679 protein-coding genes and 22 pseudogenes (2 of these 701 only partly in view) are annotated in these 922746 nt (G+C 60.6%); 362 read left to right on the plus strand and 339 right to left on the minus strand.

What is annotated here, in order from left to right; translation table 11 throughout:
* The 6 genes from QNH97_RS11390 to uxuA all read left to right on the plus strand — a co-directional run.
* Positions 1 to 896 carry the 3' portion of a sugar kinase gene (locus QNH97_RS11390; protein WP_283556895.1) on the plus strand. Its footprint begins 97 nt before the window's first position, so only the last 896 of its 993 coding nucleotides appear in the window; its start codon lies beyond the left edge, outside the window; its stop codon occupies positions 894 to 896.
* A 4-nt stretch (positions 897 to 900) separates the two neighbouring features.
* The gene (manD, locus tag QNH97_RS11395; protein WP_283556896.1) at positions 901 to 2112 is read left to right on the plus strand and encodes a D-mannonate dehydratase ManD; all 1212 of its coding nucleotides are present in this window, start codon (positions 901 to 903) and stop codon (positions 2110 to 2112) included.
* Positions 2113 to 2164: 52 nt separating this feature from the next.
* On the plus strand, positions 2165 to 3196 hold the full coding sequence (locus tag QNH97_RS11400; protein ID WP_283556897.1) for a Zn-dependent oxidoreductase: 1032 nt from the start codon (positions 2165 to 2167) through the stop codon (positions 3194 to 3196).
* 78 nt (positions 3197 to 3274) lie between these two features.
* Complete coding sequence (locus QNH97_RS11405; RefSeq protein WP_283556898.1) at positions 3275 to 4567, plus strand: MFS transporter; 1293 nt, start codon at positions 3275 to 3277, stop codon at positions 4565 to 4567.
* A 17-nt stretch (positions 4568 to 4584) separates the two neighbouring features.
* Positions 4585 to 6042 (plus strand): mannitol dehydrogenase family protein, encoded by a 1458-nt coding sequence (locus QNH97_RS11410; protein WP_283556899.1) that lies wholly within the window; start codon positions 4585 to 4587, stop codon positions 6040 to 6042.
* Between the two features lie 13 nt (positions 6043 to 6055).
* On the plus strand, positions 6056 to 7231 hold the full coding sequence (gene uxuA, locus QNH97_RS11415; protein WP_283556900.1) for a mannonate dehydratase: 1176 nt from the start codon (positions 6056 to 6058) through the stop codon (positions 7229 to 7231).
* Between the two features lie 196 nt (positions 7232 to 7427).
* Here the strand turns inward: uxuA and QNH97_RS11420 are convergent, their stop codons facing one another.
* The 4 genes from QNH97_RS11420 to QNH97_RS11435 form a co-directional block, all read right to left on the minus strand.
* Positions 7428 to 8132: a FadR/GntR family transcriptional regulator gene (locus tag QNH97_RS11420; RefSeq protein WP_283556901.1), complete on the minus strand. Its 705-nt coding sequence runs from the start codon at positions 8130 to 8132 to the stop codon at positions 7428 to 7430.
* Positions 8133 to 8181: 49 nt separating this feature from the next.
* Positions 8182 to 9708, minus strand: coding sequence for a UxaA family hydrolase (locus QNH97_RS11425; RefSeq protein WP_283556902.1), 1527 nt, complete (start codon positions 9706 to 9708; stop codon positions 8182 to 8184).
* A gap of 17 nt (positions 9709 to 9725) precedes the next feature.
* Positions 9726 to 10736 carry a zinc-binding alcohol dehydrogenase family protein gene (locus QNH97_RS11430; protein ID WP_283556903.1) on the minus strand — a complete coding sequence of 337 codons (1011 nt, stop codon included), beginning with the start codon at positions 10734 to 10736 and terminating at the stop codon, positions 9726 to 9728.
* A 351-nt stretch (positions 10737 to 11087) separates the two neighbouring features.
* Positions 11088 to 11690: a helix-turn-helix domain-containing protein gene (locus QNH97_RS11435; RefSeq protein WP_283556904.1), complete on the minus strand. Its 603-nt coding sequence runs from the start codon at positions 11688 to 11690 to the stop codon at positions 11088 to 11090.
* A 164-nt stretch (positions 11691 to 11854) separates the two neighbouring features.
* Here QNH97_RS11435 and QNH97_RS11440 point away from each other — a divergent pair, with 164 nt between their 5' ends.
* Positions 11855 to 12547, plus strand: a complete 693-nt coding sequence (locus QNH97_RS11440; protein ID WP_283556905.1) for a B3/B4 domain-containing protein — start codon at positions 11855 to 11857, stop codon at positions 12545 to 12547.
* A gap of 146 nt (positions 12548 to 12693) precedes the next feature.
* A complete protein-coding gene (treA, locus tag QNH97_RS11445; protein WP_283556906.1) occupies positions 12694 to 14322 on the plus strand; it encodes an alpha,alpha-trehalase TreA in 1629 nt (542 codons plus the stop codon).
* Between the two features lie 108 nt (positions 14323 to 14430).
* Here treA and QNH97_RS11450 read toward each other — a convergent pair whose 3' ends face one another.
* Positions 14431 to 15384, minus strand: coding sequence for a sensor domain-containing diguanylate cyclase (locus QNH97_RS11450; RefSeq protein ID WP_283556907.1), 954 nt, complete (start codon positions 15382 to 15384; stop codon positions 14431 to 14433).
* Positions 15385 to 15387: 3 nt separating this feature from the next.
* Complete coding sequence (locus QNH97_RS11455; RefSeq protein ID WP_283556908.1) at positions 15388 to 16347, minus strand: response regulator; 960 nt, start codon at positions 16345 to 16347, stop codon at positions 15388 to 15390.
* Positions 16348 to 16627: 280 nt separating this feature from the next.
* Between QNH97_RS11455 and QNH97_RS11460 the strand changes: the two genes are divergently transcribed.
* Both QNH97_RS11460 and QNH97_RS11465 read left to right on the plus strand, forming a co-directional pair.
* Positions 16628 to 17323 carry a tRNA (adenine(22)-N(1))-methyltransferase gene (locus tag QNH97_RS11460; RefSeq protein WP_283556909.1) on the plus strand — a complete coding sequence of 232 codons (696 nt, stop codon included), beginning with the start codon at positions 16628 to 16630 and terminating at the stop codon, positions 17321 to 17323.
* A 93-nt stretch (positions 17324 to 17416) separates the two neighbouring features.
* Positions 17417 to 18109, plus strand: coding sequence for a type 1 glutamine amidotransferase domain-containing protein (locus QNH97_RS11465; RefSeq protein ID WP_283556910.1), 693 nt, complete (start codon positions 17417 to 17419; stop codon positions 18107 to 18109).
* 62 nt (positions 18110 to 18171) lie between these two features.
* Here QNH97_RS11465 and QNH97_RS29475 read toward each other — a convergent pair whose 3' ends face one another.
* From QNH97_RS29475 to QNH97_RS11475, 3 genes and pseudogenes are all read right to left on the minus strand, one after another.
* Positions 18172 to 19089, minus strand: a complete 918-nt coding sequence (locus QNH97_RS29475; protein ID WP_502944538.1) for a methyl-accepting chemotaxis protein — start codon at positions 19087 to 19089, stop codon at positions 18172 to 18174.
* A 3-nt stretch (positions 19090 to 19092) separates the two neighbouring features.
* Positions 19093 to 20397: pseudogene (locus tag QNH97_RS29480) on the minus strand (FIST signal transduction protein); the annotation flags it as partial.
* Positions 20398 to 20488: 91 nt separating this feature from the next.
* Positions 20489 to 21484, minus strand: a complete 996-nt coding sequence (locus tag QNH97_RS11475; protein ID WP_283556912.1) for an aldo/keto reductase — start codon at positions 21482 to 21484, stop codon at positions 20489 to 20491.
* A 112-nt stretch (positions 21485 to 21596) separates the two neighbouring features.
* Here QNH97_RS11475 and QNH97_RS11480 point away from each other — a divergent pair, with 112 nt between their 5' ends.
* On the plus strand, positions 21597 to 22520 hold the full coding sequence (locus tag QNH97_RS11480; RefSeq protein WP_283556913.1) for a LysR family transcriptional regulator: 924 nt from the start codon (positions 21597 to 21599) through the stop codon (positions 22518 to 22520).
* Positions 22521 to 22623: 103 nt separating this feature from the next.
* On the opposite strand, the gene QNH97_RS11485 is transcribed toward QNH97_RS11480, so the two are convergent.
* A complete protein-coding gene (locus QNH97_RS11485) occupies positions 22624 to 23769 on the minus strand; it encodes a PDZ domain-containing protein (RefSeq protein WP_283556914.1) in 1146 nt (381 codons plus the stop codon).
* Between the two features lie 445 nt (positions 23770 to 24214).
* Here QNH97_RS11485 and QNH97_RS11490 point away from each other — a divergent pair, with 445 nt between their 5' ends.
* Complete coding sequence (locus QNH97_RS11490) at positions 24215 to 25129, plus strand: S1C family serine protease (RefSeq protein WP_283556915.1); 915 nt, start codon at positions 24215 to 24217, stop codon at positions 25127 to 25129.
* Between the two features lie 31 nt (positions 25130 to 25160).
* On the opposite strand, the gene phnE is transcribed toward QNH97_RS11490, so the two are convergent.
* From phnE to QNH97_RS11515, 5 genes are all read right to left on the minus strand, one after another.
* Positions 25161 to 25928, minus strand: a complete 768-nt coding sequence (gene phnE / locus QNH97_RS11495) for a phosphonate ABC transporter, permease protein PhnE (protein WP_283556916.1) — start codon at positions 25926 to 25928, stop codon at positions 25161 to 25163.
* Complete coding sequence (locus QNH97_RS11500; RefSeq protein WP_283556917.1) at positions 25925 to 26752, minus strand: PhnE/PtxC family ABC transporter permease; 828 nt, start codon at positions 26750 to 26752, stop codon at positions 25925 to 25927. The genes phnE and QNH97_RS11500 overlap by 4 nt, the downstream gene beginning before the upstream one ends.
* Positions 26746 to 27543, minus strand: coding sequence for a phosphonate ABC transporter ATP-binding protein (locus QNH97_RS11505; protein ID WP_283556918.1), 798 nt, complete (start codon positions 27541 to 27543; stop codon positions 26746 to 26748). Before QNH97_RS11505 ends, QNH97_RS11500 begins: the two co-directional genes overlap by 7 nt.
* Positions 27540 to 28391, minus strand: coding sequence for a putative selenate ABC transporter substrate-binding protein (locus QNH97_RS11510; protein ID WP_283556919.1), 852 nt, complete (start codon positions 28389 to 28391; stop codon positions 27540 to 27542). Before QNH97_RS11510 ends, QNH97_RS11505 begins: the two co-directional genes overlap by 4 nt.
* 364 nt (positions 28392 to 28755) lie before the next feature.
* Positions 28756 to 29589, minus strand: a complete 834-nt coding sequence (locus QNH97_RS11515) for a helix-turn-helix transcriptional regulator (RefSeq protein ID WP_502944520.1) — start codon at positions 29587 to 29589, stop codon at positions 28756 to 28758.
* 102 nt (positions 29590 to 29691) lie between these two features.
* Between QNH97_RS11515 and QNH97_RS11520 the strand changes: the two genes are divergently transcribed.
* Both QNH97_RS11520 and QNH97_RS11525 read left to right on the plus strand, forming a co-directional pair.
* On the plus strand, positions 29692 to 30648 hold the full coding sequence (locus QNH97_RS11520; RefSeq protein ID WP_283556920.1) for a threonine dehydratase: 957 nt from the start codon (positions 29692 to 29694) through the stop codon (positions 30646 to 30648).
* 219 nt (positions 30649 to 30867) lie between these two features.
* Positions 30868 to 33240 (plus strand): putative bifunctional diguanylate cyclase/phosphodiesterase, encoded by a 2373-nt coding sequence (locus tag QNH97_RS11525; protein WP_283556921.1) that lies wholly within the window; start codon positions 30868 to 30870, stop codon positions 33238 to 33240.
* Between the two features lie 22 nt (positions 33241 to 33262).
* Here the strand turns inward: QNH97_RS11525 and QNH97_RS11530 are convergent, their stop codons facing one another.
* From QNH97_RS11530 to QNH97_RS11545, 4 genes are all read right to left on the minus strand, one after another.
* Positions 33263 to 33700, minus strand: a complete 438-nt coding sequence (locus tag QNH97_RS11530) for a type 2 periplasmic-binding domain-containing protein (RefSeq protein ID WP_283556922.1) — start codon at positions 33698 to 33700, stop codon at positions 33263 to 33265.
* Positions 33701 to 33711: 11 nt separating this feature from the next.
* Positions 33712 to 34950, minus strand: coding sequence for a hypothetical protein (locus tag QNH97_RS11535; protein WP_283556923.1), 1239 nt, complete (start codon positions 34948 to 34950; stop codon positions 33712 to 33714).
* 99 nt (positions 34951 to 35049) lie between these two features.
* Complete coding sequence (locus QNH97_RS11540; RefSeq protein WP_283556924.1) at positions 35050 to 36939, minus strand: ATP-binding protein; 1890 nt, start codon at positions 36937 to 36939, stop codon at positions 35050 to 35052.
* 246 nt (positions 36940 to 37185) lie between these two features.
* Positions 37186 to 38889, minus strand: a complete 1704-nt coding sequence (locus tag QNH97_RS11545) for an ABC transporter ATP-binding protein/permease (RefSeq protein ID WP_283556925.1) — start codon at positions 38887 to 38889, stop codon at positions 37186 to 37188.
* Between the two features lie 199 nt (positions 38890 to 39088).
* Here QNH97_RS11545 and fhuF point away from each other — a divergent pair, with 199 nt between their 5' ends.
* Positions 39089 to 39778 carry a siderophore-iron reductase FhuF gene (fhuF, locus tag QNH97_RS11550; protein WP_283556926.1) on the plus strand — a complete coding sequence of 230 codons (690 nt, stop codon included), beginning with the start codon at positions 39089 to 39091 and terminating at the stop codon, positions 39776 to 39778.
* Between the two features lie 215 nt (positions 39779 to 39993).
* Here the strand turns inward: fhuF and QNH97_RS11555 are convergent, their stop codons facing one another.
* From QNH97_RS11555 to QNH97_RS11590, 8 genes are all read right to left on the minus strand, one after another.
* Entirely contained in the window at positions 39994 to 41640 is a 1647-nt protein-coding gene (locus QNH97_RS11555; protein ID WP_283556927.1) for a cyclic peptide export ABC transporter, read from the minus strand.
* A 1-nt stretch (position 41641) separates the two neighbouring features.
* Positions 41642 to 45499, minus strand: a complete 3858-nt coding sequence (locus QNH97_RS11560) for a non-ribosomal peptide synthetase (RefSeq protein WP_283556928.1) — start codon at positions 45497 to 45499, stop codon at positions 41642 to 41644.
* Positions 45496 to 55704 carry a non-ribosomal peptide synthetase gene (locus QNH97_RS11565; RefSeq protein ID WP_283556929.1) on the minus strand — a complete coding sequence of 3403 codons (10209 nt, stop codon included), beginning with the start codon at positions 55702 to 55704 and terminating at the stop codon, positions 45496 to 45498. Before QNH97_RS11565 ends, QNH97_RS11560 begins: the two co-directional genes overlap by 4 nt.
* Positions 55705 to 55800: 96 nt before the next feature.
* Positions 55801 to 69747, minus strand: a complete 13947-nt coding sequence (locus tag QNH97_RS11570) for a non-ribosomal peptide synthase/polyketide synthase (RefSeq protein ID WP_283556930.1) — start codon at positions 69745 to 69747, stop codon at positions 55801 to 55803.
* Between the two features lie 58 nt (positions 69748 to 69805).
* Positions 69806 to 72868: a non-ribosomal peptide synthetase gene (locus tag QNH97_RS11575; protein ID WP_283556931.1), complete on the minus strand. Its 3063-nt coding sequence runs from the start codon at positions 72866 to 72868 to the stop codon at positions 69806 to 69808.
* Between the two features lie 112 nt (positions 72869 to 72980).
* Entirely contained in the window at positions 72981 to 74027 is a 1047-nt protein-coding gene (locus QNH97_RS11580; RefSeq protein ID WP_283556932.1) for a TauD/TfdA family dioxygenase, read from the minus strand.
* 17 nt (positions 74028 to 74044) lie between these two features.
* Positions 74045 to 77473, minus strand: a complete 3429-nt coding sequence (locus tag QNH97_RS11585) for a condensation domain-containing protein (RefSeq protein ID WP_283556933.1) — start codon at positions 77471 to 77473, stop codon at positions 74045 to 74047.
* A 7-nt stretch (positions 77474 to 77480) separates the two neighbouring features.
* Positions 77481 to 78458, minus strand: coding sequence for a TauD/TfdA family dioxygenase (locus QNH97_RS11590; protein WP_283556934.1), 978 nt, complete (start codon positions 78456 to 78458; stop codon positions 77481 to 77483).
* A 250-nt stretch (positions 78459 to 78708) separates the two neighbouring features.
* Here QNH97_RS11590 and QNH97_RS11595 point away from each other — a divergent pair, with 250 nt between their 5' ends.
* Entirely contained in the window at positions 78709 to 80769 is a 2061-nt protein-coding gene (locus QNH97_RS11595) for a TonB-dependent receptor (protein ID WP_283556935.1), read from the plus strand.
* A 109-nt stretch (positions 80770 to 80878) separates the two neighbouring features.
* Positions 80879 to 82300 (plus strand): diaminobutyrate--2-oxoglutarate transaminase, encoded by a 1422-nt coding sequence (locus tag QNH97_RS11600; RefSeq protein ID WP_283556936.1) that lies wholly within the window; start codon positions 80879 to 80881, stop codon positions 82298 to 82300.
* Between the two features lie 77 nt (positions 82301 to 82377).
* On the opposite strand, the gene QNH97_RS11605 is transcribed toward QNH97_RS11600, so the two are convergent.
* From QNH97_RS11605 to QNH97_RS11615, 3 genes are read right to left on the minus strand one after another with little or no spacing between them, the layout of a single operon-like run.
* The gene (locus QNH97_RS11605; RefSeq protein ID WP_283556937.1) at positions 82378 to 83112 is read right to left on the minus strand and encodes a substrate-binding periplasmic protein; all 735 of its coding nucleotides are present in this window, start codon (positions 83110 to 83112) and stop codon (positions 82378 to 82380) included.
* Between the two features lie 24 nt (positions 83113 to 83136).
* The gene (locus QNH97_RS11610) at positions 83137 to 84480 is read right to left on the minus strand and encodes a diguanylate cyclase (RefSeq protein WP_283556938.1); all 1344 of its coding nucleotides are present in this window, start codon (positions 84478 to 84480) and stop codon (positions 83137 to 83139) included.
* A gap of 1 nt (position 84481) precedes the next feature.
* Positions 84482 to 85240, minus strand: coding sequence for a substrate-binding periplasmic protein (locus QNH97_RS11615; protein ID WP_283556939.1), 759 nt, complete (start codon positions 85238 to 85240; stop codon positions 84482 to 84484).
* 213 nt (positions 85241 to 85453) lie between these two features.
* Between QNH97_RS11615 and QNH97_RS11620 the strand changes: the two are divergent.
* Positions 85454 to 85549, plus strand: a pseudogene (locus tag QNH97_RS11620) (ABC transporter permease); the annotation flags it as partial.
* 22 nt (positions 85550 to 85571) lie between these two features.
* Here the strand turns inward: QNH97_RS11620 and QNH97_RS11625 are convergent.
* The gene (locus tag QNH97_RS11625) at positions 85572 to 86144 is read right to left on the minus strand and encodes a TetR/AcrR family transcriptional regulator (protein WP_283556940.1); all 573 of its coding nucleotides are present in this window, start codon (positions 86142 to 86144) and stop codon (positions 85572 to 85574) included.
* A gap of 118 nt (positions 86145 to 86262) precedes the next feature.
* On the opposite strand from QNH97_RS11625, the gene QNH97_RS11630 reads away from it, so the two are divergent.
* The gene (locus tag QNH97_RS11630; RefSeq protein WP_283556941.1) at positions 86263 to 87699 is read left to right on the plus strand and encodes an amidase; all 1437 of its coding nucleotides are present in this window, start codon (positions 86263 to 86265) and stop codon (positions 87697 to 87699) included.
* Between the two features lie 240 nt (positions 87700 to 87939).
* On the opposite strand, the gene QNH97_RS11635 is transcribed toward QNH97_RS11630, so the two are convergent.
* Positions 87940 to 88302, minus strand: a complete 363-nt coding sequence (locus QNH97_RS11635) for a DUF6124 family protein (protein WP_283556942.1) — start codon at positions 88300 to 88302, stop codon at positions 87940 to 87942.
* A gap of 1181 nt (positions 88303 to 89483) precedes the next feature.
* Here QNH97_RS11635 and QNH97_RS11640 point away from each other — a divergent pair.
* Complete coding sequence (locus tag QNH97_RS11640) at positions 89484 to 90395, plus strand: hypothetical protein (RefSeq protein ID WP_283556943.1); 912 nt, start codon at positions 89484 to 89486, stop codon at positions 90393 to 90395.
* A 356-nt stretch (positions 90396 to 90751) separates the two neighbouring features.
* On the opposite strand, the gene QNH97_RS11645 is transcribed toward QNH97_RS11640, so the two are convergent.
* On the minus strand, positions 90752 to 91843 hold the full coding sequence (locus QNH97_RS11645; RefSeq protein WP_283556944.1) for a hypothetical protein: 1092 nt from the start codon (positions 91841 to 91843) through the stop codon (positions 90752 to 90754).
* 497 nt (positions 91844 to 92340) lie between these two features.
* Here QNH97_RS11645 and QNH97_RS11650 point away from each other — a divergent pair, with 497 nt between their 5' ends.
* Entirely contained in the window at positions 92341 to 93147 is an 807-nt protein-coding gene (locus QNH97_RS11650) for a DeoR/GlpR family DNA-binding transcription regulator (RefSeq protein WP_283556945.1), read from the plus strand.
* An 89-nt stretch (positions 93148 to 93236) separates the two neighbouring features.
* Positions 93237 to 94163, plus strand: a complete 927-nt coding sequence (locus QNH97_RS11655; RefSeq protein ID WP_283556946.1) for a Gfo/Idh/MocA family protein — start codon at positions 93237 to 93239, stop codon at positions 94161 to 94163.
* Positions 94164 to 94269: 106 nt separating this feature from the next.
* On the opposite strand, the gene yghU is transcribed toward QNH97_RS11655, so the two are convergent.
* The 8 genes from yghU to QNH97_RS11695 form a co-directional block, all read right to left on the minus strand.
* Positions 94270 to 95109, minus strand: a complete 840-nt coding sequence (gene yghU, locus QNH97_RS11660; RefSeq protein WP_283556947.1) for a glutathione-dependent disulfide-bond oxidoreductase — start codon at positions 95107 to 95109, stop codon at positions 94270 to 94272.
* A 180-nt stretch (positions 95110 to 95289) separates the two neighbouring features.
* On the minus strand, positions 95290 to 96369 hold the full coding sequence (locus QNH97_RS11665) for an ArsO family NAD(P)H-dependent flavin-containing monooxygenase (protein ID WP_283556948.1): 1080 nt from the start codon (positions 96367 to 96369) through the stop codon (positions 95290 to 95292).
* A gap of 69 nt (positions 96370 to 96438) precedes the next feature.
* The gene (locus tag QNH97_RS11670) at positions 96439 to 96624 is read right to left on the minus strand and encodes a YgaP family membrane protein (protein WP_283556949.1); all 186 of its coding nucleotides are present in this window, start codon (positions 96622 to 96624) and stop codon (positions 96439 to 96441) included.
* A 15-nt stretch (positions 96625 to 96639) separates the two neighbouring features.
* Entirely contained in the window at positions 96640 to 97059 is a 420-nt protein-coding gene (locus QNH97_RS11675; protein WP_283556950.1) for a DUF6691 family protein, read from the minus strand.
* 2 nt (positions 97060 to 97061) lie between these two features.
* On the minus strand, positions 97062 to 97496 hold the full coding sequence (locus tag QNH97_RS11680; protein ID WP_283556951.1) for a YeeE/YedE family protein: 435 nt from the start codon (positions 97494 to 97496) through the stop codon (positions 97062 to 97064).
* 30 nt (positions 97497 to 97526) lie between these two features.
* A complete protein-coding gene (locus QNH97_RS11685; protein WP_283556952.1) occupies positions 97527 to 98330 on the minus strand; it encodes a sulfite exporter TauE/SafE family protein in 804 nt (267 codons plus the stop codon).
* A gap of 28 nt (positions 98331 to 98358) precedes the next feature.
* Positions 98359 to 100029 (minus strand): bifunctional protein tyrosine phosphatase family protein/NAD(P)/FAD-dependent oxidoreductase, encoded by a 1671-nt coding sequence (locus QNH97_RS11690; protein WP_283556953.1) that lies wholly within the window; start codon positions 100027 to 100029, stop codon positions 98359 to 98361.
* A gap of 38 nt (positions 100030 to 100067) precedes the next feature.
* Entirely contained in the window at positions 100068 to 100946 is an 879-nt protein-coding gene (locus QNH97_RS11695; RefSeq protein WP_283556954.1) for an MBL fold metallo-hydrolase, read from the minus strand.
* Positions 100947 to 101174: 228 nt separating this feature from the next.
* Here QNH97_RS11695 and QNH97_RS11700 point away from each other — a divergent pair, with 228 nt between their 5' ends.
* The 6 genes from QNH97_RS11700 (at position 101175) to QNH97_RS11725 (ending at position 105973) form a co-directional block, all read left to right on the plus strand.
* A complete protein-coding gene (locus QNH97_RS11700; RefSeq protein ID WP_283556955.1) occupies positions 101175 to 102497 on the plus strand; it encodes a sigma-54 interaction domain-containing protein in 1323 nt (440 codons plus the stop codon).
* A gap of 174 nt (positions 102498 to 102671) precedes the next feature.
* Positions 102672 to 102848, plus strand: a complete 177-nt coding sequence (cydP, locus tag QNH97_RS11705; protein WP_025214032.1) for a cytochrome oxidase putative small subunit CydP — start codon at positions 102672 to 102674, stop codon at positions 102846 to 102848.
* On the plus strand, positions 102845 to 104416 hold the full coding sequence (locus QNH97_RS11710; protein WP_283556956.1) for a cytochrome ubiquinol oxidase subunit I: 1572 nt from the start codon (positions 102845 to 102847) through the stop codon (positions 104414 to 104416). Before cydP ends, QNH97_RS11710 begins: the two co-directional genes overlap by 4 nt.
* Complete coding sequence (gene cydB / locus QNH97_RS11715; RefSeq protein ID WP_283556957.1) at positions 104409 to 105545, plus strand: cytochrome d ubiquinol oxidase subunit II; 1137 nt, start codon at positions 104409 to 104411, stop codon at positions 105543 to 105545. The genes QNH97_RS11710 and cydB overlap by 8 nt, the downstream gene beginning before the upstream one ends.
* A 21-nt stretch (positions 105546 to 105566) precedes the next feature.
* Positions 105567 to 105689 (plus strand): cytochrome bd-I oxidase subunit CydX, encoded by a 123-nt coding sequence (gene cydX, locus QNH97_RS11720; RefSeq protein WP_283556958.1) that lies wholly within the window; start codon positions 105567 to 105569, stop codon positions 105687 to 105689.
* Entirely contained in the window at positions 105686 to 105973 is a 288-nt protein-coding gene (locus tag QNH97_RS11725; RefSeq protein ID WP_283556959.1) for a cyd operon YbgE family protein, read from the plus strand. Before cydX ends, QNH97_RS11725 begins: the two co-directional genes overlap by 4 nt.
* A 98-nt stretch (positions 105974 to 106071) precedes the next feature.
* Here the strand turns inward: QNH97_RS11725 and QNH97_RS11730 are convergent, their stop codons facing one another.
* The 3 genes from QNH97_RS11730 to QNH97_RS11740 form a co-directional block, all read right to left on the minus strand.
* Positions 106072 to 106506: a universal stress protein gene (locus QNH97_RS11730; RefSeq protein WP_283556960.1), complete on the minus strand. Its 435-nt coding sequence runs from the start codon at positions 106504 to 106506 to the stop codon at positions 106072 to 106074.
* Positions 106507 to 106567: 61 nt separating this feature from the next.
* Complete coding sequence (locus tag QNH97_RS11735; RefSeq protein ID WP_283556961.1) at positions 106568 to 109345, minus strand: cation-transporting P-type ATPase; 2778 nt, start codon at positions 109343 to 109345, stop codon at positions 106568 to 106570.
* Positions 109346 to 109405: 60 nt separating this feature from the next.
* Positions 109406 to 110329, minus strand: a complete 924-nt coding sequence (locus QNH97_RS11740) for a universal stress protein (protein ID WP_283556962.1) — start codon at positions 110327 to 110329, stop codon at positions 109406 to 109408.
* 261 nt (positions 110330 to 110590) lie between these two features.
* Here QNH97_RS11740 and QNH97_RS11745 point away from each other — a divergent pair, with 261 nt between their 5' ends.
* A complete protein-coding gene (locus QNH97_RS11745) occupies positions 110591 to 111835 on the plus strand; it encodes an MgtC/SapB family protein (RefSeq protein ID WP_283556963.1) in 1245 nt (414 codons plus the stop codon).
* 22 nt (positions 111836 to 111857) lie between these two features.
* Here the strand turns inward: QNH97_RS11745 and QNH97_RS11750 are convergent, their stop codons facing one another.
* Entirely contained in the window at positions 111858 to 112421 is a 564-nt protein-coding gene (locus QNH97_RS11750; RefSeq protein WP_283556964.1) for a GNAT family N-acetyltransferase, read from the minus strand.
* Between the two features lie 349 nt (positions 112422 to 112770).
* On the opposite strand from QNH97_RS11750, the gene QNH97_RS11755 reads away from it, so the two are divergent.
* The gene (locus tag QNH97_RS11755; protein WP_283556965.1) at positions 112771 to 115137 is read left to right on the plus strand and encodes a phosphoketolase family protein; all 2367 of its coding nucleotides are present in this window, start codon (positions 112771 to 112773) and stop codon (positions 115135 to 115137) included.
* A gap of 293 nt (positions 115138 to 115430) precedes the next feature.
* Here QNH97_RS11755 and QNH97_RS11760 read toward each other — a convergent pair whose 3' ends face one another.
* Together QNH97_RS11760 and fnr are read right to left on the minus strand one after the other, a co-directional pair.
* Entirely contained in the window at positions 115431 to 115967 is a 537-nt protein-coding gene (locus QNH97_RS11760; protein ID WP_283556966.1) for an Hsp20/alpha crystallin family protein, read from the minus strand.
* A gap of 263 nt (positions 115968 to 116230) precedes the next feature.
* Complete coding sequence (fnr, locus tag QNH97_RS11765) at positions 116231 to 116983, minus strand: fumarate/nitrate reduction transcriptional regulator Fnr (RefSeq protein WP_283556967.1); 753 nt, start codon at positions 116981 to 116983, stop codon at positions 116231 to 116233.
* A 247-nt stretch (positions 116984 to 117230) separates the two neighbouring features.
* Here fnr and QNH97_RS11770 point away from each other — a divergent pair, with 247 nt between their 5' ends.
* Complete coding sequence (locus QNH97_RS11770) at positions 117231 to 118001, plus strand: EAL domain-containing protein (RefSeq protein ID WP_283556968.1); 771 nt, start codon at positions 117231 to 117233, stop codon at positions 117999 to 118001.
* 43 nt (positions 118002 to 118044) lie between these two features.
* On the opposite strand, the gene QNH97_RS11775 is transcribed toward QNH97_RS11770, so the two are convergent.
* Positions 118045 to 119028 (minus strand): DMT family transporter, encoded by a 984-nt coding sequence (locus QNH97_RS11775; RefSeq protein ID WP_283556969.1) that lies wholly within the window; start codon positions 119026 to 119028, stop codon positions 118045 to 118047.
* Positions 119029 to 119121: 93 nt separating this feature from the next.
* Here QNH97_RS11775 and QNH97_RS11780 point away from each other — a divergent pair, with 93 nt between their 5' ends.
* Positions 119122 to 120024 (plus strand): LysR substrate-binding domain-containing protein, encoded by a 903-nt coding sequence (locus QNH97_RS11780; protein ID WP_283557468.1) that lies wholly within the window; start codon positions 119122 to 119124, stop codon positions 120022 to 120024.
* A 32-nt stretch (positions 120025 to 120056) separates the two neighbouring features.
* Here the strand turns inward: QNH97_RS11780 and gstA are convergent, their stop codons facing one another.
* Positions 120057 to 120671, minus strand: a complete 615-nt coding sequence (gene gstA / locus QNH97_RS11785; RefSeq protein ID WP_283556970.1) for a glutathione transferase GstA — start codon at positions 120669 to 120671, stop codon at positions 120057 to 120059.
* 142 nt (positions 120672 to 120813) lie between these two features.
* Here gstA and QNH97_RS11790 point away from each other — a divergent pair, with 142 nt between their 5' ends.
* The gene (locus QNH97_RS11790) at positions 120814 to 121734 is read left to right on the plus strand and encodes a transcriptional regulator GcvA (protein ID WP_283556971.1); all 921 of its coding nucleotides are present in this window, start codon (positions 120814 to 120816) and stop codon (positions 121732 to 121734) included.
* On the opposite strand, the gene QNH97_RS11795 is transcribed toward QNH97_RS11790, so the two are convergent.
* On the minus strand, positions 121731 to 122693 hold the full coding sequence (locus tag QNH97_RS11795; RefSeq protein ID WP_283556972.1) for a DMT family transporter: 963 nt from the start codon (positions 122691 to 122693) through the stop codon (positions 121731 to 121733). The genes QNH97_RS11790 and QNH97_RS11795 overlap by 4 nt on opposite strands.
* Before the next feature lie 74 nt (positions 122694 to 122767).
* Here QNH97_RS11795 and QNH97_RS11800 point away from each other — a divergent pair, with 74 nt between their 5' ends.
* Positions 122768 to 123622 carry a LysR family transcriptional regulator gene (locus QNH97_RS11800; protein ID WP_283556973.1) on the plus strand — a complete coding sequence of 285 codons (855 nt, stop codon included), beginning with the start codon at positions 122768 to 122770 and terminating at the stop codon, positions 123620 to 123622.
* Positions 123623 to 123673: 51 nt separating this feature from the next.
* A pseudogene (locus QNH97_RS11805) lies at positions 123674 to 123853 on the plus strand (GntR family transcriptional regulator); the annotation flags it as partial.
* A gap of 50 nt (positions 123854 to 123903) precedes the next feature.
* Here the strand turns inward: QNH97_RS11805 and QNH97_RS11810 are convergent.
* Together QNH97_RS11810 and QNH97_RS11815 are read right to left on the minus strand one after the other, a co-directional pair.
* Positions 123904 to 125256: a S8 family serine peptidase gene (locus tag QNH97_RS11810; protein ID WP_283556974.1), complete on the minus strand. Its 1353-nt coding sequence runs from the start codon at positions 125254 to 125256 to the stop codon at positions 123904 to 123906.
* A gap of 310 nt (positions 125257 to 125566) precedes the next feature.
* Positions 125567 to 126928 carry an OprD family porin gene (locus QNH97_RS11815; RefSeq protein ID WP_283556975.1) on the minus strand — a complete coding sequence of 454 codons (1362 nt, stop codon included), beginning with the start codon at positions 126926 to 126928 and terminating at the stop codon, positions 125567 to 125569.
* 314 nt (positions 126929 to 127242) lie between these two features.
* On the opposite strand from QNH97_RS11815, the gene QNH97_RS11820 reads away from it, so the two are divergent.
* Positions 127243 to 127908 (plus strand): polysaccharide lyase family 7 protein, encoded by a 666-nt coding sequence (locus QNH97_RS11820; protein WP_283556976.1) that lies wholly within the window; start codon positions 127243 to 127245, stop codon positions 127906 to 127908.
* 52 nt (positions 127909 to 127960) lie between these two features.
* On the opposite strand, the gene QNH97_RS11825 is transcribed toward QNH97_RS11820, so the two are convergent.
* Entirely contained in the window at positions 127961 to 129676 is a 1716-nt protein-coding gene (locus QNH97_RS11825) for an amidase (protein WP_283556977.1), read from the minus strand.
* Positions 129677 to 129933: 257 nt separating this feature from the next.
* On the opposite strand from QNH97_RS11825, the gene QNH97_RS11830 reads away from it, so the two are divergent.
* The 5 genes and pseudogenes from QNH97_RS11830 to QNH97_RS29490 all read left to right on the plus strand — a co-directional run.
* Positions 129934 to 130665, plus strand: coding sequence for a GntR family transcriptional regulator (locus QNH97_RS11830; RefSeq protein WP_283556978.1), 732 nt, complete (start codon positions 129934 to 129936; stop codon positions 130663 to 130665).
* 135 nt (positions 130666 to 130800) lie between these two features.
* Positions 130801 to 132090: an MFS transporter gene (locus tag QNH97_RS11835; RefSeq protein ID WP_283556979.1), complete on the plus strand. Its 1290-nt coding sequence runs from the start codon at positions 130801 to 130803 to the stop codon at positions 132088 to 132090.
* Positions 132091 to 132117: 27 nt separating this feature from the next.
* Complete coding sequence (locus QNH97_RS11840) at positions 132118 to 132948, plus strand: amidohydrolase family protein (RefSeq protein WP_283556980.1); 831 nt, start codon at positions 132118 to 132120, stop codon at positions 132946 to 132948.
* A 215-nt stretch (positions 132949 to 133163) separates the two neighbouring features.
* A pseudogene (locus tag QNH97_RS29485) lies at positions 133164 to 133793 on the plus strand (PAS domain-containing protein); the annotation flags it as partial.
* Positions 133794 to 133952: 159 nt separating this feature from the next.
* A pseudogene (locus QNH97_RS29490) lies at positions 133953 to 134429 on the plus strand (methyl-accepting chemotaxis protein); the annotation flags it as partial.
* Between the two features lie 53 nt (positions 134430 to 134482).
* On the opposite strand, the gene QNH97_RS11850 reads toward QNH97_RS29490, so the two are convergent.
* The 3 genes from QNH97_RS11850 to QNH97_RS11860 form a co-directional block, all read right to left on the minus strand.
* Positions 134483 to 136117 (minus strand): ATP-binding response regulator, encoded by a 1635-nt coding sequence (locus QNH97_RS11850; RefSeq protein WP_283556982.1) that lies wholly within the window; start codon positions 136115 to 136117, stop codon positions 134483 to 134485.
* Between the two features lie 236 nt (positions 136118 to 136353).
* Complete coding sequence (locus QNH97_RS11855; RefSeq protein ID WP_283556983.1) at positions 136354 to 136869, minus strand: hypothetical protein; 516 nt, start codon at positions 136867 to 136869, stop codon at positions 136354 to 136356.
* 297 nt (positions 136870 to 137166) lie between these two features.
* The gene (locus QNH97_RS11860) at positions 137167 to 137817 is read right to left on the minus strand and encodes a response regulator (protein ID WP_283557469.1); all 651 of its coding nucleotides are present in this window, start codon (positions 137815 to 137817) and stop codon (positions 137167 to 137169) included.
* A gap of 518 nt (positions 137818 to 138335) precedes the next feature.
* Between QNH97_RS11860 and QNH97_RS11865 the strand changes: the two genes are divergently transcribed.
* From QNH97_RS11865 to QNH97_RS11875, 3 genes are all read left to right on the plus strand, one after another.
* Entirely contained in the window at positions 138336 to 140138 is a 1803-nt protein-coding gene (locus tag QNH97_RS11865) for a sensor histidine kinase (RefSeq protein ID WP_283556984.1), read from the plus strand.
* A gap of 53 nt (positions 140139 to 140191) precedes the next feature.
* On the plus strand, positions 140192 to 140497 hold the full coding sequence (locus QNH97_RS11870) for a response regulator (protein WP_283556985.1): 306 nt from the start codon (positions 140192 to 140194) through the stop codon (positions 140495 to 140497).
* A gap of 434 nt (positions 140498 to 140931) precedes the next feature.
* Positions 140932 to 142986, plus strand: a complete 2055-nt coding sequence (locus tag QNH97_RS11875) for a pyridoxamine 5'-phosphate oxidase family protein (protein ID WP_283556986.1) — start codon at positions 140932 to 140934, stop codon at positions 142984 to 142986.
* 20 nt (positions 142987 to 143006) lie between these two features.
* Here QNH97_RS11875 and QNH97_RS11880 read toward each other — a convergent pair whose 3' ends face one another.
* Positions 143007 to 143912, minus strand: a complete 906-nt coding sequence (locus QNH97_RS11880; RefSeq protein WP_283556987.1) for an AraC family transcriptional regulator — start codon at positions 143910 to 143912, stop codon at positions 143007 to 143009.
* Between the two features lie 110 nt (positions 143913 to 144022).
* On the opposite strand from QNH97_RS11880, the gene QNH97_RS11885 reads away from it, so the two are divergent.
* Positions 144023 to 144370 (plus strand): carboxymuconolactone decarboxylase family protein, encoded by a 348-nt coding sequence (locus QNH97_RS11885; RefSeq protein ID WP_283556988.1) that lies wholly within the window; start codon positions 144023 to 144025, stop codon positions 144368 to 144370.
* A gap of 133 nt (positions 144371 to 144503) precedes the next feature.
* Positions 144504 to 144947, plus strand: a complete 444-nt coding sequence (locus tag QNH97_RS11890) for an HIT family protein (protein ID WP_283556989.1) — start codon at positions 144504 to 144506, stop codon at positions 144945 to 144947.
* Here QNH97_RS11890 and QNH97_RS29495 read toward each other — a convergent pair.
* From QNH97_RS29495 to QNH97_RS11900, 3 genes and pseudogenes are all read right to left on the minus strand, one after another.
* Positions 144937 to 145905 (minus strand): annotated as a pseudogene (locus tag QNH97_RS29495) (methyl-accepting chemotaxis protein); the annotation flags it as partial. The gene QNH97_RS11890 and the pseudogene QNH97_RS29495 sit on opposite strands and share 11 nt — an antisense overlap.
* A gap of 321 nt (positions 145906 to 146226) precedes the next feature.
* A pseudogene (locus QNH97_RS29500) lies at positions 146227 to 146535 on the minus strand (PAS domain-containing protein); the annotation flags it as partial.
* A gap of 328 nt (positions 146536 to 146863) precedes the next feature.
* Positions 146864 to 148507, minus strand: a complete 1644-nt coding sequence (locus QNH97_RS11900) for a methyl-accepting chemotaxis protein (RefSeq protein ID WP_283556991.1) — start codon at positions 148505 to 148507, stop codon at positions 146864 to 146866.
* Between the two features lie 225 nt (positions 148508 to 148732).
* Here QNH97_RS11900 and QNH97_RS11905 point away from each other — a divergent pair, with 225 nt between their 5' ends.
* On the plus strand, positions 148733 to 149290 hold the full coding sequence (locus QNH97_RS11905; RefSeq protein ID WP_283556992.1) for a DUF488 domain-containing protein: 558 nt from the start codon (positions 148733 to 148735) through the stop codon (positions 149288 to 149290).
* A 296-nt stretch (positions 149291 to 149586) separates the two neighbouring features.
* Here QNH97_RS11905 and QNH97_RS11910 read toward each other — a convergent pair whose 3' ends face one another.
* On the minus strand, positions 149587 to 150498 hold the full coding sequence (locus tag QNH97_RS11910) for a LysR family transcriptional regulator (RefSeq protein ID WP_283556993.1): 912 nt from the start codon (positions 150496 to 150498) through the stop codon (positions 149587 to 149589).
* A 92-nt stretch (positions 150499 to 150590) separates the two neighbouring features.
* On the opposite strand from QNH97_RS11910, the gene QNH97_RS11915 reads away from it, so the two are divergent.
* Positions 150591 to 151598 carry an aldo/keto reductase gene (locus tag QNH97_RS11915; protein ID WP_283556994.1) on the plus strand — a complete coding sequence of 336 codons (1008 nt, stop codon included), beginning with the start codon at positions 150591 to 150593 and terminating at the stop codon, positions 151596 to 151598.
* Between the two features lie 108 nt (positions 151599 to 151706).
* On the opposite strand, the gene QNH97_RS11920 is transcribed toward QNH97_RS11915, so the two are convergent.
* From QNH97_RS11920 to QNH97_RS11950, 7 genes are read right to left on the minus strand one after another with little or no spacing between them, the layout of a single operon-like run.
* Positions 151707 to 153074 (minus strand): sensor histidine kinase, encoded by a 1368-nt coding sequence (locus QNH97_RS11920; RefSeq protein WP_283556995.1) that lies wholly within the window; start codon positions 153072 to 153074, stop codon positions 151707 to 151709.
* Positions 153071 to 153733 carry a response regulator gene (locus QNH97_RS11925; protein ID WP_283556996.1) on the minus strand — a complete coding sequence of 221 codons (663 nt, stop codon included), beginning with the start codon at positions 153731 to 153733 and terminating at the stop codon, positions 153071 to 153073. Before QNH97_RS11925 ends, QNH97_RS11920 begins: the two co-directional genes overlap by 4 nt.
* 11 nt (positions 153734 to 153744) lie before the next feature.
* A complete protein-coding gene (locus QNH97_RS11930) occupies positions 153745 to 154389 on the minus strand; it encodes a tetratricopeptide repeat protein (protein ID WP_283556997.1) in 645 nt (214 codons plus the stop codon).
* Positions 154386 to 155147, minus strand: coding sequence for an SDR family oxidoreductase (locus tag QNH97_RS11935; RefSeq protein WP_350356201.1), 762 nt, complete (start codon positions 155145 to 155147; stop codon positions 154386 to 154388). The genes QNH97_RS11930 and QNH97_RS11935 overlap by 4 nt, the downstream gene beginning before the upstream one ends.
* 34 nt (positions 155148 to 155181) lie before the next feature.
* On the minus strand, positions 155182 to 155853 hold the full coding sequence (locus tag QNH97_RS11940) for an iron-containing redox enzyme family protein (protein ID WP_283556999.1): 672 nt from the start codon (positions 155851 to 155853) through the stop codon (positions 155182 to 155184).
* The gene (locus QNH97_RS11945; protein WP_283557000.1) at positions 155850 to 157331 is read right to left on the minus strand and encodes an AMP-binding protein; all 1482 of its coding nucleotides are present in this window, start codon (positions 157329 to 157331) and stop codon (positions 155850 to 155852) included. Before QNH97_RS11945 ends, QNH97_RS11940 begins: the two co-directional genes overlap by 4 nt.
* Positions 157321 to 157998 carry a thermostable hemolysin gene (locus tag QNH97_RS11950; protein WP_283557001.1) on the minus strand — a complete coding sequence of 226 codons (678 nt, stop codon included), beginning with the start codon at positions 157996 to 157998 and terminating at the stop codon, positions 157321 to 157323. Before QNH97_RS11950 ends, QNH97_RS11945 begins: the two co-directional genes overlap by 11 nt.
* Positions 157999 to 158322: 324 nt before the next feature.
* On the opposite strand from QNH97_RS11950, the gene QNH97_RS11955 reads away from it, so the two are divergent.
* The 6 genes from QNH97_RS11955 (at position 158323) to QNH97_RS11980 (ending at position 165249) form a co-directional block, all read left to right on the plus strand.
* Complete coding sequence (locus QNH97_RS11955) at positions 158323 to 158874, plus strand: cytochrome b (protein ID WP_283557002.1); 552 nt, start codon at positions 158323 to 158325, stop codon at positions 158872 to 158874.
* A gap of 78 nt (positions 158875 to 158952) precedes the next feature.
* Positions 158953 to 159603: a DUF998 domain-containing protein gene (locus QNH97_RS11960; RefSeq protein WP_283557003.1), complete on the plus strand. Its 651-nt coding sequence runs from the start codon at positions 158953 to 158955 to the stop codon at positions 159601 to 159603.
* Between the two features lie 519 nt (positions 159604 to 160122).
* Positions 160123 to 160605 carry a formate dehydrogenase subunit gamma gene (locus QNH97_RS11965; protein ID WP_283557004.1) on the plus strand — a complete coding sequence of 161 codons (483 nt, stop codon included), beginning with the start codon at positions 160123 to 160125 and terminating at the stop codon, positions 160603 to 160605.
* Positions 160599 to 162158, plus strand: a complete 1560-nt coding sequence (locus tag QNH97_RS11970) for a formate dehydrogenase beta subunit (protein ID WP_283557005.1) — start codon at positions 160599 to 160601, stop codon at positions 162156 to 162158. Before QNH97_RS11965 ends, QNH97_RS11970 begins: the two co-directional genes overlap by 7 nt.
* Positions 162155 to 165031 (plus strand): formate dehydrogenase subunit alpha, encoded by a 2877-nt coding sequence (gene fdhF / locus QNH97_RS11975; protein WP_283557006.1) that lies wholly within the window; start codon positions 162155 to 162157, stop codon positions 165029 to 165031. The genes QNH97_RS11970 and fdhF overlap by 4 nt, the downstream gene beginning before the upstream one ends.
* Positions 165028 to 165249 carry a formate dehydrogenase subunit delta gene (locus tag QNH97_RS11980; RefSeq protein ID WP_283557007.1) on the plus strand — a complete coding sequence of 74 codons (222 nt, stop codon included), beginning with the start codon at positions 165028 to 165030 and terminating at the stop codon, positions 165247 to 165249. Before fdhF ends, QNH97_RS11980 begins: the two co-directional genes overlap by 4 nt.
* 86 nt (positions 165250 to 165335) lie before the next feature.
* Here QNH97_RS11980 and QNH97_RS11985 read toward each other — a convergent pair whose 3' ends face one another.
* The 8 genes from QNH97_RS11985 to xylA all read right to left on the minus strand — a co-directional run bounded on the left by QNH97_RS11985 (position 165336) and on the right by xylA (position 174108).
* On the minus strand, positions 165336 to 165857 hold the full coding sequence (locus QNH97_RS11985) for an AidA/PixA family protein (protein ID WP_283557008.1): 522 nt from the start codon (positions 165855 to 165857) through the stop codon (positions 165336 to 165338).
* Positions 165858 to 166403: 546 nt separating this feature from the next.
* Positions 166404 to 166718, minus strand: coding sequence for an isochorismate lyase (locus QNH97_RS11990; RefSeq protein ID WP_283557009.1), 315 nt, complete (start codon positions 166716 to 166718; stop codon positions 166404 to 166406).
* 60 nt (positions 166719 to 166778) lie between these two features.
* The gene (locus QNH97_RS11995) at positions 166779 to 167297 is read right to left on the minus strand and encodes a cysteine hydrolase family protein (protein WP_283557010.1); all 519 of its coding nucleotides are present in this window, start codon (positions 167295 to 167297) and stop codon (positions 166779 to 166781) included.
* Between the two features lie 407 nt (positions 167298 to 167704).
* Positions 167705 to 167980, minus strand: a complete 276-nt coding sequence (locus tag QNH97_RS12000) for a fructose-bisphosphate aldolase (RefSeq protein ID WP_283557011.1) — start codon at positions 167978 to 167980, stop codon at positions 167705 to 167707.
* A 704-nt stretch (positions 167981 to 168684) separates the two neighbouring features.
* Entirely contained in the window at positions 168685 to 169821 is a 1137-nt protein-coding gene (locus tag QNH97_RS12005) for a sugar ABC transporter permease (RefSeq protein ID WP_283557012.1), read from the minus strand.
* Positions 169822 to 171378 (minus strand): D-xylose ABC transporter ATP-binding protein, encoded by a 1557-nt coding sequence (gene xylG / locus QNH97_RS12010; RefSeq protein ID WP_283557013.1) that lies wholly within the window; start codon positions 171376 to 171378, stop codon positions 169822 to 169824. It lies immediately after the preceding gene.
* 195 nt (positions 171379 to 171573) lie between these two features.
* The gene (xylF, locus tag QNH97_RS12015) at positions 171574 to 172575 is read right to left on the minus strand and encodes a D-xylose ABC transporter substrate-binding protein (protein ID WP_283557014.1); all 1002 of its coding nucleotides are present in this window, start codon (positions 172573 to 172575) and stop codon (positions 171574 to 171576) included.
* Positions 172576 to 172791: 216 nt separating this feature from the next.
* On the minus strand, positions 172792 to 174108 hold the full coding sequence (xylA, locus tag QNH97_RS12020; protein WP_283557015.1) for a xylose isomerase: 1317 nt from the start codon (positions 174106 to 174108) through the stop codon (positions 172792 to 172794).
* A gap of 153 nt (positions 174109 to 174261) precedes the next feature.
* Here xylA and QNH97_RS12025 point away from each other — a divergent pair, with 153 nt between their 5' ends.
* Together QNH97_RS12025 and QNH97_RS12030 are read left to right on the plus strand one after the other, a co-directional pair.
* Positions 174262 to 175449, plus strand: a complete 1188-nt coding sequence (locus QNH97_RS12025; RefSeq protein WP_283557016.1) for a XylR family transcriptional regulator — start codon at positions 174262 to 174264, stop codon at positions 175447 to 175449.
* Positions 175450 to 175725: 276 nt separating this feature from the next.
* A complete protein-coding gene (locus tag QNH97_RS12030; RefSeq protein WP_283557017.1) occupies positions 175726 to 176853 on the plus strand; it encodes a saccharopine dehydrogenase NADP-binding domain-containing protein in 1128 nt (375 codons plus the stop codon).
* Between the two features lie 32 nt (positions 176854 to 176885).
* Here the strand turns inward: QNH97_RS12030 and QNH97_RS12035 are convergent, their stop codons facing one another.
* The 6 genes from QNH97_RS12035 to QNH97_RS12060 all read right to left on the minus strand — a co-directional run bounded on the left by QNH97_RS12035 (position 176886) and on the right by QNH97_RS12060 (position 180868).
* Positions 176886 to 177338, minus strand: a complete 453-nt coding sequence (locus QNH97_RS12035) for a thiol-disulfide oxidoreductase DCC family protein (protein ID WP_283557018.1) — start codon at positions 177336 to 177338, stop codon at positions 176886 to 176888.
* An 82-nt stretch (positions 177339 to 177420) separates the two neighbouring features.
* A complete protein-coding gene (locus tag QNH97_RS12040) occupies positions 177421 to 177933 on the minus strand; it encodes a GNAT family N-acetyltransferase (RefSeq protein ID WP_283557019.1) in 513 nt (170 codons plus the stop codon).
* 21 nt (positions 177934 to 177954) lie between these two features.
* On the minus strand, positions 177955 to 178332 hold the full coding sequence (locus QNH97_RS12045; protein ID WP_283557470.1) for a hypothetical protein: 378 nt from the start codon (positions 178330 to 178332) through the stop codon (positions 177955 to 177957).
* Between the two features lie 42 nt (positions 178333 to 178374).
* Positions 178375 to 179094, minus strand: coding sequence for a CPBP family intramembrane glutamic endopeptidase (locus tag QNH97_RS12050; RefSeq protein ID WP_283557020.1), 720 nt, complete (start codon positions 179092 to 179094; stop codon positions 178375 to 178377).
* Between the two features lie 149 nt (positions 179095 to 179243).
* A complete protein-coding gene (locus tag QNH97_RS12055; protein WP_283557471.1) occupies positions 179244 to 179777 on the minus strand; it encodes a histidine phosphatase family protein in 534 nt (177 codons plus the stop codon).
* A gap of 41 nt (positions 179778 to 179818) precedes the next feature.
* Positions 179819 to 180868 carry an SDR family oxidoreductase gene (locus QNH97_RS12060; RefSeq protein WP_283557021.1) on the minus strand — a complete coding sequence of 350 codons (1050 nt, stop codon included), beginning with the start codon at positions 180866 to 180868 and terminating at the stop codon, positions 179819 to 179821.
* Positions 180869 to 180988: 120 nt separating this feature from the next.
* On the opposite strand from QNH97_RS12060, the gene QNH97_RS12065 reads away from it, so the two are divergent.
* Positions 180989 to 181903: a LysR family transcriptional regulator gene (locus QNH97_RS12065; protein WP_283557022.1), complete on the plus strand. Its 915-nt coding sequence runs from the start codon at positions 180989 to 180991 to the stop codon at positions 181901 to 181903.
* Positions 181904 to 181991: 88 nt separating this feature from the next.
* On the opposite strand, the gene QNH97_RS12070 is transcribed toward QNH97_RS12065, so the two are convergent.
* On the minus strand, positions 181992 to 183236 hold the full coding sequence (locus tag QNH97_RS12070) for an acyl-CoA dehydrogenase family protein (RefSeq protein ID WP_283557023.1): 1245 nt from the start codon (positions 183234 to 183236) through the stop codon (positions 181992 to 181994).
* A 375-nt stretch (positions 183237 to 183611) separates the two neighbouring features.
* Between QNH97_RS12070 and msuE the strand changes: the two genes are divergently transcribed.
* From msuE to QNH97_RS12110, 8 genes are all read left to right on the plus strand, one after another.
* Entirely contained in the window at positions 183612 to 184169 is a 558-nt protein-coding gene (msuE, locus tag QNH97_RS12075) for an FMN reductase (RefSeq protein ID WP_283557024.1), read from the plus strand.
* Positions 184170 to 184206: 37 nt separating this feature from the next.
* Positions 184207 to 185304, plus strand: a complete 1098-nt coding sequence (gene sfnG, locus QNH97_RS12080; protein ID WP_283557025.1) for a dimethylsulfone monooxygenase SfnG — start codon at positions 184207 to 184209, stop codon at positions 185302 to 185304.
* A gap of 14 nt (positions 185305 to 185318) precedes the next feature.
* Entirely contained in the window at positions 185319 to 186473 is a 1155-nt protein-coding gene (locus tag QNH97_RS12085) for an AMP-binding protein (RefSeq protein ID WP_283557026.1), read from the plus strand.
* Between the two features lie 13 nt (positions 186474 to 186486).
* Positions 186487 to 187269: an ABC transporter ATP-binding protein gene (locus QNH97_RS12090; RefSeq protein ID WP_283557027.1), complete on the plus strand. Its 783-nt coding sequence runs from the start codon at positions 186487 to 186489 to the stop codon at positions 187267 to 187269.
* Positions 187270 to 187336: 67 nt separating this feature from the next.
* Entirely contained in the window at positions 187337 to 188218 is an 882-nt protein-coding gene (locus QNH97_RS12095) for a branched-chain amino acid ABC transporter permease (protein WP_283557028.1), read from the plus strand.
* A 12-nt stretch (positions 188219 to 188230) separates the two neighbouring features.
* Entirely contained in the window at positions 188231 to 189298 is a 1068-nt protein-coding gene (locus QNH97_RS12100; protein WP_283557029.1) for a branched-chain amino acid ABC transporter permease, read from the plus strand.
* Between the two features lie 72 nt (positions 189299 to 189370).
* Positions 189371 to 190696 carry an ABC transporter substrate-binding protein gene (locus QNH97_RS12105; protein ID WP_283557030.1) on the plus strand — a complete coding sequence of 442 codons (1326 nt, stop codon included), beginning with the start codon at positions 189371 to 189373 and terminating at the stop codon, positions 190694 to 190696.
* A 57-nt stretch (positions 190697 to 190753) separates the two neighbouring features.
* A complete protein-coding gene (locus QNH97_RS12110) occupies positions 190754 to 191548 on the plus strand; it encodes an ABC transporter ATP-binding protein (RefSeq protein ID WP_283557031.1) in 795 nt (264 codons plus the stop codon).
* Between the two features lie 164 nt (positions 191549 to 191712).
* On the opposite strand, the gene QNH97_RS12115 is transcribed toward QNH97_RS12110, so the two are convergent.
* The gene (locus QNH97_RS12115; RefSeq protein WP_283557032.1) at positions 191713 to 192816 is read right to left on the minus strand and encodes a sigma-54 interaction domain-containing protein; all 1104 of its coding nucleotides are present in this window, start codon (positions 192814 to 192816) and stop codon (positions 191713 to 191715) included.
* A gap of 321 nt (positions 192817 to 193137) precedes the next feature.
* Between QNH97_RS12115 and QNH97_RS12120 the strand changes: the two genes are divergently transcribed.
* From QNH97_RS12120 to QNH97_RS12130, 3 genes are all read left to right on the plus strand, one after another.
* Positions 193138 to 194400, plus strand: a complete 1263-nt coding sequence (locus QNH97_RS12120; protein WP_283557033.1) for a serine hydrolase domain-containing protein — start codon at positions 193138 to 193140, stop codon at positions 194398 to 194400.
* A gap of 118 nt (positions 194401 to 194518) precedes the next feature.
* Complete coding sequence (locus QNH97_RS12125; RefSeq protein ID WP_283557034.1) at positions 194519 to 195853, plus strand: alginate export family protein; 1335 nt, start codon at positions 194519 to 194521, stop codon at positions 195851 to 195853.
* A gap of 39 nt (positions 195854 to 195892) precedes the next feature.
* Positions 195893 to 196996 (plus strand): polyamine ABC transporter substrate-binding protein, encoded by a 1104-nt coding sequence (locus tag QNH97_RS12130; RefSeq protein ID WP_283557035.1) that lies wholly within the window; start codon positions 195893 to 195895, stop codon positions 196994 to 196996.
* Between the two features lie 48 nt (positions 196997 to 197044).
* Here QNH97_RS12130 and QNH97_RS12135 read toward each other — a convergent pair whose 3' ends face one another.
* A complete protein-coding gene (locus QNH97_RS12135) occupies positions 197045 to 197656 on the minus strand; it encodes a TetR/AcrR family transcriptional regulator (protein ID WP_283557036.1) in 612 nt (203 codons plus the stop codon).
* A gap of 378 nt (positions 197657 to 198034) precedes the next feature.
* Between QNH97_RS12135 and QNH97_RS12140 the strand changes: the two genes are divergently transcribed.
* From QNH97_RS12140 to QNH97_RS12160, 5 genes are all read left to right on the plus strand, one after another.
* Complete coding sequence (locus QNH97_RS12140; protein WP_283557037.1) at positions 198035 to 199435, plus strand: amino acid permease; 1401 nt, start codon at positions 198035 to 198037, stop codon at positions 199433 to 199435.
* Positions 199436 to 199791: 356 nt separating this feature from the next.
* Complete coding sequence (locus tag QNH97_RS12145) at positions 199792 to 201513, plus strand: type I secretion system permease/ATPase (RefSeq protein ID WP_283557038.1); 1722 nt, start codon at positions 199792 to 199794, stop codon at positions 201511 to 201513.
* A complete protein-coding gene (locus QNH97_RS12150; RefSeq protein ID WP_283557039.1) occupies positions 201506 to 202876 on the plus strand; it encodes an HlyD family type I secretion periplasmic adaptor subunit in 1371 nt (456 codons plus the stop codon). Before QNH97_RS12145 ends, QNH97_RS12150 begins: the two co-directional genes overlap by 8 nt.
* Positions 202877 to 202878: 2 nt before the next feature.
* On the plus strand, positions 202879 to 204228 hold the full coding sequence (locus QNH97_RS12155; RefSeq protein WP_283557040.1) for a TolC family outer membrane protein: 1350 nt from the start codon (positions 202879 to 202881) through the stop codon (positions 204226 to 204228).
* A gap of 203 nt (positions 204229 to 204431) precedes the next feature.
* On the plus strand, positions 204432 to 205607 hold the full coding sequence (locus tag QNH97_RS12160; protein WP_283557041.1) for an integrase core domain-containing protein: 1176 nt from the start codon (positions 204432 to 204434) through the stop codon (positions 205605 to 205607).
* A gap of 900 nt (positions 205608 to 206507) precedes the next feature.
* Here the strand turns inward: QNH97_RS12160 and QNH97_RS12165 are convergent.
* On the minus strand, positions 206508 to 212123 hold the full coding sequence (locus tag QNH97_RS12165) for a putative Ig domain-containing protein (protein ID WP_283557042.1): 5616 nt from the start codon (positions 212121 to 212123) through the stop codon (positions 206508 to 206510).
* Between the two features lie 417 nt (positions 212124 to 212540).
* On the opposite strand from QNH97_RS12165, the gene QNH97_RS12170 reads away from it, so the two are divergent.
* From QNH97_RS12170 to hemN, 3 genes are all read left to right on the plus strand, one after another.
* Positions 212541 to 212984, plus strand: a complete 444-nt coding sequence (locus QNH97_RS12170; RefSeq protein ID WP_283557043.1) for a CopD family copper resistance protein — start codon at positions 212541 to 212543, stop codon at positions 212982 to 212984.
* A 96-nt stretch (positions 212985 to 213080) separates the two neighbouring features.
* Entirely contained in the window at positions 213081 to 214454 is a 1374-nt protein-coding gene (locus tag QNH97_RS12175; RefSeq protein ID WP_283557044.1) for an oxygen-independent coproporphyrinogen III oxidase, read from the plus strand.
* The gene (gene hemN, locus QNH97_RS12180; RefSeq protein WP_283557045.1) at positions 214451 to 215839 is read left to right on the plus strand and encodes an oxygen-independent coproporphyrinogen III oxidase; all 1389 of its coding nucleotides are present in this window, start codon (positions 214451 to 214453) and stop codon (positions 215837 to 215839) included. Before QNH97_RS12175 ends, hemN begins: the two co-directional genes overlap by 4 nt.
* 274 nt (positions 215840 to 216113) lie before the next feature.
* On the opposite strand, the gene QNH97_RS12185 is transcribed toward hemN, so the two are convergent.
* From QNH97_RS12185 to QNH97_RS12220, 8 genes are all read right to left on the minus strand, one after another.
* A complete protein-coding gene (locus QNH97_RS12185) occupies positions 216114 to 216320 on the minus strand; it encodes a hypothetical protein (protein ID WP_283557046.1) in 207 nt (68 codons plus the stop codon).
* Positions 216321 to 216326: 6 nt separating this feature from the next.
* A complete protein-coding gene (gene adeC / locus QNH97_RS12190) occupies positions 216327 to 217751 on the minus strand; it encodes an AdeC/AdeK/OprM family multidrug efflux complex outer membrane factor (RefSeq protein ID WP_283557047.1) in 1425 nt (474 codons plus the stop codon).
* Between the two features lie 87 nt (positions 217752 to 217838).
* Positions 217839 to 218666, minus strand: a complete 828-nt coding sequence (locus tag QNH97_RS12195) for a helix-turn-helix transcriptional regulator (RefSeq protein ID WP_283557048.1) — start codon at positions 218664 to 218666, stop codon at positions 217839 to 217841.
* Positions 218667 to 219241: 575 nt separating this feature from the next.
* The gene (locus QNH97_RS12200) at positions 219242 to 220402 is read right to left on the minus strand and encodes an FAD-dependent monooxygenase (RefSeq protein WP_283557049.1); all 1161 of its coding nucleotides are present in this window, start codon (positions 220400 to 220402) and stop codon (positions 219242 to 219244) included.
* An 86-nt stretch (positions 220403 to 220488) separates the two neighbouring features.
* A complete protein-coding gene (locus QNH97_RS12205; protein WP_283557050.1) occupies positions 220489 to 227787 on the minus strand; it encodes a non-ribosomal peptide synthetase in 7299 nt (2432 codons plus the stop codon).
* Positions 227788 to 227893: 106 nt separating this feature from the next.
* A complete protein-coding gene (locus tag QNH97_RS12210) occupies positions 227894 to 229159 on the minus strand; it encodes a glycosyltransferase (protein WP_283557051.1) in 1266 nt (421 codons plus the stop codon).
* 1224 nt (positions 229160 to 230383) lie between these two features.
* Positions 230384 to 243961 carry a non-ribosomal peptide synthetase gene (locus QNH97_RS12215; protein WP_283557052.1) on the minus strand — a complete coding sequence of 4526 codons (13578 nt, stop codon included), beginning with the start codon at positions 243959 to 243961 and terminating at the stop codon, positions 230384 to 230386.
* A gap of 4 nt (positions 243962 to 243965) precedes the next feature.
* Positions 243966 to 260132, minus strand: coding sequence for a non-ribosomal peptide synthetase (locus QNH97_RS12220; protein ID WP_283557053.1), 16167 nt, complete (start codon positions 260130 to 260132; stop codon positions 243966 to 243968).
* 244 nt (positions 260133 to 260376) lie between these two features.
* Between QNH97_RS12220 and QNH97_RS12225 the strand changes: the two genes are divergently transcribed.
* The 3 genes from QNH97_RS12225 (at position 260377) to QNH97_RS12235 (ending at position 263513) form a co-directional block, all read left to right on the plus strand.
* The gene (locus QNH97_RS12225) at positions 260377 to 261378 is read left to right on the plus strand and encodes a cupin-like domain-containing protein (RefSeq protein WP_283557054.1); all 1002 of its coding nucleotides are present in this window, start codon (positions 260377 to 260379) and stop codon (positions 261376 to 261378) included.
* Positions 261375 to 262745 carry an MFS transporter gene (locus QNH97_RS12230; protein ID WP_283557055.1) on the plus strand — a complete coding sequence of 457 codons (1371 nt, stop codon included), beginning with the start codon at positions 261375 to 261377 and terminating at the stop codon, positions 262743 to 262745. The genes QNH97_RS12225 and QNH97_RS12230 overlap by 4 nt, the downstream gene beginning before the upstream one ends.
* A 156-nt stretch (positions 262746 to 262901) precedes the next feature.
* Positions 262902 to 263513 carry an aspartyl/asparaginyl beta-hydroxylase domain-containing protein gene (locus tag QNH97_RS12235; RefSeq protein WP_283557056.1) on the plus strand — a complete coding sequence of 204 codons (612 nt, stop codon included), beginning with the start codon at positions 262902 to 262904 and terminating at the stop codon, positions 263511 to 263513.
* A gap of 1137 nt (positions 263514 to 264650) precedes the next feature.
* Here the strand turns inward: QNH97_RS12235 and syrC are convergent.
* The 3 genes from syrC to QNH97_RS12250 all read right to left on the minus strand — a co-directional run bounded on the left by syrC (position 264651) and on the right by QNH97_RS12250 (position 268725).
* Positions 264651 to 265862: a syringomycin E biosynthesis aminoacyltransferase SyrC gene (gene syrC / locus QNH97_RS12240; protein WP_283557057.1), complete on the minus strand. Its 1212-nt coding sequence runs from the start codon at positions 265860 to 265862 to the stop codon at positions 264651 to 264653.
* Positions 265863 to 265924: 62 nt separating this feature from the next.
* Positions 265925 to 266860 carry a syringomycin E biosynthesis L-threonyl-[L-threonyl-carrier protein] 4-chlorinase SyrB2 gene (syrB2, locus tag QNH97_RS12245; protein WP_283557058.1) on the minus strand — a complete coding sequence of 312 codons (936 nt, stop codon included), beginning with the start codon at positions 266858 to 266860 and terminating at the stop codon, positions 265925 to 265927.
* Positions 266861 to 266877: 17 nt separating this feature from the next.
* Entirely contained in the window at positions 266878 to 268725 is a 1848-nt protein-coding gene (locus QNH97_RS12250; protein ID WP_283557059.1) for an amino acid adenylation domain-containing protein, read from the minus strand.
* A gap of 343 nt (positions 268726 to 269068) precedes the next feature.
* On the opposite strand from QNH97_RS12250, the gene QNH97_RS12255 reads away from it, so the two are divergent.
* The 7 genes from QNH97_RS12255 to QNH97_RS12285 all read left to right on the plus strand — a co-directional run bounded on the left by QNH97_RS12255 (position 269069) and on the right by QNH97_RS12285 (position 348960).
* A complete protein-coding gene (locus QNH97_RS12255) occupies positions 269069 to 270130 on the plus strand; it encodes a TauD/TfdA family dioxygenase (protein ID WP_283557060.1) in 1062 nt (353 codons plus the stop codon).
* 34 nt (positions 270131 to 270164) lie between these two features.
* A complete protein-coding gene (locus QNH97_RS12260) occupies positions 270165 to 271862 on the plus strand; it encodes a cyclic peptide export ABC transporter (RefSeq protein ID WP_283557061.1) in 1698 nt (565 codons plus the stop codon).
* A 344-nt stretch (positions 271863 to 272206) separates the two neighbouring features.
* Positions 272207 to 301315 (plus strand): non-ribosomal peptide synthase/polyketide synthase, encoded by a 29109-nt coding sequence (locus QNH97_RS12265; RefSeq protein ID WP_283557062.1) that lies wholly within the window; start codon positions 272207 to 272209, stop codon positions 301313 to 301315.
* Positions 301312 to 314484 carry a non-ribosomal peptide synthetase gene (locus QNH97_RS12270; RefSeq protein ID WP_283557063.1) on the plus strand — a complete coding sequence of 4391 codons (13173 nt, stop codon included), beginning with the start codon at positions 301312 to 301314 and terminating at the stop codon, positions 314482 to 314484. The genes QNH97_RS12265 and QNH97_RS12270 overlap by 4 nt, the downstream gene beginning before the upstream one ends.
* 343 nt (positions 314485 to 314827) lie before the next feature.
* A complete protein-coding gene (locus QNH97_RS12275) occupies positions 314828 to 345766 on the plus strand; it encodes a non-ribosomal peptide synthetase (RefSeq protein ID WP_283557064.1) in 30939 nt (10312 codons plus the stop codon).
* A gap of 78 nt (positions 345767 to 345844) precedes the next feature.
* On the plus strand, positions 345845 to 346996 hold the full coding sequence (gene macA / locus QNH97_RS12280) for a macrolide transporter subunit MacA (RefSeq protein ID WP_025213909.1): 1152 nt from the start codon (positions 345845 to 345847) through the stop codon (positions 346994 to 346996).
* A 2-nt stretch (positions 346997 to 346998) separates the two neighbouring features.
* Entirely contained in the window at positions 346999 to 348960 is a 1962-nt protein-coding gene (locus QNH97_RS12285) for a MacB family efflux pump subunit (RefSeq protein WP_283557065.1), read from the plus strand.
* A gap of 208 nt (positions 348961 to 349168) precedes the next feature.
* On the opposite strand, the gene QNH97_RS12290 is transcribed toward QNH97_RS12285, so the two are convergent.
* The gene (locus QNH97_RS12290; protein ID WP_283557066.1) at positions 349169 to 350509 is read right to left on the minus strand and encodes a diaminobutyrate--2-oxoglutarate transaminase family protein; all 1341 of its coding nucleotides are present in this window, start codon (positions 350507 to 350509) and stop codon (positions 349169 to 349171) included.
* A gap of 287 nt (positions 350510 to 350796) precedes the next feature.
* Between QNH97_RS12290 and QNH97_RS12295 the strand changes: the two genes are divergently transcribed.
* From QNH97_RS12295 to QNH97_RS12305, 3 genes are read left to right on the plus strand one after another with little or no spacing between them, the layout of a single operon-like run.
* Positions 350797 to 352224, plus strand: coding sequence for an efflux transporter outer membrane subunit (locus tag QNH97_RS12295; protein ID WP_283557067.1), 1428 nt, complete (start codon positions 350797 to 350799; stop codon positions 352222 to 352224).
* Positions 352221 to 353324, plus strand: a complete 1104-nt coding sequence (locus QNH97_RS12300) for an efflux RND transporter periplasmic adaptor subunit (RefSeq protein ID WP_502944521.1) — start codon at positions 352221 to 352223, stop codon at positions 353322 to 353324. Before QNH97_RS12295 ends, QNH97_RS12300 begins: the two co-directional genes overlap by 4 nt.
* Entirely contained in the window at positions 353321 to 356407 is a 3087-nt protein-coding gene (locus tag QNH97_RS12305) for an efflux RND transporter permease subunit (protein WP_283557068.1), read from the plus strand. Before QNH97_RS12300 ends, QNH97_RS12305 begins: the two co-directional genes overlap by 4 nt.
* A gap of 62 nt (positions 356408 to 356469) precedes the next feature.
* Here QNH97_RS12305 and QNH97_RS12310 read toward each other — a convergent pair whose 3' ends face one another.
* Entirely contained in the window at positions 356470 to 357336 is an 867-nt protein-coding gene (locus QNH97_RS12310; protein WP_283557069.1) for a helix-turn-helix transcriptional regulator, read from the minus strand.
* 31 nt (positions 357337 to 357367) lie between these two features.
* A complete protein-coding gene (locus tag QNH97_RS12315) occupies positions 357368 to 358141 on the minus strand; it encodes an acyl-homoserine-lactone synthase (RefSeq protein WP_283557070.1) in 774 nt (257 codons plus the stop codon).
* A 600-nt stretch (positions 358142 to 358741) separates the two neighbouring features.
* Here QNH97_RS12315 and QNH97_RS12320 point away from each other — a divergent pair.
* Positions 358742 to 359341, plus strand: a complete 600-nt coding sequence (locus QNH97_RS12320) for a LysE family translocator (RefSeq protein ID WP_283557071.1) — start codon at positions 358742 to 358744, stop codon at positions 359339 to 359341.
* A 97-nt stretch (positions 359342 to 359438) separates the two neighbouring features.
* On the opposite strand, the gene QNH97_RS12325 is transcribed toward QNH97_RS12320, so the two are convergent.
* The gene (locus tag QNH97_RS12325) at positions 359439 to 360167 is read right to left on the minus strand and encodes a helix-turn-helix transcriptional regulator (RefSeq protein WP_283557072.1); all 729 of its coding nucleotides are present in this window, start codon (positions 360165 to 360167) and stop codon (positions 359439 to 359441) included.
* 384 nt (positions 360168 to 360551) lie between these two features.
* Complete coding sequence (locus tag QNH97_RS12330) at positions 360552 to 363209, minus strand: excinuclease ABC subunit UvrA (protein ID WP_283557073.1); 2658 nt, start codon at positions 363207 to 363209, stop codon at positions 360552 to 360554.
* A 521-nt stretch (positions 363210 to 363730) separates the two neighbouring features.
* Between QNH97_RS12330 and nosR the strand changes: the two genes are divergently transcribed.
* Genes nosR through QNH97_RS12360 form a run of 6 tightly spaced genes read left to right on the plus strand, consistent with a single transcriptional unit; the run spans position 363731 to position 371501 of the window.
* Positions 363731 to 365881, plus strand: coding sequence for a transcriptional regulator NosR (gene nosR / locus QNH97_RS12335; RefSeq protein WP_502944539.1), 2151 nt, complete (start codon positions 363731 to 363733; stop codon positions 365879 to 365881).
* Between the two features lie 55 nt (positions 365882 to 365936).
* The gene (gene nosZ / locus QNH97_RS12340; RefSeq protein WP_283557075.1) at positions 365937 to 367856 is read left to right on the plus strand and encodes a TAT-dependent nitrous-oxide reductase; all 1920 of its coding nucleotides are present in this window, start codon (positions 365937 to 365939) and stop codon (positions 367854 to 367856) included.
* 26 nt (positions 367857 to 367882) lie between these two features.
* Positions 367883 to 369202, plus strand: coding sequence for a nitrous oxide reductase family maturation protein NosD (locus tag QNH97_RS12345; RefSeq protein ID WP_283557076.1), 1320 nt, complete (start codon positions 367883 to 367885; stop codon positions 369200 to 369202).
* On the plus strand, positions 369199 to 370116 hold the full coding sequence (locus QNH97_RS12350; protein WP_283557077.1) for an ABC transporter ATP-binding protein: 918 nt from the start codon (positions 369199 to 369201) through the stop codon (positions 370114 to 370116). The genes QNH97_RS12345 and QNH97_RS12350 overlap by 4 nt, the downstream gene beginning before the upstream one ends.
* Entirely contained in the window at positions 370113 to 370943 is an 831-nt protein-coding gene (locus QNH97_RS12355; RefSeq protein ID WP_283557078.1) for an ABC transporter permease, read from the plus strand. The genes QNH97_RS12350 and QNH97_RS12355 overlap by 4 nt, the downstream gene beginning before the upstream one ends.
* Positions 370944 to 370973: 30 nt before the next feature.
* Positions 370974 to 371501 carry a nitrous oxide reductase accessory protein NosL gene (locus QNH97_RS12360; RefSeq protein ID WP_283557079.1) on the plus strand — a complete coding sequence of 176 codons (528 nt, stop codon included), beginning with the start codon at positions 370974 to 370976 and terminating at the stop codon, positions 371499 to 371501.
* A gap of 1159 nt (positions 371502 to 372660) precedes the next feature.
* Here the strand turns inward: QNH97_RS12360 and QNH97_RS12365 are convergent.
* From QNH97_RS12365 to QNH97_RS12375, 3 genes are all read right to left on the minus strand, one after another.
* Positions 372661 to 375129: a bifunctional diguanylate cyclase/phosphodiesterase gene (locus QNH97_RS12365; RefSeq protein ID WP_283557080.1), complete on the minus strand. Its 2469-nt coding sequence runs from the start codon at positions 375127 to 375129 to the stop codon at positions 372661 to 372663.
* Between the two features lie 429 nt (positions 375130 to 375558).
* Complete coding sequence (locus QNH97_RS12370) at positions 375559 to 377358, minus strand: thiamine pyrophosphate-requiring protein (protein WP_283557081.1); 1800 nt, start codon at positions 377356 to 377358, stop codon at positions 375559 to 375561.
* Positions 377359 to 377683: 325 nt separating this feature from the next.
* Positions 377684 to 379480, minus strand: coding sequence for a methyl-accepting chemotaxis protein (locus tag QNH97_RS12375; protein ID WP_283557082.1), 1797 nt, complete (start codon positions 379478 to 379480; stop codon positions 377684 to 377686).
* Between the two features lie 246 nt (positions 379481 to 379726).
* Between QNH97_RS12375 and QNH97_RS12380 the strand changes: the two genes are divergently transcribed.
* The 3 genes from QNH97_RS12380 to QNH97_RS12390 all read left to right on the plus strand — a co-directional run bounded on the left by QNH97_RS12380 (position 379727) and on the right by QNH97_RS12390 (position 384056).
* Positions 379727 to 379993, plus strand: coding sequence for a DUF4212 domain-containing protein (locus tag QNH97_RS12380; RefSeq protein ID WP_186639063.1), 267 nt, complete (start codon positions 379727 to 379729; stop codon positions 379991 to 379993).
* Between the two features lie 11 nt (positions 379994 to 380004).
* Complete coding sequence (locus tag QNH97_RS12385) at positions 380005 to 381777, plus strand: sodium:solute symporter family protein (RefSeq protein ID WP_283557083.1); 1773 nt, start codon at positions 380005 to 380007, stop codon at positions 381775 to 381777.
* 167 nt (positions 381778 to 381944) lie between these two features.
* Positions 381945 to 384056, plus strand: a complete 2112-nt coding sequence (locus QNH97_RS12390) for a TonB-dependent siderophore receptor (protein ID WP_283557084.1) — start codon at positions 381945 to 381947, stop codon at positions 384054 to 384056.
* A 34-nt stretch (positions 384057 to 384090) separates the two neighbouring features.
* Here QNH97_RS12390 and QNH97_RS12395 read toward each other — a convergent pair whose 3' ends face one another.
* On the minus strand, positions 384091 to 385056 hold the full coding sequence (locus QNH97_RS12395) for a helix-turn-helix domain-containing protein (protein ID WP_025213826.1): 966 nt from the start codon (positions 385054 to 385056) through the stop codon (positions 384091 to 384093).
* Between the two features lie 157 nt (positions 385057 to 385213).
* Here QNH97_RS12395 and QNH97_RS12400 point away from each other — a divergent pair, with 157 nt between their 5' ends.
* The 23 genes and pseudogenes from QNH97_RS12400 to QNH97_RS12510 form a co-directional block, all read left to right on the plus strand.
* Positions 385214 to 387205, plus strand: coding sequence for a TonB-dependent receptor (locus QNH97_RS12400; RefSeq protein ID WP_283557085.1), 1992 nt, complete (start codon positions 385214 to 385216; stop codon positions 387203 to 387205).
* A gap of 10 nt (positions 387206 to 387215) precedes the next feature.
* Positions 387216 to 388256, plus strand: coding sequence for a methyltransferase (locus tag QNH97_RS12405; RefSeq protein WP_283557086.1), 1041 nt, complete (start codon positions 387216 to 387218; stop codon positions 388254 to 388256).
* Positions 388253 to 389545 (plus strand): MFS transporter, encoded by a 1293-nt coding sequence (locus tag QNH97_RS12410; RefSeq protein WP_283557087.1) that lies wholly within the window; start codon positions 388253 to 388255, stop codon positions 389543 to 389545. Before QNH97_RS12405 ends, QNH97_RS12410 begins: the two co-directional genes overlap by 4 nt.
* A gap of 158 nt (positions 389546 to 389703) precedes the next feature.
* Complete coding sequence (locus QNH97_RS12415; RefSeq protein ID WP_283557088.1) at positions 389704 to 391971, plus strand: decarboxylase; 2268 nt, start codon at positions 389704 to 389706, stop codon at positions 391969 to 391971.
* 23 nt (positions 391972 to 391994) lie between these two features.
* Positions 391995 to 394517 (plus strand): prodigiosin MAP biosynthesis aminotransferase PigE, encoded by a 2523-nt coding sequence (pigE, locus tag QNH97_RS12420; protein ID WP_283557089.1) that lies wholly within the window; start codon positions 391995 to 391997, stop codon positions 394515 to 394517.
* Positions 394518 to 395646: 1129 nt separating this feature from the next.
* Positions 395647 to 396819: a molybdopterin-synthase adenylyltransferase MoeB gene (moeB, locus tag QNH97_RS12425; protein WP_283557090.1), complete on the plus strand. Its 1173-nt coding sequence runs from the start codon at positions 395647 to 395649 to the stop codon at positions 396817 to 396819.
* Between the two features lie 21 nt (positions 396820 to 396840).
* On the plus strand, positions 396841 to 397248 hold the full coding sequence (locus QNH97_RS12430; RefSeq protein WP_283557091.1) for a M67 family metallopeptidase: 408 nt from the start codon (positions 396841 to 396843) through the stop codon (positions 397246 to 397248).
* 69 nt (positions 397249 to 397317) lie between these two features.
* Entirely contained in the window at positions 397318 to 397590 is a 273-nt protein-coding gene (locus QNH97_RS12435; protein WP_135845683.1) for a MoaD/ThiS family protein, read from the plus strand.
* Between the two features lie 86 nt (positions 397591 to 397676).
* Entirely contained in the window at positions 397677 to 399530 is a 1854-nt protein-coding gene (locus QNH97_RS12440) for a CoA transferase (RefSeq protein WP_283557092.1), read from the plus strand.
* Positions 399527 to 401176, plus strand: coding sequence for a class I adenylate-forming enzyme family protein (locus QNH97_RS12445; RefSeq protein WP_283557093.1), 1650 nt, complete (start codon positions 399527 to 399529; stop codon positions 401174 to 401176). The genes QNH97_RS12440 and QNH97_RS12445 overlap by 4 nt, the downstream gene beginning before the upstream one ends.
* A gap of 5 nt (positions 401177 to 401181) precedes the next feature.
* Positions 401182 to 402390, plus strand: coding sequence for an acyl-CoA dehydrogenase family protein (locus QNH97_RS12450; protein WP_502944522.1), 1209 nt, complete (start codon positions 401182 to 401184; stop codon positions 402388 to 402390).
* The gene (locus tag QNH97_RS12455; RefSeq protein WP_283557095.1) at positions 402387 to 403592 is read left to right on the plus strand and encodes an MFS transporter; all 1206 of its coding nucleotides are present in this window, start codon (positions 402387 to 402389) and stop codon (positions 403590 to 403592) included. The genes QNH97_RS12450 and QNH97_RS12455 overlap by 4 nt, the downstream gene beginning before the upstream one ends.
* Positions 403589 to 404671 carry a glucuronyl hydrolase gene (locus QNH97_RS12460; protein ID WP_283557096.1) on the plus strand — a complete coding sequence of 361 codons (1083 nt, stop codon included), beginning with the start codon at positions 403589 to 403591 and terminating at the stop codon, positions 404669 to 404671. The genes QNH97_RS12455 and QNH97_RS12460 overlap by 4 nt, the downstream gene beginning before the upstream one ends.
* A 482-nt stretch (positions 404672 to 405153) precedes the next feature.
* Positions 405154 to 406563, plus strand: coding sequence for a circularly permuted type 2 ATP-grasp protein (locus QNH97_RS12465; RefSeq protein WP_283557097.1), 1410 nt, complete (start codon positions 405154 to 405156; stop codon positions 406561 to 406563).
* Between the two features lie 3 nt (positions 406564 to 406566).
* A complete protein-coding gene (locus tag QNH97_RS12470; RefSeq protein WP_003201699.1) occupies positions 406567 to 407517 on the plus strand; it encodes an alpha-E domain-containing protein in 951 nt (316 codons plus the stop codon).
* Positions 407514 to 408311, plus strand: a complete 798-nt coding sequence (locus QNH97_RS12475; RefSeq protein ID WP_283557098.1) for a transglutaminase family protein — start codon at positions 407514 to 407516, stop codon at positions 408309 to 408311. The genes QNH97_RS12470 and QNH97_RS12475 overlap by 4 nt, the downstream gene beginning before the upstream one ends.
* A gap of 170 nt (positions 408312 to 408481) precedes the next feature.
* Positions 408482 to 409129, plus strand: coding sequence for a pyridoxamine 5'-phosphate oxidase (pdxH, locus tag QNH97_RS12480; protein ID WP_283557099.1), 648 nt, complete (start codon positions 408482 to 408484; stop codon positions 409127 to 409129).
* A gap of 87 nt (positions 409130 to 409216) precedes the next feature.
* Positions 409217 to 409771: a molybdenum cofactor biosynthesis protein B gene (gene moaB / locus QNH97_RS12485; RefSeq protein WP_283557100.1), complete on the plus strand. Its 555-nt coding sequence runs from the start codon at positions 409217 to 409219 to the stop codon at positions 409769 to 409771.
* Positions 409768 to 411015 (plus strand): molybdopterin molybdotransferase MoeA, encoded by a 1248-nt coding sequence (locus QNH97_RS12490; RefSeq protein ID WP_283557101.1) that lies wholly within the window; start codon positions 409768 to 409770, stop codon positions 411013 to 411015. Before moaB ends, QNH97_RS12490 begins: the two co-directional genes overlap by 4 nt.
* Before the next feature lie 80 nt (positions 411016 to 411095).
* The gene (ubiU, locus tag QNH97_RS12495; RefSeq protein ID WP_283557102.1) at positions 411096 to 412091 is read left to right on the plus strand and encodes a ubiquinone anaerobic biosynthesis protein UbiU; all 996 of its coding nucleotides are present in this window, start codon (positions 411096 to 411098) and stop codon (positions 412089 to 412091) included.
* 10 nt (positions 412092 to 412101) lie between these two features.
* The gene (locus tag QNH97_RS12500; protein ID WP_283557103.1) at positions 412102 to 412992 is read left to right on the plus strand and encodes a U32 family peptidase; all 891 of its coding nucleotides are present in this window, start codon (positions 412102 to 412104) and stop codon (positions 412990 to 412992) included.
* On the plus strand, positions 412986 to 413456 hold the full coding sequence (gene ubiT, locus QNH97_RS12505) for a ubiquinone anaerobic biosynthesis accessory factor UbiT (RefSeq protein WP_283557104.1): 471 nt from the start codon (positions 412986 to 412988) through the stop codon (positions 413454 to 413456). The genes QNH97_RS12500 and ubiT overlap by 7 nt, the downstream gene beginning before the upstream one ends.
* Positions 413456 to 413536 (plus strand): annotated as a pseudogene (locus tag QNH97_RS12510) (putative zinc-binding protein); the annotation flags it as partial. The gene ubiT and the pseudogene QNH97_RS12510, both read left to right, overlap by 1 nt.
* 150 nt (positions 413537 to 413686) lie before the next feature.
* Here QNH97_RS12510 and QNH97_RS12515 read toward each other — a convergent pair.
* The 3 genes from QNH97_RS12515 to QNH97_RS12525 form a co-directional block, all read right to left on the minus strand.
* The gene (locus tag QNH97_RS12515; protein ID WP_283557105.1) at positions 413687 to 414364 is read right to left on the minus strand and encodes a Crp/Fnr family transcriptional regulator; all 678 of its coding nucleotides are present in this window, start codon (positions 414362 to 414364) and stop codon (positions 413687 to 413689) included.
* Between the two features lie 258 nt (positions 414365 to 414622).
* Positions 414623 to 415270: a two-component system response regulator NarL gene (narL, locus tag QNH97_RS12520; protein ID WP_025213356.1), complete on the minus strand. Its 648-nt coding sequence runs from the start codon at positions 415268 to 415270 to the stop codon at positions 414623 to 414625.
* Positions 415267 to 417066 carry a HAMP domain-containing protein gene (locus tag QNH97_RS12525; protein ID WP_283557106.1) on the minus strand — a complete coding sequence of 600 codons (1800 nt, stop codon included), beginning with the start codon at positions 417064 to 417066 and terminating at the stop codon, positions 415267 to 415269. The genes narL and QNH97_RS12525 overlap by 4 nt, the downstream gene beginning before the upstream one ends.
* Positions 417067 to 417372: 306 nt before the next feature.
* On the opposite strand from QNH97_RS12525, the gene QNH97_RS12530 reads away from it, so the two are divergent.
* The 11 genes from QNH97_RS12530 (at position 417373) to QNH97_RS12580 (ending at position 432497) form a co-directional block, all read left to right on the plus strand.
* Positions 417373 to 418674, plus strand: coding sequence for an MFS transporter (locus QNH97_RS12530; protein WP_283557107.1), 1302 nt, complete (start codon positions 417373 to 417375; stop codon positions 418672 to 418674).
* Positions 418652 to 420049 (plus strand): NarK family nitrate/nitrite MFS transporter, encoded by a 1398-nt coding sequence (locus QNH97_RS12535; protein WP_283557108.1) that lies wholly within the window; start codon positions 418652 to 418654, stop codon positions 420047 to 420049. The genes QNH97_RS12530 and QNH97_RS12535 overlap by 23 nt, the downstream gene beginning before the upstream one ends.
* Before the next feature lie 64 nt (positions 420050 to 420113).
* Positions 420114 to 423887: a nitrate reductase subunit alpha gene (locus tag QNH97_RS12540; RefSeq protein WP_283557109.1), complete on the plus strand. Its 3774-nt coding sequence runs from the start codon at positions 420114 to 420116 to the stop codon at positions 423885 to 423887.
* 1 nt (position 423888) lies between these two features.
* Positions 423889 to 425427, plus strand: a complete 1539-nt coding sequence (gene narH, locus QNH97_RS12545) for a nitrate reductase subunit beta (protein ID WP_283557110.1) — start codon at positions 423889 to 423891, stop codon at positions 425425 to 425427.
* Positions 425428 to 425429: 2 nt separating this feature from the next.
* On the plus strand, positions 425430 to 426185 hold the full coding sequence (gene narJ / locus QNH97_RS12550) for a nitrate reductase molybdenum cofactor assembly chaperone (protein WP_283557111.1): 756 nt from the start codon (positions 425430 to 425432) through the stop codon (positions 426183 to 426185).
* Positions 426178 to 426858 (plus strand): respiratory nitrate reductase subunit gamma, encoded by a 681-nt coding sequence (narI, locus tag QNH97_RS12555; RefSeq protein ID WP_283557112.1) that lies wholly within the window; start codon positions 426178 to 426180, stop codon positions 426856 to 426858. The genes narJ and narI overlap by 8 nt, the downstream gene beginning before the upstream one ends.
* A gap of 10 nt (positions 426859 to 426868) precedes the next feature.
* Entirely contained in the window at positions 426869 to 427840 is a 972-nt protein-coding gene (locus QNH97_RS12560; RefSeq protein ID WP_283557113.1) for a peptidylprolyl isomerase, read from the plus strand.
* Positions 427841 to 427865: 25 nt separating this feature from the next.
* Positions 427866 to 428858 carry a GTP 3',8-cyclase MoaA gene (moaA, locus tag QNH97_RS12565; protein WP_283557114.1) on the plus strand — a complete coding sequence of 331 codons (993 nt, stop codon included), beginning with the start codon at positions 427866 to 427868 and terminating at the stop codon, positions 428856 to 428858.
* Between the two features lie 738 nt (positions 428859 to 429596).
* Positions 429597 to 431612 carry a ribonucleoside triphosphate reductase gene (locus QNH97_RS12570; protein ID WP_283557115.1) on the plus strand — a complete coding sequence of 672 codons (2016 nt, stop codon included), beginning with the start codon at positions 429597 to 429599 and terminating at the stop codon, positions 431610 to 431612.
* 31 nt (positions 431613 to 431643) lie between these two features.
* Complete coding sequence (nrdD, locus tag QNH97_RS12575; protein ID WP_003182303.1) at positions 431644 to 431805, plus strand: anaerobic ribonucleoside-triphosphate reductase; 162 nt, start codon at positions 431644 to 431646, stop codon at positions 431803 to 431805.
* Positions 431802 to 432497 (plus strand): anaerobic ribonucleoside-triphosphate reductase activating protein, encoded by a 696-nt coding sequence (locus tag QNH97_RS12580; RefSeq protein WP_283557116.1) that lies wholly within the window; start codon positions 431802 to 431804, stop codon positions 432495 to 432497. Before nrdD ends, QNH97_RS12580 begins: the two co-directional genes overlap by 4 nt.
* Positions 432498 to 432673: 176 nt before the next feature.
* Here the strand turns inward: QNH97_RS12580 and QNH97_RS12585 are convergent, their stop codons facing one another.
* The 4 genes from QNH97_RS12585 to QNH97_RS12600 are packed head-to-tail and all read right to left on the minus strand — an operon-like array spanning position 432674 to position 435801.
* Positions 432674 to 434041, minus strand: a complete 1368-nt coding sequence (locus QNH97_RS12585; protein WP_283557117.1) for a 4Fe-4S binding protein — start codon at positions 434039 to 434041, stop codon at positions 432674 to 432676.
* The gene (locus QNH97_RS12590; RefSeq protein ID WP_283557118.1) at positions 434029 to 434883 is read right to left on the minus strand and encodes an FTR1 family iron permease; all 855 of its coding nucleotides are present in this window, start codon (positions 434881 to 434883) and stop codon (positions 434029 to 434031) included. The genes QNH97_RS12585 and QNH97_RS12590 overlap by 13 nt, the downstream gene beginning before the upstream one ends.
* Before the next feature lie 22 nt (positions 434884 to 434905).
* Positions 434906 to 435268 carry a cupredoxin domain-containing protein gene (locus tag QNH97_RS12595; RefSeq protein ID WP_283557119.1) on the minus strand — a complete coding sequence of 121 codons (363 nt, stop codon included), beginning with the start codon at positions 435266 to 435268 and terminating at the stop codon, positions 434906 to 434908.
* A 2-nt stretch (positions 435269 to 435270) separates the two neighbouring features.
* A complete protein-coding gene (locus tag QNH97_RS12600; RefSeq protein ID WP_283557120.1) occupies positions 435271 to 435801 on the minus strand; it encodes an iron transporter in 531 nt (176 codons plus the stop codon).
* 202 nt (positions 435802 to 436003) lie between these two features.
* Between QNH97_RS12600 and QNH97_RS12605 the strand changes: the two genes are divergently transcribed.
* The gene (locus tag QNH97_RS12605) at positions 436004 to 436231 is read left to right on the plus strand and encodes a DUF3079 domain-containing protein (protein WP_283557121.1); all 228 of its coding nucleotides are present in this window, start codon (positions 436004 to 436006) and stop codon (positions 436229 to 436231) included.
* A 228-nt stretch (positions 436232 to 436459) separates the two neighbouring features.
* Here the strand turns inward: QNH97_RS12605 and QNH97_RS12610 are convergent, their stop codons facing one another.
* The 3 genes from QNH97_RS12610 to QNH97_RS12620 all read right to left on the minus strand — a co-directional run bounded on the left by QNH97_RS12610 (position 436460) and on the right by QNH97_RS12620 (position 442251).
* Complete coding sequence (locus QNH97_RS12610) at positions 436460 to 438199, minus strand: dipeptidase (protein ID WP_283557122.1); 1740 nt, start codon at positions 438197 to 438199, stop codon at positions 436460 to 436462.
* 363 nt (positions 438200 to 438562) lie between these two features.
* Entirely contained in the window at positions 438563 to 440563 is a 2001-nt protein-coding gene (locus tag QNH97_RS12615; RefSeq protein ID WP_283557123.1) for a peptidase U32 family protein, read from the minus strand.
* Between the two features lie 119 nt (positions 440564 to 440682).
* Entirely contained in the window at positions 440683 to 442251 is a 1569-nt protein-coding gene (locus QNH97_RS12620) for a sensor domain-containing diguanylate cyclase (protein WP_283557124.1), read from the minus strand.
* A gap of 270 nt (positions 442252 to 442521) precedes the next feature.
* Here QNH97_RS12620 and QNH97_RS12625 point away from each other — a divergent pair, with 270 nt between their 5' ends.
* The 3 genes from QNH97_RS12625 to QNH97_RS12635 are packed head-to-tail and all read left to right on the plus strand — an operon-like array spanning position 442522 to position 443542.
* Positions 442522 to 443088, plus strand: coding sequence for a chalcone isomerase family protein (locus QNH97_RS12625; protein ID WP_283557125.1), 567 nt, complete (start codon positions 442522 to 442524; stop codon positions 443086 to 443088).
* A complete protein-coding gene (locus QNH97_RS12630; RefSeq protein WP_283557126.1) occupies positions 443085 to 443240 on the plus strand; it encodes a hypothetical protein in 156 nt (51 codons plus the stop codon). Before QNH97_RS12625 ends, QNH97_RS12630 begins: the two co-directional genes overlap by 4 nt.
* Positions 443237 to 443542: a DUF6482 family protein gene (locus QNH97_RS12635; protein WP_283557127.1), complete on the plus strand. Its 306-nt coding sequence runs from the start codon at positions 443237 to 443239 to the stop codon at positions 443540 to 443542. The genes QNH97_RS12630 and QNH97_RS12635 overlap by 4 nt, the downstream gene beginning before the upstream one ends.
* A 21-nt stretch (positions 443543 to 443563) precedes the next feature.
* Here the strand turns inward: QNH97_RS12635 and QNH97_RS12640 are convergent, their stop codons facing one another.
* The 8 genes and pseudogenes from QNH97_RS12640 to QNH97_RS12675 form a co-directional block, all read right to left on the minus strand.
* The gene (locus QNH97_RS12640) at positions 443564 to 444052 is read right to left on the minus strand and encodes a DUF2878 domain-containing protein (protein WP_283557128.1); all 489 of its coding nucleotides are present in this window, start codon (positions 444050 to 444052) and stop codon (positions 443564 to 443566) included.
* The gene (locus QNH97_RS12645) at positions 444049 to 445320 is read right to left on the minus strand and encodes an SAM-dependent methyltransferase (protein WP_283557129.1); all 1272 of its coding nucleotides are present in this window, start codon (positions 445318 to 445320) and stop codon (positions 444049 to 444051) included. Before QNH97_RS12645 ends, QNH97_RS12640 begins: the two co-directional genes overlap by 4 nt.
* On the minus strand, positions 445313 to 446107 hold the full coding sequence (locus tag QNH97_RS12650; RefSeq protein WP_283557130.1) for a DUF1365 domain-containing protein: 795 nt from the start codon (positions 446105 to 446107) through the stop codon (positions 445313 to 445315). Before QNH97_RS12650 ends, QNH97_RS12645 begins: the two co-directional genes overlap by 8 nt.
* The gene (locus tag QNH97_RS12655) at positions 446104 to 447351 is read right to left on the minus strand and encodes an NAD(P)/FAD-dependent oxidoreductase (RefSeq protein WP_283557131.1); all 1248 of its coding nucleotides are present in this window, start codon (positions 447349 to 447351) and stop codon (positions 446104 to 446106) included. The genes QNH97_RS12650 and QNH97_RS12655 overlap by 4 nt, the downstream gene beginning before the upstream one ends.
* Positions 447352 to 447354: 3 nt before the next feature.
* On the minus strand, positions 447355 to 448110 hold the full coding sequence (locus QNH97_RS12660; protein ID WP_283557132.1) for an SDR family NAD(P)-dependent oxidoreductase: 756 nt from the start codon (positions 448108 to 448110) through the stop codon (positions 447355 to 447357).
* A pseudogene (locus QNH97_RS12665) lies at positions 448107 to 448530 on the minus strand (nuclear transport factor 2 family protein). The gene QNH97_RS12660 and the pseudogene QNH97_RS12665 overlap by 4 nt, the downstream one beginning before the upstream one ends.
* A 165-nt stretch (positions 448531 to 448695) precedes the next feature.
* Complete coding sequence (locus QNH97_RS12670) at positions 448696 to 449784, minus strand: alkene reductase (RefSeq protein ID WP_283557133.1); 1089 nt, start codon at positions 449782 to 449784, stop codon at positions 448696 to 448698.
* Positions 449785 to 449829: 45 nt separating this feature from the next.
* Complete coding sequence (locus QNH97_RS12675; RefSeq protein ID WP_283557134.1) at positions 449830 to 450669, minus strand: pirin family protein; 840 nt, start codon at positions 450667 to 450669, stop codon at positions 449830 to 449832.
* Positions 450670 to 450792: 123 nt separating this feature from the next.
* Here QNH97_RS12675 and QNH97_RS12680 point away from each other — a divergent pair, with 123 nt between their 5' ends.
* The 6 genes from QNH97_RS12680 (at position 450793) to QNH97_RS12705 (ending at position 456768) form a co-directional block, all read left to right on the plus strand.
* Entirely contained in the window at positions 450793 to 451707 is a 915-nt protein-coding gene (locus QNH97_RS12680) for a LysR family transcriptional regulator (protein WP_283557135.1), read from the plus strand.
* Between the two features lie 245 nt (positions 451708 to 451952).
* Entirely contained in the window at positions 451953 to 453293 is a 1341-nt protein-coding gene (locus tag QNH97_RS12685) for a flavin-containing monooxygenase (protein WP_283557136.1), read from the plus strand.
* The gene (locus tag QNH97_RS12690; RefSeq protein WP_003201555.1) at positions 453293 to 453703 is read left to right on the plus strand and encodes a RidA family protein; all 411 of its coding nucleotides are present in this window, start codon (positions 453293 to 453295) and stop codon (positions 453701 to 453703) included. The genes QNH97_RS12685 and QNH97_RS12690 overlap by 1 nt, the downstream gene beginning before the upstream one ends.
* Positions 453704 to 453713: 10 nt before the next feature.
* Positions 453714 to 454388: a DUF1028 domain-containing protein gene (locus QNH97_RS12695; protein WP_283557137.1), complete on the plus strand. Its 675-nt coding sequence runs from the start codon at positions 453714 to 453716 to the stop codon at positions 454386 to 454388.
* On the plus strand, positions 454381 to 455550 hold the full coding sequence (gene argE, locus QNH97_RS12700) for an acetylornithine deacetylase (RefSeq protein ID WP_283557138.1): 1170 nt from the start codon (positions 454381 to 454383) through the stop codon (positions 455548 to 455550). The genes QNH97_RS12695 and argE overlap by 8 nt, the downstream gene beginning before the upstream one ends.
* Positions 455551 to 455727: 177 nt before the next feature.
* Entirely contained in the window at positions 455728 to 456768 is a 1041-nt protein-coding gene (locus tag QNH97_RS12705) for a gamma-aminobutyric acid-binding protein (protein WP_283557139.1), read from the plus strand.
* A gap of 189 nt (positions 456769 to 456957) precedes the next feature.
* Here QNH97_RS12705 and QNH97_RS12710 read toward each other — a convergent pair whose 3' ends face one another.
* On the minus strand, positions 456958 to 457869 hold the full coding sequence (locus QNH97_RS12710; protein WP_283557140.1) for a LysR substrate-binding domain-containing protein: 912 nt from the start codon (positions 457867 to 457869) through the stop codon (positions 456958 to 456960).
* A gap of 285 nt (positions 457870 to 458154) precedes the next feature.
* On the opposite strand from QNH97_RS12710, the gene QNH97_RS12715 reads away from it, so the two are divergent.
* The 4 genes from QNH97_RS12715 to QNH97_RS12730 all read left to right on the plus strand — a co-directional run bounded on the left by QNH97_RS12715 (position 458155) and on the right by QNH97_RS12730 (position 462891).
* Positions 458155 to 459147: a helix-turn-helix domain-containing protein gene (locus tag QNH97_RS12715; RefSeq protein ID WP_283557141.1), complete on the plus strand. Its 993-nt coding sequence runs from the start codon at positions 458155 to 458157 to the stop codon at positions 459145 to 459147.
* 69 nt (positions 459148 to 459216) lie between these two features.
* The gene (locus tag QNH97_RS12720; protein ID WP_283557142.1) at positions 459217 to 460149 is read left to right on the plus strand and encodes a SphA family protein; all 933 of its coding nucleotides are present in this window, start codon (positions 459217 to 459219) and stop codon (positions 460147 to 460149) included.
* 10 nt (positions 460150 to 460159) lie between these two features.
* Positions 460160 to 461416, plus strand: coding sequence for an MFS transporter (locus QNH97_RS12725; RefSeq protein WP_283557143.1), 1257 nt, complete (start codon positions 460160 to 460162; stop codon positions 461414 to 461416).
* Between the two features lie 17 nt (positions 461417 to 461433).
* Positions 461434 to 462891, plus strand: coding sequence for an amidase (locus QNH97_RS12730; RefSeq protein WP_283557144.1), 1458 nt, complete (start codon positions 461434 to 461436; stop codon positions 462889 to 462891).
* Between the two features lie 174 nt (positions 462892 to 463065).
* Here QNH97_RS12730 and QNH97_RS12735 read toward each other — a convergent pair whose 3' ends face one another.
* The 9 genes from QNH97_RS12735 to QNH97_RS12775 form a co-directional block, all read right to left on the minus strand.
* Positions 463066 to 463830 carry a PIG-L deacetylase family protein gene (locus QNH97_RS12735; RefSeq protein ID WP_283557145.1) on the minus strand — a complete coding sequence of 255 codons (765 nt, stop codon included), beginning with the start codon at positions 463828 to 463830 and terminating at the stop codon, positions 463066 to 463068.
* Positions 463831 to 464084: 254 nt separating this feature from the next.
* Entirely contained in the window at positions 464085 to 466244 is a 2160-nt protein-coding gene (glgX, locus tag QNH97_RS12740) for a glycogen debranching protein GlgX (protein WP_283557146.1), read from the minus strand.
* Between the two features lie 134 nt (positions 466245 to 466378).
* The gene (locus tag QNH97_RS12745; protein ID WP_283557147.1) at positions 466379 to 466708 is read right to left on the minus strand and encodes a DUF2934 domain-containing protein; all 330 of its coding nucleotides are present in this window, start codon (positions 466706 to 466708) and stop codon (positions 466379 to 466381) included.
* Positions 466709 to 466728: 20 nt separating this feature from the next.
* On the minus strand, positions 466729 to 469515 hold the full coding sequence (locus QNH97_RS12750) for a malto-oligosyltrehalose synthase (RefSeq protein WP_283557148.1): 2787 nt from the start codon (positions 469513 to 469515) through the stop codon (positions 466729 to 466731).
* Positions 469512 to 471590: a 4-alpha-glucanotransferase gene (gene malQ / locus QNH97_RS12755; protein ID WP_283557149.1), complete on the minus strand. Its 2079-nt coding sequence runs from the start codon at positions 471588 to 471590 to the stop codon at positions 469512 to 469514. The genes QNH97_RS12750 and malQ overlap by 4 nt, the downstream gene beginning before the upstream one ends.
* The gene (gene treZ / locus QNH97_RS12760; RefSeq protein ID WP_283557150.1) at positions 471587 to 473389 is read right to left on the minus strand and encodes a malto-oligosyltrehalose trehalohydrolase; all 1803 of its coding nucleotides are present in this window, start codon (positions 473387 to 473389) and stop codon (positions 471587 to 471589) included. Before treZ ends, malQ begins: the two co-directional genes overlap by 4 nt.
* A gap of 7 nt (positions 473390 to 473396) precedes the next feature.
* Positions 473397 to 474968 (minus strand): glycogen synthase GlgA, encoded by a 1572-nt coding sequence (gene glgA, locus QNH97_RS12765; RefSeq protein WP_283557151.1) that lies wholly within the window; start codon positions 474966 to 474968, stop codon positions 473397 to 473399.
* Positions 474969 to 476340: 1372 nt separating this feature from the next.
* Positions 476341 to 477534 carry an MFS transporter gene (locus QNH97_RS12770; protein WP_283557152.1) on the minus strand — a complete coding sequence of 398 codons (1194 nt, stop codon included), beginning with the start codon at positions 477532 to 477534 and terminating at the stop codon, positions 476341 to 476343.
* Positions 477535 to 477764: 230 nt separating this feature from the next.
* Positions 477765 to 479354, minus strand: a complete 1590-nt coding sequence (locus tag QNH97_RS12775) for an ABC-F family ATPase (RefSeq protein ID WP_003181279.1) — start codon at positions 479352 to 479354, stop codon at positions 477765 to 477767.
* 403 nt (positions 479355 to 479757) lie between these two features.
* Here QNH97_RS12775 and lpxO point away from each other — a divergent pair, with 403 nt between their 5' ends.
* Entirely contained in the window at positions 479758 to 480657 is a 900-nt protein-coding gene (lpxO, locus tag QNH97_RS12780; protein WP_283557153.1) for a lipid A hydroxylase LpxO, read from the plus strand.
* An 11-nt stretch (positions 480658 to 480668) separates the two neighbouring features.
* On the opposite strand, the gene ligD (QNH97_RS12785) is transcribed toward lpxO, so the two are convergent.
* Complete coding sequence (ligD, locus tag QNH97_RS12785; RefSeq protein WP_283557154.1) at positions 480669 to 482657, minus strand: DNA ligase D; 1989 nt, start codon at positions 482655 to 482657, stop codon at positions 480669 to 480671.
* A 32-nt stretch (positions 482658 to 482689) separates the two neighbouring features.
* Positions 482690 to 483580, minus strand: coding sequence for a non-homologous end joining protein Ku (gene ku / locus QNH97_RS12790; protein ID WP_283557155.1), 891 nt, complete (start codon positions 483578 to 483580; stop codon positions 482690 to 482692).
* A gap of 187 nt (positions 483581 to 483767) precedes the next feature.
* Here ku and QNH97_RS12795 point away from each other — a divergent pair, with 187 nt between their 5' ends.
* From QNH97_RS12795 to QNH97_RS12810, 4 genes are all read left to right on the plus strand, one after another.
* Positions 483768 to 484109: a hypothetical protein gene (locus QNH97_RS12795; protein WP_283557156.1), complete on the plus strand. Its 342-nt coding sequence runs from the start codon at positions 483768 to 483770 to the stop codon at positions 484107 to 484109.
* Positions 484110 to 484155: 46 nt separating this feature from the next.
* Entirely contained in the window at positions 484156 to 485304 is a 1149-nt protein-coding gene (locus QNH97_RS12800) for a PQQ-dependent sugar dehydrogenase (protein WP_283557157.1), read from the plus strand.
* A gap of 230 nt (positions 485305 to 485534) precedes the next feature.
* Positions 485535 to 486602 (plus strand): threonine ammonia-lyase, biosynthetic, encoded by a 1068-nt coding sequence (ilvA, locus tag QNH97_RS12805; RefSeq protein WP_283557158.1) that lies wholly within the window; start codon positions 485535 to 485537, stop codon positions 486600 to 486602.
* 316 nt (positions 486603 to 486918) lie between these two features.
* Entirely contained in the window at positions 486919 to 487218 is a 300-nt protein-coding gene (locus tag QNH97_RS12810) for a DUF1652 domain-containing protein (protein WP_283557159.1), read from the plus strand.
* A 92-nt stretch (positions 487219 to 487310) separates the two neighbouring features.
* Here the strand turns inward: QNH97_RS12810 and QNH97_RS12815 are convergent, their stop codons facing one another.
* From QNH97_RS12815 to QNH97_RS12860, 10 genes are all read right to left on the minus strand, one after another.
* Positions 487311 to 488249, minus strand: coding sequence for a carbohydrate kinase family protein (locus tag QNH97_RS12815; RefSeq protein ID WP_283557160.1), 939 nt, complete (start codon positions 488247 to 488249; stop codon positions 487311 to 487313).
* Between the two features lie 12 nt (positions 488250 to 488261).
* A complete protein-coding gene (gene xylB, locus QNH97_RS12820; protein ID WP_283557161.1) occupies positions 488262 to 489749 on the minus strand; it encodes a xylulokinase in 1488 nt (495 codons plus the stop codon).
* 216 nt (positions 489750 to 489965) lie between these two features.
* Positions 489966 to 491447, minus strand: coding sequence for a mannitol dehydrogenase family protein (locus tag QNH97_RS12825; RefSeq protein WP_283557162.1), 1482 nt, complete (start codon positions 491445 to 491447; stop codon positions 489966 to 489968).
* A 15-nt stretch (positions 491448 to 491462) separates the two neighbouring features.
* Positions 491463 to 492566, minus strand: a complete 1104-nt coding sequence (locus QNH97_RS12830) for an ABC transporter ATP-binding protein (protein WP_283557163.1) — start codon at positions 492564 to 492566, stop codon at positions 491463 to 491465.
* 39 nt (positions 492567 to 492605) lie between these two features.
* Complete coding sequence (locus QNH97_RS12835) at positions 492606 to 493436, minus strand: carbohydrate ABC transporter permease (RefSeq protein WP_047229111.1); 831 nt, start codon at positions 493434 to 493436, stop codon at positions 492606 to 492608.
* Positions 493437 to 493446: 10 nt separating this feature from the next.
* Positions 493447 to 494382 carry a carbohydrate ABC transporter permease gene (locus QNH97_RS12840; RefSeq protein ID WP_283557164.1) on the minus strand — a complete coding sequence of 312 codons (936 nt, stop codon included), beginning with the start codon at positions 494380 to 494382 and terminating at the stop codon, positions 493447 to 493449.
* 158 nt (positions 494383 to 494540) lie between these two features.
* Complete coding sequence (locus tag QNH97_RS12845; protein ID WP_283557165.1) at positions 494541 to 495851, minus strand: ABC transporter substrate-binding protein; 1311 nt, start codon at positions 495849 to 495851, stop codon at positions 494541 to 494543.
* Positions 495852 to 496197: 346 nt separating this feature from the next.
* Complete coding sequence (locus tag QNH97_RS12850; RefSeq protein WP_283557166.1) at positions 496198 to 497103, minus strand: AraC family transcriptional regulator; 906 nt, start codon at positions 497101 to 497103, stop codon at positions 496198 to 496200.
* 90 nt (positions 497104 to 497193) lie between these two features.
* Entirely contained in the window at positions 497194 to 498486 is a 1293-nt protein-coding gene (locus tag QNH97_RS12855; protein WP_283557167.1) for a glycosyltransferase, read from the minus strand.
* Between the two features lie 79 nt (positions 498487 to 498565).
* Positions 498566 to 498937 (minus strand): response regulator, encoded by a 372-nt coding sequence (locus tag QNH97_RS12860; protein ID WP_283557168.1) that lies wholly within the window; start codon positions 498935 to 498937, stop codon positions 498566 to 498568.
* Between the two features lie 256 nt (positions 498938 to 499193).
* Here QNH97_RS12860 and QNH97_RS12865 point away from each other — a divergent pair, with 256 nt between their 5' ends.
* The 5 genes from QNH97_RS12865 to QNH97_RS12885 are packed head-to-tail and all read left to right on the plus strand — an operon-like array spanning position 499194 to position 505725.
* Entirely contained in the window at positions 499194 to 502676 is a 3483-nt protein-coding gene (locus QNH97_RS12865; protein WP_283557169.1) for a response regulator, read from the plus strand.
* On the plus strand, positions 502676 to 503491 hold the full coding sequence (locus QNH97_RS12870) for a CheR family methyltransferase (protein ID WP_283557170.1): 816 nt from the start codon (positions 502676 to 502678) through the stop codon (positions 503489 to 503491). The genes QNH97_RS12865 and QNH97_RS12870 overlap by 1 nt, the downstream gene beginning before the upstream one ends.
* On the plus strand, positions 503488 to 504069 hold the full coding sequence (locus QNH97_RS12875; protein WP_283557171.1) for a chemotaxis protein CheB: 582 nt from the start codon (positions 503488 to 503490) through the stop codon (positions 504067 to 504069). The genes QNH97_RS12870 and QNH97_RS12875 overlap by 4 nt, the downstream gene beginning before the upstream one ends.
* Before the next feature lie 5 nt (positions 504070 to 504074).
* Entirely contained in the window at positions 504075 to 505355 is a 1281-nt protein-coding gene (locus tag QNH97_RS12880; RefSeq protein ID WP_283557172.1) for a hybrid sensor histidine kinase/response regulator, read from the plus strand.
* Positions 505348 to 505725: a response regulator gene (locus tag QNH97_RS12885; protein WP_283557173.1), complete on the plus strand. Its 378-nt coding sequence runs from the start codon at positions 505348 to 505350 to the stop codon at positions 505723 to 505725. Before QNH97_RS12880 ends, QNH97_RS12885 begins: the two co-directional genes overlap by 8 nt.
* 206 nt (positions 505726 to 505931) lie before the next feature.
* On the opposite strand, the gene QNH97_RS12890 is transcribed toward QNH97_RS12885, so the two are convergent.
* The 9 genes from QNH97_RS12890 to QNH97_RS12930 form a co-directional block, all read right to left on the minus strand.
* Entirely contained in the window at positions 505932 to 507602 is a 1671-nt protein-coding gene (locus QNH97_RS12890) for a response regulator (RefSeq protein ID WP_283557174.1), read from the minus strand.
* Positions 507599 to 509101, minus strand: a complete 1503-nt coding sequence (locus tag QNH97_RS12895; protein ID WP_283557175.1) for an ATPase domain-containing protein — start codon at positions 509099 to 509101, stop codon at positions 507599 to 507601. Before QNH97_RS12895 ends, QNH97_RS12890 begins: the two co-directional genes overlap by 4 nt.
* 153 nt (positions 509102 to 509254) lie before the next feature.
* Positions 509255 to 510310 (minus strand): tetratricopeptide repeat protein, encoded by a 1056-nt coding sequence (locus QNH97_RS12900; RefSeq protein WP_283557176.1) that lies wholly within the window; start codon positions 510308 to 510310, stop codon positions 509255 to 509257.
* A 131-nt stretch (positions 510311 to 510441) separates the two neighbouring features.
* On the minus strand, positions 510442 to 511209 hold the full coding sequence (locus QNH97_RS12905; RefSeq protein ID WP_283557177.1) for an SDR family oxidoreductase: 768 nt from the start codon (positions 511207 to 511209) through the stop codon (positions 510442 to 510444).
* On the minus strand, positions 511202 to 512002 hold the full coding sequence (locus tag QNH97_RS12910; protein ID WP_283557178.1) for an SDR family NAD(P)-dependent oxidoreductase: 801 nt from the start codon (positions 512000 to 512002) through the stop codon (positions 511202 to 511204). Before QNH97_RS12910 ends, QNH97_RS12905 begins: the two co-directional genes overlap by 8 nt.
* On the minus strand, positions 511995 to 512816 hold the full coding sequence (locus QNH97_RS12915) for a molybdenum cofactor biosynthesis F family protein (RefSeq protein WP_283557179.1): 822 nt from the start codon (positions 512814 to 512816) through the stop codon (positions 511995 to 511997). Before QNH97_RS12915 ends, QNH97_RS12910 begins: the two co-directional genes overlap by 8 nt.
* 84 nt (positions 512817 to 512900) lie before the next feature.
* A complete protein-coding gene (locus QNH97_RS12920; protein WP_283557180.1) occupies positions 512901 to 513560 on the minus strand; it encodes a helix-turn-helix transcriptional regulator in 660 nt (219 codons plus the stop codon).
* Positions 513561 to 513613: 53 nt separating this feature from the next.
* Positions 513614 to 513979: a cupin domain-containing protein gene (locus tag QNH97_RS12925; protein WP_283557181.1), complete on the minus strand. Its 366-nt coding sequence runs from the start codon at positions 513977 to 513979 to the stop codon at positions 513614 to 513616.
* 45 nt (positions 513980 to 514024) lie between these two features.
* A complete protein-coding gene (locus QNH97_RS12930; protein ID WP_283557182.1) occupies positions 514025 to 515323 on the minus strand; it encodes an NAD(P)/FAD-dependent oxidoreductase in 1299 nt (432 codons plus the stop codon).
* A 313-nt stretch (positions 515324 to 515636) separates the two neighbouring features.
* Here QNH97_RS12930 and QNH97_RS12935 point away from each other — a divergent pair, with 313 nt between their 5' ends.
* The 3 genes from QNH97_RS12935 to hpaR (QNH97_RS12945) all read left to right on the plus strand — a co-directional run bounded on the left by QNH97_RS12935 (position 515637) and on the right by hpaR (QNH97_RS12945) (position 518515).
* Positions 515637 to 516806: a p-hydroxyphenylacetate 3-hydroxylase oxygenase component gene (locus QNH97_RS12935; protein ID WP_283557183.1), complete on the plus strand. Its 1170-nt coding sequence runs from the start codon at positions 515637 to 515639 to the stop codon at positions 516804 to 516806.
* A 71-nt stretch (positions 516807 to 516877) separates the two neighbouring features.
* On the plus strand, positions 516878 to 517819 hold the full coding sequence (locus QNH97_RS12940) for a p-hydroxyphenylacetate 3-hydroxylase reductase component (RefSeq protein ID WP_283557184.1): 942 nt from the start codon (positions 516878 to 516880) through the stop codon (positions 517817 to 517819).
* Between the two features lie 273 nt (positions 517820 to 518092).
* Positions 518093 to 518515, plus strand: a complete 423-nt coding sequence (gene hpaR / locus QNH97_RS12945) for a homoprotocatechuate degradation operon regulator HpaR (RefSeq protein ID WP_283557185.1) — start codon at positions 518093 to 518095, stop codon at positions 518513 to 518515.
* 137 nt (positions 518516 to 518652) lie between these two features.
* Here the strand turns inward: hpaR (QNH97_RS12945) and hpaI are convergent, their stop codons facing one another.
* The 8 genes from hpaI to QNH97_RS12985 form a co-directional block, all read right to left on the minus strand.
* A complete protein-coding gene (hpaI, locus tag QNH97_RS12950) occupies positions 518653 to 519450 on the minus strand; it encodes a 4-hydroxy-2-oxoheptanedioate aldolase (RefSeq protein ID WP_283557186.1) in 798 nt (265 codons plus the stop codon).
* Positions 519451 to 519464: 14 nt separating this feature from the next.
* Positions 519465 to 520268 (minus strand): 2-oxo-hept-4-ene-1,7-dioate hydratase, encoded by an 804-nt coding sequence (gene hpaH / locus QNH97_RS12955; protein WP_283557187.1) that lies wholly within the window; start codon positions 520266 to 520268, stop codon positions 519465 to 519467.
* Positions 520269 to 520280: 12 nt separating this feature from the next.
* Positions 520281 to 521585: an MFS transporter gene (locus QNH97_RS12960; protein WP_283557188.1), complete on the minus strand. Its 1305-nt coding sequence runs from the start codon at positions 521583 to 521585 to the stop codon at positions 520281 to 520283.
* A 51-nt stretch (positions 521586 to 521636) separates the two neighbouring features.
* Positions 521637 to 522029, minus strand: a complete 393-nt coding sequence (locus tag QNH97_RS12965) for a tautomerase family protein (protein WP_283557189.1) — start codon at positions 522027 to 522029, stop codon at positions 521637 to 521639.
* 84 nt (positions 522030 to 522113) lie between these two features.
* Complete coding sequence (gene hpaD, locus QNH97_RS12970) at positions 522114 to 522971, minus strand: 3,4-dihydroxyphenylacetate 2,3-dioxygenase (protein WP_283557190.1); 858 nt, start codon at positions 522969 to 522971, stop codon at positions 522114 to 522116.
* A gap of 200 nt (positions 522972 to 523171) precedes the next feature.
* Positions 523172 to 524632 carry a 5-carboxymethyl-2-hydroxymuconate semialdehyde dehydrogenase gene (gene hpaE, locus QNH97_RS12975; protein WP_283557191.1) on the minus strand — a complete coding sequence of 487 codons (1461 nt, stop codon included), beginning with the start codon at positions 524630 to 524632 and terminating at the stop codon, positions 523172 to 523174.
* Positions 524633 to 524637: 5 nt separating this feature from the next.
* The gene (locus QNH97_RS12980; RefSeq protein WP_283557192.1) at positions 524638 to 525408 is read right to left on the minus strand and encodes a fumarylacetoacetate hydrolase family protein; all 771 of its coding nucleotides are present in this window, start codon (positions 525406 to 525408) and stop codon (positions 524638 to 524640) included.
* Entirely contained in the window at positions 525405 to 526082 is a 678-nt protein-coding gene (locus QNH97_RS12985) for a fumarylacetoacetate hydrolase family protein (RefSeq protein ID WP_283557193.1), read from the minus strand. The genes QNH97_RS12980 and QNH97_RS12985 overlap by 4 nt, the downstream gene beginning before the upstream one ends.
* 185 nt (positions 526083 to 526267) lie before the next feature.
* Here QNH97_RS12985 and hpaA point away from each other — a divergent pair, with 185 nt between their 5' ends.
* Positions 526268 to 527173 carry a 4-hydroxyphenylacetate catabolism regulatory protein HpaA gene (gene hpaA / locus QNH97_RS12990; protein WP_283557473.1) on the plus strand — a complete coding sequence of 302 codons (906 nt, stop codon included), beginning with the start codon at positions 526268 to 526270 and terminating at the stop codon, positions 527171 to 527173.
* A 108-nt stretch (positions 527174 to 527281) separates the two neighbouring features.
* Entirely contained in the window at positions 527282 to 527704 is a 423-nt protein-coding gene (hpaR, locus tag QNH97_RS12995) for a homoprotocatechuate degradation operon regulator HpaR (protein WP_003201625.1), read from the plus strand.
* Here the strand turns inward: hpaR (QNH97_RS12995) and QNH97_RS13000 are convergent, their stop codons facing one another.
* From QNH97_RS13000 to wecB, 5 genes are all read right to left on the minus strand, one after another.
* Positions 527705 to 528487: an alpha-amylase family protein gene (locus tag QNH97_RS13000; RefSeq protein ID WP_283557474.1), complete on the minus strand. Its 783-nt coding sequence runs from the start codon at positions 528485 to 528487 to the stop codon at positions 527705 to 527707.
* A gap of 177 nt (positions 528488 to 528664) precedes the next feature.
* Positions 528665 to 530473 (minus strand): bacteriophage N4 adsorption protein A, encoded by a 1809-nt coding sequence (locus QNH97_RS13005; RefSeq protein ID WP_283557194.1) that lies wholly within the window; start codon positions 530471 to 530473, stop codon positions 528665 to 528667.
* Positions 530470 to 532584: a glycosyl transferase family protein gene (locus QNH97_RS13010; protein WP_283557195.1), complete on the minus strand. Its 2115-nt coding sequence runs from the start codon at positions 532582 to 532584 to the stop codon at positions 530470 to 530472. The genes QNH97_RS13005 and QNH97_RS13010 overlap by 4 nt, the downstream gene beginning before the upstream one ends.
* Before the next feature lie 12 nt (positions 532585 to 532596).
* Positions 532597 to 534810: a hypothetical protein gene (locus QNH97_RS13015; RefSeq protein ID WP_283557196.1), complete on the minus strand. Its 2214-nt coding sequence runs from the start codon at positions 534808 to 534810 to the stop codon at positions 532597 to 532599.
* A 36-nt stretch (positions 534811 to 534846) separates the two neighbouring features.
* Positions 534847 to 536079, minus strand: coding sequence for a non-hydrolyzing UDP-N-acetylglucosamine 2-epimerase (gene wecB / locus QNH97_RS13020; RefSeq protein WP_283557475.1), 1233 nt, complete (start codon positions 536077 to 536079; stop codon positions 534847 to 534849).
* 906 nt (positions 536080 to 536985) lie between these two features.
* Here wecB and QNH97_RS13025 point away from each other — a divergent pair.
* Genes QNH97_RS13025 through QNH97_RS13035 form a run of 3 tightly spaced genes read left to right on the plus strand, consistent with a single transcriptional unit; the run spans position 536986 to position 539883 of the window.
* The gene (locus QNH97_RS13025; protein ID WP_283557197.1) at positions 536986 to 537531 is read left to right on the plus strand and encodes a TRAP transporter small permease; all 546 of its coding nucleotides are present in this window, start codon (positions 536986 to 536988) and stop codon (positions 537529 to 537531) included.
* On the plus strand, positions 537528 to 538808 hold the full coding sequence (locus QNH97_RS13030; protein ID WP_283557198.1) for a TRAP transporter large permease subunit: 1281 nt from the start codon (positions 537528 to 537530) through the stop codon (positions 538806 to 538808). Before QNH97_RS13025 ends, QNH97_RS13030 begins: the two co-directional genes overlap by 4 nt.
* Positions 538809 to 538863: 55 nt before the next feature.
* On the plus strand, positions 538864 to 539883 hold the full coding sequence (locus tag QNH97_RS13035; RefSeq protein ID WP_283557199.1) for a TRAP transporter substrate-binding protein: 1020 nt from the start codon (positions 538864 to 538866) through the stop codon (positions 539881 to 539883).
* Between the two features lie 402 nt (positions 539884 to 540285).
* Here the strand turns inward: QNH97_RS13035 and QNH97_RS13040 are convergent, their stop codons facing one another.
* Positions 540286 to 541077, minus strand: coding sequence for a transporter substrate-binding domain-containing protein (locus QNH97_RS13040; protein ID WP_283557200.1), 792 nt, complete (start codon positions 541075 to 541077; stop codon positions 540286 to 540288).
* Between the two features lie 151 nt (positions 541078 to 541228).
* On the opposite strand from QNH97_RS13040, the gene QNH97_RS13045 reads away from it, so the two are divergent.
* Entirely contained in the window at positions 541229 to 541654 is a 426-nt protein-coding gene (locus QNH97_RS13045) for a VOC family protein (RefSeq protein WP_283557201.1), read from the plus strand.
* Between the two features lie 29 nt (positions 541655 to 541683).
* Here QNH97_RS13045 and QNH97_RS13050 read toward each other — a convergent pair whose 3' ends face one another.
* Together QNH97_RS13050 and QNH97_RS13055 are read right to left on the minus strand one after the other, a co-directional pair.
* Positions 541684 to 542316 carry a response regulator gene (locus QNH97_RS13050; RefSeq protein WP_283557202.1) on the minus strand — a complete coding sequence of 211 codons (633 nt, stop codon included), beginning with the start codon at positions 542314 to 542316 and terminating at the stop codon, positions 541684 to 541686.
* Positions 542317 to 542347: 31 nt separating this feature from the next.
* Complete coding sequence (locus QNH97_RS13055; protein ID WP_283557203.1) at positions 542348 to 543709, minus strand: cache domain-containing protein; 1362 nt, start codon at positions 543707 to 543709, stop codon at positions 542348 to 542350.
* Positions 543710 to 544014: 305 nt separating this feature from the next.
* Here QNH97_RS13055 and QNH97_RS13060 point away from each other — a divergent pair, with 305 nt between their 5' ends.
* Together QNH97_RS13060 and QNH97_RS13065 are read left to right on the plus strand one after the other, a co-directional pair.
* On the plus strand, positions 544015 to 546075 hold the full coding sequence (locus QNH97_RS13060; RefSeq protein WP_283557204.1) for a carbon starvation CstA family protein: 2061 nt from the start codon (positions 544015 to 544017) through the stop codon (positions 546073 to 546075).
* Between the two features lie 15 nt (positions 546076 to 546090).
* Positions 546091 to 546288 (plus strand): YbdD/YjiX family protein, encoded by a 198-nt coding sequence (locus tag QNH97_RS13065; RefSeq protein WP_003201656.1) that lies wholly within the window; start codon positions 546091 to 546093, stop codon positions 546286 to 546288.
* 312 nt (positions 546289 to 546600) lie between these two features.
* Here the strand turns inward: QNH97_RS13065 and QNH97_RS13075 are convergent, their stop codons facing one another.
* Entirely contained in the window at positions 546601 to 547914 is a 1314-nt protein-coding gene (locus QNH97_RS13075) for an ATP-binding protein (protein ID WP_283557205.1), read from the minus strand.
* Positions 547911 to 548651, minus strand: coding sequence for a response regulator (locus QNH97_RS13080; protein ID WP_123344949.1), 741 nt, complete (start codon positions 548649 to 548651; stop codon positions 547911 to 547913). The genes QNH97_RS13075 and QNH97_RS13080 overlap by 4 nt, the downstream gene beginning before the upstream one ends.
* Before the next feature lie 232 nt (positions 548652 to 548883).
* Here QNH97_RS13080 and QNH97_RS13085 point away from each other — a divergent pair, with 232 nt between their 5' ends.
* The 3 genes from QNH97_RS13085 (at position 548884) to QNH97_RS13095 (ending at position 551126) form a co-directional block, all read left to right on the plus strand.
* A complete protein-coding gene (locus tag QNH97_RS13085; RefSeq protein ID WP_283557206.1) occupies positions 548884 to 549147 on the plus strand; it encodes a DUF2790 domain-containing protein in 264 nt (87 codons plus the stop codon).
* Between the two features lie 213 nt (positions 549148 to 549360).
* The gene (locus tag QNH97_RS13090) at positions 549361 to 550572 is read left to right on the plus strand and encodes a cytochrome c biogenesis protein DipZ (protein ID WP_283557207.1); all 1212 of its coding nucleotides are present in this window, start codon (positions 549361 to 549363) and stop codon (positions 550570 to 550572) included.
* Between the two features lie 224 nt (positions 550573 to 550796).
* Complete coding sequence (locus QNH97_RS13095) at positions 550797 to 551126, plus strand: hypothetical protein (RefSeq protein WP_283557208.1); 330 nt, start codon at positions 550797 to 550799, stop codon at positions 551124 to 551126.
* 10 nt (positions 551127 to 551136) lie between these two features.
* Here QNH97_RS13095 and QNH97_RS13100 read toward each other — a convergent pair whose 3' ends face one another.
* Positions 551137 to 553002 carry a sigma-54-dependent Fis family transcriptional regulator gene (locus tag QNH97_RS13100; protein WP_283557209.1) on the minus strand — a complete coding sequence of 622 codons (1866 nt, stop codon included), beginning with the start codon at positions 553000 to 553002 and terminating at the stop codon, positions 551137 to 551139.
* 371 nt (positions 553003 to 553373) lie between these two features.
* On the opposite strand from QNH97_RS13100, the gene QNH97_RS13105 reads away from it, so the two are divergent.
* From QNH97_RS13105 to QNH97_RS13125, 5 genes are all read left to right on the plus strand, one after another.
* On the plus strand, positions 553374 to 554456 hold the full coding sequence (locus tag QNH97_RS13105; protein WP_283557210.1) for an ATP-NAD kinase family protein: 1083 nt from the start codon (positions 553374 to 553376) through the stop codon (positions 554454 to 554456).
* A gap of 2 nt (positions 554457 to 554458) precedes the next feature.
* A complete protein-coding gene (locus tag QNH97_RS13110; RefSeq protein ID WP_283557211.1) occupies positions 554459 to 555436 on the plus strand; it encodes a thiamine pyrophosphate-dependent dehydrogenase E1 component subunit alpha in 978 nt (325 codons plus the stop codon).
* A 49-nt stretch (positions 555437 to 555485) separates the two neighbouring features.
* Positions 555486 to 556502 carry an alpha-ketoacid dehydrogenase subunit beta gene (locus QNH97_RS13115; protein WP_283557212.1) on the plus strand — a complete coding sequence of 339 codons (1017 nt, stop codon included), beginning with the start codon at positions 555486 to 555488 and terminating at the stop codon, positions 556500 to 556502.
* Positions 556502 to 557614: an acetoin dehydrogenase dihydrolipoyllysine-residue acetyltransferase subunit gene (locus QNH97_RS13120; RefSeq protein ID WP_283557213.1), complete on the plus strand. Its 1113-nt coding sequence runs from the start codon at positions 556502 to 556504 to the stop codon at positions 557612 to 557614. Before QNH97_RS13115 ends, QNH97_RS13120 begins: the two co-directional genes overlap by 1 nt.
* Positions 557615 to 557698: 84 nt before the next feature.
* Entirely contained in the window at positions 557699 to 558763 is a 1065-nt protein-coding gene (locus QNH97_RS13125; protein WP_283557476.1) for a 2,3-butanediol dehydrogenase, read from the plus strand.
* A 54-nt stretch (positions 558764 to 558817) separates the two neighbouring features.
* Here the strand turns inward: QNH97_RS13125 and QNH97_RS13130 are convergent, their stop codons facing one another.
* The 17 genes from QNH97_RS13130 to QNH97_RS13210 all read right to left on the minus strand — a co-directional run bounded on the left by QNH97_RS13130 (position 558818) and on the right by QNH97_RS13210 (position 574505).
* Positions 558818 to 559324 (minus strand): DUF6644 family protein, encoded by a 507-nt coding sequence (locus QNH97_RS13130; RefSeq protein ID WP_283557214.1) that lies wholly within the window; start codon positions 559322 to 559324, stop codon positions 558818 to 558820.
* Positions 559324 to 559674 (minus strand): DUF6152 family protein, encoded by a 351-nt coding sequence (locus tag QNH97_RS13135; protein ID WP_283557215.1) that lies wholly within the window; start codon positions 559672 to 559674, stop codon positions 559324 to 559326. The genes QNH97_RS13130 and QNH97_RS13135 overlap by 1 nt, the downstream gene beginning before the upstream one ends.
* A gap of 27 nt (positions 559675 to 559701) precedes the next feature.
* The gene (locus QNH97_RS13140; protein WP_283557216.1) at positions 559702 to 560253 is read right to left on the minus strand and encodes a DinB family protein; all 552 of its coding nucleotides are present in this window, start codon (positions 560251 to 560253) and stop codon (positions 559702 to 559704) included.
* A gap of 148 nt (positions 560254 to 560401) precedes the next feature.
* Entirely contained in the window at positions 560402 to 561319 is a 918-nt protein-coding gene (locus QNH97_RS13145; protein WP_283557217.1) for a dihydrodipicolinate synthase family protein, read from the minus strand.
* Between the two features lie 215 nt (positions 561320 to 561534).
* Positions 561535 to 562563 carry a trans-3-hydroxy-L-proline dehydratase gene (locus QNH97_RS13150; RefSeq protein WP_283557218.1) on the minus strand — a complete coding sequence of 343 codons (1029 nt, stop codon included), beginning with the start codon at positions 562561 to 562563 and terminating at the stop codon, positions 561535 to 561537.
* Between the two features lie 155 nt (positions 562564 to 562718).
* Positions 562719 to 563441 (minus strand): amino acid ABC transporter ATP-binding protein, encoded by a 723-nt coding sequence (locus QNH97_RS13155; protein ID WP_283557219.1) that lies wholly within the window; start codon positions 563439 to 563441, stop codon positions 562719 to 562721.
* Positions 563434 to 564084 (minus strand): amino acid ABC transporter permease, encoded by a 651-nt coding sequence (locus tag QNH97_RS13160; RefSeq protein ID WP_283557220.1) that lies wholly within the window; start codon positions 564082 to 564084, stop codon positions 563434 to 563436. The genes QNH97_RS13155 and QNH97_RS13160 overlap by 8 nt, the downstream gene beginning before the upstream one ends.
* A gap of 9 nt (positions 564085 to 564093) precedes the next feature.
* Positions 564094 to 564759 carry an amino acid ABC transporter permease gene (locus tag QNH97_RS13165; RefSeq protein WP_283557221.1) on the minus strand — a complete coding sequence of 222 codons (666 nt, stop codon included), beginning with the start codon at positions 564757 to 564759 and terminating at the stop codon, positions 564094 to 564096.
* Positions 564752 to 566530: a cis-3-hydroxy-L-proline dehydratase gene (lhpI, locus tag QNH97_RS13170; protein ID WP_283557222.1), complete on the minus strand. Its 1779-nt coding sequence runs from the start codon at positions 566528 to 566530 to the stop codon at positions 564752 to 564754. Before lhpI ends, QNH97_RS13165 begins: the two co-directional genes overlap by 8 nt.
* Before the next feature lie 10 nt (positions 566531 to 566540).
* Positions 566541 to 567359, minus strand: a complete 819-nt coding sequence (locus QNH97_RS13175) for an ABC transporter substrate-binding protein (RefSeq protein ID WP_283557223.1) — start codon at positions 567357 to 567359, stop codon at positions 566541 to 566543.
* Between the two features lie 221 nt (positions 567360 to 567580).
* Positions 567581 to 568330: an AraC family transcriptional regulator gene (locus QNH97_RS13180; RefSeq protein WP_283557224.1), complete on the minus strand. Its 750-nt coding sequence runs from the start codon at positions 568328 to 568330 to the stop codon at positions 567581 to 567583.
* A 259-nt stretch (positions 568331 to 568589) separates the two neighbouring features.
* Positions 568590 to 569846, minus strand: a complete 1257-nt coding sequence (locus QNH97_RS13185; protein ID WP_283557225.1) for an NAD(P)/FAD-dependent oxidoreductase — start codon at positions 569844 to 569846, stop codon at positions 568590 to 568592.
* Positions 569843 to 570079, minus strand: coding sequence for a 2Fe-2S iron-sulfur cluster-binding protein (locus QNH97_RS13190; protein WP_283557226.1), 237 nt, complete (start codon positions 570077 to 570079; stop codon positions 569843 to 569845). The genes QNH97_RS13185 and QNH97_RS13190 overlap by 4 nt, the downstream gene beginning before the upstream one ends.
* Positions 570080 to 570270: 191 nt before the next feature.
* On the minus strand, positions 570271 to 571386 hold the full coding sequence (locus tag QNH97_RS13195) for an NAD(P)/FAD-dependent oxidoreductase (RefSeq protein ID WP_283557227.1): 1116 nt from the start codon (positions 571384 to 571386) through the stop codon (positions 570271 to 570273).
* Positions 571383 to 572315 (minus strand): 4-hydroxyproline epimerase, encoded by a 933-nt coding sequence (locus QNH97_RS13200; RefSeq protein WP_283557228.1) that lies wholly within the window; start codon positions 572313 to 572315, stop codon positions 571383 to 571385. The genes QNH97_RS13195 and QNH97_RS13200 overlap by 4 nt, the downstream gene beginning before the upstream one ends.
* Before the next feature lie 108 nt (positions 572316 to 572423).
* Positions 572424 to 573095, minus strand: a complete 672-nt coding sequence (locus QNH97_RS13205; RefSeq protein WP_283557229.1) for a GntR family transcriptional regulator — start codon at positions 573093 to 573095, stop codon at positions 572424 to 572426.
* A 243-nt stretch (positions 573096 to 573338) separates the two neighbouring features.
* Positions 573339 to 574505: an MFS transporter gene (locus QNH97_RS13210; protein ID WP_283557230.1), complete on the minus strand. Its 1167-nt coding sequence runs from the start codon at positions 574503 to 574505 to the stop codon at positions 573339 to 573341.
* A gap of 141 nt (positions 574506 to 574646) precedes the next feature.
* Between QNH97_RS13210 and QNH97_RS13215 the strand changes: the two genes are divergently transcribed.
* Positions 574647 to 576044 (plus strand): aminotransferase-like domain-containing protein, encoded by a 1398-nt coding sequence (locus QNH97_RS13215; RefSeq protein ID WP_283557231.1) that lies wholly within the window; start codon positions 574647 to 574649, stop codon positions 576042 to 576044.
* 611 nt (positions 576045 to 576655) lie between these two features.
* Positions 576656 to 578785 carry a TonB-dependent siderophore receptor gene (locus QNH97_RS13220; RefSeq protein ID WP_283557232.1) on the plus strand — a complete coding sequence of 710 codons (2130 nt, stop codon included), beginning with the start codon at positions 576656 to 576658 and terminating at the stop codon, positions 578783 to 578785.
* Positions 578786 to 578837: 52 nt separating this feature from the next.
* Here QNH97_RS13220 and QNH97_RS13225 read toward each other — a convergent pair whose 3' ends face one another.
* A complete protein-coding gene (locus tag QNH97_RS13225) occupies positions 578838 to 579572 on the minus strand; it encodes an SDR family NAD(P)-dependent oxidoreductase (RefSeq protein WP_283557233.1) in 735 nt (244 codons plus the stop codon).
* A 205-nt stretch (positions 579573 to 579777) separates the two neighbouring features.
* Entirely contained in the window at positions 579778 to 579984 is a 207-nt protein-coding gene (locus QNH97_RS13230) for a tautomerase family protein (protein WP_025213530.1), read from the minus strand.
* Between the two features lie 129 nt (positions 579985 to 580113).
* Here QNH97_RS13230 and QNH97_RS13235 point away from each other — a divergent pair, with 129 nt between their 5' ends.
* On the plus strand, positions 580114 to 581037 hold the full coding sequence (locus tag QNH97_RS13235; protein ID WP_283557234.1) for a LysR family transcriptional regulator: 924 nt from the start codon (positions 580114 to 580116) through the stop codon (positions 581035 to 581037).
* A gap of 180 nt (positions 581038 to 581217) precedes the next feature.
* Here QNH97_RS13235 and QNH97_RS13240 read toward each other — a convergent pair whose 3' ends face one another.
* Together QNH97_RS13240 and QNH97_RS13245 are read right to left on the minus strand one after the other, a co-directional pair.
* Positions 581218 to 581652 (minus strand): nuclear transport factor 2 family protein, encoded by a 435-nt coding sequence (locus QNH97_RS13240; RefSeq protein WP_283557235.1) that lies wholly within the window; start codon positions 581650 to 581652, stop codon positions 581218 to 581220.
* Between the two features lie 314 nt (positions 581653 to 581966).
* Positions 581967 to 582863: a LysR family transcriptional regulator gene (locus tag QNH97_RS13245; RefSeq protein WP_283557236.1), complete on the minus strand. Its 897-nt coding sequence runs from the start codon at positions 582861 to 582863 to the stop codon at positions 581967 to 581969.
* 184 nt (positions 582864 to 583047) lie between these two features.
* Here QNH97_RS13245 and QNH97_RS13250 point away from each other — a divergent pair, with 184 nt between their 5' ends.
* The 4 genes from QNH97_RS13250 (at position 583048) to nahK (ending at position 589930) form a co-directional block, all read left to right on the plus strand.
* Positions 583048 to 584322: a glucarate dehydratase family protein gene (locus QNH97_RS13250; RefSeq protein WP_283557237.1), complete on the plus strand. Its 1275-nt coding sequence runs from the start codon at positions 583048 to 583050 to the stop codon at positions 584320 to 584322.
* Between the two features lie 362 nt (positions 584323 to 584684).
* Entirely contained in the window at positions 584685 to 585869 is a 1185-nt protein-coding gene (locus QNH97_RS13255) for a porin (protein WP_283557238.1), read from the plus strand.
* A gap of 325 nt (positions 585870 to 586194) precedes the next feature.
* Positions 586195 to 587358 (plus strand): nitric oxide-sensing protein NosP, encoded by a 1164-nt coding sequence (gene nosP / locus QNH97_RS13260; protein WP_283557239.1) that lies wholly within the window; start codon positions 586195 to 586197, stop codon positions 587356 to 587358.
* Positions 587288 to 589930, plus strand: coding sequence for a hybrid sensor histidine kinase/response regulator NahK/ErcS' (gene nahK, locus QNH97_RS13265; RefSeq protein WP_283557240.1), 2643 nt, complete (start codon positions 587288 to 587290; stop codon positions 589928 to 589930). Before nosP ends, nahK begins: the two co-directional genes overlap by 71 nt.
* A gap of 197 nt (positions 589931 to 590127) precedes the next feature.
* On the opposite strand, the gene QNH97_RS13270 is transcribed toward nahK, so the two are convergent.
* From QNH97_RS13270 to QNH97_RS13295, 6 genes are all read right to left on the minus strand, one after another.
* Positions 590128 to 590793, minus strand: coding sequence for a response regulator transcription factor (locus QNH97_RS13270; protein WP_283557241.1), 666 nt, complete (start codon positions 590791 to 590793; stop codon positions 590128 to 590130).
* Positions 590794 to 590848: 55 nt separating this feature from the next.
* The gene (locus tag QNH97_RS13275) at positions 590849 to 591382 is read right to left on the minus strand and encodes a PQQ-dependent catabolism-associated CXXCW motif protein (RefSeq protein WP_283557242.1); all 534 of its coding nucleotides are present in this window, start codon (positions 591380 to 591382) and stop codon (positions 590849 to 590851) included.
* Positions 591383 to 591629: 247 nt separating this feature from the next.
* Positions 591630 to 592421 carry a lanthanide ABC transporter permease protein PedC gene (locus QNH97_RS13280; protein WP_283557243.1) on the minus strand — a complete coding sequence of 264 codons (792 nt, stop codon included), beginning with the start codon at positions 592419 to 592421 and terminating at the stop codon, positions 591630 to 591632.
* A complete protein-coding gene (locus tag QNH97_RS13285; RefSeq protein ID WP_283557244.1) occupies positions 592418 to 593149 on the minus strand; it encodes a lanthanide ABC transporter ATP-binding protein PedB/LutE in 732 nt (243 codons plus the stop codon). Before QNH97_RS13285 ends, QNH97_RS13280 begins: the two co-directional genes overlap by 4 nt.
* Positions 593146 to 594135, minus strand: coding sequence for a YVTN family beta-propeller repeat protein (locus QNH97_RS13290; protein WP_283557245.1), 990 nt, complete (start codon positions 594133 to 594135; stop codon positions 593146 to 593148). Before QNH97_RS13290 ends, QNH97_RS13285 begins: the two co-directional genes overlap by 4 nt.
* Before the next feature lie 26 nt (positions 594136 to 594161).
* The gene (locus tag QNH97_RS13295) at positions 594162 to 595346 is read right to left on the minus strand and encodes a lanthanide ABC transporter ABC transporter substrate-binding protein PedA1 (protein ID WP_283557246.1); all 1185 of its coding nucleotides are present in this window, start codon (positions 595344 to 595346) and stop codon (positions 594162 to 594164) included.
* Between the two features lie 427 nt (positions 595347 to 595773).
* Between QNH97_RS13295 and QNH97_RS13300 the strand changes: the two genes are divergently transcribed.
* Together QNH97_RS13300 and QNH97_RS13305 are read left to right on the plus strand one after the other, a co-directional pair.
* Positions 595774 to 597030, plus strand: a complete 1257-nt coding sequence (locus tag QNH97_RS13300) for a HAMP domain-containing sensor histidine kinase (RefSeq protein WP_283557247.1) — start codon at positions 595774 to 595776, stop codon at positions 597028 to 597030.
* Positions 597030 to 597668, plus strand: coding sequence for a response regulator (locus QNH97_RS13305; RefSeq protein WP_283557248.1), 639 nt, complete (start codon positions 597030 to 597032; stop codon positions 597666 to 597668). The genes QNH97_RS13300 and QNH97_RS13305 overlap by 1 nt, the downstream gene beginning before the upstream one ends.
* 168 nt (positions 597669 to 597836) lie before the next feature.
* On the opposite strand, the gene QNH97_RS13310 is transcribed toward QNH97_RS13305, so the two are convergent.
* Together QNH97_RS13310 and exaA are read right to left on the minus strand one after the other, a co-directional pair.
* Positions 597837 to 598481: a pentapeptide repeat-containing protein gene (locus tag QNH97_RS13310; protein ID WP_283557249.1), complete on the minus strand. Its 645-nt coding sequence runs from the start codon at positions 598479 to 598481 to the stop codon at positions 597837 to 597839.
* 146 nt (positions 598482 to 598627) lie between these two features.
* Complete coding sequence (gene exaA, locus QNH97_RS13315; protein WP_283557477.1) at positions 598628 to 600451, minus strand: quinoprotein ethanol dehydrogenase; 1824 nt, start codon at positions 600449 to 600451, stop codon at positions 598628 to 598630.
* A gap of 304 nt (positions 600452 to 600755) precedes the next feature.
* Here exaA and pedF point away from each other — a divergent pair, with 304 nt between their 5' ends.
* The 10 genes from pedF (at position 600756) to mqo (ending at position 612748) form a co-directional block, all read left to right on the plus strand.
* Positions 600756 to 601217: a cytochrome c-550 PedF gene (gene pedF, locus QNH97_RS13320; protein WP_283557250.1), complete on the plus strand. Its 462-nt coding sequence runs from the start codon at positions 600756 to 600758 to the stop codon at positions 601215 to 601217.
* Between the two features lie 5 nt (positions 601218 to 601222).
* The gene (locus QNH97_RS13325) at positions 601223 to 602098 is read left to right on the plus strand and encodes a substrate-binding periplasmic protein (protein WP_283557251.1); all 876 of its coding nucleotides are present in this window, start codon (positions 601223 to 601225) and stop codon (positions 602096 to 602098) included.
* A 10-nt stretch (positions 602099 to 602108) separates the two neighbouring features.
* Entirely contained in the window at positions 602109 to 602867 is a 759-nt protein-coding gene (locus QNH97_RS13330) for a quinoprotein dehydrogenase-associated SoxYZ-like carrier (RefSeq protein WP_283557252.1), read from the plus strand.
* Between the two features lie 16 nt (positions 602868 to 602883).
* Positions 602884 to 603819 carry a quinoprotein relay system zinc metallohydrolase 1 gene (locus QNH97_RS13335; RefSeq protein ID WP_283557253.1) on the plus strand — a complete coding sequence of 312 codons (936 nt, stop codon included), beginning with the start codon at positions 602884 to 602886 and terminating at the stop codon, positions 603817 to 603819.
* Positions 603820 to 604111: 292 nt separating this feature from the next.
* The gene (locus QNH97_RS13340; RefSeq protein WP_283557254.1) at positions 604112 to 605887 is read left to right on the plus strand and encodes a PQQ-dependent methanol/ethanol family dehydrogenase; all 1776 of its coding nucleotides are present in this window, start codon (positions 604112 to 604114) and stop codon (positions 605885 to 605887) included.
* A 301-nt stretch (positions 605888 to 606188) separates the two neighbouring features.
* On the plus strand, positions 606189 to 607709 hold the full coding sequence (gene exaC, locus QNH97_RS13345) for an acetaldehyde dehydrogenase ExaC (protein WP_283557255.1): 1521 nt from the start codon (positions 606189 to 606191) through the stop codon (positions 607707 to 607709).
* Positions 607710 to 607985: 276 nt separating this feature from the next.
* Complete coding sequence (pqqA, locus tag QNH97_RS13350; protein ID WP_003253598.1) at positions 607986 to 608057, plus strand: pyrroloquinoline quinone precursor peptide PqqA; 72 nt, start codon at positions 607986 to 607988, stop codon at positions 608055 to 608057.
* Positions 608058 to 608189: 132 nt separating this feature from the next.
* Positions 608190 to 609347 carry an alcohol dehydrogenase-like regulatory protein ErcA gene (ercA, locus tag QNH97_RS13355; protein ID WP_283557478.1) on the plus strand — a complete coding sequence of 386 codons (1158 nt, stop codon included), beginning with the start codon at positions 608190 to 608192 and terminating at the stop codon, positions 609345 to 609347.
* Entirely contained in the window at positions 609331 to 610701 is a 1371-nt protein-coding gene (locus QNH97_RS13360; RefSeq protein ID WP_283557256.1) for a hybrid sensor histidine kinase/response regulator, read from the plus strand. The genes ercA and QNH97_RS13360 overlap by 17 nt, the downstream gene beginning before the upstream one ends.
* A gap of 403 nt (positions 610702 to 611104) precedes the next feature.
* Positions 611105 to 612748 carry a malate dehydrogenase (quinone) gene (gene mqo, locus QNH97_RS13365; RefSeq protein ID WP_283557257.1) on the plus strand — a complete coding sequence of 548 codons (1644 nt, stop codon included), beginning with the start codon at positions 611105 to 611107 and terminating at the stop codon, positions 612746 to 612748.
* A 408-nt stretch (positions 612749 to 613156) separates the two neighbouring features.
* Here mqo and QNH97_RS13370 read toward each other — a convergent pair whose 3' ends face one another.
* On the minus strand, positions 613157 to 613621 hold the full coding sequence (locus QNH97_RS13370; protein WP_283557258.1) for an Rrf2 family transcriptional regulator: 465 nt from the start codon (positions 613619 to 613621) through the stop codon (positions 613157 to 613159).
* Between the two features lie 144 nt (positions 613622 to 613765).
* On the opposite strand from QNH97_RS13370, the gene QNH97_RS13375 reads away from it, so the two are divergent.
* A complete protein-coding gene (locus QNH97_RS13375) occupies positions 613766 to 614659 on the plus strand; it encodes an NAD(P)/FAD-dependent oxidoreductase (protein ID WP_283557259.1) in 894 nt (297 codons plus the stop codon).
* Positions 614660 to 614683: 24 nt separating this feature from the next.
* Here QNH97_RS13375 and QNH97_RS13380 read toward each other — a convergent pair whose 3' ends face one another.
* From QNH97_RS13380 to QNH97_RS13390, 3 genes are read right to left on the minus strand one after another with little or no spacing between them, the layout of a single operon-like run.
* Positions 614684 to 615991: a CitMHS family transporter gene (locus QNH97_RS13380; RefSeq protein ID WP_283557260.1), complete on the minus strand. Its 1308-nt coding sequence runs from the start codon at positions 615989 to 615991 to the stop codon at positions 614684 to 614686.
* Positions 615992 to 616042: 51 nt separating this feature from the next.
* Entirely contained in the window at positions 616043 to 616366 is a 324-nt protein-coding gene (locus tag QNH97_RS13385) for an AtuA-related protein (protein WP_283557261.1), read from the minus strand.
* A complete protein-coding gene (locus QNH97_RS13390) occupies positions 616366 to 617718 on the minus strand; it encodes an acyclic terpene utilization AtuA family protein (RefSeq protein WP_283557262.1) in 1353 nt (450 codons plus the stop codon). Before QNH97_RS13390 ends, QNH97_RS13385 begins: the two co-directional genes overlap by 1 nt.
* 101 nt (positions 617719 to 617819) lie before the next feature.
* Between QNH97_RS13390 and QNH97_RS13395 the strand changes: the two genes are divergently transcribed.
* Positions 617820 to 618707, plus strand: a complete 888-nt coding sequence (locus QNH97_RS13395) for a LysR family transcriptional regulator (RefSeq protein WP_283557263.1) — start codon at positions 617820 to 617822, stop codon at positions 618705 to 618707.
* A 30-nt stretch (positions 618708 to 618737) separates the two neighbouring features.
* Here QNH97_RS13395 and QNH97_RS13400 read toward each other — a convergent pair whose 3' ends face one another.
* Together QNH97_RS13400 and QNH97_RS13405 are read right to left on the minus strand one after the other, a co-directional pair.
* Positions 618738 to 619589, minus strand: coding sequence for a CAP domain-containing protein (locus QNH97_RS13400; protein WP_283557264.1), 852 nt, complete (start codon positions 619587 to 619589; stop codon positions 618738 to 618740).
* Positions 619590 to 619783: 194 nt separating this feature from the next.
* Positions 619784 to 620557: an L-iditol 2-dehydrogenase gene (locus QNH97_RS13405; RefSeq protein WP_283557265.1), complete on the minus strand. Its 774-nt coding sequence runs from the start codon at positions 620555 to 620557 to the stop codon at positions 619784 to 619786.
* Between the two features lie 222 nt (positions 620558 to 620779).
* Between QNH97_RS13405 and QNH97_RS13410 the strand changes: the two genes are divergently transcribed.
* A complete protein-coding gene (locus QNH97_RS13410; protein ID WP_283557266.1) occupies positions 620780 to 621682 on the plus strand; it encodes a helix-turn-helix domain-containing protein in 903 nt (300 codons plus the stop codon).
* 12 nt (positions 621683 to 621694) lie between these two features.
* Here QNH97_RS13410 and mhpT read toward each other — a convergent pair whose 3' ends face one another.
* Positions 621695 to 622906: a 3-(3-hydroxy-phenyl)propionate transporter MhpT gene (gene mhpT, locus QNH97_RS13415; protein ID WP_283557267.1), complete on the minus strand. Its 1212-nt coding sequence runs from the start codon at positions 622904 to 622906 to the stop codon at positions 621695 to 621697.
* 302 nt (positions 622907 to 623208) lie between these two features.
* Here mhpT and QNH97_RS13420 point away from each other — a divergent pair, with 302 nt between their 5' ends.
* Positions 623209 to 624516, plus strand: coding sequence for an OprD family porin (locus QNH97_RS13420; protein ID WP_283557268.1), 1308 nt, complete (start codon positions 623209 to 623211; stop codon positions 624514 to 624516).
* A gap of 162 nt (positions 624517 to 624678) precedes the next feature.
* Here the strand turns inward: QNH97_RS13420 and QNH97_RS13425 are convergent, their stop codons facing one another.
* A complete protein-coding gene (locus QNH97_RS13425; RefSeq protein WP_283557269.1) occupies positions 624679 to 625167 on the minus strand; it encodes a MarR family winged helix-turn-helix transcriptional regulator in 489 nt (162 codons plus the stop codon).
* A gap of 215 nt (positions 625168 to 625382) precedes the next feature.
* On the opposite strand from QNH97_RS13425, the gene QNH97_RS13430 reads away from it, so the two are divergent.
* The 4 genes from QNH97_RS13430 (at position 625383) to QNH97_RS13445 (ending at position 630711) form a co-directional block, all read left to right on the plus strand.
* Positions 625383 to 626213, plus strand: a complete 831-nt coding sequence (locus QNH97_RS13430; protein ID WP_063320869.1) for a p-hydroxycinnamoyl CoA hydratase/lyase — start codon at positions 625383 to 625385, stop codon at positions 626211 to 626213.
* 108 nt (positions 626214 to 626321) lie between these two features.
* Positions 626322 to 627770: an aldehyde dehydrogenase gene (locus tag QNH97_RS13435; RefSeq protein WP_283557270.1), complete on the plus strand. Its 1449-nt coding sequence runs from the start codon at positions 626322 to 626324 to the stop codon at positions 627768 to 627770.
* A 144-nt stretch (positions 627771 to 627914) separates the two neighbouring features.
* Entirely contained in the window at positions 627915 to 629792 is a 1878-nt protein-coding gene (locus tag QNH97_RS13440; protein WP_283557271.1) for a feruloyl-CoA synthase, read from the plus strand.
* Between the two features lie 205 nt (positions 629793 to 629997).
* Positions 629998 to 630711, plus strand: a complete 714-nt coding sequence (locus tag QNH97_RS13445; protein ID WP_283557272.1) for a GntR family transcriptional regulator — start codon at positions 629998 to 630000, stop codon at positions 630709 to 630711.
* A 233-nt stretch (positions 630712 to 630944) separates the two neighbouring features.
* On the opposite strand, the gene QNH97_RS13450 is transcribed toward QNH97_RS13445, so the two are convergent.
* Positions 630945 to 631895, minus strand: a complete 951-nt coding sequence (locus QNH97_RS13450) for a PDR/VanB family oxidoreductase (RefSeq protein WP_283557273.1) — start codon at positions 631893 to 631895, stop codon at positions 630945 to 630947.
* Positions 631892 to 632977: a Rieske 2Fe-2S domain-containing protein gene (locus QNH97_RS13455; protein ID WP_283557274.1), complete on the minus strand. Its 1086-nt coding sequence runs from the start codon at positions 632975 to 632977 to the stop codon at positions 631892 to 631894. Before QNH97_RS13455 ends, QNH97_RS13450 begins: the two co-directional genes overlap by 4 nt.
* Before the next feature lie 226 nt (positions 632978 to 633203).
* Here QNH97_RS13455 and QNH97_RS13460 point away from each other — a divergent pair, with 226 nt between their 5' ends.
* From QNH97_RS13460 to QNH97_RS13475, 4 genes are all read left to right on the plus strand, one after another.
* Positions 633204 to 633617, plus strand: a complete 414-nt coding sequence (locus tag QNH97_RS13460; RefSeq protein WP_283557275.1) for a GlcG/HbpS family heme-binding protein — start codon at positions 633204 to 633206, stop codon at positions 633615 to 633617.
* Positions 633618 to 633809: 192 nt separating this feature from the next.
* Complete coding sequence (locus QNH97_RS13465) at positions 633810 to 634646, plus strand: AraC family transcriptional regulator (RefSeq protein WP_283557276.1); 837 nt, start codon at positions 633810 to 633812, stop codon at positions 634644 to 634646.
* A gap of 53 nt (positions 634647 to 634699) precedes the next feature.
* A complete protein-coding gene (locus QNH97_RS13470) occupies positions 634700 to 635302 on the plus strand; it encodes a LysE family translocator (protein WP_283557277.1) in 603 nt (200 codons plus the stop codon).
* Positions 635303 to 635448: 146 nt separating this feature from the next.
* The gene (locus QNH97_RS13475; protein WP_283557278.1) at positions 635449 to 640545 is read left to right on the plus strand and encodes a dermonecrotic toxin domain-containing protein; all 5097 of its coding nucleotides are present in this window, start codon (positions 635449 to 635451) and stop codon (positions 640543 to 640545) included.
* On the opposite strand, the gene QNH97_RS13480 is transcribed toward QNH97_RS13475, so the two are convergent.
* Together QNH97_RS13480 and QNH97_RS13485 are read right to left on the minus strand one after the other, a co-directional pair.
* Positions 640539 to 641501 (minus strand): class I SAM-dependent methyltransferase, encoded by a 963-nt coding sequence (locus QNH97_RS13480; RefSeq protein ID WP_283557279.1) that lies wholly within the window; start codon positions 641499 to 641501, stop codon positions 640539 to 640541. The two genes, QNH97_RS13475 and QNH97_RS13480, sit on opposite strands and share 7 nt — an antisense overlap.
* Positions 641502 to 641657: 156 nt before the next feature.
* Positions 641658 to 642338, minus strand: coding sequence for a murein L,D-transpeptidase catalytic domain family protein (locus QNH97_RS13485; protein ID WP_502944540.1), 681 nt, complete (start codon positions 642336 to 642338; stop codon positions 641658 to 641660).
* A 162-nt stretch (positions 642339 to 642500) separates the two neighbouring features.
* Here QNH97_RS13485 and QNH97_RS13490 point away from each other — a divergent pair, with 162 nt between their 5' ends.
* Positions 642501 to 644063 (plus strand): L,D-transpeptidase family protein, encoded by a 1563-nt coding sequence (locus QNH97_RS13490; RefSeq protein ID WP_283557281.1) that lies wholly within the window; start codon positions 642501 to 642503, stop codon positions 644061 to 644063.
* 2 nt (positions 644064 to 644065) lie between these two features.
* On the opposite strand, the gene QNH97_RS13495 is transcribed toward QNH97_RS13490, so the two are convergent.
* On the minus strand, positions 644066 to 644698 hold the full coding sequence (locus QNH97_RS13495; protein WP_283557282.1) for an NAD(P)H-dependent oxidoreductase: 633 nt from the start codon (positions 644696 to 644698) through the stop codon (positions 644066 to 644068).
* Between the two features lie 85 nt (positions 644699 to 644783).
* Between QNH97_RS13495 and QNH97_RS13500 the strand changes: the two genes are divergently transcribed.
* The 4 genes from QNH97_RS13500 (at position 644784) to QNH97_RS13515 (ending at position 649548) form a co-directional block, all read left to right on the plus strand.
* Positions 644784 to 645404 (plus strand): TetR/AcrR family transcriptional regulator, encoded by a 621-nt coding sequence (locus QNH97_RS13500; protein ID WP_283557283.1) that lies wholly within the window; start codon positions 644784 to 644786, stop codon positions 645402 to 645404.
* Positions 645405 to 646011: 607 nt separating this feature from the next.
* Positions 646012 to 648573, plus strand: a complete 2562-nt coding sequence (gene nirB / locus QNH97_RS13505) for a nitrite reductase large subunit NirB (RefSeq protein WP_283557284.1) — start codon at positions 646012 to 646014, stop codon at positions 648571 to 648573.
* Positions 648573 to 648959, plus strand: a complete 387-nt coding sequence (gene nirD / locus QNH97_RS13510) for a nitrite reductase small subunit NirD (RefSeq protein WP_283557285.1) — start codon at positions 648573 to 648575, stop codon at positions 648957 to 648959. The genes nirB and nirD overlap by 1 nt, the downstream gene beginning before the upstream one ends.
* Before the next feature lie 148 nt (positions 648960 to 649107).
* Positions 649108 to 649548 (plus strand): CBS domain-containing protein, encoded by a 441-nt coding sequence (locus QNH97_RS13515; protein ID WP_283557286.1) that lies wholly within the window; start codon positions 649108 to 649110, stop codon positions 649546 to 649548.
* 160 nt (positions 649549 to 649708) lie between these two features.
* On the opposite strand, the gene QNH97_RS13520 is transcribed toward QNH97_RS13515, so the two are convergent.
* Positions 649709 to 650746 carry an AraC family transcriptional regulator gene (locus QNH97_RS13520; protein WP_283557287.1) on the minus strand — a complete coding sequence of 346 codons (1038 nt, stop codon included), beginning with the start codon at positions 650744 to 650746 and terminating at the stop codon, positions 649709 to 649711.
* 9 nt (positions 650747 to 650755) lie between these two features.
* Positions 650756 to 651670: a GGDEF domain-containing protein gene (locus QNH97_RS13525; RefSeq protein WP_283557288.1), complete on the minus strand. Its 915-nt coding sequence runs from the start codon at positions 651668 to 651670 to the stop codon at positions 650756 to 650758.
* Positions 651671 to 652131: 461 nt separating this feature from the next.
* On the opposite strand from QNH97_RS13525, the gene QNH97_RS13530 reads away from it, so the two are divergent.
* The 6 genes from QNH97_RS13530 to QNH97_RS13555 all read left to right on the plus strand — a co-directional run bounded on the left by QNH97_RS13530 (position 652132) and on the right by QNH97_RS13555 (position 659539).
* Positions 652132 to 654654, plus strand: a complete 2523-nt coding sequence (locus QNH97_RS13530; RefSeq protein ID WP_283557289.1) for a TonB-dependent receptor — start codon at positions 652132 to 652134, stop codon at positions 654652 to 654654.
* 64 nt (positions 654655 to 654718) lie between these two features.
* The gene (locus tag QNH97_RS13535) at positions 654719 to 656635 is read left to right on the plus strand and encodes a phytase (RefSeq protein ID WP_283557479.1); all 1917 of its coding nucleotides are present in this window, start codon (positions 654719 to 654721) and stop codon (positions 656633 to 656635) included.
* Positions 656636 to 656699: 64 nt separating this feature from the next.
* Positions 656700 to 657407: a protein TolQ gene (gene tolQ / locus QNH97_RS13540; protein ID WP_283557290.1), complete on the plus strand. Its 708-nt coding sequence runs from the start codon at positions 656700 to 656702 to the stop codon at positions 657405 to 657407.
* Positions 657408 to 657420: 13 nt separating this feature from the next.
* Positions 657421 to 657867, plus strand: a complete 447-nt coding sequence (tolR, locus tag QNH97_RS13545; RefSeq protein WP_283557291.1) for a protein TolR — start codon at positions 657421 to 657423, stop codon at positions 657865 to 657867.
* The gene (locus QNH97_RS13550) at positions 657864 to 658670 is read left to right on the plus strand and encodes an energy transducer TonB (RefSeq protein WP_283557292.1); all 807 of its coding nucleotides are present in this window, start codon (positions 657864 to 657866) and stop codon (positions 658668 to 658670) included. The genes tolR and QNH97_RS13550 overlap by 4 nt, the downstream gene beginning before the upstream one ends.
* Before the next feature lie 104 nt (positions 658671 to 658774).
* Entirely contained in the window at positions 658775 to 659539 is a 765-nt protein-coding gene (locus tag QNH97_RS13555) for an SDR family NAD(P)-dependent oxidoreductase (RefSeq protein WP_283557293.1), read from the plus strand.
* A 125-nt stretch (positions 659540 to 659664) separates the two neighbouring features.
* On the opposite strand, the gene QNH97_RS13560 is transcribed toward QNH97_RS13555, so the two are convergent.
* The 5 genes from QNH97_RS13560 to QNH97_RS13580 are packed head-to-tail and all read right to left on the minus strand — an operon-like array spanning position 659665 to position 665213.
* A complete protein-coding gene (locus tag QNH97_RS13560) occupies positions 659665 to 660561 on the minus strand; it encodes an AraC family transcriptional regulator (RefSeq protein ID WP_283557294.1) in 897 nt (298 codons plus the stop codon).
* 29 nt (positions 660562 to 660590) lie between these two features.
* The gene (locus QNH97_RS13565) at positions 660591 to 661058 is read right to left on the minus strand and encodes a response regulator (RefSeq protein WP_283557295.1); all 468 of its coding nucleotides are present in this window, start codon (positions 661056 to 661058) and stop codon (positions 660591 to 660593) included.
* The gene (locus tag QNH97_RS13570; protein ID WP_283557296.1) at positions 661055 to 663367 is read right to left on the minus strand and encodes an ATP-binding protein; all 2313 of its coding nucleotides are present in this window, start codon (positions 663365 to 663367) and stop codon (positions 661055 to 661057) included. The genes QNH97_RS13565 and QNH97_RS13570 overlap by 4 nt, the downstream gene beginning before the upstream one ends.
* A complete protein-coding gene (locus QNH97_RS13575) occupies positions 663364 to 664032 on the minus strand; it encodes a response regulator (RefSeq protein ID WP_283557297.1) in 669 nt (222 codons plus the stop codon). The genes QNH97_RS13570 and QNH97_RS13575 overlap by 4 nt, the downstream gene beginning before the upstream one ends.
* Entirely contained in the window at positions 664029 to 665213 is a 1185-nt protein-coding gene (locus QNH97_RS13580) for a sensor histidine kinase (RefSeq protein WP_283557298.1), read from the minus strand. The genes QNH97_RS13575 and QNH97_RS13580 overlap by 4 nt, the downstream gene beginning before the upstream one ends.
* A 171-nt stretch (positions 665214 to 665384) precedes the next feature.
* Between QNH97_RS13580 and QNH97_RS13585 the strand changes: the two genes are divergently transcribed.
* The 13 genes from QNH97_RS13585 to QNH97_RS13645 all read left to right on the plus strand — a co-directional run bounded on the left by QNH97_RS13585 (position 665385) and on the right by QNH97_RS13645 (position 682290).
* A complete protein-coding gene (locus QNH97_RS13585; RefSeq protein WP_283557299.1) occupies positions 665385 to 665906 on the plus strand; it encodes an SgcJ/EcaC family oxidoreductase in 522 nt (173 codons plus the stop codon).
* 185 nt (positions 665907 to 666091) lie between these two features.
* Positions 666092 to 666601, plus strand: coding sequence for a sigma-70 family RNA polymerase sigma factor (locus QNH97_RS13590; RefSeq protein ID WP_283557300.1), 510 nt, complete (start codon positions 666092 to 666094; stop codon positions 666599 to 666601).
* The gene (locus tag QNH97_RS13595; RefSeq protein ID WP_283557301.1) at positions 666598 to 667545 is read left to right on the plus strand and encodes a FecR domain-containing protein; all 948 of its coding nucleotides are present in this window, start codon (positions 666598 to 666600) and stop codon (positions 667543 to 667545) included. The genes QNH97_RS13590 and QNH97_RS13595 overlap by 4 nt, the downstream gene beginning before the upstream one ends.
* A gap of 67 nt (positions 667546 to 667612) precedes the next feature.
* Positions 667613 to 670045: a TonB-dependent receptor gene (locus QNH97_RS13600; protein WP_283557302.1), complete on the plus strand. Its 2433-nt coding sequence runs from the start codon at positions 667613 to 667615 to the stop codon at positions 670043 to 670045.
* Positions 670046 to 670363: 318 nt separating this feature from the next.
* Positions 670364 to 671740 (plus strand): diaminobutyrate--2-oxoglutarate transaminase, encoded by a 1377-nt coding sequence (locus tag QNH97_RS13605; protein ID WP_283557303.1) that lies wholly within the window; start codon positions 670364 to 670366, stop codon positions 671738 to 671740.
* Between the two features lie 170 nt (positions 671741 to 671910).
* A complete protein-coding gene (locus QNH97_RS13610; RefSeq protein WP_283557304.1) occupies positions 671911 to 673695 on the plus strand; it encodes an IucA/IucC family protein in 1785 nt (594 codons plus the stop codon).
* Entirely contained in the window at positions 673688 to 674899 is a 1212-nt protein-coding gene (locus QNH97_RS13615) for a type III PLP-dependent enzyme (RefSeq protein WP_283557305.1), read from the plus strand. Before QNH97_RS13610 ends, QNH97_RS13615 begins: the two co-directional genes overlap by 8 nt.
* Positions 674896 to 676317: a DHA2 family efflux MFS transporter permease subunit gene (locus tag QNH97_RS13620; protein ID WP_283557306.1), complete on the plus strand. Its 1422-nt coding sequence runs from the start codon at positions 674896 to 674898 to the stop codon at positions 676315 to 676317. Before QNH97_RS13615 ends, QNH97_RS13620 begins: the two co-directional genes overlap by 4 nt.
* A 16-nt stretch (positions 676318 to 676333) precedes the next feature.
* Positions 676334 to 678199, plus strand: coding sequence for an IucA/IucC family protein (locus QNH97_RS13625; protein ID WP_283557307.1), 1866 nt, complete (start codon positions 676334 to 676336; stop codon positions 678197 to 678199).
* Positions 678193 to 678966: an HpcH/HpaI aldolase family protein gene (locus QNH97_RS13630; protein ID WP_283557308.1), complete on the plus strand. Its 774-nt coding sequence runs from the start codon at positions 678193 to 678195 to the stop codon at positions 678964 to 678966. Before QNH97_RS13625 ends, QNH97_RS13630 begins: the two co-directional genes overlap by 7 nt.
* A 30-nt stretch (positions 678967 to 678996) precedes the next feature.
* Positions 678997 to 680844 carry an IucA/IucC family protein gene (locus tag QNH97_RS13635; protein ID WP_283557480.1) on the plus strand — a complete coding sequence of 616 codons (1848 nt, stop codon included), beginning with the start codon at positions 678997 to 678999 and terminating at the stop codon, positions 680842 to 680844.
* 5 nt (positions 680845 to 680849) lie between these two features.
* Positions 680850 to 681674 carry an IucA/IucC family C-terminal-domain containing protein gene (locus QNH97_RS13640; protein ID WP_502944523.1) on the plus strand — a complete coding sequence of 275 codons (825 nt, stop codon included), beginning with the start codon at positions 680850 to 680852 and terminating at the stop codon, positions 681672 to 681674.
* Positions 681667 to 682290 carry an RraA family protein gene (locus QNH97_RS13645; RefSeq protein ID WP_283557309.1) on the plus strand — a complete coding sequence of 208 codons (624 nt, stop codon included), beginning with the start codon at positions 681667 to 681669 and terminating at the stop codon, positions 682288 to 682290. Before QNH97_RS13640 ends, QNH97_RS13645 begins: the two co-directional genes overlap by 8 nt.
* A 3-nt stretch (positions 682291 to 682293) precedes the next feature.
* Here QNH97_RS13645 and QNH97_RS13650 read toward each other — a convergent pair whose 3' ends face one another.
* The 3 genes from QNH97_RS13650 to QNH97_RS13660 form a co-directional block, all read right to left on the minus strand.
* On the minus strand, positions 682294 to 682695 hold the full coding sequence (locus QNH97_RS13650) for a hypothetical protein (protein ID WP_283557310.1): 402 nt from the start codon (positions 682693 to 682695) through the stop codon (positions 682294 to 682296).
* A 166-nt stretch (positions 682696 to 682861) separates the two neighbouring features.
* Positions 682862 to 683341, minus strand: coding sequence for a nuclear transport factor 2 family protein (locus tag QNH97_RS13655; RefSeq protein WP_283557311.1), 480 nt, complete (start codon positions 683339 to 683341; stop codon positions 682862 to 682864).
* Positions 683342 to 683397: 56 nt separating this feature from the next.
* Positions 683398 to 683967, minus strand: a complete 570-nt coding sequence (locus QNH97_RS13660; RefSeq protein WP_283557312.1) for a TetR/AcrR family transcriptional regulator — start codon at positions 683965 to 683967, stop codon at positions 683398 to 683400.
* 121 nt (positions 683968 to 684088) lie between these two features.
* On the opposite strand from QNH97_RS13660, the gene pssA reads away from it, so the two are divergent.
* The 7 genes from pssA to QNH97_RS13695 all read left to right on the plus strand — a co-directional run bounded on the left by pssA (position 684089) and on the right by QNH97_RS13695 (position 692215).
* Positions 684089 to 685432 carry a CDP-diacylglycerol--serine O-phosphatidyltransferase gene (gene pssA, locus QNH97_RS13665; RefSeq protein WP_283557314.1) on the plus strand — a complete coding sequence of 448 codons (1344 nt, stop codon included), beginning with the start codon at positions 684089 to 684091 and terminating at the stop codon, positions 685430 to 685432.
* 11 nt (positions 685433 to 685443) lie between these two features.
* Positions 685444 to 686460, plus strand: coding sequence for an AraC family transcriptional regulator (locus QNH97_RS13670; RefSeq protein WP_283557315.1), 1017 nt, complete (start codon positions 685444 to 685446; stop codon positions 686458 to 686460).
* 189 nt (positions 686461 to 686649) lie between these two features.
* Entirely contained in the window at positions 686650 to 688314 is a 1665-nt protein-coding gene (locus QNH97_RS13675) for an AMP-binding protein (protein ID WP_283557316.1), read from the plus strand.
* 16 nt (positions 688315 to 688330) lie between these two features.
* A complete protein-coding gene (locus QNH97_RS13680) occupies positions 688331 to 689092 on the plus strand; it encodes an SDR family NAD(P)-dependent oxidoreductase (protein ID WP_283557317.1) in 762 nt (253 codons plus the stop codon).
* Between the two features lie 8 nt (positions 689093 to 689100).
* A complete protein-coding gene (locus QNH97_RS13685; protein ID WP_283557482.1) occupies positions 689101 to 690291 on the plus strand; it encodes an acetyl-CoA C-acyltransferase in 1191 nt (396 codons plus the stop codon).
* 9 nt (positions 690292 to 690300) lie between these two features.
* On the plus strand, positions 690301 to 691428 hold the full coding sequence (locus QNH97_RS13690) for an acyl-CoA dehydrogenase (RefSeq protein WP_283557318.1): 1128 nt from the start codon (positions 690301 to 690303) through the stop codon (positions 691426 to 691428).
* A 13-nt stretch (positions 691429 to 691441) separates the two neighbouring features.
* The gene (locus tag QNH97_RS13695) at positions 691442 to 692215 is read left to right on the plus strand and encodes an enoyl-CoA hydratase (RefSeq protein ID WP_283557319.1); all 774 of its coding nucleotides are present in this window, start codon (positions 691442 to 691444) and stop codon (positions 692213 to 692215) included.
* 126 nt (positions 692216 to 692341) lie between these two features.
* Here the strand turns inward: QNH97_RS13695 and QNH97_RS13700 are convergent, their stop codons facing one another.
* The 8 genes from QNH97_RS13700 to QNH97_RS13735 form a co-directional block, all read right to left on the minus strand.
* A complete protein-coding gene (locus tag QNH97_RS13700) occupies positions 692342 to 693493 on the minus strand; it encodes an acyl-CoA dehydrogenase family protein (RefSeq protein WP_283557320.1) in 1152 nt (383 codons plus the stop codon).
* 3 nt (positions 693494 to 693496) lie between these two features.
* Positions 693497 to 694603, minus strand: a complete 1107-nt coding sequence (locus QNH97_RS13705; protein WP_283557321.1) for an enoyl-CoA hydratase/isomerase family protein — start codon at positions 694601 to 694603, stop codon at positions 693497 to 693499.
* 134 nt (positions 694604 to 694737) lie between these two features.
* Positions 694738 to 695445, minus strand: coding sequence for an HPP family protein (locus tag QNH97_RS13710; RefSeq protein ID WP_283557322.1), 708 nt, complete (start codon positions 695443 to 695445; stop codon positions 694738 to 694740).
* Positions 695446 to 695619: 174 nt separating this feature from the next.
* On the minus strand, positions 695620 to 696999 hold the full coding sequence (locus QNH97_RS13715; protein WP_283557323.1) for a UDP-glucose dehydrogenase family protein: 1380 nt from the start codon (positions 696997 to 696999) through the stop codon (positions 695620 to 695622).
* Positions 697000 to 697096: 97 nt separating this feature from the next.
* Positions 697097 to 698017 carry a LysR family transcriptional regulator gene (locus QNH97_RS13720; RefSeq protein WP_283557324.1) on the minus strand — a complete coding sequence of 307 codons (921 nt, stop codon included), beginning with the start codon at positions 698015 to 698017 and terminating at the stop codon, positions 697097 to 697099.
* A gap of 49 nt (positions 698018 to 698066) precedes the next feature.
* The gene (locus tag QNH97_RS13725) at positions 698067 to 698624 is read right to left on the minus strand and encodes a hypothetical protein (RefSeq protein ID WP_283557325.1); all 558 of its coding nucleotides are present in this window, start codon (positions 698622 to 698624) and stop codon (positions 698067 to 698069) included.
* 40 nt (positions 698625 to 698664) lie between these two features.
* A complete protein-coding gene (locus QNH97_RS13730) occupies positions 698665 to 699468 on the minus strand; it encodes a putative hydro-lyase (RefSeq protein WP_283557326.1) in 804 nt (267 codons plus the stop codon).
* A 90-nt stretch (positions 699469 to 699558) separates the two neighbouring features.
* Complete coding sequence (locus tag QNH97_RS13735) at positions 699559 to 700506, minus strand: LysR family transcriptional regulator (protein ID WP_283557327.1); 948 nt, start codon at positions 700504 to 700506, stop codon at positions 699559 to 699561.
* Between the two features lie 253 nt (positions 700507 to 700759).
* Between QNH97_RS13735 and QNH97_RS13740 the strand changes: the two genes are divergently transcribed.
* Positions 700760 to 702001 (plus strand): OprD family porin, encoded by a 1242-nt coding sequence (locus tag QNH97_RS13740; RefSeq protein WP_283557328.1) that lies wholly within the window; start codon positions 700760 to 700762, stop codon positions 701999 to 702001.
* A gap of 21 nt (positions 702002 to 702022) precedes the next feature.
* Here the strand turns inward: QNH97_RS13740 and QNH97_RS13745 are convergent, their stop codons facing one another.
* Entirely contained in the window at positions 702023 to 702652 is a 630-nt protein-coding gene (locus QNH97_RS13745) for a LysE family translocator (protein ID WP_283557329.1), read from the minus strand.
* A 510-nt stretch (positions 702653 to 703162) separates the two neighbouring features.
* On the opposite strand from QNH97_RS13745, the gene QNH97_RS13750 reads away from it, so the two are divergent.
* From QNH97_RS13750 to QNH97_RS13790, 9 genes are all read left to right on the plus strand, one after another.
* Positions 703163 to 703765: a hypothetical protein gene (locus tag QNH97_RS13750; protein WP_283557330.1), complete on the plus strand. Its 603-nt coding sequence runs from the start codon at positions 703163 to 703165 to the stop codon at positions 703763 to 703765.
* Between the two features lie 82 nt (positions 703766 to 703847).
* Positions 703848 to 704255 (plus strand): hypothetical protein, encoded by a 408-nt coding sequence (locus QNH97_RS13755; RefSeq protein WP_283557331.1) that lies wholly within the window; start codon positions 703848 to 703850, stop codon positions 704253 to 704255.
* Between the two features lie 71 nt (positions 704256 to 704326).
* Positions 704327 to 706552, plus strand: a complete 2226-nt coding sequence (locus tag QNH97_RS13760) for a type VI secretion system Vgr family protein (protein WP_283557332.1) — start codon at positions 704327 to 704329, stop codon at positions 706550 to 706552.
* Positions 706553 to 706568: 16 nt separating this feature from the next.
* Positions 706569 to 707027, plus strand: a complete 459-nt coding sequence (locus QNH97_RS13765; RefSeq protein ID WP_283557333.1) for a DUF6484 domain-containing protein — start codon at positions 706569 to 706571, stop codon at positions 707025 to 707027.
* Positions 707028 to 707041: 14 nt separating this feature from the next.
* Positions 707042 to 708154 (plus strand): DUF2169 family type VI secretion system accessory protein, encoded by a 1113-nt coding sequence (locus tag QNH97_RS13770; RefSeq protein ID WP_283557334.1) that lies wholly within the window; start codon positions 707042 to 707044, stop codon positions 708152 to 708154.
* Positions 708151 to 709191 carry a hypothetical protein gene (locus QNH97_RS13775; RefSeq protein WP_283557483.1) on the plus strand — a complete coding sequence of 347 codons (1041 nt, stop codon included), beginning with the start codon at positions 708151 to 708153 and terminating at the stop codon, positions 709189 to 709191. Before QNH97_RS13770 ends, QNH97_RS13775 begins: the two co-directional genes overlap by 4 nt.
* Positions 709191 to 710279 (plus strand): PAAR-like domain-containing protein, encoded by a 1089-nt coding sequence (locus QNH97_RS13780; protein ID WP_283557335.1) that lies wholly within the window; start codon positions 709191 to 709193, stop codon positions 710277 to 710279. The genes QNH97_RS13775 and QNH97_RS13780 overlap by 1 nt, the downstream gene beginning before the upstream one ends.
* 9 nt (positions 710280 to 710288) lie before the next feature.
* On the plus strand, positions 710289 to 711197 hold the full coding sequence (locus QNH97_RS13785; RefSeq protein WP_283557336.1) for a hypothetical protein: 909 nt from the start codon (positions 710289 to 710291) through the stop codon (positions 711195 to 711197).
* A gap of 70 nt (positions 711198 to 711267) precedes the next feature.
* Positions 711268 to 712530: a TIGR02270 family protein gene (locus tag QNH97_RS13790; RefSeq protein WP_283557337.1), complete on the plus strand. Its 1263-nt coding sequence runs from the start codon at positions 711268 to 711270 to the stop codon at positions 712528 to 712530.
* 49 nt (positions 712531 to 712579) lie between these two features.
* Here QNH97_RS13790 and QNH97_RS13795 read toward each other — a convergent pair whose 3' ends face one another.
* A complete protein-coding gene (locus QNH97_RS13795) occupies positions 712580 to 713560 on the minus strand; it encodes a DNA-binding protein (protein ID WP_283557338.1) in 981 nt (326 codons plus the stop codon).
* 88 nt (positions 713561 to 713648) lie between these two features.
* Here QNH97_RS13795 and QNH97_RS13800 point away from each other — a divergent pair, with 88 nt between their 5' ends.
* The 10 genes from QNH97_RS13800 to QNH97_RS13845 all read left to right on the plus strand — a co-directional run bounded on the left by QNH97_RS13800 (position 713649) and on the right by QNH97_RS13845 (position 724823).
* Positions 713649 to 714725, plus strand: a complete 1077-nt coding sequence (locus tag QNH97_RS13800) for a site-specific integrase (RefSeq protein WP_283557339.1) — start codon at positions 713649 to 713651, stop codon at positions 714723 to 714725.
* Between the two features lie 127 nt (positions 714726 to 714852).
* Positions 714853 to 715872, plus strand: coding sequence for a LacI family DNA-binding transcriptional regulator (locus tag QNH97_RS13805; protein ID WP_283557340.1), 1020 nt, complete (start codon positions 714853 to 714855; stop codon positions 715870 to 715872).
* Entirely contained in the window at positions 715856 to 716860 is a 1005-nt protein-coding gene (locus QNH97_RS13810) for an ABC transporter substrate-binding protein (RefSeq protein WP_123416655.1), read from the plus strand. Before QNH97_RS13805 ends, QNH97_RS13810 begins: the two co-directional genes overlap by 17 nt.
* 51 nt (positions 716861 to 716911) lie before the next feature.
* Positions 716912 to 717730 carry an ABC transporter permease gene (locus QNH97_RS13815; RefSeq protein WP_283557484.1) on the plus strand — a complete coding sequence of 273 codons (819 nt, stop codon included), beginning with the start codon at positions 716912 to 716914 and terminating at the stop codon, positions 717728 to 717730.
* Positions 717727 to 718521, plus strand: a complete 795-nt coding sequence (locus QNH97_RS13820) for an ABC transporter permease (protein WP_283557341.1) — start codon at positions 717727 to 717729, stop codon at positions 718519 to 718521. Before QNH97_RS13815 ends, QNH97_RS13820 begins: the two co-directional genes overlap by 4 nt.
* Positions 718518 to 719549, plus strand: coding sequence for an ABC transporter ATP-binding protein (locus tag QNH97_RS13825; RefSeq protein ID WP_283557342.1), 1032 nt, complete (start codon positions 718518 to 718520; stop codon positions 719547 to 719549). Before QNH97_RS13820 ends, QNH97_RS13825 begins: the two co-directional genes overlap by 4 nt.
* Positions 719550 to 719574: 25 nt before the next feature.
* A complete protein-coding gene (locus QNH97_RS13830) occupies positions 719575 to 720405 on the plus strand; it encodes a phosphodiesterase (protein ID WP_283557343.1) in 831 nt (276 codons plus the stop codon).
* A 178-nt stretch (positions 720406 to 720583) separates the two neighbouring features.
* A complete protein-coding gene (locus tag QNH97_RS13835) occupies positions 720584 to 721903 on the plus strand; it encodes an OprD family porin (protein ID WP_283557344.1) in 1320 nt (439 codons plus the stop codon).
* Positions 721904 to 722099: 196 nt separating this feature from the next.
* Entirely contained in the window at positions 722100 to 722573 is a 474-nt protein-coding gene (locus QNH97_RS13840; protein ID WP_283557345.1) for a (2Fe-2S)-binding protein, read from the plus strand.
* Positions 722574 to 722585: 12 nt separating this feature from the next.
* Complete coding sequence (locus QNH97_RS13845) at positions 722586 to 724823, plus strand: xanthine dehydrogenase family protein molybdopterin-binding subunit (protein WP_283557346.1); 2238 nt, start codon at positions 722586 to 722588, stop codon at positions 724821 to 724823.
* Positions 724824 to 724862: 39 nt separating this feature from the next.
* Here QNH97_RS13845 and QNH97_RS13850 read toward each other — a convergent pair whose 3' ends face one another.
* Positions 724863 to 725948 (minus strand): alpha/beta fold hydrolase, encoded by a 1086-nt coding sequence (locus QNH97_RS13850; RefSeq protein WP_283557347.1) that lies wholly within the window; start codon positions 725946 to 725948, stop codon positions 724863 to 724865.
* Positions 725949 to 726133: 185 nt separating this feature from the next.
* A complete protein-coding gene (locus tag QNH97_RS13855) occupies positions 726134 to 727645 on the minus strand; it encodes a methyl-accepting chemotaxis protein (protein WP_283557348.1) in 1512 nt (503 codons plus the stop codon).
* A gap of 185 nt (positions 727646 to 727830) precedes the next feature.
* Between QNH97_RS13855 and QNH97_RS13860 the strand changes: the two genes are divergently transcribed.
* A complete protein-coding gene (locus QNH97_RS13860) occupies positions 727831 to 728979 on the plus strand; it encodes a MalY/PatB family protein (protein WP_283557349.1) in 1149 nt (382 codons plus the stop codon).
* Positions 728980 to 729136: 157 nt separating this feature from the next.
* On the opposite strand, the gene QNH97_RS13865 is transcribed toward QNH97_RS13860, so the two are convergent.
* Entirely contained in the window at positions 729137 to 729541 is a 405-nt protein-coding gene (locus QNH97_RS13865) for a VOC family protein (protein WP_283557350.1), read from the minus strand.
* 159 nt (positions 729542 to 729700) lie between these two features.
* Here QNH97_RS13865 and QNH97_RS13870 point away from each other — a divergent pair, with 159 nt between their 5' ends.
* Complete coding sequence (locus tag QNH97_RS13870) at positions 729701 to 730558, plus strand: SDR family oxidoreductase (protein ID WP_283557351.1); 858 nt, start codon at positions 729701 to 729703, stop codon at positions 730556 to 730558.
* A gap of 142 nt (positions 730559 to 730700) precedes the next feature.
* Here QNH97_RS13870 and QNH97_RS13875 read toward each other — a convergent pair whose 3' ends face one another.
* Genes QNH97_RS13875 through QNH97_RS13885 form a run of 3 tightly spaced genes read right to left on the minus strand, consistent with a single transcriptional unit; the run spans position 730701 to position 732191 of the window.
* A complete protein-coding gene (locus QNH97_RS13875; protein WP_283557352.1) occupies positions 730701 to 731150 on the minus strand; it encodes a DUF421 domain-containing protein in 450 nt (149 codons plus the stop codon).
* A 10-nt stretch (positions 731151 to 731160) separates the two neighbouring features.
* Positions 731161 to 731679 carry a hypothetical protein gene (locus QNH97_RS13880; RefSeq protein WP_283557353.1) on the minus strand — a complete coding sequence of 173 codons (519 nt, stop codon included), beginning with the start codon at positions 731677 to 731679 and terminating at the stop codon, positions 731161 to 731163.
* 11 nt (positions 731680 to 731690) lie between these two features.
* Positions 731691 to 732191: a CinA family protein gene (locus QNH97_RS13885; RefSeq protein WP_283557354.1), complete on the minus strand. Its 501-nt coding sequence runs from the start codon at positions 732189 to 732191 to the stop codon at positions 731691 to 731693.
* 167 nt (positions 732192 to 732358) lie between these two features.
* On the opposite strand from QNH97_RS13885, the gene QNH97_RS13890 reads away from it, so the two are divergent.
* Positions 732359 to 732970, plus strand: a complete 612-nt coding sequence (locus tag QNH97_RS13890; protein WP_283557355.1) for a Yip1 family protein — start codon at positions 732359 to 732361, stop codon at positions 732968 to 732970.
* 164 nt (positions 732971 to 733134) lie between these two features.
* On the opposite strand, the gene ligD (QNH97_RS13895) is transcribed toward QNH97_RS13890, so the two are convergent.
* From ligD (QNH97_RS13895) to QNH97_RS13910, 4 genes are read right to left on the minus strand one after another with little or no spacing between them, the layout of a single operon-like run.
* Positions 733135 to 735777 carry a DNA ligase D gene (gene ligD, locus QNH97_RS13895; RefSeq protein WP_283557356.1) on the minus strand — a complete coding sequence of 881 codons (2643 nt, stop codon included), beginning with the start codon at positions 735775 to 735777 and terminating at the stop codon, positions 733135 to 733137.
* Positions 735774 to 736937: a carboxylate-amine ligase gene (locus QNH97_RS13900; protein ID WP_283557357.1), complete on the minus strand. Its 1164-nt coding sequence runs from the start codon at positions 736935 to 736937 to the stop codon at positions 735774 to 735776. Before QNH97_RS13900 ends, ligD (QNH97_RS13895) begins: the two co-directional genes overlap by 4 nt.
* Entirely contained in the window at positions 736909 to 737910 is a 1002-nt protein-coding gene (locus tag QNH97_RS13905) for a methyltransferase (protein ID WP_283557358.1), read from the minus strand. The genes QNH97_RS13900 and QNH97_RS13905 overlap by 29 nt, the downstream gene beginning before the upstream one ends.
* Before the next feature lie 8 nt (positions 737911 to 737918).
* The gene (locus QNH97_RS13910) at positions 737919 to 739304 is read right to left on the minus strand and encodes an iron-containing redox enzyme family protein (protein ID WP_283557359.1); all 1386 of its coding nucleotides are present in this window, start codon (positions 739302 to 739304) and stop codon (positions 737919 to 737921) included.
* Between the two features lie 354 nt (positions 739305 to 739658).
* Here QNH97_RS13910 and QNH97_RS13915 point away from each other — a divergent pair, with 354 nt between their 5' ends.
* A complete protein-coding gene (locus QNH97_RS13915; protein ID WP_283557360.1) occupies positions 739659 to 740996 on the plus strand; it encodes a cation:proton antiporter in 1338 nt (445 codons plus the stop codon).
* Positions 740997 to 741072: 76 nt separating this feature from the next.
* On the opposite strand, the gene QNH97_RS13920 is transcribed toward QNH97_RS13915, so the two are convergent.
* Positions 741073 to 741609, minus strand: a complete 537-nt coding sequence (locus tag QNH97_RS13920) for a hypothetical protein (protein WP_283557361.1) — start codon at positions 741607 to 741609, stop codon at positions 741073 to 741075.
* A gap of 155 nt (positions 741610 to 741764) precedes the next feature.
* On the opposite strand from QNH97_RS13920, the gene QNH97_RS13925 reads away from it, so the two are divergent.
* Complete coding sequence (locus QNH97_RS13925) at positions 741765 to 741995, plus strand: hypothetical protein (RefSeq protein WP_283557362.1); 231 nt, start codon at positions 741765 to 741767, stop codon at positions 741993 to 741995.
* Positions 741996 to 742030: 35 nt separating this feature from the next.
* Here the strand turns inward: QNH97_RS13925 and QNH97_RS13930 are convergent, their stop codons facing one another.
* The 3 genes from QNH97_RS13930 to QNH97_RS13940 are packed head-to-tail and all read right to left on the minus strand — an operon-like array spanning position 742031 to position 748009.
* The gene (locus tag QNH97_RS13930) at positions 742031 to 743962 is read right to left on the minus strand and encodes a hybrid sensor histidine kinase/response regulator (protein WP_283557363.1); all 1932 of its coding nucleotides are present in this window, start codon (positions 743960 to 743962) and stop codon (positions 742031 to 742033) included.
* Positions 743963 to 744014: 52 nt separating this feature from the next.
* A complete protein-coding gene (locus tag QNH97_RS13935; RefSeq protein ID WP_283557364.1) occupies positions 744015 to 746345 on the minus strand; it encodes an ATP-dependent DNA helicase in 2331 nt (776 codons plus the stop codon).
* Positions 746342 to 748009: a VRR-NUC domain-containing protein gene (locus QNH97_RS13940; protein ID WP_502944524.1), complete on the minus strand. Its 1668-nt coding sequence runs from the start codon at positions 748007 to 748009 to the stop codon at positions 746342 to 746344. Before QNH97_RS13940 ends, QNH97_RS13935 begins: the two co-directional genes overlap by 4 nt.
* Positions 748010 to 748216: 207 nt before the next feature.
* Between QNH97_RS13940 and QNH97_RS13945 the strand changes: the two genes are divergently transcribed.
* Positions 748217 to 748441, plus strand: coding sequence for a YgdI/YgdR family lipoprotein (locus QNH97_RS13945; RefSeq protein ID WP_283557366.1), 225 nt, complete (start codon positions 748217 to 748219; stop codon positions 748439 to 748441).
* 104 nt (positions 748442 to 748545) lie between these two features.
* Here QNH97_RS13945 and QNH97_RS13950 read toward each other — a convergent pair whose 3' ends face one another.
* The 8 genes from QNH97_RS13950 to QNH97_RS13985 all read right to left on the minus strand — a co-directional run bounded on the left by QNH97_RS13950 (position 748546) and on the right by QNH97_RS13985 (position 761461).
* Complete coding sequence (locus QNH97_RS13950; RefSeq protein WP_283557367.1) at positions 748546 to 750399, minus strand: polyurethane esterase; 1854 nt, start codon at positions 750397 to 750399, stop codon at positions 748546 to 748548.
* Positions 750400 to 750489: 90 nt separating this feature from the next.
* On the minus strand, positions 750490 to 753510 hold the full coding sequence (locus QNH97_RS13955) for an autotransporter serine protease (RefSeq protein ID WP_283557485.1): 3021 nt from the start codon (positions 753508 to 753510) through the stop codon (positions 750490 to 750492).
* A 132-nt stretch (positions 753511 to 753642) separates the two neighbouring features.
* Complete coding sequence (locus tag QNH97_RS13960; RefSeq protein WP_283557368.1) at positions 753643 to 754986, minus strand: TolC family outer membrane protein; 1344 nt, start codon at positions 754984 to 754986, stop codon at positions 753643 to 753645.
* Between the two features lie 14 nt (positions 754987 to 755000).
* On the minus strand, positions 755001 to 756335 hold the full coding sequence (locus QNH97_RS13965; protein ID WP_283557369.1) for an HlyD family type I secretion periplasmic adaptor subunit: 1335 nt from the start codon (positions 756333 to 756335) through the stop codon (positions 755001 to 755003).
* Positions 756332 to 758119: a type I secretion system permease/ATPase gene (locus QNH97_RS13970; RefSeq protein WP_283557370.1), complete on the minus strand. Its 1788-nt coding sequence runs from the start codon at positions 758117 to 758119 to the stop codon at positions 756332 to 756334. Before QNH97_RS13970 ends, QNH97_RS13965 begins: the two co-directional genes overlap by 4 nt.
* Before the next feature lie 150 nt (positions 758120 to 758269).
* A complete protein-coding gene (locus QNH97_RS13975; protein ID WP_283557486.1) occupies positions 758270 to 758647 on the minus strand; it encodes an AprI/Inh family metalloprotease inhibitor in 378 nt (125 codons plus the stop codon).
* Positions 758648 to 758764: 117 nt separating this feature from the next.
* Positions 758765 to 760222 carry a serralysin family metalloprotease gene (locus tag QNH97_RS13980; protein WP_283557371.1) on the minus strand — a complete coding sequence of 486 codons (1458 nt, stop codon included), beginning with the start codon at positions 760220 to 760222 and terminating at the stop codon, positions 758765 to 758767.
* A gap of 333 nt (positions 760223 to 760555) precedes the next feature.
* Entirely contained in the window at positions 760556 to 761461 is a 906-nt protein-coding gene (locus QNH97_RS13985) for a LysR family transcriptional regulator (RefSeq protein WP_283557372.1), read from the minus strand.
* A 132-nt stretch (positions 761462 to 761593) separates the two neighbouring features.
* Here QNH97_RS13985 and QNH97_RS13990 point away from each other — a divergent pair, with 132 nt between their 5' ends.
* Together QNH97_RS13990 and QNH97_RS13995 are read left to right on the plus strand one after the other, a co-directional pair.
* Positions 761594 to 763057 (plus strand): MFS transporter, encoded by a 1464-nt coding sequence (locus QNH97_RS13990; RefSeq protein WP_283557373.1) that lies wholly within the window; start codon positions 761594 to 761596, stop codon positions 763055 to 763057.
* 193 nt (positions 763058 to 763250) lie between these two features.
* Positions 763251 to 763529, plus strand: coding sequence for a DUF1652 domain-containing protein (locus QNH97_RS13995; RefSeq protein WP_003201764.1), 279 nt, complete (start codon positions 763251 to 763253; stop codon positions 763527 to 763529).
* 1016 nt (positions 763530 to 764545) lie between these two features.
* Here QNH97_RS13995 and QNH97_RS14000 read toward each other — a convergent pair.
* The 5 genes from QNH97_RS14000 to QNH97_RS14020 form a co-directional block, all read right to left on the minus strand.
* Positions 764546 to 767014, minus strand: coding sequence for a UvrD-helicase domain-containing protein (locus tag QNH97_RS14000; protein ID WP_283557374.1), 2469 nt, complete (start codon positions 767012 to 767014; stop codon positions 764546 to 764548).
* Between the two features lie 358 nt (positions 767015 to 767372).
* Positions 767373 to 769019 carry a phosphoglucomutase (alpha-D-glucose-1,6-bisphosphate-dependent) gene (gene pgm, locus QNH97_RS14005; protein ID WP_283557375.1) on the minus strand — a complete coding sequence of 549 codons (1647 nt, stop codon included), beginning with the start codon at positions 769017 to 769019 and terminating at the stop codon, positions 767373 to 767375.
* A 90-nt stretch (positions 769020 to 769109) separates the two neighbouring features.
* Entirely contained in the window at positions 769110 to 770507 is a 1398-nt protein-coding gene (locus QNH97_RS14010; RefSeq protein WP_283557376.1) for an aminotransferase-like domain-containing protein, read from the minus strand.
* Positions 770508 to 770603: 96 nt separating this feature from the next.
* Positions 770604 to 772079, minus strand: coding sequence for a hypothetical protein (locus tag QNH97_RS14015; RefSeq protein ID WP_283557377.1), 1476 nt, complete (start codon positions 772077 to 772079; stop codon positions 770604 to 770606).
* 696 nt (positions 772080 to 772775) lie between these two features.
* Positions 772776 to 773801: a zinc-dependent alcohol dehydrogenase family protein gene (locus QNH97_RS14020; protein WP_283557378.1), complete on the minus strand. Its 1026-nt coding sequence runs from the start codon at positions 773799 to 773801 to the stop codon at positions 772776 to 772778.
* Between the two features lie 244 nt (positions 773802 to 774045).
* On the opposite strand from QNH97_RS14020, the gene QNH97_RS14025 reads away from it, so the two are divergent.
* Both QNH97_RS14025 and QNH97_RS14030 read left to right on the plus strand, forming a co-directional pair.
* Positions 774046 to 774960: a LysR family transcriptional regulator gene (locus QNH97_RS14025; protein WP_283557379.1), complete on the plus strand. Its 915-nt coding sequence runs from the start codon at positions 774046 to 774048 to the stop codon at positions 774958 to 774960.
* 153 nt (positions 774961 to 775113) lie between these two features.
* On the plus strand, positions 775114 to 776382 hold the full coding sequence (locus QNH97_RS14030) for a tyrosine-type recombinase/integrase (RefSeq protein WP_283557380.1): 1269 nt from the start codon (positions 775114 to 775116) through the stop codon (positions 776380 to 776382).
* Between the two features lie 362 nt (positions 776383 to 776744).
* On the opposite strand, the gene QNH97_RS14035 is transcribed toward QNH97_RS14030, so the two are convergent.
* The 3 genes and pseudogenes from QNH97_RS14035 to QNH97_RS14045 all read right to left on the minus strand — a co-directional run.
* Complete coding sequence (locus tag QNH97_RS14035) at positions 776745 to 776948, minus strand: RidA family protein (protein WP_283557381.1); 204 nt, start codon at positions 776946 to 776948, stop codon at positions 776745 to 776747.
* A 63-nt stretch (positions 776949 to 777011) separates the two neighbouring features.
* Positions 777012 to 777566: a DcrB/PsbP domain-containing protein gene (locus QNH97_RS14040; protein ID WP_283557382.1), complete on the minus strand. Its 555-nt coding sequence runs from the start codon at positions 777564 to 777566 to the stop codon at positions 777012 to 777014.
* 110 nt (positions 777567 to 777676) lie between these two features.
* Positions 777677 to 777846: pseudogene (locus QNH97_RS14045) on the minus strand (Arm DNA-binding domain-containing protein); the annotation flags it as partial.
* Positions 777847 to 778372: 526 nt separating this feature from the next.
* Here QNH97_RS14045 and QNH97_RS14050 point away from each other — a divergent pair.
* The 3 genes from QNH97_RS14050 to QNH97_RS14060 all read left to right on the plus strand — a co-directional run bounded on the left by QNH97_RS14050 (position 778373) and on the right by QNH97_RS14060 (position 779421).
* A complete protein-coding gene (locus QNH97_RS14050) occupies positions 778373 to 778654 on the plus strand; it encodes a type II toxin-antitoxin system ParD family antitoxin (protein ID WP_283557383.1) in 282 nt (93 codons plus the stop codon).
* Between the two features lie 9 nt (positions 778655 to 778663).
* A complete protein-coding gene (locus QNH97_RS14055) occupies positions 778664 to 779020 on the plus strand; it encodes a type II toxin-antitoxin system RelE/ParE family toxin (RefSeq protein WP_283557384.1) in 357 nt (118 codons plus the stop codon).
* Between the two features lie 290 nt (positions 779021 to 779310).
* Positions 779311 to 779421, plus strand: coding sequence for a helix-turn-helix domain-containing protein (locus QNH97_RS14060; protein ID WP_283557487.1), 111 nt, complete (start codon positions 779311 to 779313; stop codon positions 779419 to 779421).
* An 84-nt stretch (positions 779422 to 779505) separates the two neighbouring features.
* Here QNH97_RS14060 and QNH97_RS14065 read toward each other — a convergent pair whose 3' ends face one another.
* The gene (locus QNH97_RS14065) at positions 779506 to 780654 is read right to left on the minus strand and encodes a GNAT family N-acetyltransferase/peptidase C39 family protein (protein ID WP_283557385.1); all 1149 of its coding nucleotides are present in this window, start codon (positions 780652 to 780654) and stop codon (positions 779506 to 779508) included.
* Positions 780655 to 780746: 92 nt separating this feature from the next.
* Between QNH97_RS14065 and QNH97_RS14070 the strand changes: the two genes are divergently transcribed.
* Both QNH97_RS14070 and QNH97_RS14075 read left to right on the plus strand, forming a co-directional pair.
* The gene (locus tag QNH97_RS14070) at positions 780747 to 782333 is read left to right on the plus strand and encodes a RimK family ATP-grasp domain-containing protein (RefSeq protein WP_283557386.1); all 1587 of its coding nucleotides are present in this window, start codon (positions 780747 to 780749) and stop codon (positions 782331 to 782333) included.
* Between the two features lie 66 nt (positions 782334 to 782399).
* Positions 782400 to 783350, plus strand: a complete 951-nt coding sequence (locus tag QNH97_RS14075; protein ID WP_283557387.1) for a magnesium transporter CorA family protein — start codon at positions 782400 to 782402, stop codon at positions 783348 to 783350.
* 30 nt (positions 783351 to 783380) lie between these two features.
* Here the strand turns inward: QNH97_RS14075 and QNH97_RS14080 are convergent, their stop codons facing one another.
* From QNH97_RS14080 to QNH97_RS14100, 5 genes are all read right to left on the minus strand, one after another.
* Entirely contained in the window at positions 783381 to 785282 is a 1902-nt protein-coding gene (locus QNH97_RS14080) for a potassium transporter Kup (protein WP_283557388.1), read from the minus strand.
* 396 nt (positions 785283 to 785678) lie between these two features.
* Entirely contained in the window at positions 785679 to 786626 is a 948-nt protein-coding gene (locus QNH97_RS14085) for a diguanylate cyclase (RefSeq protein ID WP_283557389.1), read from the minus strand.
* On the minus strand, positions 786626 to 791176 hold the full coding sequence (locus QNH97_RS14090) for a PAS domain-containing hybrid sensor histidine kinase/response regulator (protein WP_283557390.1): 4551 nt from the start codon (positions 791174 to 791176) through the stop codon (positions 786626 to 786628). Before QNH97_RS14090 ends, QNH97_RS14085 begins: the two co-directional genes overlap by 1 nt.
* Before the next feature lie 93 nt (positions 791177 to 791269).
* A complete protein-coding gene (locus QNH97_RS14095) occupies positions 791270 to 792202 on the minus strand; it encodes an HDOD domain-containing protein (RefSeq protein ID WP_283557391.1) in 933 nt (310 codons plus the stop codon).
* A complete protein-coding gene (locus QNH97_RS14100) occupies positions 792163 to 792393 on the minus strand; it encodes a response regulator (RefSeq protein WP_283557392.1) in 231 nt (76 codons plus the stop codon). The genes QNH97_RS14095 and QNH97_RS14100 overlap by 40 nt, the downstream gene beginning before the upstream one ends.
* 549 nt (positions 792394 to 792942) lie before the next feature.
* Here QNH97_RS14100 and QNH97_RS14105 point away from each other — a divergent pair.
* Positions 792943 to 793275 (plus strand): annotated as a pseudogene (locus tag QNH97_RS14105) (transposase); the annotation flags it as partial.
* A 3-nt stretch (positions 793276 to 793278) separates the two neighbouring features.
* Here the strand turns inward: QNH97_RS14105 and QNH97_RS14110 are convergent.
* Positions 793279 to 793610, minus strand: a pseudogene (locus QNH97_RS14110) (site-specific integrase); the annotation flags it as partial.
* Between the two features lie 80 nt (positions 793611 to 793690).
* Here QNH97_RS14110 and QNH97_RS29505 point away from each other — a divergent pair.
* The 5 genes and pseudogenes from QNH97_RS29505 to tnpC (QNH97_RS14130) all read left to right on the plus strand — a co-directional run bounded on the left by QNH97_RS29505 (position 793691) and on the right by tnpC (QNH97_RS14130) (position 796139).
* Positions 793691 to 793804, plus strand: a complete 114-nt coding sequence (locus QNH97_RS29505) for a DUF1652 domain-containing protein (RefSeq protein ID WP_502944525.1) — start codon at positions 793691 to 793693, stop codon at positions 793802 to 793804.
* A 96-nt stretch (positions 793805 to 793900) separates the two neighbouring features.
* Entirely contained in the window at positions 793901 to 794029 is a 129-nt protein-coding gene (locus QNH97_RS14120; RefSeq protein WP_283557393.1) for a transposase, read from the plus strand.
* 185 nt (positions 794030 to 794214) lie between these two features.
* Positions 794215 to 794424, plus strand: a complete 210-nt coding sequence (tnpB, locus tag QNH97_RS14125; protein ID WP_283557394.1) for an IS66 family insertion sequence element accessory protein TnpB — start codon at positions 794215 to 794217, stop codon at positions 794422 to 794424.
* Positions 794378 to 794548, plus strand: coding sequence for an IS66 family insertion sequence element accessory protein TnpB (gene tnpB / locus QNH97_RS29365; protein ID WP_350356199.1), 171 nt, complete (start codon positions 794378 to 794380; stop codon positions 794546 to 794548). Before tnpB (QNH97_RS14125) ends, tnpB (QNH97_RS29365) begins: the two co-directional genes overlap by 47 nt.
* A 61-nt stretch (positions 794549 to 794609) precedes the next feature.
* A pseudogene (gene tnpC / locus QNH97_RS14130) lies at positions 794610 to 796139 on the plus strand (IS66 family transposase).
* A gap of 26 nt (positions 796140 to 796165) precedes the next feature.
* Here the strand turns inward: tnpC (QNH97_RS14130) and QNH97_RS14135 are convergent.
* Together QNH97_RS14135 and QNH97_RS14140 are read right to left on the minus strand one after the other, a co-directional pair.
* Positions 796166 to 796564 (minus strand): GFA family protein, encoded by a 399-nt coding sequence (locus tag QNH97_RS14135; RefSeq protein ID WP_283557395.1) that lies wholly within the window; start codon positions 796562 to 796564, stop codon positions 796166 to 796168.
* An 847-nt stretch (positions 796565 to 797411) separates the two neighbouring features.
* Positions 797412 to 797696, minus strand: coding sequence for a DUF2513 domain-containing protein (locus QNH97_RS14140; protein ID WP_283557396.1), 285 nt, complete (start codon positions 797694 to 797696; stop codon positions 797412 to 797414).
* 238 nt (positions 797697 to 797934) lie between these two features.
* Between QNH97_RS14140 and QNH97_RS14145 the strand changes: the two genes are divergently transcribed.
* Both QNH97_RS14145 and QNH97_RS14150 read left to right on the plus strand, forming a co-directional pair.
* A complete protein-coding gene (locus QNH97_RS14145) occupies positions 797935 to 798222 on the plus strand; it encodes a MerR family DNA-binding protein (RefSeq protein ID WP_283557397.1) in 288 nt (95 codons plus the stop codon).
* 214 nt (positions 798223 to 798436) lie between these two features.
* Positions 798437 to 798649, plus strand: a complete 213-nt coding sequence (locus QNH97_RS14150; protein ID WP_283557398.1) for a hypothetical protein — start codon at positions 798437 to 798439, stop codon at positions 798647 to 798649.
* A 131-nt stretch (positions 798650 to 798780) separates the two neighbouring features.
* Here the strand turns inward: QNH97_RS14150 and QNH97_RS14155 are convergent, their stop codons facing one another.
* The 3 genes from QNH97_RS14155 to QNH97_RS14165 form a co-directional block, all read right to left on the minus strand.
* Positions 798781 to 799011, minus strand: coding sequence for a hypothetical protein (locus QNH97_RS14155; RefSeq protein WP_283557399.1), 231 nt, complete (start codon positions 799009 to 799011; stop codon positions 798781 to 798783).
* Positions 799012 to 799278: 267 nt separating this feature from the next.
* On the minus strand, positions 799279 to 799986 hold the full coding sequence (locus QNH97_RS14160; protein ID WP_283557400.1) for an RES family NAD+ phosphorylase: 708 nt from the start codon (positions 799984 to 799986) through the stop codon (positions 799279 to 799281).
* Positions 799979 to 800650 carry a hypothetical protein gene (locus QNH97_RS14165; RefSeq protein WP_283557401.1) on the minus strand — a complete coding sequence of 224 codons (672 nt, stop codon included), beginning with the start codon at positions 800648 to 800650 and terminating at the stop codon, positions 799979 to 799981. The genes QNH97_RS14160 and QNH97_RS14165 overlap by 8 nt, the downstream gene beginning before the upstream one ends.
* A gap of 215 nt (positions 800651 to 800865) precedes the next feature.
* On the opposite strand from QNH97_RS14165, the gene QNH97_RS14170 reads away from it, so the two are divergent.
* Entirely contained in the window at positions 800866 to 801135 is a 270-nt protein-coding gene (locus tag QNH97_RS14170; protein ID WP_283557402.1) for a YuaX family protein, read from the plus strand.
* A 116-nt stretch (positions 801136 to 801251) separates the two neighbouring features.
* Here QNH97_RS14170 and QNH97_RS14175 read toward each other — a convergent pair whose 3' ends face one another.
* Both QNH97_RS14175 and QNH97_RS14180 read right to left on the minus strand, forming a co-directional pair.
* Positions 801252 to 801683, minus strand: a complete 432-nt coding sequence (locus QNH97_RS14175) for an NUDIX hydrolase (RefSeq protein ID WP_283557403.1) — start codon at positions 801681 to 801683, stop codon at positions 801252 to 801254.
* An 827-nt stretch (positions 801684 to 802510) separates the two neighbouring features.
* Complete coding sequence (locus QNH97_RS14180) at positions 802511 to 803287, minus strand: CHAD domain-containing protein (protein WP_283557404.1); 777 nt, start codon at positions 803285 to 803287, stop codon at positions 802511 to 802513.
* Between the two features lie 252 nt (positions 803288 to 803539).
* Here QNH97_RS14180 and QNH97_RS14185 point away from each other — a divergent pair, with 252 nt between their 5' ends.
* Positions 803540 to 804652 (plus strand): endonuclease/exonuclease/phosphatase family protein, encoded by a 1113-nt coding sequence (locus QNH97_RS14185; RefSeq protein WP_283557405.1) that lies wholly within the window; start codon positions 803540 to 803542, stop codon positions 804650 to 804652.
* Between the two features lie 309 nt (positions 804653 to 804961).
* Here QNH97_RS14185 and QNH97_RS14190 read toward each other — a convergent pair.
* Positions 804962 to 805228 (minus strand): annotated as a pseudogene (locus QNH97_RS14190) (Arm DNA-binding domain-containing protein); the annotation flags it as partial.
* 643 nt (positions 805229 to 805871) lie between these two features.
* Between QNH97_RS14190 and QNH97_RS14195 the strand changes: the two are divergent.
* Positions 805872 to 807062, plus strand: a complete 1191-nt coding sequence (locus QNH97_RS14195) for a hypothetical protein (protein WP_283557406.1) — start codon at positions 805872 to 805874, stop codon at positions 807060 to 807062.
* Between the two features lie 212 nt (positions 807063 to 807274).
* Here QNH97_RS14195 and QNH97_RS14200 read toward each other — a convergent pair whose 3' ends face one another.
* The 4 genes from QNH97_RS14200 to tnpA (QNH97_RS14215) all read right to left on the minus strand — a co-directional run bounded on the left by QNH97_RS14200 (position 807275) and on the right by tnpA (QNH97_RS14215) (position 810134).
* Positions 807275 to 807826 carry a P-loop NTPase family protein gene (locus QNH97_RS14200; RefSeq protein WP_283557407.1) on the minus strand — a complete coding sequence of 184 codons (552 nt, stop codon included), beginning with the start codon at positions 807824 to 807826 and terminating at the stop codon, positions 807275 to 807277.
* Positions 807827 to 807853: 27 nt separating this feature from the next.
* On the minus strand, positions 807854 to 809386 hold the full coding sequence (gene tnpC, locus QNH97_RS14205) for an IS66 family transposase (protein WP_283557408.1): 1533 nt from the start codon (positions 809384 to 809386) through the stop codon (positions 807854 to 807856).
* Positions 809387 to 809469: 83 nt separating this feature from the next.
* A complete protein-coding gene (gene tnpB, locus QNH97_RS14210) occupies positions 809470 to 809805 on the minus strand; it encodes an IS66 family insertion sequence element accessory protein TnpB (protein WP_024960816.1) in 336 nt (111 codons plus the stop codon).
* Positions 809802 to 810134, minus strand: a complete 333-nt coding sequence (gene tnpA / locus QNH97_RS14215; RefSeq protein ID WP_283557409.1) for an IS66-like element accessory protein TnpA — start codon at positions 810132 to 810134, stop codon at positions 809802 to 809804. The genes tnpB (QNH97_RS14210) and tnpA (QNH97_RS14215) overlap by 4 nt, the downstream gene beginning before the upstream one ends.
* A gap of 307 nt (positions 810135 to 810441) precedes the next feature.
* On the opposite strand from tnpA (QNH97_RS14215), the gene QNH97_RS14220 reads away from it, so the two are divergent.
* Positions 810442 to 811182 (plus strand): NAD-dependent epimerase/dehydratase family protein, encoded by a 741-nt coding sequence (locus QNH97_RS14220; protein WP_283557410.1) that lies wholly within the window; start codon positions 810442 to 810444, stop codon positions 811180 to 811182.
* Positions 811183 to 811438: 256 nt separating this feature from the next.
* On the opposite strand, the gene QNH97_RS14225 is transcribed toward QNH97_RS14220, so the two are convergent.
* From QNH97_RS14225 to QNH97_RS14245, 5 genes are all read right to left on the minus strand, one after another.
* Entirely contained in the window at positions 811439 to 812527 is a 1089-nt protein-coding gene (locus QNH97_RS14225) for a GTP pyrophosphokinase (RefSeq protein ID WP_283557411.1), read from the minus strand.
* 608 nt (positions 812528 to 813135) lie between these two features.
* On the minus strand, positions 813136 to 814761 hold the full coding sequence (locus tag QNH97_RS14230) for a diguanylate cyclase domain-containing protein (protein ID WP_283557412.1): 1626 nt from the start codon (positions 814759 to 814761) through the stop codon (positions 813136 to 813138).
* Positions 814758 to 816254 carry an ATPase domain-containing protein gene (locus QNH97_RS14235; protein ID WP_283557413.1) on the minus strand — a complete coding sequence of 499 codons (1497 nt, stop codon included), beginning with the start codon at positions 816252 to 816254 and terminating at the stop codon, positions 814758 to 814760. Before QNH97_RS14235 ends, QNH97_RS14230 begins: the two co-directional genes overlap by 4 nt.
* Entirely contained in the window at positions 816251 to 816673 is a 423-nt protein-coding gene (locus tag QNH97_RS14240; RefSeq protein ID WP_283557414.1) for a hypothetical protein, read from the minus strand. Before QNH97_RS14240 ends, QNH97_RS14235 begins: the two co-directional genes overlap by 4 nt.
* Positions 816674 to 817211: 538 nt before the next feature.
* Complete coding sequence (locus QNH97_RS14245) at positions 817212 to 817784, minus strand: P-loop NTPase family protein (protein WP_283557415.1); 573 nt, start codon at positions 817782 to 817784, stop codon at positions 817212 to 817214.
* 415 nt (positions 817785 to 818199) lie between these two features.
* Here QNH97_RS14245 and QNH97_RS14250 point away from each other — a divergent pair, with 415 nt between their 5' ends.
* The 4 genes from QNH97_RS14250 to QNH97_RS14265 all read left to right on the plus strand — a co-directional run bounded on the left by QNH97_RS14250 (position 818200) and on the right by QNH97_RS14265 (position 821050).
* The gene (locus QNH97_RS14250; RefSeq protein WP_283557488.1) at positions 818200 to 818784 is read left to right on the plus strand and encodes a DUF6630 family protein; all 585 of its coding nucleotides are present in this window, start codon (positions 818200 to 818202) and stop codon (positions 818782 to 818784) included.
* Between the two features lie 163 nt (positions 818785 to 818947).
* Entirely contained in the window at positions 818948 to 819568 is a 621-nt protein-coding gene (locus tag QNH97_RS14255) for a tyrosine-type recombinase/integrase (protein WP_283557416.1), read from the plus strand.
* 146 nt (positions 819569 to 819714) lie between these two features.
* The gene (locus QNH97_RS14260; RefSeq protein WP_283557417.1) at positions 819715 to 820515 is read left to right on the plus strand and encodes a GNAT family N-acetyltransferase; all 801 of its coding nucleotides are present in this window, start codon (positions 819715 to 819717) and stop codon (positions 820513 to 820515) included.
* A gap of 322 nt (positions 820516 to 820837) precedes the next feature.
* Complete coding sequence (locus tag QNH97_RS14265) at positions 820838 to 821050, plus strand: hypothetical protein (RefSeq protein WP_039011490.1); 213 nt, start codon at positions 820838 to 820840, stop codon at positions 821048 to 821050.
* Between the two features lie 184 nt (positions 821051 to 821234).
* On the opposite strand, the gene QNH97_RS14270 is transcribed toward QNH97_RS14265, so the two are convergent.
* The 5 genes from QNH97_RS14270 to QNH97_RS14290 all read right to left on the minus strand — a co-directional run bounded on the left by QNH97_RS14270 (position 821235) and on the right by QNH97_RS14290 (position 826200).
* Positions 821235 to 821429, minus strand: a complete 195-nt coding sequence (locus QNH97_RS14270) for a hypothetical protein (RefSeq protein ID WP_283552584.1) — start codon at positions 821427 to 821429, stop codon at positions 821235 to 821237.
* 253 nt (positions 821430 to 821682) lie between these two features.
* Positions 821683 to 822390, minus strand: coding sequence for an RES family NAD+ phosphorylase (locus QNH97_RS14275; protein ID WP_283552585.1), 708 nt, complete (start codon positions 822388 to 822390; stop codon positions 821683 to 821685).
* Positions 822383 to 823054 carry a hypothetical protein gene (locus QNH97_RS14280; RefSeq protein WP_283552586.1) on the minus strand — a complete coding sequence of 224 codons (672 nt, stop codon included), beginning with the start codon at positions 823052 to 823054 and terminating at the stop codon, positions 822383 to 822385. Before QNH97_RS14280 ends, QNH97_RS14275 begins: the two co-directional genes overlap by 8 nt.
* 392 nt (positions 823055 to 823446) lie before the next feature.
* Positions 823447 to 824367 carry a SphA family protein gene (locus QNH97_RS14285; protein WP_283552587.1) on the minus strand — a complete coding sequence of 307 codons (921 nt, stop codon included), beginning with the start codon at positions 824365 to 824367 and terminating at the stop codon, positions 823447 to 823449.
* 63 nt (positions 824368 to 824430) lie between these two features.
* Positions 824431 to 826200, minus strand: coding sequence for an amidohydrolase (locus QNH97_RS14290; protein ID WP_283552588.1), 1770 nt, complete (start codon positions 826198 to 826200; stop codon positions 824431 to 824433).
* A 912-nt stretch (positions 826201 to 827112) separates the two neighbouring features.
* Between QNH97_RS14290 and QNH97_RS14295 the strand changes: the two genes are divergently transcribed.
* The 12 genes from QNH97_RS14295 (at position 827113) to QNH97_RS14350 (ending at position 838522) form a co-directional block, all read left to right on the plus strand.
* A complete protein-coding gene (locus tag QNH97_RS14295) occupies positions 827113 to 828447 on the plus strand; it encodes an MFS transporter (RefSeq protein ID WP_283552589.1) in 1335 nt (444 codons plus the stop codon).
* 446 nt (positions 828448 to 828893) lie between these two features.
* Positions 828894 to 829643 carry a hypothetical protein gene (locus QNH97_RS14300; protein ID WP_283552590.1) on the plus strand — a complete coding sequence of 250 codons (750 nt, stop codon included), beginning with the start codon at positions 828894 to 828896 and terminating at the stop codon, positions 829641 to 829643.
* A gap of 113 nt (positions 829644 to 829756) precedes the next feature.
* Positions 829757 to 829981, plus strand: coding sequence for an AlpA family phage regulatory protein (locus QNH97_RS14305; protein WP_283552591.1), 225 nt, complete (start codon positions 829757 to 829759; stop codon positions 829979 to 829981).
* Positions 829982 to 829985: 4 nt separating this feature from the next.
* The gene (locus tag QNH97_RS14310; protein ID WP_283552592.1) at positions 829986 to 830828 is read left to right on the plus strand and encodes a ParA family protein; all 843 of its coding nucleotides are present in this window, start codon (positions 829986 to 829988) and stop codon (positions 830826 to 830828) included.
* 85 nt (positions 830829 to 830913) lie between these two features.
* Complete coding sequence (locus QNH97_RS14315) at positions 830914 to 831123, plus strand: hypothetical protein (protein WP_283552593.1); 210 nt, start codon at positions 830914 to 830916, stop codon at positions 831121 to 831123.
* A 14-nt stretch (positions 831124 to 831137) separates the two neighbouring features.
* Positions 831138 to 832721, plus strand: coding sequence for a ParB family protein (locus QNH97_RS14320; RefSeq protein ID WP_283552594.1), 1584 nt, complete (start codon positions 831138 to 831140; stop codon positions 832719 to 832721).
* Entirely contained in the window at positions 832718 to 833266 is a 549-nt protein-coding gene (locus QNH97_RS14325) for a DUF2857 domain-containing protein (RefSeq protein WP_283552595.1), read from the plus strand. The genes QNH97_RS14320 and QNH97_RS14325 overlap by 4 nt, the downstream gene beginning before the upstream one ends.
* Positions 833263 to 834450, plus strand: coding sequence for an STY4528 family pathogenicity island replication protein (locus tag QNH97_RS14330; protein ID WP_283552596.1), 1188 nt, complete (start codon positions 833263 to 833265; stop codon positions 834448 to 834450). Before QNH97_RS14325 ends, QNH97_RS14330 begins: the two co-directional genes overlap by 4 nt.
* A gap of 144 nt (positions 834451 to 834594) precedes the next feature.
* Positions 834595 to 835347, plus strand: a complete 753-nt coding sequence (locus QNH97_RS14335) for a PFL_4669 family integrating conjugative element protein (RefSeq protein WP_283552597.1) — start codon at positions 834595 to 834597, stop codon at positions 835345 to 835347.
* The gene (locus QNH97_RS14340; RefSeq protein WP_283552598.1) at positions 835344 to 835862 is read left to right on the plus strand and encodes a DUF3158 family protein; all 519 of its coding nucleotides are present in this window, start codon (positions 835344 to 835346) and stop codon (positions 835860 to 835862) included. Before QNH97_RS14335 ends, QNH97_RS14340 begins: the two co-directional genes overlap by 4 nt.
* The gene (locus QNH97_RS14345; RefSeq protein WP_014338763.1) at positions 835859 to 836329 is read left to right on the plus strand and encodes a single-stranded DNA-binding protein; all 471 of its coding nucleotides are present in this window, start codon (positions 835859 to 835861) and stop codon (positions 836327 to 836329) included. The genes QNH97_RS14340 and QNH97_RS14345 overlap by 4 nt, the downstream gene beginning before the upstream one ends.
* Positions 836330 to 836551: 222 nt before the next feature.
* The gene (locus QNH97_RS14350; protein WP_283552599.1) at positions 836552 to 838522 is read left to right on the plus strand and encodes a DNA topoisomerase III; all 1971 of its coding nucleotides are present in this window, start codon (positions 836552 to 836554) and stop codon (positions 838520 to 838522) included.
* A 44-nt stretch (positions 838523 to 838566) separates the two neighbouring features.
* Here the strand turns inward: QNH97_RS14350 and QNH97_RS14355 are convergent, their stop codons facing one another.
* Complete coding sequence (locus tag QNH97_RS14355; RefSeq protein WP_053158143.1) at positions 838567 to 838824, minus strand: hypothetical protein; 258 nt, start codon at positions 838822 to 838824, stop codon at positions 838567 to 838569.
* Between the two features lie 209 nt (positions 838825 to 839033).
* Here QNH97_RS14355 and QNH97_RS14360 point away from each other — a divergent pair, with 209 nt between their 5' ends.
* From QNH97_RS14360 to QNH97_RS14415, 12 genes are all read left to right on the plus strand, one after another.
* A complete protein-coding gene (locus tag QNH97_RS14360) occupies positions 839034 to 839375 on the plus strand; it encodes a helix-turn-helix domain-containing protein (RefSeq protein ID WP_053158146.1) in 342 nt (113 codons plus the stop codon).
* An 866-nt stretch (positions 839376 to 840241) separates the two neighbouring features.
* Positions 840242 to 840823, plus strand: coding sequence for an STY4534 family ICE replication protein (locus QNH97_RS14365; protein ID WP_283552600.1), 582 nt, complete (start codon positions 840242 to 840244; stop codon positions 840821 to 840823).
* A 70-nt stretch (positions 840824 to 840893) separates the two neighbouring features.
* The gene (locus QNH97_RS14370; protein WP_283552601.1) at positions 840894 to 841151 is read left to right on the plus strand and encodes a hypothetical protein; all 258 of its coding nucleotides are present in this window, start codon (positions 840894 to 840896) and stop codon (positions 841149 to 841151) included.
* A gap of 98 nt (positions 841152 to 841249) precedes the next feature.
* A complete protein-coding gene (gene radC, locus QNH97_RS14375; protein ID WP_283552602.1) occupies positions 841250 to 841744 on the plus strand; it encodes a RadC family protein in 495 nt (164 codons plus the stop codon).
* 52 nt (positions 841745 to 841796) lie between these two features.
* Positions 841797 to 842561: a DUF5983 family protein gene (locus QNH97_RS14380; protein WP_283552603.1), complete on the plus strand. Its 765-nt coding sequence runs from the start codon at positions 841797 to 841799 to the stop codon at positions 842559 to 842561.
* An 88-nt stretch (positions 842562 to 842649) separates the two neighbouring features.
* The gene (gene pilL2, locus QNH97_RS14385; RefSeq protein WP_283552604.1) at positions 842650 to 843192 is read left to right on the plus strand and encodes a PFGI-1 class ICE element type IV pilus protein PilL2; all 543 of its coding nucleotides are present in this window, start codon (positions 842650 to 842652) and stop codon (positions 843190 to 843192) included.
* Positions 843189 to 843860, plus strand: coding sequence for a chemotaxis protein (locus QNH97_RS14390; RefSeq protein WP_283552605.1), 672 nt, complete (start codon positions 843189 to 843191; stop codon positions 843858 to 843860). The genes pilL2 and QNH97_RS14390 overlap by 4 nt, the downstream gene beginning before the upstream one ends.
* Before the next feature lie 9 nt (positions 843861 to 843869).
* Entirely contained in the window at positions 843870 to 844589 is a 720-nt protein-coding gene (locus tag QNH97_RS14395; RefSeq protein ID WP_283552606.1) for a TIGR03759 family integrating conjugative element protein, read from the plus strand.
* Positions 844571 to 845119, plus strand: a complete 549-nt coding sequence (locus QNH97_RS14400; protein WP_283552607.1) for a lysozyme family protein — start codon at positions 844571 to 844573, stop codon at positions 845117 to 845119. The genes QNH97_RS14395 and QNH97_RS14400 overlap by 19 nt, the downstream gene beginning before the upstream one ends.
* A complete protein-coding gene (locus QNH97_RS14405; protein ID WP_283552608.1) occupies positions 845116 to 845631 on the plus strand; it encodes an integrating conjugative element protein in 516 nt (171 codons plus the stop codon). The genes QNH97_RS14400 and QNH97_RS14405 overlap by 4 nt, the downstream gene beginning before the upstream one ends.
* A gap of 8 nt (positions 845632 to 845639) precedes the next feature.
* On the plus strand, positions 845640 to 847745 hold the full coding sequence (gene traD, locus QNH97_RS14410) for a type IV conjugative transfer system coupling protein TraD (RefSeq protein ID WP_283552609.1): 2106 nt from the start codon (positions 845640 to 845642) through the stop codon (positions 847743 to 847745).
* 90 nt (positions 847746 to 847835) lie between these two features.
* Positions 847836 to 848567: a TIGR03747 family integrating conjugative element membrane protein gene (locus tag QNH97_RS14415; protein WP_283552610.1), complete on the plus strand. Its 732-nt coding sequence runs from the start codon at positions 847836 to 847838 to the stop codon at positions 848565 to 848567.
* Between the two features lie 167 nt (positions 848568 to 848734).
* On the opposite strand, the gene QNH97_RS14420 is transcribed toward QNH97_RS14415, so the two are convergent.
* From QNH97_RS14420 to QNH97_RS14430, 3 genes are read right to left on the minus strand one after another with little or no spacing between them, the layout of a single operon-like run.
* Positions 848735 to 848926, minus strand: coding sequence for a hypothetical protein (locus QNH97_RS14420; RefSeq protein WP_283552611.1), 192 nt, complete (start codon positions 848924 to 848926; stop codon positions 848735 to 848737).
* Between the two features lie 12 nt (positions 848927 to 848938).
* Complete coding sequence (locus QNH97_RS14425; protein ID WP_283552612.1) at positions 848939 to 849067, minus strand: hypothetical protein; 129 nt, start codon at positions 849065 to 849067, stop codon at positions 848939 to 848941.
* A 20-nt stretch (positions 849068 to 849087) separates the two neighbouring features.
* On the minus strand, positions 849088 to 849465 hold the full coding sequence (locus tag QNH97_RS14430; protein ID WP_283552613.1) for a hypothetical protein: 378 nt from the start codon (positions 849463 to 849465) through the stop codon (positions 849088 to 849090).
* Between the two features lie 432 nt (positions 849466 to 849897).
* Between QNH97_RS14430 and QNH97_RS14435 the strand changes: the two genes are divergently transcribed.
* Positions 849898 to 850536 (plus strand): hypothetical protein, encoded by a 639-nt coding sequence (locus tag QNH97_RS14435; RefSeq protein ID WP_283552614.1) that lies wholly within the window; start codon positions 849898 to 849900, stop codon positions 850534 to 850536.
* A 150-nt stretch (positions 850537 to 850686) separates the two neighbouring features.
* Here the strand turns inward: QNH97_RS14435 and QNH97_RS14440 are convergent, their stop codons facing one another.
* Entirely contained in the window at positions 850687 to 850920 is a 234-nt protein-coding gene (locus tag QNH97_RS14440; protein ID WP_283552615.1) for a hypothetical protein, read from the minus strand.
* A 17-nt stretch (positions 850921 to 850937) separates the two neighbouring features.
* The gene (locus QNH97_RS14445) at positions 850938 to 851429 is read right to left on the minus strand and encodes a hypothetical protein (protein ID WP_283552616.1); all 492 of its coding nucleotides are present in this window, start codon (positions 851427 to 851429) and stop codon (positions 850938 to 850940) included.
* Between QNH97_RS14445 and QNH97_RS14450 the strand changes: the two genes are divergently transcribed.
* The 9 genes from QNH97_RS14450 to QNH97_RS14490 are packed head-to-tail and all read left to right on the plus strand — an operon-like array spanning position 851428 to position 858922.
* Positions 851428 to 851760, plus strand: coding sequence for an integrative conjugative element protein, RAQPRD family (locus QNH97_RS14450; protein WP_283552617.1), 333 nt, complete (start codon positions 851428 to 851430; stop codon positions 851758 to 851760). The two genes, QNH97_RS14445 and QNH97_RS14450, sit on opposite strands and share 2 nt — an antisense overlap.
* Positions 851757 to 851996 (plus strand): TIGR03758 family integrating conjugative element protein, encoded by a 240-nt coding sequence (locus tag QNH97_RS14455; protein WP_283552618.1) that lies wholly within the window; start codon positions 851757 to 851759, stop codon positions 851994 to 851996. The genes QNH97_RS14450 and QNH97_RS14455 overlap by 4 nt, the downstream gene beginning before the upstream one ends.
* A 17-nt stretch (positions 851997 to 852013) precedes the next feature.
* Complete coding sequence (locus tag QNH97_RS14460) at positions 852014 to 852385, plus strand: TIGR03745 family integrating conjugative element membrane protein (RefSeq protein WP_003174125.1); 372 nt, start codon at positions 852014 to 852016, stop codon at positions 852383 to 852385.
* Between the two features lie 7 nt (positions 852386 to 852392).
* Positions 852393 to 852806 carry a TIGR03750 family conjugal transfer protein gene (locus QNH97_RS14465; protein ID WP_283552619.1) on the plus strand — a complete coding sequence of 138 codons (414 nt, stop codon included), beginning with the start codon at positions 852393 to 852395 and terminating at the stop codon, positions 852804 to 852806.
* The gene (locus QNH97_RS14470) at positions 852803 to 853444 is read left to right on the plus strand and encodes a PFL_4703 family integrating conjugative element protein (RefSeq protein ID WP_283552620.1); all 642 of its coding nucleotides are present in this window, start codon (positions 852803 to 852805) and stop codon (positions 853442 to 853444) included. The genes QNH97_RS14465 and QNH97_RS14470 overlap by 4 nt, the downstream gene beginning before the upstream one ends.
* On the plus strand, positions 853441 to 854253 hold the full coding sequence (locus QNH97_RS14475) for a TIGR03749 family integrating conjugative element protein (protein WP_283552621.1): 813 nt from the start codon (positions 853441 to 853443) through the stop codon (positions 854251 to 854253). The genes QNH97_RS14470 and QNH97_RS14475 overlap by 4 nt, the downstream gene beginning before the upstream one ends.
* Positions 854243 to 855760 (plus strand): TIGR03752 family integrating conjugative element protein, encoded by a 1518-nt coding sequence (locus QNH97_RS14480; RefSeq protein ID WP_283552622.1) that lies wholly within the window; start codon positions 854243 to 854245, stop codon positions 855758 to 855760. Before QNH97_RS14475 ends, QNH97_RS14480 begins: the two co-directional genes overlap by 11 nt.
* Positions 855723 to 856139, plus strand: a complete 417-nt coding sequence (locus QNH97_RS14485) for a TIGR03751 family conjugal transfer lipoprotein (RefSeq protein WP_135307265.1) — start codon at positions 855723 to 855725, stop codon at positions 856137 to 856139. The genes QNH97_RS14480 and QNH97_RS14485 overlap by 38 nt, the downstream gene beginning before the upstream one ends.
* Positions 856139 to 858922: a conjugative transfer ATPase gene (locus QNH97_RS14490; RefSeq protein ID WP_283552623.1), complete on the plus strand. Its 2784-nt coding sequence runs from the start codon at positions 856139 to 856141 to the stop codon at positions 858920 to 858922. The genes QNH97_RS14485 and QNH97_RS14490 overlap by 1 nt, the downstream gene beginning before the upstream one ends.
* Here the strand turns inward: QNH97_RS14490 and QNH97_RS14495 are convergent.
* The 3 genes from QNH97_RS14495 to QNH97_RS14505 form a co-directional block, all read right to left on the minus strand.
* Positions 858911 to 859657, minus strand: coding sequence for an ATPase (locus tag QNH97_RS14495; RefSeq protein WP_053158208.1), 747 nt, complete (start codon positions 859655 to 859657; stop codon positions 858911 to 858913). The two genes, QNH97_RS14490 and QNH97_RS14495, sit on opposite strands and share 12 nt — an antisense overlap.
* Entirely contained in the window at positions 859654 to 859902 is a 249-nt protein-coding gene (locus tag QNH97_RS14500; RefSeq protein WP_053158211.1) for a hypothetical protein, read from the minus strand. The genes QNH97_RS14495 and QNH97_RS14500 overlap by 4 nt, the downstream gene beginning before the upstream one ends.
* Positions 859903 to 860087: 185 nt before the next feature.
* The gene (locus tag QNH97_RS14505) at positions 860088 to 860345 is read right to left on the minus strand and encodes a LasR-specific antiactivator QslA (RefSeq protein WP_283552624.1); all 258 of its coding nucleotides are present in this window, start codon (positions 860343 to 860345) and stop codon (positions 860088 to 860090) included.
* 158 nt (positions 860346 to 860503) lie between these two features.
* On the opposite strand from QNH97_RS14505, the gene QNH97_RS14510 reads away from it, so the two are divergent.
* The 5 genes from QNH97_RS14510 to QNH97_RS14530 all read left to right on the plus strand — a co-directional run bounded on the left by QNH97_RS14510 (position 860504) and on the right by QNH97_RS14530 (position 865073).
* On the plus strand, positions 860504 to 860758 hold the full coding sequence (locus tag QNH97_RS14510; protein ID WP_047703579.1) for a helix-turn-helix domain-containing protein: 255 nt from the start codon (positions 860504 to 860506) through the stop codon (positions 860756 to 860758).
* A gap of 115 nt (positions 860759 to 860873) precedes the next feature.
* Positions 860874 to 861830, plus strand: a complete 957-nt coding sequence (locus QNH97_RS14515; RefSeq protein ID WP_283552625.1) for a TIGR03756 family integrating conjugative element protein — start codon at positions 860874 to 860876, stop codon at positions 861828 to 861830.
* Entirely contained in the window at positions 861827 to 863209 is a 1383-nt protein-coding gene (locus QNH97_RS14520; protein ID WP_283552626.1) for an integrating conjugative element protein, read from the plus strand. The genes QNH97_RS14515 and QNH97_RS14520 overlap by 4 nt, the downstream gene beginning before the upstream one ends.
* Before the next feature lie 3 nt (positions 863210 to 863212).
* Positions 863213 to 863521 carry a hypothetical protein gene (locus tag QNH97_RS14525; protein WP_283552627.1) on the plus strand — a complete coding sequence of 103 codons (309 nt, stop codon included), beginning with the start codon at positions 863213 to 863215 and terminating at the stop codon, positions 863519 to 863521.
* 10 nt (positions 863522 to 863531) lie between these two features.
* Complete coding sequence (locus QNH97_RS14530; RefSeq protein ID WP_283552628.1) at positions 863532 to 865073, plus strand: conjugal transfer protein TraG N-terminal domain-containing protein; 1542 nt, start codon at positions 863532 to 863534, stop codon at positions 865071 to 865073.
* Here QNH97_RS14530 and QNH97_RS14535 read toward each other — a convergent pair.
* Entirely contained in the window at positions 865062 to 865460 is a 399-nt protein-coding gene (locus QNH97_RS14535; RefSeq protein WP_283552629.1) for a DUF3742 family protein, read from the minus strand. The genes QNH97_RS14530 and QNH97_RS14535 overlap by 12 nt on opposite strands.
* Positions 865461 to 865910: 450 nt before the next feature.
* Between QNH97_RS14535 and QNH97_RS14540 the strand changes: the two genes are divergently transcribed.
* Positions 865911 to 866240 carry a hypothetical protein gene (locus QNH97_RS14540; RefSeq protein ID WP_283552630.1) on the plus strand — a complete coding sequence of 110 codons (330 nt, stop codon included), beginning with the start codon at positions 865911 to 865913 and terminating at the stop codon, positions 866238 to 866240.
* Between the two features lie 129 nt (positions 866241 to 866369).
* Complete coding sequence (locus QNH97_RS14545) at positions 866370 to 867332, plus strand: ArdC family protein (RefSeq protein ID WP_283552631.1); 963 nt, start codon at positions 866370 to 866372, stop codon at positions 867330 to 867332.
* Between the two features lie 134 nt (positions 867333 to 867466).
* Here QNH97_RS14545 and QNH97_RS14550 read toward each other — a convergent pair whose 3' ends face one another.
* Positions 867467 to 867661 (minus strand): DUF7740 domain-containing protein, encoded by a 195-nt coding sequence (locus QNH97_RS14550; protein WP_283552632.1) that lies wholly within the window; start codon positions 867659 to 867661, stop codon positions 867467 to 867469.
* A 256-nt stretch (positions 867662 to 867917) separates the two neighbouring features.
* Here QNH97_RS14550 and mobH point away from each other — a divergent pair, with 256 nt between their 5' ends.
* Positions 867918 to 869639, plus strand: a complete 1722-nt coding sequence (gene mobH / locus QNH97_RS14555; RefSeq protein WP_283557489.1) for a MobH family relaxase — start codon at positions 867918 to 867920, stop codon at positions 869637 to 869639.
* Positions 869640 to 870243: 604 nt separating this feature from the next.
* Here mobH and QNH97_RS14560 read toward each other — a convergent pair.
* From QNH97_RS14560 to QNH97_RS14585, 6 genes are all read right to left on the minus strand, one after another.
* Positions 870244 to 870690, minus strand: a complete 447-nt coding sequence (locus QNH97_RS14560; RefSeq protein ID WP_283552633.1) for a MarR family winged helix-turn-helix transcriptional regulator — start codon at positions 870688 to 870690, stop codon at positions 870244 to 870246.
* A complete protein-coding gene (locus tag QNH97_RS14565) occupies positions 870683 to 871171 on the minus strand; it encodes a P-loop nucleotide/nucleoside kinase family protein (protein WP_283552634.1) in 489 nt (162 codons plus the stop codon). Before QNH97_RS14565 ends, QNH97_RS14560 begins: the two co-directional genes overlap by 8 nt.
* 563 nt (positions 871172 to 871734) lie before the next feature.
* Positions 871735 to 871926, minus strand: coding sequence for a hypothetical protein (locus tag QNH97_RS14570; protein WP_283552635.1), 192 nt, complete (start codon positions 871924 to 871926; stop codon positions 871735 to 871737).
* A gap of 24 nt (positions 871927 to 871950) precedes the next feature.
* Positions 871951 to 872415 (minus strand): MarR family winged helix-turn-helix transcriptional regulator, encoded by a 465-nt coding sequence (locus QNH97_RS14575; RefSeq protein ID WP_283552636.1) that lies wholly within the window; start codon positions 872413 to 872415, stop codon positions 871951 to 871953.
* Positions 872412 to 872849 carry an EVE domain-containing protein gene (locus QNH97_RS14580; RefSeq protein ID WP_283552637.1) on the minus strand — a complete coding sequence of 146 codons (438 nt, stop codon included), beginning with the start codon at positions 872847 to 872849 and terminating at the stop codon, positions 872412 to 872414. Before QNH97_RS14580 ends, QNH97_RS14575 begins: the two co-directional genes overlap by 4 nt.
* On the minus strand, positions 872846 to 873277 hold the full coding sequence (locus QNH97_RS14585) for an SRPBCC family protein (RefSeq protein ID WP_283552638.1): 432 nt from the start codon (positions 873275 to 873277) through the stop codon (positions 872846 to 872848). Before QNH97_RS14585 ends, QNH97_RS14580 begins: the two co-directional genes overlap by 4 nt.
* A gap of 312 nt (positions 873278 to 873589) precedes the next feature.
* Here QNH97_RS14585 and QNH97_RS14590 point away from each other — a divergent pair, with 312 nt between their 5' ends.
* The 11 genes and pseudogenes from QNH97_RS14590 to QNH97_RS14640 all read left to right on the plus strand — a co-directional run bounded on the left by QNH97_RS14590 (position 873590) and on the right by QNH97_RS14640 (position 880929).
* Positions 873590 to 874306, plus strand: coding sequence for a TetR/AcrR family transcriptional regulator (locus QNH97_RS14590; protein WP_283552639.1), 717 nt, complete (start codon positions 873590 to 873592; stop codon positions 874304 to 874306).
* On the plus strand, positions 874306 to 874740 hold the full coding sequence (locus QNH97_RS14595; RefSeq protein WP_283552640.1) for a hypothetical protein: 435 nt from the start codon (positions 874306 to 874308) through the stop codon (positions 874738 to 874740). Before QNH97_RS14590 ends, QNH97_RS14595 begins: the two co-directional genes overlap by 1 nt.
* Positions 874741 to 874785: 45 nt before the next feature.
* Positions 874786 to 876138, plus strand: coding sequence for an ABC1 kinase family protein (locus QNH97_RS14600; protein ID WP_283552641.1), 1353 nt, complete (start codon positions 874786 to 874788; stop codon positions 876136 to 876138).
* A complete protein-coding gene (locus QNH97_RS14605) occupies positions 876131 to 876535 on the plus strand; it encodes a DUF6463 family protein (RefSeq protein WP_258689368.1) in 405 nt (134 codons plus the stop codon). Before QNH97_RS14600 ends, QNH97_RS14605 begins: the two co-directional genes overlap by 8 nt.
* 54 nt (positions 876536 to 876589) lie before the next feature.
* Complete coding sequence (locus QNH97_RS14610; protein WP_283552642.1) at positions 876590 to 876889, plus strand: antibiotic biosynthesis monooxygenase family protein; 300 nt, start codon at positions 876590 to 876592, stop codon at positions 876887 to 876889.
* 42 nt (positions 876890 to 876931) lie between these two features.
* A pseudogene (locus QNH97_RS29510) lies at positions 876932 to 877018 on the plus strand (transposase domain-containing protein); the annotation flags it as partial.
* An 83-nt stretch (positions 877019 to 877101) separates the two neighbouring features.
* Entirely contained in the window at positions 877102 to 877509 is a 408-nt protein-coding gene (locus QNH97_RS14620) for a DUF3224 domain-containing protein (RefSeq protein ID WP_283552644.1), read from the plus strand.
* 388 nt (positions 877510 to 877897) lie between these two features.
* Complete coding sequence (gene tnpA / locus QNH97_RS14625) at positions 877898 to 878230, plus strand: IS66-like element accessory protein TnpA (protein ID WP_283552645.1); 333 nt, start codon at positions 877898 to 877900, stop codon at positions 878228 to 878230.
* On the plus strand, positions 878227 to 878562 hold the full coding sequence (tnpB, locus tag QNH97_RS14630) for an IS66 family insertion sequence element accessory protein TnpB (RefSeq protein ID WP_076028326.1): 336 nt from the start codon (positions 878227 to 878229) through the stop codon (positions 878560 to 878562). The genes tnpA (QNH97_RS14625) and tnpB (QNH97_RS14630) overlap by 4 nt, the downstream gene beginning before the upstream one ends.
* Before the next feature lie 61 nt (positions 878563 to 878623).
* A pseudogene (gene tnpC, locus QNH97_RS14635) lies at positions 878624 to 880200 on the plus strand (IS66 family transposase).
* A 219-nt stretch (positions 880201 to 880419) separates the two neighbouring features.
* Entirely contained in the window at positions 880420 to 880929 is a 510-nt protein-coding gene (locus QNH97_RS14640; protein WP_076028324.1) for a GNAT family N-acetyltransferase, read from the plus strand.
* Between the two features lie 159 nt (positions 880930 to 881088).
* On the opposite strand, the pseudogene QNH97_RS29515 reads toward QNH97_RS14640, so the two are convergent.
* The 4 genes and pseudogenes from QNH97_RS29515 to QNH97_RS14655 all read right to left on the minus strand — a co-directional run.
* A pseudogene (locus QNH97_RS29515) lies at positions 881089 to 881607 on the minus strand (methyl-accepting chemotaxis protein); the annotation flags it as partial.
* Positions 881608 to 881994: 387 nt separating this feature from the next.
* A pseudogene (locus QNH97_RS29520) lies at positions 881995 to 883002 on the minus strand (cache domain-containing protein); the annotation flags it as partial.
* Positions 882938 to 884224, minus strand: a complete 1287-nt coding sequence (gene ltrA, locus QNH97_RS14650; RefSeq protein WP_350356189.1) for a group II intron reverse transcriptase/maturase — start codon at positions 884222 to 884224, stop codon at positions 882938 to 882940. The pseudogene QNH97_RS29520 and the gene ltrA, both read right to left, overlap by 65 nt.
* A gap of 641 nt (positions 884225 to 884865) precedes the next feature.
* Positions 884866 to 885015 (minus strand): annotated as a pseudogene (locus QNH97_RS14655) (transposase domain-containing protein); the annotation flags it as partial.
* A 147-nt stretch (positions 885016 to 885162) separates the two neighbouring features.
* Here QNH97_RS14655 and QNH97_RS14660 point away from each other — a divergent pair.
* The 6 genes from QNH97_RS14660 (at position 885163) to QNH97_RS14685 (ending at position 892141) form a co-directional block, all read left to right on the plus strand.
* A complete protein-coding gene (locus QNH97_RS14660; protein WP_283552647.1) occupies positions 885163 to 886536 on the plus strand; it encodes a transposase in 1374 nt (457 codons plus the stop codon).
* 529 nt (positions 886537 to 887065) lie between these two features.
* Positions 887066 to 887917 (plus strand): AraC family transcriptional regulator, encoded by an 852-nt coding sequence (locus QNH97_RS14665; protein WP_210639324.1) that lies wholly within the window; start codon positions 887066 to 887068, stop codon positions 887915 to 887917.
* Positions 887918 to 888254: 337 nt separating this feature from the next.
* Positions 888255 to 890540 (plus strand): TonB-dependent siderophore receptor, encoded by a 2286-nt coding sequence (locus tag QNH97_RS14670; protein WP_283552648.1) that lies wholly within the window; start codon positions 888255 to 888257, stop codon positions 890538 to 890540.
* Positions 890541 to 890609: 69 nt separating this feature from the next.
* Positions 890610 to 891056, plus strand: coding sequence for a hypothetical protein (locus tag QNH97_RS14675; RefSeq protein WP_139050612.1), 447 nt, complete (start codon positions 890610 to 890612; stop codon positions 891054 to 891056).
* Entirely contained in the window at positions 891043 to 891444 is a 402-nt protein-coding gene (locus QNH97_RS14680) for a hypothetical protein (protein WP_076385360.1), read from the plus strand. The genes QNH97_RS14675 and QNH97_RS14680 overlap by 14 nt, the downstream gene beginning before the upstream one ends.
* 493 nt (positions 891445 to 891937) lie before the next feature.
* On the plus strand, positions 891938 to 892141 hold the full coding sequence (locus QNH97_RS14685) for a hypothetical protein (protein WP_497336750.1): 204 nt from the start codon (positions 891938 to 891940) through the stop codon (positions 892139 to 892141).
* 815 nt (positions 892142 to 892956) lie between these two features.
* Here the strand turns inward: QNH97_RS14685 and QNH97_RS14695 are convergent.
* From QNH97_RS14695 to QNH97_RS14715, 5 genes are all read right to left on the minus strand, one after another.
* Positions 892957 to 893988 carry a sensor histidine kinase gene (locus QNH97_RS14695; protein WP_283552651.1) on the minus strand — a complete coding sequence of 344 codons (1032 nt, stop codon included), beginning with the start codon at positions 893986 to 893988 and terminating at the stop codon, positions 892957 to 892959.
* A gap of 9 nt (positions 893989 to 893997) precedes the next feature.
* Positions 893998 to 895473: an ATPase domain-containing protein gene (locus QNH97_RS14700; RefSeq protein WP_283552652.1), complete on the minus strand. Its 1476-nt coding sequence runs from the start codon at positions 895471 to 895473 to the stop codon at positions 893998 to 894000.
* Entirely contained in the window at positions 895470 to 895904 is a 435-nt protein-coding gene (locus QNH97_RS14705; protein WP_283552653.1) for a hypothetical protein, read from the minus strand. Before QNH97_RS14705 ends, QNH97_RS14700 begins: the two co-directional genes overlap by 4 nt.
* 100 nt (positions 895905 to 896004) lie before the next feature.
* A complete protein-coding gene (locus tag QNH97_RS14710) occupies positions 896005 to 896541 on the minus strand; it encodes a hypothetical protein (protein ID WP_283557490.1) in 537 nt (178 codons plus the stop codon).
* A 187-nt stretch (positions 896542 to 896728) separates the two neighbouring features.
* Positions 896729 to 897094, minus strand: coding sequence for a histone-like nucleoid-structuring protein, MvaT/MvaU family (locus QNH97_RS14715; RefSeq protein WP_283552654.1), 366 nt, complete (start codon positions 897092 to 897094; stop codon positions 896729 to 896731).
* Between the two features lie 362 nt (positions 897095 to 897456).
* Between QNH97_RS14715 and QNH97_RS14720 the strand changes: the two are divergent.
* Positions 897457 to 897723: pseudogene (locus QNH97_RS14720) on the plus strand (plant Invertase/pectin methylesterase inhibitor family protein).
* 843 nt (positions 897724 to 898566) lie between these two features.
* Here the strand turns inward: QNH97_RS14720 and QNH97_RS14725 are convergent.
* The 4 genes from QNH97_RS14725 to QNH97_RS14740 form a co-directional block, all read right to left on the minus strand.
* Complete coding sequence (locus QNH97_RS14725; protein ID WP_283552655.1) at positions 898567 to 899136, minus strand: DJ-1/PfpI family protein; 570 nt, start codon at positions 899134 to 899136, stop codon at positions 898567 to 898569.
* 470 nt (positions 899137 to 899606) lie between these two features.
* Positions 899607 to 900422, minus strand: coding sequence for a sensor histidine kinase (locus QNH97_RS14730; protein WP_283552656.1), 816 nt, complete (start codon positions 900420 to 900422; stop codon positions 899607 to 899609).
* Between the two features lie 255 nt (positions 900423 to 900677).
* A complete protein-coding gene (locus QNH97_RS14735; protein ID WP_283552657.1) occupies positions 900678 to 900833 on the minus strand; it encodes a hypothetical protein in 156 nt (51 codons plus the stop codon).
* Between the two features lie 345 nt (positions 900834 to 901178).
* A complete protein-coding gene (locus QNH97_RS14740) occupies positions 901179 to 901445 on the minus strand; it encodes a hypothetical protein (protein ID WP_283552658.1) in 267 nt (88 codons plus the stop codon).
* A gap of 332 nt (positions 901446 to 901777) precedes the next feature.
* Between QNH97_RS14740 and QNH97_RS14745 the strand changes: the two genes are divergently transcribed.
* Genes QNH97_RS14745 through QNH97_RS14765 form a run of 5 tightly spaced genes read left to right on the plus strand, consistent with a single transcriptional unit; the run spans position 901778 to position 904367 of the window.
* On the plus strand, positions 901778 to 902401 hold the full coding sequence (locus QNH97_RS14745) for a TVP38/TMEM64 family protein (RefSeq protein WP_283552659.1): 624 nt from the start codon (positions 901778 to 901780) through the stop codon (positions 902399 to 902401).
* A 10-nt stretch (positions 902402 to 902411) separates the two neighbouring features.
* Positions 902412 to 902795 carry a nuclear transport factor 2 family protein gene (locus QNH97_RS14750; protein WP_283552660.1) on the plus strand — a complete coding sequence of 128 codons (384 nt, stop codon included), beginning with the start codon at positions 902412 to 902414 and terminating at the stop codon, positions 902793 to 902795.
* Positions 902796 to 902851: 56 nt separating this feature from the next.
* Positions 902852 to 903238: a nuclear transport factor 2 family protein gene (locus QNH97_RS14755; protein ID WP_032885487.1), complete on the plus strand. Its 387-nt coding sequence runs from the start codon at positions 902852 to 902854 to the stop codon at positions 903236 to 903238.
* A gap of 44 nt (positions 903239 to 903282) precedes the next feature.
* Positions 903283 to 903732 carry an SRPBCC family protein gene (locus tag QNH97_RS14760; protein WP_283552661.1) on the plus strand — a complete coding sequence of 150 codons (450 nt, stop codon included), beginning with the start codon at positions 903283 to 903285 and terminating at the stop codon, positions 903730 to 903732.
* Between the two features lie 56 nt (positions 903733 to 903788).
* On the plus strand, positions 903789 to 904367 hold the full coding sequence (locus QNH97_RS14765; RefSeq protein ID WP_283552662.1) for a flavin reductase family protein: 579 nt from the start codon (positions 903789 to 903791) through the stop codon (positions 904365 to 904367).
* On the opposite strand, the pseudogene QNH97_RS14770 reads toward QNH97_RS14765, so the two are convergent.
* The 4 genes and pseudogenes from QNH97_RS14770 to QNH97_RS14785 all read right to left on the minus strand — a co-directional run.
* Positions 904364 to 904645: pseudogene (locus tag QNH97_RS14770) on the minus strand (FAD-dependent oxidoreductase); the annotation flags it as partial. The gene QNH97_RS14765 and the pseudogene QNH97_RS14770 overlap by 4 nt on opposite strands.
* Positions 904646 to 904784: 139 nt before the next feature.
* Positions 904785 to 905528: an SDR family oxidoreductase gene (locus QNH97_RS14775; RefSeq protein ID WP_283552663.1), complete on the minus strand. Its 744-nt coding sequence runs from the start codon at positions 905526 to 905528 to the stop codon at positions 904785 to 904787.
* Positions 905529 to 905598: 70 nt separating this feature from the next.
* Positions 905599 to 906702 (minus strand): alkene reductase, encoded by a 1104-nt coding sequence (locus tag QNH97_RS14780; RefSeq protein ID WP_283552664.1) that lies wholly within the window; start codon positions 906700 to 906702, stop codon positions 905599 to 905601.
* 52 nt (positions 906703 to 906754) lie between these two features.
* Complete coding sequence (locus QNH97_RS14785) at positions 906755 to 907336, minus strand: TetR/AcrR family transcriptional regulator (RefSeq protein ID WP_283552665.1); 582 nt, start codon at positions 907334 to 907336, stop codon at positions 906755 to 906757.
* Between the two features lie 106 nt (positions 907337 to 907442).
* On the opposite strand from QNH97_RS14785, the gene QNH97_RS14790 reads away from it, so the two are divergent.
* A complete protein-coding gene (locus QNH97_RS14790) occupies positions 907443 to 907766 on the plus strand; it encodes a LysR family transcriptional regulator (RefSeq protein ID WP_283552666.1) in 324 nt (107 codons plus the stop codon).
* A 122-nt stretch (positions 907767 to 907888) separates the two neighbouring features.
* Positions 907889 to 908521 carry a TetR/AcrR family transcriptional regulator gene (locus QNH97_RS14795; protein WP_283552667.1) on the plus strand — a complete coding sequence of 211 codons (633 nt, stop codon included), beginning with the start codon at positions 907889 to 907891 and terminating at the stop codon, positions 908519 to 908521.
* Positions 908522 to 908539: 18 nt separating this feature from the next.
* Here the strand turns inward: QNH97_RS14795 and QNH97_RS14800 are convergent.
* Positions 908540 to 909597, minus strand: a pseudogene (locus QNH97_RS14800) (pyridoxal phosphate-dependent aminotransferase).
* 294 nt (positions 909598 to 909891) lie between these two features.
* On the opposite strand from QNH97_RS14800, the gene QNH97_RS14805 reads away from it, so the two are divergent.
* Both QNH97_RS14805 and QNH97_RS14810 read left to right on the plus strand, forming a co-directional pair.
* Complete coding sequence (locus QNH97_RS14805; RefSeq protein WP_283552668.1) at positions 909892 to 910563, plus strand: SDR family oxidoreductase; 672 nt, start codon at positions 909892 to 909894, stop codon at positions 910561 to 910563.
* Entirely contained in the window at positions 910560 to 911225 is a 666-nt protein-coding gene (locus QNH97_RS14810) for an NAD-dependent epimerase/dehydratase family protein (RefSeq protein ID WP_283552669.1), read from the plus strand. Before QNH97_RS14805 ends, QNH97_RS14810 begins: the two co-directional genes overlap by 4 nt.
* Here the strand turns inward: QNH97_RS14810 and QNH97_RS14815 are convergent.
* Positions 911222 to 911803, minus strand: coding sequence for a TetR/AcrR family transcriptional regulator (locus QNH97_RS14815; RefSeq protein ID WP_283552670.1), 582 nt, complete (start codon positions 911801 to 911803; stop codon positions 911222 to 911224). The genes QNH97_RS14810 and QNH97_RS14815 overlap by 4 nt on opposite strands.
* Positions 911804 to 911956: 153 nt before the next feature.
* Between QNH97_RS14815 and QNH97_RS14820 the strand changes: the two genes are divergently transcribed.
* Complete coding sequence (locus QNH97_RS14820) at positions 911957 to 912832, plus strand: LysR family transcriptional regulator (RefSeq protein WP_283552671.1); 876 nt, start codon at positions 911957 to 911959, stop codon at positions 912830 to 912832.
* Positions 912833 to 912885: 53 nt separating this feature from the next.
* Here QNH97_RS14820 and QNH97_RS14825 read toward each other — a convergent pair whose 3' ends face one another.
* The 4 genes from QNH97_RS14825 to namA form a co-directional block, all read right to left on the minus strand.
* Positions 912886 to 913344: a nuclear transport factor 2 family protein gene (locus QNH97_RS14825; RefSeq protein WP_283557491.1), complete on the minus strand. Its 459-nt coding sequence runs from the start codon at positions 913342 to 913344 to the stop codon at positions 912886 to 912888.
* A gap of 208 nt (positions 913345 to 913552) precedes the next feature.
* Positions 913553 to 914572 carry an alpha/beta hydrolase gene (locus QNH97_RS14830; RefSeq protein WP_283552672.1) on the minus strand — a complete coding sequence of 340 codons (1020 nt, stop codon included), beginning with the start codon at positions 914570 to 914572 and terminating at the stop codon, positions 913553 to 913555.
* 68 nt (positions 914573 to 914640) lie between these two features.
* Positions 914641 to 915024 (minus strand): nuclear transport factor 2 family protein, encoded by a 384-nt coding sequence (locus QNH97_RS14835; protein ID WP_283552673.1) that lies wholly within the window; start codon positions 915022 to 915024, stop codon positions 914641 to 914643.
* An 89-nt stretch (positions 915025 to 915113) separates the two neighbouring features.
* Entirely contained in the window at positions 915114 to 916154 is a 1041-nt protein-coding gene (gene namA, locus QNH97_RS14840) for an NADPH dehydrogenase NamA (RefSeq protein WP_283552674.1), read from the minus strand.
* Positions 916155 to 916268: 114 nt separating this feature from the next.
* On the opposite strand from namA, the gene QNH97_RS14845 reads away from it, so the two are divergent.
* Positions 916269 to 916658 (plus strand): winged helix-turn-helix transcriptional regulator, encoded by a 390-nt coding sequence (locus tag QNH97_RS14845; protein ID WP_283552675.1) that lies wholly within the window; start codon positions 916269 to 916271, stop codon positions 916656 to 916658.
* Between the two features lie 598 nt (positions 916659 to 917256).
* Here the strand turns inward: QNH97_RS14845 and QNH97_RS14850 are convergent.
* The 4 genes from QNH97_RS14850 to QNH97_RS14865 all read right to left on the minus strand — a co-directional run bounded on the left by QNH97_RS14850 (position 917257) and on the right by QNH97_RS14865 (position 921045).
* Positions 917257 to 918516 carry a cation:dicarboxylate symporter family transporter gene (locus tag QNH97_RS14850; protein ID WP_283552676.1) on the minus strand — a complete coding sequence of 420 codons (1260 nt, stop codon included), beginning with the start codon at positions 918514 to 918516 and terminating at the stop codon, positions 917257 to 917259.
* Between the two features lie 115 nt (positions 918517 to 918631).
* Positions 918632 to 919057, minus strand: a complete 426-nt coding sequence (locus QNH97_RS14855; RefSeq protein ID WP_283552677.1) for a VOC family protein — start codon at positions 919055 to 919057, stop codon at positions 918632 to 918634.
* Between the two features lie 165 nt (positions 919058 to 919222).
* Positions 919223 to 919492, minus strand: a complete 270-nt coding sequence (locus QNH97_RS14860) for a LysR substrate-binding domain-containing protein (protein ID WP_350356202.1) — start codon at positions 919490 to 919492, stop codon at positions 919223 to 919225.
* A gap of 527 nt (positions 919493 to 920019) precedes the next feature.
* On the minus strand, positions 920020 to 921045 hold the full coding sequence (locus tag QNH97_RS14865; RefSeq protein WP_283552678.1) for a LacI family DNA-binding transcriptional regulator: 1026 nt from the start codon (positions 921043 to 921045) through the stop codon (positions 920020 to 920022).
* Between the two features lie 340 nt (positions 921046 to 921385).
* Here QNH97_RS14865 and QNH97_RS14870 point away from each other — a divergent pair, with 340 nt between their 5' ends.
* Both QNH97_RS14870 and QNH97_RS14875 read left to right on the plus strand, forming a co-directional pair.
* A complete protein-coding gene (locus QNH97_RS14870; RefSeq protein ID WP_283552679.1) occupies positions 921386 to 922414 on the plus strand; it encodes a Gfo/Idh/MocA family oxidoreductase in 1029 nt (342 codons plus the stop codon).
* Positions 922411 to 922746, plus strand: the 5' portion of a protein-coding gene (locus QNH97_RS14875; RefSeq protein WP_283552680.1) for a sugar phosphate isomerase/epimerase family protein. Its footprint extends 624 nt past the window's final position; 336 of the gene's 960 nt are visible here — the first part of the coding sequence; its start codon is at positions 922411 to 922413; its stop codon lies beyond the right edge, outside the window. Before QNH97_RS14870 ends, QNH97_RS14875 begins: the two co-directional genes overlap by 4 nt.

Raw genomic sequence — 922746 nt, forward strand, 5'->3', positions numbered from 1 at the left:
CGATCACCCAGACTTTTGGTGGCGACACGCTCAACACGGCGGTCTATCTGGCCCGATTGAGTGTGCCCGCCGCGGTGACCGTGGACTACATGACCGCCGTGGGTGGCGATGCATTCAGCCTGGCCATGCGTCAATCCTGGCGTAACGAGGACATTGCTGACGCCCATGTCCGGGTGATCGAAGAGGCGCTGCCGGGACTGTATTTCATCCAGACCGACCCACACGGCGAGCGGCGTTTTCTCTACTGGCGCGGGGAAGCAGCGGCGCGGCGCATGTTCGACGGACCCGAGGCCGACCCCATGCTGGAGGCGCTGGCAGGGTTCGACTATGTGTACCTGAGCGGCATCAGCCTGGCGATCCTCACGCTCGAAGGGCGAGAACGCCTGATGCAGGCCTTGCAGCGGGCTCGCCAAGCGGGCACCTGCATCGTCTTCGACAACAACTACCGTCCCCACCTCTGGCCCGATCCCGAAACCGCCCGCCAGGCCTATCGCGACCTGCTGCGCCTGACCGACCTGGCCCTGGTCACTTGGGACGATGACGCCATCCTGTTCGGCTATCGCGACACCGACGCCTTGTTCAGCGCTTATGCGCAGGCCGGGGTCAGCGAAGTGGCCCTCAAGCGTGGCGCCGCGTCCTGCTTGATCCAATGTCCGGCGGGCCGTTTCGAAGTACCCGCGCAAAACGTTGCCCGTGTCATCGACACCACTGCCGCCGGCGATTCGTTCAGCGCTGCTTACTTGGCCTGTCGTCTGCAAGGCGGGGACCCGGAGCAGGCCGCGCGCTGGGGCCACCGCCTGGCTGCCCAGGTTGTCCAGTACCGAGGCGCACTGATTCCCCAAGCGGCCATGCCGAGCATGGGCACGCCTGCATATCCTTCCGTTGCACAGGTCTGAGCTTATGAAAATTATAGAAGCGCGCGTCATCGTTACCTGCCCGGGTCGCAACCTGGTTACCTTGAAGATCGTCACTGACGAGGGCATCTACGGCATCGGCGACGCGACCTTGAATGGCCGCGAACTGGCGGTGGTGGCCTATCTGGAGGAACACGTCCTGCCCGCGCTGATCGGCCGCGACGCCCACCGAATCGAGGACATCTGGCAGTACCTGTATCGCGGCGCGTATTGGCGGCGTGGCCCGGTGACCATGACCGCCATCGCCGCCGTCGATGTGGCGCTCTGGGACATCAAGGCCAAGGCGGCGAACATGCCGTTGTATCAGTTGCTGGGCGGCAAGAGTCGCAAGCGGGTAATGGTCTATGGGCATGCCACCGGCAGGGACATCGAAGGTTGCCTGGACGAAGTCGCCCGCCACGTCGAGCTGGGCTATAAAGCCGTGCGCGTGCAATGCGGCGTGCCCGGCATCGCCACCACCTACGGCGTCGCCAAGCGCAGCGGCGAGCGCTACGAGCCGGCCGACAGCGACCTGCCGGCCGAACACGTCTGGGACACCGCCAAATACCTCAACTACGTACCCAAGCTGTTCGCCGCCGTGCGCGAACGTTTTGGCGACGACCTGCATATCCTCCATGACGTGCACCATCGCCTCACGCCCATCGAAGCGGGACGCCTGGGCAAGGCCGTGGAGCCGTACAACCTGTTCTGGCTCGAAGACTGTACCCCGGCCGAAAACCAGCAGGCCTTTCGCCTGATCCGCCAGCACACCACCACGCCTTTGGCCGTTGGCGAGGTGTTCAACTCCATCCATGACTGCCGCGAGTTGATCCAGGAACAGTTGATCGACTACATCCGCACGACGCTGGTGCATGCCGGCGGCATTACCCATGTGCGGCGCATTGCCGATTTTGCCGCGCTGTTCCAGGTGCGCACCGGTTTTCACGGGGCCACCGACCTCTCGCCGGTGTGCATGGGCGCGGCCCTGCATTTCGATACCTGGGTGCCCAACTTCGGTATCCAGGAGCACATGCCTCACGAAGCGCGCATCGATGAAGTCTTCCCCCATGCCTATCGCTTCGAGGACGGCCATTTCACGCCGGGCGAAGCACCGGGGCACGGCGTCGACATCGATGAAGACCTCGCCCGCCAATACCCCTACAAGCGCGCCAGCCTGCCGGTCAACCGCCTGGAAGACGGGACGCTCTGGCACTGGTGAAGCGTTTCCAACACATAGAAAACGGGGCGGATGTCCCGTCAGGAGTGACCCGATGAAAGCGTTTCAGGTAAGAGCACCCTTCGAGTTCGGGTTGGCCCAGGTCGACTCACCCCAGGTGGCCCATGGTGAAGTCCAGGTCGATGTGGCGTATGCCGGCATCTGTGGCTCGGACATGCACATCATCCATGGGCAGAACGCATTCGTGCGTTTTCCCCGTGTCACTGGCCATGAATTTTCCGGCGTGGTCCGGCAAGTCGGCGAGGGCGTAGAACACCTTCAAGTGGGCGACCGGGTGTGCATCGATCCGGTGATCAGCTGCGGCACCTGCTATCCCTGCCGCATCGGCCGGCCCAATGTCTGCACCCGGCTGCAAGTGATCGGTGTGCACCGCGATGGCGGTTTCAGCGAGCAGGTCTGCGTGCCGGCAGAAAACGCCCATCGTTTGCCCGATGCGATGTCCCTCAGCCACGGCGCCCTGGTCGAGCCTTATTCCATTGCCCTGAATGTGCTTGATCGCATGCAGCCCCATCCGGGCGACAGCGTGCTGATCTACGGCGCCGGGGTGATCGGCCTGACCCTGGTGCAGATGGCCAGGGCCTTGGGGCTGACCGACATCACCGTGACCGACGTCATCGACAGTCGCCTGGAGACGGCGCGGGCCCTGGGCGCGAGTCGGACCCTCAACGGCCAGCAAGTCGATGTCGAAGCGACGATGCGTGAGCTCACCCAGGGCGAGGGCGTGCCGTTGATTGTCGATGCCGCCTGCATCCCGGCGCTGATGCCGCAGATGGTGCGCCTGGCCTCGCCGGCCGGTCGCATCGGGCTGTTGGGGTTCACTGCTACGCCCAGTGATCTGGTGCAGTTGGAAATGATCAAGAAGGAACTGACCCTGGTGGGTTCGCGGCTCAACAACCGCAAGTTTCCCAAGGTGATCGAACTGATCGCCAGCGGCCAGTTGCAGGTCCAGGACCTGATCAGTCATCGCGTCACTTTCGACGAGATGCCCGGCGCCATCGAGCTGATCGAGAAACACCCCGAGCAAACCCGCAAGGTTCTGGTGGAGCTGACGAACGCCCATCACTGAGCCGTTTTTACCACCGGTTCCATCGTGCCTGTTATGGGCATCCTCACCGAATAAACACAACAAGCGGGAGGCTCCACCATGTTTGGTCAAGGACGTAGCTTAATCATCATCATGCTGTTCCTGGCCGGGGTCATCAACTACCTCGACCGCTCGGCACTGTCTGTGGCGGCCCCTTTCATCCAGAAGGACTACGGTCTGAGTACGGGTGAGATGGGCATGATCTTCAGTAGTTTTTTCGTTGGCTATGCTGCTTTCAACTTCATCGGTGGCTGGGCCGCCGACCGTTACGGCGCCAAGACCACGTTGTTGCTGGCGATGGTGTTGTGGTCGTTGTTCAGCGGCCTCACCGTACTGACGGTGGGCTTTGCTTCGCTGGTGCTCATCCGGATCCTGTTCGGCATGGGCGAAGGACCGCTGAGCGTGACCACCAGCAAGATGGTCAACAACTGGTACGCCCCCAAGCACAGGGCCCGGGCGATTGGTACGTCGATGTCCGGCACGCCGCTGGGCGGGGCGATTTCCGGCCCGGTGGTGGGCTTTATCGCCGTCACCTACGGCTGGAAGGTCTCGTTCATTATCATCATGCTGGTCGGCCTGATCTGGGCGGCGGTGTGGTACAAGTTCGTCAAGGAAAAGCCTGAGGGCGAGGGCGCCGAGGAGATTCTTCGGGCCGAGGGGCAAAGCGACCTGGCGGCACAACCGGTGTTCCCGCTGCGCTTCTACCTCAAGCAGCCGACGGTGTTGTTCACCTCCCTGGCATTCTTTTCCTATAACTACACGCTGTTTTTCTTCCTGACCTGGTTCCCCAGCTACTTGACCATGGCCCACGGCCTGAACGTCAAGGACATGAGCATCGCCACAGTCATTCCCTGGGTCCTGGGTTTCCTCGGCCTGGCCTTGGGCGGTTTCATTTCCGACTTCGTGTTCAAGAAAACCGGGCGGATGATGTTCTCCCGCAAAGTAGTGCTGGTGACATGCCTGCTGGCCTGCGCGGTCTGTATCGCCTGTGCCGGGATGGTCAAGACGCTGTATCCGGCGGTCATTCTCGTGGCTTTGGCGGTGTTCTTCCTCTACCTCACCGGCGCCATCTATTGGGCGATCATCCAGGACACCGTGCCGGCGGCGCGGGTGGGCGGCGTCAGTGGTTTCATGCACTTTCTGGCGAACACCTCGGGCATTATCGGCCCAACCTTGACGGGCTTCCTGGTGCAGTTCACCGGTTCGTTCACCAGTGCGTTCCTGCTGGCGGGGCTGTTGACCGTAATCGGCGCGGTGTGTGTGGCGCGCTATGTAAAACCCCTGGCGGTAGCCAATACCGCTGACTCGGCTGCACAAGGCTCGCAACCGGCTTCGGCCCTGAGCCATCCCTGAACAGAAGGAGTGTATTGATGCCTGTTGTGAAACGAGTGCCCTGCGTCGGTGCTGCAACGCAGGTCGGTATCGTGCATCTGGGCTTGGGCGCGTTTCATCGCGCCCATCAGGCGGTCTACCTGCAACGCCATCTCAATCGCCATGGCGAAAGTGACTGGGGGCTGTGCAGCGCCAACCTGCGGTCGAATCGCACGTTGGTCGATCAATTGCGCGAGCAGGACGGCCGCTATCATGTTGCCGAGTACCGCGACCGTGAACAGGTGACGCTGCGTGAGATCGGGGTGCTGCGCCAGGCTTTGTATGTGGGCGAGGGTGGCCCTGACTTGGAGCAGCTGTTGCAGCGCATGGCCGCGCCGCACACGCGGATCGTCACGCTCACCATCACCGAAAAAGGCTATTGCTTGAGCCCTTCCTCCGGGCAACTGCGCAGCGAAGACCCGGTGATTGCCCATGACATCGCTCATCCGCAAACGCCACGCTCAGCTCCCGGCATCGTCCTTGAAGCCCTGCGTCGGCGCCGCGTTGCCGGCATCCCCGCTTTCACGGTGTTGTGCTGCGACAACATGCCCGACAACGGCCAGCGCACGCGCCAGGCGGTCAGCGCTTTGGCGGCGACGCAGGATAACGCGTTGGCCCAGTGGATCGACCAACACGTGGCGTTTCCCAGCTGCATGGTCGACCGCATTGTGCCGGCCATGGATGACGAATCCTTCCGGCGACTGGAGCAACTGGACTGTCATGACCCGGCGGCAGTGGTCTGTGAAAGCTTCAGCCAGTGGGTGATCGAGGATCACTTTCCCCTCGGTCGCCCGGATTGGGAAGTGGAGGGCGTGCAGATGGTGGAGGACGTGCGCCCGTTCGAAACAATGAAACTGCGCATGCTCAATGGCAGCCATTCGTTGCTGGCCTATGTGGGACTGCTGGTCGGCCACGACACGGTGTTCGATGCCGTCAGCGACGCGAACCTGCTGCGCCTGATCGGGCGTTACATGGCCGAGGAGGCAGCGCCTACTTTGGACATGCCAGCGGGTATCGATCTTTCGGTCTATGCCCACGATCTAAAGGCGCGGTTTGCCAATGACAGCCTGCAACATCGCCTGCGCCAGATCGCCATGGACGGCTCGCAGAAACTGCCGCAACGCTGGTTGCTGGGTGCACAGCAATTGCTTGACCAGGGACGTGGCATCGGCTGTACCGCATTGGGCATCGCGGCCTGGATTCGCTACTGCACGCAGCCGTTGCCCGGCGGTTCGGCGGCGGTGATTGACGATCCTTTGAACGCGACCTTTATCGATCTTGCGGGACGATTCGAAGGCCCGTCGTTGGTGGACGCTTTTCTTGATCTGGACGAAGTCTTCCCGGCCGGGTTGTCGGCTCGCGTCGCCTTTCGCGATGCGGTGCAAAGTGCCTATGCAGCCCTGGTTCGCGATGGCATTGGCAGCCTTTTGCACACCTTTGCCGCACCCAACCGATAACAAGGAGAAGAACATGGAACAGACATGGCGTTGGTTTGGCCCCAAAGACCCGATCTCCCTGGCGGACGTCCGTCAAACCGGTGCGACGGGTATCGTCACGGCGCTGCACGAAATTCCCAACGGCGAAGTATGGCCGGTGGAGACCATCGCGGCGCGCAAACAGATGATCGAAGCGGCTGGCTTGAGCTGGTCAGTGGTGGAAAGCATCCCGGTGCACGAGGACATCAAGCGCGGCTGCGGACGACGCGATGAGTACATCGCCAACTACCAGCAAAGCGTGCGCAACCTGGCGAGCTGCGGCGTCGATATCGTTTGCTACAACTTCATGCCGGTCCTGGACTGGACCCGTACCGACTTGACCTATGAACTGGCGGATGGTGGCTGGGCGTTGCGCTTCGATCAAACCGCGTTTGCCGCCTTCGACCTGTTCATTCTCCAGCGCCCGGGTGCGCAGGCCGAATACAGCGCCGAGGATATCCAGCAGGCCAAGGCCTACTTCGAGCAACTCACGCCAGCTAAGCGCGAAACCCTGGTCAACACCTTGATTGCGGGCTTGCCCGGTGCCGAGGAGCATTACAGCCTGGAAAACTTCCGGGCCTTGCTGCGCACCTACGCCGACATCGACGAAGCCAGGTTGCGTGAACACCTGGGGTATTTCTTGCGCGCGGTGATCCCGGTGGCAGAGGAGGTGGGTGTGCGCATGGCGATTCACCCGGACGATCCGCCCCGTGCGCTGCTAGGCTTGCCACGCATCCTGTCCACCGCTGAAGACGCCCAATGGTTGCTGGACGCCGCCCCAAGCCCGGCCAATGGCCTGACGTTCTGCACTGGCTCCTACGGCGTGCGCGAAGACAACGACCTGGTGGCGATGGCCAAGCACTTCGCGCCCTTCATCTACTTCACCCACCTGCGCTCAACCCGCCGCGAAGCGGATCCGCGCAGCTTCCACGAAGCCCATCACTTGGATGGCGACGTCGACATGGTGGGGGTCATCAGTGCCTTGGTGGCGGAAGAGCGCAGGCGAGAACGCGAAGGCGGCCCACGCTTGCCGCTGCGTCCGGACCATGGGCACCAGCTGCTCGACGATCAGCACCGCAAAAGCAATCCCGGCTACTCGCTGATCGGCCGCCTCAAGGGCCTGGCGGAAATCCGTGGTGTGGAACTGGCCGTGCGTCGGCAACTGGGCTAGCCCGAGAACACCAAAGCCGCGCTGTGCCGTTTTTTGTGGCGAGGGAGCTTGCTCCCGCTGGGCTGCGCAGCAGCCCTAAAACCTGACCCCGCGGTGCATCAGACAGACCGCATTCAACTTGTTTGGGGTCGCTTCGCAACCCAGCGGGAGCAAGCTCCCTCGCCACCAGGCGACCATCAGCCGCGGGGCCGGCTCACTACTCATCTGGCTCCAGGGCTCGCAGCCAACGGTTCTCCGAACGACTCAAATGCTGGCGCATCGAGGTTTGGGCGCCGAGCACATCTTTATGGGCCACGGCACGCAGGATCGCTTCATGCTCGACGACGGCGGCTTCCCAGGTCAGGGCATTCTCTGAATGTTTGCTCAGGTGCGCCGAGATGGGGTTGTGTCGTTCATCAAAGAGTGCGGTGATGATCCGCACCAGGGCGGAGTTGCCGCTCATCTTGGCCAGGCGCTGATGAAATTTTCGGTCGTCCTCCAGCGGCGGCTGGCCGTTGGCGATGCTGGCGCGCATGGCGTCGATGCATTCCTGCAAATAGCGATAGTCGCTTTTCTTGCCATGCAAGCAGGCCAGGACCACGGATTCACCTTCGATCAAGGCGCGCGCCTGCATCAGTTCCGATGGGCTCTCACCCAAGGCTACGCTGGTGTTTTTCCCGTCCTTGGGCCTGGCGCGCACGTACACGCCTGAGCCCATCTTGATTTCAATTTCGCCCTCTATCTCCAGGGCGATCAGCGCCTCGCGCAACGAAGGTCGGGAAACCCCCAGCAGTTGGGTCAAATCCCGTTCGGGGGGAAGCCTGAAACCGGCTTTGAAATCACCCTGGGCGATGTAGTTGCGCAGTTGGTCGGCGATTTTCTGGTACGGCTTTCGCTCAGAGGTGTTTAGTGGTGAGACCATGGGGCGGCGTCCATCGGATAGTCGGCGAAGGCTACCATAGGCGCCGGATTCACATCACCGCGCCGATCTGCCAGGGCAGGAACTCGTTATCGCCCAAGCCGTTTTCCTCGCTGCAGGTACGGCGCCCGGAAGCCGTCTCCAGCATCAACCGGAACAACCGCTCACCGGCCTCAGCCACCGACTCCAGCCCATCGACAATGCCTCCAGCGTTGAAATCCATATCCAGCTCCATGCGTTGGAACAGGCGAGTGTTGGTGGCGATCTTCAAGGACGGCGTGGGCTTGCAGCCGTAGGTCGAGCCGCGACCCGTGGTAAAACAGATGAGATTAGCGCCGCCCGCCACCTGGCCGGTCGCGGACACCGGGTCATAACCGGGCGTGTCCATGAACACAAGGCCTTGAGCCTCGACCGTTTCAGCGTACTGGTAAACCCCCATCAACCCGGTAGCGCCGGCTTTCGCCACGGCACCCAGGGATTTTTCCAGGATGGTGGTGATGCCCCCGGCCTTGTTGCCAGGCGAAGGATTGTTGTTCATGTCACCGTCGTTATGGCGTACGTACGCTTCCCACCAATGGATCCGCTCCATCAATTTTGCCGAGATCTCGGCGGACGCAGCACGAGCCGTCAGCAAGTGTTCAGCGCCATAGATTTCCGGCGTTTCCGAAAGAATGGCAGTGCCGCCATGCTGCACCAACAGGTCCACGGCCGCGCCGAGTGCCGGATTCGCCGTAATGCCCGAATAACCGTCCGAACCGCCGCACTGCAGGCCGACGCACAAATGGCTGGCGGCCACGCTCGTGCGCTGGCATTGGTTGATGATGGGCAGCATCGCTTCGATATGGGCGATACCACGTTGCACGGTTTCGCGAGTACCACCCGCGTCCTGGATGATCAGGCTGGCCTTGAGCACCGCCGAGCGATCGCCCAGTTCATTCATCAGCGGGGTGAGTTGGTTGACCTCGCAACCCAGGCCGATCAACAGGACTCCGGCGAAATTGGCGTGATCGGCATACCCGCGCAAGGTACGCTTGAGAATATCGATGCCTTCACCTTTTGCCCCCATGCCACAACCGCTGCCATGGGTGATTGCAACGACGCCATCGACATTGGGAAAGTCTTTCAGGCGCTCGGCAGAAAACGCATTGGCAATGTGTTTGCACACGGTGGCCGAGCAATTGACGCTGGAAACAATGCCGATGTAATTACGTGTCCCAACGCGTCCATCCGCGCGGACGAAACCTTCGAATGTAGCGCAGTCACTGCTGGGCAAGGTGGGGACGTAGACGTTCCGCACACTGTGTTCGGCATTGGTGGTGGGCATGGCCAGGTTGTGCACGTGGACATAATCGCCAGGCGTGATGTCCTCGGTCGCCTGGCCGATGGTCTGGCCATACTTGAGCACCCTTTGGCCCGCCAACACGCTGCGCAGGGCGATCTTATGGCCGGATGGAATCGCCTGTCGGGCGATCAGCGCGATGCCGTCGGCGCTAAGGCGTTGACCTTCAGCGATATCGCCGCGCGCCACCGCGACATCGTCCCCGGGCGTCAAGACCAGCAAAGAAGAAGGCAAGTTCATGGTACGTCCTCCCAGTCCTAGCACTCGATGATGGCCTTGACCACCCCCTGTTTGGGGTCGAGCAAGGTGGTGAACGAGTGAGCGATATCGCCGAGGGTCAGGCGATGGGTATTGAGGGCTGCATCCGGAATCAGTCCGTCGCGCAGACACTGCTCGACGTAATGGAAGTCTTCCTTGGTCGCGTTGCGACTGCCCATCAGGGTGGCTTCACGCTTATGAAATTCCGGGTCGGAAAAGGTGATGGAGTCCCGAACCACCGAGATCATCACATAGGTGCCGCCGTGGGCGATGAACTCGAACCCGCGCTCCATGGCCCGGGCATTGCCGGTGGCATCGAACACCACGTCAAAAAAATCATCCCCGGTGAGTTCAGCCAGGGCCTGCTTGTCACCTTCACCGATTTGCACCGCCGCATGGATATCCAGGTGTTGTTTACAGAACGACAGGCGATCCTCACGGGTATCCAGCACGGTAACTTTTGCCCCACGCAGGCTGGCGAAGATCGCCGCCGCCATACCGATCGGGCCGGTGCCAACCACCAAGGCGTGCTTATCCGCCTGGACATTTGAACGACGTACGGCGTGAGCCCCGATCGACAGGAACTCGATCATCGCTGCCTGGTCCAGGGAAACCCCCACGGCCTTGTGTACGAATTCGCATGGAACACTCAGGTACTCAGTAAAAGCGCCGTCGCAGTGAACCCCTAGCACCTGGATACGGGTGCAGCAGTTGGTCTTGCCCTGGCGACAGGCGATGCAGGTCCCGCAGGACAGATAAGGCATCACGTAGACGACGTCACCCACGGCGAGGTTGCTGGCGCTGTCAGTGCCTTCCACAACCCCGGAAAACTCGTGCCCCATGACCCGCGGGTATTCGAGGTAGGGCTGATTGCCAGTGAAAATATGCAGGTCGGTGCCACAGACCCCGACACGCTTGACCCGGATGAGGATCTCCCCCGGTTTCCTGAGGGGCTTTTCAGTCTGGATGGCGGTTAACGAGCCGGGTTCGTTACAAATGACAGTCAGCATGTTGATGCTCCTTGGCGGGCGTCCAGGCAATGGGTGCCTGCAGGCGGGAGGAGGGTTGTGAGCGCACGGCTGCCGGGACCGGGCTCTCTTTTTTGTTGTAGTCGGGCAGTGACCCGCTTGGATGATCTTCGCCTGAAAGCTACACGCCGGAAAAAATATTGGCAAGACCAATTTAAAATAATATCGATTGGACTGACCAATGTGGGTTTGTAGAGCCGATCCGATTTCTCTTCCTTCTTACAATGCACTTGGCATCGCCCAGCGCTGGGGGAAGATGCCTAGGGGGGATTGCCTACGAGGAAATTTGGATGAGCACCACGTGGAGGGAAAACAAGTACTGAGTCAAAACATCTACTGATGAATTTCGGTGACCGACATAGTGAAAACCAGCTTGGACCTTCCGGTGTTGGCGTAGGTGTGTGGCACATCTGTCTTTGCCACCGCAGAGCTACCGGCGGGAATGACCAGTTCGGTTTCTCCTACGACGCATTTCAGCGTGCCTTTCTCGACATGGAACAGTTCCAACGTGCCTTGGGGATGTCCGGGTGAAGCAAAGGATTCACCTGGAAACATCTCCCAGCGCCACAGTTCAATCATGTTGGGGCCGCTCGTTCCGGCCAGAAGCCGTGCTGTCCCTCCCTGATCTCCGGTCCAGAGCGTAGGAATGTCATGACTGTCGATGATATGGGCGGAGGGGGCTTCCGTCACATTGACGATGTCTGCAACTGAAAGGCGCAACGCCGCAGCGATTTTGCAGAGGATGCCGATGCTCGGATTGGCCGTGCATTTCTCTATTTCGACGACCATTCCTTTACTCACCCCTGAGCGACGGGAAAGCTCATCCAGAGTGATTTTTTGTGCCTTGCGTGCCTGTTTGAGGGTGCGCGCAACGGCCAGGCTCACAGCCTGTGCATCAGCACCAGGGGCTGTTGATATACCGGTATTCGTGGTCATTGGTATGGGTCATGAGGGAAGAATGGATGAAGGAATTCTCGGCGTTTGTCGGCAGTTCCGTCAATCAGGCCATTGGCCGTAGCAGCTCATCATGGTCGATATATTGACTTTTTTGGTCGGCGATGACTAGCATGAAATGAGATTTGAATTTCTGGAGATCGTTGATGTTGTCCGTACTGCCGTTAATCGACCCATCTGTTGCTGAGCTGGCCCCGGGGTTCAGGGCCCTGAGCATCGTGGTGGAAGCTGCGCCGCTCATCAATCCAAGCGTCGCTCAAGAAGCCCTGGAACGTGCGTGCCAGTCGGTCATGGCGGGCGGACCCGGCTGGGGGGATGCTCATCTGGCTGCTTGGGCAGATACGTTTCGACAGTTCGGGGCGAAGCCGCAACGGACCCCTTGCTCAGCCGAAGCCTTGCGCAAGCGGGTTTTGCGCGATGGCAACTTGCCGAGCCTGGACCCTGTCGTCGATCTGTACAACGCCATCAGCATTGAGTACGCGATCCCGGTGGGAGGGGAAAACATTGCAGCCTATACAGGCGTGCCACGGCTCGTTATTGCGGATGGTTCCGAACCTTTTGACACCATGAAAGAAGGCGTTCCAGCTTATGAATATCCCGACGCCGGCGAAGTGGTCTGGCGGGATGAAAAAGGCGTGACGTGCCGGCGCTGGAATTGGCGCCAAGGTGTTAGAACCCGGTTGAGTGCCGATGCAAGCCACATGTGGTTCATTCTGGAAAGCTTGCCGGCTATGCCGCTCGAGGCGTTGACTGAAGCGGGTGACAAGTTGATAGAGGGCCTGCAATTGATGATGCCTGGCGCCCGGATTGAGAGCGCCTTGGTTGGTCCTGGGGCCTAGTACCCGTAAAGTGACTGTTATCCTGCTCACTGTCCTGGCAGCCGTTTCTTTCACGCCACTGCCATGTCGCCCCACAAGCATTTAATGAACCCAGCCCCATCCGCTCATGTCACTCGTTTGTCAGGAACGACAACATGGAGCCATTGATGCGACCTTTGTATTTCGCCAGTCTGTCCTTCACCGCGCTGCTCTGCGCGGCTTGCTCAAGTCAACCGCCCGCGACATGGAGCTATGAAGATGCCCGGGGGCGAACCAATCTGCCGCCCGACCAAGCCTATCCCGAGCTGTTCGAAGCGGTGCAACGCCAGCAGGTTTTTACTGACCAGAAGCACTTCGTGGACGCGCTGCCCAAGCGTGATCCTTCGAAAATCCGTGCCGACTACCTGGCCCGGCGTGACAGCGAAGGCTTCGATATCAAAGCCTTTGTGCAAGATAACTTCATCGAGTCGGGCGAGGCTGAAAGTCCGGCGCCGGCACCCGGTGCCCCGATTGAAGAACACATCGACAAGCTGTGGCCCGTGCTAAGCCGGAGCTACAGCCAAGTTCCGCAATACAGCAGCTTGTTGCCCCTGCCGCAGCCCTATGTGGTGCCAGGCGGGCGCTTTCGCGAGATGTATTACTGGGATTCGTATTTCACCATGCTGGGGCTTGAGCAAAGCGGTGAGAAGGCCAAGGTGCGCCAGATGACCGATAACTTTGCCTACATGATCGACACCTACGGCCACATTCCCAATGGCAATCGCACCTACTACCTGAGTCGCTCGCAGCCGCCGTTCTTTGCCTACATGGTGGAGTTGCAGGCTCGCATCGAAGGTGACCAGGCCTACGGGCGATACCTGCCGCAATTGCAGAAGGAATATGCCTATTGGATGGAAGGTGCCCAGGCACTCAAGTCCGGTGCGGCTGCCCAGCACGTCGTCAAACTCGCAGATGGCAGCGTTCTGAATCGCTATTGGGATGCCAGCGCGACGCCTCGCCAGGAGTCCTGGTTGCAAGACGTCAAGACCGCCGCTCAGGCGCCGCAAAGGCCCAGGCAGGAAGTCTGGCGTGACCTGCGTGCTGGCGCCGAAAGCGGTTGGGACTTCAGTTCTCGTTGGTTGGACGATGGCCAGAACCTGACGACCATACGCACCACGTCAATTGTGCCGGTTGACCTGAACAGTCTTATCTACCACTTGGAGCGCACCATCGCCAAAGCCTGTGAAACCATTCAGGACTCGCCCTGCATCCAGGCGTATAACCAGCGCGCCGAGCTGCGCCAGCGTGCCATCGAGAAGCACCTGTGGAATGCCGACGGCGGTTTCTATGTGGACTACGATTGGCAGCGCAACCAGCAACGCCAGCCACTCACCGGCGCGACGCTGTTCCCGCTGTACACAGGGCTCGCCTCTGTCGAGCGTGCAAACCGCACGGCCGAGGCGGTGCGTGACGGTCTGTTGCGTCCCGGCGGCATTGCCACTACCCAGGTCAGCAATGGCCAGCAGTGGGATGAGCCCAATGGCTGGGCACCGTTGCAATGGGTCGCAGTGGAGGGCTTGGAACGATACGGGCAAACCGCGTTGGCGCAACAGATTGGCAGCCGCTTTTTGCAGCAGGTCCAGAATCTCTATCGCAAGGAAAACAAACTGGTAGAGAAGTACGATCTGTCTGGACGGGGAGATGGCGGAGGCGGCGGCGAGTATGAATTGCAGGACGGCTTCGGCTGGACGAACGGGGTCACGCTAAAGCTGATGAGCAAGTATGGCGCAAGCTCCCCAGCGCCCGCTGATGAATGAAGTGCAAGGCGTGTTCGAGCCTCTCTTGCGATAGCGTAATGTGGAGGACGTTCCGTGCATCAACGGAGCACGTGGCCGGCGGTGGTCCCGTGCTCGGCGCTTGATCATCTACTCATACACCGTCACCCGATTGCGTCCGGTCTTCTTCGAGGTATACAGCGCGCTGTCGGCCCAGGCGATCAGGTCGGCGTGGGAGGTAGAGGGCTGGCTCAGGTCGGCCACTCCGAGGCTGATGGTGAAGCGGATGCTCTGGTTGTTGTGCAGTACTTCCATTTCTTCGACTGCCTTGCGCAGACGCTCGGCGAAAACGAGTGCGCCGGCCTTGTCGGTGTCCGACAGCACCACGCCGAATTCTTCGCCGCCGTAACGCCCAGCCACATCGGATTCGCGTACATGCTCGCGCACCAGCTTGGCAATTTGCTCGATAACCTTGTCGCCCGCCTGATGACCATAGGTGTCGTTGACCCGTTTGAAGTGGTCGATATCGAACATCACCAGGCTCAAGGCATTGCCGTAGCGTTGGTTGCGGGCATGGGCAGCTTTCAGGTTTTCTTCCCAATGGCCACGGTTGTACAGGCCGGTCAGCCGGTCGGTGCTGGAGAGTTGTTGCAGTTGCGCATTGGCGGCCTGAAGCTGATGCCGATTGGTGGCGACGTCGGTGACGTCATAGATCACCAGGCAGACATGGTTGATTTTGTTGTCGGGGGAGCGCAGAGGCAGCAACGTGGTGTTCTGGTACATGAACTCTTCCTGGCCGGTGATCGGCTGGTAGTTCTTGAACCGCACCAGATACGGACGCAGCTCCCAGATAGTGAACGCTGGCGTGCCCAGGGTGGCGACGCTTTCCACCTTGCGGCTGAACCATTGGCGGTCGACCTCGGGGAACAGCGTGAAAAAATGCTGGTTGTGGGCGTCCTTGGGTTGTACCCCGGAGCGGTTCTCCATGAAGGTGTTCCAGACCTGCACACGGTAGTCGCGATCGAGCACGACCACCCCCACATCGATGCTCTGGACAATCGTCAGCAACCAGTGGAACTCGGTGAGATCAACAGGATCATTCATGGCTCAATTCATCAGGTAGGCAAGTTTGTGGGTCAATCGCTCGATCGAGTCTTCCGTGAACAGCAGCAACAGATCGAAGCGAATGTCATGCCCTTCCAGGCTATAGCTGATCTCGACGGCCAGGGTCTTTTTCCAGCGTTTCTGGTTGAGCAGGATCAGCTCATCGATGGCCGCGTGTTGGCCAAGAATCTGCGGGTGGCCTTGGGAGAACACCACGTCGATCTGTTCGGCAATGCTGCTCAGGCAAGCGCCGATCAGGACGCTGGAGAGGTCCAGCAGCATTTCCAGGTCCGAGTACTCGCTCGTCTGACGTTGCATCAATTGCGCGATGTCGGCGACTTCCGAGTCGTGAAAGATCAGCAGGGCTTCGCCGGCGATGCCACTGCCGATAAAACCCTGGCAGATGGCCGTCAGTTGCTGGGAGCTGCCGGCATCGGCCAGCGCCATGTGCAACTCACCCACTTCGAGAATGTTCACGTTCGGTACGGGCAACTGCACGAAAACCCCGAGTACCTTGGCGATCAGGGCGGCTGCCTGGCCGATGGCGACGTTGACCGTTTCGCGGAATACATCGTGAAAACTGATGACGGTGTTTGTTTCGGAACGATTCTGCGGTGGCGTCTGGCCGGGTTTCGTCAGGAGCCCCAGCCGACTGAGGGTCTGGCGCAGCTCGTCTTCGTCGAAAGGTTTTTTCAGGAAGGCCAGCGCGCCCAGTTCAAGCACGCGGCGCACCGCTTCCTCTTGGACGTCACCCGAGATCACGATGACTTGCGCCTTCAATCCTTCGTCGCGCAACGCGCTCAACACCTGGTAACCGTCCATCTCTGGCATGGTCAGGTCGAGCAGTACCACCTGTCCCAAACCCTGGCGTATGGCGTCCATGGCCTGGCGACCATTCATGGCCTCGGTGACCGAGACCGGCCAGTCCGCCGGCAGGGCTCGTAGTACTTGTTTGCGAGCCATGTTGGAATCGTCACACACTACTAGGGGAATCACTGACACAGAGGCACTCTTTAAGAGGTTGGCTATCAGGGAATGGCTTACATGCATCATGTCATAGGGTAGCAAAGACCTGCCAGTGCATAGGGTTTATCGGAACCCCTCCTTAAACATGGGAGGCCGGCGGGGCGTTCCAGGTTCCGCTTTCTTCGCAGGCATTTGAAATGCCCGGCGTTGCTCGACAGAATCGTTTCCCGATCCGGCCACAGGTGCTGGACGTTCGTGGTGAAAAAAGGGGCTGTAGTTGAACGAACAGACATTGTCCATGCGCCTGGAGCGTGTGGCGGCACAGGTACCAGCCGGCGCACGCCTGGCCGATATCGGCTCGGATCACGCCTACCTGCCGGTGGCGTTGATGCGCCGTGGAGCCATCGTGGCGGCGGTGGCCGGTGAGGTGGCGTTGACGCCGTTTCGCTCGGCCGAACGTACCGTGGCCGAGAACGGCCTGGAACAGCGCATCACCGTGCGCCTGGCCAATGGCCTGGCGGCGATCGAACCGGGAGACGGCGTTACGGCCATCAGCATCTGCGGCATGGGCGGCGAGACGATCCGCGACATCCTCGACAACGGCAAGGCGCGCCTGAGCGGCCAGGAACGGTTGATCCTGCAGCCCAACGGTGGTGAGCAGCCCCTGCGCCAATGGCTGATGGAAAATGGTTACCGCATCCTTTTCGAGGAACTGCTGCGGGAAAATCGCTTCGACTACGAAATCATCGTCGCCGAGCGCGCCGGGCCGGTGCTGTATAGCCCCGAGGAACTGTACTTCGGCCCACTGCAGATGCAGGCCCGCAGTCCGGCATTCCTGAGCAAGTGGCAGCGAATTCTGCGCGTGAAACAGCGGACCCTGGCTCACTTTGCCCGGGCGCGCCAGGCCGTGCCCGAGGAAAAAATCCAGGAAGTCGCCCGGCAGGCCCGGTGGATCACTGAGCTGCTGGCTTGACCCAATGGGGGGGAACGTCTACGCCAGCGCAGCCTCTGAAGGTAATGCAGGACGACCCCGCGCTGCCTTTTTACACTTGGAGGATAGGCTCACATGAACATTTTAATGGTCCTTACATCCCACGATCAGTTGGGTGATACCGGCAAGAAAACCGGTTTTTGGCTGGAAGAGTTCGCTGCTCCCTACTACGTGTTTGTCGAGGCCCAGGCGACAGTCACGCTCGCCTCCCCCAAGGGCGGACAGCCACCGCTGGACCCGAAAAGCGATGAAGAGGACGCCCAAACCGAGGCGACTCGTCGCTTTCGCACCGACACCACGGCCCAAGCGGCGTTGGCCAATACGGTGCTGCTGGGAGAGATTGATCCCTATGACTTCGACGCCGTGTTTTATCCCGGAGGTCATGGACCGCTCTGGGACTTGGCCGAAGACATTGATTCGAAAACCCTCATCGAAGCTTTTTATGCCGCTAACAAACCCGTGGCCGCCGTTTGCCACGCCCCTGGCGTATTCAAGAACGTTCAAGCCCCGGATGGCCAGCCGGTGGTGAAGGGCAAAAAAGTCACCGGCTTCACCAACTCCGAAGAGGAGGCCGTCGGGCTGACGCAGGTGGTGCCGTTTCTGGTGGAGGACATGCTCAAGGCAAAAGGTGGCGAATATTCCAAGGGCGCGGACTGGGCCAGCTATGTGGTCGAGGATGGACATCTGATCACGGGCCAGAATCCGGCTTCATCCGAGGCCGCCGCCAAAGCGCTGCTCAAGCGGCTCGAGCAGGAACAGACAGCCTGAGTCGACATTGAGATCACCTTGGCCCGGACGCGCATGCCAATCAAAGAACCGCGGATAGCGGCTCAAGCATTGGCATGGGCCAGTCCGGTCAAGGTATCAGCGATGGTCTTCGTGCGCTGCGCCGTGCCTTCGGTGGTGCGGCTTGAGTCCTCCAGGACATCGAGCATTTCGCGCAGGGCGCTCACGGCTACAGACTGATCCTCGATCTGTTGGGCGACGCCTTGGATTTCTTTTGACAACAGGTCGATGTCCACGCCGATTTCAGCGGCATTCTTGCGGGTGATTTCCGCGAGCTTACGCACTTCGTCCGCCACCACCGCGAAACCTCTGCCCATTTCACCCGCCCGGGCAGCTTCGATGGCGGCGTTCAGGGCCAGCAGGTTGGTCTGTCCGGCGATTTGCTGAATCACTTGCACGATTGACTGAATACGCAAACTCGAACTGGCCAGCGCGCGTGCGCCGACCACCGCTTCGCCCGCTTGCGTGGCAAGCTGCTCCACGGTCGTACCGGCCTGCTCGGCGACGGTGTTTTGTCGATCTATAGTGCCCGTCAGGTCATCCATCGACAGGTGCAGTTCACCCGAGTAATGCTTGATTTGCGTGGCCATTTCCTCCTGCTGCTGGCTGGCGTGGGCCAAGACCTGGCCCAGGTCCGTCAGACCGTTGAACACGGGCAGGATCGTGCTGTCGAGGCCGCGGCTGTCCAAGGCGCTGCTGAAGTCTTTCATCTTGAACGCCATGATCTGCTTGACCACGACATGGTTCAGACCTGCCAGCTTCTTGATCTGGCGGCGCAGGAAAAAGGCCTTGAACTCGCCGTAGTGGGCGATGAAGTTATCGACGTACTCGTCGCTGAAACTGACGCCCTTGGTGACCCGAAAGAAGAAAATCGCTGTGAGCGTCTGGTTCAGGTTCAGGCCGAGGATTTCACCAAACGTCGAGAAGCCGGCCAAAGGCACATCACCGAAAATATCGGCCATGCTGCCCAGCTCGTTGCTGTTGTTGAGCCGACGCAGGATGCAGTCGTTGAGGATTGCTGCCACCGGCCGACCGCCTTTGCCCTTGAGGAATTTCTCGTAGTCGATGCGGGTCGCTTCGCGAAGGGGCGTGCGCTTGACCATCACCAGCTCTTCGCCGGGCGCGACGTCGCAGAACAGCTGGATGATTTGCTGTTGATAGTCGATGCGGGCAATGGAGCGCACGAACAGCTCTTCGCCCACGCGGATGGCGAATGAATAATCCGCCAGTTTCTTTTCCAGCGCCTGGGCAGTGCATTCGAATGCGTCGCACAGCGCCTGCACCATGCTCTTGATGTTGCCGCGGCTGTCGATGACCTGGTCGATGGTGCGGTCTTCCACGGAAGCGGTCAACACGCTGAACGTCAGCCCGGCCGGTTGGAAGTTCTGGCTTTTGAAGACCCCGAAGCGCACATCCGCTGCGGTCTTGAGGAAAACGATCTGCGCATGGTTCTGATAACTGCGCTGACCGTCACTGATCAGGGTTTTCTTGAAATCAAGTTTGCCCCCGGCAGAGCCGCCGACGAACAGGCAAGGGAAGCGCCCGGACTCATAAAGCGCCTCCATGAAGAACGACTCGGATGCCGAAAGACCGTCGAACACCACGTAGGCCAAGGTGTCGCGATGGTCTATGGGTGTGTTCACTTGCGCCCGCTTGATGTTGCTCACCAGTTTGGCGATGCGCTCACGCATGGCCAGGCGTTTACCCCCACCGCGAATGTCTTCGCACTCCAGCGGCACCATCACTACCTCGGCCGAGACAATCACGCTGGCATCAAACAGTTGCAGCACCACCCGGTCCCACGTCTCGCCGGTCTGGCAGTACAGCGCGTTAGCGCCGTTGCACAGCTCGCCTGACGTCGTGCACAGGCTGATGGCGCTGTGGGCGAAGCGCTTTTTGACCTTGGCGGCGATCTGGTCGATGTCCAGGTGAGGGGAAACAAATCCGGTCACCAGCACCGGGTCTACGCGCACGTTGGCCAGCGCCTGGTCCAGCCCACTTGCAGTGCAAACCACGCTTGCGGCGCCTTGAGTGTGGGCTCGGGCCTTCTTGAAGAGATTCAGTAGGTTCATGGCTGGACTCGTTGAGTGCGACGTGACGCATACAAGGTATACGTGCAGAGGCCTTACTCTGTATCGGCCACGGCTGGGTATGCAGGAGTGAACTTGGCAGCGGTGGCTACGCAGAGGCGCCTGGCGGCGTTCAGGCTGAGCAGCAATGCCTGTGCAGGATCCTCTGCGTATAACCAGCTTCAAATTATCGATTTCCATCCCCGGCCCACAGTGCCATTTCGTCTGTGTTGACCGCGTCCAATTGATTAGAGACTTTCGTACACCTTTCAGGAGAAACCCAGCGACTCGATCAGCCGTTCAGTAAAGTCATCGTCTGAGCCGCGTATCGATCGCCGGCCACCGCCCCTTCGGTTGCAAAAATGTCGTCCAGATGAGCCGACTCATCGGCGCTCAACGTCACCCCGGCGGCCGCCACATTGCTCTCCAGATATTTTCGCTGCTTGGTTCCCGGGATGGGGATGACGTGATCGCCTTGAGCCAAGACCCACGCCAGGGCCAGTTGTGCAGCGCTGATGTGCTTGTTCACCGCCAACGCCTTGACCCGCTCCACCAACGCCAGGTTGCGATTGAAATTGTCGGCCTGGAAGCGCGGGCTGAAGCGGCGATAGTCATCGGCGTCGAAGTCGTCGGGGCTCTTCAGTTCGCCCGTCAGAAAGCCGCGGCCCAGGGGGCTGTAGGCGACAAAGGCAATGCCCAGGCGCCGACAGGTATCGAGCACGCCATTGTGTTCAGGCTCACGGGACCATAGCGAGTATTCGCTTTGAACCGCCGCCAGTGGATGAACCGCATGGGCCCGTTGGATGGTCTCGGCGCTGGCTTCCGAGAGGCCAATGTGGCGGACCTTGCCGGCCTTGACCAATTCGGCCATGGCCCCGATGGTCTCTTCGACCGGCACCTGAGGGTCGATGCGGTGCTGGTAGTAGAGGTCGAGGTAGTCGGTGTTGAGTCGCTTGAGACTGCCTTCGACAGATTGCCGGACGTAGTCAGGGCGCCCATTGACGCCGCGGGCATGGGGATCACTGCTGCGCACGAGGCCGAACTTGGTGGCCAGGTAAATGCGTTCACGCTTGCCGTGCAGGGCGCGTCCGAGCAGTTCTTCGTTGGTGTGCGGCCCATACATGTCGGCGGTATCGAACAGGGTTACGCCCAATTCCACGGCGCGGTGGAGCGTGGCAATAGCCTCTTGCTCATTGACGCCCGTGGTGTAGAAGTCCGACATGCCCATGCAGCCCAGGCCGATGATCGAAACATGTGGGCCGCGATGGCCGAGTTGGCGGGTGATCATGCTGATTGCTCTAGGAAGTAAATGACCTGTTCAGTCTCCAATAAGCTATTTTCTGGATAAACCCGAGATTTTTGGTTTAACTATTCGTAATATCTAAACAGTGAGCCGGGCCATGGACCGATTACAGGCAATGCAGGTGTTCAGGCGCATCGTCGAACTGGGCGGTTTTGGCAAGGCGGCCGATGACCTTGGCCTGCCCCGGGCGACCGTCAGTCTGCTGATTCAGCAATTGGAAACCCACCTGGGCGTACAGCTATTGCAGCGCACCACACGGCAGGTGCGCGCGACGCTCGATGGCGAAGCCTACTATCAGCGCTGTGGCCAATTGCTGGACGATCTCGATGACCTCGAAGGCTCGCTGTCGGTCCAACGCAGTCAGCCCCGCGGCACCTTGCGGGTGGACATGCCCATCACCTTTGGTTGCACCTGGATCCTGCCGCACCTGGCGGATTTCTATCGACGCTACCCTGGCCTGCAATTGGACCTCGGCTTTCACGACCGGCAAGTCCATCTGCAACGTGAGGGCGTGGATTGTGCGATACGGGCCGGCAACATCGTCGATCAGGCCTTGGTGGCACGGCCCATTGTGCGGCTACGGCAACTGACCTGCGCCAGCCCAGACTACCTGGCCCGCTCAGGTACGCCCCAGCGGTTGGAAGATTTGCCGGCCCATCGCGCAATCAACTTTGCCTCGGGCAATGGACGATTTTTCCCATTCGAGTTCGAAGTGGCGGGGCAGGTGCGCGAGTTGCAATTGCCGGGCGAGGTGACCGTCAACAACGCTGACGCCTACGTGACGGCTTGTGAGGCGGGATTTGGCTTGATTCAAGTACCGCGTTACCACGTCCAGCGACAGTTGGACGAGGGACGGCTGGTGCAAGTGCTGGGCGAATATGGTGTGCCGTTGTGGCCGATTTCAGCGGTGTATCCGCCGCATCGACAGCTGTCGCCACGGGTGAGGGTCTTTATCGACTGGGTGATTGAGTTGTTGCACGGGGCGGCGGATGCCCAGGAGGCGTTGATGGTCAGGACGTAGGCTGGCGGGTAATACCGAGGTTATCGTCGACCCTTTCCGGGCCTGCCGACTGCATCGCGAGGGTGCATAGTCGGCCGGCATGAGGAAAGAGGGCTGTTGTCGCTCAAGGCCAATCGACGGTGACTGCTTGTGGATCCCCTTGGTGCATCTGGCTCAATTCCGCATCCGCCTTGGCTTGCGTCGGGTGGCAGAACTCGAAGGCGTTCTGAGTTTTCCCTGACGGTCCTTTGGCCTCGGCCATACAAACGACCGCGCCCGGTGAACAAAGCCCAGGCTTGAAGTTGAAATTGCCCCAGACATTGGGCTGCTCTTGCTTCACTTTGGCGATGTAGCTCATCAGCGAGGCTTGCATCCCTGCATCCGCCACGCCCGGGATCAGTTTGACCGGGCTGGTGGTGGCGCCGTATGTGTGTTGAGTGGCCAGAAGTGCGTGGCAATACAACCCTCCAGCGGGAACGGCAGACTGTGATACCACGGGGATCGGAGTCCCTCCCGCGCTGACGACCACAGGAACGATTCTAAACGCGCTGGCACGCCACACCTTTAAATTCACCTTGGCGCCGATTTCCGCTTTTGCAACCGCGAGCCTGAAATCGATTGAATCGGCGATAGGTTGATTATCGACCGCCACGACGACGTCCTCAGACAGCATTCCGGCTTGCTGGGCACCGCCACCAGGAACAATCGCCAGGACCACCACGCCAGCCGGGGGAAGCGACAAGGCCATCGCCCGTTGTGGATCAACGGTATCAATGCTCATGCCGACTTTGCCGCGAGGCAAGTTGGACGCCTGGCAGCCCTTCTCAAGCCATACCTGGCTGGCAGCTTCTTTTCGTGCACTTGCGACCTGTTTCATGAGCGGCTCAGCGCTCGCCTGGTACATAGGCACCTCGCTGAGGGCCGTCTCAATGTAACCGCATGACTTGGAGCGATAGCGGTCAGGCGTCTCCCGGGTCACCAGCTTTTGCAAATTGACGGGTGGCTGGGCTTGTGGCGCTGCCATGGCTACGGGCGCGGGAGAGACGGTGGGAGAGCCCGTATCGGCCAACGATGAGGCGACGTAGGCCGTGGCTGCCACGCCAATGGCGGCGGTCATTACGCTGCTGTCTACGCCCGCGGGCATGGGCAGGAGCATGGCGCCTACGACTGCCGCCTCGCCCAGGCCACCATCAGACGCACAGCCAGCCAGGCCGGTGAGAGACATTGCAATGGCAAACCGTGTCGTTATTTTAAAGGTGTTCGCAAACATTGCTGTTCCCTGATGGAGTGCTCAAGTCGATTTTTCAGCATAATGGCATATCGCCTTTGTCTTCTATATAGAGCATCTTATGGTCGGCCAGGCGCTATGCTTCCTAGGCGCGGCGTAAGCGAGGTCTAATCGCTCGCTGCTGCTGGGCAGATTCCACCGTCCAAGCGCATAAGCTGGGCGTTGGCAGATCGGTGGCCAAACAATCGTTGGGTCCGATTTCCCTTAAAGCGCCACCCGTATCAGGATGACCATGTCGACAAAACGCATTGCAATATCGCTTGCCCTCGTCCCTCTGTTGGCGTCTTGCGTCAATCCCATGTACAGCGCAGCGGAGCGAGCCGAAACTGCGGAGTACCTGCGAAAAGCAAGAGACCCTGCCACTTACTTCGCAATGGACTGCGAAACCTTTCTGGCGACCAAGCGCGGGTATGACCAATATCCCAGCATGGCCAACGATCCCACCACACTGGTTATCCAGCAGGTCGCCACCCAGCGTGACTGCTCCGCCGGCAGTTCGCCGGCGCCAAGCACGGCATTGGTTTCCCCCAGTGCTGTGACTCCAGTGGCAACGCCTGCACCCGTGGCGGCTTCGCAGGGACGCTTGGGCTTGCACATCACCGCCGTGACACCGACGGTGGCTAAGCAGTTCGGCTTGCCCACTGTAAGCGGCGTGCTGGTCTTGGGTCCGGTGCCGGGAGGTGGTGCTGAAAAAGCAGGGATGTTGGCGGGAGATATCGTTCTGGAAGTCGCGGGGACTGCGGTCAATAGCCCGGCCGAGCTGACGGCCGTAGCCAGCCGTATTCAACCAGGGTTCACCGCTCCGCTACGGGTGTGGCGTTACCGCGCGCCCCTGGATGTACTGGTGGAAGTAGGCGGCTCATCGGACGCGACACCTTCGGTCGCGCCTCAGCTTCCGGCAAGCGTCGCGAAGCTGCCGAGCCAACCCCTGGCCACGCCACCGTCAACGCCGACCGGCAATCATGCGCCAAACAGTTCTTTCTGTTTTGCACTGTTCGATGCCAGGCAGGCTCAAGGGTTGAGTGATTACCCACCCAGGGGAGTTATCACCCAGATCTGGCAAGGCGCAGGACTGAGCAGTACACCTGCTCGCCTCATCATGCCGCAGTTCCAGGCATTTACGCGATCCCAAGGCTATGACGTGGCCATGCAGCCGATGTTCTGCCAGCCAATCGGGGCGAGCGAGCAATGCCAAGCCCTGGGTATCGAAAGTTTCATGCTGACCATGCGCAGCTATTCCGCGACGGTTAACTGCACCGAAACCCAGCAGGGGGCGCAAGCCACTCGCGCCGTGATGCTCAAGCAATTCCCCTATCTACAAAGCACGACGTGGCGCCCTTGAGCAATTTCCCATCGTGAAGGTGCGCCAGCAGTCAGGCCTTGACCCAGCGTTGCCGGCTCCAGCTGCTCAGCGTGTCGACGGCCAGAACCAGCACCAGCATCGCCAGAATCACTGTACTGCCTTGCGCTTCCTGGAACAGGCTGAGGCTGACGTAGAGCATTTGCCCCAAGCCCCCGGCGCCGACGAAGCCGAGCACGCTGGCCATGCGGATGTTGTTTTCCCAGCGGTACAGGACATAGGCCAGTAGCTGGGGCAGCAGATTCGGCAGGGTGCCGTAGCAGAACGCCAACACCGCATTGCCGCCCTGCAACCGGATGGCTTCGGCGGGTTGCGGCGGGGTGTTTTCCAGCGCTTCGGCGAACAACCGGCCGAGCACCCCCGTGGTGTGCAGGGCCAACGCCAGGGTGCCGGCATTGGGACCGAGCCCGGCGGCCAGGACCATCAGCGCGGCCCAGACCAGTTCCGGAACCGCGCGCAAGGCATTGAGCACAAGGCGCGCGGCGCTCTGGAAAGGCCAGCCATAGCGCCCGGCGGCGGGCAAGGCCAATAGCAGGCCCAATACCGCGGCGAGCAGCGTGCCGATGGCCGACATGGCCAGGGTTTCCAGGGCACCGTGGCCGATTGCTCGCAGGTGACCTGGGCTCAGGTCCGGGCTGAGGAAGCGCTGGGCATAAGCCCCCATCCGAGTCAGGTTGCCACTGTCACCGAGTTCGCCGAGGTCAATGCCCAGGTAGATGAACGAGGCGACGACCGCTGCGCCGATGCACAGGACGATGATCGCGTTGATCAGCCGATTCATGCCAGCCTCCAGCGCAGCAGACGGCTGAGTTGATCGGCGAGCAGCACCAGGACGAGGAAGGTCAGTAACAAACTGGCCACTTCGCCGCCGGCGAACATGCGCAACGACAGATCCATCTGCTGGCCCAGGCCACCGGCGCCGACGAAGCCCATCACCACCGAGGCGCGGATGGCGCATTCCCAGCGGTACACCGTGTAGGACAACAACTCCGCCGCGACATTGGGCAGGATCCCGTAGCAGAAGGCGGCGAGTCGGCCGCTGCCGGCCTGCAACAGCGCGTGGGCTGGACGCTGGTCGACCGACTCGTAGATTTCCGCGTAGACCTTGCCCAACATGCCGCTGTAGGTAATGGCAATGGCCAGTACCCCAGCCGTCGGGCCGAGGCCGACGGCGCGCACGAAAAGCAAGGCCCAGACGATCTCCGGCACGCTGCGCAGGAAGATCAACAGGGCGCGTACGGGCCAACGCAGCAGGTGCCCCCAATGGCCAGGACGGCCGGCACGGGAGGCCGCCGACAGCGACAGGGCACGGCTGGCCAGCAAGCTGGCAGGAACGGCCAACATCAACGCCAGGGCCATCCCCGCCGTGGCGATGGCCAGGGTCTGCAAGGTGGCTTGCAACAACAGCTCGATGAATTCCTCGCCATGGGCCGGAGGCCAGAAGGCGGATACAAACCGGCCCATCTCGCTCTGGCTATCACTGGCCAGCAGGACGCTGAGGTCCAACTCGCTGAAGTGAATGCCCGGCCACAGCAGGACAAGCGCCAGCAGGCTGAGCAGCAGGCGAGGGCCGGTCGCAGGGTCGCGGGTATCGTGTTTCAGCATCGTGGAATCTGCACACTCAAGGTAGGCACTGGTGCTGGCGAAGATTGCAGCTGCTCATTGGCGTAGAGCCTGTCGAGCAGCTCGCGGTCGACCGCATCGGCCGGCAAATCGAACAGGATCTGTCCATCGCGCAGGCCAATGATCCGCGAAAAATGTGCCAGGGCCAGCTCCACCGCATGCAGGCTGGCGACCAGGGTGACGTTGTGCTCCCGGGCATGGCGACAGAGCACCGACAGCGTGTGCTCGGCCAATACCGGATCCATGGCCGATACCGGTTCATCGGCCAGCAGCACCTCGGGCGCTTGATACAACACGCGGGCGATGCCAACGCGTTGCAGCTGTCCGCCGGAGAGTTGCTGGCATTGCGCGAACAGCTTGTCACCCAGGTCCAGCCGGGACAATGCCGCGCGCGCGCCCGGAATGTCCAGCGGGTGCAACAGATTCAGCAGACCCTTGCCCATGCTCCACTGACCCAGCTTGCCGGCCAGAACCGCAGTGACCACGCGCTGGCGCGGCGGCAGGGGAGGCGATTGATGGATCAGGCCGATGCGGGCGCGCAGACGCTGGCGCTGGCGGGCGGACAATTGCCAGGCTCGCTCGCCGAGCACCTGCACTTCGCCGTCACCCGGACGCAGGGCGACGCCCAGCACGTTGAGCAGGCTCGACTTGCCCGCGCCGGACGGGCCGATGATGGCGACCTGTTCGTTGGCGGTAATGTGCAGCTCCACGCCACGCAGTGCCTGGACACCGTTGGCGTGGGACAGGCTGACCTGGGTCAGGTGCAATGTCATTTGAGCAGTTCGGCGGCGCGTGCGGCTTCCTCGATGCCCTTGTAGTTTTCAGGCTTGGTTTCGATGAAGCGGCTGGCGGCTTGCAGGTCGAGGATTTCCTTGTCCTTCGGGTTCGCCGGATCGAGGGCCAGGAACGCGGCCTTTATCTTCGCGGCCAGTGCTGGGTCGAGGGTTCCACGCACCGTCCAGTTGTAGTCGAAGTAAGCCGGGGTGGTGGCAAACACCTTGACCTTGGTGGTGTCGACCTTGCCGGCGGCGACCAGTTTTTCCCAGACACTGGCGTTGAGAACCCCGGCATCGACCTTGCCGGCCTGGACCCAGGCAACGGTGGCATCATGGGCGCCCGAATAGCCGACGCGGCTGAAATAGGTTTCCGGCTTGATGCCGTCCTGGAGCATGAAATAGCGCGGCATCAAGCTGCCTGACGTCGAAGACACCGAGCCGAAAGCAAAGGTCTTGCCCTTGAGGTCGGCGAGGGATTTCACGGCAGGATCGGCGGTTATGAATTTGCTGGTGAACTGAGCATCCTGTTCACGTTGTACCAACGGAATGGCATTGCCGGTTTTCAGGCGTGCCTGTACGAACGTGAAGCCGCCCAGCCAGGCCATGTCGATCCGGTCGGTGGCCAGCGCCTCGACCACGGCCGGATAGTCGCTCACGGGCACGAACTCGACTTTCATACCGGTTTGCTGCTCCAGATACGCGCCAAGCGGCTTGAACTTGCGCAGCAGTTCGGTCGGGGCTTCATCGGGAATCGCGCTGACTTTCAGCGTGTCGGCGGCCTGCGTCAGCAGGGTGCAAAAAGACAGGGTCAAGCCGACGGCCAGTGTCAGGGAACGCTTGAGCATGGAAGATCTCCGGTACATTAACGCAAGAATGTTTAAGCGCCAGGCGGGGTGGATGGCATGGCGCTTTGTGAGGGTAGACGAATGGGAGCCCTATCGACCGTTTTTGGTCGACCCGATGAATCTCTGTTGATCGCACCGCCGGGATCCTACAAGCCCAGGCTTATGATGCAAGCAGTTCTTGCTATGCCACGGTCAACGAGCAGGATGCCGGATGGGTGCAACGGCTGGTGGACAGAGCGCAAGTGAGCGTCGGATCCCCTAGTTATCCAGAAAAACCGTGAGTATGTCTGTGGATAACCGCGCCGCGACCAGGCGGTTGGAGCGTTTCAACAGACGATCAAAAAATAAACAGGTAGATTGAAATTCAAGTAGGGAGGATTGCCCGGTAAGCCGTCGACCATTGACTACGCAACTGCGCCGGACTGACCCCAAGGCGTTGCTTGAAGACCGTTGCCATGTGCGCCTGGGAATTGAAGCCGCAAATGTGGGCGATCTCCACCAGTCTGGCTGTTGAATCACGCATCAAGGCTCGGGCCTTGGCCAGGCGTCGGTCGATCAGGTAGCTGTGGGGGCTTTTGCCCGTCGCGTGCTTGAAGGCGCGCATGAAATAGCCTTCGGACAAACCGAGCAATCCCGCCATCGCCGGCACGCTCAGCGGGCCGTCGAGACCCGCGTCAATGAACTCATCGAGCAGGCGCAGCCGGTTGCCAGTGATAGAGCCTGGGGGCGGGTTCGACAACGCCTGGTGATCCAGCGTCCGTTCAGCCAGTCCGAGTGCCCAGGCTTCCCAATCGTCCTCTATCGATGCCTGCAACAACGCGCCGCGAATGCGCTGTGCAAGGGTAATGGCTTGCTGATCGATACGGTTGTTGAATGCCCGATTCCCTACCAACGCAAGACCGTCCGTACGCATGACCCGCAGGTATTCACCGCCGCTGGGTGATTCGGAGAATACGTCACACTCAGCCGGGACGAAGGCCAGGCCATTGGGCATGGCCTCGAAGGGCTGCACCCGGTCGCTGCCAATGGCATGCACGCCGCGTTGGCTGTCGAAGGCAAAGCCGATCGCCGCTTGGGTCGCGACATATCGCGCCGCATAAGCGCAGCCGGGTAACAATTCGATCGCCCATGGGCCGGCCTCGATTCGACGGACCGGTTCCGGTGGGGGCGAGGGCGGCAGGCGATTTCGATGGCTCATGCAGCCCATAGTAGAGAAGAGTGGGCACAAAAGTCAGGTCAGTTTTCTGAAAGCCGTCGTATGGCGTCCGTCTCTAGACTGGGCAAAACCTGGAGGTCACCCATGCACAGACTGACGCTCGACGCGATTGAACACGCTGCCCACGCTGTCTACCAAGTCATGCCGGCAACCGCCCAATACGCTTGGCCCTTGCTGGCTGAGCGGCTGGGTTGCACGGTGTGGGTCAAGCACGAAAACCACACCCCTACCGGTGCTTTCAAGGTGCGTGGCGGCATCACCTTCATGCACTGGCTCAAACACGCTCACCCAGACGTGAAAGGCGTGGTCACCGCCACCCGTGGCAACCATGGGCAGAGCCTGGCGCTGTCGGCGAACGCGCTGGGTTTGAAGGCGTTGATCGTGGTGCCAGAAGGCAATTCGGTAGAAAAGAACAATGCCATGCGCGCCTTTGGTGGCGAGGTGGTTGAGTGCGGCCGCGATTTCGACGAGGCCCGCGAAGAGGCTGCCCGCCTGGCGCAAGTGCATGGCCTCTACCTGGTGCCGCCGTTTCACATCGAGCTGGTCAAAGGCGTGGCCACTTATGCGCTTGAACTGTTCAAGGCTGCGCCGGACCTGGATACCGTCTACGTGCCGATTGGCTGTGGATCGGGGATTTGTGGGGTGATTGCCGCCCGTGATGCCTTGGGCCTGAAAACCCGGGTGGTGGGGGTGGTTTCCACTGAGGCTTTGGCGGCAAAGTTATCGTTTGAAACGGGAGAACTCTGCGAAACCGCTTCGGCCAACACCTTTGCTGACGGCCTTGCCGTGCGTAAGCCGATCCCCGAGGCCTTCGCCATCTACGCGGCGGCGGCGACACGGATCGTGTCGGTCAGCGACCAGGAAATTGCCGAGGCCATGCGCGTCTACTACACCGACACCCATAACCTCGCCGAAGGGGCCGGTGCGGCCGCGTTGGCCGCGCTCATGCAGGAGCGTGAAACGATGGCGGGAAGGCGGGTGGCTGTGATTCTGTCCGGCGGGAATGTAGACAGGCCGGTGTATGCCAAAGTGATTGAGTGAGTGAGGGCCGCGCAGGCTAACGCCGATCAGCTAATCGACACAGAACCTCGTGGCGAGGGGATAAATCCCCTCGCCACGACAGGCGCAGTTTGTAGTCTATAGTTTTTACCAGAGCCGGAATCCTTGCGTGGGGGGCGATCGGGAACGACAGACTCCTCGTGCCGTCACTGCGTCGGATACCCGCAAGCCGTCAGTCATGAACAATGCAGGGAGCACACCATGGCGATCCAACGGTCGAACATATTGAGGTCGGCCCCCGGTATCGCCAGTTCCGAGCCTGCCATTTCCGGTCCCCCGAAAAAAATGTTTCGGCGCGGCTTCGACCAAGCCAAAGAAGCCTACATTCTGTTCCCGCTGCTGGCCGTTCTCCTGTTGCTGGCCCTGTGGGCGGGTACCCTTTACCTGATCAAGGTCGAACAGGTTCGCGCGCAGCGGGGCATCGCCGAGGCGAGCCTGGAAATCGGCGCCACCTACGAAGCGCAGATCCTGCGGGCCGTGCGTGAAATCGATCAGACCCTCAAACTCGTCAAATACACCTACGAGTCCGAGGGGGAGCAGGATCCGCTGCCCAAACTCAAGGCTCGCGCGCTATTGCCATCATCCTATCTGTTTGACGTCAGCGTGGTCGATGCTGACGGCCTGGTCGTTGCGAGTACGCAGGCGAGTGAAGCCGGCAGCAGGATCGCCCAGGGTGAGCCGCAAACGCTGTGGCGTGACAATGCACTGTCGATCAGCCGCCCCTGGAAAAGCCCGGCAACGGGGGAGTGGAAGCTGCGGTTCAGCCGGCGTCTGAATACGGGGACTGGCGGGTTCGCCGGGATCGCGATGGTCGAGGTCGATGCGGCCTATTTCGTCAGCAGTTACGACGCCTCAAAACTCGGCAATCACGGCCTGCTCGGCTTGTTGGGCGTCGACGGTGTTTTCCGGGCACGGCGCACCGGGGAAACCATACTGGCCGGTGACCAGGTCGATTACGCGGCGGTGGTGCCGGACACTGAAAACACCGAGGCCGTCCGCTCGATCACTGGATGGGATGGCGTGCGCCGCTATACCAGTGCTCGTCAACTCTATGATTATCCGCTGGCGGTGATTGTCGGACTGTCCGAGGAAGAACAACTGGCCGCCGTGACGCGACAGGCACGCGCCTACCTGTGGCGGGCGGCGGGCGCTAGCCTGTTGCTGGTGTTGTTCGTCAGTCTGCTGAGCCGGATGAGTTGGCAACTGGTGCAAAGCCGCTTGCGCGCCGCCGAAGCCAAAATCGCTTATGCCGAAAGCGTCGAGTATCTGGCCTATCACGACGGCCTTACGTCGCTGCCCAACCGCAGTCTGTTCAGCAAGATGTTGAGCCAGAGCATCAGCGAGGCAAGCCGTTATCGTCGGCAACTGGCGGTGCTTTTCCTCGACCTCGACCGTTTCAAGCAAATCAACGACACGCTTGGACACGATGCCGGCGACCAACTGCTGCAGGAAGTCTCGTTGCGACTCAAGGCTTGTCTGCGCGCCAGCGATACGGTGGCCCGATTGGGCGGCGACGAATTCGTGATATTGCTGCCGGAGCTGTCCGAGGACAAATACGTGGCGACCACCGCCCAGAAGATCCTGGGCGCCATTGCCCGGCCGTTCAACCTCCAGGGCCAGGAGTTTCGTGTGACCGTCAGTGTCGGCATCAGTGTCTTTCCACAGGATGGCCTGGACGAGCAGACACTCAAGAAAAACGCCGATATCGCGATGTACCAGGCCAAGCAGCAAGGCAAGAACAACTTTCAGTTCTACTCCGAGAAACTCAACGCGGACTCATTGGAACGGATGACGCTTGAGCTGAGCTTGCGCCACGCGCTGGAGCGCCATGAGTTCCAGCTGCACTACCAGGCCAAGCGAGATATACGCAGCGGCCAGATCACTGGGATGGAAGCGCTCTTGCGCTGGAATCATCCCGACCTGGGTATCGTCGCGCCGATGCAGTTTATCCCGGTGGCGGAGGAGACCGGTCTGATCGTGCCGATTGGCAAATGGGTGCTCAAGACCGCCTGCCAGCAAAACGTTGCCTGGCAACAGCAAGGACTGCCACATTTGGGGATCGCCGTGAACCTCACGGCCCGGCAGTTTGCCGATGAGCGTTTACTCGCCGACCTGGCCGAGATACTGGCTGAAACCGGTATGGAGGCGAGTCTGCTGGAGCTCGAAATCGCCGAAAGCCTGCTCATGCAGGATGTCAAAAGAGCTTTGAGTGTGTTGACCGGACTCAAGCGCCTGAAAATCCGGATTGCCATTGATGATTTCGGTATCGGTTATTCTTCGCTCTCTGCTCTCAAGCAGTTTCCACTCGACGCCATCAAGATCGATCGCTCATTTATCTGTGATGTCAGCAGTGTGTCGGAAGACAAAGCCTTGACCGAGGCCATTATCGCGATGGGCAGGACCCTGAGCCTGACCGTGGTTGCCCAAGGCGTGGAAACCAAGGAACAGGCCGACTTCCTGCGCGACAATGCCTGCGATGAGTTCCAGGGGTTTTACTTCAACAAGCCGGTACCGGCCGATCAGTTCAAGGTGTTGCTACAAGCCCAGGCGGCCAGTCCGAGTGTCGATACCTGAGGGCCCAACGGGCTGATGAGCATCATTGCGGATCGATGGGCAGCGCCCTGACGCTGCTGTCCACATCACGTGCGTCGATATAGCCAATGGTGTCGGGATTCTCTGCGATCCGTTTCTTGACTTCGGCGCTGCTGGAAACAGCCTGGGGAGGCTGGCCCCTGCCGGTAAAGATGATTTTTGACCAGTGCGCCTTGAGCTGGGATGCGGACTTGCCCGTGAACGTTGAGTAGAACTCATCGCGGGTCGGCGAATCTTCAGTCTGGTCAATTGGAATGGCTTGTGTGCCGCTGGGAAAACGACTGGTTTTGCCCTGGAAAATATCCGCCACCTGATTGCGCGCGAGCGTTTTCAATGGACTGGAAGTGGCGACCACGACCACTACATCGGCCATGACGGGGCTGCTGCCTGCGTACAGGACTGTCCCTAGCACCGCATACCCAATGCGTTTGAAGAACCGCATGATCGGCTCCATCAGAAGACAAAATCGACAGAAAGGCTGAGCAAATTGAAGTTGCCGCCGGGCTCGTAGCCTGGCTGATGATTCACTAAAGGTCCGGTTGTCCGGGGGCCTAGGCGGGTGTGGTCATACTGGATTTTGGCGTCCATATTTGATGTGAAGTCCCAGCGCATGCCGACCGACAGGGTTTGCTGGCGACTGTTCGCGGCCATGAGCGAGTTGAGCGCGGCGTTTAGCCCTGTTGCCGCACCCGCCAAGTCTGGCGGTAAAGCCGATGTGCTCAAACCCGGGGTAGAGGTTTCGGTGTCCGTTCTTGATCGCGCGTAAGTCACATAGGGCGTGAATTCATCAATCCTGTATCCACCGCTGAGGTACCAGGCGCTGACCGTACCTATTACTGCATCGCTGTTGAAGTGCCCCCATTCGCCCATGACGAACCATTTGCCTGGGTCATAGATCGCCCCCACGCCCACGAACTTCATGCGCTTGTCCTTGGTATCGTACCGGTCCGCGATGCGGTTGCCTTCCTCGCCGAATTCCCTGAAACCATCGAAGAGAGGGTTGAAAGACTCCACGGTCAGGTGGGTCTCCAGGTAGGTGATGCGGGTGGTCAAGGCCCCATATTCGGTCAGATTGGAAACGCCCCACGAGCCCTTGGCCAGGATCTCGCCCATGTCATTGGGCATGTGGGGATTGCTGCGACCATAGTTGCCCTGCACCGTATTGATGAGATCACCAAAGTGCAGCCTATAACTGAGGTCTATGCCGTCGGTGTTCGTGACCGGTATCAGGCTATATACCTCGCCTGGTGGCCTGACCCACGGCAGGGTGTAGCCCACTTTTCGACTATCGGAGAACAGGAACGCCGGCTGCACCGTACGGCCGACACGCATGCTGAAATCCGGTGTGAACTGATACTTGATGTTGGCCCATTCGATGGAGGGCTCGTAGCTGTTGTCATATTGCTGCTCGGAAATGACCTGCACCACGGCCGAAAGCTGCGGTGAGAAATTGGCGGTCAGCTGAGCACCCACCAGGCTATCGACATCGGCGCTCCAATTGCGGGTATGCCCTGTACCGTTGGGCTTGAAGATACTGGAGGTGTAATCGGCTTTATTGTCGCTCGAGTGAACGATCCCTACTGTGCCAAAACTGCTCAGCGAAAATATCGACTTTTCTGAATCCTCGGCACTGACGGGGCAGACATACAACGTCGCTACTGCCAGGGCCAGGGTATTAAGTCTTGCCACCATAGGATCACCGCGACCTCATCGGAAAATAAAGCACCTGTCGTTCAGAGACGACTCCACCAGCGGAAGCTGTTCGGCGTTGCTGGATGCGAGGAGCTGGCATTACGAAAACTTGGCCTGATCAGAAGCGTTGATCGCCAGTTTGAGCGTAAAGGTCGCCCCTTTTCCTGGCCCCTCGCTATGGGCCTCCAGCGAGCCTCCCATCTCCATGGCTGCCAGCACACAGCTGTGCAACCCGAAACCATGGCCATCTTTGCGTGTGGTGAATCCGTGGGCAAAAATCCGCGTCAGGTTCTCTGGCGCAATGCCTTCGCCATTGTCGATGACCTGGATAGCCAAGGTGGTGCCTTGCTGGACCTCACTGTGAAGGGTGATCTGCGGGCTTGGCTCTGGCCGGTCATCCATCGCGCTGCTGGCATTTTTTATCAGGTTCACCAGGATCAGCAGCACGCGGTGCTTGTCCAGCTGCAGCAAGGGCGTGTCTGCAAAGTCACGCACCACTGTTATCTGGCGCGCGGCGAGTATCCCGGCGTTCATGCGCAAAGCATCCTCGATCAGTGCCTTTATTTGCACGGTCTCGGCGATGCTGGATGCGCCCGCATAGGATTGCTGGGCAGAGACGATTTCCTTGATGTGATCAACGCTTTTGGTCAGTTGCCCGAGTTCGTCGGTCATGCTCTGTTGCTCTAGCGCAAGGGCTTCCACCAGTTGATTCAAGTAGCCAGGCAAAAGCTTGCCTTTCTCATCGTGGGAGATGAAGTCACCGAGATCGTCGGCATGCTGGTTCATCAGCTGCACCGCCTTGCCAAGCCCGAGGGCCTTGCTGGTGCGCAGCTTGCGGGTGACCAGGTCTGCGGAAATATTCACGCTGTTAAGCACATTGCCCACGTTATGCAGGACGTTGGTGGCGATTTCGGCCATGCCCGCCTGACGGGCTGCAGCGGCCAGTTGGGTCTGGACTTCGGCCGCGCGCAAACGGCTTTGCGCCAATTGCCAGCTCATTCGGGCGAGCAGACTCACTAACAACACCAGCAATAGGCTGCCCCCCGCAGCGCGCCAGAGATAGGTGTGGGCCTGGCGGGTCACCGCGGCCAGTTGCTCTTCCTTGGACAACCCGACGATCACCGCCAGCGGAAAATCGTAGAGTTGGCGGGCGCTGGTATAGCGCTGCACACCGTCCCATCCGTTGACCGAGAGAACGGCTTCAGTATTTTCGGTGTCCGGCACCACTGCGGTGTAATCCACCGTATCGCCCGCCGATACTGCTTCCCCGGTACGGTGTACCCGGAAAATGCCATCGGTGCCGAGTAGCCCGAGGGCACCCTGGTCACCCAGTTTCGAGGCGTCATAACTGCTGACGAAATAGGCTGCGTCGACTTCGACCCTGGCAATTCCGGAAAACGCGCCATCTGCCGCGTTGAGTCGGCGGCTAAAGCGTAATCGCCATTCTCCGGTGGCAGGGCTTTTCCACGGGCGGCTGATCGACAGCGAGTCGTTTTGCCGCAGCGCCTGCTGCTCATCGGGGTCAGCGATATTTTCCCTGTCTTGGGTCCGTGTGCTCGCCACGAGCCCTCCGTCCGGATTGACCACGCTGACGTCAAACACCAAGGCCGGTGGCAACAAAGCCCGCTCTTGGAGTTTGCGCAGCGGATTGGGCTCACCCTCAGCCTCAAAGGTGTATTTGACGAGCTTGAGGGTTTGATCGATTTCGTGAATGGCGCGCAACATCTGCGCTTCGTACGTGGCGCCCATTTCCAGGCTTGCCGTCGCGGCGCTCTGCTGCGCGCGCAGCTGTTCGACCTTGATCAGGTACAGGGTGGCCGTCCAGACCGCCAACAACAGGAGCACGGCCAGCAGCGGGAACAGAATGTAGGCTTCTTTGGCTTGGTCGAAGCTGCGCCGAAACAGGCTGGTCCTGGGGCTTGAACCGGACTCTGCGGAATGGGTAATGCCAGAGGCCAACCTCAGTAAATAGGGCCGCTGGATCGGCATAGTGTGCTCCCTGCATGGTCACTATTGAAGGCTCTTGGGTATGCGATACGGTTACGGCTCGGGGGGCATGCTCCTGCTTGCCGAGCGAAAGGACTCTGGATCTGCTAGGAACTATAGACCACAAACCGTACCTGCCAGTACGCGTGAGCTGGATGTTGAGGAGGAGGGAGGCGCTCGGCGCCAGGGACCGGCGCCAGCCGGGTGTAAGGGAGGGCTGCCGAGGCCGGCCGACGCTTCAACCCAGCTTCATACCGCTTGCTTGACCTTTCGATGCACCCACTGAGCCTCGTCCTGCAGCTCAAGGACTTGCCAGTGAAAGTGTTCCAGCGAGGTGCTGTGTCCGACGCTGATCAGGATCGTCTGCGGTAGCGTCTGTTTGAGCAATTGATAGCAGCGCGCTTCGTTGGCCGCGTCCAGGGCGGAGCTGCTCTCGTCGAGAAATAGCACCGTGGGGCGGGCCAGCAGGGCGCGGACGAATGCACAGCGTTGCTGTTCGCCGACGCTGAGGGTCTGCGTCCAGTCTCGCTCCTGATCCAACTGATCGCCCAGGTGTTGCAGGCCGACGTGCTCCATGGCCTGGCGCAACGCGGCATCTTCTTCGTGACGGGGCGGGTTGGGGTACCAGAGCGCCTCACGCAGGCTGCCCAACGGCAGGTAAGGTTTTTGCGAAAGGGTCAGTGCGCGGTCACGGTCATAAGCGCTTGAGCCAGAGGCATGATGCCAAAGCCCGGTAATCGTACGAATCAGCGTCGATTTGCCATAGCCCGACGGCGCACTGATCATCAGGCTGTCACCGGGCTTGAGTGAAAGGTTGAAGCCTTTGAACAATTGTCGGCCGTTTGGCAGCCAGATATCCAGGTCCTTGATATCGAGACCGCTGGCTTGCTGTTCGAGCCTGACCCGGGACTTGACCTCGACGTTATCCAGGCGCTCCTGGAAACCGACCAGTCGGTCGATCACCGACTTCCATTCCGACAGCTCCGGAAACACGCTCACCAGGTAGGCGATGGCCGCGTGCACTTCGCCGAAGGCCGCGCTGATCTGCGTCAGGCGACCGAGGGGGAACGCGCCGGCGAAGAACTGCGGCGCCATGATGAACATGGGAATGACCGTCGCGCTGCGCAAGTAGAAGGTCGAGTAGCCCATGATCAGTTTCTGTTTCTTGACCAGCGCCCAGAAGTTTTGCAGCGCTGCCTCCAGGCGTTGGTTGAAGCGTTCGTTCTCCACGACTTCGCCGCGGTATTGGGCTACCGAGTCGGCGTTTTCTCGCAGACGGATGAGTGAAAACCGAAAGTCCGCTTCACGTCGCTGTTGCATGAAATTGAGGCTTGGCAGCGCGCGCCCCAGCCAGAAGGCGAGGCCGGTGCCCAGGAGCGCATAGATCAGGGCGATCCACACCAGCAGCCCCGGGATGACGATCGACTGGTCGTTGAACGGCACGCTGACCAGATTGGAGGCTTGCCAGAGGATATGCAGGAAGGAAAACAGCGACACCACCGACGTCAACAGCCCCAGGCTCAACTTGAGCGACTTGACGATAAACAGGTCGATGTCCTCGGCGATCCGCTGATCGGGGTTGTCGACCTCGGTCTCGCTCAGCTTCAACTTCTGGTAGCGCTGGCTGCCCAGCCATTGGTCGAGCATGTTCCGGGTAGCCCAGCGACGCCAGCGTATGGTCAGCTTCTGCTGGAAATGAAACGCGCCCACGGTAAAGGCCGCCGTGCCAATCTGCAGCAGAATGAACTGCAGGCTGCCGATGAGAAAGCCGTGGTAGTCCAGGGCCTGCAAGGCGTTATAGAAATGCAGGTTCCAGAAGTTGGTCAGGATGTTGACGCCGACCAGACACAGGGTCATCAGCACGGTGGCCACCAGCAGCAACAGGGCCGGGTACTTTTCCTCGGAGGCCCAGAAAGGCCGCGCGAGACGCCAGAAATTGCGAAGTGTGTGCATGTGTTCTTGCTGAGCCCGGTCGCTAACGACGTTGAGTTTGCAGGGGAGGGAGGATAGGATCAGCCAATGCTAATCGTTTGCATTAATTAGGGAAAGCCACGGGAGACCCGTTATCGAATTTCCAGAATGGCTCAATCAGGCCTGGCCGCCGATAAAACGAGTCATCCAGCAGGAACCGGGCGATCGGCCTTCCATCGCATTGAGCCAACTTCTCGACCCTGCCGTGCTGCAACCCTGGTTGACCCGGTTCGCCCTGCGTTATCCGGGCGTGAACCGCGCAGCCGTGGTTTCGCAGTGGTCGATGAACTACATGAGCATCGTCCTGCCGGCCACCCTGGCCTGCGTGCTGACCCGCCATTGCGCGATCGATTTCTGGGGCGAGGAAACGGTGTTACTGCACGACGACGGTCAACCTTCGGCACTGGGGTTCGCCACTCGGCTAACGGCCTTGGACCCGGAGGCCCGTGCAGACTACTGGTCGCGGTTGATCCACGAGCATCTGGCACCGCTGTTCACCACCCTGGCCGCAGCCGGCGGCCTGGCTCCGAAAGTCTTGTGGGGTAACTTCGTCGCTATCTGGGACGGCGCCTTCGCCAGAATGGACCCCGACCTGTCCAGGGACGGGTTCGCCGAGGCGCACCAATGGTTGGAACAAGTCACGGTAAGCAACGGACGCCTGAAGCTGCGGGGGCTGCAACGCATGGTGGAATCACCTGCGCCGCAGATTTGCCCTTGTTTGCCCTTGCGCCGGCATTGCTGCCTGCATTACCAACTGCATGAGATCGTCGAAGGCCAGCCATTGGTGCTCTGCGAGTCCTGCCCCAAGCTGCACCGCCTGCCGGTGGCAGAGCAGGTGAGTTATCTGCATTACATCTATGAGGAAAACTGAGCGCAGGGAATGCCTGCTCTCAAAAAGCGTCGGTCAGGGCATCCTGCGGTCAGGGCCTGCATGAGCCATCGTGGCGAGGGAGCTTGCTCCCGCTCGGCTGCGCAGCAGTCGTGACCCCGGCAACTTGTTTTCCTGGAGCACCATGCTGACTGGCCTTGGGGCTGCTGCGCAGCCCAGCGGGAGCAAGCTCCCTCGCCACAGGTCCAATGGTTGCTTCAAGACAGCATTTGCGCCAGGGGCGGCGTGTCGGCTGCGGGTACAGCTTCGCTGACCTTGCCATGCTCAATGCGGATCAGCCGGTCGGCCAGGCCGAAGTAGGCATCGTCATGGGAAATGACGATCAGCAATTTGCCGCGCTCGCGCAGGTCCGGCAGGATCCGGGTGTAGAAAAAGTGCTTGAACACCGGGTCCTGGTCGGCCGCCCACTCATCGAACAGGTAGCAGGGGCGGTCATCCAGGTAGGCACTGAGCAGCGCCAGGCGCTTGCGTTGGCCGGTGGACAGCGCCAGGGTCGTCAGCTTGCCTTCCTCGATTTGCACCTTATGGTCCAGTTGCAGGTGGACCAGGTAGTCCTGGGCCTGTTTCACCAGGTGCGGATCGTCGCCATCGAACAGGTTCTCGAACAGGCAGAAGTCGGTGAAGATTGCCGAGAAGTGCTGTCGATAGTGGTGGTTGTCGTTGCTCGAGGACACTTGCTCGTCGAGCATGATGTCGCCGCTTTCCGGTCGGTAAAGCCCGGTCAGCAACAAGGCCAGGGTGGTCTTGCCGCTGCCGTTGCCGCCGGTAATGAACACCACCTCGCCGGCATTGAGGGTCAGGTCGATGGGCCCCAGGGTGAAGTGGCCGTCCTCGCGTTCGCGGTAGTAGGTGTGCGTGACATGCCGGCACACCAGGCTACGAACCTGGGTCGGCGAGATCGTGTCGACGGTTTCGTCGGCCGCTTCCATCTCGCCTTCCAGGGCGCGGATCTTGTTCAGAGCAACGCTGGCCCGGCCCAGGGTCGGCAAGGCGTGCATCAGCTCCGACAGCGGCGTGATCATGTAGAGGATCGCCAGGATATAACCGGTGACCAGGCTCACACCCAGCTCAATGAAATGCGGCGCGGCGAACAGCACCACGCCGATCAGCATGTAGAACACCGCATTGCCCCAGTTCAGCACCACGGCGTAGATGCTCATGCCACGCACAAAGTCCCGACGGTATTGCTGGCTCACCGGAATCAGCAGACGGGTGAAGAAATGTTGCCGACGCGGATGGTTGAGTTGCAGTTCCTTGCTGCCATCGGTGAGCAGGCGGTACTGATCGAACAACTGATCCTTGAGCTCCCGGGCCCGGGAGATCGAGGTCAGTGCCCGGCGTTGCGGCCAGTGGAAACTGAGGCTGCCCAGGATGATTAGCAGCAGCGTCAGGCCGAGCAGCGGCAGGCTGAGCCAGCCCAGGTAACCCAGGCACGCGGCGATGATCCCGACGTTGACCAACAGGATCGGCACCAACTCCACCGCCTGGCTGATGGTTTGCGTATCGTCGGTCAGCATGGCCAGCAAGCGATGCTTGCCCAATCGCTGCAACTGCGCGTAGGGCGTATCGATCAGCTTGGCGCTCAGGTGCAGGCGCATGTCGTTGACCGCCGCTTGGCCCAGGCGTAGCAGGCTGATGTCGGAGATCACCCGTGATACCGCCACCAACACCACCAGCCCCGCGAAAAACAACCCGTCCACCGGGCGCAACTTATCGAACACCTCCAGGCTGTGGTTGATGTTGGCGATCAGGCCGGCCGCCGCGAGGCCACAGGTCAGACCCGTCAGGGTCGCCACCAGCAGTGCGCGCCATGAGCGTTTAGCCATGAGTAACAACAGATCCATTTCAAACCGCTCCGCTTGTAGCCAGGGTCTCGAGACACGCCGCCAATTGTTGGTGCAAGGCGGGTTGTTCGAGGAGGGTGAGGTGCTGCGCCGGGATGACCTCGCGGGTCAACGGCCCACTGCTCAGGCGTTCCCAGTGCGGGTCAGCGAATTCAGCCTGCTCCAGAGTGTCGTCGGCCCACCAGACATGCACCGGACAGCTTAGCTGCGCAGGCTTGAAGGTGGCCAGCAGATGCTGCGTATGCTGCTGGTAGCGCAGCCGCGTTTGCAAATGTTCCCAACTGTCGCCATCGAGTTGCAGGCCTTGCAGGCGCGCCCACTGCGCCAGTTCCGCCAGGCGTGCTGCCGGGGGCAGGGCACCCAGTTGCTCCAGCAATGCCGCCATGGTCGCCTGCGGCAACTGGCGCAACACGGCCTGGCTGTCCGGCGTCAGCGCTTGGGAGGCCGACTCCAGCAGTGCCTCGACACTGTCTTGCGGCGCGTGATGCTGATATTGCGAGTCGATGATGCCGAGGAAAGCCACCTTTTCACCTTGGTTTTCCAGGCGCGCGGCAGCGGCAATCGCGAGCAGGCCACCCAGGGAGAAACCCAGCAGGTGATAAGGGCCGTGAGGTTGCTGTTGACGCAGATGTTCGACGTAGACCGCCGCAAGGCTCTCGATATCACCGCCCAGCGTTGTGCTGTCGTCGCTCAGGTACGCGGCCTGTAATCCCCACACATGCCAGGCCGGCAGCGGCACCAGCAGCGTGCGGTAGTCCTGCACGTGGCCCGTGGAGGGGTGGAAGCAGAACAGGTTGGCGGCTTCGACCGCGCTGGCGTTTGGCGCTGACAGCCGGACCAGCGGCGAGAGCTTGAGCTCGGCCTGTACCAGCGCCGCGAACGCCGAGACACTGGGGGCGTTGAACACGGCATTGACGGTCACCGGCGCCGACAACGCGGTCTGCAAGCGACTGGCAAGCGTCACCGCCGCCAGGGAGTGGCCGCCCAATTCGAAGAAATCATCGTCGATGCCCACCCGCTCCAGGCCCAGCACTTGCGCCCAGACCTCAGCCAGCAGGGCCTCCAGTGGCGTGCGTGGCAAGGCGCTGCCGACGGTGTCGAGTACTTTGTCGGCCCATTGCTGCAAGGTCTTGCGGTCGAGCTTGCCGTTGCCCATCAGCGGCAAGGCTTCGACGATTCGCAGGGTCGGCAGCATGTAGTCCGGCAAGCAGTCCTGAGCCTGGCCTTGTAGCCGGGCAACCGTGGTCGAATGCCCGGGCGCCAGGGTCATGAAGGCGAACAGTTGCTGGCCGAGCTCGCCCCGGGGGATGCATTCCACCGCAGCCTGGGCCACACCGGGAAGACCGGTCAATTGTGCCTGGATCTCGTCGAGTTCCACGCGGAAGCCACGGATTTTCACCTGGCGGTCCGCGCGCCCGGTGATTTCCAGGCTGCCGTCATGGAGGTAGCGGGCCAGGTCGCCGGTGCGATAGAGACGTTCGCCAGGCCGTTGCATCGACTCGATGAAACGACCGGCGTTTTGTGGCGCGTCCAGATAACCCCGGGCCAATTGCGGACCGGCGATGTAGAGTTCAGCGCTTTGTCCGGGGGCGACCGGTGCTTGCTGGTCGTCGAGCAGGTACAGGCGCATGCCGTCGAGACGGTCGCTGAGGGGCAAACGGCGATAATCCCGGGTCGGATCGGCTTTGTGCATCACCACCCCGACCGTGGTTTCGGTTGGGCCGTAATGGTTGAAGACAACCAGCGTCGGCGCGAGGCTGCGAATGCTCTGCAGCAGGCGCCGCGAGCAGCTTTCGCCACCGAGGATCAACTGTTTACGAGGGAGCACGGCAGCGCTTTGAGCGTGAATCAACCAGGCGTCGAGCAGTGACGGCACGATCTTCAAGTGATCAATCGGGTATTCAGCCTGCCAGGTTGCCCAGGCTTGGGCGTCCATGGCGGTTTCCTTGTCCAGCAAGTGCAGCTCGCCGCCGCTGAGCAGCGCCGGGAACAGCAACGTGTAGCCCAGGTCGGCCGCCAGGGAGGTGACCACCGCGCTGCGCTCACCAGGGGCCAGTTGCAGGCGCCGGGACACGCTGGCGACGTAACTGGCAAGCTGCCCATGCTCGACGATGACGCCTTTGGGCGTGCCGGTGCTGCCGGAAGTGAACAGCACGTAGGCCGCGTCCTGCGGTTGGATCTCGATGTTCGGCGCGGTCGAGAGTGCTTGTTGCCAAGCCGCCTCATCGCCCAGGTCGAGGCTGCCGATGGAGGGCAATGCCGGTGCGCTGCCGGCCGCGCCGCTGAGGACGAAAGTCGGCCGCGCCTGTTGCAGGATCGCCAGGGAACGTTGCGCGGGCTGGTGCACGTCCAGGGGAACGAACGCCGCGCCGCTCTTGAGCACAGCGAGCATGGCCAGGACCATTTGCGCCGAGCGATCCAGGTACAGCGCCACGCGGTCTTCGCGACCGACACCCTGGGCACGCAGGTAATGCGCCAGTTGGTTGCTGCGGGCCTGCAATTGGGCGTAGCTCAGGTGCCCGTTGGGGTCGCGCAGGGCCAAGTGGCCGGGGAATTGCGCGGCACACGTGTCAAAGCGCGCCGGCACGCTGGCAAATGGCAGCGCCGTGGCGTCGAGCGGACCGTGTAGCGCCGCCAGCGTTGCCGTGAAGCTTGGTGCCTGCAACGACAGCTCGGCCAGAGTCTTGCCTGGGTTGGCGAGGGCATCGAGCAGCAGCGACTGGAACTGTTCAAGCAGCGTTTGGGCGGCTTGTTCGCTGTAGCGGCTCGGTAGGTGCCAGAGGTTCAGGCGATAGCCATGCCCTGACGTTTCATGGCTGATCGTCTCGGCCACCATCAGCAATTCCATGCCCGCCGGGATGGCTTGGACATCGAGCACCTTGAGTGTCGACGCACGGTTGCCCAAGGTGTCGAGCCGATCAGCCAGGTCCGCGCCCCACTGGAAGCCGTAATGCAGGGTTTCAGCTGGCTGTGCAGCGCTGACACCGCAGTACTCCTGCCATTCGGTGGCCTGTTCGCAGAGTGTCTGCAGGTTCGCCAGCGCCTGGGTAAAATGACTGTCCGCTGCCGGTTGCCAGCGCAAGGGCAGGGGCTTGGCGAACAAGCCCCAGCAGTCTTCGAGTTCTTCGTAGTCGTCGCGACAATCGTGTACCCAGTTCAAGGTCAGTGGCGGGCTGTCGGCGGTACTCAGGCGCTGCAACAGCACGCCCCAGGCGCTCATCAGTACCTGTTCGGGCGATGCACCGTGGCGCTGGCAAAAGCTGTCCAGGGCCGCGGTCAATTGCGGGCTGGCGATCACGCGGGTGGTCAGCGGGGCGTCGGGGCGGTCGGTGCGCACCTGGCGGTAGAGCAACTCGCTGCCGGCTGGTTCCTCCAGGGCTTGGCTGGCCCAGAAGCGCCGGCCGTGGACGGCGTCTTCATCGGTCTGCAATTCATAGAGCCAGGCGCTGTATTGGGTGTAGGTCATGGCCTCGTCATCGACCGTCGGCGTATCCGCTGCCGCCAGCGCCCGCGCCAGGCGCAGCAAGGTCCCGCGATCCGCGCTCAGCGCCGGCAGTTGCAGCGTCACCCGGTGCCGATTGTCAGCAACCGATTGCACCTCGACACTGATGGCGTCTGCTGCGGTAGCGGCGGACTCAACCACCTGCAACGGCATCAGCAGCCCCGGCTCAGGCCGTACGCTCAGGCGCAGGGCCTCGTGGCAGGCGCCCAGCGCGGCGAGCCGCTGGTGCAGGCGCTCCAGCGCCAACGCGCCGGTTATCTCCAGTTCCAGGCGTGCCGGCGGCAACCCCGCCAGCCACTGGCTGCGCTGTTGTGGCGAGAGGGCGAAGGCTTCTTCACGCTGTTCGTAGGCGCTCATGCCTGCACCTCCGAAGCCGGCAGCGGCTGGGCTTCGGGCAGATGCCCGGTCAGTTCTTCGCGACGCATCATCCGGCCCATGGCGACACAGATCTTGCGCTCGCCTTCAAAAGGGTCCCGGGCATGGGCCACCAACATATTGTCCAGCATCACCATGTCACCTTTTTGCCAGGTAAAACGTACCGCGCAGTCTTCATACGCTTCGCCGATCACTTGCATCACCGCGTCTTCGATCACGCTGCCATCGCCGTAGTAGACGTTGCGCGGCAGGTGTCCGGGGCCGAACAGGCTGATCAGATTGCTGCGCACTTCAGGCTCCAGGCAGGCAGTGTGGTGCAGTTGCACCTGATTGAAGAACGACAGTTCCCCGGTCTCGGGATGTTCGACGATGGCCGGGCAGTGCTGGGCGATACGCAGGTTATCGGCACCCAGCCATTCCCAGCGCATGCCCGAAGCCAGGCACTGGCGTTCGACTTCCTCGCGCTGTTCGGTCTTGAAGAAATCCTGCCAGCGCACATCCAGCTTGTCGGTGAAGTGCCGCACGTACAGCAGGCCCTGGGCCTTGAGGCGGTCGACGATGTCCGCAGGCAACCGCGTCAGTACCTGCCGGCAATCAACGATGGGCGTGCAGCCGCCACGGGGCGCCGGAATCTCGCAATAGAACCACTGCTTACGTGGCCACTGCGGCAGATGGGAGCTCTCGTTGTGGAAGAGAATCATGTGCTGTTCCGGGTACGGCGTGGAGTGGTAGATGTTCTTGCCGGAAGTGTTTTTCGGCAGGTCGCCGTAAGTCCCGTAGAGGTCGGGTTCGATGGCCTGGGCGAATTGCTCGAAAGCAGCGGCGTCCGGCAGGTTGAAGCCGCGGAACAGCAAACCGCCATGAGTCCGCAATTGGGCGTTGATCCACGCCCGGGCTTGCAGGGCCCAGTGCACCGGGTCCAGGTCGCCGAGCAGCGGTTCGATCACCAGCGGCAAGGCTTGCCCGGCGCTGAGGCTGTGGGTACGCACTTGTTCGTGGGCCACCTGGCTCACGGCCGTGGCACGGGTCTGCTTGAGCTTGCTCAGTTTGGACTGCTTGCGCGCAGTGCGCGCCGTGGCGTCATCGAGCGCCGCCTCAGGCTGGGCGGATGCTGTGCTGCCGTTGCCTGCCTCAAGGCGCCATGACCAATTGTCCAGCGCCTGTCCCGGCGCCGAGACGATCTGCTCAAGCAGGCTTTCGAAGCCTTGCTCGAGGCGCTGGAGGGTCGGTTCCTGCAACACGCTGGTGCGATACACCCAACGCACGTTCAGGCCTTGCGCTTCGTCCTCTTCGACAAACACGGCGAGGTCGAACTTGCTGCTCTCCTGGCGGGGCACCAGGTGTTCCACCTCAAGGTCCGGCAGGCTGGCGTTGCCGCTGGGCGTGTTCTGCATGACGAACAACACCTGCACCAACGGGTTGACCCCTGGTGTACGCGGTGGCTGCAGTTCTTCGACCAGCTTGTCGAACGGCACTTGCTGGTGCTGGAAGGCCGACAGGCAATCCTCGCGCAAGCGCTGCAGGCGGGCATCAAAGGGTTCGCCCTCAGTCAGTCGTGCGCGGATTGGCAGCACGTTGACGAAGAAACCGATGAGGTGTTCCAGGGCCGGGTGCTCGCGGTTGGCCAGGTCGGTGCCGACGATAAAGTCGTTGGCCCCGGTGGCCCGCTGCAACAGGCTGTTGAAGGCATTGAGCAGGACCATGAACAGCGTCGCCCGATGCGCTTGGGCATACGCCTTGAGCACCTGGGTCTGGGCCGCTGTGAACCGTTGTTCAAGGGCTGCGCCCTGGTAGTCAGGTCGCGCCGGGCGCGGGCAGTCGAGCGGCAGCGGAATCAGCGTCGGCGCGCCGTCGAGCTGGCGGCGCCAGTAGTCGATCGCGCGTGCCAGCTGACGCTGTTGCGCTTCGCTGCGTTGCCAGTAGGCGTAGTCGGCGTACTGGATCGGCAACAATGGCAGGACCGGGGTCGAGCCGTTGCTGTAGGCCTGGTAGCCGGTGATCAGCTCCTGCACCAGGATGCCCATGGACCAGGCGTCGGTGGCGATGTGATGCAGCACCAGTTGCAGCACATGATCGTCGGTGCCCAGGCGCAGCAGGCCGGCGCGCAGCATCGGTGCCTGTTGCAAGTCGAACGGGCGCCCGGCCTGTTCGTCGATCAGGCGTTGCAGGGTTTGCGCCTGCTGCTCGGCATCGAGGTGACTCAGCTCGGTGGGCGTCAAGTCAACCAGCGGTGCCGGGCTGATGACCTGGCAGGGCTGATCGCCATGGAGCTGGAACGCGGTGCGCAAGGACTCATGGCGCTCAAGCACAGACTGCAACGCCGCTTGCAGCGCGGCGATGTCGAGAGCGCCCCGCAGCCTGACGGTGGTGGTCATGTTGTAGGCGGCGCTCGGGCCTTCGAAGCGGTCCAGGAACCACAAGCGTTGCTGGCTGTAGGACAGCGGCAACGGCTGGTTGCGCGGCGCCAGGGCCATTTCGTTGTCGCCGTCGGGCTCGGCCTGTGTGCCGAGTTGCTGGTCCACCGCGGCGGCCAATTGTTCCAGGGTGCCGCGTTCGAACAGAGTGCGCAGTGGCAGGTTCACGTTCAACCGGCGGCGAATCCGCGACAGCACTTGGGTGGCCAATAGCGAGTGACCGCCGATGGCAAAAAAGTCGTCCTGCACGCCTACGTTGTCCAGGCCGAGAATTTCTTGCCAGAGTTCGGCCAGGACTTTCTCGGTCGATGTGCGCGGCGCCACGCACTGCGTCTGCGTCGTCTCGTCCTGGGGCACGCCCAAGGCGGCGAGGGCACGGCGGTCGACCTTGCCATTGGCGTTCAACGGCAATTGCGCAAGGGCCAGCCAACGCGCCGGCACCATGTAGCTTGCCAGTTGTTTGCCCAGGTAAGCCGTCAAAATCTGTGGCGCAGGCTCGCCGCCGAGGTCGGCGGCGCTGTCGAGCACGTACCAGGCGACCAGTTGCAAGGCGCCACGGGCGTCGGGCAGCGCCAGGACTGCCGCGCTGTCCACCGCCGGGTGTTGCATCAGGCGGTTTTCGATCTCGCCCAGCTCGATGCGGTGACCACGGATCTTCACTTGCTGGTCGCGCCGGCCGAGGTATTCGATTACGCCATCTTCGCGCATCCGGCCGATGTCACCGCTGCGGTACAGGCGCGCATCCGCCTGGAACGGGTGCGGGACAAAGGCTTCGCGGGTGCGTTGTGGATCGTGCAGGTAACCGCGACCCACACCGACCCCGCCCATGCACAACTCACCGGGGACGCCGATGGGGACCATGCGCAGCGCTGAGTCGAGGACGAACACCTGGTTGTTGGCGGTCGGCTTGCCGATGGGCATGTGCAGGCAGTCGTCGGCCGGGGCCTCGGTGATAGGGTGGAAGGCGACGTCGTCCGAGCATTCCGCCGGACCATAGGCGTTCATCAGCGGGATCGCCGGGAAGCGCGCGAACCAGTCCCGCGCCAGGGCCGGGGGCAATGCCTCGCCGGTGGGCAGCAGCCAGCGCAGGCTCGCCAATGTGTGGTGGGCCTGGCTTTCCTGGAGCATGCCGCGAATCAGCGCCGGCACCGTTTCCAGTAGCGTCAGTCCGTGGTCCTGGACGGCATCGAGCAGGGCCACAGGGTCGTGGGCCTGGGCATCGGGAAGAATGTGTACGGTGGCGCCGAACAGCGGTGCGGCGAGGAACTGCCACACACTGATGTCGAACGCCGCCGAAGCCGTCTGGGCAATACGGTCGTGCTCTCCCAGGCCCAGGCTCGGGACCTTGCCGAACATGTTGTTGAGCATCCCGCGCTGTTCGACCATGACCCCTTTGGGGGTGCCGGTGGAGCCCGACGTGAAGATCACGTAGGCCAGTTGGTCCGGGTTGTGCCCGTAAGTGACCGGGGCTTGTGCGGCGCCTTGCCAGAGTGCCTGGGCAATCAGGCAGGTGGGTTGCTTGCGCATCTGTGGCAGGACGTTGTCCAGTGTCGACGTCGCATTCTCGCAAACCAACAGTAGCGGGGCTTCGCCGAGGTCCAGCAGTTCGGCCAGGCGCGTGACGGGTTGCTGGATGTCCAGGGACTGGAAAGCGGCGCCGACCTTGAGGGTGGCGATCATCATCGTCAGCAAGGCCAGGCCACGTTCGGCAAACAGCGCCACCAGGGTTTCCGGGCCGGCACCGGCCGCTTGCAGCGCGTGGGCGATGGCGTTGGCGCGGCGGTCCAGTTCGGCGTAGGTCAGCGATTGTCCCGAGCAGACGGCGGCGAGGTGTTGCGGGCGGCTGCGCACCTGATCGGCGAACAGCGACGCATAGCCGCGCTCCAGCGGGAAGTCGACGTCACTGCGGTTGCATTCGATCTGCAACTGCTGGCGCTCCGCTTCGGGCAGCATGGGCAGGCTGCCCAGCGGTGCCTGCGGTGCATCCAGCATGCCGCCCAGCAGTTGCACCAGATGGCCGAGCATGCGCTGCACGGTAGCGGTGCTGAACCGCTGGCTGTCGTAGGACAGGCGAATGCCCAGGCGGTCGCCGGGGTACAGCACCACCGTCATCGGGAAGTTGGTGTGCACCCGGTCTTCATAGATGTCGATGCTGAAGGCATCCAGTTGCACGCTGCTGATATCCAGCGGTGCGTTTTCGAACACCACCAGGCTGTCGAACAGCTGCTGGCCGCGTGGCACCTGGCTGCAACGCTGGATGTCCACCAACGAGGCGCTTTCGTGTTCGCGCAGTTGCGCGTTGTGGGACAGCAGCGCCTGCAACCAGTCGGCCACTCGCGCTTGCGGGTCGACATCGATCCGCAATGGCAAGCTGTTGATGAACAGCCCGACCATTTCTTCGACACCGGCCAAGTCGGTCGGGCGGCCGGCAACGGTCACGCCGAACAGCACATCGCGGTTGCCACTGTAGCGCGACAGCAACAGCGCCCAGGCGCCCTGGATCCAGGTGTTGGGCGTCAGTTGGTATTGCTGGCAGAGCTGCTGCAGACGCTGGGTCTGGGCGATGCTCAGGGTCTGGTCGAAGTCGCCGACCTGTTCCGGGGCTTGCTCCGGGCGGGTTACGGGACTGTCGACATGCAGCGGTGTCGGTTCGCTGAAACCGGCCATTTGCGCCTGCCAGAAGGCGTGGGCGGCGGCCATGTCATGGCGCTCCAGCCAACTCATGTAGCCGCGGAACGACCGCAAGCGCGGGCGGGCCACGGGTTCCTGGCGCACGATGGCTTGGTAGATCGCCAGCAGGTCTTCCATCAGCAGGCCGAAGCACCAGGCATCGGTCAGGATATGGTGGAAGCTGCGCACCACGGCGAAGCGGCGCTCATCGAGCTGGAACACCCGCAAGTGGGTCAGCGGCGCGCAGGCCATGTCGAAACCTTCCAAGCGCTGCGCTTCGAGGGCCTGGTCCATCGCCAGGCGCTGCTGCTCCTCATCGAGATGACGCAGGTCCTGCCAGTCGAACGCCCGATGGGTCTGGCGGTACACGCATTGCAGCGGCTCATGGTCGTCCTGCCACCAGAACGCGGTGCGCATCATCGGATGCCGCTGGAGGAACAACTGCCAGGCAGCTTCCATCGCCGGGCGTTGCAGTACACCGTCCCAGCTGTAGCGTTGTTGCATCAGATAGATGCCGCTGTGGGGTTGCAGCAGGGTGTGCAGCAGCATGCCCTGTTGCATGGACGACAGCGGGTAGAGGTCTTCGATGTTCAACCAGTCCAAGGGCTCGGCCGCCAGGGTCGGCGCCTGCTTGTGGCACAGCGGGAAGGCCTGGCTGGCGGGACGCAGGTTAGGCGTGGCGAGCAGCCCGGCGAGTTCGCCCAAGCGTTGTGCAAGCCGTGGCGACCAACTGGCGGCGAGGGCGCCTTGGCTGCGCACATGCAGGCAATCGTCCTGCCACCAGATGTCCAGCGTCAGTGGGCAGGTGGTCGCCGTCGATGGGGTCGCGGCTTCGACCTGGGCCAGGAGGCCGCGCTCTTCGCGATGGCTGTCGAGGTTGCCCAGCCAGCGAATGGCGACCGATGCCGGCGGCAGGTCGCGCAGGGGTTCCTGCAGATAGGTGTTGTCCGACAGGTAACGCAGGGCGCCATAGTCGGCACCGTGTTGTGGGTAGGCGCGCATTTGCGCCGCCAGTGCCTGCAAGCGTTGCAGCAGGCTGTCGCCTTCGGCCTGGAGGAAGTACGGCACCGCCAATTCCAATGGCCCCACGACGCGTGCCGGATCGAGGTCGGCCACGGCAATCGGCGCATCGACGGGCAAGCGTTCGGCGGGCGGACGAGCAGCCTGCACGCTCAGTGCGACCAGGCCTTCGCCGCACAGTTCTCGGCACTGTTCGACCACGGCACTGGCCAACAGGCTGTTCCAGTCCAGTTGCAGCACCTCGCCCAAACGCTTGAGCTCGCTCGACGTGCTGGCTGGCAGTGTCTGCTCGACCACGCTGGACGCTTGCTGGCTGCCAGGCAATTGCAGCGGTTCCAGGCCGGCGTATTGCAGCCAGTGTTCCCAGGCGTCGTCCAGCGCATCGCCTTGCGCATGGGCTTGTTGATGACGGGTCCATTGGGTGAAGTCGCCACCGGCGTAGGACAGGCGCACCGGTCGTTGATAGCGCAGTTGCCCCAGCGCCAGGTTGAGGTCGGTGAGCAGCAGCGCCCAGGAGGCCTCGTCCAGGCACAACGGATGGGCTGCCAGCAACAGCGAGGGATGGCCGTCTACGTCCAGCAAGCTGGCGTGCAGGGTTTGGCCGGCGTGCAATTCAAGGGCGTCGACACCGGCCTGGGCCAGGGCCTGCAGCCGTGCCGGGTCGCAGGTTTCCAGTTGCTCGGTGGTGATGACCGGGGCCTTGGCCGCGACCATGACCCGTTGCTGCCATTCACCCTCCGGCAGCACTTTGAGCGCAAGGCGCAACGCTTGATGGTGGTGCTGCAAGGCGCTGATGGCCTGGCCCAGCAGCTCGCCATCGATCGCCTGGGTCAGCGCCACGCAACGCCAGGTGGCGTCCAACGGTCCTTGTTGCAGGCGTGCCAGTTGACCAGCGCCCAATGGCAGGTCGTAGCCATCGGCAATGCTTTCGGCCACCCCATGGCTGGCGTCGGCGCCCAGCACCCGGGCGATATCGGCGATGGTGCGGTTCTCGAACAACTGGCGGGGCGTGAGTTTCAGCCCTTGCTGGTTGGCGCGGGCGATGATCTGCAAGTTGATGATCGAGTCGCCCCCAAGGGCGAAGAAATTGTCGTGTACACCGACACGTTCAAGCTTCAGGACGTCCTGCCAAATGTCCGCCAGCAGCGTTTCGACTTCATTGCGCGGGGCAACGTGGGTGGCGCTGTCGTCGGTGGGTTTGTGCGGAAGCGGCAAGCGCTGGACGTCGATTTTGCCGTTGCGAGTGAGGGGCAATTCGTCGAGGGTGATGAAATGCGTCGGCACCATGTAGTCCGGCACGCGCGCTCCGAGGTCGTTACGCAGTTTGGCCGCGGACAGCGACTGGCTGGCGACGAGATAAGCCACCAGTCGCAGGCTGCCCTCCAGCTCCACGGCACGTACCAGGGCCTGTTCAATCAGCGGCGACAGGCGCTTGATCTGCGCCTCGACTTCGCCCAGTTCCAGGCGGTTGCCACGGATTTTGACCTGGCTGTCGACCCGTCCCAGAAATGCCAGTTGGCCGTCCACCTGCCAGCGCACGCGGTCGCCGGTGCGATACCAGCGTTGCTGCTGCTCATCGAGATGGAAGCGTTCGGCGGTAAGGTCTGGCCGGTGCAGGTAACCCCGCGCCAGGGCACCGTTGATCAGTAGCTCACCGGACACCCCGGTCGGCACCAGGCGACCGTTGGCGTCCACTACCCGCAGCTGACGGTTAGGCAGCGGCCGGCCGAGGGCAATGCTGCGCAGGCCCGCGGGCAATTCGGTGGCAATCGCCCCCACCGTCGCTTCGCTCGGCCCGTAGTGGTTGAACACCTTGAGCCCCGGCGCCAGGCGGTTCACCTGCTCCAGCAGTGCAGGGCTGAGGGCGTCGCCGCCGAACACCAGCAGGGCACGCGGCAACAGGCGCGCATCGGGCAGCGCCTGCAACAGGCCGGCGAGATGGCTTGGGGTGATCTTCAGCACATCCACTGGGTATTGCTCGAACAGTTCGGCCAGTGCCAGCGGGCTGAAACCGCTGTCTTCATCCACCAGCAACACGCTGGCGCCGCTGCACAGGGCGCCGAACAACTGGGTGTGGCCCAGGTCGGCGGCAATGCTGGACAGCAAGCCATAGCGGGCTGCCAACGGCGGATTGAGTACCGCTTGCACCGCGGTCAGGTAGTCAACGATGGACTGGTGTTCGACCACCACACCCTTGGGCGTGCCGGTGGAGCCCGAGGTGTAGATCACATAAGCGGCGTCAGTCGGGCTGTGGTCCACCGCGGGTGGCGTGTCTGGCTGGCTTGCGATGGCGTGTGCCTGCTCCGTCAGCCACAGGGCCGGCGTTTGCTCGGCCAGGCCCTTGAGCAGGGGCGAGGGGGCGGCGCCGATCAGCAGCGCGGCGCGACTGTCCACCAGGACGTCGGCCAGACGTCCTGCGGGTTGCTTGATGTCCAGCGGCAGATAGGCTGCGCCGGCCTTGAGGGTGGCCAGCAGGGCAATCACGAAATCGGCACTGCGTTCCAGGGCAAGCGCCACCACACTGTCGTGGCCGATGCCCTGGGCGCGCAAGTACTGGCTGAGGCGGTTGGCCTGCTGGTCCAGCTCACGATAAGTCAGTGCGACCTGGCGATCGCGGACTGCCAGTTGTTCGGGATGGGCGGCAACCTGCTGTTCGAAACGCTGGTGCAGGCACGCGTCAGGCACTGGCAATTGCACGCCACGCCCTTGTACCCGCAGTTGCTGGCGTTCTTCCGGGCTCAGCCACTCGAGTTCGCTGACCCGGCACTGCGGCTGCGCGGTCATGGCCAACAGAATGCTGCGCAATTGCGCTGACAACAGCGCCACCTCGGCATCGCTGAAGCGGCTGCGGTCGTAGCTGATCAGGTAGTGCAATTGTTTGTCCGGCACCACGATCAGTGACAGCGGGAAGTGGTTGCGACCTTGGGTGAGGGTGAGTCCGTCGACCTGCTGGTCATTGGCCGGGGCGCTGAAGCTCAGGCCGCCGGTGTCCTGGTTGAGGGCATCGGTCACCGGGAAGTTCTCGAACACCAGGATCGAGTCGAACAGTGCCTGTTCAGCGGCAATGCGTGTCATCGACTTGAGCTTGCCCAGGGGCAGGTAGGCGTGGTGGCGCAAGTCGCTGTTGGCTTGCTGCAACTGCTGCAGCCAGTCCACCAGCGTCGGCCCCTCGGACCATTGCACGCGCAGCGGCAGGGTATTGATGAACAGCCCGACGGTGCTGTCCACCGCCGCCAGGTTCTCGGGGCGGCCGGCGACGGTGACGCCGTAGACCACGTCGTCGCGCCCGGCGTGCTGACCCAGCAGCAAGGCCCATGCGCCCTGGATCAGCGTGTTGATGGTCAGGTCATGCTGGCGGGCGAAGTGCGACAGCTGATCGGTTTCGGTGGCATCCAGAAGGCTTTCGCGCTCGGCGAAGGGGGCACCCGAAGGCGCGGCCTGGCGTACGGCGAAATCAGGCAGCGGGGTCGGCTCGCTCACGTCCTGCAACTGATCGCGCCAGAATCCTTCGGTGGCGGCCATGTCCTGGTCCGCCAGCCAGGCGATGTAGTCGCGGTAGGCGCGGGTGGGCGGCAGATTGGCGGGGCGCCCGTGAGCCTGCTCGTAGTAGAGCGCCAACCACTCCTGGACCGCGATGCCCACGCTCCAGCCGTCCATGAGAATGTGATGGAAAGTCCAGATCAGGTGCCAGCGCTCGGGTGCCAGGCGCACCAGGCACACGCGCATCAAGGGCGATTCATTCAGCTCCAGGGGCTGGGCCCGCTGCTCCAGCGCCAATTGCTCCAGGGCGGCCTGCGACTCGGCGCGGTCCTGCCAGTCCAGTTCGGTCAGGGGCAGCGCCACGTCTTGCTGCACCACCTGATAGGCATCGTCCAGCTCCTCCCAGAGAAAGGCGCTGCGCAGCACGGCGTGGCGCTGCATCAGCGCCTGCCAGGCGCCGCGAAACGCGGTCAAGTGCAGCGGGCCGTTCATTTCCAGGCTCAGTTGCTGGTAATAAACCCGCGAATCCGGTTCGTAGACACTGTGGAACAACAGCCCATGCTGGGTCGGCGAAAGGGAGTAGATGTCTTCGATGTTGTTCATGCTTGCTTGATCCATTTCAAAGGCTTGAAAACCAGAGGAAGCGTCAGTCAAGGCGCCGCAGTGGTCGGTGATGACCCAGCGGCGCCGCGTCGCTCACTAGCTTTGTGAATTCGGTTTGGTCTTGAGCTTGCCCAGCAGTTTGTCCAGGGACTTCTGATTCAGCGCCTTGGCCAGCGGGAAGTCCGATGGCATCAGCGAACCGGCCTGGGGGTCGAGGCAGTGTTCAACCAGCGCTTGCAGATGTTCCAGCAGGCGGGCAGGCAGACGACTGTCGGTGCCCGGGGTGACGCTGTGCCACTCGACACGCAACACGCCGTCCTCCAGCCAGGCCACCACTTCCCGGGCGTGGGTCACCCGGTTTGCCGGCGCTACGTCCGCTGGCGGGGTCAGGTTGCTGGCGCGCAACCAGCCTTCCGGCGTTTGCTCATGCCCCAGGTAGTTGAACAGCACATCGCCGTGGCTGGCCGGCAATTCGCCGCGCTGACGCAGCAGCCCGTAGCCAAGACCCTGGCCCGGCACGGCGCGCAAGGCTTGCTTGGCGTTGCGCACCTGCTCGCCCGCAGCACCGCTTGCGTTCACCCGCAGCGGGAACAAGGTGGTGAACCAGCCGACGGTGCGGCCGACGTCCAGCCCGTCGAACGGCGCGTCACGACCGTGGCGCTCCAGATCCACCACGATGTCATGGCGGGTTTCGACTTCCGCCAAGGTCGCGGCGAGGGCGGCGATCAGCAGTTCTTCCGGTTGCGTGCGGTAAGCCCCATGGGATTCGGTCAGCCATTGATGGGTGCGGGTGGCGTCCCAACGGGCCGACAGCGTCTGGCGTTCGGCAACCGTGGCCTTGGGGGGAAGGTTCGCGGTCGTCTGGGCGCTCCAGTAGCGGTGTTCGGCACCGACCTTGGCAGCATGGGCGTGCAGGTGCTCGGCCCATTGACGGTAAGAGGTGGTTTTCGCCGGCAACGCCGGGTTCTCACCACGTTCCAGCCCTTGATACAGCTGTTGGAAGTCCTCCAGCAATGGCGTCCAGGACACCGCATCGACTACCAGGTGATGGGCCACCAGGTACAGGCGTTGCGGTGTGCCTTCCAGCAGGGCCGCGGCAAACAGCGGGCCGTGTTGCAGGTCCAGGCTTTGGGCGACGCGCAGCAGTTGCTCCGGGTGCTCGCAGCAGGTCAGCCGGGCAGGCGACACGGGAGCGATCTGCGCCTGCCATTGCCCATCGACCTCGGCAAAACGCAGGCGCAAGGCATCGTGGTGGGCGACCAGTCGATCCAGCGTGGCTTGGACGATGACCGGATCGAGCCGACGCTCGCTGTCGGCCAACACCGATTGGTTCCAGTGCGCGCGCTGCGGTTGTTGCTGATCGAAGAACCACTGATGCAACGGCATCAGCGGCATCGCACCGGTCACGTCACCCTGTTCGGCCTGGGTCAGAAGTGCAGTGGTCACCTGGGCCAGGGCGGCCGGGGTCGGCGAACGGAACAGGTCCCTCGGGGTGAGCGAGTAGCCCTGTTCACGCAGGCGGGAGATCAGTTTCAGGCCGAGGATCGAATCACCGCCCAAGGCGAAGAAACTGTCCGAGGTGCCGACTTCGCGCCCCCCGGTCAAGGCGTCGCCAAGCAGTTCGCCGAACAACTGGCAGAGCAGGCGCTCCAGGTCATTGCGCGGTGCCGCGTAGTCTTTCTGGGTGTGCGGCAACGGCAGCGCCGCCAAGGCCTTGCGGTCGATCTTGCCGTTGGTGCTCAGGGGCAGGGCCGGAACTTCGACCCACACTGCCGGCACCATGTGCGCCGGCAATTGGGCGGCCAGCAAAGTGTCGAGACCCGATTGCGCGGTACTACTGCTGTAGAACGCCACCAAGCGGTTGTCGATAACCAGCGTGCAAGCACCGGTGATTGCCGGCAGATTCAGCAGGGCTGAGTCGATTTCCCCCAGTTCGATCCGTTGGCCGCGCAGCTTAACCTGATGGTCGAGGCGACCCAGGTACTCGATGTTGCCATCGGCGAGGAAGCGGCAACGGTCGCCGGTGCGGTACAGGCGATCACCGTCGATGAACGGGCTGGCGAGGAAGCGTTCTTCAGTCAAGTCCGCACGCTTGAGGTAGCCACGGGCGACACCGACACCGCCGATGTACAGCTCGCCGATGCTGCCAATGGGCAGCGGTTGCAGGCTTTCATCGAGGATGTACAGGCGCAGGTTGGCGATGGGTTTGCCAATCGGCACGATCAGGTCGTCCGCCGAGCACCGCCAGACCGAGACGTCGATGGCCGCTTCGGTCGGGCCATACAGGTTGACCAGGGCCGCCGGGTGTTGGCCCATGAAACGCCGTACCAGGTCCACCGGCAGCGCTTCGCCGCTGGCGAACACCTGGCGCAGGCTCTTGCAGTCGGCCAGGCTCGGTTCTTCGACAAAGGCACGCAGCATCGACGGGACGAAGTGCAGGGTGGTGACCCGTTCCTGCTGGATCAACTGGCTGAGGTAGGCCGGGTCGCGATGACCGTCCGGACGGGCCACCACCAGGGTGGCGCCGGTGATCAGCGGCCAGAAGAACTCCCACACCGACACGTCGAAACTGTACGGGGTTTTCTGCAAGACGCGGTCGTTCGGGCCAATCGGAAACGCGTCCTGCATCCAGTACAGACGGTTCATCAAGGCGCCGTGTTCGTTCATCACGCCTTTCGGTTGGCCGGTGGAACCGGAGGTGTAGAGCACGTAGGCCAAGTCACTGGCGCCGACGCTGATCGGTTCGAACGCAGGGGCCGAGGGCAGGGCGTCGAGGGTCCAGGCCTGATGCCCGGCCGGCAGACGCGCCAGCCACTGCGCCTGGGTCAGGGTGACCCGGGCGTCGGCGTCATCGATCAGGAAGGCCAGGCGCGCGGCAGGCAACTCCGGATCCAGCGGCAGCCACGCGGCGCCGGCATGCACGATGCCGAGCAAGGCCACGACCATTTCCACCGAGCGTTCCATACACACCGGGACGATGTGCTCGGCCCCGATACCGGCTGCGCGCAAGGCCCGGGCCACGGCTTGGGCCTGTTGGTCCAGCTCGGCGTAGGTCAGGCGCTGGCCTTCGAACACCAACGCCGGGGCGTTGGGACTCAGGGCGGCCTGTTGGCTCAGGGCGGTGTGCAGGTTGCTCGGCCCGCTGTAGTGACGGTCGGTGGCGTTCCAGCGGTCCAGTTGCTGCTGATCCTGTTGTTGCGGGAACAGTTCGACCAGCGTGCGTCCTGGTGTCGCCACCAATGCGTCGAGCAGCGCACACCATTGTGTGCTCCAGCGCTGCATCGTCGATTCGTCGAACAACGCCGATTGGTATTCCAGTGCCAGCGTCATGTCGCTGCCGTCGTCCTGGACTTCCCAGGTCTGTTCAAACTTGGCGTCGATCACCGGCAGCGTCTGTTCTTCGACGTTCAGCCCTGGCCATTGGCGGCTGTCCACGCGGCCATAGTTGAGGGAGAACAGCACCTGGAACAGCGGCGTACGGTTCAGGTCGCGATGCTGGGCGACGGCGCTGACCAAGGTGGCGAACGGCAGGTCGGCGTGGGCCTGGGCCGCGCGCAGGTCGGCCTCGAGGCTGGCGAGCAACTGTTCGGCCGGGGCCCGCTGGTCGACTTCGCTGCGGATCACCAGGGTGTTGACCAGGCAGGCCAGCAGCGTCTGGGTTTGCGGCTGGTCACGCTGGTCCGCCGGGGTGCCGAGGCGAATTTCCCGCTGGCCGCTGTACCGCGCCAACAACGCGCTCAGGGCCGTGGCCAGCACCACGTAGCTGGTCGTACCGCGCTGACGGGCGAACTGACGAATCGCTTCGGCCCGTTGCACGCCGAGGCTGACGCTCAGTTGCCGGGCACGGCGATCCGCTTCGGCGCCGCGTGGATGGTCGAGGGGCAGGTCGAGCTGATAATCGTCCTGGCCCAGATGGTTTTTCCAATAGTCCAGGCTGGTATTGCGCCGTGCCTGGGTGTCCGGGTGCTGTTGCCACAGGGCGAAATCGACGTAGTCGATCTCCAGTGGCGTCCAGGCGGGCGACTGCCCGTTCAGGCCAGCGGCGTAGGCCTGGGTCAACTCGTCGATGAGCAACTGCATGGCCCAACCGTCGGTGGCGCTGTGGTGCAGGCACACCAGCAACCGGTGTTCGTCGCTGCCCTGGCGTTGCAACAGGTGCGCACGCCAAGGCGCGACGGCCGCCAGGTCGAACGGCGCCATCAGCGCGTCCTGAGCGTGAGTGCAGGCCGATGCCCAGTCCTGATCGGCGACTGAAGTGACCACGAGCCCAGGCCCGTGGTCGTCGATCAGCAACTGCGGTTCGCCCTGGACCTCGACAATACGGCTGCGCAGTACCAGGTGGCGTTGGCTGAGCTGTTCGAATGCCTCACGCAAGGCGCGGACCTGAACCTCGCCACGCAAGGTCAGGGCGAACGGCATGTGGTATTCGCGGGACTCCGGCACCAGGCGGCTGAGCATCCAGAACCGGCGTTGAGCCAGACCCAGCGGCAACTGCGCCGGACGCGCTTGCGCGGTGATCATCTCGCCCGGCATCGCCGCTTGCAGATGAGCGGCCAGGGCCGCCACCGTCGGTTGGGCAAACACCAGCGTCAGCGGCAAGGAAACGCCCAGGCGTTCGCGGACCCGGCTGACCAGGCGGGTGGCCAGCAAGGAGTGGCCGCCGAGTTGGAAGAAGTGGTCTTCGATGCCGACGTTCGAGCATTCCAGCACTTCGCCGAACAATTCGCAGAGCACCGCTTCGGTGGCATTGCGTGGCGCCGTGTGCGCCTGGTCGCGCTGGCTTTCCGGCAGCGGCGTGGCGGCCAAGGCCTTGCGGTCCAGCTTGCCGTTGCTGTTGAGTGGCAGGTTGTCGAGTTGCACAAAGACGCTTGGCAGCATGTGCGAGGGCAAGCAGACGCGTAGCGCGTCACGAATGCTGGCTTCATCGGCGTCACCGCACCAGAAACTCACCAGGCGTTGGTCGAGCAGCAAGGTCGCGGCGTCGCGAACGCCGGCTTGCGCCAGCAGCTCAGCGTCGATTTCCCCCAGTTCGATCCGCTGGCCGCGCAGCTTCACCTGATGGTCGAGGCGACCCAGGTACTCGATGTTGCCATCGGCGAGGAAGCGGCAACGGTCGCCGGTGCGGTACAGGCGATCACCGTCGATGAACGGGCTGGCGATAAAGCGTTCTTCAGTCAGGTCCGCACGCTTGAGGTAGCCTCGGGCGACACCGACACCGCCGATGTACAGCTCGCCGATGCTGCCAATGGGCAGCGGCTGCTGGTTTTCATCGAGGATGTACAGGCGCAGGTTGGCGATCGGTTTGCCAATCGGCACGATCAGGTCGTCCGCCGAGCAACGCCAGACCGAGACGTCGATGGCCGCTTCAGTCGGGCCGTACAGATTGACCAGGGCCGCCGGGTGTTGGCCCATGAAACGCCGTACCAGGTCCACCGGCAGCGCTTCGCCGCTGGCGAACACTTGGCGCAGACTCTTGCAGTCGGCCAGGCTCGGCTCTTCGACAAAGGCACGCAGCATCGACGGGACGAAGTGCAGGGTGGTGACCCGTTCCTGCTGGATCAACTGGCTGAGGTAGGCCGGGTCGCGATGACCGTCCGGACGGGCCACCACCAGGGTGGCGCCGGTGATCAGCGGCCAGAAGAACTCCCACACCGACACGTCGAAGCTGTACGGGGTTTTCTGCAAGACGCGGTCGTTCGGGCCAATCGGAAACGCGTCCTGCATCCAGTACAGGCGGTTCATCAAGGCGCCGTGTTCGTTCATCACGCCTTTCGGTTGGCCGGTGGAACCGGAGGTGTAGAGCACGTAGGCCAAGTCACTGGCGCCGACGCTGATCGGTTCGAACGCAGGGGCAGAGGGCAGGGCGTCGAGGGTCCAGGCCTGATGCCCGGCCGGCAGATTCGACAACCACTGCGCCTGGGTCAAGGTGACTTGGGCGTCGGCGTCATCGATCAGGAAGGCCAGGCGCGCGGCGGGCAACTCCGGATCCAGCGGCAGCCACGCGGCGCCGGCATGCACGATGCCGAGCAAGGCCACGACCATTTCCACCGAGCGTTCCATGCACACCGGCACGATGTGCTCGGCACCGATACCGGCTGCGCGCAAGGCCCGGGCCACGGCTTGGGCCTGTTGGTCCAGCTCGGCGTAGGTCAGGCGCTGGCCTTCGAACACCAACGCCGGGGCGTAGGGACTCAGGGCGGCCTGTTGGCTCAGGGCAGTGTGCAGGTTGCTCGGCCCGCTGTAGTGACGGTCGGTGGCGTTCCACTCGACCAGTTGACGCTGACGCTCAGCCGCCGCCAACGGCGTCCACTCTTTGAGGCGGGTCTGTGGCGCCTCGAGCATGGTTTCCAGCAGTTGTTGCCATTGCGCCAGCCAACGCCGGGCCGTGGTTTCACTGAACAACGCAGCGCGGTACTCCAGCAGCACCGACAGCACTTCGCCGTCGTGCACTTCCCAGTTCAGGTCGTACTTGGTGGCCTGGGCGGTCACGGCCCGCTCGCTGACGTGCAACTGCGGCCAGTGCTGGTTCGATGAGTCGGCGTTCTGCATGGCGAACAGCACCTGGAACAACGGTGTCTGGCCAAGACTGCGGGAAGGCTTGAGATGCTCCACCACCTGGTCGAACGGCACGTCCTGATGCTGCTGGGCATCCAGCACGCGATTGCGCACCTGACTCAGCAAACCTTCGAAGTCCAGTGTCGGATCAAGATCGGCACGCATGACCACGGTGTTGACGAAGCAGCCGATCAGCGGTTGCAGCTCGGCGAATGGACGTTGGGCCACCGGGCTGCCGATGCGCACGTCGCGCTGGTTGGCGTAGCGGCCCAAGAGCAACTGCGCCGCACCGAGCATCAGCATGTACAGGGTGGCGCCACGTTGCTGGGCGAACTGGCGCAGGCGTGTCACCAGCTCCGGCGGCAATTGCAGTTGAACGGCGCCGGCAGCCGGGGCGAGTTGGTCTGGACGGCCTTGTTCGGTGGGCAGGTCCAGCAGGTAGTCGCCGTCCTCCAGTTGGTCGCGCCAGTATTCCAATTGACTGCTGAACGCTGTCTGTTGGCCGGGCTCACGCTGCCAGAGGGCGTAATCGGGGTATTGCAGGGCCAGGTTCGGCAGCGCTGGCGCAGTGCCCTGGCATTGGGCGGTGTAGAAGCGCCCCAGTTCGTCCAGCAGATTCTGGCTGGAGGCATCATCGGTGGCGCAGTGGTGCACGGTGAGCAACAGCAACGCCTGGGCGCGGCCGCTGCGTTGTATCAGCGTGGCACGCACGGGTACATCGACGGCGAGGTCGAAACGCCGTCCGGTTTCTTCGTGGATGGCGTCGTCGCTCAACTGTTGCCAGCTGGCGTCGGAGGCCGCCTCCAGTGTGATGGCTCGCAAGCTGATCTCGACCTGCGGTTCGACCACCAGCATCAGCTCGCCGTCGTGATCGCGCACGATGCGGCTGCGCAGGATTTCGTGGCGTTGGACCACGCTGTCCAGGGCTGCTTGCAGGGCCAGGGTATTGAGTTCACCGTCCAGTTGCACGGCGCTGACCACGTTGTACTCGCCACCGCCTGTGCTCAGTTGTTCAAGGAACCACAAGCGTTGCTGTTCGAACGACAACGGCAGCCGCGCGGGGCGCGGCGCAGGGCTGAACGTCGCCGCTGGCCCTTGCAGGGGAGCGCCGAGCAGCGCGGCCAAGGCTTCGAGGGTCGGGTGCTCGAACACCGCCCGCAGCGGCGGCACCGTGGTGAACTGTTGGCGCAGACGGGCAAACAACGTCGCCGCCAGCAGCGAGTGGCCGCCGAGGTAGAAGAAGTGACTGTCACGACCGATCTGCGTCGACGGCACTTTCAGCAACTCGGACCACAGGGTGGCGAGTTGTTGTTCGGCGGCGCTGCGTGGCGGATCCAGGGCATCCGGCGCGGCTTGAATGTCCGGGGCCGGCAAGGCCTTGCGGTTGAGTTTGCCGTTGTCGGTCAGCGGCAGCTCATCGAGCAGCACAAAGGCCGAAGGCACCATGTAGTCGGGCAGGGCGGCGCCAATGGTTTTGCGCCAGGCGTTGATATCGGCCTGCTGGTCGCAGGTGACGTAGGCCACCAGGCGCTTGTCGCCAGGCACGTCTTCGCGGGCCAGCACCACGGCCTGGCGCACGCCCGGTTGGGCGCCGATCAAGGTTTCGATTTCCCCCAGTTCGACGCGGAAGCCACGGATCTTCACTTGGTGATCCATGCGCCCCAGGTATTCGAGCTGGCCATCGGGCAACCAGCGCACCAGGTCGCCGGACTTGTACATCCGCGCCCCAGGGAGCGGCGAGAACGGGTCTTCGATGAACACCTTCGCGGTCTGCTCGGCACGGTTGAGGTAACCCAGGGTCACGCCGGCACCGCCGATGTGCAGTTCCCCCGGGACGCCCACCGGCATCGGGTTGAGGAAGGCGTCGAGCACGTAGGTACGCACGTTGGCAATCGGACGCCCGATGATTGGTCGCTGGGGATAGTCATCCACCGCGCAACCGGTGGCATCCACCGTGCATTCGGTCGGGCCGTAGGTGTTGAAGAAACGGCTGCCGGCAATTGACGGCAGGCGCTGCCACAGCTGTGCATCCACCGCGTCGCCACCGAACAGTACGAAGCGCGGCAGGTACACCTCGCCACGGCGCACGCCGTCGCTTTCCAGCAGGGTCTTGAGCTGTGCCGGGGTGCACTCGAAGGCGTCCAGGCGGGTGTCACGGAAAAATTGCGCCAGGGCCTCGGGGTCGTAGCGCACGTCTTCCGGGGTCAGGTACAGGCTGTGGCCGTCGAGCAGCAGAATCAGCTCAGCCACCGAACTGTCGAAGGCGAAGGAGTAGTTGAAACTGGTGCGCAGCGGCTGGTCGGTGTAGCGGCGGTACAAGCCATGGATACGCGCCCAGGCCAGGTTGACCACCGAACCGTTGGTCACCAGGGTGCCCTTGGGCTTACCGGTCGAGCCAGAGGTGTACATGATGTAGGCCAGGTCTTGCGGACCGGCGAGCGGGGCAGGGTTGCTGTCCGGTTGATCGGCGAACAGGGCCGCGTCGCTGTCCAGGCGCAGGCGTGGCAGGTCGGCACCCAGTTGTTCCAACAGGCCCTGTTGGCCGAGGAACAACGTCGGCTGGGCGTCTTCGAGCATGTAGGCCAGGCGATCCACTGGGTAGGTCGGGTCCAGCGGTACATAGGCGCCACCGGACTTGAGAATGCCCAACAAGCCAATCAGCAGCTCCAGCGAACGTTCGACACACAGCGCCACCGGACTGTTGGCGACCACACCACGGCCGCGCAGGTAATGCGCCACCTGGTTGGCCCGCCGGTTCAGCTCGCCGTAGCTCAGGCTGCGCCCTTCGAAACTCAGTGCGTCACGCTCCGGGGTGCGCTCGGCCTGTTGTTCGAACAGTTGGGCGAACGTCAGGTGTCGCGGCACCTCCATCTCGGTACGGTTCCACTCGACCACGGTGCGCTGCCATTCCGCGTCCATCAGCAGGGGCAAGGCGGCCACCGGACGTTGCGGTTCGGCGAGCATTTGCTCGAGCAGGTGCTCCAGGCGGGCCAGGGTCTGCCGGGCGCTGTCGACAACGAACAGGTCCAGGGCGAACATCAGCTCCAGCTGGATCGGTGCATTCGCCGGGCACAGCACGTGCAGGTCCAGGTCGCATTCGGAGTGGCGCAGCGGCGTGTCCAGTGCTTCGAATGCCAGCCCGGGGAAGCGCAACCGCGATTCCATGGCCAGTTGCTGGGCGACCATCACCTGGTACAGCGGGGCATGGCTGAGGCTGCGGGGCAGTTGCAGGCTGTCCACCAGTTGCTCGAACGGCAGGTCCTGGTGCAGCAGGCCAGTGCGCAGACGTTCGGCGACCTGTTTGACCAGGGCGGTGAAGTCCGCTTGCGGTGCGAAGTCCGCCCGGATCGCCAGGTTGTTCAACAAAATGCCCAACAGGCCTTCGGTGCCCGGTTGTTCACGGTGGGTCACGGGCGTGCCGACGAGCACCGTGGCATCGCCGCTCAAGCGGTGCATCAACACGGCGAAGCCGGCGAACAGGACGCTGAACGGTGTGGTACCGAGGCGGCTGGCAAAGGCTTGCACCCGGCCACTGAGGTCGGCGCTGAGTTCACGCTGCACGATCCCGGCCCGGTAGCTTTGCACCGAGGGTCGTGGATGATCGGTGGGCAGGGCCAGCAATGGGCTGGCTTCGCTGTCGCGACGGTCGAGGGTGGTGGTCCAGTAATCGAGTTGGCGCTTGAGTTCGGCGCCTTGTAGATGTTCGCGTTGCCAGAGCGCGAAGTCGGCGTATTGCACCGGCAGGGCTGGCAGTTCGGCGGGTGCGCCGTTGCAGCGGGCTTCATAGCCCAAGGCCAGTTCGCGCAGGGCAATGGTCGCCGACCAGGCGTCCGAGACCAGGTGGTGCAGGGCGATGCCCAACACATGCTCGCCCGGCCCCAGGCGCAGCAAACGCGCCCGCAGTAACGGTGGGCAGGTCAGGTCGAACGGCTGCTCGAAGGTGTCTTGCAGGGCGTTGAACTGCGCACCTTCGCGAGCGGTGGCGGTCAGGCCCGACAAGTCCTCGAAGGGCAGCGCGATGTCCAGGGACTCGGCGATGCGCTGGCATGGGACGCCGTCGGTGCTGTGGATGCCGGTGCGCAGGATTTCATGGCGCGCCAACAGGTCGTTCAGACTGGCGTGCAGCGCCTGGACATTGAGTTCGCCTTTCAGATCCAGGGCGAACGGGATGTTGAACAACGTGGTGCCCGGCGTCAGTTGCTCGATGAACCACAGCCGTTGTTGCGAGAACGACAGCGGCAGCAGCGCTGGGCGTGGCTGGGCTTTGAGCGCACTGATTGTAGCGGTTTGCGGTGCGGCGGCCTGGGCCTGGCGCGCGGCGATGGCTGTAGCCAGCAAGGCCACGGTCGGGTGCTCGAACAGTACCCGCAACGGCAGGTCGAGTTTGAACTGGGTGCGCAGGCGAGCAACGATCTGGGTGGCCAGCAACGAGTGCCCGCCGAGGGTGAAGAAGTTGTCTTCCACGCCGACCGTATCGCGGCCCAGGACCTCGGACCAGATGGACGCCACGGTAGTTTCCAATGCGTTGCGCGGCGCGATGCTTTCCTCCGCGTCGGCCTGCCAATCCAGTTCCCGGGCGGCCAGGGCCTTGCGGTCGACCTTGCCGTTGTTGTTCAGGGGCAGGCTGTCCAGGCAGACGAAGGCGGCCGGCACCATGTACGGCGGCAATTGGGACCGCAGGTGTTCGCTCAGGCCGTCGCTGCCGAGGGCTTCGTCATGGGCCGACCAGTAGGCCACCAGCCAGGCTTCGCCGACGGTGTTTTCCCGCAGCAGGACCGCGGCTTCGCGTACGTTGGAGTGCTGGGCCAGACGGTGTTCGATTTCGGTCAGCTCGATGCGGTGTCCACGCAGTTTCACCTGCTGGTCGCGGCGGCCGAGATATTCGATCACCCCGTCTGCGCGCCAGCGTCCCAAGTCACCGGTGCGGTACACGCGGCCTTCAAGCTGGGGATGGTCGATGAATGCGTCAGCGGTGCGCTGTGGGTCGTGCAGGTAGCCACGGCCGACGCCGACGCCACCGACACAGATTTCCCCGGCCACGCCAACGGGCACCGGGCGCAGGGAGTCGTCCAGGACATACAGGCGGTTGTTGGCGGTCGGCTGGCCGATGGGCATGTGGCTGACGTCGGCGGCCGGTGCTTCGAAGATCGGCTGGAAGGCCACGTCGTCGGCACACTCGGCCGGCCCGTAGGCGTTCATCAAGGCGATGTCGGGGAAGCGCGCAAACCAGTCCCGGGCCACGGTCGGCGGCAGGGCTTCACCGGTGGGCAGTACCCAGCGCAGCTCAGGCAATTGCAGGTCGCACGGGCACAGCGCGAGCAATGTGCGCATCAGGCTCGGGACAATTTCCAGCACGCTCAGGCGCTCACTGGCCAGCACTTGCAGCAGGCGCTGCGGGTCGTGGGCGACTTCGTCCGCAAGAATATGCACGGTGGCACCGAGCACCGGCGCGGCCAGGAACTGCCACACGGAAATGTCGAACGCCACCGAAGCGGTCTGGGGGATCCGGTCGGCGGCGTTGAGCCCCAGGGCCGGCACCTTGCCGAAGATATTATTGAGCATGCCCCGTTGTTCGATCATCACGCCCTTCGGCGTGCCGGTCGAACCCGAGGTGAACAGCACGTAGGCCAGGCTGCCCGGGCCACCGAGCACAGGCAATGGTGAATCGTCGCCGGACGTCCAGCAGGCTTCGGCGAACAGCGCCTCGGGCGCCCTGTCGGGGCCACTGAGCAATTGATCGAGCAGACCGCTGCAAGCTTCGCTAGCGACCAGCAACGGCGCGCCGGACAGCTTGAGGATTTCCCGAAGACGTTCGGGCGGATGATTGACTTCAAGGGGCAGCATCGCTGCGCCCGCCTTGAACACCGCAAGCATCATGGTCAACAGCGCCAGGCCACGGGGGGCCACCAGTGCTACCAGCTGGTCTTCACCGGCACCGGCCTCACGCAAAGCGTGGGCCAGGCGCGTGGAGCGCTGGTCCAGCTCGGCATAGGTCAGGGATTCACCGGCGCAGATCGCGGCGACCTGCTCACCGCGTTGGGCGACCTGGGCGGCGAACAATTCGGCGTAGCTTTGATCCAGGGGGAAATCGTGAGGGTTGACCGCCCACTCGCCCAATAACTGCTGGCGCTCCTCGGCGGCCAGCACCTCGAAGCTGCCCAGCCGCGCGTCGGGTGCGGCGAGCATGCTGCGCACCAGGCTGGCGATATGGCCTAGCAGGCGCTGCACGGTGGCGGCTTCAAAACGTTCACGGTCGTAGGACACGCGAATGCCCAGCTGTTCGCCAGGCAGAATGACCACGGTCAGGCCGTAGTGGGTGTGCACGCTGTGGTCCATGCCTTCAAGGCTGAACTGGAAACCACCTTCGAGGATCTGTTCATCGATGGGCGCGTTCTCGAACACCAGGATGCTGTCGAACAGGGTTTCGCCCCGAGGGAAATCGCTCCAGCCTTGAATATCGGTCAAGGGCGTGTGTTCAAAGTCGCGCATGTCGACGTTGAGCCCTTGCAGGGCGCCCAGCCAACTGCCGAGCGAGGCGTTCGGGTCCACCGAAACTCGCAGTGGCAGCGTGTTGATGAACAGCCCGATCATTTCCGCTACACCGGTCAGGTCTGCCGGACGACCGGCCACGGTGACGCCGAACACCACGTCCTGTTGCCCGCTGTAGCGCGACAGCAGCAACGACCAGACACCCTGGAAAAACGTGTTCGGGGTGATCCGGCGACTGCGGCAGAACGCCGCCAGCGCTTGGGTTTCCTGCTCGTTCAGGTGAATCAGTTGGTCGTCCACCAGCACCGCATCGGTGTAGCGGTCGCGGGTCACGCCGTTGTCCACGGTTAGCGGTGTGGGAGCGTTGAGACCTTGCAGTTGGCCGCGCCAGAATTGCTCGGCCTTGCTCGCATCCTGGCGTTGCAGCCACTGGATGTAATCGCGAAACGGCCGAGGGCTTTTCAGTTCCGGCGTGCGGTCGTTGCACAGCGCCTCGTAGACTTTGAGGAAGTCCACGGTCACCAGGGAAATGCACCAGGCGTCCATCAGGATGTGGTGGAAGCTGCGGATGAATTCGTAGGACTCATCGGCCAAGCGCACCAGCCGGAAGCGAATCAGCGGCGGCTTCGACAGGTTGAAGCCGACCTTCTGTTCGTCTTCCAACAGCGTGCGGATCCGCGCTTCCTGCTCATGGGGGGCGAGCCCGCGCAGGTCGAGGGTGTCCAGCGGTACCTTGACCTCGCGATGGATCACCTGCACCGGTTGCTTCTGGCTTTTCCATTGGAAACTGGCGCGCAGGGAAGGGTGCAGCGCCACCACCTGGCGCCACGACTCCAGGAACGCCACTTCATCAATGGCCCCGCCGATGCGGTAGCGATCCTGCATCAGGTAGACACCGGAGTCTTCGTGGAGCAGGGAGTGGAACAACATCCCTTGCTGCAACGGCGACAGCGGGTAAACGTCTTCGATCGGATTGCCGGTGGTTTTTTCGGTGGTCATTGAAAGCGTCCTGCGGAAAAAGGGGCGACGGTGAGGGCACGGCGGCGTGAGGAACCGGTCACAGGTCGGCCTCGTTCAGTTCGGCCATCAGCGCTTGCATTTCGTCATCGGACAGGCCCGAGGCACTGAACTCGGCACTGTCGGTGGCTGGCTCGACGGCGCTCGTATCCAGCGCTTGCGCGACCTCGGCCATGGCCGCGATGGTCTGGCGTTCGAAGACTTGCTTGGCCGACAGCGCGATGCCTTGCTCATGGGCCTGGGCCACCACTTGCAGGCTCAGGATCGAGTCGCCGCCGATGGCGAAGAAGTTGTCGGTGACGCTCACGCTCGCGAGTTTCAAGACCTTGGCGACGATGGCTTGCAGGGTCGTTTCCATGGCATTGCGCGGCGCCACGTGGGCGCTTTCGTCGAACTGATCCGGGTCGGGCAACTGGCGGGTATCGAGCTTGCCGTTGGGCGTGCGCGGAAAGGTCGCCAGGGTCAGCACCCGGGCCGGCACCATGTACGACGGCAGGCGCTCACCGAGGAAGCGCTTGATCGCCTCGGAGTCCGGTGCGTAACCGTGGGCGGCCAGGATATAGGCCAGCAGGCGCTTGCCAGCGGCGTGCTCCTGGACGATCACCGCGGCTTCGCGCACGTCGCTGTGGCTGCACAATTGACGTTCGATTTCGCCGAGCTCGATGCGGTAGCCGCGCACCTTGACCTGATGGTCCTTGCGACCGAGGAACGCCAGGCGCCCGTCCGCCAGCCAGCACGCCAGGTCGCCCGTGCGGTAGGCGCGGGTGCCATCGGCCAGGGTGACGAAGGCCTTGGCGGTTTCTTCGGGTTTGTTGCGATAGCCGCGGGCCAGGGTCGGCCCGGCGAGGACGATTTCCCCGGGTTCACCGATGCCACTGGTGGTGTCGAGTTCGTTCAGGATGCGCAGGTCCATGCCGGCGATGGGGCGTCCGATGCTGACGCTGCGGTTTGGCTCCAGCACTTCATAGGTGGCCCAGACCGTGGCTTCGGTGGGGCCGTATTCATTCACCAGCCGAGCCTGTGGCAGGGTCTTGCTGTGTTGGGCGATCAGCGACGGCGGGCAGGCTTCACCGGCGACAATCCAGCACTCGAGGTGGTCGGTGGCGCCGCTGCGCTGCAGTTGATCGAGCAGGGCCTGATACAGCGATGGCAGCGACAGGCCATGGCTGACCTGATGCTGGGCAATCAGCTGGACCAGGCGCGCCATCTCCAGTTCTTCGCCGGTGGCGGGCAATACCAGGCGGCCACCTTGGGCCAGCGTCCAGAAAATCCCGGCGACCGAGCTGTCGAAGGCAAAGGATGACAGCAGCAGGTAGGCGCGCACCGGGGTCTCATAGGCGGCCATGCGCACCTGGGTCGAAAAACTCAGGGCGCCGTGGCTGATTTCCACGGCTTTCGGCGCACCGGTGGAGCCGGAGGTGTAGATCAGGTACGCCAGGTCGGTCGCAGCCGGCAGGGGCAGGGCCGGCAGCTCGCTGGCGTCCTGTGCGGTCAGGTCTTGCAGCACGAAGCGTTGCAGGCTGGCCGGCACGCTGTCGGCCAGTTCAGCGCTGACGACGATGTGGGCGATGGCGCTGTCGGCGAGCATGTAGGCGCGGCGATCGGCTGGGTAGGTCGGGTCGATGGGCACGTAGGCGCCACCGGCTTTCAACACCGCGAGCATGGCGACAATGGCCGCGTTGCTGCGGGCGAACAGAATGCCGACGGGCACCCCTGGGCCGATGCCGGCCGCGACCAGTCGCTGGGCCAGGTGCGTGGCGCAGGCGTCGAGGCGGCTGTAGCTGAGGTCGCCGTCCTTGTCGCTGAGGGCGATGGCGTCCGGCTGTTGACGAACCTGACGGGCAATCAACTCCACCAGCGTCAGCGGTTCGATTGACGGTACGCTCGGCCCGGTGCCGATAATCTGCGATTGCAACGGCCCACTCAGGGGCAGATGGGCCCAGGCCCGTTGCGGTTCGGCCAAGGCGCCCTGCAGCAATTGCAGCCATTGCTCGGCGAGGCAGCTTGCGGCTTCGGCGCTGAGTACGTGGCGATCGTAAATCAGGTGCGCGTGCAGGCTGGCGGGTAACTGACGTACGTTCAGGCAGGCCTTCACCGGGTTCATCAGTGCCCCGGCATAGCGTTCCTGGGCATCGCCCGAGCGCCAGGCAAAGGCGTATCCGCCGGTGAGGTTGCCGGTGTAATAGTCCTGCCAGCCGACGGTTCGTTCGACGGTGGCGCCGACCTGTGAGCTTTGTTCCCGCAGGGTCGCCTGGGCATCCAGTTCGATGCTCACGGGCAGGCACTGTTCGAACAGGCCCAGGGCGTTTTCCAGTTCCGCGCCTCGGCTTTCGTGGATCAGGGTGAGCGGAACGTGTTGCTGGCCAGCCAGTCGTCCCAGTACCGCAGCCCACGCCGCCAACATCAGATCAGAGGTCAGGGCTGGATGGCCGGCGAGGTCGACCGGCAGTGCCAGGTCCTGCCGCGCCGGCGCAAACCCGCCTGCGCTGGCCGATTCAAGGGACAGTTGCAAGGTGGGCTGTTCGGTCTCGCTCGAGGGTTTCCAGAAGGCCACGCCCGGATGGTCTGGCTCGTCTTCGACCAGGCTCCAGCGCCATTCGGCATAGTCGGCGTACTGCAAGCTTTCGGACAGGTCCGCAGGGGTGTCCTGGAGCAATGCACCGGCCAGCCATTTCAGGCTGGCGAGGTCGAAGTGGCTGCTGGCGGCCGCCAGGTCCAATACCGCTTGCCCCTCGGACAAACGTACCAGGGTCACGAACAAGGCGGTGGTCCAGTCCCGGGGCTGGGCGGTCAGGCCCTTCAGCGCGGCATCCTGCTCGGCCGGACTTTGTTGTTGCAGGTCCAGCAGGTCCACCGCCCGCGAGCCGGCGTCGTCAATCACCTGCACCGGGTGGCGCAGGCCCGGCACGGGCATCAGGCGTGTGCGCAGGATTTCACTGCCGGCCACCAGTGCCTGGAGCCGGTTGTTCAGCGTTTCGACATCCAGCGGCTGGGACACCGACCATTGCAAATGACAACTGAACGGGTGTTCTGCCGCGCCGTTGATGTGGGAATACACCGATGCCTGTTGCGGCGAAATACGAAAACCTTGAAGTCCGCTCATGTTCAACTCGACTGAAAAAAGGGCTTGAACCTGGGGCGCCGCGCAGATGCCGGGGCTTGCTGAACCTGAGTCAGGCAAGCCTCCTGCGAGCGATGGGCGCTCCCGTTGAATGTCAGACGGCAACGTCGCTCGACAGCAGGGCTTCTGCCATGCCGGTCATGATTGCGCGCTTGCCGGTAAAGGGTTCGCGACCGTGTACCGCGAGCATGTTGTCGATGAACAACACATCCCCCTGTTGCCAACTGAAGCGCACCAGCGAGTCGAGGTAAGCCGCACGCAGGGATTCCAGTACGTGCGGCTCGATCGGCTCACCGTCGCCATAAAAGGTGTTGGTGGGCAGGTCGAGGTCGTTGAAGTTGCTTTGCAGCGAATCACGGATCGCGGGGGGCAGGGTGCTGATGTGGAAGAACGTCGCGTGGTTGAACCAGACCTCTTCGCCGGTGCGCGGGTGACGCACCACGGCCGGCCCGCGCTGGCGGGTGCGCAGGCGATTGTTCTCTTTCCATTCCACTTCGATGCCGACGCTGGCGCAGTAGGCTTCCACTTCGCCGCGGTCTTCGGACTGGAACACGGTCTGCCACGGCAGGCCGAAACCGTCGCCATAGTTGCGCACGTACAGCACGCCTTTTTCCCGGAACCGCGCTTCGATTTGTGGGCTGATCCCGGCCTTCACGGCGCGGGTCGAGCCAATCGGGGTTTCACCACCGGTCTCGGACGCCAGTTGGCAGTAGAAGAACAGCCGCAGCGGGAAGCGCGGCGAATAGGAGTGCTCGTTGTGGGGGAAAATCATCTGGTCGGCCGGGTAGTCGGTCGAGGTGTAGATGTTGCCGCCGACCCGGGTCCGCGGCGAGGCACGGAACATGTACTCCAGCGCCCCGGGGGAGAGGGCGGCAATTACCTGGTCGAACTGCTCGACGGACGCGACGTTGAATCCGCGAAACAGCAGGGCGCCGTACTCCAGCAGTTTCTTTTCCAGCGATTCGCGTTCCCGGGTGGCCCAGGCGACCAGATCGACGTCACTGACCGCCGGCTCGATGACCAGGGGCAGGGCATGCTCCGGGCTGAGCAAGCGCTCGGTAACCAGTTGCTGCTCCGAGACGTTCATGGCTTTGCGACGCACGGCGCCAAGGGCGCGTGGCGATGGGGGCACGATAGACATAACGGCATCCGACTCGGTTAAAGGGACAATGAGCGACGTTTGGCTTGCATCATCTGGCTACGCCCGGCCAGCGCGCGGGACTGTTGCCGCTCACGCCGGAAGGCCTGGTCCCAGCTATCGATGCGCTCGGCTATTGCCGGCAACGGCTCGTCCAGCAGGTTGCGTGTCTGCTCCAGCAGGCACGTCCACAAGTGTTGCAGGCGCAAGGCGCGGTCTTGATCGAAGTATTCGCCGCGGTACTTGACGGTCGCGTCGATGCCCTCGGTGCCGTGCACCAGGTCGAGCACCAGGTGGAAATCCCCCGGCGGCTGTGCCACGTCCAGCGAGGACAGGTGTGCGCCGGCGATGTCGGTGGGTGTTACCCGCGACGGTTGATAATTGAGTTTCACCTGGAACAGCGGCGAGTGACCGGGGCGGCGCTGCGGCGAGAGGGCCCAGACCACCAGGTCGAACGGCAAACCCTGATGGGCATAGGCCAGGCGCGCTTCATCACGAACGCGCTCAAGGAAACCGGCCAGTGTCGGTGTGCCGTGCAGGTCACAGCGCAGGGTCAACTGGTTGACGAAGAAGCCGATGACGTCATTGTGCTCCGCCAGCGGTCGGCCGCTGACGTCGGTGCCCAGCAGGAATTGTTGCTGGCCGCCGAGTTGCTTGAGCACCAGTTGGTAGCTGGCCAGCAACAGCATGAACAAGGTCATGCCTTGCTCGCGGGCCAGGGTTGCCAGCCGTTCACAGCTGGCCTGGGGCACGCTGAAGTCCAGGCGGTGTTCGCCCGGGGCCTGGCCGCTGCCACCCAATTCCAGCGTCTGCGGCATGCCGGTCAGGTGTTCACGCCAGAAGTCCTGCTCCGTGGCGATCCGCTGTTCGCTCCAATGCAGCGCTTCCCATTGGGCGAAGTCGAGGTATTGCACCGGCAGTCCGGCGTCCGCCGCGCCGGCCAGTTCCGCCAGCAGCACTTGCGCCGAGCGGCCGTCGAAGGCGATGTGGTGCAGGGTTAACAGCAGGTCATGCTGTTGGTCATTTCGGCTGAGCAACTGCGCTCGCAGCAGCGGGCCGGCTTGCAGATCGACGGGCGTGGCGTGTTCGCTGGCCAGGCTGTCGCGCAATGCCTGCTGTTGTTGGGCTTCACTCTGGCCATGCAGGTCGTGGTGGACCAGCGGTACCGCCGAGGCTGGCAACACCCGCTGTTGCGGACCATCGACCCCGTCGCGGTACACCGTGCGCAGCACGCTATGGCGCTCGACCAGATTGTTCAGGCGCAAGGCCAGCGCCTCGATGTCCAACGGACCTTGCAGGCGCAGGTTCAGCACCAGATTGTGCTGGGTATCGTGCGGGTTCAGTTGGCGCAGGAACCACAGGCGACGCTGGGCGAATGACTGACGTCCCTGGTGGGGGGCGACTCGCTCGATCGTGGTGCCGTCGCGGGGTGACGCCTCACCCAGGAAGTCTTGCAAGGCCAGCGCCCATTGGCCGAGGGTTTGCTCTGCGAACAGGCGCTGGGTGTCGAGGTTCCAGCCCAGGTCCCGGTGCAGGCGAGCGGCGAAGTCGGCCACGCCGATGGAGTCCAGGCCCAGGCCAATCAGGCTGAGTTCGAAGTTGGCGGAACAATACGGGTTGACCTCGCGCAGCGTTTGCTCGAGCCATTGACGGCAAGCGGCTTGCGCCTGTTGCGGCGTTTCGGCGACCTGGTGCTTGAGTTGAGACAGGTCAAGGGTCTCGCCGTGGGAGGCGAGCGGCCCAGCGCTTTGGGCGATGATGCTCAGCGTGCCGGCGGCCAACTGTTTGCGTGCGCCTTGGCGGGCGATCTTGCCGCTGGTGGTCATCGGGATGGTGCCGGCTTCCACCAGCACAATCTGATCGATGCTGCAGTCGGCGGCCTCCCGCACGGCGTTTTGCATCGAGGCGAACAGCGCGGGATGACGCGCCGGGTCGACGAATTTGCGCTGCGGCTCGGCGACGATCACCAGTTTCTCGCGGCCCAGTGCCGGGTCCATTTCCGAGAACGCGGCGATGCGCCCGGTGCGTATGCCTGGCTCGGAATCGGTAATGGCGAATTCGATGTCGTGGGGGTAGAGGTTGCGCCCATTGAGAATCAACAGGTCCTTGAGCCGCCCGCAGATCACCACTTGGCCTTCGTACATGAAGCCCAGGTCGCCGGAGCGCAGGTAGTGCTCGGGTGAGCCGACAATGCGCGCTTCAAAGGCTTCGCGGGTGGCTTCGGGGTTCTTCCAATAGGATTCGGCGTTGCTCGGCCCCTTGAGCCAGACCTCGCCGATGCGATCGGCGGCGCAGCGTTCGAAGGTTTGCGGATCGACGATGGCGATGCTGTGCATGGCTTGCGGGAAACCGCAGGCGACGAACTCCACTGCGGCGGCATCGGCGGCGGCCAAGGCGACACGGCCGGTCTCGAGCACGGCTTTGTCCAGGCGCAGCACCACCGGCAGTGTGTCGGCCGGCGTGGCGCTGACGCACAGCGTCGCTTCGGCCTGGCCATAACCGGGGCTGACGGCCAACGGGTTCAGGCCGCAAGCGGCAAAACGCTGGGCGAAGGCTTCGAGGGTGCCGGGGTGGATCGGTTCGGCGCCGTTGATCGCGTGTTTCCAGGCGCTCAGGTCAAGCTGCGCGATCAGGTTGTCGCTGACCACCCGGTTACACAGGGCGTAGGCGAAGTTGGGGGCAAAGCTGGCGGTGGCGCGGTAGCGACTCAGCGCCTGCAACCAGGTGGATGGCGCGTTGACGAAGGTCTGCGACGCCATCAAGTAGCAGGGCATGCCGCTGTAGAGCGGGGCCAGCATGCCACCGATCAAGCCCATGTCATGGTACAGCGGCAGCCAGTTGACCATGGCGCCGTGCTCATCGAAACCGTAGGCCTGACGCATCAGTTCGACGTTGGCGATCAGGTTGCGTTGACGCACCTCGACGCCTTTGGGCGAGCCGGTGGAACCGGAGGTGTATTGTAAAAATGCCACGGTCGAACCGTCGATGGCCGGGCGTTGCCACTGGCTGGCCGCAGGTGTGCCCAGGTGCTGGACGGTCAGCACGTCGACCCGGCCTTCCACCAGTTCCAGCAAACCTGCGCAATGCTCTGCCGGGGCGAGGATCAGCGCCGGCTCGGCATCCACCACCACATTGCGCACGCGGTCGAGGTGGCGCGGTTTACGCGAGGGCGGCGGGAACAGCGGCACCGCAATCAGGCCCGCATACAGGCAGGCGCAGAACGCCCGGGCGTAGTCGAGGCTGCTGGGCAGCATCAACAACACCCGTTCACCCGGCGCGTAGCGCGATTGCAGCGCGGCCGCCAGGGACTGGGATTGCTCGTGCAGTTGGGAAAAGGTCAGGGTTTCGCCGATCTCTACGCCGTCGGGCAGAAAGTGCAAGGCAGCACGCTGCGGGAAGTGCTGGGCGTTGGCTTCCAGCACGTCGATCCAATGATTGAATGAAAACATGTGCAATTCACGCCATGGCCACGATGACTTTGCGGTCACCGGTGAAAGGATTGCGACCGTGTGCCACCAGTCGGTTGTCGAGCATCAGGATGTCGCCGGGGTGCCAAGGGAAGCTGATGGCGGTCTGGCGATAGACCTCGCGCACGCTGTCGAGCATGGCATCGGGAATGGCCGAACCATCGCCGAAATACACGTGGCGCGGCAGGTTCTCTTCACCCACCGCCGCCAGCAGGCTGGCACGCACACTTGGTTCGATGGCCGACACATGGAACAGGTGCGCCTGGTTGAACCAGATCCACTCACCGGTATCGGGATGCTGCTGCACCGCCGCGCAACGCTGGCGGGTGCGCAACTCGCCATCGGCTTTCCATTCCCACTCGATGTCGTTGTCCTGGCAATAGCGTTCAACCTGGGCACGGTCCTGGGTGTTGAAGACTTTTTCCCAAGGCAGGTCCAGGGCGCCGCTGTAGTTGCGCACGTAGAGCAGCTCGCGGCTGGCGAACAGCTCACGAATCTCGGCGGGCATGCGTTGATAGATCAGGCGGCTGTCGGCAATCGGTGTCTCGCCGCCGGTTTCACTGGCCTTCATGCAGTGGAACCAGATGCGCGAAGGCCAGGGACGGGTGTAGGCCTGCTCGTTGTGCAGCGGAATGAACTGATGGGCCGGGTACTCCGTGGAGCTATAGACCCCGGCAAAGACTTTGCTGCGCGGCGTGGAGCCGAACTCATAACTGGCCAGCGGTGCACCGAAACTGGCGGCGAAGCGCTTGAAATCGATCGGCGTGGCAACGGTGAACCCGCGAAACAGGACGCCGCCAACCGTGGCCAGGGCATGGGGCACGTTGTCGCGAATCGAGGCGCCCAGATCGTGAATCGATTGTCCTGGTGTCGCCTGCACCAAAAGGGGCAACGCCACCGCGCTTCCATCCATGGGAGCATCTGAAAAAGGCTCGAAACGCCCGTTCAGGTGTTCGATTGAGGTCATCCTTGTGCATCCTCTTCTTATTTTTACGACCCATCACAAGCCCCTGGAAGCCGCGCAGTGATCGGCTGTGTAGGACTCGTCTGTAAATGTATTCAGATAAATACAAGCCGGCATATTAGGTGTGAATGAGAGAGATTATCAATACTATTTATTTAAATTTTTTTTTGGATTAGACTCCGCTCCGCTGGCACCAAACGGCCTTTAGCCAGCACCAAAAAACCAAAAATATTTGTCGGCAGGGGAACGGGGCGTGAATTTCAAAAAGAATACGATTGCGTTAGCTGTGGGGTCGGCCATAGGTCTGGGCAACTGCGCATGGGCGGCTGATGAGACCGGTAAGATGGAGATTGCTCCGATCACCGTGACGGGCGAGAAAATCGACCGCTCCCTTGAGAAGACCCAGTCCAGCGTCGTGGTCGTCACCGACAAGAACCTGCGCGAGCATGCCGACAAGGACCTGGTGGATGTGTTTGCTCGTACGCCGGGTGTGTACAGCCAGGCCGGCAACGAAAACTGGGGTATCCGTGGTGTGCCGGTGTCCGGTTTCGACGACCAGGGCCCGGCGACCCTCAACGGTGCGGTGTCGGTGTATGTCGACGGTGCCGTGCAGCCGAACCGCGCGCTGACCCTCAGCCCCGTCCCGCTGTGGGATGCCGAGCAGGTCGAGGTTTTCCTTGGCCCGCAATCCACCACCCAGGGCCGTAACTCCCTGGCTGGCGCGGTGGTCATCCAGACCAAGAACCCAACCTTCGAACCGAGCTTCTCCGCGCAGACCAATGTGGGTAACTACGGTGAACATGGGGCGGCCGTGGCGGGTGGCGGGGCAATCGTAGACGACAAGATCGCCGGTCGTATCGCCGTGGATTATGGCGAAGGTGACGGTTATATCCGCAACACCGCGCTCAACGAAGACGCCAATCCGCGTCGCACCAGTAACACCCGCGGCAAATTGCTGATCCTGCCTAATGACGACACAGACGTTCTGCTGACCTACGCCCATAGCGAACACCGTCAGGGCGACCGTTCGACCATGCGCGTCAACGGCAAGCCCAGCTATTACGATATCTCGTCCAACACCAAGGCCTTTGACAATCTCAAGCAGGATACCCTCAGCGCCAAGATTGATTACCGCTTGAACGACGCTTGGACGCTGACAAGCCTCACCGCCAATACCCACACGGACTACAGCGCCCGTCTGGACTTTGACCAGAGTGCTGCCGCCAACCAGGTCATTCTTCGCAAGCAGGATGGCGACCTGTTCAGTCAGGAGCTGCGGTTGAATTACGCCTCGGACACGGTGAAGAGTTTCGTCGGTGCCTACTACGGTCATAGCACCAACAACTTCCACGACCGATTGTTGTTCAATAACGCCCTGTTTGGTACCGCCAAAGGTGATACCAAGATTGAAAACAAGGCAGTGTTTGGTGAAGTCAACTGGACGTTCGCGCCGCGCTGGACGTTGATCACCGGCCTGCGTTATGACCACGAGACGAATGACACCGACATCGAGCAGGACGATTTCTCCAGCCCAGGTGAAGTCAGCAAGTCGTTTGATGCGGTACTGCCAAAACTCGGCATCGATTACGAGTTGGCCACGGATCAATACGTCGGCTTCATGGTGCAGAAGGGCTATCGCGGCGGTGGCGTCAACGTTCGGGCCGGTGGCGGCCACGAGGCCTACGATCCGGAATACACCACCAACTACGAGCTGTCCTATCGTGGTTCGTTCTTCGACAAGACCCTGCGTACCCGCGCCAATCTGTACTACACCGACTGGAAAGACCAGCAGGTCAGCATTCTGGAGAACGGTGCCGACTTCGCCCACATTTACAACGCCGGTCGCAGCGACATCAAAGGCTTGGAAGTCTTCGTCGAAAAAGACGTTACCGAGCAGTTGACGCTGAACATCGGTGGTTCCATCACCGATGGCAAATACAAAGACTTCGTCACTGGCAATGGTCAGGACATGAGCGGCGAGTCGTTCCTTTTCTCGCCTAAATACAAGGTGTCGGTGGGTGGTGTCTATCGCTTCGACGATCACCTGATAGTTGGCACGGACGTTACCTATCAGAGTACCGCGCCGTCGGAATATCAGTTTGATACCAACGGCAAGGTCACCGGTGAGCGCCGCAGCGACAACTACGTACTGGTGAACTTCAACACCGAGTACAAAGTCACCAAGAACGTTGCTGTGTCCGCCTACGTGAAGAACGCGTTCGACAAGGAATATGTCACCAACAACCGCAGCGACGACATCATCGACGTCGGCGCACCGCGCACATTCGGCATGATTCTGCGCTACGACATGTAACCCCATGGGCGCGGGGAGGCAATCTCCCCGCGCTTGGTTTTCAGTGTCGCGGATATAGGTTTTTCAGGCTGTCTGTCCTTTTCAAAACCCAGCCTCCATGGAGGAAATCATGAGTGCTTCTTCGAACGTCACGGCAGGTGGCGCGCAACAGCTACGCCTGTTGCACAGCGGGCTGTCGAGCCCTTACTGCCTGGATTCGACGCCGCTGCTGGAACGCCAGCAACAGCAAGAGTCCAACGCCCGCAGCTACCCGCGACGCATTCCATTGGTGCTGGAACGGGCCCATGGCATTTATGTGCAGGACAGCCGCGGACAAGTGTTTGTCGATTGCCTGGCCGGTGCCGGAACCCTGGCGCTGGGCCACAATCACCCGGTGATCATCGAAGCCATTACCCAAGTCATGGCGGCCGGTGTGCCGATGCACACCCTGGACCTCATGACGCCGGTGAAGGACGCATTCGTCCAAGAGATTTTCGCTTGCCTGCCTGCCGAGTTCGCTCGCAATGCACGCATCCAGTTCTGTGGCCCGAGCGGGGCCGATGCGGTCGAGGCGGCGCTCAAGCTGACCCGTACCGCTACGGGGCGGCATTCCGTCCTGGCCTTCGAAGGGGCCTACCACGGAATGACGTTGGGCACGCTGGCCATCAGCGGTAACCTGTCGCCAAAAAATGCCCTCGGCGCATTAATGCCAGGTGTGCAACGCTTGCCGTTCCCTCACGACTATCGTTGCCCGTTCGGCGTGGCCGGCGATCAGGCGGTGACGTTGAATGTGCGTTACCTCGAACATCTGCTCAATGACCCGGAAAGCGGCGTGACCGCACCGGCGGCCATGATCCTGGAACCGATTCAAGGGGAGGGCGGGGTGATTGCCGCGCCGGACCGCTGGCTGCAGGAACTTCGCCGCTTGACCCAGGCCCACGGCATTCCGCTGATCGTTGACGAGATCCAGTGCGGCATTGCCCGCAGCGGCCGGATGTTCGGCTTCGAGCAATCGGGGATTACGCCGGATGTCATCACCCTGTCCAAAGCCATCGGTGGCGGGCTGCCGCTGTCGGTCATGGTCTACAACGATTCCCTCGACGTCTGGCAGCCGGGCGCGCACGCCGGTACGTTCCGTGGCAATCAGCTGGCGATGGCGGCGGGCACCGCGACCTTGCGCTTTATCCGCGACGAGGGCCTGGTCGAGCATGCCGAAACGATGGGCGCTCACCTGCGCAAACACCTGCAGGCGCTGCAAAACGAGTTTGCCTGGATTGGCGACGTGCGCGGTCGCGGCCTGATGCTCGGCATGGAAATCGTCGACCCGCAGGGCGCCCTCGATGTACAGGGGCATCCGCCGGTGGACACGGCTCGGGCCAAGGCATTCCAGCAGGCATGCCTGCGGCACGGGTTGATCGTCGAGCTGGGCGGCCGCCACGGTGCGACTGTCCGCTTCTTGCCGCCGTTGATCATCACCGAGCAGGAAATCGATTTCGTCGCGAAGATCTTGTTCCAGGCGGCGAGCACGATCAACGAGCGTCCCGCAGGTTAATCATCCAACGCTGCTCAGGGCTGCCGAGTACCGGCAGCAGTGGGTCAATCGCTTCAAGGTGCCTAGAGGTGGCGGGACTACCGCTCTTCGCGCATGATCCGCGCCACTTCGCCTGAAGCCTTGATCTGCTCGAAAGCGCGCTGGGCCCTGGCGACGATTTCGTCCGGCGTGCTCAGGCTGAAGGCGATGTTGACCCGGTGGGGCTGCTCACTGAGGGCATAGACCGCCTCCAGGGAGGTGAAGTCCGCACCGGCATCTTTGCTCATCAGGCGCGCAGTATTTTCCGGCATCGCCAGCAACTGGATCTGACGATTCAGCAGTTTTTGAAAGTTATCGTGGTTATCCGTTGATACGACCAGCCGGGTGAAGCCCTTCTGTTTCAGGTAGATCTGCTTGGCGTCATTTCGCACCACGCCGATGCTGTACTGCTTGGCATCTTCAAGGCTGTTGATGGTAATGACCTCGTCTCCCCGCACCCTGTAAAGCTGGGTCGTCACCTGATGTATTTCACCCACCCATTTGAATAACAGCTCCCGGGCCGGCGTGCGATCCAATGGGAAAATCAGCACATTGGGCTCGTGCAAGGCCTTTTCGTAAGCCCGCGCCCACGGATACAACATCATGTGATGGTCGGTGAGTTCGGCACGTTTCAACGTTTCTTCGGCGATGCGCACGCCCGGCCCGACGAGCTTGCCTTCGCGGGCGTGAGCGTACAGGGAGTCTTCGGTCACGACTTCAATCGCCTCGGCGTGGCTTTTGAAACTGACCAAGGCGAGGATCAAGCAGGAACAGAGCATCAGGCGATTGCGCATAGAGACCTCATTGCCACGATGGCTTTATAAAACGACGCGATCGCGCCCTTGGTGTTTGGCCCGGTACAGCGCCTGGTCGGCGCGTTGCAGCAGTTGATCGAAATGATCCATGGTCTCTGGGTCCAGCTCGGCGACACCGATGCTCAGGGTGACAAAGGAAGATACCGCTGAGCCGCTGTGGGGCAGCTCGCGCTCGGCCAGGCTTGTGCGCAGCCGCTGGGCAGCGTCGCAAGCCTGCTGTGCGTCAACGTTTGGCAGCACCACGACGAACTCCTCGCCCCCTAGGCGAGCGGTCACTTCGCCAGAGCGCCCGAAAACGCTGCTCAGGGTTTCAGCGATCTGTTTCAAACACTGATCCCCCTGGATGTGGCCGTAGGTGTCGTTGTAGATCTTGAAAAAATCGACATCGCACATGAGCACTGCCAGCGGGGTCTTGTGGCGGATCGCGCGGCGAAATTCGACTTCCTTCAATTCATCGAAATAGCGACGGTTGGCCAGGCCCGTCAACGCGTCGTGGCGCGACAGGGCTTCGAGGGCCTGGTTGGCAGCCTTGAGTTCCGCGGTCCGCGCCTCGACCAATTCGGCCAACTGATCGCGACTGGCGGCAATCGCCAGTTCATCCGAATGCTGGCGCTCCAGATGGGCGTGGAGATTGTCCTGGAGTTGATTGACTTGAAACTCGAGCAGGCTCAGTTCGTCCGGGCGGTGCACCGAGCGCTGCAGCTTGAGCTGACGCTTGAGTGTTTGCGGAGCGAGCCCGCTCAGGTGCCGGGCGATCTGTACCACATGCACGGTCACCAAGCGGTTGAACATGGTCATGACCAGGCCGGCCAGCAGCAACGATTGGATAATCTGGGTAATGACGATGTTGCGCGCCTCGTCCCAGAGGCGCTCCCACAGCAAGCGGTTGTCGCCTTCGATGGTCAGTTCGCCGACCTTTTCGTTGGCGCCGATGTAGGGGTGCGCAACGAGCTCGCGATGCAGCACCGGCTTCACGCCTGATGAGTCGGCGGTGTATCGATTGAATTCGATAATTTCAGGGGCCTGGCCCGGTCGCAAAATATTCAGTACCACGCGGCCCACTGGCGCAGCCGTCGCGACGCTGGAGAGCTGCTTGTCCAAGGATTCACGGTCCATTTCCCAAATGGCGTGGGCCAGGGTGTTCTGGAACACCTGATCGATCAGGACAAGCTCCGAATTCATCTCCGTCAGATTATTTTCCCAGGCGATCCAGGTCCGCAAAGTGACCATGGCCAGGGTAAAGAGCAGGCAGAACAACAGGGTGGCGAGCACCAGGCGTCGCCCTAGCGAGCTGAAGACCTTGTTCTTTGGCGGCTGAGGGGTCAGTGCTCTGCAATGGCTGGCCATGTCACAACCACTTGCGCATGATGGCGTCGTATACGCCATTGCGCCGGATGGCCTCCAGGCCAGCACGGAATTTCTCAACCGTTTGGGGCGGTGTCTTGCGGCTGAACGCCATGTGCAAGCCGTCGTCACTGCTCAGCTCGGGAAGTGGCAGCGACTTGATCAGCACTTTGTCCGGATCCTCACCGTTCTGGCGAGTCAGGTACAGCGCGTTGAGCTCATTGGAGATCCAGAGCTCCACGTGATCGACCTTGAGCTTTCGGTAGTTGTGCTCGTACTTGTTGCTCGACTGCAGTTCCTCACCGATGCGAAAGCCCTTCGAGACCAGATACTGCTCGCCCACGTCCTGATTGACGGTGGCGATCTGGTGACCATGGGCATCGGCCAGGGAATTGAGTTTTATCGGGCGGTCAGCCAACGAGTACAGGTACCACTTGGTGGAGGCAAGGGACCCGATCCACTGGAACAGCGATTCCCGCGCCGGTGTGCGGACGATCGAGTAGATCAGCACATTACCTTCGTTGAGCGCCAGTTCGTACGCCCGGGCCCAAGGCATGGGCTGGATAGGGGCTTCCACGCCGATCTCCTTGAGTACGGCCTGGACCACCTCGGTGCTCATGCCCGTCACTTTCCCATTCTGCGTCATGTTGTAGGGAGGAAGTTCCTCCGTAACGATGCGCAGCGGGGCCTCTGCCGCAGATCCACTTGCCGCCAGGAACATTAGAAGGCCACACATGAGTAGGCGGCTGAGTGGTAAAAACATCGATAGTTACCCTATGCAACCAGCAGAACCCGGCGAGGCCTGGGATCTATTAACACAATGGTTATCGGCTGGGTTTTTGCCTGCTTGAGTTTTGCCCATTGAAGCCGGGTATGTGAGTTTAAGGATTATCGTGCTGCAACGACGAACCGCCGAAAGAGTGACCGTTGGGACATCGTAGACGATTGGCGGAGTTCAAGCATGAGTCGGCGGTTAAAACCCAAGGATTTGTTGGCACTGGGGCAGGCATCAGGCGCGGCGCCGCGAGCCATCCTGTTCAAAATTGAACTGCCAACGGCGGCCCCGACACTGTTCGGTCACCGCGTTACCCGGCTTACCCGTCGATTTTTTTCCGGATCATCCTGATCAGATTCTCTCCCACGCGCTCAATGCTTTTGTTCTGCGAAACAACCTGGGCGCCCTCCATCAGGTAAGTGAGCTCCATGGCCACTTCGTTCGGCTCGGCTAAACCGGCCTCGGTGCAGAGCGCCGCCAAACGCAGGAACTGGCGCTGCTTATGCGCTTCGATCAGTTGGCGAGCGGGATGCCCGGGCTCGGGCATCTCCGCCAGCGAATTGGTGAACGGGCAACCCCGATAGGACGCCGCCGAAAGGTCCTGTGCGATGAACTCGGCAAAGCCGAGGATCTGCGCCTTGGGATCGCCGGCATGCTGTGTCGCAAGCGCTTCGAAGACCTCGGAATATTGATCGACGAGCAGCCGTATCCACTCCAGCACCAAGGCGTCTTTCGAATCGAAATGCCGGTAGACGGTCATCTTGGTCGACTTGGCCTTCGCCGCAATGGCGTCCACCGTCACCCGACTGATGCCTTCATTGAAAAACAGCTCCTCGGCTGCATCGAGAATGCGTTCTCGGGGGGCCAGTTGTGGAATTCGTTCGGGCCGCATGTCTTTCTCCGCTTGACAGCAATACTGTTTGGTATCTAACTATACTCAGTAGTATCGCTCGATACTGGCAAGTACAAATCATAGCGCTTTTACCAGGAAAGTGGCTGGGAGAATTTTGATGAAAATCGCTGAATACGCAGCATACGACGCACTCGGGCTCGCTGAGCTGATCGCCAGGGGCCAAGTCACTCAGGCCGAAGTCAGCGCTGCGGCGCTGTCTGCCATCGAGCAGCTCAATCCTAAGATCAACGCATTGGTCGAGGTGTGGAGGGATGAATCGCAGGCCGCCAGCGGGCCGTTCAAGGGTGTTCCTTTTCTGGTGAAGGACCTGGGGCTTACCGCCAAGGGCCGCTTGAATGAGCTGGGCAGTCGCTTGGCCGCCGGCTGCATCGCCGAGGAAGACTCCAACTTGATGATCCGCTTGCGCCAGGCCGGCCTGATCACCCTCGGCAGGACCACCACGCCGGAACTGGCCGCCAGTACCACCACCGAAGCGTTGTTTTCAGGGCCTACTCGCAACCCGTGGGATCTGAGCCGCAGCGCGGGGGGATCAAGCGGTGGCTCGGCCGCCGCCGTGGCGGCCGGCCTGGTGCCTGCGGCCCATGCCACGGATGGCGGCGGTTCCATCCGCGTCCCTTCGGCGTCTACCGGACTCTTCGGCCTCAAGCCCAGCCGGGGCCGGGTTTCAATGGGACCGGCGGTGGACGAGGTATGGGCCGGGCTCGCCGTCCATGGGGTTGTCAGTCGTACGGTGCGCGACAGCGCGGCTTTGCTGGATGCAATCGAGGGCCCAGCCGTCGGCGATCCCTTTGAAATCGCCAGGCCGCAGCATACCTATCTCTCACAAACGACTTGTGAGCCCGAACCACTGCGCATTGGCCTTCTTCTGCATCCACTGAATGGCACTCGTTGCGCCGAGTCGGTCGCCAACGCCACCCGCGACGTCGCGATGCAACTCCAGGACATGGGGCATCGGGTGGAAGAGATCAGTCTGGACATGGGCCTGAGCTGGGAAGGTTTCGTGGAGATGAATGGCCGCTTCTGGTCCGCCAATACCGCCGCCTGGATCAACGCTCTCGCGGCAGGCACCGGCCGTCCCATCGATGCCAGCACGCTTGAACCGGCCACGCTGGCGTTGCATGAGTGGGGCAGCCAACTCACCGCCATCGACTTGCTCGAGGCCATGCACCTGAGAAACCTCGTGACCCGCGCCATGGGGCGCTTCTTCGGCCAGTACGACATCTTGTTGAGCCCGACGCTGCCGGCGCTGCCTCCGGTGATAGGCGGCTATAACGAAGGTCAGGCGCTTCTGGATGGTAGGGGCTGGATGGATCGGGTCTTTGCCCATTCACCGTTTACGGCATTGGCGAATGTGACCGGCTCCCCGTCGATGTCTGTGCCTCTGGCAGTGGATCCGCAGACGGGCTTGCCCATTGGCTTGCAGTTCTCAGCGGGGTTCGCTCGGGAGGACCGGCTGTTTCGCCTGGCTGGGCAGTTGGAGCGTGCTTTGCCGTGGGCGGCACGCACACCTGGGGTCTGGGCTGGAAATCTTTAGCGCTTCTGCTGTGGGCCGGGGAGGGGGGCGTGTCAGGAAGGTGCGTCCGCCACCTGAACCGAATGGAGAGCAGCGCTCAACAGTGCTGCGTGGCCTGGGCCCAGAGAGCACCGCGCGCCAGCATCTGCGGTTTTACGTCGGTAGCATTACCGCAGAAAACAATGAGGAAGCGCGTCGCGGTAGGACTTTTGAATGTGCTAAATAGCGAGGGCACAAGCGCCCTCGCTATTCGCCTGGCGTCTACCCAGGCTTGTGGTTGTCCAGTACTCGATTGACCGCTAACTCACCCAACATGATGACCCGTTGCAGCACCAGCATGGTTTGGCGTCGTGGGCCGTCCGTTAAGTCGGCCAGATCGCTGACCATCACGCTGGCGGATGCCAGGGATTCGCATGCCTCGACCAGCAACGTTTCGTCATCCACCGCTGCGTCGATGGTGAAGATCGTACCGGGCTTGCGGGGCAGTATCTGCGTTTTCGTTGCCCCGGGATTTAGGTAGAAGCTGAGCGCGCGGTCTGCCGCCTCTTTCAGCTTTTTAGGGTCGAGAGAGTCGCCGTAGAGTACCGGATCGATATCCGGGGGGTTGGGAGTAACCTTGAACATATGACTAATTCCTCAGCTGGGGCCGCAACCGTTCTCTACTAAAAGAAGGGTGGCGGCTGTGCGCAGGTTAGTAGACCGGTGGAATTAGTAAACCCGGCGCGCCCAAGAGCGCCCTGCGCACAACCACCATTAAATGCAGGAATAGAACGACCTGACTGAATGGTACTTATGCACCTTACTAACACCGTCCGGGCTACTAAACCCGACCACTGATGGGCAGTGGCAGGTAAACGATAGAGGCCGGGGCCAAAGCGCACAAGCCAGCGGATTCTGACGCACACGTAAGTAAGGACGCAAGGTCTCGTAGCCTTTAGGGCGTAATTGCGAATGTATTTAAACGTGTCCGCGCCGGTATGTTTATGAAAATTAAACGGAGCGACTTCTCTTCGCCAGGATCCTGGGTTTGTATTACTGCAAACACAGTGCATTACGCGGAGTTGAGTACTCCTCAATGCTTAAACGAGATCGCGCCGCAGACTACACGACAGCGGAAGGGTTGCGGGATTAGCCGAGATCGTGTTCGCAACAACGGTGCGTTCTGTGGGGTGGGGTTTGGGGCGGGAGGTCGGGTTTTCCATGTGGGCTCTGGCTGCCGTCTTCAACGTCACTCATTGGGCTTTGATGCTTTGCAATGGCGGTCGCCCGCAAAGAGCTCGCAATTCGATGCAGTCAGTTGAACCCTCGCACAGCCCTCATAAGTAGCCGGGGCGCTAAAAGATAGCCGCTGTAGCCGGAGTCGACTGGAGAACTGGAAATTGCCAGAAAGCCTAGGGGCCTGGCGTACAGCGCCATCAAACATCGGGTGGAGCGATCTGTTCCTTCAGGGGAGGCACCTAAGTACCAACGCAGGCTGCTCTGCCCCGTCACCGCGAACGGTGATGGGGATAAGATGCCGGCGGCGCTATGGATGCGCTGCCGGTGGATTCGATAGTTGGTGTAGGCAATTGCGATGGAGGTTGTAGCCTCACGAACTCACACGAAGCGATGCTGAGCTCGCACTTTGGGATCAGAATACATTGGAAGGAATCAGGGAAAGTCTCTAATGAATGTTTAGCGAAAATTATCGGGACGTACGATGTTCAGTGCGAGCACTGAGCATTTTTGTCTCACGCTCTGAGTATCGAGTCGATATCATACGGGAGCTCGATAAAACTTCTAACCCACCCGAAAGATGTGTCTTTATGAAAACAGTGATTTCCTCCCTTGAGTCCACCACTGAAAGCCTTTTAAAGCTGACTGGTGCGGCGCTCAAATTCAGTATCGGTCTAGGCAGTGCCTGTGTAGTCATCTACGCCTTACGAGTTGGTCATTTCCCCCAAGGCCTTACCTTAGGCGATGGGCTGTTGTTCCTACTAGCCGCGAGTTGTTTTGGTGTTGTTTACGCACTGTTTGTTGGCTGCTTGGTTTCGCTGGGCATTTGCCTGTCGATAGTGATACGGCCCGTGTTAAATTTTGCCTATGCATATATGAAGAAGAAAACTCGTTCGAACAAAAAAATGGCATACGAACTGGCGCACTTCCATTGGAGTGCAATTCCCTGCGCGGCGTTGGCTGTGATGTTGATCTGGGGATTCGGGCAGCGTGACAACGCGGCTTATTGGAACTTGCCGCTGCTTTCCATAGCGCTTTACCTATTCTATTCGGTGGTAAAGGCGGCGGGAGCGCAATACCGTAGCCATGAGCGGTTGCTTAACACCGTGATCGCCACCCCAGAGAAGGATGCGTTACAGAAATCGGGAGAAGCTGGAAAAGCAAAAAATGCTTATCTTGCATGCATCAGTGTAATCATGTTTTTGCCGTTATTGATGGGAGGTGTTTCGGGTCAACTCATGGACGGTGCCATGCGCATGGCTCAAGTTCGTATTGAATACGCAACTGTCTACGTCAAAGCGCCATATAATGCTTTGTTACCTGACGCACTGGTAGCCAAGGAAGCTAAGTCGCCAGAAGGCTATAAGGCTTATGTTGGTGTGACAGTGCAATTCAAAGGCTTTGGTAACACGACTGTTATTGCTTTTGCAGACGGTAGTACTAAGCGTCAGCTGGGTATCCCGAACAGCCAGATAATTGTAGAAAAAAAGCCTGGTGAATAATGTCGCGTCTAAGAGCGATTTTTTTCTCTTAAGTGGTCGAAATAGGCACTCATCGTTACCAATAACGTTTTGCGAAACCTGTTTATAAGAATGACAGCCGGAAAGAGTGCCGGCCGGCTGCTGATCCATATGGTCAAAAATGGTTGGTTGGTCTATCTCGGTTCGTGTAGTAGTATTTGCCGTCCCAGTAACTAACTCGCCCATCATTTGATCAGTGCAGAGGGGGTCGGCAAACACCTTCTTTATTAAGGCCTCCATCATAGTGGAGTCTAGGAGCGGAGTTTCTGTCCCTCGGGTACCATACCGTCGTCAGATACTCTGCGTTTACCAATCTTGAGCAACAATGCTGTATGGTGTTAGATTTTTTTCAGTAATCCGGTACGTTGCATATGCGATAACCATATCTTAGGGTGGTAACCATCAAACATGGCGACAGCTTTTTCACCGCTTGCCAAATCTGCTGCCCCTATTGCTGCGCCCACTATTGCTCCTGGCGGGCCCGCCAAAAACATACCGGCTACCGTACCGGCGCCAGTGGTCATCCCAAACCTAATCCAGTTCGTCCATGACTTTTTGGACGGTAAGCGCTTTTCAGCTGAGTCGTATGCTGCTCGTACATCAAGATTGGCAGTCAAGTTTTTCGCAAGCCACACCCTGAGATCGTGGGCTTCATCACTCAGGACAATATTAACAATGTTTTTGACTTCCTCAATGGGTCTTAGGAAATCAGGACGTTCGCCTGTTTCAAACGTTGGAAGATTTTCAATTTTATGAAGTTTATTAATTACATGTTTTGCCGCGAAATGATCAGCTCCGGGCGATGCGCTTCCCAATCGCTTGATTGGGAAGCACAGTTCTAAAAGTTGAGGTAACTCCATATCCATCTCCATGGACGGAACTCCCGCCAATAGCAGGTCGTTCATTCGGGCGACTCCACTTATGGCGCCGGTTTCATAGTATCGCTCACCAGGAAAAAGAAATTCATAACCTGGCCGCGCGGCGTAATGACCGAATGAATCCTCAATAGCATCCCTGGCGGGTAGCCAAGTAGAATAATTGGAGGAAATAGGATCAACGAACGTTTTTTCTATTTCCGAGAATAGACCATCACGATCACTTTTAGATTTGTGCAAGTCCCAAGCGCGGACTTTGGCGAAAAACTGGTCACGATCATACGTTTCCGGTTTAAGACCGTTTGCATAACCTAAAGAGTAAGAAGGGCAAAAACGAATCCTTTTTTCCTGTAGCAGCAGTCGGAGCTGGTTCGTATCAAAAGCTGCTTCCAGTACATTCAATACTGCTGCATCAAGCGGAATCACGACTTCATCATGAACGAGCAAGCAATCCGCTAGGTATCCAACGTGATCGGAGACGGAGAAACACAGATCGGCTGCGACGCCTAGACGACTAGGCAACTGAAAGCTAGTGGAGGACGAATTTTGAGTCATTTGGCTTCCTTACCCTGCCCATGTTAGGGCTGCTTTTGAATTTGTAGTTGGTTACTCGGATGATCCTCAGTCCAAGGACCGCTCCTTACCATCGATACTCCGATTGTAAGAATTAAAGCATATCATTTAGCTATCACCCTAAAGTAGCCATTCCCTTGTGGTTTCTAAGCAAAGTCGGGCCGTGTCTGATCCATTGGATTGGTTACCCTAGACAGTTTTTTTCTGAGCTATCAAGCAATCCCAAGATTCCTGTTGTACCTAGCCAACTGATCCTCCCCACCCCACCCGAACCCTGGTACAACGGTATTGCATAGGCTGTCCCAGTTTGTTGCCAGCCCATCCCGGAATAGACCGGTTTGATCTCGCTTACGCGGTAGGATTTATCTCAACCCTGAACAGCGACCTCGCCCAACCTTCAATTTGACGCGCCGCTGAATAGCCGGCATATTTTGCTCGTTTATGAACACTTATGCTCGCTCATGCAGGTTGTGAATCCCATGCCTTCACCTAACGAAGCGTTTCCCGGCGAACGCCAGCAATTGATCCGCCAGCGTCTGGCCCAATACGGCCGGGTGATCGCCGCTGATCTGGCCAGCGAATTCAATGTCTCCGAACACTCGATCCGGCGCGACTTGGGCGTCTTGGCCGCGGCGGGTTTGTGCAAGCGCGTCTACGGCGGCGCCATCCTGTTGCCCGGCGCTGAAGGGTCACTGGACGTTCGAGTGCAGCAAGACCCCGCGCGCAAGCACAGTCTTGGACAAGCGGCAGCTTCATTGCTCCGGGACGGCCAGCACGTCTTCATCGATGCCGGGTCGACCAACCTGGCCATCGCCTGCGCCATCGACCCGCAACTGCCGTTGACCCTCACGACCAATTCGCCGTTGATTGCGGTGCAGTTGATGAAGCTGCCTCGTGCCGAGGTCATCCTGTTGGGCGGCCGTTTGAACCCGGTGGCGGGAGGCGCGATTGGGCTGACGGCGGTACAGCAACTGCGTCAGTTCAATTTTGACGTGTGCTTTTTGGGTGCTTGCGCCATTGACCCGGACAACGGCGTCACGGCGTTCGGTCTGGATGACGCGGAGTTCAAGCGTGCGGTGGTCGCCGCGAGCGGGCAGGTGGTGGTGGCCGTGACCAATGAAAAACTGTCCAGCGTGGCTCACTATCAAGTGGCGTCGTGTGAAGAGGTCGCCGCGCTGGTGGTGGAGCACGATGCACCCCGTGAGCGCCTGGAACCGTTTTTTGGCCGGATTTCGAATGTCATGACGGCCGCCCGCGAACAACGGCGCGAGCAGGAGCAGGCTTGAAATGCTTGAAGGCTCGACAACCCATTGTCCGCCACGCGATTTACGTCTAGTTTGCTGACCCATCATAAAGACAAAAACTGGAGTCATTGATGCAACCGATTCGTCTCGGTCTGGTGGGCTACGGCAAGATTGCCCAGGATCAACATCATCCCGCTATCCTCGCCAATCCGGCGTTCCAGCTGGTGTCTGTCGCCACGCAAGGGCAACCTTGCCCCGGGGTGGAGAACTTCCGGTCTCTGGGCGAACTGCTCGAGAATGGCCCGCAGGTCGATGCCATCGCGTTTTGCACGCCCCCGCAAGGTCGATTTGCCTTGGTGCAGCAAGCGCTGGCCGCTGGCAAACACGTGCTGGTCGAAAAACCGCCGTGCGCTACGTTGGGTGAGGCGATGATGTTGGTCGATCAGATCCAGGCGCAAGGCGTCAGCGGTCTGTTCGCCTGGCATTCGCGTTACGCGCCTGGCATCGAGGCCGCCCGTGACTGGCTGGCCACCCGCACCCTGGAAAGCGTGAAGATCGACTGGAAGGAAGACGTGCGCAAATGGCACCCCGGTCAGGCGTGGATCTGGCAACCCGGCGGCCTGGGCGTGTTCGATCCCGGCATCAATGCCTTGTCGATTGTCACCCATCTGTTGGCGCTACCCCTGTTCGTCGAGGCCGCAGAACTGCGGGTCCCGAGCAACTGCCAGTCGCCTATCGCCGCCAGCATCAAAATGTCGGACGCGCGCCACCTCGATATCCACGCAGAGTTCGACTTCGACCACGGTCATGATGAACTCTGGAGCATCGAGATTCGCTGTCGCGAAGGCCTCTTGCGCCTGGACAACGGCGGTGCACTGTTGAGCATTGATGGCGTGCGTCAGGCCGTTTCACACGAGGGTGAGTACGCGGCGGTGTATCGCCATTTCCAACAGCTGATCGCTGACAAAACCAGCGACGTGGACCTGCAGCCGCTGCGACTGGTCGCGGACAGCTTTTTTGTCGGCAGCCGTGCGACGGTTGAACCGTTCTACGATTAATCGCCATTCAGGCAGGGGAACCCGGGCAATTGCGCCTTCGAGACTGAACACTCTTGGGCGCAATCGGCCAATCGGTTTTTATGCTGCCGCTAGCGACAGGGCAGGTTCAGCCCAAATCTTCAGCCTGATGCCGCTCCGGCACCTGGCTCGCTTCATCGCCCCACGTCCGGTTGACCCGTTGCCCACGGATGACCGCCGGCCGCTTGGCGATCTCTTCCGCCCAACGCTGCACATGGGTGTATTCCTGTGCAGAAAGAAACTCTGCCGCCGAATACACGTTGTTGCGCACCAGTTGGCCGTACCAGGGCCAGACTGCGATGTCGGCAATGGTGTAGTGGTCGCCCGCCAAGTATTGGCTTTCGCCCAGGCGGCGATCCAGGACATCCAGTTGCCGCTTGGCTTCCATGGTGAAGCGGTTGATGGGGTACTCGAATTTTTCCGGCGCGTAGGCATAGAAATGCCCGAAGCCGCCACCCAGGTAGGGCGCTGCACCCATCTGCCAGAACAGCCAGTTCAGGGTTTCGGTGCGACCGGCCGGATCGGACGGCAGGAAGGCGCCGAATTTTTCCGCCAGGTAAAGCAGGATCGAACCGGATTCGAAGACGCGGACGGGCGGCTCTACGCTGCGGTCCTGCAGGGCCGGGATTTTTGAATTGGGATTGATCTCGACGAAGCCGCTGGAAAACTGGTCGCCTTCGTTGATGCGAATCAGCCAGGCGTCGTATTCCGCGCCGGTGTGCCCGAGCGCCAGCAGCTCCTCAAGCAGAATGGTCACCTTCACGCCATTGGGCGTGGCCAGGGAATAGAGCTGCAACGGATGCTTGCCGATCGGCAGTGTCTTTTCGTGGGTCGGCCCGGCAATCGGGCGGTTGATGCTGGCGAACTGGCCGCCGGACGGGGCCTCATTTTTCCAGACCTTGGGAGGGACATAGGACGCTTTGCTCATGAGTCGTACCTTATCGTTTACTGGTGATGATCCAGTCGACAGCGGGAGTAGGGCACCTGAAGGGATGGTAGGAGGCGCAACACAGAAGCCTAGGGCCAGGCCTTCGACTGGGAACAGAGAAACTATCACAGGCTGTGCTGCGCGTGGTGGTCGACTCGCCAGTCCTGAGGTGTAGCCGGGCTAGGCAACCGATTGATCGACAAGGACGGCGGTGATTTCGTTGACCGTGCTGCGGGCCGTGCGTGTGACGCCGATCAACGTGGCGGAAGCCGAACCTGTCCACTCGCCATAGCCGACCAGCCATAGCCGGGGTTCTAGCGTCGAGCGGGCGCCTTGGACCTCGACACGGCCTTCGGTATTGATCACTCCCAGGGTATCCAGATGCTGCAGGGCGGGCCTGAAACCGGTGCACCAGATCACCACGTCCGCCGCGGACTCGGAACCATCGGCCCAGATCACGCCGTGGCGCGTGAAACGCTCGAAAGGCCGCACAGATTCGAGTGCGTTGCGCGCCCGCGCATCGACCACGGGCGGGACCATGACGATGTCACCCAACCCACCCACGGGCTGCTCGATGATGCGTCCTTCCAGTTGGGCTTTCCAGCGCTCGGTGGCGCGCTCGAACAACACGCGTCCATCCACGTCGTCGGGCAAGAACAAGGGTTCTACGGGCGTCACCCAGGTGGTCTGTGCGACGTTGGAAACCTCAGCCAGTATCTGCGCCCCGGAATTGCCGCCTCCCACCACCAACACGCGCTTGCCCGCGAATGGCTGCGCCTGGACGTAGTTGGCCGAGTGCAATTGTTGCCCGGCGAACAGTTCGGCATCCGGGTAGTGCGGGATGTAAGGGTTGCTCCACGTTCCGGTGGCGCTGACCACCACCTTGGCATCCCAATGCCTGTGGTCAGAACACACCCGTAAACCCGTCTGCGTACGCTCCACGCGAGTGACCCGCACGGGGCGCTCCACCGGAAATCGGTAGCGCTGTTCGTATTGTTGAAGGTAGTCGATGACATGGTTGCGCGATGGGTAGCCCTCTTGCGTAGGCGGCATCATCCAGCCAGGAATCGAACTCCAGGTGGCCGGAGAAAACAGGCGCAACGAGTTCCAACCATGTCGCCAGGCGCCCCCGGGCGCTTGCTCGGCGTCGAGGATGACGAACGACAATGGGGTGCGACGCAGGAAGTAGGCGACCGCCAAAGCGGATTGCCCCCCACCGACAATGACGACGTCTACTTGGCTGGCGCTCGAATGAGTCATGACGGTGAGCCTTGAGTTGTGCTTGCAGGGGCGTTGTGCCCCGACGACGGAAGGGCAGTACCTGTCTCATTAACGCTTACAGGTTCTGATGCCCAGTAACCGATAGACCGGACAGAAACGGAAGATGCCCGTGGCCAGCGGCACCACGCCGATCCAGCCCCACAAGCCGATCACGCCGGTCAGGCTCAAGGCGATGAGTACAAGCCCAATGATGATGCGTAGGCTACGGTCGATGGTTCCGATATTGGCATTCATGCTGTGATCTCCCGATCAATGGGGGCGCCGGGTCTCCAGCGCCGTGAACAACAACATGCCAGCCAGCATGGCTAGCATGAACACAAGGATTTGCCAGTGTCCGGTCAGCAGGATCGCCACGGCGGGGCCGGGACAGATACCCGCGATTCCCCAACCGATGCCGAACACCAGGCTGCCGCCGATCAGGCGCGGGTCCAGCTCGCGCTTGGCCGGTAGCTGCATGGGGCTTCCAAGCAGTGAGCGGGATTGCTGGCGTGCCCAGGTCAGTGGGCCGATGGCAATGCCGATCGCCCCGATCATCACCAAGGCCAGGGAAGGGTCCCAGGCGCCAGTCAGGTCCAAGAAGGCCAGTACTTTTGTCGGGTTGGCCATGCCCGCCAGGAGCAAGCCCAAGCCGAACAACAGGCCGGCTATGAATGCAGTCAGTTTGAGCATGTTCAAACCCCCATCACATGACGCAGGACAAATACCGTCGCGAAACCGCTGAGCATGAAGCACGCCGTGGCGACCATCGAGCGTGGTGACAGGCGCGACAGGCCGCACACGCCATGGCCGCTGGTGCAGCCTGAACCGTAGCGGGTGCCCACACCCACCAACAGACCCGCGACGATGAGGCCAAGCCAGCCACTCTGGAACTCGATCGACGGCAAGGTGGCAAACACCCCCCATAAAAGCGGTGCGACCAGCAGGCCCAGAAGAAACAGGGCCTTTTCGCTGACGCCTTCGCCATCCCGTTGCAGAAGGCTACCGATCAGCCCACTGATGCCGGCGATGCGCCCGTTGGCGACGACGAACAGGCTGGCCGCCAGGCCTATCAGCATGCCGCCGGCCAGGGATGACCAAGGGGTGAAGTTGAGCCAGTCAACATTCATGAGTGTTCTCCGGTGCATCATCGTTGATATTCAACCCAGGGCCTTCACCAGGAGGGCCACTGCCACCAGCGCAGACAAAAGGGCAAAGCCTTTTTGTAAGTAGGGCTCCGGCAGCCTGGCCGCGATCAGGCGCCCGCCGCCCATGCCGATGATTGCGCCAATGGAAAATGGTAGAGCCACCGCCCATTGCAGGTGTCCCGCCGCCGAACTCGCCACAACCCCTGACAGGGAAACCAGTGCAATCACCGTTAGGGAGGTGGCGAGCACCGACTGAGTGGTCAAGTTGGTGTATCGCTGCAGCGCCGGGACCATGACGAAACCGCCGCCTACGCCGAGCAAGCCGGAAAGAACCCCTGCGACCACACCCGATGCGGTAAGCGCCCATGCACAAGGACCGGTCCAGTTCAGCTTGCCCCGGTTCTCATCCAGGACGCAGGGCGGTGGTTTGCGCGTGCCGGGTGGCTTTGCTCCGACGCGAGTAGGCCGTGATTTTTGCAGCGCCCGGAACGCCACGTACATCAGCAAAAAGGCAAACATGATCGTCAGCGGACGGTTAGGGGTACGTTGGGCCAGCCACAGGCCAAGCGGCGAACAAACGACCCCTGCGCCAGCGGTCAGCAGTGCCGCCTTATAGCGCACGATGCCGTTACGAAGGCCCATCACCGCGCCCAGGGTGGCGGCTAAGCCCACCGCGAGCAAACCAATAGGCCCGGCTTCGGCCATGCTCAAACCCACGCCAAACACCAGGAACGGGACGGCGAGTATGCCTCCGCCTGCGCCGGTCAGCGCCAGGATCACACCCACCGTCAAGCCCAGCAGCAAGACTGCAATCATCTCGATCTCCTGGCGTTCAGGTTGGACTTCATAGGTCCGCCAGCTCTGGTTTTGCCAACCACTCACGGCCCTTGAGCATTCCCTTCCAATACAGCGGTGGAAGAATCCGCTCTTTGAGCAGCCACGCCAGTCTCGATGGTCGGGTGCCGTCAATCAGCCAGGACGGGAAGCTGGGGGCGACCTTGCCGCCGTAGGTGAATTCAGCAAGGACGATCTTGCCTCGTTCGACGGTTAGCGGGCAGGAACCGTAGCCATCGTAATGGGCGCCGCCTTTGGCCTTGCCCATTGCCGCCAGCACGTTATGGGCAACGACGGGTGCCTGCTTACGTGCCGCTGCCGCTGTTTTAGCGTTGCTGGTATTGGTGGCGTCTCCCAATGCGTGAATATTCGCCCAGGTTTTATGACGCAGGCTGACGGGGTCGACGTCGACCCAGCCCGCCGCGTCGGCGAGGGGGCTGACGCGGATGAAGTCCGGCGCAATCTGCGGTGGCACCACATGCAGCAGGTCGAAGTCGTGCGTCACCCGGTGGGTAGTGCCGTCGGATTTAACGCAACTGAAGGTGGCCGTTTGCGCCGGCCCGTCAACGCCAGTCAGCGTACTGCCGAAACTCAGGTCGATCCCATAGGCATTGACGTATTCCATGAGCGCCGGCACGTAGTCAGGAACGCCGAACAGCACCGCGCCGGCGCTGCAGAAATCAATCTCGATATGCTCGAGTACCCCTTGACGCTTCCAGTGGTCGGCGGAGAGGTACATGGCTTTTTGCGGCGCCCCGGCACATTTGATCGGCATGGGCGGTTGCGTGAAAATCGCCCGGCCACTGCGCAGTTGCTGCACCTGTTGCCAGGTATAGGGGGCCAGGTGATACAGGTAGTTGGAAGTGACGCCATTGCGCCCCAGTGTTTCCGATAAGCCTTCGATGGCGTGCCAGTCCAGTTTGAGGCCGGGGCACACGACCAGCTGTTCGTATCGGACCACCCTGCACCCATCGAGAATGACGGCGTTTTTTTCCGGTTCGAACGCCGCTACGGCCGCTTTTATCCAATGCACGCCCCGGGGAATGGTCGCACCCATCGTGTGGGCCGTTCGGGACGCTTCAAACACGCCACTGCCGACGAGTGTCCAGCCAGGCTGGTAATAGTGCACATCCGCCGGGTCGATGATGGCAATGTCCAAGCCTGGATCACGTGCCAACAAACTCGACGCGGTGGCGATGCCCGCCGCGCCGCCGCCGATAATGACCACCGCATGTTCGGCCTCGGCCACTTCAACCGGCGTGCGTCCCTTGTTGGCAATCCTGCGGATGACGCCTTTCATGTCGAAGCCGGCTTTTTTGGCCATTTCGACGATCTGCGGCAAAGGTTGTTGGCCGGCTTGCGACAGGGCCCACATCGTCGTCGAGCGCATGCCGGAACGGCAATACGCCAACACCGGTTTGGGCAATGATTCAAACAACTTGCCGAAGGCAACGCCTTGTTCGTCGGTGACTTTGCCGGATTCAGCCGGAAGATAGTGCGCCTCAATGCCCATGGTTTGCGCGACGCGTTTGATTTCGGCGAACAAGGGTTGATCGCTGCCTTCACCGTCCGGACGGTTACAGATGATGGCGCGAAAGCCACTGTTTTTGAGTTCACTCAATTGATTGGGAAGTATCTGTTCGGATACCGATAAGCCGGACGCAAGGTGGCGGATGTCCATGGATGTCTCCGTGATGACTATTTTCTTATGAGGGGACGTCAGAGCCTATCGAGGGGGATCTTCAGGTAGCGCGTACCGTTCGCCTCCGGCTCGGGGAAGTGCCCGGCGCGCATGTTGACCTGCACCGATGGCAGGATCAGCGTCGGCATGTCCATCGAGGCATCGCGCTTGGTGCGCATCGCGACAAATTCCTCTTCACTGATGCCGTTACGCACATGAACGTTGTCGGCGCGTTGCTCGGCCACGGTGCTGGCGAACTGAACCTCGCGGCCATCCGGCTGATAATCGTGACAGGTGTAGAGGAGGGTGTCGGCCGGCAGGCTCAGGACCTTGTTGATTGAATGGAACAGTGCGCGAGCATCGCCGCCGGGAAAGTCACAGCGTGCGGTTCCGTAGTCCGGCATGAACAGGGTATCGCCGACGAAGGCAGCTGTTTCCCTGCCGTCGCTGATGACATACGTCATGCAGGCAGGCGTGTGGCCCGGCGTATGCAGGGCGCGGCATTGCAACGTGCCGAGGGTGAACGGCTCGTCACTGCCGAACAGATGATCGAACTGACTCCCGTCGCGGGCCATGTCGCCGCCAGTATTGAACAGCGTGCCAAAGACTTCCTGCACGCTGGCAATCCGGCTTCCGATGCCGATCTTGCCGCCGAGTTTTTCTTTCAGGTATGGCGCGGCGGTGAGGTGATCGGCATGGACGTGGGTTTCAAGGATCCACTGGACCTTTGCGTCCAACTCGGCCACTCGGGCGATCAGCTTGTCCGCAGAAGTGGTTTGGGTACGGCCGGATTTTGGGTCGTAATCCAGGACGCTGTCGACCAATGCGCAGTGGTGGGTCACTTCGTCCAGCACCAGATAGCTGACGGTGTGGGTTTCAGGATCGAAAAATCCCTCGACGTGCAGTTTTACGCTCATGACGTGTCTCCTTGGGGGGCGCCTAGCCGCTCAAAGGATGGATACAGCAATAAATCTGCCAGGCCCGCAGCCAGTCGTATTTTGTTTTTATTATGTTGATTTATATGAATTTTATTTTTAAGGTCAGACGCTGCCATTGCTGCGCTCATGGAAAATCACTGCCATTGGCAGTGTTTGTTGGCATAGTGGCAGTGCCACCTCATTCTGGATGGAGTCACGGGAGCCACGATGACAAACACCTTGCCGGCGCTGTTAACCCCGCTTCCGCACCCTGACCAGGTGCAGTCCCTGGTTTCGTTTCTCGAGCACGAGCCACAGCCGATGATTGTCCTCGATCCTGACTACAACATCCTGGCGGCCAATACGGCCTACCTGCGTCAGTTCGGTAGCGCTGACAAACCGTTCATTGGCCATAAGTGCTATCAGGTTTCCCACCACTACGATGTCCCGTGCGACCAGGCGGGTGAGAATTGTCCGATGATAAAGGCCCGGGAGGTGCGTGGCCCGGATCGGGTCTTGCACATCCACCACACGCCCCGCGGGCCTGAACACGTTGACGTGGAGCTGCGCCCCATCCTGAATGAGCAGGGCGTCATTACCGCCTATGTGGAGCGTCTCACCCTGGTACGCAGCGCGTCGGCCCGACCCAGCAATGAAGGACTGGTGGGCAGCTCACCGGCCTTCAACCAGGCCTTGTCGGAACTGCAGCGGGTAGCGCCCTCGATGTTGCCGGTATTGCTGCTGGGCGAGTCCGGCACGGGCAAGGAACTGTTCGCCCGCGCCGTGCATGAAACCAGTGACCGCGCCACGGGACCTTTTGTGGTGGTGGATTGCTCCGGGTTGACCGAATCCTTGTTCGAGAGCGAACTGTTCGGCCATGAGAAGGGCGCGTTCACCGGCGCCACCCTGCGCAAGGTGGGCCTGGTTGAGACGGCCCAGGGCGGTACGTTGTTTCTCGACGAAATCGGCGACGTTCCCCTGGCCATGCAGGTGAAATTGCTGCGCCTGATTGAGTCTGGGACCTATCGCCGTGTCGGCAGCGTAGAAACCCAGCACGCGGATTTCAGATTGGTGGCTGCCACTCACAAGCCTTTGGAGCAAATGGTCGCGAAGGGTGAGTTCAGGCAAGACCTCTACTATCGAATCAGCGTCTTTCCCATACACTTGCCTCCCTTGCGCAACCGGCTTGAAGACATCAGCTTGTTGGTGAACTCGTTCCTGCAACGTTCCGGTACAGGAAAACGTCGGCTGACCATCGACCCTCAGGCCCTGGAGCAACTGCAGCGGTTTTCCTGGCCGGGCAACATCCGCGAGCTGCGCAATGTTTTGGAAAGAGCCAGCCTGTTCGCCGATGACGGCGTCATCCACGCCGTGCACCTACCTGCGGTCACCGCGACGATATCGGCCCAGGCTTCAACGCCAATACCCGATAACCGAACCTTGGAGCAGACAGTGGCGTCCTTCAAAGGGACCCGCAGTGAACTGGCCAGATACTTGGGTGTCAGTGAGCGCACGTTGTACAGACGGCTGAAAGAGCAGGGCCTGGCCTGAGGGCCATCGAGCCTCACTGCCAATGACTGCCAGTGACTGCCATGCCGGCAGTCTGGCAGGGCCTTTTCCTCTCCACGGTAAACGATGGACTCCTATCGTTTTCAGTAACTGATTGTTTTATATCAATAAAAAATCAGTCCTTGCCTTTGGCATGGCCCGTGCTACAGCCGGGTCATGACTATTTCCGATAAACGACTACGTCGCCATCTGCTCACAGCAGTACTGATCAAGCTGGTTGTGTTGACAGTGCTGTGGTGGCTGTTCATCAAGGATTCGCGCGTCAGCGTCGACTCGAACACCATCAGCGACAGGTTCGGCGGACCCACCTCGGCTCAAGGGGCAAGCAAGTGATCTCAGAACAACTGGTGGATTTGTCACGGCTGCAATTCGCGGCCACCGCGCTGTACCACTTTCTGTTTGTACCGCTCACCGTGGGCATGGTGTGGCTGCTGGTGATTATGGAAAGCGTTTACGTGATGACTGGCAATGTCATCTGGAAGGACATGACGCGCTTCTGGGGCAAGTTGTTCGGTATCAACTTCGCCTTGGGAGTGACCACCGGCATCACCCTGGAATTTCAGTTCGGCACCAACTGGGCGTACTACTCGCACTACGTCGGTGACATCTTCGGTGCCCCGCTGGCCATTGAAGGATTGATGGCGTTCTTCCTTGAGTCGACCATGATCGGGTTGTTCTTTTTTGGTTGGGACCGCCTCAAGAGACAGCATCACTTGCTGGTGACACTGTTGATGGCGATTGGCACGAACCTGTCGGCGTTGTGGATCCTGATTGCCAATGGGTGGATGCAGAACCCGGTGGGTTCAGAGTTCAGCTACATCACCATGCGCATGGAAATGGTCGATTTCTGGGCGGTGGTTTTCAACCCCGTGGCGCAAGCCAAGTTTGTCCACACCGTTTCGGCAGGCTACGTCACCGGCTCAATGTTCGTGCTGTCGATTTCGAGTTGGTACCTGCTGAAAAATCGTGATGTCGAGTTCGCCAAGCGGAGCTTTCGTGTTGCGGCGGCCTTCGGTCTGGCATCCGTGCTGAGTGTGATCGTGCTCGGGGATGAGTCCGGCTACACGGTGGGCGAAGCACAGCAAACCAAACTGGCCGCAATGGAGGCGATGTGGGAAACCAAGCCCGCGCCAGCCGGCCTTACGCTGGTGGCCAGCATCAACGAAGCCGAGTCCAGAAACAACTGGGAGGTCGAGGTGCCATGGGTAATGGGCCTGATTGGAACACGCTCGGTGAGCAAGCAGATTCCAGGGATTCATGAGATCAAGGAAAAGAACCGCGCTCGAATCCTGCGCGGTATCCCCGCCGTCAATGCACTTGAAGCGCTCAGGGCCAATCGCGGCGATTTGGCCGCACGTCAAGCGTTTGAAGAATACAAAGCTGATCTGGGTTTTGGGCTGTTGCTCAAACGCTATGTCGAAGACGTCAATCAGGCGACACCCGCCATTATAGAAAAGGCGGTGAACGATACCGTACCGCGTGTGACGCCTATGTTTTGGGCGTTCCGGATCATGGTAGGCCTGGGTTTTGCCATGCTGCTGCTCTTCGCGCTCGCCTTCTGGAGCACACTGAAATCGACGTGCTCACGAAGCCGCTGGTTACTCCGTTGGGCGCTGCTCATGCTGCCTGCTCCGTGGATCTCCTGTGAGCTGGGCTGGTTCGTTGCCGAGTATGGTCGTCAGCCCTGGACCATCTACGGCGTACTGCCGACCCATATGAGCGTCTCGACCCTCAGCGTCAACAACCTGTATGGCTCGCTCGCGGGGTTCGTCGTCTTCTACACCGTGCTGCTGGCGGTGGAGATGTTCCTGATGGTCAAGTTCGCCCGCCAAGGGCCCGGCAGCCTGGGCACAGGCCGTTATATCTACGACGCCAAGTTGAAGGAGCTTCACCATGCTTGATTACTTCACCCTCAAGATCATCTGGTGGGCGCTGGTCGGCGTCCTGCTGATAGGTTTCGCCATCATGGACGGTCACGACATGGGCGTCGGCACGTTGCTGCCGTTTGTTGGTCGCAATGACATGGAGCGACGCGTGGTCATCAACACCGTAGGACCGCATTGGGATGGGAATCAGGTCTGGTTCATTACCGCAGGCGGCGCACTGTTCGCCGCATGGCCGGTGGTGTACGCCACCGCGTTCAGCGGATTCTACTGGGCGATGATTCTGGTCCTCTGGGCGCTGTTCTTCCGCCCGGTGGGGTTTGACTACCGCAGCAAGATTCACAACGCCGCTTGGCGCAGCACGTGGGATTGGGGGCTTTTTGTGGGTGGGGCCGTGCCGCCCCTGGTATTCGGGATTGCGTTCGGCAACCTGCTGCAAGGTGTACCGTTTCACTTCAACGACCTTCTGGTATCGACCTATACCGGCAGTTTCTGGCAACTACTGAATCCCTTTGCGCTTCTGACCGGCGTTGTGAGTAGTGCGATGATCACCTTGCAGGGCGGCGCTTATCTGGCGCATCGCACTGAGGGTGTTATCCAGGCCAGGGCCATCAAAGGGGCAGTGGGGGCGGCAATCGTATTGGTGTGCTCGTTCATAGCGGCCGGTATCTGGCTGCAATGGATCGACGGTTATCGCATTACATCGTGGGTGGATACCGCCGGTCTACCCGACATTCTCAACAAGTCCGTGGTGCGCGAACCCGGGGCGTGGATGGCCAACTACGGTCTTTATCCTTTGTTATGGCTGTTGCCCGTTCTGGGATTGGTTGGTGCAGCAGGTGCGGCCATGTTGTTGATGATGCGTCGCACACTGTCGGCGTTTGTGGCCTCATCGCTTGCGGTGATCGCCGTCATCAGTACGGCGGGTGTGTCGATGTTTCCATTCATCATGCCGTCATCAACAGTGCCTGCAGCGAGCCTTACCGTGTGGGACAGCGTCTCCAGTCATTTAAGCCTGGCCATCATGTTCTGGGCCACGTTGATCTTCATGCCACTGATCGTGATTTATACCTCGTGGGCCTATCGGGTCATGCGCGGCAAGGTCACCGTCGCACAGATCAAAGCCAACGAACATTCAGCCTACTAGGCCAGCAAAGGAGTCAAAGACATGTGGTATTTCGCCTGGATGCTGGGAGTGGGCTTTGCGCTGCTACTGGCGATACTGAATGCAATGTGGGGTGAGAACGAAGCAGGTCGCGCCCTGAGTGACAGTGACGAGGAGCCATCATGACGCCGAATGTGGCTAAGGCCGAGGCCTCTTCACAGCTTCATGTGCTGAGTTTGATCATCGCCGTGGTGATCATGCTCGCCTGTACGCTCTATCCCCCTCTGATGGCGGCCCCCGATGGCAAAGCTGACCATGGGCTGGCCACGGCATTGTTCGCGGCCATGAGTGTGGCGTTTGTGAGAGGCGTGGGTTTTATCCCGCGGATGTGGGTCTGGCGGTGGCTGTTTTCAGGCTGGACCTGCAGTGCGGCATTGGCGCTGGCAGGCTGGCTGATGTTCGTGCGGTGAGCGCCGGTTGCGCGTTCAACAAGGCCACATAAGAACGGCTACAGGATTGTTCCTGGGCCGTTCATTTTTTCGTAAAAATTGAAGCACGTCACTATCGGCTATTTGACCAAGGTAATCGGGATAGTGGACAGCTGGATCACCTTGGCCGCGACCGATCCGAGGAAGATGCCTTCCAGAAAGCCACTGCCGTGTGAACCCATGATGATGCTGTCGCACCCCAGGGATTTGGAGTGCGCCACGATTTTGCTGGCCACGTCGCCACGTAGCGTATGGAAGGTGAAGGCGATGCGTTGCTGCTTCAGGAGAGCGATTGCCTTTTGTGCTTCTTCGGCACTCTTGCCATCGTAGTAGCGAGTGAGTTCATCGCTGTCCATGGCTTGTGCAATGCGCGTGGGCAGGAATGACTGCACATTCACCAGATGCACCTCCACACTGCCGCCCAGCAGACCTCCATCCTGGATCAGTCCGATAACGTACTGCACCACCCGTCCCGAATGCTCTGAACCATCGATAGCGACCAATACCTTGTGCATTTTCCGGATCCTCTCTCAGTAACTTGAAACGGCTGGCCGAACACCTTGCCATCCGCAATGCTCAGTGCAGCTTCGGGCTCTGCCCCACCAAGAGCGTAGCACCCTTGGGTTCGGACAATCGGAGCCGAATCTGCTTTTCAGTTTCGATGACCGCAAAAAGCGCGACGCCCACCGCGATAATCAACAGCCCATCCATAAAGGGAATCGCTTGAGTGGCAAACACCTTTTGCAGGGGCGGCGCGTAGGTGATGGCGAACTGAGCGCAGGTGACCGCCGCTACGGTCATCCACACGACTGGGGTACCTCGAACGGCTTTCCAGGTCAGGGACGTGCCGTAAAGATTGCGAATGAAGAACAGGTGGAATATTTCCATCACCACCAGTGTGTTGACGGCGATGGTGCGGGCCAACTCCACCGGGTATCCCCGCTCCAGCGCATAAGTAAAAATGCCGTAGACACCGCACAGAAACAGAATCGACACGAGCACCATATGCCAGATCAAGGCACCGCTGATCAAAGGCTCATTCCTTGAGCGCGGCGGCCTGCGCATGGTGTTTTCTTCGGTCGGTTCGAACGCCAGGGCGATACCCAGTGTTATTGCGGTAATCAGGTTGATCCACAAGATCTGTATGGGTGTCACGGGCAGCGTAAAGCCAAACAGCAACGCGACGACGATGGTCATCGTTTCGCCCGCGTTGGTGGGCAACGTCCAACTCAGCACCTTCTTGATGTTGTCGTAGACAGTCCGGCCTTCGCGCACAGCGGCCACAATGGAGGCGAAGTTGTCATCGGCCAGCACCAGGTCCGCCGCCTCTTTTGCCGCTTCACTGCCTTTGTCACCCATGGCGATGCCGGCGTCGGCGCGTTTGAGCGCTGGCGCATCGTTGACACCATCGCCGGTCATTGCCACGGTCATGCCACTGGACTGCAGCAACATCACCAGTCGCAGCTTATGCTCGGGGCTGGTGCGGGCGAAGATATTCACGTCCTTGAGCGCTTCTTTGAGCGTGCCGTCGTTCATTGCATCCAGCTCGATGCCCGTCAGTACTTTCTCGGGATTCTGCAGGCCGATTTGGGCTCCGATGGCGGCGGCAGTGCCGGAGTGATCCCCTGTGATCATTTTCACCGCGATACCGGCGGCCTGGCATTGCTGGACGGCCTGGATCGTCTCAGGGCGAGGCGGGTCCATCATGCCTGCCATGCCAAGCATGGTCAGCGAACCCTGGACGTCGCCAAACTCCAACACGGTGTGGTCGGATGGCATGGACCGGACCGCAAACGCCAGCACTCGCTGACCTTTACTCGCGATGGCGTTTGCCTGTTTGTGCCAATAGTCAGTATCGAGCGGCTCTGGTGCGCCAGCACTGCCACGCTGCTGTGCGCACATGGCCAGGATCTGTTCCGGCGCACCTTTTACATAGATTGAGGCTTGTCGTTCATGGTTGTGGTGCAGCGTCGCCATGAAACGGTGTTTGGCGTCAAACGGAATGGCATCAGTGCGCGGCCAAGTGTGTCGCTCTTCCTCGCCATTGATTCCGGCCTTGACGGAAAACGCCAGTAGCGCGCCTTCCATGGGGTCACCCTCGACCTTCCATGTGGCTTCGTGCAGCCTCAATACGGCGTCATTGCAGAGTGCGGCGGCACGCCCCAGCTCGGCTAACGTGGGGTGATTCGAGGTGTCGATCAACTGATCGGCGAGGTTCATGTTTCCCGACGGCTGATAACCCGCACCATCGACGGTAAACGTGAGGTCACTGGTGACAACCGACGCAACCATCATTTCGTTGCGGGTGAGGGTGCCTGTCTTGTCGGTGCAAATGACCGATACCGAGCCCAGTGTTTCGATGGCGGGCAAGCGACGCACGATGGCATTACGACGGGCCATCGCGCGAACCCCGACCGCCAGGGTAATGGTCAGTACGGCGGGCAGCCCTTCGGGTATGGCGGCTACCGACATGCCCACCACCACCATGAAAATCTCGTTGAATGCGTAATGGCCGACAAAATGCCCATAAACGAGCAACAGGCCGCCGACGAGCAGAATCAATATCGTCAGCCAGCGCGCGAAGACGTTCATCTGCTGGACCAGTGGAGTCGTCAGTGTCTCGACTTCCGACAGCAGGTTACTGATGCGCCCGATCTCGGCGGCGGTGGCGGTCGCCACGACGACTCCGGTGGCCTGGCCGCAAGTCACGAGGGTTCCGCTGAACGCCATGCAGGCTCGATCACCCAGGGCTGCTCCGATGCGCACAGGTTCCGTGTGCTTTTCCACGGGGGCGGATTCACCTGTCAGGATGGCTTCCTGGATCTGCAGCCTGTTGGCGTGCAGCAAGCGAAGGTCGGCGGGGACTTTATCGCCGGCCTCCAGCAAAACAATATCGCCCGGTACCAACGCCTCGCCCGCGACACTCAAGCGTTCACCGCCACGAATCACCGCCGCGCGCGGCGCCAGCATCTGCCGGATGGCGTCCATCGCTTTTTCTGCCTTGCCTTCCTGGACGTAGCCAATGATTGCATTGGCCAGCACCACCGCCAGAATGACCACCGTGTCCCACAGATGCTGCAGCATTGCCGTAATCGCGGCAGAGCCGAGCAGCACATAAATCAGGATGTTGTGAAACTGCAGCAAGAATCTTAGCCAGGCTGGCCGCCGGGCGGAGGCAGGCAGGCGATTGGGACCGGTGCGCGCCAGACGGGCTTGAACGTCAACCTCGTTCAGCCCGGCGTGTTCATTGGCCTCAAGCCGCTTGAGTACGTGCTCGGTCGGCAGCGTGTGCCAGGCCAGCGTATCCGCGGGAGCCGGTGCTTGCTGGGTTAATGCGCTGTCCTGTCGCTTCATCAAGTCGTGTCCCTATGCCCGCAGAGCCCTGGTTGCATTCGCCACCGGCGGTGATTTTTTTCAGTCGGCCTGCTGCGGGGCAATCACCCACAAGCTGCAGGGCATCTTGTACAGCAGGCCCTCCACGGTGCTGCCGATCAGTTTGTCCAGGGTGCCGTAGCGCACGCGGCCCACGACGATGACGTCGATATCATGGGACGCGGCGTAGCTGGCCAGCACCTTGGCCGGGTCGCCCATGATCATGCGTCGCTGTTCCGGGGCGATGCCGTTGCGTTCGGCCAATTCATCGAAGGCTGCGGCTTGGGATTCATAGAGTTGTCGGGCGAGGGTCGAGGAGAAGAACATCGAGCCACTACCGAAACCATATTCAGAAGCGGTGATGGACGAAAGATCATAGGCATAGATGACGTCCAGCGTTGCATCGCAACTGAGCGCCAGCTTGTTGGCTTCGCTCAGGACTCGGTCGTTGAGGCCTTCGTAGCGCCCGTCCTGATGAAAGGGGTCGATGGCGGCGAGGATTTTGCGCGGACGTGCATGGGCGACCTTGTTGACGAAGTGCAGCGGCACGTCGCACTCGCGCAGCAGATGTACGTCCAGCGGCGTGAACATCAGGCGCGAGAACCAGGATTCAGGGTCCACCGTCTTGATCAGCGCTGCCATCGGCTGTTCCTTGAGGTGAATCAGGATCTCCTGCAGCGGCCGCTCGACCCAGGCCACTTCTGTCGTGACTTCGATGCCGAGGTTGCGCAGCGGCCTGGCCTGTTCTTCCAGCCAGTGCCGATGGCGTTCAATGTAGCCCAGGCGCATTTCTTCCAGCGCCTGCTCGTTGACCAGGCCAGCCGTGGCCAAGCCTTCGAGATAGTCGAACGCGACAATATGCAGCGCGGCGCCTTCGGCCTTGGCCAGGGCGGCTGCCCGGTCGAAGGCTGGACTGTGTTCCATCAGCGGCGAAACGACCAACATCAAGCGCGATTGGGTAGACATGACAAACCTCCCGGGCAAGGACCTATTGGCACCGGGCGACCGTTCGCTCGGCGTGGTATCTGAGTTTCATCATGTCTTCTTCGTGCGGCGACAACTTGATTTGCATCAAACACAGCCGAAAGGGCTGTATCGGTGTCTGCGGTACCGGCCAATAGCGCTTCGTTTGATCCGGGTCAATTTTTCCAGAACCAGCGCGAAGCAGCCTCGGGTTCTACCCTGAACTAAGGTACAACTGGATTCCCCCGTCTTAGAGCCGTCGTCATGACCGAAACCCTGGGCTTTGCCAATGCTGCCGCTGCGCTGGGAATCGGCTTGCTGGTGGGGCTTGAACGCGAGCGGCGTAAAGGCGAGGACGACAGGCGCGACTTCGCCGGCCTGCGGACCTTTGCCATCACTTCATTGCTGGGGTATGTCACGGTTTGGGCCGGCGGACCGTTATTGCTCGGGTTCGTCGTGCTCGCGTTGGGAGCATTGGTCACGACGGCGTATTGGCGAAATCTTGAGAAAGACCCCGGCATCACCAGCGAGGTGGCGTTGTTCGCGGTATTGGTCCTGGGCGCGCTCTGCGTCAGTGCTCCGGCCCTGGCCATCGCGATTGGCGTGGTGATGGTCGGGCTGCTCGCCAGCCGCCAGCCGCTGCACCACTTTGCCCGCAGCCAATTGACCGCGGCCGAACTGCGTGATGGCCTGGTGCTGTTGATCGCGGCGCTGGTCGTGCTACCGCTGGCGCCGGATCGTTTCCTCGGGCCTTACAACGCAATCAACCTGCGCACCATTTGCACCCTGACCGTCATGCTGATGGCGGTGGGGGCGCTGGGGCATGTTGCGGTTCGCACCCTTGGCACCCGCTACGGTTACGCCCTTAGCGCGATTGCCTCGGGGTTCGCCTCCGCGACGGTGACCATTGCGGCCATGGGCAATATCGCCGCAAAGCAGCCGGGCAACCTCAAGGTGTTGAGTGCCGCCGCCGTGTTATCCAACGTGGCGACGCTGGCGCAGATTGCGCTGATCCTCGGCGCAGTGGAACCTGCCCTGTTGCGCTGGATGTGGGGGCCGTTGCTGTGCGGCATGCTGATGACCCTGGCCTACGCCGCAGTGCTGGTGTTTTATCGTCCCAAGATGCAGGTTGATGAGCAGATCAAGGTAGGCGGAGCTTTCAGTCTCAAGCTGGCGTTAATGATGACGCTCATGATGACCGGTATCACCGTCCTGTCCTCGGCGATGCTCGACGGGTTCGGGCAGGCCGGTGTGATCGTGACGGCGATCTTCAGTGGGCTGGCCGACGCCCATTCCTCGACAGCCTCCATCGCTTCTCTGGCCAAGGCCGGGTTGTTGCCCTCCGATGGCATCGCCGTGCCGGTCTTGATGGCGGCGAGCACCAACTCACTGAGCAAATGCGTGGTGGCCTGGCTCAGTGGTGGGCGCGGTTTCGCCGGGTATGTCATTCCCGGGCAGGTCCTGGTGACGCTGGCGTGGTGGGCCGGGCTTATGCTCCCAAGTCTGTAGGGCCTCGCGCTAGCGTCCGGGATTAAAGATAGAGCCGGTGGATGACCTGCCGGGTATCGTCGGGGTCGGTGCGGGTCTCAAACCCCAGGCTATGGGCCAGATCCCGCATCGCAGCATTACTGGCAGCATCGACGGAGTACATCTGGGTGTACCCGTTCTTGCGTGCGACATCGATCAGATGTTCCATCAACAACGTACCGAGCCCCAGGTGTTGCCAAGGATCGGCGACGGTCACGGCGCACTCGCATTCGTGTTCGGTGATCGCGCAATAGCGACTGACACCGATCTCGATCAACTGGCCGTTGTCATGGGCCAGGGCGACGTAGGCCATACGAGTCTTGCAATCGACATCCATCAATTGATCGAGCATGGCTGTGCCGGGCTCATTGATTTGCGCCAAGAAGCGCATGTGTCGCGACTCGGGTGACAGGCGCTTGATGAAATCGTATTCGCGCTGCCGGTCTTCCTCCCTCAGCGGCCTGATCAGTACATGCCGGCCGTCTTTCAGTGCCTGTATCCAGTGCTTGCCACTGATACTGGCATACATGGCAGCGGCGCGTTCGTTATGGTCTCTGACAGTGAGCATGATGCAATCCTCCATCGGATGTGAGCGTGCGGTGAGGCAAAAAGCTGCGCATTCGATAGTGTTCTACGCCGGCTGCGACGATCGATTATGATCTGGATCAGTGCTCGTGTATTCGCTCGTCGATGGTCCGCAGCTTGAATCAGATCAAACCGTTTGTGGCCTTGATGGGCGCACGCTTGCAGCACGGGCGAGCTCTGGGCATGAAGCAAGAGCCTTGTATGACCTTAGCGTCCCTTGTCCTGATATAAATCAAGTCGGGCTCATTCCTTCGTCGCAGAATCAGGCATGGCAAGCCGTTCGATAACGGTTCGGTGGTTTACCTGCCAACCTGTTTTTTGCGGAGGACGTGATGAGCGATTTTCTTGGCGCCGATCAACTGGAAGGTATGGACGCCTACTGGCGAGCGTCCAATTACCTGGCCGTGGGGCAGATCTACCTCAAGGACAACCCCTTGCTGCGCAAGCCGCTGCAACGCAGCGACATCAAGCCACGCCTGCTGGGCCATTGGGGCACGACGCCGGGCCTGAACCTGATTTACGTGCACCTCAATCACCTGATCAAGACCCACGACCTGGACATGATCCTGATCACCGGCCCCGGTCATGGTGGCCCGGCCATCGTTGCCCAGAGTTACCTGGAGGGCAGCTTCACCCAGTGTTATCCCGCAGTGGAGCAGAACGAAAACGGCATGCTGCGTCTGTTCCGGCAGTTCTCCTGGCCTTACGGATTGTCCAGCCATGTCTCGGCACAGATTCCTGGCTCCATCCATGAAGGCGGGGAGTTGGGTTATTCCCTGGCCCATGCCTATGGGGCGGCGTTCGATAACCCGGACCTGATCGTGGCCTGTGTCATCGGTGACGGCGAGGCTGAAACCGGTACGTTGGCGGCGAGCTGGCATTCCAACAAGTTTCTCAACCCCCGGCGTGACGGCGCGGTATTGCCCATTCTGCACCTCAACGGCTTCAAGATTGCCAACCCGACGCTGCTGTCGCGCATCAGTGAAGACGAGCTTTCGGCGCTGCTGTATGGCTACGGCTACGACCCTTATTTTGTCGAAGGCGATGACCCGCACACCGTTCACCAGCAGTTGGCCAGGACCCTGGATGGCATGTTGCTCAAGATCCGCGAAATCCAGCGCACGGCCCGCTCGTCGGGGCGTGCGCCGGAGCGTCAGCTCTGGCCGGTGCTGGTGTTGCGCACGCCCAAGGGCTGGACCGGTCCGAAGTTCGTCGACGGCCAACAGGTCGAAGGCACCTGGCGCTCCCACCAGGTTCCGCTGAGCCATTTCGACCAGCCCATGCATTTGACGCTACTGCAACAATGGCTCGAGAGTTATCGGCCCCAGGAATTGTTCGACGCCAACGGTACGTTACGGCCGCAGATCGCTGCGTTGGCGCCGACCGGCCATCGGCGTCTGGGGGCCAATCCCAACGCCAACGGTGGTTTGCTTCTGAAACCGTTGGAACTGCCCCGGTTTACCGAGTATGCCCTGGCGTTTTCCGAGCCCGGCAGTGTCCAGGCCGAGGCCACCCGCGTGCTGGGCGGTTTTGTGCGCGACGTGATGAAGCTCAACCTCCAGGCCGGTAACTTTCGTTTGTTTGGCCCCGACGAAACGGCCTCCAATCGTCTTGATGCCGTGTACGAAGTCAGTGGCAAGGCCTGGATGGCCGCGCAGGAAAGCGGTGATACAGACCTGGATTGCGAAGGCCGAGTGATGGAGATCCTCAGTGAGCAGGTCTGTGAAGGCTGGCTGGAGGGGTATCTGCTGACCGGCCGTCACGGGTTGTTTTCCTGCTATGAAGCGTTCATTCATATCGTCGATTCGATGTTCAACCAACACGCCAAATGGCTCAAGACCGCCGCCCAGATACCCTGGCGCAGACCGATTGCTTCGCTCAATTACCTGCTCACGTCCCATGTCTGGCGTCAGGATCACAATGGCTTTTCCCATCAGGACCCTGGGTTCATTGATCTGGTGGCGAACAAAAGCGCGGACGTGGTGCGCATCTACCTTCCGCCGGACGCCAATTGCCTGTTGTCTATTGCCAGTCACTGCCTCAAGAGTCGCGATTACATCAATGTGATCGTGGCCGGCAAGCAACCGGAGTGGCAATGGCTGGATATCGATTCGGCCATCCGGCACTGCTCGATCGGCATCGGTCGCTGGGCTTTCGCCTGCAAGGACGATGAAGACCCCGACGTGGTGATGGCCTGCGCCGGTGACGTGCCGACCCTGGAAACCCTGGCGGCTGTCACGCTGCTGCGTGAGTACGTTCCCGACCTGCGCGTGCGGGTCGTAAACGTTGTTGACCTGATGGCCCTGCAACCGCCGCAACAGCATGCCCATGGGTTGCCTGACGCCGAGTTCGATGGGTTGTTTACCGTGGATAAGCCGGTGATTTTCGCCTTTCACGGTTACCCGTCGCTGATCCACCGGCTGGTCTACAAACGGCATAATCACGACAACTTCCACGTACGCGGTTTCATGGAAGAGGGCGCCACCACCACGCCGTTCGACATGGCGGTCATCAACCACCTGGACCGCTACCAACTGGCCCTCGATGTCATCCAGCGCGTGCCACGGTTGCAGCCACTGGTGGCGCGCGCCCGGGATCGTTACTGGGCAACCCTGGAGAAACATCAGCTGTACCTCATCGAGCATGGCCAGGACCTGCCCGAAGTCTTGGACTGGCGCTGGACGCCGACGCCGCAATAACCGCAACACGCCCGCGGCATCGACGCTGCGTCGCTTCGCCGGGATACCGCGACAAAGTGGAATTCTGAACGATTGCCATCGAGCGCAATGTCGCTCACCTAAGAAAGTAGATGATCCCGTGGCGAGGGAGCTTGCTCCCGCTTGAGTGCGCAGCACTCACAAAAAAGGGCCTGCTGCGCAGTCCAGCGGGAGCAAGCTCCCTCGCCACAGGTTCATTGCATTCAGCTTGAAATAAACCCAGCTACAAAAATAAGCCCTCGTCGGTGGCCGGTGAGGGGCTGGGTATCCAGCTTTCAGTCAGCCTTGATCGGCACGACTTTTTCCGCCTTCAGTGCTTCAGGCTCTTTCGGCAGAGTCAGCGTCAGCACGCCCTTGCTGAACTGGGCTTCGATCTTGTCGCTATCGACGCCCTTTGGAAGGTTGAACACCCTTTCGAAGGAGCCGTAATGGCGTTCGGACAGGTGATAACCCTTTTTCTTTTCCTCCTTGGTTTCTTTTTTCTCCCCCTTGATGATCAGGTTGCCGTTGGCCAGGCGGATTTCGATGTCCTTCTGGTCCATGCCGGGCAGTTCTGCGGTGATTTCAAAGCTTTTTTCCTTCTCGCTGATGTCCACGGCCGGCAGGCTGGTGGCGAACTCGCGGCGCCAGAAGGGCTCGACATCGAACAGCCCGCGACTGAAGGGAGAAAGCCCTGTGCCTCGGTTGAAATCATCGAACAGGTGATCCACCTGCTGACGGAGTTTTTCCAGCGGATGCCAGGGATCCGCCTTGGCGGGTTGCTGTGTTTTGTTATCGGTACTGACCGGCATTTTTTTCACTGAATTGGACATTTGATCTTCCTCTTTGGTGATGTCCGGACCGCCTCTGGCGCCATTGCCAGGGGCAGACCCGGACGGATCAATGCACGCTTGCAAGCTTTACAACGACAGTTGGCCGGACCAGAGCATCCAACCGGCTGAGTTTTCTGAGACGAGAGTTTCGATCACCTTCGTTGACGCAAAAGGATCGAATGCTGGCTATTAATCTTGGCGTGAAGGCGTTGTGGGGTATTGACTTAGATCAGAGTTGAGGCAGGGCAGGGACGCGATTGTTGTCACTGCTCAGTGTGACGATGGCAACCGGTGACCTTTTGCTTGAGACCGGGCAGGTCGAGAATCGTCACATTGCGTCCACGCATATCCACCAGGTCCTCCTGACGTAGGTGGGCGATGCTTCGACAGATGGTTTCCAGGCGCAAGCCCAGGTAGGAGCCGATGGCTTTGCGACCCATGCGCAACACAAAATTCTTGGAGGAATAGCCGCGCATGTTAAGCCGTTGTGACAGGTTCAAGATGAATGCCGCCAGGCGTTCATCGGCATTCATGTTGCCCAGCAATAGCAACATGTCGTGGTCGCGTACGATCTCCTGGCTAAGGAGTTTATTGAGGTTGTGCTGCAACGATGGCAAGTCGTGGGCAAGTTTCTCCAATAGGCTGAACGGCAGCGGGCAGACTTCGCTGTCTTCCAGGGCTATCGCATTACAGGCGTAATGATCGTTACTGATAGCGTCCAAGCCGAGCATTTCGCCTTGCATCTGGAACCCGGTGACCTGTTCGCGACCGTCCACCGACAAGATGCTGGTCTTGAAGAAGCCCAGCCGCACCGCATACAACGAGCGCAACGGATCGCCGGTGCGGTAAAGCACCGTCCCCTTTTTGACCTTCACCCGCTGGGCGATCAGGGTATCGAGACGCTCGACTTCACCGCACGTCAGCCCAATGGGCAGGCACAGTTCAAGCACGCTGCAACTGGAGCAAACGGATTTGAGGGTATGCACGCGCAACAGCTGGGAATTGGACTCCGCCATAGTGAAACCTCCTTTTGAAGCAATGTTAGAGGTTAAACGCGGTGAGCCTGTTTGATGAGTACCGACTGTCTATTGGCGCGCGGCTAGAGAAAAACCGCAGGGATAATGATTCGTCGCTTAGCGCGCATTTGAAAATGGGCATAAGAGAGGTCGCGCTTCAGAATCCTCGACCCGCACCGACTCAGGTGGTATTGCTACAGTTCCTTGCAGCTGCGGGGATGTACTACTACTGGCACGGAAATCGATCATGACGAAAGGCTCTTCCTTCCAATCGCTCGGCTGTGCCGAGTGCCGCAACCATGAGGCGTTGGGGTTCGATTTCACCATGGCCTTCCAGCCAATTTTCAACGTCCGAACGCGCGCGGCGTTTGCTTATGAGGCGCTGGTCAGAGGCCTCAATGGCGAGTCGGCGGGGTACATCCTGGGGCTGGTGAACGACAGCAATCGCTACCGATTCGACCAGGCTTGCCGGGTGAAGGCCATCGAAGAAGCCGCGAGGCTGGGCATCCTGGATATTCCGGACTGCTTGCTGAGTATCAATTTCCTGCCCAACGCCGTGTACCGGCCCGAAACCTGTATCAGGGCAACATTGGAAGCGGCGCGCCTGACCAATTTTCCGCCGGAAAGGCTCATGTTCGAAGTGACTGAAGGCGAGAGAGTGGACGACCCGGATCATCTCAAGTCTATTTTCGTGGAATACGAGCGCCAAGGTTTCACCACCGCCATCGACGATTTTGGTTCTGGCTATTCGGGCCTCAACCTGCTGGCCATGTTCCAGCCGCAGGTGCTGAAGATTGATATGGCGCTGACCCGAGGCATTGATCAAGACTCGGTCAAGCAGGCGATCGTCGAAGGCATCATCCTGGTCGCCGGACGCTTGGGGATTCTGGTCATCGCCGAAGGTATCGAGACCCCTGAAGAAAGCTCGACGCTTTTAGGCATGGGTATTGATCTGATGCAGGGGTATTTGTACGCGCGGCCTGAGGTCGGTCGCCTTGCGGTGGGTAGCTTTGACTAGAAATCATGGGGTTGTCGGTGAAAGTGATTTCACTTTGTGCGTTTCAGTCATGACATGGGCCGGCGGCACAAGCGCTTTTATCAGGGACAGTGGACGTCAGAATAATACGAACAGCCATCACCACACCCACAAGCACACCCGCAAGACCTGCTGCCTCTGGAAGTGTTGGCAGTCGGTGATGAAACAACAAGCCCAGTAGCGTGGCGAATAGCGACTCCAGGGATATCAGCTGCCCGGAAAGCACCATGGGCAGGCGACGGGACGCTGCGTTCCACGCCCAGGCCCCGACGACCGACGACATCAGGGCGATAGCTAAACCCCAGGCGTACAGATGTCCCGCCAGGGAAATTCCGAAGCCCAGGCTTGGTAGCTTGAGGAGATCAAGTGCGTGCACCGCCGGCAAAAGACATAACGCTCCTATCCCAGCACCGACCATCATCAGACCGGTCCAGGCACCTGATGTCTCGGCCGGGAGATTGTCCAGGGCGCCCTGGTTCAACCAACTGAACACGAGCCACAAGAGTACGGCACCGATCGAGAAAATTACGCCTGTCAGCCACGAACCATGGTCGTTCAGGGGCTGATGGATGCTGCTGATGTTCGACAGCAATAGCCCGCCCGTTAAAAAAACCAGCGGTATCGCCAGCCTTCGCCATTGAAGGGTTTTGTTCGTGGCATTGCCGAGCAGGGCCTGCAAGACCGGCACCATGCCAATAAACGCCGGCGTCAGCACCGGCCCGGCAAAGATGACGCCTGCGGCAATACAGCTGCTGTAACCCAGGTATCCGATGACACCCAGGCTTGCACCAAGCACCTGCTGATCGCCGCGCAAGAGCCGAAGCTGGGCTCGACAGAACATCATGACACCCACGCCCAGCGCACCGGCAATCAAAAACCGTATGACCATCAAGTCGTAGATCGTGTAGTCACCCGTGACGTAAGGCGCAATGAAATTCAACGCCCAGCTCAGCGTAGCGACGACGGCAAGGCTGACTCCGGCGAGGGTGTTCGAGTGAGGGGTGGGCATTCATTTACATCCATAAGGCATTCAACCTATGTTGCCGAGTGTCGCGGCTATGCTACAAACGAGTTCTCGGCCCTGGATGCATTACCCCTGATTATGAATACCCTTGGAAAGTCATTGCCGCCGCTGGCCAGTCTGCTGCCCTTCGAAGCGGCTGCGCGGTTGGAGAGTTTCTCCAAAGCCGCCGAGGAACTGCACATCACCCAAGCGGCGGTCAGTAGGCAGATCCGAGGGCTTGAAGAGGATTTGGGACTGAAGCTTTTCTGCCGCCGTAACCGCGCTGTCTTCCTGACACAGGAAGGGCGCGAGTTAGGCCGTGTGGTGAGCACGGCGTTGCAAAGTATCAGCGACAGCGCCGTCACCCTTCGCCAATCGCCGGCTAAAAACCGCGTCGTGTTGCTGTGCCAATTGTGCGAAGCGTTCTACTGGCCGCGCCTTTCGACCTTTCACCAGCGCTACCCGGAAATCGAGATCCAGGTGGCTACATCCACCAGGCCCTTGACTGAGTTCAGGGAGCATTTCGACGTGGCGCTCCAAAGCACGGGGCGGCCCAGCGGTGCGCATATCCTGGCGTTTACTGCGGCTGATGAAGTGTTTCCTGTGTGCAGTCCGCATTACTTGCGTACCCCCAAGCGGCTGCCAGTCAGTGCCCTGCAATCCCACACCCTGCTGCACTATCGCGCCACGCCACCGCACTGGATGCAGTGGGATGGCTGGCTACAGGCGTTTGGGCAGCCATTGGATGGCGCTTCCCAGGGCAGGGTGTTCGATAGCTACCCGTTGATGCTTCAGGCGGCAGTCGAGGGGCATGGCATTGCGCTGGGGTGGGAACGAACCGCCGCAAGGCTCATTGAAAGCGGCGCCTTAGTGAGACCTTGCGCAGAAAGTGTCCCCTTGCCGGACGCAATCTCTGTTTTCAGGCGGCCGGGTGGGGAAGGTCGGGTCGAGGTGAGTGCGCTGATCGATTGGCTTGAAAATGAATTGCGAGTTGATAGCTGAAGGCGCGTTCGACTGTCCTTTTTTGCCAATCGTTATTCAATCTGTGAAGTGGCCGCCTCTGCAGTAATGGCAGCCCGGACGCTGGGGCGCGCCTCGATTCGCGCCATGAATGCCGTCAGCACGGGCCAGTTTTCGATATCGATATTGAAGAACGGCAACCATTTGAGAACAGTGAACAAGTAACCGTCGGCCAGGCCAAAGGTGCCCATCAGGTAGTCTTGCTTCTCAAGGGCCAGGGTCAGGTAGTCAAAGCGCTTGAACAGTTTTTGTTTGAAGATTGTCTTGGTCGACTCCGGTATATCGGCGTTGAACAGTGGCGCACAACCGCTGTGAATCTCCGTCGAAATGAAGTTCAGCCACTCCTGGAGACGAACCCGTTCCCAGGTGCCATGGGCCGGCGCCAATGCGTTACCTGGGACAAGATCGGCCAGGTACTGAACGATGGCAGGCCCCTCGGTCAGCACCTTGCCGTTGTCCAGCATCAAGGCGGCGACGTAGCCTTTGGGGTTGATGTCCAGGAAGTTCAGCCCGTCAGCGGTTCGCTTGGTCTGGTTGTTGACCCGGACCAATTCAAAGGCGATGCCCAGTTCTCGTAGCACGATGTGTGGGGACAATGAACAGGTCATGGGGGCAAAGTACAGTTTCATGGGGCTCCTTGGATCTCGATGCATTTCCGATGGCGGACCGTTGTTTGGTTGCGGCGCTAGAATCCGTCAGAGCGGGTGACTTTCGCAAAGGACTTATTGAGTGCTAGCGTATGACAAAATCTCATGAGTGCCGCGAAGTCATATGGCTGCCAGAATCCCTTCCCTTAATGGTTTGAAAGCGTTCGAGTCGGCTGCTCGACACATGAGTTTTACCAAGGCCGCCGAGGAGTTGAATGTCACGCAAACAGCCATCAGCCATCAAATTCGCCGGCTCGAAGATGAGCTGGGCGTTCGGCTGTTCTTGCGACTCAAGGACGGCCTGGCCCTGACAAGTGAAGGCCAGGCATATGTGCCCGGAATACGCTCGGCCTTCCATGAGATTTGGTATGCCACTGAACAGCTGCTGGAAACCTGCAATAACAGCATATTGACGATCAGTACCCTGGTTTCTTTTGCCTCCAAATGGTTGTTGCCTCGACTGGCGTCTTTCCAGGAGGCATTTCCCGGTATTGACGTGCGCGTGACGGCGTCCACCGAATTGGTGGACTTGCGTAAGGGGGGAGTTGACGCGGCGATTCGTTACGGTTTTGGCGACTGGAAGGGTTTGCGCGCTGATTGGTTAATGTCCGATGACATTTTTCCCGTGTGCAGCCCCAGGTTATTGGAAGGTCCCAGCGCGTTGAAAAACCCGGCTGATTTGGCCAGTCAAACATTGCTTCAGGTCAGTGGCATGACCAGTAACGACTGGAGCGATTGGTTGAGTGCCGCAGGACAACCGAAACAATTGGCCGAAGGCTCACGGCTGACGTTTGACCTTGCCATGATGGCCGTACAGGCTGCCGTCGACGGTTTGGGTGTCTGCATTGGACGCTCGAGCTACGTCGATGATGATCTGAAAGCGGGACGGTTGGTGGCACCGTTTAACCTGAGCTTGCAATCTGATCTCGGCTTCTATCTCGTGACGCCGCTTGAACTGGCCCACTCGAAAAAAGTGGAGGCGTTCAGAACCTGGTTGATGGATCTGGTGAATCACTCGGACACACCAACATCAATGAAGTGCTAGGCCGATTCGAGTGAACCTGCCTCTCGCCGCTGAACCTGCCGGGCTTCCGTGCGCACGACAATCCAGATTCCGACGCCGGATACCGCCATGCCCGCTGCCATTTGCCATGACAGCGGTTCGTTGAACATGGCCCACGCCCAGAGCATCGTAATGGGCGGGCTGAGGTACAAGACGCTGGCGACTCGGGTGGCTGTCGTGCGACGCAGGCACAGCCAATAGAGTCCATATCCGCCGATCGTGGACAATCCCGCCGTCCACAAGACGCTCAATGCAAAACCGCTACTGGGTATCGGTGCCAGGCTGCCCTGGCTTCCCTCGATCAGGGCGAACGCGAAGCCTGACACGCAGCATTGCAGCCACAGGTTGGGCAGCAGGCCCAGGGATTGCGCGGGTGGCAGATACTTTTGCCACAGTGTCGCGACGGCGAGCGAAAGCATCCCCAGCAACGGCAGGCCATAGGCCCACAAAGGCGCGTCGCCCCACGCCAGCGCGCCATGGGTCACCCATGCAACACCGAGCAGGCCGATGACCAATCCTGCCCAGATCTGCCAGGCCAAGCGTTGCCCAAGTACACCTGCCGCCAACAGTGCCAGGCCCATCGGCAGCAGGTCAGCGAAAAGCGCGGCAAGGCCGGCGGGCACTCCCAGGGCGATGCCTTGGGTGATCCCCGCCAAGTAGCCAGCCATCGCCAGGAGGCCGATGCCGGCATTTTTCAGCAGTACCGAAAACGACGTGCGCCGCAGTTGCTTGGCCACGAAGGGAAACAGCACGAGCGTGACCACGACGCAGCGCCAGAACACCACCAGCATCGCGGGCGCGTAATCGAGGGAGAACCGCGCGCCGATGAATCCGGAGCTCCAGGTCAGCAGCAATGCGGCCTCAAGCAAGGGCAGTGCAATGACCGGGCACCAGCGAGGGCGAGCGAGGGAAGGGCAGGAAATCGATTTGGTCGGATTCATGACCCCAGACTACGAAAGCCGCGTAATCTAATAAATCAAAATTGATTGCATCACTCATTCACGAAGACTGAATCATGACGGCCATCCTCGATATCGACCTGATCCGTACTTTTCATGCCGTGGCGCGAATCGGAAAATTCAGTGCGGCGGCAGAACAGCTGCACAAAAGCCCGGCGGCGGTGAGCGTGCACATCCAGCGGCTGGAAGCGGTGGCCGGCGGACGTTTGCTCAACCGCGATAATCAGTCGGTTTCCCTGACCGCCCTCGGCAAACGCTTGCTCGTGTCGACGATGGAGCTGCTGAGCACCCATGATCGGGTGCTGGCCGATCTGCACGGAACCCGTCTGGCGGGACGCATCACCTTGGGGGTGCCGGATGAATACGCCGACCATGTCATCCGCGACATCCTCCCGACCTTCGCGGCCGCGTGGCCAAACGTGGTGCTGGAGCTCAAGACCGCGCCAAGCTATGCGCTGCGTGACCTGGTCCAGTGCGGGAAACTCCAGGCAGCGATCATTGCCCAGCCCAAGGACGCGCCCGATGCCGGGGCGCAAGTGCTGGTGTCCACCACGCCCGTCTGGGTTGGGCCGATCAATACATCGGTGGCTTCGATGGACCCCTTGCCGCTGGCTGTGCATGCGGCGCAGTGTCCTTATCGACAAGCGATGATGGCGTCGCTGAGGCACAGCGGCCGCCGCACCCGCATCGTCCTGGAAAGCCCTTCCACGCAAGCCGTCAAGGCTTGCGTGGAGGCGGGCCTGGCGATCAGCCTGATAGACCGCGCGCGGGTGACGGACCACATGCAGATCCTCGAAGACCTGCCCGTCATTGCAGAGCACGAGGTGGTGTTCATGCGCTCCCAAGCGTCACACGCCGATGAAGCGGTGAACCTGCTTTCCCGTGCGATGCAACAGTATTTTCGCCTGTAGCCAGGGTCAGAATGGTCCTGGCTTGGTGACGTGGAACAGTTGCAGCGACACGAAACCCTTACCGCCGAATCGGTGAATGAGGTGCACATAAGATTGCTACAGGTGCCGGTCAACAGCCCTGTTGTGGTGATCGAGCGTCTGGCGAGGGATTACGCCGCCGGCACCTCCCTGGAGTGGCGATGCTCTCGCGGGCATGCCGAGCACTTCCGCTACAGCGTGGAAGTTCGCTGACGCGGCCCGGCTAGGGGCGTTCAGCGGCGAGTCGGTCGCCGCTGGCCTCTTTAGTTCGCCGGTGCCGGCGGTTCGACCGCAGACATTGAGGCAATGGCGTTCACGATATGAGGAAGTGGACCGATATGCCCACCTGTTCCTTGAGGTGTCCCCGTCCGAATTAATAGCTCCCTCATGTGTCTTGGCGTTATTACCGTGCTCGTCCTTTTAAACCATGACTGCACCGCAATGGCGGCTGCTCCTACAACGGCAGTGGCCGCAGAGGTTGCTGCAAAAAGTGAGGTATAAGTCTTCGTAGGCCCCTCATTAAAAAGATCACCAATGCCGCAAGTAGCTATATACCCGTCACCCCACCCCTGTAAATGTATCGGGCTGCCATATGTAGAAAAAACGAAGCGATTACGGCCGGTCCGTGTCCCGGCGCCGACGAGAATACTCCCATTGTCCCCACGGCTTCTATATTCCTCATAAAACGGATGATCTAAATCTTCACTGCCATTGCCGGCGGCGGCGATAACGATGATTCCAGCATCAGTGGCCTGTTTTGTTATGTCCCAAACAGCCCTATTGAAATCAGCGGGTACCAATTTGCCCTCACGACCACCCGTTTGCATTTCATATATAAACACGTCTCCGGCTCTTAAGTGTTTCAAACCTTCAGCAATACCGCCAACACGGCCAAGAGGACCCTGTGAAATCCCGTAAAATACATCAACATCATAGGCAACGCCCAGAATGCCGAATCCATTGTTTCTAGCAAAGACGACACCAGCAACTGCAGTCCCGTGGTCATTGGTATTCTCACCGGGCATGGGAACAAGCTCAATAAAATTAGCGCCTTCCAGATCTTCATGATCGTAAGCAAAATGGCCGTTTTCGATATCGGCACATCTAATGCCTCGCCCTGTAGCCTCAAATAATCGCCAGGCATTCATGGCATCAATGCCAATAGCATCTGATCCCAAATCACCTTGGAGATAATCTTGTCGATCAACGAAATTTGGAGTTGTACTCGTGGAGGCTGCTGACATACATTCGCCTGGCGGCGTCGGAGCAGGCACGACTGGATCAAGCTCAGGCTCGACTGGCTCGATCTCAACATACTCTACAATATCCATATCCCTCAGCGTCGTTGCGAGGCGCTGCAATTCTTCAAATGACATGGAGGGTGCGCTTTTGATATAAACGAGTCCCTTGTATTGAGAGAAGTCAATACTATTTTCTTCGTTCTTTATTTCGCCCGTCTCTGCCAGCTCCGGAATGGCATGGCGATATTCTAAATGAGATAAAAAACTCGCATCCTTTTCCAGTTTTTCTGCTTCATGAAAGAAAATCTTTCCATTAATTACATTGAAAATACTGTCTGGGGTGAACTTCACAAGCAAATTATAGCGTTCATTCATCACGCACCTCCATGGAGCATCCTGAGAATTACTTGCTATGCAAACTGCAGCCAGGGCTGGGTATGTCCAGCTTCAGCCCGCCTTCTGGTCCCACTGCAGTAGCGCTCTCGACTGCTTGCTCGTTATCGTCATTTAATTCCTTAGGGAGCTCGGATCATTGCTGATTTTGAGAATAGTAGAAGTTTGTCTGCTGTCACGCGCCGCAAACCTAAAAGCGTTGGCAGCCCGGATGTTGGGGCATGCTTTGATCCGAGCACTGGCCAGGGCCCAATGCGTTGAAAACCCCGCTGATTTAGCCAATGTGGCAACGTCACAACGGCCCCAGCTTGAGCGGGTACTGGATGACGATGTACAACCTGTCGATGTCATCGCCGGCCTGGGCGCTGTTGGCGCGGTGGGTGACATGGGACAGTTGCAGCGACAGGTCCTTGGCCGGGCCAGACTGCACGGTGTAATGCAGATCCAGGTCGCGCTCCCAATGGCGTCCGCCATCGCCTTGTAGTGGGCTGTAAGTGCCAGTGTCGGTATCGAATGGGTTGTAGGCACCGCCTTGTGGGGCATGGCTGCCGTCGATCCCGCGTCCAGTCACATAGCGCGCCATGAAGCTCAGGCCGGGAATGCCCAAGGTGCCCAGGTCGAGGTCGTAGCGCGCTTGCCATGAGCGCTCGCCCGGGCCGTTGAAGTCGGCATATTTGATCGAGTTGGCCAGGTAGATGGAATCGCCGCCGACGAAATCGAAGGGCGTGTCGCCGTTGATTTTCTGATAGGCGAGGGTGAACGCCTGGGCATTGAGCCGGTATTTGCCACTCAGGCTATAGGCAGTGGTGTCGATGACCCCGGCGGAGGCCTTGCCCTGGTCGCGGGTGTGGTACAGGTTGCCGTCGAGGAACAGGTCGCCAAGGGTGGTATGCAGGTTGGCGTAGTACTGGCGCCAGGTATCGCTCAGTTCGCTGGCATAGAGCGCGCCGCCCAGGGCTTGGCCGGTGAACAGGTCGGCGCCAATGAAGTCGATGGCGCCGTTGCGCGTTGTGGCCCCGTAACCGGAAAAGTCACCCTTGCCGGTCGAGGCGTCCTGATTCTTGAACGCACTGAAGTGGCCCGCCTGTAAATCGACGCCGTCGAACTCTCGGCTGGAGAGCAGCAGGCCGCTGGCGTATTCCGGTTGCAGGCGCTTGTCTGCGGTATCGAATACCGGACTCTCCACAGTCATTTCGCCGACCGCCAAGGTGGTCCGTGAGGCCTTGAGTTTCAGCGCGCCGCCAGCGCTGGAGTAGCCATCTTCGCTTTGCCCATCATCATTCAACGGCAATAAGCCCGTCCCTGAGTGCCCCTTGCCGCCGTCCAGCTTCAACCCCAGGAAACCGTGGGCATCGATGCCTACGCCGATTGTGCCGGGCGTGAAGCCGGACTCGAACGAGGCGATGAAACCTTGGGCCCATTCCTGTTTGTAGCTTTTGCCCGCCGGTGTCGGTGAGCGATAGTCATTGTTGAGGTAGAAGTTGCGGCTGAGTACTTCAAGCGTTGCGCCCTCGAGCAAACCAGGCGTGTTTTGGGCGGTTTCTGCCGCCACTGCCGGTGCGGTGCTGCCGGTGAGTACGACAAGTAGCCAAAGGGGATTCAGCGAGGGTGATAGTTGTCCCGGGGTGGTGAGGTGTTTTGTCGCAAACGGCATGCTTCAGTTTCCGCGTGTGATGTGACGGGAACGAGTGCGATGCATGGGCCATGGCAACATTCCGTCTCAGTGAGATATGCACTGGCGCACCGCACGGTGGGCGCAGTTTCCCGCTTTGGAAAACAGGTTTGAACAGGGCTTCATTCTTGATGGCGGGGGGCGGACGTGCGAGTTAAACGTTGTTAATTACGCTCATACGTTGAGGCGGGCGGTAGTCTGATAGAACGGTGTGGACATCGGGGCTTGGAGGAGTAGCCTGAGTCGATCTGTAAACGGCTCCATCAGTTCTGGCGCGAGGCCAAGGAGTTCACTACATGATTGATCTGACATCCTGGAATCTGACGATTCCAGAAGGGACCCCTGCGAAGGTGATTGAAACTCCACGCTTGGTGGATGGCTACTCCGACAAGTATTTTCGGTCCGGCAAGAGCTTGTTTTTTTGGGCGCCGGTGACTGGCTCGACGACTTCAAAGTCCGAGTTCCCGCGCAGTGAGCTTCGGGAGACGTTCAGGGACGGGCGGCTGCGCAACTGGACCTACACCGAGGCAGAACATCGGCTTTCAGCCAGTCTGATCGTCAATCAGATGCCTTCCGAGGGCCGGATTGTCATCGGGCAGATCCATATCTATCAAGGCAAGGGCCCGTTGCTCAAGGTTGAATACCTTTACGATCCACCAAAGAAAACCGGCAGGGTGGTGGTTAACTATCGGCTCAAGCCCAACAGTGCAGACACGACTGTTGTCCTTGCCGACGGCGTGGAGCTGAAAAAGAAATTATCCTACGAAGTGCGCTTGAGCCCGGCCGGCTATTTGAAGGTCAGTGCCCAGGGGAATCAATGGGGCAAGCAACTGAGTTCCAGCTGGAAGAACAAGAAACTGTACTTCAAGGCGGGCGCGTACGCCCTGGACAATACCGGCTATAAAAGCGAAGGCGCCCAAGTCACCTTCACCCGGTTGGAGGTCGGCCATCGGGCGCGCTGAGTCGATGGGGAGCTTGCCCAATATCGGCAAGCTCCAGAACTGAGCCCGGGATTTATATCCCGTCAGTTGACAGTGGCGGCGTACGAGGCGGAATCAACCGTTTGGAGCCGATCGACTCATACGCCGAAGCCAGGCGCAACAGCGTCGAGTCGTCATAGGCGCGGCCGGCAAAGGTCAGTCCGACGGGCATGCCGATGTCTGCCATGACGCCCATCGGCACCGTCACAGTGGGGACGCCCAGGTGCCGGATGGCGAGGTTGCCATTGGCGACCCATACCCCATTGCTCCAGGCGATGTCGGCAGACGCTGGATTGACATCGGCATCCGCCGGCCCGACGTCGGCGACGGTGGGGAAAATCACCGCATCGAGGCCAAGCCGGTCCATCCAGTCTTCAAGATCAATTCGACGTGTCTGCTCAAGGCCGCGCAGGCCGTCAGGCAGGGTGGGGATCTGGTCCCAAGGCGTGATGCCACGCTCGGCCATCTTCACGTACTCATCCATGCCGGCGGCGAGATCGTCCTCGCGGTTGGGCAAGGTGCCGGGGTCGTGGGGGAAGATCTTCGGGCCGTCGACGTCGGCCAGGCGATTCAATGCTGGATCGCCGTTGGCCCGCAGGAAATCATCGAACGCCCAGGCCGACAGGTCCCACAGTTCATGGTGCAGGAACTCTTTGGAAACCAGGCCACGCGTGAATACTGTGGGGGCGCCAGGGCGATCACCTTCACAGTTGGACACCAGCGGGAAATCCACCTCGACCACTTCGGCACCACAGGCTTCCAGGGCCTTGCGAGCTTGTGCCCAGAGGGCGATCACCGAGGCGCGGGTGACGATTCGCTGCCCCGTCGGACCGCCGATGCCGGGAGCATCCGCCGTACCGGCGTCAGGATCGGCATTGATGTACATGCGGGGGACACCGAACCGAATGCCGGCAAGTGCAGCAGGGCTGGCAGCCAGGCTTGGATACGAGACGGGACGCACCGACTCGACACTGGGAATGGACACCCAGGGTTGCAGGCGCCACAGATCTCCCCGCGTGTCGGGATCTTGCGCCACTACCACGTCCAGCACTTCGAGCAGGTCAGCCATGGTCCTGGCATAGGGCACGACAACGTCCATTGTCGGGGTCAACGGCCAGTTGCCACGCACCGAGATCACACCGCGCGAAGGCGTGTAGGCGCACAGACCGTTGTTCGATGCCGGGCCGCGTCCGCTCGACCAGGTTTCTTCCGCCAGGCCGAACGCCGCGAAACTGGCCGCGGTGGCGGTACCTGCACCGTTCGAGGAACCGGAGGCAAACGGGGCGGTGAGGTAGTCGCCGTTGTACGGACTCTCCGCCCGGCCATAGACCCCGCGCTGCATACCGCCATTGGCCATGGGCGGCATATTGGTCTTGCCCAGGCAGATCGCCCCGGCGGCGCGCAGCCGCTCGATGGTGAACGCATCACGGTAGGCAACCAGATCCTTGAACGCCGGACTTCCGGAAGCGGCGGTGAGGCCCTTCACCAGATAACTGTCCTTGGCGGTATAGGGAATGCCGTCGAGCGGCCCCAGCGTCTGGCCGCTGGCTCGACGGGCATCGGACGCCTGTGCTTCCTGCAGCGCCTCGGGGTTGCGAACCACCACCGCGTTGAGGGCGGTGGGCGTGTCGGGGCCATCATAGGCCTCGATCCGGGCGAGGTAGGCTTGGACCAGCTCTACCGCAGTGGTCTGGCCGGACTCGAGGGCCGCACGCAGTTGGGCAATGGAGACTTCGGTGATTTCGATCATGCTATTACCGTCGCGGCAGAGGGATGACAGTGCAGCCGTCCAAAAATCAGATCCTGACATCACAAGATGGATATTTATCGGCTTTCGTTCAATGTACTACGCCTGCAGTCTGAGGGTCTATCCGGGTACCGCGTTGAAATGGATTCTTCACCATTCGTCAACGAGACACCCCGGTATTCTTGACAACCATCGAACCTCGGCAAATACTCGCCACCAATATTCATACATATGACTAGATAACAAGGTGAATAAAGTCGATGAAATCCCTCTCCAGCGATGCTCGCCTGCCGCTTTACCAACGTTTACGGGACCAATTGGCCGAACAGATCGCCAATAATCGCTGGCGTCCGGGTGAGGCGATTCCCACCGAGGCCGCACTGTCGGCGGAATACCAACTGTCTACTGGCACCGTGCGCAAGGCCATCGATGCGTTGGTCAGCGAAGGCGTCCTGGAGCGTCAGCAAGGCCGTGGCACTTTCATTCGCCGGCCGCAGTTTCAATCCTCACTGTTCCGCTTCTTCCGCTTTCAAACCGCCGCGGGTGAGCGCCGGGTGCCGGAGAGCCGCATCTTGTCCATCGAGCCCGTGCCTGCGCCCTCGGCGGTGGCCCAGGCGTTGGGGCTGTCGCTCGACGCCCCGGTGATTCGCATCGTTCGGGTCCGTCTGCTGGACGTGAAGCCGGTGCTCGCCGAAGAAATCTGGTTGCCGCGCAGTCGGTTTCAACCTTTGCTCGAGATCGACCTGAGCCAAAAAGGGCCATTGCTCTATCCCATCTACGAAGAAACTTGCGGCCAGGTGGTCGCTTATGCCGAAGAAACCCTTACCGCTGAGTCGGTGAATGAGGTGCACGCGCGATTGCTCCATGTACCGGTCAACAGCCCGGTGGTGGTGATCGAACGTCTGGCGCGGGACTACGCCGGCAATCCACTGGAGTGGCGTCGCTCTCGCGGGCATGCCGAGCATTTCCGCTACAGCGTGGAAATCCGTTGATCCCGCCGCACTAGCGGGGGCGCTCAGCGGCGAGTCGGTCGTCGCTGACCTTATCGTTTTGTTTGCCATGACTGGCCCTGTAGCGGCGCGGTTCGCTCTCGGCTGCCTTTCGTTTCACTTATAAGGATAAGAATCATGTTCAGCTGGTATCGCCAAGTCACTGCGCGGGAGCGCAAAACGTTTTGGGCCTGTTTCGGTGGATGGTCGCTCGATGCGCTGGAAGTACAAATGTTCGGTCTGGCGATACCGGCGCTGATCGCCGCGTTCGCCCTGAGCAAGGGCGATGCGGGGCTGATCAGCGGGGTGACCCTGGTCACCTCGGCCATTGGCGGCTGGGTCGGCGGGACGTTGTCAGACCGTTACGGTCGGGTGCGCACGTTGCAATGGATGATTTTGTGGTTCTCGTTCTTCACCTTCCTGTCTGCATTCGTCACCGGCTTTCACCAACTGTTGATCGTCAAGGCCCTGCAGGGTTTCGGGATCGGTGGGGAGTGGGCCGCCGGTGCCGTATTGATGGCCGAGACCATCAATCCCAAATACCGTGGCAAGGTCATGGGTACCGTGCAAAGTGCCTGGGCGGTGGGTTGGGGGCTGGCGGTCGGGGTCTTCACGCTGATCTATTCCCTCGTGCCGCAAGACATGGCCTGGCGGGTGATGTTCGTGGTGGGCCTGCTGCCGTCCTTCCTGATCATCTGGGTCCGGCGCAACGTTGAAGAGCCCGACAGTTATCAGCGCCTGAAAAAAGAACAAGTCATCCCGCAAAGTTTCTTCAAGTCCCTGGGCGGTATCTTTCGCCCTGAGTTGATCCGCGTGACGTTGTTTGGCGGACTGTTGGGCCTGGGCGCACACGGTGGTTACCACGCGGTGATGACCTGGCTGCCAACGTTCCTTAAAACCGAGCGCAACCTGTCAGTGCTGAACTCCGGCGGTTACCTGGCGGTCATCATCTTTGCGTTCTGGTGTGGCTGCGTGGTCAGCGGCTTTATGATCGACCGTATTGGCCGGCGCAAAAACATCGTGCTGTTCGCGTTGTGCTGTGTCGTGACCGTGCAGTGCTATGTGTTCCTGCCGTTGAGCAATACCCAGATGCTGTTCCTGGGGTTCCCGCTCGGCTTCTTCGCCGCGGGGATTCCGGCGAGCCTGGGAGCGCTGTTCAACGAGCTTTACCCGGCGGACGTGCGCGGCGCCGGTGTAGGGTTCTGCTACAACTTCGGTCGCGTCCTGTCGGCGGTGTTCCCGTTCCTGGTCGGGCACATGAGCGATTCCATGTCCCTGGGGTCGGCCATTGGCATCGATGCCGGGATCGCCTACGGTGTGGCCGTGCTCGCGGCGCTGTGCCTGCCGGAAACCCGAGGTCGCAGCCTCGAAGCCTCGCCTGCATCGGTGCAAGCTTCTGCCAGCGGGACCGAGAGCGCCCGAGCCTGATGACCCTCACCTCGATAGATGAAACCCATGCCTGATACTTGTTCCACGCCGATCACCGGCATCGATTCCCACGCTCATGTGTTCAGTCGCGAGTTGAACCTGGCCGCCGCACGGCGTTATACCCCCGGTTATGACGCCACGCTCTCGCAGTACCTGAATCACTTGCAAACCCATGGCCTGAGCCATGGCGTATTGGTGCAGCCAAGCTTTCTCGGCACCGATAACAGCTACCTGCTGGCGGCATTGCGGCAGGCTCCGGAGCAATTGCGCGGCGTCGTGGTGCTGGAGCCAGACGTCAGTCGTGCCGTGTTGGACGACATGGCCCGACTGGGGGTGGTTGGCGTTCGGCTGAACCTGATGGGCAAAGCCGTGCCTGATTTTCGCGACGCGGCCTGGCGAGATTTTTTCGGCCACATCGCTGACTTGGATTGGCACGTCGAACTGCACCTCGATGCGCAGGATCTGCCCGGGTTGATTCGGCAACTGATGCCCTTCGGCATCAAGCTTGTGGTCGACCACTTCGGCCGTCCCGATGCGCGATTGGGCACCGATCAGCCTGGCTTTGCCGAGTTGATGGAGCTAGGACTGAGTGAGCAGGTGTGGATGAAGGTGTCCGGCATCTATCGATTGGCCGGAACGGATCAGCAGAACCTGGAATTCGCCCGCTGCGCGTTGTCTCTGCTGGAGCAGGGTTTCGGTCCTCGTCGCTTGGTGTGGGGCAGCGACTGGCCGCACACGCAGCATGAAGGACACGTCGGTTTCGATACGGTGATGGCGCAGTTGCAAGCCTTGCAGTGCTCGGCGCCGCTTATGCGCGCATTGCTGGTCGATACTCCTCGGTCGTTGTTCAGGTTTTGAAAGCAGGGCGGTGATGCTTGTTTCCTGGCGTCAAAACATAATTACCCCGTGCCATGTCAAGTGCTCGAGCTGACAGCCGATAGCCCTATAGGTCCGATTGATTTCCGGGTTCCCGAGGGTACGTCATGTTTAATAAAACTCTAAAAGATGAACTGACGGCTAAGACAGCCGAATTGGCAACATACAAGGGATTAGTCGGCGCTCTGGAACGGTCGATGGCCGTCATCGAGTTCAGCCCGGATGGCAAGGTTCTTCGCGCCAACGAGAACTTCTTGAAAACCATGGGCTACCGCGACGAGCAGTTGTCGGGGCTGTCCCATCGGGATTTTTGTAGCCCCGCGCTGGCAGGCAGTGCCGAATACCGCGAATTCTGGAGCCGCCTGCGATCCGGCCAATTCGTTTCCGGTACTTTTCAGCGACGCACCTCGCAAGGTCAGAACGTATGGCTGGAGGCTAGCTATAACCCTGTCATGGACGAGCAAGGTCGCGTAGCCAAAGTCGTCAAGTACGCGCTCGACGTCACTGCCCGCGTCGCCAGCGAGGCCGAAACCCAAGGCAAACTTAAAGCACTCGATCGCGCCATGGCGGTGATCGAGTTCGATTTGAACGGTAACGTCCTGACTGCAAACGATAACTTCCTTGGCACCCTGAATTATTCACTGGCCGAGCTCAAGGGCAAGCACCACCGGATGTTCTGCGAGCCGAACCTGGTCAGCAGTTCTGAATACAGCGATTTTTGGCGGCGCCTTAATAACGGTGAGTTCTTCAGCGGTCAATTCAAGCGTCTCGGCAAGCACGGTAAGGTCGTTTGGCTGGAGGCCAGCTACAACCCGGTCTACGACGCCGAAGGCAAGCTGAGCAAGATCGTGAAGTTCGCGAGCGACATCACCGAGCGGGTCGAGAAGTTCGAAGAAGATTCACGCGGCGCCTCCCGTGCCTACCACATCTCCTCCGAGACCGAGAAAGTCGCCGAACAGGGCGCGCAGGTTATCCAGCAGACGGCCAAGGAAATGCGCCAGATCGCCGACAATATCGGGGCGTCCGGGCGGTTGGTTGGGCAGTTGGGGGCTCGTTCCGAAGAAATCACGGCCATTGTCAATACCATTCGCGGCATCGCCGACCAGACCAACCTGCTGGCGCTTAACGCGGCCATCGAGGCCGCACGTGCAGGGGATCAGGGCCGGGGCTTTGCGGTGGTCGCCGACGAAGTTCGGCAATTGGCCGGGCGGACAAGCCGTTCGACAGCCGAGATTGCCGAGATGATCGGCATGATTCTTTCAGAGACCCGGGAAGCCGTCGCGAGCATGAACGTCACCCATGAAGGCGCGCTACGTGGGGTCACGCTGGCAGACCAGGCGGGATCGGTCATCCTGCAGATCCGGGCCGGGACGACCGATGCGCTTGAAGCGGTGAGCATGTTCGCCTCCAAGCTCGATGAGTCCGAGGTGATACCCAAGACGGCCGTCGGCTGGGTCGGCTGAGACGGTTGAAAGCCGCTCCCCTGTTGGAGCGGCTTGCCCGCGAAAGCGCTAGGTCAGCTGGCGGGGATTGTCGAAACATCGAGCCGCACCCTGGCCCCATCTGCCTTGACCAGCTCCAGCAATACCGCGCGCAGTTCCGGCGGTCGCACCGGCTTGGCCAACACCGAGATATTCAGGCTTTGCAGTGATTCCCGGATCCGCGCTATCTCATGCCCGGTAATGACCAGCGCCGGGACTTCCCAACCGCGTTGTTCGCGTATGGCCGCGATGCATTCGGAACCTGAAACCTTCGTGCCCAGGTCGAAGTCGGCGATGATGATGTCGCAATCGCTGGTCAACCCTTGGCCGTCGCTGTGGGTTTGCACCTCGCAACCCCATTTTTCCAGCAGCACCGAGGTTGCCATCAAGACGTTGGCGTCGTCTTCTACCAGGCACACCCGCAACCCGGTCAGGCGGCTATGGACCGTCTCCAGCTTGGGCGTCATGACCCTTGGCGTGGCTTGCTCCAGACCGCTGATCGCCACCTTGGTGCCCCGTCCGACCCTGGAGTGGATGTGAACATCGACCTCGAGTAACTGGCTGATGCGCTTGACGATGGACAGCCCAAGCCCCAACCCTTCGACATCTTTGTCGCGTACATGGCGCACCCGATAAAACTCCTTGAACACCTCGGGCAAATGTTCGGCGGCGATACCACGGCCCTTGTCGTAGATCACCACGGCCAGCCCCGTGCCCTGGCGACGCACGCCGATAAGTACCGGTCGGCCTGGGGCATATTTGAGTGCGTTGGACAGCAGGTTCTGGACCATGGTGGTCAACAGCCCCGGGTTGACGTTTACCCAGTAAGGGCTGGCGCGCAAGCGCAGCTCAACCCCGGCCCAGCGTGCCGCCTCGGTGTTCTGTTTGACGACGTCCTGCAGCAGCGCGCCCAAGTGAATCGTGTCTGCCTGCGGCACCAGTTTGCCGTGGTCCAGGGTGTAGATATCGAGGATCGAGTGAAACAGCTGCGACACGGTGTGCAGCGAACGGTCGATGTTGTCCACCAGCCGCAACTCCTCCAGGCCGAGCTTGGCGTCACGCAGGCAGGCGGTGAACAGGCCGATGGAGTGGATCGGTTGGCGCAGGTCATGGCTGGCCTGGGCGAGGAAACGAGATTTCTCCTGGTTGGCGGTGATCGCCTCCTCGGAGGCAATCCGTGTACGTTTGAGCAGCGTATGCGCATAGGCCGGCACCACGACGGTGGTCACGATCAGCATCAGGAACAGGTAGGGCTGGGTCCGCCAGAATGGATTGAGCCAGAAAATCAGCACCAATACCGACAGTGCGATGGCGGTCGCCAGCGCCAGGTAGCGAGAACCGAAACGCACGCCGTTGCCTAACGTCACCCAGAGCAGTGCTGCGTAAATGGGCAGTGCGCTTTCACCCCCCAGCACCATGGCAAAAGCAATGCCCGCATAGTCATGGAGCATGGTGAAAAGGCGTCGCCAGAAGAAGTGCCCCGGCTTGCGCTGGATGAGCAAGCGCAGGAACACCGACGCAATGATGAACGCCACGATGTAAATGATGATCGACGTGTAGGCAGCGGCGTCATCGGTCTCGATGCTGGCCAGGATAATGATGTACAACAGCGCACAGGCGCTGACGATCAGGCGTACTGTGGCCTGATTGAGTTCGCTGTTCTTTTCCACTAACCTTCAACCTCATGATCGGGTAGATGCTGGGCTTCGTGCAATGCGAGTGTAGTTGCCTAACCCTTTGACGCTCCCTTCGATAAATGAAGTCGCGGCAGGAAGGATTGTGCAGAGCCTCGCAAAGGGGGGGCGGTGAGCGGAGGTATCTGGAGAGAGCGAATCAAGCCGATTCGGCTAACCACGAGGCCTGTTCAGGCCAGCGGGCAAGCCGAACCGGTGGATGGCCATGGAGCTCAGTAGACCCGGTAATATTTCACCACGTCGTCGACGAAATAGATCGTCAATACTGACCCCTGGGCTTGGCCCTGGGACGTCTTGGTGCTGGTTGCACTGCTTACGTCATTGGCCACTTTTTGCACTTTGGCTAGTTGTGCCGAGGTGTCATACAACTTCAAGCGTGTCTCGTCCGATACATATTTGTTAGCTAACTTCATATACCGGTTGAGCCCCTCATCTTGTTTGTCGTAAGTCCAATTCGACTCGTTACTGGTACTTGTCGAATTGAGCGCTTCGGTCGAGGGTGCGCCAAACATCTGGGTGATCTGGCTTTTGGTTGTCTTGCCGGGATAAATCGTCTGCTGTAGGTAAGCGGTATCGAACTTCTTGGTGTCCGAGTTCAAGCCAGTCAAGGAATTCAATGAGTTCAAGGAATTCATCAAGTCGCCCGAGTTTGTACAGCCGCTGATGAGCCCAGCCAGCACGCCCAGTGCTACTCCATTCTTTAGTGTTTTTCCATAGTTGAAGGACATAGAGACTTACCTTGAGTTATTGTTTTCAGGACCGTTCCATTCTTCAGCCGAACAACCGGTGAAGTTGGCCCAGCGTTGCGCAGCCAATCGCACTGTTTAATTAACCCAATAGGGCCCGCAAGCCACAAAGCATCGATACGCGCGGTCATCTGCCCGGCGCATGGCTCATTGTCATCTAAGTATTTGGACTGCTCGCGTCAGCCTTAATAGAGCACTCACAGAGTAGAGTGTAAAAGCGGGTACACGCCATAGCACAAGTGTGCTATGGCTTTGAACAGGGGCGCGAGGCCAACGCGTCTACGGTTTGTTTTTTCCGGGCCAGCCAGCACTGCCGGGGAAATGGGAAAGTTGTGCGGCGGCGGCCGCGCGGGTCGGAACTCCCAGTGCTTTGAGCAGGCTTGAAACATGGATGCGAACCGTGAAGGGTGAAATGCCAAGTTCCTTGGCGATTTCCTTATTGGTCTTGCCATCAGCCACCAGGCCAAGCACCTGGCGCTGGCGCGCCGTCAGTTGGGCAAGAGACGCTGACTGCAAGTCATCCAGGATCGAGTTTTCCGAGTGATATCTGACGATCACTTCGCCTTCGCGAATCGCCATGATGGCTTCAGCGATGCCGACGGGGTCGATATTCTTTCCAATAAAACCGTCGGCACCCAGTGACATGACCTGGGAGATAATGTCGATGTCGTCAATCATTGAAACCACAATGATCGAGGTGCGTTTGAACTCGTTGCGCAAGTGCCCAATGACTTGCAGCGATTGGATTCCGGGGAAGCGCAAATCAAGAATCAGCGAGTCGACTTCCGCGCCCGACCGGGCGAGCGCCAAGACCTCATCAAGGTTGCCGGCTTGTTCTACGGATGCCGTCGGTAGAAGTCGCTCTATGGTTTTCAGCATCCCTTCGCGAAACAGAGGGTGGTCATCTGCCACTATTACCCTGCACGTCATGCTCAAGATCCTCCTGATCTTCTCGTCCGCTCATCGTAACCTAAACGACAAAAGTGGGTTTCACGTTTGAAACAACCATTTATGCGCGAATAACGTCATGAATATGACGGAAAAGAATTAGCGATCCCAGTCAGGCTCCGTTGAGATCGACGGTTGGGGCAGTCATTTATATGGGCTGTGAGTGTGCCCGGTGGGGGGGCGACTTCAGCGGGCTGAAGGTTCGGGCTCTGAAGGCATGCCACCTCTGGCGAGCAGCGCGGCAGGGAGTCCTGGCGCTGCGCAACCTCCCCCAAACGGCTCCGCCTGCTTGGAGGGGAGAACTAACGATTACGATGCGCGGGGTTTTTATGAACTCGCAAAGCGAATCAGGATCAAGAGTTCAGCACTGCAGTTTTTAAAAAATATCCTGACCTGCATTCAATGGGGTTAATCCGAGCTGGTATCGCCGACTCAGGATGATAATTTTTGGGTCGACAGACCGCAGGGACGTTTCAGCCAGGCGGATTGAGGATTGATTGATGTCGAATGTTGAAGAGCTTGCCAGGGAAACGTTTGCGCTGAGCGAGTACGACAGTTTGGTTTCCATAGGAACAAGCGCGCTCGAGGCCATTCCTGGTGCGGTGTATCTGTGTGATCACCAAGGTTGGCTCGTACGGTACAACAGCGAGGCCGCCGCGCTGTGGGGGAGAACCCCGGCACTGGGGGAGAACGGTGATCGTTTCTGCGGCTCGCATCGACTTTTCTTGACGGACGGTACACCGCTGGCGTTTGAAGATTGCCCGATGGCCTCGGCGCTCAACGGGGGCGTTGCAACGCGCAACCGGGAAGTCATCATCCAGCGCCCGGATGGCTCGCGGTTCGTGGCTCTGATGAACATCCGCGCGCTTCGAGATCGACAGGGAACGATCCAAGGCGCGCTCAATTGCTTTCAAGACGTCTCGGCGCACCATGCCATGGCCGAGGAGCTTCGCCGCAAGAGTGCCGACCTTGAAGACTTTTTCGAAAATAGCGCAGTCGGTCTTCACATCGTCAGTGGCGAAGGCATCATCCTGCGTGCCAACAAGGCTGAACTGGCGCTGCTGGGTTATTCGGCGCAAGAGTACATTGGTCGGCACATTACGGAGTTTCATGTGGATGCGCCGGTTATTGGTGACATTCTCAGTAAACTCGGCAGCGGCGACTGCCTGGAAAGTTATCCGGCGCGTCTGCGGGCCAAAGACGGTTCGATCAAGCATGTAGCGATCACCTCCAATGGGCGCTTTGAAGAAGGTAAGTTCTTCAATACGCGTTGTTTCACTATCGACGTCACGATCACCCAACGAATGGAAAGCCAGATTCGTGAAAGCGAACGGCATATGCGTAACATCCTTGAGGCATTGCCCGCCGCGGTTTATACGACCGATGCAGAGGGCCGCATCACCTTTTACAATCGCGCAGCTGTCGAGTTGTCAGGGCGCACGCCTCAGTTGGGTGAAATGTGGTGCGTGACCTGGAAGCTGTTCAATACGGACGAAACCCCGCTTCCCCACGATGAATGCCCGATGGCGGTGGCCTTGAAGGAGAACCGCCCGATTCGAGGGGTCGAGGCGGTTGCCGAACGACCGGACGGGACCCGTGTACCGTTTACCCCGTATCCCACGCCCCTGCATGATGCTGACGGCAACCTGGTAGGGGCGATCAATATGCTGGTGGACATCACCGAGCGAAAGCAGGCGGAAAACCGGCAGAAGACGTTGATCGACGAGCTCAACCATCGGGTCAAGAACACCCTGGCCACGGTGCAATCCCTGGCGGCGCAAACGGCGCGCAATGCCGAGAATGCGAAGGACGGCTATTACCGCTTTGAAGCCAGGCTCCTTGCGTTGTCCCGTGCCCATGATCTTTTGACCAAGCGCCATTGGGGCCGTACACCCCTGGACTCGCTTGCCCACGAAGTGCTGATGCCGGTATTCGGCCACGAGCCTGGCCGCATCGTGGTGGGTGGTGCGTCAGTCGATGTCAGCACCCGGGTAGCGCTCAACCTCACGATGACGCTCAATGAACTGGCGATCAATGCGCTCAAGTACGGAGCGATGTCAGTCGAGACGGGTACGCTTTCTGTGACCTGGGCGCTGCAACCCCAATCGAACGGAACGTTGCTGACCCTGGACTGGCGCGAGCAAGGAGGGCCTGCGGTGTCTCAACCAAAACGAGAAGGGCTGGGGTCTCGTTTGATGAAGCGCTGCATCGAACGCGATCTGGGCGGGAAGTTTGACCTGACCTTCGCCCCGCAAGGTGTGTTCTGTCGCTTCTCTTTTCTGATTGAAGCGTCCGTGGCATGACTCCATTCGCTGGCATCAGGGTGCTCGTTGTCGAGGACGAAGGCGCGATTGCCATGATGATCGAGGAAATGCTGGAGGAACTCGGATGCGAGGTGCGGGCGTCAGTGGCACGGCTCGTCACCGCATGTGAAGTTGCCCGCTTGGTGGAGATCGACCTGGCCATCCTCGACGTCAACCTGGCTGGCGAACGTGTTTTCCCGGTGGCTGAAATTCTCCGTGATCGTGGCATCGCGTTTTTATTCAGCACCGGGTACGGCGCCAGCGGAGTGCCGGGCGAGTTCGCCGAGCACCCGGTCTTGCACAAGCCGTTTTCGCAGAGCGACTTGCAGCAAAAAGTGGCGCTTGCCCTGAGGCGCTGACCTCCCGCGCCAACCAGCCCCTACCGGGTCCTGGACACTCCCCCGCAAAGGCTAATGCCGTTCACTTAAGGCCATCGACAAACCCGTGGCGAGGGAGCTTGCTCCCGCTGGGCCGCGAAGCGGCCCCAAAACCTGGCGACGCGATGTGTCAGGTTGATTGGGTGGTCTTTGAGAGGGGCTGCTTCGCAGCCCAGCGGGAGCAAGCTCCCTCGCCACAGCTCCATCATTTTTTCTTAAATGAACTGCATTGCCCCGCCAAGCGCCATTTCATTTTATGAAAGGGTGGATTGCAGTTTGTGCGTATTCCTGCGAAGTCGCTTTGGGAAGAAGATGCTCCCACCTGCAAATGCACGCCTCTGCCAGAGGTGTCGCGCAGATTCCCTGATCGTAGCGCACTGACGCAGGCTGCATGGCCGCGGCGCGAGGAGTAGCTGATGAACGAAGCCTCGAAACCACAATCCTCGCCCTGGCATGACGGTGAGCTGACCCTGCAGCGCTCGGTCGGGGCGGTCGACATGATGGCCAGCGTCGGCCAGCGGCAGTTGGCTCGCACGTGGATGCCGGACCAGCATCGGGAGTTCTACGCCCAGCTGCCCTTCGTGGTGTTGGGTACGGTGGATCGGCAGGGCGACGTGTGGGCTACCTTGCGCGCTGGGCCGCCCGGATTCATGCGCTCGCCCGATCCGCAAACCTTGCACATCAATATCAAGCCGCAACCGAACGACCCGGCCCAGGAGGGCATGAGCGAGGGGGATGCCATCGGTATGTTGGGGATCGAGTTGCACACCCGCCGACGTAACCGCATGAATGGCACTGTGCGTCGTCAACTTGACGAAGGGCTCGAGATTTCAGTGAGTCAGGCCTATGGCAATTGCCCGCGCTACATCAACCTGCGCCAGTACACCTTTGTCGAAGAGCAGGCCGCCGAGCCTGTTCAACTGACCCTATCGGACCCGTTGGTACGGCGCCTGGTCACACAGGCCGATTCGTTTTACATCGCCAGCTATGTGGTCCGCGACGGCGAGCGGCAAGTTGATGCCTCTCACCGCGGCGGCAAGCCTGGGTTCGTGCGAATGGATGAAAACGGCACGCTGACCATCCCTGATTTCTCTGGAAACCTGTTCTTCAACACATTGGGCAATATCCTGCTGAACCCACGGGCAGGGCTGGTGTTCATCGATTTTCAGACCGGCGACCTTCTGCAGATGAGCGGTTCGGCGCAGGTGCGGCTGGACGACCCTGAAATCACCGCGTTCCAGGGCGCCGAGCGGCTATTGCGCTTCACGCCGCAGCGCATTGTCTACCGTCAGGCGGCGCTTCCGCTGCGCTGGAAGGACGAGGTCGAGGGGGCGTCGCCCAATTCGGCGATGACCGGGAGTTGGGCGCAGGCCGCTGAGCGCTTGCAAGCCGAAGCCCTGCGCAGCCATTGGCGGCCATTGCGGGTTGAGCGCGTGGTGGATGAAAGCCACAACATTCGCTCTTTCTATCTGCAAGCCACTGACGGGGCTGGTTTACCCAAGTTTGAAGCCGGACAGCATCTGCCTGTGCGAATCTTGCTGGAAGGGCAAAAGGCACCGGCGATTCGAACCTATAGCGTCTCCAGTGCGCCGTCGGATGATTTCCTGCGTATCAGCGTCAAGCGCGACGGTTCGGTGTCATCGCACCTGCATGATCAGATCCAGGTGGCGCACGAGATTGAAGCGCGGGCACCTCAAGGGCATTTCACGGTTCAGCCCACCGAGCGGCGTCCCTTGGTGCTCCTTGCCGCAGGCGTTGGCATTACGCCGCTGTTGTCGATGTTGCGGGAGGTGGTTTACCAAGGGCAACGCATCAGTCGTATGCGCCCGGTCTGGCTGGTACAAAGCGCACGTACGGTGGCCGATCTGGCGTTTCGTGATGAGCTCGACGAGCTGGCGGCCCGCGCCGGGGACAAGTTGCGGATACTGCGGATGGTCAGCCAGCCGCCGACCGGGAAAGGGGCCGGCGAAGGTTACGATGCGGCGGGCAGGATCGATGTGGAGCTGCTCAAGACACTCCTTCCGCTCAACGACTACGACTACTACCTGTGCGGGCCGGGCAGCTTCACCCAGGCGCTGTATGACGGTTTGCGCAAATTGCGCATCCCTGATGAGCGTATTCACGCCGAAACCTTCGGCCCGTCGACCCTGGTCCGGGACGTCGAAGTCAGCGTGCCAGCGGCGCCGCAACCGCCTGCGGCGAGCGAAGCGGTGAAGGTGTTGTTCGCCACCTCCGGCAAGGAGGCGCGTTGGGAGCCAGGCAGTGGGACTTTGCTCGAACTGGCGGAGACACGCGGCCTGAGTCCGGAGTTCAGTTGCCGGGGCGGTTCCTGTGGCACCTGTAAAACCCGGCTGAAGCGCGGCCAGGTGCATTACCTCAACAGCCCGGCGGAGCCCTTGGCCGACGATGAGGTGCTGATCTGTTGCGCAGTGCCGGCCCAGGGCAGTGAGACGGTGGTGCTGGAGGTCTGAGGGGGGGGCGGGTAGCCCCCTCAAATGCCACGCCGTACTTTTCCGGGTGCTTGGCCATAGATCTCCTTGAATTTCTTGCTGAACGCCGCCTGGGACTGGTAGCCCACCTGCACTGCGATGTCGCTCAGGCCCAGGTGTGAATGGCTCAGCAGACCGAACGCCAGCTCCATGCGTACGTGCGTCAACAACACCCACGGCGATACCCCGGCCACTCGAACGAATGCCCGCATGAAGGAGGCGCGCGACATACTGGCGGCCTCGGCCAGACTTTGAATCGTCCATTCGTGCGCAGGGTCCGCCAACATCGCCTGCCAGGCTCGGCCCAAGCGTTTATCGCCCAGCAGGGCCAACGAGCCGCTGTCCTGGCCATGGGTTGCCAGGTGAGCGCGCAAGATCAGGGTGAACAGCGCCTGGGAAAGCGCGTCGAGCAAAAACCGAGCGCCGATTTTGTCCTCGTCCGCTTCCCCTCGAATGACCTCCACCAACGCCGGTAGCGGCCCATTGGCCGGCAAGGCGCCGCTGGGAATCACCAGGTATTCGGGCAGCGACGCAAACAACAGGGAGGCGCGGTTGAAGTGAAAGCCACCGCAAAGCATGTCCAGTTCCGGACTGGCGCCGCCAATGCGATGGATCGGCAACGGGTTTCCAGGGATTACGTCTGGTGTGGTCGGCGCTAGCGTTTTTCCAGGGCTGTGCATCAGGTGCCGGGCGCCACGCGGCAAGACCAAAATGTCACCTGCACGCATGGGCAAACGCTGCCCGTCGGCAAACTCTACCCGGCATTCCCCCGCCAAGACGATGTGATAGGGCGCCTTGCCCAACACTTGTTGCTCATGATCCACAGCCCAGTCGCCCTGGAACTGACAACGCAGGTCCAGGCTGCCACGCACGTTGGCCAGGCTGATGAGTTTATCGATCGCATTCATTTGAGCGTTTCGCAAAAAAAACTGAGTGGATTGAACAAACCCGAGCGGCGCCAGGGTGAAAAACTGAGTGCGTCGAAACAGTACACCCAACCCACTCAGGAGTTAATGCCATGTTCCATAACTGGTCCGAATTATTGCCCACCATCCAGAAAGCCTTTGGCGCACTGGGCAAGAGCAACCCCAAGATGGTCAAGGCCTACATGGCTCTTGGTGACGCCGCCAGCGAAAACAATGTGCTCGACGCCAAGACGCGCGAGTTGATCTCCATTGCCATCGCCGTCACCACCCGCTGCGACGGTTGCATCGCCGCGCACACGGACTCGGCGATCAAGGCAGGCGCAAGCCGCGAGGAAGTGGCCGCAGCCCTGGCCACCGCGATCTCGCTGAATGCGGGGGCGGCATACATCTACTCGCTGCGTTCCCTTGAGGCCTATGACGCGTTGAAAAAGCCGGCGTGATTGCACGCTGCTTCAGGTCCGGGCACTGCAACGTGCCCGGGCGCTGAGGACCGGGTTGTGCTAAAACTCTTGATCGGTCGATGCCAGCTGGCTGGCCGCCAACTCGTCTAGAAGCACTTTTAAGGGACTGATCATGAGCCTCCACGGCCAGTACGATTCGCAGAATATCTTTGCGCTGATCCTTCGGGGTGAAGCGCCTTCCTACAAGATCTATGAAGACGCCGATGTCATGGCCTTCCTGGATCTTTTTCCTCAATCTCGTGGCCACGTCCTCGTGATACCCAAGGCGGGCGAGGCTCGAAACATCCTGGATGTCGAACCCGCTACCCTCGGGGCGATGATGTCTGCCGTGCAGCGGCTCACGCGCGTCATCGTGGATGAGTTGAAACCGGACGGCGTACAGGTCGCCCAGTTCAATGGCGCTGTGGCCGGGCAAACGGTCTACCACCTTCATGTGCACATCATCCCTCGCTGGGAGGGTGAAGCGCCTGGCGAACACGGGAGAGGGAAGGCCGATCCTGAAGAGCTCGCAATGCTGCAGACGCGTTTGATTGAGCGCATCCGCGCTAGCGATTGAATCGCTCGACCAATGAGTATTGGGTGGATGCGGTCGCGGCCAGATCCTTGCTCAGTCCCGTGGACTTGTGCGCCTGTTCGGATGATTGATCGGCCAGTTGGGCGATGGTGGTGATGTTGCGGCTGATTTCCTCGGCGACGGCGGTCTGCTCTTCAGTGGCCGCCGCAATCTGGGTGGTCATATCGGTGATATGGGAGACCGCCTCGCTGATGCCCACCAAGGCTTTATCGGCCTCAAGCACCCAGCCCACGCCTTCTTCAGCCTGGCGATAGCCATTCTCCATACTTTCCACGGCGTTGTTGGATGAGCCCTGGAGTTTGGTAATCAGCGCATGAATCTGAGTGGTGGATTCAGAGGTGCGCTGTGCCAGTTGACGAACTTCATCGGCGACTACCGCGAATCCTCGACCCATGTCGCCGGCGCGGGCGGCTTCAATGGCGGCATTAAGTGCTAGCAAATTGGTCTGGTCAGCGATGCCTCGGATCACATCGACAACGGTGCCGATTTCGTTACTGTCCTTGGCCAGTTGCGCAACGGTCAAACCTGTCTCACCTACAACGGCCGAGAGACGCTCGATGGCTGCGCGAGTATCTCGTGCCACATCGCGGCCACGGGCTGTCAGCAGGTTGGCTTGCTGGGTGGCATCTGCCGTGCGTTGCACGTGGCTGGCAACCTCCTGGGTGGTCGCAGCCATTTGGTTGATGGCGGCGGATACCTGCTCGGTTTCCAAACGCTGGCAATCAAGACCTTTTGAGGTGTCTGTTGCCAACAAGTTGGATTGGCCGGCCAACGTGCTGAGTTGTTCGGCGGTGTCTTGCAGACGCGTCAGGCAGGTCTTCAGACGTGCGTTCTGGCTGACAAAGGCGGTTTCCAGACGGCCCTGGGGGCCGCGTTCATCGCTGTACATCTGTGCGATCAATGCATCAGACGTGGAGGCTTCGACCTGCTGCAATAAACGCAGTGTGCCTTGATTGCGCCAGCGCGAGCAGAGCAAACTGATCGACACGGTGACGGCGACGGTTGTTGCAATGGCCACCGGTACGCTCAACAGCAGTGCGCCGGTGATGCCGGTTAGCCCAGTCGCCAGGAATGGCAGACAGTCCAGTAACGCCGGTTGCCAACTGTGCCGGCGGGGAATGGCCGGTTTTCCCAGGCTCAAGCGTTTATAGAGGGATTCTGCCCGACGGATCTGGTCGGCCGTCGGTTTGACTCTGACCGACTCAAAACCCACCACCTGATTACCTTCGAATACAGGCGTGACGTAGGCGTTGACCCAATAATGATCACCGTTCCTGGAGCGGTTCTTGACGATACCCATCCAGGGCTGGCCTTGTTTAAGTGCGCTCCACATGTGGGCAAAAACAGCGGGGGGCACGTCAGGATGACGAACGATGTTCTGGGGGGCGCCAATCAGGTCGGCTTTATCGAAACCACTGATTTCGACAAAGGCGTCATTGCAATAGGTGATCACCCCGCTAATAGTTGTCGTGGAGATGAGTTTCTGTTGCGGCGCAAGTGAAATCTCACGCTGGGTGACGGGTTGATTATTTCTCATTTCGATGGCTTCCAATGTCCAATAGGAAGCCATCGGCCGCGCAAGCTAAAAGTTAAGGCGTTACTCATGGGAACGCCTGAATAGCAATGGATTGAAAGTGATGCCAAGAACTTCAGTGATCATGGCGCCGAGCCAGTACCTGAGTTGTTTACTGCTTGGAACTTTCGTGCAGTTAGAAAGGCACGGATAACTTGCTACTGTCCCGCCCAGAGACTGTTCAGGTTTTTAAAATTCCATTGCCCATTCAGCTCGCGGCTGATGATCCGATCGGTGTTTTTCTATCGCTCAAGTTGTGAATCGCCGAATCGGAAATACGTTTCAGAAGGGAGCATGACCCTCCATGGTTGGGTCGTGTATGGCATCAAACCTGGAAGTGCCCGACTTGTTGTTGCAGCGTTCCCCCGAGACGTGCGAGCTCAACACTCGAGGCCGCAGTCTGCTCGGTCGATGCCGCCGATTCATCGGCAACCTCTCTGACTCGTGTGATGCTCCGACTGATTTCTTCGGCTACCGCGCTCTGTTCTTCGGTGGCGGTTGCGATTTGCTGCATCATTTGCTGGATCGCAGCGATCATGCGGGAAATGTCCATGACTGCGGACCCGGTGTCATCAACCCCAGCAACCGTCCGTTCGGTCAGGTCGCTGCACAGCTGCATGCTTGTCGCGGCCTCATCTACGATGCGTTGCAGCCCTTCAATGAGGGATTGAATCTCTACCGTCGCATCCTGGGTACGGCGTGCCAGCAAGCGAACTTCATCGGCCACTACGGCGAAGCCACGACCGGCGTCACCCGCGCGAGCCGCTTCGATCGCCGCATTGAGTGCCAGCAGATTGGTCTGGTCTGCTACCGATTTTATGACATCCAGCACACCGCCGATTTGCTCGGTTTCGAGTTTCAGGCGAGACATGGCGTCGTTTGACCCTGCGACTTCCGTGGCGAGATGTTTGATTTGGCTGATAGCCTGGCGAGCCTTTGCCTCACCGGCTTGGGCTTGCTGATCGGCGCGAAGTGCAGCGCTGGCCACCTGTTCGGAATTTCGAGCCACCTCCTGGACCGTCGCGGCCATTTCGTGGACGGCGGTCGCCACCTGATCGACCTCCTGGTTTTGAATCACGACGCCATGGCTGGCCTGTTCAGTTGCGCTGGATAGTTCAGCCGCCGCCCCGGAAATGGTTTCAGCCGAGGTGCGCACTTGGCCGATCAGCTTGCCAAGGCCCAGTTGCATTTCGCCCAGGGAGGCCATGACACTTCCTTTCGGGGCCAGTTTTGCCCCTGGGAGATTGCGCATGTCACCGCAGGCAACACGCTGCGCTGCGGCGGACAGGTCAAATGGTTCTGCGCCCAAGGTACGCAGCAGGCTTCTCACGATGGCAATGCCGAGTCCGAGGGCAAGCAACAATGCGCCCAGGCTGACCGCGATCATCAGGTTGCGTTGGCTTTCGTACTCATTATGGCCGCTGATCACGGCCTCATTGGCCGCGTCCCTGCTGTGCTGCATGTAAGCCTGGCCCGCCGTCAGGAGTTGCCGTAGCAACGGAATGCAATCGCGGTTGATTCGCACAATAGCTTCTTCCCGCTGACCGGTTGCCGCGCGCTCCACAATTTCCAGTGCAACCGGGCCGTAGAGAGCCTCGATGCGGTCGATATCAGCCAGCAACTGTTTTTCTGTTCGTGATTGCGCCTCGGGTACCGCGCCGAGCGCATTTTTCAAATCCTGAAGGCGCGCCTTGACGTCCTGGTGTGCTTCAAGGACCGCCGCATGTTCCAGCTTCAGATCGGCCTCGGAAGAAACCAACACCATATTGCGCGCCGCGACGGCACGTCGCTGTGCGGCGATGAGCAGTCCAGATGCCAGTTCTTCGCGGGCATTCACACCGCCAACGTACAGTGAAAAGGCATCGTTGAATTTGGCCAGCGCCACCATCGCGAGGACGCTGACGAGTAGCACCAGGGAAGTCAGGGCAGCGAAGCTCATGCCGAGCTTCATTTTTACGGATAGGTTCATGGGCAGGTCGCTCGTTGAGGCGGAACACCGAAGGTGGCCGTGCGTTCATTTGTATGGCATTAGGCTAGCACTTAATATTGTACAAAGGTCTAATTTTTGTACAAGTATTTGTACAAGAATTTCTTGGCCCGTGAAGCCATCACCATGAGGCTGGGCAGCGAACTAATGCTTCAGGCAGGTGATCCCAAACGCACATACCTGAAATAAATGCGCGGACCTTCATCCATGGAAAATGCCTGTATTTACACGATCGGCCATTCGACCAGGACCCTCGACGCATTCGTCGAGACAGTCAAAGGTTTTGAAATCGAGACGATTGTCGATGTCAGGACGGTGCCGCGATCCCGGACAAACCCCCAATACAACCTGGACACGCTACCGGCGCAATTGGCCGAATGGGGGCTGCGGCATGTGCCGATTCCAGAGCTGGGTGGGTTGCGCAAAAAATCCAAGACCGTTGCGGATGAGGTCAATTCGTACTGGCAGAACCGCAGCTTTCATAACTACGCCGACTATGCGCTCTCGAAGGCGTTTGAAGCGGGGCTGGAGCGACTCGTTGAGTTAAGCCAAACCCAACGCTGCGTGCTCATGTGTGCTGAGGCGGTCTGGTGGCGCTGCCATCGCCGGATCATTGCCGACTACCTGTTGCTTCGGGGCATTGAAGTCATTCATATCATGGACAAAGGCAAAGCGAATAAAGCAGTCTTGAATCCCGCTGCGTGGGTCCGGGGGCTCACGCTCACTTACCCGGGCTCACGTGTTCAATCCAAACTCGATACCTGATATGTCGATCAAACGAGTCTTCCGGGTTTTCGTAAGTTTCAAGTATTTCCAGGAACCCTGACTGCTCAAGGCTAGCCAAGTCCTCAAGGGTCCATTCAGCAGGGAAGTCGCTGGAGAACTCCTTACCCAGGTGTTCAACCCAATGGTAAACCGGGAAGGGGAGGTAACCGAGCCACTCTGACTGATAGGTAATCTGGTCGGATTCGCTGCCAGTCACCATGGCGTTGATCCTGTACTTAATCACTTTTTGGCATTCATTCATGGTGATTTCGATCTCGGTTCAGTGGCCGGTGTGCCTAAGCGCATTGGCTACGAAAGTCATCGGCGCTGATGAATTCAATGAGCGCTTTCAGGGCCGGTGGCACATGGCGTCGGCTGGAATAATAAAGAAAGAAACGGCTTGGCGGGGCTTTCCAATCCGTGAGTATTTCCCGGAGATGCCCGTTGCGGATAGCGTCGCGGGCCAGTTCCTCGTAGACATAGGCAATGCCGGCGCCGTCCTTCGCCGCCTGGATCATCAGTGCATCGTCTTCCAGGATGAGCGGGCCTGTGACGGATAAACGTATCGGCTGACCGTCTGCCTGATACTCCCAGGCGTACAGTTTGCCGCTGGGGAAACGCCTGGCAATGCACGCATGGTCGAGCAAGTCGCGAGGTACATTCGCGACGCCCTTGGCGGCCAGATAGGTCTCGGCGGCCACGGTCACGAACGACTGAGGGGCGCCAACAGGGACGGCGATCATGTCGCCGGCCAGGCTTTCACCAAAGCGGACTCCCGCATCAAACCCGCCGTCCACGATATCGGCCAATCCATCATCGGTGACCAGATCCAACTGGATGCGGGGATACCTGGCCACGAAAGACGCGAGCATGTGTGCAAACACGATGCGCGCCGCTGGGCGCGCCACGTTGAGGCGAAGTTTGCCGGCGGGCACTTCCTGCATCGAGGTCAATTGCGCCAACGCATCGGCCACTTGGTGCAGGGACGGGGCCAGCGTGGCCAATAGCTGCTGGCCAGCTTCGGTTGGGGTCACGCTGCGAGTGGTTCGGTTCAGCAGCCTGACGCCCAGGCGTGCCTCCAACGCTCGCATCGCGTGACTCAGCGCGGACGCCGAGACGCCACGCTCGTCCGCGGCCTTGCGAAAGCTGCGATGGCGAGCGACGGCGGCAAACGCATCGAGTTCAGAAAGATCGGGGTGATGACTCATGAGTATCGTTCAGTAGTTCAAGGAGGATTGCCTATCTTATCGGCAGGAGATCGCTCCCGGATACTGGCGTCATCATTCATGGAGAGGTCGCTATGCAAGAGAATCGTCTTGGATCATCGGATTTGCTGATTTCGCCGATTGGCCTGGGGACATGGGCAATCGCCGGCACCGGTTGGGAATACAGTTGGGGCGCGCAGGATGACAAGGACAGCCTGGATGCACTGGAATATGCCGTCGAACGGGGGGTGAACTGGATCGACACCGCGGCGGTTTATGGCTTGGGCCATGCGGAACAACTGGTGGGGCAGTTGTTGCGTCGGGTGCCGGCTTCGCGGCGTCCTTTGGTGTTCACCAAGGGCAGTTTGGTCTGGGACCCGGTCACCCAGGCGATTTCCCACTCGCTGGCGCCCCAATCGTTGCTCGCCGAGGTCGACGCCAGTTTGCGCCGGCTTCAAGTCGAGACGATCGATCTGTATCAGATCCACTGGCCGGCGTTTCCTGCCGACGGCAGCAGTGAAGGCATTGAGTTGGCGCTTTCGGCGCTGGCAACCGCCCGCGCCCAAGGAAAAATCCGTGCGATCGGCGTCTCGAATTTCGACGTCGCTCAACTCCAGCGGGCCCAGGCGGTGACCGAGATCGTGTCGCTCCAGCCGCCGTACTCTGCGTTGATGCGCGATATCGAGAGGGATGTCCTGCCATTCTGCGAGCAGGCCGGGATGGGGGTTCTGGCCTATTCCACGCTTCAATCGGGATTGCTTTCCGGCAGCATGACCCGCGAGCGCATCTCGCAACTGCCTGAAGACGATTGGCGCAAGGCCCGAAGTGCCGACTTCCAGGAACCCCGTCTGAGTGCCAACCTGGCATTGGTCGAGGTCATGGCGCGTATTGGTGAAAGGCATGGGGTCAGTGCAGCGGCGGTCGCCATTGCCTGGGTACTTCGCAAACCGGTGGTGACCGGCGCCATCGTCGGGGCCCGCCGTCCCGCACAAGTGGACGGGTTGATCGCCGGTTCGCAGCTACGCCTCAGCGCTGAGGAAATCGACGAAATCCAACCGTTCCTGCCGTTGGGCATGGGCACCAATGTCCCGGGAGCGGCCTGACTCGGTGGAGTCCCCGAGCGGGCACCTGTCAGTGCTCGCTCAGAACGTGCCTAGCCGCGTTTGCTCAAGGCGGATGGCTGGATCGGGCCGCAAATTTCAGAGCGAGATTTAGACGTGCCCGATCACTAACGTAGCGCGTGTTCCCGTCGGACTCCGATTTTCCAGCCTGACTTGCCCTCCCAGCCGATCGGCGATGGCTTTCACGATGGCCAGGCCCAATCCAGCGCCTTGATCATTGCCGCGGCTGTAGAAACGTTCGAGGAGCCGATTGGATTCGGACTCATCAATACCCGGGCCTTCGTCTTCGACCGATAACTCATAGTGATTGCCGTTTTTTGCCAAGCGCACCGTAATCTGCCCCTGGACTGGAGAAAAATTGGCCGCATTGGTCACCAGGTTGTTCAAGGCAATGTGGATATCGGCCGGATCAATCCTGGCCGGTTCGATGTCGTCGCTGACATCGAACACCAGTTCAAGCCCCTTGCTTAAAAGCCAGGGTGTCAGTTGAACCAGGCTTTCTCGGACGGTGGCTGCCAGATCAATGAGCGGGGGGATGTGCGTGCCTGTCTTTGGTTCGATCCGAGCCATGGTCAGCAGTTGATTGACCAGGCGGCTGGCACGATCAACGCCAGCGATCAGGTGTTCCAGTGATTCACGGCGTTCATGTTCGGTCCCGGCCTCCAGCAGGTTCTGCGCATGAACCCGCAGCACGGCCAAGGGAGTCCGCAGCTCGTGGGCTGCATCAGCAATGAAGCGCCGTTCGCGCTCGAGTACGTCTTGGATTTGCGCCAGCATGCGGTTGAGTGCGGCCTGCATCGGTTCCAGTTCGCTGGGCAGGGGTGTCAGTTGTAGCGGCTCCAGGGAACCGCTGTGGCGCGCGCGCAGCGTGGCCGCCATGTCAGCCAATGGCTTGAGCCCCCAACCGATTGCCAACCAGACCATCGCCGCCAGGACCAGGCTGCCCAGGATGTTCGGCCACAGTGTATGGCGCACGATACGGTCGACCAGATCGGCCCGTACGTCATCCCGTTCACCGACCCAGATATTCAGGTCGTTCTGTTTGTCTTTGAGGACAAAGGCGCGCCAGTGACGGTTGTTCAAATCCACCACGTCACTGAAGCCGGGTTCGGTCGGTGGTGTGCGAAAGGAAGGGGCGCTGGCGGTATGCACCAGCACCTCGCCCTTGGCGTTCCACACCTGGAAGGCGATTTTGCTTTCGTAGGGATGGCCGTCGCTGTGGGGCGTCGCCTCGCCCAACGCTGTGTTGAACGCCCGGTACAGGTCGGCGTGTGCCTGGCTCGCCAACGGCATGTGCATCACGCCTTGGAGCAAACGGGCATTTTGTGCCAGTTGCGCGTCGTAGACCTCGGCGATTTCATGATTGCTGTCGTGCAGGTTGAGCACGCTGATCACCGCCAGCCCGGCGAGCATCAGGCCGATGATCAGGGTCAGTGTGCGACGGCGAATCGACGTCATCGGTGCTCCTCCACCAGATACCCCACGCCTCGGATGGTGCGGATCAGGTCGGTGGAGAACTTCTTGCGCAGGTGATGGATATGCACCTCGAGGGTGTTGCTTTCGGCTTCTTCGCTCCAGCCGTACAACAACTGCATGAGATGGTCGCGGGTCATGACGCGACCGGGGGGCGAGAGCAATTCGTGCAGCAATTGGTATTCCTTGGGCGTCAGCACCACTGGCTTGCCGAAATAGCTGACTTGCTGGGTACCGGGGTTGAGGCTGATACCGGCGTGTTCGATCAGCATTTGTGCGCGCCCGGCACTGCGCCGCAGCAGGGCGCGCAAGCGGGCTTTGAGTTCGGCCAGGTCGAACGGCTTGACCAGATAGTCGTCGGCACCGGCGTCCAGCCCGGCGATGCGGTCTTCGGTCGCATCGCGGGCGGTAAGGATCAGCACCGGCAGGTTGGAGCCACTGTCGCGCAGGCGCCGCAGGACTTCGAGCCCGTCCATGCGCGGCAGGCCGAGGTCGAGCACGGCCAGGTCAAAAGTTTCGCTGAGCAGCGCGTGCAAGGCGCTTTTGCCGTCCTTGAGCCAGTCGACGGTGTAGCCTTCGCGGCCCAGGGCTTGATGAATGCCTTCGCCCAGGGCCACGTCATCCTCAATCAGTAGTACGCGCACACGGACCCCTGTCAGTTGAGTTTCTTGTTCACTTCAATCAAGAGTGCCTGGATTTCCTTGCGGCGTCCGGCATCGGCCAGTTCACGGCCGGGGCGCGGTGCGGCATTGAGCGCTTTTTGCAGGGTGCCTTGGGCTTCAGCGTAGCGTTTCTGACGGTAAAGGTGATCACCCCAGAAGTACAGGCTGTCGATACCGTCGGGGTTGGATTGCAACGCTTGCTTGAGCAGTTGTTCGGCTTTGTCGGCATCACCAAAACCGATCGGCCAGCCGGGTACCCGGTCGTACAACGCCGCGAGACTGGTATAGGCCGAACCTTGCAGGGCTTTGGGGTCCAGGGCCAGGGCTTTTTCCAGGTCGGTCCTGGCCTCCTTGACTTTGCCCAGGGCGCCGAGCCCGCCTTGGGCTCCGGCCCAACTGCTGGTGACGATGCCTGACCAGATCCAGGCTTCGGCCAGCTCCGGGCGTTCATGGGTGAACGTCGTGGCTTGCGTTGCCAATTGCTCGAAGGCGGCTTCGCGTTGCTTTTCCGGCAGTTCATATTGAATGTGCGCCCAACTTTGCTGGATGCCGACGAGGCGTTGCTGGTCAGCCGTGTCCAGTGCCCAGGCGCTTTGGCCCACGGCGACGATCATCAGGCCGGCGAGAAGTCTTTTCATGGTTTCAGGTGCTCGTTTTCAGGTTTATGGCTCAGACGGCGGATCAGCGGCAATTGCTTGCGCAGGCCACGGTCCACTAGGTTGGGTAACAGGCTGTTGAGGCGCACGAAGAAGCGCTCTGGCCAACCCAGGTAGAGATCACGACGGTCACCGGCGATGGCGTGGATCACCGCGCTGGCCACCGCTTGCGGATCATCGACGCTGGCTTTGAGAGCGTCGTTCAGGGCCTGGGCAGCCGGGCTGTTCATTGAGGTGCGGGTGGCGCGGGGCGCGACATAGAGCACGCCGACCCGCGTATCGGCCAGTTCCCGGCGCAGGGCCTCGGAAAAACCGCGCAGGGCAAACTTGCTGGCGCAATAGCCGGCATAGCCGGGGTAGCCGATGGAGCCATAGGTTGAGCCCACGTTGACCACCATGGCGCTGTCGGCTTGCTTGAGCAGTGGTAGCAGCAGCTTGGTCAGGCAGATCGGCGCACTGATATTTACCGCCAGCATCGCGTCGATCTCACTGTCATCAAGCTGTTCGAGCATGGCGAAGTGATTGATGCCGGCGGCGTTGATCAGCAGGTTGACGCCGTCCAGGGCTGTGGCGGCAGCCAGTATCTTGCGTCGGTCGCAGGCTGACGTCAGGTCGGCGGCCACCCAGCACAGGTTCTGTGGATAGCGCGCCAGCAACGGCAGCAGCGATTCCTGGTGTCGCGCCACTGCCAACACCCGGGCCCCGGCGGCGCACAGCGCTGCAGCGATGGCCTGACCGATGCCGCCGCTGGCGCCGGTCAATACCACGCGGGCGTCACGCAGCTGCATGGTGAGCCTCGCCCCGTGGTAAACCACGGAACATGTCGGTGTAGAGGCGATACACCACTTTTGAAGCATGGATCACGGCGGCCTGGTCCGCCGGGTCATCGAGTTTGTTCATCAGGCCGCGATAGGTCTGCATGTGCTCGATGTCCAGGGAACCGTGGGAGCTCAAATAGCTGAAGGCGCTTTCTGGCAGTCCCAGGTGTTCGCGGATGCTGCCCGCTGCGTGGGTGGCCAGGGCGATGCTGGTACCTTCCAGCACATTGACCATGCCGAACAGTCCCACCGGATTGCCCCGGGCGATCAGGTCATAGAGAAAGCCGACCATCAGTTCGATCGACAAGGAAGGCTGACCGTTGCTCACCGCGTCGCGATTCCCGCCACAGGCGACGATATCGTCGAGCACCCACTGTTCGTGGCCGTACTCCTCGTCGATGTACTCACACACTGCCTGGCGCAGCCATTCGAGATGGCTCGGGAGGCGTGCGCCGCAGGCCATCATCAGCGGTACGGTGTGGCGCACGTGGTAGTAAGCCTGGGCGAGAAACGCCCGGTAGCTCTCCAGGCTGACCTTGCCAGTGAGCGCGTCCCGGATGATCGGCAAATTGAACAGTTCGTGGCGTTCTTCTTGGGTGGCTTCTTGCAGGGTGTCGAAAAACATCATGATGCGGATTCCTCGCAATGGGCGGATTCAGTCAGTTGCACGCGGTACAGCGCGACGATGGCGTCGCGTCGCGGCCGGCCGTTGGCGGTCAGCAGGCCGTTGGCGGCGGTGAAGGGGTGGGGCAGGCGTGTCCAGCAATGCACCTGGGCATAATCGGGCAAGGTCTCGTTGGCCTCGGCCACGGCGGCGGTCAGTTCCGCGTCGGTGCAATCCGGGCGGTGGGGCCACAGCAGGGCATGATTGCGCGGCAGCGCTTCGCCGTAGACGAAGGCCTGGGCGATGTGCCGACGCTGGGTCAGTTCGGCCTCGACCCATTCCGGGTTGACGTTGCGCCCATAGCTGGTGACGAACTGGTGTTTTTTGCGACCTTTGAGGTAAAGAAAACCTTCATCGTCGAATTCACCCAGGTCCCCGCTGGGCCACCACGCCTCGGCGAAAGGGGCATCACCGAGGTAGCCGAGCAGGGTCGAACCCTTGATCAGCACTTCGCCGTCTTCGGCCAGGCGTATCTGGACGTGGGGCAGGGGCTTGCCGACACTGCCCGGACGTTGTGTATCGGGGCGATTGAGGCACACCACCGAGGCGCATTCGGACAAGCCGTAACCTTCATAGACCGGCATGCCGACGGTCTGGGCGCGCTGCAGCAGGCTCTCCGAGACCCGCGCGCCTCCCACGGCGGCAAAGCGCAATTTGTGTGGGACGAACGCTTTCTGTTCGGCGGCGCCGACCAGTATCTGTAAAAGCTGCGGCACCAGAATCAGGCTCTCGGGGGCACGAGTGGCCAAACACGCAAGCAGGCGTGGCGTGTCGACGCCGCTGGCACCGAGGATGCCGAGGGTTTTCTGGCTCGGTACGCTCAGCGTGGCGCCGGCATACAGCGCCGCATAGCAGCCGAGGTTTTCCAGCAGGATCGCCAGCGGCAACAGCGCCAGGTGATGCTGCGGGTCGGCGGGTTTGCTGGCGTGATCGAGCTCGCGCGCAACCCGCAGCAGGCTTTCGGCACTCAGGCAAACCCCTTTGGGGGTGCCGGTGGTGCCTGAAGTAAAGGTCAGTTTGGCGGTGCCGGTGGGCATCCGGTTCGGTCCGGTAAACGTGCGGCGCCAGAATTCGCCGCTTCTTTCATAGCCGGCAGCGCGCAACTCGGCGTCCAGTTCCGGCTCGGCGACCACCCGTTCTGCCTGGCTTTGCTCCAGGCAGTGGGCCCGTTGGGTCGGGCTGAAGAAGGGCGGCAAGGTCACACAGGCGAGGCCTTCGAACAATGCCGTCAGGTCCCAGAGCATCGCGTCGACGCCGTTGTCCAGTGCCAACGCGATGACGGACACCTGCTCATCGCGCAGACGTTGCTGGCGGTACACCACCTCGGCGTACAACGTGGCGTAATCGAGTTTCAGATGATCGCCCCACAGCGCGATGCGATGGGTGTGACGCTCGGCATGGCGACGCAGGGTTTGCTGGAATTGCTGCAGTTCAGGCGACATGGCAACTGTCCTCCTGGCACGACGGCAAGCCCAGGCGGGCGAACAGGCCGATGTTACGCAAGTGAATGAACCCTGCACGGATGTTGCCCACGTGCACCCAGGGTTTGCTTTCGTAATAGCTGCCCCAGCTGTGGCGTTCGTCGCCCAACCGCGCCGGGTCGGCGGCGCACAAAGTCACGGGTTTCAAACCGAGCCGGTGGAAGCTGTTGACCAAGCCGATGTTGCCGGTGAAAGCCACCCATTCCAGGCCGCCCATGGCCAGTAGGTAGGTGATGGCGATGATGCTCAAGCGCGCGCTGCCGGTGTCGCTGGCGGCCAGGTTACCGACTTCGACGATGCCGGCGCGATCCACCGGATGCCCAGCCGCCACACCGATGAGAGGCTCGATCGGCTCGTCCAGGTAGCGCTCCAGAAACAAGGATTCGTCATTAGCCATGCGCACCCCGGCCACTGCACAGAGCCCGTGGTCGGCGTTGCTCAAGCCAAACAGCCGCGGCATGAAATGCCGGATGTCGGCGCCGTGGGCCTTGCGAAAACGCTGCTGGATAAACGCTTCGAACGACGGTCGCTGCACGTCGTCCGGCAAGGCGCCGGACAGGGTCATCGGCGGCGCTTCAGCCTGGCCGAAGTGCAGGGGCAGGGGAATGTTCCAATTGACAACGGGCATGGGCAGAACGCCTCCCTCGATAGAATGGGGAGGAGTATCCGAGGCATTTCTTAACGAAGTCTGAAGGTGAAAAAGCTTCTTGAATGTCGGTCTTCAGCTCAATGCTGTTCACTTGAGGTTTGTTCGATTCATTGTGGCGAGGGAGCTTGCTCCCGCTGGACTGCGCAGCAGGCCCATTTTTGTGAGTGCTTCGCACTCAAGCGGGAGCAAGCTCCCTCGCCACGGGGTCATCTACTTTCCCAATTGAGCAGCATTGCCGTCTTCAGATTGCCTTAAGACTTCACAGGCAGGTTGGCAGCCCACCAGACTTTCACGAGGCGCGTTATGACCCGCGATATTGCCGTAAACCGTTATGGAAAACTGTCGATGACTTTGCATTGGCTGATGCTCGCGCTGTTTGTCGGCGTGTACGCGTGCATCGAGATCAAAGGCTTGCTGCCCCGTGGTGGCAGCGCGCGAAGTCTGTTTCTAGGGTTGCACGGGGTGTTCGGCCTGAGCATCTTTGCGCTGGTATGGGTTCGCCTGTTAGGACGCCTCACGCCGCGCCCACCGATCACGCCTGCGCCGCCGGCCTGGCAGACCGGCCTTGCGCACCTGATGCACCTGGCGCTGTACGGCCTGATGATTGCAACCCCGGTGCTGGCTTGGCTGATGTTGGCCGCCGGGGGTAAGCCGATGCCGTATTTCGGCTTCTTCCTGCCGGCTCCCGTGGCCGTGGATCCTGATCTGGCCAAGCAGTTGAAGTATTGGCATGAGCTGCTCGGCACCAGCGGTTACTGGCTGATCGGCCTGCATGCGGCGGCCGGTTTGATCCATCATTATTGGGTGGGTGATGATACCCTGGCGCGGTTATTGCCTAGACGAAATCGATCTTGAAGGGAGAGTTCTGCTGGGTAGCAAGCGGATTTCGCGTCACGTGTAAACGAACATCACAACAACAGGGAGCGTTGCAACATGAAAACCATGGATCGGGCTTTGCTGGGGCTTGGGTTACTTATTCCGCCCTGGCTGTTTTTGGGGGTTGCGCTGACTGCGCGAGCCTATCCGGGCTACAGCCATCTGGATCAAGCCATGAGCCAACTGGGTGCTCTGGGAGCGCCCACCCACAGTTTCTCTGGCTGGGTGAACAATTTTCCGCTGGGTGTGATGTTCGTGCTCTTCGCCATAGGCGTGGCGAGACGGTTCAAGGCATCGCGGTTGGCCGTGATCAGCGCAGCATTGATTCTCGTCCATGGTTTGGCTAGCTTCGCGACCGGCTATTATTCCTGCGATCAGGGCTGTGCGCCGGTTCAGCCGTCGGTCTCGCAGCAGAACCACAATCTTGCGGGGTTGGTGATGTTCATCTCGCTTACCCTGGCGGGGGCATTGTGGATGTTCCTCGGCAAACGGTTGCTTTCGTCGTCCCGGTTCGCAATGTTCTCGGCGATCTGTGTAGTCCTGGCCATCGTCACCGTGGTGCTGATGGCGACGGCATTGGCTGACGGTCACCTGTTCGGCCTCTATCAGCGGCTCAATTACGGGGTTTCGGTGATCTGGATTGCGTCATTGGCGGTAGTTGCCTTACGCGATGAGAATAATCCAGGTATTGCATTGAGCGACTGCTAACGGCACAGCAGTCACTCCCAGTCAGTTGAGCTAGCAGGTTGCACCGGCGCGACAGCGGTTCCGGCGGCAACCTTGGCGACCACCGGCAATCCCGAAGTGCAGCCGTTAATAAAGTCATCCTATTCAGTATGTGGGTCTGGCAACGTAGAGGTCTGTAAGCCGATAGGGGTATCGTCGGCGAATGCGCGGGTGGTCAGAAGGCGCTTGGCCGAAAGCACCCCGTCATCGCCCTGTAGGTAGCCTACAATCAGTAGTGAATTTCGTTCCGGCGCGCGCAGGACGACTTTTCCCCCCAAGTCGCTTTCAGGACACGTTTTGTCGTCCACGTGCAATCGCCAACCCCCGGGAGTGGCAAGCTGTGAGGATGCCCCGGACCAGGTGCGCTAAAGACACCTGGCCGGAGAGCGAGAATGGCGATCGGATGTGCCACGCTACCGTGACGTGGGCCGGACGCCGCAGCCAAGACTCCGGACGGCTGCCGCCTAGGCGGCGGTAGCGTTCGAGATGCCGAGGTATTTTATGCCCGATGAGACGCTTCACCTGCCTCTGATTCACAGCGTATTGGAGCGCGAGAAGGACACCCCCGGTGCCTTGTTGCCGATTCTCCACGCCATTCAGGAAGGTTGCGGGTACGTCCCCGACACCGCCGTCCCTGAAATCTCCCATGCCCTCAACCTCAGCCAGGCTGAAGTGCGCGGCGTGATCAGCTTCTACCACGATTTCCGCACCACGCCGCCGGCACGCCATACCCTGCGCCTGTGCCGGGCCGAGTCTTGCCAGAGCATGGGCGCCGAGCGCCTGGCTGCGCAGTTGCGTGAGCAACTGGCGCTGGATGACCACGGCACCAGTGCCGATGGCAGCATCAGCTTGCGGCCGGTCTATTGCCTGGGCGCCTGCGTTTGCTCGCCAGCCCTGGAGCTGGACGGTGAGCTGCACGCACGGCTCACCCCCGAGCGGCTGCGCGAGTTGGTGAAAGGCTGTATGGAGGACGGGGCATGCTGACGCTCTACATCCCTCGCGATTCGGTGGCCCGTGCCGTGGGCGCCGATAAGGTGGCTGATGCGCTGGTCGGTGAGGCCGAACGTCGGCAATTGCCGCTGACCCTGCGCCGCACCAGTTCCCGTGGCCTCTATTGGCTCGAACCGCTGGTGGAGCTGGAAAGCGCCGGCGTTCGGCTGGGTTTTGGCCCCGTCACGGCGCAAGACGTGCCGAGCCTGCTGGATGCGCTGGCAGGCGATCCCAGCAGCCATCCGCTGGCCTTGGGGCCGGTGGAAGAAATCCCCTATCTCAAGAGTCAGCAGCGCCTGCTGTTCGCCCGTGCCGGCATCACCCAGCCGCTGTCGCTGGACGATTACCGTGCCCAGGGTGGCTTCCTGGGACTGGCCCGGGCCCTCCAGACGGACGGCGCAGACGTGGTGGCCAGTGTGCTCGATTCCGGCTTGCGTGGCCGAGGTGGCGCGGCATTCCCGGCGGGCATCAAGTGGCGCACCGTTCGCGACGCGGTGGGCGCGCAGAAGTACATCGTGTGTAACGCCGACGAGGGCGACTCCGGCACCTTCGCCGACCGTATGCTGATGGAGGGCGATCCCTTCCTGCTGATCGAAGGCATGATCATCGCCGGCACCACCGTCGGCGCCACCATGGGCTACATCTACGTGCGTTCGGAATACCCGGACGCCATCAGCACCCTGAACGAGGCCATGCGCATCGCCCGTGAGGCCGGGTATTTGGGCGTGAATGTGAGCGGTAGCGGCCGGGCCTTCGATATTGATGTTCGCGTCGGCGCTGGCGCCTACATTTGCGGCGAAGAAACCGCACTGCTCGAGTCCCTCGAGGGCAAGCGCGGCACGGTTCGCGCCAAACCGCCGCTGCCCGCCATCCAGGGCCTGTTCGGGCTGCCGACGCTGGTCCACAACGTGGTGACCCTGGCCTCGGTGCCGGTGGTCCTGGAGAAGGGCGCGCAGTTCTACCGTGACTTTGGCATGGGCCGTTCCCTGGGCACGATGCCGTTTCAACTGGCCGGCAATGTGCGCCAGGGTGGCCTGGTGGAACGTGCCTTTGGCCTGACCCTGCGTGAACTGGTGGAAGGCTACGGCGGCGGGACCGCCAGCGGTCGACCGTTGAAGGCCGCCCAAGTGGGGGGGCCGTTGGGGGCCTGGGTTCCGCCCTCGCAATTCGACACACCGCTGGACTACGAGGCATTCGCGGCCATGGGCGCGATGCTCGGCCACGGTGGCGTGGTGGTTGCCGACGACACCCTGGACATGGCCCACATGGCGCGTTTCGCCTTGCAGTTCTGCGCCGAGGAATCGTGCGGCAAGTGCACGCCATGCCGGATCGGTTCTACCCGGGGTGTCGAAGCGGTGGACCGCTTGATGGCCAGCACCGATGCCGGTGCCCGTGAGGAACAGGTCCTGCTGCTCAAGGATCTGTGCGACACCCTGCAATACGGCTCGCTCTGCGCTCTCGGTGGGATGACGTCTTACCCTGTCGCCAGCGCCCTGAAGTATTTCCCCGCCGACTTCGGTCTGGCGACCACGGAGGCCGACCAATGATCAACATCTTCGACCCCAGCAGCGACATCGACCTTGGCACCCCGGCGCGTGAAAGCGACGTGCAGGTCAGCCTGACCATCGATGGCCGCGAAATCAGCGTCGCCTCCGGTACCTCGGTGATGCGCGCGGCGGCATTGCTCGGCACCACCATTCCCAAACTCTGCGCCACCGACAGCCTGGAAGCCTTCGGTTCCTGCCGCATGTGCCTGGTGGAGATCGACGGCATGCGTGGCTATCCGGCCTCCTGCACCACGCCGGTGACCGAGGGCATGGTGGTGCGCACCCAGACCACCAAGCTTGCCGATTTGCGCCGCAACGTCATGGAACTGTACATCTCCGACCACCCGCTGGACTGCCTGACGTGCGCGGCCAACGGCAACTGCGAGTTGCAGACGGTGGCGGGGCAGGTGGGCCTGCGCGAGGTGCGCTACGGCTACGAGGGTGCCAATCACCTGTCTGAAGCCAAGGACGTCTCCAACCCCTATTTCGAGTACGACCCGAGCAAGTGCATCGTCTGCAACCGTTGCGTACGCGCTTGCGAAGAAATCCAGGGCACCTTCGCCCTGACCATCACCGGGCGCGGTTTCGACTCCCGGGTGGCGGCGGCGGGCGGCGACAACTTCCTTGATTCCGAATGCGTGTCTTGCGGCGCTTGCGTGCAGGCGTGCCCGACGGCCACGCTGATCGACAAGAGCGTCGTGGAGATCGGCCAGCCGGAGCGCAGCGTCATCACCACCTGTGCCTACTGCGGCGTGGGGTGTTCCTTCCGCGCCGAAATGAAAGGCGAACAACTGGTGCGCATGGTCCCGGACAAGAACGGCCAGGCCAACCACGGCCACTCTTGCGTCAAGGGTCGCTTTGCCTGGGGCTACGCGACGCACCCGGACCGCATCACCAAGCCGATGATTCGCAAGCACATCAGCGACCCTTGGCAAGAAGTCAGCTGGGACGAGGCGGTCACCTACGCCGCCAGCGAGCTGCGCCGCATCCAGCTGAAGTACGGACGCGACTCCATCGGCGGCATCACCTCCAGCCGCTGCACCAACGAAGAAACCTACCTGGTGCAGAAACTGGTGCGCACCGCGTTCGGCAACAACAACGTCGACACCTGCGCCCGTGTGTGCCATTCACCTACCGGTTATGGCCTCAAGCAGACGTTGGGCGAGTCCGCCGGTACCCAGAACTTCGACTCGGTCATGAAGGCTGACGTCATCCTGGTGATGGGCGCCAACCCTACCGACGCTCACCCAGTGTTCGGCTCCCAGCTCAAGCGGCGCCTGCGTCAGGGCGCACGGCTGATCGTCATCGACCCGCGCCGTATCGACCTGGTGGATTCACCCCATGCCCGCGCCGAGCTGCACTTGCAACTGCGGCCAGGCACCAACGTAGCGATGCTCAACGCATTGGCCCACGTGATCGTCAGCGAAGGACTGGTCGACCAGCCTTTTGTCGAGGAGCGCTGCGAGGCGGCAGACTTCGCCCGCTGGCGCGATTTTGTCAGCCTGGCGGAGAACTCACCGGAAGTGCTGGGCCCGGTTTGCGGCGTGCCGGCCGATCAGATCCGCGCGGCTGCACGGCTCTACGCCACCGGCGGCAACGCGGCCATCTACTACGGCCTCGGCGTCACCGAGCACAGCCAGGGCAGTACCTCGGTGATGGGCATCGCCAACCTGGCCATGGTTACCGGCAACATCGGCCGCGAAGGTGTCGGGGTGAACCCGCTGCGTGGGCAGAACAACGTCCAGGGCTCCTGCGACATGGGCTCCTTCCCCCATGAGCTGCCGGGTTATCGGCACATTTCCAATGAAGTGGTGCGCGCCCAGTTCGAACAGGCCTGGAATGTCACCCTGCAACCCGATCCGGGCCTGCGCATCCCCAACATGTTCGAGGCCGCGCTGGATGGCACCTTCAAGGCGCTGTATTGCCAGGGCGAGGACATCGCCCAGAGCGACCCGAACACCCAGCATGTGACCGCGGCCCTGAGCGCCCTGGAGTGCGTGATCGTCCAGGACATCTTCCTCAACGAAACGGCCAAGTTCGCCCACGTGTTCCTGCCGGGCAGTTCCTTCCTCGAGAAGGACGGCACGTTCACCAACGCCGAGCGCCGCATCTCCCGGGTGCGCAAGGTCATGGACCCGTTGGCCGGCAAGGCCGACTGGGAAGCCACTATCGCCCTGGCCGACGCCTTGGGCTACAAGATGCATTACAACCACCCCTCGGAAATCATGGATGAAATCGCCAGCCTGACACCCACGTTCAGCCGCGTCAGCTACGCCGAACTGGAGCGTCACGGCAGCCTGCAATGGCCGTGCAACGATGCCGCGCCGGACGGCACGCCGACCATGCACATCGATCAGTTCGTGCGCGGTAAAGGGCGCTTCATGCTCACCGGCTACGTGCCCACCGAAGAAAAGGTCAACGGCCGCTATCCGCTGCTGCTGACCACCGGACGCATCCTCAGCCAGTACAACGTCGGCGCCCAGACCCGGCGCACCGACAACGTGGCCTGGCACGAGGAAGACCGCTTGGAAATCCACCCGACCGACGCCGAGAACCGCGGCATCGTCGAGGACGATTGGGTCGGCATTGGCAGTCGCGCCGGGCAGACGGTGCTCCGCGCCAAGGTCACGGAGCGCGTGGCGCCGGGCGTGGTCTACACCACGTTCCACTTCCCTGAATCAGGTGCCAACGTGATCACCACCGACAACTCCGACTGGGCCACCAACTGCCCGGAATACAAGGTGACGGCGGTGGAGATCGTGCGGGTCAGCCAGCCTTCGGAATGGCAGAAACGCTACCAGGCGTTCAGTGATGAACAGGGGCGCTTGCTGAAGGAACGTCGCCATGCCGAAAAAGCCGAGGTACGTCGATGAGCGCTGAAAGCCTGATCAAGATGGCCAACCAGATCGCGCAGTACTTCGCCAGCGAACCGGACCACGCGCTGGCGGTGAATGGTGTGCGCCAGCACATCAAGAGCTTCTGGACCCCGGGCATGCGCCGGGAATTGGCGGGGTGGGAGGCGAAGCATCCGGATGCGGCCCTGCACCCATTGGTGTTAGCGGCATTGACGGAGTTGAAAGAAACGGCCTAGTGGGTGTCCTGCAGGGCCTGCACACAGCCCCGGCCGGCGCCCTCGTCAACGACGAAGGGAACCGGCCGGGGCTGTGTGCATTTCAGTTACTGGTTATTGATGGTGATGTAGGGGTCCCAAGTGTAGCTCGGGCCCATCTGGTTCAGGTCTCGGTCCAGCAGAACGAAGGTGATGGTGTACCAGAGTTTTCCTGGATTCAAAGCAGTGGATTGCCACATGGTGTAGATCACATCGGTTTTGGAAATACCCTCTGAACCCGCCTTGTTCAGATAGGGCACCACGCCGGGGATGTTGAAGGATTGCGGCTTCGACATGGTGCCCTTGTAGTCACCGCCCTGATGGGGGTCGCCGCTCTCGACGTCCTTGATCAAGGCGATGCGGTCGAAGTTGCGTGACAGGGTGGTGGCACGCCAACGGATGTTGTCGCCGGGTTTTACGTCGAACCACAGCTCGTTGCCGCCTTCGCCGGTGTTGCCGCTGGCATGGCTGTCGATGGCATCGCGTGTCACCAACATGGAAATCGCACCGCCCACGTCGTTGGGGTGGGCGAGCAGGTAATCGGCATCGACGTTGACGAGCACATCAATGGTTTGGGTCGCTCCAGACATGTTGTTGCTCCTTGATTGAATGAGATTGAGGACCGCGCCTGCAAAGGCGTCCGGGCCACCCGGTCCCTGGGTGCGGTCTCGGGAGGAACGATAGGTGATGGCTTTGTAGTGTCAAATTGCGATTTGTTGACGCTGGCAAAACGGAGCGAAGCGCAGCACAACCAAGGTTTTGATTTATCTCTGCCCAGGCCGACCTCTTAATGGGTTTCGGGGAGTTTCCTGGCTGATTTGGTCGGCAAAGGCGCACAGCGGTTGTCAGCGATGACTTTCAAACCAGCAGGATGATCGACGCGACACACCATGGACTCTGTGGCGAGGGAGGTAAATTCCTACGAGATTTTAGGACGGCCAGTCACCGTCACTGCGCATATCGAGAGGCCACTCACATCTTATGTGGCGAGGGAGCTTGCTCCCGCTCGGCGGCGCAGCCGTCGTAAAACCGGTACCTGCGGTGTGTCAGGCGAAACGCGGTGACTGGTTTGGGGCTACTTCGCAGCCCAGCGGGAGCAAGCTCCCTCGCCATAAAAGCGGGTTTGGTCGTCAGGTTTAGGATTGATGGGCCGCCCAGTGTCTCATCTCTTCGGCAATTAAGTGGTTTACCAGGTCGCTGTACATCTTCTCGATGGCATCCGGGCTCAGGCCTTCGGCTTCGGCCCACCCCCGTCGTGTCGCGAGCATGGCCTTGAAGCGCTCGGGGGCACGTACCGAGGTCGCCGAGGTCTTGAACTTGGAGGCCGCGAGTACGTACTGAAAGCGCCTGCCCAATAGTTTGATGACGGCTTGGTCAAGGGCATCGATTTCGCCTCGAATGTCTTCCATGTTGGCGCACTCTGAGGGGGGTAGCGGGTTGCAGACTTCCATGTAGATCACTCCATTTTGTTGAATAAGATCGGCCCAGTCTGAGCCGATCTCCGATGTGGATTAAAAGCTCCAGTCCTCGGCTCGAACGACCTTGCAGAAAAGGCCGGCCAGCGTTGCGTTGTGATGCGCGATGATAGCCTGCGCCTTCAGGACGGGAGTATCGGCGCAAGTATGACCATCGGCGATCAGCACGGCATCGAACCCTAGGTCCCGGGCGGCGCGGCAAGTGCTGTCGACACAATACTGGGTTTTCATTCCTGCGATAACCACGCCCTCAGCGCCACACGCCTTCAGCCGCTCGGCCAACCCTGTCATGGCAAATGCATTGGGCCGGTTTTTTTCGACGATCACTTCGTCGCCCGCCAGCCGCAGCTCCGCTACCAATTGCGTCAATGGACTTTCAGGTTCCATAGGCGAGCCAGGCGGACCTACATGACGAACCAGAAAGATCGGGGCACCGGCGCTCCGAGCTTTGACCATCAGGCCATTCAGGGTATCCAGCAGCGCTTCACCGGCCCAGGGTTTATCCGGACCATGAAACAATCCAACCTGCACATCGATAATCAACAGAGCATGCATAGTGCTTTCCTTGCGTTTGGGCCAGTGACGCAAGGGCAAAAGAAAAGGCCCTTACCATCACTGGCGGGCCTTTGGGATTCGTGTGTCAGTGACTCACGACATCTCGCACGACCCGCCTTGGGCGGTCGTGGTTGTGGTGGTCGAGGTAATCTTTGGAAGGTTCATGGTGCTGACAGTAACTGGAGGCGATCCGGATTGGCAAGCCTTGCTTCGCAGATGTATGCGGCCCCTGTTTGGACCAGGAGACAGGGTGGGCACTGTGGACACTGTGGCGAGGGAGCTTGCTCCCGCTCGGCTGCGCAGCAGTCGTAAACCGGCTGGTACGGTTTATCTGTTGCAGCGCGGTGCCTGGGTTTGGGGCCGCTTCGCAGCCCAGCGGGAGCAAGCTCCCTCGCCACAGGAGGTGGTTAGCCTTCTAGTCCGCGTCGTTCGATCACGCCAAACACATCCGCCACATCCTGCACCAGGATCCGGGCGACGTTGGTGATGGTGGCGATGTCGTTCTCTGCCGAATCGCGCAGGTTGGTGCAAGCGACCAGCGTCAGGTAATCGAGCGTGGCGTGCAGGCGTTCGCTGGCACAGGCATGGAGCTCGGGCAGTGGGGCTTGGGTGTCGATCAGCAGGACGGGGTGGGTGGTGGCGGTTTGGGTGAGGGGAGTGAAGCGTTGATCTTGTTGTTTCATGGTTATAGTTATCCATCTTCGTATCAAGAATAAGCTACTACGATCCGCTGCGAAACGAATGGGTGGTAGCTGCGTGCGGGTTCGCAGACCGAGGATACGAAGGAACCCGGCAGATCCGAAGATCTCCCACACACAGCCACCATAAAAGGACGTCGACCGCCAAAGGCGCTCATTGTTACTTTTATGATGCTTGGTTGCTACCGTATCTGTCGGGCTGCGAAACCCAGCCACTGATCAAAGCCAGCGACGAACCCAACTATAGAAGTCGGTAGACGTCGATTCCAGCCGCAACAACCGTCCTGTAGGACGCCCGCAGGCCCCTGTGGCGAGGGAGCTTGCTCCCGCTCGGTGGCGCAGCCGCCGCAAAACCGGTGCCTGCGGTGTACCTGGCGAAACGAGGTGACCGATTTGGGGCCGCTTCGCAGCCCAGCGGGAGCAAGCTCCCTCGCCACGGGAGGTAAATTCCTACGAGATTTTAGGACGGCCAGTCACCGTCACTGCGCATCTCGAGAGGCCACTCACACCTTATGTGGCGAGGGAGCTTGCTCCCGTTCGGCTGCGCAGCAGTCGTAAAACCGGTACCTGCGGTATGCCTGGCAAAACGCGGTGGCTGGTTTGGGGCCGCTTCGCGACCCAGCGGGGATAAACCCCCTCGCCACAATGGGGGACTTCGGGAGCCCTTTGATTACGTAGCATCTGACAGATCAACGCCGCCCCGTGCGCGTACTCACATCCACCCACACCGCCAACACCAAAATGCTGCCCTTGACGATCATCTGCCAGTAGCTATCCACGTCGAGCATGGACATGCCGTTGTCCAGGCTGGTGATGACCAGCGCGCCGAGGAGGGCGCCGTAGACGGTGCCGGAACCGCCGCGCATGGAGGTGCCGCCGATGAAGCAGGCGGCGATGGCGTCGAGTTCGCCCATGTTGCCGGCCGAGGGTGAACCAGCGGCCAGGCGCGCGGTGTTGACCATGCCGGCGAGGGCGCACATCACGCCCATGATGCCGAAGATCCACAGCTTCACCGCCTGCACGTTGATGCCGGACAGGCGCGTGGCTTCCATGTTGCTGCCGACCGAATAGACCCGGCGGCCAAACACGGTCTGGCTGGTGACGTAGCTGAACACCCCCAGCAGGATCAGCAGAAGCAGCACCGGCACCGGGATGCCGTCGTAGCTGTTGAGGGTGTAGACGAACCCGGCCAGCACCGCGCCGATCAACACCACGCGCAATACGTCACGGACCAAGGAGTGGGCCGCCAGGCCATGAAGCGCGCGATTGCGCCGCTGTTTCCAGGTCAGGAAAACGGTCAGGGCGAACAGCAGGATGCCAAGCCCGGTCCCTACCGTGTGCGGCAAATAACCCTGGCCGACGTAGACCAGTTCGGGCGATACCGGGGCAATGGTGGTACCGCCGGTAACCCCCAGCAGGATGCCGCGAAAGGCGAGCATGCCGCCCAGGCCGACAATGAACGACGGGATGCGCAAGTAGGCAGTCATGTAGCCGTTGCCCAGGCCAATCACCAAACCGCACAAGGCCACCAGGCTCAGGTTCGCCAACAGCGGGATGTGATAAACCACATCGAGAATCGCCGCTAGGCCACCGAGCAATCCAAGCAACGAGCCCACCGACAGGTCGATTTCGCCGCTGATGATCACCAGCACCATGCCGCAGGCAAGAATCCCGGTGATGGACATCTGCCGCAGCAGGTTGGAGAGGTTGCGCGGGGTCAGGAATCCGCCGTCGGTCTGCCAGCTGAAAAACAGCCAGATCACCGCCACGGCGATCACCAGGGCGAGCATTTTGTAGCGGGAAAACAGCTGTTTGACCTGATTCATCTACGCGGACTTCCGATCATTATTGTTATGGCCTTCGGGATGGCTGAGCGCGGCGGCAAGCACTTGTTCCTGGGTGAGTTCGTGGTTGATGAAGTCGCCTCGCAGCTGGCCGTCGCCAATCACCAGGACGCGGTCGGAAACCCCCAGCACCTCGGCCAGCTCCGAGGACACCATGATGATCGACACGCCTTCGGCCGCCAGCGCGCCCATCAGCTTGTAGATCTCATATTTGGCGCCGACATCCACGCCACGGGTTGGCTCATCGAGAATCAGCACGCGGGGTTTGGTCAACAGCATCTTCGCCAGAACGGCTTTTTGCTGGTTGCCTCCGGACAGGCTGGTGATCGGCAGGAACGGGCTCGCGGTCTTGAGGTGCATGCGCGAGATTTCCTTGTCGATGCTGCCCAGTTCGGCTTCGGCGTCGATGCGGGTCATTTTCGAATAGTTGTCCAGCACGGCCAGGGTGATGTTCTGGCCCACCCCCAGGTCCGGGATGATGCCTTGGCGCTTGCGGTCTTCGGGGACCATGCACAGGCCGGCGCGGATCGACTTGAGGGGCGTGCGCGTGTCGACCTGCTTGCCTTCCAGCCAGACTTCACCTTCGTAGCGGCCGGGGTAGGCGCCGAACAGCGCAGACACCAGTTCCGTACGCCCGGCGCCGACCAGCCCGGCGATGCCGAGGATTTCCCCACGCTTGAGGACAAAGGAAATATCGTCGACCCGTTTGCGCCTGGGGTTGTCGACGTCGTAGCAGGTGACGTGGCGCGCCTCGAAAATCACCTCGCCGACGTCATGGGGTTCGGTGGGGTAGAGGTTGCTCATTTCCCGCCCGACCATCTGGGTAATGATCTTGGGGATGTCCATCTCGGTCATGGCGGTGGTGGCGATGTGTTTGCCGTCGCGGATCACCGAAATGGTGTCGCACACGGCGGCCACTTCATCGAGTTTGTGGGAGATGTACACGCAGGCAACGCCCTTGGCCTTGAGGTCGCGGATGATGTCCAGCAGCACCTCGATTTCCGAGCGGGTCAGGGCCGAGGAGGGCTCGTCGAGGATCAGCAGCCGTGCTTGCTTGTTCAGGGCCTTGGCGATTTCCACCAGTTGCTGGTAACCACCGCCGTACTGGGAAACCGGCAGCGAGACGTTCATGTCCGGCACCTTGAGTTCACGCATCAACGCTTCGGCACGGTGGATCATCGCCGGGTAGTTCATGCGTCCGCCGGGCAGCGTCAGCTCGTGACCCATGAAGATGTTTTCCGCCACCGACAGGTCGGGGACGAGGGTCAGTTCCTGATGGATGATGACGATCCCGGCGGCTTCGGTTTCGCTGATGGATTGCGCCTTGAGCGGCTGGCCGTCCCAGAGGATTTCACCGTCCCAGGTGCCGTAGGGATAGACCGCCGATAGGACTTTCATCAGGGTGGATTTGCCCGCGCCGTTCTCACCGCACAGGCCGACGCATTCCCCCGGCTTGACCTTGATGTCGATGCCGTTCAGGGCTTTGACACCGCCAAAGGTTTTGACGATGCCGTTCATTTGCAGCAGGTAGTCGGACATGGCGAAGGCTCGTGAAGAAGGGCTCACACGCAAGCAGGCGGCTAGGCATTTTCCTGATGTCAGTCAGTCCCCTGTGGGAGCGAGCTTGCTCGCGATAGCGGTGGTTCAGCTTGCACCCATATTGGATGGGCTGCCGCCATCGCGAGCAAGCTCGCTCCCACAGGGGCTTTGCTTAACCCAGGATTTGCACCCAGGTCACTGCCCGGCGATCTGCGCCTTGGTATAGAACCCGTCCTTTTCCAGCAGGTCGATGTTGTCCTTGGTCAGCGGAGTTGGCGTGAGCAGGATGGTGTCGACTTTCTTGCTGCCATTATCGTATTGCGAGCTGAAGGTGGGTTTCTCGTTGCGCGCCAGTTGCACCGAGAGCTTCGCGGCTTCGGAAGCGATCAGTTTCAGCGGCTTGTAGACGGTCATGGTCTGGGTGCCATCGATCACCCGCTTGACCGCCGCCAGGTCGGCGTCCTGGCCCGAGATCGGTACCTTGCCGGCCATTTTCTGCGCGGCCAGGGCCTGGATGGCTCCGCCGGCGGTGGCGTCGTTGGAGGCGACGATGCCATCGATCTTGTTGTTGTTCCGGGTCAGGGCGTTTTCAACGATGCTCAGGGCTTCGGTGGGGTTCCATTCCTTCACCCACTGCTGGCCGACGATCTTGATATCGCCCTTGTCGATGGCCGGTTGCAGCACTTTCATCTGGCCTTCGCGCAGGATCTTGGCGTTGTTGTCCGTAGGGGCGCCACCGAGGAGGAAGTAATTGCCCTTGGGCGCCGCTTGCAGCACGCCGCTGGCCTGCATCTCGCCGACCTTTTCGTTATCGAAGGAAATGTAGGCGTCGATGTCGGCATTGAGGATCAGTCGGTCATAGGACACGACCTTGATCCCGGCTTTCTTGGCTTCGGCGACGGCATTGGTCAGCACGGTGGCGTTGAACGGTACGATGACGATCACATCGACGCCACGGGAGATCAGGTTTTCGATCTGCGAGATCTGCTTCTGCTCGTTGGCATCGGCCGATTGGACGAAGACCTTGGCGTCGAGTTTTTCCGCCGCCGCGACGAAGTAGTCACGGTCCCGTGACCAGCGCTCCAGACGCAGGTCATCGATGGAAAAACCGATTTTCGGGTGCGCCGCATCGGCCATGACCGGCAGCGAGAGCAGGGCGAGGGCGCCAGCGAGTAAGGTGCGTTTGAAGCTTTTCATAGTGGTGCGTCCTTTTATTGTTGTTTGAAAGACACTGCCTGACGATGAGCGTGGTGCGGATAGAACTGTAGAGAGTCGCCGAGCCCTGTGGGCAGAGATTTGTCGCGAGAATGTAACAACCACTTTGGCGAATCAGATAAATCAAGGTTGTTTTTTTCGGGGGGCTGCTTCGCAGCCCGACGGGGATAAATCCCCTCGCCACAGCTCAGTCTATTGTCAGGGGTAGATAAACCGGTTGACCACGTTCTCGAGCATCTCCTGCCGACCGCTGACGGCTTGCGGGTTCAACTCGTTGGTGAAGGCGTGCTCGGCCAGTGAGGCGAGGCTGAACTCACCCGCCAGCACCGCCTGGCCGAATGGCTGCTGCCAACCGGCGTAGCGCTGATCCTTGAATTGCTGGAGTTGATCGTTCTGCACCATGGCCGCCGCGCGTTCCAGGGCCAGGGCGAGGACGTCCATGGCGGCGACGTGGCCGTGGAACAGGTCGACGACGTCCACGCTCTGGCGCCGGACCTTGGAGTCGAAGTTGAACCCGCCGTTGGTGAAACCGCCGGCCTTGAGAATCTCGTAGGTAGCCAGGGTCATCTCTTCGACGCTGTTGGGGAACTGATCGGTGTCCCAGCCGTTCTGCGGATCGCCACGGTTGGCGTCGATGCTGCCGAAGATCCCCAGGGAGACGGCCGTGGCGATCTCGTGATGGAAACTGTGCCCGGCCAGGGTCGCGTGGTTGGCCTCGATGTTGACCTTGATTTCTTTTTCCAGGCCGAACTGTTGCAGGAAGCCGAACACCGTGGCGCTGTCGTAATCGTATTGGTGCTTGGTCGGCTCCTGCGGCTTGGGCTCGATCAGCAAATCACCCTTGAAGCCGATCTTGTGCTTGTGCTCGACCACCATGCCCATGAAGCGGGCCAGCTGTTCGCGTTCACGCTTCAGATCGGTGTTGAGCAGGGTTTCGTAACCTTCACGGCCGCCCCACAGTACGTAGTTGGAGCCCTTGAGGCGTTGGGTGGCGTTCATGGCGCTGAACACCTGGGCGGCGGCGCAGGCGAAGACTTCCGGGTCCGGGTTGCTGGCGGCACCGGCGGCAAAGCGCGGGTTGCTGAAGCAGTTGGCGGTGCCCCACAGCAGCTTGACCCCGGTCTGTTCCTGATGACGTTCAAGCTGATCGACCATCTGCGCGAAGTGGTTGCGGTATTCCTTTAGCGAGTTGCCTTCGGGGGCGACATCGGTGTCGTGGAAGCAGTAGTAGTCGATGCCCAGCTTGGAAAAGAACTCGAAGGCCGCTTCGGCCTTGCCGATCGCCAGTTCCATGGGGTTCCCGCTGCGCTGCCACGGGCGCTTGAAGGTGCCGGCGCCGAACACATCGGACCCTGGCCAGACGAAGGTATGCCAGTAACAGACCGCCATGCGCAGGTGTTCGCGCATGGGTTTGCCGAGGATCAGCTTGTCGGCGTCGTAGTGGCGGAAGGCAAGGGACGAGGCACTGGCCGCCCCTTCGTAGCGAATCTTGTCGACACCGGGGAAGTACGGCATGGCGATTTCCTTATTGTTCTTGGCGGTGTCTCGATACTAACGCCGGCCCTGGGGCTGCTGATTATGAAAATCACCAAGGTGGAGTGCGATTTTGAGTATTGAGATTCGCAGGTCCTGGGCCTAGTCTGTGTCGATCGGCTCAGGATAGAACCCATGAAAACCGTCCCGCCCGTCCACCGCATTGCCCTGTTGTTCAACGGCAGCAAGATCTACGACCGCGGCATCATCAGCGGCATCGGCAACTACCTGAGCAGCACCCGCGCGTCCTGGGACTTGTTCCTTGAAGAAGATTTCCTTTGTCGCTTGAAAGGCATCGAGCGCTGGCAGGGCGACGGGATCATTGCCGACTTCGACGACCCGCTGATTGGCGAGGCGCTGGCCGGAATCAAGCTGCCCGTCGTGGCGGTGGGCGGCTCTTATCAGGACGAGCGCGCCTATCCGAAGGGCATTCCCTATGTCGCCACCGACAATGACGCGTTGATGAAACTGGCGTACGAGCACCTGATCGAAGCCGGGCTGACGCGCTTTGCCTGTTTCAGCCTGCCGGAAGCCCAAGCCAATCGCTGGGCCCAGGAACGGGAAAAAGCCTTTCGCCGTTTGGTGCAGCGTGATGGCCTGCACGCCGAGGTCTATCGCGGCATGGGCACCAGCGCGCCACTTTGGGACAGCGCCGTCGAACAGCAGATCGCCTGGCTGCAAAGCCTGCCCAAACCCATTGGCATCATTGCGGTGAGTGATGCCCGCGCCCGCCAACTGCTGCAAGCCTGCCTGACCGCCGGGATCGCCGTGCCGGAGCAGGTGGCCTTGATCGGCATCGACAACGACCCGCTGACCCGCAGCCTGACGCGGGTGCCGCTGAGTTCAGTGATCCAAGGCACCGAAACCATGGGCCGGACCGCTGCGCGCCTGCTCCACCAGATGCTGCACGGCATGCCGTCCACGGGCACGCAGATCCTGGTGCCGCCTGATGCAATCAACGTACAGGTTTCCAGCCTGCATCAACCGTTGGGCAACCCCTACGTCATGCAGGCATTGCTCTTCATCCGCCAATACGCCTGCCAGGGCATCAAGACTGCCCAGGTGGCGGCGTATGTGGGGATATCGCGCTCATCCCTGGAGTCGCACTTTCGCAAGGCGCGCGGCTGCAGCGTTCACGACGAGATCCTGCGCTTCAAACTGGCCGCCGCCGCCAATGGCCTGGAAAACACCGATGCGCCGATTGCCGACATCGCCCAGAATTGCGGCTTCAAATCGGCGCAGTACCTGCACACGGTGTTTCGGCGGGAGTTTGGCTGTACGCCGAGGGAGTATCAGCAGGGGGCTGATGCAGCGGTTCGTTGAGCCGCTATGGCCGGCTTGTGCTTGTTTAAGTGGCGCTGCCCCTGTGGCGAGGGAGCTTGCTCCCGCTCGGCGGCGCAGCCGTCGTAAAACCGGTAAATGCGGTGTATCTGGTGAAACGCGGTGACTGGTTTGGGGCTGCTTCGCAGCCCAGCGGGAGCAAGCTCCCTCGCCACAGGTTTTGTATGTTCTTCAAGGGAACAGCGTTAACGCAGTGAAGTATCCAAGGCCTGTCTCGGACGAGCAGGTTGCATGATCGAATTGTTAGGGAAGCGTTGAATGGCGTTAAGAGTGTTGGTGATCGGCGGGTACGGAAACTTCGGCAGCATCGTTTGCCGGCATCTGGCCGTGATGCCAGGCGTGGACCTGGTGATCTCGGGTCGCGATCCCCGCAAGTTGCAGGGCAAAGTCGATGAGTTGAGGACCCAATCGGGCAACGTGTGTGAAACTTGGTGCGGCGATGCCATGGGCCCTGAGTTCAAGTCAGTCCTGGGCTCGATGAACATCCAACTGGTCATCCACACCGGCGGACCGTTCCAGAGGCAATCCTATGCCGTCGCCGAGAGCTGCATCGACGCGGGCGTCAGCTACTGCGACCTGTCGGATTCCAGGGCCTTTGTCACCGGTATTGGTGCACTCGATGCCCGGGCAAGGCAGGCAGGCGTGGCGATCCTCAGTGGCTGCAGTTCGGTGCCGACGCTATCGGCGGCGATCATCGATCAGCAGTGGCATCGTTTCCAGCGCATCGACTCGATCGAGCATGGCATTTCCTCGTCGGCCAAGATGCCCGGGCTCTCCACCGTCGAAGGCGTTCTTGCCTACGCGGGCAAACCGATCAAGCAACTCAAGGACGGCCACGTGCATGAGGTGTTGGGCTGGCAGGACCTGACGCTTCGCGACATGCAGTCCATGGGCACTCGGGTACTGGCCAATGTCGATGTCCCGGACCTGGATATCTTCGCCAGCCGCTATGGTGCTCATACCCTGGGCTTCAAGGCTGGCGCAGGCCTGAAGCTTGGCGGTGTCGCCAACTACCTGCTGGCCCAGGCAATCAGGGTCGGGCTGGTTCGAGACCATGCCCCTTGGGCCGCAAGACTCCATCGCTGGGGGCTCTGGTTCGAGCGATTCGGCGATGGCAAAAGCGCGATGTACATCGATGTCCAGGGCATCGGGCTTGAAGGGAAACCGCTGTTCATGACGGCGCAGCTCACGGCGACGAATGACAAGGGCCCGGAGATCCCGAGCTGCGCAGCCGTTGCCTTGGCTGCAAAACTCGCCCAAGGGTACTTGCCCGAACCCGGCGCCCGGGCGTGCGTAGGCGAAATCACCGTCGATGAATACCTGGCCGCCATCAACGATCCGGAAAACCTGAGCCTGTCCGTGCACTTTTCTGAGGAGCAGCGCTGACCATTGGTGGAGCTATTGGGGTAGGAGGGCGATCAGATGGGCGCCTTCAAAAAGCGTCGTTCATGATCTGGGTCCGGCAGAAGGCACGTGTCGTATTTTCCGAAGAGTCGATAGCGATTCAGCGCAATGCGATCGTAGGCCCAATCCCGAAGCGCTCGGGGGAAAATGCGTAAAAGTTTCACCGGCAGCCAACGGGCGGGCAGCTGGGCGGCGACTTCAAAAAATGCATCCGAACGCACCCAATAATGCCGGTCGCGAATCACCGCCATGGTATCGAATTGATCCAGGGGCAAGCCTGCCCAGGCCAGCAGCACCTGTCCCTCGGGCGACTGTACGGCGGCCAACCGGACGCGTCGATCGTGGTCATGCCGAATCAAGAACGTTGCCCAGCCATTGCACAGTTTGCACACACCGTCGAACAGGACCACCGTCTCGCCTGGCTTGAGTAATGGTGCTGGAGAGGGGCGGATTTGGGAGGAGAGCATAAACGTGGGTCCAATAGGCGCCTGATTCTCTGGATCATACCCGGTTGCTCGAGAATCGGCTAAGCCGGGCGCAGCGCTTGAATTATTCGTATTGGCCTATCGAAAGGCCAAACCGATAATCGCGCTGTGTCCCTTCGTGCAGCGATAATTGCTCGATCAAGAAACCACACCGCTTGAGCACCTTGGCCGAGCCGATGTTTTCCGCGTAGACGTTGGCCACCAATCGTTTAAGGTTCCAACGCACCCGGGCCTCTTGGATCAGATGCTTCACTGCCAACGTCGCCAGACCCTGTCCGCAAGCGTCTTGGGCTATTCGATAGCCAACTTCTGCCGACCGCTCGGCCATGTCGATGCCTTTGAGGTTCGCTCGACCGATTATTTTTCCGTCAGGATCCTCGATGACAAACGGGTGCCAGGTACCGGCGGTGAAATCAGCCAGGTACGTCATGATGTGGTCGCTGACGCCTTGCACCGAGTAGAAAGCAGAATCGCGAGGGTCAATGTGGCGTTCGAACCACTCGCGATTCTCCAGCTCAAAAGCCAGCAGCGCCTCAGTATCAGTACTGTGCAGCGTACGAATGCTGACGGGCTTCATAAGATCGCTCTCTTTTCCAATTTATTGACCGACTAACGGGTAGTGCTTGATACGACACGCATAGCTGTTGCCATCGCCCTTGCAGACACCATCCAGATACCGGTAATTGACCTGTGCCGACTGCCCCTTCCTGGGCCATTGCCGGCGTGGAAGGGTGGATTGGTAATCAGGCGTTTCCGGAGTGAATGTGATCGTCGTGCCTGCCTTTGGGCATTCTACTGTGGGTGATGCAGGACTGACTTTTTCGATCCGTGCCTGTAACTGCGGATAGGGTTGTTTCAGTACATCCAGGATACGAAGCTCCATGCGGCAAATTTGCCATGTTGCCGCTTGGACTGGCGTGCACAGCATTGGGAGCGTCAACGCAAACAGGACGTAAGCCATTGCCCGGATCTTCATCATTGCCCTTGCCTGTAAATAGTCAGCCGTGAATGGCATCAGTCAACTGTAAAGCCCCATGAGGCGAAAAGACCAGTCGCTGCTCAGCGCGACAATCTCAGCCAGCGAATGCAGCAGTATCGGGACCAACAGGCCACCACTGTTGATTCTCGCGATGGCTAACACGCATCCACAAGCAAAGATCAGCGCGACGGTTGTCCAGTTACCGTATTGGATGTGAATGCCGGCGAAGATGGCCGACGTCACGATGATCGCGATCCATTTCCAGACCGGGCTGTTCTCGTAGGGGAACAGTCGCAGCAGGTAATGGCGGAAAAATAGCTCCTCGGCGATGGGTGGAAGCACGATCAGTGAGGCGACTTTGATCGCGAGTTGCCAACCGGTGAGGCCTGCCAGGAACTCGGCCATGAAGGCCTCTTGAGGCGACCCGAGCGCGGCGATGGCGATCCCGCAAAGCGCATAGGACCCGATGATGCCGAGCGCGCCCATCCGAAGGGGTTTACTGATGGCGTTACCGCGCAGTTGGGCGCACGAATCAGCACGGTATTGCCAGACGAACAGGGCGAGGAGAATAAGCGCGACTGAGCCCATCGTGGCGGCAAGCGACAGGTACGACTCTGCCGGTATGAGGAGAACCGCGGGTATTGCAGCTAGAAAAAACACCAGGGTGGCAAGCGCGAACATCCCCAATCGGCGAAAGAAGCGGTAACCGGTAAAGGTGGGGGCGGGTAGGAACTCAGGGGCGGCACCAAGATTCGTCACAGTCACTCCATGAGTGCAAAGAAGGAACGGCATGCTGCCAGCATTTTTCGCTGTCTGGTACGAGTTCCTACTGGCTTTGTGGAAAGTAGGCAGAATTTTTAAGATCAAACGCCGCCAGGGGCTGTGCGTTGGTGTACAAACCGCCAGGATTAACCCCGATAGACCGCCGCACTCCAATACTGGCTGCCGCTGCTCTTTTGACGAGTCCAGCCGTCTGCCTCCAATTGCTTGGCGATCATTCGATTCATCCAGCCATGCCCCAGCAGCAGGACCGGGCCATTACCGGCAAGTGCCTGCAGCCGTTGCGCTGCGCTGTTGGCACGCAGCTTCGCGGCACCTGCGGATTCAACTCGGCGTGAGTAGCCGCACAACCATAAGACCCGCAGGACAAACGCCCAGGTAAATGGCGAGAGCCTTGGCCATTTCCAGCGGCCATAAGGCAGTTGCGCTTCACAGAAAAGCGCGTCGACGATAGTGGGCTCCAGGCCTAGCGCCAGGGCAGAGGCCAACGCACGGGGCGCGGAGCTTGAAACGATGACCGTGGCGGTCGCGGCGAGCTGTTGGCTGGCATCCGGGGCGGGGTGATGAGTGATTTCCGAGCGGTCGTAGTGTTCGATCCAGTTTTTCATATCGAGCGCTGATACTTTGGCGGTCGCGCCCAGTTTTGGCTGGCCGTGACGCATCAGGATTATTTCTCTGGGCACGGTCTTTTGACGTCCTTGTGTTAGGTGCGTTTTGTTTGTGAGGCAAACGCCCTGCGGTTTTCAAACCAATCGTGATCGCGATACCACGTCACGGTGTCGGTAATGGTGCGCTCCAGCGTTCGGAAACGCACGCCGAGCTCTTGTTCACTTTTGCTGTGATTGAAACGGCTACGGCCTTCTTCTCGTACCAGCAGGCGCAAGGTAGCCATGCTCAGCAGAATGGGTTTGCGAGTAATACGCGCATAGAGTTCTTGCACAGCCGCCAAGGTGTATAGAAGAGGTAGAGGCAATTGTCGAGCAGGTGTCTTGACGCCGGCGATGCGGCCAAGGACAGGCACCAGCTCGCCCATGGTCAGGTGCCGGCCCGCCGCGAGATAGCGTTCACCTCGGCGTCCATGATCGGCAGCGGCAATCTGTGCCAATGCCACATCGCGGGCATCGACCACGGAAAAACTGCCGGGGACCAGCCCAGGCAACTTGCCGTTCACGACATCGTTGACCAATTGTCCCGAGGACGTTGGGCCAATGTCGGCGGGCCCCCACATCCACCCAGGCAGGACCATGCAGGCATGCATTTCAGGATGATCTTCCAGAAACGACAGGATGACGCGGTCGGCGAGGATTTTGCTGCGGTAGTAGTCATCGGCGTCGGCCTCGGCGCGCAAACAGGTTTCGTCGATGGATGTACCGGGCGGCCCGTCGAGCACGGCGATGGATGAGGTATGGATGAACCGTCGAATGCCAGCGCGAAAGGCCTGCTCAATCAGCTCCCGCGTACCGATGACATTGATCTTCTCCAGAGCTTTCCAGTGGCTGCCGCCCTTGTAGTTGTCGCGAAAGAAAGCCGCGGTATGAAACACCGTATCGCAGCCGTGCAACGCCGCTGCAAAGGCCTCGACATTGACCATGTCCCCGACGACCAGTTCTACACGCGGCAGGTTGCCGAACTGCAGTTCACCCTTGGCTCTTGATCGAACCAGGGCTTTGACTGCGTAGCCCCGAGCGATCAATTCCCGCACCAGATTGTTGCCCAACAAGCCCGTGGCACCCGTGACGAAGATGCTGTACATGGTTCAAACCCTTCCTGTTGTTTCGAGGGCGTGTAGATATACCGACCAGGCTCCTCGCGAAAAACAGCGCCTGCTGCATAATGGCTTTGCATATATGCAAACCAAGGGAAGGGACGGCGCATGGCGTTGCAAGCAAATTGGGATGATCTTCGTCTGCTGTTGGCGGTGTCGCGGCGTGGCAGCTTTCTACAGGCCGGGCAGTTGCTGGGTATAGCGCCATCCACGGTGTCCCGTCGTTTGACCCAACTTGAGCGGGCCCTGGGTGAGCCACTCGTGGAGCGGGGCGTTGAAGGGTGCCGGTTGACCCCACGCGGCCAATCGTTGCAGGAGGTTGCCCTGGCTGCGGAGGCGGGTTTGAGGCGCCAAGCCGTTACCAGCGTGTCCGAGCCGCACACCGAGCTATCGGGCAATGTCGTGGTCAGTGCCGGGGAGGGGTTTTCTTCCAGTGTGCTGGAGGCTGCCAGTCGCTTTACATCCCTGCACCCGCAATGCTCGGTGGAGTTGCTGGCAACGGCCGACTTTCACAAGATCGTCCGCGGAGCGGCAGACATTGCCGTGCGTACAGCCCATCTGGGCGAGCCGTCGCTGATTTATCGGCTCATCGGCAGGCTCGCTTACGGTGTCTTCGCCGATGCCAGTTACCTGGAGCGCTTTCCCGGCATGACGCTGGCCAGCGCGGGCAACATTGCCCTGCTTCCGCCGTTGGACATGTTGCCGCAAATGCGTGCGGCAAAAGCTGCGGGCCTGGAGCGGGCGCAGATCAGTGTGAACTCTTTCGCCGTACAGCTTGAGTCGGTGCGACGCGGCATGGGCGTGGGCGTGTTGCCGCGCATTTTGGCGAAGGACCTGGTCGAGGTGTTTCCGCAGATCGAGCTTCCAGACCTGGAGGTTTATCTGGTGACCCGGCCTCAGGCATTGAAGCAAGCCCACATCAAGTGTTTCTTTGCCCTGTTGGAGCGAGTGTTGATCGAAGCCGCGACCCGGGAGGGAGACGACGGCTATTCTTTGGGCGAGCGCCCCGGGCTGCGCGCCTGAGGCGACCTGAAGGTTGGGCGGGATCCCGTTAAGGATCCCACCTGACAGATCACCCGGTGCCCAGCTTATGCACCTCGCGGATCCGTATTCACCCTTGCTTCGCCCCCCCACCAATCTGCCAGACATACGGCGGCTCGGTGCCGTTGATTTCCCAGTCGCCAATGATGCGCTCCTTGTAGATCAGCGGGTTGTGCGAGGCGGCGGTGCGGGCATTGCGCCAGTGGCGGTCGAGGGCCTTGCTGGTGCTGGTGGCGGACGCGCCAAGGGCATTGAACAGGTCGCTGGTGGCGCGTAGCACCAGGTCGGAGATCACCACCTGGGCCTGGGCGGATTCCAGTTCGGCGGCGATGTTGGCGGTGTGCTCGGTCTCGGCGTTACGGCCAAAGCGGCTTTCGTAGGCGCGTTGCGAGGCGCCTGCAGCTCGCAGGGCAGTGGCTTCGGCGGCGTAGACCTGGGCCGAGGCCTTGCCGACCACTTGCTGCACTTGCACGTCCTGGCTCACTGGACTGGCGTTGCCGGTGCTGAAGATCCGCGTGCGTTTGTTCACCTGCTCGGTGATGTCGCGCACGGCCGCGCGGCCGGAGCCGGTCAGCACGGCCAGCAGGACCAGTTGATAGAACGCCGTCTGGTACTTGAAGCGGGTGGCGAAGTCGATGAGGTTTTCCGGCTCGACCACTGCATTCTCGAACACCGACGTTCCGCTGCCCGTGGTGCGTTGGCCAAAGCCATCCCAATCGTCGCTTTGCTTGACGCCCGGCTGGTGAACATTGACGGCAGCGATCACGTCGGTGCCGTTGTCGTCACGCTGGGCATAGAGGTCGATCCAGTCGGCAAAAATACTGCCGGTGCTGTAGTACTTGGTGCCGTTGACGACCCATTGATCGCCTTGACGGGAAACCCGGGTACCGACTTCGCCGATTTTTACCGTGCCAATTTCAGTCCAGGCATTGCCCACCAGGTCACCCTCGACGAAGCGCTTGAACCAGGTGTCCTGCGCGCTGCTGGCGTGGGCGTTGAGGCGGTCCTCGACAAAGGCAAAGTGTCCGCGCAGGGCCTGGGGCAGGTTGGAGTCGGCTTCGGCCAGCTCGATCAGCAGTTGCAACAGCTGCGGCAACGAAGCCCCGGCACCGCCGAACTCGACCGGCACGCGCACGGCGCCAAAGCCGGCTTCCTTTAACCATTTCACTTGTTCGAAGGGCAGGCTGCGGGTCTGCTCACGCGCCAGCGCGCCGGCCTGGATGCGCGCAAAAATCGGCCGAAACCGTTCGGCCAAGGCCTCGTAGTCGGTGCCGGTGGACAGGATCGGCGGCAGGTGTTGTTGCTGTGCGGTCATGGTGGTGTTCCTTTTGATGACAAGAGGGCGGGCAGGGCAAAGACCTGCCGTTGCCGGGAGCCATTGCACGGTCCATGCCTGCCGCCGAGGGCCCGCAAAACCTGGGTGTGCGCAGTACTCATCAACGAACGGGCTGTCGGTCTGCGGACAATCTGTTGCGTGGCTGTGTGCTGGGCAACAGTCGCTGGCAGGGGCAACGACGCCCTTAGGTGTTGGCCAGGCAACAGCGGAACAACAGCTTGTCTGTCGGGCGACAGCGCGGAAACAGCATGTGTTTTTAACTGATTGATTATTAAGGAAATAACAAGGTGGCACGGTTGCTGCTCTAGCCCTTGTGCAGACGCTGAGACGGCGTCTACCGGCATGAGGTAAGTGATGAACAAGCAATTCAAAGTGGTGGCGGTGTCAGGCAGCGTGCAGCAACCCTCGCGCACCCTGGTCCTGCTCAATGCACTGGTGGAAAAGCTCGGGCAGCAACTGCCGATCGAGGTGCGCTTGATCGAGCTGGCCAGGATCGGTCCGCAGTTCGCCGGCGTGCTGCGTCGCGAAGCGTTGCCCGCCGCCGTGCAAGAGGACCTGCAGGCCATTGAAAGCGCTGATCTGCTGATTGCGGCGAGCCCGGTCTATCGGGCGTCGTACACCGGCCTGTTCAAGCACCTATTTGATTTCGTTCATCACGAAGCCCTGAAAAACGTACCGGTGCTGCTTGCCGCGACGGGCGGTTCGGATCGTCATGCGTTGATCATCGATCACCAGTTGCGGCCGCTGTTCGGGTTCTTCCAGGCCCTCAGCCTGCCGGTGGGGGTCTATGCCTGCGAAGCCGATTTCACTCACTACCAGGTTTCCAGCGCGCAGGTGCTGGACCGCATCGAGCGCGCTGTCGAGTCAGCGCTGCTGAGCCTTGCACCGGATGCTCGGCGCAGCGCTGCTTGACCAATTAATTCATTTCAACGAGCCGTGGAGACATGCAATGAGCCAGGACACGATCAAATTTGCTTACTGGGTGCCCAATGTCAGCGGAGGGCTGGTGGTCAGCAAGATCGAACAGCGCACCGACTGGGGAATCGACTACAACCGCAAGCTTGCGCAAATCGCTGAGGCGGCGGGCTTCGACTATGCCTTGTCCCAGGTACGCTTTACCGCCGGTTACGGTGCCGAATACCAGCACGAGTCCGTGGCCTTCAGTCACGCCTTACTGGCCGCCACCACACGCTTGAAAGTCATCGCAGCGGTATTGCCGGGGCCGTGGACGCCATCGGTGCTGGCCAAGCAGATCGCGACCATCGACCAGCTGACTGGCGGCCGTGTGGCGGTCAACGTGGTGTCCGGCTGGTTCAAGGGCGAGTTCACCGCCATTGGCGAACCGTGGCTGGAGCACGATGAGCGCTATCGCCGTTCCGAAGAGTTCATCACGGCGCTCAAGGGCATCTGGACCACCGACAACTTCACCTTTCGCGGGGACTTCTACCGCTTCCATGACTACACCCTCAAGCCAAAGCCACTGCAGCAGCAACCGGAAATCTTCCAGGGCGGCAGCTCCCGTGCCGCACGGGACATGGCCGCGCGTGTTTCCGACTGGTATTTCACCAACGGCAATACGGTTGAGGGCATCAAGGCCCAGGTCGACGACATCCAGGCGAAAGCTGCGGCCAACAACCACAAGGTCAGGGTCGGGGTGAACGCGTTCGTCATCGCTCGCGATACCGAGGAAGAGGCGCGCGCGGTACTGGCCCAGATCATCGACCAGGCCGATCCCGAAGCGGTCAATGCCTTTGGCGATGCGGCGAAACAGGCCGGCAAGTCCAGCCCGGAAGGCGAGGGCAACTGGGCCAAATCCAGCTTCGAGGACCTGGTGCAGTACAACGACGGCTTCAAGACCAACTTGATCGGTACACCGCAGCAGATTGCCGAGCGCATCGTCGCGCTCAAGGCCGTGGGCGTCGACCTGGTGCTTGCCGGCTTCCTGCACTTCCAGGAAGAAGTCGAATATTTCGGTCGCAAGGTCCTGCCGCTGGTGCGTGAACTGGAGCAACGCAAAGTGGCGGCCAGAACGGCAGCCGTCGCTTAAGGGCAGGAGGGATCATGGGCACGCTCATCGACACACCGCACGAGATTGCGACCAGTTTGCCCCAGTGGCTGCAGCAGCAGGCGCACTGGCATGGCTCGGACGTCGCCCTGCGCCATAAGCACCTGGGTATTTGGCAGGCGCGAAGCTGGCGGCAACTGGCCGACGAGGTGCACAGCCTGGCGAACGCCTTGCAGTCCCTTGGTTTTTCGGTGGGCGCGACCCTGACGATCATCAGCCGTCCCCGGCCACAGGCGCTGCTGGCCGCGTTGGCGGCGCAGTGGCTGGGGGGCGTGGCGAGCCTGCTCGATCCGTTGGACGGGTCGACCCCGTCACTGCTCGATGAGTTGCAGCCGGATTTCGTACTGGCCGAAGGACAGGAGGAGATCCTCCGTCTGCGCGATGCTCAGGTCGCTCCGCGCGTCCTGATATATGTCGACAGACGTGGCCTGGCGGAGGGCGTGCCGCTCGATCAAGCGCTGGATTACTCGGCATTGGTTGCCCAACCGTCGCCCTCTGAACTGGCGCCGCAAGCGCGATCGCTCCATACGGCTTTTGTCTTCTACCGCCGGGGCCCCCAGGCCATCGAGCAGCAACGTATCAGCCACGCCGAGCTGTTGCAGGAAGGTCGGCGCCTGGTGCAGCGCGAAGGGCTGGGGCGGCAGGAAGAAGCACTGGCAGCCCGGGCTTTCGCCTCTGGCGGCCAGGCCCGCTACTTGTTGGCGCCTTGGCTGATAGCCGGTTTTCGCCTGAATTTTCCAGAGAACCTGGCCACCCGTGATCGCGACCGACGTGAGTTGGGTCCAACGCTGGTGGCCGGGACGCGGGAAACCTACGCGCGCTTGCACAGGTATGCGTTGGAGCGTTTGCCTGAACCGGGCAGTGGCCAACGCCGGCTGGTGGATTGGGCCTTGGTAACGCCCTCGAACCTATTGCAACGGTATCTGGGGCACTGGCTGGTCCGTGGGCCGTTACGTGACGTCCTGGGGTTTTCTCGCACTCGGGCCCCATTGCTGGTCGGTGAACCATTGCCGCCCGAAACCCAGGCATTTTTCGACGCCTTGGGGATCAAGGTTCGCTATTGGCGCGATTCGCCCCAGTGGGATGCGCCCACGATAACAGCGAAAACAACCACCGATGACTGGATCGAGCGTCATTCGCAACTGGCCTGAGAGGAGGCGCCCCATGACACAGACGGCCACCACGCACCTGCTGGAGCTGGAGCATATTTCACTGTCGTTCAAAGGCGTCAAGGCGGTCACCGACATCAGCTTTCGTGTGGCCACTGGTGAGATCTGCGCCTTGATCGGCCCCAACGGTGCCGGCAAGAGTTCGTTGTTGAATGTCATCAGCGGCGTGTACCACGCCCAGGACGGGCGCATACGGTTTGACCGGCAGGAGCGGCGCAGGATGCGTGCCCACGATGTGGCCGTGCGCGGCATCGCCCGCACGTTCCAGAACATCGCGCTGTTCAAGGGCATGAGCGTGCTCGACAACGTACTCACCGGCCGCAGTCTCAAGCGACGCAGCACCTGGGTTGAACAGGTCCTGCGAATCGGCCGGGCCAGGGCCGAGGATGATGTCCAGCGCGAAGCGGCGGAGCGGGTCATCGAGTTCCTGCACCTGCAGCCCTGGCGCGACGTGCTGGTTGGCAAATTGCCCTATGGCTTGCAGAAACGGGTGGAACTGGCCCGTGCGCTGGCGGCGGAGCCCCGGCTGTTGCTGCTGGACGAGCCCATGGCCGGGATGAATGCCGAGGAGAAGCAGCAGATGAGCCGCTTCATCGTCGACATCAATCGGGAACTGGGCACGACCGTGGTGTTGATCGAGCACGATATCGGCGTGGTCATGGGCATCAGCGATCACGTGGTGGTGCTCGATTACGGTCGCAAGATCGGCGATGGCTCGCCCGAAGAAGTACGGCAGAACCCCGAGGTCATTTCGGCTTACTTGGGCACTCGCCACTGACATTGATCATTCGACGCTTTCCCGTCAGGGAAGGCAGGCAAGTTGCGCCCGCAAAACAGGAACAGGCATGGAATTTTTCTTTGAAGTATTGATTGGCGGGCTGTTGGCGGGGGTGATGTACGCCTTGGTGGCCATCGGGTTCGTGCTGATCTACAAGGCCTCAGGCGTGTTCAATTTCGCCCAGGGCGCGATGGTGCTGTTCTCGGCGCTGACCTTCGTCAGCCTGCTGGAGCGCGGCGTGCCGTTCTGGCTGGCGTTCCTCATCAGCCTGGCGGCGATGGTGCTGCTTGCGGTGGCGGTGGAGCGCGTGGTGTTGCGCCCGTTGGTCAACCGTTCGCCCATCACCCTGTTCATGGCCACCCTCGGACTCTCCTACGTCATCGAAGGCTTCGCCCAGGCGCTGTGGGGCGCCCAAGTGCATGGCCTGGAGCTGGGCATCAGCGACGAACCGCTGGAACTGGGCGGGATGTTGTTGTCGCAGTTCGACATTTTTGCCGCGCTGACGGCGGCCGGGTTGGTGTTGCTGTTGTCCTGGCTGTTCAACAAGACCCGGCTGGGGCTGGCGTTGCGGGCGGTGGCCGACGATCCACTGGCGGCGTTGGCCGTGGGCATCCGCTTGCAGCGGGTCTGGGTGGTGGTGTGGGCGGTGGCGGGGTTTGTCGGGCTGGTCGCCGGCCTGCTCTGGGGCGCGCGCCTGGGTGTGCAGTTCTCGCTCTCGCTGGTGGTGCTCAAGGCCTTGCCGGTGCTGATCATTGGCGGCTTTACCTCCATCAGCGGGGCGATTGTCGGTGGGCTGATCATCGGCGCCTCGGAAAAGCTGGCGGAGGTGTACCTCGGGCCCTTCATCGGCAGCGGCATCGAGAACTGGTTTCCCTACGTGCTGGCACTGCTGTTCCTGCTGGTGCGTCCGGCGGGGTTGTTTGGCGAACGGGCCATCGAACGGGTCTAGGGGAGGTGCATCATGTTGTATCGAGAAGCAGGCCAGTTCAGCACACGCTATGCCCAGGATCGCCGGGTCTTCGCCCTGCGCCAGGACCGTCAGGGGCTTGCCGCACTGTTGCTGTTTGCCTTCGTCGCGGTGCCTTGGCTGGGCAACGACTACTGGTTCAGTGCGATCCTGATTCCCTTCCTGGTGCTGTCCCTGGCCGGGTTGGGGCTCAACCTGCTGACTGGCTATGCCGGGCAGTTGTCCCTCGGTTCCGCGGCGTTCATGGCGGTCGGGGCCTTTGCCACCTACAACCTTGAAGTGCGTGTCGCGGCCTTGCCGTTGTTGCTCAGCATTGCGCTGGGCGGGTTGACGGCGGCCTTGGTGGCGGTGCTGTTCGGTCTGCCGAGCCTGCGTATCAAGGGCTTCTATCTGCTGGTTTCGACCTTGGCGGCGCAGTTCTTCGTGACCTGGGCGTTGACCCGCTTCAGCTGGTTTTCCAATAACAGCGCCTCGGGCGTGATCAGCGCGCCGCGCCTGGAGGCCTTCGGGGTGAACCTGGACGCGCCCGTCGGTCGCTATCTGTTGACCCTGACGGTGGTCGTGACGCTGTTCTGGCTGGGCAAGAACCTGGTGCGCAGCGAATTGGGGCGCAACTGGATGGCGGTGCGTGACATGGACACCGCCGCCGCGATCATCGGCATTCCCTTGGCGAAAACCAAGTTGCTGGCGTTCGCCATCAGTGGGTTTTTCCTCGGTGTCGCGGGCGCGCTCTGGGCCTTCACGTACCTGGGCACGGTAGAGCCCCATGGATTCGATCTCAATCGGTCGTTCCAGATCCTGTTCATCATCATTATTGGTGGTCTCGGCAGCCTGTTGGGCAACTTCCTCGGCGCGGCCTTCATCGTCCTGTTTCCTGTCTTGCTCTCTAACCTGGTGTCGCTGCTGCCCGGCGGCCTGGTCGATGCCGGCCAGGTGGAGAACCTGCAGAAGATGATATTCGGCGCCTTGATCATTGTGTTTCTGATCAAGGAACCAGAGGGCCTTGCGCGCCTCTGGCAGACATTTCGCGAGCGCGCGCGGCTGTGGCCGCTGCGCTACTGAGCGAACCGCACCACGCGGGTTTGCAGTTCCATTCTGTTGGCTTATCACTGGCTTCATTACAAGGAAAATCCGATGTTCAAACGATCATTCGCCAGCAGCCTGGCGTTAGTGTTCAGCCTCACCGCCGCCGCCTTCACAGTCCAGGCGGACAACGAACAGTATTTCCCGCTGCAAAGCTACCGCGTCGGCCCTTATGCGGCCGGTGGGACCGGCTTTTTCGGCGGCTTCATCGACTACCTCAAATACGTCAACGCCAACGGTGGCGTGAACGGCGTCAAGCTGACCTGGAGTGAATGTGAAACCGAGTACGTGGTGGAGAAAGGGGTCGAGTGCTATGAGCGCCTGAAGAAGGGCTTGAACGGCGCGCCAGCGGCGGCCACCAACCCGCTGTCGGTGGGCATCGCCTACGCCACGCTGGAACGCTCGACAGCGGACAAACTGCCGCTGATCACCATCAACCACGGTCGCACGGATTCCACCGACGGCAGCGTGTTTCCCTACGTCTTCCCGTTGCAGCTGAACCCTTATTCCGAGGTGTCGGCGATCATCAACTACATTGGCCAGCGGGCGGGTGGGCTGGACAAACTGAAGGGCCTGAAGATCGTCACCCTGTATCACGGCTCACCCTACGGCAAGGAAACCAATGAGGTGTTGCAGACCCTGGCGGACAAGTACGGCTTTGTGCTGACCCTGCTGGAGGTTCCGCATCCGGGCAACGAGCAGCAGTCGCAATGGCTGAATATCCGCCGGGAAAAACCCGACTGGGTGATCTTGCGCGGTTGGGGCGTGATGAACCCGGTGGCGCTGAAAACCGCGCAGAAGGTCGGCTTCCCGGCTGACCACATCATCGGCAATATCTGGAGTAACTCCGAGGATGACGCCGCGCCGGCCGGTGCCGCGGCCAAGGGCTTCATCGCGATCACCACGCACCCGTCGGGCACCGATTTCCCGGTGTTGCAGGGCATCAAGCAGCAAGTGGTCGATGCCGGCAAGGGCGACCTGGCCGACCCCAAGCGTTTCGGCACCGTGTACTACAACCTCGGTGTGGTCAACGGCATCCTCAACGTCGAAGCCGTGCGCATTGCCCAGCAGAAATTCGGCAAGCAACCGCTGACCGGCGAGCAGGTGCGCTGGGGCTTCGAAAACCTCAAGCTCGACGACGCCAGACTCAAGGAACTGGGGGCGTTGGGGCTGGTGCAGCCGTTGCAGTTGTCTTGCTCGGACCATGAAGGCGGTGGCGCGGTGCGCTTCCAGCAATGGGACGGTACTCAGTGGAAGTTGATCAGTGACTGGGTCCAGGCCGACCGCGCCTTGTTGCGGCCGATCATCGAAGCTTCTTCGCATCAGTACGCCCGGGAAAAAGGCATTACCCCGCGCGATTGCAGCAAGGAATCCTGAGGCATCGCGGCGACCCGGGCGCTGGCGTCCGGTCGCTACCCGAAGAGGCGAAACCGCATGACGACGAACGCACCGATCCTGCAGATCGACGATATTGAAGTGCTCTACGAACAGACCATCCTGGCCGTGCGCAGCGTGTCGCTGAACGTCGCCAAAGGGCAGGTCGTGGTGCTGCTGGGCGCCAATGGCGCGGGTAAAAGCACCACCTTGAAGGCGGTCTCCAATCTGGTGCGCGCCGAACGGGGCGAGGTGGTGCGGGGGCGGATCGTCTATCAGGGACAGGAAGTGACCCACAGTGCCCCTCACACCTTGGCGGCCAATGGCCTGGTGCAAGTGCTGGAAGGTCGGCATTGCTTTGCCCAGTTGACCGTGGAGGAAAACCTCTTGGCGGGCGCGCTGGCGCGGCGGGTTCCGCGCCGCCAGCTCCTGGCCAGCCTGGAGCGGGTGTATGGGCATTTTCCGCGCCTGAAACTGCGGCGTAAAAGCCTGGCCGGCTACACCTCGGGCGGCGAGCAACAGATGATCGCGATAGGCCGCGCGCTGATGGCCGAACCGCAGTTGGTCTTGCTGGACGAGCCGTCGATGGGGCTGGCGCCGCAGATCGTCGAGGAAATCTTTGAAATCATCCGCCAGCTCAATCAACGCGATGGCGTCAGTTTTCTGATCGCCGAACAGAACATCAACATCGCGCTGCGGTACGCCCACCATGGCTACGTGTTGGAAAGCGGCCGTGTGGTCAGCGAAGGCAGCGCCGAACAACTGGCGGCCCGCGACGATATCCAGGATTTTTATTTGGGCGCGCAAGCGAGAGGGCAGGAAGCTGCCGGGATTGAAGAGCAGCGCTCCCCATAAACGAGCACACCGCCGAGTTGCTGTTGTGGCGAGGGAGCTTGCTCCCGTTGGGCTGCGCAGCAGCGCCAAACCAGCGACTGTGGTGTGCCAGGTTGATCGTATTCAGATTCATTGGGGGCGCTTCGCACCCCAGCGGGAGCAAGCTCCCTCGCCACGGGGGGAACTCAGGTAGATAGGTTGATCACCCTACCATCCTGTGTGCTCAACGTTGAACGACGTTTGTTGACCACCAGCTCACCAAACCTGATCAGCAATGTACGGGTGACGTTACGGCTCAGGCCCAGCAAGCTGGCCGTGTGCACCTGATTGCAATTGGCGTAGCGGTAGGCAGCACGCAACAGCGCTGCTTCGACCTGCTCATGGAGGTTGCCGTGCTCCTGCTCGAGCAGTTTCTCGAAGGCCTTTTGCAACAATGCCTCTGCGTTTTGTGGGACGCATTCCTGCGGGTTGTCCTGCCGCTCGATGCGAAAGTTCGACAGGTGCAGGTCCTGCACACCTATCACGTTGTTGCGGCAAATCAACAGCGTGTGATGGATGACGTTTTCCAACTCGCGGATATTCCCCGGCCAGGAATAATCGAGCAATTTGCGCTGCGCCTGGGCGTCCAGCGTGACCTCGCCGTGACCCAGCCGACGGCTGTACTCGGCAATGAAGTGGCGTATCAACGGCAAGATGTCGCCAGGGCGTTCACGCAGGGGCTTGAGCACCAGGCTGACCACGTTCAGGCGGTAATACAGGTCTTCGCGAAAGTGCCCGGCGTTGATGGCTTTTTCCAGCTGCACGTTGGTGGCCGCCAGTACCCGCACATTGATCTTGATGCTCTTGCGCGAGCCCAGGCGGACCACTTCGCGTTCCTGTAGCACCCGCAGCAGCTTGACCTGGATCGGCAGCGGCAAGTCGCCAATTTCATCGAGGAACAGGGTGCCGCCGTCGGCCTCTTCGAACCAACCGGCCTTGGCCGTCAACGCACCGGTAAAGGCGCCTTTTTCATGGCCGAACAGCTCGGCCTCCACCAGCGTCTCGGAAAACGCCCCGCAGTTGACCGCCACAAACGGCTTGTCGCGACGAGCACTGAGGTTGTGTACATGGCGAGCCACCAGTTCTTTGCCGGTACCGGTCTGGCCGATGATCAACACACTGGCGTCACTGGGCGCCACTTGCTGCAAATGGGCCAGCAGCGCCTGTGAGGTTGGGTCTGCGAAGACTTGGGCGGTGGCCCGAATCGAGGTGGCCAGGCCGGGAGAGGGGGGAAGCGTGAGAAGCTGCATGACGGTGGCCCGTTAATGAATTGCAATGACTGAGGGAGGTGAGTGCCAACGCGCCTTGATGGCGGCGCAGCGCGAGCCAATTAGCCTAAGACTTAATCTAAATGATCTAAAAAATATAAAACAAATAACGATTAGTTATTTGCTTAGGGCCTTGCGAGCATTCCTACCGGGCTCCGCTTGGGAAAACGTGCGACCTCACTCCCTATGAGCCGAGCGTAGATCTAGAAGAGCTGGTAAAAAACTTTATTGACTAAAAATAAATACCGGGTAATTATTTCCCTGCATCTGCTTTCACGCAGAGTCATTTTCAGGGGCAACCCGATGAGTCAGAACACCCTGCCTTCGTTGGCCAGTCTTTACGTCGAGGCGATTGAATCGTCATCCGACCCACGCATCGCACCATCGCTTATGCAAGGCTTTCCGGCCGAACCACAACGCCGCGTCACTTGGCACAACTGGATGCGACCACCGTTCAATCAATGGGGGTTCCGCAACCTGGCGCGCCTGCGTCCCTCCATTGATGTGCAGGCGGGGACCGGAGCAGTCAACGCGTTCAAACAGGCCCCTCGACCGCTGGATGAGCTGCACTTCGACAGTGAGTCAGGTTTGAGCATCAGCGTTATCGAGCACCTGATCGCCAGTCAGACCGACGCTTTCCTGGTGCTGCAGGGCGACACGGTGCTGTTTGAACAGTACTTCAACGGCCAGCGGCCCCAGGACCGGCACGTGATGTTTTCGGTGACCAAGTCGCTGATCGGCACCCTCGGCGAACAGCTGGTCAGTGAGGGCGTGCTGGATCCAGCGTTACCCGCCGTTCATTACGTGCCGGAATTGGCGGGCAGCGCATTTGCAGACGCCAGCGTACGACAGCTGTTCGACATGGCCGTGGGCATCGACTACAGCGAGGTCTATGAGGATCCGAACTCCGAGAGCTCCCAGTACGGCTACGCCTGTGGTTTCCAGCCGGCACCGGCGCAATACGCCCAGTTCGAATCCCTGTACCAATACCTGCCATCTCTCAGGAAACGTGGCAGCCACGGTGGCTTTTTCCATTATGTGACCGCTACCACCGAAGCATTGGCCTGGGTCATGGAGCGTGCTGGCGGCAAGGCTTGTCACGAGTTGCTGCAAGATATCTGGAGTCAGCTGGGCTGTGAGCGCGACGGCTACTTCATGGCCGACCCTTGGGGGCGCAGCGTTGCCGGTGCCGGTTTCAGTGCCACCTTGCGAGACATGGCGCGTTTCGGTCGCCTGCTGGCCAACGATGGCCGCCTGGATGGGCGGCAGCTGCTATCGAGCGAGACGATCGCCCGGATCGCCGCCGGTTCGGACCCGGCGATCTACGCCACATGCGCCGATTTCTCGGCATGGACCCCCGGCGCGTCCTACCGCAGCCAGTGGTACCTGTTCAATGACCATTCCCAGGCGCTGATGGCCGGCGGCATTCACGGCCAATACCTGTTCGTCGACAAGCCCTCAGGCGTGGTGATCGTCAAACAGTCGTCCCTGAACGAAGCCGTCAGCCCGTTCGACGGGGACAGCGTGCGCATGCTGCGTGCCATCGCGGCGGACCTTGCCCGCTGACGTAGCCCGATAAAACAAGAAATTTGCGTTCCGTTCACCTGGCCCCGGCCAGGTGTTGGCGACGCTCTGCGCCGCCATTCACTGCCCTGTAACAACAATAATCACACAGGAGCTTCATATGGTTTGCATGACACGTTGGTCGCGAACGCTCTTAGCGTTCGGCTTACCCCTGACCGCCCAAGCTGCGTTGGCGGGCTATACCTTCGAAGACGGTGCCCTCAAGGGGGAGGTCAATCTCACGGCCGGTGCGGCGACCGTCTTCACGCGCAACGTCAATTTCGGCGCCGGCCGGGTTGATCTGCGCAGTCGCGGCAATGACGGGACGAAAATCGACTGGCAGGAGTTCTACATCAAGCCCGGTGTCACCCTGGACTACGCCTTGCAACCGGACTTCAGCCTGTTGGCCGGCGGTTCGTTCGTGGCGGCGACCACCGTGGGCGATGGCGATGCCGGCGGCTTCACGCGCAGTTCTGACGGTGACGTGGCGGTCGAGGAGCTCTACGGTGGGTTCCGGGCCGGGGAGTGGAAATTCACGGCCGGCCGCCAGAACTACATGATCGGCACCGGCTTCATCGTCATGGACGGCAACCTTGATCAGTTCGACGACGGTGCCTACTGGCTCGCGCCCAGAACCGCCTTCAAGGACACGGCCATCCTGGCCTGGGATCATGGCGCGCTGAAGACCCAGGCCTTCACCTTGCGTACCGACGATGACTTGGGCGACTTCCGGATGACCGGTGTCAACCTGGACTACAACCTCGATGACCAGGTGACGCTGGGCGCCATGGCGATGAAGGTTGATTCCCTTGCGCCCAAGGGCACTACGCCGTTAAGCCGGGACGGGATGCAGGTGTATAACCTCCGGGCGCTCAACGCCAAGGTGCCGGGCGTGCCGGCACTGACGCTGAACGCTGAATATGCTTTGCAGCGGGGCAGTGGCGCTGGGGTCGATTACGACGCCAAGGCCTGGTATGGCCAGGCGGACTATGCCTTCGATACCTTGCCGCTGACGCCGATTCTCGGCTATCGCTACGCCAGCTTTTCCGGCGATGACGACCTCACCGATAACCGACAGCAATCCTGGGACCCCCTCAGCAAAGGATTTATCGATTGGGGCACCTGGCTGGTGGGTGACGTCGTTGGCAACTACCTGTTGTTCAACAGCAACGAAAACGTCCAGCAGTTCTCCCTCAAGACCCATCTCAACGAAACCCTCACGCTCGGCGCGATTCACTATCAGTTCTGGCTGGACGAAAAAAACTACATGGGCGCAGCCGTCAGTGACCGACGTTTTGCCGATGAGAGCGTAATCTTCCTCGACTGGGCTGCTTCGAAGTCGTTGAGCACCTCGCTGTCCTACAACTGGGTCAAGCCCATGGCCGCGGCCAAGCAGATCTTTGGTAACGATCAGAAATTCAGCGCGCTGGAACTCTACCTCACCTACCGCTATTAAGTGCCGCGAGCCTTCGCGGCCGCGCTGGAGTTTTTCATCATGAACCTGTTTTTGCGTAACACCTTGTTGAGTGCTGTCGTTTCAATGCTGGTCAGTGGCGTGAGCCTGGCCGAAGAGCGAACAGTGCGGATCTACAACTGGATCGAGTACCTGCCGCCGGAAATCCTCAAGAGCTTCCAGGAAGAAACCGGCATCCGCCCGATCTATGACGTGTTCGATAGCGTCGAGACACTGGAGTCCAAACTGCTCACAGGCAACTCGGGGTATGACGTGGTCTACCCCAGCAGTTCCAATGTCAGCCACCTGATTGCCGCCGGCGCGGTCCAGCCCCTGGACCGCAGCCAACTGCCCAACTGGCAGCATCTGGACCCTGAGTTCATGAAAACCCTGGAAGCCGTCGGCGACGAAGGCAATCGCTACGCGGCGCCGTATCTCTGGGGCACGACCCTGATCGGCTACAACGTCGATAAGGTCCGGCAGGTGCTCGGGGCCGACGTGCAGATGAATACCTGGGACATCATCTTCAAGGAAGAGAACATGGCCAAGCTGGCCAGTTGCGGTGTCGGCTTCCTCGATGCGGCCAACGAGATCGTACCCATCGCCTTGCATTACAAGGGCCTGGACCCCAACAGCCAGAAGCGCGAAGACTACCCGCAGGCCCAGGCGGCAATGCGCACTATTCGTCCGTACGTCACCTATTTCAATTCGTCGCGCTATGGCATGGACCTGGCCAACGGTGAGATCTGCGTCGGGGTGGGCTGGTCTGGCGGTGTGGCCCTGGCCACGCGACTGGCCGATGCCGCTGGCAAGGGCGTCAAGGTGGCGATGGCCTTACCCAAGGAAGGTGCGCCGATGTGGGCAGACGTGATGATGGTACCCACCAACGCCCCTCATACCGCGGAGGCCTACGCCTTCATCAACTACATCTTGCGTCCGGATGTGATTGCGCGGATCAGCAACAAGATCGGTTACCCCAACCCGAACAAGGACGCCACGGCATTGGTGGACGCCGAGATCCGTAGCAACCCGGCCATGTATATACCCGATGAAGCCCGCAAAACCCTGTTTATGCTAGAGCCCGTGCCGGCTGCCGTGGAGCGGATCCGCACCCGCACTTGGACCGCCATCAAGACCAATCGCTGATCAGGGTGGCCCGGCGTCGTGACGCCGGGCGCTTATCAGTGGCTGTGCTCAGGCGCGCATGCCATGGAACAGCAGCTCGGTGATCCGTCGGACCTGCGTGGAATGGGCTTCGATATCCGGCTGTTCCTGGTTCACCAGCCTGTACAGCTGCAGGTGCGAGTAGTCGTTCAACAGGAACGCGGCCAGTTCGACATCGAGGTCTTCGCGCAGCTTGCCGGCCTGCTGCAACTCTCTGATCAAACCGCTGATTTCAGCCCTGAGCGCATCGTTCATGGCGCGATAGCCGTCAGGCAGTCCGTTATTACCCCCAAACAGGATCAGTGGCAGCAACTCACGCCAGAGACTGGGGTGCATGACTTCCAGGGCATAACCGGTGAGCAGCCGTTCCAGGTAGCACAACGCGTCGACAGGATCCTCCATTTCCGGGATTCGGCTGCGGGTGTCCTTGAGCGCACGTTGATCGGCCTCGTGCAGGATCTCAAGGATGATCTCCTGCTTGTTGCCGAAGTATTTGAAGACGGTGGGCGCCGACACCCCGGCCTGACTGGCGATCTGTTCGATGGTGGTGTTCTGGAAACCCTGACGCTCGAACAGCTCTACCGCTGCCTTACTGATGGCTTGGCGTCGTTCGGCTTTTTGACGTTCACGCAGTCCACTCACGGGAGGTCCTTGTCGTTTGAAAGAAGAGGGCATCGCATAGCCCTCAGGGCCCATTCAAAATACTTAACTGAGTAAAATCTTTAAAGCATTTCTTTTGCCGCAGACGTGTTCGACGAGGGGCATTCGGGCGCAGGCCAGACGCCTGGACGGGGCAAAACGCCATGTCTTTCCTGGCGAAATCAGGCACTTGAACGGCGCGCTCAGGTAACTGGTTCGAGAGGGAAGACGGGTAACGTGGCGCAACTTTTCACCGCAGGGCGCAAGTGCTTGAGGGTGGATCAAACATTCAGGATGTGCCGCTTTCAGGAGGGAGCGAAAACGCAGAACACCGACTGTCCCTCAGCGCGCCTCAATGTCGATTCACAAGAGAATAAGAAAATGACCAGCCCGAACTTCAAGGATTCGAACGGCCACTTGGCACAGGGCTTCAAGCCTCGTCACGTCACCATGCTGTCCATTGCCGGGATTATCGGCGCAGGCCTGTTTGTCGGATCAGGCCACGCCATCGCAGCCGCGGGCCCGGCCGTCATGCTGGCCTACCTGTTCTCGGGCTTGCTGGTGGTGCTCGTCATGCGCATGCTCGGCGAGATGGCGGTTGCCAACCCGGACACCGGCTCATTTTCCACCTATGCCGACCAGGCCATCGGACGCTGGGCAGGCTTCACCATCGGTTGGCTCTACTGGTGGTTCTGGGTGCTGGTGATCCCTATCGAAGCGCTCGCCGCCGGCCATGTACTGAACCAATGGTTTCCCGCCATCGATGCCTGGCTGTTCGCCTCGGTGTCGATCATTGCCTTGGCCGTGACGAACCTGTTCAGCGTGTCCAAGTACGGGGAATTCGAATTCTGGTTCGCCATGGCCAAGGTCGTGGCGATCATCGGTTTCATTTCCGTGGGGTTCGCCGTGTTGATGGGCTGGATTCCCGAGCGTGAGGCCAGTGGCTTGACTCGACTCATGGAGGAGCATGGCGGGTTTGCGCCCAATGGCCTGTCGGCAGTGGTGGGCGCCTTCATCACCATCATGTTCAGTTTCATCGGTACGGAGGCGGTGACCATCGCCGCGGCCGAATCCAGTAACCCTGCGCAGAACATTGCCAAGGCGACGCGCTCGGTGATCTGGCGCATCGGCGTGTTCTATCTGCTGTCGATCTTCGTGGTCATTTCGGTGGTGCCGTGGAACGATCCGCTCCTGGCTTCGGTGGGTTCCTACCAGCGGGCGCTGGAACTGATGAACATTCCCCACGCCAAATTCATGGTGGATGTGGTGGTGTTGATTGCCGTGGCCAGTTGCATGAACTCCTCGATCTACATTGCCTCGCGCATGTTGTACTCGCTGGGTCGGCGTGGCGATGCGCCGAAGGCGGTGCAAGTGACGTCGTCGGTCGGCGTACCAAGGGCGGCGGTGGTCGCCAGTACCGTGCTGGGGCTGGGTGTCACGTTGTTCAGCTTCTTCATGCCTGCAGGACTGTTCCAGTTTTTGCTCGCCAGTTCCGGCGCCATCGCTTTGCTGGTGTACCTGGTGATTGCGGTGTCTCAGTTGCGCATGCGTCGGATGCTGGTGCGTCAGAATGTCGAGCTACCCTTGCGCATGTGGCTGTTTCCCTGGCTCACCTGGCTGGTCATTGTGTTCATCTCTGGCGCCCTGACGGTCATGATGGTGACGCCGGAGCACCGCAGCGAGGTCAGCACCACCCTTGGCCTGGCCCTGGTCATTTCCTTTATCGGGTTGATCACCTCGCGACATCCGTCGCCGGCTGAGAGGGCGGCTTCCCTGGGGTAGACCAGGCCGTCCCTGATTCAAGTTGCCCCGTCCAGCGCGTTCCCATACACCCGTCTCCCTTAGCCTGTCGGCGCGAAAGCGCCTTGCGCCGACAAGGCTTATCTGCAGAACCTGTCCAGTCCGCCCAGCCGCGTGTCTTGAAATGCCATCTCCTGCCCGTCATTGGGTGAAAACACTGGCCCCATGCTGGCAACTAACCTCTGGTTACGTTGTCAGTACTTGGCGTCCGTAGCGGCGACGATCGGCTCATATAGCGGCACGTCAGCAACATGACGCACTTTTTTTTGACGCCTTAGGGCAAATAACTCGCGATGGATTGCGCCGGGACCGACTATTCCTTTGCGGGTTGATTCTCTATGCGTTTCCTACTCGATCCGCGTCATGACATTGATGCTGCCTTGCTCAGCTATCGCCGGGTGTTCTGGTCCCTGGCCCTGTTCAGTGGCGTGATCAATCTGCTGGTGTTGGTGCCATCGCTCTACATGATGCAGGTTTACGATCGGGTGCTGACCAGCCGCAACGAAACTACGCTGTTCATGCTCACCTTGATCGCCCTGGGACTATTCATGTTCAGCGGCCTGATCGAGTGGGTGCGCGGCCAGGTGATGATTCGCATGAGCGCGGGGCTGGACGATGCCTTGGGCGAGCGGATTTTCGACGCGGCCTTTGCCCGAAGCCTGCGCGAGCACAACGCCAACCCGGCGCAGGTGCTCAACGACTTGGCCACGCTGCGGCAGTTGATCACCGGGCAGGGGCTGATCGCCTTGCTGGATGCGCCGTGGCTGCCGATTTTCCTGCTGGTGGCGTTCATCTTTCATCCCTGGTTCGGGGTACTGACGCTGGTACTCGCCCTGGTGTTGATCGGCCTGGCCCTGTGGGGCGAACTGGCGACCCGGACGCGCCTGGGGGAGGCCAATCGACTCGGGGTGCAATCGGCCAGTTACGTCAACAGCACGCTGCACAATGCCGAGGTCATCCAGGCCTTGGGCATGCTCGGGCCGTTGCGTCAGCGCTGGAGCCTGCTGCAACAACGCATCATTGCCGCACAGGCCCATGCCAGTGACCGCAGCGCGCGTATCACCTCGACCACCCGTTTCGTGCGCATTTCCGGTCAATCGTTGGCCCTGGGCCTAGGGGCGTTGCTGGTGCTCGAAGGCCAGCTTTCGGCAGGTATGATGATTGCGATGTCGCTGCTGCTGGGGCGTGCCCTGGCCCCGGTGGAAATCGCCATCGGCTCGTGGAAACAATTCAACTCCGGGCGCCAGAGCTACCAGCGCCTGAGCCAACTCTTGACCCAGCACCCGCGCGATCGCCTGCGCATGCCCTTGCCTCCGCCCACCGGTGCGGTGCGCCTGGAGCAGGTGTATGTCGGTCCGCCCGGTGCCACGCAGCCAATCCTGCGGGGCATCAATTTCAGCCTGGCCAAAGGTGACGTGCTCGCCGTTGTCGGCGCCAGTGCCAGTGGTAAATCGACCCTGGCCAGGGCGCTGGTCGGGGTCTGGCCGGCCATGGGTGGGTCGGTGCGCCTGGACGGTGCCGAAATCAGCCAATGGTCCCACGACGCCCTCGGCCCGCACCTGGGTTACCTGCCGCAGGACATCGAGCTGTTCGATGGCACCGTTGCCGACAACATTGCCCGCTTCGGCGAGCAGGACGCTGACAAAATCATCACTGCCAGCCGGCATGCCGGTATTCACGAAATGATCCTGAGGTTTCCCAAGGGCTACGACACGCCGTTGGGGCCGGGTGGACTCGGCTTGTCCGGTGGGCAGAAGCAACGCCTGGGCCTTGCCCGCGCACTGTATGGCCACCCGAAGCTGATCGTACTCGATGAACCCAATTCCAACCTTGACGAGGCCGGTGAGCTGGCGCTGGTGCAGGCCATCAGTGTGCTCAAGGCCGCCGGCAGCACCGTGGTGCTGATCACCCATCGACCCAATGTGCTGGCGGTGGTCGATCACATTCTGGTGCTCAAGGACGGTACCCAACAAGCCTTCGGCCCACGGGATCGGGTGCTCAAGGCGTTGATGCCAGCGCCCAAGCCGGCCGCAGTAAGAGAGGCTGGCGAAGATGCGTGATCTGACCCCGGGTAAACAAGCGTACAGCGAGCAGGGGCTGAGTGTGCGCAGCGACAATACGCTGCCCAGCGCCAGTACCGACGCCGGCGGTGCCGCCCGCTATGGTGTGGCTTTCCTGGTCGTGGCGCTGGGCGGTGCGCTGCTCTGGGCTTGCTTGGCGCCGCTCGACCAGGGCGTGATGGGCAGTGGCACCGTGGTGGTGGCGGGCGAGCGCAAGGCGGTGCAGTCATTGGTGGGCGGCGTGGTGGAAAAGCTGCTGGTCAGCGATGGCGATCGGGTCAGCCAGGGCCAGTTGCTGGTGCAGCTCAACACGGTGCAGGCGCAGTCACAGCGGGACGTGACCCTGGGCAAGTTGCTCAATGATCGCAGCGTTGAGGCGCGGTTGATTGCCGAGCGCCTGGGCAGCGCCGAGATCCAATGGCCCGCTGAACTGCTGGAGCGCGCCGAGGAGCCACGGGTCAAGGCGGCCATGGCCTTGCAGACCCAATTGTTCATGACCCGCCGCGCGGAGCTGGGCAGTCGCTTGCAGATCATCGAACACGAAGCCGCCGCGTTGCAGCAGCAGTTGCTCGGCTATGAAGGCGTCAAGCGTAACTACGACGCGCAAATGCGCTTCCAGCAACAGGAACTCGAAGGCCTGCGGGACCTGGCGCGGGAAGGCTACGTGCCGCGCAACAAACTCTTCGAAGCCGAGCGCAACGCGGCTCAATTGGCTGGTCAGATTGCTTCCGGCGTGGGCGATGTCGGCAGGACCCGCCAGGCGATCAACGAAAGTCGGCTCAAGGCCTTGCAGGCCCAACAGGAGTTCCGCCGCGATGCCGAAACCCAGCTCAGCGAGGTGTCCGCCGAGGCGGCCGGTTATGTCGATCAGATCCGCGCCTTGCAGTTCGAAGTCGACAACGGTGCGATCCGTGCGCCCGTGGCCGGACAGGTGATGGATGTCAGTATTCATACGGTAGGCGGCGTCGTGCAGGCCGGTCAAACCCTGATGCAGGTGGTGCCGCTGGACGCGCCGATGGCGATTACTGCGCGTTTTGAGCCGCTGATGGCCAACAAACTACGTCCTGGCTTGCCGGTGAATGTGCATTTCACTGCGCTGCAGCGGGTGGATACACCGACAGTCACCGGCACGGTGACCACGGTGTCGGCGGACCAGTTGATCAACGAACAGACGCACCAGCCGTACTTCTCCGCCAAGGTCGAGATTCCCGCCGACACGGTGGCCTCGCTGCAGGCTGCCGGGCTGTGGGTGCGCCCGGGCATGCTCGCCGATGTCACGGTGGTGACGGGGGAACGGACCTTGATGAATTACTTGATGAAACCCCTGCGCGAACGCTTGCTTGCGGCCTTCAAGGAGGAATGAGCATGACCGACCGTTGCCGCTACCGCACTCGCGTGTTGCTGAGCCTGTGTACCAGTTGGGCCGTGATCAATCCTGTGTGGGCCGCCGACGGTGGCTTGAGCCTGACCGCCGCCTACGATGCCTCGCGCCTCAATGATCCAACCGTGCAATCGGCTGCCCACGCGTTCGAAGCTTCACGGCATGAAGAGGACATCGGCCGCGGCGGCCTCTATCCGCAAGTGTCGCTGACATCGCGCTACGGCTACGGCGGACGTACCGATGGCGGCGAGGACAGTAGCTACGTCAACAGTAACGATTACCAGGCGAACAACGTCACCCTGGCGGCGCAACAACCGCTCTACGACAAGGGCCGCTGGGCGGCGTATCAAGAGGGCAAGGCCAGGGGGAAGTTGGGCAGCCAGCTGTTCGACGTCGCTGGCCAGACCCTGTACGACCGGGTTGCCAAGGGCTATTTCGACGTCGCCCGGGCCGAGAACGAGATCAAGTTGATCGCCCAGCAGAAAGCCGTCATCAGTGGGTTGGTCACCCAGAGCAAAAAGCTCTATCAGGGTGGCCAGGGAGCGATCACCGATATCGATGAAGCCCAGGCCCGGCTCGATCTGGTAGAGGCCCAGGAGGCCGAAGCCCAGGCCCGTCGAGTGGCAGCGCTGCGGGCGTTATCCGGCCGCGCCAGTGTGCCCATCGATGACATTCAGCCGATGCGCGAGGAGCTTGCCGCCGGCAGTCCGATCCCGCCGGAGCAGGATTTGTCCTATTGGACGGCGATTGCCCGTGAGGCCAGCCCGGAACTGGCGGCCCGGCTGGCGGCGGTGAAAGTCGCCGAGGCGCAGGCCGACAGCCAGCGCGCCGGGCATTATCCAACCCTGTCGCTGACCACTCAGTTGACCCGCCGGGAAACCCGCCAGTACCAGGAACTGGACCCGCGCCAGGACACCTACTACGTGGGGGTTCAGCTGGATATTCCGTTGTACCGTGGCGGTGCGGTGCGGGCCTCGGTGGCCAAGGCGGAAGCGCAATTGGCCGGTGCCCAGTCGGACTATGACGTGCAGCGTCAACAATTGGCCGAGGATATCGAAGCCGATTATCTGGGGGTGGTGGCTGGGTTCACCAAGAGCAAGGCGATGCAACGGGCGGTGGAGTCCAATCAGCGGGCACTGACGTCCACGGAAAAGGGTTTCCAGGGTGGGGTGCGTTCTACGGTGGATATTCTTGATGCCCAGCAGCGGCTATTCCAGGCGCGTCGGGACTTGCTCAATACCAAGCTCGATATGCTGCAGAGCTATGTGAGTTTGCACACCCATACTGGCCAGATGAATCGCGCGGTTCTGGAGCAGGTGCAGAATCTGTTTTAAGACGTCTGGGGGGCGTGTGTATATCCGTTTCTGCGGTAACGGCTGCTGGCGGTTCCGCTCTTACAGCGGGTCACTTTTGGAAGAGCGCCAAAAGTAACCAAAAGCGCTTTGCCGGTATGACTCACCCACATGGGTTACAAATCAGTTCACGCACATAGGTAACAGTTTTTAACTGGCAGGGTCGATTTCGCGAGGATCTGACCATGCCCTGGAAAGAGCTGAAACCTATGGACCTTAAAGTGATGTTCATCGCTGAGTATCTGTCTGAAAAGCACAGCTTTAGCCGGCTGTGCCAGGACTATCAGATCAGCCGAAAGACTGGCTACAAATGGGTTGAACGCTATGAGCGGGAGGGCCCCAGCGGGCTTGACGAACGTAGCCGCCGACGGATCAACCAAACCTATGTGGTGCCGCTGGCCGTGAGGCAGGCGATCATTGAGCTTCGTTCTGTTGGCGAAACGGTTCCGGGACCTAAAAAGATTCAGAACGACTTGATGACGCGTTTCCCCGGCCAGGATCCTCCGTCGAAAACGACCATTTACAACATACTTAAGGCAGCTGACCTGATCACGCCTCGACCGTCGCGTCAGCGTGTCGCTGTCTATCCCAAGCCTTTGCGTAAGGCAGAAACGCCTAATCAGCTCTTCAGTGCAGATTACAAGGGCCAGTTCCTTACCGGGGCGGGCGTTTGGTGCTATCCGCTGACGATCATGGATCATGCCAGTCGCTTCCTGCTGGCCTGCGAGAGTATGGCCAATACCAATCTCAAGGAGACCCAGCAAACCTTCGAGCGCGTTTTTCGTGAGTATGGGATGCCTGAGCGCATCCGCACCGATAACGGCGTGCCGTTTGCCAGTACAGGGCGTGCGGGGCTGTCGCAGTTGTCGATCTGGTGGCTGCGGCTTGGGATTATTCCTGAGCGAATTGAGCCCGGTCGGCCAGACCAAAATGGACGACATGAGCGCATGCATCGGACTTTGAAAAGTACCTTTCCCCAACCGCCGGCAATTGCTTGGGAGGCTCAGCAAAAACACTTTGATCGATTTATGCAGCACTACAATTATGAGCGAGGACACGAGGCGCTCGGCCAGAAAACCCCGGCGACCTGCTATATGCCCTCAACTCGGTCTTATCCGGAGAAGCTACCGGAAATGGGATATGCGAGCCATATAGAGTGTTACCTGGCGGATGGTAGCGGCATCATTAATAGAGCTGGCCTGCGGATATACGTGGGGAATCTGCTCAGGCATCAGAACATTGGAATGGAGATGATCAAAGAGGGGGTATGGAATGTGATCTTCGGTCCGGTGATCCTAGGTCACGTCAATGCCAGGGACGCGAAGAACGGTTATGTTTCAATAAAAGTGTCACCTATGTGAATGCTCTTTTTTGTAACCCATGTGGTTGTCCCGTACATTGCCCCACCACTCGGCACCTCGCCTAGGCTCGGTGTGCCCTCACTCCGGCATTGCTCCGTGGGCCCGCCGCGAAGGACCATCCATGGTCCAGCGCGGCTACCTCGGCATCCATGCCGAGGTGCCCACTGCGCAATGCCTGCGTTCGGCCAGCGTGGTTAATGGGGCGCCCAGATCAAGATCAAGATCAAGATCAAGATCAAGATCTAAAGCAAAGCAAGAGCGGGCATCTTCAGCATCTATGTGGCTGAACCACCGCTATCGCGAGCAAGCTCGCTCCCACATGGGTTTGTGGGTGCTCACAGCATTTGGACACGACACAAAAAACCTGTGGGAGCGAGCCTGCTCGCGATGAGGCCAGCCCATTCAACATCTCCATTGACAGTGACATCGCCTTCGCGAGCAGGCTCGCTCCCACAGGGGAAACGCGGTCCCACCCAAACCAGGTCGGCTATAAGGCCGCCTCGCGGCGGACGTTGATCTGGGGCGCCCCGTTGACCACGCTGGCCGAACGCAGGCATTGCGCAGTGGGCATCCCGGCATGGATGCCGGGATAGCTGCGCTGGGCCATGGATGGCCCTTCGCAGCGGGCCCACGGAGCAATGCCGGAGAGAGGGCATGCCGAGCCTAGGCGAGGCACCAAGTGGTGGGGCAAAAGCGTTTTGCTTACTTTTGCGCTTCTCAAAAGTGAGCCGCCGTAAGGGCGGAACCCTAAGTCGCCGTTACCGCAGCAACGGATATACACACAAACTACAAACCCATTAAAAACGAGCCCAAAAAACGGCGCTTCCCCCCAGGAAGAAGCACCGTTTTTTCTTAAGTGAACAGCACTGCCCATGGCGAGGAAGCCTGCTCACGACAAACTCAAGCGGTAAAGTCACTGGCATGCAGCTCCTTGACACCCACAAGCTCAAATTCAAACTCGGGCGTGGCGTCGGCATCGACACTGCCATAGACAATGCCATCGGCAAAGCGCAACTGCCCAGTAGCATTGGTGGCGTCGAAAGCATTGCTGCCAATGAACGTGAAGGCATCGACATCAGCGGTCAACGGATTGGCGTCCAACCCAGTGAGATCCAACTTGTCGAACTCCGCGCTCTTGAAACCATTGATCACATCTCGCAAAGCCCCGACGCCCATGTCCGACAACGCGCCGAACGAATAGGTATCCGCGCCAGTGCCGCCGGTGAGGTTATCGGTGCCAGCACCGCCAATCAGCCGATCGTCGCCCGAACCACCCACCAGCGTATCGTTGCCAGCACCACCATCCAGGATGTTCCCCGCGCTGTTGCCCGACAGACTGTCGGCGTAGGCGCTTCCCGTCAGGTTCTCGATGAATTTCAAGGTGTCGAGCCCGGAACCCACCGTGTTTTGTTGCGCCGACGTCGAGAGGTTCACGGTAACGGCGGCCAGGGCACGTTCAAACGACACAGTGTCGTTGCCATCACGCCCGTCCAGAATGTTGTTGCCGGCGCCGGCGAACAGCGTGTTGTCCAGCGCGTTGCCCGTGCCATTGGCGGCGCCAGTGCTGTCGAGATACAGATTCTCGACGTTGGCGCCTAGGGTATAGGCCGCCAGGCTGCTGTGCACACTGTCGACGCCTCCCGTCACCGCATTGCTGTTGGTCTCGATCACGGTATCGCTGGTGTTATCGACGTAATAGGTGTCGTCACCATCGCCACCGCTCAGGCTGTCGGCCCCGGCGGCGCCATCGAGTACGTTATGGGCGGCGTTGCCGGTGATGAAGTTACGCCGCTCATTGCCGGTGCCGTCGATCTCCGACACGCCGGTGAGCACCAGGTTTTCCAGGTTAGCGCCCAGGGTCCAGCTGACAGACGCCTGCACCGTGTCGATCTGCGAGGTCGACGTGTTGCTTTCCACCACGCTGTCGAACGCGTTATCGACCACGTAGATGTCGTTACCATCGCCACCGGTCATGGTGTCGGCGCCCAGGTCGCCATCGATCGTGTCGTTGCCCGAGCTGCCCACCAGGGTATCGTCCTGATCAGTGCCGGAGATCTGTCCGCCCTGATTCTGGGCGTTGTCGAAAATATCCTGCACGCTGTTGTTGTCGTTGGGGTTGCCCTGGAAGCCCAGGTCATCGGCGATGTAGTCGGCCAGGCGCTGGCCTACGATTTCCGCTGATTCTTCGTGCAGGTGCCAGACGTCGTCGGGATACACCAGTGGATCGACTTCGTAGCGCAAGGGCAGGTCGGTGTAGTCCACCGCCAGCTTGACGTCGGCGCGTTCGGCGGCGATGGCTTCCTGGGCGGCGCGGACGTAACCGACGCCTTCGACGATGGAGGCAATCTTCTCTTCCGAATAACCGCGGGCACGGGCGGCGTCCTGTTCGTAGTGACCCGTCTCCATCATGTACACGCTGAAATTGCCGAACTGGGCGTGCAGGTAATCGAACACCTTCAAGGTCGCGGCCTTGTAGTCCGCTGCCGCCGCTGCTTTGTCCGCGGAGCGGGCGATTTCCTGGGCGGCTTCCTCGCCCTGGCCCCAGATGATGCCCATGGTGACGTTATCGATCGATTGCAGCTCGGTGAGTTGGTCGCGCAGCAACGTCACGGCCCGCAACAGCGCAGGCCCGGGCTGGTTGGTGTCGGTCAGCCACCAGCACAACTTGAGTTCTTCGGCGCCCAGGGTCGACAGGCCATTGACCGTGCTGCCGCCCACGGCGATGTCAATGCCGTTGCCGTCGGCATCGTTGAACTGGCTGCGCACGTCATAGGGGGTGTACCTGTCCAGGTCATTGACCAGCATCGAGGTGCCGGACTGGTCGTCGTCTTCGCTCATGCGTAGCAGACGCGCGTTGGATTGACCGAGCGTCGGCAGGTAGAGGATGTCTTGCTGGGCGCGTTCGCCGAACACGAAATCACTGGCGGTGAGGGTATTGAGGTAATTGCCGTTGAGGGCGATTTCAAAGCGATTACCATCGGCGTCGGCTTCGGCGGACTTGATGTAGGTCTTGTCGCCCGCAGCGTTCAAGGTCATGTACAGCGTGCCATTGCTGCCATCGCCAAGGCCGAGAAAGCCCAGCGCTGAAACGTCGATTTTGTCGACGCCCACGGTGAAGTCATAGAGGGTGTCCGTGGCCGTTACGCCGCCCGTGTCGTAGTCGCGGTAGCTGTCGAGCGCGTTGCTGTAGCGGAAGGTGTCGGCACCGTCGCCGCCGTACAACGAGTCGCGTCCGGCGCCGCCGTCGATGATGTCCATGCCGGCGGCGGCCTTGATGGTGTCGTTGCCGCCCAGGCCGAGGATCAGGTCCGCGCCAGCCGTGCCGTTGAGGCTTTCGGCGTTGTTGGTGCCAGTGATGGTGTTGGCCGGCGCGTCGGCCACCACCAGGGCAAAACTGTCACTGACCGACGCACCGGCCGGGTCGGTGGCCTTGACCAGCAGCGTGTAGTTGCCAGACGCGGTGCTGGTGGGTGTACCGCTGAAGGTCAGGTTGGTCGCGTTGAAAGTCAGCCAGGCGGGCAGGGGGCTGCCGTCGGCCAGTGTCGCGGTGTAGGTCAGTACATCCTGGTTGGCGTCGGTGAAACTGTCGTGGGCCACGGTGTAGTTGAAGGGCGAGCTTTCCGTGGCATTCTGGTCGAGAAGCGCAATGGCCACGACCGGCGCTACGTTGCCGGGCGTGTTCTGGTCGGCGAACACGAAGTGATTGGCCGTCAGACTGCTGACCAGGTTCCCCGCCAGCGATACTTCGAAGCGGTTACCGTTGGCATCGACCGTAAGGTCCTTGAGGTAGGTGCGATTGGTCGAGCTGCTGTAGGTCACCTGCAACGTACCGTTGAGGCCATTGCCCAGCCCGGTGTAGCCGAGCGCCGAGACGTCGATCTTGTCGGCGGCTACATCGAAATCGAGAATCTGGTCACTGGCGCTGGTGGAGCTGGTGCGGTAGCTGTCGAGCTTGGAGGTGTAGCGGAAGACGTCGGCACCGGTGCCTCCGGTGAGTTTGTCCACGCCGGTACCCCCCACCAGGATGTCGTTGCCGGCACCGCCGTTAAGGGTGTCGTTACCGGCGCCACCGAACAGCTGCTCGTTGGCTGCGGTGCCGGTCAGTGTGTCGTTGTTCGGCGTGCCATTGATCACCGTGGGGGCGGCGGGAACGTCTTGCACTGCGAGGGTAAAACTGTCGCTCACGGTGGCGTTGCTGCCGTCGGTCGCGGTGACCTGGATGGAGTACGTGCCCGATGCGGTGTCGCTGGGTGTGCCGCTGAAGGTGCGGGTGGCCGCGTCGAACACCAGCCAACTGGGCAGGGCGCTGCCGTCGGCCAGTTTGGCGCTGTAGCTGAGGCTGTCATTGTCCGGGTCGGTGAAGCTGGTGGCCGGCACCACGTAGCTGAACGCGGTGTTTTCGGTCGCGCTCTGGTCCAGCAGCGGCGTAGCCAAGACCGGCGCCTGGTTGGTCGGCGACGTGGTGGCGAAGACAAAGTTGGCGCTGGTCAACGTGTTGAGGTAATTGCCGTCCAGCGCCACTTCGAAGCGGTTGCCATTGGCGTCGGCGGTCAGGGATTTGATGTAGGTTTTCGTGCCGGCGCTGTTGAGCACCAGGTATACCGTGTTGTTTTTGCCGTCCCCCAGGCCGGTAAAGCCCATGGCCGAGAGGTCGATCTTGTCGGCGCTGACATTGAAGTCGGTGATCAGGTCGCCGAGGTTGGCGCCACCGGTGTTGTAGTTACGGTAGCTGTCCAGTCGGTTGGAGAACACGAACGTGTCCGCACCGACACCGCCGGTGAGGGTGTCCATGCCGGCACCGCCATCGATTTTATCGTCGCCGGCACCGCCACTGAGGCTGTCGTTGCCCGCGAGGCCGAGCAAGGTGTCGGCCGAATCGCTGCCCAACAGCGAGTCGTTGCCGCTGGTGCCGGTGATCACCCGGTTGAAGATGAAGTTGCTGGCGGTCAGGGTGCTGGTCAGGTTGCCCGAGAGGATCAGCTCGAAGCGATTGCCGCTGGCATCGGCGTCATAGTCCTTGATGTAGGTGCGGTCGCTGCTGGCGTTGTAGCTGACCTGCAAGGTGCCGCCACGGCCGTTGCCCAGGCCGGTGAAACCAAGGCCGGCAAGGTCGATCTTGTCCTGGGTGACGTCGAAATCGGTGATGGTGTCATCGAAACTGGAGGTGGCGTTGCGGTAACTGTCGGACTGGGCGACGAACCGGAACGTATCGGCGCCCGTGCCGCCGGTGAGTTTGTCGAGGCCCGCGCCGCCCACCAGAATATCGTTGCCGGCCCCGCCGTTGATGGTGTCGTTGCCGGCCGCGCCGTAGAAAATCTCGCTGGCGCTGCTGCCCAGCAGGGTGTCATTGCCAGCCGTGCCTTGCACGGTAGTCATCGGCACCGTGGCGCTGACATAGCTGCCGTCGCCATAGACCAGTGTGGCGCCCTTGCTGGTGTGGCTGATGGTATTGCCGATAATCGCGTTGCGATCGGTGCCGTCTTCATTGCGTTCGGCGACGCCGTAGGTCGACAGGTCGCTGCCGCTGATGATGTTGCCCTGGATGAGGTTGTCGCTGCCGTTGAAATACTTGCCAGATACGCCCAGGGTGTCGTCGTAGGACTGGATGATGATTTCCGGTACGGCGCCGCCCAGGGAGTTGTTATTGAGGGTGTTGTCGATGACCTCGACGTGGTTGCTGCCGTAGATGCGAATCCCGGCGCTGCCGTTGTCGTGGATATCGATGTCGCTGACGGTCACTTCGCTGGACAGCTTGATCAGCACCCCTTCGGCGCCGTTGCCGTACACCTCGCCACCCGTGATGGTGATGTTGCTGGGGGAGGGTATGTCGTCGCTGCCGCGCTGGACCACGATGCCATTGCTGCCATTGCCGTAGGCGACGTTGTTGGTCATGGTGAAATCGTGGGTGCTGGTGACCACGTTGAAACCGTGACGATCGTTGTTGTAGGCGACGTTGTTCTCGAAGGTGCTGTCGCTGAGGAAGTCGGCGACGAAACCGTCCAGGCCGTTGCCGTGGGACACGCTGTTCTTGATGACCATGTTGACGGTTTGCTCGTGCGGGTCGAAACCGTACCCGGAGCAATCCTTGATCTCGACGCTGTCGAGGGTGACGTTGGAGTCGTAGCCTTCTTCGCCAGGGATGTAGCCGTTGAACCAGCCGTCGATCTTGCCGGTGGTGTTGTCGCGGTTGCCGTCGATGGTGAGGTTACTGACCCCGAAATCGTGGGTTTCCTCACCATAGGCCGAACGGATGATGCCGGTGATTTTGGTGTCGGAGCCATCCTCCACCTTGACCGTGGTTTCGCCCATGCCGTCGCCGTACAGGTAGACGTTGCTTTTGAGCATCAAGCAGCCGTCGGACGGTTCCTCACCTGCCGAAACGATATAGGTTCCGGTCGGCATGTACACCTGACCTCCACCTGCCGCGGCCGCCGCATCAATCGCACTTTGTATCGCCGCCGTGTCATCGGTGATGCCATCTCCTTTGGCGCCAAAATCTAGTACGTTGAAAATCATGAGCTTATCTCCGTATCTGGCTATAACCGCGCTAGATGCCAATATTCCATCGGCAACCCCGGTGTTATGACCCAATGGAGCGCAAAAGTTGTGACCGAATGTCGGAGAAAGTGTCAAAAAAACTGACTACCGGATAAGTGGTTGTATGAAATAAGCGGAATGTAACGTTTTGTTGACGCTTTCTTGCAGGATCAACCATGCCCTTGTGGGAGCGAGCTTGCTCGCGATAGCGGTGTATCAGTCCTATCAGGGCTGGCTGATCCGACGCCATCGCGAGCAAGCTCGCTCTCACAGGGATAGGGGGGCTGGCACTTGCGACTTTCTTGATTGGCATCAACCGCGGTGGCTGGCCCGCGCGGTAGCCTCCAATCAACCCGGCGTCCGGAAGAGGGCGCCAGACCGGGTCCAAGGAGGCTCATGAGTTATCCGCTGTTTCTGACCCTGCACCTGTTCGCCGCGTTGGTGTTCATCGGCACGGTGTTTTTCGAGGTGCTGTTCCTCGAGAGCATCCGCAAACAACTCCCTGGCAAAGTCATGGTGCTGCTGGAGCAAGGCATCAGCCGGCGTGCCCGGCAGTTGATGCCTTGGGTAGTGCTGGTGCTGTTTGGCGCAGGCGGTGGCATGGTCTGGCTGCGGTATTGGCCGGTGTTGTCGTCGCCGCTGCAGTCATCGTTCGGTGTGCTGCTGGGATTGAAGATTCTGTTGGCGGGCAGTGTGCTGGGGCATTTTCTCTGGGCCATGTGGTTGTTCAAAAGCGAGCGCATGAACGCCCGTTACGTTCACATCATTCATACCAGTGTGTTCCTTCATATGGTGGCGATCGTGCTGCTGGCCAAGGCGATGTTCTACGTCACTTGGTGAGCAACGCCGGCGTGGTTTCAAGGCGCTTGATACAGGTCAAGGTGGCCCGGCGGGTTACGTCAGACACTGTTGCTGCGCAGCCACTCGGAGATTGTCATGTTCGACCTGATTCAAACCCTCGGCGAGCGATCCGCAGGACGTGTCTGCGCGGTGGTTGACGTCGATTGCCCAGTCGGGACGCGAAAATTCCATGCTGGCATCGGCTCGCTCGACCTGCTGCGAGGCTTGCGCGACAGCCGCCAGGCGCGACGCCCCCTGTCCCTGTCGGTGCACCTGCCTTCGCGTTTGCGACTGGCATCGTGTTCGACGTTGGCCAGTGTCTGCCGGTGCGGGGAAATCGAGGGGTATCTGCAACGCCTGACGTACGAGATGGGGCTGGTCGGTTGCCACTTGGGGGCAGGGCGGCGGGTCGAACAGTTTTGCCTGACCGGTGGCACCCCGGTGATTGCTCATCTGCAGACGCTGATGGGGGATCTGCGCAAGCGCTTTGACTTCTGCGAATATGACAGCGGCGATCACAGCATCGAGGTGGACCTGCATCACACTGACTGGTCGACCATGGGCCTGATTCGTGACCAGGGATTCACCCACGTCAGCATCGGGGTTCCCGACATCGGTACCGACAGTGATTTGTCAGTCGATTGCTACCAGAACCCGGCCCCGATTCATTCGCTGATCGATGCGGCGCGAACTTTTGGTTTTCGCTCGATCAATATTGACCTCGGTTACGGCCATGCCTGGCAGACGCCCGACAGTTTCGCCCTGAAACTGGCGACGCTGGTCGAGCTGGAGCCGGATCGGCTGCACGTTTTTGACTATGCCCATGCGCCTTATCGTTATCGCTCGAAGAACGCCGGGACCGCCGTGGCCTTTTGCAGTCGGGCCGACAAGGAGGCCATGCGGCGGATTTGCTGCGAGCAACTGATTGGCGCGGGGTATCACTATATCGGCCTGGGGCATTTCGTCCGCGCCGACGATGACTTGGCGGTGGCCCAGGAGCACGGACGGCTGCATCGCAATTGCCAGGGGTTTACCCGTCACGGTTGCTGTGATCACGTGGGTTTTGGCTTGTCGGCGGTTACCCAGATCGAACAGTTGTACGTGCAGAACACTGACGATCTGCTCCACTACTGTCAGCAACTGGACGCCGGACAGTTGCCCGTGTGTCGCGGCTGGCGCTGTGAGGCGCAGGATCTGGTCAGTGCAAGCGTGATCGAGCAGCTTTCCTGTGATCTGGAGCTGGATATCGCGGCCATCGAAGCGCAGTTTGGGCTGGTGTTTCGCGAGCATTTCGCGCCTGTCTGGCCGCTGCTGGAGGTGTTGCACGACAAAGGATTGATTGAATTGTCGAGCCGGTTTATCGGCATCCTGCCCGCCGGGCGCCTGAATGTGGATGCGATCTGCAATCTGTTCGATCCAGAGCCGGATGACGCAGGCCCACGCTCCTTTGAAAAGTTGAATATCTCATGAACGCTGCGTCCGCTTTCAATCGCGCCCTGGTGGAAAAATACGACCTTCCGGGGCCGCGCTACACCTCTTATCCCACGGCCCCGCAGTTTCATCAGGCGTTTGCCATGGATGACTACCGGCATGCGGCCCAGCGCAGTAATCAGGCGCCGGTGCCCAAGCCGTTGTCGGTGTACATCCATATCCCGTTCTGCCAGAGCCTCTGTTATTACTGCGCGTGCAATAAGATCATCACGCGCAAGACTCATCGCGCCGTCGAATACCTGACGTACCTCAAGCGCGAAATTGTCCAGCAGGCGACCCTGTTTGACCGCTCGCGCAAACTGACCCAATTGCACTTGGGGGGCGGTACGCCGACTTACCTGACCCATGAGCAGTTGGCCGACTTGATGGACTGTCTGCACCAATCGTTCGACATGGATGACAGCGACGCGCATGAGTTTTCCATCGAGGTCGATCCCCGGACCATCGATGCGCAACAGATCCAGGGCCTGCGCGAGCTGGGTTTCAATCGCTTGAGTTTCGGCGTCCAGGATTTCGACGCCCAGGTGCAGGCGGCCGTCAATCGGGTACAAAGCGAAGCCCAGGTTGTCGAGCTGGTGGCAGCGGCTCGGCTGGCGTGCTTCAAGTCGGTCAGTGTTGACCTGATCTACGGCCTGCCGCTGCAGACCGTTGCCAGTTTCGATGTGACCTTGAGCAAGATCATTGCCCTGCGTCCCGACCGTATTGCTGCCTACAGCTATGCGCATCTGCCACAACGGGTGCGGGCGCAGCGGATGATCCGGCCCGAAGACATGCCCCCGCCGGAGCGCAAGCTGGAGTTGCTGGAGTTGACCATCAATCGCCTGACCGAGGCTGGCTACGTCTACATCGGCATGGACCACTTCGCCTTGCCGGACGATGAACTGGTGCGCGCCCGCGCCCAGGGCACGCTGCAGCGCAACTTTCAGGGTTACTCCACCCATGCCGATTGCGACTTGATTGGCCTGGGCGTTTCGTCGATCGGCAAGGTGGGCGACAGTTACAACCAGAACGTCAAGGAGCTTTCCCAGTATTACTCCCGCCTGGACCAAGGCCTGTTGCCGGTGCAACGGGGCTATCGCCTGAGTGAGGATGACCGCTTGCGGCGTGAGGTCATCAGCGAACTGATGTGCCATGGACGGGTAGAGTTCGGCGGGATCGAGGCCGGTCATGGCATTCGTTTCAACGAGTACTTCGCTGACGTGCTGGACCGGCTCCAGGAACAGGTGAGCGACGGACTGTTGGAAATCACGGACGAAGCGCTAGTGCTATTGCCCCAGGGCCAATTGATGATGCGCAGTGTTGCCATGGCTTTTGATGCGTACCTGGGGGCAGACCAGGCAGTCCAGTATTCGCGTACGGTCTGACGACGGCACAAAAGTCGAGGCTGCCACCTGTATCAACTGAGGCATACGGGACTGCTTTTGGTGTGGCGAGGGAGCTTGCTCCCGCTGAGGGTGCGAAGCAGCCCCGAAACCTACCTCTGAGGAGTGTCAGGATGATTGTATTCAGCTTCTTTGAGGGCTGCTGCGCAGCCCAGCGGGAGCAAGCTCCCTCGCCACATTGTGATCCTCTATGGGCATCCACGGAGCAAGCTCCCTAGCCACAGGGGTCGGTTTTCTCCGCTGATGGCGGGGTTGGCTATGATTTTTCGCTGTCGGGATTTCCGGAGGCCGGGATCAAGTCGCGTATCGCATAGAAGCCTTGCACCAGGCGATTCTTGGCGCGGTACTCGCAGAGCAGCAGCGAGGTTTCGGGCAGCTGGGATATTGACGAAGCATGTTTGACCACCATCGTTTTACCTCCCGAGCGTAAGCGCACCAGTGCCCCGGGTTCGAATGTGCCCATTTGCAGTCACCTCACAGTCACTTTGTTTGTGCGTTCTACCCAACCCCCGCCCAGGGCCTTGTACAGGCTGACCTCGGCGAGCAGCTGCGACAGCCGGTCGGCGATCAGGGTTTGTCGGGCGCTGAACAGCGAGCGTTGGGCATCCAGGAATGTCAGGCTGTTATCCACGCCAATGCGATAGCGCCGCTCCGCCAGGCGGTAATAGTCCTGGTTGGCCTGTACCAGATCGTGCTGGGCGACCAATTGGTCCTTATAAGTCTTGCGTGCCGCCAGGCCATCGGAAACTTCTTGGAAGGCGGTCTGGATAGCTTTCTCGTATTGCGATACGCGGATGTCTTTCTGGATTTTCGAATAGTTCAGGCTCGCCCGAAGGCTGCCGGCATTGAAAATCGGCAAATTGATCTGTGGTTGAAACACCCAACTGCCCGAACCACCCTTGAACAGCCCAGACAGTTCGCTGCTCGAACTGCCGGCATTGGCCGTCAGGCTGATGCTCGGGAAGAATGCGGCACGGGCCGCGCCGATGTTGGCATTGGCCGATTGCAACAAGTACTCGGCCTCAAGAATGTCGGGCCGTCGTTGCAACAGGTCCGAAGGCAGACCGGCAGGTACTTCGGTGAGCAGGTCGGATGCCAGCGGCCGGGCGGGCAGGTCATCCGCGACCGAAGTACCCACCAGCAACGTGAGGCTGTTGTGGTCCTGGGCGACCTGGCGTTGGAACCTGGCCAAACTGGCCTTGGCGCTTTCCACCGAGGTTCGCGATTGGCTCAGGTCCAGGGCCGAAGCGGTGCCGACCTGATTGCTGCGTTCGGTCACGCGCAGGCTTTGCTCGTAGGACTGGAGCGTGTCCTGGGTCAGTGCCAACAGTTCCTGATCGGCACGCCAGGTCAGGTAGGCGCTGGCCACGCTGGCCACCAGGCTCAATTGGGTACTGCGACGGGCTTCTTCGCTGGACAGATAGACCAGGGACGCCTCATCACTGAGGCTGCGGATCCGCCCGAACAGGTCCAGCTCATAGGCGCTGATTCCCAGCGTTGCCGAGTAAGAGCTGCTGATCGCGGCGTCACCGGTTCCCGACAGGCTGGCCGGCAGCCGCTGACGCGAACCTGTGCCATTGGCACTGATTGCCGGGTAGAGATCCGCCCGCTGAATCCGATATTGCGCCTGGTAAGCCTCGACATTCAGGGCCGCTACCCGCAAGTCGCGGTTGTTGGCCAGCGCGCTTTCGATAAGTTGCTGCAGCGCCGGATCCTGGAACAAGTCACGCCAACCCTGTTCGGCGGCGATAGACCCCGACAGGGCAGGGGCATAGGCGGACGTCTGTGGGTATTGCCCGGCTATTGGTGCATCGGGGCGTCGGTAGTCCGGGATAAGCGAACAACCGCCGAGCAGGAATGCCGCGGCCGCCAAGGGGCTCAAGAGTTTATGCATCGACCTGTCTCATCGTGATACCTGCTCAGGCCCCGCAGGCGCGGGCAGGCGGGTTCTATTGGGACCACACTCGCCCGCAGCGCGCGGTCATGATCCGATCATCCATTTCGCCAGCCCATGCCGTCCGCTGACACCCAACTTGGCGGCGGCACGTTTGAGATAGGTTTCGATGGAGCTGTTCTTGACCCGTAGCTTTTCCGCGATCTCCGGTACGGTGCCTCCGGCCAGCAGCCCCAGGCAGACCTCTTTTTCCCGTACCGAAAGCGTCACGTCGCACGGGCTCAATCGCTCATTGAAATCGCGCTGCAACTGGCTTTGTTCAGTGCTATCAAGCGAATGGCTCGTGGCGCTGCCAGGGTTCTTAAAGCAAGACTGCCGATTGAGGTGCGCGTGTCGCTCTGCCAGCGGCAGCAGCGTCTCGGAGAGGTACTTCAAAAAGGACAGTTCCTGGAGGGAAAAGTCGCGCTGCCCCTGGGGGCGATGCACCGAGATCACGCAACGACGATTGGCCTTGCATGAGATCAGATAGCATTGATGGGATGTACCCAGGCAGTTGTTGCCTTTTTCGTCCTGCATCCGGGCGTTCAGATGGATCAGCAAGGCGTCGTCCACCTCCAGCACTCGTTTCACCAAGGGGTGATCGTTGCGCTGTATCGCACTGGTAGGGCAGGCGGATTGCAAGTGCGGGTTTCTTTCTGAGCCCGCGTACCCCAGCAGTTGGACATCGAGGACGTCCGATTGGGTGTCGTCCACGGTCCATTCACTCAACTCGAGTCGACTGACAGGCACCGATGTTTCGATCATCTGGTGCATGTTGGTCAAGAAGCTCTCGTGCCCGACACTTGAAATCAGCTTTCCTAGCTCTACGTAGAGGTGCGATTTCTCGGCGCCCTCAATACACGCATGTCGATTCATTATGCTTATCCTGCATATGTCGAAAAAGCTCTGCATCGCAGTGATCGTTGACGGAAGAAAATCCGACCGCTTCTCAAAATGCTGAAGCCTTTTCTGGATTTGATACCTTGGGGTCAAATATCACCTGTGAATCCATTCACACATAAACGGTTCAGCCGGTAGGACTATTAAGCGTTTTAGCGTAGGAAAAGTCTGTAAGGGAAAACAGGGACATTCCGGGTCAATGGGTGGCGCTGCGCTCTGATGACGCCTGGCAAAAATACGCATTGAGCGAAAGTCTGCTCCTCGATCGGTGAGCGCATCGAGGGAGTTTTCTTAGGCTTTCGTATTGATATATTCATTTTTAAATTAATGACTTAGATCGTTCTCTGCACCTGAAAAAGGCGCCCGTCATCTGTATGTTTACAATCTTGCAGGTGGGAATAATCTGGCAGAAATGCCCGAAATCCAGACTTCCGATTATGGCGGAGGATTCGGATTTCTTCGATTTTCGTTTATAAATATGTCGTTTTTTGTCTGTGTGGAAGTCGTTTTTTGTCATTGACGCATGTCGGTGATGTGATTCGTGTGACGTCTTATGCGCAGGGCTTGAACGACAGGATGTCGATGTTCTTTTTACGCAGGCTGCTTTGCGGGGTCAGGCGGAAATACCATTCCCGGAGCCAGCAGGCGAGTGTCGACTCGGCCTGTTCGATGCCGCTCATGAAGCGGGCGGCATTGACGATCCCATTGGCCCGGGGGTGTCGATACGCCTGGTAATTTGCCAGCGCGGTGCGCAGGTCTGGCATATGGGCCAAGCGGTCGGCCAGCACCACGGCATCTTCAATCGCCTGCGCCGCACCCTGGCCCAGGCTGGGCAACATGGGATGCGCCGCATCACCCAACAGCGCCACGTGTCCGTCACAGAATTGCTCCACGGGACGGCGATCCCGGGCATGCATTTTCAACAGCGCGCTGTCGGGGGTGGCCTCGATGGCCGCCAGGACTTCCGGTGCCCAGCCGGCATAGGCGCTGAGCACTTCCTGCTTGCTGATGTTCAAGGCGGCATCCGCCGCGTTTTCGTGATTGCAGGTTCCCCACCAATACGCTTGGCCGTCCCCCACATCGCAAAGCCCAAAGCGCTTGCCGCGGCCCCAATAATGCGCCACATAACCTTCGGTCATGACCGGATGGCTGAATGGCGTGACCGCCAGCCAGGCGACATAGCCCGATGGGCGTATTGGCGTCTCGCCCAACATCTGCTGGCGGATCACTGAGTTCAGGCCATCGGCGCCAATCAGCAGATCCGCCTCGTCGGTGCTGCCATCTTCGAACCGCACCGTCACGCCATCCGGGCGATGGGCATACCCCACACACCGCATCCCGGTGGTCAGGGTGTCAGGTGCGAGCTGTTGCGCCAGGGCACGCAGCAGCAGGGGGCGCTGGATATTCACACTGGGGTGGCCCAACTGTTCACCGATTTCGTGGATCGGCATGCTGGTAATGGGATCGCCATTTTTATCCTTGAAATAAAACGCTCGGATCACCTGGCCCGCCTGTTCCACCGGCACATGGGCATCGATCGAATGCAGCGCCGCCATGGCGTTGGCCATGATGGACAAGCCGGTGCCACCGGTACGCAGTGACTGGGCCGCTTCGAAGACCTTGACCTGCCAGCCCGCTCGCTGCAGCGCGATGGCCGCGGTCAGTCCGCCGATACCGGCGCCGGCCACAATGGCTTTTCTGGGTTCTGTCATGCTGTTTCACCTGTATCGAGCCCGGGACGACCGGGCATTTGAGTCAAGCGGGGCCGTCAATCCAGCCCCGCGACCGGCGGTAATGGTTAGGCGAATGCCTTCATGGATCCGGCGTTCCTGGTCCGGGCCATGTCCATGCGTGACTTGATGAACTCGCCCACCCGCTCGATATGGGGCTCGCGCATCATGGTCAAATGGTCGCCTTCCACGGCGACTCGCTGCACGTGGGGCGCAATCGAGCGCCAGCCGCGGTACGGGTCGCGAAAGGCCGTGCCCACCAGTTCATGGGGGGCTTGCAGCACGTCGGGCAGCTCGACATCCGCCGCGAATAGCGTGATAGGCAAGTCCAGTGGCGGAAAGCGGTAGTCCAGCAACCCTTGCCAGTTGGCATGAAAGACTCGGAACAACTGGTCCAGCGTCGCCAGGGTGATGGACTCGTCGAAAATGCCCTGGTCAATGCCGTGCTGCCTGATTGCTTCGAAGGCATGGGCGTCGGCCATGGAGGAGAAGTCCAGGGCCTGGTAGTCATATTCTTTCTGGCCGTCGCCGCTGAGCAGTTCCCACATGAACCAATTCATGAACTCGCTGCGTTCTATCTGCACCTCGCCCTGACTGACGCGCACGATGGTGTCCAGCAAAAACACGTTATGCAGACGCCGCCCGCGCCGCTGCAACTCGCTCGCCAGCTCATACGCCACGACGCCGCCATAGGACCAGCCACCCACATTCAGAGGTCCTTCGGGCGCTATCTCTTCGATGGCATCGGCGTAACACACCGCTTGGGCCTGCACCGATTGCAACGGCTCACGGGCATCCCATGTTCCCGGTGCTTGCAATGCATACAGGTGAACCTGGTCCTTGAGGACGCGCGCCAGTGCCGCATAACACAGTACGTGCCCACCGATGGGGTGCACGAGGAACAGCATCGGTTTGCGCGGGGCATTTTTGAAGTCCACCAGCGCGCCGGTACCAGGGTGTCCGGCTTCGGTCTGTTGCAGCACCTGGGCGAACTCGGCAATGGTCGGGGCCTGGATGAAGTCGGACAGCGACGGCTCCAGGCCTTGATGCCTGGCGAGCATGGCCACCAGTTGCACTGCCTTGAGCGAGTTACCCCCCAGTTCGAAGAAGTTGTCGTAGACGCTGATGTCGTCCATGCCCAGGGTTTCTTGCCAGTAGGCTTGCAACAGATCCTCCATGACATTCCTGGGCGCGATGAAGGGACGCAGCAACGTCTGTTGGACGTCTACTTTCTGCAATCGCCGACGATCGATCTTGCCGGTGGGGCCAAGCGGTAGCTGGGCAATGCTGACAAGTGTGTTCGGCACCATGTAGTCGGGCAGCGCCAGGCGCATTTCGGCCTTGAGTTGAGCCAAGTCTGGCGTGCGGCCCGGCATGGGCTGGACGAAGCCCACCAGATAACGACTGCCATCGGTTGCCGGCTTGTCGATGACCGCCACCTGCTGAATGTCGGCCCTGAACCGGGCGGAGCCGAGCATGGCCACTTCGATCTCGCCGAGCTCGACGCGATAGCCGCGGATTTTGACTTGGGCGTCGCTGCGGCCCTGGTACACCAGATCGCCCCAGGGCAGGTAGAAGCCGATATCCCCGGTTTCATATAAGCGCCGGGTCTGGCCTTCCAGCTGGCGATAGACAAAGCGTTCGTCAGTCAGGTCGGGTTGGTTCCAGTAGCCGTTGGCCAGGCATGCGCCTTCGATGAACAGGTCGCCCATGACCCCGACCGGGCAGGGGTTGCCCGCCGTATCGAGGACATGCATGCGTACCCCGTCGATGGGCGTGCCGATTGGCGGCATGCTTGGCCAGGCCGCCGCGGTGCCTTCAAGTTTCAGGCTCGTGACCACGTGCGCTTCGGTGGGGCCATAGTGATTTTCGACCCGGCAGTCGTCGAGGTGATCAATCAGGTCGCGGATTTCCGCGGTGATTTTCAGCTGCTCGCCTGCCACATTGATCTGGCCTAGCGATACCGGGCGGATGCCCAACTGCATGGCGACTTCGGCCAAACCCTGGAAGGCGACGTAGGGCAGGAACAGGCGGTTCACGCCTTGCGCGCAGATGAATTTCAACAACCGGATGAAGTCATAGCGCAGGCCCTCATCGATCATCACCAGCTCGGCACCGCAAGACAGGGTCGAGAAAATCTCCTGGAACGACACGTCGAACGAAATGGGCGAATATTGCAGCGTTTTCAGCGCATCCGGGCAGACATCTTGTGCCTGCTGGCGGTTCTGCCAGAGGATCATGTTGGTCAATGCCCGGTGCGGCATGGCCACGCCTTTGGGGCGGCCCGTCGAGCCGGACGTATAGAGCAGATAGGCGTTATCGTCAGCCACGATGTCTGCGGCGATAGAGGCAACCTGCGCGTGACAGTGCTCAAGGTTGTCGTCGAAATCGCCGACCACGCTGTCCCAGTGACGCCTGTCGGCCTGGCCCGCCAGGGTCATCGCCAGGTGCGCAGACGCATCGGCGAACAGCACCAGGCGTGGTTGCGAGTCTTCGAGAATCAGCTCGATGCGCTCATTCGGGTAGCTCAGGTCAATCGGTACATAGGCGGCGCCGGCCTGTACGACACCGAGCAAGGCAATGATCAGGTCGGGCGAGCGGGGCATCATGATCGCGACCCGATCGCCCTGGCCGATACCCTGCTGGTGCAGCCAGGTCACCAGTTGTGCGCTGGCATCCCGCAGTTGGCGGTATGAAAGGCGGGTCTGGTCAAGACTCACGGCGGTCTGCTGGTCATGGCGCGCGAAGCTGTCCAGCAACAAGGCCGACAGATTGTCATGGGGCAATGCCATGGCTGATCCTGGCGCGGTTCGTTCGAAGCGCGGCAGCCATGCCGGTATGCTGGGTTTGGCGTGGGGGGCGGCGATCATCAGTTCCAGCGTGCGCAACAGGTAATCGGCATAGGCTTCAACCTGGCTGGTGGCAACTCGCGCCGTGCAGTAGTCCATCTTCAACATCAGCGAACCATTGCCAGGGTGACGGCCCAGCGTGGTCAGCAAGTCATAGTTGCTGGCTTCCGTGGTTTCCCAGTCCGTGAGGATTTCCTCTCCCTTTGCCAGCATGTCCTTGAGGACATAAAAATCGACGTAATTGAATACCACGTTCAAGGCGACGTCGGTTTCGCGATGAATCAATGCGAACGGATAACGCCGATGGGCGAACACCTGTTGTTCCTGGGCAATCACCGCCTGGATGACCGCAAGCCAATCCTGGCCGAGGGTGCTGAAGCGCATGGGGAGGGTATTGAGGAACAAGCCCAGGACCGAGGCAGCATCCTCGAACTCTGGCCGCCCATGGCTGATCACACCACACAGCACTTCCTTTTGATTGGACATGACGGCTTGGGCGAAACCGTGGGCCGTCAGCAAGACCGCGCGCAACGGCAGGTCCTGGGCCAGGCAGAACGCTTCGAGTCGGGCCAGGTCCGCTGCGGGCATTTCACGGTAGGCCGAACGGTGGGGCGTCGAGTCCGGGGCAACCGCATGGATCCAGCTGGTCATGGCGGCGGCGGGTGCGTCGCGCAGGTAGTCGCTCCAGAACTGGCGATGCTCATCCGTTGCCATCGCTTCCTGCTCCAGGATCACGAAATCGGCTGGCGTGGTGGTCAGGGCGGGCAGTGCCGGGGGTTCAGGCGCCGAGGTGTAGAGCGTGATCAGGTCGCGCATCAAGGTCGCGACACTCCAGCCGTCGAGGATCGCATGGTGAAAACTGAACACCAGGTCGATTTCATCCTGCGCGACGAATACGCCGAACTGATACAGCGGCGCCCGCTGCCAGTCTTCGCGGTAACGCTTGCGTTCCTCCACATAGCTGCCAATGGCCTCGGCCCGTGCAGCGGGGCTCAGAGAGAGGACATCGATGACCTGCACGGGTGGCTCGACCGTCGAGTGTACGCGGGCCATGGGCACTTCGGCGTGGCCAATATCGAACGACATGCGCAAGGCCGGGTGACGCCGGATCAACGCGGCACAGGCCCGCTCCCAGGCCGCCGCATCCCAACGCAGGCGCAGGCGGTAGCGGAAGATGTCGTGATAGATCGCCGAGTCCGGGTGCATCATCGAGTGATAGATCATGCCGACTTGCAGTTGCGACGCGGCAAACACGTCATCGTACAAACCTTCGCTGGCCTGGCGGATCGCTTGCGGCACCTGGGCAAAAGGCGCCACGTGGGCCAAGGGTTGCAGGCCTGTCGAAGATGCTTCTTGCGTCTGTAGGAGTTGGGCCAACTGAGCGATGGTGGGGTGCTGGTAAATCTGCGCCAGCGTCAGCGCGATGCCTTGTTCACGCGCCTTGATCTGCAAGTGAATGACCTTCAAGGAGTCGCCGCCCAACGTGAAGTAGTTGTCGTGGACACCGGGTGCAGGTCGGTTCAGGTTGTCCCCCCAGAGGTCGGCCAATGCCTGCTCCAGCGGCGTGCGTGGCGCTGTCGTCTCGGCACTGCCCAAGGCTTGCGGCTCGGGCAAGGCCTTGCGGTCCAACTTGCCGTTTACACTCAACGGCAATTGCTCAAGCTGAATCAGGTGCCGGGGCACCATGTAGTCGGGAACCTGCTGGCGCAAGGCGTCTTGCAGTTCTTGCGGTGACAGCACGCAACCGGGGTCGCTGACCAGATAGGCGCTGAGGTACGCATTACCGTCGTGTTCCTGGCGAGCGATCACAACCACGTCTTTGACACCCTCGCAAGCGAGCAGGTGGGCTTCGATTTCGCCGAGTTCGATGCGCAGGCCGCGGATCTTCACCTGGAAATCGTTGCGTCCGAGGTATTCGATGCTGCCGTCGGGCAACCAACGCCCCAGGTCACCGGTCTTGTACAGGCGGGCCTGGGGCGCGCTCTGGAACGGGTCACGGATAAAGCGTTCGGCCGTCAGTTCGGGACGGTTCAAATAACCTCGCGCAACACCCAGGCCACCGATGTGAAGCTCGCCCGCGACACCGGGCGGCAGCAACTGCAGGTTCGCATCGAGGACATGCATCTGGATGTTCGCGATGGGTTGGCCGATCGGCACGATGCCTTCATGCACGTGGGGCCGGCAACGCCAGGCCGTTACGTCGATGGCCGCTTCGGTGGGGCCGTAGAGGTTGTGCAACTGCACCGCCGGCAAACGTTCGAAGAAGCGCTTCTGCAAGGCGTAGGGCAAGGCTTCGCCACTGCACAGGACCTGCTTCAGGTCGGGCAAGCGCTGTGGCTCGACCTGGTCGAGGAAGATCTGCAACATCGACGGCACGAAGTGCAACAGCGTGATGCCGGCGCTCGCCATGATGTCCATCAAGTAGCCAGGGTCCTTGTGCCCGTCGGGGGCGGCGACGACCAGTTGCGCGCCGCTGAGCAAGGGCAGGAAAAACTCCCAGACGGACACATCGAAACTGAACGGGGTTTTCTGCAAGACACGGCTGTGCTCATCGACCCCGTAGGCATCGCGGGCCCAGAGCAATCGATTCACGACCCCGTCATGCTGGTTCATGACGCCTTTAGGCAGGCCCGTGGAGCCAGAGGTGTAGATCACATAGGCCAGGTGTTGCGGCGTCAAGCCCAGTGCGGCGGCGTCCGGGTTGTGCTCCGGTTGCCGGGACAGGCGTTCAGGGTCGGTGTCCAGGCACAACACGGGCATCGCCACGGTGGGCAGGTTCGTCAATAGCCCACGGGTGGTGATCAGGACGCCCGGCGCGCTGTCGTTCAGCATATGGCTCAAACGGTCGGTCGGATAACCCGGGTCCAGCGGCACGTAGGCGGCGCCTGCCTTGAGAATGCCCAGCAGGCCCACGACCATCTCCAGGCTGCGCTCCACGCAGATGGCGACTCGGGCGTCCGGACCAAGACCTGCTTCCAGCAGGGCGTGGGCCAGGCGGTTGGCTTGGCGGTTCAGTTGGTCATAGGTCAGCGACTGACCCTCGAAGCGCACCGCGATTGCATGAGGGCAAGCGACGACCTGGGCCTCGATCAATTGATGGAGCAACACATCCCTGGGGTAGTCGACGGCGGTGCGATTCCATTCACGCAGCACCTGGCGTTCAGTGGGAGGCATCAGGTCCAGGGTATTGACCGGCGCATCGAAATCAGCGGCCACCTGCTCCAGGATATTCGTGAAGCGCTGTTGCAACGCCTCGATCTGTGGGGCTTCGAAATAGGCTTCGTTGTAGATGAAATGCATCCACACATCGTCGTCCAGCGCGGCTTCGCGAATGTGCATCGCCAGCGGCATCTGTTCGTAGCCGTTGCTGAGTTTGACGGGCTGGGCGAGCGCGGGTCCGTACCAGGTGTCCTGGTCCTGTTCGTAGGACACCACCACGTCGAACAACTGGCGTCGGCCCTGGTTCTGCAAGCCAAGCTCGCGGTTCAGTTCGCTCAACGGAAAGCGTTGGTACCGGTAGTCCTGCTTGAGCGTCAGGGCAATCTTGCCGGCCAGTTCGCTGAAGCGCAGGTCGGTGCCCAGGCTCAGACGTACCGGACTCATGCCGACGAATAAACCGACCGTGGCTTTGTGTGCAGCATTGGCGCGGTTGAGGATGGGCAGGCCGATCACGATCTCGTCGCGTTGCTCGACGCGCGCGAAGTAGCTGTACAGCACCGCCAGCATGACGTGGAAAACCGTGGCCTGGCCGGACGCTTTCGCCTGTTCGCCGAGGCGATTGTAAAGTGCCCGCGGTAGGCGCCAGGCATGGTTCTGGCTGGGCGCCAGGCCCTGTCCGAATCGACCCAGATAACGGGGCGCCAGCAGGGGCTCGGGCAAGGTGCGATATTTATCCAGCCAATACTGGCGTTGGCGCTGGAAGGCGGCCGAGTCTTTGACGGTGTCTTGCTGCTCGATATAGGTTCGATAGGTCGGCGCCGTGACCTCGTTTTCCGTCTGGTCATGCAGGGCGGTATAGGCCTGGCTGATGGCCCGGCCGATCATGGCGAAGGACCAGCCATCGATGATCAGGTGGTGGCCATTGACGAAAAAGTAGTAGAGATCTTCCCGGACCTTGAGCAGGTCCGCGCGCAACAGCAATCCGTCGTCGAAGGAAAACGCGGTTTGCAGGTTTTCCTGCAGCAAGGCCAGTGCGCTGGCCTCCGGATCCCCATGCCCGGAGACGTCATGCACGTTCAGTGGAACGCTGACCGTGCCCAGGAACCGTTGCCGTGGCAAAGGATGTTCGGCTGAGCCTGGGACCAGTTGGATACGCAAGGCATCGTGGCGGTTGACGACTTGATCGATGGCCATTTGCATCAATGAGGCGTCGACCGCGCCATTGATACGCGCGTAGCCGCCGATGTTGTACAACGGACTGTCGCCATGCAGCACCTGGTCCAGCCAGATATCCAGTTGCGGGGCGGCGAGGGGATAAAGCAGGTGCTCTGCACCCGAGGCGGGCATGGTCTGAGTCATGGTGTTCTCCGTGGGCCGATCCGATGGCCCGATGAAACGAATGAAAAAGAGGAATGCCTGAAACCGGGCCATCGGCAGCGCACAGTCAATCACCGTCAATCCGTGATTACGCTACGCGGTACACATCAGCGCGGGCGGCGAGTGCCTCGACTTGCAGCGCCGCCGCTTCGCGGGCGCTGTCACCACTGGGCATCAGCTTGCGGTAGCGGTCACAACGGGCGCGTACCTCGGCACTGTTCAACACCGTGTCCAAGGCTGCGGCCAGCGACTCCGCGGAGGCCGGAGTGAGCACTTGCAAGCCGCACCCCAAGCGCTCCATTCGCGCCGCATTGTCGAAATGATCGTGGGCAAACGGCGTAGTGACCTGGGGAACTCCGGCGGCGAAGGCCAGGGCCGTTGTGCCGACGCCTCCGTGATGCACCAGTGCCGCGGTATGGGGCAGGATGCGGCTCATGGGGACGTAGCGCCTGACCAGGATCGTGCCGTCGCTGGACAACGATGGGTCTACCGGCTGACTCGTCAGGAACACCCCGCGGCGGCCTGTCAACTTAAGCGCTTGCGCCGCAGCAGCGAAATACTGCTTGGCATCCACCGTGGTCGAACCCGGGGTAAACACCACCGGTGGCGCCTCGTTCAAGAAGTCCTCCAGTTCGGCGTCGGGTTCCTCGAAGCCGGATTCATCGAATAGCGGGAACCCGGTCAGTACCGTCTGGGCGGGCCAGTCCTGTTGGATCGGGGCGAACCAATCGGCAAACAATCCCAATACCCGATCGGGCGAGGAAATCCACTGGCTGATGATGCGTTTGACCGGAGGCAGGCCCAGTTCGCGGCGAAAACCGTTGAGCTCCGGCTTCATGAGCCGATCCAGGAAGGCATGCTCGATGACACTCAGCAGCAGGCGCCTCACGGGATACGGGACAAAGGCCGGCAGGTTCGCGCCAGGAGGATGGGTGGGACGCGCGAGGGGCGACCAGATGGCGAACGGTGTAACCTGCCCGGTGATCAGCGGAATGCCGTGTTTTTCTTGCAGCAGGCGGGCGGAAAACGCCCACAATGAACCGAGCATGACGGTGTCGTCATCGCACGCTTGCTCCAGGAGCCGATACTGGTCGCGCAAGGTACCGCCGACGGTTTTCCATAGGGTGGGCAGTGCCGTTCGTGGATGCCACAACGCCGGGTCGGCCATGACCGCTTGATATTCCTCGCGGGTACCCAATGGCAGGAACTTGAAACCGCAGCGCTCGATCACCGGCGCAAACGCCGCGCTGGCGCAGAATGTTATCCGATGGCCACGTGCTGCGAGCGTGCGACCGATCCCGACAAATGGATGAACGTCACCGGCTGAGCCGATGGCCGTAATGATCACATGCATAAAACTCCCTCTAGAGTGATCGTGCGATGAGTGACAGCCCTGATCGGCGACGATCAGGTATCGCCTGTGGAATCCGATCCACAAAAACGATTCAGCTTGAGGGGGTATTAGGCGTTTCCAGGTAGGAAAAGTCTGTAGCGGAAAACGGGGACATTCTGGTCCGCAGATCAGGTTGGGTGTCGAGTCCAGAGATTGGGAGCCCCCCAATCCCCTGTGGGAGCGAGCCTGCTCGCGATAGCGGTGGGTCAGCTTGCATCGATGTTGAATGTCCCTCCGTCATCGCGAGCAAGCTCGCTCCCACATTTGTTCCGGGGTGTTCATAGCAGTCGTGTCCCCCCCAATCCCCTGTGGGAGCGAGCCTGCTCGCGAAAGCGGTGGGTCAGCTTGCATCGATGCTGAATGTACCGCCGCCTTCGCGAGCAGGCTCGCTCCCACATTTGTTCCGGGGTGTTCATAGCAGTCGTGTCCCCCCAATCCCCTGTGGGAGCGAGCTTGCTCGCGAAAGCGGTGGGTCAGCTTGCATCGATGTTGAATGTCCCTCCGTCATCGCGAGCAAGCTCGCTCCCACATTTGTTCCGGGGTGTTCATAGCAGTCGTGTCCCCGCCAATCCTCTGTGGGAGCGAGCTTGCTCGCGATAGCGGTGGGTCAGCTTGCATCGATGTTGAATGTACCGCCGCCTTCGCGAGCAGGCTCGCTCCCACATTTGTTCCGGGGTGTTCATAGCAGTCGTGTCCCCCCAATCCCCTGTGGGAGCGAGCTTGCTCGCGAAAGCGGTGGGTCAGCTTGCATCGATGCTGAATGTACCGCCGCCTTCGCGAGCAGGCTCGCTCCCACATTTGTTCCGGGGCGTTCATAGCAGTCGTGTCCCCCCCCCAATCCCCTGTGGGAGCAAGCCTGCTCGCGATAGCGGTGGGTCAGCTGGCATCGATGTTGAATGTCCCGCCGTCATCGCGAGCAAGCTCGCTCCCACATTTGTTCCGGGGTGTTCATAGCAGTCGTGTCCCCGCCAATCCTCTGTGGGAGCGAGCTTGCTCGCGAAAGCGGTGGGTCAGCTTGCATCGATGTTGAATGTACCGCCGCCTTCGCGAGCAGGCTCGCTCCCACATTTGTTCCGGGGCGTTCATAGCAGTCGTGTCCCCCCCAATCCTCTGTGGGAGCGAGCTTGCTCGCGATGGCGGTCGTGACTGTGCGACTGCCTTCGCAAGCAAGCCCCGCACATTGTTTTATGAACCCGCGCCGGTCTGCAACACCCTGGAAATCGCCTCGCCCAGTTTGGTCACGTGGGGTGCCTTGACCAGCGTCATATGGGTGCCGGGCAGGGCCGTCACGCTCACTTGATCCTGCAGCAATCCGCGCCAGCCCAGGGTCGGGTCGTTGCGTTGCTGTTCGCTCGCGGTGAACAGCGACACCTTGAGCGGGCTCGGTGGGCTGACGTAGGCGCCGATGGCCAGGCGTGTCGCATAGGCAACGCCCAGGTGGGTGCGGAGCAGGGCGCCATCGATGTCGTGGGGCAACTCCTCCGGTAGCAGGCGATGGGTCATGCACAGCGTCAGCATGGCCTCGATGTCTGAGTGTTCCGCCAGCGTTGTCAGTCGCCCGAGCAACTCAGCGTCGATGTGCTCCGGGAGCCAGGCCATCAGGAACTGCGCTTCGCTGATCGAGTCCGCCGGTACCGGATCAGGACGGGCCGAGGCATCGATGATGCCGAGGAATTCCACGGGCTCACCGCCGGCCTGGAGTTGACGCGCCATTTCATAGGCAATGAGGCCACCCGCCGACCAACCGGCGATCCGATACGGCCCCTGCGGCTGGACCTGGCGGATGGCCGTCAGGTAACGCGCCGCGATGGCCGGTACATCGGACAGCGGTGCTTCTCCCGCCACCAGGCCACTGGCCGCCAAGCCGTAGACGGGGACCTGGGGATCCAGTGCAGGCGCCAGGTCCCGCGCATATTGCACTTCACCGCCCAGCGGATGGACCAGATACAGCGGCCGTTGGGAACCCGTGCGCCGGATCGGTACCAGATTGCCGTGGGCGCCTGGCCGAGCCTGGCCGTCGAGGGTCCTGGCGAAGCCGGCAATGGTCGGCTCGACAAACAGGTCACGCACGGCGATGGGTTTACCGAGGACCTTGCGCAGACGCGAGGCCATCTGCACCGCCATCAACGAAATACCGCCGAGGCTAAAGAAGTCGTCGTGCCGGCTGATGCGCTCCTGTTTGAACAGATCCTGCCAGAGGGCCGCAATGGCGATCTCGGTGTCTCCCTGCGGCGCTTCGTACGGCAAGTCCGGGGCCGGAGATTCTTCGGCGACGCTTGCCTGGGCGATGGCATTGACCGAGCGCACCAGCGGTGGCGTGTCCGCCAGCAGCTTGCCAATGGATTGCTGCCCGTCGGCTACCAGATTTTCCAGCACCTGGGCGAAGAGCCCGGCGATGTTCTGCACCGTCTCCGTGTCGAACAGGTCGTTGGCGTATTGCAGGCTGCCGCTGATGCGCTCGCCGGTGTCGATCAGCGACAACGACAGGTCGAACTGGGTGGTGTGGTGAGGGCTTTGCAGGGTTTGCACCTCGAGCCCAGGCAATTGCAGCGGTTTCGGTGGCGTGTTGTCCAGGCTCAACATGACCTGGAACAACGGGCTGTGGCTCATGCTGCGCGTCGGTTGCAGCGCACTCACCACTTGCTCGAAAGGCAGGTCCTGTTGATTGTAGGCAGCGAGGGTCAGGTCCTTGATTCGCGCCAGCAGTTCGTCGACCCGGGTGTTGCGTTCGGTGCTGACTCTCAACGCCAGGGTGTTGGCGAAGAAACCGATCAGCGCCTCCAGCTCCGGACGCTGACGGTTGGCCACCGGTGTGCCGACCACCACATCGTCCTGACCGCTCAGATGACTCATCAACACCGACCAGCCGGCCAGCAGCACCATGAACAACGTGGTGCCCTGGGCCTGGCTGAAAGCCCGGAGATCGGCACTGAGGGTGGGCGAAAAGGTGCATTTCAGGATGCCGCCGGCATAACTCTGTAGCGCCGGGCGCGGGCGATCCAGCGGCAGGTTCAACAAGGCGGGCGCGCCTTCCAGATGCTGGCGCCAGAAGTCAATCTGCGCTTGCAGCGCCGTACCTTCCAGGGATCGTCGTTGCCAGGCGGCGTAGTCCACATATTGCAGCGCCAGGGGCGGCAGCGGATCCTTCTCGCCCTGGCTGAATGCGCTGTACAACACGCTGACCTCACGGGCCAGCACGCTGTTGGACCAGCCATCGGAAACAATATGGTGCAAGGTCATGAACAGCACATGTTCCTCGTCCGCCAGTTGCACCAGATGGCCGCGCATCAGTGGCCCGACGTTCAAATCGAACAACTGCGTGGCGTTGATCTGGCCGATGTGCTCCAGCGTGGCTTTGCGTTCCTCGTCCGCAATCGCGCGCAGGTCTTGCTGTTCCAACTGGAAGCCATAGTCGGCCGGTGCGATTTTTTGCAGCGGCTCGCCATCCACCAGTTCAAACCGGGTGCGCAAGGTTTCGTGACGTGCTACCAGGCGATCGAGTGTTGCCTGCAGCGCTGCTTTGTCCAGCGGCCCCTTCAGGCGCAAGGCCAGGGGCAGGTGATAGGCCGCACCCGCCGCGTGGTCCAGGTGATCGAGGAACCACAGCCGTTGTTGGGAGAACGACAACGGCAGTCGCCCCGAACGATTGGCCAAGGGAATCGACGCAGCCTCGGTGGGCGATGCGGCCTGGACCAGCGAAGCGAGGCCACGAACGGTCGGCGCGTCGAACAATTCGCGCAGGGTCACCCGTGCGCCCAGCTTGCGTCGCAGACGCGAGAGTAACTGCACGGCGAGTAGCGAATGGCCGCCGAGTTCGAGGAAGCCGTCGTGACGGCCGACCTGATCCAGGTGCAGCAGGCCTTTCCAGATCTCGGCGATGGCGATTTCGGTGTCGCCCTGGGGGGCTTCGTAGGTTTTGCTTGCCAGGGATTCCTGACCAGGCGCCGGTAGGGCGCGGCGGTCGAGCTTGCCGTTGGCGGTGAGGGGCAGGGCGTCCAGGTGCACAAAGGCGCTGGGCACCATGTATTCGGGCAGATCCTTCAACAGCGCGCTGCGCAGTTGCTCGGCCGGGACCGGTTCGCCGCAGACATAGGCGACCAGGCGTTTGCTCTCCGAATCGCCCTGGCTGTCTTCACGGGCGATCACCACAGCTTCCCGGATGCCCGGGCAGGCCACCAGTGCGTTTTCGATTTCACCCAATTCGATACGGAAGCCACGAATCTTCACCTGGAAGTCGTTGCGGCCCAGGTATTCCAATGTGCCGTCGTCCAACCAGCGACCGAGGTCACCGGTCTTGTACAGGCGTGCGTTCGGTTCGCCGCTGAACGGGTCAGCGATGAAACGCTCGGCGCTCAGTTCTGGCCGGTTCAAGTAACCCCGGGCCACGCCGGCACCGCCAATATGAATCTCGCCAGCCACGCCCAACGGCGCCGGTTCGCCACGGGCGTCGAGCACGTGCACCTGGACGTTGGCAATCGGCCGACCAATGCTCGGACGTTCGCCCAGGTCACGGATCAGGTCGATGGTGGCGTCCACCGTGCATTCGGTCGGGCCGTACATGTTGTAGAAGCGGATGCTTGGGCAGTTGCGCAGTTTCTCCCAGGTCGCGGCGTTGATCGCCTCGCCGCCGAGCAGCACGCTGACGGGCTGGTAGCTCTGGCGTTCCAGCAGGCCAGCGGCTAGCAGGGTATCGAGCTGCGACGGCGTGGAGTCGAAAGCATGCACCTGATGCTGTTCGAGGAAGTCCAGCAACTCGTGGCCGCTGGCCCGGATCAGTTGCGGGATGATCACCAGCCGATGACCGGAGAACAACTGCGAGATGCCTTTGATCGACATGTCGAAGAAGAACCCGGCATTCAGCGCCACGGTGGCCGGGGCTGGGCAATGCTGGTGGGTGGTGCGGGTCAGCACTTGCCAGAAGTTGAACACCGAACGGTGCTCGACCATCACGCCCTTGGACTGGCCGGTGGAACCGGAGGTGTAGATCACATAGGCCAGGTGTTCGACGCTCAGGCCCGGTACCTGCGGGTTCACATCGAACGCCGCGTCGTCTGCCGCCCGCAGCGAATCGCTCGTGTCCAGCAAGAACACCGGCAGATCGCCGGACGGCAAGGTAAGCGCCGATTGGGTCAAGAGTGCCCGAGGCTGACTGTCTTGCAGCATGAATGCCATGCGCTCCGCCGGATGGGCCGGGTCGATGGGCACGTAGGCCGCGCCGGCCTTGAGCACGCCGAGCAGGCCGACGATCATGTCGAGGCTGCGTTCGGCACAGATCGCCACGCGCTGGTCGGGCTCGATGCCCAGTTCGAGCAGCTGCCGGGCTAGATGGTTGGCGCGACGATTGAGCTGGCGGTAAGTCAGTTGTTGGCTTTCGCAAACCAGGGCCACCGCTTCGGGGTTGGCCTGGACCTGGGTTTCGAACAGGGTATGGATTGGCTGTGCCGGGCCGAAATTCGTGGTGGTGTGGTTGAAGTCACTCAGCAGCAATTGCCGCTCGGTGTCGGGCAGCACGTCGAGGCTGCTGGCGAGGCGTTCGGGGGCTTGTTCGAGAGCCTCCACCAGCGTGGCCACGGCTTGGCCGAGATACGCGGCAATGCGCTGCGGATCGATGCCGGTGATGGACTGGGCGGTCAGGGAGAATCCGCTGCCCACATTCGCCACGGCAATTTCGATGGGGTAGTTGGTGCGGGTTTCGGAGGCAACAAAGTGCATGCCTTCGTGGTGGCCTCCATCTACGACGTTTTCCCCGGACGCGTTCACCAGGTCGCCATGGCGGCAGTTGAGGATCACCGTGAACAGTGGCAGGGAAGCATCCACCGCACTGCAACGCTGGGCCAGGGCCAGGGAAGCCTGTTCGTGGGTCAGCAGTTCACTGAGCTGCTGGTAGGCGTCCTGGACGATGTCGCTGACCGTGTTTTGCTGCAAGCGGATGCGCATCGGCAGGGTGTTGATGAACATCCCCAGTGCATGGTCGGCGCCGGCGGTGCCTTGGGAGCGCCCGGACAACACCGTGCCGAAAATCCCATCGTCGCGTCCGCTGGTGGCCGCGACCACCAGGCCCCAGGCGGCGTGGAACAGCACGGATGTCGGGACCCCTTGCTGGCGGGCCGTTTGATAGACCCGTGCACTGAGCGCGTCGCTCAGGTGTTTGACCGCCCGCTTGATCCCGGCACCGTTGCCCCGGACATCCAGCACCCCGTAAGGCGCGGTGGTGGCGTCGACATCGGCCAGCAAGCGCCGGAAGTAGGCTTCGTGATCGGCCTGGGACACGCTGGCGGCCTGGGCGATGAAGTTCCGGTACGGCTGGGACGGCGGCAGGCTGTCGGCCTGGCCGGCCATGACCGCCTGGATCTCCAGCATGATCAGGCGCAAGGTCACGTTATCGCTGACCAGGTGATGGTCGAGCAAGGCCAGCAACCATTGCTCCCCAGGCTCGTCGTAGATGATGTAGGCCGCGATCAACGGAGCCCGCTGCAGGTCGAGTCGCAGGTGGTGAGTGTCCGTGTGGTCGCGAAGGGTCTGCAAGGCCGCTTGGCCGGGCAGGCCGTCCAGATGAATGACCGGCAGTTGCGCCTGGCGATGAACGACCTGCACCGGCTGCGGCAAACCATGCCAGCGCAGGGCGGTGCGCAGGATGTCGTGGCGGTCGATCACCACCTGCACGGCGGCCAGGAAGTCGTCGAGCACCTGGCGATGATTGAACGTCACCACGGTGCGCATCAGGTAGGCGTCGCCTTCGGACTGCAACAAATGGTGGAACAGAATGCCTTCCTGCAACGATGACAGGGGGTAGATATCCTGCACATTACCCGCCCCGCCAGGAACGTCGGCGACGATTTGCTCGATTTCCTGTGGGCTCAGGGTCACCAGCGGCAACATCTGTGGCTCGATGGCTGTGCAGTCGGCGGGGATCAGGTTCGCCGGGACCACCCGTTGGTTGTTGCTGCCGCCGGCGAGGACGGCGGCCATGGCTTTGAGGGTCGGCGCGGAGAAGACCGTGCGTACATCCAGTTGCAGACCAGCCTGGCGCAGGCGCTCGATCAGACTGATGACCAGGAACGAGTGGCCGCCGAGTTCGAAAAAGTGATCTTGACGACCCACTCGTTCAACCCCAAGCAGTGTTTGCCAGGCGCTGGCCAGGGTCATTTCGATATCCCCCAGCGGTGCTTCATAGTGCTGGCTCGCCGCCGCGGACAAATCCGGTGCCGGCAAGGCCGCACGGTCCAGCTTGCCGTTGGTGGTCAGGGGCCAGGCGGCCAGGGTCACGAAAGCGCTGGGCAGCATGTGCTCGGCCAGCACGCTTGCCAACTGGCTGCGCAAGGCCGAGGACTCAGGGGCAATCCCTTCATGGGCGATCAGGTACGCCACCAGGCGTTTGTCCCCGGGCGAGTCTTCGCGGACGGTGACCAGCGCTTCGCGGACTTCGGCGCAGGCCAACAGTTGTGCTTCGATTTCACCCAGCTCGATACGGAACCCACGAATCTTGATCTGCGAATCGTTACGACCCACGTAGACGACACCGCCATCAGCGCGGTAACGGGCGATATCACCCGTGCGATACAACCGTGCGCCGGGTTCCTCGGCGAACGGATCGCTGATGAAGCGTTCGGCATTCAGGGCGTCGCGGTTCAGGTAATGCCGGGCCACGCCGGCGCCGCCGATATAGATCTCACCGTTGACCCCCACCGGCACCGGTTGCTGGTATTCGTCGAGAATGCGCAGGCACAGGTCCGGCAATGGCGGGCCAATCAGGCTTGGCGCGCCGCTGTCGATTTCAGCCTGGCTGATCGGGTAGTAAGTGGCGTGCACGGTGATTTCGGTGATCCCGTACATGTTCACCAGACGGGTGCGGGACAGCGCGGTGCGCGCGGTCCATGGCCGCAGGCTGCGGAAGTCCAGGGCCTCGCCGCCGAAGATCACTTCGCGAAGGGTGTGTTCCTGGTCACTGCGCTCACGGGCTTCGATCAATTGGCGGAAGGCACTCGGCGTCTGGTTCAGGACGGTGACCTGTTGTTGGCAGACCAGCGCGTAGAAGTCGTCGGGCGAACGGGCCACGTCACTCGGGACAATCACTAACTTGCCGCCGTAGCTCAGTGCGCCCCAGATTTCCCAGACCGAGAAGTCAAAGGCAAAGGAGTGGAACAGCGTCCACACGTCGTTGCGGCCGAAGTCGAATAGTTCGGCGGTGGCGTCGAACAGTCGTGCGACGTTGCCGTGCTCTACCAACACACCCTTGGGCAGTCCGGTCGAACCCGATGTGTAGATGACGTAGGCCAGATGCCGGGGTGTCAAACCAAGTGCGCTGGCCTCGAGGTTGTAGTCCAGGGACTGGTCGTCTGCTTCGGTGTAATCATCGAGGTTCACCACCGGCACGGCATGCTCGGGCAACACCTCGAGGCAGGCCGGCTGGGCCAGCAAGGCCACCGGGCTGCTGTCGCCCAGCAGATAGCCGAGACGCTCAGTGGGGTAGGCCGGATCCAGCGGCACGTAAGCCGCCCCGGCCTTGAGCACGGCCAGTACCGCGCAGACCATTTCCACGCCACGCTGGGCCAAGATCGCCACCCGGTCATCGGGACGCACGCCTTGGGCGAGCAATGCCCGGGCGATGTGGTTGGCGCGGCGATTGAGTGCCTGATAAGTCAGTTCGAGTTCGCCGAAGACCAGGGCGATGGCCTGGGGTTGGGCGGCGGCAAGTTGTTCGAAACGCTGATGAATCAGCCACTGCGGATCGAACACGGCTTTGGGTGGCTGCGCCGCGGGTGAAGCCTGGCGCTGGGCCGGACTGAGCAGCGGCAAGCCGAGCACGGGTTGTTCGGCATCCTCGACGATGGCTTCCAGCAAGGTCTGGAAATGCTGGGCGAAGCGTTCCACGGTGGAACGGTCGAACAGGTCGCTGGCGTACTCGATCACGCCGGCCAGCGTGCCGTTGGTATTGCCCAGTGTCAGCATCAGGTCGAACTGCGAGGTTTCATGGGCCTGGGCCACGGGAACCAGGGTCAGGCCGGGCAGGCTCAGCTCAACGCCGCCAGGGGTATTGTTCAGCGACAGCGCGACCTGGCACAGCGGGTTGTGGCTCAGGGAGCGGGGTGGCTGCAAGGCTTCGATGACTTGCTCGAAAGGTATGTCCTGATGCTCGTGGGCCGCCAGGGTGGTGTGCTTGATCTGCTCCAGCAGCTGCGTCACGCTCGGGTTCTGCCCGAGGTCTACCCGCAGGGCCAGGGTGTTGACGAAGAAACCGATCAAGTTTTCCGTTTCAGTGCGGCCACGGTTGGCCGTGGGGACACCGATCACGACGTCCCGCTCGTTACCCAGGCGCGCCATGAGGACCGACCAGGCACTGAGCAAGGCCATGAACAGGGTGACGTTGTGCTGTTGGCAGAAACGCTCCAGGCGTTCGCGCATCGCGGGGGCGATCTCGACAGGGACATCGCCACCCCGATAGCTCTGCGTCGCCGGGCGTGGACGGTCGGTGGGCAAGGCCAACAGCGACGGCGCGCCGCCGAGGTGCTCACGCCAGAAGTCGGCCTGGTGGTTCAGGCGCTCGCTGTCGAGGATCTGGCGCTGCCAGGCGGCGTAGTCGGCATATTGAATCGACAGGGCGGGCAGTGGGTCGGGTTGCTGTTGACTGAAGGCTCGGTACAGCGCGGCGAATTCCTTGACCAATACCCCCACTGACCAACCGTCGGAGATGATGTGGTGCTGGGTGATGAGCAGAATGTGCTCGTCATCGGCCAGGCGCAGCAGGCGCCCACGAATCAGCGGCCCTTGACGCAGGTCGAACGGTGCTATCGCCTCGCTGTTGCCGATGCGTGATGCGCTGAGGCTGGCCTGCTCATAAGACAGGCTGCGCAAATCCTGCTCGACCAACGCGAAGCCGCAGTCCGCCGGGGCAATGATCTGCACCGGCTGCTCCCCTTGCCGTTCGAAGGTGGTGCGCAGGCTTTCGTGACGCGCTACCAAGTGGTCGAGCGCGGCCTTGAGCGCGGCATGATCCAAATCGCCACGCAGCAGCAAGGACGCGGGCATGTGGTAAGCGGTGCTGGCGCTTGAGTCGAGTTGGTCGAGAAACCAAAGGCGTTGCTGGGCAAAGGACAGCGCCAGCGGCGCGCTGCGGTCGGCGACACCGATGGTCTCGCTGCTGACGCTTTGCAGGTCGCCGACGACCCGGGCCAGCTCTTCGACGCTTGGATGGCTGAACAGCTCGCGCAGCATCAGTTCGCTGCCCAATTGTTGGCGTACCCGGGAAACCAGTTGCGCGGCGAGCAGGGAGTGCCCACCCAATTCAAAGAAACTGTCATGGCGTCCCACGCGCTCCAGCCCCAGCAGTTCCTGGAAAATCTGCGCCAGGGCGGTTTCGGTGGCGCCTTCGGGCGCGGCATAGCCGCGGGCGGACATCGCATCCAGGTCCGGCGCCGGCAAGGCATCCGGGTCCAGTTTGCCGTTGGCGGTGAGCGGGTAGGCTTCCAGGCTGACGAAAGCACTCGGGATCATATAGTCGGGCAGCGTGGCCCCCAACTGTTTGCGCAAGGCCGCCACTTCCAGCACCGCGCCCGGGCGAGGGATCAGGTAGGCGATCAATCGCTTGCCCTGGCTCACGTCTTCGCGAGCCAGCACCCGCGCTTCACGCACACCGTCGCAGGCGAGCAATTTGGCCTCGATCTCACCCAGTTCGATACGGAAACCACGAATCTTCACTTGGGCATCCATCCGGCCCAGGTGAATGATTTCGCCGTTGTCCAGCAGCTTGCCCAGGTCTCCAGAGCGATACAGCCGCTCGCCGGGACGGAACGGGTCGGCAATAAAGCGTTCGGCGCTCAGTGCCGGACGGTTCAGGTAGCCCCGTCCGACGCCCAGCCCACCGACGCAAATCTCGCCGGCTACACCAACAGGCAACAGGCGCTGCTGAGCATCGAGCACATAGGCCACGGTGGTTGGGATCGGGCGTCCGACATTGGAGATACCGGCGGCGATATCCGCCGCGCCGATGGCTTTGTAGGTGACGTGCACACAGGTTTCGGTGATGCCGTACATGTTCACCAGTGCCACATGTCCGAACGCCCGATGGAAGGCATCGAGCTTGCCCAGCTCCAGGCTTTCCCCGCCGAAAATCACATAGCGCAGCCGTTCCAGGCGCACCTGCGGCGCAGCCAGTGCCGCCGCACTGAGCTGGAGAAACGCCGACGGGGTCTGGTTCAGCACCGTGACCTGTTCGCTTTCAAGAAAGCCCAGCAACTGCGCCGGATCGCGGCGCAGGGCCTCGGGCACCAGGGTCAGGCGTGCGCCGTGGAGCAGGGCACCAAAGATTTCCCAGACCGAGAAATCGAAGGCATTGGAATGGAACAGCGACCAGACGTCATCGGCACTGAACTGGAAGTCCGAGCGATTGTTATGCAGCAGCCGCACCACGTTGCGGTGTTCGAGCAACGCTCCCTTGGGCTCGCCGGTGGAGCCCGAGGTGTAGATCACATAGCAGAGGTGGTCCGCAGCGTTGAGGTTGGGCAGGTTGGCGGTGCTGCTGCCGTTGTCCGCGAGGGCGTCAAGGACTTCGATGCCCAGGCTCTGCAATGCCGGGCTCATGTCCTGGCGAGCGATAGCTATGCGTGCGCCACTGTCGCCAAGCACGTAGGCGATGCGCTCCTGGGGCGAGCTCGGGTCGATCGGTACATAGGCGGCGCCGGCCTTGAGCACCGCCAGGGTGGCGACGATCATCTGTACCGAGCGATCCAGGGCGATGGCCACCAGCTCCTGCGGCTGCACGCCGGCAGCACGCAAACGGTGGGCGAGGCGGTTGGCCTGTTCATTGAGCTGGCGATAGCTCAGGTGTTCCTGGCCCAGATTGACGGCAATGCGCTCCGGCGTCCGGCGTGCCTGCTCTTCGAAAATCTGGTGCACCGTCAAGGTGTCGGGCCAGGCCGCTTCGCTGTCGTTGAAGTCGAGGATCTGCCGCTGACGCTCGGCCGAATCCAGCAACGGGATGTCGTCGACCCGTTGCTGCAAATCGTCGACAAAGGCCTCCAGCAGGCGCACGTAATGGCGCATCAATTGCTGGACAAATTCGCGGTCGAAGAACTCGGCGTTGTAGGCCAGGTGCCCGGCCCAGTGTGACTCGCCGGCCGTGATCAGCAGGTGAAGATCGTTCTTGCCGTAGCCGAGGTTGGTTTCCAGGGTATTGACCGCCAAGCCGGCGACCAGGGCCTGGTTGTCGCTGCTGTGCTGGAAGTTGAACAGCACGTCGAACAGCGCGGTGCGGCTCATGTCCTTGGCCGGATTGAGGGCGAGCACCAACTGGTCGAACTGCATGTGCCGATGGCGCAGTGCCTGGGTCAGGTGGCTGGCAGTCTGTTCCCAAAGCTGTTGCAGGGTGGTGGCGTTGTCGCAGGTTTCGCGCAGCACCAGCAGGTTGTCCAGCGGTCCGATCACGTCGTGCAGGGCCGGTTCGCGACAGGCCGCCGTGGTGCCGATCACCAGCTCGTCGTGCCCTGCGTAGCGGCGCAACAGTGCGGTGAAGGCACTCAGGGCCAGGCTCTCGCTGCTGACGCCGACTTCCTTGCACAGGGCTTCAATGCGCCGAACCAGTGTCGGCTCGATACTGAATCCGTGGGTGGCTTCGGCAAACACATGCACCGCGGCCCGTGGCCGATTAAGCGGCAGTTCCAGGGCTTGCAGCTTGCCGCGCAACTGATAGCTCCAGTAGGCACGCAGGTTTTCCAGCACGGCGGCCGGCAGGTTGCGTTGCCAGGCGGCAAAGTCGCCGTAGCCCAGTGGCAGCGTTGGCAGCTCGGCGCTGCGTTCGGCGCAGGCCGCTGCATAGAGGGCCAGGAGGTCGCGCTTGAGCAACCCCATGGAGGTACGGTCAGCCAGCAGGTGATGCACGGCAATGGCCAGGACGGCGTTGTTGTCATCCGCACGGACCAGAGTCGCGCGCACCAGGCTGCCGCCGTCCATGGTCAACGGCCGACGGGTTTCGGCCAGGGCCCGGGCCGCCAGATCGTGCGAGTCGCTGTGTATCAGATCGAGTGCAAGGCTGGACGGCCCGTCGAAGCGTTGCCAGGCGCGGGCGCCATCGCTGGTCACCCGGCAGCGCAGAATGTCGTGACGGGCCAGCAATCCGTCGAGGGCCGTTTGCAGGGCCGGTTGATTGATCTCGCCGCTCAGTTCCAGCAGCAGCGCAATGTTGTGATAGACCGGGTTGGCTTCGTACAAATACCCGGTTTCGAAGGTGTCGACGAACCACAGCCGTTCCTGGTGATAAGACAACGGCAACTGTTCCGGCACAGGCGCCAATGCCGTGACTTCGGGCAGGGCCAGGGCCGGGTCCAGTTCCAGCGCACCGATACGGGTGTGCGCCGCTTCGGTGAAACAATGCAGCAGGCGCTCGAAACGCGCCGCCAGGCGTTCGACAGTGGAAGCGTCGAACAGCGCGGTGGAATACGACAGGCTGCAGGTCAGGCAGGGGCCGCCTTCGTCGATGTGCAGGGACAGATCATGCTGGGCACTGCCTTTGCGCGACGGCAGGAATTGCAGGTCCAGCCCTGGCAGTTGCAACGAACCGCCCCCGTCTCCGGCATTGGTGTAGAGAAGGGTCTGGAATATCGGGCTGTAGCTGGCGCTGCGCGGTGGCTTGAGGGCTTCGACGACCTGTTCGAATGGCGTGTCCTGACGGCTGGATGATTCCAGCATCAGGTGCTTGACCTGCTGCAGCACCTGTTCAAGGGTCGGGTTGGCGTCCAGGCGGATGCGCAGGGCCAGGGTGTTGACGAAGAAACCGATCAGCGACTGCACCTCCAGGCGGTCGCGGTTGGCGGCGACGGTGCCGATCACCACGTCTTGCTGGCCGCTGATTCTGGCCAGCAACACCGCCCAAGCGGCCATCAATGTCATGAATGGGGTCGCGGCCTGGGCCTGGGCGAACTGGGCAATGGCGCTGGACAGCGCCGCGGGCAGCGCGAACTTCAGGGTCTCGCCGCGGTAGCTCTGTACCGCCGGGCGTGGCCGGTCGGTGGGCAGCGAGAGCAGGGCGGGGGCGCCGGCCAGGTGGCTGCGCCAGAATTCCACTTGCTGATCCAGGCGTTCGCCATTCAGGTGCTGGCGTTGCCAGGCCGCGTAGTCTGCGTATTGCAGGTTCAGCGGCGGTAGAGGATCGTCCTGCTGGGTGCTGAACGCCTGATACAGTGCGGCGAATTCCTTGACCAGGATGCCGATGGACCAACCGTCGGAGATGATGTGATGCTGAGTGATCAGCAGAATGTGCTCATCGTCGGCCAGGCGTAACAGGTTGCCGCGGATCAGCGGCCCGTGCAGCAGGTCGAACGCCAGCACGGCCTCGTCTTCAGTCAGGCGCGCCGCCTGCTGCTCGGCCTGGTCCCGGGGGAGGTGGCGCAGGTCGTGTTCCAACAGGCTGAAGCCGCAATCCGCCGGGGCGATGATTTGCACCGGGTGTTCGCCTTCGCGGCGGAAGGTGGTGCGCAGGCTTTCATGCCGCGCCACGAGACGGTCGAGTGCGGCCTTGAGGGCCGCCCGGTCGAGAGTGCCACGCAGCAACAATGAGGCGGGGATGTGATAGGCGACGCTGGCCGTCGGGTCCAACTGGTCGAGGAACCAGAGTCGCTGCTGGGCGAACGACAGCGCCAGTGGACCCTCGCGGTCCACGCCGGTCATGTCGTCATGGACGGGTTCGATGACCCGCGTTGCGCCGCGTTGCTTGAGCAGGCGCAGGAGGGCGGCGCGTTTCAACTGGTCGAGACTATCGTTATGTTCGTTCAATTTATTAAGCATCCTTGGAGACGATAGCGAGCAGTTCGCTTTCAGACAGCGAAGCCATTTCTTGTTGCAGGTCCAGCAGCTCATCCGACTCGTACTGCGCCAGTTGCAGGGTGGTGATCAGGTCGGCCAGGGCCCCCAGCGACGGGTGTTCGAACACACCTCTGAGGGGCACTTCGACGCCAAAGGTCTCGCGTGCCCGGAGCGTGACTTGCACCGCCAGCAACGAATGGCCGCCGAGTTCGAAGAAGTCGTCGTGACGGCCGATCCGTTCCAGGCCCAGCAGGTCGGCCCAGATCTGCGCCAGCAGGGCTTCGGTTTCGCCGTTGGGTGCTTCGTATTGGCGATAGGCGAAGTCTTCGCTGCGAGGCGCGGGCAGGGCGCGGCGATCCAGCTTGCCGTTGGGGCTCAACGGCAATTGCTCGAGCACCACGAACGCCGTTGGAACCATGTAGTCCGGCAACTGCGAGACCAGGTAAGGGCGCAGCGTGCTACTGGCGTTGCGGCCGGCCAGGTGCGGTTCGACACTCAGGTAAGCCACCAGGCGCACCGCCCCCGGTGTGTCTTCGCGAGTGATGACCGCCGCCTCGCGCACGCCCGGCAAGGTCAGCATCAAGGCTTCGATTTCACCGGGTTCGATACGGAAGCCGCGGATCTTGACTTGCTGGTCGTTGCGCCCGAGGAACTCGAGCACCCCATCGGCGCGCATGCGCACCAGATCGCCGGTGCGGTACATCCGCGCTTCGTCGCTTGCCGCGAACGGGTCGGCAAGGAAGTGTTCGGCGTTCAGTTGCGCCCGGTCCAGGTAACCACGCGCAACCCCCGCGCCACCGACGTACAGCTCGCCCGGCACGCCGAGCGGTGTCGGCTGGCGCTGTTCGTCGAGCACGTACAGGCGGCTGTTGGGAATCCCTCGACCGATCGGCACCGTGCCCTGGTCCTCAACAGTGCAGCGATGCACCGTGGCCCAGACGGTGGCTTCGGTGGGGCCGTACTCGTTGTACAAGGTGATCGAAGGTTCAAGCCCGGCACATTCCTGTACCAGCTGTGCGGGGCAGGCTTCACCGGCCACGATCATCTCTTGCAGCGCGCCATGACCTTCCCCGGCAGCAAGGCTGGCCAGCACCAGGCGTCCCAGGGACGGTACGCACAGCAATGAAGTGATGGCCTGTTCGCCGATGAAACGAGCAATGGCTTCAGGGTCTCGGGCCGTTTCGGCATCCGGAATGCATAGGGCGCCGCCGCTGACCAGGGTGCCGAAGATCCCGGCCACGGAGCTGTCGAAGGCGATCGACGACAGCAGCAGGAAACGCTTGCCGGTCGCCGGCCCATACACCGCGCCACGGGCCAGCGTCGAAGCCACCAAGTTGTGGTGTTCGATCATCACGCCCTTGGGTTTGCCGGTAGAGCCGGAGGTGTAGATCACATAGGCCAGGTGCGCCGGGGTCAGACCGGTGCTGTCCAGGTGTGGGTCGCGGCTGCTCGATGGCGCCGCCAGTGCCTGTTCGATGGCCAGGTAGCGAGTGCCCTCCTGTAGCGTGCCAATGGCCGTGCGGCCGACCGTATCGGCCAGCAGCAGGCGTGGCCGGGCATCCTCGATAATCGAGGCCAGGCGCTCGGCCGGGTAGGTCGGGTCCAGCGGCACATAGGCGCCACCGGCCTTGAGAATCCCCAGTAGGCCACTGATCATCGCGACGCCGCGCTCAACGCAGATCGCCACCAGATCTCCCGGTTGAACCCCCGCCGCGATCAATTGGTGGGCCAGACGGTTGGCCTGGGCGTTGAGCTCGGCGTAACTGAGGCGCTGCTGGCTGTCGACCAGTGCACAGGCATCTGGTGTGCGGTGCACCTGCTCTTCGAACAGCTGTTGAATGCACCGCTGCGTCGGGTAGTCCACCGCGGTCTGGTTGAAGGTGTCCAGCAGCAGGGTGCGCTCCTCGGCGGGCAGCACGTCCAGTTCCATGAGCGAAATCTTCGGCGTGTACATCAAGGCCTGGGTCAATTGTTCCAGGGCGCGTTGCATCAGCGCGCAGATGCGCTGCGGATCCACCGCCCGCACGCTTTGCACCGCGAGGCCCAAGGCATCGCCGTAATCATTGACCGACAGGGTCAGCGGGTAGTTGCTCCGCTCGGCGCTGCCCAGGATCCGCATGCCCGGCCAGTGCAACGGGTTGTCACCGCGCTGGTGCCGATAATTGAGCAGACTGGTGAACAGCGGCAGTGCGTTGGGCACACCGCTGCAGCGCTGGGCCAGCGCCAGGGATGCCTGTTCGTGGGCCAGCAATTCACTGAGATCGCGGTGGGTCGCCATGACCTGGGCGTTGGCGCCGCCTTCGGCCAGTTGCAACCGCACCGGCAGGGTGTTGATGAACACCCCAAGGGCGCGCTCAGCGCCGGCCGAACCTTGCAGGCGACCGGCAACCACGGTGCCGAACACCACGTCATCACGGCCGGTGCAACGGGCCAGCACCTGCCCCCAAGCGACATGGAACAGCACCGCGGGGGTGATGCCGCGCTCCCGGGCCTGGGCCCGAATGCGCAGGTTGAGTTCGACGCTCAGGCGCACACTGGCTTCTTCGATGTGATTGCCATCGCCTTGCACTTCCAGCAGATCGAAGGGCGCGGTGGGGGTATCGACGTCTGCCAGTCGGCGGCGGAAATAGTCTTCGTGGACGTGCGTCGGGATGGCCTGGGTCTGGGCGATGAAGTCGCGATAGGGTTGTGGCGTCGCCAGACTGTCGCCTTGTCCATGGAGGATGGCGTGGATTTCTTCGAGGACGATTTCCAGCGTCACGTGGTCGCTGGCCATATGGTGGTTAAGCAGCGCCAGCATCCAGCGTTCGGAATGCGGGTCCTGGGCAATGCAGGCTCGCATCAACGGCGCTTGCCGCAGATCCAAGCGCAGTTGCCGGGGATCGCTCAGGGTTTCAAGCTGGTGGAGCGGGTCCTTGTGGGGATCGAGGGTGACGCTGTGCACCGTCAACCGCGCCTGGCGCTGCACCACTTGTACCGCTTGGGGCAAACCGTCCCAATGCACGGCGGTGCGCAGTATGTCGTGGCGATCGATCACTGCCTGCACGGCGGCGATGAAGGCATCGAGGCACTGGCGGTTATCGAAGTCGAGCATCGAGCGCATCAGGTAGGCATCACCTTCATGTCCCAGCAAGTGGTGGAAGAGGATGCCTTCTTGCAGGGGCGCCAGAGGATAGATGTCCTGGATATTCGCGGCGCCACCGGGGACGGCAGTGACGAGGCGTTCGAGCTGGGCCGGGGTCAGTGTCACCAGCGGCAACATCTCCGGGGTCAGGGCGGTGCAAGCGGCCGGGATGAGATTGGCCGGTGCCTGGAAGGTCTGGTCCTTGGCATTTGCCACGGCCTGGGCCAGCTCCCGCAGGCTTGGCGCACTGAAGACGCTGCGCACGTCGGCGTTCAGGCCTTGTTCGCGCAGGCGTTCGATCAGGCTGACCGCCAGCAGTGAGTGGCCGCCGAGCTCGAAGAAACCGTCGTGACGCCCGACACGTTCGAGCCCCAGCAATTGTTGCCAGATATCGGCAATCGCCAGTTCAACCGGACCTTGCGGTGCCTCGTAGGCCCTGCTGGCGTAGGCGTCCTGGCCCGGTTCGGGCAGGGCGCGGCGGTCGAGTTTGCCGTTGGGCGTCAGCGGGAGTGCCTCCAGTACCACGAAGGCGCTGGGCACCATGTAGTCGGGTAGGCGTTTCAACAGTTCGGCGCGCAATTGTTCGGCTGCGGCCGGCTCGCCGCACAGATAGGCGACCAGGCGTTTGCTGTAGGTCTCGTCCGCCTGGTGGTCGCGGGCAACGACCACCGCTTCGTGCACACCCGGGAGGGCGGCGAGGGCGGCTTCGATTTCACCCAGCTCGACGCGCAGGCCGCGGATTTTCACCTGATCGTCGTTGCGTCCCAGGTATTCCAGCGTGCCATTGGGCAACCAGCGACCGATGTCGCCGGTCTTGTACAGGCGCGCATTGGCCGTGCTGGAGAACGGATCAGCGATGAAGCGTTCGGCACTGAGTTCCGGTCGGTTCCGGTAGCCGCGCGCCACACCGACACCGCCGATATGGACTTCGCCACGCACGCCCACCGGCAGCAGTTGCCCGTGGCTGTCCAGTACGTGCATTTGCATGTTGCGGATCGGTTTGCCGATGGGGATCGACTGGTCCCGATACGTCGACAGGTCGCTGTTCACCCGGTGCCAGCCGACGACGCCGCTGCACTCGGTCGGCCCGTAGCCGTTCACCACCGTTGGCCGTGGCTCCACCAGTTTTTCCAGCATGGCGACGGGAATGGGCTCACCGCCCAATACCACCCTTTTCAGGCGGGACAAGGCTTGGTGCCGATCGGCAATCACCAGGGTGTGGAAGGCACTGGGCGACAGGTTGGTGTGGGTAATGCCGGCCTCGGCGATCTGCGCGACGATGGCACCCGGGCTGAAGGGTTCTTCGGCCAGGTGCAATTGGGCGCCAACCATCAGCGGCGCGAGGATGTTTTTCTGGGTCAGGTCGAAGTTGTAGGAGGACGCCAGCAGCACCGCGTCGTCCGCATTAAACGCCAGGTCCTCGATGAACCAGTCCAGCAAGTTGCGCAAACCGCGATGCTCGACCATCACCCCTTTGGGCAATCCGGTGGAGCCCGAGGTATAGATCACGTAGGCCAGGTGGCCGAAATTCAGGTCCGCCACCCGGGGGTTGCGGTCAGGGGCTTGCAGCAGCGATGGGCAACCCAGTTCGAGTGTCGCCAGGCCTTCTGGCATCGGCAGGTTATCCAGGTCTTGTTGACGAACCAGTACCCGAGGCGCGCTGTCGGCCAGCATGTGGGCCAGGCGTTCCGCCGGGTATTGCGGATCGAGCGGCACATAGGCCGCGCCGGCTTTCATGATGCCCAGCAAGCCCATCACCATCTCCGGGCTGCGGCGAGAGAAGAGGCCGACGGTGTCATCGGGTTGCACGCCCAGGGCGATCAGGCGGTGGGCGATGCGGTTGGCTTGGGCATTGAGTTCGGCGTAACTGAGCACTTGCCCGGCGCACACCAGCGCCACGGCGTCCGGGGTGCGTGTGGCCTGGGCCTCGAATACGGCGTGAGGGAAGCGCCCCGGGCTTTCGTCCAGGACGGTCGTGGCAGGGTTGAACTCCACCAGCAGTTGTTGGCGTTGCTGCGGATCCAGCAGCGGCAAGCTCGCCAGCGGTTGTGTAACGTCGACGAGCAGGGCATCGAGCAGGTGCAGGAAGTGTCGACTCCAGCCCACGACAGTGGCTTCGTCGAACAGGTCGGTGGCGTACTGGAACTGGCCGCTGAAGGTCTCGCCGTTGTCGTTGAGCGACAGGCTCACGTCGAAATGGCTGGTGCTGGCGGCCTGGGGCAGCGGGGTCAGGTTCAGTCCCGGCAATGCCAGGACTTGATCGCGCGGCGTGTTGCCCAGCACCAGCGTGGCCTGGAACAACGGGCTGTGGCCGAGACTGCGGGCCGGTTGCAGGGCCTCGACGATTTGTTCGAACGGCAAGTCCTGATGACTGTAGGCGTCGAGGGTGGTGGCCTTGATTTGGGCCAGCAGCTGGTCGACGCGGCGGTGGGCCTGGACGTCGATGCGCAGGGCCAGGGTGTTGACGAAGAAGCCGATCAGCGCTTCGGTTTCATTGCGTGGACGGTTGGCCACGGGTGTGCCGATCACCACTTCAGGCTGATTGCTCAGGCGCGAGAGCAGGATCGACCAGGCGCCCAGCAGTGTCATGAACGGGGTCAGGCCCTGTTGCTGGCTGAAGCGGCGCAGCTTGGCGCTCAGTGGCGCGGGGAGTTCCAGTGCCACGGTGGCGCCGCGATAGCTTTGCACCGGTGGCCGGCTGCGGTCGCTGGGCAGTTCCAGCAGCGCCGGCGCGCCGCTGAGGTGGTCTTGCCAAAAACGGGTCTGGGCCTGCAAGCGTTCACCTTGCAAATGTTGCTGCTGCCAGACGGCGTAATCGGCATATTGCAGGGCCAGGGGTGGCAGCGGATCGTCGAGGCCTTGGCTGAAAGCGGCGTAGAGGGTGTTGAATTCACCGATCAGCACGGCCACCGACCAACCGTCCGAGACGATGTGGTGCTGGGTGACCAACAGGATGTGTTCGTCTTCGGCCAGGCGCAGCAGGCGCCCGCGAATCATTGGCCCCTGGCTCAGGTCGAAGGCCTCTCGGGTTTCGACCTGGGTCAGTTGCTCTACGGCCTGTCGCCGGGCATCGGCGTCCAGGCTTTGCAGGTCGTGCTCCTTCAGGGCAAAGCCGATGTCGGCGGCGGCGAACCGTTGATGGACCTCGCCGTCACGGCGTTCGAAGGTGGTGCGCAGGCTTTCGTGGCGGGCGACGATGCGGTCCAGGGCGCGCAACAGGGCGTTGCGATCCAGGCTGCCGCGCAGGTGCAACGCGGCGGGCATGTGATAGGCGACGCTGGCGGCGTGGTCCAGCTGATCGAGGAACCACAAGCGTCGCTGGGCCTGGGACAACGGCAACGGCTGATCGCGGGGGACCACGCTGATTGGCTGGACGCGGGACTCGGCCGCTTGATCGACGCACTCGGCCAGCGCACGCAGCGAACCCAGGCCAAACAGCGTACGCAGGTCGATCTCGACCCCGAGGTCCTGATGCAGGTGTGCTTGCAACTGTACGGTCAACAGCGAATGGCCACCGAGTTCGAGGAAGCCGTCGTGGCGACCGACCTGATCCAGGTGCAGCAAGCCTTTCCAGATCTCGGCGATGGCGATTTCGGTGTCGCCCTGGGGGGCTTCGTAGGTTTTGCTTGCCAGGGATTCCTGACCAGGCGCCGGTAGGGCGCGGCGGTCGAGCTTGCCGTTGGCGGTGAGGGGCAGGGCGTCCAGGTGCACGAAGGCGTTGGGCACCATGTACTCGGGCAAATGCTTGAGCAGGGCGCTGCGCAGTTGCTCGGCCGGGGCCGGCTCGCCGCACAGGTACGCCACCAACCGGTTGTCCTCCCGGGCAATCACAACGGCATCGGTGATACCGACACAGCCCAGCAACACGGTTTCAATCTCGCCCAATTCGATACGGAAGCCACGGATCTTCACCTGGAAGTCATTGCGGCCCAGGTATTCCAATGTGCCGTCGGCCAACCAGCGACCGAGGTCACCGGTTTTGTACAGGCGTGCGTTCGGTTCGCGGCTGAACGGGTCAGCGATGAAACGCTCGGCGCTCAGCTCCGGCCGGTTCAAGTAACCCCGGGCGACGCCGACACCGCCAATATGAATCTCGCCAGCCACGCCCAACGGCGCCGGTTCGCCACGGGCGTCGAGCACGTGCACCTGGACGTTGGCAATCGGCCGACCAATGCTCGGACGTTCGCCCAGGTCACGGATCAAGTCGATGGTGGCGTCCACCGTGCATTCGGTCGGGCCGTACATGTTGTAGAAGCGGATGCTTGAGCAGTTGCGCAGTTTCTCCCAGGTCGCGGCGTTGATCGCCTCGCCACCGAGCAGCACGCTGACGGGCTGGTAGCTCTGGCGTTCCAGCAGGCCAGCGGCGAGCAGGGTATCGAGCTGCGACGGCGTGGAGTCGAAAGCATGCACCTGATGCTGTTCGAGGAAGTCCAGCAACTCGTGGCCGCTGGCCCGGATCAGTTGCGGGATGATCACCAGTCGATGACCGGAGAACAACTGCGAGATGCCTTTGATCGACATGTCGAAGAAGAACCCGGCATTCAGCGCCACGGTGGCCGGGGCTGGGCAATGCTGGTGGGTGGTGCGGGTCAGCACTTGCCAGAAGTTGAACACCGAACGGTGCTCGACCATCACGCCCTTGGACTGCCCGGTGGAACCGGAGGTGTAGATCACATAGGCCAGGTGCGCGGCTGTAAGGCCGGGTACCTGCGGGTTCACATCGAACGTCGCGTCGTCTGCCGCCCGCAGCGAATCGCTCGTGTCCAGCAAGAACACCGGCAGATCGCCGGACGGCAAGGTAAGCGCCGATTGGGTCAACAGTGCCCGAGGCTGACTGTCTTGCAGCATGAACGCCATGCGCTCGGCGGGATGGGCCGGGTCGATGGGCACGTAGGCCGCGCCGGCCTTGAGCACGCCGAGCAGGCCGACGATCATGTCGAGGCTGCGTTCGGCACAGATCGCCACGCGCTGATCGGGCTCGATGCCCAGTTCGAGCAGCTGCCCGGCCAGGTGATTGGCGCGACGGTTGAGCTGGCGGTAGGTCAATTGTTGGTTTTCATAGACCAGGGCCACGGCCTCGGGATTGGCCTGGACCTGGGTTTCGAACAGGGTATGGATTGGCTGTGCCGGGCCGAAATCCGTGGTGGTGTGGTTGAAGTCACTCAGCAGCAATTTCCGCTCGGTTTCGGGCAGCACGTCGAGGCTGCTGGCGAGGCGTTCGGGGGCTTGCTCGAGAGCCTCCACCAGCGCGGCCACGGCTTGGCCGAGATACGCGGCGATGCGTTGTGGATCGATGCCTCTGATGGATTGGGCCGTGAGGGAGAAGTCTTTTCCCTCATCCGCCACTGCTACTTCAATCGGATAGTTGGTGCGGGCTTCGTTGCTCAGGAACCTTACACCGTCCCAGGCCAGGATCTGCTCTTCGTTGGCCAGTGAGCCGCCTTCGGTCTGATGGCGGAAATTGAGCAGGGTGGTGAACAGCGGCAGGCCCGGGCCCACGCTGCTGCAGCGTTGCGCCAGGGCCAGGGATGCTTGTTCGTGGGACAGCAGTTCGCTGAGGTCGCGATAGGTTTCGTCCACCAACGCACGAACACCGACCCCGGCCAACTGGACTCGCACCGGCAACGTGTTGATGAATACGCCAAGGGCCCGATCGGCCCCCAGTGAACCTTGCAAACGGCCTGCGAGCACGGTGCCGAACACCACGTCGTCGCGGTCGGTGCAGCGTCCGAGGACCTGGGCCCAGGCGATATGAAACAGCACGGCCGGCGTCACCCCGGTTGCGCGAGATTGCGCGCGGATCCGCTGGCTCAGGGCCGGGTCGAGACGTACGTTGGCTTCCATTACGTGGGCACCGTCGCCCTGGACATCCAGCACGCCGAACGGCGCGGTGGGCTCGTCGACACGGCTCAGGCGGCGGTTGAAATAGTCTTCGTGGGCCTGCGGCGGTGTCGCCAGGATCTGCGCGACAAACTCCCGATAAGGCATCGGAGCCGGCAGGCTGGCGCCCTGGTTTTGCAACAGGGTCTGGATTTCTTCGAGCACGATCCCCTGGGACACGTGGTCGCTGATCATGTGGTGATCCAGCAGGGCCAACAACCAGCGTCCGGAGTGCGGATCGCGGGCGACGCAGGCACGCGTCAGCGGTGCCTGTTGCAAATCCAGGCGCATGTGCCGTGGGTCGCTCAGGCGTTCGAGTTGAACGCGCGCGTCCTCATCGGCAACCAGGGTGACGTGATCTACCGGTAGCAACGCCTGGCGCTGCACCACCTGAACGGCTTGTGGCTGGCCGACCCAATGCACGGCGGTGCGTCGAATGTCATGGCGATCGATCACCACCTGCAGGGCGGCGAGAAAGGCGTCGAGGCGCTGGCGGTCATCGAACTCGATCATCGAGCGCACCAGATAGGCGTCGCCTTCCTGCCCGAGCAGGTGATGGAACAGAATGCCTTGTTGCAGCGGGGCCAGCGGGTAGATGTCCTGGATGTTCCCGGCACCGCCGGGAACGGCGGCGACAATCTGCTCGAGTTGGGCCGGGGTCAGTTCCACCAGGGGCAACATGTCCGGGGTCAGGGCCGTGCAGCCAGCGGGAATGCCGTTGGCCGGGGCCTGGAACAGTGCCTCGTTATGGCGGCCCAGGACCTCGGCCATCTCCCGCAGGCCAGGTGTCGTGAACACGGTCCGCACCGTGGCGTTCAAGCCGTACTGGCGCAGGCGATCGATCAGGCTCACGGCCATCAGCGAATGCCCGCCGATGTCGAAGAAGCGGTCGTGACGACTGACCTGTTCGATGCCCAGCAAATCTTGCCAGACGGTGGCGACGATCTGTTCGACCTCGCCACGCGGTGCCTCATAGGTTCGGCTGGCGAAGGCGTCCTGGCCCGGCACGGGCAGGGCATTGCGATCGAGTTTGCCATTGGCGGTCAGCGGCAGGTTTTCCAGGTGCACGTAGGCACTGGGCACCATGTACTCGGGCAGGGACTCCAGCAACGCGGCGCGCAGTTGCTCGGCCGGTACCGGCTCACCGCACAGGTAAGCGACCAACCGCTTGCTGTCCGATTGCCCCGGTTGGCTCTCCAGCGGCACGACCACCACTTCGCGGACACCCGCAACAGCGGCGAGGATGGCTTCGATTTCACCCAGCTCAATGCGGAACCCGCGAATCTTGATCTGCGAATCATTGCGGCCTACGTAGACGACACCTCCGTCGGCGCGGTAGCGGGCGACGTCACCCGTGCGATACAACCGTGCGCCGGGCTCTAAGCCGAACGGATCGCTGATGAACCGTTCGGCATTCAGCGCGTCGCGGTTCAAGTAATGCCGCGCGACGCCGGCACCGCCGATGTAGATCTCGCCGTTGACCCCCACCGGCACCGGTTGCTGGTACTCGTCGAGGATGCGCAGGCACAGGTCCGGCAGCGGCGGGCCGATCAGGCTTGGCGCGCCGCTGTCGATTTCAGCCTGGCTGATCGGGTAATAAGTGGCATGCACGGTGATTTCGGTGATCCCGTACATGTTCACCAGACGGGTGCGGGACAGCGCGGTGCGCGCGGTCCATGGCCGCAGGCTGCGGAAGTCCAGGGCCTCGCCGCCGAAGATTACTTCGCGAAGGGTGTGTTCCTGGTCACTGCGCTCACGGGCTTCGCTCAATTGGCGGAAGGCGCTCGGCGTCTGGTTCAGGACGGTGACCTGCTGCTGGCAGACCAGTGCGTAGAAGTCGTCGGGCGAACGGGCCACGTCACTCGGGACAATCACCAACTTGCCGCCGTAGCTCAGTGCGCCCCAGATTTCCCAGACCGAGAAGTCAAAGGCAAAGGAGTGGAACAGCGTCCACACGTCGTTGCGGCCGAAGTCGAATAGTTCGGCGGTGGCGTCGAACAGTCGTGCGACGTTGCCGTGCTCTACCAACACACCCTTGGGCAGTCCGGTCGAACCCGATGTGTAGATGACGTAGGCCAGATGCTGGGGCGTCAGGCCAAGCGCACTGGCCTCGAGGTTGTAGTCCAGGGACTGATCGTCTGCCGCGACGTAATCATCGAGATTCACCACCGGCACAGCATGCTCGGGTAACACCTCGAGGCAGGCCGGCTGGGCCAGCAAGGCCACCGGGCTGCTGTCGCCCAGCAGATAGCCGAGACGCTCAGTGGGGTAGGCCGGATCCAGCGGCACGTAAGCCGCTCCGGCTTTGAGCACGGCCAGGACTGCGCAAACCATTTCCACGCCACGCTGGGCCAGGATCGCCACCCGGTCATCGGGACGCACGCCTTGGGCGAGCAATGCCCGGGCGATGTGGTTGGCGCGGCGATTGAGCGCCTGATAAGTCAGTTCGAGTTCGCCGAAGACCAGGGCGATGGCCTGGGGTTGGGCGGCGGCAAGTTGTTCGAAACGCTGATGAATCAGCCACTGCGGATCGAACACGGCTTTGGGTGGCCGCGCCGCGGGTGAAGCCTGGCGCTGGGCCGGGCTGAGCAATGGCAAGCCGAGCACGGGTTGTTCGGCATCCTCGACCATGGCTTCCAGCAGGGTCTGGAAATGCTGGGCGAAGCGTTCCACGGTGGAGCGGTCGAACAGGTCGCTGGCGTACTCGAACCTGCCACTGATGGTGTCGCCGTTGTCGTTGAGCGACAGGCTGACATCGAACTGAGTGGTGTCGATGGCCTGGGGCAGCAGGCTCAGATCCAACCCCGGCAGCGCCAAGGCCTGGTCATGGGGGGTGTTGCCGAGCACCAGCATCGCCTGGAACAGCGGGCTGTGGCTCAGGCTGCGCTCCGGTTGCAGGGCTTCGACGACCTGTTCGAACGGCAAATCCTGATGACTGTAAGCGTCAAGGGTGGTGGCCTTGACCTGGGCCAGGAACTGATCGAGACGGCTGTGGGCGTGGACATCGATGCGCAGGGCCAGGGTATTGACGAAGAAACCGATCAGCGCCTCGGTTTCGCGGCGCGGGCGGTTGGCCACGGGCGTGCCGATCACCACTTCAGGCTGATTGCTCAGGCGCGAGAGCAGGATCGACCAGGCCCCCAGCAGCGTCATGAACGGGGTCAGGCCTTGTTGCTGGCTGAAGCTGCGCAGCCTGGCGCTCAGTGCTGCCGGGATTTCCAGCGCCACGGCGGCGCCGCGGTAGCTTTGCACCGGCGGCCGGCTGTGGTCGCTGGGCAACTCCAGCAGCGCGGGGGCGCCGGCGAGGTGGTCTTTCCAGAACCGGGTCTGGGCCTGCAGCCGCTCACCTTGCAGGTGTTGCTGTTGCCAGGCAGCGTAGTCGGCGTATTGCAGGGCCAGGGCTGGCAGTGGATCGTCGAGGCCTTGGCTGAAAGCGGCGTAGAGTTCGTTGAACTCACCGATCAACACCGCCACCGACCAACCGTCGGAGACGATGTGGTGCTGGGTGACCAGCAGGATGTGCTCGTCTTCGGCCAGGCGCAGCAGGCGTCCACGAATCAGCGGCCCTTGGCTCAGGTCGAAAGCTTCGCGCGCTTCGGCCTGGGTCCATTGCTCGACGGCCTGTTGGCGGTCCGCGGGGGCCAGGGCTTGCAGATCGTGCTCGACCAGGGCGAAACCGCTGTCGGTGGCGGCGAACCGTTGATGGACTTCGCCGTCACGCTGCTCGAAGGTGGTGCGCAGGCTTTCATGCCGGGCGACGATACGGTCCAGGGCCTGCTGCAAGGCGTTGCGATCCAAGCTGCCGCGCAAGTGCAACGCGGCGGGCATGTGATAGGCGACGCTGGCGGCGTGGTCCAGTTGATCGAGAAACCACAAGCGTTGCTGAGCCAGGGACAGCGGCAACGGCTGGTCGCGGGAGATCACGGCAATCGACTGGCGCTGTGACTGGCTGGCCTGTTCAACACGCTGGGCCAGTTCGCTCAACGAGGTCTGGGCGAACAACGTGCGCAGGTCGATCTCGACGCCCAGGTCTTGATGCAGGCGCGCTTGCATCTGTACGGTCAGCAGCGAATGACCGCCGAGTTCCAGGAAACTGTCGTGGCGACCGACCTGATCCAGGCCGAGCAAGGACTGCCAGATCGCGGCAATGGCGATTTCGGTGTCGCCCTGAGGGTCTTCGTAGGTTTTGCTCGCCAGGGATTCCTGGCCGGGTGCGGGCAAGGCGCGGCGGTCGAGCTTACCGTTGGCGGTGAGAGGCAGAGTGTCCAGATGCACGAAGGCACTGGGCACCATGTACTCGGGCAAATGCTTGAGCAGGGCGCTGCGCAGTTGCTCGGCTGGGGCCGGTTCGCCGCAGACATAGGCGACCAGACGCTTGCTGTCCGGTTGCCCGGGGGTGTCTTCCCGGGCGATCACCACCACTTCGCGCACGCCGGGGCACAGCGCCAGCGCCGCTTCGACTTCGCCGATCTCGATGCGCAAACCGCGAATTTTCACCTGGAAGTCGTTGCGGCCCAGGTACTCCAGCGCACCGTTGGCAAGCCAGCGGCCAAGGTCGCCAGTCTTGTACAAGCGTGCATTCGGTTCGTTGCTGAACGGGTCAGCGATGAAGCGTTCGGCGCTCAGCTGCGGTTGATTCAGGTAACCCCTTGCCACGCCGATGCCACCGATGTGGATTTCCCCGGCGACACCCAATGGTTGGGGTTCGCCACGGCCATCGAGCACATGCATCTGGGTATTGGCGATTGGCCTGCCAATGGGCACGCTTTCGCCGGGATCACTGGGGAGACATTGCCAGGCGGTCACGTCGATGGCGGCCTCAGTCGGGCCGTACAGATTATGCAGCTCGATGCCTGTCAATTGCCGTTCGAAGCGCCGTTGCAGGCTGCGGGGCAGGGCTTCGCCACTGCACAGCACTCGCCGCAGGTCAGGAAACCCCTGGCTGTCGCGGTGTTCCAGGAACACGTCGAGCATCGACGGCACGAAGTGCAGCATCGTGATGCCGGCCTGGCGCATCAGTCGGGCCAGGTAGTCCGGCTCCTGATGGCCTCCCGGGCGGGCCATGACCAGTTCGCCGCCCGCCAACAGTGGCAGGAAAAACTCCCAGACCGACACGTCGAAACCGAACGGGGTCTTTTGCAGGACCCGGTCGCTGGCGTCGACGCTGTATGCGTCCCGGGCCCAGAGCAGGCGGTTGACCACCCCCAGGTGTTCATTCATCACGCCTTTGGGGGTGCCGGTTGAGCCCGAGGTGTAGAGCACGTAGGCCAGGTGTCGCGGCGTCAGGCCCAGGGTCTGCGGGTCTGGATTATGTGCCGGTTGCGTGGTCAGTTGCCCGTGGTCTTCATCGTCATCCAGGGTCAGCAACGGCATGTTCAACGCTGGCAACGAGTCCAGCAGCCCCTGGCTGCTCAGCACGGCCAGGGGGGCGCTGTCGTCAAGCATGAAGGCCTGGCGCGCGCTCGGCAGGTCTGGATCGATCGGCACGTAGGCGCCGCCGGCCTTGAGGATCCCCAGCAGGGCGACGACCATTTCCGGACCGCGCTTGAGGCTCACGGCCACGCGAGCGTCCGGCTTCACGCCGAGTTCGATCAGGCGATGGGCAAGCTGGTTGGCCTGGCGATTGAGTTGTGCGTAGCTGAGCAGTGGCCCGGTGTCGTCGCGTACGGCGCAGGCGTCCGGGCGCTGCTCGGCCTGTTGTTCGAACAGCGTGTGGATCAGCACATCCTGGGGGTATGGGCGGGCCGTGGCGTTGAATTCGACTTGCAAGCGTTGCCGCTCGGCCTGGCTCATCAGCGGGAACTCGCCCACCGGGGTGTCATAGCGCTCCAGCACCGCTTCGAGCATCGCGAGCATGCGTTGTTGCAGATACCGGGCTTCTTCCAGGCTGAAGTAGGCGGTGTTGAAGTTGAAGTCAAGGTGCACGTCTTCAAACGGATGGTAGTCGCGGACGAAGATCGCCATGGGCGTCTGCTCATAGCCGTTATCCATCGTGATCACGCGAGATGACGTGCCACCGAACTGATCGTCGCCGTCGAGGCTTTCGAACGACAGCGAAACGTCGAACAGTTGCCGACGGCCAGTTTGCGGCAGGCGCAGGGTGCGGTTGAGTTCGGCAATCGGGAAGCGCTGATGGCGGTAGCAGCGGCGCAGTTGCCCGCCGGCAGTGTGCATCAGCTCCAGCAGAGAGGCCTGGGGATCGACCGGTAGGCGAATCGGGCTGACCGAGGAAAACATGCCCGCGGTTTCTTTTGCCCGGGCCGTCGTACGGTTGTGCACGGGCATGCCGATGACGATTTCATCGACCCCCACGGTGCGGCAGAAATAGGTGGCGACCACGCTGATCAGCACATGGGCCACCGACAGGCTGCGCTCGCTGGCGAACTGTGTCAGCGCGTTGTACAGCGCTCGCGGCAGCATCGCCTGGACCTGCTCGCTCGGCGCCAGTTCGTTAGCCTGCCCGGTTTTGAAATCGGCCCGGCGTTGCAGCAGTGAGGGCGGCAATTGCGCGTAGGTTTCCTGCCAGAACGCACGGTCCCGCTCATAACGGGAAGACTGCAGGTAAGCCCGGTCATCCTCCAGGAATGACAGGTAGGAGTGCCCCTGGGCGACCTCTTCATTGCCGGCCAGTAGCGCATTGTAGGCCGCCCCCACGGCATGGCCGATCAACGCAACGCCGATGCCGTCGGTGACCAGGTGGTGGTAGCGGTTGAGCCAGTAGTGGCGGTGCGGGCCGCAACGGACCATGCGCGCTTCCCAGAGCTGGCCGGTGAGCGATTCGAATGGTTGGCGGAAGGCGTTGCGCAGGTAGTCCATGGCCAGGCCGGCCTCGGCGTCGGCCTCGGAAAATTCCACCACTTCCAGGTTCACCTTGACCTCGGGCAAGACCCGCTGACGGCCGATGCCGCCCTCATGGCTGAAGCTCAGGCGCAGGGTGTCGTGGCGGTTGGCAACCAGCTCGATGGCTTTCTCGAACAGCGGGATGTCGATCTCGCCCATGATCTCCAGGGACATGCCAATGTTGTAGTAGGGCAGGTCTGGGTGCGCGAGTTGATCGAGCCAGATGCCCTGTTGGACCGAGGCCAGTTCATGGGACGCGGAGTCTTGTTCGGGCAGCTTGGCGATCGAGGAATCCATGTAGGAGCACCTGTTTGCAAATCATGAGTTCGTTTCCGGTCACAGGGCAGCGCTGCACAGTGATCAGGACGACGGCATGTCGGCGGGACGAAAGAAAATAGTGGGAAAAAACTAGAACATCCGTTGAGTGATGTCTGTCATGGGAAGCAGGGACAACCACGGGAAACGGGGCATTGCGGTGCTTGGGCAGGGTGGCGCGAGTCTGTTATACCAACGGCCCTGAGTGTGTTTGCGAGGGTCGAAAATGCCACTAATCACCGAGTCGGATCGTCCAGCCTCAAAGTTCTGGAGCCTGTCCCGTTTCCCCAATCACCCCAAGGCCGGACCGGTCGAGGTGATCGATGCGCTGACGATTTCCAATGAGCAATTCACCCGCCAGTACGTGAATTACAACCGTCCTTGCCTGGTTAAGAATGCGGTGCGGCACTGGCCGGCGTTCCATAAGTGGAACCTCGACTACCTCAAGGCGCATTCGCGCAACAGTTCGGTGAAGGTGCGTTCGAAGATCGTCTCGGAGGTCATCGGCTGGTCGAAGCCCGAGGTCAAGGCGGCGATGACCGAGTACGCGAAAACGGTCTTCCAGGAAGTGCCGTTCCATGAGTTTCTCGACAGGCTTGGCGAGGGCGATGATCCGCAGGTGGCCGACAGTTGCCGCTTTTCCAAAGGCTCTGCCATCGAGCAGATGAGGGAAGACGTCGGTGGCCTGCCCTTCATGCCGACGCTGTCCAAGCCCCGGCACTATCCACCCCATCGCAGTTTCCTGTACCGCAACTCCTACACCGATTGGCATTTCCATGTGGTCGATGAGACCTTCATGGCCCAGGTAGTCGGTGCCAAGGAAGTGCTCTTGCTGCCGCCGGACGAGGCCAGCTGGCGGGCGCTTCGGCCGGTGGTCGAGGAGGCGGGTTATCTGTACGACATCGACACCCAGCGCTTCCCGGGCACTCGGGGTTTGCATGCATTGCGCACGGTGGTGGAACCGGGCGATGCGTTGTACATACCGGTCTATTGGTGGCATGCGGTGCAATCGATGGATGACGCATTCGGCGCGACCGTTGCCGCGACATTCCCGACCCCCTTGCATGTCAGTGGCGATATCCGCTCGCCCATTGCCAGGCGGGTATTGCGCACCTTTCTGTTTTCCCGTTATGCGCCGTTGGTGCTGGGGGTAGTGGCCTATTCCCTGGTTTATCGACTGGGGCGCAGCCTGATCGGTGCCGGCAAGCCCCGCGATGCGCGCACATGAGCCTCAGGAGCATCCACCAACGATTCGACCTCGGACGCAGTTTCTATTTCCTCTGGTGCGGTGAATCGTTGGCGGTCGTCGGTACGACGATGATGGGCTTCGCCCTCGGCGTCTGGGTGTACTCCCATACCGGCTCGGCGGTGGCATTCACCAACGTGATATTGGCGGCAACGTTGCCGGCGATTGTGTTCTTGCCCTTGGCGGGAGGGCTGGCCGACCGGATCAGTCACCGGGTGATCATTGTCTGTTGCGATGTAAGCCTGGCGGTGCTGCTGCTGGGGATCATGGCGTTGCTCTGGCTCGATCGCCTGGAGCCCATGCATCTGTACATCTTCAATGGCTTGGCTTCCATCGTCGCGGCTTTCCGCAAACCGGCGTACCAGGCAGCGGTCAATACGATTGTCGCCCCGGAGAAATTCACCCGGGCCTCGGGGCTGATAAGCATCAGTAAAAACGTTTCGGCGCTGGTGGCACCGCAAATGGCCGGGATTATCATGGCCAAGGCCGGCCTGGTGATGATCCTGGGCCTGAACGTGGTGACCTTTTGTTCCGGTACCTTGCTGGTGATCAAGGCGTTTTCCCATGTGCGGTTCGCGCCGGAGCGGCTGCACGGTACCGGCAAAGGCCCGGTGTTTCGCAGTGTGCTGGGCAATATTGCCTCGGCGCTGAAGTTTTTCTCCGCCGGGCACCTGATGGCCTGGCTGTTGGTTTACACCGTGGTACGCAACGCGCTGCTTTCGCTGGCGACCGTCATGATGACGCCGTTGGTGTTGTCCACCATGAGCAGCCAGATGCTGGGCATGGCCTACACATGGTCGGCCCTGGGCGGGTTGTTTGGCGCCGGGCTGCTGATTCTCATCGGCCACCCGCGCAAGTTGATGGCGTTGGTGGGGGTGGCCGATCTGTTGTTGGCCGCCTGTGTCATTGCCTTGGGGGTGGTTTTGCATCCCGTTGCCTACTGTGCCCTGGCGTTCTTCGCCATCACCTCGGCATGCGTCGCCGATGCCTGTGTGACCTCCCTGTGGATGCACAAGATTCCCAGCGGTAATCGCGCCAGTGTGTTTGCGCTGATCAACATGTTGACCATTGCTGCCACCAGTCTCGTGATCTTCGTCGGTGGTGTGTTGGTGGACCACTGGTTCCAGCCGGCGCTGCAGCCCGACGGCCTCTACGCCGATTCGATCGGTCTCTGGCTGGGGGTGGGCGCGGGACGTGGCGTGGGCTTGCTGTTCGTGGTGGCCGGCGCGCTTTTTGCGCTCCTGCCCCTGGGTGTTTTGCTCTATGGGCCGATGCGCCGTCTGGCCGAGACCCAGCCGCAGGCAGCGGCCATACAGGCGAGCGACAGTCCCCCGGTCAACGCCCTGTGATACCGGGCCTGGCCTGTTGTACCGGATTCCCGTGACAGACAGGCCGGGGGCGGTGGGTCAACCTTTGCCGAGCTTTTGCCACCCCCGCACCCGGGCCTGGCAGACCCGTGTTTGCATCGCCATTAGAGCCGACAACCTCGATAAAAAGGAGCACCTATGCGCCCGTCGTTTTATGATCCCAGCCGCTTCCCCAAACTCCAGGACCTTGCCAACAACTGGGAGGTGATTCGTGAAGAGTTTCTCGCTCTCGATGCGCCGACCCTGACCATCAACCGGGTGGGCAAGTCGATCACCGAGATCGTCGACGCAGTTGCCGCGCATATGGAGGAGGGTGGGAAGTACGGCTGGATCTGGGGGTGGGGTGACAACATGGAGATAAAGCGCGACTGGACGCAATATGGCCTGGTCGCCTATGACACTCCGATCCCCTACGCCCAGGCCGCCATGCCGGCGACCATCGAGTTGCTGAGAAAAATCCCTGGCATCAAGCTCTGTGCTTTGCTGCGCATGGAGCCTAGTGTGTTTCTCAGCACCCATGCCCATACGGGTACGTGGGAAGAGGGGCTGTTGCATATGCAGCTGACCATCGATGCGCCTACTACCCAGAATTACTCTTATCTCAACGTTAATGGCAGCTTTAATCAGAGTACCAACGGCAATTTGGTGATCTTTGACGGCTCTCTTGATCACTTTGCGGTGAATGCTTCCAGGGCTTATCGTACTGTGCTTTATATTGAGTTTCATCGTGAGAAGCATATGGTTGCTTGAGGTTTTTTTGGGGGGCTGTTCCGAGGTGGTGTGTATATCCGTTTTTTCGGTAACGGCTACTGGCGGTTCCGCCCTTACGGCGGGTCACTTTCGAAAAGCGCGAAAGTAACCAAAGCGCTTTAGCCCCACCACTCGGTGCCTCGCTAGGGCTCGGCATGCCCTCACTCCGGCATTGCTCCGTGGGCCCGCCGCGAAGGACCATCCATGGTCCAGCGCGGCTACCTCGGCATCCATGCCGAGGTGCCCACTGCGCAATGCCTGCGTTCGGCCATCGTGGTTAACGGGGCGCCGAGATCAACGTCCGCCGCGAGGCGGCCTGAGAGCCGGCCTGGTTTGGGTGGGACCGCGTTTCCCCTGTGGGAGCGAGCCTGCTCGCGAAGGCGATGTCACTGTCAATGAAGATGTTGAAAGGGCTGGCCTCATCGCGAGCAAGCTCGCTCCCACAGGTTTTTGTGTCGTGTGCAGATGTTGTGAGCACCCGCGAATCCATGTGGGAGCGAGCTTGCTCGCGATAGCGGAGGGTCAGCTTGCGGTGATGTTGCTGTGCCGACCTCATCGCGAGCAAGCTCGCTCCCACAGGTTTTTGTGTCGTGTGCAGATGTTGTGAGCACCCGCGAATCCATGTGGGAGCGAGCTTGCTCGCGATAGCGGAGGGTCAGCTTGCGGTGATGTTGCTGTGCCGACGCCATCGCGAGCAAGCTCGCTCCCACAGGATTTTGTGTCATGTGCAGATGTTGTGAGCACTCGCGAATCCATGTGGGAGCGAGCCTGCTCGCGAAAGCGATGGTTCAGCCACATAGATGCTGGATATCCCCCCGGCTCTTGCTTTGCTTTAGATCTTGATCTTGATCTTGATCTGGGCGCCCCGTTAAACCACGCTGGCCGAACGCAGGCATTGCGCAGTGGGCATCCCGGCATGGATGCCGGGATAGCCGCGCTGGACCATGGATGGTCCTTCGCGGCGGGCCCACGGAGCAATGCCGGAGTGAGGGCATGCCGAGCCTAGGCGAGGCACCAAGTGGTGGGGCAAAAGCGTTTTGCTTACTTTTGCGCTTCTCAAAAGTGAGCCGCCGTAAGGGCGGAACCCTAAGTAGCCGTTACACAAAAAACGGATATACACACAATCAGACGCCAATATCAGACCAACGTAGACTCAAGCGTCGATTCCAGAAAACGAAAGGCCGTCTGCTTCGAAAGCTGGGTCGATTCAAAAAACGCCAGATGGCTGCCATTGTGCTCCACATGCAGCATGGCGTCGCTGATGGAATCGGCAATGTGCTGCGAGCCGCCGATATGGGTCGTTGCATCGGCATCGCCAGCGACGACCAACGTAGGCACCGTGATCTGCTCCAGCCGCCACTTCAACTCAGTCTTGTTCAACGCATCGTTGAGTCGCGCATAGCGGTAGAACAACTCCTCATTGACATAAGGATAGAGCGCCGCATGGGCGATGGAGTCCGGAATGGTCGCCAGCGTCGCCTGGTCCAGGAACAGCGCCTGCAGATCACTGGCCTCGTTGCGGTCCACGGCGGCCGATTCCATCAGCCATTCGAAATTCTGCTGATGAGGCGTGCGCAGGCTGTCGTCGCCCAGGTTGTAGTCCCCGTGCCACAGGCTCAGGGAATTGACCCGGTCGGTGTGGGTGGCGGCAGCGCTGAGGGCAATCACTGCGCCGCCGCAAATGCCCATCAGGTGCGCGCTCTCCAACTCGTAGTGGTTCATCACATTGATCAGGTCGCCAACCTGGGCGTCGGTATCCACTGACAACTGGTCGAACGAGGTGCAGGAACCGAAAAGCCCGCGGGTTTCCCAGGTGACCACGAAGAACCGCTCGCTCAGCGCGTTGAACCAGTCGCGGCACAGGTCGAACGGCATGCCACAGGGCAGGGCCAGGACGATGGCCGGGCGTTGTCGGTCGGTGCTGGCATGGACTGACAGCGCCACGTTGTCGCGGGTGATCAAGTGCAGTGTCTCAACCTCGGGCACGGCACCACTGAAATCGAAGTGTCTGACCAGGCGCCCGAACTCCTTGGCACTGTCGACGTCGTCGAAGTGTTCGTAGGAGAACTCGAGCGCCTGGCAGATTTTCTTGCTGATAAACATCTCGAAGGACGACAGTTGGGTCTCGCCGTCGTGCAAGTACTGCACGGCCTTGACGCCGATTCGTGCGAAGGCGGTACTGACCGCCCGCTCCGTGGCTCTGACGCTGGGGGAGGCCTGGTCGGGTGACAGGTCGCTCCCCTGGGCGAGAAAGCTCAGGCAGATCGGGTCGGGCAGATGGATGGCAAGGTGCCTAAGCATCCTCACGGTCTCACACAGGCGCGTGGCTGCGTCGGTGGAAATAGTCATGGATTGGGGGACTCCTGTCAGGCACGTTGCGCATGCCAACTGTCATAGGGCACTGAAAAAGATCAGACCGCTTCGAATTTCTTGCCTCGGGTGGTGTGGGTGACAAGGCGGTTGTATTCCGGGGTCTTGTCCCCGATCACCTGGACCGCGCCGTATTTTTCCAGGCTGATGCGACCACCGTATTCCTCGATGTGGTCAGAGTCCGGGTAGACCTTCACGAACGACGGCACATAACGTGAGGCGAAGCCCATGCGCATGTCCTGGGACTCACCGCTGTGGGGGTAGGAGGCGTGCATCAGGGTCGACCAGAAAATGATGAACTGACCGGCCTTCATCTGCATAGGCACGGCGGAGGCTTCGTCTGGCTTCCAGTTTTCGTCGATCTGCAGCTGGCGATAGTCATAGCCGAAGAAACCGCGCCGCACCCCATCCTTGACCACTGAGCTGTTGTTGGCATCGGGATCGTAGGCCATGCGTTTGGTTTCGTCGTAGTTCATGCTGTTCTGGGTGCCCGGAATGAATTGCAGGCAACCGTTGGCAATGTTGGCGTCGGTGAAGGCGGTCCAGACGGTGATGGTGCCACCGAAGTCTTCGTTTTCCGGCCAGAGGATCTGCGGCTTGCCCGAGGCGTTGGCGAAGGTGTCGGCCTGGTGCCAGTCGGTGCCTTCGTCGCCGGGGTACTTAGGGAAAAACTCGGTACGCCAGCACAGGACATCCGGGCCGAGAATGCTCTCGACGCGGTCGCAGATTTGCGCACGGCAGATGTGGTTGGCGAGAAATTCATCGTCCAGGTGGCGATCGTAGTTGGCAATGTTGGTGCCGCCGGAGATCGCATCCAGGTCCTGGTAGGCTGCGGCACTGCGGTCGAGCAGGCGTAGACGGGTACGCCTCCAGGTCTCTTTCATTTCTTCTGGCGTATAGGCGTCGAAGGGTCCGATGAAACCGTTCTTTTCAAAGGACGCACGTTCTTCAGGGGTCAAGGCGAATTTTTTGCTCATGAGCTTTTCCTTTTCGGTCATTGGGCTTGGACAAGGGAACGCTGGATGCAGTTGGCCAACACTTTGGCGGTCGCGCCGTCTGCCAGTGCGCCAGGGTCCAGGTTGATCCGGTAATGGGCCTTGAGGGTGCTCAACGAGCGGATCAGGGCCAGGGAGGTGCCGCCAAAGTCGAAGAAGTCATCGTTCACGCCGATGTTCTTCAGGCCGATATCGTCCGACCAGACCTTGAGCACGAACTGCTCCTGCTCGGTGAGGCCTGGTTCGCGGAGGTGCTGTACGGTCGAAGGGACCGAGTCAGGCGAAGGCAGGCGGTTCTTGTCGATCTTGCCGTGGGCTGTGACCGGCAATTCTGCCAGCGCAATGTAGGCCGAAGGACGCATGTAGTCGGGCAGGTTAGCCGTCACCAACGCGGCCACTTCGCTGCGGGTCTGTTCGCTCCAGGCTTCCACACCCTGGGTCGGCACCACATAGCAGAGCAGGCGCCAGTCGCCATCGCCGTAATCGTGACCGACGACATGGGCTGCGGCGACGGCCGGGCTGGTCTGCAGGCACGCCTCGACTTCTCCCGGCTCGATCCGGAAACCGCGGACCTTCAATTGTTCATCGCAACGACCGGCGTAGTGGTACTCGCCGTCATCCCCCAGGACCGCCAGGTCGCCGGTGCGATAGGCACGGCTTGAGGTTTCCGGCAACTGGACGAAGCGCTCGGCGCTCAGGGCCGGACGATTCAGGTAGCCCAGCGCTACACCGGCGCCTTCGATGTACAGCTCACCGACGGTGCCTTGGGATACCGGTCGTTGATCGGCATCAAGCAGATGCAGGCGCCAGCCATCCAGTGGCGCACCGATGGACACCATGGCGGTGCTTTCCAGGTCCTGGCCGAGCACACGCTTGAAGGTGGTGTGGACGGTGGCTTCGGTGATGCCGTACATGTTGACCAATGCAGGCTTGCTGTCGCCATGACGCGCGACCCACGGGCGCAGCACGGTGGCCGGCAGCGCCTCGCCGCCGAACACCACATAGCGCAGCGCCAGCGGTGCATGGGCAGAGCGGTCGGCGTCATCGAGGCCACGGAAAGCCGAGGGCGTCTGGCTCAGGACGGTTACGCCCTGGTCGGCCAGCCATTGGTGCGTATCGCCTGGCGAGCGCGATACCGCGTAAGGCACCACGGCCACGTGGGCGCCGTGGGCGAGGGCGCCCCAGATTTCCCAGACCGAAAAATCGAAACCGATGGAGTGGAACATCGACCAGACGTCGTGCTCGGTGAAGGCGAACGAGCGCTGGGTGCTTTCCAGCAAGCGGCTGACGTTGCCGTGGGCCACCAATACACCCTTGGGTTCACCGGTGGAGCCGGAGGTGTAGATGACATACGCCGCGGCCTCGTCGGGGTTGCGGCGCTCATTGTCGCAAAGGGGTTCCAATGCCGGGCCGGCCAGCAGCTCGACCAGGGACAGGACACGCACGGATGCGCTCTGCGGCAGGTCGGCGAGTTCCCCGATCATCAGGCTCAGGCCGCTGTCGCGCACGATGTGTTCGACACGCTTGCCAGGGTACTGCGGGTCGACCGGGACGTACGCGCCGCCGGCCTTGAGAATGCCCAGCAGGCTGATGACCAGGTCGACACCGCGTGGCAGGCACATTCCCACCAGCATGCCGTTCTTGACGCCTTCCTGGCGCAACCTGGCCGCCAGCTGTGACGAGGTGGCATCGAGTTGCGCGTAGCTCAACGAGCGTGTGGCGTCGGACACCGCGGTTCGCTCGGGGAATTCACGTGCCCGGGCGGTGAATATTTCATGCAGCAATACGCCAGGCGTGAGGGGGGCTGGCGCGGGGGTGACCGATCCGCCAGTGTTCTTAATCGGCATGACTAACGCTCCTGTTAATGGCCAGGCGCAGCGTATTTGCGTGGTACGCAAACCGTTGCACTCGAGACGTCACTGCGGCCCACGGGATCGTTTCAGGTACCTGTGCGATTCGCAGCTGCCGCATTTCAGCACCGACTTCGTGTCCGCGTCTGTCGCGGGAAATGGGGACAAGCGACCCTGCTGCGGATCGCAGCGTTGGCACCGTCGGTGCGTGCCGGGCTCTGTCCCTGTTTGCGGTGCCAGACATCACCCCGGATCAGTGTTTTTATCCTTGCCCGATGGTGGGGCGTATTGATTCGGCCCTGCGACGTGGATCCGAGGATCTGTGGTTCAGGAGTTATTAATGAGTCTTCAAACTGACGCTTCGCCCGTCATGCCCGCTGATGGGATGGCGGATTCGCTGGTCTGGCCTGGTCAGGGAGCCGGCGAATCGGTACGGCTGTCGTTGCTCGCCGACGGTTTGAGTTTGCCGGTGGTGATCGAGCCCATTGAACCGGGACTGGACCCTTCGCTGTGGGCCGGTACCCATCGCGAGGCGATCGAGGCCTTGCTTTGTCGCCACGGCGCGGTGCTGTTTCGCGGGTTCGACCTCGGCTCGGTGGCGGCCTTCGAGGCGTTCGCCGAAGCCTTGTCGCCCGGGCTGCATGGCAGTTACGGCGACTTGCCGAAGAAGGAGGGTGGCCGCAACGTCTACCGCTCCACGCCTTATCCCGAGCGCGAGATGATCCTGTATCACAACGAGAGCTCGCACCTGGAAAGCTGGCCGCGCAAGCAATGGTTTTATTGCGAACAGCCGTCACGGGTTGGCGGCGCGACGCCGCTGGCGGACATCCGTCAGGTGCTGCAGTGCCTGCCTCCAGAGGTAGTGGCTCAATTTGAACAGAAAGGCCTGATGTACAGCCGCACGTTCACCACCGGTGTAGAGCCGAGCTGGGCGTCGTTCTTCGGCACCAGCGACCGCGCGACGGTCGAACAGCGTTGCCGGGAACAGGGCACCGATTTCGAATGGCTCGACGGCGAAACCCTGCAAGTACGCACCCTTTGCCCCGCGGTTATCCAGCACCCGACGACAGGGGAACGGGCGTTTTTCAACCAGGTCCAGCTGCACCATCCGTTTTGTCTCGGCGAGGAAATGCGAGAAGACCTGCTCGATATGTTCGGCGCCGATCGTCTGCCGCGCATGGTCAGTTATGGCGATGGAACGCCCATAGAAGACAGCGTCATGGCGTTGCTCGGCGAGGCCTATGAGGCCTGTGCGGTCAGGTTCGCCTGGCGCAAGGGCGATGTGGTGATGCTCGACAACATGTTGGCTGCCCACGCTCGCGATCCTTACGAGGAACCGCGCCTGATTGTCGTCGCCATGGGCGAGATGACCGCCAGGGATGACGTATGGCAGCCGGCATGAGCCATCTCGCGGGTCCATTTGAGGATAGCTACTCATGAAAGAGAAGAAAGCGAAGAAGCCCAAGCCAGGCTCGGTCATGCGCCTGCTGTGGCGCAACCATCCCTGGCTGACGCTCTTTACCTTGATCTGCGGTGTGATCAGTGGGGTCGCGTCTATCGCGGTGGTGAGCGTGATCAACGACGCTATCCACAATGACGGCTCGCGAATCCATGCCTTGTACTGGTTTATCGGCCTCAGTGCCACGGCGCTGATCCTGCGCAACGGTGCGGCGCTATTCCCGGCCTATGCCAGCATGCGCATCATGACGCGGTTGCGTATCGCCCTGTGCCGCAAGATTCTCGCCACGCCCTTGGAAGAAGTTGACCGGCGCGGCCCACCCAATGTGCTGACGATGCTGACCAACGACATTCCGCAGCTCAATACCACGCTGATCATCATGCCGACGATTCTGGTGGAGACGACGGTCTTTCTGTTTGGCATTGCCTACCTGGCTTACCTTTCATGGGTCGTCCTGGCCTTGACGGTTTCGCTGATGATCCTGGGGGTTGGGCTTTATCTGTTCTTCTTTTCCTGTGGCGTGCGGAACACCTCCCGGGTACGGGATGAGTACACCGCCTTCAACGAATACACCCACGCCCTGGTGTTCGGCCTGAAGGAACTCAAGCTCAATGGGGTGCGGCGCCGTTGGTTCGGCCGTTCGGCCATCGAGGCATCTTCCACCCGCGTGGCGCGTTACAACTTCGTTGAGCGCCTGTGGTACACCGCGGCCGACAACGTCGGGCAGTTCACCCTGTCATTGTTGATCGGTTGCCTGTTGTTCGCCGCGCCCCTGGTCGGTGCGGTCGACCCGAAAATCATGACCGCCAGTGTGTTGGCCGTGCTGTACATCATGGGACCGCTTTCGTTGCTGGTGGGCGCGATGCCGTTGCTGGCGGCGGGCCGTGTGGCGTGTACCCGTCTTTCTGAATTCGGTTTCTCGATCAACGATCCGCACCCGGAGCCCATCGAGACCGACGCGCCCAAGGTGCATCTGCTGGAGCACAAGAAATCCTGGAAAAGCATCGAATTGAAGGCGGCCCAGATGCATTACCAGGAGTTGAACGCAGAGACCGGTTTCGCCCTGGGGCCCATCGACCTGGAGGTGCAGTCCGGTGAGTTGATCTACATCGTCGGTGGCAACGGTTGCGGCAAAAGTACCTTGGCCAAGCTCATCTGCGGGCTCTACATTCCGCAGGGGGGGGAGGTGCTGCTCGACGGCAAGCCCATCACGGATGAAAGTCGCAGTGACTATCGCGATCTGTTTTCCGCGGTGTTTTCCGATTTTCATCTGTTCAACCGCCTCATCGGCCCCGACGAAGAGGACGGCAACCCCACGCTTGCGCGCAAGTACCTGGAAACCCTGGGGCTGGCCGACAAAATCAAGATAGAAGGGCTGGGTTATTCAACCATGAAGGCCTTGTCCTATGGCCAGCAAAAGCGCCTGGCGCTGGTGTGTGCCTACATGGAAGACCGCTCGGTCTACGTACTGGACGAATGGGCTGCCGACCAGGATCCGCCGTTCAAGAAATTTTTCTACGAAGAATTGCTGCCCGACCTCAAGCGTCGCGGCAAGACCGTGCTGATCATTACCCATGACGATCAGTACTTCCAACTGGCCGATCGGATCATCAAGTTGGCCGATGGGCAAATCGTTTCCGATATCAACTGCGCCCTCCGCGACAAGCGAGCCTGAATGCCGATTTCGCCAACAGCGTCCGGCTTGCGATGGCCTGACTACACCTTTTGAAAAACCGTGAAAGATGCCTGGCATGAAACCCACTCGGCAAGCGCGAACGCGCTGTCGGGTGGCAATGCCATGCAAGGGCGATCCGCTCGTCCCACCGACACCGTGCCGCGCTGGCTGTTTGCGCGGACCTGCATCAATTCCAGGCGTGCCTGTTGCGTTTGTCCCAGGCAGCACTGACAAATCTCTGAGAAGGAACGTATGAAATTTTTCTTTGCGCATGCTGTGGATGACGTTGTTGTAACTCAGTGCGGCCCACAATCGGCGGGCGTCCTGGTGTCGGAGGGGCGCGTATGAATCAGTCCCTTGAGCTTTCGGCAATCTATCCCCTGACGGCAGCCCAGCGGGACATCTGGCTGGACCAGATGACCAAGGGCGACTCATCGTTGTACAACATCGGTGGTTATCTCCACATCGAAGGTGCCGTCGACCCTGAGCGCTTCCAGCAAGCGGTCGACCTGTTGGTACAAAAACACGACGCCCTGCGCACGGTACTGCTCTCGGACGCTGGCACCGGTGGCATGCCCATGCAGAGGCTGGTCGATACGCTGACGGTGCAGGTGCCTGTGCGTGATTTTTCTGATCGGTCCGATCCGGAGGCATCGGCCCAGGAATGGATCGCGCAAGGGATGGCGAATGCGTTCCCGCTGAACGGCGGCGAGCTGTATCGCTTCGAGCTGCTCAAACTCAATGAGGCTTCGTTCTATTTCGTCACCCTGGTTCACCACATTGTCCTGGACGGGTGGAGCATCGGCTTGATGTTCAAGGACCTCGGCGAGCTTTACACCGCGCTGGGATGTCACCAGTCGCCTGATGTATCAGCGCCTTCGTATGTGGAGTTCATCCAGGACGATGCCCGCTATCGCGACTCCCCTCGTTTTGCGCGTGAGCAGCAATACTGGCTGGAAAAGTATCAGGATGTCCCGCCACCGTTATTCGTGGCCCGCGACCGTGACCGCTACCCCAATGGCATGGCCCCCAGCCGCCATGCCGTATGGCGCTACGCGCAAACGTTGAACGAGCGGATCGACGTTCTGGCGCAGGCGCATAAATCGTCACGCTCCGCCGTGCTGCTCGCCGCGCTGTATGTGTTTTTTGCCCGCACCACCCAGCGAGACGACCTGGTCATCGGCTTGCCGATCCTGAACCGCTCCAATGCGGCCTTCAAGAAGACCATGGGCATGTTCACCCAAGTGAGCGCCGTGCGGCTGCGGTTCAGCGCCGACTTGTCATTCGGCGAACTGGTACACGAGGTGACGCGTACCCTCAAGCAGGACTATCGCAACCAGCGGTTTCCCCTGAGCGACATGAACCGCTCGCTGGAACTGCTACGGGACAACCGCGCGCAGTTGTTCGACGTCTCGTTCTCCTACGAACTGGACGATCACCAGTTCATGTTCGGGCAAACCCCGGCCCGCTCGGTGAAATGCTCGAACGGGCATGAGCAGATGCCGTTGGCTATTCATGTCAGGAGCAACCCCAACGACGACCATGCCTGGCTGCACTGGATCTACAACGAAGCGTTCTTCCAGCCGGGTGAAATCGACGCGATGGCCGACCGCTTCATGCATGTATTGGAGCAAGGGTTGCGCGACGACACGTTGCCAATCCAAGGGTTCGTGTTGCCGACCCCGGCCGAAGCTCGCCAGCTTCAAGCCTGGAACGCCAACGATGGACACCACTATGAACATGACCGCACGATCCACGGCCTGTTCGAAGTGCACGTGGCCGCGCAACCCGACGCGTTGGCAGTGGTGCATGAAAACCAGGTACTGACCTACGGCGAACTCAATGCCCGGGCGAACCAGGTTGCCCATCGCCTGTTATCGCTGGGAATTCGCCCGGATGACCGGGTCGCGATCTGTGTCGAGCGTGGCCTGGACATGATTGTCGGCTTGCTGGGTATCCTGAAGTCTGGCGCAGGCTATGTACCGCTGGACCCGGCCTATCCCCTGGAGCGTCTGGCATTCATGCTCGAAGACAGCGCTCCGGTGGCGTTGCTCACTCAATCGGCGCTGCCGGTGCAGCTGCCGGCGCTGACTGTCCCAGTGCTTTTGCTCGACCAACCGGAAGCTGCGGGTATTGCCGCGCAGCCGCAACACAACCCCGACATTGCGGCGCTGGCATCGCACCATTTGGCCTACGTGATTTACACATCGGGTTCGACCGGCCTGCCTAAAGGCGTGATGGTCGAGCATCGCAACGTCGCGCGCCTGTTCTCGGCGACGCAGCCTTGGTTCGATTTCGGCCCGCAAGACGTGTGGGCCTTGTTCCACTCGTTTGCCTTTGATTTCTCGGTCTGGGAGATCTGGGGTGCATTGACCCATGGCGGCCGCTTGCTGGTGGTACCGCAGCTGGTCAGTCGTTCGCCGCAGGACTGTTATGCGCTGATCTGCGAAGCCGGTGTCACGGTGCTGAACCAGACACCGAGTGCGTTCCGCCAGTTGATTGCGGCCCAGGGCGAAAGTGACCTGAGCCACCAACTGCGCCAGGTTATTTTCGGCGGTGAAGCACTGGATACCGGGATTCTCAAGCCGTGGTACGCCCGCGAAGCGAATGCCGAGACGCAACTGGTCAACATGTACGGCATCACCGAAACCACGGTGCACGTGACCTACCGGGCATTGTGTGCGGCCGATGCGCAGTTGGTCGGCGTCAGTCCTATTGGTAAGCGCATTCCTGACTTGCGCCTGTACCTGCTCGATCAACATGGCCAACCGGTACCCGTGGGCGTGGAAGGCGAGTTGTATGTCGGCGGCGCTGGCGTGGCACGGGGCTATTTGAATCGGCCGTTGCTCAATGAAACCCGCTTCATCGCGGACCCGTTCGACGGTTCGGCACAGGCACGGATGTATCGCACGGGCGATCTCGGTCGTTGGCTGGAGAACGGTGAGCTGCAATACCTGGGGCGCAACGACGAACAGGTGAAGATCCGCGGTTTCCGCATCGAGCTGGGCGAGATCGAGGCGAAGCTGGCGGCATGCGATGGCGTACGCGAGGTGGTGGTGATCGCGCGTGAGGACGCACCGGGCGATCAACGTTTGGTGGCCTATCTGATTGCTGACGAAGGCGCGCAACTGTCGGCTATCGAACTGCGTTCCAAACTGCTGGGTTCCTTGACGGACTACATGGTGCCGAGCGCGTTCGTGGTCCTGGATACGTTCCCGCTGACCACCAATGGCAAGCTCGATCGCAAAGCGCTGCCGACGCCCGATTCAGAAGCCTATGCCCGTCGCAGCTACGAAGCTCCGACAGGCGATGTGGAAATCACCCTGGCCGGGCTATGGGCTGAACTGCTCGGTGTGGAGCAGGTGGGACGGCACGACCGATTCTTTGAGCTGGGTGGTCACTCACTGCTGGCGGTCAAGCTGATTGAGCGCATGCGCCAGGTCGACCTGCATGTCGATGTGGGCGTGTTGTTCGGCCAGCCGACGCTGGCGACATTGGCCGCTGCCACGGGTACCAGCGGGGGCATCGTCGTACCGGACAATGCCATTGCCCTTGATGCCGAGCGCATTACGCCGGACATGCTGCCGCTGGCAACGCTGACCCAGGAGGAGATCGACCGGATTGTCGAGGCCGTGCCGGGCGGCGTGGGCAACGTGCAGGATATCTACGGGCTGGTGCCATTGCAGGAAGGCATCCTGTATCACCACCTGGCAACCACGCAAGGTGATCCCTACCTGTTGCAGGCGCTGTTGCGCATGGGCAGTCGCGAACAGCTGGATGCTTTCGTGCAGGCCCTGCAGGCGGTGATTGCGCGGCACGACATCCTGCGCACTTCGGTGCTGTGGGAAGGCTTGGACGAGGCGGTGCAGGTGGTCTGGCGTGAAGCCCGGCTGAAGGTGGAAGAACTGGCCCTGGATGAGGCCGAAGGTGATATCGCCGGTCAACTGCAGGCCCGCTTCGACCCTCGGCATACCCGCATCGACCTGCGCCAGGCGCCGATGATGCGCATCCACTTTGCCGAAGACGTTGCCAACGGCAGCTGGGTGGCGGTGCTGCTGTTCCATCACCTGATTGACGATGCAACCTCGCTGGGCATGCTGGGCAAGGAAATCGAGGCGCACCTGGAGAACCGTCCGGATCAACTCCCGGTATCGGTGCCTTACCGCAATTACGTGGCGCAGATTCGCTTGGGCAGCGATCCCGAACAACATGAGGCGTTTTTCAGCGAGATGCTGGGGGATGTGGACGAGCCGACGCTGCCGTTCGGTCTGCAAGATGTGCAGGGCGACGGCCACGGCATCGAAGAGGCTTCGCTGGCACTGGCTGGCGAACTGACCCAGCGCCTGCGCACCCAGGCCCGGCGCCTGGGGGTCAGCACGGCGAGCCTGCACCATTTGGCCTGGGGGCAGGTGGTGGGGCGTTTGTCCGGGCGCCAGGACGTGGTGTTCGGTACGGTGTTGATGGGCCGTATGCACAGCGGGCAGGACGAAGGGCATGCTTTGGGCATGTTCGTCAACACGCTGCCCTTGCGCGTCGAGGCGGGTGCCCAGGGTGTATTGGGCGCGCTGAAGAACACCCACGGGCGACTGGCGGCGCTGCTGGGACACGAGCATGCGCCGTTGTCCCTGGCGCAGCGTTGCAGTGGCGTCGCCGCGCCCACGCCGCTGTTCAGCGCGTTGATGAACTACCGGCAAACCGCCGTGGCCGCGCAGGCACCCAAGGACGCAGGCCTGGCACGCACCTGGGCCGGGGTGGAGATCCTCGGGGGCGAAGAGCGGACCAATTACCCGCTGTCGTTGTCGGTGGATGACCTGGGCGAATCGTTCGGCCTGACCGTGCAAGCAGTGGTCGGCATCGGTGCCCAGCGCGTTTGCGCCTACATGCACGCCGTGCTCGAAGCGCTGGCCGATGCGCTTGATCAGGATGTGAACACGCCGCTGCACCGCCTGAATGTTGTCCCCGCCACTGAAAGCCGACAATTGCTCGAAGACTTCAATGCCTTCGATGCGGTCTACCCGGCGGGATGGCTGGTCCATCAACTGTTCGAGGCGCAAGTCCAGGCCCGGCCGCAAGCCGTCGCACTGAGCTATCAGGGCCAGAGCCTGAGTTACGCTGAACTGAATCGACTGGCCAACCAGATTGCCCATCGCCTGATCGAGCAGGGTATCCGCGCCGACGATCGCGTGGCGATCTGCGTGGATCGCAGCCTGGAAATGGTCGCGGGGCTGGTGGGTATCCTCAAGGCGGGCGCCGGCTATGTGCCGCTGGATCCGGCCTATCCGACCGAGCGCCTGGCCTACATGCTGGACGACAGCGCGCCCAAGGTGCTGCTGACCCAGCGCGATTTGCAAGGGCGTTTCCCACAGTTGAACGTGCCGGTGTTGCTGCTCGATGCCGAGGAGCGCGATGCCGCCGGCATCAGCGCCCAGCCGCCCACCAACCCGGACGCGAACGGGCTGAGTCCCGATAGCCTCGCCTATGTCATCTATACCTCGGGTTCCACTGGCCAGCCCAAGGGTGTGGCCATGGCGCACCGTGCCCTGGTCAACCTGATGCAGTGGCAAATCGCACAGGCGGCGCAGCAGGGCCGGGATGTCGCGCGCACGTTGCAGTTCGCCGCCCTTGGCTTCGACGTGGCGTTCCAGGAGATTTTCAGCACGTTGTGTGCCGGTGGCGAGCTGTCGCTGATCCATGCCGACCTGCGCCTGAACTTCCACCAGTTGTTCCAGCACATCCGCGAGCAACGCATTGAGCGTCTCTACCTGCCTTGCATCGCCTTGCAGGCGTTGGCCGAGGCGGTGGTGAGTGACGGTGGGAACGGGCCGTTGGCCTGCGAGCTGCGGGATGTCATCACCGCGGGCGAGCAACTGCGTATCACGCCACAGATCCGGGCCTTCTTCGAGCGCCTGGACGGCTGCCGCCTGCACAACCACTACGGGCCGACTGAATCCCACGTCACCACCGCGCTGACATTGCCCGACGATGTCGCGTCCTGGCCAACGCTGCCGGCCATCGGCCGCCCGGTGGCCAATACGCGTATCTACCTGCTGGACGAACACCTGCGGCCGGTGCCGGCGGGCGTGGCGGGCGAGATTCACATTGGCGGCATCTGCGTTGCCCGTGGTTACCTGAATCGTGATGACCTGAGTGCTGAACGCTTCATCCGCGACCCGTTCGCCGCGGATGAACAGGCACGCCTGTACAAGACCGGTGACCTGGGGCGCTACCAGCCCGACGGTTGCATCGAATACCTGGGGCGCAATGACGACCAGATCAAGATCCGCGGTTTCCGCGTCGAGCTGGGTGAAGTCGAAGCCAGGCTTTGCCAGCATCCTGGCGTGAAAGAGGCCGCTGTCATCGCCCGGGAAGACAGCCCTGGCGACAAGCGCCTGGTGGCGTACTTCACCGTCCCGGTGGCAGACCTGGCGCCTGACGCCGACGCGCTGCGCACGCATCTTCAGGCACTGTTGCCGGACTACATGGTCCCGGCCGCCTATGTACGACTGGACAAACTGCCGCTGTCAGCCAACGGCAAACTCGACCGTCGCGCACTGCCGGCACCCGAGGCGGACGCCTTTGCCAGCCGAGCCTACGAAGCGCCCCTGGGCGAGGTGGAAGCCGTGCTGGCGCGGCTCTGGAGCGAAGTCCTCGGGGTGGAGCAGGTGGGTCGACACGACCACTTCTTCGAACTGGGCGGGCATTCGCTGCTGGCGGTGAAACTGATCGAGCGCATGCGCCAGGCCGGCCTCAGTGCCGACGTGCGGGTGCTGTTCGGCCAACCGACCCTGGCGGCGCTGGCGGCGGCGGTAGGTGGTCGGGCTGATGTTGTGGTGCCGGTCAATGGCATCGCCGCTGGTTGCGAGCGGATCACTCCGGCCATGCTGACGCTGGTGACGCTGGACCAGGAAACCATCGACCGCCTTGTCGGGAGCGTCCCGGGTGGTGTCGGCAACGTGCAGGACATCTACCCACTGGCGCCGCTGCAAGAGGGGATTCTCTACCACCACATTGCCGCAGAAGAAGGCGACCCCTATCTGCTGCAAGCCGCGTTCGCCATGGACAGCCGCGCTCAGCTCGATGGCTTTGTCCAGGCCTTGCAGGCAGTGATCGACCGGCACGATATCCTCAGGACCGCCGTGCTCTGGGAAGGCCTCGACGTACCGCTGCAAGTGGTGCTGCGCAGCACCCGGCTGGTGCTCGAAGAACAACGGCTGGATCCGGCCCGGGGTGATATCGCCACACAACTGCAAGAACAGTTCGATCCCCGGCACTGTCGCCTGGACCTGGGCAATGCCCCCCTGATGCGTCTGGCCTGCGCCTGGGACAGTGTCCATCAGCGCTGGGTCGCGATCCTGCTGTTCCACCACATCGCCCTGGACCACACGGCGCTGGATGTGATGCAGGACGAAATGCTGGCTTACCTCAGCGGTGAAGCCGACCGCCTGTGTGCGGCCATGCCTTACCGCAATTACGTGGCGCAGACCCTGCTGGGTGTAAGCCGCGAGCAACACGAAGGTTTCTTCCGCGACATGCTCGGTGACGTGGAAGAGCCGACGCTGCCATTCGGGCTGCGTGAAGTCCAGGGCGATGGTCGCGGCATCGAAGAGGTCAAGCTGAACCTCGATGCAGCGCTGTGCCTGCGTCTGCGGCGTCAGGCCCGGCAACTGGGCGTGAGTGCGGCTGCCTTGCATCACCTGGCGTGGGCCAGGGTGCTGGGGCGCTTGTCCGGCCGCGAAGACGTGGTCTTCGGGACGGTGCTGCTGGGCCGCATGCAGAGCGGCGAAGGCTCGGATCGCGCCCTGGGCATGTTCATCAATACCTTGCCTCTACGGGTAAATGTGGGTGCCCAGGATGTACGCAGCGGGGTCAAGGCGACCCATGAGCGGCTGACTGCCTTGCTCGGCCATGAACATGCCTCGTTGGCCCTGGCCCAGCGTTGCAGTGGCGTGCCGGCTTCGTTGCCGCTGTTCAGCGCCTTGCTCAACTACCGCCACAGCCCGCTCCAGGACAACGACGGCATCGAGCGTTGGGCCGGTACGCAGGTGCTGGCCGTCATGGAGCGGACCAACTATCCGTGCATGTTGTCGGTGGATGACCAGGGCGAAGGGTTCCTGTTGAGTGTGCAGACGGCTGGCGCGGTCGATGCGCGGCAGGTCGGCGCTTACATGCAGACAGCCTTGGCGAGCCTGGTGGAGGCGCTGGAATTCGCGCCCCAATCGATCCTCAATGATCTGGATATCCTGCCGGAAGACGAGCGTTCGCAGCTGTTGCGGGATTTCAACGCCACCGAGGCCGATTACCCGTACGCGCAGACTGTTCACGGACTGTTCGAAGAGCAGGTGCAACGCACGCCGGATGCTATCGCGGTGCTCCATGGCGAGCGGCGTCTGAGCTATTGGGAACTGAACGAGCGGGCCAACCGCTTGGCGCATTACCTGCGCAAGCAGGGTGTGCAACCCGATTCGCGGGTGGCGATCTGCGTTGAGCGTGGCATCGATATGGTCGTGGGTTTGCTGGCCATTCTGAAGGCCGGTGGTGGTTATGTGCCGCTGGATCCGGCTTATCCGCTGGATCGGATTGCCTACATGCTCGAAGACAGTGCCCCAGCGGCGGTGTTGGCGCAGCCAGCAACGATTGGACTGTTGGCTACTGCCTCGATGCCAGTGATCAATCTGGATAGCGGCCTGTGGCAGGACGAATCCGTCTTGAATCCAGAGATTGCGGGGCTGACTTCAGCGCATCTGGCCTACGTGATCTACACCTCCGGTTCGACCGGTCTGCCTAAAGGCGTGATGATCGAGCACCGCAACACGGTGAACTTCCTCACTTGGGCGCACCGTTCGTTCGACGCCGAAACCTTGGCGAAAACCCTGTTCTCGACTTCGCTGAACTTCGACTTGGCGGTCTACGAGTGCTTCGCGCCGCTGACGTCGGGTGGCAGCATCGAAGTCGTCACTAATGTGCTGGAACTGCAACAGGGCGAGCACGACATCACGCTGATCAACACCGTACCTTCGGCGCTCAAGGCGTTGCTGGAGTCCGGCGGGCTGGGTGAGGGCGTCGACACGGTCAACGTCGCCGGTGAAGCGCTTAAACGCGCTCTGGTAGAAAGCCTATTTGAACAGACGCAGGTCAAACGCCTGTGCAACCTCTACGGTCCTTCGGAAACCACGACCTACTCCAGTTGGGTATCGATGGCCCGGGAAGACGGTTTTGCCGCGCACATCGGCAAACCGGTGGCGAATACGCAGTTCTACTTGCTGGATGAACACCAACAACCGGTGCCGCTGGGCGTTCCGGGTGAGATCTACATCGGCGGCGCTGGCGTGGCTCGCGGTTATCTCAATCGCGATGACCTCACCGCCGAGCGCTTCCTCACAGATCCATTCAGCAGCGCGCCAAACGCCCGCATGTACAAGACCGGCGACTTGGGCCGCTACCTGCCGGACGGCAACATCGAGTACCTGGGCCGTAACGACGACCAGGTGAAAATCCGTGGTTTCCGTATCGAACTGGGCGAGATCGAAACCAAGCTCGCCCAGCACCCAAGTCTCAAGGAAGCCGTGGTCCTGGCTCGCGAAGATGTACCAGGTGACAAGCGCCTGGTCGCCTATTTCACCCAACACTCGCCAAATGAAACGGTCGACATCGAAACCCTGCGCACGCACCTGCAAACGCAGCTGCCGGAATACATGGTGCCAATGGCCTACGTCCGCCTCGACGCATTGCCACTGACACCGAACGGCAAACTCGACCGCAAGGCACTCCCTGCACCGGACCTCGACGCGCTGATCACCCGCGGCTACGAAGCTCCGCAAGGCGAAGCCGAAAGCACCCTGGCGCACATCTGGCAAGACCTGTTGGGCCTGGAACAAGTCGGTCGTCACGATCATTTCTTCGAACTGGGCGGGCATTCCCTGCTGGCGGTCACGTTGATCGAGCGCATGCGCCAGGTCGGTTTGAGTGCCGACGTGCGCATTCTATTCAGTCAACCCACCCTGGCTGCGCTGGCAGCGGCGGTCGGTCATGGTGACAACGAGGTCAGCGTTCCGGCGAACCTGATTCCCTTGGATTGCCAACACATCACCCCGGCCATGCTGCCCCTGGCAACGTTGAGCCAGGACGCCATCGACCGCATCGTCGCGACAATACCCGGCGGTGTACGCAATGTGCAGGACATCTATCCGCTGGCGCCGCTACAAGAGGGCATTCTCTACCATCACCTCGCTGCCGGGCAGGGCGACCCCTATGTCTTGCAGGCACAGTTCGCGTTTGACAGCCGTGAACGTATCGAGCGTTTCACCCAGGCCCTGCAGGGTGTGGTCGATCGCCATGACATCCTGCGCACCTCCATGGCCTGGGAAGGGCTGGACGAGCCGGTGCAAGTGGTCTGGCGCAAGGCAATACTGGGCGTCGAGCAAGTGCGCCTCAGTCATGACGACGGCGACATTGCCAGCCAACTGAAGGCACGCTTTGACGCCAGCCATCATCGCCTGGATATCCGCCAGGCCCCGCTGATGTGCATCCGATTTGCCGAGGATGTGCTCAACCAACGTTGGGTGGCGAGCCTGCTGTTCCATCACATGGCGCTTGACCATACGGCGCTGGAGGTGGTGCGGCACGAGATGCAGGCCCACCTGTTGGGGCAGGACGGCCAGTTGGGCGATGCGGTGCCATACCGCAACTACGTGGCCCAGGCCTGCCTGGGTGTGAGTCGTGAAGAACACGAGGTGTTTTTCCGCGAAATGCTGGGGAACATCGACGAGCCGACGCTGCCGTTCGGCCTGCAGGATGTTCGCGGCGATGGCAGTGGCACGGAGGAAGCCCGGCAAGAGATCGCGACTGATTTGAGTCAACGCCTGCGCACCCAGGCCCGTCGCCTGGGGGTGAGCGCGGCCGCCTTGCATCATTTGGCCTGGGCCCAGGTGTTGGGCCGGGTCTCGGGCAGAGAAGACGTGGTGTTCGGTACGGTATTGATGGGGCGGATGCAGGGCGGCGAGGGTGCCGACCGGGCATTGGGCATGTTCATCAATACTTTGCCGATTGGTGTGCAGGTCGGTGGGCAGAGCGTGCGCGATGGCGTATTGGCGACGCATGCGCGGCTGACCGGCCTGTTGGGGCACGAACACGCCTCCCTGGCGCTGGCCCAGCGTTGCAGCGGGGTTGCGGCGCCGACGCCGTTGTTCAGCGCGTTGCTCAATTATCGTCATTCGCTCGCCGAACCCATTGCGTTACACACGTCGTCGGCCTGGCAAGGGATCGAGGCACTCGGTGGCGAAGAGCGCACCAATTATCCGCTGACCATGAGCGTCGATGATCTGGGTGAAGGCTTCAGCCTGACGGCCCAGGTCGAATCCCGAATCGGTGCCCAACGCCTCTGTGGCTACATGCAGGTGGCGTTGGAAAACCTGGCCGATGCGCTGGAGCACTCGCCCCAGGCACCGTTGCACAGCCTGGCGATCTTGCCGGCGGCTGAACGCAAGCAACTGCTCGAAACCTGGAATGCGACTGACGCGGCGTATGCCCATGACGCGCTGATCCATCAGCAGTTCGAAGCCCAGGTCGCGGCGCAGCCCCAAGCGGTGGCGGTGGTCTATGAAGACAAGACGCTGACCTACTGTGAAGTCAACGCCCGGGCGAACCAGGTCGCGCATCGTTTGTTGGCCTTGGGTGTGCGCCCGGATGATCGGGTGGCGATCTGTGTCGAGCGCAGCCTGGATATGATCGTTGGCCTGTTGGGCATCCTGAAGTCCGGTGCGGGGTATGTCCCCGTCGATCCGGCCTACCCGGCGGAACGTATCGCCTACCTGCTGCAGGACAGTGCACCGGTTGCGGTGTTGGCGCAGAGCGCTACCCATGGCTTGTTGGCCAACGCGTCAGTCCCCGTGATCGACCTCGATAGCGGCGATTGGCAGGACGAATCCATCTCCAACCCCCAGGTGCCGGGCCTCGATTCCAGCCATCTGGTGTATGTGATCTACACCTCCGGGTCGACCGGCCTGCCCAAGGGTGTGATGGTCGAGCATCGTAACCTCAATAATCTGGTGGCTTGGCATTGTCAGGCCTTTGAGGTGAAACGCGGCAGTCGTACCTCCAGCGTCGCCGGTTTCGGCTTCGATGCGGCGGCCTGGGAAATCTGGCCTGCGCTGTGCGCCGGTGCAACGTTGTTGCTGCCTCCGGCCCATGCGGGCAGCGAGGATGTCGATGCGCTGCTCGATTGGTGGCAAGCCCAGGTGCTGGACGTGTGCTTCCTGCCCACGCCCATTGCCGAGTACGCATTTGGCCGCCACCCCGGTCACGACCAGTTGCGCACGCTGCTGATCGGTGGCGACCGCCTGCGCAAGCTGCCTGTCGACCTGCCTTTCGAGCTGATCAACAATTACGGCCCGACGGAAACGACCGTGGTCGCCACCTCGGGGCGGATCGATGCCTCCCAGGCGGTGTTGCATATCGGTAAACCGGTGGCCAATACACGGGTCTATCTGCTCGATGCGCACCTGCAACCGGTTCCGGTCGGTGTGGCAGGTGAGCTGTATATCGGTGGTGCCGGGGTTGCGCGGGGTTATTTGAACCGTCCGCAGTTGACCGACGAGCGCTTCGTGAGGGACCCGTTCAGCCCCGTGCAGGACGCCAGGATGTACCGCACCGGTGACCTGGGGCGCTACTTGCCGGACGGTAACATCGACTATCTGGGGCGCAACGACAGCCAACTGAAAATCCGCGGCTTGCGCATTGAGTTGGGTGAAATCGAGGCCCGGCTCGGCGCTTGCGCCGGTGTGCGAGAGGCTATCGTCGTGGCGCTGGGTGAGGCTTCGGATGACAAGCGCCTGGTGGCGTATTACACGGTTCATGACACCTTGGATCAGGCGCTGACGGCTGACAGTCTGCGTGAACAGTTGCAGGTGCACTTGCCCAGGCACATGGTGCCGTCGGCCTACGTGCACCTGGACACGTTGCCGCTGACCCCGAACGGCAAGCTCGACCGCCGGGCTTTGCCGGTCCCTGACAGTGATGCCTATTCAAGTCGTGGCTATGAGGCCCCGCAAGGCGAGGTCGAAACGCTGCTGGCGCAGATCTGGGCCGACCTGCTCAAGGTCGAGCAAGTGGGTCGTCACGATCACTTCTTCGAACTGGGCGGCCATTCCCTGCTGGCGGTCAGCCTGATCGAGCGGATGCGCCAGGCGGGGCTGAGTGCCGATGTGCGCGTGCTGTTCAGCCAATCCACACTGGCCGCACTGGCCGCGGCGGTCGGCAATGGCAGCGAAGTGAGTGTCCCAGCGAACCGGATTCCGGCGAATTGCCAACACATCACCCCGGACATGCTGCCGCTGGTCGACCTGGACCAGGACGCTATCGACCGTATCGCGTCGACGGTCCCGGGCGGCCTGGGCAATGTGCAAGACATCTATCCGCTGGCGCCGCTGCAGGAAGGCATTCTTTACCATCACCTCGCCGCCGAGCAGGGCGATCCCTATGTGCTCCAGACCCAGTTCGCCTTTGAAAACCGCGGGCGCCTGGACGACTTCTCCTATGCATTGCAAAAAGTCATCGACCGTCACGACATTCTCCGGACGTCGGTGCTGTGGGAAGGCTTCGAGCAACCGGTGCAGGTTGTCTGGCGCCAAGCCCTGCTGATCCAGCAAGAGGCCGTGCTGGATCCTGCCGGCGGTGACGTTGCGGTGCAGCTGTACGAGCGCTTCGATTCGCGGCACCACCGCCTGGACATGACCCGGGCACCGATGCTGCAACTGGTTTATACCCAAGACACCGTTAACGACCGCTGGCTGGCGATATTGCTGTTCCATCATATGGCCCTGGACCACACCGCGCTGGAAGTGGTGCAGCAGGAGATGCAGGCCCACCTGTTGGGCCGGGCGGACCAGTTGGGCGCCGCGATGCCGTATCGCAACTATGTAGCCCAGGCACGCCTGGGCGTGAGCCAGGAAGCCCACGAAGGGTTCTTCCGCGACATGCTGGGCGATGTCGATGAGCCGACATTGCCGTTCGGCTTGCAGGATGTGCAAGGCGATGGCAGCGGGATCGAAGAAGCTCGCCAGGACGTCGACGCCGACTTGAGCCGCCGGTTGCGGGCCCAGGCCCGTCAGCTCGGTGTGAGCGCGGCAAGTCTGTATCACCTGGTCTGGGCGCAGGTGCTGGGCCGGGTAGCGGGTCGCGAAGACGTTGTGTTCGGCACGGTGCTCATGGGCCGGATGCAAGGTGGCGAGGGTGCCGACCGCGCGCTGGGGATGTTCATCAATACCTTGCCGTTGCGGGTAAGCCTGGGGGCGCAAGCTGTCCGTGCCGGCGTGAAGGCGACCCATGCACGACTGACGGCCTTGCTCGGCCATGAGCATGCCTCTCTGGCGCTGGCGCAACGTTGCAGCGGCGTGGAGGCGCCGACGCCGTTGTTCAGCGCCTTGCTCAACTACCGCCACAGCGCCGTGACCACCTCGCCCGAGGCGTTGTCGGCCTGGAGTGGTATCGAGGTGCTCGGTGGCGAAGAACGGACCAATTACCCGCTGATGTTGTCGGTGGATGACCTGGGCGAGAGGTTCAGCTTCACCGTCATGACCCCGGCGCGCATTGGTGCGCAGCGCCTGTCCGGGTATGTGCAGCAGACCTTGGAGGCGCTGATCCAGATGCTGGAGCAGACGCCAGGGGCGCCGTTGCATCAGCTGTCGATCTTGCCGGCCTCGGAGCGCGAGCAATTGCTGGTGGCGTTCAACGCCACGCAGGTGGATTACCCGCAGGCGCAGACCGTCCACGGACTGTTCGAAGAGCAGGTGCAACGCACGCCGGATGCCATCGCGGTGATTCGTGGTGAGCAGCGTTTGAGCTATTGGGAACTGAACGAGCGGGCCAACCGCTTGGCGCATTACCTGCGCAAGCAGGGCGTGCAACCCGATTCACGAGTGGCGATCTGCGTCGAACGCGGCCTCGACATGGTCGTGGGCTTGCTGGCGATCCTCAAGGCAGGCGGTGGTTATGTGCCGCTGGATCCGGCTTATCCGCTGGATCGGATTGCCTACATGCTCGAAGACAGTGCCCCGGCGGCGGTATTGGCACATGAGGCAACTATAGGGTTGTTGGTGGGTGCCTCTATGCCTGTGATCAATCTGGATAGCGGCCTGTGGCAGGACGAATCCGTCCTGAATCCGGAGATTGCTGAGCTGAGCTCATCGCACCTGGCCTACGTGATCTACACCTCGGGTTCGACCGGTCTACCCAAGGGCGTGATGATCGAGCACCGAAACACGGTGAACTTCCTGACATGGGCGCACCGTTCGTTCGACGCCGAAACGCTGTCTAAAACCCTGTTTTCCACCTCGTTGAACTTCGACCTGGCGGTCTACGAGTGCTTCGCGCCGCTGACTTCGGGTGGCAGCATCGAAGTCGTCACTAATGTGCTGGAACTGCAACAGGGCGAGCACGACATCACGCTGATCAACACCGTACCTTCAGCGCTCAAGGCATTGCTGGAGTCCGGCGGGCTGGGCGAGGGTGTCGACACGGTCAACGTTGCGGGTGAAGCGCTCAAGCGCAGCCTGGTGGAGACGTTGTTCGAACAGACCCAGGTCAAACGCCTGTGCAACCTCTATGGCCCGTCGGAAACCACGACCTATTCAAGCTGGGTCTCGATGGCCCGCGAAGACGGGTTCGCTGCACACATCGGCAAACCCGTTGCCAACACCCAGTTCTACTTGCTGGATGAACACCAACAACCCGTACCACTGGGCATACCGGGTGAGATCTACATCGGCGGCGCTGGCGTGGCTCGCGGTTATCTGAATCGCGATGACCTCACCGCCGAACGATTCCTAAAGGATCCGTTCAGTACCACCGCGAATGCCCGGATGTACAAGACCGGCGACTTGGGCCGTTACCTGCCGGACGGCAACATCGAGTACCTGGGCCGTAACGACGACCAGGTGAAGATCCGCGGTTTCCGCATCGAACTGGGCGAGATCGAAGCCAAGCTCGCCCAGCACCCAAGTCTCAAGGAAGCCGTGGTCCTGGCTCGCGAAGATGTACCGGGTGACAAGCGCCTGGTCGCCTATTTCACCCAACACTCGCCAGACGAGACGGTCGACATCGAAGCGCTGCGCACGCACCTGCAAGCGCAACTGCCGGCCTATATGGTGCCTGCCGCCTACGTACGTCTCGACGCATTGCCTCTGACGCCCAATGGCAAGCTCGATCGCAAGGCACTCCCTGCACCGGACCTCGACGCGCTGATCACCCGCGGCTACGAAGCCCCGCAAGGCGAAGTCGAAACCACCCTGGCGCAGATCTGGCAGGACTTGCTCAAGGTCGAACGTATCGGGCGCCACGATCACTTCTTCGAACTGGGCGGGCATTCACTGTTGGCGGTCACGTTGATCGAGCGCATGCGCCAGGTCGGTTTGAGCGCCGACGTGCGCGTACTGTTTAGCCAGCCGACCCTCGCCGCACTGGCGGCAGCCGTGGGGGGCGGCAGCGAAATCGTGGTGCCGGCCAATGGCATCCCGCTCGATTGCACGCGAATCACGCCGGACATGCTGACGCTGACTCACCTCGACCAGGACGCGATCGACCGCATCGTGGCGACGGTGCCGGGTGGCGCACCCAATGTGCAAGAGATCTACCCGGTGGCACCGTTGCAGGAAGGCATCCTCTACCATCACTTGTCGGCCGAGCAAGGCGATCCCTATTTGCTCCAAACCCTGTTTGCCCTGCAAAGCCGGCAACGCCTCGACGACTTCGTCCAGACCCTGCAGAGCGTCATCGACCGCCATGACATCTTGCGCACCGCGATCCTGTGGGAAGGGCTTGATGAACCTCAGCAGGTGGTCTGGCGTGAAGCGCGGTTGGGCCTCGAAGAGTTTGTGGCGGACCCGCAGGCCGGGGAGACCGTCCAACAGCTGCACAACCGATTCGATGCCCGGCACTACAGCCTGGACATGACCCAGGCACCGCTGATGCGCCTGGCATTCGCCGAAGACAAGCCCAACCAGCGCTGGATAGCGATGCTGCTGTTCCATCACATTGCCCTCGATCATGCGGCGCTGAAAGTGGTGCAGCAGGAAATGCAGGCGCATCTGCTGGGGCAGGTCGATGGGCTGGACGTACCGGTACCGTATCGTAACTACGTGGCCCAGGCGCGTTTGGGGGTGAACCTTGAGGAGCAGGAAGGGTTCTTCCGCGAGATGCTCGGTGACGTCGACGAACCCACGCTGCCGTTTGGCCTGCAACAGGTGCAGGGAGATGGCCACGACATCGAGCAAGCCAGCCTGGTGCTCGATGGCGACTTGAGTAGCCGTCTGCGGCGTCTGGCGCGCCAGTCGGGCGTGGGCGCGGCGAGCCTGCATCACCTGGCCTGGGCCCGGGTGCTGAGCCAGGTGTCCGGCCAGCAGGATGTGGTGTTCGGCACGGTGCTGATGGGCCGCATGCAGGGCGGCCAGGGGGCTGACCGGGCATTGGGCATGTTCATCAATACCTTGCCGCTTCGCGTGAACCTTGGCGATCAAAGCGTCAAGGCCGGCGTCAAGGCGGTCCATGGCCGCCTGACCGCACTGTTGGGGCATGAGCATGCCTCGCTGGCATTGGCCCAACGTTGCAGCGGCGTGGCCGCGCCACTGCCGCTGTTCAGCGCCTTGTTGAACTACCGCAATTCCAGTGAACAGGCCGATGCAGAGGAAACATTGTCGGCCTGGCACGGCATTGAGACCCTGGGGGGCGAAGCACGCACCAACTACCCCTTGACGATGTGCGTGGACGACTTGGGTGAAGACTTCGCCCTGACCGTCCTGGCCATGAACGGCGTCGGCGCGCAGCGGGTCTGCGCCTACATGGAAACCGCGCTGCAAGGCCTTGCCAGCGCATTGGAATCCGACCCTGCATCGCGCTTGCATGGGCTGGATATCCTGCCGCAATCCGAGCGCCAACAGCTGTTGATGGGCTTCAACACGACGACTCGAAGCTATCCGCAGGACAAGACCGTCCATGGTTTGTTCGAGGCCCAGGCCCAGGCACGTCCGGATGCAATGGCCGTCGTGCACAACGCACAGCGCCTGACTTACGCCCAGTTGAACAGCCGGGCCAATCGCCTGGCCCGTCACCTGACCGGCCTAGGGGTTCAACCGGGCGATCGGGTGGCGATTGGGCTGCAGCGTTCGGTCGAATTACTGGTCAGCCAGTTGGCGATCCTCAAGTGCGCCGCCGTCTATGTGCCGCTGGATGTCAGCGCGCCTATCGAGCGCCAGCAGTTCATGGTGCAGGACAGCGGGGCTCGGATTCTGTTGGCGCTGAGCACGGCTACGGTTCCTGGAGACGCGCTGCGTGTGGACCTGGATACCGTCGTGATGGATGAAGCATCCGGCGATCTGAACTTGATGCAAAGCGCCGAATCGGTCGCCTACGTGATGTACACCTCCGGTTCCACCGGCACACCCAAAGGCGTGCTGGTGCCACACCGGGCGATCAATCGCCTGGTGATCAACAACGGTTATGCCGATTTCAACGCCCAGGATCGGGTGGCCTTCGCCTCCAATCCGGCGTTCGATGCCAGCACCCTCGACGTGTGGGCACCCTTGCTCAATGGCGGCTGTGTAGTGGTGGTCGAGCAGGATGTGTTGCTGTCCCAGGAGCGTTTCCGTGGGCTGTTGCTCGAGCAATCGGTCAGCGTGTTGTGGATGACCGCCGGGCTGTTCCATCAATACGCCGACGGTCTGATGAGCGTATTCGGACAACTGCGCTACCTGATCGTGGGCGGCGATGTGCTTGACCCCGCAGTGATCGGTCGTGTCCTCAAGGACGGCGCACCGGCTCACTTGCTCAACGGCTACGGTCCAACCGAAGCCACCACCTTCACCACCACCCATGAAATCACCCGCGTGGGCGAGGGCGGCATCCCGATTGGTCGGCCTATCGGCAACACCCGCGTCTATGTGTTGGACAGCACCCAGCAGCCAGTGCCCATCGGCGTGGCGGGCGAGTTGTACATCGCTGGCGACGGCGTGGCGAAGGGGTATCTGAACCGTCCCGAGCTGACCGCCGAGAAGTTTATCGCCGACCCGTTCAGTGCCGATCCGGAGGCCTTGCTGTACCGCACCGGCGACCTGGCGCGCTGGCGCGCGGATGGCACGGTCGATTACCTGGGGCGTAACGACGACCAGGTGAAGATCCGTGGTTTCCGTATCGAACTGGGGGAAATCGAAGCCCGGCTCGCGGAGCATGACAACGTCAAGGACGCGGTCATCGTGGTGCGTGAAGATGCCCCTGGGGAGAAACGCCTGGTGGCTTACTTCACACCGCGCGACCCGGATGTCGCGACGGAGATCGAGGCGCTGCGGGCTCACCTGCACGCACAGCTGCCGGACTACATGATTCCAGCAGCCTATGTTCACCTCGACGTACTGCCGTTGACAGCGAACGGCAAGCTCGATCGCCGGGCGCTGCCGGCGCCGGATATCGACGCCTACGTCAGCCGCGAATATGAAGCGCCGCAAGGCGAAATCGAACAGACATTGGCCCAGCTCTGGGCAGAGCTGCTGAAGGTCGAGCAGGTCGGTCGCCACGACAACTTCTTCGAGCTGGGCGGCCATTCGTTGTTGGCCGTCACCTTGATCGAGCGCATGCGTCAGGCAGATTTGAGCGCCGATGTGCGTGTGCTGTTCAGCCAGCCAACCCTGGCCGCGCTGGCGGCGGCCATCGGCAGCGGCAGGGAAGTCAGTGTGCCTGCGAACCTGATCGCGCCGGGCTCTGAGCGAATCACACCGGCCATGCTCACGCTGATCGATCTTGACCAGGCGGCGATTGACCGAGTCGTGGCGACAGTGCCGGGTGGAGCACGGAATGTGCAGGACATCTACCCGTTGGCGCCGCTGCAGGATGGCATTCTCTATCACCATCTGGCCGCCGAGCAGGGCGATCCCTATGTGTTGAAGACGGTGTTCGAGCTGCAAAGCCGTGACCGGCTGATGGCGTTTGTAGGCGCGCTGCAACACGTCATCGACCGCCATGACATCCTGCGCACCAGTGTGGTGTGGCAAGGATTCGGCGCGCCGATCCAAGTGGTATGGCGCGAAGCGCAGCTGCACCTCGAAGAGGTTGCCCTTGATAGCGGCGCAGGCGATATCGCCGCGCAGTTGCAGAGCCGCTTCGACCCGCAACACTATCGACTCGATATCACTCAGGCGCCGCTGATGCGTCTGGTCTTCGCTGAGGACGCGGTCAACCAGCGCTGGGTGGCGGTGTTGTTGTTTCACCATATGGCCCTCGATCACACGGCACTGGAGGTGGTGCAGCAGGAAATGCAGGCGCACCTGCTGGGCCAGGCCGCTCAATTGGGTGAGTCGGTGCCGTATCGCAACTATGTGGCGCAGGCCCGGCTGGGCGTGAGTCAAGAAGAGCACGAAGGGTTCTTCCGCGAGATGCTCGGCGATGTCGATGAACCGACACTGCCGTTTGGCCTCCAGGATGTGAGCGGTGACGGGCAGGCTATCGAGCAAGCCAGGCAAGTGGTCGAGGCGACGTTGAGCCTGCGTCTGCGAGCCCAGGCGCGTCAGCTCGGGGTGAGTGCCGCGAGCCTGGTTCACTTGGCCTGGGCGCAGGTGCTGGGCCGTGTGTCGGGCAAGGACGATGTGGTGTTCGGTACCATTCTGCTGGGCCGGATGCAGGGCGGCGATGGCGCCGATCGAGCGCTGGGCATGTTCATCAATACCTTGCCGTTGCGGGTGGATATCAGTACCCAAGGCGTGCGTGACGGGGTGAAAACCACTCACGCTCGCCTGACCGGGTTGTTGGGCCATGAGCATGCCTCGCTGGCCTTGGCCCAGCGCTGCAGCGGCGTGGTCGCGCCGTTGCCGTTGTTCAGCGCGTTGCTCAATTATCGCCACAGCGCCAGCGCAGCGGCCGTGGCCTCCAGTGAAACCCTCACTGCCTGGGAAGGCATCGAACTGCTGAGCAACGAAGAACGCACCAATTATCCATTGACCTTGTCCGTGGATGACCTGGGCGAAGGCTTTATGCTGAGCGCCCTGGTCGCACAGGGAATAGGCGCAGAGCGCATCTGCGCCTACATGCACACCGCGCTCGAAAGCCTGGTGCAGGCACTTGAGCAAGCCCCACAAACGCCGCTCAATCGCCTGGAAATTCTGCCGGAAACCGAGCGCAACCAGCTGCTGGTGGATTTCAACGCCACCCAGCGTCCTTATCCGCAGGACCAGACCGTCCTGGCGCTGTTCGAGGCCCAGGCCGCACACCTGCCGCAGGCGATTGCGGTGGTGCATGGTCAGCGCCAAGTGAGTTACGAGGAGCTGAACGAACGGGCGAATCGCCTGGCCCATTACCTGCTCGGACTCGGCGTGCAGCCGGACGACTGTGTCGCAATCCTGCTGCCCCGTTCGATCGACCTGCTGACCAGTCAGTTGGCGATCCTCAAGTGCGCGGCGGCCTATGTGCCGCTGGATCGCAACGCCTCGCTGGAACGCCAGGGCTTCATGCTGGAAGATTGCCAGGCGAAGCTGTTGCTGACCTTCAGTTCCGAAGCGGTACCCGAGGGCACGCTCCGCGTCGACCTGGACACGTTGGATATGCCAGAAACGACTGACAACCCGGCACTGAAACAGTCCAGCGAATCGATTGCCTACATCATGTACACCTCGGGCTCCACCGGGCAGCCCAAAGGCGTCCTGGTGCCCCATCGCGCCATCAACCGCCTGGTGATCAACAACGGCTACGCCGATTTCAATGTGCACGACCGGATCGCCTTTGCGTCCAATCCGGCGTTCGACGCCAGCACCATGGATGTCTGGGGCGCGCTGCTCAATGGCGGGCAAGTGGTGGTGATCGACCATGAAACGCTGCTCGAACCTTCGCGGTTTGCCCAGGTACTGGGCGATGCGGGCGTCACGGTGTTGTTCGTCACCACGGCGATTTTCAACCAATACGTGCAACTGATTCCCCAGGCCATCGGTGGGCTGCGGATCCTGTTGTGCGGCGGTGAACGGGCCGACGTGGCGTCCTTCCAGCGCTTGCTGGGCCTGGCACCGGGTTTACGCCTGGTGCATTGCTACGGTCCGACCGAGACCACCACCTACGCCACCACCCTGGAAGTGAAGGCCGTGGCCGCGGACGCGCAAAGCGTGCCCATTGGCGGGCCGATCTCCAATACCCAGGTTTATGTGCTCGACGCGCGGCAGCAGCTGGCGCCGCTGGGTGTGGTCGGTGAGATTTACATCGGCGGCCAGGGTGTGGCGAAGGGTTACCTGAACCGAGCGGACCTGACGGCGGAGAAATTCATCGCCGACCCGTTCAGCCGTGAGCCCGGCGCGTTGCTGTACCGCACCGGTGACCTGGGTCGCTGGTTGCCGGAGGGCAGCCTGGAGTGCCTGGGGCGTAACGACGATCAGGTCAAGGTCCGCGGTTTCCGTATCGAACTGGGCGAAATCGAGGCCAAGCTCGTCGCCTGCGACGGCGTGAAGGATGCGGTGGTGCTGGTGCGGGCCGATGAGCCGGGGGAGAAACGCCTGGTGGCCTATGTCATTGCACAACCCCAGGTCACGTTGACCGTTGCTGCATTGCGCGAGCAATTGTCCGCCACCCTGGCCGACTACATGGTGCCTGCCGCGTTCGTGATGCTGCCGGCTTTCCCCTTGACGCTGAATGGCAAGATAGACCGCAAGGCCTTGCCCGTGCCCCAGGCCGATGCGTACGCCAGCCAGGCCTACGAGGCGCCGCAGGGTGAGATCGAGCTGGCGCTGGCCGGCATGTGGGCCGAGCTGTTGAAAGTGGAGCGGGTCGGCCGTCACGACAACTTCTTTGAACTGGGCGGTCATTCGCTGTTGGCGGTCACCCTGATCGAACGCATGCGTCAGGCCGGCTTGAGCGCCGATGTGCGCGTGCTGTTCAGCCAGCCAACCCTGGTCGCGCTGGCGGCGGCTATCGGTAGCGGCAAGGAAATCCGTGTTCCGGCGAACCGCATCCCGGTCGATTGCGAACTCATCACTCCAGACATGCTGCCGCTGATCAGCCTGACCCAGGCAACCATCGACCAACTGGTCGCGACGGTGCCGGGTGGGGCTCGCAATGTGCAGGATATTTATCCGCTGGCGCCGTTGCAGGAAGGCATTCTCTATCACCATTTGGCCGCCGAACAGGGCGACCCTTACGTGCTGCAGACGCAGTTTGCCTTCGACAACCGTGAACGCCTCGATGCATTCGTCCAGGCGCTGCAAGTGGTGATCGATCGCCACGACATCCTGCGCACCAGTGTGGTCTGGGCAGGGTTGGATGAGCCGGTGCAAGTGGTCTGGCGCCAGGTTGTGCTGGTGCCGCAATGCATTGAAGCGGATGCCACGGTGGGCGATATTGCCACCTACCTCGGCCAGCGGTTCGACGCGCGGCACTATCGCCTCGACTTGGGCCAGGCACCCTTGCTGCACCTGGCTTACGCCCGGGACGACGCCCAGGATCGCTGGGTCGCGATCCTGCTGTTCCACCACATGGCACTGGACCATACCGCCCTGGACGTGATGCAGCATGAGATGCAGCTGTATCTGCTGGGCCAGGGCGAACAACTGACCGAAGCGGTGCCTTACCGCAATTACGTGGCCCAGGCCCGCTTGGGTGCGAGCGAACAGGAACACGAAGCGTTTTTCCGCGAGATGCTCGGCGGGATCGACGAGCCGACGCTGCCCTTCGGCCTGGCCCAGGTTCAGGGTGACGGGCGCGGTATCGAGGAAGTGAAGGCGTTGGTCGATGAGGCTTTGAGCCTGCGCCTGCGTGCTCAAGCCCGGCAGCTCGGCGTGAGTGCCGCGAGCCTGGTCCATCTGGCCTGGGCCCAGGTCCTGGCCTTGGCCTCGGGCCAGGAGCAAGTGGTGTTCGGCACGGTCCTGCTGGGCCGGATGCAGGGCGGCGACGGGGCTGACCGGGCGCTGGGCATGTTCATCAACACCTTGCCGATCTGCGTGCCCGTGGACGGACAAAGCGTGCGTGATGCCGTGAAAATGACCCATGGGCGGCTGACCGGGTTGTTGGGGCATGAGCATGCTTCCCTGGCCTTGGCCCAGCGCTGCAGTGATGTGGCCTCGCCAGCGCCGCTGTTCAGTGCACTGTTGAACTTCCGGCACAGTTCGATCCAGGTGACCGATGAAGTGTTGTCGGCCTGGGATGGCATGCACATGTTGTCCAGTGAAGAGCGCACCAACTATCCGCTGACAATGAATGTCGATGACTTGGGAGAAAGCTTCAGCCTGACAGTGCAGGTCGAGTCCCGGATCGGCGGGCAACGCATCTGTGACTACATGCAGGTGGCCCTGCACAGCCTGGTCGACAGCCTGGAACACGCGCCGCAAACACCGATGCACAGCCTCGCGGTGTTGCCGCAGGCGGAACGGCGCCAGTTGCTCGAAACCTGGAACAGCGCAGACGCCGTGTATGCCCATGATGCCTTGATCCATCAGCAATTCGAGGCGCAGGTGGCGATGCAGCCCGACGCTGTGGCGGTGGTATTCGAGGATTGCACCCTGACTTACGGCGAACTCAACGCCCAGGCCAATCAGCTCGCCCATCGCCTGCTGTCGCTGGGCATTCGTCCGGATGATCGGGTCGCGATCTGTGTCGAGCGTGGCCTGGACATGATTGTCGGCCTGCTGGGTATCCTCAAGTCCGGCGCTGGTTATGTACCGCTGGATCCCGCCTATCCGGCGGAACGCATCGCCTACATGCTCGAAGACAGCACGCCCGTGGCAATCGTGGTGCATGCCGCCACCCGTGAGCGGCTGGCCGAAGAGTCCGCGCGGGTGATCGACCTCGATGGCGCTGCGTTGCATAACCAGTCGGAGGCCAATCCTCAAGTGCCAGGCCAGACGTCTTCGCAACTGGCCTATGTCATCTATACCTCGGGCTCCACTGGCTTGCCCAAGGGCGTGATGGTCGAGCACCGCAACGTCGCCCGCCTGTTCTCGGCGACGCAATCCTGGTTCGATTTCGGCGCGCAAGACGTGTGGGCCTTGTTCCACTCGTTTGCCTTCGACTTCTCGGTCTGGGAAATCTGGGGCGCACTGACCCATGGCGGCCGCTTGTTGGTGGTGCCACAGCTGGTCAGCCGTTCACCCCAGGACTGTTATGCGCTGATCTGCGAAGCCGGTGTCACGGTGCTGAACCAGACGCCAAGTGCCTTCCGCCAGTTGATTGCGGCCCAAGGCGAAAGCCACCTGAGCCACCAGCTGCGCCAGGTTATTTTCGGCGGTGAAGCCCTGGACACCGGGATTCTCAAGCCGTGGTATGCCCGCGAGGCCAATGCCGGGACGCAACTGGTCAACATGTACGGCATCACCGAAACGACGGTGCACGTGACCTACCATGCCCTTGAAGCGGCCGACGCACAGCGGGTCGGCGTCAGCCCCATCGGCAAGCGCATTCCCGACCTGCAGCTGCATGTGCTCGACGCCCGGCGCGAGCCGGTGCCAGTGGGTGTGGTCGGTGAAATGTACGTGGGTGGCGTGGGTGTGGCGCGGGGTTACCTGAATCGTCCCGAGCTTAATCGGGAACGCTTTATCTTCGACACCTTGAGCGGTCGTGAAGGCGCGCGTCTGTACCGGACCGGCGACCTTGGACGCCGGTTGGCCGACGGCAGCATCGAATACCTGGGCCGCAACGACGACCAAGTGAAGATCCGTGGTTTCCGTATCGAACTGGGCGAGATCGAAGCGACGTTGGCGGCTTGCGAAGGTGTCAGCGAGGCGGTGGTCATTGCCCGTGAAGACGAGCCGGGCGATAAGCGCCTGGTGGCCTATGTCATTGCCACAGAAGGCGCAGCACTCTCGGCCAGCGATCTGCGGACCCAGTTGCTCGGGTCGTTGGCCGAGTACATGGTGCCGAGCGCGTTCGTGGTCCTTGCCGCATTCCCGTTGACCACCAACGGCAAGCTCGACCGCAAGGCCTTGCCGGCGCCGGATCAGTCGTCGGTGGCGGCCCGGGAATACGCAGCGCCGCGAGGCGACGCCGAGACCGTCATCGCCGCGATCTGGCAGGACCTGCTGGACCTTGAGCGGATCGGTCGACACGACAACTTCTTCGAGCTGGGTGGGCATTCGCTGCTGGCGGTGAAACTGATCGAACGCATGCGTCATGCAGGTTTGAGTGCCGACGTTCGGGTGCTGTTCGGCCAACCGACACTGGCGGCCCTGGCCGCTGCGGTCGGCGGGCACACGGAAGTCGTGGTGCCGGTCAATCGGATTGCCGCGGACTGCCAGCGGATCACGCCGGACATGTTGCCGCTGGCGACCCTGAGCCAGGACGAGATCGACCGCGTAGTGACGATGGTCCCCGGTGGCGTCGGCAATGTGCAGGACATCTACGCCTTGGCGCCGTTGCAGGAGGGAATCCTGTATCACCACCTGGCGGCCGCCCAGGGCGATCCCTACCTTCAATACGTGATGTTCGCGTTCGACAGCTTCACGCGCCTGGATAATTTCACCCAGGCGCTGCAAGCCGTCGTCGCGCGGCACGACATTCTGCGCACCGGCGTCCTCTGGGAAGGCCTGGCCGAGCCCATGCAGGTGGTCTGGCGTGAGGCGCGCCTGATGGTCGAGCCGGTCGAGCTGGATCTGGCGGCGGGCGATGTTGCCACGCAGCTGCATCAGCGTTTTGACCCCCGGCACTATCGCCTGGACCTCCGCCAGGCACCGCTGATGCGGGTCGCCTATGCACAAGACCCAGCGAACCAACGCTGGGTGGGCATCCTGCTGTTCCATCACCTGGTGGACGACGCCACGTCGTTGGCAGTGCTGTCCGCCGAGATCGAGGCGCACCTGCTCGGCCAGGCGCAACGCTTGCCAGCATCGGTGCCGTACCGCAACTACGTGGCCCAGGCCCGTTTGGGTGTGAGCCGCGAGGCCCATGAACAGTTTTTCCGCGACATGCTCGGCGACGTCGACGAGCCGACATTGCCCTTCGGCTTGCAGGATGTGCAAGGCGATGGCAGCGGGATCGAGGAGATTCGCCAGGAAGTCGAGGCCGACCTGAGTCGACGGTTACGGACCCAGGCCCGTCAGCTCGGTGTGAGCGCGGCGAGCTTGTATCACCTGGTCTGGGCGCAAGTGCTGGGCAAGGTGTCAGGCAAGGACGATGTGGTGTTCGGCACCGTGCTGGTTGGGCGGATGCAGGGCGGCGAGGGCGCCGACCGGGCACTGGGGATGTTCATCAATACGCTGCCGTTGCGGGTGAGCCTGGGACAAACCGCAGTCCGTGCCGGCGTGAAGGCGACCCACGCCCGACTGACCGCGTTGCTGGGCCACGAGCATGCCTCGCTGGTGCTGGCGCAACGTTGCAGCGGCGTAGAGGCACCGACGCCCTTGTTCAGTGCCTTGCTCAACTACCGTCACACCGGCGCCATCACTTCCACTGAGGCGCTGTCAGCCTGGGACGGTATGCAGGTGCTCGGCGGCGAAGAACGGACCAACTATCCGCTGACGTTGGCGGTGGATGACCAGGCCGAGGGGTTCAGCCTCAGTGTCATGACCCCGGCGCGCATTGGTGCGCAGCGGATTTGCGGCTATGTACAGCAGACGTTGGAAAATCTGATCGAGATGCTCGAACAGGCCCCCCAAGCGCCGCTGCATCAGTTGTCGATTCTGCCACCCGGCGAGCGCCTCAAACTGCTGGCCGAATTCAATACCCGCGAAGCTGACGCTCCACAGGAACAACAGGCCATCCAGGCGTTGTTCGAGGCGCAGGTACAGCGCACGCCGGACGACTTGGCGGTGCTGGGGGGAGAGCAACGGTTGAGCTATCGCCAGCTGAATGAGCGGGCCAACCGCCTGGCCCATTACCTGCGCAAGCAGGGCGTGGCGCCGGATTCGCGCGTGGCGATTTGCGTCGAACGCAGCGTTGACATGGTGGTCGGGCTGCTGGCGGTGCTCAAGGCGGGTGGCGGCTATGTGCCGCTGGATCCGGCTTATCCGGCGGAGCGCATTGCGTTCATGTTGCAAGACAGCGCGCCGGTTGCGGTGCTGACGCAGGCAAGCACCCGGGCGCTCTTGTCGCAGGCTCAGGTGCCGCTGATCGACCTGGATGCCGGTCCGTGGCAAGACGAGCCGGATCACAACCCGCACGCGACGGGCCTGACACCGGCCCATCTCGCCTATGTGATCTATACCTCCGGCTCCACCGGGCTGCCCAAAGGCGTGATGGTCGAGCGGCGTGGCCTGGGCAACCTGCTGGACTGGTACCTCGAAGACCTGGCCTTCCATGCCGGCGATGCGGTGCTGCTGGCGTCTTCCTATAACTTCGACCTGACCCAGAAGAACATCCTCGCGCCGCTGATGGTCGGTGCCGCGCTGCACTTGGCCGAAGAGCCCTTCAACCCCCGTGGCATCGTCGCCCAGATCGCCAACGCCGGGATTACCCACCTCAACATGTCGCCCAGCGCTTTCCATGCGCTGGTGGACGCCGACGATCAGCAGGCACTGGCTTGCCTGCAGCGGGTGGTCTTGGGCGGTGAGCCGATCCAGGTCGGCATGCTGGAGAAACTGCCGCAGCCACGGCCGGCGGTGATCAACAGCTACGGGCCGACCGAGTGCAGTGACGTGGTTGCCTGGCACACCGCTGATACCGATCTGGAAACCTACCGGGACCAGTCGATTCCGATTGGCAAGCCGATCCGCAACATGCAATTGCACGTGCTGGACAGCCACGGTCAGTTGCTGCCGGTGGGGGTGCCCGGTGAGATCCACATCGGCGGTGTCGGGGTGGCGCGTGGTTATCTCAACCTGCCGCAGCTCAGCGCCGAACGCTTCATGGCCGACCCGTTCTATGGCCAGTCCGACGCCCGCTTGTACAAGACCGGCGACATCGGTCGCTGGTTGCCCGACGGTACGTTGCAGTACCTGGGCCGTAACGACGATCAGGTGAAGATCCGCGGTTTCCGCATCGAACTGGGCGAGATCGAAGCCAAGCTCGCCCAGCACGAGGCCGTGAAGGAAGCGGCGGTGCTGGCCCGTGAAGACGTCCCGGGCGAGAAACGCCTGGTGGCCTATTTCACCCAATACTCGCCCGATGAGGCGCTGAACATTGAAGCGCTGCGCACCTACCTGCAAGCACAACTGCCAGCCTTCATGGTGCCGGTGGCCTACGTCTACCTGGACGCCATGCCGCTGACGCCAAACGGCAAGCTCAACCGCAAGGTACTGCCGGTACCGGGCCTGGATTCACTCATCAGCCGTGGCTATGAAGCGCCCATCGGCGAAACCGAAATCACACTGGCCCAGCTATGGGCTGAAGTGCTCAACGTAGAGCGTGTCGGCCGTCACGATCACTTCTTCGAACTGGGCGGGCATTCCTTGCTCGCCGTCAGCCTGATGGAGCGGATGCGCCAGGAAGGCATGGAAGCGGATGTGCGGACGTTATTCGAGCAGCCCACGCTCTCGGAATACGCGGCAACGACAGAAAAAATGGAGATTGTCCTGTGAGTGTGATCGAACTGTTGGCGACACTAAAAGAAAAAGACGTACAGCTGTCAGTCAAGGGCGATCAGCTCGTGGTGCGGGGCCGAAAACAGTCGCTGAGCGAACCGGCGGTGCTGGCCTTGCTGCGCGAACACAAAACCGCCTTGATCGCGTTGATCCAGGCCGGGCAATACGATGCCAGCAAGGGCAGTGAGATCGACATCCCTGCCAACGCCATCCCCGTCGGTTGCGGGCACATCACGCCGCCGATGCTACCGCTGGTGGCCCTGGACCAGCCGGCCATCGACCGCATCGTGGCCACCGTACCGGGTGGCGCGGCCAATGTGCAGGACATTTACCCGCTGGCGCCGTTGCAGGAGGGGATTCTTTATCACCACCTGACGACCACCCAGGGCGACCCTTATGTCTTGCAGGCGCAGTTCAGCATTGCTCGGCGCGAGCGCCTGAAGGATTTTGTCGACGCCTTGCAAAGTGTGATCGATCGTCACGACATTTTGCGCACCGCCATCGTCCGCGAAGGATTGGAAGAGCCGGTCCAGGTGGTCTGGCGTGAGGCCCGGCTGGGTGTCAAGGACATCAGCGCCGACCTCGCCGAAGGCGACGTGATGACGCAATTGCAGGCGCGGTTCGATCCCCGCCACTATCGCCTGGACGTCAGCCAGGCGCCGCTGTTGTTGCTGGTCGTCGCCGAAGACACGGCCAACCAGCGTTGGGTCGCCATGCTGCTGTTCCACCACATGGCCCTCGACCACGAAGCCCTGATGGTTGTGCAGAGTGAAATGCAGGCTTACCTGATGGGGCAGACTGCACAACTGCAGCCCGCCATTCCTTACCGCAACTATGTCGCCCGGACCCGCCAGGCTGGCCAGCGGCAGGCCGACGAGACGTTCTTCCGGGAGATGCTGGGCGACGTCGAGGAGCCGACCCTGCCGTTCGGCCAACAAGATGTGCTGGGCGACGGCAATGCCATCGAAGAAAGCCATCTGACCCTGGCTCCAGACCTCAGTCGACGCCTGCGTGGGCAAGCGCGACAGCTCGGTGTGAGCGCGGCGAGTCTCTTTCACCTGGCCTGGGCGCAGGTGCTGGGCGGCGTTTCGGGCCGTGAAGACGTGGTGTTCGGCACGGTGATGCTGGGTCGCATGCAGGCCGGCGAAAGCATGAGCCGGGCGCTGGGCATGTTTATCAATACCTTGCCGTTGCGCGTAGACGTGGGGGCGCAGAGCGTGCGCGATGGGGTGAAAAGCACCCACGGCTGGCTGAGCAGCCTGCTCAGTCACGAATACGCCTCCCTGGCCCTGGCGCAACGTTGCAGCGGCGTTGCAGCGCCGGCGCCGTTGTTCAGTGCGTTGTTGAACTATCGTCACAGCGCCAGCGCGGCCCAAGTCCTCCCGGCGGAAGTCAGCCTGGCTTGGGACGGGATCGAAGCCCTGAGTGCGGAAGAACGCACCAACTACCCGCTGATCCTCTCAGTGGACGATTTCTCCGATGACTTTGCCTTGACGGTGCAGGCCAGTGTGCAGATCGGCGCGCAGCGCGTCGGCGATTACATGCAGGCCGCCGTTGCAAGCCTGGTGGACGCCTTGGAGGCTGCGCCCGGGGCGATGCTCAACAGCCTGTCGTTCTTGCCGGCAGCGGAGCGTGAACGGGTGGTGCTGGGGTTCAACGACACCGAGCGCGATTACTCCCGGGAGCAGCTGATTCATGCCTTGTTCCAGGCGCAGGCCGAAGCCCGTCCGGACGCGCCGGCAGCGGTGCAGGGCGGACAAACCCTGACCTACCGCGAGCTGGACACCCAAGCCGAGCGCCTGGCCGGTCATCTGATCGGCCTTGGCCTGCAAGTGGGTGAAACCGTGGCACTGCTGCTGCCACGCTCGCTGGATCTGTTGATCAGTCAGTTGGCCGTGCTCAAGTGCGCGGCGGTGTACCTGCCGCTGGACGTCAACGCGCCCGCCGAACGCCAGCAGTTCATGATCGAGGACAGCCGCGCGGTGCTGGCCTTGACCCACAGCACCGAGGTGCTGGCGCCGCCAGTGCGCCGGGTGGACCTGGACACCATTGACCTTTCCCTGCAGCCGGCCCACGGCGGGCAGCGGCCACAGTCAAGCGAAGCGCCGGCCTACATCATGTACACCTCGGGTTCCACGGGCACGCCCAAGGGCGTGCTGGTGCCGCACCGGGCGATCAGCCGGCTGGTGATCAACAACGGCTACGCCGACTTCAACGAACAGGACCGGGTGGCCTTTGCCTCCAATCCGGCCTTCGATGCCAGCACCCTCGACGTCTGGGCACCGCTGCTCAATGGCGGCTGTGTAGTGGTGGTCGAGCAGGACGTGCTGCTGTCCCAAGAGCGCTTCCGTACGCTGTTGCTCGAGCAATCGGTCAGCGTGTTGTGGATGACGGCGGGCCTGTTCCATCAATACGCGGCTGGCCTGATGACGGTGTTCGCGCAGTTGCGCTACCTGATCGTCGGTGGCGATGTGCTCGATCCGACGGTGATCGGTCGTGTCCTGAAAGAAGGCGCCCCGGCTCATCTGCTCAACGGTTACGGTCCGACCGAAGCCACCACCTTCACCACCACCTACGAGATCAAGACGGTCGGCGAGGGCAGCATCCCGATTGGTCGGCCCTTGGGCAATACCCGGGTCTACCTGCTGGATTCGCAGCAGCGGCCGGTGCCGCAAGGCGTGCCCGGCGAGCTTTATATCGGTGGCATGGGGGTCGCGAAAGGCTATTTGAACCGGCCCGAGCTGACCGCCGAGAAGTTCCTGGTCGATCCTTTCAGCCAGACGGCACAGGCCCTGATGTACCGCACCGGTGACCTGGGGCGCTTCCTGGCGGACGGCAACATCGAATACCTGGGGCGTAACGATGGCCAGGTGAAAATTCGTGGTTTCCGCATTGAGCCGGGGGAGATCGAAGCCCGCTTGGCCGAACACGATGACGTGAAGGAAACCGCAGTGCTGGTCCGCGAAGACGTTCCTGGCGAGAAACGCCTGGTCGCCTATTTCACCCTGCGTTCCAGGGAGGGCGCGGCGGATATCGAAGCCCTGCGCGCACATCTGCAAACCCGCTTGCCGGACTACATGGTACCGGCCGCCTATGTGCGCCTCGACGCCTTGCCGCTGACCGCCAATGGCAAGCTTGACCGCAAGGCCTTGCCGGCGCCGGACCAGGCTTCGATCATCAGCCGGGGCTACGAAGCCCCTGTGGGCGAAACCGAAATCACCCTGGCGCGCCTGTGGAGGCAAGTCCTCAATGTCGAGCGCGTCGGGCGTCACGATCATTTCTTCGAGCTGGGCGGTCACTCCTTGCTGGCTGTCAACCTGATCGAGCAGATGCGCCAGGTCGGTTTGAGTGCCGATGTCCGCGTGCTGTTCGGCCAGCCGACCCTGGCGGCACTGGCCGCGGCGGTGGGCGGCGGCAATGAGGTTGAGGTCCCGGCCAATGCGATCACGCCTGATTGCGAGCGGATCACCCCTGATATGTTGCCGCTGGCGGCGTTGACCCAGGAGGCCATTGACCTGATCGTCGCCACGGTGCCGGGCGGTGTGCCCAACGTGCAGGACATCTACCCGCTGGCACCGTTGCAGGAAGGCATCCTCTATCACCATGTCTCGGCCGAGCAGGGCGACCCTTACGTGCTGCAGGCGATGTTCGCCTTCCACAGCGAGGCGCGTCTCGAGGCCTTCGCCCAGGCGCTGCAGGGCGTGATCAATCGTCACGATATCCTGCGCACGGCGGTGTTGTGGGAGGGCCTGGAGCAGCCGATACAAGTGGTCTGGCGCAAGGCGCTGTTGAGTGTCGAAGCCCTCGCGCTGAAAGCTGAAGACGCTGACGCGGTGACTCAACTGCATGCGCGCTTCGACTCGCGTCATCATCGCCTGGACATTCGCCAGGCCCCGCTGATGTGCCTGCGCTATGCCCATGACTCGGTCAATCAGCGCTGGGTGGCGATGTTGTTGTTCCACCACATTGCCCTGGACCATACCGCGCTGGATGTTGTGCAACAGGAAATGCAGATGCTCCTGCTCGGCCAGGCCGATCAACTGGGCGAGGCGATGCCGTACCGCAACTATGTGGCCCAGGCCCGCCTGGGTGTCAGCGAGGCCGAGCACGAGGCGTTTTTCCGCGACATGCTCGGCGATGTCGACGAACCGACGCTGCCCCTGGGCTTGCAACAGGTCCAGGGTGACGGTCACGGTATCGAAGAGGCGAAGCTGGCAGTGGACGTTGGTTTGAGCCGTCGGTTGCGGGCACAGGCGCGGCAGATCGGTGTGAGTGCCGCCAGCCTGCATCATTTGGCTTGGGCCCAGGTGCTTGGGCGGTTGTCCGGTCGCGAGGACGTGGTATTCGGCACCGTGCTGATGGGCCGGATGCAGGGCGGCGAGGGCGCTGATCGAGCGCTGGGCATGTTCATCAATACCTTGCCATTACGGGTCAGCCTGGATGAGCAGGGCGTGCGCACCGGGGTCAAGACCACCCATGGGCGACTGACCGCCTTGCTCGGCCACGAGCATGCTTCGCTGGCTCTGGCCCAGCGCTGCAGCGGCGTGGCCTCACCGGCCCCGCTGTTCAGTGCGCTGATGAACTACCGGCACAGCGCGGCCGGTTCAACTTCGGCCGAGGCTATGTCCGCCTGGCAGGGTATGGAAATCCTCGGCAATGAGGAGCGTACGAACTATCCATTGACCCTCTCAGTGGACGACTTGGGCGAAGGCTTCATGCTGAGCACCTTGGTCGCACAAGGAATAGGCGCAGAGCGCATCTGCGCATACATGCACACCGCGCTCGAAAGCCTGGTGCAGGCACTTGAGCAAGCTCCACAAACGCCGCTCAATCGCCTGGAAATTTTGCCGGAAACCGAGCGCAACCAGCTGCTGGTGGATTTCAACGCCACCCAGCGTCCTTATCCGCAGGACCAGACCGTCCTGGCGCTGTTCGAGGCCCAGGTCGCACAGCTGCCGCAGGCAATTGCGGTGGTGCATGGTCAGCACCAAGTAAGTTACGAGGAACTGAACGAACGGGCGAATCGCCTGGCCCATTACCTGCTCGGGCTCGGCGTGCAGCCGGACGACTGTGTCGCGATCCTGCTGCCGCGTTCGATTGAGCTGCTGACCAGTCAGCTGGCAATCCTCAAGTGCGCGGCGGCCTATGTGCCGCTGGATCGCAATGCCTCGCTGGAGCGCCAGGGGTTCATGCTGGAAGATTGCCAGGCGAAGTTTTTGCTGACCTTCAGTTCCGAGGTCGTGCCCGAAGGCACGCACCGCGTCGACTTGGACACGCTGAGCCCACAAGGCTCTCTCCATAATCCGGCCCTCGTGCAATCCAGCGAATCGATTGCCTACATCATGTACACCTCGGGCTCCACCGGGCAGCCCAAGGGCGTCCTGGTGCCGCATCGAGCGATCAACCGGTTGGTGATCAACAACGGCTACGCCGATTTCAATGTGCACGACCGGATCGCCTTTGCGTCCAATCCGGCGTTCGACGCCAGCACCATGGATGTCTGGGGCGCGCTGCTCAATGGCGGGCAAGTGGTGGTGATCGACCATGAAACCCTGCTCGAACCTTCGCGGTTTGCCCAGGTACTGGGCGATGCGGGCGTCACGGTGCTGTTCGTCACCACGGCGATTTTCAACCAATACGTGCAACTGATTCCCGAGGCCATCGGTGGGCTGCGGATCCTGTTGTGCGGCGGCGAACGGGCCGACGTGGCGTCCTTCCAGCGCTTATTGAGCCTGGCCCCCGGTTTGCGCCTGGTGCATTGCTACGGTCCGACCGAGACCACCACCTACGCCACCACCCTGGAAGTGAAGGCCGTGGCCGCGGACGCGCAAAGCGTGCCCATTGGCGGGCCGATCTCCAATACCCAGATTTATGTGCTCGACGCGCGGCAGCAGCTGGCGCCGCTGGGTGTGGTCGGTGAGATTTACATCGGCGGCCAGGGCGTGGCGAAGGGGTATCTAAACCGAGCGGACCTGACGGCGGAGAAATTCATCGCCGACCCGTTCAGCCGTGAGCCCGGCGCGTTGCTGTACCGCACCGGTGACCTGGGTCGCTGGTTGCCGGAGGGCAGCCTGGAGTGCCTGGGGCGTAACGACGATCAGGTCAAGGTCCGCGGTTTCCGTATCGAACTGGGCGAAATCGAGGCCAAGCTCGTCGCCTGTGAAGGCGTGAAGGATGCGGTGGTGCTGGTGCGGGCCGATGAGCCGGGCGAGAAACGCCTGGTGGCCTATGTCATTGCACAACCCCAGGTCACGTTGACCGTTGCTGCATTGCGCGAGCAATTGTCCGCCACCCTGGCCGACTACATGGTGCCTGCCGCGTTCGTGATACTGCCGGCTTTCCCCTTGACGCTGAACGGCAAGGTGGACCGCAAGGCCTTGCCGGCGCCTCTGGCCGAGGCGTACGCCAGCCAGGCCTACGAGGCGCCGCAGGGTGAGATCGAACTGGCGCTGGCCGGCATGTGGGCCGAGCTGTTGAAAGTGGAGCGGGTCGGCCGTCACGACAATTTCTTCGAACTGGGTGGCCATTCACTGCTGGCGATGCGGCTGATCGAGCGGATGCGTCAGGTCGAGCTGTCGGTGGACGTGCGCGTCCTGTTCAGCCAGCCGACGCTGCGCGCACTGGCTGCAGCGGTGGGTGGACACCGCGAGGTGGTGGTGCCGGCCAATGTCATCGTCGAAGGCTGTGAACGCATCACCCCAGACATGTTGCCCCTGGCGGTATTGAGCCAGGAGTCGATCGATCGGATCGTGGCGAGCGTGCCGGGCGGCACGGGTAACGTCCAGGATATCTACCCGCTGGCGCCGTTGCAGGAAGGCATTCTGTACCACCACCTGACGGCGAAAAAAGGTGATCCGTACGTCCTGCAGACGCTGTTCGCTTTTGACCACCGTGCGCGCCTGGATGACTTTGCCCAGGCGTTGCAACGGGTGATCGACCGTCACGACATCCTCAGGACTTCGATGGTCTGGGAAAGCCTCGACGAACCGGTGCAAATCGTATGGCGACAGGCTCGACTCATCGTCGATGAACTGGAACCGGACCCGAATGCCGGGGATGTCGTTGCGCAGCTGTACGAACGTTTCGATGCCCGGCATTTCCGCCTGGATGTGCGCCAGGCGCCGATGCTGCGCCTGGCCATCGCCGAAGACGAGGCCAACCAGCGCTGGGTCGCGATGCTGCTGTTCCACCATATGGTGCTGGACCATACCGGGCTGGAAACCCTGGAACGCGAGATGCAGGCTCATTTGCTGGGCAAGGCTCACGAACTGGGCGCTGCGGTGCCTTACCGCAACTATGTGGCCCAGGCCCGCCTGGGTGTCGGCCAGCAGGAACATGAAGCGTTTTTCCGCGAGATGCTCGGCGACATCGAAGAGCCGACCCTGCCGTTCGGTCTGCAGGACGTGCAAGGCGATGGCACCGGTGTCGAGGAAGTAAAATTGGTGGTGGAGGCCAGCTTGTGTCGCCGTCTTCGCGCACAGGCCCGTCAGTTGGGCGTCAGTGCGGCGAGCGTGATGCACCTGGCTTGGGCCCAGGTGCTGGGCCGTGTCAGCGGTCGCGACGAAGTCGTCTTCGGCACGGTGCTGTTGGGGCGGATGCAGGGCGGCGAGGGCGCTGATCGGGCCCTGGGCATGTTCATCAACACTTTGCCATTGCGGGTGAGCCTGGGTGAGCATGGTGTGTACGACGGCGTGAAGGCCACCCACAAGCGGCTGACCGGACTGCTGGGCCATGAGCATGCACCGCTGGCGCTGGCGCAGCGCTGCAGTGGAGTCGTTGCGCCGACGCCGTTGTTCAGTTCGATGCTCAACTATCGCCATTGTGGGGTCGAGGTGACCGCACAGGCGCTGACAGCGTGGCAAGGCATCGAGTCGATTGGCGGCGAAGAACGGACCAATTACCCCCTGGCGCTGGCCGTGGACGATGAAGGCGAGGGCTTCAACCTGGTGGTGCAGGCACTGGCCGAAACCGACGCGCGACGTGTCGGCGAATACATGCAGACCACCCTCGAAAACCTGGTCACTGCACTGGAACAGGCGCCGGATACGCCGCTGTGCGAGCTGACGAGTCTGCCCAAGGCCGAGCGTCAGCATTTGCTGGAAACGTTCAATGCCACCACGGTCGACTATCCGCAAGGCCTGACCTTGCACGGCTTGTTCGAGGTACGTGTTGATACGTGCCCGGACGCGGTAGCGGTGGTGTCCGACGAAGAACAACTGAGCTACGCGCAACTGAATCGTCGCGCCAATCAGGTCGCCCATCGACTGATCGCCCTGGGCATTCGCCCGGACGACCGCGTGGCGATCTGCGTGGAGCGCGGCGTGGACATGGTGGCCGGCCTGTTGGGCATCCTCAAGTCCGGCGCGGCGTATGTGCCGCTGGACCCGGATTATCCGCAGGATCGCCTGGCCTACATGCTGGAAAACAGCGCGCCAACGGTGGTGCTGACCCAGCGTGCCTTGCAGGCCAGCCTGCCGGCTACGCAGGCGCTAACCCTGCTGCTGGATGAGGCGGAAGGTTTCTCGACGCAGCCAACCGACAATCCGCAGGTCGATGGGCTGCATGCCAATCACTTGGCCTACGTCATCTACACCTCGGGTTCTACCGGCCTGCCCAAAGGCGTGATGAACGAGCACAGCGGGGTGGTCAACCGCCTGCTGTGGATGCAGCAGCAATACCACCTGAGCGCTGCCGATGCGGTGCTGCAAAAGACTCCGTTCAGCTTCGACGTGTCGGTGTGGGAGTTCTTCTGGCCGCTGTTCAGCGGCGCACGGCTGGTGATGGCCCGTCCTGGTGGGCATCGCGATCCGGCGTACCTGCGCGACGTGATCCAGGCCCAGGGCATCACCACGCTGCATTTCGTACCGTCGATGCTCGACGTGTTCCTGGCCCATGGCGAGGCGAGCGAGTGCGAAGGTCTGGTACGGGTGATGTGCAGCGGCGAGGCGTTGCCGGGGCATCTGGTGCGACGTTTCAAGGCGCAATTGCCGCACACCGGCCTGTACAACCTGTACGGTCCGACCGAGGCGGCGGTGGATGTGACCGCGTGGGACTGCGCGGGCGCCGACACCCCGGACAGCACACCCATCGGCAAGCCGATTGCCAACACGCGGATCTACCTGCTCGATGCCCATCGACAGCCAGTGCCGATGGGCGTGGCCGGGGAGATTTACATCGGCGGGGTCCAGGTGGCACGGGGTTACCTGCACCGTCCAGAGTTGACCGCCGAGCGTTTCCTCAAGGATCCGTTCAACAGTGCTCCGAATGCGCGGATGTACCGCACCGGGGATCTGGGTCGCTACTTGCCGGACGGCAACATCGATTACCTGGGCCGCAACGATGACCAGGTGAAAATCCGCGGCTTCCGCATCGAGTTGGGTGAGATCGAAGCCCGGCTGGCGCAACACGCCGCGGTGAAGGAAGCCGTGGTGCTGGCCCGTGAAGAGGTGCCTGGCGAGAAACGCCTGGTGGCTTATTTCACGATGCATTTTGCTGACGAGACTGCCGACATCGAAACCCTGCGGGCTCACCTGCAAGGGCAACTGCCGGAATACATGGTGCCGAGCGCTTATGTGCGACTCGACGCCTTGCCCCTGACGCCAAACGGCAAGTTGGACCGCAAGGCATTGCCGGCACCGGATCATTCAGCGGTGGTCGCCCGCGCATACGAAGCCCCGCAAGGCGAAGTCGAAGTGGCCATCGCCGGGATCTGGCAGGACTTGCTCAATCTCGAACAGGTCGGCCGCCACGACAATTTCTTTGAACTGGGCGGTCACTCGTTGCTGGCCGTGAAAATGATCGAGCGCATGCGCCAGGTCCAGCTGAGCGTCGATGTGCGCGTCTTGTTCGGCCAGCCGACGCTGGCGGCACTGGCCGCTGCGGTGGGCGGGTACCGGGAAGTCGCGGTGCCGGTCAACGGCATCCCGGATGGCTGCACACGTATCACCCCGGACATGCTGCCGTTGGCCGAGCTGGATCAGTCTGCTATCGATGAAATTGTCGCGAGGGTGCCGGGTGGCGCAGCGAACGTCCAGGACATCTACGCCCTGGCGCCGTTGCAGGAAGGGATCCTGTATCACCACCTCGCCGCAGCCCAGGGCGACCCCTATCTGCAACACGTGATGTTTGGTTTTGACAGTTTCACGCGTCTGGAGCTGTTCGCCCAAGCGTTGCAAGCGGTCATTGCCAGGCACGATATCCTGCGCACTGGCGTGCTCTGGGAGGGCTTGCCCGAGCCCATGCAAGTGGTTTGGCGTGACGCTCGATTGAGTGTCGAGTCGGTTGCGCTGGATCCGGCCGACGGTGATGTAGCCACCCAGTTGCACCAGCGTTTCGACCCGCGCTTCTATCGCCTGGACATCCGCCAGGCACCGATGATGCAGATTGCCTATGCGCAAGACCCGGCGAATCAACGCTGGGTGGGCATGCTGTTGTTCCACCACCTGGTGGACGATGTCACGTCGCTGGCGGTGCTATCGGCGGAAATCGAGGCGCACATGCTTGGCCAGGCACACCGGCTGTCCGCGTCGGTGCCGTACCGTAACTACGTGGCCCAGGCCCGCTTGGGGGTGAGCCGCGAAGCCCATGAGGGGTTCTTCCGCGACATGTTGGGCGATGTCGACGAGCCGACGTTGCCGTTCGATTTGCAGGATGTGCAAGGCGATGGCAGCGGCATCGAGGAAGTTCGCCAGGACGTCGAGGCTGATCTGAGTCGCCGTTTGCGGGTTCAGGCCCGTCAGCTTGGCGTGAGTGCGGCGAGTTTGTATCACCTGGTCTGGGCGCAGGTACTGGGCAAGGTGTCGGGCAAGGACGACGTGGTGTTCGGCACCGTGTTGGTCGGGCGGATGCAGGGCGGCGAGGGTGCCGACCGCGCACTGGGGATGTTCATCAATACCTTGCCGTTGCGGGTAAGCTTGGGGGCGCAAGCTGTGCGCTCCGGGGTCAAGGCGACTCATGAACGACTGACCGCCTTGCTCGGCCACGAGCACGCTTCACTGGCGCTGGCGCAGCGCTGCAGCGGCGTGGAAGCACCGACGCCGTTGTTCAGTGCCTTGCTCAACTACCGTCACACCGCCACAGCGGTTTCGGCCGAGGCACTGTCGGCCTGGAAGGGTATCCAGGTGCTCAGTGGCGAAGAGCGGACCAACTATCCGCTGATGTTGTCGGTGGATGACCAGGGCGAGGCGTTCAGTTTCTCCGTGATGACTCCCGCGCGCGTTGGTGCGCAGCGCCTTTGTGGCTATGTGCAGCACACGCTGGAAAGTCTGGTCCGGATGCTTGAGCAGACGCCGGAAGAGCCATTGCATCAGTTGTCGATCCTGCCGGCCACGGAAAGTGACCAGTTGCTGGTGACGTTCAACGCCACCGAAGCCGACTATCCGCAGCAGCAGACCATTCATGGGTTGTTCGAAGAGCAGGTGCAACGCACGCCGGCTGCCATTGCGGTGATCCGTGGTGGGCAGCGCCTGAGTTATCACGAGCTGAACGAGCGAGCCAACCGCTTGGCCCATTACCTGCGCAAGCAGGGCGTGCAACCCGATTCGCGGGTGGCGATCTGCGTCGAACGCGGCCTCGACATGGTCGTGGGCTTGCTGGCGATCCTCAAGGCCGGCGGCGGTTATGTGCCGCTGGATCCGGCTTACCCGTTGGATCGGATTGCCTACATGCTCGAAGACAGTGCCCCGGCGGCGGTGTTGGCACAGCCAGCAACGATTGGGCTGTTGGCTGAGGCCACGATGCCGGTAATTGATCTGGACAGCGGGCTTTGGCAGGACGAGTCCGTCTTGAATCCGGAGGTTGCGGAGCTGACCTCATCACATCTGGCCTATTTGATCTACACCTCCGGTTCGACCGGCCTGCCCAAGGGCGTGATGATCGAGCACCGCAATACGGTGAACTTCCTCACCTGGGCGCACCGTTCGTTCGACTCTGAAACCTTGGCGAAAACCCTCTTTTCGACCTCGCTGAACTTCGACTTGGCGGTGTACGAGTGCTTCGCGCCGTTGACCTGCGGTGGCAGCATCGAAGTCGTCACCAACGTGCTGGAACTGCAACAGGGCGAGCACGACATCACGCTGATCAACACCGTACCCTCGGCGCTCAAGGCGTTGTTGGAATCGGGTGGGCTGGGTGAGGGCGTCGACACGGTCAACGTCGCAGGTGAAGCGCTAAAACGCTCTCTGGTGGAAAGTCTGTTTGAACAGACCCAGGTCAAGCGCCTGTGCAACCTCTACGGTCCCTCGGAAACCACGACCTATTCAAGCTGGGTATCGATGGCCCGCGAAGACGGATTCGCCGCGCACATCGGCAAGCCCGTCGCCAACACCCAGTTCTACTTGCTGGACGAATACAAACAACCCGTACCACTGGGCGTACCGGGCGAAATCTACATCGGCGGCGCAGGCGTGGCTCGCGGCTACCTCAACCGCGATGATCTCACCGCCGAGCGCTTCCTCAAGGACCCGTTCAGTACCACCGCGAATGCCCGGATGTACAAGACCGGCGACTTGGGCCGCTACCTGCCGGACGGCAACATCGAGTACCTGGGGCGTAACGACGACCAGGTGAAGATCCGTGGTTTCCGCATCGAGTTGGGCGAGATCGAAGCCAAGCTCGCCCAGCATCCAAGCCTCAAGGAAACCGTGGTCCTGGCTCGCGAAGACGTACCGGGTGATAAACGCCTGGTCGCCTACTTCACCCAACATTCGAACGAAGCCGCAGACATCGAGGCCCTGCGCACGCACCTGCAAACCCGACTGCCGGCCTATATGGTCCCAGCCGCCTACATGCGTCTTGATGCACTGCCACTGACCCCCAATGGCAAGCTCGATCGCAAGGCGCTGCCCGTACCGGACAGCCATGCGTACTCCACGCGTCTCTACGAAGCCCCGGAGGGAGAAGTAGAGACCAAGCTTGCTGCGTTGTGGGCGGAGTTGCTCAAGGTCGAGCGGGTCGGCCGTCACGACCATTTCTTCGAGCTGGGTGGTCACTCGTTGCTTGCCGTCACGCTGATCGAACGCATGCGCAAGGACGGCATGGAAGCCGATATCCGGGTGCTGTTCGGTCAGCCCACGCTCGCCCAGGTGGCCGCCGCAGTGGGCGAGGTGCAACGGATTGACGTACCGATGACGAAAATCCCCACGCTCACGCGCAAACGCAGTATCTGAGTCACCAGCAGTCTCCATCCGCGTTGCAGTGCCCTGTCCCGGGCCTTCCGGGCAGGGTTCACACCTCGGATTCTCCTCCTCCGCACATTCTGCCGGGGCGCCGTCTGGGCTTGTCCCTGCTTCCCATGACAGACATCGCCTACCGAATGTTCTAATTTTTTTTGGCCTGTAAGGAGGCCGTCCGCGAGGACCTCCTTCGGTTGAACGTGACGATCATCCATAACTCTGGCCCGTGCGCCGAGGTCGGCCCAACCGCCGCCATCCAGCGTCCAGGCGCCGCGCCGTACCTGAAAAACACATTTTTTATCGTCAACCACTCCGAACTAGAAAAGCAGGTTCTTCGATGCAATTCAGCGAATTGATGACAGCTCTGTCCCAGCATCCGATCCGACTCCAGCAGGACGACGACAACCTTGTGATCCTGGGCGACGACGAAGGACTGGACAGTGCACTGTGGGACAGCCTTGTCGTCCACAAGCACGAACTGCTCGAATTGGTGGAGAGAAATGGTGGCGATTGGCTGAGCCCGGCCTTCCGTATCACACCGGACATGTTGCCCCTGGCCGATCTCAGTCAGGAAGCGATTGACCGGATTGTCGACAGCGTGCCGGGCGGCGCGGGCAATGTGCAGGATATCTACCCCCTGGCGCCCTTGCAGGAAGGCATTCTTTATCATCACCTTGCCGCCGAGCAGGGCGATCCCTATGTGCTGCAGGCCTTGTTCGGAGCGGACAGACGCACACGCCTGGACGACTTTACCCAGGCGTTGCAAGGCGTGATCGATCGCCACGACATCCTGCGCACCTCGGTGGTGTGGGAAGGACTGGACGAGCCGGTGCAGGTGGTCTGGCACGAGGCTACGTTGGCCCTGGAAGAGATCACGCTTGATCCTGCCGACGGCGATATCGTTGGGCAGTTGCAAGAGCGCTTTCACACTCGGCATCACCGCTTGGACGTAGGGCAGGCGCCGTTGATGCGCCTGGTTTGCGCCCAGGATCCGGTCAATGATCGCTGGGTGGCGATTCTACTGTTTCACCACATGGCAATGGACCACGCGGCGCTGGAGCTGGTGCAGCATGAGATGCAGGCGTTCCTGCTCGGACAAGCCGATGGGTTACCCGAAGCGGTGCCGTATCGCAACTATGTAGCGCAGGTCCGGCTGGGCGTGGGCGGCGACGCCCATGAAGCGTTTTTCCGCGAGATGCTGGCCGATGTCGATGAACCGACGCTGCCCCTGGGGTTTGCTGCGGTACCTGAAGACGAGTCGGTGATCGAGGAAGTTCACCTGGCGATCGATGGCGCGTTGAGCCGGCGTTTGCGCGCGCAGGCCCGTCAGTTGGGCGTCAGCGCGGCAAGCCTGCATCACTTGGCCTGGGCGCAGGTGGTGGGGGCTGTCAGCGGTCGCCAGGACGTGGTGTTCGGCACGGTGCTGATGGGCCGGATGCAGGGTGGCGACGGTGCCGACCGCGCGCTGGGCATGTTCATCAATACGCTGCCGTTGCGGGTGAAATTGGCGGGGCAAGGCGCGCGTGAAGGCGTCAAAGCCACCCATGCGGGCCTGACGGCATTGCTCGGCCATGAACACGCTTCGTTGGCCCTGGCCCAGCGCTGCAGCGGTGTGCCCGCGCCCGCGCCGCTATTCGGTTCGCTGCTCAACTACCGACACAGCGGCACGGCGCAAGCGCCCACGGCAGAGACGCTCGGGGCTTGGCAAGGCCTGCATTCACTGGGCGGTGCCGAGGGCACCAACTACCCGCTGACCTTATCGGTGGATGATTTGGGCGAAGGCTTCAGCCTGAGTGTGCTGGCCGTGGCCGGGATCGGCGCCCAGCGCATTGCCGGGTATATGCAGCAGGCGTTGGAGAACCTGGCCGGGATGCTTGAACAGACGCCAGAGGCGCCGTTGCAGCGGCGTTCGATCCTGCCCGCTGCGGAGCGCGAGCAACTGCTGGTGACGTTCAACGCCACTGCGGCCGATTACCCGCAGCAACAGACGATTCATGGGTTGTTCGAGGCCCAGGTCCAGCGTACGCCGGGCGCCATCGCGGTGATCCGTGGTGAGCAGGGTCTGAGCTATCGCGAGTTGAATGAGCGGGCTAACCGCTTGGCCCATTATCTGCGTAAGCAGGGCGTAGAGCCGGATTCGCGGGTGGCGATCTGCGTCGAGCGCGGCATCGATATGGTCGTGGGCTTGTTGGCGATCCTCAAGGCCGGTGGCGGTTATGTGCCGTTGGATCCGGCTTACCCGTTGGATCGGATTGCCTACATGCTCGAAGACAGTGCTCCAGCCGTAGTGCTGGCGCAGGCTGCGACGATTGGGTTGTTGGCGGATGCCTCGATGCCGGTGCTCGACCTGGACAGCGGGCTTTGGCAGGACGAGTCGGTTCTGAATCCAGAGGTTACCGAGCTGACTTCAGGGCATCTGGCTTATTTGATCTACACCTCGGGTTCGACCGGTCTGCCCAAGGGCGTGATGATCGAACACCGAAACACGGTGAACTTCCTGACTTGGGCGCACCGTTCGTTCGACGCCGAAACGCTGTCGAAAACCCTCTTTTCCACCTCGTTGAACTTCGACCTGGCGGTCTACGAGTGCTTCGCGCCGCTGACCTGCGGCGCCAGCATCGAAGTCGTCACCAACGTGCTGGAACTGCAACAGGGCGAGCACGACATCACGCTGATCAACACCGTACCTTCGGCGCTCAAGGCGTTGTTGGAGTCGGGTGGGTTGGGTGAGGGCGTCGACACGGTCAACGTCGCCGGCGAAGCGCTCAAGCGCAGCCTGGTGGAGACGTTGTTCGAACAGACCCAGGTCAAACGCCTGTGCAACCTCTACGGCCCCTCGGAAACCACGACCTACTCAAGCTGGGTGTCGATGGCCCGCGAAGACGGGTTCGCTGCACACATCGGCAAACCGGTCGCCAACACCCAGTTCTACTTGCTGGACGAATACAAACAACCGGTGCCACTGGGCGTACCGGGTGAAATCTACATCGGTGGTGCCGGCGTGGCCCGCGGCTACCTCAATCGCGACGACCTCACTGTCGAGCGTTTCCTCAAAGATCCATTCAGCAGCGCGCCAAACGCCCGCATGTACAAGACCGGCGACTTGGGCCGCTATCTGCCGGACGGCAACATCGAATACCTGGGCCGCAACGACGACCAGGTGAAGATCCGTGGTTTCCGCATCGAACTGGGCGAGATCGAAGCCAAGCTCGCCCGCCATGAAGCGGTGAAAGAAGCCGCGGTGTTGGCACGTGAAGATGTGCCAGGTGACAAGCGTCTGGTCGCCTATTTCACCCAACACTCAACAGACGATACGGTCGACATCGAAGTCCTGCGCACCCACCTGCAAGCGCACCTGCCGGCCTACATGGTGCCCGCCGCCTACGTGCGACTCGAGGCGTTGCCACTGACGCCGAACGGCAAGCTGGATCGCAAGGCACTGCCAGCACCGGACCTCGACGCATTGATCACCCGTGGCTACGAAGCCCCCCAAGGCGAGATCGAAACCGCCTTGGTGCAGATATGGCAAGACTTGCTGAAGGTCGAGCGCGTCGGTCGTCACGACCACTTCTTCGAACTGGGCGGTCATTCCCTGCTGGCAGTCAGCCTGATCGAGCGCATGCGTCAGTCTGGAATGAGCGCCGACGTGCGCGTGCTGTTCAGTCAACCGACCCTGGCCGCATTGGCTGCCGCCGTCGGCAGCGGGAAGGAAATCAGCGTTCCTGCGAACCGGATTCCGCCGGATTGCCAGCGCATCACCCCGGAGTTGTTGCCGCTGGCCAGCCTGTCCCAGGAAACCATCGACCGCCTCGTGGCGACGGTGCCGGGTGGCGCGGGCAACGTGCAGGACATCTATCCGCTGGCGCCGCTGCAAGAAGGCATTCTCTACCATCACCTGGCCGCCGAGCAGGGCGATCCGTACTTGCTCCAGTCGCAGTTTGCCTTCGATAGCCAGGAACGCCTTGATGCGTTTGTCCAAGCGCTGCAGGTCGTCATCGATCGCCACGACATCTTGCGCACCAGCATCGTGTGGGACGGGTTGGATGAGCCCATCCAAGTGGTCTGGCGCGAAGCGAAGCTGCACCTCGAAACCGTCGATTTCGACCCGAGCGCAGGCGATGCCGTCGCGCAATTGCGCGAACGTTTCGACCCCCGGCACCATCGGCTGGACGTCACCCGGGCACCGATGATGCGCGTGGTTTACGGGCAGGATGAGGCCAATCAGCGCTTGGTCGCGACACTGTTGTTCCATCATATCGCCCTGGACCACACGGCGATGGAGGTGGTACAGCACGAGATGCAGGCGTACCTGCTGAATGAAACCGGGCAACTGGCTGAAGCAATGCCCTATCGCAATTATGTGGCCCAGGCACGCTTGGGTGTCAGTCGTGAAGAACATGAGGCGTTCTTTCGCGACATGCTCGGTGATATCGACGAACCGACATTGCCGTTCAATTTACAAGATGTGCAGGGTGGCGGCCGCGACATCGAAGAGGCCAGCCAATCGGTGGATTGCGCCCTGGATCTGCGTCTGCGGGCACAGGCGCGTCAGCTGGGGGTGAGTGCCGCCAGTCTGGTGCACTTGGCGTGGGCACAGGTGCTGGGCAAGGTGTCCGGCAAGCAGGACGTGGTCTTCGGTACGGTACTGATGGGCCGGATGCAGGGTGGCGAGGGCGCCGATCGCGCACTGGGGATGTTCATCAATACCTTGCCGCTTCGCGTGAGCCTGGGTGATCAAGGCGTCAAGGCCGGGGTCAAGGCTGTTCATGGGCGACTGACGGCGCTGTTGGGGCACGAACATGCTTCACTGGCACTGGCCCAGCGCTGCAGTGGCGTGACGGCGCCGTTGCCGCTGTTCAGTGCCTTGCTCAACTATCGACACCGCGCCAGCGGCGTGGCCTCGCCGCAGGCGCTGCAAGCCTGGCATGGGATCAACGTACTGGACGGCGAGGACCGCACCAACTACCCGCTGACATTGAACGTCGATGACCTGGGGCACGGTTTTAGCCTGACGGCGCTGGTAGCACCGCAGATTGGCGCGCAACGGGTCTGCGCCTACATGCACACGGCGCTGGAAACGCTGGTGCAAGCGCTGGAGCAGACGCCTCAGGCGGCGTTGTATCGCCTGCCGATTTTACCCGCTGCGGAGCGCGAGCAATTGCTGGTGGCGTTCAACGCTACCGCAGCCGATTACCCGCAGGCGCAGACCATCCACGGGTTGTTCGAAGATCAGGTGCAACGCACGCCGGATGCCATTGCGGTGATTCGTGATGGGCAGTGTCTGAGCTATCGCCAACTGAACGAGCGGGCCAACCGGTTGGCGCATTACCTGCGCAAGCAGGGCGTGCAACCCGATTCGCGGGTGGCGATCTGTGTCGAGCGTGGCGCAGGCATGGTCGTGGGCTTGCTGGCGATTCTCAAGGCCGGCGGCGGTTATGTACCGCTGGATCCGGCGTATCCGCTGGATCGGATTGCCTACATGCTTGAGGACAGTGCTCCGGCGGCGGTGTTGGCGCAGGCTGCAACGGTGGGGTTGCTGGCTGACGCCACAATGCCGGTAATTGATCTGGACAGCGGGCTTTGGCAGGACGAGTCCGTCTTGAATCCGGAGGTTGCGGAGCTGACCTCATCGCACCTGGCCTATTTGATCTACACCTCCGGTTCGACCGGTCTGCCCAAGGGCGTGATGATCGAACACCGAAACACGGTGAACTTCCTGACTTGGGCGCACCGTTCGTTCGACTCTGAAACCTTGGCGAAAACCCTCTTTTCGACCTCGCTGAACTTCGACTTGGCTGTGTACGAGTGCTTCGCGCCGCTGACCTGCGGTGGCAGCATCGAAGTCGTCACCAACGTGCTGGAACTGCAACAGGGCGAGCACGACATCACGCTGATCAACACCGTACCTTCGGCGCTCAAGGCGTTGTTGGAGTCGGGTGGGTTGGGTGAGGGCGTCGACACGGTCAACGTCGCCGGCGAAGCGCTCAAGCGCAGCCTGGTGGAGACGTTGTTCGAACAGACCCAGGTCAAACGCCTGTGCAACCTCTACGGCCCCTCGGAAACCACGACCTACTCAAGCTGGGTGTCGATGGCCCGCGAAGACGGGTTCGCTGCACACATCGGCAAACCGGTCGCCAACACCCAGTTCTACTTGCTGGACGAATACAAACAACCGGTGCCACTGGGCGTACCGGGTGAAATCTACATCGGCGGCGCTGGCGTGGCTCGTGGCTACCTCAACCGCGATGATCTCACCGCTGAGCGTTTCCTCAAGGACCCGTTCAGCAGCGCGCCAAACGCCCGCCTGTACAGGACCGGCGACTTGGGCCGCCACCTGCCGGACGGCAACATCCAATACCTGGGCCGCAACGACGATCAAGTGAAGATTCGTGGATTCCGCATCGAACTGGGCGAAGTCGAAGCCAAGCTCGTCCAGCATCCAAGTCTCAAGGAAACCGTGGTCCTGGCCCGGGAAGACGTACCGGGTGACAAGCGCCTGGTCGCCTACTTCACCCAACAGTCGCCAGACGAGACGGTCGACATCGAAGCCCTGCGTGCGCACCTGCAAGCACAGTTACCGGCCTACATGGTACCGGTGGCCTACGTACGCCTCGACGCATTGCCGCTGACCCCGAACGGCAAGCTCGACCGCAAGGCACTCCCATCCCCGGACCTCGACGCGCTGATCACCCGTGGCTACGAAGCCCCGCAAGGCGAAACCGAAATCGCCCTGGCGCACATCTGGCAAGACCTGCTGGGTGTGCAACAGGTCGGGCGTCACGATCATTTCTTCGAACTGGGTGGTCATTCCCTGCTGGCTGTCAGCCTGATCGGACGGATGCGCCAGCTCGGCCTGTCGGCGGACGTCCGGGTTCTGTTCAGCCAGCCAACCCTGGCGGCATTGGCCGCAGCGGTCGGCAGTGGCAGCGAGATCGCGGTGCCGGCCAACGGCATTCTGCTGGGGTGCACCCGGATCACGCCGTCGATGCTGCCCTTGGTCGAGCTGGACCAGCAGGACATCGACCGGATTGTGGAAAGTGTGCCGGGTGGTGCGCGTAACGTGCAGGACATCTATCCGCTTGCGCCGTTGCAGGAAGGGATTCTCTATCACCACATCGCTGCGCACACGGGTGATCCTTATGTGCTGCAAGCCACGTTCACCGTCGCGGATCGCGATCGATTGGAGGCGTTTGCCCAGGCCCTGCAGGGTGTGATTGACCGCCATGACATCCTGCGCACCTCGGTGGTCTGGGAAGGTCTCGATGAGCCGGTGCAGGTAGTCTGGCGCAAAGCGCAGCTGGCGGTCGAAGAGGTTGTGCTGACCGCCGAGGCGGGCGATATCGCCGGCCAGTTGCACGAGCGCTTCGACACGCTGCATTACCGGCTGAACATGCAGCAGGCGCCGTTGATGCGCATCGCCTTCGCCCATGACCCCGCCAACCAGCGTTGGGTGGCGATGTTGCTGTTCCATCACATGGCCCTCGATCACACGGCGCTGGAAGTGGTGCAGCACGAAATGCAGGCGCACTTGCTGGGCCAGGCCGATCAATTGGGCGAGGCGGTGCCGTTCCGTAATTACGTGGCCCAGGCCCGTCTGGGTATCAGCCGTGAGGAACATGAAGGGTTCTTCCGCGAGATGCTGGGCGATCTGGACGAGCCCACGCTGCCGTTCGGCTTGCTGGACGTACGCGGCGATGGCAGCGATATCGAAGAAGGCCGGCTGAACCTCTCTGCCGACCTGAGCCGCCGTTTGCGGGTCCAGGCTCGGCAGTTGGGGGTGAGCGCCGCGAGCCTGCATCACTTGGCTTGGGCGCACGTGCTGGGGCAAGTGTCCGGCAAACAGGATGTAGTGTTCGGTACGGTGCTGATGGGTCGGATGCAGGGTGGCGACGGCGCTGACCGTGCGTTGGGCATGTTCATCAACACCTTGCCGCTGCGGGTGGATGTCGGTACTCAAAGCGTGCGCGACGGTGTGAAAGCCACTCACGCCCGTCTGACCGGGTTGTTGGGCCATGAGCACGCCTCGCTGGCCTTGGCCCAACGGTGCAGCGGCGTGGTCGCGCCGATGCCGCTGTTCAGCGCCTTGCTCAATTACCGGCACAGTGCAGCGGGCACTGCGTCAAGCGACGCCCTGGCGGCCTGGGACGGCATTCAACTACTGAGCAATGAAGAGCGCACCAACTACCCGCTGACCTTGTCGGTGGACGATCTGGGTGAAGATTTCAGTTTGTCCGCGCTGGCCGTGCCGCAGATCGGTGCGCAGCGAGTCTGCGCCTACATGAACATTGCCCTGGAGCATCTGGTGCAAGCGCTGGAGCAGGCACCGACGACGCCGTTGAACAGGTTGTCGATCCTGCCGTCCGCCGAGCGTCGCCAGTTGTTGGTGGACTTCAACGCCACCACCCGCAGCTATCCGCAGGACAGGACCGTTCATGGCCTGTTCGAGGCGCAGGCCAAGGCGCGTCCGGATGCCCTTGCAGTCGTGCACGATGGACAGAGCCTGTCCTACAACGAACTCAATGCCAGGGCCAATCGCCTGACCCGTCATCTGATCGGCCTGGGGGTTCAACCGGGCGATCGCGTGGCGATCGTGCTGGAGCGTTCGATTGAGTTGTTGGTCAGTCAGCTGGCAATCCTCAAGTGTGCCGCCGTTTATGTGCCGCTGGATGTCAGCGCGCCCATCGAGCGCCAGCAGTTCATGGTGCAGGACAGTGGCGCCCGGATTCTGCTGGCACTGAGCATGATGACGGTGCCTGAGGGTATTGCCCGTGTGGACCTGGATAGTGTGGCCCTGGAGGCTGAAGCGGACCATGACCTGAGGTTGATACAGAGCACCGAATCGGTCGCCTATGTGATGTACACATCCGGCTCCACCGGCACACCAAAAGGCGTGCTGGTGCCACACCGGGCGATCAATCGCCTGGTAATCAATAACGGTTATGCCGACTTCAATGCCGAGGATCGGGTGGCCTTCGCCTCCAACCCGGCGTTTGACGCCAGCACCCTCGATGTCTGGGCACCCTTGCTCAATGGCGGTTGCGTGGTGGTGGTCGAACAGGATGTCTTGCTGTCCCAGGAGCGTTTCCGTGCGCTGCTGCTCGAGCAGTCGATCAGCGTGTTGTGGATGACCGCCGGGCTGTTCCATCAATATGCCGCCGAGCTGATGAGTGTATTCGGGCAACTGCGCTACCTGATCGTGGGCGGCGATGTGCTCGACCCGGCGGTGATCGGCCGTGTCTTGAGAGAAGGCGCACCGGCTCATCTGCTCAACGGCTACGGTCCGACCGAAGCCACAACCTTCACCACTACTCACGAAATCAACAGCGTGGGCGAGGGCGGCATCCCGATTGGTCGGCCTATCGGCAACACCCGCGTCTATGTGCTGGATACCCTGCAGCAGCCCGTGCCTATCGGCGTGGCGGGCGAGCTTTACATCGGTGGCGATGGCGTGGCGAAAGGGTATCTGAACCGCCCTGAGCTAACCCTCGAGAAGTTTGTCGCCGATCCGTTCAGTGCCGATCCGGATGCCTTGCTCTATCGCACGGGTGACCTGGCGCGCTGGCGCGCAGATGGCACTGTCGATTACCTCGGTCGTAACGACGACCAGGTGAAGATCCGTGGTTTTCGTATCGAATTGGGCGAAATCGAAGCGCGACTGGGCCAGTGCGCGGGCGTGAAAGACGCGGTGGTATTGGCGCGACAGGACGATGCGGGTCCGAAACGCCTGGTGGCCTATGTGATCCCTGAAGAGGGCGTCAGCTTGTCGGTACACGACTTGCGCGGACAATTGTCCAGCGTGCTGGCCGACTACATGCTGCCCAGCGCCTTTGTGGTACTGCCGTCCTTCCCACTGACCGCCAACGGCAAGCTGGATCGTCGTGAGCTCCCGGCACCGGATGCCGAAGCCTATGCCAGTCGTGAGTATGAAGCGCCACTGGGGGAGGTCGAACAGACGCTGGCCCGGATCTGGGCCGACGTGCTCAAGGTCGGGCAAGTCGGTCGCCACGATCATTTCTTCGAACTGGGCGGCCATTCTCTATTGGCCGTCACCTTGATCGAACGCATGCGCCAGGTGGGCTTGAGTGCTGACGTGCGCGTGCTGTTCAGCCAGCCGACCCTGGCCGCGCTGGCGGCGGCCATTGGCAGCGGCAAGGAAATCAGCGTCCCGGCGAACCGGATCCCGGCCGATTGCGAACACATCAGCCCGGACATGCTGCCGCTGGTCAGCCTGACCCAGGAAATTATCGACCAAGTCGTCGCGACCGTGCCCGGTGGCGCGGGCAACGTGCAGGATATCTACCCGCTGGCACCGTTGCAGGAAGGCATTCTCTATCACCATCTGGCCGCCGAACAGGGCGACCCCTACGTCTTGCAGACCCAGTTCGCCTTCGACAACCGAGAACGCCTCGATGCGTTCGTTGGAGCGCTGCAGGTGGTGATCGATCGCCACGACATCCTGCGCACCAGCGTGGTCTGGGAAGGCCTGGACGAACCGGTGCAAGTGGTCTGGCGCCAGGCAGTGCTGGAACCGCAATGCATTGTTCCAGACGCCACGGCCGGCGATATCGCCACGCAATTGGCCTCCCGGTTCGATGCGCGGCACTATCGCCTCGACCTGGGCCAGGCACCGCTGCTGCACCTCGCTTATGCAAGGGACGAGGCCCAGGATCGCTGGGTCGCGATCCTGCTGTTCCATCACATGGCGCTGGACCATACCGCCTTGGACGTGATGCAGCATGAGATGCAACTGCACCTGCTGGGGCAGGACGAGCAGTTGGGCGAAGCAATGCCTTACCGCAACTATGTGGCCCAGGCCCGCTTGGGTGCGAGCGAAGAGGAACACGAAGCATTTTTCCGCGAGATGCTCGGCGATATCGATGAGCCGACGCTGCCCTTCGGTTTGCAGGATGTGCAGGGTGAAGGGCATGCCATCGATGAAGTCCGCCAGCCTGTCGACCTTGCGCTGTCCAGGCGCCTGCGGGCACAGGCGCGGCAGCTGGGGGTGAGTGCCGCCAGCCTGGTGCACCTGGCCTGGGCGCAGGTGCTGGGCAAGGTCTCCGGCAAGCAAGAGGTCGTATTCGGTACGGTCTTGCTGGGCCGGATGCAGGGCGGCGACGGGGCTGACCGGGCGCTGGGCATGTTCATCAACACCTTGCCGTTGCGGGTGGACGTGGGCGCCCAGGATGTGCGCAGCGGCGTCAAGGCCACTCACGGGCGACTGACGGCCCTGCTGGGCCACGAACATGCCTCGTTGGCGCTGGCTCAGCGTTGCAGCGGTGTGGTTGCACCGACGCCCCTGTTCAGCGCCTTGCTCAATTATCGGCACAGCGCGGTACAGGTTACCGAGGACGCCCTGTCGGCGTGGAGCGGGATTTCGGCATTGGGCGGTGATGAACGCACCAATTACCCGTTGACCCTCAATGTGGATGACCTGGGCGAGGGCTTCTCCCTCACCGCCATGGTCGATAGGTCCATCGGTGCGCAGCGCATCTGCGGCTATATGCACATGGCCCTGGAAAACCTGGTGGTGGCCCTGGAGCAGGCCCCGCAAACCCCATTGCAAACCCTGGCGATCCTGCCACCGGCCGAGCGTCGGCAACTGTTGGAAACTTGGAACACGAGCGATGCCGTGTATGCCCACGATGCTCTGATCCATCGGCAATTCGAGGGCTGGGCCGCGACTCAGCCCGATGCAGTGGCGGTTGTGTATGAAGACCAGGCACTGACCTACGGTGAGCTCAATATCCGCGCCAACCAACTGGCCCACAGCCTCGTGGCCCATGGGGTTCGCCCGGATGACCGCGTGGCGATCTGCGTCGAGCGTGGCCTGGACATGATCGTCGGCCTGCTGGGGATCCTGAAATCCGGCGCAGGGTACGTACCGCTGGACCCAGCGTATCCGCCAGAACGTATTGCCTACATGTTGCATGACAGCAGCCCTGTGGCCGTGGTGACCCAGCCGCAATGGCGCGACAACCTGCCGACCTTGTCAGTCCCCACGATTGTGCTCGATCCAGCCGAAACGGGCGAAATGAACGGGCAGGCGCAGCACAACCCCGACGTCCCGGGCTTGGAGGCCAGCCATCTGGCCTATGTGATCTACACCTCCGGTTCCACCGGCCTGCCCAAGGGCGTGATGGTCGAACACCGCAACGTCGCCCGGCTGTTCTCGGCGACGCAGCCCTGGTTCGATTTTGGCCCGCAAGACGTGTGGGCGTTGTTCCATTCTTTCGCTTTCGATTTTTCGGTCTGGGAAATCTGGGGCGCGTTGACGCAAGGCGGACGCCTGTTGGTCGTGCCGCAACTGGTCAGTCGCTCTCCGCAGTACTGCTACGCCTTGTTGTGCGAGGCCGGGGTCACCGTGCTCAATCAGACACCCAGTGCCTTCCGGCAGATGATCGCGGCCCAGGGTGAAAGCGAGCTGAGCCACAGCCTGCGCCAGGTGATTTTCGGCGGCGAAGCGCTGGAAGCCGGGATTCTCAAACCGTGGTACGCCCGCGAAGCGAATGCCCGGACGCAACTGGTCAACATGTACGGCATTACCGAAACCACCGTGCACGTGACTTACCGTGCGCTGTGCGCGGCCGATGCACAGTTGGCCGGCGTCAGCCCCATCGGCAAGCGCATCCCCGACCTGCAACTGTACGTGCTCGACGCCCAGCGTGAGCCGGTGCCGGTGGGTGTGGTGGGCGAGATGTATGTAGGCGGCGCGGGCGTCAGTCGCGGTTACTTGAACCGTGACGAGCTGACCGCCGAACGTTTCCTGGACAACCCATTCAGCCGCGAGCCGGGCGCGCGGATGTACAGGACCGGCGACCTCGGTCGCTGGCTGGCGGACGGCAGCATCGAATACCTGGGGCGCAACGACGACCAGGTGAAAATCCGTGGTTTCCGTATCGAATTGGGCGAGATCGAGGCCAAACTGGCTGCCTGCAACGGTGTCCGAGAGGCCGTGGTGGTGGCACGCCAGGACACACCGGGGGACCAACGCCTGGTGGCTTATGTGATTGCCGAAGAAGGCGAGCCACCGTCGGCCGCTGAGCTGCGCGCCGAGCTGTTGGGCTCGCTGGCGGAATACATGGTGCCCAGCGCGTTTGTGATGTTGACGGTATTCCCGCTGACCACCAATGGCAAACTCGATCGCAAGGCCTTGCCGGTGCCGGATCAGTCGTCGGTGGTGACCCGTGAATACCAAGCCCCCCAAGGCGAGGTCGAGACGACCATTGCCAGGATCTGGCAAGACCTTCTGCAGGTAGAACAGGTCGGTCGCCACGATCACTTTTTTGAAATGGGCGGCCATTCCTTATTGGCCGTGAAATTGATCGAGCGCATGCGCCAGGTCGATCTGTCAGCCGATGTACGCGTGCTGTTCGGCCAGCCGACGCTGGCGGCGCTGGCCGCGGCGGTGGGCGGCACCCAAGAAGTCCAGGTGCCGGCCAACCTCATCCCGGATGACTGTTCGCGGATCACGCCGGACATGTTGCCGCTGGCCACGTTGAGCCAGGACGAGATCGACCGCGTGGTGGCGACGGTGCCCGGTGGCGTGCGCAATGTGCAGGATATCTACGCCTTGGCGCCGCTGCAGGAAGGGATTTTGTATCACCACCTCGCGGCGGCCAAAGGCGATCCCTATCTGCAATACGTGCTGTTCGCTTTCGACAGCCGTGCACACTTGGACGTGTTCGCCAAGGCCCTGCAAGGCGTGGTGTCCAGGCATGACATCCTGCGCACTGGGGTGGTCTGGGAAAGCCTGGACGAACCGGTTCAGGTGGTTTGGCGTGAGGCCCGACTGGGTCTCGACGAGATAGAACTGGACGCTGCGCAGGGGGATATTGCCCAGCAGCTGCGTGAACGCCTGGATCCGCGTCACTATCGCCTGGACATCCGCCAGGCACCGATGATGCGGATCGGTTATGCCGAAGACGTGGCGAACAATCGCTGGGTTGGCATGTTGCTGTTCCACCACATGGTCGATGATGCGACCTCGTTGGGCATGCTCACTGCGGAAATTGGCGCGCATATGGCCGGGCGTGAGCAGCATCTGGCGGCGTCGGTGCCGTATCGCAATTACGTGGCCCAGGCGCGACTGGGTGTCAGTCGCGAGGAGCATGAAGCGTTCTTCCAGGACATGCTTGGCGATGTGGCCGAACCAACGCTGCCCTTCGGCTTGCTGGATGTGCAGGGCGATGGGCACGGGATCGAGGAAGTCCGCCAGCGGGTCGATGCCCAGCTCTGCCGGCGCCTGCGGGTGCAGGCGCGCCAGCTCGGCGTCAGCGCGGCAAGCTTGTATCACCTGGCCTGGGCGCAGGTGTTGGGCAAAGTGTCGGGCAAGGACGATGTGGTGTTCGGCACCGTATTGCTGGGGCGCATGCAGGGCGGAGAAGGAGCCGACCGTGCCTTGGGCATGTTCATCAACACGCTGCCGTTGCGCGTGAACCTGGGGGCGCAAGGTGTCCGCGCCGGGGTCAAGGCGACCCATGCCCGCTTGACGGCACTGCTGGGACACGAGCATGCCTCGCTGGTCCTGGCACAACGTTGCAGTGGCGTGGCCGCGCCGGCACCGCTGTTCAGCGCGTTGCTCAACTATCGTCATCTCGGTGCGCAGACGGCTTCCAGTGAAGCCATTGCTGCCTGGGACGGTATCCGGACGCTGGAAGGTGAAGAACGCACTAACTATCCGCTGACGTTGTCGGTGGATGACTTGGGCGAAGACTTCAACCTGACCGTCATGGCTCAGGCACCGATTGGCGCCGGGCGTGTATGCAGTTATATGCAATGCGTGCTGGAAAACCTGGTGCAGGCACTGGAGCAATCGCCGCTGGCCCCGTTGAACGGGCTGAAGATTCTGCCGCCGGCCGAGCGCCAACAGCTGATCGAAACCTGGAACACCGTGGATGTCATGTATGCCCAGGACGCATTGATCCATGGGCAATTCGAAGTCCAGGCTGCGGCGCAGCCGGATGCGACCGCAGTGGTGTTCGAAGATCGGACGCTGACCTACGGCGAACTCAACGCCCGGGCGAACCAAGTCGCTCATCGCTTGCTGTCGATGGGCATTCGTCCGGATGACCGGGTTGCGATCTGTGTCGAGCGCGGCCTGGACATGATCGTCGGCCTGCTGGGCATCCTGAAATCCGGCGCCGGTTATGTACCCGTGGACCCGGCTTATCCGGTAGAGCGCATTGCCTACCTGTTGCGCGACAGCGCGCCGGTTGCGGTGCTGGCCCAAGCCGTCACCCGTCATGCGTTGACCGAAGTCTCGGTGCCGGTGCTGGATCTCGGTGGCGGCAACTGGCAGGACGAATCCGTCGCCAACCCGCAAGTGCCGGGCCTGGATTCCAGTCATCTGGCCTATGTGATCTACACCTCGGGCTCCACTGGCTTGCCCAAGGGCGTAATGGTCGAACACCGCAACGTCGCCCGGCTGTTTTCGGCGACGCAGCCCTGGTTCGACTTTGGCCCGCAGGACGTCTGGGCCTTGTTCCACTCGTTTGCCTTCGACTTCTCGGTCTGGGAAATCTGGGGCGCATTGACCCAAGGTGGCCGCTTGCTGGTGGTGCCGCAATGGATCAGTCGTTCACCGCAAGAATGTTATGCGCTGATATGCGAGGCCGGCGTCACGGTGCTGAACCAGACGCCAAGCGCCTTCCGCCAACTGATTGCGGCCCAGGGCGAAAGCGAGCTGAACCACAACCTGCGGCACGTGGTTTTCGGCGGTGAAGCCCTGGAAACCGGGATTCTCAAGCCGTGGTACGCCCGCGAAGCGAATGCCCGGACGCAACTGGTCAACATGTACGGCATCACCGAAACGACGGTGCACGTGACTTACCGAGCACTGTGCCCGGCCGATGCACAGTTGACCGGCGTCAGCCCCATTGGCAAGCGTATCCCCGACCTGCAACTGTACGTGCTCGACGCCCAGCGTGAGCCGGTGCCGGTGGGTGTGGTGGGCGAGATGTATGTAGGCGGTGCGGGTGTCAGTCGCGGTTACTTGAACCGTGACGAACTGACCACCGAACGTTTCCTGGACAACCCGTTCAGCACCGCGCCGAACGCGCGAATGTACAAGACCGGTGATCTTGGCCGCTGGCTGGCCGACGGCAGCGTCGAATACCTGGGGCGCAACGACGACCAGGTGAAGATCCGGGGCTTCCGTATCGAGCTGGGTGAGATCGAGGCGAGCTTGGTGGCTTGCGAGGGTGTCAGTGAAGCGGTGGTCATCGCCCGTGAAGACATGCCGGGTGATAAGCGCCTGGTGGCCTACGTGATTGCCAAGGAAAACGTGCAACTGTCAGCTGCCGACCTGCGCAGCCGTTTACTGGCTTCGCTGGCGGATTACATGGTGCCCAGCGCTTTTGTCACGCTGGCCGCGTTCCCGCTGACCACCAACGGCAAGCTCGACCGCAAGGCATTGCCGGCACCGGATCAGTCGGCGGTGATCAGTCGTGAATATGAAGCGCCGCAGGGGCCGGTCGAAGCGGCCATTGCCCGGATCTGGCAAGACTTGCTCAACGTCGAGCAGATAGGACGTCACGACAACTTCTTCGAATTGGGCGGCCACTCGCTGTTGGCCGTGAAACTGATCGAACGCATGCGCCAGGTCGACCTGGCCGCCGATGTGCGCGTGCTGTTCGGCCAGCCGACCTTGGCCGCATTGGCCGCAGCCGTGGCCGGCGTCAGGGAAATCGTGGTGCCGGGCAACGCAATCCCGGACGGCTGCACGCGGATCACCCCGGACATGTTGCCCCTGGCCGACCTGGACCAGAACGCCATCGACCGGATCGTGGCGACGGTGCCGGGCGGCGTGGCGAATGTGCAGGACATCTACGGGTTGGCGCCATTGCAGGAGGGGATTCTCTACCATCACCTTGCCGCAGAGCAGGGCGATCCGTATGTGTTGCAGGTGCTGTTCGGCTTCGACAACCGCGAACGGGTGCAAGCCTTTGCCCATGCCTTGCAGAGCGTGGTGTCGCGTAACGACATCTTGCGCACCAGCATGGTCTGGCAAGGCCTGGAAGCTCCGGTGCAAGTGGTATGGCGCCATGCAACCCTGGCCCTTGAGGAGATCGAGGCAGACCCGGCCGCAGGCGATGTGGTGCAGCAGCTGCACGCGCGCTTCGACCCGCGTCATTACCGCCTCGACATCGCCCAGGCGCCGCTGATGCGCCTTGCTTATGCGCAGGACGCGGCGAATCAGCGCTGGGTCGGCATGCTGTTGTTCCATCACATGGCGCTGGATCACACGGCGCTTGAGGTGGTGGTGCATGAAATGCAGGCCAGCCTTCTGGGCGAGGGGCAATTGCTCTCGCCGGCGGTGCCGTATCGCAACCACGTGGCCCAGGCACGGCTTGGGGTCAGCCGTGAGCAACACGAAACTTTTTTCCGTGAGATGCTCGGCGATATCGACGAACCCACGCTGCCGTTCGGCCTGCAGGATGTGCAGGGCGACGGCAGCGGGATCGAGGAGGCGCACCAGGACGTGGACGCCGCGTTGGCTCAGCGTCTGCGTGCGCAGGCCCGTCAGCTCGGCGTGAGCGCGGCGAGCCTGGTCCACCTGGCCTGGGCGCAAGTGCTCGGCCGGGTGTCGGGCCGTGAAGAGGTGGTGTTCGGCACCGTGTTGATGGGACGGATGCAGGGCGGCGAAGGGGCTGATCGGGCCTTGGGCATGTTCATCAATACGCTGCCATTGCGCGTCAGCGTCGGCGCCCTAGGTGCCCGCGCCGGGGTCAGGTCGACCCACGGGCGGCTATCGGCCTTGCTGGGACACGAGCATGCCTCGCTGTCCCTGGCCCAGCGTTGCAGTGGCGTGCCGGCTTCGCTGCCCTTGTTCAGCACCTTGTTGAACTATCGGCACAGTGCCGCTGAAGCGGTGCCCGAGCATGCCGTCTCGGCCTGGCACGGCATTCAAACCCTGAGCATGGAAGAACGGACCAATTATCCGTTGTGCCTGAACGTGGACGACCTGGGCGAAGGCTTCCGGCTCACGACCCAGGCCGTGGTCGAAGTCGGTGCCCTGCGTGTCTGCGGTTATATGCACACGGCGCTGGAAAGCCTGGTGGCAGCGTTGGAGCAGACGCCGGACCGGGCATTGCGTGAGTTGTCGATTGTCCCGGTGGCGGAGCGCGAACGGTTGCTGGTGACATTCAATGCCACGCAAGCCGAATACCCGCAGGAGCAGACCATCCACGGGCTGTTCGAAGCCCAAGTGTTGCGCACCCCGGATGCCGTGGCGGTACGCCACGGCCGGCAACAGTTCAATTATCGCGAGCTCAACGGGCTCGCCAACCGCCTGGCCCATTACCTGCGCAAGCAGGGTGTGCAGCCGGATTCGCGGGTGGCGATCTGCGTCGAACGCGGCCTCGACATGGTCGTGGGGTTACTGGCGATCCTCAAGGCCGGCGGCGGTTATGTGCCGCTGGATCCGACTTATCCGCTGGATCGGATTGCCTACATGCTCGAAGACAGCGCCCCGGCGGCGATCCTGGTTCAAGGGGCCACGCGCCACTTGCTGGGCGAGACGACGGTGCCGGTGATCGATCTCGACAGGGGCGTCTGGCAGGATGAGTCAGCGCCGAACCCGCAGGTGCCGGGCCTGACCTCGTCGCACCTGGCGTATGTGATCTACACCTCGGGCTCGACCGGGCTGCCCAAGGGCGTGATGATCGAGCAGCGAAATACGGTGAACTTCCTGACTTGGGCACACCGTTCGTTTGACGCCGAAACACTGTCGAAAACCCTGTTCTCGACCTCGTTGAACTTCGACCTGGCCGTCTACGAGTGCTTCGCGCCATTGACGTGTGGCGGCAGCATTGAAGTCGTCACTAATGTGCTGGAACTGCAGCAGGTCGAGCGTGACATCACGCTGATCAACACCGTACCTTCGGCGCTCAAGGCGTTGCTGGAGTCGGGTGGCGTGGGTGGGGGCGTCGACACCGTCAACGTCGCTGGCGAGGCGCTCAAGCGCAGCCTGGTGGAGACCTTGTTCGAACAGACCCAGGTCAAACGCCTGTGCAACCTCTACGGCCCCTCGGAAACCACGACTTATTCAAGCTGGGTATCGATGGCCCGGGAAGACGGCTTTGCTGCGCACATCGGCAAACCGGTCGCCAACACCCAGTTCTACTTGCTGGATGAACACGAACAACCCGTGCCACTGGGTGTACCGGGAGAAATCTACATCGGTGGTGCCGGCGTGGCTCGCGGTTATCTCAATCGTGACGACCTGACCGCCGAACGATTCCTCACAGATCCATTCAGCAGCACGCCAAACGCCCGCATGTACAAGACTGGCGACCTGGGCCGCTACCTGCCCGATGGCAACATCGAATACCTGGGCCGCAACGACGATCAGGTGAAGATCCGCGGTTTCCGCATCGAACTGGGCGAGATCGAAGCCAAACTCGCCCAGCATCCTAGTCTCAAGGAAACCGTGGTCCTGGCCCGGGAAGACGTACCAGGTGACAAACGCCTGGTCGCCTATTTCACCCAACACTCGCCAGACGAAACAGTCGATATCGAAGCCTTGCGTACGCACCTGCAAGCGCAACTGCCGGCCTACATGGTGCCCGCCGCCTACGTGCGACTCGAGGCGTTGCCACTGACGCCGAACGGCAAGCTGGACCGCAAGGCACTGCCGGCGCCGGATCTCGATGCCGTCATTTCCCGTGGCTACGAAGCCCCACAAGGTGAGCTCGAAACCACCCTGGCGCAGATCTGGCAAGACCTGCTGGGCCTGCCACAGGTCGGTCGTCATGACCAGTTCTTCGAACTGGGTGGCCACTCGTTGCTGGCGATCCAGTTGATTTCCCAGGTGCGCCTGCGCCTGGGCGTGGAACTGAGCCTGGCCGAGCTGTTCGCCCATCCCCAGCTCATGGGCTTGGCGCAAGCCGTGGCCCGGGCCGGGCGCAGCACATTGCCGGAGATCGTCCGGGTTGCCCGTGATGAAGACCTGCCCCTGTCGTTCGCCCAGCAGCGCCTGTGGTTCCTGGCGCAGATGGAAGGTGCCAGCGCGGCCTATCACATGCCTGCCGGGCTGCGTCTGCGCGGCGTGCTGGACCGTTTCGCCTTGCAGCGGGCGCTGGATCGCATCGTTGCCCGTCACGAGGCTTTGCGGACCACCTTCGTGCAGGATCAGGGCCAGGAGGCACGGCAGTGCATTGCGCCTGCCGACGCCGGGTTCGCGCTGCTCCAGGATGATCTGTCCGGCCAGGTTGATGCCGAAGACCAACTGCAGGTGCTGGTGGTGCAGGAAGCCACGGACGCCTTTGACCTGGAGCACGGCCCGTTGATTCGGGGCCGGCTGATTCGTCTCGGCAGCGAGGACCATGTGCTGCTGGTGACCATGCACCACATCGTTTCGGATGGCTGGTCCATCGGCGTGTTGATCAAGGAACTGGCGGCGCTCTATGAAGCGTTCCGGCATGAACTGGAGGATCCGCTGCCGGCCCTGGCGGTGCAGTACAGCGACTACGCCGTCTGGCAACGCCGCTGGTTGAGCGGCGAGGTGCTGCACACCCAGAGCAACTACTGGCAGCAGACCCTGGCCGACGCGCCAGCGTTGCTGATGCTACCCACCGATCGGGTCCGTCCGCCACAGCAGGACTACGCTGGGGCGGCGTTGCCGGTGACCTTCGACGCGGACTTGACCGCAAGTCTCAAGGCGCTGAGCCAGCGCCACGGCGTCACGCTGTACATGACGTTGATGGCCGCCTGGGGTGCGTTGTTGAGCCGGCTTTCGGGCCAGGATGAAGTGGTGATTGGTTCGCCGGTGGCCAACCGCACGCGCTCGGAAGTCGAAGGGCTGATCGGCCTTTTCGTCAACACCCTCGCAGTGCGCGTCGATCTCTCGTCAGCTCCGACGGTCGAAACGCTGCTGGCGCGGGTCAAGACCCAGGCCCTCGGCGCCCAGGCGCATCAGGACCTGCCGTTCGAGCAGGTGGTGGAACTGCTCAATCCGGTGCGCAGCCTGGCCCACAGTCCGCTGTTCCAGGCCATGCTGTCGTGGCAGACCCTGGACAGCACTGAATTGGTGTTGGGCGATCTGAAACTCGAAGGTCTGGGCGCGGCGAGCAACATCGCCAAGTTCGACCTGTCCCTGGAAGTGGGCGAGGTCCAAGGGCAGATGTTCGGCTCCCTCGAGTACGCCACGGCGTTGTTCGACGAGAGTACGGTGCAGCGTTATCTCGGCTATTTCGAGCGCCTGCTGCGGGCCATGGTGGCCGGTGACCAGACCGTGATCGAGCGAATCGCGCTGCTGGACGACGCCGAACGTAAACATTTGCTGGCGGACCTCAACGCAACCCAGACAGCGTACCCCCGTGAGCAGACGATCCATCAGCTGTTCGAGGCCCAGGTCGTGGTCCGGCCGGATGCCACAGCCGTGGTGTTCGAGGGTGAGCGGCTGAGCTACGTCGAACTGAACCGCCAGGCCAATCAGGTGGCCCATCACCTGATCGAACTGGGTATTCGCCCGGATGATCGGGTGGCGATCTGTGTCGAACGCGGTATCGACATGCTGGTCGGCCTGTTGGCGATCCTCAAGGCCGGTGCCGGTTACGTGCCACTCGATCCAGCGTACCCGGCCGAACGATTGGCCTACATGCTTGCCAACAGTACCCCGACGGCGCTGCTGACCCAGCGTGAGCTGCAAGGGCGTCTGCCGGTGTCGGCGGCGCCGGTGGTGCTGCTCGACCACAACGAGCGTGTTGCTTGCGGCATTGCCGCCGGGCGTGACGACAACCCGGTCGTCGCATCCCTGGGCGTGCACCACCTGGCCTACGTGATCTACACCTCGGGCTCCACCGGCAACCCCAAGGGGGTGATGATCGAACACCGGGGCCTGGTCAACTACTGCGTCGATGCGGTCCGGCTGTTCGGCCTGACACCGGCCGACACGGTGCTGCAACAGAACACCCTGAACTTTGACCTGTCGGTGGAAGAGATCTTCCCGACGCTGCTTGCCGGCGCCACCCTGGCACCCACCCGGCAGCTGTTTGGCAGTGCCGAATTGCAAAACAATGGCGATATCCGCCCGACCTTCCTGCACCTGACGGCAGCCCATTGGCACACCCTTGCGGCCGAGTGGCACAACGCGCCGGCCCAGGCGCGGGACCATCTGTGCGATGTGCGGCTGATCAACGTCACCGGCGATGCCTTGTCGACGCAAAAATTGCAGATGTGGGACGCGGTTCGCCCGGCGCATACCCGGTTGATCAACACCTATGGCCCGACCGAGGCAACGGTTTCATGTACCGCCGCGTACATGGAACATGTCTCGGCCAGTGACGCTGTCGGTAATGCCAGCATCGGCAAGCCGATGGCCAACACCCGAATTTACCTGCTCGATGCGCACCGTCAACCGGTGCCGTTCGGGGTCACCGGGGAAATTTTCATCGGTGGCGAAGGCGTGGCGCGTGGTTACCTGAACCTTGACGCTATCAGCGCCGAGCGTTTCCTGGCCGATCCTTTCAGCGACCAGCCCGGTGCCCGCATGTACAAGACCGGTGACCTGGCCCGCTATCGTCCGGACGGACGCCTCGAATACCTGGGCCGCAACGACTTCCAGGTCAAGGTCCGGGGATTCCGAATCGAACTGGGCGAGATCGAGGCCCGACTGGGCCATTGTGCCGAGGTCAAGGAAGCGGCAGTGATCGTGCGCGAAGACACCCCCGGCGATAAACGCCTGGTGGCCTATGTGGTACCGCAGGCTGAAACGAGCCTGGACGCCGCGACCCTGCGCGCGCAACTGTCGACGCAACTGGCCGAATACATGCTGCCGAGCGCATTCGTCAGCCTGGCCGCGCTGCCGCTGACACCGAACCGCAAGCTCGACCGCCAGGCGCTGCCGGCACCCGATGCCGAGGCCTACGCCAGCCGCAGCCATGAAGCGCCTCAGGGCAGCACTGAAGTCGCCCTGGCGCAGATCTGGCAAACGATGCTCAAGGTCGAGTCGGTGGGGCGCCATGATCACTTCTTCGAACTGGGTGGTCATTCACTGCTGGTGATGCGCTTGATTGCCCAGGTGCGTGAACAACTGGGTGTCGAGCTGAGCCTGAACGATGTCTTCGCACAACCGCAGCTGAGCGCGCTGGCCCAGGTGCTTTCCCGGGCGGCCCGCAGCACCCGGCCAGACATTGTGCCGGTGTCCCGCGAGCAGGTGTTGCCGTTGTCGTTCGCCCAGCAGCGCCTGTGGTTCCTGGCGCAACTGGACGGCAGCAGTGCGGCGTATCACATCCCTACCGGTCTGCGCCTGCGGGGCACGCTGGATATCCCGGCGCTGACGCGTGCACTGGACCGTATCGTCGCCCGCCATGAAGCCCTGCGCACCACCTTCGTGCAGGAGCAAGGACAGGAAACGCGGCAACGCATTGCGCCGGCTGACAGCGGCTTCGCGCTGCAAGTGCAGGTCCTGGCGGGGCGTCCGGACGCCGAAACCGAACTGTTGGGCATGGCCGAGGAAGAGGCTCGCCAAGCCTTTGACCTGGCCCACGGTCCGCTGGTGCGTGGCCGGCTGATTCGCATGGCTGATGATGATCACGTGCTGTTGGTGACCCTGCATCACATCGTTTCGGATGGATGGTCTGCCGATCTGCTGACCCATGAGTTGGGCGTGTTGTACGAGGCGTTCAGCCAAGGTCGGGATGATCCGCTGCCGGCCTTGCCGATCCAGTACGCCGACTATGCCCTCTGGCAACGGCGCTGGCTCACGGGTGATGTGCTGGAGACACAGGAGCGTTACTGGCAGCAAGCCCTGGCCGACGCCCCGGCACTGCTGACGTTGCCGACTGACCGGCCACGGCCGGCCCAGCAGGATCACTCCGGCAGTGCGGTGGGCGTCGTCCTCGATGAAACCCTGACCCAAGGCCTCAAAGCGTTGAGCCAACGCCATGGCGCCACCTTGTTCATGACGGTCATGGCGGCCTGGGCCACGGTGCTCAGTCGCCTGTCTGGTCAGAACGACGTGGTCATCGGCACGCCGGTGGCGAATCGCATGCAATCGGAGGTTGAAGACCTGATCGGCCTGTTCGTCAACACCCTGGCGCTGCGCGTCGATGTGGTGGCCGAACTGACGGTTCAAACCTTGCTGCAACAGGTGAAGGCCCAGACCCTGGGCGCCCAGGCGCATCAGGACTTGCCGTTCGAACAGGTGGTGGAGGTGGTCCGGCCATTGCGCAGCCTGTCCCACAGTCCGGTATTCCAGGCCATGTTGTCTTGGCAGAACAACGAAACCACCGGGCTGGAACTGGGTGATATGTCCCTGCAAGGGCTGGGCGTGACCAGTCGTACCGCGAAGTTCGATGTGTTGCTGGACATGGCGTTGATCGATGGGCGCCTGTTCGGTTCGCTGGAATACGCCACGGCGCTGTTCGATCAGAGCACGATGGAACGCTACCTCGGTTACTTGGAGTGCGTGCTGCGCGCCATGGTCGCTGACGAGCAGGCTCTCGTGGCGCAGATCCCGCTGCTGGGTGACAGCGAGCGCCAGCACTTGGTGCAAGCGTTCAATGCCACCACGGTCGACTATCCGCAAGGCCTGACCTTGCACGGCTTGTTCGAGGTACGTGTTGATACATGCCCGGACGCTGTAGCCGTGGTGTCCGACGAAGAACAGCTGAGCTATGCGCAACTGAACCATCGCGCCAATCAGGTCGCCCATCGACTGATCGCCCTGGGCATTCGCCCGGACGACCGCGTGGCGATCTGCGTGGAGCGCGGCGTGGACATGGTGGCCGGCCTGTTGGGCATCCTCAAGTCCGGCGCGGCGTATGTGCCGCTGGACCCGGATTATCCGCAGGATCGCCTGGCCTACATGCTGGAAAACAGTGCGCCAACGGTGGTGCTGACCCAGCGTGCCTTGCAGGCCAGCCTGCCGGCTACGCAGGCGCTAACCCTGCTGCTGGATGAGGCGGAAGGTTTCTCGACGCAGCCAACCGACAATCCGCAGGTCGATGGCTTGCATGCCAATCACTTGGCCTACGTCATCTACACCTCGGGTTCTACCGGCCTGCCCAAAGGCGTCATGAACGAGCACGGCGGGGTGGTCAACCGCCTGCTGTGGATGCAGCAGCAATACCAGCTGAGCGCTGCCGATGCGGTGCTGCAAAAAACTCCGTTCAGCTTCGACGTGTCGGTGTGGGAGTTCTTCTGGCCGCTGTTCAGCGGCGCACGGCTGGTGATGGCCCGTCCTGGTGGGCATCGCGATCCGGCATACCTGCGCGACGTGATCCAGGCCCAAGGCATCACCACGTTGCACTTTGTGCCATCGATGCTCGACGTGTTCCTGGCCCATGGCGAGGCGAGCGAGTGCGAAGGTCTGGTGCGGGTGATGTGCAGCGGCGAGGCCTTGCCGGGGCATCTGGTGCGACGCTTCAAGGCGCAACTGCCGAAAACCGGACTGCATAACTTGTACGGCCCGACCGAAGCGGCGGTGGATGTGACTGCGTGGGACTGCGCGGGTGCAGAGACACCGGACAGCACACCCATCGGCAAGCCGATTGCCAACACGCGGATCTACCTGCTCGATGCCCATCGACAGCCAGTGCCCATGGGCGTGGCCGGGGAGATTTACATCGGCGGGGTCCAGGTGGCGCGGGGTTACCTGCACCGTCCTGAATTGACTGCCGAGCGTTTCCTCAAGGATCCGTTCAGCCAGGCTTCGAATGCGCGGATGTACCGCACCGGGGATCTGGGTCGCTACTTGCCGGACGGCAACATCGATTACCTGGGCCGCAACGATGACCAGGTGAAAATCCGCGGCTTCCGCATCGAGTTGGGTGAGATCGAAGCCCGGCTGGCGCAACACGACGCGGTGAAGGAAGCCGTGGTGCTGGCCCGTGAAGAGGTGCCGGGCGAGAAACGCCTGGTGGCTTACTTCACGACGCATTCCGCTGACGAGACTGCCGACATCGAAAACTTGCGGGCTCACCTGCAAGGGCAGTTGCCTGAATACATGGTGCCGAGCGCCTATGTGCGACTCGACGCCTTACCCCTGACGCCGAACGGCAAGTTGGACCGCAAGGCATTGCCGGCACCGGACTTGGCTTCGGTGATTACCCGGGAATACGAAGCACCCCAGGGCACCGTCGAAACGACGCTGGCGCAGCTTTGGGCCGAATTGCTCCAGGTCGAGCGGGTGGGGCGTCACGACCACTTCTTCGAACTGGGTGGGCATTCACTGTTGGCGGTCACGTTGATCGAACGCATGCGCCAGGCGGGCTTGAGCGCCGATGTCCGGGTGCTGTTCGGCCAGCCGACGCTGGCAGCCTTGGCGGCGGCAGTGGGGCGCACGATGGAGATTGTCGTGCCGGGCAACGGTATTGCCCCAGGGTGCGAGCGGATCACACCGGACATGCTGCCGCTTATCGATCTGTCTCAAGGCGAGATCGAGCAGATTGTCGCAACGGTGCCCGGCGGTGTGGCGAACGTCCAGGACATCTACGCCCTGGCGCCGTTGCAGGAAGGGATCCTGTATCACCACCTGGCTTCGCAGCAGGGCGATCTCTATCTGCAGCAGGCCACGTTCAATCTCAAGGATCGGGCCCGGCTGGATGCCTTTGTCAACGCCTTGCAAGGTGTCATCGATCGGCACGACATTCTGCGCACCGGCGTGCTGTGGGAAGGCCTGCGCGAACCGGTCCAAGTGGTGCTGCGCCAGGCGCAGTTGGTTCTGGAAGAGTGTGTTTTCGATCCGAGTCATGACATTGCCGAGCAACTGTTGGAACGCTTCAATCCGCAACACGTGCGGCTAGATGTACGCCAGGCACCGCTGATGCGCCTGGCGTTCACCCATGACGTCGCCAACCAGCGTTGGATCGCCATGCTGTTGTTCCATCACATGGCCCTCGATCACACGGCGCTGGAAGTGGTGCAGCACGAAATGCAGGCGCACTTGCTGGGCCAGGCCGATCAATTGGGCGAAGCAGTGCCGTTCCGCAATTATGTGGCCCAGGCCCGTCTGGGTATTAGCCGCGAGGAACATGAAGGGTTCTTCCGCGAGATGTTGGGCGATCTTGACGAGCCAACGCTGCCGTTCGGCTTGCTGGATGTCCGTGGCGACGGCAGCGATATCGAAGCCGCCGGGCTGAATCTCTCTGCCGACCTGAGCCGCCGTTTGCGGGCCCAGGCCCGCCAGTTGGGGGTGAGCGCCGCGAGCCTGCATCACCTGGCCTGGGCGCAAGTGCTGGGGCAAGTCTCGGGCAAACAGGATGTGGTATTCGGTACCGTGCTGATGGGCCGGATGCAGGGTGGCGACGGCGCCGACCGTGCGCTGGGCATGTTCATCAACACCTTGCCGTTGCGGGTGGATGTCGGTAGCCAAAGCGTACGTGATGGAGTGAAAGCCACTCATGCTCGCCTGACCGGGTTGTTGGGGCACGAGCATGCCTCGCTGGCCTTGGCTCAGCGTTGCAGCGGCGTGGCCGCACCGATGCCGTTGTTCAATGCCTTGCTCAATTATCGGCACAGCGCAATGGGTACGGCTTCGAGCGAAGCGTTGGCAGCCTGGGATGGCATCGAGGCCTTGGGCAGTGAAGAGCGCACCAACTACCCGCTGACCTTGTCGGTGGATGACCTTGGCGAAGGTTTCAGTGTTTCGGCGCTGGCGGTGCCGCAGATCGGTGCGCAACGGATGTGTGTCTACATGAACATTGCCTTGGAGCATCTGGTGCAAGCGCTGGAGCAGGCGCCGCAAACGCCGTTGAACAGCGCATCGATCCTGCCGTCTGCCGAGCGTCGTCAGTTGCTGGTGGATTTCAATGCCACCACGCGGCGTTATCCGCAGGACAAGACCGTCCAGGGCTTGTTCGAGGCGCAGGCCCAGGCACGTCCGGATGCAACGGCAGTCGTGCACAACGCACAGTGTCTGACTTACGCCGAGTTGAATAGCCGGGCCAATCGCCTGGCCCGTCACCTGATCGGCCTAGGGGTTCAACCGGGCGATCGGGTGGCGATTGGGCTGCAGCGTTCGATTGAGTTGCTGGTCAGCCAATTGGCGATCCTCAAGTGCGCCGCCGTCTATGTGCCGCTGGATGTCAGCGCGCCTATCGAGCGCCAGCAGTTCATGGTGCAGGACAGCGGGGCTCGGATCCTGCTGGCGCTGAGCACGGCTACGGTTCCTGGAGACGCGCTGCGTGTGGACCTGGATACCGTCGTGATGGATGAAGCATTCGGCGATCTGAACCTGATGCAAAGCGCCGAATCGGTCGCCTACGTGATGTACACCTCCGGTTCCACCGGCACACCCAAAGGCGTGCTGGTGCCGCACCGGGCGATCAATCGCCTGGTGATCAACAACGGTTATGCCGACTTCAACGCCGAAGATCGGGTGGCCTTCGCCTCCAACCCAGCGTTTGACGCCAGCACCCTCGACGTCTGGGCACCCTTGCTCAACGGCGGCTGTGTGGTCGTGGTCGAGCAGGATGTCCTGCTGTCCCAGGAGCGTTTCCGTGGGCTGTTGCTCGAGCACTCGATCAGCGTGTTGTGGATGACCGCCGGGCTGTTCCATCAATACGCCGACGGTCTGATGAGCGTATTCGGACAACTGCGTTACTTGATCGTGGGCGGCGATGTGCTTGACCCCGCGGTGATCGGTCGTGTCCTCAAGGATGGCGCACCGGCTCACTTGCTCAACGGTTATGGCCCGACCGAAGCCACTACCTTCACCACCACTCACGAAATCAACAGCGTGGGCGAGGGCGGAATCCCGATTGGTCGGCCTATCGGCAACACCCGCGTCTATGTGTTGGACAGCACCCAGCAGCCAGTGCCCATCGGCGTGGCGGGCGAGTTGTACATCGCTGGCGACGGCGTGGCGAAAGGGTATCTGAATCGTCCCGAGCTGACCGCCGAGAAGTTTATCGCCGACCCGTTCAGTGCCGATCCGCAGGCCTTGCTCTACCGCACCGGCGACCTGGCGCGCTGGCGCGCGGATGGCACGGTCGATTACCTCGGTCGTAACGACGACCAGGTGAAGATCCGTGGTTTCCGTATCGAACTGGGGGAAATCGAAGCCCGGCTCGCCGAGCATGACAACGTCAAGGATGTGGTCATCCTGGTGCGTGAAGATGCCCCTGGGGAGAAACGCCTGGTGGCTTACTTCACACTGCGCGACCCGGATGTCGCGACGGAGATCGAGGCGCTGCGGGCTCACCTGCACGCGCAGCTGCCGGACTACATGATTCCAGCAGCCTATGTTCACCTCGACGGGCTGCCGTTGACCGCCAATGGCAAGCTCGACCGCAAGGCATTGCCGGCACCGGACCAGGAGGCCGTTGTCAGCCGCGGCTACGAAGCCCCGCAAGGCGAAGTCGAAAGCGTGCTCGCGCAGATCTGGCAAGACTTGCTGGGCCTGCAACGCATCGGTCGCCATGACAACTTCTTCGAACTGGGCGGGCATTCCCTGTTGGCGATCCGCTTGGTGGGGCTGCTGGCCCAAGCCAACCTGACGGTGTCGCTGGCCGAGTTGTTCCAGCACGAGAGTATCGCGTCCATGGCATCAATGCTGCAGACCCGCTCCACCGATGTCCCCGTGCAGGAGGCTTTTGTGCCGGTGCGCACCACCGGTCAGCAGAACCCGCTGTTCCTGGTGCATGAGTTCAGCGGGCTTGACCTCTACTTCCCGGCACTGGGCAAGCACATCGACCCGGATGTTCCGGTCTATGGCCTGCCGGCCATCCCGTGGGGCGAGCCACAGCTGCAAACGATGGAGTGCCTGGCTTCGCGGCTGGTGGGCATCATTCGTTCGGTCCAGGCCCATGGTCCCTATCGGCTGGCCGGCTGGTCGTTCGGTGGCGTGCTGGCTTATGAAATCGCGATCCAGCTCATTGGCCTGGACGAAGAGGTTGAGTTCGTTGGCCTGATCGACAGCTACCTGCCTCGGTTGGTGGACCAGGGTAGAGAACGCTGGTCTCCGGACGAAGCCCACAAACGGCATTTGCTGGACCGTTGCGAGGTGTTCTGGGAGGCTTCGACAGCCGGCGAGGCGGACCTCGCAGCGGTCCTCGGCAAACTGACTCATCTGCTGACTCAACTGGGCGACTTCGAGTTCGAAGGCCTGGTGCAGCGGTGCAGTGACGAAGGCCTGTTGCCGGCGGAACTGGCGAGCTACAGCGCGGCCCAGCTCTGGTATTACCTGGATCGCGAGGTCGCCCACGGTCATGCGCTGGCCCATTACTCGGTGTATCCAATCTCCGTGCCGGTGCACCTGCTGGTCGCCGAGGAGCGCAAGGACGATGCGCCCGAGCATTCCGGTTACCTGGGTTGGGACGCCGTCCTGCCGAAGACACAGATGCACTGCGTCAAGGTGCCGGGTAACCACCAGACGATGATGCAGGCCCCACAGATCAAGGCATTGGGCCGGGCCATCGACGATGCTTTGCGTACCGTCGCATCGCGTCCGGTGAAGTTGTCGAGGAGCAGTTACCAGCCGCTGTTGACAATCCAGGGCGGGCGCGCCGATCGGGCTCCAATCTTCTGTGTGCCAGGAGCAGGCGACAGCGTGACCGGCTTTATTGGGCTGACCGATGCCTTCGGCCCGGACTGGCCAATCCATGGCCTGCAACCCCGTGGGCTGGACGGCAGCACAGAGCCTTTCAGCCTGGTGGAAACCGCCGCCCAGGCGTACCTCGAAGCGATCGACAGGGTGCAACCGAAGGGGCCGGTGCATCTGCTCGGCCATTCCTTCGGTGGCTGGATCGTCTTCGAAATGGCGGCCCGCCTGCATGCCCGTGGACGCAAGGTGGCCTCGTTGACGCTGATCGACAGTGAGTCGCCGGGCGGCAACGGCGTGGTGGGCAAGCCTTATACCGCGACGGGGGTCTTGAAGCGGCTGATCGAGGCAATGCAGCTGGCTTCCGGCAAGTCCCTGGGGATCGATGCGACGGTCTTCGGTGCCCAGGACGATACCGCCCAGATGCGCTTGCTGCATGCCGGTATGGTCCGCGCCGGCATGCTGCCGCAGCGTTCGGCGGTGGATTCGATGCGAGGTCCGGCGCGGGCTTTTGGCACGGCCTTGCGCACGGTTTATCAGCCTCAACATCAATACACCGGGCCGGTGCGGCTGGTGCTGGCGAATGATCCAACCCTGGACACGGCCGGTAACAAACGCGAACAGGAACAAATGATCGAAGGATGGCGCAAGCATATCCCTGACCTCAGTATCTGGTACGGTCCGGGTAACCACTTCACGATCCTCAAGGCCCCTCACGTACACAACCTGGCAGCCTGGTGGCAGGACAGCCTTCCCATGCTCGATGAGGAGGCCGCCAGTGATTGCGTCTAGCCGTCCTTCCTTCGCGCGCATCCATGGAGCCCGGCGCCACACTGGCCGGGCCTGAAATCAACGCACTCATGGTTATTTATGGAAAAGTCGAAGTTTCGCAAAATCGCTATCGTGCTCGTACTGGTCGTGGTGGCCGGTCTGATTTTCTACAGCGCTCAATCGCCGGGCAAACCGCCGGATTACCTGACCGCTGTGGTCGAGCGCACGGATATCGAGAACGCGGTGTTGGCGTCCGGGACGCTGCAGGGCATCAAGCAGGTCGACGTCGGTGCCCAGGTGTCGGGCCAGTTGAAATCCCTCAAGGTGAAATTGGGCGACAAGGTCAAGAAGGGCCAGTGGCTGGCGGAAATCGATCCGATGCTGGCCCAGAACTCACTGCGCCAGACCCTGGTCAACGAAGAGAACCTGGTGGCTAAGCGGCAGGCCACGGCGGCGCAACTCAAGGACGCCAAGGCCACCTATGATCGCTACAAAAAACTGCAACCGGACGATGCGATCTCCAAGCAGGAGTACGAGACCGCCGAGTCGAACTACAAGGTTGAAGCGGCCAATCTGCTCTCCCTTGATGCGCAGATCAAGGACGCTCGTATCCAGGTGGAAACCGCGCGGGTCAACCTGGCCTACACCCACATCGTCGCGCCGATCGATGGCTATGTGGTGGGGATCGTGACCCAGGAAGGCCAGACGGTGATTGCCGAGCAACTGGCGCCGGTCCTGCTCAAGCTCGCTGACCTGGACACCATGACGGTCAAGGCCCAGGTGTCGGAAGCCGATGTGATTCACATCGTCCCCGGCCAGGAGGTGTATTTCACCATCCTGGGCGAATCGGAAAAGCGTTACTACGCCAAGCTGCGCGGCACGGAGCCGGCGCCGCAGAACTTCCTCGAAACCCAGGCCGCCGGGACGCCAAAACAAAATACCGCGGTGTTCTACAACAGCCTCTTCGACGTGCCGAACCCCGACCATCGCCTGCGCATTTCCATGACGGCCCAGGTCCGTATCGTCCTGGACAAGGCCAAGGACGTATTGACCGTTCCCGTTGCCGCCCTGGGTGCGAAAAACCAGGATGGCAGCTTCGTGGTCCGGGTGCTGGACGCCGAAGGCAAGGCCCAGCCGCGCAACGTGCAGACGGGCATCAACAACAACGTCAGGGCCGAGATCAAGGATGGCTTGGCTGAAGGTGACAAGGTCGTCATCGGCGAGCCGACCCCAGCCGTGGCGGGAGCCTGACCATGACGCGACCATTGTTGGAACTTGAAGGCATCACCCGCAGTTTTATCGCGGGTGAAAAGGCGTTCACGGCGCTCAAGGACATCAACCTGACCATCAATGCAGGCGAAGTGGTCGCGATCACCGGGGCGTCCGGTTCCGGCAAGTCGACCCTGATGAATGTGCTCGGCTGCCTCGACCATCCGAGTTCCGGAAGCTACAAGGTGGACGGGCGCGAAACCGGCTCGATGACCGACCAGGAGCTGGCGGTGTTGCGCCGTGACCACTTCGGTTTCATTTTCCAGCGCTACCATTTGCTGCCGCACCTGAGTGCCTTGCACAACGTCGAGATGCCGGCCATTTACGCCGGTGCCGTCGAGTCGCAGCGACACAGCCGTGCTGGCGAGCTGTTGACGCGCCTGGGGTTGGTGGGACACTTGAGCAATCGGCCCAATCAGCTCTCGGGCGGCCAGCAGCAGCGGGTGAGTATCGCCAGGGCGCTGATGAACGGCGGCGACATCATTCTGGCGGACGAACCCACCGGCGCGCTGGACACCACCAGCGGCAAAGAGGTGATGAAGATCCTGCTGGAACTCAACACGGCAGGGCATACGGTCATCATCGTGACCCACGATGAGAAAGTGGCGGCCCATGCCCAGCGCATCATCGAGATCCGCGACGGCGAGATCGTCAGTGATCGACCCAATCCGCAGCGGCTGCTGGAAGATCAGCCGCCTCAGGAAACACGCCCGGCCAAAGTCAAACCAGCGAACAGCCTGCTCGCCAGTTTCGGGTTGTTCAGCGAAGCGTTCAAAATGGCCTGGGTGGCGTTGATTTCGCACCGGATGCGAACCCTGCTGACCATGCTGGGCATTATTATCGGCATTACGTCCGTGGTCTCGATCGTCGCCATCGGTGAAGGGGTCAAGCAATATGTCCTGAAAGACATCCAGGCGATCGGCAGCAATACGATCGAGATCATGCCCGGGGCCGACTGGGGGGACAGTCGTTCGACGGCTATCGAAACCTTGGTGCTGTCCGATGTTACCGCCCTGAGCGACCTGTATTACATCGACAGTGCGACCCCCAACGTGGGTCGCAACCTGTTATTGCGTTATGAAAACATCGACCTCAACGCAACCGTCAACGGTGTGAGCGAGAGCTATTTCCAGGTTCGCGGGATCAAGATCGGCGCGGGCGTCGCGTTCAGCAAGGACGATGCCCGGCGACAGTCGCAAGTGGTGGTCATCGACCACAACACGCGCCAGAGACTGTTTGGTCCGCACACCGACCCGCTGGGCAAGGTGATTCTGGTCGACAACCTGCCTTGCACGGTCATCGGCGTGACCGAAGACCGCAAAAGCGTGTTCAACACCAACAAGAGCCTGAACATCTGGATGCCCTATGAAACGGCCGCCGGTCGCTTGCTGGGCCAGCGTTTCCTGGACAGCATCACGGTACGGATAAAGGACGGGCAACCGAGCAAAGTGGTGGAGGACAACGTCGTCAAGCTCCTGCAGCAGCGCCATGGCATCAAGGACTTCTTCACCTACAACCTCGACAGCGTGCTGCAGACAGTGCAGAAGACCAGCCAGTCGCTGGCGCTTCTGCTTTCGTTGATTGCGATCATCTCGCTCGTGGTGGGAGGCATTGGTGTGATGAACATCATGCTCGTCTCGGTGACCGAACGTACCCGCGAGATCGGTATCCGCATGGCCGTCGGTGCACGCCAGTCCGATATACGCCAGCAGTTCCTGGTGGAGGCGGTGATGGTGTGCCTGATGGGGGGCACGATTGGCATCGCCTTATCGTTTGGGATCGGCTACGTCTTCTCGATCTTCGTCAAGGAATGGCAGATGGTGTTCTCGATGGGATCGATCGTCGCGGCTGTCGTCTGCTCGACCCTGATAGGGATCGTGTTCGGCTTCGTGCCCGCGCGCAATGCCGCGCGGCTTGATCCGATCAATGCATTGGCGCGTGATTGACCTGGTCTACCAGGCTTGAAGCCAGTTACTCCCCCTGTGGTGAGGGGATTTATCCCCGTTGGGCTGCGAAGCAGCCCTCGCAAGGCTGAATGCATTCATCCTGTCACTTAGCGCTGACTGGTTTCAGGGCTGCTTCGCAGCCCAGCGGGAGCAAGCTCCCTCGCCACAGAGGATTGTGTCTGGCCCTATATAGTTTGTGCCTGACCCTTTATACCGCTTCGCGTGCGGCAAGCGAACGCGTCTCACCGACCTTCCCGAGCGAATGTTCGAAGCGCTCCAACACCATGCCGACCTCGGCCTCGGTGATGGTCAGGGGCGGCAGGAACCTGAGCACCGCGCCATGGCGTCCGCCGGTTTCCATCATCAACCCGTTGTCGAAGCAGTTGAGCTTGATGGCATGTGCCCGCGCTCCGTCGGCATGGCCGGCGCGCTGGTTGGTCGCCGGCTGGGTGATTTCCACGCCGATCATCAATCCGCGACCGCGGATGTCGCCGATGAATGGAAAACGTTGGGCGATGTCCACCAGGCCACTCTCCAGCTGCTTGCCCATCCGGGCGGCATGGGCAACGAGATTGTCTTTCCTGATTTGCTGCATGGTTGCCGCACCGGCGACCATCGCCACCTGGTTGCCTCGGAAAGTGCCCGCATGCATGCCTGGGCCCCAGGTGTCCAGGTGCTCGGCGTACACGATCACCGCCAGCGGGTAGCCGCCGCCGATGGCTTTTGAGAGCACCAGGATGTCGGGCACGATGCCCGCGTGCTCAATGGCGAACGTGCTGCCGGTGCGCCCCAATCCGGTCTGGACTTCGTCGACGATCAGCAAAATGTCCTGTTCGAGGGTGATTTCCCGCAACGCCCTCAACCAGTTGGCCGAGGCAGGAATGCAACCGCCTTCGCCTTGCACCACTTCGACGATTACCGCCGCCGGTTTGGCAACGCCGCCTTCGGGGTCCGACAGGACGGTGCGGATGTAGTCGATGGACAGTTGATCGGTGTGCTCGCCGTCGGTGCCGAACGGACACCGAAACCGGTAGGGGAAGGGCAGGAAGTGCGTGCCTTGGGCGATCATGCCGTCACCGGTCTTGGGCGACAGTTTGCCCATCGCCGACAGTGCTCCGGCCGTCATGCCGTGATAGCCGCCGTGGAAGGCCATCAACGGCGAGCGCTTGGTGTAGTGACGCGCCAGTTTGATGGCCGCCTCGACGGCATCCGAGCCGCTGGGCCCGCAGAAAAGAATCTTGCTGGTGTCGCGCATTTTCGCCGGCAGCATCGAGAACAGTTCCTGCACGAACGCATGTTTGGCCGGTGTGGCCAGGTCCAGTGCCTGCTGTAGATGATCGCTGCCGAGAAACTGCATCACGGCGTCGCGGACTTCGGGCGGGTTGTGCCCAAGGGCCAGGGTTCCGGCGTTCGACAGGCAGTCGAGAAACTCCTGGCCGCTGGCGTCCTTGATCCGCATGCCCTTGCCGCTGACGAACAGTCGCTGGAAAGTCTGCGCATAGGTTCGTGCGTTCGACTCGACGTTTTCGAGGTAAGTGAGTGCTTCCATATTCGATCATCCATAGGCTATGGAACGTGAACCGAGCGCGGGGTTTATTCATGCCCGATAGCAGGTGCAGCCGTTACTTGGCAGGTCCAGGTCATTTCAACAGGCCCCCGTATTTATCGCGAATTTTCTTGCCGGCAACTGTCCCCGTTTTCCACGCCAGACATCAAATCCGGCCCGAGGTTAAATGGCTGCCACACGAGCTTCATCAAGCCCATCGCTAATGACTGCCACCTCCCTGACGGGTGCTTTGTTGTTTTTCACCTTAGTCATCCTCTCTAGAGAACCCTATGCATGTCTTCAAGCCCCCAGGGATATTGCTGGTGACACTGTGTGCGGTGGCCTTGAATGGTTGCGTATTGGGCCCGGACTATCGGGTGCCTGACGTTCCGATCGCCGCCAAATGGCAAGCACCGTTGCCTCACGGCGCATCCGTAGTGGCTTTGGCCGATTGGTGGCAGCAGTTCGACGACCCGGCGTTGGCTGAGCTGTTGCGTCTTTCCGAAACCGATAGCCCGTCCATGGATGAGGCCTGGGCCAATATCTCGCTGGCCCGGGCAACCGCCGCCAGTGATGCCGCGGATGCCTTGCCCAAGATCGACGGCACATTGTCCGGCGGCCGGGGGGGACAACAGACCGGTGCTCAACGCCTGGGTGGATCAGGTTCTTCGGCCACGATGGATGCGGCATGGGAGCTCGATATGTTCGGCAAGTTGCGTCGCAACAATGAAGCGGCGAAGTCCCGTGTCGAGGCGCGGGTAGATGACTGGCATGATGCGCGGGTTACGCTGGCGGCCCAGGTCGGCGACTACTATGTGCAATACCGGGGCTGCCAGAAGCTGGTACTGGCCTACACGGATCAGGCCCAGTCACAACAAGACACCGCCCGCATCACTCGTGAGTCGTTCGGGGCGGGCTTCACTTCCTCCGCCGACGCCGCCCTGGCCGATGCCAGCGCCGCCAGTAGTGCCGCGGCCCTGGTCCAGCAGCAGAGCGAGTGCCAGGTGCTGCTCAAAAGCCTGGTGGCGCTGACGGGCAGTGATGAAGGGCGGCTGCTGGAGGTGCTCGGGCAGACACCGGCGCAACTGCCCCAGCCGGCCGAGCTCCAGGTGCGGCAGATTCCAGCCGACCTGTTGCGTCAGCGCCCGGACGTCGCCTCCAGCGAACGAGAACTGGCAGCGGCCAATGCCGAGATCGGCGTGGCTCAGGCTGAACGGCTGCCGAGCCTGAGCCTTTCCGGCACATTTTCCGTGGGCACCATGGTCGGCCAGCGTAACCGCTCCTGGTCGTTGGGCCCGGTGCTGTCGATTCCGCTGTTCGATGGCGGTAAGCGCCGCGCAGCGGCGGACGGTGCCGAGGCCTCTTATGACGCGGCCCTGGCGGTCTATCGCCAGACGCTGCGCACCAGCGTGATGGAAGTGGAACAAGCCCTGGTGCGTCTCGATGCGGCCCGTCGTCGGGAGTCGGATGTGGCGCGTTCCACCGCCGGTTTTCGTGAGTCTTTCGAGGCCATCGACCGCAATTGGCAAGCCGGCAACGTCAGCCTGCTGGACCGTGAAACCGCACGTCGCCAGGCGCTGACGGCCGAAATCGAATTGATCACCTTGCAGCAGGATCAAGTGCGCTACTGGATCGCCTTGTACAAAGCATTGGGCGGCGGGTGGCAAGCCAATCAACCCTTGGTGCGGAACCGGGCAACGAGCGGAGAGGGCGTGTGAGGTCGCGGTCAGGTAAGTTCGCGCTGGCGCTCGTCGTGATCGCCGTGGTGGTGGCGTTGATCTATTTTCGCCGTGGCAGCGAACCGGCCGCGCCCGCGCCCAATGTCAGCAGCTTGAGCGTGGAGGTGGTCCAGGCCCGGCGCCAGGTCTGGCCGCAGCTGTTATTCGCCAATGGCGCGCTTGCGCCCTGGCAGGAAGCGGTCATCAATGCCGAGACCAGTAGCCTGCGCATTGCCAGCATCGAGGCCGATGTGGGCAGCCGGGTGAAGAAAGGTCAATTGCTGGCCACGCTGGCCTCCGAAACGGTCGTCGCTGAAGAAAACAAGCAGAAGGCACTCGTCGCCCAGGCCGAGGCCAATCTGGAGCAGGCCCGATCCAACGACCGTCGCGCCAAAGTCGTCGGACAGGGCGGGGCGTTGTCGGAACAGCAGCGCGAAGATTATCGAATCAAAGTAGCGCTCGCCGAAGCTGACCTCGCCAGCGCCCGCGCCGAATTGCAGAGCACTCGGATCCGGCTCAAGCAGACGCGCATCGTGGCGGTGGACGACGGCATCATTTCGGCGCGCACGGCGTTGCTCGGCAAGGTGCTCTCCGCCGGCGACGAGCTGTTTCGCCTGGTGCGCGACAGCCGCATCGAATGGCAGGCCGAGCTGGATGCCCGCCAGTTGGCCCAAGTTCAGGCCGGCCAGGTCGCCCGTATGACATTACCCGACGGTCGGAGCCTGGAAGGGCGGGTGCGGCTGGTGTCCCCGACATTGAATACCAAGACCAGCCGGGCGCTGGTCTACATCTCCCTGCCAACCGACAGCGCCGCCCAGGCCGGCATGTATGCCAGTGGCCAGATTGAACTGGCGCCCCGTGAGGCGCTCACGGTGCCGGACACTGCGGTCATCCTGCGGGATGGGCGTTCCTATGTGTTCACGCTCAATGACGACATGCACGTCGTCCAGCGGCCGGTCGTGGTCGGCAGGCGCCTGCACCAGGCCGTGGAAATCCTCAGCGGCCTCGACGAGCCGGCCCGGATCGTGCGCGCCGGCGGCGCATTTCTCAATGACGGCGCGAGCGTGACCCTCGTCCAAGCCCAGGTCGCCCAGCCATGAATATTTCAGCCCTGTCGATCCGCTATCCGGTTCCGGCCGTCATGCTGTTCATTCTGCTGACGCTCTTCGGCCTGTCGGGTTTTGGCAAGCTCGCCATCCAGGATTTTCCGGACATGGACCTGCCGGTGGTGGTGATCAGCGCCTCATTGGAGGGCGCGGCCCCCGAGCAGTTGGAAACGGAAGTGGCACGCAAGATCGAGGACAAACTGACCTCCCTGCGCTTGCTCAAACACGTGACGACGACCATCACCGACGGCGCGGTCAACATCAGCGTCAGCTTTGACATCGACAAGGATGGCAACGAGGCACTGAACGAAGTGCGTAATGCGGTGGACAGCGCCATGCCGCAACTGCCGGCGAGCCTGGATACACCGTCGGTTTCACGGATGACCACCAGCGCCTCAGCGTTGCTCACCTATGTCATCGACTCCGACAATCTGGATGAAGAAGCCTTGTCCTGGTTCGTCGACAATGAATTGAGCAAACAGCTGCTGGCGGTGCCCGGCGTCGCGATGATCGAGCGCGTGGGCGGTGTCGACCGGGAAGTCCAGGTCAATCTCGACCCGGCCCTGATGGCGGGACTGGGGATTCGGGTGACGGACGTGGCCAGCCAGTTGCGGGCCATGCAAAAGGACAACTCAGGTGGCCAGGGCAACCTGGGCAGTGGTCAGCAGGCCATGCGGACCTTGGGGGCCATCGACGATCCGGCGGCGCTCGGTGCCATCGATATTCCCAGTGGCGACGGTCGTCTGCTGGCGTTGAGTCAGTTGGCCGATATTCGCGACACTCACGCCGAACGCAGCACCCGGGCGTTTCGTGATGGCAAGCCGGTGATCGGCTTCCAGGTCACCCGTTCCCTGGGCTTCTCCGATGTCGGCGTGGCCAACGACGTGCGCAAGGCCATGACCACGTTTGTGGAGCAGCATCCCAACGTGCAGATTGTGGAGGCCAGTGACACGGTCAAGGCCGTCCTCGCCAATTATCACGACTCGATGAACCTGTTGTACGAAGGCATGCTGCTGGCGGTATTGGTGGTCTGGTGGTTCTTGCGGGACTGGCGCGCCACGCTCATCGTCGCCACGGCACTGCCGTTGTCGATCATCCCCACCTTTGGTGTGATGTACCTGGCCGGGTTTACGCTCAACTCCGTTTCCCTGCTGGCCCTGGCATTGGTCATCGGCGTGCTGGTGGACGATGCCATCGTTGAGATCGAGAACATCGCACGGCATTTACGCATGGGCAAGTCGCCGCTTCAGGCCGCCACTGAGGCTGCGGATGAAATCGGCCTGGCGGTGCTTGCCACGACCGTCACCCTGGTTGCGGTGTTCCTGCCCACGGCATTCATGGGGGGGATCGCCGGGAAACTGTTCCGCCAGTTCGGCGTGACGGCTTCGGTTGCGCTGTTGTTTTCACTGTTGGTAGCACGGGTGCTGACACCCATGATGGCGGCCTATTTCCTCAAGGCAAAACATGAAGCCGCTCACGATGGTCCGTTGATGACCCGTTACCTGGGCTGGATTCACACCAGCCTGACCCGGCGCAAGACGACGATGTTCCTGGCCAGCCTGTGCTTTGTTGGCGCCTTGGCACTGGTTCCGTTGCTGCCTACCAGCTTCCTGCCCGCGCAGGACACCGGCCGCAGTAAAGTAACGTTGGAGCTGCCACCTGGCTCGACGTTGGAGCAAACCACCGCGATAGCCCTGCAAGCCAGCGAAAAGCTGCGCGAAATGCCAGACGTCAAACACGCTTTTGTCTCGGTGGGGACAGCCAGCAGTTCGGGCTCTGGGCCTGCCGGTATCACCGGCGCCAGTGATGCGGTGCTGACGGTGGAACTGGTCGCTCGGGACGCGCGTGATCGCAAGCAAGTGGAGGTGGAAGCGCAAATGCGCCAAGTGCTGCGTTCACTGCCGGGGGTGCGTATCAATGTCGGCGGTGATGGTAGCGGAGAGAAGCTCAATATCGTCCTCGCCAGTGACGACGGTGATCTGCTGGAGCGCACGGCAAACACCCTTGAACCGCAGTTGCGTGAACTGCGCGGGATCGGAAATGTGTCGTCGAGCAGCGCCCTGCAGCGCCCGGAAATCCAGATGCGACCGGATTTCGCCCGCGCAGCGGAACTGGGCATTACCAGCCAGGAAATCGCCGATACCTTGCGCATGGCGACCTACGGCGAATACTCTTCGCAACTGGGCAAAGTCAATCTGTCCCAACGCCAAGTGGATGTGCGGGTGCGGATGGATTCGCTGCTACGCGATGACCTGCAGGCAATCAACCAGTTGCGCGTGACCGGTCGAGACGGCCAGGTCGCCTTGGCCTCGTTGGGGGACATCAGCATGGGCAGTGGGCCGGCGCAAATCAGTCGGATGGACCGCCTGCGTAATATCACCCTGTCCATCGAACTCAACGGCCGCAACCTGGGCGAGGTCATGGCCGAGGCCAGCCAACTGCCGGGGATGCGCAATCTCCCAGCCGAAGTGAAGCAGGTGGAGCTGGGCGAATTGCAGCTGATGACCGAGCTGTTCGGAAGTTTCAGTCTGGCCATGGCCATCGGTGTGTTCTGTATCTATTCGGTCCTGGTGTTGTTGTTTCATGACTTCTTGCAGCCGGCGACGATTCTTTCGGCGCTCCCGCTTTCGCTGGGCGGCGCGTTGCTGGCCTTGTTGGTGTGCAACTTCAGTTTTTCCCTGCCATCCGTCATCGGTTTGCTGATGTTGATGGGGATCGTGACCAAGAACTCCATCCTGTTGGTGGAGTACGCCATCATGGCTCGCCGCGATTATGGCCTGAATCGATACGATGCGTTGGTGGATGCCTGTCACAAGCGCGCGCGCCCGATCCTGATGACCACCGTTGCCATGGGCGCCGGGATGTTGCCGACTGCGATGGGGATGGGGGAAGACCCGAGTTTCAGGCAGCCGATGGCCGTGGTGGTGATGGGTGGTTTGCTGACTTCCACGGTGTTGAGTCTATTGGTCGTGCCGGTGATTTTCACTTATGTGGACGATGTGCTGGAGTGGTTGAAACGTCGCACTCGCACGTCAGGGGAAAAAGGCGTGGCAGGGGAAGGAAGTGCAGGGGGGTAAACAACAATCCCCCAACAAAGACTCGATTCAGGTAGTGATCGAGCAATCGTTGGGGGGAAATTTCATACGGCTTGTTGAATCACGCTGTTGCCGCTCCATTCGACGTGGGTGGGTGTGGCATCCATCGAGTGCATCCATCGGATAAGCGAACGGCGTCCGCCAATCCCCATTTTTATAGCGGCACGCTTCAGATAACTTTCGACCGTGTTGACTTTCAGGTTCAGTTGTTCCGCAAGTTCAGGTGCGGTGCGCCCGGCCAGCAGACCTACGCACACTTCTGTTTCGCGAGAAGACAAACTCAACCCGGACAACAGCAGTCGATCGGCAAATCTTTGGCGTAGCGCTTCCATGCCGCCGCTTTCCGAAACATCCAATGGCAGGCAAGGATCCTGCCGAACGGATTCCGACGGAACCAGGGCGGCAACATGTTCCTCGACCATGGGCAGTAAAAGACAGGAAAAGTCTTTCAGCAGCGCATGTTCCTGCGCGGAAAATCCTTTGGAAAACGGTGACCGATATACGGACAGTACATAACGACGACCATTTTTCCGGGTGGTCAGATGTAACTGGGTGGTTGTGTTGTAGGAAGGCGTTTTATCCGGACGCTCGCACTTGAGCAGACATCGGGAGAAATTGGCTACTTTTTGTGGAGCAGCATCTTCAAAAAAAATGTCGTCGGCCAGGAAAAAAGGCTTTGCTGTATGAGAGTCCATGATCGCGTCGATGCATGTATTGTCCATGCCAACGCAGCCTATACTGGAGGTGCTCGGTTCAGACATATTACTTGTGCCTATCCGTTGCTCAGTAATATGCGTTGCGTCTACGGGTATTTCCGTGAGTATCAGGTCGTGCAGCATGCGAGGAAAATTGCGGCTGCCTGTACTGGCAATGACTTTGCCAACGTGCGGGAATAATCGTTGTAGGTTCATCCTTTCTCCAAACTCATACCAATTATTTGATTTATAGCTGCAGTTCAGTGTGCATGGAGCTCTTTGCTGAAATGTTTCGATTACGGAATGTCTGGCCGATATCCAAGGGTTTATGGTGCGCGTCTGACGAACGGCATGTCTCGGGGGATGGGTTATAGAGGCGAGTTGTTTTTATAGCATTCTTGCTGAGGACCTCCTCATAAGTTGTGAATGTGCAAGGCAGTGTGCCGTAGATGATTTTTTCGCCCTTCGAACCTAGTGCAATATTGCGTCTTTCAACTGTCCATCCGGAACGTTTCAGGATTTTCTCCATCATGGTGTCAACAACAATTTCATAGGTGTGTATATTTTGCTGTTGAGCAAACTTAATCATTGACAGGAAAAGTGCCGCTGTGCGAATGTCTACATTAGCTTGAGTGAGTTCTCCTGTGGCGAAACTGTCAGTCGAAAGTGCAAAGCGCGTGGCCTCCCAGCAATGCTGTAGACACGGTCTGGGTTTGTCGGTTGGCAGGATAAAGCTCAAGGAACCGCTCATAAGTGTCGGTTTGTTGGAGGGGCGTAGTCGAACGCAACCGGTCACTCGATCATGGGTATGGGCATAGATATAAATCGCGTCGGGGTCGTCGTATTCATCCCACTCGTAATCGCTGCCTTGATAACTTTCAATGTCCCATTTTTTTCTGTCGATGAAAGCTAGTTTGCGAATGGATAAAATTTGTTCGAGGGTTTTGAGTGGGATTTTCGAGTAGCTTGCGACGCTGGTAGATACGCCGGAAAATTGATAGGTGCAGGGGGAATAGTTCATGAACGCGATTTCTTGGCTGCGGATGAAGCTACTGTTAACTTTGCACTAGCGCATTTCAACTGTACTAAAGTACAGTCTTTGGTTTATAGAGCGGATAGTCTAATTAGTAGGTTGATTTCTACGCTGCCTTATACTCACAAGGAAGGGTCGTTAGTTGGAGGTTCGTATCACAATGAATCCAAAAAAGTATAGGCGCGCAGTAGTGGCTAATTGGGGCTATTTCAGCGTGGCAACGCTGCGATGACTAGATTGCGTAGGCATCATTTTTTTGACGTCTTGAGAGAGAAGCTCTAACTAGTTGAAATCGCACGGTTCGAAAAATTGACGCGTTCAGACTTGGATATGGATACATGTAATACAAGAGTCATGCAGTTGTGAGAGCGTTGGCTTCATGTGCGCGCTTGTTTCTTGCCTGCGGAGGCAGCGATGTCAATTTGCAAGTTTGAAGGGGTAAGTGGCACATTGATGTTGGTCTAGTGTGTTTACTCTATTAGGTGGGTTGTCTGACTTCATATGACTTGAGCGGGATATCATATGAGGAGAATGGATTGATCTGACCCTGAAGAACGAGCCGGCCTGGCTCCTGATATGGATAATGTTATGAACTATATTGCGCTTTCTTTGATGACTGTATTGTTGGTTCCTGGCCCGACAAACTCATTGTTACTGCAAACGGGTATAAGCAGAGGGTTCAATGCTCGCTCAATGAGGTTCGTAGGTGCGGAGTGGCTGGCCTATATTATTCAGATGACGATGTGGGGGGTGTTCATTGATCTGCTGATTACCGACCACTCTTGGGTGGTGATTCTAACCAAAATATTTGCTGTGTGCTTTTTGTTTTATATTTCCTTGAAACTGTGGTTCTCGGTAAAAGACAGCGCATCAGGCAGCACCACAGGCATTACGGTATCTGATTTGTTCCTGGCAACGCTGACAAACCCAAAAGGGCTGTTCTTTGTTTCGTTCGTTGCGCCGGCAGGCACATTTTTGTCACTGAATAGTTACTTGTCATTCATATTGCTATTTTCTGTGATTATTTTTCCGGTAGGGCTTGTCTGGATTGCGTTAGGTGCCTTTTGTGGTCGGAAACTGCACTCGATTGTATCGGGGCGACTTTTAAGCCGCGCCATATCTCTGGTGATCGGATTGTTCGCATGTGGCATGCTGTTCAATATCGCATCGCAGGCGGGGTTTGCTTGAGTGTGCGACGACTTTAGAGTTGCACAATGACGTTGGATTGAGCAGTTGGACCGACGCTAAGTGTGCAAGAGGGGGGGGTGAATAGCAGTAGGGTGATCTAAACGAGATTCAATTGGACTGCTTTAAACATCGCTTGCTTGACATTGATGCAGTCCAGTTTTTCGGTCATTTGCTTGGCATGAAACTTTACCGTTCGTTCGGTGATATTCATGATCAAGCCTATTTCCTTATAGTTTTTCCCGAGCGAGAGCCAGTGTAAGAACTCAATTTCCCTGGGTGATAGTTTGAGATTGCTCTCAATACTGACTTCCGCGGGGCGGTGCTGGTTGGCGATGATGCTGAGGGTTTGTATGATGACTAGATTCTCCCGGACAATAATGGGGAAGTCTGGATCATTTTCTTCGGAGGATAAATGAACGGAGCCGAATGATCTGCCAGGTTCATGAATCGGCACGGTGTACCCTTGCTGGATGCCATAGGAAGCGGATTGGTCAAATAGGTCAGGATTGCTGTCTATTTCTTGCGGGATTTCATCCCAGAAGAACGGAGTGGCAGTGATGGCTGTATTGGCCATGACCGGGTCTGATTTGTAGAGTGAATTTTTCCGATAGGTGTCAATCCATTCCGTGGGGTAATTACTGTGGATGGAGATTTTCGAGTTATTGAAGGGTGTAGGTTCGAGATGAACATAAGCAAATTTCTTGATTCCCAGTTTCAAGAATATCCACCCCAGTATTTCGGTGTACTCGACTTCATCGGCCTCTGGAAGGTTGTTTTCCACCTCTTGAATTAAATTTAAAAGATGGCTTGAGATGGGTTTGAGCATAATGGGCACGCTCGAATAAATTGATGTAAAACCATGGCGTAGCCAGACGCTTTATTTTATGACGCGCCAAGCGGAATTCGAGTTTTTCTAGTGTGGGTGCCAACAACCACAAGCGGGTCTTATGGCTACAGCAGGCGCTGCGAAGGGGCGCGGCCTATTGAGTGCTTCCCAGTTCGTCGGAGATCGCTTCAAAGAGCGATGAGGGGGCCTGGTCTCGCCGTGAAACTCTATTTCTCTAAACGGTGTTGATATCATTGCGCCTCCTGGCAGATAGCCCCACACTTTTACCCTGTGAGGCTGTAGTTAATAACGGCTACTGAAACGATTAACTGGGAGGTAGTATAGACAACTTTTCCACGACGGCGAAAAAGATTAAAAAAAACTTTAATTTTCAAGCTGTAAGGCTCTTTTGAGGAACGCTGCCGTTCGACTCCCTCGGCATTCTGCCACCGTCTCTGGATTCCCGCAGACCACCACGCTTCCGCCCTCGGTTCCAGCCCCCGGGCCTATATCGATGACCCAATCACTTTGGGCTACGACCCGCATGTCATGCTCTACTACAACCACCGTATGGCCGTCCTCCACCAGTCGATTCAACTGCACCAGCAAGCGATCCACGTCCTGGGGGTGCAGCCCGTTGGTAGGCTCATCCAGCACATACAAAGTCGCTCCCCGGGCCTTACGTTGCAGTTCCGTCGCCAGTTTGATCCGCTGAGCCTCGCCACCGGACAGTTCCGTGGCTGGTTGGCCCAGGCGCAGATAGCCTAATCCGATATCCTGCAGTACTTGCAGTGAGCGCCTCGCCGCCGCTTGCTCGGAAAATACCTCGAGTGCCTGGTTCACGGTCAGTTGCAGCACCTGGGAAATGTTCAATCCCTGCCAGTTCACTTCCAGGGTTTGCGGGTTGTAGCGTGCCCCGTGGCAGGTAGGGCAGGGCGCGTATACGCTGGGCATGAACAACAACTCGACGCTGACGAATCCCTCACCCTCACAGGTCTCGCAACGGCCCTTGGCGACGTTGAAGGAAAACCGTCCGGCATCAAATCCCAATTCTCGAGCCTGCTCCGTCGCGGCGAACAGTTTCCGCACGTGATCGAACAGCCCGGTGTAGGTGGCGAGGTTGGAGCGCGGGGTGCGGCCGATGGGTTTCTGGTCCACCTGGACCAGCCGCTTGATTGCGTCGAGCCCGGCAGTGACGTGGCCGTCACTGGTTTGCACGGGTTCGTCTTCCAGGCTTTGTTCATCGGGTTCGGCGTCAGGACTGGCCTGGCCCAGGTGAGCGCCCACCAGATCCAGCAGGGCTTGGCTGACGAGGCTGGATTTGCCCGAGCCGGAGATGCCGGTCACTGCCGTGAAGCAGCCCAAAGGAAAGGCTGCGCTCAGGTTGTCGAGGTTGTTGCGGGTGATGCCTTCCAGGCGCAGCCAGTCCCTGGGTTCTCGGGGGCTGCGTGCAGCGGCGCGATCTTCGGCAAAGAGGTAGGCGCGGGTCCGTGACTCGGGCACCTGCTCAAGGCCTGCGGGTGGGCCGCTGTAGAGAACTTTCCCGCCTTGCTCACCGGCGTCCGGGCCGACGTCGATGAGCCAGTCGGCGCGGCGCATGGTGTCCAGGTCGTGCTCGACCACAAACACTGAATTGCCCGCGGCCTTGAGGCGTTGCAGGGCGTCGAACAGGGCTTCGCTGTCGGCCGGGTGCAGGCCGGCGGAGGGTTCGTCCAGCACGTAGATGACCCCGAACAGTTGGGAGTTGAGCTGGGTCGCCAGGCGCAGGCGTTGCAGCTCGCCGGAGGAAAGCGTGGGGGTGCTGCGCTCCAGGGCCAGGTAGCCAAGGCCAAGGTCGATGAGGGTGACAATCCGCTCCAGCAGTTCAGCGGCGATACGCTGGGCAGCGAGGCGCTTTTCCAGGGAGAGATTGGGGGTTTGGCGAGCGTCCGGCCCACCTGCGTGAGGGTTGTCGCCCCGGGCGGCGCGCTGCTCACGAGCCTCTCGGGTTTGCCGATGGGTGAGGACTTCCCCTGCTTCTTCGGCCTGCTCCAGATAAACCGGCGCCACGACTTCCTTGAGCACCTGGGCAAGTTCCAGCAAAGGCAGGTGGGACAGTTCGGCGATATCCAGATCGGCAAAGGTCACCGTCAGCGCCTGGCGTTTGAGGCGCTTGCCTTCGCACTGGGGGCAGGGGCTGGCGCGCATGTATTGCGCCACGCGTTTGCGCATCTGGGCACTTTGGGAGTGCATGAAGGTGTGCAGCAAGTAACGTCGAGCCCCGCTGAACGTGCCCTGGTAACTGGGTTCGAGCTTGCGTTTGAGGGCTGCCCGAGTCTGGGCCGGGGTGAGCCCGGCGTACACGGGAACGGTGGGTGTTTCTTCGGTAAAGAGAATCCAGTCGCGCTGCTTTTTCGGCAGGTCGCGCCAGGGAATGTCAACGTCATAGCCGAGGGTCACCAGGATGTCCCGCAGATTCTGGCCTTGCCAGGCCATGGGCCAGGCTGCCACTGCGCGTTCGCGGATGGTCAGCGACGGATCGGGCACCATGGATGCTTCGGTCACTTCATAGACGCGTCCCAGGCCGTGGCATTCCTGGCAGGCACCTTGCGGCGTGTTGGGCGAGAAATCCTCAGCGTAGAGCATCGGTTGGTCGGCCGGATAACTGCCAGCGCGGGAGTAGAGCATGCGGATCAGGCTCGACAAGGTGGTGACACTGCCCACTGAAGATCGTGCGCTGGGTGTGCCGCGCTGTTGCTGCAACGCCACCGCCGGCGGCAGGCCCTCAATGCTGTCTACATCTGGCACGCCCACTTGGTCGATCAGGCGCCGTGCATAGGGCGCGACGGATTCGAAATAGCGGCGCTGGGCCTCGGCGTAGAGCGTGGAGAAAGCCAGCGACGACTTGCCGGAGCCCGACACCCCGGTGAACACCACCAAGGCATTGCGGGGGATGTCGACGTCAACGTTCTTGAGGTTGTGTTCACGGGCGCCACGCACCTGGACGAAGCCGGTGTTTTCAGGCAATGGCGTAGTGGCGGCGGGACCGGAGCGTGGGGGCATGGAGCGTTCCTTGTTTGCGTCTGCTCAACGCGTTGAGGCTTTTTGGCGAAACGGCGTCACTGTGAGAATGGAACCTGAGTCACAGCACTGACAATTATGCGACCGGGTTCATTCATTCTCGTGCGATAAAAATTTACTCCAGATGAAAGAGATGAGAAGAGCGTTCCAATTTCCATTGATACGGATCCAATGACTTGGGAATCTATTCCTACGGTTTGCGCTGAGCATCAAGCCGTGAACATGGCGCCCGAGTGAGCACCTGTGGCGAGGGAGCTTGCTCCCGCTGGGCTGCGTAGCAGCCCCAAAACCTGTCACCTTGGTGTGTCAGGTTGATTCAATCCGCTTCATTGGGGGCGCTGCGCACCCCAGCGGGGCAAGCTCCCTCGCCACAGGTTTTGGCTGAGTCGGGGGGACATTTCCTCAAGTTGATTTCAATCAAGGGCCGCTCAGGGGAGCAGGCCCTACCATGATCGCCAAGATCCTGTCCTTAAGCCCTGGCGTCCATGACCCCTCCCTTTGTGATGCTGCACCCGTCCCGCTGCTGGCTCCGCGGACTGTTCGTTCTCCTGCTTTTACTCGCGGGCTTCGCCGAGGCCAAGGACTACGGGGACCTCCAGCAACAGCGGATTCACCATGTCCTGAGTCAGACCGACTCGATCTCCGAGCCCGAAGGGTCCTTCAAGGTGCGCAAGTTGTTCGCGGCGGGCAAAGTCCTGGGTTATGTGTTTCAAAGCCTGGACGTGGTGGACATTCCCGCTTACTCAGGCAAGCCGATCAACCTCCAGGTGATCCTCGATCCGGCCGGTGTGATCCTCGACGCCTACGTACTGGAACATCACGAGCCGATTTTGCTGGTCGGCATTCCGGAACAAAAACTTCACGATTTCAGCGCCCGCTACAGCGGGATTAGCGTCAATCAGCGCGTGGTGGTCGGGCACTCCAGTGACACGAATGCGGTGACGGTGGATGCGATCGCCGGTGCCACCGTGACGGCAATGGTGGTCAATGAAGTCATCATGCGTGCTGCTCACGACGTTGCGGTGTCCCTGGGCCTGGTCAAGGGCGATGCGGGGTTGGCCGTGGCGCCGGCCCGCGTGCGTGAGGACATCTACGAACCCGCCGACTGGAAGGCCCTGACCGGCAATGGTGCGGTGCGCCGCCTGCACCTCACCCGCGGCCAGGTAGACGCTTCCTTCAAAGGGACCGATGCCGAGCAGGTCGAAGTCGCCAGTGCCGCGCAAATAGATGACACCTTCATCGATCTGTACGTCACCCACCTGAACCCGCCCACCATTGGCCGCAACCTGCTCGGTGACAGCCAATACCGCAGGCTGATGAGTGAACTCAAGCCGGGCGAACAGGCTATTGCGGTAATGGGCAGCGGGCGCTATTCCTTCAAGGGATCGGGGTATGTCCGCGGCGGCATTTTCGATCGTGTGCTGTTGCGTCAGTTCGGCGATGCCATCAGCTTCCGCGACATGGACTTCCAGCGCCTGGATGACGTGGCGGCCGAGGACATGCCGTCGTTCGACGAAATGGCGATCTTCATCGTCCGCGCCTCACACCATTTCGACCCCGGGTCGCCCTGGAGCCTGGAGTTGCTGGTGCGCCGCCAGACCGGGCCGGTCAGCGGAATCTTCAGCAGCTTCGAGTTGGCCTACCAACTTCCCGAACCGTACCTGGAGCGACCATTGCCGACGGCCGAGCAACTGGCCGCGGCCGAAGAAGCCAGCCGGCCGCTGTGGCTGACGCTCTGGTATCAGAAAAGTGTCGAGATCACGGTGCTGGGCGTGGCCCTTCTGGTGCTCACGGGCATCCTGTTCCTCCAGGATGCGTTGGCCCGTAGACCGAAACTGCTGCACTGGGTACGGCGGGGGTACCTGGTGTTCACCGTGGTGTTTCTCGGTGGCTATGGGCTGGCGCAGCTGTCGGTGGTCAACGTGCTGACTTTCGTCCACGCACTATTCCAAGGATTCCGCTGGGAGCTGTTCCTCACCGATCCACTGATCTTCATCCTCTGGGTGTTCACCGCCGCCAGCATTCTACTTTGGGGGCGCGGGGTGTTCTGCGGCTGGTTGTGTCCGTTCGGCGCGCTGCAGGAACTGATCAACGAACTGGCTCGCAAGTTCAAGCTGCCGCAATACGAACTGCCGTTCGCCGTCCATGAGCGGCTGTGGGCGATCAAATACATCATTTTGCTGGTGCTGTTTGGTGTCTCGCTGGAGTCGATGGCCACCGCCGAACGACTGGCCGAAGTGGAGCCTTTCAAGACCGCCATCACCCTCAGGTTCGACCGTCAGTGGTGGTTCGTCGCGTACGCGGTGGGCCTGCTGGTGATCAATCTGTTCACCCGCAAAGTCTATTGCCGCTACATCTGCCCACTGGGCGCGGCCTTGGCGATGCCGACCCGGTTACGCCTGTTCGACTGGCTCAAGCGCCGCAAGGAATGTGGCAACCCCTGCCAGCTGTGCGCCAAGGAATGCGAGATCCAGGCGATTCATCCCGATGGCCGGATCAATGCCAACGAATGCCATTACTGCCTCGACTGCCAGATGACCTGGCACAACGAAAACAAATGCCCGCCGCTGATCAACAAGCGCAAGAAACGCGGCAAGGCGACCGTGACTGATCCGCAATTGATTCCCGTGGTGCAGGTCAGTCCGACGCCATGACGGGCGCCAATGGCCTGTTTCCCTTGACCCTTTCCTTCTTCGTGGAGCACACAGCATGAGCGATAAAAAAACCGAACACACTGGGGCGGCGGAAGAGCCCCGGGGCGTCAGCCGGCGCAGTTTCCTCGGCACGGGGGCGGTAACCGGGGCGGTACTGGCCGGCGCTACGGCGCTGGGGGCCGGGACGTTCACCCGTGAGTCCTGGGCGGCGGCGGCCAAGGAGGCCAAGTCCAAGGTCCACGTCGGGCCCGGCGAGCTGGACGAGTACTACGGTTTCTGGAGCGGCGGCCATCAGGGCGAGGTGCGGGTGCTGGGCGTGCCGTCGATGCGCGAGCTGATGCGCATCCCGGTGTTCAACGTGGACTCGGCAACCGGTTGGGGGCTGACCAACGAGAGCAAGCGCATCCTCGGTGACAGCGCCAAATACCAGAACGGCGACTGCCACCACCCGCACATCTCCATGACCAACGGCAAATACGACGGCAAGTACCTGTTCATCAACGACAAGGCCAACTCCCGGGTCGCGCGCATTCGCCTGGACATCATGAAGTGCGACAAAATCCTCACCGTGCCCAACGTGCAAGCCATCCATGGCCTACGCCTGCAAAAGGTGCCACACACCAAGTACGTGTTCGCCAACGCCGAGTTCGTGATCCCGCACCCTAACGACGGCCACACCTTCGACCTGCAAGACAAAAACAGCTTCACGATGTTCAACGCCATCGACGCCGAGAAAATGGAAATGGCCTTCCAGGTGATCGTTGACGGCAACCTGGACAACACCGACGCCGACTACACCGGCAAATATGCCGCGAGCACTTGCTACAACTCCGAGAAGGCCTATGACCTGGGCGGCATGATGCGCAACGAGCGCGACTGGGTGGTGGTCTACAACATCCCGCGCATCGAAGCGGCGATCAAGGCCGGTAAATTCATCACCCTGGACGGCTCCAAGGTGCCGGTGGTGGATGGTCGCAAAACCGATGGCAAGGATTCCGAATTCACCCGCTACATCCCGGTGCCGAAGAACCCCCACGGGCTCAATACCTCGTCCGACGGCAAATATTTCATCGCCAACGGCAAGCTGTCGCCTACCGTCTCGATGATCGCCATCGACCGCCTGGATGACCTGTTCGCCGACCGCTTCAAAGACCCGCGCGAAGTGATCGTCGCTGAACCCGAGCTGGGCCTGGGGCCGCTGCACACCACCTTCGACGGGCGCGGTAATGCCTACACCACCTTGTTCATCGACAGCCAGGTGGTGAAGTGGAACATGGAAGAGGCGATTCGCGCCTACAAGGGCGAGAAGGTCAACTACATCAAGCAGAAACTCGATGTGCAGTACCAGCCCGGGCACAACCACGCGTCCCTGACCGAGACCAGCGAGGCGGACGGCAAATGGTTGGTGGTGCTGTGCAAGTTCTCCAAGGACCGCTTCCTGCCCACGGGTCCGCTGCACCCTGAGAACGACCAACTGATCGACATCTCCGGCGAAGAAATGAAGCTGGTACACGACGGCCCGGCATTCGCCGAACCCCACGACTGCATCCTCGCCCGGCGCGATCAGATCAAGACCCAGAAAATCTGGAGCCGCAACGATCCGTTCTTCGCCGGCACCGTGGAGTTGGCCAAGAAAGACGGCATCAACCTGGAAACCGACAACAAGGTCATCCGCGACGGCAACAAGGTCCGGGTGTACATGACGTCGATGGCGCCGGCCTATGGGCTGACGGAGTTCACCGTCAAACAGGGTAACGAGGTGACGGTGACGATCACCAACATCGACCAGATCGAGGACGTCAGCCATGGCTTTGTCATGACCAACCACGGCGCGAGCATGGAGATCAGCCCACAACAGACCTCATCCATCACTTTCACTGCCGATAAGGCTGGCTTGCATTGGTACTACTGCAGCTGGTTCTGCCATGCCCTGCACATGGAAATGGTCGGGCGCATGCTGGTTGAAAAAGCCTGAGTCGGCTCATCGAGGAGGCCGGCGCAATGACCGGGAACACGCAGCAATCGATGGGCCACGTGTGCCAACCGGTCATTGCGCTGGTGCTGTGTTTGCTGACGGCTGGCGCGTTCGCCGCGCCGCAGCCGATCACCAATCTGCCTTTGCAGGCCGAGGGCGAGCAGCAATGGCGCCTGCCTGCGGGGCAATACCCGGGCTCGTTCAGCATTGATCAGCCGATGACCCTCACCTGTGCGCCAGGCGCGGTATTGCGAGGGCAGGGCGAGGGCAATGGATTGATCATCCGGGCCCCGAACGTCCAGGTCCAGGGTTGTACGTTCCTGGACTGGGGCCATGACCTGACGGCCATGAATGCTGCCGTCTTCATCCAGCCTGGCGCCCAAGGGGCTGTGGTTCGCGCAAACCGGATGCAGGGCCCGGGCTTCGGCATCTGGGTCGATGGCACCCGCGACGTCAGCCTGATCGACAACCGCATCCAGGGCGACCCGAGCCTGCGCTCCCAGGACCGCGGCAACGGCATCCACCTCTACGCCGTGCACGGCGCCCGGGTCATCGGCAATCAGGTGCACGAAACCCGCGATGGCATCTACATCGACACCTCCAGCGGCAACCTGCTCCAGGGCAATACCCTGGAGGACCTGCGCTACGGCGTGCATTACATGTTCGCCAACGATAACCGTCTGCTGGACAACGTCACCCGGCGCACCCGCACCGGTTACGCCTTGATGCAAAGCCGTCAGTTGACGGTGATCGGAAACCGCTCCGAACAGGATCAGAACTACGGGATCCTGATGAACTACATCACCTATTCCATCCTGCGCGACAACTTCGTCACTGACGTGCGCGACGGGTCCACCGGCGACACCATGATCACCGGCGCCGAGGGCAAGGCCCTGTTCATCTACAACTCGTTATTCAACCGCATCGAAGGCAATCATTTCGAGCGCAGCGCCGTGGGCATCCACCTGACTGCCGGCTCCGAGGACAACCGCATCGCTGGCAATGCCTTCGTTCACAACCAGCGCCAAGTCAAATACGTTGCCACCCGGCTGCAGGAATGGTCGGCGGAGGGGCGCGGCAATTACTGGAGCGACTACCTGGGCTGGGACCGCAACGGTGACGGGGTCGGGGATGTGGCCTATGAGCCCAATGACAACGTCGATCGCCTGCTGTGGCTGTACCCGCAAGTACGGTTGCTGATGAACAGCCCGGGTATCGAGCTGCTGCGTTGGGTGCAGCGGGCGTTCCCGGTGATGAAGTCCCCTGGGGTGATGGACAGCCATCCGTTGATGGAAACACCGGTCTGTCCCCCATCACGCAACAGTGCTCAGGAGGACGCGCCTTGAATGTCGTCGAGATCGAAGGCGTCAGCCAACACTACGGCGAGGTCACCGTGCTGCGGGGACTGAACCTCAACTTGGGCCAGGGCGAAGTCCTCGGCTTGTTTGGGCACAACGGTGCGGGCAAGACCACCACCATGAAGTTGATCCTCGGTTTGCTACGGGCCAGCGAAGGGCAGGTGCGAGTCTTCGGCCGCGAGCCCAGCGACCCGAGCGTGCGGCGACTGCTCGGTTACCTGCCGGAAAACGTCATGTTCTACCCGCAGTTGAGCGGGCTGGAGACCTTGCGCCACTTCGCCCGGCTCAAAGGCGCGGCGCCGGAACAGGTCGAGCGTTTGCTGGAAGAGGTGGGGCTGGCGGACGCGGCCCGGCGCCGGGTACGCACCTACTCCAAGGGCATGCGTCAACGCCTCGGCCTGGCCCAGGCCTTGCTCGGCCAGCCGCGGCTGTTGCTGCTGGACGAACCGACCGTTGGCCTGGACCCCATCGCCACCCAGGACCTCTATCAACTGCTCGATCGCCTGCGCTGGCAGGGCACCAGCATCATTCTGTGTTCCCACGTCCTGCCGGGCGTCGAAGCGCACATCAACCGCGCCGCGATCCTGACCCAGGGCCGCCTGCTGGCCTTGGGAAGCCTGGCCCGGCTGCGCGAGGATGCGGGGTTGCCGACCCTGATCCGCGCCTCGGGGCTGACCCGTTCTGCGCAACTGCTGGAACGCTGGCGCAGCGAAGGGCATGTCACCCAGGGCTGGGGCGCCGAAGGCTTGCAGGTGTCTGCACCGGATGGCAGCAAGCTCGCCTTGTTGCGCCAGTTGCTGGCGCAGGACAACCCCACGGATGTCGAGATCAAACCGCCGTCCCTGGAGGATCTGTACCGGTATTACATGGTCCGCGCCGCAGCCGAGGAGGCCGCCCAATGAATCCGATCTGGAGCATGGCCCGCAAGGAGTTCAGCGATGGCCTGCGCAACCGCTGGTTGCTGGCAATCAGTCTGTTGTTCGCGGTGCTGGCCATCGGCATCGCCTGGCTTGGCGCGGCGGCCTCCGGCCAATTGGGTTTCACTTCGGTGCCGGCGACGGTGGCGAGCCTGGCCAGTCTGGCGACGTTCCTGATGCCCTTGATCGCCTTGCTGCTGGCCTATGACGCGATTGTCGGCGAAGACGAGAGCGGCACCTTACTGCTGTTGCTGACTTATCCGTTGGGACACGGCCAATTGCTGCTGGGCAAGTTCGTCGGTCACGGCCTGATCCTGACTTTGGCGACAGTGATTGGCTTTGGTTGCGCGATGCTTGCCATCGGTCTGTTGGTGGACGATGTCGAATTGAGCCTGCTGCTCTGGGCCTTCGGCCGCTTCATGTTGTCCACCACCTTGCTCGGCTGGGGTTTTCTCGGGCTGGCCTATGTGCTGAGTGCTCTGTCGGCGGAAAAATCCACCGCCGCCGGGTTGGCGCTGGGGGTGTGGTTTTTCTTCGTGCTGGTGTTCGACCTGGTGCTGCTGGCGCTGCTGGTGCTCAGCGAGGGCCACTTCAGCCCGGATCTGTTGCCGTGGTTGCTGCTGTTCAACCCCACGGATGTGTATCGGCTAATCAACCTGTCGGGGTTCGACTCCGCTTCCAGCGGCGCTGCCGTGCTGACGTTGGGCAGCGATCTACCGGTGGCGGGGCCTCTGTTGTGGTTGTGCCTGGGGCTATGGGTGGCATTGCCGTTGTGGCTGGCCTATCGGTTGTTCAATCGCCGGTGCCCGTGACTTCTGATCTTAATAAAGGAGCATGTAACGATGAACAGGCTGTACTTCAAGGCGAGCCGTCTCTTGGTCGGGGTGTTGGTGTGCCTGGCGCTGGTGGCGTGTGACAAGGCCAGTTTGCCACCGGCCACCGAAGCGGCGTTGGCGTTTCACCCCAGTGACGAGTGCCACGTGTGCGGCATGGTCATCAACGATTTCCCCGGGCCCAAGGGGGCGGCTGTCGGTGCGGGTGAGGTCAAGAAGTTCTGCTCGCCGGCGGAAATGCTGGGCTGGTGGTTGCAGCCGGAAAACCATCGGGCCGATGTGAAGCTGTACGTTCACGACATGGGGGGTAGTCAGTGGAATGCGCCGGATGATGCTCATCTGATCGATGCCAGGACCGCCTATTTTGTGATCGGCTCCGGGCTCGAGGGCGCTATGGGCGTTGTATTGGCTTCGTTCTCCGATGCCCAGGCGGCGGAAAAGCTTGCCAGGGACAGCGGAGGGCGGGTGCTGCGGTTGGAGGACATTGATCAGAAGGTGCTGGGGCAGGCGATGGCGATGGGGCCGATGAGTCATTGAGACATTGGCGGTTACCCGTGGCTCGGGAGACTTGCATTCATCTCAAGTACCTTGTGGAGCGCAATGCTGTTCACTTAAGGAAATGCGGTGCTTCTTCTTAGGGGAAAGCGCTGTTTTTTTGAGGGGGCTTGGACTTGTGGTTTGGGTGTATATCCGTTGCTGCGGTAACGGCTGCTTAGGGTTCCGCCCTTACGGCGGGTCACTTTCGAAGAGCGCGAAAGTAACCAAAGCGCTCATGCCCCACCACTTGGGCCTCGCCTAGGCTCGGCATGCCCTCACTCCGGCATTGCTCCGTGGGCCCGCCGCGAAGGACCATCCATGGTCCAGCGCGGCTACCTCGGCATCCATGCCGAGGTGCCCACTGCGCAATGCCTGCGTTCGGCCATCGTGGTTAATGGGGCGCCCAGATCAAGATCAAGATCAAGATCAAGATCAAGATCTAAAGCAAAGCAAGAGCGGGCATCTCCAGCATCTATGTGGCTGAACCACCGCTTTCGCGAGCAGGCTCGCTCCCACATGGAGCTGCGGGTGTTCACAACATCTGCACACGACACAAAAACCTGTGGGAGCGAGCTTGCTCGCGATAGCGGTCGGCACAGCCAACATCACCGCAAACTGACCCTCCGCTATCGCGAGCAGGCTCGCTCCCACATGGAGTTGCGGGTGTGTTCACAGCATCTGCACATGACACAAAAACCTGTGGGAGCTCGCGATGAGGTCGGCACAGCCAACATCACCGCAAACTGACCCTCCGCCTTCGCGAGCAGGTTCGCTCCCACAGGAGGAATGCGTTCACCCCAAACCAGGTCGGCTATAAGGCCGCCTCGCGGCGGACGTTGATCTCGGGCGCCCCGTTAACCACGCTGGCCGAACGCAGGCATTGCGCAGTGGGCATCCCGGCATGGATGCCGGGATAGCCGCGCTGGACCATGGATGGTCCTTCGCGGCGGGCCCACGGAGCAATGCCGGAGTGAGGGCATGCCGAGCCTAGGCGAGGCACCAAGTGGTGGGGCAAGAGCGTTTTGCTTACTTTTCGCCGGGCCGCGCAGGCTTCTCAAAAGTGAGCCGCCGTCAGGGCGGAACCGCCAGTCGCCGTTACCGAAAAAACGGATATACACACGCCCTATGACCCCCAGCATCTATCGCACCCGAGCGTGCCCTACAACCACCGCGGAGTAGTGAAAAACGAAGCCATCTCCGAGCGTGCCAGCGCCGAGCCGAAGTAGGGGCCCTGAACATGGTCGCAGGCCACGCTACGCAGTTGGCTGAATTGCCGGGCGTTTTCGATGCCTTCGGCAGTGACCATGAGCCCGACGCTGCGGCTCAGTCGGATCATCGCCAGGACGCCTTCCTGATCATGCTCCAGGCCCAGTTGGGCCAAGATGTTGCGATCGAAGCGGATGCCATCGAACGGCTGGTTCAAGACTTCGCGAAGGGAAGCGATGCTGGTGCCGAACTTGTCGATGTTGATCCGTACACCGAGATCCTTCAGGGCATGAAGGGTACTGGCGACGCTCTTATGGTCGGCCAACAGGACCCCTTCAGCCACTTCCAGGGTCAATCGATGAGGATCCAGGCCGCTCGCTTCAAGGGCCGTTTGCACCTGACTAAGCAGGAAGCTGCTGCTGAACCACTTGGGCGAAACCGCGATGGACACGCTGACGGCAGTCGGCCAGGACGCCGCTTCTTCACAGACGTTAATCAGCATCCAGGTCCCCAGTTCCTCCAACTGGCCCGACGCTTCGGCGACCGGTATGAAATCGGACCCACCCAGTTCGCCTTTCTCGGGATGATGCCAAAAGGTCTGGGCTTCAAAACCATGCAATTGCTCGGCGCTCACGTTGAAACGCGGTAAATAACGCAATTCCAGTTGATCCTCATGCATCGCCTGGCGCAATTGCTGCTCGTATCGCCGACGATCGCGCGCCACATTACCCATGGCTTCCACGTACACGCGCCAGGTATTGCGGCCCGCCGCCTTGGCCGCATACAAGGCGATGTCGGCGTGGCGCAGCAGTTCATCAGCGTGTTCGTTACCCGGCTGTGACCAGGCAACGCCGATGCTCACCCCCAGGTACAGCGTGTTACCGTCCAGATGCATCGGGCGCTGCATGCAGTCGATCAGGCGCTCACAGAGTTGATCGAGGTCGCGCGCATCGCCGGGGTCGGGCATGACGATGACAAACTCATCGCCGCCCAGACGCGCCACCAGGTCGGTGCCGCGCACGTTTTGCTGAAGGATATGCGCCACTTCCCTGAGCACTTTGTCCCCCACGGCATGGCCCAGGGAATCGTTGACCGGCTTGAATCGGTCCATATCCAGGTTCAACACCGCCAGCGATGTGCCGTCAGCTCGGTCCAGGTGCTCGCGCAGGCAATCGAACAAGCGGTTTCGGTTGGCCAGCCCGGTCAGCGGGTCGTGCAGGGAAAGATGTTTGATCTGGGCCAGCGCCCGCAGCTCCTCGGTGATATCGGTAGCGGTGCCGCGAAACCCCAAGGTGCCGGCTTCGATGGCCCGTACCGAGAGTTTGCAGGTGCGTATGCGCTGGTTGCGCGCGGTGTATTCGCATAGCAACGGGGCGGATGAAGCACTGTTGGCGCCGCCGAGTAGCCATTGGGCAATCGAAATTGACCCTCCATGGGGGTGAAGCAGCCGATGGAGGGGCTTGCCCAACCACTCGATGGGGCTGAACCCGGTCACTTGTTCAAAACGGTCGGACAGGTAGGTCAACGTTCCGGTGGAGTCGACCTCCCACAACCAGTCAGACGACACTTCGGCAATGTCCCGGAAGCGTTCTTCGCTGCGCTCCAACGCTTTGCGGTGGGCCAGCAGGCTGGTGTACTGGCCTTCCTGGGCACGAAGCATGGCCAGGGCATGGTGCAACACGGCCAGCGCCAGGATCCCGAGAAAGAGCAGCGCCAGGATCAGCAAGGGCAGCAATATTTTGCGTAGATCCTTGCCGGGGGTTGGCGGATTCCAGGTCAGGGCCTCCTGGGTCTGTCCGTCAAGGGAGACCTGGGCTGTCCCGGCCTGTCCCGGCGAGCTGGAAATATGGGCATCCGGCAGGGCAAAGTCCCGCGCCAGGTTTTGCAGGGCGGCGCTATCGAGTACTTTCACGAACAACAGCAGGCTGGGTGGGCCCGGAATCTCGGGCACGCTGGTGTCCGTGCCGGTGGTGATGGCGGAAGCGGCGACAAATGCCGGCATGCCCTCGTGATGCAGCAGCTCAACGACGACTTCATCACGCTTCTCTGGCGTGCTGGCTTTCTTTCCCAGCGCTCGCAGATCGCCAGCCAGCCAGGTGTCGGCCTCAATCTCATTCATCTGGCCATCGATCACTGAATAGACGGTTTTGCCTGTCGGGGAAATGACAAATACCGCCTGGTAGCCGTAGAGATCGTTAACGCTGCTGCCGACATTTTCCTGCTCGTAGGCCCAGTCTTTATCAACCACCACATGCAGGTGCCGGTAGGCATCGCTCCACTTGGAGTAATCGCTCAGGTCACGCGAGATGCCGGTGCGGATACCGTCGATGGCCCGCTGGGCAAAAAACAGACTCTGTTCGCGGGCGCGTTCGTCCTGGGCCCCGGTGATGTTGAGCAACACCGCGATAGCCAGAGCGGACATGACAAAAAGCAGGAACATGATGGCCGGAAACGTGCGACGAGTGAAACTTCGGGTTGGCGAGCCCGGAGGGAAAACGGAGGATTTGTGGCCAGCATCTTCGGTCATAAATAAGTCATCAGCTAAAAAGCGATATCACCCGCACATGCTCTTTATCGGCTGTCAGGCTGATTAACTTAGTCATGATCGATAATGGTGCGCAGGGCAGTGCCGTATCCGGATGGGAAGGGGTTGCTTGATAAGGCGGTGTTTCGAACTTTTATTGCAGGAAAGACTAAAAGTTGAATGAGTTTTGCTTGATTCATGCGTAAAAGACATTCTTTTCTGTCGCGTCATACCCCCTGGGGTGATGTGCAGGACTTGAAGCGAAGCGCAATGACCAGCGCGTTTCCGCCAGCCAGTCACTGCGTTTCACCCCTTTATGGGATTGCCTCACTCTTTATCCTTGCGATGACCCGGTAGCAGAGCGCCCAAAACCTGCTTGGCGGTCTCTACCACAATGCCTCGCTCGTTCGGATCGCCTTGAAGCAAGGTCGAGGCAAATTTCTTCGCCTGGTCCAGTTTGATATGCGGCGGCAGCGGTGGCACGTCTGGATCGGTCCTGAATTCGATCAGCACCGGACGGCCGGCAGCGAGTGCTTCCTCCCAGGCAGCAGCCACGTTGTCCTCATGCTCCACAAGGATGCCTTTCAAGCCAATGGATTCGGCGAACAGGTGATAGGGCACGTCCGGAATGTTCTGGGAGGCCTCGAATTTCGGGTCGCCTTCCATCACCCGTTGTTCCCACGTCACCTGGTTGAGGTCCTGATTATTGAACACCGCGCAGATCCAGGTGCCGTTGGCCCAGGTTTGCCAATATTTCGCCACGGTAATCAGTTCGGCCATGTTGTTCATCTGCATGGCACCATCGCCGACCAGGGCGATCACAGGCCGCTGCGGATGACAGAATTTCGCGGCGATGGCGTAGGGCACGGCGGCGCCCATTGAGGCCAGGCCACCGGACAGCGAGCACATCATGCCGCGCCGGATCTTGATATCCCGGGCGTACCAATTGGCGCAGGAGCCGGAATCGCAGGTGATGATGGCGTGATCCGGCAACCGGGGCGATAGCTCGAATGTCACCCGTTGCGGGTTGATCGGCTTGGCTGACATCAATGCGCGCTTTTCCAGGGTCTTGTCCCAGTCCGCCCGCCAGTGTTCGATTTTCTTGCGCCAGGTCCGATCGGGCTTTTCCTCGATCAGGGGTAACAACGCTCGCAGGGTGTCGACGCTGTCGCCCTGCAGATTGACCTCCATCGGGTATCGCAGGCTGAGCATGTCCGGTTGGATATCAATCTGCACGCCCCGGGCTTGGCCTTCGGGTGGCAGGAACTCAGCGTAGGGAAAGCCAGAGCCGATCATCAGCAACGTGTCGCAACCGGCCATCAGGTTGTCACTGGGCTTTGTGCCCAGCAGGCCGATGGAGCCGGTGACCCAGGGCAGGTCATCCGGCACGACAGCCTTGCCGAGCAGGGCCTTGGCCACGCCGGCCCCGAGTTTTTCGGCGAGAGCGATCACTTCGTCTGTCGCCTGCAGAGCTCCGGCGCCGACCAGGATGGCGACCTTCTTGCCTGCGTTCAGGACGTCGGCGGCTTTGCGCAGGTCCTCTTCATAGGGCACGACTTTGGGTTTGCGATAGCCGACGCCGGAGTGAACCGTTCCATGTTTGTGCGGTGGTTCGGAGTATTCCATTTCCTGCAGGTCATTCGGCAGGATCAGTGCCGTGACCCGACGCTCACCCACTGCCGTGCGTACGGCGCGGTCGAGCAGATGGCGCACTTGGGAGGGCGCACTGGCCTGCTGGACGAACGCCCCGGCCACGTCCTTGAACAGGCTGACCAGGTCCAGTTCCTGTTGGTAGTGCCCGCCCAGGGCAGTGCGGGCCTGTTGGCCGCTGATGGCGAGCACGGGCATGTGGTCCATTCGGGCGTCGTAGAGGCCGGTGATCAGGTGCGAGGCCCCCGGCCCCGAGGTGGCGATGCATACGCCCAGTTCGCCGGTGAACTTGGCATGGGCGCAGGCCATGAAGGCGGCCATCTCTTCATGACGCGCCTGGATGAAGCGGATTTTTCCATCGGCGCGGTTCAAGGCGCCAAAGACACCGTTGATACCATCGCCCGGATAGCCATAAATGCGGCGAACCCCCCATTGGTAAAGACGTTCCACCAGAAAATCACCGACGGTCATGCTCATGTCTGTCCCTCACGTTGATGGGCCGCAGCGCCTTCGGGTGGCGTGCAGCGCTTTGTGTTCATACAGGACTGGACCCCGGCGCTGCGTCCAAGGTTTCGATTTTTTCGAGGGCAGGGGGTTAATGCCAGGCGGGCTGTATCGCAGTGTGTATCGGGCGAGGTTGTCAAAACCCAGCCGCAATACCGGCCGGGGACAGGGGAGCCTTTCAACTGGCTGCAGGCGAGGAATGTCTGGAATGCGGGCACATGCAAGTTTGTGTAAGCCTGCCGGTGGCAGGCTCTTTACATACAACGTCTAGCAGGCTGGATTCCCATCGTGCCTGGAATCACTCCGCCAACAACACCGCCGCGTCGAACCCCACCCGCAAGTTGCCCCAATGACGGCCGCCGAAGAAGAACGGTACGTCGATCTCGGTCATGATCTCCCCGGTGTCACGCAGGTAGGTCTGGAGCAGGAAACGCTGGACGTTGCCGGCTGCGCGCAGGCCGATCGGGTCGCCGAAGATGCGCTTGTTGCGACACACCGGCAGGTCGACAGCACGATCACCGGTGGGTGGCTTGGAGACCCAGCTGTTGTTCACCGGGCAATAGCCCTTGCTATCGACAATGAACGAAACCTTGCCCCCCGGCGTGCTGCGGGTGAGCTTGTCGCACTCTTCCTGGCAGGCCTGGGCAAAGCGTTCGGTGTAGCTGGTCATGTACTGCTTGGGGTCAGTGCCGGGGATCAATTGGTAACTCTGGTCGAACAGGTTCAGACCTTCCCTTTGCAGCGCCTCCAGGCGCTCCTGAAGCGTGTCCCGGCATTGGCTGGCGCGGGTGATGGCGGCATCCAGCTTGCCGTGGCCGAGCACGAACCGGCCCAACAGTGCCTGGACCTTTTCGGCAACGCCGGACAGGTCACGGGTGGCCGTCGCCGAATGCTGCATGCGCTGGTCGATCAACTGGCTGTCGGCATGGATCTGGGTGACCCGTTCGTTGATGCCCGTGTTGCTGTCGGCGAACTGCTGGATATGCGTGGCGATGTCCGCCAGCTTGCCGTTGGTGGATTCGAAATCGCCGATCATGCTCTCGAAATGGCCGGAGGCACGCTCCACCACTTTCTGGGTTTCCCGGGCGCTGTGGCTGATCTGGGTGGTCTGTTCGTGGGTAGAACCGACTTCTTCAAGCATGGCGTCGATGTTGCGGGAGATATCATCGGTGGCGCGGCTGACGTTCTGCGCCAGGGTCCGCACTTCATCAGCCACCACCGCGAAACCCCGACCGCTCTCGCCAGCCCGGGCGGCTTCGATGGCGGCGTTGAGGGCCAGCAGATTGGTTTGGGCAGAGATCTGCTGGATCAATCCAACGATGGACTTGATGCTTGAGGAGCGTTGGTTCAAGGCCCCCACGAGCGTGGCAAACTCACTGAGACTGTTGGAGATTTCGCTGATGTTGCCGGTCACTTCCAGCAGCTCGGCATAGGAGTCGCGGGCCATGCTCAGGTTCTGGGCGGTGGTGCTGGAGATGCCTTGGGTCTGGCGCGAGACTTCTTCGATGCGGCCTACGGCGGTGTTGCTCTGGTCCATCACTTCCTTGGCGAAGCGCGCCTGGTGGGTGGCGCTGTCGCTGGAATCGCTGATGTTTTTCAGCGAGCGGGCCGATTCGACGGCGATGTGCACGGTCAGCGCCTGGACGTTACTGATGATCTCCCGTTGCTTGGCCAGGAAACGGTTACAGGTGCCGGCCAGCACGCGAATTTCGTCGTGGGTCACCAGGGGAAGGTCCTTGGACAAATCGCCTTCGCCGTTGGCGATCTCTTCCAGGGCCTTGGTCATGGCGGTGACGGGACGCACGATGAGGTGGCGAAAGTACCAGACCATGAAACTGATCATGCCCAGCGTCAGGAGCGTGCCGAAGAGCAGGGCATGGGTGAGGCTGTCGAGCCGGCCCTCGATCTGGCCCAGCAACCCGGCATCCAGCTGCGCGTCGCGCAGCTGCAAGACAATGTCAGCGCGTGCACTCAGGGCGACCCAGTACAACAACCCACTGACCACGACCAACAGGAAAAGGCTCGACAGCTTTTTGGTGAGCGTATCGAAAAATTGCATTTCGATAGACTCGTACAAGGCCTTTAACGTCTGCATGCCGCTGCTCCTGGGCAAAAAAAATCACTCAATGGAATACATTCGACCGCTGGCGACAAAGCTTTAGCGAGTCAGGGCAATTTGATATCAGATTGATCTTTCAGGCTGTTTGTGACTTTCCATCGAGTCGCTGAAACAAATGTCAATACTTATGCTGGCGAATTAGACGAAAGTCGTACTGGTACTCTGCCCAGCGGCTGCTACGGTTTGAGGGGAAAACAATAAAAACAACGGGAGATGACCCTCATGTCCACTCAAAAGCAACAGGCTGCGCGTGCCTATTGGACGGAAAACCTGCGCTGGATGCTGGTACTACTGGCAATCTGGTTTTTGGTGTCGTTCGGCTTTGGTATTTTGCTGGTTGACTCACTCAACACCATCAGTTTCTTCGGCACACCTCTAGGGTTCTGGTTCGCCCAGCAGGGGTCCATCTATGTCTTTGTGCTCGAGATCTTCTTCTATGTCTGGAAGATGAATCAGCTCGATCGCAAGTATGACGTCCACGAAGACTGAGGCCGACGAGCATGGAAACCCAAACCCTGATCTATCTGTTCGTCGGTGCAAGCTTCGCGCTCTATATTGCTATCGCGATCTGGACACGTGCCGGCTCCACCAGTGAATACTATGTCGCGAGCAAGGGGGTGCACCCGGTACTCAACGGCATGGCCACTGGCGCTGACTGGATGTCGGCAGCCTCGTTCATTTCCATGGCTGGGATCATCGCCTTCGCCGGCTATGACGGTTCGGTCTACTTGATGGGCTGGACCGGTGGCTACGTGCTGCTGGCGATGTGCCTGGCACCGTATCTGCGCAAGTTCGGCAAGTTCACTGTGCCTGAGTTCGTCGGAGCGCGTTATTACTCGCAAACGGCGCGGGTGGTGGCGGTGATCTGCGTGATCTTTATTTCCTTCACCTACGTGGCGGGGCAAATGCGGGGAGTGGGTATTGTGTTCTCCCGCTATCTCGAGGTGGACATCAACACCGGTGTGATGATCGGCATGGCCATCGTGTTTTTCTATTCCGTGCTGGGTGGAATGAAAGGCATCACCTACACCCAGGTGGCGCAGTACTGCGTGATGATCTTCGCCTACATGGTGCCGGCGATTTACATCTCGATGATGATCACCGGTAATCCGATTCCGCAGTTGGGCTTTATCAGCGAAGTCACGGGTTCGGGGCAGAGCGTGATTGAAAGGCTCAACGGGCTCGGGGCGGAGCTGGGCTTCACGGCCTACACCGATGGCAGCAAGTCGACGACGGACGTGTTCTTCATCACCATGGCGCTGATGGTGGGCACGGCAGGACTGCCTCATGTCATTGTGCGTTTCTTCACGACCCCTACTGTACGGGATGCCCGCAAATCCGCAGGCTACGCGCTGCTATTCATTGCCATCCTCTATACCACCGCACCGGCCGTAGCGGCGTTTGCCCGCACCAATCTGCTGACTTCGATTCCGAATGTCAGCTATAGCACGGCACCGACGTGGTTCAAGGCTTGGGAAAACTCCGGGCTGATCGCCTGGGTGGACAAGAACAACGACGGCATCATCCAGTACGGTCCCGGTGCCGCGTTGGTCGGAGCCCCAAGCTTCAAGACCACCGAGCGAGGGGCCTATGAGCAACGTCTGCTCAACAATCAGGTTTCGCCGGTGGCCAACGAGCTGTATGTGGACAACGACATCATGGTTCTGGCCAATCCGGAAATTGCCGGTTTGCCGGGTTGGGTGATCGCGTTGATCGCTGCCGGTGGCCTGGCGGCCGCCTTGTCTACTGCTGCGGGGTTGCTGTTGGTGATCTCCACCTCGGTTTCCCATGACCTGCTCAAGAGCAACATGCTGCCCAGGATCACCGAAAGACAGGAGCTGCTGGCTGCGCGGATTTCCGCCGGGGTGGCGGTATTGATCGCCGGGCTGTTCGGCATCTATCCACCTGCATTCGTGGCCCAGGTGGTGGCCTTTGCCTTCGGCTTGGCAGCGTCCTCATTCTTCCCGGTCATCGTCATGGGGATATTCTCCAAGCGCATGAACCGTGAGGGCGCGATCGCCGGGATGATTGTGGGGCTGACGTTCACCTTCAGCTACATCGTCTACTTCAAGTTCGTGAACCCGGCGATGAACACCGCCGATCACTGGTGGCTTGGGGTATCGCCGGAAGGCATTGGTACGTTGGGAATGCTCTTCAACTTCATCGCAGCCATTGTGGTGTCGCGCTTCACCGCGCCGCCGCCGGAGCATATCCAGCACCTGGTGGAAGATATCCGGGTTCCACGGGGGGCCGGTGCCGCCGTCGATCATTGACCCGGTGTAAAGGCTGATACCAAAAGGGCAACGAGCAATGGCGCCGGAGCAATCCGGCGCCATTTTTTTGTATTGCGTCAAGTAGATAGGTGTAAGTACGTATTTACTGGGAATGATTCTCAAAGTATATTCGCTCTCATTAACGTCCCCCCAATGAGTGCAGCGTCTTGAATCGTTCCACCCCTCATGCTAATCGCAATGTCTTCATCAAGTGTGTATTGCCAACGTTGTCCTGCTGCTTCATCGCAAGCCCCGTATGGGCACAGGACACACTTGAACTGCCGGCCACCGATATCCAGGGCAGTCGCACCACTCAGGACGAGGGCTATACGGCGTCGCAAGCCAGCACGGCGAGCAAAAGCGACGTACCGATCAAGGAAGAGGCGCAATCGATCAATGTCGTGACCCAGCAGACCCTGGCCGATTACCAGGTGCGCTCCCTGGCCGACGCAATGAAGTTCGTCAGCGGTGTGAGCCAGGGCAATACCCTGGGAGGCTCGCGGGATTCGCTGGTCAAGCGCGGTTTTGGCACCAACGACGACGGCTCGATCCTGCGCGACGGCGTGCGTTCGAACCTGGGGCACAACTTCAGCGCCACCACCGAACGGGTCGAAGTGCTCAAGGGCCCGGCCTCGATGCTGTACGGCGCGCTGGAGCCCGGCGGCCTGGTCAACGTCATCAGCAAGAAGCCCGAGTACACCCAGAGCACCACGTTGAGTGGTTCGGCCTACAGCGAAGGCGGTGGCACCATGGCCCTGGACACTACCGGCCCGCTGGGTGATACCGGCCTGGCTTATCGGCTGATTGCCGAGCGTGGGCATGAGGACTACTGGCGCAACTACGGGGTCAACGAGAGCACGTTGGTGGCCCCGTCGCTGGCTTGGACGGGGGAACGGGCTTCGTTGAATCTCAGCTATGAGTACAACGAATATTCCAATCCGTTTGATCGGGGTACGGTGTTCCAGAACGGGCATCCTGCGGACATCGACTACGACAAGCGCCTCGATGAGCCGTGGGCCAAGAGCGTGGGGATTCGCGAAACGGCTACGGCGCGGTTTGAGTATGCGCTGAGCGAGGATTGGAAAACGCGGGTCACCTATGGTTGGAACAATGATCGGTATAGCCTTTCAATCGCGCAGCCGCGGATGACAAGCGGCGGTGTTTTTCAGCGTGCAGCCAACGGCGCGCACTACGACGATGAAACCCGCTACGCCAGTTGGGACTTCATCGGCAAGCAGGAGCTATTCGGTCAGCGTCATGACCTGTTGATCGGCGTTGATAACCAGGTATCCGATCAGTTCCGTGGCAAGACCTACCGTGGGGCCAATCAAGCGGGTTTCGACATCACAGCACCGGTGTACGGTGGTCTGGAAGAACCCAGCGTGATCAATCCAGGCCAAAGCAACTTGAGCAACAAACTGACTTCCAGCTCGGTGTACCTGAAGGACAACTGGCACCTCGATGATCGTTGGATTCTGGTCTTTGGTGGCCGCTACCAACATTACGATCAATACACCACGCAGGGGATGGTCGCGGCCCCGCCGGTTCGCGACGACAATGGCGATGCGTTTGTTCCATTTCTGGGGCTGGTCTATAAAGCTTCCGAGACCCTGTCGCTTTATGGCAACTACAGCCGGTCCTTCAAGCCCAACGATGTGGTCGACAAAGACAGTCGTACCTTCAAGCCGGAGGAGGGGCGGAGCTATGAAATTGGCGCCAAGTACGATCCTCTGCCGGGGCTGAACATCAATCTTGCCTTGTTCGATATCGTTAAAAAGAACGTGGTGACCACTGTTGACGACGTCTCCGAAGCCGCCGGCAAAGTTGGCTCCCAAGGCCTTGAGTTGGACATCACCGGCCGCCTGGCCGACCGTTGGGACTTGATAGGCACCTACGCCTATACCCACACCGAGATCCTGGATGACCCGAAAAACGAAGGCCATCGCCTGCCCGACGCACCCAAGCACACCGCCAGCCTGTACCTGACCCACCAGCTGAACGTGCCCGCCGAATTCGGCGCCTGGCACGCCGGCGCCGGTGCGCGTTATGTTGGAGCACGCGCCGCGAATGCCGCCAACGACTTCTGGCTCAGCAGCTACACCGTCGCCGACGCCTTCCTGCGCTGGGAGTCTCCGGTGTTCGGGCACAAAACGTCGCTGCAGTTGAACGTAGACAACCTGTTCGACAAGCAGTACTACCCGTCGTCCACCGGCAGCCAGGTGCAAGTCAACGTCGGCGAGCCGCGTACCGCGCGTCTGAGTGCCAGCGTAACGTTCTGACCACCGCTCAATTCATCCAGGCGCCAGGGTAAACTCAACGGCGCTTGCCAAAGACCGTCTTCGGCGATTTGCCGAAGAAGCGGGTGAATGCTGCGCTGAAATTATTCGGGAATTTGTAGCCTACCTTGTAAGCCGCCTGAGCGACCTGGCAACCACTTTCCAGCAAGGTATAGGCCTTGCGCATGCGGATCTCATGCAGCATGCGGTGTGGCGTCGAGTTGAAACGGTGATGCAGGCCTTCCTTGAGCTTGAACTCATTGAGCCCGACAGCGGCACACAAGTAGGGAATGGTCAGCGGCTGGTCCATTTGTTCGATCATGATGTCCCGTGCCTGGTCGAGCTTTTCGATGTCGCTGGCGCTGAATTGCGGGTTCTGGATGCAGGTGGGCGGGCTCAGCAGCTTCAGTTGTTCGGACAGCAGGCTGAGGGTGTGGATGTGCATGTCCAGCGCGCCGGTCGCACCCTGGTTGAGATAACGCGCCAGGGCGGTGGCGTGGCTGGCGCTGGTGGCCGAGGTTTTCTGGAAAGCCAGTTGGCGCACATTGCCATTGCCCAGTAACTGGCGGGTGCGCTGCTCGCCGATGTATCGGTTGAGCATGCTTTCACCGATCAGCAACCGGAGCTGGGATACGGTCGTCCCGGCCTCGTAGCAACGCTCGCCAAGGCTCAATTGAAATGAAGTGATGGTGGTGTAGCCCGCTCGGAATGACACCGCCGAACCATCGGCGCCCTTGTAGCCGGAGTCGCCCTGCATACCGAACGTGATGACCAGCATGTGGCGATTGTGAGGGCTGACGGTTTCTTCGATCAGATTACGCGTGGGGCGGTAGCGCGAGCGAACCACCATCAGGTCGTTGTCGACGAAATAGCGCTCGGAATAGCACTCGCCCAGTTCCCCCGGCAGTTGCTGGCGTGTCCAGCCACAGGCGTCGTTGCTGATCAGCCGCGAGTGCGTTGGCGCAACTCGATACGATTGGGAAATCTTCTGTAGGGCCGCCACTTTTATCGTCCTCCTGGGTTGACTCTGGCTTGCATATGGATTGATCCAGATTCCATATGAACTACATGATAACTATTCGCATTAATGAATACCATGTTTGCATCTCAACTGTCATCGTCAGAACGAGGCAGTCGTTGATTCATTGATGGGGAGTGCGATGGTCAAGCCTGTATTGAAAGCCAGCGGTTACACGTTGTGCGTCGGCTGCTGTCTGGGCGCGGCAGTGAGTGCGGCGGCGCAGACCGAGTTGGCCCCGGTCACGGTCACGGCGAACAAGATCGAACAGGCCCAGGAAGCGGTTCCAGCCAGTCTCTCGGTGTTGACGGGCGAAGACCTGCGCAAGGGCAGCATCCATGACCTGCAAGACCTGGCGCGGGCCACGCCTGGTTTTACCTTCCAGCCATTTGGCCAGTCGGGCACCAACCTGCCGGTGGTGCGCGGCCTGACCGCCAGCCCCACGGCGTTTTCTTCCTCGATGTTGATGCTGGTCGATGGCGTGCCGACCCTGATGGGGCAGGGTTTTGACCATAACCTGCTGGGAGTGGAGCGCATCGAGATTCTGCGCGGGCCGCAGTCGACCCTGTATGGCCGCAACGCTGAGGCCGGCGTGCTGAACATCCACACTCGCCAGCCCGATGCCCAGCCATACGCCCGGGTCGAAGCCGGTGGTGGCAGTCGCGACAGCCGAACCCTGGGCGTTGATGCCAGTACCGTACTGGTTCCTGAGACGCTGTTCGTCGGGCTTTCCGGGCAGTGGCTGGAGCAGGACGGCTACATCGACAACGATTGGCGCGGTGGCCAGGCCGATGATCGCGAACGGCACAGTGCACGCATGGCATTGCGCTGGACGCCCACGCTGGCCACGGACATCAACTTGCGCTACAGCCGCCAGGATTATCGCGACGGCGGTTCCCAGTGGGGCCCGGCGGATTCATCCCGGCGCCTGGTGCGTTCCGGCACCTCGAGTTGGAACCATTCCAGCGGCCGCAGCCTGTCTTTGGACGTGCTGCATGAGTTCGAGTCAGGCTTGAAGCTGCGCTCGATCACCGCCCGCAATGACTTCTACGATCGGGTTCGCCAAGACACCGATTTCCAACCCGCCGACCTGTTTCACGTCGGCCGTGATTACCACTTCAGTACCTTGTCCCAGGAGTTTCGCCTGGAAGGCCAATGGAGCGAGAGCCAGTGGCTGCTCGGCGTCTATGCCGATCGCGATGACCATGACTTGTCCTACGAACAGAAACTGCCTGCCAGCCTGTCCCGCACGGATGTGCAACTGGGTGGCAATACCACGGCCTTGTTTGGTCAGTGGCTGATGCCCCTGGCCGAACGCTGGACCCTGACCCTTGGCGCCCGTGTCGAGCAGGACAAAGTGCACATCGATCCCCAAGGCGGCAGTCGCCAGAGCCAGCAGTGGCAACGCTTTACTCCAAAGGTTTCGCTGCAATACGAGTGGCAGCCGGATGCCTACCTGTACGCCAGCTATGCCGAAGGTTTCCGCGCTGGAGGCTTCAATGCCTTCTCCAGCGCCGCCGGTTACCCCGGCTATGACCCGGAAAAGGTCAAGACGTACGAAATCGGTGCCAAGGGCTGGCTGGACGACAAGCGCCTGCGCTATTCGGCGACCCTGTACTGGATGGACGTGCGCGACATGCAGGTGCAGCAGCTGATCCAGCCGGGCGTGGTGTACATCACCAACGCGGCGTCGGCGCGCTCCACGGGGTTGGAGCTGGAAGCCGAATACCTCCTGGCCGACCACTGGACGCTGGTCAGTTCCGTGGGCCTGAACCGGACCCGTTTCGAGCGTTTCAGCGAGGGCGGCAGCGATTACCAGGGCAATCGCAACCCTTATGCCCCCGACTTTACCGCCCACCTGAGCCTGCGCTACGACGCCCCGGCCGGTTGGTGGGCCCAGGGCGGGGTGGATGGGGTCGGCAAGACCTACCTGGACTCGGCCAACCAGTACAGCCGAGGTGGCTATGGCCTGATCAACCTCAATGCCGGTTATGACTTCGGCCAGTACGGCATCAGTGCCTACGTGAAGAACGCCGCCGACAAGCGTTACGACGCTGTCGGCTATTTGAACGGCACCGCCCGGGTCTACAGCCCGCCAAGGGAAATCGGCCTGCGTGTGAGCTATGAACTGTGAGCTGCGAATAATGAATGGAATCGACCTGGCAACACCTCACCCCCTGCAACCCTACTGGGACCTGACCCTGGCCGGCGTGCGCGCCGACGCCCTGCGCATTGCGCTGGAGTGGAAGCTGTTCAACTTGCTGCAAGTGCCTGTCACGGCGCAGACCATTGCCCGCCAGTTGCAACTCGACCCCGTTAACACCGGTTACTGGCTGGAAGCGCTGTGGAGCATGGCATTGCTGGTCCGTGATCAACAGCAACCGCCGCGTTACCACAATGCCGCCGTGGCCCACGACTACCTGCGCGCCGAGGCACCGGACTACTGCGGCGATGCGTGGACGTTCCGCCTGCGCGGGCTTCGCCATTTCGGTGGACAGTTGGGCGACCAGGTACGGGCGGGCCAGCCCAGCGGGCAGGCGCCGAACGTGGCGACCACCATTGAGAACTGGACGGCTGCCGCGCGTCTGCAACTGGCCCAGGAACAACGGGCCGTCACCGTAGAGGTGGCGTTGCGCCTGATGACACGGATTCCCGAGTTCGCCCATGCCCGTCGATTCCTGGACCTGGGGGGCGGGCCAGGGCTGGTAGCGATTGCATTGGTCCGGGACAACCCGTCATTGAGCGGTGAGGTGTTCGATTTTCCCCAGACCGTCAGCGTGGCGGCGGAAAATATCAGCAAGGCCGGCCTCCAGCAGCGCCTCACGGTCCGTGGTGGGGACCTGGCAAACGATGACATCGGCGAGGGTTATGACCTGATCTGGTGCTCCTCGGTGCTGCACTTTGTCCCAGACCTGGCGACGAGCCTGGAGAAAATCCACGCGGCGCTGCGTCCCGGCGGCGTACTGGTCAGTGCCCATGCCGAGGTCCCGCTGGACCCGGAGCTGGCCCAACGGGTTATGCCTTATTACCTGTCGATGCAGATGCTCGGCCGCCAGGTCACCCCCGCTGGAGGGCTGACCGAAGCATTGACCCAGGCTGGGTTTGTCGATATCGACCATTATCCTGAAGTGGCCTTTGCGGTCGCGCCGGTCGCGGTGCAAGTGGCGCGTCGGAGCGGGCTATGAAAGGCGAGGAAAGCGCCCGCATGTGGCGGCTCCAATGGCTGTTCGGCTGGCTCCATTTCGTCCTCGCGGTGCCCAGCATCTACCTGCTGCTGGGGCTTCCACTGGTCATGCGTGAACATGGCTGGTCCGGCACCGACATCGGGCTGTTCCAACTGACGGGGCTGCCGGCGGTGTTCAAATTCCTGCTGGCCTTGCCCGTGCAGCGCTATCGGACGGTTCGAGGCCATTATCGTCTTTGGGCGCTGGTGCTGTGCCTGCTGCTGGCGCTGTTGCTGGTGCTGGCCAGCCAGCAGGCGATCACCGCCAATCGCCTGTTCTTGTTCGGCCTGGCTTTCGCCGCCGGCGTACTGGCGACCTGGGCCGACATCCCAGTCAATGCCCTGGCTATCAAGCTATTGCCACAAACGCAGCGATTGCGCGCCGGGGGGATCCGTTCGGCAGCGCTGTTTCTCGCTGCGATTGTGGGCGCCGGCGTCATGCTGTTGGTGCAGGCGCGCTGGGGCTGGCAGGCGCCATTTCTGTTGATGGCTGCAGGGTTGCTGCTGGCGCTGCCATTTCTTTGGCTATTGCATGAGAGCGTGGTTAGCGATGAAGGCCTCCAGGACGCCAAGCCATCGCAGGTCGATTGGTCGGGTTTTTTCAGGCAGCCCGGTGCACGTCTTTGGATCTGGCTGCTGCTCAGCGGTTTTCCCTTTCTCGGTGCCGCGTGGCTGTACCTCAAGCCACTGTTGCTGGACCAGGGCATGCCTGTGCAGGAGGTGGCCTGGATTGCGGGTGTCGGCGGTGGCGTGGTCGGCGCCCTGGCGAGCGTACTGGGCGCAAGGCTGGTGCAGCGCCTGGGCCCGGCATGGGTGACGCCGTGGTTCATGGTTGGTGCTTTGTTGGCGCTGTTGGCATTGACGGGCGCGGTCTGGCTCCAGGTCTCGAAGCCGTGGTTGGTGGCGGCGGTTTATCTATTGGCCACGGCCATGGGCGCGGTGTCGAGCCTGATGTTCGGTCTGATGATGTTTTTCTCCCGCCACCACCACCAGGCCAACGACTACGGCCTTCAGGCCAGCCTGTTTGTACTCACGCGTCTCTTGGTGCCGATCGGCGTCGGCGTGTTGCTCGACCGCAGTGGCCCGGCGGGAATGCTGGCTGGCCTGTGCCTGGCAATGCTCGGCGTATGCGTCCTGGCGATGGCTGCGCGGGGCTCGATTGCCCAGGTCACGGCGGATGCCTGTGTCCCCATCGGCCGGGCTGACCGAGTCAGAGAAAAACACGCCCCCTCAATCAGTTCGACCCAATAGGAATGGAGTCCATGAAGGCAACCTTAGGCATCTGTTTGATTACCCAGACGCAGCCTCTGATCGAGGATGTGGCATTTGTCGTCGAGTATTTGCAGGCCTGCTTGCAGCCACCGGCAAATAGTCCCGATTGGCCGCTCTCGATCAGAGGCTGTGAATCCATGCATCAAGCCTTGGGGTCCAGGCCCCACGGCGAAGCTGTCCTGGAAACCCTGATGGTCCAGGCTCAGCGCTATTTGCAAGGCAACCCTTGCGCAGCGGCAGCGCTGCCGGACTTGTGGGTGCTGACGTTCGATTCGCCACAAGCCGCCCGGCAAAGTCTGCGACGGCAAACCCCCGCGTTATCCAACGAGCTGTTCATTCTCGACCTTTGTCAGCAAACCGAGGCCGGGGACCAGGATCCCTTTGATGAGCTGATCGCCGCCGCGCCCGGCTCACGCCTGTCACCTCATTCGGCACTGCTGTATTGCGCCTTGCCGGCCCTGCCGGGATGGATGAACCGGATCGGCGGCAACCGTCATCTGCGGGTGGCGGGGCAGGACCGGGCAGCGCGCCGGGCGGACCTGCTGCGCATCATCCTCGATCACTTGGAACACGCGCACTTCAACCGTCTGCTGGCACGCTCCATCAGCGGGCCGTTGCTGTCGGTGAGCCTGGCGACGGAAATCACCCGGTTCATGTGCAGCCGCTGGCAGCAGCGCTGGGACTTTCATGCCTACACCGGGTCGATGGTGGCGGGGCTGATCCAGTCGATGCAGCAGAACGTCGCCGGTACCGGCGTGCGTTGCCTGGGCGGCTGCAACGAACACAGCCTGGCGGTCGCTGCCATGGCCGGCTGGCAGCTGTTTGGCCGGGCCTACGTGATTACCGTGACCTCGGGAATGATCGATGAGTTTCGCGGCACCCTGGCCAACCTCAAGCGCCTTGGGGCGCCGGGGTTGATCGTCTGTGCCGACAGTCCGGAGAACGTCTGGTTTGCCTTCCAGGGCACCCACGACCTGGACAACGACGGTTGTCGGGTCATCGAGGCCCGGGGATTGCGCCAGGTCTTCATCCGTAAGGTCGAGGAGATCGGCCCGCGCCTGGAAGAAGCCTTTGCCATGCTCGCCGAGCGGCCCGAACCGGTGTTCATCCTGGCCACCCAGGGGGTGCTCGAATCCCGGCCCCAGGTGCCGCTGGACGTACGCCTACCCGAAATCATGCCCGCGCCGGCCTGGTGTCCCGACACGCGTCAGGCCGACGCGCTGGACCAGGCCCTGCATCTGCTCAATCACGAGCCGGTGCATGTGTTATGGCAGTGCGGCAAGCTCAGCGCCGAGCAGCGTCGCCGGGTACACGCCCTGGCCGCGCGTGGCGCCATCGGCCTGGCGGACAGCATTACCCAACCCGGCAGTGTCGGCCCTTATCACGAGGGGCGGGCGGTGCCCGAGTACCTTGGGCCACTGTCCCTCTATGGGTTCAGCCGGCGGGTGTACCAGTTCATGCATTGCGAGCATGAGTTGAACGGCGCCCAGGACCACTGCGTGTTCTTTCTCAAGAGCAAGGTCGACCAGGCCGCCACGCCGTTTTCCGAAGGCAAGCTCAAGCGTCAGCTGCGGGTGGTGCAGGTCAATCATGAACCACGGCACCTTTCGCCGTTCACCGACCTGGCGCTGGATGTGCCACTGGACGAGTTCCTCGGCCATGTCGAGCGTGGGCTGCAGGTCGAACCGCAGGTGCTCGCGCTGCGGCGTGACAAGCTGCGGGAAATGGCGCAACGCAGCGAAACCGTGGCGGCGGATCACATCGAGACCCTGCCCATGACCGCCAACTACTTTTTCCACCGGCTCGGTCACTTGGTGCGCGAGCTGATCGAGCGCCAGGATTATCGCTACATCGGCGTCTACGATGTCGGTCGTTGCGGTATCTCGGCGGTGCGTAACGTGCCGCGCACCGACCCGGGTTTCTCAGGGTGGTATGGGCGAGCGTTGATGGGGGATGCGCTGATGGCCTTGCCGTATATCGCCATGACCGGCGAGGGCAATGTCCTGGCCTTCGTCGGTGATGGTGCCCGGGCCCTGGTGCCGGATATCGAGGCGCGCCTGGCTGAAGGGCTGGCCCTGGATCCGTCGGCTAACCAGCGCAACGTCAGTCTGTTCTACCTCACCAACGGCATGTTGTCGCTGATTCAGACGTACCTCGACAAACGCTATGCCCACAACGGCGCCCAGCAAGTCGCCGTGACCAACGCCGGGGCAATGGCTGCCCCTCTGGAACGGATCGGGCCCCTCAGCGTGCATCGCGAACGCCTCGTCAAGTTCGATGAAGCCGCCTTGCGCCAGGCCCTGACGCAACCCGGACGCCTGAACATCTTCGACGTATTGCTGGCCCATAACTCGGAGGGCGACGGTTTGAGCCTGGTCTCCGAAACCGCCTGGAACCGTCAATGAACCCTTGCCAAGGACACACTCCCATGAAATTCGGTTTCATCGCCCACCCGACCTCCATTGCCCTGCAGCGTCAGGTGAAGATCATCGACCTGTTGGATCGCACGCTCGTTGAACAGGATCGCGGCTATCAGGCGCAGCTGTGGCAGGCGCGCAATCTGGTGCCATTCGCAGACTTCGGGCGCATCGTCAGCGCCAGTGGCGCGGTGTGCGAAGGCATCTTGCATTATCTGCCACTGACCGCCGAGCAAATGCTCAGCCAGCCGCGAACCATTGCCGCACGGGTACTCGAAGGCGTGCACAGCCTGCAGCAGGAGGGCGCGCAACTGGTCGGCCTGGGTGGATTTACCGCGATTGTCGGCAACCGCGGGTTGCAGACCCTGGACCGCAGCGGCGTGCCGGTGACCACCGGCAATTCGCTGACTGCCTACGCTGCGTACAAGAATGTGCTGGAGGCCATGGCCCGGCTGGAGGTGGCGCCGGCCGACAGTGAAGTGGCCGTGGTCGGCTATCCCGGTTCGATTGCCTTGGTCATCGCCAAGCTTTTGGCCCGCGACGGTTGCCGCCTGCGCCTGGTGCATCGCGGCAGCGCGGAGCAGGGCCGTGAAAGCCTCGCCTGGCTGCCGGCGCAGTTTCACGGGCAAGTGCGGCTGACGGCGGATATCGACAGCTGCTACGACCAGGTACGTTTTTACGTGGCGGCGACGTCCAGCGGTGGGGTGATCGACCCTTACCGGTTGGCGCCGGGGTCGGTGGTGGTGGACGCTGCGCTGCCCCGCGATGTGTTGCCGTTTCATCAAGACCGCCAGGACATCCTGATTATTGACGGTGGCCTGGTGTCGGCCAGTACGCAGGTGCGCTTCGGCACTGAAACCCTGGGCCTGGCGCCGAAAAAATTCCTGAATGGCTGCCTGGCGGAAACCCTGGTGCTGGCGTTGGAGGGGCGTGCCGAAGCGTTTTCGATCGGCCGCGAATTGCCCGAGGAACGGGTACTGGAAATTGGCCGCATCGCCCAATTGCACGGTTTCTCGCCGTCGCCCATGGCGTCTTATGGCGAGCGCCTGAACGATGCTGATTTCCAGGCCCTGCGACGATTTCATCGGAGCGCCAACGGCATCGCGCCCGTCGAACGACAGGCCGACCAACCCGCCGCCCTGCGTGCCGAAGCCTTGCGGTGCTTCGGCCAGCACATCAACCCGGTGCTGCGTGAGTTCTACCAGTTCAACCACATCGAGCGCGTGTTCACCCAGGGCAGTGGTTGCTGGCTGACGGACCTGGACGGCGGCCGCTACCTGGATTTCGTCGCCGGCTACGGCTGCCTCAATACCGGGCACAATCATCCGCTCATCAACCAAGCGCTACAGGCGTATCTGCAACAGCAATACCCTACGTTCGTCCAGTACGTGTCGGTGCCCTTGCAGACCAGCCTGCTGGCCCAACGCCTGAGCGAACTGGCACCGGGCAATCTGGAGCGGGTGTTCTTCAGTAATTCGGGCACCGAGGCGATCGAGGCGGCGTTGAAGCTGGCGATGGCGGCCATGGAGCGACCTCGAATCCTGTATTGCGACAACGGCTATCACGGCAAGACCCTGGGGGCCTTGTCGGTCACGGGGCGGGACAAGCACCGCGACCCCTTCAAACCTCTGCTGGCGCGCTGCGATTCGATCCCTTTCGGCGATCTGGCAGCGCTGGAAAGTGCCTTGGCCAAGGGTGATGTCGGCGCCTTTATCCTCGAGCCGATTCAAGGCGAGGGTGGGGTGATCGTGCCGCCGCAGGGCTATCTGACGCAGGTTCGCGCGTTGTGCAGTGCCTACGATTGCTTGTTGATTGTCGATGAAATCCAGACCGGCCTGGGCCGCACCGGCAAGTTGTTCGCTTGTGAGTGGGAGGCTGTGGTGCCGGATATCCTGGTGCTGTCCAAGTCGTTGTCCGGCGGCGCGGTACCCATCGGCGCGACGCTGTCCAGTGCGGCGTTATGGGATCGAGCCTATGGCAGCATCGACACCTTTGCGTTGCACACTTCGACCTTCGGCGGCGGTAACTTTGCATCGGCTTCGGCGCTGGCGACGCTTGACGTGATCACTTCCCAGGACCTGGCCGGCAACGCCGCCCGGGTGGGTGGGCAGCTCAAGCAGGCCTTGGGGGAAGCTGTCATGTCATACCCTTTCATTCGCGAGGTGCGCGGCGTCGGGTTGATGATTGCCATCGAGTTCGAATACAGCTTCAACGGCGGTGTCGAAGCTTTCGTTCGCGAGTTCGCCAGTCGTATTCCGGGCAACGCCGCAGGCACCTATCGCATGTTGTCGGGCAAGGCCAAGCGGCATATCGAGGAGGCTATCAGTGAGGTGGAGAAAAACTTCGAGGAGATGTTTGTTTTGCGTTTCGTCAGCAAGTTGTCCCAGGAGCATGGTGTGTTGACCTTCGTCACGGCCAACAACAACCGGGTCATGCGTATTCAGCCGCCGCTGGTGCTCAATGACGTTGAAGCGCAGCATTTTGTCGAGGCTTTCAGCGCTGTGTGCGAGGACATGTCGACCTTTCTCGCCTGACGCATTGAATGCCTGGCGAAAGCCCTTTTTCGAGGTAGTGCTGTTCACTTGAGGGGCAACGGTGCTTCTTCCAGGGGGCACCGTTTTTGTATTTTTTTGGGGGGGAGGTCGTGTGTATATCCGTTTTTTCGGTAACGGCGGCTGGCGGTTCCGCCCTTACGGCGTCTCACTTTTGAGAAGCGCAAAAGTAAGCAAAACGCTTTTGCCCCACCACTCGGTGCCTCGCTAGGGCTCGGCATGCCCGAACGCAGGCATTGCTCCGTGGGCCGCCGCGAAGGACCATCCATGGTCCAGCGCGGCTACCTCGGCATCCATGCCGAGGTGCCCTCTGCGCAATACCTACGTTCGGCCAGCGTGGTTAACGGGGCGCCGAGATCAACGTCCGCCGCGAGGCGGCCTGAGAGCCGACCTGGTTCTCTCGGTCGTACTCCGATCCAATTGTGGGAGCGAGCTCGCGATGACGACAGTAAATCCAATCTCTATCTAACCAAACCACCGCCTTCGCGAGCAGGCTCGCTCCCACAGGAGAAATGCGATCACCCTGAATCAGGCCGGCTCTCAGGCCGCCTCGCGGCGGACGTTGATCTCGGCGCCCCATTAACCACGCTGGCCGAACGCAGGCATTGCGCAGTGGGCACCTCGGCATGGATGCCGAGGTAGCCGCGCTGGACCATGGATGGTCCTTCGCGGCGGGCCCACGGAGCAATGCCGGAGTGAGGGCACACCGAGCCTAGGCGAGGTGCCAAGTGGTGGGGCAAAAGCGCTTTGGTTACTTTCGCGCTTTTCGAAAGTGACCCGCCGTCAGGGCGGAACCCTAAGTCGCCGTTACCGCAGCAACGGATATACACACGACCTATAAACCCCCACCCACAAAAACAAACCCAAAAAAGCCCCCCCTCAGAAAGAAGCACCGTTTTCCCTTAAGTGAACAGCACTACCTCAAAAGAGGGCTTTTGTCTGTGGGCTGTAGCTTCAGGTGATCCAGACCGGCGACGAGCCATTATCGCGTAATGGCATTCTCGAATGCATACGAAAACGGACCTTGTGCATATGAAATTCAAAGCCCTTTGAATTGATTAATCAAAGAGCCTGCTTGAGAATTACTTACATTCAGCAACAGGTATTAAACATGAAACTTCCCCCGCTTGTCGCTCCTGTTTCAAGTCTAAGTAACGAAGAAATAACCCGCTACAGTCGACACTTGTTGATTCCTGATGTGGGCATGGAAGGGCAGTGTCGTTTAAAGAGCAGCAAAGTATTGGTGATCGGTGCCGGAGGCCTCGGTTCGCCGGCGTTGCTTTACCTGGCCGCGGCCGGTATCGGTACCCTGGGGATCATCGACTTCGACCGGGTGGACGAGTCCAATCTGCAACGCCAGGTGATCCACCGGGTGGCGACGGTCGGCCAGTTGAAGGTCGACAGCGCCGCCGAGGCCATCAACGCGCTGAACCCCTATGTAAAAGTCGAACGCCACGAACAGCGGCTTGAACCGGAAAGCGCCGTGCAGTTGTTCAGCCAGTACGACCTGATCCTCGATGGCACGGACAATTTTGCCACCCGCTACCTGGTCAACGATGCTTGTGTGTTGGCCAACAAACCCTACGTCTGGGGTTCGATCTTCCGTTTCGAAGGCCAGGCCTCGGTGTTCTGGGAAAATGCCCCCGGCGGTGTCGGCCTCAACTACCGCGACCTGTACCCCGAGCCGCCTCCGCCCGAGCTGGCGCCTTCGTGTTCCGAAGGCGGGGTGCTGGGCATTTTGTGTGCGTCCATTGGCGCAATCATGGCCACTGAGGCGATCAAGCTGATCACCGGCATCGGCGATAGCCTGCTGGGGCGCCTGATGGTGTATGACGCATTGGACATGTCCTATCGGCAGATGCCGCTGCGCCGCTCTCCGGGCCGCCAGCCCATCACGGCCCTGAGCGACTACCAGGCTTTCTGCGGTTTGAACGCCCCTCACGGCGTGCAGGACTCGGACCTGCCCACGGTCAGCGCCAAGCAATTGCAGGCGTTGCGCGAAAGCGGCCAGGACGTGTTGTTGATCGATGTCCGTGACCGCGCCGAATGGGACATCGTGCGGATCCACGGCGCCCAGCACATCCCCAAGGGGCCGAAGACCGCGGAGTTGATCGAAACCCGTTTTGGCAAGCACGCCAACCTGATCCTGCACTGCAAGACCGGCGCACGTTCCAGGGCGGTGTTGCGCGAGCTTCAGGCGCGTGGCTTCAGCAACGTACGCAACCTCGACGGCGGCGTGCTGGCCTGGGTGCGGGATGTCGAGCCAACGTTGCCGGCCTACTGAACCTGAAAACGAGGACCGAGGATGTTGAGTATTCGTGCCGGCCTGCTGGAAGCCATGCTGGAGCAGGCGCGACGGGATCATCCGCTGGAAACCTGCGGCATCGTCGTCGCACCGGCGGGCGTTCGTACCGCCGAACGCCTGGTGCCGATGGACAACGCCGCCCGTTCGCCGACGTTCTTCAGCTTCGATCCCAGGCAACAATTGGCGGTCTGGCGAGCGCTGGACGAACGAGACGAAGAATGCCGGGTGATCTATCACTCCCATACCGCCAGTGTCGCTTATCCGAGCGCCGAGGATGTGCGCTATGCCGGTGACGCTTCGGTGCATTACGTCATTGTTTCAACACTGCAGGATGTAGATGAGTGGGTGCGAAGTTATCGCATCATTAATAACAAAGTGACTGAAGAGCGTATTTGCGTCGTTAACTGAAACTTATAAGCGGCGCAGTTCAATTAATAATCACGAGCGAAGAGCTTATTAGGGCTCAGGGAGTTCTGCATGTCGATTTTTGTCACGGTGCCTACTTTGTTACGCACTTTCACCCAAGATCAAAAGCGCGTCGAAGTTCAGGGGCAAACTGTTCTTGAAGTGATCGAAGACATGGAAAAACAGTATCCGGGCGTCAAGGAGCGGCTGATAGGCGACGGTCAGGTGCATCGTTTCGTGAACATCTACGTCAACGATGACGACATCCGCTTTGCCGACAACCTCGCCACGACGCTCAAGGCGGGCGACAGCCTCACCATCCTCCCCGCCGTGGCCGGCGGTTGAGGCCTGATGCTCTGACCCGGGGCTGCGCGCGGTACCTCACCAAAGGCTCGCGCGTGGCGGTATGGAAACCTGCTGGTATAGGTCTTATGTCGCGTCTTCTACAGGGTTGCAGCCTTTCCGGCTGTGTCGAACCGGTGCCCGCCGGCTTTGCTGCGCTGGCCGCGTCACTGCGCTACCAAGCGACGGCGCTGGGCCTGGAACACCGCGAATCTCGTGGCGAACCACCGGCCAGCGGGCTGGGGTTTTCTTTTCATCATCCGGACCTTTCGCCCATCGACGCAAGGATTCACGGGTGGCCTGACGGCAGCTCCCTCGGCATCACGGAACACACCGTGCAGGCGGCCTGCGGGTTGATGTCGGTGCATGGCCGGGCCAGCGGCAAGGCCCAGGGACTGGGGCTCGATTATGTCTCGACCCTGAGCGCGAGCCTGGCCCTTCAAGGCGCGCTGGCCGCCGCCCTGGGTCAACTGCGCGGCGGTCGTTTCGGACACGTCAGCAGCTCCGTGGGCGCCGCCGGGGTGCTGGGCATCGGACAATACCTGGCCGGTGCCACGGCCGCTGATGAGGCCGAGCGGCTGCTTCCCGGCGCGACCTGTTCGAAGAACCGTCCGCCCTTCGTCTCCGCCGACGGCGTGGCTTTCGAATTGGAAACCCTCGATGCCGAACCTTGGCGCCGTTTCTGGGCGGCGGTGGGGATCGACGCCGACCAGGCCGGGCAGGGCTGGAAGGCCTTCCTGCTGCGTTATGCCAAGGCTGTGGCGCCGATGCCTACGGTGTTTCGCCAGGCCCTTGCGCGGCTGTCCATGGCCCGCATCAGTGCCTTGTGCGGCTTGAACGGCATGGCGGTTTGCCCAGTGCGCAGCCTCGCTGAGCGGCGGGCCGACGAGGACTTGCCACGGCAATTGAATCAAGGCCCTTGGGCGTTCGACTGTGGCGCTGCCGATGGCCGGGCATTGCCTGCGCTGGCGCCGGGAAAATTGCCCTTGAGCGGTCTGACGGTGATCGAGTCCTGTCGCCGGATCCAGGGGCCGTTGGCCGGCCACTTGCTGGCGATGCTCGGCGCCGAGGTGCTGCGCATCGAATTACCCGGTGGCGATCCGTTGCGGGCCATGCCGCCATGCGCCGACGGCGTATCGGTGCGCTTCGATGCCCTCAATCGCCTCAAGCAGGTGCGCGAACTGGACATCAAGTCCGCTGCCGGTCGCGCCGAGCTCTACGAGCGGGTGCGGCATGCCGACGTGTTCCTGCACAACTGGGCGCCGGGCAAGGCTGCGGAACTGGCGCTGGACCGCGCCGACCTGGCCCGGATCAATCCGGGCCTGGTCTACGCCTATGCCGGTGGCTGGGGCCACGACCGCCCGGGCGAATCGTTGCCGGGCACTGATTTCGTGGTCCAGGCGTGGTCCGGTGTCGGTGAGCAGATCGGCCAGGCCTCGGGCACCCCGGGCGGCTCGCTGTTCACCGTGCTGGATGTCCTGGGCGGTGCGGTCGCCGCCCAAGGGGTGACGGCCGCCCTGGTCCATCGCGCCCTCAGCGGCCAGTCGGTGCGGGTCGACAGCTCCTTGCTCGGGGCAGCCAACTTGCTCTGCGCCCCAGCCCTGCAAAACCCGGAGGTGACCCCCGACAGCCTGCTCAAGGGGGTGTACCCGACCCAGTCCGGGTGGCTGGCGATCGATTGCCAGACCCTGGCCCAGCTTGAACAACTGAGCCGAATCCTGGCCTTGGCGCCACAAACCGATCCCCAGGCGCTGGACGCATTGTTGAACACAGCCCTGTCGACGCAATCGGCCGAGGCCTGGCAACGCGTGCTGGGTGAAGCCGCGATACCGGCCTGTGTGGTCGTACAAGACCTGTCGCAACTGAGCCAAGACAGGCGATTGAAGCCGTGCTTAAGCCTGAATGCCTATACCTCGGTCAACGCCCACTGGAGTTTTCGATGAATAACGCAGGCATCATTGATCTGGTTCCCGTTGAGGTTCGCAGTGTCTGGGAACGTGACGGGACCTACCCCAACCGTTCGGTCTATCAACTGTTCCGCGAGCACGCCCTGCGTGAACCGGAAAAACCCGCGGTGCTTTCGCCTGAGGGCACCCTGAGTTATGGCCAGTTGCATGAGCATGCCTTGCGCATGGCGGCCGGCCTGCGCGCTGCCGGGATCATGCCCGGCGATGTGGTGGCCTATCAGCTGACCAACAGCTGGCGTTGCTGCGCCATCGACCTTGCCGCCGCAGCGCTGGGCGCGGTGGTTGCCCCATTTCCGCCGGGGCGCGGCAGCCTGGACATCCAGGCGCTGGTTCGACGCTGCGATGCGCGGGCCGTTATCGTTCCGGCCGAGTATGCCGGAATCGATCTATGCCAAGTCGTCGAAGCACTGCGCCCGACCTTGTTGTCATTGCGGGTGTTGATCGTCGAAGGCAGCGCCCGGGAGGGCTGGCTGAGCTTGCAAAACCTGCTCGAGACCGAGCCGCTCGATGAAGCGCAACTGCCCGACGTATGCCCCAATTCGCCGGTACGCCTGCTGGTGTCTTCCGGCACCGAGTCGGAGCCCAAGCTGGTGGCCTACTCCCACAATGCCCTGGTGGGCGGGCGCGGGCGCTTCCTGCAACGCATCCATCCCGAGGGTGCGAGCTTTCGCGGGTTGTATCTGGTGCCGCTGGGCTCATCGTTCGGTTCCACCGCCACCTTCGGCAGCCTGTCGTGGCTCGGCGGGTCGATTGCTGTCCTGCCGCAGTTCGATGTAGCGGCGGCCATCGAGGCGATTGAACAGCTGCGCCCGACCCACATCCTCGGGGTGCCGACGATGCTTCAGCGTATCGCCGCCGATGCCCGGCTGGCCGAGGTCGACAAATCCAGCCTGCAGGGGTTGATCTGCGGTGGTTCGCTGATCGACGAAGTCACGGTGCGCCGCTGCGTGGACGCCTTTGGCTGTGGCTTCATCAGCCTGTACGGCTCGGCGGATGGGGTGAATTGTCACAACACCTTGGACGACGCGTTGGAGGTGGTGTTCTACAGTGTCGGCCGGCCAAACCCGGCGGTGTGCGCGATCAAGATCTTCGACGAGCAGGACCAGGAACTGCCCCAGGGCAGCGTCGGCGAGATCCGCGCGCGCGGGCCGTTGAGCCCGATGCAATACGTCAACGCTCCGGAGCTCGACGCGCAGTATCGAGACGCCGAAGGATGGGTCAAGACCGGCGACCTTGGGTACATCGATGCAGACGGCTACCTGGTTCTGGCCGGACGCAAGAAGGACATCATTATCCGTGGCGGCGCCAACATCAGCCCGGTGCAGATCGAAACCCTGGCCACCGGTCATCCCGATGTGGTCAGTGTCGCCTGCGTGGCCGTGCCGGACCCGGACCTTGGACAGCGCGTGTGCATTTGCGTGACCCTGCGCGAGGGCGCATCGCGCTTCACCTTGAGTGAGTTGACCGACTACCTGCGCGAGCAAGGATTGGAGGTCAACAAGCTGCCCGAGTACCTGCGTTTCTATAAGCAGCTGCCGCTGACGCCAGCGGGCAAGATCGACAAGAAATCCCTGGCCGCTGAAGTGGCGTTCCTCGAGAGTGGGGCGGGCATCGCATGTTGAGTGCAATGAGGGTTGGCGTCCCTCAGGACGCTGGCGAGCTGGTGCGTCAGGTTCGGTGTTTTACCGACGACCAGATCATCCCGCTGGAGACCGAGCTGGCAGCCGAACCCCGACAAGCGGCCAGACGCATCGCCGAGCTGAGTGCCCAAGCCCGTGCCGCCGGGCTGTGGGGCAACTTTTACCCTCAGGCCCAGGGCGGTCGGATTGCCAGCCTGCGCGCCTACCTGCTGGTGGCCGAGCAAGAGGGCCGCTCCGAGTACGGACCGGCGATCTTCGGTGACGACGCCACGCTGGATCTGCACATGTTGAGCCGGCATGCCGGCGAGGAGATCCGACAGCGCTTTCTCGCTCCGCTGGCGGCGGGTGCGATGGTCTCCAGTTATGGCATGTCCGAGCCGGACAGCATCGGTTCGATCCCGGCGACCCTGCGCAGCCACGCCGAACTCGTCGACGGCCACTGGCGGTTGAACGGGCGCAAGTGGTTCATCTGCCGGGCCGAGCGAGCGGCGTTGGTCACGGTGATCGCTCGTACCGCGCCGGGACCATTGGAGAGCGGTTTATCCATGCTGTTGGTGCCCACCGACTTGCCAGGTTTTCGCGTGGAGCGGCCCTTGTCGATTCTCGGGCGTTATGCCGGGCAAGGGGAACTCTCATTCAATCAGGTCAAAGTCCCGGCCAGCCATGTCCTGGGCGAGGTGGGGCAGGGCCTGGCGTTGATGCAGGAGCGCCTGGCGCTGGGGCGCATCCTGCGTTCGGTGCACTGGTTGGGCCTGGCCCAACGCTGTTTTGACCTGATGTGCGCGCGCATCCATTCGGCCCGGGGCGTGCAGGCGCGGCTGGCGGACAAGCAGCTGGTGCGCCAGCGGGTGTTCCGGGTTTACCAGGGCATTGCCAGCGCCCGCGCACTGCTTCACGACGCCGCCGAAAAATACGACGCCGCTGTTCCTAACGGCATTGAGGTGAACATCGCCAAGGTCGCCGCTTCCCAGGCCTTGAGCGAGGCCGCGGATTCGGCGATCCAGATCATGGGCGCCGAAGGCCTGAGCGAACTGTCGCCGCTGTCGGGCATTTATCGCGTGGCGCGCACCACCCATATCCTGGATGGCACCGACGATGCGCTGGTGAGCGCGGTAGGCCGGCACTTGCTCGACAGCTGCGGCGACGCAGGGCTGGACTTCGATTGGCCGTCCGTGATGGCGGGAGCAGAGCAATGACTGAGCAAAATGCCTCACCAAGCGTATGGCTGCGGCTGGTGCTCACCGCCGCGATGGCCCTGCCGATGCTGATTTTCTACGCGGTCGGCACCCTCGGGCCGTTGATGCTCGCCGACCTCGGTGTGCCGACCCATTGGCTGGGCTGGCTGATCACCAGCGCGTTCGGTTTCGCCGCATTGTTGTCGCTGTGGGCCGGGCCGCTGGTCAATCGTCTCGGAACCCGGCGTGCCCTGGCCTTGTTGTTCTGGAGCACGGTGGCGGCGTATGGATTATTGGCGAGCTTGCCGGGGTTTGTCGGTGTGGTACTGGCGCTGGCAGCGTGTGGCATTGCCCAGGCGCTGGCCAATCCAGCGACGAATCTGCTGATCGCCGAGCGCGTCGAGCCCCGGCAAAAGGCTGCGGTGGTCGGTTTGAAACAGTCCGGGGTGCAGGTCTCGGCGTTGTTCGCTGGCCTGTTGTTGCCCAGCCTGGCCCTGAGCTTGGGCTGGCGCGGTGCCTTGGCCACGCTGCTGGTGCCGGCGGTGCTGTTGGCACTGTGGGGGCCGCGAGTGGCAGCCCGTGAGCGGGTGGGCAAACCTTTGGGATTCGCCTTGAGTCGACCCAATGCACGCCTGGCGCTGCTGATGAGCGTGCAATTGTGCGTAGGCATCGTGTTGTCGTCGTTTGTGACGTTTCTTGGGGTCTTTTCTGCACAGCAAGGCATGAGCGCGCAATGGATCGGCGCATTGATCGCCGGTTTCGGCGTGATGGGCATCGCCGCTCGGGTGTTGCTCACCCCGTTGGGCGCGCGGATGGCCGATGAGTCCTGGTTGCTGCTGGTGCTGTTGCTGTTGTCGGGCGTGGCGTTGTGGCTGACCGCGCTGGCCTTGCCTGTTCGTCATTGGCCGCTGTGGGCGGGGGCCTTGGGCATGGGCCTGAGCGCTGTAGCGACCAATGCGATCGCCATGAGCATGGTATTGCGCGATCCGGGGTTTGGCAGCCCGGCATCGGCGGCTGGCCTGCTGTCGGTGGGCTTTTTCGGTGGGTTCGCCGTGGGGCCACCGTTGTTCGGTCTGTTCCAGCGCGGACCGTGGGGGTTCGCTGATGCGTGGTTATTGCTGATCGGCGTGCTTGTGCTGGGTGGCGTGGCGAACCTGCTGTTGATTCGCCTGCGGCAACGTCACAAAGCACCCGTCATCAGCGGATTGAGGGCGGTCAAATGAGCGTCGCCGTGGCGAGGCAAGGGCCTTTGCGGCTGGACGAGGCCTATCGCGCCATTGCGGCGATTGTCAGGCGCATGGATCAGGTCCAGGCATCCTGTGGCGAGGGGTTCCCGTTGTACTGCCCAGCGCCTGACAGCCATTGGAAAGTCTCGGCTGGCGGCTCCTGGCTGGGCGGGTTCTGGTCCGGGCTGTGGTGGTTGCGCGCCCATCGTGGTGCGCGCCTGGAGGATCGTCGGCAGGCCCGGCAGATTACCGAACGGTTGCGGGACAAGCTCGGCAGTGCCACGCACCATCGCAGCCTGATCTTTCACTATGGCGCGGGACTGGGCAGTTGTTTGCTGGATGATGCCCTGGCCGATGAGCTGGCGGAGCAGGCGGTGCAGCAGCTGGCTCGAGCTTTCGACCCCTTGCTGGGCTGCATTGCATTGGGTCGCGACATGGGCGGCGGTGAGCAGGGTGATCAGCGCCTGAGCATCGACCCGCTGGCCGCCACGCTACAGTTGTTCGCACGCCGCGCCGGCCCTCGGTTGTTAGGCCTCGGACGGCAGCAACTGCAGGCGTCTTTTCGCGCCTGTGCCAGTAGCGGCGGGGCCTGGAGCAGTCAGGCATCCCATGACGAGGAGCGCTGGTGTGCTGACGATAGACCGGGTAACTGGTCCCGGGGGCAGGCCTGGGCGATGCTTGGCTTGAGTGTCGGTGCCAGGTTGTACGGTGCACCTTACCGCCAGGATGCTATGCAGGCGAGCCAGTACTGGCAACGCAGCCGAGGCTTGGACGTACCGCTCAATCGCCTGTCCGAGCCCCAGGGGCCGGACGATCCCTGCGCGGCGGCAATGGCAGCGCTGGCCTTGCAAGGACTGGCGCCACAGGTACCCGACGGCGAGGTGCTGCGCGAGCACGCCGCTGCACAACTGGCGGCAATTATTCGCAGTGGCGATTTTCAGGACGGGTGTTTCCTCGGCCATTGCTACCGAACTTCGGCCGCTGGGGAGCAGAAAGTGGAGACGGCCTGCGGCAGTTTTTTCCTGTTGGCGGCCCTGCTGGTCTGGACCGGTGAGCTTGATCCAAGCGTGATCTAGGAGGCGTCCCCCGCAGGCGCCAAGCTCAAGCATTGCGCAGTGAGTAAAAATTTCCCCCTTTCAGGGCGTTGAATCCCTGTCACCTACCTTTTTGCACCTATTCGACCCGTTCCAGGGCTCGCTGGAGAAAGCTGAAATAAACGTTTCAGCCTTCTCACGGTGTTTTGTCGTATAAATGAAAACAAATTTCGCTTTTAAACAACTTTGCGATGGTTTTTCTGGCGCAGTCTTGATGCATCGCGCTTAGGCACAGCCTTTGCTACACCTCAACAGCGAAACCCACCGAACCGTTGGATTCAGTATAGGAGTGACCACGCAGATTTAATCAGGGGGCGCACGTCATCCAGACGCAAAGGCCAGATCAGAGACCACTGCTATCGAGGTGCACGGAGAAACAGGGTTCATTAAAACAAAGCAAGGCCAGACCATTGGAATGACGAAGTAATAAGAAATGCCGTGTAGAACGCGGCTGGGAGTTGGCTATGCCCCACGCTTTTTTTAATGAAATGTATGACGCACAGGGTGACTGCCGCCCGCATTACCAGGCCTTCGCCCGCTGGCTGGCGGATACGCCGCTTGAACTGCTTGAACAACGCCGACGCGAAGCCGACCTGTTGTTCCACCGAGCCGGTATCACCTTCACCCTCTACGGGGACGAGCAGGGCACCGAACGGTTGATTCCCTTCGACATCATTCCTCGCAGCATCAAGGCCAGTGAATGGCAGATCGTCGAGCGAGGCTGCATCCAGCGGGTCCAGGCCCTGAACATGTTCCTGGCTGATATCTATCACGGGCAACACATCCTCAAGGAAGGGATCATTCCCGCCGAACAAGTGCTCGCCAACGAGGGTTATCAAATCGCGATGCAGGGCCTGAACCTGCACCGGGGCATCTACGCCCACATCGCCGGTGTCGACTTGGTTCGCGACGGTGACGGCAGTTACTACGTGCTGGAGGACAACCTGCGTACGCCCAGCGGCGTGAGCTACATGCTCGAAGACCGCAAGATGATGATGCGCCTGTTCCCCGAACTCTTCGCCGCCCAGCGCGTGGCCCCCATCGACCATTACCCGAACCTGCTGCTCGACACCCTGAAAAGCTCAAGCCCCCTGGATAATCCGACCGCCGTGGTCCTGACACCGGGTCGCTTCAACAGTGCCTATTTCGAACATGCGTTCCTGGCCCGGGAAATGGGCGTGGAGTTGGTGGAAGGTGCCGATCTGTTCGTGCGCGACGACCATGTGTACATGCGCACGACCGCCGGCCCCAGGCAGGTGGATGTGATCTATCGTCGTCTTGACGATGATTTCCTCGACCCGCTGTCGTTCAACCCCGATTCCATGCTGGGCGTTCCGGGCCTGATCGCCGTTTACCGTTCAGGCAATGTGGTGCTGGCGAATGCCGTCGGCACGGGCGTCGCCGATGACAAGTCGATTTACCCCTACGTCGACGAAATGATCCGTTTCTACCTCACCGAAGAACCGATCCTGAAGAACGTGCCCACCTGGCAGTGCCGTAAACCTCAAGAGTTGTCCCATGTGCTGGCCAACCTGCCTGATCTGGTGGTCAAGGAAACCCAGGGCTCCGGCGGCTACGGCATGTTGGTCGGACCAGCCGCCAGCGCGGCAGAGATCGAAGACTTCCGCGCCCGCCTCAAGGCCCGCCCCGAAGCCTATATCGCCCAGCCGACCCTGAGCCTGTCCACGTGCCCGACCTTTGTCGAGAGCGGCATCGCCCCGCGTCACATCGACCTGCGTCCGTTTGTGTTGTCGGGCAAGGAAACGCGCCTGGTACCTGGCGGCCTGACCCGCGTGGCACTGCGCGAAGGCTCGCTGGTGGTGAACTCGTCCCAGGGCGGCGGCACCAAAGACACTTGGGTAGTGGAGGACTAAGACATGCTTTCAAGAACCGCTTCTGACCTCTATTGGATGTCCCGCTACCTGGAGCGCGCCGAGAACCTGGCGCGCATGCTCGAAGTCAGTTACTCGCTGTCTCTGATGCCCCAGGCCGGGCGCAGCGATGGGCACGCCGAGCTGGCGATGTCGCTGCTGGCGGCCGGTACGCTGGACGATTACAACGCGCGTTATGACGCGCTGAACACCGAACGCATGCTGCATTTTTTCGCACTGGATGAAACCAACCCCGGGAGCATCTACAGCTGCCTGCGGGCGGCGCGGACCAATGCCCATGCGGTGCGCGGACGCATCACCGCCGACATGTGGGAGAACATCAACGCCACCTGGCTGGAAATGCGCAACATCGCCAGCAACGGCCTGGGCCGTTATGGCATCAGCCACTTCTGCGAATGGGTCAAGGAGCGTTCGCACCTGTTCCGTGGTGCGACATCGGGCACCATCATGCGCAACGACGCCTACTGTTTCATTCGCCTCGGGACCTTCATCGAGCGGGCGGACAACACTTTGCGCCTGTTGGACGCACGCTACGAAATGTTCGGCGAGGAGTCGGAGGAGGTCAGCGACAATTCGGCGCGCGGCTATTACCAGTGGAGCGCCTTGCTGCGGGCACTGTCGTCGTTCGAGGCGTTCAACGAGATCTACCGCAACGCGCCCAATGCCGAGCAGGTCTCGGAGATGTTGCTGCTGCGGGCTGACGTCCCGCGCTCGCTGCATGCCTGTATCGAGGAACTGGATCATATCCTCGCGAGCCTGCCGGGCAATAACGGCCGTCCGGCCCAGCGCCTGGCCGCCGAGCTGAATGCGCGCCTGCGCTATTCCGGGATCGATGAGATCCTGGCGTCGGGCCTGCATCAGTGGCTGACCGACCTCATTGGCCAAATCCGTCACTTGGGCCAGACCGTTCATGAGTCTTATCTGGAGGTCGTATGAAACTGTCCATACGCCACGACACCACCTACAGCTATGCCGATGAAGTCTGCACCAGCATCCAGTTCCTGCGCCTGACCCCCAAGGACAGCCAGCGCCAGCGCATCCTTGAGTGGCACCTGGAATTGCCGCGCCTGGTGCGCAGCCAGATCGACCCTTACGGCAATATCCTGCATGTGATGACCATGGACGAGCCCCACGGCGCCTTGGTGCTGACGGCTTACGGTCAGGTGCAGATCGATCAGACCGTGGAGATGGAGACAGACAGCCAGTCGCCATTGCCGTTCCTGCGCACCAGCCGTCTGACCCAGGCCGATGACGTGCTCAGCGCCTTCGCTGTAGAGCAATGTGGCGCGCGGCGTGACCGTGCGGCGCTGACCGACCTGATGAACGGCCTGGCCGATCGTATGCCCTACAGCCCGGGCACGACGGCGGTCAGCAGCACAGCCGCCGAGGCGTTTGCCGGCGGAGCGGGTGTCTGCCAGGACCATACCCACGCATTCCTGGCCTGCGCGCGCAGCCTGGGCATCCCGGCCCGCTATGTCTCCGGCTACCTGTGCACCGAAGATGAGAGCCATCTGGCGAGCCACGCCTGGGCCGAAGCCTGGCTGGACGACGGCTGGTACAGTTTCGACATCACCAACCGCCTGACCCGTCCCGACCGCCACCTGAAACTGGCGGTCGGCCTGGACTACCTCGACGCCTGCCCGGTACGCGGCATGCGCCGGGGCGGCGGGGCGGAGCAGATGCTGGCGCGGGTGCAGGTGAGTTCAATGGTCCAAGTGCAGCACCAATAGGCGAGTGCCCGCAGGTATCTTGGGCGTCCCGCTAACCACGCTGGCCTAACGCAGGCATTGCGCAGTGGGCAACCCGGCATGGATGCCGGGTTAGCCCGCATTGACAACGATCAAGGCCACCCCGGATGGCCAGGCGCAGACTGGGCCAAACCCATCGGGAGATCACCAGCATGCCCCTTTCCCTGGCCAAAATGCGCCGCCAGTACACCCTCGACGGCCTGGATGAAACCCAGGCACCGGGCGATCCCATGGTCCTGTTCGGGCTATGGATGCAACAAGCCCGCGAGACCGAAAGCCCACCGGTAGAAGCCAACAGCATGGCCCTGGCGACCGTGGACGAGCAGGGCCGACCCCATTGTCGAGTGCTGTTGCTCAAGGGCTTCAGCAACGAAGGCTTTTCGTTTTTCGGCAACTACGCCAGCGCCAAGGGACAGGACCTGGCGGCAAATCCGTGGGCGGCCATGACGTTTTTCTGGCCGGGGCTGGAACGGCAGGTGCGGATTGAAGGGCCGGTCGCCAAGCTTGACCCGGCGCTGTCGGATGCCTATTTCGAGTCCCGTTCCGTGGCCAGTCGTCTGGGCGCCTGGGCATCGCCACAAAGCCATCCTTTGGTTGATCGGGCCGCGCTCGAGACCTTGCTGGCGCAAACCGAACAACGTTTCGCCGATCAACCGGTGCCGCGTCCCGAGCATTGGGGCGGCTATTGCCTGCGGCCCGAACGGCTGGAGTTCTGGCAGGGCCGCGCCGACCGTTTGCATGATCGTCTCGACTACCGCCTGCAAGAGGGTGCATGGCAGCGCAGCCGTCTGGCGCCATGACACCGAGGGAGGTACCTCCATGGAGGAATAGGCCCGGCATCGAATGGGGTTCAGGCTGGGCCATCTTTTCTGACAGGACGGCTGATCATGGCCCATCTGACGCAACGCCTCTTTCAACCGCTGAACATCGCGGTCCTCACCATCAGCGATACCCGCAGTTTCGAGACTGACACCTCGGGCCAGACCCTTGCGGACCTGCTGCAAACCGCCGGGCATGTGCTGATCGACCGCGGGCTGGTGAAGGACGATATCTACCAGATCCGCGCCCAGGTCTCCCAGTGGATCGCCGACCCGAACGTGCAAGTGGTGCTGATGACCGGCGGCACCGGGTTCACCCCACGCGACAACACGCCCCAGGCAGTGGCGCCGTTGCTGGACAAGCACGTCGATGGGTTTGGTGAGTTGTTCCGCCAGGTGTCCCTGGCGGAAATCGGCATGTCCACGCTGCAGTCTCGCGCTTTGGCGGGCATGAGCAACGGCGTGCTGGTGTGCTGCTTGCCGGGTTCGCCGGGGGCGTGCCGGACCGGCTGGGAAAAAATCCTGGCCGGGCAACTGGACAGCCGCACTGGCCCGTGCAATTTCACCCCGCATCTCAAGCCGCAGGCTGGCATTGTCCTGCAACCTTGTGAGGCGCGTTCATGAGCAGCGGTACGTGTGGCAGCGTCTGCGAAAGCGGTGCGCTGATGCCGGTGGATGAAGCCATCCGCTATCTGCTGGATCAGGCACCGCTGCCGCCTCCGGTGCAGCGGGTGACGCTGGACCAGGCCTTGGGCCGAGTGCTGGCGACAGACATTCGCTGCCCCATGAACCTGCCGCCATGGGACAACAGTGCCATGGACGGTTATGCCTTGCGGGCTGCCGACCTGCCGGTCGCCGGCGGTCATTTGACCTTGGCCGGGCGCATTGCCGCCGGAGAGGCACCGGGTAAGCCATTGCAGGCCGGGCAGGCGGTGCGGATTTTTACCGGCGCGCCGTTGCCGCCGGGGGCAGACACCGTGGTACCCCAGGAAAGCTGCCGGGTGGACGGTGAGCGCGTCTGGTTACCACCGGTCAATGGCGCAGACCATGTGCGCAAGGAAGGTGAGGAAATACAGCGAGGCGACCGTTTGCTTGCGGCCGGAAAACGCTTGCGCGCCCAGGAGCTGGGGTTGCTGGCTGGTGCCGGGATTGCTCGGGTGGAGGTCTATCGTCCATTGCAGGTGGGCCTGCTCAGCAGCGGTGATGAACTGCGCGAACCGGGCGAAACGCTGGCGCCGGGACAGATCTACAACAGCAATCGCCACAGCCTGGCGGCACTGCTGCGCGGCTGGGGCTTGGAAGTGCATGACTATGGCGTCATGCCTGACAAATTGCTCGCCAGTCGGCAGGCCTTGAGCCAGGCGGCGGCCGAATGCGACTTGCTGCTCACCTCTGGCGGCGTGTCGGTGGGCGAGGAGGATCATCTCAAGCAAGCCATCGAAGCGTTGGGCAGCGTTGACCTGTGGCGCCTGGCGATCCAGCCGGGCAAACCCCTGGCCTTTGGCGAGGTGTCCGGCAAACCCTGGATCGGGCTGCCGGGTAACCCTTCGGCGGCGCTGATTACCGCGTTGATTGTCGTACGCCCGTTTCTATTCCGGGCTCAGGGCATTGATGAGGTATTGCCCGCAGCGTTGCAGTTGCCAGCCGGGTTTGACTGGCCAAAGCCCAACCGGCGACGGCAGTACCTGCGGGCGAAGTTGAGCCCGACCGCCGACGGCTCGCTGTGTGTCGAGCTGCATCCCCAGCAAAGCTCGGCGATGTTGACGGCCGCGTGCTGGGCCGACGGCTTGGCGGTGGTCGAGCGTGAGACGCTGGTGCACAAGCACGATCGGGTGCTGTACCTGCCATTCGCCGACCTGATGCATTGACGGCAATTGATTGCCGTCAATGTCGTCGGCCGAGGGCTGGCTAGACTGGCGGCGCTTGAGTTTTCTCATGAGGATGCCCCATGCAACTGGTTTGCCCGGCAGGGAATCTGCCTGCCCTCAAAGCGGCGGTGCGCCAAGGCGCCGATGCCGTCTATGTCGGCTTTCGCGATGACACCAATGCCCGGCACTTCGCCGGATTGAACATGGATGACAAGCAGTTCGACGCGGCTGTCGCGCACATCCGTCAACACCAACGCAAGCTGTACGTGGCGGTCAATACCTACCCGCAGCCCAAGGGCTGGGAGCGCTGGCAACGCGCCGTGGACCGTGCCGCCGATTTCGGCGTGGACGCGCTGATTGCCGCCGATCCCGGTGTGCTCAGCTACGCCAGTCAGCGCCATCCGCAACTGGCCCTGCACCTGTCGGTACAGGGTTCGGCGACCCACGCGGCGGCCCTGGCTTTTTACGCCGAGCGCTACGGTATTCGCCGCGCCGTGCTGCCACGGGTGCTGTCCCTGGCCCAGGTGCGGCAGGTGGCGGCAGCCAGTCCAGTGCCCATCGAGGTTTTCGGCTTCGGCAGTCTGTGCATCATGGCCGAGGGGCGTTGCCACTTGTCTTCCTATGTAACCGGCGAATCGCCGAACCTCTGTGGGGTCTGCTCGCCCGCCAAGGCGGTGCGTTGGAGCGAGGACGCCCAAGGCCTGAGCGCACGTCTGAGCGAAGTGCTGATCGACCGTTACACCCCTGAAGAACCGGCCGGTTACCCGACCCTGTGCAAGGGCCGCTTCCTGGTGGGCGGCAAGCGCTTCCATGCCTTGGAAGAACCCACCAGCCTCGACACCCTGGACCTGCTGCCGGAGCTGGCGGCCATCGGTGTCGAGGCCGTGAAAATCGAAGGCCGCCAGCGCAGCCCGGCCTACGTTGAACAAGTCACCCGGGTCTGGCGTGCCGCGCTGGATGCACACCAGGCCGCGCCGCAACGGTTCCGGGTGCGGGAAGAATGGCGCCAGGTGTTGGCCGGTTTGTCCGAGGGCAGCCAGACCACCCTGGGTGCCTACCATCGATCATGGCAATGAGGGAGGCCCGATGAAGCTCAGCCTGGGACCGGTCCTGTTTTATTGGGACAAAGCGCAACTGGGACATTTCTACGCCGAGATGTCGGCCCTGCCGCTGGATGTGATTTACCTGGGGGAAACCGTGTGCTCGAAGCGCCGGGCATTCTCTCTGGATCAATGGCTGGGCCTGGCGCGTGAGCTACAAGCGTGCAGCCAGGCGCAGATCGTGTTGTCGAGCCTGACGCTGATCGAAGCGGCTTCGGAGCTTTCCTCGCTGCGACGCCTGTGTGACAACGGCCAATTGTTGGTGGAAGCCAATGACATGGGCGCGGTGCAGTTCCTGGCCGAGCGCAAGTTGCCCTTTGTCGGCGGTCCGGCGTTGAACTTGTACAACGGTCATGCCCTGGGACAATTGCTCGACAGCGGCATGATCCGTTGGGTACCCCCCGTGGAATGCTCGGCGGCGCTGATCGGCGACGTACTCGAGCAAGTGCGGGAGCTGGGCCGTGAGGTGCCCGAGGTGGAGATCTTCGCCTACGGCCATCTGCCCTTGGCGTACTCGGCACGTTGCTTCACCGCCCGGGCCGAAAACCGACCCAAGGACGACTGTCAGTTCTGTTGCATCAACTACCCCGATGGCCTGGCCCTGAGCAGCCAGGAAGGCCAACAGTTATTCACCCTCAACGGCATCCAGACGATGTCCGGCGAGGTGACCAACCTGCTGGCCGATTACACCGCGCTGACGGCCAGTGGCGCCGACCTGCTGCGCCTGAGCCCGCGTGCCCAGGGCATGGCCGAGGTGGTCACGGCCTTCGACAAGGTTCGCCAAGGCGAGGCTCCGCCGCTGTTCGTGGACGGCTGCAACGGTTACTGGCACGGCCATGCCGGCATGTTGAAGGTAGAGGAGGCGGGTCTGTGCTGAGTCCAAAGAAATGGTTGCTCAAAGGCGCTGACCGGGTGCTGCCGCTCGTGGCCAAGGTGCCGTTTGTGGTGCAGCGCTTGGCGCTCCAACAGGCGCTCAATCGTTGCCTGGCCGAGCCGCTGCGCGATGGCGGTTTCGATGTGCTGCAGGGGCGCTGGCTGTGCCTGCGGGTGCCCGACCTGAAACTGTGCTGGTACCTGACCCTGGCGCGGGATGGACTGCGCATCGCCGAGCGTGCTGATGCCCAGGTGACCATCAGCGGCAACTGGCGCGAATTCCTGTTGCTGGCCAGCCGTCAGGAGGATCCCGATACGTTGTTCTTCCGGCGGCGGCTGGTGATCGAGGGCGACACCGAACTGGGGTTGGCGCTGAAGAACCTGATCGATAGCCTCGATCCGGATGTATTGCCGCTGTGGCTGTGGCGCAATCTGGAGCGGGCGGGCAAGGGCTTGGCAACCGTGTGATGACAGCGCCGAGCCTGCTGCCCCTGGTGTATTCCTGTTCCGGTTGTTCCAGCGTGGCGCAACTGGCCAACACCGTTGCCCGTGGCGAGGGAGCTTGCTCCCGCTGGGGGGCGAAGCCCCCCCAAGTTTGCCACTGCGGTGTGTCAGGTTGATTGCGTCTGGCTTTTTGGGGCTGCTGCGCAGCCCAGCGGGAGCAAGCTCCCTCGCCACAAGGGGTGCACTTACTCGGGCTATTGCTGGTAAGCCTCCAACTCCTCCTCGGCCAGGATACGAATGTTGCGTCGTTCCATGGCGATCAGGCCGCCGTCCACCAGGCGATGCAGAATGCGCGAGAAGGTTTCGGGCTGAATCCCCAGCTTGGAGGCCACCAGGCGTTTGGAAACCTGCAACACCAACTGCCCGTCGCGGGGATCGCGTTCCTGTAGCAGGAAATTGATCACCCGCCGGCTGGCGCTGGCCAGGGTCAGGTTGTCGATGTCCTTGAGGCGCTGGTGCAGGTGGATGCTCATGCTTCCCAGGATCGCCAGGCAGACTTTCGGTTGGTCTTCCAGGGCGTTGCGGTAATGATTGCCTTCGACACTCACCAGCACGCTGTCCTTGATTGCAGAGGCGCTGACCGGGTAACAACGGGCCTGGCTGAACAGCAGGGCCTCGGCGAAGGTCTGGCCGGGCTGGATGATTTCCACCAGGTTCTCCTGGCCTTCACCGGTGACCCGATACAACTTGATCTGCCCACTGATCAGCAGGAAAAACCGCTTGGCCGCGTCGCCCTGGTGCATGAGCGTGCTATTGGCGGGCAGGCGCTTGAGGACGGCGAGATTGCACACGTCTTCGAAAATCCGCTCCGGCAACTGGCTGAACAGATGGTGACGACGCAACAGTAAAACGATGGAAGGGTGGGTCAGCATGGCGTACCTCCGCGTGCGGTCATGGTAGAGCCCAAGACGCCGCTGGCCTATGCCTCGGCAGGCCTACCTCCGAAGAGGGATGAGCCGGTACTCCAGTCAGTTGAATCAACCTTTGCCTGACACAAATCCCGTGGCGAGGGAGCTTGCTCCCGCTGGGCTGCGTAGCAGCCCCAAAAAACAGGGCCGCTGCGCGCCCCAGCGGGAGCAAGCTCCCTCGCCACAGGATCGGTGTTCGCTCATGGAATCTACGCGCCTGCTTTAGCCAGCCCCGCGCAAATGCTCCATCGCCCACACCGCCGCCTCCACCCGCGAACGCAAACCAAGCTTGTGCAGCAGGTTCTTCACATGCACCTTGACCGTGCCCTCGGTGATGCCCAGCTTGTGTCCGATGACCTTGTTGCTGTAGCCGCCAGCGATGGTCTTGAGCACCTGGCGTTCGCGTTCGGTCAGGTCCACCTCGGTCTGGCGCGGCGCGGCGCGCAGGGCCTGGGCCATGACGCGGGTCAGGCCGGGGCTGATCACCAGGGCGCCGTTGAGGGCATCGCGGATGTACTGGATGAGCAATTCGGGCTCCATGTCCTTGAGCAGGTAACCGTTGGCGTCCAGGCGCAGGGCATCGCGGATGTCGTCCTCGGCATCGGATACGGTGAACAGCAGCACCTTGCCGGTGTAGTGCATGGCGCGCAGCCGGCGCAGGGTCTCGATGCCGTTCATCTGCGGCATGTTGTTGTCCAGCAGCACCAGGTCGGGCTTGAGCGGCTCGATCAGCGTCAGGGCTTCTTCGCCGTGGCTGGCTTCGCCGACGATCTGCAGATCGTCTTCAAGCTCCAGCATCTGACGGATCCCGCGACGCATCATCGGATGATCGTCGACCAGTAGCAGGGTATGGCGCAGGGGGGCGTTCATGTTGCGAGGCCTTCGGTGGGTTGGCCCAGGAATTCCGGTTGGAAATGCACTTGGATACGGGTGCCCTGGGGTGTCCGGGAGAGAATCTGCAGGTGGCCGCGCAGGCTGCGGGCCCGCTCGTTCATGATGTTCAAGCCATGATGTTCGCGCTGGTCGACCTCGCCGCTGAAGCCCCGGCCATCGTCTTCGATCGACAGCCTTACGGTTTCGCCTTCCTGGCGCAGTTCGAGCCAGGCGTTCTCGGCGTGGGCATGGCGCAGGCAGTTGGACAGCGCTTCGCGGGTTATCTGCAGGATGTGGATCTGCTCGCTGGCCGACAACTCGAAGGCCAGGGTGTCGACGAGCAGGTGCACCTTGAAGTCCCCCCGGTTGGAGAATTCTTCGGCGGTGTCCTTGAGCTCCTCGACTAAGCCATCGTCGTGGATCTGCAAGCGGAAGGTGGTGAGTAGTTCGCGCAGTTGGCGATAGGCCGTGTTCAGCCCTTCACGCAGTTCGCCGGCCACCGTTTCGAGGGTCTGCACCGGTTCGCCCCGACGCATCAGGGTTTGCATGCGGCTCACTTGCAGCTTCATGTACGACAGGGCCTGGGCGAGGGAGTCATGCAGCTCGCGGGCGATGATGGTGCGCTCGTCGAGCAGCAGCAGGCGATGGTCCTGTTCGCGCTGGCGCTTGAGGGACAGGGAGGTGCCGATCAGGTTCGCCAGGGCCTGGATCAATGCGATTTCCCAAGCCTGCGCCGCGTGACCGTCGACAAAATGCGCCTTGAGCTCACCCAGTTCATTGCCCTGGTTGCTGATGCTGAAGGTTTGCGGCCGGGCCGTGTGATGTTTCTGGCAGGTGGCGCAATCGCTGCTGGCACAGACCTCGCGGCTGTTGGCCCCGTGCATCGCCAGCAGTTGCCGCGCCGGCGCCTGTAGTTGTCCTTGCAGGCACAGCGACAGTCGCAGGCCCGGTAGTCGTTGCTGGAAGCGGCGTATCAACTCATCCAGGCCCTGGGCGTTGGCCTGTCGCGTGGCGAGGTTGCGGCTGCTCTGATACAGCAATTCCAATGCCGCGTTGGCCTGTTGCAGGTTCAGGGTTTTTTGCTGGACCTGGCTTTTCAGGGTGCGATGGGACTGCTCGATGGTCTCGGCCATGGCATTAAAGCTCGTCGCCAGTTGGCCCAGCTCATCCTCGGACTGATGATTGACCCGCACTTGGAATTCGCCACGACGAAAACGCTGGGTAGCGTCCACCAACTCCTGCAAGGGCGTGACCACGCCGTACTGCAATTCATACAGGCCGATCAGCAGGATGATCATGGTGCTGAACAGTGCGATGCCCTGGATCGTCTGTTGCCAGCCCTGTTTGTGTTCGCTCTGGCGTTGCAACAGAGTGACAAATTGGTCCAGTTGCTCGACGAAGGAGCTGGCGCTGGCTTGGAAGAACGCCGAATCACCGCGCTCGACGGCCGGGCGCAAAGTCTGGTTCCAACGTTGCACAAGGTGCTGATAGCTCTCATGCAAGGACGTCGTGGGCCCGTCTTCCAGCACGGCGCGCAAGGCAGGGCTGTCGAGGCGCTGTTGCAGGCTCTCGATAATCACCGGGATGTCGTCGGTGGCACCCGCCGCCAGTTTCCAGCTCAGGTTGTAGGTCTCCATGCGCACGGAGCCGGCGGTGTTGATGGCCGCGGCGTCGCCCTGGCTGAACCAGGCGATCAGCCCGGCGCTCAAGGAACTGGCCAGGGCCAGGATGGCGATGAGGATCACGGCGAGCCCGGCGCGAGCGGGCAGGGAGCTGCGCAGCCAGCCCATCATTGAGGCTGACCCTGCAAGAAAATCTGGAACCCGAACATGGGCGGCGCCTGGATGTGGGGTGTAGCGGCCAATCCTGGGCGCACTACCTCTAAAGAGTTGTCGGCCGCTCCGTTTCGATAAAAGCTTCGGCAGACTTATTCAAGAGATTGATAAACAAAGGGTTTTATCAGTATCCGGGTCTACCTCCTTAGAGGTAGACGGGCCAAGCATAGGCCAGTACCCCCCCTGCGCACGTTGACCCAGGTCAAGTTTTTGCGGGGTACGCATCACTAGGCTGCGCTCATCGAACTGACGGAGTGCATCGTAATGCGAGCGCAAGTGCAACAAGGGCTGGTACTAGGGATGAGTACCCTGGCCTTCACCGTGTGCTTCATGGTCTGGATGATGTTTGCCGTGCTCGGCGTTCCGATCAAGGAACTGCTGGCCCTCAACGAAACCCAGTTCGGCCTGCTGGCTGCCACGCCGGTGCTGACCGGTTCGCTGGTGCGTTTGCCCCTGGGGCTTTTGACCGACCGCTTTGGTGGACGGATCGTGTTCTTCCTGCTGATGCTGGCCTGTGTGTTGCCGCTGTACCTGATCACCCTGGCCACGGCCTTCTGGCAGTTCCTGGTGCTGGGCCTGTTCGTCGGCCTGGCCGGCGGCTCGTTCTCGGTGGGCATCGCCTACGTCGCCAAATGGTTCGACAAACAGAACCAGGGTTTTGCCATGGGCGTCTTTGGCGCAGGCAACGCTGGCGCGGCGGTCACCAAGTTCCTCGCCCCGGCCCTGATCGCGTTCGGCTCCTGGCACCTGGTGCCGAAAGTCTTCAGCGCCATCCTGTTCATCACCGCGCTGCTGTTCTGGTTCCTCACCACCGAGAAAAAAGAACACAGCGGTACTGGCGGCGCCACGTTGCGCGAGCAATTGAAAGCCCTGAAAGAACCGGCCGTGTGGCGCTACTGCCAGTACTACTCGATCGTGTTCGGCGGCTACGTGGCCCTGGCCCTGTGGATGACCAAATACTACGTGCAGGAATACGGCTTCAGCCTGCAAAGCGCAGCGCTGCTGGCGGCCTGTTTCTCCCTGCCTGGTGGCGTGCTGCGGGCCGTCGGTGGCTGGATGTCCGACCGCTGGGGCGCCCAGAGCGTGACCTGGTGGGTGCTGTGGGTCAGCTGGATCTGCCTGTTCCTGCTGTCCTATCCCCAGACTCAACTGCAAGTACAGACCGTCAACGGCATCGTCGATTTCCACATCGGCCTCAACGCCACGCTGTTCACCGTGCTGCTGTTCGTGATGGGCATCGCCTTCGCGTTCGGCAAAGCCTCGGTCTTCAAGTACATCGCCAACGACTACCCGAAAAACATGGGCGCGGTGTCCGGCATCGTCGGCCTCGCCGGCGGTCTGGGCGGGTTTGTGCTGCCGATCATGTTTGGCGCCCTGGTGGACCTCACCGGCGTGCGCTCGTCCTGCTTCATGTTGATGTACGGCGTGGTCTGGGTCTCCCTCACCTGGATGTACTTCAGCGAAATGCGCAAGCGCCCGCTGCTGGGTAAGCAGTCGCCGGCCAGCCAATCCCCGTTTTCCAGCATTGCCCAAGGAGAAGAACATGTCCGTTCTGCAAACGCCTGAAAAAGGCCCGGTCATTCATGACTGGCGTCCGGAAGACCCCGCGTTCTGGGGTAGCAGCGGCAAACTGACCGCCCGGCGCAACCTGTGGATCTCGATTCCTGCGTTGCTGTTGGCCTTCGCGGTCTGGATGGTCTGGAGCACGGTGATCGTGCGCCTTAACGCCATCGGCTTCAGCTTCACCACTGACCAACTGTTCTGGCTGGCGGCCTTGCCGGGGCTGTCCGGCGCTACCTTGCGCATCTTCTACTCGTTCATGGTGCCGATCTTCGGCGGCCGGCGCTGGACCGCCCTGAGCACCGCATCGTTGCTGGTGCCTGCGCTGTGGATGGGCTTCGCCGTGCAGGACTCGAGCACGCCCTACAACGTGTTCGTGCTGATCGCGCTGCTCTGTGGTTTTGGTGGCGGCAACTTCGCCTCGAGCATGTCCAACATCAGCTTCTTCTACCCCAAGTCCCAGCAGGGCACCGCCCTGGGCCTGAACGCCGGGCTGGGTAACCTGGGTGTGTCGGTGATGCAGTTCAGCGTGCCGCTGGTGATCTCCTTCGGTGTGTTCGGCTTCATGGGCGGCCAGCCACAGGTGTTGGCCGACGGCAGCTCGTTGTGGCTGCAGAACGCCGGTTTCATCTGGGTGCCGTTCATCCTCGCCGTGACCCTGATTGCCTGGTTCGGCATGAACGACCTGTCCAGTGCCCGGGCTTCGTTCAGCGAGCAGGCAGTGATCTTCAAGCGCAAGCACAACTGGCTGATGTGCTGGTTGTACCTGGCAACCTTCGGCTCGTTCATCGGGTTCTCTGCCGCCTTTCCACTGCTGATCAAGACCTCGTTCCCGGAAGTCATCGCGCTGAAATTCGCTTTCCTCGGCCCGCTGGTCGGTGCCTTGGTGCGTCCACTGGGCGGCTGGCTGGCGGACAAGCTCGGTGGCGCGAAGGTCACCCTGTGGAACTTTGTCCTGATGATCGCGATGGTCTTCGGCGTCCTGCACTTTTTGCCGCAGAACGGCCAGGGCGGCAACTTCTACGGCTTCCTGGGCATGTTCATGTTGCTGTTCATCACCACTGGCGTGGGCAACGGTTCGACCTTCCGCATGATCCCGGTGATCTTCCGCACCCTGCATGAAAAATCCGCCCTGGGGAAAAAGCCCGAGGTGCGCGAGCAAGCGATCAAGAACGCCGGTAAGGAGTCGGCCGCGGTGCTGGGTTTCAGCTCGGCCATGGGCGCCTTCGGGGCGTTCTTCATTCCTAAATCATTCGGCACTTCGATGGCCCTGACCGGCGGCCCGGAGATGGCCTTCTACATGTTCGTCGGCTTCTACCTGAGCTGCATCGTGGTGACCTGGTGGTGGTATGCCCGCAAGGGCGCCGCGACACCTTGCTAAGCCGAACCTAAACCTGCGTGGGCGGGGCGCAGACCCCGCGGAGCAAGCCTGAGAGGAACACACTGTGAGTCATTTACTGGATCAACTGCGGTTTTTCAACCGCAAGCAAGGCGAGTTTTCCGATGGTCACGGCGAGACCCGCAAGGAGTCCCGCGACTGGGAGAACGTCTACCGCTCCCGCTGGCAGTACGACAAGATCGTGCGCTCCACCCATGGGGTGAACTGCACCGGCTCGTGCTCGTGGAAGATCTACGTCAAGAACGGCCTGATCACCTGGGAAACCCAGCAGACCGACTACCCGCGCACCCGTAACGATCTGCCCAACCACGAACCACGCGGCTGTCCTCGTGGTGCCAGCTACAGCTGGTACATCTACAGCGCCAACCGGCTCAAGTACCCGAAGATCCGCAAGCCATTGCTCAAGTTGTGGCGCGAAGCCCGGCAGACCTTGCCACCGGTGGAAGCCTGGGCCAGCATCGTCGAGGACAAGGTCAAGGCCGACTCCTATAAAAGCAAGCGCGGCATGGGCGGCTTCATCCGTTCCAACTGGGAAGAAGTCAACGAGATCATTGCCGCCGCCAACGTCTACACGATCAAGGAACACGGCCCGGACCGGGTGGTCGGCTTCTCGCCGATCCCGGCCATGTCGATGGTCAGCTATGCCGCCGGCTCGCGTTACCTGTCGCTGATCGGTGGCGTGTGCCTGAGCTTCTATGACTGGTACTGCGACTTGCCGCCCGCTTCGCCGATGGTGTGGGGCGAACAGACCGACGTGCCGGAATCGGCCGACTGGTACAACTCCAACTACATCATTGCCTGGGGTTCCAACGTCCCGCAGACCCGTACCCCGGACGCGCACTTCTTCACCGAGGTGCGCTACAAGGGCACCAAGACCGTGGCGATCACCCCGGACTACTCGGAAGTCGCCAAGCTCACCGACTTGTGGCTCAACCCCAAGCAGGGCACCGACGCCGCGCTGGCCCAGGCCTTCAACCATGTGATCTTCAAAGAATTCCACCTGGACAAGCCCAGCGCCTATTTCACCGAATACGCCAAGCGCTACACCGACCTGCCGGTGCTGGTGATGCTCAAGCCGATGCTCGGCATGGCACCGGGTGCGGGCTACCAGCCCGACCGTTTCCTGCGCGCCAGTGACCTGACCGACAATCTCGGCCAGGAGAACAACCCGGAATGGAAAACCATCGCCCTGGATGCCAGCGGTGAACTGGTTTCACCCCAAGGCTCCATCGGCTATCGCTGGGGCGAGAAGGGCAAGTGGAACATCCTCGCCCGTGAAGGCGGCGAGGGCCGTGAGATCGACCTCAAGCTGAGCCTGATCGGTGGCGACGTCGCCGAAGTGGCCTTCCCGTATTTTGCCGGTGAAGCCCAGGAGTACTTCCAGCACGTGGCCGGTGAAGCGGTGCAGTACCGTCGCGTACCCGTGCACAGCGTGGTGCTGGCGGACGGCAGCGTGGCGAAAGTCGCCACCGTGTTCGACCTGTCGGCGGCCAACCTGGCCATCGACCGTGGCCTGGGTGGCGCCAACGTCGCCAAGGACTACGACGACGCCTCGGTACCCGGTACGCCGGCCTGGCAGGAGCAAATCACGGGTGTGAGCCGCGAGAAGGCGATCCAGATCGCCCGCGAGTTCGCCGACAACGCTGACAAGACCCGTGGACGCTCGATGATCATCGTCGGTGCGGCGATGAACCACTGGTATCACATGGACATGAACTACCGCGGGCTGATCAACATGCTCATGCTCTGCGGTTGCGTCGGCCAGACCGGCGGCGGCTGGGCTCACTATGTGGGCCAGGAAAAACTCCGTCCGCAATGCGGCTGGCTGCCCCTGGCCTTTGGCCTGGACTGGAACCGTCCGCCACGGCAGATGAACGGCACCAGCTTCTTCTACGGCCACAGTTCGCAATGGCGCCACGAGAAGATGAGCATGCACGACGTGCTCTCGCCCCTGGCCGACAAATCGCAATTCCCTGAGCACGCCCTGGACTACAACATCCGCGCCGAACGGGCCGGCTGGTTGCCGAGCGCGCCGCAACTCAACACCAACCCGCTGCACATCTGCCGCGATGCCGCCGCCGCGGGCTTGGAACCCAAGGACTACGTGGTCAAGTCGCTGCAGGACGGTTCCCTGCGCTTTGCCTGCGAGCAGCCCGACAGCCCGGTGAACTTCCCGCGCAACATGTTCATCTGGCGCTCCAACCTGCTGGGCTCCTCGGGCAAGGGCCACGAGTACATGCTCAAGTACCTGTTGGGCACCAAGAACGGCGTGATGAACGAAGACATCGGCCATAGCACCGAGTGCAAGCCTACCGAAGCCGAATGGGTCGACGAGGGCGCCATTGGCAAGCTCGACCTGGTGACCACCCTGGACTTCCGCATGTCCTCGACCTGCGTGTATTCCGACATCGTCTTGCCGACCGCGACCTGGTACGAAAAAGACGACATGAACACCTCGGACATGCACCCGTTCATCCACCCGCTGTCGGCCGCCATCGATCCGGCCTGGGAGTCGCGTTCGGACTGGGAAATCTACAAAGGCATCGCCAAGGCGTTTTCCGCCATGTCGGTCGGGCACCTGGGTGTCGAGAAAGACCTGGTTACCGTGCCGTTGATGCATGACAGCGTCGGCGAACTGGCCCAACCCTTTGGCGGTACCGACTGGAAAAGTGCCGGCGTGGCGCCGGAGCCGGGCAAGAACGCGCCGAACCTGCACGTGGTGGAGCGCGACTACCCGAACATCTACAAGCAGTTCACTTCCCTGGGCCCGATGCTCGAGAAGCTCGGCAACGGCGGCAAGGGCATCAACTGGAACACCGAGACTGAAGTGAAATTCCTCGGCGAACTGAACCACAAGGAAGTCGAGGCAGGCATCAGTCAAGGCCGGCCGAAGATCGACAGCGCCATCGACGCTGCTGAAGTGATCCTGTCCCTGGCCCCGGAAACCAACGGCCATGTCGCCTTGAAAGCCTGGGCGGCGCTGTCGGAGTTCACCGGCATCGACCACAGCCACCTGGCCATCTCCAAGGAGCACGAGGCCATTCGTTTCCGCGACATCCAGGCCCAGCCGCGCAAGATCATTTCCAGCCCGACCTGGTCTGGCCTGGAAGACGATCACGTGAGCTATAACGCCGGCTACACCAACGTTCACGAGGCGATTCCATGGCGCACCATCACCGGTCGCCAGCAGTTCTACCAGGATCACCCCTGGATGCAGGCGTTCGGCGAGCAGCTGATGAGTTACCGGCCACCGGTCAACACCCGCACCATCGAAGGCGTGAAGGGCAAGCGCAGCAATGGCGAGACCGAGATCGTCCTGAACTGGATCACCCCGCACCAGAAGTGGGGCATTCACAGCACCTACAGCGACAACCTGCTGATGCTTACCTTGAGCCGTGGCGGACCGATTGTCTGGCTCTCGGAAATCGACGCCAAGCGCGCCGGTATCGAGGACAACGACTGGATCGAATGCTTCAACGTCAACGGCGCACTGACCGCCCGGGCGGTGGTCAGCCAGCGGGTCAAGGAAGGCATGGTGATGATGTATCACGCCCAGGAACGGATCGTGAACGTGCCCGGTTCAGAAACCACCAAGACCCGTGGCGGCCACCACAACTCGGTGACCCGCGTGGTGCTCAAACCCACCCACATGATCGGTGGCTACGCCCAGCAGGCCTACGGTTTCAACTATTACGGCACGGTCGGATGCAACCGCGACGAGTTCGTCGTGGTGCGCAAAATGTCCAAGGTCGATTGGCTCGACGGTTCCAGTGGCGATGATCTGCCGCGTCCACTGCCGACTGATATCGAGGAGAACTGAGATGAAAATTCGCTCACAAATCGGCATGGTCCTGAACCTGGACAAATGCATCGGCTGCCACACCTGCTCGATCACCTGCAAGAACGTCTGGACCAGCCGCGAAGGCATGGAATACGCCTGGTTCAACAACGTTGAGTCCAAGCCAGGCATCGGCTACCCCAAGGAATGGGAAAACCAGGACAAATGGAAGGGCGGCTGGATCCGCAACGCTGACGGCTCGATCAACCCGCGCATCGGCGGCAAGTTCCGCGTGCTGGCGAACATCTTCGCCAACCCGGACCTGCCGAGCCTGGACGATTACTACGAACCGTTCGACTTCGACTACCAGCACTTGCACACCGCGCCACTGGGCGAGCACCAACCGACCGCACGGCCGCGTTCGCTGGTGTCTGGCAAGCGCATGCAGAAAATCGAATGGGGCCCGAACTGGGAGGAAATCCTCGGTACCGAATTCGCCAAGCGGCGCAAGGACAAGAATTTCGACCAGATCCAGGCGGACATCTACGGCGAGTACGAAAACACCTTCATGATGTACCTGCCGCGCCTGTGCGAGCACTGCCTGAACCCGACGTGCGCGGCATCGTGCCCGAGCGGCGCGATCTACAAGCGCGAAGAGGACGGCATCGTCCTGATCGACCAGGAGAAGTGCCGCGGCTGGCGCATGTGTATCAGTGGCTGCCCGTACAAAAAGATCTATTTCAACTGGAAGAGCGGCAAGTCGGAAAAATGCATCTTCTGCTACCCGCGTATCGAAGCCGGGATGCCGACCGTCTGCGCGGAAACCTGCGTTGGCCGGATCCGTTACCTCGGTGTGCTGCTGTATGACGCCGACCGCATCAGCGAAGTGGCCAGCACCGCCAATGAGCACGACCTGTACGAGAAACAGCTGGAGATTTTCCTCGACCCGAACGACCCGGCGGTGATCCGCCAGGCCCTGGCCGATGGCGTGCCGCAGTCGGTGATCGACTCGGCGCAACGCTCGCCGGTCTACAAAATGGCCGTGGATTGGAAACTCGCGCTGCCGCTGCACCCGGAATACCGCACCTTGCCAATGGTCTGGTACGTGCCGCCGCTGTCGCCGATCCAGAACGCTGCCGCCGCCGGTACCGTGGGTATGAACGGGGTGATCCCGGATGTCGACAGCCTGCGCATCCCGCTGCGTTACCTGGCCAACATGCTCACCGCCGGCGATGAAAAGCCGGTCAAGCGCGCCCTCAAGCGTTTGCTGGCGATGCGCGCCTACAAGCGTTCCGAGCAGGTGGACGGCGTGCAGGATCTGCAAGTGCTGGCCGACGTCGGCTTGAGCGTGAATCAGGTGGAAGAGATGTACCGCTACCTGGCCATCGCCAACTACGAAGATCGTTTCGTCGTACCGAGTGCTCACCGTGAAGACGCCATGAGCGACGCGTTCGCCGAACGCTCCGGGTGTGGTTTCAGCTTCGGCAGCGGTTGCAGCGGCAGTTCCGACACCAACATGTTCGGCGGCAAGAAGGCCAATCGCCGCGACGTGATCAAAACCGTGCAGTTGTGGGAGGAATGAACATGCGCATTCTCAAGGTGATTTCGTTGCTGCTCGATTATCCGACCGAGACCCTGGTGGCCGGTCGCGACGAGCTGGAGCAGGCCATTGTGCAAGCGCGGGAAATCAGCCCCCAGCAGCGCGCCGACCTGTTCGAATTGCTGGAGGTGATCTGCGGCAAGGACTTGATGGACGGCCAGGAACACTACGGCGCGTTGTTCGGTCGTGGCCGCTCACTGTCGCTGCTGCTGTTCGAACATGTCCACGGTGAGTCCCGCGACCGTGGCCAGGCCATGGTGGACATGATGGCCCAGTACGAAGAGGCCGGTTTCGCCATCGGCGTCAAAGAGTTGCCTGACTACATCCCGCTGTACCTGGAGTTTCTTTCCACCCGCGAAGACATCGAGGCCCGCGAGGGCTTGGCGGACGTGGCGCACCTGCTGGCCTTGCTCGCGGCGCGCCTGGACGAGCGTGAAAGCGTCTACGCCAGTTGCTTCCGGGCCTTGCTGCAGATCGCTGGGGCCGAACCCCAGGTGGCGGTGGCCGAATTGCGTGAGCAAGTGAAGGCCGAGCCTCGGGACGACTCCCTCGAAGCCCTGGACAAGATCTGGGAAGAAGAGCAGGTGGATTTCATGAAGGCCGAACAACAGGACCGTTGCAGTTCACTGCCCAGCGCACCCGGCAAGGCGCGGGATGAAAGTGCGGTGCCGTTGCACTGGGTGGATTTTCAGCATGAAGGGTTGGCCGCAGCGCCAGCCGGGGAGGTGGGTAATGTCTAAATGGGATCTGTTGTTGTTCGGGGTCTACCCCTATGTCGCCCTGGCGATCTGCCTGCTCGGCAGTTGGGCGCGATTCGACCTGTCCCAGTACACCTGGAAGGCCGGCTCCAGCCAGATGCTGAGCAATCGCGGCATGCGCGTGGCAAGCAACCTGTTCCACGTCGGCGTGCTGTTCGTACTGGCCGGGCACTTCGTCGGCCTGCTGACGCCGTCGGCGATCTACCACCATGTGCTGAGCACTGAGAACAAACAGTTGTTGGCCATGGTCTCCGGTGGTTTCTTCGGCGTGCTGTGCCTGATCGGCCTGGTGATGCTGATTAACCGGCGCCTGACCGACCCACGGGTCCGCGCCACGTCCAGTACCTCGGACATCCTGGTGCTGGTGGTGCTGCTGGTGCAACTGGTGTTGGGGTTGCTGACCATCGTCGCGTCCACCGCCCACATGGACGGTTCGGTAATGGTGATGCTGGCCGACTGGGCCCAGAACACCGTGTTGTTGCGTCCGGTGGAAGCGGCCACGTCGATTGCACCGGTGGGCTTGGTCTACAAGCTCCACGTGGTGCTTGGTCTGACCTTGTTCGTGTTGTTCCCGTTCACTCGTCTGGTGCACATCGTCAGTGCGCCGGTCTGGTACCTGGGACGTCGTTATCAAATCGTTCGGCAGAAGTTCTGAGGAGAAGATCATGGCGAGTGGATGCGGATGTGGCGGTAGTGGTGGCGGTAGCGGCGGTTGTGGTTCTTCGGCAAAAGCGGCGCCGGTGATGGCGTCGATCGATGAGGTCGAACCGACCGGGGCGGTGCAGTTCGAACCGGCCCAGGCCGGGACGGTGGCGGTGGATGAAGCCCCCGCGCAGTTGATCGCCAGCAGTGAGCAGGAATGGCCGATCATCAGCGTCAACGGGGTGGCGGTCACCCCGCAGGCGATGGCCCAGGAGCTGCAATACCACCCGGCGGAAAGCCGCGAGGATGCGGTCTACCAGGCAGCACGGGCCTTGGTGATTCGGGAATTGCTCCAACAACGCATCGCCGAGTTGGGCCTGGCGTTGCAGGTCGGTGCCGGTGAAAACGAAGAAGAGGCGGCCACGCGGCTACTGCTCGAGCGTGAGGTGCTGGTGCCGCAATGTGACGAAGCCACCTGCCTGCGTTATTACGAGAACAATCGGGCGCGCTTCCATAGTGCACCGTTGTTGGCGGTGCGGCACATCCTGCTTGAATGCGCGCCGGACGATGGCGAAGCCCGCAGCCAGGCTCATGACCAGGCTGAGGTGCTGCTGGAGCGGCTGGACCAGTTTCCGGGCAGTTTCGCTGAGCTGGCACTGACGCATTCGGCGTGTCCGTCCAAGGCACAAGGCGGTTCGCTGGGGCAAATCAGCAAGGGCCAGACCGTGCCTGAACTGGAGCGCCAGCTGTTCACCCTGCCGGCGGGCCTGGCCAGCAAACCGCTGGAGAGTCGTTATGGCTGGCACGTGATCAGCATTGACCAGCGCATCGAAGGCCAGGCGTTGCCTTACGAGGCGGTGGCCACGGCGATTCGTACCCAGTTGCAACAGGGCGTCTGGCAGAAAGCGCTGGTGCAGTACCTGCAAACCCTGATTGGAGCGGCGGACATCCGTGGCATTCATCTTCAGGGCGTCGACTCGCCGCTGGTGCAGTGAGCGCTGGCTCAACCGGGAGATTTCCATGAACGCGGTGTTGCAGGATGGGTTTGGGCGCCAGATCGATTATTTGCGGATGTCGGTGACCGATCGTTGTGATTTTCGCTGTGTGTATTGCATGGCGAAAAACATGACGTTCCTGCCGCGTCAGCAGGTATTGACCCTGGAAGAGTTGCAGCGTCTGGCGGGGGTGTTCGTCGGTCTGGGGGTGAAGAAAATCCGCCTGACCGGTGGTGAGCCGCTGATCCGTCCGGGCATCGTCGGGTTGTGTCGCGAGATCGCGGCGTTGCCCGGCCTGCGGGAACTGGTGATGACCAGCAACGGCTCGCAGTTGGGGCGTCTGGCCCAGCCGCTGGTCGACGCTGGGGTCAAGCGCATGAACATCAGTCTCGATAGCCTGGACGGGGAGCGCTTTCGGGCGATCACCCGTAACGGCGACCTGGATCAGGTGCTGGCCGGGATAGAAGCGGCGAAGGTGGCCGGGTTCGAGCGGATCAAGTTGAACTGCGTGGTAATGAAAGGGCGCAACTTCGATGAGGTCCCGGCGTTGGTGCAGTACGCCATCGAGCAGCGGATCGACATCAGCTTTATCGAGGAAATGCCGTTGGGGGAGGTGGGTCGTTCCCGGGGTGAGTCGTTCTGTGCCAGCGATGAGGTCCGGGCCGAGATCGCTCGCCATCATCGCCTGCTGGACAGCACCGAAAACAGCGGCGGGCCGGCGCGTTATGTGCGTTTGGAGCGGCATCCGCAGACTCGGATTGGGTTCATTTCGCCTAATAGCCATAACTTTTGTGCCAGTTGCAATCGTGTGCGCATGACGGTCGAGGGGCGCTTGCTGTTGTGCCTGGGGCAGGAGGATTCTCTCGATCTGCGTGGCTTGTTGCGGCGTTATCCGTTGGATGACCAGCCGATTGTTCAGGCGGTGCGCCAGGCTTTACGTGGGAAACCTCTGCGCCATGCCTTTAACCTTGGAGGGGAAGTGCAGATTGTGCGGTTCATGAACATGACGGGAGGCTAAGTGCTTGCGCGGCCCCCGTGGCGAGGGAGCTTGCTCCCGCTGGGCTGCGCAGCAGACCTGTTCTGCTCTGTTCTGAATGCAGGATGTTGTTGATCGGGGGCATATCCGTTGCTGCGGTAACGGCCACTTAGGGTTCCGCCCTTACGGCGTCTCACTTTTGAGAAGCGCAAAAGTAAGCAAAACGCTTTAGCCCCACCACTCGGTGCCTCGCCTAGGCTCGGCATGCCCTCACTCCGGCATTGCTCCGTGGGCCCGCCGCGAAGGACCATCCATGGTCCAGCGCGGCTACCTCGGCATCCATGCCGAGGTGCCCACTGCGCAATGCCTGCGTTCGGCCATCGTGGTTAACGGGGCGCCGAAATCAACGTCCGCCGCGAGGCGGCCTTATAGCCGGCCTGGTTCTGGGGGACCGCGTTTCCCCTGTGGGAGCGAGCCTGCTCGCGAAGGCGGCCTCACAGCCAACCTGTTTCTCCCTGTCGCACTCCAATCCAATTGTGGGAGCGAGCTTGCTCGCGATGACGGCGGCCCGTTCAACATCGATCTCAACTGACCCACCGCTATCGCGAGCAAGCTCGCCCACAGGGATAAGGGGGCTGCCAAATGACCTTTCAAGCTCGATGGATAGTCACCCCCGATTCTTGATATCGATCAATTGCAACCCTGCCTTTTGTCCGTACTCTCCACTGCATATTGTGTTTATTTAACTTTAAAAGCCTATATGTAGTGTCTGGAGCCAAAATGCAGAGTACGTTGATCGCTGTGGGCTGTAACCGCTTGCATAAGCGCGATGGCAGTGTGGTTGCGTTTGATGCGGACAAGATCCGTCAGGCGCTGATTGCTGCTGGCAAGGCCACCGGTGAGTACGCCGAAGCCGAGGCCGAGGGGTTGTTGGAGGCGGTGCTGGTTCGGTTGGAAGGGCAGAATCGCTTGAGCGTCGAGCAGATCCAGGACCGCGTCGAGCGGGTGTTGATGGACGCCGGGTTCTTCCTTTCCATGCGCGCCTATATCGTCTACCGCGAACAACACGGACGCCTGCGCCGGGACCGTCGCACCCTGGTGGAGGTCGCCACCTCGATGAACGAATACCTGGACCGCGAAGACTGGCGCGTGCAGGCCAACGCCAACCAAGGTTATTCCCTCGGCGGGCTGATCCTCAATGTGTCGGGCAAGGTCACCGCCAACTATTGGCTCGACGAGGTCTACAGCCAGGCCATCGGCCAGGCACACCGCGAGGCTGATTTGCACGTCCACGACCTGGACATGCTCGCCGGCTACTGTGCCGGTTGGTCCTTGCGCACGCTGTTGCATGAAGGCCTCAATGGCGTGCCAGGGCGGGTCGAGGCCGGGCCGCCCAAGCATTTGAGTAGCGCTTTGGGGCAGATGGTCAACTTTCTCGGCACCCTGCAGAACGAATGGGCCGGGGCCCAGGCGTTCAGCTCGTTCGACACGTACCTGGCGCCCTATGTGCGCAAGGACAGGCTCAGCTATGGCGAGGTTCGCCAGTCGCTGCAAGAGTTCATCTACAACCTCAACGTCCCGTCGCGCTGGGGCACGCAAACGCCCTTCACCAACCTCACGTTCGATTGGGTCTGCCCGGAGGATTTGCGTGAACAGATCCCGGTGATCGGCGGCGAAGAGATGCCGTTCGCCTACGGTGACCTGCAAGAAGAAATGGAGCTGATCAACCGCGCCTACATCGAGGTGATGCAGGCCGGTGATGCGAAAGGGCGGGTGTTCACCTTCCCGATCCCGACCTACAACATCACCCATGATTTCCCGTGGGACAGCGAGAACGCCGACCGGTTGTTCGAAATGACCGCCCGTTACGGCCTGCCGTATTTCCAAAACTTCCTCAACTCGGACATGCAACCCAATCAGGTGCGCTCGATGTGCTGTCGCCTGCAACTGGACGTACGCGAACTGCTCAAGCGCGGTGGTGGCCTGTTCGGTTCGGCGGAGCAGACCGGCTCATTGGGGGTGGTGACGATCAACTGCGCGCGCCTGGGTTACCTGTACAAGGGCGACACCAGTGCGTTGCTGCAACGCCTCGATGCCCTGATGGAATTGGCGATGGAGAGCCTGGAGGTCAAGCGCAAGGTCATCCAGCATCACATGGATGCCGGTTTGTATCCCTACACCAAGCGCTACCTGGGCACGCTGCGCAATCACTTCTCCACCATCGGTTTGAATGGCCTGCACGAAATGCTGCGCAATTTCACCGATGATCAGCAAGGCACCCACACCGAGCAGGGCCGTGCGTTCGCCCTGAAGCTGCTGGATCACGTGCGGGCCACGCTGCTGCGTTTCCAGGAAGAAACCGGCCACCTCTACAACCTGGAGGCCACGCCTGCCGAAGGCACGACTTACCGTTTCGCCAAGGAAGACCTCAAGCGCTATCCCGATATCTTGCAGGCCGGCAGCCCTGTCGCGCCGTACTACACCAACTCGTCGCAACTGCCGGTGGGGTTCACCGACGATCCGTTCGAAGCCCTGGAATTGCAGGACGAACTGCAGTGCAAATACACCGGCGGCACCGTGTTGCACCTGTACATGGCCGAGCAGATTTCCTCGACCCAGGCTTGCAAGCAATTGGTGCGCAAAGCCCTGGGCCGTTTCCGCCTGCCATACCTGACCATCACGCCGACCTTTTCCATCTGCCCGGTACACGGTTATCTGGCTGGCGAACACGAATTTTGCCCGAAATGCGACGAGGCCTTGCTGCTGCAACAGCAGTTGGCAGGCAGCGTTCACTGATCCGATCCATCGACCGCAAGGAGCTTCACCCATGAATGCGTCACAAAGCCTTCCACAAGCGCAGCGTCAACGTTGCGAAGTCTGGACCCGCGTGATGGGTTATCACCGCCCGGTGGCAGCCTTCAACCCGGGCAAACAGTCCGAGCATCGCGAACGGGTGCACTTCACCGAAAGCGCGGCCGGGCGTCCATGAGTCGAGTGCTACGGGTCGGGGGCATGGTGCCCCTGACCACCCTCGATTATCCGGGCCAACTGGCGTGCGTATTGTTCTGCCAGGGCTGCGCCTGGCGTTGTCGTTATTGCCACAACCCGCAACTGATCCCGCCGCGCGGCAGCGCGGAGGTGGATTGGTGTCGGGTCTTGGCGTTCCTGCAACGCCGTCAGGACCTGCTCGACGCCGTGGTGTTCAGCGGCGGCGAACCGACCCTGCAGGACGGCCTGGCGCCAGCGATGGAGGAGGTGCGGCAAATGGGTTTTCGCATAGGCCTGCACAGCGCCGGGATCAAGCCGGCGGCCTTCGCCAAAGTGGTCGGCCTGGCCGACTGGGTCGGCTTCGACATCAAGGCCTTGCCCGAAGATGCCCTGGACGTGACCCGAGTCCACGGCAGCGGCGCTGCCAACTGGCGCAGCCTCGACCATCTGCTGGCCAGCGGCGTGGACTATGAATGCCGCACGACCGTGCACTGGCATCTGTTCAACCCCGAACGGCTGTTGACCCTGGCCGAACGCTTGAGCGAACGGGGCGTCACGCGGTTTGCCGTGCAACTGGTGCGCACCGAGCGGATGCTCGACCCGCATCTTTCCAGCATCTCGGCGCATGGGTTGCAGCCGGAGTTGTGGGCCGCGATGCGTGAGTTGTTTCCTTCGTTTGTGTTGCGTAGTTGAGGGAGCGTTGGGATGAACGACTGCCCGCCAAACCCCTGTGGGAGCGAGCTTGCTCGCGATAGCGGTGGGTCAGCTGCAGTGATGTTGGCTGTGCCGACGTCATCGCGAGCAAGCTCGCTCCCACAAGGGTTTTGTGTTGAACCCATGTGAGCACCCGCTCCCACAGGTTTTGCGTGTCACCACCCCCAAAACTGCAACCACCAACCATAACCCACCAAGCCGCTGGCCAATATCAGGCACGCCATGCCGGCCAGTCGCTGCACAGGCGATGCCGCCATCTGCTCTAGGCGCTTCCAACCCAGCCACAGGCTCCAGGCCATCGCCGCCACCAACAGCCCGGCTCGTGCCGGCTGCACCCACTCCAGCAGCAACCCTTCATAGCGCAGCAACTTGACGGTGGTGGCCGACAGGCCGAGGAACAGGCCTGCACCGCCCACGGGCGTCAGGGTGATGGCCAGGGGCAAATATTCTGCGGGATTACCCGCGAGTCGTGCCGCCAGGCGCATCAGCAGCATCAGTGAAGTGCCCAGCAGCAGGGCACTCACGCCCAAATAGGCGACGATGCAGAAGCCGTCGAGCCAGCTGAAGCTGTCATTGAGTTGCGGATAGTGCGTCAGCAGCCACCAAGGCGCGGTGTCTTGCAACGGCCAGAACAGGTCGTGTGCCACCAGCCATTGGGCCAGCGCCTGCTTGAGGGTGATGAACCAGGGGCTGACGGTCCATTGAAAGGCCCCCATGGCCAGGCCGATGACGCCGAACAACAGCAAGCGTGCATCCCAGGGCGAGAGCGTGGAGGGTGTTGATTGCAGGATTTCCTGGTTGCTGGAGCGGGCGATCAGGCGCACCGCATCGCGCTGGCCGCTGCAGCGACCACAGGCGTGGCAATCGCTGGCGCCACGCATGCGGCGGATGTCCAGCAAGGGCGCGCAGTTGGGCGCGGGGCGGCGCGGCGCTGGGTTTTCCAGCCAGCGTTGTTCGTCTACTTGAAAGTGCACCGGCGCCAGGCGGGCGAGCAGGGCGAAGACGCCACTGACCGGACACAGGTAACGGCACCAGACCCGCTTGCCACGGGCGAACAACAGGCCAACGATCACCGCCGCGACGGTTGAGCCGCCCAGGATCAGCAGAGCCGCCTGGGCATAGTCGTAGACGCTGATGAGTTGGCCATAAATTGTCGTCAGGCAGAACGCCAGGGTCGGCCAGCCGGCCCAGCGCACGCTTCTCGGCACACCCAGGCCTTTGCCGTAGCGACTGGCCCATTCGCTCAAGGCGCCTTCGGGGCACAGCACGCCACACCAGAGCCGACCAAACAACACGATCGAGAGCAACACGAACGGCCACCACAGGCCCCAGAACAGAAATTGCGCCAGCAGCGTGAGGTTGTCGAACAGATGCGCCTGACTGCTGGGCAATGGCAACAAGGCGGGTATCACCAGCAGCACCGCATAGAACAGCACCACCGCCCATTGCACGGCACGAATGGTCGCGCCGTGGCGCCTCATACCGTCGCCCAGGCGCTGGAGCCAGGGGTTCAGGTGAGGCATGGCAGGTTTTCCGCCTTGCGTGGCCGCAACCATCCGGCGACGGCCAGCCAATAGCCGAGCCATACCAGCAACGTCAGCGCGCTGGGACTGGCGCGATACCCGGCGAAATCGGCGAGGAAACCACCCAAGCCATGACCGTCGTCCAGTATCGCGCTGCTGTTCCACAGTGCATCGCCGATGCCGCGGTACACCGGCTCGGGCCAATCCATCGCGAGCAATTGCCCGCCGACCCGCTCGATGCCGCTGACCAGCAACGCCGCGCCCAACAGCAGCAGGATCGCTTCACTGATGGCGAAGAAACGCGGCCAGGAGATGAACCGGCGACTGCCGTGGAGCAAGGAAACGGTCAACAGCGCCAGCACCAGGCCAGCAATTGCACCCACTGCGAACAGGCCCAGCGGCGGTCCTTGCAAGCGGGCGCCGGCGCCATACAGGAAGACCACGGTTTCACTGCCTTCGCGGCTGACCGCCAGCAAGGCCAGCACCAGCAAGCCCAGGCCACCCTGGCGGCCCAGGCGCTGGTCGGCCTGGCGCGACAGGTCTTGCTTCAGTGTCCCCGCGTTGCGGTGCATCCAGCCGACCATCTGCACGATCAACAGACTCGCGATCAATGCCAACGAAGCCTGGAACCATTCATTGGCGGCGCCGCTCATGGCTTCGCCGGCCAGCAGGATCAGCCCCGCCAGTACGCCCGACAACAGCAAGCCCAGCAGTGCGCCGCTCCAGATGTAGCGCAGCAGTTGGCTGGCCTGTGGCTGTCGACTGACCCAGGCCTGGAGAATCCCGATCACCAACAACGCCTCGACGCTTTCGCGCCAGACAATAAACATCGATTGAGTCATGCAAACGCCTCCTGCTGGACGATTACTGGGCGAGGATGCCGCCCTCGGGCAGTTGCGGATTGAATTCATCGAAAAACGGATAGCGCCCAGGCTGCAGTGGGTGAATCACGACGAAGGTGGTGACGCCAGGCGACAACACTTTTTCGACCCGCAGGGGCGTGCTCTCGAATTCCGCAGGGCCCTCACCGATATTTTTCAGCACGATCTTGAAACGCTGGCCGGCCGGGACCTCCAACAGCGGCGGGATGAAATGCCCATCGCGCATGCTCAGCTCGTAAGTCGGCAACTGGGCATGGGCGATGGACGGCAGGACCAAACCGGCCAGCATCCACCCGGCCAGGCGTCGATGGCGCGTGACAGGCCGCGCGCAGGTTGGACGACTCATCCTCAGTACCCGCCTTTTTTACCAATCCCGGCGTAGACGAATTCGTAATGCAGTTCGCAGCGTTCGAACCACGGCGCTACGCCGGTTTCCTTGTCGGTGTGACGACCGAGGGAACCGTGGCCGCCGGGTGGCAGGACGGTGAAGGTCAGTTGGTATTTGCCGGGGCCGAGCAGCTTCACGTTGTCGCCGTAGTGGGGGCCGTCATTGGCGACCATGGCATGGAAATCGCCCTTCAGTTCGGTGTCGTCACCCTGTTTCTTCAATTGGAAGGACACGTTGAGGTAGGGCACGAAGCTGCCTTCCTGGAAGCCTTGTTTGTTGTCCGCCGTGGCGCGGATGTCGGCCTCCAGGTGCACGTCAGAATCAGCCGTGGCCCGCATCATGCCGGCCGGGGCCATTTCGATCGGTTGCAGATACACCGCGCCGACCTCCAGCCCTGGGCACATTTGTGGTTCGCCGATAGGGTATTCCTTGGCCTGGGCCAGGGGTGTGAGAAACAGCAGGGCGAGAGACAGGGGGGCAAGCGTGCGCATGATGACTTCCTGGACGACTAAAAGATGGCCGAGTCTAGGAGGCATCGCTGCGAATAATAATGATTCTTGTCAATTTTCAGCGTGAATTTCCGAACAGCGAACGCCCGATCATCCGGGTCCGGCTGTTCTTGATCGTGATCAAGGGGGATGTCGCGGCGACACGGTAGGGTACGGGCACACCCATCTGTTATGCGGGGTCGTCATGGCAAAGCCTTTTCCCATCAGTCCCAAACATCCTGAGCGCATTTGCTGGGGTTGTGATCGTTACTGTCCGACCAATGCCCTGGCCTGCGGGAATGGTGCCGACCGAACGATGCACCCGGCCGAGATGATTGGAGATGACTGGTACTTGCATGGTGATTGGGGGCTGGAGCTGGTGGACATTACCGCCAAGGTCATCGATCCAAGTGCAACTTACCTGAAGGAATGAGGCAACCCTGTGGTGAGGGGACCCCTGTGGCGAGGGAGCTTGCTCCCGCTCGGGTGCGCAGCGCCCGCAAAATCTTGGGGTCGCTGCGCAACCCAGCGGGAGCAAGCTCCCTCGCCACAGGAATCAAGCTAGCCTCAGGGACTTGCAGCCTCAAGTGACAAGCAAGCCTCAGGGACTTGCAGCCTCAAGTGACAAGCAAGCCTCAAGTGAACGACATGGCTCGGACAATCACAACTTCGGCAACTGCCCAATCCGCCCCATCATCTCGGTCACGATCTGCAGGTCCAGCAGGAACTGCTCGACTGTCTTGAACTCGTTGTCGTTATGACCGGTGTACTTGACGTCGGGCATGGCCAGGCCGAACTGCACGCCGTTGGGCAAGTCATGGACCGAGGTGGCGCCGGCGGAGGTGCCGTACTTGTGTTCCATCCCCAGGTTCTCGGTGGACACGGCCAACAGCGCCTTGACCCATTCACCTTCAGGGTTGCGATACATCGGCTCGTCGATGGAATAGTCGAAGGCCACGGCGACCTGGGACTTCTTGCTCCACGCGGCCAGCTTATCGGCAATCTCAGTCTTGAGCGCTTCGGTGGATTTGCCGACCGGCACTCGCAGATTGACCGCGAGTTTGAAGGTCTTCTCATCCATCCCGACGTAGGTCAGGGACGCGGTCAGCGGGCCCATGAAGGCATCGGAAAAACCAATCCCCAATTGCTTGCCCAGGTAGTCCAGACCCCAGTTCTCGGCGGCGTAACGGGCGGCGTCGGTGATGTGGTTGTGCTTGAGTGCGACCTTGCCGTCGAGGCCGTTGATGAAGTCCAGCATCCTCGCCACTGGGTTGACGCCTGACTCGGGCTCGGAGGAGTGGGCAGAAACGCCCGTGAAGGTCAGTTGCACATCCTTGCCGACGACCTTGGAGGCCACTTCGAAATTGCCGCCATTGCGCTTGGCGTAGTCCGTAGCGGCTTGCAGCAGGCTGGCGGCCAGTTCGGCGGGCTTGTCGCTGGTAAAAGTGGCAACCGACGTCGACGGAATCTGGTTGGTGGCCAGGCCGCCGGTCAGTGCGGTGATTTCGGCACCTTTGCCCTGGGCGTCACGTCGAGCAAAGTTCGCCATGACGGTGCCGTAGCCTTTCTCGGCGATCACCACGGGGTAGCCGCCATCCAGCGCCAGGTTGTAGTTGGGCGTCGGGTTGCGTTCGAAATAATAGGGGATCGCGTCGCCGGTGGTTTCCTCGGTGGTGTCCACCAGCAGCTTGAAATTCCTCGCCAGTGGCAGCTTCTCTTCCTTGATGATTTTCATGGCATAGAGCGCCACCACGATGCCGTTCTTATCGTCCTCGGTGCCCCGGCCATACATGCGATCGCCCACCAGGGTGACCTTGAACGGATCGAGCCGGGTGCCGTCCTTGAGCACCCAGTTTTCCGGCGTCACCGGCACCACGTCGGCGTGGGCGTGAATGCCGACGACTTCGTCGCTGCTGCCTTCGAGGGAAATCTCATAGACACGGTTGTCGATGTTGCGGAAGTTCAGGTTGAAAGCCTGCGACAAGCTTTTGATCTTGTCGGCGATCTTGAGGAATTCCGGGTTTTCGTGCTGGGCAACGCCATCCTTGCGAAAGGTCGGGATCGCCACAAGCTCCTTCAGCGTCTCGGTGGCCGCTTTGCCGTACTTCACCCGTGCATAGAGGCCCAGCAGGCGATGGATTTCGTTCTGCTGTTCAGCCGACAGGGTCTTGTTGTCGAGGAAGGCGTCGATGGCCGGGCCGAGATTGGCGGTTTTCGCCAGGTCACTCTTGGCAACACTTCCCAGGAACTGCCGGAAGTCCGTGACCGAGGTGTCGGAGAAGGTTTTGACGATGGTCGCGCTTTGTTGCGCGGTGATATTGGCGTTGGCCGACATCGCGAATGACGACAGGCTGGACAGTACGAGGGTGGCAACGGCAAGACGCTTGAACGGGAAGTTCATGGTGGCAGGCATTCCTTTGCAGGGAAGAAGTGTCGTTTGATGAAACAATCACTTACAACCTAACACCATGGACACGCGGCGGGGGAGCCCTTGAACAGAATTTGTCGCCCGGAAAAGCGAAAACGGCGCAGAAATGAAAAATCCATTCCAGCCACCTGATATTCATTGTGGGAGCGGAACAGAAGCTTTGTGAACACCCACAACCCAATGTGGCAGCGAGCTTGCTCGCGATAGCGGTGGGTCAGCTTACATCCATGCTGGTCCTGTTGACGCCATCGCGAGCAAGCTCGCTCCCACAGGGGATCTGTGGTGGACACACATTTCATGAACACCCACTCCCACAGGGGAAGCGGGTGGGTTTATTTAATGTGGTGCGCGCGTGATTGTCTTGAGCAGGTCTTCAGGGCTGATGTACCCGACAACCAGCTCGGCTTTGCTGCCCGGCAGCGGCAGGTCAAGGATGTGGCCCTTGATCTTGCCCACCACATGCATCTCGCAGGGTTTGCAGTCGAACTTCAACGTCAGCACTTCATCACCGTGGATCAACTGCATCGGGGCGACTTTGGTGCGCACGCCAGTAACCCCTTTGGCCTGTTTGGGGCAGAGGTTGAACGAGAAGCGCAGGCAGTGCTTGGTGATCATCACCGGCACTTCGCCGGTTTCCTCGTGGGCTTCGAACGCCGCGTCGATCAGCTTGACCCCATGGCGGTGATAGAAGTCCCGGGCTTTCTGGTTGTACACGTTGGCGAGGAACGACAAGTGCGATTCCGGGTACACCGGCGGCGGGTTGGTCTCGGCCTTGCGGCCACCGCGGGGGTGAGCGGCGATACGGGCGGCGGTCAGGGCTTCGATGACCTCACGGCGCAACGCCTTGAGCTGCGAATTGGGAATGAAGTACGCCTGGGGTGCGTCGAGTTGGGTCGATGTGGCGTGGTACTCGGTAGTGCCCAGTTGCCCGAGCAGGTCTTGTAACTGCTCCAAGGCTTGTTCCGGCTTGTTGGCCAGCCCGAACGGCCCGTCCAGGGCGACGCTGGCGCTGATGCCTTCCTCGCTGGTGGCGGTCAGTTCCAGGCGCTCTTCGCGCAGGCGTGCGTTCCAGGCCAGGCCGATGCGGCGCTCCGAGGAGGTCTTGAGCAGCGCTTGCTGCCAGTTGTGGTCCAGGTTGCGGTTCAGTGGATGATTGGGGCGCAACTGGTACATGCCGGCCGGCATCTCGTTGGGCTCGACGCGGTAGCGGTAACGCTTCTGGCCGTCCTCTTCGAATTCGCCCTTGGGCTCGGCGATATTGGCCCGAAAGCCCACCACTTCGCGCTTGACCAGCACGTTGAGCCCGTCACCGTTGGACAGCGGGTCAAAGGTCACCACTTGCATGTCGCGCTTGCCGACTTTTTCCACCACGCCCACCGGCACGCCAGTGAAGGTCGGTGAATCGAAGGCGCCGATGTCGATCTTGCGCTCGCTGACGAAGTAATCGGTGCTGCCGCGGTGGAAGGTCTTGTCCGGGTCGGGCACGAAGAAATGCGCGGTGCGGCCGCTGGACGCGCGAGCCAGGTCCGGGCGGCCTTCGAGGACATCGTCCAGGCGCTGGCGGTAATAGGCGGTGATGTTCTTCACATAGCCCATGTCCTTGTAGCGCCCTTCGATCTTGAACGAGCGCACACCGGCCTCCACCAGGTCGCGGATGTTGGCGCTCTGGTTGTTGTCCTTCATCGACAGCAGGTGTTTTTCATAGGCAACCACCCGGCCCTGGTCGTCCTTGAGGGTGTAGGGCAGGCGACAGGCCTGGGAGCAATCGCCACGGTTGGCGCTGCGGCCATTCTGGGCGTGGGAGATGTTGCACTGGCCGGAAAACGCCACGCACAGCGCACCGTGGATAAAGAACTCGATGGCCGCCTCGGTCTCGTCGGCGATGGCGCGGATTTCCTGCAGGTTCAATTCGCGGGCCAGCACCAGTTGCGAGAAACCGGCCTGGTCGAGGAACTTCGCCCGTGCCAGGGTGCGAATGTCGGTCTGGGTACTGGCGTGCAGCTCGATGGGCGGGATGTCCAGCTCCATCACCCCCAGGTCCTGGACGATCAACGCATCGACCCCGGCATCGTACAGTTGGTGGATCAGCTGGCGTGCCGGTTCCAGTTCGTTGTCGTGCAGGATGGTGTTGATCGTGGTGAACACCCGGGCGTGGTAACGATGGGCGAACTCCACCAGCCGGGCGATATCGCCCACTTCGTTGCAGGCATTGTGGCGCGCGCCGAAACTCGGGCCACCAATGTATACGGCGTCGGCGCCATGCAGGATGGCCTCGCGGGCGATGGTCACGTCGCGGGCGGGGCTGAGCAATTCCAGATGATGTTTGGGCAAGGACATTTATTTTTAGTCAGGCTGGGTCACGGTCGAAGTGCGCATTGTAGCCGCCAGGCGCGTAGCCGGCACCTGTGGACTTGGGTTTACGCGATGTGGACCGATGCGCGGCGCCCTCGCGGGGTTCACCCCGGCGTCGAGTCGGCGCTGCACCAGCGGTTTCGTCCGGTGTTCTTGGCCAGGTACAAGAAGGCATCGGCGGCCCTGATTAGCATGGCCGGGGTAACGTCCTCGCCGCTCGGCTGGCAAGTGGTGACGCCCGCGCTGATGGTCACGATGCCCAAGGGATGGTCGCCATGTTCAATGTTCAAGGCCCTGACCGCTTCGAGAATATGCTGCGCGACCTTGGTGGCGCCGGCGCTGTCGGTGTTAGGCAGCAGCACAGTGAACTCTTCACCGCCGTAGCGGACCGCCAGGTCGCCCGGCCTTTTGATAGTCTGCCCGAGCGCGGCTGCAATCGCCCGCAGGCAATCGTCCCCGGCGGCATGCCCGTATCTGTCGTTGAAACGCTTGAAGTAATCGACGTCGAGCATGATCAGGGTCAGGGACGAACCCTGGCGCCTGGCCAGGCGGATCTCATCGGCCAGGGCGATGTCCAGCCGCCTGCGGTTGCCCAGCCCGGTCAGGCTGTCGGTCAGCGCCATGTCGCGCATGGCCTGGTGGGCGCTGCGAATCTGCTTCTCCATGGCCATGCGGTAGCGCAGCTGGCTCAACACGATGAGCCCGAAGCCCACCAGTATCGCGATCAGGAAAATCAGTACCAAACCGGTCTTGAGCAGGTCGCGGCGCCAGGGCGCGATGATCGACTCGCGGGACAAGCCGGCTTCCACCACCAGCGGGTAAGTGGTCAGGGCCCGGTAGCCATACAGGCGCTCGGTGTCGTCGACGACGGCTTTGGCTTCGGCAACCCCCTCGTTAGAGGTGGGTAAATGTTCCCTGAAAATCACGCTGTTAACGAGGCTCTTGCCAATCACCGAAGCGACGAGGGGACGTCGGACCAGGATCGTTCCGCTGCGCTTGGCCAGGACCAGCGCGCCTTTGTCATCGATTTTGAAGTCGCCGTAGTAGTCGACGAAATAGCTGACCTTCACCGTCCCCAGCAATACACCGGCAAACGAGCCATCGGGGTTGTTCAGGCGGCGGGAAATGGGAATGATCAGGTCGTTGGTGGAACGGCTCTTGACGACGTCACCGATGCGCACGCCTTGATCCTCGTGGGTGCGGTGGTATTGGAAGTAGTCGCGGTCGGCGTTGTTCGCCATTTCCGGGATCACTTCCTTGTCTGTCGCCAGCCATTGGCCGTCCGGGCCATAGATAAACAACCCGTGCAGTTGCGGCATGATGGCGGCCTGCTGCACCAATAGCTTATGGATGCGTGGGATATCCATGTTCTGCAGGCCATCGCCCTCCACCCGTTCGGCGAGGGCGGCGGTGACGACATCCACTTGTCGAATGGTATCTTCAGCGTGCTGGGCCGTCGCCCGCGCCAGGTTCGTCACTGAATCCCGGGCAGATGCAAAAGCGGCGCGGTAGTCGCGCCACGTCCGCCAGCCTTCAACGGCCAGGAACGCGACAACCACCACCAGCATGAAGCTCACGGTGAGTCGCAATGCCGCTCCGGCCCGGGCGGTCTGGGGAGAAAAGGCCTCATCAGAGCTTTCAATCTCTGGCTCTGGCCGTTTGCGTCCGAGCATCAACATTTCCTTCTACGACGGTTCTGCGCATGATTGATGCGAAGCCCATCTTATTCGATTTCAGCACGTTAGCTAAGCTTGTCTGAGTCAATGCGAGGACTTCCTTGCGTGTGAATCGCTCGGATTTATCCGCCCGCTTTCCCAGTCGAACACACAGGTAGTGGATTTCAGAGCCGCCTAAAGCAGTTTCTCGTTCGGCCTGCAAAAGCTGTACAAATAAAGACTAATGTACAATTATTGAGGCGTCCTTGAGAAACCGGTGACGTGCTCATGATCAGGTCGTTCGCGTTCAGGAAAAGCCTGATGGGATGCATCGTTGGCATGCTTGCGCTGTATTGCGCTCAGGCTTTGTCCGATTGGCGAGCCTCACTGCCTGGCGCACGCCTGGTTGGGCAGGCCGACTTCACCTGGTACGGGTTCGAGGTGTATCAGGCGCGACTATGGAGCGCAGCATTGCGGCCGGGCCTCGAGACGACGTTCGCCCTGGAGCTCGATTACCGGCGCTCCATCAACAAGCAAACCCTGGTCGAAACCAGTCTTGACGAAATGCAACGCATCATCGGAGCACCTCTGGAGGCCGGGCGCCTGGATGCATGGCGCGGCCACATGAACCGGGCGTTCGTTGACGTGAAGCCGGGAAGTCGCATTACCGGCGTGTTTCTGCCGGGGTGGGGGTGTCGCTTCTATGTGAATGAGCAACTTTCCCACGTTGTTGCGGACCCGGCATTCGCCCAGGCATTTTTTGCCATTTGGCTTGATCCTGATACCAGAGATAAAAAATCAAGAAATCAATTACTTGGGGTTAATACTTCACGTAATACTGGAGACAAGCCATGACACGTTTTCTGATGGCTCTGCAGTTGATGCCGGGCTTGACCAGCGGCGGCAATGTCAATGTGGATCGCTGCCGCTCGAGCATGGGCAAGCTCGGCGTTGAGCTGGGGCAGGCGACTCTGTTTTTCCGCCGTCAGACCGGGGCTGGGCAATGAATCTGCAAGTGCTGACCGACCTGGCCGCCGAAGGTCGTATCCACGAGTTGGAGTTGTTGTCGCTGCAAGGCGGGTTCTACGTGTTGCGCGCCCGTCTGGACAGTGGGCCGCGTACGTTGCTCGATGAGTCGGGCAAGACGATGCAGGTACGCTCCACCACTCATCTGCGAGAGTTGCTGCGAGCCGTGCCGCGCTTGCCGTGCACGCTGGTGCAGCAGGTGGTCCACGATGAAATGTGCGGTCAGCCTGAAGGTGTGATCGAGCCGCTGCGCATACCGCTTTTCCTCGATGAGCCCTGGTAAGCAGGTTGCCTGCACGGCGGATCAGTGCGAATCGGCCAAGCGCAATGCCAGCGGCAGCCATAGCGCCCACAGCGGCGCCAGGACCAGTGCGGTGCCCAGCACGCCAAGGGGCAGCGTAACCCCGGCCAACGGCGCTCCCACGCAGTAGGCCAGCGGGCCGCCGACCAGGCCCACACACGCACCTCGCCAGAGCGGCGTGGCTGCCCAGGCCAGGCTATGGCGCAATCCCGTGGCAAAAACCAGCCAGAGCAAGGCCAGCCAGAGCGGCAACGGGGTTTGGCTGAATTCGAACAATCCCTGCACACCCAGTCCCCAGTCCAGCAGCATGCCGCAGAGGCCGACGCGCATCACCGCGTGCATCTCGGCCCGGGGCTCGGGGCACAGCCGCAGGTGCGCAAGCAGTCCGACGACCACCGCCAGCAGCCACCGCGGATCCTTCGCACCCAGTACACAACCCCACCAACCCAATTGCAGCCAGAGGACGTTGATCAGCAGGCCGGTGCGGCTCATTCCGGCGCCTGTTGTCCCAACCAGGGCGATTGGCGAGCGCCGGGGGCGGCAAACAGCAACTGAGCGACGCCAATGGCACGCTCCTGGAATCCCCCCTCGCAGTAACACAGGTAGAACTCCCAGAGGCGCTGGAAGGTTTCGTCATAGCCCAGCTCCAGCAACACTTGGCGTGACTGCCTGAAGTTCTCGTGCCAGTGCCGCAGCGTACGGGCGTAGTGCGCGCCGAAGTCCTCCAGGTGCAGCAGATTGAGCGGCGTCTGGGTGCTGGCGATGGTCAACAGCCTGGACAGTGATGGCAGCGCGCCGCCTGGAAAAACATGACGCTGGATGAAGTCCACCGAGCGCCGGGCCTGGTCGTAGCGCTGGTCGCGGATGGTGATCGATTGCAGCAGCATCAGGCCGTCATCCTTGAGCAGCGCGGCGCAGCGACGGAAGTATTGCGGCAGGTAGCGATGGCCGACGGCTTCGATCATCTCGATGGACACCAGCTTGTCATAGCGGCCTTGCAGGTCGCGGTAGTCCTGGCGCAGCACGCTGATGCGCTGTTGCAGGCCCAGGGCCTCGACACGCCGACAGGTGTGAGCGTATTGCTCGTCGGACAAGGTGGTGGTCGTGACCTTGCACCCATAGTGGCCGGCCGCATGGATCGCCAGGCTGCCCCAACCGGTGCCGATCTCCAGCAGGTGATCGCCGGGGCGCAGGTCAAGCTTGCGGCAGATGCGTTCGAGCTTGTTGAGTTGGGCTTCTTCCAGGCTTTGCTCAGGATTTTCGAACATCGCGGCTGAATACATCATGGTGGGGTCGAGCAAGCGCTCGAACAGCGCGTTGCCCAGGTCGTAGTGGGCCATGATGTTGCGCCGCGAGCCACGCCGATTGTTGCGGTTAAGCCAGTGCAGCCCCCGCAGCAGCGGGCGGCTGAAGCGGGCCAGGCCGCTGTCCATGGCGTCGAGCACCTCCAGGTTGGCAACGAACAGGCGCGTGACGGCCGTCAGGTCGTGGCTGCGCCAATGGCCCTGGATATAAGCCTCGCCAGCGCCGATGGAACCGTTACCCGCGACCATGCCCCAGACGGCGTCGTCGAGGATCTCGACGTCTGCCACCAGCGGGCTGCCCGGGTCACCGAAGCTCGACATTGTTCCATCCACCGTCAGGCGCAGGTGGCCCTGGCGCAGACGACGCAACTGGCCGAGCACGGCCTGCTTGAAAAGGCCGCCGCTGAACGGGCGGAAGCTGGCGGCCTTGGTTACGCTCAGGATCGGGTCAGACATGGTCAGAGTCCTTGTGGGCAGTTTCGCCGACGCTCAGGCTGCCTTGGCTGGCCTGGTGGTCGTGCAGGGGAGTGCGTTTCAAGATCAGGCGCAGGGCCTGCCAGTAAATGGCGCTGACGGTGCGCAGGCTCATCCAGGGGAAGGCCAGGATGTGGCGGCGCAACGACCCGGCATCGAGGGCCTGGCGCTCAAGGACAAGCCCGGCCTCGAACACCTTCCGGCCGTCGAGCCAGTTCTCCATGTGCACGCGAATGCTGGAATCCAGGATCAGGAAACGCATGCGGTAGTCCATGTCCCTGGGCAGGAACGGTGACACATGGAAAGCCTTGGCCACCCGAAACGCCTGGGGCTCCCCGGGGCAAACCGGCAGCACATAGTGGTATCGCTCGCGCCATGGGGTGTTACGCACTTCGCAGAGGATTGCCGCCAGGCGCCCGTCGGCTTCATGGCAAAAATAGAAACTCACTGGGTTGAACGACAGGCCCCAACTGCGCGGCTGGGTCAGCAGGTGGATCGCGCCTTGGGGGGCTGCGCCCAAGGCTTGAGCGAGGATTTCGCGCACCGCGTCGGCCAAGGGAACACCGAGTTGGGTGCGAGCTGGCAGGTAATCGCGCTCGCGCCAGCACAGCGGTGCCAGGGGCCACGGCCGCAGCAGGCGGGAAAGTCCCAGTACCTGTTCCTGTTCGGCCAGGTCCAGGTACAGCATGCCGATCGGATAACGGAACGCGTGGATCCGCGGCGTATGGCGTCGGTGATCGACCCAGCCGCGACACAGGCTGCTGTTCAAAGGAGTTCACCGAAGTGCTGTGCTACGTTGAGGGCACTGACCACGCCGTCTTCATGAAAGCCATTGGCCCAGTAGGCGCCGCAGAAATAACTGTGCCGGTGCCCTTGCAGCTCATGTTGGCGTGCCTGGGCCGCCACCCCGGCGAGGCTGTATTGCGGGTGTGCGTAATCGAAGCGCGCAAGCACCTTGGACGGGTCGACCGCATCGCTCTGGTTGAGGCTGACGCAAAAGGTCACCGGGGCGTCCAGGCCCTGGAGGATGTTCATGTTGTAGGTCAGGGCGGCCGGCGCATGAGCCGGACCGCCAAGGCGATAATTCCAGCTCGCCCAGGCCTGGCGCCGCCGGGGCAGCAGTCGGGTATCGGTGTGCAGCAGTACCTCGTTGCTGGCGTAGGCCAGGGCACCGAGCACTTCACGTTCCTCCTGGCTCGGTGTCTCGAGCAGGGCGAGCGCCTGGTTGCTGTGGCAGGCGAACACCACCTTGTCGAAACGCTCGACACCCGCGGCACTGACCACGCTCACTCCGGTGTCGTCACGACTCACGCGCTTTACCGCGCAGTTGAGCCGGATGTGCTGGCGAAAGCGCGCGCACAACGGCTCGATGTAGCCACGCGAGCCGCCCTCGATCACGCGCCATTGCGGACGCCGGTTGACCGACAAAAGACCATGGTTGTGGCAGAAACGCACGAAGAACTGCAGCGGGAATTCCAGCATCCTGGCCGGTGACATCGACCAGATCGCCGAGCCCATCGGCACGATGTAGTGATCGATAAAACGCTGGCCGTAGCCCTGGGCATGCAGGTAGTCGCCGAGTCGGGTGGTGCCGTCGATACGCTGGGCCTGCAGATCGGTCGTCGCCTGCCGGTTGAACCGCAGGATGTCCCGCAGCATGCCCCAGAAGCCCGGCGACAACAGGTTGCGCCGGCGGGCGAACAGGCTGCGCAAGGTGTGGCCCTTGTATTCCTGCCCGGTGGCCGGGTCATGCACCGAGAAGCTCATTTCAGTGGGGCGCGAAGCGACACCCAACTGGTCCAAGAGGCGAATGAAATTCGGGTAGGTCCAATCGTTGTACACGATGAAACCGGTATCTACTCCATAGCGTTGGCCCTGCCAGTCGACGTCCACGGTGTGGGTGTGGCCGCCGATCCGGTCGTCGGCCTCGAACAGGGTGATCTGATGTCTACGGGCCAACAGGTAAGCACATGTCAAGCCGGAGATGCCGCTGCCGATGATTGCGATGCGCACGTTTCATGACTCCTTGGAGGGACGAGCCAGGCGCCGGCCCAAGGCCAGTCGCCAGCTTGCGGGCAAGTGTCCGAGCAGGCGCAGGGCGAGGGTGAAGGTCCAGGGGAAAGCGATGTCCAGCGGCCGCGCCGGCAAGTAACGCGCGATATGCCGGGCGGCCTGTTCCGCCGACCAGCGCATGGGCATGGGGAAGTCGTTGCGTCGAGTCAGTGGCGTGTCGACGAAACCGGGGCTTACCAAGGTGACGTCAATGCCCTCGGCAGCGAGGTCGATGCGCAGCGACTCCACCAGATAGCGCAGCGCGGCTTTCGAGGCTCCGTAGGCGCCTGCACGAGGCAGGGCCAGCCAGGTAACCGCGCTGCTCACCACCACCAGGTGCGGGCGCTGGCCCCGGCGCAGTAAAGGCAGGGCCGCCTCCAGGCAGTGGCTGGTGCCCAGCAGGTTGGTGGTGATGACACGTTCAACGAGGTGGGTATCGAAGTACCCGGGTTCCAGGTATTCGCAGGTCCCGGCGTTGAGTATCGCCAGGTCCAGCGCCAACCATTCGCGGTCAATCTGCTGGCAGATGCTGGCGACTTGGCGCGGGTCTGTCAGGTCGCCCGGCAGTACCAGCGCCTGGCCCGGATAGCGTGCCGCCAATGCCTGCAAGGGTTCTGTCTGGCGCGCGCTCAATGCCAAGTGATGGCCTTGTTCCAGCAACTGCGCCGCCAAGGCCGCACCGATGCCACTGCTGGCACCGGTCAGCCAGATGCGACTCATGCCAGCCTCCGCTTGAGCCAGCGGATCATGGACCCGAGTAGCGGCAGGTGCTCGTAGAGCAGCGCGCCCGCATCGAAGAAGTCTTGATGGTGGTAGACCCGATCCGTCCAGCGCAGATAGCTGCAACCTTGCAACGCGATGGGGGTTCCGCCCGCCAGGCGCGGGTGGCTCAAGTGCAGCGTCCAGCGCAGATAAACCCTCTCCGGGGCCGATTTCATCAAAGGCGTGGAAGTCGTAGCGAACGTCCCTGACATTGGCATACAGCTGTGCGAAGTAGTCCTGCAACGCCGGAAGGCCGTCAATCTGGTGCAAGGGGTCCTGGAAGTGTATGTCTGCGCTGTAGAGCGCATCGAGCCCGGCCAGGTGACTGGCGTCCAGCTGGGCGAAGGCGTGGGCGAAACGCTGCAGGTAGGCGGACATACGAGGCTCCAAATTATTGTACAGATCAGTATTTCTGTACAAGTTTGAAGCCTACTGCAGGAGTTGTACGAATTAAAGTTTTTTGTATAAGTATTTTGCGTTTGTACAACAAAATTTAACGCGGCGGCGTTGGACCAAAAGGTCCATTGGAGCCGCCTGTTCCAGTCATGACTGAGCTTGCCCCCCGGCCAATGTTGGGTAGTCGGTATAACCACGTTCTTCACCCTGGTAGAACGTCGATGCGTCAGGGGTATTCAGCGCTTGGCCCTGTTGGAAGCGTTCCACCAGGTCCGGGTTGGCCAGGAATGGCGTTCCGAACGCGACCAGGTCTGCGTCGCCGCGGCTGATGGCTGTGGCCGCGCGTTCGGCGCTGTAGCCACCGTTGGCAATGTAGGGCCCACCAAAACGGCGTTTGAGTTCCAGGAAATCGAAAGCACCTTCACCCAGCTCCACGATGTGCAGGTAGGCCAGGCCATAACGGCTGAGCATCCTGGCGGCGTAATCGAAGGTCGCCTGTGGGTTGCTGTCGCTCATCGAGAAATAACTGAAGATCGGCGACAGGCGAACACCCACGCGGCTGGCACCAAAGACTTCAATCACCGACTCGACCACCTCCTTGAGAAAGCGCGCGCGGTTTTCGATCGAGCCACCGTAGGCATCGGTACGTTGGTTGGTGCCGTCGCGCAGGAACTGATCGATCAGGTAACCGTTGGCGCCATGAATCTCCACGCCGTCGAACCCGGCCAACTTCGCGTTGATGGCGGCCTGGCGAAAATCAGCCACCACGCCGGGGATTTCATCGAGGTCCAATGCCCTTGGCAGCTCATAGGGCTTGAGGCCTTCAGGGGTGTAGATCTCGCCGTCGGCCTTGATCGCCGAAGGTGCCACCGGTTGGGCGCCGTTGGCCTGCACCAGCGGGTGGGAGAGTCGGCCCACGTGCCACAGCTGCAGGAACATCTGTCCGCCTTCAGCGTGAACCGCGTCGGTCACGTGTTTCCATCCGGCGATTTGCTCCGGGGTAAAAATCCCCGGCGTTCTCAGGTAACCCTTGCCCTGGGCTGAAACCTGGGAGCCTTCGCTGACGATCAGACCGGCACTGGCCCGCTGACTGTAGTACTCGGCCATGAGGGGCGTGGCCGCGTCACCGACGCCGGCGCGGCTGCGGGTCATGGGGGCCATGATCATGCGGTTTTTCAGGGACAGCTTGCCGACTTGGGCGTGGGACAGCAGAAGATCGAGACCGATGTTGCTCATGATTCACCTCAGAAGAGATCAGACAGGGGTTGAGTCGAGGGTCGGCTAGGCCAACCGGCCCTCTTGTTGCAAAAGAGCGCCGATGCGCTGGATTTCGTTCTCGCCTTTTTCCAGTGCGGCTTGGCTGGTGTGCACCGAGTAGTCGCCCATCACCAGGTCGTGGGGATGCTTGGCCGCCGAGCCGAGCACGAAGGAGGTTGCGCCCTTGGCAACGATGTCGATGGATTCGCCGGACTCTTCGAAGACCACCATTTCCCCGGCATTGACGCGGCCGCCGGCGTCGAGGCTGCCGTCGTTGACCGCCAGCCAGGCAACGGTGTGCCCGGCCGGTGGCGTGTAGCGCCAGCGTTCCTGGTCTTTCAATTGCACGGCCAGGTAGTTCATGCCTGCCGGGGCTGCCACACTGCTGCGGGCCGCGCCATATTGGCCGAGCAACACCCGCGCCGGACCTTCCCGGGGGATATCGGCGGGTGCCAGGTAGACGCTGTGGGCCGGCGCATTTTCTTCAGCGGCCGGCAGCGCGACCCAAAGCTGGAAGCCATGGATCGACGAGCTGCCGACCGGCCGAGCGTCATGCCATACGCCGTTACCGGCTTGCATCCACTCCATGCCATCGCTGGGCAGTACGCCCGATTGCCCAGTAGTGTCTTCGTAGGCCACCTGGCCTTCGATCATGTAGGTCAGCGTCGCGATCCCGGAGTGCGGGTGCATGCCGAAACCTCTGTGCATGGCTTCGGCCTTGAACGCGAAGAGGTCGAGAAACACAAAGGGCTTGCAGAGTTGGCCGAGGTCGCCCGGGCTCATGAGGCGGGTGATCGGCCCGTGGCGATTGCCCCGGGTGCGGTGGACGATGGTGCGCGGTGGCGCGACGACGATGCTATTCATGGGTGACCTCGGATTCGTGAGCGTTGGGGGCCTCGATGCGAGAAGGATAAGTGCCTGGTAATGGATTGATTAGCCGATACAATCGGATTGAACTCATCCAAAAAACGAAGGAATGGCGACCTGATGCTCGATCTGAATGATGTCGCACTGTTTGTCCAGGTGGTGCGCAGCGGCAGCTTTGCCGAAGCAGCCAGGCGGCTGGGCATGCCCTCCAATACCGTGAGCCGGCGCGTCCAGCAGTTGGAGGCGCAATTGGGGAAGCGACTGTTGCAACGCTCCACTCGCAAACTCACGCTGACTCAGGTGGGGCAGGGGTTCTATGAGCGCTGCGTCAGCGCCGTGGACGGGCTGACCGAGGCGGGACAGGAGCTGATGAAGGGCAGCGATGAACCCAGCGGCCTGGTGCGTATCGCGGCGATGGCGGATTTCTTCGATTTTTTCCCGATGCAATGGGTGGCGGACTTCCTCGCAGCCCATCCTCGGGTGCAGCTTGATTTCGTGCTCAGCGATGCCCGTGTCGACCTGATTGCCGACCGCATCGACGTGGCCTTTCGCGGCGGTCCGCTACAGGACTCCGGGTATGTCGGGCGCCAACTCCTCAAGAACGACGGTGACGGCATGGTTGCCAGTCCCGCTTACATTGCCAAGCGCGGTGCGCCGACTTCGCTGGAGGACCTGGCTCACCATGACAGCGTGAGCTTCGCCCATCCCAGCGGCTTGAGTCACTGGCGGCTCATTGGCCCAGACGGTGCGGAGCAGGAAGTGCAGGTTCCCAGCCGCTTCAACGCCAACACTGCTCAAGCGCAGCGCAAGGCTGCCGTGGCGGGCCTGGGCATCGCCGTGCTGCCCTCGGCGCTGAGCCGCGTGGATCTGGAAGCTGGAAGACTGGTCCGTGTGTTGCCGCAATACCAGCGTATCGGCTTCGGCCTCAATGTACTTTATCCGAGCCGGCGCCAATTGCCGCTGGCGGTCTCGGCGTTCATTGGGCTGGTGATGGAAAAGCTGGAGCTCAAGGCGTTTCCGGCGCGGTTGGAGTAGGCCGGTCAGTCAATATCCATTGCCTTCAGAACTTGCCCCCTCCTGAATCGCCTGATCCATATCGGGCGTGCAGCCAGTTTTTTCCTTCCCTGCAACGATAAAAACCCTCGTTTCGCAAATCCCCGCCCGCCAACACAATCGCCCCGACACCTTCCATCGATAGTCGCAGCCGCAGAACAACAATTCAGAACCCGAGGCGGCGTCATGCCGACCTGAACCGAACCTACTGCCGGAAGTGCACAGACATGCCTTTTGAAACAACTCACATCGATACGCTTGTCATAGGCGCCGGTCAGGCCGGCGTGGCCATGAGTGAACACCTGAGCCGGCAAGGGGTGCCTCACCTTGTGTTGGAGCGCAGCCGGATTGCCGAGGCCTGGCGCACGGCGCGTTGGGATTCGCTGGTCGCCAATGGCCCGGCCTGGCATGACCGTTTTCCGGGGCTGGAATTCGAAGGGCTCGACCCCGATGCTTTCGCGGCGAAGGATCAGGTGGCCGATTACTTCGAGGCCTATGCCCGCAAGTTCAACGCGCCGATCCGTACCGGCGTGGAGGTCAGGAAAGTCGAGCGCACTGTCGGCCGTCCGGGTTTCACCCTTGAAACCTCCGAGGGCCGGATCGAGGCCCTCCATGTGGTCGTTGCCACCGGACCGTTCCAACAGCCAGTGATCCCGCCGATCGCGCCGGAACTGGCGACGGTTACCCAGATTCACTCCGCCCAGTATCGCAACCCCAACCAACTGCCCGAGGGCGCTGTGTTGGTGGTGGGAGCCGGTTCGTCAGGGGTACAGATCGCTGATGAATTGCAGCGTGCCGGCAAGCAGGTCTACCTCTCGGTAGGCGCCCATGATCGTCCGCCGCGAGCCTATCGCAACCGGGATTTTTGCTGGTGGCTCGGGGTGCTCGGCGAGTGGGATGCGGAGGCCGTCAAACCCGGCAAGGAGCACGTGACCATCGCCGTGAGCGGTGCCCGTGGCGGCCATACCGTGGATTTCCGCCGGCTGGCCCATGAAGGCATCACCTTGGTGGGCCTGACGAAATCGTTCAACGCCAGCGTGGTGACCTTTGAAGACAACCTGGCCGAGAACATCGCCCGTGGCGACGAAAACTACCTGGCGCTGCTGGATGCCGCCGATGCCTACATTGCCCGCAATGGCCTGGACCTGCCGCTCGAACCCGAAGCCCGCCAGCTGCCGCCTGATCCGCACTGCCTGACCCAGCCGATCCTGGCGCTGGATTTGGTCGACGCAGGCGTGACCACGATCATCTGGGCCACCGGCTATTCGGTGGATTACAGCTGGCTGAACGTCGACGCGCTCAACACCAACGGCAAGCCCCGGCATCAACGCGGGGTCTCCAGCGAGCCGGGCCTGTATTTCGTCGGCCTGCCCTGGTTGTCACGGCGCGGCTCGGCGTTCATCTGGGGCGTGTGGCATGACGCCCGGCATATCGCCGACCACATCGTGAAGCAGCGCACCTATCTCGCTTATCGGGACGCCAGCCAACGCCAGGATGGGGACGTTCAGGGAAAAACCTCCGTTCACGATTCGCACCCTTTGAAAACCAGCCTCACGGGAGTCCGTTGATGCCTACTCATACGCGCATTCGCATGTTCAACACCAAGGACACCTATCCGAACCAAACGCTGGACAACGACCTGTGCCAAGCCGTGCGCGCCGGCAACACCGTCTATGTGCGCGGCCAGGTCGGTACCGATTTCAACGGCCAACTGGTGGGCCTCGGCGATCCTCGCGCCCAGGCCGAGCAGGCCATGCGCAACGTCAAGCAATTACTGGAAGAAGCCGGTAGCGACTTGAGCCATATCGTCAAGACCACCACTTACCTGATCGACCCGCGTTACCGCGAGCCGGTGTACCAGGAGGTCGGCAAGTGGCTCAAGGGCGTATTCCCGATTTCCACCGGGCTGGTGGTCAGCGCCCTTGGCCAGCCGCAGTGGCTGATGGAAATCGACGTGATCGCGGTCATCCCCGAATAAGGAGTGCAGCATGACTTTTTCCATCGTCGGGCGTTGCGCCGAAACCGGCCAGCTGGGGATCGCCATCAGTTCCTCGAGCATTGCCGTGGGTGCCCGTTGTCCCTGGTTGCGGGCCGGTGTCGGCGCGGTGTCGAGCCAGAACATCACGCTGCCGGCCCTCGGCCCGCTGATCCTGGACGAGCTGGCTGGTGGCCTGACGGCGCAAGAGGCCGTGGATCGTGCCCTGGCGCGCAATGGTTACAGCCAATACCGCCAGGTGGCCGTGGTCGATGCCCACGGACACACGGCGATTTTCAGTGGCAGCCATGCCCTGGGCACTCACCACGCACTGGCCGGTGAACAGTGTGTGGCGGCCGGCAATCTGTTGGCGAGCACGGGTGTGATCGAGGTCATGGTCGCGGCTTTCGAACGCAGCGAAGGCTGTCTCGCGTCACGTCTGCTGAGCGCGTTGCAGGCCGGACAGGCGGCGGGTGGCGAAGCCGGGGCGGTGCACTCGGCGGCGCTGTCGGTGGTGGATGACTTGACCTGGCACATCGTCGATCTGCGGGTGGATTGGGCCGAGGAAAACCCCATCGGCGAACTGGAGAAACTCTGGCTGGCCTATCAGCCACAACTGCAGGATTACCTGACCCGTGCCCTGGACCCGACATCGGCGCCCAGCTATGGCGTGCCGGGCGATGAGTGAGCTGCGCAGCCGGGCAATGTTCGCCAGTCTGGTGGGCTTCGCCACGATCAGTCGCGATTCGAACCTGGCGTTGATCACGTTCGTTCGCGATTACCTGCAAGGCTTGGGCGTGGCCTGCGAGCTGATCTACAACCCTGAGCGGACCAAGGCCAACCTGTTGGCGAGTATCGGTCCGTCGGTGCCCGGTGGCGTGGTGTTGTCCGGGCATACCGACGTGGTGCCGGTGGATGGACAGGCCTGGACGGTGGATCCGTTTTGCTTGAGTGAGATGGACGGCAAGCTGTTCGGGCGCGGTACGGCGGACATGAAGGGCTACCTGGCGTCGGTGCTGGCAGCGGTGCCGACGTTCCTCGCCAGCCCGCTTCTTCGCCCTGTGCACTTGGCGTTTTCCTATGACGAAGAGGTCGGTTGCCTGGGTGTGCGCAGTCTGCTGGAGGTGCTGCCTCAACGCATTCCCCAACCGGCGTTGTGCCTGATCGGCGAGCCCACCCAACTCCAACCGGTGCTGGGCCACAAGGGCAAGTTGGCGATGCGTTGTCACGTCAAAGGGGCGGCTTGCCATTCGGCCTACGCACCTTATGGCGTGAACGCCATCGAGCAGGCGGCGCGCCTGATTGGCCGATTGGGCGAGATTGGCGCAGACCTGGCCGACCCTTCGTTGCATGACACGCGCTTCGACCCGGCGTATTCGACGGTGCAGGTCGGGGTGATCCAGGGCGGGACGGCATTGAACATTGTCCCGGCCGATTGCTGTTTCGATTTCGAGGTGCGCGCCTTGCCGGATTTCGCCCCGCAGGCGGTGGCCGAGCAATTGCAGGATTTTGCCGAGCGAACACTGCTGCCGCCGATGCGTGCGGTGCAGGGCGACACCGCGATCCGTTTTGAACAGCTGTCCGCCTATCCGGGCCTGGCGACTTCGCCTGACAGCGCTGCCGCGCAACTGATTGCCCGCCTTTGCGGCAGCGCCGCGTTCAGCACCGTCGCGTTCGGCACCGAAGGCGGACTGTTTCATCAGGCCGGCGTGCCAACGGTGGTGTGTGGCCCCGGCAGCATGGACCAGGGGCACAAACCTGACGAATACGTGAGCGTTGAACAAATGGCCGCCTGCGACCGCTTGATGGATCGGCTGGCGAGCTATCTCTGTGAACCCAATGATTGCTGACAGCAGGTGCCTTAGGACGATGACTTCAATGGAAGGAGCTTCCTGGTGGTCAGCCAGGCGACAAAGAACAGGCCGACAAGAGCCTTTGCTGTAGACCCTACCGCCCGTGTTTACGGTCACCTTTGAGTCCCGTCACCGGCTCGTGCGGGCGAGCTGGTATTTTCGAGGAACCGCTTCATGTCCAGATCCTTGCGTTGCAATATTGCGTGTGCCCTGGCGTTGTTGAGTACCAGTGTTATAGCCGCGCCACAGAGCCTGACCGTGATTTCCTTCGGCGGCGCTACCAAGCAGGCCCAGGACAAGGCCTACTTCCAACCCTTCAACGCCAGCGGTGCGGGAAGCATCGTGGCCGGCGAATACAACGGCGAGCTGTCGAAGATCAAGGCCATGGTTGCAGCCGGGCATACCAGCTGGGACGTGGTCGAAGTGGAAAGTCCCGAGCTGTTGCGGGGCTGTGAAGAAGGGCTGTTCGAGAAGCTCGATCTGGGGCGGATGGGCGACCCGGCGAATTATGTGCCGGGGGCCCTCAATGAATGCGGTGTCGCCACCTACGTCTGGTCGATGGTCCTGGCCTACGACCAGAGCAAGCTCGCCAAGGCGCCCAAGTCCTGGGCGGATTTCTGGAACGTTGCCGAGTATCCGGGCAAGCGCGGCCTGCGCAAGGGTGCCAAGTACACATTGGAAATCGCTTTGCTGGCCGATGGGGTCAAGGCGCAGGAGTTGTACAAGGTGTTGAATACGCCGGAAGGCGTGTCCCGGGCCTTCGCCAAGCTCGACCAGATCAAGGCGAACATCCAGTGGTGGGAGGCCGGCGCGCAACCGGCGCAGTGGTTGGTGGCAGGGGATGTGGCGATGAGTGCCGCCTACAACGGACGTATCGCTTCGGCGCAAAAGGAAGGCATGAAGCTGAGTATTGTCTGGCCGCAGAGCCTGTACGACCCGGAGTACTGGGCGGTGGTCAAGGGCACGCCGAACAAGGCCCTGGCCGAGCAATTCATTGCTTTTGCCAGCCAGCCACAGACCCAGAAGGTGTTCTCGGAAAACATCCCTTACGGACCGGTGCATCGCCAGACCCTGGCCTTGCTGCCCGCGGCGGTGCAGGCGCAGTTGCCCACGGCCGAGGCCAATTTGGCCGAAGCCCAGGCGGTGGATGCCGAGTTCTGGGTCGACCATGGCGAGGAACTGGAGCAACGCTTCAACGCCTGGGCGGCTCGCTAGGCACACCTTTGTGGCGAGGGGATTTATCCCCACTGGGCTGCGCAGCAGCCCCAAGCCCGGTTACCTCGGTGTATCAGGGAGATTGCGTTCGACCTGTTTGGGGTCGCTTCGCAACCCAGCGGGAGCAAGCTCCCTCGCCACGGGGTTGGTGTTTTACTTACAGGCCGGGGCGGGCGGGCCTGCTTTGGCTCACGGTAACCACTGCTTGAATTGTTCCTTGCAGTAATCGACAAACAACTGCGCCGGCTTGGTGAGGTGCGCGCGCTTGAGCCAGCCGGCCACCAGCGCCGACCCGGTCACGTCCTCGGCGATGTCGACGCACACCACTTGTTGCCCATCGTAGGTGCAGGTGGACTGCGGCCGGGTCACCAGCACGGCAAAACCGAACGCCTGGCCGACCATGCCACGCACCATCTCGATCGACGGCGAGCTGAACACGATGTTCGGTGTCAGGCCCAACTCTTCGAAGATGCTCACGAAATAGGTCCGGCTGGGTTGCACGTCCAGCAGGATCATTGGCTCCAGCGCCAGGTCACGCAGCGACACTTGGGCCTGACCGGCAAAGCGATGCCCCGCCGGCAACAATGCATAGGGTCGCTGCGGCGCAGTCAGCGCTTCGGTCTCGATGGTGCTGTCCAGGTCGTGCTCGTAGAAAATCGCCAGGTCGAACCGTCCACCGGTCAAGCCTTGCACCAGCTCCTGTTGCTCACCGTCCTGCACGCGGATTTCCACCCCCGGGAAGCGCTGGCGGAAACCGGCGATCAGACGCGGCAGGTAGAGCGGGGCGACGGTTTCGAAACAGCCGATGTCAATCTGTCCGCTGACCACATCGTTATCGGCCAACGCGTTCTGTTCGAACTCCCGGGCCATGCGCAACAGCTCCTGGGCCTTGCGATAGAAGCGGGCGCCACCCGGGGTCAACGACACGCCCTGGGCGTGATGACGGATGAGCAACTGCACACCGAAACTGTCCTCCAACCCCTTGATGGCCGTGGCAATCGATGGCTGGGCGATGTACAGCTTGCGAGACGCTTCAGCGACGCTGCCGCATTCGACGGTGGTGACGAAGTACTTGAGCTGACGCAGGGAATAGGACGCCACGGCGCACCTCGATCCAGATGGGTCTGCCTACCTTACCGTGTGCACGCGGGGCAGGGCATGGGCATTGATACGGATTTTGCTGGGCATTGACGATATTCAGACTGGCTTGGGCAAGGGCGCAGCGCACCCCTGCGCTGCGCTATGCGTGACCCAGGTTTCCGCAGCCACTCCTTCCACCGGGTCAATTATCCGTTTTTGGCACAATTGCATGATCTGGCTCCCGGGCGGAATGGAACTTGCCTGACCGTTGACTCCTAAGCCCAGGAATCATCAAAGGTCGGGTCAATGAACAACCACAACATGGCGCAGCCACCGGTCTCCGCAGACGTGTTGCCGACACTGCCGATCAATCGGTTCCGCACCGCAGACATCGACGAGCACGCCCGGAACATGGGCGGTTGGCAGGTGAGCTACGACCAGTTGACCCCCGGACGTTTCGAAGGCGAACTGATCGAACTGCGCTGCGACTGGATGCAACTGGTGCGCGACCGCTCTAATCAGGCCCTGACCAAGCGGGGCATCGCCTGGGAGGGCGCGATTACCTTCAGCGTGCCGCTGAGTGCCGACGGGCCGGTCTTTTGCTCGGGGCACCCCATTGTCGAACCGAGCCTGCTGGTCGCCTGTGGCCATAACCTGCCCGAGTTGCGCACGCCCCAACATCTGGACCTGCTTGGTGTCGCGATCGAGGAGCAGGCACTGGAGCATGTGCTGGAGCGCCAGGGTAGCCGCTTTCGAATTACCGATCTTCCCAAGTGTTACCGCCTCGGCGACTCGACGCTGCCAGCCGAGCTCGCGGTGCTGTTCGATGATCTCGACGGCGGCGAGCAGGGGCGCGACTCGTTGCTGGGGTACGAATCGATCCGCCGGGGCCTGCGCGACACGGTGATGCTGCATGTGCTGGAACTGGTGGCGCCGGACGAGGCGCCACCACTCAACCCCACGGCGCGCAAACGCATGGTCGACCGGGCCCGGGAGTACGCCCTGGCCCATGTCGACGAACCGCTGTCGATCCTTGACCTGTGCAACCACATCGGCGCCAGCCGACGGAAATTGCAGTACTGCTTCCAGGAGACGCTGGGCATCAACCCGGTGGCTTATTTGCGTGCGCTGCGCCTCAATGCCGTGCGTCGTGAACTATGCAATGGCGATCAGCCGTTGGGCGTACAAGAGGTGGCGGCACGCTGGGGGTTCTGGCATTTGAGCCGGTTTTCCAGTGATTACCGGACCCTGTTTGGCGAAACCCCGTCACAAACCTTGCGTCGCACGCATCTGTGCTGAAAACGGATAACGGCTGACGGACCGGCTCCCTAGGATGACCCCAACACCACATGGTCGTAGGGGCATTCGATGAATCAGAATAAAAACACAAACGTCTGGCGCTGTACGTGGTTGACCCTGGGGCTGATTGGTACCTGTACCGCAGCCCATGGCACCGAAAACGGCGCGCCGACCACCGCAGTCGGGGTCTACGATTTCGGTGCAGGCATGATGCCGCCGGCCACGCCTTTCGGGACCGTCGGCCTGCGTACCGCGTTCTATTCGGCCAACGTGCAGAAGGATCGCCACGGCAAGTCCGTGGACAACAATCTCTCCCTGGATGTGCTGTCCATCGGCGTCGCCTACATGCGCATGACCGATTACACCGTGCTGGGCGCCAAGTATGGCTTCGGCGCCGTGGTGCCGTTCTTCCAGATGGACGCTTCGCTGCAGGTGCAGACGCCAGTCGGCCCGCTGAACCTTGAAGCCGATCCGTTTCGCATGGCTGACATGCAGGTGCTGCCGGTGATCCTGCAGTGGACGCTTTCGCCGAACCTGTTCGTCAATGCCCAGTTCCAGATCCAGGCCCCCACGGGCGATTACGACAAGGATCGCTTGATCTCACCGGGGCTCAATCACTGGACCTTCTCGCCGATCCTCAACGCCACGTACATCTCCGACAGCGGTTTCGAGGTGTCTTCAAGCTTCGAAGCCGACATCAATACCCGCAACCACGACACCGACTACAAGAACGGCGTCGAGTACCGTCACGAATTCGCCGTGGGCCAGCACGTCGGGCCATGGACCTTGGGTGTGGGCGGGTACTACTACCGTCAGTTCACCGATGACGACGCGCCGGGACTGGAAACCGGCAATCGCGCCCGGGTGTTGGCCGTCGGGCCGGCGGTGAGCTACTTCAAGCCTGGCATCCCACCGGTGTGGCTGCATGTCTACAAGGAACTCGATGCGCGCAACCGCGCCGAAGGCTACACCGCGGCGCTGCGTATCTCTCAAAGCTTCTAAGGGGCTCGCCATGAACCAATCAAGTTCCGTTTCAACGGCCGGCGCCCCGTGGCGCCAGGCCGGTCGACGCGAAGGGCTGGTGCTGATGCTGGGCAGCAGCCTGACCATCATGGGCTCAGTGATGGTCGCGCCCATCCTGCCCCGGCTGGGCGCCGAATTCGGTCCGCTGGACCCGCGAGCCGATCTGTTGGTGCCGCTGGCGATCACCGGGCCGGCCCTGGCGATTGCTGTGTGCGCGCCGTTGGCCGGCTGGCTGGCTGATCGGGTAGGGCGCAAGGTCTTGCTGGTGGTTGCCACGTTGCTTTACGCCGTGCTCGGCGCGCTGCCGGCCATGCTCGATAGTCTGACTTCGATTGTCGGGGCACGGCTGTTATTCGGTTGCACCGAGGCGGCGGTGATGACCTGCTGTGCAACCCTGATCGCGGACTATTGGCACGGCGAGGAACGCCTGCGCTACGTCAACCGCCAAGTGGTGACCATCGGCCTGGTGGGGGCGCTGTTTTTCGTGGTGGGCGGCGTGCTCGGCGAGCACTCGTGGCGGTCGCCGTTCCTGTTGTATTTGCTGCCGCTGTTGCTGGTGCCGGTGATGATGAAGGTGCTGTGGGAGCCACCTGTGGCGAAGTGCCGGGCGGTCGAGCAGCAGGTCCATGAATCGGGGCCGGCCAAGGTCGCCGTGCTGCAACTGGTGGTCGGCTATTTGATGATTCTGGGTGGCATGGTGCTGGCCTTCGTCATGGCCATCCAGGCGCCGACATTGTTGGTTGGCCTGGGCATTACCTCGAGCACGATGATTGGCCTGGCAGCTGGACTGAGCCTGCTGGCGACCCTGGGCGGCTCGTTGGCCTGGCCCATGTTGCGCCGCCGCTTTGGCATCGCCGGTTGCAACGCCTTGTTGCTGGGACTAATGGGGATCGGGCTGTGGCTGCTGATGCGCGCGCAAAGCTACAACGCGGTGCTGGTGGCCGCGCTCATCCAGGGCCTGGGTTCCGGGTTGCTGGTGCCTAACGTCATGGCGCCAGTGATGAATGCCTTGACCGCCAGCACCCGTGGTCGCGGCTTGGGCGGGTTCACCTCGTTTCTTTACTTCGGCCAGTTCGTCAGCCCGCTGGTGGTGGCTTTTGTGGCCGCTTTTGCCGGTGACCTTCGCCAGGCCATCCAATGGCTGGCGTTCGCCAGTCTTGCTTCAGCGCTGCTCTGGGTGATCGTCGGCCTGCGAGCGCGGGGCCACGGCCAGGCAAACGCCCTCGGATCACGTCAATCGTCATGAAATAAGGAACCTGAAGCATGGGTATGCAAGACATCCACCACTTGATGGACAACGAAGACGCCACCGGGCTGGCCGAGTGGGTCAGGCGTGGCGAAGTCCAGCCCGGCGAACTGCTTGAGGCGGCCATCGAGCGCCTTGAACAGGTCGAACCACAGATCAATGCCGTGGCCGAGCGGTTGTACGAATCGGCACGGGAGTCGGCGCGTACCGCCCAGGTCGGGCAAGGCCTGCTGGCCGGTGTGCCGACCTTGATCAAAGACCTGTTTTCACCGGTCAACGGCGCGGCGATGACCAACGGTTCCTGCTCCCTGGGCGATGCTCGTGCGGAGTTCGAATCAGAAATCGTGACGCGTCTACGGCGCGCAGGTTGCCAAGTCGTGGGCACCAGCACATCGCCGGAATTCGGTACGTCGTATTCCACCGAATCCTCGCGTTTTGGCGCCACCCGCAACCCATGGAGCACCGACCACAGCGCCGGCGGCTCCAGCGGTGGCGCCGCGGCGCTGGTGGCGGCCCGAGTAGTGCCGTTCGCCCACGGCAATGATGGCGGCGGGTCTTTACGGGTGCCGGCGTCCTGCTGTGGCGTGTTCGGGCTCAAGCCCAGCCGAGGCCTGTTGCCGTCGGGGCCGATGGTGGGCGAGGGCTGGGCCGGAATGGGCACGCCCCATGCGATCACCCTGTCGGTGCGCGATAGCGCGGCGCTGCTGGACGCCACCGCCGGGATGGACCTGGGCGCGCCGTACGCGGCGCCGGTCCAGGCACAGCCTTATGTGACGGCAGTGCTGCGTGATCCAAAGCCGTTGCGCATTGCCCTGGTCGAACAGCTCGGCCCTTGGCCGACGTCGCCGCAGAGCCTGGAGGCTGTGCGCCAGGCCGCGCGGTTGTGCGAGTCCCTGGGGCACCGTGTCGAACCGGCAAGCCTGCCGGTGGTGTTGCCGGAATTCCTGGATCAGGTCTTTACCATCATCGGTGCAAGCAGCCGTCATTACGTTGACCTGCTGGGGCAGATACGTGGTTTTGCAGTGCGGGCCGAAGAACTGGAAGTACGCACCCGGATCATCTTGCGGGACAAGGGTAACGTCAGCGGCGCCCAGTACGCGGCTGCCGTGGAATGGATTCATGCCCTGGGTCGGCAACTGGCGGTATTCATGCAGGATTACGACCTGGTCCTGACGCCGGTCCTGACCCGAGAACCGGTGCCGATTGGCGAACTGGACATTCAGGATGTGTGCATGAGCCTTGATCAACTGCTTGAGCGATATCACAGCTATTCGCCGTTCACCGCACTGTTCAATGCCAGCGGCCAGCCGGCAATGTCGGTACCGTTGTCCTGGAGCGCCAACGGCCTACCGATGGGCGCGCATTTCGCCGGTCGCTTTGGCGAGGAAAGCACCTTGCTGGCCCTGGCCGCGCAACTGGAACGTGCCCAGCCGTGGCGCTGCCGAGTCCCGCCGGTCAACGCCTGTCGTCGTTGATCACCGCTGTAACCCTGTGGTGGACATGACGTCCATGAACACCCCGAGACCCATGTGGGAGCGAGCCTGCTCGCGAAGACGGCGGTACATTCAGCGTCGAGGCAAGCTGATCCACCGCCATCGCGAGCAGGCTCGCTCCCACAGGGAATCTGCGCTGTCCAGGCGATTCAGGTTTCAGATGAAGACGATCTCATACGGCATGCCCATGCGATCAAGAATGACCCGTGGTACCAGGGGGGAGATGCCGCTGGCGGGTTCGCCGTTGAGCTGGCTGGCATAGGCGTGCATCGCGTGACGCTTGCGGGCAGTGGTCCAGACGTCCAGGCGCAGCTTGCGTGCCCGGTGCCAGGGTATTTTGTTCTGCTCGCGGACTGGCCAGTGCCAGGCCCACACCGGCAGTTCGTTAAAGACGGCCCCAATGTTTTCAGCCACCAGGGCCCCGGCGCGGCCGACCGTTTCGTGGTCGGTGTCGCCATCCTTGCGCCAAGTGCTGAACACCACGTCTCCGGGGTGCAGATACCGACCAATGAAGGCGGCTATTTGTGCTTCATGTTCGACCAGGTTTTTTTCCGGGAAGCCGCCGCGCACCCATTGCAGGCCATGGGCCGGTATGCCCAGCCGATGCAGGGCGTCGACGCTTTCCTGGGGGTGAGGGCGGTGCGTGCGCAGACGCTCATCGCTCCACAACGGCGAACCGGGATGGCCGAGGCTGCCGTCGGTGATCGAAATCAATAACATGGGCTGGTCCAGACTGCTCAGCAACTGGAGCAATCCGCCGCAGGCCCCGACTTCATCGCCCGGATGTGGCGCGAGGATGACGGCGCGAGCGCCGGCCGGGATGAGCGTTTGGGTACTGATGATAGGAATGTCGGCCAATTGCGGGGCGCTGTTCCATATTTGCGGGTGCTGCCGACTTTGCAAGCGAGAGGCGGGTTTCATGGGGGACGTCCTTGTTGAATTCAATCTTTCAGTCATGCACCGGGCCGACTGCCCGATGGCGCCCATAAGGGCCTGACTGCGATCCGCAGCGCTCCTGATCCTGGAGTACCGTACGCGAAGTATTGACTATGTCGACCGATTCGTCGCGTCACATGTCTATCTGAGCTGCATTTTTCTACTCGAACTGAGTTGCACAGTATTGAAGAACCGCGTCCTTGCGGGTCTCCCTCTACGGCCGCCGTTTATCGCAGGTCTTATTCCTCTTCTTCCCGTTGCAGTTCGAACAGCAGCAGCGAACGTCCGGTAACAGAGTATTCGTAATTGAAATCGAAGCGCTCCTGGCCGCGTACCGCTGGCTGGTTAGTGTCGACCATGCAGGTCCAGAAACTGCCCTCCGGAACTTCCGGCAGGAGGAAGTTGACGATGTCATGGTGGGCATTGACCACCAGCAGCAACGTCGCATCACCACCCTTGCGACGGATACCGGTCTCCTGGGCGCGCCCGTCCATCAGCATGCCCAGGCAACGACCGTTGCTGTCATGCCATTGTTCGGTGGTCATCTCACTGCCGTCCGGCGCCAGCCAGGTCACGTCCTTGACGCCGATGTCCTCGTTGTAATTGCCCACGAGGAACCGCCCACGGCGCAGGATCGGGTAGGTCAGGCGCAATTTGATCAGGCGCTTGACGAACTTGAGCAACGCCGCGCCTTCCTCGCTCAGGTCCCAGTTGACCCAACCGATTTCGCTGTCCTGGCAATAGGCATTGTTGTTGCCGTGCTGGGTGCGGGCGAACTCGTCCCCGGCGACGATCATCGGTGTGCCTTGGGCCAGCAGCAAGGTGGCGAAGAAGTTACGCATCTGCCGATGGCGCAGCTCGTTGATCTCCGGATCGTCCGTCGGGCCCTCGACACCATGGTTCCAGGACAGGTTGTTGTTGCTGCCGTCCTGGTTGTTTTCGTCGTTGGCTTCGTTGTGCTTGTCGTTGTACGAGACCAGGTCATGCAGGGTAAATCCGTCATGGGCGGTCACGAAATTCACCGAGGCGTAAGGGCGGCGACCACGCTGGTTGAACATCTCGCCCGAGGCGGTCATGCGGCTGGCGAAATCGGCGAGTTGGCCGTCGTCGCCTTTCCAGAACGCGCGCACCGTGTCGCGGAACTTATCGTTCCACTCCACCCAGCCCGGTGGAAAGCCTCCCACTTGATAGCCGCCGGGGCCGCAGTCCCAGGGCTCGGCAATCATCTTTACCTGGCGCAGCACCGGGTCCTGGCGGCAGGCGACGAGGAAGCTGTGACGCTCGTCGAAGCCATCATGGTAGCGGCCCAGAATCGTCGCCAGGTCGAAGCGGAAACCGTCGACATGCATCTCCGTGGCCCAGTAGCGCAGGGAGTCGGTGACCATCTGCAAGACGCACGGGTGGCTCAGGTCCAGGGTGTTGCCGGTGCCGGAGTCGTTGATGTAGTAGCGTTTGTCGTCAGGCATCAGCCGGTAGTACGAGGCATTGTCGATGCCGCGCATGGACAGGGTCGGGCCCTGTTCGTTGCCTTCGGCCGTATGGTTGTAGACCACATCGAGGATGACCTCGAGCTTGGCTTCGTGCAGGTGGGCGACCATTTCCTTGAACTCGGCGATCTTGCCGCTGGCCAGGTACCGCGGGTCCGGGGCGAAGAAGGCGATGCTGTTGTAGCCCCAGTAGTTGGTCATGCCCTTGTGCAACAGATGCTGGTCATTGACGAAGGCATGGACGGGCAGCAACTCTACCGACGAAACACCCAGTTTGCGGATATGTTCCATCACGTCGTCGACCATCAACCCGGCGAAAGTCCCGCGTAGATTATCGGGCACCGAGGGGTGACGCATGCTGATGCCGCGCACATGGGTTTCATACAGGATGGTCTTGTCCCAGGGCACGCTGACACGCTGGTCATTGCCCCAGGTGTGGGCCGGGTCGATGACTTTGCACTTGGGCACGAACGGTGCGCTGTCGCGCTCATCGAAACTGAGGTCACCGTCGGGGTGGCCAATGGTGTAGCCGAACAGCGCTTCAGACCACTTCAGTTCACCGACCAATTGTTTGGCATATGGATCGATCAGCAACTTGTTGGGGTTGAAACGATGGCCGTTCTCCGGATCGTAGGCGCCGTAGACCCGGTAGCCGTAGATCATTCCCGGATGGGCGTCGGGTAGATAACCGTGGTAAATCTCGTCGGTGTACTCCGGCAGCTCGATGCGTTCGAGCTCGACCTCGCCGGCATCATCGAAAATACACAGTTCCACCTTGGTGGCGTTGGCTGAGAACAGTGCGAAATTGACCCCGAGGCCATCCCAAGTTGCACCGAGCGGAAAAGGCAGCCCTTCACGAATCCGCGAAGCCTCGATAACGGGCGGCGGCGTGGTTTGTTTTGGACGGGTCATAGTTGCTCCTGCAAAAGACAGATACGCAATGCTGTTCAAGTTAAGACGGGTGGTTGTGCGATGAACCCTGTGGCGAAGGGATAAATCCCCTCGCCACAAAGAGCTGTTTGCTTGAGATCAGCGAGGGGGGAAAATCAACTCGCTGGCGGCTTGCGTGCCGCCCGTGGCTTCTTGTTGGCAGGTTTTTCAGCGGGCGTGACCGCCGCTGCCGCAGGCTTGGCCTTGGCTGTGCTTTTGGGCGCGGCCTTGGCAGCGGTGCTTTTGGCAGCGGCAGGCTTGGCGCCGTCGGCCTTGGCAACCGCGGGCTTTCCCGCAGCCTTGGGCGGTTTGCTGGGTGCCAGGGCTTCGGCTTCGGCGAGTTTGCGAGCCATCTCCCAGTGACGTTTTTCGTGCCCTGTCGGCTTACCCTCGGATTCCCAGATTTGATAGGCGAATTCACGAATGCGTTTATCGTCGGTACTCATCGCGGTGCTCCTGACTGAACTCAAGGTTGGATAAAGACATTGACCGGGAAATTCCCCAGTGCGGCGCTGAGCATCAGCTCCCCTTGGGGTGTGACTGCTGTGCTTGAAAAAAGTCCCTTCAGTTTTTCATCCTCGGCGGCAAACGGTAACGCCACGCGGGTATCGCCCCAGTCCGATGCAGCCACCTGTGGCACGGCACTGTTTTCCAGCAGGCGGGCGGCATGGATCGGTACCACGACGACTGCCCGTTGTTGCTCGTGTTCTCGCATAAAGGCCAACACCCGTTGGGCGTGTTCACCGACCACCTGTAGCGGCTGGTAGCTGCCTTGGCGGAACAGCTGCGGGTATTCGGCCCGCAGGGCCAGTGTCCTGGCGATCAATGCCTGCTTGACCCGGCCGTCACGCCAGTCGTGTACCAGCGCTGCTGGGGTATTGTCGGCGTGCATCGCCTCACGGCGCGCCTCGAAATCCACCGGGCGACGGTTGTCCGGATCCACCAGGCTGAAATCCCAGAACTCGTTGCCCTGGTACAGGTCCGGCACGCCGGGCACGGTCATGCGCAGCAAAGTCTGCGCCAAGCTGTTGAGGGCGCCTGCCGCGGCAATGGCCTGGACCGCTTCGGCGATGGCACTGCGCAAGGGCACTCCTTCATCGCACAGCAGCAGCCGTTCGAGGAACATCTGGGTGGCTTGCTCATAGGCGTCATTCACCGCCGCCCAGCTGCTTTGCAACTTGGCTTCACGCAAGGCCTTGCGTTGCCATTGCCACAGGCGCTCGTTGTAGTCGGCCAGTGCCTTGGGGTCGTGTGGATCAAGGTCCAGCGGCCAGCTTCCGAGTAGCGCCTGGTACAGAATCAGCTCATCCCCGGCCGAGGGGGCCGCAGGGTCGCTGTGCAGCGAGGGCGAGAGGATGCGCCATTGTTCCACGCACGCGGTGTACCAATCGGGACGTTCGCTGAGCACCGCCAACCGGGCGCGGGTGTCTTCGCCGCGCTTGTGGTCGTGGGTGGCGGTGGTCATCAGGTTGTCCGGGCAATGTTCCAGCCGCTCAAGACAGGCGTTGTGGAACGCTTGAGGCGGGGCGCTGAAACGCTCGGTGTTATAGCCCACGTCATTGCGCGACAATAGCACTGCCGACCGATAGAGCGCGGTGTCTTCCACGGCCTTGGCCGCCGCTGGAGAGGTCAGTTGCTGGAAACGCACACAGGCATGTCGCAGGCGTTTGCGCTGACTCCCACGGGGGCGATATCGCCATGGCGTGCCGCCGAGCCAATCGGCCAGGTAATCGAGCACCGGCCAGTCGGCTTCACTGAGGGTTTGCCGGGCGCCTTCCAAGGCCTGGTTGAAAAACACCTCGTCCTCGGCAGAGCGACCCAACGGGTTGATGTACGTACGGTACACCGGGAAATGCACAATCAGTTCCTGCAACGCTCGCCGAATCGCACCCAAGGTCAGGTCGCGGGTCATCACATCGTCCCGAGCCACTTGCAGCAGGGCCTGGGCGACGCTTTCGAAGTCGCCGGCGAGGGAACCGTTGAGAATCTGCTGGCGAGCCAGGCGGGCTTCTTCGATGAAGTGTGCCGGGCGTTCGCTGTGACGGCTCCAGAACTCGGCAAGGGGCTCGGCACCGGCCGGATCATGCTGCAGCAGCGAGATCTGGTTCATGAATTCGTAACCGGTGCTGCCGTCGATGTTCCAGTCACGACGCAAGGTTTCGCCATCGCCGAGGATCTTCTCGATGAAAATCGGCAAGTGCCGCGACGGCGACAGTGAATCGACGCGTCTGCGCAATTTGCGGCAGTAGCCGCGAGGATCGGCAAGCCCGTCGATATGATCGATCCGCAGCCCGTCCACCAGCCCTTCGCTGATCAATTCGAAAATCTTTGCATGGGTGGCTTCGAACACGGTCGGGCGTTCGACCCGCAAGCCGCCCAGTTCGTTGACATCGAAAAACCGCCGCCAGTTGATGTCGTCCGCTGCGGTGCGCCAACTGGCGAGGCGGTAGCTCTGGCGCTCCAACAGCTGATGCAGGCGCTTGAAACCCTCGGACTCGAGGGAGTCGTAGCCGCTCAGGTTATCCTCGATGGCGGCGAGGATGCCCGGCTGTGTTGCCAGCTCCCGCAGCTCTACTTGCAGCGGGCGGGCGAGGGTGTGAGCGTCAGTCTGGTAATTCAACGTGGTAAAGCGCTCGGCCAGGGCCTTGAGCGCTTCGGCCTGCTCCGATGGCAGGGTCTCGGCGGGTTTGAGTAACTCGCCGTACTGCATCGGGCAGATGGGGAAGTGATGTTCGTAATGCTCGACGTAGAAGCTGCCTTGCGTTGCATCGAAGCGCGGCTTCAGCGTGCCTTCCTGCAAGGCGACGCCGTAGTCACTGCCCAGGAACGGCAGCAACAGCTGGCCTTCCATCAGCGGGTCCGGGGAGTGCCACTGGATGTCGAAAAACTCACCGTAGGGACTCAGGCGTCCCCATTCCAGCAGGTCCAGCCACCAGGGGTTGTCGTTGCCGCCGACGGCCATGTGGTTGGACACGATGTCGAGGATCAGTCCCATCCCGTGTTCACGCAGGGTCGCGACCAGGCGCTTGAGTGCGGCTTCGCCGCCTAGCTCCGGGTTGACCTGGGTCGGATCGACGACGTCGTAGCCGTGCATGGACCCGGCCCGGGCCTTGAGCAGTGGCGAAGCATAAATATGACTGATGCCCAGCGCCGAGAAGTACGGCACCTGAGGCACGGCATCGTCCAGGGTGAAACCCTTATGAAATTGCAGGCGAAGGGTCGCCCGTAGTGGTTGGGCCAAGGTCGGTTTCATCGGTCACGCTCGTTCGCCTGAAGTCGCGCGCAGGCGAGTATTTCCAGGCGCCGGGCGGCGTCTGGGGCATCCAGCAACGCCTGGCTGTCGTGGGCCAGGCGGCGACGCCAATTCGGGTGGGTGTCGGTGGTGCCGGGCAGGTTGGCCTGCTCGTCGATGCCCAGGGCATCCTCGAGCGGCAGTAACACCAGCGGCGCGCGGGTGTGGCCGAGGAAACGCACGCTGGCATCCAGCACCTCGTCGGTTTCGTGACGTTCTTCGCGAAAGTTCTGCGGGTCCTCGTTCAACACGTTGCGCAGGCCTTCGCGTTCACGCTCGCGGTGTTTGCGCCAGTCCATTTCGCTGTGGGAGTCGATCAGGTCCAGGCGGGCGTTCCAGTCGATATCATGACCGTGCCACCAGCCATTGAGGGTCGGCAGGTCATGGGTGCTGGTGGTTGCCAGGGCGTTGTCCGGCCAATCGAGGATAGGGTTGAAGCGAGTGTTGTCCTGTTCAAACAACAGCACGCGCATGCCCAGGATCGACCGGGCACTGAGCTTTTCCCGCAGGCCTTCGGGCACGGTGCCGAGGTCCTCGCCGAGCACGATGGCTTGGTGCCGGTGGGATTCCAGCGCCAACAGGCGCAGCAGGTCATCCAGCGGATAGTAAAGGTACGCGCCATCACAAGGCGGGGCGTCGTTCGGGATCACCCACAGGCGTTGCAGGCCCATGACGTGATCGATACGCAAGCCGCCGGCATGGGCGAAGTTGGCCCGCAGCATTTCAATGAAGGCGCGAAAGCCGTTGCGCACCAAGCCTTCCGGAGAAAACGCCGAGATACCCCAGCCTTGGCCGGAGCGGTTGAGAATGTCCGGCGGTGCGCCCACGGTCAGCGAAGCGAGCAGTTCGTCCTGCCGGCTCCAGGCCTGGCTACCGCCGCCATCGGCCCCCACCGCGAGGTCGGCGATCAGGCCGATGCCCATGCCACTGGATTTGGCCGCGCTTTGGGCGCGCTCCAGGCAGCGGGCGATCAGCCACTGGCAAAACGCGTAGTAGCCGATTTCGTCGGCGTTTTCTTCGGCAAAGTGGGCCAGCGCCGGGCTGCGGGGATTACGCCACTCTTCGGGCCAGTGGCGCCAGTCGAGGCTTTCCCCCCGAGCTGCGCGTTCGGCCTGCAAGGCTTCGAAGCGACAATGGTTTTCCAGGGCTTCGCCGCTGGTATGGCGGAAACTGCTGAAATCTTCATGCAGCGGATGCTCACCCTGGCTGAAACCGTCGTACAGGGCCCGCAGGACTTTCTGTTTGGCCTGGGCCGCCACCGGCCAGTCGACCAGCGGCTGCTCTTCCAGGCTGCGCAGTTGATTGGTCAAGCCAGTGGCATCGATGGCGGTGCGCAGGGCGCGTTCACCCAGAATGGTCCCCGGCGCCGCATACAGGCTGTTGAGGAACAGGCGGCTGGACGGCGAATAAGGGCTGTAGCGTCCGGTGTCGCTGCTGAACATCGCATGCATCGGGCTGATGGCCAGGGCATCGGCACCGCGCTCGCCGGCCACCCGCGCCAGTTCTTCCAAGGCCTGGGTGTCGCCGAAACCGCCATCGCCTGGGCGTCGTAGTGAATATAACTGTGCGCTCAGGCCCCAGGCCCGCGGTGTCGGCTCGTCCACCGCATCGGCCACGCTGTAGCAGCGGGCCGGCGCGACCGCCAGGGTAAAGTGCTGGTCCTGGATGCGAACGTGCTGATAACCCACCGGGATCATCCCCGGCAGCTTGGCATCGGCGTCGAGTTTCAGGTTCAGCGTCGCGCCGTCCTCGAGTTTGATCTCGCAGGGCGTTGCGGCTTCGAAATAGCGGCTCAGGTCCACGCTGGTCCCGACGTCGGCGGTGATCAGCGGTGGCAACTGATGGTTCTGCTGGGCCTGTTGCAATTGCTGCAAGCTGGCGTCGATTTCCTGGGCGCTACCCGCCGGATGGCCGAGGCCAGTCAAGACTGAGCGCAGCACGGCAGGCGAGACTTTTTGTGCCCGGCCGTTCGCGTCTATCCAGTCGACTGCAAGGCCTGCTCGACCGGCGAGGATTTCAAGTTGCGCATCGCTCATAGGCGCTCTCCAGTGATGTTGGGCAAGTTTGTCGCCTGCGTCAGACTGACCAGAGCGCTGTAGGGCGCAAGGACGCCCTGTTGCAACAGACCCATGGCTTGGTGCGGATGTTCGAAAAGAATGTGCACCTCTTCTGGAGCGGTGTGTTCGAGCGGTTGGTCGCTGAGGTTCAGGTCGATGCGCAATACGCTGCCGTCGCCCAGCCGCCAGCGTGCGCTGACGGCGCCATGGCCCAGGACATCGGCGCCCAGGGCTTGGGCACCGGGCAGGCGCGGGACGATTTCTTCACGGCGGATCTTCAGCAATTGGCGGTACAGCGCCTCGGTGGCGTGCTGATGAGAATGCTGGGTTTCGAACACCGGCCGCGAGGCCTCGAAGGTACCGACGTCGTTGGGGTCGGGAATCCGTTCGCGCTTCTCGGGGTCGGCGAAGGCGCTGAAGGCCGCGAACTCGTTGCGCCGGCCTTCGCGCACCAGTTCCGCCAGTTCGCCATGATGGCTGGTGAAAAACAGGAACGGGTGTTCGGCGGCCACTTCATCGCCCATGAACAGCAACGGAATCATCGGTGATAACAACAGCAGGGCGATCGCCGCGTGCAGGGCCTGGGGCGGCGCCAGTTGATGCAGGCGTTCCCCCAGGGCTCGATTGCCGATCTGGTCATGGTTCTGCAGGAACAGCACGAAGGCGCTGGGTGGCAAATGACCGCTGGGTTCACCCCGGGCCTCGCCGTGGCGGTTGGTATGGCCCTGGAAGACGAAACCCTGGCTGAGGCAGCGGGCCAGTTGCTCCGTCGGTTGCTCGGCATAGTCGGCGTAATAGGCATCGGTCTCGCCGGTCAGCAGCACATGCAGGGCGTTGTGGCCGTCGTCATTCCATTGGGCGTCGTAATGCTGTTCCAGCAGGCTGGCCTGGTTGTGTTCATTTTCCACGGTCAGCCAGACATGTCGCGCAGGGTCGATCTGTTCCCGGACTTTTTCCGCCAGCTCATGGAGAAAGTCAGGGTCTTCAATGGCGTGCACGGCGTCCAGGCGCAGACCGTCGAAACGGTATTCCAGCAGCCACATGAGCGCGTTGTCGATGAAGAAGTCGCGCACCTCGCGGCGCCGGAAATCAATGGCTGCGCCCCAGGGCGTGTGCTTGTCTTCGCGAAAGAAACCCTTGGCGTAGCGGTGCAGGTAGTTGCCGTCGGGGCCGAAGTGGTTGTAGACCACATCCACAATCACCGCCAGACCATGCCCATGGGCACTGTCGATCAGATGCTTGAGCTGTTCCGGCGTGCCGTAGGACGCCTGGGGGGCGTAGGGCAGGACGCCGTCGTAACCCCAGTTGCGATCGCCCGGAAACTGCGCCAGCGGCATCAGTTCGATGGCGGTCACGCCCAGTCCGGCCAGGCGTGCCAAATGCTGTTCGACACCTTCGAAACCACCGAGGGCACCGACGTGCAATTCATAGATGACCGCTTCGTGCCAGGGCCGACCGGACCAATTGGTGTGTCGCCATTGATAAGCATGTGGATCGACCACCACGCTGTGACGGTCGATGTCACCAGCCTGGGCTCTGGATGCCGGGTCCGGGACTTCCAGCTCGCCGTCGATGTTGTAGCGATAGCGGGTGCCAGCGGGGCAACGGGTCTGGATCATGAACCAGCCGTCGGCTTGGGGTAGTAGCGGTATGGAATCTCCAGTGTCGAGTTCGACACTGACAAAAAAAGCGTCCGGGGCCCAGAGGGCGAAGCGGGTGTGCTCATCATCGAGCATGACCGCGCCATGGGTCCAGGTTTCAGGCGTCCTTGACGGCATTGTTACCTCATTTTCTGACCGATTTACCCAGTGACTTGGCCACCAGTTGTTCGTAGAGATCGGCGTAGGGTTCCACGGCCTGAGACCAGTTGAACGGTGCCGACATGGCGCGGCAGCGCATGGCGTTGAGCAAGTCAGGAAAGGCGAAGACCTTGAAGGCCCGGCCCAATGCCTGTTCGTAGCTCTCCACAGTGGACTCATTGAACAGGAAGCCGGTGATACCGTCCTCGATCGTGTCCGCGAGCCCACCGGTATTGCGCGCCACCGGCAGCGAACCAAAGCGCTGGGCGTACATCTGGCTCAAGCCGCAAGGCTCGTAGCGCGAAGGCATCAGTAGGAAGTCGCTGCCGGCGAACATCCGTCGGGCGTCGGTTTCATTGAAGCCGATGCGCACACCGATGCGTCCGGGGAAGCGCAGTGCCAGTTCGCGCATGGCTTGTTCTTCCTCCGGCTCGCCACGGCCGATGATGGCGATCTGACCACCCGACTCGACGATGAATTCGGCGACGGCTTCAGTCAGGTCCAGGCCTTTCTGATACACCAGGCGCGACACCACGGCGAACAGCGGACCCGTGGAATCGTCGAGGCCGAACAGGTCGCGCACATGGGCGGCGTTGACAGCCTTGCCCTCCCAGTCACCCATGGCGAACTGGCGGAACAGATGCGTGTCGGTGGCAGCATCCCAGCTTTCATCGATGCCGTTGGGAATGCCGCTGAGCAGGCCCTGTTGTGTCTTGGCCGAGAGGAAACCGTCGAGCCCGCAACCGAATGCCGGGGTGGTGATCTCCTGGGCGTAGGTGGCGCTGACCGTGGTGATATGGCTGGAGTAGGCCATGCCGGCCTTGAGGAACGACAACTTGCCGTAGAACTCCATGCCTTCCTGTTGCAGCGCGTGCTCCGGGATACCCAGTTCCGGGCAGGACGCCAGGCTCACCACGCCCTGATAGGCCAGGTTGTGGATGGTGAACAGGGTCGGAGTGCGTTGGCCGCGCCAATGCATGTAGGCCGGCGCGAGCCCGGCGGGCCAGTCGTGGGCATGCACGAGATCGGGGCACCAATGGATCTGGGCAAGGTTGGCGGCGATGTCGGCCGCAGCCAGGCCCAGGCGCGCGAAGCGGATGTGGTTGTCGGGCCAGTCGCGACCATTGTTGGCACCGTAAGGTGAACCTTCGCGGGCAAAGAGCTCCGGGCAGATCAGGACGTAAACCACCAGGCCGTCAGGCATGTCCATGCGCCCGATCTTGCAGGGCGGCAGTGCGGCATGGCCGCCGAGTTCGCCAATGATGTGGATCGGGTTGCCGCTGTTCATCACCTGCGGATAACCGGGGATCAGTACCCGGACATCATGCAGACCGGCCATGGCCCGGGGCAGTGCGGCCGAAACGTCGCCCAGGCCGCCGGTCTTGACCAGGTCGGCGATTTCCGACGTTACGAACAATACCTTCTTGCGATTGGGATTCTGTCGAACGACGGGGAGCAGTGCCTTGCCGCCGGTGGCCAGCACCGGTGCCGTCGGCGATTCAGCCGCCGGCGGTAATTGAGAACGGACTTGCTGTGGTTCCAAGGCAGCACTGATCATAACTATCTCCCATATTCTTGATCTGTTCCGGCAAGCGCCAGAGCTGTTGTTTCATTGGCCGAATCCTACGGCCAGGCGCACAAGCGCTACGCAAGGAAGGCAAAGCGCTGCCCAATGCGGCGAAGCGAATTAGGTGGAGGGGCCGCTACAAGTGCTTGTGCAAGGAATGCACCAGCGGCTATTGCCCTACCTTTAACCTGACCTGTCGCCGTTGTGAAAAGTTTCGACTTTTTTTCGGTTGGATGACCGGTAGGTTTTTCCCCCAGTTTGGCAGTCTAGGTCAGAACGTAGAGCGGTGCGGCTCGCTTCGTCGCATTGTCGGACAATCACGGATATTGTCGGCAATGTCTTACACGACGAAGGGAAATACGTACCGACGAAGTGCAGGTTTTTGTAGCCAGAAAAGTGTAGGGGGAAGGCGGTGTTTCATTGGTGTGCGCGATGGCATGGCGTGATGCACCATTGGGGGGCGCTTGAAATGGAGGCGTTTTGATGGCCATTTTCAGCGTTGGGAAAGGCTATTGCGGTGGGAGTGGGCTTGCTGTTCACTTCAGAAAAACGGTGGTGCTTCCGGAGGGGGACGCGCCGTTTTTTGGCAGCTTTTGGTTTGTGTGTATATCCGTTGCTGCGGTAACGGCTACTTAGGGTTCCGCCCTTACGGCGGGTCACTTTTGGAGAGCGCCAAAAGTAACCAAAAACGCTCTGCCCCACCACTTGGCACCTCGCCTAGGCTCGGTGTGCCCTCACTCCGGCATTGCTCCGTGGGCCGCCGCGAAGGACCATCCATGGTCCAGCGCGGCTACCTCGGCATCCATGCCGAGGTGCCCACGGAGCAATGCCAGCGTTCGGCCAGCGTGGTTAATGGGGCGCCCAGATCAAGATCAAGATCTAAAGCAAAGCAAGTGCGGGCATCTCCAGCATCTATGTGGCTGAACCACCGCTATCGCGAGCAAGCTCGCACACATGGGGTTGCGGGGGTTCACAACATCTGCACACGACACAAAAACCTGTGGGAGCGAGCTTGCTCGCGATGAGGCCAGCCCTTTCAACATCTTCATTGACAGTGACATCGCCTTCGCGAGCAGGCTCGCTCCCACAGGGGAAACGCGGTCCCACCCAAACCAGGCCGGCTCTCAGGCCGCCTCGCGGCGGACGTTGATCTCGGCGCCCCGTTAACCACGTTCGGGCATGCCGAGCCCTAGCGAGGCACCGAGTGGTGGGGCATAAGCGTTTTGCTTACTTTTGCGCTTTTCAAAAGTGACCCGCCGTAAGAGCGGAACCATAAAAAGCCGTTACCGCAGCAACGGATATACACCCAAAACTACGCCCCCAAATAAAGACGCGCAACTATTGACCCCCCGAAAAACAGCAATCAATAATCGGCTCTTACGGCTCGACGCCGCAGCAGCAAAGTCAATCCCAGCCCAGTGATCGACAACAACGCAGCACAGAAAAAGATCGACGAATACCCCAGGTTCAAAGCCACCGCCCCCATCAACGGACCGGCAATCGCCAACGCCAGGTCAAAGAACACCGCATAGGCACTCAACCCGGCGCCCCGACTGGTGTTCGGCACCTGCTTGATGGCCTCCACACCCAGCGCCGGGTACACCAGCGACAGCCCAAAGCCCGCCAGCCCCGCGCCGATCAGCGCGAACGCGGTGGAAGGCGCCAGCCAAAGCAACACCAACCCAAGGGTTTCAATGCTCATGCAGACAATGGCCGAGCTGAAGCCACCGAAGCGGGCGATGCTGGAAATGAACAATAACCGCGCCAGAATGAAGCAGATGCCAAAGACCGTCAGGCACCAGGCCGCGCCTGCCCAGCCACGACTGACGTAAAACAATGTGATGAAGGTGGTGAGCGTGCCGTAGCCGATCGAGGCCAGGCACAGACTCGTCCCATAGGGCGCGATACGTCCAAACACCGCCCAGAAGGGCAGGCGCTCGCCGCGAATGACCGGCACCGACGGCTTGTTGCGAATCATCAACAGCGCCGCACCGGCCAGCAATGACAAGGCGATCCCCAGGCTGGCGAAGCCCAATTCACCGACCATCACCACCCCCAGCGGCGCGCCGATGGCGATGGCGCCATAAGAGGCGATGCCGTTCCAGGAAATCGAGCGGGCCGTGTGTTCCACGCCGACCTGGCCCATGCACCAACTGATGGTACCCACGCCAATCAAGCCTTGGGCCACGCCGAGCAACAAACGGCCGGCAATCAAAATCAGCAGGCTGGGTAGCGGGAAACTCTGCAGCAAGGTCGAGATCAACGTCAGCACGCCGCTGAGCACAATCCCCGACAACCCGTAGACGATCGCCCGTTTCGTGCCGACGCTGTCCGACAGCCGTCCGGCCATGGGGCGGCTGAGCAGGGTCGCCAGATACTGTGAGCCGATGGTCAGCCCGGCCACCACCGCGCTGAAGCCCAGCTGTTCGTGGACATACCCCGGCAACACGGCAATCGGCAGGCCGATGCAGAGAAAGGCGATGAAGGTATAGAAAACGATGGAGACGATCTGCAAGGTGACCGACAGGGAGCTGGGGGCAGAGGAGGGTGTGGGCATGGGGCTCGTTCGCGGGCGGCGGTAAGAGAGCCTCATCATGGCGCGAGGTGGGGATAAAAGAAAGCAGGCTAACTAAATGTGTTTGGCAGGCTGGATTGAAGTGGTATGTGCTGCCGCCATCGCGAGCAAACTCGCTTCCACAGGTTTTCTACCCTTGAAATACAAAAAGCCCCGTCACAACGGACAGGGCTTTTCACTTGCAGCTTCAAGCTTGCAGCTCAGAACTGCCCTTAGAACACCACACCCTGACTGCGCAGGTAATCATCGTAGGTGCCGCTGAAATCGACCACGCCGTCGGCGCTCAGCTCGATGATGCGGGTGGCCAGGGACGATACAAACTCCCGGTCGTGGCTGACGAAAATCAGCGTACCCGGGTAGTTTTCCAGCGCCAGGTTCAGCGCTTCGATGGATTCCATGTCCAAGTGGTTGGTCGGTTCGTCCATCACCAGCACGTTTGGCTTTTGCAGGATCAGCTTGCCGAACAACATGCGACCCTGTTCACCACCGGAAATGACCTTGACCGACTTGAGGATCTCGTCGTTGGAGAACAGCATGCGACCCAAGGTGCCACGCACCAGTTGTTCGCCGCCCTGGGTCCATTGGCCCATCCAGTCGAACAGGTTGACGTCATCTTCGAAGTCGTGGGCATGGTCCTGGGCGTAGTAGCCCAGCTCCGCGGCGTCGGTCCATTTCACGGTACCGGCATCCGGCTCCAGTTCATTGACCAGGGTGCGCAGCAAGGTGGTCTTGCCGATGCCGTTCGGGCCAATGATCGCCACGCGCTCGCCGGCTTCGACGGTGAAGCTGAAGTCCTTGAACAGCGGCTTGCCGTCAAAGCCTTTGGCCATGCGCTCGACAATGACCGCCTGGCGGTGCAGTTTCTTGGTCTGCTCGAAGCGAATGAACGGGCTGACACGGCTCGATGGCTTGACCTCGGCCAGTTGGATCTTGTCGATCTGCTTGGCGCGAGAGGTGGCTTGCTTGGCTTTCGAGGCGTTGGCCGAGAAACGGCTGACGAACGATTGCAATTCGGAAATCTGCGCTTTCTTCTTGGCGTTGTCCGACAGCAGTTGCTCGCGGGACTGGGTCGCCACGGTCATGTACTCGTCGTAGTTGCCCGGGAACAGGCGCAGCTCGCCGTAGTCCAGGTCCGCCATGTGGGTGCAGACACTGTTCAGGAAGTGACGGTCGTGAGAGATGATGATCATCAGGCTCGAACGCTGGGTCAGCACGTTTTCCAGCCAGCGGATGGTGTTGATATCCAGGTGGTTGGTCGGTTCGTCGAGCAGCAGCACTTCCGGGTCGGAGAACAGCGCCTGGGCCAGCAGCACACGCAGTTTCCAACCTGGCGACACTTCGCTCATCGGGCCGAAATGCTGCTCGATGCCAATCCCCAGGCCCAGCAACAGTTCGCCGGCGCGGGATTCGGCGGTGTAGCCGTCCATCTCGGCAAATTCGGTTTCCAGCTCGGCCACGGCCATGCCGTCTTCTTCGGTCATTTCCGGCAGCGAGTAGATGCGATCGCGCTCGGCCTTGACCTTCCACAGTTCCTCGTGGCCCATGATCACGGTATCGATCACAGTGAATTCTTCGTAGGCGAACTGGTCCTGGCGAAGTTTACCCAGGCGCACGTTCGGCTCGAGCATCACCTGGCCGCCGGACGGCTCGAGGTCGCCGCCGAGGATTTTCATGAAGGTCGACTTGCCGCAACCGTTGGCGCCGATCAGACCGTAGCGGTTACCCGCGCCGAACTTGACAGAGACGTTTTCGAACAGTGGCTTGGCGCCGAACTGCATCGTGATGTTAGCTGTAGAGATCAAAGGTTTATCCTGCGGAACATTCAGAGTAGCTAAGGGTGCGGCAGTACCTGTTCAGTACCTGTTTGCGCGGGTCCCGACCGCGCAAAGGCGTCGCGGTCGCAAGCGCAAGGGTCCATCCGGCATAAGAGGACAGCAGCATACGGAGCGCCTGGCCCGAATAGACGTGCGCCGAAGCCGGGTTTCCGGTATCGGCCAAAGGGGGCGCGTGATGTTTGGCGGCGATTGTACTGATCTGGCCGCATTAACGATAGGGTATTGCCTGGGCATGACAGTTTTTCACACTTGAAGGATAACCTTCGGTTACAAACTCTGATTAAAATGCCATCTCACCCGATGTCATCCCCTTGCCAACTCGGCTGGCTGGGAGAAGCAACCTGTTCACTCCTGATGTGTGACGGAATCTGTGAAACTCATCATTGTCGCGATCTACATCCTGTCCATCGGCTATGTTCACCTGCGTGGACGCGTCCGGCATGCGCTGCCACGCCAGTTGAGCGACCACTCGTCCTTTCTTGCGCCGATCAATTGCCTGCTTTACCTGTGCTCCAGACTTCCCAACAAACCTTTCCTGAATCCGGCGGATTTCCCGGACCTGAGTCCGTTGCAGGCTCATTGGGAAGAGATCCGTGCCGAAGGCCAGAACCTGCTGCAAGCGGGAGAGATCAAGCGTTCCAATCAATACGATGACGTGGGCTTCAACTCGTTCTTCAAGACCGGTTGGAAACGTTTTTACCTGAAGTGGTACGGCGACAGTCATCCTTCGGCGATGAAACTGTGCCCGCGGACCACGGAGCTGGTGCAGAGCATCGGTTCGATCAAGGCCGCGATGTTTGCGCAATTGCCGCCGGGGTCGAAGCTGGTGCGTCACCGTGACCCGTATGCGGGGTCCTATCGGTATCACCTGGGCCTGGATACGCCCAACGACGCCGGTTGCTACATCAATGTCGATGGTGAGCATTACCATTGGCGTGATGGCGAAGCGGTGATGTTCGACGAGACGTTCATTCATTACGCCGAAAACACCACCGACCATAACCGCATCATCCTGTTCTGCGATGTGGAAAGGCCCATGACATTTCGCTGGGCCGCTGCGTTCAACCGCTGGTTCAGCCGCAGCGTGATGGCCGCCGCCGGTGCCCCCAACGATGTTGGCGACAAGACCGGTGCGCTGAACCGGGCGTTTTCCAGGCTCTACAAAATACGGCTCCAGGGTAAAGCGCTGAAGAAACGCAACCGCAAGCTGTATTACCTGCAGAAATGGGCGTTCTTCGGCGGGTTGCTGGCGATTTTTGTCTGGATCTGAGCGCCGTTCCGTCAGTCGTTGGGTTTCTGCGCCTCCAATTGTTCCCACATCCTGGCCGTGATCCGCTGTCGATGGTTGTAGCCCTCCCACGGATCGGCGCCCAAGCTCCTGGCCCGTTCAAGTGCCGTATGAATGTCCCATTGCTGGGCGTTGCGCAAACCGTCCAGCTCGGCGCGGGCAATCGGTACGGATACCGGCAGGCCTGGCCGGGCACGGACCGAATAGGCGGTCACCGTGCTGGCGCCCCGGGCGTTGCGCAAGTAATCGACGAATATTTTGCCGACGCGGTTTTTCGGCCCCATGGTGGCGGTGATCTGTTGTGGCATTTGCCGGGTCAGAAACTGGGAGATGGCCTTGGCGAAAGCCTTGGTGCTGTCCCAGCCTTCACTTCGTGCCAACGGCACGATGATGTGCATGCCTTTGCCGCCGCTGGTCTTGAGAAAGGCCTGCAAACCCAGCTCATCGAGCAGCGCCAGGGTCTGGCGGGTCGCTTCGAGCATGGCGCTCCAAGGCAGCGACGGATCGGGATCCAGGTCCAGGACGAACAGGTCTGGCGTTTCGATCCGGTCGTGGGTCGCGGTCCAGGTGTGCAATTCCACCGTACCCATTTGCGCCGCGCTGATGAGCGACTGCACATTATCGATTTCCATCAGGGCGGCATGTCCAGGGTCCAGGGCCGGATCCAGTTGTTTGATATGGGGAATGTCCAGGCGATCAGCGTGTTTCTGGAAAAACTGCTCCTCGCCGATCCCGTCCGGAGCCCGTAACAGGGCAACGGGCCGCTGCCTCAGATGGGGCAGTATCCACGGGGCAATGTCGGCGTAATACTGCGCAAGTTCCGCTTTATGGACGCCGCTCACGCTGTCGATGACGCGCTCGGGGTGGGTAATCGCCACACCGCCGACTTCCACGGCGCGGGTTTTGTTGCGGCGCTGGGGCTTGGGTGTCGGGGTTTTTATCGGCATGGGCTGTTCGCGGACAATCCTGCCGGTGGCGGTGTTTTCCGGCAGCCCTAGGAAAACCGCCTGACGTACCAGGCCGTCACGGGTCCATTCGGCAAATTCGACTTCACAGACCTGAGTCGGCTCTACCCAGTGCACGCTGCGGCTCTGCGTGGCATTGAGCGGTTTGGCCAGCGGCGCTGTGTCACGCTCTTGGGTACAGAGTTGCTCATGTAGCTGTTTGAGCTGGGATTGAGTGAATCCTGTGCCGACACGGCCGGCGTACACCAGTCCCGACGGCCCGTTGACCGCCAGCAACAGCGCGCCGAAACCGTTGCGCTTGCCTTGCGCACGGGTAAACCCGACGATCACGAAGGCTTGACGCAGCCGGCACTTGAGCTTGACCCAGTCGGCGCTTCGCCGGGACATGTAGGGGCTGCCCAGGCGCTTACCGACCACGCTGTCCAGTGAAAGGGCGATGGCACTTTCGAACATATCGTGCTGGCTGGCGGAAAATGCCTCGGAAAACCGCAGACGCTTGCTGGCGTTGTTCTTCAGGACCTTCTTAAGTGCCGCGCGGCGTTCTTCCACCGGCTTGTGGCGCAGGTCGACGCCATTGAGATACGGCGCATCGAACAGGAAATACACCATGTCGACGCTGCGCCCGATCTCGAATGCCTGGCGCAGGGCGGCGAAGTCAGAGTGCCCGCTGTCGTCCAACAGGACCAACTCACCGTCTAGCCAACTGTCCCCCAGGTTCAACTCGGCCAAGGCGTCGGCGTGCAGCTTCAGGCGGTCGGTCCAGTCCTGCTGAGTCCGATTGAGCAAACGCACTTCGCCGTGTTCGATGCGGGTCAGCAGTCGATAGCCATGGAATTGCACTTCATAGAGCCACTCCCCGGACGGAGGTTGCTCCACGGGCGTGGCCAGCTGCGGCGACAGACGTGCAGGAAGGCGGTTTTCATCGATCGTCTTGGTCCGGCGAGCGCGTCGGGGGGACGATGCTTCGTCCTGCTCGACATCGGGCAAACGGGCATATTCACTCTCGGCATTGGCCATGACAGATTCCCTTGTATTGCAGGCGCCCGGGTCTAGCCCCGAGAGGCCTTGGTGGCTTTTTTAGCGGGAGCGGACTTGCTGGTCTTCGTCGGTTTTGCGGCAGTTTTCGCGGCGGGTTTGTCCGCCGCCTTGCCTTTGCCACCCAGGCTGCGCTTGAGCAGTTCGGTGAGGTCGATGACATCGGCGGTCTTGCGTTGTTCTTCCCCGGGATCGGTTTCCACCGCTTCCAGACGACCTTCATTGGCCTTCTTCTCCACCAGTTCCATGATCTTGTCTTCGAAACTGTCGCGGTATTGTTCCGGCTCCCAGTCGGCGCTCATGTCTTGCACCAGGCGCTTGGCCATGTCCAGCTCTCCCTTGGCCAGGGTTGGATGAGTGACCTCGTCGCCCAGTTCCAGGATGTCCAGGTCGCGCACTTCCGCCGGCCAGCGCAGCATGACCAGCACCAGGGCCGATTCCAGGGGCATGAGGGCCGCCAGGTGCTGGCGGGTGTGGAGCACGACGTGGGCCAGGGCCACCTTGTTGGTCTTGATCAGGGTTTCACGCAGCAGGGCATAGACTTTGCCGCCGCGTTTGTCCGGTGCCAGGAAATAGGGGGTGTCGATGTTCTGCAGCGGGATTTTTTCGCTGTCGACGAAGGAAAAGATATCGATGGTCTGGGTGGACTTGGGATGGGCAGAGCGGATTTCTTCTTCGCTGAGCAGCACATACTGGCCTTTTTGGTATTGCACGCCTTTGACAATGTCTTCCTTGGTCACTTCTTTTCCCGTGACCTTGTTGACCCGCTTGTAGCCCACCGGGTCCATGCTGCGTTTGTCCAACCAGTCGAAATCCACACCCTGGGACGAGGTGGCCGACACCAGTGCCACAGGAATGTGGACCAGTCCGAAACTGATTGCGCCTTTCCAGATTGCCCGTGCCATGGTGGAGTTTCCTTACGGATGGATTCGTCTTTCTGGTGACCTTGGCGGTCGAGGAAAAGTTTCCGTCGCGCGCTGCCACACGTTCTTCGAGACGCTTCGTTACATCTTCAGGCGGTTTTTTTACTTAACAACCGCGAACCTGCGGCGTAGCGTGTTTTCGATATGCCTGAATCCATGAGGAGTTCCGATGAACAGGCTGCTGATTGCCATCATGACGTTACTGCTGAGCGCCACTGTCCAGGCCGCCATGCCTGGCGAGGAACCGTTGCTCGTGGCCCAGAATCTGCCCGGCAACAACAACCCCTATAACAGCCCGACTCGCCGGGCCAACCCCAATAGCATGCAGGGCACCCGGCCCAACGTGCCGATGATCCACAACAACCCGACGATTCCTGCCCCCCGTCCGCCAACCCTGGAAAACGGTGGCATCGGCAATGGCTACCCGCGTTCCGGCAAGCCGCCGGCCTCGCCACGGCCCACCCTCGAATACACGCCGCCCCCCAGGAATACGAACAACCGCGATCGCTAGGCGCTGAAACCTGGCTGTTTCTTTCCACCCACAGAAGGATGTGTGCATGTTGCGTAAAACACTCCTGGCCGTAATTTGCGCCAGCGCTGTTCTGACCCTTGCCACGCCGGTTTCTGCCGCGCAAACCCAGTCAATGAAAAGCGAGGATGGCACCCTGGAGGTGACCACGGTGGTCAAGGGCCTGGAACATCCCTGGGCGCTGGCGTTCTTGCCGGATCAGCAAGGCATGCTGGTCACGGAGCGCCCCGGCAACCTGCGACTGGTGAGCCCCGACGGGCATTTATCGGCGCCGTTGAGTGGCGTCCCCAAGGTCTGGGCCAAGGGCCAGGGCGGTTTGCTGGATGTCGCGCTGTCGCCGGATTTCAAGCAGGATCGCACCGTCTACCTGTCCTATGCCGAGGCCGGTGAGGACGGCAAGGCCGGCACCGCCGTGGGCCGCGGGCAGCTGTCAGAAGACTTGAAGAGACTGGACAGTTTCGACGTGATCTTCCGCCAGCAACCCAAGCTGTCCACGGGCAACCACTTTGGATCGCGCCTGGTTTTCGACCGGGATGGCTACCTGTTCATCACCTTGGGGGAGAACAACGACCGTCCGACGGCCCAGGACCTGGACAAGTTGCAAGGCAAGATCGTGCGCATCTACCCCGATGGCAAGGTTCCGGACGATAACCCCTTTGTCGGCCAGAAAGACGTACGTCCCGAGATCTGGGCCTACGGCATCCGCAATCCTCAAGGGGCCGCCCTCAACCCACGCAACGGTACGCTGTGGGAGAACGAGCATGGGCCCAAGGGCGGCGATGAACTGAACATCATCGAGCGTGGCAAGAATTACGGCTGGCCGTTGGCGACCCACGGTGACAACTACTCCGGCGCTCCGATTCCCGAGGCCCAGGGCAAGACGGTGCAGGGCACCCTTGGCCCTTATCATGTCTGGCAGGTGTCGCCGGGGCTCAGCGGCATGGCGTTCTACGACAATGATCGCTTCAAGGCCTGGCAACACAACGTGTTCATTGGGGCACTGGTATCCAAGAACCTGATCCGCCTGCAATTTCAGGACGATAAGGTCGTACACGAAGAGCGTCTACTCGGTGAACTCGACGAACGTATCCGTGATGTCCGCCAGGGGCCGGATGGTTACCTGTATGTGCTGACGGATGAAGGCGACGGGGCACTGTATAAAGTCGGGCTTAAATGACGTGACGAGGACCACAAGAGCCGATCTAGGTGGCACTTGAGATTTGCCATTGACTTGCTGCCAACGCACCGCTAATTTCCAGTCATGACTTTTAACGTACTGCGCAGCCAGCCAAGCATTATTACCGCCATTCCTTATTTGGCGGGCTAGCTGACGACTGCACCCAACCCGCCCTAGAGGCGGGTTTTTTCTTTCTGTCTCCAGGGTTGTATCCAAACCAGGAGACCGCGATGACCGCCACCCGCCCCGAACAAGCCCTGCTGGAACACTACGTCAAAAAGATTCTGGCCGCGCCGGTGTACGAACTGGCCGTGCGTACGCCATTGCAAGCGGCCCCTGCGTTGTCCGAAGCCCTGGGTAATCAGATCCTGCTCAAGCGTGAGGACCTGCAACCGACCTTTTCCTTCAAGATCCGCGGTGCCTACAACAAGCTGGTCCAGTTAACCTCGGAGCAGCGGGCTCGCGGCGTCATCACGGCTTCTGCTGGCAATCATGCCCAGGGCGTGGCGCTGGCGGCGCGGGAACTGGGTATCTCGGCCAGCATCGTCATGCCCCTGACCACCCCGCAACTCAAGGTGCTGGGCGTGCGCAACCGGGGCGCCGAAGCGTTGCTGTACGGAGAGAGTTTTCCGTTTGCCTTGGAGCATGCGCTGGACCTGGCGCGGCAGACCGGGCGGGAGTTCGTGTCGCCTTTCGATGATCCGGACGTGATCGCGGGCCAGGGCACCGTGGCCCTGGAAATCCTCCGTCAGCACCCCGGCAGGCTGGACGCCATTTTCGTCCCGGTCGGTGGCGGTGGGCTGATCGCCGGGATCGCGGCCTACGTCAAGTACCTGCGACCGGAAGTCCGCATCGTGGGTGTCGAGTCGCAGCACTCTGCTTGCCTGCAGGCGGCGTTGGCGGCCGGAGAACGGGTGACGCTACCGAGCGTGGGCACCTTCGCCGATGGCGTGGCCGTCGCGCAGATCGGCGCCCATGGTTTCGAGATCTGCCGCTTTTGTGTCGATGAGGTCATGACGGTCACCAACGACCAACTCTGCGCCGCGATCAAGGACATCTATGACGACACTCGCTCAATCACTGAGCCCTCGGGCGCCTTGGCGGTGGCAGGCATCAAGCAGTACGTGTCCAGGACCGGTGCCCAAGGCCAGACCCTGGTGGCCATTGATTCCGGTGCCAACATCAACTTCGATAGCCTGCGACATGTGGCTGAGCGCGCGGCCGTAAATGCAGTTTGTCGGCCGAAACATACTTTTCTCGGAGCAGGCGACGGATGCCCTCTCACCCAGCCCCAATAGGGGCTAATCTAACTTCGGCAGGAAGAAAGTACTTGCAGTTTGCATGGTTTTTTTATCGTTTCCTTGCATTCTGCATGACCGGTCCGGCGCCTCTTCAAGCTAAGTGATTGATTTCGATCAAGTCAGAGGGTCGTGAATTCAGGCACATTAATTGCGGGATGGTCCAGGAGTCCGCTGCTCGGGCTCATTGATTAGAAGCGCCAAAAAACGAACGAACGAACGGCACGGCATTCGTAGTCCCAGTCCGCATGGAAGAAAACGGACGAAAATACCGCCGTTGTACATAAATTGGCCGCCTCAACAGGAGAGAGTTGCCATGTTTTTATCTGCCCTCGAAATGCGAAACATCATTGAAAGCAGCTTGCTGCCCAAGCGCTCGCAATGCACGTTGTCACCCGATTTGTCCATGACGATCAAGATCTACGACGATCATCAAACCGACCGCGTGGCCCTGGTGAAAACCGGTATCGATGCTCAAAAACTCACGGGTTGCCGCGCAATCAATGATTTGATTGCCGAGCTGCGCACCGAACTCGATCAGAACCACGGTCAGAACCAGCACCACAATCCCGTCGGTAACCATTTTCATCAGCTCCATCGGATGACCGGGCGCTAAAACGCACGCCCTGTTCAATCACATCGACGCCTGGCCTGGTCATTGTCCGAGCTGGGCGTTCCTTTGTCCGCTATCTGTAGCGGTTTGGAACGTCAGCTCAACTGTTGCCGGTAAGGCAGGTCTGGCCCGGTCTTCGAGCAAGTCAGGGCCGCAGCGCGTATGGCGAAGTCAAGCATGGCGCTGATCTGATCGCGGGTCAGGGTTTTCAGCCCTTCAATCGAATCCAGTTGCTGTTCAGTGAGCCAGGTAATCAACGCGGCCTGGAAGGTGTCGCCTGCGCCCACGGTGTCGGCGATCTTCACCGGGCAGGCGGGCATCGACCATGAGCCGTGTTGGCGACTGAACACCGTCGCGCCCTGGCCGCCGCGCGTCAGGAATACCAGCTGGCAACGATGCTGCAACCAGTCATCGATCACCGCTTGAGGTTCAAGCTCGGGGTAGAGCAGGCCCAGATCTTCGTCGCTGACCTTGATCAGGTCGGCATATGGCACCAGCGTTGCGATCCGCGAGCGCCACAGGTCGATATCCGGCTGTGGATTGAGGCGTACGTTCGGGTCCAAGGTGATCAGGCGCTTGCCGCTTTCGCGCTGCGCCAAGGCAAGCAGGGTGTCGGCAATCGGCTGCACCACCAGGCAGAACGAGCCGAAATGCAAACCGCGCACCTCGGGGCCCAGCGTCGGCAGATGCGCGGGGCTCAACTGCCGGTCCGCGCAGCCTTCGCCGCGAAAGCTGTAATGGGGTGACCCGTTGGCGCCGACGGCAACCATCGCCAGGGTCGTCGGTGCGTCGAAATCCACCAGGTATTGCGCGCTGACGCCTTCGTTGAGCAGCACCTGCTGCAAGCGGCGGCCAAGGTAGTCGGTGGACAGCCCGGCAAACAGCGCCGACTCAACGCCCAGGCGCCGCAAGCCAACCGCCACGTTGAACGGCGAGCCGCCGGCAATGGCCTTGAAGTTCACTTGCGAGGCGGGGCCACCCGCTTCGTTTTCACTGAAAAAATCAAACAGCGCTTCACCACACACCAGATACATAGTTGAACGCTCTCAAAGGGTTGCGACGTGTTGTCGATAAAGTTCATAAGCTTGTTGGGACGCCGCCACGTGCTCGGTGATGGGCCGGGTTTCACTGCCCAGGTCGAGCTTGACGCAGCGCTTGCACAATTCGGCCAGGTTTTCCTGCGCCCCTGAATGGCACCACGCCGCCTGAATGGCCGCGCCCAGGGCGGCAGCTTCGCTCTGCTCGGTGCATATGACCGTGGTATTCATGATGTCGGCGACGATCTGCCGCCACACCGGGCTCTTCGAGCCGCCGCCGATCAGGCGGATGCTCTGGGCCTGGAGCCCGTTGGCGCGCAACAGGTCCAGGCCGTAGCGCAAACCGAAGGTCGTGCCTTCGACCACGGCCCGGCACAGGTTGGCCCGGGTCAGGTTGGTGGCCGTCAGGCCGAGCAGGCTGCCGGTGGCTTGGGGCAGGGCGGGGACGCGCTCACCGTTGAGGAACGGCAGCATGCACACGCCCTCGGCGCCAATCGGCGCCTGGGCCACCAAAGCGTTGAAGGCTTCGATGTCCAGGTCCAGCAACTCGCGTATCGCCCCGGTGGCATTGGTCAGGTTCATGGTGCAGATCAGCGGCAGCCAGCCACCGCTGGAGGAGCAGAACGTCGCCACCGACGCTTGCGGGCTGACTGCAGGTTCGGCGGCATAAGCGTATACGGTGCCGGAGGAGCCGAGGCTCATGGTGATCACGCCGGGCTGGATATTGCCGGTGCCGATGGCGCCCATCATGTTGTCACCGCCACCGCTTGCCACCACTGCATTCGGGTTGATGCCCAGGTGCGCGGCGATGGCCGGCAGGATCCGACCGACCGGTTGGTGAGCGTCGATCAGTTCCGGCAACGCCGATTGCAAGCGGCCGCTAGGGTCGATGTGTTGCAGCAACGGCACGTCCCATTGACGGGTACGCACATTGAAGTAGCCAGTACCAGAGGCGTCGCCGTATTCGCTGCAACGGCGGCCGGTGAGCCAATGATTGAGGAAGTCGTGGGGCAGCAGGATGCTGGCGATGCGGGCGAAAAGCGCTGGATGCTGCTCGCGGGTCCACAGCAGCTTGGACACGGTGTATCCGGGAGCAATGACCACACCCAGGCGTTCCAGGGAGCCCCTTTCGCCGCCCAAGTGCGCCAGCAGTCGATCGTTTTCCGGAGCGGTTTCGGTGTCGCACCACAGCTTGGCCGGGCGCAGGACCTGGCCCTGGTCATCGAGCAACACCAGGCCGTGCTGCTGGCCGGAGACACCGACGCCGAGGATGGCCTGGCCATCGACCCCGGCGGCGGCCAGCGCCTGATGTGTGGCCTGGGTGAACGCGTCAAGCCATTGCTGGGTGTCTTGTTCGCGGCATCCGTTAGGGCCGCTGATCATGTCGTGTGCAGCGGCCCCCAGGCCCAGCACCTGGCCGCTGGCGGCGTCGAGGATCAGGGCCTTGGTGCCTTGGGTGCCGCAGTCGATGCCTAGGAACAGCTGTTGGTTTGCCATAAAAATCCTTGGTCGTCAGATCAATACCCGCAGGAAATAGCCGCTCGGTCAGCAAACACATTACCTGTGGCGAGGGAGCTTGCTCCCGCTGGGCTGCGTAGCAGCCCCAAAACCTGCCACTCGGTCTATCAGGTTCACCGCGTCGGCTGTCTTGGGGCCGCTACGCAGCCCAGCGGGAGCAAGCTCCCTCGCCACAAAAGCGACCGCATCCTAGCCTTAGTCTGCGTCAGCCAACACCCGCTCAAGCGTCCGCGTAACGCCATGCTCGCGCAAGCTGTTGCAGCACCATTCGAATGCTGCCACGAACTCCGGTGAATGGGGGATTGCGGTACCAAAAATCTCTTCCACTTCCAGCATCCGCTGGGTCACCAATGCATCGTCAGCCACCAGCGCCTGGCAGAACGCCGCCCGTGGGTCCGGAATCGAATACGTCACGCCATTCTCGTCCACGCCCTTCAGGTACACGGCCCAGGCGGCCACCACCAGCGCCGCGCGGCGGGTTTCAGCGCCGTCGGCAATCAGTCGGTTGATGGTCGGCACGGTGAATTTCGGAAACTTCGACGAGCCGTCCGAACACACCCGTTCCAACTGGTCGGCAATCGCCTGGTTGGAAAAACGCTCCACCAGGGTGTCCTTGTAGTCGGCCAGGTCGATACCCGGCACCGGCGCCAGTTGCGGCGTCACGTCCAGGTCCATGTAGGCCCTTATGTAACGCACGAACAGCGGGTCATTCATGGTCTCGTGGACGAAGCGATAGCCCTTGAGAAACCCCAGGTAGGTCAGCGCCAGGTGACTGCCGTTGAGTAGCTTGATTTTCATCTCTTCATAGGGCGAAACGTCATCGGTGAATTGCACCCCAACCTTTTCCCAGGCCGGGCGACCGTTGACGAATTTGTCTTCCAGCACCCATTGCACGAAGGGTTCGCAGACCACCGGCCAGGCATCGTCGATGCCATGTTCGTCATGCAGTTGCAGGCGATGGGCGACGCTGGTCATGGGCGTGATGCGATCGACCATGGCGTTGGGGAAGCTCACGTTATGTTCGATCCACTGGCCCAGCTCGGCATCGCGCAATGCGGCGAAGGCCAGCAACGCCTTGCGGGTCACGGCGCCGTTGTGGGGCAGGTTATCGCAGGACATCAGGGTGAACGCTGGGGTCCCGGCGGCCCGACGTCTGGTCAGGGCGGCGCAAAGGAAACCGAACACGGTCTTCGGTTCGTTCGGATGGGCCAGGTCATGCTGGATCTGCGGCAGGTGGGCCATGAACTCGCCGTTGCTGTCGTCGATGCAATAGCCGCCCTCGGTGATGGTCAGCGAGACGATGCGGATCTGCGGGTCGGACAGTTTGTCGATCAGCGCCTGGGCGCCGTCTTCGGCCAGCAGCATGTCGGCGATGGCACCGACCACCCGGACTTCGGTGTCGTCGGTGTCGCCCAATTCATACAGGGTGAAGAGGTAGTCCTGGCCGGCCAGGTCATCCCGGGCGCGACGGTCTTCGGCCCGCAAGCCGACGCCGCAGATGGCCCAGTCCAGATCGGCGCCGGTGTTCATCAGCGCATCGGTGTAGTACGCCTGGTGAGCGCGGTGGAAACCGCCGACACCGATGTGGGCGATGCCCTGGCGAGTCTCGCTCAAGGAGTAGGCGGGCAGGGCGACCTCGGGGCTGAGGTTGTGCAGGTTCTGTCGATTGAGTTTCATCACAAGTCTCGGCAATCAGGCGGCGGCGCGCAGCGCACGGGTGACCGCCACGCCCTCGGCATCGAATAGGTGGCAGTGTTCGGCGTCCAGGTGCAGGCTCAATTGCTCGCCGAAACGGCTGGCAAGATCGCCGCGAACGCGCATGGTCAGCGCTTCGCCGGACGCGGTCACGACGTGGCAAAAGGTGTCGCTGCCCAGTCGTTCGCTTACATCGGCGGTGACTTGCAGCGTGCAATCGCCCGGTTGTGCCAGGTTCAAGTGCTCCGGACGAATCCCCAGGGTGACCGCGCCGCCAACGCTCAGGCTGGCGCCGCTCAATGGCAGGCTGATACGGGTGCCGGCATCCAGCAGGACTTCACAACCCTGGCCCTCAAGCCGCGTGACCTTGCCTTTGAGAAAGCCCATTTTTGGCGTGCCGAGGAACCCGGCGACAAACAGGTTGGCCGGTTGGTGATACAGCTCAAGTGGCGAGCCGACCTGCTCGACGCGTCCGGCATTGAGCACCACGACCTTGTCGGCCAGGGTCATGGCTTCGACCTGATCGTGGGTCACGTAGATCATGGTCGCTTGCAGTTCCTTGTGCAGCCGGGCCAGTTCCAGGCGCATCTGCACGCGCAGTGCGGCGTCGAGGTTGGACAAGGGTTCGTCGAACAGGAAGATCTTAGGGTTGCGCACGATGGCCCGGCCAATTGCCACGCGCTGGCGCTGGCCGCCGGACAGTTGCTTGGGCTTGCGCTCAAGCATCGGCCCCAGCTCCAGGATGCGCGCGGCTTCGTTGACCTTCTTTTCCACCTCGGCCTTGGGCACCCCGGCCAGGTCCAGGGCGAAGGACATATTCTTGCGCACACTCATGTGCGGGTACAGGGCGTAGGTCTGGAACACCATCGCCAGGTCGCGCTTGGCTGGGCTGACTTCAGTGATGTCCCGGCCGTCCAGTTCGATGGTGCCGTCGCTGACCTCTTCAAGGCCGGCGATCAGCCGCAGCAGTGTGGATTTGCCACAGCCCGACGGGCCGACAAACACCACGAACTCGCGGTCGTTCACCTCAAGGTCGATGCCCTTGATGATGGAGAAGCCTTCGAAACCTTTTTGCAAATTCTTGATTTTCAGGTTGGCCATGATGATGGGCCTCCACTTCTGATGATTGTGTAGGGCGCGTTATTTCACGGCGCCGAAGGACAAACCGCGCACCAGCTGCTTCTGGCTGATCCAGCCAAAAATCAGGATCGGCGCGCAGGCCAGGGTCGAGACGGCGGACAACTTGGCCCAGAACAAACCTTCGGGGCTGGAGTAGGACGCGATCAGTGCCGTCAATGGTGCGGCTTTGGAGGAGGTGAGGTTCAGTGACCAGAAGGCCTCGTTCCAGCACAGGATCAGCGACAACAGTACGGTGGAGGCCAGGCCACCCTTGGCGATTGGCAGCAGGACGCGAACCATCTCCTGCCACAGCGTGGCGCCATCCAGACGCGCGGCTTCGAGGATGTCGCGGGGAATGTCCTTGAAGTAGGTGTAAATCATCCAGACCACGATTGGCAGGTTGATCAAGGTGTAGATGATGATCAGCGCAGTCCGTGTATCCAGCAGGCCAAAGCTCTTGGCCAGCAGGTAGATCGGCATCAGCACGCCCACCGGCGGCAACATCTTGGTGGAGAGCATCCACAGCAATGTGCCTTTGGTGCGCTGGGTTTCATAGAACGCCATGGAGTAGGCTGCCGGTACTGCAATCAGCAGGCAAAGGGCGGTGGCGCTGAAGGAAATCACCACGGAGTTCCAGGCGAAGCTGAAGTAGTTGCTGCGCTCGTTGATGTGCAGGTAGTTCTCCAGCGTCGGCGTGAAGATGAACTGCGGCGGTGTGGCGAACGCGTCGATTTCGGTCTTGAAGCTGGTCAGCACCATCCAGAAGATCGGGAAGAAAATCAGGATCGCAATGGCCCAGGCCAGTGTGCCTAGCAGCAAGCTTTGCAGCCGACGGGATTGTTGAAGTGTCATGGCGGCGGCCTCAGTTCTTGTCAGTGAGGTTTTTGCCAATCATCCGGACCAGGATGATGGCGGCGATATTGGCGATGACCACGGCAATCAGGCCACCGGCCGAAGCCATGCCGACGTCGAACTGCACCAGTGCCTGGTTGTAGATCAGATAGGCCAGGTTGGTGGAGGCGTAGCCAGGGCCACCGTTGGTGGTGGTGAAAATCTCGGCGAACACCGACAGCAGGAAAATCGTCTCGATCATCACCACCACGGCAATCGGCCGGGCCAGATGCGGCAGGGTCAGGTGCCAGAAAATCGCGATGGGGCCGGCACCGTCCAGACGTGCAGCTTCTTTCTGTTCCTGGTCGAGGGACTGCATGGCGGTCATCAGGATCAGGATCGCAAAGGGCAACCATTGCCAACTCACGATGATGATGATCGACAGCAACGGGTAGTGGGCCAGCCAATCCACCGGTTGTGCGCCGAACAGTTTCCAGACTGAGGCGAGGATCCCCGAGACCGGGTGGAAAATCAGGTTTTTCCAGATCAGCGCGCCCACGGTGGGCATGATGAAAAAGGGCGAAATCAGCAGGACCCGTACGACGCCGCGGCCAAAAAACTCACTGGCCTCCAGCAGGGCGCTGATCAACACCCCGAGCACGATACTGATCAGCAACACGCTGCCCACCAGCAGCAGGGTGTTGCTGGCGCCGGGCATGAAGCCCGAATCGGTCAGGAAGTAAGTGAAGTTTTCCAGCCCCACGAATTCGTTTTCGCCGGGGTAGAGCAGGTTGTAGCGGATCATCGAGAAATAGACGGTCATGCCCAGGGGCACGATCATCCATAGCAGCAATAAGGCGACCGAAGGGCTGACCAGGAACCAGCCGGGGTTCGCCAGACGGGCCTTGCGGGCCGGTGGGGCAATCTCGACGGGGGCTTTGGCGGTTGTTGTCGTTGAACTATTCATGGCATTGAACCGATTATTGCGGGCCTATGAAGATCCACTGTGGGAGCGAGCTTGCTCGCGATAGCGTCGTGTCAGTCGCTCGTAATATTGGCTGGAGGGCCCTCATCGCGAGCAAGCTCGCTCCCACAGGAATAGGGAGCGGGCCTCAAATGAGCTGACTACTTGGGATACCCGGCGCGTTTCATCTCGCGTTCGGTGGTGGACTGCGCAGCGGTCAACGCCTGGTCCACGGTCTGCTGGCCGGTCAGCGCACCGGCAAAGAATTTACCCACCTGGGTGCCGATGGCCTGGAACTCGGGAATAGTCACCAGCTGGATGCCGACATAGGGCACAGGCTTGAGGGTTGGCGCTTTCGGGTCGGCGACTTTCAACGACTCCAGGGTCACCTTGGCAAACGGAGCGGCTTTCATGTAGTCGTCGCTGTAGGTCGAGGTGCGTGTGCCTGGCGGTACGTTGGCGATGCCGTCGGTCTTGGCAACCAATTGACCGTACTCCTTGGAAGTGGCCCAAGTGGTAAAGACCGTGGCGGCTTCCTTGGCTTTGGAACTGGCCGGGATGGCCAGCGACCAGGAGTACATCCACGAGGTACCTTTGTCGGTTTTTTCGTGGGGGGCGAAGGTGAATCCAACGTGATCGGCCACCTTGCTCTGGGTCTTGTCGGTCACGAACGAACCGGCGACGCTGGCATCGACCCAGATCGCGCATTTGCCGCTGTTGAACAGGGCCAGGTTTTCATTGAAACCGTTGCTGGAAGCCCCCGGTGGGCCGGATTTCTTCATGTTGTCGACGTAGAAGTTCAGTGCGTCTTTCCACTCGGGCCCATTGAATTGCGGCTGCCACTTCTCATCGAACCAGCGTGCGCCATAACCGTTGGCCAGGGTGGTAATCAGCGCCATGTTCTCGCCCCAACCGGCTTTGCCCCGCAGGCACAGGCCATATTGCTCCTTGGTCTTGTCGGTGAGTTTTTCCGCAAACTCACCGATCTGGGTCCAAGTCGGGTGTTCGGGCATGGTCAGCCCGGCATCCTTGAACAGGTCGGTGCGGTAATAGGTGATCGAGCTTTCGGCATAGAACGGCAGCGCGTAGAGCGAGCCCTTGACCGACAGGCCTTCGCGTACCGATGGGAATATATCGTCGAGGGCATAACTGGCCGGCAGATCCTTCATCGGTTCCAGCCAGCCTTTGGCACCCCAGAGTGCGGCTTCGTACATGCCAATGGTCAGTACGTCGAACTGCCCGCCCTGGGTGGCGATGTCAGTGGTCAGGCGTTGACGCAGTACGTTTTCTTCGAGCACCACCCAGTTCAGCTTGATGTCCGGGTGCTCGGCCTCGAAGGTTTTCGAGAGCTTTTGCATGCGGATCATGTCGCTGTTGTTGACGGTGGCAATGGTGAGGGTTTGTGCGCCGAAACTGACGCTGCTGAGGGTCATGCAGGTGGAGACAAGCAGAGCTTTTACCGAAGGTTTCATCGCGCACTCCTTTTCCGCGCCCGGAAGGCTGCAGAAGGACAGTTATTGTTTTTGTGTCTTCCGGATGAAGGGAAGAATGTGCGCTGATTACAGCCCTCTATGGACGGCGTGACAAATCATCCGTCGCACTTATGCTGATACTATTTTGCACTGGAGGGATTAATGCCTACCACTTCAGGCCGAATAAAGGACCTGTGGCGAGGGAGCTTGCTCCCGCTGGGGCGCGCAGCGGCCCTCAACAATCGCCCTGACAACTCAGTGTGACAGACCGATCCAGGGGGGCTGCTTCGCAGCCCAGCGGGAGCAAGCTCCCTCGCCACAGGGCTCTCTGCCAGGGCGATAAGTGTCAGCCCTGGTTCTGCTCGGTCAGCCGCTGCACCGCCAACCGCCGGTAGTGGGAGGGAGTCATGCCCTTGAGTTGCTGGAAGCGCCGGTTGAAATTGGAAATATTGTTGAACCCCGACTCGAAGCACACGTCCGTCACCGGTTTATCGCCGTCGGCCAGTAATTCGCAGGATTTACTGATGCGCAGCCGATTGACGAATTCGATGAAACACCGACCGGTGGCTTGCTTGAACACGCGGCTGAAGTAGGTGGGTTTCATGCCCAGGTGCTCGGCGACTTCTTCCAGGGACAGTTCCCGGGCGTAATGGGCAAAGATGTAGTCCACCGCGCGGTTGGTGCGGTCGATGCTGTGCTCGTCCGCCGCTGGCGGGGCTGTAGCGCCGGAAAGCAGTTGGTAGTCATCCGTGGCGGCCAGCAGCTCCATCAGGATGAAAAAATGCCCCAGGCGGCTCATGCCCTGGGAATCGGCGATACGTTGCATCAGGATCATCGCCTGGCGGATGGTGCGCGTGCAGCGAAACTCGATACCGTACTGGGCGCGTTCAAGCAACGGTGCAACGGTCTTGAGCTCGGCAAACACCTGATGACCGCTTTCGAACAACTCGTCGGTGAAGTTCACCAGCATGTCGCGCTTGGGCACCACTTCGTCTTCAGCCACCTGGCTGATCCAGTTGTGGGGCAAGTTGGGGCCGGTGAGGAACAGCGACTGCGGATAGAAATTGCCGATGTAGTCGCCAATGAACACCTTGCCGGAGCTGGCGACGATCAGGTGCAGCTCGTATTCCTTGTGGAAATGCCAGCGCACCAGCGGGCAGGGGAAACCGTGTTGGCGATAGATGATGGACAGCCCGTTGTGGTCGTCCATCAACTCGTAGGAAGGGTCGGTGACTCTGGCTGTTCGGGTCATGTGCCTGGCACTTTTGTTGTTATCGCCACTGATAATGCCCCCTTCGCCACACAGGTGCCACCCCGTAGAGGATGTGGGGGCTGGTGTCGGCTAGCTGTTGCGGTTTTTTTCTTCAATCCACTGGGCCATGTATTGGGTGCTCTTGTGCTGGTGGTGACGCAGCATGCTGCCAGTGAAGTTGTCCCGGCGTCGTTGCGCAAGGTCGGCACGGCAAGTCGTGATGCTGTCAATCAGCGCCGGGCCATGTACCTGTCGCTGGTAACGGCTCTCCAGCAGGGCCAGGCCGGCGCTCTGGGCCTGGCTCCAACGCGCCGGGTCGCTATACAGCTGCACCGCCGCGTGGGCGATGCTTTCAGCGCTTTGGGCGATCGAGCCGCCCCAGGGCAACTCGCCGTGCATGGCTTCGGCGCCGATGGGCGTGGTGACGTTAGGCGTGCCACAGAGCATGGCCTCGATCAGCTTGCCCTTGATACCGGCGCCGAAGCGCAGCGGTGCCAGGCAGATACGGGCCGCCGACATGACCTGCAAGGCGTCTTCCGCCCAGTTCATGATGTGGAACCCTTGGGCCGGATTGTGCAGCGCGGCCGCCTTGGGCGGCGTGTAGGAGCCGTACAGGTGCAGTTGTGCACTGGGCAGTTGCTGGCGGATCAGCGGCCAGACGGCGTTTTTCATCCAGAGCACGGCGTCCCAGTTCGGCGCATGACGGAAGTTGCCGATGCTCAAGAAATGCGCCCGGTCTTCGAACGGCACGAACGGTGCGTTCGGCAGGTCCAGCATCAACGGGCACCAGTGCAGCAGGTTACGGGGCAGCTTGAAGTGTTCCACCAACAGTTCGATTTCAACCTCGGATACCATCAGGTTGAGGTCGCAGCGGTACAAGGCAGCGATTTCCCGCAGGGCCAGGTCGGTGCCAGCCATCAACTCGAACTCTTCACGCAGGGCCGGGGCGAAAAGATCGCTGAAATCCTGGGACACCTCATCGGCCTTCAAACGATCTTTCAGGCGTTGATGGCGGGCGTGGCGCAGGCACTGCAGATCGGACGTCTCCAGCACGCGCAGGGCGTCGGGGCAGTGTTTCTCGACTCGCCAGCCAAATTGTTCTTCCATCATGAACTGGTCGAACAACACGATATCCGGCGCCAGTTCACGAATGAACCCATCGAAACTGCTGCTATTGAGTTCGATCGGCACTTCGTGGATGCCCAGTGCGATCAGGTCGGCGCGGTTTTCACCGGGGCGTGCAGGGCTGCTGAAGGTGATGTCCCAGCCTTGCCCGAGGAACGCTTCCAGCAACTGCATGACGTGTCCGCCGGCAGCCGACGAGCGCGGCTCGGGCCAGACATAGCCGATAACCAGGACCTTGGTGGCGGTGGGATGACGCATGAACAGGGTTTCCCTTGAGGCGAATCAGGCGCAGTCGGCGCGCGGAGGGCGCCGATAGTGACCAACAATCCGCCTGGGCTCAAGCAAGAATGCTTTTGACCTTATCGCGTAACTGATCGATGGAGAACGGCTTGCCAATCACCGCCATGCCCTCAGGCACATCAATGCTGTCGGCATAACCGCTGGCAAACAGAATAGCCAGGCCCGGACGCACCAATCGGGCCTGCTTCGCCAACTCACGACCGTCCATCACCGGCAGGCCGACGTCGGTCATCATCAGGGCGATGGGCTGCTCGTCATTGCGCAGATAGCCGAGCGCCTGTTCACAACCGTCTGCCTCCAGCACTTGGTACTCCAGCTCCTCCAGCACGTCGACGATCAACATACGCACAATGTCGTCGTCTTCGACTACCAGAATGGTGGGTTGAGTGGCGGGAGCGGGGGTGGACATAGTCGGTGTTCTCGAAAAATGGTCGGGAAGGGCGCGATAAAAAGGCCTCATGCATGAGTAAGTAGCGAGGCGGTACAAGTTCCCCAAGTTGTACAAGAAAGGATCTATAGTACAAGAGCTGACAAGGATAGTCGCTTCCTTGCTATGAAGGCAGATCGCCGTAGGATTTGCGTCTTCGTCTCGTCAGAAATGTGGATCCAACCGGCATTTTTCGGGCAAACTCCACGGTTTTCAACTGTCCACCAAGGCCCTTTCCATGACTCCTTCGTCTTCGGTTGACGAGCAAAGTTTTCGCAAACTCTTAAGTCGCAACATCAGCCTGCCGCTGGGTATGGGTGCCCTCAGCGCGGTGTTTTTCATCGTGTTGATCACTTATCTGCTGTCGGTGATCCAATGGGTCGGGCATACCGACCGGGTGATCAACAATGCCAACGAAGCGCTCAAGCTGAGCGTGGACTTGGAGACCGGCATGCGCGGCTATCTCTTGAGCGGCGACGAGCACTTCCTCGACCCCTATGAGGTGGCCAAGCCACGGATCGCCGTCGCGCTGGACACATTGCTGGAATTGACAGCTGACAACCCCGTCCAGACCGACCGCCTGCATAAAGTGCAAGCGCTCCAGGCGGAATGGGCCAATTACGCCCAGAGCATGATTGACCTGCAACGCAGCAGCGGCGATTACCGAGGCGCGGTGAAGGCCGGGCGCGGCAAGCGCCTGTCTGACGAAATTCGCAAGACCTTCGAAGATATCGTCGAGACCGAGCAGCAACTGCGCGCAACGCGCAACGAAGAGGTACGCACCACCACGATCTGGAGCATTGGCCTGTATCTGCTGTTCGTCGCCGCCGTCAGCGGGATGCTGGCCTACGTCGGTCGCCGGGACCTGCTGAACTTGGCCGGTAACTACAGCGCGAGCTTGAAAGTCCAGCAGCAGAGCGCCTTGCATCTGGAGAAGCAGGCCTGGCTGCGCAATGGCCAGACGCTGTTGGCCGAGCAGGTGTTGGGACAACTGAGCCTGAACCTGCTGGGCCGCAACATCCTGCAGTTTTGTGCCCAATACATGGGCACCGTCGTGGCTGCGCTGTATGCGCGGGAGGAAAACGGCCTTCTCAAGCGCGTGGCCACCTATGGCATGTCCCGGGAGGAGGACGAACAGCATCAGGTGATCGTCCCCGGTGAAGGCATTGTGGGCCAGGCCGTACAACAAGGGCGTCCGATCCGCCTGGATGATGTACCCAACGATTACCTGAAAGTCAGCTCCGGCTTGGGCCGGGGCTTGCCCAACAGTGTGGTGGTGGTGCCGACCAGTGACGACGACCGGATCAACGGTGTTATCGAACTGGGTTTCCTGCGGCCCTTGACCGAGCGCGACCTCGATCTGCTGGAACTGGTGGCCGGCAACATCGGCACGTCCATTGAAGCGGCTCGTTATCGCCAGCGTTTGCAGGAAGTACTCACCGAAACCCAGCAGTTGAACGAAGAACTGCAAGTCCAGCAGGAAGAGCTCAAGACCGCCAACGAAGAGTTGGAAGAGCAATCGCGCATCCTCAAGGAATCCCAGGCTCACTTGGAAGCCCAGCAACAGGAGCTGGAGCAGACCAACGAGCAACTGGCCGAACAGCGCGACGCCATGGACCAGAAGAACAACGAGCTGAACCTGGTGCAGGTCCAGTTGCAGGAGCGCGCCGAAGAATTGCAGCGTTCGAGCAAGTACAAGTCCGAGTTCCTGGCCAATATGTCCCATGAACTGCGTACCCCGCTCAACAGTTCGCTGATCCTGTCCAAGTTATTGGCTGAAAACCCGCAGCAGAACCTCAGCGAGGAACAGGTCAAGTTTGCCGAGTCGATCTACTCGGCCGGCAACGACCTGCTGAACCTGATCAACGATATTCTCGACATTTCCAAGGTCGAGGCCGGGAAACTGGAAGTGCGCCCGGAAAACACCAGCGTGGCGCGGCTGGTGGAAGGCTTGCGCGATATGTTCAAGCCACTGGCGGCCGACAAGGGCCTGAGCTTCGAGGCGCAGCTGCTACCCGACGCACCGTCCATGCTGTACACCGACCGCCAACGTCTGGAGCAGGTGATCAAGAATCTGTTGTCCAACGCCGTGAAGTTCACTGAGCAAGGCTCCGTCAGCCTATCCGTGGCTGGCCAGCCAGGTTCGGGCATCGCGTTCATGGTGCGCGACTCCGGCATCGGCATTGCCGCCGATCAGCAACAGAGCATCTTCGAGGCGTTCCGCCAGGCCGATGGCACCACCAATCGCCGGTATGGCGGCACCGGTCTGGGCTTGTCGATTTCCCGCGACCTGGCCACGTTGCTGGGAGGCTCGATCAGCGTCTCCAGCGAACCGGGGCAGGGCAGTGTGTTTACGCTGGTCTTGCCTGAGCGTTATGTCGAGCCAGGGCAAACCCCGGCAGCGCCGAGGGTCTTCACCCCGACGGCCACCGCGCCCACGTCATCCCACCCGAAACCCGCACCTGCACCGCTGATAGCCCAGGTGGACATGCCTATCGCCCGGTTCGCCGATGACCGGGACAAGGCCCCGTTCGCCACCCGATGCATCCTGGTGATCGAAGATGAGCCCAAGTTTGCGCGGATTCTCTTCGACCTGGCCCATGAGCTCGGTTACCAGTGCCTAGTGGCTCACGGCGCTGATGAAGGCTTTGACCTGGCTCTGCAACTGAGCCCCGATGCGATTCTGCTGGACATGCGCCTGCCGGATCACTCCGGGCTGACGGTATTGCAGCGGCTCAAGGAACGGGCCGTGACCCGGCATATCCCGGTGCACGTGATTTCCGTCGAGGACCGTGTCGAAGCCGCGATGCACATGGGCGCGGTCGGTTATGCAGTCAAGCCGACCACCCGCGAAGAGCTCAAGGATGTGTTCGCCCGCCTGGAGGCCAAGCTGACCCAGAAGGTCAAGCGTGTGCTGCTGGTGGAAGACGATGACTTGCAGCGTGACAGCATTACCCGGCTGATCGGCGACGACGATATCGAGATCACTGCCGTCGGGCTGGCCCAGCAAGCCCTGGACCTGCTGCGCACGAATGTCTATGACTGCATGATCATCGACCTGAAGCTGCCGGACATGCTGGGCAACGACTTGCTCAAGCGCATGTCCACCGAAGAGATCTGTTCATTCCCACCGGTGATCGTCTACACCGGGCGTAACCTGACCCGCGATGAAGAAGCCGAGCTGCGCAAGTATTCACGCTCGATCATCATCAAGGGCGCCCGCTCGCCAGAGCGCCTGCTGGACGAAGTGACACTCTTTTTGCACAAAGTCGAATCGCGGTTGTCCCATGAACGGCAGCGGATGCTCAAGACCGCCCGCAGTCGCGACAAGGTTTTTGAAGGCCGCAAGGTGTTGTTGGTGGACGACGATGTGCGCAACATCTTTGCCCTGACCAGCGCCCTGGAGGCGAAAGGGGCAATCGTGGTCATCGGCCGTAACGGCTATGAGGCGATCGAGCGCTTGAACGAAGTCGACGACATCGATCTGGTGTTGATGGACGTGATGATGCCGGAGATGGACGGTTTCGAAGCCACCGCGTTGATCCGCAAGGACCCGCGCTGGCGCAAGCTGCCCATCATTGCCGTGACGGCCAAGGCCATGAAGGATGATCAGGAACGCTGCCTGGCGGCGGGTTCCAACGATTACCTGGCCAAACCGATCGACCTGGATCGTCTGTTCTCACTGATTCGCGTGTGGTTGCCGAATATGGAAAGAATTTAGTGGAACGTGACACTGACATTGAAATTCGGTTGTTGATCGAAGCGATCTACCTCAAGTACAGCTACGATTTCCGGGATTACTCCGGTGCATCCATCAAGCGCCGGGTCCATCACGCACTGAGCCAGTTCGAGTGCAAGACCATCTCGGCGCTGCAGGAGCGGGTGTTGCACGACCCGGGCATGTTCATGCAATTGCTGCAACTGCTGACGATTCCTGTCAGCGAGATGTTTCGCGACCCCACGCATTTCCTGGCGATCCGCGAGGAGGTGGTGCCGTTGCTCAAGACGTATCCGTCGCTCAAGATCTGGATCGCGGGGTGCAGCACGGGGGAGGAGGTCTACTCCATGGCGATTCTATTGCGTGAGGAAGGCCTGCTGGATCGCACGCTCATCTACGCCACCGATATCAATCCCCGCTCGCTGGAAAAAGCCAAGCAGGGCATTTTTTCCTTGGAAAACGTACGGGCCTATACCCAAAACTACCAGCGTGCCGGGGGGCGGCGATCATTTGCCGATTACTACACCGCCGCCTACGATTACGCGATGTTCGACAAAACCCTGCGTGAGAACGTGACCTTTGCCGATCACAGCCTGGCAACTGACAGTGTGTTTTCAGAAACTCAATTAATTTCATGTCGCAACGTGTTGATATATTTCAATAAAAAGTTGCAAGATCGTGCGTTCGGGTTATTTCATGAGTCACTGTGTCACCGCGGGTTCCTGGTGCTGGGGAGCAAGGAGACGCTGGATTTCTCGGGTTACGGTCATCAATTTGATGCACTGGTCAAACAGGAACGGATCTATCGCAAGTTATGAATCACATGATGGACAGATCCAGAATCGAGGCCATTGTCGTCGGTGCATCTGCGGGCGGCGTCGAAGCGCTGCTCAAGGTGTTCGGGCAACTGCGCAAGGGCTTCTGCGTGCCGATCCTCGTGGTGCTGCATTTGCCGGACGAGCGCGACAGCCAATTGGCCCGTGTGTTTGGCCATCGTCTCGCGGTGCCGGTGGAGGAAGCCCAGGACAAGCAGGACGTCGTGCCCGGTACCTTGTACGTGGCCACGCCCGGTTATCACCTGTCGGTCGAGGCCGACCGCAGTTTATCGTTGAGCCTGGAGGAACCGGTGCACCATTCGCGGCCGTCCATCGATGTGCTGTTCGAATCGGCCGCCGATGCCTACGGCCCGAACCTGCTGGCGGTGGTCCTGACCGGCGCCAACAGCGATGGTGCGAAGGGGCTGGCCAAGGTTCGGGAGCTGGGTGGCATCACAGTGGTCCAGGATCCCAACGAGGCACAAGTCTCGACCATGCCCGAAGCGGCGCTGGCTCTGCATGAGCCCGACCACATCCTTACTTTGCAAGACATCGGCCAGTTGCTGGCCGGGCTGGAATGAACCACATGCCAAGAGATATTCAAGCGAAATTGCTGATCGTCGACGATCTGCCAGAGAATCTGTTGGCCCTGGACGCGCTGATCAAGCGCGAAGACCGCCAGGTCTTCAAGGCCCTGTCGGCTGACGAAGCGCTTTCCCTGCTGCTGCAGCATGAGTTTGCCCTGGCCATTATTGATGTACAGATGCCGGGAATGAACGGTTTCGAACTGGCCGAGCTGATGCGCGGCACGGAGAAAACCCGCAGCATACCGATCATTTTTGTCAGCGCCGCAGGGCGTGAGCGCAACTATGCCTTCACTGGCTATGAAAGCGGCGCGGTGGATTTCCTGCACAAGCCGCTGGACACCCATGCGGTCAAAAGCAAGGTCAATGTGTTCGTCGAGCTCTATCGCCAGAGAAAGGCGATGAAGGAACAGGTCGTCGCCCTGGAGCAGAGTCGCCGGGAGCAGGAGATTTTGCTACAGCAGTTGGAGGCCACTCGCAGCGAGCTGGAGCAGGCGGTGCGGATGCGTGATGACTTTATGTCAATCGTCGCCCATGAGGTGCGCACGCCCCTCAATGGCCTGATTCTCGAGACACAATTGCGCAAGATGCACCTGGCCCGGGATAACGCAGCAGCATTCAGCCTGGACAAGGTGCGTGCGATGGTCGAGCGCGACGAGCGGCAGATCAAGAGCCTGATCCGGCTGATCGAAGACATGCTGGACGTCTCGCGGATTCGCACCGGCAAGTTGTCCATCCGTCCTACCCGGTTCAACCTGACGGCGCTGGTGCAGAGTCTGCTGCACAATTTCCAGCCGCAGATCGCGGCGGCCGAATGCTCATTGATCTGTACCGCAGAACCCTCGGTGGAGGGGCTGTGGGATGAGTTCCGTATCGAACAGGTGGTGTCGAACCTGCTGACCAACGCCTTGCGCTACGGTGGTAAAAGCCCGATCGAGGTGCGTGTCTACAAGACGTCGGACCACGCCTGCGTCGAAGTCCAGGACCACGGTATCGGCATCAGCGAAGAAAACCAGGCGCGCATCTTCCAGCAATTCGAGCGGGTGTCCTCCAAGGCCGTCGCCTCTGGCCTGGGGCTGGGACTGTTCATCTCCGAGCAGATTGTGACCGCTCATGGGGGGACGATCACGGTCAATAGTCGCCTCAACGAAGGCGCGTTGTTTCGCGTTTGCTTGCCGCTGCAGAAAGTCGTCTTGAACAAAACCGTCGAACAGACGCAACCTCTGAGTGACCCCAAGGTCGTATCAGCAGCTATTGATCGAACAAAGGCTTCTCATGAGTGAAGATGCGCAAGACGTAGTACTGATTGTCGAGGACGATCCGTCGATCCTGATGGTGCTGTCTGCCTACCTGTCGGGTGAAGGGTATCGGATACTGCAGGCCGAAAACGGTGAGCAGGCGTTCGAGATCCTGGCGAGCAAGCCGCACCTGGACATGATGATCACCGACTTCCGCCTGCCGGGCGGCATCACGGGCGTGCAGATCGCTGAACCGGCGGTCCGATTGCGCCCCGATCTGAAAGTCATCTTTATCAGCGGTTACGCGCAAGAAGTGCGCGACACCGACAGCCCAATCACCCGCAAGGCGCCGATCCTGGACAAACCCTTCGATCTGGTTGAATTGCAAGAGATCATGCAGTCAATGCTGTCGTAGGCAGCCTGACCCGGGTGCCTGCAGTTCAAGGGGCTCTTGTGGCGAGGGAGCTTGCTCCCGCTGGACGGCGCAGCCGTCCCAAACCGGCTGACGTGTACCTCCAGGCAATCCGCGTCAGCCGGTTTTACGACGGCTGCGCCGCCGAGCGGGAGCAAGCTCCCTCGCCACATTGGGCCACCACATGCCCAATTATGACTGTTACACCCTCAAGTCTTGATCATCTCCCGCACCTTGGCCGTCAACAAATCAAAGGTGAACGGCTTGGTGATCATCTGCATGCCCGAATCGAGGAAACCGCCGCGTACCGCTGCGTGTTCAGCGTAACCGGTGATGAACAACACGCGCAGGCCCGGACGGATCTGCCGGCCGATCTCCGCCAATTGCCGGCCGTTCATGCCTGGCAGGCCCACGTCACTGATCAACAGATCGATGCGCTGGCCTGACTGGAGGATCGGCACCGCTTCGTTGGCGTCGGCAGCTTCGACAAAGGCATAACCCAATTCGCTCAACACGGCACTGACCAGCACCCGTACCGCCGGATCGTCTTCGACGATCAGCACCGTCTCGCCATCCTGGGCGTCCGGCGCGTGCTGTGTAACGGCCGGGGGCTCTTGAATCGCTTCGCCCACGAAGCGGGGCAGGTAAAGATTGACCGTGGTGCCTTTGTCCACTTCGCTGTCGATCGTCACATGGCCACGTGATTGCTTGCTGAATCCGTAGATCATCGACAAGCCCAGCCCGGTGCCTTGGCCGATCGGTTTAGTGGTGAAGAACGGGTCGAACGCACGATTGATGACCGACTCGGGCATGCCGCAACCGCTGTCCTTTACACTCAGCACCACATAGTCGCCGGGCTCCAGGTTGGAGTAGGGGGCGGTAAAGGCTGCATCCAAGTGTCGATTGAACGTCTGTACCTGCAGCTTGCCGCCGTCGGGCATTGCGTCCCGGGCGTTGAGCACCAGGTTGAGCAGGGCGCTTTCCAGTTGATTGGGATCGGCTTCGGCGACCCAGAGCTGATCGTCAAGCTGCATGTCCAGCCGTATGCTTTCATTGAGGCTGCGCTGCAAGAGTTCACCCATGGACAGCACCAGGGTATTCATCTGAACGGCTTTGGAGTCCAGTGATTGCCGCCGGGAGAAGGCGAGCAGGCGATGGGTCAGGCCAGCGGCGCGGTTGGCGGAGGTCACCCCCAGGTCGATCAGGCTGTCCAGATCATCGGTACGGCCCCGGGCCAGGCGCCGGCGCAGTAATTCAAGGCTGCCGATGATCCCGGTGAGCATGTTGTTGAAGTCATGGGCGATGCCGCCGGTGAGCTGGCCGACGGCTTCCATTTTCTGCGACTGGCGCAGGGCCTCTTTGTTATGGCGCAATTGGGCGGTGCGTTCTTCCACCTGCTGTTCGAGGGTTTCGAGGGTCGTTTGCAGGCGTAGCTCACTGTTGCTGAGGTCGATCAGGCGATCCCGGGCTTCGTACTGCCTTCGGCGACCGCGCAGGGCGGTGGTCACCAGGCTGATCAGGGTCTCCGGGTGAAAAGGGCGTTCGAGGAAGGTCACGTTGCCCAACTGCGTGCCGATGCGCGGTGCAGGGTTCTGTTCGGGGCCACCGTGGTGGGTCAACAGGACGATGGGTAGATCTGACCAGGCCGGCTGCAGTTCGATAAGCGAGAGCAGCGTTTCCATATCCGGTCCGATCAGGGCTTCCGAAGAAATGACCAGCAGGCCAGCGCCATGCTCCAGCTCTTCGCACAGGTGGCCCAGATGGCGGCAACTGAGGCCGGCAAAACCGGCCTCGTTGAGAATCATCAGGGCGACCTGGCTGTCCCGTCCCCGCGGTGCAAGGATCAATGCTCGCTCGGACAGGCGCTCCGCTGACGTCACCGCAAATCATCCTTGAGCAATGGATTATTCTCTCCCAGGTACGTAGGTACGCCGCGCAGTACCCCTTGGAACGCCTCCAACGGCGCACCAATGGTCAAGCCCTGCCCGCTGATGCGGTATTCACGAATGGTGGATTCGTGGTTGCCGGTACGCTTCTTGATGACGGATATCGCCCGGCGAACTTTGCCCAATGCTTCGAAGTAACGCAGCAGAACGACCGTGTCGGCCAGATACGTGATGTCCACCGGCGCTTGCATGTCGCCTACGAGGCCGTGTTGTGCGACGGTCATGAAGGTGGCAGCGCCCCGGCGGTTGAGGTAGAGCAGCAACTCATGCACGTGCAGTACCAGAGCGTTTTCTTCCGGCATGGCGGCCTGGTAGCCGTTGATGCTGTCGATCACCACCGTCTTGATGTCGCCTTCATCAACGCAGCGGCGAACGCGATGGGAGAATTCGCCTGGAGACAGCTCGGCGGCGTCGACCTGTTCAATCAGCAGGTTGCCGGTTTTTTTCAGTGCCTCCAGATCGATACCCATGTTTTTCATGCGCGCGAACAGCAAGCCCAGTTCTTCATCGAAGATGAACAACGCGGCTTTCTCACCGCGTTGCACTGCGGCTGCGGCGAAGACCATCGAAATCAGCGATTTACCCGTACCGGCCGGCCCCAGGATCAAGGTGCTTGAACCGGTCTCGATCCCGCCTCCCAACAGGGCATCGAGGCCTTCGAGGCCGCTGGACAGTTGTCGGCGCAGGTAACCGCCCCGGTGTTCGGCTGCTATCAGCCGTGGAAAGACGTGAATGCCATCGCCAGCGATCGTGAAGTCATGGAAACCACCGCGGTACTTCTGCCCGCGATATTTGACCACCCGGACCCGTCGCCGCTCGGCGCCGTAGTTGGGCGTCAGTTCTTCCAGGCGAATCACCCCGTGGGCGACACTGTGCACGGTCTTGTCCAACGCTTCTGCGGTCAGGTCGTCCAACAGCAATACAGTGGCGTCATAGCGCACGAAGTAGTGCTTGATTGCCAAGATCTGGCGACGATAGCGCAGGGAGCTTTGCGCCAACAAACGGATCTCCGAGAGGCTGTCGAGCACGACCCGGGTCGGCTTGATGCGCTCGACTACCTCGAAAATCTGCCGGGTAGCTTCTCCCAGCTCCAGGTCCGAGGAGTACAACAGGCTCTGCTGGTGCTCGACATTAAGCAGGTTTTCAGCCGGGGTCAGCTCGAAAATATGAACGCTCTCGTCGATCGTCCAGCCGTGGGACGCCGCGCCCTGGCGCAGTTCCTGTTCGGTTTCCGACAACGTGATGTACAACGAGCGCTCGCCGGCTCGGGCGCCGGCCTGCAGGAATTGCAACGCGACCGTGGTTTTACCGGTGCCCGGTTCCCCTTCCAGCAGGAACACATGGCCGCGGGACAGACCACCGGAAAGGATATCGTCCAACCCTTCAATTCCGGTGGCGGCTTTTGCGCTGATCAACTCGTTAGATGTAGACAAAAATAGCCCTCTCATGACTAGGGAAGTGGGCAGCAGGCTGGAGTACGCCTGAAAATGAACTGCCTGAACACTTGACCTTTAGCGATCATGGCGGTTCCGCTTTCGTTTACAAAACGCGGTGCACTGCACAACTTTTGACTGTCAATGCGGCGCCTACAGACCCTGCTGCAACGCCGGATCGTCGGGGTTGAGCTGCTCAAGTTGCGCCAGCAGGATCTGCACATTCTGCAACTGCCCGGTCTCCTTCCAGTAGTTGATCAACAACACCCGGGCCTTGCGGTCGGCGGGGTAGCGCTGGACGATTTCCTGCAGTTGTTTCTGCGCGGCTTCCAGTTCCTGCTCGGCGTGCAGGGTGGTTGCCAGGTCATAACGGTAGGTCCGGTTATTGGGCTCGAGTTCCACGGCTTTGGCCAGGCCGAGTACCGCGTATTCGCTTTGGCCATGTTGCAGCAGCCACAGGCCCAGTGCATGTTGTAGATAAGCCGAGTCCGGCTGGGTTTGCAACTGTCGGGCGAGTAGCTGTCTTGCGGCTTCGCCCTGGCCTTGTTTGTCCAGCACTTCGATCTGCATGACCAGCGCCGGCAGGTTGTCGGGTTGCAGGCGTAACGTCTGTTCCAGGGCCTGTTGGGCTTCTTTCAACTCGGCGTTGTGCAGGTGCAGGCGGGCGAGTTGATAGTAGGCCCCGGCGGTTTGCGGGCCATCCCCGAGCACCTGCTTCCAGGTGTCGATGGCGAGCTGCATCGCCCCGAAGTACAAGCCCAGGTCATCAGGCGACGAGCCCAGAAGTGCGTTCACGGCGGAGAACCTGACGTCCTGGTCGTCATCATCGAGCAACGGACCCAGCAGCAGGCTGCGCTGGCCCGAGGGTAATAGCCCGATGAGGCTGCCGATGGCCGCACGGCGCACGTCCGCCGATTCGCTGTGCAGGTCCGCACCCGCCAGTTTCAGAGCTTGCGGGCTTGGGTAGTTGGGCAGTTCGGCATGCAGCCGCACGCGGCGCTTGGGTGAGAGGTCAGGGCGCCCCAGTTGCTGATAAAGCTCCCGCGCCGCCCCCGGCTGCCCGTTGCGGGCCTTTTCCAGGGCTTCGCTGTAGCCACGCTTGATCGCTTCCGGGATCTGCGGGGTAGTGCTGCGCAGCCACACCGCGACAAGGCCGATCACCAACAGGACGGACAAGCTGATAAGTAAATAGCGGCGAGGCGAGGGCATGCAGGCAATCCATAACCAGAAGCGTGAAATGTCGCAAGCTTCGGCCAGGCGCGGGCCTGAGTCAAACCTTAAGGCGGCTTGAGCGTGACGCGGTCTCCTGTCAGACCGCCTCATCGTTCAGCGCGAGCGGGTCAAACCTCCGGTAAGGTTGAGCCGCCGTCGACCACCAGGGTTTGTCCGGTGACATACGAGGCCAGGTCCGACGCCAGGAACAGCATGGCCCCGGCGATGTCGCTCGGTTTGCCCAGGCGACCCAGGGGTACCCGGCGGGCGATGTCCTGGTTGACTTCATCATCTCCGAGGTTCGCCATGGCCGGTGTGGCGATCATGCCAGGCTCGACGCCGTTGACACGCACGTTCTCAGTCGCCAGCTCCAGCGCCGCGTTGCGAATGAAACCATTGACCCCGGCCTTGGACGCCGCGTAGTGGCTGAGGCCCGGATACGCTACCCGGGGGCCGGTGACCGAAGAGGTCACCAGCACGCAACCCTGGCCCTGGCGCCGGAACATCGGCAGCGCCGCCTGGGTCAGCCAAAACAGCGCCGAGAGGTTCACGGCCAAGGTTCGCTCGAGCATCGGCGGGGTGATCTGGGCGAAGGGCGTCAGCGGGAAATAGCCGGCGTTGTGCACCAGGACATCCAGCCTTCCCAAGCGTTGTTCCAACCCCGCCATCATCCCGGAGATCGCCGAGGCATCCGCTAGGTCGACTCCCACGGCTTGCACCTGGCAGCCCTCGGCAGTCAATTCGCTCGCCACTGCCTCCGCCCGCGCCAGGCCGAGGTCGGCGATCACCACACGCGCCCCACGCAGGGCGAAGGCTTCGACGATGGCCCGGCCAATGCCTTGGGCGCCGCCGGTGACCAACACGGTTTTACCGCTGAAATCCAGATCCTCAGGCATGGGTAGCCTCCATCCGGCTGAAGGCCAGTGTCGGCACGTCCACGATGCTGGAACCGCCGTCGGCCACCAGCGTCGCGCCGGTGATGATCGAGGCGTGTTGCGACGCCAGGAAACGGCAGACATGGGCAATTTCCTCGGCGCTGGCGGGCCTGCGCAATGGTACGTCGGCGCAGACCCGGTCGTACGCCTGTTGCAGCGTCTCGCCATGAAACTGCATCAGCACCTGCATTTCCTCATCGGCCATGGGCGTGCGCACCCAGCCTGGGCAGACCGCGTTGACCCGTACGCCTTTTGGTCCGTAGTCCCGCGCCAGGGAGCGGTTTAGACCCAGCAACGCATGCTTGGTGGTGGTGTAGCCGCACACCCCCGGCCCTGCCGCCAATGAAGCAATGGACGCGATCAGCACGATGTTGCCGGCACTTTCCTGCAGCAGCGGCAGGCACGCCCGGGCGCTGTAGAACGCGCTGTCGAGGTTGCTGCGCACGGCCGCTTCCCAGGTTTGCGGGCTGGTCTCGGTGGCGCTGCCCAACCCCATGCCGCCGGCGCAGGCCAGCAGCACATCGATCCGGCCAAAGCGCTCGCGGACCTGCGCGACGAAACCGTCCCAAGTTGTCGGGCAAGCCGCATCCCCCACCAGCACGAGGCCGCCGATCTCCTGCGCCAGTTGCTCCAGGGGGGCGCGGCGTCGACCAATCAACACCAGATTGGCCCCTTCGGCAGCATACAACCGGGCGCAGGCGGCACCGATGCCGGTGCCCGCCCCGGTGATCACGATGGTGGGTAGGTCAGGCATCGGGATATTCCGTGTGGTTGAGTACCTGGCAGTAGGAGCTGACCGGGAAGTTGGAAAACTCATCGAAGGACGCACCGGCGTAACCAAAGATCTTGCCGTCGCTGCGGTGCTGTTGCAGGTCGATCAGCACCAGGCCCAGGGTCGGGATGATCTTTTCCCGCCACACAAACAGGTACAACTGGTCGGCGATCTTGTAGGTGTCGCAGCGATCGGTGTCGCAAAGGCCTTGCTCCACGCCCTTGAGGCATTGCCAGGCATAAAACCGCTCGTTGAGGTAAATGTGTTCGTAGACTTCGCTCGGGCTGTAGCGATACAGATTGCGCAGCCCCACCAGTTCGGTGGTCGGTGCGTGGGGGCACAGGCCTTGCTGCCAGGGCTGGTCGAGGCTGCCATGGAGGAATTCCACGTTGACTGAAGTCAGGGGCTGACCCGCCAATGCGCGAGCGTAAAGGCCTTCGCGCGTTTGTTCCTGCTCGGGCATGCGGCCGATGACAGCGGTGAACGCCGCGCTGGCGGTATCGAGCACCAGGCTCACCGACCAGGTTTGCGCACCTTCGCGCTTGACGAAGTCCACCAGGTACAGGCCAGGGCGCACCGAGGTGGCTCGATAGGTCGCCGTGCCGCTGGAGTGCCCGTCAGTCGCGCTCCAGGACAGGCTGTCCTGTTCGAAGCGGTGCTCGATCTGCCAGCCATTGGCGAAATGCAGGGTGAAGGTCTTGCCCTTCAGGTCGGCCAGGTTTGGCAGGATGAAGGACTCTGGGGCAAAGCCATCGGCCAGGGCGCCGACGGTAATCCAGTCTGTAGGTGTGCTCATTGCAAGGCTCCGGTTGGATGAAGTAGCCACCCGGATCATGCGGTCCTGAAACGCTACGGCCTATCAACCGAATGGTTGAACCGCTTAGAGAAAGAGTGCGCTGACCAACTCGGTACGACTGCTCACGCCCACCTTGCGGAACAGATTGATCAGGTGGGTCTTGATGGTCGGCAAGCCCACATCCAGCTCCCGGGCCAAGTGTTTGTTGCTCACGCCTTGGCGCAACAGCCAGGCGATCTGGCGCTCCTTGGGCGTCAGGTCGCGCAATGGGTCCTCATGGGCGGGCAGGTGGGCGACGGCCAGTTGCAGCAGGGTTTGCAGTGCGGTGAGTTGGGTCAGTTGCTGGCTGGTGAAGGCGCCTTGCTCGGCGGTGCGCAATAACGAAATGGCGGCTTGAGGCTGGCCGTCCCGATGGGCGAACACTTCCACGACATCCACCACGCCGTAGCGCTGCAGGAAGTTGCGATAGCGCTGGCTGTCCCGCACCGGTTGACGGGCCATCGCCAGGCCCAGTGGCACCACGGCCAGGCCATCGGACGCGCAGTGACGCGGTTGCAGTGGGTCGAACTGCCGATAGTTGTCCAGATAGTCGCGGTGCATTTCGCCGCTCATGCCGTGCAGGCTGAAGTCATGGGCTTGCAGGTGTCGGTCGACGCAGTAGAAGGCCGCCCGGCTGGTGGGGATGAGTTGGGTGAACGCGAGCAGGCAATGGCCGGCGATGTCCTGGGTGGGGATGACGTTCATGGTCTGAACCCTGCCATCAAAGGGCTGCCGGAGGGGCCGGCAGCCGGGTCGGGTCAGACTACCGCGAAGTAGTGTTTGACGAAACTTTCGCTGACCACTTCCCACAGCACCGGCGTGCCCTTGGTCACGAACCAACTGTCGCCGGCCTTGTAGCGGGTGCTCTGGCCCGTGGCTTCGTCGGTGAGTACCACTTCACCGGTGACCACGGTGGCCTGTTCCGCGAATGGATAAACCATCCGGAACTTGCCTTGGGTGGTCCCGAAGTAGGCGCTGCTCACGGCATCGGTCGGCGCGCCGAAGGTCATCTTGCCGAAGGCTTTGACTTCGCCTTCGAGAATTTGCGAACCCAGGTCGGCGACGGAGCCCCAGGCGTCCAGATCGGACAGCTGGATGTCTTTTTTGAGGGTGATGAGGGGCATGGCAGTGACTCCTGATGATTGAAAAAGAAAAAGGCTGTCTGGCCGTCAGCGACGGCCGTTCCAGTAACCCGACAGCTGATGCCAGGACTTGCCGGCGGTCAGCAGCAGTGGGCGGATGGCGTCTTTGCCGATGATGGTGGGGCGATGGATCGAGCTGACCAGATCGTAGCGCGCCGAGCCTTCGCTCATGCCTTCGGCCAACACTTTGCAGATGATGTGGCTCGGGGTGACGCCAAAACCTGAGTAGCCCTGGACGAAAAACGCGTTGCTGCGCCCAGGCAGGGTGCCAATTTGCGGGAACAGGTTCGGGCTGCACGCCATCGGGCCGCCCCATGCCAGGTCGATCTTCACGTCCTTTAGGTACGGGAAAATCTTCAGCATCAGGCGTCGGTTCCAGGCCTTGAGGTCTTGGGGAATGTGTTCCACCAACGGTGTGGCCGCGCCGAACAGCAGGCGGTTTTCATGGGTAACACGGTAGTAGTCGATCACCGGGCGAATATCGCTGTAGGCCCCACGAATCGGGCTGATACGCTGGATCAGTTCGTCCGACAACGGCTCGGTCATCGTCTGGAAGGCGTAGGTGTTGATGGTCGAGCGATGCAGCTCCGGTTCCAATTTGTTGAGGAAACTGTCGCAGGCCCACAGCAGCTTGCTGGCCCTGACCGAGCCGCGCCCGGTCCGCACGGTGATGCGCTCGCCGTAGCTGACTTCCAGGGCCGGGCTGTTCTCGAAAATCTGCACGCCGTGGCTGACCAGTGCCTTGGCTTCACCCAGCAACAGGTTCAGCGAATGCACATGCCCGCCGCCCATGTGCAGCAAGGCGCTGCTGTAGGCCTTGGAGCCAATGATCTGCTGCACGTCGGAGCCGCCGAGAAAGCGGATCTCGTGCTTGGTGTTGATTGACTTGAAGTCTTTTTCCCAGGCCCGCAAGGTTTTTTCCTGGCGAGCGTTGAAACCCATGTAGCCGTAACCGTGGCAGAAGTCGGCATCGATGTCGTACTTGGCGATGCGGTCCTTGATGATGTCCGCGCCCAGGTCGCTGATCTCGAAGACCTGGCGCAGGCCGTCTTCACCGACGTCCTTCTTGATTTTTTCCAGGTCATGACCGATGCCGGCCATGATCTGCCCGCCGTTGCGCCCGGTGCCGCCGAACCCCAGGTAACGCGCCTCCAGCACCACGATATTGGTGACGCCTTTTTCGGCGAGCTCCAGTGCGGTATTGATGCCGGAGAAGCCGCCACCAATGACTACGACGTCGGCTTCCAGGTCCTGTTCCAGGGTGGGGAAGCTGAGGTTGTACTTCTTGGTGGCCGTGTAATAGGTGGGCGTTTCGATATTGATCATGACGCAACCTGACAAAGTGAAAAGGAGACTCCGTTGCAACGTCTTCCCAAAGCGCTGCACGCGATGGCCCTATTAAGGGCTCTGGTGGGGGCGCCTGTCTTGATCATCCGTGCCGCAGTATTTGACCGAGCGCGCCATAGCGGCGAAGTCCGCGCCATGAAAAGTACAATCTTGGATCTGGAAGGTGCATTTTTTGCCCGCCTTCCATTGCCCATACTGGACCGGCCTTAATCATTGATCCCACCGTTTGCGCAGCCTCAGGTTGTCGGGCAAAGGCGGGGTTGGTAGATGCCAATAATAAAAGAGCCCGTCCATGAAAAAGCCAAATCCGCTGCTCGAAGACCTCAAGCCCATCCTGCCGGTCATTGCCGCCAATGCCTTCCAGGCGGAAAAGGACCGTACCGTACCTGCCGAGAATATAGCCTTGCTCAAAAGTATCGGCATGCACCGCGCTTTCCAGCCGAGGCAGTACGGTGGCATGGAGATTTCCCTTCCGCAGTTCGCCGATTGCATCGCGCTGCTGGCCGGCGCCTGCGCCAGCACCGCCTGGGCCATGAGTCTGTTGTGCACCCACAGCCATCAATTGGCAATGTTCCCGGCCAAGACCCAGCAGGAAGTCTGGGGCGATGATCCCGATGCCACCGCCAGCAGCAGCATTGCGCCTTTTGGCCGCACCGAGGAAGTCGAGGGCGGCGTGATGTTCAGCGGCGAAATGGGCTGGAGCAGCGGCTGCGACCACGCCGAGTGGGCGATCATGGGGTTTCGCCGCAAAAATGCCGAGGGTACCCAGGACTATTGCTTCGCGGTGTTGCCTCGCAGCGATTATGAAATCCGCGATGACTGGTTCGCGGTGGGCATGCGCGGCAGTGGCAGCAAGACGTTGATCGTCGACAACGCTTTTGTGCCGGAGCACCGCATCCAGAAAGCCAAGGACATGATGGAAGGCAAATCCGGCGGGTTTGGGCTGTACCCCGACAGCAAGATTTTCTACTCGCCGTATCGCCCGTATTTCGCCAGTGGTTTCTCCACGGTCAGCCTGGGTGTGGCGGAACGCATGCTGGACGTTTTTCGTGAGAAAACCCGGACCCGCGTGCGGGCCTACACGGGCGCTGCGGTGGGTGCGGCAACACCGGCGCTGATGCGTCTGGCCGAGTCTACGCATCAAGTCGCGGCGGCCCGGGCGTTCCTGGAGAAAACCTGGCAGGAGCACGCCGACCACGGTGAACGCCACGAATACCCCAGCCGGGAAACCCTGGCGTTCTGGCGAACCAACCAGGGTTATGCCACCAAAATGTGCATCCAGGCGGTGGATCGCCTGATGGAAGCCGCCGGTGGCGGCGCCTGGTTCGAGACCAACGAACTGCAACGGCTGTTCCGCGATGCCCACCTGACCGGCGCTCATGCCTACACCGACTACGACGTCTGCGCGCAGATTCTTGGGCGTGAGTTGATGGGCCTGGAGCCCGACCCCACCATGGTGTGACCGCCTGCTCACCGAGCCCCGCCCATACAACAATAATCGAGGCCGTCGCCTGAGGCGGCCGGGAGTCTTGCATGTCTAGTGTTTGTGATACCGCTTTCGACACCCGCGCGTTCCGCCGGGCCCTGGGTAACTTTGCCACCGGGGTCACCGTGGTCACCGCCGCTACTGAAGATGGCCGCAAGGTCGGCGTGACCGCCAACAGCTTCAACTCGGTTTCCCTAGACCCGCCGCTGATCCTCTGGAGCATCGACAAACGCTCCAGCAGTCATGGCGTGTTCGAAGCGGCCAGCCATTTTGCGGTGAACGTGCTTGCCGCCGACCAGATCGACCTGTCGAACAACTTCGCACGACCCAAGGAAGATCGGTTCGCCGAGATCGAATTCGAGGCCGGCGAAGGTGGCGCCCCAGTGTTCGTGGACTGCGCGGCGCGTTTTCATTGTGAGAAATACCAGCAGGTCGACGGTGGCGATCACTGGATCATGGTCGGCAAGGTGGTGGCCTTTGATGACTTCGGACGTTCGCCGTTGCTCTATCACCAGGGTGCCTACTCCATGGTCTTGCCCCACACTCGCATGACTCGGCGGGAAGAGGGGCAATCTCCCAGCAGTCACTTTCAGGGGCGCCTTAGCCACAACTTGTATTACCTGATGACCCAGGCGCTACGGGCCTATCAGGCCAGTTACCAGCCGCGCCAGCTATCGACCGGGTTGCGCACCAGCGAAGCGCGGATGTTGATGGTGTTGGAGAATGATGCAGGGCTGAACATGACCGATCTGCAACGGGAGGTGGCCATGCCGGTGCGCGAAATCGAAGAGGCCGTGGCCAATCTCAAGCGCAAAGGGCTGGTGGCCGATGAAGGCGATCGGGTGCGTCTCACCGTCAAAGGCATCGACGAAACCGAAGGGCTTTGGGGGATTGCCAAGGAACAGCAGGACAAGGTGTTCGGCCAGTTCAGCGAGGAACAGATCGAGCATTTCAAGCAAGTGCTCAAGGGTGTGATCAAAGGCGCTTGAGTTGAAACATGCATTAAGGCTTGGCACCGAACCCTGTGGCGAGGGAGCTTGCTCCCGCTGGGCTGCGCAGCAGCCCCCTCCATGCAACGACCACAAATGACCTGTTTAAACATATCTATTGGGGCTGCTTCGCAGCCCAGCGGGAGCAAGCCCCCTCGCCACGGATGGAACTCGATCCTGAACCAGAGTGTTCAAGCAGATAGTCCGGTCCTGGCTGGAAGCTGTTAATATTTAGTTAACTCATTAACTAAACCCTCCTCGCGAACACTCCCGATGCCCAAACCGCGCCAATCCTTGACCCTGACCCTGCTACAGGCCCGTGAAGCGGCCATGGGGTTTTTCCGGCCTTCCCTCAATCAACACGGTTTGACCGAACAGCAATGGCGGGTCATCCGTATTCTCAGCCAGCACGATGAGCTGGAGATCAATCGCCTGGCCGAGCTGGCCTGCATCCTCAAGCCCAGCATGACCGGCGTGCTGGTGCGCATGGAAGCGGCGGGCATGGTCGTGCGGCGCAAGGCCGAACAGGATCAACGCCGGGTGCTGGTGCGCCTGGCACCGCAAGGGCAGGCATGCTTCGACTCGATGAGCCAGAGCATGGAAGAGAATTACCAGCGCTTGCAGGGGAAGCTGGGGGAGGAAAAGCTGCAGACCTTGCTGGGGTTGCTCAATGATTTGAAGACGATCAAGCGCTGAGTTCCTTGTGGCGAGGGAGCTTGCTCCCGCTGGACTGCGCAGCAGGCCCAAAAATCTTCAGTTCACTACCGGATTCAAGGGGGCCGCTTCGCGCCCCAGCGGGAGCAAGCTCCCTCGCCACGGGTTTTGTGGTGGTGTCAATACACGCCGCTCGCCGCTGGCTTCGCTACGTCCTTGAACGTCGCCGCCAGGGTCTGTAAACCCCGCATCAACACGGTCGTATCCACCCCCACCGCCACGAACGCCGCGCCGAGTTCGATGTAGCGCCGGGCCAGTTTTTCATCGGCGCTGAGAATCCCTGCGGCTTTGCCGGCCTGGCGGATGCGGGCGATAGCGTCCTCGATGGCCGCTTGCACATCCGGATGGCCGGGGTTGCCGCGAAAGCCCATGGACGCGCTCAGGTCCGCCGGGCCAATGAAGACCCCATCCACACCGTCCACCGCCGCAATGGCATCCAGGTTGGCCAGGCCTTCGCGGCTTTCGATCTGCACCAGTAGGCACATCTGTTCGTCGGCCTTGTCGAGATAGCCGGGGATGCTGTTCCAGCGCGACGCCCGGGCCAGCGCGCTGCCGACGCCGCGCACACCGTGGGGCGGGTAGTGGATGGCGCGCACCAGTTCGCGGGCCTGCTCGGCGCTTTCCACCATCGGCACCAACAGGGTTTGCACGCCGATGTCGAGCACTTGCTTGATCAACGCGGTGTCGCCAATGACCGGGCGGATCACTGGCTGGCTGGGGTAGGGCGCCACGGCCTGGAGCTGGCCGAGCAGCGTGCGCAGGTCGTTGGGCGCGTGTTCGCCATCGATCAACAGCCAGTCGAAGCCGGCGTTGGCGGCCAGTTCGGCGCAGTAGGCGTCGGCCAGGCCCAGCCACAGGCCAATCTGCGCTTCGCCGCTGCACAGGCGTTGTTTGAACGTATTGATAGGCATGTCCATGAAGTGGTCTCCGATCAGACGAAACGGCAAGCGATGGAACCGAGCATGTCGTAGTCGACATGGAAGGTGTCGCCAGGATTGGCCGCCACAGGGCGGGTGAAGGACCCACCGAGGATGATTTGCCCTGGCTGCAACGTCACGTCGTAGGCTGCCAGTTTGTTCGCCAGCCAGGCCACGCCTTTGGCCGGGTGATTGAGCACCGCCGCCGAGACGCCGGACTCTTCGATCACGCCGTTGCGGTAGAGCACCGCCGGCACCTTGCGCAGGTCGATCTCGGTGGGACGCACCGCGCGACCGCCCATGACCACGCCAGCGTTGGCCGCGTTGTCGGAAATGGTGTCGAAGACCTTGCGGGTCGCCTTGGTCTGCGGATCGAGCTGCTGGATGCGTGCATCGATGATTTCCAGTGCCGGGATCACCCATTCAGTGGCGTCGAGCACGTCGAACAGAGTCACGTTCGGGCCTTTCAACGGCTTGCCAAGGATGAATGCCAGCTCCACTTCCACCCGGGGCACGATGAAGCGCTCGAACGGAATGTCGGTGCCTTCGTCGAAGAACATATCGTCCAGCAGTGCGCCGTAGTCCGGCTCGGTGATGTTCGACGAAACCTGCATGGCGCGCGAGGTCAGGCCGATCTTGTGGCCGACCAGCTTGCGGCCGTCCTTGATCTTTTGCGCCACCCAGGCGCGCTGGATGGCATAGGCATCATCGAGGGTGATTTCTGGGTGATCCAGGGAAAACTGGCGGACCTGCTCCCGCGAGCGCTCGGCGTGGTCGAGGCGGGCGGCGGCTTGTTGAATAAGACGTTGATCGAGCATGACGAGGGTCTCTTATTGAGGGTTGACGATGGCGGCTCGGGTACGCAGCACCAGCAGGCCGCCAAGGGCGATGAACAGCGCCAGCACATAAAGCGCCAGGCTGGCGCTCTGGGTGGTGTCACGCATCCAGCCGATCAGGTAGGGCGCGAAGAATGAGGCGATGCTGCCGAAGGAACTGATCAGGGCAATGCCGGCGGCCTGGGTGCTGTTGGACAGGAAGGCTGGCGGCAGTTGCCAGAACATCGGCAAGGCAGCGCTGGCGCCCATCCCGGCGACAATCAGGCCCGCCAGCACCAGGGTCGGGTCGGTGGGCGAGAGCCCGGCGACGGCAATGCCCGCCGCCGCCATCAACAGCGGCACACACAGGTGCCAGCGGCGTTCACGGTGGCGGTCGGAGGAACGCCCACAGCCGATCATGAAGAAGCAGCCGGCCAGGTAGGGCACGGCGCTGAGCAGCCCGACCTGGCCGTCGCTGCCGATGCCGGCGCCGTGAATCAAGGTGGGCATCCAGAAAGCCAGGGTATTGACCGCCAGCATGACGGCGAAGTACACCGCCACCAGCAACCAGACCTGCGGGTTGTTGAGGATCGCCGAGAACGAGGTAATGGATTTGCGCTGTTCCTCAACACTCAGCTGTTCGCGCAGTTGCTGCTTGGCACTGGGCGTCAGCCAGTTGACCGTCTCGAAACTGTCCGGCAGGCACTTGAGTACGACCAAGCCGAGGAGGATCACCGGCAGCCCTTCGATGACGAACATCCACTGCCAGCCCCGCAGGCCGCCAACCTCATGGAAGTGCTCCAGAATGCCCCCCGACAACGGCCCGCCGATTACTCCGGCCATCGGCACGGCAATGGCGAACAGCGCGGTCACCTGGGCCCGGCGCCGGGCCGGGTACCAGCGGTTGAGAAAGACCAGGATGCCCGGGAAGAAACCGGCCTCGGCCACCCCCAGCAGAAAGCGCAATACGTAGAAACCGGCGGCGCTGTCGATGAGGAACATGCCGGTGGACAAGGCCCCCCAGACCACCATCAGCGTGGCGATCCAGCGCCGTGGACCGACCCGGTCCAGGGCCATGTTGCTCGGCACGCCAAACAGCGCATAGGCGATGAAGAACAGGCCGGCACCGAAGCCGTAGACCGTGTCGCTGAACTGCAGGTCGGCGCTCATCTGCATCTTGGCGAAGCCGATATTGATGCGGTCCAGGTGGGCAAAGAGGTAGCAGACCAGCAGCAGCGGCATCAGCCGCCAGGTGATGGTGGCGTGGGTGCGGTCGTGCGCGACGGTGCCGACAGTGTCAGCGGTATTGGCTGTGCTCATGATCTTGTACTTTTTGTCAGAGTGGCCGATGGGGCGAACAGGTGGGCAGGCTTAACTCGTCTGGGCCTTGAGAAAGGCATGGACGTTGTTGGCCTTGAAGTTGAGTTGCTCGTGCAGTTCGATCATTTCGAACGACAGCGCCAGCAGGCGCTGGGCCTGAAGTTCGGCGAAGTGCACGGTGATCACCTCGAAGAGTTTTTCTGCGACTTTCTGGCGGGTGGCCAAGTCGCGACCATGGCCGACTTTCAAGGTCATGTGCACGAAGGCGTAGTCGTGCTTGCCGTCGGCCATGCGCCAGGTGTCCAGGCGCACGCCACGGCTGCGGATGCCACCCAGGGGAAACACGCCGCTGTCGTCCAGCACGGCGTGAATCTTTTCAAACAGGCCGGGCAGATCGGCCTGTTGTTCGATGTTGTCGGTGTATTCAGCGATGAAATGGGGCATGGGGGCCTCCTGCGTCGGCAGCTTTGAATGGTGAGCTACAAGCGGCAAGTTGAAAGCGATCAGCTTGTAGCTTGCGGCTGCTGTTCAGACTGGAAAAATGGCGTTGATCTGGCCGGTGCCGGAGCTGCCGAAAGGCTCGGTGATGATTTCGGCAGGCTTGTCGTAGTCCGGCCCGCCTAGCAGCCCCAGCAACATCGCGGTGTCATGCATCTTGCCTTCGCCGAAGCAGTGTTCGGCGTAGTCCGGGAGCATTGCGCAGAACTCTTTCCAACGGCCCTGGCGCCACATGTCCACGACGTGCAGGTCGACCTGTTTGTCGAACTCTCGGGTCCAGTTATGGATGTTGGCTTCGGCATTGCGATCATCGGAGAAGCGGTGCGACAGTGAACCGGAGGCCAGTACCAGCACCTTGCGATCGCTTTTCTCGATGGCCCGGCGCACGGCGGCGCCGAAGGTGAAGCTGTCTTGCAGGCGGTGCCAGGCGCACCAGGCGGCAATGGATACGACGTTGAATTTCTGTTCCTGCGGGACGTCCATGTGCATGTAGCGCATGGGCACCAGGGTGCCGTATTCCAGCTCAAGGCTCGGGATGTTGTGGGCCAGGGTGCGCACGTCGGCGGCATTGGCTTCGGCGGCGATCAACTCGCCCAGTTCCGGGGCGCCCGAGTATTCGTACTCCATGTTCTTGATGAAGTGCGGCAGCTCGTTGCTGGTGTAGGTGCCTTTGAATTGTTCGCCACTGTTGACGTGATAGGCGCTGTTGACCAGCCAATGCACGTCGAACACCACGGCGGTGTCGGCGCCCAGCTCACGGGCGCGACGACCGATTTCCTTGTGGCCGGCAATCGCGGCTGCACGGCAGCCATGGTGCTTGCCGGGCAGCTCCGACAGGTACATCGAGGGAACGTGGCAGATTTTCGCAGCCAGGACGACTTCGCCCATGATGATTCTCCTGAAAAATTGTTCTTGTTGAGTTTTTGTGATGAATCACAGCCTGTGAGTCGATAACCCCTGTGGCGAGGGAGCTTGCTCCCGCTCGATTGCGCAGCAATCGCAAAAAACGGGGCCGCTTCGCAGCCCAGCGGGAGCAAGCTCCCTCGCCACAGGTCAACACTCGGCACAGGTTCACCGCTGGCCTCGGATTACCCCCCCCACCGCGGAATGTGATGGCTGCCCATGGAAATGCACACGTTCTTGATCTCAGCGAACACTTCAAAGCTGTACTGTCCACCTTCGCGACCGGTTCCGGAACCCTTCACGCCGCCGAAAGGCTGGCGCAGGTCGCGCACGTTCTGGCTGTTGATGAAGACCATGCCGGCCTCGATACCATGGGCCAGGCGATGGGCCTTGCCGATGTCCTGGGTCCAGATGTACGAGGCCAGGCCATACTCGGTGTCGTTGGCCAGTTGCAAGGCTTCGGCTTCGTCCTTGAACGGGATCAGGCACACCACCGGGCCGAAGATTTCTTCCTGGGCGATGCGCATCTTGTTGTTCACATCGGCGAACACCGTCGGCTGGATGAACTGGCCGCGGCTCAGATGCGCCGGCAGGTTGGCCGGGCGTTCCAGGCCACCGGCCAGGAGGGTGGCGCCTTCTTCGAGGCCGATCTTGATGTAGCCGGTGACCTTGTCGTAGTGGGCCTGGGTGATCATCGAACCGACCTGGGTTTTCGGGTCCTGGGGATCACCAACGATCAGACGCTTGGCGCGAGCGGCAAACTCGGCGACGAACTGCGGGTAGACGCTTTCCTGGATGAAGATCCGGCTGCCGGCGGTGCAGCGCTCGCCGTTGAGGGAGAAGATGGTGAACAGCGCCGCGTCGAGGGCGCGATCAAGGTCGGCGTCTTCGAAAATCAGCACCGGCGACTTGCCGCCGAGTTCCATCGAGTACTTTTTCAGCCCGGCGGTCTGCATGATTTTCTTGCCGGTGGCGGTGCCGCCGGTGAAGGAAATCGCCCGCACATCCGGGTGACGCACCAACGCATCGCCGGCCGTGGCACCGTAGCCCTGGATCACGTTCAACACACCGTTGGGAATGCCGGCCTCGACGGCCAGACGCCCCAGTTCGTTGGCGGTCAGGGGCGACAACTCGGACATCTTCAGCACGGCGGTGTTGCCCAGGGCCAGGCACGGCGCGGTCTTCCAGGTCGCGGTCATGAATGGCACGTTCCAGGGCGAGACCAACGCGCAGACACCCACCGGTTGGTACAGGGTGTAATTGAGCATCTGGTCGTCGACCGGATAAGTATGGCCGTCCATGCGGGTGCAGACTTCGGCGAAGAAGTCGAAGTTATGGGAGGCCCGTGGGATCAGCACGTTCTTGGTCTGGTGAATTGGCAAGCCCGTGTCTAGGGTTTCCAGTTCGGCCAGTTTCGGCACGTTCTGCTCGATCAGTTCACCGAGCTTGCGCATCAACCGGGCGCGTTCCTTGGCGGGCGTATTGGCCCATTTTGGAAAGGCATCCTTGGCGGCGGCTACGGCCTGGGCAACTTCTTCGGCACCGCCGCTGGCGACTTCGCCGATGGCTTCGCCCGTGGCCGGGTTGTAGTTGATGAATACGTCTTCGCTTTCGACCTCGCGGCCGTTGATCCAGTGTTTGATCATGCTGCTCACGCCTCTTTACGGGTTGCGAAGAACTCGACTTCGCTGACAATGTGATTGACCAGGCGGCCGACGCCTTCCACTTCCACGATCACTTCATCACCGGGCACCACGTCCGCCAGGCCTTCCGGCGTGCCGGTGGCGATCATGTCGCCGGGTTGCAGGGTCATGAAGCTGGACAGGTATTCGATCAGGTACGGAATGTCGAAAATCATGTCCTTCGTGCTGCCTTCCTGACGCAATTCGCCGTTGATCCAGGTGCGCAACGTCAGGTTGCTCGGGTCCGGCACATCGGCCACATCGACGATCCACGGGCCGACTGGGGTCGTGGCGTCACGGTTCTTCACCCGCAGGTTGGGCCGGTAGTAGTTTTCCAGGTAGTCGCGGATCGCGTAGTCGTTGCACACCGTGTAGCCGGCGAGGTACTCCAGGGCATCCTCGCGCTTGACGTTGCGCGCCTCTTTGCCGATGACCGCTACCAACTCGCACTCGTAGTGCATGTAGGCGACGTTATCGGGGCGCCAGGTCTCCTGGTTATGGCCGGTGTAGGTGCCGGGCGACTTGATGAACGCGAGGGGCTCGGTCGGTGGCTTGAACGCCAGTTCGGCGGCGTGATCGGCGTAGTTCAGGCCCAGGGCAAACATGCTGCCAGTGGCCGGTGGCAGCCACTGGACCCGGTCCTCGGCCAGCAGGCGACCGTCGGCCAGACGCACGGCGTTGTGAGCTTCAACGGTAACGGAGTGGATCTGGCCTTCCAAACGAATGCGCGCGTGTTTCATGAACGTGCTCCTGTTTGCTCGGACACGATGGTATTGACCAGGCGGCCCAGGCCGCTGATGTCCACTTCGACGCGATCGCCGGGCACTACATCAACCCGGCCTTCGGGCGTACCGGTGATCAGCACGTCGCCTTCGTGCAAGGTCATGAACTCGCTGATTTCGGCAATCAGTTGAGGGATGTTACGAACGAAATTGGCCGTATTGTTTTGCTGGCGTACCTCGCCGTTCACATACAGCGTGATCGCCAGGCTGTGTGGGTCGGCAACGTTGGCGATGGGCACCAGCTCAGGGCCGATGGCGCAGAACCCGTCCCGGCACTTGGCCTTGACGGCGGGGCGGTAGTAGCTGTTTTCCGGCAGGCTGAACTCATTGACGACGGTGTAGCCGGCGACGTAATCCAGCGCCTCGGCGGCGCTGACCCGGCTGGCCGACTTGCCCATCACCACGCCAAGCGCCGGTCCTGGTTGCAGCCTTTCGCCGTGACCCGGATGAACCACGTCGGCATCGTGCCGGTTGCGGGTGTTGGGCGTCTTGATGAACAGCACCGGCCTGATCGGCGGTTTCTGGTAGGGCGGTTGCTCGAACTCGGCGAGGCGCTGTTTCAGCAGCCCCTGATAGTTCAGTGCGACCCCGAACAGGGTGCCGGTAGCGACGTCATGCAGGGCACGGCTCATGCTTGTCTCCTGGCGGTGCAGAGTGATGAGGGCTCTGCGATATTGTTAATGTGTTAACAGTTATAATTAAGATGTTAACTATCGTCAAGCGTGGCAGAATGATCGGGCGCTGGTTGCCCTGCCAGATTCGGTGCAGGATGAGCACGAGCCGGTATTTGAATCAGAATAAAAACGAGTACTGCGTGATGACCGACCGCCAGCCAATCCCGAACATCAACATTGGTCAGGTGTACGACCAGCGCTACAGCGATGCTGAGGTTCACTACGACCGGCTCGCCAACCTGGCGGATTTTTTCGGCCGCAACATGCCGGTTCATCGCCACGACCGTTTCTTTCAGGTGCACTACGTCAAGAGCGGCACCGTGCGGGTGTATCTCGACGATCAGCAATACGTCGAGTCGGGTCCGATGTTCTTCCTTACGCCGCCGACCATCCCTCACTCATTCGTGACCGAGGCCGACAGTGACGGGCATGTATTGACGGTGCGCCAGCAATTGGTGTGGCAATTGATCGACGCCGACCCGAGCCTGGCGCCGGCCGGTGTGCAAATGCCGGCAGCCTGCGTGGCGCTGGCGCAATTGGGACCGGAACAGGCGGGAGAGGTGCGGCGGCTGGAATACTTGTTCGAGGAACTGAGCGAGGAGGTCACGGCCACGCGGGCGGGGCGCAGCGCGGCACTGGACGGCTTGACGCGGCTGATCATGATCAGCCTGCTGCGATTGTGCTCCAACTCCCTGGAGGCCCGGCCAGCCCGGCACGAAGACCTGAAGATCTTTCACCGTTTCAACGAGCTGATCGAGGGTCATTATCTGCAGCATTGGCCGCTGTCGCGTTACGCCGAGAGTATCGGCGTGACGGAGGCGCGCCTGAATGACGTATGCAGACGCATCGCCGACCTGCCTTCCAAGCGCCTGATCATGGAGCGGCTGATGCAGGAGGCCAAGCGCCTGCTGCTGTTCACTGGCAGCTCGGCCAATGAAATCTGCTACCAGCTCGGGTTCAAGGATCCAGCCTATTTCAGTCGTTTTTTCCAGCGCTACGCCCAACTGACGCCCGGGGAGTATCGCCAGCGGCAATCGGGGTTGCGTTAAGCGGTGCATCAACTCAATAGCGGGGATAAATCCCCTCGCCACAGTTGTTCTTGCAGCTGTGTGAAGGCAACACTAAGCTGCCGACTCGCCCATCCAAACCGTGTGAACATGGCCAATCCCAGACCTTCATTGACCCTGACCCTGTTGCAAGCCCGCGAAGCCGCCATGGCTTTTTTCCGCCCGGCGCTGAACCAGCATGACCTCACGGAACAACAATGGCGGGTGATCCGCATCCTGCACCAGCAAGGTGAGCTGGAAAGCCATCAGCTCGCCCATCAGGCCTGCATCCTCAAACCCAGCATGACCGGCGTGCTCAGCCGTCTGGAGCGCGATGGCCTGGTGCGTCGACAGAAGTCGAGCCAGGATCAGCGGCGGGTTTTCGTCGGCCTGACCGAACGCGGCCAGCAGTGCTTTGTGTCGATGAGTGAGGGGATGGAAAGCAACTATCGGCGAATTGAAGAGCAATTTGGCGAAGAAAAGATGCAGCAACTGTTGGCATTGCTTAATGAGCTGAAAAACATCAAGCCTTGATCAAGGGGTGGCCAGAGAGCGCTTCAATTGCTCCACCAACGCAGGCGTCACGTAATGCGGGCCATCGAACAGGTAGAGCGGATACCCGTCATAGGCCGCCAGTTGCGGTTTGAGTTCGGCCACTGTCGCTGAGCGGAAGCCACCGCCGTATTTCGGGCGGAAGGCTTCGACGATGATTCGCACGCGGTCCTTGCCAAGCCGGTCACGCAGGGCGTCGGCATAATTGCGCGCGACCGGTGCGGTGCGGGCGTAGACGCCGACGCCGTCCTGGAAAAACACGCCGATGTCGTTCGGCAACCATTGCTTGAGCCAGTCGGCGGTAGCGGCTGGGCCGATATTGGCGCCGTCGTAGACGCTGATCCAGAGTGGGCGTGGCAGTTTGGCCAGCAAGGCCGGCAGCTCCGTGGCGCGCGACCAACTGGGGTCAACCTCGGCCGGAAAGTACCATCCGGTGACATGCAGCGGCGTGGGCAGCCCCGCAATGCGTTCTGACACCGCCGCCAATTGCTCGATGTTGTCCCGTGAGCGGTTTTCACTGAAGTAGCCGGCCAGGCCGAGGATGACATCCTTGGCCCAGGGCGCCTTGGCGATGCGCGCCCAGTCCGGCAGCACCGGTACGCTGGTCAACCCGGTGCCGGGCACAAACGCCTGGTCGTCCACCACCGTCCACTGCACCAGCAACTCATGCACGCCGAGTTGTTCCCAAGTGCCGTTGATGCCGATGGTCTGGTTGTCCGGCTGCCAGACGATGCCGACGATGTTCGGTGCCGCGGTGGTGGTCATGTAGTACGTCCCTGTACCTGCGGCGAGGAGCGCGGCCAGTAACAGTGCCGCGACGATCCTGCGATTGACTGCATGGGCGAAGCGTTTCAAACAAGTCCCTTCCTGATGCAGTGTAGTTGTGGCGCGGCCAGGCGGGCTGTTTTTCGTATCGATGCACTGATTCTCACGTCAACGCCCTCAATAGGAGTAGGTCAAGCGAGCGAACACGCCTTTGGCCCGTTCCTCGCCAAACACCCTGGCTCGGTACTGCAGGGAAAAGTCCACGTAGGAGCGTGGGGCGTTGTAGGCGTCTTCCCGGAACCAATAACGGACGTTGTTCCCTATGCCGATACCGCCGGCGTCGCCGGACGAAAAATCACCGTTGGCTTTGCTCTTCATTTTCGAATCGTAGTCGATCGCCGCCACGACATGGGGGAAGGTCACCCAGCGCGAACCGGTGCCGCCAATGGCATAGCTGCGGCCGACTTGCCATTCGCTGTTGAAGTAATTGCGCGAGTCATTGATGTAATGGCCGACCTCGGCATACAGCTGCGAGGTCCACCAGCTCGGTACGTCGACCCGCAGGTCGGTACCGATGCTCGAACCATAGCCCAGGCGCACCAGCCAGTCGCCGTCGACATTGGAAGACCCGAGGGGGAAGGTGCGTTCGAGGGCGGCCATGATGTTGACCGAACTGAAGGGCTTGACCCGTACGCCAACGGCGCCCTGCAAGGCGTCGGCGCCGGTATCCGACTCGCTGTTCTTGCTCCACAGGGTGTCGGTGATACGCCCGTAGAGTTCAACGAAACGAGCGTTGCGATAACCCAGCGGGCGCCAGGACAGCTCGGTGCTGTTTTGCAGCAAGTCGTTGCTTTGACTGCCGCTGCCCCCGGTGCTCGGCGCGGCGCTCAGGCCGCTGGAGCTGTTGCCGCGATAACTGGTGGTGCTGGTCAGGCCCATCCGGCGTGAAACATCACCGACGGCGCGACGGGTATCGAACAATTGTTGCGCGGACATGGGCGTTTCTGCAGTTTTTTGCCCATCGATCACGCGCTTGAAGTACGCGACGGCTTCGTCGTCCTCATGGACGCGCATGGCGTTGTAGGCGGCGTCCTGGGCTGCCGCCGGCTTAAGTGGCTCAGTGGCGTCGGCCTTGCGGAACGCAGCGTGGGCCGCTTCGTCATCGCCGCTGCGGACCGAATCATAAGCAAGCTGCAAATCGCTTACCGGTGCCCGCTCATAGGTGTTGACCGGCCGGGTGGCGCACGTCAGGCCGAAGGCGCTTTCCTGGCACTCCAGGACCGGTGCGTCGGAATCATTGGCATCGAGCAAGGCACTGTCGAGCAGTTGCTGGTTGGCGGCGATTTCCGGAGCCCAGGCTACGGCTTTGCGAGCCTTTTCCACCGCCAGGGCTCGGTTGCCTTGCTGCAGGGCGCGGTAGCCCTGGACCGCCAGCGGTGCTGCCAATTGGCGGCGAATTTCTTTGCGCCGCATCAGCAACGTGGTGTCATGGGTGAAGATCCCTAGCGCATCGGTAACGGCTTGGTCGGCTTCTTCCAGATGTTGCTGGCGCTGCAAGGCATCGACCAGTAACAACCGGTATTCCCGGCGACGGGGGGCCTGGGCGATGGCCTTGCGGGCCGATTGCGCGGCCAGGCCGAACTGTTCGCGATCATAGGCCTTGAACCCCTGGGACGCAGCGGCGAAGCCCGGGGCTGCCGGGACGGCGCGGGATGACCTGGCGGTCCGGGGCTGGTCGCGGAGTTTCTTGTCCCGTTCAGCCAGCTCAATCAGCGTGTTCAGGCGCTTCACGTCGGCGCGCAGGCGCAGGGCTTCGCGCGCCTTGGCGATGGCCAGGTCATAGTCCTTGCGCTCGTAGGCACTGTAGGCCTCGTTGGCGGCGGTGTAGGCCGGCCCGGTCAATGGCAGCGGCAACGTCTCGGCCGACGCCAGTGCAGAGATCAGGCTCAGACCCGTGGCCATGAGGGTCAGAAGGGGGCGGTTCATGCCGGAAGCTCCATTGGGTAGAGGCTGTGCTGGCGTGCCACCACCTGTTCGATAGTTGCCCGCGGCAGCACGCCGCTGTCGACCAGGTAATCGCCGATCCGGCCGTGATGCTGCGGACGATACTGCAGCATGGCGCGGCTGAACTGATCGCGATCGAGCAGGCCCATTTCGATCAGCAGGTCGCCCAGCAAAGGTGCGCGGGCATTCGGTACGGCATGGCCGTTGTTCGCTGGCATTTGGCGCAACAGCGCGAGAATTTCACTTTCCCGGGCGATCAGTTGCACCGGCTCGCTGCCCAATTCGGCGGTTACCTGTTGCAGTCCTTCGTCGGAAAGCGGGTTGGCGACGGCGATCTGTTCACGCCCTTCGCCATTGCGGCCAAGGGGAATGACCCGCCAGCGCAAGGCAAACTCGCTGGCCAGCGACGAGGTTGAGGCGGCCGTTTTTTCGGCCACGTCGAAGACCCGTGGCAGGTCATTCTGGAACGCGATGGCTTCGGCCAGGGTTTCATCGTCCAGCCAGCCGTTATTGAGCAAAATCCGGCCCAGCGGCACATTGCGCGACTGTTGTTCGTCGAGGGCGCTTTGCAGGTGGGTGTCGGTAATGGCCTGCCAGGACAGCAATACGCTGCCCAGGCGACGCGGTGCGATGGCGACCAGGTCCGTGGACGGGAAGTCATGCATGGTCTTGTCCCACACCAGCTTGCGGTTCATCACTTTGCCCACGAGGAACATGCGCCAGGCCCGGGAGGCGGCCATGAAGTTGACGAAGTTGCCCACCAGCATGCGCGGGATCGACAGCAGGCCGTGCTGCCAGCCATACAGCACCGCGGTGAAGTAGTAGCGGTGTACGATCCGCCAAGCCAGGGCAACGCCGTTGGCCAGCAACAGGTATTTGATCACGTCGTTGGTTTCAAAAGGCGTTGGGAAGCTGACGTCCCACAAGCCGCTATTGCGCAGGATAATCAGGCCCAGCAGCTGTACCAGGATCACGTAGGCAATGATGCTGATGAACGCGGTCACTACGCCCTTGCGGTCGCGAAACAGCAGGTATCGATTGGCCAGCGAGCCATTCCAACCCATCTGTTCCCAGCCTTGCAGGCCGATGCCGAGGGTCCAGCGAGCCTTTTGCCGAAAGGCGGTGCGGAAGGTATCGGGGAAAAACTCGCGCACGCACAGCGGCATGGTCAGGGTCGATTCGTAGGGCTTGCGGAACCAGGATTTGCGCAGCACCCGGAACTGCACCGGGAAGCGTACGAAGATCGCGTTCATGCCGACCTTGGCCAGCCGCGCGCCGACGTCATAGTCCTCGGTGAGGCTGTCGGTGTTGAACGGTTGGTTTTCGGTTTCGCCGGCCAGTACTCGCAGGGCACGATGGGAGAAACAGGTGCCGACGCCGGCCGAGGGCACGGTGTCGGTCATGCTTTCACGCACCACCAGGTCCTTGCCGTGCCATTCGGCAAACTCGTCCATGTAGACACCCGCAACCCATTCGTACCAGTTGCGCTCCAGCGACACCACCGGCAACTGGATCATGTCCTTGCGCGGCAACAGGTAGTTGAACAGGCGCAATTCCAATGGATGCAGCACGTCTTCGCTGTCGTGCAACACGACGCCAGCGAAGGTCATGCCATGGGTTTTCTCATGCAGGAAAATCGCCTGGATCACCCAGTTCAAACAGTCAGCCTTGCAGGTTGGCCCGGCATGGGGCACTTCCACGCGATGCAGTTGCTTGTAGCGCCGGCGCATCCGCTCGACTTCGTCGATGGTGCGCTGGTCGTTGATATAGGTGCCGACGAAGACCACGTAGTTCTGGTAGTCGAGCGTCGACACCATGTTTTCGATCATCGGCGCGATGACGTCGTATTCCAGCCAGGCTGGCACCATGATTGCCAACGGCTGCTCGTCCCGGGCCAACAATTGCTCGACGGTCAGCGGCCGAAATCTGCGGTCCACGGTGAACTTGCGGTACAGGCGGCGAGACCAGTACCACACGTCAATGATCAGATCGTCCAGGCTGGAGATCAGGATCAGTACCGCGACCACAATGGTCGCGGCTTCCAGGTAGTTATAGTAGTGGGCCAGCCAATAGGGCCAATAAAGCGACGTCATCAAAGGTTACCGTTACTGGCGATTGCGACGGGCGCTACGGCCAGCCAGCAACAAGATTAGGAACAAGGCAATGCCACCTGGGATCAGCCAAAGCAGTGACGGTTTACGCCAGGCATCCAGGCCCTTGGGTTCTTCCTGGCCGATCAACTGGCTGCCGTTGGGATCCTGGGTATCGAAGATCGCCACGGCACCGCTGTCACCCAGGATCGCCACGTCGCCACGGGTCAGCACAATCGGCTTGGCCAGGCTTGGGGGCTGGTCGCCCAGGGCCCGATAGACCAGGCCGTGCTGGCCCGAGGTCTGCACCACTTGCAGGGATGCCAATTGGTTGAGGCGCTGCACATCCAGCATCACCTGGTCTTTATGGTTGATACGCAGGTGACCCTGCTCATCGACCTGGACCGATTCCTTGCTGTCCTTGAGTGGCAGTTCGAAGGCCAGGAAAGCTTTATCCGGGCTGACGACGGCTTTTGGATCGGTGCTGACTTTCAACTGCGCACGCAACGGTGATACACCGGCGGCGTCGGCCACCGCGATGACTTGGGTCAGGCTGCTGGCCGGATGGTCAAGGTACGCCTGGGGAACGAGCACCTGGGTGTCTACGGCGAATCGTGCGGCAATGCCGGAAAAACCATCACCCAACGAGGTTTTGTCCAGCACGATATGGCTGGTGGGCAGCACCGACACCGGGAACGCTTGCGGTGTTTCCAGGCAACGGTCGCTGACCGGCTGGCGCTGGAACGAGACGCGCAAGACGTTTTTCGAGCCCAGGGCATAGCGTGGGATGTGAGCCTGGATGCGTTGCGGTTGACCATCGGTGGTCAGTTGCTGGGCACCGATCAGGAAATCATTGAAAAACAGCGAGGCCACGGGCGCGGTGTCTGAAGCACCGGGGGCAGCGGATACGTCGACCACTGCGGTGACGGGCAGGCGACCGTCATAGGCCACGCTGCCGAGGGGGAACGAAGTGCTCCAGTCGAATCGCGATGCTACGTCGAAAGTGCCGGGAGCACCGCCCAGTCGCGACAGGGCCACGCGGCCATCGTCGCTCAACGGCGTTTGTGCTTCGTTCACGGTCAACTGGCGGCTGCGTGCCAGTTTGTTCCACGCAGAACCCAACAGGGACAAGGCCTTGCCGGTTGCATCCGGGGCGATCATCAGTACCGGGCGGGTGCCCAGCAGTGCCAGACGTACGTTATCAGTACCGGTGCTCACCATGGCGGCGTTGACGTGGGCATCGCGCCATTGGGTCAAGGCCGTGGCCGCCGTTGTGTCGACGCCTTGGATCTGGCTTTGCAAGGCATCCAGGGACTGGTTGATGGCCTGGAGCAATTGCGGGTCGTTGATGGCCAGATCGGCTTGTACGTTCGGCGTCTGGCCGAGCATCAGCAGCGCACCGATTTCGGCTGGGTTGGCCAAGGTGTGCTGGCCTTTGCCGTTGAGGCTGGCGAAGGCGGGAATGTTCAACAGCTCGGTCGGGACGCGCAGGCTGCTCAGGTCCACGCTGTCCTGCACGGCAGGGAAGGGCAGGATGCGGGCGTGCTTGCCGATGCGCTCCAGGGCTACGCCCAATCGCCAGGCGGCATCATAGCTGCCGGCCGACAACGAGCCCGGTGCGACCAGGATGCCGGGGCTGGCAGGCAGTGTGGTCCAGGCGGCGCCGACGTCCTGCAGTTGGCTGGCGTCGTAGCTGTAGTTCAGGCGCGTGTCGGGTTGAATGCGCAGCACGTTGCCGATGACCCGGTCTTCTTCGCACAGCGGCCGGGAGACCACCGAGGACCAGGCAATGCCCAAACGCACCAGGCCGTTGTCGCGCGGGGCCTTGTCCACACCCAACTTGACGCTGGCATCGCCCTGCGCTTCGCTGAGGCCTTCGGCACGCACCGGATAGCCATCGAGCGACAGCAGCATGGTGTTGCGGCCGCCTTCGCCATTGAGATAACTGGCGTCCAGTTGCAGGGTCGCATCGTTCAGCGTCACGCCGGCGGGGACGGGCAAATACAGTTCGCGTCGAGCGTCGCTGGCGCCCAGCAGGATCGGCGCTGTGATGCCCAGGTCGCTCAAGCGAATCTCACGTTCCTGGCGGGTATCGGCGTTGAGTCGATGGATTGCCTGGGTGAGCGGGCTATCCGCAGCCAGGGCAAAGGTCGGCATGAGCGCGAGCAGGCTCAGGCCACAGGCAAGGGCGCTGAGCGCGCCCGTAGGGATGGCAACGGAAGGCTTCATTCAGGCAAATCTCGATCGGATAAGGGTGAGTAGCGGTTATGAGGTGAAATCGGTGAGCAACTCGCGGGGCGAGGACATCGGCACATGTGCCAATGGCTCGGACGGCTGCGCCTGGCCCACGACAAAATCGTTGACCGGACGCCCCATCAGGGTGTCGACAATGCGTTGGCTGGCTTTGCCATCGCCATAGGGGTTGACTGCCTGCGAGGTACGACGCCACAAGGCCACGTCGTCGAACAAGGCGTTTACGCCAGCGATGATCGAGGCCGGGGAAGTGCCAACCAGGCGCACGGTACCCGCGGCCACGGCTTCGGGGCGTTCGGTGACGTCGCGCATCACCAGCACCGGTTTACCCAGGGACGGCGCTTCTTCCTGCACACCGCCGGAGTCCGTGAGGATGACGTGGGCGTGTTGCATCAGGCGCACGAACGCCAGGTAATCCAGGGGCTTGATCAAGTGCACGTTGAGCAGGTCACCCAGTTGTTCGGTCACCGGCCCCAGCACGTTGGGATTGAGATGCACCGGGTAGACGATCTGGATGTCAGTACGCTGGGCCAGATGACGCAAGGCCTTGCAGATATCCAGGAAGCCTTCGCCGAAGTTTTCCCGGCGATGACCGGTCACCAGCAGCAGCTTGCGTCCGGTTTGCAGGAACGGGAACTGTTGGTCCAGTTCGCCACGCAACTGTGCATCCTCATTGATGCGCTGAGCCGTCAGTTGCAGGGCGTCGATGACTGTATTGCCCGTCACCAGGCAGCGGCCCTGCAGGCGTTCGCCCAGCAGGTTGTCGCGTGATTGGCCGGTAGGGGCAAACAGCAGGTCGGCACTGAGGTCGATGCAGCGACGGTTCATTTCTTCCGGCCATGGACTGTAGATGTCACCGGTGCGCAGGCCGGCTTCGACATGGCCCACGGGAATACGCCGGTGGAAGGCGGCCATCGAGGCCACCATGGCCGAAGTGGTGTCGCCATGGACCAGTACCCGATCCGGCCGGGTCTGTTCCAGGACCGGGTCGATGGCGCTGTACAGGGCGGCAGTCAGTGAGTTGAGCGTCTGGTGCGGCGTCATCACGTCCAGGGTGAAGTCGGCCTTGAGATCGAACAGATCCAGCACCTGCTTGAGCATGCTTTGATGCTGGCCGGTGACGCAGATCAGTGACTCAATACCTGGTTCGGCGGCGAGGGCCTTGACCAGCGGTGCCATCTTGATGGCTTCGGGACGGGTACCGAAGATCGACAGGATCTTGAGCCGTGGGACTTGAGTAGCGATGACGCCCTTCCTCGCGCAGTTTGCTGCGCCGCACAACAGTTCGCCCTAGTGCGATCATGCACTTGAGTAAGTGATTTAAGTTAAGTGGATCCAATGTACGAAAGGGCTGTACGCGCAAAGAAAGTTGCGTGGTGGCACCTTGGTTTTTTGGAGCGGCAGATTAATAACATCAAAGTACGTTGTCGCAAAGTTTTTTGTGTGAAGTTTTATTAATATTTTTTTGAAGGCGAAGTCGATGCCAGGGGTAACGCGGATTGACCATTGATCAAATCCAATTACCCATTGATTTATAAGGGTTTCAAATTCTCTGTTGATTTCTGCGTGGCAATAACTACGTCGCGGGTGGTTATTAATTATTGGCGCCGTAATAAAGGCGAAGGCAACTTTTGTATGTCGGCGAAATGGCGTCGGAATGTTGTCGCGGGTCGCTAGTTTATTTGCTTGAACTCTTTGTTTGCTAAAGTGCGCTTATTAAAATTGGTTCATTTTATTTTTGTTAATTTTGATGAGTGGTTTGTAATAACTATGTTCGTGACGTGCCGCCGGTTGTTCTCAAACAGCGAAAGTGTGCGTCTGGTTTCGCCAAATTGGGGAGGGGTAGTCGTTTTAGCGCATAGCCGATAATCGCACGCTTTGTCATGCATGCGTGCTTGGGTTATTGACCGAACTAACCGGTTGGTACATTTTAGGCGCATCCGCCTTGTGTCGCATTGCCAGGGCCATAATAAAAAATAGAGGAACACCTCATGCGCAGTTGCTTGCACTCCCTCATCGCCTCTCCCTCGATCTGTCGCGCCCGACCTGGAGCTCTTCGCAACGCCTGCGCCTGGATTCGATAGCGGACACCGTCGCCGTTTCTATCGCGCCGGCTGGATCCCGGCATCGACAATTCGAGAGGTCTTCAAGATGACAAAAGTCGTCGATCTGTATTTCAAGCTGCTCAAGCTCCTGATCGTGTTGTGCATGGTCGCCATGATCGTGCTGGTGTTCGGCAACGTGGTGCTGCGTTATGCGTTCAACTCCGGCATCAGCGTGTCGGAAGAACTGTCGCGCTGGTTCTTCGTCTGGATGATTTTTCTCGGCGCCCTGGTGGCGCTCAAGGACCGTGCGCATCTGGGGATGGACAGCCTGGTCAAGCGCCTGTCGCCAGCCGGCAAGCGCATCTGCCTGGTCATCGGGCATCTGCTGATGCTGTACATCTGCTGGTTGATCTTCATCGGCAGCTGGCAGCAGGCGGTGATCAACCTGGATGTGGTCGCGCCGGCCTCGGGGTTATCGATGGCGCTGTTCTATGCCGCCGGCCTGGTGTTTGGTGCCAGCGCCGCGGCCATCCTGCTCTACGAACTCTACCTGGCGACGTTCGGCAAGCTCGGCGATGACGAACTGGTCATGGTCAAGGACAGCGACGCCGAGGTGAGCGCCCACAACCCCATCAAGAGTACCCGCCCATGACACTGGTTATTTTCCTCGGGTCCTTGATAGGCAGCATGGCGCTGGGCATTCCCATTGCGTTTGCCTTGCTGGTGGTCAGCGTCGCGCTGATGTTCTACCTGGATCTGTTCGATGCGCAAATCATCGCCCAGAATCTGCTCAACGGCGCCGACAGCTTCCCGCTGATGGCCGTGCCGTTCTTCATGCTGGCCGGCGAGGTCATGAATGTCGGAGGGCTGTCCAAACGCATTGTCAACATTGCCATGGCGCTGGTGGGGCACAAACGCGGTGGTCTCGGTTACGTGGCAATCATTGCTTCCTGCCTGTTGGCGTCGCTCTCCGGTTCGGCCGTGGCGGACGCGGCGGCACTGGCGGCGTTGCTGGTGCCGATGATGGTGCTGGCCGGGCACAACCGGGGACGCTCGGCAGGCCTGATCGCCGCCGGTAGCATCATCGCACCGGTCATTCCGCCGAGCATTGGTTTCATTGTGTTTGGCGTGGCCTCCGGGGTGTCGATCTCCAAGCTATTCCTGGCCGGCATCGTGCCTGGGCTGATGCTTGGAGCTTCGCTGGCCGTGGCCTGGTGGTTCATCTCTCGAAGCGAGAATGTCGAGACGCCGCCCAAGCGTTCCCGTGCCGAAGTGCTGCGCACATTGCTCGACGGCAGTTGGGCGATGGGCCTGCCTTTGATCATCATCCTGGGTCTTAAATTCGGCATCTTCACCCCCACGGAAGCCGCAGTGGTCGCGGCGGTCTATTCGCTGTTCGTGTCCCTGGTGATCTACCGGGAAATGAAAGTCAGCCAGCTGTACGACGTGATCCTGTCGTCGGCCAGGACCACCTCGGTGGTGATGCTGCTGGTGGCGGCGGCCATGGTTTCGTCATGGCTGGTGACCATCGCCGACCTGCCGGGCCAGCTGGCAGAACTGCTGCAGCCCTTCATGGACAACCAGACCCTTTTGCTGCTGGTGATGATGGTGCTGATCATCCTGGTGGGAACGGTGATGGACATGACCCCGACCATTCTCATCCTCACCCCGGTGCTGATGCCGGCAGTCATCCAGGCGGGTATCGACCCGGTGTATTTCGGCGTGTTGTTTCTGATCAACACGGCGATCGGGCTGATTACGCCGCCGGTGGGCACGGTGCTCAATGTGGTGTGTGGGGTGGCGAAGCTGGACTTCGAGGAGATCGTCCGTGGCGTGTGGCCGTTCATGCTCGCGCAGTTTGTGGTGCTGTTCCTGCTCGTGTTGTTCCCTCAGCTGGTCCTGGGGCCCTTGAAATTCTTCACCGGATGATATCGGTGCAAGCCGTAGTAGCTCGACTTAAAAACAATAATGATCGGAGAGTGACATGCGAAAACTGATGAAAACCCTGTTGGCCGGGGCGTGCGCAACGGGGTTGTTGCTGGGCAGCGTGGCGAGCCATGCGGATGAGATCCGTGAACGCACCCTGCGATTCGCGTTCCAGAACGTCAAGGAACATCCACAAGGGCAGGGCGCGCAGAAGTTTGCCGACCTGCTCAGTGCGAAGAGCGGTGGCAAGATCAAGGTCCGTCTATTCCCCGGTGGCACCTTGGGCGGTGACGTGCAGACGGTGTCGGCCTTGCAGGGCGGCACGCTGGACATCACTGTGCTCAACTCCGGCATCCTCGCGGCCCAGGCACCGGACTATGCCATGCTCGACTTCCCGTTCCTGTTCAACAACGCGGAGGAAGCCCATGCGGTGATCGATGGGCCGGTCGGCCAGAAACTCGCCGCGCAGCTGGATAGCAAAGGCCTGGTGGGCCTGGGCTATTGGGACCTGGGTTTCCGCAGCCTGACCAACAGCAAGCATCCGGTGGCCAAGCTCGAAGACATGCAGGGCTTGAAGATTCGCGTCATCCAGTCGCCGATCTACCTGGAAACCTTCTCCGCCCTGGGGGCCAACCCCGTGCCGATGGCCTTCCCCGAGGTCTACACCGGCCTTGAACAGCACACTATCGACGGCCAGGAAAACCCGTTCACGGTGATCGAAGGCAATAAATTCTACGAGGTGCAGAAATACCTCTCCGTGACCGGGCATATTTTCAACCCGCAGTCGTTGATCATCAGCCAGAAAACCTGGAATCGCCTGAACGACGATGAAAAGACGATGATTCGCGAGGCGGCAGTCGAGGCGCAAACATTCCAACGGGAAGTCACAGCCGCGAGCATGGACAAGGCGAAAGCGACGCTGGCTGGCGCGATGACCGTCAACGAAATCACCCCCGCCGAGAAAGATCGCTTCCGCGAGCGCGTGCAACCGGTCATCGACAAGTTCGCCAAGTCCCTGGATGGCAACCTGGTGAAGATGATGTACGACGAAATTGCCAAGGTGCGCGCGGCCCAGTGAGCTGAACCCAACACCAGGCCTTGAGCCGATCAAACCTGTGGGAGCGAGCTCAGCTACATCACTGCGGCTGACCTGGCGCCATCGCGAGCAAGCTCGCTCCCACACTGGCCTTCCAGTGGGCATGCAATCCGCGCTCGACACACATCTCCATGTGGGAGCGAGCTTGCTCGCGATAGCGGTGTGTCAGCCAACATCAATGCGGCTGACCTGGCGCCATCGCGAGCAAGCTCGCTCCCACACTGGCCTTTCAGTGGGCATGCAATCCGCGCTCGACACACATCTCCTTGTGGGAGCGAGCTTGCTCGCGATAGCGGTGTGTCAGCCAACATCAATGCGGCTGATCTGACGCTATCGCGAGCAAGCTCGCTCCCACAGGTTTTTTTGTTGCTCTTCCGTGAGCGGTTATTGTGCGCCCGGAACCGCCAGCCACTGCCCAATGACTTTCTGGTAGCTGCCGTTTGCCTTGCTCAGGTGCAACCACTGGTCAACGTACATTTTCCAGGTGGTGTCGTCCCGTGGCAGCAGGTAGGCCTTCTCGCCATATTGCAGGTAACGGGTCGGGTTGACGGCGCAGAGGCCCGGCTTGAGTTTTTGCTGGTAGAGCGCTTCCGAGGCATCGGTAATCATCACGTCGGCTTTCTTGTCCAGCAGTTCCTGGAAGATGGTCACATTGTCGTGGAAGTTGAGCTGGCCCTTGGGCAGGAACGCCCGGACGAAGGCTTCGTTGGTGCCGCCGGCCGGCTCCACCAGGCGCACCGACGGTTGGTTGATCTGTTCGATGGTCTGATAGCGCGACTGGTCTTCGCAACGTACCAGCGGGATCTTGCCATCCACGTCCAGGGTCGTGCTGAAGTAGGCTTTCTTCTGACGTTCCAGGGTCACTGAAATCCCGCCCATGCCGATGTCGCACTTACCGGCCAGCATGTCCGGCATCAGGGTTTTCCAGGTGGTCTGCACCCATTGCACCTTGACGCCCAGGCTGGCGGCCAGCGAGCGGGCCATGTCGATGTCAATCCCTTCGTATTCGCCTGTTTCAGCCTTGTAGGTGTAGGGCTTGTAGTCGCCCGTGGTGCACACCTGCAGTTCGCCTCGTTGAAGGACTTGATCCAGGTGCGAGGGCATAGCCTCCGCCAGGGCATTGCCGCAGAGCGCCAGCAGGCCGCAGATCGTCATCGTGATTGTTATGTTTTTCATAGGAATGGACGGCTCGCAAGGAGGGACAAGGCCGTCGAGTGTAGTAAAAGTGCCGGCAGGCTGTCACTGGAGCGTCGCGATGATCCATACGGCGTTCAATCATGACTGGCGCTAGACTGAAGGCTCTCTCTAAAGAATGATGGGTGTCCTGATGAGTCTTTCTCCCTTTCACCTGGCTATTCCCGTTTATGACCTTGCGGCTGCCCGTACTTTTTATGGGGACGTGTTCGGGCTCCCGGAGGGTCGTTCCAGTGCGCAATGGGTCGATTTCAATTTCTTCGGTCATCAGTTGGTGATCCATGAGCAGCCGAAGACCGCGTCCCAGGAAAGCGTCCACAGCAACCCGGTGGACGGGCACGACGTGCCTGTACCGCACTTTGGCGTGGTGCTTGGCTGGCAGGAGTGGGAGGCGTTGGCCGAACGCTTGAAGTCCTTTGGCACTGAATTTGTGATCGAGCCCTATATCCGCTTCCAGGGCCAGGTGGGCGAGCAGGCGACGATGTTTTTGTTCGACCCCTGCGGCAATGCGCTGGAGTTCAAGGCGTTCAAGGATATGAGTCAGTTGTTCGCAAAGTAAGGCGATGCTGATCTTTGTGGCGAGGGGATTTAGCGCGAAATAATCCCGTGGTCGATCGCGTATTTCACCAGCGCCGCAGGTTTGTCGATGTTGAGCTTGCGGCGAATGCTCAGGCGGTGGGTTTCGACGGTCCGCACGCTGATGTCCAGTTCGCGGGCCATTTCCTTGTTGTTCAGGCCCTGGACCATTTTGTACAGCACCTGGCTCTCCCGTGGCGTCAGTTCGTTATCGCTGCTCTGGTCAGTGGCGAGCCGTTGGGCGATCTCGGCGCTGTAGAAGGTGCCGCCGCTGATAATGGCTTCGATGGCCGCGATGATTTCCCGCGAAGGGGCGTTCTTGAGCACATAGCCGCTGGCGCCGCATCGCACGGACTCGCTCACGTATTCATAATTGTCATACATGCTCAGGATCAGGATCTTGAGGCTGGGGTATTGCTTGCCCAACTGGCGGGTCAGTTCAAGTCCGTTCATGTCCTTGAGGCTGATGTCCATCAGCAGCAGGTCAGGTTGGCAGTGACCGACCATCTCGATCGCTTGGGCGCCGTTCTCGGCTTCGCCCACCACGTCCAATTGAGGCATCACCGACAGCAGGGCCCTGATGCCGTCGCGGACCAGGGAGTGATCGTCGACCAGCGCAATGCGGATTGCAGGGGACAGGCTCATTGGCAGGTGCTCTGGGTAGGGTGGGCGCACATCAGCTTTCTGTCGCCGACAGGGTCATGGGCAGCAGGATGTCCAGTTCGCTTCGGCCCGGCACCGACGTCAGCTCCAAGCGTCCGCCGAAATGCTCGACCCGTTCACGGATATTACGCAAGCCGATGCCAGCATGGCCGCGCTCGACCTGTGGGACGTTGAACCCCATCCCGTCATCCACCACCGTCAGGCGCAAGGACTGGCCGGAGCCGAACAAGGTGATGCCGACGCTTTTCGCGCCGGCGTGGCGTTCGATATTGGTCAGGGCTTCCTGGGCAATGCGGAACAGTGAAACCGGCGCGCCGTTTTCCAGCCGACAATCGAACTCATTACTTCTGTAGGACACATCGAGCCCGCTGCGTTGCTGGAACTCAGCCGCGAGCTGGCCGATGGCGGCAGGCAGGCCCAGCGTGTCGAGCAGGGAAGAACGCAAATCGTGGGAAATGCTGCGGATTTCGCCGATGGCCTCTCCCAGCCGATCAGTCGCATTCTTCAAAATGCCCAGGCCATTTTCCTGGCCGTTTTCCAACACGTGACTAGCCAGTTCGAATTGGAATTTGATCGACACCAGCAACTGGCTGATGCCGTCGTGAAGTTCGCGTGAGACCCGCGAGCGCTCTTCCTCCTGCAAACTGACAATGCGCTGGTTCAACCGCTGCAGTTTCTTGTCGGCCAGGCGATGTTCGCTGACGTTGAGGGTCATGCCGCCGGCAAACACCAGCAGCACCGCGACCAATGCGATGGCGGCGATGGCCTGCATGGTGGTGTGGATGCCCTGGGCCACCTCGTCGCGGGCCTGCTGGGTGGCGCGCTCGACATCTTCCAGGTAGATCCCGGTGCCCAGCATCCAGCCCCAGCGATCCAGCATCACGACGTAGGCCAGCTTGTCGGTGACCTGGCCGGAGGAGGGCTTGTTCCAGGCATAACGCTGGAAACCTTCACCCGACTCGGCGCTTTTGAGCAGTGCCTGGATGACGGGCAAACCGTGGGGATCCTTCATGTCCCAGAGGTATTGCCCGACCAGTTCCGACTGACGAGCGTGCATCAGGCTGCGGCCCTGGCGGTCGTAGACGAAAAAGTAGCCGTTGATGCCGAAGCTGAGTTTGCGCAATTCCTCCAGGACCTGCTGCTGCGCACGTTCGTCGCCCAAGCCGTTGTTGTACAGCGGGGCGATCAGGCTCTGCGCCATCTCGACGTAGTTTTTCAACTCGGCGCGCTTGCTCGCCAGGATGCTGTCTTCGATCAATTGTGCCTGTTGATCGCCCAACTGGCGGTTCAGGGAGATCACCAATGCGCAGATGACAGCAATCGCCAGGACCAAAGGCAAAATACCGAGCGCGACGATTTTGTGTTTGAGCAGCATCTGTACTCCTGTCCGGGCACGACGGGGGGGAGGTGGATGGCGGCATCATATGCCAAACCCATGGATGAGACATCCAAACCTGTGGGAGCGCGCTTGCTCGCGATGGCGCAGGATCAGCCAGCCTGGATGTCGCCTGACACAATGCCATCGCGAGCAAGCTCGCTCCCACAAGGGAATCGGGTTCTACGTAGTACTACGGATTTATTTATTGACGGCATACAGGGATATTGGGCCCGCTCCGAATAGCCGGGGCACACTATAAAAACAATCGCCGCAATCCATTGGATATCGGCAGGAGACACGCAATGACAACCCGTCTGGTTAAACACCTCGCCTGGTTTGCCGTGGCTGTTCTGGGAGCCTGTGCGTTGAGTGTCGTGGCCTTGCGCCGCGGCGAACCCATCAACGCCCTCTGGATCGTCGTCGCAGCCGTGGCCATCTACCTGGTCGCCTACCGCTACTACAGCCTCTTCATCGCCAACAACGTGATGCAACTCGATGCGCGCCGGGCCACCCCCGCCGTGCTCAACAACGATGGCCTGGACTACGTCCCGACCAACAAACACATCCTTTTCGGCCACCACTTCGCGGCCATTGCCGGCGCGGGGCCGCTGGTCGGGCCGGTGCTGGCGGCGCAGATGGGCTACCTGCCCGGCACGCTCTGGCTGATTGCCGGCGTGGTGCTGGCCGGTGCGGTGCAGGACTTCATGGTCCTGTTCCTGTCCACCCGCCGCAACGGGCGCTCCCTGGGCGACATGGTCCGCGAAGAAATGGGCCGCGTCCCCGGCACCATCGCGCTGTTCGGCTGCTTCCTGATCATGATCATCATCCTCGCGGTGCTGGCACTGATCGTGGTCAAGGCCCTGGCCGAGAGCCCATGGGGGATCTTCACGGTGATGGCGACCATCCCGATCGCGATGTTCATGGGCATCTACATGCGCTACATCCGCCCGGGCCGCATCGGTGAAATCTCGCTCATCGGCGTGCTGTTGCTGCTGGGCTCGATCTGGCTCGGCGGGCAAGTGGCCGCAGACCCGGTCTGGGCCCAGGCCTTCACCTTCACCGGCGTGCAAATCACCTGGATGCTGATCGGCTATGGCTTTGTCGCCGCGGTGTTGCCGATCTGGCTGATCCTGGCGCCACGGGACTACCTGTCCACCTTCTTGAAGATCGGCACCATCGTCGCCCTGGCGATCGGCATCCTGGTCACCATGCCCGAGCTGAAAATGCCGGCACTGACCCAGTTCACCGACGGCACCGGGCCGGTGTGGAAGGGCGGGTTGTTCCCGTTCCTGTTCATCACCATCGCCTGCGGCGCGGTCTCGGGTTTCCATGCGCTGATCTCTTCGGGCACCACGCCGAAGATGCTGGATAACGAAGTCAACGCCCGCTACATCGGTTACGGCGGCATGCTGATGGAGTCCTTCGTGGCGATCATGGCCATGGTCGCCGCTTCGGTGATCGAGCCCGGCGTGTACTTTGCCATGAACAGCCCGGCGGCCATCGTCGGCGGTGACGTGGTGGCCGTGGCGCAAACCGTCAGCAGCTGGGGTTTTGCAATCACCCCCGAGGCGCTGCAGGCGGTGGCCAAGGACATCGGCGAAACCACCGTCCTGGCCCGTGCCGGCGGTGCGCCGACCCTGGCGGTCGGTATCGCGCAGATCCTGCACTCGGTGCTGCCGGGTGAGAACACCATGGCGTTCTGGTACCACTTCGCGATTCTGTTCGAGGCGCTGTTCATCCTCACCGCGGTGGACGCCGGCACCCGTGCCGGGCGGTTCATGCTGCAGGACCTGCTGGGCTCGTTCGTGCCGGCGCTCAAGCGTACCGAATCCTGGGCCGCCAACCTGATCGCCACTGCCGGTTGCGTGGCAATGTGGGGCTACCTGCTGTACCAGGGCGTGATTGATCCGCTGGGTGGGATCAACACCTTGTGGCCGCTGTTCGGCATCTCCAACCAGATGCTGGCCGGTATTGCCCTGATGCTCGCCACCGTGGTGCTGATCAAGATGAAGCGCCAGCGCTACGTCTGGGTGACCATGCTGCCGGCGGCCTGGCTGTTGATCTGCACCACCACGGCGGGGCTGATCAAGCTGTTCGACGCCAACCCGGCGATCGGCTTCCTGGCCCTGGCGCGCAAATACAACGATGCCCTGGCCGCCGGCCAGATCCTGGCCCCGGCCAAGAGCATCGAGCAGATGCAGCACGTGGTGTACAACGCCTACACCAATGCCACGCTGACGGTGTTGTTCCTGTTGGTGGTGTTCAGCATCCTGTTCTACGCGCTCAAGGTCGGCATCGCCGCCTGGGGCACGAAAGAACGTACGGACAAGGAAGCACCCTTCCAGGCCGTGCCGGACGCTTGATAGAGGATTGCAACGATGTTCAATGACCTGAGTCGCCTCGGTAAATACCTCGGTCAGGCCGCGCGCCTGATGGTCGGCATGCCCGACTACGACAACTACGTCGAGCACATGCAAACCAAACACCCGGACAAACCGCTGATGGACTACGAGGCGTTCTTCCGCGAACGCCAAGAGGCCCGTTACGGTGGCAAGGGTGGGCCCAAGTGCTGCTGATGCACCGCTTGGGTTGAGGTAATCCCCTGTGGGAGCGAGCAAGCTCGCTCCCACAGTTGTTTTGGGGGGGTTCAACATTTGCATACACCACAGATTCCCTGTGGGAGCGAGCTTGCTCGCGATGGCGGTGTGTCAGTGAGTGATGATGTTGACTGACCCAACGCATTCGCGAGCAGGCTCGCTCCCACAGTTGTTTTGGGGTGGTTTCAAGATTTGCATACACCACAGATCCCCTTGTGGGAGCGAGCCTGCTCGCGATGGCGTCGGGTCAGCAGCATCGATGTCGACTGACCCACCGCGATCACCCAGGATTTAGCGGGGTTCGCGACTGAGCCGCAGCTCGGCACACAGCCCGCCGCCGTCGCGGTTGCTCAAGGTCAATGAGCCGCCCATGGCATTCGCCAGTTGCTGGGCGATGGCCAAGCCCAATCCTGTACCGCCGGTTTCCCGGTTGCGCGAGCTTTCTACCCGGTAGAACGGCTTGAGTACTTCGGCCAGCTCCTGCTCATTGATGCCAGGGCCACGATCTAATACCTGGATCGCCAATTGACCGTTTTCGCTCTCTTGCACCTCGATCCGAGCCGCGCCGCCAAACTTCAACGCATTGTCCACCAGGTTAACCAGCACCCGGCGCAGGGCGTGGGGGCGGGTGTCGATGACGGCGGCGTTCTTTCCGGACAACTGCACATCCTGTCCGGTGTCCTGATAGTCGAACACCAGGCTGTCGAGGAACGCATCCAGGTTGATGCGGCAGCTGGCCTCAGTGGCGCCATGGATGCTGCGGGCATAGGCCACGCCTTCGCGTACCAGGTGTTCCATTTCGCTCAAGTCGCTCCACAGCTTGTCCTTTTCCAAGCCGTCGTCCATGAATTCGGCACGCAGCTTCATGCGTGTGATGGGCGTCTGCAAGTCATGGGAAATCGCCGCCAGCAGTTGCATGCGCTCCTTGAGGTAGGCGGCGATGCGGTCCTGCATGGCATTGAAGGCCTTGGCGGCGTGGACCACTTCGGTCGGACCCTTTTCATCCAGGCGCGCGCTGTGGGTGTTCGGGTCGAGGGTCTCCACCGCCTCGGCCAAGCGCGTGAGCGGGCCGACGGCAATGCGCACGGCCAGCCATGTGCAGCCGATCAACAACGCCAATTGCCCCAGCAAGACCACCGGCAGCCAAGGGGAGAGGGGCATCATCGCCGGGCGTACATCGATGGTCAGCGGGCTGCCGTCGCCCAGGCGCAGGTGAGCCTGGTAATGCATTTTCGGCCCGGGAATCTGGCTGAAGGTCAGGGCGTAGGCTTGGCCGATAGCCTCCTGGATGGAGCTCACCGACACCGGCGCATCGGCAAGGTCCATCGGCTGGCCGGGCTGGCCTTCATTGAGCAGGTAGCCGTAGTTGCGCCGGATGAGCTTGGGCAGCCAGGCCGGACGTTCGGCGGCAGGTAGGCGGTCGAGAATGGCAACGGAAGTCGAGACATCGGTTTCCAGGTTACCGAGCATGGTGGATCTGGCCGTCTGGTAGCGCTCGTAATACTGGGCACCAAACGACAGTCCTTGGGCCAGGATCAGCCCGATCAGGAAGATCAGCGACAGCCGCGAAGCGAGTGTGCGCGGCCAACGCAACGGCAGACTCATACCGAAGCCTCAAGGATCTCCACCGGCAGCGAAAACACATAGCCTTCGCTGCGCACGGTCTTGATGTAGGCCGGCTCCCGGGCATCGTCCAACAGGCGTTGACGCAGGCGGCTGACCAGCAGGTCTATGGAACGATCGAACAAATCGGCGTCCCGGCCCTGGGTCAGGTTGAGCAACTGGTCGCGGTTGAGTACCCGTTGTGGGTGGTCGAGGAACACCCGCAGCAGCCGGTACTCGGCGCCACTCAGGGCGACCATGGTGCCATCGGAATCCAGCAAATGGCGGGCGGTGGTGTCCAGGCGCCAGCGTCCGAACGCCAGCAGGCGACCGCTTTCAGTGACCACCAGGTTGGGCGGCAGCATGCGGGTACGGCGTAGCACGGCGTTGATCCGCGCCAGCAGCTCGCGGGCGGCGAAGGGCTTGACCAGGTAATCGTCGGCGCCCATCTCCAGGCCGATGATGCGGTCTGTTTCGTCGTTGCGGGCGGTCAGCATCAGCACCGGTGTGGCCTTGTGCTTGCCGGCGCGCAATTCCCGACACAGCACCAAGCCATCATCGCCGGGCATCATGATGTCCAGCACGATCAGGTCCACCGGGGTGGTTTCCAGGAACGCGCGCATCTGCCGGCCATCGGCGACGACGGTGGTGCGCAGGCCGTTCTTTTTCAGGTAGTTGCCAACCAGCTCTCTGATCTCGCGATCGTCATCCACTATCAACACGTGATCGACATGATCCATGGTGTCCAGCCCCTTTGGCGTTTCGTTGTGATCAGTCTACAGGCGCCGGTCGGCCCGGCCTGCGACGGTTTGTATTGCAGTGTATCTGGCGCGCGGCGGATACACAGGGATGCAAAAAGCCACCTGTCTGGATACAGGCGCGATACCTCAACGGCATTCAATGGCTTCCATCGAGGCAACACAACAGGCCTCGGCAGAAAACACACTCATTGAATGAATCGAGGACACCGCCATGAATACCAAAGCCATCTACGCCGCTTGCCTCTTCGCCGCGCTGAACATCTGCACCCTGTCGGCCAGGGCCGAAAGCAACGTCCAGGCGCAAACCTATACCTACGGGACCCACCTTGATATTCAGAAAGTGCTTTCCCTCACCGAAGACGCCAATCCGGCCTGTGGCGTGGTGAACGCCGAGATGATCTATCTGGACTCGGCGGGCCACAAGCAGGCGCTGGACTACCGCAAGCTTGCCGACAATTGCAATAACGGTAACTGATATCAAAACGGTAGGTGTGCTTGCGGCCTCTGTGGCGAGGGAGCTTGCTCCCGCTGGGTTGCGCAGCGACCCCAAAGCCAGACGCCCCGGTATGCCTGATTGACCGAGTCGATTGTTGTTGGGGCTGCTGCGCAGCCTAGCGGGAGCAAGCTCCCTTGCCACGGGCGCATGCCTGCATTTCTTTGACATACCACCCCCTCTTAAGGTGATGCCATGCTTCTGATCGCTTTCCTCGGCGGGATCCTGACGATCCTCAGCCCCTGTATTCTCCCCGTAGTGCCGTTTCTGTTCGCCCGTGCCAATCGTTCGAGGAGCTCGGTGCTGCTGACACTTGCCGGCATGGTGTTGACGTTTGCCCTGGTGTCGAGCCTGGCGGTGGTCAGCAGCGAGTGGGTACTGCGCGCCAGCAACGTCGGCCGGCAAGTCGCCCTGGTGGTGATGGTGCTGTTCGCCTTGTCGCTGATCTTCAGCCGGGTCGGTATATGGCTGTCGCGGCCGCTGGTCAGCCTGGGCAATCGGATTGACGCCGGCGCCGGGCGGATGGCCGGGCCGGTAGCGTCGGTGTTGATCGGGGTCGCTACCGGACTGCTTTGGGCACCCTGTGCCGGGCCGATACTCGGGGTAATCCTGACCGGTGCCATGCTGCAAGGCGCCAGCGCCGAAACCAGCCTGTTGCTGCTTGCCTATGGCCTGGGCAGTGCCTTGTCGCTGGGCGTGCTGATCCTCGCCGGACGCGGATTGGTCGGTCGCTTGAAACTCTCGCTGCCGCTGATGACCTGGTTGCGCCGTGGCAGCGGTGCCGTTGTACTGCTGGCTGCCGTGGCGATCGGTACTGGCTTGGATAATCGGCTGTTGGCCAGCACCTCTTCCCAAGGATCGGCAACCCTGGAACAAAGCCTGCTGGAAAAGGTACCCAAGGCGATCGACTACGTGATCAGCAAAGCCAACGCTACATCCATGCCGACCCTCGGCTCCCAGGGCGCCATGCCCTCGCTGGACGGCGCGGTGCAATGGCTGAACTCGCGCCCGCTAAGCAGCGAATCACTGCGGGGCAAGGTGGTGCTGGTGGATTTCTGGACCTATGACTGCATCAACTGCCAGCGCACGCTGCCTTATGTGAACGGCTGGGCAAAAAAGTATGAGAAGGACGGGCTGGTGGTGATTGGTGTCCACACGCCGGAATACGGCTACGAGAAGATCATCGACAACGTGCGCGAGCAGGTGCGCAAGCTGGACATCCAATACCCGGTGGCCATCGACAACCAATATGCGATCTGGCGCGCCTTCAACAACCAGTACTGGCCGGCCCATTACTTCATCGATGCCAAGGGCCAGGTGCGCTATAGCCACTTTGGCGAAGGGCGGTATGGCGAGCAGGAGCAGGTGATTCAGCAGTTGTTGCAGGAAGCCAAGGCAGGCCAGTGATTGTGGCGAGGGAGCTTGCTCCCGCTGGGCTGCGAAGCGGCCCCAATAACTACCTGGCAACTCGGCGTGTCAGGCAAATGCAGAGGGCCGCTTCGCGACCCAGCGGGATCTCCCTCGCCACAAAAGCCTTTACCCTCTCCACATGTCGGTGCAGCCGTGCTGGCCCCTTGCTCATTTGAATGTCGTCAAACTTCTTTTATTTCAGAAAGTTGAGCGACAAACCTATGCGAATTTCTATGTGGGTCGTAGCGACGTTTCTCCTGGCCGCCGTCTCGCTTGAGGTCCAGGCCAAAGCGCTGACGAAAAACCAGCAGTCAGTGTGCCGCTGGGGTTCGGACATCGCAGCAGGAGCACAGGCAGCGAAGCTCTCCGGGATTACCCTATACGGCGCCCGCAAGCGACTGCAGGTGCGCAAATTCCCAAGGCCCTGGATGCGCATGACTGCCATGGGCATCACCGAACAAACCTACAACAGCGCCTCGCGCCTCAAGCCCGCTGCGGTGAAGCAGACCTACTACGAGCAATGTGTGCGTCACGAGCTGGCACGCAGATAAGCACTCAACGTTACGCCGGGCGCCTGCCAGGCATCTCGATGCCATGCTGGTGCACCCTTCGATACAGGGTCGCCCGGGAAATACCCAGGGCCCGGGCGGCGGCGGTGGGCTTCCAGCGATGGCGCACCAGGGCGTCGAGCAGTGCCTGGCGTTCCGGGCTGGCGCTGGGCTCGGGCGTGGGGCTCGCCACTTCTGTGCTGTGCAATGACTCGGGCAGATGACTGAGCTGGATCACGCTCGCCTCACACACCGCACAGGCGTAGCGCAGTACATGGCGCAATTGACGGACATTGCCAGGCCAGTGATAGCCGAGCAGGCATTCCAGGGCAGCACTGCTCAATTGCACCGCGTCCCCGCACAGCGCCGACTCCTCGGCGAGAATACGGTTGATCAGCGCCAGCCGATCAGTGCGTTCACGCAGCGGGGGCAGTTGGAAGCGGGCGCCGCCCAAGCGGAAGTACAAATCCTCGCGAAACTCGCCGGCGGCCACCAGCGTCTCCAGGTCGCGGTGGGTGGCGCAGATCACCTGGATGTCCACGGCCTTGCGGCGCGATGCACCCAAGGGCGCCACTTCGCCTTCGGCTAACACCCGCAGCAAGCGGGTCTGCAAGGCCAACGGCATGTCACCGATCTCATCCAAAAACAATGTCCCGCCATCGGCCTGTTGCAACAGGCCCTGCATGCCCTTGGCCGAGGCGCCGGTGAAGGCCCCGGCGACGTAGCCGAACAGCTCGCTCTCGATCAGGCTTTCGGGAATTGCCGCGCAGTTCAATGCCACAAAAGGCCGATCACGACGCTGGCTGGCCTGATGCAGTTGACGGGCGAACACTTCCTTGCCGGAACCGGTTTCGCCCTGGATCAGCACCGGCAGGTTGCGGTCCTTGACCCGCACCGCCAGGCGCAGGCTGTCGGCCAGGCGCGGATCGATTTCCGACGGGCTCATGGCAACCCGGGGCCGTGGATGGGGCCGATGGCGAGGCGCGCTCAAGCGGCCATGCATGGCGTGATCGAGCGGGTAGAGGCTTTCGTCACGGGCGCGGTGCAGCTGTTGTTGATCGAAGACCTGGCTGATGTGTTGCGGTATCTGCCCGTAATGCTGCAACAGGTATTGGCGGGCGGCGGGGTTCAGGGCCTGCAGGCAGCCGTCGTCGTCCCAGGCGAACAGGAAGTCGGGCTGGCTGTCGACGTAGCCGGCGTTGCGGTGAGCCCGCAGGACCCAATAGCCCTGGGCGCTGCTCATGAAAAACGCCTGTTCGATTTCCCGGGCGCTCTGTACCACCATTTGCCGGATCAAGTGCTGTGAACGCCGATCATCCGGTGAGCGCACCGCCGACACATCCAATACCCCGAGCAATTCACCTTGCGGGTCGAAGACCGGCGCGGCGGAGCAGGTCAGGCCAATGAATGCCGCGCGGAAATGGTCACGCTTGTGCACCGTCACCGGGGTCTTGGCCGTGAGCACCGCCGCCACGCCGCACGTGCCTTCTTCGCCCTCCGACCAACAAGTGCCCAGGTACAGCCCGGCCTTGCGGCAGTCATTGCGGATCGCGGTTTCCACCCGGTAGTCGATGGTCTGGCCCTGGGCGTCGGTCAGCAGCACACAGTAGTCGGCGTCGCGTACCCGTCCATGCAGGCGGGCCACTTCTTCACTGGCGATATTGAGGAACAGCTCGGAGCGCTCACGGCATTGCTTGAGCACGCCCTCGGAGAGGATGCGCGGGCCCTGCAGCGAGCCGGGGTCCAAGTGATGTTGCTCCATGGAGCGACGCCAGGAGTCGAGGATCAAGTCCGGGACGGGCAGTTGTGGCAATCGGTCCGCGTTTTTTACTACGCGGCTGACGCAATCCACATGCGCCCGGGAGTGTGCGGAAAGCATAGGGCCTCCGGTTCAACTTCTTATCGTTGTGCGCGCATTAAGCGCCGTTTGCCGGACGCAGACAAGTTTAGCGGGGCGCAGGGCCGGCGTGAGACGCCACGTCTCACTGTCTCGCCACGCTCTCGTGCAGGCTGACATGGCGCGTCTCACAGAGGCCGAGCTCACGCTGTTGAACAGCGTGCTTCGAGCGCTCTGGCTCGGGTATCTCGCGGCTTCTTCACGCAACTGGCACCGGCCTTGCTCTATCCCCTGAAACCGCCTGGCGGTTCATCCAATAATAAAAATGAGGTGTCTATGTTTTCCCGCCGAGGGTTTTCCTGCCCAGGGTCTTGCCGCCCAGGTTATTTGCCTGTTTCGTCCACGGTGGCGCCATGAGCCGCCGACCACTGACCGTGGGCATCATCGCCAACCCGGCATCGGGCCGTGACGTGCGTCGCCTGACCGCCAATGCCGGGTTGTTTTCCAGCACCGACAAGGTCTCGGTAATCCAGCGCCTGCTGGCCGCTTTCGGCGCCACGGGTATCGAACAGGTGCTGATGCCCACCGACATGATCGGCATGGCCGCCGCGGTGCTGAAGAACAGCCACAGCCGCCAGGCCCGCAGCAGCCATTGGCCGGCCCTGGAGTTTCTTGACCTGACCCTGCGCCAAACCGTCGAAGACACCCGCCGGGCGGCGCGGCTGATGGCCGAACGCGAGGTGGCGCTGATTGCCGTGCTGGGCGGCGACGGCACGCACAAGGCCGTGGCCGCTGAAGTGGGCGACATCCCATTGCTGACCCTGTCCACCGGCACCAACAACGCCTTTCCTGAATTGCGCGAGGCCACCAGTGCCGGGCTGGCCGGCGGGTTGTACGCCAGCGGCCGGATACCGACGCAGATCGGCCTGCGTCGCAACAAGCGCTTGTTGGTCTGCGATGCTGCGCGTGGCCTGCGGGAGGTCGCCCTGGTGGATGTCGCCGTGTCGCCGCTGCGCTTTGTCGGCGCCCGGGCTATCAGTCGGGCGGCGGACCTGGCCGAAGTCTTCGTGACCTTTGCCGAACCGCAATCCATCGGTTTGTCGGCACTGTGCGGCCTGTGGTTCCCGGTGTCACGCCAGGCTCCCGGCGGGGCCTGGATGCGCCTGGACCCGCAATCGCCCGAGGCACTGCTGGTGCCGCTGGCTCCCGGTCTGTTGCAAGGCTGCGGCGTGCTTGCCGCCGGGCCGCTGGAACCGGGTATTGCCCACGGCCTGTCGCTGTCCAGCGGCACGTTGGCCCTGGATGGCGAACGGGAAATCGAATTCAACCCACATGACCGGCCCACGGTCACCCTCGATGCCAACGGCCCGCTGAGCATCGACGTCAGCGCGGTGCTGGCCTACGCCGCGCAACACCGTTTGTTGACCATCGGCCGCGAACATCCGCAACACCCCCTGAACCTTCAAGACAGCCTTCAAGACACCCTGGGAGAATAAAAATGTCGACACCGCTCACCCACGATCAACTGCTGCACGCCTATCAGGTGATGCGCACCATCCGCGCCTTCGAAGAGCGCCTGCACGTGGAATTCGCCACCGGCGAGATTCCCGGCTTCGTCCATCTGTATGCCGGCGAAGAAGCCTCGGCCGCCGGGGTCATGGCCCATTTGGGCGATGACGATTGCATCGCCTCCAACCACCGTGGCCATGGCCATTGCATCGCCAAGGGCGTGGATGTCTACGGGATGATGGCCGAGATCTACGGCAAGAAAACCGGCGTCTGCCAAGGCAAGGGCGGCTCGATGCACATCGCCGATTTTGAGAAGGGCATGCTCGGTGCCAATGGCATCGTCGGTGCCGGCGCACCCCTGGTGGTGGGCGCCGCGCTGGCGGCCCGAATGAAAGGCACCGACAGCGTCGCCGTGGTGTTCTTCGGCGACGGCGGCTCCAACGAAGGTGCAGTGTTCGAGGCCATGAACATGGCCTCGGTGTGGAACCTGCCGTGCCTGTTCGTCGCTGAAAACAACGGCTACGCCGAAGCCACCGCGTCCAATTGGTCGGTGGCCTGCGACCACATCGCCGACCGCGCCGCCGGGTTCGGCATGCCAGGGGTGACGGTGGATGGCTTTGACTTCTTTGCCGTCCATGAAGCGGCCGGCGCCGCCGTCGAGCGCGCCCGGGCTGGGGAGGGGCCGTCGCTGATCGAGGTCAAGCTGACCCGCTATTACGGCCACTTCGAGGGCGACGCCCAAACCTACCGGGCGCCCGATGAGGTCAAGCATTTCCGCGAGAACCAGGATTGCCTGATGCAGTTCCGTGAGCGCACCACCCGGGCCGGGCTGCTGTCGGCCGAACAGTTGGACCAGGTCGACAAGGAAGTGGAGTTGCTGATCGACAACGCGGTGTTCAAGGCCAAGTCCGATCCCAAACCCACGGCAGCGGACCTGCTCACCGACGTCTACGTCTCCTATCCCTGAACGCTGCTTACTCGAACAAGAACCTAAAACAAAAATAGAGAATCCCATCATGGCGAGAAAAATCAGCTATCAGCAGGCAATCAACGAGGCGTTGGCCCAGGAAATGCGCCGCGACTCCAGTGTCTTCATCATGGGCGAGGACGTGGCTGGCGGTGCCGGCGCCCCCGGTGAGAACGACGCCTGGGGCGGTGTGCTTGGTGTTACCAAGGGGCTTTACGACCAATTCCCCGGGCGCGTGCTGGATACGCCGCTGTCGGAGATCGGTTACGTCGGCGCGGCGGTCGGGGCTGCTACTTGCGGTGTGCGTCCGGTGTGCGAACTGATGTTCGTCGACTTCGCTGGTTGCTGCCTGGACCAGATCCTCAACCAGGCGGCGAAGTTTCGCTACATGTTCGGCGGCAAGGCTTCCACGCCCCTGGTGATCCGCACCATGGTCGGCGCCGGCCTGCGCGCCGCCGCCCAGCATTCCCAGATGCTCACCTCCTTGTGGACCCACATTCCGGGCCTGAAGGTGGTGTGTCCATCCTCGCCCTACGACGCCAAGGGTTTGTTGATCCAGGCGATCCGCGACAACGACCCGGTGATCTTCTGTGAGCACAAGTTGCTCTACAGCATGCAAGGCGAAGTGCCGGAAGAGCTCTATACCATCCCCTTCGGCGAGGCCAATTTCCTGCGCGACGGTAAGGACGTGACCCTGGTGTCGTACGGGCGCATGGTCAACACCGCGATGGACGCCGCCCGCAGCCTGGCCGGGCGCGGTATCGACTGCGAAGTCATCGACCTGCGCACCACCAGCCCGATGGACGAGGACAGCATCCTCGAAAGCGTGGAAAAGACCGGACGCCTGGTGGTCATCGACGAGGCCAATCCACGCTGTTCCATGGCCACCGACATTTCCGCGCTGGTGGCGCAAAAGGCCTTCGGCGCGCTCAAGGCGCCGATTGAAATGGTCACCGCGCCGCACACCCCGGTGCCGTTCTCCGATGCCTTGGAAGACCTGTACATCCCTGACGCGGCGAAAATCGAAAAAGCCGTGCTCAACGTGATCGAGTGGAGCAAGCGCTGATGAGCCAGATTCATACCCTGACCATGCCCAAATGGGGCCTGTCGATGACCGAGGGCCGGGTCGATGCCTGGCTCAAGGAGGAGGGCCAGACGATCACCAAGGGCGATGAAGTGATGGACGTGGAGACCGACAAAATCTCCAGCAGCGTCGAGGCACCGTTCTCCGGGATCTTGCGCCGGCAGATCGCCCGCCAGGACGAAACCCTGGCGGTTGGCGCCCTGCTGGGCATCGTCGTAGAGGGCGAGGCCAGCGACGCCGAGATCGATGCGCTGATCGAGCAGTTCCAGGCCAGCTTCGTGCCGGGCGATGCCGCAGCCGAGGACTGCGGACCGAAACCGCAGAAAGTCGAATTGGACGGCCGGCTGATCCGCTATTTCGAGCGCGGCGAGGGCGGCACGCCGCTGTTGCTGGTGCACGGTTTCGGTGGTGATCTGAACAACTGGCTGTTCAACCATGAAGCACTGGCGGTCGGGCGTCGGGTGGTTGCCCTGGACCTGCCGGGCCATGGCGAGTCTGGCAAGGTCTTGCAACGGGGCGATCTCGATGAGTTGAGCGGCGTGGTGCTGGCCCTGCTCGATCATCTGGACATCAACGCTGTGCACCTCGTCGGGCACTCCATGGGCGGCGCCGTGTCGCTGAACACAGTACGGCTGGCGCCCCAGCGGGTGCGTTCCTTGACCTTGATCGGCAGCGCCGGTTTGGGGCCGGAGATCAATGGCAGCTACTTGCAGGGCTTCGTCGAAGCGGCCAACCGCAACGCCCTCAAGCCGCAGTTGGTGCAGCTGTTCTCCAATGCCGGTTTGGTCAACCGACAGATGCTTGACGACATGCTCAAGTACAAGCGCCTGGAGGGCGTGGATGCCGCGCTGCAACAGTTGTCCGCGCGCTTGTTCGCCGAGGGTCGCCAGCAAACCGACTTGCGCGAAGTGGTACAGGCCGGCGATGTGCCGACCCTGGTGATCTGGGGCAGCGACGACGCCATCATTCCAGTGACCCACAGCGAAGGATTGAGCGCACAGGTCGAGGTGTTGTCCGGTCAGGGCCACATGGTGCAGATGGAAGCGGCCGAACAGGTCAACTCGCTGATCCTGGCGTTCATTCAACAGCACTGATCAAGCGGGCGGCGAGGTGATTCGTCGCCCCTGCAAAAAATCTGGAGGAATGCTATGAACGTTTCAATCAAGCCTACCCGCAGCATGCGCGCCGCCGTTTGGCATGGCCGTAACGACATCCGCGTCGAAGACGTGCCACTGCCTATTTCGCCGCCCGCCGGGTGGGTACAGATCCGCGTGCAATGGTGCGGCATTTGCGGTTCCGACCTGCATGAGTACGTGGCCGGACCGGTGTTCATCCCGGTGGACGCACCGCACCCGCTGACGGGGATCAAGGGCCAGTGCATCCTCGGCCATGAGTTCTGCGGCGAGATCGTCGAACTGGGCGCCGGTGTGGAGGGTTTCAGCGTTGGCGAGCCGGTGGCGGCCGATGCCTGCCAGCACTGCGGCACCTGTTATTACTGCACCCACGGGCTGTACAACATCTGCGAAAACCTGGCGTTCACCGGGTTGATGAACAACGGTGCGTTTGCCGAACTGGTCAACGTACCAGCCAACCTGCTCTACAAATTGCCCGCCGATTTCCCAGCCGAGGCCGGCGCCTTGATCGAACCGTTGGCGGTGGGCATGCATGCGGTGAAAAAGGCCGGCAGCCTGTTGGGCCAGAACGTCGTGGTGGTGGGGGCCGGGACGATCGGCCTGTGCACCATCATGTGCGCCAAGGCCGCCGGCGCCGCCCAGGTCATTGCCCTGGAAATGTCCGGCGCACGCAAGGCCAAGGCCCTGGAAGTTGGCGCCAACCATGTGATCGATCCGAACGAATGCGATGCCCTGGCCGAAGTACGGCGCCTGACCGGCGGCCTGGGCGCCGATGTCAGCTTCGAGTGCATCGGCAACAAGCACACCGCCAAGCTGGCCATCGACCTGATCCGCAAGGCCGGCAAGTGCGTGTTGGTGGGGATCTTCGAGGAGCCGAGTTCATTCAACTTCTTTGACCTGGTCTCCACCGAAAAACAGGTGCTCGGGGCGCTGGCCTACAACGGCGAGTTTGCCGACGTGATCGCCTTCATTGCCGATGGCCGTTTGGACATTTCGCCACTGGTGACCGGGCGCATTCAGCTGGAGCAGATCGTTGGGCAGGGATTCGAGGAACTGGTCAATAACAAGGAGCACAACGTGAAGATCATCGTGTCACCCGCACGGATCTGAGGGCGCCTGTGATGGGCGATTGGCGATGGCCGGCAGCGGCCATCGCATTTTTTCTCAGGTATAGGCCAACAACCTGCCGCAGAGTATCACCGCAATCCACAACAGCATCGAGACTATGGCCTGGGCTCTGGCCAGGCCGGGCGCGGTGGCGTGGGTGTTCCAATGCCGGACCGAACGGTAGATGCCTATGTGAAACATGGCCGCATTGATGCCTGCCGCGGCAATCAGACTCAGCATGAGGAGAAACACGCCATTTCCAGCGAAGTCATGGGGATGAGCGCTGAACATCATCAAACCAGCGGGTACGATCAACAACAGTGCTGCAACCGCCCAGGTCAGCAGATGACGGGCCAGGGCGGTCACCGGGAGTTCCTTGGACAGCCCGAGCAGCCGCAGGTCGAACATCAGCACCGCTCCCACCAGCACCGAGAAGCCGATGATGTGCACCACCTCCACCAGCGGATAAAGCCACAGTTCGCTGCGCATGGCCAACCCCAGGGACGAATCGCCCAACCGGTCCAGCCAGCCTTGCGGGTCGCTACCCGCCTGGGTGCCTTGCATCAGCGCAACTCGGTGGTCTTGTCAGCGATGGTGATGCGTTCGGCACGCAATTCGTCGGGCTTATTGCGGTTCGGATAGCCGACCACGCTCGCCTGGTTGCCGGCGGCCAGCATGTCCTTCGATAGGCCTCGATTCTCCATGCGCGAGGGCGGTGCGAGGACGACGGTCCAGGTCTTGTCCGCTGTTTTCAGGCGCACGAAACCGTGGGGATGGGAGTAGCCGGATTCTTCTATCGTTCCGCTGAGCTGCAAGGCCTTGCTCGTGTCGTATTCGCTCCAGCCGTGATGGGCGAATACTGAGGTTGCAATCAGCAGCAGTGATAAACCGATGCAGCGAAAGGTGAGTTTCATGATGATCCTCCTGTCGGGTGTTTCGGTTCAGGCCGGTAGATTTCGCCAGACGTGTTCCTCATCGAGCTGGAGCGCTCGTTCCTCGTTTTGGCGGAACCGCCGATCGCAGTCGAGGAAAAATTCGTCGAGCTGTGGCGGCTTGAGGTCGGTGCCACTGAGCATTCCATGGACCTGGCCACGATGATGGATCTGATGTTCGAACAGGTGCAACAGCAGCCGGTCGATTCGCTCGCGTACCACACCGTCGACCCGCACCAGATCTACGCAGCGGGCGAGGTCTTTTTCCCGCAGGGATTCGCAGTAGGCCACAAGCCGCTGGTCGGTTTGGGCCTGGCTCTGCATGAGCTGGGCAAAGGGCAGGACCTCGGAGAAATCCTTTATCTGGCCGTCACGATCACCTTCAAGGGCGGTGAGGTAATAACGGTCCACTTCCAGAATGTGGCAAAGCGTGGCTTGAATGGACGGAAAGAAACCCGTGCGATGAGCCACATACTCGGCCTCGCTCAACTGCGCGCAGGCGTTGAGTAGCCGGTGATTGGCCCACTGGTTGTTCAGGGCCTGGGCCAGGAAATAGTTCATGGGCGGTCTCCTGTTGTGTCCGTAGACCTTTGTGGGAGCGAGCTTGCTCGCGAAGACGGAGGCCCATTCAGCATAGCCGTTTCAGGCAGACCGCTTTCGCGAGCAGGCTCGCTCCCACACAGGCTTTCTTACTTTCTTGGGGCCGGTCCTAAAGCCCCACATCCGGCAACACCGGCCGATTCGCCATGGCCTTGGCCATGATCTGCTCCACATACACCCGGTCTTCTTCCGGCAAGGCCAGGCGCGGCGGGCGGGTGAGGGCGCTGCCGCGGCCGGCGATGGCTTCGCACAGCTTGATGCATTGCACCAGGTCGGCGCGCGCGTCCAGGTGCAGGATCGGCATCAGCCATTCATAGATCGGCATCGCCTCGGCAAAGCGTCCGGCACGGGCCAGGCGGAAAATGGTCTCACCTTCTTTCGGGAACACGTTGGACATCCCCGAGACCCAGCCTTCGGCACCCACGGCGAGGCTTTCCAGCACCACGTCGTCGAGGCCGGCGAACAGCACAAAACGGTCGCCGACTTCATTGCGCACGTCGATAAACCGCCGGGTGTCGCCGGAGGAGTCCTTGAAGCACACCACGTTGTCGCAATCGGCCAGGGAAATCAGAATGTCCGGGGTCACGTCGTTCTTGTAGATCGGCGGGTTGTTGTAGACCATCAAGGGCACATCGGCATGGCGGGCCACGTAGCGGAAATGCTCGGCGGTCTCGAACGGCTTGGAGCCGTAGACCAGCGCCGGCATCAACATCACCCCGTCGACGCCGACCTTGCGCACTGCGTTGGCGACCTTGGCGGCTTGCACGCTGGTGAACTCGGCCACGCCGCAAATCACCGGCACGCGGCCGCGAGAGGCGTCCACCGCGACTTCGGTCACGGCGATTTTCTCTTCGGCGCTCAGGGAGGTGTTTTCCCCCACCGATCCGCAGACCACCAGGCCGGAAACGCCATCACGGATGACGTTGGAAATCACTTGGTGGGTTTTTTCCAGGTTGATGGAAAAATCGTCGTTGAATTGCGTGGTGACGGCGGGGAAAACGCCGCTCCAGTTGATGCGTTTGCTCATGGGGTGTCTCCGGTGGTTAAGGGGATTTCTCATATATGTAGAAAAAGTGAGTCGAATACAGCGCTTTTGTGGCGAGGGAGCTTGCTCCCGCTGGGTCGCGAAGCGGCCCTCTGGATTTGCCTGACACACCGAGTTGCCAAGTAGTTATTGGGGCCGCTTCGCAGCCCAGCGGGAGCAAGCTCCCTCGCCACGGGGGGATGTGCAAAGTTCAACATTCACGCGCCAGGCCAGGTGTCTGAAAGCCGATAGCCCTGCGGCCACGGGTCGGCGGGGTCCAGCAGCAGTTGATGCGTCCCGGTGATCCACGCCCGTCCGGCAATGCACGGATAAATTGCCGGGCGGCCGGCCACGTCGGTCAGTGAGTCGATGCGACAGTGGAACTCGGAACCGATGATCGAGCGTCCGATGAACTGTTCACCGACCTGCATCAAGCCCTTGGCGTGCAGCACTGCCATGCGCGCGGAACACCCGGTCCCGGTGGGTGAGCGGTCGATCTTGCCGGGCTGGATCACCACGGCGTTGGCGCCGGTTGCAATGCCGTTCTCCTGGACGATAGGCGCGGCGATCTGGCAGAACGAGATGTGCGACCAGTCGGGGTTCAGCGGGTGCACGAAGCCCAATTGTTCATTGGCGGCCCGGGTGATTTTCAGGCCGACGGCCACCAACTCGGCGGCTTCGTCCGGGCGGATGGCAAAGCCCAGGCGCTGGGCGTCGACGATGACAAAACTGTCGCCCCCGTAGGCGGTGTCAACCTGCAACGAGCCCAGGCCCTCGACTTCGATCCAGGCATCGAGGCGGTCGGCGAAGGAGGGCACGTTCTTGATCTCCACCCGTTGTACCTTGCCGTCGCGGCAGTCGGCCACGGCTTCGATCAGGCCGCCCGGCGCTTCCAGCACCAATCGGGTCTGGGGTTCGGTCATCGGCAGGATGCCGCTGTCCAGCAACACGGTGGCCACGCACAGCGAGTTGGAGCCGGACATCGGCGGCGTGTCGGCCGGTTCCATGATGATCCAGGCCATTTGTGCCCGCGGGTCCTTGGCCGGCACCAGCAGGTTGACGTGGCGGAACACACCGCCACGGGGTTCGTTGAGGACGAAGTTGCGCAGGGTCTGGTCCTGGGCGATCCAGCGTGACTGTTCCCACACGGTGGCACCGGGTGGAGGGGCAACGCCGCCGACGATCACGTCGCCGACTTCGCCTTCGGCGTGGCAGCTGACTACATGGATGATTTTTGATGAGCGCATTGGCTGCTCCTTGTGTTGTCTTTGCGGGCCTCATCGCGAGCAAGCTCGCTCCCACACTGATTGGTGTGCACCACAGAATCTGTGGAAGTGACCAGCTGATTGGTGTGCACCACAGAACCCTGTGGGAGCGAGCTTGCTCGCGAAGGGGCCATCCGCTATTTCACCGACTTGAGAAACGCCGCCGTCTCCGGCTGCATCGGATGGCCAATCACCTGGTCCGGCGGCCCGATTTCATGGACTCGCCCATTGCAGAAGAACGCCACGCGGTCGGACACGTCCCGGGCAAAGCGGATCTCGTGGGTCACCAGCACCATGGTCATGCCGTCTTCGGCGAGCATGCGCATGGTGTCCAGCACCTCGCCGACCAGTTGCGGGTCCAGGGCCGAGGTGGCTTCGTCGAACAGCATGTAGTCCGGCGACATCGCCAATGCCCGGGCGATGGCCATGCGCTGTTGCTGGCCGCCGGACAACTTGCCGGGGAAGGCCTTGAGCTTGTCCCCCAGGCCTACGTGTTCCAGCTGTTTTACCGCCAAGGCCTCAGCGTCCTGCCGGCTCTTGCCCAATACCTTGCGTGGCGCCAGCATCACGTTTTCCAGCACCGTCAGGTGGGGGAAGGCGTTCCATTGCTGGAACACGATGCCGATCTTTTGTCGCAAGCGATTGAGGTCGGTGCTGCGGTCATGGACCTCGACGCCGTCCACGCGAATGCTGCCTTTCTGGATCGGTTCCAGGCCGTTGATGCACATCAGCAGGGTCGACTTGCCGGAGCCCGAACCGCCGATGATCGATACCACTTCACCCTTGTCCACGGTCAGGCTCACGCCCTTGACCACTTCCAGGTCACCGAAGGATTTGTGCACGTTTTCGATCTCAATCATTTTCCTGCCACCTTCTTTCCAGGCGTGCGCCGAGGCGGGCGACCACCAGGCTCATGACGTAGTAAATGAGGCCCGCGATGCACAGCACCAGCAGGGGTTCCTGAATGCGCGTGACGATGGTTTGCGATGCACGCAGTAATTCGACGATGCCGATCCACATCACCAGCGCGGTGTCTTTCATCACGCCCAGCACCAGGTTCAGCCAGCCGGGAAACGCCACCCGGGTGGCAATCGGCAGGACGATGAAGCGCAAGTCCTGCAGGTAGCTCAAGCCCAGGGAACGGCTGGCCCGCCGGGTGCTCAATGGCACTGCGAGCACGCCGCCACGGACGATTTCGGTGAAGTACGCCGCGGCGTAGACCCCGAGCACAATGCAGCCGACCGCAAAGGCGCTGAGGTTCAACCCGACAATGCTCTTGAGGGAGTTGAACAGCACGAACTGGATCAGCAGCGGCACGCTGCGAAACACGTCCAACACCCAGGCCAGCGGCAGGCTGGCGCGCGGCATCAGCGCCCGCAACAGGCCGAACAGCAACCCGGCCAGGGTCCCCAGCAGGATCGACCAAACGGTCAGTTGCAGCGTGACCCACGCCCCGTCGAGCATGAACAAAAGGTCGTTAACGGTGAGGCTGGTTTCGAACATGACGGGCCCTCAGTAACGGAACAGGCGCCAAGACAACAACCGGGCGAGCCCGACGATCAGCTTGGCGATCAGGTAATACAGCACCGCCGCGAGGGCGAAGTATTCGAAGGTGCGGAACGTCTTGACGTTGTATTCCTGGGTGACGCCGGTGAGGTCGTTGTTCAGGCCGACCACCACGCCCAGGGAGGTCATCAACACCGCCCAGACCATCTGGTTGGTCAGCGGGTAGAACACGATGCGCAACAGCTGCGGGACGATGATCATCCGGTAGGCCTGGAAAGCGCTCATCCCCAGGGAGCGAGCCGCACGCATTTGCGTGTTCGGCACAGCCTTGAGGCCGCCACGAAAATTTTCCGCCAGGTAACCGGCATTGTTGAAGGTGATCCCGGCCAGCAATGCCAGCCAGGAACTGACATGCAGCCCGAGGGAGCCGAGGCCGAAGTAGAGGATGTAGATCTGGAACAACGACGGCGTGTTGCGAGCGATGGAGACCCAACCGTTGCCCACGCCGCGTAGAAATGGGTTGCGCGCCTGGCGCATCACCGTCAGCACCAGGGCGATCAACACACCGAAGATCATCGACAAGGCGGCGGTCTCGAAGGTTACCCAGGCCCCGGCGAGCATGTCGGGTAGGGCGCGCAGGGCCGGGCGCCATTGGAAGCTGTAGTCAAACATGGGTGGGGCTCTCCGTGCGGGCGGTGGGTTGCAGCCATATTGGCGGCTGGCCGCTGGCCGTGGCGGTGCACGCGGCCTCGACGCATTCAGCGAGGCTGGCAAAGTGCACGCCGCGACCGACCAGGCCCGGTGCGTAATGGGCGTACTTGCCGGAGTTGGTCATCAGGGTGGTGGCGTGAGGCGGGATCACCGGCTCGCCCAACATGCACCAGCAGGTGTCAGTCACCAGCACCGCGCCGAACGCCTCGATGGCTGTGAGGTGGCCGGCATGGCGGGCTTGTTCCAGCACAGCCCGGCCGCAGGTAATCGCCAGCACCACGTCCGGGTGTTTGATCCGGCCTGCGCAAAGGGTCGCCAGGGCGGCGAATTCGCTGAGGGAGAAATGCGGATTGCCCAGAGAGATCACATCCACATGGTTGTCTCGGGCGCTGTTGAGCTCGCGCCAACTAACGAGCAGGCCGGTGGCGTCGACAGTTTCCTTCGGCAGGCTGATACCGGCCTCCACGACATCGTCCGAGTCGAGGGCTTCCGGCGTCACCCCGGCAATGTGGAACAACGGCGCGGCGCTGGTGGTGGCGAACGCGGCGCCGAAGGCCTTGAGGTCGTCCAAGGTCGGGGCGGCGTGTTCCAGGCCGCGTATCAGCGGGATCCGACGGCCTGTCAGGCTGCCGATGTGGTAGCCCAGCAACGGATAGAAGCTGTCGTCCACGCGATCCAACCCCGGTACGTCTATGGTCAGTCTGGCCTTGCGCTGGTCGTCGAGATGACAGCCGGTCAACGGCGCCCGCCCGCATAGCGCAATGCAGATATCCAGGAAATCCGGGTACTTCTGCGTGCGAGCCCCCAAGACACTGTTGGCGTAGACCACCGCGTTGGATTCGGCCCAGACGATCTGCTCGCCGGCCTTGGGTGCGGTATCCAGCAGGTAGGGCGCGCAGGTGAAACTCAGTTGTGCGCCCATTGCCATGTAGGCATCGCCCAAGGCGCTGGCTGGCTCGCCCAGGGCCGGATCGACACCCAGTTCCCGCCAGCGGCGCTGGTCCACGGAAATGGCGTTGAGGGTGGTGGGCACGCGCACCTTGGCGCCCCACTGCACCAGTTGTTCGGCAAAGCGCAGACTGGCCGGGCCGGTGTAGATGCAGCCGTCGATGTGGGCCTGGGTCACGTCCAGCAGCTGCGTGGCGCCCTGGATGTCGGCCATGCGCAGGACGATCTGCATCGCGATTTGCGCCGCCTTGCCGTGGGCGCCGTCGAGCAGCGCCCGATCCTGTTCGGTGAGGCTGACAGTGGATGGCATGGACGGCTGCAAGGGCACGTTCGACCCATGCCAATGATCGTTGGGCCGCCGGCCCGACAAGGTCAGACTGTCGCCTTCGAGCCGCACAAAGCCTTGGCCGCGCAGCCTGTCGAACGCCTCGTGCCCCACGCACAACACCGGCAGGGAGCGTTGGAAAATCACCTGCGCCACCAGCACGCCCAGGGTCAGGATTTCATCGGCTTCGGCCAGCACCAGGGCGGCGGGGGCGTGGCCGTTGCTGATCAGTTCCATCAATACGCTGCTACCGGTGCAGGAGCCGCGTCCGCCGGGAATCGCCAGCACACGTCCGGCCAGGCGTTCGCCGCTCAACGGGTGGTGCCGGTCGATGACCTCGCCGCTGGCCGGGTCAACCCCGCCCCAGAAACTCAGGCCCACGTCGGCGAACAACAGGGTGCCCTGGGCGGCACCCTCCACCAGGCTGCGGCCTTTCACACGGACAGGTGTGCTTGGCATGCCGCGATCCTCAGTAATAAACCTGCGGCACGGTCAGGTTGGCCGGCGGGATGTCGGTGCCGACCCATTTGACGAACAGTTCCTTGTACCGGCCGGTACGCACCTGTTGGTTGACGAAGAGGTTGAGGTAGTTGAGCAGGCCGTATTCGCTGCGCTTGGCCCCGAGGGATACGTAGTCAATGACGTAAGGCGCGTCACCGGCGATCTTCAAGCCTTTGTACTTACCCGACTTGATGGTTGCGGCCGCCACGGTGTTGGTCACCACCGTTGCATCGATGTGCCCCTGGGCGACGGCCAGCAGGGTGTCGTTCTGCGATTGGTAGGCACGGAAACTGCCGCTGCCCCAACTCTTCTGGTCTTTCTCCAAGGCGATGGCTTCGTAGGTGCTACTGGTGTTGCCCAGGGCTTTGCCCTTGAGGTCGGCGTAGCTGTTGATACCTGTGTTGTCGCGGGTCAGCACGACCATCTGGAAGGCGAAGTAGGGCACGGTCAGGCCGACCGTCTTGGCCCGCTCCAGGGTGTCGGAAGTGGAGGCGACGATGACATCGGCGCGGCCGGACAATAGCGCGGGGATCCGGTCGGAGAAAGGCGTTTCTACCACTTCGGCGTCCACGCCGAGCACCTTCGCCAGATCGTGGCAATAATCCACATCAAAACCTGCCGGTTTGTTGCTTTCGTCGCGAAAGCCCATGGGCGGGAAGTCCAGGGTCACGGCGCAGCGCAGTTTGCCGGAGCCGATGATGTCGTCGAGCTTGTCGGCGTGGGCGGTTGCGATGAATAAGGGGGTAAGGACAATGCTGAGGGCTACGGCCAGTGCAGGGTTCTTCATAAATGCCTCGCTGTCGAATAAATGCGGTGAGATATCGTATTGAGGATTTCGTATACGATATTAGATAAGCAATCGGCGTGCCTGTTTGGTGGTCATTCGGCAGAGGGCTGATATAGAGGCTTCGATTCGAGACCGTGACAGGCTAGTCAGCGGGGATCCTGGCTCAGGGTGTTACAGATGGGAGCAGCCGCAGGCGCCAACGCCCCAATAGGGAACAAGCGTCAGCGCTGATTCTCGCGATATTGACTAGGGGACAGACTGGTCAAGGCGCGAAACTGACGGCTAAAGGCGCTGTGATCGGTGTAACCGCAACGCAAAGCGATTTCTGTGATGGGCAACTCCGAGTCCAGTAACAATCGCGAGGCTTCTTCCAGCCGCGCCTTGTGAATCATCTGCCGGGGCGTGAGCTGGAAGATGCGTTTGCAGTGCCGCTCCAACTGGGCCACCGATAACCCGGCGATGGCGGTCAGTTCGGCAAGGCTGATGGGGCGGGCGAAGTGATTTTTGATATGGGCATCCACCGCTGCCAGTTTTTGAAAGGCGGGGTGATTGGATTGGGGCAGCTGCAAGTCACGGGAAATACCGGCCAGGCCGACGATCTGCCCGCTCGGTTCGTACAGCGCAAGTTTGTGGGTCAGGCACCACACCGGCTGGTTGCCGTAATACAGGTGCAGCTCGAGTTGGTCGGCCAGTTCCCGGCCGCTGGCCAGTACCCGTCGATCCTGTTCGGTGTACAGCGGGCCAAAGCGCTCGGGGAACACCTGCTCAGCCGTGAGGCCCAGCAGCTCACCGCTGTGCTTGAAGCCACAGCGCCGGGCCAGGGTCTGGTTGACGAAGGCGTAGCGGGCTTGATTGTCCTTGATGAAAAACACCACGTCCGAGAGGGTGTCGAGCAGCGGTGCGATGGGTTGCAGGCTGCGCAGCAGGGTGTCCAGGTCGCAGGGGGCGAAGGAGGTGAGCGTGGGGTACATGGTCCTGCATCGCCTTTTTATGGGTGCGAGGGTGTTCGCGATAGTGGAGTGTCAATCGAAGATGAGGTGTCTGTCACGCCGTCATCGCGAGCAAGCTCGCTCCCACAGGTATTCGCGACGGATGCCAGTTGAGTAGACACCGCAGAACACAATGTGGGAGCGAGCCTGCTCGCGATGGCGTCGGCACATTCAAAATCGGTGCAAGCTGAGCCCCGCTTTCGCGAGCAGGCTCGCTCCCACGGTAGAGTCTCGGTGCGGTTCAAATGGGCGGGGTTTCTTCCAGGTTCAGCAAGGTCTCAATCCGTGCCGGGCTGAAGGGTGGGCGTGGTGTGGGTGACGACCAGCCGAACAGATGGTCCAGCGCGGCGCCGCACACTCGGCCTTGGCAAGCGCCCATGCCGCAGCGGCTTGCCAGCTTCGCTTCGCGCCAGTTTTCATGGCCGGCCAGTTCGCCATACGGTACATCTTCGCAACGGCAGACCAGTGTGTCGGCGCGGGCCAGGGCCTTGAGTCGTGCGTCGAGGGCGAAAGCCGTATTCAGCGCCTGGGCGAAATCCTGCCAGCGTGCGCGGCGAGGCCATAGGCGTTGAGCGGCTGCGGTATTGCCGACCGCGGCGTGGCCGGCGATGGCGCCTTCCACCAGGGCCAGTTCGCTGCCGCCGAAACCGGTGCATTCACCGGCGGCGTAATGTTCTCGGCGGCTGGTCGCTTGCCAGACGTCAACCGCCAGCGCCCGATTTTCAAGGGCACAGCCCAGGGCCTGACCGAGCAGGGTATTGGGAATCAGCCCGAAGCCACAGGCCAGGCGGTCGCAGGCCAGTTCAATCGTCTTGCCTTGCTGCAGCAAGCGCACGCCCTCGAGGCGCTCGCGGCCCAGCGCCTCCAGCACGTGGGTGTCGGTGCGGTAATGGTGGTCGAACAAACTGAATGATTGGAAAAACTTGCCCGGCCAGCGAGGCAATTGCGCGGCGAAACCGACCACGTTGACCCGACTGGCTTGCTCGGCGATCCGCAATACCTGCGCGCCTTGATGCTTCGCCGTGGCGGCACTGGCCAGCAGCAAGGGGCCGCTGCCAGCGATCACCAGGCGCTCGCCGCGCACCGGCAAGCCTCCCTTGATCAGCGCCTGCAAGCCGCCTGCCCCGGTTACACCGGGCAGCGTCCAACCGGGGAAGGGCAGCAACAATTCACGGGCGCCGGTGCAGAGGATCAAACGGTCATAGGTGATCTGCCAACTGCGCTCGGCATCTTCCACTAGCAGGGTGGTGTCTGTGGCGCAGGCAATCACTCGGGTGCCAGCGTGGCAGCGTACGTTGGCGCAGGCATGCAGTCGATCCCGCAGGCGTCGAGCTTCGTCGGGCAGGTTGGCCTGGGGACCGTCGCGCCAGATCTGCCCGCCCGGCAGCGGGTTGTCGTCCAGAAGCACGATACGTGCGCCGCTGCTTGCCGCCGCCAGGGCGGCGGCCATGCCAGCGGGGCCGGCTCCGATGATCAGCAGGTCGGTGGTTTCGTTCATGGTCGGGTTTGCACCTGCATGCCATCGCTGCACAACGTCTGGCAAGCCAGGCGTCGTCGGCCATTGATCATCACTCGGCATTCCTGGCAGATGCCCATGCCGCACAGGGGCGCGCGGCGCTGGCCGCTGACGGACGTGCGGCTGCAACCGTCCGCACCCAAGGCCAATGCCGCCGCGACGCTGGTGCCGTTGGCGACCGACAGGGGATGGCCGTCGAGGAATAATTCAGGCATGGAGCCAATACCCGTTGGTTAGGCGAATGTCAGGGAGAAACACCGATCCTGTGGCGAGGGAGCTTGCTCCCGCTGGGGCGCGCAGCGGCCCCAACAACGATCTGACAACTCGGTGTGTGAGGCCAATCCAGGGGACTGCTGCGCAGTCCAGCGGGAGCAAGCTCCCTCGCCACAAGGGGTTGTGTCGGGCTTCAGGCATGGGCCGGTTCTCCGAGGAATCGCTGTGGCAGGTAAGCTTGAGGGGCAAGCGGTGAGGTTTCGTTGAACAGTTGCGCGACCAGCAAGTCAGCCGTTGCGGGTGCCGTTGTGACACCCAGGCCTTCGTGACCGACTGCCAGCCACAAGCCCTGGCGTTGCGGATGCTGCCCCACCAGTGGCAGACCGTCGGGGCTGGCGGCGCGAAAGCCGGTCCAGGCGCGGATGCCGTTGAGTTGCGCCAACCCGGGCATGTAGTCCACGGCGCGCTTGAGCATCTTCGCCAGCATCCAGCCTTCCACCTGCGGATCAAGGGTGCCGAACTGCCGGGAGGCACCGATGAACAATTGCCCGGTTGGACGAGGCTGGATATTGCACGCCACCGACGGGCCGCTGGCGTTATGGGCGCTGGTGACATAACCCAGCTCTACCAAGGTATGGGTGACCGTGGGGGGGTAGCGATCAGTGATTAACAGGTGGCCTTTTTTCGGTTCGATGGGCAGCTCCGGGCACAGCTCGGTGGCCTGGATGCCATTGGCGAGCACCACCGCCTCGGCGCTTAACCAGCGCCCGTTGTCGAGGCGCACGCGCTGGCCGTCTACTTCACTGACCCGGGCGCGCTGCTGACGAATATTGGCCGTCTCCAGCATCCAGCGAGCGGCAGCCGGGGCATACAGGATGCCGTCGCCCTTGATCAGCAGCCCGCCCTCCAGGCCTTCGCGCAGCTCGGGTTCACGCTGGCGCAGGGTGGCGTGGCCGATCAGTTCACAGGCTTCGCCATGGGCCAGCAGGTTCAGGTACTTGCTGTGGGCCACCGCCATCTCCTCGGCATTGGCCGCTAGCCAGAGGGTGCCATTGTTGCGCCAGGCGCAACCTTTGGGCAGGGCCGGGGCCAGCTCGCGCCAGCGTTGCAAGGAGTATTGACTGAGGGCCAGTTCCGCCGGATTGTCATCCAGCACCAGCAGATGGCCCATGCCAGCCGCCGTAGCACCATGCCAGCCGGCATCCAGCACCAACACCTTCAAGCCCCGTTGGGCCAACGCCTGGGCACAGGCGGCACCGATGATGCCCGCGCCGATGACGATCACGTCGGCGACAGGGCCCTGGTTCACGAACGAATGCCCCAGGCGAACGGATCATCCGCATCGATGATCAGCGTGGTTTCGGCGCTGATGTAGGCGCGGCCACGGATGGTCGGCACGATGCGCTCGCCTGAGCGTTCATAGGATCCTTCGAACTCGCTGCCAATGACACTGGCCTGGCGCCAGATCTGCCCGGGTTGTAGTTTGCCGTCAGCGGCCAGGCAGGCCAGTTTGGCGCTGGTGCCGGTGCCGCAAGGGGAGCGGTCATAGGCTTTGCCGGGGCAGAGCACGAAGTTACGGCTGTCGGCGTGAGGGTCATCGGCGAACAGTTCGATGTGGTCGATCAGGCCGCCGTCGTCGCCACGAAACCCTTGCTGTTCCAGGGCCTGCTGCACGGCGTAGGTGTAGGCGGTCAGCGCGTCGAGGTTATCGCCCGCCACGCGCTGGCCATGCTCGGCGATCAAGAAAAACCAATTGCCACCCCAGGCCACGTCGCCCACCACCGGGCCGAGGCCGGGCACCTCCAGGCGCAGCGCCTGGCGATAACGGTAAGCCGGTACGTTGCGCACGCTGACCGAATGATCGTCATGCAAGGTCGCCTGTACCGTGCCCACCGGGGTTTCGATGCTGTGCACGCCGGGGCCGATCCTGCCCAGGTGGGCCAGTGACGCCACCAGGCCGATGGTGCCGTGGCCGCACATGCCCAAGTAGCCGCTGTTGTTGAAGAAGATCACCCCGGCACAGGCACTCGGGTCGACCGGTTCACAGAGCAGTGCCCCCACCAGTACATCGCTGCCTCGAGGTTCCAGCACACAGGCGGTGCGCCAGGCATCATGCTGTTCGGCCAGACGCTGCCTACGCTCGGCCATGCTGCCCTGGCCCAAGTCAGGAAAACCATCGGTCACCAGACGGGTCGGTTCGCCGCCGGTATGGGAATCGATCACGGTGATGCGTTTCATGGAGGGCCACGTCCGTTCAGGTGAGTGACGGTAAGCGTGGCTCGCGCAGGGGGTTGGCGGCTTGATGGATTTATCTGTTGCTCATGACGAAATCGGCACAGCCTCGTTTCAATGGCTGGAAGGCAGGAACTCGAACAGCGTCTTGCAGACCCCGGCGATGTGTTCGTCCAGCAGACCCACCGCACGTTCAACATCCCCGGCGCGGCAAGCCTTGATGATTTCCCGATGCTCGTGATCGGCACGATCCTTACCCGCCGAGAGACTCATCTGCATGCGCAAATAACGCTCCAGTTTGTCATGGACCGAGCGGATCAAGCTCACCAGGAAGGGCCGCTGTGCCGGTTCGTACAGACAGGCGTGCAGTTGCCAATTGAGTTCGGCCCAGCGACCGACGTCATCTTCACCGATGAACTCCTGGCAGATGCCTTCGGCCCGGGCGAAGGTCTCTTCGGTCATGTTCGGAATCGCCAGGCGCAGGACTTTGTCTTCCAGCAGCATGCGCACCTCGAACATCTGCGCCAGCTCCACTTCGGAAATACGCGTGACCATCGCCCCGCGATTGCGCTGGAACATCACCAATCCTTCGGCTTCCAGGCGCTTGAGGGCTTCGCGCACGGGAATCTTGCTGACGTTGAACTGACGGGCAATGTCATCCTGGCGAATCGGCTCATCCTCGGCGAAGTGCCCGGCGACGATGGCATCGCGCAGGTGGCGGGTGATGATCTCCGAAGTGGATGGGGTGTTGCCCAGGTCAGGCAGATTGAACTTGGATAAAGTCACGGCGGCAGGTCGTTCGGCTGAGGTGGGGATATGGTATACGACTTTGCCGGGATGGTCGTTGGGGCTATGAGTCGTCAGGTCGAACCCACTTGTGGCGAGGGAGCTTGCTCCCGCTGGGGCGCGAAGCGGCCCCGACAACCAGCTGACAACTCGGTGTGTCAGCCTAATCCGGGGGGCTGCTGCGCAGCCCAGCGGGAGCAAGCTCCCTCGCCACAGGTTCGGTGTTGGCCACAGGTTCGGTGTTCAGCCGTGGGACAGATAAGTCATGTAGGCCGGCGTCCGAACGATGATTAACCCAGTGATGCAAGCCCCGACAGCCAGCGCCACGCCAAACAATATCAACGCCACATCCGCGCCGAAATAATCCGCCAGTAACCCAGTCACCACCACCGGGATGCTGAACCCGACATAGGCGAACAGGAAGAATCCCGCGCTGACCCGGGCCTTTTCCATGCCGGCCATGGCCGTGACGGCTGACAATCCGCCCAGGTACAAAAAGCCATAGCACGCGCTGCTGGCGCCCAACGCGCCAAGCAATACGGCGGCCAGGGAGCCGACGCTTGCCCCCCAGGCCAGCAACCCATAGCTCAAAGGCAGGATCAACAGCCCCAAGCCAGTGGCCCGGGCCGGTTGCAGGCGACGAGCCCAGGGTTGAAAGATCAGCCCGCAGCTGATCACGGTGAAGGTCGACAGGCCGGACCACTGCTGCAAATCATGGGTCGCCAGCACCGAAGGCAGTATGGCGATGACCAGGCCCGAGGTCGCCCAGGCCAACAGCATGGAAAAACTGTAGGGCAGGCTGCCGGCGGGAAACAAGGGCAAGCGCAACAGCGGCGCGGTTTTGAGTTTCGCCGCCGGGTCCGGTAGCCGCCAGACCACGACGATGGCCGTGGCGGCCAACATCAGCTGCAACCAGAAGCTGCCAGGTGTGACGCTGTGATGGGCAGCCAGAAATAGACTGGTCAATGCCGCGCCCAGGCCAAAACCCAGGGAGGTGCTGGCAGTGACGCGGTTGGCCGGTGAGCGGGCGTCGCCAGTTGCCATGAGTTCAGTCATATAGGCTGTCGCCGTAGCCGAGGCCAATCCCGTACCGACCCCCATCATCAACCGCGCCACACCCAGCGCCACCAGATTCGGCCAGAGCAACGTCACCACGGTTGCCAGCATCGACAGGCCCAGGGCGATCAGGATCAATGGCTTGCGTCCCACCCGGTCGGCCAGCCCGCCGAAGGCCAGCAGCACCGGCAACACGCCCAGCACATAACCGGAAAACGCCACCGCCGTGGCCCCGGCGCCGTAGCCGGACAACTGCGCATAAGTGGTGTACAGCGGCGCCTGCAGGTTGACCGCCAGGGTGATCAGGCAAAGGCCGAAAGCCAGTCCCCAGGAATGTCGATGCTGTGGGTTCAAAGGTGTTCCTTTCTGGGGGGCTTGAGTGAAGTCCAGGAGGACTATCACGTGCAGGCCCAGCGCAAACAAGGAACAGCCCGAGGCCATTTGTGCTTAACTGTTCGCTCGAAATTCGAGAACACTTAGCCGAGAGCGCGTGCCGTGGACCTGAACATTGATCGCAACGCTGCCGAGCCCGTGATCCGGCAGTTGGTGACCCACGTCATGGGCTGGATACAGTCCCACGGCATCCGCCCCGGCGCGCGCATGCCCTCTATCCGTCAATTGGCCCAGGAAAATGGCCTGAGCCTGTCGAGCGTAATCAAGGCCTATGACCAACTGGTGGCCAGCGGCGTCCTGGAGTCCCGCCACGGATCGGGCTTTTTCGTGGCACAGCAGTTATCCCAGCCCCGGGCGCCGGGTATTGAATCGGACACGGCCGCATGGTCGCTATTCGATAATGAATCGGCGCAACTCAAGCTGGGGTGTGGCTGGTTGCCCGATGCCTGGCGTGACGACACGGACCTGGGCCAGGCTATTCGTCAGGTCGTACGCAGTGATAACCACGCGTTGTTCAACTACAGCACCCCGCTGGGTTCCGCTCACTTGCGCCTGCACATCCAAAAACGCCTGGGCCTGATCGACATTCACGTCGATCCAGAACAAATCATCACCACCCAAGGCGCCAGCCACGGCCTTGATCTGCTGGTGCGAACGCTCCTCAAGCCCGGTGACCTGGTGTTGGTGGAAAGCCCCGGTTACTACAATCTGTTCAACCTGCTGAAGCTGCACGGGGTCAAGACCCTGGCCGTACCCCGAACCGCCCAAGGTCCGGATATCGCCAGCCTGGAACGACTGCTGGGGGAGCACAAACCCGCGTATTTCTTCATCAACAGCATGTACCAGAACCCCACCGGCACCAGCCTGGCGCCGAGCGTGGCCTACCGTTTGCTGCAACTGGCCACGGCCCATGATTTTCGGATCATCGAGGACGACATCTATGCCGATTTCCAGAATGGCCCGACGTCACGCCTGGCGACCCTGGACGCCCTGGATCGGGTGATCTACCTGGCGAGTTTTTCCAAGACGCTGTCCAGCTCGTTGCGCGTCGGTTATGTGGTCGCCCAGCCCGAGATCATCAACCGCCTGGCCGAAGTCAAGATGGTGACCGGCATCGGTTGTTCGTTGCTGGCCGAAAACGTGGTGGCGACGTTGTTGGCCAATGGGTCGTATCGCAAGTTGATCCAACGCTTGCGCCAGCGCCTGAACAAGCAAATGGCGAGTACGCTTCGCCAGTTGAGCCCGGCGCACTGGGAGGTCTTCGCCGAGCCGACGGGAGGGCTGTTTATCTGGGCCAGACCTCGACAGCTCGATGCACGGCAGGTGCAGCAGATTGCGCGGGAGCTGCATATCCAACTGTCCCAGGGCTCGACGTTCCTGCCGCAGGGGGAGGTGTGCGATTGGCTGCGGTTGAACGTGGCATATACCCAGGATGTTCGGGCGCAGAGGTTTTTCCAGCGGGTTGCACAGGAGTCGATTGGGGCGGTGTCAGTGTTGTAGCGATGGGCAATTTTTGATTTCGTTTCAACAGCAACAGCAGGAAACCTCCAGTATCCATGTGGCTGAACCACCGCTATCGCGAGCAAGCTCGCTCCCACAGGTTTTTGTGTCGTGTGCAGATGCCGTAAGCCTCCACAAATCCATGTGGGAGCGAGCTTGCTCGCGATGAGGCCAGCCCATTCAATATTTTCATCGACAGTGACATCGCCTTCGCGAGCAGGCTCGCTCCCACAGGAGGAACGCGTTCACTCTAAGCCAGGCCGGCTATAAGGCCGTCTCGTCTGGCGTTGATCTGGGGCGCGCTGTTAAACCACGCTGGCCGAAGTGAGGGCATGCCGAGCCTAGGCGAGGCACCGAGTGGTGGGGCAAGAGCCTTTTGCTTACTTTTCTCCGGGCCGCGCAGGCCTCTCAAAAGTGACCCGCCGTAAGGGCGGGACCGCCAGTGGTCGTTACTGCAGCAACGGATATACACACGAACCTATCCCCAAAAAGAGCAAAAAAACCAGCGTTAATGGGAATTTATGTCAAACGTTAATGAGTTGCTGTATCTTTTCCGACACATTCTGTCAGCCTCCAATGCGGAGGCTTTTTTCCAGTAGGATTGTGCATCGATGCGTCGGATTCTCGTTTCACTGTGTATGCTCCAGGCTTATTCCGCTTCCACCTGGGCCGAAGAGCCAATCCCTGCCAAGCCGGCATCCCTTGAGCTGCAAGCCACGGATATCGTCGGCGCTTCAGACTACGAATCAGCACAGGGACCGGTAAAGGGCTACCACGCCACCCGATCAGCCAGCGCCACCCGTACCGACACGGCGATCCATGAAACCCCACAATCCATTTCCGTAGTATCCCGCGACGTGGTCGAAGACCTCGGTGCTACGCGCCTGCAAGATGCTCTTGATTACGCCGGCGGGGTAGGCCGGGCCAATAACTTTGGCGGCCAGGGCCTGACCACGTTCACCGTGCGCGGCTTCACCACCGGTGAGTTTTACCGCAACGGTTTCCCGATCAACCGTGGCTACCCGAACATGCCCGACGCCAACACCATCGAGCGCTTGGAGGTCCTGCGCGGCCCCGCGACCATGCTGTACGGCCGTGGCGACCCGGGCGGTACCTTCAACATCGTGTCCAAGCAACCGTTGGCCGAGCGCACGGTGACCCTGGGCAGCCAGGTCAGCGACCAGGGGATGCGTCGCGGTACCTTGGACGCGTCCGGCCCACTGGACGAAGAAGGGCGCCTGGCTTATAGGCTGAACGTGATCGGCGAGGGTGGCGACACGTTTCGCGACCACGTCGAGACCGAGCGTTATGGCGTCGCGCCAGTGGTGACCTGGCAGGTCAACGACACCACGCGCCTGACCTTCGAAGGCGACTTCATGCGCAACAATGCGCCGCTGGACCGAGGCTTGACCCATTACGCCGGCCAGCGCGGCACCGCTTCGCGCGATACGTTCTTCGGCGAAAAAGACGCCGGCAAACTGCACAACGACAACAACATGCTGCAGGTGCGTTTCGAACACATGCTCAACGAAGATTGGACCCTGGCCGGCGGTACCCAGTGGCTCGATGGCTCGTTGCAAGGCAATGCGGTCGAAGGCAACGGCATCGCTGCCGATGGACGTACCCTGGGCCGCAACTTCAACTATCGCAAACTGGAGTGGACCGACCGGGACACTCAACTCAACCTTACCGGGCATTTCTCCACCGGAGGCTTCGAGCACACGCTGTTGACCGGTATTGAGTACGAAGACTACGACTACCAATCCATCATTCAACGTTCGGCGCCTGGGAACGGTGCCTACCCGATCGATATCTTCGATCCGGTGTATGGCCAGCCACGCCCGCCGCTGACCCGCACCCCCACCCACGACCAGGAAAATCTCAAGACGTTGGGTGTGTTCATCCAGGATCAGGTGGCGCTTACCGAGCGGTTGAAGGTGTTGGCGGGAGCGCGCTTCGAGCGGTTTGAGCATAAGTACGAGAATTTCGCTACCCAGAATGGAGACTGGGATGCCAGCCACAACGCAGTCACTCCGCGCCTGGGAGTGATTTACGACCTGACCGACACGGTGGCTGTCTATGCAAACACGGCTCGTTCTTTCAAACCCAACACCGGTCGCAGTAGCCAGGGGGGCGGATTCAAGCCGGAAGAGGGCAAATCTTATGAAATGGGTATCAAGTGGGAAGCGCTGGATCGTCAGTTGAGCGTGGATGCGGCGGTGTACCAGATCGAAAAACGCAATGTGCTGACCCCGGATCCACAGGACGCAACACTGAATGTGGCCGCCGGTGAAGTACGCAGTCGTGGCTTTGACCTGAACGTGGCGGGAAATCTGACGCCGGAATGGCGCATGATCGGCGGCTACGCTTATGTGGACGCTGAAGTGATCAAGGACAACACCTTCGAGAAGGGTAGCCGTCTGCTCAACGTACCAAGGAATAGCTTCAGCCTGTTGAACGTCTACGAATTCCAAGACGGAGGCCTTAAAGGGCTGGGCTTGGGGCTTGGGGCCAAGTACGTGGATGAGCGGGCCGGGAAGATGGGCGCCAATCCGTTTTCCATGGACAGCTACACGGTTGTGGACCTGCTCGGCTACTACAAGGTCAACGAGCGGATTCGCCTCAACCTGGACTTGAAAAACCTGTTCGACGCCGATTATGAGGAAGGCGCGTTTGGTGGCGTCTACGCCTATCCAGGCGCACCGCGGACCGTGCAGGCCGGTATTTCCTACACGCTCTGAGTCCAACGCCTCATGAAAACCCCGAAGGTTCTGCCTCCGGGGTTTTTCTTTTTCACCACTTGCCCGAACTCATCCCTCCATCCACCGGCAATACCGCGCCGGTGGTGAAACCAGCGCCCGCGAGGTACAGCACCGCTTCGGCAATTTCCTCGATGGTGCCGACCCGACCGGCCGGGGCCAGGTGGTTGAGGAACTCGCGGTTTGCCGGGTCGTGCATCGGTGTGTCGATGATGCCGGGTGCCACCGCGTTGACCTTGATGTTATGAGGCGACAACTCAAGGGCCAGGGCGCGGGTCATCTGGTTTACACCACCCTTGATCAACACCGGCAGGGCCGCCGGCACCTGGATGTTCGGTTGCAGGGCCACCGCAGCGGAGATATTGATGATGAAACCTTGTTGGCGGCTGATCATGTGGGCGGCGGCGGCCTGGCTGGCGTAGACGAGGCCTTTGAGGTTGGTGTCCAGCAGCGCATCCAGGTCCTGGGGGCTGTATTCAACGAAGGGTTTTGGCAGGAAGAAACCGGCGTTGTTGACCAGGCCATCCACGGCCCCGAATGCCTCGATGGCTTGGGTGATGAGCGTGGTTGCAGTGGCTGGGTCAGCGATATCACCGGCCACGCCGATGAAACGTCCCGGATGGTCGAACTGGGCCGCTGCAGCGTCCAGGCCAGGCTTGGAACGGGCATTGCCCACCACGTTGTAACCCCGATCCAGAAACGCCTTGACCAGACCCAGGCCGATGCCGCTGGAGGCGCCGGTGATGATGACGGTTTTGTTGATGCTCATGGTTTGACTCCTGATCACGTTGAGTTGAAACCGCTGCGCCCGGGTGGGCGCTGGTTGAGATCAGGGTATTGATGCGCTTGGGTTGGATAAATGGGGGTTCTGGTACTTGAGTTGATACCTTGTGTAATTAATGGATACCTGCCACAGAGGAATCACCGGGCATGAAAAACCCGGTCAATCGGACCGGGCGTGTACAGGGTAAACGTTATTCCTTGGGAAGACTTCGATACTCCGTGGTCGTCATTCCCGCATACCCCCAGTTATCCGTATCGACTTCCTCGATCACGATATGGGTCAAGTGCGGGTCCTTGCCCAGCACGCGCTGGAGGGTCTCGGTGATTTCGGAAATCACCTGGGCTTTCTGCTCACGGGTGACGCCGTCGCGGGTAATACGCACATTGACGAAAGGCATGTTGCACTCCTGCTGCTGGGAAATGGGGCGCAGGAACATTCCCACGCTGCCGAGGACCACTGTATTTATACGGCACAGACTGATAAACAGGCATCTGGCATCTTCAGTTGATACGCGGTGTAACGAATCATGAAACGTCACTTCGAAGACCTGCAATTGGGCAGCATAGAGCTGTTCTGCCTGGCGGCGGAGGCAGGCAGTTTCACGGCAGCGGCTCAACTGGCGGGCGTTACCCCGGCAGCGGTGAGTCGCTCGATCTTTCGCCTGGAGGAGCGCCTGGGCTCGCGTCTGTTTGTGCGGACCACGCGCAGCATCCGCCTGACCGAAGCCGGCAAGACCTATTTCGAGCAATGTCGGCAGGCGTTGACGCAACTGGTCGAGGCGCAACAGGAAATGATGGGTGCTCAATCGGTGCCGGCCGGGCAACTGCGCATCAGCCTGCCTACCACCTATGGTCATCACCGGATCCTGCCGTTGCTGCCGGCTTTCCGGGCGTTGTATCCGCAAGTCAGCGTCGATCTCCACTTGAGCAATCGAAACATTGACTTCGTTGCCGAAGGTTATGACCTGGCCATCCGGGTACGGGCTCAGCCGGACTCTTCGATGATCGCCAGGTTGCTGGAAGATGCGAATCTGGCCGTGGTCGCCTCACCCGACTATCTGCGCAAGGCCGGCACGCCGCAGACCCTTGAAGACCTGGACGATCACGAGTGCATCCAGTTCGAATTGCCCAGCAGTGGGCGACGGATTTCCTGGTTGTTCAAGGTGGATGGCAAGGAGAAGGAGGTATTTGGCCAGGGCAGCTATTGCTGTTCGGATGATGTGCTGGGCGGGGTGACGCTGGCGAAGCACGGTGCGGGGTTGTTCCAGACCTATCGATTCATCGTCGAACAGGAACTCGCAGATGGACGCCTAGTGGAAGTGTTGCAGCCGTTCGGTGGCCGGTCACGGCCCTTCACCTTGTTGTACCCCCACGGCCGGTATGTGCCACAACGGGTGCGTGCCTTCGTGGATTTCCTGTTGGAGTACCGGGAGCAATGGTCCTTGGCCTGACACAAGGTGCCAGGGCTGAAAAGGCATCCCTGTGGCGAGGGAGCTTGCTCCCGCTGGACTGCGCAGCAGTCCCCTGGATGGACCTGACACACCGAGTTGTCAGGTCGTTGTCGGGGCCGCTGCGCGCCCCAGCGGGAGCAAGCTCCCTCGCCACAGAGATTTCCAACCATCAGATCGCGATTAGAACCGAAACGCCTGACGACCAATCAACAACCACTTGCCATTCTTCTGCTTCTGCCAAATCTGGAAGTTCTCGATTTCTGTCGGGACCACTTCAGTGCCCTTGAGCGCCTGGGCCGAGAAGTGGTGGCGCACCAGTGCTACATCACCGGACAAAGTGATTTTCTGGTTCTTCATTTCCAGGGTCTTGAACGCGCTCTTGCCCGTTTCGATGTCGGCGATGAAGGCTTTCTTGTCCTGGATGTTCCCGCTGGAATGCCCGTAGGTCAGGTTCTCGGCGGCCAGGGCCTGGAGTTGCGGAATGTCTTTGTGCAGCATCGCTTGGGTCAGGTGATCGACGGCCTGGGCCACTTCCTGCTCGGCCGATGACGTGGCTGCCGCTGCGTAGCCGCTGAACAGGCACAGGAAGCTGACGATCAATGTCGCTTTTTTCATGGGGATTTCCTTGTTGTTGTAGGTATCGGGAACGTACGAGCGTTTGGACTACGCTCATCGGTCATCGTACAACTTGTCGAGGACGACGGGAATAGACTTGCTGTTGGGCCACTTATGAAATCAACCAGGCCTGGTCAAAAGAACATCGGTGGATGGACAACAAGGTGGCGAGGGAGCTTGCTCCCGCTGGGCTGCGCAGCAGCCCCAAAAAAGACGACTCCAATGAATCTGATACACCTCGGTGCCGGTTCGAGGGGCCGCTTCGCAGCCCAGCGGGAGCAAGCTCCCTCGCCACGGGGGCCGTAGTGGTGCATTCAAAATCCCTCGCGAACCGCCCCGCGAATCCCTTCCAGCAACATGGTGAACGCCGGGTTGTCGTTGTCCTGGCGCCACACCAGGTGCAACTCGCTCTGCACCCCTTCGCCCAGGTCGATCTCACGGAACACCACCTGCTTGAACACCACGCTGCTGGCACAACGCGGCACCAGCGCCAGGCCCATGCCGGCGTTGACCAACGCCAGGATCGTCAGTGACGACCCCAGCCATTGCACGAATTGCGGTGCGACCCGGGCCGAGCGGAGCATGCCGGTGAGCAGTTCGTTGAAGGGCGGGTAGGCGGCGTGGGAATACATGAGGAACGGTTGGCCATCCAGGTCCTGCACGCCCACGGACTCGGCACTGGCCAGCGGATGCCCGGCGGGCACCGCCAGGACAAAGGGTTCACGCACCAGGCATTCGGTGGCATAGCCGGTTTCCAGCAGCGGCGAGCGGACGATGCCCAGGTCGATGCGCCGGGCGCGCAAGGCCTCGTGTTGCTGGTAAGTGTTCATCTCCGCCAGGACGATTTTGACCTGGGGCTGCTTCAGCCGCGCCTCGGCAATCACCTTGGGCAAAAACTCATACACCGCGCTGCCGACGAAGCTGATGGTCACCGAACCAATGTCGCCCTGGGCGAAACGCCGGGCGGCAATGGCGGCTTGTTGCGCCTGTTCCAGCAGGTTCTGCGCTTCGATGAAAAACGCCCGCCCGGCGGCGGTGAGTGCCACGCTGCGTGTGCTGCGGGTGAACAGCTCCACGCCCAGGTGATGTTCCAGCAGTTGGATCTGCCGGCTCAATGGAGGCTGGGTCATGTTCAAGCGTTCGGCGGCACGACGGAAGTTGAGTTCGGTCGCCACGGTGGTGAAGCAGCGCAACTGGGCCAGCTCAAACATTGATTCAATCCAGGTATCAATCAAGTGCCAAGTTAGATTAGACGGGAACAATGCCCCCCGTCCATCATCGCCCTTGTCGCGCCCACGGCTGTCGGTTTCCTGGAGCAGACCACGGGCTTCATTGTGGGCGGCCTGTTTGGGAAAAATCTCAAGCCTCGAAACCTGGCCCATCGGGAGCACTTGTATGAAGATCAAACGCGTTACCGTCACCCCCATCGCTTTTCGCGATCCACCCTTGCTCAACGCCAGCGGTATCCACGAGCCATTCGCACTGCGCTCGATCATCGAGATCGAGAGCGACAACGGTTACATCGGCCTGGGAGAAAGCTATGGCGATGCGCCGGCCCTGGCGATCCAACAGCAACTCCAGAGCCAGTTGATCGGCCTGGACCCGTTCAACCTCAATCAGTTGCGGGCCATCGTCCAGGCCACCGTGGCTGCGCAAAAGCCAACGAGCACGGCCGGTGCCGAATTGGCCCCGGGCTCCCATGCGAGCAAGGCGGTGATCAATGCCTACTCCGCGTTTGAAGTGGCCTGCCTGGACCTGCAAGCCCATTACCTGAACGTGCCGCTGGTGGACCTGCTGGGCGGCGCGATTCGCGAGGAAATTCCGTTCAGCGCGTATCTGTTTTTCAAGTATGCCGAGCACATCGATTCGCCGTATCCCGCAGACAGTTGGGGGGAGGCGCTCAACGAACAGCAAATCGTCGCCCAGGCCCGGCGAATGATCCAGGACTACGGCTTCAAGAGCATCAAGCTCAAGGCCGGCGCCCTCGATCCGGAACATGAAGTGGCGTGCATCAAGGCACTGAAACAGGCGTTTCCCGGCTATCCGTTGCGCATCGACCCCAACGCCAACTGGTCGCTGGAAACCTCCATTCGCATGGCTGAATTGCTGGGCGACGACCTGCAATATTACGAAGACCCGACACCGGGGCTGGAGGGGATGGCCGAGCTGCACAAACGCACCGGCCTGCCCCTGGCGACCAACATGGTGGTCACCGATTTCGTAGAGTTCCGCCGTAGCGTGGCGCTGAACAGCGTGCAGATTGTGTTGGCGGACCATCATTACTGGGGCGGCCTGCGGGACACCCAGGCGTTGGCGAAAATGTGCAGTACCTTTGGCCTGGGTGTGTCGATGCACTCCAACTCACACCTGGGTATCAGCCTCATGGCCATGGCCCATGTGGCGGCTGCGGTACCGAACCTGGACTATGCCTGCGACACCCACTACCCGTGGCAGGAGCCGGATGAGGAAGTGATCAAGGGCGGCAAGCTGCCGATTGTCGATGGCTGCGTGAAAATCACCCGGGCGCCTGGTCTTGGCTTGGAGCTGGATCGGGATCAACTGGGCAAACTGCATGACCAGTTTCTCAGTTGCGGCATTCGCCAGCGCGACGATGTGCGGCAGATGCAGCGTTACCGGCCGGACTGGAAAACCGTCAAGCCGAGGTTTTGAAGTAACGGCGAGGGGCCTGCTGCGCAGGCCAGCGGGAGCAAGCTCTCCTTAAAATCCTTACCGCTCAAGAGCCTTGTGGGAGCGAGCTTGCTCGCGATAGCGGTGTGTCAGCCAACATCACTGTTGAATGATCCGCCGCCATCGCGAGCAAGCTCGCTCCCACAGGTATTGGTTAACTGGCAGGACAACCGGCCCACACCCAAAGTACCGCGCCCGTCGGCATCGCCGTCTTACACCCAAATTGCCGCGCCATGCCGGCGCTTCCAAAGCATCCGCCAATTGCCTCCAAGGCAGCGTATGACGTGGCCTGGCGCCTTTCGATAATCGCCTCCGACATCCCGTCTCATGTTGCGGAGCGCTCCATGCACAACAATAAAAATACCCGCCACCATTTTTTGCCTGCGGTCATCGCCGGTCTTTCGACCCTGGGCCTGACGTCCTGGGCCCAAGCCGAAATCATGCTGTACGACAAGGACCAGACCACCTTTTCCACTGACGGCTACATCAACGCCTTTTACGTCAACAGTGATGTGGACCGGGCAGGGGAGCAGTACGACCGGCGGCAGGCGCGGGTCAAGATGGGCTTTTTGCCCAACTACCTGGGCTTCAACATGGGCAAGCAGGTCGATGACCTCAAGCTCGGCGCCAGGGCCTCGTTCTGGGTGACCATCAACGACAGCGAAACCAACGGCACCGACACCGCCATCGATGTGCGGCAGTTCTACGGTACCGTTGCCAACCCGGAGTGGGGCGAGGTGTTGATCGGTAAGGATTTCGGGCTGTTCGCCCGCTCCAACATCCTGCTCGATGAACTGCTGGCCGGTTACGGGCAGGTCAGCGACACCTTGGGGCTGGTGGATGGCGGTGGCGTGTCGTTCGGCAACATCGGCAGCGGCTATCCGTACCCGTTCCCGACTTCGCAGATCACTTATCGCACCCCGGTGATGGAAGGGTTGCGAGTGGCGGTGGGGATCATGGATCCGGTGGACACCAACGATAACAGCGCCACCGGCAAGGCCTACCAGGAAAACCCGCGCACCGAGAGCGAGGTCACTTACCAGTTCGACTTGGGCGGGGCGAAGATCTACAGCTGGCTCAACGGCAGCTACCAGACCTCTGACAACACCGACTCCACGGTCGAGTCGGTGACCTCCAAAGGCCTGGGTTATGGCGTGCAGGCGAAGATGGGCGGACTGTCGCTCACCGGCTCCGGGTTCCAGGCCAAGGGCATCAACCCGTTCTTCACCAACAACGCCGGCGAAGCCACGTTGCGCAATGTCGACAGCAAGGGCTACCTGCTTCAGGGTTCCTACAAGCTGGGCAAGAACCGCTTGGCGCTGTCCTACGGCAAGACCGAAGACGACGGCAATGGCGTGGTGGGCAGCGGCGCCGATTACGAAACCCGCGGCATTGCGCTGTTCCATGACATCAACGACAACCTCAAGCTCGTGGCCGAATACAACCAGTTCGAGATCGACGGCCACGACACCAGCGCGCAAAACGAAGACACCGATACCTTTGCGGTGGGGGCGGTGTTGACCTGGTAAGGCCGCTCACACTTCCCCCGTGGCGAGGGAGCTTGCTCCCGCTGGGGCGCGAAGCGGCCCTGAAGAATCTCCACCCAAACCGATAGTCAGGGGAGACCGTGAAAGGGGGCTGCTGCGCAGCCCAGCGGGAGCAAGCTCCCTCGCCACAAGGGCATTCCAAACAAAGTCCGAGTGTTTTGTGGTGACCCCAGCCGTGCGCATCGCGGCCGGGGCCGCCACTGTTCTCCTCCCATGGAAGCGCCCACCCGCTACCCAAGTAGCATTCGTGGAGCCGGCGTGGCTTCGTACACTCAAGGTTCCTATCACGCACCCGTCGGAGGCGAATATGCAGCAGGCCCAGAGCGAAGGTGTAGTGAGCGCCATGTCCCAGGCAACAGACGTCCAGCAAGTGGCCCAGGAGTTGGCGCGGCAGTTGTTGCACCCGCACCTGGGTTTCGTGCTGTTTTTCTGTTCCGCCGAATTCGACTTGCCGGCCCTTGGCCAAGCACTTTCCCAGAGCTTCGGTGGGATTCGCCTGGTGGGGTGCACCAGCGCCGGGGAAATCACGACCCAGGGTTATGGCCGCAACTGCGTGACGGCGGTGGGTTTCGACCACCGGCATTTTTCCATAGCCGCCGAGCTGATCGGCGAAATGGAGCGCTTCAGCCTGATCGACGCCCAGCAAATGGTCGAGCGACTGGCGAGCGGTTGCCGCAGCAATGACCTGGCCCCGATCAAGGGCCACAGTTTCGCGTTGACCTTGCTCGACGGCCTGTCCAGCCGCGAGGAAATGGTGCTGGCGGCCTTGAGCGCCGCACTCGGGGACATCCCGCATTTCGGCGGTTCGGCCGGCGACGACAACTACCTGACCCACACCCATGTGTACTTCGAAGGTCAGTTCCACAGTGGTGCGGCGGTCGTGCTGCTGATCAACACCTGGCTGGAATTCGAAGTGTTCACCACCCACCACATCTTGCCTCGGCAAGAAAAACTGGTGGTCACGGGTGCCGATAGCGCTTCACGACGGGTCTTTGAACTCAACGCCGAACCCGCCGCCGAGGAATACGCCCGGCATATCGGCGTGCCCGTGAGTGAGCTCGATTATCGGGTTTTCGCTGCCCATCCACTGGCGGTGCGCATCAACGACCAGTACTACGTGCGGGCCATCCAGCAGGTGCACCCGGACCTGAGTCTGAGTTTCTACTGCGCAGTGGAGAACGGCATCGTCCTCACCGCGATGACCCCCGGTCCCTTGCTGGACAATCTGCAAAGCCTGTTCGACGGCTTGCAGGCACGCCTCGGTGATTTGTTGCTGACCATCGGCTGTGATTGCTTCCTCAGGCGCTTGGAACTGGAGGATCGTGGTGGCGTGGAGCAGATCGGCCAGTTCCTGCGCGAACAGCGGGTGATGGGGTTCAACACCTACGGAGAACAGTTCAATGGCATGCACATCAACCAGACCTTCACCGGAGTTGCCATTGCCCGCCATCGCGTCCCTGGCCATCGCTGAGCTGCAGGCGCAGATTGAGCGCCTGCAGCACGACAACCGTAAATTGCGACGCATCAATGAGGCGTTGATCGAGCGGGTGGAGTCCGGAGTGACCCGGGGCAACGACCCGTACGCGGCGTTCCAGCATTCGGTGGTGTTGGCCGAGCAGGTTCGCGAGCGCACCGACGCCCTGAATCAGGCGATGGCCGAGCTCAAGGCCGGCAATCACTTGCTGGGTGAGGCGCGGCTGCGGGCAGAAACGGCCCACCGGCACCTGATCGATGCCATCGAGAGCATTTCCGATGCGTTTGTGCTGTTTGACGAACAACAGCGAATCGTCCTGTTCAACAGCCGCTTCAAGGCGTTCTGGGCCCACAGCCGGGTGCGCATCATCGCCGGGATGCGTCTTTCACAGGTCAAACGCTTGATGACTGCCAACGGCTTGTTCAGCGAAGAGCCCCGGGGGCAGGCCGACGAGCATGTGTTGTACCGGTTGCAGAACGGTCGCTGGTTGCAAGTCAGCGAGCGGCCGACCCAGGAAGGCGGGCGGGTGATCCTGTTTACCGACATCACCGACGTCAAGCTCAGTGAAACCGTGCGCCGCGAGCAGGCCATCGCGCAGAAGTCCCACCTGTTGCAGCGCGCGGTGGACAACCTGTCCCAGGGCGTGGCGATGGTCAATGCCCAAGGTGTGCTGGAGCTTTGGAACCGGCGCTTCCTGGAACTCAGCGGCTTGGCTCCGGTGGCCGCCCATCGGCCCTTCAACGAGGTCATCGCCGACAGCGAGCTGCACCTGTTGACGCCAACCAGCCGTGACAACAACGGGCGACTGATTCACGAAAGCGAGCAGCGCCTGTCGGATGGCCGGGTCCTGGAGATCCGCACCCATCCGCTGCCTACCGGCGGTTATGTCAATACCTTCACCGACATCACCGAGCGCTATCAGCACGCCGAAGCCCTGAGCGAAAGCGAGCGCTGGATCCGCCTGATCACCGACCATGTGCCGGCGCTGATCGCCTACCTCAATGCCGACCTGGTCTACGAGTTCACCAACAAGGTCTACGAGCAATGGTATTGCTGGCCCCGTGGCGTGATGCTCGGCCAGAGCCTGCGCGAGGCCCACAGCGAGCAGCATTACCAGCGCCTGGAGGCCTACGTGGCCCGGGCGTTGGCGGGCGAGAGCGTGACATTCGAGTTCGCCGAAACCAACATCAACAACCAGGAACGCTACATGTTGCGCTCCTATGTGCCCAACCGCTTGGCCAACGGCGAAGTGGTGGGGATCTTCGTGTTGATCCGCGACATCACCGAACGCCGGCGCACCGCCGAGGCGCTGCACCAGGCCTATCAGAACCTGGAACAGCGCGTCCAGGAGCGCACCGCCGAACTGACCTGCCTCAACGACCAGTTGCTTCGGGAGATCGACGAGCGCAGCCGGGTGGAGTTGCGCCTGAGGGAGGCCAAGCGCGAGGCCGAGCAGGCCAACCTGTCGAAAACCAAATTCCTCGCCGCGGTCAGTCATGACCTGCTGCAACCGCTCAATGCCGCGCGGCTGTTCACCAGCGCCTTGCTCGAGCGCCGTGAGCCGGTGGCGAACGCGCAACTGGTGCGCAATGTCAGCCACTCCTTGGAGGACGTGGAAAACCTGCTGGGCACCCTGGTGGACATTTCCAAGCTCGATGCCGGGGTGATCAAGGCGGATATCGCACCGTTCGCCCTGAGCGAATTGCTCGATAACCTGGCCGCCGAATATGTCCAGGTCGCGAGCAGTGAAGGCTTGGCGCTGCACTTCGTGCCGTGTTCGGCCCTGGTGCGCAGCGATATCCAGCTGCTGGCGCGGATCCTGCGCAATCTGCTCAGCAATGCCATTCGCTACACCCCCAGTGGGCGGGTGGTGCTGGGTTGCCGGCGACATCGTCAAAGGCTGTCGATCGAGGTCTGGGACAGCGGCATCGGCATTGCTGACAACCGCCTGGAGGAAATTTTCCAGGAGTTCAAGCGCGGTGACGTGCAGCGTCCGGACCAGGATCGAGGGTTGGGCCTGGGGCTGGCGATTGTCGAGAAAATTGCCGGGATCCTCGGCCACCGGATCCAGGTGCGTTCATGGCCGGGCAAGGGCTCGATGTTCTCCGTCGAAGTGCCCCTGAGCGCCACTGCGCCGACACCATTGCCGTGCCTGGATATGAGCGAACCAATGCTCGAACGCCTGCGTGGGGCACGGATCTGGGTGCTGGATAACGACGCGGCGATCTGCGCCGGCATGCGCACCTTGCTGGAAGGCTGGGGCTGCGTGGTGGTGACGGCGCTGTCGGAGCAGGACCTGGCACGCCAAGTGGACAACTACCATGCCGAGGCCGACCTGCTGATCGCCGACTATCACCTGGACAACGAGCAAAACGGCGTCGATGCGGTGGCCCGGATCAACGCTCGCCGCGCTTCACCGATCCCGGCCATGATGATCACCGCCAACTACAGCAACGAACTCAAGCAGCAGATCCGCGAGCGCGGCCACACCCTGATGCACAAGCCGGTGCGGCCGATGAAGTTGAAGATTGCGATGAGTCATCTGTTGGGCCAGCCCCGCAATCCTTGAGCCGGACTCCTTTTAATCCTTGAGCCGGACCCCTTTTGTGGCGAGGGAGCTTGCTCCCGCTGGGTTGCGCAGCAACCCCAAAGAGGCTGAACGCAATCAACCTGACACACCAGGGTGAATGGTTTTGGGGCTACTTCGTAGCCCAGCGGGAGCAAGCTCCCTCGCCACAGGGGACCCATGGCCTCGGGCTCAGCAGGTCACCGCCGCAGATAAGCCCCGAAATCAATATCCCCGGCACTGAGGATCGCCTGCACCCGGTTGTGAACATTGAGTTTGCGCAGGATCGCCGAGACGTGGGCCTTGACCGTGGTTTCGGCGATCTCCAGCGTATAGGCGATCTGTTTGTTGGACTCACCCTTGGTCATGCGTTCGAGCACCAGCAGTTGCTTGCGGGTCAGGGCCTGGAGCAGTTCCGGTGGGAAGCTCGGGTGTTCGTTCAGGCGCCGGCTCATTGGGCTTTTTTGCGTGCGAATGATGTCGGGCGGCAGGTACACGTTGCCATTGAGGATCTGCTCGATGGCATCGGTCATCTGCGAGCGTGGCGAGGACTTAGTGATGAAACCTACCGCGCCATAGGTGATGGCTTGCAGCACAACCTGTTTGTCCTGCTCGGCGGAGACAATCACCACGGGGATGGTGGGTGCTTCGTTGCGCAGGTTGATCAAACCGTTGAGCCCGTGCATGCCGGGCATGTTCAGATCGAGCAGGATCAGGTCGAGGTCGTCGTGCTCGCGGGTCAGCGCCAGGGCGCTGTCCAGGTCGGCGGTTTCCATCACCTCGCTGCCAGGAAACCCATCGCTGATGACGTTGTGGATGGCTTCGCGAAACAGTGGGTGATCGTCGGCTATCAGGATTTTATACATGGCCATTCACCTCGTTATTGTCATAGGGGCAGGGCAGTTGTGCGCACTTGTAGGGTCAGGGAAAGGGTTCGGGCCGGGCCGCTTGCAAGGGTAGATTGGCCGCCTCCCAGGCATCGAGGCCATCGCGGTACCAATACAACTGTTTATAGCCCATGGCAGCGGCGCGTTTTACCGCGTTCCAGCTCAGCCAGCAATCAGAGCGGCAATAAAAGACCAGCGGTTGACCCACCCGCCCGGCGGTGGCCTTGCGCAGGTGGTAGGCCAGGTAATCCTGCCAGGTGGCGTCAAGGTCACCGTCACCGGTATTGGCCAGCCACAGGCTGCCGGGAAGGTTGGCGTGGGGCTCATTTTCAATGAACTGCCCCTGGACCCAGGGCCGACGGTAAACGTCGATCAGGACCGGAGGCGACGCTTGCCCGAGCAGGTGTTGCAACGCTTGGGTGTCGAGGGTCTGTGCGCCGTCCACGGAAGCAGGCGTCGGGCTGCGGTACTGGGCGATGCGATAGCCTTGCGGGGAAAACAGCGGTGTGTCGGCCTGGGCGACATTCAGCGCCAGGCCCAGCAAAACCATCGCCAGTAAACGGGGCATAGGATTTATCCTTTTTGTTATGCGCCCATTACATGCCAGGGTCGAGGTCTTGTGAATGCGACCATAGACATGAAAACCGGTACTAAAGTCGTAATTTGAGCCGTAGGGGGCCTGCTCAGAACCCTTGTGGGAGCGAGCTTGCTCGCGATAGCGGCGGACCATTCAGCAATGATGTTGACTGACACACCGCTATCGCGAGCAAGCTCGCTCCCACAGAGGACCACAGGGATATTGGGATGGGGCAGGATCAATTGGCCTTGCGCAACGCCGCATGCTGCGGATTGAACGTCCACACCGCCAACAGCGCGAACAGCAGGGTCAACCCCACGCACACCGCCATCGCCAACAGGTTGAACTGCTCATACAACGCAAAACGCACCAGCTCCACCCCATGGGTGAACGGGCTGAGGGCGCAGAGCCAATACAACCAGGGACTGGCTTCCTGCATCTTCCAAAGGGGGTACAGCGCCGAGGACAGGAAAAACAGCGGAAAGATCACGAAATTCATCACCCCGGCAAAGTTCTCCAGTTGCCGGATGGCATTGGACAGCAGCAAACCCAGGGCACTGAGCATCAGGGCCACCAGCAGCAGGGCCGGCAAGGCGAGCAGCAAGCCCATGGTCGGGGGTTGGATGCCGTACAGCCAGGCAATGGCGAGGAAGGCGTAGACCTGCAACAGCGAAATCAGCGAGGTCGCCAGCAACTTGCTTGCCAGCAGGAAAGCCCGGGGCAGGGGGCTGGTCAGCAGCACGCGCATGCTGCCCATCTCCCTGTCGTAGACCATCGACAGCGAACCCTGCATGCCGTTGAACAGCAGGATCATGCAGGCCAACCCGGGCACGATGTACACCTCGTAGGGTATGTAAGTGTCGTAGGGCGCGATGATTGCTATGCCCAGTGCTGCGCGAAAACCGGCGGCGAACACCAGCAACCACAACAGCGGCCGCACCAGGGCACTGAGTAATCGCGTGCGTTGCAGCACGAAGCGCAGCCATTCGCGCATCACGATGCCGCTGAAACAATGCCAATACGCGTTCATGGCTGAACTCCCGAGGTGGTCAAGTTCGTGAAGGCTGAACCGAGGGTGCCACCGTGCTCCAAGCTCACGGCGTCGGCGCGGCCACTGGCGACCAGGCGGCCCTGATGCACAATCAACAGGTTGTCACTGGGCCGTACTTCGTCCAGCAGGTGGGTGGTCCAGAGCACGCTGATGCCTTGCTCCTGGCACAGTTGCCGAACGTGTAGCCCCAGGGCCAGGCGGCTGGCCGGATCCAGGCCGACGCTGGGTTCGTCCAGCAACAACAGGCGCGGTTCATGCAGCAGGGCCCGGGCGATTTCCACCCGGCGCCGATGGCCGCCGTTAAGGTCGCGCACGCGCTCGTGGCGCCGCTCGGTCAGTTGCTGGCGGGCCAGCTCGGCATCGATCCGGACGCTGCCCTGACGCCGCGACAAACCATGCAGTGCGATGTGATAACGCAGGTTCTGCTCGACACTCAGGTCCAGGTCCAGGGTGCTCTGCTGAAACACCACGCCCAACTGGCGCAGGGCCGCTCGCGGTGAGTTCTGCAACGAATGGCCACCGACCAGGATGTCACCGCGTTGTACGTCGTAGAGGCGGGTGAGCAGGGCAATCAGCGTTGACTTGCCGGCTCCGTTGGGCCCCAGCAGCGCCGCGAAGCCGCCGATGGGCAGGTTGAAGCTCACCTGCTTGAGGGCTTCGCGCGGCCCATAGGCAAAGCTCAGCTCACTGACCTGCAGTGCGTTCATGGCGTCACCACCACGCCCCAGGGGTAGCGCCCGACCTTGATCGACTTGAGCACCTTGCGGCTCTGCACGTCGATCACCGAAACATCGCCGCTCACACCATTGGTTGCCAACAGCTGGCGCTGGTCCGGGGTGAACGCCAGTTGCCAGACGCGGCGGCCCACCAGCAGATAATCCAGCACTTCGAAGGTGTGGGCGTCGATCACCGCCACATGATTGGCCGGGCCCAGGGCGACGAACGCGAGCTTGCCGTCGGCGCTGAGCTTGATGCCCACCGGCTGTACTTTGTCGGGGTGCACGCCTTTGATCTGGAACGTCAGGGTCTTGAGTATCTTGCGTGTGGCCACGTCAAGAATCGTCAGGGTGCCGCCAATTTCCGCCGAGGCCCAGAGCTGCGAACCGTCACGGTTGAACTCGACGAAGCGTGGGCGCTGATCCACCAGGGTGTTGTCGGCCAGGGTCTGGGTGCTGGTGTCGATCCAGTGCAGCATGTTTGTGGTTTCACTGGTGTTGACCGCCCACTTGCCATCGGGGCTGACGGCCATGCCTTCGGGCTCGACGCCCACGCTGATCTGGGCCAGGACCTCGGATGTCTGGGTGTCGATCACCGTGACCAAGGCATCGTCCTCGTTGGACACGTAGAGCCAGCGGTCGTTGGGGTGCAGGGCAAATTGCTCCGGGTCCTTGCCGGAGGGCAGTTCCTTGATGATTTTGCGGGTGGCGACGTCCATCACCTGGACCCGGTCCGAATCGCTGGCGCAGATGTACAGCAGTCGATTGTCGTGGGACAGCAACAGGCCACGGGGGCGCTGGCCCACCGGCAGGGTTTCGATGACTTCCAGGCTCTGCATGTCGATCAGGCTCAGGCTGTTGTCTTTCTCGTTGGAGACCCAAGCAATGCTGGCAGCGGCGGGGCCGGCGACGAGCAGCGCAGCGCCCAAGGTGAAGGCTTTGCACAACAGGGCCGGGTGGAGCAGGGGGCGGCGCATGGCGGTTTCCTTATTGTTGTTATCGATCAGGGGTAACGGCAGCTCACTTCGGGCTGGTCGTAGCCCAGGCTGTCCATTTCATTGGTGGGGTGCAGAAAGCCTTCCTGGGGCGAGGTGCTGACCAGTGCGCGGGGCTGGACCAGGGGAATCGGTTGACGCAGTTGGCCGTTCCACGGCCGATAGCTGAGTTTGCGACCTTTGAAACCGTCCAGTGGCAACTGGTCGCTGAGGGCCAGTTGGCGGATGGCGAACGGATCGTCCTGGCGCAGTTTGCTCACCGCGCTGGCGATGCTGCGCACGGCGATCCAGGCGGCGAAGTCGCGGTCGTTCATCCAGCGTCCGGCCAGGGCTTCGAAGCGTTTTTGCAACTGCGCGGCGCCGTAGGTTTCCACGGTCTTGTGCCAAGCGGTAGGGGTCAGGCCTTGGGTGCCGGCCACCGGACGTGGGTACCAGGTCTGGTAGGGCACGTATTCGCCAAAGTCGCCGCGCTCGTCAGCCACCAGGACTACGTCGTACTCGGCGGTCTGGGTGAACAGCGGCATGTCGGCCTGGGCGCTACGGCGTTGGTCGTTGTCGAACTGCCAGGCTTTTTCCGCGACGATTTTCCCTCCGAAGCGCTTCATGGCCCGGCGCAGGGCGGCGGCGTAGGCCTGGTCCTCGGCCGTCTGGCCGACGATCAACAAGGCCCGCTGCCATTTGCGCACCACGCTGAACTGCACCAGCGCATCGGCGAGCATGGCCCGATCGGGCAGGCTGTGGAGCACGTTGCCCAGGCAGTCGGTGGTGCGCAGGCTGTCGTCGGGGCTGCCGGCGTTGAACAACAGGCTGTCCGGCAAGGCGGCGCTGAGCTGGCGCAGGCTCGCGGCTGGCGCATTGACCACGAACAGCCGCAGGCCTTGATCATGTTGGGTGCGGGCGGCCTGGAGCAGAGCCTCGGGGCTGTCGACGTTGGCGCTTTCCAGGCGGTAGTCGTGCTTGAGAAAACGCCCGGTGCTGTTGCTGTCGATGATCGCCAGCTCAGCACCACTCAGCCCGGCATCGGCCGGTTCGGCAATCACGTTGGACAGCAGCGGCCCCGGGTCGGGACGATAACCCAGATAGCCGATGCGCACTTGCAACGGCGCTGCATCGCCCGCCTGGACCATGGCCGGCAGCCAACCACTGGCCGCGGCCAGCAAAGGGATCAAGACGTAACTGAGAAGCCTGCGCATACCACCTCCTTTGCGGGTAGCGCCAGCATAGGAACCCTGAGGCCATGGGGGAATATGCAGAAAGTACCGCCGGGGCAGTACCAAGGTAGTAAACCACTGGCGGGGCTGGGGTTTTAGGATGCAGGTCATCGTCATTCACCAGGAGCGGACAGATGGTGCGGATTCTCAAAGCCCTGCTGCTGCCGGTGTTGTTGGTCCTGAGCCTGATCGGCGTCGATCGGTTGTCTGGCAAGCAAGGAGCGTGCAGTGGACATCAAATCTGCAAACACCCCAGCCCCCCTGTGGGAGCGAGCTTGCTCGCGATGACGGCATCTCATTCAACATCCCTATCGACTGAGCCACCGCTATCGCGAGCAAGCTCGCTCCCACAGGGGATTTGTGTCCGGCGTTGGGGATGTGACTTCATCCCGGCCATGGACCGCTAACCATGTCTGCCCTCTGGCGAATCAACCTCTGGATAACGGCGTTTTTCGCCCTGGTCACCCTGGTCTGTGCAGCCCTGCTGTTGCATCAGGCCATGGCCGATGTGAAACGCGAGCTGCAATCGGCCCAGTCCGTGGTGCATTACCTGCGCGAAACCGCCGAGCGCGACCCCGCCAGTCTCCAGCCACGGCTGACCGGCAGCCTGCGTCATGTGCGCGTCCGTTGGCTGGCCGCAGGAGAGCTATTTCCTGCGGATGTCGAAGGTGGAATGAAGGCCTGGCTCGGTCGCCGGTTACTCGATGACGGCCCTGCGGCTCAAGTGGTGGATTTGCGTGACGGTCGACGCGCCTGGATTGCGGTCGATCCTCGGGACGAAATCGAGGAAATCCTCGATTCATTGGTGCAACTGCTGGGCGTCTGTGCGCTGGCGCTGTTGCTCAGTTTGTTCGTGACTCGCTGGGCGGTGCACCGGTGCATGCGCTTGCTGGATGAGTTGCTGCATGCGCTGCGCCAGGTGTCCGCCGGGAATCTCCAGGTGCGCCTGTTGGCTGAAGGCGTCCCGGAGGCGCAGCAGCTGGCGGGGCATTTCAACCGAATGACCGCCGCCCTGGCCCAGTCGCAGGCCGATAACACCCGACTGACTCAAGCGCTGCTGGCCGTACAGGAACAGGAGCGCACCCTGCTGGCCCAGACCCTGCACGACGACCTGGGCCAATACGTGGCGGGCATTCGTGCCCGGGCCTGTCTGTTGCGGCTGGTGATTGATCAGCCGCGAGTGGTGGAGCAAACCGTCAGCCAGCTCGAAGATCATTGTGAACATTTGCAACAGGGCTTCCGCTCGCTGGTGCATGACCTGTACCCGGTGGTGCTACAGCATCTGCCGTTGTGCGAGGCCATCGGTTTGTTGGCCGGGCAATGGCAGGAAACCCAGGGCATCGCCTGTCAGCTGCGGATCGACGAAGCGCTGCCGCCATTGTCCGGGGCGGACAAGACCCATCTGTATCGCTTGTTGCAGGAAGCTCTGACCAACGTTGCCCGCCATGCGGGCGCCACGCAGGTGCGGATCCGCCTGCAACACCGCGCCGGTCGCTTGCGCTTGCTGGTGCGTGACAACGGCCGCGGAGCCGCGCAACCCGCACGCGCAGGCGTTGGCTTGCACTCGATGTCCGAACGGGCCCGCAGCCTGGGCGGTGAGCTGCGCGTCATCAGCCAGCCTGGCGCCGGTTGGGCGCTGGCCTTGAACATTCCCCTGGAGGCGTGATGAACATCTTGTTGGTGGACGACCATGCGGTGGTGCGGCAGGGCTACGCCAGCCTCTTGCGGGCGCTGATGCCGGACTTGCAGGTCCGGGAGGCGGCCACGGGCGAAGAAGCGCTGAGCCAAGTGCAGGAGCAGGTGCCGAACCTGGTGATCATGGACTTCGGCCTGCCCGGTATCAGCGGCCTGGAAACCACCCGACGCCTGCGCCAGCGTCTGCCGCAACTGCGGGTGTTGTTTTTCAGCATGCACGATGAACTGCCGTTGGTGCGCCAGGCGCTGGATGCCGGTGCCGCCGGCTACCTGACCAAGAACTCTGCACCCCAGGTACTGGTGGAAGCGGTACGGCGAGTGCTGGCCGGGCATGCCTACATCGAGCAGTCCCTGGCCACGCAACTGGCTTGCACCAGCTCCCGGCACAACACCGACCCGCGCCTGCAATGCATGACCCAGCGTGAGCTGGAGATCTTTGTCATGCTCGCCAAGGGCACCCCCGCGCGCACCATCGCCGAACAGCTGTGCATCAGCGCCAAGACCGTGTCCAACCACCTGACGCTGCTCAAGAGCAAGCTGCAGGTCAGCTCCCATGCCGAGCTGGTGCATTTGGGGATTGATATGGGGGTGGTGCGGGTGGCAGGGTGAAGGGAATGGCGATCCCCCGTGGCGAGGGAGCTTGCTCCCGCTGGGCTGCGAAGCAGCCCAAAACCAGGCACTTCGGTAGGACAGTTTGATTGAGTTGGCCGGGCGAGGGGGGCTGCTGCGCAGCCCAGCGGGAGCAAGCTCCCTCGCCACGGGGTTGTGTGGCAATCCTTACTGATCCCAAGACATCGGGCAACCGGTACAGCCTTCCATGTTCGCATCCTGGAAATTCCCATAATGCTGGCGAGAGCCGCTCAGGTTAGCCTGTTCCAGGTTGCTTTCGCCGAATTTGGCTTCTTGCAGGTTGGCGTCACGCAGGTCGGCGCCCTTGAGGTCGGCCTTGCTCAGCCAGGCCATTTCCAGGTCGGCGGCCTGCAGGTTCGCATCGTGCAAGCGAGCGCCGGACAGGCGGGCGAACTGAAGGTACGCAGCGCTTAGGTCGGCGCGCTGGAACTGCGCACCCTGGGCGAACAGACCCCAACCCTGGACCGCCTTGAGCGTGGCACCGCTGAAGTCCGCCAGGCGCAGGTTGCTCTGTTGCAGGCTGGCACGGTTCAGGTTGGCCCCCTGCAACCGGGCCCGTTCCAGGTTCGCCAGGTCCAGCCGCGCGTGCCGCAGGTCGGCATCGCGCAGGTCGGCTCCGCTGAGGTTCATTTTGCGCAGGTCTTGGTTGGCGAGTTGGGCGCCGCGCAGGTTGGCGCCGGGGCATTGGCTGGATTCGGCGATGATGCAGCCGTTGATGGTGAGCGGGGTATCGGTCTCGTCGGCGTTGGCGAAGGCGCCAACGAACAGAAGCAGCAATGACAAACATCTCATGGCATGAGCTCGGGCAATTGTGGGAGCGAGCTTGCTCGCGATAGCGCAATGTCAGTCAACATGAATGCAAGCTGAACTGCCGCCATCGCGAGCAAGCTCGCTCCCACAGGGATGGTTGTATCGATCAGAATCCAGGTGGAGTCGGGTTATTTCTGCGCCGTCGCCTTATCCCAACTCGGAATCTTGAACACCCAGAACGACCCGCCCTGGGCCACGGGTTTGGTCAGCTCGGCCATGTCGCCGCCCCACAACGGCACCGCACCGCCATAGCCGACGGTCACGCCGATGTACTGCTCGCCGTCCTGCTCCCAGGTGATGGGCGGGGAGACGATGCCGCTGCCGGTCTGGAATTTCCACAGTTCCTGGCCGGTCTTGGCGTCGAAGGCCTTGAAGAAGCCGTCGCCAGTGCCGGTAAACACCAGGTTGCCCTTGGTTGCCAGTACCCCGGCCCACAGCGGCAATGGCTCCTTGTGCTCCCAGACCACCTTGCCGGTGGTGGGGTTCATCGCCCGCAGGCTGCCGACGTGATCGTCGTACATGCGCTTGATGCGAAAGCCCATGCCCAGGTAGGCCGAGCCTTTCTTGTAGTTTACTTCCTCGGTCCAGTACTCCTCTTTCCACTGGTTGCCGGGGACGTAGAACAGCCCGGTGTCCTGGCTGTAGGCCATGGGGTTCCAGTTCTTGCCACCGAGGAAGGGGGGCGAGACTTCCACCGATTTGCCCTTGGTTTCACCGGGTAATGGCTTGGCCGGACGCTGGCCGGGGTTTTCCACCGGGCGACCAGTCTTCAGATCGATGTGGCTGGCCCAGGTGATGTTGTCGACGAAGGGAAAGGCGTTCTGCAACTTGCCGTTATTGCGGTCCACCACGTAGAAAAAACCGTTGCGGTCAGCGTGGGCGGTGGCCTTGACCACTTTGCCGTCCTTGTCCTTGTAGTCGAACAGCACCAATTCGTTGTTGCCGGAGAAATCCCAGGCGTCGTTGGGCGTGTGTTGGTAGAACCACTTCACTTCGCCCGTGCTCGGGTCGACGCCGACCTGGCCGGAGGTGTAGAGGCTGTCGTAATCGTGGGGATTGCCGTCCTTGGCCGTGCGCGCCCAAGTGTTCCACGGCCCGGGGTTACCCGCGCCGACGATGATGGTGTTGGTCTCGGGATCGAAGCTGGCGCTCTGCCAAGGCGCGCCGCCGCCGTGGCTCCAGGCCTCGACCTTGCCGGTTTCGGTGGTTTTGTCGTCCGGCCAGGACGGCGCCTTGACGTCGCCGGTCGGGGTGCTGTCCTTGCCGTTGAGGCGGCCCATGTGGCCTTCGACGAAGGGCCGCATCCAGACCTCTTCACCGGTGTCCGGGTCGCGGGCGAACAACTGCCCGACCACGCCGAACTCATCACCGGAACTGCCGTGGATCAACAGGACCTTGCCACTGGTCTTGTCCTTGATCAGCACCGGGGCCCCGGTCATGGTGTAACCGCTGGCGTGGTCGCCGAATTTCTTGTTCCACACCACCTTGCCGGTGTTTTTGTCCAGGGCGACCACCCGCGCATCCAGCGTACCGAAGTAGATCTTGTCGCCATAAATGGCCGCACCGCGATTGACCACGTCGCAGCACGGACGAATGTTGTCCGGCAGCCGGTGGCTGTAGGTCCACAGGCGCTTGCCGGTCTTGGCGTCAAGGGCGAACACCCGCGAGTAGGAACCGGTGACGTACACCACGCCGTCGCTGACGATGGCCTGGGATTCCTGGCCGCGCTGCTTTTCGTCGCCGAACGAGTAAGACCAGGCGGGGGTGAGCTTGAACACGTTCTTGTCGTTGACCTGGGCCAACGGGCTCCAGCGCTGGGCGTTGGTGCCCATGCCGTATTGCAGCACATCCTTGGTACTCAGATGGTCGTTGGCGATGTCTTCCCAGGTCACGCCTGGGGTTGCTGTGGCGTTGGCGAGCGGGCTCAACGCCAGGCTGCCGGCCAATAGCATGGCATGCACGGCAACGGTCAGGGGCGAGAGGGCAGGTTGCGTTTTTATTGTCATGGTGCAGTTCCCAGTGAAGGTTTTGGCCTGACTAGGTTGGTTCGCCGCGGGCCCGGCCGATACGGAAAAAGTCCCGCCCTTGCCGGGAAGAGTTCCCGAACCGCCTGTCTTTGCGACCCGCCCCAGATGGCTTGCTACCAAGGGAGTAGAGCGCGAACACCAAAGGAGCATTCGGCTGGGGGGAGGGGGTTCCTAAGATGACGGTACGGCTTCTTCACAGAGGTCTTGCGTGCAATCAGAGGGCATAACAATGACAACAAAACGCAACGCCATCATCGCTACCGCATTGCTGATAGGGCTGACCGGCGCAGGCTCCGTATGGGCCCATGGCAACGTAGTGCCCCAGGCAGTGGAAACCAAGGGATTGACCCCGATCAAGGACACCAACCTGCCGCTGGACGCTGATGGTTGGGCTGCCCAGAACCCCTATCGCAGCTCCCCCGAGCGTGACAAAGCCATAGAAATTGGTTCTTCGGCCTACAACCAGAATTGCGCCGCGTGCCATGGCCTGGAAGCCAAGTCCGGCGGCATCGCGCCAGACCTGCGGATGCTGGACGCCGCCGAAGCCGGAGATGAATGGTTTGTCGAACGCGTACGTCACGGCGCGGTGCGCGACGGCCGGGTCTACATGCCGAAAATGGCCGACTACTTAAGCCAGGAAGCCCTTTGGGCAGTGCGCACCTATCTCGACAGCGTGCACGTCGAGGAGTGATCGCCATGCGCCTGTTCGCATGGGTCATCTGCAGCCTGCTGCTGTTTAGCCAGGCGGTACAGGCGCAGGTGCGCAACTACGACGAGATGATCGCCGCCGGTGAATTGAAGGTGGCGGTCTACAAGGACTTCGCACCTTACAGCTTTGAAGACAACGGCCAACCCAGGGGCGTGGACGTGGAGCTGGCACAGGCCTTGGCCAAGGCACTCGGCGTACGCCTGCAATTGATCTGGGCGCCGCCGGGGGAAAAACTCGATGACGACCTGCGCGATTACATCTGGCGCAGCAGTCCGTTGCACGACCGGCAATTGGCCGACCTGATGATGCGCGTGCCCTACGACCACGACTATGTGCAAAAGCGCAACGACATCGGCGAGTTGGCCAACGCCCAGGTGGTGATGTTCGGGCCTTACCAGCAGGAATGCTGGCAGGTGGCGTATGACCGCCGTCGACTCGACTCGGTAGGCAGTGTCGCGGTGTTCCAACAGCACCCGATTGGCGTGGAAGTCGACAGCGTGCCGTCGTTCTACCTGACGTCGGTGTTCAACGGCATGCTCAGCGGCAAGACTCGTCATTACCCCGGCGTCAGCCAGGCCTTCAGCGCCATGCAGGCCGGAGAAATCGATGCCGTCATGGCCATGCGCGGGGAAATCGACTGGCAGGTCCACGAGGCCGCCGATCCACAACTGGCGCTGGCGGAAAATGCCTACCCGAACATGGGCAAGCAACGTTGGGAAATCGGCATGGCGGTGCACGAAAGCAACCGGCAATTGGCCTATGCGGTGGAAGAAGCGCTGGAAGGTTTGATCCGCGATGGCAGCGTCAAGAACGTCTATGCCCATTACGGCCTGCGGTATGAAGTGCCTGAGATGTATCAATAGGAGCGCAGGGATGAAATGGGGCGTGTGGTGCCTGCTGTGGTGCGGCCTGTCGTTGACGGCGCAAGCGGCGGTCGATCCGGGCAAGGATCCGGTACCCTCGGTGATGTGGGCCTTCTATCACAAGCAACTGCTGGGCGCCGCGCCGTTCGTGTTCGATGACCGGGTCCGGTTGCTGGCACCACCCTTTGCCGAGGATGCGCGTCAGGTGCCCCTGGAAATCGATGCCCGGGCCTTCACCGGTGACGTGGTCCGGATACTGGCCTGGGCCGAACTGAACCCGTTGCCGAAAATCGTCGACTTCCAACCAGGGGAGCGGGTACTGCCCTGGTTGTCGATCCGTATTCGTATCGAGCAAGCCACTCCGTTGCGTGCCGCCGTGCAGACCCGCGATGGCCTCTGGCACGTCGGCTCGACCCTGATCGACGCGGCCGGTGGCGGCTGCACCGCGCCCAGTGTGGTGCGCACCCAGCCGGGGTGGGAGGAACACCTGGGCGAAGTGCTCGGGGCCCGTTATCCCCGCGGTGAAAGCAGTCGCCTGCGCCTGCAGGTGACCCATCCGATGGATAACGGCCTGGTCAGCGGCATTCCTGAGTTCTTCCTCAACCAGGCCCAACTGCTGGACGCCGACGGCCAGGTGCTGGCGCGCCTTGAGCTGTTTCCGGCGGTCAGCGAAAACCCCAACCTGGGCTTCGACATCCAAGGCCCGGGAAAAACCCGCCTGGTGCTGCGCGACAACGGCGGCAACACGTTCGAGGCGGCGATCCCCTGACCAAAAGGAGCGCCCCATGCGCTGGTTGCTGCTGATTTTCATGAGCCTGTACGGGCCAGCCTGGGCCGGTACGGACTATGCACTCAAACCCCGGCAGATCGCCGAGGCTACCTGGCTGCTGGAAGGCAGCACCGAGAATTTCGCCAAGGCCAACGGTGGCAACATCGTCAACACCGGGTTCATCGTCACCGACGTCGGTGTGGTGGTGATCGATACCGGGCCGTCGAAACGCTACGGCGAGGCCCTGCGCCAGGCCATCGCGGCGACCACGGACAAACCGGTGATCCAGGTTTTGCTGACCCATCATCACCCCGACCATGTGCTGGGCAACCAGGCCTTCAGCGACGTGCCCATCGGCGCCTTGGCCGGGACCACCGACCTGCTGCGTCAGCAAGGCGACGCTATGGCAGAGAACATGTACCGGCTGGTGGGCGATTGGATGCGCGGTACCGAGGTGGTGTTGCCGCCCCAGGTACTGGAGCCCGGCGTGCTGAAGGTGGGCAATCACTCGTTGCGACTGCTGCAACTGGCCGGGCACACCGGGGCCGACCTGGCGATACTCGACGAAACCACGGGTGTGCTGTTCGCCGGCGACCTGGTGTTCTACGAACGCGCCCTGACCACCCCCAACAGCCCGGGGCTGGAGGTCTGGCTCAACGACCTCGACACCCTGCAGGCCTTGCCCTGGAAGCAGATCGTGCCCGGTCACGGCCCAGTGGCGACTGACGCCCAGCCCTTTGCCCAGATGCGTGATTACCTGGGTTGGCTCGACCAACTGATGCGCGACGGCGCGGCCCGGGGCGAGGACATGGCCGAGATGATCCGCAGCCCCATCCCCGAGCGCTTCGCCGGGATCAGCCTGAGCCGCTATGAGCTGATTCGCAGTGTCAGTCATTTGTATCCGCGCTATGAACGCGCGGGAATGAAACGGGTGGATGCCCAACCGCAATAGCCCTGGCTGTATGAAGCCCCTGTGGCGAGGGAGCTTGCTCCCGCTGGGGCGCGCAGCGGCCCTAAAAAATCTGCAACACACCGATAATCAAGGGGGCGCGCAAAGGGGGCCGCTTCGCAGCCCAGCGGGAGCAAGCTCCCTCGCCACGGGGATGTGTGCAATGCCACACATGTACCAAGGAACTAGAAAACTCAACACTGCGGGCAATTGTTGCCAGCGGCCCTGGGGCCAAGAATCTGCGACAGACCGGGAAAATTTCCCGGGTATAACAATAACCGCAGAGGTAGCCGTTATGAGTCATCCCGCACGTCGCCAACCGTTCGCCGTGAGCCTGCTGCTCAGTGCCATGCTGCTGTCCGGTTCGGCCCTGGCCGCTGTGACCGATCAGGAAATTCTCCAGGACCCGAAGAACCCCGAGCAGATCGTGACCAACGGCCTGGGTGTCCAAGGCCAGCGCTATAGCCCGCTTGCCACGCTCAATACGGATAACGTCAAGGACCTGCGGCCTGTCTGGGCGTTTTCCTTCGGTGGTGAAAAGCAGCGCGGCCAGCAGGCCCAGCCAATGATCAAGGACGGGGTGATGTACCTCACCGGCTCCTATTCGCGGGTGTTTGCCGTGGATGCACGTACCGGCAAGAAACTGTGGCAGTACGACGCGCGCCTGCCCGATGACATCCGTCCTTGCTGCGACGTGATCAACCGTGGCGTGGCGCTGTATGGCGACCTGGTGTTCTTCGGCACCCTCGACGCCAAGCTGGTCGCGCTGAACAAGGACACTGGCAAGGTGGTTTGGAGCAAGAAGGTCGCCGACCACAAGGAAGGCTACTCGATCAGCGCCGCGCCACTGGTGATCAACGGCAAGCTGATCACCGGTGTGGCCGGTGGTGAGTTCGGTGTAGTGGGCCAGATCAGCGCCTATGACCCGAAGAACGGTGAACTGCTGTGGACCCGCCCGACCGTGGAAGGCCACATGGGCTACGTCTACAAGGACGGCAAGGCCGTCGAAAACGGCATCTCCGGCGGTGAGGCGGGCAAGACCTGGCCGGGCGACCTCTGGAAAACCGGCGGTGCCGCACCTTGGCTGGGCGGTTACTACGACCCGGAAACCAACCTGCTGCTGTTCGGCACCGGCAACCCGGCGCCGTGGAACTCCCACCTGCGTCCTGGCGACAACCTCTATTCCTCATCGCGTCTGGCCTTGAACCCGGACGACGGCACCATCAAATGGCACTTCCAGAGCACGCCTCATGACGGCTGGGACTATGACGGTGTCAACGAGCTGATCTCGTTCAACTACAAGGAAGGCGGCAAGGAAATCAAGGCGGCAGCGACCGCCGACCGTAACGGCTTCTTCTACGTGCTCGATCGCACCAATGGCAAGTTCATCCGTGGTTTCCCATTTGTCGACAAGATCACCTGGGCCACTGGCCTGGACAAGGACGGCCGGCCGATCTACAACGAGGCCAGCCGTCCAGGCGCGCCCGGCAGCGAAGCCAAGGGCAGTTCGGTATTCGTAGCGCCGGCCTTCCTCGGCGCAAAAAACTGGATGCCCATGGCTTATAGCCAAGACACCGGGTTGTTCTACGTGCCGTCCAATGAATGGGGCATGGACATCTGGAACGAAGGCATCGCCTACAAGAAAGGCGCGGCGTTCCTCGGGGCCGGTTTCACCATCAAGCCACTGAACGAAGATTACATCGGCGTGCTGCGGGCCATCGATCCGAAGACCGGCAAGGAAGTCTGGCGCCACAAGAACTACGCGCCACTGTGGGGCGGGGTGCTGACCACCAAGGGCAACCTGGTGTTCACCGGCACGCCTGAAGGTTTCCTGCAGGCCTTCAACGCCAAGACCGGGGAAAAGGTTTGGGAATTCCAGACCGGTTCCGGCGTGCTCGGTTCGCCCATCACCTGGGAAATGGACGGCGAGCAATACGTCTCCGTGGTCTCTGGCTGGGGCGGCGCGGTGCCGCTGTGGGGCGGTGAGGTGGCCAAGCGCGTGAAGGACTTCAACCAGGGCGGGATGCTCTGGACCTTCAAGTTGCCGAAAGATCTGGTGGCCAAGCACTGAAGTCTGTCTTGAACTGTGGCGAGGGAGCTTGCTCCCGCTCGGCTGCGAAGCAGTCGCCAACCCGGCGGTCCTGGTTTCGTCCAGCACCCGAGGCATGGGAGTGCTTCGCACTCCAGCGGGAGCAAGCTCCCTCGCCACAACAGCAGGTGCGGCAGACTTGAGCTGGCGCTTCTTACCCGAAAATCTACGACCAAATAACGAGAGCCCCCCTGCCAACGACTCATTCGTCCGCCGGGCGGGGCTCTCTACCATCGGTCTATCGCCTGTCCCGCGACAGGCATCGACCAGGCAGAGGCCCATCATGATCTATGCACAACCCGGAACCCCAGGCGCCGTCGTTTCCTTCAAGCCGCGCTATGGCAATTTCATCGGCGGCGAATTCGTCGCGCCGGTCAATGGCGAGTACTTCACCAATACGTCCCCGGTCAACGGCGAAGTCATTGCAGAATTCCCGCGCTCCGGCGCCGCCGACATCGACAAGGCCCTGGATGCCGCCCATGCCGCTGCCGATGCCTGGGGCAAGACCTCGGTGCAGGACCGTTCCCTGGCGCTGTTGAAGATCGCCGACCGCATCGAACAGCACCTGGAAGTCCTCGCCGTCGCTGAAACCTGGGACAACGGCAAGGCCGTACGCGAAACCCTCAATGCCGACGTGCCGCTGGCCGCCGATCATTTCCGGTATTTCGCCGGTTGCATCCGCGCCCAAGAGGGCGGGGCCGCCGAGATCAATGAACTGACTGCGGCCTATCACTTCCACGAGCCGCTGGGCGTGGTCGGGCAGATTATCCCGTGGAACTTCCCGCTGCTGATGGCCGCCTGGAAACTCGCCCCGGCCCTGGCCGCCGGTAACTGCATCGTGCTCAAGCCGGCGGAGCAGACGCCGCTGTCGATCACCGTGTTCATGGAGCTGATCGCCGACTTGCTGCCGGCCGGTGTGTTGAACATCGTTCATGGTTTCGGTCGCGAAGCCGGTGAAGCCCTGGCCACCAGCAAGCGCATCGCCAAGATCGCCTTCACCGGTTCCACCCCGATCGGCTCGCACATCATGAAATGCGCCGCCGAGAACATCATCCCGTCCACCGTGGAACTGGGCGGCAAATCGCCGAACATCTTCTTCGAAGACATCATGCAGGCCGAACCGGCGTTTATTGAAAAAGCCGCCGAAGGCCTGGTGCTGGCGTTCTTCAACCAGGGCGAAGTGTGCACCTGCCCATCCCGGGCGCTGGTGCAGGAGTCGATCTATGTGCCGTTCATGGCCGAGGTCATGAAGAAAATCGCCAAGATCAAGCGCGGCAACCCGTTGGACACCGACACCATGGTCGGCGCCCAGGCTTCCCAGCAGCAGTACGACAAGATTCTTTCGTATCTGGAGATCGCCCGGGAAGAGGGCGCCGAATTGCTGACCGGCGGCGCGGCCGAGCACCTGGAAGGGGATCTGTCGAGCGGCTATTACATCCAGCCGACCCTGCTCAAGGGTCACAACAAGATGCGCGTGTTCCAGGAAGAAATCTTCGGGCCGGTGGTGGGCGTCACCACCTTCAAGGACGAAGCCGAAGCCCTGGCCATTGCCAACGACACTGAGTTCGGCCTCGGCGCCGGTCTGTGGACCCGTGACATCAACCGCGCCTACCGCATGGGCCGGGCGATCAAGGCCGGTCGCGTGTGGACCAACTGCTACCACCTGTACCCGGCCCACGCCGCGTTCGGGGGCTACAAGAAATCCGGTGTCGGCCGTGAAACCCACAAAATGATGCTCGATCATTACCAGCAGACCAAGAACCTGCTGGTGAGCTACGACATCAATCCGTTGGGGTTCTTCTAAGCCTCGAAACATCGATTGAGTGAACACTGTGGCGAGGGAGCTTGCTCCCGCTGGGCCGCGAAGCGGCCCTCTTTGAACCATCTCATCTCTTGTGTGTGGATGATAGGGGGGGCTGCTGCGCAGCCCAGCGGGAGCAAGCTCCCTCGCCACAGGTGCTCGCTCTCCAGTAGTACCAACGCACCCCACCCACCGCTTCGAAAGTAGCATTCGAGCCTTGGGCGGGGCATGCATTAATGACCTTGCCGGAATCGCCCGGTACAAGAAGAGGAAAGACCCATGTGGACTAAACCCGCGTTTACTGACCTGCGTATTGGCTTTGAAGTGACAATGTACTTCGCCAACCGATGAGTGCTAGCCCGGCCTGAGGCATTCAGGCCGGGCTACCCATTGGTCTGATTGCAATCACGGTAGGATGCTTTAGGCTCAGGGTATCCCAAGACAATAAGAACAGGCTTACCGATGAGCCACGCACCTGAAAAGATGAGTCTTAGTCCACTGCGCAAGTTTGTTTCCCCCGAAATCATGTTCGGTGCCGGTTGCCGGCACAATGTCGGCAATTACGCCAAGACGTTTGGCGCGCGCAAGGTGCTGATCGTCACCGATCCCGGCGTGATCGCTGCCGGATGGGTGGCCGATGTCGAGGCCAGCCTCCAGGCCCAGGCCATCGATTACTGTATCTACAGTGCCGTCTCGCCCAATCCCCGGGTCGAAGAAGTGATGCTCGGTGCCGAGGTGTACCGGGAAAACCATTGCGACGTCATCGTTGCGGTCGGCGGCGGCAGCCCCATGGACTGCGGCAAGGGCATCGGCATCGTCGTCGCCCATGGTCGCAACATCCTCGAGTTCGAGGGCGTCGACATGCTGTACATGCCCAGCCCACCGCTGATCCTGATTCCCACCACGGCTGGCACCTCGGCCGATGTGTCGCAGTTCGTGATCATCTCCAACCAGCAAGAACGCATGAAGTTTTCCATCGTCAGCAAGGCGGCGGTGCCGGACGTATCGCTGATCGACCCGGAAACCACCCTGAGCATGGACCCGTTCCTGTCGGCCTGTACCGGCATCGATGCGCTGGTGCATGCCATCGAGGCGTTCGTGTCCACCGGCCACGGCCCGTTGACCGACCCCCATGCGCTGGAGGCCATGCGCCTGATCAACGGCAACTTGGTGCAGATGATTGCCAATCCGGCGGACGTCGCCCTGCGGGAAAAAATCATGCTCGGCAGCATGCAGGCCGGGCTGGCGTTCTCCAACGCGATCCTCGGTGCAGTGCACGCGATGTCCCACAGCCTGGGTGGGTTCCTGGATTTGCCCCACGGCTTGTGCAACGCGGTGTTGGTGGAGCACGTGGTGGCCTTCAACTACAACTCGGCCCCTGAACGTTTCAAGGTGATCGCCGAGACGCTGGGCATCGACTGCCGTGGGCTCAACCACCGGCAGATTCGCACGCGCCTGGTGGAACACCTGATCGCCCTCAAGCACACCATCGGTTTCCACGAAACCCTGGGCTTGCACGGGGTGAGCACCTCGGATATTCCGTTCCTGTCGCAACATGCGATGCATGACCCGTGCATCCTCACCAACCCTCGGGAGTCGAGCCAGCGGGATGTCGAGGTCGTTTATGGCGAAGCCCTCTGACGAGCAGCAAAAAGCCTTGGAGGGGTTACTGGGACTGGGCAATCACTCGACGCGCAAGAGCCACTATCCCGAGCTGGCGGCGCGCCTCGATGAGCTGGAGCAGGCCCGGCAACACCTGCAACAACTCAACGAACAATTGGAACAACGGGTGGCCGAGCGCACCGACGCGCTACTGGAGGCCAACCACAACCTGCAGCAACAGATCGCCCAGCGAGAGTTGGTCGAGCAGCAGTTGCGCGATGCCCGGGACGTCGCCCAGGCCGCCAATCGCAGCAAGGACAAGTACCTGGCGGCCGCCAGCCATGACCTGTTGCAGCCGCTCAACGCCGCACGCCTGCTGATCTCCACCTTGCGCGAGCGTTCGCTGCCAACCTCCGAGCAGGTGCTGGTGGAGCGCACCCACCAGGCCCTCGAAGGCGCGGAAGATTTGCTCACCGACCTGCTGGACATTTCCCGGCTGGACCAGGCAGCGGTCAAGCCCGACCTCGCGCCGTATCGGCTGGACGAGTTGCTGGCGCCATTGGTGTCGGAATTCCAATCGGTGGCCGGCGCTGCAGGGTTGGAGCTGCGGACGCATTTTGGCGACGAAGCGATCATGACCGACCTGCGGCTGATGACCCGCATTCTGCGCAACCTGCTCAGCAATGCCTGCCGCTACACCGCCCAGGGCGGCATTCTCCTGGCCGCCCGGCGCCGGGGAGGGCAGTTGAGCCTGGAAGTCTGGGACACCGGCCGGGGCATTGCCGCCGACTGCCTGGAGTCGATATTCCTGGAATTTAACCAATTGGACGTCGGCCGGGCGGCGGATCGCAAAGGCGTCGGCCTGGGTCTGGCAATCGTCGAGCGCATCGCCCATATCCTCGGCTATCGGGTCCAGGTGCGTTCCCGACCGGGGCGCGGCTCGGTGTTCAGCATTCAGGTGCCGCTGTCAGCCGAAAGACCGCCGCCCCTCTCTCAGATACCCGTACAAGCAGTTGCCGGCAACCCGCTACCGGGCCGTCGCCTGCTGGTGATCGACAACGAACTGAGCATTTTGCAAAGCATGGCCGCGCTGCTGGGGCAGTGGGGCTGCGACGTGCTGACTGCCACCGACGAGGCGGGCGCCTTTGACGTGCTGCAAGGTCGCGCGCCGGAACTGATCCTGGCGGATTTTCACCTGGATCATGGCGTGGTGGGGTGCGAGGTGGTCAAGCACCTGCGCGAGCATTTTCACCAAGCGATCCCGGCGGTGATCATCACCGCCGACCGCAGCGACCAGTGCCGCCGCGCCTTGCGCAAATTGGGTGCGCCGCTGCTGAATAAACCGCTCAAGCCCGGCAAGTTGCGGGCGGTGTTAAGCCAGATGCTTGGGTAGCGATCCCTCGTCAGAGGGATTATCTTTCGCTGCATGGCTTGAGGGTCGGGCCGGTCAAGCGCTATCAAAAAGCCACTTATTGGCCGTGTTTTTTACCCTGAATGAAAAAAGACGCTTCGATCTGTTTATTTCCTTATGTAAACTCCCCCCGCTGCGACAATCGGGCACGGCCTCGCCAGGCCCGATGGTAACCGTTTTGCAGTGTCCCTCACCCAGCTGAAGCCAAGACCTACAAGAAGTCAGCGCCGGAGAGACATAAATGTGAGGCTGATAATGACTCGGCCCTGTAGGTCCATCCTCCAGTCCTTCCCGATACTAACCTGCTGGCATTGCCGGTCATGGCGTGGTCTATCATTGATCAGGACAGGTGGGTGGAATGGCGTTCTATCCTAGGGATACACACATGTTGAAGAAAACACACACGGCGCTGCTGGGCCTGGCGATGGCGATGGGTCTTGCGACCACGCACGCCGCCGAGGCAAAAAAAGTGGATGTCTTGCTCATTGGTGGGGGCATCATGAGCTCGACACTCGGCGTCTGGCTCAATGAGCTGGAGCCGGGCTGGACCATGGAAATGGTCGAGCGCCTGGACGGTGTTGCCGAAGAGAGCTCCAACGGCTGGAACAATGCCGGTACCGGTCACTCCGCGCTGGCCGAGCTGAACTACACGCCGGAAGACAAGAACGGCAAGGTCGATATCTCCAAGGCCATCGAAATCAACGAAGCCTTCCAGATCTCCCGTCAGTTCTGGTCTTGGCAGGTCAAGAACGGCGTGCTGAAGAACCCGCGATCGTTCATCAACTCCACGCCGCACATGAGTTTCCTGTGGGGCGATGAGAACATCGCGTTCCTGAAGAAGCGCTACGAAGCCCTCCAGGCCAGCCCGTTGTTCGCCGGCATGCAGTACTCCGAAGATCGCGAGCAGATCAGCAAGTGGGTTCCACTGATGATGCAAGGGCGTGACCCGAGCCAGAAGGTCGCGGCCACCTGGAGTCCCCTGGGCACCGACGTGAATTTCGGTGAAATCACCCGCCAGTTCGCGGCTTATCTGCAAACCAAGCCGAACTTCTCCCTCAAGCTGTCCAGCGAAGTGGAAGACATCACTCGCAACGAAGACGGCACCTGGCGCGTTTCCTACAAGAACCTGAAAGACGGTACCGAAACCGAGACCGACGCCAAGTTCGTGTTCATCGGCGCCGGCGGCGGTGCCTTGCACTTGCTGCAAGAAGCCGACATTCCTGAAGCCCATGAGTACGCAGGCTTCCCGGTGGGCGGTTCGTTCCTGGTCACCGAAAACCCGACTGTCGCCCAGTTGCACCTGGCGAAGGCGTACGGCAAGGCTTCGGTCGGCGCACCGCCGATGTCCGTGCCGCACCTGGACACCCGCGTACTGGACGGCAAGCGTGTGATCCTGTTTGGCCCATTTGCCACGTTCTCTACCAAGTTCCTGAAGAACGGCTCGTACTTCGACCTGCTGACCAGCACCACGACCCACAACGTGTGGCCGATGACCAAGGTCGGTATCGAGCAGTACCCCCTGGTGGAATACTTGGCTGGCCAGCTGATGCAATCGGACGAGGACCGCTTCAACGCCCTGAAGGAGTACTTCCCGGAAGCGAAGCAGGAAGACTGGCGCCTGTGGCAGGCCGGCCAGCGCGTGCAGATCATCAAGCGTGACGAAGAGAAGGGCGGCGTCCTGAAGCTCGGCACCGAAGTGGTCGCTTCCCAGGACGGCAGCATCGCCGCGCTTCTGGGTGCCTCGCCAGGCGCCTCGACCGCCGCGCCGATCATGCTGACCGTGCTTGAGAAGGTCTTCAAGGACAAGGTTGCCAGTCCGGCCTGGCAGGAAAAACTGCACCAGATCGTGCCGAGCTACGGCACCAAGCTCAACGATAGCCCTGAGCGTGTTGCCCAGGAGTGGGCGTACACCAGCGAAGTCCTGCAACTGGCCCCGCCACCGGCTATCGGCAAGCCAGGCACCCCCGTGGCCCCGGCCAAACCGGCCGCCGCGCGCGAAGCTGATCCGGCGACTGACATGGCGCTTTAAACCGGACGCTGTCTGGTGATGGACAAGAACGCGGCTCAATGAGCGTGTTCAGTTAAGAAAAGACGGCGCTGCTTCCGAGATGGAAGGCGCCGTTTTTTTTGGCGGGTTTGGTGTGTATATCCGTTTTTTCGGTAACGGCTGCTGGCGGTTCCGCCCTTACGGCGTCTTACTTTTGAGAAGCGCAAAAGTAAGCAAAACGCTTTAGCCCCACCACTTGGTGCCGAGCCTAGGCGAGGCACCGAGTGGTGGGGCAAAGCGCTTTTGGTTACTTTTTGGGGCTCTCTCTTCCAAAAGTGACCCGCCGTCAGGGCGGAACCGCCAGCAGCCGTTACCGCAAAAACGGATATACACACAAATATGAGGATTCTTGGGGCAGTTGTATTGATAAGAAAAGCGTACCAGTCAACCTCAATGCTCGATCTGTCCCGCTTGCCAAGTCCCCCCGCAACCCTGCCGAAACCGCTGATCAAAATCCTCCGCCAACCGCGCCAGCGTAATCCCGCCAAGACGCTTGAGCAGCAACGCCTGGGCCTCATCGAACGCATCCGTCAGCGCCGCATTCACCGCTTGCTCCACCAGACACTGAGGATGATCACTGGACAGGCCAATGGCGAAAATCGACGTGCCACCCAGCGCCTGGTGGATGTCGAGCAAGGTCATTTCCGACAACGGTTTACTCAGAGTCCAGCCACCGCGATGGCCTTTTTCCGACGTGACATACCCGCGTTCCTTGAGCAAGGCCATGGTCCGGCGTACTACCACCGGGTTGGTCCCCAGCATTTGCGCAAGAGTATCGGAGGTGGCGGATTGCTGGTGACGGTCCATATGGATCAGCACATGAAGCATGCGAGACAGGCGGGTGTCGGTTCTCATGATCGTTGCGGTATTCCGTGACAGAGGCGAGAGTGAGTATCGCGTGTAATTGCAAAAGTTACGAGATCGTTGACAGGTGCTTTTCAAGGAACTTACGATGTGTCGAGACTTTCGATTCCTTCGAACCACCCTTGGAGAACGATCATGCGCTACGACGTCATCATCGCAGGCGGCAGCTACGCCGGTATGTCCGCGGCTTTGCAACTGGTGCGGGCCCGGCGCAAGGTGCTGGTTATCGACGCGGGGCAGCGTCGCAATCGGTTCGCTGCCACCTCCCATGGGTTCCTCGGCCAGGACGGCCGGGCTCCCGGTGACATCGCCGAGGACGCGCGCCGCCAGCTAATGGCCTATCCGACAGTGGAATGGGTGCCAGACACCGCGATCAGCGCCAGCAAGACAGCGGACGGTTTCACCCTGGCAACCGGCGGCGGGCAACGCTTCGCCGCCCGGCGCCTGCTGTTGGCCACCGGCGTGATCGATGAGCTGCCTGAAGTGGAAGGGTTGGCACAGCGCTGGGGCAAGAGCGTGTTTCATTGTCCGTATTGCCATGGATATGAGTTGGAACAAGGGCCAATTGGCGTGTTGGCGACCTCGGAAATGTCCCTGCACCATGCGCTGATGCTTCCGGACTGGGGACCGACGACGTTCTTCACCCATGGCGTGTTCGAGCCTGACCCTGAGCAGCGCGCCAGCCTGAAACGACGCGGGGTAACGATTGTGCCCGAGCGCGTTGAACGCATCGAAGGCGACCGTGCCAACGTCGTGTTGGCCAATGGCCGGGTGGTGGCCGTCGATGGCCTGTTTGTCCTGACCCGCACCCGTGTAGCCAGCCCATTGGCCGCGTCCTTGGGCTGTGAGTTCGAAGAGGGGCCAATGGGGGCCTTCATCCAGAGCGACATGACTCGGGAAACCAGCGTGCCAGGGGTGTTTGCCTGTGGCGACGCGGCCATGCCCTTCGGCTCGGTCGCGTTGTCGGTAGGGGATGGGGTGAGGGCGGGCTCAGGTGTGCACCGCTCCCTGATCTTTACCGCGCACTGACAGCACAGCGGGCGGCCATTCCCCTTAGACTTGAACCGCCCCGGTCGCCACGGCGAAGGCAAGCATTACCAGACTGACGCCCCAGGCCCAGAAGAAGGTATACGCCATGTGTTTGCGCAGCTCCACACCACTGAGCGCGAGTGCCAGGTACACGCTGGGCACGACCGGACTGATGGAAAAACCGGTGTTTTCCCCGATCAACATGGCCCGGGCCACCGCTTCGAGAGGGACGCCAGCAGCGGCGGCCACGTCCTTGATCACAGGCAACAGGGCGAAGTAGTAGGCGTCCGGCGAGAAGATCATGCCCAGGGGGACACCGAAGAAACCGACGATCACGTGCAGGTATTGGGCGGAACCGGCGGGGAGGATGTCGATCAGCGCCAGGGCCATGCCATCGGACATTTTCGCCCCGGACAGCACGCCCAGCAGCACGGCGGCGGCCATCATCACCAGCACCATTTGCAGCGCGTCGGATGCGTGAGCCTTGAGACGCTCGGCCTGGGCGTCCAGGGACGGGAAGTTCAACGGCAGGGCGATGCCCAGCCCGACCATGAAACAAGCGTATAGCGGGAAAATACCGGTAAACAGGCAGGCCAGGATTGCGCCAGTCAAGGCCACGTTAAGCCAATAGCGCAGGCTTCGGGGCGAGAGGCTGAACTCGCGGGCTTCAGTGGACAGGCTTTCCAGGTCGACGCTGGCGGCCGCCCCCAATGACATCGGCTGGCGACGCTGGGCCCGCGAGCCCAACACCGTCGCCACCAGCAGCATGCAGACCAGGCCCACCATCTGCACGGGCAGCAAGCCCAGCCACAGCTCGGTGGCATCGAGCCCCGACACGGCGGCGGCACGGGCCGTGGTGCCACCCCAAGGCACCATATTGATGACGCCGGCCGTGGTGCCCACCAGGCACAACAGCATCGCCGGGTTCATGTTCAGGCGTTTGTACAAGGGCAGCAGCGCCGGAATGGTCAGCAAGAACGTGGCGGCACCGACCCCGTCCAGGTGCACCACCGAGGTCACCAGCACCGTGACCAGGGCCACCGCCAGGGGCTTGCCGCCGGTGCTGCGGATCAGCAGGTTGACCAGCGGATCGAATAACCCTCGATCGCGCATGATGCCGAAAAACAGAATGGCAAACAGAAACAGCGCCGCAGTCGGGGCCACGGTGATCAGCCCGGCCTTGATGAACTCGCCGATTTGTCCGGGATTGAAACCGGCCAGCAGGCAAACGGCGACGGGCAGGGTGGTGAACGCCACCACGGGGCTGATCCTGCGTAGCAATATCAGCCCGATGATGGCCAGCATCATCAGGAAACCCAGAGTTGTAATCATGTAGCGGCCTCTCTTTTTATTGTTGTCGATGGTTCAGTGACGGCGTGTCGATCAGCCCTGCGGCCCTGGCAGGCGCAGGGCCAGGAGTAGATAACTCAGGCTCTTGCCATGGCGATCAAGACCGCAACTGAGGTTTACGCCGCCCTCCAGGGCGTCTTCGAGCACGAAATTCAGTGCGTTCAGGTTCGGCAGTTCGTAGCGGTGCACCCTGGAAGGCCGCCGCGTGGCAAATTGTTCGGCGACACGCTCGCTGGTCAATTCGCGCAGCAACCACGGGAAATGCGCAGGGTCATGGGGAAAGACCGCGACGCTGAGGATGTTGCCTTTGTCTCCGGCGCGGGCGTGGGCGAAGTCGGCGAGGGTGACGAAGTTCATCAGTACCACTCCAGGGTCGTATGGATTTCGCTGCGCGGCAGCAGGAAACTGCGCGTGGTGACAGCTTCGCTGAGATGTCGGCGAACCCCTCCACCGCCGGCCGGCCCGTTGGTGTAGAGCGATTCCACCTCGGCCAGCAGGGTTTCGAGCAACGACCGGTCGGTGTGGGTCAGCCCCACTCGCACGCGTACATCTTCGAGCTCGGGTGCCTCGGCCAGCCGTTGTTGCAGGTAGCGACCAGCATGGTCATTGAACAGGCTGGCGATACCCGACAAATCGATCCAGGGCTCTACCCCCGGCGCCAACCGGTCGAAGCGTTGCAGCAGAATTTCCCGGGCCAGGGTCGCTCGGGCCACGGCGCCGGGGCCGGCATAGGAAATCTCCGCCTCGCCGAACCAAAGGCCGCGCACCCCGGCCAAACCCTTGAGTGTGTCGGGGCGCGGATGGCCAAGCAGACCGCTGATTTCGACACGGTTCTCACCCAGGTCCTGGACACGGGCCTGGCCCAGATCCAGGACCACATCCGGGGTCAGGTAACCCCGTGGATCGTGAACCTCGTAGAGCAGTTGTTCCTTGACTGTCTGCTCGCTGACCCGTCCACCGCAGTGGCGGGTCTTGCCAATGATCAAGCGGCCGTTCTGGTGAACTTCGGCAATCGGGCAACCGAGGTTGGCCGGGTCCGGGATTTCTTTCATGCCGGGGTGGGCAAAATAGCCGCCGGTGACCTGGGTGCAGCACTCCAGCAAATGCCCGGCGGCAGTGGCGACGGCCATCTTCTGCCAATCGTCGGCGGCCCAGCCCAACCCGTGGCGAATCGCGCCCACCGCCAACGACGGGTCGGCGACCCGACCACAGAGCACGATACCGGCGCCTTCGGCCAGCGCCGTCGCGATGCCATAGGCCCCGGTGTAAACGTTGACCGATACGGGCGTCTGCCCGATAGGCTCCAACGATAGCCACCGATCGTAACGGGCCGGGGTTTCCTCCAGCAGGTCATCGCCCAGCACACAGGCAATTTTCAAGGCCGGATAGCGTCCGGCCAGGATTTCACGCAGCCGTTGCGCCGCAGCCCTGGGGTTGGCTGCACCGCCGTTGGTAATGATCGGGATGCCGGCTTCGATGCACACGTCCAGCATCGGTTCGAGGAAGTCGAACAGGCGAGAGGAATAGCCGGCCTGGGGATCCAGCCCTTTGCGCAACTGCGCCTCGGCCAGCGTCCGTTCGGCCAGCAGCTCCAGCATGATGTAGCGCTGGCCGGTCCGCTGCGCCAGGTCCTGGGCCAGGCGCAACGCGGCGTCCGGGCGGTCATTGGCGAAACCGGCGCCGCACCCGACGAGAATTGTCTTGGTCATGTCCATTTCCACGGTTGGGATGACCCATAGTGGCTGCCCTGGATTGTTCTGTGAATTTTAAAGGTAGAATCAATTGATCCATTTTCTTTATAGGTGCGGCCATGAACGTTTCTTTCAGACAGCTTCGCGCCTTCATCCTGATCGCCGAGACTTCAAGCTTCACCCGCACCGCGGAACAGCTTCACCTGTCGCAACCAGCCCTGAGCTACAGCATCCGTAAGCTGGAAGAGACCATGGGGCTGCAGTTGCTGGCGCGCAACACCCGCAGTGTCGAGCTGACGCTAGCCGGCGAACACTTCCTGCCCCAGGCCAGGCGCATGCTCAGGGATATGGACGATGCCATACGCGATGCTCGCGATACCCTCAGCCTGAGCCGTGGCACCCTCCGCCTGGGGGCGTTGCCCACCGCTGCCGCTTCGTTCTTGCCCGTGGTCATTGCCTCGTTCCAGCACGAACACCCGGGGGTACGGGTGAGCGTGCTGGACGGCCGTGCCGGGGAGATCATGGGCTGGGTGCAGCGCGGCGAGGTGGATGCGGGCATTACTTCGTTGCCGGACGATCTGTCCGGGTTGAGCTTTGTGCGTTTGCTGGATGACAACCTGGTGTTGCTAGCGCATAAGGACCATCAGCGCGACAGCCTGGATGACTGGAAGCGACAGCCCTACATCGCCCTGACCCCCGACACCAGCATCCGGCCCCTGGCGGATGCAGCATTGCGCTACCTGAACGTCGATCCGGAGCCGGCCTGGGAGGTGGCCCACATGAGCACGGCCACCGCCCTGGTGCGTGAAGGATTGGGTTTTTCCCTGCTGCCGGCCAGTTGCACGGCGGTGTTCAACATTGGTGAGCAATGTTCGGTGATTGCCATCGACCAGCCCGGCAAGCGTTCGATCGGTCTGTTGCAACGCAAGCCCGTGGCCCAGTCACCCTCGTTGAGCCAATTCATGCAGCATATGCGGCAAACGCTGCGGCAGGACAACCGTCAGTAGCCGGTATTGATGTGGGTGGATGCAATCCCTCTATTGGGTACCAAACATAGCCGTCCAATAAATCCCCGCATCGCTTTTAGGGTCCATTGCATACCCGGCGCCCAATTCGCGGAACTGCGGGTTCATCAGGTTGGCGCAATGCCCGGGGCTGGCCAGCCAGCCATCCACCACCTTAAGGGCCGTGTCTTGCCCGGCGGCAATGTTCTCGCCGATCAACTGGCCGAGATAGCCGGCCAGTTCGGCGCGGTCACCCGGCATGCGGCCGTCGCGGTCCTTGTGGTCGAAGAAATTGTTGTTGGCCATGGCCCGGGTGTGCGTGACCGCCGCCAGGGCCAGGGTACCGTTCCAGGCCAATGGCGTTGTGGCCGTGAACGTTTCGGTGCCGCAGCGGCGTGGCTGCGAGCGGGCGCTGTTGATCAGCTTCAGCAGTTTCTGGCCTTCGGCTTGCCAGTCCCCGAGGCGCGCCGACAGCAGTGGACGCGCGAGCACGATGCGCCATTCGCGATCGAGTCGACTGACGCCGATGTCGACGAACTGCGGGTCCAGCACAACCTGACAGAAACTTTCCTGTACGGCTTTCATCGCGGCTTGTGCATCGCGCGGCCCGGACAGGCTGATGGCCTGCACATTGACCATCGGATAGGCCGTGCGCGCCAGCGCCTGCTGCAGGTCGCCGATGCCATTGGCCGACAGGATCAGCCGCGAATCCATCGCCAGCGGCGGCAACTCCAGGGAGGCCTGGCCCGCGCAGCTTTGGGACTGGCTACGGTAAAGGTTGATGGACTCGACCAGCTGCGTCTCTTCGGTGGCCGCGGCGCCGACGGCAAACGCCAGGCCCAGCGTCAGTACGGCAAGCCGCATGGCGGATGAAATGGCACGCATGTAAATCTCCCTTGAGCGGACGGCGCCTATGATGCGCAATTTTTGCCCCGCTGGGGCAACGGTATTCACGCTCTCTTGAAATCCCTTGGAACGGCACCGCTGGGTACCGTTCGGGACAATCCTCAAGTAGTGGGATCAATTTTCAAGCAAATAAGTCCATTTCCGTCGTTTCAAGGCCCTTAAACCGCAAATTGTCAGCTCATCCAGTTCCCGCCATCGACGTTGTAGGTCTGCGCTACCACGTATTCACTCTCTGCCGAGGCCAGGAAAATCGCCATGCCTGTGAGATCGTCCGCGGTCCCCATCCGGCCATAAGGCACTTGCTGGCCGACCTGGCGTTTCTTTTCCCCCAACGGCAGGTTTTCGTGGTGGGCAAACAGCGCATCCACGCCGTCCCAATGCTCGCCATCCACCACGCCGGGAGCGATGGCGTTGACGTTGATCCGATGTTTGATCAAATCCAGCCCGGCGGACTGGGTCAGGCTGATCACCGCTGCCTTGGTGGCGCAATAGACGCCAACCAGCGCTTCGCCACGCCGGCCAGCCTGGCTCGCCATGTTGATGATTTTGCCGCCATGCCCCTGGCGGATCATCTGCCGGGCCGCGGCTTGCAGCGTAAACAGCGTGCCAGCGACGTTGATGGAAAACAGCCGCTCGTAGCTCTGGCGCGTGATCTCCACAATCGGCGCCAAGTCGAACAGCGCCGCGTTATTGATCAGGATATCCAGCTTGCCGACCCGGGCCACGACGGCGTCGATGGCTTGGTCGATGGAGGCTTGATCGGTCACGTCCATTTTTACCGCGTAGGCGCTGGCGCCCAACTCGGCGGCGGTGGCCTGGGCCCGCTCCAGATCGATATCGGCAATCGCCACCGTCGCGCCTTCGTTGATATAGGCCTGGGCAAAGGTCCTGCCGATACCACGGGCGGCGCCGGTTACCAGCGCACTTTTTCCTTCCAGTCGTTTCATGGGGGGTGTCCTTTTATAAGCTGCATCAATCAATGGCAAGCCGATTACAGCAGCGCACCTGAATGCGGACAAACGCAGGAAGGATGATCCGCTGGTACTTTTTTACTTCGGTCCAAGGCGTACGGCTGGGTTAAAAAAGCATCATTGAGGGGGGCAGATCAAACTGGCGACCGCCGTCCAACCCGGCGTAAGGTGCTGCTACAACGCTAAGAGAGGCGCGACATGCCTGACCACAGAACGCCTTTGTTCGAGCAGCGGCCTGCCGAACTGGAAATCATCCTCCCGGAGCCCGAGCACAGTTTTCGCTGGTACGAGCACGACTATCCGTACCCGATGGCGCGCTGGAATCACCATCCTGAATTTGAAATCCACCTGATCCGCCAGGGCAGCGGAAAGCTGCTGGCAGGCGACTACATTGGCCCGTTCGGCCCTGGACATGTGGCGATGATCGGTCCGGACCTGCCTCATGATTGGATGGGCGACTTGGCGCCGGGTGAGTACCTGGAAGGCCGCGATGTGGTGCTGCAATTCGATGGTGCGACGCTACTGACCTTGCGTCAGACCCTGCCTGAGTTGGCAGATCTGCAAGGGCTGTTCGAACGTGCCCGTCGTGGCCTGGCCTTCAGCGGCGCTACCTCCTTACATGCAGCGCGCCTGCTTGAAGCCATCGGCCCGGCCCAGGGGCTGTCGCGATTGGCGCTGTTCCTGAAGTTGCTCAACACGCTGAACCAAGCCCCGGAAGACGAGACCCTCAGCTTGGCGAGCCCTTGCTACGCACCCACCCTCGATTCCCGCAGCTCCGAGCGCATCCACAAAGCCTTCGAGTATTTGCACGCCGAACTCACCGGCGACCTGCGCCTGTCGGTGATCGCCCGGCAACTGGACATGAGCGAACCCGGCTTCTCGCGTTTCTTCAAACGCATTACCGGGCATGGCTTCATCGACCTGATGCGCAAACTGCGGGTCCAGCGCGCCTGCAGGCTGCTGTTGCAGAGTGAAATGCCGGTAACCGATATCTGTTTTGAGGTGGGTTACAACAACCTCTCTAATTTCAACCGGCATTTCCGCATCGAGATGAACCAGACGCCCAGTGAGTATCGCCGGGGCGCCTTGTCATTGGTTTGAAGCCGCAGTGCTTCAACGCGCAGTCTGCGCCTCGCCCACCGTCACCGCACGAGCCATCACACTGATCGCCGCCACGGCCGCAATCAGCAAGCCCGGCGATGTTGCCAACAGCACACCGGTGGTTCCCGCCCCGGCCGCCAGGATTTGTCCGGCGGCCAATGGTCCAGCGACGGAACCCAGGCGCCCGATGGCCACTGCCGCGCCGACACCGGTCGCACGTACGGCGGTAGGGTAGGAGGGCGGTGCCAAGGCATAGAGCACCAATTGCGCCGCCATGACGAACAACCCGGCGGCAAACCCGGCGATAGCCATCGGTACGATGCCGATCGATAACCCGACCCCGGCCAGGGCGCTGAGCAGCCCGGAATAGACGAACAGCACCACCTTGACGCCGTTGCAGCGGTCCAGCAACAGGCCACCGAGCAACGAACCCAAGGTTCCGCCAATGTTGAACAGCATCTGCACCAGACCCGCCTGGGGCTTGCTGAAACCTTGTTCCAGCAGCAGCGACGGTAGCCAGTTGAGCAACATGTACATGACCGTCAGGGTGAAGAAATAGCTCAGCCAAAGGGCCAGGGTAGTACGGCCCCGACCTTCGCCGAACAGCGCCTGACTGGTTGAGCTGCGAGCCTCGCCGCCGGCACCCTGGGCCTGGCGAAAGGCGCTGGACTCAGGGAGCCACAGCACCATCAGCGGCACAACCAGCAATGGCGCCAGCCCACCGATGAAAAACGTCATCTGCCAGTGTTCGCCAAACAGCATGGCGACCACGGCCGCCAAGGCACCCCCCAACGGAACCCCCGCATACATCACACTGATGGCCGTGCCGCGGCGCTGCTCCCCCACGGACTCGGCACACAGGGCAATGAGGTTGGGCAGGGCGGCGCCCAGGCCCAGGCCGGTCATGAAGCGCACCAGCAACAGGCTGGAAAAATGTTCGACATAAGCGGTGCTGAGGGAGAACACACCGAACAGCAAGACAGCGGCGATGAGGATTTTCTTGCGGCCGATGCGATCGGCGATCCAGCCCCCGAAAAATGCACCTGGCAGCAGCCCGATGATCCCGGCACTGAAGACCCAGCCCATCATTTTCGGGTCCAGGGCAAAGGTCTGGCGCAAGCCTGCGGCGGCGGTGCCGGCCGACTGCAGGTCAAAACCCTCGATCAGCGCAACGATAAAACACAGGGCGATGGTCAGCGTCGTACGACGTGCCGGGCGATCCATGGCAAATCCTCTTATTGTTTTTGTCTGGACACCGGTTCGAGCGAGGAATCGGTGCATAGGATTAAGATTAACAAAGATAACTAAAAAATGAATCGTGATGACGCAATGATGATTTCCTAGTAAATACATAATAAAAACAGTTAGTTGAAGTCATTGGCTGCACGAGTCGTAAAACTGGTTAATGATATTAATGTTCGATTATCGATCACTTTGGATTGACGAAGCACCCGTATCATTTCCATTCTCTGTGCCCACCTCAGGCGTTGAGGTCGATCAAAAACAACAATAAATGGACATCGAACATGCCAAACCTTGCGCGGGCCGCCCATGCGGTGCCCCCTGTTTCACCACTCGTTCAACTGCTGGCCTGCCTCGGCTTGAGCCTGGGTTCCAGCGCGTTGTTGGCAGAAGGATTCATCGACGACAGCCACGGTACCTTGACCCTGCGTAATTACTACATGGACCGCGACTACAAGGACGATGGCGCCAAAACCGCGGCCCGGGAATGGGCCCAGGGTGTGTTCATGAACATGGAGTCAGGCTTTACGCCGGGCACGGTCGGGTTCGGCCTGGACGCCCGAGGATTGCTGGGGATCAAGCTTGATTCGTCGCCGGATCGCAGTGGCACTGAATTGTTGCCGGTGTCCAGCAGCGACAAGCGTGCCGCCGATGAGTACTCACGCCTGGCATTGACCGGCAAACTGCGCTTGGGCCAGACCACGGTGAAGACCGGCGATGTTTCGATTTTCCTGCCGTTCGCCTTCGCCAGCCCATCACGCCTGCTGCCGCAGACCTTTCGCGGGACGACGCTCAGTTCCAAGGACATCGACGGATTGACGTTGAACACCGGCTACATCGACCGCATCAACCGTCGCGATTCCACCGACTACCAGTCGATGAGCATTGCCTCGCCCAATCGGCGTTTCAATGGCACGGCGACTTCGTCTCACATGGCCTATGTGGGCGGCGACTATCAGGTCAACAAAGACCTCAGCCTGCGGGCCTACCACGCCGAAGTGGCAGACCTGTACCAGCAAAATACCCTGGCGTTACTGCATAACCTGCCCTTGGGTGACGGGGTGTTGACCACCGACCTGCGCAGCTTTTTCAGTGACGAAGACGGCGCCGCCAAGGCCGGCAAAGTGGATAACCGCAATGTATCGGCGCTGATCGGCTATCGCTTGGGTGGGCATCGCGTGAGCCTGGGCTACATGCATTCGAGTGGCGATACGGCCACGCCTTATGTGTCGGGCACCGAGTTGATGGGCTTGAGCGAAATGACCATGAGCTCGGATTTTCTCAATGCCAAGGAGCGCACCTGGCAGGCGATCCATGACTATGACTTTGCCGCCGTGGGCGTACCGGGCCTTAGGACCCGATTGCGTTACGTGCGTGGCGATCACATCGAGCTGGCGGCCTTCAATGCCGAGGACCGCAAGGAGCGAGAGTTCCAGATGGAGCTGGGGTACGTGATCCAGAGCGGCCCGCTGAAGAACGTCGGGCTGCTGGCGCGCAAGTCGATCTACCGCAATAACTTCCCGGGGGCTGCGGCCTTTCGCGATGAGAACCAGACCCGGTTTTTGGTGACCTACAGCGTGCCGATCTGGTAGGGAATGTGCGCAGTGCTTTTGTGGCGAGGGAGCTTGCTCCCGCTGGGCTGCGCAGCAGCCCCAGACCGGTGAATGCGGTCTGGCAGGCTGATTGAGCCGACTGTTTTGGGGCTGCATCGCAACCCAGCGGGAGCAAGCTCCCTCGCCACGGGTGCCTATCCGTTATCGCTGGTAAACCTTCTTCAGCAACCGCAGCAACTCCTCCCGCTCGCCATCCGAAAGGGCCGCCGTGGAATCCAGATCGCTCTGGACGGCGATCTGCTGGAGTTCCTTGAGCAGGGTTTCCCCGGTCTTGCTCAGGAAAATCCCATAGGAACGCTTGTCCGGCTTGCACCGCACCCGCACGGCCAGCGCCCGGCTTTCCAGTTTGTTCAACAGCGGCACCACTTGCGGCGGTTCGATCGCCAGGGCCTTGGCCAGGTCGGCCTGCATCAGGCCGGGGTTCTGGTCGATGATCGCCAGGGCCGAGAATTGGGCGGGGCGTAAATCGTGGACGGCAAGCCGGCCGATCAGGTTCTGGAACAGTTTCAATTGGGCGCGGCGCAGGGCGTAACCGATCAGGTCATCCAGCGCAGCGTCCAGCGGTACCTGCGCGTCGGTGCCGTCGGCCAGGGCTTCGGCGGGTTCGGCAAGCTTGGAAGACTTGGCCATCGAAGAGAGCATCCTCAAGGTGAGTGATTAACAAGGCTATCCAGTTTGCCCGAGGTTGTGACGCGATGGCTACGGTGGATCGCATATTCGTTGATCGGCTGCTTGCCAGCAGTGGTTGAAAAAATACAGATAAATCGATTAATAGTTAATTGACATAACTATATTTCAGGTTTAGTTTTTGATCATCTTCAGCCAAGAACAAGAGTGCACGCATCATGAGCAATTACGAAGGTCGCTGGAAAACGGTCAAAGTCGATATCGAGGAAGGCATTGCCTGGGTGACCCTTAATCGCCCGGAAAAGCGTAACGCCATGAGCCCGACCCTCAACCGCGAAATGATCGACGTGTTGGAGACCCTGGAACAGGATCCCGCCGCCGGCGTACTGGTGCTGACCGGGGCTGGTGATGCCTGGACCGCCGGCATGGATCTCAAGGAGTATTTCCGCGAGGTGGATGCCGGCCCGGAAATCCTCCAAGAGAAAATTCGTCGCGAAGCCTCGCAATGGCAGTGGAAGCTGCTGCGCATGTACGCCAAGCCGACCATTGCCATGGTCAACGGCTGGTGCTTCGGTGGCGGTTTCAGCCCGCTGGTGGCATGCGACCTGGCGATCTGCGCCGACGAAGCGACCTTCGGGCTCTCGGAAATCAACTGGGGCATTCCGCCCGGTAACTTGGTCAGCAAGGCTATGGCCGATACCGTGGGCCATCGCCAGTCGCTGTACTACATCATGACCGGCAAGACCTTCGGTGGGCAGAAAGCCGCCGAGATGGGCCTGGTCAATGAAAGCGTGCCCCTGGCGCAACTGCGTGAAGTCACCGTGGCGCTGGCGCGCAACCTGCTGGAGAAGAATCCGGTGGTGCTGCGAGCAGCCAAGCATGGCTTCAAACGCTGCCGCGAACTGACCTGGGAGCAGAACGAGGATTACCTGTACGCCAAGCTCGACCAGTCGCGTTTGCTCGACACCGAAGGTGGTCGCGAGCAGGGCATGAAGCAGTTCCTGGACGACAAGAGCATCAAGCCTGGCTTGCAAACCTATAAGCGCTGAGTCGACAGGCGAATAGCGGGCCGCATCCCGCTGTTCGCTGCGTCGCCCTGGCGCTACTGTTACATCGCTGCGATGCATTCCCGATAAAGACAATAAAGAGGAATCACCATGCTGGACGTGCCCCTGTTGATCGGCGGCCAGTCGTGCGCCGCCCGTGACGGCCGGACCTTCGAGCGCTGCAACCCGGTGACCGGTGAAGTGGTCTCGCGTGTGGCTGCTGCCACGTTGGAAGATGCCGACGCCGCCGTGGCCGCTGCGCAAGCTGCGTTTCCCGCCTGGGCTGCGCTGGCGCCCAACGAACGTCGCACCCGTCTGCTGCGTGCGGCCGAGCAGTTGCAGGCCCGCAGCGGCGAATTCATCGCTGCCGCTGGCGAAACCGGTGCCATGGCCAATTGGTACGGTTTCAACGTGCACCTGGCGGCGAACATGCTGCGCGAAGCCGCTTCCATGACCACCCAGATCAACGGCGAAATCATTCCTTCGGATGTGCCCGGCAGTTTTGCCATGGCCTTGCGTCAGCCGTGCGGCGTGGTGCTGGGTATCGCACCGTGGAACGCTCCGGTGATCCTTGCCACCCGCGCCATCGCCATGCCCCTGGCCTGCGGCAACACCGTGGTGCTCAAGGCTTCTGAAATAAGCCCGGCCGTGCACCGGCTGATCGGCCAAGTGCTGCAGGACGCCGGTCTGGGCGACGGCGTGGTCAATGTGATCTGCAATGCGCCAGCGGATGCGCCGGCCATTGTCGAGCGGTTGATCGCCAACCCGGCGGTGCGCCGTGTCAACTTCACCGGTTCGACCCACGTCGGGCGCATCGTCGGCGAACTGTCGGCGCGTCACCTCAAGCCGGCCCTATTGGAACTCGGTGGCAAGGCGCCGCTGCTGGTGCTCGATGACGCCGATCTGGATGCCGCCGTGCAAGCAGCGGCCTTCGGGGCCTACTTCAACCAAGGCCAGATATGCATGTCCACCGAGCGACTGATCGTCGATGCCCGCGTGGCCGATGCCTTCGTTTCCCGGCTGACCGCCAAGATCGCCACCCTGCGCGCCGGTGATCCTGCTGCCGGCGATTCAGTGCTCGGCTCGCTGGTGGATGTCAGCGCCGGCCAGCGCATCAAGGGCTTGATCGACGACGCCTTGGCCAAAGGCGCGACACTGCTGGCGGGAGGGCAGTTGGAGGGCAGTATCCTGCAGCCGACCTTGCTCGATGGTGTGACCCCGGACATGCGTCTGTATCGCGAAGAGTCCTTCGGCCCGGTGGCCGTGGTCCTGCGCGGTGACGGTGACGAGGCGCTGCTGCGCCTGGCCAACGACTCCGAGTTCGGCCTCTCGGCCGCGATCTTCAGCCGTGATACCACACGTGCGCTGGCCTTGGCCCAACGGATCGAGTCGGGCATCTGTCACATCAACGGTCCGACCGTACACGACGAGGCGCAAATGCCCTTCGGCGGGGTCAAGTCCAGCGGTTACGGCAGCTTTGGCGGCAAGGCGTCCATCGAGCATTTCACCCAGTTGCGTTGGGTGACGTTGCAGAGCGGACCCCGGCATTACCCGATCTGAAATCCGTCGCACCGCTGGCGGGCGGGCCTTGAAGCCCATCGCCCCGGTGCAGACCAGAATAACAATGAAAAGGTCGCAGCCAAAAGGCTGCCACGCTCCGCTCGCTTCGCGCGACCCGAGCGTGCCTTGGTGGAGGAAATGTACGTGAGTTCCGAGTTCAGATCGTCCTCCCGACCCGGCCCTGGGCAGTATCGCCAGGTGTCGATTGGTCATCCTGCTGTTGAAGTCCGGGAAGAGCAGGGCATCCTGCACATGCGCTCCCTGGAACCCCTGGCGCCGTTGCCGGCGCGGTTGCTCGAGCGCCTGGTGCACTGGGCCGAGGTACGCCCGCAACACACGTTTATCGCGGCGCGCGAGGCGGGCGGTGACTGGCGTCGCGTCAGCTATGCGCAGATGCTCGAGAGTGTCCGGGCCATTGCCCAAAGCCTGCTGGGCTACGGCTTGTCGGCCGAAAGACCGTTGGCGCTGCTCTCAGGCAACGACATTGAACACTTGCAAATGGCCCTCGGTGCGATGTACGCCGGCATTCCGTATTGCCCGGTGTCGCCCGCCTATTCATTGCTGTCCCAGGATTTCGCCAAGCTACGGCACGTCTGCGATCTGTTGCAGCCGGGGCTGGTGTTCGTCAGCAATGCCGCGCCGTTCGAGCGGGCGATCAATGCCGTATTGCCAGCCGATATTCCCTTGATCACGGTCCAGGGTGAGCTGGCAGGCCGGGCGAGGACAAGCTTCGCCAGCCTGCTGGCACAACCCGGCGGCGTTGAGGCCGAGCGGGCCTTCGCCGCCACCGGCCCGGACAGCATCGCCAAGTTTCTCTTCACGTCCGGTTCGACCAAGCTGCCAAAGGCGGTGATCACCACCCAGCGCATGCTCTGCGCCAACCAGCAGATGCTGCTGCAGACCTTTCCGGTATTCGGTGAAGAGCCGCCGGTGCTGGTGGACTGGTTGCCGTGGAACCACACCTTCGGCGGCAGCCACAACGTCGGCATCGTGCTGTACAACGGCGGCACGTTCTACCTGGACGACGGCAAGCCTACAGCCCAAGGCTTTGCCGAAACCTTGCGCAACCTCAAGGAGATTTCGCCCACCGCTTATCTGACAGTGCCCAAGGGCTGGGAAGAACTGGTCAGTGCCCTGGAGCAGGACGGCGAGTTGCGTGAGCGTTTTTTCAAGCGCATCAGCCTGTTCTTCTTTGCCGCGGCGGGTTTGTCCCAAAGCACCTGGGATCGCCTCGACAAAGTGGCCGAGCAGCATTGTGGCGAACGGATCCGGATGATGGCCGGGCTGGGAATGACCGAGGCGGCGCCGTCCTGCACGTTCACCACCGGGCCATTGTCCATGGCCGGTTACATCGGCCTGCCGGCGCCGGGTTGCGAAGTGCGGCTGGTGCCGGTGGATGGCAAGTTCGAAGGACGCTTTCGCGGGCCGCACATCATGCCCGGTTACTGGCGCTCGCCGCAGCAGACCGCCGAGGTGTTCGACGAGGACGGTTTCTACTGCTCGGGTGACGCGATCAAGCTGGCCGATCCGGGCAACCCGCAACTGGGCTTGATGTTCGATGGCCGGATTGCCGAAGACTTCAAGTTGTCCTCCGGCGTGTTCGTCAGTGTCGGTCCGTTGCGTAATCGAGCCGTGCTGGAAGGCACGCCTTACGTCCAGGACTTGGTGATCACTGCGCCAGATCGCGAGTGCCTGGGTGCGTTGGTGTTCCCAAGGCTTGCTGAGTGCCGACGCCTGTCGGGCCTGGCCTCGCACTCCAGCGATGCCCAAGTGCTCGCCAGCCCGCCGGTACGTCGCTGGTTTGCCGACTGGTTGCAACGCCTGAACCGCGCAGCGAGCGGCAACGCCAGTCGCGTGGAGTGGATAGCCTTGCTCGATGAACCGGCGTCCATCGATCGCGGCGAAATCACCGACAAGGGCTCGATCAACCAGCGGGCCGTGTTGCAGTGGCGAGCGGCGAAAGTCGAGGCGCTGTATCGCGGTGAAGACCCGTCGATCCTACGGGCCGGGTCGCCGGGTTAATCCCCAATCCTTGTGGGAGCGAGCTTGCTCGCGATAGCGGTAGTCCAGCAGCATTGATGTTGGCTGACACACCGTCATCGCGAGCAAGCTCGCTCCCACAGGTTTTTCATCTTCGACTCGTTCAGCCCTCAGCCCAGCCCCCGCCGTGACACGCTGCCTCAAGCCTTTTACTATGCCGGTTCTCTTTTCTCTGGAATTCACCTGGATGAGTAAGCCTGGCCAAACGGTGCTGGTGGCGCTGCGCAGAATGATCGCCTCGGGCGAGTTGGCGGCCGGTGAGCGCTTGATGGAAATTCCCACCGCTGAACTATTCGGCGTTTCGCGGATGCCGGTGCGCATGGCGTTCCGCACGCTGGAGCAGGAAGGGTTGCTGGTACGCTTCGGCGGGCGGGGATTCCAGGTGCGTTCGGTGAGTGCCGAGGAAATCGCCGGGGCCGTAGAGGTGCGGGGTGTGCTGGAAGGCCTGGCCGCCCGGCAGACGGCCGAACGTGGTTTGTCCGATGAGGGCCGGGCGATACTCGAACAGTGTCTGGTGCAGGGCGACGAACTGTTCGCCAAAGGCTATGTGACCGAGGATGACTTGGAGGTGTATCACGACCTCAATATGCGCTTTCATCAGGTGATCGTCGAAGGCAGCCACAACCCTGCGATTGCCGATGCACTGGCCCGTAACGATCATTTGCCTTTCGCCTCAGTCACCGCCTTGGCAGTGGATCGTCAGAACATGGCTGGGGAGTTTCGCCGTTTCAACTATGCCCACATGCAGCACCATTCGGTGTTCGACGCACTGGTCCATCGCCAGGGCGCCCGTGCCGAGGCGATCATGCGCGAGCATGCCAATGCGACCTTGCGTTATGCCGAGGTGTTCGGCTCGACGCTGGCGGATGAGCGGATGACGGTGATTCTGCGTTCAGAGTGAAAGCCCATGTAATGCTGTTCACTTAAGGCAATAAGACAGACCTGTGGCGAGGGAGCTTGCTCCCGCTGGGCCGCGAAGCGGCCCCAAAACCTGCCAAATGCGGAGTATCAGACACACCGCATTCGCCGGTTTACGACTGCTTCGCAGCCGAGCGGGAGCAAGCTCCCTCGCCACAGGTCCATCATTGTTCTTAAATGAACCGTATTACCTGTGGAGCTTGTGTGATCTGGGGGTTAGAGATCCAACACCAGCAACGGCGTCTTCGACCGAGAACAACACGGCGTGAACTGATCGTTGCAAGCCTGTTCAGCCTCGGTCAGAAACATGTCCCGATGCTCCGGCACACCTTCCAGCACGCGGGTCAGGCAGGTGCCACAGACGCCTTGTTCGCAGGAAATCGGAACCTCGATGCCATGGCTTTCCAGCACCTGCACCACACTGCGGTCCGGCGGCACTTCGAAGACCTGGCCGCTGCTGGCCAGTTTTACTGAGAAACGGCCATCGGCGCTGGTGTCGGCAGGCGCAGCGGCGAAGTACTCACGGTGCAGGTGGGGTTCCTGCCAGCCCTGGACTTTGGCGGTGTCGAGTACGTGCTGCATGAAACCGCCGGGACCGCACACATAAAGGTGCAGGTCATCACTGGGCTCAGCCAGCACCCGAGCGGCGTCCAGCAAGGTCTCGGGTTCTTCATCGAAATGCAGGAAGACCCGGTCGGCATACGGCGACCGGTGCAAACGCTCGACAAAGGCTGCACGCTCCCGGGAACGGGCGCAGTAGTGCAGTTCGAACGCTGCGCCGCTCTGGGCCAGGTGCTCGGCCATGCTCAAGATCGGCGTAATGCCGATGCCGCCGGCAAACAACAGGCTGCGCCGGGCCTCAGGGGCGAGGCCAAACAGGTTGCGGGGCTCGCTGATGTGCAGGCGCACGCCGGGTTGGATCAACTCATGCAAACTGCGCGAACCGCCGCGCGAGGCGGGGTCCTTGAGCACGCCAATGAGGTAGCGATGCCGCTCCTCGGGGTGGTTGCACAGCGAATACTGGCGTATCAGGCCGTTGGGCAAATGCACGTCGATATGGGCACCTGCCGTGAACGCCGGCAGTGGTAGACCGTCGACACGGATCAGCTCGTAACTGCAGATATCGACGGCTTCGTTGTGCCGCGCCGCCACCTGGACTTCGATCATGGCCGTTGCTCCGCCAGTTGCGGCTGATGGCTGCTGGCAATCAATCCGGGCTGGGCTTCACGCTCCCGGGCGATCCAACGCTCCAGCACCCGACGCGACTGCACGCCGCCGGCATCGATGTTGAGCTTGAGCAGGTTGCGTTGCGGATGGTCCAGCAGATTGCGTTGCTGGCGCTCAAGCATCTCCAGGTCTTCGCTGAAAATCTTGCCCTGGCCTTCGCGAATGCTCGCGGTCAGCGCTTCATCCTGTGGCTGGAAGTGCCGGGCCATGCCCCAGAAGTACCAGATGGAGGTTTCGGTTTCCGGCGTGATGAAATCCACCACGATGCTCGACGCCTTGAATTGCGGCGCGGCGTGATAACCGCCGTTGCCGGCATGGGCCACGCCCACTTCGATCAGCACATGGCTGGGCGGGGTGAAGCGGCAGATCTGCCAGCGATCCACCGGCACGTCGTCGGCCAGGTTGTTGCCGCGCAACGCCATGCGCCAGAAGGGCGGAGCCATGATGTTTTCCATGTGCCGGGCGGTGACCACTTCGTCGCCTTCGACCGTGGTCACGGGCGGCGCCTCGTCGATTTCCTTCTGGCCGATGCTGGAGGCGTGCACATAGGTTTCGTGGGTCAGGTCCATCAGGTTGTCGATCATCAGGCGGTAGTCGCATTGGATATGGAACAGGCCGCCACCGTAGGCCCACTCATCACTTTCGGCCCACTCCAGATGATGGATCAGCGCCGGATCCGCCAGCGCCTGGTCACCGGGCCAGACCCAGATGAAGCCATGGCGTTCCTCTATCGCAAAGCTCTTGTTGCAAGGAAATCCCCGCACCCGTTGTCCCGGCATTTCCACGGTCTTGCCATCGCCCCCCATCACCAGCCCGTGATAGCCGCACACCAGGTTGCCGTTTTCGACGTAGCCCAAGGAGAGCGGGGCGCCACGGTGAGGGCAGAAGTCTTCCACTGCCGCGACCTTGCCTTCATGCCCACGGAAAAAAACCATCTTCTCTCCACAGATCTGGCGACCCAGAGGTTTGTCGGCGATTTCATCGGGGGTGCAGGCAACGTACCAGGTGTTTTTGGGGAACATGACAGGGCCTCCAGGCGTTTTGTTTTTATCTATGGATCCATTAACTCTCTTAACTAATTCGCTTGTCAATGATTTCGGCATTAAACAAGACAATCGGCCTCCGTCAATGGATCCATTGGAACTGATTCAAAAAAACACGGAGACCTGCATGTCGAATTTGTTGGCTCAAACTTCATCCAAGCTCAATACTCGGCAAGGCTTTCTGTCGCACAACACGGAGTGATTCATGAAAACCAAAGCAGTACTCGCTGAACAAGACGTTGCGCAATTGCTCTTGGCGGCCAAGGAATTGGCTCATCAGCGCCAATGGGCGGTCTCGATCTGCGTGGTGGACGACGGCGGTCATCCCCTGGGAATGTTGCGCTTGGACGATGCCTCACCGGTGTCGGCCTATATCGCCACCGAAAAAGCCCGCACTGCCGCCATGGGCAGGCGCGACAGCAAGGTTTTCGAGGACATGATCAACGGCGGCCGCTATGCCTTCCTCAGCGCTCCGCACCTGCAAGGCATGCTCGAAGGCGGCGTGACCATCCGCCACGACGGCCAATGCATCGGCGCCATTGGCGTGTCCGGGGTCAAGGCCGAGCAGGATGCGGAATTGGCGCGGTTGGCGGTGGAGGCGGCGCTGCCGCAAGCCTGAGCCTTGGGCTGGGCCTGATACCCTGTGGGAGCGAGCTTGCTCGCGATAGCGGTGGGTCATTCAACACCTGCATCGACTGATAAGCCGCCATCACGAGCAAGCTAGCCCCCACAGGGGATTGCACAAATCTTCCAGACGTCATCCCCACGAGCGATTAATCTGCTCCAGCGGATACACAAAACGAGGCTGCCCATGACGGCGCGCAACTGGATCGATCTCAAGCAGGACGCCACGTCTGGCATCGAGACCGTGCGCGCGCATTTCGAGGGGCATGCCTACGATCCCCATTGGCATGACGCGTACCTGGTGGGCGTGACCGAGCAGGGCGTGCAACAGTTCCATTGCCGCCGGCAGCAGCACAACAGTACGCCGGGCAAGGTGTTTTTGCTCGAACCCGGTGAGTTGCATGACGGCAATGCGCCTCACGACAAGGGCTTTACCTACCGTACGCTGTACCTGGAACCCCATTGGCTGGAGCGCGAACTGCGCTCTTTGTTCGACGAGGCGCCGGACAACGCCCAGCTGGGTTTTGCCGCCACGTTGACTGACGACGCACGGCTGGCGAGCGCCACAGCCCTGGCGTTCCAGAGCCTGCACGAGCAGGAAATCCGCATCGTGCGGCAGACGGCCCTCGACACACTCTTGGCCAATCTGACCCAACACTTGCACTGGCGGACGCGGATCAATCCCGACCCACGATTGCCGCTGGTCGCCCAGCAGGCCCGGGATTATCTGCACAGTCATCTGCACGAAGACATCGGGCTGGATGACCTGGCGCGGGTCACCGGTGTTGATCGTTTCCGCCTGACCCGTGCATTCAAGGCCGCTTTCGGCCTGGCGCCCCATGCCTACCTGATCCAGTTGCGCCTCGCTCGCGCCCGGCGTTTGCTGGCCCGAGGTGAGAGCGCCGTGGCGGTGGCGGCCATGCTTGGATTTGCCGACCAAAGTCACTTGGGCCGTTGGTTCCAGCGCGCCTATCGACTGAGCCCGGTGGACTACCGCAAGCGTTGCTCAATTGTTCCAGACTGAGCAGCCCTTCCTGGGGATGATCAAGCGACGATCATTCACCGAGAAGTTGCTCCATGGACCAGTTGCTGCCGTTTGCCTTGTTCGCCTTTGTCGCCTCCATCACCCCGGGCCCGACCAACATCCTGGTGCTGAGCCATAGCTCTCGCTTTGGCCTGGCATCGACCTTGCCAATCATCCTTGGCGCGTGCGCAGCGGCAGCTTTGTTGGTGCTCCTGGTCGGTACGGGGTTGGGGGATGTGCTCGCGCGCCATGCCACGATTCAAACGCTGCTCTCATGGGCCGGCATTGCCTGGTTGAGTTGGATGGCCTGGAAGATTTTCAGCGCGCCGGCCCAGGCCATTGACCCGGACCGGCCTGTTGAAGGTCCACGGCTTGGCCTGGCGGGGGCGGCCGGGTTGCAGTTGGTGAACCCGAAAACCTGGATGATGGCGCTGGCGGTGGTCAGCGTGTTTGCCGGCGCCGAGGCGGACCGTACCGTGCGGGTGCTCTGGCTTTCCCTGGCGTTTTTCGCAATTTCCATTCCGTGCATGACCGTGTGGGCCTACCTGGGCCTCGGTGCTGCCAGGTTCTGCCGTTCCGCCGTGGCGATGGGGCGGTTCAATCGGGCCATGGCGGTATTGTTGCTGGTGTCGGCGTGGGCGACGTTGGTGGTCTGAGCCACAGGTTTTGTGCATGACATGGGTCAAGGGGTATCCCGACGCCCGCAACCCTTTGCAACGGTTGCGCGGTTTCCAAAAACCATCGGTTTGGAGAGCATCGGCCACGCCAACGCATTCATCGCCCCCAAGGAAGGAGGTCCAATATGTCCACGCTCGAGACCCATGTCGAGTTCATCCAGGCCAGGCTGCCCATCTGGTTGAAACGCGCTTCACGGGGCCATCAGAAACGTTTCAAGGTCCTTGCCCAGCAATTACAGCGCGACAGCGACACCCTCAATGAGCTGATGATCGACTTGCCGGCCCCCGATACCTTTACGTGCAACCTGCTGCAAGCTCAGCCGCCGGTGCAGGCCTGGGGGCCAGTGAATGGCACTGGCGGTGTTGCGGGTGCGGTACGTCGGGCCCGGGTCAAGCGCGATCCCTTCGGCGCCTCGCTGTCGGTGGTCGAAGCGGCCATGCGCAATTACCCTCCCGCCGATGCGAGCGCCGGCAGCGAGTTTGATAAACAAGGCGAACTCTTCATCAAGGGCAAGCCTGGAGAGTTCAGCCGTTGGGGGGCGCCGTCAGCCACGGCGGCGCTGCCCACGACCCCGGCCAGCTTCGCGCGGCTCTGTCGACAGGTGGATGTGGGCGGGGCTTATCAGCGCTTGCTCGAACAACGGCTGCCGCGTATCGGCAGCGAGGTGACCGCCGTCGCCAAGGCCTATAGGGCCTACGCACGTAGCCAGCTGGCCTACGACGCCTACGAGGCGAAGCTGGATGGACGCCTGGATGAAACGGGTGAGCGATTGCTGGCTTATGTCGGGGTGCAGCTTGAAGATCGCCCCGTGGTCCCCTTGGCTTGTGAGGTCAAGGCGCTGGAGGTGCTGTCGGCGCCGCTGTTCGGTGCTCGGGTGTATTGGGGCCTGGCAGCAGATGCCAAAGGCGTACGCCCAGTCGTCTTGCACCTGCCCCATGACGTGGTGGCGCCCATCAAGCAATTTCCCAGCTTGCAGGCCATGGCAGCTCAGCTGACCGAACGGATGCGCAAGCGCAGTTATCGCCAGAGCCTGCTGCGTTACCTCCCGATGCGCTTGCAGGCCCGGTTAGGCGAGGCCCTGCATGATCAGGTGGAGTGGGAGGTAAATGACAACCTCAATCTCTTTCAGGAAATCCACGCGCGCATTACCGGCTGGCGAGAGGGCGAGCTGGGTGAGGATGGCAACCCCCGACGCATTCGGGTGCCGACGCCCCACGTGCCCTGGAACCTTAGCGATGTGCGCGAAAATCACTGGGACGATCGCTATCACGAATGGCGCACCCACACCCTGGCCAATGCCTCGGCGCTGATGGTCCCCACCAAGGATCAGGACTGGCAGGCGCTGCTGGCTCGCCTTGAGTATTGGGAAAGCCTCGCCGAGCGTTCGTTGATGCTCGCCGTCAGCTTCATCCCGTTTTGCGCGCCGATCGGGATGGCCGCAGCGGCGGTGGGCGGGGTGCGTTTGATGTATGAATTTTTCGAGGGCATCCAGGCGTTCAACGAAGGCCATGCCCAGGAAGGCATCGACCATATCTTCAACGTCTTGTTTGGCATCGCTCAAGGCGCCTACCTCGGGTTCATCGGCGGGGCCGTTGAACCCATGCCGGTGAGTGACGGTACGACGCGTCTCTGGAACGGCGATGTCAACCCGTTCCAGGCCCGGCGCCGACCTCCCATGGAAGCCAAGCAGGACGCCTGGGGTGTCTGGCGCACGGCCGACCAGGCATGGGTGCAGATTGAAGGCCAATACTTCGAGGTGCAGGGGAGCGTCGATGCCTTGGGCTTGCGCCTGCCCATCGGCCATCGAGGCGTGACGCCTCTGTTGGAGTGGAACCGTGCCCGCGGCTGGCGATGGGCGCACCGCAATCCATTGCAGCGCAGCAACCTGGAGCTGTTGCGCGACTTTGCCGAAACGCCAGGCGAGCTGGACGACAAGACGATCCTTGCCCTGCAACGGCAGGTTGGCATCAGCGAGGCGCACCTGCGTTACCTGCAAGTGGAAGGACAGCCGCTGCCGGCGCTATTTGCCGACGCCCTGAGCGAAGCGCGCAATTGGCAAAAGGTGCAGCAGACCATCGGGCGTCTGCGCCGCGATGAAGCGCCAGGGCATGTGCCTGTTCGAATCGCGCAAACCCTCATGGATCTGCCGGGTTGGCCAAAGGACTTGATGCTGCGTTACCACGATGGGGTGCAGACTTACTCCGCAGGCGACACAGCCGCTACGCGCATTCTCGACTTGCACAAAGTGGACTTGGAGCAAGACACCTGGGCGGATCGCATCCTGGCTGGGCTGAGCGTGGATGAACAGCGCACGCTGCTGGGGCAAAGCACCCTTGGCCTGCACCCGGTGGAGCGCAGTCGGTTGTTGGCTGGGCGCTGGTCCGGTTACCTGGAGCGCCATGGGACGCAAGTGAGCGATGCCATGGTCCGGCCCGCAGGGCTCGATCCGCTGGCCGTTCCCGTGGCGCGTGCCTTCCCGGGTTTGCCGGAGTCCATGGCCAACGAGTTGGCCAACCAGGCGCAGGGCCAGGACCGGTTGCGCCTGCTTAAGGGCCGGGTTACCGGGCGCCTGGGCAAGCAATGTGTAGAAGCCCTGAGCGAGTTGCGCCTGACCCGTGCCTTGCGCGCCCTGGAACGCGGCGAAAGCAGCACCGACCGGGACGCCATTGTCATGGGATTGCTTGGCAACACTGCGCGATTGCGCGGTCGGCTGCACCTGCGTCTGTCATCGCCCGAGCAGCAAGGCCCGCTCACGGTGGGAGAGGCAGGGCCGTTGAAAGTCATTCGCCAGGAGGACGGCCAATACCTTCCCTTTGACGAAGCGGATAACGAACTGGCTGGGCCTTCGAGCCTGGAAGAAGCGTTGCTCAGAGCGATGCCGGACGAAGCACGCAACGCGTTGGGCTTGAACATCTGGGAGGCGGCCAAGCTGCGCGAGGCACTTATCGAGCAAGCCCTTGGCGATCGGCAGGGCCTGCGTCCGTACCTGCGACTCAAGCGCTTCTACAGCATGAATGAGGGGCCGCAATGGCTGAACGGATACTTTGGTTACCCCATGAGCGGACGGGGACGACTCCCATTGCAGCGCTGGCTTGGCAGCCTGCAAGGGCGCCTTGAACGGCTGTATCCCCACCACGCTGGGGCTGCCTTAGAGGGGCTGCAACGTAGCTTGACCGAGCAGGCCGGACGCGAACGCATCAGCCTCGAGGATCTGGTCACTCGGTTGACCCATGAATGGGCAACCCTGGATGAAGGGCTGCGCCAATGGGAGGTTGAGGAGGGCCTTCATCACCCTAACGAGAGCCGTTACAACCGTGATGAACTGATTTCGGTGCGCAGGGAGGTGACGAGGGAGATCCGCCGGGCCTGGCGACGTGAACCCGAACCGGGCCGGGAAGATAGCGAGCTGATGTTGCGTCTGTCGGGGTGGGACATCGGCCGGCTTCCTCCCCTCAGCGCGCGTTTCGACCATATCGAAGAGCTGATGTTGGCGCACATGGGCTTGAGTGAAGACCCCTCGGATTTCCTGCGGCTGTTTCCCAATATCGATACGCTGCGCCTGCACGGCAATAACCTGACCGCCGTGCCAGCGGCGGCCGGCGAGTTTCGCAATCTGCTGGAGCTGTCGTTGGGCAGGAACCCGCTCAACCTGGACGCGGATGTATTCGCCCCCTTGCTGGGCGCCGACCGCGCCCCCCGCCTACAGGAGCTGAACCTGTCCGAGGTGAGCGGCGGGGCGGTGGCCAGTGCCGACAGAGCCGTAGCCATCGGTCGCTTGGCAGAATTGCCCTCGCTGCAGGAGCTGGTATGGTCCGACAACTTGCATTTCACCGCCGAGGAATTGCAGGCCATCACCGCTTTACCGGGATTGCGCACCCTGGACCTGGCTCGCTGCGGCCTGCGCCTGGATGAGGAGGGCAGTGCCTTCCTGCGGACCGCCACGACCTTGAGGGAATTGCGCCTGAGCGGTAACAACTGCCGCGATTTGCCCGATCTGCCCGAACTTGTGGCCCTGGAGGCACTGGAACTGGCCAACGCAGGGCTTGACCGCGTACCAGCGCTGGCACTGCGGCTGTTATCCAAGTCTTCATCCGAGCCGCTGTTCCTCGACCTCAAGGGCAATCGCATCACTGACATTCAGGGTGATCTGATTCCGGCACTGGGCAACATGCCAACGGGGAATACCCTTGGGCTTTGGCTCGAAGATAATCCGCTACCCAGCGCCCAGATCCGAACCCTGCGCGCTGTGGACGCCCAGGCCTTTCGCTACACCGTCGACGACTGGCTGGATCCCTTCCACGAACTCCAGCGGGCATTGGAGGTGGCCCGCGACGATGCCGGCGGGCGGCGCTTCATCGATTGGTACTCCGGCCTCATCCGCGACGCCGATGCCGATGTACTGGGCGGGCTGGCCTCCGAAGATCGTCAACGGGCGACCAGCATCCTGCAGTACTACACCGGTTTCCCGGACGTCTATGCCGACCTCTCGGCCCGGATCGCGGATTTCGACCAGCAGCTGGCTCAACTGCGCACACGCTTGCAAGCGCGCGTGCTGGACAGGCTAACGCCAGACGTCGCCGAACTGGAGGCGCATTTCCTGATGTTCCAGGCGGTTCAACACAGCCGCCTCGAAACGCAAGGGGTGCCTTTTTCGAGGTTCCTGGGTCGCCATCATCTCTATTGGGACCGAGTGCTGGCCAACCGATATCCCGAGGCCGCGCTACGCCAGGCGGCCATGACGCGCGAAGGGTTCATCAACTGGCTCAGCGACGCCCAGGACTCCTTCAACGGCAATGATCAAATACCCCGCGTCGGCGAGCTGACCTGGCGACCCTACCTGGGGTTGATGTCCCGCGAATGGTCCGACGGCCTGGCAATCTGGGACACGATGGAGGACAACCTGGTGGATGCCTTCAGCGAGCCGGTGGACCCTTCCCATTGGCCCCAGGTATTGCTGGATAACCTGGCCCAGCCGGACGCCGACCTGCCCAGTGCCCTGGAATCAGTCACCGGGCCAGAAGGAATCGTCTGGCACCGTGTGAGGCTCGAGGCGGTGGCGGATGTGGACTGGGGCGCCGCCCAGCCTGTGATGCTTAGCGAAGACCAGTTGCGACGCACCATGGCCATCTACCGTTCGGTCAAGAGTCGGGAGACTGAAGCCTTGGTGAGGCGGATCACTACTGGCTTGGTCAGCCCTTGGTGGGCGCTGCGCGCTTACTGATCAGAACCATCGCCAGGTACCGTCATTTTGAACACCAGCGCCTTCAGGCCACATTCCCTATCGGCATCTGGAAATTCCGGGGGATTTTCCAGCTGCTGTGCGAACGTCAGGCCCGGTGCTTCGCGGGTGACGCCGTCGATGAGGAAGCCCGGGCCGGTGGCCGGGTCGTTGCTGCAGGCCAGGACCGTGCCCCCGGCGGTCAGCAGTTCCGGCAGGCGGCGCAGGACGCGCTGGTAGTCCTTGGTCAGCAGGAAACTGCCTTTCTGGAACGTAGGTGGATCGATGATCACCAGGTCGTACGGTCCGCTGTTGATCACCTTGCCCCAGGATTTGAACAAATCATGGCCAAGGAAGCTCACCTGGCTCAGGTCATGGCCGTTCAGGCGATGGTTGTCGCGGCCACGACTCAGGGCGGCGCGGGACATGTCCAGGTTGACCACATGCCGCGCCCCGCCAGCGATGGCCGCCACCGAGAAACCGCAGGTGTAGGCGAACAGGTTCAGTACACGCTTGCCATTGGCATTGGCCCGCACCCAGTCGCGGCCGTAGCGCATGTCGAGGAACAGACCGTTGTTCTGTTTTTTGCCCAGGTCGATCCGGTAACGCAGGCCGCCTTCGGTGAGGGTCCATTCCTCGACGGGTTCGCCCACCAGCCATTGGGTGAGGCTCTGCGGCAGGTAGCGATGCTGCACGGCCAGGGTATGGGCGGCGCTGTGTTGCCAGGCAGGCGAGGTGGTCAGGGCCAACAACATCGACGTCAAGCCGTCCAGTTGTATCGGCTCCGGCTCCTTGAACAACGAGACCAGCACCACCCCTTGCAGCCAGTCGACGGTGATCTGCTCCAGCCCCGGCCAGCAGCGCCCACGGCCATGGAACAGGCGCCGGGTTTCTGCGGGCGCAGACGCCAGCGCCGTCAGTAAATGAGTCTGCAGGGTTTGAAGGGCTTCAGGGTTCATCGCAAAGGCCAGCAATTCGAAGGGCCGGCATTCTAACCACCCCGTGACCCTGGTGGCGAGGGAGCTTGCTCCCGCTTGAGTGCGAAGCGCTCATCGCTTTTTTGGGGCCGCTGCGCGACCCAGCGGGAGCAAGCTCCCTCGCCACAGGTCCGTTGCCTAACTGCCGCTGGTCGCAAGAATACTGGCAACCTGTTGCGGCTGGCAGTTGAGGTACGCCGAACGCTTGAGCCAGTTCGGTTCCGGGTACCAGGAAAACATGAATTGCCCGCCCTTGAGCTTGTCGATCACCTGGCGCGCCACCTGCGGGCGAACGGCAGGGCAGCCCAGGCTGCGTCCGATGCGGCCCTGGCGCACGCTCCAGAGCGGGTTCACGTAGTCGGCGGCATGGATCACGATGGCGCGATCACGGGCCTGATCATTGAAACCCGGCTCCAGACCGTCCATGCGCAGCGAGTAGCCGTGGGCACCCTGGTAGCTTTCCTGGGTGCGAAACAGGCCAAGGCTGGACTGGAAACTACCCAGGCGATTGGAAAATTGCGTGGCGAAGTTTTCCCCGGATTTTTGCCCATGGGCCACCAGGTCGCGTAATACCAACTTCTTCTGCCGCAGGTCGAAGATCCACAGGCGGCGAGCCGTGGACGGTTGCGAGTAATCGATCACCGCCAAATGACGAGCCTGGGTGGCGCCATTGGCGACCGCGCATTGCATGGCGCTCAAGGCACTTTTGAGTGCTTGGGGATTGAGTTCCGGCGCTGCGTGGGCGAGGCTGTTGTAAAGAAGTTGAGAATTGGCCTTTTCGGCGAGCGCTGGGCTGCACATCACGCCAAGGCCCGTCATGATCAGGCAAAATTGGCGCAGAATGCTCAGCACGGATGAAAAAATCCCACGATGGTGTTGAGTTGCGGCATCCCGTCCGTTTTTGTTTGTTTGCATAATGGCGGGTCGTACCTGTCGCAAAGTTAACCGTCAACGAGACGGCCATGGAGTGGAGTAAAGCAGTTGTTCAAAAAGTCCGCATGTTACCTGAGCCTTTTATTGCTCACCGCACCATTGGTCGCGACAGCCGAGGAAGGCGATCCTGCGCTCGTGCAAGCCACATTGGCGCAATTGTCGGTCGCATGCCCGGAAGTGGCGGCGGGCGTCGACTTTCCGACGATGCTCAGCTTGCAGGCGTTTTATCAGCAAAACACAGGCCAGGCGGTCTGGGCGGACGACGAGCGGCTGGACCTCCTGCAGCTCCAGTTACAGCAACTGGCCGATGACGGACTGGATCCGACGCGCTATAGCCTGCCGGTCAACGGCCCAGCCCAGAACGCCCATTGTGTCGACATCGCTATCAGCCAGCGCTACCTGCAAGCCTTGCATGATCTGCGTTTCGGCTATTTGTCCCAGGATCGCCTGGAACCGGTGTGGAAGGCCAGCCCGCAGCCCCAGGACCGTCAGGCTGCGGTGTTGGCCATCGCCGGACCGGGCGTGCACAACCTCGTCGGAGCTTTTGAACAGGCGCGGCCGAGCTTGGCGCTTTATCGCAACCTGCGCGACCTCTACGCCCGTCTACGGCAACAGCCGTTATCCGAATGGCAGGCGGTGCCAGGCGGCCCGCTGTTGCAGCCGGACAAGCAGGATGCCCGCATACCGGCCCTGGCCCAGCGGCTGTTCAATGAAGGTTACCTGAGTGCACCGCCGCTCAGCGGCGACGAGCATTACAGCCCCACGCTCGTGGAGGCGATGAAGCACTTCCAGCTCCAGCACTCGCTACAGGCCGATGGCGTGGTAGGGCCGTGGACCGTCACCGAACTGAATATCAGCCCGGCCATGCGCCGCGAGCAATTGCGCATCAACCTGGAGCGCATGCGTTGGCTGGCCCAGGATCTGGAACCCGACAGTGTGCTGGTCAATGTGGCAGCGGCCCAACTGACGGTTTACCAGGGCGGCGCGCCGGTCTGGCAAACCCGCACCCAGGTGGGCCGTGCGCAACGGCAGACACCGTTGATCAAATCCCGGGTGACCCGCCTGACGCTCAACCCGACCTGGACCATCCCGCCGACCATCATGCGCGAGGACAAACTGCCTGAGATCCGCCGCGATCCGGAGTTTCTCAGCCGACACAACCTGAGGATTCTCGATCGCGATGGGCTGCCGCTGATGGCAGCGGATGTTGATTGGGAGCACCCCGGCGACATCATGTTGCGCCAGGACCCAGGCCCGAAAAACCCGCTGGGCAGGATGGCAATCCGTTTCCCCAACCCGTTCTCCGTGTACCTGCATGACACGCCCAGCCAGGCGCTGTTCGGCAAAGCACCGCGAGCGCTCAGTTCAGGCTGCGTGCGGATCGAGCAAGTGCTGCACTTGCGCGACCTGCTGGTGAGCCCGGCCGAGCGGGCGCGCACCGAGACGTTGCTGGCCACCGAGTTGACCCATGAGTTCAGGCTGGCCCGGCCCATACCGATCCTGCTGAGTTACTGGACCGTACAGGCCGACAACCAGGGCCAGCCGGTGTACATCCCGGATATCTACGGGCGCGATCCGACGCTGTCTGCTGCCCCCGGCCGCGCGCTCTGAGGTCAAACCCAGGCGGCGGTACGGTGCACCTGAGTCGCTTCGTCGGCTGACGCGAACAGGCGCTGGCCGATCACGCCAGCGGCCTCCAGGTGCTGCTTGGGATCGAGGGTTTCCGAGTCGAGCAAACGCTGGGAACTCACCACCCGGGCGCCGCAGTAATCGAAAATGCCATGGTCGATCTGGGTGGTCATCGCCTCACCATAGCCGTGACGGAGGAATGAGTCGGCATCGGCACCACCGACCGCCACCAGATGCACCTGCAAACGCTGCAGTTTCTGGATAAACGGCTTATCGAGACTGAAGTCGAAGGCCCAGCCGTTGGAAAAAACACGGTCGATCCAACCCTTGAGCAACCCCGGCATCGACCACCAATAGATGGGATAAACCAGCACCAGCGCGTCGGCTCGGTCGATTCGGGCCTGCTCGGCCAGGACATCGGCAGGTGGCAGTGCCTCGCGGTGGTGGACCGCGTGGTCGGCGAAACCGAAACGCGGATCGAAGCCTTCGGCGGCCAGGTCAGCGATCTCGAATGTATCGGTGGCATTGGCGCGAGTGATGCCCTCGGCAATTTTCCCGGCCAGGCTATGGGTGAGGGAGTGAGGGTCGTGATGTGCCACAACAATAAGTGCGTGCATGGCGAAACTCCTTCTGGTCATGAGGTCTTGGAGACACTATGCTGGGGTAAGTTACGGTTAGTAAGTTACGATTGGTAAAGTTAGCATGTCAAGTCCCGAAGAAAATTCGCAGTCACCTCGTCGTCGTTTATCCCGGCATGACCGGCAGCGGCAATTGCTGGATGTCGCCTGGCGGCTGGTGCGGGAGGAGGGCAGTGACGCGCTGACCCTGGCCCGGCTGGCGGAACAGGCCGGGGTGACCAAGCCCATTGTCTATAACCACTTCGTCACCCGGCCCGGCCTGTTGGCGGCGCTTTATCAGGATTTCGATGCTCGCCAGACCGCGCTCATGGATACAGCCCTGGAAGCGAGTGAACCGACATTGCTCAGTCGGGCTGCGGTGATTGCTTCTTCATACGTGGAGTGCGTGCTGCTGCAAGGCCGCGAGATTCCAGGGGTGATCGCGGCGTTGACCAGTTCACCGGAACTGGAGCTGATCAAGCGGGAGTACGAGGCAATTTTCCTGGAGAAATGCCGGGCGGTCCTGGAACCGTTTGCCGGCACGAGGGGCATCACCCAAGCCGGCTTGCGGGCGATGCTGGGGGCAGCGGAAGCGTTGTCCAATGCAGCAGCCTCCGGCGAAATCAGCGCTGCCGAGGCCAAGGAAGAGCTTCTTGCGAGCATCGTTGCGATGGTTAATAGAACCGCTGACACCCCTTCAAACTGAACGGCCGTTATCGCGAGCAAGCTCGCTCCCACATGAGATGACGCGTGGACACAGATTAGGTGCCCACCCCAAGAACCCTGTGGGAGCGAGCTTGCTCGCGAAGACGGCGGTACATTCAACATCCCCCTCGACTGACCCACCGCGTTCACCAACGAGCCCGTACACAGGGGGGTGGTGGCAGGTTGCACTTTTATGAAGCCCCAGACTGGGCGGTCGCACCATGGGAAGGCAATTGTCAGCGCTTGCGAAACGCCAGGTCAGCGCTTGTTTGCAACGGGTGACTGAACGGATGTTTTCGCGGGCAAGCCTGCTCCCACGGGGTTTACCGGCGCAGACAGGTATCGGCAAGGCTCTCAAACTTCGCTGTCGATAAGGCTTGGCACGCTCGCTGCAAGAGGGTATCCAGGCCCACCCTGGACACAATCGAGTGGGCAGCCCCGTCGGTCAACGAAGATCGAGAGCCAGCAGGCCGGGAGACAACGGTAGGTCAAGGCGCAGTCGCCGGATCGATACCGCACAGAACAGGCAAAGACGCCTGGAACCGCAAGGTTTCAGGCGTCTTTTTTTTGCTTTCAAAATCGTGATGGGCTTTTGTCGGGTGCTTTTTATGAATTCCAACGTTGCTTCTCTGGACAAGCTGCAAACGCTGATCGTGATCGGCAATGGCATGGTCGGCCATCACTGCGTCGAGCAACTGATCGAGCGCGGTGCCCTCAATCATTACCACCTGCATGTGTTCAGTGAAGAACCGATGCGCGCCTATGACCGCGTGCATTTGTCCGAGTACTTCTCTGGCCGCGATGCCGAATCCCTGGCCCTCGGTGAAGCGTCGCTGTATCAGACGCCAGGTGTCACGCTGCACCTGGGCGTGCCGGTGCTGGAGATCGATCGCCAGGCCCGTCAAGTTGTCACCGCCGGGAACTGCATCAGCTACGACAAACTGGTGCTCGCCACCGGTTCCTACCCGTTCGTGCCACCCATTGACGGCGCCGAGGGTGATTCCTGCCTGGTCTATCGCACTCTTGAAGATCTGGACGCGATCCGTGCCGCCGCCAACAACGCCCGCCGTGGCGTGGTGGTCGGTGGTGGCTTGCTGGGCCTGGAAGCGGCCAACGCCCTCAAGACCCTCGGCCTGGAAGCCCATGTGGTCGAGTTCGCCCCGCGGCTGATGCCGGTGCAACTGGACGAGCAGGGCGGCCTGGCCCTCAAGGCCCGCATCGAGAAGCTGGGGGTCGGCGTGCACCTGTCCAAGGGTACTCAGTCCATCAGCGCCGGTGAGCAGTACCGCTATCGGATGAACTTCGGCAACGACGATTTCCTGGAAACCGACCTCATCGTGTTTTCCGCCGGTATCCGCGCCCAGGATGCCTTGGCGCGCCAGAGTGACCTGCAGATCGGCCCGCGTGGCGGCGTGGTGATCGATGATCATTGCCTGAGCAGCGACCCGGACATCTACGCCATCGGCGAATGCGCGGCCTGGAACGGCAGCATCTTCGGCCTGGTCGCCCCGGGTTACCAGATGGCCCGCAACGTGGCCGCCCGCCTGTGCGGCGAAAGCGGCGAAGCCTTCACCGGCGCCGACATGTCCACCAAGCTCAAGTTGCTCGGTGTCGACGTCGGCTCCATCGGCGACGCCCACGGCAACACACCGGGTTCGCGCAGCTTTCAGTTCATCGATGGCACCAGCGCCAGCTACCGGCGACTGGTGGTGGACGCCGATGGCAAGCGCGTGATCGGTGCGGTACTGGTGGGTGACAACAGCCACTACGACACCTTGCTGCAATACATGCAGAACGGCATCGCGTTGCCCAAGGACGCGGCCAGCCTGATCCTGCCATCGTCCGAAGGCGCCCCGACACTGGGCCCGGCAGCGCTGCCTGAAGCCGCCACTATTTGCTCGTGCCACAACGTCACCAAGGGCTCGATCTGCTCGGCCATCGACGGCGGTTGCACCGACCTGGGCCAACTCAAATGCGACACCAAGGCAGGCACCGGTTGCGGTGGTTGCGCCGCCTTGGTCAAGCAGGTGTTCGAGCACGAATTGATTGCCCGCGGCGTCAGTGTCGACAAGAGCCTGTGCGAACACTTCGCCTACACCCGCCAGGAGTTGTACGCCCTGGTGCGGGTGGAAGGCATCATCAGCTTCGAAGAGCTGTTGGCCAAGCACGGTCGCGGGCATACCGGCTGCGATCTATGCAAACCAGCGGTGGGCTCGATCCTCGCGTCGTGCTGGAACCAGCCGATCATGGACCCGTCCCTGGTGTCGCTGCAGGACACCAACGACACGTTCATGGCGAACATGCAGAAAAACGGCACTTATTCGGTGGTGCCGCGGATTGCCGGTGGTGAAATCACCGCCGACAAGCTGATCGCCATCGGCGTGGTCGCGAAGAAATACGACCTTTACACCAAGATCACCGGCGGCCAGCGTATCGACCTGTTCGGCGCCCAGCTGCACCAACTGCCAGACATTTGGGCTGAGCTGATCGAAGCCGGTTTCGAAACCGGCCACGCCTACGGCAAATCCACCCGTACGGTGAAATCCTGCGTGGGCAGCACCTGGTGCCGCTACGGCGTGCAGGACAGTGTGCAAATGGCCCTGACCATCGAGGATCGCTACAAAGGCCTGCGCTCGCCCCACAAGCTCAAGTTCGCCGTGTCCGGCTGCACCCGCGAGTGCGCCGAGGCCCAGAGCAAGGACGTCGGCGTGATCGCCACCGAGAAGGGCTGGAACCTCTACGTGGCTGGCAACGGCGGCATGCGCCCGCGTCACGCCGAGCTGTTCGCCACCGACCTGGATGACGCCACGCTGATCCGCTACATCGACCGCTTCCTGATGTTCTACATCCGCACCGCTGACAAGTTGCAACGCACGTCGGTCTGGCGCGAGAGCCTGGAAGGCGGCCTGGACTACCTCAAGGACGTGATCATCGACGACAGCCTCGGCCTCGGGGCCGAGCTCGAAGCCCAGATGCAGTTGGTGGTCGACCGCTACGAGTGCGAATGGGCCAACGCCCTCAAGGATCCGGACAAACTCAAGCGTTTCCGCACGTTCGTCAACGACAAGCGCGGCGATCCGGATGTTCATTTCGTCCGCGAACGCGGCCAGCGTCGACCGGTTCATGCTGGCGAACTTCACCTGATTCCCGTCACCGAGGAGGTGCTCTGATGAGCCAGTCAAACGTCGTTCGTATCCCCACCCGCGACGCGGCCCAAGGCCCTGTGCAATGGCGCGCCCTGTGCAGTCGCGAGGACCTGGTCCCCAACTCCGGCGTGGTCGCCTGGCACGATGGCAACCAAGTGGCGCTGCTGTACCTGCCCGAGCATCAGGACAAGCCGCTGTACGCCATCGACAACCGCGATCCCAAGTCCGGCGCGAACGTGATCGGCCGTGGGTTGCTGGGCAGTATCAAGGGTGATTTGGTGATCGTTTCGCCGATGTACAAACAGCATTTCCGCCTGGAAGACGGTCATTGCCTGGAATACCCGGAACAGCGCTTGCGGGTGTGGCCAGTGCGTTTGAATGGCGATGTGGTCGAGATCGGCGAAGACTGATCCGTTTTTGTGGCGAGGGAGCTTGCTCCCGCTCGGGTGCGCAGCGCCCGCAAAATCCTGGGGCCGCTGCGCAGCCCAGCGGGAGCAAGCTCCCTCGCCACATAGGGTTCTCAAGCGAAAGTATCAGCAGGCTGTCAGGGGATAAGCAATGAAAACCGCCGCTCAACTGGTGAGACTCAAAAGTGTCCAGCACCAACAGGTCCACAGCATCGCACCGGAGCAGACGGTGCTCGAAGCGCTGCAAATCATGGCCGAGAAAAACGTCGGTGCGCTGCCGGTGATCGAAGACGGTCAAGTGGTGGGCGTGTTCAGCGAACGGGACTATGCGCGCAAGATGGTGCTGCACGGGCGCTCCTCAGTGGGCACCCAAGTGCGCACCATCATGAGCGCGCCGGTGATCACCGCTGACAGCCAGCAGAGCATCGAACGCTGCATGGAAGTCATGACCGACAGCCACTTGCGGCACTTGCCGGTGCTGGATAACGGGCAGTTGATCGGCCTCTTGTCCATTGGCGATCTGGTAAAAGAGGCCATCGTCGAACAGGCAGACCTTATCCGGCAGTTGGAACACTACATCCGCGGGCACTGACCCTGCATTCTTCCAGCCAGAACGGCCCTTGTGGCGAGGGAGCTTGCTCCCGCTGGGCTGCGCAGCGGCCCCACGATCTCACAGTCGCTGCCCACCCAAGCGGGAGCAAGCTCCTTCACCACAACAGCTGTTCGGCAAAGGTATCCCTACGCCGACAGCCTCATCCAAGCATCAGCAACTGCCGTATCAGGTTCGGCGTACTGCCGGTCCAGCGCTTGAACGAACGACGGAAGTTCGCCGTGTCGTTGAACCTCAGGTACTGCGCCACTTCCTCATTGCTGAACCCCTTGACCTGATACAGGTACAACGCCACGTGGGTGTGCACCCGATCCACCTGTTGTTGAAACCCGGTGTGGTGTTTGTGCAGCTTGCGCTTGAGGGTTGCCGGACTCATGGAGAAGGCCTGGGCGGTCTGTTCCAAGCTCGGCGTCTGCTGCACATGGGTGTGCAGGTAGTCGTAGACGCAATCCAGAAAGCTTGAGGAAAAACCCAGTTGTTCGAGCTGTTCCCGGGCTTCGATCCGCGCCACCTGGCCGGCGGTGACCGACACGTTGGGCCAGGGACGGGCTAGACAATGGCGGGGCAGGCGCATCAAGTCCAGCGGTCGGTTGAACTGAGTCTGCTCACCCAGATGCACCCAATATTGCTCGACGTAGCGCGGCTCTGCATGGCGAAAGCTGCATTGCCAAGGCAGGCGTTCGCCGCTTAGCCAGGTACTCATCGCCACCAGCGAGGTCACGCTTGCCTCCAGCACGAAGCGCCAATGCTGATCGGCCCCGCAGCTGTCCAACCAATGGACGTAGGCATATTGCTCGTCCAGTAACAGGCGCGGCGCGGTCAAAGGGCTGAGCAAGGCCTGCTGGTCGATCAAGATGTCCAGGGCCTGATGCAGATTCTGCGCGTGGCGCAAGGCATGGCTGGCCGGTCCGTAGTGCCCCGGCAACAGCCGTTGGCCGAATAGGAAGCTGCTGTCGTTGGCATCCAGCAGGCGCTGGCTGTTGTCAATGAGGCCCAGGAACTGCTGTGGGCTGATATTGCTCTGGCCGGCCAGGATATCGTCGTAGAAAAGCCCGGTGCCACGCAGTAGACGATGGCTGTCGATATCCCGCGACAGTGCCAGGTCGATCAGTGCGGCAGGTTGATAGTGCCCGGGGATGAAGCGACTGTCGGCTTCGTACCAGCATGTCTTGAGAGTCATGAAACGGCCTCAGGCGCTCTTCGCCAGCGTGGTCCGGGACTGGGCCAGCACCAGGTTGAGGCGTTTGAGCAAGGCTTCGGGGGATTCGTCGAACGCCATCACCACCGCCGTGCTGGCGGCCAGTCGCAACCGCTCACCGTGTTGTCGGGTCTTGTGGGCCAGGCTGCGAACCGCAACCTCCAACTCCAGCGCCAGACGCTGGGCCTGACTCTCGCCGGTGTCGGGCAACAACACCACGAAGCGATCGCCGGCCAGTCGGCACAGCAGATCCTGGCGACGCAGGTTCAGCACCAGTAACTGGCTGACGGCTTGCAGTACGGCGTCGCCCTCGCCATGGCCGAAGCGCTGGTTGATGGCGGTGAAGTTATCCAGATCCAGGGCCAGCAACGATAAGGGCTGCTCACGCCGCTTGCTGTCCTCCAGGCTGGCGGACAGTTCATGTTTGAAAAAGTCGGCCCCACCCAGGGGCGTGAGTTTGTCGAATAAGCGGTGCTCGCGGAACAGCCGCTCGCGCTTCTCCATCTGCCCATTGATTGCCAACTGTTCCCGGTGCCAATGGTAAATGCCAAGGGTCAGCAGGATCATCCCCACCGGCATTGGGGCCGATTCCAGCCAATGATCCCAGGTGATGCTGTCGGGCAGGCGGATGAATTCGTCGAGGCTGTCGATCCACCAGGAAAAGAAGATGCAGCCCAGGCCCAGGATCAGAAAATTGGTCACCCGCCCGGACGGACGGCTTTTGAGCACCAGGCCTAGCCAGACCAGCGCCAGCAACGCCGAGCCGCCTTCGCCGAGAATATCCAGCCAGACCCACTCTGCGAGGGGTTTGAGCTCGCCGCAGGCCAAGTGCAGGATCAACCCGAGATTGGCCGCCAGCAGAAGCAGGGCGAGTTTGAAACGGTGCGGTCGTAGCACGGAGAACATGGCCGGAATCCTTTGTCAGAAGCGCAATGCGGCCCAGCACAGCAGATGGATATGACAGTGTGGTGACGACGGGCGAATGGCTGGGGGAGGTCGAATCAGCTCATCGGTTGTCAGGTTTTTCTGGGCCAACATGCATACTCCGTGGCGAGGGAGCTTGCTCCCGCTCGACTGCGCAGCAGGCGCAGAGCGAGTAATGCGGTTTGTCTGTTAAAACCGAGGCGCTTGGTTTTGGGGCGCTGCGCACCCCAGCGGGAGCAAGCTCCCTCGCCACGGAGGACTTCCAATCGCCACTCCAGCAGGTCAGATCAGCTCATTCCGGCCTGCCAACCCCCTCAAGTCAGCTGGTTTCAGCCCCTCGAACCAACCGCTGTCACAGAACCGTCATTCCCCACGCCTAGCGTGCCCTCCCAGTTGCCGGGCCATAGCCTGGCGGATGTTCGGATTCCTGGGGGAGGACCACCATGCACCACCGCACAAGCACTGTCGGGCTCGTCGGTTTCACGTTTACCGCGTTGGCAATGGCCGTTGCCAGCGAGCGACTGAGCGCCGCCGAGCAGGCTGCCACTGAGCACGTCGAGGTGGTCGGCCAGGCCGCCAGCATCGACCAGGCCCTCAAGGAACAGCGCAGCGCCGATAGCATCAAAAGCGTGGTGCACGCTGACGGCGTGGCGCAATTGCCCGACGAAAACGTCGCCGAAGCGGTACAGCGCCTGCCGGGTGTCAGCGTCGAGCGCGACCAGGGTGAAGGCCGTTTTGTCAGCGTTCGGGGCCTGGGGCCAGACCTCAACAGCGTGACCATCAACGGCACCCTGGTGCCGGCCCCGGAGAGCGAACGTCGGGCCGTCGCCCTGGACGTGCTGCCCTCGGAGTTGGTGCAGTCGCTGTCGGTGATCAAGACCCTGACACCGGACATGGACGCCAACTCCCTGGGCGGCACGGTGGACGTGAAAAGCCTCTCGGCCTTCGACCACAAGGGCCTGTTCTACACCGGCAGCAGCGAAGCCAGTTACGACAAGAACACCGGCCAGACCAGTCCCAAATTCTCGGGCGCCATCAGCGACCGCTTCAGTCTCGGCGACGGCATCGACAACTTTGGCGTAGCCGCCGCGTTGAGCTGGCAGAAGCGCGACTTCGGCTCGGACAACGTCGAAACCGGCGGTGCCTGGGATTTCGAGCAAGGCTCACGCCTCGAAGAGTTCGAACAGCGCGATTACGACATCCGTCGCGAGCGCGCCGGTGGCGGGTTGAACTTCGACTACAAGCCTGACGATTTCAGCAGCTATTACCTGCGCACGCTGTACAGCCGCTACAAGGACAGCGAAACCCGCAACGCCGCCAGCATTGCCTTCGATGACCCGCAAGCAGCCGGTGAGTTGGGGGATGCCGAGAGCGAGCGCAAACTCAAACAACGTGAAGAAACCCAGGAAATCCAATCCTATGTGCTCGGCGGCGAACGCATGTTCGGGCTCTGGACGCTCAGTGGCCAGGGCGGCTACAGCCAATCGAGCGAAGACAGCCCCGGCCACATCGCCGGTGCCACCTTCGAGGGCATCGACGGTTTCAACGGCGGTTTCTACGACAACGACAAGCCGCGGCCGATCATCGGCTCGGGGTTCTACGACCCGGCCAACTTCAGCCTCGACAAGGTGGATTGGGAAGAGCAGAAGACCACCGACACCGAGAAAAACCTGCGCCTGGACCTGGCCCGGGACTATGACGTCAGCGGCTATGCCTCCCAGGTCAAATTCGGCGGAAAAGTCAGCCGACGCGATAAGGACAATGACCTCAATGCCTGGGTTTACGAGGACTTCGACGACTTGGGCTTCACCGATGAGCAGCTCAACCTCGGGCAGTTCCAGAAGGGCAATGTCGATTATCGACTCGGGCGATTCGGCCCTGGTATCAGCGCCGATGCGATCAAACAGTTGCTTGGTGGCCTCAATCGCGATGACTTTTTTGACCCGCAAGAGTCGCGGGTCAACGACTTTACGATGAGCGAGGACATCAATGCCGCTTACCTGATGAACACTGTCGACATCGACGATTGGCGTTTCATCGCCGGCATGCGCTATGAAGGCACCGAGTTCGACGCCAAGGGGACCGGGGCTACCGATGGTGTGTTCACCGACACCGAGACCCGCCGCAAGTACCATCACTGGCTGCCGGGCCTGCATGTGCGCTACCAACTGGACAAAAGCACCCAGGTGCGCGCGGCCTGGACCAAATCCGTGGTGCGCCCGACTTTCGGGCAACTGGCGCCGGGTTTTGTCATCGACGATGACGAAGCGACCTTCGGTAATCCGCAGCTCAAGCCGCTGGAGTCGAGCAACCTGGACCTGGGCATCGAGCATTTCATGGGGCACGCCGGCACCGTCTCGGCCTTCGTGTTCTACAAGGACATCCAGAACTTCGTCTACAACACCGACCTGGCGGGTACAGGTGCCTGGACCGATTTCGCCGAAGCCCATAGTTATGCCAACGGCGACAGCGCCAAGCTCTATGGCCTGGAGTTGGCCTACTCACAAAAATTCGACTGGTTGCCGGCGCCCTGGAATGGGGTGCTGCTGGGCGCCAACGCCACCTTCAGCCGCTCGGATGCCGAGATCGAAGGCTTTGACCAGGCTAGCGGCACTCAGCGCAAACGCAGCATCGACCTGCCGAATCAGTCGGACACCGTGGGCAACCTGATGCTGGGTTGGGAAGACGACAAGTTGAGCCTGCGCCTGTCGGCCAACTACAAGTCGGCTTACCTCTACGAACTGGCGTCCATCAGCGACCGAGGTCATGACCTGCACGTCGACGCCCAGACCTTCGTCGACTTCAGTGCCCGCTATTCGTTGACCAAAAACCTGCAAGTCAGCCTGGAGGCGCAGAACCTCACTGACGAGCCGTATTTCGTCTACACCGGCCATCGCTCCTATAACGGCCAGTACGAAGAGTACGGCCCGACCTACAAGCTGGGCCTGACCTTCACCCATTTCTAGGTTCCGGTGCCCTACAAACCTGTTTGAACCCGGCTCAATGACAAGGATTCTCCGATTGAACACGATGTTGTTTTCACCCAGACATTGTCTGCTGGCAATGCTGATCAGCCTGGCGGCAGGCTCCGCCCTGGCGGCCCCGTCCAGTCCCGAACTGAAGCTGCAGCCCTGGGCGCTGGCCGAGGGTCTTACAGTCGACGCACTGGCGTTCCTGCCCGGCCATCAAACCAGCGAACGCTTGGCCGCCAGTGGCGAAGGCCTGCTCTTGCTCGACGCCCAAGGCCGCGAACTGGCACGCCTGGAGGGCAGTTTCGAAGGCCTGGACAGTCGGGCCCTCGGTGAGAAGGTACTGGTCGCCAGCCTCGACAGCGCCCGCCAGCAAGCCATGCTCGTCAGCCTTGATCCTCGGAACCGCCAGTGGGGTGCGCCGGTGTACCTGCCCACGCGGGATTTCCCCGTCAACGGCCTGTGCCTGTACCGCGATGAAGCGAGCAACCTGTTTGTGTTTCTGATAGGTGAAGAGGGCAAGGGCGAGCAGTGGCTGGTGGGCACTGGCGAACGCCTGAGCGGCACCGCGCAACAGGTGCGCGGCCTGCCATTGCCACCTGACGCCAAGGTCTGCCAGGTGCAGGACGAGGCCAATCAATTGTTCGTCAACGAAGAACGAGTGGGTTGGTGGGCCTATCCGGCATCTGCCGAAGCCGATGCGGTTCGTGTTCCCGTGGCGATGCGCAAACCGTTCGGTGACATCCAACAATCCGCCGGTGCCATGGCCGTACTGCCGGGAGGCATGCTGGGCCTGGACCCGGCGGCGGCGCAGTTGCATCTGTATCAGAGCAAGGGTGAGGGTTGGACCTCAAAGGCCCGTTTGCTGTTACCGGACCTGAAGGAGCCGGAAAACCTTGCGGTACGCCCGACCCATACCGGCATTGAAGTGCTGCTGCGCGACGATGCGAACGGGCGCCTGTACCAGGGGGAAATCAATTGGCAGCCTAAACCTGTACCGCTGGCGCCCGTCCTGCCCAGTGTTACCGCGATCGTCCAAAGCGAACCGGTGGCACGCCAGGGTGACGCCGCGGATGACCCGGCTATCTGGATTCATCCCACGACGCCCGCCCTGAGTCGGGTGCTGGGTACCAACAAGAAGCAAGGCCTGCTGGTTTATGACCTGCACGGCAAGCTGCTGCAGGAGTTGCCGGTAGGGCGTCTGAATAACGTCGATGTGCGGGCGAACTTCAAGTTGGGTGAGCGCACGGTGGATCTGGCGGCGGCCAGCAACCGTGACCGCAACAGCCTCAGCCTGTTCAGCATTGACCGCACCAGCGGCGAGCTGCGCGAAGCCGGCGAGATCCCCACCTCGCTCAAGGAAATCTACGGCATCTGCCTGTTCCAGCCCAACGAAGGCGAACTGTATGCCTTCGCCAACGGCAAGGACGGTCGCTATTTGCAGTACCGGCTCAGCGCACCGGATGGTGTGGTGAAAGGTGAACTGGTGCGCCAGTTCAGCGTCGCCAGCCAACCCGAAGGTTGTGTCGCCGATGAGCCGCGCCAGCGTTTGTTTCTGGGTGAGGAAGACGTCGGTGTCTGGGCGGTGGATGCCCGGGCTGACCAGCCAGCGACATTGAGCAGCGTGATCAAGGTTGGCCCAGCGTTGCACGCTGACGTCGAGGGCATCGCCCTGTATCAGGGGAGCGGCGGCGATTACCTGGTGATCTCCAGCCAGGGCAACGACAGTTACCTGGTGCTCGACGCCGAGCCACCGTATGCCATACGTGGCGCTTTTCGAGTGGGCTTGAACGCCGCCGCAGGCATTGACGGCGCCTCGGAAACCGATGGCCTGGAAGTCACCTCGGTGAATCTGGGCGGGCCTTGGAACCAAGGGATGCTAGTGGTCCAGGACGGACGCAAGCGTATGCCCGAGCAAACCCAGAATTTCAAGTTCGTGCCCTGGGCCGAGGTGGCAAAAGCGCTGCGCCTGCCTTGAGCAACGTTGTCATCAACCGGTCACGAACATTTCATCGAATAGCGGCCAGACAGGAGTTCTACCCATGCAAGCCACTTTGGAACACATGACGATCTGGGGCCTGATCAGTGACGCGAGTCTGCTGGTCAAGGCGGTCATGCTCACGCTGTTGTTGGCCTCGCTGCTGAGTTGGTACCTCATCATCCAGCGCGGCGCTGTGTTGCAGCGTAACGAGCGACAGTTCAAGGGGTTCATCCAGCGCTTTCGCAGCGCTCAGGATCTGTTGCCGCTGTACCGGGACACTGCCCAGGCTCGGGAAGAGGACGGCGGAGTTACGCCGATTTTCCAGGCAGGGGTATTGGCCTTCACTCAACTCAACCAGCCTTCGAGCACACCACAAGTGGTGCTTGAGGGTGTCGAGCGTTCGCTGCAGGTGGCAATCAGCGAACAGGAAGTGCAGCTGGAAAAAGGCCTGCAGTTTCTCGCCACCGTCGGCTCAGTGAGCCCTTACATCGGTTTGTTCGGCACCGTCTGGGGGATCATGAATGCTTTTATCGGCTTGTCCCAAGTGCAACAGGCCAGCCTTTCCACCGTTGCTCCGGGCATCGCCGAAGCCTTGATCGCCACGGCCATCGGCCTGTTCGCCGCGATCCCGGCGGTGATTGCCTACAACCGTTTTGCCGCCCGCGGCCAGACGTTGTTGACCCGTTACTACGCCTTCGGCAACGAATTTCAGGCCCGCCTGCACCACAAGCTGCACGGTACCCCGGTGAACCTGGCCGCGGCCGCTTGAAAGGAGAGGGCAGATGTTAGTCAAACCACAACGCAAGCACGGACCCAAGGCCGAAATGAACGTAGTGCCCTACATCGACGTCATGTTGGTGCTGCTGGTGATATTCATGGTCACCGCACCGATGCTGACCCAGGGCGTGAAGATCGAACTGCCCAAGGTCGCCAGCGAGGCCCTGGCCAATGACAGCCACCAGCAAATTCTGACCTTGTCAGTGAAGGCTGAGGGTGGCTACTACTGGAACCTTGGTGGCGAGCTGGACACCCGCAACCAGACCGACAGTGCCGTGGACCTGGACCAGATGCGCATCAAAGTGGCGCAGGTCATCGCCGAGCGCAGCGACACCCAGGTGTATATCCGTGCCGACGATCACGCCGACTACGGCCGAGTCGTCGCGGCCATGGCCGCCTTGCAGCAGGGCGGCGTGAGCAACTTGGGACTGGTGACCGAGGCACCGCAATGACGGCGATGATCATGCACAGTCCCACCGTGCACTTTCCCGCGTTGGCGCGCCATGGCGTTTGGAGAAACAGCCTAGCGGCAGGGCTCGCCGTGGCCTTGCACGCGGGGGTGGTTGGGTTGCTGGTGTGGGGCTGGACCGTGGAGAAACCAGCTGCCCAGGCGCCTCGGGTGCTGCATACGCAGCTGGTGATGTTGCCTGCGTCACCGGCACCCGAAGCCCCAGCACCGGCCCCGATTGCAGCGCCACCGGTGGAGTCCGCCCCGGTGCCGGTTGAAATGCCCCACCCTGCAGCAGCCAAACCCGTCGTGGATCCGAGTGTCCAGGCGCAAAGACTGGAACAGGCGACCCTGGCCCGCAAGCGGGTCGAGGATCAGAAACGCGAGCAACAAGCCCAACAGCAACGTGAACGCCAGGAGCAGGAACGGCGTCAGCACGAAGCCGAGCAGCAGGTCGCCGAGCGACAGCGTCAGGCGCAACAGGCGCAAGCGCTCGCACAACAGCGCGCCGAACAGGCACGCCTGGCCGCAGCCGACAGCCGCAGCTATCAACCCCTGAGCAAAGCAGCCCCGGATTACCCGCAGCGGGCGCTGGACAAGGGACTGGAAGGCGACTGCACCGTGGAGTACAGCGTGACGCCGGACGGACGGATCGACAGCCCCAAAGTGCTCGACGGTTGCCACCCGCTGTTCATCCGACCGTCCCTGGCCGCCGCCCAGACCTTCCGCTACCAACCGCGGATCGTCGAAGGCAAAGCCGTGACAGTGCCGGCAGTGCGTAACACTTTTCACTACCGGATCAAATAAAACGCAAAATCCCGACAGCTCAAGCAAGGCCCCCAAAGAGCGCGTGCTCGTGATCGACGACAGTGGACGCGTCGAAAACAAACCTGCTTTTTTGGAGAGCTGACATGACTGACTTCACACCCACCCCCAACGAAATCGCCGGCAAAGTGGTATTGGTCACCGGTGCGGCCAGCGGCATCGGCCGGGCAATCGCCGAGTTATTCCATGCCCGCGGCGCGAAGGTCATTGCCGAGGACATCAACCCGCAGGTGAACGCGTTGGAACAACCTGGCCTGGTGCCGTTCCTGGCGGATATCACTGAAGACGGCAGCGCTGAAGCCGCCGTTGCGCTGGCGCAGGAGCGTTTCGGTCGGCTCGATGTGCTGGTGAATAATGCCGGGCGAATTCTCTACAAGCCTTTCGTGGAAATGACCCGCGAAGATTGGAACTGGCAGATGGAAACCAACGTGACCGGCGCCTTCCTGCATTCACGCGAAGCCATGAAAGCGATGATGAAGCAGCAGTCGGGCGCCATCGTAAACATAGCGTCCTATGCGTCTTATTTCGCCTTCCCCGGCATCGCGGCCTACACCGCCTCCAAGGGTGCCCTGGCCCAGCTGACCCGGACCCAGGCCCTGGAGGCTATCGAGCATGGGATTCGGGTCAATGCCATCGGCGTCGGTGATGTGGTCACTCATCTGCTTGATCACTTCATGGAAGATGGCCAGGGTTTCCTGGCCGAGCACGGCAAGTCCGCGCCCATCGGCCGGGCGGCGTCACCCACGGAGATCGCCGAAATCGTCGCATTCCTGGCCTCGGAGCGCGCCAGTTTCATGGTTGGCTCGGTGGTTATGGCTGATGGTGGGATGAGTGTTGCAGTAGGCGGCTGACCAGCATTGGCTTTTTGTGGCGAGGGAGCTTGCTCCCGCTCGACTGCGCAGCAGGCGCTCTATATTGGGTCTGCTTCGCAGCCCAGCGGGAGCAAGCTCCCTCGCCACAGGTTATTGTGTTCACTTCACCTGCGGTAATGACTCGGCACAACCCCCACCTCGCGGCGAAATATCTGGGAGAAGTGACTGGCGCTGCCATACCCGACTTCCAGGCCGATATCGATGATGCTGCGCTCGGTTTCGATCAGCAGTTGCCGGGCCCGAGCCATTCGCAACTGGATGAAATACTGCGACGGCGAACGCCCCGTGGCGCGTTTGAACAGCCGGCTGAAGTGGTATTCGCTCATGCTGATGGCCTGCGCCAAGTCGCCAAGGCTGAAGTTATCGGCCAGCCGTTGTTCCATTAGCTCGACAACCCGTTTGAGCTTGAAGGCGGGCAGGGCATTGCGCCCGGACATGTCATCGGCCTCGGCATTCCGATAATGACGCGCCAGGTGCACCGCCAGGCATTGCGCCACGCCCTGGATCAGTAACGCGCTGGTTTCGCCGCGCCGGGTCAGTTCCAATCGAATCTGTTCGAGCAGTGCCGAAAGCACGTCATCCCGTCCACCTGAGACTTCCCGCAAGCGGATCGCGGCGCTACCGCCGGTTTCGGCAATGGCGCGTTCCAGCAGCGGCAACCCCAGGTAAACGTGCATGACCACGAACGGCTCGGTACCGCTGGCTTGCCAGCGCATTTCATAGGGCACGGGTGATGCGGTCAGGAAAAAATCGCCGCGCCGCACCGAACTCGAAAGCCAATCCTCATGTTCGTCGCGCTCTTCGACAACGGCCTCTCCGGATAACACCCAAACGAGCAACGGCTCGGCCACCGCCGGCACGATCACGCGTTCTTCCGTGCGTTCGCGGACAAAGATCTCGACCAGGACATCCTGCGACGAGACACCGTCGGACGTCGCCAGGCACTCGCCGCGAATGTACGCTTGCAGACCGGTTGCCGATGTTCTCTGGATGATGTCCATACTCGACGCTCTCAATGCCTGCCGCCAGGCTAGACCGAATCGACCGCCGGCCGGTGCTGGCGCAACAGCTCGATCTGCTGGGATGGAATCAACTCACGCAACGCCTTATAGAGCGCCCGAGTCTCCAGCAGGTTCCAGACCCGCAGCATGGTTTCCAGTGCATCCAGGGGTTTACTGATGAAGTCTCGGGCGCCGAGGGCCAGGGCACGCAGGCGGGTGTCGCGGGTGGCGTCGGCGGTCAGCACCAGGATCGGCAGGTAGTCGTTGGCCGGGATGCGCCGGTTGAGTTGTTCCAGCACGGCAAAGCCATCGAACGCGGGCATGTGCAGGTCCAAGATGACCAGGTCCGGTTCGAAGCTGTTGAACAGATCCAGGGTGCGCAGGGGCTCGGTGCTGCTCAGCACGTTGTGCAAGCCTTCGCGGGCCAGCAGTTGTTCCATCAGGTCCAGGTTGGGGCGCTGATCATCGACGATCAGGATGCGCAAGTCGCGATTCATGCGGGCTCCGGTAGATAGTGTTCGAGGTGGCCGAGGAAGGCCTGGATATGAATAGGCTTGGTCAGGACCGCCGTGGCGCCGGCTTCGTGGAGGGTGCGGCGAGTCAGGTCGCTGGCATCGGCGGTGATCATCAGCACCGGCGTCGATGCGGTGGCCCGGGAGTCGCGCAGGCGTCGCAACACCTCCAGGCCGTCCAGGTCCGGCAGGGTCACGTCCAGCAGGATCAGTTGCGGCGCGTGCTGGCGAGCCAGGTCCAGGCCCATCTGGCCCTGCATGCTCGACAACAACTGAATGCCGGGGCGACGCTGCATCAGCGTCTCGATCAATGCGAGGCTCGACAGGTTGTCTTCGATGCACAGCACTTTGCCGTGATATTCCACTGGAGGACGCGTTACCGCCAGGGGCGCAACGGGCGGCAACTGGCTGCCGGACACCTGGGCGCCCGGTAGTTGCAGGGTGAAGCGGCAACCTTGTCCCGGTTCACTGTGGACCTCGAGGTGGCCCTGCATCATCTCCAGCAGGCTCTTGCTCAACGACAGCCCCAGGCCGGTGCCTTCGACCTGGGGATCGGCGCCCAGGCGTTCGAAGGGCTTGAACAGTTGATCCAGCTGTTCAAGGGCAATGCCATGCCCGGTATCGCTGACGGCAATGCTCACTTGGCGGGCCTGGACGGTGACGGCAATGCGCACTTCACCGCCCGGGCGGTTGTACTTGATGGCGTTGGACAACAGGTTGAGCAGCACCTGCACCAGGCGCTGACGATCGGCAAGCACACCGCTGCCATCAGGTAGCGGCGGCAGCTCGGCCAGATGAATCCCGGCATCCGCCGCCATGGGCGAAACCAGGGTCAGGGCTTCGTGCAACACCGTCGACAGGGCGATCGGTTCAATGTTCAGCGGCAGGCGCCCGGCCTCGATCCGGGCGATGTCCAGCACCTCATTGATCAACGCCAGCAAATGCTGGCCGGCGCGCAGGATGTGGCCGACCTGAGGACGCTGGCCCGCCGTGGAGTCCATGTCCAGCAGTTGCGCGAAACCGAGGATGGCATTCAGCGGCGTGCGCAGTTCGTGGCTCATGCGCGAGAGAAACTCACTCTTGGCCCGACTGGCGCTTTCCGCTTCTTCGCGGGCGGTGCGCAGGGCAATCTCGGCGGCGCGGCGGTCGGTGATGTCGCGGGTGATCTTGGAAAAGCCGCGCAGGACGCCGGTACTGTCATATTGGGCGGTGATGACCACGCTGGCCCAGAAGCGGCTGCCGTCCTTGCGACACCGCCAGCCTTCTTCCATGTAGTGACCGTCGCGGGTGGCCTCGCGCAGGGCCATGTCCGGGTGCGCGGGGCATTCTTCAGCCAGGTAGAACAGCGAAAAATGCCGCCCGAGGATTTCCTGCTCGGTGTAGCCCTTGATCCGTTCGGCGCCTGCGTTCCAAGTGGTCACGTAGCCCTGGGCATCCAGCGCGAAAATCCCATAGTCCTTCACGCCATCGATGATCAGCCGCAGGCGCTCTTCGTTATCGCGCAGGGCTCGCTCACGTTCGGCCAGCAGTTGCCCGGCCTCCACCAGGCGAGTGCCCAGTTGGCCGATTTCGTCTTGCTCCGGCGGTTGCGGCAACAGGGGTTGGCCCAATGCCAGGCGCTGGGCGTTGCCTTGCACCTGCTGGACCCGGGCGACAATGCCCTTGGACAGGAACAGCACCGCGACAATGGCACCGAACAGTCCGCAGACCGCCGCCAACAGAGTGGCGAACAACAGCCGCATACGCGTGGCCGAGGCAGCGGCGCTGCGGTCGGCGAGCAAGGCGTCCTCGCGAACGCGCATGGCGCTGATCTGCTCGCGCAGCACATCCAGCACCTGTTTGTTCTCGATCAGGATCGCGGTGATGGCCTCGGTGTCCTCGCCCTTGGTGCTGCGCAAGGCGATCAGCCCGTTGAGTTTGTCGGCGATCAGTGGGGTGATGGTCTTGAGGTACTCGCGCATCCTGGGGTCGCGGATGTTGTGGTCCAGCCGTTGCAATGCGGCCTGGATCAGCGGCGTGGCCTGTTCGTAGCTGGGCAGGAAGTCTTCGCGGCGGGTCAGCAGGTAACCGCGCACGCTCGCCGCAGCTTCGGCCAACAGGGTATGGACGGTCTGGATGTCGCCCTGGACCAGCAACACCCGGCGTACGTCTTCTTCGGCCCGGGCGGTCTGGCGTTCGGTGATGTAGATCAGCACCAGCGACAGCAGCAGGACCACCAGCGGCAGGGAAATCACCACCAGCGCCTTGCCCCGCAAGGGCAGGTCGGCCCAGCGGCGAGCGGCGAGAAACCTCATGGCCATTGCCCGCTGGGTTGCGCCACCAATCCGAGGGCAACACCGCGCACCGCTGCCTGGGTCCGATCGGCGGCCCCGAGCTTGCCGATGACTCGTTCCACATGGGCCTTGGCGGTGCCGGGGGCAATGCCGAGTTTTTCGCCGATTTCACGGTTGCTGAAACCGCCGGCCACCAGCCCCAGGACCTGGCGCTCTCGCGTTGTCAGGGCCTGGACTGGGCTTTCGCCACTGGCGCCGCGCTCGGCCATGCGCCGCAACAGCCGCGCGCTGACCGAGCTGTTCAACGCCTCTTCGCCCCGGGCGACCCGTTTGAGCGCATCCAGCACTTCATCGCGGCTGGCGTCCTTGAGCAGATAACCGACAGCGCCCGCGCCGATGGCGGCCTCCAGGTGGTCGGGGCTGTCATCCATGGTGAAGATCACCACTTTGATCGCAGGCTGGCGCTGTTGCAGGATGCGCGCCGCCCCCAGGCCGTTGAGCACCGGCATGCGAATGTCGAGAATCGCGATGTCCGGCTTTAGCCGCTCGCAGAGATCAAGAGCTTCCTGGCCGTCGCGGGCCTGGCCGACGACTTCAAATCCCGGGCTGCCGCCCAGCATGCTGATAAAGCCGGTGCGGGTGACTTCGTGATCATCAGCCAGCAGTAGGCGCAAAGGAGGCGTCATGGGTGTGCTCCGTGGATGGGCAGGGGCACGCAGGCCAACAATCGGGTGCCGCCCTCGGGCTGGCTGGAACAGGTCAGGTGGCCACCCAGCAGGCTGGCACGTTCCTGCATGGCGGCCAATCCCAGATGGCAGGTGCCATTGGTCTCGATGGGTTGCTCCAAGGCAAAGCCCCGACCGTCGTCTTCCACCCGCAGCGCGGCGTGGTCGTCGCTGACTGTCAGTCCCAGGCGCACATGGCTGGCTCGGGCATGCTTGAGAATGTTGTTGATGCCTTCCTGGGCAATGCGGAACAGGGCGATTTCCACGTTGCCCGGCAGTCGAGCGGCGCTGTGCCCGGCCCAGTCCACCGTCAGGCCCGCATCGCGCAGGCGATCGGCTTCCTTGTCGACGGCTTTGTACAGGCCGAAATCATCCAGCGCATGGGGACGCAGGCCGCCGATCAGTTGCCGGCCTTCGCCGACACAGCCCCGGGCGAGGGCGAGGATGGTCTGCAACTCGGTCGCCAGTTCAGGCGGAAGAGGCGGGCAGCGGCCAGCGAACCCCTGCAAACGCTGGTGCAAGCCGGCCAGGTTCTGTGCGAGACCGTCATGCAGGTCATAAGCCACGCGTTTGCGTTCGTCCTCCTGGGCGCTGAACAGTCGATGGACCAGCTCGGACATGGTGCGTTCTCGGGCCTGCAGCGCTTCGAGCAGGCGACTGTTCTCCAGATGCGCCGCCAGCAAGGTCGCCAGCAGTTGCAGCGACTCAATGTCCTCGTTGTCCGGCGCGCCCAGGGCCACGCTGTTGCCCAGTAGTAGAGCCCCGAACACCACGCCGTCGGAGCCACGCAACGGAACGCGCAAGACCTGGGGCAGGGCGCTGTGGGGATACTCCAGCCATTGCGGTTCGGGCGCCGGCGGCTGGGCCAGGCTGGCGAGCAGATCGAGCCGTTCACGGTTACCGTGGCTGGCAATGGTGCGCAGGGTTGTGTCCGCCACCCATTCCAGCAGCAGGCCATGGTCCATGGCCATGAACGCGCACGCCCGTTGCACTGCGCGCTGACGCATCGCCGGCAATGGTAACTGCGTCAGCTCATGGCCAGTGCCCAACAGCAAGCGCAGGCGCGCGGCCCGGCTTTGCGACTGACGATACTGGGTGCGGATGGCCAGGGCACTGCCAGGGTCGTGGGGTGGGCTTTGCATGGGGGGGCTCCAGCGTGAAAGGGGACCGGTCCGGTTCGGGCGTCATTAGACCAGTGTCATCAACACGGGGCCTATCTGCCGAATGGCATAGGTGATCGGCACCGGTTGGCCGATGGCGAAGGCAGCGCGAGCCGGCAAAGTGGACTCATTGAAACCCAAAGGAACGCTTCGATGAAAATGAAAACCTGCGCGATTGCTGCTTTTTTCCTGCTGACTGCACCGCTTGTCCATGCAGTTGAGGCCACGCCGTACGTGTACAGCTCGGTGGCCGAGCAGCCAAAGAACGTGAATGACCGCGAGATCGCTGCGTTGTTCGACCGTTGGAATGCGGCGCTGCAAACCGGCAGCGCTAGCGCGGTGACGAGCCTGTACGCACCGGATGCGATTTTGCAACCGACTGTTTCCAATAAGGTGCGCAACACACCGGCGCAAATCCAGGATTATTTCCAGCACTTCCTGGCGGCTAAGCCGGCCGGACAAATCAACTACCGGGAGATCCGCCATCTGGGCCCCGATGCGGCGATGGACAGCGGTGTCTATACCTTCTCTCTGACCAATGCCGACGGTTCCAAGCGGGACGTCCAGGCACGCTACACTTTCCTCTATGAGCGCCTCGACGGGCAGTGGAAAATCATCAACCATCACTCATCGGCGATGCCCGAAGTGCCCAAAACCCTGCACGCCAGTCACTGATACCCACCCCCCGTGGCGAGGGAGCTCGCTCTCGCCGGGCTGCGCAGCAGCCCCTCGAGGTGCTCCCCAAAGCCATAAGGCCACCACCGCATTTACATATTCCTGCATAAATAGCTTGGATTAGCCTGCGAACATTAATTAGAATCAGTCTCATTTGAGACATTCCATGCGCAGGGCTTCTTGACATGTTTGATGCAGCTACGCCTACGGAGCACTCCCTACACGCGTTGTACCGTGACCACGGCGGTTGGCTGGAAGGCTGGTTGAGACGGCGCATGGGCAATGCCTGGGATGCGGCGGACCTGCGCCAGGATACTTTTCTGCGAGTACTGTCCAGCTCCCAGCCGTTGGCCGATTTGCATGAGCCCCGTGCCTATCTGCTGACGGTCGGCAAGCGGCTGCTGAGCAATTTCTACACCCGTCGCAATCTGGAGCAAGCGTATCTCGACGCCCTGGCGAGCTTGCCCGAAGACAGCGTGCCGTCTCCAGAACAGCGCTGGCTATTGCTGGAAACCCTGCAAGCCCTGGACGAATTGCTTGATGGCCTGCCGCCTCTGGTGCGTCGGGCCTTTTTATGGAGCCAGCTTGAAGGCTTGGGCTACCGTGAAATTGCCGAGCGCCTGCAGGTGTCCGAGCGCACCATCAAACGCTACATGGCCCAGGCCTATGAACATTGCCTGTTGGTGGATTTTTGATTCGTCCGGCCCCTTCGCCCGAAGCCCGCGAAATCGCACGTGCGGCGGCCCGCTGGCTGGCCTTGATGGAGTTCAACGGGGACGAATTTGATTCCGCCGCCTTGCAACAATGGCGCGAAAGCAGCGCCCAGCACGAGGCTGCCTGGCAAAAAGCCCAACGATTGCGTCAGCGCTTTGCCGGGGTGCCGCCGTCCCTGGGGATGGCAACGCTGGACCGCCCGGCAATGGCCCGCCGCGCCGTGCTCAAGCGCGCATTGGGCGTTGCCGCAGTGGTGCCGGCCGCCTGGCTGTTGGGGCGAGAACTGCCGCTGGAGGTCTGGCGCGCTGACTTGCACACCGGCACTGGCGAACAACGACGTTGGTCGCTGATGGATGGCAGCACCTTACAGTTAAACACCGACAGCGCCGTGGACCTTGATCTCAAGGCGCGGCGACTGGTGCTGGTGCAAGGCGAGCTGGCCCTCAACGTCACAGGGACCACGCCATTGGCCATCCAGGCACCCTATGGGCTCATCACGGTCAACCGCGGTGAGGTTTGCGTACGCTTGAGTGAACACAACTGTCGAGTGTCGGTGGCAAGCGGCTCGGCGCAGTTGCAACCATCGCGCGGGCCGCAGTTGACCCTGGAGCAAGGCCAGCAAGTCAGCCTCCAGCCAGCGGGGGCCGGGCCCGTGGACGCCTTTGACGTGGCACAACTGGGTTGGCGTGACGGGGTGCTATTGGCGCAAAACCAGCCGTTAGGGGATTTTCTCCGCGAACTGGGCCGCTATCGCCCGGGCGTGTTGCGCTGGGATGCAGCCCTGGAATCCCTTCGCGTCACCGGCAGCTTTCGCCTGGAAAACACCGATCGAATCCTCGGGTTGCTCGCGGCCAGCCTGCCGCTGGACGTGCAAACACGCACCCGCTATTGGGTCACGTTATCGCCTCGCAAAAATACTGCGTGAAGCGTGTCCCCTTTTTTTGTCTCGCTTGTCATTCAAGGCAACTGAACAAAAATGAGAGCGCCTTCTAATGTCTGCAGTAGTACCTTTGCGTTTTCGCCCGGCCCTTGCCGGCTGGCGTCCGCTGTTGAACCTGAGTCTCTTGCTGAGCCTGAGCGCCAGTCCATTCTTCATCTCCCCCAGCCAGGCCGAAGACGCTGCCCGACGCAGCTATCAGGTGCCGGCAGGCAGCCTCAGCGCGGCGTTGACTCGGTTTGCCGGGCTGGCGGGTGTCAACCTGTCGGTCGACCCGGCCCTGGTCAGCGGCCGCAACAGCGCCGGGCTGTCGGGTGAATATGGGGTGGAAGAGGGCTTTTCGCGGCTGTTGCAGGGCTCCGGCCTGCAGCTTCAGCCAGTGGGAGAACAGGCGTTCATCCTGACCCCCGCACCAGAAGGCGGTAGCCTGCAACTGGCCCCGACCTCGATTCTTGGCGCCACTGCCGCGACAGACGTCGAGGCGTTTGCCGGCGGCCAAGTCGCTCGTCGTGGTTCGCAAGGCTTGCTGGGCTCGCGGGATTTCATGGAAACGCCGTTCAGCATGACCACCTACACCAGCGAGGCGGTCAAGAACCAGCAGGCGCGCACCTTGGGCGACCTGATCGCCAGCGATCCTTCCGTTCGCGCCACCAACCCGGCGGGCGGGCGTTATGAGCAGTTCACCATTCGTGGGTTGAGCCTGTTCAACAGTGATGTTGCCTACAACGGTCTCTATGGCGTCCTGCCCACCTACACGATTGACATGGAGATGGCCGAACGCGTCGACATCCTCAAAGGGCCGAGCCAGCTCATCAACGGCATTTCGCCGCGGGGCAGCGTGGGGGGCGGGATCAACGTGGTGCCCAAGCGCGCGACTGACAAGCCCATCACGTCGATCACCGGCAGCTACGCTTCCGACAGCCAGCCAGGTGCTGCCGTGGATGTCGGTCGGCGTTTTGGTGAAGATAACCAGTTCGGTGTCCGCTTCAACGGTGTGAAACAGTCCGGCGACACCGATTGGGATCACCAGAGCGTTGATCGTGAAATGGCGGTCCTTGGTCTGGATTTCCGCGGTGAGCGCCTGCGCGTCTCGACGGACATCGGGCGCACCGAACGAGATACCGATGCACCGCAAGAGCGCGTCCAGGTTGCTGCCGCCGCACCGGTGCCACATGCCAGCGATGTCGATCGCAACTACGCGCAGCGTTGGAGCAAGGCGCGCACCAAGGATACCTTCGGCACGGTCAATGCGGAGTTCGATGTCAACGACTCCGTCATGCTGTACGGCGGCGTGGGGGCGCGCAAAAGTAATCATGAGTTCCTTCGGCATGCCGTTTCGGTTCTCAACGAAGCCGGAGATTTCCGTGTTCAACCCCGTGACTTCACCCGCGACGAAAATGTCCGGACGGCCAATGCCGGGGTGCGCAACTGGTTCCATACCGGCCCGGTGAGCCATGAGGTCAATCTGGCCGCCAGCTATTTCTACATGGATTTCACCAATGGCGGCGCCCGCTATGATCAGTCCGACAGCAACCTGTATGACCCGGTAGTCACACCGACCCCTGTCACCCCCACGCGACAAGATAACAAGGTCTACACCGAGAACCGTTTCAGCGGCGTGGCGTTGTCTGACACGCTGGGGTTCTTCGACGACCGACTGCTGCTAACCCTCGGCGCCCGCTGGCAGCGGGTGAAGGTCGACGACTGGACGAATGACATCAAAGGCGAGACCGCCTACGACGACGAAAAGGTTTCACCTTCGGGCGGCATCCTGTTCAAGGCTACCGATAAATTGTCCCTGTATGCCAACTACATGGAAGGCTTGAGCCAGGGCAAGATCGCACCGACGAATACGATAAATGAGGACGAAATTTTCCCACCGTTCATCAGTCGTTCGGTCGAGGTCGGGGCCAAATATGACGCGGGGGCGTTCGCGTTGACTGCCGCCCTGTTCCGGATCAAGCAGCCCGCCTATGCGGTCGACGAGACAAATCCCACGAGACGCGTCTTCGGCCCGAACGGCAAGCGTGAAAACACCGGTGTTGAACTGAGCGTATTTGGTGAACCTGTCAAGGGTACGCGCTTGCTCGGCGGCGTGATGTACATCGACAGCAAGCTGACCAACACCACCAACGGTACCTTCGACGGCAACCGGGCACCCGCCACGCCGAAATACAACGTCAACCTGGGCGCCGAGTGGGACGTACCGACCGTGCAGGGGTTGACCCTGACCAGTCGCGGCATCTATTCCAGCTCGCAATACCTGGACCAGTCCAACACCAAGGAAATCGACTCCTGGGAGCGCTTCGACGTGGGCGCACGCTACGCGTTCAAGGTCGACGAAAAGAACATCACCCTGCGTGCCAATATCGAGAACGTGGCGGACAAGCGCTACTGGAGTTCGGCCGGGGCCTCGGATGACAGCGAACCTGGCTTGACGCTGGCAACCCCGCGTACCTACCTCCTGTCGGCTACTGTCGACTTCTAAACCGATCATCAGCTCCATGGAAGGAGCTAACTTATTCATTAAACACTGTCGCTTTGATATTAACTGATATTACTTTGCAATTAATGGAGTCGATAATCTGATATAAAAGTTAGCCAATACTACTTCTCGCACTGATATCATAGTGCCTATTTCGATATATTTAATGCTGTTGATCCGTGTTTATCCGGTGAGCTTTCCCTGCGCGCTCATTAAACGAAGTATCAGCTCCGACCTGGCATATTTTATTTGCGATTACTTGTTGCAGTAACAGGTAAATGATAATAGTTTGCATGTCGGGACTTATCAGGGTTGATACTCATGTTGAATGAAAGCGTTTTGCGCATAGATGCTTTGCAGAAAGACAATGCTCATTATCTGAACCGTCAAGGTCGGTTCGAATCCAATGTCCGCAGTTATCCGCGCAAGTTGCCTTTGGCCATCGCCAAGGCCCGTGGCGTATGGGTCACGGATGTGGAAGGCAAGACCTACCTCGACTGCCTGGCCGGTGCTGGCACCCTGGCCTTGGGGCATAACCATGAAGACATCGTCGCCAGCATCGATCACTTCATGGCCTCGGGCATGCCCATGCACACCTTGGACCTCACCACGCCGCAAAAGGACGCTTTCAGCGAAAAACTGTTGAGCCTGTTGCCGGGGCAGGGGCGTGACTATTGCCTGCAATTCTGTGGCCCTTCCGGGGCGGATGCCGTCGAGGCAGCGCTCAAGTTGGCCAAGACCGTCACCGGGCGCAGCAACATCATCAGCTTCAGTGGTGGCTACCACGGCATGACCCACGGCGCCCTGGCGGTGACCGGTAACACGGGGCCGAAAAATGCCGTGGCGTCCTTGATGCCAGGCGTGCAGTTCATGCCGTACCCCCATGAATACCGCTGCCCGCTGGGTATCGGTGGCGAGGCCGGCATCGAAGCGCTGGCCCATTATTTCACCCAGTTCATCGAGGACGTGGAAAGCGGCGTCTCGCTGCCCGCCGCGGTTATTCTGGAAGCGGTGCAGGGCGAGGGCGGCGTCAATTGCGCGCCAGCCCAATGGTTGCGCCGCATCCGCGAGGTCACCCAACAGTACGGCATCGTGCTGATTGTCGACGAAGTCCAGGCCGGTTTTGGCCGCACGGGCAAGATGTTCGCCTTCGAGCATGCCGGGATCGAACCGGACATTATCGTCATGTCCAAGGCGGTGGGGGGCGGGCTGCCGCTGGCATTGCTGGGCATCAAGCGTCAGTTCGACGCCTGGGAGCCTGGCGCCCACACCGGGACCTTTCGTGGCAACCAGATGGCCATGGCCACGGGCCTGGCGACGCTCAACGCCTTGCAGCGACAAAACCTTCCAGCCCAGGCCGAACGCCGCGGGCACTGGCTCAAGACCCAGCTGATACAGCTGCAGCAACGCTTCCCGGCCCTCGGCCAAGTGCGTGGCCGCGGGCTGATGTTGGGCATCGAGATCGTCGACGAGCGCCAGGCCCCTGATCGCCTGAACAGCTTCCCGGGAGATCCGACCCTGGCGGTAGCCACCCAGAAACACTGCTTCGATCATGGATTGCTGCTTGAGCGAGGCGGACGCCAGGGCAACGTGATCCGCCTCTTGCCACCGTTGATCATCGACGATGAGCAATGCGCCCTGGCGATCGATCGATTTGAAAAAGCCATGGCGACGGCGCTCTTGCAAGAGCGCGGTTAAAAGAACGGCCCGGAGATGGGCGCGACCATGTAAGTCATATCAGTCATTTGATAAACAGCGCTAAACATTTCCCGATATTGGGAAGATGGGCATCTATTGTTTCGCTGAATGCTATTTGAACTTGCCCAGACATGAAGTCATCCGTAACCCACCGGTTACGAGGAGCAACTATGCAATATCCCGATCGTACCGCTTTATCCAATCGTGTCAGCGAGTTGGCAAGCACGCGCGCCTTGCTCAATTGCCTGATCAAAGAGTTTGCACTGCCTGAAAATTGCCTGCGTTATAACTGGCCGCAAGAGATGAGCGGCATCGCGCCAGGAAGTTACCTGGAAGGGCTGCAGTGCAAAGGTATTCCGTTGACCATCGGCTTGCCCAACGGCCAACAATTCTTCGTGATGGTGGATCGGCGCGACCGACTCGGCAGCCATCGCTATCTGTCCGATGTGTATGCGCGTCAGGGCGATGCGCCATGGAGCAGCCTAGCTTTCCCTGAATTCGTCGCGCAACTGCTCAGCGCCTGCGAACACATGACCCGCGCCAGCAACGATGAGCTGCTCGACCAGGTGCTGCAAAGCCAGTCCCTGACCGCCGCCATCGTCGCCCACAACATGGATGGCGAAGGTCCCGCGCCCTTGAGCAATTACCTGGCCAGCGAACAAGGCCTGTGGTTCGGTCACCCTAACCATCCGGCGCCCAAGGCGCGCCTCTGGCCCGCTGATCTGGCCCAGGAAACCTATGCGCCGGAGTTCCAGGCACGCACGGCATTGCATCTGTTTGAAGTGCCGCGCGAAGGACTGCGCATCACCGCCAATGGCCTGACCGACGAGCAGGTGCTGGCCGGGTTCGCCGATCAAGGCCGCGCGGCGCCGGGCAGGGCGATCATCTGCCTGCACCCGGTCCAGGCGCAGTTGTTCGTGCAGGATCGCCGGGTGCAACAATTGCTGGAGCGGGGCGAGCTACGGGACCTGGGCCCCACCGGCGCACTCGCCAGCCCGACGGCGTCCATGCGCACCTGGTACATCGAGGGCCATGACTATTTCATCAAGGGCTCGCTGAACGTACGCATCACCAATTGCGTGCGCAAGAACGCCTGGTACGAGCTGGAAAGCACCTTGATCATCGATCAGCTGTTCCAGCGCTTGCAGCAGACCCAACCTGAAACACTGGGCGGCCTGTCCACCGTGGCCGAGCCGGGCTCAGTGAGCTGGGCGCCGAAACAGGCCAGCGAAGCCGACGGCCATTGGTTTCGCGAGCAGACTGGCGCCATCCTGCGGGAAAACTTCTGTCGCCGCTCCGGCGCCGACGTCAGCGTGATGGCCGGTACGCTCTTCGCTCGGGACGTCCATTCGCAGCCGTTGGTCCATGAATTCCTGCAAGGTTTCAACGGCCAGGCGCTGGAGGACGAGCAGTTGCTGGACTGGTTTGACCGCTACCAGGCGCTGTTGCTGCGCCCGGTGCTGGCGCTGTTCTTCAACCATGGCGTGGTGATGGAGCCGCACCTGCAAAACAGCGTGCTGATCCATGACAACGGCCAGCCACAGCAATTGCTGCTGCGGGATTTCGAAGGGGTCAAACTCACCGAAGAACTGGGCATGTCCACCATCGGTGTCGGCCTGCATCCTCGTGTGCGCCAATCGTTGCTCTACACCCGCGAGCAAGGCTGGAGCCGCATCAGTTATTGCCTGCTGATCAATAACCTCTGCGAAGCGGTGCTGGCCCTGAGTTGGGAACGTCCGCACCTGGCACCGTTGATGTGGCAACGGGTGGAGCAGCAACTGCGCAGTATCCGTGAAGAACTGGTGCGGCCCGCACCGGAACTGGACGCGCTGATCGCCGGGGAATCCATCGCCTGCAAGACCAACCTGAAGGTACGCCTGGCCGCCAAGGCCGATCGTCAAGCCGGCTACGTCAACCTGCGTTCGCCTTGGGGCAAGGAGGCGCGTTATGCCTAACCTGCCCGAAACCGTGATGGCCGCGATCGATGGCGCGCGCCGTCATAGCGAAGATCCGCTGGCGCTGTTTGTCTACGACCTGGACGCACTGGCCCGGCACGTCGGCGAGGTCATGGCGGCGCTGCCCGCGGGTGTGGAGTTGTACTACGCGATCAAGGCCAACAGTGAAGCGCCGATGCTCAAGGCGCTGGCGCCGCTGGTCAGTGGATTCGAAATCTCCTCCGGCGGTGAAATCGACCGGGTCGTGGCCTGTCCTACGCGCAAACCCTACGTGTTTTCCGGCCCGGGCAAGCTCGACTCCGACCTGCGCGCCGCCCTGGCGCATCAGGTGGAGGCGATTCATCTGGAAAGCCTTAGTGAGATCGACCGCCTGCAGCGCCTGGCGCAACAGGCCGGCCGCGTCCAACCGGTCTTTATCCGCATCAACCCCCAATTGCCATCCACCTTGTCCAGCAAACTGGCGATGGCCGGCACGGCGACGCCGTTCGGCATCGACGAGTCGGAGTTGCCCGAAGCGGTTCGGCGGGTGCAGGCGTTCAGTCACCTGACCCTCAAGGGCTTCCATGTGCACGCGATGTCCCACCAGAACGCGGTGGAGCGGCACGAACAACTGCTGGATTTCTACCTGCGACGCTGGACCGAATGGAAGGCACTGGCGACCGGGACCGAGCAACCGACGCACTTGAATGTCGGTGGCGGCATCGGTGTCGACTACCTCACCGGACACCGGTTTGACTGGCAGCGTTTGTGCCGCCACCTGGGCCAATCCCTGGCCGCCCATGAACAACCGCCAGTGGTGCGTTTCGAGCCGGGGCGTTTCATCAGTGCGTTCTGTGGCTACTACGTGATCGAGGTGCTGGACACCAAGACCAGCCACGGCGAGCACTTCCTGGTCTGCCGGGGTGGCACCCACCAGTTCCGTCTGCCGGCGGCCCAGAGCCATGATCATCCAGTCATTCATCTGCCGCGCCGACGCAAGCCGCAGCCGGACACCGCAAAAACCTGGACCGTCGTCGGCCAGCTGTGCACACCCAAGGATGTGTTGAGCCGTGGTTGCCAATTGCAAGGCGTCGAAGTGGGCGACCTGCTGGTGCTGCCGATGGCTGGCGCCTATGGCTACAACATCTCCCACGCCGACTTCCTGTGTCATCCGCGGCCGCTGCAGCACTTTGTCAGCGCCACGGCGCGCGGTGCCTTGTTGTGAAGCGCTTTGCTGTGAAAGTGCCGCGTCACTGGGTGGTGATCAACGTCTTGCTGGGCACGCTCACGGTCAGCCTGAACAACAGTTCCCTCAACCCGGCGTTGCCGGCATTCATGAGTGCGTTTGCCATCGGCCCGCTGATGGCGACCTGGATCGTCGCGGGTTTCATGACCGCGATGGGCATGACCATGCCGCTGACCAGTTTCCTCAGTCAGCGGATCGGGCGCAAACGCCTGTATCTGTGGGGCGTGGCAGTGTTCGTCGGCGGCTCGCTGTTGGGCGCCTTGGCCGACTCCATCGCCGTGGTGATTGCGGCGCGGGTGATCCAGGGCATTGCCAGCGGCCTGATGATTCCGCTGTCGTTGGCGATCATTTTCTCGGTGTATGCCAAGGACGAGCGGGGCCGGGTGACGGGGTTGTGGGGAGCCGCGGTGATGCTCGCCCCGGCGGTGGGACCGTTGTGCGGCAGCCTGCTGCTGGAGTGGTTCAGTTGGCGCTCGCTGTTCCTGATAAACGTGCCCATTGGCCTGCTGGCATTGGTGCTGGGGTTCGGCGTGTTGCCGGCGTCGGAACCGCCCGAACGCAAGCCCTTCGACTTTGCCGGGTATCTGCTGATCGCCTCGGGCATTGGCTTGTTGATGGTCGCCACCAGTCGCCTGCATCACGCCGGCGGTCTGGTCGATCCGTTCAACCTCGCCATGCTGGCCGCCGGTGTGCTGTGCCTGATCGCCTTTGTGCGTGTGGAACTGAGCCGCCCGGCACCGCTGCTAAACCTGCGGATTTTCGCCCTGCGCGGCTATCGCTTGAGCGTGATCATCGCCGTGGTGCAATCGGTGGGCATGTTCGAGTGCCTGGTGTTGGTGCCGCTGCTGGTGCAAATGGTGTTGGGCTATAGCGCCATCTACACCGGCCTGGCGCTGCTGTGTACCGCGGTGTTCGCCAGCCTGTTCGGCCACCTGGGCGGCAAATGGCTGGACCAGTACGGGCCGCGGGCCGTGGTGTCAGTGGGCCTGCTGTTGACCGGAGGGGCGACCCTGGCCCTGGGCATGCTCACACCACAGACCACTCTCGCCACGGTGTTCGTGCTGATGATGGTGCGCGGTGCCGGGCTCGGGCTTTCCTACATGCCGGTCACCACCGCCGGCCTCAATGCCTTGCCGGAACCGATGGTCACCCAGGGCGCGGCCATGAACAACATCTCCCGGCGTCTCATCTCGTCGCTGGCCATCGTGATTGCTGCGCTTTGGCTGGAAATGCGCCTGGGCGCCGGATCCGCCTCTGCGCTGCATGTATCCGAGGCCATCAGCGAAGTGTTTATTGCCACCGGGACCCTGATCCTCCTGGCCTTGCCTGGCGCCTGGCGTTTCCCCGTGCCCGAACGGGCTCCCGAGGCGCCGTCCGTTGCCCTCGAACAACGTTAATCGATAAGGAATTCCCATGACGATTTTTGAAAAAGCCCCGCACTCGACCTCTTCCTCTGGCCCGGGTGCCTGGCTCGCGACCGTCGATGCCGATGTCTGCCGGCGGGTCCAACAGCGCGTAGTGGGCCAGCTGCTGCAAACCCTGCTGTATGAAGACGTGCTGGCGTACCAGTGCCAGCCCCTGGAGGACGGCCGGTATCGCTTCATCGTGCAAGGCACCGACGCCGACCAGCAACCGGTGCAATACCGCTGCAACGGCCTGCGGAGCACCAGCTTCGAGCTGATTCGCCTCGACCATGCCAGCCTTGAGCGAGTGGATGCGGAGGGCCAACCCCGGGCGCCGGACCTGCACCAGGCCTTGGCTGAATTGCTCGGTGCGTTCGAGGGCAGCGCCCACCTGCCACGCTTTATCCAGGAACTGGAACAGACTCAGCTCAAGGACCTGCAGGCCCGCAGCCAGGGCTACAGCGCTCCTCGTGCGGCGCATTTGCTGGACGTGGACGCGCTGGAACAGCACTTCATGGACGCCCACAGTTACCACCCGTGCTACAAGTCGCGGATCGGTTTCTCTTTGCAGGACAACACGGAGTACGGGCCAGAATTCGCCACCCCCATTGCAGTCGTCTGGCTGGCCGTGGCCAAGTCCTGCGGGGCGATGAACCATTCGAACAGAATGGATTTTGAAGCGTTCATCCGTCAGGAAGCGGGGGAAGGCCGCGTGCAGCAACTGGCGAAGGTCCTCGAAAGTCGCGGCCAGTCGCCGGAGGATTACTGGCTGATCCCGGTCCATCCGTGGCAGTGGGAGAACACCATCGTCGCGAATTTTTACCCCGAACTGATCAGCGGCGAGCTGATTCACCTCGGTGTTTCGCACGATCACTACAAGGCCCAGCAATCGATCCGCACCCTGGCCAACGCCAGCGCGCCCGAGCGTCCGTACGTGAAATTGGCGATGAGCATGACCAACACGTCCAGCACGCGGATTCTGGCGCGGCATACCGTGATGAACGGCCCGATCATCACTGATTGGCTACAACAGCTGATCGCCACCGACAGCACCGCTCGCGCCCTGGACTTCGTCATCCTGGGTGAGGTGGCCGGGGTCAGCTTCAGTTATGACCACCTGCCGGCCAGTCGCGCCTCTCAAGCCTACGGCACCCTGGGGGCCATCTGGCGCGAGAGCCTCCACGGTTACCTCAAACCCGGCGAGCAGGCCGTGCCGTTCAATGGCCTCAGCCACGTGGAAAACCGCTACAGCGGGGGTGAACAGGCGCCGTTCATCGATGCCTGGATCGCCCAATACGGCTTGCAGGCCTGGACCCAGCGGTTGCTGGAAGTCACGGTGCCGCCGATCATCCACATGTTGTACGCCGAAGGCATCGGCATGGAGTCCCACGGTCAGAACATTGTGCTGATCGCCAAGGATGGCTGGCCGCAACGCATTGCCCTCAAGGACTTCCACGACGGCGTGCGCTATTCCCCGGCGCACCTGGCCCGTCCGGAACTGTGCCCGACCCTGGTGCCGCTGCCCTCCAGCCATGCACGGTTGAACCGTAACTCATTCATCCTCACCGATGACGTCAATGCGGTGCGCGACTTCTCCTGCGACTGTTTCTTCTTCATCTGCCTGGCGGAAATGGCGATTTTCCTCCACCAGCAGTACCAGCTGGAGGAAAGCCGTTTCTGGCAGATGACCGCCAAGGTCATCACCGCTTACCAGGCTGCGCACCCGCAACACCGGGAGCGCTTTGCGCTGTTCGACGTGTTCGCACCCTCTTATGAAGTGGAAGAGCTGACCAAGCGCCGCCTGCTGGGCGACGGCGAACGGCGCTTCAAGTCGGTGCCCAACCCGCTGCATGCATTCAGGCCGCACACATGCTGAGAACCAATCAACTGAAACTCAAGCTGGGTGCGGGGCAGGCCACCTATGGCCTGATCAGTTCGATCCCGTCGGCGATGGCGATCGAGCTGATCGCCGAGGCCGGCTACGACTTCGTGATCATCGACATGGAACATGTGCTGATCAACCCCGAAACCGTGGAACACATGATCCGCATGGCCGAGGCCTACGCCATCACGCCGCTGGTGCGGGTCGCGGACCTGGACCCGAAAACCCTGTTGCGCCTGCTCGACGGTGGCGCCCAGGGCATCGTGTTGCCAATGATCGAAAGCCCGGAGCAACTGGCCGAGGCGATTGCCGCGTGCAAGTACCACCCGTTGGGTCGACGCAGCCTGAATGCCGGACGCCCGGGTTCGTTTGGTAAGTACAGCCTCGCCGAATACGTTGGGCGAGCCAACGAGCAAATCATGGTGGTGGCGATGATCGAAAGCGCCGTAGGCGCACGACGGGCCGCGGACATTGCAGCGGTGCCCGGGCTGGACATGATCCTCGAGGGCGCGGCCGACTTGTCGCAGTCCCTGGGAACGCCTTGGCAGATCAACGAGCCTGCCGTGCAGCAGGCCTTGTTGGACACCTGGCAGGCGGCCCGCGCCGCTGGCGTTCCCTATTGCGCGATTCCCCGCCAACCCGACGACCACGCCCGCTGGCGTGCCCGCGGGGTGAACACCTTTGTGCTGGGCGACGAACGCGGCATTGCGTTCCGCGCTCTCCAGGGCCGCTTGGCCATACTTTCTTCAGAAGGACAATGACTCAAGATGACTACTCTGACCCCACAGGCCATGGGCCAAGCGGCCAACATCGTCATGCAGGACCTGGTGGACTGCCTGCTGGCCGAGCATTTCTTCGGTACCGATCCCTTGCCCCTGGTGAGCGTTGCCGATTGGCAGCAAGCCCATCCCAAAGCCCCGGCTCAAACTGGGCAGCACATCTGGGAATGGTGCTGCGATCCGGCCGAACAGCGCTTCATCAGTATCGCCCTGCGTCCCGGCATCACCCAGCAATGGGAGAAGGTCCCGGGCACGCCAGTGCTGGCGCGCCAGGACGAGCAATGGACGGTCCTCTCCCCAGACGACTTCATGAAGCGCGTGTTCGGCGCGATGAGCGAGCGCTTCAAGGACAACGATAAAGGCCTGGCGCTGTTTCTCGACGTGCTGCACACCAGCGTTATCCAAACGGCGTTGTCCTTGTCTCACGGCGTCGATGACCGGGATCTGATGGCCCAGGATCCGGCGACCTTTTTCCGCACCATGGAGCAATGGGCCTCGTTGCGTGACCGTCCATACCACCCGCTGGCCAAGGCCAAGCAGGGCCTCGACGATGAAGAGTATCGCCGTTACCAGGCCGAATTCGCCCGTCCGGTGGCCTTGAACTGGGCGGCGGTGGATCGCACGCTGCTGCAATGCGGCGAGGGCGTGGGTGACCTGGCGCAGTGTCATCCGGCGCGCTACCTGTTGCCGCAGGATCTGCAGGCCCGTCTTGGCCAGGAAATGCAAGATCGCGGCTTGGCCGACAGCCATGTCGCGCTGCCGGTCCACCCGTGGCAATGGGAGCATGTGCTCGACAAACAACTGGGGGAGGTATTTGCCAAGGGTGACTGCCAGCGGCTGAGCTTCAATGACGGCGATTTCTTTGCCACCTCGTCCCTGCGTTCCATGACACCGTGCTTCAACAGCGCCGATTACCTCAAGTTGCCGATGGCGATCCACTCCCTGGGTGCGTCCCGCTACCTGCCGGCGGTGAAGATGATCAACGGCGGGCTGAGCGAAGCCTTGCTTCACGAGGTGCTGGAAAAAGACACCACGCTGCGCCAATCCCTGCACCTGTGCGACGAGAGCAAGTGGTGGGCGTTCATGCCGCCGCAGGCCACGTTGTTCGACGAAGCACCACGGCACCTGTCGGCGATGGTCCGGGGCTACCCGAGGGCGTTGCTCGAGGAGGCCGATACCCGTTTGCTGCCCATGGCTGCCCTGGGCACGCCGTTGCCGGGCAGCAACCGGCACTTCTTCGATGATTGGATGCACTACCGCAACCTGCCGGCTGAGGCCGGATCGGTCATGACCTTGTTCCGCGAACTGGCCCGCAGCTTCTTTGACATCAACCTGCGCATGTTCCGCCTCGGCATGTTGGGCGAAGTCCACGGACAGAACGCGGTGCTGGTCTGGAAGGACGGCCACGCCGATGGCCTGCTGCTGCGCGACCACGATTCGCTGCGTATTTTCGTGCCGTGGCTTGAGCGCAACGGTATGGCGGACCCGGAGTATCGCATCAAGAAAGGCCACGCCAACACCCTGTATCACGAGCGCCCGGAAGACCTGTTGTTCTGGCTGCAGACCTTGGGTATCCAGGTCAACATGCGGGCAATCATGGACACCCTGGCGCAGGTTTATTCGATGCCAGTGACCGGCCTGTGGCTGACCCTGCGAAACGTGCTGGACGAGCTGATCGAAACCATCGACTTCGACGACGATGCGCGGGCGATGATCAAGCGCCAGCTGTTCGACGCGCCAAACTGGCCGCAGAAACTGTTGCTCACCCCGATGATCGAGCGGGCCGGTGGCCCAGGCAGCATGCCGTTCGGCAAGGGCGAGGTGGTCAACCCGTTCCGCCGGCTGTCCCTGGAGGCCTGAGGGGCATGGTGGCCAACAGCATGCGTGGGGCTGAACGGGCTTGCGCCGTTGTGTCCCGTGGTTTTACGGCCGGCGAATGGGCGGTGCTCAGCGGCGCCTTGCGGCTCAAGCCAGCAGGGGGGCGCGATCCGGTGCGCTCCCTGGCAGCCCATGAACTATTGAACGGCGGCGTGTGCCTGCGTTTGTTGGATGAGCTGACACCGGTGATCGGCTCGCCATCCCGGGCGATCACCGCTTCGTTGTTGAGCAAGCGGATTGCGTTCCTCGCGACCGGCGCCTGTCTTTATGCGTTGTCGGCATGTGACAAGGGGCTGCGGCTGTCCCTGGATAACTGCATCATCGAGTACGGCCACGACGAGGGGCGCTGGACCTCGTCGATGCCGCTGCTGGACCTTGAGCCGCAGGGCTACGTCAATGGCCACCGGGAGCACTGGCGCGAAATGTTGGTCAGCGATTTGTTCGCCGGGTTGCTCAAACCACTTTGGGACTGCTTCGTCCAGGTCAGCGGTATTTCCCGGCGCATTCTCTGGGAAAACACCGCGGTGCGGGTGTACTCGCTGTACGAAAAACGCATGGACAGCCTTCAGGATCCTTCCGTACGCCGTCGTGTCGAGGCTGACTTCGATTGGCTGCTGAACCAGGCTGATCCAGCTTTGTTCGGCCTCGACTACAACCCATTGCAGTATTTTCGCCGTCCCCCCATGCCCCTTGGAAACGGTCTGGACTGTCGGCGTCTGCGACGTACCTGCTGTTTCTATTACAAGGCCAGCAACCCGGTCGAATACTGTTCGGCCTGCCCGTTGCTGCGAAAGAGAAAAAAACATGAATGATTCAATCGCGCCGCCGCTCACGGGGATTACCGCATCGCTGCTGGCGCAGTACCGAAGCATCCCTTCGTCCACTGTCGGGCATTTCACCGATACGGGTTATCTACGGGGGATCCGCCCGTTGTTCGATAATCTGCGCATGGTAGGCAAAGTCGTCACGGTGAAGCTCTTCACCCCGGACGGCAGCGTCCTGCGCGAAGCCTTGCTGCTCAGCGAACCAGGGGACGTGCTGGTGGTGGAGTGCGTGGGCGACCCCGAATGTGCCTGCTGGGGAGAGCTGCGAACACTGGCCGGCCTGATCAAAGGGTTGGCCGGCGTTGTGGTGTGCGGCGCGGTGACCGACGTGGTGGCCTTGCGCACCCATCGCCTGCCGGTGTTCAGTCGCAGTGTCAGCGCGTTCACGACCCGCAGTCTTGGCCTGGGTGGCGAGGTCGACCAACCGATCCAGGTTTCAGGTATCACGGTGCGACCCGGGGACATCGCGATCGGCGACGATGACGGGGTGTTCATCCTCGGCGTGCAACAGGCCATCGACCTGTTGCCGAAACTGTTGGCGAAGGAGCAGGCGGATCAATTGAAAAGAACCGAGTTCTTGCAACGCATCCCGGCGGCACGCTGATCGTCAGGCGTCGCGGAACAGGTCGTGGGCGTCCAGCAGTCGCCAGGCGATTTCGGGGCGTTTTTCCAGGCCGCGGCGGATGGCGGCTGGGATCGTCTGCCGAATCTTGCGACACAGGCCGGGCTGGTCCTGGAATTCGATGGCGATGCCCCGCATGGTCCGGACTTCGTTGTAGCCGGGTTCGACGGTCAGGCGGATGCCCAGGTTCTCGTACAAACGTTGCTGTAGGCGCTCGAGTTCATCCAGGCTCTGGATGTTTTCCAACCGTTCGAGCAGGCGCTTTTCTTCCTGGCGATTGAAGCAAAGGATGCGCAGGTCGCTGCCAGGTGTTTGCAGCAGTGCGTCGCGCCCACAATCACAGACGCCGGGCGGGCAGGGGGGGCGGATCGGAATCGACGCGGTCATGGGCTCCACAAAGTCTGCAACACTACGAAGCCGCCTCTGAGGCGATGGGCTGTCCCAGGCAATGTGATGCCTGGCGCCTCGCGGGTCAACCCTGTCGGGTGGCCACTTGTCTGCCGCGACAGTGCGCTCCAGCGCTCCCACAGGGGATTGTGGTGGGCCAGAGGGCCTACAGCCCCAACTCGGACAACGCCGGATGATCATCCGGCCGGCGTCCCAGCGGCCAATGGAATTTACGCTCGCTTTCCTTGATCGGCATATCGTTGATGCAGGCGTAGCGGTTGGACATCAGGCCCTGCTCGTCAAATTCCCAGTTTTCATTGCCGTAGGAGCGGAACCAGTTGCCCGAATCGTCGTGCCATTCGTAGGCGTAGCGTACGGCGATGCGGTTGTCGGTGAAGGCCCACAGCTCCTTGATCAGCCGGTAATCCAGCTCCTTGGCCCATTTGCGGGTCAAGAACGCCTTGGCTTCTTCGCGGTTATGGACGAACTCGGCGCGGTTACGCCATTGCGTATCCAGCGTATAGGCCAGCGACACCCGTTGTGGATCCCGGGAGTTCCAGCCGTCCTCGGCCAGTCGAACTTTCTCGATAGCCGATTCACGGGTGAAGGGCGGTAAGGGCGGACGAACTTCAGCGGGGGACGACATGGCAACTCTCCAGACAGTGATTATCGACGTGTACAGCGGTTTAAGAAGTGCATGTGTTAGTTAATTTCAACCAATAAAGTTTTGAGCATGTCCCGGGCATCATCAGCGGCGCTGTGATCGCCCATGACTAGCGCAACGGTAATGGCGCCGTCGATCAGGATCAGTAATTGTCGGGCCAGGGCGTCCGGGTGTTCGACACCTTGGTCAGCGCACAGCCGGGTGACATAGCCGAGTAACTTCTGTTTGTGCACCTTCGCCACTTGGCGGACCGGGTCTTGTGGGTCGCCGGTTTCGCCGCTGGTGTTGATGAACGCACAGCCGCGAAAGCCCTCGCTGTCGAACCAACCCTTGAGCACGGTGAACAGGTTGAGCAGCCGTGCGGCCGGTGTCGGCGCCTTGTCGACCTCGCTGCTGAACCAGTGCATCCAGCGTTCATCCCGCCGTTTGAGGGCGGCCACGATCAGATCGTCCTTGTTGGCAAAATAGCGGTAGATGCTTTTCCTGGAGACGCCGGCGGTTTTCACCAGAAGGTCCATGCCGGTGGCCGCAATGCCACTTTTGTAGATCAACTTTTCGGCGACATCGAGGATGATGTCTCGTGTTTCGGAGCTATTGATTTCGTTCATGGATGTGACAGTAGAACGATCGTTCTTCTTGGTCAAATCTTTTTTCATGACGACGGGAAGACCCAACCTCGTCCATGGTGTAAGCTCATGCGTTCTTCGGAATCGACCTTTTGCGAGCCCTATGCCGTCGCTCTTCAAACGCTCCCTGCTGCCCAAGCTGCGCAGCTTTGCACTGACCGCCGACGCCGTGACCATCCTCGATGGCGCAGCCGAGTTCCGCCGTAGCCTGCTGGAGAAAATCGCCCAGGCCACCCAGCGCATCTACATCGTCGCCCTGTACTTGCAAGAGGACGAGGCGGGCCAGGAAATCCTCGATGCCCTGCATACCGCCAAAGCGGCGCGTCCCGAACTGGATGTAGTCGTAGTGGTGGATTGGTTGCGGGCCCAGCGCGGGCTGATCGGCGCCAAGAAGCAGCCGGGCAACTCGGCCTGGTACCAGGAACAGACGCGCACCCATGCCAGCGAAGTGCCGGTCTACGGCGTACCGGTGCAGACTCGCGAGCTGTTCGGCGTCCTGCACTTGAAAGGCTTCGTGATCGACGACTGTGTGCTCTACAGCGGCGCGAGCCTGAATAACGTCTACCTGCACAAATTCGACAAGTACCGCTACGACCGCTACCACCTGTTGCAGAACGCGGCACTGGCCGATTCGATGCAGCACCTGGTGCAGCACGGCTTGATCACCTCCAAGGCGGTGCATCGCCTGGACCTGCCGAACCTGCCCAGCACCCGCAGCCTGCGCAATGACATCGGCGACCTGCGCAGTCGTCTCAAGCACGCGGCGTATGACACCAACGCCGGCAGCCTCGACAAAAGTGGTCTGTCGGTAAGTCCGTTGTTGGGCGTGGGCAAGAACAACACGCTGAGCCGGGTGATCGGCGAACTGATCGCCAGCAGCCGCCAACAACTGACCATCTGCACACCGTACTTCAACCTGCCTCTGGCCGTGACCCGCGAGATCAACCGCGCCTTGGCCCGTGGGGTCAGGATCGACATCATCGTCGGCGACAAGACCGCCAACGATTTCTACATTCCGCCGAGCGAGCCGTTCAAGATCATCGCCGCGCTGCCCTATCTCTACGAGATCAGCCTGCGGCGCTTCGCCAAGCGCCATCAACGCTACATCGACAGCGGGCAGTTGAACCTGCACCTGTGGCGTGACGGTGACAACACCTATCACCTCAAGGGCATGTGGGTTGATGAGCGTTACACCTTGCTTACCGGCAACAACCTCAACCCACGGGCCTTTCGCCTGGACCTGGAAAACGCCCTGTTGCTGGACGACCCCAAGGGCGAGTTGCTGGCACCGCGTCAGGCCGAGCTTGAGCAGATCTACCGGCACACCCGCCGGATCGAACGCTACCTGGACCTCGAGACCCTGCCGGATTACCCCGCAGCAGTGAGCAAGTTCCTCAAGCGGGTCAGTCGGGTGCGGATAGAACGGCTGCTTTACCGGATCCTGTGAAAACCCGCGCCATGTCGGAAAAAGACACCATCTCCATCCAGTTGGTGCGAGAGGCGCTGCTGCAAAGCTGCGTCCCTGGAGCTGCCACTGAGGAGGTGCTGAGCAAGGTCGGCATCGACCCTGGGCTACTCGATGATCCCCTGGCGCGGGTGCCGGCCCATGCCTATGCGCGGCTCTGGCGTTTGTTGGCGCGGCGCCTGGATGACGAGTTTTTCGGCATGGACCCGCGCAAACTCAAGTCAGGCAGCCTGGCGTTTCTCTGTCAGTGCGCCATGGCCCAGCCCACGCTGGCGACCGGGTTGACGACGGGACTCGGGTTTCTGTCGCTGATGCTCGAACACCTGCCGGCCCAGTGGGCTCGCCAGCAGAGCCTGGCGGAAATCGTCCTGTTGGAAGACGATCACGCGCCACGGCGGGCCTTCACTTATTTCACCTATTGGATGATCGTTCATGGCGTGGCCTGCTGGCTGGCCGGGCGACGTATTCCCATTCTTGCCGTTGAATTGCGCTGCCCGGCGCCGGACTTCTGCGACGACTACCGGGTGATGTTCTCCCAGAACCTGCGTTTCGACCGGCCCCGCACGCGGATGATCTTCGCCGCCGACTGCCTGGACCTGCCCATCAGGCGCAGCCCCGAGGAGCTCAAGCGCTTCCTGGCCCAGGCGCCGGCCAACATCCTGGTCAAGTACCGCAACCCGCAAAGCCTCGCCAGCCGCATCAGGCACGACTTGCGCCAACTGCCTGCCGAGCAGTGGCCGGAAACCGAGACCCTGGCCCAGCAGCTGTGTGTTTCCGCTTCCACCCTGCGCCGACGCCTGGCGGAGGAGGGTCAGACCTATCAAGGCCTCAAGGACAGCGTGCGCAAGGAACTGGCGATCGCCTGGCTCGCCGAGCCGTCCATCAGCTTCGTCGAGATTGCCTCGCGCCTGGGTTTCGCCGATGCCAGCTCCTTCTACAAAGCGTTTCGCAAGTGGTCCGGGTCGAATCCGGGGCATTACCGCAACCTGATTCTCAACAACCCCGACTGAGCCCATCTTCTGCGAAAATGTGCCTGACAGGCCACAAGGGGCTCGACAGACAACACTTCCCCCGGACCATGGCCAAACCAGTCAAGCAACTTGATGGCTTTGACCATTGCCGCCGAAGCCCGTCGGCGCGAGTATTTGCCTGCTATTTACGGTTCCCCAGCCAATAAAAAATACAGAGGGATTCTGGTCATGCGCGATTATTCGTCCGCCACGGCGCAGTTCGATTACCAGCACAGCGTCAATGCCGCGTTGCACGGCTCACTTGAGGCACTCAACGCCTGCGTCGAGTGTTGTGACCGGCACGCGCTGCCGGGGCGCATAGCCCTGTTCTGGGAGGGCCGCGATGGCAGCGATGCCACCTGGACCTACCGGGAGCTGCAGGACAACGCCGCGCGCTTCGCCAATTTCCTGCTCGCCCAAGGCGTCGGCAAGGGCGACAAAGTAGCCGGCCTGCTGCCGCGCACCGCTGAACTGTTAATCGTGGTGCTCGCTACCTGGCGCATCGGAGCGGTGTATCAGCCGCTGTTCACCGCGTTCGGCCCCAAGGCCATCGAGCATCGCCTCGCCAGCTCCGGGGCGCGGATTGTCGTCACCGATGGGGTTAATCGTCCCAAGCTCAACGAGGTTGCCGCTTGTCCCACCGTTGTCACGGTTGGCGGCGAGAAAGGGCAGGGCATCGTTCGCGGCGACTTCAGCTTCTGGGCCGAAGTGGCCAACCATTCCAGCCAGTGCGAACCGGTGATGCTCACTGGCGAAGACCCGTTTCTGCTGATGTTCACCTCCGGCACCACCGGGCCGGCCAAGGCGCTGTCGGTGCCGCTCAAGGCCATTGTCGCGTTCCAGAACTACACCCGTGATGCGGTAGACCTGCGTCCCGAAGACGCGTTCTGGAACGTGGCCGACCCGGGTTGGGCCTACGGTATCTATTTCGGCGTGACCGGGCCGTTGGCCATGGGGCATCCCATCACGTTCTACGATGGCCCGTTCACCCTGGAAAGCACCTGCCGGATCATCAATAAATACGGCATCACCAACCTCACGGGCTCGCCCACGGCCTATCGCCTGCTGATTGCCGGGGGCGAGCAGTTCGCCCGGTCGATCCAGGGCAAGCTGCGCATCGTCAGCAGCGCCGGCGAGCCGCTGAACCCGGAGGTGATCCGCTGGTTTGCCGACAACCTCAACGTAGTGATCCACGATCATTACGGTCAGACCGAACTGGGCATGGTGCTGTGCAACCACCACGGCCTGGAGCATCCGGTGCACGTGGGCGCGGCCGGTTTCGCCTCGCCTGGCCACCGGATCGTGGTGCTGGATGACAACCATCAGGAGCTGGGCGTCGCCCAGCCCGGCATCCTCGCGGTGGATCGCAGCCAGTCGCCCATGTGTTGGTTTGCCGGTTACGAAGGCGGGCCGACCAAGGCCTTCGTGGGTGACTACTACTTGAGCGGTGACACCGTGGAGCTGAACCCGGACGGCAGTATCAGCTTCGTGGGGCGCAGCGACGACGTGATCACCACCTCCGGCTACCGCGTCGGCCCGTTCGACGTCGAAAGCGCACTGATCGAACACCCGGCCGTGGTCGAAGCTGCGGTGATCGGCAAACCCGATCCGGAGCGCACCGAGCTGGTGAAGGCATTCGTGGTGCTCAGCGCCCAATACCGCGCCGCGCCGGAACTGGCCGAAGAGCTGCGCCAGCACGTGCGCAAACGCCTGGCGGCCCATGCGTATCCCCGTGAAATCGAATTTGTCAGCGATCTGCCGAAAACCCCAAGCGGCAAATTGCAGCGCTTTATCTTGCGCAACCAAGAGATCGCCAAGGCTCAAGAGGCCGCGGCGCAGAACGTTTCAGCTTGAACCCAAGGAAACCATGATGCAGATCGACAACAAGATTTTCCTCGTCAGCGGCGGCGCGTCCGGCCTCGGTGCGGCGACCGGCGAGATGCTGGTCAAGGCCGGCGCCAAGGTGATGCTGGTGGACCTCAATGCCGAAGCCGTGGCGGCCCAGGCGCAGAAGCTTGGCTGCCACAGCGTGGTGGCCGACATCAGTAACGAGGCGGCCGCTGAAGCGGCGGTCAAGGCCACGGTCGCGGCCTTCGGTGGTCTCAATGGCCTGGTGAACTGCGCGGGCATCGTGCGCGGCGAGAAAATTCTCGGCAAGAACGGCCCGCACGCCTTGGCCAGTTTCAGCCAAGTGATCAACGTCAACCTGATCGGCAGTTTCAACCTGTTGCGTCTGGCGGCAGCGGCCATCGCCGAAACCGAGGCCAATGCCGACGGCGAACGTGGCGTTATTATCAACACCGCGTCCGTGGCGGCCTTTGACGGCCAGATCGGTCAGGCGGCCTATGCGGCGTCCAAGGGCGCCATCGCCAGTCTGACCCTGCCGGCCGCACGGGAACTGGCGCGCTTCGGCATCCGCGTGATGACCATCGCCCCGGGGATTTTCGAAACCCCGATGATGGCCGGCATGACGCCCGAAGTACGCGACTCCCTGGCCGCCGGGGTGCCTTTTCCGCCACGCCTTGGAAAACCCGTCGAGTACGCGGCGCTGGTCAGGCATATCATTGAAAACAGCATGCTCAACGGCGAGGTGATCCGTCTCGACGGTGCCTTGCGCATGGCGGCCAAGTAGGAGGAGTAATCATGTCCAACGATCCGATTGTCATCGTCAGCGCCGTCCGCACCCCCATGGGCGGCTTTCAAGGTGAATTGAAAAGCCTCAGCGCCCCGCAACTGGGGGCCGCTGCCATTAAAGCCGCCGTGGAACGTGCCGGCATTGCACCCGCTGCGGTTGAAGAAGTGCTGTTCGGTTGCGTACTCGCGGCTGGCCTGGGTCAGGCCCCGGCCCGTCAGGCGGCGCTGGGGGCCGGGCTCGACAAGTCGACCCGTTGCACCACGCTCAACAAGATGTGCGGCTCGGGCATGGAAGCGGCGATCCTCGCCCATGACATGCTGATCGCCGGCAGCGCCGACGTAGTGGTGGCTGGCGGCATGGAAAGCATGTCCAACGCGCCATACCTGCTTGATCGCGCCCGTAGCGGCTACCGCATGGGCCACGGCAAGGTGCTGGACCACATGTTCCTCGACGGCCTCGAAGACGCCTACGACAAGGGCCGTCTGATGGGCACCTTTGCCGAGGACTGCGCCGAAGCCAACGGTTTGAGCCGTGAAGCCCAGGATGCCTTTGCCATCGCGTCAACGACCCGTGCCCAGCAAGCGATCAAGGACGGCAGTTTCGAGGCCGAGATCGTGCCGCTGACGGTCACCGTCGGCAAAGAGCAGGTACTGATCCGCCATGACGAACAGCCGCCCAAGGCGCGGATCGACAAGATCCCTTCGCTCAAGGCGGCGTTCCGTGACGGTGGCACTGTAACAGCGGCCAACGCCAGTTCCATTTCCGACGGCGCGGCGGCCCTGGTGCTGATGCGCCAGAGCCAGGCGCAGCAGCGAGGCTTGAAGCCCTTGGCGGTGATTCACGCTCACGCGGCGTTTGCCGATACCCCAAGCCTGTTTCCGACGGCGCCGATTGGCGCGGTGAAAAAACTGCTGCAAAAAACCGGCTGGTCGCTGGATGAAGTGGATCTGTTCGAAGTCAACGAAGCCTTTGCCGTGGTGGGCTTGGTCGCCATGCAACAGCTGGACATTCCCCATGAAAAGATCAATGTCCACGGTGGCGCTTGCGCCCTGGGCCATCCCATCGGTGCATCCGGCGCGCGGATCCTGGTGACATTACTTTCGGCCCTGCGCCAGAAAGGCCTCAAGCGCGGCGTCGCGGCGATTTGCATCGGTGGCGGCGAAGCCACGGCCATGGCCGTCGAATGCCTGTATTAAGGAATCACCATGCTCCCGACTGAAGAACAGACGCAAATCCGCGACATGGCCCGGGACTTCGCCCAGGAACGCTTGAAACCGTTCGCCGCCGAATGGGACCGTGAGCACCGCTTCCCCAAAGAAGCCATCGGCGAGATGGCCGAGTTGGGCTTCTTCGGCATGCTCGTGCCGGAGCAGTGGGGCGGTTGCGACACCGGTTACCTGGCCTATGCCATGACCCTGGAAGAAATCGCCGCTGGCGACGGAGCATGCTCGACGATCATGAGCGTGCACAATTCGGTGGGCTGCGTGCCGATCCTCAAGTACGGCAACGACGATCAGAAAGCGCGTTTCCTCACGCCGCTGGCCAGCGGCGCGATGCTCGGCGCCTTTGCCTTGACCGAGCCCCAGGCCGGTTCCGACGCCAGTGGTCTGAAGACCCGTGCCAAGCTGAATGGCGACCACTACGTGCTCAACGGCTGCAAACAGTTCATCACGTCGGGGCAGAATGCCGGGCTGGTGATCGTGTTCGCGGTGACCGACCCGAGCGCTGGCAAGCGCGGCATCAGTGCGTTCATCGTGCCGACCGATTCGCCGGGTTATACCGTGGCGCGGGTCGAAGACAAGCTCGGCCAGCACGCCTCCGACACCTGCCAGATTCTCTTCGAGGACGTGACGGTGCCGGTGGGCAATCGCCTGGGCGAGGAGGGCGAGGGCTACAAGATCGCCCTGGCCAACCTGGAAGGCGGGCGGGTCGGCATCGCTGCGCAGTCGGTGGGCATGGCCCGCGCGGCGTTCGAGGCTGCCCGCGACTATGCCCGGGAACGCCAGAGTTTCGGCAAACCGATCATCGAACACCAGGCCGTGGCGTTCCGCCTGGCGGACATGGCCACCCAGATCGCCGTGGCCCGGCAAATGGTGCATTACGCCGCCGCCCTGCGGGACAACGGTCAACCGGCGTTGGTGGAAGCCTCCATGGCCAAGCTGTTCGCCTCGGAAATGGCCGAAAAAGTCTGCTCCATGGCGTTGCAAACCCTGGGCGGTTACGGTTACCTCAACGACTTCCCGCTGGAGCGCATCTACCGCGACGTGCGGGTCTGCCAGATCTACGAAGGCACCAGCGACATTCAGCGCATGGTCATTTCGCGCAATCTTTGAACAGGAGTCCTGCATGAGCTACGAAACGATTTTATTGGAGATCAAGGACCGCGTCGGCCTGATCACCCTCAACCGTCCCCAGGCGTTGAATGCCTTGAATGCGCAGATCGTCAGCGAGTTGAACCAGGCGCTGGACCTTCTGGAAGCGGATCCGAAGATTGGTTGCATCGTGCTGACCGGCTCGAAAAAAGCCTTCGCCGCCGGCGCCGACATCAAGGAAATGGCTGACCTGACTTACCCGCAGATCTACCTGGATGATCTGTTCAGCGACAGCGACCGCGTGGCCAACCGCCGCAAGCCGATCATCGCGGCGGTGAACGGGTTTGCCTTGGGCGGCGGTTGTGAATTGGCCTTGATGTGCGACTTCATCCTGGCGGGCGACAACGCCAAGTTCGGCCAGCCGGAAATCAACCTCGGCGTGCTGCCGGGCATGGGCGGCACCCAGCGCCTGACCCGGGCGGTGGGCAAGGCCAAGGCCATGGAAATGTGCCTGACCGGGCGCTTTATCGATGCGGTGGAAGCCGAGCGCTGCGGTATCGTGGCGCGGATCGTACCGGCCGATGAACTGCTGGATGAGGCACTGAAAACCGCTGCGTTGATCGCCTCCAAGTCAGTGCCCATCAGCATGATGGTCAAGGAAAGCGTCAATCGCGCCTTTGAAGTCAGCCTGTCCGAAGGCGTGCGTTTCGAGCGCCGGGTCTTCCACGCGGCGTTTGCCACGCAGGATCAGAAGGAAGGCATGGCGGCATTCGTGGCCAAGCGCGCGGCGGAGTTTCAGGACAAATAAGGCGGTGTCTTCATTGACGCCATCGCGAGCAAGCTCGCTCCCACATTGGATCGTTGATGTACGCGGCATTTGCGTACACCTCCGAGCCCTGTGGGAGCGAGCTTGCTCGCGATGCTTTTCCAGCCCTCACACCAGGTAGTGTTTCAACTCCCGGGCAATCACCATCCGCTGGATCTCGCTGGACCCTTCATAGATCTGGGTAATCCGCGCGTCGCGATAGTAGCGTTCCACCGGGTAATCCTCGAGATACCCGTACCCACCATGAATCTGTATCGCCGAGGAACAGATCTTCTCGGCCATTTCCGAGGCGAACAGCTTGGCCTGGGACGCTTCCGACAGGCACGGTTTACCGGCGCTGCGTAACCGTGCGGCATGCAGGATCAACAGGCGGGTAGCGTTCAGGCGGGTGTGCATGTCGGCCAGCAGGTTGGCGATGCTCTGGTGCTCGATGATCGGTTTATCGAACTGCACCCGATCCCTCGAGTAGGCCAGCGCAGCTTCAAACGCGGCACGCGCGATGCCCAGTGCTTGGGCGGCGATGCCGATGCGGCCGCCTTCGAGGTTGGACAGGGCGATCGCCAGGCCTTTGCCACGCGCGCCCAACAGGTTAGCCTCGGGGATGGTGCAGTTGCTCAAGGTGACGGCGCAGGTATCCGAGGCACGAATGCCCATTTTGTGTTCGGTGCGATCGACAATGAAACCGGGCGTTTCGGTGGGCACCAGGAACGCCGAGATGCCTTTCTTGCCCAGCTCAGGGTCCGTCACGGCAAAGACAATTGCCAGTTTCGCGCGCTTGCCGTTGCTGACGAATTGCTTGGCGCCGTTGATGACCCATTGACCGTCACGCAGTTCGGCGCGGGTGCGCAGGTTATGGGCCTCGGAGCCGGCCTGGGGTTCGGTCAGGCAGAAGCAGCCGATGGCCTGGCCGCTGGCTAGATCGGCCAGCCACGTCTGTTTCTGCTCGTCGGTGCCGTAGTTGAGGACGGGGCCGCAACCCACCGAGTTGTGGATGCTCATCAGCGCCCCGGTGGCGCCATCGCCCGCGGAGATTTCTTCCACCGCCAGGGCGTAGGCCACGTAGTCGACATAGGTGCCGCCCCATTCTTCGGGCACAACCATGCCCAGCAAGCCCAATTCGCCCATCTTCGCCACCAGGCCATCGTCGATCCAGCCGGCCTTTTCCCATGCCTGGGCATGGGGCGCGATTTCGCCACGGGCAAAATCCCGGGCCATGTCGCGGATCATCACTTGTTCTTCGGTCAGTTCAAGATCGTGCATGGCTCAGTTCCCGTGGTTGTCGAAGCCGTCGAAGAAACTCGCTACGTGAAGAGCGTCCAGCGCCTCCAGCGTAGGCGGGTTCCAGCGCGGGTTCTTGTCTTTGTCGATCAGCAACGCGCGCACGCCTTCGATCAGGTCGCCGCGTTCGAACCATTGCCGGTCCAGGTGCAGCTCCAGGGCAAAACAGTCTTCCAGGCTCAAGTGGCGCCCGCGCCGCAGCATTTCCAGGGTCACGGCCATCGCCAGGGGCGAACGGGTTTCCAGCAGGTCGGCGGTTTTCAAGGCCCACCCGTGGCTGTTGGCGACCGTGACCTGGCGCAGCTGTTCGACCATGCTCGGCACGTCAGGGAGGGCAAAAAAGTGATCGATGGCCGGACGCAAGTCGGCCAGGGGCGGGGCGGGCAGTTGCTGCATGCCGAGTTTGGCTAGTTGGCTTTGCAGGTCCTTGAGCGGAGAGTCGTGCCATTCCAACCGATCGAGGCGCGCATCGAGCTGTTCGAGTTTGTGACTGTCGAGGTACCAGTCGGCCAACCCGCAATACAGCGCGTCGGCCGCGCGGATCTGCACACCGCTGACGCCTAGGTAGATACCCAGTTCGCCAGGAATGCGCGGCAGGAAGTAACTGCCACCCACGTCCGGGAAGTAACCGATGCCGACTTCCGGCATGCCCAGGCGGCTGCGTTCGGTCACCACCCGCAGGTCGGCGCCTTGGGCCAACCCCATGCCGCCGCCCAGGACGAAGCCATCCAGCAGGGCGAGAACCGGTTTGCGGTAGTGATGGATCGTCAGGTCGAGGGCGTATTCCTCGACGAAAAAGTCTTGATGCAGCGTATCGCCCTGCTTATGGCTGTCATACAGCGAGCGGATATCACCGCCCGCGCAAAACGCCTTGTCGCCGGCGCCGCGCAGTACCACCGCGCGGATCTGTGGGTCGAGGGCCCAGGTATCCAGTTGTTGTTGCAAGCTGCGCACCATGCCCAGGGTCAGGGCATTGAGGCCGGCGGGGCGGTTCAGGGTCAAGTGGCCGATATGGTTGCGGACATCGACCAACACCTCACGGGCCGTGACATCGACGGTCCCTGCGGCTTGGGGTGAAACCTGAGCAGTCATCGCTAACTCCCTGCTTTTATTGTTCTTTATAAAGTGTATCGCACGTACCAGGTCGGGATCGTAACAGTGCAAATTTGCATTGCACAACCGGGATACGTGCAGGTCCTGTCTGCATATTTATAGCAGCCACAGGATCAACCGCGACCCGACAGGACCTCCGTGATGCTCCGGCGCTTGGCATTGCGCTCGCTGATATGGATCAATTGCTCGAGATCTTCAGGGGTTACGTCAAAGAAAGCCTCCATCTCCGCCAGAGCGAGCTTCAAATCCTCGGGGGTGATGGCTTGACGGTCGACAGGGGGATGGTCGGCAGGTATGACGGCCACCGGTTCAGCCGCCCGTTTCGGATAACGCACCCGCGTCAGGTTGTTGTAGGCCAGCGCGCTGACAAGCAGGGCGGAACCGGCCAGCATGGCGGCACCGACTGCTTGCCAGTCGAGGGCAACAATAGAGGAATCTGCCAGCACCAGCGTTGCCGCCACGGCACCTGCCGGCGGGTGCACGCAACGCAGCCAACACATCAACACCAGGGCCATGCCGGCAGCCAGGCACGCACTGCCCAGCGTGCGTCCCAGCACATGGGCCACCAGCAGCGCCACGACAGATGCACACAGGTAGCCGCCAACAATCGACCAGGGTTGGGCGAGGGCACCCGAAGACACGGCAAACAACAGCACCGCGGAAGCGCCGAGAGGGCCAATCAGATGTTGCGCCACCTCGAGGCCATAGACCTGGCTGCAGAGCCAGACACTGAACATCGTCCCCAGGGCCATGCCGATGGCGGCGCGACTCCATTCGGTAGGGCGGGTATTGATAGCAGCGGGGAACCAGCGAGCAAGCATTAAGCGACAATCCAAAAAACGAACAAAAAAAGGGGCTTACGGGAATATCCCTGAAAGCCCTTTAAGTGTTCCAACAATTGGGGGAGGAACGAGGCACAGTGTGACGGTCGTCACCTGCGCTTACAAATTCATATTAATGCTGCTTGAGTGCATTTTTTTTGAGGTAAAATCATTTCACGCGCTTTTCGAGGCTTTGAACCAGGTCTGCGCGGCGATGGGCAGGTGGCGCGATTGTCCGCGGCCCATCGGGAAATAGCTAAACCCTTTGTCTGCCATGCGTTCCGGGTCATACAGATTACGCCCGTCGAAAATCACGGGCGCCTTGAGCCGTTGCTGGATCAGGTCAAAGTCCGGCGCCTTGAACGGCTGCCATTCGGTACAAATGACCAGCGCATCGGCGCCCGGCAATACCGATTCCGGCGTGCCCATCAGCATGAGTTTCTGTTCATTGGGATAGAGCAATTGGGTCTGCTGCATCGCCTCCGGATCAAAGGCGCGCACGCTGGCACCGGCGGCCCATAACGACTCCAAGAGCGTGCGGCTCGGTGCGTCGCGCATGTCATCGGTGTTGGGCTTGAAGGCCAGGCCCCACAGCGCAAAGGTCTTGCCTCGCAGATCACCGTTGTAGAACGCGTTGATGCGTTCGAACAACTTGTGCTTCTGTCGCTGATTGATGGTTTCCACCGCTTGCAGCAGATCGCTGGAACAGTTGGCCTGCTCGGCGGTGTGGATCAGGGCGCGCATGTCCTTGGGAAAACACGAGCCGCCGTAGCCGCAACCCGGGTAGATGAAGTGGTAGCCAATGCGCGAATCGGCACCGATGCCCAGGCGCACGGATTCGATGTCGGCCCCCAGGTGTTCGGCCAGTTCGGCGATCTGGTTGATGAAGCTGATTTTCGTCGCCAGCATGCCGTTGGCGGCGTATTTGGTCAGTTCGGCGCTGCGCAGGTCCATGAACAGGATCCGGTCGTGGTTGCGGTTGAAGGGTGCGTACAGGTCGCGCATGGTTTCACGGACTTCATCGCGCTCGCAGCCGATCACGATGCGGTCAGGGCGACGGCAATCGGCGACCGCCGAGCCTTCCTTGAGAAATTCCGGGTTGGAGACGATATCGAACTGCAACAGGCGACCGGCCTTGAGCAGGCATTTATCGATGTGCGCCCGAAGGACGTCGCCAGTGCCGACCGGTACGGTGGACTTCTCCACCACGAGGACCGGTTGCTCGCGATAGCGGGCGACCGCTTCACCGACTGCCAGGACCTGGCACAGATCGGCCGATCCATCTTCCCTGGACGGCGTGCCCACCGCGATAAACAGCACCTGGCCGTGTTGCACGGCAAGCTGTGGGTCACTGGTGAAGTGCAATCGTCCGGCTTCCAGTCCTTCACGCACCAGCGCTGCCAGCCCAGGCTCGTAGATACTCACGTGGCCCTGGCGCAGGCTTTCGACTTTCTGCTCGTCAATGTCCATGCACACCACGTCATGGCCTACCTCGGCCAGTACGGCGGCTTGCACCAAGCCGACGTAACCACTTCCGAACACACTGATTTTCATGGCGGACTCCCTGGATTTCCGAGCGGGCGGACAGGCACAACCAGCGCTTTGCCGCAGCGCGCTCGTCTCAGGGTAAGTCGGGGATGTTGCAGTTCACTTACAGGCCGTCTAACCGATAGCCCGCGGGCAGTTGCGCCACAAATTCGTCGACCACTTCCCGGGTCAGGCTGACGATGTCTTCCACGCGTTCCATTCCCGCGCCGGTCCGCCAACTGGCGACGATGTCCATCACCGACGGCAGCGGTACGCCGTCCACCAGGGTCAGCGTGCCCTGGGCCAGTTCGCCCAGGACCAATGCCGCGGGCATGGCGCCGATGCCAAAGCCATCACGAACCAGGCGAGTGATGGCCGACGCCGAGTTCACGCAGTTGATGCGTGGCGAGACGATGTTGGCGGAATGCAGCAGGTTGAGGATGTCCTGGTGGGGCCGTGAGTTGCGCGAGAAGGTCACGATACGTTCCTGGGACAGGCCCTCCAGCGACGCATAATTCCGGTCATAGACGGAGCCGGTGCGCACCACCCAATGCATCGGATAACGGGTCAGCAGGGCGTTGCGCACGCTGTCGAGGCGCAGGATGTCGGTCTGGAAAATGATGTCCTGGTAGCCTTTCTCCAGCTGAGAACACAGGTTGCTCGCGGTGTCGGCCGACAACTCGATCTCCAGCGCCGGATAACACGCCATCAGGCGGGTGACCAAAGGGCTGAGCCAGGTGTGGATCACTGTATCCATTGCGCCAATGCGGATTCGGCCACGCACCTGGCGAGGGTCCTTGATCACCGCCTTCATGCTTTGCATGGTGTCCATGATGCGTTCGGCATATTCCAGCACCCGCTGTCCTTCGGAGGTCAGCGACACACCCTTGGAGTCGCGCACGAACAGGCGCACGCCCATTTCGTCTTCCAAGGCCGCGATCCGGCTGGAAATGGACGCCTGAGTGGTGAACAGCTTCTCCGCTGTGAGCCGAAAGCTCTTCAGGCGGGCGACCCAGACGAAGGTTTCGAGAAACTTGATGTTCATTTGGGTGGTTCCTCGAAAGGGTCATGGAGGCTCAAGCCGGGCACAATGATCAGAGTTGGGCTCTTTTTTCACTGATTGGGTTAATCACGAATTGAATCACGTCCTGAAGCGCGCCTGAATCCGGCGCGTTACTCACTGCCGCCTCGGTGCTGCACCACGGATAGTCGAGCCTCGATGCCCACGCCATGACCATCGGCAAATCAGCAGCCGGCAAGGTCTTCATGTGTTGGATTGTAATGGTCAGTCGCTCGGTCAATCTCGACGTCGGATCGAACTGCCAGTCATACAGACCACAACCGACACGGGCCTCACCGCCGTCCTTGCCCGACATCGCCACCAGCCATTTGCACTGGAACACGTTGGCGTCCGTTGCCGGCGGGGCTCCCAGGCAAAACGTGTAGACGTTCTCGAAGGTCTGGCCAAAGCGACTGACCAGCACATCGCCAATGGCAGCACGGCCCTCAACGTGGTCGGGGAACGAGATCGACCCTGTGCGCACGATCATGTCCAGAATGGCATCCGGCGCCAAGGCTTGGCTCAGCAGGTGAGGGCGGTTGCCGTCCTTGGCGTTTATGTACTGCTGAATCGACAGTTGAGGCGTGTTCATCGGGTATCCCTATCAAGTTGAGCGCGGCCTCGTCCGAGGCTCACAAGTCACTGTTCCATAAATCCGTCACCAGCATGCAGCCCGGGGCGTGGGTGATGCAGAGCGGTGGGCGCGAGGCCTGGACCACCGATTGAGGCGTCACACCGCAGGCCCAGAACACCGGGATCTCGTCCGCTTCCACTGGCACGGCGTCACCGTAATCTGGTTTGTCCAGGGACTGAATGCCAATCAGCGACGGATCACCGATATGGACCGGGGCGCCATGGACGTTGGGCATGCGGCCGGTGATCTGGATCGCCTGGATCGCCGCAGCGGCTTTCATTGGCCGCATGGTCACCACCATTTTGCCAGACAGGCGAGCGGTGGGGCGCGTGTCGATGTTGGTCCGGAACATCGCGACGTTGCGCCCCAGATCAATGTGCCTGAGACGGATGCCCGCCTCCAGCAAGGGTTGCTCAAACGAGAACGAGCAGCCGAGGGCGAAGGCCACCAAGTCGTCTTGCCACAGGTGCTCGATGTCCAACGGTTCCTCGGTCAACTCGCCGTGTCGATAGACCCGGTATTGAGGCACCTCATGACGGATATCGATGGGGGTGCCCAAGTTACGGAAAAACGGGTCCCCTGGCTCGGTCACGTCGAGCAGCGGGCAGGCCTGGCGGTTGAGGGTGCAATAGCGCAGGAATTCGTTGGCCCAATCGCTGGGCAATATCACGATATTGGCTTGCACCCGCCCCTGGCCCAGGCCGCTGGTATGGCCCTGATACTGGCCGGCGGCGATGTGTTGGCGTAGGGCGAGCGGGGCGCATTGCTGCAGGTGTTCGAAGGGCAGGGCCGGTTGACTCATCACGACATCTCCAAAGGTTCATAGCTCTTTTTTAGAGAAGCGTGGCAATGTCGTCCAACAAGGAATATTGGTACCCCCCACAACTAAAAGTTATTCCAGGGGCGGCTGGCTGTTCAGGCCGGGGACCGCCACCATGCGTTGCGACCCGACGTCGAGGGCGTACTGGCCCACTACCTGGCGACTCATCTGGACGATGCGCTCGATCAGCTCCAGTCCCACGCCGGCACGCCACGAAGCCACGACATGCAGCTGGGGCAGGGCAGTGCCGGGCTCCAGCAGGATCAACTCGCCGCTGGCCAGCGGCTTAGCCACCAGCGCGGCCGGTAATGCGCCAATCCCGAAGCCGTCACGAATCAGCCGGGTCATGGCCGAGACCGAGTTGACGCAACTGACCCGCGGCGCGGCGACGCCATGGGCGTACAACAGGTTAAGCACGTCCTGGTGCGGTCGCGAGTGCTTGACGAATGTGATGATGCGTTCGCTGGCCATCTCGACCAGTGACGCATAGGGTCGGGCATAAATCGAGTGGCTGGCGGCGATCCAGTGCATGGGGTAGTGGCCGAGTTCGAGGTTGCGCACGCTTTCGTGGCGGACCAGATCGGTCTGGAACACGATATCCAGATAGCCTTTCTGCAGTTGCTCGCAGAGATTGCGCGCAGCATCGGCGGTGATTTCGATTTCCACGCTGGGGAAGGCCTGCATCAGCATCGACATCAACGGACTGAGCCAGGTGTGAATCACGGTATCCATCACGCCGATACGCACCAGGCCTTGCTGCGGGCTGGTGGTGTCCAGTGACTGCTTCAGCGCCCGTTGGACTTCGAGCATCTGTTCGGCGTAGTCGAGCACTTTGAGGCCTTCAGGTGTCAGCGAAACCCCGCGCGAATCCCGCACGAACAGGCGCAAGCCCAACTCCTCTTCCAACGATGCGATCCGGCTGGAAATCGCGGCCTGGGTGCTGAACATTTTTTCGGCGGTGAGGCTGAAGCTTTGCAGCCGGGCAACCCAGACGAAGGTTTCGAGGAATTTGAGGTTCATAGCGGTTCTCTTGGCGCTTATGGTTCTTATGTTTGCAATTGTTACTCCAGATCGGGCGATTGGGCGCATCAAATTTTCTTATGCCCGATCCGGCTTTTTTCCCGTTTGACGCTGCCCGGAACCGCCGCGAAGAATCCGGTCCACGACGCAGGCCACTGCGTCCGCATCCCAAACGAAACGCCTTAACACAACAATAATAAGGCGCGCGCAACGCCCCTGGTGGGTTCGCTCGCGTTCATAAAAGGAGCACGCCGTGCGACATTTCACACCCTCCCAATGGATCTGCACCCCGATCGGTACCTTGCTCGGCTTGAGCCTCATCGGCGTACCGAGCGCCCAGGCTGACTTCATCGCTGACAGCAAAGGCAGCCTGGAAGCCCGCAACTTCTACTTCAACCGCGACTTTCGCCAGGAAGGTGCACGGGACAAGGCTGAAGAATGGGCACAGGGTTTTCTGTTGCGGATAGAGTCGGGATACACCGCCGGGACCGTGGGTTTTGGCCTGGATGCCTTGGGCATGGCCGGTTTCAAGCTGGATTCCGGCGGCGGCACGGCGGGCACCAATCTGCTGCCCGCCGATTTGTCTGGCGGCTCTCAAGACCGCTATGGCGAACTGGGCTTGACCGCCAAAGCGCGCATCTCCAATAGCGTCCTGAAGGTGGGAACGCTGCAAATCAAAGACCCGGCAGTGAGTTCCAACGACACGCGTCTGCTTCCAGGCACCTTCAAGGGGGGGCTGCTGAGCGTGCAGGAAATCGATCGCTTGAAGCTGACCGCCGGGCGACTCACCCAGATCAACTTTGTCGACTCCACTGACTATCAGGACATGACCGCCAACCGCATCGGCGGAACCACCGACAAGTTCCAGTTCGCCGGCGCGGACTACCAATTCTTGCCGAACCTCACGGCGCAATACCGCTATGGCCAGTTGGAAAACATCTATCAGCAGAACTACCTTGGGTTCGTCCATACCTTGGACCTGGGGGCAGGGCAGTCGCTCAAGAGCGACGTACGCTATTCGCGCAGTACCGAAGACGGCAACTTCCGTGATATCGACAACCAGGCCTTCGGCGCTCTGTTTACGTACAGCCTCGGTGGGCATGCGCTGGGCCTGGGCTATCAGCGCATCAGCGGCGACGATCCGTTTCCCTACATCAGCCGCAGCGATCCCTACCTGGTCAACTTCGTGCAGATTGGCGACTTCGCCAACATCGACGAACGTTCCTGGCAGGCGCGCTATGACTATAACTTTGCGGCACTGGGCTTCCCGGGGTTGACCTTCATGACCCGCTACATTTCAGGCGACAACGTGCAACGCACCGCGCCGGGGGAAGGCAAGGAATGGGAGCGCAACACTGACATTGCCTATGTAGTACAGGACGGCACGTTGAAAGGGCTGGGTGTCAAATGGCGCAATGCATCGGTGCGGTCGAACTTTGGTAATGATCTGGATGAGAATCGGTTGATCGTCAGTTATACGGTTGCGCTTTGGTGAGATCGCGTAGGGACTTGATGATCAGCGCGGGCGTTCCAGAAACAACAAGCGCACCGCTAATGCTGTCATGATCCCGGCAAAACCGTACGTCCCTAGACGCCTTGAAGTCCTGCCGCTTACCAGTTTTGCTTTCAACTGTCCGGCACATAGGCCAAGCAGAGTGTGGAAGATGAGTGCAATCAGTGCCAGCAGTGCTCCCAAGAGTATCAGCTGCAGACTGACGTCCCCGGTCGTCAGGGTGACGAACTGGGGCAGGAACACCATAAAGAACAACAGCGCCTTGGGATTCAAGAGACTGTTGAGTGTGCCTCGAGCGAAGATTTTCCAGAAGGATGTGTCCTGAAGCTGAGCGTTCTGAGACACCGTCGGTGTCCTCAGTGCTTGCCAGGCGAGCCACAGGAGATAACAGGCCCCGGCCAAACGGAGCGCTTCGAATGCCGGAGTCCAACTCATCACCAGCGCACCAATGCCAGCGCTGACCATGATCGTCATCAGCAAATCCGAAAAGGAGATGCCGAGGGCTGCAGCAAAACCACCGCGCCAGCCATGGGCCAACGCATGGCTGGTTACAAAGGCCATGTTGGGACCCGGAACGATCAGCAAAAGTACGACAGCAACCACGAATAGATAGAGATTGGCTGGATCTGGCATGAGGATCGCTCCGAGAGACGAGCCACCACGGTAAGCGAACTGTTGAGCGCGCGTCAGGTACAGTCCGGGTCTGTCTGACAGCAACAGTCGTCCTGCACGCAGTACCGGACGCCCGGGGCCTGTTGACGGAATGTCACTGAAGCAGCCTTGGGTGAACGAGCTCGAGGTAGCGCTGGGCGATGTTGCAGGCATGACTAGCGTACGGCAGTTCCTGGCTTCAAATCTGCTGAGTAACCAGGCAGAAGCCGCAATATAATGTTACGTGTAATGTATATTATGTTAAACGATGTGTTTATCGCCAGTATCACCTAATCGCGAAACCAGTTTCGCCGGTACCTTCAAGTCTCCGCTCGCTTAAGCGAACTCAACGAATCTTACCTGGTACGCCGAGAAGCCCGTGGTGCCAGAAAAAGTCAGTCCATAGGACGTCCAGGCAAGTCAAGATGTCGCATCAACTGAAAAGTTTCTCCGCTTCTCTTTCTCACAACTGCCACTGAACAGGAAACTAAAGTGCAACCAAGCGTAGCCGCTACATCCCCTAGTGGCAGCGCGACACCCGCGCATCCACCGTACTGGCACTACGATAAAGAACCGCCACCAGCGGAAAACCTGACCCTGGTCTTTGTCTTTACGTCCCTTTTTATTTTCGCAGTCTGGGCAATCGGGGCGCTGCCGGGAGCCCTGAACGAGACGACCGGGGACTTCATGGCGAACTACCTGCAAAGCATTACCGAAACACCTTATCTGGCGGTGTTGTTCGTCCTTATTTTGTTGAGTGGCGTCATAATCGGCTTGCCCACTGTCGAGGCGCCGGTGATGACCTTCAGCTTCGACGAGTCCAGGCAGCGGCTCACCTTTACCCAGACGCGTCGTAACAAGGAACCTGTCGAAGTGCAGGTTCCATTCAGCGATATCCTTTGGATAGCGCCCTGCGTGACGTCTTTCTACGGCCGCTGCGGACATTATCGGGTGGGCTTCAGGGGGCCGACAGATGAACCCTTGCGGTGTTGCCTGGGCTTTGAAATGCCAGTCACGGAGATGGAATTTCACGCAACATGGTTGAAGGGTTTAATCGGCGAGCGGGTGCAGGCCTTGGACTGGGGGGGTGATTGATAACCCCGGCAACACCCAGTTGTCTTTTTCTGATTCGACGAAACCTCTTACAATTCACCTCCCCCTTATTCGGATCACCACCATGTTGCGTCTTCTGTCCCTGGCTTTATCGCTCCTGGCCAGCCAGGCCATGGCGTACCCTGCCCTCCAGGACACCGAGCTCTATACCCAAAAAGCCACCGACTGCAAGGATGTCGATCTCGCCACCTGGCAGCACCCGGCCCGAACCGTATTGGAGAAAAACGGCATCAAGCTGGAGCGCGTGCAGCTTTGTAACCAAGGGCGCTATCCAATCTTCCAAGGCGAAGTTCCCTACGACCCGCAGGGTCAAACTAAAGACTTCTTCCTACCCCTGTATGAGCAACTGCGAAAGGCAAACGGCAAATGGCCTTACGTGTTGATCGCCAGCAATTATGGGGAGATGGTGTATGTCAGCTACCCGCAGAGCGATTCGATATCCCTGGCTTATGAGAACTTTGACGCGCCGTAATTGATAAACAGCCTCACTTCACCTATTTTGAACCCACGTCAGCGCTGACCGAAGTGTGAATACGAGGCGATATGGAAATCACGCAAAACCACCGCCTGGTGCAAGTCGACAGCCCCCTCGGCGACAATGTCCTTGTGCTCAAGAGCATGGAAGGCAGCGAGGAGCTGGGGCGGTTGTTCCACTATGAAGTGGACCTGACCTCCGAAGACCGGGCCATCACCTTCGACCAGTTGCTGGGCAAGCCGATGGGCCTGACCCTGGAGCTGTACGACGGCGACAAACGCTACTTCCACGGCATCGTCTGCAGTTGTCGGCAACTGACCGGCCATGGCCAATTCGCCGGTTACCGGGTCAGTCTACGGCCCTGGTTCTGGCTGCTCACGCGCACCTCCGACTGCCGGATTTTCCAGAACAAAACCGTGCCGGACATCATCAAGCAGGTGTTCCGCGACCTCGGCTTTTCTGATTTCGAGGACAGCCTGAGCGGCAGCTATCGCGAGTGGGAATATTGCGTGCAGTACCGCGAAACCAGCTTCGACTTCGTCAGTCGGCTGATGGAGCAGGAAGGCATCTATTACTACTTTCGCCATGAAGAGGCACGGCATGTATTGGTGTTGGCCGATGCCTATGGCGCCCACTCCACGGCGGCAGGCTACGACTCGGTGCCCTTCTATCCGCCCGATCGACAAATGCGCGAGCGCGATCATTTCTACGATTGGCAACTGGCCCGGGAGGTACAACCCGGCTCGCTGGCGTTGAACGACTATGACTTCCTGCGCCCCCGTGCCAGCCTTGAGGTGCGCTCCAACGTGATGCGCAACCACAGCAACAGCGACCATCCGCTCTATGACTATCCCGGTGAATACGTACAGAGCAACGATGGCGAGCACTACGCGCGTACGCGCATCGAGGCCATTCACAGCCAGTTCGAGCGTGTGCAACTGCGCGGCCGTGCCCGCGGGCTGGGTTGCGGCCATTTGTTCAATCTGACTGGCTACGACCGTGGGGACCAGAATCGCGAATACCTGGTGGTGGTCGCACGCTATCAGATTCGCCAGGATCCCTATGAAAGCGGGCAGTCGGACCTGGACGAACAGTTCATCAGCGAGCTGGACTGCATGGATGCCAACCAGGCCTTCCGCCCTCTCCCGCTGACGCCCATGCCCATTGTCCGTGGGCCGCAGACCGCCGTGGTGGTGGGGCCCAGTGGCGAGGAGATCTGGACCGACCAGTACGGCCGGGTCAAAGTGCATTTCCACTGGGACCGCCATGACCAGTCCAACGAAAACAGCTCCTGCTGGATTCGCGTGTCCCAGGCCTGGGCCGGCAAGAACTGGGGATCAGTGCAGCTCCCGCGGATCGGTCAGGAAGTGATCGTCAGCTTCCTTGAAGGCGATCCGGATCGGCCGATCATCACCGGCCGCGTCTACAACGCTGAACAGACCGTGCCCTACGCGTTGCCCGCCAATGCCACCCAGAGTGGGGTGAAGAGCCGCTCAAGCAAGGGCGGCTCACCGGCCAACTTCAATGAAATCCGCATGGAGGACAAGAAAGGCGCCGAGCAACTGTTTATCCACGCCGAGAAGAACCAGGACATTGAGGTCGAGAACGACGAGACCCACTGGGTCGGCCATGATCGCAGCAAGACCGTCGACAACGACGAAACCGTGCACGTCAAACACGACCGCACCGAAACCGTCGATAACAACGAAACCATCACCATCGGTGTGGATCGCAAGGAAAAGGTCGGCAATAACGAAACCATCTCCATCGGCGTGAACCGTACCGAGGATGTCGGCAGCAACGAGAAAATCACCATCGGCGCCAATCGCACCGAGAACGTAGGCAGCAACGAGACCATCACCATCGGTGCGGACCGTACGGAAAAGGTCGGCGCCAACGAAAAAATCAGCATTGCCAGCAACCGCACCGAGGATGTGGGCGGCAACGAGACCATCAGCATCAGCGGCAACCGAAATGAAACGGTCCAGGGCAACGAAGGCATCGAGATCAACGGTAACCAGAGCACCCAGATCGGCCAGAACGAATCCCGCGACGTTGCCCAGAACCGCACCACGGGTATCAAGCAGAACGACAGCCTGGACGTCGGCAAGCATTTTTCCCTCACCGCCGGCGACTCCATCACCCTGACCACCGGCGCGGCCAGCATCACCATGAAGAAGGACGGCACCATCATGATCAGCGGCAAGAACATCACCATCGACGGCTCTGGCGCGATCAACATCAAGGCCAACAAGAACGTCGTCGTCAAAGGCCAGAAGATTCTGCAGAACTAGCCATGGAGGCTGCGCTATGACCGTTGAATATCACCTCCCCGCCTCCTCCACCTCCACGCCAGCACGCGTGGAGGGCGTCGTGATTGGTGTGCTGCTGGATGTGCCGACAGCGGACGCCCCCGTGGTGGCCTTCCCCGGCTGCCCCGCTGACACAGGCCTCGCCGCGCGCACCACCACTCCGCTCAGCCGCGAGGACATCGGCGCCCAGGTCGCCCTGATGTTCGAGGCCGGCGACGTGGCCCGGCCGCTGGTCATCGGGCGCATCCAGCGTCTGCCGGAAACCGTGACACCTGCCGTCGCCCACCTGGACGGCGAACGCTTGGAGTTTACAGCCGAGCGGGAAATCGTCCTGCGCTGCGGCAAGGCCAGCATTACCCTCACGCGTGAAGGCAAGATACTTATCCGAGGGGCCTACCTGTCGAGTCGATCATCCGGCGTGAACCGCATCAAGGGCGGTTCGGTGCAGATTAACTAGAAGGTAGGCGATCCATGGAACTGCTCAACGCCAGCAAACTGGTGGCTGCCTACACCCTGGGCATGGCAAGCGACGGCCGTGAGTCCCTGGTCGTGGTGGCCAAGGGTACTTTCGATCTTCCGTTGGACGGCCGTGCCGCGACCCTCGCTGACACTCAGCAGCCGCTGCTGATGGCCGACACTTTTCTCGGCGAGCCGGGCCTCAGCGCCCCTTGGCAGGAAATGGACTTCGCCCCGGTCAAGCCATTCTGCGATGTGCTGGTGTGTGGCAAGGCCTACGCGCCAGGCGGACGGCCCGTGACGCAGCTGACCGCAGGCATTCGCGTCGGGCAGATGACCAAAGCCTTTGCCGTCCTTGGCCCCCGGCAATGGCAACCGGGATTATTGGGCGCTTCTCCCGGCTTACCGCAGCCCTTCACCGAGCAGGACATCTCTTATGCCCAGGCCTTTGGCGGCAGCCATCCGATGGCGAACGAACCCGAGATGCGTCACTGCTACCCGGCCAATCCGGCCGGTTGCGGCTGGTACCCGCACCGCTTGAGTAGTGCTGACATCCTGGGCTTGCCGATGCCGAACACCGAGGAATTGGGCAAGCCAATCGACAGCCCCTCTGGCGACTTTCGCCCGATGGCACTCGGCCCGGTCGGCCGTAGCTGGCCGCAACGCGCCCGCTTCGCCGGTACTTACGACGATGCCTGGTTGGCCGACTGCTTTCCGTTCCTGCCGGCAGATTTCGACAGTCGCTACTTCCAGGCAGCCCCGGACGACCAGCAGGTTCCTCACCTGCGTGGCGGCGAGGACGTACAGTTGCTCAACCTCACGCCCCAGGAGCGCGCAGGCTTTCGCATCCCCGAAATGGACGTGCCGGTGACTTTTTTCCTGAAAAAAGGCGGTCATGAAACGGTGCAGGCGGTGATCGACACCTTGTTGATCGACACGGACGCGCGCCAGGTGCAGCTGACCTGGCGTGTCTCCCGTCCGCTACGACGCAATATGTTCGAGATCGCCCAGGTGTTGGTCGGCACTATGTCCACAGCGTGGTGGCGTGCCCGTGAGCTGGGCAAGGATTACTACCCGTCACTCGGCGCCCTGGTGAAAGCCAAACGCGCCCCCGAGGAAACGGACTGATGACCGCACTTTGCATCATTGGCTCGGGAATGGTCAGCGCTGTCGGCCTGAGCGCACCGGCGAGCTGCGCGGCGATCCGCTGCGCCATCGACAATTTCCAGGAAACCCGTTTCATCGACCAAGGTGGCGAATGGCTGATTGCCGCGAGCGTGCCTTTGGAGCAACCCTGGCGCGGCCGCACCAAGCTGATCAAGATGGCCGCCCGTGCCGTCGCCGAGGCGCTGCACAGCACCCCCAACGTCGATCCGGAAAAAACCCCGCTGCTGCTGGGGGTAGCGGAAGTCGAGCGCCCCGGCCGCCTTGATGGGCTCGATATGGGGCTGCTGCACGCCATCGAAGCCGAACTGGGCCTGCGCTTTCATCCCAGTTCCAACGTCATCGCCCGTGGACGGGTCAGCGCTGCCGTGGCCCTGCTAAATGCACGTACGCTGATCTACCAGGGCGGCCATCGTCACGTACTGATTGCCGGCGTCGACTCCTTCTTGAACGGATCGACGCTGGGTGCTTTCGAAGCACGCGAACGCCTGCTCACCAGCCAGAATTCCAACGGGTTTATCCCCGGCGAAGGTGCCGCCGCCGTGGTCCTGGCCGCCCCCGTCGCCAGCGAAGAGCCGCAATTGGCCTGCATCGGCCTGGGGTTCGGCATGGAGAAGGCCACTGTGGAGGCCGAAGACATTCCCCAGCGCGCCGAAGGCCTGACACAAGCTGTACGGGCAGCCCTTAGCGAAGCCGGCTGTGGGTTGGAGCAAATGGATTATCGGCTCACCGACATCTCCGGCGAGCAGTACTACTTCAAGGAAGCCTCCCTGGCCCTCAGCCGGACCCTGCGCGTGCGCAAGGAGTTCTTCCATCTCTGGCACCCGGCCGACTGCATCGGCGAAGTCGGCGCCGCCATCGGCCCGGCCATGCTCGCCGTGGCGTTGGCCGCCAGTCGCAAGGGCTACGGCGAAGGTCCGAATATCTTCTGCCACCTCGGCAACGACGCCGGCGAGCGCGCCGTCGCATTGCTCAGTTATCAGACTGTGAGAGCTGCGTAATGGCCAACCAAGTCTTTGCCAACAATATGGAGATTTCCTGCAAGGCGGCGGATGGCAAGTCGATCGCCTGCTTCCCGGATGTCTGCTTCACCCCGCCCCAGGCCCCGCCCACCCCGCTCGGTGTGCCCATCCCCTATCCCAATACCGGTATGGCGAAGGACACGGCCAAGGGAAGTCGGACGGTGAAGATCACCCGTAAAGAAGTCATGCTTAAAGACAGAAGTTACTTTAAGACCAGCTATGGCGATGAGGCCGGCTGCGCGCCGAAGAAGGGCGTGATTACCAGTAAGATCAAGGGCAAGGTGTACTTCACCTCCTGGTCGATGGATGTGAAGTTCGAAGGCCTGAACGTTGTGCGGAACATGGATCTGACCACACATAACCATGCATCGCTCCCCGGAAACACACCGACCTGGCCCTATTTGGACGAAACGGCCTTCGCCGACGATAGTGATCATGCCTGTGCCCCTCTGGCTAAAAAACTCAAGACCCACTGCGAAAAGCACCTTAAACGGACCAAGAAAGGCCAGGTAAAAAGGAAGTCATCAAAGGACGCCATGTGTGCCGATCGTAAATGTAAGGCCGCGATGAAGTGTTCTCTATCACCCTATTCCCCCTCGAATTGCTGCGATGGGAAAACCCCCCATCATGTAATACCTAAGCACTGCATCCAGAAGCCTAATCAAGGAAACTCTTCCAACCCTGACGTATATACCGGCTGCGAGGGCTATAACTCCAAATTAGCCCCGTGTGTATGCGTGTCTGGACATGACAAGAGCACCGGGCAGCACAAAAAAGTGCACGACATATTCGACAAGGCTGAGGATAAAAACCTCGTTAACGGCAAGGCTGGGACCTGGACTTATGAGGCCGCAGCAAATAGCGGAGCAACGGCGGTCAGCCAAGTATTACGATGCGACCCGAAATGTACACGGTCCCAGTTGGATGCTTATCACCAGCAGCCCAATAGATCGGCGGTTCCTCCGAAAGGTCCCAACATCAGCAATACCACCAATCTACGTGCTGACAGCAGCGGAAACAGGACTCCGGAAAACTTCTCAACAGCTGCCAGCGGCACAATTGGATAAGGAGCAACCATGACATCATCCAAGCATTATTTCATTGATGGATTCAGTCCCACCAAGGGACTCTTGGGCGTAGTAGCCTTTCCATATGCACTCAAAGGCGAGGACACGGAGTACACCACGTTCTATACGACCCTCGATGGACGGTGGATGCAGCAAAAATTCGACTTTGACAGCCGCTCAGTTACCTATTTTATACATGGCGAATATCGAGCATGGTGGATTCTCGGAAAACGCGGAGAAGTGGTTGAGATCAAACAGGGGATCCCCTCCTTTGAGTCGATCGATGACGCAGGGACCGGCGGCGAGAAATTAGGTTATATGAACAAAATCACCGTTATCGACGGGAAACTATACGCCTGTGGCTATAGCCGACAGGTGTATCGTCGAAGCAATGGAGTATGGGCGCACATGGATCAGGGGCTGCTCTATACCGGCACAAAAGATGGCATAAGCCTGGAATCCATGGCGGGCCATTCCAAAAGTGACATTCATGCGGTTGGCAGCGCCGGTGAGATATGGTTTTTTGATGGCTCACTCTGGAGACAATGCGATAGTCCCACGAACGTCGATCTGAATGAAGTGGGGACGTTCGATCAGGACAAGTACATCGCATGCGGCGATGATGGGGTGGTATTAGTCGGATCCAAAGATTATTGGAAAGTTATCCAGAATGATGAACTCGAAGGTGATCTATGGGGGGCTGTTTCCTTTCAAGATGTACTTTATGTTGCCGGATTCGAAGGGATAGGCGTCATAGATAACAATCAGGTGAAAAAACTCGCCATCCCAGGCGTGAAGAAAATGGATGGTTATCGCCTTCGGACATGTGGCAATTATCTATGGTCCATTGGTAACGATCAGATAATGCGATTTGATGGGGCTCACTGGGCAGAAATCATTTGCCCTGACAACATATGAAACCAGTTTGCGCATGCGAGGGTGCAATTATCGCTCCTACTCAGGGATGGCCCTCCGGAGTTACTCTGAATTGAACACCGAATTTTCGTTCCTAGTAGACCAACACGCCGAAGAAGCCAGCTTCCTCGCCGTCCTGCGCGACTATGCCCTGCGCGCACCGCACTACGATCTAGACCACTTGAGCAACCTCGACAACCGCATCGACGCCCACCTCGACGGCCTTCGAATCGCTGGCGCCACCGGCCTGGAAACCCTCCTGATCCAACTCGGCCCGCACGCCATCGGCGAGATGTTCGCCAGTGTGGTGCTGGCTTTCGAGGCAGGTAACGCGCAGGTGTTGTCGCGGCTCAGCGAGCACTTGCGAAGTGCCTTGGAAACGGAGCGCGGGTATCTGATGGCCCTGGGGTGGCTCGACTGGGAGCGAATAGCGCCCTGGATCGAGCGCATGCTCGCCGCCCCTGCCCCGCTGTTCCGTCGCCTCGGCCTCGCGGCCTGTGGCATGCATCGCCACGACCCCGGCCCTGCCCTGCTGACCGGACTTTCCGATGCCGACCCCGGCGTGGTGGCACGCGCCGCCCGCACCGCCGGTGAATTGCGCCGACGTGACTTGTTGCCGACGATTCGGGCCCACCGTCTACACCAGGATCCAGCCACGCGTTTCTGGGCCAATTGGGCCACTGCGCAAATGGGCGATGAGCAAGCCTTGGAACCCCTGTGCGAGTTTGCCGAGCAAGCGGGCGAGTTCCAGTACCGCGCATGCTGTGTATTGCTGGCCTGGCAGAAGCGCGAACCCAGCATCGCCTGGATACGCCAGCTGGTACAGAATCCCGCGCAGCGGCGCATCGGCATCCAGGCCCTTGGGTTGCTGGGCGATCCGGTCAGCGTGACGTGGCTGATCCAGCAGATGAGCGACCTGCCTTATGCCCGCGTCGCCGGGGAGGCGTTCAGCCTGATGACCGGCGCCGACCTGGCGCTGCTCGATCTGGAGTTGAAGGACTTACCGGACTTCGATGCTGGCCCGAACGACGACCCGCAGGCCCCCAATGTCGCCATGGACCCCGATGAGGACCTGCCTTGGCCTGATCCGCAGGCAATCGAAGTCTGGTGGCAGGCTCATGGCGGCGATTTCCAGGTGGGCACTGGCTATGTGCTGGGGTTGCCGCAGAGCGAAAGCAGCTTTCGGCACGCCCTTTTCCGGGGCCAGCAACGCCAGCGCATTGCCGCCGCTTGTGGCGTTGCACGCTATCGGCCGAACGAAGTGCTTTTCCCTACCAGCGCACCGGCACGGCGGCAAAAGAGACTGCTGGGGAAACCGGCGGAATTTGGGCGATGATCCGTACACGTGCAGCGATGATTGAACTGTCAAACCTGAACGCGGCATCCTACGGGGACTTGTCGGCTGCGCCCTTCCTGGTACGGCTCTTGCGCTGCAGGGTGGTGCGCAGTTGGTCCAGTTGCCCCTCCAAGGTGTCGGCTCGGGCCTGCTGGGCGACCATCGTGTAACGCACCTCATCGAGGGCGAGCTGGGCCTCTTTCAGACGCGTTTCGAGCGAATGCCGCTGCTGCTCCCCCTGTTCTGCTGCCAGCTCGGCGCGCGCTTGTAGCTCCGCTGCCTGGCGTTGCGTTTCGGCTAGCTGGCTGCGGGTCTGCTCAAATCGGTGTTGCAGTTCATCGAACTGGCGCCGCAGCTCGCGGCACTCGCCCAGGCGTGCCTTGCTCTCCTCGCGCGCACGGTCGACTTCACGGTGGGCCCGCTCTTCCACGCCACGCACATAGGTTTCCTGGGCGAGCCGCTCCTGTTCAGCCTGTCGCTGCGCTTCTTGCAGTTCCTGCTGCAGGTTTTGCACCTGCAGCTGCATTTCGCTGCGCGATCGTTGCAATTCGCCGCGCTGGTGCTGCAAGTCATCGATCTGCGCCTGGCGCTGTTCGAGTAACCGCTCCAGGTCATTCAGGCGCACTTCGATGGCTTGCCGAGCCGCGGTGGCTTCCATAGCCTGCTGGCGAGCGCGGGCCGCGTCCTGGCGGATCTGCTCTTGTGCCATCGCCAGCTGCTCACGCTCGCTGTCGAGCACCTGGCGCTGGACGCTTAGCCCTTGCTCGATCACGCCTTGGGCCAATGTGGTCGCCTGCTGCCAGATACCCACGAAGGCCTGCGCGACCTCCATCGGTAACTCAGGCAACCGCGTTTCGCCGCGCAGCCGCCCCGCCAGTCGTTCCCACCATTGATCGAGCAAGGCGCCAACCCGTGCCGGGCTCCCACGGCCCAGCTCCAGGCGTACGCGTTCGACCGTGGGCCGCTCACCGCGCGCCAACACAGCATCCGCCGCTTCGAACACCGCCGTTTCCGGTACGCCTACCGCCATTGTCGTGCCCTCCGCTATATTAGGTCTGATAATGAATTGTTATCCGACTCTATAATCCTGTAACCAAATTTATAATACGTTGAACGTAATGAATAATACAGATGCTCCTCAAGTGATATTAGAAGGACCGTTGGAGCTGCATGGACTGGCCGAAAAGACCCGCGCCGCCGCCGAAGCGTTCATCGCCGCCGGCACCGCCGCCAACACCATGCGCAGCTACCGCAGCGCCTTCGCTTACTGGGGGGCGTGGTTGCAGCTGCGGTACAGGTGTGCGCTCGGTGATGGCGCCCTTCCGCCTTCCGTGGTGGTGCAGTTCATCGTCGATCATCTTGCTCGTCCGGACGGCGCTGGCGGCTGGACGCACTTGTTGCCAGCCAACGTCGATGCGGCACTGATCGCCGCCGGTGTCAAAAGCAAGCCTGGGGGGCTGGCATTCAGCACCGTCAGCCACCGCCTGGCGGTATTGGCCAAGTGGCACCGTTTGAACGAGTGGGATAACCCCTGCGAAGTCGCGGCGGTCAAGACCCTGCTGCGCGAGGCGCATAAGGCCCAGGCGCGCCAAGGCGTCACCCTGCGCAAGAAGACCGCCGTGGTTCTTGAACCGCTGCAGGCGATGCTTGCCACCTGTACTGACGGCGTGCGCGGGCTACGCGATCGCGCCCTGCTGCTGTTAGCCTGGAGTGGCGGAGGTCGGCGCCGCTCCGAAGTGATTGGCTTGCAGATTGAGGACCTGCGTCGGCTCGACACCGACACCTGGCTCTATGCGCTCGGTGCGACCAAGACCGATACCGGTGGGGTGCGCCGGGAAAAACCGCTCCGTGGCGTGGCGGCGCAAGCGCTAAACGCTTGGCTGGCAGCGGCACCGGCCCGCACCGGACCGCTGTTTCGTCGTCTGTACAAGGGCGGCAAGGTGGGTACGTCAGGACTGTCCGGCGACCAGGTCGCCCGCATCGTCAAGCGCCGTGCGCAACTGGCCGGTTTGGACGGAGACTGGGCGGCCCACAGCCTGCGTTCCGGCTTTGTCACGGAAGCCGGCCGCCAGGGCGTTCCCTTGGGTGAGGTGATGGCAATGACTGAACATCGCAGCGTGAGTACCGTGATGAGCTACTTTCAAGCCGGTGAATTGCTGAACAGTCGCGCCGGAGACTTGCTCAAGCCGGACTAGGATGCGCTGCATCAGCCGGGTAGCCTGCGCGCCACGACTGACATCAAAATGTCATCAACCCATCCCTGAAACGCCATATTCCCTGAGTAATGTCCTCGCCAATGAGATCGATCTCAAGCGAGTGACAATGACTGATTTAAAAGAAGTGGCACGGTTGGCTGGGGTATCGCGGGCGACTGCCGCGCGCGCCTTTGCTTCCCCCGAAGTGGTCCGTCCAGCCACCCGCGAACAGGTCTTCGCCGCCGCGCGCCAGCTCGGTTTTCGGCCTAATCGTCTCGGCCGGCAACTACGCCTGCAAGTGACCAAGCTGATCGGCGTGGTGGTTCCCAATCTGCTCAACCCGGTCTTCGCCGAGCAATTCCAGGCGATGGAGCGCGCGGCGCGTCTGCACGGTTACAACCTGCTCCTGGCCACGACCGACTACAGCAGCGAGCGCGAAAGTGTGGTGGTCGAGGAATTGTTGCGCCAGCGCGTCGATGGCCTCGTCCTCACGGTGACCGACGCCGAGAGTAGCCGCGTGCTGCAAAACCTGGTCAACGAGGACACCCCTTTTGTCCTGGCCTATCACCAGCCGTGCAATCCGGACTACAGCGCTGTGTCGGTGGACAACCGCGCCGGCATGGCCCTCGCCACCCGTTATCTGCTGGAAGCCGGTCATTGGCGCATTGGCATGGTGGCCGGCCCCGCCCTGCAGTCCGACCGTGCTCGCCTGCGGTATGCCGGTTATTGCGACGCGATGCGTGAGGCCGGCCTCGACGGCTTGCCAGTGATTGAAATGCCGGCCCATACCCAGGCCGACTTCGCCGCCATCGAGCCGCTGCTGCAAGGTCCGCAGGCCCTCAGTGCGCTGGTCTGCTCCAACGATTTACTGGCGATCAGCCTGATTGCGCAACTGCGGCGCAATGGTTGGCACGTGCCCAGGCAACTGTCGGTCATTGGCTTTGATGGCATCGCCCTTGGCACCCAGATGCACCCGACGCTGTGCAGTGTCGTTCAGCCCATTGAGGCGCTGGCTTGCACCGTGATCGATCAACTGCTGGCGCAGATCGCCGGCGCCACACCGGTTTCCCATTGCCTGCCCTGCCATATCCGGCCCGGCGAAAGTACTCAGCCCTACGAGGAGACGCTTGATGATCCGCTTCAGTAAAACCCTGGCGACGTTGCTGCTTTGCGGGGTTGCCAGCCTGGCCCAGGCCGCCGAGACGGCGATTTGTTACAACTGCCCGCCGGAATGGGCCGACTGGGGCACGCAACTCAAGGCAATTGCCGATACCACTGGCGTGCAAGTCCCGCTGGACAACAAGAACTCCGGGCAGGCATTGGCGCAACTGGTGGCCGAACAGGCCGCACCGGTGGCTGACGTGGTGTATTACGGCGTGACGTTTGGTTTGCAGGCGCAAAAAGCCGGGGTGGTCGGCACTTACAAACCCAAGGGCTGGGAGCAGATCCCGGCAGGCTTGAAGGACCCACAAGGACACTGGTTTGCCATTCATTCCGGCACCTTGGGCATCATGGTCAACGTCGATGCGCTGGGCGGCCTGCCCGTGCCGCAAAGCTGGGGCGACCTGCTCAAACCCGAGTACAAAGGCATGGTCGGCTACCTGGATCCGTCCAGCGCGTTCGTCGGCTACGTCTCTGCGGTCGCGATCAACCAGGCCATGGGGGGTAGCCTGGACAACTTCGCTCCGGCGATTGATTACTTCCAGAAACTGGCGAAAAACTCGCCCATCGTGCCCAAGCAGACGGCCTATGCGCGGGTGCTGTCCGGTGAGTTGCCGATCCTGGTGGATTACGACTTCAACGCCTATCGGGCCCGTTACAAGGACAAGGCCAACGTCGCTTTTGTGATTCCCAAGGAAGGCAGCATCAGCGTGCCTTACGTGATGAGCATCGTCGGCAACGCCCCCCATCGGGCCAACGCCGAGAAGGTTTTGGATTTCGTTCTGTCCGAACAGGGCCAGGCCCTTTGGGCCAAGGCGTACCTGCGTCCGGTGCGGGCAATGAAGATGCCTGCCGACATCGCCGCGCAGTTCCTGCCCGACAGCGATTACGCCCGGGCCGGAGTGGTCAATTACGAGCAGATGGCGGCAGCGCAGGAAGCCTTTTCCGCTCGCTACCTGAGAGAGGTCAAGTAAGTGACCGCTTCGGTATTAAAAGCCCGGGAGGTTCCCTCGGGCCGGGCCACGGTGCCGCGTTTGCGGCCGACCGCTGCCTGGGCCCTGGCGCCTGCCGCTGCGGTGTTGTTCGCGTTCTGGCTGTTGCCGTTGGCGCACCTGATCCTGCTCGGTGGGCAAAGTCGTAATGGCAGCGCGAACGGCTACTGGCAGGTGCTGGGCAGCGCGCAATACTTGGGCAGCCTGGCGCAGACCTGCCTGCTGGCCCTGGCGACAACCCTCGCGGCACTGCTGGTGGGCGGCATCAGTGGATTTTTTCTCAGTCGCCAGCGTTTCTTCGGGCGCTCGCTCCTGGTCGCCTTGTTGACTTTTCCACTGGCATTCCCCGGTGTGGTCGTCGGTTTCCTGGTGATTCTGTTGGCTGGCCGCCAAGGCTTGTTCGCCAGCCTCGGCCTTGAGCTGGCGGGTGAGCGCTGGATTTTTGCCTACTCGCTGATGGGACTGTGCATCGGTTACCTGTACTTCTCGATCCCGCGGGTGATCCTCACGGTGATGGCTGCATGCGAGAGCCTGGATCGAAGCCTGGAAGAAGCGGCTCGATCACTGGGGGCCGGCCCTTGGCGAGTGGTCTGTGATGTCATCGTTCCCGGTCTGGCGCCAGCACTGGTGTCGTGCGGGGCGATCTGCTTTGCGACGTCCATGGGAGCGTTCGGTACGGCTTTCACCTTGGGTACTCGGCTCAATGTGACACCGGTGGCTATCTACAACGTGTTCACCAACTACGCCAATTTCTCCGTGGCCGCTGCCCTGTCGGTGGTGCTGGGAGCGCTGACCTGGGTCGTGCTGCTACTGGCTCGGCGAATGGTCAAGAATTCGAGGACCGTCTTGTGAAGCGCTCCACGCTGTTTGTCGGGCAACTGGTGTTCACTCTGCTGGTCTGCGCCTTCATGTTGGTGCCCATCTTGATGTCGCTGCTGGCCGGGCTGACACGCAATTACTTCCAGGGAGTCTCCAGCGGTCTGACGTTCGATTGGCTGGTGCAGGTCTGGCAGGCCTATTCGCCCACGGTCTGGCTATCCCTGCAACTGGCCGTAGCCTGCGCGCTGTGTGTCTGCGTGGTGGGTGTGCCGGCGGCTTACGCGCTGGTGCGGATGAACAATCGCTTCAGCCGCGGGTTCGAGGAGTTGATGGTGCTGCCGGTGGCAATGCCAGGCTTGGCCAGCGCCTTGGCGTTGCTGCTCACCTACGGGCAGTTCGGCGGATTTCGCAGCAGCTGGCTATTCATTCTCGTCGGTCATGTGTTGTTCACCCTGCCGTTTCTGGTGCGTCCGGTGATGGCCGTGATGCAACGCCAGCAACTGCCTGTCCTGGAAGAAGCCGCGGCGAGCCTTGGCGCGGGGCCGCTGCGGCGATTCTTCAGTGTGGTTGTACCCAACTGCAGGGCAGGGATTCTCGCCGGGGTGTTAATGGTCGTTACCCTGTCACTGGGTGAGTTCAACCTGACGTGGATGCTTCACACCCCGATGACCAAGACGCTGCCAGTGGGCCTGGCTGACAGCTACGCCTCGGCCAGGCTGGAAGTTGCCAGCGCCTACACCCTCATATTCCTGCTGATGATCGTGCCGTTGCTGATTGCATTGCAGGCCATCAGCGCCCGCCTTTCCCGTGGAGAAAAACGATGAGCGGAACCACCATTCGCCTGGCGGGTTGCCGCAAGGCGTTCCCTGACGGCACCGTTGCCGTACATGACCTGGACTTGACCATTGAAGCCGGGGAAACCCTGGCGATCCTCGGCCCGTCCGGTTGCGGTAAAACCACCACTTTGCGCCTGATTGCCGGGCTTGAACGCCCGGATGTGGGGCAGGTGTTTTTTGGCGACACCGAGGTCACTCGTTTGCCCATCGAACGTCGCGACGTGGGCATGGTGTTCCAGAACTATGCGTTGTTTCCCAATCTGGATGTGGCCGGCAATATCGTCTACGGCCTGAAGATTCGCGGCATGGCGCCCGCTGAGCGGAACAAGCGTTGCTCGGAGTTGCTGGAACTGGTCGGTCTGCAGGATCACGGCAAGCGCAGCATCCACGAGTTGTCCGGTGGTCAGCGCCAGCGAGTCGCCCTCGCCCGCGCCCTGGCGCCCAAGCCCCGGGTATTGCTGCTCGATGAACCCTTGGCAGCGTTGGATGCACAGCTGCGTGAACGCTTGCGCAGCGAGTTGGATCAGCTGCTTCGCCACCTGGGTATTACCGCCGTGTTCGTCACCCATGATCAAGGCGAAGCCATGGCCCTGGGCAATCGGATCCTGGTCATGGAGCACGGCCGTGTCGCGCAGTTGGCCAGCCCGCGGGAAATCTATCAGCAACCCGCCAACGCCTTTGTTGCCAGTTTTGTCGGCAACCTCAACGCTTTTGCGGTGATCCAGCACACCCTCCAAGGCTTGAAAGTCCATGGCGGAGAGTTGCCTTGGCGCGGGCGCGGGCTGCCTGCCACGGTCTATTGCCGCCCGGAGCATTTGCGGGTGATGGAGGGCGAAGGACACCTGCGCGGGCGTCTGGTCGGCCAGTTTTTTCAAGGCGCCCAAAGCCGGCTGTTGGTGGACGTCGGCGCCGCCCAGCCATTGTTGGTGGACAGCCCCGACAGCAGCATCCATGCCCCTGGCGCCCTGCTCGCCTTGGCCGTCGAACCCCAAGTGCTGTTCACCCTGTCATCGTGATAGTTGTGTTCTCAGAGGATTTGTTTTGAATCATCCGTTTCTCATTGCACAGATCAGTGACCTGCACCTTAAAGCCGGGGAAAAACTGACCTATGGCGTCGTTGATACCCTGGCCGCGTTGCGTCATGCGGTCGACCATTTGAACGCCCATGTTCCACGCCCCGACATCGTGGTGATCAGTGGCGATCTGGTGGACTTCGGTCGGCCTGATGAATATGCCGTGCTGCGCCCCGAACTGGCACGCTTGCACATGCCGTGTTATCTGGTGCCCGGTAACCACGACAATCGCGAGCACCTGCGGGCAGCATTTGCCGACCACGACTACCTGCCGAGCCTGGCCGATACGCCCCTGGACTGGGTGGTTGAGGAGCATCCGCTGCGCCTGATCGGCCTGGACAGCACCATTCCCGGGGGCCATGGCGGCCAATTGCTGGACAGCCAACTGAGCTGGCTCGATGAACAATTGGCCCGTCGTCCCGAGGCTCCAACATTATTGGTTCTGCATCACCCGCCGTTTGTCAGTGGCATCGGCCATATGGACCGCGAGCCGTTCATCAACGCTTCGGCACTGGAGCAGGTCATCGCTCATCATCCGCAGGTGGAGCGTTTGCTGTGCGGGCATTTGCATCGGCCGATGCAGCGGCGCTTCGGCGGTAGCCTGGGCTGCGTGTGTCCCGGCACCTCGCATCAGATCGTCCTGGATCTACAACCAACCGCTCCCGCGCATTTCAATCTGGAACCACCGGGATACCTGCTGCATCACTGGCATGGGCAGGCTTTGGTGACCCATAACGGCGTGTTTGGCGAGTATCCCGGACCGTATCCGTTTTATGACGCTCATGGATTGATCGACTGATAACCCAGGGACTTTCACTGATGACCTGCTTTGGAGATTTAATCCCTACCCCACTCTATTCATTGAAGATTTTCTAACGAGTTATTGGACGCATCGGCCAATCATGTGATCGGCCGAGGGCTTCCTGCTGCCCTTTCACTTTGCCCGGAACAGAGGTTCCGCGCTGGAGTTCGTCCCGATGAAAACTATCTTTCAAGTGCTGAGTTTATTAACCGGCGGCGTGAGCATTGTCATGAGCCCGTTGGCGTCCGCTGACTTTATCAGCGACAGCAAAGCCAACTTGAACCTGCGTAACTTCTACTTCAACAACGATAACCGTGATGGAGCCGCCGCACCCTCGAAAACCGAAGAGTGGGGCGAAGCTTTCATGCTCAATTATCAATCCGGTTTTACCGACGGCACCGTCGGGTTCGGCCTGGACGCTATGGGCCTGCTGGGTTTGAAGCTCGACAGCGGCGCGGGTCGTCATGTCGGCGGCTCGATGTTCCCCAACGATGGAGACAAGGCCGCTGACCAATGGGCGCGTCTCGGTGCAACGGCGAAGATGCGCGTCTCCAAGACCGAATTGCGCTACGGCACCTTGCAGCCGAAATTACCGATCCTGGTTTCCAATGATGGTCGCCTGCTGCCGCAAACCTTCGAGGGTGGCCAAGTCACCAGCAATGAAATCGACAATCTGACCTTCACTGCCGGGCAACTGGAGCATGCCACCGGCCGTGCGTCCAGCGACAGGGCCGGCCTGGCCGTGGCGGGTGGCAGCCAGGAAAGCAATAAATTCACCTTTGCCGGTGGCGATTACAAACTGACCAAGGATCTGACCGCCCAGTATTACTACGCCAATCTTGAGGATTATTACCAGCAGCACTTCGCCGGTCTGTTGCACGTTTTACCACTGGGTGAATACGGCTCATTGAAAACCGACTTGCGTTACTTCAAGACCACGTCCGATGGCAAGAACAGCAGCTCGGCAGGTCGCGCCAGTGGTTACAAACTCGGCGGCTATACCAAAGACGGTAGCGGTGAAATCGACAACGACACCTGGAGCGCGGCGTTCATTTACTCGCTGGGTGGCCATGCCATTACCGCGGGTTATCAAAGCGTTTCCGAAGACAGCAACTTTACCCAACTCAACCAGGGCGGCCTGGTGGGTAAAGGCGAAGGCGGCGCCAGTCTGTATCTCTACACCGACCGCACCATCCAGACGTTCATCCAGGCCGGTGAGCGCACGGCATTCGCCCAATATGCCTACGACTTCGCAGCACTTGGTGTACCGGGGTTGAAGGCGTCGGTGATGTACCTCAAGGGCGACAATATCCAGACGGCCAGCGGCCAGGACGCCAGTGAATGGGAACGCGACATCTCCCTGGACTATGTGATCCAGAGCGGTGCGTTGAAGAATGTCGGTTTTGGCTGGCGCAACGGCATGTCTCGCAGCGATATTGCTCGCGACCAGGATCAGAATCGGCTGATTGTGAGCTATAGCATCCCGTTGATGTAAGCGCTCAGCGTTACTCAGGGCCTGGGAGTTGCGTCATGCGTAAAGCGCTCCTGGCCCTGAAGTCATCCGTTCCAGGGATGATGTTCGACAACTTAATTCGCAAGATCAGGCAAGTATCCGCCCGGATTGTGCAATCAAACCCATGGATTGCTTCCTATAGTTCACCAGAGCCAAACCAAATGGAGCTGGTCCCCCTATGAGCGCCCTCAACATCAATGGCCGGGAATACACAGTCGACGTAGACCCTGGCACTCCCATCCTCTGGACCCTGCGCGACACGCTGGGCATGACCGGCACCAAGTTCGGCTGCGGTGCGGCATTGTGCGGAGCCTGCACTGTGCACCTCGATGGCCAGGCCATTCGTTCCTGCGTGACGCCGATTGCCGCCGCCGAAGGCAAGCAGATCACCACCATCGAAGCAGCCACCAATGGCAGCGACCCGGTCGGCAGCGCCGTACACGAGGCGTGGGTCAAGCACGACGTGGCGCAATGCGGCTACTGCCAGAGCGGCCAGATCATGAGCGCGACGGCCTTCCTCAAGGCCCAGCCCAAGGGCAAACAACCTACAGCGGCTGAAATCGATTCAGCCATGGCCGGAAACATCTGCCGCTGTGGCACCTACGCCCGTATCCGCGCCGCGGTGGCTGATGCCGCCAAAGCCCTTGCCTGATCGGAGCTGACCATGTTGAACGAGATCTTCCCAAACGAGCTCCCTCGGGCCTTGCAGCACATGCTTGAACGCGATGCCGACGGCCCCACAGCCCTTCCCCGTCGCAGTTTTCTCAAGATCGTCGGCATCGGCGGGCTGGCCTTGGGGGCGTTTCCACACTTGGCCCTGGCGCAGGAGGCGAATGCTGTCGGCGCCGGGCCACTCAAGCCGACTCAGCAACCCTCCGCCTTCGTGCAGATCGCGCCCAACGGCGAGGTGACGGTGACCATCAACCGGCTGGAGTTCGGCCAGGGTGTGCAAACCGGCCTGCCGATGATTCTTGCCGAAGAGTTGGATGCCGACTGGAGCCTGGTGCGCAGTCGCAACGGCAGCAACGACGCCGCCTACATGGATCCGAATTTCGGCATCCACCTCACCGGCGGCTCCAATTCAATCAAGAACAGCTACATCCAGTACCGCGAACTCGGCGCCCGTGCCCGTGCCATGTTGCTTGCCGCAGCCGCCGCGAGCTGGAACGTCGACGTGGCGAGCCTGAGCACCCAATCCGGCATGGTGCTCGGTCCGGCGGGCCGCAAGGCGAGCTACGGTGAACTGGCCGAAGCCGCGATGGCGATGCCCGTGCCCGAACACATCACGCTCAAGGATCCCAAGGACTTTCGCATCATCGGCCAGGCCACCACGCGCATCGATGCCAAGGCCAAGAGCAGCGGCCAACAGGATTTCGGCATCGACATGCACCTTCCTGGGCAACTCACGGCTGTCGTCGCCCGACCACCGGTGTTCGGCGCCAAAATCGCCTCTTTGGATGACAGCGCGGCGCGTGCCACGAAGGGCGTAAAAGCCGTGTTGCGGGTGCCGTTGGACGGCGGTGCGGAAGGCGTTGCAGTGGTCGCGGAGGGTTACTGGCAGGCCAAGCTGGCACGCGATGCGTTGAAGGTTGAATGGAACACGGCCGGGATAGAAAAAGTGGACAGCGAAACCCAATTGGCTCAGTACCGGGACCTGGCCGGCCAACCCGGCCCACTCCATTTCGATGCCGACATGACGCCCCTTGCCAGCGCGCCGCATCAGCTGGAAGCCGAGTTTGTATTCCCCTACCTCGCCCACGCCCCCATGGAGCCGTTGAACTGCACCGTACAGCTTGGCGAGGATGGCGCCCAATTGTGGGTCGGCACGCAGTTTCCCGGTGGCGACGGCGCCGCGGCCGCCAAGGTGCTGGGTCTCAAGCCCGAACAGATCCAGGTGAACGTGCAGACCGCGGGCGGCGGCTTTGGCCGGCGTGGCGTGCCCAGCAACGATTTCGCCGTGCTGGCATGCGAGGTGGCCAAGGCCGCGCGCACCGCTGGGCTGAATGCACCGATCCGTACCCTGTGGAGCCGGGAAGACGACATCAAGGGTGGCTATTACCGGCCCATGCACCTTCACCGCGCGCGGATCGGTTTTGATGACAACGGCAAGGTCCTGGCTTGGGATCACGCCCTGGTCGGGCAATCGATCATCACCGGCACCGTGTTCGGCGGGCGGGTGAAAAACGGCATCGACCCTACCGCGACGGAAGGCCTGCGCAATCCTTACCCGATACCGATGCGCCTGACAGTCCATCATCCCAAACTCAACGTACCCGTGCTCTGGTGGCGCAGCGTAGGCTCTACTCACACGGCCTTCGTCATGGAGACGCTGATCGATGAGATCGCCCGGACGACCAAGCAAGATCCGGTGGCCTACCGAATGAAACTGTTCGGCGATCAAAGCCCTCGCCATCGCGAAGCCCTGCAACTGGCCGTGGACAAAAGTGAGTATGGCAAGCGTCAACTCCCGGCCGGCCGTGCCTGGGGCGTGGCGGTACATGAGTCGTTCAGTTCCGTAGTGGCTTACGTCGTGGAAGCCTCCGTGCAGGACGGCCGTCCAGTGCTGCACCATGTCACCGCTGGCGTTCACTGCAACCTGGCCGTCAACCCGCGCAGCGTGGAAGCCCAGGTGCAAGGCGCTGCCCTGATGGGCTTGTCCATGTGCCTGCCGGGTGGCGCCATCACCCTGAAAGACGGTGTCGTGCAACAAAGCAACTTTGCCGACTTCAGCGTGCCGCGCATCACCGACATGCCGGAGTTTGCCGTTCACATCGTGCCAAGTGCCGAACCCCCCACGGGGATGGGGGAGCCCGGCTTGCCGGCGTTGGCCCCCGCTTTTGCGAATGCCGTGGCGAGCCTGACGGGTAAGCCGTTGCGGCAGTTGCCTTTCAAGATGGCGTGACCGTCTGGAAACGGCAGCTGTGCATCCGCCAGGCCGCTGTCAGAGATGATCAGCGTCGATCACAGCCTGGGCGAAAGCCTGCGGAGCTTCCTGCGGCAGGTTGTGGCCGACACCGCCATCGATCAGGCGATGCTCGTAGCGGCCGGTGAAACGCTTGGCGTAGGCTTCTGCCGGTGGGTGCGGAGCGCCGTTGGCATCGCCCTCAAGGGTGATGGTTGGCACGCTGATGACTGGGAACGTCGCCAGTTTTTTCTCCAGTCCGGCGTATTTGGCCTCGCCCTTGACCAGGCCCAGGCGCCAGCGATAGTTGAAGATTGAAACGGCGACGTGATCGGGGTTCTGTAAGGCAGCGGCGCTTCGGTCGTAAGTTGCGTCATCGAAATTCCACTTCGGCGAGGCCAGTTTCCAGATCAGCTTGGCAAAATCATGAGTGTTTTTCTCGTAGCCCAGCCGGCCGCGCTCTGTCGCGAAGTAGAACTGATACCACCACTGCAACTCGGCGGCGGGCGGCAGCGGTGCCTTGCCCGCTTCCTGGCTGCCTATCAAGTAGCCGCTCACCGCCACCAGCGCCTTGACCCGCTCCGGCCAAAGGGCCGCGACAATATCAGCCGTGCGTGCGCCCCAGTCATAACCACCGAGCACGGCCTGCTTGATGTTCAGGGCGTCCATGAAGTCGATGAGGTCGCTGGCTAGCGCGGAAGGTTGGCCGTTGCGCAGGGTCTTGGCCGACAGGAAGCGTGTATCGCCATAACCGCGGGCGTAGGGAATCAACACCCGATAGCCCTTCTCGGCCAGCGCCGGCGCGACGTCGGCGTAGCTGTGGATGTCATAGGGCCAACCGTGCAGCAGGATGACCACCGGGCCGTCGGCAGGACCGACCTCGGCATAGGCCACGTCCAGCAGGCCAGCCTTGACGTGCTTGAGCGGGCCGAACGAAGTGTGACTGCCGGGAGTGATGGCGCCAACCGTGCTGGCAGGCACACTCGCAGCCACCTCGGCAGCGCTGGCCTGGGACGAGGAAAACCCCAACGCCCCCAACTGCATCAAGGCGAACGCCAGGATGGAGGGTGCAAGCAGGCGCCGATGCCGGGGGGTGGATGTGTGCTGCGACAGGGTCATTTCCATGGTGGATCTCCTTGTAAACGGGTGAGCCCAGGAGACGGCGTTTGCTGTCTCGATGGGGCTATTTCACGCCGTCAAGGTATCCAGGATGTGTCGTCGAGCGGTCGCAACAGCAACGTTTCGTGTCTGTCGTGGTGGTTGATACATAGGGATACATTCTGCGCAGAAACGTGGGCCGTCCAGGGGCATCAGGCCGCGCCTGACTTCCCGTGAAACGCCTGCCCCAACACCGCCAGGCGCTCCGCCAACGGCGGCAGGCATTGGCTGCTGCGAGTCAGGATGCCGATATTGTCGGCGTTGTGCTCGGCCACCGCCTGCACGGCTTGCAAGCGCTCATTGATGCCCCGCGAAGCCTTGGCTTGCTCCTGTGTCGTGCTGGCGATCAGATCGTTGAAGTGGTTGATCACCGCGATGTCTTCCACCACGGCGTGCAACAGTTGCGAGGCAAGTTGGCTGGCGGATACGCAGCGTTCCACTCCGTCGCGGCTGTCCTGCATGGCGACGGCGGCCTGGCGGCTGCCCTGCTGGAGCTTGGCAATGATCTGCTGGATTTCGGTGGTGGACGTCGAGGTTCTTTGCGACAGGGTCCGGACTTCGTCGGCCACCACCGCAAACCCACGACCCTGCTCGCCGGCCCGGGCCGCTTCGATGGCGGCGTTGAGGGCCAGCAGGTTGGTTTGCTCGGCGATGCCGTTGATCACGTCCAGTACCTGGCCAATCTGTTGCGCCTGTTCGGCCAAGACTTGTACCGTTTCGTTGGTCAGGTTGATGCGCCCTGCCAGTTCGACGATTTCTTCGCGAGTCTGGTCAACGGTGCTGCGTCCGCGGTTGACCTGCTCGTTTGCCTGTCCGGCGCGTTGCAAAGTCTGGTCGACGTGGCCAGCAATGTTGTCCATGGCCTGGACCAGATGGCCGATCGCGCCACTCATCTGTGCAACTTCGTCCAGTTGGTGGCGGGCACCGCTTTGCAGGGTCTGGCCGACCTGGGACAGATCCTGGCCGAGGTCCGACAGGTTTCGGGTATCACGCACTACGCCGTCCACCAGGTTGGTGACTTGTTGCAGGAAGTGATCGAAGCGTTCACCCGAAGAGACTTTGACCCCTTGATTGCGCTGGGCACCGGCATCGCTGCTCAGCTTCGTGGCGGCGGCCAGTACTTTGTCGAGCACGTCCTGGTTGTCCGTGGCATCGGCCAGGCTCTGGTTCGCCAGATAAATCAGGATCACGCTTTCCACCACCACGTAGAACGCGTGCAGGAAGACCATGTTCCAGCCGCCGTGGGCATCCATGACGAACACCGGATAGCCCTGATGCTGAAGCCAGTGGAAACCCAGGTGGTGGACGGCGATGGTGGCGGCAGCCACGACAATCGGCAGCCAGTCCCGGTAGAACGTCAGCACCGCCAACAGCACGAAAATCCCGAAGTGGAACTCGATCACGCCATGGGCCTGGTTGATGTGCAACGCCGCCATGACCATCAGCGCCACGGCGATGACACAGCGCATGGCGCGGGTTCCGCCCAGTCCGCGATAAAGGACGGTGGTCAGCACGCAAGTCGGCCCGCCCACCAGCAACGCCTGGGTGAAGGTCGAATGCATGAACGCCAGGCACAGCGCATACAGCAGCGTGAGCCAAAGCAGCCCCAGCATAATGCGATCGGCTTTACGGTGGTGATCGTTAAAGCGCACGAGCGATGTCATGGAGGGCTGTCCTTTTCGGATACTCGGAGGGTCCGTTACCAATGCCGGTTTCAGGCCTTATCGGCGTCTCGGAGTGAAACTGTAGCTGATTATCATCATCAGATGGCATTGAGCCATCAATCTTTTTCCCACAGGCCTTTGCTTTATGATGTTCGCCATCTCATCCCCTGACTGATGGAACCCCCATGACATTCGATTTCGACACGGTATTGGAGCGCCACGGTACCGGTAGCACCAAATGGAGCCGCTACCCGGCCGATGTGCTGCCGATGTGGGTGGCCGATATGGACTTCCCTGCCCCGCCCGTGGTCATCGACGCGCTGCAAAAGCGCCTCGAACATCCAATGCTGGGTTACAGCGTGGCTCAGGACGGTTTGCGCGCGGCCATCGTCGCCGATCTGTGGAGCAAGTACGCCTGGCGCGTCGAACCCCAGCAGATCGTGTTCCTGCCTGGGGTCGAACCGGGTTTCAACATGGCGCTCCGTGCCTTGGTGGAACCGCAGCAGAACGTCGTCGTGCAGGTGCCCAACTACCCGCCGCTGCGTAACGCACCGGGCCATTGGAACTTGAATAAAGTGGAATTGCCGTTCAACCCGGCCAATGGTCAATTCCATACCCCGCTGGCCGCGTTGCGCGAGGCCTTGCAGGGCGGTGGTGCGCTATTGCTGAGCAATCCCCACAACCCGTTGGGCAAGGTGTTTGACCGGGAAGAACTCAAGGCCGTGGCGGACATCTGCCTGGAGCAGGATGCCTGGATCATCTCCGATGAGATTCATGCCGAGCTGTGCTTCGACGGGCGCGTGCACATCCCCACCGCCTCCCTCGGCGCGGAAATTGCCGCGCGCACCATCACCCTGATGTCCGCCAGCAAGGCCTACAACATCGCCGGGTTGAAAACCTCGTTTGCCATCATCCAGGACGCCAAGGTGCGCGAGCGGGTCAACAACGCCCGGGCCGGCATGGTCGACAGCGTCAACGCCCTGGGCCTTGAAGCGACCCGCGCGGCCTACAGCGAGGCCAGCCCGTGGCTGGAGGGTTTGAAGGCGTATCTGCAAACCAACCGCGATTTCCTGGTCGAAGCGGTGAACACTCGCCTGCCGGGCATCACCATGACCGTGCCCCAAGGCACTTACCTGGCCTGGCTGGATTGTTCCGCGCTGGGGCTGGACGATCCGCAGGGGTTCTTCCTGAAGGAAGCCAAGGTCGGCCTCAGTGCCGGGCTGGATTTTGGCGACGATTCAGGGCAGTTCGTGCGCCTGAACTTCGGCTGCCCACGGGCGCTGCTGGAGGAAGGGATTGCGCGGATGGAACGCAGCTTGAAGGCTCGACGCTGATCCCACTAACGAAGAAATCCCCCTGTGGCGAGGGAGCTTGCTCCCGCTGGGCTGCGCAGCAGCCCCCTTGGATCTGTCTGAAAAACCGAGTCGATGGATTTTGGGGCCGCTTCGCGACCCAGCGGGAGCAAGCTCCCTCGCCACAATGAAGCGGTGTCTAGTCATGCATATCCGGCGCATACACAAAACACAGCTTGTTCCCCTCCGGATCCCGGCAATAGGCGCCGAAATACCCTTCCGAGTACTGAGGCCTGAGTCCCGGCGCACCTTCATCGAAGCCGCCCAGGGCGATGGCCTGCTCCCAGGCCGCACGCACGGACTGCGGTGAGTCGGCGGCGAAGCTTACTTGCATGCCGTTGCCCCAGGTTGCAGGCAAACCATTGAAAGGCAGTTGTACGAAAACCTGCGGCCAGTGCTTGCCGGGCTGATGCCAGCCCTCCCCCGGTGGGCCCGAGTCGTTTTCGCTCGGCATGCGCACCAATCCCAGGCAGCCTAGGACTGCATCATAGAAAGCGACCATTTTCGGCAAGTCGCGCGCGCCGATCTGTATGTGGCTGAACATACTCTGCTCCTTATTCAAACGGCTCCAACATTAGTCGATGCTGGCTGTTTATCGACGAAACCCGGCGCATGACGCTCATCGACCGACAGGATAATCCGACCGAACTCTCCCAGAAAACCCGAAGTCCACCCTCCATCGCAACCAGCATGGAGAACGACAATGGTCGACTACCCTTTCCCACCTTTTCCGAAACAAAGCCAGGCCGTCCCCGGTTCCCAACGGAAAATGGATCCCTACCCGGATTGCGGCGAGCAGAGCTACACCGGTTCAGGACGACTGGCGAACAAGATCGCCCTGATTACCGGCGCCGACAGCGGCATCGGTCGCGCCGTCGCCATTGCGTTTGCCCGTGAAGGCGCTGACGTAGCGATTGCCTATCTGGACGAACACGAAGACGCCAAGGAAACCGCCCGCTGGGTCGAACAGGCCGGCCGCCAGTGCCTGCTGCTGCCCGGCGACTTGGCGGACAAAGACCAATGCCGCAAAACCGTCGACGAAACCGTTGCGCGTTTCGGGCACATCGACGTCCTGGTCAACAACGCCGCGTTCCAGATGACCCACGAAAACCTGGAAGAGATTCCCGACGAAGAATGGGTGCGCACTTTCGATATCAACATCACGGCGATGTTCAGGATCTGCCAGGCCGCTGTGCCGCACATGAAGCCTGGTGGATCGATCATCAACACCAGCTCGGTCAACTCCGACATGCCCAAGCCGACGCTCCTGGCCTACGCCACCACCAAGGGCGCCATCGCCAACTTCACCGGAGGCCTGGCGCAGATGCTTGGCCCCAAGGGCATCCGGGTCAACAGCGTGGCCCCGGGACCGATCTGGACACCGCTGATCGTGGCGACCATGCCTGAGGAAGAAGTGCAGAATTTCGGCTCGCAGACGCCCTTGGGCCGTCCCGGTCAACCGGTGGAAGTGGCGCCGATCTATGTGCTGCTGGCTTCGGATGAGTCGAGCTACATTTCTGGCTCGCGGTATGGAATCACGGGGGGTAAGCCGATGCTTTGATGGCCCGTGGCGAGGGAGCTTGCTCCCGCTGGGCTGCGCAGCAGCCCCTTGGATCTGTCTGAAAAACTGAGTCAATGGATTTTGGGGCCGCTTCGCGACCCAGCGGGAGCAAGCTCCCTCGCCACAAAAAAGCAACGGCTGTTCAGGTCTTGTCGTTGGCAATCACCGAAATCTTCCCGTTACGCTCAATGATCGCAAACTTGATTTGCTCCAGGGCCTCGATGCCTTGGCTCGAGCGCGCCGCTTCCATGATGTCGGCTTCCACCAGCCGGGCGTGGCGCAGGCGAGCCTCAAGGATCCGGCCGTTTTCGACAACAACCGTCGGTCCACCGTCAATCAACCGCGAAACCCAACTGGAACGTTGTTTGAGCAACGAAAAACCGACATCGATGGCAATCAGCGTGACGATCACCATCAGCGCGTTGGTCATGGAGAAATCATCCCCTAGCAGCGCCTGCTGGGTGGCCTCGCCGATGATCATCAGTAGCACGAAGTCGAAGGTGGTGAGTTCCGCCAGGGACCGACGTCCGGCGATCTTGAACAACACCATCAGCGCCATATACATCGCGGCAGCCCGCAACACCGAGTCCATACGTCATCACCTATGGAAAAATGAATTGATCGAAACTGACCGCGGCGCCATTGGGCATGGTGATGCGGCTGCTGTAGAGCCCCAGGCCCTCGGCCAGCAGCGACAGATGCAGGCTGGCGTGCCCTTGGGCATCGGCCTGGACCCAAATCCGCATGCCTTGTCCTGCGCTCGCCGAACGCACCGGCTGGGGCTGCAACGTCTGTACGTCGAAACCTTCCAGCCACTCGCCGGCCAACTCCACTTCCAGTACCGCGTTGGGCTGGCCTTTGAGGCGAATAATCAAGGGATTGGTGGACCCGTTGCGGTGGAACATCTCGTACTCGATGCCAAGGCTGCTATCGCTGCTTTGTAGATCACGCGAGCTCAGGGGACCACGCGAGAACAACCCAAGCAGGGTCAGGAACACCAACAGCACCAGGACGTACCAGCCCACCCGTTCGAAACGCCAGACCTTGAGCTGATACGCCATGTCTTCGCGTACCGGAAACATGCGGCTGCGAAAATCCTCGGGATCGGATTGACGGGACATCTGCACCTCCTCTACCTGCATTCACCGCTGAGGGCCCGTTGATGAAAGTGCTGCAGTTGAACAAGGGCGTGTTCGGCGGCCCACAATTGCACTTGGCTGCGACTGCCGAAAAAGCGTTCCTGGCGGCTGAACAGCGCCCGGCGGCCGTTGACATCGAACGCCCAGGCAAAGCACACCGTACCGGCGGGAATACCGTCCATGTCGTCGGGGCCGAGAATGCCCGTGGTGGCAACGGCGACGTTGGCATTGGCGTCGTGCAGCGCGCCGAGGGCCATCTCCTCGGCCACTTCACGGCTGGTGAGGTTGTACGTCTCGATGGTTCGTGGATTGACCCCCAGCAGCCGCTGCTTTGCCTCCGGGGAATACACCACGTAGCCGCTTTCGATCAGCGAACCACTGCCCGGCACCTCGGCCAGCAACGTGACGATCTGGCCGGCCGTGCAGGATTCGGCCGTGGTCAGGCGCAGTTCATGGTCACGCAGGTAGTCGCAAATGGAGTGGGCAACGCTCATGGAAAAACGTCCTTTCAGGGTGCTGATGGGTTGACCCTTGCCGTTAGGATTCATTCCCTTTATCGCGCCGCTGCCCACACGCACCAAATAAATGAAACCCCTGTTCGTTCCTGTACCTCAAATTCATAAGGGCCTCACGCAGAGGCTGTCTTGATCAGGAGGTCGTCATGTCTGCGCCTTTCGTCAAACTGTTCACCCATCCCGAGTTCGCCTGGGCCGACATTCGTGAACAAGAACAGGCTCACCCGCGTCATTACTTGGCACATTTGCTGTTGTTGGCATTGGTCCCTGCTGTGTGCCTGTTCATAGGCACCACCTGGACCGGCTGGAGCCTGGCCGAAAACGAAACGGTACGGCTCAGTAGCGCCAGTGCACTTCAATTGTGTGTGTTGCTGTACCTGACCATTGTGGCCGGCGTGGTGCTCATGGGCACGTTCATTCGCTGGATGTCCCGCACCTTCGATGCTCGTCCAACGGTCAACCAGTGCATCGGTTTCGCGGCCTATGCCGCCACGCCGTACTTCCTGGCCGGGATTGCCGGGCTTTACCCCAGTCGTTGGCTGGCGGTGGCGGTGTTGGCGGCAGCCTCGGCCTATTCGACGTTCTTGCTGTTCGTCGGACTGCCGAAGTTCATGGGCCTCAAGAAAGAGCAAGGCCTGCTGTACTCGGCCAGCGTGTGGGGCGTAGGTCTGTTGGTGCTGGTGACCATCCTGGTGGAGATGATCCTGCTCTGGTTTAACGTCTTGCAGCCGGAATATCTGCGGTTTCCAGCGGGCTGAACATTCATCGCGGTTTCCAGCATTACAGAAGCTTTTGTGGCGAGGGAGCTTGCTCCCGCTCGGCTGCGGAGCAGTCGTAAAATCATAGACTGCGCCGCTTGAAATGGGCTGCAAAACGGGGCTGCTGCGCAACCCAGCGGGAGCAAGCTCCCTCGCCACAGGGGTTACTTGGCAGCTTTCTTCATGCCAATCCGCCGACGCATCTCAGCGGTGATGCTCTGGCGGGTTTTCTTCAGGTCGGCCCAAGGCTCGTGCCCCACCTCTGCCAAGCGTTCATGGACGTTGTGCACGTTCCACAGGTTTGCGCCCTTGAGCTCGGCCACTTCCTCACGAAAAATCGGCACCGACACTGGCAGCCCTTCCCGGGTGCGCGCGGCGTAGGCGCAAATGGTGGTAGCGCCCAGGCCATTACGCAGGTAGTCGATGAAGATCCGCCCTACCCGGTTTTTTGGCCCGGACACCGCCGAAAAACGATCCGGCAACAGCTTGGCCATGTGACTGACAATGGCGTGGCTGAACCCCTTGACCTCGTCCCAGCCCAGTTTGCGCGTCAGCGGCACAACCACGTGAATGCCCTTGCCGCCGCTGGTCTTCAGGAATGCCTTGAGGCCCAGCTCGTCGAGCACCGATAAAGTGAGCTGTGTCGCCTCCACCATGCTTTTCCAGGGCAGCGCCGGGTCCGGGTCGAGATCGAGGACAAAGCGGTCAGGCTTGTCCAAATCCACGGAGGTCGCATTCCAGGTGTGCAACTCCACCGTGCTCATCTGCACCGCGCCGATCAGCGCCTCGGCGTTGTTGATGATCATCACCGGTTGCCCCGTCAGGGCCTTGTCCAGGCTGGTGATACCGGGGATCGCCAAACGCTCGGCGTTTTTCTGGAAAAACAGTTCACCGGCGATGCCGTCCGGCGCCCTGACCAAAGCCACCGGACGATCCGCCAGCTCCGGCAGGATGAATTCAGCGACGCTGGCGTAATACTCCGCCAGTTGCAGCTTGGTGGTGCCGCTGGTGGCGTCGATGACCCGTTCCGGATGAGTGATGCGAACCTTGCCGTCCATGGCCGGTGCCGGACTGGTCTTTTGTTTGGCTTTCGCCTTGGGTTTGGCCGGGGGCGCTTCGGCTTCTTCCTTGGCGGTTTGTTTTTTCTTTTCTGCGGTCTTTTTCACGGGTTTCGCCAGCTCCTGGGTGATCGCCTTGGCCGGTTTATCGCTGCGCAGGCCATGAAACACCGCATGGCGCACCGAGCCCTCCTTGGTCATCTCGGCAAATGCCACTTCGGCCAGCAGGTTCGGCTCGAGCCAGTGCACGCCCTTGGCTTCGTAGCCTGTAGGCGGATTGACCACGGCGGGCTTTTTCGTCTTCAGGGGCAACAGCTGCTGGTGGATGCTCTTGAGGGTGGTTTCGTTGAACCCGGTGCCGACCTTGCCGGCGTAGCGCAATTCACCACTGTCGGCATCATGCAGGCCCAGCAGCAAGGCGCCGAAAGCGCTGCGCGCGCCCTTGGGGTCGCTGAACCCGACCACCACGAACTCCTGGCGATTCTTGCATTTGAGCTTGATCCAGTCGTTGCTGCGGCGGGATACGTAGGCGCTGCCCAGCCGTTTGCCGATCAGTCCCTCCATCTGCATCTGGCAGGCGCTGTTGAGCAGTGCTTCAGGGGTTTCTTCAAAGGCATCGGAAAACCGCAGCAGCGGGTTTTCGTTTGCCTCCAACACGGCCGCCAGGGCAGTTCGCCGCTGCTCCACGGCTACTTTGCGCAGATCCATGCCATTGAGGTAAGGCAGGTCAAACAGGTAATAGGCGATTTTGCCACTGCTGCCGGCCTCAAAGGCATTCTGCAGGGCCTGGAAGTCCGGCACGCCCTGGGCGTTGGCAACGACCATCTCACCGTCGAGCCAGGCGGACTCCAAGCCCAGCGCGGCCAGGGCTTCAGCCTGCTTCCGCAGCTTATGGGTCCAGTCATGGCCGTTACGGGTGAACAGCCTGACCTCGCGATTTTCGATACGGACCATGACCCGGTAACCGTCGAATTTAATCTCGTAGAGCCATTCGCCGTCGGGGGCGCTGTCTACCAATGTCGCCAGTTCCGGTTTGAGCGTCTCGGGAATCGGTCCGGCCACCGCGCCGCTGAGGCGGGTCTTCGAGGTCTTTTTCGTCGACTTCGGCTTGGCGGCTTTTTCCGGCGATTTCACCGGTTTGGCTGCGGCTTTGGCTGTGGCGGCCTTGCCCCGACGCTTGGGCACGATGGTGCGGTCGCTGAGCACGCTGTCCGGTGCTTCCAGCACCACGTCATAGTCGCTTTCGGGACGGGCGGCTTCGTCCTGATGCTTGATCAGGAACCACTGCTCCTGCTTGCCAGGCATGTGGGTGCGCACCAGGTTCCACAGGCCGCTGAGCTTTTCGCCTTGCAGCTCGAACTTGAGCCGGCCTTTTTCATAGGCCTCGTGCGGATCGCCTTGGGGAATCCACGCGCCCCGGTCCCAGACGATGACATCGCCGGCACCGTAGTGGCCTTCGGGGATGCTGCCCTCAAACGTCGCGTAATCCAGTGGATGATCTTCGACATGCACCGCCAGGCGCTTGACCTTGGGGTCCAGTGACGGTCCCTTGGGCACTGCCCAGCTCTTGAGCGCACCGTCCAGCTCCAGGCGGAAGTCGTAATGCAGTCGTGAGGCATCGTGCTTCTGGATGCAGAACTGCAAGGCGTGGGCGCTTCTCGCCGATCTGCGGGAGCGCTTCGCCGCCGGCTCCGAGGTGGCGGTGAAATCGCGCATGCGGTTGTAATCATCCAGGGTCTTGCTACTCATGGCCCACCTGCAACCTGCGGCAATGCCGGATCAGCCACCGGCATCCCGGCGGTTTCCGCCAGCAACTGATCGACGACCCGGCTCAATGCCTGTTCGGTGGAGTCTCCCAGCAGCAACCCTTGTTCGTAGACAACGATTTGCCGGTCGGCGCTGGTCCCCTCCTGCACCATGCGGCGTGCCTGCTTGAAGACGTCTTGAACCCCCAAGGCGGCAGCCGTGTCGCCAAAGGTTTCTTCTGCAACCGTCAGCCACTCACCGATAAGCATGGGCTGCTCCTGCCCCTCAGCGATGAACTCCGCCAGAATCCCGTGGCGTTTGGCCCGCCAGCGGTTTTCCTTGAGCATCCAGTGGGACATGAGGCTGAAGTTGCCACCCGGCCGGGGTTGAGCAACGGCATGGGCGACCATCAGGCGAAACAGCGAGACGAGGCACAGGACGTCTTCGATCCGAGGGCAGGCATCGCAAATGCGTAATTCCAGCGTGGGGTAACGCGACGATGGTCGTATGACCCACCAGCAATCGCTGGGTTGGCGAATGGAACCGGTGCGCATGAGCATGTCGACATAACCGGCGAAACCCGACTCGTCCTCGAAGAACTCCGGGGCGCCCATGCGCGGCCATTCATCGCAAGCGACTTGGCGATAGCTGCTGAACCCACTGTAGGCACCGTTCCAGAACGGTGATGAAGCGCTCAGCGCGAGGAACATCGGGAGCCAAGGCAAGACCTCGTTCATGACCCGTACCCGATCCTGGGTCGCGGGCACCTCCACATGCACATGCAGGCCCGACAGCACGCTGCGTCGCGCCACGCGCTGGTAATCGTCGAACAGTTGCTGGAAATGCAGCTCATCGGTGGGTTGCAGCACCTGCGTGGCCATCGGGTGGGAACCCGCACTGAGCAGCCCCAGGCCATAGGAGGCCAGGCGCTGGTTCAGGCCCGTACGCACCTGGGTCAAGTAATCGGCGGCCTCGGGCAGGCTGCGGAAGATGGGCGATGCCATCTCGACCTGGCTCTGGAACATTTCATGGGCGAAATGCTTGCCCAGCACGCTCCGGCACGCTGCGACAGCATCCGCAGGGGGTTGGCCGGGCATGCAGCGGGTTTGCAGGTCGGTGATGAAATACTCCTCTTCAATGCCGAACTTCATGCGCCTGTTCATCGATAGTCCCTCCGATACCCGCGCCGATGCGGGTTACAACCAACGCCACCACGGCGATCCTTTCCACGTCCTGATAACCCGGCGTGAGCAATTCCTCACCAAATACATCCGGGTCCAATTCTCGATAAGTCCAGCCGAATTCCGCTGAGTCACGCCATGGCCCCAGGGCTTCGAGAAACGGGTCCCGGCCATCGACCATCGCCACACCGGTATAGAGCACCAACGAGCCGCCCGGTGTGAGCCTGGGCAAGGCCTGCTCGACGATGCGCAATGACAGCCCGGCCCCGAGCACCCCGCCGCCATGGCGATACGCTCGCTCGGAGGGGTCAGCCATGTACGGCGGGTTGGCGACAATCAGATCGAAGTTGCCCTCCACGTCCTGCAGCACGTCGCTGCGGGCGATTTCGACATTGGCCACCTCGGCCAGCGCCGCATTCACGGCACTTAGACGCAGGGCCAATGGGTTGATGTCCAGGGCCAACACCTGAGCCTCACGCCGGGCCCGGGCAATCACCAGGGCCCCGACACCGGCGCCACAACCGATGTCCACGGCGCGATGCACTGCTGTGAAATTCTGTTGCAGATGAGTATGGATCAGTTGTGCGAAGCGGTAGCTGTCCGGCCCAAAAAACACCGCATCGCTGGCCTGGGTGGGGAATTGCGAATGGGCAAACAGCAAACCGTCCAGGCTCGACCAGCGCACCCGGCTGTGCAATAGACCGTCGCGCTCCTCCAGTACTTCGGCTTCCTGCAATTGCCGCTGCTCATCGGCGCTGATCAGCCCCGGGGCGAACGGCCGCGACCAACCGAACACGTCGCGCAGTGTCCTGGACCGCTCGTTGCCGGGCCGTTGGTTGACCCGTTCGTGGGTCAGGGGCGTCGGCGTAATGAAACGATAGCCGTCAGCTTGCAGGCGGCGGCCCAATTGCAGCAATGCCAAGTCCGGTTCGGACAAGCGTTCTTCTGGATTCATGCAGGCTCCTAGCGCAGTGCGGACTTGAGTTCGATAAATCGACGCGTCGCCAGCAGACCGGCCGGATGGCTGTGGCAACGGGCCGAGAGCCAGGGCATCAAAATGAGCATTTGCTCATCGGGCGTCTGGCCTTGCAGCGCTTGTTGCAGGCTTTGCACATCGGGGTCTTCCACTGGCGTTTGCGGCTCACACGTTGCCCCGTGACTGCGTCGAGGACCTGACCGCGGCCCCTGCTCCAGCCAGTCCCCCGCGATCCAGTCGTGCAACAGTTGCTTTTCATAAGGGCTGAACACCCCGAACATGGCTGCCCCCGCGCCCTCGATCAGTGTCCAGAACCGGCTGTTCTGGGGATCTTCGTGACGTTTGATCCAGCCTTTGTTCTGCATCGCCGCGAGGAACCCTTCCAGTTGTCCCGGTGCCGAGAGCCACTGATTGACGGTCTTGCCTTCGAACTTGCAGTAGTCGGAATGCATGTGCTGGCCGAATGGACGCTTGCGTTCGAGCATGGCCAAGACTTCACGGTAGAGGTCGAACGACTCGATGATTGCCCGGCTGCCCTGCCCCAAGTCGTTGAGGCGATAGCCCAGGGTGACCCGGCGCCAGAAGGACTCGCGGTCCGCTTCCATCGGCATCAGCTGCAGCAACGACTGTACGGCCTTATGGGCATGGCCCGTGCTGGCGTTGTCGATGGTCACGTGGAGGGTGAAGTAGTACGGGTCGATGTCCAGTTCGCTCAGTTCATAAGCGCTGATCAACAGGTGCAAGGGCAATTGTTCGTAGCCCAGGTTGTAGCCGATGACCTCTGGCAGGTATTCATCGCCCGCGTAACCCAGGGCCAGTTGCACCGCACCTTGGAGGTAGCGCTCGTCGTCGATGTCCGGGGCGTCCAGCAACCCGTGCTCGGCGAGTAATTTGCGATAGATCACCACATGGTTTTGCGAGGGATTACCGTCCCCCAGCTCTTCCAGATAGGTGCACAGCAAGCCTTCGAAACGGTGGTCGTGCCAATGCTGGAGCACGCCATACAGCCAGGCCCCGTCTACGAGCTTGGTGGGGGCGACGGCTTGCAGGAAATACAAAGCATGGGCCTTGCTGCTGAAGAACTCTCGCGCACCGCCGCTTTTGCGTCGATCCAGGTACTCGGCATATTGCTGAGCCACGCCGGCACTGTGTTGCTCGACCCAGGTTTGCAGGGCCATGGGGTCATCGGGTATCTCTTGGGGCAGTGCCGTGGCCTGTTCAGCGCATTGTTGGATGAACGCTTGGGCGGCGGCTTGTTTATCAGCATCGTCGGGGCCCTGCAGCAGCCGTTCATAGCATTTGCGTACGGTCCCGGTGGCAGTGACCGGTTGCACGGTGGCAGGTCGGGATCGGAGGGTTGTCAGCGCAGTCATAAGGGCCTCTGGATTCTCTACAGGACGCTGAGTCAGTACGTCTCTACTTTTGCAGAGCGCTGTGAGCGACGAAAAATTCCCTTGGGTTGAAAGGCCGCCGGATAAACGGAGCCGTACCGTTTTGGCGGGAACCCTCGCTTCGCTTCGGGCCTCGAATACTGGGAACCTCTTTAATGTGAAAGAGCGCTTATCCGTGGCGAGGGAGCTTGCTCCCGCTCGAGTGCGTAGCGCTCGCAAGTTTTAAGGGCCGCTTCGCAGCCCAGCGGGAGCAAGCTCCCTCGCCACGAAAAATAGATGCCAGCCAACACTGTCTGTGTGGACCTTCCCACGCCGGGCGATACCCAAGGAGCACCAATGATTTTCACTGTATGGGTAGCGGTGCTCGGTGCCGTGTTGCTGACCCTGGCCCTGACCTCTTCGTACCTGCGCTGGATGCCGGTCACCACCTCGGCAATGTGCCTGGTGCTGGGCGTTGCCATCGGGCCGGCAGGGCTTGAGCTGCTGAAGCTGGACCTTGGCGATTCCTCAATATGGATGGAACACCTCACGGAAGTCGCAGTGGTGTTTTCGCTGTTCGTCAGCGGCCTCAAGCTGCGCCTGCCGCTCAAGGACCGGACCTGGCGTGTGGCCTATGGTTTGGCCGGGCCGGTGATGATCCTGACCATCGCCGGCCTGAGCCTGGCGCTGCATTACCTGTTCGGCCTGGGTTGGGGCGTGTCGTTGCTGATCGCCGCGATACTGGCGCCTACCGATCCGGTGTTGGCCGCCTTGGTACAGGTCAACGATGCCCGGGACGATGACCGGGTGCGCTTCGGTTTGTCTGGCGAAGCCGGATTGAACGATGGCACCGCGTTCCCCTTTGTGATCCTGGGCCTGTTGGTGCTGAGCGCGGACGGCAACGGCTTTCTCGGAGAATGGGTGCTGGGCAGGGTGCTGTGGGCTGTGCCGGCAGGTTTGCTGGTCGGCTACTGGATGGGCCGCGGCATTGGCCGGCTGACCCTGTCCATGCGCATCAAGAACGCTGACAGCACCCTGTCACCCAACGACTATTTGGCCCTGGCACTGATTGCCCTGGCCTATGTCGCGGCCGAGGCGGTCCACGGCTACGGTTTTCTCTCGGTGTTCGCCGCGGGCCTGGGCCTGCGCCAGGCCGAGGTGCAGTCCACCGACGAAAACTCACCGCCGGCCGAGCACCTTGTGCAGCCGGTGGTCGGTCATGAAGCTGTCGAACCCCGACAAGCGGTGCTGGGGGATACCGAATCCCTGGATGACGGCCAGGTGGCGGCCGGCGTGATGATGAGCGACATGCTGGCATTCGGCAGTTTGGTGGAACGCTCCATGGAAGTGTTCCTGGTGACGCTCTTGGGGGTGGTCATTGCCAATCACTGGGATTGGCGGGCCTTGTCCGTTGGCGCGTTGCTGTTCGCGGTCATCCGCCCTTTGAGTGTGCTGGCGATGCCTTGGGGGCGATTGCTGGACGGGCCGCAACGGCTGCTGATCGGCTGGTTTGGCATACGCGGTATCGGTAGCTTGTTTTATCTGTTCTATGCCTTGAACCATGACTTGCAGCCAGACGTGGCCAGGCTGTGCATCAACCTGACCTTGTCGGTGGTGGCCTTGAGTATCCTGGCCCATGGGTTGAGCACCCAGCCGACGCTGGCTTGGTATGAGCGTCGTAAGCGATCGAACTGAGGGCTTTTGGGGTCGCTTCGCGACGCAGCGGGAGCAAGCTCCCTCGCCACGATGATGGCTCAAGGTTGGGGGCGCCTCAGCCTACGGGGTCGGTCACCTGGATCAGGATTGAATACGCCCCCAGCAACACCCAGAACGTGGCGAAGATCCACGGCGTACGCACCGAAAACAGCAGCGACTTGCGGTAGCCCTTGTGGGTCGATTCTCGCTCGCTGAACAAAGGGGATTCGTCGTAGGCCAGGCCCATCAAGGGTTCGGCGCGTAGCAGTTCGCTTTGCTTGAAATGCCAGTGATCAATGATGTCGTAGGCCGCGCGAATGCCCGGCCAGGCGTTGAGCGAACTCAAGAAGCCCAGCAAGGCCAGGAATGGCGGCACGATCAAGGTGAACAACTTGCCCCATTCCGGGTTCAAGTTGGCCATGCACGAGGCAAAGGCGATCACCAGGAACGATTGGGCCGCCAGGTAGGCATCGGTTCGATTGGCCAGGATGCTGGTTTCGTATTGGATTTCCCGCCGATAAAAATCCAGGCGTTCCTTGGGGGAGCCGAACAGCTTGGCGTTGTGCTCGGTCAGTTCTTCTTCCGGGGTTGGACGGGTAAGTATTCTGGGCATTGCGCAGGTTGTGCCTCGGTGATGACTCGGACTCATTTAGAAGAACCGGGCACAAGGCAAGTTCAAGCCGATGGACCGAAGGCACGGCAAGGCTTCAATGAAACGCCCTCCGATCATCCGTGTCTCTAGAACATCAACAGTGTGAGGAGGGATCTGTGGATTATCTCGGATGGGTTCAATGGCCAGCGATGATGGTCACCGTGCTGGCCGCCTGGTTGATCGGCTCACGCCAGCCCCGACGCAGGGTGGCGGGGTTCAGTTGTTTCATCGCCAGCAACATTCTGTGGGTGATCTGGGGACTGCACTCGAATGCCTATGCGCTGATCGTGTTGCAATTTTGTCTATGCGCGATGAATTTGCGTGGGTTCAAGAAAAACACCGAGTAGGCAGGTGCTTTCCTGTTCTTGAGCCTGGGCGGCTATTACTTCATCGTCTGCCCAATGATCTGCACCAGATCGAGCTGTTTGAACGGTTTGGTCAGCCGGGGCAGTTGGCTGGCGAAGCCTTCCAGACGTTCGGCGTAACCGGTGGCGAGGATGATGGGCAAGTCCGGTTGCCGGTCTCGCAGTTTTTTCGCCAACTGCGCGCCGTCCATCTGCGGCATGGCCATGTCGGTGATCACCAGGTCGATACCCTGATTGCACTCATACAGCTCTAGCGCCTGAGCCCCCGACGCAGCGCACAGCACCCGGTGCCCCAGGTCTTCGATCAGCAAACGGGTGGAGGTCAGCACCAGGCTGTCATCGTCGACCACTAGCACCAACAACTCATGCACCGGTGGCGCTGCAACCTCTTCGGTTGACGCTTTGCCCGGCGCCAAACTGTCAGCCACCGGCAACCACAGCTGCGCAGTGGTGCCCATGCCCTTCTGGCTCCTGAGCGTCAGTCGGCCACCTAATTGCTCGGCCAGGCCGTGCACCATGGACAACCCCAGGCCGGTGCCCTTGCCGACGCCCTTGGTGGTGAAAAACGGATCCACGGCAGAGGCCAGCGTTTGCTCATCCATGCCCTCGCCTTCATCGGTGATCGACAGGCAAATGTACCGCCCGGGCGTCATCGGCTTATCTGGTCCGGCCTGGTGCCCCTGCCGCTCGTCGGCTGTAATCACAATGCGTCCACCGTTGGGCATGGCGTCCCGGGCATTGGTCGCCAGGTTGAGGATCGCCAGTTCCAATTGGTTGACGTCGGCCCATACGGGCGACAGCACCTCGGTGAAGTCGGTCTGGATGTGAATCGAAGGGCCCATGGAACTCTGCAGCAAGCCGCTGATACCGCGCACCAGCGCCGACAGCTCGACCGATTCAGACGTCAGCTTCTGCCGACGGGCAAACGCCAGCATGCGCTGGGTCAGCGAAACACCGCGCAGCGCGCCCTGGGTCGCGTTGTCCAGCAACTGAGTGAGTTTCGGCTCGACCGGCATGCGCTTGCGTACGATTTCCAGGTTGCCGAGGATCACCGTCAACAGGTTATTGAAGTCATGGGCGATGCCGCCGGTGAGCTGACCGATGGCTTGCAGCTTCTGGGACTGGAACAGCGCTTCACGGGCCTGTTCAAGGGCCTGCTGCGCCTGGGTGGCATCGGTGATGTCACGGGTGATCTTGGCAAAGCCCAGCAGCGTACCGGTATCGCTGCGGATCGCATCGATGACCACGTGCGCCATGAACCGGGTGCCATCCTTGCGCATGCGCCAACCCTTTTTTTCGAAGCGCCCCTCACTGCAGGCAATGCTCAGCGCACGCTGCGGCTCACCGGCGTCGCGGTCCTCGGGGGTATAGAACATCGAAAAATGCCGACCGATGGCCTCGGCCGGAAGGTATCCCTTGATCCGCTGCGCCCCCAGGTTCCAGTTAGTCACCTGACCGTCCGGGTCGAGCATGTAGATGGCGTAATCGGTGACGCTTTGCACCAGCAGGCGAAACTGCTGCTCGCTTTGCTTGAGGGTTTCCTCGGCCATCTTGCGATCGGTCAGGTCGCGGGTAATCTTGGCGAAACCGAGCAACGCGCCGCTCTGGCTGTCAATGATCGGGTCAATGACCACGTGGGACCAGAACAGCGTGCCGTCCTTGCGCACCCGCCAACCCTCACCCTCGAAACGGCCCTCGCGCAGGGCCGTGTCCAGCGCCCGTTGCGGCAAGCCGGCGGCACGGTCCTGGTCGGTATAGAAACGGGAGAAATGCTGGCCCAGGATCTCGGACTCTTCGTAACCCTTGAACCGCTTGGCGCCGGAATTCCAACTGGTGATGATGCCCGAGGGATCGGTCATGTAGATGGCATAGTCGACCACGGCGTCGATGAGCAGGCGAAATCGCTGCTCTTCGTTTATCAGGGCGGTCTTGGGGGCATTGTCGAGCATCTGGCCGGGGCATCCGTATGGATTTTTTGCGGAGTATGGAGCAAGTCTGGTGTCAGGAAAAACTATTGAGGCTGTGGAACGGAGCAAGCCCGCTCCCAGAGGAATTGTGTTCTTCCTGACGGACAGACCACCACCGCGGCAATAAGTGCTGCACCCTCGCCTCGCCAAACCGATCATCAATCAGCATCACCACCCCTCGGTCCTGCTGGGTGCGAATGACCCGACCGGCGGCCTGCACCACTTTTTGCAGGCCAGGGTACAGATAAGTGTAATCGTAGCCGTCACCGAAAATCGCCGCCATGCGCTGTTTCATCTGCTCATTGACCGGGTTGAGCTGCGCCAGCCCCAAGGTGGCGATGAACGCACCGATCAGGCGTGAGCCCGGCAAGTCGATGCCCTCACCGAACGCGCCGCCCAACACGGCAAAACCGATGCCTTGGCTGTGTTCCATGAAGCGTTCGAGAAACGCCTGCCGGGGCGCCTCCCCCATGCCACGCGATTGCGCCCAGGTGGCGATCTGCGGATGCCGCTCGGCCAATAGTCCGGCCACCTGTTGCAAGTAATCGAAGCTGCTGAAAAAAGCCAGGTAGTTGCCCGGGCGCTCGCTGAATTGACGGGCCATCAACGCGACTATGGGCTCCAGGGACGCCTGGCGGTGGGCAAAACGGGTGGAAATCCGGCTGATCACCCGGACATCCAGCTGTTCGGCCTGGAACGGCGATTCAACATCGATCCACACCGTGTCCGCCGGCGTGCCCAGCAGGTCAGCGTAATAGTGGCGAGGGCTCAGGGTCGCGGAAAACAGCACGCTGCTGCGGGACGCCTTTAGCCTGGGGCGCAGGAAGCCGGCCGGCACCACGTTGCGCAGGCATAAGGTGGACAGACTGCGCTGGCGACCGAGTTCGCGTTTGTGGATGTCGAACAGGAAGTGCTCGTCGAAGGACTCCGCCACCCGGCCGAACTGCAGGGCGTCGAAGTAAAACGCTTGCAGTCCGCTGTCCAGGCCCTGGGGGTGATCGTTGAGGTAGTCGCCGATGGCCGTGGTGCAGGTGGCCAAGGCCTGGAGCAGTTTTTCCGGCGGCTTTTCATAAGCCTGATAGGCCGCCACCTGCGGCGCATGCAAGGCGTTCCATTGGCGATTGACCCGTTCCAGGGATTTCTTCAACGGTTCGGGGGCGGTTTTGCGCACCGCCGCCAGCGTCGCCTGGTCAAGGGTCGCGCTGTACATCTGCCGTCCCCGCTCCACCAGGTTGTGGGCTTCGTCCACCAGGGTCGCGACGTTCCAGCCATTAGCCTGGGCCAGGCCAAAAAGCAAGGCGCTGAAGTCGAAGTAATAGTTGTAGTCGGCCACCACCACGTCGACCCACCGGGCCATTTCCTGGCTGAGGTAATACGGGCAAACCTCATGGGCCAGAGCGATTTCCCGCAGCGCGGCCTGATCGAGCAGCGTGACCTGGCTCGCGGCCGCCCGAGCACCCGGCAAACGGTCATAGAACCCACGTGCCAGCGGGCAGGATTCGCCATGACAGGCCTTGTCCAGGTGTTCGCAGGCCTTGTCGCGGGCGATCATTTCCAGCACCCGCAACGGCATCGATGGTGCGCTGCGGGTGATCACTTGGGCGGCGTCCAACGCCAGCTTGCGCCCCGGGGTTTTTGCAGTGAGAAAGAACACTTTGTCCAGCTGCTGCGGCGCCAGGGCCTTCAGCATCGGAAACAACGTGCCGACGGTCTTGCCGATGCCGGTGGGCGCCTGGGCCATCAGGCAGCGGCCGGTGCTGACGGCCTTGAACACTGATTCGGCCAAGTGCCGCTGCCCTGGCCTGAAGCCGGCGTGAGGAAAGGTCAACGTCTGCGCACCGAGATTACGCGCCTGGCGGTGGGCCATCTCCTGTTCGGCCCAGGTCAGGAACAGCGCGCACTGCTCGTCAAAAAAAGCCTGGAGTTGCGCGGCCTCAAAGCTTTGCGTAAGGCAGGTTTCCTTTTCGCTGACGATGTCGAAATACACCAGCGCGACGTCAATGCGCGGCAATTGTAGTTTCTGGCACATCAGCCAGCCGTAGATTTGCGCCTGGGCCCAATGCAACTGACGGTGATTGGCCGGTTGCTTGCTCAGGTCGCCGCGGTAAGTCTTCACTTCTTCGAGGCAGTTGCGACCCGGGTCATAGCCATCGGCCCGGCCTTTGATTTTCAATGTTCGGTAGTGACCTTCCAGGCTCACTTCAGCCTGGTAGGCCTCGCTGCGCCGTGACGCCACGGTGCGATGGCCGGCGATGCCTTCCAGGGCCGTGGGCGACGGTGTGAAGCGCAGGTCGAGGTCGCCCACCTTGGCGGTGAACTCACACAATGCCCGCACGGCAATGCTGTAGCTCGGCGCCTGGGTCATGCGCCCTGCTCCGCCCATTGCACGTAGCACACGGCGACGGGCATCTGGTGCTCATGGCAGAACTCCAGCCAACGCAGTTGGTTGTCCTGCAGGCGATCGCCAGGGCCTTTGACTTCGATCATCCGGTAAGTCTTGTGCTGCGGCCAGAACTGGATCAGGTCCGGCATCCCAGCGCGGTTGGCCTTGATGTCCAGCAGCAGGCGGCTGAACCACTGCTTGAGATGCTCGGCCGGCAGGCAATCGAGGGCCTGGTTCAACAGGTCTTCGGACAACGCGCCCCAGAACACGAAAGGTGACTGCACGCCCCACTTCTCTACGAAACGGCGAGTGATGGTGGCTCGATAACGCCCATCGTCCAACTCTGCGAAGCAGGCCGCGAACAGCTCGACGCGGCGGGCATGGAAATCGTCGTTGAGCAGGTCGACCGGGCCGCGCTGGAACGGGTGGAAGAACGCCCCCGGCAATGGCGCGAAAATCGCTGGCCAGCACAGCAGGCCGAACAGTGAATTGATCAGGCTGTTCTCCACGTAATGCACAGGGGCGATGTCGTCATGTAGGTGGGCCTGGACGTGATACTCGACTGACAAGGCCGGATCGACCCGCGCCAAGTGCAAATCCAGCCGTTCCATCTCCCGGGCCATGGCTCTCGGCACGGGTGGTCCGCCTAGCTTGCGCCGCAGCCGGGGCACGATCCTGAGCAAGGCCTGGGCTTCGGCGGCGCTTTGCGGCGAGTGCGCGGCGGTTTCCCCCAGCTCAAGCGCCAGGGCGTACTCGCCGATCCGCTCCAGTACGCGGATCATCCGCAGCCGCGCGCCGGGATAGGTGCAGTCCCGATAGATACCCAGGGCCAGGGCGAAATCACCGATGCGTTCGCCGTGCTGGCCGATCTGGAACAGTAACTTGCCCCGGCGTCGTTCCAGCCAGGGATTGTCCAGAAACAGGTCGTTGACTTGGGTAACGATGCCTTCGACCGGCTCGCCGAGTTCGAAGCGCTGTTGGCACTCGTGGAGGAACAGGCAGGCATCAACGTCTTGTCGGCTGCGCAGACCACGAGACTCGGCGCTGAATTCGACGGTTTCGTAAGTGAAGATGCCCAGGTCCGCCAGCACGAACTCCGACCAGTCCTGGTAGAGATTGCCGAAAAACATCAGGCGCAACCGGTCGCAGAGGTCCATGATCGTCAAGCTGAACAGTCGGTCTTCAAGCTGCGGGCACCAGGCGCGAAAGGACTGTGGTTGGCTGGCCTCATCATTCAAGGCCTGGAGCCATTCAGTCTTTTTTGCCTTGGGTTGTTCGATCAGGTGGCCCAGGCACAAGAGAATTTCCGGCTTGAGCAACACTTCGAACAGCTCGACGAGGCTCAGCGGGGCCTGTTCCTCGACCCAGCCCAGCGCCAGCAATGGCTCGACGGCACTGCCGATGTCACCAATTTCCGGGTAATGCAGCTTGCTGTGGCGGAACCGCAGCCCTTTGCGCATCACCATCCGCACCAGCAAACCCTGTGACGAGCGCGGCAATGCCGCGAATTCGTCGATAAACCGCTGTTCTTCGGCGCTGAGCACATCGGCATAACGTTGCACCAGCCAGGCGAGCACGCGCTGAAAGTTGTTCAGATAATAAAAGGGATCGTCGAGGGGGTTGGCTGTCACGGAGAGAAGCGCCATGGATGCTGAAACACTGGTTATGCGTACAGATATCAGCTACAACCGTTCCAGGCAACTGCAAAAGATGAGCGGTCTCCTACATTTAGAGGTGAAATCCCTCATCCGGCGATGAACTTTCCTACGACAAGCGAGACCAATGGCGGTTGACTAACGTGATGGCTTGTTCGAATCAGCTGTCCGCGTACTTTTGATTGAGAGGTTATGGATATGAACATCAGGTTTCTGGGCCTACCCCTGGCTGCCGTGGCATTCCTGGCTCTGGCCGGCTGCGCGTCGCCAACCGTGGTGACCTTGCAGAACGGTACCCAGTATTTGACCAAGGACACACCCAACACCCGCACCACAGACGGCTTCTACGAATTCGAAGACATCTCCGGCAAGAAAGTCCGGGTCCGCGCCGATGACGTGGCGACGATACGCAAGGAAGATTGATCCTTTCCGAGCCCTCTGCCTTGAACGAGAGCGCCGGTTGGCAAATCATCGCCATGACGTGACGAGAGCGCCAACAGCCTCTCGTCACGCTGACGGATAACAACCTAGGCGAACACGATGCCCTCGCCTCCCACCTGCCCCAGGCCAACACCCACCAAGGTTACCGAACTGTCGCCTACCTTGAGCAACGTGTCGCTGCCCACCTGCGACAGGTGCTGGCTGTAGTCATAATCCTCCCCGGCACCCTGCACGCCGATGAACACCAGTTTGTCACCCGCCTCATAACCGCTGATCCGATCCTGGCCGAACGCGCCATTGAAAATGAATGTGTCGCTGCCGCCGCCTGCTTGCATCAGGTCATTGCCCGCGCCGCCGACAAAGGTGTCGTTACCCGCATCACCCACCAACACATCATCGCCATCCTGGCCGAACAACCAGTCACCCGTGGTCCGGGCAACCAACGTATCGTTGGCCGCGCCGCCCTTGACCGACGACGCATAGGCCGTCAGGTTGGCGCCGGCCATCAAGCCATTGGCCGTGACGCTGTGGCTCACCTCGTCCTTGAGCAGCCCCCAGAGGGATCCGGGCTCTTTGCTGATCAATGTGCCGATGTCGCGGGTGATGCTGATTGCACCGTGGGCATCGCGCATATACAGGGTCCCGGCCCCGTCATGGGCGAAGCTGAAATCCTTGATCGATTGCTGCAGCTGCAGGCTGTTACTGCCCTGCCCGCCCAGTATCACGTTGTAACCACCGCCATCGCGGAAGGTGTCGTTGCCGGCGCGGCCTTCCAGGTAATCGCTGCCCTGGCCGCCCTGGATCAGGTCATCCCGGTCGCTGCCGATGATGAAGGTGCTGCCCGTATGGGTCTCGGCGTTGCGGTTGAGGTCTTGCACCCAGGTATTGCCGCGCGCCGGATCAGACAGATTGGCAACGATGATGGTCGAGTCCTTTTCCGTCAGGTCGTAGAACGCCGAGCCCAGGATCCGCCCCATGCCATCGCCATACCCGCTGGGCAAGTGGGAGATCCAGGTGGGAATGTTGAGGATGGAAAAGGGCAATACGTTCCACGTCGCCGAAGCATAGTGGTCGTTGAAGCTGACGATGTTGTTGGTGGCCGACTCCTGCTGTGTGTCATGCACGCCCACCGACGACAGGTTGAACGTCGAACCGTCCAGTGCCCGGAACACCGGGTCGTTTTCATAGCCGATGTTCAGTACTTTGTCGGTGCTGCTCTGGGTCGGCGAGGCGTAGGCGATGTAGTTGGCCCCGGAGTAGAACCCTGACCATTGACTGGCACTCAGGTCCGCCAGGCTGTTGACCGCCAACCCGCCCAGGCTGTGACCGCTGACCAGCACGTCGTTGCCCGTCAGGCCATGGGCCTGGGCAAATGCCGCGACGTCCCCGAGCAGGTTGCCAAAGGCTTCGCCTGCGTAGTTTTTCGCATAATCCTTAGGGCCCAGCGCGGCCATCACATCGTTGATGATGTCGCCAATGGAGTCGCCTATCAGATTCTCCCGCGGGCCACTGGTGCCACGAAACGACACGCCGATTTCCTGCAGGTGCCCATCGGCGTCGTATTTACCAAGGATCTCCACCTGCGCGGTGGTGTAGCCGGCCTTCTCGCCGAAGAACGTCCCGCGTCCATCCACCTTGCCGGTGTAGCCCAGTTGCGAGGCGCTGATGGGGGTCCAGCCGGCCTTCTGCACCGCCTCCAACGCGAGCTTTTCCGAGTCAGGGTTCCACGGCACGCCTGGGATCACCCCTTGGGAGTCGGTGCCGCCCAGCAGTGCTGTCACCAGGGTCGCGGGCAGGCCGACCCCGAAACCGTTGTGCTGATAGCCGGCGGCAAAGCCGTGGTCGAGGTTGTGGTAGGAATACAGCATGATCGCCATTGCATCGCTGACCAATGCTTTGGACTCAGTGGCGTCGAGGTTCTTGTAGTCGTAGATACCCATGGTGGTTACTCGCTTTTGTTGTTGGAATGCTAAAACCGGGTTTCAGGGGATTTGCGTGGTGAGGGGCATGTGCCGCCCCACCTTCTTGGGTCAGAACTGCCAATCCAGCGTCAGGCCCACGCCATGGGTTTTATCCCGGGAGCCGAGCAGACCGTTGTAATCCAGGTTGACCCGCACATCCTTGGCCACCGCCAGCCCTACACGGGCGCCGATCGCCGCTGCATTGCGGTCCATCGACACGCTCTGCACCGCGAAGGTGTTGGGACTGCCGGCAAATGCCAGGTCCTGCTCGGAACGGGTATGGCTCAGGTTGTGCTGCCAGCCGAGGGATCCGGACAACTGCAACTGCTGTTGCTGCGACAGCGCCAGGGTATGACTGGCCCGCACGCCCAGCGTCGAGAGCACGGCGTCACGACGGTCGTCGCCTCCCTTGAGGGCAGCGGCATCGCCCTTTTCATGGAAGCTGTCACTGTCCAGGTGCACGTAGGCCAGGTTGGCGAACGGCTCCAGGGCCACGGAGCGCAAATCGAGGCGATACGCGGCTTCGGTGAACAGCTGGGCGGTTTGGGCGTCGCGCTTGGTTTTTTCCTTGCCGCTTACAGCGTCGAACTGAACGTCACGCTTGACGTCGATGCGATGCCAACTGTAGGCGCCGCCGACGGTCAGGCGCAGGTCGTCGATTTCATGACCCAGGTACGCACCCAGGTGGTAACTGTCAGCCTTGGCCGACGAATGCGTGCCGTCCCCCAGGCTCAAGGAGCTGTCGCTGTAACCGGTGACGAAACCCAGCCGTGTCTGGTCGCTGATCAAACCATCGACACCCGCCAGCAGCCCGCCGATGGAACTGTTGGAACTGGCGTTATCATCGCCGCCGTCGCTTTTACCCCAGGCACCGAGCACCTTGACCCAGGCATTGCTATCGGTATCCGTCGGTGTGTTGGCGTCGTACAGCGCATCCTGACGCAGGCGGTCGCCTACGGCTTCGCGCAGGTAACGGCTGTCGTTGATCAATAACGTGCCGATGGCCGGATGAATCTCACCAGACAGTTGCTGGAATGCCTGTTGCGCCATGGCAGCGCTGGGTGATAACAACAAAGCTTCATACACGCCGTTGCCCGCGCCCAGTTGCTCGGCGGCAGTCGCCACCGAACGCTGGTTCGGCGTCAGGCCAAGGCTGCTGAACGACGTGGCGTTACGCGCCACCGCCAGTTGAACGCCACCGGCCGAATACGCCAGGTCACCGCCAAGGAACGCGTAGTTGGGCAGGACTTCACCGAAGCGTCCTTCAATACCGTCGGCCGCCTGGAGGATATTGAATTGCCGACCGAGCAGGCTTTTCACTTGGCTGGCAGTGAGCAGCGTCGGACTGTTTTCCAGGGACAGCGACACCGTTGCGCCGTCGATAGAGGCCTTGCCGCCCGCAACGATCAAGTCGCTGGAGGTGGAGGACACTTCCACGGCATAGGTCGAACCGGGCTGGAACGTCACGTCCCCGGCCACTTGCAAGGTGCCGATGGAGTTGCCCGGCGCCACGGCGCCGCCGCGATTGGCCGTCAGGCTGGACAGGCGTCCGGTGCCGCCGAGGATGCCGCCGTCGTTGACAGTGACGGCCGACGCCAGCGAACCGTTGACCGCCAGACGGCCCTCATTGACCAGGGTTGGTCCGCTGTAGCTGCTATCGCCAGTGAGCACCAGGGTCCCGAGGCCTTCCTTGGTCAGGCCGCCGTGGCCGGAGATGTCGTTGCGCCAGACGTCCAGGCCACACTGGATACCGCTGCACACACGCTCCGTAGGCTTGCCGGGATCGATGATCGCGCCAATGCCGGGCAAGTCCGCTACGAACTGGCCAGAGCCATAGGCACCGTCGATTCGAAATTCCTCGGCAATGTCCTGTTCGGTCACCAGCATCGATGGGCCGTCGATAGCTTTGGCCAGGTTGATCATGCCCCAGCCGTACAGCGAATCGACGCCCGGTGCGCCCATGTCGGTGGCGGTGGTACGCAATACATTGGCGACCTGGGCGCCGGTCATGTACGGGAAGCGTTCCATCAGCACCGCCACGCTGCCGGCCACGTGAGGCGCGGCCATGGAGGTGCCGCTCTTGTTGGCGTACCCCACGGTCAGGTCATCGGCACCGGTACCGCCGATCACGGCGCTGTACACCCGGGTGCCCGGGGCCGACACGCAGAAACTGGCGGTGTAGCCGCAGCGCGACGAGAAGGTGCTGATGGTGTATGGGTCCGGGCTGGCAGTATCCGGGTTGACTTGCAGCGCCGCCACGGTGAGCCAGTTCGGTGCGATGTCTGGCACAAAGTACGCCAGGCCCGCGATGGCATCCGGGTTGTTGAGGTTGTAGTCGTTGCCGGCGGCAAAGATCGTCACGATACCGCTGCGGGCCGCGGCGATTGCCCCCTCGTAGGCGCCACCCGGCCGGGTGCCCAGCAGCGGTTCGATCTGGTCGAATTGCAGCTGCGCGTCCTGCACCGTGAAGTGCGGGAACGCCGGGTCGCGGCCGCCTTGGTCGAAGCGGTCGGTGATGCCGATGCCCCAGCTGTTGTTGATAATCCGCGCGCCGCTGGCGATCAGCGCATCCCAACCCGCTTTGTACACCGCGCCATCGTTGCCCAGGATGATGCCATCTTCAGGCCCGGGGTCGCCGTTGTCGGCGCTGATGATCTGCGCATCGAAGGCCACGCCGTGCATCGGGCTGCCGTCGCGGCTGCCGGCGGCGATCCCGCCAACGTGGGTGCCATGGGAACCCAGCTTGCCGTCAGAACCCACGGAGGGAGAACCGTCGTAGCGGAACGGGTCTCCGGCTCGCACCGGGATGTACGGGTCGGTGTACTCGCGGATGCCGCTGGTGACCAGGTTTACGACTTTGTCGCTGCCGGAGAACTCCGGATGAGCCGCGTAGACCGGCTGGTCGAAGATCCCCAGCTTGACGCCCTTGCCGGTGTAGCCGGCGGCGTAGGCTTGTTGCGCATTGATCGCGCCCAAGCCCCATTCGGCGTCGAATTCGGCACTGCGCCAGCTGTCCGGGTTCCCCGGCCTGCCGCTCTCGACATACGGCGCCGCCTGGGCACTGCCCAAGGTGGCCAGGGCGCAGAGCATGGCCTGGTTGAACGTCTTGAACAGGAACAGCCGGCCGGTTTGTCCGGGGTGTTTTTTGCTATCGGTTTTCATCACGAACCATCCTTAGTTGCTGCAGTAATCCTTTGGTTTGCACTGCCATCTGTGGATCAGTCATTGCTCCCGGCCCACAAACGCCTCATCGACCTTCGCCAAGTCCTGCGCCCCCAGGGTGCCGGCGTAGTAATGCAGCTTGGTCCAGGCCATGAGGTAGTCGTAGCGGGCCTGGGCCAGGTCGCGGCGGGTGGTGTAGAGCTGCTGTTCAGCGTTGAGCGCGTCGAGGTTGACTCGCTCGCCGCCGAGGATGCTTTGCCGGGTCGACACCACCAGCGCTTCGGCGGACGCCAGGGCTTTCTGGTAGGCCCGCAGTTTGTTCACCCCCGAGACACAGGCGCTGAACTGGCGGCGCAGTTCGATCAGGGTTTCGCGGGTCTTGGCGTCGAGTTCGTACTCGGCCTGTTCCATGTTGCGACTGGCCTGGCGGGTCGAGGCTGAGACTCCGCCACCGGCGTACAGCGGCACGCTGACTTCCAGGCCGATGGTGTTGGTGTCGTAGCGCTGGTTGTAGGTGTTGCCACTTTCCGATTCGTTCTGGCGCATGGTCGCGTAGGCGCTGACCTTGGGCAGGTGCCCGGCGCGGTTGCGCTCGACCTCGAAGCGCGCCACGTCCACCGCCTGACGCTGGGAGGCCAGGTTCGGGTTGTTGCTCACCGCAAGTTCGTGCCAGGTGTCGAAACTGGCCGGTTGCAGGGCGAAGGTCTGGAAGGTTTCGTTCAGCGGGGCCAAGTCGCCGATATTCAGGGCCGGGACGCCAATCAGCGCACCCAGCTCGCGCAAGGAGGCGTCTTGCTCGTCGCGCGCCTCGATTTCCTCGGCGGTTGCCAGCTCATAGCGCGACTCGGCTTCGAGGATGTCGGTGCGCGTCCCTTCGCCCTGGCGAAACAGATGCTCGTTCTGGCGAAACTGTTGTTCGAAGGCCTTTTTCTTGGCCTGGGCTATATCGATCTGGTCTTGGGCAAAAAGGGCCTGGGTGTAGTAGCTGAGCACCCGCACCAGCAGCTCCTGGCTCTTGCCGCGAAAGCTCTCATCGGCGAACAGCGACTGCGCCACGCCTTTTCGATAGGCCGCATACGCTTCATAGTCCAGCAGCGGTTGTTGCAGGGTCAGGCTGGAACCGTAGCTGCTGTAGTTGCGGTCGTCATGCTGGCTGGCGCCACGATCATTGAGGTAAGTGACCTTCGATTGATTGCGGCCCTTGTTGTAGCTGTAACCCAGCTGCGGCAGCAGTCCGGCGCGGCCGATGGCTCGGTTTTCCAGGCCCGCGTCGCGCTCCTTGATCGCCCCCAGGTAAACCGGGTCATTGCGTAACGCCTGTTCGTAGATGTCGAACGGCCCCATGGCCCAGGCGTTACTGCAGACAGCCGCCGTCAATGCGGCAAGCCAATAAAAACGCTTCATACCAGCAGACATCCTTATTCTTCGGTCAACGCGGAGCCGGCTCGGTCGAGCAGCGGTTTGAACAGGTAGTTGAGGAGCGAGCGCTCGCCGGTACGCACAAACATCTCCGCGGGCATGCCAGGCTTGAGCACCAGGCCGTTGAGCTTTTCCATCGCCACATCGCTGACACTGCTACGCAGGACGTAATACGGGGTGCCAGTCTTCTCATCGAGCATTTGGTCGGCGGAAATCAGGCTGACCTCCCCCGATACCCTGGGCGTTCGGTTCTGGTTGAAGGCGGTGAACAGGATGTCCACGGGCAAATGACTGCCGACCTTGTCGATCAGGTGCACCGGCAGATGCCCTTCCACTTCCAGGCGCGTGCCTTGGGGCACGATTTCCAGCAAGGTATCGCCCTGGCGCACCACCGCGCCTTCGGTGTGCACCCCCAGGTTGACAGCGATGCCGTCGGCGGTGGCGAGGATTTCGCTGTGTTGCAGCTCGAACCCGGCGGATTTCAGCTGCTGTTGCAGGGTCTCGCCCTTGAGCTGGGCGTCGGCCAACTGGCTGCGCACTTCTTTCTGATACTCCTCGTTGTGCTGTTGCAGCTTCAGGCGAGACTCAACGATGCCCTGCTCCACCCGGCCGCTTTCGCCGCTGTTCTGCGCCAGTTCCTGCTGCACTTGCGAGAGCTGGCGTTGATAGTCCAGCAGGCGATTGCGCGGGATGTAACCGTTGTCCGCCAAGGGTTGCAGATTGCTCAGTTGCAGGCGCAGGGATTCGGCCTGGGCATTCAGATCGCTGCGGGCCCGGCGCATGCCCGCCAGTTGGGCCGTGGCGCCTTCGATATTGGCGCGTAACGCCGCCTGCTCCCGGGCAAACGCATCGCGGCGGCTGCTAAACAGTTGCCGCTGGCCTTCGAGCACCAACGCCAACTGCGGATCGGGGTCGTGGCTCAGTTGCGCCGGGAAACTCACCTGCCCCAGGTTATCCCGCTCGCTTTGCCAGCGCGCCAGGCTGGCCCAGGCCATCCGGTACTGGGCTTGCAGCGATTGCACGTCGGCGGCGGCCTGGGTCTGGTCCAGACGAAACAACGGTTGGCCCTGCTTCACCACCTCGCCTTCACGCACCAGGATTCGGCTGACCACGCCGCTGCTCATGGATTGCACGGCTTTGCGCTTGCCCGAAACCACGACGGTGCCCTGCACCGGGATACCTTGGTCCAACGGTGCCAGGCTGGCCCAGGTGAAAAAGCTCCCCGCGCCAAGGATCGCCAGGGCCCAGCCCAGGCGAGTGAAGAAACGGGCGCTGTATTCAGGGCGTTCGGGTACTTGGATGTGTCCGGGGTTCATGTCGCGATCCTTGCTCATGCGCCGCTGGGCTTGTTGGTGGCCTGGTACTGGCGGCTCATGCTCAGTCCGTTGGGTGTCGGTTGGGGGCTGTTGCGCTGTGAATCCCGTTGGGATTCCGGCTGGCCGGACAGCGCCCGCAGCACCTCCTGGCTCGGGCCGAAGGCCTGTAGCCGGCCTTCATTGAGCACCAGCAACTTGTCGGCCTGGGCCAATGCCGAGGACCGATGGGTCACCAGCACGACGCTGGTGCCCTGGGCTTTCATCTGCGCGATGGCGCTGGCCAGGGCCGCCTCGCCCACCGTGTCCAGGTTGGAATTGGGCTCGTCGAGCACCACCAGGCATGGCCGGTCATACATTGCCCGGGCCAATGCCACCCGCTGCTTCTGCCCGCCCGATAACCCACTGCCGTCCTCCCCCAGTACCATGTCGTAGCCTTGGGGCATGCGCAGGATCAGCTCATGCACACCGGCCTGTTGCGCGGCCGCGACGACTTTGAGCGGGTCGGCTTCGCTGAATCTTGCGATGTTCTCGGCAATGCTGCCGCTGAACAGCTCGATGTCCTGGGGCAGATAGCCGATGTGCGGGCCAAGCTGATCACGCTTCCAGCGGTGGATGTCAGCCCCGTCAAGCCGCACGGTGCCGCCAAGGGCCGGCCACACGCCCACCATCACCCGGGCCAGGGTGGATTTACCGGAACCCGAAGCCCCCAGCACCCCGAGCACTTCTCCGGCGGCGAGGCTGAAGCCGAGTTGGTGCAACGTTGCGTTGCGTTGCCCCGGTGGCCCCGCGCTCACCTGCTCGAAGCTTACCTGGCCCTTGGGTGGCGGCAACGTCATAGCGTCGTCCTGCGGTGGGTAAGCCTGCAACAGTGCATCGAGACGGCGATACGCCAGCTTGGCCCCACTCCACTGCTTCCACACGGCAATCAACTGGTCGATGGGACTCAGCACCCGGCCCATCAGGATTGAGCCGGCGATCATCATCCCGGCGGTCATGTCGCCCTTGATCACCAACAGCGCGCCCAAGCCCAACACCAGCGATTGCAGGCACAGGCGCAGGGTCTTGCTCAAGGAGCTGATCACCGCGCCGGTGTCGCTGGCCTGGTTCTGCAGGCCGAGAAACCGCGAATGTACGGCAAACCAGCGGTTGCGCAGCGCATTGAGCATGCCCATGGCCTGGATGGTCTCGGCGTTGTGCAAATGGCTGGTGGCCAGCTGGCTGGACTGTTGCGAGTAAACGCTGGCCTGTCCCAACGGTTTTTTGGTCATGGCTTCGTTCAGGCAGGCCAGGCCAATCAGCAGCAGTGTGCCGACAGTGGCGAACACCCCGAGCCAGACGTTGAACAGGTAGATCACCAGCAGGTAGATCGGGAACCACGGCGCGTCGAAGAAGGCGAACAACGCCGGGCCAGTGACGAATTGACGGACATGGGTGAGGTCGCCCAGGGATTGCCCGGCGTTGCCCTCGCCCTGGAGCAGATTGCGCTCGAACGCTGCCTTGTACACCTGGAGATTGAAACGTCTCTCCAATTGGCTGCCGATGCGGATGACGATGAAGCTGCGCACCATTTCCAGCAACCCGATGAACACAAAGAACCCGACCACCATCAACGACAACATCGCCAGGGTGGTTTCGTTTTGCGATGAAAGTCCCCGATCATACACCTGCAGCATATAAATCGAAGGCGCCAGCATCAGGACATTAATCAGTGCCGTAAAACAACCGACGCTGATCAGAATATTTTTATAATCACCCAGCGCCTTAAAGAGTGGCACTGCGACACTGTTCCTTGCCCTATTCATGAATCTTCCTTGCTGTAGGCTTAGCCAGATACCCCAGAGGGGTTCAACTTACCCATCTTTAATAGTTGAATCGGCCCCCGTCGAAACACGTGCCTGCTTAACAAACATGGGGTGATCAATCAGTACACTTTTCAGTGTTGTACTCGTTCGTTAGCGAGTGTCCTGGCTATTACTGCGCTCCAGCGTAAGTGTCAGGCCCGATTTTAAAGTGACTTGATAGTGCTGCTCTTGCCGCAGCCCGAGATGAACCCTGGAGTTCTGCTTGCCAATCAATGAAAGACCATCGGGTTCGGTGAACCAATGGACCGGCTCATCCCCCAACCAATGGCCCAGACAAGCGGTTTGCCCCCCCAGGGTCAGGTCCGCCCTGAGTTCGACCAGGCACGTATTGGACGGTTTATCCTGCAACACCTGGGTTTGCGCATTTTCCTGCGGCCCCGACAAAACGGCCAGCCACTGACCGGCCAACTGCGAGGGTTCTGCTAACAACAGGCTGCGCGCCATGGCGACTTCTCCACAAAACATCATCAACGTAGCGCTTAACCAGGCGATTGCCCGGACACTACTGGGTGTAGATTCTCTGCGCACTGCTCTAATCCTGGCTGGGGATCCCGCAGGAGCAGCCGCTCCCACGGGATCGGATGATCAGGCCACGATGTCCGAGACGGCTGCCTGGCCGACGGTGCTGACCAGGAAGTCAGCCACGCCATGCCCGGAGAAGTCCACCGACAGCAGACTGTTGCCACCCGAACTCGACAGCACCGCGTCACCTGCCGCCCCCGTGAAGGCATTCACGAAATGCAGGCCCGCGCCCTTGGTGATGCCGGTCAGGTCGATCTTGTCAAAACCACTGACGAAATCGAGGATCTGGTCCGCTGCCCCCGGCCGCGAGTCGGTACTGGCGGCGAACACGAAGGTGTCCGAACCAGAACCGCCCCACAGTTTGTCCGCCCCGCCGGCCCCCCAGAGGATATCGTTGCCGGCACCGCCCTTGAGTTCGTTGGTCACCGAGTTGCCGATCAGCAGGTCGCTGCCCGAGCCACCCGTGGCATTCTCGATAACTGCGCCCTTGGCGATGGAAACGTTACCCACCATGCCGCCAACGTCGGAGAACGAGGCATCATTGAGGTTGATTTTCTGGTTTTGGGTAAAACCGGAGAAATCCAGGGTGTCGCGTCCGCCCGCGTCCCATACCGAGAACACCACTTTGTCCGAGGACGAGGAAGCACTGAGGAAATCGCGACCAGTGTTGGAATTGAAACCGTAGGTGGAGTCCCCGGTCCGGGTGTTGGTGTTGGCGCCGTAGAGTTTCTGGATGGCCGCGATGTCATCCATCAACGGACCCGACGCATAGGCCTCGACGCCGCCCTTGCTGAAATTCTGGTCGGTATTGCTTTCACTCCAGTAGCTCATGAGGCTGTAGCCACGGGTGTCCTGGCCGTAAGTGGCGTCATCGTAGGTCGGGCTGCCTTCACCGGCGTTGTAGTCGCCAGGATGCGCCAGGCCCAGGGTGTGGCCAATTTCGTGGGTCAGGGTCTGGCGGCCGTAGTTGTTCAGGTCCGGGTTCTTGTTCTGGGTATAACTGCTGTTGATCAGGTACCAGGACGTCCCGTCATAACCGGCGCCAGTCCCCGGCAGATAGGCGAACGCCGCCGCGCCATCCTGGCCGCCGCTATAGTTGCCGAAGGTCATGTGGCCGTCGCCACCGCTGCCCCTCTCAGTAAAGGTTACGTTGGCCACGTCCGCCCAGGATTGCATGGCCAGGAACGCCTGACCTTTTTGCTGGGCGCTGAACTGGCTGAAACCGCTGATCCCGTGCTTGTTCATGGTGCTCGAGGAGGCGGACGTCAGGAAGGTGTAGGTCAGCTCTATCTTGCCGCTGCCATCCCGGTCCTGATACGCCGCGCCGTCGCGCAGCAATTGTGTGGCCGCCTCGTCGACGGAGTACGACGGTTTGCCGTTGACGGTCAGGTTGCCGCCGCGGTCGTACTGGTGGCTGAAATTATTGATCTGGTTGAATGCACTACTGGAGGCTGCCAAGGGTTGCGGCGCCCAGAGCAGTTGTTCGGAAGAATCGATAACGTTGGTTTTGACTTTCGACATAAACACACTTCCTTGTTTGTAATGGAACCGTTTTTTGTCAGACAGACAATCTCTGGCGAGATCGTCCTATCACTCGCCCAATGAGGACGTAAGAAAGCTGACACAATTCGAAATCAATCGTCCAGCCATTTTTTTATTCAATTGCACGGACAAGCCTTCAACGCCCACAAACAATAGGCCTTGCGCCCCCAGCTAATACCCGCTTACAGCGAAAACTTTAAGATTGTCGGACAAAACTCTATTTAAATATTAAATATCGATAAACACTCAACTGTGAAGCACAGCGCAGTTTTGCCAACTAAGTGCCAGCGAAACGCTATTAATCAATATCTACTAAATCCCGGCGGTTTTGCGCCCACACACCTCTCGCAGGCAGCCTCGCAACCAACGATGCGCAGGATCGGCATCCATCCGGGGATGCCAGAGCATGGCGATTGTGAAGGCAGGCACTTCGAACGGCAGTGCAAAACTGTGCATGCCGACGCGCAGGCTGGCGGTGTAGCGTTCGGGAACGCTGGCGATCAAGTCGCTGGACCGGGCAAGCCCCAGCGCCGTGGAGAAGCCCGGGACGGTGATCGCAATGTCCCGCGTCAGGTTCAACGGCGCCAGGACCTGATCGATCGGGCCATGATCGAGGCCTCGCAACGAAATACCGATGTGCCCGCCCGCTGCGTAATCAGCGGCAGTAACCGCTACCTGGCTCAGCGGATGCCCCGAGCGGACCACACCGATAAAACGGTCGCCAAACAGCGCCTGGGTACGTAGCTCCGGACGGGTGTCCTTGTCCACGACGGCGGTTTCCAGGTCCACGGTGCCCTCGCGCAGGGCCGTGCTGTCCTTGTCGGCCTTGTCCACAAAACGCAGCCGGACGTAGGGGGCTTGCGCGCCGATGCGGGCAATCAGGTCACCCGCGAAGTTTTCCACGAAACCTTCCCGTGTACGCAGGGTGAAGGTGCGGCTCAACCGTCCAAGATCCGGGGCTTGCACCGGTCGCAGTGCCGCCTGGGCATCCTGCACCAGTTGGCTGACCTGCTCGCGCAATTCCAGCGCACGGGGCGTGGGCACCAGGCCGCGCCCGGCCCGCACCAACAGCGGATCGCCGGTGGTCTCACGCAACCGCGCCAGCGCCCGGCTCATGGCCGACGGGCTGAGCTGCAGCCGTCGAGCGGCCCGGGCCACGCTGCCTTCAGCCAGCAGAACATCGAGGGTGACAAGCAGATTGAGGTCAGGTGTGGACATGGCCGAGCCCTTGCGCGAATAGATGGCGTTATATGCAGCTGTAACGTGCAAATGGTGCGTCTTCCGCCATGTTATGCCCAGGCGTAACGTTCGGGTAGCACCAATTCGGGCGCCACAGAGAAAGAGGACATGATGAAGCCAGTCAATACGCAACACCCCCTGCCGACAGCAACGGGCGCGCAACCGGTCTTTTCAGCGCGCTGGGCGTTAGCCAGCCTTGCGCTCTCGACGCTGCTGGCCTCCCTGGGTGCCAGTGTCGCCACGGTGGGTTTGCCGACGCTGGCGCAGGCGTTCAACGCGCCTTTCCAGCAGGTCCAATGGGTGGTGCTGGCCTATTTGCTGGCCATTACCACGCTGATTGTCAGCGTTGGGCGACTGGGGGATATGATCGGACGTCGGCCGCTGTTACTGGCCGGGATCCTGTTGTTCACCCTCGCCTCGACCCTGTGTGGCCTGGCGCCCTCGCTGGGGTGGTTGATCGCGGGGCGAGCGCTGCAAGGCCTGGGAGCGGCCGTCATGATGACGCTGACCCTGGCCTTGGTCGGCGATACCGTCGGCAAGGAGGAGACTGGTAGCGCCATGGGCCTGCTGGCGACGTTGTCAGCGGTCGGCACGGCGCTGGGGCCCTCGTTCGGTGGCGTGCTGATCACTCAATTCGGCTGGCAAGCATTGTTCCTGGTCAACCTTCCCCTCGGGCTGCTGGCGTTTTTGCTCGCATGGCGTTCACTGCCTGCCCGGCAACCGCTGGCTACGGCGGAGAAAACGCGCTTCGATGTGACGGGCACCTTGCTGTTGGCGGCAACACTGGCGGCCTATGCCCTCGCCATGACCTCGGGACGCGGCCACTTCGGTGGGTCGAATATCGCGCTATTGCTTGCTGCGATCCTCGGCGGCGGACTGTTCATCCTGGCGCAGAGACGGGTTGCGTCGCCGCTGATCCCCTTGGTGTTGTTTCGAGACCGGTTACTGGTCTCGGGGCTGACCACCAGTGCCTTGGTTGCGGCGGTCATGATGGCGACATTGCTGGTCGGGCCCTTTTACCTGTCCATCGCCCTTGGGTTGCCCGCCGCGTTCGTCGGGCTGGTGCTGGCAGCCGGGCCGACCGTTGCCGCACTCGCCGGAATGCCGGCCGGGCGCCTGGCAGACCGGTTCGGCGTGCGCCCCATGCGGCTCGTCGGGCTGGTGATCATGGTCCTCGGCTGCCTTTTGCTGTCGCTGATGTCACCGGCCCTTGGCATAGGCGGCTATGTCGCCGCGATCGTGGTAACCACCCTTGGCTATGCGCTGTTCCAAACGGCCAATAACACGGCGGTGATGGCGGACGTTCCCACCCACAGGCGCGGCGTTATCGCCGGGCTGCTCAATCTGTCGCGCAACCTGGGTTTCTTTACCGGGGCCTCGGTGCTCGGCGCGATATTTGCGCTGGCATTACCGACGAATGGCATCACTTCTGCCACCCCGGAAGCCGTCGCAAACGGCTTGCAAATTACCTTCGCCACGGCTTTGGGGCTGATGGTCCTGGCGGGCGTAGTCGCCTTTAAATGTCGCGAGCCAGAGCCTTCGACTGAGTCCAAGGACACACCCTGCGCAGGATGATGGCATTGTGAATATTCTTGGTTAGGTCCTGATGCAGATCAAAAAAACTGAACCAATCGCAAAACGGACTGAAAAAAGCCACATGCCTTTCATTTTCAGGTGCTATTTTTAGTTCTCACTGGTAGAGCCATGACGGCTCTTCCTTCCTGACATGAGCTAATGGAAGCGCTCGATTGAAGAAGGCGGGCAATACATGAATAAAGGATCTTTCAGCAAGGTTACGTTCCCCAATGCCTGCCAGTTGATGCGCTGGCATTTCCATCCTATGGGATTTGAAGCCAGTATGGACGCACCGGGGAGTATGGTTGCCCGGCTGTTTGACCGTGCCAGCGGCGAGACCATGATCGCTATTGCGGGCATCCCCTGCGCGACCGTGATGAACGCCCCGGATGTGGAGCGAATAATCGAGGCGGTGGAGGCCGAGTTGGAAGCTTTCGTGCCACCGGTTGGCTTGCGGCGATTTGCTTCCTGATAGGAAGACGCACACGGCCAGTGCAATGGTGTTCGCTTGAGAAAAACGGTGTTTCCTTTGAAGGGGAAGCGCCGTTTTTTTTTGGGTGGGGTTTCATAGGTTGTGTGTATATCCGTTGCTGCGGTAACGGCTGCTGGCGGTTCCGCTCTTACAGCGGCTCACTTTTGAGAAGCGCAAAAGTAAGCAAAACGCTTTATGCCCCACCACTCGGCACCTCGCTAGGGCTCGGCGTGCCCTCACTCCGGCATTGCTCCGTGGGCCGCCGCGAAGGACCATCCATGGTCCAGCGCGGCTACCTCGGCATCCATGCCGAGGTGCCCACTGCGCAATACCTACGTTCGGCCATCGTGGTTAACGGGGCGCCGAGATCAACGTCCGCCGCGAGGCGGCCTGAGAGCCGACCTGGTTCTCTCGGTCGTACTCCGCTCCAACTGTGGGAGCGAGCCTACTCGCGAAGGCGGCTTTATAGTCGACCTAGCTCTCCCGTCTGTACTCCGCTCCAACTGTGGGAGCGAACCTACTCGCGAAGGCGGCTTTATAGTCGACCTAGCTCGCCTGTCTGTACTCCGCTCCAATTGTGGGAGCGAGCTCGCGATGACGACAGTAAATCCAATCTCTATCTATCTGAACCAACGCCTTCGCGAGCAGGCTCGCTCCCACAGGGGAAATGCGATCACCCTGAATCAGGCCGGCTCTCAGGCCGCCTCGCTTTTGATTTTGATCCGGGGCGCCCCGTTAAACCACGCTGGCCGAACGCAGGCATTGCGCAGTGGGCATCCCGGCATGGATGCCGGGATAGCCGCGCTGGACCATGGATGGTCCTTCGCGGCGGGCCCACGGAGCAATGCCGGAGTGAGGGCATGCCGAGCCTAGGCGAGGCACCGAGTGGTGGGGCAAAAGCGTTTTGCTTACTTTTGCGCTTCTCAAAAGTGAGCCGCCGTAAGGGCGGAACCCTAAGTCGCCGTTACCGCAGCAACGGATATACACACAAACCAAGCCCCCCGCCAAGGCCTCAATCAACCACGAACCCGCCGATGGTCGGCGAAGAACGGTTTCCCCGCCCCGATACGATCCGAGGCCTTCGGCACATTGGCAGCCTGCCCATCCTGCCCGTCAACGTACCAGTAGCAATGTTGCACAGCACGGGTAATACCCACGTAGGCCAAACGCAGAATCTCGTCTTTTTGCGCCGTGTCGTAGGGCTCGGCATCGCCGTCCTGGCCCAGCCCGGCCATTCGATAAACCTGGTTCTTGTACGGCGAACTAGTCAAGTGCTGGCAATCGCCCAACAAAAATACCGCATCGGCCTGAAGCCCCTTGGCACTGTGATAGGTCATCTGCCGCAGCCGTCGTGCCTCGTAGGGCAAGTTAGAATCAACATTAACTGTCGAGATAATATGATTTTGTATCAATAGCTTATCGCTACTTTTTCGATACAGCATCAAGATTGAATCACCCTTGCGATAATGCTCATCCAGCCGCTGCGCCAGGCCTTCGTCGTCTCGGTCCAGCACATTGACCGGGCTCAGCGAACGGGTCTGCCCACTGGCCTTGGCCTTTTTCCCCGGGATAGCCGTCGCCGCACGCACGATGTGTTCGGCGGCATCGATGATGTGCTGGTGGCTGCGGTAGTTGTCAGTGAGCATTACCCGGGTGTGCGTTGGCGACGGGAACTGCTTGTTGAACCCCATGAAATAGCTGGGGGAACTGCCACGCCAACCGTAGATCGACTGCCAATCGTCACCGACGCACAGCAAGGAAGAGCGCTGTGCGCCGCGCCCTACGTGCATGGCCGGGCCACGGCTACGCACTTCGCGAAGACTGGCGCGAAGCCATGAGACAATCTGTGGCGAAACGTCTTGGAACTCGTCGATCATCAGATGCGATAACGGTCGAAGCAGTGAGTCGCTGAGCAGTTTGAAGTTTTCCGGCGAATGCTCGCTGAATAGCGCGAACATCCGGTTGTAAGTCATGACCGGCGGCGACTGATCGAGCAAATGATCTTCGAATGCACGCCAGTAACGACTCAGCGCCTCGAAGAAATAGCGATCAGGGTCGTCCTGGGAAAAACACATCCGTCCCACTGCATCCGGCACATCCAGGCCAAGGTTCTCGATAAAACCGGCGGCGACGACAAAGCAATCGAGCAACGGAGCCGAACCCAGCTCGCCCTTGACCTTGTAATCGAACCCAGGGCCTGCGCTGGCATCTCCCGCCAGCGAGGCAAGCACCCTCCTTGATGCCTCATAGGTTTCCAGCCATATCAGTGGCTTACGACAGAAAGCTTGAAACAGGGTACGCTTCACAGCCCATTCCGCACGGATACTCAACTTGGCACCTGGCCGACTGAGCCGGGCGTCCTCTCGCGGATCGAAGCCCAACATCACCCAAGCATCCAAGGATGGGATGTAACCGTGGCAATGGAACGTCGAGCCATTGATCTCGAATGTCTGGCGTTTTGGCTCGATCCCGTTGATCGGCCAAGCGCCAGCACGGAACCACAGGTCTTCGATCCCGTCGCACAGCTCTTCGTCGCGTAGTGCCGCCAATTCGGTCACGGCCACGCGCTTTTGTACATCCGGGTGATCACGCTCCAACTCCTTGAGCTGCAATGCGTGCCGGGACAGCGGCTTGATCAGCTCACGGAAACGCTCATCACGCTGATAAAGGCCGTGATAACAGGCGTTGAGTTGCTGGCGCTGAGCATCGTTGATGCGCAAGTCGAAGGGATTCTCCTGGACGTCGTCATCGCCCGGTCCAGCTCGATGGCTCAAGGTCTCGAAGGCCTGGAGACGCTCAAATCCAGGCAGGCTGCGCACCATGGGCAAGATGCGCGAGTGGAAGGTGCGCACTAGGTCGCGCGCTTCCTTGAGACTGACCGTCCGCCCCCACAGGGCAAACACTTCGATCAGTTTCTGGATGAAGTCCTTGCGCGATTCACGGGTGAAGGTCACCACCGTCATGGAGTCCAGTTCGAAACCCAGGTAATGAGACAGCAACACGATACGCAGCACCAGTGTCGTGGACTTGCCCGCACCCGCGCCGGCCACTACCGAGGTCGCAGGCGTATCACTGAATATCATTTTCCATTGCGCCGCACTGGGTTGCGCCTGTGCCGGCAGCAATCGGGCAACGTCTGCCTTGATGCGTTTCTTCAGTTCGGCAGGCAACGGCAAGCGCCAGTCGTCAAACAACAGGTCATCGACCTTCGGCGCCGGATGTTCGGTACTGCGCGAGTCGCGGATCAACAGGACCTGGCGACCCTCTTCCAGCCCTTCAGTCCTGCCTTCTTGATAGCCATAGTCAAAACCGGCGGTATGGCCACTGCGAAAGCCATCGGCCTGACCGTGCAGCCAGGACGCCCGATGCTGGGCGCGCAGGCGCGTCAGGCCGTGACCAAAAAAGCGGGCGGCCAGGCGCTTGAACAGCGGCATCTGGGCCAAAGGCAGCAGGTCAGGGGGAAGATCGGGAGTGTGTTGCGACACGCTGGGAGACTCCGGTGTTCTGAATCATGACGGCTATGGTGTCTGGATTTGCCGTCAGGTTCCACCCAAAAGCTTTTAAGTCATGGATTTAGGCGATGAAGTGAAAGTGCTATCGCACACTGGCATCATCGTAGGCTGGAGGGATTGCTATCGGGACCAAGCTCGCTCCCATAGGGATTGCGGCGGAGTCGGAATCGCAGATCCCTGCAAACCCAAATGTGGGAGCGAGCTTGCTCGCGATGAGGCGACCAAAGACTTAATTTATTACAGATCAATTAGTTACAGAAATTATCTAAAGATAATACTACGATGTAAGAGACCACTGGCGAGGGAGCAAAGTCCCTCGCCACAAACGGCGTCACTTATCAGTAATAGCAGCATCCACCAACGACTGCGCCTCAACCACCAGTTGCTTGAGGTGCTCATCACTAATGAAGCTCTCGGCGTAGATCTTGTAGATGTCCTCGGTGCCAGACGGACGCGCTGCGAACCAGCCGTTTTCGGTCATCACCTTCAAGCCGCCGATGGCCTGGTCATTGCCTGGCGCATTGCTGAGAATGTTCTGGATCTTCTCCCCGGCCAACTCGGTGGACGCGACCTGCTCCGGCGACAGTTTGCTCAGCAATGCCTTCTGCTGCGGACTGGCCTTGGCGTCGACGCGTACCGAGAACGGTTCGCCCAGTTCATCGGTCAAGGCACGGTAGGCCTGGCTTGGGTCGCGACCGGTGCGGGCGGTCATTTCAGCCGCCAGCAACGCCGGAATCAGGCCGTCCTTGTCGGTGCTCCAGACGCCGCCGTCCTTGCGCAGGAACGAAGCACCGGCACTTTCTTCGCCACCAAAGCCCAGGGAGCCATCGAACAGACCGTCGGCAAACCATTTGAAGCCGACCGGTACTTCATAGAGGCGCCGGCCCAGGCGTTTGGCGACGCGATCGATCAAGCCGCTGCTGACCACCGTCTTTCCCACGGCGGCATCAGCGCGCCATTGCGGGCGATTCTGGAACAGATAATCGATGGACACTGCCAGGTAGCTGTTCGGCGCCAACAGGCCACCGGACGGCGTCACGATTCCATGGCGGTCATGGTCCGGGTCGCAGGCGAAGGCCACGTCGAAACGCTCCTTCAGGCCGATCAGCCCTTGCATGGCGTGGCTGGAGGACGGGTCCATGCGAATCTGCCCGTCCCAATCGACGGTCATGAAGCGGAAGGTGGAGTCCACATGGGTGTTCACCACTTCCAGGTCGAGGCGGTAATGCTCGGCGATGGCCGGCCAGTAGCGCACTCCCGCGCCGCCCAGTGGATCGACGCCCAAGTGCAACCCGGCACCGCGAATAGCGTCGAAATCGATGACATTGCCCAGGTCCGCCACGTAGGTGTTGAGGTAATCGTGACGGTGGGTGGTGTCGGCCTTCAGGACCTGTTCATAGCTGATGCGCTTGACCCCCGCCAACTGATTGGCCAGCAGTTCGTTGGCCTTGGCTTCGATCCATTTGGTGATGTGGGTATCGGCCGGGCCGCCATTGGTGGGGTTGTATTTGTAGCCCCCGCTCTGCGGTGGGTTGTGGGACGGTGTGATGACAATGCCGTCCGCCAGGCCCGAGGTACGGCCTCGGTTGTAGCAGAGAATGGCGTGGGAAATCGCCGGCGTCGGGGTGTATTCATCACCCTCGGCGATCATCACGGTCACACCGTTGGCCGCGAACACTTCCAGTGCGCTTGCGCCCGCCGGGGTCGACAGCGCATGGGTATCGATACCGACGAACAGCGGCCCGTTGATGCCCTGGGCTTCACGGTACAAGCAGATCGCCTGACTGATTGCCAGCACGTGCCACTCGTTGAACCCCAGATCGAAGGAACTGCCGCGGTGACCGGAGGTGCCGAATGCCACGCGCTGGGTTGCAACCGAGGCGTCGGGTCGGCCGGTGTAGTAGGCCGTCACCAGTCGCGGGATATCGATCAACAACTCTGCCGGTGCCGGCTTGCCCGCAAATGGACTGACTGTCATGCAATACCTCTGGATGGAGTGACTCGGGAAATAGGATGCAGTTTACTGACAGTTCGACCATGGTGCGATGGGTTCGATCCATCCCCTCCATCAGGATTGCTCGAGCCTCAAGGCATCGGCCAGCGCGCAGAGCGCTATGTCCAGGTCGTCCGACGCGTTCAAGGCATGAGTCAGACGCATATGCTGCCCGTACAACCCCTGGATGCTGAACAGCTCGCCCGGGGCGATGACAATTCGCTGGGCAAGCAGGCGCTGGAAGACCCGCCGCAGATCGACTGGGCGCGATGACCGCATCCAGATCGTCGCGCCACCTTCCGGCACGACCCATTGCAGGCTGTCCCCCAGCCGTTCACGGAGCAATTGCGTCGCCGACACCGCGCTTTCACGCAGCAAGCGCCGCAAGACCAGTAAGTGCTGATCGATCCGACCGTTGCTGTACAAGCGGGCAATGGCTTTCTGGCGAATCGGCGACAGACGAAAGGCGCGCAATAGAAAATGTCGCTGCAATTGCAGGGTCAATTGGCGCGACAACACATAACCATAGGGCGCCTCTGGGCCGATGGTTTTCTCGAACGTGGAATAGACGATCAATCGGTCCGGGTCGAGCAAATCCCGAAAAGGCACAACGCCTGCCTCGAAGGCAAGGTCGGCGTAGCTGTCGTTTTCCAACACCCAGGTGCCGTGCAGCGCCAGCAGGCGTGCCACCGCGTGGCGGTTGTGTTCAAGAATGAGCGTGCCCCTGGGCATGCTCAAAACCGAAGACAGCACCACCAGACGCACCGTTTCGCTCACCAGCAGGTGCTCCAGTTGCTCGGTATTGATCTCCCCGCCTGCCCGCAACGGCAGCTCGATGACCCGGATCTCTGCGCCCTGCAACAGGCGCAGGATGGTCCAATCACAGGGTGATTCGATCAGTACCGTGGCGCCCTTCAGCGCCAGCACGGCGATCAGGATTTCCAGGACGCCGCGCAGATCGGCGCCGATATAGACATCATCGGCGCTCCAGCAGCGGGAGGCAGACGAGGTATAGCGGGCGGCCAGCGCAGCACGCAGCTCCAACTCGCCCCAGGGTTGCGAGGGCGCCTGCGAGGAGCGTGGGTACTGGCGCAGCAGTTCGCGCTCGAGCAACAACAATGGGCTGTCCAGTGGCTGCATCGATGCCGGCTCATCCGCACTGAGCACCCGCATGCCCGGTCGCCGTGCATTGACGTACAGGGTCTCGAGCAAATCACCGCCGCCGCCCAGGGTCGCAACGCAAGGCACCGGCAACGCGTAGTAACCAGACTTGGCAATCGAGTAGACCCTGCCTTCCTTTTCCAGCAACGAATAGGCGTATTGGATGGTAGAAATCGACACGTCCAAGCGTTCGGCCAATTGTCGCAGCGACGGCAGGCGCACCCGCGCATCAGCCCCCAATTCGTTGATCAAGGTCGTCAGGTATCGATAAACCGCCTGGTAGGCGAAGTCTGTTTCCCGGCATCCCTTCACAGGATCTGCCCCAAAAAACGGGCCGTGACCGATCCTGCCGGCACACCGGGAACAACGGCCGGATAAGGTATGGATGAATCCGCCAAACCTCGTTCCTCAGTGTCTTGCCGAGCGTTCGCACAGCTCATCAGCGCCCTGCCCGGCTTCCTCGGTGTCCACAGCTTGCGCATCGACCCCCGATACCGCGTCCTGTTCCGACAGCGCAATGCGGGCTTGGTACAGTTTGGTGAGCAGACCAATGGGTAGGCCGCTGACGTCGACCATCCACTGCTCCACCTGATCAGTAACGCTCGCGCCTTGCATGGCCTTGTGCAGATCCGGCAGCGCCACCAGCATGCCGGGATGGCAGCAACGCAGGAAGTGCTCCAGGCCTGCGCCGTTCTCCACGAAGGGGGCAAACAACATGCACACCAGTTGCGCTTCATTGAGCCCAAGTTTTTTTTGCGCTTCGATGGCGGCCTGGGCACGGCGCTCGGGGATGGCCGAAGGCGTACCAAACAGCTCTCGAGCTTGCTGGCAGGCGTGCTCAGGCAGTTGCTTGCGATGCATGATCATGACCGCTCGCTGTACGTAATCGCCGTAGCCGTCCTCGTAACTGCGCCCTTGCAGATAACAGGCTTGCAGGCCATGCAGATGCGCCGACAGGAGCGGACTGACGTATTCATTTTCGGGCGCGGATACGACTAGATTCTCAGTCTGAACCCGCAGGAACTCGTTGAAGAGCGGCCAGTTGGTTCCTTCCAAGCGGTCGACCAACAGGTCGTCGATACCGATATGACCCACTCGCCGACATGCCTCGAAATGGCCTTCGGGCTTCCATGCGTAGAGGTGATCCTGGCTCCGGAATGCCTGGTAGAGATCGCTGCCCAAGGTGTCGAGCTGGGCAAAGAGGCTGTCGAAGCCGCCATTGTGGTCCATGGCCAGGCCGATCTTGCGGCTGGCGCGCCGAAGACCCGACATGAACTGTTTTTGCTGGCGCGGCGTATCACTGCTGACCAACGAATCGACCCCCGATTCCCAGCGAGCCATGTGCCAATAGAGTTCCGCCATCGCCAGGTAGCCGTCGTCGCCCACCTCAAGAGGACTGTCCGCCGAGCGCAGATGCCCCAGCACCAGCATGTCCGTGCGACAAGCCTCATGCCCGGCCACCGAAAGTGGTTGATTGTGATTGAACGGCAGCACTTCACGGTTATCGGCCATCAGCAGCTCGACCCGGGGATCGTCGTAGACAAACAGCGCGCTGTAGCAGTGGTGAATGTTTTCCAGGGTCGACTGGGTGGTCTCGCTCATGCGCGGCGTGGCGACACGCAAGTCAAAGGTCACCGGATGCCTGCCCGCAATGCTGAGTTGCGCGGCCCGCAAGGCTGTCAGCACATAAAAGCTCTCCCGACTGCCGTTCTGGACTGTCAGCACGCGATAATCGCCAATCCGGTCAATGCCTCCGGCGGCGACAATTAAACGCTGGATCAAAAGCTGCAACGCGGTACGTTCTGCACGGGAATAGAAACCCAACAGTCGTTGCAATATCTGTTGATATACGTGAGTCATTGCCTGCTCATGAATTGCACTCATAGCCATTTACCTGGAATTCGAATATCGGCACCGCACTCGCACCAACGTGAGCGTGCGACGTGTAGATCAGAATGAAGTGTTCTAGTACTGCAGAGAGTATTAGCAATACGCTTGATTTTTGCTTGTCGTAATTATTTGATACACACGCCCCGCGCTGGACCACTCCATTTCAGAATAGCCCTGGAAGCCGCTATATCATTGGCCTCCGGCGGTTTTCCTGTGCGTCCTAGGAGAATTCCGACAACGTCCCACAGACAATGAGTACGAGAAACAAAGAATAAGCCGAACTTAGGTTTTCCTCCTGCCTCCCCCTGTTTTCCCCAAAGTCGACAGATGCCCTTATACCAAGTAATGCTTGGAGTGCCTTGAACAGGCAGCGAAGGTTCGAAACCTTCGAAAAAGTTATACCGCGCCACGACTTCTTCCTTGAGATGGAAATCAGCGTTCAATTATCAGGACTTAAACAATGATTAGAAGATACAGATTAGGGACAAAAACCAGTTCAGATGTCGGCGGGCGAACAGATTCGCTTCTGGTTTCCAGCGAACAGGCGTCGCTCGTGCAAGGATTCGCTGGTCGGGCGCCAGGGCACCACCGTCAGGCGGGAGGCGTCGCAATCATGGAAAAAGGAGGGATGGGCGGTCAGGCCGGAGGCAGCGCAAGAGCCCGGAAGATGGCTCCTGCGCCAGAGAGGCATCAGGCAGGATCGACTACCTGGAGGGCAACACGTTCACGGCAAGGGCATTCGCCCATGTAACGGTGAGCCTCGACAAACTCGGAGAACGGGAACACCCGGGTCTTGAGTGGCAACAATACGCGGTCGGCGGTGAGTTGATTGATGTCACGCAGCGCTCGTTGCAACGCCACCTGGTCCTGGACGATGCCCAGTTCCGGCTTGCCGGTGAAGTTGCCGATGCAGTGCACAAAGAACTGAATGTTCTTCTGGAACGCCGCACACGCCGGAAACGGTGTCTGGTTGCCGCCCTGCAAGCCATACAACACCAGGCTGCCACGCGGCGCCAATACATCGCCGAGCAGCGACATCTGCGGCCCACCGAGGCCGTCGAACACCACATCGACACCACGGTTGTCGGTGAGCTTGTTGATTTGCATCAGCAAGTCCTGCTCTTCGGTGACGATGACTTTTTCAGCCCCCAGCGACAGCAGGTAGTCACGCTCATCAGCGGTCTTGGTGGCCGCGATCACCCGCACTCCCAGGGCCTTACCCAGTTGCACGAAGGAAGGCCCCGCGCAGTGGCTGGCATCGGTCACCAGGGCAAACTGCCCGGGCTTGACCCGCGCCAGGTCCACGTAGGCGAAATAAGCAATCAGCAGCGGCGTGTAATGCACCGAGGCTTCGATCGGGCTGAGCACGTCGGGATAACGGGTCAAGGCGGTGCGCGGCAGCACGATGACCTCACCGTACACCGGATAATCGTTCGGGCTCTCGGCAGGGAAGCTGGCGACCTTGTCGCCCACGGCCAAATCGTCGATACCGTCGCCCACGGCCGTTACCACTCCGGCCATTTCATGGCCCAGGCCTGAAGGCAGACGAGCCTGGGACGACGCCAGGTTCTGGCGCCACAGGGTGTCGTACCAACTGATGCCGATCGCTTCGACACGAACCTGCACTTCTCCTGGGGCAGGAAGAGCCGCCGCATGCTCTTCGCATTTGAGCACCTCGGCACCGCCAAACTTGTGAAAACGGATCGTGCGGGACATCGCAAACCTCGTCAAAGTAACCTCTAATGCCATGAACTCTATCCGGGCTTTGGAGCCAAGACCATCAGTGGCTATTAATAGTCGACATGCCTGTCATTGATTCCGCAGCAAGAAATCGGATCCGTTCTGTAGGAAAAAGCAATTAGCCGGTGCAGAGTACCAGCCTTTCCCCGTAAGATTCATGCCGGCCATTGTTCTCATATGACCGCTGACGTCAAGCTTGCTGAACCTGCCAGGACCCCAGATGAATCGTAATGACCTGCGTCGTGTCGACCTGAACCTGTTGATCGTGTTCGAAACACTGATGCATGAACGCAGTGTAACCCGCGCTGCCGAGAAACTGTTTCTTGGCCAACCGGCCATCAGCGCCGCGCTGTCGCGCCTGCGCAGCCTGTTCGATGATCCGTTGTTCGTGCGCACCGGCCGCAGCATGGAGCCGTCGGCGCGAGCAGTCGAGATCTTCGCCCTGCTCTCCCCAGCCCTGGATTCGATTTCCACGGCGGTCAGCCGGGCGGCGGAGTTCGACCCGGCCACCAGCACCTCGGTGTTCCGCATCGGTCTGTCGGACGACGCCGAGTTCGCCCTGCTGCCCATGCTGCTCAAACGCCTGCGGGCCGAAGCACCGGGCATTGTCCTGGTGGTGCGTCGGGTCAACTACATTCTGATGCCAGGGTTGCTGGCCTCCGGGGAAATCTCCATCGGTGTCAGCTATACCGAAGATCTGCCGGCCAACGCCAAGCGCAAAGTCTTGCGGCGCAGCATGCCCAAAGTGCTGCGGGCTGACACGGCCCCAGGACGGCTGACCCTGGACGAATTCTGCGTCCGGCCCCATGCGCTGGTGTCCTTCGCCGGTGACTTGAGCGGTTTTATCGACGAAGAGTTGGGAAAACTCGACCGCAAGCGTCATGTGGTCTTGGCCGTACCGCAGTTCAATGGCCTGAGCACACTGCTGGCAGGCACTGACATCATCGCCATCGTGCCCGACTACACTGCCGACGCACTGACCGCCGCTGGTGGCGTACGCGCCGAAGACCCACCGCTTCCGGTGCGCAGCTTTGAGCTGCACATGGCCTGGCGCGGGTCCCAGGATAACGACCCGGGCGAGCGTTGGTTGCGTTCGCGGATTCAGATGTTCTTTGGGGACCCCGATAGCCTTTAATGGAGTTCCAGTGAATTCCATAAAACTGTTTTATAACAATAGGTTATTGGTAATTTCAGTCCATTGCCGCCTGTCTATATCCAATGGATTCCACGACTCATGGGGGCATAATTGGGGGCAAATTTCGGTTCCTTGAAAAGGATGCCCCCACCGATGCCCCCAGATAATGCGGTCGTTTTCAAACGAAAACTCAGCGATGCCTTGATCCGCTCCCTGACAGAACCTGGCAAACACGCCGATGGCGAAGTCCCTGGCCTCTACTTGGAGGTCAGGGCGTCGAGCAAGGTCGGCAAATCCCCTTCCAAGGTGTGGCGATTGAAGTATCGGCTGCATGGCAAGGAAAACCGCTTCTCCATCGGCGCTTACCCCGACATTGGTCTCAAGGAGGCGCGCGACATCGCCCGCGGCGCACGCCGCGACGTGGCTAACCAAACCGCACCGCTCAAGGCCAAGACCGCCAAGATCGAAGCGCACCTGCTCAACGAGGTGCGCACCTTCGAATACGTAGCCAAGCAATGGATGACGTTCAAGTCTGCCGAGCTGGTAACCAAATCCATCTCGGGGTTTAACGGAGCGCTGAACAACCACATTTTGCCCGTGATTGGTAAAAAACCGGTCGGCGAGATCAAGCTGGAGCACATCACCACAATCATTACGGAGTTGCGACGTCAGCGCACCATGGCCATGGCCCGGCGCGTGCGTACCATCATCCGTGCCGTTCTGGGTTTTGCCGAGGGGCGCGGATGGGTGGAACGCAATGTGGCGCTCAGCAACATTGAGGAGTTGAAGATCCGCCATGTCGTGACCAGCAACCCAGCGATCGAAAGGCCAGCCGACCTAGGCAGGTTTCTCCTGCGTCTGGATGACTGCAACGACGGCAGCGTTGCCGCCGCAATGCGTCTGCTGGTCATGTTGCCGGTCCGCCCAGGCGAACTGGTGCGGATGCGCTGGGAAGATGTCGACTTGGTGGGCGCCGATTGGCGTTATGTGGTGAGCAAGACCAAGCATCTGGATAAGAGCAAGCACATCGTGCCGTTGCCTGAGCAAGCCTTGGTTCAGTTACGCGAGCTACATAAAACCCGCGTGGTGGATGAAGAAGGCAAAGGCTGGGTGTTCGTCTCGCCGGTCTATCCGGGTCGTCCCATAAACCCGACCTCCATGCTCAAGTCCTTTCAGCGTATCTGGCCGGAGTACAACATCACTGCCCACGGCTTTCGCGCCACCTACCGGACCATTGCCCATGAGCACTTAGGTATCGATCCAATCGTGCTCGAACTGTCCTTATCCCACCGGATGCCAGGTGCGTTGGGGGCTGTGTATGCCCGCGCGCAATTACTAGTGCAACGCCGGGAGGCGGCTCAACAATGGGCGAACTACTTAGACCAGTTGCGGCAAAACGCTGCGCACGTGACCTCAGATTGAGGATGCAGCGCAAGGAATTAGGAGATGGAGTGGGAAACGAGGCATGCATCAATTCCTATCGTCTGACTAAGGAGGGATGTAGTGACCTTGAAACCTTGGATAAGCACCCTATTCATCACACACTGCGGCAACTCAACAAGAAGTACGAGGGGGCTGTCCGCAGTTTAGAATGTAGCTTCGCATCGAAGCTATAGCGCAAGTGTGCTACAGCCAAATCGTGGAGTTTCCCTTTAGAATCAGAAATCCGATCAGCGCGTGCAGGCAATGCTATTTATTGAGTTTTATATTGCGCTAAACCTATGGAACGTACGCCTTCCCCTGTGCCTCCACATTTTCCAGCCCGAGGGCTTGATCGATCGCGCTCAGTGCGCGCAGCATGCACGGCCGGCACGCTTGAGGTCGTCTTGTGAGGTGGCGGATGTGATCGTGAGATTGCCTTCGCGCAACAGCTGGCCACTGACGTAGACCACCCCGCGGTGCACCACGTCGGGTACATAGTCGCCGCGCGGCGCGGGCGGGTCGGGGAGCACGACACCGAGTTGGGCAAGCTTTGCGCACGAGATCATGCGGGCTCCTTGTGATGGACAGACCGTCGGGAGCCGACAGCCTACTATCCGGAAACCTGCGGTTTACTTGCCCAGAATGTTCTTCAACGCAGCGGTATGGCCGGCCGGGTCGTTTACGCTGGACATCACTTCGATGATGGTGATCTTCTGATCGTTCATCGTCATCAACGAGGCCATCAGTAGTTTCAGGCCGTTGAAATCGTCGGTACCGTCCAGGCGGTACATCTTCAAGCCGTTCACCTGAATGGTCTTCTCGCTAGTCATGCGAAAGTTGGGTGACGTGGCCTGCTGCTTTTCCTTCAAGGTATCCACGGCAAGGCGAAACGCAGCGTCCGGGGTGGTGCCCGCAGTCGGCGCCGGACCTTCGGTAACGATGATGGCCCGCTCGCTTTTCGGATCGAAGTACATCGTGCCGCCGTTCTCGCTGTTTAAGATACGGGCCTCGACGCCTTTCAGCGCGAACTTCAGCTTGCCGCCTGCCAGGGACACCGATTGCGTGTCCGATGCCGCCGTAGCGGCTTTTTCAGGCGGAGCAGCAACTGCCATGGTGACCGCGCCACTCAAGGCAGCAAGCACGCACAAGGAACGGGTCCAGCCCAACAGCAAATGCTTCGACATTGATAGCGCCTTTGTTTTCAGGCCGTCGAATACCGACGGCCTGTCGTGCGAACAGCCTAGCTTACTTGCCTGCTCACTTGCCCAGGATGTTGTTCACAGCCGCAGCGTGTCGGATAGGTGCCCAAGGAGATGCGCTTTTTCTTGCCGAACCAGTAGTAGCGCAGATGCCACGATTTGCCACCGGTGGGTGTGACCACCAGGCCTAGGCCGTCAGTTTCGGGGATGCTGTAGGTTTTCTCGGCGGCCTGGCTTGCCGCACGGCCAGATCAGAGAGTGCCATCATCAAACGCCTAAGTCGTGAGACTTGGGCTCGATGCTGCTGGTCATCCCGATCCAACCCCAGCAACAACCCGGAACCGGCGCCACCCGTACTCCTTGGCCTCAATTCTGGCCTCAAAAACGTTGGCTGTCGGTGGATTTTCGTGGCGTTTGCTGGAACGAAAAAAGGAGCCGAAGCTCCTCTTTTCAAATACCTACAGACGCCAATGGAAGTCTGTAGATCACAATATGGAGCGGGAAACGAGACTCGCATCCGGTGTCCGACTCATTGAAATCTATAGGGTTTCTGTTATTCCTGAAGCAGGAATGGACTTGATTCTGGACTTGTTTTGAAGCTGTATCAAGAGCAAAAGCAGTAGCAATTCCAAGCCACGCTATCGAGGTCTATCGACAGCAAATCGGGGGAAGCAGTCATTCAGCCATGCAATCCAGCTCGCCGGATGTCAGCCCAAGCTTTGCTCCTGAGGGGAATTGGCATAATATGCCAATGAATAAAAGTACCTTTTGGTATGCAACTGGAGCTAATTATGGCGACGCGAAACGTTGTGCTCACCCCTCACCAGGAACAGGTTATCCAGGACCTGGTGCAGTCCGGCCGTTATCAAAATGCCAGCGAGGTAATGCGAGAAGGCTTACGGCTATTGGAGCAACGCGTCGCCGAAGACACCGCCAAAATTGAGGCCCTGCGTAAGGCGACCTCGATCGGCATCATGGACCTTGAACACGGGCGCTTTACTCAGGTGAACGAAGGGGATTTGGAGCACTGCCTCGAGGGCTTGAGCCTGGACGCCACCCTCCCCGCGCGCTAAACACTGAGCATGCTGCAGTATCGGATTTCCAACGCCGCGCGCGCCGACATTGTCGACATCCTAAGGCTCTCCCAGACGCAGTTCGGCGATCAAGCACGCCAGCGCTATCAGGCGCTGATCCTCACGGCGCTGCAAGCGATTGCCGACACGCCTTATCGAGTTGGCAGCCACGACCTCGATGAGCTTGCACCGGGCCTTCGCAGCTATCACCTTATCTATTTACGGCAGCAGGCTAAACACCCCCATGGAACGGTCAAAAGCCCTCGCCATGTCGTGTTCTATCGCGTGGCAAGCGACGACGTGATCGAGGTCGTCAGACTCCTTCATGACGCCATGGAAGTGCAGTTGCACCTGCCTAACGATTGATCACAGACATAGCCCCAAGGCTTAAGTGGCCGTGAACAGCAAAGGTGAGGCACATCCCTCTACGTCTCAATCTGAACGCCCAACGCTATCACCCGATTCGGCACTGCCACACTATCGAGGTCGGCGGCGGGTTGATATCAAGCCCTCCCTCAAGGATGGCGTACCGGAAGAATTGATTTAAGCAGGTTCGGTACGTCTCCGCCGTTCAGCGTGTATTGGGCAGAACGCAGGTAAACTCTTCGCCGCCATAGCGAGCCACCAAATCGTAGGGGCGTCCGGAGTACCGCCTGCTGGTCTATCTTTGCTCACATCCGAACCGAGTCCTTACGCATCAGCAACTGCTCAAGGCTGTGTGGGGCCAATACGCCTCACCTCCGAGTATTCATGGAAGGCGGGCGTAAAAAGTCGAAGGAAACCCTCCCCCAGCCACGACAGCTCACTACCGAAATGGAGGTAAAAGCCTTCAAGTCGCGGTATACGAAGTTTCACTGATCCAAAGCTTCTGTGGCGCAGGCATTTGAAACGCCCCTGCTGGACTGCTCACGAGCGTAAATCGTCACGGAAGCGCGCAACTTACTGCCGCCGAAAACACACATTTTGTCGAACGCCTTGTGGCTGACGGGAAGGTGCTGGCAATCAAGTGCCTGACGGTGCTGACTATGATCAATATCTGGATCATGCAGGTAGACGAAGTCCTCATCGTAATCAGTGACAATGACCCAGTGTGGGGCTTTTGAGCGCGTCAGTCGGTAGCTGCTGATCAACACCAGGGGTTGACCGCCCTCCTTCAGTGCGAGGGCCAGGTCCAGTTGGTTGCTGCTCACCTGCTCCACATCACTCTGCGCGAGCTCGCTGCAGAACGCTTCGTGTACCAGGCGCATTACTTCTTTTTTATGCTCGTCGCGCACGCCGTCGAGAAATAGCGGACCTGTGATACTCACTTGCAAGCGTACTCGAAACCCCCGGCGCCAGGCCGCGAGTGCCAACCCTTGGGGACTGCAACCACCGTGCCCTGAAGTCATGAACACCGTGGTGGCTTCACGCCAGATCTGCAGTTCGTCCCTACGCCCGATTAAACGATCAGGTTGCAATGCCTTCATGGCCATCAAGAGGCAAGCCGGGCCGCAGGTAAACTCAGTGGTCTGTTGGTAGTAAGGTACCTGGAGCTCACGGTTTTCCCGATGCTGCACAACGCGCTTTTCCAAGCGCAGCGCATGCAAATGGTCTTCGTAGTAGTCGTTTACCACGGCGAAGCGCCGGTACCCATTGCGCTCATAAAGACTGATGGCAACCGGATTATCCGGTCGGACTTCCAGTCGCAGGTAGGCGCAGTCGTTCGCGCGTGCGCACTCTTCCGCCTGATCCAGTAGCTGTTTCCCCAAGCCCAGGCCACGACTATGGGTGGCGATGGCGATGGAGTACAGACGCGCCAGCGAGGTGCCGCGGTGGAACAAGACCAGGCAGTAGCCCATCAATTGGCTCTCGGCCTGCGCGACGATCAGGCTGGCATGGGCTCGGCCGATCATCCACTGGAAACTGCGCGGCGTGAGCCGGTCATGAGTAAAGCACTGGTTTTCCAGTTCCAGCAGAGACTTCAGGTCATCATGTGTCGCCTTGCGAAATACCAGATTCATATAGCCGCCGTAAAAGTTGCGTAACGAAACGAGACTTTTAAAAAGTATCGTGCTTAATAGATAAGGACTTGTTCTCCAACGGACCTTCTCATATGTCAGCGGTACAGGGTGATTTGCGTGAAGTATCAGAGCAAAATCGGCTAACGGCAATATCAAACCTTACTTATTTATCGAGCGCATCCAGACTGCAAAACCAAGTCGTTATTATTGTTGAGCGAAAAGAAGACTGGGCGTCTTATTTCCCATCAGACGATGTGATGAGTGCCCAGGAATATCTTGAACAACCCCTTGAAAGCGAGGCTGGCAAGCGTGTTCAGGTTATCAATCTGTGTCGGAGCTACAAGTACCTAGGACACGGGTATTACTGTTCATTGCTGGCAGAAGCACGCGATCATAAAGTTATTCCGTCTGTGCGAACCATCAGCGAGTTGACCCGAAAGTCACTGTACAGCCTAGCGTTGGATGACTTGGACAAGGCGCTGGACAAAGCACTGAATAACCACCTTTATAGTAATATCGAAGGATTCACGCTCACTCTTTACTTTGGCAAAACCAACCTTGAGCCTTTGCAGGAACTGACCCGGCAAATTTTCGAAATTTTCCCATGTCCGATCCTCTTGGTGGAGTTCCGTAAAAGCAATAGTTGGCACATTGAGGGGATAAAGCCTGGCGTCTTGCAAAAGCTACGCGAAGACCAGGAGGATCAATTTTCCAACTCGCTGGACAGTTTCAGCCGCAAGATCTGGCGAGTAGCGCGGTCACCCCGCGTGGCCCGTTACGACCTGGCCATATTGCATGACCCACAAGAATCGCTGCCGCCTTCCAATGCCAAGGCACTGGAAAGTTTTATCAGGGTGGGCAAAGGTCTGGGCATCGATGTCGATCTGATCGAAAAGAAAGACTACTCACGAATAGCCGAGTATGACGCCCTGCTGATTCGCGAAACCACCAGCGTGGATAACCACACCTATCGCTTCGCCAAGAAGGCGGAAAGCGAAGGCCTGGTGGTGATGGACGATCCCACTTCAATCCTGCGCTGTACCAACAAGGTGTACCTGACTGATCTGCTCAAAAGCCATCAATTGGGTATGCCGGCAACCGAGATTCTCTACAAGGAGCGACCGGAAGACTTCGAGCGAGTCGGTGAACGCCTGGGCTTTCCATTAGTGCTGAAGATTCCCGATGGTTGTTTTTCCCGTGGCGTAATCAAGGTTGAAAGCCAACAGGCGCTGCTGGATGCCACCGCTGAGCTCTTCGAGCACTCGGTATTGCTACTGGCTCAGGAGTTCTTCTACACCGAGTACGACTGGCGCATCGGCGTACTCAACCGCAAACCGATTTTCGCCTGCCAGTACTTCATGTCCAAAGGTCACTGGCAAATCTACAACCACAAAGCCAAGGGCCAGGACATTAATGGGGAATGCCGCACCTTGGCGGTTCACGAAGCACCGCGGGCGGTGGTGGAGCTGGCGGTGAAGACCGCGAATCTCATTGGCGATGGTTTGTACGGGGTCGATCTGAAACAGTCGGGGGATAAGGTGGTGGTAATCGAGGTTAACGACAACCCGAACATGGACGCGGGCATCGAAGACGCATACTTGCAAGACGACCTGTATTCCTTGGTTCTGGAAGAGTTCATTCGCCGCCTTGAGCTGAAACGTCGCGGTCAGGCCTGGTGAATACTTGATCCGCTACACGACCTGCAAGACACTGACTTCCTCCGTCAACAACGCCATAGGTCAGACGTGATCAAGAGTTTCCTACTCGCCAATGGGGCGCTGGTACCGGTTGAACAGCTCAATGCTGATGTGATGTTGTTCAGCAATCCCGATGCGGCAGAACGAGATCTGTTGCGCAGCGAGTTCAAACTGGACGATCACGCGCTGGCTTCGGCACTGGATCCGGACGAAGTCTCACGCATCGAATTCCATCCGGATAACCTGTTCTTGATCTGGAAGCGTCCGGAAAGTTACTCGGGCGGAGATAGCCTGGCCTTTGAGGTCTCATCGTTCGGCTTGCTCTTCTCTAAAACACGCTTGCTGATAATCGCGACTGACGACTCCCAGTTGAGTGGATTGGGGCAGCGGCACCCCTTGCACACAACGCAAGATGTGCTGCTGGACATACTGTTCAACAACCTCCACCACTACCTGGGTCACCTCAAGGTGATCAAGATGGTGGCTCGCGAGCTGCAGCAGAAATTCAACGCCTCGATGGAGAATCGACATCTGGTCCAGATGTTTAACCTCAGCGAAAGCCTGATCTACTACATCAATGCGATTCACAGCAATGGCGCTGTCCTGACTCGGCTGCGCAACCATGCGGAAAAAGAGCACTTCAGTGTCGAGGCGATTGCGCTTATCGACGATTTGATCATCGAAAACACCCAGTGCAACAAACAGGCGGAAATCTACTCCAGGGTGTTTGCCGGCTTGATCGACGCACGCGGCAATTTGATGAACAACACCATGAACAACCTGTTACGCAAACTGACGCTGATCAATGTGGTTTTCCTGCCTCTCAACCTGATCGCTAGCATTGGTGGCATGTCCGAGTTCAGCATGATGACCTCAGCCGTTCCCTGGTGGGTTGCCTATCCGCTTTTTCTCACGGGAATGGTCGTAGCCGGGGGCCTGATGGTTATCGCGCTCAAGCGTCTGACACGTGCTTCATCCAGCATGAATGGCCCGCATTGAACGAGCCCCTCTGGATACTCGATGACTCTTTTACATCTCGACCTGTGTGCCCAGCTCTATCACCCGGTTCAACGGTAACTTGAAGTACTTCAGGTTGCTATTGGCGTTCTTCAGCAAAAACGCGAACAGGGTTTCTCGCCAACGGGCCATTCCGATGCGCTTGGTCGGGATCACCGTCTCCCGGCTGAGGAAATAGGTGGTGCGCATCGGACTGAAGTCCAGTTCACCCAAGTGACAGAGACTCAAGGCCAAGGGGACATCGGGCTCCTCGATAAAGCCAAAGTGCAGACTGACCCGGAAGAACCCTTCTCCATAGGCTTCAACCTCAAACCGTCGGTCAGCACTCACACGAGGGCTGTCTTCGGACACCACTGTGAGCAATACGACTTGCTCATGCAAAACCTGGTTATGCAGCAGGTTGTGCAGCAGTGCATGAGGAACAGCATCTGTCCTAGCCGTAAGAAACACTGCCGTACCTTGCACCCGATGGGGAGGCTGCGTACGGATGCTGCCGATGAATAGCGGTAGAGGAAGTGCGGTTTCATCCAGCCGCTCAACAATAATCTTTCTGCCCCGCTTCCAGGTCGTCATCAAGATGAACAGACCGATTCCGGCAATCACTGGGAACGCACCGCCTTGAAAGATCTTCGGTGCGTTCGCGGCAAAATACAGGCTGTCTACCAGCAAGAAACCTAGCAGCAACGGAATGGCCAGCCAACGTGGCGTTTTCCAAAGCAGGAGCACGACCGCCGATGCCAAAATCGTGGTGATCAGCATGGTGCCAGTGACTGCAACGCCATAAGCGGCAGCCAGGGCACTGGACGACTCGAAGCCGATGACTAGCAACACGACACCGACCATTAATGCCCAGTTGACCGTGCCGATGTAGATTTGCCCCTGTTCGTGGCTGGAGGTGTGCTGGATAAACATGCGCGGGACATACCCTAACTGGATAGCCTGTCGCGTCAGGGAGAAAGCACCGGAGATCACTGCCTGGGAGGCGATGATGGTCGCCAGCGTGGACAGCGCGACCATGGGCAGCAATGCCCAGCTTGGCGCCAGCAGATAGAAAGGATTACGAACGGCCTCAGGGTTCTCAAGGATCAGGGCACCCTGACCAAAATAGTTGAGCGCCAACCCTGGCAGTACCAACATGAACCACGCACGAGAGATCGGTCTGCGACCGAAGTGGCCCATGTCTGCATAAAGCGCCTCTGCACCGGTCAAGGCCAATACGACGGCGCCCAGGATTGCCACACCGACACCGGGGTGGACGATGAAGAACCGTAATGCCCAAACGGGGTTCAGCGCCTCAAGCACCTCAGGTCGCTGCAAGATGCCATGAATCCCGAGTGCCCCCAACACCACGAACCACAACACCATGACCGGCCCGAACAGGATGCCAATCCGCGCCGTGCCATGTTTCTGTATCAGGAACAGCGCCACCAACACGATGACCGACAACGGCACCACCCAATTCTCTACGCCATCAAAGGCAAGCTGGAGCCCTTCAACCGCGGATAGCACTGAAATAGCCGGGGTGATCATGCTGTCCCCGTAGAACAGCGCCGCGCCAAACAGGCCTAGCAGCACTAGTACCTTGCTCATGTTCGGATAAGATGCAGACGCGCGACGGGCCAGAGCCGTCAAAGCCATGATGCCGCCTTCCCCCTGGTTGTCGGCCCTCAGAATGAACAGTACGTATTTGATCGAGACAACCCAGACCAACGACCAGAAAATCAGCGACAGGATGCCCAGCACCCCATCGTGACTGGCTTGAACCCCGAAGTGCCCGGAAAACACCTCTTTCAGCGTATAGAGAGGACTGGTACCGATATCGCCATAGACCACGCCGACGGCGGCAATGACCAAGCCGACGCCGGATGTTTTGGACGGTGAGGTTTCGTGTGCAATGGTCGCCGTTTCACTCAAGGGGGGCTTCTCTCAGACTGCGGGAGTAAGTACATGGCGTCCCTGGGCGTTATCACTGCAACGCAGATAAAGCACAGAGCGCCAGAAACGCGCTTAGTATCCCGGCGGTGGGGTAAAGGCTCCGTAAAAAAACTGTAAAAATTCACGCTGGTTGGTCCAGGTCGAAGCCGTCCTCTTGCAGCGCTCCTCCCGATCACCATCCAAGCTTATTTACAATTTCATGACGGTAGGGTGTATCGATCTGCTCAGGAACTCGCCTGATGTAATCACCAGCTTACGTAAAGCAAGGTAATGGAGATTACCCAGTGATTTTCGCGTCAATTAGGCGCTCACTTTACCGCCTTGCTGTCGGAAGTAAGCTCCAGCCAAACATGCAGTCAGCAACAGGAGAAACTCTTAACTGGACGACATGGCAGATGAACATACCCGCGCCCTACCCGCGTTCTTTGCTTCGTAGAGTTGCTTGTCCGCAGCTTCTATCAAAGCCTCGAATCCTAGCTCGCCAGTGGGCGTCAATGTTGCGACACCTAGAGAGATTGTCAGCACACGATCGACATCAGAAGCAGAATGTTCGATGCCCAATGTCCGAACACGTTCTTGCATTCTTTCTGCAATCTCGACCGCACCAGAAAGAACTGTATTGGGCAGAACGCAGGCGAACTCTTCGCCACCATACCGAGCGACCAGGTCGTAGGGCCGTCTAACCGTTGCAGATAACGTTTGGGCAACGGACTTCAAGCAGTCATCTCCAGCCTGATGTCCGTATCGGTCGTTATAGCGTTTGAAAAAGTCGACATCCACCAAAATGAGCGATAGCGGCTTTTGTTCTCGAAAGCACAGACGCCAATCCGCCAATATTTCCTCATTAAATTTTCGTCGATTGGCCACCCCGGTAAGACCATCTATCAATGCCATGGAACGCAGCAGATCGCTTTGTAGTTTCAGGGTTAAATGTGCTCGCACACGTGCTCTGACAATGGTGGTATTGATGGGCTTGCTGATGAAGTCCACCGCGCCAAGCTCCAGTCCTAGCACCTCATCTGACTCCTGCTGCTGTGCGGTAATGAAGATGATGGGGATGTCTTGGGTCGTAGGGTCAACCTTGAGTCGACGGCATACTTCATGCCCGTCCATACCCTCCATGACCACGTCCAGCAGAATCAAATCGGGCAGTTGGGCCTGGCATACGCTGATTGCCTGCTCACCGCTGGTGGCCATGAACACATCGCAGTCCTCACGAAACAGCTCATGAAGTACCCGGATATTAGTCGGTTGGTCGTCAACAATAAGGAGTTTTGGACGGTTAAAGGAATGTGGTAACCAGGTTTCAATCGATTGTTTCATCAGGCTGATCTCAACAGGTCACGACCAATCGGCATCGCAGCGGAAAAGTCTAGCGACTGCACCCTGGCGACAAGTTCGTCGAACTGTGGGCGTAGGGATGGCGGCGTTTTTGACGCCAATGCGTCTGCGAGCTCTATGGCTTGAAGGTTACCCGCTTCCAACAACAGCAAAATCTCCTCTAGGGACTCTCTCCATCGAGCCGGCGCCATGGCGTCTTCGTCAGCACTGCTTTTTTCACGCGGACTCTGGCCAAAATCGGCATTCATTTGCTCAAGGCTTTGTTGCAGTAACCTGCTCAACTCGTCAAACCATGTTGGGTCGGCCAAGAGGCTCGCTACAGTCACGGCGTCTCCGTGTTGGAGTGTGTGCTCCAGGTTGCCGGCCAGCAGCGACAACGCCTTGGCACCCATAGTGCCGCTGCTACCTTTGATGGTATGGAGCACAAAAGCGGCCCCTGATGCATCTTGCCGCTGGATCTGATCCCGCAATCGGACAAGCTGTTTTTCCACCTCGGGGCCAAAGTTGCGCAGCACCTCGCGGATCAAATCGAGGTCACCACCAAAGCGGTCAATAGTTGATGTACGAGACTCTATAACTCCTTCTCCTGTATTGACCTGCCCCAAGGTTAAAGATGCCAGGCTAACTTCACGGCCCGATTGAAAGAGCAGCGTTACCACGAGGTGTTCCAGGTCTATAGGTTTGCCGACATGATCATTCATCCCCGCAGCAAGACAAGCTTCACGGTCGGTATTGGAGGCATTTGCGGTCATCGCTACTATCGGCAACGCTGCAAAGCGCGGATTCGATCGAATGCGACGAGTCGCCTCCAAGCCATCAATATCTGGCATCTGGATATCCATTAATACGACGTCGAAGGGCACACGCTCATTCATCACCTTGCTCACACCTTCCAGCCCGCCTTCGGCCAGCGTTACCTGAGCGCCTTCCCTTGTCAGTAACTCATCGGCGACCTGGCGATTGAGCATGTTGTCTTCCACCACCAATAGTCGCAACCCGGCCAGGCGCTGTGGCCTGTCAACCGTTGACCGAGAAAGGGGGGAATGCAGCAGGTCTTGGCCCTTGAGTGCTCGCTGAACTGCGTCGGTTAGCTGCTTGGGAGTGACCGGTTTGGTGAGAAAACCTACGAAGGGGGCGTCTCCCGCCAGGTGCGCGTCGGCCAATACCTCGCGGCCGTAAGCAGTGATCATAATGATCATCGGAGGTGGCACACCGTTACCCTGCCGATGGATCAATTGCGCAGCGCTCAGCCCATCCATATCGGACATCCGCCAGTCCATCAGTACCACGTCGTAGGCTTCACCTAGCGCCTGGGCGTTCTTCACCCATTCCACCGCTTGCGTGCCACCACTTACGAGGTCAGCCTTCCATCCCAATGCATGCACGGTGCGTAACAGCAATTCACCCGCCATGGCGTTGTCGTCGACGACCAGAATCCGTAAGGACACATCGACTCCAGCAAAGGCGGACTTTAGCAGTGACGTTGGCACTACATCTAGAGTGATATCGAACCAGAAACGACTCCCGACACCTTGCTGGCTCTCCACCTGAAGTTCACCACCCATCAAGGTGACCAACCGTTTGCAGATCACTAGGCCCAGACCTGTGCCACCAAAGCGCCGGGAAGTTGAAGCCTCGGCCTGAGTGAAGCCTTCAAAAATGCGCTGAAGTTGTTCCGGGCTGATACCGATGCCAGTATCAGAAACGGCGATGCGCAAGCTCACAGCATTTTCCGTGCGCATCAGTTGTTCAACGCTGACCACGACCTGGCCTTCCAGGGTGAACTTGAGGGCATTACCCGCCAGGTTGATCAGTACCTGTTGCAGTCGCAGGCTATCGCCGATGAGGTCGTTGGGTAAATTGGAGTCCAGGTCGAACATGACCTCAACCTTCTTATCGCCCTGGTTACCTGCCAGCACAACGGCGAGGTCACGCATGAGCGGTTCAAGCTCGAACGGGTGCACATCGAGTTGCAGCTTGCCCGCCTCAATCTTGGAATAATCGAGAATGTCATTGAGCAAACCAAGTAGTGATTTCGCAGCGATCTGCGCTTTGGTCACATAATCGAGTTGGCGACCATTCAGGTCAGTGTTCTGCATCAACTGCAACATACCCAACACGGCGTTCATCGGTGTGCGTATTTCATGACTCATGTTGGCCAGGAAGGCTGACTTGGCCGCACTCCCTGCATCCGCCTGTTCCTTGGCGTAAAGCAGATGTGACTCTAGCTCGCGTTGAACAGTGATGTCCCGATTGATACCGGTCACGCGCAAAGCTGTACCGTCTGGACTGCGTTCTATCTGTGCACCGGCATGTATAAAGCGGATCTGACCGTCCGGGTGAACGACACGAAAAATTGTGTCATACACATCAGTCCCCTCGACGGCGGCATTCAGCTTTGCCGCCGCTGCCACGACATCCTCGGGGTGAACACGCGAGTACCAGTGCATATAGCTCAGACCGTTATTGCGCAACGTCAGTGGCTGCCCGTAGAACTCGAACATACGGTCATTCCACTGCAAGTTATTGTCCGCCAACGTCCAAGACCAGACGCCCAATTCGGCTACTTCAGCAGCCATCAGCAGTTGATCGTGCACCGCCATCAGTTCGCTACGTTGTTCCAGTGTCGTCTTCAGGCTCGCAGCCAGTTCCTTTTCTGCCGCTTTACGTTCGGTGATGTCTACCGCAATACCCAGATAACCGCTCAATACCCCATCGGCATCGCGCATGGAGGTGACCACTAGCGTCACAGGAAACCGCGAGCCATCCTTGCGTGTGTAAGTCCACTCTCGGGTTTCTGCGCCTTCAAGCTCAGGTTTATGGGTAAGCACACGGAAACCGTCGATAGTCTGAGCGTACTCCTCGCTCAGCTCAACGCCACGTGCAGCGACTTCCTCTGGGACATGGAAGAGCGCCGGGGTGTCTTTGCCCACTAACTCATCGGCGTCATAACCCAACAAATGCTCGGCGCCTTTGTTGAACACACGGATAACGCCATCGAGATCCGTCGCAATGATCGAAACCTCAGTAGCCGAGCGTAGCACCGTGTCCAACAACAGATTGAGATGCCGCAACTCGGATGTTCGTTGCGCAACCTGCTCTTCTAGGTTGGAGTTGAGTTCAAGAATTCGGGCCTCTGCCACTTTTTTCGCCGAGATATCCCTTAACGTCTTGGACGCCCCAATGACGCGACCACCCTCGCCATAAATGGGTGAGATGCTGACGGAGACATCGATCAGTCGCCTGTCCTTGTGATGGCGTTGCGTATCAAAGCTGCCGATACGCTCCCCCGCCTTGATGCGCGCAAGAATATGAGCTTCCTCAGTGACAAGCTCTAGCGGAACAATCAAATTGGCCAGTGTCTGGCCCACGGCCTCCTCGGTGGTATAACCAAAAAGGTGCTCGGCGCCTTTGTTCCAGTTGGTGACGACGCCATCGAGGGTTTTTCCAATAATGCCATCGCCCGAGCTTTCAACGATGGAAGCCAGCCTCGCCTGCTCGACAAATATCTGCCGCCGACGTTGACGGCTGATACTCACGACACTCACCAAGGTCGCCAGAAGAAGCGTGAGAAAGCCACCGAAAAACAGCACAACTTTTGGTGAAACCTGATGTAGGCGCTGGATAAACAGCGAATTTGCGTCGAGTTCGATTTGCCACCGCCTTCCGTATACCTCGCGCTCCAGCTGATGGGTCATCAGCGTTTCACGGCGAGCCGAGTCGTCGGTGCTTTCATAAAACAGCTTCTCTTGTCCTGGGACGGTGATATCCCTTAATCGCAAATGTACCGTCTCATTTTCGATGCGCAGGCCTTTGAGTACCTCCTCGGTCTGCAACACAACATAGCTCCAGCCAAAAGCAGCTGCCTCTCGTTCAGCAGCGGTCACCGGAGTGACTCCGCCGCGAAAGATGGGCATCAACACCAGGAAAGACTGCTGCGGTTTTCCTATGGCCTGTATTAGCGTGATGGGCCCAGTGATCCGTGCCGCACCGTTTTGTATCGAGGATTGTGCCGCCTCTCGCCGCGCTGTCTCTGACGCTATGTCCAAGCCAATGGCAGCCTGGTTATCTTCAGCCGGTTCGACATACTGAATAACGTAGCGTTCGCCTGAATGCGCTGAGAATTGATGAATGGAGAAATCCGCTGCGCCGTCAGCTTGAGCGCGCTTGAGAAACTCGTTTTCATCGCGCTCTGCTACACGCCTGATAAAACCAAAGGCACTGGCGCCGGGGAACTCGAAAGCGAGGTCACGGGTTCTGTGATATCGGCGAAACACTTTACGGCTAATGTCATATTCGCCTGCAGTCAGCACCGCGCCACGAGTACCTCGCAAACCGTATTGGTAAAGATTGAGACGCATTAAAACCAACTCTGTGGCGTTTTCAGTCGCCGCTGCAAGCGCTTCTTGAGCCTGCTGTTCGTTGATGCGCTCAAGGGTCCAGCTCCCCAGAATACTTGCCCCTAGCCCCACGGTTAGAGTGATAGCTACTCCCCAGTTCCATGCAAAAAACTTATGCTTTATCACCCGCATTGTCCCATCGCAGAAGGCCTTTAGCCTTCAAGATTAAAGTTCGAACCCTGTTGGGTGGCCGCAAGATGTCCAACCTGCAAGTCACGAATACGCTCAGGTCAGGCCGGCTAATCGTTGAAGTCTGTCTATGACTGCTTCGGGTTCGCCGTTGTCCATGGCACCGGCAAGGCGCATCACCACTTGTTCGCGGCGAACGTGCATGTGGGGCAACGCATTAATTGCGCCTATCAACTCACGTAGAAGCATAGGCAGCCCCCAGCAAGCTTTCAAGCGAATGACAAAAGGCGCTGAAACATCACGGACAGCGTGGGTAAGCGTTTCTTCGGTCACGCTATTGCCCTGGTTCTCCCCTTTCTGAGTTTGGTACAGCACACAGAGTTCGCCCATGCGGTGCAACAGGGCGGCACTTTCCAGCGGAGCGGGATCCAGACCACATTGTTGAGCTAGGAGCATAACCCTTTCAGCTAAACGCTCGGCATCATTCAGATGAGCCTGGATGAAAGTCATCAGCATGCCGTCAGGTTGAGTATTGGTCTGTCGCAGTGCCTGGCTAATCGCCAGATTCACGCTGGTAAGCACTCCTAACCGTGTCAGAGCACCGTTCAAATTCGTGGATGGCTGGCCAAGCCCGAGATACGCGGCACCGTTGGCGGCGGCGATCAAGTGGGCGCATAGAGCCGGTGCATACTGCCAATCATTGGCGAGTGCTCGTAAATCCATTGACGCCCCGCCATAGCCGAGGTGAAGTTTGTCTTTTACCGAGGCCAGTAAAGGTAAGTCCAACTCACCCGCAGACAAACCACTGAAATAGCTGATCAAGTCTTCAGTGTTGAGAGTGATCGCTCGGGGGGGCTCATCAAGCGGAAGGAGTACGCCCAGGCATTGTACGACGCACGAAACCTGGAATGGCTTGGTGAAAAAGGCACTGATCCTCAGCGATTTTACCGCCAGCACACTATCTCGATCAGCGCGCCCAGTGATCATGATCAGCGGCGGGCTTTGATCTTTTTCGCGAGTTTTCTGCAACAGGTTGACGCCGGGGCATCCGGTAGACTCCAGTCGGCCATCACCAACTGATAGGTACTTGGCTGCCAAGCGTCTAAAGCGCTAGCGACATCGATAAAGCAATCGACCTGAGCAACCGGACGGATGCTCAACACGAGCTGTTTTAAGAGATCTGATATCCAGGGATCATCATCCAGAATCATCACGCGCATTCGATAATCCTCACTGGATTGATACTCAACCTCGCAATGTTTTAGTGGCTGACTATGAGCCACCAGCAAACATAGACGTCGTTGAGATCAACGGGTGAGGTTGTTACCGAGCGATTTGGTGTAAATCACGGCAATTTCCCTTTGACTTGTAGCTTGATAGGATCCTTGAAGGATCGAATCTATGCCTGACCCGCGAACTATACAAGCAAGCAAACAGCTCACAGGTAGTTAGGCTGGCGGGGGTTAGCGCATGAACGCCGCCAATAGCGGATGTGCTTGAGTGATTCCGCCCTGCTGCTCGCCGCCCTCGGCCCGCAAAAATGCGCTGCCCCTCTGATTCACTGATCCAAGCAGTCTTGGCTAACGGCCCGAGTGACAGTCGCCCCATAGTGTTTCGGCTGGTTTTACCCCAACATTTATGGACTGTCCTGGCATCTTCCAAGGGAACACGCCCCGAATGGCTGCAACGGGTCGATTCTGTTGAAAAAGTAGCTCCCCTGTCTGGCCTGCGGCAAAATCTTTGCATTGGCCAGCTGGGAAGCACGCAGCATGATGGGGCAGTTATCGAGTGGGCAGGAGCGTCTGTTTTACTCGTTCAACCTTGAAGATCACATCCCAGCCACTCACCTTCTGCGCAGCATTGATCGGTGTCTTGATCTGAGCGATCTGCGCCATTACCTCGCCGATTTCTATAGCCCGATCGGGCGTCCGTCGATTGATCCTGAACTGATGATCCGTATGCTGATCGTCGGCTACTGCTATGGCATCCGCTCCGAACGGCGGTTGTGCGAAGAGGCCCATTTGAATCTGGCGCATCGCTGGTTTTGCCGGTTGAGCCTTGAAGATGAAGTCCCCAACCACTCGACCTTTTCCAAAAATCGACCGGCCTTTGACGATACGAGCGTTTGACGAGTGGATAGATGGTTTGATGTATGCAGCCGGCTAGGAAAAAGGCAGTCCTCGCTGCGTAGCTGGGCCTGATGTATCCAGGCCGCGAGAGCAGACCGTGTTTGCTCAGTGGTCTCGAACTGCACTGGCCACTGCGTTTTCTGCTGCTTCACCATGGCTCGTGATGATACGCACTCGCCATGGGCGACGTCGCGCACGCGGAGCTTGGTTAAGTCGCAGGCTCAAAGCTTGCTGTCGATGGCCAGATCGAAGAGAGCTAAATCCCGGGTTCTTTCTGCAATTTAAAACCTTACTCGGATGGCCCAGATATCTCACAATCGGAGTGGGGCTTTCTGCCCGACCAATTTTCCTTTGTCCCAGGTTGACGGCTGCAGTATGGACGCAAGCCATGATATCCACACTTGAGCCTCGCAACATTATTGAATGTGGCTTCCAGCCTCTCTCTTGCACCTGCTCAGTCAATCCGGATGGACCATTGATGATCAAGGTATTCGAATCGTAAGCGTACCAGGAACACACCTTCCGAACTCCTGCATTAAGGGCGATGGTGTCCGCGTATTTTTAAGCGGACGCGGTCGCCCTTAACGTCAGGATTTCCATGCGCCAACGAAGCTCTTACCCGAAACCGTTCAAGGCCCAGGTTGTTCAGGAATGCCTGCAACCGGGCGCAACCCTATCCAGCATTGCCATCAGCCACGGCATCAACGCCAACGTTATCCGCAAGTGACTACCGCTTTACCGAGATCAGCCGCCAGCGGCGTTGCCGGCTTTCGTTCCGTTGAGAGCTACGCCCAAACGGTACGCGGAAACGTCGGCGATTATTGAGCTGTCGCTTGGCGAGCAATCGATCACAGTGAAATGGCCAACTTCCGATCCTGAAGGCTGCGCCCGCTTTGTCCGTGGACTCACTCAATGATTCGCGTCGATGCCATCTGGCTCGCCACCGAGCCCATGGATATGCGCGCTGGCACTGAAACTGCGCTGGCCAGGGTGATTGCGGTGTTCGGTGCGGCGAAGCCGCACTGCGCTTATCTGTTCGCGAACCGCCGCGCCACTCGTATGAAAGTGCTGGTGCATGAGGATTTGGCATCTGGCTGGCTCTCGCAGGCTGAATCAAGGTAAGTTTCACTGGCCAGGCATTCGACAAGGCTGCGAGATGGAGCTGGATACCGAGCAACTTCAGGCCTTGGTGCTCGGCCTACCTTGGCAGCGCGTTGGGGCTGGCGGTGCAATCACACTGCTTTAACACCCGCCATTGGCCCATTGATCTATCGCCGCGAACGGCCTGCTCTGGCAATATTCGCGGCATGACTTCATCGCCCAATCTCGACCAAATGTCCCCCGACCAACTGCGTGCCCTCGCAGCGCAGTTGCTGTCCCAGGTTGATTCTCTCGGGTAGCAAGTCGACAGGATGGGCAAGAAAAACGACCGCGACCAAACCATCATCGAGCAACTCACCTACGAAATCGCCTGGTTCAAACGTAACAAGTTTGCCAAGCGCAGTGAGCAATTGAGCCCTGCTCAAGGCAGCCTGCTCGACACCGACATCGCGGCCATTGAAGCCGAACTGAAGGCGTTGAATCCGCCGGCTGCGCCGGCCGAGCCACGCAAGCAGCCCAAGCGTGTTCCTTTGCCTGCGCAGTTTCCGCGCACCGTGATTTATCAGGAACCAGATAACACCCAATGCGGCTGCCAGCTCCAGCGGATCGGCGAGGACGTCAGCGAGAAGCTGGATTACACGCCGGGCGCGTTCACCGTGGAGCAGCATGTGCGCGGGAAATGGGGCTGCCGCGAGTGTGAGACGCTGACTCAGGCACCGGTTCCGGCGCAGGTAATCGACAAGGGCATCCCGACCGCAGGGCTGCTGGCTCACGTGATGGTGGCCAAATTCGCCGACCGTTTGCCGCTGTATCGCCAAGAGAAAATCTTTGGCCGCGCCGGCCTGGCTATCACCCGCTCGACACTGGCGCAATGGGTTGGCCAAACCGGTGTGCAGCTCCAGCCCTTGGTCGATGCGCTGCGCGAAACAGTGCTTGCTCAAGACGTGATCCACGCTGACGAAACGCCGGTGCAGATGCTCGCACCGGGCGAGAAGAAAACCCACCGTGCTTACGTCTGGGCCTACTGCACCACGCCTTTTTCGGCACTCAAAGCAGTGGTTTACGACTTCAGCCCAAGCCGTGCGGGCGAACATGCACGCAACTTTCTTGGCCAGTGGAATGGCAAGCTGGTTTGCGACGATTTCGCCGGCTACAAAGCAAGCTTCCAACAAGGCATCACCGAAATCGGCTGTATGGCGCACCCCCGCCGCAAGTTTTTCGATCTGCACGCGACGAATAAAAGCCAACTGGCCGAGCAGGCGCTGCACTCAATTGGCGGGTTGTACGAAATTGAACGGCAAGCGCGGGAGATGACCGATGAAGATCGCTGGCGAATACGTCAGGAAAAAGCGGCGCCGATTATCGACGCACTGCATACCTGGATGATGGCCCAGCGCGACCTTGTGCCCGAAGGGTCGGCTATCGCCAAAGCTCTGGATTACAGCCTCAAGCACTGGACGGCACTGACTCGATATCTCGAGGATGGTGCTGTGCCCATAGATAATAATGCGGTCGAAAATCAGATAAGGCCGTGGGCACTTGGACGCTCGAACTGGTTGTTCGCTGGGTCACTACGCAGCGGTAAGCGGGCAGCTGCGATCATGAGCTTGATCCAGTCGGCACGCATGAATGGGCATGATCCGTATGCCTATCTTAAAGATGTGCTAACGCGGCTGCCGACGCAGCGTGCGAATGAGGCTGCTGAGTTACTGCCCCAAAGATGGAGCCCCCTATAGTCGAGGAGTGTACTTTTTGAGAAATTTTACTTTGATTCCGAATCCGTCGAACTAACGTACCACCACCGTGGCTTTCTGTCCTCGTACGAGTGATACAACGGTAAGAGAGCTTCTAGATCATTGTCGTCAAAACCACCGACTAGCAATGCGATAGTTGGTTCGTCATCTATTGCACCGACGGAGCTTCCGCACTTTGGACAAAAAGCTCTACTGGAGTAATCCGAGGATCTAAACGCTGAGGGAGCACCACCGGCACCTATCCACTTAACTCTGTCTCGCGCAAACTCGACCCACACGGCAGTAAGAGAGCCAGTATGCTGCTGGCAAGTTTTGCATGAGCACGTATGTGGTTTCTCTGCTGGGCCTAGCGCTTCATATCGAACCCACCCGCAGACGCATCCGCCACTATAGGTTGTTTTTTCCATGTACTACTCCGTTAACCTGTGGTCATAGGGTCAAGCTTAGCGGTAGGCTATCGAACCTGTCTCGACGAGCAATCAATAGATACATATTTTCTAAACCTCTAAATTTTTCTGCCCTAATTTTCAGGGTTACGATATGTGCCGGACGCACAGCATAAAAATCGTGATCCATAAGGTGTATTGAGCGGACGCTTACAGCTCGCTGACAAGATATGGGATGAAACATCTTCCTTTTTCGCCTTGCAGGGAACGGGAACGGCGCAAAGTATCTGCGATGTGCTCTATCTTGAAACGGATTTTCTTGAATCTCGCGATCTGATGCTTGTGATCGATTTAGATAGAAACGAGAAGGCTTTTCGTGGCCCTAATGAATACCCACATACCTTAGAGGCATGCTTGGGGTTTTAACTTGCGAGATTATGCCTCGAGTTCAAGCACTCTTTCTTCGTACCGCTTGAGGCTGGCCTCGCATTCGGTCGTCCTCTCGAGGCGAGCTAGGGCTTGTGCATGCATGGTCCTTGCATCTACCAGCTTCGCTTCTTGCGCAATGACTAACTCTAAAGCCTGGCGGTATTCGCTCTTCATGCTCGACTCCAAGCTTGCAGGTTTGAATCAGCTCCAGCAGCACTCCAAGCTCGGAGCAATGGGTGTGGGGGGAGCCGAAACCAAAAGGCCTCGATCAATGTCGGGGCCCTGAATTAGGTGAGCAGTCTTTCCCCCTGTCTGCCGAAGGCCTTAACGACGCCGACGCCCCGATGCATCAGTCTCGCCGATCCAATCTCGCGCCCCCCCCGCAAGCATGTGAGGTCCGGGGGCACGGGCTGCCGGTGTTGTTTACGCACGTCGCTTATTAGGACTGCCCTTTGATTTTGGCATTTGCTTCATCAATATAATCGTGACCTGCCCAAGTCAGTTGAACAACCAGTTCAAGCATATTCGTCGCCTTGACTGCTTTTAGGAAACCCGCGTCAATGGCTAGAGACAGCGTATATCGGGCCTCTTGTTGGGTAACGCCATGTCCACCATCTGTATCGACAAACCTTTGCACAAGGCGTTCCTTGGTGATGCCGTCTAGGCTGGCTTCAGCCTGTACTAAATCAAGTAAATGCTTGACGTACTTCTGATCTCTCTTCATGAGGGCAACCTCATCGACGCGCGCGAATTACGCACCAGCAGTGTATCAATCATTCGAGTACATATACCGACAAACCGACATAACGACGCTCAATGTCTTCAGCGATGCTCATCAGCTAATTCCTCGAAAAAATGGAATACGGCAGATAGCCTCTAGAGCGAAACAAAAAAAGCCCGACACAGTGGCCGGGCTTGATATCCAATCCCGATACACGGAGGAATGACAGGATGTGTGGAAAATGGCTCACTGGTTCAATCTAAGTCAAGCGGCTTTTTTCTCAATGAGCCCCTCCGCGTGGCTGGAGTTTCTGCTGCGTTTACGCACCACTCACATGACCATTGGAAAAATGCAAACATTCGCCAAGCTGCGCAGCGCTGGGGATTCAACGGTTGCCGAACGCCGCCAGATGCTGGAAAGCCATTTACAGGACGTACAGGTCGAAGTTGTTGATATGCAAAAGGCCATTGCTGCACTGCAAGTCAAAATTGACTACTATCGTGTGCTTGAGGCTAAGAAGGATGTTTAGCACCTGCTCAAAGGGCTCACCGTAATGCAGCCCGTTCATGCCGAAGGCTGATGGCTTGGATCGCATGCTGGCTGACGGCGGCATGACCATGACGATGTCCACAGTTGGCCGACTTCTGCCACTCGATCTCTGCTAACAATCACCCGCCCCACCGGCCTTTGGTTTCCGCCCTTCCCGCTGCTACGCTTCCAACTCTTCGATTGGAGTTGAAACAATGCCCACCGAATATTCGCTTTCTGATGTTCTTGAGCGGCTGTATCAAAATCAGCTCGCCCTGGAGGCCGCAGTAATGGAGCTGACCTTGAAGGTAGAAAACCAAGGTGCAACAAATATTGGCGCCAACGTCCGAGGTGCACTTCACACGATCGGAGAGAACGCCGGACACATCAAACAGGGCTTGGCTAAGCTGAGAGCCCAGGGTCACTGATTAGCGGACCCAACGAGCCGGCGAGCTTGGCGGTTATCCTGCACAGCATAAAGGCTGGACTCGCCGAAGTGTCAGACTTCCCGCGCGTTGCGCGGCGACATCGTTAAGATACGGGCGCTCTCAACCTTTCGTTATGAGAAGCGGCGCACCTTGAGAATCTTGCCCGAAGCTACCTTGTGCTTGGGCTTGGCCACTCGAATAACCTTGTGCTGACCATCGCCTACTGTCTCAACGAGCATGCCATCACGGACCTCCATCACACTGAGTCCGGCCGCCAGCGTATTGATATAAGCCGCATGAATTGCGCCCTTCGCCATGGCTGGAATTTTATCTTCCAGCCGGCTCACCAGTTCATCATTCAACGGTTAGTTGGCGATCATAACGAGCTCCGCATCCAAGGCCAGCACGGAGCCAGCCATCGTGTTACTGCTGCGATCTGGGACAAGCACCGTTCGCTCCTGGGGATGCACACGAGACCTGTTGATCGTCGATGCTTCATCAGGCCCGTACGAAAACTACCGCCAATGCCCTTTAAAAGCCCGCCGACATCAGCGTTGATCTTGAGACTGGGGAATGGCAATTCCTACCTCAAAGAGCGAATTCGAGGGGCACTGTTTGGCCATTTTGACTCAGCTTTTTCCCGCGATGATAACGACCCCAATCCGCTCTGCCAGATTGAGCACCGTGTCGAACACAGTCGAGTCGCCGGTCAAGCTGCGTGAAGCCCCCTGCGGATGAAGTGCGCCGTCAGGAATCCGGTCACCGAAGAGCACCACCGCACGTGCCGAATCATCTTGTCGCGACACCCAAGACAGCCCTTGGGCATCTAGACACTGACGGTGGATTGCCTCTGCCCATTTGCGCGTCGCTGGATATTGATCTTTCTCAGTGTCGATCAGTTGTTTGCGCGTGATGCCCAGTTTCCGCAGGGGCACGCTGGACAGATCAACCAGGTGCAGCGGTTGGCTAACCTGGACGGCAGAATGCACCTGTCCAGTCAGCTTGCCTTTGTCGAAGCTCTTGAACCCAGCCGTATGGGGAACGTCGTGGAAAACGGTCTCCATCAAGGCGCAGTCGACTGTCGTGCCGCCATACAAGGTGGGAATCGCCCGCCCCTGATCATTCTGGATCGGGCTGAAGCGCGCGTTGCCGTGCACACCGGGATTGAATTGATCTGGCTGATATTTATCCTGATGCACACGATGGAGCACCTCGCCTTTGGCAATCACGGTGAAAGTGACGTGCAACGTAGCCGCAGGCACCGGGGTGACGGACGCCGTCAAATCGGTAGCCGGTGTCGCCGTGCCCTTGCTGGACTCGTTACGCTGCTTAGCCATGGGCAATGCCTTGGATTTCGTCCAGTGCGGCAGCAATGACTTTATCAGGCGCCGATGCCAACAGATCCTGGGGCCTTTTGCCGCCCAGAAAACTGTTATCTGACCGGAACCAGTAAGCCATCCCCCAGCCGTCCTTGTGGCCAGCGAAAGCCTCAATAACTTTGGCGAGTGCCTTGAACGGCCGATAGCCCGCGTCCGGGTCCAAGCCATAACCTGGAAAATAGTCGACCCCACCGTGGCTGATGGCAAAGATCTGCCCCTGCTTTTTCCATTTGTTGGGCTGGGCACTCGGGTTTCGAGTACTCAACTGGGCCACCTGGGCGATGTCTGCGGCGGTCAGCCAATCACCGCTTTCCAACACCGCTTTGCGGGCTTGGACCAGCATTGCTGCTTCCTTAAGCAGGCGAGGCGAAGGTGGCTTACGCGTCACAAACACCTCGGCCAGTCGCTCTAGCGACTTCGGGTCCTGACGCTCCCGCAGCACCTCATACATTGAGGAGGCCACATTGGCGAAGTTTTCCGCCAACGCCTCAAATACACTGAGGTTGACCTGATCGAAAGACACGACCAGGACTCGGTCCGCATGCGATCGGCTCAAGCTGGCCCGAGCCTCCTTAGGCGTACCAACCAAGGTGGAGACGCCCGATTGCTCTGTAACGCTCATGGAAAATCTCCTCGCCAGTTATCTAAGTTATCCAATACTAGAATATCCACCATAACCTACACACAGGTCTACCTTTTCATTTCATCTGAATGAGAGATCGAGGCGCACGCCCCTGCCGTTAATCTGCGTGACGGCGCAGATGATCGCCCGCAGAATTCATAATCCGCACATTTGAATGTGAGAGAATCGACGATTACAGACAGGAGGTCAGACGCTTGCAGACACTAGAAGCTATCCGAATCCAGATGCGAGAAGCTGAAACGGTATTGAAAGCACTCGACAAGGAACTGGAAAATATCACCTTCGATTCCAGCAAGCGGGAGAGTGTTGAGGCCGCCATTGACCACGTCATCCAGACTATCGACACGCAGCTTGAAGGATTCAAAAACAACCCTATCCTGGGTCCTATGGTGGAAGAGCTAAAAGCTCAATACGTAGAGGGGATCCAGACCAAGGTTGCTGATTCAGCACTTAAGCGGGCTTGAACGTCCCGGCCTGCAACGATTTGACTCCCGGTTCTGGACCTGCAGAGCGGGCATACGCATAAGCCGAGTTACGCTACGAAGGCTCGCCGCAGGACGAATGCTGAGATTATTTGAGCTTAACTGGCTTTACCGACCGTTGCTCCGCTTCCTATGTCAGATGCGCAGCATTTTAGCAATGTCCTGATCGCGCCACGGACATTACGTTTGCTTAACTCTTTTACTGTAAACCAGCGACAGTCATCGATTTCATTGGCCGCACGGGGCTTCTGGTTTATGGCCGGTGTTGCTTCGAAGAGAAAATGAACGACCTTGTCATCCTTGTACTGCGAGACATAGGAAAGTTGGTCAAATATCAATCCCGTCTCCTCAGCCATTTCTCGCCTCGCTGCTTGCAAAGGCGTCTCGCCCTTTTCTACGCGACCTCCTGGCAGATTCCATTTGGCATTGCGCTTGCGCACAAATAAGATCTCCTCCTCATGGCGACAGATCACCGTCGCACGTCTTTTCAGACCGTTGCGCGTGAAGCTCGCTGCTTCCATTGCGTCCATGAGCGCTCCCCAATCCGTCCATTCGCCACCAATGTCGCACGGCAATACTTTGGACGATGGTGCACCACACACATGTCGATATGATGACTTGCTACCGTCTACGGACGTTTATCTGCAAGGCCAATGAAGCTTTCAGTGAGTGATTACCTTAGAGCTGCCGCATTGCCACGCGAATGCAGCGACGTGCACCTAATTCAGCAGCATCTCAGTGGAGCTCAAAAGCTCCAATACTGGTCAGAGCTTCAGTAATGCTTCATGAAGCTCAACGGTGGGAATAGCCTCCACCGCCCGCTGCCGCTCGAGCCATAAGCGCATTTTTTCTACGTCGAAAATCTGGCCCTGCTCCATCAGACACAAAATGAGTGCCCTCGACATTCTGTAGTGCCCACAGCTAACGCATTGACGTTCTTCCCAGTCTTGAGCCTCAATAGTCTCTGCACGGCCTGCACATATAAGGCAGCTCATCGGCAACCTCCGTTTTTATAACGTTCCTGTTCATACAGCCTCTCAGAGGCTTTCAACTCATGCACTCAAATTGATTCTTTATCCACCTGAACGGCAGATTATCAAAACCCAGCCAGTGCGCGCTGGACCAGCGGCAAGCGACGCGCAATGGGCCCTGCGTCTGAAACGCTCCCGTGAGCAGGTATTAGCTTTGATGCCGGGCGCTCGTGACCGTTCGTACGAAGTTCCACAGCTGTTTTTGTCGACAACAAACTTAAGCCGGCATTGATGCGTCTGAGCTTTTGCCTAACCGCGTAGTCGCCTGGGCTATCCCCCGCTTACGATCGAAGTCGCTAAGCGGAGTGGACTGCACCCCCTGAATTTTACTGCTTTGCGGACACTTTAGGCAGAAGCCTAGAGAGCTCCTGGAGTCGGGTCTCGGCTGCATCAAGGGCCTTGAGTGCTGCCCTTTCCCACTCAGGCGCAAGGGGCTTCAGATCCGTCTCAACTTCCGCTTTCAGGCACCACTGGTGGTGGTCGTGCCATGACCCTAAAGCCGACTGTACCGACTTGAGGGAACTGGAAGCTTTCTTGCTGAGTGGCGATATCGTAGGAAACGCTTCGGTCAAATAGCGCGTGCGTTTCACTAATATCCGCAGCTCATGACGATCAAAATCCGGATCATTCAATGCAAGGTGTAAACGATCGACCTGCTTGGTGAGGGCTTTCTCGATCCGTTTCTCCAATCCACCTGGCGTGTTTGCCAATGAAGATACACGTAATGCGGACGGCCACTCGTCCAATTTGGCAAATAGCTCATTCATTTCGTTCGAGGTCAGGATGTCGTCATACCCCGGACGGAGCCTCCTTCGCCGCCGCCCTGCCTCAGCGTCCATACCCCTTTCGGTGAGTTCGTGAATCATGACCTCAAGGTCTCGCGCGGGGGTCGTCAGGCGACCGACATCAGCGGCAGCGGCTCGCAATGGCGCCATGCTGGCAATATTTCGAACCGGTGCCAGAAGGCTACGGATGCGTCGTACCGAAATCCTCAGGGCATGCAACGCATCTGTGTCAGTGCCTGCTTCCAAACGAGCTCGGGCATGGTAAAGGGAAACTTGGAGCTTCAGAATTTCACCGACGTACCTGTTAACAAAAGACATGGGGCATCTTCCTGTCATCAATGTTCGCTAAAGACTAGCAACAAACGGCGCTAAGAACGCTTTCGTATCATTTCGGCTTGATACAAGAATTTAGCTGTTGAACAACGCTACCAAAATCCTAAGCCGTCAGAGCAATCAATGCCTGCGGTCTCAGGAGATAAACGTCAGGCTCATTCATCTCAACGTCACCACTCGATGTAAGGCTGGTCTCACCCCAGATGCCAGGGCGCTGCGAACGCCCGAGGACTACCAATGAGACTTGCCACGTACAACGTCGAAAACCTCTTTAACCGCGCCGCCGTAATGAACCTTGAGGGGTGGGCAGAGGGCAAGCCGACGTTGGAGCGCTTCGCAAAACTCAATGCCTTGCTGGGCCAACAAGCCTATTCAGCAGCGGATAAGCGACTCATGGTGCGTTTGCTGGATGAACTGGGGCTTAGCCGCTCAGACCGGGGGCCGTTCACCCAGCTTCGGCAAAATCGCGGCAGCTTGGTCAAACGATCCCGCAGCGGGGAAATAACAATTGTCGCCAATGGGCGATCCGATTGGGTCGGCTCGCTGGAGCTGATTCAGGCGCCTGTTGACGAGGAAGCCATGCGCAACACTGCCAGGGTCATGATTGATCTGAAAGCCGATGTACTCGCGGTGGTGGAAGCTGAAAGCAGACCAGCGTTACGCGACTTCAACACCGAGATCATCGGTGGATTAGGTGGTGATACGTTCAGCCACGTGATGCTGATTGACGGCAATGACGAGCGCGGTATTGATGTCGGCGTGGCCGCGCGCGCGGGCTTTCCAATCGGAACCATGCGCAGCCATGTGGATGATCGTGTGGACACCGGTCCTCTGATTTTTTCGAGGGATTGCCCAGAGTTTTATCTGACAATGCCATCCGGCCTCCGGTTGGTATTGTTAGTCAATCACTTCAAAAGCAAAGGCTACGGTAGCCTCGCTGACTCGGCCAAAAGAAGATTTGCCCAAGCCAGTCGAGTGAAAGAGATCTATGACTCGCTGATTGAGCAAGGCGAACAATATGTCGCCGTTGTGGGTGACTTGAACGACACGCCGGGCAGCGACGCATTGAAGCCGCTCCTTGGAGATACGAAGCTGAAGGATGCATTCACTCACAAGCGTTTCGATGACGGCGGTTATCCTGGAACATACGGCTCGTGCACAGCCGCCAACAAAATTGATTATCTACTGCTGTCGCCGGAGCTCTTTCTGAAGGTTAAAGCTGGTGGGGTTTACCGCAAAGGCATGTGGCCAGGTTCAAGACCGGTACGCTGGGAGACATACCCTGAAATCATCAAGAAAGAAAATGCGGGCTCCGACCATGCTGCAGTGTGGGTAGATCTAGATATTTGAGCACTTTGAAGCTGATCGCTAACTATCGGTTCGCCTTCGCGGCCCCTAGCCGTTGCGATCTGGTCTCTACTCCGCTCCAAGCGCTCAGTTATAGGGGAGATCAATCGACGTTAGAGCGCGTGCGTTGCGAGCTTCTGCCCGCCTGAGCGCTGGTTTGAGTGACACAAACCCAGCTCAACATTGCTTGACGCTGCCAGCGCACCACAACGTCAAATCCTCGGCCGGCCTCCTTTTGGACCTAGGACTTGCATCCCATCGATGCTAAAAGAACGCTCAGGAGGTGCTTTTCGGGACCGATAATTTGGCATTGCGCTCGAGGCGTCGCTGATCACGCGGATCGACACCCTTCGCGACCAGCGCCCTGGCAACATCACGCAGCATGCGAGCATCGCGCAGACTAATTTCAGGATAGGTGCCGAGCGAAATGCGTGGTTGCTTGCCCATCCAAGAAAAGCGGAAATGCCAGCTCTTGGTGCCTTTCGTATTCACGAAAAGTGCAAGCCCATCAAAGTCAGGAAGGGTGTAGTTTTTTGCGCGAGATTTGGCGTGTCGGACCGCCGTATGGGTAAGGACCATTGTACTATCTCCATCTCAAATAAATGAGGGAGTGTTGTACTGTTTTCAGAGTGCCAAGCATCTCGAAAAACTGACTTACCAAGCGTCGAATTTATGTACTGAAAAATGTACTTAAAAATCGTGGCTATTGATGTATCAGAATAGACTTTACTGGAACAAAAAAAGAGGCCGAAGCCTCTTTTTTTGCCTTCTACATACTTCAATGGAAGTTTATAGAAAAATAATTGGAGCGGGAAACGAGACTCTCATCTGGCGACCGACCCATTGAAAAACAAGGGTTTTCTTTTCTTGCCGAAGCAGGAAAAGACTTAATTCTGGACTCGTTTTTGGGGAGTATCAAGGGCCAAGAAGGGGTGACTCCGGGCTGTGCCATTTCCTTCTATCCATAGCCAACCGGACCGGAAGCGTCCGGTCTGGACAGTTAGGCGATGGTTTACGAGATGACGATGACGCGTCGGTCCGTGAAGGACGGCAGGCTTCTCTCGTCACGAGCGAGCACCCGCCAACCGAGTCGATGATGCCTTTTCAGCACCAGCGTAACACGCCCGCCATGTGGACTGCTTGTGCCCAAAATTCTCTGAAATTTAACATCCGCTCCGATCGAGTTGACCTAAACTCGCGATAGATTGGGATGGCAGACTGCATGTACACATTAGTGACCTTCACCATTGCGGAACTGTTCGAAAAGGTATGGGAAACGCCGATGGTCAAATTGGCTCAGGACATCGGTGTGTCTGACGTTGCTGTCGCCAAGGCTTGCCGCAAAGCCGGCATCCCTCTCCCTGGCCGTGGCTACTGGACGAAGCAGGAAAAGCAGCGACCACGCAAACCCAAGCTTCCTGCTATTGAGGGCGTGATCCAATTCCAAGTTCTCGACCGTGCCCCCCTACCCACTGCGAATAATGCGGAGACAAACTCACCTACAGTCCAGCGGATGATTGAAGTCCCGTCTCAATTGACCGAGCCCCACGCTCTGGTGAGTCAGTGGTTAAAAAGCACAAAGGCAGCAAAGCTCAAAGATGGCTACCTCGATTACGCAGGCAAGCGTGTCTTGAATGCAATGACCTCCTCGTCATTGATCGAACGCTGCGCAATCCTGTTTGATGCACTGATCAAAGAAGGTGAAGCTGAAGGTTATGCATGGAAGATCAATGCTGAAGGAAAAACCATTGTCACTGTTAACGACGAGCCCATAGCCGTGCGACTCGTGGAACGCTTAGACAAACATCCGATACCGCCCCCGCCTCCCCCCAAGCGCCGTCCCGGTGTTCCTTGGGAACCTGATTTTATGTCTCTGCGAAGGCCACAGTTTGAGTGGACCTCAACGGGTGAGCTGACCTTTCAGATTGAAGCGCGGATGGATTATGGGGAACGGAAAAATTGGAAGGACACCAAGACCGCACCGCTCGAGAAAAAACTACCTAGCATTTTGTCCGGCCTCACGTCCGCCTCAATCTCCATCAAGGCGCTTCGAGAGAAAGAGGAGGCAAGAAATCGTGAATGGGCTGAAAATGAGAAACGTCGCCTTGAACGTGTCCGAGAAGCAGAAACACAGCGTCGTCTCAGGCGGTCACTCGTTAAGCATACGGAGTGCTGGGAACGCGCCGAGCGCTTACGGGCGTTCATAAAGAGTGTTGAAGACAGCCTTAAATCTGCCTCTCTAGCAGATCCCGAAATGGCCCAGAGATGGATTGATTGGGCTCACAAGCAGGCTAACCTCTTAGATCCACTCCAGGAGAGTCTCGCACAGATCACCAATTTGGACGTGCAGCTGGAAAGCGGGTTCAGTGGTTCACACTACGGCCAAGTGGAAAAAGGTTGGTGGTCCGAATAAGCGCTGAAAGGAGCATTCCATACCTACCTGCCTGGCTTAAATTCGTCGATTCGCCCGTCTCCCAGGATATGGTCCCTTACATCTCAACCTGCGTACCAAGCTCTATCACCCGGTTCAACGGCAGCTTGAAATACTTCAGGGTAAGCGGCTGGCAAACACACCTTGCGATGAAAGCGCATAGCTCGGTTGTTGACTCACTCACTCGTTGTTGATTACTGGTGAGTCAAATCTGAAATCGCAGCGACGACATTTATCACCATCTCTTCGACCGCGATTTCTCCGTTCAACCTAAGGGAGGGTTTAGTCAGTTGCTTGAGCCAAAGCTCATGTCTAGGCCTACTACGACCCGCTCTGGTACCTGAGTCATAGCTTTCAGCCCATGTGAGAAATTTTTGGTGGTTCGCATACATGTCGCCTCCAAGCAGAATTCGGTGGCCATACCGTTGTGATTCACGTGATCTCAAGCGTTCCATTCGCAGGGCCGTTGGAGTGTCAATGAACACCACCAGATCAGCGCTTTGAATCACCTCAGTTCCCCAGTCATCTAGTGATCCGGACAGTGCCCAGGGGAAGTCAGCCAGCGCCTGTTTTAACAGAGCAAGTCTTTCTTCAGGCGGACGTGATTTCTCAAAGGGTGGATCCGTCGGGTACCAATAGTAATCATCGACATCAAAATGAGGCACGCGAAGCCTGTCAGCCAATGCTGCTCCTAACGTGCTAACTCCAGCTCCCGAAGCGCCGCTGATATAAATCCGTTTACTCACCGCTTGATCTCCTGTGTTGCGAAACAATCAGCTGGCAGGCATTTGCCAATTATGCGGCAGTAACTGAGCAATACCATTCGCCCGATGCGTTGGCAAACGTGTGAGCACGTCCTTCAAGTAGGCGTAAGGATCATGCCCGTTGAGCCGCGCCGACTGGATCAAACTCATGATCGCCACCGCGCGTTTTCCGCTACGTAACGAGCCAGCGAACAGCCAGTTCGAGCGCCCAAGAGCCCACGGCCGGATTTGATTCTCGCACCAGTTGTTATCGATGGGCACAGCACCGTCATCGAGATAGCGCGTCAGCGCTATCCAGCGTTTGAGGCTGTAATCCAACGCCTTGGCGATGGCCGATCCCTCAGGTACAAGCTGCCTCTGGGCGATCATCCAGATATGAAGTGCGTCGATGATCGGCGCTGCTTTTTCGTGCCGTATTCGCTGCCGGACACCCGGTTCCAGCTCGCGTGCCTCTCGTTCAACTTCATACAAGGCCGCGATGTAGTGCAGCGCCTTTTCGGCGATCTGGCTCTTGTTGGTCGCGTGCAAGTCGAAAAACTTGCGGCGTGCATGGGCCATGCAGCCGATCTCCGTGACGCCCAGTTCAAAGCCTGCTTTGTAGCCAGCGAAGTCATCGCAGACCAGCTTCCCGTTCCAGTGGCCGAGGAAGTTTCGAGCATGTTCGCCAGCACGGCTCGGGCTGAAGTCGTAAACGACCGCCGCCAGATCGGAGAACTGGCTGGTGGCATACGCCCAGACGTAAGCGCGATGAGTTTTCTTCGCGCCAGGCGTCAGCATTGGTACCGGGGTCTCGTCGGCGTGGACGACGCCTTGCGTCAGCACGGCTTCGCGCAGCGCATCAACCAGCGGCTGTAATTGCACGCCGCAGTTGCCCACCCACTGTGCCAAGGTCGAACGGGCGATGGGCAGCCCGGCGCGGCCAAAGATTTTCTCTTGGCGATACAGCGGCAGATGGTCGGCGAACTTGGCCACCATGATGTGGGCCAGCAGGCCCGCTGTCGGGATGCCTTTGTCGATGACGTGCGCCGGTACCGGCGCCTGTATCAATGTTTCGCACTGTTCGCAGGCCCACTTCCCACGGATGTGGCGCTCGACGGTGAACACGCCGGGCGTGTAGTCGAGCTTTTCGCTGGCATCTTCGCCGATGCGCTTGAGGGCGCAGCCGCACTGGCAGTGGCTGTTGTCCGGTTCGTGATGGATCAGCGTGCGAGGAAACTGCGGTGGCAGCTGCGTGCGCTTGGGTTGCAGGCGCACTTTGGCTTCGACAGGTGCCGGTTGCAGCGCCTCAAGTTCGGCTTCGATAGCGGCGATATCCGTATCGATCAAGTCGTCGAGCAGGCTGGCTTGATCCGGGCTCAACTGCTCGCTGCGCTTGGCAAACTTGAAGCGCTTGAGCAGCGCGATCTCGTGGGCCAGTTTCTCGTTGACCGACTTGTGATGAGTGATTTGCTTGTCCATCGTCTCGACGCGCTGGATCAACTGCGCCGCCAAGGCACGCAGTTCTTCAGGGTTTAATTGATCGAGATTCGGATGTGAAGTCATGCCGCCGATTTTGCCAGAGAGGGCTAGTGGCGGCGATAGACTGATGGGCTAATTGCGCTGGCAAGCGCGCCATTGCAGAAGAGTTAGAGCAACGTGATGGCTCCGCCGGAACCAACGCGTTGCCAAGGTAAACCGAGCACTAAGGCTTGAAGTTGCTCTGCATCTAACTCGACTTCAGAGCCGTGCCGCACGCCCGGCCAAAAGAACCGCCCTTGATTCAAGCGCCGAGCGGCCAGCCAAATCCCTACACCGTCATGCACCAAAACTTTCATGCGATTGGCGCGGCGGTTGGCGAACAAATAAGCACAGTGCGGCTTCGCCGCACCGAACACGGCCACGACCCGCGCCAGCGCGGTTTCAGTGCCGGCGCGCATGTCCATAGGGTCGGTGGCGAGCCAGATGGCGTCGATGCGAATCATCGCAGTAGGTCTCGTAAAAAAGCAGAGCATGCCGCTGCATTTTCTGCTGGCCAGCTCACCACGACTACGCCTTTTGAATGAGGCACTTCGATTCGAATCGCCGCAGGAAGAACCTGATGCGTCGCTATCGACGGCCCTGCCTTGACCGGAATAAAGGCAGTTTGCAGTGCCTGGTTTTTCTGCCCATGCACCCGAATCCATTTATGGACGAGGTTGGCGTTGAGGTTGTGGGTCAAAGCGACATTTGCAATCGAGGTGTCAGGCTGCGCACATTCGGCAATGACTTGGGCCTTGAAGGATTTGGAATAGGAACGACGTTCTTGTGGCATGGGCGTCCGCTTAAAAAGGCTAAAAAATGGTGTCCACTTAAATTTAGGTGGACACCATCGCCTTAAGCGATGGCATCAGGAAGATGTGTTGCCCGGACGGTTACTGATCATCCTCCACTATCAAGACTTCACCTTCTATGATTCCCATCTCTTGCCAATTCGCGATCATTTCTTATCTCGGCCCATAAGCGGCTGGCATCCGGCCAGAAGCTGACTTAGATTTGATGCTTGTCACGCTAATAGGAGGTTGTAAACCTTCCACAAGGCTGGGAGGCTAGAGTGAGGTTTACCATACGGACATGCTGAAATGAGAACACGAAAAATCTTAATCACAGGTGCTGCGGGCCAGATCGGCGCTGCTTTTTGGGCAGCGCAAGACGATAAATCAAATTTGCGTTTAGCCGATATAGACGTATCAAAACTTCCAGACTCGGCACAACGTTTCTCTCTCGATATCAAGGATCAAGCCAGTTGCCTTGAAGCTTGCGAAGACATAGATACAGTGATTCATTTAGCGGCTGACCCTAGCCCAGACGCCGACTTCATGACATCCCTGCTTCCTGTGAATATTGTGGGCACATACAACATGCTGTTTGCCGCAAAGGCTCAAGGCTGCAAGCGCTTCATATTTGCGAGCAGCGCCCAAGTGATCGAAGGATATCCAACGGATGTCCAGATCCAGGAATGTATGACACCTAAACCGGGCAATCTTTACGGGGTCAGCAAAGTGTTTGGGGAAGCTTTGGCTTCGATGTATGCCAACGATGGTCACATGACAACCATCGCAGTCCGTATCGCAAACGTAGCCAAATTTCACCCAGGAGAAAGCCACAGTCCCAGGGACGTAGCTGCTTTTATCAGTTTTAGGGATGTTGTCGCACTACTTAGAAATTGTGTTGAAGCCGAGTTAAACGGATTTCACGTAATCCATGGGGTATCAGATAATAGATATAAGCGTCTCTCTATTGATAACACGAGAAAAGTTGTTGGGTACGTCCCCATTGATGATGGATTTGAGATTCTGGAAGGACACGCTCAACCTGAGTGATCGCACGTACCTATCTGTTCAACTGACTACGTTAAGACCGACCGACAGGTCCGGCAGGAGTTGGCCTTTTCCTGTCGGAGCCGCTCTGATGTTTTTCGAGTGACCGGTTCTGGCCGATTTCTGCCTGTCGCGAAGGGCTGAAAACGGCCAGAAGCGGTCCTTCGAAGGTGTCAACGGAAGAAGGACCGATTCAAAGGGCTTAACTTAATATGCCCGAAGCTTGCGATAGTATTAGTTAAGATTGTCTAGTCAGCATTCATGATCGGTTAGCATTATCTGAACTCGACAACGGATCATATGTGCCTATGGTTATACCTGCCTCTCTCAATTTATCCAGCCATTCTGGAAATTTTTCAGCCCAAAAATCAATTATGCTCCAAGGGTGCCGTTTAATATACACCTCGCCCATCGAAGCGAGCAACACAGTATCAAATCGCGTTATTTGACCTTGGCGATTACCCCAGACCACCCGGCAAGTGGCATCATCATCATATCCCTTGAGGCAGTCATCTAGCTGCTTAATGGTCGTAAAACCTAAGCGCTTTAAGTAGCCCGCACTTAGCTCGTAACTTGTCTTATTTTGTCTGGCGTCGCCGCCAAGCCTTTTATGTAGATATGCTTTTAGTGCGTCGGGTGTAATTTCAATGCCATCAAGCTGCCCAGCCTCTACAGAAGTTCTAGCTTCTACCCGAAGGGTTTGATCTTCCTCCTGTAAAGCTTGAAACTCCCGATCAGCAATCTCTAGCATCCCAGCAAGTGCTATAAATCTTCGTCGGATAGCGGCAGGGATGACAGACGCACTTTTATATTGAATATCATGCTCCATCTCTGCCCAAGCATGCTGAAGGATTGTTCTAATTTGAATTTCAAACGTCAAATCTGTAAAGCGTTTGTATTCAGGCAAGCCAATCCTGCTGAGTGGGAGCTTTACTAAAAAATGCACACTCTGGTATCCAAATTTTCCTTCATCAATGAGCTCTTCGGCTTTGTCAGATTTTTCAAGCACAAAAAATTCTGATTCAATGCATTCGCAAACTTGTGCGACTACTCCAGGGAGGAAAGTAATTATACGAACAGCCGACAAGTCAGTGATTTGCTTTAATGGGGCGGAGTATTTCGGCTCTTGCGGATTGATTGGAGATGGTTTGGCAGCTTTATTGCCGAAGCTTTCAATCGTTTTAGCCCTCGCTTCAATGGAATGAATGGAAACTCCAGCAGCGCTCAGGGTGTCCTTGAGAACTCGTGTAATAGTCTCGGCGAGATCTTCGTAGAGACCTCTCACCTCCCGGTACAGTGACATTGCAGTATCTTTATGCTTATCAAAGTCGAACGTTTTTTCTTCCATGCTCATCCCATTAGATAATCGTTCCAGTTTTCCATGCTCTTGGCTTGGCTGTCACCGGTTGGTTTTATGTAAGTGAAGGACGTATACCCACTCAAGTCTTGAGGCTAACGTATAGCCATCTCAGCACGCAACGCCTAAGCCCTCTGAATGTCAGCGGGTTGATGAGTGAATCGCTCCATTTTCTCGATGGAGGACTAAACTTTGTGCCAAACGCGCCTTTGATTCGGTCGTCCGCTTCTGGCCGCTTTAAGACAGACGATATGGTCTCACTCAGACCAAATCGTCTGTTTCGCTGGCAGGCTTGCAGGCTACTGGTAACCATATCGATACCACACGGAGTAATCACACTCGATGAAACGACTCTGACTCTCAAGGTTCGGCTATAAGCAGGGCTCTGGGTTTCCGGCTGAAACGCTGGGCAGATCTGTCGCGCTACCTCTACGGTGGGGCAGTGCTCAATGGAAATAATTGACGTGAGAACCAGATCAGACCATGGCATTGAGTCGGTAATCCCACCAGCATCTGCTCGCACTCACTCAACAGCTTGTCAGCAATCAGGATCAAGCCGCGATCACCCTGCATGACATGCTGCCACCATCACAAAACTGTTATTTGGATTGTGGGTGCAACGGTAGCGTGACGACAAACTTGCTGCCGAGCCCTAAGCCACCGCTGGACACGCTTACCGAGCCTCGGTGCCCCTCGACCAATTCGCGAACGACTGACAGCCCAACCCCCAGGCCTGTGCCGTTGAACCCAATGGCGTGGGCGTCCTGAACGAAGGGATCAAAAATAAAAGCCAGAACCTCAGCGCTAATACCTATACCGGTATCGGAAAAGGTCAAGGTGATGTCCTCGGTACCAGCACCGATAACTAGCTCGATCGAACCATTATTGGGTGTGTACTTTGAGGCATTGCCAAGCAGGTTGCATAAAATTTGCGTCAATCTGAACTGATCGCCATTGATCATCAGCGGGCGACTTGGCTGGCGCACTACAAATTGCTGAAAGCGTAGGTCGATCGCAGGACGACAAACAATGACGGCCTCATCGATGATCGTTGCTATGTCTACAGGCTGGAAGTTCAGTCTGAGCTTGCCTGTCTGTACCAGGGATACGTCCATCAGGTCGTCGACCAGCCGCACAATATGGCTTGTCTGACGCTCAATAATCCCCTGTATGCTCGCCAACCGTTCACGGGAGGAGTGCATCAGCATCCCCGCCACCAGGGTTAGCGGTGTCAGTGGGTTGCGCAACTCGTGCGCAACCATTGCCAGAATTTCTTTCTGCTTATCAAGGGCGTCCTCCGCAGCGACCTGGAGTTGTTGCGCGTTGAGTGCCGTTAATACCAACTGCTCGTTTGCCTCTCGCAATTGAGCACGCCGTCTTTCGTGTTCTCTAGGGGCTATGTAGTGGTGATCGCCCGGTTTTTTTTGTGCCTGGATAATTGGGAGGCTGGTAGGCAACGGTACTGGAGGCAAGTCGGTGCTGTGAAAGGCGACCCCTAGACCATGCCGTTTTGCCCGATACATCGCCGCGTCAGCGCAATCGATCAATGTGTGTGGGTCATCGCCATCTTTCGGGTAATAACTCACCCCGATGCTCGCTGCCAGTTGCAGAACCTGATTCCCGATAGGATGTGGCACTCCAAGCGCCTTGATAATTTTCTCGCAGATACCCAATACATCGGCATGGCTGATAGTGCCTCCCAGCAAGATAATGAACTCGTCCCCACCGTATCGTCCAACCGTATCATTCTTGCGTACCGCGCCACTGAGTCGCAGTGCAGTTTCCTTGAGCACTTCATCGCCGACACTGTGCCCCAAGGTGTCGTTGATCAATTTGAAGTGATTTAAATCCAAAAAGAGTACCGCCAGACCCTCTCCCTCCAGCTTCGTATCTTCGATCGCCTGGGCTAACCGTCCGAGTAGCAATCTGCGATTGGGAAGCCCCGTCAATACATCGAGCTGCGCGGCGTGAGAAACCTCCACAAGCGCAGCGGCTGCCTGTTCAACGCCAATTTGGGCTTGGAGAAGCGCTAATACCAGTTGTTCATTGGCCTCGATTAACTGCTCGGACTGGTGGTTTTCCAGCACTTGGTACTGAGTGTTCAAGACTTTCTGCTCAAGAGCATCAAGCTTTAGGCGAGCCTCCTGAGTTTTCTGCACAACCTTAGTCAGCTCGATACTCGCAGCAGCGAGCACTTTTTTGTCGTTGTCCGCTTTGCGGTTCACGAAAGCGTCCCAAGTTCATCCGCCTCAGGCCGAGGCATCGATGTTTGATTGTTCTTCTGGGTCGGGCGGCCCCCTAACAGACCTTCTCGGTCAACAAGCATTTCACCAATCTGCAGGCCGTTGTCGTCGATGTGATACTGGCGTAACTCATCGGAATGGGCGCTGGCGCGTACCTTTACCACAGCCATGATCCGCAGCAGGCGGCTCTGCACTTCAATGTAGCGCTGGACAATGATCGCGTCGGTGAGAAAAGCTGTGCCGTAAGGACTAAACCGAAGGTCGGTGTAGCGGTCTTCCAACTCAGAGGTCATCAAGACGCTGACCCCAGCAGCCGTCAGCGCGGTGACCATGCGCGAGAGCGACTCGCGAAAGTCAGCGCGAAAGGTTGGCGCCAATGCCAGCTCAAAGCCCGACAGCGAATCAATTACCATGCGGGTGGCTTTTAAACGGCCGATCTCGCCGAGCAACAAGTGGACGATTTCGTCGATGGACAGGTCCGGCGCGCGACTGTCCACCAGGCCAACCTGCCCGCTCTTGATCAACTCGGCCAACTTCGGGTTTTGCGAATAGTTGGGCCGTTGCTCGAACACCGCAATCACACCGGTTTCACCGTTGCGTGCGCCTTCGGCCAGGAAGGTCGCCGCCAAAATGCTTTTGCCCGAGCCCGATGGCCCGGCCACCAGCAGCGAATACCCGCGAGGCAGGCCGCCGCCGAGCATCTCATCGAGTACCGGCACGCCCATTTTCAGGCGCCTGATCGGGAACGTCGACGGCGCTTCAACCGAACGATTGATAGCCGCCGGTGGGAACACCTTGATCCCCGAGGTCGCAATACGGAAGGTGTGCAGGCCCGGCAAGGTCGGCTGGCCGCGCATCTTCATTATTTCCATCTTGCGAACCATCGAATTGCGCTCGACGCTTTGGCGCAGCCATATCAGGCCGTCTGCCACGGTAAAAATCGGATTGGTGTCGGTTTCGGTGAAGTATTCGCCGATCAGAAAGGTCGTCGCCTGCCACGTGGTCATCAACATACCCAGTTGCTGGATGAACTGCGGCAGGTTGTTATTCGGGTTGTCTTGGGTCTGGCTGGCCAGAACCACGGAGCGGAACGAATCGACAAATACCAGCGATGGCGAATGCGCCTCGACTTCGCTGACGATTCGTCGCAATACCTCGTCCAAGTCACCGGCCAGGGTGTCGTTGGACAGGTTGATATAGCGAATAGACTGGTTGATCGCTTCGTTGTCGAAAAAATCGAATTGTTGCTGATAGCGCAGCATCTTCAACGGCGGCTCACCGAGGACGGTAAAAAACAACGCCGGACGTTCAGGCGTAGCCAGGGCAAACATCATCTGGTGCGCCAGGGTAGTTTTGCCACACCCTGGAGGGCCGGCGATCAAGTTGAACGAAAACTCCGGTAGGCCTCCGCCCAGGACCTCGTCCAGTCCTGGCACACCCGTGGACAAACGGTTGATAGCCACTTTGGTATTCATGACGAGGTATCCTGCGCAGGGGTGTCGCTAAAAGAGTTGTCCCAAACGGGCTGCAACAGACGTACGGATAGAGAAGATCCTATGAACGAGATCAGTAGCTCATTCAAAGTCTTCAGCAAGTCGTGACCATATGCTGTGGCTGTGTCGCTGGTTTGCTGCGCGAGCAGGAGTCTCAATCCAGAAAAGTCTGTATCGAGGCTGTCGTTGAGGCTGGAGAGACAAGTGTGACGTGAGGCGCAAATAAAGACGCTTCGCCTATAAAGCGCAAACACGCCTTCGTGCCCAATAATCGGCGCGAGAGTAGTATAAATATCCCTGAATGTTGCCACTACCGCATTAGCGATTTTTCCGGCGTTCGGAGTGTCACCGGCGCGTTTAGCCGTCGATGCCGAAATCCTGCGGCTATCATCCCTTTCCATGGGTAGGTATCACTTCATGATGCTATTTTTCGATAGTACACCCTGCTCCCCTGACCAACAGGTCTATTTTCAGCAAAGGACTTTTCGTGCGACGACCGGCGTTGTAGAGATCACGTATAAGTAAAAGTTAACGCTTCTATCCTCCGGTTTTTCACTCTTACATGTCGGTTAGGTGGACACGAGTACCCTTAGTTTAGGTATCCGAGTAGGTGTGTTGTCCATGCGCGTACTTTAAGGTTCTGTTTTGCGCTCGACGGCAGGTTTTGACAGGTTCTCGACCTGAAAAAGGTTAAGTTTTATTCAGTCGCTCGCGCTGATCAAACGGCAGAAATCTGCCAATTGCAGCCCATCGTGACAGGCAGCTATTGGCCGATTTTGTTGAAAAAGCCGGCATGGTTCCCACAGCAGAAATGCTCGCGCTTGAGATTGAAGTCTTTGCCCTGTGTAGAGGGCTCCGAGCCCAAAAAAAGGGGTTGTTCATGAAGCGGCGGCGGTTTGAGTCGGTTGGCTGAAGAGAAGAAGGAGGCAGACTGAATTGTTAATCACGCAGCGGTTTGGTCGGAACCTGGACTTTTCGCGACGAATTCACGCAAGGCGCTTCCCCAACACTCGATAGAAATTGCCTGGTCTGGCGATTGGATCGCAGACAGACGACGCGACATGTTGATGGGGCCGTTGCCACAAGCTGCTTCATCTTGGCGCGCGCCGATTTACCGGTAGTCCACATGAAGTTGAAAAACTCCGGGAGTTTTCCTAGCTGCTCTGGGCAATCCTCTGGAAGGTCGGGGCGAGGGCGGCCTCGCTGGATCAAAGTTCTGAGAAGCACACGCCAAAACCGAAGCCCCGATGAGCGGTCAATCCATATTAAGAGATCGGCTCTGGCAATACGGTTGTCCCAAGTGGCCGAATGACCGCCTTCAAAAATCCATTGATCGCGAGCCTCGACCTCGCGACAAAGGCGAGTCTTCTCATCTGCATTACGCTCGACCCACCCCGGTTGCCAATGGATCGTGTCGATATGGATGACCGGCAGCCCCGTATGTTTGCCCATCTCCCGAGCCAGCGTACTTTTCCCTGAGCCTGGCTGGCCGACAATCATGACACGCTGCATAGGAGCTCCTGCTCTTTTAACGTCCTGATAATACTGGACCGTGGGATCGTCATCCTGCCTCCTTCATCAAGTAGAAAAGAGGGATAAGTATCAGAAATAAATCCGTCTCCTTGCTCCCGTACTCCCGGGTGAATTACAGGATTGATTGATCCACTCCACGGGGGATACCGGCTTCCAATCGCTGTCGTCAGTGACGTTCCAATGTTTGCCACTGCGGTAGTCATAGCAACCGTTCAGGCATGCGACGGCGGTTAGTAATAGAAAAGTGCCGCCCGTGTTGCTTTCATGGTTGACCCGCTTTCCCAATGAGGTTTTGATTGCCTGCATTCAGTTGCACCGAACATTAACCGGTATCTCGCTCCACTCGAGGCTATTTAAACCAGATGGTTTTCCTCACCGTCATACAGGGACTGGCATGGGCATTTTAGATCGGCTTTTTGGTAGACGCTTTACCATGCCTCCACCCGAGGAGACCAACCTTAGCGCTTCAGCAATCATGAAGGAACTGCGCACCGAGCGAAGCGATCCCGGTCAAAAAAAAGCACTAGAGGCTTTCGCCCAGGCACTGGTAGCGTTCATTCCGGAAAAAGAAGGCGCCAGACTTGTCAGGCGTGTCATGCGTAGATACGCAATGGGGGACGACGCACCCAGTGCTCTCTCGGAGGGATTCCTGAATGACTCAAAGGGACAAAAGCTTGAACACCTCGTTCTCCTTAGCCTGGATTGGAAGGGCTACGACGTATTTGAATATCAAGCGCCCTATCTGGTCAGCGCCAGTGGTTTGAAAGAACCCTACGCGTATGTGCGAGAAGGCGCTTCATCAATGCCAGAGGTGCTCCACAACTTTGATCAGTGGCTGGCTCGGTTCGGTAAACGTTATCTTCACCTGGACTTCGGAGGTGAAAATTACGACGGTGTCATTGTTGATGCTGATCGGCTGGAAGCGATTATTGAGTTGGCTGGACGAGCTGGAATCCACGTCAGTCTTGAGAACTTCTAGCAATGGAGATTGGCTGAAGCATTCGCGGCCTTTGAATCAGTGCAGTCAACGGCCGCTGTTGGTCGTGAGCCACCTTCCTCGAAGGGCCGCTATGGGTCGGTTAGCGACCACCACGCACCGTGACTGATCCACCCTTGTCCTCCCTCAACGTGGAGGACAAGCCATGAAGATCATTGCTACATATAGCCATCTGCCTTGGAACAAGGGAAAGCTTGTCGGGCAGAAAGCCCCGCTCCGAGTCAGAGATATCTGGGCCATCCGGGTCAGACTCCAGCTCGCGGAGAAGACACGGGATCTGGCCCTCTTCAACTTAGCCATCGACAGCAAGCTGCGCGCCTGTGACTTAACCAAGCTGCGAGTACGAGACATAGCCCATGGGGAACATGTGTCGTCACGGGCCATCGTGATGCAGCAGAAAACTCAGCATCCGGTCCAGTTTGAAATTACTGAGCAAACCCGAACAGTTCTGGAGGCTTGGATGCATCAGGCCCACCTCGGCAGTGAGGACTTCTTGTTTCCGACCCGGTTGCACGGCTCAGATCATCTCTCCACCAGGCAGTACGCTCGAATAGTAAAAGCATGGGTAACAGCCATTGGCCTTGACCCAACCATGTACGGTACTCACACGCTACGGCGAACCAAGGCATCGTTGATCTATCGCAGGACAAAGAACTTGAGAGCAGTCCAACTCTTGCTTGGGCATACGAAGCTCGAAAGCACTGTTAGGTACTTGGGCATCGAGGTCGATGATGCTCTGGAAATGGCAGAGCAGACAGAAGTCTGACCACTGCGACGGTCTAGGCCAGACCGTCGCTATCCGACCCTAAGCTGACGGTGAAGCAGAGCCAGCTACTAGTACGTACTTGGACGCAAGCGTATTGTTCGATGCGCTTTCCCTCCCTTGGAAATCTTCAAAAAAGGACGACTTACATGGATGTTGAACTGGCACATCAGATTGAGGCCGCAGAAAGTGAGTATTTGCGTTCGCGTGTTCAGAACTTGGCAGGGATAAGTGGAAATCCTTATGGCGCACGTGTTTTTTCCAACGGAGACTTTCCCTGCTTTCAGGTGAACGCATCACCTAGCCCAATGTTCAACCGCATCTACGGCGACAGCGCCCGTGATCCCCAGGCACTGTTGAAGTTGCTCAAAGATTCAGCGGAACATTCGGTCGTAACTCCCCTTATCGGGAAACCTTCCGCGTTGGGGCAGTACTCACTTGTGGGCGAAGCGCAGCTTGAGCGTTTGAGGGGCTGGACTCACTTGCAATTCGCGTGTGCCATCGAGAAGGTGGTCTTGAGTCGCCACTCATTCGAAATCGAGGAAGTCACGTCAAAAACTCTTGCTCAGTTCGCAGATGTGCATGCGGGTGGTTTTCATACCAAACCAGAGTACCAATTGCTGAATCAAGCATCCTTCGCAGAGCAGACGTCGAGCGGACGTCTGAAAATCTGCGTCCTGAAGGCTGATGGGAAAGTCGTGGCAGGAGCCTCAATGTATTTGGCCAGTAATGGCATTGCCTACCTTGGAACGGCTGCCACCCGAAAGGATGCCCGGGGCCTTGGCTACCATGGAGCACTGATATCTCATCGAATTGAGCAAGCGAAGAAGCATGGCTGCCACTTGATCGCCGCGACCGCGCTGGCCAGCTCCCAAAGTCGCCGAAATCTGCAACGTGCCGGGTTGACGACATCTCACGCCCAAGCACTGTACCGCCTCGCAGATAACTAAGATAAACGGCTGAACACGACCGTCCGCTCTTGGCCGATCTGTTGAAAAGGTCGTTCCTGGTTTCCATGGTAGAAAAGTACGCACTTGAGATTGAAATCTTTACATTGAGCAGAGGGCGCTCCCGGGCTCAGATTTCGCATAGCAGCGTGCAAAAAGATGTTTTCAGCGGTCATTATGCGGTCAGTCTGGAAAATCCGACTTTTTCAACAAAATCGGCCGATTGCTGCAACTGAGTCTCAGCAAGTACTCTCTCGGCCTACCGCCCTTTGGTTTCCGTCCCTTCCGCTGCTACGCTCTTGAGTCCTCGATTGGAGTCGAAACAATGCCCACCGAATATTCACTGTCTGATGTTCTCGAGCGGCTGTACCAAAATCAGCTCGCCTTGGAGGCCGCGGTGATGGAGCTGACCTTGAAGGTAGAAGACCAAGGTGCAGCGGAGATTGGTGCCAACGTCCGAGGTGCACTTCACACCATCGGAGAAAATGCCGGACACATCAAGCAGGGCTTGGCTAAGCTGAGAACCCAGGGGCACTGATTTAACGGCCCATGCGATGGCGAGCTTGGCGGTTATCCTGCACAGCATAAAGGCTGGACTCGCCGAAGTGTCAGAACTCCCGCGCGCTGCGCGGCGACATCGTGAAGATACGGGCGCCCTCAACCTTTCGTTATGAAAAGCGGCGCACCTTGATAATCATGTCCGAAGCTACCTTATGCTTGGGCTAGGCCGCTCGAATAACCTTGTGCTGACCATCGGCCATTGTTTCAACGAGCATGCCATTCCTGATTTCCATCACACTGAGTCCGGCCGCCAGCGTATTGGTATAGGCCGCCTTAATCGCGCCTTTCGCCATGGCTGGAATTTTCTCTTCCAGCCGGCTCACCAGTTCATCATTTAACATCTGGTTGACGTCCATAACGAGCTCCGCATTTTAGGCCAGCACGGAGCCAGCCATCATGTTATTGCTGCGTGTTCCGGGACAAGCACCGTCCGCTCCTAGAACGCACAGAAGACCTATTTGTTGACCGTCGATGCTACACAGGCCTGTACGGAAGAATCCATTAATGCCCCTTAAAAGCCCGCCGACATCAGCGTTGATCTTGAGACTGGGGAGTGGCAATTCCTACCTCATAGAGCGAATTCGAGGGTCACTGTTTGGCCCTTTCGACTCAGCTTTTCCCCGCGATGATAACGACCCCAATCCGCTCTGCCAGATTGAGCACCGTGTCGAACACAGTCGAGTCACCGGTCAAGCTGCGTGACGCCCCCTGCGGATGGAGTGCGCCGCCAGGAATCCGGTCACCAAAGAGCACCACCGCACGTGCCGAATCATCTTGTCGCGACACCCAAGACAGCCCTTGGGCATCTGGACACTGACGGTGGATTGCCTCGGCCCATTTGCGCGTCGCAGGATATTGATCTTTCTCAGTGTCGATCAATTGTTTGCGCGTGATGCCCAGTTTCCGCAGTGGCACGCTGGACAGATCAACCAGGTGCAGCGGTTGGCTAACCTGGACGGCAGAATGCACCTGTCCAGTCAGCTTGCCTTTGTCGAAGCTCTTAAACCCAGCCGTATGGGGAACGTCGTGGAAGACGGTCTCCATCAAGGCGCAATCGACTGTCGTGCCTCCATACAAGGTGGGAATCGCCCGCCCCTGATCATCCTGGATCGGGCTGAAGCGTGCGTTGCCGTGCACACCAGGATTGAATTGATCAGGCTGATACTTATCCTGGTGCACACGGTGAAGCACATCGCCTTTGGCGATCACGGTGAAAGTGACGTGCAACGTAGCCGTAGGCATTGGGGTAACGGACGCCGCCAAATCCGTGGGAGGCGTCGCCCTACCCTCACTGAACTCGGTACGCTGCTTAGCCATGGACAATGCCTTGGATTTCATCCTGTGCCGCAGCAATCACCCGATCAGGCGCCGATGCCAACAGGTCCTGAGGTCTTTTGCCTCCCAGAAAACTATTATCGGACCGAAACCAGTAAGCCATCCCCCAGCCGTCCTTGTGGCCAGCGAAAGCCTCAATGATTTTGGCCAGTGCCTTGAACGGCCGATAGCCCGCGTCCGGATCCAAGCCGTAACCAGGGAAATAGTCGACCCCACCGTGGCTGATGGCAAAGATTTGCCCCTGCTTTTTCCATTTGTTGGGCTGGGCACTCGGGTTGCGGGTACTCAACTGGGCCACCTGGGCGATGTCCGCGGCGCTCAGCCAGTCACCGCTTTCCAAGACTGCTTTGCGGGCTTGGACCAGCATTGCCGCTTCCTTGAGCAGGCGAGGCGAAGGCGGCTTACGTGTCACAAACACCTCGGCCAGTCGCTCGAGCGACTTAGGGTCCTGACGCTCCTGCAGCACCTCATACATCGAGGAGGCCACGTTGGCGAAGTTTTCCGCCAACGCCTCAAATACACTGAGGTTGACCTGATCGAAAGACACGACCAATACTCGGTCCGCATGCGAGCGGCTTAAGCTAGCCCGAGCCTCCTTAGGCGTACCGACCAAGGTGGAGACACCCGACTGCTCTGTAACGCTCATGGAAATCTCCTCACTAGTTATCTACGTTATCTAATCGTAGCATAGTCTTGATAACCCTAGCTCCAGCCTAAGCTCCATTCATCTGGATGCATAGGTAGGTTTGAGGGGAGCACGCCATGCCGTCGATCAGCACGGTGACTCTGGGATTAAAAGTCTAAGGATTACGATCTTGACTTTCAGGTGTGCGGGCGAGCTAAAGACCAGCAATGGTGGACTGAAAGAGTTGGCAACCCAGTTCAGTATTGCTTGAATTCCCAGCGGCCCACGACGTCAGATTTTCGGGCGATCCCGCCCCTACCCCCTAGGCTGAACATCTCACTTCCGATCCGGCGTTGACGGCAGCGACTCGATAACCGCATTGAGCCGCTGCAGGATATCAACGAAGCAGTGGTCTAATTCCCTAAAGGAATAATAATATTAGCTTGAAAAAGCTGACCACTTAGCGCATTGCGAGAAGCAAAGTCACTCAGAATATTTGCATTCACTGCGATCGCACCAAATTGGCGAGTATAACCGATCCCGGCGGCCACCTGCCGCGATCGTCCAAATGTGGTACCACCGTATTCTGCCCCATCATTTCTGTCGCCTGTCATTTGCCACCGACCATAACCAACAAGTCCGATGCTGTGTCCACTAAAATCTTTCATGGCTGTCCAATTCAGGAGCAACTCGTTACCCGAAGTGTAGTCGGTGTCTTTGTTCTTACTTTGAGTTGAAAATGTCAGGTCTGTTGATAGGTTCCAACCGTCTCGCAGATAACTGAATGCTTGAGAAAATTGGGTAGCGACAACGTTGGCACCCAAGTTGGGATGATTTCCTCGGGCATCGAAAGAGCCGGTGGGCACACCAAATGCCAAGGAGCTACTTGTAAAAATTCCTGGAGAAAGCATCCAACTAATAGAGACAGGTGTAAGTGTTATATCGGAAATGCCTGTACTCGTGCTTTTCCCAGCCGAGGTTCTTTGTGTGACACTGACTAACGGTATGGTTGTGGCCGCACGGTAGCTACCTCCTAGTAACTCGATGCCAGGGACATAATGAAACTGGAAGCCCGTACCTACGACATCGACATCGACCGGCAAGTCTTTACCCTTATTGTCGGTCATAGTGCCGAAACTATAGCCGTTACGAACGATCAGAAGAAAGCCCTCCGGGGGGTTCGCCCCTACTGGATCACCGACTTTACCTCCAACAGGTACCAGCAGCGGGGTACCGACCTCGCGGGCTAAGGTAATATTTGGCGCAAGCCCTAAACCTAGAATAACTGTGCCGACTGTAATCAGAGGTAGATGTTTTACAAATTTCTTGAGCATGGTCCACCCTCGTTTTTATAGTTATAGTGTGTATTTTCTTGTCAACGGCTTTAGAGCAAAGCCTCACTCAGGCGAAGAAACTCTGTGGGTGACTACTTCTGGAGCGGCATACACGATACGGCCATCGACCATGGTCAAAAGAGCCTTGACCTTGCCTATTTCTTCCGACGGTACTGTTCTAAAGTCTCGATCAAAAACTGCAAGATCTGCAACCTTGCCCACTTCAACTGTGCCTTTAGTATCTTCTTGATGATCTTGATAGGCAGCCACTCTTGTATGAGCCGCTAATGCCTGATCAATACTGATTGCGTATTCTGGGCCGTTGGGTTGTCCGTCAATGGCCACTCGTGTAACTGCGTACTGCAACCCAGCTTTCCAGTCGGTAGGCACGACAGGGGAGTCCGTGCCCAAAGTCACCAAAGTTCCTGAATTAATAAAGGGTTTGATAGCCATGTGTTTGGCGCCATAATAGTCGCCCCAGATCTTTCGGACGGTCGGTGCTGCATAAAAGGAAATAATAGGATTTGTCGACAGACCAATCTGCCACTTCCCCATCTTCACTACATCTTCATCAGAAACGCGATCAGCATGTATCATGTAGTGCCGTAGCGGGTTCAAAGCTGACCCTGGATGCGCAGTGCTGTTTTCCTGCGCCGCGCTAATTAGTGCTTCGACGGCAATGCGTGCAGCCCGGTCTCCCGTGGAATGAAAGGCAATTTGGTAGCCCTGCTTGTCGAGACCGATAATCGTACGCTTAATCTCGACTGCCTTGCCGCCCTCCGTAGCGCCATCAAATGTCAACGTCCCTTTTACGCCCTTGCAACACGCATAATCATCAAGCGTCGCAGCGGTTTTTGCAGGAGGGACGCCATCCAGCAGGAGTTTTATGCCTCGCAAAGTCAGTAACCCTTCGGTCGTTCCATCCCCCTTCGCAGAAAGACCTGGAGGGAGGGTCGCGAGCATGTTGCCTGCCGCCTCCAACGAGCTTCCACCCCACAGATGTATCGTGGCGCGTGCATTCAGTTCACCGTCTCGTTGTAGCGCTTGGTACGCTTTGAACTCATCGGGTGTAAGTCCCGGTTCGGTATAGCTTGTTACGCCTTGCGAATTGATCAGCGAGATCGCCGCTTTTATCGCGGATTTACGCTCCTCTAACGTTGGCTGCGGCACCTTGCTGTTAATCAGCGTATAGCCCTCTACTACGACGCCACTTAGCTCATGCGAACCTTCCATTCGCAGGAAAATTACTCCATTTTCATCTTCGCTATTTTCGTGGAGCCCTGCTAATTTCAGGGCTGCAGTATTTAGCAAAACCTGATGATGACTCATCTCTGTCAGCAACACAGGATTATTAGGCGAGAGGTCATCCAGATCTTTTTTTGTAGGCATTCGACCCAAACTTCTCTCTTCCCAACCGATCCCTCTGATAAGTTTTCCGGGGGGCGATGTTTTGACGGCCGTCGCCAACGCCGCTCGAATTTGTTGGAGCGACATATCTCTTAACACCAGTCCTTGCATGGCCTCGCCGGTAGGCAAGGCATGTAGATGGGTATCATTAATTCCTGGGAATACAATCGCCCCCTTCAAATCAATAATCTTTGTAGTAGCACTGGAAAACTTCATTACCTCTGCATTATTTCCCACAAAAACAATTTTATTCCCGCGAATTGCCACCGCGTCCGCGACACTGAAGCTGTCGTCAACAACCTCAACAACGCCATGATGAAGAATAATGTCCGCGACATCACTGTCTTGCGCTAAACCACTTTCAGACAACAGCAACAGCGAGATAATGGTGGACAACAGGTAACAATAGTTTTTCAAGGCATTCATCTCCGAACTCCTCCGCATATAAATCAGAAAAAATGGCCTGCAAAATTTCAGCGCAGTGTTTTACTGCTGGCTCCTCGAACCGCTTTTTCTGAATAAAAACGGGCATAATCATCTCGAGAAAAACAGAACAGTTAATCTCATAGAAGCCAAATTTTTTAATACTTGCGTCAACTTGCTACTGTCTATTACCAGACTTAAAACACTTAGTATGGCTAGTGTTCATGCTTCATAAGTCGCCACAAACGGTACAGAACCACCTGAAGAATGTTGAAGGTAGACATCGCCCTCCAGCCAAGCCATTGCGGTGTCGGGAGGTGAAGGGATAGGCCTCCCAGGAGTGATACTTCAACTCCGTCTGGGCCCTAATGGGAAAAGATATGCTCATGTTCTTGTCCTTATTATATGAGGCAGTTATTGCTGGATCAAAAACCTCACCGACTTCCAAAGCACATTGGTTCTGGCTGCACGGTGTATTCGATGCTAATGCCCTGCCAACCCCCTTCACTATCCCAAATTGGCAGCATCCAAATCCGAGGCCCCAAAACAGGTCACCCGATCCCGGATCACAATATCCCGAATACAACAACGCCTAAATACATAACACCTCTCAAACATCTTTTTGTTCGATAATCGAACGCTTTTTATTTAACGCTAACTGTTTGTTTTTTTAACATATTTGGCATAAATATAGATAAATCATTAATAGCTCATTTATCACAACACTTTTAAACGGGTTCATAAATTGATTGACTGGCGCCGCACGGTGTCAGGCAGAACGCCTGTTCGCTCAAAAAAATAACAAGGTATCGTGATGAGTGACTTCTCAATCGGGTTAAAGCCTAGGCTTGTACCTATCTTCGTGTGCTTTACTCGTGTTACCTGTAAGCAGCCTCTTCTCAAGGGGCGGCCGCTATGACTGTCGCGCTCAAGACTGTCGTAGATGAGCGGCCCATGGCGTCGTTTCAGTGGCTGGCCGTGGGTATCTGTATTGTCCTAAACATGATCGATGGCTTCGACGTGCTGGTAATGGCCTTCACGGCTTCCTCGGTGTCTGCCGAATGGGGCCTGAACGGCGCGCAGATCGGGCTGTTGTTAAGTGCCGGATTGTTTGGCATGGCGGCAGGCTCTCTGTTTATTGCACCGTGGGCGGATCGCTTTGGCCGTCGACCATTGATTCTGTTTTGCCTGCTGCTCTCAGGGGTCGGCATGCTGTTGTCGGCCCTGAGCCAGTCGCCATTGCAACTGGCGCTGCTGCGCGGGCTGACCGGCTTGGGAATCGGCGGCATCCTGGCCAGCAGCAACGTGATTGCCAGTGAATACGCCAACAGACGCTGGCGCGGATTGGCGGTGAGCCTGCAATCCACCGGTTATGCCTTGGGTGCGACCCTCGGGGGCCTGCTGTCAGTGTGGCTGTTGACGCACTTTGGCTGGCGTTCGGTATTCATTTTCGGCGGTGCCGTGACCCTAGCGGTGATTCCACTGGTGCTGATGTACTTACCCGAATCGCTGGATTTTCTGATCGCCCGCCGCCCTGGCAACGCCTTGGCTCGCATCAATCGCCTGGCCGTCCGCCTCGGTCAGCCGGCACTGCACGAATTGCCCATCGCCCACTCGGCGCCACCTTCCGGCCGCGCGCGCTTGGCACAGTTGCTCTCACCGGCGTCACGGCGCACGACCCTGCTGATCTGGCTGTTGTTCTTCCTGGTGATGTTCGGCTTCTACTTCGTGATGAGCTGGACACCGAAGCTGCTGGTATCGGCTGGGCTATCGGCACAGCAAGGGATCAGCGGCGGTGTGTTGCTGAGCGTCGGCGGTATCTTCGGCGCGGCCCTGATTGGCGCCATGGCCTCGCGCTGGCGACTGACCCGCGTGCTGTCGCTGTTCATGCTGGTTACGGCGGGCTTGCTGGTCCTGTTCGTTGACTCGGCTTCATCGGTATCGATGGCGCTCGGCCTGGGCCTATTGATCGGGTTGTTTTCCAATGGCTGCGTGGCGGGTTTGTACGCGCTGTCGCCGATTGTCTATGACGCCTCGGTACGAGCAACAGGCGTTGGTTGGGGCATCGGTATCGGGCGGATCGGCGCGATTCTTTCGCCGACCGTCGCCGGCCTGTTGCTGGATAGCGGCTGGCAGCCTCTGCACCTGTATGGGGTGTTCGCCGTGGTATTCGTCATTGCTGCCACCGTGCTGTTGCTACTGAGGCCTGAAGCCAAACAGCAACCTGACGTCCAACTCAGCCAGGCTTGATCCTATGTCGAGAGTAGCGAGGGGGCGCTCAGCGAAGTGGGTGCCATACATGCTGGGATATCCGGACACCTTGTGCAAGAACATCGAAAATGACGCCATTCAGGCGGGTACAAGATACTGATGAGTGCCCATCTCGAGGCGAAATTGGGAACTTTCGGCCTAGAGCAGTCGTATTTGAAACCGCCATCAACGTACAAAATATGAACAGCTATCGGTCGCGCCTCGGTACACACACATTCGAGTCAGTTGATGTAGGTATCAATCCAGCCACCGGCCAGAGCCACCCAGTTCATGTGAGAAGTAATATCATCAAAGATACTGGTTACAAAATGGAATGGAATGACCTCACCGATTTGGTCAACCGAGGAAACAGCTGGCCTGATTAGCTAGTTCGATACATAGGTAGTCGGTGAGACCTTTCCATTAGGAATGGAGGTCCGCCGCAGATGAGCGTTTATGTTTTCAATCCGAATACGAAAACCTTCTATCGCCCTATTGATGCAGCGTTGCGCTGGTGCAATCTCACTCGCTACGAAGCCCAAATAGTCCAGGCGGACTGGGCTCGCCCCGAGAATCTTGCGGTCCTATTTCCCCAGTGGCCCAATCTTCACATCGCTATCGAAAGGATTTTAGACGCCATACGCAATGGAGAACTGCCTTATGGATGCCTCGGGATTTCTGTTCCTTTCGGAAGCTATGTAGAGCCCTTTCAGCTAACCATTCGCCATTCGGACTTACGCCGTTGGATGGAGATTCATTACCCCGACCATAAGCCCAGCTTTTTATTCGAGTCAGGTGAAGATACTCCTGCAAAAGTCAGCCTCGGAACTTTTCTCTCATTGAAAGCAGATCGAGATGAGTTATCGAGAGAGCTGCAAGCGCAACAGCAGCACTTTCAAGAAATACTTGCAGAGCTCCAGTCGATTGGACTTGAAAGAGATGATCTCAAAGCCTTGGCCAAAACGAATGGTCAACTCAGCGAGCGTAGTGAACTGACCTATCACACCATCATTGGCGCATTGGTCAGCCTGCTCTTGGACCATTCACCCGCCGGAAAACCCCTTTCAGTTTTCACGAATCAAGCAGCCATCGTTGATGCCATTGTCGCCCGCCATAAAGATGTGCCCGGCCTGAGCAAGCGTACGCTGGATGAAAAATTTGCCGTGGCCAATCGCAGTCTCAAAAAAAATAACTGATCCAGTCAATTGCATTGCAACAGGCCTGGTTGCAATGCAATGACTCATCCGCCCTGGTGCGATTCAATTAATGTCACTTACCACCACGCGCCAATTGGCGCCAGGAGACTAGTATGTCCAGCCAATCTGTTCCCTCAGTTGAAGCCACTCAATTCCAACGCCATATCATGCGGCGTGACGAGGTTGAGCGTAAGACCGGTTTCAAGCGCGCGCACATCTACAACTTGATGAAGGAAGGTAAATTCCCTCAGGCCAAACGCATCGGGCTGCGCGCAGTTGGCTGGGACTCGCTCGAGATCGAGCGGTGGGTCGTCGAGCGCTTAGGCCAACAGGCCTGACCCCATGCATGTGTTATCGGTGGTTTCCACGAAAGGTGGAGTAGGCAAAACCACAGTAGCCGCCAATCTCGGTGGCCTGCTTGCGGATGCTGGTCTACGTGTCCTATTGCTCGATCTGGATAGCCAACCCACCCTCTCCAGCTATTACGCCTTGAGCCAGAAAGCCGTTGCCGGGACGTACGAGCTCATTGCACTCAACTTAACAACGCCTGCACAGATTGTTTCCAGGACCGTGATTGCAGGGCTCGACCTCATCATCTCCAACGACGCTCAAGGCCAGTTGAGTACATTACTGCTGCACGCCCCTGACGGGCGATTACGGCTGCGCAATTTACTCGACGATTTCCGCCCCCGTTACGACCTGCTTTTGATCGACACCCAAGGTGCACGTAGCGTGCTGCTGGAGATGGCCATCCTCGCCTGCGATATCGCCCTCTCTCCCATCACACCGGAAATGCTAGCCGCCCGCGAACTGCGCCGCGGCACTTTGAGGCTGTTCAGTGAACTCGAACCATTTCATCGCGTGGGTATTACACCGCCACCGTTGCGACTGCTGCTGAACCAGGTAAATAGCATCCGAGTAGACACGCGGATGATCATCCGTGGCCTGCACGAGGCCTTCGCTGGAGCTCCCGACATATCGATTCTAGGCACCGTAGTTCCAGACCGAGTGGCTTACCTCAATGCCGCCTCCCTTGGGCTACCAGCCCACCGAATCGAGACTCGCCCGTCACGTGAACGACGCTCGCAATCAGCGCTGGAAACCATGCAAGCGCTGGCCATCGAGTTGTTTCCGGAATGGCGCGAAGCGATTTCGAGGGTAAGCAGATACGCAGAGGTTCGATAAGGCGAATTCCGGAGACGGTATCTCGCGCCAAATCATTTTGTTTGTTCAACCTTGAGGCCAACAGCGTTTGGCGAGGAGTCTTTTGATGTTGGATCGGTTTCCCATCGTCGTTCAGCCGTCCATTCGACAAGATCACCTACCTAGCGAGGAATACTGGACCGTGGTCTTTCGCCTGCAGCGTGGGCGCTCGGCCATGGGTCGGTTTCTCGCGGAACTGTCTCGGTATTTCGAAGGTTCGGGAATAGCCGAGATCGTTAAATTCGAGGTCGGTGACCATTTGCGTAACCGGCGTTAACTGAGGCTGTTCCGATGAAGAAGCTCAGTCAGGAGGAGATCACCGACAAACTGTACCAGGACCATTTTCCTCGCGGTCCAGAACTGGAGCGACTATCCGATCCAGTCATCGACACCCCCATGCTGGTCACGCTGGAACAGTTGCGGCCCTACGAACACAACCCGCGCTTCATCCGTAACCCGCTTTACGACGATATCAAAGCCTCTATCCGTGAACGTGGACTGGACCAGCCGCCACCTATTACCCGTCGCCCAGGAGAACCCCATTTCATCATCCGTAACGGCGGCAATACGCGATTGGCGATTCTCGGCGAGCTGTGGCAGGAAACCCGCGACGAGCGTTTCTTCCGCATCCATTGCCTGTTCCGGCCCTGGGGCAATGAAATTATCACCCTGCTCGGCCATCTGGCCGAAAGCGATCTGCACGGCCAACTCACCTTCATCGAACGTGCTCTGGCGGTAGCCAAACTCAAGACCATGCTCGAATCAGATGGAGCACCACTCTCGCAACGTGAGCTGGCACGACGTCTTGCCGCTGGCGGCTATCCGATTTCGCAGTCGCACATCAGCCGGATGCTCGACACCCTTGAATATTTACTGCCCGCCATTCCACAAACCCTATATGCAGGGTTGGGAAAACCAAAAATTGAACGCTTGATTGGTCTACGTAGCCAGGCTGAGCGAACCTGGAATCGTTATCCAACCGACGCCATCGCATTCTGCGAGTTTTGGCTCGACACCTTAGGGCAATTTGATGCCAACCCAGAGTCCTTCGACCTTGAGCAAATCCAGGATGAACTGCTCGAACGCATGAGCAGCTTACTCGGACAGTCCTACCGCATGTTGGCCCTGGAGCTGGGCGATACCCAACGGGTCATCCGGACGCCCGGCATTGTCGTCACGCCCCCAGAGAACAACCCTCTGCCGAGCGTCGATGAACCCGCGGCCGAGCCTCCCCCTTCCGTGCTGCATTCCAAATCAGCTGAAACCAAGACGCAGACCGAAACAGAGCGAGAGGAGCAGCTCACGCTGCCCGAAACGACCCTGGTAACAGCAGCCAGCCCTCCGTCACGTGTCCAGCAGATCCGCGAACGGATTGATCGCGCCACTGCCACCGAACCAGCACAGATCGTCGAAACCTGCCCGATCGACGACATCTGGATCATCGCACCAACATTGGATATCCCCGAACGACTGCGTTTAGCCATTGCCGGCCTGGCTCGGGAAATGGCGGCCTATGCCGGACATCCCGAGAGCATCATCGACCAGAAACATGGCCTGGGCTTCGCCCTGAACATCGAGCAACTTAATCTTGCTGCGCCTCGTGCGGCCGGCGTTCACCTATTGCTCTTGGCCCTGCTGCGTGCCCAAGACGAAGTGAACTGGGAGGATCGCAAGCAACTGCCCTCAGCCCTATTCGGGCAACTGCTATTGGGGGTCTATCAACTCCCGCTGACAGATCGTCCCGCCGTGGACGTAGGACTGGAGCGACTGCCCGACTATCTGTTAATCAAACTGTATCGCCTCATTCGCTTATCCCGGCGCCTGATCGACTTAACGCTTACCCATGAAGACGATTCACCAAGGGAGCTGCCATGAACCTGTCCTTCAATCTGCTCAACCAGGCCATGCTGACCCAGGTCCTTCACGAGTTGCGCCTGGGTAATCTGCAACGCTGCAAAGCACTCGGACTGGGTGAAGAGGACATCTACCTGCTGCAATCCTTACCTCCTACCACATTGTCACGCCTGGCTCATGCCACCGTTCCCTGGGTTGAGGTCAAGATTGACTCGCCGGTGCTGCATCGGTTGATCGACCAGTCCGAACGCGACGAACAGAACGAGCGCCTGATCAACCGAGCGCTCAAGCTCGGTGCCAGCAGTACCATCATGTATCAGTGCTTCGGCTTGGCACATTCGGAAACCGCCTTGCGCCGACGGCTGCTCAAGATAGAAACCCGCAAGGGCCGCCCCCAGAACTTGAGCGAAGCGCAGGAACATGCGCTCTGGCAGCGTTGGTGCCAGCTACGCGCTCAGGACAGTGCTGAGGATCAGCTCGACGCCATGATGATGTTGGCGGAGGAGCAACAGATCAGCTTGACCGTCGTTTGGCAGCAGATCGACCATTACAGCAACGGAACATGAACACTGCCGCTTCCAGTCGTTGGCAGCGTGTTCTGCAGCAATGCACCCAGCAGTTGACTGAACGCTGGCCCGCCCACCCCACCACGGAACCACCCTCCAACCAGGCCCTGCAGGCTGGCTTTCTGTTCAGTGGCCAATCACACGAAATCGTGCCGCGTCGCTTGCTGCTGGATTGTCGGCTGACGCCATTGGAGCGTAATGCATGGCAAGTATTTCGACTCATGCTGCAAGATCAGGGCGTAGTTACACCGCGCTATGAAGATCTGCAACCTTACCTGTCGAGCGTCCCCTACGGTGCGTCAGCCTCCCGCGAAACCATCGCTCGGGTGTTGACGATGCTCAGGTTGACGCGCTGGCTTAGCTTGGTGAGCCGTGGCCGCGATCAGCTCAGCGGGCGTCTACAAGGTTCTCTGTACGTCCTGCACGATGAGCCGTTAACCCCCGCCGAAGCCATGGAGCTGGATCAAGACTATCTGGAACTGGCCGGACATGCCCTCTCTCATGCGACCAAGGCTGTGCGAATTGTCGCCCAGCATGTTTTGGAAGAAATTCGTCAGGACACCGATATCGATTTGGGTCGACTCCCCACCCGGCTCGACAGTTGGAGCGACCATTGGACACAGCAAGGATTGGATCAGGCGACCGATGAAGCGTTACACGATTCCGAACTGGGTGGCGATCACCGCGTTCGGAATCGTGCGGGACCCAGTTCGGAATCCGAACTGGGTCCGAACGTCAATGGTTCCAGCAGCGTTCGAAATCCGAACGCTGCCTGTACTGTATTAAAAGAAAGTATTAGTACGGTACCGCGCGCAACCCCAGCGGTGGATAACCTGCACTGGCCCGATCCGCTTCACCTGAGTCCAAGCGAGCGGCAGGCCGTCACCGTGACGCTGAACAAGCTTAAGCCCGCAGATCGGCAGGCGGTGCTCAACGAAGCGGGCGCACGATGTGCGGCAGGCAGCGTCCGCAAACCCGCGGCGTATCTGTTGGGCCTGATCCAGCGGGCGCTGAAAGGCGACTTCCGCCCTTGGGCAGGCCAGGCTGAATCGTTACCCTTTGCAGAACCGTCACCCGCTCCCCCGCGCCAACTTAGGAAAAAGGGCGAACCCGCCTCTGCCCTTGCCCAGGCGTGTCTGGATGAACTGCGCCAGCTGCGTGGCAAACGCCCTGGACGTCAGTAGATTTGATGCCACTGGCATCATTGTCGAGCGTCTCGAAGATTAACCATTTCGAACCAAACCGAACACACCGCATTCAGCTTTTCGGCTGTCCTTGACCTTCATCTGTCGCAACGTCTCCGTCCAAGCCTATGCGAGGACTACACCGTGGCCGATCACTATCAGCTCAACCTGGGTTCATTGCGCAGCAGCATCACGCTGACACTGCATACCCACCACGCCGCCCGAATCTGGCAAGGTCGGACCGCACGTGAAGGCGCCCATTCGATCATGGGTATGGCCGGCTACATCAGCGTCACCAACCTAATCAAACAAGCCGCAGCGCAGGACGACCCTTACGCCGATTGGGCTATCGTGCAGCTCGAAGAAAAACTGATGCAGGCCAAAGCTGGAATGCTGGAGCTGACCCAGCAATTGGATCGGATCAGACAGGATCTGCCGACGCAGATCGACATGAGCGATAACCTCAACATCCACCCCGTCACCTTGCCCTTGTACATCGGCAGCCAACTGGGGTTTCTCGCCGTCTACCTGCTGACTGACTACGACACGCTGGTGCGCCACACCCTGTTGGCCCATCACACCGCCTTGATTGGTCGCAGAGACATGGAAGCGTGGATAGACGACGGTGCTCATCTGCTACGCAGCCTGTTCGGCCAGGCGCAGCGTTATCGACTTGCAGGTGTCACACGCGATGATATGGCCGCAAACAATGCCCGCGCACTGGCGGCCAAGGAAAAGTTTGGATTGCCCCCCATCGACATCCTTGAAGGGCATCGCCGCTCCCAATTCGCGCCACCCATTATTCGTCGTGGTGCTGTGGCAGTCGATGGCGCTGACGCGTTGGCAGAGAAAGCAGTAGAGCCATCCGCGACAGTCGATGAGCCGGAGGACGTATGAAGCCCCTGATCCGAACTCAACCAATGCCCCTCGATACGCTAACACCGGATGCCTATCGACAGCTCGAACATGCTGCCTCCCTAAAAGGCCTTTTAAAACCTTTAAAGGGTAAGGGGGAGGTGGAATACCTGGCGCAGGGGGCGAGGGAAACCGAGACGCAGTTATGTCGCCTGATGGAGTCTGTGGCGCAGCAGGCCGGACAACCTCCTTATTCGCTGCTGGATATTCGATTGGTGCTGCAGAACACCAGTGCGGGCAGCACCTTTTTGCGATGGCGCACCCGTGACTTCGCTCGTATGGGCGTTGCGGTCTGGGAACGTCAGGTCTCCAACAAGGCCTTGCCGCAAGTCATACGCGAAGGATTGCACCGTTTCGAATGCAATCGCATTGCACTGAACTTGCAGATGAGCGTGGTGCATTCGCTCTACCGTCAGGCGTCAACCTGCGCGATCAAAATGGCCAGCGCCGAACGGCTGCTGCGCCAGCTCACACCAGCAGCGGAGATATCACAATGAGTACCTTTTTCGTCGGCGAAGGCAACATCGGCAGTGCGCCAGAGTTCCAGGAGTTCCCATCAGGCAATGACGAGCCACGGCGTTTGCTGCGCCTGAATGTGTACTTCGACAACCCCGTGCCACGCGATGGCAGCTATGAGGATCGAGGCGGCTATTGGGCGCCGGTCGAGCTCTGGCACCGCGAGGCTGAGCACTGGAGCACGCTGTACCAGAAAGGTATGCGTGTACTGGTCGAAGGCCGCACGGTGCGCGATGAGTGGGAGGACAGCGAAGACAACGCACGGGTCACCTTCAAGATTGAGGCGCGTCGTGTCGGCATCCTGCCTCACCGCGTGCAGAACGTGGTCATGCGGGAGCGCTCTAGTGAGTCAGCCTCGTCTGCGGCTCCCGTCGGGCAGGCTACAGACCAGGCCAGCTCGCCTGCGTCGAAGTCCAAAAAGCGCAGAGGGCAGCCACCATCGGCATGACGGGCTTGAGGCATAAAAATTGCGCCTTTGCGCGAAGTGCCTGGCCTGTCATTACTCGCTGCTCGTGAAGCACTGTCGTCCACGTGACTATAAGGTAGTAGCCTCATCCCCAATCAAGACTGCCCTCACCGACTAATATGAGGAACCTGTCATTCAGGTTTCTCATAGCTCGCCACTGTTGTTTCCAACAACGCTGCTCCGAACTCAACCCGGAGCAATTCTATGCGTCTCTTTCTCTGCGAGAAACCCTCCCAAGGTCGTGACATCGCCAAGGTTCTCGGAGCCAGCCGACGTGGCGACGGTTGCTTGATCGGCCCCGATACAACCGTCACCTGGTGTATCGGTCACCTGCTGGAGACGGCCCCACCTGAAGCCTATGGCGATCAGTACAAAACTTGGTCGTTGGATCATCTACCGATCATTCCCGCGCAGTGGAGGGTTGAGGTCAAACCCAAGATCGCAGCACAGTTCAAGGTCATCAAACGCCTGCTTAGCGAAGCTAGCACCGTCGTTATCGCCACCGATGCCGATCGTGAAGGTGAGATGATTGCCCGCGAATTACTGGAGCGCTGTAACTACCGAGGCCCTGTTCAGCGCCTCTGGTTGTCCGCACTCAACGAGGCATCGATTCACAAGGCACTGTCCTCGCTAAAGTCTGATCAAGAAACCTTTCTGCTCTACCACTCAGCCCTCGCCCGCAGCCGCGCCGATTGGCTGATTGGTATGAACCTCAGTCGTTTGTTTACCCTCCTGGGACGGCGGGCGGGTTATGACGGCGTACTGTCGGTTGGACGCGTCCAAACGCCCACTTTGCGCTTGGTGGTTGATCGAGATCGTGCGATTGCCAGCTTCGTCTCGGTGCCGTACTGGGTGGTGAATGTGCACCTGTCCTCAATGGAGCAACAACCATTCATCGCATCGTGGATACCACCAAGCTCAGGACGTGACGAAGCCGGTCGCTGCTTGCAGCAGGCGCTCGCAAGTCAAGCCCTCCAAGCGATTTCTAGCAGCAAGACCGCCACCGTAGTCTCGCTGCAGACTGAGCATTTGCGCGAAGCGCCACCCCTGCCCTTCGACCTGAGCACACTGCAAGAAGTCTGCTCACGCAAGCTGGGACTCGGCGCTCAGGAAACCCTGAACATCGCCCAAGCCTTGTATGAAACCCACAAAGCCACCAGCTATCCGCGCAGCGATTGCCGTTATTTGCCAGAGAGCATGTTCAACGAGGTATCTGCGGTATTCGATGCCCTGCTCAGAATGGATCCCGCGTTACGCCCAGCGCTCGCAAGCGTCGATCGATCATTGCGTTCACGAGCATGGAACGATGCCAAGATCACCGCGCACCACGCCATCATCCCCACCACCGGGCCGGCGAACCTTGGGCGGATGTCTGAACAAGAGCGCCAAGTCTACGAACTGATTCGTAGCCACTACCTCGCGCAATTCCTGCCGCATCACGAGTTTGATCGAACCGAGGTCGAACTGGAGTGCGGCGCCGAGTGTTTGACTGCGGTTGGCAAACAGATCCTCGTCCAAGGCTGGAAAGGCTTGCTCTCCGACAGCGCCGAAGACGATGAACCCAGTCAAAAATCTCAGGTGCTGCCCGCCCTACAACAGGGTACGCGGTGCGCAGTGGACGACCTCGAACTCAAGTCCATGCGCACCGCTGCGCCCAAATCGCTCACCGAGGGCGATCTGATCAAGGCGATGAAAAACGTCGCCAAGCTGGTCAACGACCCGCGCCTTAAACAGAAACTTCGGGACACCACCGGTATCGGCACCGAAGCCACACGAGCTGGCATCATCAAGGGGTTGATTGATCGCGGTTACTTGCTGAAGAAAAAACGTGCATTAACGGCCTCCGCAGCGGCCCATACCCTGATCGAAGCGGTACCCGCAGCAGTCGCAGATCCGGGTATGACCGCGATCTGGGAGCAAGCGCTGGATGAAATCGAAGCGGGACGTCTGACCTTGGATGCATTCGTTGCCAAGCAGGCACACTGGATTACGCAGCTGATCGCAAACTGCGGAGCGCTTACCTTGTCGGTACCGGTCGAAGCCGGGCCTGTCTGCCCCATTTGCAACGCCTCAATGCTCAGGCGGAAGGGAAAATCAGGGCCGTTCTGGTCATGCTCCCACTACCCAGACTGCAAAGGCACTGTGCCGATCAGCAAAGGTACGCGACACCCATGACGCGCCATTGGTGATCACCACAATCTTGGAGTTGATGTACAGGGTCAGTGCGTCATCAATGGAGGCTGATCTTTCTCCAAGTCACTTAGCGGTTGTCCGATTTCACGGGCCAAAGCGATGCCTGTCGCGATCCATATCTGCCCCAGTTCGTTGAACGCTTTCAGGTGAGCAGGATCTTCGTTGAGCCAATGAACAAGGCTGTCGAGGTGTGCGGGGTTATCAGGGCAATCATGGATCTTGATGAACAGCTCCAGTGTTCGATCCCAGATCAGGTCCATGACGTCCTCGCGCTGCTCATCCATGCTCAACCTTGCCTCCGTTTGGCCCTATCAGACCGCTCAGTCTCACTGGTCACTTCGGGCTCTGATCCTTGGAGGAATAGATGTCACGTCGCGACAAACAGCAATTTCAGTCAATATAACAACCCTTTAAGTCGATACTCAACCGTTAAGGATGTTCATGTCAATGGGTCTTTGCTCAACCATTCGGGTTGAATTGGAGAACTCATCACTTGGCATATAAACATCCTACCCAAGCCCAAATCGGACGCATGATCGCGAAGCACCGCACTCAGCGTAATCTGACCCAGGAAGAAGTGGCTGAACGCTTGGGGATCGGCAGCGAAGCCATTTCGCGCCTTGAGCGGGGTGTGGTGGAGCTTTCCGTGGTCAAGCTGATGCAACTGGCGGACATCTTCGACTGCCGGATGGATGAACTGCTGACGGAGTCGAGCAATCGTCCCAACGACCAGGGCCAGATGATCGCGGGACTACTGAGCAGCCTTCAAGAAAGCGACCGTGCCTTTATCCTGTCGACCGTCGAACAGCTGGCCGCTCACCTCAGTAGCAAATAACCTCTGCGCCCACTGGCTTGACGTCGTCACACCCGCTCTGCTGTAGTGCCTCAGGATCATCGCTTACGGCGACCCAAGACCGATTCGCTCCGGGTAGCTCGGTCGGACTCCTTGAGTTCGGAGCCTTCTCTTCTGCGGAATTCCGTTCCCGTTTTGTGCTCGACCTGATCGTGGTGGCGGATGACCACTGTTGCCTCTGCCAGGCATCAGCGGTCATCCGCTACGGCGATCGCATTCAGTCCCGGAGCCCGCCGGGGAAACACTGGGCACCCTTTGTGCGCGGATGCGTGCCAGCGTGTTCCGACCCAGGCCACGACAAGGGTCGGTTGGCGGATCATGGCGCAGTTAAATCAAGTTTTGCGAGGAGCTTGTCGACTGCGTCAGACTGCCTAAGGTGGCTTTTCTCTTCCTCGCCTGGCACCCCGTCAGGCCCACTCTTCACTTTCTTCAGTCCAGTAATTTCCACTGTATTCCGGCCATAAAAAACCGGCTTGCGGCGTCTTGACGCTCCCCTATGACAGGCTTATACAAAGGGTGTGGTTCGCTGTCGTTGACAGCCCAGCCCAGGTAGCTTGAACCTTCAAGGCTACGCCACGCTTGTGGTGGTTTACCCAAGTGCGATCAGCGTTCGGAGGCTCGCACGATTACCGCTTTAGCGGTGATGAATGCCTACTACCCCAGGTCCGCGGACCACTGCTGCGGATTCTCTTTTGCTACACCGCTATTCCCCCGGTGCATCGTTCTGTTTGTCATTGGCTCGCCGGTGGCGTGTCGTCATCGCTTGCCTTCACCTTACCCACCCTGACGGGGCTCACTTCCCCGTCTGGGGTTGTGCGTCGCCGTTTTCCCCTGAAAGGAGAACCACCATGGCCCACGCCAACCAATCCCAAGAAGCGACCACTTACTTCAATCTGCACACCGTCGGCATCGGCTACCTCAACCGTGTCCGCGAAGTACAAGTCCGCCGCGGCCAGCCATTCATGGCCTGCGATATCGCCGCCCTGCACGGTGCCACCGATGCGGTCGAGTACACCCGCTTCGACTGCAAAGTCGCTGGAGGCGAAGCTGAACGCTTGATTCGTCTCTATATGGACGCCGTCAAAGCCGAGAAAAAGGTCTTGCTGTCGTTCCGTATCGGCGACCTGTGGATCGAACCATTTCTCTATGAGAAAGGCGCTAAACAAGGCCAGCCGGGCGCCAGCCTGAAAGGTCGTCTGCTGTACATCGACTGGATCAAAGTCAATGGCACGTTCGAGTACAAAGCGCCTGCCAGGCAGGAGGCAACAGCACCTGCTGAGCAAGCGCCAAACAGTGAGCCATCCCCAACCTCGGCTGATGCCGAAGCTGAGGATACCGACAACCCAACAGAGTCCAGGATTGAGCCTGAATCTGCACCCACTCCCCGCACAGCCCGCCGTGTCGCCACCCGTACTGTTCAGCCCGCCTGAACAATCCACGATGTTTACATCAAGGCGCTCAATCGAGCGCCTTTTTTTCAATCAGCACAGGAGAACCAATATGGAATCCTTCTGGCTTTGCGACGATTGCCTGTTCGCTGCGGCTTACGAGGACTACAGCACGTTATCGCTCTATTACACGACGGATGAGGTCGAGGAACGCATCGCCGGTCTCCATCGTGGGCTGGTTCGGCTAATGCCCATCAGTGCCGACTTCGATCCCGAAACTGGCCGTGGAATAAGAACCTTTTCCCCATTGCCCTGCAACGGTTGTGATTCACACCTGAACGGACAACGCCACCGATTCACTCAGCTGTAAACAGCGCGTCATCGGGCAATGCGTCACTCTATATCCACCTCGGGGACAACACTCCCCTTGGGTGTGTACCCCCGGATTGTTCCCTTCGGAGGCCTCCCATGAGCACCCAACTCACCCTCATCGAAACCTCGAATGTCGTGGCTGATCGTATCGTCCTAGAAAACCAGCTGATCGACGAAGCGCTGCACATTCTGGATCGACGACTGTTCACCCGCGGCCCCAGCCTGACGTCACCTGACGCCGTGGCCTCATACCTAAAACTGCATGTTGCACCTCAAGAGCATGAGGTTTTCGGTGTGATGTTTCTCGATACCCGCCATCGCGTTCTGACATTCGAGATCCTCTTTCACGGGAGCATCGATGGCGCCAGCGTTTACCCCCGCCAAGTCGTCAAGCGCTCCTTAGCGCATAACGCAGCAGCCGTCATTTTTGTTCACAACCACCCTTCGGGATGTACAGAACCCAGCCAGGCAGACCGCGTCTTGACCGCACGGTTGAAAGAGGCTTTGGCCTTGATCGAGGTTCACGTACTGGATCACTTCATCGTGGGTGAAGGTCGCCCACTTTCTCTTGCCGAATACGGTTGGCTTTAACCCTTACAGGCGCCTTCGGGCGCCTTGTTCATTTTCATCTTGGAGAATAGTCATGAAATCCACTACCCAAGCCCCAGCGATGCTGGGGGCTTCAGGCCCATTCGTTCGCGGCTATGACAATCTATCTATCGAACGGCTGCTGCTGATCACCTACGCGAACGACTACCCTCCCTGCCTTCGCTCCGTACACGACTCACAAACCCATCTGCCCGACAATGAGCTGCAACTGTTCGCCTGCCTGTTCAATGACGATTTCGCCTTGATCAGCGAAGGCCAATCCATTTCGGATGATTTGGATGAACGCTGCCAGTCCACCGGGCTAGTGCGCCAAGTAATCTACGCGGTGATGGGCGAAATGCTCAACGAGCGGCATCACCTCGGTGATCTGTACTCCCTGGAAGAGGCCCAAGCCGCGGTCCATCGCTTGCGCTTCGAGACTGGACACTACAGCCGAGCCTGGGAGATCAGCACCGCACACCTCACTGACAAAGCACTGCGCCACCTGGAAAGCCGGGTTGGCAATGTCGACTCCAGACCAACCGGACTTCTGTTCGAGCCCTTTGCCCTGACAGACTGCAATGGCATCGGGTGTAAGTTGATCGGCACGCCCTGGACCGACGGGAACCTGATGAAGATCGAGGGCAGTCCTTACTCGTCGCTAAGGCAAGAGCAGCTCGACGCCGGTACGCCGGAAGCCCTGGTCAACGTACTGTATCTGGCGGCGTTGGCGGATGTGCGATTGTTGATCTTTGACCCCGACGCTACCGCTTTGGATGGGCTAGCCATTTATGACGAAATAGCAACGCGTTCAACTTAACACGACCCGTCTTGAATCAACTTACTCACTGAATCGCTCCTTCACCTCATGTCAGGTTCTGCACTGAATCTGACATGAGGTTTTTTCCATGGAGCGTCTTTTCACGCCTGTCTGCCTGCTGGGTTTATTGAGCGCATGCACGGCGCAGACCCCCACCCCATTGCCGACCAGTCCAGAGACTGCCGGTGGTTCCAATCGGGCCCAGCTTTCAAGGAGTACAGCCGAAGAGAGTCATCCGACAGAGCTCCGCTATGGCCGCTATACGCTAGTCAGCACCGAGCCCACGACAGAGCAACGTGATCTTCTCGCTCAAATCATTGACGTGAGCATTCCGTCCAACCTGAATCCCTCGGTACAGGAGGCGATGCACTACGTGCTGCAGCGCTCAGGTTATTCGCTCTGCCCTGCTGCCGAACCAGTAAAGATACTGTTTACCCGGTCTCTGCCCGCCGCCCATTACCGGCTCGGCCCGATCTCATTACGCAACGCTCTACAAGTACTGGCTGGCCCCGCCTGGCAACTCACGATCGATGAGGTCAGCCGTTCGGTCTGCTTCGAACGGCAAAAAAATGATGCTGCCGTCATGCGGGTCGCACCCAGCGTGCCCCATCAGCCGGAGGCACGCCCATGAAAGCCTCGACGTTCCAAACCCTCATTGTCGGCTCACTTTGCCTGGCGATCTCCGGGCTCAGTGGTGGTTTGTATAACCAGTATCAACGCGTGACCGAGCTGGAAAATGCCAACGCACAACGCCTACAGACTCTGGATTCCCTGCAACGTGATTCAAGCACTCTCATGGATGCACAGGAGAAGCTGCAGTACGCGCTGAAAGACTTGAAGCAGATGGTCGACTCCGGTGAACAACAGGCCAATACACTCGACCCGATGTTGGATCAATGGGCGCAAGAGATTCAGGAGCTACGCGAAGGTCTGGCAGACCGTGCCGCCGCAGCCGACATGATCGCGTTACGTGCACGACTTGAGCACGTCGAGCAGCAACTCCTGGACCTCAAGACGCAGCCATCACTCCCACCACCGACGTCTTCCTCGGCCAAGCCGAAAAAAGCCGCTCGCCCCAAGCCTGCCCCGCTCTCGCCGCCATTCTCAGTACTGGGTGTCGAGTCTCGCGGTGGCGAGCGCTTTCTGGCGGTCGCTCCTCCTGATAGTCGTTCGCTCGAGGATATCCAGTTGCTGCACAACGGCGAGCAGTTCGGCACCTGGCAGCTGAAGGTGCTGGAGCCGAACGCGGCCATCTTCACGGTGCCCACTCAGCCAGACCAGACCGTGCAACTCCCTTGAGAAACGATCATGAACCGAGCGCTACTGTCCCCCATCGTCTGTCTCGTTTCACTACTTAGCACGGGCGCTGCGATGGGCAACCCTGTCACGACACCGTCAAGGATTCAGGACACACAATCCACTTTACTGGGGCGCTCGCACTCTGAACAGGCGGCAAACTGGGGTCTGACGGAGCAAGAGTGGACACGCTTCGAACAGATCCAAGCCGGCCCGCGCGGCTTCTGGAGCCCGAACCTGGACCCGCTGACCGCGCTCGGCGTCGAGGCAGAGACCGACCAAGAGCGCCGACGCTATGCCGAACTTCAGGTAGCCTTGGAGGCCAAACGCGCCGAGCGCGAGTTGGCGTACCAAAACGCTTACACCGCGGCCTGGACCAAGCTGTTTCCCGGGCTGCTACCGATCCAAAGCATGGCATCCCCGTCCCCTGCCAGCTCATCGGTCGTGCCGCGCCCTGCTTTGTTTGTGGAGGACCACTGCCCAGTGTGTACCGCCGAAGCGCAACGCCTGCAAAGCAGCGACACGGCGTTCGATATCTACTTGGTGGGCAGCCAAGGTGAGGATGAACGCGTCCGTCGCTGGGCTCGGCAAGCGGACATCGATCCGAGCAAGGTCCAACGCCGGCAGATCACCCTGAACCATGACCGTGGTCGCTGGTTCAGCCTGGGTGCTCCGGGGCCATTGCCCGCCACATTTCAACAGGTGAATGGACAATGGCAACGCCTCGACTGAGTGGTCTTACACTGATGCTGACGGTGCTCGCAGCCCAGGCTGAGGAACTTCCGCCGCCAGCCTATCAATTGGTGGCGCATGACGCCGACATCCCTTCTACAGTGCTGTTCGCAATTGCCTTGCAGGAGAGCGGTATCCGCGTTCATGGTCGACTGCTGCCCTGGCCTTGGACTCTGAACATCGCCGGAATACCTTATCGATTCACCACCCGAGCGGCCGCCTGCGACGCTTTGCTTCAAACACTCGCCCGGCACAACGCCAAGCGGGTCGATGTCGGTCTTGGACAAACCAACCTGGGTTTCCATGAGCAACGTTTTTCCAGCCCCTGCGAAGCCCTTGACCCCTACCGGAATCTCGCCGTCACCGCCGCGCTGCTGCAGGAGCATCACGCCGCCACTGGTGACTGGGTGTCAGCTGCCGGACGCTATCACCGCCCAGTAGGAGGAGCGCCGGCAGCGCGTTATCGCGCTGGATTTTCCCGGCAACTCGAACGGTTGCTGGTTTCCGTCAAAAAGGGCACACCGCCATGAGGCAAATATTCCTTACCTGTTATTTCATCCTGTTCTTGGCACCTGTAGCCCAGGCGAAACCAATCGTAGTCAGGGATCCGGCTGGCGACCTCACCCAATCCTGTTTCCAGGCCACGGACCTGTCCATAAATAACAGAATTCAGGCTTCCCGGGCCGTGCATGCAGACCTGTCCAGGTTTGCCAATGAGAACTGGATATTACCGATCAGCAGTTCTCGGCTGAGCCCCGGCCAGATCACTCCCCGCGCCCTGATCATGGCTGGTTTGCAGCCATTTTTCCTGGTCGGTGACGATCCCCAGTCGCTGGCTTGGTTGCGTCAACACGCGGCTGAACTGCAGGAAATGGGCGCGGCAGGCCTCGCCGTCGAAGTGGCCAATACTGAAGCCCTGGCCCGGATTCGAGCAGCCGCTCCGGGCATCACCATCCTGCCGGTCAACGGCAACGACATCGCCACTCGCCTGCAGATTGAGCACTACCCCGTCTTGATCACCGCCACCTCATTGGAACAGTGAGTCGGGTCATGGCCGAGCATGCGATGGAGTCTAAGCTCAGGCCAGCGGTGGAGTTGTACACCGTAGCGATCTGTATCGCCGCCGCAGTACTATGCGTGCACTCGCCCTGGGCTGTTGCCCTGTCCCCCGCCATCGGTCTGGTTGCAGCGCTGGCCTATACCCTGTTCTGCCTTCTCCGGCTGCGGCAAGCCTGGGAGGTGTTGCGCTATCGACGCAATATTCGCCGGCTACCCCGCTACGAGCTGACCAGTCGGCAGATTCCGGTTAGCCGTAAGCATCTGTTCATGGGCCGCGGCTTTCGCTGGACCCGGCTGCACACCCAGCGCTTGGTTGAGGCTCAAGACCCGGCGGTCGCTCACTATGTCGAGCAACCGACCAGCTATCGTCTGGCACGCGGACTAGAACGCCGCCTGGAACATGCACCGTTTCCGCTCTCTACATTGGCCCGTGTCACCGCCTGGGACAGTGCTTTCAATCCATTACGACCTTTGCCCCCGGTCGGTGGTTCGCCGCTGTTGCATGGGGTCGAGCCCGATGAAACGGAAGTCAGCCTGCCGCTGGGCGAACGGGTCGGACACACCCTGGTGCTGGGCACGACCCGTGTCGGCAAAACGCGACTCGCCGAGGTGTACATCACCCAGGACATACACCGCGTCGAACACGAGGTAGTGATCGTCTTCGATCCGAAGGGCGACGCCGACTTGCTCAAACGCATATACGTCGAAGCCAAACGCGCCGGTCGAGAAAAGGAGTTCTATGTTTTCCATCTAGGCTGGCCGGAGATCTCCGCTCGCTACAACGCCGTGGGACGTTTCGGTCGTATCTCAGAGGTGGCGTCACGCATCGCCGGGCAACTCAGCGGCGAAGGAAACTCCGCAGCTTTCCGTGAGTTCGCCTGGCGCTTCGTCAATATCATTGCCCGGGCGCTGATCGAGCTGGGCCGACGTCCGGACTACCTGCAGATTCAACGCCATGTGGTCAACATCGATGCACTGTTCATCGAATACGCCCAGCAGTTCTTCGCCAGAACCGATCCGAAGGCGTGGGAAGTGATCGTCCAGCTTGAAGGCAAGCTCACTGAGAAAAACATTCCCCGGCATATGGTGGGACGCGAAAAGCGTGTGGTGGCCATCGAGCAGTACTTGGCGGTGAAGCGAGTGTTTGATCCAGTCATGGACGGGCTGCGCTCGGCGGTACGATATGACCGCACTTACTTCGACAAAATCGTTGCCTCGCTACTTCCGCTGCTGGAGAAACTCACCACCGGTAAGACTGCCCAGTTACTTGCACCCAACTACACCGATTTAGGCGACCCAAGGCCAATCTTCGATTGGATGCAGATCATCCGAAAACGCGGCATCGTCTACGTCGGTCTCGATGCGTTGACCGATGCCGAAGTCGCCTCCGCAGTGGGCAACTCTATGTTCGCCGACTTGGTCTCCGTCGCGGGCCACATCTACAAACATGGCATTGACCACGGCCTGCCCGCATCGGGCAGCAGCAGTGACAAGCTGCCGATCAATCTGCATGCCGATGAGTTCAACGAGTTGATGGGCGATGAGTTCATTCCGTTGATTAACAAGGGCGGCGGTGCAGGTATCCAGGTAACCGCCTACACCCAAACCCTCAGCGATATCGAAGCACGTATCGGCAACCGCGCCAAGGCTGGCCAAGTGATCGGCAACTTCAACACCCTACAGATGCTACGGGTGCGCGAAACCGCCACTGCGGAGCTGCTCACCCAGCAGTTGCCCAAGGTCAATGTGCTGACCAAAACCCTCGTGTCGGGAGCCACCGACACTTCCGATCCTGAGGCCAACACGGACTTCACCTCCTCTTCACAGGACCGTGTCAGCAGCACCAGCGTGCCGCTCATCGAGCCGGCGCACATCGTTAGTTTGCCCAAGGGGCAAATGTTCTCATTTCAGGCAGGTGGCCAGCTCTGGAAAGTCCGTATGCCGTTGCCAAAACACTCCAATGACGATGCCATGCCCAAGGACCTGCTGGAACTCACCCAGCGAATGCGGGCCACCTACAACGAGCAAGCGGGGCAATGGTGGAGCGCCAGCGGTGGCGGCCCAACAATTAACTTCGATTTGAATCAGGTGAAGTAGCCATACCCTGACCTAGGTTTCGATTCAGCAAACACGCATTCGGCAGGCGCCGTGACGGCATCAACTCTACGGTGCACAATGGAATGAACGATGACTACTTCCGCCCAGAACACGTCGCCACAGCCGATCCAGCGTCCGGGAATGATCGTCTCGACCATCAGCCTGTTCATACGCATCATCGGCTTGCTGATGGCCTCATTGCTGTTCTCGATCCCGATCGAGTTTGCCGGTCTCCTGCTGTTCTGGGGTGATCAGGGCTGGCGACATAGTCAGGCCATGCTAACCAGTGAGTTGGCCTGGCTCAGCGAGCACTTCAAGTCTTCACTTCTCATCCAACAGCCCGCGCCAGCGATTGTCCATTTGCTGGATTTCCTGAATCAGTGGCTGCTGGTCAAGACTGGCTTCGCGGACTTTTCCCAGCAGGCGGGGGTGTCGAGCCAAGGCAACGGCTTCTGGAGCTGGATCAACCAGCTCTACGTGAGCATTGAGGATTTCGTGCTGGCCGCGGTGTATGTGACCTTTACCTTCGTGGTGCGCCTGACCATTCTAGTCCTGGCAGCACCATTATTTTTGCTGGCCTCGCTAACAGGCTTTGTCGATGGTTTGATGCATCGCGATTTGCGCAAATTTGGAGCAGGTCGAGAAAGCAGTTTTGTTTATCACCGCGCTAAGCGAACAGTGATACCACTGCTAGTCGTGCCCTGGTTCATATACTTGTCACTACCCTTTTCGCTCAACCCCATGGCGGTATTTCTGCCTTGCGCAGCGATGCTCGCGGTGTCCATGGCAATTACAGCTGCGACGTTCAAAAAATATCTCTGAGTGCGACACGAATGCTTATCTGCGGAAGTGTTCAGGAGGCTAGCTCATGAGAGGCCTAAGCTCCCAGTCGTAAGGAGCCGCCAGTTTCAGCAACGCGAAATTGCGCTTTTTTTACTGACCCAGCCCCGCGATGCGAGACTTGGGGTGCAACAGGCGACTTTTCCCTGTTACTTGCGCTTTGCTTTGAAAGCCACTTTCCCGTCCTTCGCTGTGTGACCACTGTCAGCCACCAGACGCCGAGCGAACCGGTTTGCCTGCGCAGCATCCGCCGCATCGAACTCGGCCAGTTCAACGCCGCCGCCGGCAAAAGTGATGGTTACGACAAACGGGTAAAGCTCACGTTGCGGCATGCTGTTCATGGCACGTTTCCCTTACGAACGCGCTGCTGCGCGGGCCTTCTGTTCCAGCTCGATGCAGCGCAGGACCTGGACTTTTGTAGCGGTGCCCTGTGCCCACTTCGATTGCAGGCTTTTCAGGGTGGACTTCTCTCTTACGGTCATGGCTCGACTTCCTTTAACAATTAGGCCTGCGGGAGAACGCATTGTGCTGCGCGGTGAACTATCCCACGCACCTGCGCGCCTTCCATATAAAAACCGTCGCACCAGATTTCCAGATGACTCCCCCGTGCTATCCGAACTGGCCGGCCTTTTAGCCCCAGCCGAGCTCGAGCATCATCATTTGGAAATTTGGCACGTAAAATGGAATCCGCGAACTCGCCATAAACTGTGACGACACCTGATCCGCCGTCGCTTGTGAAGTCCTCAGGGCCTGCAATAGCTAACGCTTTCTGAACAACTTTCAAATCAGCATCATTGAACATAAAATTGCCGTTCTTGAATGCTCTGGCCCGGTAGTAGTCGCTTTCGAAAACCTGGCCTTGTTCAAAGGCAGCATTCATCGCCGATTCCAGGGCGCGAGGCTGGAAGATCTTTTCATCAAGTGTCTGAAATTTGACATTGCATCCTAGCTGCCGCCTGCCTTGAGGATTTTGGCCCGCTCGGCACCGTAAAAAACGATCACCCCTTGCGCGATCTCAAGACCTTACTCTATTACTTCGGGCTTACGCGCCGCAGCCAATTTCAGGATGTAGTCGGCTGGTAAGCCCCGGCCCCCAAACCATGGCTCGGCTTTGCTATCCAGCAATTGAACGTCACACCGTATGACTCATTCCAAAAGTAAGTTGAAGCCCATTCTATACAGGCCCTACTATCATGCGTATTTATTGGCTTTCCGAAGAATACGCGATAATCTTACTTTCGACCGCAGACAGTGGATCTGCTGATTAACTGTCCACAAGATTACCAACAACCTATCTACATGGAGTTCATAGATGTTTCGTCAATCCCTCGCTGTAATCGGCAATTTGGCCGCCGTTGCTTTTGTCGCTCTGCTCGCCGGACCAGGCGTAGTTCACGCACAAGAGTCCCATAGTTTTACTATTAAAAATAATAGCGGAGCAGAAATAATCCTAACCAGCATGCACGGATATTGTGTCAAATCAATAGATTGGCCGCGCTCTATCGCCGCGGGAGAAACTGCAACCATAAACTGGGTCGATTCCAACAATGGCACTGAAATAGAATGGATGGCTGCACACGGTGCCCAGAGCGCTCGAACTCGCGCTGGCCACCCCCAGTCTAAGGGAATAGATGGAGTTATGTGCGCTAATTCACAAAAATGGGTCGATTTCCAAGTGGATGGTTACCAGGGAACCTATGGAGTGGTTCATCGCAAAATAGATGGCGATTGGTACAATGGCCAATTTTGGGCTACGTCCATCCAGATTACCTCTGACGGCTTGGGTTGGAAGGTGGTCGAATCGGACGTAGTTCCCGATAACGTTTCTGCCTCTTGCAGCCACTCAGATTGCTTCGGGGAATTTAGCGAAATGGTCGCCAATGGTAAGGACAGTTATAATTGGCCCCGCCTTTATAGAACAGAAGACGGATATCAATTTCAGATTAACTAATGTGATTCTGAACCTTCGCGAACGAAGAGGGTTCGTCATACCGATCCCTCTTCGGCTGCGTCGCCTGATCAGAAGAAAACCTGACTAGAGCATAGCCGACTGCGGCAAGCCCGGCAGCAAGTACCAGTCGCACTTGGATCGTCGAACAGATTACTGATCGGTCGGGACGGCGTTCAGGGCGAATGCCAAAGCTTCACCGGCCTCGGTAAGCAGGTAATGGCCGAACAGCGTCTGAACCATCAGCCCACGGTTCACCAGGGCAGTGCAGGTGCGTACGCGGGCAGCAAGAGACAGAGGGCCATGAACGCCAAAATCATCGTAGTCATCGCCGTTGCCCATGCGTTTGAGTACATTTCCCATCGGCCCGCTGAGCTTCGTTGTCATGGCGTCGTTTCCGTGATTCAGTGGGGGATCATGCTGGAGCGATAAAGCGCGGACCATGCCAGCAGTGTTGCGCTCGGCTGTTCCAGGGCTACGCGAACCATTTCCTCTGCGGTCTGGCCGGTGCAGTCATGCACCGCCTGGCCGAGCCGCAACAGTTTGACTGGGACGCCTTGCACGCGGGCTTGGGTTGCAAATTCGTACTCCTCAGCCTGCCCGTGGATCGTGGACGCATTGAAGCGACTACGCAGCATCTCAATTGCCTGTACTTCAGCCTCTGGCAAAAGAATGGTTTCACCGTCACAAAAGACCTGACGGGTGCCTCTCAATGCCTCCACAGCTTCCATGTAGCGCGATGGTTCTATAGTTGCCAAAACCGATGGGTACTCGGGGTAATCGTGTTCCAAGACGTCCTTTCCCAGAAAAAGCGATTCATTAGACCTCAGGTTTCTTACGGAATAATTCGACCTTTGACTTGATTCTGCTCCCAGCTCCATATGGGACAGCATCATGCCCACTACCATCTTTCGCTGCTTACTACTCTCGCTGGCTATCGTTCACGGCAGCAGCTATGCCGCCTCGGCTCATGAGCAGGATCAACTCAGCCTTATCCAGCGGCAACTCGATACCATCGAACGCCTTGCGACACGAGCTGAGGCAGCCAGCACGGCTGAACCAGTCGAGCGCTATCGCTTCGACTATCCCCGTCTGTCTAAGGACATCCAACGTATTCGCCAGGGGGTGCAGGGCTATCTCTCCCCCGCCCGTGCTCAACCTCGCGATCCTGGTGAACTGATCGGCGACTACCGCCTCGACACTCCGCCCGTGAAGTCATCGCCATGAGCATGACTGGCGCCCAGATCACAGCGTTCCAGAACGCCTCCGGCTTTTCGGCGCAAAGCAGTTCGACACTGTGGCTGTCCCTGGTTCTCGTCCTGGCTTTGCTTTGGTGTGCCTGGGTGATGTGGACGGCTTACCGGGGATGGGCGACAGGCAGTGTGCGCTTCGGCGCCTTCGGTGGCAGCACTGCACGCGTATTGCTCGCGTTGTTGGTTCTGATGTTCTTCACCCTTTCCTAAACCAGGAGATCGCCGTCATGCTCAAGTGCCTTGTCCCCCTGAAAAACAACCTACGGGATCGCGCGAGCCAGCGCTTGATCGGTCTGCTCCTGGTGCTCGGTCCAAGCCTGGCTTTTGCCGAGCTCCCCACCATGGAAGCCCCTTCGCGCGGCGAAGGCTCCGGGTTGATCGAGACAATCAAAAACTACGCCTACGACGGCGGAATCCTGCTTGGTCTGCTGATCGCACTGCTCGCTTTCTTGGGGGTGGCCTGGCACTCGTTGACCGTGTACGCCGACGTGCAAAACCAGCGTAAGACCTGGAAGGACTTGGGTGCAGTGGTCGGTATCGGCGCCCTGCTGGTGGTGATCATCATCTGGTTCCTGACCAAGGCCGCCGCAATTCTGTGAGGCCGACATGAACGACGCTATCGAACGCCTTGCTGACGGCACCCTGGTCTTTCTGCCGGAGCGACTCAATCGTGATCCAGCCGTATTGCGTGGTTTGACCAATGATGAGATGTGGGTAGCGCTCGGCACCGGCGCCGTCATCGGCCTACTGCTGGGCATTCCTCTAGCGATTGCCACCACTTCCATTGCCATAGCGCCGACCGGCATGATCGCAGGCATGGTGCTGGTGTTATTGGCCGGAGGCACGCTACTGCGCCGGGCCAAACGGGCTCGGCCCGAAACCTGGTTGTACCGCAAGCTCGAATGGATACTCGCCAGCCGTTGGTTCCTAGGGCGCGGAAGTCTGATCCTCCATTCCGGCGCCTGGACGGTTCGCCGTTCGCGTCGACTGCGTCCTGCCCTGTCTCGGTGGCAGCCATGAGCCGCTTTCGGAACAAGGTGGATGCCCAACAGGCCCATATCTTCAGCCTGCGCCTGGCGGTAATGATCCTTGCCCTGGTCTGTGCCGGGCTCTGGTACGGCTGGCGCTCAGCACCCACCGATCTGACCGTGCATGTACCACCGGATCTGCGCTCGGGCAGCACGCGCAAGTGGTGGGATATACCGTCAGAGAATGTGTATGCCTTTGCCCTGTATATTTTTGGTCAGCTCAACCGCTGGCCCTCGGATGGCGAGCAGGACTATCGCCGCGCAATCTATGGCTTGCAGTCCTACCTTACACCCGCCTGCAAGGCCTTCCTCGACGGTGACTACGAGTACCGCAAGGCCGCTGGCGAGCTGCGCCAGCGGGTACGTGGCGTCTACGAAATTCTGGGCCGAGGCTATAGCGAAGATCCGGAACTCAGGGTCAAGCAACTCGATCGCGACAGCTGGCTGGTCACCCTCGACCTCAACGCCGATGAGTATTACGCCGCCGAACCGGTGAAACGGGTGGTGGTGCGTTATCCATTACGCGTGGTGCGTTTTGATCTGGACCCCGAACGCAATAAGTGGGGGCTGGCACTGGACTGCTATCAGGGCACGCCAAAAAAAATCTCCCTGCCTGGAGGTGAGCCATGAAGCGGATGTCTCCCCTGGGACTCACCGTCGCACTGATGCTATGGGGAGCTGCAGCGCAGGCCATCGAGTTGATGCGCTGGGAACGCCTCCCCCTCGCGGTCCCGCTGGTGATCAATCAGGAACGAGTGGTCTTTATCAATGAGGATGTTCGAGTCGGCGTGCCCTCAACCCTGACAGGCAAACTGCGTGTGCAATCAACTGGCGGCACGCTGTACCTGCGCGCGTCAGAAGCCATTGCCCCGACCCGACTGCAACTGCAATCGGTCACGACGGGCGAGATTATCCTCCTGGATATCGCGGCCACTCCCGGCGATCAACCGCTGGAGCCCGTACGTATTCTCAAGAATGCTCAGGGGAAAACTACCGAGGCTGAATCTAGCGCCGTCCCTGTTCCAGAACGCACACCGATCCCGGTCGCTTTGACGCGCTACGCCGCGCAAAGCCTGTACGCGCCGCTGCGCACCGTGGAGTCCCTGCCCGGTGTACGCCGCGTCCCGCTCAAGCTGCGCACCGAACTGCCAACCCTGCTGCCGACCGAAAACGTGTCCAGCACACCCATCGCCGTCTGGCGACTAGGTGATTACTGGGTGACGGCGGTGAAATTGCGCAATCGTGGTTCAAAGACGGTGCAACTCGATCCACGTCGACTTCAGGCCAAGCTGTTCGCCGCGGCCTTCCAGCATGCTTTCCTCGGGCTTGTCGGCAGCGCTGAAGACACCACGATCGCCTACCTTGTCACCCGCGGTGCCGGCCTCGAGCAAGCCGTGCTACTCCCGCCCGTTGCGCGAGGTGCTGACGATGAAAGCTAACGCCTTGCTCAAATGGCTGGTACCGGCTGCGCTGCTGGGCGTGGTGCTGATCATCCTGAAAACCTGGGTCCCGGGTGGCAGCACACCTTTTCCAGAGCACCCAGTTGATCAGGGCAATATTCAATTATCCGCCGAGCAAGCCAAGTCGCTCGGCATTGCGGGCGATACCCCACGCGACACGGTCGCCACCCTGGTCGGCCAGGTCAAGGCCATGCGCAGCGACATGCTCGGTTTGAAGAAACACAATGACTCACTGCAGACGGAAAACAACCGCCTGCGCGAGCGGGAAAACAGTGTCGATTCGCGTATCCAGACGGCGCTTGGCAGCGTGACCCAGCAAGTCGACGAAGGTCGCCGACAAGCCAACGAGGCCCGACTTAAAGCAGAACAGGACAATCGTCAGGCTCGCGGCCTGCTGACGCAATTGCAGGAACAGTTGTCGGGGCCGACCGGCAAAGGCAAGGATATGCCGATCGGACTGGGGCTTGAGCCGGGCGACGGCGCTCAGTTCGATGGGCAGCATTCTGCTAATGATGCACTACAGTGGATAGAGCCTTCGGATGCTCCGCCCACCGACGCCCAGGGCAAAACCAAGACCGCGTCCGCTCTGAGTCTGCCTACTGCCTTCAGCTCATTGGAGGGTTTGAAGGACAATGCCATCGACCGCAGCCAGAAGCAGTTACGCGAGGTCACCAAGGGTGAACGTGACCTGACACGCTCCGCTGATCGTACCGAAGGCGCGAAGCCGGTCTACACCATTCCAGAAAACGCGACATTGATGGGCTCGGTCGCCATGACCGCGCTGATCGGCCGGGTCCCGGTGGACGGCACCGTGAATGATCCCTACCCCTTCAAGGTGCTGGTTGGTCCGGAGAACCTGACAGCCAACGGCATCGACCTGCCGGACGTCGCAGGGGCCGTGATGAGCGGCACAGCCTCCGGCGACTGGACCCTGTCGTGCGTACGCGGACAGGTCGAGTCAATTACCTTTGTGTTTACCGACGGCACCATTCGCACGGTGCCTCAGCCGAAGGCAGTAGCCAGTCGCAATGCCTCCACCACCCAGAGCTCAAACACCGACAAGATTCGTGGCGGACTCGGTTACCTGTCCGATCCGTATGGCATTCCTTGCATTGCCGGTGAGCGCCGCTCAAACGCTCAACAGTACCTCGGCAGCCAGAGCTTGATCACGGCGGCTGGCGCAGGTGTCGCTGCCTTGCTCGGGGATGAGCAGAACAACAGCAGCGTGATCAGTTCAGGCGACAGCACGCTCGGGATCACCAACAGCAGTGGCAATAGCGCGCTGAATTCAATTCTCAGCGGTGGGGTCAGCGACATCCGGGAGTGGATCAACAAACTCTATGGCGAGACCTTCGCTGCCGTGTACGTGCCACCGGCCGCCCAAGTCGCGCTGCACCTCGACCATGAGATCACCATCGACTACGAGCCCAAGGGCCGGAGCGTTCGCCATGAAAAAGACCATGCTTCTCTGCCTGACCTGGATTAGCTTGCTCTGCTGGGTCCTGACGGGGTGTTCCACCGACAAAGACACGCTGCTGCCCCATGGCGAGCAAACCATGATGGATATCTGGAACGGCGCCGGTTCGCAAGGTACTCAGCAGCAACTGCTGGATGCTCGACAGCAGTTACGCCGCCCGCTGGCTCAGGCAGATGTCTCCGCGGCTCTCCAGGAACCGTACACGCGCACAGCGGCGAACGAGATCCGCAACCTGTTCCCGCGCCTGCCCAATCCCGATCTGGTGCTGTACGTGTATCCGCATTTGAGTGGTACCGAGCAGGCACCGGTTCCTGGTTACTCGACCGTCTTTCCGTTCTACCAACGTGTGCAGTACGCATTACCCGGTGAACGTCAGGAAGACTTGTAGTGCGTACCAGCGATGCGGGCAACCGCACTTCTGCATGGAAAGCCTGGCGCCACCCATTGCGCCCGCGCGCCACCTTGGCCGATGAAGCTGCACTCTATGCGTACAACCCCAGCTTCACCGACCACTTGCCTTGGGTCGAATACCTCGATACAGAACAATGCTTTCTACTGGACGACAATCACTCGGTGGGTGCGGTGTTCGAGTTGCTGCCCATCGGCACCGAAGGGCGCGAACCCGATTGGCTGATGGCCGCCCGCGATGCCCTCGAAGACGCCCTGCAGGATAGCTTTGACGAACTGGATCAAGCGCCTTGGGTGGCGCAGTTTTTCTGCCAGGACGACAACGACTTCGCCCCCTACCTGACGCGGCTCACCGATTATATTCAAGACAGCGCGCGAGGCACGGTCTTCACCGAGACGTTTTTGGAACTCAGTCGTCGCCATTTGAAGACCATCGCCAAGCCGGGAGGTCTGTTCGAGGACAAGGCCGTCACGCGCCTACCCTGGCGCGGCAATAATCGACGGGTGCGCCTGGTGATCTATCGCTGGCTTGAGTCTGGCGCCGAGGAGATGGGACTCAGTCCAGTGCAATCCCTGCAGGAGGCTTGCGAACGTATCGTGGCTTCGTTGCAGGCATGCGGGGTGCAATCGACGCGAGTCGATGGCCGAGGTCTGTATGCCTGGTTATTGCCCTGGTTCAATCCGGCACCCAGGCTCACCGACGAAGACCCCGAGGAATTCTACCGCCGCGTGGCCTATCCGGAGTCGGGCGACGGCGAGTCGCTGGAACTGCCCTTCGATCATGACTTCGCCGAGCGGCTGTTCTTCAACGAACCGCGCTCGGATGTCCAGCACGGGCTCTGGTTTTTCGATGATCAACCCCATCGGGTCATGGTGGTGGACAAGCTGCGCCGAGCGCCCTTGATTGGTCAACTCACCGGAGAAACCCGCAAAGGTGACGCGGTGAATGCACTGTTCGACCAGTTACCCGAAGGTACAGTCATGAGTCTAACCTTGGTGGTCAAACCGCAGGATGTACTTGAGGAGCAGTTGAACCGCCTGGCGCGCAAAGCCATCGGTGAAAACCTGGCCTCGACCCAGACCCGCCAAGATGTCGAAGAGGCTCGCGCGGTCATCGGCCGCCAGCACAAGCTGTACCGTGGCACGCTGGCGTTCTACGTGCGCGGTCACGATGAGCAGCAATTGCACCACCGCTCGGTTAGCCTAGCTAACGCACTACTGGGTGCGGGCCTGCAGCCGGTACGCGAAGGCGATGAAGTCGCCGCCTGCAACAGCTACCTGCGTTGGTTGCCGATGGCTTATAACCCGGCCCGTGACACGCGCAACTGGTACACCCGCCTGATGTTCGCCCAGCACCTGGCGAACCTCGTTCCGGTCTGGGGCCGCAGCACCGGCACTGGCCACCCGGGCATCACCCTGTTCAATCGTGGTGGTTCGCCGTTGAGTTTTGATCCGTTGTCACGCCTGGACCGGGCCATGAACGGTCATCTACTGTTGTTTGGCCCCACCGGTGCTGGCAAGTCGGCCACCCTGGTCACCCTGCTGATGCAGGTCATGGCGGTGTACCGCCCTCGTCTGTTTATCGTCGAGGCCGGCAACTCATTCGGCTTGCAGGGCGACTACTTCGCGACACAGGGCCTGTCGGTCAACAAGGTCCAACTGAAACCTGGTGCCGCGGTCAGTCTCGCTCCCTTCGCCGATGCCTGGCGCCTGGTCGAGCAACCGGATCAGGTGGCGAGTCTGTCGATTGATGAGCTGGACGATGAGTCGGTAGCCAATCGCGAAGACCAGCGCGATGTTCTCGGTGAACTGGAAATCACCGCCCGGCTGATGATCACCGGCGGCGAGGCCAAGGAAGAAGCGCGCCTGAGTCGAGCCGATCGCAGCTTGATCCGCGAGTGCATTCTCGATGCGGCTCAAACGTTTGTCACGACGGGCCGTCAGGTGCTGACCCGCGATGTGCGCGACGCCTTACTGCGCGTCGCCGCCGACCCGCACTTGCCAGAGAAGCGTCGTGAGCGAGCCCAAGAAATGGGCGAGTCCATCGACCTGTTTTGCCAGGGTTTCGAGGGTGAACTGTTCGATCGCGAAGGCACACCTTGGCCCGTGAGCGATGTGACTGTTGTCGACCTGGCCACTTACGCTCGCGAAGGTTACGAGGCCCAGATGTCTATCAGCTACATCAGCCTGATGAACACCGTGAACAACCTCGCCGAGCGCGACCAGTACCTAGGCAGACCGATCATCATGGTCACCGACGAGGGCCATATCATCACCAAAAACCCGCTGCTGGCGCCCTTCGTGGTCAAGGGGACGAAGATGTGGCGCAAGCTCGGCGCGTGGTTCTGGCTGGCGACGCAAAACCTTGCCGACTTCCCCACCGCGGCGCAGACCATGCTCAACATGATCGAGTGGTGGATTTGTTTGAATATGCCGCCGGCGGAAATCGAAGAAATCGCACGGTTCAAGAAACTCACGCCGGCACAGAAAGCCTTGCTGCTGTCCGCCAGTAAGGAACCAGGCAAATACACGGAAGGAGTGGTGCTGTCGAAGAAACTCGAAACATTGTTTCGAGCCGTGACGCCCAGTCTTTACCTTGCCCTGGCCATGACGGAGCCCGAGGAAAAAGCCGAGCGCTGGACACTGATGCAGAGCACTGGCTGCTCGGAATTGGAGGCGGCTTATCAGGTAGCTGAACGGATCGATAGGATGCGAGGAATTAAGTCAAACGGAACTGACTCTAGGTTTCGATCAGTCCGGTAACGAATCCTTGAACACCTTCTCCACGTAGGCCTGCATAAACCAGTCAGGGACCTCATCAGCCCTGAACTCAAGGTCAGTTCCGTCCGTTACTTCAGCGAGCAGCACCAGATCAGCACCGGAGTTATCAAAAATATAAGCCCGGTTCGAGGCCGCGACGGCCGATGGCAATAGGTTCAGGCAACGACCGTATCGCTGGACAATTTTCTCCGTGGGTACCGGGTGCCCACCTGCCGCAACACGGTTCTTGACCCTGTTGATATTGATATCTGGGTCTTCAGTGGCCACAAAATAGAGGTAGGTTCGATATCCCGACGCTTTTGCCTTAAGCATAAAAGCTACTTTGTCCTCGCTAGACATCACCGTTTCGAAGGTGAAAGACAACTGGGCTTCAAGGAGCTTGTGCCGCATGAAATCAGAGAGCACGGAAGCAAAATAGGAGTTCATCGCCACGGACTGGAAATTCAGGCCGTTATTGCTGAAGCCTATTTTGGATGCCTCTTCAACGAGCTGGGTCGACCGAATCAGTCGGTGCGCCTTGATAAAGCCGAGAACTTCGTCACCTTCGACTTCCAGTTGAAAATCGCTGAACTCCAGGCGTCCGCCCTCTTTGGCAGCCTTTTCGATTTCATCCGGGTTGATGTAGATCCCGATCAGGTGGGAAGGGACGGCGCTTTTCATTGTGCTTTTACCGGAACCATTAGGGCCGGCAAACACCCTCAGCCGAGGGACGGTCATGAGCAGCGATGCACCTTGATAATCCCGCCCAAGGTCACTTTATGCTTGGGCTTGGCCACTCGAATAACCTTGTGCTTACCGTCGGCAGTCGTCTCAACTAGCTTGCCGTCCATGATTTCCATTACGCTGCGTCCGGCCGCCAGCGCGTTGATATAGGCCGTATTGATCGCACCTTCAGCCATGGCTGGGATTTTACCCTCCAGTCGGCTCACCAGATCGTCACTCAACACTTGGTCGGCTTTCATATCGCGCTCCACGTTCTCAGAGCGTGCAGAATCTGCACTTATCAGAATCCTAGCTACGTAAATCTGTTTATCACAGACCAACGCCACTTCTGTCAGATCTCCATTCTAGAGGAATGGAGCCTGGAACCATACCTTCCAGTAAATTTTCCCGTGTAGGCCATATCGTCAGGGTTGGAGCCGCACGGCTACGGTGAAACGCCTTGAAGCCGTTGCTGAATTCTCAATAAAAATCCTGCTGCGAAAGCATCCTGAGATTCTCCTGCCGGACAAGTCTTACGTGCCTGCGCCAGTTCCCACCACAGCGGTACGTCACCAGGTGTATTAAGCCAGGCCTGGGCGCATTGCACGCCACGTTCGATCATAGGCGCAAATTCGCTGCCCCACGGTGTCAGAAGACTCGGGCAGCCGTCCGCCGCCGGAATTGAAACGTAATTTTCGTCCATAGACACCTTAGCTTTCGATTATTTATTAATGCTCGGTCTGTTCTAAGCAGCATAGAAACAAAATTGACACTCGGCTTAAGCATCAAAAAAGCCCGAATCAGAGCCAATGTAGACTATATCCCGTGGATTGAGAGTCCCTCAAGGCGCAGTTTGCGCGCATGACTCAAGACTACGAACAGCTTCGTCTGCAACTGGCGGAAAACATCCGCTCGATGCGGCGTGTGAAGAACCTTACCCAGGAGCAATTGGCGCTCATGGCCGAGGTGGATCGTACCTATGTGAGTCAAATCGAACGGGGGGTAGGCAATCCGTCGTTATTGGTCCTCTGCAAACTCGCCAACATTTTCGAGATCAAAACGGATCAGCTGCTCATTGAGTCTGACGTGCTAGCTCGTACACTGAGCGCTGAATGACCACCTGCTGATCTAGAAGATCGCTATAAACCGACAATCCTGCGTTCGGCTTTCTCACTGACACCCCTCGCTCGATTATTGAACCTGTCCAGGCCATACACCCAGAGCCTGGATCATGTCTGCTGCCTGCCCGCACATTTCGCCCCAGAAATTACATCCGTTGGTGCTGAGCATTCTGCTGGCATCCGGGTCAAGCGTAGCGCTGGATACCGGCAACATTACCGCCTCCGTACTTTCTCCAGACTGCCTCGAGTACAGAGTCGTCGGCATCTGCTTTTGGTTGCTCTGCACCCCCTTCGGCTGCACGGTTAAAACCTCAACCAAGGTTCGTCACTTCATTCCTGAGCTGGTGGTCTCGAGCTATGCCACCACCGGTGCCAATCCTTGGACCGAGATGGCCGCCCTATCCTCTCCTATCAGTGGTGCGGAAGGAGGCGGTAACCTGATCACGCCGAACACCCAGCGCGATAATCTGCCTCGGTTCAAAAACGTTGATGCCATCGGTCATCCAGGTGGCTGGGCCGCAACGCAACTGGCCTCGCAATCCGGCTACGCCTGCGCCAGCGGTGCCACGGCGTTCATGCCCTACTACCTGAGCACTTGGGACTCACTGGCCTGGCGTCATGGCATCCCGGAAAGCCTCTATCCCGAGTCACTCGTGCCGGGAATCCGTGAAATCGGTCGTCAGCTCGCGGGAAACATGTGGGGTAACGTCTATCCCCGGCAAGGATTTTTGGTGCAACCCGACGACTTCAAAGCCGCTGCGGTGATGGCGCAGCGAGCGGGTGACGTCATTACCCGCAACTGGCAACCGCACGTGTATGTCCCACTCACACCCTTACCACGCGATGGTTACTGGCCGCCTGGCCCAATCGTTGAAAACGACGCTTCAACCCACAAATGGCAACTGCTCTCCCCCCTGGTTCACCCCACATGTGCCATCTTCCCCAGCGATCCGGTGCAGAGCGCGGATGGCGGCTACGCCTGGTCGCTGTGGCGTCCCTATAGCTGCTGCAAGCGTGAGGGACAGACCTTCCTGTTCAGCATCGACTTCGAAGATGGTGCTTCATGAGTCGGCTTCTTGCAGGACCATGGTTGGGCCCGATGAGTTTGTTGCTCTGCGGACTGCTCACCGTGGCCACGCATGCCCACGCCGCCGAGAACGATTACCGTCTAGGCACTCAAGGCGAAGTACTCGACGACCGAGTGATGTACACCATTGGTGGCGGCTCGGCAGCGGGCTCGCCGAGTTCGCTTTATCGCCCCAACGGTCTCGGTGTTGGCGGATCCTGGCAAGCCAACATGATGTGCGGAAACATGAGCCTCACCAATACCTTGCAAAACCAGTTGAACGGCGTCACCGAAGGTTTCCAGCAGATCATGGGCAGCATCGTGCAAAACGCGACCCAAGCGGTGATGTCGCTGCCGGCGTTGATCATCCAGCGCGCTAACCCCGGTCTCTATGAGTTGTTGAGTAACGGGGTGATGCAGGGGCGTATCGACTTCGACCGCTCCAAGCTGACCTGCCAGGCCATGGCCGAAAAGATGGCGGACAAGGTCGGCCAAGCCGGCTGGGGCGCATTGGCCAAGAACCAGGAGATGCAGGGCAACCTCGAACAAACCGGCGGTGATGCGGTGGCCGCGGTGAAAAACACCGAGGCCCGTAACGGCAATAATGGGGTGTCATGGGTCGGCGGGCAGAAGGCTGGAGGTAGCGGCCAAACACCCATCCGGGTAACCTCCGATGTGGTGCGCGCGGGCTATAACCTGCTGCATAACCGTGCAGTGGATGACAACTCCTCGATCAGTGGCAGCGACTGCTTAGGCGGCGCTATTTGTCAGACATGGACCTCACCCCAAGAGGAATCCGAATGGGCCGTTCGGGTATTGGGCGAGAGCGAAGTCGCGACCTGCGACACCTGCGAAACCCTTCGTTCTACGGCCGGCAGTGGGTTGACGCCGCTGATCCAGGAGGCCTACAGCGAACGCCTCCAGGCCCTGCAAGGGCTGCTGTCGGGTTCACTGCCGCCTACCCCAGACAACTTGACTAAAGCCTCCAGCCCGATGCTGCCGGTGACCCGTGGAGTGATCGAGGCCTTGCGTGATGATCCTGATCAGGAGCTGCTGGCGCGACGCCTGGCCAGCGAGACAGCCTTGTCCAGCGTGCTCGATAAGTCGCTCCTGCTGCTGCGCACGCTGCTGGCAGGCAGTCACGAACCGAACATCGCTTCAGCCGAACCGGCACAGACGGCCTTGACGAAAAACATCGACACGCTGGAGCGCGAAATACGCCTGCTGCAGACCGAGCTGCAGGTCCGGCAGATGCTCACAACCAATACCGCCAGTCTGGTGCTCGACCGGCATGCCGGTGGTGCCGATGCTTCGCGTACCGTTGAGCAAGGCGACCCCGAACCTGGGCGACTCAACGACGCTGACGCCAGGCGCAAGTGAGCCATGAAACACTCACTGCTATTCACTTTGCTTTCAAGCCTTTGGGTTGCAGCAGTGATGATCCCGACCGCCGCACTGGTCGCCTGGATCGGCAGCACTGTGCTGGGTAGTTTCGAGGTCTGGCAGCAAGCCTTGGAATCGATACGGCCTTATCTGCGGTGGTGGCGTGCCCTGCTCTACGGCGTCCTCTTTGCGGTCTGGTGGGACCTGCTTCGGCGCTACCGACATCGACCACAGGATCGACTGCGCGTGCAGCGCATTGGGGCAATGGGGCTCGCACTCTTCATCTGCGTCGAGTTCACCCGATTGTGAGGCCACTACCATGCTCATGAGCACCAACAGCTACCTGGAGTTTTACCTCTCCCTTCTGGCCTGGATCATCAACAACGGTATCTGGAATGTCCTGTCCGACACTGGACTGTTCGCTGTGCCCTTCGGCGCGATCATCTTGCAAGAGTGGTTGTCGGCCCGTCAGCAAGGCGCGGATGAAGGTAACAAGGGATTGCTCTCGGTGCCGCGGATCGAGAACCGGCTGTGGCTGGCCTACATCGTCGTGTTGTTCGGCTGCGCGCCGGTCTTTCCACTGAGCCTCTCGTCCATAGCGTTCGATGATGCGGCCAGTCAGCGCTGCGGCGTGAGCGTGGCCAAACCAACCGAAACCGCCTGGGGGATCACTTTCAACACCATCGGCGAACGCTCCGCCAACGTGCCGATCTGGTGGTTTCTGGTGCATGCCTTGAGCAAAGGAGTGACCGCGGCGGCCACCGCCTCCATCCCCTGCACACCGGATATCCGGCAGATGCGCATGGAGATCGACAGTTCGCGCATCGATAACCAAGTTTTGCAACAGGAAGTCGCCGATTTTACTCGCGACTGCTACGGCTATTCCCGCTCTCGGCTGTTCACCAATCGTCCGCAGTTGGACAAGGCGCAAAGTCATGATGCGTCCTGGATCGGCTCAAGCTATTTTCTAGACACTCCGGGCTACTACGACACCGATCGCTCACGGACACCGCGAGTCAGCTGGCCCTATGATGAAACCCGCGATGTTTCATTGCCACGGCTGGAGAATGGTGCAGGCTATCCCACCTGCAAACAGTGGTGGAGCGACAGTGGTTTCGGGTTGCGCGAGCGCTTGATTGAGCAGGTCGATCCTTCGCTGCTGACTCAGCTAAAAGGTTGGTTGACTGGCCGTTCGAGTAACGAGATTGAGGATGCCACCCTTCGCGAACTGGTCAGCCCGCGCCAGCAATCGATGTCCATGTCGCCAGGACAGGTGTACCAGGACTACGGCTCCAGTGCTCGCGGCGGGTCGATCAATCAGGGGCTCAACAACTTAGCCACCAACACTGGGCTGGCCCTCGGCTCCTTCAGCAACTTCCCGGCGATGAACGCGCTACGCGCCGCCCTGCCGATGGTGCAAGCTTTCCTGATCATGGGCGTCATCATCAGCCTGCCACTGATCCTGCTGGTCAGTACCTACCAATTGAAGACCCTCATGACGGTGACGTTCTCGCTGTTCACGCTGCACATGCTGACCTTCTGGTGGGAGCTGGCCCGTTGGGTCGACTCCAGCATGCTCGATACCTTTTACAACCAAGTGTCGGCGTCCAATCAGGTGCTGTTGTCGCTGCCCACATCCGGTTTTATGGGCGGAACCGTCACGGCGCAGGTGATTGAGTATGTGATGGGGGCAATGTTCATCGTACTGCCTATGCTGTTCCTTGGAGCTATGAGCTGGACAGGATATGCAGTAGGAAACGGGATTCAAGGGATGTTGGCGAACGGCAGCAAAGCAGCAAGTGATTCAGCAAGCAAAGGTACGGATCAAATAATGGGGGCTGCTAAGCGCTCAGTTAGATGACTTGCTGTCGCCGATATAGTGCCCGTTGTCGTCGAAGTCACCGATGTAGAGGTCGGCACCGAGATAGTCTGGCCCTGTTTCCGGCTCTTTAAGACCCCCATCAATGGCAGCCGTGGACAACAGGAGACCAATCACAGCAATCATCGTTACGACAGAAGCTACCAACCAGAAACCGATAAAGAGCAACCCAAGGATGAGTGCCAGCTTCGTAACCAGAAAGCTCCCACGAACCAATAACCCACCCGCAGGCATACCTGTCGCCACCGCACGTTTAGCCACACGAGATTCAAATCCTTTCAACCTGCGATAAACACGTTTTACCGACATACCGCATGCATATGCCCAGCGGTGTGCGCGGGAGATTTGAAGTGGCTGCTGAGCCGGCATGGTTGCGCCCTCTTCTGAGCGTGTTCCTGTGGAAATCGAGATTACAGACTACTACTGAAAATCGCCCATGCTTAACCGTTTATCAGCTTGCTCGGGCGAAAAACTCTTCACTGGAAGACAGAAGACGCAGCTCGTGCACCTGTGCCTCTATGGCCGTTGACCCATCCATATCATCCAGCTACATAGAGAGTACGGATCGCTGTTATCGACAGCACCTTCCCAGGTAGCCAGAGCCTTCAAAGCTACGTCACTCCGGTGATGGTTCCCCCAAGTGCGATTAGCGTTCGGTGGCTCGCACGGTCACGTTTCACTGGTGATGAACGCCTAATGCTCTCCCGAGCGTCTTTCGAGCTCGGCTCGTCCTAACCCCTCTTGCTTTTCTTCAACCCACTGCGGGGAATTCTTTCCCCTATGGGACAGGTTTCTTCGCGCTATCAACGGAGGCACACCATGTCCGACTCACTCACAAGCGAAGCACTGAACACTCTGCGCTTGCCCGTTGTGTTCACTCCAGACGCGTGGCAACACGCGGTATTGCTCGATGGTTCAAGTCATCCTGAAAAGCTGCAGCTCGATAGGCTGAGCAACGTGGTACGCGCAGCCTTCAAAGCTCACCAGGCCGATCCAAACGCACCCTACGTGGTGTTCGAGATAGCTAAGTTTGGCTCAGTGAGTGATGCAGAACATAAACCATTGCTGCGACTGAGTCTCAGCCTACTTCAGACATCAGACCAACCTAACGCCTTACTGATAGCGCTTGCGGAAGAGCAGCAACGCTAAACGCAAACGGCCATACCCGGCCACTGATCCAACTCAGGCTATACGCAATTCTGCACCAATCCAATCAACACCCACCGGGGAACCCTCCCCGACGGGCAAGACGTTCCTCCGGTTTTTCGAGGGAATGCCATGCGCAATATCTACCAAGACGTGACAGACAAGATCGTTACCGCGTTAGACCAAGGCGTAGCGCCCTGGATCAAACCCTGGTCCTCAAATGGCTCAACTGACGTCGCTCATCACCAGCCCTATCCCATCAACGCCATCACGCAGCGCCCCTATTCGGGCATCAATTTACCGTTGCTCTGGGCCGAGGCCAGGTGGCAGGGATTCACTCAAGATCGTTGGCTAACCTTCAACCAAGCCAAAAAAGCCGGCGGGCACATCCGGAAGGGTGAGCACAGCACCCTGGCAGTGCTCTACAAACCGATGGAACGCGAGGAACAGACCGAATCAGGCCAAACCGTACTCGATGAAAACGGCCAGCCCAAGGTCGCTCACTTTGGCATTCTCAGGACGCATTTTCTGTTCAACATTGAGCAAACGGAGGGACTCGAAACGCTCAACGAAACTTTGCTCGAGGCGGAACCGAGCGATCCCTTCTTCCCCAACGGCGCTGCGGAAAATCTGTTGTTACGTTCGGGCGCAAACATCATTCATCGATTTGCCGACGAAGCCTTTTACCACACGATCAGGGATCTCATCCAACTGCCGACAAAATCGCAATTCCACGATCAAGGTGGATACTACGCCACGGCGCTTCACGAGCTGACGCACTGGACCGGACACCACTCTCGATTGCAGCGCGAAGGCGTGACCTCTCCGTGTCCATTTGGCTCGCCAGGCTATGCATTTGAAGAGTTGATCGCCGAAATGGGTGCTGCTTTTTTATGTGCTTATGCCGGCATTCAGGGAGAGCTGAGGCACGAGGGCTACATCGACTCCTGGCTCGGTCTGCTCAAGGCAGACAACCGCGCGATTTTCCGCGCCAGTGGCCAGGCCCGATGCGCTTCGGAGTATGTGCTCAACCTGGAGCAGCAACGGAAGCAGACGGGAATGGATGACTCGCGATGCATGAACGACGGAGCTTGATCGTCACCTCACCGCTACACACGCTTCATAGGGTCCAACACGAGTTGGACCCTTTTTCTATGCCCAGAAAAATCCCCACACTGCGGAGCTCTGACGCAAAGAACATGAGGTAATCCCGTAACCCCAGTACGCCGTTACGTATCTAGATTCTCCGCCAGGTAATCCACCAGCTCAATTGGACTTCGGCTATCGATCACCTTGTAGATCAGATCACGTTTGCTGCGCGGTAGCTTCTTGACCACGCTCTTCGCCGAGGCCCTGACGGCTTCGTCTGTTCCATGGATACGCGCCGCGAGCAGCAGTATGAGCGTGGCGTCAGTGAGGTTCATGACAAGACCCGATAAAATTCGCACCGCAGTGTACCGACACTTCCCTTTTTCGTACCAGCACACGCATCCAACAAAACGGCACCAGGACAAATCGTCATTCCGATTGCTGCACAAAGGGGAAACGCGTCAAAAGGACCGGTAAGGGTCGGAAGGGTATGGGGAGACAAGGGTAAGAGCCCTATCCGAAAAGGCTAAAAGGCTAAAAGGCTAAAAGGCTAAAAGGCCAATGACTCTGCCAGTTCCTGGGAGGACCATGATGCTCAGTCTGTTTCGGCACAAAAGGCAAAAGCCTCCTCCGACGCCCACCGTAAACGTCGCCGATGGGTACCTGCCCATCGAATCGTCCCAGAGCTTGTTAGCAGTCGAGCATCGCCGCCAGTTGCTCGATCGCATCTGGCAGTACACCGCCCTCTCCCATCCGCAATTCAGCCAGCTCTACTTAAATCCGATCCATCGCTACGCCGAGCTGGTCCAGCAGCTTCCAGCCAGCGAGACGCACCACCATGCTTATCTTGGCGGCATGCTCGATCATGGGTTGGAGCTGGTCGCCTGCAGTTTGAAGCTGCGTCAGTCGTATCTGCTGCCGACCGGCGCCGCGCCCGAAGACCAAGCCGCCCAGACCGACGCTTGGTCCGCGGGCGTCGCCTACGGCGCCCTGCTGCATGACATCGGCAAGATCGCCGTGGACCTGCTGGTCGAGCGCCAGGATGGCCATGTTTGGCATCCTTGGCAGGGATCCCTGGATCAGCCGTATCGTTTCCGCTACCTCAAAGGTCGCGACTATCACCTGCACAGCGCCGCCGCAGGCTTGCTCTACACCCAAATTCTCGACCGCCCGATCCTCGATTGGCTCAGTGGGTTTCCGCCACTGTGGGCCAGTCTGCTGTATGTCCTGGCGGGCCAGTACGAACGTGCCGGCGTGCTCGGTGAGTTGGTGATGCAGGCCGATCGCGTTTCCACCGCGCAGAACATTGGCGGGAATCCTAGCAAGGCGCTACAAGCGCCGATTCATTCGCTGCAACATCACTTGATCAGCGGACTGCGTCATCTGGTTCAGTACGAGCTGAAACTCAACCAGCCGGGTGCCGCGGGATGGCTCACTCAAGACGCACTCTGGCTGGTCAGTAAGACGGTCACAGACAAGCTGCGAGCCTATCTGCTGTCGCAATCGATTGAAGGCATTCCCACGTCCAATATTGCGGTGTTCGACGAGCTGCAATCGCATGGATTGGTTGAGTCCACGCCGGAAGGCAAAGCCATCTGGACCGCGCTTGTGGCACAAGGAAATTGGCAGCAGAGTTTTACCTTTCTGCGCCTTCAACCGGCACTGATTTGGGGGAGCGAAGACCGGCCTGAGGCTTTCAGCGGAACAGTGAGCATTACAGGGCATAACCACTCAATTGACACGCCGGTACCAACACCTGCGCCCGAGACAGTCAGTGCAGGATCAGGTCAAAGCCAACCGCAGCAGGATCCCATGACACTAGGGGACGCCGATTACCTCGGCACGCTGCTGGACATGTTCGAGTTGGGAGAACCCGAGGCCAGTGATGCACTGTCAGAAAGTGCTGCCGACAATTCAACTCCATCGGATAACCCTGGCCAAGCATTCCTCAATTGGGTCAAGGAAGGCATTCAGAGCCACAAGCTGATCATCAATGACAGCAAGGCCAAAATCCACACGGTAGGTGGCAGCGTATTTTTGGTCACGCCAGGTCTCTTCCAACGCTACGCGCAGGAGTTTCCCGATATCTCTCAGGGCGCCTGCCAAGAGAACGAAGAATGGCGTTGGGTGCAGAAGCAGTTCGAGAAAGTGAAGGTCCACAGAAAGCGGGACAATGGCCTAAATATCTGGGCATGCCAAGTGCAAGGCCCTAGAAAAAAAACCACCTTGAAAGGCTACCTAGTTGAGGAACCGAAGCTATTTTTTGAACTGATACCGCCCGACAATCCGTTTCTAAAAATCGAACATTATTAAAACACTTTATACCCCTATCGATGGGGACCGAACCGCAACGTTGACTCTGGAGGCCATTCGCAGCTGCATCGCGCTACTACCCCTCTCCGATCGGTATTCTGTAGTACCAATGATAGAATGAATGGTCTAATCGCCGAACCCGCCGCTTCGCTTGCTTGGCGCCGTTTTCTTCGCCGTTCCCGTAGCAAATATCTTGCAACCACAGCTTGGCGTGTTACAACCGTGCGGCACTGGCCGAGAATTACACCGCTATGTGGGGTGGGTTCTGCTTGGTGGTAAGAGGTAATGAAATCGGGGTTTCGAGCGTAGGGTTACCTGAATATTCTCGCGAAAACGCAATGATTGGTACAGAAATTGGTACAAAATCCGCCCCTATTCCAAAAGCCCCGCGTCGGCTGTAACAAGCGGGGCTTTTTGTTAGCGGAGCGTAATCCCTCTGCGCTCATTCAGCGTGAGTTTCCGGCCGGTTGCAGCCCTTCTCGACAGGCAGCAATCGGCCAAAAGCGGACCTTGAAGCGGGAAAAATGGTGCTCAAACCGCCTATATGCCGTCGGATGCTTCTCGGTTACCCGAGTGCATATGCGTAACTTGTCTTAGCGACCTATCACTCGCTCGCGGCGGTTGGCTCAAGGGTGACGGTCATCTCGCCGAAGATGGCTTGGTAGGCCTCCTGGCACGAACTCTCTGCAGTCAGCACCGCGTCGTAAACGAGCTGCGCGCCCGCGGGGGTTAAGCATGCATAACCAACGCGCGCATCGCGGGGATCGCTTTGGCGAGATACCCAACCTATTTTTTCCAAGGGCAGAAGGGACTTGGTTACGGCTGACGCGGTTAAGCCCATGCACTCTGCCAAATCTGCGCGACGAAGCCTGCCGCCGTGGGCTTGCTTAAGATGATGCAGAATCATGAAGTCGCTAAAGCTCAACCCATGCACGGCGGAGAGTTTGGCGTCGATACGCCGAGTGGCGGCAGTGTATGCCCGGGATATGCGGATATAGCGTTCAAGTGTTGAGGGCGAAGTGCCTTTCGCACCCGGTGTGTAGTCAGACATTGCAACACTCCTTCAGTTCGGATGGGGATGGGTGTTCAAAACGTGCGTCCATGGCCTCGAACATTTGGGCCGTTATTTCGAACGAATAGGTCGCACCTTTTTCTAGGTTTCGTTGCAGTACGCGCTCACGGCGTAGCGGCTTATCGGCATTTACGAAGTGGCTAAGCACCTCATAGCCCGCGTTGTGGGCCTGCAGTCGGATTTGAGTGCGGTCTGCTTTCGTCATAAAGCCTTGATCCAGCACCACGTCCTTGCCCGACGCTAGAACCTGCACGCACGTTTCCCATATTTGCGACTCGCAACGTCTAACACGGGGAAGCACCCATTCCAGGCTAAGGGGCTGAGGCAGATCTGGGCCGTATAGACGCTGCATCCATTCATCAATCGAGAAGCTGACAGCGTTTAGCTGGGCCGTTATCTGCCGAGCTAGTGTCGACTTACCGGCCCCGAGAGGGCCGAAAATAATGTGTATGGCGCTCATCTGCCACCTTGTTTCTAGGTAATTTACCTATACAGTATCTAGACATAAGACTGGCGTTGTCAATCCACAGAACGTTTTGAAAAAACTGCTTTCCTGCAAAGTGGTAAGTGAACAGTGATTCGACCAGACGCTGCCCCACACCTTAGATGATTGGCACCTTTGAGATCGGCGCAATGTGTAGCGCGGATCATAAAGGCTGCTTTTGGCCAAATTCTGCAGTTGCTGACCGGCAGCTTTGGGTCGAGGGTGTGTAAAAACGTTTTTGAGCGCGACAGGTACTCAAAACGGGACTGGAAATCGCGTTTCTACGCGAAATCCACATCTGCTGACGTGCCGATAAATTTCAGATTTAACGTAGACGCGCACACTTCAATTTTGGCGAAGCGTTTTTACACACTCTGGGCCAGAAGCGGCCTGTCATTACAGCGAAGACTGAGCCTCCAATTTTGCCAAGCGCACCGCAGCTTCGCTGAGAGTGTGCCGTCGCATTGCTCAGCATGCACATGCGGCTTAGCGGCGATTCAGTCGCGCAACTCAGAAATTGTGCGACAAAGGACAGGAAGCTAACTGCCAATTGTCTCGCCCATCCATGTAGCGAAGATTCGATGAAAATGAAAGCGCGAGAAATCGGCAACGTCGGCCAACTGCACGCCATCCAAAGAATGATCCAGATGAGCATCGATGTAGTTGAGCACGCGGTTTATGCGCCGCGTGTACTCGGCGCGCGATGCCTGGGCGCAAGGTTTGGTGGTCATAGTGCCTGGAATCCAAAGCCGTCTTTATTCTGTCAATGATTTCTTATCGAGCAGTTTTTGGAAAAGAAAGACGAGGCTGGATTGCTGCTCACCCAGAGCTGCAAAAAACTTGCGATCGACTTCCTCCACTACGACGATTGCCTTGTGTGCGATATCACGCCCCGCTTCGGAGACTGAAATAATCTTGGCCCGCGTGTCGGTAGGATGGACATCTCTTACAAACAGCCCGTTTGCAAGAAGCGCCCTGACCACCTGAGAGGTGGTCATCGGGTCGCTGCCAGTCAGTTGCGAAAGGCGCGTCTGGGTAAGCGGCTCTTGTGAACCGAACCAGGTGGTGACTGCAAGCATGACAAACTGAGTATGAGTCAGGCCCAACAGCTGCAAAGCGGCGCGCTGCTCGCGCTGCCAGTTGTTGGATATGCGCCAGAGCAAAAAACCTGGACTATCTGACGGTCCGCTATGGCTGGTTGGCAGCGGTTTCGACTTCATCGGTTACGCCTCAGTTCAGCCAGATCGACATCCATTGCGCTGGCAATCAAGCGAATATTTTTTTCGGTCAGTGGAATCAAACCGCGTCTAAGCACAATGCCCCAGTTGGGCGGGAAACACAGGTCCAGATCTCCACGCAATTTGTCCAGGGGTACTTCTTGTGCCACGGCATATCGAACCCGGCGACGAAACGGCACGAACCCCTCGCCCATATCGAATTCGAACACCTCATCGTCCTGGATTTCCCCCAAGGCTGTGAAGGCTTTCAGCGGCGCACCTTGCATCTCTACAGTCGGGGAGTAATAAACGAAAATATCGCCCTTCTTCATCTTGCGTAGAGGCTGGGCCTTGCCGTGAAAGACCTGCGCAAAGCCGCCCTCCACACCTCGCCAGACGTGTGAGCGCGATACAACACCCAGCCACGCCTGGCTCATACCCTCACCGTACTTTCTGCGCGGGCCACCAGTGCACGCAGGACTTCAGGAAAGTCGGAAGACACTTGCGCGCAGATATCCTCGGCGCCCTCTCCCGCGACATCAATCGAATAGGCGATTGAGTGGTTGCCATTCGGGAGAGCAATGATTTCGTGCTTGACGCGAACGGTTACATCGCCAAGCAGGGTTTCATCCGTAAACCCAATCGGCGCATTGACCTCGACCAGCTGCGACTTGATAACCTCCTGGTCAGGCAACACCATCGTCATCCACACACCCTCGACGAACGGGCCGTCAAGCACGCATGAATAGACACCTGCGTTCCAGTCCTTCCATAGGTGAACGGCTTCAAAAAAATCCCAGACTGTTGCCGCAGGTGCGCTGGTTTCGTGGCGGTATGAAGCACTGGCGTGCACGCGATTGGACATGTCGACTCCTTTTTGTAAGTGAACTTATCATAAGCGCACATACAATAATCATCAACCGAATAACGCACATGAGGAAGCGCGCTAGCGGGCGCTATCCGACGCAAAGCATCGTGGGCCGATCTTCCGGGCCTGTACCCAGCGACGCCACCGACAGCAAAGAAGCGACTTTCACGCGCGTCGGTGGGGCCTGCGCAGCCTTGAGAAACATCGTCTGCAGAGTGTGGTCCGCGCTTGGCCTTTCAGATAAAACGATACGAACTATCGATAATCACGTGTATATTCTCGATTAAATGATAGCGAGTATATAAATTTATGAAACCCAAGCAGCAGCAAAACCAGCGGCTTCTCCTGCAGGCCGCTGTCGAGTTGATGTCGGTGCACGGCTTCGACGGCACCAGCATGAAGCAGATCGCCCGTGCTGCCGGCCTGGGCGATGCCACCATCTACAAGTACTTCTCCACGAAGGAAAAGCTGGTACTGGGCTATTTCGAGCAGGCCCTGGCCGACGCCCTCGCCGAGACCCTGGCCACGGCTGGGTTCGACAGTTTCAGCCTGCAAGAACGCCTGCAGCGTCTCGTCGATGCGCTGTTGGAACTGTTGCTGCCCGATCGCGAGTTCGTGGCCCTCGCCCGAGCCCTGGTGGGTAAGTCGCCGATGTTGCTGATGGGCGATACCCTGCCGGGCAAGCGCGCCATCAAGGAGGCCGTGACCGGGTTTCTCGAGGCCGCCGAGGCCGACGGCAGCATCGCCGCCTGCGACTTCAAGCCGCTTATTGGCGGCCTTTTCGCCGACTACCTGTTCACGGTGGTGGTCTATTGGCTCAACGACAGCTCGGACGAGTTCTCCGACACCACCCGGCTGGTCGACCTCACCCTGGCGGTGCTGGCGCAGACCCTGGAAAGCGGCCTGCTCAACAAGCTGTCGGACCTGGGCGGGTTTCTGCTGCGCAGCCAGTTCTCGCGCCTGATGCAGAACGGCTCGTCGCTGATCGAATTGGTCAAGCTCGCCCGTCCGCTGGTCAAGCGCTGATGGACACGGGAAATCCCCTCAATCCGATGCTGGTGCTGGCCGCCGGCCTCAGTGCAGTGGCCTCGTTGCTGCATCTGATGATCATCCTCGGTGGCGGGCCCTGGTACCGGTTTTTCGGCGCAGTCGAACGTTTTGCCCGTGCGGCAGACGCCGGCCGGGTGTATCCGTCCCTGGTGACGGCCGGCATCGCGGCGGTGCTGGGGCTGTGGGCGGCCTATGCCCTGGCGGCAGGTGGACTCCGTCTGGCGCTGCCTTGGGTGCCCCAGGTGATGTGCGCGCTGACGGCCGTCTACCTGGTGCGCGGCCTGGCCATAGTTCCGCTGATACTGTTCACCCGGGCCGCTGTCACGCCGTTCCTGCTGTGGAGCTCGGGGGTGTGCATGCTGGTCGGGTTGTATCAGGCCTGGCCACGGAAGATGGGGGCTTCTGTATGAGCTGCCGTCGCCCCCTCACTGACATGCCGCACCGAAGGAAGTCCCATGGCCACTGATCCCAAACTCCGCATCGGGCGTATGGCCCGGGGCGCCATCACCGGCCTGGCCGTCGCCCAGGCCGGCGTGGCCCACCTGGGTCACCTGGTGCGCCGCAAACCGGCACCGGGTGAAGTCGATGCGCGCCAAGCCGAACATGAAGCCGAATTGGGCCGCATCCTCTTTGGTGCCCTCAACCAGCTCAAGGGCACGGCGCTCAAGGCCTCGCAACTGCTGAGCATGGAAGCCAGCCTGCTGCCGGAGGGTGTGCGCCGCGAGTTGGCGCGCGGCTTCCACCAGGCCACGCCACTCAACCGAGCCCTGGTGCATAAAGTCTTCCGCCAGGAGTTCTCGCGGGACGCCGACGACCTGTTCCAGCGCTTCGACCCGCAGGCCTTCGCCGCGGCCAGTCTCGGCCAGGTCCACCATGGCGAGCTGCACGGTGGCGAACGGGTGGTGGTCAAGGTGCAATACCCCGGCATCGCGGCCTCCATCGGCAGTGACATGGGCCTGATCCGCCACCTGCTGCAGGGCCTACGGCTGACGTCCGACCTGCTGCCCGGCCACGACATCGTCGACCGGATCATGACCGACATCGAACACAGGCTGGCCGAGGAAGTCGACTACACCCATGAGGCCGGACAGTTGCAATGGTTCGGCGAGCATGCGCAGCTGGCGGATGTGGTGGTACCGCAGCCGGTGCTCAGCCACACCACCCGGCGCGTGCTGACCATGCAGGCGGTGGGCGGCCTGCACCTCGATGCCTGGCTGGCCACCCAACCCGCCCAGGCGGCGCGCAACCGTGCGGGCCAGTGCTTATTCGACTGGTTTATGCACAGCGTGTTCGTATGGCATCGGTTGAATGCCGATCCTCATCCCGGCAATTTCCTGTTTATGCCGGATGGCCAGTTAGGGGTGATCGATTTCGGCTGCACCAAGCCGTTGTCGCCGGCCTTTACCGACAGGATCGCCCGGGTCTGGTGTATAGGCCTGAGGGAGGTGGCGGGTGGCGACAGCACACCGCTGCGCCAGGCCTATGTCGATCTCGGCCTGATCTCGCCCAGCCTGTCGGATGCCGATTTCGAACAGCAGCTGATGCCGGCCCTCGCCGCGATACGGACCTGGCAGATCGAGCCGTTCCGGCAGGCCCGCTTCGACTTCGCGAACCGCTCTGCCTTTCCGGTCTTGACGGCCGCGCATCGCCAGGTCCTCACACGGTCCCTGATCGCCGTGCCACCGGAGCTGCCGTATTTCGACCGGGCATTCCTGGGCATCAACCAGCTGCTGAAAACCCTGGGCGCCGAGGTGGTCACCATAACCCCCTGGATCCATTCATCCTTCAAGGAGTCACGTCATGTCTGAGCGCTCTCACACCCCCAGGGCCTGGATTGGCCATTGTTTGATGGGGGTTGCCGTCCTGCACACCTTCGCCGCCGGATTCATGTTTGCCGACCCACTGCTCGACATCCTCCACCTTGGGATTTTCGACAGCATCAACCGCGATCCGCGCAAGGGAGTGGCAGTGTGGTTCGTGATGTTCGGTGTGCTGCTTGCCCTGCTGGCGCTAACCGTGACCTCGCTCGAACGGTGCGATGACACGGCCACGCTGCATGCGGTGGGTGTCGGCATGCTGCTGCTCGCGGCCCTGGGCATCGTGCTGATGCCCATGTCCGGCGTCTGGCTGGCCATCCCGCCGGGCATCGCCTTGCTGACGAGGCGTCGCGTCGAGGCGGCCGGCGTGTCGCCGAGGGGTGCATGAGCAAGTTTTTTTGTATCTCAGTCATTCATTTTTCAACTTCACAGGAAATCCAACATGTTCGCCAGAGTCATGACTATTCAGATCCAATCCGGGAAGCTTGAGGAAGCCACCGCCGTCTACCGCGACTACGTGCTCCCGGTAGCCCGGCAGCAGAAGGGTTTCGTCAGCGCCTTGCTGTTGACCGATGCGAGGACCGGAAAAGCCGTTTCGACCACCGTCTGGGAGACGGAGGCCAACCAGAATGCCGATGCGGCCAACGGCTATATCCAACGCGAGCTGGCCAGGATCGGCACCCTGATAGTCACCCCGCCGACCCAGGAGGCGTTCGAAGTCAGCGTGCACACCTACAGCTGAAACCGACAATGCGAGGGGCTCCGGGGGTGGGCAGCCACCGGAGATCCGTATGCTTATCTGAAAGATATCCTCATGCGCCTGCCTACGCACCAGGCTAGTGATATTGCGCAACTGCTGCCGCATAGGTGGCAACTGGTATCATTAGGCGGAACGGGGTTCCCGGCGCATCAGACCACCACATTACCTTACTACGACGAAAGAGCTAAATCCCCATGAAAACGACTGTTAGCTGCACGTTTCAGATAACTGGCTGGGACGAGAAGCCGTCTCAAGAACTTGAGGACACTCCGAAACTCTCACACGCCAAAGTCACGCAGTCCTATGCTGGCGCCATCGAGGGAACAAGTAGCGTCGAATACCTCATGTCTTATAACGTTGACGGCACAGCTAGCTTTGTTGGTTTTGAGCGAATTTGTGGTGTGGTCACAGGTAAGAGCGGAACATTTGTTGTTCGGCATTCGGGATCATTTTCGGAGGGAAAGGCGCGCAGCATTTGGAGTGTCGTGAAGGGTACAGGCACGGGGGATCTAGTAAATCTTAGCGGTAATGGTAACTACGTTGCTGGTCATGGCGAGCCGGCACAAGTGTCATTTGAATACTCATTTGAACCTGACAGCTAAAGTGTATTGGCTGGACGCATCCCCGTTTCTGCCAAAGCTTGTGCGAAGCTCTTAACGTGAACGAGGTTTTGAAGGGCTAAGGTTTGTATGGATTCACGGTGGCAGTAACGGCGATTGCTTGTAACCGCCTGGTGAAGGCGCCTACCTGTACTGAGCAGAATCTGCAATGAGATGCAGTCGCCCCGAACCTCACCGCGCAACGGTCTAGATAGGATCCTGAACATTGCTGGCAGGGTCAGCATATGGATGCGTAGGACGTCCCAAGGTAAGGTACGGTCGTCACGCGTATGCGTCCGGCCAAGTCATCTACCCAGCTCCTCGAAGCCAGGACATGGTGTGCACTTAAATTTAAGTGGACACCAGTTCCAGCCTTTTAAGCGGGTATTCCATGCAGCCACAACGCCGTTCCTACTCCAAGTCCTTCAAGGCCCAGGTCATTCAAGAGTGTGCCCAGCCTGGCGCTTCAATTGCCAATGTCGCACTGAGCCATAGCCTCAACGCGAATCTCGTCCATAAGTGGATTCGGCTGCAATCGCAAAATAGTGTTGTCGTGCAACCTGCCTTTATTCCGATGACATTGCCGTCGTCGGCGTCACGACTGGATGTCACCTCAGCCATGATCTGTCTCGAAATTCCACACCCGCGCGGCGCCGTCAAAGTGAATTGGCCGACCGAAAGTGCTGCTGCCTGCGCAAACTTTCTTCGAGACCTGCTGCGATGATCCGCATTGACTCCATTTGGCTTGCCACCGAGCCGATGGACATGCGCGCAGGCACCGAGACTGCGCTGGCCAGAGTGATCGCGGTGTTCGGTGCGGCGAAACCGCACTGTGCTTATCTGTTCGCCAACCGTCGCGCCACTCGTATGAAAGTTCTGGTGCATGACGGCTTCGGTATCTGGCTGGCTGCTCGCCGGTTGAACCAAGGTAAGTTCCACTGGCCAGGCATTCGCCATGGCTCTGAAATGGAGTTGGATACCGAGCAACTACATGCCCTGGTATTGGGCCTGCCATGGCAGCGCGCGGGTTCCGGCAGCGCGATCACACTGCTTTAACGGCTGCCATTAGCCTATCGCTCTATCGCCGCGAATTGTCTGCTCTGGCAAAATCGGCACCATGATTTTCCCCTATCTCGACCACCTGAATCCTGAACAACTGCGCGCGTTGGCGGCGCAGTTGATGCAGCGTGTCGAGACTCTCGACCATCAAGTCGACACGCTGGGTAAGACGGTTGATACGATGGGCCAGAAGATCAACCGTGACCAAACGGTGATCGAGAAGCTGACCCACGAGATCGCACAACTCAAGCGTTTGAAGTTTGCCAAGCGCAGCGAGCAGCTGAATCCGCAGCAGGCCAGCTTGCTCGATGACCTGATCGATACCGATATCGCGGCGATTGAAGCAGAGCTTCAAGCCTTGCAAGCCGCTCCGTCGCCGACCGAGCAAAAGCGGAAGCCTAAGCGCACTGCGTTGCCGGCAGAGTTTCCACGCACATTGATCCATCACGAACCGGGCAATACTCACTGCCCATGTGGCTGCGCACTCAAGCGCATCGGTGAGGACGTCAGCGAGAAACTCGACTACACGCCCGGCGTATTCATCGTCGAGCGTCATGTTCGTGGCAAGTGGGTCTGCGATGACTGCGAAACGCTGATCCAGGCGCCGGTTCCCGCGCAGGTCATCGACAAGGGCATCCCGCCTGCTGGGCTACTTGCTCACATCATGATCGCGAAGTTTGCTGACCATCTGCCGCTTTACCGGCAGGAGTCGATCTTTGGTCGAGCTGGCTTGGCGATTCCACGTTCAACGTTGGCTCAATGGGTTGGCGTTACTGGCGTGCAGTTGCAGCCTCTGTTCGATGCGCTGCGCGACGTAGTGCTCGGCCAGGAGGTCGTCCACGCGGATGAAACACCGGTGCAGATGCTCGCGCCAGGCTCGAAGAAACCCACCGTTCTTATGTCTGGGCCTACGCCACCAGCCAATTCTGCGAACCAGCAGCTGTCGTCTACGACTTCAGTCCCAGCCGCGCCGGTGAGCATGCTCGCAACTTCCTGCAAGACTGGAAGGGCAAGCTGGTGTGTGATGATTTTGGCGGTTACAAGGCCAGCTTTGAACTCGGCGTGACCGAGATCGGTTGCATGGCCCATGCACGGCGCAAGTTCTTCGAATTGCATGCCACCAACAAGAGCATGCTCGCCGAACAGGCGCTGCGCTACATCCAGTTGCTTTACGAAATCGAAAGTGAAGTCCGATACCAGAAACCAGATTTACGCCGTCGAATACGGCAAGAAAAGGCGGTGCCGGTGATGGATATGCTGCATGCCTGGATGATCGCCCAGCGTGATCTTGTGCCCGAAGGTTCGGCTATTAGCAAAGCACTGGATTACAGCCTGAAACGCTGGGCAGCGCTATCGCGCTACCTCGATGACGGGGCCGTACCCATTGACAACAATTGGGCCGAGAATCAGATTCGGCCATGGGCTCTTGGACGCAAGAACTGGCTCTTCGTAGGGTAGCTACGAAGCGGAAAACGGGCGGCGGCCATCATGAGCCTGATCCAGTCGGCACGCATGAATGGGCATGATCCGTATGCCTATCTCAAAGATGTGCTGATGCGACTGCCGACGCATCGGGCGAGTGAAATTACAGAGTTGCTGCCACACCGGTGGACGCCTGCTCGACAGCATGCATAGGTTTATAGGCGCCAATATTGACAGTCGAGATAAATCCCCCGACTATAAATCAATGACTATTACCTACCGACTGAACATGATGCACACTTTGATGACCGCCTTTGGCGGGCCATAAGGTGATGCGCGCGTAGGTACTAGGTGCATTGACTAAAGCCCCGCCAGGAATGGACGGGGCTTTTTCATTCTCCGTTCAGAATGGCCTATCTCAGGAGAGTGAAGATGTTGCAGATTCGTCGAGCAGAGCGTTGTGATGCTGAGGCAGCATTCGATATCCGCTTTCAGGCAATTCAGAACCAATGCAGCACCGTTTACACGAATGCTCAAGTGGTGGCTTGGACTTGCGTCCCACTCACGGATAAATATAGATCCTGGGTGGAAGAAGATTATCACTTGGCGTGCGTCAATGGACTTCCTGTGGCTACAGGGCTGATAAATCTTCAGAGCGGGGAACTGGAGGCAATCTTCGTGTTACCCAAGTTCATGGGCCAAGGCATAGGTAAAAAGATGGTCACTCATCTTGAGCATCTAGCACGAAAGGCGGGACTTGCTGAGATCCACCTTGAAGCCACGCTGAATGCTGAAAATTTTTATCAGCGCTGTGGCTTCACCGGAAGCGCCCAAGCTGTTTACAACTCCCCCTCCGGGCTCCAATTGGCATGCGTGCCTATGCGCAAGCAGTTGGTAGATCTGACCGACCTCAAGGATCTTGAGTGTCGTGCGCTTCGCTAGCTGCATCTGCGAAAAATCGACCCTTGGCGATTGGTAGTCCAGTCGCCTTCGGTCGACAGATGACGCATTTATGTAGCTAGGCACTCATGCCCGCTGCGCAGGCGTTAGGAAGGTGACTTCGCTGGACGCTTACATTTCGAGATGCACGCCACCTCTCCTTTAGACCTTAAATTGCCGCACGATGGAATGAAGGTTTTCGCTTAGCGTAGCGAGAGAACGGGCTGTTTCTGCTCCAAGGCGAGTTTCCTCTGCAACGCTTTCAACCACCACGGCAATTTGGTGCACGCTACGATTGATTTCTTCGGACACTGCTGTCTGTTCTTCAGCGGCACCCGCGATCTGGGTATTCATCAAGTTAATTGTCGAAATCAGCATTGCGATTGCATTGAGTGAAACAGTGGCCTTGCCTACTGCATCGCTTGTGCTGTTTCCTGCCTCGCTGGAGCGACGCATGGCGCTAACGGTATTCATCGTCCCTTGTTGAAGGCGAACGATCATTCCCTGTATTTCTTGAGTGCTTTGTTGGGTCTTGCTTGCCAGTGCACGGACTTCATCAGCGACCACCGCGAATCCCCGTCCGGCATGACCGGCGCGAGCCGCTTCGATGGCCGCGTTCAACGCAAGCAAATTGGTTTGCTCTGCAATTGAGCGGATCACGCTGAGAACTTTGACGATCGAGTGCACGTCATCCTGCAACTGATTGAGGGCCCCTTCGCTGTGGCGTAACTCGTCCACGAGCGCATGAATACTTTGCACGCTGTGAGAGACAATCTGAGTGGCTAAGCGGCCTTCACTGTCTGCTTCATTGGCCGCCGTTGCCGCCCCTTGAGCGCTTTGGGCAACCTCATGGGCTGCAGCGGACATCTGGTTGATTGCCGCTGCCACTTGATCCGTCTCGTGGCGTTGTTTCGCGGTCGCATTTTCACTTCGTATCGCTTGATCGGCAACCGCCCCAACCAACTGATTGAGCTGTCCTGTGGTCTCCGTTACATGCTTAACAAGAGAATGAATCTTTCCTACAAAACGATTGAATGAGTTTGCCAGAGCCCCGAGTTCATCATCGCCTGACACAGGTAAGCGATTGGTCAAGTCGCCATCTCCGGAGGCTATTTCGTCTAGCTGGTTCTTAATGAGATGAAGTGGTTGTACCAGGGCTCGGGCGGTCCAGGCGGAGACAATAGCAATTATTAGAAATAGCGCCGCTCCTACTCCAAGCATCAGTTGGATGAGCGTTGCACTTCGATTGTTCGATGCGTCAGCCACGTCCTGCACTTCTCGTTCGATATCGTCCATGTTGACCGAGGCACCGAAAGCCAAATCCCATTTGGCTAAGTAAACCGCGTAACCAATTTTCGGAGCGCTCTTATCGCTACCTGGAGTCGGAAAGCTGTATTCGACAAAGTGACTGCCTTCCTTAGCTGCACGAACCAGTTCGTTGACCACATAAACCCCATTCGGGTCTTGCATGCCTCTGAAGCTTTCGCCGATTTTCAAGTCCTTGTCGGCCCAGAAAATGCGGACGGAGTTGGAGTCATAACCCCAAAAGTATCCTTCTTTGCCGAACCCAATTTTACGTAAAACAGCCACTGCTTGATCTCGGGCCTGGGCGTCACCCTGGCTTGAGGCGGCATAAATAGTGGTAATCGCACCTTCTGCGACTTGGACTAGATTCTCCAGGGAGGATTTACGAGCGGAAATCAGCATCTCTCTGGTGTCTTTCACCTGCGCGTCGTTGGATCTCTGTAAGAGTACTACCGCAAGCCCGCTTAAGAGAGCTGCAAGCAATAACACGGGGATAACGCTCAGCAGAACGACTTTGTTATAAATGGTCAAACGCATTTTATTTTCGCCTATAGCAAGCATTAGTCCACTGGCATGGCTTCGTTTCCACGGGCAGCTTACGCAGGAGTATTCAGCGGATCTTGTTGAGAATGCTTGATTTGAATCAATGGTCGCGGTAGGGATGGCAGTTACCTGCCACCCCCCGCACAGATCCGTACGTGCGGAACTACCGCATACGGCTCCTGCCTCGGGTGCGTGACGCGAAGCGATCCTCAGGATACGGGTGTGCATTCTTTGGGCTCGGTATGTAGTGATCTGTGAGCAACCCGAAGTGAGACCATTGCAGCCGATTTCGCTGGCTGCGTCGCCCGAGAGCCTGACGCCAATATCGGCATATGGCCTTCCTGAAGCCACTCAACAGCTTCAAGTTTCCTGGCACCGCGTGGTAATTGAAGTAACCACTCACCACCCGAATCAGCCATTGCCCTTGAGCCCGGATGGGTTCATGACGTCGGCGCTTCAGCTCATCCCGAATAGCTAGCAGCGTCGCACGCATTCGCTTCTTGACCGTCAGGCGCAGTATTTGAAACCCACCGCTTCTGTTGGTACTACAACAGTGCGTGAAGCCCAGGAAGTCAAATGTCTCCGGTTTACCTAAGCCTCGCTTCCTACGATTTCTCGCAGCAAAACGACCAAACTCAATCAGCCGTGTTTTCGAGGCATTGAGGGACAATCCGAACTTGGCCAAGCGCTCCTGCAACTGCACCAAAAACTGCTGAGCCTGCCATTGCGTCCTGAAACCCACCACGCTGTCATCCGCGTAGCGCACAATGATCACATCGCCACGGACATGTCGCTCACGCCACTGCCTTGTCCACAGATCCAGCACGTAGTGAAGATAGATATTCGCCAGCAGCGGCGAGATCACTGCACCTTGGGGAGTCCCCTTGGTCGCAGCCACTCTACGGCCATCCTGCATAACACCCGCTTGAAGCCATTTGCAGATAAGCCCGAGCAGGCGCCGGTCTGCAATCCGGTGCCCCAGAAACATCAGCATCCATTCATGGTCGATCTCATCAAAGAACGACGTGATATCCGCATCCAATATCCAGTTCACCTTCTGGCCCTTCAGCGCGACCGTCAACGCATCCAGCGCATCATGCTGGCTGCGTCCCGGCCGAAACCCGTACGAGAATCCCAGAAAGTCCTCTTCATAGATCGCATTCAGAACGGTAACGACCGCTTGCTGTACGATCTTGTCCTCCAGAGAGGCAATGCCCAGCGGACGCTGCCTGCCGTCGGCTTTGGGGATATAGACCCGCCGCGACGGCGTTGCCCGATAGGCTCCACTGTGGAGCCTTCCGTGCAAATCGGTCACCCGCTGGAGAAGACCTTCCTCATATTCTCGCCACGACATGCCGTCCACGCCCACTGCTGCATCGCGGCGAAGTGCATAGAAGCTCTGCGCCAATAACTGCGGTGTGATGTGGTGCAGCAATGCCGTGAACTGCATGCCCTTGTTCCTTCGGGCTGCTTTACGTACACCTTCAAGTCCCATCGACGCGCAACTGATCCGGCTCAGTGTCCGGGGCGCGGGGGGCCTGTCGGTGTTTCCCTTGGCTACGTCCCTTTCCTCCACTATCTCCGCAGGGCCAGGCCCTTTGTTCGATGGCTTCTCAGGTACTACGGACGTATCCGACTTCTCCGCGGCGTGGACAGCAGGGTTACGGCTTTTGGCCTTTCCTGCTCCGCCCGGTGCTTGCGCACCGGGCACCGCTGAGATCTCCCAGTTTCTGTGCGAAGGACTTCCCGACGTGCACAGGGTCTCCGACCGCACGGGATCAGAGCATGACTGGCGTATAACGCCATGCTCCGTATTGCCTTCTGCTTCGCTTAACAGCATCGGCATCCCGGATTCCTGATTACGCGGCTCAATGGCTGGCCCATCGGTTTCCCCTGTCAACGCTTCACCCTGCACCTCACGGTGCAACATGCATGACTCGGGGTCTGGTTGATTCGCCATTTCTTACCAGTGTCGAACTTTCATCGACTATCCTCCGCCAGCTTTAACTGGCGTACTAAGCGTCCGGGCAACACACCTTCCTGACACCGTCGCTTGAGGCGATGGTGTCCACCTAAAATTAAGTGGAAGCTTTGCCACCGGTGCGGCAGCAGCTGCTCAATCTCATTCGCCCGCTGCGTCAGCACATCTTTGAGATAGGCATATGGATCATGCCCATTCATGCGTGCCGACTGGATCAAGCTCATGATCGCAGCTGCCCGCTTACCGCTGCGTAGTGAATCGCCCCTGATTTCGTAGACGCCTCCAAGCCTCAAGGGAGGTCTGCCAAGTCCTCGAACGTCCGCTTTTGGCCGATTCTGTTGAAAAAGTAGCTCCCCTGTCTGGCCTGCGGCAAAATCTCTGCATTGGCCAGCAGGGAAGCACGCAGCATGATGGGACAGTTATCGAGTGGGCAGGAGCGGCTGTTTTACTCGTTCAACCTTGAAGATCACATTCCAGCCACTCACCTTTTGCGCAGCATTGATCGGTGTCTCGATCTGAGCGACCTGCGCCATTACCTCGCCGATTTCTATAGCCCCATTGGGCGTCCGTCGATTGATCCCGAACTGATGATTCGCATGCTGATCGTAGGCTATTGCTACGGCATTCGCTCAGAGCGGCGGTTGTGCGAAGAGACCCATTTGAACCTGGCGTATCGTTGGTTCTGCCGGTTAAGCCTTGAAGACGAAATCCCCAACCACTCGACCTTTTCCAAAAATCGACACGGCCGTTTTCGGGACAGTGATCTGTTTCGCTGGTTGTTCAATGAAGTGCTGCGTCGCTGCATGGACGCCGGTCTGGTCAAGGGCGAAGGCTTTGCCGTGGACGCCAGCATCATCAAAGCGGATGCGAGTCGGCAGCGTGGCGTACCGGGAGATGAACAGGTCAACTGGAGCGATCCAACCCTGAGCACCCGCGCCGTGCGTGAGTACCTTGAGGGACTCGATGAAGAGGCTCTGGCCGAAACGCTACCGAAGCGCCTGTCGCTGACGGATCCTCAGGCCCGCTGGACCGCTGCTCCAGGCGGCCCAGCTTTCTACGCTTACTCCACGAATTATCTGATCGATACCGAGCACGGCGTGATCATGGATGTGGAACCCACACCGGCTCATCGAACCGCAGAAGTCGAGAGCACCAAGACGATGATCGAACGGGTCGAAGCGCAGTTCGACATCAAGCCGGAGCGCCTCATTGGCGATACCGCTTACGGTACAGCTCCGATGCTGGCCTGGATGGTGGAGGAAAAAGACATCGAGCCGCATGTGCCGGTGTGGGACAAAACCGAGCGCAAGAACGACAGTTTTTCGAGCAACGATTTCCACTGGAATGAAGAGGCTGAGGAATACCGCTGCCCGGCCTGCAACCCATTGCGCAGCGAATGGCGAGCCTTCAAGAATGAGCGTTCACACGTCACCAAAGCCAACACCATCATCTTCCGATCCCGGCAGACCGACTGCGCTACGTGTCCGATGAAATCCAAGTGCTGCCCGAACACTGCGTTCCGAAAGATCGCTCGCAGCGTCCATGAAGCCGCTCGCGATGTGGCTCGGCGCATTGCAGTAACGCCGGCGTATCAGCGCTCTCGCCACGAACGTAAAAAGGTCGAAATGTTGTTTGCCCACCTCAAGCGCATCCTGAAATTGGATCGCCTGCGGCTACGTGGCATGAGTGGCGCGACGGATGAGTTCACGCTGGCCGCTGCGGTGCAGAATCTGCGACGGCTGGCCAAATTTTCATCTCAAGGGCCACCAGTCACGGGATAGGTGCGCCTATACCAAGCAAAAACCTCAAATCAACCCAATAACAGAGCAGCAAAGGTCACCGAAGGGCCGAAAAAAACCACTCAATGTGGTGAGTAGGTTCTCCGATGGTGGTCGTGCCTGAGTTCAGGCGATCTGAAAATCCGACTTTTTCAACAGAATCGGCCGATCTCTGCATGTCACGACAGACCGTTTTCGGCCAAAAGCAGCCATTAGCAGGAGACTGCTTTCGTCCAAAAGCTGTAACTCGTTTGAACGGTGCCTGGTGCTGGCATAATCCAGGCGTCACGAACCCGCTTGATATTGCACAGTGTGAACTGCCGCTGCAGCACGTATTTGCCCCAAACCTTGGCGGAGGTCTAGACACAAGGATCTTGGAAACGGATGCAGGTCGTGGAGAGAATAGACCTATCCCCTGCCAGGAGGATCCATGCTCCTATGTGGAGGGAAGGCCGGATGTCATTACACTAGCGGCTCGTGATACTTTCCAGCTAGGCCAAGGCCTCCTTTTCTATCCGAGTCTCTACACCTCATGTCGAGCATTGCCGTTACCGATCTGACCTCCACCATGGACGTCGACAGCGTCTCGCGGCCGGTTGTGGCTCTGAGTGCCACATTGGTCGCCAAGGACTGGGAAAATGCCACGCATCAGCACCGCAAGGCGCAGCTGATCTACTCGGTTCGCGGCATCCTCAACTGCGAAATCGAAGAAGGCGTCTGGATCGTGCCGCCGCAGTGCGCCTTGTGGATCCCCGGCGACCTGCCCCACTCGGCCTGGGGTTCCGGTGAAGTGGAGTGCTACTGCCTGTTCGTCGAGCAGGATGCCGCGCCGGATCTGCCGACCACCTGCTGCACAATTTCGGTATCGCCGCTGCTGCGCGAGTTGCTGCTCAAGGCGACCGCCGTTCCCGAGCTGTACGCCCCAGGCGGACGGGAGGAACGGCTGCTGGCGGTGTTGCTCGACGAGCTGGTGGCGGCGCCGGTGGAGGACCTGCACCTGCCCATGCCGCGCGACCCACGCTTGCGTCGCCTCGCGGAAATGATCCTAGCGACGCCGGCTGACAAGACGTCGAAGACAGCCTGGGCGACGCACATAGGCATGAGCGAGCGCAGCATGAGCCGCCTGCTGCTGCAGGAAATTGGCATGAGCTTCGGGCGCTGGCGTCGGCAGTTGCACGTGATCCTGGCGCTGCAACGGCTGACCAAGGGTGACAGCGTGCAAACGGTGGCGCTGGAACTGGGCTACGAAAACGCCAGCGGCTTCGTCACGATGTTTCGCAAGGCGGTGGGCAAGCCGCCGGCTCGCTACCTTTCGGATCGCACCGGCAGCGCGGTGACGGCAGCTGCGCCCGGAATCATGCTCCCCGATCCGATCGCCCTCTGATCCAATCCGCCTGTTCTGACGCAAGCCTGCGCTGCTTTATCAAAAAGCCGCGGACTTCAGCGAAGCCCACACGCACCCGGCAACGCCGCTCGCCCATGAAGACGACCGCGCACAACGGCGACATCGCCGCATGTCACGCCGGCCGTTTGCCCCTCGTCAGTCTGCCTGGCAAGTCGACCATACTCCGTAATCAACCATGACTATTACTCAAAACGGCCAGCGGGAGGGTGTCATCATTATTGGCCGAATCGAATAACAATCTGGCCTGATTTCACCATCATGGCGCATTGCCTTTGTTGTTAAATGCGCCATCTAAATGCAAATGAGTATTGTTTGAATGAAAGCTTCATCCATTACAGGGAAGTTTCGCTCGTCTCTTGCTCTGTGCGCCGATTCAGTCGCCTGTCCGCCCCTCGCCGGGCACCTCAAAAACGCGCCCTGCAGCGCGCTGGGCTCGGCGATTGCGGCAGCGCTTCTGCTCAGTGCGCCGGGCGCATTTGCCGCCGAGACGGCGCAGCCGCAGAACAAGGCAGCAGCCTCATCCCAGAAGGAAGTGGCCCTGCCGGCAATCAGCGTGACAGGCCAAATGAACAACGCAACCACCGAGGGAACCGGCTCCTACACCACCGGCGAGACGGCAGCGGCGACGCGGCTGCCGATGACGCTGAAGGAAACGCCCCAGGCGGTGACCGTGATCACGCGCCAGCGCATGGACGACCAGCAACTCAACACGGTGCAGAGCGTGCTGGAGAACACCAACGGTGTCACCGCCCGCCAGGCCGACAGCGAGCGCACGAGCTTCTATTCGCGGGGGTTGCTGATTAACAACGTGCAGTACGACGGCATCCCCACCGTGATCGGCAACACCGTCAACGGCAGCGGCATCAGCGCCCTGGACACCGCGTTCTATGACCGTGTCGAGGTGGTGCGTGGCGGCTCGGCCCTGCTGACCGGCACCGGAAACCCTTCAGCCTCCATCAACCTGGTGCGCAAACGGCCGACACCTGAATTCGCCGCATCCGCCTCCCTCGGCGCCGGGAGCTGGGATACCCACCGTGGCATGGGCGACGTCTCCACACCGCTGACCGAGGACGGCCGCATCCGCGCGCGCCTGGTAGGCACCTATCAGGACGGCAACTCCTACCTGGACGGCTACAAGCCCGAGCGCAAGGCGTTCTACGGCATCGTCGAGGCCGACCTGACCGCCGATACCACGGTGAGCCTGGGCTATGACTACCAGGACATTACGCCGAAGGGCGCCACCTGGGGCGGCTTGCCGCTGTGGTACAGCGACGGTTCGCAGATCGATTATTCCCGCTCCAAGAGCTATGGGCAGGACTGGAGCCATTTCGACAATACCCTCAAGACCGCCTTTGCCGAAGTCGAGCACCGCTTCGACAACGGCTGGACGCTCAAGGGCGTGTTCAACCAGTACCGCACCGAAAGCGAATCCGAACTGGTCTCCCTGGGTGGCCGGCCTGACCCCGTCACGGGGCTGGGCGCCTTCCCGTTCGCAGTGGCGTCCGAGGGGCGCAGTCGCCAGAACACCTTTGACGTGATGGCCAGCGGCCCCTTCGAAATGCTCGGCCGCCAGCACGACCTGGTGGTCGGCGCGACAAGTTCACGCCGCAAGGCCCGCCAGGACGATGTAGCGCCGTTCTTCGCAGGCTTTACGCCGATCAACATACATACCCTGAGCCCAGGCACGCCGCGGCCCAACTTTGATGCCATGCCGCATATTCCGACCCGCACCGAGGTCAAGCAGAGCGGCATCTATAGTGCGGCCCGCTTCTCCCTGGCCGATCCGCTGAAGCTCATCGTCGGCGGGCGCCTGAACTATTACGAGGTCGACGACGACGCCAACGGCAGCACGCTGCACTACAAGAAAAACAACGAATTCACCCCGTACGTCGGACTGGTCTACGACATCGACAGTACCTACTCGGCTTACGTCAGCTACACGGGCATCTTCAACCCGCAAACCGACTTCCGCGACACGACCGGCAACGTGCTCACGCCGTCCAAGGGCAAGACCAAGGAAGTCGGCCTCAAGGCCGCCTACCTGGACGGGCGCCTGAATGCTGCCGTGGCGGTGTTCGAGACCAAGCTGGACAACGCCGCGCAACTGGTCCCCGGCGCGTTCACCCCAGGCGGAGCCAACGCCTATACCGGCGCCGACGGCACCAAGTCTCGCGGCATCGAGTTCGACCTGCAGGGCGAGCTGGCCACTGGCTGGAACATCTACGCCGGTATCGCCCACTTCACCGCCGAGGATGGCGACGGCGAGCGCCTGAACTCCCAGCTACCGCGCACCACGGCCCAGTTCTTCACCACCTACCGGCTGCCCGGCGCGTGGAACAAGCTGACCCTGGGCACAGGCGTGAAGTGGCAGAGCCGCTTTTACCAGGCGCCAGGCGTTGGCACCAGCACGCTGGGCGGCGAACAGAGCGCCTATGCCCTGACCTCGGTGATGGGGCGTTACGCCCTGAGCGAGAACATCGACCTGGGCCTCAACGTCAACAACCTATTCGACAAGAAGTACGCCTTGCAGAAGGGTGACTTCGACACCGTGACCTATGGCGCCCCGCGCAACCTGATGGCCACGCTGGACTACCGCTACTGATTGCCCGCAGTACGCGGATCGCTGCCGGCGACTCGCGCCCCTACCGCCTTGAACATCGAGAACGTGCTCATGCCTACCCAAAACCCGGTTCACGTATTGGCGATACACAATGCGAACAAGGTCACCTTGTTCTGGTTGACGACTACTGCTGGCGCAGTGCTCTTCGTGACCTTCCAGTTGTTCTTCTACGTAAACGACTTTGTGAGAGCACAGGGCACCGCCCCGGCGATTACCTTCGAGCCCGGCATGCTGTGGGTGTTTCCTACCTTCTATGGCTCCTGGATCGTCACGGTGCTCCTCGCCCTGATCGAAACCCGCAAGGCCCAGTGGGCTGTCCTGATCCTCGGCAGCCTGCTTGTCGTGCTCAATACCCTGGGCGGAGTCACCGACGGGCTGCGCGACGGCTGGTACGTCGCCTTCTCGGCGGTATTCTTCATCACCCTGCCCGGCGTGTTCGCCATCGCCGCCAGCTGGCGTCACCTCAACCGCAAAGGAACCCGCCATGCCGATGAATAGCGCTGAATTCCCGCTGGTGTGGATGAGTTTCGCCCACGAGCCCGGGCACGATACCCAGAAGGACTTCGACGAGTTCGCAGCCAACCTGCAGCGCGGCGAACCCTTCGTGCTGCTCAGCGAAACGCCACCCGGCGATGACCATGAGCACTCACCAGAAGAAAAGAAACGCACCACGCTGTGGATGAAGAAGCACAAGGCGCAACTGCGCAGCCTGGTTCTGGCCCTGATCATGGTCGAACCCAGCGCGGCAAAGCGCCTGGGATTCAAGGCATTCGCCGGCCTGTTCGCCAAGGTCTGGGGCTACCCGCTGCTGTTCGCCGCCTCACGCGAGCAGGCCATCGAGATGGCCCACGAACTGCTGCGCAAGACTAACAGGGAGGCGCGCTGAGGGTTGGCTAGCTGAAACGACTCAGTTCGCTACAACTTTACCCTCGGAAACTTCGTCCAGTGATTTGCCGCGAGCTCGCTCTTGCGAAACGGCTTGGTAAGCCGCGGTACTTCTGGGTGATTATCAGGCATCACTGCGGTGAGGGCGTGCGATGGGCAGCAAACGGCCAGTAGCAGCCCTTCATTTCATACATTCAAGAAACTTCAAGCCAAATCCTGTACCTGCTCCCATAACGAGCACTGTTATTATCTTCTCCTAGATGGTGATGTTTAAAAGGAGGCCGAACGAGGGTCGCGTTTCGTCAGCACATGACTTATCTTTCTGTAATAAAGGAACACACGCTCAATAAATCTAATCATTCCCGGACGAGTGGTTACGGAGTACGTCTCACGAGAAACTCTGAATCATTCGTCAATATCACCCTCTATCTTTGATTCTCGGAGAAATTTAGGGAGTAATTTTGAGCTACCTGGATTGGGTTCAGTGGCCTGCGATGCTGGTAACCGTGGTTGCAGCGTGGCTTATCGGGTCCCAACGACCCGCAAGACGAATGACAGGGTTCGTATGCTTCAGTTTGAGCAATATGCTGTGGGTGATTTGGGGGGTGTACGTAGAGGCCTATGCCCTCATCGTTTTGCAGATTTGCCTTTTCCTAATGAACCTTCGCGGGTTCAAGAAGAACCTCGATGTAAACTAGGTTTATCCTTCAAAATCAGGCGCCAGGAAGCTCGATAGCCGTTAAGATTCTTCTTGGCCACGGGCGTTTATGCCCAGAAGTACGCACTCGAGCAGAATCAATGTATAGGCGTTCGCATGACGTCCCCAGGTTACCCTCAAAGCATTGCTCACGGTGGATCCCCAGAAAGCGATCATCCGCCTACGTAGCTGTTGAGAACCAATGATCCAGGCTCAAATCACTATCACGATCTTCGCGTGCCATTGCCAAGATCAATGTATTCCAAGCCCAATTCTCTCGGTGCCCTCGGTCATTCAAGGAGGAACGTCAGCACTCGCTCGGCAGTAAAGTGGTTGATCACAATGCCGCACCTACAGACGTCAGATAGCATAAGGCTTGATCCGGCGGGTCGCATGACCGCATTAATTTCGCTCAATAACGCAGACGCGAACTCTCCGAATTAAAGGCTATGAGAGTTCGGTAGCGATGACTCATTGAAATGTGAACTCCAAGCTGCATACGCGTCCGAATGTCGCGTTACAGCCGCACTCCACCTTTCACCGGAAAGCTCACGAGCTGAGACCAACATCATCATTTTGTTAACAGCTGCATCCAGGTCTAAAAGCAACTCATGAGATTTAAATCTAAAGTCGTCCGCTGCGTTCATGTCGGATCCTGTACTCAGCGGGTCTGACTCGAAGTTGAGTTGCAGTGCCCACCAAGAATCTTGATTGCGGTTTTTAATGGATAAGCCATAGCGATGGACGGCCGTCGTATTGTCTGGCGGGATCTGGCGCGTGCCCCTGGACTCAGATAGATCAGTGTCCAGGCCTTTTTTATCTGCTTGAATGGATCACCAACGGAAACGTGACAACGAACTCGCTACCCTTGCCATCACCCTCGCTCATGCCGGTAACCTCGCCACCGTGCGCCTCAACCAGCTCGCGGACTACCGTCAATCCGATGCCCAAGCCTGAACCATTGAAGCCGACGGCATGCACGTCTTGCACATAGGGGTCGAAAATAAACGGGAGCGCTTTAGCGGAAATACCGATTCCATTGTCGGAAATCTTTATCTTCAAAGCGTCGGACGCTACTGTTAAAGACAGTTCGATTCTACCGTGAGTCGGTGTGTATTTAGCCGCATTCGTTAGAAGGTTTTGGAGAATCTGCGCGAGGCGCCCCGGGTCACCATTGACCATCAAGATGCCATCGGGAAGATGGGCGTCGAATCGCTGCTCTTGTGCGCTCATTAAGGGGCGACACGTATCAATGGCCTCACGTAGAACTTGAATCATGTCGATATCGCGGCGATTGAGTCGCAACTTCCCGGTGCTGGCACGAGAGACGTCCAGCAAATCGTCGACCAGCTGTGACATATGTTGCACTTGGCCCTCGATCAACTGCCGCATTCGAGGCAATTCGTCACTAGGCATCCGAACCATACGTTCTGCAATCATGCTGATAGGTGTTAACGGATTACGTAGTTCATGGGCCACTGTCGCTAGCATGCTTTTTTGCTGACTCAGTGCACGCTCGGCTACAGCTTGAAGGTCTTGAGCGCTGAGCGCAGCTATGACCAATTGCGCATTAGCCTCACGCAGTTCCTGATACATCCGCTGTTCTTCCAAACGAGGGGAGACTACTGCGTCTGACTGCACGAGGAGTTTAGCCGGTACCAACTGCTGATTGGCCTCAATCACTTGCTCGGTCTGCTGGCTGTCCCCCAACGGGTTGCTGGCGTCGCTCAACTCTTTTTGCAAGGCTGCCAGCACGGCGCGCGCTTCAACGGTTTTCTGGCCAAGCAGGAAGAGTTCGTGAGCGGCATTAGCGATCTCACGCTCTTTCTTGCCGTCGACATTACTCATGAGTCGGGCTCAAGCATTTTTATCTCCTGGGTGTGATACACCTGAGATCCGCTTTGTGGGGCGGCCTCCGAGCAGACCTTCTTGGTCATGAAGCATTTCGCCAATCTGCAGGCCGTTTTCGTCGATGCGATACAGGCGCAGCTCATCGGAGTGAGCGCTAGCCCGCAACTTGACCACGGCCATGATGCGCAGCAAACGACTCTGCACTTCAATGTAGCGTTGAACGATGATGGCGTCGGTAAGGAACGCTGTGCCGTAAGGGCTGAAACGCAGGTCGGTGTAGCGGTCTTCCAGCTCGGAGGTCATCAGCACACTGACCCCGGCACCGGTCAGCGCGGTGACCATGCGCGACAGCGATTCACGGAAGTCTTCACGGAAGGTCGGCGCCAGCGCCAGTTCGAAGCCTGACAACGAGTCGATCACTAAACGAGTGGCTTTCAGGCGAGAGATCTCGGCTATCAGCAACTGGACGACTTCGTCGATGGACAAGTCCGGTGCACGACTGTCCACCAAACCGACCTGACCGTTTTGGATCAACTGAATGAGGGTGGCATTTTGGAAGTGATTGGGCCGTTGTTCGAACACCGCGATCACGCCGGTTTCGCCGTTGCGTGCGCCTTCGGCCAGGAAGGTCGCCGCCAGAATGCTTTTGCCAGACCCTGACGGCCCGGCCACCAGTAAGGAATAACCGCGAGGCAGGCCGCCGCCGAGCATGTCGTCGATCTGTGGCACGCCCATTTTCAGGCGCTTGATGGGGATCTCCAGCGGCGCTTTAACCGGGTTGAGTGGCGCGGGGGCAAACACCTTGATCCCCGACGTCGCAATGCGGAAGGTGTGCAAGCCCGGTAACGTGGGCTGGCCGCGCATCTTCATGATTTCAATCTTGCGTACCATGGAATTGCGCTGCACGCTCTGACGCAGCCAGATCAAGCCATCGGCCACGGTAAAAATCGGGTTGGTGTCGGTTTCGGTAAAGTATTCGCCAATCAGGAAGGTCGTCGCCTGCCAGGTGGTCATCAACATGCCCAGTCGCTGAACGAACTGCGGCAGGTTGTTGTTGGGGTTGTCCTGGGTCTGGCTGGCCAGCACCACCGAACGAAACGAGTCGACGAACACCAGCGCAGGAGAGTGCGCCTCGACTTCGCTGACGATGCGCCGCAGCACCTCGTCCAGATTCCCGGCCAGAGTGTCATCGGTCAAGTTGATGTAACGAATCGACTGGTTGATCGCATCGCTGTCGAAAAAATCGAATTGTTGCTGATAACGCAGCATCTTCAGCGGCGGCTCGCCCAATACGGTAAAGAACAGCGCCGGGCGCTCGGGCGTCGCCAGGGCGAACATCATCTGATGCGCCAGAGTGGTTTTGCCACAGCCAGGCGGGCCGGCGATCAGGTTGAACGAAAACTCCGGCAATCCTCCGCCCAGCACCTCGTCCAGTCCTGGCACACCGGTGGCTAGGCGGTTGATAGTCACTTTGGTACTCATGGCGAATTTTCCTGCGAAGGGGTGTCGCTCAAAGAAGGTTCCCACACGCCACGAAACAAACGTGCGGTGAGCGAGGGCCCGATCAGCGTGATCAGCAGCTCGTAAAAGGTGGCCAGCAGCACTTCACCGAAAAACAGGGCATCGACTTCGCTTTGCTCGATGAGTACAGACTTGAGGACAACTAGATCCATGCCTGCCTGCACTCTGTCACAGGTGCCGGCCAGTCGCGGATGAGTTGAAACGCACAGATTGAGGCTGCGGCGATAAAGCGCAGCAACCCCTTGCTGGCCGATGATGGGTCTGAGGGCTGCGTCCATATCCTGCAAGGTTGAAATAATTGCATGGACGGTCTTTGCAAGATCAGCAATGTCACCAACCCGGCGCGCCAGAGAAGCTACGATCTGGCGGCCCTCTTCGCTTTCCCTGGACATGGCTCACTAATTCTTGATGGGCACCTCTCGATGGTACACCCTATAACCTGTGATCGAGTTTTCATTTGGACGCAGAGCTGATGATGTCCGAATATCTCTCTCAAGCACCTAGTTTGGTGATTTGGATACAAACCGACCAAATGCCAAGCAATATCCAGAACGTCGCAAAGATCCAAGGCGTGCGCACCGAAAACAGCAACGCCTTTCGATACCCCTTTTGCGTGGACTCTCTCTCACAAAATAAAGGCGATTCGTCATACGCCAACCCCATTACAGGCTCGCTATGCAATAGCTCGCTCTGCTTGAAATGCCAATGGCCGATAATGTCGTATGCCGCACGAATACCGGGCCAAGCATTCAACGAACTTAGCACTCCGAGCAACGTAAGAAACGGTGGTACTACCAGCGTGAACAACTTGCCCCATTCGGGGTTGAGGTTGCCCATAGAAGAGGCAAATGCGATGACCAAAAAAGACTGAGATGCCAAAAAGGCGTCAGTTCGATTAGCCAAGATGCTGGTTTCGTACTGAATCTCTCTTCGGTAAAAATCCAAGCGCTCCTTTGGCGACCCGAACATCCTGGCATTGTGCTCGTTTAGTGCGGTGTCACTTATCTGGGAAGTCAAAATTCTCGGCATGGTGGTTTCATCCTCATCAAACATGTGAAGCCGGCTTACCACCCATCCCAACCTGCGAATTGAATTGGATATTTCCCACGTTAGCATTGGTACTCACTAACATCTGTGTTAGCCGGACGTTTAACCGCATTCCTCCGCAACGCCAACAAAAATGGCCCTCTCGGGCCGTTTTGTACTCAAACTAAACTCACTTGGAAAGCCAGGATTCGACGGTGTCGGAGCCATATTTCGCTTTCCACTCTTTCAGTGTTTTTTGGTTGCCGCCCTTAGTTTTTACGACCTCGCCAGTTTGAGGATTTTTGTAAATCTTCACTTGGCGAGGCTTACGACTGCCGGCTTTTTGCCCTGTCGCAGGTGCGCGGCGACCAGCTTGCGGATCAAGCAAATTTACGATGTCTCTCAAGCTGAAACCGTATCTGGCCAGCAAAGCGCGCAGCTTGGTTTCAAATTCGATTTCCTGTTTTAAGCCAGCGTCACCCTTCAAAGCTTCAAGGGCCTGGAGCTGCTTGGCCAGGTGTTTTTCAAGTTGGCGAAATTCTGCGAGCTTCGACATGGAAAACCTCTTTTTAGTTAGTTTCCCCACGTTACACCAAAAACAAAGACGTGCATGAAGTGGCGACGAGAGAAGGCTTGAAAAGGCGCAAATACGGAAGATTGCCGCGATAGCGCCATCTTTGAGAACGGTTTGCGGAACGGAATCGCTAGTGAAGGTGTCGTCTGTATTAGGCACCTTGGTGTCAAAATTCCATTCAAATGAGAGGTGGCTTCAATGAACAATATTATCTACATCGTCGGGGCAGTTGTGATCGCCCTCGTTATTCTGTCGTTTGTCGGCCTTGTCTAGATTTAGCTGCTGAGAACCGCCTTGGTGGTGCTAGCCGCGCACGGCTTTTGGATTCACAAGGCGTCCCCAACATCTATCCAACGACTCCCGACGGTCGCTACTTTGTAGTCAAAGGGCAGCTATAGCGTTGTAGCGACCCATCGTTTCCTGCGGATGTTCGGCAGAGTCTCGTCGACGAACTCATGACAGCATGCGGTGAGGTATACGCAGCGAAAGCCTCTGGAGACCCTGGGCAGTTGTCGGCGGCAAGAGCATTCGTGCAAACCGCGAAGGAAGCGTTTGGGGAGCGCGGGCCAGTTTGGTGGGACGACGTGAACTCTGACTTCAACAGACGTTAGATTACCAATACATCCTATACGGACTGGTACCGCTCATTGAGTGCCGCAAACCCGCCTGCGAGTTGACCGCTAAACGCCCTCAAAATTATGTCCCAGCGATAATTATTGCTGAGCCATAACTTAAAACAATTCAGCCTGAGCAATCGGATGAAGCCACCAGGTAATGCGGTCAACCGGCAATACACAGTCCATAGCTGATCAACTCGTGTCGTGAAGCTCTGGCTTATCACCTCCCTGCGCACCCTCAAATTAGGATTGGCTAGCTCGCTCGCCCAGCGCATTGTTACCTACCCCATCGACGGTTTCATTGATTTTGCCAATCATGCTTCAAAGCTTGATGCCTAAGTCATATGCATGCGGCGGGCAGCTAACGGACAGAAGCTGCCATTGCGCGTCAGGATTCAGGCATCGGATGATCCAGCACGCCTACACAGCAAACGCCTCAAACCATGTCGGCTTGGACAGCGTGGATCAACTTAAATACCCTATCGCTCCCAGAGCCTCAATCAGACGCAACAATGCTGTTTTTTCGGCTGGTTTTTCGCCGATGCTACACACGTCGAGTCGCTGAGAGAGCACCAAACCGACACCGGGTCGCCTACCTTCAGCCCGTATGAGGCTTTACGCAGAGTTGCAGTTGACCAAGCGTCAATGGTTTCGTTGAGAGACTTGTGAAACCGCTTCCCATTGGCGCTATAACTGAGGCTCATGAACTGCGCTCCGATCCACGGCCTCTCACTCCCTACAAAGGTTACGTAGCCTTGTAACACTGTCCCACAGGTACATCGCCAGCGCTCATCAATTATCTCCTGAGGACGTGCCCGACATGCCGGGACGACGCGATCACCCATGTTCCGCTGCCAACATTGACCTGAACTGAGAAATGCTCTCTGAAGATAGCCCGGCACCTTCAAACACTGCGCAGGTGAAGCTAACGGGGGCGGTGCCTGGAGCAGTAATGATGCGGTCTGCCATCACCGCTATTGAGCTGCTTCGGTAAAGCGTGCAGCCTTCATAACTGACGGCATTCTGTAATAAGAAGTCAGCGCTGTTCGAGGTATGAGGAACCGTGTCTAGAAGCCCGGCCCTCGCAAGTGCCAGCGTTCCTCCACAGATACCGGCAATGGTTGCTCCACTTGAACGACTGGCATGAAGAAAGTCTCGAATATCCGGGGCTTCTGCACTTTCCCAGACCATTCCTCCAATGACGACGACAACGTCCGGTTTCCAGTCCAGACATTGTTGCAAGCTGCTATCGACCGTTACAGCCAATCCACCCTGCGAACGAAACTGCCCCGTAGTAGGAGCGAAAAACCTGACGTCGATCCCGTAAAACGGGGACGCCGTACCCGCAATGAAAGCATATTCCCAATCCGCAAAACCGGGTGTCAGTATCAAACCCACGCGTGCCATCAGTCAGAATCCTCCATGAATGCCCGTAACATATGACGACAACAAACAGACATCAAGGGCTGCTTCGGGTCGAAAAAGGCATCTCGTGACTGGCAGCTGTTGGCCGCTTTAAGACAGACGATATGGTCTCACTCAGACCAAATCGTCTGTTTCGCTGGCAGGCTTGCAGGCTACTGGTAACCATATCGATACCACACGGAGTAATCACACTCGATGAAACGACTCTGACTCTCAAGGTTCGGCTATAAGCAGGGCTCTGGGTTTCCGGCTGAAACGCTGGGCAGATCTGTCGCGCTACCTCTACGGTGGGGCAGTGCTCAATGGAAATAATTGACGTGAGAACCAGATCAGACCATGGCATTGAGTCGGTAATCCCACCAGCATCTGCTCGCACTCACTCAACAGCTTGTCAGCAATCAGGATCAAGCCGCGATCACCCTGCATGACATGCTGCCACCATCACAAAACTGTTATTTGGATTGTGGGTGCAACGGTAGCGTGACGACAAACTTGCTGCCGAGCCCTAAGCCACCGCTGGACACGCTTACCGAGCCTCGGTGCCCCTCGACCAATTCGCGAACGACTGACAGCCCAACCCCCAGGCCTGTGCCGTTGAACCCAATGGCGTGGGCGTCCTGAACGAAGGGATCAAAAATAAAAGCCAGAACCTCAGCGCTAATACCTATACCGGTATCGGAAAAGGTCAAGGTGATGTCCTCGGTACCGGCAACGATAACTAGCTCGATCGAACCATTATTGGGTGTGTACTTGGAGGCATTGCCAAGCAGGTTGCATAAAATTTGCGTCAATCTGAGCTGATCGCCATTGATCATCAGCGGGCGACTTGGCTGGCGCACTACAAATTGCTGAAAGCGTAGGTCGATCGCAGGACGACAAACAATGACGGCCTCATCGATGATCGTTGATATGTCTACAGGCTGGAAGTTCAGTCTGAGCTTGCCTGTCTGGACCATCGATACGTCCATCAGGTCGTCGACCAGCCGCGAAATATGGCTTGTCTGACGCTCAATAATCCCCTGTATGCTCGCCAACCGCTCACGGGAGGAGTGCATCAGCAGCCCCGCCACCAGGGTTAGCGGTGTGAGTGGATTGCGCAACTCGTGCGCAACCATTGCCAGAATTTTTTTCTGCTTATCAAGGGCGTCCTCCGCAGCGACCTGGAGTTGTTGCGCGTTGAGTGCCGTTAATACCAACTGCTCGTTTGCCTCTCGCAATTGAGCACGCCGTCTTTCGTGTTCTCTAGGGTCATTTTTGACATTCCACAAACCATGGAGCTCCATTCACTTCCAGTGGATTGCTACATTGGGGGCACATCTGAGGGCATGCTTTGGATGGTTTGAAAAGGATGCCCCCAGCCTAAGGCCAAACACGCTATTGATAAGGGCAGCTCCGATCGGAGTCTCTGCGAATCGATAGACCGGCCTGAGGCTTTCAACATATCAGTGGGAATCCTGAGAGTTTTGAAAAACAGGGAGCACCTGTGATCTGCCCTACCCTGATTATCGCAGGACGTGGCGAGATCACCATAGGTGAGTTAAGTAGCCGCTCCGCCATTGGTCCTGCGCGAATCCCCTCGCACTCTGTGCCGACAACACAATCGCCAGCACAATCAACACCGCTCCTGTCAACATCCGATATGACGGCGCTCCATGGAACAACCACCACGCGTAGGCCATGGCGTAGACCGGCTCCAGTGAGATGATTATCCCGGCGCTGCGTGCGTTGACGCCCTTTAAGCATCAGGCCAAAGGCGAAGTACACGATGAGTTTCTTGCGGTTGAGGCCGCGCAGCAAAGCCCGGTCTTGCAAAAGGGCAAACACCTCCAGGACTACCTGGGCAAACTCCGCGCGGCCGAAGGTGATCACATTGACACTGGCGTGAATCAGCGGCCCAGGTTGGGGTGATTGAGTCGCTCACAAATGCGCAGGGCGTCGTCATGCTTTTCGCTCCATTGCAGCAAATGCGAGTTGATCAAGATGCAAGTATTGCGCTGTTGCGCGATAGACAAGGCTTCGGCCACTCAGCACACCACAGGCTCATCGTCCCTCGGGTCTGAATGCGCGAAGTCCCCTGCCGTTTTAATCGCCAATTCAACGGTGGAGCCTGGCGGCGCCACTTTCAGCATCCGATAGATGCCCGCGTTCTGCTCCGCCTCTGCGCCAAGGCGCAGGTTGAGCACCACATAGGTGCCCGCTACCTCAAGGTCGTGGCGCCCCTTGACGGCGCTCAACGGCTCGACAGCTGCCCAGTTACGTCCATCCCAGATTGAAAGGTAGATGGGCGTCATAACCAACCGCCTTGGTGATCTCGCACCTATCCAACAAGCTGTAGGTGCCCGTAGAGCCGTAGAAACAGGTGCCCTGTGCGTAAAACTTTGGCGTCATGGTTCGCTCCTGGGGCCATCGAATATTGGCGGCACCGTCGAGCGTCCACTCCGCACTTCGCCAACACCGACAGCAAATTTCTTGACACTAACTGTAGTGACCGCTATAGAATACACATGAATATATAGCGATCGCTATTGAATTAGCCTTCAGTGATGTGTTGGGCGGTAATCATCCCCGACCGACCGACCGACCGACCGAAAAGAATGGAATAGGAAACGTGATAGACCTAGCCGTGCACAACATCACGCAATGGATTGAGATTATTCGCTCGCTCGGCGTCGTCGGGATTGCGCTCTATGCCGCGATGTTTGTGGTGGGCACTGTCGCCTTCATACCCGCCTCGATGCTCACGGCGTTCGCAGGTTTTTTGTACGGCCCGATGTGGGGAACGCTGCTCATTTCGCCCGCTGGCTGGCTGTCTGCAGCGGTCGCGTTCGCCTTGGGCAGATCGCTTCTGCGCCCTTGGGTCAAACGACGCCTGGCGAACAGCCCCAAATCAGCGGCGGTCGACCACGCTATCGAGTCAGGAGGTTTTCGGATTGTTTTTCTCTTGCGCCTGGCGTCCATCGTGCCGTTCGCTCCGCTGAGCTACGGACTCGGAGCCAGCCGAATCGCTCGTCGAGATTTCCTGCTGGCGACCTGGACCGGCCTGCTTCCTGGAACATTTCTGTACGCGTACCTGGGATCTCTGGCGGCTGATGTCGCACAGATAATCAGTGGCGAGGTAACGACCAGCCGCTCGACTCAAGTGATGACTTGGGCGGGTTTGGTCGTTGCGCTAATCGCCTTACTGACCATCGCTCGATACGCACACAAAGCAATCAACCAAGCCCTTCTTCAACCCTCTTCAAACTAGGAGTAACACCATGAGCAACCCAACTTACGTCGAAGACTACAACGCCATCGTCACGGTGCTGAACCACTACAACGAAGGTGGCAAGCAAGCCAAAAGCAGCCTCATGAAACCGGCCTTCAGCGAGCAGGCAACCATCTTTGGCGTGGATGGCGAAGGTCAACTGACCGGTGGCCCGATTCAGGGTCTGTTCGACATCATCGACAGTGCCTTCCGCCCTTCACCGGAAGCCAAAGGCGCCATCGTCAACGTCGATATCGTGGGCACCGCCGCCAGCGCACGTATCGATACCAATGACATCTCTGGCTTCTGCTTCACCGATTTCTTCAACCTGCTGAAGGTTGATGGAAAGTGGACGGTCATCAGCAAGATCTACCACACCCACGTTGCTCCTTAACCCACCCGCTTGAACCGCGCCCTGTTGGCGTGAAAACCATGCAAAGGAGTTTGACCATGAGCAAAAACATCAAAGCTGTACCCACCCAGGACTACAACGCCGTTGTCGCCGTGGCCCAGCAATACGCTGACGGCCTGCGTGCCGGCAGCCCGGAAGTGCTGGAGCAGGCCTTCCACAAGGAGGCAGTGATGTACGGCTTCACCAACGGCAAACTGTTGGGCGGCCCGATCAGCAACCTGTTCGACTTCGTCCGTACCAATGGCACGGCCCCGGATATCAGTACCCGCCTGGACGTGCTGGCGATCACCCCAACCACCGCCGTGGTACGGGTGGATATGGAAAAGGACGCGATCGGTGCCGACTACAACGATTACCTGACACTGATCAAAATCGACGGCACCTGGAAGGTGATCGCCAAGGTTTATCACCAGTTCGAAGGCTGACCCGAGCGGCCTGAACGCAATGCTGTTCCTTAAGGTGATGAATCATGGCAAAAGTTGAATACAGCGCCGTTGTAGGCGGCGGCGCCGAGCGCGTTTGGGATGTACTCAAGCGCTTCGGGAAGATCAGCCAGTGGCACCCGGCGATCCCGCAGAGCGTCATCGAAGACGGCCAGCCTGACGGACTGGTTGGCTGCATCCGTCGGCTGACGTTGCAGGACGGCACCATTCTGCGCGAGCAGTTGTTGTCGGTAGACGCGGTGAGTCTGCAGTTCTCCTACCGCTTCGTTGAAGCGCCACTGCCCGTCGACAACTACGTGTTGACCGTGCGACTGATCCCGCTGACCGGCGAGCAGAAAACCGTGATTCTGTGGTCTGCGACCTTCGACACGCGTGAGCCTGATCCCCAGGGGCAATGGACCTCGACCATCGAGTCGCTCATTGTCGGTGGTCATGAAAGCCTCCAGGTTTACCTGAACCAAACCGCCACCGCGTGAATGTGCCCTACCCCGCTCCAGCAATGGATGCGGGATTTAATTTTTCTGGAGTTACGATGCACGACCACATTGCCGAAGTGCCGCTTGAAAAAGCCTATCGGCTGATCAACCACGGCCCCACCGTGCTGGTATCTGCTCAACACGAGGAGACTCGAAATGTGATGGCCGCGGCATGGGCCTGTGCATTGGATTTCTTACCGCCCAAAGTTACTGTGGTGCTGGACAAGATCGCCAAAACCCGCGAACTGGTAGAGCGTAGCGGCGTGTTTGTGATTCAGGTTCCGACTGTGGCACAGCTGCAATTGACCCGCGATGTCGGCAGCGTCAGCCTGCAGGCAGATCCACGGAAGCTGGCTCATAGCGGCGTCGAGCTATTCAGTATCAGCGGCCATGACGTGCCATTCGTGGCCGGATGCTCGGCCTGGCTTGCGTGCAAACTACTGCCCGAACCGCACAACCAGTCGACCTACGACCTGTTTATCGGTGAAGTCGTCGCTGCCTGGGCCGACACACGGGTATTCAGCGACGGCCATTGGCACTATGAGCGTGCGCACCCGGATTTTCGTAGCCTGCACTACATCGCAGGCGGCCACTTTTATGCGATCGGCGAAGCGCTAACCCCATCAGTGATCTAGTGCAGTTTCAACCGAGGCTCGGTGCCTGGCCCCAGGTGGTTACCCAACATCAGTAATGCCGAGGGTACCAGGCCATAGAGCGCGACTTGGGGCATGCGGGACAGCGATGCATAGAACGCCCGCGCCAACCATCCTTCCAGCGTCACACTGCCCGTGAGTTTACCCATCAGGTTACCCACCGCCGAATAGAGTGACAGCGAGACCAGCAAGCCATGGTCCCTGTAGACATAGGTCGGCAGGGCTTTGCCTTCAAACCGGGCTTGCAGGCTCTTCGCCAGCGCCACCGTCGACAATCAAAATACGAGTGTCATTGAAGGCTCTCATTGCTTTTACTTGGGGGGACAGGACGGATCCTGTAGCGCCCAGGCACATGGCGTTGCGCCGGTGCCTGGGTAGGGTGATTTCAACGCTTATGACTTACCAATCCTGGCGGGTCGGCGAAATGATCAGGTCGTTGACGGTGACGTTTTCAGGCTGATTTAGTGCATACACCACTGCGCGTCCAATATCGTCCGGCGAGATAGCGATTTTATTCAGCTCTTGCGCCGCTTTACGGCCTGCCGGGTCGGTGACTTTATCGGCCCAACCGGTGTTGATCACACCCGGGCTGACCGTGTTGACACGGATGCCGTGCTGCACGCCGAGTTCTTTACGCATCGACTCAGTCATGGCCTGCACGAAGAACTTAGTGGCGCTGTAGATACCCGCAGCAGGCCCGACCTGGTGACCGGCGACCGAATCCATATTCAGGATCTGGCCCGACTTCTGTTTCAGCATGAACGGCAACACCGCCGCGATACCATGCAGGTAGCCTTTGATGTTCACGTTGATCATCTTTTCCCAATCATCGGTGGCCAGGTCGACCCAGTTAGAAAACAGCATCAAGCCTGCGTTGTTGATCAGGATATCCACCGAACCGAAAGAGTCCTGGGCGAATTGCGCGAGCGCTTTCATATCCTCAGGGTTGGTAACGTCGCTGACGCGACCTACCGCTTCACCGCCCTTGCCTTTCAACTCGCTGACGATGGCGTCCAGGCCTTGCTGGTCCAAGGCTGCTGCGACAATTCGAACGCCTTTGTCGGACAAGGCACGTGCCGATGCAGCACCCAGGCCGGACGATGCGCCAGTGATGATCGCGGTTTTATTCTGCAGATAGTTCATGGGCGTTCCTCTCGTTGGTGACTGCCCGTCTATGCGGGCAGTTTTTGGGGTTATCGCGGATATAAGGGGATCAGTAGTTGCCGACTGGCCAATCGGTGTAGCCCTTGGCGCCGCCTCCGTAATACGACTCACGCGGTGCAATGGTCAGCTCGGCCCCACGACGCAAGCGCTCAATCAGGTCCGGGTTGGAGATAAACAGGCGACCAAACGCAACGGCGTCGATCTTGCCTTCGGCGCGGCGCTCAATAGCCATGTCCAGGTCGTAGTTGTTGTTGCCGATGAAGGGCCCGTTGAACTGTGCGCTCAATGCGTCCATGTCCACGCCTTCCGGCACTTCACGCGAGGTGGCGGTAGCGCCTTCAACGAAGTGCAGGTAAGCCAGATCGAATGCATTCAGTTGCTGGATCAGGTAGCCATGCATCGCCATGACATTGCTGTCGGGCGGCGTGTTGCCGGCATCAGGCGTCACCGGCGACAAACGAATGCCAACCCGGTCGTTGCCCCAGATCTTGACGATTGCGTCGGTAACTTCCAGGGTCAGGCGCGCACGGTTCTCGATGGAGCCGCCGTACTGGTCGGTGCGATGGTTGGTCGAGTCCCGCAGGAACTGGTCCAGCAGGTAGCTGTTGGCCGAGTGAACCTCGACCCCGTCAAAACCGGCACGCTTGGCATTCTCGGCAGCACGCTTGTACTGCTCGATGATCCCCGGGATCTCATCGGTTTCGAGCGCCCGTGGCATCGACACCGGGACGAAACCGTTGGTGGTGTAGGTGTCACCTTCAGCCTTGATCGCGGAAGGCGCGACCGGTGCGGCACCGTCAGGTTGCAACTCGACACTGGAGAACCGCCCCACGTGCCACAGCTGGCTGACGATCTTGCCGCCGGCTGCATGCACGGCATCCGTGACTTTCTTCCAGCCCGCAACCTGCTCTTCGCTCCAGATGCCAGGGGTGGCCGCGTAACCGCGCCCTTGCGCGGAAATATTGGTGGCCTCGGCGACGATCAAGCCCGCCGTGGCGCGTTGAGCGTAATACTCGGCGTGCAGTTCGTTGGGAATGCCATCTTCGGCGTAGCGGCTGCGGGTTACAGGCGCCATCAAAATACGGTTGGCGAGTTTCATCGCGCCCAGGTCGATGGGGGTGAATAAGTCGGTACGAGTGGCATTGTCTGTCATGATAGACCTCATTTAAATAGACCGGTCGTCTAGTAAGTTGGTAAAAAAATAGTTACGACAAAAGTCGCTTTGCCAGAGTCAGGGATGTTTCAAAGGCGTCATCGCGCTTGCCGATCTTCATCATCAACGAAGCACCGAGCCAAACCTGATAGAGCGATTGCGCAAGCGTCGCGCTGGGCGCTGTGGACGTGATCGAACCATCGACAAGCCCCTGCTCAATACAGCGCTCAAGTTTTGCATGGATGGCCTGCGTACCTCGGTCGAGCACCAGGCGCATGCCCTCCGAGAGGTCACAGACCTCGGCGCCCAATTTGACCACCAGGCACTTGTCGGTCGGCAAATCAGAGCACTGGGTTTGCGCCCAATACTGGAAGTAACTCAGCAACCTTTGCGCGGCGGGTGCAGAGCCCATCAACAGCGTGTCGACTGTTTCGAGGTAGTCGGAAAAATACTGTTCAAGCAATGCCTGACCAAATTCTTCCTTGGATTTGAAGTAGTGGTAGAACGAACCTTTCGGCACGCTCGCAGCCGCTACCACCTCAGCTAACCCTACGCTGGTGTAGCCTTTGCGAGTCATCAACGTCCTGGCGACATCCAGGATGTGTTGGCGTGTCTCAGAATGATGCTTTTTCATAATGCAGCCACTCTAATTAAAACTAGACCGGTCGTCTAGTAAATTTTAGAATAGCCTCACGTTCTACGACCAACGGCGAACGAAGACAAATGACAGGGTCAAGCTCATGAACACCCCTCCCCCCACGTCAACGTTCAACACCGAGTGCCTTGCGCAATTCAACCTCAATTGCCTGGTGATCTTCGCTGCGCTTTATCAGGAAAAAAGTGTCACCAGGGCGTCCGAGCGCTTGAACATTGGACAGCCCGCAGTCAGCAACAGTCTGTCCAAGCTCAGGCTGCTTTTTCAGGATCCGTTGTTTTTTCGCCGAAACGCTGAGATGGTGCCCACCGCAGTCGCTGATGACATTGCGAAGCATGTGATACCGCTATTGAGCGGTATTGGCCACGTGCTTGAGCGCTACAACGTACCGCCCCTTGCGCACGCGTAACGCGCCGACCTGAACTCTCAAAATTACGCTGCGCAACCGAAAATTTCATTTTGTGTATCATTGGGCAGAACTTTCTTCCAGGCATGCTCGTCTGGCGATACGCCCCCAAGGTGCTGCACTCAATGACCAACTCCCCTCCAATCTCTGTTCCACGCGCAAAAGGACGCCCGCGCGCGTTTGATCGAGACCAGGCTCTGCTGCAGGCGCTGGCAGTGTTTTGGAGGCGTGGCTACGAGCCGGCCTCTGTGGCGGAATTGTGTTCAGCCATGAGCATCAGCCCTCCCAGCCTGTATGCGGCGTTCGGCAACAAAGCCAAGTTGTTTCTGGAAGCGGTTGCCTACTACGAAGCGACGTTCTGGGATGCCACGTGGGAGCGCATGGACACCGAGCCGGACATCGTGCGCGCCATCAGCGAGTTCTTCCACACCTCAGCGTCGATCCTGACCGAACCCGAGGCGCCCTGTGGCTGCATGGTCGTCCTCGCGGCAGTCAATGTCTCCGACGATGCCGGTGAAGTCACCGCGACCCTCAAGGCCTTGCGCCAGGAAGGCCGTGACTACTTACAGCAGCGCTTGGATCGCGCAGTGGAACAAGGTCAGCTCAAACCGGAAACCAACACTCGCCTGCTCGCCGCGGCCTTGAATACATTGCTCGAAGGCATGTCCCTGCAGGCACATGACGCTGCCAGCCGGGAAGATCTGCAAGGCATCGGCGCAACAGCCGTAGCGATGCTGAGCCCTTCCCTCTCAACGTGACTAAACCCGGCGCTGCATTCAAGCAAGCTGTTCACACGAGGCCTTGATGCGCGCGCACACCTGCTCCAGCTGCACGGTGGAGGTCGCAAAGGAGATGCGGAAATACCCCTCCAACCCAAACGCACTCCCCGGTACCACCGCCACCTGTGCGGCTTCGAGCAGGTACTGGCAGACATCCACGTCATTAGTCAGCATCACACCTGCAGGCGTTTTGCGCCCGAACAGCCCCGAGCATGAAGGGAAGAGATAAAAAGCGCCCTCCGGACGGCGACATACCAGGCCGGGAGTGGTGTTAAAAGCGTCCAGGCAAAGATCCCTGCGCTGACGAAACACTTCAACGCGCTCAGCCAGAAAATCGATAGGCCCGTCCAGCGCTGCCACGGCAGCCGCCTGGGATATCGCGCAGGGGTTGCTCGTGGTCTGCGATTGAATGGTGGCCATGGCAGCAATTAGAGGTTTAGGACCGCCCGCATAACCAATGCGCCAGCCCGTCATAGAATAGGCCTTTGAAACGCCATTCACGGTCAGCACGCGACCATGTAACGCCGGCACCTGCGAAGCCAGCGTGGAAAACACCCAACGGTACGCGGCGTGATGGCTTGCTGGAGTTGCTCGGCGGTGATCTTGAAATGCTGATGGGACGCGCAGGGGATTTCCACGGGCGTGCCCCCCGCCAGGCGCACCATGTCCGGATAGGACACCCAGTAAGGCGCAGGAATGATGACTTCATCCCCGGGGTTAAGGGTGGCCTGCAGCGCATTGATCAGTACTTGCTTGCCGCCAGTGCCGACGCTGATTTCGTCGATGGCGTAGGTGATGCCGTTTTCACGCTGAAACTTTCGAACGATCGCCGCCTTGAGTTCGGGCGTACCATCCACATCGGTGTAGCGAGTCTGGCCTGCATCAATCGCCGTTTTGGCCGCTGCATTGATGTGGTCAGGGGTGGGAAAGTCCGGCTCGCCCGTGGACAGGCTAATGATATCGGCCCCATTGCGGCGCAGCTCTGCAGCCTTGCGCGTGATTGCCAGCGTTGGCGAGGGTTTAACTGCTTTCAGCAGATTTCCGAGCAATTGCATGGGGCCACTCTTTCAGCTTTTGTTGATAGAGCATCAATGCTAGCGGCCTCTGGCAGACAATTAAAACAATATAAATGGATGCAGAAAATCAATTTTATTTGTTTATTCCTGGCCGTTTTTTTGGCCTCTTGCGCAGATTGATCAACAGGTAAGTGCCCCGGGCCAAATCTCCCAAGCGCTTGACATATTCTGTAGTGAGCAATATAGAATAACCCTCAGCGTGCATTCGCCAACAGCGTTTGCAGGTTCGCTTGAGCGGGCCATTTTTGAAACATCGCCTGATCTGGAGGAGCTATGCACTCAGTTTTTATCGTCGGTGGTTCGGGTAAAGTGGCCCGAAGCCTGGCTCAACAGCTGGCAGAACGAGGCCATCAACCACGTTCGTTGTACCGGCATGATGAACAGGCCGAGGGGCTCAAAGCGCTCGGCGCCAGCCCCGTTGCAGGTAACTTGCTTGAGCTTGACACAGAGGCTCTGGCCAAGTTGATGACGGGCAGTGACATCGTGGTCTTCGCGGCCGGTGCCGGCGGCAAAGGCGGCGCGCAGATGACGGATGCCATCGACGGTCACGGCTTGGAGCTGTCTGTAGCCGCAGCTCAGTTGGCGGGTATCCGGCGTTTCATCTTAGTGTCGGCGTTTCCAGAAGCATCGCGTGGCAGATCGGTTTCCGAGACCTTCGAAAATTACATGGTCGTGAAAAAGCGCGCCGACGTGCACTTGGCCGCAACCGATCTCGACTGGGTCATCCTGCGCCCAGGCAACTTGCTGGACTCGCCGGGCACAGGCAAAGTCCACGCCGGCCTGGCTATCCCCTATGGCGACGTGCCACGCGAGGATGTGGCCGCAGCCCTGTTGCAGATCATCGAACAGCCCGGCGTGAGTCGCGTCATTATCGAACTGACCCAAGGCAGCACACCGGTCAATGAGGCTTTCCAGAGTTTTGTGCGGGATAGCACTCAAGGATGAACGAACCCACAACATTCAAGCTGCTACTGGTCGGTGCAAGCGGGCTGGTTGGCAGCCATGTATTGGATCTGGCCCTGTCGGATCCGCGCGTCGGCAAGGTCTACGCGCCAACACGCAAGGCCTTGGCGGTGCACCCTAAACTCATCGCCACGCCCACCGATTTTGATCGCTTGGACGAACAGGCAGATCTCTGGCACGCGGATGCGGTGATCTGCACATTGGGCACCACGCTCAAAACAGCCGGTTCCAGAGCCGCCTTCGAGCGAGTCGACCACACCTACCCATTGGCAGTGGCCAAGCTTGCGCGCGCTCACGGAACGTCGGCCTATGTGCTCAATTCAGCTATCGGCGCAGACGCGGGATCTTCGTTTTTCTATAACCAGGTCAAAGGCCGCCTGGAGAAGGATTTGGCGAAGGTGGGGTTTAAATCGCTTACCTATGTGCGGCCCGGTGTCATCGGGGGCAAGCGTGAGGAGGTGCGCCATGCCGAACGTGCACTGATTCTGATGCTCAAGCTTGCGTCGCCGCTGTTACCGGAACGCTGGCGTCTCAATCCCCCGGCGCTGATTGCGCGGGCATTGCTTCAAGCCGCGATCAGTCAGGCCCCTGGCATTCATGTTGTGCCATCGAGCAGCATGACCAAGCCTGCCGATCAACACTAAGCCAACAAGCGTCGGCTCATATCAAGCGCAGCATCAAAAGGCTCGCGTGTTCTGTTGACCTTGACCAGCAACGAGGCGCCCAACCACATCTGGTAGAGCGCCTCAGCCAATATTGCTGAGTCAACCGACGCACTTATGGAGCCATCTGCTTTACCCTGCTCAACACAACGAACCATCCGCTCGATGATCAGGGCAGTCCCTTTTTCAAGCACACCGCGCATGTTTTCGGACAGGTCACACACTTCCGCACCCAATTTGACCACCAGGCATTTTTGATCAGTGTGATCAAACGCCTGCGTCTCGGCCCAATAGCGTAGATAGCTCAGCAAACGTTCAGCGCCGGAGCCCTCGCTGGCCAATTGCACATCGACCCGCGTGAGGTACTCTTCAAAGTACTCTTCGAGCAGCGCTTGGCCGAACTCGTCCTTGGAACGAAAGTAGTGATAGAACGACCCTTTAGGTACACCCGCGGCCGCGAGCAACTCGGTAAGGCCGACGGCGGTGTAACCTTTTTGGGTCATAAGCGACCTGGCGACATCGATGATGTGCTGGCGCATGTCATGGGCGGGTTTCTTCATAATGCGGCGCATGCTAGCAAAAAAATGATCTAGCGTCAGGCGCCCGTTAGAGCGCCTGCCGTTTGTTCACCTGCATCGGAGGCAATTTTATGCAGCGCTTCAGCGACAAAAATATAAATATATTTCGAAGTAAAACATAATTATTATTTGAGCATGATCAAAGAACTGAAAACACTTATCGCTGTGGCGAGAGAAGGCACGTTTGCGGCTGCCGGCAGCAAAATCGGCCTCACCCAAGCCGCCGTCAGCGCCCAGATGCAACGCCTTGAGGCAGAGCTAGGGGTAGAGCTGTTCGACCGTAAGGGACGCTCGGCTCAGCTCAATCGAATGGGTCACCAGGTTTTGGCGCAGGGTCAGGAACTGGTACGCCAATTTAAAGATCTGGGCTCGACATCGGTGGGTCTTCCTGCGAACGTTTTGGTCACCATTGGAGCGATTGCCTCGGTTCAGCGCTCCTTCTTGCCAGAAGCCCTGGCTGAATTTCATCAACGATCTGCGCAATGCAGGACGCGAGTCCTCCCCGGCTTGTCGATGGAGTTGGTGAACCAAGTCGATTCAGGCGAAATCGATATGGCCGCGATCATCCGCCCGCCCTTCTCGCTTCACAGTGATCTGCGCTGGACAACCTTGGCACGAGAACCTTACCGGCTGATCGTCCCCGCCGATATGCAGGGAGACGATTGGGCTGAATTGGTATCGAGCCAACCCTTTATCCGCTATGACCGTTCATCTTTTGGCGGGCGCCAGGTTGATAGGTTCTTGCGTCAAACCCATTTTTCATTGCATGAAGTCTGCGAACTCGATGAGCTGGACGCGATCATCAAACTGGTTGCGAATGGCGTCGGTGTGGCCCTGGTACCGGAAACGGCCACTCGTAAGGAATGGCCTGCTGAAGTGCGCGCGATCGACCTGAAACAACGCACATTCCATCGCGACATAGGGCTGATTCATCGTGCACGCCGCAGCCTTACCGAGCCAGTAAAATTACTGGCTCAGCTGATTATTGAGCAGGCCGTGAAGAAGCATTAGACGCCAAACATCATTGGAATATTGGAGAGCATGCCGAACGGAGTAAACAGCAATTAAGGCGCTGCATGCGTTTGGAAAATCTTGCTAACAACCGTCCACTTGCCCTCTACTTTCAGCAGATGGAAGAAGTCGGTGAAAGAGAGGCCGGACATGCCGTTGGCGTCAATGCGAGCACTCGCGGCATTACCGACGATTTCAATACGAGTAATAGCAGCTTGCGCATCCGGAGACGGGCGGAAACCCTTGTCAATCCCCTCGAACAGGATTGGAATCGCGCCGCCTTCCAGCTTGCCATCAGTGCTGACGCTGTACATTGTCGCCTGTTCATTGAAAGCGGGTTTCATGATACTGCTCTTCGCCTGCTTGCAACCCTCAATATACGTATTAAGCACCTTAGTGATAGCTTGATAGTCTTCTACATAAGTAGCTTTGCTGACTGTTTTACCACTGACAACTTGCGGATTGCTCGGTGAGTTGTCTGCTTGAGCCAGCGCGCCAAGGCTCGAAATCAAGCCGACAAAAAACAACTGCTTAATAGATATAAATTTCATTTAGTCGCTCTTCACAAGGAGTGTAATTATTGAAATATCTCAACCACAAAAATCCAGCAGACGCTCATGGAATTTGCTGTGCGCAGGCAGCCGCGCAGTGAGATAACGATATGTTTCAATAACGACGCCCGCAGTTTCACCGTGACCTGCGGGTTCGTTGTTTTTGAAATTACTTGCTCAGGTTGCTCTTGAGTTCCTGAGATGCCTGCGCAATTGCGCTGCGCGGCGTCGGTAGATGGCTGAACGCGTTCGACAACCCGAAGTCGTGAATCATTCCGTTGTAGCGGACCGTCTTCACAGGTACACCCGCAGCGTCGAGCTTGCGGCCGTAAGCCTCAGCTTCATCGCGCAGGACATCGAATTCGGCAGTCTGGATCAGCGTCGGCGGCAAGCCCTTCAACTGCTCGGTCTTCGCCTGCAGCGGCGAAGCGTAAATCTGCTTACGTGCCTCGGCGTCGCGCGTGTAATTGTCCCAGAACCACACCATCAAGTCCTTCGTCAGGTAATAGCCGCTGGCAAACTCCTTGTACGACGGCGTGTCGAAGTCAGCATCAGTCACCGGGCACAGCAACACTTGCGAACGCAGTGCGGGTCCACCCTTCTCGTTGGCCATCAAGGCAACCACGGCGGCAATATTCCCACCTGCGCTGTTGCCCGCGACGGCGAGGCGCGTGCCGTCTACCTTGATCTCTTCGCCATGTTCAGCAACCCATTTTGTCGCGGCATAGGCTTGCTCGGTGGCGACGCCATATGCCGCCTCTGGCGAGAGGCTGTAGTTGACGAAGACCGCCACCGCACCCGAGCCTACCACCAGGTCACGCACCAGTCGTTCGTGGGTCGGGAAGTCGCCCAACACCCAGCCGCCGCCATGGAAATACATGAACGCGGGTAGGGTCTTCTGTTGGCTACCGACCGGGCGCACGATGGTCAACTTCAGATCGCTGCCGTTGACGCGTATCGTCTTCTCGCTGACATCGGCTGCCGGCAAGGCCACTTGGGGGGCAGCCTGGGCACCCGCCAATGCCGCACGGGCATCGACCGGCGTCATGGAGTCGAGCGTCGGGACACCTTCAAGCGATTGCAAGAGTTTCGCGGTGTTGTGCTCAACTCCCGGGTATGTGGTGGCGGAGGCAGTACCGGGCGCAAGAGTAACGACCGTAAGAGCGAGAGCAGAGGTAAGGGTTTTCATGACGTTTCCATTTTTATATCTGTGTGCTGGGAAGCCTCAACTACCGCAGACTCAAGGACGACAGAGGTTCAAGGCGCGACGTGGGTATGAAAGATCTTGCTGACGACCGTCCACTTGCCATCGACTTTCAACAGATGGAAAAAGTCGGTGAAGGAAATGCCTGACATGTCGTTGGCGTCGATGCGTGCGCTAGCCGCCGTACCGACGATTTCAATGCGTACGATGGCTGCCGGTGCGTCGGGAGAAGGGCGAAAACCCTCGTCGATACCCTTGAACAGGATTGGAATTGCACCGCCGGCCAGCTTACCGTCGCCATCGACGCTAAACATGGTCGCTAGCTCATTGAAAGCAGGCTTCATGAGGCTGCTTTTCGCTTGCTTGCAGCCCTCGATGTACAGGTTCAGCACCTCGGTGATGGCTTGGTATTCGTGCACGTAAGTAGGTTTGCTCATAGTTTTGCTCCTGCTTCATTGAATTGAATTGGATTGGATTGGATTGAGAATTAGGACCGTCCAGCCACCCGCTTATGACGTGGGCTGATTCACGCTTTGGTATCAAGCCATACAGACCCGTAGCGCGTGTAGGCAGCAGGAATCTCAATGATTTCTTTCAGATCATCTGCTGCAGTGCGCACCCAGAATGGATCACGCAACATTTGCCGCCCGACAAACACCAGGTCAGCTCGACCGTTCTGCAGGATTTCTTCGGCCTGACGCCCACTCTGGATGACACCCACGGCCCCCGTCGCAATATGCAATTCTTTGCGCAGCAACTCAGCGGCCGGGACTTGGTAACCAGGATAGGTCTGAACCTTGATCATCTTGATGCCGCCGGAGCTGCAGTCGATCAGATCGACGCCCTGCTCCTTCATCCAGCGACCGTATTCAAGGAACGACTCGGGGGTATTTCCGCCTTCGGCGTAATCAGAGCTGGAGATACGAACAAACAGAGGACGATCGCCCCAATGGGTTTTGACTTCCTCCAGCACTTCGCGCAGGAAGCGGTAGCGACGCTTGGCATCACCGCCATATTCGTCGTCGCGGGTATTGGCGAGTGGGGAGAGGAACTCATTCAGCAAATAACCATGAGCGGCATGGATCTCAAGCACATCAAAGCCCGCTTCACTGGCGCGTCGTGCGGCATCGCCATAGAGCTTCACCAAACCCGGAATTTCGTCAGCCGCGAGTGCGCGAGGCACGGGGCTGGTATCCGTGAACGGGATAGCCGACGGCGCAATGTGAATAAGGTTGGGCAGGTCAGCATTGCGCCCCGCATGGCCGATCTGAGCACCGGCTTTGGCACCAAAGCTGTGAAGCAGTTCGGTCAGCGCTTTCAAGCCGACGATGTGCGCATCGCTCCAGATACCGAGGTCACCGGCCCCGATACGGCCATCGGCGTGAACTGCCAGCGTCTCGGGGAAAATCAGCCCCGCCTGGCCCAAGGCGCGAGCACCGTAATGCACTCGGTGCCACTCAGTAACGAAGCCGTCATCGGCAGCCATATGCATGCACATAGGTGACATGACCACGCGGTTTTTCAGTTTCATGCCTTTTATTTCATGGGGGAAAAGCAACAAGCTCATTTTCAGTATTTCCGTAGTGGTCGATACGGAATAATGTTAGCGTACGCACAACAGATGCGTAAGTACGCACATTTTTGTGCGGTAGGCACATTTTTTATACCAACGAGATTTCCTGTGAAAAAATGCATCCCCCAGAATGAAGTTGAAGCATTCGCTTGCCCTGTCTCCTTTACAGTCGATGTCATTGGCGGGAAATGGAAATCGCTGATCCTGTTCCATCTGATGTCCGGAACAAAGCGCTTCAACGAGTTGCGCCGGCTGATCCCCGATGTGACGCAGCGGATGCTCACCTTGCAACTCAGAGAGCTGGAGACTGACCGGGTTATCCATCGCGAAATCTATCGTGAGGTGCCGCCCAAGGTTGAATATTCGCTCACAGAGTTAGGTAACACGCTTGCGCCATTGATCAGTGCAATGCGCGAATGGGGAGCGGTACATGAGGGTGCAATCCTAGCGTTCAGGCGCGCTGAGATCAATGCCAACCCACTTGAATCGCTCGCCTAGCTTTAGACTTTTGTCAGGCAGGCTAACGCCCCGGCGCTGGAAAAAGAGCCGGCTCTGGGGCGTGGGTTGGGTGGGTCTCAAGCCAGTTTGCAATGGACGTCCCCCCTCCCCATGGGATCTGAAACGGGCTCAGGCACGCCATGCTCAACCCTGATTGCTTGCATATCACCATTGAAGCCCTGGTTGGCCAGGTAGTAGCCAGCGACGTCTAGGTCCGCCGCCAGAGTTGCCCGGAAATTGGCGCGTAAGGCCCCCAGAGGATCGTGTTGGCGGTGTCCGCAGCGAATCGGTCAGGTACGGCCACCGCAGAATGCGTCAACGCCGCGCGTGGGCTGGCGGTTGCCAGTTGATAAACGCCCATAAATAGCAACACCATCCATAGCGCGACGCAGCGACGCGTCCGATAGAACTCTGATGTCTTGCACATAGGCTACCTGTTTTTTTATAAATAATGGCAGCACAGTGGGACTTAACAGGGCGCGATTCGTTATCTGAACCCATCCCTGCGGCGTCTGAAAATAATCAACACGCAACAACTTCTTATTTATTGATCACCCAAAAAAAGAGCCCTCGACGCGGGGCTCTTGTGTGTCGCTGATTAAGCGTTCTGCTCGCCCCCTACAGACCCTTTTCGCTCCAAGGGCGCTTTCTCCCACTTGGCGATGACCAGAGGTGCAATTGCATTACCCAGCACGTTCAAGGTAGTGGTGCCGCTGTCGATTATCCGGAAGATCCCGGCAATCAACGCGACCCCTTCCAGCGGCAGGCCGGCAGACGCCAATGTGGCCGACAGGATGATGATGGCAAACCCAGGCACACCCGCAGCGCCCTTGGACGTCAGCACCATAGTGACCACCAGCAGAATTTGCTGAGTCAACGACAGATCGATGCCATAGAGTTGGGCAATGAAGATCGTCGCCACACCGAGGAAGATCGAAGCACCGTCCAAGTTAAACGCATAACCCACCGGCACCACGAAGCTGACGATGCGTCGAGGCACGCCATAGGCTTCCAGCTTGGTCATCAACTGTGGCATGACGGCCGCAGAGGCAGCACTGGAGAAAGCCAGAATCAGCTCATCGCGGAAGTACTTGATCAACTTGAAGACGTTTTCGCCGATCAAGTAGCAAATGCCGCCGAGCATCACCAGGGCAAAGGTAATTAGCGCCAGATACACCACGCCGATCAACTTGAGCAACGGTAGCAACGAGGCAAATCCGAAGGTCGCTACAGTGGCGCCAATCATGCCGAATACACCGATCGGTGCGTAGGCCATGACAAATGATACGACTTTGAACATTGCGTCGGAGAAACCCTGCACCACCGCAATAACCGGTGCGCTTTTCTCTTTAGGCAACGTGTTCAACGCCATACCCAGCAGCACAGCAAAGAACAGCACCGACAGCAACTTCGCTTCTGACATCGCGACAATCACGTTATCGGGCACGATGTTTTGCAGGATGATCAGCGCACCTTTCGACGGCTCCATGTGCACGGCTGCAGCGTTGTGTGCAATGCCAGCGATTTCGGTGCCCTTACCCGGCTCGAAAAGATTGGCGAAGCACAAGCCAAGCACGATGGCAAGGCTGGTGATTGCAAAGAAGTAGATCAACGACTTTGCGCCCATGCGACCGAACGATTTGTTATCGCCGCCTCCGGCTATGCCGAGGATCATGCAGCAGAAAACAATCGGCACGACGACCATCTTCATCATCTTGATGAAAATATCACCGAGCGGTTTAAGGATTTCTGTACTGACCCACACTTGATTTTCCGGGTGGGTATTGAAATACCAACCCACGAGCACGCCAAGCAACAGCCCGGCAACTATTTGCCAAACTAAGGGGATACGTTTCATGTCTAGCCTTTTTGTTGGAATGAAAGGACTGCGTAAGCGCAGTAGCTAGATTCATGAGCTTCCAGCTCATTTAAATTTCCTGGGCGCACTCTTTAACGTGCGCCAGGTTTTTTTATTATTTAGCGAACAGCTGGCTCATATCCTTGAACGCCTTGAACTCCAGCGCGTTGCCGCACGGGTCGAACAGAAACATGGTGGCCTGCTCGCCGACCTGGCCTTTGAAGCGAATGTAGGGTTCGATCACAAACTTGGTTGCGCGCGCTTTCAAACGCTCGGCCAGCGCTTCCCATTGCGCCCACTCCAGGATGATGCCGAAGTGCGGAACCGGTACGTCGTGGCCATCTACCGGGTTGCTGTGCACGCTTTCCTGCGAAGCAGTCTTAGGGTGTTCATGGATGACCAACTGGTGGCCGTAGAAATCGAAATCTACCCACTGCTCGCTTGAGCGGCCTTCGGCAAGGCCGAATACCTCACCGTAAAAGGTGCGCGTAGCTGCCAGGTCATATACAGGGATTGCGAGGTGGAAAGGAGAAAGGCTCATCAGGACTCCGATAACAATTTTTTATTGGTTTGTGGTGCCGGACACCGTGGTCGCTGCCCGACGGCTTTTTGAAGGTGGATTTATGCTAAAGCCGAACCACCTTAAAAAAAATCAATATAAATTTTTCACAAACACAATTTTATTTTGTTAATCGGCGATCTCTTTTTACTGCTCCCAGCCCGCCTGAATCGCATGGGTAATTTGATCGACAAACACCCTTGTCTTCGTCGGAACCAACCGCCCCGGAGGCATCACGGCATAGATCCCACCCGGTTCCGGGCCTTCCCATTGCGTCAGTATTTGTACAAGCGTGCCATCGCGCACCGCCGCACCGGCCAGCCAATCAGGCGTCAGAATGATCCCAGCGCCCTCCACAGCAGCCTGTAAAAGCGACTCCGAACTATCGGAGATCAGCGGCCCCGTCTCAATGCTGATTCCGTGTCTAGGCGCCTGGCATTACGCCCCAACTGCCGATGGACACGCGGGTCGATCCCCCTGGCAACCGCGCCATTGCAACATCGCGCAGAGCATGAGCATCTCGCGAGCCAATTTCTGGATAGATGCAGAGAGACAGACCCGAAAAGTCCGCTTAGGGATATCAACTCATAACCCATATCCCTCTTCCGAGCGACCACGGATTTGCCACATTCGGGTTGCTCATCCAGTATACGGAGGCGCACTGAATACCAGCCACGGCCACCCAGGTCCGTGTCGGAAATCGCCATTCGCGATCGCTCGCACACCCGATGTCAATGGGGGCAAAACTGGGGGCACAGTTCGTTTAATTCAGGCTAAAACCGCCGCGCTAGAGCCATGTCAAAATGTTCTTTGGGGATCCGGATAGCTTGTAATGGTATCGCTGCATGGCAAGGAGCAGCGCTTCTCCATCGATACTGACTCCGACATAGGTTTCCATCCTTGGCTTTGCAGAGGGACACGGCTGAATAGAACGCAACGTGGCCTTACGCACCACAGTTGTATCGAGTGTGAATCAAGATCTGTGTTGAGGGTGGCGTCGCCGTCGCTCCCTCAATCGCTCCTCGTATCCAGCGCACCGCTGCGGCAGTCTCGCCAACGAAATCATGAGAGATAACATAATCCATGACGCCGGACTCAAGCATCGCCCGCGTATGAACCGTAAGCTCATGACCGACGAAAATAGGCCGATCCTCAGCCGCAATAGTATCTATTGCCTGAGCAACGCCCCGATTGGCGCCGGCCACGTTGTAGATGGCTGCCGGGTAGTCGTGCTTGGAAAAATAACGCGTCAATTGTTCAGTCGTGGTCTGAGGGCGATCGTCGGACATCACTCGTTCGTCGATTTTCAGATACGGAAACTCGGAACGGAGCACCCTGCGAAACCCCATCTCCCGCTCTTGCTGACAGCGAAACGGCACACTGGTCACCAGCAGGATCTTCGCGGGCTCTTTAGGTAACGCATTGCCTATCAGCAACCCGGCGACACTGCCCGCCGCATATTGATCATTGCCAACATAAGCGCTTCGCCCGGAATTAGGCAGGTCGGTGGTCAGGCAAACGACTGGAATACCCAGGCTGCACAGTTTGCGAATCGCTCTGTTGATCGCGGGATGCTCGCGCGATACGACGATCACACCATCCGCTGAGGCGCCCTGCGCCTGAACCTGATCGGCAAAAGTGGCGGGATCGACCTGATTAGTCGGTACATAGTAGCCATGCACCACGACGCCTGGTGTCGAAGCATTCACCAACGCCTCGGCGCCGGCCAACGTCGCATTGAAGGTTTCGCCCGAGTCGCAAAAGAGCTTGATCTGCAACGTTGCCATGCCGTCAGCCAAATCTTTCTTTAGCTTATCCAGTGCAGCCAGCACTTTCAGACGGGTGTTTTCCCGAACGCCAGGACGGTTGTTCAGCACACGATCGACGGTCGCTGGCCCGACCCTGGCCACCTTAGCGACCTGTTGAACAGTGGGGCCCTTCCATAAGCGCGCCGATGTTTGCGTGGTCATATGGCACGCCCTCTTTTGATGTTATTTACACCATATAAACATTCCCGATGGTCGGCTTCAAGAGCAATGGAAAATGGCACTTCACTCTTAAATTTGAGGTTTTTCACATCATAAACTGCCTATGGTGCTCCTTGAAGCTTGCTTTTTCGGCGCTAATAATCGAGGCATAACAAACACAACAAACCGCCAGGATAGTCCCATGAACAACTCGCCTCATCGGTTGGTTTCGACCGCCACGGCCAAGCCGCTCGTGGCCCACTGTGCACCTCCTTTCTCAGTCAACACCCTCGCGAGTTTGACGCTGCGTAGATGACTTTCGCCCATTGATAGGTAGTTGAATATGAGCATACGAATCGCCGTTATCGGCGCGGGAATTATGGGGGAGGATCACGCCCGCATCATTGCCCAGGACCTTCCGGGAACCACTTTGCATGTGGTGTGTGATGCGTCGCCAGAGCGAGCGAAGCTGATAGCTGACCGTTATGGAGCCGCTGACGTTTCCACTGATCCACTGTTCACGCTTTCAAGGTCCGATGTAGATGCAATCATCATCGCCAGCCCGGACGAAACCCATGCAGTCCTGACCATGGCTGCCATTGATGCAGGGAAACCCGCACTGTGTGAAAAGCCGCTGTCTCAAAGCCCGGACCAGTGCCTGGCGGTCATCGACAAAGAGGCATCCCGGGGTCGCCAATTCGTGCAACTGGGCTTCATGCGCCGGTTTGACCCTTCGTACAGGGAAATGAAAAGTGCCTTGAGCGCCGGTGTGATAGGTCGGGCTGTGATGATGCACAATTTCCACCGCAACGTAGAAGCCCCCGCCAACTTCAGCGGGCAAATGGCGATCAGTAACTCCGCGCCCCATGAGTTCGATGTGGCACGTCACGTGCTCGACACTGAATACGTTGCCATTTCAGTGTTCCAACCCGCCCACACGTCCAAGGACGGCGTCGGCGCCCCGGTATTCATGGTGCTGGAAACCCGGGAAGGCCATCTGGTGAACATCGAAATCAACAATAACGCCCATTACGGGTACGACGTACGTGGCGAGCTGGTGGGCGAGCAAGGTTCCGTGCAACTGGCCACACCCGTACATGCTCGTTTCAACACCCGCCTTCAGGGTTTTGAAAGGTACGCTGCCGATTGGCGGCCGCGTTTCGCCGACGCCTACCGCCTGCAGAACAAAGCATTTGTAGAGTTCATCAACACAGGTATTTTCCCAGTCCATGCCGCAAATGCCTGGGACGGCTATTGCGCAGCCATCGTCGCCCAAGCCGGCATCGAGGCACTCAACCAACGTCGCCGGGTAGTTTTGCCAACGCTGCAAGCACCGCCCCTCTACCGTTCGAGAGAAGGAGCGATGCCATGAAGCTGGGATTCGTCACCGATAGCCTCGGTAACCTGCCCCTGCGGGAGATGCTCAAGCAGGCTGAACGGCTGGGCGTGTCGGGCCTGGAAATCAACACCGGCGGATGGTCGACTGCACCACACTTTAACTTGGCGCAGATGCTCGCCTGCGCCGACGACCGCCAGGCACTCAAACGCAGCTTCCAGGAGCACAACCTAGAAATCATTTCCCTGAACGCCAACGGCAACCCTTTGCATCCCACGCAGCCTGCACAAGGCCAGTGCCTCAAGGACACGATCCGCGTGGCCGGTGAGTTGGGAGTCAAGACCGTCTGCACCATGTCTGGGTTACCT

The sequence above is a fragment of the Pseudomonas sp. G2-4 genome, assembly GCF_030064125.1.
GTDB lineage: Bacteria > Pseudomonadota > Gammaproteobacteria > Pseudomonadales > Pseudomonadaceae > Aquipseudomonas.

Excerpts from the sequence above, each read along its gene's own strand:
- manD (WP_283556896.1), top strand. The coding sequence starts at position 901 with ATGAAAATTATAGAAGCGCGCGTCATCGTTACCTGCCCGGGTCGCAAC.
- QNH97_RS11400 (WP_283556897.1), top strand. The coding sequence starts at position 2,165 with ATGAAAGCGTTTCAGGTAAGAGCACCCTTCGAGTTCGGGTTGGCCCAG.
- QNH97_RS11405 (WP_283556898.1), top strand. The coding sequence starts at position 3,275 with ATGTTTGGTCAAGGACGTAGCTTAATCATCATCATGCTGTTCCTGGCC.
- QNH97_RS11410 (WP_283556899.1), top strand. The coding sequence starts at position 4,585 with ATGCCTGTTGTGAAACGAGTGCCCTGCGTCGGTGCTGCAACGCAGGTC.
- uxuA (WP_283556900.1), top strand. The coding sequence starts at position 6,056 with ATGGAACAGACATGGCGTTGGTTTGGCCCCAAAGACCCGATCTCCCTG.
- QNH97_RS11420 (WP_283556901.1), bottom strand. The coding sequence starts at position 8,132 with ATGGTCTCACCACTAAACACCTCTGAGCGAAAGCCGTACCAGAAAATC.
- QNH97_RS11425 (WP_283556902.1), bottom strand. The coding sequence starts at position 9,708 with ATGAACTTGCCTTCTTCTTTGCTGGTCTTGACGCCCGGGGACGATGTC.
- QNH97_RS11430 (WP_283556903.1), bottom strand. The coding sequence starts at position 10,736 with ATGCTGACTGTCATTTGTAACGAACCCGGCTCGTTAACCGCCATCCAG.
- QNH97_RS11435 (WP_283556904.1), bottom strand. The coding sequence starts at position 11,690 with ATGACCACGAATACCGGTATATCAACAGCCCCTGGTGCTGATGCACAG.
- QNH97_RS11440 (WP_283556905.1), top strand. The coding sequence starts at position 11,855 with ATGTTGTCCGTACTGCCGTTAATCGACCCATCTGTTGCTGAGCTGGCC.
- treA (WP_283556906.1), top strand. The coding sequence starts at position 12,694 with ATGCGACCTTTGTATTTCGCCAGTCTGTCCTTCACCGCGCTGCTCTGC.
- QNH97_RS11450 (WP_283556907.1), bottom strand. The coding sequence starts at position 15,384 with ATGAATGATCCTGTTGATCTCACCGAGTTCCACTGGTTGCTGACGATT.
- QNH97_RS11455 (WP_283556908.1), bottom strand. The coding sequence starts at position 16,347 with ATGGCTCGCAAACAAGTACTACGAGCCCTGCCGGCGGACTGGCCGGTC.
- QNH97_RS11465 (WP_283556910.1), top strand. The coding sequence starts at position 17,417 with ATGAACATTTTAATGGTCCTTACATCCCACGATCAGTTGGGTGATACC.
- QNH97_RS29475 (WP_502944538.1), bottom strand. The coding sequence starts at position 19,089 with ATGGCCGATATTTTCGGTGATGTGCCTTTGGCCGGCTTCTCGACGTTT.
- QNH97_RS11475 (WP_283556912.1), bottom strand. The coding sequence starts at position 21,484 with ATGATCACCCGCCAACTCGGCCATCGCGGCCCACATGTTTCGATCATC.
- QNH97_RS11480 (WP_283556913.1), top strand. The coding sequence starts at position 21,597 with ATGGACCGATTACAGGCAATGCAGGTGTTCAGGCGCATCGTCGAACTG.
- QNH97_RS11485 (WP_283556914.1), bottom strand. The coding sequence starts at position 23,769 with ATGTTTGCGAACACCTTTAAAATAACGACACGGTTTGCCATTGCAATG.
- QNH97_RS11490 (WP_283556915.1), top strand. The coding sequence starts at position 24,215 with ATGGCCAACGATCCCACCACACTGGTTATCCAGCAGGTCGCCACCCAG.
- phnE (WP_283556916.1), bottom strand. The coding sequence starts at position 25,928 with ATGAATCGGCTGATCAACGCGATCATCGTCCTGTGCATCGGCGCAGCG.
- QNH97_RS11500 (WP_283556917.1), bottom strand. The coding sequence starts at position 26,752 with ATGCTGAAACACGATACCCGCGACCCTGCGACCGGCCCTCGCCTGCTG.
- QNH97_RS11505 (WP_283556918.1), bottom strand. The coding sequence starts at position 27,543 with ATGACATTGCACCTGACCCAGGTCAGCCTGTCCCACGCCAACGGTGTC.
- QNH97_RS11510 (WP_283556919.1), bottom strand. The coding sequence starts at position 28,391 with ATGCTCAAGCGTTCCCTGACACTGGCCGTCGGCTTGACCCTGTCTTTT.
- QNH97_RS11515 (WP_502944520.1), bottom strand. The coding sequence starts at position 29,589 with ATGAGCCATCGAAATCGCCTGCCGCCCTCGCCCCCACCGGAACCGGTC.
- QNH97_RS11520 (WP_283556920.1), top strand. The coding sequence starts at position 29,692 with ATGCACAGACTGACGCTCGACGCGATTGAACACGCTGCCCACGCTGTC.
- QNH97_RS11525 (WP_283556921.1), top strand. The coding sequence starts at position 30,868 with ATGGCGATCCAACGGTCGAACATATTGAGGTCGGCCCCCGGTATCGCC.
- QNH97_RS11530 (WP_283556922.1), bottom strand. The coding sequence starts at position 33,700 with ATGCGGTTCTTCAAACGCATTGGGTATGCGGTGCTAGGGACAGTCCTG.
- QNH97_RS11535 (WP_283556923.1), bottom strand. The coding sequence starts at position 34,950 with ATGGTGGCAAGACTTAATACCCTGGCCCTGGCAGTAGCGACGTTGTAT.
- QNH97_RS11540 (WP_283556924.1), bottom strand. The coding sequence starts at position 36,939 with ATGCCGATCCAGCGGCCCTATTTACTGAGGTTGGCCTCTGGCATTACC.
- QNH97_RS11545 (WP_283556925.1), bottom strand. The coding sequence starts at position 38,889 with ATGCACACACTTCGCAATTTCTGGCGTCTCGCGCGGCCTTTCTGGGCC.
- QNH97_RS11555 (WP_283556927.1), bottom strand. The coding sequence starts at position 41,640 with ATGGATCTGTTGTTACTCATGGCTAAACGCTCATGGCGCGCACTGCTG.
- QNH97_RS11560 (WP_283556928.1), bottom strand. The coding sequence starts at position 45,499 with ATGAGCGCCTACGAACAGCGTGAAGAAGCCTTCGCCCTCTCGCCACAA.
- QNH97_RS11565 (WP_283556929.1), bottom strand. The coding sequence starts at position 55,704 with ATGAACAACATCGAAGACATCTACTCCCTTTCGCCGACCCAGCATGGG.
- QNH97_RS11570 (WP_283556930.1), bottom strand. The coding sequence starts at position 69,747 with ATGACCACCGAAAAAACCACCGGCAATCCGATCGAAGACGTTTACCCG.
- QNH97_RS11575 (WP_283556931.1), bottom strand. The coding sequence starts at position 72,868 with ATGAGCGGACTTCAAGGTTTTCGTATTTCGCCGCAACAGGCATCGGTG.
- QNH97_RS11580 (WP_283556932.1), bottom strand. The coding sequence starts at position 74,027 with ATGTCTATCGTGCCCCCATCGCCACGCGCCCTTGGCGCCGTGCGTCGC.
- QNH97_RS11585 (WP_283556933.1), bottom strand. The coding sequence starts at position 77,473 with ATGTTTTCATTCAATCATTGGATCGACGTGCTGGAAGCCAACGCCCAG.
- QNH97_RS11590 (WP_283556934.1), bottom strand. The coding sequence starts at position 78,458 with ATGACCTCAATCGAACACCTGAACGGGCGTTTCGAGCCTTTTTCAGAT.
- QNH97_RS11600 (WP_283556936.1), top strand. The coding sequence starts at position 80,879 with ATGAGTGCTTCTTCGAACGTCACGGCAGGTGGCGCGCAACAGCTACGC.
- QNH97_RS11605 (WP_283556937.1), bottom strand. The coding sequence starts at position 83,112 with ATGCGCAATCGCCTGATGCTCTGTTCCTGCTTGATCCTCGCCTTGGTC.
- QNH97_RS11610 (WP_283556938.1), bottom strand. The coding sequence starts at position 84,480 with ATGGCCAGCCATTGCAGAGCACTGACCCCTCAGCCGCCAAAGAACAAG.
- QNH97_RS11615 (WP_283556939.1), bottom strand. The coding sequence starts at position 85,240 with ATGTTTTTACCACTCAGCCGCCTACTCATGTGTGGCCTTCTAATGTTC.
- QNH97_RS11625 (WP_283556940.1), bottom strand. The coding sequence starts at position 86,144 with ATGCGGCCCGAACGAATTCCACAACTGGCCCCCCGAGAACGCATTCTC.
- QNH97_RS11630 (WP_283556941.1), top strand. The coding sequence starts at position 86,263 with ATGAAAATCGCTGAATACGCAGCATACGACGCACTCGGGCTCGCTGAG.
- QNH97_RS11635 (WP_283556942.1), bottom strand. The coding sequence starts at position 88,302 with ATGTTCAAGGTTACTCCCAACCCCCCGGATATCGATCCGGTACTCTAC.
- QNH97_RS11640 (WP_283556943.1), top strand. The coding sequence starts at position 89,484 with ATGAAAACAGTGATTTCCTCCCTTGAGTCCACCACTGAAAGCCTTTTA.
- QNH97_RS11645 (WP_283556944.1), bottom strand. The coding sequence starts at position 91,843 with ATGACTCAAAATTCGTCCTCCACTAGCTTTCAGTTGCCTAGTCGTCTA.
- QNH97_RS11650 (WP_283556945.1), top strand. The coding sequence starts at position 92,341 with ATGCCTTCACCTAACGAAGCGTTTCCCGGCGAACGCCAGCAATTGATC.
- QNH97_RS11655 (WP_283556946.1), top strand. The coding sequence starts at position 93,237 with ATGCAACCGATTCGTCTCGGTCTGGTGGGCTACGGCAAGATTGCCCAG.
- yghU (WP_283556947.1), bottom strand. The coding sequence starts at position 95,109 with ATGAGCAAAGCGTCCTATGTCCCTCCCAAGGTCTGGAAAAATGAGGCC.
- QNH97_RS11665 (WP_283556948.1), bottom strand. The coding sequence starts at position 96,369 with ATGACTCATTCGAGCGCCAGCCAAGTAGACGTCGTCATTGTCGGTGGG.
- QNH97_RS11670 (WP_283556949.1), bottom strand. The coding sequence starts at position 96,624 with ATGAATGCCAATATCGGAACCATCGACCGTAGCCTACGCATCATCATT.
- QNH97_RS11675 (WP_283556950.1), bottom strand. The coding sequence starts at position 97,059 with ATGCTCAAACTGACTGCATTCATAGCCGGCCTGTTGTTCGGCTTGGGC.
- QNH97_RS11680 (WP_283556951.1), bottom strand. The coding sequence starts at position 97,496 with ATGAATGTTGACTGGCTCAACTTCACCCCTTGGTCATCCCTGGCCGGC.
- QNH97_RS11685 (WP_283556952.1), bottom strand. The coding sequence starts at position 98,330 with ATGATTGCAGTCTTGCTGCTGGGCTTGACGGTGGGTGTGATCCTGGCG.
- QNH97_RS11690 (WP_283556953.1), bottom strand. The coding sequence starts at position 100,029 with ATGGACATCCGCCACCTTGCGTCCGGCTTATCGGTATCCGAACAGATA.
- QNH97_RS11695 (WP_283556954.1), bottom strand. The coding sequence starts at position 100,946 with ATGAGCGTAAAACTGCACGTCGAGGGATTTTTCGATCCTGAAACCCAC.
- QNH97_RS11700 (WP_283556955.1), top strand. The coding sequence starts at position 101,175 with ATGACAAACACCTTGCCGGCGCTGTTAACCCCGCTTCCGCACCCTGAC.
- cydP (WP_025214032.1), top strand. The coding sequence starts at position 102,672 with ATGACTATTTCCGATAAACGACTACGTCGCCATCTGCTCACAGCAGTA.
- cydB (WP_283556957.1), top strand. The coding sequence starts at position 104,409 with ATGCTTGATTACTTCACCCTCAAGATCATCTGGTGGGCGCTGGTCGGC.
- cydX (WP_283556958.1), top strand. The coding sequence starts at position 105,567 with ATGTGGTATTTCGCCTGGATGCTGGGAGTGGGCTTTGCGCTGCTACTG.
- QNH97_RS11725 (WP_283556959.1), top strand. The coding sequence starts at position 105,686 with ATGACGCCGAATGTGGCTAAGGCCGAGGCCTCTTCACAGCTTCATGTG.
- QNH97_RS11730 (WP_283556960.1), bottom strand. The coding sequence starts at position 106,506 with ATGCACAAGGTATTGGTCGCTATCGATGGTTCAGAGCATTCGGGACGG.
- QNH97_RS11735 (WP_283556961.1), bottom strand. The coding sequence starts at position 109,345 with ATGAAGCGACAGGACAGCGCATTAACCCAGCAAGCACCGGCTCCCGCG.
- QNH97_RS11740 (WP_283556962.1), bottom strand. The coding sequence starts at position 110,329 with ATGTCTACCCAATCGCGCTTGATGTTGGTCGTTTCGCCGCTGATGGAA.
- QNH97_RS11745 (WP_283556963.1), top strand. The coding sequence starts at position 110,591 with ATGACCGAAACCCTGGGCTTTGCCAATGCTGCCGCTGCGCTGGGAATC.
- QNH97_RS11750 (WP_283556964.1), bottom strand. The coding sequence starts at position 112,421 with ATGCTCACTGTCAGAGACCATAACGAACGCGCCGCTGCCATGTATGCC.
- QNH97_RS11755 (WP_283556965.1), top strand. The coding sequence starts at position 112,771 with ATGAGCGATTTTCTTGGCGCCGATCAACTGGAAGGTATGGACGCCTAC.
- QNH97_RS11760 (WP_283556966.1), bottom strand. The coding sequence starts at position 115,967 with ATGTCCAATTCAGTGAAAAAAATGCCGGTCAGTACCGATAACAAAACA.
- fnr (WP_283556967.1), bottom strand. The coding sequence starts at position 116,983 with ATGGCGGAGTCCAATTCCCAGCTGTTGCGCGTGCATACCCTCAAATCC.
- QNH97_RS11770 (WP_283556968.1), top strand. The coding sequence starts at position 117,231 with ATGACGAAAGGCTCTTCCTTCCAATCGCTCGGCTGTGCCGAGTGCCGC.
- QNH97_RS11775 (WP_283556969.1), bottom strand. The coding sequence starts at position 119,028 with ATGCCCACCCCTCACTCGAACACCCTCGCCGGAGTCAGCCTTGCCGTC.
- QNH97_RS11780 (WP_283557468.1), top strand. The coding sequence starts at position 119,122 with ATGAATACCCTTGGAAAGTCATTGCCGCCGCTGGCCAGTCTGCTGCCC.
- gstA (WP_283556970.1), bottom strand. The coding sequence starts at position 120,671 with ATGAAACTGTACTTTGCCCCCATGACCTGTTCATTGTCCCCACACATC.
- QNH97_RS11790 (WP_283556971.1), top strand. The coding sequence starts at position 120,814 with ATGGCTGCCAGAATCCCTTCCCTTAATGGTTTGAAAGCGTTCGAGTCG.
- QNH97_RS11795 (WP_283556972.1), bottom strand. The coding sequence starts at position 122,693 with ATGAATCCGACCAAATCGATTTCCTGCCCTTCCCTCGCTCGCCCTCGC.
- QNH97_RS11800 (WP_283556973.1), top strand. The coding sequence starts at position 122,768 with ATGACGGCCATCCTCGATATCGACCTGATCCGTACTTTTCATGCCGTG.
- QNH97_RS11810 (WP_283556974.1), bottom strand. The coding sequence starts at position 125,256 with ATGAATGAACGCTATAATTTGCTTGTGAAGTTCACCCCAGACAGTATT.
- QNH97_RS11815 (WP_283556975.1), bottom strand. The coding sequence starts at position 126,928 with ATGCCGTTTGCGACAAAACACCTCACCACCCCGGGACAACTATCACCC.
- QNH97_RS11820 (WP_283556976.1), top strand. The coding sequence starts at position 127,243 with ATGATTGATCTGACATCCTGGAATCTGACGATTCCAGAAGGGACCCCT.
- QNH97_RS11825 (WP_283556977.1), bottom strand. The coding sequence starts at position 129,676 with ATGATCGAAATCACCGAAGTCTCCATTGCCCAACTGCGTGCGGCCCTC.
- QNH97_RS11830 (WP_283556978.1), top strand. The coding sequence starts at position 129,934 with ATGAAATCCCTCTCCAGCGATGCTCGCCTGCCGCTTTACCAACGTTTA.
- QNH97_RS11835 (WP_283556979.1), top strand. The coding sequence starts at position 130,801 with ATGTTCAGCTGGTATCGCCAAGTCACTGCGCGGGAGCGCAAAACGTTT.
- QNH97_RS11840 (WP_283556980.1), top strand. The coding sequence starts at position 132,118 with ATGCCTGATACTTGTTCCACGCCGATCACCGGCATCGATTCCCACGCT.
- QNH97_RS11855 (WP_283556983.1), bottom strand. The coding sequence starts at position 136,869 with ATGTCCTTCAACTATGGAAAAACACTAAAGAATGGAGTAGCACTGGGC.
- QNH97_RS11860 (WP_283557469.1), bottom strand. The coding sequence starts at position 137,817 with ATGACGTGCAGGGTAATAGTGGCAGATGACCACCCTCTGTTTCGCGAA.
- QNH97_RS11865 (WP_283556984.1), top strand. The coding sequence starts at position 138,336 with ATGTCGAATGTTGAAGAGCTTGCCAGGGAAACGTTTGCGCTGAGCGAG.
- QNH97_RS11870 (WP_283556985.1), top strand. The coding sequence starts at position 140,192 with ATGATGATCGAGGAAATGCTGGAGGAACTCGGATGCGAGGTGCGGGCG.
- QNH97_RS11875 (WP_283556986.1), top strand. The coding sequence starts at position 140,932 with ATGAACGAAGCCTCGAAACCACAATCCTCGCCCTGGCATGACGGTGAG.
- QNH97_RS11880 (WP_283556987.1), bottom strand. The coding sequence starts at position 143,912 with ATGAATGCGATCGATAAACTCATCAGCCTGGCCAACGTGCGTGGCAGC.
- QNH97_RS11885 (WP_283556988.1), top strand. The coding sequence starts at position 144,023 with ATGTTCCATAACTGGTCCGAATTATTGCCCACCATCCAGAAAGCCTTT.
- QNH97_RS11890 (WP_283556989.1), top strand. The coding sequence starts at position 144,504 with ATGAGCCTCCACGGCCAGTACGATTCGCAGAATATCTTTGCGCTGATC.
- QNH97_RS11900 (WP_283556991.1), bottom strand. The coding sequence starts at position 148,507 with ATGAACCTATCCGTAAAAATGAAGCTCGGCATGAGCTTCGCTGCCCTG.
- QNH97_RS11905 (WP_283556992.1), top strand. The coding sequence starts at position 148,733 with ATGGAAAATGCCTGTATTTACACGATCGGCCATTCGACCAGGACCCTC.
- QNH97_RS11910 (WP_283556993.1), bottom strand. The coding sequence starts at position 150,498 with ATGAGTCATCACCCCGATCTTTCTGAACTCGATGCGTTTGCCGCCGTC.
- QNH97_RS11915 (WP_283556994.1), top strand. The coding sequence starts at position 150,591 with ATGCAAGAGAATCGTCTTGGATCATCGGATTTGCTGATTTCGCCGATT.
- QNH97_RS11920 (WP_283556995.1), bottom strand. The coding sequence starts at position 153,074 with ATGACGTCGATTCGCCGTCGCACACTGACCCTGATCATCGGCCTGATG.
- QNH97_RS11930 (WP_283556997.1), bottom strand. The coding sequence starts at position 154,389 with ATGAAAAGACTTCTCGCCGGCCTGATGATCGTCGCCGTGGGCCAAAGC.
- QNH97_RS11940 (WP_283556999.1), bottom strand. The coding sequence starts at position 155,853 with ATGATGTTTTTCGACACCCTGCAAGAAGCCACCCAAGAAGAACGCCAC.
- QNH97_RS11945 (WP_283557000.1), bottom strand. The coding sequence starts at position 157,331 with ATGTCGCCTGAACTGCAGCAATTCCAGCAAACCCTGCGTCGCCATGCC.
- QNH97_RS11950 (WP_283557001.1), bottom strand. The coding sequence starts at position 157,998 with ATGCCCGTTGTCAATTGGAACATTCCCCTGCCCCTGCACTTCGGCCAG.
- QNH97_RS11955 (WP_283557002.1), top strand. The coding sequence starts at position 158,323 with ATGACCCGCGATATTGCCGTAAACCGTTATGGAAAACTGTCGATGACT.
- QNH97_RS11960 (WP_283557003.1), top strand. The coding sequence starts at position 158,953 with ATGAAAACCATGGATCGGGCTTTGCTGGGGCTTGGGTTACTTATTCCG.
- QNH97_RS11965 (WP_283557004.1), top strand. The coding sequence starts at position 160,123 with ATGCCCGATGAGACGCTTCACCTGCCTCTGATTCACAGCGTATTGGAG.
- QNH97_RS11970 (WP_283557005.1), top strand. The coding sequence starts at position 160,599 with ATGCTGACGCTCTACATCCCTCGCGATTCGGTGGCCCGTGCCGTGGGC.
- fdhF (WP_283557006.1), top strand. The coding sequence starts at position 162,155 with ATGATCAACATCTTCGACCCCAGCAGCGACATCGACCTTGGCACCCCG.
- QNH97_RS11980 (WP_283557007.1), top strand. The coding sequence starts at position 165,028 with ATGAGCGCTGAAAGCCTGATCAAGATGGCCAACCAGATCGCGCAGTAC.
- QNH97_RS11985 (WP_283557008.1), bottom strand. The coding sequence starts at position 165,857 with ATGTCTGGAGCGACCCAAACCATTGATGTGCTCGTCAACGTCGATGCC.
- QNH97_RS11990 (WP_283557009.1), bottom strand. The coding sequence starts at position 166,718 with ATGGAAGTCTGCAACCCGCTACCCCCCTCAGAGTGCGCCAACATGGAA.
- QNH97_RS11995 (WP_283557010.1), bottom strand. The coding sequence starts at position 167,297 with ATGCATGCTCTGTTGATTATCGATGTGCAGGTTGGATTGTTTCATGGT.
- QNH97_RS12000 (WP_283557011.1), bottom strand. The coding sequence starts at position 167,980 with ATGAAACAACAAGATCAACGCTTCACTCCCCTCACCCAAACCGCCACC.
- QNH97_RS12005 (WP_283557012.1), bottom strand. The coding sequence starts at position 169,821 with ATGAATCAGGTCAAACAGCTGTTTTCCCGCTACAAAATGCTCGCCCTG.
- xylG (WP_283557013.1), bottom strand. The coding sequence starts at position 171,378 with ATGTCCGACTACCTGCTGCAAATGAACGGCATCGTCAAAACCTTTGGC.
- xylF (WP_283557014.1), bottom strand. The coding sequence starts at position 172,575 with ATGAAAAGCTTCAAACGCACCTTACTCGCTGGCGCCCTCGCCCTGCTC.
- xylA (WP_283557015.1), bottom strand. The coding sequence starts at position 174,108 with ATGCCGTACTTCCCCGGTGTCGACAAGATTCGCTACGAAGGGGCGGCC.
- QNH97_RS12025 (WP_283557016.1), top strand. The coding sequence starts at position 174,262 with ATGAAAACCGTCCCGCCCGTCCACCGCATTGCCCTGTTGTTCAACGGC.
- QNH97_RS12030 (WP_283557017.1), top strand. The coding sequence starts at position 175,726 with ATGGCGTTAAGAGTGTTGGTGATCGGCGGGTACGGAAACTTCGGCAGC.
- QNH97_RS12035 (WP_283557018.1), bottom strand. The coding sequence starts at position 177,338 with ATGCTCTCCTCCCAAATCCGCCCCTCTCCAGCACCATTACTCAAGCCA.
- QNH97_RS12040 (WP_283557019.1), bottom strand. The coding sequence starts at position 177,933 with ATGAAGCCCGTCAGCATTCGTACGCTGCACAGTACTGATACTGAGGCG.
- QNH97_RS12045 (WP_283557470.1), bottom strand. The coding sequence starts at position 178,332 with ATGAAGATCCGGGCAATGGCTTACGTCCTGTTTGCGTTGACGCTCCCA.
- QNH97_RS12055 (WP_283557471.1), bottom strand. The coding sequence starts at position 179,777 with ATGCGTCACGGCCAGCCAAAACTGGGCGCGACCGCCAAAGTATCAGCG.
- QNH97_RS12060 (WP_283557021.1), bottom strand. The coding sequence starts at position 180,868 with ATGTACAGCATCTTCGTCACGGGTGCCACGGGCTTGTTGGGCAACAAT.
- QNH97_RS12065 (WP_283557022.1), top strand. The coding sequence starts at position 180,989 with ATGGCGTTGCAAGCAAATTGGGATGATCTTCGTCTGCTGTTGGCGGTG.
- QNH97_RS12070 (WP_283557023.1), bottom strand. The coding sequence starts at position 183,236 with ATGACCGCACAGCAACAACACCTGCCGCCGATCCTGTCCACCGGCACC.
- msuE (WP_283557024.1), top strand. The coding sequence starts at position 183,612 with ATGAACAAGCAATTCAAAGTGGTGGCGGTGTCAGGCAGCGTGCAGCAA.
- sfnG (WP_283557025.1), top strand. The coding sequence starts at position 184,207 with ATGAGCCAGGACACGATCAAATTTGCTTACTGGGTGCCCAATGTCAGC.
- QNH97_RS12085 (WP_283557026.1), top strand. The coding sequence starts at position 185,319 with ATGGGCACGCTCATCGACACACCGCACGAGATTGCGACCAGTTTGCCC.
- QNH97_RS12090 (WP_283557027.1), top strand. The coding sequence starts at position 186,487 with ATGACACAGACGGCCACCACGCACCTGCTGGAGCTGGAGCATATTTCA.
- QNH97_RS12095 (WP_283557028.1), top strand. The coding sequence starts at position 187,337 with ATGGAATTTTTCTTTGAAGTATTGATTGGCGGGCTGTTGGCGGGGGTG.
- QNH97_RS12100 (WP_283557029.1), top strand. The coding sequence starts at position 188,231 with ATGTTGTATCGAGAAGCAGGCCAGTTCAGCACACGCTATGCCCAGGAT.
- QNH97_RS12105 (WP_283557030.1), top strand. The coding sequence starts at position 189,371 with ATGTTCAAACGATCATTCGCCAGCAGCCTGGCGTTAGTGTTCAGCCTC.
- QNH97_RS12110 (WP_283557031.1), top strand. The coding sequence starts at position 190,754 with ATGACGACGAACGCACCGATCCTGCAGATCGACGATATTGAAGTGCTC.
- QNH97_RS12115 (WP_283557032.1), bottom strand. The coding sequence starts at position 192,816 with ATGCAGCTTCTCACGCTTCCCCCCTCTCCCGGCCTGGCCACCTCGATT.
- QNH97_RS12120 (WP_283557033.1), top strand. The coding sequence starts at position 193,138 with ATGAGTCAGAACACCCTGCCTTCGTTGGCCAGTCTTTACGTCGAGGCG.
- QNH97_RS12125 (WP_283557034.1), top strand. The coding sequence starts at position 194,519 with ATGGTTTGCATGACACGTTGGTCGCGAACGCTCTTAGCGTTCGGCTTA.
- QNH97_RS12130 (WP_283557035.1), top strand. The coding sequence starts at position 195,893 with ATGAACCTGTTTTTGCGTAACACCTTGTTGAGTGCTGTCGTTTCAATG.
- QNH97_RS12140 (WP_283557037.1), top strand. The coding sequence starts at position 198,035 with ATGACCAGCCCGAACTTCAAGGATTCGAACGGCCACTTGGCACAGGGC.
- QNH97_RS12145 (WP_283557038.1), top strand. The coding sequence starts at position 199,792 with ATGCGTTTCCTACTCGATCCGCGTCATGACATTGATGCTGCCTTGCTC.
- QNH97_RS12150 (WP_283557039.1), top strand. The coding sequence starts at position 201,506 with ATGCGTGATCTGACCCCGGGTAAACAAGCGTACAGCGAGCAGGGGCTG.
- QNH97_RS12155 (WP_283557040.1), top strand. The coding sequence starts at position 202,879 with ATGACCGACCGTTGCCGCTACCGCACTCGCGTGTTGCTGAGCCTGTGT.
- QNH97_RS12160 (WP_283557041.1), top strand. The coding sequence starts at position 204,432 with ATGCCCTGGAAAGAGCTGAAACCTATGGACCTTAAAGTGATGTTCATC.
- QNH97_RS12165 (WP_283557042.1), bottom strand. The coding sequence starts at position 212,123 with ATGATTTTCAACGTACTAGATTTTGGCGCCAAAGGAGATGGCATCACC.
- QNH97_RS12170 (WP_283557043.1), top strand. The coding sequence starts at position 212,541 with ATGAGTTATCCGCTGTTTCTGACCCTGCACCTGTTCGCCGCGTTGGTG.
- QNH97_RS12175 (WP_283557044.1), top strand. The coding sequence starts at position 213,081 with ATGTTCGACCTGATTCAAACCCTCGGCGAGCGATCCGCAGGACGTGTC.
- hemN (WP_283557045.1), top strand. The coding sequence starts at position 214,451 with ATGAACGCTGCGTCCGCTTTCAATCGCGCCCTGGTGGAAAAATACGAC.
- QNH97_RS12185 (WP_283557046.1), bottom strand. The coding sequence starts at position 216,320 with ATGGGCACATTCGAACCCGGGGCACTGGTGCGCTTACGCTCGGGAGGT.
- adeC (WP_283557047.1), bottom strand. The coding sequence starts at position 217,751 with ATGCATAAACTCTTGAGCCCCTTGGCGGCCGCGGCATTCCTGCTCGGC.
- QNH97_RS12195 (WP_283557048.1), bottom strand. The coding sequence starts at position 218,666 with ATGAATCGACATGCGTGTATTGAGGGCGCCGAGAAATCGCACCTCTAC.
- QNH97_RS12200 (WP_283557049.1), bottom strand. The coding sequence starts at position 220,402 with ATGACAGAACCCAGAAAAGCCATTGTGGCCGGCGCCGGTATCGGCGGA.
- QNH97_RS12205 (WP_283557050.1), bottom strand. The coding sequence starts at position 227,787 with ATGACTCAGACCATGCCCGCCTCGGGTGCAGAGCACCTGCTTTATCCC.
- QNH97_RS12210 (WP_283557051.1), bottom strand. The coding sequence starts at position 229,159 with ATGCATGTGATCATTACGGCCATCGGCTCAGCCGGTGACGTTCATCCA.
- QNH97_RS12220 (WP_283557053.1), bottom strand. The coding sequence starts at position 260,132 with ATGGATTCCTCGATCGCCAAGCTGCCCGAACAAGACTCCGCGTCCCAT.
- QNH97_RS12225 (WP_283557054.1), top strand. The coding sequence starts at position 260,377 with ATGCCACTAATCACCGAGTCGGATCGTCCAGCCTCAAAGTTCTGGAGC.
- QNH97_RS12230 (WP_283557055.1), top strand. The coding sequence starts at position 261,375 with ATGAGCCTCAGGAGCATCCACCAACGATTCGACCTCGGACGCAGTTTC.
- QNH97_RS12235 (WP_283557056.1), top strand. The coding sequence starts at position 262,902 with ATGCGCCCGTCGTTTTATGATCCCAGCCGCTTCCCCAAACTCCAGGAC.
- syrC (WP_283557057.1), bottom strand. The coding sequence starts at position 265,862 with ATGACTATTTCCACCGACGCAGCCACGCGCCTGTGTGAGACCGTGAGG.
- syrB2 (WP_283557058.1), bottom strand. The coding sequence starts at position 266,860 with ATGAGCAAAAAATTCGCCTTGACCCCTGAAGAACGTGCGTCCTTTGAA.
- QNH97_RS12250 (WP_283557059.1), bottom strand. The coding sequence starts at position 268,725 with ATGCCGATTAAGAACACTGGCGGATCGGTCACCCCCGCGCCAGCCCCC.
- QNH97_RS12255 (WP_283557060.1), top strand. The coding sequence starts at position 269,069 with ATGAGTCTTCAAACTGACGCTTCGCCCGTCATGCCCGCTGATGGGATG.
- QNH97_RS12260 (WP_283557061.1), top strand. The coding sequence starts at position 270,165 with ATGAAAGAGAAGAAAGCGAAGAAGCCCAAGCCAGGCTCGGTCATGCGC.
- QNH97_RS12265 (WP_283557062.1), top strand. The coding sequence starts at position 272,207 with ATGAATCAGTCCCTTGAGCTTTCGGCAATCTATCCCCTGACGGCAGCC.
- QNH97_RS12275 (WP_283557064.1), top strand. The coding sequence starts at position 314,828 with ATGCAATTCAGCGAATTGATGACAGCTCTGTCCCAGCATCCGATCCGA.
- macA (WP_025213909.1), top strand. The coding sequence starts at position 345,845 with ATGGAAAAGTCGAAGTTTCGCAAAATCGCTATCGTGCTCGTACTGGTC.
- QNH97_RS12285 (WP_283557065.1), top strand. The coding sequence starts at position 346,999 with ATGACGCGACCATTGTTGGAACTTGAAGGCATCACCCGCAGTTTTATC.
- QNH97_RS12290 (WP_283557066.1), bottom strand. The coding sequence starts at position 350,509 with ATGGAAGCACTCACTTACCTCGAAAACGTCGAGTCGAACGCACGAACC.
- QNH97_RS12295 (WP_283557067.1), top strand. The coding sequence starts at position 350,797 with ATGCATGTCTTCAAGCCCCCAGGGATATTGCTGGTGACACTGTGTGCG.
- QNH97_RS12305 (WP_283557068.1), top strand. The coding sequence starts at position 353,321 with ATGAATATTTCAGCCCTGTCGATCCGCTATCCGGTTCCGGCCGTCATG.
- QNH97_RS12310 (WP_283557069.1), bottom strand. The coding sequence starts at position 357,336 with ATGAACCTACAACGATTATTCCCGCACGTTGGCAAAGTCATTGCCAGT.
- QNH97_RS12315 (WP_283557070.1), bottom strand. The coding sequence starts at position 358,141 with ATGAACTATTCCCCCTGCACCTATCAATTTTCCGGCGTATCTACCAGC.
- QNH97_RS12320 (WP_283557071.1), top strand. The coding sequence starts at position 358,742 with ATGAACTATATTGCGCTTTCTTTGATGACTGTATTGTTGGTTCCTGGC.
- QNH97_RS12325 (WP_283557072.1), bottom strand. The coding sequence starts at position 360,167 with ATGCTCAAACCCATCTCAAGCCATCTTTTAAATTTAATTCAAGAGGTG.
- QNH97_RS12330 (WP_283557073.1), bottom strand. The coding sequence starts at position 363,209 with ATGCCCCCACGCTCCGGTCCCGCCGCCACTACGCCATTGCCTGAAAAC.
- nosR (WP_502944539.1), top strand. The coding sequence starts at position 363,731 with ATGCTGCACCCGTCCCGCTGCTGGCTCCGCGGACTGTTCGTTCTCCTG.
- nosZ (WP_283557075.1), top strand. The coding sequence starts at position 365,937 with ATGAGCGATAAAAAAACCGAACACACTGGGGCGGCGGAAGAGCCCCGG.
- QNH97_RS12345 (WP_283557076.1), top strand. The coding sequence starts at position 367,883 with ATGACCGGGAACACGCAGCAATCGATGGGCCACGTGTGCCAACCGGTC.
- QNH97_RS12355 (WP_283557078.1), top strand. The coding sequence starts at position 370,113 with ATGAATCCGATCTGGAGCATGGCCCGCAAGGAGTTCAGCGATGGCCTG.
- QNH97_RS12360 (WP_283557079.1), top strand. The coding sequence starts at position 370,974 with ATGAACAGGCTGTACTTCAAGGCGAGCCGTCTCTTGGTCGGGGTGTTG.
- QNH97_RS12365 (WP_283557080.1), bottom strand. The coding sequence starts at position 375,129 with ATGTCCGCTCTGGCTATCGCGGTGTTGCTCAACATCACCGGGGCCCAG.
- QNH97_RS12370 (WP_283557081.1), bottom strand. The coding sequence starts at position 377,358 with ATGAGCATGACCGTCGGTGATTTTCTGGTGGAACGTCTTTACCAATGG.
- QNH97_RS12375 (WP_283557082.1), bottom strand. The coding sequence starts at position 379,480 with ATGCAGACGTTAAAGGCCTTGTACGAGTCTATCGAAATGCAATTTTTC.
- QNH97_RS12380 (WP_186639063.1), top strand. The coding sequence starts at position 379,727 with ATGTCCACTCAAAAGCAACAGGCTGCGCGTGCCTATTGGACGGAAAAC.
- QNH97_RS12385 (WP_283557083.1), top strand. The coding sequence starts at position 380,005 with ATGGAAACCCAAACCCTGATCTATCTGTTCGTCGGTGCAAGCTTCGCG.
- QNH97_RS12400 (WP_283557085.1), top strand. The coding sequence starts at position 385,214 with ATGGTCAAGCCTGTATTGAAAGCCAGCGGTTACACGTTGTGCGTCGGC.
- QNH97_RS12405 (WP_283557086.1), top strand. The coding sequence starts at position 387,216 with ATGAATGGAATCGACCTGGCAACACCTCACCCCCTGCAACCCTACTGG.
- QNH97_RS12410 (WP_283557087.1), top strand. The coding sequence starts at position 388,253 with ATGAAAGGCGAGGAAAGCGCCCGCATGTGGCGGCTCCAATGGCTGTTC.
- QNH97_RS12415 (WP_283557088.1), top strand. The coding sequence starts at position 389,704 with ATGCATCAAGCCTTGGGGTCCAGGCCCCACGGCGAAGCTGTCCTGGAA.
- pigE (WP_283557089.1), top strand. The coding sequence starts at position 391,995 with ATGAAATTCGGTTTCATCGCCCACCCGACCTCCATTGCCCTGCAGCGT.
- moeB (WP_283557090.1), top strand. The coding sequence starts at position 395,647 with ATGAAACTTCCCCCGCTTGTCGCTCCTGTTTCAAGTCTAAGTAACGAA.
- QNH97_RS12430 (WP_283557091.1), top strand. The coding sequence starts at position 396,841 with ATGTTGAGTATTCGTGCCGGCCTGCTGGAAGCCATGCTGGAGCAGGCG.
- QNH97_RS12435 (WP_135845683.1), top strand. The coding sequence starts at position 397,318 with ATGTCGATTTTTGTCACGGTGCCTACTTTGTTACGCACTTTCACCCAA.
- QNH97_RS12440 (WP_283557092.1), top strand. The coding sequence starts at position 397,677 with ATGTCGCGTCTTCTACAGGGTTGCAGCCTTTCCGGCTGTGTCGAACCG.
- QNH97_RS12445 (WP_283557093.1), top strand. The coding sequence starts at position 399,527 with ATGAATAACGCAGGCATCATTGATCTGGTTCCCGTTGAGGTTCGCAGT.
- QNH97_RS12450 (WP_502944522.1), top strand. The coding sequence starts at position 401,182 with ATGAGGGTTGGCGTCCCTCAGGACGCTGGCGAGCTGGTGCGTCAGGTT.
- QNH97_RS12455 (WP_283557095.1), top strand. The coding sequence starts at position 402,387 with ATGACTGAGCAAAATGCCTCACCAAGCGTATGGCTGCGGCTGGTGCTC.
- QNH97_RS12460 (WP_283557096.1), top strand. The coding sequence starts at position 403,589 with ATGAGCGTCGCCGTGGCGAGGCAAGGGCCTTTGCGGCTGGACGAGGCC.
- QNH97_RS12465 (WP_283557097.1), top strand. The coding sequence starts at position 405,154 with ATGCCCCACGCTTTTTTTAATGAAATGTATGACGCACAGGGTGACTGC.
- QNH97_RS12470 (WP_003201699.1), top strand. The coding sequence starts at position 406,567 with ATGCTTTCAAGAACCGCTTCTGACCTCTATTGGATGTCCCGCTACCTG.
- QNH97_RS12475 (WP_283557098.1), top strand. The coding sequence starts at position 407,514 with ATGAAACTGTCCATACGCCACGACACCACCTACAGCTATGCCGATGAA.
- pdxH (WP_283557099.1), top strand. The coding sequence starts at position 408,482 with ATGCCCCTTTCCCTGGCCAAAATGCGCCGCCAGTACACCCTCGACGGC.
- moaB (WP_283557100.1), top strand. The coding sequence starts at position 409,217 with ATGGCCCATCTGACGCAACGCCTCTTTCAACCGCTGAACATCGCGGTC.
- QNH97_RS12490 (WP_283557101.1), top strand. The coding sequence starts at position 409,768 with ATGAGCAGCGGTACGTGTGGCAGCGTCTGCGAAAGCGGTGCGCTGATG.
- ubiU (WP_283557102.1), top strand. The coding sequence starts at position 411,096 with ATGCAACTGGTTTGCCCGGCAGGGAATCTGCCTGCCCTCAAAGCGGCG.
- QNH97_RS12500 (WP_283557103.1), top strand. The coding sequence starts at position 412,102 with ATGAAGCTCAGCCTGGGACCGGTCCTGTTTTATTGGGACAAAGCGCAA.
- QNH97_RS12515 (WP_283557105.1), bottom strand. The coding sequence starts at position 414,364 with ATGCTGACCCACCCTTCCATCGTTTTACTGTTGCGTCGTCACCATCTG.
- narL (WP_025213356.1), bottom strand. The coding sequence starts at position 415,270 with ATGAACGCCCCCCTGCGCCATACCCTGCTACTGGTCGACGATCATCCG.
- QNH97_RS12525 (WP_283557106.1), bottom strand. The coding sequence starts at position 417,066 with ATGATGGGCTGGCTGCGCAGCTCCCTGCCCGCTCGCGCCGGGCTCGCC.
- QNH97_RS12530 (WP_283557107.1), top strand. The coding sequence starts at position 417,373 with ATGCGAGCGCAAGTGCAACAAGGGCTGGTACTAGGGATGAGTACCCTG.
- QNH97_RS12535 (WP_283557108.1), top strand. The coding sequence starts at position 418,652 with ATGTCCGTTCTGCAAACGCCTGAAAAAGGCCCGGTCATTCATGACTGG.
- narH (WP_283557110.1), top strand. The coding sequence starts at position 423,889 with ATGAAAATTCGCTCACAAATCGGCATGGTCCTGAACCTGGACAAATGC.
- narJ (WP_283557111.1), top strand. The coding sequence starts at position 425,430 with ATGCGCATTCTCAAGGTGATTTCGTTGCTGCTCGATTATCCGACCGAG.
- narI (WP_283557112.1), top strand. The coding sequence starts at position 426,178 with ATGTCTAAATGGGATCTGTTGTTGTTCGGGGTCTACCCCTATGTCGCC.
- QNH97_RS12560 (WP_283557113.1), top strand. The coding sequence starts at position 426,869 with ATGGCGAGTGGATGCGGATGTGGCGGTAGTGGTGGCGGTAGCGGCGGT.
- moaA (WP_283557114.1), top strand. The coding sequence starts at position 427,866 with ATGAACGCGGTGTTGCAGGATGGGTTTGGGCGCCAGATCGATTATTTG.
- QNH97_RS12570 (WP_283557115.1), top strand. The coding sequence starts at position 429,597 with ATGCAGAGTACGTTGATCGCTGTGGGCTGTAACCGCTTGCATAAGCGC.
- nrdD (WP_003182303.1), top strand. The coding sequence starts at position 431,644 with ATGAATGCGTCACAAAGCCTTCCACAAGCGCAGCGTCAACGTTGCGAA.
- QNH97_RS12580 (WP_283557116.1), top strand. The coding sequence starts at position 431,802 with ATGAGTCGAGTGCTACGGGTCGGGGGCATGGTGCCCCTGACCACCCTC.
- QNH97_RS12585 (WP_283557117.1), bottom strand. The coding sequence starts at position 434,041 with ATGCCTCACCTGAACCCCTGGCTCCAGCGCCTGGGCGACGGTATGAGG.
- QNH97_RS12590 (WP_283557118.1), bottom strand. The coding sequence starts at position 434,883 with ATGACTCAATCGATGTTTATTGTCTGGCGCGAAAGCGTCGAGGCGTTG.
- QNH97_RS12595 (WP_283557119.1), bottom strand. The coding sequence starts at position 435,268 with ATGAGTCGTCCAACCTGCGCGCGGCCTGTCACGCGCCATCGACGCCTG.
- QNH97_RS12600 (WP_283557120.1), bottom strand. The coding sequence starts at position 435,801 with ATGCGCACGCTTGCCCCCCTGTCTCTCGCCCTGCTGTTTCTCACACCC.
- QNH97_RS12605 (WP_283557121.1), top strand. The coding sequence starts at position 436,004 with ATGGCAAAGCCTTTTCCCATCAGTCCCAAACATCCTGAGCGCATTTGC.
- QNH97_RS12610 (WP_283557122.1), bottom strand. The coding sequence starts at position 438,199 with ATGAACTTCCCGTTCAAGCGTCTTGCCGTTGCCACCCTCGTACTGTCC.
- QNH97_RS12615 (WP_283557123.1), bottom strand. The coding sequence starts at position 440,563 with ATGTCCTTGCCCAAACATCATCTGGAATTGCTCAGCCCCGCCCGCGAC.
- QNH97_RS12620 (WP_283557124.1), bottom strand. The coding sequence starts at position 442,251 with ATGCTCGGACGCAAACGGCCAGAGCCAGAGATTGAAAGCTCTGATGAG.
- QNH97_RS12625 (WP_283557125.1), top strand. The coding sequence starts at position 442,522 with ATGATCAGGTCGTTCGCGTTCAGGAAAAGCCTGATGGGATGCATCGTT.
- QNH97_RS12630 (WP_283557126.1), top strand. The coding sequence starts at position 443,085 with ATGACACGTTTTCTGATGGCTCTGCAGTTGATGCCGGGCTTGACCAGC.
- QNH97_RS12635 (WP_283557127.1), top strand. The coding sequence starts at position 443,237 with ATGAATCTGCAAGTGCTGACCGACCTGGCCGCCGAAGGTCGTATCCAC.
- QNH97_RS12640 (WP_283557128.1), bottom strand. The coding sequence starts at position 444,052 with ATGAGCCGCACCGGCCTGCTGATCAACGTCCTCTGGCTGCAATTGGGT.
- QNH97_RS12645 (WP_283557129.1), bottom strand. The coding sequence starts at position 445,320 with ATGTCTGACCCGATCCTGAGCGTAACCAAGGCCGCCAGCTTCCGCCCG.
- QNH97_RS12660 (WP_283557132.1), bottom strand. The coding sequence starts at position 448,110 with ATGAGTCGCATCTGGCTGACCGGTGCCAGCAGTGGCATCGGTGCGGCC.
- QNH97_RS12670 (WP_283557133.1), bottom strand. The coding sequence starts at position 449,784 with ATGAGCAACATCGGTCTCGATCTTCTGCTGTCCCACGCCCAAGTCGGC.
- QNH97_RS12675 (WP_283557134.1), bottom strand. The coding sequence starts at position 450,669 with ATGAATAGCATCGTCGTCGCGCCACCGCGCACCATCGTCCACCGCACC.
- QNH97_RS12680 (WP_283557135.1), top strand. The coding sequence starts at position 450,793 with ATGCTCGATCTGAATGATGTCGCACTGTTTGTCCAGGTGGTGCGCAGC.
- QNH97_RS12685 (WP_283557136.1), top strand. The coding sequence starts at position 451,953 with ATGCCTTTTGAAACAACTCACATCGATACGCTTGTCATAGGCGCCGGT.
- QNH97_RS12690 (WP_003201555.1), top strand. The coding sequence starts at position 453,293 with ATGCCTACTCATACGCGCATTCGCATGTTCAACACCAAGGACACCTAT.
- QNH97_RS12695 (WP_283557137.1), top strand. The coding sequence starts at position 453,714 with ATGACTTTTTCCATCGTCGGGCGTTGCGCCGAAACCGGCCAGCTGGGG.
- argE (WP_283557138.1), top strand. The coding sequence starts at position 454,381 with ATGAGTGAGCTGCGCAGCCGGGCAATGTTCGCCAGTCTGGTGGGCTTC.
- QNH97_RS12705 (WP_283557139.1), top strand. The coding sequence starts at position 455,728 with ATGTCCAGATCCTTGCGTTGCAATATTGCGTGTGCCCTGGCGTTGTTG.
- QNH97_RS12715 (WP_283557141.1), top strand. The coding sequence starts at position 458,155 with ATGAACAACCACAACATGGCGCAGCCACCGGTCTCCGCAGACGTGTTG.
- QNH97_RS12720 (WP_283557142.1), top strand. The coding sequence starts at position 459,217 with ATGAATCAGAATAAAAACACAAACGTCTGGCGCTGTACGTGGTTGACC.
- QNH97_RS12725 (WP_283557143.1), top strand. The coding sequence starts at position 460,160 with ATGAACCAATCAAGTTCCGTTTCAACGGCCGGCGCCCCGTGGCGCCAG.
- QNH97_RS12730 (WP_283557144.1), top strand. The coding sequence starts at position 461,434 with ATGGGTATGCAAGACATCCACCACTTGATGGACAACGAAGACGCCACC.
- QNH97_RS12735 (WP_283557145.1), bottom strand. The coding sequence starts at position 463,830 with ATGAAACCCGCCTCTCGCTTGCAAAGTCGGCAGCACCCGCAAATATGG.
- glgX (WP_283557146.1), bottom strand. The coding sequence starts at position 466,244 with ATGACCCGTCCAAAACAAACCACGCCGCCGCCCGTTATCGAGGCTTCG.
- QNH97_RS12745 (WP_283557147.1), bottom strand. The coding sequence starts at position 466,708 with ATGAGTACCGACGATAAACGCATTCGTGAATTCGCCTATCAAATCTGG.
- QNH97_RS12750 (WP_283557148.1), bottom strand. The coding sequence starts at position 469,515 with ATGAAACCGACCTTGGCCCAACCACTACGGGCGACCCTTCGCCTGCAA.
- malQ (WP_283557149.1), bottom strand. The coding sequence starts at position 471,590 with ATGAGCGATGCGCAACTTGAAATCCTCGCCGGTCGAGCAGGCCTTGCA.
- treZ (WP_283557150.1), bottom strand. The coding sequence starts at position 473,389 with ATGCCGTCAAGGACGCCTGAAACCTGGACCCATGGCGCGGTCATGCTC.
- glgA (WP_283557151.1), bottom strand. The coding sequence starts at position 474,968 with ATGATCAGTGCTGCCTTGGAACCACAGCAAGTCCGTTCTCAATTACCG.
- QNH97_RS12770 (WP_283557152.1), bottom strand. The coding sequence starts at position 477,534 with ATGCCCACACCCTCCTCTGCCCCCAGCTCCCTGTCGGTCACCTTGCAG.
- ligD (WP_283557154.1), bottom strand. The coding sequence starts at position 482,657 with ATGGCCAATGCCGAGAGTGAATATGCCCGTTTGCCCGATGTCGAGCAG.
- ku (WP_283557155.1), bottom strand. The coding sequence starts at position 483,580 with ATGGCACGGGCAATCTGGAAAGGCGCAATCAGTTTCGGACTGGTCCAC.
- QNH97_RS12795 (WP_283557156.1), top strand. The coding sequence starts at position 483,768 with ATGAACAGGCTGCTGATTGCCATCATGACGTTACTGCTGAGCGCCACT.
- QNH97_RS12800 (WP_283557157.1), top strand. The coding sequence starts at position 484,156 with ATGTTGCGTAAAACACTCCTGGCCGTAATTTGCGCCAGCGCTGTTCTG.
- ilvA (WP_283557158.1), top strand. The coding sequence starts at position 485,535 with ATGACCGCCACCCGCCCCGAACAAGCCCTGCTGGAACACTACGTCAAA.
- QNH97_RS12810 (WP_283557159.1), top strand. The coding sequence starts at position 486,919 with ATGTTTTTATCTGCCCTCGAAATGCGAAACATCATTGAAAGCAGCTTG.
- QNH97_RS12815 (WP_283557160.1), bottom strand. The coding sequence starts at position 488,249 with ATGTATCTGGTGTGTGGTGAAGCGCTGTTTGATTTTTTCAGTGAAAAC.
- xylB (WP_283557161.1), bottom strand. The coding sequence starts at position 489,749 with ATGGCAAACCAACAGCTGTTCCTAGGCATCGACTGCGGCACCCAAGGC.
- QNH97_RS12825 (WP_283557162.1), bottom strand. The coding sequence starts at position 491,447 with ATGAAACTCAATCGACAGAACCTGCACAACCTCAGCCCCGAGGTCGCC.
- QNH97_RS12830 (WP_283557163.1), bottom strand. The coding sequence starts at position 492,566 with ATGGCCAACCTGAAAATCAAGAATTTGCAAAAAGGTTTCGAAGGCTTC.
- QNH97_RS12835 (WP_047229111.1), bottom strand. The coding sequence starts at position 493,436 with ATGACACTTCAACAATCCCGTCGGCTGCAAAGCTTGCTGCTAGGCACA.
- QNH97_RS12840 (WP_283557164.1), bottom strand. The coding sequence starts at position 494,382 with ATGAATAGTTCAACGACAACAACCGCCAAAGCCCCCGTCGAGATTGCC.
- QNH97_RS12845 (WP_283557165.1), bottom strand. The coding sequence starts at position 495,851 with ATGAAACCTTCGGTAAAAGCTCTGCTTGTCTCCACCTGCATGACCCTC.
- QNH97_RS12850 (WP_283557166.1), bottom strand. The coding sequence starts at position 497,103 with ATGACCCGAACAGCCAGAGTCACCGACCCTTCCTACGAGTTGATGGAC.
- QNH97_RS12855 (WP_283557167.1), bottom strand. The coding sequence starts at position 498,486 with ATGCGTCATCCCACCGCCACCAAGGTCCTGGTTATCGGCTATGTCTGG.
- QNH97_RS12860 (WP_283557168.1), bottom strand. The coding sequence starts at position 498,937 with ATGTCCACCCCCGCTCCCGCCACTCAACCCACCATTCTGGTAGTCGAA.
- QNH97_RS12865 (WP_283557169.1), top strand. The coding sequence starts at position 499,194 with ATGACTCCTTCGTCTTCGGTTGACGAGCAAAGTTTTCGCAAACTCTTA.
- QNH97_RS12875 (WP_283557171.1), top strand. The coding sequence starts at position 503,488 with ATGAATCACATGATGGACAGATCCAGAATCGAGGCCATTGTCGTCGGT.
- QNH97_RS12880 (WP_283557172.1), top strand. The coding sequence starts at position 504,075 with ATGCCAAGAGATATTCAAGCGAAATTGCTGATCGTCGACGATCTGCCA.
- QNH97_RS12885 (WP_283557173.1), top strand. The coding sequence starts at position 505,348 with ATGAGTGAAGATGCGCAAGACGTAGTACTGATTGTCGAGGACGATCCG.
- QNH97_RS12900 (WP_283557176.1), bottom strand. The coding sequence starts at position 510,310 with ATGCCCTCGCCTCGCCGCTATTTACTTATCAGCTTGTCCGTCCTGTTG.
- QNH97_RS12905 (WP_283557177.1), bottom strand. The coding sequence starts at position 511,209 with ATGCCTGAGGATCTGGATTTCAGCGGTAAAACCGTGTTGGTCACCGGC.
- QNH97_RS12910 (WP_283557178.1), bottom strand. The coding sequence starts at position 512,002 with ATGCCTGACCTACCCACCATCGTGATCACCGGGGCGGGCACCGGCATC.
- QNH97_RS12915 (WP_283557179.1), bottom strand. The coding sequence starts at position 512,816 with ATGAGCACACCTACAGACTGGATTACCGTCGGCGCCCTGGCCGATGGC.
- QNH97_RS12920 (WP_283557180.1), bottom strand. The coding sequence starts at position 513,560 with ATGAACGTCATCCCCACCCAGGACATCGCCGGCCATTGCCTGCTCGCG.
- QNH97_RS12925 (WP_283557181.1), bottom strand. The coding sequence starts at position 513,979 with ATGCCCCTCATCACCCTCAAAAAAGACATCCAGCTGTCCGATCTGGAC.
- QNH97_RS12930 (WP_283557182.1), bottom strand. The coding sequence starts at position 515,323 with ATGATCAATATCGAAACGCCCACCTATTACACGGCCACCAAGAAGTAC.
- QNH97_RS12935 (WP_283557183.1), top strand. The coding sequence starts at position 515,637 with ATGAAAAAGCCAAATCCGCTGCTCGAAGACCTCAAGCCCATCCTGCCG.
- QNH97_RS12940 (WP_283557184.1), top strand. The coding sequence starts at position 516,878 with ATGTCTAGTGTTTGTGATACCGCTTTCGACACCCGCGCGTTCCGCCGG.
- hpaR (WP_283557185.1), top strand. The coding sequence starts at position 518,093 with ATGCCCAAACCGCGCCAATCCTTGACCCTGACCCTGCTACAGGCCCGT.
- hpaI (WP_283557186.1), bottom strand. The coding sequence starts at position 519,450 with ATGGACATGCCTATCAATACGTTCAAACAACGCCTGTGCAGCGGCGAA.
- hpaH (WP_283557187.1), bottom strand. The coding sequence starts at position 520,268 with ATGCTCGATCAACGTCTTATTCAACAAGCCGCCGCCCGCCTCGACCAC.
- QNH97_RS12960 (WP_283557188.1), bottom strand. The coding sequence starts at position 521,585 with ATGAGCACAGCCAATACCGCTGACACTGTCGGCACCGTCGCGCACGAC.
- QNH97_RS12965 (WP_283557189.1), bottom strand. The coding sequence starts at position 522,029 with ATGCCCCATTTCATCGCTGAATACACCGACAACATCGAACAACAGGCC.
- hpaD (WP_283557190.1), bottom strand. The coding sequence starts at position 522,971 with ATGGGCGAAGTCGTCCTGGCTGCGAAAATCTGCCACGTTCCCTCGATG.
- hpaE (WP_283557191.1), bottom strand. The coding sequence starts at position 524,632 with ATGATCAAACACTGGATCAACGGCCGCGAGGTCGAAAGCGAAGACGTA.
- QNH97_RS12980 (WP_283557192.1), bottom strand. The coding sequence starts at position 525,408 with ATGAAACACGCGCGCATTCGTTTGGAAGGCCAGATCCACTCCGTTACC.
- QNH97_RS12985 (WP_283557193.1), bottom strand. The coding sequence starts at position 526,082 with ATGAGCCGTGCCCTGCATGACGTCGCTACCGGCACCCTGTTCGGGGTC.
- hpaA (WP_283557473.1), top strand. The coding sequence starts at position 526,268 with ATGACCGACCGCCAGCCAATCCCGAACATCAACATTGGTCAGGTGTAC.
- hpaR (WP_003201625.1), top strand. The coding sequence starts at position 527,282 with ATGGCCAATCCCAGACCTTCATTGACCCTGACCCTGTTGCAAGCCCGC.
- QNH97_RS13000 (WP_283557474.1), bottom strand. The coding sequence starts at position 528,487 with ATGACCACCACCGCGGCACCGAACATCGTCGGCATCGTCTGGCAGCCG.
- QNH97_RS13005 (WP_283557194.1), bottom strand. The coding sequence starts at position 530,473 with ATGAACCGCCCCCTTCTGACCCTCATGGCCACGGGTCTGAGCCTGATC.
- QNH97_RS13010 (WP_283557195.1), bottom strand. The coding sequence starts at position 532,584 with ATGACGTCGCTTTATTGGCCCTATTGGCTGGCCCACTACTATAACTAC.
- QNH97_RS13015 (WP_283557196.1), bottom strand. The coding sequence starts at position 534,810 with ATGAAGCCTTCCGTTGCCATCCCTACGGGCGCGCTCAGCGCCCTTGCC.
- QNH97_RS13025 (WP_283557197.1), top strand. The coding sequence starts at position 536,986 with ATGACAAAAGTCGTCGATCTGTATTTCAAGCTGCTCAAGCTCCTGATC.
- QNH97_RS13030 (WP_283557198.1), top strand. The coding sequence starts at position 537,528 with ATGACACTGGTTATTTTCCTCGGGTCCTTGATAGGCAGCATGGCGCTG.
- QNH97_RS13035 (WP_283557199.1), top strand. The coding sequence starts at position 538,864 with ATGCGAAAACTGATGAAAACCCTGTTGGCCGGGGCGTGCGCAACGGGG.
- QNH97_RS13040 (WP_283557200.1), bottom strand. The coding sequence starts at position 541,077 with ATGAAAAACATAACAATCACGATGACGATCTGCGGCCTGCTGGCGCTC.
- QNH97_RS13045 (WP_283557201.1), top strand. The coding sequence starts at position 541,229 with ATGAGTCTTTCTCCCTTTCACCTGGCTATTCCCGTTTATGACCTTGCG.
- QNH97_RS13050 (WP_283557202.1), bottom strand. The coding sequence starts at position 542,316 with ATGAGCCTGTCCCCTGCAATCCGCATTGCGCTGGTCGACGATCACTCC.
- QNH97_RS13055 (WP_283557203.1), bottom strand. The coding sequence starts at position 543,709 with ATGCTGCTCAAACACAAAATCGTCGCGCTCGGTATTTTGCCTTTGGTC.
- QNH97_RS13060 (WP_283557204.1), top strand. The coding sequence starts at position 544,015 with ATGACAACCCGTCTGGTTAAACACCTCGCCTGGTTTGCCGTGGCTGTT.
- QNH97_RS13065 (WP_003201656.1), top strand. The coding sequence starts at position 546,091 with ATGTTCAATGACCTGAGTCGCCTCGGTAAATACCTCGGTCAGGCCGCG.
- QNH97_RS13075 (WP_283557205.1), bottom strand. The coding sequence starts at position 547,914 with ATGAGTCTGCCGTTGCGTTGGCCGCGCACACTCGCTTCGCGGCTGTCG.
- QNH97_RS13080 (WP_123344949.1), bottom strand. The coding sequence starts at position 548,651 with ATGGATCATGTCGATCACGTGTTGATAGTGGATGACGATCGCGAGATC.
- QNH97_RS13085 (WP_283557206.1), top strand. The coding sequence starts at position 548,884 with ATGAATACCAAAGCCATCTACGCCGCTTGCCTCTTCGCCGCGCTGAAC.
- QNH97_RS13090 (WP_283557207.1), top strand. The coding sequence starts at position 549,361 with ATGCTTCTGATCGCTTTCCTCGGCGGGATCCTGACGATCCTCAGCCCC.
- QNH97_RS13095 (WP_283557208.1), top strand. The coding sequence starts at position 550,797 with ATGCGAATTTCTATGTGGGTCGTAGCGACGTTTCTCCTGGCCGCCGTC.
- QNH97_RS13100 (WP_283557209.1), bottom strand. The coding sequence starts at position 553,002 with ATGCTTTCCGCACACTCCCGGGCGCATGTGGATTGCGTCAGCCGCGTA.
- QNH97_RS13105 (WP_283557210.1), top strand. The coding sequence starts at position 553,374 with ATGAGCCGCCGACCACTGACCGTGGGCATCATCGCCAACCCGGCATCG.
- QNH97_RS13110 (WP_283557211.1), top strand. The coding sequence starts at position 554,459 with ATGTCGACACCGCTCACCCACGATCAACTGCTGCACGCCTATCAGGTG.
- QNH97_RS13115 (WP_283557212.1), top strand. The coding sequence starts at position 555,486 with ATGGCGAGAAAAATCAGCTATCAGCAGGCAATCAACGAGGCGTTGGCC.
- QNH97_RS13120 (WP_283557213.1), top strand. The coding sequence starts at position 556,502 with ATGAGCCAGATTCATACCCTGACCATGCCCAAATGGGGCCTGTCGATG.
- QNH97_RS13125 (WP_283557476.1), top strand. The coding sequence starts at position 557,699 with ATGCGCGCCGCCGTTTGGCATGGCCGTAACGACATCCGCGTCGAAGAC.
- QNH97_RS13130 (WP_283557214.1), bottom strand. The coding sequence starts at position 559,324 with ATGCAAGGCACCCAGGCGGGTAGCGACCCGCAAGGCTGGCTGGACCGG.
- QNH97_RS13135 (WP_283557215.1), bottom strand. The coding sequence starts at position 559,674 with ATGAAACTCACCTTTCGCTGCATCGGTTTATCACTGCTGCTGATTGCA.
- QNH97_RS13140 (WP_283557216.1), bottom strand. The coding sequence starts at position 560,253 with ATGAACTATTTCCTGGCCCAGGCCCTGAACAACCAGTGGGCCAATCAC.
- QNH97_RS13145 (WP_283557217.1), bottom strand. The coding sequence starts at position 561,319 with ATGAGCAAACGCATCAACTGGAGCGGCGTTTTCCCCGCCGTCACCACG.
- QNH97_RS13150 (WP_283557218.1), bottom strand. The coding sequence starts at position 562,563 with ATGCGCTCATCAAAAATCATCCATGTAGTCAGCTGCCACGCCGAAGGC.
- QNH97_RS13155 (WP_283557219.1), bottom strand. The coding sequence starts at position 563,441 with ATGATTGAGATCGAAAACGTGCACAAATCCTTCGGTGACCTGGAAGTG.
- QNH97_RS13160 (WP_283557220.1), bottom strand. The coding sequence starts at position 564,084 with ATGTTCGAAACCAGCCTCACCGTTAACGACCTTTTGTTCATGCTCGAC.
- QNH97_RS13165 (WP_283557221.1), bottom strand. The coding sequence starts at position 564,759 with ATGTTTGACTACAGCTTCCAATGGCGCCCGGCCCTGCGCGCCCTACCC.
- lhpI (WP_283557222.1), bottom strand. The coding sequence starts at position 566,530 with ATGCCAAGCACACCTGTCCGTGTGAAAGGCCGCAGCCTGGTGGAGGGT.
- QNH97_RS13175 (WP_283557223.1), bottom strand. The coding sequence starts at position 567,359 with ATGAAGAACCCTGCACTGGCCGTAGCCCTCAGCATTGTCCTTACCCCC.
- QNH97_RS13180 (WP_283557224.1), bottom strand. The coding sequence starts at position 568,330 with ATGTACCCCACGCTCACCTCCTTCGCCCCCTGCGACCTGGACACCCTG.
- QNH97_RS13185 (WP_283557225.1), bottom strand. The coding sequence starts at position 569,846 with ATGAACGAAACCACCGACCTGCTGATCATCGGAGCCGGCCCCGCTGGC.
- QNH97_RS13190 (WP_283557226.1), bottom strand. The coding sequence starts at position 570,079 with ATGCCTGAATTATTCCTCGACGGCCATCCCCTGTCGGTCGCCAACGGC.
- QNH97_RS13200 (WP_283557228.1), bottom strand. The coding sequence starts at position 572,315 with ATGAAACGCATCACCGTGATCGATTCCCATACCGGCGGCGAACCGACC.
- QNH97_RS13220 (WP_283557232.1), top strand. The coding sequence starts at position 576,656 with ATGCGTCGGATTCTCGTTTCACTGTGTATGCTCCAGGCTTATTCCGCT.
- QNH97_RS13225 (WP_283557233.1), bottom strand. The coding sequence starts at position 579,572 with ATGAGCATCAACAAAACCGTCATCATCACCGGCGCCTCCAGCGGCATC.
- QNH97_RS13230 (WP_025213530.1), bottom strand. The coding sequence starts at position 579,984 with ATGCCTTTCGTCAATGTGCGTATTACCCGCGACGGCGTCACCCGTGAG.
- QNH97_RS13235 (WP_283557234.1), top strand. The coding sequence starts at position 580,114 with ATGAAACGTCACTTCGAAGACCTGCAATTGGGCAGCATAGAGCTGTTC.
- QNH97_RS13240 (WP_283557235.1), bottom strand. The coding sequence starts at position 581,652 with ATGAAAAAAGCGACATTGATCGTCAGCTTCCTGTGCCTGTTCAGCGGC.
- QNH97_RS13245 (WP_283557236.1), bottom strand. The coding sequence starts at position 582,863 with ATGTTTGAGCTGGCCCAGTTGCGCTGCTTCACCACCGTGGCGACCGAA.
- QNH97_RS13250 (WP_283557237.1), top strand. The coding sequence starts at position 583,048 with ATGAAGATCAAACGCGTTACCGTCACCCCCATCGCTTTTCGCGATCCA.
- QNH97_RS13255 (WP_283557238.1), top strand. The coding sequence starts at position 584,685 with ATGCACAACAATAAAAATACCCGCCACCATTTTTTGCCTGCGGTCATC.
- nosP (WP_283557239.1), top strand. The coding sequence starts at position 586,195 with ATGCAGCAGGCCCAGAGCGAAGGTGTAGTGAGCGCCATGTCCCAGGCA.
- nahK (WP_283557240.1), top strand. The coding sequence starts at position 587,288 with ATGGCATGCACATCAACCAGACCTTCACCGGAGTTGCCATTGCCCGCC.
- QNH97_RS13270 (WP_283557241.1), bottom strand. The coding sequence starts at position 590,793 with ATGTATAAAATCCTGATAGCCGACGATCACCCACTGTTTCGCGAAGCC.
- QNH97_RS13275 (WP_283557242.1), bottom strand. The coding sequence starts at position 591,382 with ATGCCCCGTTTACTGGCGATGGTTTTGCTGGGCCTGGCGCTGAATGTC.
- QNH97_RS13280 (WP_283557243.1), bottom strand. The coding sequence starts at position 592,421 with ATGAACGCGTATTGGCATTGTTTCAGCGGCATCGTGATGCGCGAATGG.
- QNH97_RS13285 (WP_283557244.1), bottom strand. The coding sequence starts at position 593,149 with ATGAACGCACTGCAGGTCAGTGAGCTGAGCTTTGCCTATGGGCCGCGC.
- QNH97_RS13290 (WP_283557245.1), bottom strand. The coding sequence starts at position 594,135 with ATGCGCCGCCCCCTGCTCCACCCGGCCCTGTTGTGCAAAGCCTTCACC.
- QNH97_RS13295 (WP_283557246.1), bottom strand. The coding sequence starts at position 595,346 with ATGCGCAGGCTTCTCAGTTACGTCTTGATCCCTTTGCTGGCCGCGGCC.
- QNH97_RS13300 (WP_283557247.1), top strand. The coding sequence starts at position 595,774 with ATGTCTGCCCTCTGGCGAATCAACCTCTGGATAACGGCGTTTTTCGCC.
- QNH97_RS13305 (WP_283557248.1), top strand. The coding sequence starts at position 597,030 with ATGAACATCTTGTTGGTGGACGACCATGCGGTGGTGCGGCAGGGCTAC.
- QNH97_RS13310 (WP_283557249.1), bottom strand. The coding sequence starts at position 598,481 with ATGAGATGTTTGTCATTGCTGCTTCTGTTCGTTGGCGCCTTCGCCAAC.
- exaA (WP_283557477.1), bottom strand. The coding sequence starts at position 600,451 with ATGCTATTGGCCGGCAGCCTGGCGTTGAGCCCGCTCGCCAACGCCACA.
- pedF (WP_283557250.1), top strand. The coding sequence starts at position 600,756 with ATGACAACAAAACGCAACGCCATCATCGCTACCGCATTGCTGATAGGG.
- QNH97_RS13325 (WP_283557251.1), top strand. The coding sequence starts at position 601,223 with ATGCGCCTGTTCGCATGGGTCATCTGCAGCCTGCTGCTGTTTAGCCAG.
- QNH97_RS13330 (WP_283557252.1), top strand. The coding sequence starts at position 602,109 with ATGAAATGGGGCGTGTGGTGCCTGCTGTGGTGCGGCCTGTCGTTGACG.
- QNH97_RS13335 (WP_283557253.1), top strand. The coding sequence starts at position 602,884 with ATGCGCTGGTTGCTGCTGATTTTCATGAGCCTGTACGGGCCAGCCTGG.
- QNH97_RS13340 (WP_283557254.1), top strand. The coding sequence starts at position 604,112 with ATGAGTCATCCCGCACGTCGCCAACCGTTCGCCGTGAGCCTGCTGCTC.
- exaC (WP_283557255.1), top strand. The coding sequence starts at position 606,189 with ATGATCTATGCACAACCCGGAACCCCAGGCGCCGTCGTTTCCTTCAAG.
- ercA (WP_283557478.1), top strand. The coding sequence starts at position 608,190 with ATGAGTCTTAGTCCACTGCGCAAGTTTGTTTCCCCCGAAATCATGTTC.
- QNH97_RS13360 (WP_283557256.1), top strand. The coding sequence starts at position 609,331 with ATGGCGAAGCCCTCTGACGAGCAGCAAAAAGCCTTGGAGGGGTTACTG.
- mqo (WP_283557257.1), top strand. The coding sequence starts at position 611,105 with ATGTTGAAGAAAACACACACGGCGCTGCTGGGCCTGGCGATGGCGATG.
- QNH97_RS13370 (WP_283557258.1), bottom strand. The coding sequence starts at position 613,621 with ATGAGAACCGACACCCGCCTGTCTCGCATGCTTCATGTGCTGATCCAT.
- QNH97_RS13375 (WP_283557259.1), top strand. The coding sequence starts at position 613,766 with ATGCGCTACGACGTCATCATCGCAGGCGGCAGCTACGCCGGTATGTCC.
- QNH97_RS13380 (WP_283557260.1), bottom strand. The coding sequence starts at position 615,991 with ATGATTACAACTCTGGGTTTCCTGATGATGCTGGCCATCATCGGGCTG.
- QNH97_RS13385 (WP_283557261.1), bottom strand. The coding sequence starts at position 616,366 with ATGAACTTCGTCACCCTCGCCGACTTCGCCCACGCCCGCGCCGGAGAC.
- QNH97_RS13390 (WP_283557262.1), bottom strand. The coding sequence starts at position 617,718 with ATGACCAAGACAATTCTCGTCGGGTGCGGCGCCGGTTTCGCCAATGAC.
- QNH97_RS13395 (WP_283557263.1), top strand. The coding sequence starts at position 617,820 with ATGAACGTTTCTTTCAGACAGCTTCGCGCCTTCATCCTGATCGCCGAG.
- QNH97_RS13400 (WP_283557264.1), bottom strand. The coding sequence starts at position 619,589 with ATGCGTGCCATTTCATCCGCCATGCGGCTTGCCGTACTGACGCTGGGC.
- QNH97_RS13405 (WP_283557265.1), bottom strand. The coding sequence starts at position 620,557 with ATGAAACGACTGGAAGGAAAAAGTGCGCTGGTAACCGGCGCCGCCCGT.
- QNH97_RS13410 (WP_283557266.1), top strand. The coding sequence starts at position 620,780 with ATGCCTGACCACAGAACGCCTTTGTTCGAGCAGCGGCCTGCCGAACTG.
- mhpT (WP_283557267.1), bottom strand. The coding sequence starts at position 622,906 with ATGGATCGCCCGGCACGTCGTACGACGCTGACCATCGCCCTGTGTTTT.
- QNH97_RS13420 (WP_283557268.1), top strand. The coding sequence starts at position 623,209 with ATGCCAAACCTTGCGCGGGCCGCCCATGCGGTGCCCCCTGTTTCACCA.
- QNH97_RS13425 (WP_283557269.1), bottom strand. The coding sequence starts at position 625,167 with ATGGCCAAGTCTTCCAAGCTTGCCGAACCCGCCGAAGCCCTGGCCGAC.
- QNH97_RS13430 (WP_063320869.1), top strand. The coding sequence starts at position 625,383 with ATGAGCAATTACGAAGGTCGCTGGAAAACGGTCAAAGTCGATATCGAG.
- QNH97_RS13435 (WP_283557270.1), top strand. The coding sequence starts at position 626,322 with ATGCTGGACGTGCCCCTGTTGATCGGCGGCCAGTCGTGCGCCGCCCGT.
- QNH97_RS13445 (WP_283557272.1), top strand. The coding sequence starts at position 629,998 with ATGAGTAAGCCTGGCCAAACGGTGCTGGTGGCGCTGCGCAGAATGATC.
- QNH97_RS13450 (WP_283557273.1), bottom strand. The coding sequence starts at position 631,895 with ATGATCGAAGTCCAGGTGGCGGCGCGGCACAACGAAGCCGTCGATATC.
- QNH97_RS13455 (WP_283557274.1), bottom strand. The coding sequence starts at position 632,977 with ATGTTCCCCAAAAACACCTGGTACGTTGCCTGCACCCCCGATGAAATC.
- QNH97_RS13460 (WP_283557275.1), top strand. The coding sequence starts at position 633,204 with ATGAAAACCAAAGCAGTACTCGCTGAACAAGACGTTGCGCAATTGCTC.
- QNH97_RS13465 (WP_283557276.1), top strand. The coding sequence starts at position 633,810 with ATGACGGCGCGCAACTGGATCGATCTCAAGCAGGACGCCACGTCTGGC.
- QNH97_RS13470 (WP_283557277.1), top strand. The coding sequence starts at position 634,700 with ATGGACCAGTTGCTGCCGTTTGCCTTGTTCGCCTTTGTCGCCTCCATC.
- QNH97_RS13475 (WP_283557278.1), top strand. The coding sequence starts at position 635,449 with ATGTCCACGCTCGAGACCCATGTCGAGTTCATCCAGGCCAGGCTGCCC.
- QNH97_RS13480 (WP_283557279.1), bottom strand. The coding sequence starts at position 641,501 with ATGAACCCTGAAGCCCTTCAAACCCTGCAGACTCATTTACTGACGGCG.
- QNH97_RS13485 (WP_502944540.1), bottom strand. The coding sequence starts at position 642,338 with ATGACGGGCCTTGGCGTGATGTGCAGCCCAGCGCTCGCCGAAAAGGCC.
- QNH97_RS13495 (WP_283557282.1), bottom strand. The coding sequence starts at position 644,698 with ATGCACGCACTTATTGTTGTGGCACATCACGACCCTCACTCCCTCACC.
- QNH97_RS13500 (WP_283557283.1), top strand. The coding sequence starts at position 644,784 with ATGTCAAGTCCCGAAGAAAATTCGCAGTCACCTCGTCGTCGTTTATCC.
- nirB (WP_283557284.1), top strand. The coding sequence starts at position 646,012 with ATGAATTCCAACGTTGCTTCTCTGGACAAGCTGCAAACGCTGATCGTG.
- nirD (WP_283557285.1), top strand. The coding sequence starts at position 648,573 with ATGAGCCAGTCAAACGTCGTTCGTATCCCCACCCGCGACGCGGCCCAA.
- QNH97_RS13515 (WP_283557286.1), top strand. The coding sequence starts at position 649,108 with ATGAAAACCGCCGCTCAACTGGTGAGACTCAAAAGTGTCCAGCACCAA.
- QNH97_RS13520 (WP_283557287.1), bottom strand. The coding sequence starts at position 650,746 with ATGACTCTCAAGACATGCTGGTACGAAGCCGACAGTCGCTTCATCCCC.
- QNH97_RS13525 (WP_283557288.1), bottom strand. The coding sequence starts at position 651,670 with ATGTTCTCCGTGCTACGACCGCACCGTTTCAAACTCGCCCTGCTTCTG.
- QNH97_RS13530 (WP_283557289.1), top strand. The coding sequence starts at position 652,132 with ATGCACCACCGCACAAGCACTGTCGGGCTCGTCGGTTTCACGTTTACC.
- QNH97_RS13535 (WP_283557479.1), top strand. The coding sequence starts at position 654,719 with ATGTTGTTTTCACCCAGACATTGTCTGCTGGCAATGCTGATCAGCCTG.
- tolQ (WP_283557290.1), top strand. The coding sequence starts at position 656,700 with ATGCAAGCCACTTTGGAACACATGACGATCTGGGGCCTGATCAGTGAC.
- tolR (WP_283557291.1), top strand. The coding sequence starts at position 657,421 with ATGTTAGTCAAACCACAACGCAAGCACGGACCCAAGGCCGAAATGAAC.
- QNH97_RS13550 (WP_283557292.1), top strand. The coding sequence starts at position 657,864 with ATGACGGCGATGATCATGCACAGTCCCACCGTGCACTTTCCCGCGTTG.
- QNH97_RS13555 (WP_283557293.1), top strand. The coding sequence starts at position 658,775 with ATGACTGACTTCACACCCACCCCCAACGAAATCGCCGGCAAAGTGGTA.
- QNH97_RS13560 (WP_283557294.1), bottom strand. The coding sequence starts at position 660,561 with ATGGACATCATCCAGAGAACATCGGCAACCGGTCTGCAAGCGTACATT.
- QNH97_RS13565 (WP_283557295.1), bottom strand. The coding sequence starts at position 661,058 with ATGAATCGCGACTTGCGCATCCTGATCGTCGATGATCAGCGCCCCAAC.
- QNH97_RS13570 (WP_283557296.1), bottom strand. The coding sequence starts at position 663,367 with ATGAGGTTTCTCGCCGCTCGCCGCTGGGCCGACCTGCCCTTGCGGGGC.
- QNH97_RS13575 (WP_283557297.1), bottom strand. The coding sequence starts at position 664,032 with ATGACGCCTCCTTTGCGCCTACTGCTGGCTGATGATCACGAAGTCACC.
- QNH97_RS13580 (WP_283557298.1), bottom strand. The coding sequence starts at position 665,213 with ATGCAAAGCCCACCCCACGACCCTGGCAGTGCCCTGGCCATCCGCACC.
- QNH97_RS13585 (WP_283557299.1), top strand. The coding sequence starts at position 665,385 with ATGAAAATGAAAACCTGCGCGATTGCTGCTTTTTTCCTGCTGACTGCA.
- QNH97_RS13590 (WP_283557300.1), top strand. The coding sequence starts at position 666,092 with ATGTTTGATGCAGCTACGCCTACGGAGCACTCCCTACACGCGTTGTAC.
- QNH97_RS13600 (WP_283557302.1), top strand. The coding sequence starts at position 667,613 with ATGTCTGCAGTAGTACCTTTGCGTTTTCGCCCGGCCCTTGCCGGCTGG.
- QNH97_RS13605 (WP_283557303.1), top strand. The coding sequence starts at position 670,364 with ATGTTGAATGAAAGCGTTTTGCGCATAGATGCTTTGCAGAAAGACAAT.
- QNH97_RS13610 (WP_283557304.1), top strand. The coding sequence starts at position 671,911 with ATGCAATATCCCGATCGTACCGCTTTATCCAATCGTGTCAGCGAGTTG.
- QNH97_RS13615 (WP_283557305.1), top strand. The coding sequence starts at position 673,688 with ATGCCTAACCTGCCCGAAACCGTGATGGCCGCGATCGATGGCGCGCGC.
- QNH97_RS13625 (WP_283557307.1), top strand. The coding sequence starts at position 676,334 with ATGACGATTTTTGAAAAAGCCCCGCACTCGACCTCTTCCTCTGGCCCG.
- QNH97_RS13630 (WP_283557308.1), top strand. The coding sequence starts at position 678,193 with ATGCTGAGAACCAATCAACTGAAACTCAAGCTGGGTGCGGGGCAGGCC.
- QNH97_RS13635 (WP_283557480.1), top strand. The coding sequence starts at position 678,997 with ATGGGCCAAGCGGCCAACATCGTCATGCAGGACCTGGTGGACTGCCTG.
- QNH97_RS13640 (WP_502944523.1), top strand. The coding sequence starts at position 680,850 with ATGGTGGCCAACAGCATGCGTGGGGCTGAACGGGCTTGCGCCGTTGTG.
- QNH97_RS13645 (WP_283557309.1), top strand. The coding sequence starts at position 681,667 with ATGAATGATTCAATCGCGCCGCCGCTCACGGGGATTACCGCATCGCTG.
- QNH97_RS13650 (WP_283557310.1), bottom strand. The coding sequence starts at position 682,695 with ATGACCGCGTCGATTCCGATCCGCCCCCCCTGCCCGCCCGGCGTCTGT.
- QNH97_RS13655 (WP_283557311.1), bottom strand. The coding sequence starts at position 683,341 with ATGTCGTCCCCCGCTGAAGTTCGTCCGCCCTTACCGCCCTTCACCCGT.
- QNH97_RS13660 (WP_283557312.1), bottom strand. The coding sequence starts at position 683,967 with ATGAACGAAATCAATAGCTCCGAAACACGAGACATCATCCTCGATGTC.
- pssA (WP_283557314.1), top strand. The coding sequence starts at position 684,089 with ATGCCGTCGCTCTTCAAACGCTCCCTGCTGCCCAAGCTGCGCAGCTTT.
- QNH97_RS13670 (WP_283557315.1), top strand. The coding sequence starts at position 685,444 with ATGTCGGAAAAAGACACCATCTCCATCCAGTTGGTGCGAGAGGCGCTG.
- QNH97_RS13675 (WP_283557316.1), top strand. The coding sequence starts at position 686,650 with ATGCGCGATTATTCGTCCGCCACGGCGCAGTTCGATTACCAGCACAGC.
- QNH97_RS13680 (WP_283557317.1), top strand. The coding sequence starts at position 688,331 with ATGCAGATCGACAACAAGATTTTCCTCGTCAGCGGCGGCGCGTCCGGC.
- QNH97_RS13690 (WP_283557318.1), top strand. The coding sequence starts at position 690,301 with ATGCTCCCGACTGAAGAACAGACGCAAATCCGCGACATGGCCCGGGAC.
- QNH97_RS13695 (WP_283557319.1), top strand. The coding sequence starts at position 691,442 with ATGAGCTACGAAACGATTTTATTGGAGATCAAGGACCGCGTCGGCCTG.
- QNH97_RS13700 (WP_283557320.1), bottom strand. The coding sequence starts at position 693,493 with ATGCACGATCTTGAACTGACCGAAGAACAAGTGATGATCCGCGACATG.
- QNH97_RS13705 (WP_283557321.1), bottom strand. The coding sequence starts at position 694,603 with ATGACTGCTCAGGTTTCACCCCAAGCCGCAGGGACCGTCGATGTCACG.
- QNH97_RS13710 (WP_283557322.1), bottom strand. The coding sequence starts at position 695,445 with ATGCTTGCTCGCTGGTTCCCCGCTGCTATCAATACCCGCCCTACCGAA.
- QNH97_RS13715 (WP_283557323.1), bottom strand. The coding sequence starts at position 696,999 with ATGAAAATCAGTGTGTTCGGAAGTGGTTACGTCGGCTTGGTGCAAGCC.
- QNH97_RS13720 (WP_283557324.1), bottom strand. The coding sequence starts at position 698,017 with ATGAACATCAAGTTTCTCGAAACCTTCGTCTGGGTCGCCCGCCTGAAG.
- QNH97_RS13725 (WP_283557325.1), bottom strand. The coding sequence starts at position 698,624 with ATGAACACGCCTCAACTGTCGATTCAGCAGTACATAAACGCCAAGGAC.
- QNH97_RS13730 (WP_283557326.1), bottom strand. The coding sequence starts at position 699,468 with ATGAGTCAACCGGCCCTGCCCTTCGAACACCTGCAGCAATGCGCCCCG.
- QNH97_RS13735 (WP_283557327.1), bottom strand. The coding sequence starts at position 700,506 with ATGAACCTCAAATTCCTCGAAACCTTCGTCTGGGTTGCCCGGCTGCAA.
- QNH97_RS13745 (WP_283557329.1), bottom strand. The coding sequence starts at position 702,652 with ATGCCAGATCCAGCCAATCTCTATCTATTCGTGGTTGCTGTCGTACTT.
- QNH97_RS13755 (WP_283557331.1), top strand. The coding sequence starts at position 703,848 with ATGTTGCGTCTTCTGTCCCTGGCTTTATCGCTCCTGGCCAGCCAGGCC.
- QNH97_RS13760 (WP_283557332.1), top strand. The coding sequence starts at position 704,327 with ATGGAAATCACGCAAAACCACCGCCTGGTGCAAGTCGACAGCCCCCTC.
- QNH97_RS13765 (WP_283557333.1), top strand. The coding sequence starts at position 706,569 with ATGACCGTTGAATATCACCTCCCCGCCTCCTCCACCTCCACGCCAGCA.
- QNH97_RS13770 (WP_283557334.1), top strand. The coding sequence starts at position 707,042 with ATGGAACTGCTCAACGCCAGCAAACTGGTGGCTGCCTACACCCTGGGC.
- QNH97_RS13780 (WP_283557335.1), top strand. The coding sequence starts at position 709,191 with ATGGCCAACCAAGTCTTTGCCAACAATATGGAGATTTCCTGCAAGGCG.
- QNH97_RS13785 (WP_283557336.1), top strand. The coding sequence starts at position 710,289 with ATGACATCATCCAAGCATTATTTCATTGATGGATTCAGTCCCACCAAG.
- QNH97_RS13795 (WP_283557338.1), bottom strand. The coding sequence starts at position 713,560 with ATGGCGGTAGGCGTACCGGAAACGGCGGTGTTCGAAGCGGCGGATGCT.
- QNH97_RS13800 (WP_283557339.1), top strand. The coding sequence starts at position 713,649 with ATGAATAATACAGATGCTCCTCAAGTGATATTAGAAGGACCGTTGGAG.
- QNH97_RS13805 (WP_283557340.1), top strand. The coding sequence starts at position 714,853 with ATGACTGATTTAAAAGAAGTGGCACGGTTGGCTGGGGTATCGCGGGCG.
- QNH97_RS13810 (WP_123416655.1), top strand. The coding sequence starts at position 715,856 with ATGATCCGCTTCAGTAAAACCCTGGCGACGTTGCTGCTTTGCGGGGTT.
- QNH97_RS13825 (WP_283557342.1), top strand. The coding sequence starts at position 718,518 with ATGAGCGGAACCACCATTCGCCTGGCGGGTTGCCGCAAGGCGTTCCCT.
- QNH97_RS13835 (WP_283557344.1), top strand. The coding sequence starts at position 720,584 with ATGAAAACTATCTTTCAAGTGCTGAGTTTATTAACCGGCGGCGTGAGC.
- QNH97_RS13840 (WP_283557345.1), top strand. The coding sequence starts at position 722,100 with ATGAGCGCCCTCAACATCAATGGCCGGGAATACACAGTCGACGTAGAC.
- QNH97_RS13845 (WP_283557346.1), top strand. The coding sequence starts at position 722,586 with ATGTTGAACGAGATCTTCCCAAACGAGCTCCCTCGGGCCTTGCAGCAC.
- QNH97_RS13850 (WP_283557347.1), bottom strand. The coding sequence starts at position 725,948 with ATGGAAATGACCCTGTCGCAGCACACATCCACCCCCCGGCATCGGCGC.
- QNH97_RS13855 (WP_283557348.1), bottom strand. The coding sequence starts at position 727,645 with ATGACATCGCTCGTGCGCTTTAACGATCACCACCGTAAAGCCGATCGC.
- QNH97_RS13860 (WP_283557349.1), top strand. The coding sequence starts at position 727,831 with ATGACATTCGATTTCGACACGGTATTGGAGCGCCACGGTACCGGTAGC.
- QNH97_RS13865 (WP_283557350.1), bottom strand. The coding sequence starts at position 729,541 with ATGTTCAGCCACATACAGATCGGCGCGCGCGACTTGCCGAAAATGGTC.
- QNH97_RS13870 (WP_283557351.1), top strand. The coding sequence starts at position 729,701 with ATGGTCGACTACCCTTTCCCACCTTTTCCGAAACAAAGCCAGGCCGTC.
- QNH97_RS13875 (WP_283557352.1), bottom strand. The coding sequence starts at position 731,150 with ATGGACTCGGTGTTGCGGGCTGCCGCGATGTATATGGCGCTGATGGTG.
- QNH97_RS13880 (WP_283557353.1), bottom strand. The coding sequence starts at position 731,679 with ATGTCCCGTCAATCCGATCCCGAGGATTTTCGCAGCCGCATGTTTCCG.
- QNH97_RS13885 (WP_283557354.1), bottom strand. The coding sequence starts at position 732,191 with ATGAGCGTTGCCCACTCCATTTGCGACTACCTGCGTGACCATGAACTG.
- QNH97_RS13890 (WP_283557355.1), top strand. The coding sequence starts at position 732,359 with ATGTCTGCGCCTTTCGTCAAACTGTTCACCCATCCCGAGTTCGCCTGG.
- ligD (WP_283557356.1), bottom strand. The coding sequence starts at position 735,777 with ATGAGTAGCAAGACCCTGGATGATTACAACCGCATGCGCGATTTCACC.
- QNH97_RS13900 (WP_283557357.1), bottom strand. The coding sequence starts at position 736,937 with ATGAACAGGCGCATGAAGTTCGGCATTGAAGAGGAGTATTTCATCACC.
- QNH97_RS13905 (WP_283557358.1), bottom strand. The coding sequence starts at position 737,910 with ATGAATCCAGAAGAACGCTTGTCCGAACCGGACTTGGCATTGCTGCAA.
- QNH97_RS13910 (WP_283557359.1), bottom strand. The coding sequence starts at position 739,304 with ATGACTGCGCTGACAACCCTCCGATCCCGACCTGCCACCGTGCAACCG.
- QNH97_RS13915 (WP_283557360.1), top strand. The coding sequence starts at position 739,659 with ATGATTTTCACTGTATGGGTAGCGGTGCTCGGTGCCGTGTTGCTGACC.
- QNH97_RS13920 (WP_283557361.1), bottom strand. The coding sequence starts at position 741,609 with ATGCCCAGAATACTTACCCGTCCAACCCCGGAAGAAGAACTGACCGAG.
- QNH97_RS13930 (WP_283557363.1), bottom strand. The coding sequence starts at position 743,962 with ATGCTCGACAATGCCCCCAAGACCGCCCTGATAAACGAAGAGCAGCGA.
- QNH97_RS13935 (WP_283557364.1), bottom strand. The coding sequence starts at position 746,345 with ATGACCCAGGCGCCGAGCTACAGCATTGCCGTGCGGGCATTGTGTGAG.
- QNH97_RS13940 (WP_502944524.1), bottom strand. The coding sequence starts at position 748,009 with ATGGCGCTTCTCTCCGTGACAGCCAACCCCCTCGACGATCCCTTTTAT.
- QNH97_RS13945 (WP_283557366.1), top strand. The coding sequence starts at position 748,217 with ATGAACATCAGGTTTCTGGGCCTACCCCTGGCTGCCGTGGCATTCCTG.
- QNH97_RS13950 (WP_283557367.1), bottom strand. The coding sequence starts at position 750,399 with ATGGGTATCTACGACTACAAGAACCTCGACGCCACTGAGTCCAAAGCA.
- QNH97_RS13955 (WP_283557485.1), bottom strand. The coding sequence starts at position 753,510 with ATGCTCTGCGCCCTGGCCACCTTGGGCAGTGCCCAGGCGGCGCCGTAT.
- QNH97_RS13960 (WP_283557368.1), bottom strand. The coding sequence starts at position 754,986 with ATGAAGCGTTTTTATTGGCTTGCCGCATTGACGGCGGCTGTCTGCAGT.
- QNH97_RS13965 (WP_283557369.1), bottom strand. The coding sequence starts at position 756,335 with ATGAGCAAGGATCGCGACATGAACCCCGGACACATCCAAGTACCCGAA.
- QNH97_RS13970 (WP_283557370.1), bottom strand. The coding sequence starts at position 758,119 with ATGAATAGGGCAAGGAACAGTGTCGCAGTGCCACTCTTTAAGGCGCTG.
- QNH97_RS13975 (WP_283557486.1), bottom strand. The coding sequence starts at position 758,647 with ATGATGTTTTGTGGAGAAGTCGCCATGGCGCGCAGCCTGTTGTTAGCA.
- QNH97_RS13980 (WP_283557371.1), bottom strand. The coding sequence starts at position 760,222 with ATGTCGAAAGTCAAAACCAACGTTATCGATTCTTCCGAACAACTGCTC.
- QNH97_RS13985 (WP_283557372.1), bottom strand. The coding sequence starts at position 761,461 with ATGTCCACACCTGACCTCAATCTGCTTGTCACCCTCGATGTTCTGCTG.
- QNH97_RS13990 (WP_283557373.1), top strand. The coding sequence starts at position 761,594 with ATGAAGCCAGTCAATACGCAACACCCCCTGCCGACAGCAACGGGCGCG.
- QNH97_RS13995 (WP_003201764.1), top strand. The coding sequence starts at position 763,251 with ATGAATAAAGGATCTTTCAGCAAGGTTACGTTCCCCAATGCCTGCCAG.
- pgm (WP_283557375.1), bottom strand. The coding sequence starts at position 769,019 with ATGACAGTCAGTCCATTTGCGGGCAAGCCGGCACCGGCAGAGTTGTTG.
- QNH97_RS14015 (WP_283557377.1), bottom strand. The coding sequence starts at position 772,079 with ATGAGTGCAATTCATGAGCAGGCAATGACTCACGTATATCAACAGATA.
- QNH97_RS14020 (WP_283557378.1), bottom strand. The coding sequence starts at position 773,801 with ATGTCCCGCACGATCCGTTTTCACAAGTTTGGCGGTGCCGAGGTGCTC.
- QNH97_RS14025 (WP_283557379.1), top strand. The coding sequence starts at position 774,046 with ATGAATCGTAATGACCTGCGTCGTGTCGACCTGAACCTGTTGATCGTG.
- QNH97_RS14030 (WP_283557380.1), top strand. The coding sequence starts at position 775,114 with ATGCCCCCAGATAATGCGGTCGTTTTCAAACGAAAACTCAGCGATGCC.
- QNH97_RS14035 (WP_283557381.1), bottom strand. The coding sequence starts at position 776,948 with ATGATCTCGTGCGCAAAGCTTGCCCAACTCGGTGTCGTGCTCCCCGAC.
- QNH97_RS14040 (WP_283557382.1), bottom strand. The coding sequence starts at position 777,566 with ATGTCGAAGCATTTGCTGTTGGGCTGGACCCGTTCCTTGTGCGTGCTT.
- QNH97_RS14050 (WP_283557383.1), top strand. The coding sequence starts at position 778,373 with ATGGCGACGCGAAACGTTGTGCTCACCCCTCACCAGGAACAGGTTATC.
- QNH97_RS14055 (WP_283557384.1), top strand. The coding sequence starts at position 778,664 with ATGCTGCAGTATCGGATTTCCAACGCCGCGCGCGCCGACATTGTCGAC.
- QNH97_RS14065 (WP_283557385.1), bottom strand. The coding sequence starts at position 780,654 with ATGAATCTGGTATTTCGCAAGGCGACACATGATGACCTGAAGTCTCTG.
- QNH97_RS14070 (WP_283557386.1), top strand. The coding sequence starts at position 780,747 with ATGTCAGCGGTACAGGGTGATTTGCGTGAAGTATCAGAGCAAAATCGG.
- QNH97_RS14085 (WP_283557389.1), bottom strand. The coding sequence starts at position 786,626 with ATGAAACAATCGATTGAAACCTGGTTACCACATTCCTTTAACCGTCCA.
- QNH97_RS14090 (WP_283557390.1), bottom strand. The coding sequence starts at position 791,176 with ATGCGGGTGATAAAGCATAAGTTTTTTGCATGGAACTGGGGAGTAGCT.
- QNH97_RS14100 (WP_283557392.1), bottom strand. The coding sequence starts at position 792,393 with ATGCGCGTGATGATTCTGGATGATGATCCCTGGATATCAGATCTCTTA.
- QNH97_RS29505 (WP_502944525.1), top strand. The coding sequence starts at position 793,691 with ATGATATCCACACTTGAGCCTCGCAACATTATTGAATGTGGCTTCCAG.
- QNH97_RS14120 (WP_283557393.1), top strand. The coding sequence starts at position 793,901 with ATGCGCCAACGAAGCTCTTACCCGAAACCGTTCAAGGCCCAGGTTGTT.
- tnpB (WP_283557394.1), top strand. The coding sequence starts at position 794,215 with ATGATTCGCGTCGATGCCATCTGGCTCGCCACCGAGCCCATGGATATG.
- tnpB (WP_350356199.1), top strand. The coding sequence starts at position 794,378 with ATGAGGATTTGGCATCTGGCTGGCTCTCGCAGGCTGAATCAAGGTAAG.
- QNH97_RS14135 (WP_283557395.1), bottom strand. The coding sequence starts at position 796,564 with ATGGAAAAAACAACCTATAGTGGCGGATGCGTCTGCGGGTGGGTTCGA.
- QNH97_RS14140 (WP_283557396.1), bottom strand. The coding sequence starts at position 797,696 with ATGAAGAGAGATCAGAAGTACGTCAAGCATTTACTTGATTTAGTACAG.
- QNH97_RS14145 (WP_283557397.1), top strand. The coding sequence starts at position 797,935 with ATGGCTCACTGGTTCAATCTAAGTCAAGCGGCTTTTTTCTCAATGAGC.
- QNH97_RS14150 (WP_283557398.1), top strand. The coding sequence starts at position 798,437 with ATGCCCACCGAATATTCGCTTTCTGATGTTCTTGAGCGGCTGTATCAA.
- QNH97_RS14160 (WP_283557400.1), bottom strand. The coding sequence starts at position 799,986 with ATGGCTAAGCAGCGTAACGAGTCCAGCAAGGGCACGGCGACACCGGCT.
- QNH97_RS14165 (WP_283557401.1), bottom strand. The coding sequence starts at position 800,650 with ATGAGCGTTACAGAGCAATCGGGCGTCTCCACCTTGGTTGGTACGCCT.
- QNH97_RS14175 (WP_283557403.1), bottom strand. The coding sequence starts at position 801,683 with ATGGACGCAATGGAAGCAGCGAGCTTCACGCGCAACGGTCTGAAAAGA.
- QNH97_RS14180 (WP_283557404.1), bottom strand. The coding sequence starts at position 803,287 with ATGTCTTTTGTTAACAGGTACGTCGGTGAAATTCTGAAGCTCCAAGTT.
- QNH97_RS14185 (WP_283557405.1), top strand. The coding sequence starts at position 803,540 with ATGAGACTTGCCACGTACAACGTCGAAAACCTCTTTAACCGCGCCGCC.
- QNH97_RS14195 (WP_283557406.1), top strand. The coding sequence starts at position 805,872 with ATGTACACATTAGTGACCTTCACCATTGCGGAACTGTTCGAAAAGGTA.
- tnpC (WP_283557408.1), bottom strand. The coding sequence starts at position 809,386 with ATGACTTCACATCCGAATCTCGATCAATTAAACCCTGAAGAACTGCGT.
- tnpB (WP_024960816.1), bottom strand. The coding sequence starts at position 809,805 with ATGATTCGCATCGACGCCATCTGGCTCGCCACCGACCCTATGGACATG.
- tnpA (WP_283557409.1), bottom strand. The coding sequence starts at position 810,134 with ATGCCACAAGAACGTCGTTCCTATTCCAAATCCTTCAAGGCCCAAGTC.
- QNH97_RS14220 (WP_283557410.1), top strand. The coding sequence starts at position 810,442 with ATGAGAACACGAAAAATCTTAATCACAGGTGCTGCGGGCCAGATCGGC.
- QNH97_RS14225 (WP_283557411.1), bottom strand. The coding sequence starts at position 812,527 with ATGGAAGAAAAAACGTTCGACTTTGATAAGCATAAAGATACTGCAATG.
- QNH97_RS14235 (WP_283557413.1), bottom strand. The coding sequence starts at position 816,254 with ATGAATACCAAAGTGGCTATCAACCGTTTGTCCACGGGTGTGCCAGGA.
- QNH97_RS14240 (WP_283557414.1), bottom strand. The coding sequence starts at position 816,673 with ATGGAAAGGGATGATAGCCGCAGGATTTCGGCATCGACGGCTAAACGC.
- QNH97_RS14245 (WP_283557415.1), bottom strand. The coding sequence starts at position 817,784 with ATGCAGCGTGTCATGATTGTCGGCCAGCCAGGCTCAGGGAAAAGTACG.
- QNH97_RS14250 (WP_283557488.1), top strand. The coding sequence starts at position 818,200 with ATGGGCATTTTAGATCGGCTTTTTGGTAGACGCTTTACCATGCCTCCA.
- QNH97_RS14255 (WP_283557416.1), top strand. The coding sequence starts at position 818,948 with ATGAAGATCATTGCTACATATAGCCATCTGCCTTGGAACAAGGGAAAG.
- QNH97_RS14260 (WP_283557417.1), top strand. The coding sequence starts at position 819,715 with ATGGATGTTGAACTGGCACATCAGATTGAGGCCGCAGAAAGTGAGTAT.
- QNH97_RS14265 (WP_039011490.1), top strand. The coding sequence starts at position 820,838 with ATGCCCACCGAATATTCACTGTCTGATGTTCTCGAGCGGCTGTACCAA.
- QNH97_RS14270 (WP_283552584.1), bottom strand. The coding sequence starts at position 821,429 with ATGGACGTCAACCAGATGTTAAATGATGAACTGGTGAGCCGGCTGGAA.
- QNH97_RS14275 (WP_283552585.1), bottom strand. The coding sequence starts at position 822,390 with ATGGCTAAGCAGCGTACCGAGTTCAGTGAGGGTAGGGCGACGCCTCCC.
- QNH97_RS14280 (WP_283552586.1), bottom strand. The coding sequence starts at position 823,054 with ATGAGCGTTACAGAGCAGTCGGGTGTCTCCACCTTGGTCGGTACGCCT.
- QNH97_RS14285 (WP_283552587.1), bottom strand. The coding sequence starts at position 824,367 with ATGCTCAAGAAATTTGTAAAACATCTACCTCTGATTACAGTCGGCACA.
- QNH97_RS14290 (WP_283552588.1), bottom strand. The coding sequence starts at position 826,200 with ATGAATGCCTTGAAAAACTATTGTTACCTGTTGTCCACCATTATCTCG.
- QNH97_RS14295 (WP_283552589.1), top strand. The coding sequence starts at position 827,113 with ATGACTGTCGCGCTCAAGACTGTCGTAGATGAGCGGCCCATGGCGTCG.
- QNH97_RS14300 (WP_283552590.1), top strand. The coding sequence starts at position 828,894 with ATGAGCGTTTATGTTTTCAATCCGAATACGAAAACCTTCTATCGCCCT.
- QNH97_RS14305 (WP_283552591.1), top strand. The coding sequence starts at position 829,757 with ATGTCCAGCCAATCTGTTCCCTCAGTTGAAGCCACTCAATTCCAACGC.
- QNH97_RS14310 (WP_283552592.1), top strand. The coding sequence starts at position 829,986 with ATGCATGTGTTATCGGTGGTTTCCACGAAAGGTGGAGTAGGCAAAACC.
- QNH97_RS14315 (WP_283552593.1), top strand. The coding sequence starts at position 830,914 with ATGTTGGATCGGTTTCCCATCGTCGTTCAGCCGTCCATTCGACAAGAT.
- QNH97_RS14320 (WP_283552594.1), top strand. The coding sequence starts at position 831,138 with ATGAAGAAGCTCAGTCAGGAGGAGATCACCGACAAACTGTACCAGGAC.
- QNH97_RS14325 (WP_283552595.1), top strand. The coding sequence starts at position 832,718 with ATGAACCTGTCCTTCAATCTGCTCAACCAGGCCATGCTGACCCAGGTC.
- QNH97_RS14330 (WP_283552596.1), top strand. The coding sequence starts at position 833,263 with ATGAACACTGCCGCTTCCAGTCGTTGGCAGCGTGTTCTGCAGCAATGC.
- QNH97_RS14340 (WP_283552598.1), top strand. The coding sequence starts at position 835,344 with ATGAAGCCCCTGATCCGAACTCAACCAATGCCCCTCGATACGCTAACA.
- QNH97_RS14345 (WP_014338763.1), top strand. The coding sequence starts at position 835,859 with ATGAGTACCTTTTTCGTCGGCGAAGGCAACATCGGCAGTGCGCCAGAG.
- QNH97_RS14350 (WP_283552599.1), top strand. The coding sequence starts at position 836,552 with ATGCGTCTCTTTCTCTGCGAGAAACCCTCCCAAGGTCGTGACATCGCC.
- QNH97_RS14355 (WP_053158143.1), bottom strand. The coding sequence starts at position 838,824 with ATGGATGAGCAGCGCGAGGACGTCATGGACCTGATCTGGGATCGAACA.
- QNH97_RS14365 (WP_283552600.1), top strand. The coding sequence starts at position 840,242 with ATGGCCCACGCCAACCAATCCCAAGAAGCGACCACTTACTTCAATCTG.
- QNH97_RS14370 (WP_283552601.1), top strand. The coding sequence starts at position 840,894 with ATGGAATCCTTCTGGCTTTGCGACGATTGCCTGTTCGCTGCGGCTTAC.
- radC (WP_283552602.1), top strand. The coding sequence starts at position 841,250 with ATGAGCACCCAACTCACCCTCATCGAAACCTCGAATGTCGTGGCTGAT.
- QNH97_RS14380 (WP_283552603.1), top strand. The coding sequence starts at position 841,797 with ATGAAATCCACTACCCAAGCCCCAGCGATGCTGGGGGCTTCAGGCCCA.
- pilL2 (WP_283552604.1), top strand. The coding sequence starts at position 842,650 with ATGGAGCGTCTTTTCACGCCTGTCTGCCTGCTGGGTTTATTGAGCGCA.
- QNH97_RS14390 (WP_283552605.1), top strand. The coding sequence starts at position 843,189 with ATGAAAGCCTCGACGTTCCAAACCCTCATTGTCGGCTCACTTTGCCTG.
- QNH97_RS14395 (WP_283552606.1), top strand. The coding sequence starts at position 843,870 with ATGAACCGAGCGCTACTGTCCCCCATCGTCTGTCTCGTTTCACTACTT.
- QNH97_RS14400 (WP_283552607.1), top strand. The coding sequence starts at position 844,571 with ATGGCAACGCCTCGACTGAGTGGTCTTACACTGATGCTGACGGTGCTC.
- QNH97_RS14405 (WP_283552608.1), top strand. The coding sequence starts at position 845,116 with ATGAGGCAAATATTCCTTACCTGTTATTTCATCCTGTTCTTGGCACCT.
- traD (WP_283552609.1), top strand. The coding sequence starts at position 845,640 with ATGGCCGAGCATGCGATGGAGTCTAAGCTCAGGCCAGCGGTGGAGTTG.
- QNH97_RS14415 (WP_283552610.1), top strand. The coding sequence starts at position 847,836 with ATGACTACTTCCGCCCAGAACACGTCGCCACAGCCGATCCAGCGTCCG.
- QNH97_RS14420 (WP_283552611.1), bottom strand. The coding sequence starts at position 848,926 with ATGAACAGCATGCCGCAACGTGAGCTTTACCCGTTTGTCGTAACCATC.
- QNH97_RS14425 (WP_283552612.1), bottom strand. The coding sequence starts at position 849,067 with ATGACCGTAAGAGAGAAGTCCACCCTGAAAAGCCTGCAATCGAAGTGG.
- QNH97_RS14430 (WP_283552613.1), bottom strand. The coding sequence starts at position 849,465 with ATGAATGCTGCCTTTGAACAAGGCCAGGTTTTCGAAAGCGACTACTAC.
- QNH97_RS14435 (WP_283552614.1), top strand. The coding sequence starts at position 849,898 with ATGTTTCGTCAATCCCTCGCTGTAATCGGCAATTTGGCCGCCGTTGCT.
- QNH97_RS14440 (WP_283552615.1), bottom strand. The coding sequence starts at position 850,920 with ATGACAACGAAGCTCAGCGGGCCGATGGGAAATGTACTCAAACGCATG.
- QNH97_RS14450 (WP_283552617.1), top strand. The coding sequence starts at position 851,428 with ATGCCCACTACCATCTTTCGCTGCTTACTACTCTCGCTGGCTATCGTT.
- QNH97_RS14445 (WP_283552616.1), bottom strand. The coding sequence starts at position 851,429 with ATGATGCTGTCCCATATGGAGCTGGGAGCAGAATCAAGTCAAAGGTCG.
- QNH97_RS14455 (WP_283552618.1), top strand. The coding sequence starts at position 851,757 with ATGAGCATGACTGGCGCCCAGATCACAGCGTTCCAGAACGCCTCCGGC.
- QNH97_RS14460 (WP_003174125.1), top strand. The coding sequence starts at position 852,014 with ATGCTCAAGTGCCTTGTCCCCCTGAAAAACAACCTACGGGATCGCGCG.
- QNH97_RS14465 (WP_283552619.1), top strand. The coding sequence starts at position 852,393 with ATGAACGACGCTATCGAACGCCTTGCTGACGGCACCCTGGTCTTTCTG.
- QNH97_RS14470 (WP_283552620.1), top strand. The coding sequence starts at position 852,803 with ATGAGCCGCTTTCGGAACAAGGTGGATGCCCAACAGGCCCATATCTTC.
- QNH97_RS14475 (WP_283552621.1), top strand. The coding sequence starts at position 853,441 with ATGAAGCGGATGTCTCCCCTGGGACTCACCGTCGCACTGATGCTATGG.
- QNH97_RS14480 (WP_283552622.1), top strand. The coding sequence starts at position 854,243 with ATGAAAGCTAACGCCTTGCTCAAATGGCTGGTACCGGCTGCGCTGCTG.
- QNH97_RS14485 (WP_135307265.1), top strand. The coding sequence starts at position 855,723 with ATGAAAAAGACCATGCTTCTCTGCCTGACCTGGATTAGCTTGCTCTGC.
- QNH97_RS14495 (WP_053158208.1), bottom strand. The coding sequence starts at position 859,657 with ATGACCGTCCCTCGGCTGAGGGTGTTTGCCGGCCCTAATGGTTCCGGT.
- QNH97_RS14500 (WP_053158211.1), bottom strand. The coding sequence starts at position 859,902 with ATGAAAGCCGACCAAGTGTTGAGTGACGATCTGGTGAGCCGACTGGAG.
- QNH97_RS14505 (WP_283552624.1), bottom strand. The coding sequence starts at position 860,345 with ATGGACGAAAATTACGTTTCAATTCCGGCGGCGGACGGCTGCCCGAGT.
- QNH97_RS14510 (WP_047703579.1), top strand. The coding sequence starts at position 860,504 with ATGACTCAAGACTACGAACAGCTTCGTCTGCAACTGGCGGAAAACATC.
- QNH97_RS14515 (WP_283552625.1), top strand. The coding sequence starts at position 860,874 with ATGTCTGCTGCCTGCCCGCACATTTCGCCCCAGAAATTACATCCGTTG.
- QNH97_RS14520 (WP_283552626.1), top strand. The coding sequence starts at position 861,827 with ATGAGTCGGCTTCTTGCAGGACCATGGTTGGGCCCGATGAGTTTGTTG.
- QNH97_RS14525 (WP_283552627.1), top strand. The coding sequence starts at position 863,213 with ATGAAACACTCACTGCTATTCACTTTGCTTTCAAGCCTTTGGGTTGCA.
- QNH97_RS14530 (WP_283552628.1), top strand. The coding sequence starts at position 863,532 with ATGCTCATGAGCACCAACAGCTACCTGGAGTTTTACCTCTCCCTTCTG.
- QNH97_RS14535 (WP_283552629.1), bottom strand. The coding sequence starts at position 865,460 with ATGCCGGCTCAGCAGCCACTTCAAATCTCCCGCGCACACCGCTGGGCA.
- QNH97_RS14540 (WP_283552630.1), top strand. The coding sequence starts at position 865,911 with ATGTCCGACTCACTCACAAGCGAAGCACTGAACACTCTGCGCTTGCCC.
- QNH97_RS14545 (WP_283552631.1), top strand. The coding sequence starts at position 866,370 with ATGCGCAATATCTACCAAGACGTGACAGACAAGATCGTTACCGCGTTA.
- QNH97_RS14550 (WP_283552632.1), bottom strand. The coding sequence starts at position 867,661 with ATGAACCTCACTGACGCCACGCTCATACTGCTGCTCGCGGCGCGTATC.
- mobH (WP_283557489.1), top strand. The coding sequence starts at position 867,918 with ATGCTCAGTCTGTTTCGGCACAAAAGGCAAAAGCCTCCTCCGACGCCC.
- QNH97_RS14560 (WP_283552633.1), bottom strand. The coding sequence starts at position 870,690 with ATGTCTGACTACACACCGGGTGCGAAAGGCACTTCGCCCTCAACACTT.
- QNH97_RS14565 (WP_283552634.1), bottom strand. The coding sequence starts at position 871,171 with ATGAGCGCCATACACATTATTTTCGGCCCTCTCGGGGCCGGTAAGTCG.
- QNH97_RS14570 (WP_283552635.1), bottom strand. The coding sequence starts at position 871,926 with ATGACCACCAAACCTTGCGCCCAGGCATCGCGCGCCGAGTACACGCGG.
- QNH97_RS14575 (WP_283552636.1), bottom strand. The coding sequence starts at position 872,415 with ATGAAGTCGAAACCGCTGCCAACCAGCCATAGCGGACCGTCAGATAGT.
- QNH97_RS14580 (WP_283552637.1), bottom strand. The coding sequence starts at position 872,849 with ATGAGCCAGGCGTGGCTGGGTGTTGTATCGCGCTCACACGTCTGGCGA.
- QNH97_RS14585 (WP_283552638.1), bottom strand. The coding sequence starts at position 873,277 with ATGTCCAATCGCGTGCACGCCAGTGCTTCATACCGCCACGAAACCAGC.
- QNH97_RS14590 (WP_283552639.1), top strand. The coding sequence starts at position 873,590 with ATGAAACCCAAGCAGCAGCAAAACCAGCGGCTTCTCCTGCAGGCCGCT.
- QNH97_RS14595 (WP_283552640.1), top strand. The coding sequence starts at position 874,306 with ATGGACACGGGAAATCCCCTCAATCCGATGCTGGTGCTGGCCGCCGGC.
- QNH97_RS14600 (WP_283552641.1), top strand. The coding sequence starts at position 874,786 with ATGGCCACTGATCCCAAACTCCGCATCGGGCGTATGGCCCGGGGCGCC.
- QNH97_RS14605 (WP_258689368.1), top strand. The coding sequence starts at position 876,131 with ATGTCTGAGCGCTCTCACACCCCCAGGGCCTGGATTGGCCATTGTTTG.
- QNH97_RS14610 (WP_283552642.1), top strand. The coding sequence starts at position 876,590 with ATGTTCGCCAGAGTCATGACTATTCAGATCCAATCCGGGAAGCTTGAG.
- QNH97_RS14620 (WP_283552644.1), top strand. The coding sequence starts at position 877,102 with ATGAAAACGACTGTTAGCTGCACGTTTCAGATAACTGGCTGGGACGAG.
- tnpA (WP_283552645.1), top strand. The coding sequence starts at position 877,898 with ATGCAGCCACAACGCCGTTCCTACTCCAAGTCCTTCAAGGCCCAGGTC.
- tnpB (WP_076028326.1), top strand. The coding sequence starts at position 878,227 with ATGATCCGCATTGACTCCATTTGGCTTGCCACCGAGCCGATGGACATG.
- QNH97_RS14640 (WP_076028324.1), top strand. The coding sequence starts at position 880,420 with ATGTTGCAGATTCGTCGAGCAGAGCGTTGTGATGCTGAGGCAGCATTC.
- ltrA (WP_350356189.1), bottom strand. The coding sequence starts at position 884,224 with ATGCAGTTCACGGCATTGCTGCACCACATCACACCGCAGTTATTGGCG.
- QNH97_RS14660 (WP_283552647.1), top strand. The coding sequence starts at position 885,163 with ATGATGGGACAGTTATCGAGTGGGCAGGAGCGGCTGTTTTACTCGTTC.
- QNH97_RS14665 (WP_210639324.1), top strand. The coding sequence starts at position 887,066 with ATGTCGAGCATTGCCGTTACCGATCTGACCTCCACCATGGACGTCGAC.
- QNH97_RS14670 (WP_283552648.1), top strand. The coding sequence starts at position 888,255 with ATGAAAGCTTCATCCATTACAGGGAAGTTTCGCTCGTCTCTTGCTCTG.
- QNH97_RS14675 (WP_139050612.1), top strand. The coding sequence starts at position 890,610 with ATGCCTACCCAAAACCCGGTTCACGTATTGGCGATACACAATGCGAAC.
- QNH97_RS14680 (WP_076385360.1), top strand. The coding sequence starts at position 891,043 with ATGCCGATGAATAGCGCTGAATTCCCGCTGGTGTGGATGAGTTTCGCC.
- QNH97_RS14685 (WP_497336750.1), top strand. The coding sequence starts at position 891,938 with ATGCTGGTAACCGTGGTTGCAGCGTGGCTTATCGGGTCCCAACGACCC.
- QNH97_RS14695 (WP_283552651.1), bottom strand. The coding sequence starts at position 893,988 with ATGAGTAATGTCGACGGCAAGAAAGAGCGTGAGATCGCTAATGCCGCT.
- QNH97_RS14700 (WP_283552652.1), bottom strand. The coding sequence starts at position 895,473 with ATGAGTACCAAAGTGACTATCAACCGCCTAGCCACCGGTGTGCCAGGA.
- QNH97_RS14705 (WP_283552653.1), bottom strand. The coding sequence starts at position 895,904 with ATGTCCAGGGAAAGCGAAGAGGGCCGCCAGATCGTAGCTTCTCTGGCG.
- QNH97_RS14710 (WP_283557490.1), bottom strand. The coding sequence starts at position 896,541 with ATGCCGAGAATTTTGACTTCCCAGATAAGTGACACCGCACTAAACGAG.
- QNH97_RS14715 (WP_283552654.1), bottom strand. The coding sequence starts at position 897,094 with ATGTCGAAGCTCGCAGAATTTCGCCAACTTGAAAAACACCTGGCCAAG.
- QNH97_RS14725 (WP_283552655.1), bottom strand. The coding sequence starts at position 899,136 with ATGGCACGCGTGGGTTTGATACTGACACCCGGTTTTGCGGATTGGGAA.
- QNH97_RS14735 (WP_283552657.1), bottom strand. The coding sequence starts at position 900,833 with ATGGCCTACGCGTGGTGGTTGTTCCATGGAGCGCCGTCATATCGGATG.
- QNH97_RS14740 (WP_283552658.1), bottom strand. The coding sequence starts at position 901,445 with ATGACGCCCATCTACCTTTCAATCTGGGATGGACGTAACTGGGCAGCT.
- QNH97_RS14750 (WP_283552660.1), top strand. The coding sequence starts at position 902,412 with ATGAGCAACCCAACTTACGTCGAAGACTACAACGCCATCGTCACGGTG.
- QNH97_RS14755 (WP_032885487.1), top strand. The coding sequence starts at position 902,852 with ATGAGCAAAAACATCAAAGCTGTACCCACCCAGGACTACAACGCCGTT.
- QNH97_RS14760 (WP_283552661.1), top strand. The coding sequence starts at position 903,283 with ATGGCAAAAGTTGAATACAGCGCCGTTGTAGGCGGCGGCGCCGAGCGC.
- QNH97_RS14765 (WP_283552662.1), top strand. The coding sequence starts at position 903,789 with ATGCACGACCACATTGCCGAAGTGCCGCTTGAAAAAGCCTATCGGCTG.
- QNH97_RS14775 (WP_283552663.1), bottom strand. The coding sequence starts at position 905,528 with ATGAACTATCTGCAGAATAAAACCGCGATCATCACTGGCGCATCGTCC.
- QNH97_RS14780 (WP_283552664.1), bottom strand. The coding sequence starts at position 906,702 with ATGACAGACAATGCCACTCGTACCGACTTATTCACCCCCATCGACCTG.
- QNH97_RS14785 (WP_283552665.1), bottom strand. The coding sequence starts at position 907,336 with ATGAAAAAGCATCATTCTGAGACACGCCAACACATCCTGGATGTCGCC.
- QNH97_RS14790 (WP_283552666.1), top strand. The coding sequence starts at position 907,443 with ATGAACACCCCTCCCCCCACGTCAACGTTCAACACCGAGTGCCTTGCG.
- QNH97_RS14795 (WP_283552667.1), top strand. The coding sequence starts at position 907,889 with ATGACCAACTCCCCTCCAATCTCTGTTCCACGCGCAAAAGGACGCCCG.
- QNH97_RS14805 (WP_283552668.1), top strand. The coding sequence starts at position 909,892 with ATGCACTCAGTTTTTATCGTCGGTGGTTCGGGTAAAGTGGCCCGAAGC.
- QNH97_RS14810 (WP_283552669.1), top strand. The coding sequence starts at position 910,560 with ATGAACGAACCCACAACATTCAAGCTGCTACTGGTCGGTGCAAGCGGG.
- QNH97_RS14815 (WP_283552670.1), bottom strand. The coding sequence starts at position 911,803 with ATGAAGAAACCCGCCCATGACATGCGCCAGCACATCATCGATGTCGCC.
- QNH97_RS14820 (WP_283552671.1), top strand. The coding sequence starts at position 911,957 with ATGATCAAAGAACTGAAAACACTTATCGCTGTGGCGAGAGAAGGCACG.
- QNH97_RS14830 (WP_283552672.1), bottom strand. The coding sequence starts at position 914,572 with ATGAAAACCCTTACCTCTGCTCTCGCTCTTACGGTCGTTACTCTTGCG.
- QNH97_RS14835 (WP_283552673.1), bottom strand. The coding sequence starts at position 915,024 with ATGAGCAAACCTACTTACGTGCACGAATACCAAGCCATCACCGAGGTG.
- namA (WP_283552674.1), bottom strand. The coding sequence starts at position 916,154 with ATGAGCTTGTTGCTTTTCCCCCATGAAATAAAAGGCATGAAACTGAAA.
- QNH97_RS14850 (WP_283552676.1), bottom strand. The coding sequence starts at position 918,516 with ATGAAACGTATCCCCTTAGTTTGGCAAATAGTTGCCGGGCTGTTGCTT.
- QNH97_RS14855 (WP_283552677.1), bottom strand. The coding sequence starts at position 919,057 with ATGAGCCTTTCTCCTTTCCACCTCGCAATCCCTGTATATGACCTGGCA.
- QNH97_RS14865 (WP_283552678.1), bottom strand. The coding sequence starts at position 921,045 with ATGACCACGCAAACATCGGCGCGCTTATGGAAGGGCCCCACTGTTCAA.
- QNH97_RS14870 (WP_283552679.1), top strand. The coding sequence starts at position 921,386 with ATGAGCATACGAATCGCCGTTATCGGCGCGGGAATTATGGGGGAGGAT.